General features: G+C 59.4%; 801 protein-coding genes, 11 tRNA genes, 1 other RNA gene, 5 pseudogenes, 5 riboswitches and 1 other annotated feature (1 of these 824 only partly in view). Of the genes and pseudogenes, 321 read left to right on the top strand and 497 right to left on the bottom strand.

Going from position 1 to position 922746, the window contains the following annotated elements; all coding sequences use genetic code 11:
- The first annotated feature begins 186 nt into the window (after nt 1-186).
- A complete protein-coding gene (locus GEOBRER4_RS10560; RefSeq protein WP_185242262.1) occupies nt 187-1479 on the top strand; it encodes an amidohydrolase in 1293 nt (430 codons plus the stop codon).
- Nucleotides 1480-1522: 43 nt separating this feature from the next.
- Here GEOBRER4_RS10560 and GEOBRER4_RS10555 read toward each other — a convergent pair whose 3' ends face one another.
- A complete protein-coding gene (locus GEOBRER4_RS10555; protein ID WP_185242261.1) occupies nt 1523-3100 on the bottom strand; it encodes a DUF3300 domain-containing protein in 1578 nt (525 codons plus the stop codon).
- A 132-nt stretch (nt 3101-3232) separates the two neighbouring features.
- Nucleotides 3233-5632: a PAS domain-containing hybrid sensor histidine kinase/response regulator gene (locus GEOBRER4_RS10550; RefSeq protein ID WP_185242260.1), complete on the bottom strand. Its 2400-nt coding sequence runs from the start codon at nt 5630-5632 to the stop codon at nt 3233-3235.
- 346 nt (nt 5633-5978) lie between these two features.
- Here GEOBRER4_RS10550 and GEOBRER4_RS10545 point away from each other — a divergent pair, with 346 nt between their 5' ends.
- Genes GEOBRER4_RS10545 through GEOBRER4_RS10535 form a run of 3 tightly spaced genes read left to right on the top strand, consistent with a single transcriptional unit; the run spans nt 5979 to nt 8595 of the window.
- Entirely contained in the window at nt 5979-7010 is a 1032-nt protein-coding gene (locus GEOBRER4_RS10545; protein ID WP_185242259.1) for an energy-coupling factor ABC transporter permease, read from the top strand.
- Nucleotides 7011-7036: 26 nt separating this feature from the next.
- A complete protein-coding gene (gene cbiQ / locus GEOBRER4_RS10540) occupies nt 7037-7849 on the top strand; it encodes a cobalt ECF transporter T component CbiQ (protein WP_185242258.1) in 813 nt (270 codons plus the stop codon).
- Complete coding sequence (locus GEOBRER4_RS10535; RefSeq protein ID WP_185242257.1) at nt 7846-8595, top strand: energy-coupling factor ABC transporter ATP-binding protein; 750 nt, start codon at nt 7846-7848, stop codon at nt 8593-8595. Before cbiQ ends, GEOBRER4_RS10535 begins: the two co-directional genes overlap by 4 nt.
- A gap of 230 nt (nt 8596-8825) precedes the next feature.
- Here GEOBRER4_RS10535 and GEOBRER4_RS10530 read toward each other — a convergent pair whose 3' ends face one another.
- Nucleotides 8826-9026: a cold-shock protein gene (locus GEOBRER4_RS10530; RefSeq protein ID WP_012530655.1), complete on the bottom strand. Its 201-nt coding sequence runs from the start codon at nt 9024-9026 to the stop codon at nt 8826-8828.
- A 242-nt stretch (nt 9027-9268) separates the two neighbouring features.
- On the opposite strand from GEOBRER4_RS10530, the gene GEOBRER4_RS10525 reads away from it, so the two are divergent.
- Entirely contained in the window at nt 9269-9730 is a 462-nt protein-coding gene (locus tag GEOBRER4_RS10525; RefSeq protein ID WP_185242256.1) for a YaiI/YqxD family protein, read from the top strand.
- Between the two features lie 112 nt (nt 9731-9842).
- On the opposite strand, the gene GEOBRER4_RS10520 is transcribed toward GEOBRER4_RS10525, so the two are convergent.
- Nucleotides 9843-10829, bottom strand: a complete 987-nt coding sequence (locus tag GEOBRER4_RS10520; protein WP_185242255.1) for an SGNH/GDSL hydrolase family protein — start codon at nt 10827-10829, stop codon at nt 9843-9845.
- Nucleotides 10830-11221: 392 nt separating this feature from the next.
- Between GEOBRER4_RS10520 and GEOBRER4_RS10515 the strand changes: the two genes are divergently transcribed.
- Nucleotides 11222-12547: a molecular chaperone DnaJ gene (locus tag GEOBRER4_RS10515; RefSeq protein WP_185242254.1), complete on the top strand. Its 1326-nt coding sequence runs from the start codon at nt 11222-11224 to the stop codon at nt 12545-12547.
- A 209-nt stretch (nt 12548-12756) separates the two neighbouring features.
- Here the strand turns inward: GEOBRER4_RS10515 and GEOBRER4_RS10510 are convergent, their stop codons facing one another.
- Together GEOBRER4_RS10510 and GEOBRER4_RS10505 are read right to left on the bottom strand one after the other, a co-directional pair.
- A complete protein-coding gene (locus GEOBRER4_RS10510; RefSeq protein ID WP_185242253.1) occupies nt 12757-13890 on the bottom strand; it encodes a trans-sulfuration enzyme family protein in 1134 nt (377 codons plus the stop codon).
- Nucleotides 13887-15035 carry a trans-sulfuration enzyme family protein gene (locus GEOBRER4_RS10505; protein WP_185242252.1) on the bottom strand — a complete coding sequence of 383 codons (1149 nt, stop codon included), beginning with the start codon at nt 15033-15035 and terminating at the stop codon, nt 13887-13889. Before GEOBRER4_RS10505 ends, GEOBRER4_RS10510 begins: the two co-directional genes overlap by 4 nt.
- Nucleotides 15036-15107: 72 nt before the next feature.
- Nucleotides 15108-15212, bottom strand: a riboswitch (SAM riboswitch).
- Between the two features lie 414 nt (nt 15213-15626).
- Between GEOBRER4_RS10505 and GEOBRER4_RS10500 the strand changes: the two genes are divergently transcribed.
- The 10 genes from GEOBRER4_RS10500 to GEOBRER4_RS10455 all read left to right on the top strand — a co-directional run bounded on the left by GEOBRER4_RS10500 (nt 15627) and on the right by GEOBRER4_RS10455 (nt 28125).
- Nucleotides 15627-16139, top strand: coding sequence for a MucR family transcriptional regulator (locus tag GEOBRER4_RS10500; protein ID WP_085812668.1), 513 nt, complete (start codon nt 15627-15629; stop codon nt 16137-16139).
- Nucleotides 16140-16367: 228 nt separating this feature from the next.
- Complete coding sequence (locus tag GEOBRER4_RS10495) at nt 16368-18845, top strand: AMP-binding protein (RefSeq protein WP_185242251.1); 2478 nt, start codon at nt 16368-16370, stop codon at nt 18843-18845.
- Between the two features lie 67 nt (nt 18846-18912).
- Nucleotides 18913-20154 (top strand): spinster family MFS transporter, encoded by a 1242-nt coding sequence (locus GEOBRER4_RS10490; protein WP_185242250.1) that lies wholly within the window; start codon nt 18913-18915, stop codon nt 20152-20154.
- A 51-nt stretch (nt 20155-20205) separates the two neighbouring features.
- Nucleotides 20206-20877, top strand: coding sequence for an outer membrane lipoprotein LolB (locus GEOBRER4_RS10485; RefSeq protein WP_226377760.1), 672 nt, complete (start codon nt 20206-20208; stop codon nt 20875-20877).
- A gap of 164 nt (nt 20878-21041) precedes the next feature.
- Nucleotides 21042-21320, top strand: a complete 279-nt coding sequence (locus GEOBRER4_RS10480) for a hypothetical protein (protein WP_185242248.1) — start codon at nt 21042-21044, stop codon at nt 21318-21320.
- Nucleotides 21321-21448: 128 nt separating this feature from the next.
- On the top strand, nt 21449-22513 hold the full coding sequence (locus tag GEOBRER4_RS10475) for an AI-2E family transporter (protein ID WP_185242247.1): 1065 nt from the start codon (nt 21449-21451) through the stop codon (nt 22511-22513).
- A gap of 298 nt (nt 22514-22811) precedes the next feature.
- Complete coding sequence (locus GEOBRER4_RS10470) at nt 22812-23741, top strand: hypothetical protein (protein ID WP_185242246.1); 930 nt, start codon at nt 22812-22814, stop codon at nt 23739-23741.
- Between the two features lie 10 nt (nt 23742-23751).
- Nucleotides 23752-24456 carry an ABC transporter ATP-binding protein gene (locus tag GEOBRER4_RS10465; protein WP_185242245.1) on the top strand — a complete coding sequence of 235 codons (705 nt, stop codon included), beginning with the start codon at nt 23752-23754 and terminating at the stop codon, nt 24454-24456.
- Entirely contained in the window at nt 24453-26996 is a 2544-nt protein-coding gene (locus GEOBRER4_RS10460) for an FtsX-like permease family protein (RefSeq protein ID WP_185242244.1), read from the top strand. The genes GEOBRER4_RS10465 and GEOBRER4_RS10460 overlap by 4 nt, the downstream gene beginning before the upstream one ends.
- A 1-nt stretch (nt 26997) precedes the next feature.
- Nucleotides 26998-28125 (top strand): lipocalin-like domain-containing protein, encoded by a 1128-nt coding sequence (locus GEOBRER4_RS10455; protein WP_185242243.1) that lies wholly within the window; start codon nt 26998-27000, stop codon nt 28123-28125.
- Between the two features lie 101 nt (nt 28126-28226).
- Here the strand turns inward: GEOBRER4_RS10455 and GEOBRER4_RS10450 are convergent.
- Nucleotides 28227-28302: transfer RNA gene (locus tag GEOBRER4_RS10450), tRNA-Ala, on the bottom strand.
- A 301-nt stretch (nt 28303-28603) separates the two neighbouring features.
- On the opposite strand from GEOBRER4_RS10450, the gene GEOBRER4_RS10445 reads away from it, so the two are divergent.
- The 3 genes from GEOBRER4_RS10445 (at nt 28604) to GEOBRER4_RS10435 (ending at nt 29438) form a co-directional block, all read left to right on the top strand.
- Nucleotides 28604-28688: transfer RNA gene (locus GEOBRER4_RS10445), tRNA-Leu, on the top strand.
- A 164-nt stretch (nt 28689-28852) separates the two neighbouring features.
- Nucleotides 28853-29119, top strand: a complete 267-nt coding sequence (locus GEOBRER4_RS10440) for a hypothetical protein (RefSeq protein ID WP_085812678.1) — start codon at nt 28853-28855, stop codon at nt 29117-29119.
- A gap of 151 nt (nt 29120-29270) precedes the next feature.
- The gene (locus tag GEOBRER4_RS10435; protein ID WP_162843118.1) at nt 29271-29438 is read left to right on the top strand and encodes a hypothetical protein; all 168 of its coding nucleotides are present in this window, start codon (nt 29271-29273) and stop codon (nt 29436-29438) included.
- Nucleotides 29439-29451: 13 nt separating this feature from the next.
- Here GEOBRER4_RS10435 and GEOBRER4_RS10430 read toward each other — a convergent pair whose 3' ends face one another.
- From GEOBRER4_RS10430 to GEOBRER4_RS10415, 4 genes are all read right to left on the bottom strand, one after another.
- A complete protein-coding gene (locus GEOBRER4_RS10430) occupies nt 29452-31680 on the bottom strand; it encodes a fibronectin type III domain-containing protein (RefSeq protein ID WP_185242242.1) in 2229 nt (742 codons plus the stop codon).
- Between the two features lie 105 nt (nt 31681-31785).
- Entirely contained in the window at nt 31786-33993 is a 2208-nt protein-coding gene (locus tag GEOBRER4_RS10425) for a CsgG/HfaB family protein (RefSeq protein WP_185242241.1), read from the bottom strand.
- A 23-nt stretch (nt 33994-34016) separates the two neighbouring features.
- Nucleotides 34017-35207, bottom strand: coding sequence for a flagellar assembly protein T N-terminal domain-containing protein (locus GEOBRER4_RS20230; protein WP_185242240.1), 1191 nt, complete (start codon nt 35205-35207; stop codon nt 34017-34019).
- A gap of 346 nt (nt 35208-35553) precedes the next feature.
- The gene (locus GEOBRER4_RS10415; protein WP_085812682.1) at nt 35554-36138 is read right to left on the bottom strand and encodes a superoxide dismutase; all 585 of its coding nucleotides are present in this window, start codon (nt 36136-36138) and stop codon (nt 35554-35556) included.
- 348 nt (nt 36139-36486) lie between these two features.
- Between GEOBRER4_RS10415 and GEOBRER4_RS10410 the strand changes: the two genes are divergently transcribed.
- The 6 genes from GEOBRER4_RS10410 (at nt 36487) to GEOBRER4_RS10385 (ending at nt 42544) form a co-directional block, all read left to right on the top strand.
- Complete coding sequence (locus tag GEOBRER4_RS10410) at nt 36487-37737, top strand: efflux RND transporter periplasmic adaptor subunit (RefSeq protein ID WP_185242239.1); 1251 nt, start codon at nt 36487-36489, stop codon at nt 37735-37737.
- Entirely contained in the window at nt 37738-38460 is a 723-nt protein-coding gene (locus GEOBRER4_RS10405) for an ABC transporter ATP-binding protein (RefSeq protein ID WP_318842556.1), read from the top strand.
- The gene (locus GEOBRER4_RS10400) at nt 38457-39686 is read left to right on the top strand and encodes an ABC transporter permease (protein WP_185242238.1); all 1230 of its coding nucleotides are present in this window, start codon (nt 38457-38459) and stop codon (nt 39684-39686) included. Before GEOBRER4_RS10405 ends, GEOBRER4_RS10400 begins: the two co-directional genes overlap by 4 nt.
- 33 nt (nt 39687-39719) lie before the next feature.
- Nucleotides 39720-41207, top strand: a complete 1488-nt coding sequence (locus tag GEOBRER4_RS10395) for a TolC family protein (RefSeq protein WP_185242237.1) — start codon at nt 39720-39722, stop codon at nt 41205-41207.
- Nucleotides 41208-41380: 173 nt separating this feature from the next.
- Nucleotides 41381-41638, top strand: coding sequence for a MoaD/ThiS family protein (locus GEOBRER4_RS10390; protein WP_185242236.1), 258 nt, complete (start codon nt 41381-41383; stop codon nt 41636-41638).
- Nucleotides 41639-41767: 129 nt separating this feature from the next.
- On the top strand, nt 41768-42544 hold the full coding sequence (locus GEOBRER4_RS10385; RefSeq protein ID WP_185242235.1) for a tRNA threonylcarbamoyladenosine dehydratase: 777 nt from the start codon (nt 41768-41770) through the stop codon (nt 42542-42544).
- Nucleotides 42545-42556: 12 nt separating this feature from the next.
- Here GEOBRER4_RS10385 and GEOBRER4_RS10380 read toward each other — a convergent pair whose 3' ends face one another.
- Nucleotides 42557-43447, bottom strand: coding sequence for a DUF72 domain-containing protein (locus GEOBRER4_RS10380; RefSeq protein ID WP_185242234.1), 891 nt, complete (start codon nt 43445-43447; stop codon nt 42557-42559).
- 30 nt (nt 43448-43477) lie between these two features.
- Here GEOBRER4_RS10380 and GEOBRER4_RS10375 point away from each other — a divergent pair, with 30 nt between their 5' ends.
- The gene (locus GEOBRER4_RS10375; protein ID WP_185242233.1) at nt 43478-44134 is read left to right on the top strand and encodes a methyltransferase; all 657 of its coding nucleotides are present in this window, start codon (nt 43478-43480) and stop codon (nt 44132-44134) included.
- On the opposite strand, the gene GEOBRER4_RS10370 is transcribed toward GEOBRER4_RS10375, so the two are convergent.
- Nucleotides 44131-44466 (bottom strand): phage holin family protein, encoded by a 336-nt coding sequence (locus GEOBRER4_RS10370; protein ID WP_185242232.1) that lies wholly within the window; start codon nt 44464-44466, stop codon nt 44131-44133. The two genes, GEOBRER4_RS10375 and GEOBRER4_RS10370, sit on opposite strands and share 4 nt — an antisense overlap.
- 332 nt (nt 44467-44798) lie before the next feature.
- On the opposite strand from GEOBRER4_RS10370, the gene iorA reads away from it, so the two are divergent.
- The 12 genes from iorA (at nt 44799) to GEOBRER4_RS10310 (ending at nt 57032) form a co-directional block, all read left to right on the top strand.
- Nucleotides 44799-46553 carry an indolepyruvate ferredoxin oxidoreductase subunit alpha gene (gene iorA, locus GEOBRER4_RS10365; RefSeq protein WP_185242231.1) on the top strand — a complete coding sequence of 585 codons (1755 nt, stop codon included), beginning with the start codon at nt 44799-44801 and terminating at the stop codon, nt 46551-46553.
- A complete protein-coding gene (locus GEOBRER4_RS10360; RefSeq protein ID WP_085812693.1) occupies nt 46550-47131 on the top strand; it encodes an indolepyruvate oxidoreductase subunit beta in 582 nt (193 codons plus the stop codon). The genes iorA and GEOBRER4_RS10360 overlap by 4 nt, the downstream gene beginning before the upstream one ends.
- 172 nt (nt 47132-47303) lie before the next feature.
- Entirely contained in the window at nt 47304-48608 is a 1305-nt protein-coding gene (locus GEOBRER4_RS10355; RefSeq protein WP_085812694.1) for a phenylacetate--CoA ligase family protein, read from the top strand.
- Nucleotides 48609-48618: 10 nt separating this feature from the next.
- The gene (locus GEOBRER4_RS10350; protein WP_185242230.1) at nt 48619-49050 is read left to right on the top strand and encodes an ACT domain-containing protein; all 432 of its coding nucleotides are present in this window, start codon (nt 48619-48621) and stop codon (nt 49048-49050) included.
- A 325-nt stretch (nt 49051-49375) separates the two neighbouring features.
- The gene (locus GEOBRER4_RS10345; RefSeq protein ID WP_185242229.1) at nt 49376-50515 is read left to right on the top strand and encodes an ABC transporter substrate-binding protein; all 1140 of its coding nucleotides are present in this window, start codon (nt 49376-49378) and stop codon (nt 50513-50515) included.
- Between the two features lie 46 nt (nt 50516-50561).
- On the top strand, nt 50562-51701 hold the full coding sequence (locus GEOBRER4_RS10340) for an ABC transporter substrate-binding protein (protein WP_085812697.1): 1140 nt from the start codon (nt 50562-50564) through the stop codon (nt 51699-51701).
- A gap of 9 nt (nt 51702-51710) precedes the next feature.
- Entirely contained in the window at nt 51711-52595 is an 885-nt protein-coding gene (locus tag GEOBRER4_RS10335; RefSeq protein WP_085812698.1) for a branched-chain amino acid ABC transporter permease, read from the top strand.
- 39 nt (nt 52596-52634) lie between these two features.
- Nucleotides 52635-53597, top strand: coding sequence for a branched-chain amino acid ABC transporter permease (locus GEOBRER4_RS10330; protein ID WP_185242228.1), 963 nt, complete (start codon nt 52635-52637; stop codon nt 53595-53597).
- Nucleotides 53590-54342 carry an ABC transporter ATP-binding protein gene (locus GEOBRER4_RS10325; protein WP_185242227.1) on the top strand — a complete coding sequence of 251 codons (753 nt, stop codon included), beginning with the start codon at nt 53590-53592 and terminating at the stop codon, nt 54340-54342. Before GEOBRER4_RS10330 ends, GEOBRER4_RS10325 begins: the two co-directional genes overlap by 8 nt.
- Nucleotide 54343: 1 nt before the next feature.
- Nucleotides 54344-55087 carry an ABC transporter ATP-binding protein gene (locus GEOBRER4_RS10320; protein ID WP_185242226.1) on the top strand — a complete coding sequence of 248 codons (744 nt, stop codon included), beginning with the start codon at nt 54344-54346 and terminating at the stop codon, nt 55085-55087.
- 219 nt (nt 55088-55306) lie between these two features.
- A complete protein-coding gene (locus GEOBRER4_RS10315; RefSeq protein WP_185242225.1) occupies nt 55307-56608 on the top strand; it encodes a phenylacetate--CoA ligase family protein in 1302 nt (433 codons plus the stop codon).
- A gap of 91 nt (nt 56609-56699) precedes the next feature.
- Nucleotides 56700-57032, top strand: a complete 333-nt coding sequence (locus GEOBRER4_RS10310) for a c-type cytochrome (protein WP_185242224.1) — start codon at nt 56700-56702, stop codon at nt 57030-57032.
- Nucleotides 57033-57388: 356 nt separating this feature from the next.
- Here GEOBRER4_RS10310 and GEOBRER4_RS10305 read toward each other — a convergent pair whose 3' ends face one another.
- The 3 genes from GEOBRER4_RS10305 to GEOBRER4_RS10295 all read right to left on the bottom strand — a co-directional run bounded on the left by GEOBRER4_RS10305 (nt 57389) and on the right by GEOBRER4_RS10295 (nt 59438).
- Nucleotides 57389-57760 carry a pyridoxamine 5'-phosphate oxidase family protein gene (locus tag GEOBRER4_RS10305; RefSeq protein WP_185242223.1) on the bottom strand — a complete coding sequence of 124 codons (372 nt, stop codon included), beginning with the start codon at nt 57758-57760 and terminating at the stop codon, nt 57389-57391.
- Between the two features lie 34 nt (nt 57761-57794).
- Nucleotides 57795-58175, bottom strand: coding sequence for a VOC family protein (locus GEOBRER4_RS10300; RefSeq protein ID WP_185242222.1), 381 nt, complete (start codon nt 58173-58175; stop codon nt 57795-57797).
- A gap of 66 nt (nt 58176-58241) precedes the next feature.
- Nucleotides 58242-59438, bottom strand: coding sequence for an MFS transporter (locus tag GEOBRER4_RS10295; protein ID WP_185242221.1), 1197 nt, complete (start codon nt 59436-59438; stop codon nt 58242-58244).
- Between the two features lie 560 nt (nt 59439-59998).
- Between GEOBRER4_RS10295 and rd the strand changes: the two genes are divergently transcribed.
- From rd to dcd, 19 genes are all read left to right on the top strand, one after another.
- The gene (gene rd, locus GEOBRER4_RS10290; RefSeq protein WP_085812708.1) at nt 59999-60157 is read left to right on the top strand and encodes a rubredoxin; all 159 of its coding nucleotides are present in this window, start codon (nt 59999-60001) and stop codon (nt 60155-60157) included.
- A gap of 77 nt (nt 60158-60234) precedes the next feature.
- A complete protein-coding gene (locus tag GEOBRER4_RS10285) occupies nt 60235-61569 on the top strand; it encodes an FAD-dependent oxidoreductase (protein ID WP_185242220.1) in 1335 nt (444 codons plus the stop codon).
- Nucleotides 61570-61782: 213 nt separating this feature from the next.
- Nucleotides 61783-64587, top strand: a complete 2805-nt coding sequence (gene acnA / locus GEOBRER4_RS10280) for an aconitate hydratase AcnA (RefSeq protein ID WP_185242219.1) — start codon at nt 61783-61785, stop codon at nt 64585-64587.
- 431 nt (nt 64588-65018) lie between these two features.
- Nucleotides 65019-65309: a metal-sensitive transcriptional regulator gene (locus GEOBRER4_RS10275; RefSeq protein ID WP_185242218.1), complete on the top strand. Its 291-nt coding sequence runs from the start codon at nt 65019-65021 to the stop codon at nt 65307-65309.
- Between the two features lie 17 nt (nt 65310-65326).
- Nucleotides 65327-67819, top strand: a complete 2493-nt coding sequence (locus tag GEOBRER4_RS10270) for a heavy metal translocating P-type ATPase (RefSeq protein ID WP_185242217.1) — start codon at nt 65327-65329, stop codon at nt 67817-67819.
- A gap of 4 nt (nt 67820-67823) precedes the next feature.
- Nucleotides 67824-68045 (top strand): heavy metal-binding domain-containing protein, encoded by a 222-nt coding sequence (locus GEOBRER4_RS10265; protein ID WP_085812713.1) that lies wholly within the window; start codon nt 67824-67826, stop codon nt 68043-68045.
- Nucleotides 68046-68429: 384 nt separating this feature from the next.
- Nucleotides 68430-69590: an ABC transporter permease gene (locus GEOBRER4_RS10260; RefSeq protein ID WP_185242216.1), complete on the top strand. Its 1161-nt coding sequence runs from the start codon at nt 68430-68432 to the stop codon at nt 69588-69590.
- Between the two features lie 11 nt (nt 69591-69601).
- On the top strand, nt 69602-70270 hold the full coding sequence (locus GEOBRER4_RS10255; RefSeq protein WP_185242215.1) for an ABC transporter ATP-binding protein: 669 nt from the start codon (nt 69602-69604) through the stop codon (nt 70268-70270).
- A gap of 306 nt (nt 70271-70576) precedes the next feature.
- Nucleotides 70577-71848 carry a TolC family protein gene (locus GEOBRER4_RS10250; RefSeq protein ID WP_185242214.1) on the top strand — a complete coding sequence of 424 codons (1272 nt, stop codon included), beginning with the start codon at nt 70577-70579 and terminating at the stop codon, nt 71846-71848.
- Nucleotides 71849-71876: 28 nt separating this feature from the next.
- Nucleotides 71877-73241, top strand: a complete 1365-nt coding sequence (locus GEOBRER4_RS10245; RefSeq protein ID WP_185242213.1) for an efflux RND transporter periplasmic adaptor subunit — start codon at nt 71877-71879, stop codon at nt 73239-73241.
- A gap of 95 nt (nt 73242-73336) precedes the next feature.
- Nucleotides 73337-76474 (top strand): efflux RND transporter permease subunit, encoded by a 3138-nt coding sequence (locus tag GEOBRER4_RS10240; protein WP_185242212.1) that lies wholly within the window; start codon nt 73337-73339, stop codon nt 76472-76474.
- Between the two features lie 147 nt (nt 76475-76621).
- Nucleotides 76622-77089: a hypothetical protein gene (locus GEOBRER4_RS10235; RefSeq protein WP_185242211.1), complete on the top strand. Its 468-nt coding sequence runs from the start codon at nt 76622-76624 to the stop codon at nt 77087-77089.
- A gap of 362 nt (nt 77090-77451) precedes the next feature.
- Complete coding sequence (locus GEOBRER4_RS10230; RefSeq protein WP_185242210.1) at nt 77452-78321, top strand: GerMN domain-containing protein; 870 nt, start codon at nt 77452-77454, stop codon at nt 78319-78321.
- Nucleotides 78322-78361: 40 nt separating this feature from the next.
- Nucleotides 78362-79600, top strand: a complete 1239-nt coding sequence (locus tag GEOBRER4_RS10225) for a two-component system sensor histidine kinase NtrB (RefSeq protein WP_185242209.1) — start codon at nt 78362-78364, stop codon at nt 79598-79600.
- Complete coding sequence (locus GEOBRER4_RS10220) at nt 79597-80946, top strand: sigma-54-dependent transcriptional regulator (protein ID WP_185242208.1); 1350 nt, start codon at nt 79597-79599, stop codon at nt 80944-80946. The genes GEOBRER4_RS10225 and GEOBRER4_RS10220 overlap by 4 nt, the downstream gene beginning before the upstream one ends.
- 412 nt (nt 80947-81358) lie before the next feature.
- On the top strand, nt 81359-81904 hold the full coding sequence (locus GEOBRER4_RS10215) for a DNA-binding protein (protein ID WP_185242207.1): 546 nt from the start codon (nt 81359-81361) through the stop codon (nt 81902-81904).
- 19 nt (nt 81905-81923) lie between these two features.
- Nucleotides 81924-82820, top strand: coding sequence for a transporter (locus tag GEOBRER4_RS10210; RefSeq protein ID WP_185242206.1), 897 nt, complete (start codon nt 81924-81926; stop codon nt 82818-82820).
- Nucleotides 82821-82844: 24 nt separating this feature from the next.
- The gene (locus tag GEOBRER4_RS10205; protein WP_185242205.1) at nt 82845-83672 is read left to right on the top strand and encodes a hypothetical protein; all 828 of its coding nucleotides are present in this window, start codon (nt 82845-82847) and stop codon (nt 83670-83672) included.
- 338 nt (nt 83673-84010) lie between these two features.
- Nucleotides 84011-84529, top strand: coding sequence for a dCTP deaminase (gene dcd, locus GEOBRER4_RS10200; protein WP_185242204.1), 519 nt, complete (start codon nt 84011-84013; stop codon nt 84527-84529).
- A gap of 13 nt (nt 84530-84542) precedes the next feature.
- On the opposite strand, the gene GEOBRER4_RS10195 is transcribed toward dcd, so the two are convergent.
- A complete protein-coding gene (locus tag GEOBRER4_RS10195) occupies nt 84543-86804 on the bottom strand; it encodes an ATP-binding protein (RefSeq protein ID WP_185242203.1) in 2262 nt (753 codons plus the stop codon).
- A gap of 9 nt (nt 86805-86813) precedes the next feature.
- Nucleotides 86814-87662 (bottom strand): phosphate/phosphite/phosphonate ABC transporter substrate-binding protein, encoded by an 849-nt coding sequence (locus GEOBRER4_RS10190; RefSeq protein ID WP_226377759.1) that lies wholly within the window; start codon nt 87660-87662, stop codon nt 86814-86816.
- Between the two features lie 327 nt (nt 87663-87989).
- On the opposite strand from GEOBRER4_RS10190, the gene GEOBRER4_RS10185 reads away from it, so the two are divergent.
- On the top strand, nt 87990-89627 hold the full coding sequence (locus GEOBRER4_RS10185) for a sensor histidine kinase (protein ID WP_226377758.1): 1638 nt from the start codon (nt 87990-87992) through the stop codon (nt 89625-89627).
- Between the two features lie 18 nt (nt 89628-89645).
- On the opposite strand, the gene GEOBRER4_RS10180 is transcribed toward GEOBRER4_RS10185, so the two are convergent.
- From GEOBRER4_RS10180 to GEOBRER4_RS10170, 3 genes are all read right to left on the bottom strand, one after another.
- Entirely contained in the window at nt 89646-90383 is a 738-nt protein-coding gene (locus GEOBRER4_RS10180) for a sulfite exporter TauE/SafE family protein (RefSeq protein ID WP_185242202.1), read from the bottom strand.
- Nucleotides 90380-91594, bottom strand: coding sequence for a molybdopterin molybdotransferase MoeA (locus tag GEOBRER4_RS10175; protein WP_185242201.1), 1215 nt, complete (start codon nt 91592-91594; stop codon nt 90380-90382). Before GEOBRER4_RS10175 ends, GEOBRER4_RS10180 begins: the two co-directional genes overlap by 4 nt.
- Nucleotides 91595-91832: 238 nt before the next feature.
- Nucleotides 91833-93101: a M20 family metallopeptidase gene (locus tag GEOBRER4_RS10170; RefSeq protein WP_185242200.1), complete on the bottom strand. Its 1269-nt coding sequence runs from the start codon at nt 93099-93101 to the stop codon at nt 91833-91835.
- 297 nt (nt 93102-93398) lie between these two features.
- A riboswitch (cyclic di-GMP riboswitch) is annotated at nt 93399-93475 on the top strand.
- Between the two features lie 85 nt (nt 93476-93560).
- Between GEOBRER4_RS10170 and GEOBRER4_RS10165 the strand changes: the two genes are divergently transcribed.
- Nucleotides 93561-94232: a lipid-binding SYLF domain-containing protein gene (locus GEOBRER4_RS10165; RefSeq protein WP_185242199.1), complete on the top strand. Its 672-nt coding sequence runs from the start codon at nt 93561-93563 to the stop codon at nt 94230-94232.
- Between the two features lie 92 nt (nt 94233-94324).
- On the opposite strand, the gene GEOBRER4_RS10160 is transcribed toward GEOBRER4_RS10165, so the two are convergent.
- From GEOBRER4_RS10160 to GEOBRER4_RS10130, 7 genes are all read right to left on the bottom strand, one after another.
- Nucleotides 94325-95158 carry a transporter family protein gene (locus GEOBRER4_RS10160; protein WP_185242198.1) on the bottom strand — a complete coding sequence of 278 codons (834 nt, stop codon included), beginning with the start codon at nt 95156-95158 and terminating at the stop codon, nt 94325-94327.
- A gap of 258 nt (nt 95159-95416) precedes the next feature.
- Nucleotides 95417-96286: a DUF4384 domain-containing protein gene (locus GEOBRER4_RS10155; RefSeq protein ID WP_185242197.1), complete on the bottom strand. Its 870-nt coding sequence runs from the start codon at nt 96284-96286 to the stop codon at nt 95417-95419.
- A gap of 142 nt (nt 96287-96428) precedes the next feature.
- Nucleotides 96429-97781, bottom strand: coding sequence for a hypothetical protein (locus GEOBRER4_RS10150; RefSeq protein WP_185242196.1), 1353 nt, complete (start codon nt 97779-97781; stop codon nt 96429-96431).
- Nucleotides 97782-97791: 10 nt separating this feature from the next.
- The gene (locus tag GEOBRER4_RS10145) at nt 97792-99381 is read right to left on the bottom strand and encodes a caspase family protein (protein ID WP_185242195.1); all 1590 of its coding nucleotides are present in this window, start codon (nt 99379-99381) and stop codon (nt 97792-97794) included.
- 150 nt (nt 99382-99531) lie between these two features.
- Complete coding sequence (locus tag GEOBRER4_RS10140) at nt 99532-101241, bottom strand: lipoprotein N-acyltransferase Lnb domain-containing protein (protein ID WP_185242194.1); 1710 nt, start codon at nt 101239-101241, stop codon at nt 99532-99534.
- Nucleotides 101238-102959 (bottom strand): caspase family protein, encoded by a 1722-nt coding sequence (locus GEOBRER4_RS10135; protein WP_185242193.1) that lies wholly within the window; start codon nt 102957-102959, stop codon nt 101238-101240. Before GEOBRER4_RS10135 ends, GEOBRER4_RS10140 begins: the two co-directional genes overlap by 4 nt.
- A 991-nt stretch (nt 102960-103950) precedes the next feature.
- Nucleotides 103951-104595 carry a fibronectin type III domain-containing protein gene (locus GEOBRER4_RS10130; protein WP_185242192.1) on the bottom strand — a complete coding sequence of 215 codons (645 nt, stop codon included), beginning with the start codon at nt 104593-104595 and terminating at the stop codon, nt 103951-103953.
- A gap of 157 nt (nt 104596-104752) precedes the next feature.
- Between GEOBRER4_RS10130 and GEOBRER4_RS10125 the strand changes: the two are divergent.
- Nucleotides 104753-105235, top strand: a pseudogene (locus GEOBRER4_RS10125) (phospholipase effector Tle1 domain-containing protein); the annotation flags it as partial.
- Between the two features lie 434 nt (nt 105236-105669).
- Here GEOBRER4_RS10125 and GEOBRER4_RS10120 read toward each other — a convergent pair.
- The 7 genes from GEOBRER4_RS10120 to GEOBRER4_RS10090 all read right to left on the bottom strand — a co-directional run bounded on the left by GEOBRER4_RS10120 (nt 105670) and on the right by GEOBRER4_RS10090 (nt 114522).
- Nucleotides 105670-105805, bottom strand: a tRNA-OTHER gene (locus GEOBRER4_RS10120).
- On the bottom strand, nt 105797-106657 hold the full coding sequence (locus GEOBRER4_RS10115) for a hypothetical protein (RefSeq protein WP_185242190.1): 861 nt from the start codon (nt 106655-106657) through the stop codon (nt 105797-105799). Before GEOBRER4_RS10115 ends, GEOBRER4_RS10120 begins: the two co-directional genes overlap by 9 nt.
- 75 nt (nt 106658-106732) lie before the next feature.
- Entirely contained in the window at nt 106733-107890 is a 1158-nt protein-coding gene (locus GEOBRER4_RS10110) for a hypothetical protein (RefSeq protein WP_185242189.1), read from the bottom strand.
- A 153-nt stretch (nt 107891-108043) separates the two neighbouring features.
- Nucleotides 108044-110233, bottom strand: coding sequence for an AAA family ATPase (locus GEOBRER4_RS10105; RefSeq protein ID WP_185242188.1), 2190 nt, complete (start codon nt 110231-110233; stop codon nt 108044-108046).
- A gap of 78 nt (nt 110234-110311) precedes the next feature.
- A complete protein-coding gene (locus tag GEOBRER4_RS10100; protein ID WP_185242187.1) occupies nt 110312-112003 on the bottom strand; it encodes a chemotaxis protein in 1692 nt (563 codons plus the stop codon).
- A complete protein-coding gene (locus tag GEOBRER4_RS10095; RefSeq protein WP_185242186.1) occupies nt 112000-113718 on the bottom strand; it encodes a hypothetical protein in 1719 nt (572 codons plus the stop codon). The genes GEOBRER4_RS10100 and GEOBRER4_RS10095 overlap by 4 nt, the downstream gene beginning before the upstream one ends.
- 30 nt (nt 113719-113748) lie before the next feature.
- Nucleotides 113749-114522, bottom strand: a complete 774-nt coding sequence (locus GEOBRER4_RS10090; RefSeq protein WP_185242185.1) for a hypothetical protein — start codon at nt 114520-114522, stop codon at nt 113749-113751.
- 611 nt (nt 114523-115133) lie between these two features.
- On the opposite strand from GEOBRER4_RS10090, the gene GEOBRER4_RS10085 reads away from it, so the two are divergent.
- From GEOBRER4_RS10085 to GEOBRER4_RS10055, 7 genes are all read left to right on the top strand, one after another.
- Complete coding sequence (locus GEOBRER4_RS10085) at nt 115134-115856, top strand: TnsA endonuclease N-terminal domain-containing protein (protein ID WP_185242184.1); 723 nt, start codon at nt 115134-115136, stop codon at nt 115854-115856.
- Complete coding sequence (locus GEOBRER4_RS10080) at nt 115847-117769, top strand: hypothetical protein (RefSeq protein WP_185242183.1); 1923 nt, start codon at nt 115847-115849, stop codon at nt 117767-117769. The genes GEOBRER4_RS10085 and GEOBRER4_RS10080 overlap by 10 nt, the downstream gene beginning before the upstream one ends.
- A complete protein-coding gene (locus tag GEOBRER4_RS10075; protein WP_185242182.1) occupies nt 117766-118686 on the top strand; it encodes an ATP-binding protein in 921 nt (306 codons plus the stop codon). Before GEOBRER4_RS10080 ends, GEOBRER4_RS10075 begins: the two co-directional genes overlap by 4 nt.
- Before the next feature lie 38 nt (nt 118687-118724).
- Entirely contained in the window at nt 118725-120149 is a 1425-nt protein-coding gene (locus GEOBRER4_RS10070) for a hypothetical protein (RefSeq protein ID WP_185242181.1), read from the top strand.
- Nucleotides 120150-120272: 123 nt separating this feature from the next.
- On the top strand, nt 120273-120608 hold the full coding sequence (locus tag GEOBRER4_RS10065) for an ArsR/SmtB family transcription factor (RefSeq protein ID WP_185242180.1): 336 nt from the start codon (nt 120273-120275) through the stop codon (nt 120606-120608).
- Between the two features lie 21 nt (nt 120609-120629).
- Nucleotides 120630-120995: a hypothetical protein gene (locus GEOBRER4_RS10060; RefSeq protein WP_185242179.1), complete on the top strand. Its 366-nt coding sequence runs from the start codon at nt 120630-120632 to the stop codon at nt 120993-120995.
- A gap of 390 nt (nt 120996-121385) precedes the next feature.
- On the top strand, nt 121386-121688 hold the full coding sequence (locus tag GEOBRER4_RS10055; RefSeq protein WP_185242178.1) for a hypothetical protein: 303 nt from the start codon (nt 121386-121388) through the stop codon (nt 121686-121688).
- Nucleotides 121689-122269: 581 nt separating this feature from the next.
- Here GEOBRER4_RS10055 and larC read toward each other — a convergent pair.
- From larC to GEOBRER4_RS10030, 5 genes are all read right to left on the bottom strand, one after another.
- The gene (gene larC, locus GEOBRER4_RS10050) at nt 122270-123085 is read right to left on the bottom strand and encodes a nickel insertion protein (protein ID WP_185242177.1); all 816 of its coding nucleotides are present in this window, start codon (nt 123083-123085) and stop codon (nt 122270-122272) included.
- Complete coding sequence (gene larB, locus GEOBRER4_RS10045; protein WP_185242176.1) at nt 123082-123732, bottom strand: nickel pincer cofactor biosynthesis protein LarB; 651 nt, start codon at nt 123730-123732, stop codon at nt 123082-123084. Before larB ends, larC begins: the two co-directional genes overlap by 4 nt.
- A 3-nt stretch (nt 123733-123735) precedes the next feature.
- Entirely contained in the window at nt 123736-124716 is a 981-nt protein-coding gene (locus GEOBRER4_RS10040) for a DUF362 domain-containing protein (RefSeq protein WP_185242175.1), read from the bottom strand.
- A gap of 163 nt (nt 124717-124879) precedes the next feature.
- Complete coding sequence (gene larE, locus GEOBRER4_RS10035; protein ID WP_185242174.1) at nt 124880-125686, bottom strand: ATP-dependent sacrificial sulfur transferase LarE; 807 nt, start codon at nt 125684-125686, stop codon at nt 124880-124882.
- A gap of 28 nt (nt 125687-125714) precedes the next feature.
- Nucleotides 125715-126239, bottom strand: coding sequence for a flavodoxin (locus GEOBRER4_RS10030; protein WP_185242173.1), 525 nt, complete (start codon nt 126237-126239; stop codon nt 125715-125717).
- 247 nt (nt 126240-126486) lie between these two features.
- Between GEOBRER4_RS10030 and GEOBRER4_RS10025 the strand changes: the two genes are divergently transcribed.
- Nucleotides 126487-127383 (top strand): AraC family transcriptional regulator, encoded by an 897-nt coding sequence (locus tag GEOBRER4_RS10025; protein WP_185242172.1) that lies wholly within the window; start codon nt 126487-126489, stop codon nt 127381-127383.
- Nucleotides 127384-127388: 5 nt separating this feature from the next.
- On the opposite strand, the gene GEOBRER4_RS10020 is transcribed toward GEOBRER4_RS10025, so the two are convergent.
- Nucleotides 127389-127538: a hypothetical protein gene (locus GEOBRER4_RS10020; protein ID WP_185242171.1), complete on the bottom strand. Its 150-nt coding sequence runs from the start codon at nt 127536-127538 to the stop codon at nt 127389-127391.
- Nucleotides 127539-127969: 431 nt separating this feature from the next.
- On the opposite strand from GEOBRER4_RS10020, the gene GEOBRER4_RS10015 reads away from it, so the two are divergent.
- From GEOBRER4_RS10015 to GEOBRER4_RS09960, 12 genes are all read left to right on the top strand, one after another.
- Complete coding sequence (locus GEOBRER4_RS10015; protein ID WP_185242170.1) at nt 127970-128950, top strand: aldo/keto reductase; 981 nt, start codon at nt 127970-127972, stop codon at nt 128948-128950.
- Between the two features lie 34 nt (nt 128951-128984).
- Nucleotides 128985-129812 (top strand): SDR family oxidoreductase, encoded by an 828-nt coding sequence (locus GEOBRER4_RS10010; protein WP_185242169.1) that lies wholly within the window; start codon nt 128985-128987, stop codon nt 129810-129812.
- Nucleotides 129813-129880: 68 nt separating this feature from the next.
- A complete protein-coding gene (locus GEOBRER4_RS10005) occupies nt 129881-131068 on the top strand; it encodes an iron-containing alcohol dehydrogenase (protein WP_185242168.1) in 1188 nt (395 codons plus the stop codon).
- Nucleotides 131069-131092: 24 nt separating this feature from the next.
- A complete protein-coding gene (locus GEOBRER4_RS10000) occupies nt 131093-131713 on the top strand; it encodes a flavodoxin family protein (protein ID WP_185242167.1) in 621 nt (206 codons plus the stop codon).
- A gap of 142 nt (nt 131714-131855) precedes the next feature.
- Nucleotides 131856-133091, top strand: a complete 1236-nt coding sequence (locus GEOBRER4_RS09995) for a multidrug effflux MFS transporter (RefSeq protein ID WP_185242166.1) — start codon at nt 131856-131858, stop codon at nt 133089-133091.
- A gap of 31 nt (nt 133092-133122) precedes the next feature.
- Nucleotides 133123-133974 carry an aldo/keto reductase gene (locus GEOBRER4_RS09990; RefSeq protein ID WP_185242165.1) on the top strand — a complete coding sequence of 284 codons (852 nt, stop codon included), beginning with the start codon at nt 133123-133125 and terminating at the stop codon, nt 133972-133974.
- Nucleotides 133975-134052: 78 nt separating this feature from the next.
- A complete protein-coding gene (locus GEOBRER4_RS09985) occupies nt 134053-135036 on the top strand; it encodes an aldo/keto reductase (protein ID WP_185242164.1) in 984 nt (327 codons plus the stop codon).
- 95 nt (nt 135037-135131) lie between these two features.
- Nucleotides 135132-136076 (top strand): AraC family transcriptional regulator, encoded by a 945-nt coding sequence (locus GEOBRER4_RS09980; protein ID WP_185242163.1) that lies wholly within the window; start codon nt 135132-135134, stop codon nt 136074-136076.
- Nucleotides 136077-136286: 210 nt separating this feature from the next.
- Nucleotides 136287-137438, top strand: coding sequence for an iron-containing alcohol dehydrogenase (locus GEOBRER4_RS09975; protein ID WP_185242162.1), 1152 nt, complete (start codon nt 136287-136289; stop codon nt 137436-137438).
- Nucleotides 137439-137461: 23 nt separating this feature from the next.
- Nucleotides 137462-138520: an alpha/beta hydrolase gene (locus GEOBRER4_RS09970; protein ID WP_185242161.1), complete on the top strand. Its 1059-nt coding sequence runs from the start codon at nt 137462-137464 to the stop codon at nt 138518-138520.
- A gap of 11 nt (nt 138521-138531) precedes the next feature.
- The gene (locus GEOBRER4_RS09965; protein ID WP_185242160.1) at nt 138532-139755 is read left to right on the top strand and encodes an MFS transporter; all 1224 of its coding nucleotides are present in this window, start codon (nt 138532-138534) and stop codon (nt 139753-139755) included.
- Nucleotides 139756-140039: 284 nt separating this feature from the next.
- Entirely contained in the window at nt 140040-141239 is a 1200-nt protein-coding gene (locus GEOBRER4_RS09960) for a carboxymuconolactone decarboxylase family protein (RefSeq protein ID WP_185242159.1), read from the top strand.
- A gap of 735 nt (nt 141240-141974) precedes the next feature.
- On the opposite strand, the gene GEOBRER4_RS09955 is transcribed toward GEOBRER4_RS09960, so the two are convergent.
- Nucleotides 141975-142694, bottom strand: a complete 720-nt coding sequence (locus GEOBRER4_RS09955) for a creatininase family protein (protein WP_085812743.1) — start codon at nt 142692-142694, stop codon at nt 141975-141977.
- Between the two features lie 200 nt (nt 142695-142894).
- Nucleotides 142895-146680: a PAS domain S-box protein gene (locus GEOBRER4_RS09950; protein ID WP_185242158.1), complete on the bottom strand. Its 3786-nt coding sequence runs from the start codon at nt 146678-146680 to the stop codon at nt 142895-142897.
- 318 nt (nt 146681-146998) lie between these two features.
- Here GEOBRER4_RS09950 and GEOBRER4_RS09945 point away from each other — a divergent pair, with 318 nt between their 5' ends.
- Nucleotides 146999-147844, top strand: a complete 846-nt coding sequence (locus GEOBRER4_RS09945; RefSeq protein WP_226377757.1) for a CvfB family protein — start codon at nt 146999-147001, stop codon at nt 147842-147844.
- An 80-nt stretch (nt 147845-147924) separates the two neighbouring features.
- Here GEOBRER4_RS09945 and GEOBRER4_RS09940 read toward each other — a convergent pair whose 3' ends face one another.
- Nucleotides 147925-148545 (bottom strand): Bax inhibitor-1/YccA family protein, encoded by a 621-nt coding sequence (locus tag GEOBRER4_RS09940; RefSeq protein WP_449727630.1) that lies wholly within the window; start codon nt 148543-148545, stop codon nt 147925-147927.
- 304 nt (nt 148546-148849) lie between these two features.
- Here GEOBRER4_RS09940 and GEOBRER4_RS09935 point away from each other — a divergent pair, with 304 nt between their 5' ends.
- Nucleotides 148850-149185: a hypothetical protein gene (locus tag GEOBRER4_RS09935; RefSeq protein ID WP_185242156.1), complete on the top strand. Its 336-nt coding sequence runs from the start codon at nt 148850-148852 to the stop codon at nt 149183-149185.
- A gap of 47 nt (nt 149186-149232) precedes the next feature.
- Here the strand turns inward: GEOBRER4_RS09935 and GEOBRER4_RS09930 are convergent, their stop codons facing one another.
- From GEOBRER4_RS09930 to GEOBRER4_RS09920, 3 genes are all read right to left on the bottom strand, one after another.
- Nucleotides 149233-150294, bottom strand: a complete 1062-nt coding sequence (locus GEOBRER4_RS09930) for an NADH:flavin oxidoreductase/NADH oxidase (RefSeq protein ID WP_185242155.1) — start codon at nt 150292-150294, stop codon at nt 149233-149235.
- Nucleotides 150295-150388: 94 nt separating this feature from the next.
- Nucleotides 150389-151198, bottom strand: coding sequence for a bifunctional DNA-formamidopyrimidine glycosylase/DNA-(apurinic or apyrimidinic site) lyase (mutM, locus tag GEOBRER4_RS09925; RefSeq protein WP_185242154.1), 810 nt, complete (start codon nt 151196-151198; stop codon nt 150389-150391).
- A gap of 37 nt (nt 151199-151235) precedes the next feature.
- Nucleotides 151236-151418: a hypothetical protein gene (locus tag GEOBRER4_RS09920; protein WP_085812750.1), complete on the bottom strand. Its 183-nt coding sequence runs from the start codon at nt 151416-151418 to the stop codon at nt 151236-151238.
- A 304-nt stretch (nt 151419-151722) separates the two neighbouring features.
- Between GEOBRER4_RS09920 and GEOBRER4_RS09915 the strand changes: the two genes are divergently transcribed.
- Complete coding sequence (locus tag GEOBRER4_RS09915) at nt 151723-154137, top strand: PAS domain-containing protein (RefSeq protein WP_185242153.1); 2415 nt, start codon at nt 151723-151725, stop codon at nt 154135-154137.
- A gap of 271 nt (nt 154138-154408) precedes the next feature.
- Complete coding sequence (locus GEOBRER4_RS09910) at nt 154409-155110, top strand: GntR family transcriptional regulator (RefSeq protein WP_085812752.1); 702 nt, start codon at nt 154409-154411, stop codon at nt 155108-155110.
- A gap of 1 nt (nt 155111) precedes the next feature.
- Here the strand turns inward: GEOBRER4_RS09910 and GEOBRER4_RS09905 are convergent, their stop codons facing one another.
- The 5 genes from GEOBRER4_RS09905 to GEOBRER4_RS09885 all read right to left on the bottom strand — a co-directional run bounded on the left by GEOBRER4_RS09905 (nt 155112) and on the right by GEOBRER4_RS09885 (nt 163744).
- On the bottom strand, nt 155112-156002 hold the full coding sequence (locus GEOBRER4_RS09905) for a sensor histidine kinase (RefSeq protein WP_185242152.1): 891 nt from the start codon (nt 156000-156002) through the stop codon (nt 155112-155114).
- A 291-nt stretch (nt 156003-156293) separates the two neighbouring features.
- Entirely contained in the window at nt 156294-158072 is a 1779-nt protein-coding gene (locus GEOBRER4_RS09900) for an acyl-CoA dehydrogenase family protein (RefSeq protein WP_185242151.1), read from the bottom strand.
- Between the two features lie 113 nt (nt 158073-158185).
- Complete coding sequence (locus GEOBRER4_RS09895) at nt 158186-159358, bottom strand: thiolase family protein (protein WP_185242150.1); 1173 nt, start codon at nt 159356-159358, stop codon at nt 158186-158188.
- 178 nt (nt 159359-159536) lie between these two features.
- On the bottom strand, nt 159537-161906 hold the full coding sequence (locus tag GEOBRER4_RS09890; protein ID WP_185242149.1) for a 3-hydroxyacyl-CoA dehydrogenase/enoyl-CoA hydratase family protein: 2370 nt from the start codon (nt 161904-161906) through the stop codon (nt 159537-159539).
- A 26-nt stretch (nt 161907-161932) separates the two neighbouring features.
- Nucleotides 161933-163744 (bottom strand): AMP-dependent synthetase/ligase, encoded by a 1812-nt coding sequence (locus GEOBRER4_RS09885; protein ID WP_185242148.1) that lies wholly within the window; start codon nt 163742-163744, stop codon nt 161933-161935.
- Nucleotides 163745-164074: 330 nt separating this feature from the next.
- Between GEOBRER4_RS09885 and GEOBRER4_RS09880 the strand changes: the two genes are divergently transcribed.
- The gene (locus tag GEOBRER4_RS09880) at nt 164075-164395 is read left to right on the top strand and encodes a hypothetical protein (RefSeq protein ID WP_185242147.1); all 321 of its coding nucleotides are present in this window, start codon (nt 164075-164077) and stop codon (nt 164393-164395) included.
- 4 nt (nt 164396-164399) lie between these two features.
- Here GEOBRER4_RS09880 and GEOBRER4_RS09875 read toward each other — a convergent pair whose 3' ends face one another.
- The 11 genes from GEOBRER4_RS09875 to GEOBRER4_RS09825 form a co-directional block, all read right to left on the bottom strand.
- Complete coding sequence (locus tag GEOBRER4_RS09875) at nt 164400-165752, bottom strand: TRAFs-binding domain-containing protein (protein ID WP_185242146.1); 1353 nt, start codon at nt 165750-165752, stop codon at nt 164400-164402.
- Nucleotides 165739-168603 carry an EAL domain-containing protein gene (locus GEOBRER4_RS09870; protein ID WP_185242145.1) on the bottom strand — a complete coding sequence of 955 codons (2865 nt, stop codon included), beginning with the start codon at nt 168601-168603 and terminating at the stop codon, nt 165739-165741. Before GEOBRER4_RS09870 ends, GEOBRER4_RS09875 begins: the two co-directional genes overlap by 14 nt.
- A 2-nt stretch (nt 168604-168605) precedes the next feature.
- Nucleotides 168606-172121 carry a PAS domain-containing sensor histidine kinase gene (locus GEOBRER4_RS09865; RefSeq protein WP_185242144.1) on the bottom strand — a complete coding sequence of 1172 codons (3516 nt, stop codon included), beginning with the start codon at nt 172119-172121 and terminating at the stop codon, nt 168606-168608.
- A 1-nt stretch (nt 172122) separates the two neighbouring features.
- Nucleotides 172123-173766, bottom strand: coding sequence for a sensor histidine kinase (locus GEOBRER4_RS09860; protein ID WP_185245254.1), 1644 nt, complete (start codon nt 173764-173766; stop codon nt 172123-172125).
- On the bottom strand, nt 173767-174162 hold the full coding sequence (locus GEOBRER4_RS09855; RefSeq protein WP_185245253.1) for a response regulator: 396 nt from the start codon (nt 174160-174162) through the stop codon (nt 173767-173769). It abuts the gene before it with no gap.
- A 161-nt stretch (nt 174163-174323) separates the two neighbouring features.
- On the bottom strand, nt 174324-176585 hold the full coding sequence (locus GEOBRER4_RS09850) for an ATP-binding protein (protein ID WP_185245252.1): 2262 nt from the start codon (nt 176583-176585) through the stop codon (nt 174324-174326).
- An 18-nt stretch (nt 176586-176603) separates the two neighbouring features.
- A complete protein-coding gene (locus GEOBRER4_RS09845) occupies nt 176604-178667 on the bottom strand; it encodes a pilus assembly protein PilZ (protein WP_185245251.1) in 2064 nt (687 codons plus the stop codon).
- 22 nt (nt 178668-178689) lie between these two features.
- Nucleotides 178690-179205 carry a response regulator gene (locus GEOBRER4_RS09840; protein WP_185245250.1) on the bottom strand — a complete coding sequence of 172 codons (516 nt, stop codon included), beginning with the start codon at nt 179203-179205 and terminating at the stop codon, nt 178690-178692.
- A 25-nt stretch (nt 179206-179230) separates the two neighbouring features.
- Nucleotides 179231-180379 carry a sensor histidine kinase gene (locus tag GEOBRER4_RS09835; protein WP_185245249.1) on the bottom strand — a complete coding sequence of 383 codons (1149 nt, stop codon included), beginning with the start codon at nt 180377-180379 and terminating at the stop codon, nt 179231-179233.
- 319 nt (nt 180380-180698) lie between these two features.
- The gene (locus tag GEOBRER4_RS09830; protein WP_197971406.1) at nt 180699-181259 is read right to left on the bottom strand and encodes a DNA-3-methyladenine glycosylase; all 561 of its coding nucleotides are present in this window, start codon (nt 181257-181259) and stop codon (nt 180699-180701) included.
- A gap of 9 nt (nt 181260-181268) precedes the next feature.
- Nucleotides 181269-181892, bottom strand: coding sequence for a DUF4136 domain-containing protein (locus GEOBRER4_RS09825; RefSeq protein ID WP_185245248.1), 624 nt, complete (start codon nt 181890-181892; stop codon nt 181269-181271).
- 245 nt (nt 181893-182137) lie between these two features.
- Between GEOBRER4_RS09825 and GEOBRER4_RS09820 the strand changes: the two genes are divergently transcribed.
- Together GEOBRER4_RS09820 and GEOBRER4_RS09815 are read left to right on the top strand one after the other, a co-directional pair.
- Entirely contained in the window at nt 182138-182620 is a 483-nt protein-coding gene (locus tag GEOBRER4_RS09820; RefSeq protein ID WP_185245247.1) for a universal stress protein, read from the top strand.
- 12 nt (nt 182621-182632) lie between these two features.
- The gene (locus GEOBRER4_RS09815; RefSeq protein ID WP_085812770.1) at nt 182633-182821 is read left to right on the top strand and encodes a rubredoxin; all 189 of its coding nucleotides are present in this window, start codon (nt 182633-182635) and stop codon (nt 182819-182821) included.
- Between the two features lie 124 nt (nt 182822-182945).
- Here GEOBRER4_RS09815 and GEOBRER4_RS09810 read toward each other — a convergent pair whose 3' ends face one another.
- Entirely contained in the window at nt 182946-183158 is a 213-nt protein-coding gene (locus GEOBRER4_RS09810) for a hypothetical protein (RefSeq protein ID WP_085812771.1), read from the bottom strand.
- A gap of 88 nt (nt 183159-183246) precedes the next feature.
- Here GEOBRER4_RS09810 and GEOBRER4_RS09805 point away from each other — a divergent pair, with 88 nt between their 5' ends.
- The 11 genes from GEOBRER4_RS09805 to GEOBRER4_RS09755 all read left to right on the top strand — a co-directional run bounded on the left by GEOBRER4_RS09805 (nt 183247) and on the right by GEOBRER4_RS09755 (nt 208991).
- Nucleotides 183247-183927, top strand: coding sequence for an ABC transporter ATP-binding protein (locus GEOBRER4_RS09805; RefSeq protein ID WP_185245246.1), 681 nt, complete (start codon nt 183247-183249; stop codon nt 183925-183927).
- Nucleotides 183920-186418 carry an ABC transporter permease gene (locus GEOBRER4_RS09800; protein WP_185245245.1) on the top strand — a complete coding sequence of 833 codons (2499 nt, stop codon included), beginning with the start codon at nt 183920-183922 and terminating at the stop codon, nt 186416-186418. Before GEOBRER4_RS09805 ends, GEOBRER4_RS09800 begins: the two co-directional genes overlap by 8 nt.
- A gap of 20 nt (nt 186419-186438) precedes the next feature.
- The gene (locus GEOBRER4_RS09795) at nt 186439-187107 is read left to right on the top strand and encodes an arylesterase (RefSeq protein WP_185245244.1); all 669 of its coding nucleotides are present in this window, start codon (nt 186439-186441) and stop codon (nt 187105-187107) included.
- A 258-nt stretch (nt 187108-187365) separates the two neighbouring features.
- Nucleotides 187366-189030: a PfaD family polyunsaturated fatty acid/polyketide biosynthesis protein gene (locus tag GEOBRER4_RS09790; RefSeq protein ID WP_185245243.1), complete on the top strand. Its 1665-nt coding sequence runs from the start codon at nt 187366-187368 to the stop codon at nt 189028-189030.
- Nucleotides 189027-196322 (top strand): type I polyketide synthase, encoded by a 7296-nt coding sequence (locus GEOBRER4_RS09785; RefSeq protein ID WP_185245242.1) that lies wholly within the window; start codon nt 189027-189029, stop codon nt 196320-196322. Before GEOBRER4_RS09790 ends, GEOBRER4_RS09785 begins: the two co-directional genes overlap by 4 nt.
- 2 nt (nt 196323-196324) lie before the next feature.
- On the top strand, nt 196325-203512 hold the full coding sequence (locus GEOBRER4_RS09780) for a beta-ketoacyl synthase N-terminal-like domain-containing protein (RefSeq protein ID WP_185245241.1): 7188 nt from the start codon (nt 196325-196327) through the stop codon (nt 203510-203512).
- A 185-nt stretch (nt 203513-203697) separates the two neighbouring features.
- Complete coding sequence (locus tag GEOBRER4_RS09775; protein ID WP_085812779.1) at nt 203698-204741, top strand: 3-oxoacyl-ACP synthase III; 1044 nt, start codon at nt 203698-203700, stop codon at nt 204739-204741.
- A gap of 36 nt (nt 204742-204777) precedes the next feature.
- Nucleotides 204778-205680, top strand: a complete 903-nt coding sequence (locus GEOBRER4_RS09770; protein WP_185245240.1) for an alpha/beta fold hydrolase — start codon at nt 204778-204780, stop codon at nt 205678-205680.
- Nucleotides 205681-205684: 4 nt separating this feature from the next.
- On the top strand, nt 205685-207325 hold the full coding sequence (locus GEOBRER4_RS09765; protein WP_185245239.1) for a fatty acid CoA ligase family protein: 1641 nt from the start codon (nt 205685-205687) through the stop codon (nt 207323-207325).
- Nucleotides 207322-208314, top strand: a complete 993-nt coding sequence (locus tag GEOBRER4_RS09760) for an NAD-dependent epimerase/dehydratase family protein (protein WP_185245238.1) — start codon at nt 207322-207324, stop codon at nt 208312-208314. Before GEOBRER4_RS09765 ends, GEOBRER4_RS09760 begins: the two co-directional genes overlap by 4 nt.
- Nucleotides 208311-208991: a 4'-phosphopantetheinyl transferase family protein gene (locus tag GEOBRER4_RS09755; RefSeq protein ID WP_185245237.1), complete on the top strand. Its 681-nt coding sequence runs from the start codon at nt 208311-208313 to the stop codon at nt 208989-208991. The genes GEOBRER4_RS09760 and GEOBRER4_RS09755 overlap by 4 nt, the downstream gene beginning before the upstream one ends.
- A gap of 163 nt (nt 208992-209154) precedes the next feature.
- Here GEOBRER4_RS09755 and GEOBRER4_RS09750 read toward each other — a convergent pair whose 3' ends face one another.
- Genes GEOBRER4_RS09750 through GEOBRER4_RS09735 form a run of 4 tightly spaced genes read right to left on the bottom strand, consistent with a single transcriptional unit; the run spans nt 209155 to nt 210998 of the window.
- Nucleotides 209155-209541, bottom strand: a complete 387-nt coding sequence (locus tag GEOBRER4_RS09750) for a type II toxin-antitoxin system YhaV family toxin (RefSeq protein ID WP_185245236.1) — start codon at nt 209539-209541, stop codon at nt 209155-209157.
- 3 nt (nt 209542-209544) lie between these two features.
- Entirely contained in the window at nt 209545-210414 is an 870-nt protein-coding gene (locus tag GEOBRER4_RS09745; RefSeq protein ID WP_185245235.1) for a hypothetical protein, read from the bottom strand.
- Nucleotides 210415-210421: 7 nt separating this feature from the next.
- The gene (locus tag GEOBRER4_RS09740; protein ID WP_185245234.1) at nt 210422-210688 is read right to left on the bottom strand and encodes a hypothetical protein; all 267 of its coding nucleotides are present in this window, start codon (nt 210686-210688) and stop codon (nt 210422-210424) included.
- Nucleotides 210689-210707: 19 nt separating this feature from the next.
- A complete protein-coding gene (locus tag GEOBRER4_RS09735; protein ID WP_085812787.1) occupies nt 210708-210998 on the bottom strand; it encodes a hypothetical protein in 291 nt (96 codons plus the stop codon).
- A gap of 169 nt (nt 210999-211167) precedes the next feature.
- Between GEOBRER4_RS09735 and GEOBRER4_RS09730 the strand changes: the two genes are divergently transcribed.
- From GEOBRER4_RS09730 to GEOBRER4_RS09715, 4 genes are all read left to right on the top strand, one after another.
- Nucleotides 211168-211854, top strand: coding sequence for an OmpH family outer membrane protein (locus GEOBRER4_RS09730; RefSeq protein WP_185245233.1), 687 nt, complete (start codon nt 211168-211170; stop codon nt 211852-211854).
- A gap of 235 nt (nt 211855-212089) precedes the next feature.
- Nucleotides 212090-212554, top strand: coding sequence for a DUF2844 domain-containing protein (locus tag GEOBRER4_RS09725; protein WP_185245232.1), 465 nt, complete (start codon nt 212090-212092; stop codon nt 212552-212554).
- Nucleotides 212541-214007, top strand: a complete 1467-nt coding sequence (locus GEOBRER4_RS09720) for a DUF3443 family protein (RefSeq protein ID WP_185245231.1) — start codon at nt 212541-212543, stop codon at nt 214005-214007. The genes GEOBRER4_RS09725 and GEOBRER4_RS09720 overlap by 14 nt, the downstream gene beginning before the upstream one ends.
- A gap of 179 nt (nt 214008-214186) precedes the next feature.
- Nucleotides 214187-215731, top strand: a complete 1545-nt coding sequence (locus tag GEOBRER4_RS09715) for a S10 family peptidase (RefSeq protein ID WP_185245230.1) — start codon at nt 214187-214189, stop codon at nt 215729-215731.
- Between the two features lie 6 nt (nt 215732-215737).
- On the opposite strand, the gene GEOBRER4_RS09710 is transcribed toward GEOBRER4_RS09715, so the two are convergent.
- The 4 genes from GEOBRER4_RS09710 to gmtY all read right to left on the bottom strand — a co-directional run bounded on the left by GEOBRER4_RS09710 (nt 215738) and on the right by gmtY (nt 221416).
- A complete protein-coding gene (locus GEOBRER4_RS09710) occupies nt 215738-216181 on the bottom strand; it encodes a DNA/RNA non-specific endonuclease (RefSeq protein WP_226377933.1) in 444 nt (147 codons plus the stop codon).
- A gap of 73 nt (nt 216182-216254) precedes the next feature.
- Nucleotides 216255-216953 (bottom strand): gamma-mobile-trio protein GmtX, encoded by a 699-nt coding sequence (gene gmtX, locus GEOBRER4_RS09705; RefSeq protein ID WP_197971405.1) that lies wholly within the window; start codon nt 216951-216953, stop codon nt 216255-216257.
- Nucleotides 216954-220028: a gamma-mobile-trio integrase GmtZ gene (gmtZ, locus tag GEOBRER4_RS09700; RefSeq protein WP_185245229.1), complete on the bottom strand. Its 3075-nt coding sequence runs from the start codon at nt 220026-220028 to the stop codon at nt 216954-216956.
- Nucleotides 220028-221416: a gamma-mobile-trio recombinase GmtY gene (gene gmtY / locus GEOBRER4_RS09695; protein WP_185245228.1), complete on the bottom strand. Its 1389-nt coding sequence runs from the start codon at nt 221414-221416 to the stop codon at nt 220028-220030. Before gmtY ends, gmtZ begins: the two co-directional genes overlap by 1 nt.
- Nucleotides 221417-222156: 740 nt before the next feature.
- Here gmtY and GEOBRER4_RS09690 point away from each other — a divergent pair.
- Nucleotides 222157-224610, top strand: coding sequence for a DUF4062 domain-containing protein (locus GEOBRER4_RS09690; RefSeq protein ID WP_185245227.1), 2454 nt, complete (start codon nt 222157-222159; stop codon nt 224608-224610).
- A 436-nt stretch (nt 224611-225046) separates the two neighbouring features.
- On the opposite strand, the gene GEOBRER4_RS09685 is transcribed toward GEOBRER4_RS09690, so the two are convergent.
- The 3 genes from GEOBRER4_RS09685 to GEOBRER4_RS09675 form a co-directional block, all read right to left on the bottom strand.
- Nucleotides 225047-225994, bottom strand: coding sequence for a DUF2971 domain-containing protein (locus tag GEOBRER4_RS09685; protein WP_185245226.1), 948 nt, complete (start codon nt 225992-225994; stop codon nt 225047-225049).
- Between the two features lie 144 nt (nt 225995-226138).
- Nucleotides 226139-226891: a metallophosphoesterase gene (locus tag GEOBRER4_RS09680; RefSeq protein ID WP_185245225.1), complete on the bottom strand. Its 753-nt coding sequence runs from the start codon at nt 226889-226891 to the stop codon at nt 226139-226141.
- A gap of 369 nt (nt 226892-227260) precedes the next feature.
- A complete protein-coding gene (locus GEOBRER4_RS09675) occupies nt 227261-227491 on the bottom strand; it encodes a hypothetical protein (protein ID WP_185245224.1) in 231 nt (76 codons plus the stop codon).
- A 167-nt stretch (nt 227492-227658) separates the two neighbouring features.
- On the opposite strand from GEOBRER4_RS09675, the gene GEOBRER4_RS09670 reads away from it, so the two are divergent.
- Complete coding sequence (locus GEOBRER4_RS09670; protein WP_185245223.1) at nt 227659-227892, top strand: helix-turn-helix domain-containing protein; 234 nt, start codon at nt 227659-227661, stop codon at nt 227890-227892.
- Between the two features lie 521 nt (nt 227893-228413).
- Here GEOBRER4_RS09670 and GEOBRER4_RS09665 read toward each other — a convergent pair.
- Together GEOBRER4_RS09665 and GEOBRER4_RS09660 are read right to left on the bottom strand one after the other, a co-directional pair.
- Nucleotides 228414-229454, bottom strand: a complete 1041-nt coding sequence (locus GEOBRER4_RS09665; RefSeq protein WP_185245222.1) for a serine/threonine-protein kinase — start codon at nt 229452-229454, stop codon at nt 228414-228416.
- A complete protein-coding gene (locus GEOBRER4_RS09660; protein WP_197971404.1) occupies nt 229447-229827 on the bottom strand; it encodes a hypothetical protein in 381 nt (126 codons plus the stop codon). Before GEOBRER4_RS09660 ends, GEOBRER4_RS09665 begins: the two co-directional genes overlap by 8 nt.
- 1160 nt (nt 229828-230987) lie before the next feature.
- Here GEOBRER4_RS09660 and GEOBRER4_RS09655 point away from each other — a divergent pair.
- The 3 genes from GEOBRER4_RS09655 to GEOBRER4_RS09645 all read left to right on the top strand — a co-directional run bounded on the left by GEOBRER4_RS09655 (nt 230988) and on the right by GEOBRER4_RS09645 (nt 232812).
- Nucleotides 230988-231158: a hypothetical protein gene (locus GEOBRER4_RS09655; protein ID WP_185245220.1), complete on the top strand. Its 171-nt coding sequence runs from the start codon at nt 230988-230990 to the stop codon at nt 231156-231158.
- A 41-nt stretch (nt 231159-231199) separates the two neighbouring features.
- Nucleotides 231200-231940, top strand: coding sequence for a hypothetical protein (locus tag GEOBRER4_RS09650; protein ID WP_185245219.1), 741 nt, complete (start codon nt 231200-231202; stop codon nt 231938-231940).
- A 125-nt stretch (nt 231941-232065) separates the two neighbouring features.
- Nucleotides 232066-232812 (top strand): HEPN domain-containing protein, encoded by a 747-nt coding sequence (locus GEOBRER4_RS09645; protein WP_185245218.1) that lies wholly within the window; start codon nt 232066-232068, stop codon nt 232810-232812.
- A gap of 341 nt (nt 232813-233153) precedes the next feature.
- Here the strand turns inward: GEOBRER4_RS09645 and GEOBRER4_RS09640 are convergent, their stop codons facing one another.
- Complete coding sequence (locus GEOBRER4_RS09640) at nt 233154-233561, bottom strand: DNA/RNA non-specific endonuclease (RefSeq protein WP_226377932.1); 408 nt, start codon at nt 233559-233561, stop codon at nt 233154-233156.
- A gap of 376 nt (nt 233562-233937) precedes the next feature.
- Here GEOBRER4_RS09640 and GEOBRER4_RS09635 point away from each other — a divergent pair, with 376 nt between their 5' ends.
- Together GEOBRER4_RS09635 and GEOBRER4_RS20225 are read left to right on the top strand one after the other, a co-directional pair.
- Complete coding sequence (locus tag GEOBRER4_RS09635) at nt 233938-234663, top strand: hypothetical protein (RefSeq protein WP_226377931.1); 726 nt, start codon at nt 233938-233940, stop codon at nt 234661-234663.
- A 153-nt stretch (nt 234664-234816) separates the two neighbouring features.
- Nucleotides 234817-235727, top strand: a pseudogene (locus tag GEOBRER4_RS20225) (hypothetical protein).
- A 12-nt stretch (nt 235728-235739) separates the two neighbouring features.
- Here GEOBRER4_RS20225 and GEOBRER4_RS09625 read toward each other — a convergent pair.
- Together GEOBRER4_RS09625 and GEOBRER4_RS09620 are read right to left on the bottom strand one after the other, a co-directional pair.
- Nucleotides 235740-236528: a DUF1499 domain-containing protein gene (locus GEOBRER4_RS09625; protein ID WP_185245216.1), complete on the bottom strand. Its 789-nt coding sequence runs from the start codon at nt 236526-236528 to the stop codon at nt 235740-235742.
- A gap of 144 nt (nt 236529-236672) precedes the next feature.
- Nucleotides 236673-237680, bottom strand: a complete 1008-nt coding sequence (locus tag GEOBRER4_RS09620) for a methyltransferase (protein ID WP_185245215.1) — start codon at nt 237678-237680, stop codon at nt 236673-236675.
- Between the two features lie 220 nt (nt 237681-237900).
- Here GEOBRER4_RS09620 and GEOBRER4_RS09615 point away from each other — a divergent pair, with 220 nt between their 5' ends.
- The 3 genes from GEOBRER4_RS09615 to GEOBRER4_RS09605 all read left to right on the top strand — a co-directional run bounded on the left by GEOBRER4_RS09615 (nt 237901) and on the right by GEOBRER4_RS09605 (nt 242621).
- Entirely contained in the window at nt 237901-239265 is a 1365-nt protein-coding gene (locus GEOBRER4_RS09615; RefSeq protein WP_185245214.1) for a sigma-54-dependent transcriptional regulator, read from the top strand.
- Nucleotides 239266-239501: 236 nt separating this feature from the next.
- Entirely contained in the window at nt 239502-241136 is a 1635-nt protein-coding gene (locus tag GEOBRER4_RS09610; RefSeq protein WP_185245213.1) for a methyl-accepting chemotaxis protein, read from the top strand.
- 99 nt (nt 241137-241235) lie between these two features.
- The gene (locus GEOBRER4_RS09605; protein WP_185245212.1) at nt 241236-242621 is read left to right on the top strand and encodes a response regulator; all 1386 of its coding nucleotides are present in this window, start codon (nt 241236-241238) and stop codon (nt 242619-242621) included.
- Between the two features lie 241 nt (nt 242622-242862).
- On the opposite strand, the gene GEOBRER4_RS09600 is transcribed toward GEOBRER4_RS09605, so the two are convergent.
- The 8 genes from GEOBRER4_RS09600 to GEOBRER4_RS09565 form a co-directional block, all read right to left on the bottom strand.
- Nucleotides 242863-244341 (bottom strand): ammonia-forming cytochrome c nitrite reductase subunit c552, encoded by a 1479-nt coding sequence (locus GEOBRER4_RS09600; protein ID WP_185245309.1) that lies wholly within the window; start codon nt 244339-244341, stop codon nt 242863-242865.
- 183 nt (nt 244342-244524) lie between these two features.
- Nucleotides 244525-248037 (bottom strand): PAS domain S-box protein, encoded by a 3513-nt coding sequence (locus GEOBRER4_RS09595; protein ID WP_185245211.1) that lies wholly within the window; start codon nt 248035-248037, stop codon nt 244525-244527.
- Nucleotides 248038-248128: 91 nt separating this feature from the next.
- The gene (locus GEOBRER4_RS09590) at nt 248129-249031 is read right to left on the bottom strand and encodes a sensor domain-containing diguanylate cyclase (protein ID WP_185245210.1); all 903 of its coding nucleotides are present in this window, start codon (nt 249029-249031) and stop codon (nt 248129-248131) included.
- Nucleotides 249032-249178: 147 nt separating this feature from the next.
- On the bottom strand, nt 249179-250489 hold the full coding sequence (locus GEOBRER4_RS09585; RefSeq protein WP_185245209.1) for a hypothetical protein: 1311 nt from the start codon (nt 250487-250489) through the stop codon (nt 249179-249181).
- A gap of 89 nt (nt 250490-250578) precedes the next feature.
- Nucleotides 250579-255789, bottom strand: a complete 5211-nt coding sequence (locus GEOBRER4_RS09580) for a choice-of-anchor D domain-containing protein (RefSeq protein WP_185245208.1) — start codon at nt 255787-255789, stop codon at nt 250579-250581.
- Nucleotides 255790-255812: 23 nt separating this feature from the next.
- A complete protein-coding gene (locus GEOBRER4_RS09575) occupies nt 255813-256067 on the bottom strand; it encodes a hypothetical protein (RefSeq protein WP_185245207.1) in 255 nt (84 codons plus the stop codon).
- Nucleotides 256068-256108: 41 nt separating this feature from the next.
- Nucleotides 256109-256792, bottom strand: a complete 684-nt coding sequence (locus GEOBRER4_RS09570) for an FKBP-type peptidyl-prolyl cis-trans isomerase N-terminal domain-containing protein (RefSeq protein ID WP_185245206.1) — start codon at nt 256790-256792, stop codon at nt 256109-256111.
- 32 nt (nt 256793-256824) lie between these two features.
- Entirely contained in the window at nt 256825-258792 is a 1968-nt protein-coding gene (locus GEOBRER4_RS09565) for an NHL repeat-containing protein (protein WP_185245205.1), read from the bottom strand.
- Between the two features lie 578 nt (nt 258793-259370).
- Between GEOBRER4_RS09565 and GEOBRER4_RS09560 the strand changes: the two genes are divergently transcribed.
- On the top strand, nt 259371-259637 hold the full coding sequence (locus GEOBRER4_RS09560; RefSeq protein WP_185245204.1) for a DUF2231 domain-containing protein: 267 nt from the start codon (nt 259371-259373) through the stop codon (nt 259635-259637).
- On the opposite strand, the gene GEOBRER4_RS09555 is transcribed toward GEOBRER4_RS09560, so the two are convergent.
- The 6 genes from GEOBRER4_RS09555 to GEOBRER4_RS09530 form a co-directional block, all read right to left on the bottom strand.
- Nucleotides 259588-260490, bottom strand: coding sequence for a Ppx/GppA phosphatase family protein (locus tag GEOBRER4_RS09555; protein WP_185245203.1), 903 nt, complete (start codon nt 260488-260490; stop codon nt 259588-259590). The genes GEOBRER4_RS09560 and GEOBRER4_RS09555 overlap by 50 nt on opposite strands.
- Nucleotides 260487-262160, bottom strand: a complete 1674-nt coding sequence (locus GEOBRER4_RS09550; protein ID WP_185245202.1) for a Na/Pi cotransporter family protein — start codon at nt 262158-262160, stop codon at nt 260487-260489. The genes GEOBRER4_RS09555 and GEOBRER4_RS09550 overlap by 4 nt, the downstream gene beginning before the upstream one ends.
- Nucleotides 262161-262301: 141 nt before the next feature.
- Nucleotides 262302-262577, bottom strand: coding sequence for an HU family DNA-binding protein (locus tag GEOBRER4_RS09545; protein ID WP_185245201.1), 276 nt, complete (start codon nt 262575-262577; stop codon nt 262302-262304).
- Nucleotides 262578-262605: 28 nt separating this feature from the next.
- The gene (locus GEOBRER4_RS09540; protein ID WP_185245200.1) at nt 262606-263688 is read right to left on the bottom strand and encodes a tetratricopeptide repeat protein; all 1083 of its coding nucleotides are present in this window, start codon (nt 263686-263688) and stop codon (nt 262606-262608) included.
- Between the two features lie 30 nt (nt 263689-263718).
- Nucleotides 263719-265035 carry a class I SAM-dependent RNA methyltransferase gene (locus GEOBRER4_RS09535; RefSeq protein ID WP_185245199.1) on the bottom strand — a complete coding sequence of 439 codons (1317 nt, stop codon included), beginning with the start codon at nt 265033-265035 and terminating at the stop codon, nt 263719-263721.
- Nucleotides 265028-265420: a hypothetical protein gene (locus GEOBRER4_RS09530; RefSeq protein WP_185245198.1), complete on the bottom strand. Its 393-nt coding sequence runs from the start codon at nt 265418-265420 to the stop codon at nt 265028-265030. The genes GEOBRER4_RS09535 and GEOBRER4_RS09530 overlap by 8 nt, the downstream gene beginning before the upstream one ends.
- A gap of 179 nt (nt 265421-265599) precedes the next feature.
- Between GEOBRER4_RS09530 and infA the strand changes: the two genes are divergently transcribed.
- The 7 genes from infA (at nt 265600) to GEOBRER4_RS09495 (ending at nt 272673) form a co-directional block, all read left to right on the top strand.
- The gene (gene infA / locus GEOBRER4_RS09525; RefSeq protein ID WP_129125668.1) at nt 265600-265818 is read left to right on the top strand and encodes a translation initiation factor IF-1; all 219 of its coding nucleotides are present in this window, start codon (nt 265600-265602) and stop codon (nt 265816-265818) included.
- Nucleotides 265819-265966: 148 nt separating this feature from the next.
- Nucleotides 265967-266530 (top strand): elongation factor P, encoded by a 564-nt coding sequence (gene efp / locus GEOBRER4_RS09520; protein WP_085812810.1) that lies wholly within the window; start codon nt 265967-265969, stop codon nt 266528-266530.
- A 3-nt stretch (nt 266531-266533) separates the two neighbouring features.
- Nucleotides 266534-267442 carry an EF-P lysine aminoacylase EpmA gene (epmA, locus tag GEOBRER4_RS09515; protein ID WP_185245197.1) on the top strand — a complete coding sequence of 303 codons (909 nt, stop codon included), beginning with the start codon at nt 266534-266536 and terminating at the stop codon, nt 267440-267442.
- 219 nt (nt 267443-267661) lie between these two features.
- Complete coding sequence (gene bioB / locus GEOBRER4_RS09510) at nt 267662-268648, top strand: biotin synthase BioB (RefSeq protein ID WP_185245196.1); 987 nt, start codon at nt 267662-267664, stop codon at nt 268646-268648.
- Nucleotides 268649-268686: 38 nt separating this feature from the next.
- Nucleotides 268687-269406 carry a dethiobiotin synthase gene (bioD, locus tag GEOBRER4_RS09505; RefSeq protein ID WP_185245195.1) on the top strand — a complete coding sequence of 240 codons (720 nt, stop codon included), beginning with the start codon at nt 268687-268689 and terminating at the stop codon, nt 269404-269406.
- Between the two features lie 109 nt (nt 269407-269515).
- Nucleotides 269516-270877 (top strand): adenosylmethionine--8-amino-7-oxononanoate transaminase, encoded by a 1362-nt coding sequence (gene bioA, locus GEOBRER4_RS09500; protein WP_185245194.1) that lies wholly within the window; start codon nt 269516-269518, stop codon nt 270875-270877.
- A gap of 419 nt (nt 270878-271296) precedes the next feature.
- The gene (locus GEOBRER4_RS09495; RefSeq protein ID WP_185245193.1) at nt 271297-272673 is read left to right on the top strand and encodes a TatD family hydrolase; all 1377 of its coding nucleotides are present in this window, start codon (nt 271297-271299) and stop codon (nt 272671-272673) included.
- Between the two features lie 16 nt (nt 272674-272689).
- Here GEOBRER4_RS09495 and GEOBRER4_RS09490 read toward each other — a convergent pair whose 3' ends face one another.
- Nucleotides 272690-274825 (bottom strand): sensor histidine kinase, encoded by a 2136-nt coding sequence (locus GEOBRER4_RS09490; protein ID WP_185245192.1) that lies wholly within the window; start codon nt 274823-274825, stop codon nt 272690-272692.
- 398 nt (nt 274826-275223) lie between these two features.
- On the opposite strand from GEOBRER4_RS09490, the gene GEOBRER4_RS09485 reads away from it, so the two are divergent.
- From GEOBRER4_RS09485 to GEOBRER4_RS09475, 3 genes are all read left to right on the top strand, one after another.
- Nucleotides 275224-277350, top strand: coding sequence for a sensor domain-containing diguanylate cyclase (locus GEOBRER4_RS09485; RefSeq protein ID WP_185245191.1), 2127 nt, complete (start codon nt 275224-275226; stop codon nt 277348-277350).
- Between the two features lie 247 nt (nt 277351-277597).
- Complete coding sequence (locus GEOBRER4_RS09480) at nt 277598-279682, top strand: PilZ domain-containing protein (protein ID WP_185245190.1); 2085 nt, start codon at nt 277598-277600, stop codon at nt 279680-279682.
- 16 nt (nt 279683-279698) lie between these two features.
- Complete coding sequence (locus tag GEOBRER4_RS09475) at nt 279699-281642, top strand: HD domain-containing phosphohydrolase (protein WP_185245189.1); 1944 nt, start codon at nt 279699-279701, stop codon at nt 281640-281642.
- 118 nt (nt 281643-281760) lie between these two features.
- On the opposite strand, the gene GEOBRER4_RS09470 is transcribed toward GEOBRER4_RS09475, so the two are convergent.
- Complete coding sequence (locus GEOBRER4_RS09470) at nt 281761-282564, bottom strand: methyltransferase domain-containing protein (RefSeq protein WP_185245188.1); 804 nt, start codon at nt 282562-282564, stop codon at nt 281761-281763.
- 268 nt (nt 282565-282832) lie between these two features.
- On the opposite strand from GEOBRER4_RS09470, the gene GEOBRER4_RS09465 reads away from it, so the two are divergent.
- Entirely contained in the window at nt 282833-284095 is a 1263-nt protein-coding gene (locus GEOBRER4_RS09465; RefSeq protein WP_185245187.1) for an OmpP1/FadL family transporter, read from the top strand.
- A 172-nt stretch (nt 284096-284267) separates the two neighbouring features.
- On the opposite strand, the gene GEOBRER4_RS09460 is transcribed toward GEOBRER4_RS09465, so the two are convergent.
- The 6 genes from GEOBRER4_RS09460 to GEOBRER4_RS09435 form a co-directional block, all read right to left on the bottom strand.
- Nucleotides 284268-285167, bottom strand: a complete 900-nt coding sequence (locus GEOBRER4_RS09460; protein ID WP_185245186.1) for an ATP-binding protein — start codon at nt 285165-285167, stop codon at nt 284268-284270.
- A gap of 15 nt (nt 285168-285182) precedes the next feature.
- Nucleotides 285183-286112 (bottom strand): hypothetical protein, encoded by a 930-nt coding sequence (locus tag GEOBRER4_RS09455; protein WP_185245185.1) that lies wholly within the window; start codon nt 286110-286112, stop codon nt 285183-285185.
- 174 nt (nt 286113-286286) lie between these two features.
- Nucleotides 286287-287297: a transglutaminase-like domain-containing protein gene (locus GEOBRER4_RS09450; RefSeq protein WP_185245184.1), complete on the bottom strand. Its 1011-nt coding sequence runs from the start codon at nt 287295-287297 to the stop codon at nt 286287-286289.
- Nucleotides 287298-287424: 127 nt separating this feature from the next.
- Nucleotides 287425-288192: a rhodanese-like domain-containing protein gene (locus tag GEOBRER4_RS09445; protein ID WP_185245183.1), complete on the bottom strand. Its 768-nt coding sequence runs from the start codon at nt 288190-288192 to the stop codon at nt 287425-287427.
- Nucleotides 288193-288216: 24 nt separating this feature from the next.
- The gene (locus GEOBRER4_RS09440) at nt 288217-289416 is read right to left on the bottom strand and encodes a double-cubane-cluster-containing anaerobic reductase (RefSeq protein WP_185245182.1); all 1200 of its coding nucleotides are present in this window, start codon (nt 289414-289416) and stop codon (nt 288217-288219) included.
- Nucleotides 289410-290183 (bottom strand): acyl-CoA dehydratase activase, encoded by a 774-nt coding sequence (locus GEOBRER4_RS09435; RefSeq protein WP_185245181.1) that lies wholly within the window; start codon nt 290181-290183, stop codon nt 289410-289412. Before GEOBRER4_RS09435 ends, GEOBRER4_RS09440 begins: the two co-directional genes overlap by 7 nt.
- A 143-nt stretch (nt 290184-290326) precedes the next feature.
- Here GEOBRER4_RS09435 and GEOBRER4_RS09430 point away from each other — a divergent pair, with 143 nt between their 5' ends.
- Complete coding sequence (locus tag GEOBRER4_RS09430; RefSeq protein ID WP_185245180.1) at nt 290327-291244, top strand: selenium metabolism-associated LysR family transcriptional regulator; 918 nt, start codon at nt 290327-290329, stop codon at nt 291242-291244.
- Here GEOBRER4_RS09430 and GEOBRER4_RS09425 read toward each other — a convergent pair.
- Entirely contained in the window at nt 291224-291547 is a 324-nt protein-coding gene (locus GEOBRER4_RS09425) for a peptide chain release factor family protein (RefSeq protein ID WP_226377930.1), read from the bottom strand. The two genes, GEOBRER4_RS09430 and GEOBRER4_RS09425, sit on opposite strands and share 21 nt — an antisense overlap.
- Nucleotides 291548-291771: 224 nt before the next feature.
- Between GEOBRER4_RS09425 and dmpI the strand changes: the two genes are divergently transcribed.
- From dmpI to GEOBRER4_RS09410, 3 genes are all read left to right on the top strand, one after another.
- Nucleotides 291772-291963 carry a 4-oxalocrotonate tautomerase DmpI gene (dmpI, locus tag GEOBRER4_RS09420; RefSeq protein WP_085812829.1) on the top strand — a complete coding sequence of 64 codons (192 nt, stop codon included), beginning with the start codon at nt 291772-291774 and terminating at the stop codon, nt 291961-291963.
- Between the two features lie 22 nt (nt 291964-291985).
- Nucleotides 291986-292558 carry a flavin reductase family protein gene (locus tag GEOBRER4_RS09415; RefSeq protein ID WP_185245179.1) on the top strand — a complete coding sequence of 191 codons (573 nt, stop codon included), beginning with the start codon at nt 291986-291988 and terminating at the stop codon, nt 292556-292558.
- Nucleotides 292559-292652: 94 nt separating this feature from the next.
- Nucleotides 292653-292886, top strand: coding sequence for a hypothetical protein (locus GEOBRER4_RS09410; RefSeq protein ID WP_085812831.1), 234 nt, complete (start codon nt 292653-292655; stop codon nt 292884-292886).
- 44 nt (nt 292887-292930) lie between these two features.
- Here the strand turns inward: GEOBRER4_RS09410 and GEOBRER4_RS09405 are convergent, their stop codons facing one another.
- Entirely contained in the window at nt 292931-293737 is an 807-nt protein-coding gene (locus tag GEOBRER4_RS09405; RefSeq protein WP_185245178.1) for an ADP-ribosylglycohydrolase family protein, read from the bottom strand.
- Nucleotides 293738-293782: 45 nt separating this feature from the next.
- Between GEOBRER4_RS09405 and GEOBRER4_RS09400 the strand changes: the two genes are divergently transcribed.
- Nucleotides 293783-294370: an acyl carrier protein phosphodiesterase gene (locus GEOBRER4_RS09400; protein ID WP_185245177.1), complete on the top strand. Its 588-nt coding sequence runs from the start codon at nt 293783-293785 to the stop codon at nt 294368-294370.
- Here the strand turns inward: GEOBRER4_RS09400 and GEOBRER4_RS09395 are convergent.
- Nucleotides 294363-294641, bottom strand: coding sequence for a hypothetical protein (locus GEOBRER4_RS09395; protein WP_085812834.1), 279 nt, complete (start codon nt 294639-294641; stop codon nt 294363-294365). The genes GEOBRER4_RS09400 and GEOBRER4_RS09395 overlap by 8 nt on opposite strands.
- Nucleotides 294642-294968: 327 nt before the next feature.
- Between GEOBRER4_RS09395 and GEOBRER4_RS09390 the strand changes: the two genes are divergently transcribed.
- From GEOBRER4_RS09390 to GEOBRER4_RS09350, 9 genes are all read left to right on the top strand, one after another.
- Nucleotides 294969-295430, top strand: coding sequence for a chemotaxis protein CheW (locus tag GEOBRER4_RS09390; protein ID WP_185245176.1), 462 nt, complete (start codon nt 294969-294971; stop codon nt 295428-295430).
- The gene (locus GEOBRER4_RS09385) at nt 295427-296935 is read left to right on the top strand and encodes a CheR family methyltransferase (RefSeq protein ID WP_185245175.1); all 1509 of its coding nucleotides are present in this window, start codon (nt 295427-295429) and stop codon (nt 296933-296935) included. The genes GEOBRER4_RS09390 and GEOBRER4_RS09385 overlap by 4 nt, the downstream gene beginning before the upstream one ends.
- A gap of 21 nt (nt 296936-296956) precedes the next feature.
- Nucleotides 296957-297559 carry a chemotaxis protein CheW gene (locus GEOBRER4_RS09380; protein ID WP_185245174.1) on the top strand — a complete coding sequence of 201 codons (603 nt, stop codon included), beginning with the start codon at nt 296957-296959 and terminating at the stop codon, nt 297557-297559.
- A 42-nt stretch (nt 297560-297601) separates the two neighbouring features.
- A complete protein-coding gene (locus tag GEOBRER4_RS09375; RefSeq protein ID WP_185245173.1) occupies nt 297602-299458 on the top strand; it encodes a methyl-accepting chemotaxis protein in 1857 nt (618 codons plus the stop codon).
- A 66-nt stretch (nt 299459-299524) separates the two neighbouring features.
- Nucleotides 299525-301804 carry a hybrid sensor histidine kinase/response regulator gene (locus GEOBRER4_RS09370; RefSeq protein WP_185245172.1) on the top strand — a complete coding sequence of 760 codons (2280 nt, stop codon included), beginning with the start codon at nt 299525-299527 and terminating at the stop codon, nt 301802-301804.
- Nucleotides 301805-301815: 11 nt separating this feature from the next.
- Complete coding sequence (gene cheB, locus GEOBRER4_RS09365; RefSeq protein WP_185245171.1) at nt 301816-302871, top strand: chemotaxis protein CheB; 1056 nt, start codon at nt 301816-301818, stop codon at nt 302869-302871.
- A 12-nt stretch (nt 302872-302883) separates the two neighbouring features.
- Nucleotides 302884-304242, top strand: a complete 1359-nt coding sequence (locus GEOBRER4_RS09360; protein ID WP_185245170.1) for a hybrid sensor histidine kinase/response regulator — start codon at nt 302884-302886, stop codon at nt 304240-304242.
- A 1-nt stretch (nt 304243) separates the two neighbouring features.
- Nucleotides 304244-305752 carry a sensor histidine kinase gene (locus GEOBRER4_RS09355; protein ID WP_185245169.1) on the top strand — a complete coding sequence of 503 codons (1509 nt, stop codon included), beginning with the start codon at nt 304244-304246 and terminating at the stop codon, nt 305750-305752.
- A gap of 70 nt (nt 305753-305822) precedes the next feature.
- Nucleotides 305823-307241, top strand: a complete 1419-nt coding sequence (locus tag GEOBRER4_RS09350) for a sigma-54-dependent transcriptional regulator (protein WP_185245168.1) — start codon at nt 305823-305825, stop codon at nt 307239-307241.
- An 11-nt stretch (nt 307242-307252) separates the two neighbouring features.
- Here GEOBRER4_RS09350 and lhgO read toward each other — a convergent pair whose 3' ends face one another.
- From lhgO to GEOBRER4_RS09285, 13 genes are all read right to left on the bottom strand, one after another.
- Nucleotides 307253-308452, bottom strand: coding sequence for an L-2-hydroxyglutarate oxidase (lhgO, locus tag GEOBRER4_RS09345; protein ID WP_185245167.1), 1200 nt, complete (start codon nt 308450-308452; stop codon nt 307253-307255).
- A gap of 167 nt (nt 308453-308619) precedes the next feature.
- Nucleotides 308620-309558, bottom strand: coding sequence for a 3'-5' exonuclease (locus GEOBRER4_RS09340; RefSeq protein ID WP_185245166.1), 939 nt, complete (start codon nt 309556-309558; stop codon nt 308620-308622).
- A 13-nt stretch (nt 309559-309571) separates the two neighbouring features.
- Nucleotides 309572-311224, bottom strand: coding sequence for a fatty acid--CoA ligase (locus GEOBRER4_RS09335; RefSeq protein WP_085812845.1), 1653 nt, complete (start codon nt 311222-311224; stop codon nt 309572-309574).
- 140 nt (nt 311225-311364) lie between these two features.
- The gene (locus tag GEOBRER4_RS09330; RefSeq protein WP_185245165.1) at nt 311365-311892 is read right to left on the bottom strand and encodes a PaaI family thioesterase; all 528 of its coding nucleotides are present in this window, start codon (nt 311890-311892) and stop codon (nt 311365-311367) included.
- Between the two features lie 114 nt (nt 311893-312006).
- Nucleotides 312007-312462, bottom strand: coding sequence for an SRPBCC domain-containing protein (locus GEOBRER4_RS09325; RefSeq protein WP_185245164.1), 456 nt, complete (start codon nt 312460-312462; stop codon nt 312007-312009).
- Nucleotides 312463-312659: 197 nt separating this feature from the next.
- The gene (locus GEOBRER4_RS09320; RefSeq protein ID WP_185245163.1) at nt 312660-313667 is read right to left on the bottom strand and encodes a cytochrome d ubiquinol oxidase subunit II; all 1008 of its coding nucleotides are present in this window, start codon (nt 313665-313667) and stop codon (nt 312660-312662) included.
- Nucleotides 313660-314976, bottom strand: coding sequence for a cytochrome ubiquinol oxidase subunit I (locus GEOBRER4_RS09315; protein WP_185245162.1), 1317 nt, complete (start codon nt 314974-314976; stop codon nt 313660-313662). Before GEOBRER4_RS09315 ends, GEOBRER4_RS09320 begins: the two co-directional genes overlap by 8 nt.
- Nucleotides 314977-315067: 91 nt before the next feature.
- On the bottom strand, nt 315068-316096 hold the full coding sequence (locus tag GEOBRER4_RS09310; protein ID WP_226377951.1) for a DMT family transporter: 1029 nt from the start codon (nt 316094-316096) through the stop codon (nt 315068-315070).
- A gap of 134 nt (nt 316097-316230) precedes the next feature.
- Nucleotides 316231-316554, bottom strand: a complete 324-nt coding sequence (locus GEOBRER4_RS09305) for a helix-turn-helix domain-containing protein (protein WP_185245161.1) — start codon at nt 316552-316554, stop codon at nt 316231-316233.
- Entirely contained in the window at nt 316547-316873 is a 327-nt protein-coding gene (locus GEOBRER4_RS09300) for a type II toxin-antitoxin system RelE/ParE family toxin (RefSeq protein ID WP_185245160.1), read from the bottom strand. The genes GEOBRER4_RS09305 and GEOBRER4_RS09300 overlap by 8 nt, the downstream gene beginning before the upstream one ends.
- A 46-nt stretch (nt 316874-316919) precedes the next feature.
- Nucleotides 316920-317453 (bottom strand): MerR family transcriptional regulator, encoded by a 534-nt coding sequence (locus GEOBRER4_RS09295; RefSeq protein WP_185245159.1) that lies wholly within the window; start codon nt 317451-317453, stop codon nt 316920-316922.
- A gap of 64 nt (nt 317454-317517) precedes the next feature.
- Nucleotides 317518-317697 carry a MerR family transcriptional regulator gene (locus tag GEOBRER4_RS09290; RefSeq protein ID WP_185245158.1) on the bottom strand — a complete coding sequence of 60 codons (180 nt, stop codon included), beginning with the start codon at nt 317695-317697 and terminating at the stop codon, nt 317518-317520.
- A 95-nt stretch (nt 317698-317792) separates the two neighbouring features.
- A complete protein-coding gene (locus GEOBRER4_RS09285; protein ID WP_185245157.1) occupies nt 317793-319664 on the bottom strand; it encodes a cytochrome c3 family protein in 1872 nt (623 codons plus the stop codon).
- 404 nt (nt 319665-320068) lie between these two features.
- Between GEOBRER4_RS09285 and GEOBRER4_RS09280 the strand changes: the two genes are divergently transcribed.
- Nucleotides 320069-320677, top strand: a complete 609-nt coding sequence (locus tag GEOBRER4_RS09280; RefSeq protein WP_185245156.1) for a hypothetical protein — start codon at nt 320069-320071, stop codon at nt 320675-320677.
- 481 nt (nt 320678-321158) lie between these two features.
- Here the strand turns inward: GEOBRER4_RS09280 and GEOBRER4_RS09275 are convergent, their stop codons facing one another.
- The 3 genes from GEOBRER4_RS09275 to GEOBRER4_RS09265 form a co-directional block, all read right to left on the bottom strand.
- Nucleotides 321159-321944 carry a DUF6157 family protein gene (locus GEOBRER4_RS09275; RefSeq protein ID WP_185245155.1) on the bottom strand — a complete coding sequence of 262 codons (786 nt, stop codon included), beginning with the start codon at nt 321942-321944 and terminating at the stop codon, nt 321159-321161.
- A 180-nt stretch (nt 321945-322124) separates the two neighbouring features.
- Nucleotides 322125-322877 carry a DUF6946 family protein gene (locus tag GEOBRER4_RS09270; RefSeq protein ID WP_185245154.1) on the bottom strand — a complete coding sequence of 251 codons (753 nt, stop codon included), beginning with the start codon at nt 322875-322877 and terminating at the stop codon, nt 322125-322127.
- A gap of 251 nt (nt 322878-323128) precedes the next feature.
- Nucleotides 323129-323216 (bottom strand) — tRNA-Met (locus GEOBRER4_RS09265).
- 329 nt (nt 323217-323545) lie between these two features.
- On the opposite strand from GEOBRER4_RS09265, the gene GEOBRER4_RS20370 reads away from it, so the two are divergent.
- The gene (locus tag GEOBRER4_RS20370; protein WP_197971403.1) at nt 323546-323773 is read left to right on the top strand and encodes a helix-turn-helix transcriptional regulator; all 228 of its coding nucleotides are present in this window, start codon (nt 323546-323548) and stop codon (nt 323771-323773) included.
- 208 nt (nt 323774-323981) lie between these two features.
- On the opposite strand, the gene GEOBRER4_RS09255 is transcribed toward GEOBRER4_RS20370, so the two are convergent.
- The 32 genes from GEOBRER4_RS09255 to cysK all read right to left on the bottom strand — a co-directional run bounded on the left by GEOBRER4_RS09255 (nt 323982) and on the right by cysK (nt 357552).
- Nucleotides 323982-326597: a DEAD/DEAH box helicase gene (locus tag GEOBRER4_RS09255; RefSeq protein ID WP_185245153.1), complete on the bottom strand. Its 2616-nt coding sequence runs from the start codon at nt 326595-326597 to the stop codon at nt 323982-323984.
- Entirely contained in the window at nt 326597-328201 is a 1605-nt protein-coding gene (locus GEOBRER4_RS09250) for a site-specific DNA-methyltransferase (RefSeq protein ID WP_185245152.1), read from the bottom strand. The genes GEOBRER4_RS09255 and GEOBRER4_RS09250 overlap by 1 nt, the downstream gene beginning before the upstream one ends.
- Before the next feature lie 180 nt (nt 328202-328381).
- Nucleotides 328382-330190, bottom strand: coding sequence for a hypothetical protein (locus GEOBRER4_RS09245; RefSeq protein ID WP_185245151.1), 1809 nt, complete (start codon nt 330188-330190; stop codon nt 328382-328384).
- Nucleotide 330191: 1 nt separating this feature from the next.
- Entirely contained in the window at nt 330192-330434 is a 243-nt protein-coding gene (locus tag GEOBRER4_RS09240; RefSeq protein ID WP_135871972.1) for a hypothetical protein, read from the bottom strand.
- A gap of 269 nt (nt 330435-330703) precedes the next feature.
- Nucleotides 330704-331282 carry a recombinase family protein gene (locus tag GEOBRER4_RS09235; RefSeq protein WP_185245150.1) on the bottom strand — a complete coding sequence of 193 codons (579 nt, stop codon included), beginning with the start codon at nt 331280-331282 and terminating at the stop codon, nt 330704-330706.
- 512 nt (nt 331283-331794) lie between these two features.
- Complete coding sequence (locus tag GEOBRER4_RS09230; RefSeq protein WP_185245149.1) at nt 331795-332205, bottom strand: hypothetical protein; 411 nt, start codon at nt 332203-332205, stop codon at nt 331795-331797.
- A gap of 83 nt (nt 332206-332288) precedes the next feature.
- Complete coding sequence (locus tag GEOBRER4_RS09225; RefSeq protein ID WP_185245148.1) at nt 332289-333587, bottom strand: site-specific integrase; 1299 nt, start codon at nt 333585-333587, stop codon at nt 332289-332291.
- A gap of 86 nt (nt 333588-333673) precedes the next feature.
- Nucleotides 333674-333750 (bottom strand) — tRNA-Met (locus GEOBRER4_RS09220).
- Nucleotides 333751-333910: 160 nt separating this feature from the next.
- Entirely contained in the window at nt 333911-334570 is a 660-nt protein-coding gene (locus tag GEOBRER4_RS09215) for an FKBP-type peptidyl-prolyl cis-trans isomerase (protein ID WP_185245147.1), read from the bottom strand.
- A 190-nt stretch (nt 334571-334760) separates the two neighbouring features.
- Complete coding sequence (locus GEOBRER4_RS09210) at nt 334761-335300, bottom strand: MucR family transcriptional regulator (protein ID WP_185245146.1); 540 nt, start codon at nt 335298-335300, stop codon at nt 334761-334763.
- A 205-nt stretch (nt 335301-335505) separates the two neighbouring features.
- Entirely contained in the window at nt 335506-336489 is a 984-nt protein-coding gene (gene glk / locus GEOBRER4_RS09205) for a glucokinase (protein ID WP_185245145.1), read from the bottom strand.
- 99 nt (nt 336490-336588) lie between these two features.
- The gene (locus tag GEOBRER4_RS09200) at nt 336589-337182 is read right to left on the bottom strand and encodes a PqiC family protein (RefSeq protein ID WP_185245144.1); all 594 of its coding nucleotides are present in this window, start codon (nt 337180-337182) and stop codon (nt 336589-336591) included.
- Between the two features lie 2 nt (nt 337183-337184).
- The gene (locus GEOBRER4_RS09195) at nt 337185-338864 is read right to left on the bottom strand and encodes a PqiB family protein (protein ID WP_185245143.1); all 1680 of its coding nucleotides are present in this window, start codon (nt 338862-338864) and stop codon (nt 337185-337187) included.
- Nucleotides 338857-339504, bottom strand: coding sequence for a paraquat-inducible protein A (locus tag GEOBRER4_RS09190; RefSeq protein WP_185245142.1), 648 nt, complete (start codon nt 339502-339504; stop codon nt 338857-338859). The genes GEOBRER4_RS09195 and GEOBRER4_RS09190 overlap by 8 nt, the downstream gene beginning before the upstream one ends.
- Complete coding sequence (locus GEOBRER4_RS09185) at nt 339501-340130, bottom strand: paraquat-inducible protein A (RefSeq protein ID WP_185245141.1); 630 nt, start codon at nt 340128-340130, stop codon at nt 339501-339503. Before GEOBRER4_RS09185 ends, GEOBRER4_RS09190 begins: the two co-directional genes overlap by 4 nt.
- 318 nt (nt 340131-340448) lie before the next feature.
- Nucleotides 340449-340525: transfer RNA gene (locus tag GEOBRER4_RS09180), tRNA-Pro, on the bottom strand.
- Nucleotides 340526-340539: 14 nt separating this feature from the next.
- Nucleotides 340540-340878: a MerR family transcriptional regulator gene (locus GEOBRER4_RS09175; protein ID WP_185245140.1), complete on the bottom strand. Its 339-nt coding sequence runs from the start codon at nt 340876-340878 to the stop codon at nt 340540-340542.
- Between the two features lie 2 nt (nt 340879-340880).
- Nucleotides 340881-341159 carry an integration host factor subunit alpha gene (locus GEOBRER4_RS09170; RefSeq protein WP_085812863.1) on the bottom strand — a complete coding sequence of 93 codons (279 nt, stop codon included), beginning with the start codon at nt 341157-341159 and terminating at the stop codon, nt 340881-340883.
- Nucleotides 341160-341249: 90 nt separating this feature from the next.
- Nucleotides 341250-343655, bottom strand: coding sequence for a phenylalanine--tRNA ligase subunit beta (pheT, locus tag GEOBRER4_RS09165; RefSeq protein WP_185245139.1), 2406 nt, complete (start codon nt 343653-343655; stop codon nt 341250-341252).
- A gap of 175 nt (nt 343656-343830) precedes the next feature.
- A complete protein-coding gene (pheS, locus tag GEOBRER4_RS09160) occupies nt 343831-344847 on the bottom strand; it encodes a phenylalanine--tRNA ligase subunit alpha (protein ID WP_185245138.1) in 1017 nt (338 codons plus the stop codon).
- A gap of 77 nt (nt 344848-344924) precedes the next feature.
- Entirely contained in the window at nt 344925-345278 is a 354-nt protein-coding gene (rplT, locus tag GEOBRER4_RS09155; protein ID WP_012530425.1) for a 50S ribosomal protein L20, read from the bottom strand.
- A 227-nt stretch (nt 345279-345505) separates the two neighbouring features.
- Nucleotides 345506-345703, bottom strand: coding sequence for a 50S ribosomal protein L35 (gene rpmI / locus GEOBRER4_RS09150; protein ID WP_085812866.1), 198 nt, complete (start codon nt 345701-345703; stop codon nt 345506-345508).
- Nucleotides 345704-345730: 27 nt separating this feature from the next.
- A complete protein-coding gene (gene infC / locus GEOBRER4_RS09145; RefSeq protein WP_085812867.1) occupies nt 345731-346252 on the bottom strand; it encodes a translation initiation factor IF-3 in 522 nt (173 codons plus the stop codon).
- Between the two features lie 18 nt (nt 346253-346270).
- Nucleotides 346271-348181, bottom strand: coding sequence for a threonine--tRNA ligase (gene thrS, locus GEOBRER4_RS09140; protein WP_185245137.1), 1911 nt, complete (start codon nt 348179-348181; stop codon nt 346271-346273).
- A 94-nt stretch (nt 348182-348275) separates the two neighbouring features.
- Nucleotides 348276-348350: transfer RNA gene (locus GEOBRER4_RS09135), tRNA-Val, on the bottom strand.
- A gap of 157 nt (nt 348351-348507) precedes the next feature.
- Entirely contained in the window at nt 348508-349596 is a 1089-nt protein-coding gene (locus tag GEOBRER4_RS09130) for a glycosyltransferase family 9 protein (RefSeq protein WP_404813884.1), read from the bottom strand.
- Nucleotides 349597-349700: 104 nt separating this feature from the next.
- Nucleotides 349701-351230: a sigma-54-dependent transcriptional regulator gene (locus GEOBRER4_RS09125; RefSeq protein WP_185245135.1), complete on the bottom strand. Its 1530-nt coding sequence runs from the start codon at nt 351228-351230 to the stop codon at nt 349701-349703.
- A 25-nt stretch (nt 351231-351255) separates the two neighbouring features.
- A complete protein-coding gene (locus GEOBRER4_RS09120; protein ID WP_185245134.1) occupies nt 351256-352914 on the bottom strand; it encodes a GAF domain-containing sensor histidine kinase in 1659 nt (552 codons plus the stop codon).
- 29 nt (nt 352915-352943) lie between these two features.
- Entirely contained in the window at nt 352944-354092 is a 1149-nt protein-coding gene (locus GEOBRER4_RS09115; protein WP_185245133.1) for an iron-containing alcohol dehydrogenase, read from the bottom strand.
- Between the two features lie 453 nt (nt 354093-354545).
- The gene (locus GEOBRER4_RS09110) at nt 354546-355127 is read right to left on the bottom strand and encodes a thermonuclease family protein (protein ID WP_185245132.1); all 582 of its coding nucleotides are present in this window, start codon (nt 355125-355127) and stop codon (nt 354546-354548) included.
- 84 nt (nt 355128-355211) lie between these two features.
- Nucleotides 355212-356456 (bottom strand): Ni/Fe-hydrogenase cytochrome b subunit, encoded by a 1245-nt coding sequence (hybB, locus tag GEOBRER4_RS09105; protein WP_185245131.1) that lies wholly within the window; start codon nt 356454-356456, stop codon nt 355212-355214.
- A gap of 142 nt (nt 356457-356598) precedes the next feature.
- Nucleotides 356599-357552, bottom strand: coding sequence for a cysteine synthase A (gene cysK / locus GEOBRER4_RS09100; protein WP_185245130.1), 954 nt, complete (start codon nt 357550-357552; stop codon nt 356599-356601).
- Between the two features lie 427 nt (nt 357553-357979).
- Here cysK and GEOBRER4_RS09095 point away from each other — a divergent pair, with 427 nt between their 5' ends.
- From GEOBRER4_RS09095 to mnmA, 7 genes are all read left to right on the top strand, one after another.
- Nucleotides 357980-359233 (top strand): O-acetylhomoserine aminocarboxypropyltransferase/cysteine synthase family protein, encoded by a 1254-nt coding sequence (locus GEOBRER4_RS09095; protein WP_185245129.1) that lies wholly within the window; start codon nt 357980-357982, stop codon nt 359231-359233.
- Between the two features lie 54 nt (nt 359234-359287).
- Nucleotides 359288-359497 (top strand): sulfur carrier protein ThiS, encoded by a 210-nt coding sequence (gene thiS, locus GEOBRER4_RS09090; protein ID WP_185245128.1) that lies wholly within the window; start codon nt 359288-359290, stop codon nt 359495-359497.
- On the top strand, nt 359497-360309 hold the full coding sequence (locus tag GEOBRER4_RS09085) for a HesA/MoeB/ThiF family protein (protein ID WP_185245127.1): 813 nt from the start codon (nt 359497-359499) through the stop codon (nt 360307-360309). The genes thiS and GEOBRER4_RS09085 overlap by 1 nt, the downstream gene beginning before the upstream one ends.
- 1 nt (nt 360310) lies before the next feature.
- Complete coding sequence (locus tag GEOBRER4_RS09080) at nt 360311-360709, top strand: M67 family metallopeptidase (RefSeq protein WP_185245126.1); 399 nt, start codon at nt 360311-360313, stop codon at nt 360707-360709.
- Nucleotides 360710-360837: 128 nt separating this feature from the next.
- Entirely contained in the window at nt 360838-361785 is a 948-nt protein-coding gene (locus tag GEOBRER4_RS09075) for a 4Fe-4S binding protein (RefSeq protein ID WP_185245125.1), read from the top strand.
- Nucleotides 361786-361839: 54 nt separating this feature from the next.
- Nucleotides 361840-362064 (top strand): sulfurtransferase TusA family protein, encoded by a 225-nt coding sequence (locus GEOBRER4_RS09070; protein ID WP_185245124.1) that lies wholly within the window; start codon nt 361840-361842, stop codon nt 362062-362064.
- A gap of 98 nt (nt 362065-362162) precedes the next feature.
- Complete coding sequence (gene mnmA, locus GEOBRER4_RS09065; RefSeq protein WP_185245123.1) at nt 362163-363242, top strand: tRNA 2-thiouridine(34) synthase MnmA; 1080 nt, start codon at nt 362163-362165, stop codon at nt 363240-363242.
- A 102-nt stretch (nt 363243-363344) separates the two neighbouring features.
- On the opposite strand, the gene GEOBRER4_RS09060 is transcribed toward mnmA, so the two are convergent.
- A complete protein-coding gene (locus GEOBRER4_RS09060) occupies nt 363345-364106 on the bottom strand; it encodes a tyrosine-protein phosphatase (protein ID WP_185245122.1) in 762 nt (253 codons plus the stop codon).
- A gap of 142 nt (nt 364107-364248) precedes the next feature.
- On the opposite strand from GEOBRER4_RS09060, the gene GEOBRER4_RS09055 reads away from it, so the two are divergent.
- The 5 genes from GEOBRER4_RS09055 to ssrS all read left to right on the top strand — a co-directional run bounded on the left by GEOBRER4_RS09055 (nt 364249) and on the right by ssrS (nt 368589).
- Entirely contained in the window at nt 364249-365226 is a 978-nt protein-coding gene (locus GEOBRER4_RS09055; RefSeq protein WP_185245121.1) for a 4Fe-4S dicluster domain-containing protein, read from the top strand.
- Nucleotides 365223-366074 carry an FAD/NAD(P)-binding protein gene (locus GEOBRER4_RS09050; protein ID WP_185245120.1) on the top strand — a complete coding sequence of 284 codons (852 nt, stop codon included), beginning with the start codon at nt 365223-365225 and terminating at the stop codon, nt 366072-366074. Before GEOBRER4_RS09055 ends, GEOBRER4_RS09050 begins: the two co-directional genes overlap by 4 nt.
- The gene (locus GEOBRER4_RS09045) at nt 366071-366826 is read left to right on the top strand and encodes an NADH-quinone oxidoreductase subunit B family protein (RefSeq protein ID WP_185245119.1); all 756 of its coding nucleotides are present in this window, start codon (nt 366071-366073) and stop codon (nt 366824-366826) included. Before GEOBRER4_RS09050 ends, GEOBRER4_RS09045 begins: the two co-directional genes overlap by 4 nt.
- Nucleotides 366810-368081, top strand: coding sequence for a nickel-dependent hydrogenase large subunit (locus GEOBRER4_RS09040; protein ID WP_185245118.1), 1272 nt, complete (start codon nt 366810-366812; stop codon nt 368079-368081). Before GEOBRER4_RS09045 ends, GEOBRER4_RS09040 begins: the two co-directional genes overlap by 17 nt.
- Nucleotides 368082-368400: 319 nt before the next feature.
- A non-coding RNA gene (gene ssrS / locus GEOBRER4_RS20430) (6S RNA) lies at nt 368401-368589 on the top strand.
- A gap of 516 nt (nt 368590-369105) precedes the next feature.
- On the opposite strand, the pseudogene GEOBRER4_RS20060 reads toward ssrS, so the two are convergent.
- Nucleotides 369106-369507: pseudogene (locus GEOBRER4_RS20060) on the bottom strand (Hsp20/alpha crystallin family protein).
- Between the two features lie 224 nt (nt 369508-369731).
- Nucleotides 369732-370577, bottom strand: coding sequence for an NAD-dependent epimerase/dehydratase family protein (locus tag GEOBRER4_RS09030; protein WP_185245117.1), 846 nt, complete (start codon nt 370575-370577; stop codon nt 369732-369734).
- Between the two features lie 260 nt (nt 370578-370837).
- On the opposite strand from GEOBRER4_RS09030, the gene GEOBRER4_RS09025 reads away from it, so the two are divergent.
- From GEOBRER4_RS09025 to GEOBRER4_RS09010, 4 genes are all read left to right on the top strand, one after another.
- The gene (locus GEOBRER4_RS09025) at nt 370838-371401 is read left to right on the top strand and encodes a tetratricopeptide repeat protein (RefSeq protein ID WP_185245116.1); all 564 of its coding nucleotides are present in this window, start codon (nt 370838-370840) and stop codon (nt 371399-371401) included.
- Between the two features lie 18 nt (nt 371402-371419).
- A complete protein-coding gene (locus tag GEOBRER4_RS09020; protein WP_185245115.1) occupies nt 371420-372874 on the top strand; it encodes a nicotinate phosphoribosyltransferase in 1455 nt (484 codons plus the stop codon).
- Nucleotides 372875-372883: 9 nt separating this feature from the next.
- Nucleotides 372884-373516, top strand: a complete 633-nt coding sequence (locus tag GEOBRER4_RS09015; RefSeq protein WP_185245114.1) for an isochorismatase family protein — start codon at nt 372884-372886, stop codon at nt 373514-373516.
- Nucleotides 373517-373632: 116 nt separating this feature from the next.
- A complete protein-coding gene (locus GEOBRER4_RS09010; protein WP_185245113.1) occupies nt 373633-374706 on the top strand; it encodes a 3-deoxy-7-phosphoheptulonate synthase in 1074 nt (357 codons plus the stop codon).
- 199 nt (nt 374707-374905) lie between these two features.
- On the opposite strand, the gene serA is transcribed toward GEOBRER4_RS09010, so the two are convergent.
- The 31 genes from serA to GEOBRER4_RS08855 form a co-directional block, all read right to left on the bottom strand.
- Entirely contained in the window at nt 374906-376504 is a 1599-nt protein-coding gene (serA, locus tag GEOBRER4_RS09005; protein ID WP_185245112.1) for a phosphoglycerate dehydrogenase, read from the bottom strand.
- A gap of 102 nt (nt 376505-376606) precedes the next feature.
- On the bottom strand, nt 376607-377227 hold the full coding sequence (locus GEOBRER4_RS09000; RefSeq protein WP_185245111.1) for a phosphoribosylanthranilate isomerase: 621 nt from the start codon (nt 377225-377227) through the stop codon (nt 376607-376609).
- Between the two features lie 198 nt (nt 377228-377425).
- Complete coding sequence (locus tag GEOBRER4_RS08995) at nt 377426-378781, bottom strand: TrpB-like pyridoxal phosphate-dependent enzyme (protein WP_185245110.1); 1356 nt, start codon at nt 378779-378781, stop codon at nt 377426-377428.
- Nucleotides 378782-378809: 28 nt separating this feature from the next.
- Nucleotides 378810-379610, bottom strand: coding sequence for an indole-3-glycerol phosphate synthase TrpC (gene trpC, locus GEOBRER4_RS08990; RefSeq protein ID WP_185245109.1), 801 nt, complete (start codon nt 379608-379610; stop codon nt 378810-378812).
- Nucleotides 379611-379698: 88 nt separating this feature from the next.
- A complete protein-coding gene (gene trpD, locus GEOBRER4_RS08985; protein WP_185245108.1) occupies nt 379699-380757 on the bottom strand; it encodes an anthranilate phosphoribosyltransferase in 1059 nt (352 codons plus the stop codon).
- A 185-nt stretch (nt 380758-380942) separates the two neighbouring features.
- Nucleotides 380943-381512 carry an anthranilate synthase component II gene (locus GEOBRER4_RS08980; protein ID WP_085812896.1) on the bottom strand — a complete coding sequence of 190 codons (570 nt, stop codon included), beginning with the start codon at nt 381510-381512 and terminating at the stop codon, nt 380943-380945.
- A gap of 231 nt (nt 381513-381743) precedes the next feature.
- The gene (locus GEOBRER4_RS08975; RefSeq protein WP_085812897.1) at nt 381744-382184 is read right to left on the bottom strand and encodes a response regulator; all 441 of its coding nucleotides are present in this window, start codon (nt 382182-382184) and stop codon (nt 381744-381746) included.
- Nucleotides 382181-384079, bottom strand: coding sequence for a c-type heme family protein (locus tag GEOBRER4_RS08970; protein ID WP_185245107.1), 1899 nt, complete (start codon nt 384077-384079; stop codon nt 382181-382183). The genes GEOBRER4_RS08975 and GEOBRER4_RS08970 overlap by 4 nt, the downstream gene beginning before the upstream one ends.
- Nucleotides 384076-386154: a response regulator gene (locus tag GEOBRER4_RS08965; protein ID WP_185245106.1), complete on the bottom strand. Its 2079-nt coding sequence runs from the start codon at nt 386152-386154 to the stop codon at nt 384076-384078. Before GEOBRER4_RS08965 ends, GEOBRER4_RS08970 begins: the two co-directional genes overlap by 4 nt.
- A 405-nt stretch (nt 386155-386559) precedes the next feature.
- Nucleotides 386560-387483, bottom strand: coding sequence for an EamA family transporter RarD (gene rarD, locus GEOBRER4_RS08960; RefSeq protein ID WP_185245105.1), 924 nt, complete (start codon nt 387481-387483; stop codon nt 386560-386562).
- 43 nt (nt 387484-387526) lie between these two features.
- Nucleotides 387527-388894, bottom strand: coding sequence for a sodium-dependent transporter (locus GEOBRER4_RS08955; RefSeq protein ID WP_185245104.1), 1368 nt, complete (start codon nt 388892-388894; stop codon nt 387527-387529).
- Nucleotides 388895-389226: 332 nt separating this feature from the next.
- On the bottom strand, nt 389227-389721 hold the full coding sequence (locus GEOBRER4_RS08950) for a YbaK/EbsC family protein (RefSeq protein WP_185245103.1): 495 nt from the start codon (nt 389719-389721) through the stop codon (nt 389227-389229).
- Nucleotides 389722-389792: 71 nt separating this feature from the next.
- Nucleotides 389793-390716: a DMT family transporter gene (locus GEOBRER4_RS08945; RefSeq protein WP_185245102.1), complete on the bottom strand. Its 924-nt coding sequence runs from the start codon at nt 390714-390716 to the stop codon at nt 389793-389795.
- A 1-nt stretch (nt 390717) separates the two neighbouring features.
- Nucleotides 390718-391419, bottom strand: a complete 702-nt coding sequence (locus GEOBRER4_RS08940; RefSeq protein WP_085812904.1) for an ABC transporter ATP-binding protein — start codon at nt 391417-391419, stop codon at nt 390718-390720.
- Nucleotides 391412-392185: an ABC transporter ATP-binding protein gene (locus GEOBRER4_RS08935; RefSeq protein ID WP_085812905.1), complete on the bottom strand. Its 774-nt coding sequence runs from the start codon at nt 392183-392185 to the stop codon at nt 391412-391414. Before GEOBRER4_RS08935 ends, GEOBRER4_RS08940 begins: the two co-directional genes overlap by 8 nt.
- A 20-nt stretch (nt 392186-392205) precedes the next feature.
- Nucleotides 392206-393099 carry a branched-chain amino acid ABC transporter permease gene (locus GEOBRER4_RS08930; RefSeq protein ID WP_085812906.1) on the bottom strand — a complete coding sequence of 298 codons (894 nt, stop codon included), beginning with the start codon at nt 393097-393099 and terminating at the stop codon, nt 392206-392208.
- A gap of 5 nt (nt 393100-393104) precedes the next feature.
- Nucleotides 393105-393980: a branched-chain amino acid ABC transporter permease gene (locus GEOBRER4_RS08925; protein WP_185245101.1), complete on the bottom strand. Its 876-nt coding sequence runs from the start codon at nt 393978-393980 to the stop codon at nt 393105-393107.
- A gap of 542 nt (nt 393981-394522) precedes the next feature.
- The gene (locus tag GEOBRER4_RS08920; RefSeq protein ID WP_185245100.1) at nt 394523-395113 is read right to left on the bottom strand and encodes a hypothetical protein; all 591 of its coding nucleotides are present in this window, start codon (nt 395111-395113) and stop codon (nt 394523-394525) included.
- 48 nt (nt 395114-395161) lie between these two features.
- Nucleotides 395162-398266, bottom strand: coding sequence for an efflux RND transporter permease subunit (locus tag GEOBRER4_RS08915; RefSeq protein WP_185245099.1), 3105 nt, complete (start codon nt 398264-398266; stop codon nt 395162-395164).
- Between the two features lie 178 nt (nt 398267-398444).
- Nucleotides 398445-399728 carry an efflux RND transporter periplasmic adaptor subunit gene (locus GEOBRER4_RS08910; RefSeq protein WP_185245098.1) on the bottom strand — a complete coding sequence of 428 codons (1284 nt, stop codon included), beginning with the start codon at nt 399726-399728 and terminating at the stop codon, nt 398445-398447.
- Nucleotides 399725-401023 carry a TolC family protein gene (locus GEOBRER4_RS08905; protein WP_185245097.1) on the bottom strand — a complete coding sequence of 433 codons (1299 nt, stop codon included), beginning with the start codon at nt 401021-401023 and terminating at the stop codon, nt 399725-399727. The genes GEOBRER4_RS08910 and GEOBRER4_RS08905 overlap by 4 nt, the downstream gene beginning before the upstream one ends.
- A gap of 255 nt (nt 401024-401278) precedes the next feature.
- Entirely contained in the window at nt 401279-401644 is a 366-nt protein-coding gene (locus GEOBRER4_RS08900; RefSeq protein WP_185245096.1) for a hypothetical protein, read from the bottom strand.
- 70 nt (nt 401645-401714) lie between these two features.
- Nucleotides 401715-402011, bottom strand: coding sequence for a TFIIB-type zinc ribbon-containing protein (locus GEOBRER4_RS08895; RefSeq protein WP_185245095.1), 297 nt, complete (start codon nt 402009-402011; stop codon nt 401715-401717).
- A 50-nt stretch (nt 402012-402061) separates the two neighbouring features.
- Complete coding sequence (locus GEOBRER4_RS08890) at nt 402062-404764, bottom strand: UPF0182 family membrane protein (RefSeq protein ID WP_185245094.1); 2703 nt, start codon at nt 404762-404764, stop codon at nt 402062-402064.
- A gap of 58 nt (nt 404765-404822) precedes the next feature.
- A complete protein-coding gene (locus GEOBRER4_RS08885) occupies nt 404823-405575 on the bottom strand; it encodes a TerC family protein (RefSeq protein WP_185245093.1) in 753 nt (250 codons plus the stop codon).
- Between the two features lie 289 nt (nt 405576-405864).
- Nucleotides 405865-406722, bottom strand: a complete 858-nt coding sequence (htpX, locus tag GEOBRER4_RS08880; RefSeq protein WP_185245092.1) for a zinc metalloprotease HtpX — start codon at nt 406720-406722, stop codon at nt 405865-405867.
- A 374-nt stretch (nt 406723-407096) separates the two neighbouring features.
- Nucleotides 407097-408287 carry an ABC transporter substrate-binding protein gene (locus GEOBRER4_RS08875; RefSeq protein ID WP_185245091.1) on the bottom strand — a complete coding sequence of 397 codons (1191 nt, stop codon included), beginning with the start codon at nt 408285-408287 and terminating at the stop codon, nt 407097-407099.
- A 151-nt stretch (nt 408288-408438) separates the two neighbouring features.
- Entirely contained in the window at nt 408439-409722 is a 1284-nt protein-coding gene (locus tag GEOBRER4_RS08870) for a porin (protein ID WP_185245090.1), read from the bottom strand.
- A 164-nt stretch (nt 409723-409886) separates the two neighbouring features.
- Nucleotides 409887-410633 (bottom strand): amino acid ABC transporter ATP-binding protein, encoded by a 747-nt coding sequence (locus tag GEOBRER4_RS08865; RefSeq protein ID WP_085812918.1) that lies wholly within the window; start codon nt 410631-410633, stop codon nt 409887-409889.
- Nucleotides 410620-411405 carry an amino acid ABC transporter permease gene (locus GEOBRER4_RS08860; RefSeq protein WP_085812919.1) on the bottom strand — a complete coding sequence of 262 codons (786 nt, stop codon included), beginning with the start codon at nt 411403-411405 and terminating at the stop codon, nt 410620-410622. Before GEOBRER4_RS08860 ends, GEOBRER4_RS08865 begins: the two co-directional genes overlap by 14 nt.
- A gap of 157 nt (nt 411406-411562) precedes the next feature.
- A complete protein-coding gene (locus tag GEOBRER4_RS08855; protein ID WP_185245089.1) occupies nt 411563-412306 on the bottom strand; it encodes a basic amino acid ABC transporter substrate-binding protein in 744 nt (247 codons plus the stop codon).
- A gap of 186 nt (nt 412307-412492) precedes the next feature.
- On the opposite strand from GEOBRER4_RS08855, the gene GEOBRER4_RS08850 reads away from it, so the two are divergent.
- Together GEOBRER4_RS08850 and GEOBRER4_RS08845 are read left to right on the top strand one after the other, a co-directional pair.
- A complete protein-coding gene (locus GEOBRER4_RS08850; protein WP_185245088.1) occupies nt 412493-413401 on the top strand; it encodes a DMT family transporter in 909 nt (302 codons plus the stop codon).
- 151 nt (nt 413402-413552) lie between these two features.
- Nucleotides 413553-414611, top strand: coding sequence for a threonine aldolase family protein (locus tag GEOBRER4_RS08845; protein WP_185245087.1), 1059 nt, complete (start codon nt 413553-413555; stop codon nt 414609-414611).
- 282 nt (nt 414612-414893) lie between these two features.
- Here the strand turns inward: GEOBRER4_RS08845 and GEOBRER4_RS08840 are convergent, their stop codons facing one another.
- The 16 genes from GEOBRER4_RS08840 to GEOBRER4_RS08765 all read right to left on the bottom strand — a co-directional run bounded on the left by GEOBRER4_RS08840 (nt 414894) and on the right by GEOBRER4_RS08765 (nt 428960).
- Nucleotides 414894-415685 (bottom strand): ABC transporter permease, encoded by a 792-nt coding sequence (locus GEOBRER4_RS08840; protein ID WP_185245086.1) that lies wholly within the window; start codon nt 415683-415685, stop codon nt 414894-414896.
- Nucleotides 415686-415722: 37 nt separating this feature from the next.
- Nucleotides 415723-416493, bottom strand: a complete 771-nt coding sequence (locus GEOBRER4_RS08835; protein WP_185245085.1) for an ABC transporter ATP-binding protein — start codon at nt 416491-416493, stop codon at nt 415723-415725.
- 271 nt (nt 416494-416764) lie between these two features.
- Nucleotides 416765-417262: a VOC family protein gene (locus tag GEOBRER4_RS08830; protein WP_185245084.1), complete on the bottom strand. Its 498-nt coding sequence runs from the start codon at nt 417260-417262 to the stop codon at nt 416765-416767.
- 100 nt (nt 417263-417362) lie between these two features.
- Nucleotides 417363-417707 (bottom strand): cupin domain-containing protein, encoded by a 345-nt coding sequence (locus GEOBRER4_RS08825; protein WP_185245083.1) that lies wholly within the window; start codon nt 417705-417707, stop codon nt 417363-417365.
- A gap of 57 nt (nt 417708-417764) precedes the next feature.
- Complete coding sequence (locus tag GEOBRER4_RS08820; protein WP_185245082.1) at nt 417765-418217, bottom strand: SRPBCC family protein; 453 nt, start codon at nt 418215-418217, stop codon at nt 417765-417767.
- 79 nt (nt 418218-418296) lie between these two features.
- Nucleotides 418297-418938 carry a class I SAM-dependent methyltransferase gene (locus GEOBRER4_RS08815; RefSeq protein WP_197971402.1) on the bottom strand — a complete coding sequence of 214 codons (642 nt, stop codon included), beginning with the start codon at nt 418936-418938 and terminating at the stop codon, nt 418297-418299.
- A gap of 9 nt (nt 418939-418947) precedes the next feature.
- Complete coding sequence (locus GEOBRER4_RS08810; RefSeq protein WP_185245081.1) at nt 418948-419544, bottom strand: dihydrofolate reductase family protein; 597 nt, start codon at nt 419542-419544, stop codon at nt 418948-418950.
- A gap of 240 nt (nt 419545-419784) precedes the next feature.
- On the bottom strand, nt 419785-420108 hold the full coding sequence (locus tag GEOBRER4_RS08805; protein WP_185245080.1) for an MGMT family protein: 324 nt from the start codon (nt 420106-420108) through the stop codon (nt 419785-419787).
- A 319-nt stretch (nt 420109-420427) separates the two neighbouring features.
- Entirely contained in the window at nt 420428-421276 is an 849-nt protein-coding gene (gene lepB, locus GEOBRER4_RS08800; protein ID WP_185245079.1) for a signal peptidase I, read from the bottom strand.
- Between the two features lie 241 nt (nt 421277-421517).
- Nucleotides 421518-421712 (bottom strand): YceK/YidQ family lipoprotein, encoded by a 195-nt coding sequence (locus GEOBRER4_RS20365; RefSeq protein ID WP_226377950.1) that lies wholly within the window; start codon nt 421710-421712, stop codon nt 421518-421520.
- A gap of 270 nt (nt 421713-421982) precedes the next feature.
- Complete coding sequence (locus GEOBRER4_RS08790) at nt 421983-422507, bottom strand: hypothetical protein (protein ID WP_185245077.1); 525 nt, start codon at nt 422505-422507, stop codon at nt 421983-421985.
- Between the two features lie 206 nt (nt 422508-422713).
- A complete protein-coding gene (locus GEOBRER4_RS08785; RefSeq protein ID WP_185245076.1) occupies nt 422714-424639 on the bottom strand; it encodes a tetratricopeptide repeat protein in 1926 nt (641 codons plus the stop codon).
- Nucleotides 424640-425206: 567 nt separating this feature from the next.
- A complete protein-coding gene (locus GEOBRER4_RS08780) occupies nt 425207-426121 on the bottom strand; it encodes a carbohydrate kinase family protein (RefSeq protein WP_185245075.1) in 915 nt (304 codons plus the stop codon).
- Between the two features lie 24 nt (nt 426122-426145).
- On the bottom strand, nt 426146-426607 hold the full coding sequence (locus GEOBRER4_RS08775) for an RrF2 family transcriptional regulator (RefSeq protein WP_085812934.1): 462 nt from the start codon (nt 426605-426607) through the stop codon (nt 426146-426148).
- 70 nt (nt 426608-426677) lie between these two features.
- The gene (locus tag GEOBRER4_RS08770) at nt 426678-428129 is read right to left on the bottom strand and encodes a DASS family sodium-coupled anion symporter (RefSeq protein ID WP_185245074.1); all 1452 of its coding nucleotides are present in this window, start codon (nt 428127-428129) and stop codon (nt 426678-426680) included.
- 39 nt (nt 428130-428168) lie between these two features.
- Nucleotides 428169-428960 carry a hypothetical protein gene (locus GEOBRER4_RS08765; protein WP_185245073.1) on the bottom strand — a complete coding sequence of 264 codons (792 nt, stop codon included), beginning with the start codon at nt 428958-428960 and terminating at the stop codon, nt 428169-428171.
- Nucleotides 428961-429250: 290 nt separating this feature from the next.
- Between GEOBRER4_RS08765 and GEOBRER4_RS08760 the strand changes: the two genes are divergently transcribed.
- The 7 genes from GEOBRER4_RS08760 (at nt 429251) to GEOBRER4_RS08730 (ending at nt 437410) form a co-directional block, all read left to right on the top strand.
- Nucleotides 429251-429820 carry a retroviral-like aspartic protease family protein gene (locus GEOBRER4_RS08760; protein ID WP_185245072.1) on the top strand — a complete coding sequence of 190 codons (570 nt, stop codon included), beginning with the start codon at nt 429251-429253 and terminating at the stop codon, nt 429818-429820.
- A gap of 4 nt (nt 429821-429824) precedes the next feature.
- Entirely contained in the window at nt 429825-430259 is a 435-nt protein-coding gene (locus GEOBRER4_RS08755; protein ID WP_185245071.1) for a VOC family protein, read from the top strand.
- A gap of 12 nt (nt 430260-430271) precedes the next feature.
- Nucleotides 430272-430766, top strand: a complete 495-nt coding sequence (locus tag GEOBRER4_RS08750) for a YkgJ family cysteine cluster protein (RefSeq protein WP_226377929.1) — start codon at nt 430272-430274, stop codon at nt 430764-430766.
- A complete protein-coding gene (locus tag GEOBRER4_RS08745) occupies nt 430763-432088 on the top strand; it encodes a putative sensor domain DACNV-containing protein (protein WP_185245069.1) in 1326 nt (441 codons plus the stop codon). Before GEOBRER4_RS08750 ends, GEOBRER4_RS08745 begins: the two co-directional genes overlap by 4 nt.
- 57 nt (nt 432089-432145) lie before the next feature.
- Entirely contained in the window at nt 432146-433801 is a 1656-nt protein-coding gene (locus GEOBRER4_RS08740) for a mucoidy inhibitor MuiA family protein (protein ID WP_185245068.1), read from the top strand.
- Between the two features lie 27 nt (nt 433802-433828).
- A complete protein-coding gene (locus GEOBRER4_RS08735) occupies nt 433829-436741 on the top strand; it encodes a BamA/TamA family outer membrane protein (protein WP_185245067.1) in 2913 nt (970 codons plus the stop codon).
- A 66-nt stretch (nt 436742-436807) separates the two neighbouring features.
- A complete protein-coding gene (locus tag GEOBRER4_RS08730; RefSeq protein WP_185245066.1) occupies nt 436808-437410 on the top strand; it encodes a short chain dehydrogenase in 603 nt (200 codons plus the stop codon).
- 82 nt (nt 437411-437492) lie between these two features.
- Here GEOBRER4_RS08730 and GEOBRER4_RS08725 read toward each other — a convergent pair whose 3' ends face one another.
- The 9 genes from GEOBRER4_RS08725 to GEOBRER4_RS08685 all read right to left on the bottom strand — a co-directional run bounded on the left by GEOBRER4_RS08725 (nt 437493) and on the right by GEOBRER4_RS08685 (nt 450963).
- Nucleotides 437493-439487, bottom strand: a complete 1995-nt coding sequence (locus GEOBRER4_RS08725; RefSeq protein ID WP_185245065.1) for a response regulator — start codon at nt 439485-439487, stop codon at nt 437493-437495.
- Nucleotides 439488-439519: 32 nt separating this feature from the next.
- On the bottom strand, nt 439520-443605 hold the full coding sequence (locus GEOBRER4_RS08720) for a response regulator (RefSeq protein ID WP_185245064.1): 4086 nt from the start codon (nt 443603-443605) through the stop codon (nt 439520-439522).
- Complete coding sequence (locus GEOBRER4_RS08715; RefSeq protein ID WP_185245063.1) at nt 443602-444753, bottom strand: ABC transporter substrate-binding protein; 1152 nt, start codon at nt 444751-444753, stop codon at nt 443602-443604. Before GEOBRER4_RS08715 ends, GEOBRER4_RS08720 begins: the two co-directional genes overlap by 4 nt.
- The gene (locus GEOBRER4_RS08710) at nt 444753-445589 is read right to left on the bottom strand and encodes a CheR family methyltransferase (protein WP_085812947.1); all 837 of its coding nucleotides are present in this window, start codon (nt 445587-445589) and stop codon (nt 444753-444755) included. Before GEOBRER4_RS08710 ends, GEOBRER4_RS08715 begins: the two co-directional genes overlap by 1 nt.
- 393 nt (nt 445590-445982) lie before the next feature.
- Nucleotides 445983-446198: a DUF1653 domain-containing protein gene (locus tag GEOBRER4_RS08705; RefSeq protein WP_085812948.1), complete on the bottom strand. Its 216-nt coding sequence runs from the start codon at nt 446196-446198 to the stop codon at nt 445983-445985.
- A gap of 27 nt (nt 446199-446225) precedes the next feature.
- Complete coding sequence (hypD, locus tag GEOBRER4_RS08700; protein ID WP_185245062.1) at nt 446226-448586, bottom strand: trans-4-hydroxy-L-proline dehydratase; 2361 nt, start codon at nt 448584-448586, stop codon at nt 446226-446228.
- Entirely contained in the window at nt 448587-449471 is an 885-nt protein-coding gene (locus GEOBRER4_RS08695; RefSeq protein ID WP_185245061.1) for a glycyl-radical enzyme activating protein, read from the bottom strand.
- A 258-nt stretch (nt 449472-449729) separates the two neighbouring features.
- Nucleotides 449730-450680, bottom strand: a complete 951-nt coding sequence (locus GEOBRER4_RS20280; RefSeq protein WP_185245060.1) for an aldo/keto reductase — start codon at nt 450678-450680, stop codon at nt 449730-449732.
- 79 nt (nt 450681-450759) lie between these two features.
- On the bottom strand, nt 450760-450963 hold the full coding sequence (locus tag GEOBRER4_RS08685) for a SlyX family protein (protein ID WP_085812952.1): 204 nt from the start codon (nt 450961-450963) through the stop codon (nt 450760-450762).
- 205 nt (nt 450964-451168) lie between these two features.
- Here GEOBRER4_RS08685 and GEOBRER4_RS08680 point away from each other — a divergent pair, with 205 nt between their 5' ends.
- Nucleotides 451169-451837, top strand: coding sequence for a hypothetical protein (locus GEOBRER4_RS08680; RefSeq protein ID WP_185245059.1), 669 nt, complete (start codon nt 451169-451171; stop codon nt 451835-451837).
- 157 nt (nt 451838-451994) lie between these two features.
- On the opposite strand, the gene GEOBRER4_RS08675 is transcribed toward GEOBRER4_RS08680, so the two are convergent.
- From GEOBRER4_RS08675 to GEOBRER4_RS08650, 6 genes are read right to left on the bottom strand one after another with little or no spacing between them, the layout of a single operon-like run.
- Nucleotides 451995-452759 (bottom strand): TSUP family transporter, encoded by a 765-nt coding sequence (locus GEOBRER4_RS08675; protein ID WP_185245058.1) that lies wholly within the window; start codon nt 452757-452759, stop codon nt 451995-451997.
- Entirely contained in the window at nt 452756-454945 is a 2190-nt protein-coding gene (locus GEOBRER4_RS08670) for a hypothetical protein (RefSeq protein ID WP_185245057.1), read from the bottom strand. The genes GEOBRER4_RS08675 and GEOBRER4_RS08670 overlap by 4 nt, the downstream gene beginning before the upstream one ends.
- A gap of 29 nt (nt 454946-454974) precedes the next feature.
- Nucleotides 454975-455544 (bottom strand): D-glycero-beta-D-manno-heptose 1,7-bisphosphate 7-phosphatase, encoded by a 570-nt coding sequence (gene gmhB / locus GEOBRER4_RS08665; protein WP_185245056.1) that lies wholly within the window; start codon nt 455542-455544, stop codon nt 454975-454977.
- 12 nt (nt 455545-455556) lie between these two features.
- A complete protein-coding gene (gene gmhA, locus GEOBRER4_RS08660; RefSeq protein WP_185245055.1) occupies nt 455557-456135 on the bottom strand; it encodes a D-sedoheptulose 7-phosphate isomerase in 579 nt (192 codons plus the stop codon).
- 40 nt (nt 456136-456175) lie between these two features.
- Entirely contained in the window at nt 456176-457189 is a 1014-nt protein-coding gene (locus GEOBRER4_RS08655; RefSeq protein ID WP_185245054.1) for a glycosyltransferase family 2 protein, read from the bottom strand.
- A gap of 45 nt (nt 457190-457234) precedes the next feature.
- On the bottom strand, nt 457235-458278 hold the full coding sequence (locus GEOBRER4_RS08650; protein ID WP_085812958.1) for a rod shape-determining protein: 1044 nt from the start codon (nt 458276-458278) through the stop codon (nt 457235-457237).
- Between the two features lie 237 nt (nt 458279-458515).
- Here GEOBRER4_RS08650 and GEOBRER4_RS08645 point away from each other — a divergent pair, with 237 nt between their 5' ends.
- The 3 genes from GEOBRER4_RS08645 (at nt 458516) to GEOBRER4_RS08635 (ending at nt 461815) form a co-directional block, all read left to right on the top strand.
- Nucleotides 458516-460096 carry a peptidylprolyl isomerase gene (locus GEOBRER4_RS08645; protein ID WP_185245053.1) on the top strand — a complete coding sequence of 527 codons (1581 nt, stop codon included), beginning with the start codon at nt 458516-458518 and terminating at the stop codon, nt 460094-460096.
- Between the two features lie 115 nt (nt 460097-460211).
- Nucleotides 460212-461102, top strand: coding sequence for a phosphoribosylaminoimidazolesuccinocarboxamide synthase (locus GEOBRER4_RS08640; RefSeq protein ID WP_185245052.1), 891 nt, complete (start codon nt 460212-460214; stop codon nt 461100-461102).
- Between the two features lie 83 nt (nt 461103-461185).
- A complete protein-coding gene (locus tag GEOBRER4_RS08635; protein ID WP_185245051.1) occupies nt 461186-461815 on the top strand; it encodes a DUF3047 domain-containing protein in 630 nt (209 codons plus the stop codon).
- 4 nt (nt 461816-461819) lie between these two features.
- Here GEOBRER4_RS08635 and GEOBRER4_RS08630 read toward each other — a convergent pair whose 3' ends face one another.
- On the bottom strand, nt 461820-462176 hold the full coding sequence (locus tag GEOBRER4_RS08630) for a YtxH domain-containing protein (protein WP_085812962.1): 357 nt from the start codon (nt 462174-462176) through the stop codon (nt 461820-461822).
- Between the two features lie 167 nt (nt 462177-462343).
- On the opposite strand from GEOBRER4_RS08630, the gene GEOBRER4_RS08625 reads away from it, so the two are divergent.
- A complete protein-coding gene (locus tag GEOBRER4_RS08625) occupies nt 462344-463447 on the top strand; it encodes an NAD(P)-binding domain-containing protein (protein ID WP_185245050.1) in 1104 nt (367 codons plus the stop codon).
- 58 nt (nt 463448-463505) lie between these two features.
- Here the strand turns inward: GEOBRER4_RS08625 and GEOBRER4_RS08620 are convergent, their stop codons facing one another.
- The 10 genes from GEOBRER4_RS08620 to GEOBRER4_RS08575 form a co-directional block, all read right to left on the bottom strand.
- The gene (locus tag GEOBRER4_RS08620; RefSeq protein WP_185245049.1) at nt 463506-464597 is read right to left on the bottom strand and encodes a hypothetical protein; all 1092 of its coding nucleotides are present in this window, start codon (nt 464595-464597) and stop codon (nt 463506-463508) included.
- A gap of 178 nt (nt 464598-464775) precedes the next feature.
- Nucleotides 464776-470358 (bottom strand): PKD domain-containing protein, encoded by a 5583-nt coding sequence (locus GEOBRER4_RS08615; RefSeq protein WP_185245048.1) that lies wholly within the window; start codon nt 470356-470358, stop codon nt 464776-464778.
- A 216-nt stretch (nt 470359-470574) separates the two neighbouring features.
- On the bottom strand, nt 470575-471063 hold the full coding sequence (locus tag GEOBRER4_RS08610; RefSeq protein ID WP_185245047.1) for a hypothetical protein: 489 nt from the start codon (nt 471061-471063) through the stop codon (nt 470575-470577).
- 30 nt (nt 471064-471093) lie between these two features.
- Nucleotides 471094-471795: a C39 family peptidase gene (locus GEOBRER4_RS08605; RefSeq protein ID WP_185245046.1), complete on the bottom strand. Its 702-nt coding sequence runs from the start codon at nt 471793-471795 to the stop codon at nt 471094-471096.
- An 11-nt stretch (nt 471796-471806) separates the two neighbouring features.
- A complete protein-coding gene (locus GEOBRER4_RS08600) occupies nt 471807-472160 on the bottom strand; it encodes a hypothetical protein (RefSeq protein WP_085812968.1) in 354 nt (117 codons plus the stop codon).
- 104 nt (nt 472161-472264) lie between these two features.
- The gene (locus GEOBRER4_RS08595; protein ID WP_185245045.1) at nt 472265-473416 is read right to left on the bottom strand and encodes a hypothetical protein; all 1152 of its coding nucleotides are present in this window, start codon (nt 473414-473416) and stop codon (nt 472265-472267) included.
- A 119-nt stretch (nt 473417-473535) separates the two neighbouring features.
- Nucleotides 473536-473877 (bottom strand): hypothetical protein, encoded by a 342-nt coding sequence (locus GEOBRER4_RS08590; protein WP_185245044.1) that lies wholly within the window; start codon nt 473875-473877, stop codon nt 473536-473538.
- Nucleotides 473878-474124: 247 nt separating this feature from the next.
- Nucleotides 474125-475618, bottom strand: a complete 1494-nt coding sequence (locus GEOBRER4_RS08585; RefSeq protein ID WP_185245043.1) for a sigma-54 interaction domain-containing protein — start codon at nt 475616-475618, stop codon at nt 474125-474127.
- A gap of 90 nt (nt 475619-475708) precedes the next feature.
- Nucleotides 475709-476770, bottom strand: a complete 1062-nt coding sequence (locus GEOBRER4_RS08580) for a transporter (RefSeq protein ID WP_197971401.1) — start codon at nt 476768-476770, stop codon at nt 475709-475711.
- Between the two features lie 431 nt (nt 476771-477201).
- Nucleotides 477202-477993: a tetratricopeptide repeat protein gene (locus GEOBRER4_RS08575; RefSeq protein ID WP_085812973.1), complete on the bottom strand. Its 792-nt coding sequence runs from the start codon at nt 477991-477993 to the stop codon at nt 477202-477204.
- A 156-nt stretch (nt 477994-478149) separates the two neighbouring features.
- On the opposite strand from GEOBRER4_RS08575, the gene ptsP reads away from it, so the two are divergent.
- Nucleotides 478150-480492 (top strand): phosphoenolpyruvate--protein phosphotransferase, encoded by a 2343-nt coding sequence (gene ptsP / locus GEOBRER4_RS08570; protein ID WP_185245042.1) that lies wholly within the window; start codon nt 478150-478152, stop codon nt 480490-480492.
- Between the two features lie 118 nt (nt 480493-480610).
- Here ptsP and GEOBRER4_RS08565 read toward each other — a convergent pair whose 3' ends face one another.
- The 3 genes from GEOBRER4_RS08565 to GEOBRER4_RS08555 all read right to left on the bottom strand — a co-directional run bounded on the left by GEOBRER4_RS08565 (nt 480611) and on the right by GEOBRER4_RS08555 (nt 482610).
- A complete protein-coding gene (locus GEOBRER4_RS08565) occupies nt 480611-480832 on the bottom strand; it encodes a YtxH domain-containing protein (protein WP_185245041.1) in 222 nt (73 codons plus the stop codon).
- A gap of 333 nt (nt 480833-481165) precedes the next feature.
- Nucleotides 481166-481684, bottom strand: coding sequence for a ferritin (locus GEOBRER4_RS08560; protein ID WP_185245040.1), 519 nt, complete (start codon nt 481682-481684; stop codon nt 481166-481168).
- Nucleotides 481685-481833: 149 nt separating this feature from the next.
- Entirely contained in the window at nt 481834-482610 is a 777-nt protein-coding gene (locus GEOBRER4_RS08555) for a slipin family protein (protein WP_185245039.1), read from the bottom strand.
- A 136-nt stretch (nt 482611-482746) separates the two neighbouring features.
- Here GEOBRER4_RS08555 and GEOBRER4_RS08550 point away from each other — a divergent pair, with 136 nt between their 5' ends.
- Nucleotides 482747-484120, top strand: coding sequence for a sigma-54-dependent transcriptional regulator (locus tag GEOBRER4_RS08550; protein ID WP_185245038.1), 1374 nt, complete (start codon nt 482747-482749; stop codon nt 484118-484120).
- A gap of 21 nt (nt 484121-484141) precedes the next feature.
- Here the strand turns inward: GEOBRER4_RS08550 and GEOBRER4_RS20360 are convergent, their stop codons facing one another.
- Nucleotides 484142-484420 carry a hypothetical protein gene (locus tag GEOBRER4_RS20360; RefSeq protein WP_185245037.1) on the bottom strand — a complete coding sequence of 93 codons (279 nt, stop codon included), beginning with the start codon at nt 484418-484420 and terminating at the stop codon, nt 484142-484144.
- Between the two features lie 56 nt (nt 484421-484476).
- Between GEOBRER4_RS20360 and GEOBRER4_RS08540 the strand changes: the two genes are divergently transcribed.
- Nucleotides 484477-484614 carry a hypothetical protein gene (locus GEOBRER4_RS08540; RefSeq protein WP_185245036.1) on the top strand — a complete coding sequence of 46 codons (138 nt, stop codon included), beginning with the start codon at nt 484477-484479 and terminating at the stop codon, nt 484612-484614.
- 44 nt (nt 484615-484658) lie between these two features.
- On the opposite strand, the gene GEOBRER4_RS08535 is transcribed toward GEOBRER4_RS08540, so the two are convergent.
- Entirely contained in the window at nt 484659-484925 is a 267-nt protein-coding gene (locus GEOBRER4_RS08535; protein WP_185245035.1) for a DksA/TraR family C4-type zinc finger protein, read from the bottom strand.
- A 258-nt stretch (nt 484926-485183) separates the two neighbouring features.
- On the opposite strand from GEOBRER4_RS08535, the gene GEOBRER4_RS08530 reads away from it, so the two are divergent.
- Nucleotides 485184-485621, top strand: coding sequence for a PaaI family thioesterase (locus tag GEOBRER4_RS08530; protein WP_185245034.1), 438 nt, complete (start codon nt 485184-485186; stop codon nt 485619-485621).
- A 97-nt stretch (nt 485622-485718) separates the two neighbouring features.
- Here the strand turns inward: GEOBRER4_RS08530 and GEOBRER4_RS08525 are convergent, their stop codons facing one another.
- The 37 genes from GEOBRER4_RS08525 to rnr all read right to left on the bottom strand — a co-directional run bounded on the left by GEOBRER4_RS08525 (nt 485719) and on the right by rnr (nt 526405).
- A complete protein-coding gene (locus tag GEOBRER4_RS08525) occupies nt 485719-486225 on the bottom strand; it encodes a hypothetical protein (protein WP_185245033.1) in 507 nt (168 codons plus the stop codon).
- 39 nt (nt 486226-486264) lie between these two features.
- On the bottom strand, nt 486265-487029 hold the full coding sequence (locus GEOBRER4_RS08520) for an undecaprenyl-diphosphate phosphatase (RefSeq protein WP_185245032.1): 765 nt from the start codon (nt 487027-487029) through the stop codon (nt 486265-486267).
- A gap of 129 nt (nt 487030-487158) precedes the next feature.
- Nucleotides 487159-487569 carry a hemerythrin domain-containing protein gene (locus tag GEOBRER4_RS08515; protein ID WP_185245031.1) on the bottom strand — a complete coding sequence of 137 codons (411 nt, stop codon included), beginning with the start codon at nt 487567-487569 and terminating at the stop codon, nt 487159-487161.
- Between the two features lie 252 nt (nt 487570-487821).
- Nucleotides 487822-488547 (bottom strand): FkbM family methyltransferase, encoded by a 726-nt coding sequence (locus tag GEOBRER4_RS08510; protein ID WP_185245030.1) that lies wholly within the window; start codon nt 488545-488547, stop codon nt 487822-487824.
- A 60-nt stretch (nt 488548-488607) separates the two neighbouring features.
- A complete protein-coding gene (locus tag GEOBRER4_RS08505; RefSeq protein ID WP_185245029.1) occupies nt 488608-489867 on the bottom strand; it encodes a glycosyltransferase family 4 protein in 1260 nt (419 codons plus the stop codon).
- Entirely contained in the window at nt 489864-490835 is a 972-nt protein-coding gene (locus GEOBRER4_RS08500; RefSeq protein WP_185245028.1) for a polysaccharide deacetylase family protein, read from the bottom strand. Before GEOBRER4_RS08500 ends, GEOBRER4_RS08505 begins: the two co-directional genes overlap by 4 nt.
- Nucleotides 490835-492079: a CgeB family protein gene (locus tag GEOBRER4_RS08495; RefSeq protein WP_185245027.1), complete on the bottom strand. Its 1245-nt coding sequence runs from the start codon at nt 492077-492079 to the stop codon at nt 490835-490837. The genes GEOBRER4_RS08500 and GEOBRER4_RS08495 overlap by 1 nt, the downstream gene beginning before the upstream one ends.
- Complete coding sequence (locus GEOBRER4_RS08490; RefSeq protein WP_185245026.1) at nt 492076-492804, bottom strand: FkbM family methyltransferase; 729 nt, start codon at nt 492802-492804, stop codon at nt 492076-492078. The genes GEOBRER4_RS08495 and GEOBRER4_RS08490 overlap by 4 nt, the downstream gene beginning before the upstream one ends.
- A 6-nt stretch (nt 492805-492810) precedes the next feature.
- On the bottom strand, nt 492811-494880 hold the full coding sequence (locus GEOBRER4_RS08485) for a glycosyltransferase (RefSeq protein WP_226377948.1): 2070 nt from the start codon (nt 494878-494880) through the stop codon (nt 492811-492813).
- Nucleotides 494881-494897: 17 nt separating this feature from the next.
- Nucleotides 494898-496073, bottom strand: a complete 1176-nt coding sequence (locus GEOBRER4_RS08480; protein WP_185245024.1) for a glycosyltransferase — start codon at nt 496071-496073, stop codon at nt 494898-494900.
- Nucleotides 496066-497022, bottom strand: coding sequence for a glycosyltransferase (locus GEOBRER4_RS08475; protein WP_185245023.1), 957 nt, complete (start codon nt 497020-497022; stop codon nt 496066-496068). The genes GEOBRER4_RS08480 and GEOBRER4_RS08475 overlap by 8 nt, the downstream gene beginning before the upstream one ends.
- Before the next feature lie 7 nt (nt 497023-497029).
- Nucleotides 497030-498238 (bottom strand): DegT/DnrJ/EryC1/StrS family aminotransferase, encoded by a 1209-nt coding sequence (locus GEOBRER4_RS08470; RefSeq protein WP_197971400.1) that lies wholly within the window; start codon nt 498236-498238, stop codon nt 497030-497032.
- A gap of 11 nt (nt 498239-498249) precedes the next feature.
- A complete protein-coding gene (locus tag GEOBRER4_RS08465; protein WP_185245021.1) occupies nt 498250-498792 on the bottom strand; it encodes a class I SAM-dependent methyltransferase in 543 nt (180 codons plus the stop codon).
- A gap of 2 nt (nt 498793-498794) precedes the next feature.
- Nucleotides 498795-500078 carry an ATP-grasp domain-containing protein gene (locus GEOBRER4_RS08460; protein ID WP_185245020.1) on the bottom strand — a complete coding sequence of 428 codons (1284 nt, stop codon included), beginning with the start codon at nt 500076-500078 and terminating at the stop codon, nt 498795-498797.
- Nucleotides 500075-501367 (bottom strand): glycosyltransferase family 4 protein, encoded by a 1293-nt coding sequence (locus GEOBRER4_RS08455; protein WP_185245019.1) that lies wholly within the window; start codon nt 501365-501367, stop codon nt 500075-500077. Before GEOBRER4_RS08455 ends, GEOBRER4_RS08460 begins: the two co-directional genes overlap by 4 nt.
- On the bottom strand, nt 501364-502665 hold the full coding sequence (locus GEOBRER4_RS08450) for an ABC transporter ATP-binding protein (protein WP_185245018.1): 1302 nt from the start codon (nt 502663-502665) through the stop codon (nt 501364-501366). The genes GEOBRER4_RS08455 and GEOBRER4_RS08450 overlap by 4 nt, the downstream gene beginning before the upstream one ends.
- Entirely contained in the window at nt 502662-503498 is an 837-nt protein-coding gene (locus tag GEOBRER4_RS08445; RefSeq protein WP_185245017.1) for an ABC transporter permease, read from the bottom strand. The genes GEOBRER4_RS08450 and GEOBRER4_RS08445 overlap by 4 nt, the downstream gene beginning before the upstream one ends.
- Nucleotides 503499-503509: 11 nt before the next feature.
- A complete protein-coding gene (locus GEOBRER4_RS08440; RefSeq protein ID WP_185245016.1) occupies nt 503510-504226 on the bottom strand; it encodes a glycosyltransferase family 2 protein in 717 nt (238 codons plus the stop codon).
- A gap of 2 nt (nt 504227-504228) precedes the next feature.
- A complete protein-coding gene (locus GEOBRER4_RS08435) occupies nt 504229-505221 on the bottom strand; it encodes a glycosyltransferase family 2 protein (protein WP_185245015.1) in 993 nt (330 codons plus the stop codon).
- The gene (locus tag GEOBRER4_RS08430) at nt 505218-506060 is read right to left on the bottom strand and encodes a decaprenyl-phosphate phosphoribosyltransferase (RefSeq protein ID WP_185245014.1); all 843 of its coding nucleotides are present in this window, start codon (nt 506058-506060) and stop codon (nt 505218-505220) included. The genes GEOBRER4_RS08435 and GEOBRER4_RS08430 overlap by 4 nt, the downstream gene beginning before the upstream one ends.
- On the bottom strand, nt 506057-507781 hold the full coding sequence (locus GEOBRER4_RS08425) for an ArnT family glycosyltransferase (RefSeq protein ID WP_185245013.1): 1725 nt from the start codon (nt 507779-507781) through the stop codon (nt 506057-506059). Before GEOBRER4_RS08425 ends, GEOBRER4_RS08430 begins: the two co-directional genes overlap by 4 nt.
- Nucleotides 507762-508625, bottom strand: coding sequence for an ABC transporter ATP-binding protein (locus tag GEOBRER4_RS08420; protein ID WP_185245012.1), 864 nt, complete (start codon nt 508623-508625; stop codon nt 507762-507764). The genes GEOBRER4_RS08425 and GEOBRER4_RS08420 overlap by 20 nt, the downstream gene beginning before the upstream one ends.
- 6 nt (nt 508626-508631) lie before the next feature.
- On the bottom strand, nt 508632-509495 hold the full coding sequence (locus tag GEOBRER4_RS08415; protein WP_085813003.1) for a hypothetical protein: 864 nt from the start codon (nt 509493-509495) through the stop codon (nt 508632-508634).
- On the bottom strand, nt 509492-510286 hold the full coding sequence (locus GEOBRER4_RS08410; RefSeq protein WP_185245011.1) for an ABC transporter permease: 795 nt from the start codon (nt 510284-510286) through the stop codon (nt 509492-509494). The genes GEOBRER4_RS08415 and GEOBRER4_RS08410 overlap by 4 nt, the downstream gene beginning before the upstream one ends.
- A gap of 94 nt (nt 510287-510380) precedes the next feature.
- Nucleotides 510381-510782 (bottom strand): hypothetical protein, encoded by a 402-nt coding sequence (locus GEOBRER4_RS08405; RefSeq protein WP_185245010.1) that lies wholly within the window; start codon nt 510780-510782, stop codon nt 510381-510383.
- 31 nt (nt 510783-510813) lie between these two features.
- A complete protein-coding gene (locus GEOBRER4_RS08400) occupies nt 510814-511038 on the bottom strand; it encodes a type IV pilin protein (protein ID WP_085813006.1) in 225 nt (74 codons plus the stop codon).
- 224 nt (nt 511039-511262) lie between these two features.
- On the bottom strand, nt 511263-512636 hold the full coding sequence (locus GEOBRER4_RS08395; protein ID WP_085813007.1) for a sigma-54-dependent transcriptional regulator: 1374 nt from the start codon (nt 512634-512636) through the stop codon (nt 511263-511265).
- Nucleotides 512637-512731: 95 nt separating this feature from the next.
- On the bottom strand, nt 512732-514351 hold the full coding sequence (locus GEOBRER4_RS08390) for a two-component system sensor histidine kinase NtrB (RefSeq protein WP_185245009.1): 1620 nt from the start codon (nt 514349-514351) through the stop codon (nt 512732-512734).
- Between the two features lie 4 nt (nt 514352-514355).
- Nucleotides 514356-515576 carry a type II secretion system F family protein gene (locus GEOBRER4_RS08385; protein WP_185245008.1) on the bottom strand — a complete coding sequence of 407 codons (1221 nt, stop codon included), beginning with the start codon at nt 515574-515576 and terminating at the stop codon, nt 514356-514358.
- A 41-nt stretch (nt 515577-515617) separates the two neighbouring features.
- A complete protein-coding gene (locus GEOBRER4_RS08380; RefSeq protein WP_085813010.1) occupies nt 515618-516718 on the bottom strand; it encodes a type IV pilus twitching motility protein PilT in 1101 nt (366 codons plus the stop codon).
- A 15-nt stretch (nt 516719-516733) separates the two neighbouring features.
- Nucleotides 516734-518440, bottom strand: coding sequence for a type IV-A pilus assembly ATPase PilB (pilB, locus tag GEOBRER4_RS08375; RefSeq protein WP_185245007.1), 1707 nt, complete (start codon nt 518438-518440; stop codon nt 516734-516736).
- 55 nt (nt 518441-518495) lie between these two features.
- On the bottom strand, nt 518496-519368 hold the full coding sequence (aroE, locus tag GEOBRER4_RS08370; protein WP_185245006.1) for a shikimate dehydrogenase: 873 nt from the start codon (nt 519366-519368) through the stop codon (nt 518496-518498).
- Nucleotides 519368-521227 carry a glycosyltransferase family 117 protein gene (locus GEOBRER4_RS08365; protein ID WP_185245005.1) on the bottom strand — a complete coding sequence of 620 codons (1860 nt, stop codon included), beginning with the start codon at nt 521225-521227 and terminating at the stop codon, nt 519368-519370. The genes aroE and GEOBRER4_RS08365 overlap by 1 nt, the downstream gene beginning before the upstream one ends.
- Complete coding sequence (locus tag GEOBRER4_RS08360; protein ID WP_185245004.1) at nt 521224-522246, bottom strand: lysylphosphatidylglycerol synthase transmembrane domain-containing protein; 1023 nt, start codon at nt 522244-522246, stop codon at nt 521224-521226. Before GEOBRER4_RS08360 ends, GEOBRER4_RS08365 begins: the two co-directional genes overlap by 4 nt.
- A gap of 28 nt (nt 522247-522274) precedes the next feature.
- The gene (locus GEOBRER4_RS08355) at nt 522275-523246 is read right to left on the bottom strand and encodes a bifunctional riboflavin kinase/FAD synthetase (RefSeq protein ID WP_185245003.1); all 972 of its coding nucleotides are present in this window, start codon (nt 523244-523246) and stop codon (nt 522275-522277) included.
- Between the two features lie 15 nt (nt 523247-523261).
- The gene (gene tatC, locus GEOBRER4_RS08350; protein ID WP_085813016.1) at nt 523262-524110 is read right to left on the bottom strand and encodes a twin-arginine translocase subunit TatC; all 849 of its coding nucleotides are present in this window, start codon (nt 524108-524110) and stop codon (nt 523262-523264) included.
- A gap of 81 nt (nt 524111-524191) precedes the next feature.
- Nucleotides 524192-526405 carry a ribonuclease R gene (gene rnr, locus GEOBRER4_RS08345; RefSeq protein WP_185245002.1) on the bottom strand — a complete coding sequence of 738 codons (2214 nt, stop codon included), beginning with the start codon at nt 526403-526405 and terminating at the stop codon, nt 524192-524194.
- A 225-nt stretch (nt 526406-526630) separates the two neighbouring features.
- Here rnr and GEOBRER4_RS08340 point away from each other — a divergent pair, with 225 nt between their 5' ends.
- On the top strand, nt 526631-528760 hold the full coding sequence (locus GEOBRER4_RS08340; protein ID WP_185245001.1) for a lytic transglycosylase domain-containing protein: 2130 nt from the start codon (nt 526631-526633) through the stop codon (nt 528758-528760).
- 114 nt (nt 528761-528874) lie between these two features.
- On the opposite strand, the gene GEOBRER4_RS08335 is transcribed toward GEOBRER4_RS08340, so the two are convergent.
- Nucleotides 528875-529105: a hypothetical protein gene (locus GEOBRER4_RS08335; RefSeq protein WP_185245000.1), complete on the bottom strand. Its 231-nt coding sequence runs from the start codon at nt 529103-529105 to the stop codon at nt 528875-528877.
- A gap of 164 nt (nt 529106-529269) precedes the next feature.
- Between GEOBRER4_RS08335 and GEOBRER4_RS08330 the strand changes: the two genes are divergently transcribed.
- The gene (locus GEOBRER4_RS08330) at nt 529270-530547 is read left to right on the top strand and encodes an Hsp70 family protein (protein WP_185244999.1); all 1278 of its coding nucleotides are present in this window, start codon (nt 529270-529272) and stop codon (nt 530545-530547) included.
- A gap of 67 nt (nt 530548-530614) precedes the next feature.
- Here the strand turns inward: GEOBRER4_RS08330 and modC are convergent, their stop codons facing one another.
- The 10 genes and pseudogenes from modC to GEOBRER4_RS08280 all read right to left on the bottom strand — a co-directional run bounded on the left by modC (nt 530615) and on the right by GEOBRER4_RS08280 (nt 540176).
- On the bottom strand, nt 530615-531670 hold the full coding sequence (gene modC, locus GEOBRER4_RS08325; RefSeq protein ID WP_185244998.1) for a molybdenum ABC transporter ATP-binding protein: 1056 nt from the start codon (nt 531668-531670) through the stop codon (nt 530615-530617).
- A gap of 1 nt (nt 531671) precedes the next feature.
- Nucleotides 531672-532355, bottom strand: a complete 684-nt coding sequence (gene modB, locus GEOBRER4_RS08320) for a molybdate ABC transporter permease subunit (protein WP_185244997.1) — start codon at nt 532353-532355, stop codon at nt 531672-531674.
- 47 nt (nt 532356-532402) lie between these two features.
- A pseudogene (gene modA, locus GEOBRER4_RS08315) lies at nt 532403-533037 on the bottom strand (molybdate ABC transporter substrate-binding protein).
- Between the two features lie 107 nt (nt 533038-533144).
- A complete protein-coding gene (locus GEOBRER4_RS08310; RefSeq protein ID WP_226377928.1) occupies nt 533145-534542 on the bottom strand; it encodes a DVU_1553 family AMP-dependent CoA ligase in 1398 nt (465 codons plus the stop codon).
- A complete protein-coding gene (gene trsS / locus GEOBRER4_RS08305; RefSeq protein WP_185244996.1) occupies nt 534539-535954 on the bottom strand; it encodes a radical SAM (seleno)protein TrsS in 1416 nt (471 codons plus the stop codon). The genes GEOBRER4_RS08310 and trsS overlap by 4 nt, the downstream gene beginning before the upstream one ends.
- 4 nt (nt 535955-535958) lie before the next feature.
- Complete coding sequence (locus GEOBRER4_RS08300) at nt 535959-536399, bottom strand: DVU_1555 family C-GCAxxG-C-C protein (protein WP_185244995.1); 441 nt, start codon at nt 536397-536399, stop codon at nt 535959-535961.
- Nucleotides 536396-537103 carry a DVU_1556 family methyltransferase gene (gene trsM / locus GEOBRER4_RS08295; RefSeq protein ID WP_226377927.1) on the bottom strand — a complete coding sequence of 236 codons (708 nt, stop codon included), beginning with the start codon at nt 537101-537103 and terminating at the stop codon, nt 536396-536398. Before trsM ends, GEOBRER4_RS08300 begins: the two co-directional genes overlap by 4 nt.
- Before the next feature lie 20 nt (nt 537104-537123).
- A complete protein-coding gene (locus GEOBRER4_RS08290; RefSeq protein WP_226377926.1) occupies nt 537124-537618 on the bottom strand; it encodes a DVU_1557 family redox protein in 495 nt (164 codons plus the stop codon).
- 67 nt (nt 537619-537685) lie between these two features.
- Nucleotides 537686-538219, bottom strand: a complete 534-nt coding sequence (locus tag GEOBRER4_RS08285) for a 4Fe-4S dicluster domain-containing protein (RefSeq protein ID WP_085813029.1) — start codon at nt 538217-538219, stop codon at nt 537686-537688.
- The gene (locus GEOBRER4_RS08280) at nt 538206-540176 is read right to left on the bottom strand and encodes an aldehyde ferredoxin oxidoreductase C-terminal domain-containing protein (protein WP_085813030.1); all 1971 of its coding nucleotides are present in this window, start codon (nt 540174-540176) and stop codon (nt 538206-538208) included. Before GEOBRER4_RS08280 ends, GEOBRER4_RS08285 begins: the two co-directional genes overlap by 14 nt.
- A gap of 454 nt (nt 540177-540630) precedes the next feature.
- Nucleotides 540631-540751, bottom strand: a riboswitch (molybdenum cofactor riboswitch).
- Between the two features lie 106 nt (nt 540752-540857).
- Nucleotides 540858-540979: riboswitch (molybdenum cofactor riboswitch) on the bottom strand.
- Nucleotides 540980-541384: 405 nt separating this feature from the next.
- Here GEOBRER4_RS08280 and GEOBRER4_RS08275 point away from each other — a divergent pair.
- The 4 genes from GEOBRER4_RS08275 to GEOBRER4_RS08260 all read left to right on the top strand — a co-directional run bounded on the left by GEOBRER4_RS08275 (nt 541385) and on the right by GEOBRER4_RS08260 (nt 545888).
- Nucleotides 541385-541813: a MarR family winged helix-turn-helix transcriptional regulator gene (locus GEOBRER4_RS08275; RefSeq protein ID WP_185244994.1), complete on the top strand. Its 429-nt coding sequence runs from the start codon at nt 541385-541387 to the stop codon at nt 541811-541813.
- Nucleotides 541814-541826: 13 nt separating this feature from the next.
- Complete coding sequence (locus tag GEOBRER4_RS08270; RefSeq protein WP_185244993.1) at nt 541827-543092, top strand: TolC family protein; 1266 nt, start codon at nt 541827-541829, stop codon at nt 543090-543092.
- Nucleotides 543093-543143: 51 nt separating this feature from the next.
- Nucleotides 543144-544244: an HlyD family secretion protein gene (locus GEOBRER4_RS08265; RefSeq protein ID WP_185244992.1), complete on the top strand. Its 1101-nt coding sequence runs from the start codon at nt 543144-543146 to the stop codon at nt 544242-544244.
- Between the two features lie 90 nt (nt 544245-544334).
- Entirely contained in the window at nt 544335-545888 is a 1554-nt protein-coding gene (locus GEOBRER4_RS08260; RefSeq protein ID WP_185244991.1) for a DHA2 family efflux MFS transporter permease subunit, read from the top strand.
- Between the two features lie 79 nt (nt 545889-545967).
- On the opposite strand, the gene GEOBRER4_RS08255 is transcribed toward GEOBRER4_RS08260, so the two are convergent.
- The 14 genes from GEOBRER4_RS08255 to GEOBRER4_RS08185 form a co-directional block, all read right to left on the bottom strand.
- The gene (locus GEOBRER4_RS08255; RefSeq protein WP_185244990.1) at nt 545968-546237 is read right to left on the bottom strand and encodes a hypothetical protein; all 270 of its coding nucleotides are present in this window, start codon (nt 546235-546237) and stop codon (nt 545968-545970) included.
- Nucleotides 546238-546275: 38 nt separating this feature from the next.
- Nucleotides 546276-546557 (bottom strand): peptidylprolyl isomerase, encoded by a 282-nt coding sequence (locus GEOBRER4_RS08250; RefSeq protein ID WP_085813041.1) that lies wholly within the window; start codon nt 546555-546557, stop codon nt 546276-546278.
- Nucleotides 546558-546594: 37 nt separating this feature from the next.
- Complete coding sequence (locus GEOBRER4_RS08245) at nt 546595-547314, bottom strand: pyridoxine 5'-phosphate synthase (RefSeq protein ID WP_085815122.1); 720 nt, start codon at nt 547312-547314, stop codon at nt 546595-546597.
- On the bottom strand, nt 547307-548671 hold the full coding sequence (gene glmM, locus GEOBRER4_RS08240) for a phosphoglucosamine mutase (protein ID WP_185244989.1): 1365 nt from the start codon (nt 548669-548671) through the stop codon (nt 547307-547309). Before glmM ends, GEOBRER4_RS08245 begins: the two co-directional genes overlap by 8 nt.
- Nucleotides 548672-548991: 320 nt before the next feature.
- Nucleotides 548992-549375, bottom strand: a complete 384-nt coding sequence (locus tag GEOBRER4_RS08230; RefSeq protein ID WP_185244988.1) for a YbbR-like domain-containing protein — start codon at nt 549373-549375, stop codon at nt 548992-548994.
- Entirely contained in the window at nt 549372-550130 is a 759-nt protein-coding gene (cdaA, locus tag GEOBRER4_RS08225; protein ID WP_085813044.1) for a diadenylate cyclase CdaA, read from the bottom strand. Before cdaA ends, GEOBRER4_RS08230 begins: the two co-directional genes overlap by 4 nt.
- A 45-nt stretch (nt 550131-550175) precedes the next feature.
- Nucleotides 550176-551012, bottom strand: a complete 837-nt coding sequence (folP, locus tag GEOBRER4_RS08220; RefSeq protein ID WP_185244987.1) for a dihydropteroate synthase — start codon at nt 551010-551012, stop codon at nt 550176-550178.
- Entirely contained in the window at nt 551012-552850 is a 1839-nt protein-coding gene (gene ftsH / locus GEOBRER4_RS08215; RefSeq protein ID WP_085813046.1) for an ATP-dependent zinc metalloprotease FtsH, read from the bottom strand. The genes folP and ftsH (GEOBRER4_RS08215) overlap by 1 nt, the downstream gene beginning before the upstream one ends.
- 176 nt (nt 552851-553026) lie before the next feature.
- Nucleotides 553027-554400, bottom strand: a complete 1374-nt coding sequence (gene tilS / locus GEOBRER4_RS08210) for a tRNA lysidine(34) synthetase TilS (protein WP_185244986.1) — start codon at nt 554398-554400, stop codon at nt 553027-553029.
- 250 nt (nt 554401-554650) lie between these two features.
- Entirely contained in the window at nt 554651-555163 is a 513-nt protein-coding gene (locus tag GEOBRER4_RS08205; protein WP_185244985.1) for a hypothetical protein, read from the bottom strand.
- 43 nt (nt 555164-555206) lie between these two features.
- The gene (gene opp4C, locus GEOBRER4_RS08200) at nt 555207-556049 is read right to left on the bottom strand and encodes an oligopeptide ABC transporter permease (protein ID WP_185244984.1); all 843 of its coding nucleotides are present in this window, start codon (nt 556047-556049) and stop codon (nt 555207-555209) included.
- Nucleotides 556050-556052: 3 nt separating this feature from the next.
- Nucleotides 556053-557033: an ABC transporter permease gene (locus GEOBRER4_RS08195; protein WP_185244983.1), complete on the bottom strand. Its 981-nt coding sequence runs from the start codon at nt 557031-557033 to the stop codon at nt 556053-556055.
- Nucleotides 557034-557139: 106 nt separating this feature from the next.
- Entirely contained in the window at nt 557140-558741 is a 1602-nt protein-coding gene (locus GEOBRER4_RS08190; protein ID WP_185244982.1) for a peptide-binding protein, read from the bottom strand.
- Nucleotides 558738-560456, bottom strand: a complete 1719-nt coding sequence (locus tag GEOBRER4_RS08185) for a tetratricopeptide repeat protein (RefSeq protein ID WP_185244981.1) — start codon at nt 560454-560456, stop codon at nt 558738-558740. The genes GEOBRER4_RS08190 and GEOBRER4_RS08185 overlap by 4 nt, the downstream gene beginning before the upstream one ends.
- 216 nt (nt 560457-560672) lie before the next feature.
- Between GEOBRER4_RS08185 and GEOBRER4_RS08180 the strand changes: the two genes are divergently transcribed.
- The 5 genes from GEOBRER4_RS08180 (at nt 560673) to GEOBRER4_RS08160 (ending at nt 566604) form a co-directional block, all read left to right on the top strand.
- Nucleotides 560673-562226 carry a bifunctional aminoglycoside phosphotransferase/ATP-binding protein gene (locus GEOBRER4_RS08180; protein ID WP_185244980.1) on the top strand — a complete coding sequence of 518 codons (1554 nt, stop codon included), beginning with the start codon at nt 560673-560675 and terminating at the stop codon, nt 562224-562226.
- Nucleotides 562226-562474, top strand: coding sequence for a hypothetical protein (locus GEOBRER4_RS08175; protein ID WP_085813054.1), 249 nt, complete (start codon nt 562226-562228; stop codon nt 562472-562474). Before GEOBRER4_RS08180 ends, GEOBRER4_RS08175 begins: the two co-directional genes overlap by 1 nt.
- Nucleotides 562474-565722, top strand: coding sequence for a SpoIIE family protein phosphatase (locus GEOBRER4_RS08170; protein WP_185244979.1), 3249 nt, complete (start codon nt 562474-562476; stop codon nt 565720-565722). The genes GEOBRER4_RS08175 and GEOBRER4_RS08170 overlap by 1 nt, the downstream gene beginning before the upstream one ends.
- 82 nt (nt 565723-565804) lie before the next feature.
- Nucleotides 565805-566146, top strand: a complete 342-nt coding sequence (locus GEOBRER4_RS08165) for an STAS domain-containing protein (RefSeq protein WP_185244978.1) — start codon at nt 565805-565807, stop codon at nt 566144-566146.
- Between the two features lie 32 nt (nt 566147-566178).
- Nucleotides 566179-566604 (top strand): ATP-binding protein, encoded by a 426-nt coding sequence (locus tag GEOBRER4_RS08160; protein WP_185244977.1) that lies wholly within the window; start codon nt 566179-566181, stop codon nt 566602-566604.
- 15 nt (nt 566605-566619) lie between these two features.
- Here GEOBRER4_RS08160 and lgt read toward each other — a convergent pair whose 3' ends face one another.
- The 5 genes from lgt to GEOBRER4_RS08135 all read right to left on the bottom strand — a co-directional run bounded on the left by lgt (nt 566620) and on the right by GEOBRER4_RS08135 (nt 571278).
- Nucleotides 566620-567393, bottom strand: coding sequence for a prolipoprotein diacylglyceryl transferase (lgt, locus tag GEOBRER4_RS08155; protein ID WP_185244976.1), 774 nt, complete (start codon nt 567391-567393; stop codon nt 566620-566622).
- Nucleotides 567394-567496: 103 nt separating this feature from the next.
- The gene (locus tag GEOBRER4_RS08150; RefSeq protein ID WP_185244975.1) at nt 567497-567997 is read right to left on the bottom strand and encodes a DUF4124 domain-containing protein; all 501 of its coding nucleotides are present in this window, start codon (nt 567995-567997) and stop codon (nt 567497-567499) included.
- Nucleotides 567998-568041: 44 nt separating this feature from the next.
- Nucleotides 568042-568386, bottom strand: a complete 345-nt coding sequence (locus GEOBRER4_RS08145) for a histidine triad nucleotide-binding protein (RefSeq protein WP_085813060.1) — start codon at nt 568384-568386, stop codon at nt 568042-568044.
- Nucleotides 568387-568465: 79 nt separating this feature from the next.
- Nucleotides 568466-569245: a TlyA family RNA methyltransferase gene (locus tag GEOBRER4_RS08140; RefSeq protein ID WP_185244974.1), complete on the bottom strand. Its 780-nt coding sequence runs from the start codon at nt 569243-569245 to the stop codon at nt 568466-568468.
- A 191-nt stretch (nt 569246-569436) separates the two neighbouring features.
- Nucleotides 569437-571278 (bottom strand): UbiD family decarboxylase, encoded by a 1842-nt coding sequence (locus GEOBRER4_RS08135; RefSeq protein ID WP_185244973.1) that lies wholly within the window; start codon nt 571276-571278, stop codon nt 569437-569439.
- 436 nt (nt 571279-571714) lie between these two features.
- On the opposite strand from GEOBRER4_RS08135, the gene GEOBRER4_RS08130 reads away from it, so the two are divergent.
- The 6 genes from GEOBRER4_RS08130 (at nt 571715) to GEOBRER4_RS08105 (ending at nt 580332) form a co-directional block, all read left to right on the top strand.
- Nucleotides 571715-574213, top strand: coding sequence for a PAS domain-containing sensor histidine kinase (locus GEOBRER4_RS08130; RefSeq protein ID WP_185244972.1), 2499 nt, complete (start codon nt 571715-571717; stop codon nt 574211-574213).
- Nucleotides 574214-574267: 54 nt separating this feature from the next.
- Entirely contained in the window at nt 574268-575644 is a 1377-nt protein-coding gene (locus tag GEOBRER4_RS08125; protein ID WP_185244971.1) for a sigma-54-dependent transcriptional regulator, read from the top strand.
- A 271-nt stretch (nt 575645-575915) separates the two neighbouring features.
- Nucleotides 575916-576926: a TRAP transporter substrate-binding protein gene (locus GEOBRER4_RS08120; RefSeq protein WP_185244970.1), complete on the top strand. Its 1011-nt coding sequence runs from the start codon at nt 575916-575918 to the stop codon at nt 576924-576926.
- Between the two features lie 81 nt (nt 576927-577007).
- Nucleotides 577008-577676: a TRAP transporter small permease gene (locus GEOBRER4_RS08115; RefSeq protein ID WP_185244969.1), complete on the top strand. Its 669-nt coding sequence runs from the start codon at nt 577008-577010 to the stop codon at nt 577674-577676.
- Entirely contained in the window at nt 577673-579052 is a 1380-nt protein-coding gene (locus GEOBRER4_RS08110; RefSeq protein WP_185244968.1) for a TRAP transporter large permease, read from the top strand. Before GEOBRER4_RS08115 ends, GEOBRER4_RS08110 begins: the two co-directional genes overlap by 4 nt.
- 131 nt (nt 579053-579183) lie before the next feature.
- The gene (locus GEOBRER4_RS08105) at nt 579184-580332 is read left to right on the top strand and encodes a Na+/H+ antiporter NhaA (protein ID WP_185244967.1); all 1149 of its coding nucleotides are present in this window, start codon (nt 579184-579186) and stop codon (nt 580330-580332) included.
- 60 nt (nt 580333-580392) lie between these two features.
- Here GEOBRER4_RS08105 and GEOBRER4_RS08100 read toward each other — a convergent pair whose 3' ends face one another.
- Nucleotides 580393-580962: a YcbK family protein gene (locus GEOBRER4_RS08100; RefSeq protein WP_143424253.1), complete on the bottom strand. Its 570-nt coding sequence runs from the start codon at nt 580960-580962 to the stop codon at nt 580393-580395.
- A gap of 233 nt (nt 580963-581195) precedes the next feature.
- Here GEOBRER4_RS08100 and GEOBRER4_RS08095 point away from each other — a divergent pair, with 233 nt between their 5' ends.
- Entirely contained in the window at nt 581196-581507 is a 312-nt protein-coding gene (locus GEOBRER4_RS08095) for a hypothetical protein (protein WP_185244966.1), read from the top strand.
- Nucleotides 581508-581594: 87 nt separating this feature from the next.
- On the opposite strand, the gene GEOBRER4_RS08090 is transcribed toward GEOBRER4_RS08095, so the two are convergent.
- The gene (locus GEOBRER4_RS08090) at nt 581595-582296 is read right to left on the bottom strand and encodes a response regulator (protein ID WP_185244965.1); all 702 of its coding nucleotides are present in this window, start codon (nt 582294-582296) and stop codon (nt 581595-581597) included.
- Between the two features lie 239 nt (nt 582297-582535).
- On the opposite strand from GEOBRER4_RS08090, the gene GEOBRER4_RS08085 reads away from it, so the two are divergent.
- Nucleotides 582536-583702 (top strand): PQQ-dependent sugar dehydrogenase, encoded by a 1167-nt coding sequence (locus tag GEOBRER4_RS08085; RefSeq protein ID WP_185244964.1) that lies wholly within the window; start codon nt 582536-582538, stop codon nt 583700-583702.
- 98 nt (nt 583703-583800) lie between these two features.
- On the opposite strand, the gene GEOBRER4_RS08080 is transcribed toward GEOBRER4_RS08085, so the two are convergent.
- The gene (locus GEOBRER4_RS08080) at nt 583801-584517 is read right to left on the bottom strand and encodes a DUF2459 domain-containing protein (protein WP_185244963.1); all 717 of its coding nucleotides are present in this window, start codon (nt 584515-584517) and stop codon (nt 583801-583803) included.
- A 371-nt stretch (nt 584518-584888) separates the two neighbouring features.
- Entirely contained in the window at nt 584889-586778 is a 1890-nt protein-coding gene (locus GEOBRER4_RS08075; RefSeq protein ID WP_185244962.1) for a UvrD-helicase domain-containing protein, read from the bottom strand.
- 426 nt (nt 586779-587204) lie between these two features.
- Between GEOBRER4_RS08075 and GEOBRER4_RS08070 the strand changes: the two genes are divergently transcribed.
- The 3 genes from GEOBRER4_RS08070 to GEOBRER4_RS08060 all read left to right on the top strand — a co-directional run bounded on the left by GEOBRER4_RS08070 (nt 587205) and on the right by GEOBRER4_RS08060 (nt 589661).
- A complete protein-coding gene (locus tag GEOBRER4_RS08070) occupies nt 587205-587897 on the top strand; it encodes an Npun_F0296 family exosortase-dependent surface protein (protein WP_185244961.1) in 693 nt (230 codons plus the stop codon).
- A gap of 904 nt (nt 587898-588801) precedes the next feature.
- Nucleotides 588802-589167 (top strand): hypothetical protein, encoded by a 366-nt coding sequence (locus GEOBRER4_RS08065; RefSeq protein WP_185244960.1) that lies wholly within the window; start codon nt 588802-588804, stop codon nt 589165-589167.
- Between the two features lie 311 nt (nt 589168-589478).
- Entirely contained in the window at nt 589479-589661 is a 183-nt protein-coding gene (locus tag GEOBRER4_RS08060; protein WP_185244959.1) for a hypothetical protein, read from the top strand.
- A 473-nt stretch (nt 589662-590134) separates the two neighbouring features.
- On the opposite strand, the gene GEOBRER4_RS08055 is transcribed toward GEOBRER4_RS08060, so the two are convergent.
- From GEOBRER4_RS08055 to GEOBRER4_RS08045, 3 genes are all read right to left on the bottom strand, one after another.
- Nucleotides 590135-590371 (bottom strand): hypothetical protein, encoded by a 237-nt coding sequence (locus GEOBRER4_RS08055; protein WP_185244958.1) that lies wholly within the window; start codon nt 590369-590371, stop codon nt 590135-590137.
- Nucleotides 590372-590575: 204 nt separating this feature from the next.
- Nucleotides 590576-590893, bottom strand: a complete 318-nt coding sequence (locus GEOBRER4_RS08050; protein ID WP_085813077.1) for a nucleotidyltransferase domain-containing protein — start codon at nt 590891-590893, stop codon at nt 590576-590578.
- The gene (locus GEOBRER4_RS08045; protein ID WP_185244957.1) at nt 590875-591273 is read right to left on the bottom strand and encodes an HI0074 family nucleotidyltransferase substrate-binding subunit; all 399 of its coding nucleotides are present in this window, start codon (nt 591271-591273) and stop codon (nt 590875-590877) included. The genes GEOBRER4_RS08050 and GEOBRER4_RS08045 overlap by 19 nt, the downstream gene beginning before the upstream one ends.
- A gap of 339 nt (nt 591274-591612) precedes the next feature.
- Between GEOBRER4_RS08045 and GEOBRER4_RS08040 the strand changes: the two genes are divergently transcribed.
- From GEOBRER4_RS08040 to GEOBRER4_RS20355, 11 genes are all read left to right on the top strand, one after another.
- Nucleotides 591613-592938 carry a tyrosine-type recombinase/integrase gene (locus tag GEOBRER4_RS08040; protein ID WP_197971399.1) on the top strand — a complete coding sequence of 442 codons (1326 nt, stop codon included), beginning with the start codon at nt 591613-591615 and terminating at the stop codon, nt 592936-592938.
- Between the two features lie 161 nt (nt 592939-593099).
- Nucleotides 593100-593354, top strand: coding sequence for a hypothetical protein (locus GEOBRER4_RS08035; RefSeq protein WP_185244956.1), 255 nt, complete (start codon nt 593100-593102; stop codon nt 593352-593354).
- 96 nt (nt 593355-593450) lie between these two features.
- A complete protein-coding gene (locus GEOBRER4_RS08030) occupies nt 593451-594197 on the top strand; it encodes a hypothetical protein (RefSeq protein ID WP_185244955.1) in 747 nt (248 codons plus the stop codon).
- A gap of 134 nt (nt 594198-594331) precedes the next feature.
- Complete coding sequence (locus tag GEOBRER4_RS08025; RefSeq protein ID WP_185244954.1) at nt 594332-594532, top strand: helix-turn-helix transcriptional regulator; 201 nt, start codon at nt 594332-594334, stop codon at nt 594530-594532.
- Between the two features lie 3 nt (nt 594533-594535).
- A complete protein-coding gene (locus GEOBRER4_RS08020) occupies nt 594536-594796 on the top strand; it encodes a hypothetical protein (protein ID WP_185244953.1) in 261 nt (86 codons plus the stop codon).
- On the top strand, nt 594793-595485 hold the full coding sequence (locus GEOBRER4_RS08015; protein WP_185244952.1) for a Rha family transcriptional regulator: 693 nt from the start codon (nt 594793-594795) through the stop codon (nt 595483-595485). The genes GEOBRER4_RS08020 and GEOBRER4_RS08015 overlap by 4 nt, the downstream gene beginning before the upstream one ends.
- An 8-nt stretch (nt 595486-595493) precedes the next feature.
- Nucleotides 595494-595928 (top strand): hypothetical protein, encoded by a 435-nt coding sequence (locus GEOBRER4_RS08010; RefSeq protein ID WP_185244951.1) that lies wholly within the window; start codon nt 595494-595496, stop codon nt 595926-595928.
- Between the two features lie 277 nt (nt 595929-596205).
- A complete protein-coding gene (locus GEOBRER4_RS08005; protein WP_185244950.1) occupies nt 596206-596379 on the top strand; it encodes a hypothetical protein in 174 nt (57 codons plus the stop codon).
- 228 nt (nt 596380-596607) lie between these two features.
- Complete coding sequence (locus GEOBRER4_RS08000) at nt 596608-596907, top strand: hypothetical protein (RefSeq protein ID WP_185244949.1); 300 nt, start codon at nt 596608-596610, stop codon at nt 596905-596907.
- 166 nt (nt 596908-597073) lie between these two features.
- A complete protein-coding gene (locus GEOBRER4_RS07995; protein WP_185244948.1) occupies nt 597074-598090 on the top strand; it encodes a B12-binding domain-containing radical SAM protein in 1017 nt (338 codons plus the stop codon).
- Between the two features lie 42 nt (nt 598091-598132).
- A complete protein-coding gene (locus tag GEOBRER4_RS20355; RefSeq protein ID WP_404813881.1) occupies nt 598133-598333 on the top strand; it encodes an HGGxSTG domain-containing protein in 201 nt (66 codons plus the stop codon).
- A gap of 532 nt (nt 598334-598865) precedes the next feature.
- Here GEOBRER4_RS20355 and GEOBRER4_RS07990 read toward each other — a convergent pair.
- The 13 genes from GEOBRER4_RS07990 to cobO (GEOBRER4_RS07930) form a co-directional block, all read right to left on the bottom strand.
- Nucleotides 598866-599198: a hypothetical protein gene (locus GEOBRER4_RS07990; RefSeq protein ID WP_185244947.1), complete on the bottom strand. Its 333-nt coding sequence runs from the start codon at nt 599196-599198 to the stop codon at nt 598866-598868.
- A 293-nt stretch (nt 599199-599491) separates the two neighbouring features.
- Nucleotides 599492-599568: transfer RNA gene (locus GEOBRER4_RS07985), tRNA-Arg, on the bottom strand.
- Between the two features lie 52 nt (nt 599569-599620).
- Nucleotides 599621-600136 carry an adenine phosphoribosyltransferase gene (locus tag GEOBRER4_RS07980; protein ID WP_085813079.1) on the bottom strand — a complete coding sequence of 172 codons (516 nt, stop codon included), beginning with the start codon at nt 600134-600136 and terminating at the stop codon, nt 599621-599623.
- 15 nt (nt 600137-600151) lie between these two features.
- Nucleotides 600152-601153 (bottom strand): sigma-70 family RNA polymerase sigma factor, encoded by a 1002-nt coding sequence (locus GEOBRER4_RS07975; RefSeq protein ID WP_185244946.1) that lies wholly within the window; start codon nt 601151-601153, stop codon nt 600152-600154.
- A 48-nt stretch (nt 601154-601201) separates the two neighbouring features.
- The gene (locus tag GEOBRER4_RS07970) at nt 601202-601849 is read right to left on the bottom strand and encodes a protein-L-isoaspartate(D-aspartate) O-methyltransferase (protein ID WP_085813081.1); all 648 of its coding nucleotides are present in this window, start codon (nt 601847-601849) and stop codon (nt 601202-601204) included.
- Nucleotides 601850-601908: 59 nt separating this feature from the next.
- The gene (surE, locus tag GEOBRER4_RS07965) at nt 601909-602655 is read right to left on the bottom strand and encodes a 5'/3'-nucleotidase SurE (protein WP_185244945.1); all 747 of its coding nucleotides are present in this window, start codon (nt 602653-602655) and stop codon (nt 601909-601911) included.
- 255 nt (nt 602656-602910) lie between these two features.
- Nucleotides 602911-603183 carry a SemiSWEET family sugar transporter gene (locus GEOBRER4_RS07960; RefSeq protein ID WP_185244944.1) on the bottom strand — a complete coding sequence of 91 codons (273 nt, stop codon included), beginning with the start codon at nt 603181-603183 and terminating at the stop codon, nt 602911-602913.
- Nucleotides 603180-603917, bottom strand: coding sequence for an RNA methyltransferase (locus GEOBRER4_RS07955; RefSeq protein WP_185244943.1), 738 nt, complete (start codon nt 603915-603917; stop codon nt 603180-603182). Before GEOBRER4_RS07955 ends, GEOBRER4_RS07960 begins: the two co-directional genes overlap by 4 nt.
- 157 nt (nt 603918-604074) lie before the next feature.
- Entirely contained in the window at nt 604075-604695 is a 621-nt protein-coding gene (locus GEOBRER4_RS07950; RefSeq protein WP_185244942.1) for a DedA family protein, read from the bottom strand.
- Nucleotides 604696-604798: 103 nt separating this feature from the next.
- The gene (locus GEOBRER4_RS07945; RefSeq protein WP_085813085.1) at nt 604799-605635 is read right to left on the bottom strand and encodes a L,D-transpeptidase family protein; all 837 of its coding nucleotides are present in this window, start codon (nt 605633-605635) and stop codon (nt 604799-604801) included.
- 80 nt (nt 605636-605715) lie between these two features.
- Nucleotides 605716-606660: a methylmalonyl Co-A mutase-associated GTPase MeaB gene (meaB, locus tag GEOBRER4_RS07940; protein ID WP_085813086.1), complete on the bottom strand. Its 945-nt coding sequence runs from the start codon at nt 606658-606660 to the stop codon at nt 605716-605718.
- A gap of 147 nt (nt 606661-606807) precedes the next feature.
- The gene (locus GEOBRER4_RS07935) at nt 606808-607212 is read right to left on the bottom strand and encodes a cobalamin B12-binding domain-containing protein (RefSeq protein ID WP_085813087.1); all 405 of its coding nucleotides are present in this window, start codon (nt 607210-607212) and stop codon (nt 606808-606810) included.
- A 57-nt stretch (nt 607213-607269) separates the two neighbouring features.
- On the bottom strand, nt 607270-607800 hold the full coding sequence (gene cobO / locus GEOBRER4_RS07930) for a cob(I)yrinic acid a,c-diamide adenosyltransferase (RefSeq protein WP_185244941.1): 531 nt from the start codon (nt 607798-607800) through the stop codon (nt 607270-607272).
- Nucleotides 607801-608429: 629 nt separating this feature from the next.
- Between cobO (GEOBRER4_RS07930) and GEOBRER4_RS07925 the strand changes: the two genes are divergently transcribed.
- The 6 genes from GEOBRER4_RS07925 (at nt 608430) to GEOBRER4_RS07900 (ending at nt 615247) form a co-directional block, all read left to right on the top strand.
- The gene (locus tag GEOBRER4_RS07925) at nt 608430-609752 is read left to right on the top strand and encodes a tyrosine-type recombinase/integrase (protein WP_185244940.1); all 1323 of its coding nucleotides are present in this window, start codon (nt 608430-608432) and stop codon (nt 609750-609752) included.
- A 113-nt stretch (nt 609753-609865) separates the two neighbouring features.
- Nucleotides 609866-609940: transfer RNA gene (locus GEOBRER4_RS07920), tRNA-Val, on the top strand.
- Between the two features lie 867 nt (nt 609941-610807).
- Nucleotides 610808-612304, top strand: a complete 1497-nt coding sequence (locus GEOBRER4_RS07915; RefSeq protein ID WP_185244939.1) for a caspase family protein — start codon at nt 610808-610810, stop codon at nt 612302-612304.
- Between the two features lie 104 nt (nt 612305-612408).
- On the top strand, nt 612409-612930 hold the full coding sequence (locus GEOBRER4_RS07910) for a hypothetical protein (protein ID WP_185244938.1): 522 nt from the start codon (nt 612409-612411) through the stop codon (nt 612928-612930).
- 73 nt (nt 612931-613003) lie between these two features.
- A complete protein-coding gene (locus GEOBRER4_RS07905) occupies nt 613004-613453 on the top strand; it encodes a hypothetical protein (RefSeq protein ID WP_185244937.1) in 450 nt (149 codons plus the stop codon).
- A gap of 438 nt (nt 613454-613891) precedes the next feature.
- Nucleotides 613892-615247 carry a site-specific integrase gene (locus GEOBRER4_RS07900; protein WP_185244936.1) on the top strand — a complete coding sequence of 452 codons (1356 nt, stop codon included), beginning with the start codon at nt 613892-613894 and terminating at the stop codon, nt 615245-615247.
- Here the strand turns inward: GEOBRER4_RS07900 and GEOBRER4_RS20275 are convergent.
- Entirely contained in the window at nt 615239-615508 is a 270-nt protein-coding gene (locus GEOBRER4_RS20275) for a DUF6538 domain-containing protein (protein WP_318842568.1), read from the bottom strand. The genes GEOBRER4_RS07900 and GEOBRER4_RS20275 overlap by 9 nt on opposite strands.
- Before the next feature lie 1163 nt (nt 615509-616671).
- Here GEOBRER4_RS20275 and GEOBRER4_RS07895 point away from each other — a divergent pair.
- The 7 genes from GEOBRER4_RS07895 to GEOBRER4_RS07865 all read left to right on the top strand — a co-directional run bounded on the left by GEOBRER4_RS07895 (nt 616672) and on the right by GEOBRER4_RS07865 (nt 621250).
- Complete coding sequence (locus tag GEOBRER4_RS07895; RefSeq protein WP_185244917.1) at nt 616672-617970, top strand: hypothetical protein; 1299 nt, start codon at nt 616672-616674, stop codon at nt 617968-617970.
- 350 nt (nt 617971-618320) lie between these two features.
- A complete protein-coding gene (locus GEOBRER4_RS07890; RefSeq protein WP_185244935.1) occupies nt 618321-618914 on the top strand; it encodes a recombinase family protein in 594 nt (197 codons plus the stop codon).
- A gap of 41 nt (nt 618915-618955) precedes the next feature.
- Entirely contained in the window at nt 618956-619411 is a 456-nt protein-coding gene (locus GEOBRER4_RS07885) for a hypothetical protein (protein ID WP_185244934.1), read from the top strand.
- Between the two features lie 33 nt (nt 619412-619444).
- A complete protein-coding gene (locus GEOBRER4_RS07880; RefSeq protein ID WP_197971398.1) occupies nt 619445-619957 on the top strand; it encodes a YqiA/YcfP family alpha/beta fold hydrolase in 513 nt (170 codons plus the stop codon).
- Nucleotides 619954-620511 carry a zinc ribbon domain-containing protein gene (locus tag GEOBRER4_RS07875; RefSeq protein WP_185245300.1) on the top strand — a complete coding sequence of 186 codons (558 nt, stop codon included), beginning with the start codon at nt 619954-619956 and terminating at the stop codon, nt 620509-620511. Before GEOBRER4_RS07880 ends, GEOBRER4_RS07875 begins: the two co-directional genes overlap by 4 nt.
- 103 nt (nt 620512-620614) lie before the next feature.
- Nucleotides 620615-621013 carry a GIY-YIG nuclease family protein gene (locus GEOBRER4_RS07870; protein ID WP_185244932.1) on the top strand — a complete coding sequence of 133 codons (399 nt, stop codon included), beginning with the start codon at nt 620615-620617 and terminating at the stop codon, nt 621011-621013.
- 24 nt (nt 621014-621037) lie between these two features.
- Nucleotides 621038-621250, top strand: a complete 213-nt coding sequence (locus GEOBRER4_RS07865; protein ID WP_185244931.1) for a DUF3800 domain-containing protein — start codon at nt 621038-621040, stop codon at nt 621248-621250.
- Between the two features lie 1005 nt (nt 621251-622255).
- Here GEOBRER4_RS07865 and GEOBRER4_RS07860 read toward each other — a convergent pair.
- Nucleotides 622256-622987, bottom strand: a complete 732-nt coding sequence (locus GEOBRER4_RS07860; RefSeq protein ID WP_185244930.1) for a metallophosphoesterase — start codon at nt 622985-622987, stop codon at nt 622256-622258.
- Between the two features lie 225 nt (nt 622988-623212).
- Between GEOBRER4_RS07860 and GEOBRER4_RS07855 the strand changes: the two genes are divergently transcribed.
- Together GEOBRER4_RS07855 and GEOBRER4_RS07850 are read left to right on the top strand one after the other, a co-directional pair.
- Nucleotides 623213-623437 carry a hypothetical protein gene (locus GEOBRER4_RS07855; RefSeq protein ID WP_185244929.1) on the top strand — a complete coding sequence of 75 codons (225 nt, stop codon included), beginning with the start codon at nt 623213-623215 and terminating at the stop codon, nt 623435-623437.
- A gap of 8 nt (nt 623438-623445) precedes the next feature.
- Nucleotides 623446-623658 (top strand): hypothetical protein, encoded by a 213-nt coding sequence (locus tag GEOBRER4_RS07850; protein WP_185244928.1) that lies wholly within the window; start codon nt 623446-623448, stop codon nt 623656-623658.
- A 57-nt stretch (nt 623659-623715) separates the two neighbouring features.
- On the opposite strand, the gene GEOBRER4_RS07845 is transcribed toward GEOBRER4_RS07850, so the two are convergent.
- Nucleotides 623716-624336 carry a recombinase family protein gene (locus GEOBRER4_RS07845; RefSeq protein WP_185244927.1) on the bottom strand — a complete coding sequence of 207 codons (621 nt, stop codon included), beginning with the start codon at nt 624334-624336 and terminating at the stop codon, nt 623716-623718.
- A 200-nt stretch (nt 624337-624536) separates the two neighbouring features.
- Here GEOBRER4_RS07845 and GEOBRER4_RS07840 point away from each other — a divergent pair, with 200 nt between their 5' ends.
- The 5 genes from GEOBRER4_RS07840 (at nt 624537) to GEOBRER4_RS07820 (ending at nt 629009) form a co-directional block, all read left to right on the top strand.
- Nucleotides 624537-625289, top strand: coding sequence for a DUF6946 family protein (locus tag GEOBRER4_RS07840; RefSeq protein ID WP_185244926.1), 753 nt, complete (start codon nt 624537-624539; stop codon nt 625287-625289).
- 26 nt (nt 625290-625315) lie between these two features.
- On the top strand, nt 625316-626335 hold the full coding sequence (locus GEOBRER4_RS07835; protein ID WP_197971397.1) for a hypothetical protein: 1020 nt from the start codon (nt 625316-625318) through the stop codon (nt 626333-626335).
- A 184-nt stretch (nt 626336-626519) separates the two neighbouring features.
- Nucleotides 626520-627527 (top strand): HNH endonuclease domain-containing protein, encoded by a 1008-nt coding sequence (locus GEOBRER4_RS07830; RefSeq protein WP_185244925.1) that lies wholly within the window; start codon nt 626520-626522, stop codon nt 627525-627527.
- Between the two features lie 55 nt (nt 627528-627582).
- Nucleotides 627583-628623 (top strand): HNH endonuclease, encoded by a 1041-nt coding sequence (locus GEOBRER4_RS07825; protein ID WP_197971396.1) that lies wholly within the window; start codon nt 627583-627585, stop codon nt 628621-628623.
- A gap of 20 nt (nt 628624-628643) precedes the next feature.
- Nucleotides 628644-629009, top strand: coding sequence for an HIT family protein (locus tag GEOBRER4_RS07820; protein ID WP_185244924.1), 366 nt, complete (start codon nt 628644-628646; stop codon nt 629007-629009).
- A 471-nt stretch (nt 629010-629480) separates the two neighbouring features.
- Here GEOBRER4_RS07820 and GEOBRER4_RS07815 read toward each other — a convergent pair whose 3' ends face one another.
- The 6 genes from GEOBRER4_RS07815 to GEOBRER4_RS07790 all read right to left on the bottom strand — a co-directional run bounded on the left by GEOBRER4_RS07815 (nt 629481) and on the right by GEOBRER4_RS07790 (nt 634271).
- Complete coding sequence (locus tag GEOBRER4_RS07815) at nt 629481-629801, bottom strand: J domain-containing protein (RefSeq protein WP_185244923.1); 321 nt, start codon at nt 629799-629801, stop codon at nt 629481-629483.
- Nucleotides 629802-630293: 492 nt separating this feature from the next.
- A complete protein-coding gene (locus GEOBRER4_RS07810; protein ID WP_185244922.1) occupies nt 630294-631043 on the bottom strand; it encodes a hypothetical protein in 750 nt (249 codons plus the stop codon).
- 33 nt (nt 631044-631076) lie between these two features.
- Nucleotides 631077-631526, bottom strand: a complete 450-nt coding sequence (locus GEOBRER4_RS07805) for a hypothetical protein (RefSeq protein ID WP_185244921.1) — start codon at nt 631524-631526, stop codon at nt 631077-631079.
- Nucleotides 631527-631734: 208 nt separating this feature from the next.
- Nucleotides 631735-632739, bottom strand: coding sequence for an HNH endonuclease (locus tag GEOBRER4_RS07800; protein ID WP_185244920.1), 1005 nt, complete (start codon nt 632737-632739; stop codon nt 631735-631737).
- Between the two features lie 24 nt (nt 632740-632763).
- Nucleotides 632764-633513: a hypothetical protein gene (locus GEOBRER4_RS07795; protein WP_185244919.1), complete on the bottom strand. Its 750-nt coding sequence runs from the start codon at nt 633511-633513 to the stop codon at nt 632764-632766.
- Between the two features lie 17 nt (nt 633514-633530).
- The gene (locus GEOBRER4_RS07790; protein ID WP_185245297.1) at nt 633531-634271 is read right to left on the bottom strand and encodes a DUF2726 domain-containing protein; all 741 of its coding nucleotides are present in this window, start codon (nt 634269-634271) and stop codon (nt 633531-633533) included.
- A gap of 454 nt (nt 634272-634725) precedes the next feature.
- Between GEOBRER4_RS07790 and GEOBRER4_RS07785 the strand changes: the two genes are divergently transcribed.
- Nucleotides 634726-635580: a hypothetical protein gene (locus GEOBRER4_RS07785; protein ID WP_185244918.1), complete on the top strand. Its 855-nt coding sequence runs from the start codon at nt 634726-634728 to the stop codon at nt 635578-635580.
- A 384-nt stretch (nt 635581-635964) separates the two neighbouring features.
- Here the strand turns inward: GEOBRER4_RS07785 and GEOBRER4_RS07780 are convergent, their stop codons facing one another.
- The 5 genes from GEOBRER4_RS07780 to GEOBRER4_RS07760 form a co-directional block, all read right to left on the bottom strand.
- Nucleotides 635965-637263 (bottom strand): hypothetical protein, encoded by a 1299-nt coding sequence (locus GEOBRER4_RS07780; protein ID WP_185244917.1) that lies wholly within the window; start codon nt 637261-637263, stop codon nt 635965-635967.
- A gap of 1145 nt (nt 637264-638408) precedes the next feature.
- Nucleotides 638409-638636, bottom strand: coding sequence for a hypothetical protein (locus tag GEOBRER4_RS07775; protein WP_185244916.1), 228 nt, complete (start codon nt 638634-638636; stop codon nt 638409-638411).
- A gap of 402 nt (nt 638637-639038) precedes the next feature.
- On the bottom strand, nt 639039-639662 hold the full coding sequence (locus GEOBRER4_RS07770) for an outer membrane protein (RefSeq protein ID WP_185244915.1): 624 nt from the start codon (nt 639660-639662) through the stop codon (nt 639039-639041).
- Between the two features lie 74 nt (nt 639663-639736).
- Nucleotides 639737-639883: a hypothetical protein gene (locus tag GEOBRER4_RS07765; RefSeq protein ID WP_162843120.1), complete on the bottom strand. Its 147-nt coding sequence runs from the start codon at nt 639881-639883 to the stop codon at nt 639737-639739.
- A gap of 66 nt (nt 639884-639949) precedes the next feature.
- A complete protein-coding gene (locus tag GEOBRER4_RS07760; RefSeq protein WP_185244914.1) occupies nt 639950-640396 on the bottom strand; it encodes a thioredoxin family protein in 447 nt (148 codons plus the stop codon).
- 188 nt (nt 640397-640584) lie between these two features.
- Between GEOBRER4_RS07760 and GEOBRER4_RS07755 the strand changes: the two genes are divergently transcribed.
- Nucleotides 640585-641406, top strand: coding sequence for a polysaccharide deacetylase family protein (locus GEOBRER4_RS07755; protein WP_085813092.1), 822 nt, complete (start codon nt 640585-640587; stop codon nt 641404-641406).
- Between the two features lie 108 nt (nt 641407-641514).
- Nucleotides 641515-641694 (top strand): hypothetical protein, encoded by a 180-nt coding sequence (locus GEOBRER4_RS07750; protein WP_085813093.1) that lies wholly within the window; start codon nt 641515-641517, stop codon nt 641692-641694.
- Nucleotides 641695-641790: 96 nt separating this feature from the next.
- Here the strand turns inward: GEOBRER4_RS07750 and GEOBRER4_RS07745 are convergent, their stop codons facing one another.
- On the bottom strand, nt 641791-642384 hold the full coding sequence (locus GEOBRER4_RS07745) for a hypothetical protein (RefSeq protein WP_185244913.1): 594 nt from the start codon (nt 642382-642384) through the stop codon (nt 641791-641793).
- 102 nt (nt 642385-642486) lie between these two features.
- Between GEOBRER4_RS07745 and GEOBRER4_RS07740 the strand changes: the two genes are divergently transcribed.
- Complete coding sequence (locus tag GEOBRER4_RS07740; protein WP_185244912.1) at nt 642487-642894, top strand: bacteriohemerythrin; 408 nt, start codon at nt 642487-642489, stop codon at nt 642892-642894.
- A gap of 14 nt (nt 642895-642908) precedes the next feature.
- Here GEOBRER4_RS07740 and GEOBRER4_RS07735 read toward each other — a convergent pair whose 3' ends face one another.
- From GEOBRER4_RS07735 to GEOBRER4_RS07725, 3 genes are all read right to left on the bottom strand, one after another.
- Entirely contained in the window at nt 642909-644108 is a 1200-nt protein-coding gene (locus GEOBRER4_RS07735; RefSeq protein ID WP_185244911.1) for a class I SAM-dependent rRNA methyltransferase, read from the bottom strand.
- 228 nt (nt 644109-644336) lie between these two features.
- On the bottom strand, nt 644337-644729 hold the full coding sequence (locus GEOBRER4_RS07730; RefSeq protein WP_085813097.1) for a hypothetical protein: 393 nt from the start codon (nt 644727-644729) through the stop codon (nt 644337-644339).
- A 106-nt stretch (nt 644730-644835) separates the two neighbouring features.
- Nucleotides 644836-646458 carry an ABC-F family ATP-binding cassette domain-containing protein gene (locus tag GEOBRER4_RS07725; protein WP_185244910.1) on the bottom strand — a complete coding sequence of 541 codons (1623 nt, stop codon included), beginning with the start codon at nt 646456-646458 and terminating at the stop codon, nt 644836-644838.
- Nucleotides 646459-646797: 339 nt separating this feature from the next.
- Here GEOBRER4_RS07725 and GEOBRER4_RS07720 point away from each other — a divergent pair, with 339 nt between their 5' ends.
- A complete protein-coding gene (locus tag GEOBRER4_RS07720) occupies nt 646798-647181 on the top strand; it encodes a hypothetical protein (RefSeq protein WP_185244909.1) in 384 nt (127 codons plus the stop codon).
- A 9-nt stretch (nt 647182-647190) separates the two neighbouring features.
- On the opposite strand, the gene GEOBRER4_RS07715 is transcribed toward GEOBRER4_RS07720, so the two are convergent.
- The 8 genes from GEOBRER4_RS07715 to GEOBRER4_RS07680 all read right to left on the bottom strand — a co-directional run bounded on the left by GEOBRER4_RS07715 (nt 647191) and on the right by GEOBRER4_RS07680 (nt 655075).
- The gene (locus GEOBRER4_RS07715) at nt 647191-647421 is read right to left on the bottom strand and encodes a hypothetical protein (protein WP_185244908.1); all 231 of its coding nucleotides are present in this window, start codon (nt 647419-647421) and stop codon (nt 647191-647193) included.
- A gap of 25 nt (nt 647422-647446) precedes the next feature.
- Nucleotides 647447-648139, bottom strand: coding sequence for a YggS family pyridoxal phosphate-dependent enzyme (locus GEOBRER4_RS07710; RefSeq protein ID WP_185244907.1), 693 nt, complete (start codon nt 648137-648139; stop codon nt 647447-647449).
- Nucleotides 648140-648147: 8 nt separating this feature from the next.
- The gene (locus tag GEOBRER4_RS07705; RefSeq protein ID WP_185244906.1) at nt 648148-648729 is read right to left on the bottom strand and encodes a Maf family nucleotide pyrophosphatase; all 582 of its coding nucleotides are present in this window, start codon (nt 648727-648729) and stop codon (nt 648148-648150) included.
- Nucleotides 648730-648741: 12 nt separating this feature from the next.
- A complete protein-coding gene (locus GEOBRER4_RS07700) occupies nt 648742-648972 on the bottom strand; it encodes a hypothetical protein (RefSeq protein WP_185244905.1) in 231 nt (76 codons plus the stop codon).
- 40 nt (nt 648973-649012) lie between these two features.
- On the bottom strand, nt 649013-650320 hold the full coding sequence (gene trmFO, locus GEOBRER4_RS07695; RefSeq protein WP_185244904.1) for a methylenetetrahydrofolate--tRNA-(uracil(54)-C(5))-methyltransferase (FADH(2)-oxidizing) TrmFO: 1308 nt from the start codon (nt 650318-650320) through the stop codon (nt 649013-649015).
- A gap of 259 nt (nt 650321-650579) precedes the next feature.
- Nucleotides 650580-652919: a type I DNA topoisomerase gene (gene topA / locus GEOBRER4_RS07690; protein ID WP_185244903.1), complete on the bottom strand. Its 2340-nt coding sequence runs from the start codon at nt 652917-652919 to the stop codon at nt 650580-650582.
- A 41-nt stretch (nt 652920-652960) separates the two neighbouring features.
- Entirely contained in the window at nt 652961-654040 is a 1080-nt protein-coding gene (dprA, locus tag GEOBRER4_RS07685; protein ID WP_185244902.1) for a DNA-processing protein DprA, read from the bottom strand.
- A 21-nt stretch (nt 654041-654061) separates the two neighbouring features.
- Nucleotides 654062-655075, bottom strand: a complete 1014-nt coding sequence (locus GEOBRER4_RS07680; protein ID WP_185244901.1) for a LysM peptidoglycan-binding domain-containing protein — start codon at nt 655073-655075, stop codon at nt 654062-654064.
- 475 nt (nt 655076-655550) lie between these two features.
- Here GEOBRER4_RS07680 and GEOBRER4_RS07675 point away from each other — a divergent pair, with 475 nt between their 5' ends.
- Nucleotides 655551-656738: a peptidase U32 family protein gene (locus tag GEOBRER4_RS07675; RefSeq protein ID WP_185245296.1), complete on the top strand. Its 1188-nt coding sequence runs from the start codon at nt 655551-655553 to the stop codon at nt 656736-656738.
- 10 nt (nt 656739-656748) lie between these two features.
- Here GEOBRER4_RS07675 and GEOBRER4_RS07670 read toward each other — a convergent pair whose 3' ends face one another.
- From GEOBRER4_RS07670 to GEOBRER4_RS07650, 5 genes are read right to left on the bottom strand one after another with little or no spacing between them, the layout of a single operon-like run.
- The gene (locus GEOBRER4_RS07670) at nt 656749-657699 is read right to left on the bottom strand and encodes a GGDEF domain-containing response regulator (protein WP_185244900.1); all 951 of its coding nucleotides are present in this window, start codon (nt 657697-657699) and stop codon (nt 656749-656751) included.
- A gap of 12 nt (nt 657700-657711) precedes the next feature.
- Complete coding sequence (locus tag GEOBRER4_RS07665; protein WP_185244899.1) at nt 657712-659493, bottom strand: ATP-binding protein; 1782 nt, start codon at nt 659491-659493, stop codon at nt 657712-657714.
- An 11-nt stretch (nt 659494-659504) separates the two neighbouring features.
- Complete coding sequence (locus GEOBRER4_RS07660) at nt 659505-660743, bottom strand: hypothetical protein (protein ID WP_185244898.1); 1239 nt, start codon at nt 660741-660743, stop codon at nt 659505-659507.
- On the bottom strand, nt 660740-666766 hold the full coding sequence (locus GEOBRER4_RS07655; protein ID WP_185244897.1) for an OmpA family protein: 6027 nt from the start codon (nt 666764-666766) through the stop codon (nt 660740-660742). Before GEOBRER4_RS07655 ends, GEOBRER4_RS07660 begins: the two co-directional genes overlap by 4 nt.
- Nucleotides 666767-666787: 21 nt before the next feature.
- Nucleotides 666788-668017 (bottom strand): DUF11 domain-containing protein, encoded by a 1230-nt coding sequence (locus GEOBRER4_RS07650; RefSeq protein WP_226377924.1) that lies wholly within the window; start codon nt 668015-668017, stop codon nt 666788-666790.
- A gap of 205 nt (nt 668018-668222) precedes the next feature.
- Here GEOBRER4_RS07650 and GEOBRER4_RS07645 point away from each other — a divergent pair, with 205 nt between their 5' ends.
- Together GEOBRER4_RS07645 and GEOBRER4_RS07640 are read left to right on the top strand one after the other, a co-directional pair.
- Nucleotides 668223-668486, top strand: coding sequence for a DUF4911 domain-containing protein (locus tag GEOBRER4_RS07645; RefSeq protein WP_085813113.1), 264 nt, complete (start codon nt 668223-668225; stop codon nt 668484-668486).
- Nucleotides 668471-669853, top strand: coding sequence for a TldD/PmbA family protein (locus tag GEOBRER4_RS07640; protein WP_185244895.1), 1383 nt, complete (start codon nt 668471-668473; stop codon nt 669851-669853). The genes GEOBRER4_RS07645 and GEOBRER4_RS07640 overlap by 16 nt, the downstream gene beginning before the upstream one ends.
- Nucleotides 669854-669914: 61 nt before the next feature.
- On the opposite strand, the gene GEOBRER4_RS07635 is transcribed toward GEOBRER4_RS07640, so the two are convergent.
- Nucleotides 669915-671417: a C13 family peptidase gene (locus GEOBRER4_RS07635; RefSeq protein ID WP_185244894.1), complete on the bottom strand. Its 1503-nt coding sequence runs from the start codon at nt 671415-671417 to the stop codon at nt 669915-669917.
- A 156-nt stretch (nt 671418-671573) separates the two neighbouring features.
- On the opposite strand from GEOBRER4_RS07635, the gene GEOBRER4_RS07630 reads away from it, so the two are divergent.
- Nucleotides 671574-672926, top strand: coding sequence for a class II 3-deoxy-7-phosphoheptulonate synthase (locus tag GEOBRER4_RS07630; protein WP_185244893.1), 1353 nt, complete (start codon nt 671574-671576; stop codon nt 672924-672926).
- Between the two features lie 149 nt (nt 672927-673075).
- Here GEOBRER4_RS07630 and GEOBRER4_RS07625 read toward each other — a convergent pair whose 3' ends face one another.
- Nucleotides 673076-674872, bottom strand: coding sequence for a hypothetical protein (locus GEOBRER4_RS07625; protein ID WP_185244892.1), 1797 nt, complete (start codon nt 674870-674872; stop codon nt 673076-673078).
- A 206-nt stretch (nt 674873-675078) separates the two neighbouring features.
- Between GEOBRER4_RS07625 and GEOBRER4_RS07620 the strand changes: the two genes are divergently transcribed.
- The gene (locus GEOBRER4_RS07620) at nt 675079-676554 is read left to right on the top strand and encodes a leucyl aminopeptidase (protein WP_185244891.1); all 1476 of its coding nucleotides are present in this window, start codon (nt 675079-675081) and stop codon (nt 676552-676554) included.
- A 5-nt stretch (nt 676555-676559) separates the two neighbouring features.
- On the opposite strand, the gene GEOBRER4_RS07615 is transcribed toward GEOBRER4_RS07620, so the two are convergent.
- Nucleotides 676560-677252, bottom strand: a complete 693-nt coding sequence (locus GEOBRER4_RS07615) for a TVP38/TMEM64 family protein (protein WP_226377923.1) — start codon at nt 677250-677252, stop codon at nt 676560-676562.
- A 161-nt stretch (nt 677253-677413) separates the two neighbouring features.
- Here GEOBRER4_RS07615 and GEOBRER4_RS07610 point away from each other — a divergent pair, with 161 nt between their 5' ends.
- Genes GEOBRER4_RS07610 through GEOBRER4_RS07600 form a run of 3 tightly spaced genes read left to right on the top strand, consistent with a single transcriptional unit; the run spans nt 677414 to nt 679922 of the window.
- The gene (locus GEOBRER4_RS07610) at nt 677414-678154 is read left to right on the top strand and encodes an endonuclease/exonuclease/phosphatase family protein (protein WP_185244890.1); all 741 of its coding nucleotides are present in this window, start codon (nt 677414-677416) and stop codon (nt 678152-678154) included.
- A complete protein-coding gene (locus tag GEOBRER4_RS07605; protein WP_185244889.1) occupies nt 678151-679674 on the top strand; it encodes a phospholipase D-like domain-containing protein in 1524 nt (507 codons plus the stop codon). The genes GEOBRER4_RS07610 and GEOBRER4_RS07605 overlap by 4 nt, the downstream gene beginning before the upstream one ends.
- A 38-nt stretch (nt 679675-679712) precedes the next feature.
- Nucleotides 679713-679922, top strand: a complete 210-nt coding sequence (locus GEOBRER4_RS07600; RefSeq protein ID WP_185244888.1) for a hypothetical protein — start codon at nt 679713-679715, stop codon at nt 679920-679922.
- Between the two features lie 61 nt (nt 679923-679983).
- Here GEOBRER4_RS07600 and GEOBRER4_RS07595 read toward each other — a convergent pair whose 3' ends face one another.
- From GEOBRER4_RS07595 to GEOBRER4_RS07560, 8 genes are all read right to left on the bottom strand, one after another.
- Nucleotides 679984-681258 carry a M16 family metallopeptidase gene (locus GEOBRER4_RS07595; protein ID WP_185244887.1) on the bottom strand — a complete coding sequence of 425 codons (1275 nt, stop codon included), beginning with the start codon at nt 681256-681258 and terminating at the stop codon, nt 679984-679986.
- 173 nt (nt 681259-681431) lie between these two features.
- Complete coding sequence (locus GEOBRER4_RS07590; protein ID WP_185244886.1) at nt 681432-681902, bottom strand: cytochrome P460 family protein; 471 nt, start codon at nt 681900-681902, stop codon at nt 681432-681434.
- Nucleotides 681903-681991: 89 nt separating this feature from the next.
- Nucleotides 681992-682879, bottom strand: a complete 888-nt coding sequence (locus GEOBRER4_RS07585; protein WP_185244885.1) for a carotenoid biosynthesis protein — start codon at nt 682877-682879, stop codon at nt 681992-681994.
- A 297-nt stretch (nt 682880-683176) separates the two neighbouring features.
- On the bottom strand, nt 683177-684247 hold the full coding sequence (locus GEOBRER4_RS07580) for an MlaD family protein (RefSeq protein WP_085813126.1): 1071 nt from the start codon (nt 684245-684247) through the stop codon (nt 683177-683179).
- Nucleotides 684248-684313: 66 nt separating this feature from the next.
- Nucleotides 684314-685090, bottom strand: coding sequence for an MlaE family ABC transporter permease (locus GEOBRER4_RS07575; RefSeq protein ID WP_185244884.1), 777 nt, complete (start codon nt 685088-685090; stop codon nt 684314-684316).
- Nucleotides 685087-686571 carry a hypothetical protein gene (locus GEOBRER4_RS07570; RefSeq protein WP_185244883.1) on the bottom strand — a complete coding sequence of 495 codons (1485 nt, stop codon included), beginning with the start codon at nt 686569-686571 and terminating at the stop codon, nt 685087-685089. Before GEOBRER4_RS07570 ends, GEOBRER4_RS07575 begins: the two co-directional genes overlap by 4 nt.
- 232 nt (nt 686572-686803) lie before the next feature.
- Nucleotides 686804-687331: a 3-isopropylmalate dehydratase small subunit gene (locus tag GEOBRER4_RS07565; protein WP_085813128.1), complete on the bottom strand. Its 528-nt coding sequence runs from the start codon at nt 687329-687331 to the stop codon at nt 686804-686806.
- 96 nt (nt 687332-687427) lie between these two features.
- The gene (locus GEOBRER4_RS07560; RefSeq protein WP_185244882.1) at nt 687428-688711 is read right to left on the bottom strand and encodes a 3-isopropylmalate dehydratase large subunit; all 1284 of its coding nucleotides are present in this window, start codon (nt 688709-688711) and stop codon (nt 687428-687430) included.
- Nucleotides 688712-688874: 163 nt separating this feature from the next.
- On the opposite strand from GEOBRER4_RS07560, the gene GEOBRER4_RS07555 reads away from it, so the two are divergent.
- Together GEOBRER4_RS07555 and GEOBRER4_RS07550 are read left to right on the top strand one after the other, a co-directional pair.
- Nucleotides 688875-689903, top strand: coding sequence for an LOG family protein (locus GEOBRER4_RS07555; protein WP_185244881.1), 1029 nt, complete (start codon nt 688875-688877; stop codon nt 689901-689903).
- Nucleotides 689904-690124: 221 nt separating this feature from the next.
- Nucleotides 690125-690331 (top strand): cold-shock protein, encoded by a 207-nt coding sequence (locus GEOBRER4_RS07550; RefSeq protein ID WP_085813131.1) that lies wholly within the window; start codon nt 690125-690127, stop codon nt 690329-690331.
- 131 nt (nt 690332-690462) lie between these two features.
- On the opposite strand, the gene GEOBRER4_RS07545 is transcribed toward GEOBRER4_RS07550, so the two are convergent.
- The 18 genes from GEOBRER4_RS07545 to ilvY form a co-directional block, all read right to left on the bottom strand.
- Nucleotides 690463-692277 (bottom strand): MXAN_6640 family putative metalloprotease, encoded by a 1815-nt coding sequence (locus tag GEOBRER4_RS07545; protein ID WP_185244880.1) that lies wholly within the window; start codon nt 692275-692277, stop codon nt 690463-690465.
- The gene (locus tag GEOBRER4_RS07540) at nt 692277-692741 is read right to left on the bottom strand and encodes a hypothetical protein (RefSeq protein WP_226377922.1); all 465 of its coding nucleotides are present in this window, start codon (nt 692739-692741) and stop codon (nt 692277-692279) included. Before GEOBRER4_RS07540 ends, GEOBRER4_RS07545 begins: the two co-directional genes overlap by 1 nt.
- Before the next feature lie 253 nt (nt 692742-692994).
- Nucleotides 692995-694542, bottom strand: coding sequence for a 2-isopropylmalate synthase (locus GEOBRER4_RS07535; protein WP_185244878.1), 1548 nt, complete (start codon nt 694540-694542; stop codon nt 692995-692997).
- A gap of 139 nt (nt 694543-694681) precedes the next feature.
- Nucleotides 694682-694923, bottom strand: a binding site (T-box leader).
- Nucleotides 694924-695051: 128 nt separating this feature from the next.
- Complete coding sequence (gene pssA / locus GEOBRER4_RS07530) at nt 695052-695804, bottom strand: CDP-diacylglycerol--serine O-phosphatidyltransferase (protein WP_085813135.1); 753 nt, start codon at nt 695802-695804, stop codon at nt 695052-695054.
- 32 nt (nt 695805-695836) lie between these two features.
- Complete coding sequence (locus tag GEOBRER4_RS07525) at nt 695837-696496, bottom strand: phosphatidylserine decarboxylase family protein (RefSeq protein ID WP_085813136.1); 660 nt, start codon at nt 696494-696496, stop codon at nt 695837-695839.
- Nucleotides 696497-696672: 176 nt separating this feature from the next.
- Nucleotides 696673-697164: an acetolactate synthase small subunit gene (gene ilvN, locus GEOBRER4_RS07520; protein WP_012531175.1), complete on the bottom strand. Its 492-nt coding sequence runs from the start codon at nt 697162-697164 to the stop codon at nt 696673-696675.
- A 218-nt stretch (nt 697165-697382) separates the two neighbouring features.
- Nucleotides 697383-699083, bottom strand: coding sequence for a biosynthetic-type acetolactate synthase large subunit (ilvB, locus tag GEOBRER4_RS07515; protein ID WP_185244877.1), 1701 nt, complete (start codon nt 699081-699083; stop codon nt 697383-697385).
- 156 nt (nt 699084-699239) lie between these two features.
- Nucleotides 699240-700901 carry a dihydroxy-acid dehydratase gene (ilvD, locus tag GEOBRER4_RS07510; protein WP_185244876.1) on the bottom strand — a complete coding sequence of 554 codons (1662 nt, stop codon included), beginning with the start codon at nt 700899-700901 and terminating at the stop codon, nt 699240-699242.
- Nucleotides 700902-701058: 157 nt separating this feature from the next.
- A complete protein-coding gene (tsaB, locus tag GEOBRER4_RS07505) occupies nt 701059-701751 on the bottom strand; it encodes a tRNA (adenosine(37)-N6)-threonylcarbamoyltransferase complex dimerization subunit type 1 TsaB (RefSeq protein ID WP_085813139.1) in 693 nt (230 codons plus the stop codon).
- Nucleotides 701752-701771: 20 nt separating this feature from the next.
- Nucleotides 701772-702836, bottom strand: coding sequence for an RIP metalloprotease RseP (gene rseP, locus GEOBRER4_RS07500; RefSeq protein WP_085813140.1), 1065 nt, complete (start codon nt 702834-702836; stop codon nt 701772-701774).
- A 95-nt stretch (nt 702837-702931) separates the two neighbouring features.
- Nucleotides 702932-704089, bottom strand: a complete 1158-nt coding sequence (locus GEOBRER4_RS07495; protein ID WP_185244875.1) for a 1-deoxy-D-xylulose-5-phosphate reductoisomerase — start codon at nt 704087-704089, stop codon at nt 702932-702934.
- Nucleotides 704090-704196: 107 nt separating this feature from the next.
- Nucleotides 704197-704988: a phosphatidate cytidylyltransferase gene (locus GEOBRER4_RS07490; RefSeq protein ID WP_085813142.1), complete on the bottom strand. Its 792-nt coding sequence runs from the start codon at nt 704986-704988 to the stop codon at nt 704197-704199.
- Nucleotides 704989-705020: 32 nt separating this feature from the next.
- The gene (locus GEOBRER4_RS07485) at nt 705021-705770 is read right to left on the bottom strand and encodes an isoprenyl transferase (RefSeq protein WP_185244874.1); all 750 of its coding nucleotides are present in this window, start codon (nt 705768-705770) and stop codon (nt 705021-705023) included.
- A gap of 105 nt (nt 705771-705875) precedes the next feature.
- On the bottom strand, nt 705876-706433 hold the full coding sequence (gene frr / locus GEOBRER4_RS07480) for a ribosome recycling factor (protein ID WP_185244873.1): 558 nt from the start codon (nt 706431-706433) through the stop codon (nt 705876-705878).
- 1 nt (nt 706434) lies between these two features.
- Nucleotides 706435-707157 carry a UMP kinase gene (pyrH, locus tag GEOBRER4_RS07475; RefSeq protein ID WP_015836793.1) on the bottom strand — a complete coding sequence of 241 codons (723 nt, stop codon included), beginning with the start codon at nt 707155-707157 and terminating at the stop codon, nt 706435-706437.
- 174 nt (nt 707158-707331) lie between these two features.
- The gene (gene tsf, locus GEOBRER4_RS07470; protein ID WP_085813145.1) at nt 707332-707982 is read right to left on the bottom strand and encodes a translation elongation factor Ts; all 651 of its coding nucleotides are present in this window, start codon (nt 707980-707982) and stop codon (nt 707332-707334) included.
- A gap of 94 nt (nt 707983-708076) precedes the next feature.
- Entirely contained in the window at nt 708077-708844 is a 768-nt protein-coding gene (rpsB, locus tag GEOBRER4_RS07465) for a 30S ribosomal protein S2 (protein ID WP_085813146.1), read from the bottom strand.
- A 432-nt stretch (nt 708845-709276) separates the two neighbouring features.
- Nucleotides 709277-710167 carry an HTH-type transcriptional activator IlvY gene (gene ilvY / locus GEOBRER4_RS07460; RefSeq protein WP_185244872.1) on the bottom strand — a complete coding sequence of 297 codons (891 nt, stop codon included), beginning with the start codon at nt 710165-710167 and terminating at the stop codon, nt 709277-709279.
- Nucleotides 710168-710305: 138 nt separating this feature from the next.
- Between ilvY and ilvC the strand changes: the two genes are divergently transcribed.
- Nucleotides 710306-711778 (top strand): ketol-acid reductoisomerase, encoded by a 1473-nt coding sequence (gene ilvC / locus GEOBRER4_RS07455; protein ID WP_185244871.1) that lies wholly within the window; start codon nt 710306-710308, stop codon nt 711776-711778.
- A gap of 83 nt (nt 711779-711861) precedes the next feature.
- Here the strand turns inward: ilvC and GEOBRER4_RS07450 are convergent, their stop codons facing one another.
- Nucleotides 711862-712731, bottom strand: coding sequence for a hypothetical protein (locus GEOBRER4_RS07450; protein WP_185244870.1), 870 nt, complete (start codon nt 712729-712731; stop codon nt 711862-711864).
- 303 nt (nt 712732-713034) lie between these two features.
- Here GEOBRER4_RS07450 and GEOBRER4_RS07445 point away from each other — a divergent pair, with 303 nt between their 5' ends.
- The gene (locus GEOBRER4_RS07445) at nt 713035-713811 is read left to right on the top strand and encodes an OB-fold nucleic acid binding domain-containing protein (RefSeq protein WP_185244869.1); all 777 of its coding nucleotides are present in this window, start codon (nt 713035-713037) and stop codon (nt 713809-713811) included.
- 55 nt (nt 713812-713866) lie between these two features.
- Here GEOBRER4_RS07445 and GEOBRER4_RS07440 read toward each other — a convergent pair whose 3' ends face one another.
- The 9 genes from GEOBRER4_RS07440 to GEOBRER4_RS07400 form a co-directional block, all read right to left on the bottom strand.
- On the bottom strand, nt 713867-714247 hold the full coding sequence (locus GEOBRER4_RS07440; RefSeq protein WP_185244868.1) for a hypothetical protein: 381 nt from the start codon (nt 714245-714247) through the stop codon (nt 713867-713869).
- 104 nt (nt 714248-714351) lie between these two features.
- Nucleotides 714352-714795 (bottom strand): 50S ribosomal protein L9, encoded by a 444-nt coding sequence (rplI, locus tag GEOBRER4_RS07435; RefSeq protein ID WP_185244867.1) that lies wholly within the window; start codon nt 714793-714795, stop codon nt 714352-714354.
- Nucleotides 714796-714818: 23 nt separating this feature from the next.
- Nucleotides 714819-715760 carry a YybS family protein gene (locus GEOBRER4_RS07430; protein WP_226377921.1) on the bottom strand — a complete coding sequence of 314 codons (942 nt, stop codon included), beginning with the start codon at nt 715758-715760 and terminating at the stop codon, nt 714819-714821.
- Nucleotides 715761-715771: 11 nt separating this feature from the next.
- Nucleotides 715772-716050, bottom strand: coding sequence for a 30S ribosomal protein S18 (gene rpsR / locus GEOBRER4_RS07425; RefSeq protein ID WP_012531193.1), 279 nt, complete (start codon nt 716048-716050; stop codon nt 715772-715774).
- Between the two features lie 3 nt (nt 716051-716053).
- Complete coding sequence (gene rpsF / locus GEOBRER4_RS07420; RefSeq protein WP_026843227.1) at nt 716054-716458, bottom strand: 30S ribosomal protein S6; 405 nt, start codon at nt 716456-716458, stop codon at nt 716054-716056.
- Between the two features lie 164 nt (nt 716459-716622).
- The gene (gene ychF, locus GEOBRER4_RS07415) at nt 716623-717717 is read right to left on the bottom strand and encodes a redox-regulated ATPase YchF (RefSeq protein WP_085813154.1); all 1095 of its coding nucleotides are present in this window, start codon (nt 717715-717717) and stop codon (nt 716623-716625) included.
- Nucleotides 717718-717786: 69 nt separating this feature from the next.
- Nucleotides 717787-718353, bottom strand: a complete 567-nt coding sequence (gene pth, locus GEOBRER4_RS07410; protein ID WP_085813155.1) for an aminoacyl-tRNA hydrolase — start codon at nt 718351-718353, stop codon at nt 717787-717789.
- A gap of 12 nt (nt 718354-718365) precedes the next feature.
- Nucleotides 718366-718956, bottom strand: coding sequence for a 50S ribosomal protein L25 (locus GEOBRER4_RS07405; RefSeq protein ID WP_185244865.1), 591 nt, complete (start codon nt 718954-718956; stop codon nt 718366-718368).
- Nucleotides 718957-719015: 59 nt separating this feature from the next.
- Nucleotides 719016-719966: a ribose-phosphate pyrophosphokinase gene (locus GEOBRER4_RS07400; protein WP_085813157.1), complete on the bottom strand. Its 951-nt coding sequence runs from the start codon at nt 719964-719966 to the stop codon at nt 719016-719018.
- 214 nt (nt 719967-720180) lie between these two features.
- On the opposite strand from GEOBRER4_RS07400, the gene GEOBRER4_RS07395 reads away from it, so the two are divergent.
- Nucleotides 720181-720675: a PilZ domain-containing protein gene (locus GEOBRER4_RS07395; protein WP_318842567.1), complete on the top strand. Its 495-nt coding sequence runs from the start codon at nt 720181-720183 to the stop codon at nt 720673-720675.
- Between the two features lie 84 nt (nt 720676-720759).
- Here GEOBRER4_RS07395 and GEOBRER4_RS07390 read toward each other — a convergent pair whose 3' ends face one another.
- Complete coding sequence (locus GEOBRER4_RS07390) at nt 720760-721137, bottom strand: hypothetical protein (protein ID WP_185244863.1); 378 nt, start codon at nt 721135-721137, stop codon at nt 720760-720762.
- 220 nt (nt 721138-721357) lie between these two features.
- Nucleotides 721358-721434: riboswitch (cyclic di-GMP riboswitch) on the top strand.
- 100 nt (nt 721435-721534) lie between these two features.
- On the opposite strand from GEOBRER4_RS07390, the gene GEOBRER4_RS07385 reads away from it, so the two are divergent.
- Genes GEOBRER4_RS07385 through GEOBRER4_RS07375 form a run of 3 tightly spaced genes read left to right on the top strand, consistent with a single transcriptional unit; the run spans nt 721535 to nt 723303 of the window.
- Nucleotides 721535-721843, top strand: a complete 309-nt coding sequence (locus GEOBRER4_RS07385; RefSeq protein ID WP_185244862.1) for a hypothetical protein — start codon at nt 721535-721537, stop codon at nt 721841-721843.
- A gap of 30 nt (nt 721844-721873) precedes the next feature.
- Complete coding sequence (locus tag GEOBRER4_RS07380) at nt 721874-722806, top strand: DUF4382 domain-containing protein (RefSeq protein ID WP_185244861.1); 933 nt, start codon at nt 721874-721876, stop codon at nt 722804-722806.
- A gap of 59 nt (nt 722807-722865) precedes the next feature.
- Nucleotides 722866-723303, top strand: coding sequence for a bacteriohemerythrin (locus tag GEOBRER4_RS07375; RefSeq protein WP_185244860.1), 438 nt, complete (start codon nt 722866-722868; stop codon nt 723301-723303).
- A gap of 14 nt (nt 723304-723317) precedes the next feature.
- On the opposite strand, the gene GEOBRER4_RS07370 is transcribed toward GEOBRER4_RS07375, so the two are convergent.
- The 4 genes from GEOBRER4_RS07370 to truD all read right to left on the bottom strand — a co-directional run bounded on the left by GEOBRER4_RS07370 (nt 723318) and on the right by truD (nt 726295).
- Nucleotides 723318-723806, bottom strand: a complete 489-nt coding sequence (locus GEOBRER4_RS07370) for a ferritin family protein (protein ID WP_185244859.1) — start codon at nt 723804-723806, stop codon at nt 723318-723320.
- A gap of 156 nt (nt 723807-723962) precedes the next feature.
- A tRNA-Gln gene (locus GEOBRER4_RS07365) sits at nt 723963-724037 on the bottom strand.
- A gap of 12 nt (nt 724038-724049) precedes the next feature.
- A complete protein-coding gene (ispE, locus tag GEOBRER4_RS07360) occupies nt 724050-724892 on the bottom strand; it encodes a 4-(cytidine 5'-diphospho)-2-C-methyl-D-erythritol kinase (RefSeq protein WP_185244858.1) in 843 nt (280 codons plus the stop codon).
- A 170-nt stretch (nt 724893-725062) separates the two neighbouring features.
- Nucleotides 725063-726295 (bottom strand): tRNA pseudouridine(13) synthase TruD, encoded by a 1233-nt coding sequence (truD, locus tag GEOBRER4_RS07355; RefSeq protein WP_185245294.1) that lies wholly within the window; start codon nt 726293-726295, stop codon nt 725063-725065.
- A 232-nt stretch (nt 726296-726527) separates the two neighbouring features.
- Here truD and GEOBRER4_RS07350 point away from each other — a divergent pair, with 232 nt between their 5' ends.
- On the top strand, nt 726528-729488 hold the full coding sequence (locus GEOBRER4_RS07350) for an NAD-glutamate dehydrogenase domain-containing protein (RefSeq protein WP_185244857.1): 2961 nt from the start codon (nt 726528-726530) through the stop codon (nt 729486-729488).
- Between the two features lie 14 nt (nt 729489-729502).
- Here GEOBRER4_RS07350 and GEOBRER4_RS20350 read toward each other — a convergent pair whose 3' ends face one another.
- The 3 genes from GEOBRER4_RS20350 to trmB form a co-directional block, all read right to left on the bottom strand.
- The gene (locus tag GEOBRER4_RS20350; RefSeq protein WP_185244856.1) at nt 729503-729808 is read right to left on the bottom strand and encodes a CcdB family protein; all 306 of its coding nucleotides are present in this window, start codon (nt 729806-729808) and stop codon (nt 729503-729505) included.
- A gap of 1 nt (nt 729809) precedes the next feature.
- Nucleotides 729810-730055 carry a type II toxin-antitoxin system CcdA family antitoxin gene (locus GEOBRER4_RS07340; RefSeq protein WP_185244855.1) on the bottom strand — a complete coding sequence of 82 codons (246 nt, stop codon included), beginning with the start codon at nt 730053-730055 and terminating at the stop codon, nt 729810-729812.
- 73 nt (nt 730056-730128) lie between these two features.
- Complete coding sequence (trmB, locus tag GEOBRER4_RS07335) at nt 730129-730752, bottom strand: tRNA (guanosine(46)-N7)-methyltransferase TrmB (protein ID WP_185244854.1); 624 nt, start codon at nt 730750-730752, stop codon at nt 730129-730131.
- A gap of 233 nt (nt 730753-730985) precedes the next feature.
- Here trmB and GEOBRER4_RS07330 point away from each other — a divergent pair, with 233 nt between their 5' ends.
- Both GEOBRER4_RS07330 and GEOBRER4_RS07325 read left to right on the top strand, forming a co-directional pair.
- Complete coding sequence (locus GEOBRER4_RS07330) at nt 730986-732437, top strand: DEAD/DEAH box helicase (RefSeq protein WP_185244853.1); 1452 nt, start codon at nt 730986-730988, stop codon at nt 732435-732437.
- Nucleotides 732434-733435 (top strand): helix-turn-helix transcriptional regulator, encoded by a 1002-nt coding sequence (locus GEOBRER4_RS07325; protein WP_185244852.1) that lies wholly within the window; start codon nt 732434-732436, stop codon nt 733433-733435. Before GEOBRER4_RS07330 ends, GEOBRER4_RS07325 begins: the two co-directional genes overlap by 4 nt.
- 36 nt (nt 733436-733471) lie before the next feature.
- Here the strand turns inward: GEOBRER4_RS07325 and GEOBRER4_RS07320 are convergent, their stop codons facing one another.
- Together GEOBRER4_RS07320 and GEOBRER4_RS07315 are read right to left on the bottom strand one after the other, a co-directional pair.
- On the bottom strand, nt 733472-734140 hold the full coding sequence (locus GEOBRER4_RS07320; protein ID WP_185244851.1) for a response regulator: 669 nt from the start codon (nt 734138-734140) through the stop codon (nt 733472-733474).
- The gene (locus GEOBRER4_RS07315; protein WP_185244850.1) at nt 734137-735870 is read right to left on the bottom strand and encodes a sensor histidine kinase; all 1734 of its coding nucleotides are present in this window, start codon (nt 735868-735870) and stop codon (nt 734137-734139) included. The genes GEOBRER4_RS07320 and GEOBRER4_RS07315 overlap by 4 nt, the downstream gene beginning before the upstream one ends.
- 550 nt (nt 735871-736420) lie before the next feature.
- Between GEOBRER4_RS07315 and GEOBRER4_RS07310 the strand changes: the two genes are divergently transcribed.
- The 7 genes from GEOBRER4_RS07310 to GEOBRER4_RS20345 all read left to right on the top strand — a co-directional run bounded on the left by GEOBRER4_RS07310 (nt 736421) and on the right by GEOBRER4_RS20345 (nt 742326).
- Nucleotides 736421-737086 carry a thiol:disulfide interchange protein DsbA/DsbL gene (locus tag GEOBRER4_RS07310; RefSeq protein WP_185244849.1) on the top strand — a complete coding sequence of 222 codons (666 nt, stop codon included), beginning with the start codon at nt 736421-736423 and terminating at the stop codon, nt 737084-737086.
- 11 nt (nt 737087-737097) lie between these two features.
- On the top strand, nt 737098-737805 hold the full coding sequence (gene dsbI / locus GEOBRER4_RS07305) for a protein-disulfide oxidoreductase DsbI (protein WP_185244848.1): 708 nt from the start codon (nt 737098-737100) through the stop codon (nt 737803-737805).
- Between the two features lie 59 nt (nt 737806-737864).
- On the top strand, nt 737865-739742 hold the full coding sequence (locus GEOBRER4_RS07300) for an aryl-sulfate sulfotransferase (protein WP_185244847.1): 1878 nt from the start codon (nt 737865-737867) through the stop codon (nt 739740-739742).
- A gap of 97 nt (nt 739743-739839) precedes the next feature.
- Nucleotides 739840-740343 carry a TlpA disulfide reductase family protein gene (locus GEOBRER4_RS07295; protein WP_185244846.1) on the top strand — a complete coding sequence of 168 codons (504 nt, stop codon included), beginning with the start codon at nt 739840-739842 and terminating at the stop codon, nt 740341-740343.
- Between the two features lie 13 nt (nt 740344-740356).
- Nucleotides 740357-741109, top strand: a complete 753-nt coding sequence (locus GEOBRER4_RS07290) for a cytochrome c biogenesis CcdA family protein (RefSeq protein ID WP_185244845.1) — start codon at nt 740357-740359, stop codon at nt 741107-741109.
- A 66-nt stretch (nt 741110-741175) separates the two neighbouring features.
- Entirely contained in the window at nt 741176-742090 is a 915-nt protein-coding gene (locus GEOBRER4_RS07285) for a transporter (RefSeq protein WP_185244844.1), read from the top strand.
- Between the two features lie 59 nt (nt 742091-742149).
- On the top strand, nt 742150-742326 hold the full coding sequence (locus GEOBRER4_RS20345; RefSeq protein WP_404813888.1) for a WCX domain-containing protein: 177 nt from the start codon (nt 742150-742152) through the stop codon (nt 742324-742326).
- A gap of 477 nt (nt 742327-742803) precedes the next feature.
- On the opposite strand, the gene GEOBRER4_RS07280 is transcribed toward GEOBRER4_RS20345, so the two are convergent.
- The 5 genes from GEOBRER4_RS07280 to GEOBRER4_RS07260 form a co-directional block, all read right to left on the bottom strand.
- Nucleotides 742804-744156, bottom strand: coding sequence for a TAXI family TRAP transporter solute-binding subunit (locus GEOBRER4_RS07280; RefSeq protein ID WP_185244843.1), 1353 nt, complete (start codon nt 744154-744156; stop codon nt 742804-742806).
- 138 nt (nt 744157-744294) lie between these two features.
- Complete coding sequence (gene rsgA, locus GEOBRER4_RS07275) at nt 744295-745362, bottom strand: ribosome small subunit-dependent GTPase A (RefSeq protein WP_185244842.1); 1068 nt, start codon at nt 745360-745362, stop codon at nt 744295-744297.
- Between the two features lie 44 nt (nt 745363-745406).
- The gene (locus GEOBRER4_RS07270) at nt 745407-745919 is read right to left on the bottom strand and encodes a lipocalin family protein (RefSeq protein ID WP_185244841.1); all 513 of its coding nucleotides are present in this window, start codon (nt 745917-745919) and stop codon (nt 745407-745409) included.
- A 671-nt stretch (nt 745920-746590) separates the two neighbouring features.
- Nucleotides 746591-747310, bottom strand: a complete 720-nt coding sequence (locus GEOBRER4_RS07265) for a lipid-binding SYLF domain-containing protein (protein ID WP_185244840.1) — start codon at nt 747308-747310, stop codon at nt 746591-746593.
- A 161-nt stretch (nt 747311-747471) separates the two neighbouring features.
- The gene (locus tag GEOBRER4_RS07260) at nt 747472-747921 is read right to left on the bottom strand and encodes a DUF4830 domain-containing protein (protein ID WP_185244839.1); all 450 of its coding nucleotides are present in this window, start codon (nt 747919-747921) and stop codon (nt 747472-747474) included.
- Nucleotides 747922-748097: 176 nt separating this feature from the next.
- Here GEOBRER4_RS07260 and GEOBRER4_RS07255 point away from each other — a divergent pair, with 176 nt between their 5' ends.
- The 12 genes from GEOBRER4_RS07255 (at nt 748098) to GEOBRER4_RS07200 (ending at nt 761644) form a co-directional block, all read left to right on the top strand.
- Nucleotides 748098-749258, top strand: a complete 1161-nt coding sequence (locus tag GEOBRER4_RS07255) for a class I SAM-dependent methyltransferase (protein ID WP_185244838.1) — start codon at nt 748098-748100, stop codon at nt 749256-749258.
- A complete protein-coding gene (locus GEOBRER4_RS07250; RefSeq protein WP_226377920.1) occupies nt 749255-749887 on the top strand; it encodes an HAD family hydrolase in 633 nt (210 codons plus the stop codon). Before GEOBRER4_RS07255 ends, GEOBRER4_RS07250 begins: the two co-directional genes overlap by 4 nt.
- 100 nt (nt 749888-749987) lie before the next feature.
- The gene (locus GEOBRER4_RS07245) at nt 749988-750452 is read left to right on the top strand and encodes a ferritin family protein (RefSeq protein ID WP_185244836.1); all 465 of its coding nucleotides are present in this window, start codon (nt 749988-749990) and stop codon (nt 750450-750452) included.
- Nucleotides 750453-750479: 27 nt separating this feature from the next.
- On the top strand, nt 750480-751880 hold the full coding sequence (locus tag GEOBRER4_RS07240; protein ID WP_185244835.1) for an aspartate ammonia-lyase: 1401 nt from the start codon (nt 750480-750482) through the stop codon (nt 751878-751880).
- Nucleotides 751881-751982: 102 nt separating this feature from the next.
- Nucleotides 751983-752204 carry a NifU family protein gene (locus GEOBRER4_RS07235; protein ID WP_085813200.1) on the top strand — a complete coding sequence of 74 codons (222 nt, stop codon included), beginning with the start codon at nt 751983-751985 and terminating at the stop codon, nt 752202-752204.
- Between the two features lie 99 nt (nt 752205-752303).
- On the top strand, nt 752304-753491 hold the full coding sequence (locus GEOBRER4_RS07230) for a phospholipase D-like domain-containing protein (protein ID WP_185244834.1): 1188 nt from the start codon (nt 752304-752306) through the stop codon (nt 753489-753491).
- Between the two features lie 133 nt (nt 753492-753624).
- The gene (locus GEOBRER4_RS07225) at nt 753625-755976 is read left to right on the top strand and encodes an endonuclease MutS2 (protein WP_185244833.1); all 2352 of its coding nucleotides are present in this window, start codon (nt 753625-753627) and stop codon (nt 755974-755976) included.
- 53 nt (nt 755977-756029) lie between these two features.
- Nucleotides 756030-756953, top strand: a complete 924-nt coding sequence (locus tag GEOBRER4_RS07220; protein ID WP_226377919.1) for a dihydrofolate reductase — start codon at nt 756030-756032, stop codon at nt 756951-756953.
- Between the two features lie 64 nt (nt 756954-757017).
- Nucleotides 757018-757656 (top strand): DNA repair protein RecO, encoded by a 639-nt coding sequence (gene recO / locus GEOBRER4_RS07215; protein ID WP_185244832.1) that lies wholly within the window; start codon nt 757018-757020, stop codon nt 757654-757656.
- A 300-nt stretch (nt 757657-757956) separates the two neighbouring features.
- The gene (dnaB, locus tag GEOBRER4_RS07210; protein WP_085813203.1) at nt 757957-759306 is read left to right on the top strand and encodes a replicative DNA helicase; all 1350 of its coding nucleotides are present in this window, start codon (nt 757957-757959) and stop codon (nt 759304-759306) included.
- Nucleotides 759307-759479: 173 nt separating this feature from the next.
- On the top strand, nt 759480-760763 hold the full coding sequence (locus tag GEOBRER4_RS07205; protein ID WP_185244831.1) for an enoyl ACP reductase FabMG family protein: 1284 nt from the start codon (nt 759480-759482) through the stop codon (nt 760761-760763).
- 167 nt (nt 760764-760930) lie between these two features.
- A complete protein-coding gene (locus tag GEOBRER4_RS07200) occupies nt 760931-761644 on the top strand; it encodes a response regulator (protein WP_185244830.1) in 714 nt (237 codons plus the stop codon).
- Here GEOBRER4_RS07200 and GEOBRER4_RS07195 read toward each other — a convergent pair.
- The 6 genes from GEOBRER4_RS07195 to ybaK form a co-directional block, all read right to left on the bottom strand.
- Nucleotides 761628-762191, bottom strand: a complete 564-nt coding sequence (locus GEOBRER4_RS07195) for a hydrolase (protein WP_185244829.1) — start codon at nt 762189-762191, stop codon at nt 761628-761630. The two genes, GEOBRER4_RS07200 and GEOBRER4_RS07195, sit on opposite strands and share 17 nt — an antisense overlap.
- A gap of 91 nt (nt 762192-762282) precedes the next feature.
- Nucleotides 762283-763716: a sigma-54-dependent transcriptional regulator gene (locus tag GEOBRER4_RS07190; protein WP_085813207.1), complete on the bottom strand. Its 1434-nt coding sequence runs from the start codon at nt 763714-763716 to the stop codon at nt 762283-762285.
- Between the two features lie 223 nt (nt 763717-763939).
- On the bottom strand, nt 763940-765025 hold the full coding sequence (locus GEOBRER4_RS07185) for a two-component system sensor histidine kinase NtrB (RefSeq protein ID WP_185244828.1): 1086 nt from the start codon (nt 765023-765025) through the stop codon (nt 763940-763942).
- Nucleotides 765018-765983 carry a tRNA dihydrouridine synthase DusB gene (dusB, locus tag GEOBRER4_RS07180; protein ID WP_085813209.1) on the bottom strand — a complete coding sequence of 322 codons (966 nt, stop codon included), beginning with the start codon at nt 765981-765983 and terminating at the stop codon, nt 765018-765020. Before dusB ends, GEOBRER4_RS07185 begins: the two co-directional genes overlap by 8 nt.
- A 116-nt stretch (nt 765984-766099) precedes the next feature.
- Nucleotides 766100-766933: an SIR2 family NAD-dependent protein deacylase gene (locus GEOBRER4_RS07175; protein WP_185244827.1), complete on the bottom strand. Its 834-nt coding sequence runs from the start codon at nt 766931-766933 to the stop codon at nt 766100-766102.
- A 9-nt stretch (nt 766934-766942) separates the two neighbouring features.
- Nucleotides 766943-767425 (bottom strand): Cys-tRNA(Pro) deacylase, encoded by a 483-nt coding sequence (gene ybaK, locus GEOBRER4_RS07170; RefSeq protein WP_185244826.1) that lies wholly within the window; start codon nt 767423-767425, stop codon nt 766943-766945.
- 128 nt (nt 767426-767553) lie between these two features.
- Here ybaK and GEOBRER4_RS07165 point away from each other — a divergent pair, with 128 nt between their 5' ends.
- The 9 genes from GEOBRER4_RS07165 to GEOBRER4_RS07125 all read left to right on the top strand — a co-directional run bounded on the left by GEOBRER4_RS07165 (nt 767554) and on the right by GEOBRER4_RS07125 (nt 775569).
- Nucleotides 767554-767967 carry a response regulator gene (locus GEOBRER4_RS07165; protein WP_085813212.1) on the top strand — a complete coding sequence of 138 codons (414 nt, stop codon included), beginning with the start codon at nt 767554-767556 and terminating at the stop codon, nt 767965-767967.
- Between the two features lies 1 nt (nt 767968).
- Entirely contained in the window at nt 767969-768478 is a 510-nt protein-coding gene (locus tag GEOBRER4_RS07160; protein WP_185244825.1) for a YkgJ family cysteine cluster protein, read from the top strand.
- A gap of 193 nt (nt 768479-768671) precedes the next feature.
- Complete coding sequence (locus GEOBRER4_RS07155) at nt 768672-768929, top strand: TIGR03905 family TSCPD domain-containing protein (protein WP_185244824.1); 258 nt, start codon at nt 768672-768674, stop codon at nt 768927-768929.
- Between the two features lie 10 nt (nt 768930-768939).
- The gene (locus tag GEOBRER4_RS07150) at nt 768940-769182 is read left to right on the top strand and encodes a hypothetical protein (protein ID WP_185244823.1); all 243 of its coding nucleotides are present in this window, start codon (nt 768940-768942) and stop codon (nt 769180-769182) included.
- 245 nt (nt 769183-769427) lie between these two features.
- Nucleotides 769428-770198, top strand: coding sequence for an enoyl-ACP reductase FabI (locus tag GEOBRER4_RS07145; protein WP_185244822.1), 771 nt, complete (start codon nt 769428-769430; stop codon nt 770196-770198).
- Between the two features lie 45 nt (nt 770199-770243).
- Nucleotides 770244-771917 (top strand): GTPase HflX, encoded by a 1674-nt coding sequence (hflX, locus tag GEOBRER4_RS07140; protein ID WP_185244821.1) that lies wholly within the window; start codon nt 770244-770246, stop codon nt 771915-771917.
- A gap of 119 nt (nt 771918-772036) precedes the next feature.
- Nucleotides 772037-772654 (top strand): trimeric intracellular cation channel family protein, encoded by a 618-nt coding sequence (locus GEOBRER4_RS07135; RefSeq protein WP_085813218.1) that lies wholly within the window; start codon nt 772037-772039, stop codon nt 772652-772654.
- Nucleotide 772655: 1 nt separating this feature from the next.
- A complete protein-coding gene (locus GEOBRER4_RS07130) occupies nt 772656-773114 on the top strand; it encodes an NUDIX domain-containing protein (RefSeq protein ID WP_185244820.1) in 459 nt (152 codons plus the stop codon).
- 283 nt (nt 773115-773397) lie between these two features.
- Nucleotides 773398-775569 (top strand): methyl-accepting chemotaxis protein, encoded by a 2172-nt coding sequence (locus tag GEOBRER4_RS07125; protein ID WP_185244819.1) that lies wholly within the window; start codon nt 773398-773400, stop codon nt 775567-775569.
- A gap of 99 nt (nt 775570-775668) precedes the next feature.
- Here the strand turns inward: GEOBRER4_RS07125 and rtcA are convergent, their stop codons facing one another.
- The 23 genes from rtcA to GEOBRER4_RS07010 all read right to left on the bottom strand — a co-directional run bounded on the left by rtcA (nt 775669) and on the right by GEOBRER4_RS07010 (nt 801827).
- Nucleotides 775669-776718 carry an RNA 3'-terminal phosphate cyclase gene (gene rtcA, locus GEOBRER4_RS07120; protein ID WP_185244818.1) on the bottom strand — a complete coding sequence of 350 codons (1050 nt, stop codon included), beginning with the start codon at nt 776716-776718 and terminating at the stop codon, nt 775669-775671.
- Between the two features lie 19 nt (nt 776719-776737).
- On the bottom strand, nt 776738-777910 hold the full coding sequence (locus GEOBRER4_RS07115) for a 6-phosphofructokinase (RefSeq protein WP_185244817.1): 1173 nt from the start codon (nt 777908-777910) through the stop codon (nt 776738-776740).
- Between the two features lie 69 nt (nt 777911-777979).
- Nucleotides 777980-779551: a putative bifunctional diguanylate cyclase/phosphodiesterase gene (locus GEOBRER4_RS07110; RefSeq protein WP_185244816.1), complete on the bottom strand. Its 1572-nt coding sequence runs from the start codon at nt 779549-779551 to the stop codon at nt 777980-777982.
- 145 nt (nt 779552-779696) lie between these two features.
- Nucleotides 779697-779990 (bottom strand): hypothetical protein, encoded by a 294-nt coding sequence (locus GEOBRER4_RS07105; RefSeq protein WP_185244815.1) that lies wholly within the window; start codon nt 779988-779990, stop codon nt 779697-779699.
- A 263-nt stretch (nt 779991-780253) separates the two neighbouring features.
- Nucleotides 780254-780709, bottom strand: coding sequence for a DUF2889 domain-containing protein (locus tag GEOBRER4_RS07100; RefSeq protein WP_085813225.1), 456 nt, complete (start codon nt 780707-780709; stop codon nt 780254-780256).
- A gap of 2 nt (nt 780710-780711) precedes the next feature.
- Nucleotides 780712-781536 (bottom strand): CoA-transferase subunit beta, encoded by an 825-nt coding sequence (locus GEOBRER4_RS07095; protein ID WP_185244814.1) that lies wholly within the window; start codon nt 781534-781536, stop codon nt 780712-780714.
- A gap of 1 nt (nt 781537) precedes the next feature.
- Nucleotides 781538-782500: a CoA transferase subunit A gene (locus tag GEOBRER4_RS07090; protein WP_185244813.1), complete on the bottom strand. Its 963-nt coding sequence runs from the start codon at nt 782498-782500 to the stop codon at nt 781538-781540.
- Between the two features lie 67 nt (nt 782501-782567).
- Entirely contained in the window at nt 782568-783725 is a 1158-nt protein-coding gene (locus tag GEOBRER4_RS07085; protein WP_185244812.1) for an acyl-CoA dehydrogenase family protein, read from the bottom strand.
- 30 nt (nt 783726-783755) lie between these two features.
- Nucleotides 783756-784286, bottom strand: coding sequence for a cob(I)yrinic acid a,c-diamide adenosyltransferase (gene cobO / locus GEOBRER4_RS07080; RefSeq protein ID WP_185244811.1), 531 nt, complete (start codon nt 784284-784286; stop codon nt 783756-783758).
- A complete protein-coding gene (locus GEOBRER4_RS07075; RefSeq protein WP_185244810.1) occupies nt 784283-785200 on the bottom strand; it encodes an electron transfer flavoprotein subunit alpha/FixB family protein in 918 nt (305 codons plus the stop codon). Before GEOBRER4_RS07075 ends, cobO (GEOBRER4_RS07080) begins: the two co-directional genes overlap by 4 nt.
- 13 nt (nt 785201-785213) lie before the next feature.
- Nucleotides 785214-785996 (bottom strand): electron transfer flavoprotein subunit beta/FixA family protein, encoded by a 783-nt coding sequence (locus GEOBRER4_RS07070; RefSeq protein ID WP_185244809.1) that lies wholly within the window; start codon nt 785994-785996, stop codon nt 785214-785216.
- A gap of 59 nt (nt 785997-786055) precedes the next feature.
- Nucleotides 786056-788227 (bottom strand): (Fe-S)-binding protein, encoded by a 2172-nt coding sequence (locus GEOBRER4_RS07065; protein WP_185244808.1) that lies wholly within the window; start codon nt 788225-788227, stop codon nt 786056-786058.
- Between the two features lie 144 nt (nt 788228-788371).
- The gene (locus GEOBRER4_RS07060; RefSeq protein ID WP_085813233.1) at nt 788372-789511 is read right to left on the bottom strand and encodes an acyl-CoA dehydrogenase; all 1140 of its coding nucleotides are present in this window, start codon (nt 789509-789511) and stop codon (nt 788372-788374) included.
- Nucleotides 789512-789560: 49 nt separating this feature from the next.
- The gene (locus tag GEOBRER4_RS07055; protein ID WP_185244807.1) at nt 789561-790343 is read right to left on the bottom strand and encodes an enoyl-CoA hydratase/isomerase family protein; all 783 of its coding nucleotides are present in this window, start codon (nt 790341-790343) and stop codon (nt 789561-789563) included.
- A 21-nt stretch (nt 790344-790364) separates the two neighbouring features.
- Nucleotides 790365-791210 carry a 3-hydroxybutyryl-CoA dehydrogenase gene (locus tag GEOBRER4_RS07050; RefSeq protein ID WP_185244806.1) on the bottom strand — a complete coding sequence of 282 codons (846 nt, stop codon included), beginning with the start codon at nt 791208-791210 and terminating at the stop codon, nt 790365-790367.
- Nucleotides 791211-791233: 23 nt separating this feature from the next.
- Nucleotides 791234-792409, bottom strand: coding sequence for a thiolase family protein (locus GEOBRER4_RS07045; protein ID WP_185244805.1), 1176 nt, complete (start codon nt 792407-792409; stop codon nt 791234-791236).
- Nucleotides 792410-792924: 515 nt separating this feature from the next.
- The gene (locus tag GEOBRER4_RS07040) at nt 792925-794094 is read right to left on the bottom strand and encodes a M24 family metallopeptidase (protein WP_185244804.1); all 1170 of its coding nucleotides are present in this window, start codon (nt 794092-794094) and stop codon (nt 792925-792927) included.
- The gene (locus GEOBRER4_RS07035) at nt 794039-794623 is read right to left on the bottom strand and encodes a nitroreductase family protein (protein WP_185244803.1); all 585 of its coding nucleotides are present in this window, start codon (nt 794621-794623) and stop codon (nt 794039-794041) included. Before GEOBRER4_RS07035 ends, GEOBRER4_RS07040 begins: the two co-directional genes overlap by 56 nt.
- A 106-nt stretch (nt 794624-794729) precedes the next feature.
- Nucleotides 794730-797978, bottom strand: coding sequence for a fused isobutyryl-CoA mutase/GTPase IcmF (gene icmF / locus GEOBRER4_RS07030; RefSeq protein WP_185244802.1), 3249 nt, complete (start codon nt 797976-797978; stop codon nt 794730-794732).
- A gap of 37 nt (nt 797979-798015) precedes the next feature.
- The gene (locus GEOBRER4_RS07025) at nt 798016-798585 is read right to left on the bottom strand and encodes a DUF6125 family protein (RefSeq protein ID WP_185244801.1); all 570 of its coding nucleotides are present in this window, start codon (nt 798583-798585) and stop codon (nt 798016-798018) included.
- A 99-nt stretch (nt 798586-798684) separates the two neighbouring features.
- Nucleotides 798685-800667, bottom strand: coding sequence for a solute symporter family protein (locus tag GEOBRER4_RS07020; RefSeq protein ID WP_185244800.1), 1983 nt, complete (start codon nt 800665-800667; stop codon nt 798685-798687).
- 14 nt (nt 800668-800681) lie between these two features.
- Nucleotides 800682-800990, bottom strand: coding sequence for a DUF485 domain-containing protein (locus tag GEOBRER4_RS07015; protein ID WP_012531271.1), 309 nt, complete (start codon nt 800988-800990; stop codon nt 800682-800684).
- Nucleotides 800991-801059: 69 nt separating this feature from the next.
- Nucleotides 801060-801827: an IclR family transcriptional regulator gene (locus GEOBRER4_RS07010; protein ID WP_185244799.1), complete on the bottom strand. Its 768-nt coding sequence runs from the start codon at nt 801825-801827 to the stop codon at nt 801060-801062.
- Between the two features lie 399 nt (nt 801828-802226).
- Here GEOBRER4_RS07010 and GEOBRER4_RS07005 point away from each other — a divergent pair, with 399 nt between their 5' ends.
- Nucleotides 802227-802631, top strand: coding sequence for a helix-turn-helix domain-containing protein (locus GEOBRER4_RS07005; protein WP_085813243.1), 405 nt, complete (start codon nt 802227-802229; stop codon nt 802629-802631).
- Between the two features lie 57 nt (nt 802632-802688).
- Here GEOBRER4_RS07005 and GEOBRER4_RS07000 read toward each other — a convergent pair whose 3' ends face one another.
- On the bottom strand, nt 802689-804326 hold the full coding sequence (locus tag GEOBRER4_RS07000) for a sensor histidine kinase (protein WP_185244798.1): 1638 nt from the start codon (nt 804324-804326) through the stop codon (nt 802689-802691).
- Nucleotides 804327-804590: 264 nt separating this feature from the next.
- Here GEOBRER4_RS07000 and GEOBRER4_RS06995 point away from each other — a divergent pair, with 264 nt between their 5' ends.
- The 4 genes from GEOBRER4_RS06995 to GEOBRER4_RS06980 all read left to right on the top strand — a co-directional run bounded on the left by GEOBRER4_RS06995 (nt 804591) and on the right by GEOBRER4_RS06980 (nt 809845).
- Entirely contained in the window at nt 804591-805043 is a 453-nt protein-coding gene (locus GEOBRER4_RS06995; protein ID WP_085813245.1) for a PaaI family thioesterase, read from the top strand.
- Between the two features lie 267 nt (nt 805044-805310).
- Entirely contained in the window at nt 805311-808580 is a 3270-nt protein-coding gene (locus GEOBRER4_RS06990) for a cache domain-containing protein (RefSeq protein WP_185244797.1), read from the top strand.
- 196 nt (nt 808581-808776) lie between these two features.
- Nucleotides 808777-809073 (top strand): hypothetical protein, encoded by a 297-nt coding sequence (locus GEOBRER4_RS06985; protein ID WP_185244796.1) that lies wholly within the window; start codon nt 808777-808779, stop codon nt 809071-809073.
- A 301-nt stretch (nt 809074-809374) separates the two neighbouring features.
- Nucleotides 809375-809845, top strand: coding sequence for an SH3 domain-containing protein (locus tag GEOBRER4_RS06980; protein ID WP_085813248.1), 471 nt, complete (start codon nt 809375-809377; stop codon nt 809843-809845).
- A 105-nt stretch (nt 809846-809950) separates the two neighbouring features.
- Here GEOBRER4_RS06980 and GEOBRER4_RS06975 read toward each other — a convergent pair whose 3' ends face one another.
- The 3 genes from GEOBRER4_RS06975 to GEOBRER4_RS06965 form a co-directional block, all read right to left on the bottom strand.
- Nucleotides 809951-810346, bottom strand: coding sequence for a YbaN family protein (locus GEOBRER4_RS06975; RefSeq protein ID WP_226377917.1), 396 nt, complete (start codon nt 810344-810346; stop codon nt 809951-809953).
- Between the two features lie 197 nt (nt 810347-810543).
- On the bottom strand, nt 810544-811344 hold the full coding sequence (locus GEOBRER4_RS06970; protein WP_185244795.1) for a metallophosphoesterase family protein: 801 nt from the start codon (nt 811342-811344) through the stop codon (nt 810544-810546).
- Complete coding sequence (locus tag GEOBRER4_RS06965) at nt 811341-812306, bottom strand: diacylglycerol/lipid kinase family protein (RefSeq protein WP_226377916.1); 966 nt, start codon at nt 812304-812306, stop codon at nt 811341-811343. The genes GEOBRER4_RS06970 and GEOBRER4_RS06965 overlap by 4 nt, the downstream gene beginning before the upstream one ends.
- Before the next feature lie 233 nt (nt 812307-812539).
- On the opposite strand from GEOBRER4_RS06965, the gene GEOBRER4_RS06960 reads away from it, so the two are divergent.
- The 3 genes from GEOBRER4_RS06960 to GEOBRER4_RS06950 all read left to right on the top strand — a co-directional run bounded on the left by GEOBRER4_RS06960 (nt 812540) and on the right by GEOBRER4_RS06950 (nt 815750).
- Complete coding sequence (locus tag GEOBRER4_RS06960) at nt 812540-812953, top strand: SseB family protein (protein ID WP_185244793.1); 414 nt, start codon at nt 812540-812542, stop codon at nt 812951-812953.
- A gap of 356 nt (nt 812954-813309) precedes the next feature.
- Entirely contained in the window at nt 813310-814884 is a 1575-nt protein-coding gene (locus tag GEOBRER4_RS06955; protein ID WP_185244792.1) for a methyl-accepting chemotaxis protein, read from the top strand.
- A gap of 188 nt (nt 814885-815072) precedes the next feature.
- The gene (locus GEOBRER4_RS06950) at nt 815073-815750 is read left to right on the top strand and encodes a YkgJ family cysteine cluster protein (RefSeq protein WP_185244791.1); all 678 of its coding nucleotides are present in this window, start codon (nt 815073-815075) and stop codon (nt 815748-815750) included.
- Here GEOBRER4_RS06950 and GEOBRER4_RS06945 read toward each other — a convergent pair whose 3' ends face one another.
- Nucleotides 815751-816929 carry a methyl-accepting chemotaxis protein gene (locus GEOBRER4_RS06945; RefSeq protein WP_085813255.1) on the bottom strand — a complete coding sequence of 393 codons (1179 nt, stop codon included), beginning with the start codon at nt 816927-816929 and terminating at the stop codon, nt 815751-815753.
- A 209-nt stretch (nt 816930-817138) separates the two neighbouring features.
- On the opposite strand from GEOBRER4_RS06945, the gene GEOBRER4_RS06940 reads away from it, so the two are divergent.
- On the top strand, nt 817139-817603 hold the full coding sequence (locus GEOBRER4_RS06940; RefSeq protein WP_185244790.1) for an Lrp/AsnC family transcriptional regulator: 465 nt from the start codon (nt 817139-817141) through the stop codon (nt 817601-817603).
- Between the two features lie 53 nt (nt 817604-817656).
- A complete protein-coding gene (lysA, locus tag GEOBRER4_RS06935; RefSeq protein ID WP_185244789.1) occupies nt 817657-818922 on the top strand; it encodes a diaminopimelate decarboxylase in 1266 nt (421 codons plus the stop codon).
- A gap of 112 nt (nt 818923-819034) precedes the next feature.
- Here lysA and GEOBRER4_RS06930 read toward each other — a convergent pair whose 3' ends face one another.
- On the bottom strand, nt 819035-820222 hold the full coding sequence (locus GEOBRER4_RS06930; RefSeq protein ID WP_185244788.1) for a tetratricopeptide repeat protein: 1188 nt from the start codon (nt 820220-820222) through the stop codon (nt 819035-819037).
- A gap of 354 nt (nt 820223-820576) precedes the next feature.
- On the opposite strand from GEOBRER4_RS06930, the gene GEOBRER4_RS06925 reads away from it, so the two are divergent.
- From GEOBRER4_RS06925 to GEOBRER4_RS06870, 12 genes are all read left to right on the top strand, one after another.
- Complete coding sequence (locus tag GEOBRER4_RS06925; protein ID WP_185244787.1) at nt 820577-820792, top strand: CsbD family protein; 216 nt, start codon at nt 820577-820579, stop codon at nt 820790-820792.
- 143 nt (nt 820793-820935) lie between these two features.
- Nucleotides 820936-821106 carry a hypothetical protein gene (locus GEOBRER4_RS06920; protein ID WP_185244786.1) on the top strand — a complete coding sequence of 57 codons (171 nt, stop codon included), beginning with the start codon at nt 820936-820938 and terminating at the stop codon, nt 821104-821106.
- Nucleotides 821107-821789: 683 nt separating this feature from the next.
- Nucleotides 821790-822980 carry an FIST signal transduction protein gene (locus GEOBRER4_RS06915; RefSeq protein ID WP_185244785.1) on the top strand — a complete coding sequence of 397 codons (1191 nt, stop codon included), beginning with the start codon at nt 821790-821792 and terminating at the stop codon, nt 822978-822980.
- An 18-nt stretch (nt 822981-822998) separates the two neighbouring features.
- The gene (locus GEOBRER4_RS06910) at nt 822999-825578 is read left to right on the top strand and encodes a hybrid sensor histidine kinase/response regulator (RefSeq protein ID WP_185244784.1); all 2580 of its coding nucleotides are present in this window, start codon (nt 822999-823001) and stop codon (nt 825576-825578) included.
- Between the two features lie 231 nt (nt 825579-825809).
- Nucleotides 825810-830393 carry a glutamate synthase large subunit gene (gene gltB, locus GEOBRER4_RS06905; protein ID WP_185244783.1) on the top strand — a complete coding sequence of 1528 codons (4584 nt, stop codon included), beginning with the start codon at nt 825810-825812 and terminating at the stop codon, nt 830391-830393.
- 33 nt (nt 830394-830426) lie between these two features.
- Nucleotides 830427-831908, top strand: coding sequence for a glutamate synthase subunit beta (locus GEOBRER4_RS06900; RefSeq protein WP_185244782.1), 1482 nt, complete (start codon nt 830427-830429; stop codon nt 831906-831908).
- A 303-nt stretch (nt 831909-832211) separates the two neighbouring features.
- Nucleotides 832212-832886 carry a hypothetical protein gene (locus GEOBRER4_RS06895; RefSeq protein ID WP_185244781.1) on the top strand — a complete coding sequence of 225 codons (675 nt, stop codon included), beginning with the start codon at nt 832212-832214 and terminating at the stop codon, nt 832884-832886.
- 955 nt (nt 832887-833841) lie between these two features.
- Entirely contained in the window at nt 833842-834507 is a 666-nt protein-coding gene (locus tag GEOBRER4_RS06890; RefSeq protein WP_185244780.1) for a choice-of-anchor N protein, read from the top strand.
- Between the two features lie 518 nt (nt 834508-835025).
- Nucleotides 835026-835229 (top strand): PGPGW domain-containing protein, encoded by a 204-nt coding sequence (locus GEOBRER4_RS06885; protein ID WP_185244779.1) that lies wholly within the window; start codon nt 835026-835028, stop codon nt 835227-835229.
- 41 nt (nt 835230-835270) lie between these two features.
- Nucleotides 835271-835552, top strand: coding sequence for a TFIIB-type zinc ribbon-containing protein (locus GEOBRER4_RS06880; protein ID WP_185244778.1), 282 nt, complete (start codon nt 835271-835273; stop codon nt 835550-835552).
- 19 nt (nt 835553-835571) lie between these two features.
- Nucleotides 835572-836120, top strand: a complete 549-nt coding sequence (locus GEOBRER4_RS06875) for a hypothetical protein (RefSeq protein ID WP_185244777.1) — start codon at nt 835572-835574, stop codon at nt 836118-836120.
- Nucleotides 836121-836150: 30 nt separating this feature from the next.
- The gene (locus tag GEOBRER4_RS06870; RefSeq protein ID WP_185244776.1) at nt 836151-838700 is read left to right on the top strand and encodes a cation-translocating P-type ATPase; all 2550 of its coding nucleotides are present in this window, start codon (nt 836151-836153) and stop codon (nt 838698-838700) included.
- Nucleotides 838701-838782: 82 nt separating this feature from the next.
- On the opposite strand, the gene GEOBRER4_RS06865 is transcribed toward GEOBRER4_RS06870, so the two are convergent.
- The gene (locus GEOBRER4_RS06865) at nt 838783-839730 is read right to left on the bottom strand and encodes a DMT family transporter (protein ID WP_185244775.1); all 948 of its coding nucleotides are present in this window, start codon (nt 839728-839730) and stop codon (nt 838783-838785) included.
- A 476-nt stretch (nt 839731-840206) separates the two neighbouring features.
- Between GEOBRER4_RS06865 and tsaA the strand changes: the two genes are divergently transcribed.
- Nucleotides 840207-840725: a tRNA (N6-threonylcarbamoyladenosine(37)-N6)-methyltransferase TrmO gene (gene tsaA, locus GEOBRER4_RS06860; protein ID WP_185244774.1), complete on the top strand. Its 519-nt coding sequence runs from the start codon at nt 840207-840209 to the stop codon at nt 840723-840725.
- A 227-nt stretch (nt 840726-840952) separates the two neighbouring features.
- Nucleotides 840953-841159, top strand: a complete 207-nt coding sequence (locus GEOBRER4_RS06855) for a hypothetical protein (RefSeq protein ID WP_185244773.1) — start codon at nt 840953-840955, stop codon at nt 841157-841159.
- 336 nt (nt 841160-841495) lie between these two features.
- Here the strand turns inward: GEOBRER4_RS06855 and ftsH (GEOBRER4_RS06850) are convergent, their stop codons facing one another.
- Nucleotides 841496-843367, bottom strand: coding sequence for an ATP-dependent zinc metalloprotease FtsH (ftsH, locus tag GEOBRER4_RS06850; RefSeq protein ID WP_185244772.1), 1872 nt, complete (start codon nt 843365-843367; stop codon nt 841496-841498).
- A gap of 436 nt (nt 843368-843803) precedes the next feature.
- On the opposite strand from ftsH (GEOBRER4_RS06850), the gene GEOBRER4_RS20270 reads away from it, so the two are divergent.
- The 3 genes from GEOBRER4_RS20270 (at nt 843804) to GEOBRER4_RS06835 (ending at nt 850195) form a co-directional block, all read left to right on the top strand.
- Nucleotides 843804-846725 (top strand): EAL domain-containing protein, encoded by a 2922-nt coding sequence (locus GEOBRER4_RS20270; RefSeq protein WP_185244771.1) that lies wholly within the window; start codon nt 843804-843806, stop codon nt 846723-846725.
- A 171-nt stretch (nt 846726-846896) separates the two neighbouring features.
- Nucleotides 846897-848540, top strand: coding sequence for a CARDB domain-containing protein (locus tag GEOBRER4_RS06840; RefSeq protein WP_185244770.1), 1644 nt, complete (start codon nt 846897-846899; stop codon nt 848538-848540).
- A 389-nt stretch (nt 848541-848929) separates the two neighbouring features.
- Nucleotides 848930-850195: a diguanylate cyclase gene (locus tag GEOBRER4_RS06835; protein WP_185244769.1), complete on the top strand. Its 1266-nt coding sequence runs from the start codon at nt 848930-848932 to the stop codon at nt 850193-850195.
- A gap of 85 nt (nt 850196-850280) precedes the next feature.
- On the opposite strand, the gene GEOBRER4_RS06830 is transcribed toward GEOBRER4_RS06835, so the two are convergent.
- From GEOBRER4_RS06830 to GEOBRER4_RS06820, 3 genes and pseudogenes are all read right to left on the bottom strand, one after another.
- Nucleotides 850281-850871 carry an LOG family protein gene (locus tag GEOBRER4_RS06830; protein WP_185244768.1) on the bottom strand — a complete coding sequence of 197 codons (591 nt, stop codon included), beginning with the start codon at nt 850869-850871 and terminating at the stop codon, nt 850281-850283.
- 211 nt (nt 850872-851082) lie between these two features.
- Complete coding sequence (locus GEOBRER4_RS06825; RefSeq protein ID WP_226377915.1) at nt 851083-851400, bottom strand: hypothetical protein; 318 nt, start codon at nt 851398-851400, stop codon at nt 851083-851085.
- A 16-nt stretch (nt 851401-851416) separates the two neighbouring features.
- Nucleotides 851417-851809 (bottom strand): annotated as a pseudogene (locus tag GEOBRER4_RS06820) (hypothetical protein).
- Nucleotides 851810-852250: 441 nt separating this feature from the next.
- On the opposite strand from GEOBRER4_RS06820, the gene GEOBRER4_RS06815 reads away from it, so the two are divergent.
- The gene (locus GEOBRER4_RS06815; protein ID WP_185244767.1) at nt 852251-853696 is read left to right on the top strand and encodes an MORN repeat-containing protein; all 1446 of its coding nucleotides are present in this window, start codon (nt 852251-852253) and stop codon (nt 853694-853696) included.
- Nucleotides 853697-854025: 329 nt separating this feature from the next.
- On the opposite strand, the gene GEOBRER4_RS06810 is transcribed toward GEOBRER4_RS06815, so the two are convergent.
- From GEOBRER4_RS06810 to GEOBRER4_RS06780, 7 genes are all read right to left on the bottom strand, one after another.
- Nucleotides 854026-855039 (bottom strand): hypothetical protein, encoded by a 1014-nt coding sequence (locus GEOBRER4_RS06810; protein ID WP_185244766.1) that lies wholly within the window; start codon nt 855037-855039, stop codon nt 854026-854028.
- Nucleotides 855040-855312: 273 nt separating this feature from the next.
- Complete coding sequence (locus GEOBRER4_RS20035; protein ID WP_226377914.1) at nt 855313-855834, bottom strand: hypothetical protein; 522 nt, start codon at nt 855832-855834, stop codon at nt 855313-855315.
- Nucleotides 855785-856381, bottom strand: coding sequence for a transposase (locus GEOBRER4_RS06800; protein ID WP_226377913.1), 597 nt, complete (start codon nt 856379-856381; stop codon nt 855785-855787). The genes GEOBRER4_RS20035 and GEOBRER4_RS06800 overlap by 50 nt, the downstream gene beginning before the upstream one ends.
- A gap of 506 nt (nt 856382-856887) precedes the next feature.
- The gene (locus tag GEOBRER4_RS06795; RefSeq protein WP_185244765.1) at nt 856888-857319 is read right to left on the bottom strand and encodes a hypothetical protein; all 432 of its coding nucleotides are present in this window, start codon (nt 857317-857319) and stop codon (nt 856888-856890) included.
- 93 nt (nt 857320-857412) lie between these two features.
- Complete coding sequence (locus GEOBRER4_RS06790; protein WP_185244764.1) at nt 857413-857901, bottom strand: adenosine-specific kinase; 489 nt, start codon at nt 857899-857901, stop codon at nt 857413-857415.
- Between the two features lie 70 nt (nt 857902-857971).
- Nucleotides 857972-858382 carry a hypothetical protein gene (locus tag GEOBRER4_RS06785; RefSeq protein ID WP_185244763.1) on the bottom strand — a complete coding sequence of 137 codons (411 nt, stop codon included), beginning with the start codon at nt 858380-858382 and terminating at the stop codon, nt 857972-857974.
- 206 nt (nt 858383-858588) lie between these two features.
- On the bottom strand, nt 858589-858750 hold the full coding sequence (locus tag GEOBRER4_RS06780) for an NADAR family protein (RefSeq protein ID WP_226377912.1): 162 nt from the start codon (nt 858748-858750) through the stop codon (nt 858589-858591).
- 1071 nt (nt 858751-859821) lie between these two features.
- Between GEOBRER4_RS06780 and GEOBRER4_RS06775 the strand changes: the two genes are divergently transcribed.
- Together GEOBRER4_RS06775 and GEOBRER4_RS06770 are read left to right on the top strand one after the other, a co-directional pair.
- Nucleotides 859822-860184, top strand: coding sequence for a SpoIIAA family protein (locus GEOBRER4_RS06775; protein WP_185244762.1), 363 nt, complete (start codon nt 859822-859824; stop codon nt 860182-860184).
- 9 nt (nt 860185-860193) lie between these two features.
- Nucleotides 860194-862797: a plasma-membrane proton-efflux P-type ATPase gene (locus tag GEOBRER4_RS06770; RefSeq protein WP_185244761.1), complete on the top strand. Its 2604-nt coding sequence runs from the start codon at nt 860194-860196 to the stop codon at nt 862795-862797.
- A 40-nt stretch (nt 862798-862837) separates the two neighbouring features.
- Here GEOBRER4_RS06770 and GEOBRER4_RS06765 read toward each other — a convergent pair whose 3' ends face one another.
- From GEOBRER4_RS06765 to GEOBRER4_RS06720, 11 genes are all read right to left on the bottom strand, one after another.
- Nucleotides 862838-863302 (bottom strand): universal stress protein, encoded by a 465-nt coding sequence (locus GEOBRER4_RS06765; protein ID WP_185244760.1) that lies wholly within the window; start codon nt 863300-863302, stop codon nt 862838-862840.
- Between the two features lie 334 nt (nt 863303-863636).
- Nucleotides 863637-864797 (bottom strand): Na+/H+ antiporter NhaA, encoded by a 1161-nt coding sequence (gene nhaA / locus GEOBRER4_RS06760; protein WP_185244759.1) that lies wholly within the window; start codon nt 864795-864797, stop codon nt 863637-863639.
- 193 nt (nt 864798-864990) lie between these two features.
- Nucleotides 864991-865857 carry a GNAT family N-acetyltransferase gene (locus GEOBRER4_RS06755; protein WP_185244758.1) on the bottom strand — a complete coding sequence of 289 codons (867 nt, stop codon included), beginning with the start codon at nt 865855-865857 and terminating at the stop codon, nt 864991-864993.
- A 24-nt stretch (nt 865858-865881) separates the two neighbouring features.
- Nucleotides 865882-866667, bottom strand: a complete 786-nt coding sequence (gene otsB, locus GEOBRER4_RS06750) for a trehalose-phosphatase (protein ID WP_185244757.1) — start codon at nt 866665-866667, stop codon at nt 865882-865884.
- The gene (locus GEOBRER4_RS06745) at nt 866667-868925 is read right to left on the bottom strand and encodes an alpha,alpha-trehalose-phosphate synthase (UDP-forming) (RefSeq protein ID WP_185244756.1); all 2259 of its coding nucleotides are present in this window, start codon (nt 868923-868925) and stop codon (nt 866667-866669) included. The genes otsB and GEOBRER4_RS06745 overlap by 1 nt, the downstream gene beginning before the upstream one ends.
- Nucleotides 868926-868946: 21 nt before the next feature.
- The gene (locus GEOBRER4_RS06740; RefSeq protein WP_185244755.1) at nt 868947-869714 is read right to left on the bottom strand and encodes a 4-hydroxy-tetrahydrodipicolinate reductase; all 768 of its coding nucleotides are present in this window, start codon (nt 869712-869714) and stop codon (nt 868947-868949) included.
- Between the two features lie 7 nt (nt 869715-869721).
- Complete coding sequence (locus tag GEOBRER4_RS06735) at nt 869722-871269, bottom strand: TIGR00341 family protein (protein ID WP_226377911.1); 1548 nt, start codon at nt 871267-871269, stop codon at nt 869722-869724.
- Nucleotides 871270-871315: 46 nt separating this feature from the next.
- Nucleotides 871316-872650: a glycoside hydrolase family 15 protein gene (locus GEOBRER4_RS06730; protein ID WP_226377910.1), complete on the bottom strand. Its 1335-nt coding sequence runs from the start codon at nt 872648-872650 to the stop codon at nt 871316-871318.
- A gap of 42 nt (nt 872651-872692) precedes the next feature.
- Complete coding sequence (locus GEOBRER4_RS20425; protein ID WP_226377909.1) at nt 872693-873106, bottom strand: trehalase-like domain-containing protein; 414 nt, start codon at nt 873104-873106, stop codon at nt 872693-872695.
- A gap of 34 nt (nt 873107-873140) precedes the next feature.
- The gene (locus GEOBRER4_RS06725) at nt 873141-873542 is read right to left on the bottom strand and encodes a MarR family winged helix-turn-helix transcriptional regulator (RefSeq protein ID WP_224981187.1); all 402 of its coding nucleotides are present in this window, start codon (nt 873540-873542) and stop codon (nt 873141-873143) included.
- An 821-nt stretch (nt 873543-874363) separates the two neighbouring features.
- The gene (locus GEOBRER4_RS06720; protein WP_185244752.1) at nt 874364-874870 is read right to left on the bottom strand and encodes a MarR family winged helix-turn-helix transcriptional regulator; all 507 of its coding nucleotides are present in this window, start codon (nt 874868-874870) and stop codon (nt 874364-874366) included.
- Between the two features lie 870 nt (nt 874871-875740).
- Between GEOBRER4_RS06720 and GEOBRER4_RS06715 the strand changes: the two genes are divergently transcribed.
- From GEOBRER4_RS06715 to GEOBRER4_RS06705, 3 genes are all read left to right on the top strand, one after another.
- A complete protein-coding gene (locus tag GEOBRER4_RS06715; protein WP_185244751.1) occupies nt 875741-876562 on the top strand; it encodes an IclR family transcriptional regulator in 822 nt (273 codons plus the stop codon).
- 83 nt (nt 876563-876645) lie between these two features.
- The gene (locus tag GEOBRER4_RS06710) at nt 876646-876957 is read left to right on the top strand and encodes a DUF485 domain-containing protein (protein ID WP_185244750.1); all 312 of its coding nucleotides are present in this window, start codon (nt 876646-876648) and stop codon (nt 876955-876957) included.
- Between the two features lie 16 nt (nt 876958-876973).
- A complete protein-coding gene (locus GEOBRER4_RS06705) occupies nt 876974-878953 on the top strand; it encodes a solute symporter family protein (protein ID WP_404813879.1) in 1980 nt (659 codons plus the stop codon).
- Nucleotides 878954-879103: 150 nt separating this feature from the next.
- Here GEOBRER4_RS06705 and GEOBRER4_RS06700 read toward each other — a convergent pair whose 3' ends face one another.
- The gene (locus GEOBRER4_RS06700) at nt 879104-879352 is read right to left on the bottom strand and encodes a hypothetical protein (RefSeq protein WP_185244749.1); all 249 of its coding nucleotides are present in this window, start codon (nt 879350-879352) and stop codon (nt 879104-879106) included.
- Here GEOBRER4_RS06700 and pal point away from each other — a divergent pair.
- Nucleotides 879331-879927, top strand: a complete 597-nt coding sequence (gene pal / locus GEOBRER4_RS06695) for a peptidoglycan-associated lipoprotein Pal (protein ID WP_185244748.1) — start codon at nt 879331-879333, stop codon at nt 879925-879927. The genes GEOBRER4_RS06700 and pal overlap by 22 nt on opposite strands.
- A 31-nt stretch (nt 879928-879958) precedes the next feature.
- Nucleotides 879959-881224 carry a chloride channel protein gene (locus tag GEOBRER4_RS06690; protein ID WP_185244747.1) on the top strand — a complete coding sequence of 422 codons (1266 nt, stop codon included), beginning with the start codon at nt 879959-879961 and terminating at the stop codon, nt 881222-881224.
- Between the two features lie 305 nt (nt 881225-881529).
- On the opposite strand, the gene GEOBRER4_RS06685 is transcribed toward GEOBRER4_RS06690, so the two are convergent.
- From GEOBRER4_RS06685 to GEOBRER4_RS06670, 4 genes are read right to left on the bottom strand one after another with little or no spacing between them, the layout of a single operon-like run.
- Nucleotides 881530-881913: a hypothetical protein gene (locus GEOBRER4_RS06685; protein ID WP_185244746.1), complete on the bottom strand. Its 384-nt coding sequence runs from the start codon at nt 881911-881913 to the stop codon at nt 881530-881532.
- 24 nt (nt 881914-881937) lie between these two features.
- Nucleotides 881938-882408, bottom strand: coding sequence for a helix-turn-helix domain-containing protein (locus GEOBRER4_RS06680; RefSeq protein WP_185244745.1), 471 nt, complete (start codon nt 882406-882408; stop codon nt 881938-881940).
- 16 nt (nt 882409-882424) lie between these two features.
- On the bottom strand, nt 882425-882910 hold the full coding sequence (locus GEOBRER4_RS06675; protein WP_185244744.1) for an HNH endonuclease signature motif containing protein: 486 nt from the start codon (nt 882908-882910) through the stop codon (nt 882425-882427).
- Nucleotides 882907-883278 (bottom strand): hypothetical protein, encoded by a 372-nt coding sequence (locus GEOBRER4_RS06670; protein WP_185244743.1) that lies wholly within the window; start codon nt 883276-883278, stop codon nt 882907-882909. Before GEOBRER4_RS06670 ends, GEOBRER4_RS06675 begins: the two co-directional genes overlap by 4 nt.
- A gap of 161 nt (nt 883279-883439) precedes the next feature.
- Between GEOBRER4_RS06670 and GEOBRER4_RS06665 the strand changes: the two genes are divergently transcribed.
- A complete protein-coding gene (locus GEOBRER4_RS06665) occupies nt 883440-883796 on the top strand; it encodes a helix-turn-helix domain-containing protein (protein WP_185244742.1) in 357 nt (118 codons plus the stop codon).
- A 107-nt stretch (nt 883797-883903) separates the two neighbouring features.
- Here GEOBRER4_RS06665 and GEOBRER4_RS06660 read toward each other — a convergent pair whose 3' ends face one another.
- Both GEOBRER4_RS06660 and GEOBRER4_RS06655 read right to left on the bottom strand, forming a co-directional pair.
- Nucleotides 883904-884731 (bottom strand): integrase domain-containing protein, encoded by an 828-nt coding sequence (locus GEOBRER4_RS06660; protein ID WP_185244741.1) that lies wholly within the window; start codon nt 884729-884731, stop codon nt 883904-883906.
- 716 nt (nt 884732-885447) lie between these two features.
- Nucleotides 885448-886227 (bottom strand): metallophosphoesterase, encoded by a 780-nt coding sequence (locus tag GEOBRER4_RS06655; protein WP_185244740.1) that lies wholly within the window; start codon nt 886225-886227, stop codon nt 885448-885450.
- A 624-nt stretch (nt 886228-886851) separates the two neighbouring features.
- On the opposite strand from GEOBRER4_RS06655, the gene GEOBRER4_RS06650 reads away from it, so the two are divergent.
- Nucleotides 886852-887076, top strand: coding sequence for a hypothetical protein (locus tag GEOBRER4_RS06650; protein ID WP_185244739.1), 225 nt, complete (start codon nt 886852-886854; stop codon nt 887074-887076).
- 87 nt (nt 887077-887163) lie between these two features.
- Here the strand turns inward: GEOBRER4_RS06650 and GEOBRER4_RS06645 are convergent, their stop codons facing one another.
- The 6 genes from GEOBRER4_RS06645 to ispG all read right to left on the bottom strand — a co-directional run bounded on the left by GEOBRER4_RS06645 (nt 887164) and on the right by ispG (nt 893323).
- Entirely contained in the window at nt 887164-888393 is a 1230-nt protein-coding gene (locus tag GEOBRER4_RS06645; protein WP_185244738.1) for a tyrosine-type recombinase/integrase, read from the bottom strand.
- Between the two features lie 124 nt (nt 888394-888517).
- Nucleotides 888518-888594 (bottom strand) — tRNA-Met (locus GEOBRER4_RS06640).
- Between the two features lie 62 nt (nt 888595-888656).
- Nucleotides 888657-889406: a 23S rRNA (guanosine(2251)-2'-O)-methyltransferase RlmB gene (rlmB, locus tag GEOBRER4_RS06635; protein ID WP_185244737.1), complete on the bottom strand. Its 750-nt coding sequence runs from the start codon at nt 889404-889406 to the stop codon at nt 888657-888659.
- A 142-nt stretch (nt 889407-889548) separates the two neighbouring features.
- Nucleotides 889549-890271 carry an orotidine-5'-phosphate decarboxylase gene (pyrF, locus tag GEOBRER4_RS06630; RefSeq protein WP_185244736.1) on the bottom strand — a complete coding sequence of 241 codons (723 nt, stop codon included), beginning with the start codon at nt 890269-890271 and terminating at the stop codon, nt 889549-889551.
- Between the two features lie 160 nt (nt 890272-890431).
- A complete protein-coding gene (locus tag GEOBRER4_RS06625) occupies nt 890432-892153 on the bottom strand; it encodes a proline--tRNA ligase (protein ID WP_185244735.1) in 1722 nt (573 codons plus the stop codon).
- A 120-nt stretch (nt 892154-892273) separates the two neighbouring features.
- Nucleotides 892274-893323, bottom strand: coding sequence for a flavodoxin-dependent (E)-4-hydroxy-3-methylbut-2-enyl-diphosphate synthase (gene ispG, locus GEOBRER4_RS06620; protein ID WP_085813276.1), 1050 nt, complete (start codon nt 893321-893323; stop codon nt 892274-892276).
- A gap of 223 nt (nt 893324-893546) precedes the next feature.
- Here ispG and rlmD point away from each other — a divergent pair, with 223 nt between their 5' ends.
- Nucleotides 893547-895295 carry a 23S rRNA (uracil(1939)-C(5))-methyltransferase RlmD gene (rlmD, locus tag GEOBRER4_RS06615; RefSeq protein ID WP_226377908.1) on the top strand — a complete coding sequence of 583 codons (1749 nt, stop codon included), beginning with the start codon at nt 893547-893549 and terminating at the stop codon, nt 895293-895295.
- A 54-nt stretch (nt 895296-895349) separates the two neighbouring features.
- Nucleotides 895350-896576 (top strand): HD domain-containing protein, encoded by a 1227-nt coding sequence (locus GEOBRER4_RS06610; protein ID WP_185244734.1) that lies wholly within the window; start codon nt 895350-895352, stop codon nt 896574-896576.
- Between the two features lie 7 nt (nt 896577-896583).
- Here the strand turns inward: GEOBRER4_RS06610 and GEOBRER4_RS06605 are convergent, their stop codons facing one another.
- The 15 genes from GEOBRER4_RS06605 to GEOBRER4_RS06535 all read right to left on the bottom strand — a co-directional run bounded on the left by GEOBRER4_RS06605 (nt 896584) and on the right by GEOBRER4_RS06535 (nt 914117).
- Complete coding sequence (locus tag GEOBRER4_RS06605) at nt 896584-897834, bottom strand: HD-GYP domain-containing protein (RefSeq protein WP_185244733.1); 1251 nt, start codon at nt 897832-897834, stop codon at nt 896584-896586.
- 365 nt (nt 897835-898199) lie between these two features.
- A complete protein-coding gene (locus GEOBRER4_RS06600; protein ID WP_085813278.1) occupies nt 898200-898748 on the bottom strand; it encodes a 2-oxoacid:acceptor oxidoreductase family protein in 549 nt (182 codons plus the stop codon).
- A 20-nt stretch (nt 898749-898768) separates the two neighbouring features.
- A complete protein-coding gene (locus tag GEOBRER4_RS06595; RefSeq protein WP_015836640.1) occupies nt 898769-899581 on the bottom strand; it encodes a 2-oxoacid:ferredoxin oxidoreductase subunit beta in 813 nt (270 codons plus the stop codon).
- Between the two features lies 1 nt (nt 899582).
- On the bottom strand, nt 899583-900716 hold the full coding sequence (locus GEOBRER4_RS06590; protein ID WP_085813279.1) for a 2-oxoacid:acceptor oxidoreductase subunit alpha: 1134 nt from the start codon (nt 900714-900716) through the stop codon (nt 899583-899585).
- Between the two features lie 22 nt (nt 900717-900738).
- Complete coding sequence (locus GEOBRER4_RS06585) at nt 900739-900933, bottom strand: 4Fe-4S binding protein (RefSeq protein ID WP_012531327.1); 195 nt, start codon at nt 900931-900933, stop codon at nt 900739-900741.
- Nucleotides 900934-901108: 175 nt separating this feature from the next.
- A complete protein-coding gene (gene mdh / locus GEOBRER4_RS06580; RefSeq protein WP_085813280.1) occupies nt 901109-902062 on the bottom strand; it encodes a malate dehydrogenase in 954 nt (317 codons plus the stop codon).
- A gap of 52 nt (nt 902063-902114) precedes the next feature.
- Complete coding sequence (locus tag GEOBRER4_RS06575; protein ID WP_085813281.1) at nt 902115-904346, bottom strand: NADP-dependent isocitrate dehydrogenase; 2232 nt, start codon at nt 904344-904346, stop codon at nt 902115-902117.
- Between the two features lie 405 nt (nt 904347-904751).
- Complete coding sequence (locus tag GEOBRER4_RS06570) at nt 904752-905444, bottom strand: LysM peptidoglycan-binding domain-containing protein (protein WP_185244732.1); 693 nt, start codon at nt 905442-905444, stop codon at nt 904752-904754.
- Between the two features lie 8 nt (nt 905445-905452).
- The gene (gene aspS / locus GEOBRER4_RS06565) at nt 905453-907234 is read right to left on the bottom strand and encodes an aspartate--tRNA ligase (protein WP_185244731.1); all 1782 of its coding nucleotides are present in this window, start codon (nt 907232-907234) and stop codon (nt 905453-905455) included.
- A 173-nt stretch (nt 907235-907407) separates the two neighbouring features.
- The gene (locus tag GEOBRER4_RS06560) at nt 907408-908130 is read right to left on the bottom strand and encodes a FadR/GntR family transcriptional regulator (protein WP_085813284.1); all 723 of its coding nucleotides are present in this window, start codon (nt 908128-908130) and stop codon (nt 907408-907410) included.
- 116 nt (nt 908131-908246) lie between these two features.
- Nucleotides 908247-909488, bottom strand: a complete 1242-nt coding sequence (locus GEOBRER4_RS06555) for a (Fe-S)-binding protein (RefSeq protein WP_185244730.1) — start codon at nt 909486-909488, stop codon at nt 908247-908249.
- A gap of 64 nt (nt 909489-909552) precedes the next feature.
- The gene (locus GEOBRER4_RS06550) at nt 909553-910926 is read right to left on the bottom strand and encodes an FAD-binding oxidoreductase (RefSeq protein WP_185244729.1); all 1374 of its coding nucleotides are present in this window, start codon (nt 910924-910926) and stop codon (nt 909553-909555) included.
- A gap of 56 nt (nt 910927-910982) precedes the next feature.
- Nucleotides 910983-911672, bottom strand: coding sequence for an LrgB family protein (locus tag GEOBRER4_RS06545; RefSeq protein WP_185244728.1), 690 nt, complete (start codon nt 911670-911672; stop codon nt 910983-910985).
- The gene (locus GEOBRER4_RS06540) at nt 911669-912034 is read right to left on the bottom strand and encodes a CidA/LrgA family protein (protein WP_185244727.1); all 366 of its coding nucleotides are present in this window, start codon (nt 912032-912034) and stop codon (nt 911669-911671) included. The genes GEOBRER4_RS06545 and GEOBRER4_RS06540 overlap by 4 nt, the downstream gene beginning before the upstream one ends.
- 133 nt (nt 912035-912167) lie before the next feature.
- Entirely contained in the window at nt 912168-914117 is a 1950-nt protein-coding gene (locus GEOBRER4_RS06535) for an L-lactate permease (RefSeq protein WP_185244726.1), read from the bottom strand.
- A 440-nt stretch (nt 914118-914557) separates the two neighbouring features.
- Between GEOBRER4_RS06535 and GEOBRER4_RS06530 the strand changes: the two genes are divergently transcribed.
- Together GEOBRER4_RS06530 and ldhH are read left to right on the top strand one after the other, a co-directional pair.
- Nucleotides 914558-915109, top strand: a complete 552-nt coding sequence (locus tag GEOBRER4_RS06530; protein WP_185244725.1) for a LutC/YkgG family protein — start codon at nt 914558-914560, stop codon at nt 915107-915109.
- On the top strand, nt 915106-917241 hold the full coding sequence (ldhH, locus tag GEOBRER4_RS06525) for an L-lactate dehydrogenase (quinone) large subunit LdhH (RefSeq protein ID WP_185244724.1): 2136 nt from the start codon (nt 915106-915108) through the stop codon (nt 917239-917241). The genes GEOBRER4_RS06530 and ldhH overlap by 4 nt, the downstream gene beginning before the upstream one ends.
- A gap of 122 nt (nt 917242-917363) precedes the next feature.
- On the opposite strand, the gene GEOBRER4_RS06520 is transcribed toward ldhH, so the two are convergent.
- Together GEOBRER4_RS06520 and GEOBRER4_RS06515 are read right to left on the bottom strand one after the other, a co-directional pair.
- Nucleotides 917364-917591 (bottom strand): hypothetical protein, encoded by a 228-nt coding sequence (locus GEOBRER4_RS06520; RefSeq protein ID WP_085813292.1) that lies wholly within the window; start codon nt 917589-917591, stop codon nt 917364-917366.
- Nucleotides 917592-917950: 359 nt separating this feature from the next.
- Entirely contained in the window at nt 917951-918556 is a 606-nt protein-coding gene (locus GEOBRER4_RS06515; protein ID WP_185244723.1) for a YceI family protein, read from the bottom strand.
- A gap of 274 nt (nt 918557-918830) precedes the next feature.
- Between GEOBRER4_RS06515 and GEOBRER4_RS06510 the strand changes: the two genes are divergently transcribed.
- Nucleotides 918831-919316 carry a ferritin-like domain-containing protein gene (locus tag GEOBRER4_RS06510; protein ID WP_185244722.1) on the top strand — a complete coding sequence of 162 codons (486 nt, stop codon included), beginning with the start codon at nt 918831-918833 and terminating at the stop codon, nt 919314-919316.
- 16 nt (nt 919317-919332) lie between these two features.
- On the opposite strand, the gene GEOBRER4_RS06505 is transcribed toward GEOBRER4_RS06510, so the two are convergent.
- The 3 genes from GEOBRER4_RS06505 to nspC form a co-directional block, all read right to left on the bottom strand.
- Nucleotides 919333-919596: a GSU3473 family protein gene (locus GEOBRER4_RS06505; RefSeq protein ID WP_085813295.1), complete on the bottom strand. Its 264-nt coding sequence runs from the start codon at nt 919594-919596 to the stop codon at nt 919333-919335.
- 239 nt (nt 919597-919835) lie between these two features.
- Nucleotides 919836-921743, bottom strand: coding sequence for a biosynthetic arginine decarboxylase (speA, locus tag GEOBRER4_RS06500; protein WP_185244721.1), 1908 nt, complete (start codon nt 921741-921743; stop codon nt 919836-919838).
- A 44-nt stretch (nt 921744-921787) separates the two neighbouring features.
- A protein-coding gene (gene nspC, locus GEOBRER4_RS06495) for a carboxynorspermidine decarboxylase (protein WP_404813887.1) crosses the window boundary here: on the bottom strand, nt 921788-922746 show its 3' portion. It continues 172 nt past the right edge of the window; 959 of the gene's 1131 nt are visible here — the last part of the coding sequence; its start codon lies beyond the right edge, outside the window — the gene reads right to left on this strand; the stop codon is at nt 921788-921790.

Here is a 922746-nt window from a genome sequence, read left to right as displayed (position 1 = left end):
CCCTGCACTGATGACAGCAGCTCGCAGGCGCACCGGTGTTTATGGAACATGCCGCACCCTGCACATCGATGTTGATTAGATTTTTCATCCATAGTACCCTTGCGACGTTCAGCGGCGTTGCAGGGACGATAATCTCCGCTACTGCCACGCAAGCACAATCCTCCGATACAACAGGTGCCATTACCTATGAACGACCCAGTAACCAGCGGCAGTCTCACCGAGATGGTGGGCGCTGAACTCTCCTCCCTGGTCGCCATCTACAGGCAGCTGCATGCCCAGCCGGAGCTCTCGGGCCAGGAGGCGAAGACCGCCGCTCTTGTCGCCGCAGAGCTGCGCGCCTTGGGGTACGCGGTTACCGAGGGTATCGGGAGGTACCGGAACTACGACTGGCCCGGCTACGGCATCGTGGCGGTGCTTGAAAACGGCAGCGGACCGACCGTGCTGCTTAGGGCCGATATGGACGCGCTCCCGGTTGAGGAAAAGACCGGGCTTCCCTATGCCAGCAAGGTAAAGGGGATCTACCGTGACCGTAGCGAGGTTCCGGTGATGCATGCCTGCGGACATGACATCCATGTCACCGTCTTGTTGGGCGTCGCGCGCATGATGGCGCGGCTGAAGCAGAACTGGCATGGTTGCCTGGTCCTCGTAGGCCAGCCGGGAGAGGAGGGGGGGGGCGGTTCGGACGCCATGCTGGATGACGGCGCCTATGACCTTTGCCCAAAGCCCGACTTTGCCCTCGCGCTGCACAGCACGCTGCAGCTTAAGGCCGGCAGCGCCGGCTACGCCCCTGGGAACTTCATGGCGAGCTTCTGCGAACTGGAGATCTTGGTCCGCGGCGTCGGCGCCCATGGCTCGGCCCCCGAATACGGCAAGGACCCGGTGGTTATGGCCGCCCAATTGGTGCTCGCCCTGCAGACGATCGTCAGCCGGGAGAAGAGCCCGGGCGAACCGGCGGTGCTGAGTGTCGGCTCCATTCACGGCGGTGCGGCAAGCAACGTGATACCTGACCAGGTGGTCCTTCAACTCAGCATCAGGACCTACGACGACCGCGTGCGCGACCGCATGGTCGAGTCCGTGCGCCGTATGGCGGTCGGCGTGGCGCTGGTCGCCGGGGTCCCCGGAGAGCTGGCTCCGGTCGTGACGGTAAAGGCGTCGCATCCGGCGACGTACAACGACCCGGAGCTCGCCGAGCGCGTGGCTGCGTCGCTGCGCCTGGCACTGGGCGCCGGCAACGTCTGCCGCAGCGAGCCGAAGATGGTGAGCGAGGATTTCGGCTCCTGGAGCCTGGAAGGGGAGATCCCTATCTGCATGTTCTGGCTGGGCGCCGCGGATCCAGCGAGCTTCGAGGAAAGCCAAAGGAGCGGAGTGCCGCTTCCATCGCACCACTCTCCGTTTTTCGCGCCACTCCCGGAGCCGACCATAAGGGCCGGGGTCGCCGGACTGGCGACCGCGGCACTGGATCTACTCAAAAGGGCCTGACGTAAAAAGAGGGGGCAAGTCGACGACTTGCCCCCTCTTTCTTTCAGTTTTCCTTCAGTCTATCTTTCCTCTCTCCGCTCCCCCCTCTGGGTTCCGCTCTTCCCTCTCCGCCGCGTCCGACGCCTCTTCCTGCCCCTTCTACCGGCTCCCTTTCCGGGCGGGAGGGGCGCTGGGGTTCCACCTCCCTGGGCGCAACCGGTGGCGCCGGCGCCGGTACCGCCGACGGCCTCGGGGTCGAGTGCGGAACCTCATGTCTTGCGGCCGGGTGCGGAATGACAGGCCGCGTCGGTGGTGTTTCCAGCACCCTGGCGGGCGGGGTGGAGGTGCTCGGCGCGGGGATCGTCCCGCGTGGGACCGTCGCGCGTGGGACCACGGTGGTCGGGGTGGCTGGCGGCCGGTTTATTTGCCTTAGTTGACGGCTGCGCTCTTTCTCCCCGCTGGTCGCCGGTTGCGGGGCGGTTGCTGCCGGTGCCTGCTGCACGGCGGGGCCCTTACGCTGTTCCACCCTCGAAGGGCGCTGCTGGCTCTCACCCGACGGCTTCACCTCCGTCCTCCCTGGGCGGGGCTCGGTCCTGCCTGACGGCGTGCTCTCCGTCTTGCCGGGGCGCTGCTGTTCGACCCGAGCCGGCCTCGGCTCATGTGTCTGCCCCTGGCGCGGCGTCTCGACCCGGCCCGGCCTCGGCTGGGGGGGCTGCCCCTGTCGCGGCGTCTCGCTGCGGGCGCCTGGTGTCGCGCCTCCGCGGCGCGTCTGCACACGGGTCGGGGTGCTGTGGCCGCCGGACTTGCCGCGCCAACGCAGCCCCTCATTGCGCAACTCCGTGCGGTAGACGCGGGTATCACGCTGGGTCACTCTGGTGTTGACCCTGATGTTGGAGGCGCGCGTGTTGATGTAGATCCCGCGTCGATCGTGGATGTGAGGACGTGCCCGGTTTACCCACCCGGTGCCGCGCCACCCGTGATAGTAAACCCGGTGCCGGCGCCAGTCGCAGTCGCGGTTGAGCCACGCCCCGATGACGAACCCTGTGCTGAAGGTGATGAAGGGGTAGGAGGGGGAGTAGGGCTCGTAGTAGACCACGTAAGGGTCGTACACCGGCAGGTAGACGTACTGCGGGCGCGCCGGGACGATACTGATGATCCCCCCATCGACGATCACCTGCTGCTGCGGGGTAGTGTAGAGGTTGCCAGCAGCCCTGGCGTCGTCGCGCAGCCTCTGGATTGCGTCCATCACGTCCTGAGGCTGTTCGACGAAGGCCTGCCCCAGCGACGCGGTCCAATCCGGGTTCTGGTCCAACATGTAGAGGACCTGCGGGTAATGGGCGATGGCCCTGACGCTGATGTCCCACCCCTGGTAATCGACCCGGCCTGTGCCGTAGCGCCTGACGAAGCGAGCCGCATCGCCGATCTGGTCCACGTAGGTCGACGCGGGGAGGATCTGTGCGATCAGCGGGTCGGGGTAGAGAGCGATGGGCGCGAGCAGTTCATCGAGTTCGTCCGGCATCAAGAGGTCTGCGCCCACCTGGTAGTATTCCTGCTGGTAGCTCTCGGCCCAGAGTGTGGCACCGGGGCTGAAGATCAGCGGAACCATGAGTGCAAGTAAAAGAACTAACAGCGGCTTTTTCATATGGATCTCCTCGCCTGCCTTGCTGTTTAAACACCGTCCTAGTCTAGCAGACCGACCCCTTTTGGGCAAAAAAAACGGGACAGGCTGCTTTTGTAAGCTAGCGTGTCCCGTTTTGTGTCTGGCTGCGGCGAGTCAGGCCGCAGGTGCCTTAAGGATCTCCAGTATCTTCGCGTGCAGCCCCTCCATGTTGAAGGGTTTTTCGACGTAATGCAGTCCGGGGGGGACGTCGCCGCGGCTTGCAATGGCGTCTGAAGAGTACCCGGTCATAAAGAGCACCTTGGCGTCGGGGCGCAGCGCAGCGATGCCGCGCGCCATCTCCAAACCGTTCATTTCGGGCATGATCACGTCGGTCAGCACCAGGTCGATGGGCGTGGCTTGATCCGCGCAGAAGGAAAGGGCCGCCTGAGGGGTTTCTGCCTGGAGGACGCGATACCCGATCTTTTCCAGCATCTGGGTCGCCATGGTCCGGAGCATGGGGTCGTCCTCTACGACCAGGATCGAGCCAGACCCTTTCGGCTGGTCGGCGCTCGGTTTTTCTTCCCCCTCAGGCTCGTCCTTCATGCGCGGCAGGTAGATCCGGAACGAGGTTCCTTCTCCAGGTTCGCTGTCGACGTCGATGAACCCGCCGTTCTGGGTGACGATGCCATACACCGTGGCGAGCCCCAGGCCGGTCCCCTTGCCGACGTCCTTCGTGGTGAAGAATGGCTCGAAGATCCGCTTGGTGAGCTCCTTGTCCATGCCGAACCCGGTGTCCGCAACGGTAAGGCAGGCATACTCGCCGGGGCGCGCGTCCAGGCGGTAATCGCAAAAAGCCTCGTCCACCGTCGCGTTCTCGGTGCTGATAGTAAGCCGCCCTCCATCGGGCATGGCGTCGCGGGCGTTCACCGCGAGGTTCATCAGAATCTGGTCCACCTGCGACGGGTCGATCTTGACCGTCCACAAGGTCTCGGCAGGGATGAAGTTGAGCTTGATCTCTTCGCCGATCAGCCTGCTCAAGGTCTTTTCCGTCTCGACGCAGTGTACGTTCAGCTCCACGGCTCGGGGAGAGATGATCTCCTTGCGGGAGAAGGCGAGCAGCTTCCTCACCATGTCCCGCGAGCGTTCGCCCGCCTTGACGATCTCCTGGAGGTAGAGCCAAAGCGGGCTGTTTTCCTCGGCCTCGATCTGGCAGAGCTGGGCGTATCCCAGGATCACGCTCAGCATGTTGTTGAAGTCATGGGCGACGCCGCCGGCCAGCTGTCCGATCGATTCCATCTTCTGGGAATGCCTTAGCTGCGCTTCGATCTTGCGGTGTTCTGTGATGTCGATCCCGAAGCAGAGCGTGCCGAGCCGTTCGCCCTTTTCCATGATGGCGCTGTTGCGCCAGGAGATGGTCCGAACCACGCCCGCCTTGGTGACGATCTGGTTTTCGAAGGCGCAACGGTTCACGCTTTCGCCTACCATCCCGGGTATGGTGCACATCTTGTAGAACGCCTCCGCCCCCATCACCGTCTCGAACCAGTTCTTTCCGAGCAGCTCGGCGGCGTCGTACCCGGTTACCTCTTCGGCCGTGCGGTTTAGCAGGGTCACTTTCCCTTTCTGGTCGAGCCCCAGGATCATTACGCAGGCAGCCTGGATCAGGTTTTCCGTGTACTCCTTGGCTGCCTTCAGCTGCTCGATTGAGTGCCTGCGCTCGGTTATGTTCTCGACCGAGAGCACCGTGCTGGCGATACGCCCTTCCTGGTACACCGGTGTTGCGCCGCAGGCGATTGCGATGGTGCTGCCATCCTTTCTGAGCAGGTCGGTCTCGAACTTGACGATCTCCGCTTCGCCGCTTGACACCTGGCGCAGTTGTTCAAGAACCGTATCGAACGATTGCGGGCAGAGCAGCCGGTCGATCTCCGAGCCGTAGAGGTCTTCGCGGCGGTAGCCGCTCATCTCGGTGCAACGGCCGTTGACCATTCCGATCTTCCCCTCAGGATCGAGGACGATCATCGCGTTGGCGCTACTCTCCATGACCTTGGTAAGGAAATTGTAGGAGTCCTGCAACTGACGGTTGGCGCGGTTGATGGCACGGAAGGGTAGGAGGATAAAGACGACAAGGCCGACGCTGAGGCCGAAAATGGCGACCAGTGCAGTCTTGGTCAAGATGGGCCTGAGCGAGCGGCTGATCTCGATGCTGCCGGTGGTCTTCCCGGCGTAGACGATTTCGTGCGCACGGGTGATCACCGGTTCGGGAAGGGCGTCGCCCCGGGTGGCGAGGACCCGGCCCTTGGCATCTAATATCCTGCTGAAGTCGGGGTGTCGCGAATTCGGGTGCTGCGGGAGCATCCCCTCCAGGCGGTGGGCCTGGGCGTGCAGCGATCCGGGGCTCTGGTCGCTCAAACCGCCGACGATTCTGGCATTGATCTCGGCTTCTGTCTCAAGGCTCCCTGCAACATACTGGTAACTGATGACAAAGTAGCCAGCAGGGAAAAAGAGCGCGACGAAGAACGCCAGCAGTACCGTGCACTTTGCAGTGAAATGCACTGCTTGTTTTTCTGAGGCGGCCATTGGGTGAAGCTCCGTGCACCGATGGATGAGATGGGACTGCAACGGAAAAACCTGTTCCGACAAGCATGCCGGCTGAGTTGCAGGGCGAGACATTAGCATTATTTTAAAAGAAAGAGAAGGGTGTTTTCTTGGAAATCTTACTGTCGGTGTCGGAAAGATCTTGGCGGTAAACGTGTCTTTCGTGAGCTCAACCAGACCTTGATAGCGCTGTCAAACCGTATACGTTATTGCTTCCTGTTTGCCCTCATATTGCGTTGACACTGTTCTGAGCTTCTTGTATACCTTCCGGTGTTACTTATATGACATTCGTGCTACCGTTTCCGGCGGGTTGAGAGGAGATTACAACATGCACATGGCAGACGCTTTGCTATCCCCGGCGGTGGGAGGGGCCATGTGGGCTGTCTCGGCAGGAACCATCGCCCTCAGCTCTGCAAAGCTGCGCCGCGAGCAGGACGATCGCCAGGCGCCCCTGATGGGGGTGCTCGGAGCCTTCCTCTTTGCCTCCCAGATGATCAACTTTTCCATTCCCGGAACCGGTTCCAGCGGGCACCTGAGCGGTGGGCTGCTGCTGGCGGTTTTGCTCGGCCCCTGGGCCTCCTTCCTTACCGTCGCTTCCGTGCTGGTGGTGCAGGCTCTATTTTTTGCCGACGGCGGCCTCCTCGCGCTTGGCTGCAACATCTTCAACCTGGGCATCATCCCTTCCTTCCTGGTCTACCCATTCCTGTACCGCGGCCTTTCCAGCGGCTCGCCCGGGAGAATTCGCGAGACCCTGGCCGTTATGACCTCGGCGCTGGTGTCGCTGCAGCTGGGCTCCCTGGCGGTCGTGCTGGAAACGGGGTTATCGGGGATCTCTTCGCTTCCCCTGGAGCGTTTCCTGTTGCTGATGCAGCCGATCCACCTTGCCATCGGAGCGGTCGAGGGGGTGATCACCGTTGCCGTCTTGTCTTTTGTGCGCAAGGCGCGACCGGAACTGCTTCAACGTGCGCCGGAGGGAAGCGCAGGGCGTTCCCGTTCAACGGTTTTGGCTGCCTTCCTGTTCCTGGCACTGGCCGCCTCCGGCTTCTTTTCCCAGCTGGCCTCTCAAAACCCCGACGGGTTGGAATGGTCCATCGCCAAGGCTGGTCGCCCCGATGTCGCTGCCGGCACGGGGGAAGGGATGCACGCGTTTCTCGCCCGCCTTCAGGAAAAAAGCGCCTGGTTTCCCGATTACGCCGTGAAGCGCGCGTCCGGTCCGCTGCCGAATGCCGCCTCTGGTGTGCCTGCTGTCGCCAGTGCCGTTCCCGGCATCGTCGGCACCGTCCTCACCCTGGCCCTGGTCTGCGTCGCCGCCTTCCTCTTGAAAAGGGGAAGAGCAAGGGCGGTTAGCCCAGATGCCTGACGCCAACCCCTTCCCTGGACCGGACCATGACATCCATTAGTGCCGCGCTGCTCGATTTGAAGCGGCTGGATCAACTGGCGTTCGGGACCACCTTTTTGCATCGGCTCGATGCCCGCGCGAAGGTGCTCGCGACCTTGTTTTTCATCGTCTGCGTCGTCTCCTTCGACAGGTACCAGATCTCCGCCCTCATCCCTTTTATCATTTTCCCCACGTTCCTTATCGTCGTTGGGGAACTGCCAGCCAAATACCTCTTGGCAAAGGTGGCGCTGGTGCTCCCCTTCGCCATCGCCGTAGGGATCTGCAACCCCTTTTTCGACCGCGAAGTGCTGCTGCAAGTAGGTGCGCTGAAACTTACCGGTGGCTGGCTTTCCTTCGCCTCCATCGTCCTTCGAACTGGCCTCACCGTAACTGCAGTTTTCTCGCTGACCGCCCTCACCGGTTTTCCCGCTGTCTGCAGCGCCCTGAAGCGTCTCGGCATGCCGCGCCCCTTTGCGCTGCAGCTACTGTTTCTCTACCGCTACCTGTTCGTTCTGGCAGAAGAGGGCGCGCGGGCAGCCAAGGCCAGGGAACTGCGCTGCTTCGGCAGGAAAGGAGCCGGGCTGAAAAGCTACGCCTCGCTCATAGGCCACCTTTTGCTACGGACCTGGCACCGGGCCGAGCGCCTGCATATGGCGATGCTGGCGCGGGGATTCTCTGGAGCCTTTCCTGAGCCGGTCAAGAAGCGCGTGCGGGTCGCCGACCTCGCTTTCCTCTCCCTCTGGGTCTCCCTGTGCATTGCCTTGAGGCTCACAAACGTCGCCGGCTCGGTCGGCGCACTCTTCACAGGATCACTGCCATGAGCCATCACATACTCGAAGTGGACCGCCTGCGCCATGTCTATCCCGACGGCACGGTGGCCCTAAGCGACGTCTCAATCCGCATCACCCACGGGGAATCGGTCGCCGTAATAGGGGCGAACGGGGCGGGGAAGTCGACGCTTCTGGCGCACCTGAACGGGCACCTGCTCCCCACTTCAGGCTCAGTTCGCGTCGGCCACCTCCCTGTCAGGCGCGATACTCTCGCCGAGATCAGGCGTACCGTCGGGATGGTATTCCACGACCCAGACGACCAGCTCTTCATGCCCACCGTGTACGAGGACGTGGCCTTCGGCCCGATGAACCTCGGCCTGAGCGGTGAAGACCTGGAGCGCTGCGTGACCGATGCGCTGCGGCAGGTCGACGCGCTGCACCTTGCGGGAAAGCCCCCTTACCACCTGTCGGCCGGCGAGAAGCGGCGGGTTGCCATCGCCACCGTTCTGTCCATGTCGCCCGACATACTGGTGATGGATGAACCGGGTAACGGTCTGGACCCGTACGCCCGCCGGCAATTGATCAACCTTTTGAAGGATTTTCGGCACAGCAAGATCGTCACCAGTCATGATCTTGACCTGGTGCTGGATCTGTGCGAGCGGACCGTGGTGTTGAGCGGCGGAGAGGTGAGGGCGGACGGGCCGACCCGGGAGATATTTCAGGACGAGGCTCTGCTTAGGGAATGTCGCCTGGAAAAACCCCTTTCCATGCAAGGGTGTCCCATCTGCGGCGCATGAAGCGAATGGGTCTGGCAAAGGCTCGTCGGGGAACACCGTAGAGCAAGCGTTATCTTTCAACGAAGGACCATGCGGGGGGTACGTTCCCCCCTTTGCGACGGGTCTGCGCGCCGTAGCGCTTCGATCCGCGAAGGCGGGAGTGGGGACAGGGGGGATTTTTGTGGTTAAGCGTACAAAAAAAAAGGCCCCGGATTCCTCCGGGGCCTTCGATAAAGTTCTACGCTATGTGATTAAGCCCTGGAAACGTTGGCTGCCTGAAGCCCTTTCGGTCCCTTTACGATTTCGAAAGTCACGCTGTCGCCTTCGGTGAGGGATTTGAAGCCGTCGCCGTTGATAGCGGAGAAATGTACGAATACGTCCTCGCCATTTTCCTGCTCGAGAAAGCCAAAACCCTTGCTGTCGTTAAACCATTTCACAGTTCCGTTTACCATTTACTTACTTCTCCCATTTTACTGCTTTGTTAGTGTTCCGGGAATCCGCGGATGCGCCAACATATAGCATCTCCTGTACCATGTCAATCTTATAATTTAATTTCGATTAAAAAATCTACTCATATATTGCGTACGAGCTGCTGCGTTGACACGACAGGTGTGCTGTAGTAGCGTGCAGCGCTGCAGGTGAGAGAATTTTTTCACCCATTTGAGGAAGCCCGGAGTGATCGCAGGAGTAGAGAATGAAAATATGGATTGACGCCGATGCCTGTCCCAGGGTGGTAAAGGATATTGTGTTTCGCGCTTCCGAGCGTTTGAAGGTGCCTGTGTGTCTGGTGGCCAACACCGACCTTTCCCGCGCGCACACCTCGCTGGTGACTTCCGTGCGCGTCAAGGCTGGCTTTGACGTCGCCGACGACTACATAGCCGAAAATGCCGGGGCATGCGACCTGGTCATCACTGCCGACATCCCTCTCGCCGCGCGGGTGGTCGAGAAGGGGGGAGTCGCGCTCGATCCCCGCGGCGAACTCTACACCGAGGAGAATGTGGGGGAAAGGCTTTCCTACCGGAACCTGATGGCTGAGTTGCGGACCGACGGGGTGCTGGTAGGCGGGCCTGCGCAGTTGGGCCTCACCGACCGCAACCGTTTCGCCTCCGCCCTTGATCGCCTGCTCACCAGGATGGTGCGCGAGCACCGGTCCTAGGAACGGACGAGTTACCGGGAGCTGTGTACGTCGTCGAAAGCGAGATGGCTAGGCGTGGCGTGGTTTCATGAACCGGAGCCCTCCTTTGGGGGACTCCGGTTTTTTGTGCCGGTTACTTAGCAAGCTCCGACAGCGCCTGCTGGGCCATGATGGCATGTACCGTCTGGGTCGGGTGAATTCCGTCCCAGAAGAGGTAGTCGTCAGGATTGCTGCAGGTGAAGGGAGGCACCCCCGGGGTTACGCAGGGGGTGTCGATGAAGCTCAGCCCAAAGTCGGTCGGATTGCTGACGATTTCGAGGAGCATGTCGAAAAAGTCCACCTGCACAACTAGGATCTCGGGGTACTGCGACTTGAGCGTAGCCACCAGTTGGTTGAGGAGTAAGTTGTAGTAGCTTGAAAGCTCACGCGCGCCGGCAGCGGTTCCTGGTCTCATCTTGTCGATGGCTATGACTGCCGGCGTCAGGGAAAGGTCCGGGGCGTTGCACACCAGGAATTTGACAGCGCCCGCTTCAATGAGCGACACGATGTTCCTGTGGACCGAAGCCACCGCCTTCTCGACGATGGAGGGATCCTGTGCCTCCAGCGCGTCCCTGATGTCGTTGCTGCCGAATTCCACCACGTAGAGCGCATTTTTCGGGGCGTTCCAGCCGAAGACCTGGAGGAAAGCGGTGACCTCGTAGGAGAGGGTTGCCACCTCCTCGAAGGTTGGGGCTAGCGTTTCTTCCTCATTGTCGTGCGCCCTGGCTCCGCCGATCGCGTAATTGGTCGCATCGAGGCCTAGTTCGGCGAAGGCCGGGCGCGTGTTTTTCGATAGCGCGAACTGTCGTGCCAGTTGTTCCACCCAGGTGCGACCGTTGCTGAAATGATGCCCCCCTCTGGCGTAGGACATGGTGGGGACAAGGAAAGGGTCGAGGGCGTCATAGGGTGGAACGTTCGCTGCTCCTTGAAAGATGAAGGCGTTGCCCGGGTCGGAAAGACTGTCACCGAAGACGACGATCTGGTCGAAAGATGTCTGTGCTGCCGCCCATCCCGGCAGCGCAATGATTAGGGCTAGCAGAAGGCCAAGGATCGCCTGCCTCTTGGAAAGAACTTCTGTCATAGAATCCTCCTTGAGAGTGACTACCTGTGAAAAGCAATTACAGACCATATGCCTGCGACTCTTACCACCCCTCCTTTCCGCAGGTGCAACGAGGTTAACTTTATGGCTTTTGGTCGTCATTTCAAGGACTCTGCGGTGGGAGTTTTTCCAATGTTTATTCTTTTTTAGGCATAGCTTTCCAGCGATGCTGTATCGAAGGCGCCACTTCTTCTCGTCTATTGCAACGGCTTGCTGTCTTCCTTATGGATGACGCCCATTGCCGCAACTCCTCGCACCTATTTTCTGTCGTTTCCACTTCAGCCGGTGAAAATCCTTTTGTATAGAAGCCTCCGGCGTGTTAGTGTGCGAAAATAAGTTGATGCTGTTAAATTATCGCTGATAGTGTGGTCGCTATGACGGCTTGTTTTCAGGGAAAACTACCGGAAGAGATCGAACTCGAGCAAAAGAAGGCCGAGCTTGCGTCGCTGCGTGCGCGGCACGCGGAGCTATCGGCCGAACTGCAGCAACTGCGCGAGGAGATCGCCGGTTTCGAGAAGAACTACCAGGCGACCCTCGGGCTGCGCATGGCCGAGCTTGAGCGCCTGGAGGCGGAGATAGCTCGTCTCAACGGCGGAGGTGCAGTAAGCGATCCGGAGATCCAGGAGGAGTACCTGGACCGGGAAACCTACGGCCACGGCAAGTCGTTCAAGCCTGGTGCCGGTGCCGGATCTCGCGGCCGCGTCTGGAAGGCGGAAGAAGAGGACATCAAGGCGCTCTACCGGGAAGTCGCCAAGGCTATCCACCCGGACCTTGCGGGGGACGGGAACCGTAGCCTGAGACATGAATTGATGCTGAAGGCGAACCAGGCGTATGCGGACGAGGATTCGCGTGCCCTGAGGGAGATCCTGCGCAGCTGGAGAAGGCATCACCCCGAGCGGCAGCCTGAGGCACCCGACGTGAAGACGGAGCTGGCGCGGGTGAAGCGGGAGATAGCGGTCGAGGCCCAGGCTGTGCGCGATCTGAGCGCCCAGGTGGAAAACCTGAGGACGAGCTACGTCTGCCGCTTCAAGCTGCGGGTCGACCAGAGCCTGGCGGAGGGGAGCGACCTGTTCGCCGAGATGATCGCGGCGGCTGAGATGAACGTCGCACGGGCTCAGCGCAGGCTGGTTGCCTTGAGAAGCGAAAAGGCGCGTGAGGAGGCGGGGCGAACCAGGGTGAGAAGAAGCATCCAGTTCCCCGACGGACTTTCTTGCGGAACGTTGTACTTCCGGGATCTTGCCTCGGCGGACTTCAGCCAGTGGAAGAAGGCTGGACCTGCGGCGGGAAGGGTGGAAGTGTACGTCGACCAGGCGGTGCGGCTGGACGTGAAGGACGAAGCGGGGCCGAGCCTGAAGCTTTTGCAGCAGTTGAAAGCGGACGACCTGCAGGCGCTCTTCCTGTACGAGGTGACCGACTCGGACCTCGACAACATCGTGCACCTGAGCGGGCTTGAGGAGCTCTACCTCTGCGGCCAGGGGTTGACCGACGCGGCCCTTCTCTCTATCTCATCCCTCACCAACTTGAAAAGGATCTACTTGTACCAGACCGCCATCTCCGACCGGGGCCTGGTGTATCTGCAGGGGCTGCAGGGGCTCAAAGGGCTCACCAGCAGCGGCAACAGCATCACCGACGAGGGGCTGGCCGTATTCCAGAAAGCGATACCCGGTGTGAAGACCGTGAGCTTCAAGTGGAAAAGGTGAAGCGGTAACTACATAACGCGAACAAAAAGTAAAAGCCCGGGATCCCGGGCTTTTTTTATGCTGAAAGACACTCACCACAGAGGATCACAGAGGAAAGACTAGAACAAAACCAACATGTTACAGCTTTGTTCTGCTTGTTCCCTTACAAAACCTCCGTGACCTCCATGGACCTTTGGGACCTCTGCGTTCCGCCTTTCGGCTTCAGGTTTTTATCTAAGAGAGCGTTCCATGTCGGCGATCAGGTCCTCGGGATCCTCCAGGCCTACCGACAGACGCACCAGCGTGTCCTTGATCCCCCTTGCCTCGCGCTCGGCGGGGGGCATGGCGGCATGCGACATCTTGGCGGGGTAGGAGAGGATGCTTTCCACCCCTCCCAGGCTCACGGCGAACGCGGAGAGCTTCACCCCTTCCAGGAGTTTCCTGGTCACCTCGTAGCTCGATAGTTCGAAGGAGAGGACAGCACCGGGGCCTGAGGACTGCGCGTTGTGGATCTCGTACCCCGGGTGCTCGGGAAGGCCGGGGTAGTAGATCTTCGCCACTTCCTTTTGCTCCTTGAGCCAGGAGACGATAAGCTTCGCGCTCGCCTGGTGCTCTTCCATGCGTACCTTCAGGGTCTTCAATCCACGTAAAACCAGCCAGCAGTCCTGCGGCCCGAGAACTGCGCCGAACGCGTTCTGGATGAAACGGATCCTCTGCCCGACCGCCGGGTCCTTGGCGACGGCGAAGCCGCAGAGAACGTCGGAGTGGCCGTTCAGGAACTTGGTGCCGCTGTGGAGCACGATGTCGCACCCAAGCTCCAGCGGGCGTTGCAGGTAAGGCGTCATAAAGGTGTTGTCGACGATGGTGAGGATCCCCTTCTCCTTGGCGAGCGCCGCGGCACCCTTGAGATCGGTGATCTTGATCAGCGGGTTGGAGGGGGTCTCCAGATAGAGCGCCTTGGTCTCTGGCCTGATCGCGGCAGCGATGGCTGCCGTGTCGGTCGCGTCGACGAAAGTGGCGTTGAGGCCCCAATTTTTCAGCACCGTGGTGAGGGCGCGGAAGGTCCCGCCGTAGACGTCCTCGCAGACCACCAGGTGATCCCCCGGCGCGAAGATGAGCAGGGTGGAGGAGATGGCGGCCATCCCGGAGGCGAAGGCAAGCCCCACGGCCCCTTTCTCAAGCCCGGCCACAGCCTCTTCCAGCGCCTCGCGGGTCGGGTTCCCCGAGCGGGAGTAGTCGTACTTTCCGAAGTGCTCCATCGAGTCCTGGGCGAAGGTGGAGCTGAGGTAGATAGGGTGGCTCAGGGAGCCGTGCTCCGGGTCTATCGGGGCTGTGCCGTGTATCAGTTCGGTCGCGAATTTCATTCCGGTTCTCCTCCTGCGAACGCCTGCGCCAGGTCGGCGACCAGGTCGTCCTTGTCTTCGATCCCCACCGAGAGGCGGAGCAGTGAATGGTTGATGCCGAGCCGCTTCAGCGTCTCCGGCTCGATGTCCGCGTGGGTCTGCACCGCGGGGAAGGTGATCAGGCTCTCGACGCCGCCGAGGCTCTCGGCGAAGGAGATCAGGCGGGTCTTCATCAACAGCGTATTGACCAGGTGCGGCTCGGTCACCTCGAAGGCGATCATGGCGCCGAAGCCTTTGCCGCGGCTTTTCATCAGTTCATGGCCGGGGTGGTCGGGGAGGCCGGGGTAGTGCACCTTGGCGACCTGGGGGTGGAGGCTCAGCCACTGCGCTATGGCGAGCGCATTTTCCTGTTGCCGGTCCAGGCGGATGGTGAGCGTCTTGATTCCCCTCACAGTGAGCCAGGAATCCTGGGGCCCCAAGACTGCGCCGGCGCCGTTTTGATGGAAGTAGACCTGCTCGGCCAGCACCGGGTCCTTCACCGCCACCAGTCCGCAGACGGTGTCGTTGTGGCCGGCCAGGTATTTGCTCCCGGAATACACGGTGATGTCGGCGCCCAGATCGAGACAGCGCAAAAGGTACGGAGTCAGGAAGGTGTTGTCAACGATGCAGAGCATCTCGCGCTCTTTGCAGAGGGCCGCCAGTTGCTCCACATCGGCCACCTTCAAAAGCGGGTTGGTGAGGGACTCGACGAAGAGCGCCTTGGTGTTGGGCCTCACGGCCTGGCGCACCAGCTCAACGTCGCTCGTGTCGACGTAGCTGAAACTGAGCCCGAACTGCTGGAACAGCTTCTCGAAAAGCCGGTAGCTCCCGCCGTAGAGGTCCTCGGTGACGATAAGGTGGTCCCCCTGCTTGAAGAGGAACATGAGGCTCGTGATGGCGGCCATCCCGGAGGCGTAGGCGAAGCCGCGGCAGCCCCCCTCCAGGGCGGCAAGCCCTTCCTCCAGTGCCTGGCGGGTCGGATTTCCGGATCTGCTGTAGTCGTAGCCGGTGCTCTGTCCCAGTCCTGGATGGCGGAAAGTGGCGGTCTGGTAGATGGGGACGGTCACCGCACCGGTGCGGGTGTCGCGCTGCAGGCCTATCTGTGCTGCTTCGGTCGCGATTTTCATTTTTTCTGCCTCCAATAGGAAAAAGTCCCCTTCCGGGGTCGGAAGGGGACTTTTCTATAGTAGGTCCGCGCTTCCTTATCTTCCGGAGCGTCGCCGCTCCGCTGGATTTGGCACCTTCCCTTGCGGGAGGTTGCCGCGACGTCATGGGGCCAGTCCCTCGGTCGCTCGTGATAAGTTAGTGCTATTGAGTTGTTTGTCCAGGAGCGTCCGCTCCTTTTTAATGTTCATATTAATACTGAATCGCTGCACTTCTGTCAACGGTAAACTTGACGGGTTGGATAGGTTTTTTTGCTGATGTCCGCTGCCGGAGTTGCCGTTACCAAGTAGGGTATGGGAGGCAGCAGCCTTGTTCATATATTCGGGTGCTAAGCCGGCAACTTTAGCTCTGAGGTTTTGCAGTCGTCGTGACTGTACCTCGTCTCTTACACTTAATCCTGAGGCCGCATTCGAGACTTCAGCCAGCCAATCATTGACATAAAACCCACTCCTATTGACAATGAATGATACTTTTAGCAAATACCCTCATTGACAAAGCGGAATTACCTGCCAATACTATGGCAAGGCAGATAATGTTCTATGGAGGGACAATCAATGGCAACCTTGGTAGAGATCGCAGCTCAGATTGTAGCGTCGCATGCGTCAAGCACTCCGATGACCTCAGATCAGCTTATATTCGAGATCGGCAAAGTTCACACTGCTCTCAAGAACCTTGAAGCAGGTGAGCCTTTAGAGGGATCAGAGGAAACGAAGACATCTTTGACGGTAAAAGAGGCCTTCAGGAAGGGCGAGGTAGTTTGCATGCTCTGCGGCAAGGGCGGTTTCAAGACCCTGGCAAGGCACTTGAACACCGCGCACGGCATGAAACCGGGCGAGTACAAGAAACAGTTCTCAATACCCGGGAAACAGCCGCTCGCCGCGAAGAACTATTCCGACGCCAGGCGAAAGATGGCGCTGGACCGCGGGCTGGCAGACAACCTTGCCAAGGCGCGCGGGGTGCGCATGGCCAACATCGAGGCGAAGAAGACCGCTCCGGTCAAGCCGGCAAAACCAGCCAAGGCCCCTAAGCCTCCCAAGGAAGCCGGCGCCAAGGCCAAGACAGCCTGATCATACAGGTCCACCAATAAGAAAAGCCGTCCTCAAAAGGGGCGGTTTTTTTATTTTCAGCATCCACGGGCAACCGGTTGCCAAAGCTCCCCGATCATGTGACAATGCTGCATCGTGAACAGCGAGGATTTGAGAGCGTCACGGAGTATTTTGCCTGCCTTGTCCATTGCTGCTTCCACAAGATAGTGTCCCCAGTGACCGGTCGAATATCGATATAGGGAGCATCCCATGCAGACACTGGTTGATTTATTCCATAGCTTCGCCAAGCGCGGCGACAAAGTCGCCCTGGTCAACCGGACCGGCGTCAGGCGCCTGCCGGTTTCCTATCGCGAACTGTACGACCTCTCCCTCAGGATGGCATCGCTTCTGGCCCGGCAGGGCGTCGCCCCAGGAGACCGGGTGCTCCTCTGGGGGCCGAACTCTTCCTGGTGGGCGGTCGCCTACTGGGGGATCATCATGCGCGGCGCCGTGGCGGTTCCGGTGGATTTCATGTCGGAGCGCGGGCGGGCCGACTCGATCCGCCAGTTGACCCAGGCCCGCATCGTGCTGCAGAGCCGGTTCAAGCCGGAGAGGATCGACGAGGGTCCGAGCCTCTTGCTCGAGGACCTGCAGTACCTCCTGGAGGGGGTTGAGCCGATTGCGGACACCGCCGCTCCCGCCCCGGACGACATGGCGCAGCTCATCTATACCTCCGGCACCACCGGCAACCCGAAGGGTGTGATCCTCACCCACAAGAACCTGGTCGCGAACATCAAGCAGATCAACGAGCAGGTCCCGATCATCACACCGGAGTTCACCTTCCTGTCGCTATTGCCGCTGTCGCACATGTTCGAGCAGATGGGAGGCTTCTTCACGCCGCTTTACCAGGGGGCCGCCGTGGTCTACCCCCGCACCTTGAAGCCCTCGGCCATCATGGAGGCTTTGAGCGAGGAGGACATCTACGTCATCATGTCCGTGCCGCGCCTGATGCAGCTTTTGAAGAGCACGATCGAGCGCGAGCTGGCGGAAAAGGGTCTGGGCAAGGTCTTCGCCTCGCTCACCGGGGTCGCGCAGGGTCTCTCCAAGCCGCAGCGGGCCAAGCTCTTCTTCCCGGTGCAGCGAAAGTTCGGCAAAAACTTCACCGTCTTCGTATCAGGCGGCGCGCCGCTCGACCCCGACGTCTTCCGCTTCTGGGACTCCATGGGGTTCACCGTCCTCGAAGGGTACGGCCTTACCGAGTGCTCCCCCGTTCTCTGCGTCAACACAGTGGAGCGGCAGGTGGCGGGTTCGGTGGGGCCGCCGCTTCCCGGAGTGGAGCTGAGGCTTGACGGAAAAGAGGTGGTGGTGCGCGGCGACAACGTCTTTCCGGGCTACTACCAAAACGAGGAGGCGACCCGGGGCGCGTTCAACGCCGAGGGGTGGTTCAAGACCGGGGACCTGGGGGAGATAGCTCCGGACGGCTGGCTCAGCATCAAGGGGCGCGAGAAGGAGCTCATCGTCACCGGCGGCGGCGTGAACGTCTACCCGGACGAACTGGAGGCTGTGCTCAACAAGGTGACAGGGGTTAAGGAGTCCTGCGTCATCGGGCTGGACCGGGGGGCGGGCGAGGAGGTGCACGCGGTACTGCTGCTGGACGAGCAGGCACCAAGGCCAGAGGAGATCCTCTCGCGGGCGAACGCCCAGCTGGACGCCATGCACCAGATAACCGGCTACACGCTCTGGGACGAACCGGAGTTCCCGAAGACCACGACGCTCAAGGTCAAGAAATTCCAGGTGAAGGAGCACGTGAAAAAGGGGGCAGCCACCGACGCATCCGGGCCGGGGAAGGATCACCTCATAAATCTCCTGGCCAAGGTGACCGGAACTGCAGCTGCCGAGATAAAGGAAGAGTCGTTCCTCGTGGCCGACCTAGGCCTCACCTCGATAGGGCGCTTGGAACTGGTCAACTACCTGGAGCAGGAATACCGGATGGACATCGAGGATTCCCAGATCGGTCCGCAGACCAAGGTGGCCGACCTGCGCCGCATCATCTCCCGGCGCGAGAAGGCCGGGCACCGAGGCCATTACCGGTTCTGGACCAACACGCCGGCGGTGCGCGCCCTGCGCATGGCTGCCGACGCTCTTTTGAACTACCCTTTGTACCGTCTCTTCGCGACGCTGGAGGTGCGCGGCGCGGAGCGCCTGGAAGCGGTGCAGGGGCCGGTCGTCTTCGTCTCGAACCACCTGGGGTACTTCGACCAGCCGTCGCTGATGTTCTCGCTCCCAAGGAGAATCCGCTACCGCACCGCCACCGCCGCCTATGAGGAGTTCTTCTTCGGCCCCGACCGCGGCATGGTCCGCCTGTGGAAGCTTTTGACCTACGAGTACGGCACCCTGTTCCTCAACCTGTTCCCGCTGCCGCAGACCAGCGGGTTCAGCGGCGCCGTGCGCTTCATGGGAAAGCTTGCGGACAACGGTCTCAACACCCTGATCTTCCCGGAAGGGGAGCACTCGCGTGACGCGAAGCTGCACGACTTCCAGGCGGGGCTGGGTGTCATCGTCAAGGAACTTGGGGTCCCGGTGGTGCCGGTCAAGATCAGCGGCACCGACCAGATCCTGCCGCCGGACCGGGTGGGGCTGCCTCGGCGGGGGAGGGTGAGCGTCACCTTCGGCGAGCCGCTGCAGTTCCGCTTCGAGGAGCCCGCCGAGATCGTCAGGAAGGCGCACGAGGCCGTGGCCGCGCTCTAGAAATCCCGCCAGCCGGGGCACACCCGGATGTTATGGAAGCCGTTGAAGTTATGGAGGATGTTATCGGATGCAGGCAGAACAGATCTCTCTTACCTACCGAAGATACGCGCTGGGGCTGCTCCTGGCCGTGAACCTGCTGAACTACATCGACCGGCAGGTCCTCTTCGCGGTATTCCCCCTGATCAAGGCCGACTTCAACATCAGCGACACCGAACTGGGACTTTTGGGGAGCGCCTTCATGCTGAGCTACATGGTGATCGCCCCGGTCTTCGGCTGGCTGGGGGACCACTGGGACCGGGTCAAGCTCGCCTCATCAGGCGTAGTGGTCTGGAGCCTCGCCACAGTCCTTGCCGGCTTCGCGCCCGGCTACCGCACCCTTTTGGCTGCGCGGGCAACAGTCGGGGTAGGGGAGGCGAGCTTCGGGACCGTCTCGCCAGGCCTCATCGCCGACTTTTTCCCCAAGGATCAGCGCGGCCGGATCCTTTCCTGGTTCTACGTGGCGATCCCGGTCGGGAGCGCCATGGGATACCTCCTGGGAGGCGTCCTGGGGCACCGGTTCGGGTGGCATGCCGCCTTCCTCATGGTCGGCCTGCCGGGCATGCTCCTGGCGCTGCCGCTTTGTTTTCTGCGCACCCCGGAGCGCGGCGGGGAACCGGCTGCCGAGGAGGTCGCTAAGGAGAAGGGGATCGCGGCCTACCTCCAGCTTTTCCGAAACCGCGCCTTCGTCACCAACACCCTCGCCATGGCCGCCATGACCTTCGCCATAGGAGGGCTGGCGCAGTGGATCCCGACCTTCCTGTTCCGAGCCCATGCCCTGGACGTCGAGAAGGCCAACACGCTCTTCGGTGCCACCACTGTGCTGGCGGGGATCCTCGGGACTCTCGCCGGGGGGTGGCTCGGCGACCGCTGGCAGAAAAAGAGCCCCAAGGGGTACCTCCTTGTCTCAGGATGGGGGTTCTTCATCGGCGCCCCCTTCGCCGCCTGGGCCATCATGGCGCCCGCGCTCCCCGTCTGCATGGCCGCCATCTTCATCGCCGAGTTTTTCCTTTTCCTGAACACCGGCCCGCTCAACACGGTGATCATCAACGTGACGCGCCCCTCGGTGCGCGCCATGGCCTTCGCGGTCAACATCTTCTTCATCCACGCCCTCGGTGATGCCGTCTCCCCGTCCATGCTGGGGTGGCTTTCCGACCAGTGGGGGCTTAGGTCGGCGCTTCTCTCCACGCCGCTGGTGATGGCCCTTGCCGGGGTTTTCTGCTTCGTCTGCGGCAGGTACGTGGCGCACGACATGGCTCAGGCCGAGCCCTGAAAACCATTACATTTTAGCGAGGTACGCGTGTCCTTCTCCCTTCGAAAATTGTTGATTTGCCTCCTGTTGCTCACGGCGCTTCTTTCCGGCTGCGCCACGGCCCCGAAACCGCTCACCGGACTTGTCCCGGGGCGCACGGTGCAGACGGTCCAGTCCTCGATATCCATCACCGTCAGCGCCGGAGCGCAGAGCACAGGCGGGCGCGGGTACCTGATCTACCAGGCACCGTCGCTCTTTCACCTGGCGCTGCTCACCCCCTTCGGCCAGACCGTCCTGGAAGCCTTCAGCGAAAACGACCGCTTCACCTGCATACTCCCCGACCGCCGCTTGGCCTATACAGGGCTCGTCTCTGAGCTCCCGGAGAACAGCATCCTGAAGAGCGTGGAACTCCTCAAGTGGGTGATGGCGCCGGTCCCTTTCCCGGTCCCCGCGCCGAACCCTGGCGAAACGGTGCAGATCTCGGGCGTCCGCTACCATTTCGACCAAGACGGCCTTGTTGAGCGCAAGGTGTCCAGCGAGGGTGAGCAGGTCTTCTACCGGGAGTACCAGGGGGTCGAAGGGGTGGCTTTCCCGACATCGGTAGAGGTGCAGAACCGCTACGGCGCGAAGGTGCGCATCGTCTTCGACGAGCCGCAGCTGAATGCGCCGGTGGAAGAGTCGATACTGAGGCCTGATTTAACCGGCCTGCAAGTGCTCCCACTTGCCGATTTCAAAGGTCTTTAACTGTCATAACTGGAATAAACAGGTGGCGGCAGCAGTATTTTAAAACTCGAAACTGTCAATTGTTCAAATATCTTGCTATGCTTAAAACCAGTTGTCATCAAGAAGAGTTGCACCTGCCAGTGGAAAGAGTTTTCGGTGCGACCAAGCCTGAGGAGAAAAGAGTCATGAAATACGCCGGTCCAGCAATACTTGTCGCCTGCCTTTCATTTACCAGCGGCTGCGCCCTTTACCAGACACACGACCCGTCCGCTCCACAAGTGGCCCAGCCGAAGGAACTTTCCGCACCGGTGGGAAAGGATTGGAAGGTGGTGGAGGAGGCACCGGCGCTTCAAAACGAACGCAACAACCGTCAGCCGTTCCAGACCGAGCAGTCCGTGCAGCCTGAAGGGGTACAGCGCCCTGCCGCCCCCGAGAAGGGACGCAAGATCGAGACCCCTCGCTAAAGGCCACCTCACCGGCAGTGCGGCAATGCCGCCTGCCTTGTCAGTTTTTTCGCGCTACTACCAGGTACTTCCCGTGCCATCCGCGGCAATCCTGATATCCTTTGCCATTCCAGCTACAGGGGGAGACTATGGATAAAAAACTCTACCTCAGCGTCGTCGCAGCCTTTTTCACCGTCGCAGCGATAGCGGCGCTGGTCCTTTTCGCCGTTCCCATACTGAAGCCGCTGGCCTGGGCGCTCATCATCGGCATCGCCACCATGCCGCATTACCAGCGCATCCTGAAACGGCACCCCGACCGCCCAGGGCGCGCCTCCGGTCTCATGCTCCTTGCGGTCGCCGTCTGCCTGGTGCTTCCGGCGGCCGGGCTCGTGATCACCGCCGCCGTCAACGCGCCGGAATGGTACCGGCAACTCGAGCAGATGGCCCAGGATCTCACCAGGACCAGTTCCGGCGCCCTGAGCCAGCTACCTTTTTACGACCGGGTCATGGCGCTGATCCAGCGCTTCGGCATCGACCTCGCCAACATCGGCGGCAAGATAGCCTCCAGCGGTTCGTCCGTGATCCTCAACGCCGCCACCAACATGGTGCGCAACCTCTTCGACTTCATCTTCACCCTGATAGTGGCCCTGTTCCTGCTCTTCTTCATCTACCGCGACGGGGAGCGCGCCGTTTCCCTCTGCATCGGGAAACTCGCCCCCAACCCGCGCAGGGCCCAGCACTACGCCACCCAGATCCGCTCCATAACCACGGCCGTTGCCGTCGGCACCATACTTACCTGCTGCACCCAGGGCGTGATCGCCGGCCTGGGGTACTGGGTAGCGGGAGTCCCGGCGCCGATCTTCTTCGCCGCGCTCACCGCCATAGCCGCCCTGATACCGGTAGTCGGCACCGCCATCGTCTGGGTCCCGATGGTGGCCCTGATCGCGCTCAACGGCTCCTACCTCACCGCGGTTTTGCTGGCCCTTTGGTGCGTTTTTTTCGTCGGCTTCTCGGACAACGCCATACGCCCGCTGGCCATCGGCGCCGCCAGCGATATCTCGGTACTGGCGGTTGTCGTCGGCGCCCTTTGCGGCGTCGTGATGATGGGGATTTTGGGGCTTATCATCGGACCGGTGATCTTCGCCATACTGTTCAGCACGTGGGATGACGCGGTAGGCGAAGCTGGAGACACGGAATACAACGACGTCCCCTGACGGGTTCCGGCCGAGCCGACATCCACGTACCTGCCGCACCTAAATCCTGTCCTGACCCAAATCGCAGTGCCTTCTGCCGGCCGCTACCCCGAAGCACGATCCTCCGGATGCGCCCTGGCCGGTTCCTGACGCTTGTTCGAAACCCTGTTCAGATGCAACGCGGGCGCTATACTCTTGCTTGGCTCCCAAACCCAAGCCTCAGGTACGATGACAATGTGGTCGGTAGTTACCACGAAGGACGCGTTGCCTGGTGATAGCGGCAAAGGGGGCCCAACGCCTGACCCGGAGGTGTTTTCATATGAAACGCGAACCCATGGTAAGGTTCATCTCGACGAGGATCGTCGCCGGTTTCCTTGGGCTGGCCCTATTATTCCCCTCCGCTGCCGGCTTCGCCGCAGATCCTGGTAGCGATGCAGAACGCGCCCTTTTAGCCAAATACACCTCGATAAGGGACAAGCTGGAGAAAAACCAGTTCGGTGCCCCCATCTACCTGGAATCCACCGACTCAGAAGGGAGGGTCCGTGTCGACATGTTCGGCGTGGTCCCGCACCCATTCGAGCTGGCACGGGAGGCGCTGCAGTCCCCGGCGAGCTGGTGCGACATCACCTCGCTTCATCTCAACATCAAGGCCTGCACCTTCAAGACCAGCACGCGGCCGCAGCAGGTGACTCTGTACAGCGGCAGGAAATACTACCAGCCCCCTTCAGACGCTTTCCCGCTCAAATTCACTTTCACCGTACTCTCCCAGACCCCGCGGTGGCTTGACGTGAGACTGGAGGCGGAGGAAGGGCCCTTCAGGACCAAGGATCACAGGATAGCGCTGCAGGCCTCCCCCCTGGGTCCGGGCAGCACGCTTTTGCACTTCAGCTATACCTACAGCCAGGGGACCATGGCGCGCCTTGCCATCAACAGTTATTTCTCCACCTTGGGGCACGGCAAGGTCGGGTTCAGCGAGGTCACGGAAAAGGGAGGGGAGCAGCACTTGGTCGAGGGGGTGAGGGGGGCTGTGGAACGCAACACCATGCGCTACTACCTGGCCCTGCAGACCTACCTCGACACCCTGAAGTACCCCGAGAGCCAGCGCTTCGAGCAGCGCATCAGCCGCTGGTACGACCTCACTGCGAGGTACCCTAAGCAGCTGAAGGAAAACGACAAGAGCAGCTACCTGGCCGCCAAGAGGATGGAACATAACCGGCAAATGGAACTGCAGAATAAGCTTGGTAATTGAAGGGATTTCCATGGCGGAGCCGGTCGTTCAGCTTACGGGTGTGTGCAAATCGTTCCAGGAGGGGGAGCGGGAGCGGGTCGTTTTCCGCAACGCCTCGCTTGCCGTGGAAAAGGGGGAGTGGCTCTTCCTTTTGGGACGCAGCGGCTCCGGAAAGTCCACGCTTTTAAACCTCATAAGCGGCATCGACCTTCCCGACAGCGGGGAGGTACGGGTGGCCGGGCAGCCGCTGCACCGCCAGAGCGAGCGCGAGCGGACCCTGTTCCGCCGCACCAGCATCGGCTTCATCTTCCAGTTCTACAACCTCATCCCCACCTTGACCGTCCTCGAGAACGTACTGCTCCCCCTGGAGCTTGCCGGACTCCTCACTCCCGGACACGACGAACTGGCGCGCGACCTCCTGGAGCAAGTGGGGCTCGCTGACCGGGCGGCAAGCTTTCCGGACCGCCTCTCCGGAGGGGAACAGCAGCGCGTCGCTGTCGCCCGCGCCCTGGTGCACCGGCCCAAGCTGGTGCTGGCCGACGAGCCTACCGGCAACCTCGACGCCGGGACCGGGAGGCAGGTGCTCGACCTTTTCCAGCGGCTTTTAAGGAACAGCGAGACGACGCTGGTGCTGGTCACCCACAGCGGCGAGGTCGCCGCACTTGCCGACCGGGTGCTCACCATCGAGAACGGCCTTTTGGTCGAGGCCGGACGCCGCGCCGGGGTCCAGCCATGATCCTTTGGCGGGCAGGGGTGCGCAACGTGCTTCGCCATCCCTGGCTCACGGTGCTGGCGGTTCTGGGCGTGGCGCTGGGCGTCGCAGTCGTAACCGCAGTCGACCACGCCAACGAGGCTGCCCAACGCGCCTTCCGGATCGCCGCGGAAACGGTGGCCGGTCGCGCCACGCACCAGGTCGTCGGGGGGCCTGCGGGGCTGCCGGATCAGCTTTACCGCACCATCAAGGCCGACCTCCGTTTCCGGGCCGCAGCCCCGGTTGTGACCGGAAGCCTGCAGCTCGCAGGCAAGCCGGGGAGGACCTTCCAGCTCATCGGCGTCGATCCCTTCTCCGAATCCCCCATCCGCTCCTTCAGCTCCCGCTTCTCCGACAAGGACATCCTGCCAAAGCTCGTGGCGCAACCCGGCACGGTCCTCATGCTGCGGCGTACCGCGAACGAGCTCGGGGTGTCGCGCGGACAAAGTTTCGCCGTGCACGTGGCCGGTGCAACACGCCAACTGACCCTGGCTGGGTACCTGGAGCCGCCCGACGAGGTAAGCGGGGTCGCCCTGGCTTCAGTGCTGGTGAGCGACATCAGCACCGCGCAGGAGATCCTCAACCGAATAGGGCGCCTCTCCAGCATCGACCTGGTCCTCCCCGATGGCAGGGAAGGAGAGGCCAGGTTGAGGCAGCTTCAAGCTGCGCTCCCACCGGAGGCGAGTATCGTTTCCGCCGGCGCCCGTGCAGGCGCGATGGAGAAGATGACCCGCGCCTTCCGCCTCAACCTCACTGCCCTGAGCCTCCTCGCGCTCGTGGTCGGCATGTTCCTCATCTACAACACCATGACCTTCTCAGTGATCCGCAGAAGGCGCCTGATCGGCATGCTTAGGGCTCTCGGCGTGAGCCGCAGGGAGATCTTCCTGATGATCTGCGCCGAGGCCCTCTTTATCGGCGTCGCCGGCACCGTGGCCGGACTTTTCTGCGGCGAGCTCCTTGGAAGCGAACTGACCCGCCTGGTGACCAGGACCATCAACGACCTGTACTTCGTGATGGAGGTGCGCAAGGTCTCTTTGCTGCCGTTGGCCCTGTGGAAAGGTGCCTTTCTCGGCGTGGGGGCTACGGTCGTCGCGGCCTTCCCCGCCGCTCTGGAGGCGACCAGCGCGCCGCCCCGAGCCGTATTGTCCCGTTCCGTGATCGAAGCGCGCCACAGGAAGCTGGTGCCGATAGCAGCTTTTGGCGGCACTTTGCTGATGCTGGCAGGTTCCTGGCTTTTCCTTTATCCGCTGGGAGGTGTGGCGGGAGGGTTCGTAGGACTCTTCGCAGTCATCGTCGGTTATACCTTGCTGGTTCCCACTGCGGTGCTTGCTTTTGCCCGGGTACTCCGCCCGGTGATGGGTAAGCTCGCGGGGTCGATAGGGAAGATGGCGGCCCGGGGGGTGGCGGTCTCGCTTTCGCGGACCGGGGTCGCTACTGCCGCGCTGGTTGTTGCCGTCTCCGCAGGGATCGGGGTCGGGATCATGGTGGGAGGCTTTCGCCTGACCGTCCAGAACTGGCTGGCTAACTGGCTGCAGGCCGACGTCTACGTCACCTCGGCGGACAAAAGCGGTGGGCGCTACCGTCCGCCCCTGGATCAGGCCCTGGTGCGGCGTCTCGCCGCCTTGCCGGGGACAGCTGGCATCACCCTTTCCAGGCGCGTCTCTCTCGAAGGGGCAGGCGGGGCGACCGAGATATTTTCCGTTCAAGTGCCGGAGGCTACCTTCTACCGCTATCCCTTCAAGACCGGGAATCCCCGCTACGCCTGGAAGAGCTTCAGCGAGGGGGAATCCGTGCTGGTCTCAGAGCCTTACAGCTACCGCCACCGGGTGCGCGTGGGTGACCAGGTCGAGCTGCGTACCCGGTTCGGGGTGAAGCGCTTCCCCGTCTCGGCCATCATCTACGACTACGGCACCGACACCGGCATCGTGATCATGAGCCGCAAGGGGTACCTGGAAAATTTCGACGACCCCTCGGTGGACGGGATGTCCTTCACCGCCGGGGCCGGCCAGAGCGTCCCGGCCCTGATGGAAGAGATCCGGAAAAGGGCAGGGGGGGAAAGGATCAACGTCATCTCCAATGCGGAACTGCGCCGGGCGACGGTCGAGATCTTCGACCGCACCTTCGCCATAACCTCGGTTTTGCGGATGCTCACCATGCTGGTCGCCTTCGTCGGGATTCTCTCCGCCCTCATGGCCATGCAGGTGGAGCGTGCGAGGGAGCTTGCCGTGCTGCGGGCGGTGGGGCTCACGCCGGGGCAGGTCTGGGGGGTGGTCTGCGGCGAGACGTTCCTGATAGGGCTCATCGGCGGGGTGCTGTCGCTTCCTCTCGGCATCCTGGAGGCGCTGGTCCTCATTTACGTGGTGAACCTGCGCTCTTTCGGCTGGACCATGCAGCTCTCCATCGACCCGGCCTACCTGCTGCAGGCCGTGATCCTGTCCGTGGCGGCGGCGCTCCTGGCCGGGATCTACCCTTCGCTCAGGATCGCCCGCACCTCCCCCGCGCTGGCCCTTAAGGAGGAGGATTAGCATGCGCCGACTCCATCTGGTCCTTGCCTCTTTCTTAATCGCCCTGTCGGTGCTGGGCTATCTCTACTTCCGCAAGGGGAGTGCGCCTGAGGCGGAGAAAACCTACAGCCTGAACGAGGCTTTGGGGGGGAGCGCGGCGGAGGGGTTCAAGAGGGCTGAGGCGCCAAGGCGCTTCAGCTTCCCCGCGGACCACGGACCGCACGACGGGTTCAGGAACGAGTGGTGGTACTTCACCGGAAACCTGACCGCCGCCGGCGGGCGCCGTTTCGGCTACCAGCTCACCTTCTTCAGATCGGCACTCACGCCGCACCCGGCAAAGAGGGAGTCAGCCTGGGGGACCAACGAGGTCTTCATGGCCCATTTCGCCGTGACCGACGTGGAAGGGAAGCGCTTCCGTTTCGCAGAGCGTTTCAGCCGCGCAGCTCTTGGTCTTGCCGCTGCCGGGGGGAGTCCACTTGCCGTGCGCCTGGAAGAGTGGTCGGCCCAGGAGACCGCGGCGCAGCCCTGGAGCGTCAAGCTGGCCGCCGCACAGGGAGACCTTGCCATCGACCTCGACCTCTCAAGCGTGAAGCCGGTGATACTCAACGGGGAAGGGGGGCTCAGCCGAAAAAGCGGAGCTTCCGGAAACGCTTCCTATTACTACAGCATCCCGCGCCTTGCCACTTCCGGGACCGTCCGGGTCGGCGGGGACGCCTTCAAGGTCTCGGGGGTCTCCTGGCTCGACCGCGAATGGAGCACCAGCGCCCTGGACAAGGATCAGGCCGGCTGGGACTGGTTCGCGCTGCACCTAGCCGACGGCCGGGACATCATGTACTACCAGTTGCGCAGGCGCGACGGCAGCAGCGATCCCTTTTCGGCCGGTACTTTTGTAGAGGCAAACGGCAGCTCACGGCACCTTAAGCGCGAGGAGGTGCAGCTTGGGCCGATGGGACGCTGGACCAGCCCGAAGAGCGGCGCCAGCTACCCCTCCGGCTGGCGCATGAGGATACCATCCCAAGGAATAGACATCGAGGTAGCGCCGCTACTGGCCGACCAGGAGTTGGCAGCTGGTTTCAGCTATTGGGAAGGGGCGGTGGAAGTGCGCGGGAGCACAGGCGGTTACGGCTATCTGGAGATGACGGGATATTAGCCAGGGCAGTTGCAGCGCCAGCAGGCGGAGGTGAGAAGGATCAGTCGCCAGGAGGAAAAAACAAAAAAGCGGTCAGCTTTCGCTAACCGCTTTGTAATTGATGGTGGAGCTGATCAGGATCGAACTGACGACCTCTTGAATGCCATTCAAGCGCTCTCCCAACTGAGCTACAGCCCCATCTAAGGAGTCCTGTTTATAGCAAACGGGGCTTCGGGTGTCAACATTTTTATTGGGAGTGAAAAGATATTTTGGGGCAGGCTGAATAGTCGATGCCGGTGACTGTCGGGAAGTGTAGATAGCAAAAGGACTTTTGCTTCAGGTTCAGTAGCAGACCAAGACAGACGGCGTCATTTACTGAAGCTCGTGCAGCTGTTGCCAGCTATGATACACGTATTGCCCAAGAAAACTGTAAAGTTACTTGACCCGGTCCTCCTTTGTTGGTATAAGGATGTTCTCTTAACACTGGCAGTGTTCAAAAGCCGGAGTGGTGAAACTGGTAGACGCACTGGACTCAAAATCCAGCGGGGCAACCCGTGTCGGTTCGATTCCGACCTCCGGCACCATCTATGAATCAAGGGCCTAACCCGAAAGGGTTTGGCCCTTTTGCTTTTGTCACGAGCGTTGCGACATTGTATCTGCTACTCGCGGACGTTGGACTAACCCGGATATATTGACAGTTGTATACAGATGAGATAGTTTGCTGCATCACACTTATTCTGGAGGAACGATGAAGAAACTCATGGCTGTTTCACTTCTGTCGACTGTTCTGCTTGCTGCATGCCAACCTGCCAACATTACCGCTGTGAAATGGGATACCGGCGAAAAGGGTGCCGGCGTCCAGACCCGCTGCGAGCGCGTCGACATGAGGGACCATTCGGAAATGCAGAGCGCGTTTGCCAAGTACGACGGCTGGAAGTTGATCTACGTCTCCGAGTATACGACCGGCAACAAAAGCGGCACCGACGGAGCTGTCTGCTTCGAGCGGGTGAAGTAGTCGGCGTCACCCTCACCCCGACCCTCTCCTTATAGGGAAGGGGGGTTATAGACTGCAAACCGACAGCATCTCGCGAAGCGGGAAGGGCGCGGACAATGCCCTCCCGCTTCGCGTCGCATGATGTTCCCTTTTTAAAAGCCAAGGAGATGCCGTGTTCGAAGACCAGTACAACGAGGAGATGGAGGCTGAGGTGAGGCGGCTGGAGGCGAAAAAAAGAGCCGCAGATGCCGGCCACCCAGAATGGGACAACGCCTGCGCACGCTGCGGCTGCGAATTGAAGGGGAGCGCGGACCAGTACTGCCAAAAGTGCCGCGGCTGACCCTGCCGGTCTTCTAGTTGAACTCCACGGACAAGACGTCCGACTTATCGCTCTCAAGCCCGTCCGAGTCCTCGGCGGAAACCCTCAGCTCGTGCGTCCCCTTGCCGACTTCCAGGACGAAGCTGGTCCCGTAGACGGGCTGCAGCTTCTGGAAAATCCCCATGAAATTCTTCCTGTAGACGATGTAGCGAACCACGTCCTTCTCGGGGCTCGGCTCCCACTGGATCAGTTTTGCGCCCCCTTGATCCTTCACGTTCAGCCCCCAGGGTGCCTTGGGCTTTGGCTTGGTGCTCCCGGTGACGGAGGTGGTGATGAGGCTCGGTATCTCGTTCTCGTCGATCCCCTTTACCGCGTAGATGTACGAGGTCCCGTGCTCGACCTCGCGGTCCTCGTAAGTGCTCTCCTTCACGGTTTTCAGCCTGGTCACCTCGTTCTGCCCAACGGCGCCCCGGTACACCTCGTATTCGATGAATTCCGGCGCGCTCTCCCAGCTGAGTGCGATTTTGCCGGCCATCCCGCTGCTTGCCTTGAGCTGTTTCGGTGCCGGCAGAAGGGGTCTGGTGGTGGCCGAGACGGTCTCGGAGGGAAGGCTTTCAGAGCCTGCCTCGTTGAAGCAGGTGAACCGGTACCAGTAGGTGGTGCCGTCACCCAGGGGCTTGGAGTCCGAGGTGAAGAGCTTGAACCCGCCTTTACCGGCTAACCCGTCGTTGTAGCTGTTCTTGTCGGCTGTCACCTCGGCCACCTTGGCGAACTCGCCATCTTTCTGGGCCGCGCGGTACAGGCGGTACCCCTTCACTTCGTCCTCGGGAGCGCCGGTCCCCTTCCAGGTGAGCACTACGCGCCTGGGCTCGTTGTTGGAGGCTGTCGGTGCCGCAGGCGCCGGCGGGCGCTGGCGGGTCGTCGCCGACACGGGATCCGACTTCGGGCTCTCCTCACCGCCGACGCTCGCCGCTATGCGGTACCAGTAGGTGCTGTCGTCCTCGAGCCCGTTGTCCTGGTAGGAGCTCGCGCTCTTTCCGCTTGCCTGCCCCACCTTCTTGAAGTTTTCGGCCGTACCGGCGGCGCGGTAGATCAGGTACCCGTCGATCCCGGGGAGGTCGCTCGGGGTCCAGGTGAGCAGGACCTTGCGGGCGCTACCGCGCGCCTTGACGTTGGCCGCCGCCTGCGCGGTCTTCGACTCCAGTACCGAGGAGAACTCGCTCTCCACGTTGTCCGGGTTGACGGAGGTGAGGGCGTAGCTGTAGGTGACCCCGTTCCTCATGTCGTTGTCCACGTAGCTGGCAGCGCCGGCGCTGACCCTGGCTATGCTGCGGAAATCGGTCTCGTCGGCGGCCTTGCGGTAGATCTGGTACCCCGCGGTGACCAGATTCCTGTCGCTGCCGGAATAGGGTCGGCTGTACCAGTTGAGACGGGCGCCGGTCAGCTCGACCTTGATGTCCATGAAGATGGGGGGGAGGGGGGCGAGGGCGGTCTTGCCAACCACAGGGTCGGAGAGCTCGCACTCTATGCCGCTCTTGCTGATGGCCTTAACCTTGTAGTAGAAGATCTCGTTCAGCTTCAGGTTCGCGTCGGTGTAGCCCGGTTTGGTGGTGGTGGCGATCTGGACGAAGGTGCCGGTAGGGCTTGTGGAGCGAAGCACCGCGTAGCCCACCACCTGGCTGGACGGGGTGGGTGCCCATTTGAGCCTGACGCTTCGGGGTGTTCCGGTCGCTGCGAGGTTTCCGGGGCAGCCGATCTTGGACTGGGTGGGGGCGGCGGTAAATCCCTTGACCTTGGCCACCACGACTTCTGCTATTTCCTGCAGTCTCTTCTGCAGTTCGAATTCGGGGATACGGAAGCTCTCGGCGTAGTAGGCGCTGCGCGAGCTGGAACCGGTCATCTGCAGGTCGATGTGGGCGATGCCGTCCACCCCCCTGCTAACCGTCCCCACGATGAAGACGTCGAAGCCCGCCTTGGTGGCGACGCTGTTGAGGGTCTCCTGCGACATGGAGGCGATGGTGGCGGCGTCCTGCAAAAGCACGCTCTCCACTTTTTTCCTCTCGACGATCTCGAAGGAATCGGTCCTCTCGATGTTGTTGAAAAGCTGCGTCGACACCGCCTCGGTGAAGGAGATGGCCTCCTCGCTCTTGGCCACCAACGGGTAGAAGGCAAGCTTAGGCTTGGTTTTGAAATCCATGGCGAGCGCAGAAGCGCCCATCAGCAGGACAAAAATCAGGCAAAGCCCCGTTATTCTACTGTGCATTGATGCCCTCACTCGTTACTTGGTGGCTCTGTCGGCTTGCTAAAAAGAGCATGGAGGGAAAGTTTCCTTTCCCTCCAGATCGTTTGCTGCGTTGAACGGTTTTCTCTATTGAGCGGCAGGCGCCGCGGCTTCGGCGACCGGCGGGGCCGGCGCGGGAGCTGCCGCAGGTGCCGGGACCGCGGCCGGTGCCGGTGCCGCAACAGCCACCGGGCGCTCGAGCACTGCCGGGTCGGGCGGGAGCTTCACCGCGACCGGTATCTTGGTCTGCGGGCTCTTCTGCCGGGACGCCTTCTCCGCGTCGGAGAGGTCGTCGATCGGCTTTTCCAGCGAGAGCGCCTTCAACTGGGCCTCTATCTCGGTCCTGGCCTTTTCGGTGATCTGGCTCGGGTTGTTCTTGATCTCCTCGGCGATGATCGCGTCCATGTAGCGCTCGACGACCATTTCCGGGTCACCCTTCGACTTCAGCGCCTCGGCGCTGTTGGAGTAGAGCACCTGCAGGTTCTGGAAGCGCGACAGTACCGCGTACCCCAGTTCGGAGATGATGGATTCCACCACCTGCTCCAGGAGTTCCGTATCGGAGGGAAGCTTCAGTTCCTTGAAGGGAATCTGCGCGAATTCAACCCCCTCGGAGTAGGTGTCGGAGACTTCCTGCTTCTTCTTCAGGGTTTTGGTGATGATGACCTCGCCTTCCTCGACGTCGATGACGCGGAAAGAGACGCTGACGTTGGCGGTCTTTTTGTGGGTCGCGACCTTGTACTTCACGATCTCCCTGATCTCTTCCTTCACGGTCTCCGCAGGCGCGGGGGGGCGGTCACGGTCCGTGGCGTTGCGGTACTTGTTCTGCCATTCGGTGAAGGCGGGGTTGGGGACGAACTTGCTGCCGACCACGGCGTTCACCATCTTCTGCCCCTCGTCCACGTTCTTCTCGACGCTGTAGTTGAGGACGCTGCCGAAGATGAAGACGTCGGTCCCTTTGAGCTTGCCCCCTTTTTTGGCGCTCTCGATGTCGTAGAGTCCCGCCTGGCCGAGCTCGATCTCCTTCAAGAGGGTGCCGAGCACGTCGCGCGCCAGGATCTTGATGTCGCCGCTCGAGTTGCGGGTGAGGTAGGAAAGGAGGTTGTCGGTGACGATGCGCCCGGCGTCCGGGGCGGTGCTGGGGCTGGTGAAGTCCATGAGCGCGATCTTCTTGACCACGCGCTGGCGCAGCTTGTCTTTGAGCCCCTGGGTCTTCTGCAGGATCTCCTTGCTCGCGGAAAGCTTCAGTGCCTTTTCCTGCCAGACAAGGGCGCTTCCTATGCGGTTGATTTCCTCGTAGGCGTCTGACCGCTCCAGCATGGCGGCGACCAGCTTGTCCTTTAGCTCCTGCACCCGGGGCTGCTTGACGGCGCCGGGGTCGAAGCTGGTGAGGGACTGGTAGCTGTTGAAGGCGTTGAAGAGGTTCTTGTGCTCCAGGTCCTGGCCGATGTTGGAAACCATCGTGGACGAGGTCTCCTTGTAGAGCCGGTCGATGCTGGCCAGGATCTCCTGGTTCGGGTTGAGCTCCCTTGCTTTTTTCATGGAGTCCAGTGCCAGGATGCATTCACCCTTGCCGGCGTAAGACTGGGCCTTTTCCAGGTAGTTCTTCGGCGTGTGGAGCCCCTTCACCTGTTCCGCCAGTGCGGCGAGGCGCTGGTTGTCGGGCTGGAACTGGAGCGCAGTGTTCAGCGCTTTCAGGGCCCCGGAGTAATCTTCCGAAGCCTGCAGGCACTCCGCCTCTTTTAGGTAGGCGGCAGCCGCCTGTTCCTTCACCTGGGGCAGTTTGGCCGAAACGTCGAGGTAGGAGGGGTAGAAGGAAGAAATCTCCGTCAGGTTCTCCACCGCCCTGGCCCAGGACTTCGCTTCCGCTGCCTTGGTGGCGGAGCCGTAGAGCTGTTCGGCCTTTTTCACCATCGCGTCCAGGTCCGACTTGATCGCGGAGGAGAGCGCCTTGGCTGACGCGTTGGACGGATCTAGCGCCAGCGCCTTGTCCACCGTGCTCAGCGCAGAGTTCAGTTTGGTGAAGTCGGCCGGCCCCGCAGCCAGTTGCGATTTCGCCCCCTCCAGCTGCTTGTTGATCAGCGAAGCCTTGGCCGCCTTGTAGCTTTCGTGGTAGGTGGCGTTCTCAGGCTCCTTGGACAGCGCATCCTCGTACATGGAAAGGGCGTCCTCGTATCGCTGCTGGTTCTGCAGCATGAGGCCGCGCTGGAAACTCTCGTTTCCCGCCGGCGGTGCGCAACCGAAGACGGCCGCGAATGCCAGTGCCAGGACTGCCTTCGTTATCAACCTATGACCCATGTTTTAACACTCCTCGTGCCAGGTTATTTCGTGTTTATCTGCAGCTCAAGGGCGTTGGCGGAAAGCGAAGTGATCTTCACCACCCCCCCGTTGAACTCCATGTTGCTCATTGTCGCGGCGAGGTCCTTCGCGCTGCCGGTTACCTCCAGGTCGAGCTTCGCAGTCTGGCCGCTGAAACCCCGCTCGTAGACGTCCTCGACCTCGTCCACCCGCTCCTTGATCAGGGCGGTGAACTCCTTGAGCTCTGCGTAGCTGAGCCCCGAGGCGACCAGCTTGACCACACCGGAGCGGGTCACGCGCCGCTTCCATCTCTCCAGGATCTGTTTCTGCAGTTTCTCGGCGCACTCGCCGGCGGCCTTCTGCAGCGCCTGGGCTCCGCCGGCTGCGGCGTTTACGTGCGGTACGGTGGCGGTCGAGGTGAAGGAGGCGAGGACTTCGCCGTTGTCGGTATTGATGGCGCGGGCGGAGACGGTGGCCTGGCAGGCCCTGAAGTTGGTGCCGGCGGCGGTGTTGCCGGCCTTGGCGTACGCCTGGCCGATGATGGCGACTTCGGCGTCGCCGGAGGAGAGGATCCTCACCGCGGCGTCGTTGGAGATGTTGGCGTAGAGTTTTCCTTCCAGTCCCTCCTGCTTCAGGTGGGAGAGGATGGTGTCGCGGTCCACGAAGTTGAATTCCTTCTGAAGCAGCTTGGTGACGATGGTGTTTTCAGCCACCCCGATGTCGCCGGAGTTCCCCCCCCACCAAAAGGAGGGCTTCTCCTGGGTCGCGTTCTGCTCGGAGAGGAGCATGACGATCCGGGGCTTACCCATCTTCTTCATCAACAGGCCGTGGCTGTCCAGCCCTTTTTCCAGCTTCACCCTGGAGACCAGGGCCTTGATCTCCACGGTGCAGACGTCGCCGTCGAAGCTCTCCCTGGAGATGGTGTACTTCTTGATGTAGCCTGCGCTCTGGGAGCAGATCTTGTCCTTGATCAGCTCGAAGTCGTTGACGACGCTTTCGGACTGCACCAGGACGCCCACGGCCTGTTCCACCGCACGGCGGAAGGCGTTTTGCAGCGCCGTCTCGCGGGCCGTGTCCCTGCGGCCGTCGACGATGTTGGCGATCCCGGTTGCCTCGATGTAGTCCTGCTGATTGGCGGAAGCTGCACACGGCAGGATCAACAGCAGCAGAAAAAGGAGGAGCTTCACTGTTTTCAAGGTGTTGACTGTGTGCATATTAGGCTCTTCTAGAAATAAATTTTTGCGACAAAACATACGATATTTGCAACTATATTTCAAGGCAATAGTGTGGATGGGTGTGATTTTTTGGTGGAAATGGCATAAGTGGCACGATTTAAATTACTGAGAGATAAAAAGGCCCCTTTTTTGTGCGGGTTTTCTTTTTATGACAGTAGATATATCGGCAGGAGAGGACTACTAGTGTAGTGGAAAAAAGCTTATGACAGTGATGCAGTTTCTGGACGGGAGATAAGGGAGAAGCAGGTGCGGCGGCATATAAGCACTGCGGAAATAAAAAAGGCCCCCCGTAAGGGAGGCCCCTTTGCGACAGGTATCTTAGAGGTCACATCTGCAGCCGCTGCTCCGCCTTGTTCCAGTCGATGTTCTGGAAAAAAGCGTTGATGTAGTCGGCGCGCTTCAGGCCGTAATCGGTCATGAAGGCATGCTCGAAGACATCCATGATCAGTATGGGAGCGCATCCGGCCGGGTGGCCTGCGTCATGCTCGTTGATCCAGAAATTGAACAGCCTGCCGTTGCTTAGGTCCTGGTACATGATGGCCCAGCCTATGCCGCGCATGGCGCCGACCGACTTGAAGTCCTGGACCCACTCGTCGAAGCCGCCGAAATCCTGGTGGATCCTGGAGGCAAGCCTGCCGTCCTGGTTGATCGGCTGGTTGCCGCCCAGGTTCTCGAAGTAGTACTCGTGCAGCCTCATGCCGTTGAACTCCCAGCCGAAGCGGCGCTTGAGCTCGGCAAACGCCGGGTCGCTTCCTTTGCCGGACTTGCGCAGCTCCGTAAGGGTCTCGTCAAGGGTGTTGGTGTTCTTCACGTACCCCTGGTAGAGGGTGAAATGGTTGTTGAGAAGTGTTTCGCTAAACCCGGGCATCCCTATCAGCCTCGAGTAATCCTTTGCCGTGAACGCCGCCATAACTCTCTCCTTTAATACGGTATTTAGCGCCAAACCCACGTTTCCTAAGTAAAAATACTGCCCTAGTTTACCCGAAGGGTTAACAGTGTCAAATAGAGCCGCGGAGAAGGATGCGCTCCAGATGAAGCTGGGATAATAATTTTCGTTGACCGCTCAGGGAAGGACCGCTAAAGTGTCGATTTGGCCCGGTTCCGGCGGCGATTGCGGCCTTAGCCTGCCTTCGTTACGTATGGATAATAGTTGCTCCGGTTCATTATTCTTGCACAATCGCCGTTTAACCTGTCCCTGGTTTCCGGTCCCTGCCGGTCAGGGGGAGGTACCGAGCGATCTCATCGAAGGGGTGTACCAGTGAAAAAAATCGTAGGCGCCGTTTTGCTGCTGCTGGTCCTGGGCGTGGCCGGCTACTTCTACTTCAAACAGCCGCCTAAACCGCAGTATAAGACGCAGAAGGTGGAGCGTGGATCGATCGTCTCGACAGTCTCGGCGACAGGGACGCTCAACGCCGTGGTGACCGTGCAGGTCGGCACCCAGGTTTCCGGCACCATCGCGAAGCTCTACGTCGATTTCAACTCCCAGGTCAAGAAGGGGCAGCCGATAGCTCAGATCGACCCGGCCCTGTTCCTCTCCGCGGTGCAGCAGTCTCGCGGCAACGCCCTGAACGCCGAGGCGAGCCTCGCCAAGGCGCGGGTGACCCTGGCCGATGCGAAGAGGACGCTGAACCGCAACAGGGCGCTTCTCTCCGAGGGGATCATAGCGCAAAGCGATCTGGACGCGGCCCAGACCGCCTACGACGCGGCGCTCGCCGGGGTGCGCGGCGCAGAGGCGGTGCTCTTGCAGACCCGGGGCGCCCTGAAGCAGGCTGAGACCAACCTCAACTATTCCACCATAAAGTCGCCGGTAGACGGCATCGTCGTTTCCCGCAACGTGGACGTGGGGCAGACGGTCGCGGCCTCCTTTCAGACCCCGACCCTCTTTACTATCGCGCAGGATCTGACCAAGATGCAGATCGACACCAGCATCGACGAGTCTGACATAAGCCGCCTGAAGGTGGGGCAGAAGGCGGAGTTCACCGTGGACGCCTATCCGGAGCAGACCTTCCAGGGGGAAGTGGTGCAGATCAGGAACGCACCGGTTGTCACCCAGAACGTCGTCACCTACGTCGCGGTAATAGGCGTCGACAACCGGCAGCTCCTTTTGAAGCCCGGGATGACGGCAAACGTCTCAGTGCAGACGATGAGAAAGGACGACCTGCTCAAGGTCCCAAGCGCTGCGCTCAGGTTCAAGCCCAAGGCGGAGAAGGGGAAAGACAAGGAGAACGGGAAGGGCGCCGGCATGCCGGCGGGCGCGCCGAAGGGGAGCGTCAGGATGCAGGGAGAGGGTAGGAGCGCCGCCGCCAACGGCTCGAAGCAGACCGTCTACCTGCTGAAGGGGGAGGGGAAACCCGTCCCCGTCGCCATCACCACCGGGATCAGCGACGGCGCGTCGGTCGAGGTGGTAAGCGGGGCCTTGAAGGAAGGGGACGACGTCATCCTTGAGCAGGTGAGCCAGGAGAAGAAGAAAAGCGGCATGGGCGGCGGCCCGATGGGACCGAGGTTCTAGATGGAAGAAGTGGTACGTCTCATAGACGTCGCCAAGGTCTACACCATGGGCGAGGAACGGGTCGAGGCCATGAAAGGGGTCTCCTTCGCCGTCAGCCGCGGCGAGTTCGTCTCCATCATGGGTGCCTCGGGGAGCGGCAAGTCCACCTGCATGAACATCCTCGGCTGCCTTGACGTCCCTACTCGCGGCCAATACCTCCTGGACGGAACGGACGTGGGGAGGCTCTCACCCGACGCTCTCGCCGAGGTGCGCAACAAGAAGCTCGGCTTCGTGTTCCAGGGGTTCAACCTCCTGGCCCGGACCACGGCGCGGGAAAACGTCGAGCTTCCGCTGGTCTACTCCCACGTCCCCGCTTCCGAACGCCGGACCCGCGCACACGAGGCGCTGGAGCGGGTGGGGCTTGCCGGGCGCGAGGGGCACTACTCGAACCAGCTCTCCGGCGGCCAGCAGCAGCGCGTCGCCATAGCCAGGGCCCTCGTCAACAACCCTTCCATTATCCTCGCCGACGAGCCGACCGGGAACCTGGATTCCAGGACCACGGTGGAGATCATGTCCATCTTCCAGGAGCTGAACCGGCAGGGGATCACCATCATCATGGTCACCCACGAACCGGACGTGGCCGAATTCACCGGGAGGCACATCATCTTCCGCGACGGCCTGATCATTTCCGATACCCCGCATGAAGCGAAGAGTGCGACGTTGCCGGGGGAGGTGAACCCATGAGCTCCCTCTACCAGAGTTTCCTGATCGCGGTGCGCGCGCTGCGGGTGAACAAGATGCGGGCGCTGTTGACCATGCTCGGCATCATAATCGGCATCGCCGCGGTCATCGCCATGGTCGCCATAGGCGCAGGGGCGAGCAAGATGATCTCCGACCAGATCTCCAGCATCGGCTCGAACCTGCTCCTGGTGCTTCCCGGCTCCACCACAAGCGGGGGGCTTCGCTCCGGCGCCGGGGGCAACCAGACCCTCACCTATGACGACGCCATGGCGATCAAGGCGGAATGCCCATCGGTCGGGGCCGTGGCGCCCCAGGTGCGTGGCTCGGGGCAGGTGGTTTACGGCAACCAGAACTGGTCCACCGTTGTCTACGGAGCGACGCCCGAGGTGATCCAGGTGCGGGACTGGACCATCGTCGCCGGGCGCAACATCACCCAGTCCGACGTGGACGGCGCCACCAAGAACTGCCTCATCGGCCAGACCGTTGCGGAAAACCTCTTCGGCGCGGCGGACCCCATCGGGAAGATCATCAGGATCAAGAAGATACCGTTCACTGTGGTGGGACTTCTGGGTGAAAAAGGGCAATCCCCCCAGGGGCAGGACCAGGACGACGTCATCTACGTGCCGATCAGGACCGCGCAGCGAAAGCTTCTGGGGAGCCAGTTCCCCAACGTGGTCGGCTCCATCATGGTGCAGGCCAAAAGCGGGGACGTGCTGGACCAGGCCGAGGAGGAGGTGACGGCGCTTTTGAACCAGAGGCACCGCATCGGCCCCAGCCGCGAGGTTGACTTCACCATCAGGAACCTCTCCGAGCTTCTCGCGCTCACCGCCCAGTCGTCCAAGGTCATGTCGATCCTCCTGGGCGCGGTTGCTTCCATCTCGCTAGTGGTAGGCGGCATCGGCATCATGAACATCATGCTGGTCTCGGTCACCGAAAGGACCCGGGAGATCGGGATCCGCATCGCCATCGGCGCCAAGAGGCGCGACATACTGCTGCAGTTTCTGACCGAGGCGGTGCTCCTTACCACCTGCGGCGGCATCATCGGGATGCTGCTCGGTGTGGCGGGGGCGCGGCTGGTAGCCTCGCTGGTGGGGTGGCCCACGCTGGTATCGGTCAACACCATCATCATCGCCTTCGCCTTTTCCGCCGGGGTGGGGGTCTTCTTCGGGTTCTACCCGGCCAGGAAGGCGTCCTCCCTGAACCCGATAGAAGCGCTGAGATACGAGTAAAAAGTTAAACCGCAGCCTGAAAGGATCCAAGCCATGAAGAGAACCGCCAAAACGACCGCCGCTGCCGCACTTTGCCTGCTGTTTGGCGTGGCCGCCTCCGGGTTTGCCCAGGAGCCCACGGTCAACCTGACGCTGAAAGATGCCATCAGGCTCGGCTTCGAAAGAAACCTCGATCTCAAGGTCGAACTTTACAATCCCGCCATGGCCGAGGCCGACATACGCCGCAGCCTGGGCATTTACGACCCGCTTCTCACCCTGGGCGCCGACTACAACCGCACCAACAGCAACAGCACCCTTACTTTCCGGCCCCAGGCGATCGACCAGGCCACGGTCAACGCCGGGGTGAGCCAGCTTCTCCCCACCGGAACCATCGTCGGTTTGACCGGCGAAAGCGGCTGGGTCGACAGCTCTTTCAACAGGTACTACTCCAACGGGGTCTCCCTGACGCTCAACCAACCTTTGCTGAGAAATTTCGGCCAGGAGGCGACCGAGCTCAACATCAACGTCTCGCGCGTCGCCAAGGAGGAGTCGATCGAGAGGTTCAAGACCCGGTTGAGCGACACGGTTGCCCAGATACGCAGCGACTACTTCAAGCTCTACAACCTGCGCGAGGTGCTGGTGGTGAAGAGGACCTCGCTTGCACTGGCACAGCGCATACTCGCAGATACCCAGGGGCGCGTGAAAGCCGGGGTCCTTCCGGCCATGGAGATCCTTAACGCCGAGTTCCAGGTGGCGACGCGGGAGAAGGAAGTGATAGACGCGGAAAGGGGGGTCAGGGACCAGATGGACGTGCTGAGGACGACCCTGCAGCTCGACCCCGGCACCGAGATCCTCATCGCCGACCCGCCGACCCGCGACCTTTACCAGGTGGCCGAAGACGCCGCCCTGACCACGGCGCTCGTCAATCGCCCCGAAATCGTCCAGCAGCGGGCCGTGGTGCGCATCAACGACCTGCAGCAGCGCGTGGCGCGGAACCAGACCCTTCCCGATCTCTCCCTGAATGCCAACGTCGGGGTGGGGGGATTCGACCCCCGCTTCCTGCGTGGCCTGGAGAAGACCGCCACCCTAGGAGACCCGAGCTGGGGGATCGGCCTTCAGTTCAGCTACCCGCTTGGTAACCGCGCCGCGGAGAACAGCTACATCAGGAGCAAGCTTTCGCTGGAGCAGGCCACGGCGCAGCTGCAGAGCCTCGAGGTGGGGGTGACGAGGGACGTCAAGGCGGCGATCAGGCAGGTCGCGGCGAACTACAAGCAGATCGAGGTCACCAACCGGGGGAGGGCCTACGCCGAGGACAGGCTGCGAGCCTTCGAGAAGCGGCAGGCCGTTGGGTTAGCCACCACCAAGGACGTCTTCGACGTGGAGAACGACCTGGTCACCGCCAAGGGGAACGAGATCCAGGCCCTGGTAGACTACAACAACTCCATCACCCAGCTTTGGCGGGTGACTGGGGAGATCCTGGAGCGCCAGGGGATCCGCGTCACCGACAAGCAGGCCGACCCTCTCTACGACAGGCTGAAGTAGCGAAAGAGGTTTCTGTCATAGATTCCGACGGCCGGGATGCCTGTTGTCTTCACCTGGCCGTCGCCCACTAGCACGGGCTTTCCGCTTCTTTTTTAAAAGCAGCGCCGCCGTTTGCCTCCCGCGCAATCCACGCTACAATTAGCCATCGCTCACCCTGTAAGGCGGAGGTGGTTATGCCGGTATTGCGCTATGAGCATGTACACCAGATCAAGTTCACAGCCGTCGGCGCCAGAACCATCGGTGACCTGATCCAGAACTTCGAGGAGAACCTGGCGCTGTTCAAGCGCTGGGAGGAGAAGGGGATCAAGCTCGACCCGCACGGCGTCGGGAGCAGTTACGCCATCTTCTACACCCACGACGAGCAGGTGGCGCGCGAAGAGGGTTTTGAAAGGATCCGCACCGAGTCCGGGAATCCCTTGCCGCGCCGCTGAGCCGGGCGCCTTTTATAATGAAAGTTTCGCTTCCAACTTTCGTCCCACCTATGCCATACTTTGCCAGTTCGCGTGCCCCGCAACAGGGGCCGTCAGATCAAATACGCAAGCGTCAAGGGCAAAGTAAACATGTCGAATCTGCACCGTTTTTCCCGCACCGAACTCCTCATCGGCCCTGAGGGCCTCAACAAGTTAGCTCAATCCACCGTCGCCATCTTCGGGCTGGGCGGGGTAGGGAGTTACGCCGCCGAGGCCCTCTGCCGCGCCGGCGTCGGCCGCCTGGTCATCGTCGATTTCGACGACATCTGCCTCACCAACGTGAACCGGCAGCTGCACGCCATGGACGGCACCGTCGGCAAGGCGAAGGCCCAGGTCATGGCCGAGCGGATGCGCCAGATCAACCCCAAGGCTGAGATAGTTCCCTACCAGGATTTCTATTCCGCCGAGAACAGCGAGTTCCTTCTCGCCGACGGCTACGATTACGTCGTCGACGCCATCGACCATATCACCAGCAAGCTGCACCTGATCCGTACCTGCCGGGAGCGCAACATCCCGATCATTTCCAGCATGGGGGCTGCGGCGAAGCTCGACCCCACGAAGATTGGGGTGGCCGACATCTCCCAGACCAACAAGTGCCGCATGGCGCGGTCGGTCAGGAAGCTGTTGAAGAAGCAGGGGATCGAGACCGGCGTGAAGGTGGTTTTCTCCACCGAGGAGTACCGCGAGCAGCAGGTAAAAGACGGCGGCTGCAAGGGTAACTGCATCTGCCCCAACAAGGACGACCAGAAGTTCTCCTGCGAGCATCGCCGCGTCATCCTGGGGAGCGTCTCCTTCATCCCCTCCATTTTCGGGCTCACGATGGCGGGGGTGGTGGTGAATGACCTTTTGGCGGGAACTTCCAGCTAGCTCTCCTTACGCTCAACTTCCGCACAACTCCCTCATCCTCAGCGCGTTTTTGACGGCGCAGCCGCAGCGGCAGTTGTTGAACATGACGAAGGTGAGCCTCGCCTTCGCGCTCAGACGCCTGGCCTCCGCTGCTATCATCCTCAGTTCGGGCTCGGTATAGAGATAGTCGTCCGCAGCCGTGGCGCGCAGCTGCCAATCCTCTGCGCTTCGCCCGTGCAGCCTCAGGTAGGCGACCGACGTCGTGGCCTCGGGACGGAAGGGGGCTGTGGCCAGGGTCCCCAACTGCGGCTCGTCACAGGTAATGTAGGTGATCTTGTGCTCCCGCAAAAAGCCGAATAGCTCCTCCCGGTTGCGGCTGGTAAGCCAACTGCCGTGCCGGAACTCCGCCGCTATCGGGTGCCCCGCCATCAACTCCCTGCAGTAGAGGAGATACTCCCTGTTTTCCTTCTTGTAGCCGAACCAGGGGGGGAACTGGAAGATGATGAAGCCGAGCTTGCCGACTTCCTTGAGCGGGACGAGCGCCTCGGTCATGGCCTTTGCCATCGCCCTTAGCGCCGCCGGGTCGGAGACATGCACGTCCTCCCGGTCACGATCCTCGGCCGGAAGCATCCGGTGCAGCTCCTCGGGGAGCCTTCCCGGATCTACGTTGTGGCCGGTGAGGGCACCGTAGGCCTTGACGTGGAAGAGGAACTGTTCCGGGGTCCGTTCGGCCCAGGCATGGGCCATATCGACCGTGGGAATCTGGTAGTAGCTGCTCTCTATCTCTACCGTGTCGAACCGGCTGGCGTAGAATTTGAGGCGCGCCTTCGGCGTGCTGGCGCCGCGTGGATAAAAGGCGCCCCCCTCGACGAGGCTTTTCTCCGTCCAGGAACAGGTCCCTATGCGGATGCGGCCTGGGGACATGCGATGCACCTCCGGGAAATAAAGGAACCAATGGACCGATCATCCAAAAACCGCCTGACCCCGCACCTTTTGCCGCGATTTGCCGGCGACACACTCTTCGACCGCATCGCCCGCGCAGTTTGCCGCGCCGGTTGCCTTCCCCGAAAGGAGCTCTACGAGGCGTGGGAAGTGGCCAGGCGGGTGCACCGCCGCTTTAAAGGGGGGAGGGTGGTGGACCTCGCCGCCGGGCACGGGCTTCTCGCCCAGATCCTGCTTATCCTCGACCGCGACCTGAACGGAGCTTTGGCCGTCGATCTGCGCCTGCCCCCAAGCGCCGAACTCTTGTCCCGCGAACTTCAGGTCGACTGGCCGCACCTGGCAGGGAAGCTGAGCTTCAAGGAACAGGACCTGAATCATCTCACCCTCGGCCCCGACGACCTGGTGGTCTCCGCCCACGCCTGCGGCTCCTTGACCGATCTGGTGTTGGACCGGGCCGTTTCCGCCAGGTGCCGGGTCGCAGTGCTTCCCTGCTGCCACGACCTGGATGTGGCCGACCAGGGAGGATTGCAGGGGTGGCTCGATGGACCGCTTGCCGTCGACGTCACCAGGGCGGCCGGTCTGCGCGCCCGCGGGTACCGGGTCTACACCCAGACCATCCCCGGCGACATCACGCCGAAAAACCGCCTGCTGATGGGGGAGCCGCTCTAGAAAAAGATGATGTCAAGGATGTAGTTGACGACAGCCAGCACCAGGCCGAACAGAAGCGCCCACCAGAACCCCCTGACCATGAAACCGGGGACGATGGCCGCGACCAGCATTATCATCAGCGCGTTGATGACCAGAGTGAAAAGGCCGAGTGTAAGGATGTTTATGGGGAGCGTCAGCAGCAACAGCAATGGCTTGATGAAGATGTTGACCAGGCCCAGCACCAAGGCGGTGACGAGCGCCGCGAAAAACCCCGAGATAGCGACCCCGGGAAGCAGATAGGCGGTGATGCCGATGGCGAGCGCGTTCACCAACCACTTTATCAGCAGTGTCATGATGGTCCTCCTGTCCAGATAGATCTGTATGAACCCGTAATTTCAAACTCCGCAAGTGTACCAAATATTGATCAGCCACCAAACAACTCTCAATAAACTGCGCCTTTCGTTTGACCACGCCAAAACATTGTTCACTCTTGCCGCAAACAGGACTTGAGACTACCTCCAAAAGATAATGAAAAGAGAAGGTAGCAGCATCTAATGATGATGCAAACCTGCGAAAATATTCATTTTAACTGTTAACGGCTACCTATAAAGCAGTTGACAGTTCCCCCAATACTCTAGTATATTTCGCCGACCCACTTTATTAACCCTATGAGGTATCGATCCGCATGAAGGAAATACTTTCCGGCAACGAAGCCATTGCCAGGGGTGCTTACGAGGCAGGGGTGAAAGTTGCCTGTGCTTACCCTGGCACCCCTTCCACAGAGATCCTGGAAAACACGACCCGTTACCAGGAGATAGACTCTTCCTGGGCCACCAACGAAAAGGTCGCGCTGGAGGTCGGCATCGGCGCCTCTTTCGTCGGCGCCCGCTCCCTGGTCACCATGAAGCACGTCGGCGTCAACGTCGCCGCCGACCCGCTGTTCACCCTTTCCTACACCGGCGTCAACGGCGGGCTCTTGCTGATCTGCGCCGACGATCCTGAGCTACATTCCTCCCAGAACGAGCAGGATAGCCGCAACTACGCGAAGTTCGCCAAGATCCCGATGTTGGAACCGGCGGACTCGCAGGAATGCCTCGAGTTCACCAAGCTCGCTTACGAGATCTCCGAGCGCCACGACACCCCGGTCATGCTCCGCACCACCACCCGCATCTCGCACAGCAAGTCCGTTGTGACGCTGGGCGAGAGGGTCGCCACGGTCGCCGAGCCTAAGCTCGCCAGAAACGCCGCCAAGTTCGTCATGCTCCCGGGGAACGCCCGCGGGCGTCACTACGTCGTCGAGGACCGGATCACCACGCTCTCCAAAGAAGGGTGCAGCATGCCCATCAACAGGATGGAGCTGCGCGACAAGAAGATCGGGGTCATCACCGCCGGGATCAGCTACCAGCACGTGCGCGAGGCGCTCCCCGAGGCGTCCGTTTTGAAGCTCGGCATGGTGCACCCGCTTCCTTTCGACCTGATCCGCGAGTTCGCCTCCAAGGTGGACAAACTCTACGTGGTCGAGGAGCTCGACGCCTTCATCGAGGACCAGGTGAAAGCGATCGGCATCCCGGTGACCGGCAAGGAGATCATCTCCCTTTGCGGCGAGCTGACCCCGGGCCGCGTCAGGAAGGCCTTCGGCCTCCCCGAGAACGCGCAGGGAACCGCGGAGAAGCTTCCGGGGCGCCCCCCCAACATGTGCCCGGGGTGCCCGCACCGCGGCGTGTTCTACACCTTGAAACAGCTGAACGCCTACGTCTCAGGCGATATCGGCTGCTATACCCTGGGCTTCATGCCGCCTCTCTCCGCCATGGACACCTGCGTCTGCATGGGCGCCTCCATCGGCATGGCTACCGGCGCTGCCAAGGTGCTCTCCCCTGAGGAGAGGAAGAAGGTGGTGGCGGTCATCGGCGACTCGACCTTCCTGCACACCGGCGTCAACGGCCTCATGGACATGGTCTACAACAAGGGTGCCGCGACGGTCATCATCCTGGACAACAGGATCACCGCCATGACCGGGCGCCAGGAGAACCCCGGCTCCGGCCATACCCTGATGAACGAGCCGACCAACGCCATCGATTTCCCGATGCTTTGCAAGGCGATCGGCGTGAAGAACATCCGCACCATCAACCCGCTGGACCTGGACGAGTGCCGGAAGGTGATCTCGGAAGAGATGGAGCGTCCCGAGACCTCGGTCATCATCACCGACAAGCCGTGCGTCCTCATCAAGAAGGAAGGGGTATTCACCCCGGGCAAGCCCCTTGCCGTCGTCGAGGATAGCTGCACCGGCTGCCGCGCCTGCTTGAAGATCGGCTGCCCGGCCATCGAGTGGGTCCCCTCAAGCGGCAAGAAGGGGAAGGCCAAGATCGATCCGCTTTTGTGCAACGGTTGCGACGTCTGCAGGCAGCTGTGCAAGTTCTCTGCGATTCAGGAGGCGAAATGAGCGACAAGATAACCAACATCCTCCTGGTGGGCGTGGGCGGCCAGGGCATCCTGCTCGCCGCAGAGATCCTTTCCGAGACCTTCATGCTGGCGGGATTCGACGTCAAAAAGAGCGAGATCCACGGCATGTCCCAGAGGGGAGGCTCCGTCGTCTCCCACGTGCGCTACGGCAAAGAAGTATTCTCCCCGATGGTTCCGGAAGGGGAGGGGGACATCCTCTTCGGCTTCGAGCTGATGGAGAGCTACCGTTACCTGCCGCTCTTGAAGCCCGGCGGCACCGTCATAGTCAACGACCTCTGCATAGCTCCCCCCGCGGTGCTCTTGGGCCAGGAGCCGTACCCGGAGGGGCTCGAGCTTAAGATCCAGGAGCTCTGCCCCGATTGCCTGCTGGTCGACGGGCAGAACTTGGCGATTCAGGCCGGCAACGCGCGCGCCGCGAACACCGTGCTTCTTGGCGCCGTATCCAAGCGGCTCGACATCGAAGAGAAGTTCTGGCTCGAGGCGATCGAGAAGATGGTGCCCAAGAAGGCGCTGGCCGTGAACTTGAAGGCGTTCGCCCTTGGCCGTTCGCTGGGGTAGAAACAAAGGCAAAAGCATCAACACAGAGGTTACAGGGATGCACAGAGGTCTCAGGGGAACTTCAAAAAGATTCTTGGTTTAACCATTACTCTTTTCAGGTTTTTCTCTGCGGCCTCAGTGAGCCTCCGGGACCTCTGTGTTGAGCTTCAGGTTTTGAATTAAGGAGTCAGCTATGTTCTTCAACGAGGAGTTCGAGACGCTTCCCAGGGAGGCTATCGAGGCACTGCAGCTCAAAAGGCTCAAGTCGATGGTGGCGCGCGTGCAGCAGAACGTCCCCTTCTACAAGGAGTCGCTTGCCAAGGCTGGGATCAGCGCCGATTCCATCAAGTCCCTGGCTGACCTGGCCCGGCTCCCATTCACCTACAAGCAGGACATGCGCGACTCCTACCCGTACCGCCTCTTCGCGGTACCGATGGAGGACATCGTCCGCATCCACGCCTCTTCCGGCACCACGGGAAAACCGACCGTGGTCGGCTATACCCAAAAGGACATCGACACCTGGAGCGAGCTCATGGCGCGCTCCTTCGTGGCGGCCGGCGTCCACAAGGGCGACATCATCCACAACTCCTATGGCTACGGCCTCTTCACCGGCGGGCTGGGCGCGCACTACGGCGCCGAGAGGCTCGGCGCTTCTGTCATCCCGATGTCCGGTGGTAACACCAAGAAGCAGATCATGATCATGCAGGACTTCGGCTCCACCGTCCTCACCTGCACCCCCTCGTACTCTCTCTTCATGGCGGAGGCCGCGAAGGAAGAGGGGATCGACTTCCGCGACCTGAAGCTCAGGGTCGGCATCTTCGGGGCCGAGCCCTGGTCCGAGGCGATGCGCCGCGACATCGAGGAGAAGCTGAACCTCTCCGCGGTCGACATCTACGGCCTCTCGGAAATCATGGGACCCGGCGTCGCCATCGAGTGCTGCGAGGCGAAGCAGGGGCTCCACGTCTGGGAAGACCACTTCATCCCCGAGATCATCAACCCCGAGACCGGCGAAGTCCTTCCCGCCGGCGAAAAAGGGGAGCTCGTCATCACCACCATCACCAAGGAAGGGATCCCGCTGATCCGCTACCGGACCCGCGACATCACCTCCATCACCTACGAGCCCTGCGTCTGCGGCAGGACCCACGCCCGCATCGCCCGCATGAGCGGCAGAAGCGACGACATGCTGATCATCCGCGGCGTCAACGTCTTCCCGTCGCAGATCGAGGCGATCCTCATGGGGGTCGAAGGGGTCGAGCCGCATTATGTCCTCATCGTGGAAAGAAAGGACAACCTCGACACCCTCGAGGTGCAGGTCGAGGTGGGCGAGGACATCTTCTCCGACGAGATCAAGCACCTCCAGGCGCTCTCGACCAAGATCGAGAAGCAGATCAAGGAGATGCTCGGGGTCACCTGCCGCGTCAGGCTCGTGGAGCCCAAGAGCATCACCCGCAGCGAAGGCAAAGCCAAGAGGGTCATCGACAACAGGAACAAAGCCTAAGGGGGATACCATGCACGTAGAACAGATCTCCATATTCATCGAAAACAAGTTCGGACGTCTGGCCGAAGTGACCCGCATCCTGGGCGAGGCCGGCGTCAACATCCGCACGCTCTCCCTGGCGGACACCTCCGATTTCGGGATTCTGCGCCTCATCGTGAACGACGCCGAGAAGGCGAAGTCGGTGCTGAAGGACCGCGGCTTCACGGTGAGCAAGACCGAGGTGGTAGCAGTCGAGATCCCCGACCGCCCCGGCGGGCTCGCCGACATCCTCCAGGTGCTGGACGCCTCCGGGATCAACGTCGAGTACATGTACGCCTTCGTCGAGCGCTGCGGCGAGAACGCCGTGATGATCTTCCGCTTCGACGAAACGCAGAAGGCGATCGAGGCGCTCACCGCCAAGAGCTTCAACGTCCTCCCCGGCGAGCGGCTCTATAGCATGTAGTGGATTCCCCCAAGGGGTAAGGTAAATCCCCCTGTCCCCCCTCCCGCCTTCGCGGACCGTAGCGCTACGGCGCGCAGGCCCGTCGCAAAGGGGGGAACGTAACACAACCGCCTGATCCTTCGGGGGAAGATAACGCTTGCTTCGCGGAATTTCCCGGTGGACCATTCTCGGTCCGTGCTTTGGGGGCAACACAACTCCAGTTGCCGGAACTCCGTGCGGGGTGCAGCACCAATCGGCGGCGAAAGATTTCAGCTTCTCGATAACTTCCAGTTACTTTGTATTGCTTTTGTAGCGGTTCAACTGAAACCTTTTTTGAGGGGGGAAGATGAGAAAGATTCTGGTGGTACTCAGCATTATGATGCTTCTGTGCAGCGCCAGTGCCGCACTCGCCGCGGCGCCGATCAAGATCGGCGGGCTTTTCGCCGTGACCGGTCCCGCAGCTTTCCTCGGTGAACCGGAGAAAAACACGCTGGAACTGCTGGTCAAGGAGGCCAACGCCAAAGGGGGCATCAACGGCTCGAAGATCGAGCTGGTGGTCTACGACACCGGCGGCGACGTCACCAAGGCGGTTCAACTCGCCAACAAGCTGATCAAAAACGACAGGGTCGCAGCCATCGTCGGCCCCAGCACCACCGGGGAAACCATGGCGGTGATGTCAATCGCCGAGAAGGAGCGGATCCCGCTCATCTCCTGCGCAGCCGGGATCAAGATCACCGACCCGGTGAAGAAATGGGTCTTCAAGACCCCGGCCAACGACCACGTAGCCGCTGAAAAGATCCTGGTTCAGGCCGCCAAGCTCAAGCAAAAGAACATCGCTCTTCTCACCGTCTCCGATTCCTTTGGCGCTTCCGGCCGCGAGCAGGTGAAGCAGATGGCTGCGAAGCACGGCTTCAAGATTGTCGCCGACGAGGTGTACGGGCCTAAAGACACCGACATGACCGCGCAGCTCACCAAGATCAAGGCGGCGAAACCCGACGCCATCATCTGTTGGGGGACCAACCCCGGCCCCGCAATCATCACCCGCAACGTGCAGCAGTTGGGCATCAAGGCCCAGCTCTATCAAAGCCACGGCGTCGCCTCCAAGAAGTACATCGAGCTCGCCAGCGCCCAGGCCGCACAGGGGGTCATGCTCCCGGCCGGAAAACTCGCCGTCTTCGACCTGCTGAAGAAAACCGACCCGCAGGCAAAGCTCCTCAAGGAGTACAACGACTCCTACAAGAAAGCCTACGGCGTCGAGGCATCCACCTTCGGCGGCTACGCCTACGACGGATTCCAGTTGATCGCCCAGGCTGTGAAAAAGGGGGCAGTCACCCCGGCGCAGATACGTGACGGCATCGAGAAAGGGGGGAGCCTGGTCGGGGTGTCCGGCATCTTCAAGATGACCCCCAGAGACCATAACGGTCTCGACCTCTCCGCTTTCGAGATGGTCCGCATCGAAAAAGGCGACTGGGTGATCGTACGCTGATTTAATCGCGGCAACGCTGCCGCTCCTTCAAGGGGGGAAAATATCCGTGAGAAAACTGATTACCACTGCTCTTGCATTATTTGCCTTGCTCTGTCTCTCCACCGTAGCCTTTGCCGCCCCTCCCATCAAGATCGGTGGGCTTTTCGCCGTGACCGGCCCCGCCTCCTTCCTGGGGGAGCCTGAGCGCAACACCGCGCAGATGGTGGTCGACGAGATCAACAAGGCCGGCGGCGTAAAAGGGCGCAAGATAGAGCTGATCACCTACGACACCAGCGGGGACGCCACCAAAGCCGTTCAGCTCGTCAACAAGCTGATCAAGAACGACAAGGTCGTGGCCATCATCGGTCCCAGCACCACCGGCGACAGCATGGCCATCGTCCCGGTGGTCGAGAGAGCCGGGATACCGCTCATCTCCTGCGCTGCCGGCAGCAAGATCACCGAGCCGGTGAAAAAGTGGGTCTTCAAGACCGCACAGAACGACGGTCTCGCCGCCGCCCGCATCTACGAGCAACTGAGGAAGGAGAGGAAGACAAAGGTCGCCATCTTGAGCGTCTCCGACGGCTTCGGCTCCTCCGGGCGCGAGCAGCTGAAGGCCCAGGCGAAGGCCTACGGCATCCAGATCATTTCCGACGACACCTACGGACCCAAGGACACCGACATGACCGCGCAGCTCGCCAAGATCCGCGGCTCCCAGGCGCAGGCGGTAATCTGCTGGGGCACCAACCCCGGGCCCGCCGTGGTGGCGAGAAACGCGAAGCAGCTCGGCCTCAAGATCCCGCTCTACATGAGCCACGGCGTTTCCTCCAAGAAGTTCATCGAACTCGCCGGGGACGCGGCCGAGGGGATCAGGCTTCCCTCCGGCAAGGTCCTCGTCGCCGACCTGCTCCCGAAGAGCGACAGGCAGAAAGGGTCGCTCCTTGCCTTCATCAAGGACTACCAGAACCACTACAGGGCCGAGGGGGATCACTTCGGCGGCCATGCCTGGGACGCGGTAATGCTCCTTAAGGGCGCCATCGAGAGGGGAGGGGACACCCCCGCCGGCATCCGCAACGCCCTGGAGGCAACCCGCAACTTCGCCGGCATCGGAGGCGTTTTCAACTTCTCGCCCAGGGACCACGCCGGCCTGACCAAGGACGCGTTCACGCTGGTCGAAGTCAGGAAAAAAGACTGGGTGCTGGTCAAGTAAAGAGGATTCATGGAGCTTCTAAATCAGGTCACACAATTCGTCATATCCGGGCTTGCCACCGGCGCCATCTACGCCCTGATTGGCCTCAGCTTCGCGATCATATTCAACTCGACCGGTATCATCAACTTCGCCCAGGGTGAGTTCGTCATGCTGGGCGGAGTGCTTACCATCTTCTGCATCAACGCGCTGCAACTCCCGCTTCTGGCGGCGATCTGCGCCGCCGTGGCGGGTACCACAGTCATTGGGCTTCTTTTTGAGCGGCTTGCCATCAGGCCGCTCAAAAACGCCACCCCGCTTGCCCTGATCATCATCACCATCGGCGCCAGCATCCTGATCCGTGGCGTGGTGATGCTGTTATGGGGCAAGGACACCCAGGCGCTACCCGCCTTTTCGGGTAACGACCCCATCAGCATCGCGGGGGCGACGCTACTGCCGCAGCATCTCTGGATCTTCGGCGTCACCATCCTGGTCATCGTCGGGTGCAGGCTTTTCTTCCACCACACCATCAGCGGCAAGGCGATGCGCGCCTGCTCCTTCAACCCGCGCGCCGCGAACCTGGTCGGCGTCAGCGTCGGCAGGATGGTCCTTTTCTCCTTCGTCATCAGCGCCGCCGTGGGCTCGCTGGCAGGGGTCATCATCGCGCCGCTCACCATGACCGCTTACGACGTGGGGGTCATGCTGGGGCTGAAGGGGTTTTGCGCCGCGATCATGGGGGGGATGGGGAGCGGCCTTGGAACCGTCCTCGGCGGCCTGATCCTGGGGACCCTGGAGTCCCTTGGCGCCGGGCTCATATCCTCGGGGTACAAGGACGCCATTGCCTTTTTCATCCTGCTCCTGATCCTTTTCATCCGTCCCCAGGGGCTTTTCAAGAAGGGCGAAACCGAGAGGGTGTAACAGCAGTTTTTTTGATCTCCTGCTAGATAAGGTTCCATTTTGAAATCGGACAAAATCAAATTTTTCATTTTCTGCCTGGTGGTGCTCCTCGCCCCATTGCCGCTTTCCGGAAGCTACCTGACCAACGTCCTCGTCTTCGTCGGGGTCAACAGCATGCTCGCGCTGGGGCTCAACCTGCTCCTTGGCTTCGCCGGGCAGATCTCGCTCGGGCAGGCGGCTTTCTTCGGCCTTGGGGCCTACGGCTCCGGGGTGCTCACCTCGACCTACGCTTTCAACCCCTGGCTCGCCATGGTCGCCGTTGCGCTCGCGGTCGCTGCCTTTGCCTTCGCCATCGGTTTCCCGGTATTGCGCCTCAAGGGGCACTACCTCGCCATGGCCACCCTCGGCGTCGGCGTCATCGCCAATATCGCCTTCAACGAGACCGTGGATCTCACCGGCGGCCCCTCCGGCCTTTCCGGCATCCCGAACCTCGCCATCGGCTCCTTTACCTTCGACACGGACCTGAAGAACTACTACCTGGTCTGGGGCTTCGCGCTGGTCATGATCCTGCTTGCGCTGAACCTGGTGAACTCCCGTTTCGGCCGCGGGTTGCGCGCCATCCACGATTCGGAGGTGGCAGCGCGGGTGATGGGTGTGAACGCGAGGCTGATGAAGGTGCAGGTTTTCACCCTTTCCGCCTTCATCTCCGCCATCGCCGGGAGCCTCTACTGCCACGTGATGACCTTCATCTCGCCCACCTCGTTCAGTTACCATACCTCGGTGGAGCTTTTGACCATGATCGTCATAGGCGGGCTGGGGAGCGTCTACGGATCCATCCTGGGCGCGCTGCTTCTGACCATGCTGCCCGAGATACTTCGGACCTTCCAGGATTACGACATCATCGTCTACGGCTCCCTGCTCATCGTCATGACCATCTACATGCCGGGCGGGTTGGTCAAGGGCGTGCCCGCTCTTTTCAGGCGCCTCACCCCGAAGAAGGCGAAGGAGGGGGCGAATGCTTAACCTGAACGGCATAGGGAAGAGGTTCGGCGGGCTTACCGCGCTGGAGGGGATCTCGTTCAACGTCGGCAAGGGGTCCATCACCGGGATCATCGGCCCCAACGGCGCCGGCAAGACCACGCTTTTCAACATAGCGACAGGCATCTATCCGCCGTCCTGCGGCGCGGTGCTCCTGGAGGGAAAAGACATCTCGAAGCTCCCACCCGAGGGGCGCGCCCACCTGGGTCTGGTCCGCACCTTCCAGAACATCGAACTCTTCGGCAAGATGACGGTGCTGGAGAACGTCATGGTCGGCCTGCACACCCAGAGCAGCTCCGGGATGTTCGCCTGTGCCTTCAGGATGCCGTGGCAGATGGGGGAGGAGAAGCGGATTCGCGCCCGGGCCTATGAGCTGCTCGAATTCGTCGGCATCCCGGAACTTGCCGGTGTCGAGGCAGGAACCCTTCCCTTCGGCAAGGGAAGGCTCCTGGAGATCGCCCGCGCCATGGCGCTCGAGCCGAAGCTCCTCCTGATGGACGAGCCGGCGGCGGGGCTCAACAGCAGCGAGACGGCGGAGCTTGCCGACCTGATCAAGAAGATCCGCGACCTGGGTATCACCGTGGCGCTCGTTGAGCACGACATGGACCTGGTTATGGACATCTGCGACCAGCTCGTGGTCCTGAACCTCGGCACCATGCTAGCCGAGGGGACCCCGAGGGAGATCCAGGACAACCAGGCGGTGATCACCGCGTACCTGGGCGAGGAATAGCATGCTCAAGATCAAGAACATAAACGCCTACTACGGGAAGGTCCACGCGCTTAAGAACGTGTCGCTGCACTTAAACCGCGGCGAGATCGTCACCCTCATCGGCGCCAACGGTGCCGGCAAGACCACGCTTCTCAACACCCTATCCGCCATCATCCCGACGGCGAGCGGCGAGATGATGCTGGAAGGAAAGAACATAGCCGGGCTTGCAGCCGACCGCGTGGTGTCGCTGGGGCTTTCGCAGGTGCCCGAGGGGCGGCAGGTCTTTAACCCGCTCACCGTAGAGGAGAACCTGGAGTTGGGCGCCTACCTCCGCTACCGGATGGGGGGGCAGCGCCAGGAGATCGCCGAGGACCTGGAGCGCATGTTCCTGATGTTCCCGCGCCTCAAGGAGCGCAGGCGGCAGGCGGCGGGCACCCTTTCCGGCGGGGAGCAGCAGATGCTCGCCATAGGCCGGGCGCTAATGGCGCGCCCGAAGCTGCTCCTTCTGGACGAGCCCTCCATGGGGCTCGCGCCGCTGGTGGTGCAGGACATCTTCAGGGTGATCCAGACGTTGAGGGAAGAAGAGGGGACCTCCATCCTGCTGGTGGAGCAGAACGCCCGCGCCGCCCTCAAGGTAGCCGACCGCGGCTACGTGCTGGAGACCGGCAAGGTGATCCTCTCAGGGAAGGCCAGCGAACTTCTGGAAAACAAGGATGTGCAGCGCGCCTACCTGGGTCGCGACAAGAAGGAAATTTGGGAACGGTGAACTTCAATTGTCAATTGACGATTGACAATTGACAACGCAAACCAGCTTTTACTTGTTCACCAGCTACTGTTTGCTAGCTATTATTGTCTGCTGATGCTACACCGCACTGTCTATTATCAAATCGACATGTCAGTTCATTCACTCGGTTTTTAATTGTCAACTGTCAATTGTCAATTATCAATTGAGTTTTAGACGTCAATTGGTTTTACAGGGGTTTTTATGTCAATTTGGGATCCGGATTACGAATGCATGCCGCGCGAGGAGATGGAGCAGCTCCAGTTGGAGCGCCTCCAGGCGACCCTCAACCGCGTGTACAAGAACGTCACCTGCTACCGGAACAAGTTCAAGGAACTGGGAATAGTCCCCGAGGATGTCAGATCCCTCGCCGACCTCTCGAAACTTCCCTTCACCACCAAGGAGGACCTGCGCCTCAACTACCCCTACGGCATGTTCGCGGTGCCGCTTAGGGAGGTGGTGCGCATTCACTCCTCCAGCGGCACCACCGGCAAGCCCACGGTCGTCGGCTACACCAAGCAGGACGTGAAGGTCTGGTCAAACCTCGTGGCGCGCTTCATGACCGCCGCTGGCGTGAACCACGACGACGTGGTGCAGATAGCCTTCGGCTACGGTCTCTTCACCGGCGCCTTCGGCCTGCATTACGGCTCCGAGATGATCGGCGCCTCCGTCATCCCGATGGGTGCCGGTAACACCGAGAAGCAGATCATGATCATGCAGGATTACCGCACTACCGCTCTCGTCTCGACGCCGAGCTACGCGGTCACCATAGCCGAGCGCATGGAGAAGATGGGTATCGACCCGAAGAGCCTCTGCCTCAAGGTGGGGCTTTTCGGCGGCGAGCCCTGGTCCGAGGCGATGCGGCGCGAGATCGAGTCGAGGCTCGGCATCTCCGCCACCGACAACTACGGGCTCTCCGAGGTTATCGGACCGGGTGTCGCCGGCGAATGCGAGTGCAAGTGCGGCATGCACATCTCCGAGGACGCTTTCCTCGCCGAGATCATCGACCCGGAAACGGGCGAGACGCTGCCGCCGGGTAGCGTCGGCGAACTGGTGCTCACCTCGCTCACCAAGGAAGCGTTCCCGATGGTGCGCTACCGCACCCGCGACATCACCTCGCTCGACTACACGAAATGCGACTGCGGCAGGACCACGGTGCGCATGAAGAAGACCATGGGGCGCTCCGACGACATGCTGATCATCAAGGGGGTGAACGTCTATCCCTCGCAGATCGAGGACGTCCTTTTCGCCGTCGAAGGATGCCAGCCGCACTACCAGCTTGTGGTCGACCGCAAGGGGGCTCTGGATACCCTGGAGATCAGGATCGAGGTTACCGAGAACATCTTCTTCGACGAGATGAAGCTTCAGAAGGCTTTCCTCGACAACGTCGAACGCCGCATTGACTCGGTGCTCGGGGTAGGCGCCGTAGTGAAACTGGTCGAGCCGAACAGCATCCCGAGGGCCGAAGGCAAAGCCTCCAGGGTCATTGACAACAGAAAAATCTAGACTAGCATTGGTTCCACCTTGCCTGACAGACTGGCTCAATCAGGAGAGGATGAACACTCAAAGGGCATAGCCCCTGCCAAGGAGGAATCATATGAAGAAGTTGGTTGTTGTCTCTGTATCTGTATTGTCCCTGGCCTTGATGGCCGCTCCTGGATTCTGTGCGGCGAAGAAAGCCGAGAAGATCGATGCCAAGGCGAAATTCGACCAGCATTGCGTCGCCTGCCATCCGAAGGGGGGCAACATCATCAGGCCGGACAAGACGCTCAGCAAGAAGTCTCTGGAGGCCCATGGCGTCAAGAGCGAGAAGGACATCGTCGCCAAGATGCGCAACCCCGGCCCCGGCATGACCAAGTTCGACGCCAAGGCTGTGCCCGATGCAGAGGCCAACGCCATAGCGAAATACATCATGGCTACCTTCAAGTAGGCAGGAACCAGGGCAACGCCCGAAAAGTCCCTCTTTGCGAAGGGGGATTTAGGGGGATTTAGGGGGATTTGATTTTCAGCTCGATAGGCTACGGGCACTCCGATTAGGAACAAGATCACAAAAAAAGCACCTGTAGACCCCCTTGGTCTCAGGTGCTTTTTTTGAGTCTGGCTCCAATCTGCTCTAGTGGGGCGTTTTCCCCCACCCCGACCCTCCCCCTCCAGGGGAGGGGGCCTTTTCGCGTGTCCATTACCCCTCCTCCTGGGAAGCAGCCTTTTTGTTCGTACCCTCCCCAGGAGGGGGAGGGACAGGTAGGGGGCGCCGCTTTCGGCTACGGGACGCTTCAGCTGTAGTCGTTACAGCGTCTGCGTCACGTTGGTAATGGTTATCTCCAGCACTCCCCTGGCCCAGGGGAAGGTGCTCTTGGTGGCCTCGACAACCGGGCCGTCGGTTATGAAACGGGCATTTCCCTCGACCAGGAACCCGGTTCCGGGGCCGTGCGTCCCCTGCACCTCGCGGCTCCCCAGGGTCAAAAGGACCTTCGGGTTGCGGGTCACGTTCTTCTCGGTCACGTGCATGTACCCCGCGGGAATGAGCAGCCTTTCGTCGGCGTCCAGCGCCAGGTAGCTGTTCCAGGTATTGACCAGGTGGGGCCCGTCTTCGCCTTGGGTCACAATGGCGACCACCCCTTCATGTTTCATCACTTCTTTCATCTTTTCAGGGATCATCTGCGTTACCTCCTGTTTGTCGTTGTCGCTGCTGTCACCATTGTCTGAGTTCGATCGGGAGCCCGTCCGGGTCGTGGATCTCCGCCCGCTTCGAGGGACCGAGGGAGACCGGACCCCAGGTCGGCTCGATTCCTTTTTGGGCCAGGTATTCCAGCGCCCGGTCCATGTCGTCTACCTCCAGCGCCATCATCCGGTACCCCGTGCTCCAAGGCTCCGCTGCCGAAAGAGTGGGGTCCTTCACTCTCATCAATTCCAGCACAGTGTCACCCAGCGCCAGATATGCTATCTCTTCCAGCGGAGGAGCAGACACAGCCATGCGCTGTTTCATGGCGAAGCCCAGGATATCGGTGTAAAATCTGATGGACCGCTCGAAGTCGCGCGGAATGATCTCAACATGATCAATTCTCTTAAACATCTACACACCTCCTTACTGCCATATCGTTGTATGTATTTACCGTCATACCTTGCTGCGATCTTGCTGCTAACTACCTGCCATTTCCAACTCTGGCGCCTTCTCAGGCACCCGCATCCACCGTGCCGCGACCAGGGAAATCACACCCAGTACCGTGCCGCCGATGAACGGGATCCTGTAATCCAACATCCAGAAGTAGCCGCCCAATGCGGGCAGGAAAACGGCGGCTATGTGATTGATGGTGAACCCGACCGACATGGATGAGGAGATGTCGGCGGGATCTGCCACCTTCTGGAAGTAGGTCCTGATGGAAACCTCGAAATTGTAGAGGATGTTGTCCAGGATGTACATGAACATGACCAGGTATTTCGAGGTGCTGAAGGCATAGACCATGAAAATGACGATGACTCCGGCGTACTCGCAGGAGGAGATGAAGCGCTCGCCGAAACGGTTGATCGCCTTACCAATCAGGGAATTGAGGACATAGGCGACGATGTTGTTCACGATGAAGAGGATAGTCATCTCGCGCACCGTGAAATGGAACACCTGGACCAGCAGCAGGATCGAGAAGACCACGAATATCTGCCGCCTGGCTCCGGAGAGCAGGGTCAGGATGTAGAAGAGCGAATATCTGCGCCGAAGGATCATCTTCTTGCGCTGGGGCACGATTCCCGCGTGGGTGGGGTTCTGGCAAAGCCCCCAGGCGCCTGCTATGAACACCACCGCCCCGATGGCGAGGTACATCCCCCGGTACTGCACCACCGAGCTCAGGCAGTAAACCATGATCCCCGCCACCACGCTGGAGATGGCGGCCAGCGCCCGAAGGCGGCCGAAGACTATGGGCGAGACTGCGGTGGAAAAGTACTGCAGGGTGAGCGACTGGTTGGTGGTCTCGTAGTAGTGGAAACCGAAGCTCATCACCACCGTGGTGAAGATCACCCAGCCGTAGGAGGGGATGAGCGCCGTGATACCCGTTCCCAGCCCCAAGAGCAGCACCGATAGTGCGGCCAGCTTGTGTTCGCGCATGAAGAGGAGCACGAAGACCACCAGCAGGGTCAGCAGGCCCGGAATCTCCCGCACCGACTGCGTGATGCCGACCTGGCTTCCGTTCAGATGCACCATCTCGGCCGCGAAGTTGTTGAACAAAATGGTGTACCCCTGCAGTCCGATCGTCGAAGCCGCAGTCAGTATGATCAGGAAGCGGAGCATCGGACGCTGCTCGGAAGTGAGCAGCCCCTCGTCGATCTTCCCCAGTAGACGCTTCATGTATTTCTCCATCGTTTGCTGTGTATCAACCTGTTTTCTCGGCCCTGACCCAAGCCGTCGGCCTGTTCCGTAGGCGTTAGTGCGCCGTGCGCTGCAACTGCCTGTAAATATCCCTCTTGCGAATTAGGAGGATTATCAACCGGTTCATCGGGAATACCGGGAGACCTGGAATACCAGTACATTTGCCCACGAAGCGCTGCGCGAGACCTCGCGTTTCCCCCCTTTGCGACGGGCCTGCGCGCCGTAGCGCTTCGGTCCGCGGAGGCGGGCCTGCACGCCGTAGCATTTCGTCTGCGAAGGCGGGAGGGGGGACAGGGGGGATTTGCTCTTTGCTGCCACATCCGAAATATATCTTCCAGCGCCCTCAGTAGCTGGTAAGTCATGCCAGACGGTAATATCATTGATTTGCTCCATCTGTACACAGCTTTCCAAGTAGAGCTTTATCATTGGCGTCTGCTTGACAACAAACACAGTCCAGCTACTTTATATGGATGTTTTTACCCCCGCTCAACCACAGGGGGAATGACTTTTATCAATAAACCGGAGAAGGAGGGAAGACTATGAAGAAATATCGTTGCACCGTGTGCGGTTACATCTACGACCCCGAGATCGGTGACTTGGACAGCGGCATCCAGCCGGGTACCGCCTTTGAAGACATCCCAGAGGACTGGGTCTGCCCCTTGTGCGGCGCAGAGAAGAGCATGTTCGAAGAAGTGTGATCCATACCGGACAGGCTGCCTTCCAGCTTCAAGCTCTGGATGGGCAGCCTGTCCCTTTTATGTCATGCGGAGGCTGTATGAAGACTGTGATCATCGGCGGGGTCGCGGCAGGGTTGTCGGCGGCAAGCCAGGCAAAGCGGCAGTCGCCAGAGTCTGAAGTGGTAGTTCTGGAGAGAAGCGGCGATGTCTCCTATGCCGCCTGCGGCATGCCGTACAACCTTTTCTTCAGGGACAAACCGGTGGAAAAGCTCTACGCCCTGTCGCTTGAGACCATCCGCAAGGAGCGTGGGATAGACTACCGGCTGCGGCAGGAAGTGACCGCCATCGACCCGGTCGGGAAGGTGGTGAGCGTCACCGATCTCGCCACCGGCAAGGGCTACCAGGAGCGCTACGACTTTCTCGTCTATGCCACCGGCAACAGCGCCATCAGGCTCACCGCGCCAGGCTTCGACGGCAGCGACGTTTTCTGCTTCAAGACGCTGGACGACACGAGGCACGTGAAGCAGTTCATCTACGACAAGGCCCCAAAGCGTGCGGTTTTAGTTGGCGCGGGTTATACGAACCTCGAGGTCGCCGACGTCCTCACCAACCTGAAGATCAAGCCGGTCATCCTGGAGAAAGCTCCCACTATCCTCCCCTCCTTCTGTGAGGAGGCGAGGGCGAAGGTGCTGGACAAGGTGAAGGAGAGGGGGATCGAGCTGATCACCGGCGTCGACATCGCCGAGAAGGCGGGTGGCGAGGTCAGGTCCTCCGCGGGCGTTTTCCCCGCCGATCTCGTGGTGGTCGCCGTCGGCACCCGCCCCAACACAGCTCTTTTCGCCGCGGCAGGAGGAGTCCTCGGGACCGCGGGGGCGGCCAAGGTCGACCGCTATCTGCGTACCAACCTCGATTCCGTCTTCGCCGGCGGTGACTGCGCCGAGCACTACGTCCGGCAACTGGGGGCGAACTCCTATTTCCCCTTGGGTCCCGCGGCCAACAAGCACGGGCGCGTCATAGGGAACAACGTCACCAACCCCGACCATATGATGGAGTTCTGGGGGATAGACCAGACGGCCGTCTTCAAGTTCTTCGAGCTGAGCATCGCCACCACCGGCCTCAACGAAAGGCAGCTGCAGGCGCTCGGCAAGGATTACGTCAAGGTATTCGTGGACAGCCCCACCCGCGGGGAATTCCCAGGCGGGAGCACGATGCGCGTCGTGCTTTTCTGCCAGAAGGGGGACGGGCTTCTTCTGGGCGCGCAGATCGTCGGCGAGGACGTGGTGGCCAAGAGGCTCGACGTGCTGGCGACGGCGATCTACAAGCAGATGACCGTGTTCGAGATCGCCGAGCTGGACCTGGCCTACTCGCCTCCCTATTCGCCGGTCTGGGACCCGATCCTCGTCGCCGCAAACGTGGCTGTCAAGAAAGTCTAGATGCAACTTTAAATAGGGGCATCGAGTATTTTAACGTCGGTATATTTTTCCCAAAACGCTGCACGTGAACAAACGTCCCCCCCTTTGCGAAGGGGGGGACAGGGGGGACAGGGGGGATTTGCCTTTCTTAAAGGGGGGCAGGGGGGGATTTGCCCCTTACGCACCAGCGGGAACACAATCGTCGATTGAAAATGGACCAACCGGGAGAAGATCATGAGCGGCAAGACATCGAACAGCTACAACACTCTGAGCACGCTCACCGCAGGCGGCAAGAGCTACCGCTACCATTCGTTGCAGGCGTTCCAGGAAAATTCGGGGCTGGACATCTCGCGGCTTCCGTATTCCCTGAAGATACTGCTGGAGAACCTCCTGAGGAGGGAGGACGGGGTGGTGGTGAAGAGGGAGGACATCGAGGCCGTGGCCCGCTGGGACGCGGCGGCGGAACCGGACAAGGAACTCCAGTTCATGCCCGCCCGGATACTGCTCCAGGACTTCACCGGGGTGCCGGCGGTGGCCGACCTTGCCGCGATGCGGTCGGCTTTGGCGCGCCTTGGAGGTAGCCCCGCTAAGATCAACCCGATGCAGCCCGCCGACCTGATCATCGATCACTCGGTCCAGGTGGACTTCTACGGCACCACCGGCGCCCTCTGGGGAAACTCCTCCGTCGAGTTCGAGCGCAACCACGAGCGCTACCAGTTCCTGCGCTGGGGGCAGTCGGCCTTCCGGAACTTCAGCGTGGTCCCGCCCGCGACCGGCATCTGCCACCAGGTAAACCTCGAGTACCTCTCGCAGGTGGCCATGGTGGCGAAGCACGGTGAGGAGGAGTTTGTCTTCCCCGACACGCTGGTGGGGACCGATTCCCACACCACCATGATCAACGGTCTCGGCGTCGTCGGCTGGGGAGTGGGTGGTATCGAGGCGGAAGCAGCCATGTTGGGGCAGCCTTGCTCCATGCTCATCCCCCAGGTGGTCGGTTTCCGTTTGACCGGCGCGCTCGCCCCGGGCGCCACGGCGACGGACCTGGTGCTTACCGTGACCCAGATGCTGCGCAAGAAGGGTGTGGTCGGGAAGTTCGTCGAATTCTTCGGTCCAGGCGCCGCCTCCCTCAACATCGCGGACCGGGCCACCATCGGTAACATGGCGCCGGAGTACGGCGCCACCATCGGGGTCTTCCCCGTCGACGGGCAGACGACCGACTACCTGCGCCTGACCGGCAGGCAAGACATCGTTCCGCTGGTGGAGGCGTACTACCAGCAGCAGAGGCTCTGGCTCGATGTGAACCGGCCGGAGCCTTCGTACAGCGACATCCTGGAACTTGACCTGGCCCAGGTCGAGCCCTCTCTTGCCGGGCCGATGCGCCCGATGGACCGGGTCAATCTTAAGGAGGTGCGGGGATCCTTCCGCAAGCAGTTGATCACCCTGAGGTCCCACGACGCCGCGCGTGTCGACAAGGAAACCATGAGCCGGTGGCTCGGCGAGGGGGGCGCGCCGGTGACCGTCGCCCCTGAGCTGATGGAACACCCCGACAAGTCGCTTGGGGCCCTGGGGCACTGCGTCCCGGTGCGCCAGCCAGACGGGACCGCCTACAACCTCTGCCACGGCTCGGTGGTTATCGCCGCCATCACCAGTTGCACAAACACCTCCAACCCCTCGGTCATGATAGGGGCGGGTCTTCTGGCGCGCAACGCGGTACGACGCGGGTTGCAGGTGCGGCCGTGGGTGAAGACGAGCCTCGCCCCCGGCTCCAAGGTGGTCACCGACTACCTGGCCGCTGCTGGGCTCACGCCGTACCTGGAGGCCCTGCGCTTCCACCTGGTCGGCTATGGATGCACCACCTGCATCGGCAACAGCGGGCCTTTGGCCGAGCACATCTCCGGGGCCATCGTCAAGGGGGACCTCGCTGTAGCGGCAGTCCTCTCCGGCAACCGCAACTTCGAGGGGCGCATCAACAGCCACGTGAGAGCAAACTACCTCGCCTCGCCGCCGCTCGTCGTAGCCTATGCGCTGGCCGGCAACGTCAACATCGATCTCACCCGGGACCCCATAGGCAACGACCCCAACGGCGACCCGGTATACCTGAAAGATATCTGGCCCAACGAGCAGGAAGTCGCGCAACTGGTGCAAAGCTGCGTCCATGCCGAATCCTTCGCCCGCAACTACTCCGACGTCTTCCAGGGCGACGAACAGTGGATGGCCCTGCAGGTTCCCATCGGCGAACTGTACCATTGGCAGCAAGGGTCCACCTACATCAAGGAGCCTCCGTTCTTTGCCGACCTCTCCAGGGATCCGCAGCCGGTCCAGGACGTAAAAGAGGCGCGGGTGCTGGCCCTTTTGGGGGATTCCATCACCACAGACCATATCTCGCCGGCAGGTTCCATCGCAAAGGATGCTCCTGCCGGCCGCTACCTCATCTCGCTGGGCATCCCCCCGAAGGATTTCAACTCCTACGGGGCGCGCCGCGGCAACCACGAGGTGATGGTCCGGGGGACCTTCGCCAACATCCGCATCAGGAATCAACTGGTACCGGGTGTGGAAGGAGGGGTAACGAGGTGCTTTGTCTGCGACGACAAGGATGGCGGCCAGATGTCAATCTTCGACGCCGCAGAGAAATACCGTGCGGCAGGCGTCCCGCTGATCGTCATCGCCGGCAAGGAATACGGCACCGGCTCCTCACGCGACTGGGCAGCCAAGGGGACCAAGCTTCTCGGGGTGAGGGCGGTGATCGCCGAGAGCTTCGAGAGGATCCACCGCTCCAACCTCGTCGGGATGGGCGTTCTGCCCCTGCAGTTTCTCCCGGGCGAGAACCCGGCTACCCTCGGGTTGGACGGCACGGAAAGCTTCGACCTGGGAGGGCTGTCAGAACTTGCGCCGGGGCAAAAACTCCAGGTGAATTATCGGAATAGTGAAGGCGACACCGGCTCGTTCACGGTGCAGGCGCGGATCGATACCACGAACGAGCTCGATTACTACCGCCACGGCGGCATCCTCCCCTTCGTGCTCAGGCAATTCCTGAAGTAGTCCATTGTTAGTGCCGCGTCAGCCCGGTTTTGCGGCTGGCGCGGCACGTGTCCTTTTCCTTTTCTTGCCAACTTCCACCGTCCAGTTGCTCCCCCCTCCAGTTGCGACTTTTAACTAGCGACCATCACCGTTGAGTCAGCACCGCTCTACATCCCTCCCTCTCCACCTTTACGCCAGTTGCAAATACCTAGGGCATTGCGTCCCAACTTAGGAAGGTTAATCCAAATATTCAGGGGAACCTGGTTAAATTCATCCACGAAGCGCTGCACGAGAACAAACATTCCCCCCTTTGCGAAGGGGGGCAAGGGGGATTTGCCTTTTTATACTGGAGGGCCGTCGCTCACATTTTCCTTGACCAGGATACCCCGTGGGGGTATCTTCAGCTTAACGTGAATACCCCGGTGGGGTATCCAGAAGCATAAGGAGGCGCCATGACACAGTCGCCCAAGAACAAGATGACCACGCGCGTGAAGCGCATCGCCGGGCAGGTGGCCGGCATCGAGCGGATGCTGGAGGAGAAGCGCTACTGCGTCGACATACTGAACCAGATCTCGGCCGTGCGCTCGGCCCTGGACGCCCTCGGGGTTGAACTGCTGACCAGGCACCTGGAGAACTGCGTACTGGGACACGGGACCGACAGCCAGCATGAATTGGCCAAGCCGATGTCGCAGCAGCAACTCCTGGACGAGGTGAAGACAGCGCTGTCGCGCTTTTTGAAGTGACAAGGGAGGACCACGATATGTCGGGAAACAATCTTTTACGGGATCCGGTCTGCGGCATGGATGTGCCGGAAGACTCGCCCCACAACGCGACCCATGCCGGGACCAGCTACAAGTTCTGCTCCGCCGGGTGCAAGCAAAAGTTCGAGGCAAACCCGAAGAGCTTCCTTTTTAGTGCAACGCCGTCCGCCGCTGAAGGCTCTTCAGCCGCGCCCGCCGCGCCGGAGCGCGCCGAGCAGTGCGAGTTTCCCCTTTTGGGGATGAACTGCGCCGGATGCGCGGGCCGCATTGAGAAGACGCTTTCCAGCACCGCCGGCGTCGCCAGGGCCGCGGTCAACTTCGCCACCACCCGCGCCACGGTGAAATATGACCCGCAGGTGACGAACCCGCAGGCGCTCAAGCAGGTGGTGCGCGACATGGGGTACGACGTCCTCGAAGCGGGAAGCGGCGGGACCGAGACCGACGAGGCCGAGCTTTTGGAAGCGCAGTCCAAGGTGCACGAGGAGCAGTACCGGAAAAACCGCGGCAAGTTCGTTATCGCCCTGGCTCTCACCATACCGGTGGCAATTCTGGCCATGGCCGGGCACGTGGTCCCCGCGCTGGCCGACGCCCTCAATTTCCCAGGCCGGGCCTTTGTGGAACTCGCGCTTACCACGCCGGTCCTTTTCTGGGCCGGACGGGAGTTCTTCACCGGCGCCTGGAGCGCGGCGAAGCACCGCGTCGCGGACATGAACACCCTGGTGGCGCTCGGGACGCTCTCCGCCTATCTCTTCAGCCTCGTTGCCACAGTCGCGCCGCAATGGCTCTCGGCAAGGACCGCAGCTGCGGGGCACGGGCATGATGGAGCCGTCGGCGTCTACTATGAGGTCGCCGCTATCATCGTCACCCTCATCCTCATGGGACGACTTCTGGAGGCCCGCGCCAAAAGCAAGACCAGCGGCGCGATCCACGCCCTGATAGGTTTGCAGCCCAAGCTCGCGCGGGTGCTGCGCGACGGCAAGGAAGAGGACATCCCCATAGCCGAGGTGCAGTTGGGAGACACCATCCTGGTTCGGCCGGGCGAGAAGGTGCCCGTGGACGGCGAGCTGATCGAGGGAAGTTCCACGGTCGACGAGAGCATGCTGACCGGTGAACCGCTCCCGGTGCGTAAAAACGAGGGGGATACCGTCATCGGCGCGACCCTCAACAAGACCGGATCTTTCCGCATGCGCGCCACCAGGATCGGCAAGGACACGGTGCTGCAGCAGATCGTAAGGCTGGTGCAGCAGGCCCAGGGAACCAAGGCCCCAATCCAGCGGCTCGCGGACCTTATCGCGAGCTACTTCGTCCCGGTGGTCATCTCGCTTGCCATCGCCACCTTCGTGGTCTGGTTCGACATCTCGCCGCCCGAAACCCGGCTCAACATGGCGGTCCTGACCTTCGTCTCGGTGCTGATCATCGCCTGCCCCTGCGCGCTCGGGCTCGCCACGCCGACCGCCATCATGGTCGGCACAGGGCGCGGCGCCCAGGCGGGCATCCTCATCAAGGGAGGTGAGGCGCTGGAAACGGCGCACAAGCTCACCACCATAGTCCTCGACAAGACCGGCACCATAACCCGTGGCATCCCCTCGGTTACGGACATAGAGACGCAAGGCTATGAGCGCCAGGCGCTGATGCAGCTGGCGGCGGCTGCGGAGGCCGGAAGCGAGCACCCGCTGGGTGAGGCGATCGTGCGCTACGCGGACGAGAACGGCCTTTCGCGCCTTGCCGCCCGCGACTTCAACGCCATCCCCGGCCACGGCATCGAGGCAACCGTGGACGGCAAGAGGGTAGTGATCGGCACCGCGCTGCTTCTTGAAAAAGAGGGAATCGCCGCGGACCAGGCGGCCGCCCACCGCCTTGCGGACCAGGCGAAGACCCCGATTTTCGTGGCGATCGACGGCGCCTATGCCGGTGTCATCGCCATCGCCGACCCGATCAAGGAAAGCTCGGCCGCCGCGGTAAAAAGGCTGCACGACCTGGGGCTCGAAGTGATCATGCTCACCGGAGACAACCGGCGCACCGCCGACTCCATCGCGCGGCAGGTGGGTGTGGACCGGGTGGTAGCCGAAGTGCTCCCGGACGCCAAGGGTGAGGAGATCAAGAAACTGCAGGCGCAGGGGAAGGTGGTCGCGATGGTGGGCGACGGCATCAACGACGCGCCTGCTCTCGCCCAGGCGGACGTGGGAATCGCCATGGGGAGCGGAACCGACGTCGCCATCGAAGCGGCCGACATAACGCTCGTGCGCGGCGACCTGAACGGCGTCATCTCCAGCATCGCGCTTTCCAGGGCCACCATCGCCAACATAAAGCAGAACCTCTTCTTCGCCTTCGTCTACAACATCATGGGGATCCCCATCGCTGCGGGCATCCTTTACCCGATGACCGGCTGGCTCTTGAGCCCGATCATCGCCTCGCTCGCCATGGCGCTCTCCTCGGTCAGCGTCGTAACCAACGCCCTGCGCTTGCGCGGGTTCACCATAGAAAGGGGGTAGCCAGATGGACCTGACCCAGATCACAGTCACCATCGCCGGTGCGGCGCTTATAGCGCTCAACCTCTGGTTCTTTTTCGGCAAGAAGGAAGCCGGCCACGCGGTCGCCAAAGAAAAGGGTGGGATCTACGCCTGCCCGATGCATCCCTGGATCACCAGCAACGACCCTACCGCCGATTGCTCCATCTGCGGCATGAAGCTGGTTAAAAGCGACGAGGTCCGGAAGTAAGGTGGAAGAGGCGAGGCTGTGGAATATTCTGCTGCGGCTAGTGGAATATTCCCCCAGCCAGACCTGCGACCCGCCGGCGCCGGCTGCCGTTTCGCCTCAAAATCAGAGCCTTACCTCTGCGGACATCCTTGGCACGACAATTGATAAAGCTTCTGCCGTAGTCGTTGATCGAGAGGTGCTGCGGGGTTATGGGTTGGCCCCGTGGCATCTCCCACCTTCGCGTAAAGCTACGGTGGGCAGGCTCCACCTCCGCGCGGAAGCGCTACGGTGGGCAGACCCGCCTCTACGCCATTTACTTGCACCAACTTATCCCTCTCTCTCCCTCTCCCAGCGGGAGAGGGGCGGGGTGAGGGAAGCCTTTAACATCCGGTACACGGAGACACGATGAAACTGCACACGATTTCCATCAACAATCTGAAGCGCCGCAAGGCCAAGATGGCTTTCCTCACCATCGGCCTCATGGTCGGGATCGCCACCATCGTCACCCTGGTGACCCTGACCAGTTCCATGTCCACCGACATCGAAAGGAAGATGGACGAGTTCGGCGCGAACATCCTGGTCACCCCCCAGAGCAACGGCCTCTCCATGAACTACGGTGGCATAAGCCTGGGCGGGGTCACCTTCGACCAGCGCGAGATCAAGGAAGAAGACCTGGCCCAGATCCGCAACATCAAGAACAACAAGAACATCTCGGCCATCTCCCCCAAGGTTTTGGGCGGGATCAAGGTCGGCAGTCACGACGTCCTTCTGGTCGGCGTAGACTTCGCCAGCGAACTGAAGATGAAGCAGTGGTGGCAGATCTTCGGCGACGCGCCCAAAGGGGACCACGAGCTCCTTCTAGGAAGCGACGCATCCAACGTCCTCAACGCCAGCTCGGGCGACAGCATCCAGATCAAGGGGGAAACCTTCAAGGTCGCTGGCGTGCTGAACCAGACCGGTTCCCAGGACGACTCACTGGTCTTCGTCTCGCTCCCCAAGGCCCAGAAACTCCTCGGCAAGGAAGGTAAGATCACCATGGCCGAGGTGGCCGCCCTCTGCTCGGGGTGCCCCATCGGCGACATGGTGACCCAGATCGCCGAGAAACTCCCGGACACCAAGGTCTCTGCCATCCAGCAGGTGGTCGAAGGGCGGCTGAAGGCGCTGGACCACTTCAAGCGCTTCTCCTACGCCATGGCCGCGGTCGTCGTCTTCATCGGTTCGCTCATCGTCTTCGTCACCATGATGGGGAGCGTCAACGAGCGCACCACCGAGATCGGCGTTTTCCGCGCCATCGGTTTCCGCAAAAGCCACATCATGCGCATCATCCTCCTGGAGGCCGCGCTGGTGAGCCTTCTGGCCGGCCTGTTGGGCTACGCCGCCGGGATGGGCGGGGCGAAGCTCGCGCTCCCCTTCATGGCGGAAACCAAAAACGCCCACCTGGTCTGGGACAGTACCGTCGCCTTCGGCTCGGTCGCACTGGCCATCCTGCTCGGCATTGTGGCGAGCCTTTACCCCGCGCTCCACGCCAGCAAGATGGACCCGACCGAGGCCCTCAGGGCTCTTTAAAAGAGGAAGATATGGCACTCATTGAAATCAAGGATGTGAAGAAGCAGTACCAGACCGGCTCGGATATGGTCGAGGCCCTGCGCGGCGTCAACATCAGCATCGAGGCGGGGGAGTTCATCACCATCATGGGGCAGTCCGGCTCCGGCAAGAGCACGCTCCTTTCGGTTCTCGGGGGGATGAACCATCCCACCAGCGGCGACGTGGAGATGGCGGGGGTGAAGCTCTACCAGCTTCCCAGCGAGAAGCTGGCCGATTTCAGGGCGCAGAACCTGGGTTTCGTCTTCCAGTCCTTCCACCTGATCCAGTACCTGACCGCGCTGGAGAACGTGATGCTTCCCCTGGCCATAGTCAAGATGAGCACTGCCGCCAAGAAAGATGCCGCCAGGAAGGCCCTGGAACGTGTGGGGCTCGGAGGAAAGACCGACCGGCTCCCGAACCAGCTCTCCGGCGGCGAGCAGGAGCGCGTGGCCATCGCCCGCGCCATAGTGAACAACCCGCACATCCTGCTGGCGGACGAGCCCACGGGCAACCTGGACTCCAAAACAAGCGAGGAAGTCATGGCGCTCTTTAGGCAACTGAATGAGGCGGGGCAGACCGTCGTCATGGTAACTCATAATCCGGAAAACGGCGCATACTCCGACAGGACCATAAGCTTGAGAGACGGCCTGATCAGCGCATAATGCTGGGATCCGTCTGGACCTATCCGGACAGATACACAAAATTTGCTCCACCAGGAAGATCTGGAGAGTTCTGGCTATGACAAGTGCCAAAGTTCTTCAGATTTTTCTTTTGGAGACGATGAGAAATCTTGACCAATGTACTGCAAGCTGAATTTCAAGATGTATAATATTCAACTGTTGCTGCTGAATATCCTTCTCGAAGAGAGTTTGACCAAAAGCAAAAACACCTAAAAGCAGGAACTTATCTGTCCGGCACAGTTCCTGCTCTTCTCTGACGTACCTACTGTTATTAGATCTGGAGTCACCATGAAACATCGGCTTTTATCGTTTTACTTGTTGCTGGCTCTCATTCTCCCGGTCGCAACGACTTATGCCGAGCCTGCTCCCCCCGCAGAAAACCTATCCTCTCTCATCGAAAACGCGCTTGCCAACAACCCGGAGCTGAAGTCCTCCGCCGCGCGCTGGCAGATGTACCGGAGCCGCGCGGCCCAGGCGGGCGCGCTGGAAGACCCGATGCTCATGTTCAAGATCCAGAACGGCATCGTCACCGACCCTCTTAGTTTCACTGCGGACAGCATGACCCAAAAGGTGATCGGCATCAGCCAGCAACTCCCCTTCGCGGGCAAGAGGAAGCTTAAAGAGGAGATCGCGTCCAAAGAGGCCGAGACCTACCGCTGGAGCATCGAGGAGCGCAAGCTCGAACTGACCCGGATGGTGAAGGAGGCCTACTACCAGATCTACTTCACCGACAAATCCTTGGGCATTCTCGAGAAAAACATCAAGATCATAGACGATTTCATCACGCTGGCGCAGACCAAGTACTCGGTAGGACAGGGGGCGCAGCAGGACATTTACAAGGCGCTTTTGGAGCGCTCGCGCATGCTGGACATGCAGATCACTCTGGAACAGCAGAGAAGAAGCCTGGAGGCAAACCTTAACTCCCTGTTGAACCGGTCGCAGTCAACGCCTGTAGGTCGCATAGCAGACTTCAAGCTGACCCCGCTCGACCAGACCCCCGAACAGCTTTGGGAAGTAGCCGAAGCGAACCGGCCGCAGCTCAAGGCGCTCAGGGCCCAGATCGAAAAGGGAAGGGCGGGGCACGAACTGGCCCGCAAGGAATCCTACCCCGACTTCAACGTCTCCTTCGAATACATGCAGCGGCAAAAGGCCATGGGAAGCGACGGCTCCGACATGTACTCCCTGGGGGTCACCTTCAACCTCCCGATCCAGAAGGAGCGGCGCCAGGCGATGGTGGCTGAGTCCTCCTCAGAGGTGACCATGGCCGGGGAGGAACTGGCCGGAGTGAAGAACACCATTACTTCGGGCATAGCTGACCTCCTGGCGCAGCTGGAGCGGCGCAAGAAGCTGGTCGACCTCTACAGCTCCGGAATCATACCGCAGGCGTCCGAGTCATTGGAATCAGCCGTCATTGGCTACCGGGTCAACAAGGTCGACTTCCTGACCTTGCTCGACAACCGGGTCACCCTGTTCAACTACGAGCGTGAGTACTACGACTCGATGGCCGACTACCAGATGAAGCTGGCGCAGCTTGAGGCGCTGATCGGCAAGGAACTCTAAAAAAAATCCCCTACCACGAGGTATCGATATGAAACGAAGTGTCAAGGTTGCAATCCCGATTGTCGTCATCCTGGTGGCCGCCGTTGTCGGCGGCGGCTATTACCTGGCACAGAAGAAAACTCCGGCCCAGGCTAAAGACAAGGCGGCACAGGGTCCGGTGCTTTACACCTGCGCGATGCACCCCTTCATCATCAAGGACAAGCCAGGCACCTGCCCCATCTGCGGCATGCAGCTTATCAAGAAGGTAGAGGGAGCCCAGGCGAGCGCCCAGGAGCAGAAGATGCTGGGGCACGTCTCGCTCTCTCCGACCCAGGCAGTCATGGCCAACGTGGCGACCGTCCCCGCCGAGTTTGCACCTCTTTCTAAGGAGATCAACGCGGTCGGCATCGTGCAGTACGACCAGTCCAAGCAGGCGAAGGTGACGGCATGGGTTGCGGGGCGGATCGACAGGCTCCTGGTTAACACCGTAGGCGCCTACGTTTCCAAGGGGCGTCCAGTCGCAGAGGTCTATTCCCCCGACCTGGTCGCCGCTCAGCAGGAGTACCTCCTCGCACTGAAGAGCCGCGATCAGTTCCAGAAATCCTCGATACAGGCGATCTCGCAGGGTGGCGAGGGGCTCGTCTCCTCCGCGCGCCAGAGGCTTAAGCTCCTGGGAGTGAAGGACAACCAGATCGCAGGGCTGGAAAGGGCCGGGCATCCCAACATAAAGCTCCCCATCTACACCCCTCTCTCAGGTGTGGTGATCGAAAAGATAGTCCAGGAAGGGCAGTACGTGAACATGGGGGACCCGCTTTTCAGTGTCGCCGATCTCTCCAGCGTCTGGGTCGAGGTCGAGGTGTACGAGAACGAGTTCGCTTTCGTGAAGATGGGGCAGAGGGTCGAGATCGTTTCCCAGTCGTATCCCGGCAAGGCCTTCTCCGGGCGGGTCAGCTTCATCTACCCCTTCCTCGATCCCAAGACCCGTACCGTGAAGGTGAGGGTGGATCTCCCCAACCCCGGCTTGAAGCTCAAGCCCGACATGTTCGTCAACGCCCAGATCAAGGCGCCGCTTGGCAACGCGCTGGTGGTACCGGTGACCGCGCTGATGGACACGGGCAAGCGGCAGGTGGTCTGGGTGGAATCGCAGCCGGGGATGTTCGAGCCGCGCGACGTGCAGGTGGGAGCGCGCTCCGGGGACAAGGTGCAGATCCTATCCGGTCTGAAGCAGGGGGACAAGGTGGCTGCTTCCGGCGGCTACCTGATCGACTCCGAGTCGCAGCTCTCAGCGGGGAGCGGCGGTGGCGGCCACGAGGGGCACGCAGGAGGGGCCACCGCCCCTGCCGCCCCGGGAGCCGGAGCACCTGCCGCACCCAAGAAGGGTGGCGCCATTAACATGGATGATATGAAGATGTAGGCGGGGCTATTACGTCCCCCCCTTTGCGAAGGGGGGACAGGGGGGATTTTCCCTCCAGTCTGAAATTACAAATGCATTGGCCACTGAGGTTTTAAATGATTGAGAAAATCATCGAATACTCCGCCCGGAACCGCGTCATCATCCTGATGATGTTCGCCCTGATCATCGCCTGGGGCGTCTGGTCCGTCTACAAGACCCCGGTTGACGCGATCCCCGACCTTTCGGACAACCAGGTTATCGTCTTCACCGACTACCCTGGCCGTTCGCCCCAGGTGGTCGAGGACCAGGTGACCTATCCCCTGGCCGTGAACCTGCAGGGCTTACCGCAGGTCCGCGCCGTGCGCGCCTCCTCCGCCTTCGGCTTCTCCATGATCTACGTGATCTTCGAGGACAAGGCCGACATCTACTGGGCCAGGACCCGCGTTCTGGAGCGGCTCAACTACGCGGCGTCGCTGCTTCCCCCGGGGGTGGTGCCGACGCTTGGCCCCGACGGCACGGGGGTGGGGCACGTCTTCTGGTACACGCTGGAAGGAAAGGGGTACGATCTGGAGCAGTTGCGCACGTTGCAGGACTGGTTCGTCCGCTACCAGCTGAACACGGTCCCCGGCGTCGCCGAAGTCGCCTCCATCGGCGGTTTCGTGCGCGAGTACCAGGTCGACCTCGACCCGAACCGCCTTTTCGCCTACAACATCAAGGTTTCCCAGGTGGCCGACGCCATCAAGAAGTCCAATAACGACGTCGGCGGCAGACTACTGGAGCAGGCCGACGCCGAGTTTCTTATCCGCGGCCGCGGCTACGTTAAGTCGACGGCGGATCTAGAGAACATCGTGGTCGGCGCCGATATGCGCGGTACCCCGATCTACGTGAAGAACCTCGGCACCGTCCAGCTTGGAGGCGCCATCCGCCGCGGCATGCTCGACATGAACGGCGAGGGGGAGGCGGTCGGCGGCATCGTGGTCATGCGCTACGGCGAGAACGCGAAGGACGTCATCGACCGGGTGAAGGAGAAGATCGTATCGCTGGAGAAAGGGCTTCCCCCCGGCGTGAAGATCATGGTCTCCTACGACCGCAGCGACCTGATCGAGCGCGCCATCGACACGCTGAAGCACTCGCTCATCGAGGAATCCATCGTGGTGTCTCTGGTGATCCTCGTCTTCCTGCTCCACTTCCAGAGCGCGCTGGTCATCGTGCTGACCCTTCCCATCGCGGTGCTGGTCTCGTTCATCACCATGAAACTCATGGGGGTCTCCTCCAACATCATGTCCCTTGGTGGCATCGCCATCGCCATCGGCGTCCTGGTCGATGCAGGCGTCATCATGGTCGAGAACTGCTACCGCCACCTCTCCGAGATGCCGGAGGAGGAACGCAAGGAAAAGCGCCTGGAGGTGATCATCGCCTCGGCCAAGCAGGTGGGGCGCGCCATCTTTTTCTCGCTTGCGATCATCATCCTCTCCTTCGTGCCGGTGTTCCTGCTGGAAGGGCAGGAAGGAAAGATGTTCCACCCGCTCGCCTTCACCAAGACCTTCTCCATGATGGGCTCGGCCTTCATCGCCATCACGCTGGTGCCGGTGCTCATGTACTTCCTGATGCGCGGGAAGATGCCGCCGGAGAGCTCGAACCCGGTCTCAACCTTCTTCATCAAGATGTATTCGCCGGTGATCAGGTGGGTGCTCAAGTGGAAAAAGACCACCATCGCGCTGAACGTCGTGGCGCTCGCCGTAGCCATCCCCATGTTCATGAGTATCGGCAGCGAGTTCATGCCCCCGCTGGACGAGGGATCGCTCCTCTACATGCCGGTGACGCTCCCCAACATCTCCATCAACGAGGCGAAAAGGCTGATCCAGGTGCAGGACACGGTGATCAAGAGCGTTCCCGAGGTGGAGCACGTGCTTGGGAAGGTGGGGCGCGCCGAGACCTCCACCGACCCGGCTCCGGTCTCCATGTTCGAGAGCATCATCATCCTGAAGCCCAAGGATAAGTGGCGTGCAGGGGTGACCAAGGCGGACATCGTCTCGGAGCTTGACTCGAAACTGCAGCAGATAGGGGTCAGAAACGGCTGGACCCAGCCAATCATCAACAGGATCAACATGCTCTCCACGGGCGTTCGTACCGACTTGGGCGTCAAGATCTTCGGGGCGGACCTGAACGTACTGAAAGACCTGGCGGTGCAGGCCGAGGGGATACTGAAGACTGTCCCGGGTGCCGCCGACGTCGTGGCGGAGCGCGTCACCGGCGGCAATTACATCGACATCGACATCGACCGCGAGGCCGCCGCACGTTACGGGGTGAACGTCGGCGACGTCCAAGAGGTGATCTCTACGGCCCTCGGAGGAGAGATGCTCTCCACCTCCGTCGAGGGGCGCAACCGCTTCCCGATCCGGCTCCGCTACATGCGGGAGATGCGCAGCGACATTCCGTCCATCCAGCGCATCCTGGTCTCCGGCATGGAGGGGTCACAGGTGCCGTTGTCGCTGGTGACGAAGCTAAAGGTCTCCACCGGTGCGCCGGAGATCAACAGCGAGGGAGGGTTGCTCCGCTCCATCGTCTTCCTGAACGTCAGAGGACGCGACATGGGAGGCTTCGTGAACGAGGCGAAGACCGTGCTGGAGAAGCAGCTGAAGCTACCCCCGGGGTACTACGTCGCCTGGTCGGGGCAGTGGGAGAACCAGGTGCGGGCCAAGGCGCGCCTCCAGATGCTGGTGCCGGCGGGGATCCTGATCATTTTCATCCTGCTCTTTTTCACCTTCCATTCGGCGCTGGAAGCGAGCATGGTCATGCTCTCCGTTCCTTTCGCGCTCGTGGGGGGCGTCTACCTGGTCAAGCTTTTGGGCTACAATATGTCCGTCGCGGTCTGGGTCGGGTTCATCGCCCTCTACGGGATCGCGGTGGAGACGGGGGTGGTCATGGTCATCTACCTGCACGAGGCGCTGGACAAGAGGCTTTTAAAGGGGCCGGTCACCGAGCAGGATATCTATGACGCCACCTTCGAGGGGGCGGTGCTGAGGCTCAGGCCGAAGCTTATGACCGTCGCTGTCGCGCTTTTGGGCCTGGTTCCGATCATGTGGTCCACCGGCACCGGCGCCGACGTGATGAAACCCATTGCCGCGCCCATGATAGGGGGTATGATCTCCTCGGCGGTCCACGTGCTCATCATGACCCCGGTCATCTTCGTTCTGATGAAGAAACGCGACCTGAAGAAAGGGAAGCTGAAGTACTCCGGGATGAAGCACTGAAAGTAGGATATCCCACGCGCCGCCGTAGGATATCCTACAGCGATCGCTATTCGGTGCGGCTTTATTGCAGGGAAAATAGATACTTATTGCTTGGCACAGCACATGCTACATAAGCATGAGATTTCCAAAACCAAAGGAGAATCAAACATGAAAAAAATTATCGTCCTTATCGCAGCAGCATTCGCCCTCTCCGCACCGATGGCAGCAGTGGCAGCCATGGATCATGGTTCCATGAAGATGGAGCACGGCCACGACATGGGTGATGTCGCGCACGAGGAGGTTGTCAACGGTGTAAAGGCCACCTTCAAGGTCATGAGCATGAAAGAGCATATGAAAGCGATGAACATGGAGATGCCCAAGGGGATGAAGGAAACCCATCACATCGCCGCCGAGTTCAAGGACGCGAAGACTGGCAAGGCGCTGACCGAGGGCGCAGTGACGCTGAAGCTCCAGGGCCCTGACAAAGCCGAGCAGACCAAGGACCTGATGGGGATGCAGGGGCATTTCGGCGCCGATTTCGACCTCTCCAAGAAAGGGAAGTACGGCGTCATGTGCAAGTTCAAGCTGAAAGACGGCCAGGTGCGCAGCTCCAAGTTTTGGTACACAGTGAAGTAGGCCGCACTCTTAACTGAGGCATCGCATGAAAGGGGACCCGCCGCTTTAATCTGACAACCCCAGATAAAGCAGCAGGTCCCCTTTTCTATTTGTGAGAACTACCCGCCAACCGCTGCAAGGCAATGATGTTCACCCCCCTGCGAAGGGTTATTGGGGAGTATCGGGGAGCAAGCGTTATCTTCCCATAAAGACCATGCGTGGCTGTACGTTCCCCCCTTTGCGACGGGCCTGCGCGCCGTAGCGCTTCGGTCCGTGAAGTCGGGAGGGGGGACAGGGGGGATTTGCTTTTTACCCCCTTGCATATTCGTTCCAATATATGTAAATCTACTGGCATTGCCTCAGATGCCGAATCGAGGGAAACCATGAAGCGTTTTCTGCGTAGCTGCATACTCTTCCTTGTCGTAGCGGCGCTTGCCGCCTGCAACGCTTCCGAACGGCAGTCGACCCAAGCTGAAAAGCCCGGCTTGGTAAAGGCTACCAAGGCCTTCGTGAAAGAGTTCGGACCGGCTCCAACGGTGGAGAAGGGCACCGCCTACGCTTTCGTCATCTACTTCCCCTCGGCGAAGGAACCGGGCAAAGTGCTTCCCTTCCCGTTCTTCAGCTTCGACGAAGCGAGTCTCAAGAAGGTGGCGCTGACAAAGCTCATCGGCGGGCTTGGAGACTTGAAGAGCTACCAGGGCGAGATCGCGCAGCCTTTCCCCCCCGGAACACGTCTGCTGGAACTACAGCAGGCGGAACGAACGGCCACAGCCGTCTTCAGCAAGGAGCTGGCGGCCGCCTGGTCTGATCAGGGAGTGGTCAACGCGGTGGTTTTAACCCTGAAGCAGTTTGAAGGGGTGGACAGGGTGGTCATAAGGGTCGAAGGGGCGCCGGGGGGTGTGGACAAAGAGGCGCAAAAGGCGGACCACTCCGCCGTGCTGCCGCTTGGTCCGCCCCGTTTGCTGAGCGTGACGGGGATGAAGGAAAAGGGAGCCGCCACGGTGGAAGAGGTCGATGCCTTCTTCGACCGTCCGGTTCAGATAAAGGAGCTCCGGCTCTCGGCTGCCGACGGCTCCCCCTTCGAAGGGGAGATCTACCACTCGGTCTTCGACATGGCCGGCGTGCTCAAGCCGAAGAGCCCTGCAAAGTTCAGCGCGGGGCTGCCGGTCAAGGTGCGCTGGAACGTGACCGACAAGGTGGGGCGAAACTCCTCCGGAGAGACGCAGATGGTGCTGGAAGTGCGGGAGCACTGATGGAAGGCTTTTTCACCGATCCAGCTTTGGCGGGAAACGAATGTTCAGAAAAGCTACGCTGATACTTGGGATCCTCGCCACCTGTTCCCTGCTTTGGTTTGCCGTCTACAACTACCGGCAGGCCGGTCCCATCGCCGAGGAGAACCTGCGCGGGCTCGCACTCACGCTTTCTTCGGCCATCGAGAACCTGGCGGTGAGCGACCCGAGCCTTGCCGGACTCGCCAAATTCCGCACCAACGATATCGCCTACTTCGCCCTGGTGGACCGCGAGGGGCGTTTCCGCTTTCATTCCAACCCGGACCTGATCGGCACTTACCTGCCGGGGATCCGGCGCGGTGCTACCCCTGGCTTCGAGCGAAGCGAATCGCGGGTCACCCTGGGTACGGGTGAGCAGGCGTTTCTGCTCACCGCTCCCGTCGATCTTCGCGGCGAAATCCTTGCCCTCCACCTCACACTGCATACCTATCGCGCCGATGCTGTTTTGCGCAGCGCGAAGCTGAACATGACCATCATGCTGGCGCTCATCGCGGTAGGCTGGCTTCTTAGTCTCGGCCTTTTCCGCTATGCCCGAAGGGAAGAACAGCATCAGGCCGAGCTGGCTCGCAAGGATAACCTGGCCAAGTTGGGGGAGATGGGGGCGCTTCTGGCCCACGAGATCAGGAACCCACTGGCCGGGATCAAGGGATTCGCCCAGGTGATAGCCAAAAAACCCCAGGAAGCGCGCAACGAGCTCTTCGCACAGAACATCGTCACCGAGGCCGTGCGGCTGGAGACGCTGGTGAACGACCTTTTGGCCTACGCCGCGGGGGATGGCTTCCCCCGGGAGCGCTTCGACCTGAGCGAGCTGATCGATCATGCGCTCTCGCTGCTGGCCCCGGAGGCCTTGGAGCGTGAGGTGACCGTTTCCTGCCGTTGCACGGGCTCCTACTACCTGTCGGGGAGCAGGGACCGGTTCGAGCAGGCGCTCCTGAACCTGGGTAAAAACGCGCTGCAGGCCATGGTAGCGGGCGGGGTACTCGAAGTCGCCTGCGCCTCGGCCGGGGGCGAAGCACAGATCAGCATCAAGGATACCGGGCATGGGATAGAGGAAGCCGACCTCGCCAAGGTGTTCGACCCCTTCTTCACCACCAGGGCCAGGGGGACCGGCCTGGGACTCGCGCTCTGCAAGAAGGTGATCGAGGAACACGGCGGGACCATAAAGCTGGAGAGCAGGATGGGGCAGGGGACCACCGTGACGCTCCTCTTGCCTTGCCTTGCCGTCGACAAGGAGCAGACATGAAGGGAAACATTCTGGTGGTTGAGGATGACGCGACCTTCCGCGCCTTTCTGGAGACCGTGCTGCAGGACGACGGGCACCAGGTGCAAAGTGCCGCGGACGGCGAGAAGGCGCTTCGGCTGCTGCGGCAGGGAAGCTACGACCTTGTCGTCTCCGACCTGAAGCTTCCCGGAAGAAGCGGGCTAGATCTCTTCCGCGAGACGCGCAACGACCCATCCGCGCCGCAGTTCATCTTCCTGACGGCCTACGGAAAGGTCGGAGAGGCGGTCGCCGCCATCAAGGAAGGGGCGGTTGACTTCCTCACCAAGCCGCTGCAGGACCCCGAGGTGCTGCTCCGCCTGGTGCGTCACGTGATACAGGAGCAGCTCCGGGAGCGGGATTATCTTTCCCTCAAACAGTGCGAGGCTGCGGGGCTGCCGCCGGAGGAGCTCATCTTCGCCGGCCAGGCGATGACCCCGGTGCGCAAACTGGTCCACGACGTCGCCGACACCACGGCCAACGTTCTCATCTTCGGCGAAAGCGGGACCGGCAAGGAACTCGTCGCTAGGACCATACACCAGCTGAGCTCACGCCGGGACGCCGGTTTCGTCGCGCTCAACTGCGCCGCGATCCCGGAGACCCTCCTGGAAAGCGAGCTCTTCGGGCACGAGAAGGGTGCTTTCACCGGCGCCATGCAGGCGCGGCAAGGTAAGTTCGAGCTGGCCCGCGGCGGGACCATCCTCTTGGACGAGATCGGCGAGATGCCGCTGGCACTGCAGGCGAAGCTGCTGCGGGTGATCCAGGAGCGCGTCTTCGAGCGGGTGGGGGGGACCAAGGAGATCAAGGCGGACGTCAGGCTCATCGCGGCGACCAACCGGAACCTGCGCGAGGAGGTCGCGGAGCGCCGCTTCCGCGAGGACCTTTACTACCGCCTCAACGTTTTCCCGCTGCAGCTCCCTCCCTTGCGCGAAAGGATCGACGCCGTACCGGTTTTGACCCGGTACTTCATGCAACGCTTCAGCCTGCAGTCGGGCAAAACGCTCAAGGGGATCGAGGCTGACGCCCTGGCCGCCCTGGAAAGGTACCGCTGGCCCGGCAACATTCGGGAACTGCAAAACGTGATGGAGCGGGCGGTCATTCTCTCCAGGGACAAGGTCGGGAAAACCGCCCTCCCCGAGGAGATGCTGCGCAAACCCGAACCGGACGCGCTGGATGGCCGCGAGAGGCTCAAGTCGGCCGAGAAGGAGATCATCGCCGAGGCGATCAGAAAGCACGGCGGCAACCGGCGGCTCGCCGCCGAGGAACTGGGCGTATCCAGGCGGACCCTTCAGTACAAGCTCAAGGACTACGGCTTCCTGGAAGAAAGCTGACCGGTGCAAAACGACGCCGGGTGTGTGCAAGCAATTGCACCATTTTCCCTCCGCGCAGCTATCCTTCGCTGTGTCAATCCCCGATAAATCAGTCTGTTGCGACCAATAGCCGAATTGGCACGAAGCGTGATAATACCGTGAGTAATGCGGAACCGCGGGTAATGGTCACAAATGGGAGGTATCGGGATGCAGGCGGCTGGATTCCCACCGGCCGGATGCGTCACTGGTGCAAGGGAAAAGGGAGCTAGCATGAAAGGTTTTATGGCAGCGGCGGTTTTGGCGGCAGCATTTCTGGCTTTGTCTGGTTGCTGCGGGTTGCATCACATCTGGTAACGGTTCAAGTCAAAGGTGCAGGACTGCGCGGGTCCTGCACCCGGTATCGAAGCTTTTAAACCATGCGGAGTTAACGGCAATGAAGCGCTTTCCCCTCATCCTCATATTCGCAGTTCTGTTGAACTGCCAGCTTCTGGGCCAGGCCAGCGCCGGTTTCTTTGGTTTTGGTTCAGAAGACAAGGGGAAAAGCGGCCTGGATTTCAGCAAAGGGTACGACCTGAACACGGTAGGGACTTTTTCGGGACGGGTTACTGCCTCGCCTCGGCTGGCAGAAAACGAGCAGTACATCATTGAGATCGAAAGCGGATCGGAGACGGTGAACCTGAGTGTCGGGCCGGATAGCTTCTGGGAGAAAAAGGGGATTCCGGTTAAAGTCAACGACGAGGTCACCGCCAAGGGGGCCCGCGCCCAGGGACGGGACGGCAAGACGTATCTCCTGACGCAGAAGCTGGTAAACCGCAGTACCGGCAAACAATTGGAAATCCGCAGCGACCGGGGCGAACCGGCATGGTCCGGACGCAGCGCCGCCGGTGCCGCGCAGATGAGGGGCGGTATAGGATTCCAAGGTGGCGGCTTCATGCGCGGCGGAGGAATGATGGGAGGCGGCGGCATGATGAGGCGCTGACCGCCGCCCAGGAGTGTGAATGAGTAGATTGAAAACCTTCCGGACCACGTTTTTCGTTCTGATGCAGGCCCTTTGCCTGCTGACTGCGGGAGGGGTGCGTGCCGAAGGCCCCTTGGTCTCGACCGGTATCGGTTTCGAGTTCGCCTCAGGTTCCTACGGCCTGGGCACCAGGACGGATTCCATCTACGTCCCCTTCACGCTTGCGGTCTACCCCTCTGAGCGTCTCGGGTTCATGCTCGAGATCCCGTACGTCTACCAGAGCAGTTCCGCCGTCAACACCGGCGTACTGCTGGGTCCGGGGGGAGGGCAGATGGCCGGGATGCATAAGGAAGCAGCCGCCATGCCCGGATCGGGAGGCACGATGCCTGGAGGAGGCGGAACACCGGGCGGCGGCAATGGGAGCGGAGGAGGAACGTCCTCCACTAACCAGTCGCGCCAGGGGGTAGGGGATCTGACCCTGAAGGGTGGCTACGTCCTCGTCCCTGAAGGGGAGTTCGTTCCCAGGGTTCGTCCCTACCTCTTCGTCAAGATACCGACCGCGGACCGGGACCAGATGCTTGGGACCGGGGAGTTCGACGAGGGGCTGGCGGTGGAGCTCTCGAAGCAGTTCGGCAACTGGTACTCGTTCGCCGAGGGAGGCTACACCTTCCAGGGGAAGTCATCTGTGCTGGCCTTGAAGGATTACTTCAGCTTTAATGCCGGAACAGGTTACCAGCTGGGAGAAAGGTTTCTACCGATGGTCATAGTGAAGGCGGCCGGCGCTCCCATCGAGGGGGCCAGCGAGCTGCTGGAACTCAGACTTAAATTGAAGATGCTGGTCGGGGCCAAAAGCGGGGTCGATGGGTATGTCGCGAAAGGGATCACCCGGAGTACCCCGGACTACGGCGTCGGGCTGGCATTCTACCACGATTTCTAACTACATGTTTCAAGGGGGCACCATATGAAGAAGCAGATCGCAGCAGCAACGATTATCGCAGCAGCCATGCTGGCCGGATGCGGCGGCGGTGGAGGGTCCGCCACACCGACTAGCGCAACAGTGGCAGGCAAAGTCGCCGACGGATACCTGGTAAACGCCACCGTCTTCATGGACAAAAACAACAACTACCTCTGGGATGAGGGGGAGCCTAAGACCACCACCGACGCCAACGGCGCCTACACGCTCACGGTCGACCCGGCAGATGTCGGGCAATTCCCCATCATCGCCCTTGCCATTGCCGGCACCACCATCGACAAGGACACCAACAGCGCCGTTCTTCACAGCTACCTCTTGAGCCTTCCTAAAGAGAGCGTTACCGGCACGGTCAGCACCGACAGCAACTTCCTGAGCCCCATGTCGACCCAACTGCGTGAGATGATGGAAACCGGCAACTACGCTACCATGTACGATGCCATGGTCGACCTGAGGACGAAGCTCGGGCTCGATTCCAATGCCGACCTGATGGCCGACTACATCGCCAGTCACAACAGCACCATGCACACCACCGCGCAAAACATGGCAACGATGATGGGCCAACAGCAGAACCTGATGTTCCGTAACTACTCCGGCGCCAACCACCTCGACGTCACCCGTTACCGCAACATGATGGGAGCGATGTTCAGCAACATGTCGACGGTCAGGACTAATACGCAGACGTCCTCCCAGATGACCGACATGAGCAATGCCATGTACAACAACCTCAACAACATCGCAGCAGGGCTTCCTTACCAGAACATGGGCTCCTTCAACAGCGGCATGACCTGGGGCAATTCCATGATGGGAGGAAGATAGCCAGGGTTAAGCTTAACCTTTGCTGCTGATCCAGAAACGGCACCCTCGGCGGATTGATCCGTCGGCAGGTGCCGTTTTTTTTGAATCTTTCTCAGTTGTGTTTCTTGAGGTCTGAGAGAGGCAGTTCCCGGAATGTGGGCATTATTTGCCCACGAAACGCTGCACGAGAACCAACGTGCCCCCTTTGCGAAGGGGGGACAGGGGGGATTTGCTCTTAACCTTCTGTAACATTGACTGCAAGAAGCCGGTTAGCCGTGAAAACGTGCTATTATTCTGCTTTGGCTTTGAACTGCAATATATCCGAAGCCTGCGGTGACCTGGAACAATGGGAGTTGATCATGTCGATACTGGTAGGCGAGGAAATAAGAGCTGCGATCAAGCGAGGCGAAATAGCCATTGATCCGCTGGATGAGTCGCAGATAGGTCCTGGGTCGGTCGACCTGACGCTGGGCAACGACTTCAGGGTTTTCAGAAAGCAAGACGGGATCTGCCACGTGCACAACGAGTCGGATTTTGCCGATGTTACCGATCTCGTCTCCCTGGCGGAAGGGGAGTACATCACCATAGCCCCTTGCGAGATGATTCTCGGCATCACCAGGGAGCGCATCACCCTTGCAGAGTCGATGGCGGGATGGCTTGAGGGACGAAGCCGCTTCGCCCGGTTTGGCCTCGCGGTGCACGTTACAGCGGGTTTCATGCAGCCTGGTATCTCGAACCACCAGGTGCTGGAAATCGTGAACTTGGGCCACAGGCCGCTGGCGCTTTACCCCGGGACGCAGATCTGCCAGTTCGTATTCGATAGGTGTATAGGAGCCGCGCGATACCAGGGGCGGTTTGTGGACCAGTGGAAACCTTGAAAGGCACATCCGCCTACGCCTGCAGCGCCTCTCTGACCTTCGCCGCCAGCGCCTGGGTCGTGAACGGCTTTTGCACGAAACAGACTTCCTGACCTATGTTGCCGCGTTGCGAGATGATGTCCGAGGTGTAACCCGACATGAACAGGCACTTCATATCAGGGTGAGATTGGTGCAAAAGCTCTGACAAGTCGCGGCCGTTCATCCCCGGCATGATAATGTCAGTAAGCAACAGGTCGATCTTCATCTTGCCGCCATTGGCAACTTTCACAGCCTCCTCGGGAGACCCCGCCGCCAAGACCCGATAGCCCAATTCCGACAGCATGGTAGTGGCAAGCGCATTGATGGACGGTTCGTCCTCCACGAGAAGTATGGTCTCGTTGCCCCTGATAGCCGCGACCTGCCGGCGTTTAACTTCCTGCGCTTCCTCCTGTGCGGCGGGGAAGTAGATCCTGAAGCTGGTGCCGACCCCGGGCTCGCTTTGAACCTCGATGTACCCATAGTTTTGCTTTACGATGCCGAATACCGTCGCGAGCCCCAGCCCCGTCCCGCGCCCGACTTCCTTCGTGGTGTAAAAAGGCTCGAAGATCCTTTCCAACACCTCGCGCCTCATGCCGCAGCCGCTGTCGCTCACCTCCAGCATCACCCACTCTCCTGGGGGCATCTCTACCGGGCGCTTTCCATCTTCAGGCGACAAGTCGACATTCCGGGTCCTGATCTCCAGCTTCCCGACTCCGGCGATGGCATCCCTCGCATTGACGCAGAGGTTGGCCATGATCTGATCCAACTGCGTCGGATCAAGTTTCACCTTCCAGATATCCCGCCCCGGCGACCAGGCAAGGTCGATGTCCTCTCCGATTAGCCGGTGCAGCATCTTCAGCATATTCCCTATGACCTCGTTCAGGTCGAGTACCTTGGGCTCAGCGTGCTGCTGACGAGAAAAGGCAAGCAACTGCCGCGTGATGTCGGCGGAACGGTTGGCCGCGTCCTGGATGCCCTGCAGCCTCTCATGGAGCTTTCCCGTGGGCTCGACACCCATCATGGCCAGCTCGGCATTGCCAATGATGACACCCAGCATGTTGTTGAAATCGTGCGCAACTCCGCCGGCCAGCTGGCCCACCGCCTCCATCTTCTGCGACTGAAGCAGTTGCTCCGCAAGCCGTGCTTTTTCCGCCTCCATCCTTGCTTTTTCCGTCAGGTCGCGGATGACGAGCACCATCCCCGCCAGCGTTCCTGCGCTGTCTATGATGGGGGCGCCTATCACTGTCACCGTGCGGCAGACGCCTTCACGGGACCAGACCTGGTGCTGGCCGGGGAGTTCGACGGTGCGCCTTTGCTCCAGCACAGCCTGAAGCGGCTCCCGCACGTCGCGGAGCGGGTCGTTCGCCTCGATGCAAAGAACCTGGTCCAGGCTGACCCCAGCCGCTTCACTCTCGGTCCAGCCGGTCATAAGCTCGGCCACGTGATTTACCAGCACGATCCTGCTTTCTATGTCGGTGGCTATGACGCCGTCCCCAATTGATTGCAGCGTGACGGAAAGACGTTCCTGCTCCGCTATCAGGCGCTGTTCAGCCCGCAGGAGTTCCCCCGACGAATGGTTGAGCGCGTCGGCCAGCATGTCGATCTCGAACACCCCGCGCGGCACGGAGACCTGACCACCCTTGCGGTTTTGCAGCTCGTGGGCGAAGCGGCTCAGTTCCCGCACCGCCTTTAACGGCGGCCTGACCACAAGGGCCATGAGGATGGTTCCGACCATGATCCAGAGCGCGCCGATGGTAAGCGTACTGCGCCAGGTGGCTTGCACCAGGCGTTGCGCGGTGTCCAGGCTCAAGGAGACTTTGACCCAGCCCAACTGCTCGCCGGCCAGGATCGGCGCCCAGCTCACCAGCTGGTTTCCTTCGCGCTTCAGGATGGGGAGGGAGCCCTGCGGGACCGTGATCGTCTTGACCTTGTAGTTCAACTTTGGCCGTTCGCTGCGGTTGGGGCGCTCGATGTTGCACAGAAGATGACCGTCCAGTTCCGCTACCTGAATGCTCACCACCTCCGGCAGGTTGGCGCTGTCGAGCATGTTTGCTTCCAGCCCTGCGTATTCCTGTATCACCATGTAGTGCGCGGCGTTATCGGCGTCGCTGCGGGAGAGGATGCGCAGATTGTCGGAGAGGGTCTGGATGTAGACCGATGTCTGCCGTTTGCCGATCCACCAGCCGTAAACTGCGATCAACAGGGTCAGGATGAGGGCGAGGTAGACGATGATCTTTACTTCGAGGCGGCTCGTCATATGGCTGGGCTACTTCGACTGCTGCCGAGGTCCCTCAAGATCGACCTTGGCAAAAAAACCGTAATCCCGCTTGAAGTCGGCCTTTACCGGGTCGACGAGCTTCACGTCCTTCAGGATCCGGCGCCCTTCCTCCGACTGGTCCAGGGCGAGCACCGCCTTGGTCACTGCATTCTGGAGCTTTTTGGGGACTCGGGGGTGGGCCGCCAGGGGATGCGGCGCTATCTTCTCGGTACGCAGGATGACGCGGAACTCGCTGAGCATCTCCGGAGCGTCGTTGATGACGCTGGTGTCAAGGGTGACGCCGGCGTCCACCTTCCCCAACAGGACGCTCTTGGCTACGTTGATGGTCGATCCGCTGAAGGACGAGTTGTAGTTGATTGCGCCCTGGCCGGTGAGAAGGGCGTGACGCGTGATGACGCTGCAGATGGATTTGGGCCCGACGGAAGCGATGGTCTTCCCCTTGAGCTCGCTCACCTTGGTGTAGGGGGAGTCCTTTCTCACGAAGACCTGCCCCTGCAACTGATGGGAGCTGCGCACTAGCGGAACGTATTTCTGCTTCTGGTAGGCGAGATAGAACATGTTCGGCGCGGAGTAGGTGAAATCCGCTGCACCTTTCTGCGTATCCTCCAGAAAGACGTCGATCTTGTCGTAGAGCTTCAGCTCTATATCCACACCCAGTTGCTTGGAAAGGTACTGCACTAAAGGGGTCCAGTTCTTGTGCAGGGTTATGGCAGGCTGATTGGGAACAACTGCAAGGACGTATCTCTTCTTAGCTGGCTCTGCTGACAGTACAGGTAGGGCAAACAGCAGCACCAGTGTGAAGACGATGCAGCATCCACCCAGTTTCAACATTGACATGGAACCCTCCTGAACAATTGAATCCACTGAAATGATGGTCTTATGCCAGCAAGTCCCTGGCTTCCAACAATTAACTGCTATTTTACATACCACACAAATCCAAAAAGTCAGTCACCTTTCTCACAATTGGCTTGCACTATGACAGTAGATTATCCTCCATGTGAATGCATCCTGCGCCTTCAAAGGTGTTGGCGCGACGACTTTCGCCGGTTCCACCGACAATTGAAACTTGAGGTGTTATAATTCGCTCTTGTCTTTCCCTGGCATCTCCCTGAAGCCGTAACTGACGCGGCATATCTGTAAACCTTAGCCCACCAGGAGGCACCGATGAAGCACGGAAACCGCGACATGGTGCGCCGGAAGCGCCGGAACTCAGCCGAGGAACAACAGGATGCAAGCCTGGACCAACAGGTCCAGCAACGGAACGAGGAACTGCTATGGACGAACCGGGCGCAGCAGGCTGAGGTCGCCAAGCGGTGGCGGGCCGGGGAGGCGCTTGCCGACAGCGAGCAGATGCTCTGGTACGCCGCTTTGGCGGCTGGCATCGGCATGTGGCACTACGATCTCATAACAGGGGACCTGGTCTGGAACGACAGGTGCAAAGAGTTGTTCGGCTACCCCAGCGACTTCGCGATGACCTATCAAGCCTTCCTCGATGCTATAGCGGAGGAGGACAGGCATAGTGTGGACCAGGCGGTCCAGAACGCTTTGCAGGAGAAATCGGAATATGCGGTGGAGCTGAGGGTCATGATGCAGGACGGCCAGGTGCGCTGGATATTGTGCAAGGGGCACGCCTTCTACGACGCGCAGGGCAAACCGCTGCGGATGGCAGGCATAGCGTTGGACATCACCCAGAGAAAAAAAACGGAAGCGGCGCTGCTGAGGGCCAAGGAGGAATGGGAGAGGACCTTCAACAGCGTCCCCGATCTCATCGCCATACTCGACGAGGAGTGCCGCATAGTGCGGGTCAACGAGGCCGTGGCGCAGCGTATCAATCTCGCAGCCGACCGGTGTGTCGGCCTTTTCTGCTACCAGGTTCTCCACGGGTTGGATGCACCGCCGGACTTCTGTCCCCACGGGCAAAGCATGGCGGACAAGATGCAGCACATAGCCGAGGTGTACGACCCGCACCTTGCCGGGACTTTTCTGGTCAGCACCACGCCGCTTATTTCGGCGGACGGCAAATCGATGGGAACTGTCCACGTGTCCAGGGACATAACGGAGCGCAAAAAAGCCGAAGAGGAGATCGCCCGGCTGAACGCCGATTTGGAAGCGCACCTTGCAGAATTGGGGGAGATGAACCAGGAACTTGACGCGTTCAACCACATGATATCCCATGACCTGCGGCAACCTTTGAACGTCATGTCCCTTGCCTGTCAGCACATCGAGATGCTCTGCAGCAGCGACAATCCAGAGTGCCGGTGCAGCATTCAGACGCTGGAACAGTCGGTGGTCCGCATGAACGGCATGATCGAAACCCTGCTCTCGTTCTCGCGTTCTACGCACGGGACTCTGTCACGGCAGGAGTGCGATATGAGCGAGTTGGTGCAGGTAATTCTAGCGGAATTGAACCTGGCTGAACCGGCGCGCAGGATCACCACGGTGATACCGCAAGGGATCAAGGTCAGCGCGGACCCGCGGCTGCTGCGGACGGCATTGGAAAACCTCCTCGGCAACGCCTGGAAATACACTGGGGGCTGCGAACAGGCGTGCATCGAGTTCGGGGTAATAGAAGGGGAGGTAAAACCTGTATATTTCATCAAAGACAACGGGGTTGGCTTCAACATGGCCGAAGCCGACAAGCTCTTCGTCCCCTTCAAGCGTCTGGCTGGGGTCGACGGGTTCAAAGGTTCGGGCATCGGCCTGGCTACCGTGGAAAAGATCATCAAACGGCATGGCGGGAGGATCTGGGCCGAAGGCGAGCCGGACAGGGGAGCCGCCTTCTACTTCACCCTTGAAAGTTGAGGCCTCATCTTCACAAGGCTACACCAGCAGCATCTTGACTCCAGCCACCATCAGCACCATCGACAACGCCTTCACTATTCCCACCACCGGGAGCCTCGCGCTCCCAAGATAAGATCCGATCACGCCTCCCAACAGGGCTGCGAAGGCGAGCAGCGGGACGAAATAGGGGATCTGCTGCAGGCTGCTCAGATGCCCTAGGAGCCCGGCCGCTGAGTTCACCAGGATGAAGACTGCGGCGACCGCAGATATCTCACGCACCCGACCCCACTTGAAGAGCAAAAGCAAAGGGCTGAGAAAGATCCCTCCTCCCACCCCGGTAAGGCCTGAAAGCAGCCCCAGCAAAGCGCCGACAAGAAGTGCCACCGGTGTGGGCGGCGGTTTCACCGCAGTGTCCTCCCTTTGGGTGTGGCAGCTGAGGCGGACCGCCGACGCGACGAGCACCAACCCCACCAACGGCTTGTAAACGTGGTCGGGGAGGACCAGGTAGCCGCCAACGAAGCTGCAAGGGACCGAAGTCAAGGCGAAAGGCCAGAGAAGTCGCCAGGAGAAGTGACCGGCGCGGAAGAAGACGCAGGTGGCGACCCCGGCAACCAACAGGTTCAAAACCAGCGCGGTCGGTTTGAAGGCGGCGGGCGCAACGCTGAAAAGCGCCAAGGTCGCGATATATCCCGAGGCGCCGCCGTGGCCTACGCTCGAATAGAGGACGGCCACGACGAGTACGGTGGCCAGCAACAGTGACAGAAACGGCAAGGTCACTGGCTCACCTCCATCTCTCCCTGCTCGAACCACCGGTCCAGGAGCACGACCTCGACTTCGCACCCCGCCTCCAAGGTCGACTCCGGCGCGAGCTTCATCAATCCGTTGCCAAGCGTCAGCGATGAAAGCCTTCCCGAGCTTTGGTTGCCCGTAGTGGAAACCAGGTATCGATCTCCGTGCCACGAGACTAACCCGCGCACCAGGTGCGGTCGGCTCCCCTTGTTCACAGCACGCTCCTGCAAGAGCGCGTTCACCACGGGGCGGAGGATGCGCCGGTGTCCCATTGCCTTCAGTAACGAAGGGCGCACGAAGAGTTCGAACGAGACCATGGCTGCAACCGGGTTGCCGGGGAGGGCGAAAACAGGTTTTCCCTGCAAGGATGCGAATGCAAGGGGCTTGCCCGGCTTCATGTCGACCTTCCAGAACTGGATCTCGCCGCCGAGTTGCTCGATGGCAGCCTTGACAAAATCCCTGTCCCCCACCGACACGCCCCCCGTGATGACCAGCATGTCGGCATCCATTCCTGCGCTGATCATCTCGCAGGTAGCCGCGAGCGTGTCGGCAGCGATGCCGAGGACCACAGGTTCGCCGCCGGCCTCCACAACCTGTGCCGCCAGGCTGTAACTGTTGCTGTTGACGAGCTTGCCGGGGGAGGGGGGGGAGCCGGGCTCCAAAAGCTCATCGCCGGTGGCGAGTATGGCGACTCTCGCTTTGCGGTAGACGGCCAGCGTTGTCTTGCCCATAGCGCAGAGCATGCCGATCTCCTGGGGTCGGAGCACCGAACCGGCAGGTATGACGACATCTCCGCGGGCTATATCCTCCCCCCGCAGACGGACGTGGCTTCCGGCCCTGGCCGGGGCTTTAAGCCGGACGAACTCGCCTTCTACCTCTACCTCCTCGATGGGAACCACTGTGTCGCATCCGGGAGGAATGGGGGCTCCAGTCATGATCCTTATGGCGCAGCCGGCTGGAACAGGTTCGTCAATGACGTCACCGGCGGGGAGGAAACCGACGATCTTCAATGCGGGCTGTGATTCGTGACAAAAGGCGAACCCGTCCATCGCGGAATTGTCTGCGGCGGGGATGTCCCAAGGGGCGACATGGCTCTCTGGTGTGATCCGGTTCAGCCCGTGCGATACCGGGACCTGTTCCGTTTCCAGTGGAGTTATCTGCTCGAATATGGCGCGCTGCGCTTGCTCGATGCTGATCATGATGCCGCTTCTTCGAGCCGGATCTTGGACCGGACCTGCAAAAGTGTTGGATCCGCGCTGGTTTGGGCGCTCATGCTGTCAGCTCCTTTTTCTACGGTGATAGGGCTGTCACACGCTGCTTGCCATCATGAAGCAGCAACTATCCTGACAGTTCCGGCAAACGACCCGATGGTTATATCAAATCTGCATAATGACGCAAGTAGTCATGATTCATTCCAGACCGCCGACTTCGCATGCCCTACGACGCCAGCCAAGCGAGCGCAGCGACGACCATTGCCTCTACGCCGGTTTCCAACGTCGGATGGATCACGGGAGCAAAACGGGGGCTATGGTTGACCGGTAGTTCGCGGAGCGTTCCAGCCTCTTTGGCTTTTGCATATGTTTCCCTTTCTGTGCCGCCAACGAACCAGAAGACAGACGGAACCTGCCAAGCCGTGCCGAAACAGCCGAAGTCCTCGCTCGCCGGCGCCGGTCCGGTATGGTGCACCCGTGCCGGGGAGAAATGGGCGCGAAATGCATCGGCGATCCGTTGGCTCGCCGCCTCGTCATTGAGATTGAGGGGATACCGGTCTAACGGGGTGATCTCCGGTTTGCGGGGAGAACCTGATGCTGCGGCCTCGGCGTTGACGATACGCTCGATCGCAGCCAGCACGCGCTTGCGGACGCCGGCATCAAAAGTGCGGACGTTCAGCTTTATGATCGCCTCGTCCGGAATTATGTTCTCTTTCGTGCCGGCTTGCAGTACGCCGATCGTGACGACCGCTGCCTCGGTCGCGGCCAGCTCCCGCGAAACGACCGTCTGAAGCCGCAGGACCGTCGCCGCCGCCATGACAACGGGATCAACGCTGGCTTGCGGCATTGATCCGTGTGCGCCACGTCCAAACAGCCTGATTTGAAGGCTGTCCGCCGCCGAGGTAATGGGGCCGGCACTTCCGGCGATGTCGCCGGTCGCCCCGAGCATGACGTGTTGCCCGAGTATGACAGCTGGTCGGGGAAAACGCGTGAGGAGGTTGTCGTCGATCATTGCCTGGGCGCCTTGCGCCGTCTCCTCGCCGGGTTGGAAGACCACCATCAACGTCCCTCGCCAGGGGCTCAACTCCTGAGCGAACAAGGCGGCGGCGCCGGCGAGCCAGGCCACATGCATATCATGGCCACACATATGTCCGACCGGAACGGTTTTTCCTTCCGCATCTGTCGAGGTCACTTGGCTCGCGTAGGAAAGACCTGTCGCCTCTTCAATGGGTAGCGCATCCATATCGGCGCGCAACATGACCGTCGGCCCTTCACCGTTACGGAGCAGTCCTACCACACCTGTCTTTCCAACGCCGGTCGTCACCTCATAACCTGCCCTACGAAGCCACTCCGCAGCTAAAGCAGCGGTTCGCGTTTCTTGCATCGACAACTCAGGGTGGGCGTGCAAGTCTTTGTACAGGGTTTCAAGATCTGGGGTTAGCCCGTCGAGATTCTTCAGGATGTGCTCCGAGGCAGTAGCTGTCGTCGTGTTCATAACTGTCGTCCTCGCAATACTGGTGGATCACGTGAAAGTGCCTAGCGGCGGCCTCAAAAGAGTCGTCGGGTTCAGGTGGAGCGTGTCGACATCCTGAACAATGGCAGCTAATTGCATTATTGCAACCAAACCATGTCTTCCTCACCCCATCTAAATAGCACCCAGGCGATGCGAGCGCTCCCCCCCAAATAACAGAACAGAAGGGCATGAGAGCGGGCAAAACAAAGGATCGACATGTTGCGTATGAGATTGACATGACTCCAGTTACTGTGTTAATAGGGACCATTAATTCCTGATACACGACAATACTCAACCACTCGCGAGAGTGGGGCGGAAAGCCTACAGGGTCTCCTTGAGACAGCCGGGTTGCCGAAATATCAACAAGATATTCAGCCCCGGCTTTTTTGCGTCTGCACTATAATTAAGGGTGTGGATCTGCATTCACCAAGGAGGAAATTTATGAGACACAGAAACTTTATTGTTGCGGCAATGATGGCGCTGGTGATGGCGCTGACTACCACGGCGGCCTATGCAGAAAGCGGCGCCGCCAAGATCGAGGACTGCATAGAGGTCGTCAAGGTTATCAAGGCCATCCCGGAAAAAGGTGTTCCGCCGATGCTGTTTAAGGACGCCCAGGCTATCGCCATCATCCCCGCGGTCGTGAAGGTCGGCTTCGTCATCGGAGGCAGGTACGGCACCGGCGTTGTTACCGTGCGCGATGAAAAAGGAAAGTGGACCGATCCGGTATTTATCAAGATCGCGGGGGGAAGCCTAGGGTGGCAAATCGGAGCTGAGTCGACCGACCTTTTGCTCGTGTTCAAGACCAAGAAGAGCGCGGAGGGAATATTCCAGGGACGATTCACCCTTGGGGCCGACGCGTCTGTTGCAGCAGGACCTGTGGGAAGAAGCGCCGAAGGGGCGACAGATCTCACTCTCAAGGCCGAGATCTACTCGTACTCGCGCAGCCGTGGCCTTTTTGCCGGGGTGGCGCTGAACGGCGCCGCCATCATGGTTGACGATGACGCCAATGCTTCGTATTACGGCAGGAAGTATCTCGGTCCGAGAAGCGTCGTAGCAGGGGAGGGGGGGGAGCGCAGTCGGGCGGTAGCCGAACTGCTGGAACTCTTGTGATCTGACGAAGCGTCATGTTGATGCAGCAAAAATGAAACCCGCCTCGGCAGCGTGCCGAGGCGGGTTTCGTTGTTCCAGTATCCTGCCAGTTCCTAGAAGAGGTAGTAAAGGGACACGCCGCCCTTGAAGCCATCGACCGAGGTGACGCGGACTTCGGTTTCTTTCCCTTTAGCGTCGGTGGCAATGTTGTAGGCCACGCTCGGCAGCAGGTAGAAGTTGTGCGCCAACTCGATGTAGCTGGCCAACTCGAAGGTGAAGTCCTCGTTGGCGGTGATGTCGCGAGCGGAGGTGTTGAAGTTGGCATCGACACGCGCGTCAAGGGTGACGGTGTGGCTCAGTTCCTTTTCCAGACCGACGGAAACGGTGTGGGTGTCCTGCTCGTCGTGGTTCCTGATGGTGGCACGGTAGACGGCGTAGGGGATGTTGTGGTGACCCATGTTGGCGCTGGCGGCGATAAAGGGGCTCACGTCAGTGGTACCGGACCCAGCGTTGCTGCCACCGGCGGTATCGAACTTTACGCCAAGGCCGGCAACGACGGTGCACGGCTTCTCTTCGCCGCCCAGCAGGCGGTATTTCCCTTCAACGGCGAAATCGCCGAAGCCGTCGCGTTTTTCGTATTCCGGCTCAAAGCCGTCAAACTGCACCTTTACCCGCTCGCTGAAGACGTAGGGTACCGACGCGGAGACTTCAAGACCGCTGCCGAGACCCACGCCCATGGAGTAGACCGATTCGGTGGCGTTCGCGGTGAACTTTCCGGACTCGGCAGGGGTGTTGAGCTTGCCGCTGAAGTGGGAATATTCGAAGAGCGCCTGCGCCTCGACCTGCTTCTTGTCGAGGACGTCGGTGATCAGCAACTTGTGTTCAGCGCGTGCTGCGGTCGAGGTCAAAAGTACTCCGCCAACTACTGCCAGAATCATCTTCTTCATGAAACATACTCCTCCTGAATTAAATTTTTCCTCCGTCCCTAACACTTAAGGAGGCCTGTCAGTAATACCTTCCAATCAGGAGTAAACACTGAGTCAGCTTCCGATGAATTAGAGCGAAGAATCCTTCATTAATACAATAAACATATCGCTATGACAACCATAAACTAGTTTATTGCTACAATGGTGAGAACGTTTAGCGATTGAGATTTGTCATGTGCGGCAGCAGTCACGGCGGGTACCGGATTCCTATCCATGTACTCAATTAGTTTCGGTACTAAGATCCGTCTTTGCCTCGGAGAATTCAGCCACACCAGCACTTTGACTGCTTTTCCCCTTGGCGGTAATCTTCACTCCGCGGGTCCTGAGGGGGAGGTCGGATGCCTTGGTTTTTATCCCGAAGACAGCACCATCAGCCTCCACCTCAACGTCACCTGGTGGTGCAGTGCTGGCATAAACCGTTACCGCCTCGTTGCCCAACGGGGCAGAGACCACCATATCATAGCGGTCCCCACCGGATGGGAGTTCGTAAACAACCCCTCCATTAAAGTAACTGCTTTCCCGGTAAGGGTTGGGGAGAAGTTGCACCAGGCTTCCTCCTGCATCCCGGTACACCACCCGTCCGTAAAACGGCTTATTGCCCTTGAGGTAAACCTTGATCCGTTCACCCTCTAGATACCTCTTTTTGTCGGTCCAGACCCGTACTGAAAGCGGAGAGCCAGGGTCGTTCTCCAAGGATTTCTGCCGATCCTCGGCCAGTGCGGCCATCGCCTTCTCATCGGGAAGCACTTCCGCCTTGATGCTCACCTTGAAGCAATCCCCGAGTCCTTCTTCCTTGTACCACTTCTTATCCAGCTCCTGCACCACTTTGACTTGTGCGTTAGAGTAGGCACTCACCAAATCCTTTTCCAGCATGCCGTCTTTGACCAGGCTCTCGGACTGGATATGGACCACAGCGAACTCCGCCGCCTTTCTTTTGGCATCGTTGAAGGCTGCCAACTCTGTCTGCTTTCGTGATCTGTCATCCCCCATGCAGGCGTATCCTTCTACCTCCGTTACCATGGACTCAGCGGCGTGAAGCTCGGAGGCCAGCAACGCGAGTAGCGCTATCACTAAGAGGAACCTTTTCATATATTCTCCAGTTTGAGGAAATTGCCGCCAGGGTTGCACTGGCGCCTGCGGCTTTCCGCGAGGTTTTAGCCGCCCTCGAGGGCATCGTACAGTGGGCGCCGATGCTTTTTGCGATGTAAGCGGAACCCCGCGCGAAAGCGGGCTACTTGCCAGTTACCAATTCATAGTTTTGGTAGGTAGAGGTTGTCCTGCTTCCATATTCCCCTTCGGCCACTATTGCCGTTTGAGAACCAGATGTAGGGAGTACACTTTTCATTTTCGACATGTCCACCTCGCCCACGGCGGAAAGAAAGATTCCCAGGTCTTCCAGGTAATAGTCCTCCATCACTGTCGTCTTATTCATATTAGCCCCCGGCATCCGGATGTTCATTTCGTACTTCAGAGCCCAGGCTGCACCGGTAAGCTTCGGGTTCAAGTCGTGCGCCATGTTTTTGCCGATGACCCGCCATTTGGTCAAAACGGTCGAATCGTATTTAGAATCGGCAATATAGGCGCTTTCCACCCGTTCGGATTGCTCCGCACCTATCCGCAAGGGAAACAGGCTCCCCTGCAGTTCGACGCTCTTAGTGACGGTGGCGGTTTTACCGTTCATCTCTGTGCCTAATGGAACGGAGCCACACAAATAGATGTCCATGGATGTTTGAATATTATTCTGGGAGTAGTTGTAACGTGCACGAAGGACAGAGCATTTCCCGCCGATGGGGGTTAGCTCCTTGGTGACGCTCTTGCCGGTAGCCGCGGGGGTAGGGAGCGTCGAACTTTTGGACCCGGTGAATTCAATCTGATCCTTGGTCTGGTAACTGATGGTGAGCGGCTTTGATCGAGGCGTGTTGCGATACCCCTCCGATGTCTCAATGGCACGCCAGACAGATTCGCTTACCGCAAAGGGTGTTTGCGGCCGGGCCGGTACGCGGTTGCACTCCTCTTCCTTTTGAGCCGCTTCATTCACATGGCGGCCATTCGGATACTTGTTGATGTAGGCACGAAACGAAGCACTGGTCCCAGCACCGACAGCGAGCGTCCACTGCCGTTCCTCTTCGTGTAGATTTGCCTCTTTCTTAACTTTGACGAGTCTTGCCGGTACCAAGGCAGCAAACAACCCCGACGGATAGCGTCTAAGGTACTCCTCGTAGCCGGCCTCGCTGGCCGCGCTGTTGGCCGCGTCCCAGGCAGCTTGTTCTTCCTGGACTGCCAGTTGTGTTGCCGCCTCCCGCTCCATCCGTACTTTATTCGCTGCATCGGCATCCATTTTTTTCAGCCGGGATTTCGCCAGGGCACTGTACTTACCCGCAGGATATTCGTCCAGGTAGGCAAGATAGTCCTCTCGGGTACCACCCTTTTTCACTTCTACCCAAAGGAAGCTTTCCGCATCGGATTCAGCGGCTTCCGCTGCTACAGCTTCGGAGGCTGGGATCACCGCCCCTTCAAGGGCCGGTATAGAAAGAATCAGCCCCAGGCTCGAGGCTAGAATGATCTTAAGTGCAGAATGAGACATGGTGGCGCTCCTAGAGATAATTTTCAGTGGTCGAACCGTCGGTGTGCTGCCGTCTAGAGGCCCGGGCGATCATAGAATCGGATTTTGCCCAAGTCGAAGGTCGGTAGGCTGCTTCGTTTTTTATCATCGCGATCTCCGTAGTCCTGAACGGGGCGGAAACCATGTCGCCTACCAAACCGGATACAACCGTAGATGGAACGGCGGTGATGCTCGAGGGGTTGTTTTGGTTTGCGGCCTCATTCTCCTTGAGGAGCCGTTTGGTCTCTCCCAAAAAGGAGACTTGATCGACTTTCCTCTCTTTGATTCGCTCTTTTTCCTGAGCTGCTTCACTGGCTATTGCGGCATCAGCCTTGGCCCGCCATGCCTGGGCCTGTGCAGGGTCCTTTTTCAGGCCGAGACCTGCGTCATAGCGTGCCGCTACCTTCAACATCGCTTGTATGTTGCCGGACTGGGCGACCCGCAGCTGTTCCCTGGCGGCGATAGACTCTATCTTGTCGCGCCACTTCGCTGCTTTGGCAGGATCCTTCGCTACACCGATCCCCGCATCGTAATAGCGGGTCATCTTCTCCATAGCGTCGACGTCCCCGGCTTCTGCGGCACTAAGGGTGCTCCTTGCCTCGTCGGCTTCTTTTATCAGCCTTGAGCGGGTTTCGGCTGCAGTCTGCTCTTGCAGCTTTTGGACACGCCTTTTGGCCAAAGCGGAATACTTCCCCTTGGGGAATTTCGCAAGATAGGCGTCGTAATCCTCGGCGGTGTTTCCTTTTTGCACCTCGTTCCAAAGGACCGTTTCCGCATCCTCGCGCACCGGGGCGGGGGAGGAGGGCGGTTCGGCAGCTTCAACAGGTTCGGATTCCAGCTCGGCCCCGGCAACCGCTACACTGCCAGGGGCAAAATGGAAGTTCTTCTGCAAGGTGGCGGGGCCGTTGATGTAGGGGGTCTGCCTGCGCTCGCTCCCTTGCTCGACTTCCTCACTGGCACGCGTCAAGACCCCTCCAAGGCTCAGGTCCTTGCCTTTGAAGGCGGCCAGAAGTCCTGCAGTGAACAACCCGTTGCGCCCATCCCCATCCGCCGCCACGCCACCGGGGTCCGTCGCGTACACGATGACGGTCCCCTTGGGGGCGCTTGTCGGGGCGGCCAGTCCGCGCGTGGCGCCCGATCTGAATTTGCCCGTCAGGGGGTTGTTGCGGCAGGCGTCGAGCATGACGATGTTGGCGCGGCTTTTGCCGTTCTCCATTTCGTCCAGAAGCTGGTTCAGGTTCACGCTTTTGTAGGGGACCTGGGCTTCCGATTCGATCTTGGCGTCGACCGGGACCAGGAAGTTTTGACCTTTTATCTGCAGCCCGTGGCCGGCATAGTAAAAGAGGGCCGCCTCGCTGTCCCCTATCTTGCGCCCGAACTCGTATATGGCCGTGTCCATCTCCTCCTTGGTCTGATTCTTTCTCTCGATGACCTCGAAACCGAAACCGCGCAGCGCCGCCGCGATGTCCTCCGCGTCGTTGGCGGGGTTGGCAAGAACGGGCATGCTGTCGGAAAACTTATAGACGCCGTTGCCAATCACCAGCGCGACGCGCTTGCCGCCGGCTGATTCTCTCTTAACCACGGCGATTCCCCGGTCCTGATTCGTTGCTGGGGCGGCGGCTAACACGGGGACTGCACAGAAAAGGAGTCCGGCAAGGGATACGAATCGCGAGAAACGAGCCCTCCGGTGCAGGCTAGTCACTTTAGCGACGAAAGCGTTGGTTATGTGCATCTATTGTCCTCCAGTGGTGGCCGCATTTAAATTTGGATCTAACAGCTTCAGGTTAGCGATACTCTCGGCACAGTACTGGGAAATCGCGTTCAATACCTGCCACTGCTGGGACTTTGAGTTCTCAATGCCGGCAATGGCCTCGTGCAGAAGTTTCCGGTTCAGGGGGGACCTGCATGCGGTCTCCTCACCGTTTATTCCTGGGAGATCCTTCCTGTCCGGGATGCCATCGGCTTTTCGCATGGGGGCTTGGTGCTGCCTGATCGGCTCAAGCAGGCAATCCTCGAAAACCCTAAAGTGCTCAGCATCTAATCGGCTGCGTATGTCGTCGGCCTTGGCAATAAAATCCTGTTGCTCGAAATATTTCGCACCCTCGATCTGCATGAGCCGTTCGCTGCGCAAGATGGCGTACTCTTCCAACATGAGTTGTGCCTCTTTTAAATGCCGGTCTGCGGCAAGTCGCAGCAAAAAACCACGGTCAGCCGCCCGGTCCTGGCGGCGTTCGATGGGGTCTATCTGTAGATAACTTTCCAGGTCGACGAACTTTGGGTTTGACATCGCGTTTTTGACTTCGTTCAAGGCGCGGTCGTAAAACTCCCTGGTGCTTGAAAAGAAATATCCTCCGCGCTCGGCGGCCTCCAGCGCCTCCAATTTGTCTTTAGCGGCCAGATGACTGCTCAACCTTACCGCCTCGAATAGGCTGTCGGGACGAACGTAGTCGTCCGCCATCGCTTCGGCCTTGGCAAATGCCGGCCACGTTGCCCGTAGCGCATCCTGGGTCATCGTGGCACAGTTGTGCGTGAAGAAGCTGTACCTGCCGGCGTAGCGCCAGTGTATGTCGGCCAGTCCACGCACCACCGCCTCTCGCTCAACAACATCCAAGCGCAAAGGCAACGAGTAGATTTCCCTGAATTCGCCAATGGCGTATTCCTGGTACACATCCATAAAACGATTGGCGAAAAGATATGCCCTGTACTCGCCGCTGAGCGCCTTGAACGAGTTCAGGGAAAACTCATCTATGTGCGCCCGAAAGCCCAGTACCAGGTGTTCATTCAGGTTTGAGTCACATTCGGCCTCTGTCGTGTACCCATCGGGGCAGACCACCAGCCGCAAAGCGATGTGGCCGAACCGTGACGCCATGTTGTCGCTTTTGCTCGCAAACAACAGGTGAATGGAGCTGACGCGTCTGGGATCCACCCAGGTAACCGGGGTGCCTTCGTACTGGGTGGTGACCGAAAAAGGGATTTGGCCCCGGCACTCCGGCGCAGCCCGTCCTGGGGCATAGCGATCATCAAAATAGCGCGAGTAGAGAGGTTGCTGGCAGGCAAAATTCTCCTGGGTCAGGTATCCCGCCAACGCTGATGCGTATGCATTTTTTGTTGCGTGGCTTGACCCGCTAGCCGCCTTGTGCAGATTTTCGAACGCTGCATCCGATAACAAAAACTGATTCTCGGTCTGCTCCAAGATTGCGGCCAGCACCGCCTTAGGCTCCAGAGGCATTTTTTCATCGGGCGCTGCAGAAGCCAAAGCAAGCCGCCGTGCCTCCAGTTCTGAGGCGATTGTATTTTTCAGGTTGGCTGGAGCGCCTTCCCGGAGCGTGTGCAACAACTCCCGGGTGTCCCCAGCAAGCAGCGACTCAACGGCATGTTGCTTGGCTGTCGGCGCGCAGCCGAAAAAAAGCGCTGCGATGAAGATGACAGCCAGTCGGCTCATCTCGCGGCTGCAACCGTGAGGGCATTGCGGGTTGCGCGGCCTTCTGTTGCGCGGGCGATCATGGAATCAGGTTTGCCCCAAGTCGAAGGACGGAGAGCGGCTTCACTGTTTATCTTGTTTAAATCTGTCGATTGCCCCGGCAAAGCCGACAGGTCAGCCAAAAAAGAAAACGGCACGAACAGCGGGGAAAGAACTATCGCTGAAATGACACCACTGGCACCGTCCTTCGCTCCAGCTTCAAACCAACCCTTTGTGTCCTTGAACATGACGACGCTCTTGATTTGGGACTCCTTCCTGCGTGCACGTTCTTCGGTTGCTCTGGAGTTTTCCTCTGTCAGCCTCGCGCTTTTAACAGCCTCTGCCTTATTTCGCCATGTCTGTGCCAGTGCAGGGTTCTTCTCCACACCCAGACCTGCGTCATAGCGCGCCGCAATTTGCAGCATAGCTTCGACACTGCCACCGTTTGCAGCCTGCAGCTGTTTTTGTGCGGCAACGGCTTCTATCTTGTCGCGCCACTTCGCTGCTTTGGCAGGATCCTTCGCTACACCGATCCCCGCATCGTAATAGCGGGTCATCTTCTCCATAGCGTCTACGTCCCCCGCTTCTGCGGCACTAAGGGTGCTCCTTGCCTCGTCGGCTTCTTTCTTTAGCTTGGCGCGTGTTTCGGCTGCAGTCGTCTCGCGGAAGTTTTTGATGCGCCTCTTGGCCAATGCCGCATATCTCCCCTTGGGGAATTGAGCAAGATAGGCGTCGTAATCCTCGGCGGTGTTTCCTTTTTGCACCTCGTTCCAAAGGACCGTTTCCGCATCCTCGCGCACCGGGGCGGGGGAGGAGGGCGGTTCGGCAGCTTCAACAGGTTCGGATTCCAGCTCGGCCCCGGCAACCGCTACACTGCCAGGGGCAAAATGGAAGTTCTTCTGCAAGGTGGCGGGGCCGTTGATGTAGGGGGTCTGCCTGCGCTCGCTCCCTTGCTCGACTTCCTCACTGGCACGCGTCAAGACCCCTCCAAGGCTCAGGTCCTTGCCTTTGAAGGCGGTCAGAAGTCCTGCAGTGAACAACCCGTTGCGCCCATCCCCATCCGCCGCCACGCCACCGGGGTCCGTTGCGTACACGATGACGGTCCCCTTGGGGGCGCTTGTCGGGGCGGCCAGTCCGCGCGTGGCGCCCGATCTGAATTTGCCCGTCAGGGGGTTGTTGCGGCAGGCGTCGAGCATGACGATGTTGGCGCGGCTTTTGCCGTTCTCCATTTCGTCCAGAAGCTGGTTCAGGTTCACGCTTTTATAGGGGACCTGGGCTTCCGATTCGATCTTGGCGTCGACCGGGACTAGGAAGTTTTGACCTTTTATCTGCAGCCCGTGGCCGGCATAGTAAAAGAGGGCCGCCTCGCTGTCGCCTATCTTGCGCCCGAACTCGTATATGGCCGTGTCCATCTCCTCCTTGGTCTGATTCTCTCTCTCGATGACCTCGAAACCGAAACCGCGCAGCGCCGCCGCGATGTCCTCCGCGTCGTTGGCGGGGTTGGCAAGAACGGGCATGCTGTCGGAAAACTTATAGACGCCGTTGCCAATCACCAGCGCGACGCGCTTGCCGCCGGCGGATTCTCTCTTAACCACGGCGATTCCCCGGTCCTGATTCGTTGCTGGGGCGGCGGCTAACACGGGGACTGCGCAGACCAGAAGGCCGGCAAGACAGAGTAATTGCATAAAATAATTTTTCATGTAGTAGGGCCTTCCTGCACGGGAGTTGGTAAAGCCAACAGCACAGACGATGGGTTGTATCGGAGTAAAGGATGGCGGCTGCGGATATGGGAAGCTAGAAGAGTAGTGCACTGGTCAGCAGACGGCAGGTGGAGGATGTGAGTCTTCAAAAAGCAGATCTCCAGTTGATGAACTAGGAAGCGTCATCAATTGTTTAAATATTTTAATTCATTAATGCCAGCATCGGTGAAATATAGTGCAGATGACAGAATTAGTCAAACAGAAAGGGCCTCAAGTGGGCGTGGACTATGCCTAGCATCAATTAGATCCATCATTACTTCATTCTATGTCAGTGTATTAGTGTGAGAATGTTTTTCTATGAGTAAATGGATAGAGCTGGCATTTGCCGTTGTCAATTTATGTCTCGAAATTATCAAAAAAGGGGACTACTTATATGCTTGCGCTGTCAACGGGTGAGGCTGCGCCGACAAATTCGAATCCTCGGAGATATTTGATACGGTCACGTCTGGAAATGCGAATTTTCTGGGAGATTTGATACACCTACGTCTGGAAATTCGAATTCTCGAAGAGAGTTGACACATTTATGTACGAAAATTCGAATACTCGAAGAGTGTTGACACATTTCCTCCTGGAAATTCGAATTCCCAGAGCTAGTTGACGCATCTAGGTTTGGAAATTCGAATCTGCTGGGAGCAGTTGACACATTTACGTCCGGAAATTTCAATTTCCAGAGAAGTTCGGAACATTTTTGTCGGAAAATTCGAATTTTAAGTGAAGTCTGATACCTTTACCTCAGCAAATTCGATTCTTTGGAGACATTTTGATACCTTTACGTCCGTGAAATTCCCTTTACTCGAAAAAGCTGATTTGCTCGGGATTCACCGTGGAGGGAGTAGGGAGGGCGCCGAAGAAAGGAAATCGCGGCTGCATGTCATGCAACCGCGATCTGTTTTAATGCTACACTGAACTTCAAAATAACCTGGATAATCTGTCAATTGACTACCAGCCCTACAACCTTCGACCAAGGCCCGTAGCCTACAGCATTCCTGAACCTCACCCTGAAATAGTACTTCCTGATCGGCTCCAGGGCCTTGATTTCCATTCTGCAGTTGAAATAGTGATCCAACGTCTTCCATGAAGATTCATCTGCAGGATCCTTATCGTTTATCTGAAGTTCGATACTCCCTTTTTGCCCGATCCCGTTGTTAGTGATAACCAGTACGTCGCCTGCACCTTCTTCATTCTTAGCGACCAACTTGGTCGGCATTTCCGGGAGCTTCTTCTCCTTGGCGTAGATCTTGTGCTTGAACTCCAGTCCGAGGTTTTCCAGGAGCGAGGGGTCGTTTCTGTGGTTGGCGAACATGGCGACGTACTGGACTGCGTAATGTAAGGATTTTGCGCACTTTTCGCGAGCGACAGCTATTTCTGCTTCCTTGTTCTTGTCCTTTGTTGCAGCTTCGATTGCTTGATGCATGAGATCAGCGTGTTCCCGGAGTTGCTGGGCTCCGTAAATCCATTCTGGGAGCCCAGTTTGGTAGGCCGGATGGCTATCGAACGCGCCAGCCACGTACCTCAGTTTCAAAAGAAAATCGCCGTCGGTTAGATTTTTTAGATTGGTTTCCAGCGGGGATTCCATGGTTTGCCCCCTTTGTTTTTTTACTGAAGAGTAGGTTTAGGATCAGGCAACATTATTAAACTCCAACCTTAAATGTCAAGTGTGGCCGGCAAATCGGCGCACGCTGCTGATGTAGCATCTTAGGGGAAGAGTTTGCGCGGCCAATTCAACCGACCGCGCATTCTCACGGTCGGTTGAATTGGCCGCGCACGCAGTCGCGCTGGACGAGTACCGCGCCGACTTCAGTCCCACCCTCTGGGATGCGGATAAGAGGATAAAGCAGATGGTTTTTTCGGGTGCTCATGCCGATGTAGGAGGGGGGTACCCGGAAAACGGGCTCTCACAGGTGACGTTGCAATGGATGGTTGACGAACTGATGAGCTTGGGGCTCCTGGTTGATTACGATCGTTTTCTTTCTCTGCGCCCTGATCCGGCTGCGACCGCGCATATCCCTTGGAAAGACCTGGCTTACCTGCACCACGAGCGTAACTTCAATGGGATGACGGGGCACTGCTCGGTTTCTCTGCGAGAAAAAGCAGGCCCAGTACGGCCGGACCCGGATCCAAAAGAAACGGCGGTACCGTACAAGCCCGGCAACGTACCGCGAGACATCTGCACAGATCCCGGCAGAAAGCTCTGCGCCAATTGCAGATTCAGCTGAGCCGCGGGGTTTGCAGCAAAGTTTCGGATCAGGCGACGTACACGTGCGTGACTCGGCGGAAATAAAATGGCGACACTGAGAATTCGTATGTAATTGGAATTACATTGATTATTTTTATCGTGACTGCTCTTTTCCTTCTAAAATGTTGAAGCAAATGCGCGACGGGGAGCATGTTGGAAGAAAAAAAGCAACGAAAAATAGGCAGGCTTTGAAAGCCTGTAGTTACAGCTCAAGGGTAGGAGGGCTCCTTCGTGGTTTGTTGAAAGATGGTCTTCCGGAGGTCCTTATTTTAGAAGGAGTATTAACGGAGTGGCACGCCAATCTGGAGAGAATAGAAGCGAATGTATCGTTATGGTCAAGGCGTTTAACTTGCTACAGTAGAGGTGTTTGTAGCGGGGTAGGACAGGGATTATATATTCAATTGTCTTAATACTTGGTGCTTGGTGAGGGACTCGAACCCTCGACTCGCCCTTCGAAAACGGACAAAACGTTGCTTGTCTGTTTTCGAAGAGGCCACACCGAGTGAACCCGGTGTGGCGAGAGCGTGCATTGCCATCATGCTTACCAAGCGAGCTCCGATAATATCAGTCCAACATCAGCTTCGTCAAGAAGATAGGCGTGAGTTATAAGGGACCTTGCTGCGTTTTGTCTTCGTTCGACAGGGTGGCTTCCAAATCTTCGTTTCAGCTCTGGTATTATATCCCGATTAGGATCAGCGACCGCACGACAAACATTGCGCCCAATTCGTTGGCATGTCTTTGATACAACAAGTACATCCTTAAAACTGAGATCCCCCTGCGGAGTTGGAGCGTGCCCTAATTCCGACCGACAGCGATCCATGTCTATTTTCGATCGAAGTTCTGTGAGATCTCTGTTATTCGCGGCATGGAGCTCAGAATTACGGATTTTTCGGTAAAAATCAAATATTGCCAGATCAAGCGGAGTAATGTAACTGATGGCGATCTCTTCTGGAAGTGGGCTCGCCACTTTTTCGCCCTTTCGCGACGATGCGATAAGCCAGAGTGTGCGCCTAAGAAAATCGCCTTCCATCAACTCCTTAAACTTTGGATTAATCATGCCATGTTTTTGGACAAAATGGCAGAGCTGTTCTAATCTACTTAGCAATAGTGCGATCTGTGAAGTGTATGCTAGACCTAATGCAAACTCGAGGTCAAGCTTGTCTGTACCCAAGCGTCGATGACCGTGTGCGAGGGCGCGCTGGCGAATAAAGGCGCGACTATCCTCTGAGTGAGCATGATCTAGCACAAAATCTTGGAGAGCCACATCAACAATACATAAGTGTGAGTTGATTTCACCTAGCTGTTTTTTGAAACTCCGGAACATTTCAACCGGAAGTTGTTCTTTTGGTAGTCGAGAAAGTGGCGTAGGTTTCCAGACCGCTATTTGCAGAGATTTAGCCATGTTTCGGATCCTCAGGGTTATAGCTCATCTAGTATCTGTAAATCGTGTGAAATCATACAAATTTATAAAAATGACTTAGAGACGGAAAATGTCTACCGGTCTGAAATAATCGACAGGGCCAAGAATGCTCCCATCCCGTAATAGACTCAGCGATCCTGTCTCGTCCGGAACTATGATGGGCTTTATTTCGTTAGCAGCATCAAGTCTATTGCCACTTACCCTGATCACTTGCCGGAAAATTCTTTCATCCAAACCAAAAAAGGTTGCGGGCCGCTCTAAAATGAATGGGGATGTTTGGTGAAAAAGATGCCATTCGTACTTGAAATCGTATTCATTGATAAAACGTATCTGCGGAGGAATATATGGGGTTGAAACGATACCTCCAACAAAGCGATGCCCACTCAAAGGGCCAGAAACACATTCCCAAATCCCACGGCTTGCTGATGAATACTTGGGCATGGGCCGATGATGGCGAATCGCCTCAGCTTGAAGACGAAGCTCAAGTTTATCAAAGATTGATGCATAGTGCCCTGTCACCATCGCCAGCCCAACCTGCAATGGATAACCATCCTGGCTTGGAGGTCTGCCGTCCGTCACCGGGTCTTCCACAAGCAGTTTTGAATTAACGCGGGGAGTTTTTTCACTCGCCCATCGGGCTACACTTATGAACCCTTTTACTTGAAGAGGCTTCTTGGCGGCGTCTAGTAGTTGTGCGCGTTGAATTTGGGCGCGAAACTGATGGAATTCTTTTGTTTTGAAGGTAACTGACCGATATCGTCCCTTCGCCTCGAGGAGGTTCACGTCAGTGCTGGATGTTCCACATACATAATCTGGAAGGTCGCCTTTCTCCTTTTTTCTCCACACGGAGCCATCTGGATTTATTTTGTCAAGAACGTCTTCAAATGGGCAAAAATACACCATACCGAGGTGCTCAGAATGAAACCACCGTGCGAACGCCTTGCCGAGTTCATTTGAGGCATTATTTTTGGACTCTTTGTCCGCTCCAATTCCCGCTTTAAGAAACCTCCAGTCGGGCCCCGCTGTCATCATGTTTTGGTATTCGTAGAAACCCGGGTCTACAAAAGAATTGCCATATTTGGCTAAAAAGTAGTGGTGAAACAGCTTCTTTAGCTCAACATTCAATGTGGGATATAATACTCCTGTCCCAGGGTCGATAAGCGTCGTCGGGACTGTCTGGAATTTCTCTAGCTCAAATTCAATAGTTCGAGTCATTTTATCCTTCTATTCTGTAACAGAGAATGCCCGTCTTAAGGGGGGATGATTAAGTCTTTATCGGTCACCCAAGGGAAACCCGGAAGAGCCCCCAAAAAGGGGGGGGGCCTACATAAAGACTTTTCCGCAAGTGTAGGCCGGAGTTGGTTCCCCTTAGTTGGCATCAGCGGATCCCGAGTTTAGGCCGAGGACTTCATTGTAAAGATTGATGAGATGGTCAATTGTCAGATCAAGAATCGGCTCATACATAAACGAATTGAGGTGGATGTTCGAGCTTACGGTAATGCTTATCTTTTCAAGTGTACGCATCGTTGGTGCTGACGGTGCTAAGGACATATATTCTTTAACTAAGCTACCAAATTGATTCATTGATTGGCAGCAGTAGCTTTCATTTCTTTTGATGCGACGGAGCTCATTTGTTAAGAAAACCTCAGCTTGTAGGCGTATCGCAATGGACAGCAGAACCTTATCTTCCAGATTCAGGCCGTCATGGGTTGTACGAGCGCAGATTTCATTCGATTTGTCAATGAGCAAGGTCTTCACTGGGCGGGTATCGTCAGTGTTGTAGCTCGACCCGAAAAGTCGATTATAAATATCTAGATAGTCCCCAACGGTGATTTCATCTGTGTCGTTTTTCCAATGTAACAGACTGGTGAGTTTTAGGTAATCAGAATCTGCCTCGCCTTTTGTGTATTCAATTAGATTACGAGTGAACGGGATGGTGGCGCAAAGGATACAGTCATCGTTGACAACATTATCTTTCCATTTTCCGATAAAATAATTCTTTATTCCCTCAGCTTTTACGAGCGAAATGGCACTACCATTTCTGTTCGCCATAAGGCATCTGTTGCGGTGGACAAAGTTGTTGGCGAGTGTTCTGAAGAAATCGAAATTGTGAGTCAATATGATCTGGTGAAAAGATTCCATCTTGGTAAGATCATCCAAATATTGAATAATCGCATGTTTGTTCTTATAATCAAATGAATCTGCAACGTCATCAATGATAAAAAGCGTCTCTTGGTTGGAAAATTTCCGGGCTTCTACTTCAAAAATGAAATTGAGGAGATAGAGGGCTCGTCTTTCCCCTTGGCTGAGGGTTTTGATTTCAGACCGTGACCATTCGACAGTATCGGTGCCGTCTTTGAAGGTAAATTTCAATTTGGCCTTTTCTTTGCCCAGCACTGCCTTTGTCTGATTGGCTACAGAGAGTGTAAAGGGCATATCCACAAAGCGGCTATTGAAAAGATCAACAGCTACCTTCCACCGGGGTGCTTCCTGTGCAGCATCCGCTTCAATTTGTTCGATTTCGGCTTTGCTTACGGCATACGATTCTAGGTAAGTAGTTGCATCATTACTGTTGTGGATGTAGTAGGACCATAGATCTTTTCGAAACTGTGCCTGATTCGCAGGCTGGAGTTTTTCCAATAGGAATTCAACCTGACTCGTGGAGAGACCTTCTATGAGATCAGCTAATGCCTGGGCTTGGGCATTTTTGGCGAGGCTCGCTCGCAGCTTTTTCAGTTCTTCGTCGCCATCGATTTGAGCGTGAATTTCTTGTAGTTTCTTTTCCAGCGCGGCTTTATCGATAGATTCTTTATCGCCTCGCAGGTGGACGCGATGGCCGCCTGCAAAGAAGCCTTGTCTGTCCAATGTTGTAAAGGATGTTTCTGCCCTTGTTGGATTGAAGACACCCTTTTGGTACATTGTTCCCGCCTGATCGAAAAGCTCCTGGTACCGTGCGTTGAATTCACTCGCCTTAGAAATGAATTCCTCACTTTTTAAAACTTCGAGAGCTTTGGGGTCGAAAATAGTCGCATATTCATAAGGGCTCAGGTCATCATCGATAGCAGTTGATTTGATTGTTCCAATGCAGGCAGGGAAATTTTCATCGTCCCAGTCGCGGATAATAGCTTGTTCGATATCGGGCTTTTTGACTTTAGATAACTTCTGTAGGGAGCCAACAAGTTTGTTTTTAAGTTTGTCTAGATCGACAAGTAGTTCATCATATCTGGCTTTTTTATTAGGGTTGACAAGGATATTTGTAATGGCCGGACTGTCAGAACTAATATCTATTTCTGATTTTAAAACATAAATAGTCTCTTTTGTGATAGCACAGCCATCAGCCTCAACCACATGCACAGAGAATCTATCGTACCGTTCTTCTTTTGGCACATCTCCTTTGCCGAGTGCTTCAAAAGTTCTTGAGAAGGAAGTCTTCATCAGGCCGTTGGGAGCGTAAATTGCGTAAGCTCTGGACTTTGATGCTGACCATGTGAAATCGAATTCATAATCTAAAGACTGGATGCCGTAGCAGTTTTCGAGGCTGACTCTAAGCTTCTCCAAATTCCCTCCAAATGGTTAAATGTTGAGTGCCACGACATCGTGGCACTCAACTGTTAATCTTCAGGTTATGAGTTGAACCTATGAATTCGTTGACATCAGTGATTCGATCCAAAAAGCAGCTGGGACCGGTAGTTGGTGGTGGCGACACGCAACTAGCATTACAGGCCAAAATCCAGTCCTGATTGGCGAGAGGTTTTTGAATTCAGTATCTATCTTACATGCCTCTGCAATTGTGGTGAGAAGTTGAGGGCCACCTTCGGCTAAGGGGAGATCGCAAATTGCACGGCCGTTGCTGTGGTCTCCTTTAAAGAGAGCTGTTTCAGAGGTGGCGTCTGGGATCCATAGCTGCAGTGTGCAGTGCTGAAGGTTTTCCCGCACTAGCGTGCTCAAAGTGTCGACTGCGCTCTCCTGCCCAAGTACTTGTAACCAAGCTGCAATCAGAGGGACAACGGTACTGCCGGCAGTGGCTTCCTCGAAATAGTCATCTGAATTATTACGGGGGTGTTCGACGAGTTCGCGGTAGTCCGAGGCACATGTGGGGTAGCGACCACGTGTGCGGATGGTGAAAGTAAGACGATTTGCCATCTCCTGTAGCCAGGATGTCACCCCTACACCATCGAGTCCGCTGTATAACCAGAGTAGGAGGAACAGCGCAATGTCTGTGCCTTGCCGGTCGGAGATCGGCAAAAGTAAGGTCGGGTTGTTACGAATAAGCGCTAGACCCGTCTGTGTAAAACGCTGTAGGGTAGTTCGTGCATCACCCCGAGCTTTCTGGTCCCCTTGTTCCCCAAGCCATTGAATCCAAAGACCTGCTAAACTAAGTCGCCCCAAAGCCTCGAAGAGTGCAAGGTTGACATCAAGTGAAGACTGCGCCCCGATGGCCATAGAAACACCGTGACGTATCTGTGCATAGGGTATCACTTTCCGCGTAAGGAAATCTGAAGAGATGGAGAGGTGTAGCTCGATCAACTGGTGAGCAACGAGGCTGAGTGACTTCGCATCGCGGCTCTTGCCGCCTATTGTTGGGCGCAGAATGTCCCAGGTGCTCAATATGGCCAGTTCACTTGCACGATAGGGAGCTTCTAAATTGTCGATGTCCCGAGCCCAGACGAACAAGATCCAAAGACAGATGTTTAGCTGCCGAGCCGCTCGGACCCGGGCCTTAAGCGATACCTCTCCAGCCCTGTGCAGTTCCCCCGCAAGCCGCGCAAAATGTTGATACGAGATGTCTGGCTCGTCGACCATAGCGACCGCTTTCTGGAAGCTGCTACGCATTGATTTCGGGAGGATCTCTTCACGCAAAATACCCTTCAAGATCAGGCCGGCAATTTTGTCGCCATTCCACTCATCAAAAGAGATCCGTTCAGTGCTATTATCGGCGATGTAACCGGCAAGCGACTCGCGAACCTGTTCGTGTACATCTCCGCCGAAAGCCAAGCAAATGACAATTTTTAAATCCTTATACCTTGACGGGATCCGATTACGAATGTATGCGTCGCGGATTTCATTTAGTGAGGATCTCATCGCTTGTGGGGTGCCGTCCCAGTCCTGCCGGTTAAGGTCGCCCTGTTTCACTGAGAAGAGGAAGAGTTTACGCTCACCATCATCGTCTTGACCGACCGCAGCGATGTCTACGCCGCGCTGAATCGTTCCCCTTCGCGGTCGCGAGTAGACAGTGAATCCGAGTTCGCTGAGCAGGTCCGGGAGAATGGCATCAAGCTCCTCACGTTCCTTTAGGGATGCAAGGTAATCACGGATGAGAAGTTTCATGACAGCATCCTTTCTGCCCGAAAGATCCGAAGGGTGTACTGGAGACCAACAGGGTCGACGATCTCCATACCGGGGACCTCAAAGGAAATTCCGTGCGGCTTCAGGTCCATCTCCATCGGCCTAAGCGTATCATTGCCATCCTTTATAAAGCTGATGGAATGGTCGCCATATAGTAGGACCGAGCGCCTTATGACACTTAAGAACACAGACTGGCGCCGAGCCTGTTTATGAGCGTCCCGCATCTCGTCCATCACCCGCAATTGCTCAATACGGCGTTGGTGCTCAGATGGTTCAAGTTCCTTTAGCTGGGGAACGGACTGCAGAGCAGAAAGATAAATATCATGGTTTGCAAGGCATTGATCTACCCGATCCTTTGCCGTGTCATCAGGCTGGAGGCTTAACAAGTATTTTTGAACCCCTCCATAGTTTAGGAGAAGCGTCTCGTTCATTAGATTTTGAAGAGTCTGCGCAGTTTCGTCATCACACACCCTTAGGACAGAAACCAAGATTGATGCTGCGGTGATCGGTTTAAAAAAGAGCCACCCAATTGCCTTCCGGCAGATGAAAATTTGCTCCGTCTTAGATAGGCTGAGGTCTTGTGGGAAAAGCTCCACTGGGGCACCTTCCAATTTCGCGCTTTGCATAGCGGCAGCCAAACCACCACGGAGACCAGGTGTGCCTCGAAGGAGCCATTGAACTATAACGCGGCTTAATCTCTCAGGAGGCCCAGCGAACAGACTGCTCCTGAAGGATGGTAGTTCTTTAAGCTGAAACTTCTCATTTTTAGAAAATAACTGCGTCACGTAGGAAATAGCTGCTTCGTCATGTCCCGCTTCCAACAAAATTTGCAACCCAACGTCGAGCTGCAACACTGTTCCTTTGTTCTCAGTATTGACCTGTAAGAGCGCCTTCAGCAAATAGGCTAGAACTTCAGGCTGCAGCACATCACCATAAGACGATAGGATGTTTGCTGCCTGATGAATGGTCGCGTCTCCGGCTCCCTCAACCAATTTACCCACAAGCGCAACTGCATCTGTTTGATAATCCTCAACCTTAGAAACAAGTGCAGATCCTACAACATGAAGTATGTGAGCGCGGAGAGTATCATCACCCCCTGTATCCAGTAGCGTTTTTAAAACAGCAATCGTCTTAGCGCGAGAGGGGGGATCGTTATCCGGGATTCGCCCAAGAGCTGTTATTGCAGACAGACGGCGAGTGTCGTCATATGCAAGAGCTATCTCACGAGCGGTGTTCAGGGCGCTGGTGGCTTCCAGTGCAAAAGTCAAATTCCGGCTAGAGAGACTGTCTCCGCCTCGAGCCATGGCAATGATTTCGCTGGCACGCTCAGGTTTTCTGCCGCACCAATCGCGTAAAGCGCGATTGGGTTCGTTGGCCATCAAATCGTTACCTCCACGAGCAACCAAAGCTTCGGTGCACTTCATCACCTGTGCCGGCGTTGCTTCCAGCTCTCGCAGAATATCGCAAAGCAAATGCATTGCCGTAAAGAAATCCGAGTCACTCAAGTTTTGAAAGGAGGAGCTCTCGACTATTTCGAAAAGGTCAACGGTGCCTCTGTTATGTAAGTCAGCGCATTGCAATGTAATCTGCTTGATTTGAGCAGGATTTCGGAGCCCAAAGCGCCGGGCCATTTTGCTCACAAAAGTTCCTTGCTCGGCAAAAGCAACCAACTCTTCAGTTGTGGGTATGTCAATCATCTTCACTCCCTCAAGCTCTCCGAGCCATATCTATATAACACCACCAAAATTTTTCATTTTTCCGAGATGAGTTGCCGCAACGACTGGCAGGAGATGTGTCCCAATCAAGAGGCCTTCTGTCCTTTTGTAGGTATGGAATATCCCAACTAACTGAGGCAGTGACCAATTGCGAGAAAGCTCAGATCCAGCAGGCCACGAAAAAATGCCGCCACCACTCATCCCTCTAGGGCTGACCGGATTTATTTTTTTCCCATCATCTGGCGATACTGCGCGCTTTTTATCAAAATGAATAATTATGCTCGAATCTGGCGATAGTCCCAAGGTGTTATAAGTATCTTTACTTGCGACTATACCGGTAAACGTCGCCGTCTCAGAATAGTATTTCCCTCCCATCCTTTTTGCTTTGCTTACCGGATACCCATAAACAGAACAAACCCTTAGATCCAACGCTGATTGAATCAGCATACAACGTTCTTGAGGTAACGGGTAAAAATTGGCGCACACGCGTCTAGCAAAGTCAGTGCTTAAGCGGTAGTAGGCGATATCGACGTTGTCTTCTGAACGGTTCATTCCAGGTAGCAAATCGATGTAACCAACATAGCCATCAATTGCTTGCATTTCACCGTCAGCTGGCATGAAAAGCTCACGAGAGTCGAGAAAGTCTGCCACATGGGCAGCTGTAAATAGGAAAGGTTGAGATTGGAAATCTACGAAAATGCCTGTACCCACTTGTTCGAAACCTTTTAAATCCTTGGCTTTAACGAATAATGGAACCAGTGCCTCTTCTGGATCGGTAGCGTGCATTCGGTACGGAGCCTCCGGGTAAAGGTTGATCTGCTAAGTTGAATTAACTTGTTGCGGATATAGATGTGAGAGCTGCAGCTTCAAACACATCTGTCGATATAGGTGAGGCTGTTGTGGACATCGCATAATAACGGTTTCAGCAGGGGGTGTCTATACTGGTTTTTAAGAAAATCTTTACCATGTTGCGCGTATCCCTTCCGATGTACCTGAGCCACCATCCTAATCAAATGATAAGGAATTTATCATTTAATAAGATAGATGGCTGTTAAAATGAAAACAACGACTGATAAAAAAGCATATTAAGTAATAAACTAAAAACATCACGGTCGACATTCATTGTAAATAATATTTATTCGTCATGACTAATTTTCTACTGGTAAATAAATGGTAGCTGCGAATGTAGATTTAAACCAGTAGAACCCGCAGCAAAAAGTAATTTTTTTGCTGCGGCTGCCTTGACATCCAGTAAAAAAGAGATATTTCTGAGAGTAAGGCCGTACAATCAGCTTTTATAATTAAAATATTCAATTGGCGTATTGCAAGGAAGTGGATTCCGTTGCCCCAATTGACCATGGTTTGGTGGGGTAGGCAATGACGTGTGGAGGGGGGGCATGAACTCTGTCAGCGATTTTATTCAGGATGTCATCTACGAGCGGAAAAACTTAGCTATTAAATACAGAATCCCTGAAAAACCTTTGCCAGGGCGGATGATGTGGTCCGACAGGTGGGAGGTATTCAGTCCTCTGTTGTCTAAAGATCTGACGCTCTATGGCCCACTCGAGTGTCGGAACTGGATACTGATTGAGTCGGACCAGAATGTGGCAGGGTTCTGCCCCCAACCTCTTTGGATGACTGGTACGTACCAAGGCGTCGACGGAAAATCACTAGTAGACTTTTATATATTAAAAACAGATGGCTCTGAGGAATTTCAGGAGGTTAAAAAAAAGGAAGACATGGACAATATAAATTCCGACCCAGAGTTGAGGCGACAAATAGATATACAAAAACAATGGTGTCTTAAGAGAAATGTAACGCATGTGATACGGACTGAAGAAGATATCGATGTGAAACCATTTCTAATCGAAAACTGGGGCACAATCATTCATCAATACTCATTAACTCGTAATATGGACTACACTTCTAAAATGGCTAAAATATCTGCTGCTTTGTTGCTTGACAAAGAGGGTAGCATTCGAGATGTCACCTCTGAGTGTGGTGAAGATTCTGAGTTTGTAATGGCCCATCTTCTTCATTTGAAACTAGCTGAACTTTTAGAAGAAAATCAAAGGATGACGTGGTCTAGCCGGGTGAGGTTAACTCAGAAATGGCAATGAGAGAAAGAAAAATAGATAGGCGGCTTATGAACCCTGAGGATCTTGATACAGGCAGTTGGCCTACTTTCAAACTACCACACGACTACCCAAAGGAAGAAAAAACTATATATGAGAACAAGCGTCTTGCTGTGGAACTGTATGCTAAGCAGGGAAGTGCAGCTGATATAAAAACCGAGACTGGCTTCAGTCGCAGTTATGCCGCGGAATTACTACACAAGTGTCTTGAATATGACGAAGATGGAAAAATCAAGGGTTTTGAGGCATTGGTCAATACAGACAGAAAGGAATACACAAGAACGAATTCAGACAGTGTCGGTGCAGGATCTTTCAAACAATTATTAACGAACTACCCACGGATTCAATATCAATTAGAGTCAGCTTTTTATAACCGGAAAGACAGCAGATTGAGCAATAACAAAATTAGCAAAGAAGGCTATTATGACTTTTTTATCAAACTTTGCACCGAAGAGAGAATTACTCATTCACAATACCCATTTAATACCACCTACTGCGCAAAACGCAGTCTGTACGCTTACATAGATGAACTGCGTAATACTAAGGCTGGAACTTCTGAACATTCATCCCGCGATGCTAAAAGGCACATGCTTTCCTCTGGGATGGGCAGCAAATATTTGATGGCTACTAAACCTTTTAAGCAGTGTTCACTTGATGAACACTCTGTAGACGCAAGCTTTTGTTTCTATTATGTGGACTCGTACGGGAAAACAGCAGAAGTGGTTCTTGAACGGTTCATGTTTATGCCGATTGTTGACGAAAATAGTACCTATGTTCTTGGATACACCACTTCAGTCCATGAGCACTGTAACAGCTTGGATATCTCTAGGTGTCTGAAGGATGGCATCAGGCCGTCGTCCAGAGAGATACTGAAACCAGAAGGCATAAAAGAAGACCTGATTCCTGAACCTAATATTAGGATGCTGCCGGAATTACAAAACATTTCGATAGAAGAACTACGCGTAGATAATGATAACGTGCATCTGGCCGTTGGTGTCCGGCACAATTTGAAGGAACTGGGGATTCGGACCAACTATGGCAGAGTGGCCTTTCCTGAATTGAGAGGGATCATCGAGCGGCTTTTTCAAACCTTAGAGGCTTGCGGCTTTAGGCAGTTGCCTGGAACTTTGGGGACTGGGCCTAATGATCCTAGGCGTGAAACCGCTGAGAAGGATGTAAGAAGGTATAAGCTGACCTATGAAGAATTACTTTACTGTCTCGAAGCCGCTGTCCAGTGGCACAACAGGAGGGGGCGTCAGCGTAACTATTTTGAATCCCCTTTGCAAATTGTCAGAAACTACCTAAATAATAAAGACAATATTATCACGAGAATTCCATCGAATAAATTGGATTTTGTTCGAGACATGGGCGTTACCTTCTTTCCGACGGTTCGTGGTTCACGAAAGACTGGAACTGTTCCCTATGTACAATTCCTCTCCGGCCGGTATACCAGCACAATTTTAAAAGAGAGATGGGACTTGATAGGTGAAAAGATAGTTTGTTCTGTATCTTCAGACAGTCGATCTGCAGAAGCTTATGAGGAGAAAGGAAAATCTTTAGGGACTATCGTAGATAGGAGCAGCTGGGGATTTTCGCCCATGTCTTATGAGATCAGGCAGTTGTTATTGAAAAAAAAGGGGCTTCTGGTTCACGACCAAGCTATTGCGAACGATGCCCGTCCCGGTTTAAGAATGAACATGGAACTAAAAGGTCGCAAAATTCCAAAGCGGGCTGCACGAACAGCTCTTGCTATTGAACAGGAAGGAAAAGTTGTAATACGTGAATATCAAGTAATTGAAGAGGCCGAATTGGTGCCTGTAAAAGAAAAAACTGGGGAACAACTGCCTATAACAGTAGAGCATGAGGGGTTCCTGCGAAAGGTGGAGGAGTCTGAATGAATACGGCGGAGAGGCCCGAGTACGCTGACGGAATCCATCCCGCATTAAGACGAGAGGATTTTGTAATTATTACTGCTGCTATAGACCGACTTTACACCTCTTTGTGTAGGTGGATGAACGCCCAGCGATCTGGGTGTATCATATATGGCCGCGCGCGGATTGGAAAAAGCAATGCTATTGATGCCTTGATCTCACTTATGAATCGCGAATTTCAGTCTGTCGCAACGCTGAAACATAGCATGTTGACACACCAAGTAGAAACAGAAAAGGAATTTTATCGAAACATTCTTACATCTTTCAACCATGCTCGTGCTGATTATGGCAACGCTGGTGTAAAATTTGATACTATTGTAGATTTTATTACTGAGGAAGCATTTAGAGATTCTTGTAGGCGAATAATCCTTTTTATAGATGAGGCACAATGGATTTCTAATAAAGAGTACACCTATCTTCGTGGCATGTCCAACTCCATTGTTTTGAGGCATGTAGCTCCAATGGTGATGTTGGTCGGAGATAATGATCTGTATAAAAAATACAAGGATTTTAAAGGAAACAACCCAGAAATAACCGGAAGATTTATGAATGAAGCCTATCAATTTAGGGGGGTGCTCTCAGAGGACGAGGTTAGAGTCGCGCTTAATTGTTACGATATTACCTCTGATCATGGTTGTATTTTTACACGTTATTTCTTTACAACCGCATTTGACCATGGATGGCGTTTAAGTTCGGAAGCAAACAATTTATGGACTGCATTTTGTTTAGTAAATCACAATGAAGTGAAAGAAATATCTATGTCTGATTTTGTGCCTGCTGTTCAATATGTACTAAGGAAATTCAGCAACCTGTCCGTAATGGATCCAATGCTCGCAAGAGACCATTGGGAAGAAGCTTTTATATCAGTGGGAGTGGGGCAATAGGTGGATGTTACCTGAAAACACTTTCGAGGGGTTAGGGTGTGGAAACATCAAGGCCACTAGGGTTCACAGACTTACGGCGATTGGTAGCGCCATTTGAATCGAGGTGGAGTATTTTAAATAAATTCGCAGAGATAAACCACATCCCAATTCATAAGGTCAAACAATACTTTTACGAAGATACATCTCCTTCTAAAGATAGTTCCGAACCCAAGTTTGCAGGAATGACGCGTTGGAACTTGAACAATGAAACCACCTATCGTTCCAAAATAATTTCTTTCCTCACGCGGATCGCAGAAGATGACATGGCTTCACACAGCATTGAATCAATGTTGCGGAAATCAGAGATCTCTACATTGACGTCCGCATATATTTTGAGGTACTGCCCAGAATGTCTTCAAATTGGCTATCATAGTGTCTTTTCCCAAATGTATCTTTTTTCAAGGTGTCCTGTTCACAACTCGGAACTGATGGAGGTTTGTTATAGCTGTAATCTCCCAATCAAATATGACCTAAACGACCAGCAAAAGGTGGCTTACGGTTGCTGCAATTGTCATATAAAATTTTGGAACCGATTTTACCAAGTAGGTGGAATCCAAAAAGAAAGGATTTTGAGATTACCTTCGAACATCTTACAGGAGTTTAGTGAGATATTTGCTTGGCTGGTTGATTTAAAAAGGTGCAATGTCTTAAGGCCTGCCTTCGAGGTCTGGCAAACAACCCTGATTCATAAAGGTAGTCTTGGAAATTTTTCAGTTCCAGAAATGTATCACGCCTGGGGCAACCTCAACGTGCATGAAGTCCCATCATACCTGAGCAGCCTGAGCTTTCCTGATATGAATCATGCGAAAGTTCGGTATGGGTTATCTGTTTCTGGTAAGGGCGGATTGGCTCGGAAAATATATGAATGTAATAGGGTCTGCGTCGGTGACAAGGTTTGTAATAGCAGTTGGGCCTGTACCGGGAAGAGGGGGGGCTGCGAGTATGATTCCTCAAAATGTTTGAGACCTATTTTCAATTCTATTCGCAGATACGCCTTCAAGAAACTTAGAAAGCTGCGGAACGTTAGTTGTCTGCTTCATGGATTCGCTGGCAACACCTACCGCATTATTGAGAGTTGCAGAGGGTGCGAATGGGCTAAGGCTTATGTGCTTTGGAGAGAATACTGGCTGGTTAAGCTGAAGAACCCTCAGGAGTACTGGAGAGAGTTATTCCAGGCTTTTTATGAAATTGAAAATCCTCAACTTGCTCAATGGGTAGCTGTATGGGTTTACGGGCTTGAAGTCCTTTCTGGCCTTGAGCAGGCGATGCATTTAGTGGTTAACCGTGTGGAAGAAGACGAGTTTTGCCCTAGTCTTTCATATACTTGGGCGTTTGAACAAGCCACGGCGGGTTGGCCTGTGTTTCATTGCTGGACAAAGCCCGATCAGCAAATTGTTAGGTATAAGTGTCAACGGGACCCATGACTGCGGGTGTTAATAGTTCTATGCCTGTTATCCAAGTAAGGGGTATCAGACATGGAAAAAGAATTTATCTGCGGTCCAATCTTTTCGACCCCAAAAACTGCTAGGGGCGATCGGGAGTAGGTCATGGACGATATTTACGATTTCTGTGCTGCAATTTTAAAGGGTTTTGCTCAGCCGAATCGGTTAAAAATCATCGCCGCGCTAAGGGATGGTGAGCTATCTCAGACTGAAATCGAAACCAAAATTTCCGAAAAACAATCCAATACCTCTCGTCATCTCACCGCCTTGTCAATGGCTGGCATTTTATCATCTCGCCGAGATGGCCCTTTTATTTTCTTTCGAATCAGATACCCTGAAGTTCTTGATATCATAGATTTAACGCAAAAAATAGTTGCACATGAAATCAATGCCTACCACCATCTACCCCTTTTTAGGCAAATAAAGAAACCTTCAGTTTAGCTATTTCAAGGAGGAGCATACATGAAAGATAATACCTCTGGTGTTGGTGCAACTCCTGAAGGTGTATGGACGGTACCAGCTGTTTCTGTTCAGCCTATCATTAGATTAGCTAGTTGGGCTGTGTTTGAGGTGGAAACCGGCGAACGTTATTTCGTCGGCTTTAATCTCGATGACCAGGAAGGTCGAGTGAGCACCCCCATCCGTCGTTTTGATTCTGTGACAGGTCGGGCCATCACAGAATCAGGACGGGTTTATCAGATTGTAGGGCCAGCGGGGCAAGATCCTGATGGCAATTGGGTTTGGTCCCGCTTGATGTCTACCCGAAATATCAAATATAGGGATGTTACCTCTGAATACGTTTTTCGAAATCATGATGAAGTGAGATGAGTACTCAAGGAGGCCAGCTGTTGGGCTGCGAAGTCTTCAGCTGCAGTGGGGAAATGATTGAGAGGAGCTAGTGGGTATCATTTCATGCCTGCGCTTGTGCTTGTGGCCTGGGGCTGCCATGACAAACCGCTCGGACACTATACGGTGGTTTGAACAATAAGCCAAAACTGCCAGCGGCGAAGGGACCCAGCCAAGGTTCTTCAGTGGTTTCCATCGGTAAACAAAGCCTGTCACCCCTTGGAAACCGGCTGGCGGTTGGACCGGGTCGATCTGAGGCCGCCGGTGGCAGCATCTGGTTGAGAGTGGAGCGGTGGAATTCGGGCCGGGCCCGGATGGCTAGGCATATCGGCCGACGGTCAAGAAGACGAGGCCTGAGTTGGAGGTGCAGGTATGCAAAATACGATAATCGAACTGATCCATTGGGCTGTAATGGAACGGCCGAACGGGAGCAGACATATCATCGCAGACATTGGAGAGCGCCCAAAACGCTGCCTCACGACAAAAATCCAAGAGTTCTTTCCCTCTACACAGCAGGTAAAAACCTGGGGTGATTATACCTACCAACTCGTCGGGCCGCCTTCTCCGTCTCCCGATGGCACTTGGGAGTTGGGGCAGCACTGGAAAGGCAGGGATATCTCCGCTGATTTTGAAAGACAGATCGAGGCTGCAAAAGGAGGCAAAACCCAAAACTAGTGACAACCATCCATAAGTGGTAGGGAGGTATGAGCCTTCTCCGGTATCGAGTTTTTAATCTACCTTCATCAAAGCCATGAGTTGTGGCATCACAGTTATTGCCCCACAGCCCCCCTGAAGATCTCCAGCTAAGAGGTAGCTGACGACCAGCATGGCAGGCTTGCTCAGCGACCATGTCGCTGTAAAAAAACAACGGAGGTATGCTATGCACGGAAGAAATGTTAAATCAAAAGTTTACCTGTCTCGACGCAACTTGCTAACCTTGCTGTCTAAACTTGACCGGAAAGCTGCTGGGGGTGAAACTGAATGTACTATAGTGAAGTGCGATTACACACATCCCCGTTTTCCACAAACTATGAAAGCAGTTGAAATCACAGCTGTTGAGGACGAAGTGTACTATATTCATAGGGCTCCCGGAGAGGTTCACAGCTTAGATATTCCATCGTCCGCTCGGAAGCGATCATCGTCACCAAAATAAAAAGCTACTCTAGCTCTTACTAAACCGGAGGCACAGGCACCACTGCCTTTCCGTGACCAGAAAACTATTCAAGCCAGAACATTTCCTTCAACCATACTTTTGATCATCGTGCAGTTCCAAAAGCAAAGATTGCCCCATTTGGTGCATTGGGGAAATCATGACTACCATAAACGAGGGCTTGTCTCTCCACGTGCATATCTGGCCATCCCCCGAAAACAGCGCCGAAAGCGTGCAGCAGCGCAATCGCCGTGGGTGTGATGGTTTCGCCGTTCCCGGGGAATCGGCAAACAGAAATACCTTCCAACAGCTCAAGAACTGCGGGAGCAGGGACGGGCAGTACGCCGTGGGCACAGGTTACATAGCCGTCGGCCAGCGGCAGTGGGCTTACCACAAACCGTCCAGGAGCAAGGCGAGTAAAGAGCTTCGCGGCGAGGCAGATGTCGAGGATACTGTCGAGCGCCCCGACCTCGTGGAAGTGCACCTTCTCCGGATTCTTATCATGAACCACAGCCTCGGCTCGAGCTAGCAGCGTGAAGGCGTCTGTAGCCAACTGCTTTGCCTGATCGGTGAGGCCGCTTTGGGAGACGACAGTGCAGATATCGCGTAGCGTTCGGTGCTGATGCTCCTCGGGAAGTGTAACGGTAGCAGTCCAACCTGTGACCTGGTTTACCTTCCGTTTTGTGAGGCGTAGTGTTCCTGTTAGCTCAGGTAGAATTGCGCCGAGCAGTCGGTCGACCTCCTCGTCGCTAAGTCTGGCCATTCGCAAGAGTCCCGCCACCAACATATCTCCAGACAGACCGGAATGTGCCCGTACAGTCAAGACTGTTTCACTACGCTTCAAGTGGGCATGGTGGTGTTCTCCTGCATGGCTGTGGTTATGGTGGCGGTTCGTGTGGTTTGTAATTTTTCCTCTCCTCATAATGTGTTGATGATCCTTGCCACGGCGCAGGCCGCTCCGTACCCGTTGTCAATATTCATGATTCCCACACCGGGCGCACAGCTTGAAAGCATACTGGCTAGCGCAGCCTGCCCTTGGCGAGCTACTCCGTACCCGACCGACGTCGGGACTCCGAAGATTGGCTTGGCGGTAAGCCCACCCATAACACTCAAAAGCGCCGCATCCAACCCGGCAACAACAATGACCGCATCGCAAGCGTTGATTTCATCCAGTCGCTCAGTTAGTCGCCATAGGCCGGCGACCCCGCAGTCTTCGTAAACGTCGCAGCGTATCCCAAGATAGGTAAGGGTACGGGCTGCCTCCCAGGCCACTGAGCCATCAGCTGTTCCGGCGGAAACCACGGCAACCTTACCCTTGGGGTGCATTGGCAGAGCCGTCCCGAAAGCGGTGCGCGAAAGGGGGTGATAATCGTAGCCGGACCTGATCATTTCGGGAAGTTCAGCGAACAGGTCGTGGGCCAGGCGGGTAAAAAGAACAGGCTGTCCTGATCCTTTGACGAACCGGGACAGCAGTTCAACGAGTGCTTCCCTAGATTTCCCCTCACAGAAAACCGCCTCGGGGAGCCCAATGCGGGCAGTACGGCCGTGGTCGAAAAGAATGCTATTCATCTTTTAAATCCTGATGAGCTCGTAGCGGTCATTGCCCATCCGCAATTCTTTCATATAGGACAACTGGCGTAGGCCTTTACGGGACTCGATCCGTTCCCGGAGGTCGTGAAGTTCAGCCTCAGGCAACCGGTAAACCATGTCGATGGAGGCTTGCTCCAGTGCGAGTAGGTCGGTAGATGCCAGGATCCCAAGATCGTGTGCCTTTACCGGGGCTGCGCTGGTGCCGGCGCAGTCACAGTCCACCGACATGTTGCGCAGCACATTTACGTACACAATCTTTTTCCCGAAGTGATCCATGGTGGCTTTAGCCGACTCAACCATGTTTTCCTGGAAAGGTTCGCCCTTGAGCCAGAGCTCATATCGAACATTGTCCGGGGCACCATGGATCATTTTCTTGCCGATGGTCCCGTCCGCGCAACCTATGGCAATATTCTTGAGAGAACCGCCGTAGCCGCCACTGGCGTGCCCCTTGAAATGTGTCAGCACCACAAGCGAGTCGTAATTGAGCAGGTTTTTGCCCATGGACATCTCCTTGAAGTGCTTTCCTCCACGCACCGGGAGCATCGTCGCCCCGTTCTCGTCCATTATGTCAACTAGACAAAAATCCCAGCCGTTGATCCTGATGGTTTCTCGATGATCAGCCGTGGTGAATCGTTTCCCCTTGTAGAGCGTATTGGTCTCGACAAGATTGCTGTTGGGAATGGTCTGCTGGAGGGCTTTCACAATGTTTCTAGGCAAGATGTTGGGACCGTGCGGTTCGCCAGTGTGCATCTTGATCCCAACCTTCCCGGAGATATTTCGGTTTACCCGGGAATACACTTTCACCAAGCTTTCGGGAGTAATGTCTTGAGTAAAGAAGACGGGAGCTCTTTCTTCCTGGGCCGCAAAAACTGAGCGCATACCAGGGACGTTGCAGACAGCAACTGTTCCGAGGGCGAGAGCACCGTTTTGTAGGAACCGACGACGAGAAATATCTTTGGCCATGTAACACCTCCTTAGGGAATAGCAGCTGTGCCGATTGAAACAGACATGTGTGGAAGCGGCTGCTTGTCATCACACTATGTGCGATAAAATGGAAAACGGTTAGCCTGATCCTACGCAATCATTGCCCGATAGTGCTGTTGTTGGCGAGTCGCTGCACTGTGTACTATGGTGTGATTGGGAGAGCATTCATGCTTCCCATACGGTAACCCGCCAAATCTACAGTGACGTGACGATACCCTAGGCTCCTCAGAGCTACTTCAAGTCCCTCAGGTTGCTCGATGGAAGCCATGATCAGTGCAGGAATTTCGTTCACCGCGACTTCTATACGGGCGATAGCTCCGTGGCTCCTTAGCCGTGCCGAGGGGAAACCCGCTCGTGCCAATAGTGCTTCACCAGCTTCAACCCGCCGCAGTTCAGCCTCGTCAACTCTCGTATCTACTGGCAAACGGGACAAGAGGCATGCCTTTGCCGGTTTATCCCAACCGTCAATACCGAATGTCCTTAGGAGCACACGGACCTCAATTTTGCTTAGTCCTGCGCGTAGCAGTGGGCTTTTGATACCTAGCTCTTTGAGCGCTTTGAAGCCGGGGCGATAATCGTCCAGATCGTCAACGTTTGTCCCTTCCAGCACCTCACTGGCCCTAAGGTCGGTTGCCATTCCCTTGAGTAACGAGAACAGGTGGTGCTTGCACAGGTAGCAGTGGTCCGGCGGGTTGTTGCGGATCACCTCAGGGAAGGGCTGATCCACAACGAGGTGCCGGACTCCAGTGAGATCCGCGACCTGCCTCGCTTCTTGGACTTCGGCCTGGGGAACGTAAGGAGGGGCAAGAGTTACTGCTAGAACTTCGTCGCCCAGTGCCTCGCGAGCGGCATAGAGTAAAAGAGTGCTGTCAACTCCTCCCGAAAACGCTACAATTACGCGTTGCATGGTGCGCAGGTTGTCAAGAAGGTCTTGATATTTCTGAAGCATTGGGTCTCCCGATAGTGGTTCTTGGATTCTAGCGGCGCGGAATCCCGAGCCATTCCCGGATCCGGTCCTCTGCGGAGCGAACAGATCCACCGACGATGGGTAGCCCCCGCATAACTGTTGCCTCTGGGCAAACCCTCCGAATATCCTTTTCGCTGCTACCCATTGCACTACCTTCGTGGGTGCAAAATGGCAGGATTGTTTTTCCTGAGAAATCGTGCTCTTCTAGAAAGGTGAAAACGGCCATTGGCATGGTTCCCCACCAATTGGGGAACCCGAGGTAGATCACCTCATACCCCGAAATATCCTCCAGGTGTGATGACAGTTCCGGACGTGCATTTTGTTTCAGCTCCTTTTTTGAGACCTCCGTCGTCTCGTGGTAATCAACGGGATATTGCTTCAACGTGTCGATTTTATGGACTGTGGCACCGGTGAGCTTTTGAATTGTCTGAGCGGCAACCTCAGTGTTCCCCACTTCTAGATTGACGATGTCACCTCCGACATAGTTGCTGCCGGCGCGCGAATAGTACGCGATCAACATTTTTCCTTTGTCCATGCGGGCTTCTCCCTAAACTTTTTATTAGCACCACTGGAGTATCTTCCAGGTCTTCAGGTTCTCCGCTTTGGTGCAGGGTGATATTACCTCAGGAACGTCGCGCAGTAATATCACGATTCTGTTGGATTATTGCCTGATCCGCTTATTGCGCTGTATGTTGTTGAAAGCTGTATGTGGTGGGGGTAACATGTGGGCAGATTCTGGAATCAGGTAACTGCTTAAGTAGATGCGAAAAATGGAGGGCCTTATGGAAAAGAAGATGGAGTCCTTGAACGATGCTATTGCTCGATGGACCGAACATGGCGAGCTGCACACCACTGCGATCCCCGGTCTTGCGCTGTTTAGGCGGCAGGAACCTTCCGAGCCGGTAAGCGGCATCTACGAGCCGAGCGTCTGTGTTGTCACTCAAGGAGCAAAGGTGGTCCAGTTCGGCGAAGAGTCCTTGGTCTATGACGCCCAGCACTACCTGATCACGGCCGTTCATATACCGACACTGGTTAGGGTAACCGAGGCAAGCAGTGAAAAGCCCTACCTTGGACTCAGGCTGAAGCTCGACCTGCGAGAGGTCTCACAACTGATGCTCGACTCGAACCTCCCTAAACCGCGTGCTCAGCAAACCAGTCGTGGTATGGCGACCGGCGAGGTCACGCCGCAACTGATCGGGTGCTTTGAGCGATTGGTTGCTTTGCTTGATGATCCTATGGATATCCCCATTATGACGCCAGTCATCCAGAGGGAGATCGTCTATCGCCTCCTGACGGGGGATCAAGGAGAACGGTTACGGCAGATTGCTTCAACTGGCAGCCAGAGCAGTCAGATAGCCCGGGCGATCGACTGGCTGAAGGGGAACTTCAGCAGCCCATTACGAATCGACGATCTTGCGAGCAAGGTCAATATGAGCACTTCGACTTTCCACCATCATTTCCGTACCCTGACTGCCATGAGCCCGCTGCAATACCAGAAAATGCTGCGCCTGAACGAGGCCCGGCGTCTGATGCTGGCCGAGCGACTCGATGCTACAACGGCAGCCTTTAACGTAGGATACGAGAGTGCTTCGCAGTTTTCCCGAGAGTACGGCCGCGTCTTCGGGGCGCCTCCGCTGAGGGACATTAACCGAATGCGGCAGGCCTCTGCAGCAGCATAAGTACTTTAGTGTTGTGAAAGGGGGGGCAGTTCGAATGGAGGGACACCGCAGGTGTCTCTCCATTTTTTGTATGCCTGTTGTTCTGCCGTTTTTCCTCCGTATCCTCCTTTTTTCAAAGTCATACGCCTCTTCAGACCGATCAGTTCTTTTTTCACAATTGCCTCGGGGAATCGCAGTCAACCAAGTCTCTAGCGCTCGCCCCCCCCTAGTTGCGACCTCCCATTGCCACATTCTTTCCCCTGAGCATCACTTGATGTTACAGATCCGGACGATCAGGCAAAAAAGAGACAGGATCGAAATATCCCCTTGTCCACAACTTATGTATATTTCAAATGGTGAAGCAAGGGGCAATAAGGCAATGTCCTGGTTTGAAAGAGGGGCATGACAATAGCCCTGTAACCTTCTAAGGATGTAATAATTCGTAAGTGTCAGGTCATATCGGCCTCCGGGGATGGCTGCAAGCCCTCGAGCAAAAAATGCACAAATCGGAGAAATGTGCAAATATCCAGCAGGATCGAGGTAACGGACTCGAAGGTAGCTGACCTATAATTACAACAGTGGAATTATGACTACACGGAGCAAAAAAATGAAAATGCGAAAATTGGGCAACAGCGGACTTGAGGTTTCGGCCATAGGCATGGGGTGCATGAACCTGAGCTTCGGTACCGGGAAAGCCGTCGACATCAGCGAAGGAGTCCAGGTAATTCGTGCGGGATATGAAAAAGGGATTACCTTCTTTGATACGGCAGAGGCGTACGGCCCTTTCACAAACGAGGAGTTGGTTGGTCAGGCGCTGGAGCCCTTCCGCAAGAAGGTCCTCCTTGCCACGAAGTTCGGCATGATTTCCGAGGAAGGGGGACTCAACAGTCGGCCGGAGCACATCAAAAAGGTCGCTGAAGCTTCGCTGAAACGGCTGAAAACCGACTATATCGACTTGTTTTACCAACACCGGGTCGACCCCAGCGTCCCAATCGAGGATGTTGCAGGCGCGGTAAAAGAGCTGATACAGGAAGGAAAGGTCAAATTCTTTGGGCTTTCTGAGGCAGGAGCAGACACCATCCGCCGCGCTCATGCGGTTCAGCAGGTGGCCGCAGTCCAAAATCAGTACTCGATCTGGACCAGGGAACCGGAGAAGGAGGTGCTGCCGGTGTGTGAAGAGCTGGGGATTGGCTTTGTCCCCTGGGGTCCCCTTGGGACTGGCTTTCTGACAGGCGCCATTACTCCGGACACTAAGTTCGACAGCGCAACTGATCTTCGGGCTGCTTTCCCGCGCTTCACCCAGGAAGCACTTAAAGCCAATATGCCTCTGGTTGAAATGTTGAACGAGATTGCCCGCAGCAAAGGCGTGTCCACGGTTCAGATCGCCTTGGCCTGGCTGCTCGCGCAAAAGCCGTTCATCGTGCCCATCCCGGGGATGGACAAGCTCGAATACATCGAAGACAACATCAAGTCGGCTGATCTGGCGCTGACTGCGGCCGACCTGAAGGAGATAGAAGGGCGGCTCGCCGGCATCGCCATCCAAGGAGACCGGCTTAACAAGGAGTTGTTGTCACTCTCAGAGGAGTAAGGCAGCTAGGGGCTTAGTCAATAAGGAGTCAACCATGAAGAACGTCATCGTAGTCATTGGTGCTGGATTGATCGGTCAGGCTATCGCTCGGCGCGTTGGCGTAGGCAAACACGTCCTGCTGGCAGACCTGCGCCAGGATAATGTCGAGGCTGCAGCGAAAGTCCTAAGCGACGCCGGTTTCGAGGTGAGCACCACAACCGTAGACGTATCATCTCGTGCTTCGGTCCACGCACTCGTCGAGAGCGCAACAGGGATTGGCGCCATAGCTGGAGTCATTCATGCTGCCGGTGTGTCCCCTACGCAGGCGGCTCCTGAGACGATCCTGAAGGTCGATCTCTACGGCACCGCACTGGTACTCGAAGAATTCGGCAGTGTCATCGCTCCTGGCGGTGCGGGCATTGTGATTGCCTCTCAATCGGGCCACCGCCTCCCAGCGCTGTCAACGGAACAGAACAGCGCTCTGGCAACTACACCCACCGAAGAGCTGCTCGCCTTGCCGATGCTTCAGCCAGACGTGGTGACCGACCCGCTTAATGCTTACCAGTTATCAAAGCGCGGAAATTCGTTACGGGTCATGGCAGAGGCGGTGCGCTGGGGCAAGCGTGGTGCACGGGTCAACACCATCAGCCCCGGCATCATCTGCACACCTCTTGCTAAGGACGAACTAGCCGGTCCCCGCGGCCCCGGGTACAGGCGCATGATTGAACTTTCTGCGGCTGGGCGTATCGGCACTCCGGACGAGGTGGGTGCCGTTGCAGCTCTGCTGATGGGACCGGAAGGCACGTTCATCACCGGCAGCGATTTTCTCATGGATGGCGGTGTAACCGCTGCTTACTGGTACGGCGAACTCGCGCCGAAGTGAAGGAGCATTTGCCGGGAGCCGACCAGACATTTTTTATACACAACTCAATAACGTACAGGAGAATCAGCATGAATAATTTCGTTTATAGCATTCCCACCACGGCTTATTTCGGAAAGGGCCAAATCCAGATTTTGGGTGAAACTATCAAGACCCATGGCGGCTCAAAGGTGCTGTTGGCGTATGGCGGCGGGAGCATAAAACAAAACGGCATCTACGAGGTGATCCTCGAGCAGTTCCGCAAGGCCGGTCTTGCACATGTGGAGCTGAGCGGGATTCAACCCAACCCGAGGATCGAGAGCGTGGAGGCAGGGATTCGGGTCTACCGTGAAAATGGCTGCGACTTCATCTTGGCCGTAGGGGGCGGGTCGACCTTGGACGCCTGCAAGGCTATCGCTGCCGGCGTGAAATACCACGGCCCCGTGACGGATCTCTTCGTCGATGAATCGGGTATCTCGTCAAAGATCACTGCCGTTGCTCCGCTGGCGACTATCCTGACCATGGCGGGAACCGGCTCCGAACTGGATATGGGGGGTGTCATCACCGTTGGGAACGATCACAAGAAAAAGGTCGTCCTGCATCCTCTACTCAATCCGAAGTTCTCCATTCTTGACCCCGAGTACACCTATACGGTGCCTGAGTATCATTCGATGGCCGGCGTCGCCGACATCTTCTGCCACCTGATGGAGCAATACTTTACTCCCGACGCTGCGACGACCGTTCAGGACCGCATGAACGAGGGGGTCATGAAGGCAGTTCTGGAGGAGGCACCGAAGATCCTCACTGACCCGAAAAACTACGACGCTCGTGCCAATATCATGTGGGCCAGCTCTATGGCCTTGGCCGGGTTCCAGTTTGTACTCGGTAAGCCGGGATTTCCCTTCCCGCTGCACGGAATGGGGCACGAGCTTTCCAGCAGGTACGATATGACTCATGGTGTCACTCTTGCGCTACTGACCCCTGCCTGGATGCGTCACACCATGAGTACCGCTCCGGAGCATCTGCCGATCTTCGCAAAGTTCGCGCGGAATGTGATGGATGTCCGCGAAGCTGACGATGCCAAAGCGGCAGAGGAAGGCGTTAGGAAGCTCGAAGAATTTTATTCCGGGATCAAGATGCCGGCGAACCTGCGCGAGGCAGGGGTAAAGGAAGAAGACCTGGAAATGATGGCCGCCAAAGCTGTGGAAAATGGGAAATTGGGTATCCTCACATCAATCGGCAAGGAAGAGGCCCTTCAGATCTTACAGATGGCATTGTAAATGACAAAGGTAAAGGATAACGAAATGAAAGCAATTGCGATAAACGGCAGCCCAAGACCGGGCGGCAATACCGAAATCCTGCTCAAGAAGACCCTCGAGCCTTTAGCAGCCGCCGGCTGGGACACGGAGTACCTGCGTATTGGCGGGAAGCCCCTTAGGGGCTGTATAGCCTGCATGAAGTGCGTTGAGAAACAGAACGGCAAGTGCGCTATTGAAAGCGACAGCATGAACGATGTGATCGAAAAGATGTTCGCCGCCGATGCGATCATACTTGGCTCTCCGACGTACTTCGCCGATGTCACCTCCGAGCTGAAGGCCCTGATTGATCGGGCAGGCTTCGTCGCCTTGGCGAATGGCGGTGCCTTCAGCGGCAAGATCGGTGCTGCAGTGGTGGCGGTGCGCCGTGGTGGGGGGACTCACGTTTTCGACACCATAAACCACATGTTCCTCACCTCATCGATGATCGTGCCTGGTTCTATCTACTGGAATCTCGGCGTGGGGTGCGCCAAGGAAGAGGTGCATGACGACGAAGAGGCCATTCGCAATATGGAGCATCTCGGGCAGACCATTGCCTGGCTTGGCAGGGGAACTGCGGCAGCCTCCGCGGCTGCTCCTTTTCCGAAAGTTGCAGTGGAACTACATTAGGTAGAAGGAAAAATAGCCGGCGAACAGCCGGCTTAACAAAAAGGGGCTGCATGTGAACGATCAAGGGAACAAACCATACGTAACGACCGAGCCTGAAGCGGCGGACGGCAACAGGGTTACGTTCTGGGCCCAGGAGTTTTAAATGGCCGACGTGGATCAACTTAAACTGTGGGTGGATAACGAGGTTTCAGTTTTAGAGGAACCCAGACCGGGATGGTATGTGCTCGGCGTGCTGAGCCTTTTGATGGGCTTCGCATCGATTTCGACTGACCTTTACCTACCCGCCATGCCGCTGATGAGTAGCTCCTTGCACGCGGGTACCGGACTGATAGAGTGGACCATCTCAGGGTATCTAGTCGGATTCAGCTTTGGACAGTTGTTGTGGGGGCCGCTCAGCGACCGCTACGGTCGTCGCTTGGCTATCGGCAGCGGGTTGATCCTGTTCGTGCTTGGTTCAGTCGGTTGTGCGCTGTCCAACGATGCCCTGACGTTGATCGCATGGCGGGTGGTGCAGGCGTTGGGCGCTTGCGCAAGTGTTGCTCTTTCGCGTGCCATGGTACGTGATCTTTACGAGGGGACTAAAGCAGCCCAGATGCTGTCCACGCTTATTACGGTGATGGCCGTCATGCCCCTGGTCGGTCCGCTGTTAGGTGGGCAAATTGTTTGGATGTCTGGTTGGCGCGCGATCTTCTGGTTCTTGGTCGCGGTCGGGCTCGTGACCCTCGGGGCGCTCTGCACCATCCCCGAAACTCTGCCTCAACGCAACCGCAACACAGAACCGCTCGGTAGGGCGCTGTTCAGCTATTTTGAGCTGCTGCGAAATCGCAGGCTGCTTGGGTATCTGGGGGCGGGCGGCTTTCTCTATGCCGGCATGTTCGCTTACGTTGCGGGCACACCCTTCGTCTACATCAGCTACTACCATTTCCCTGCTCGTCTGTACGGTCTGCTGTTTGGCATGGGGATCATCGGTATCATGGGGGCCAACATCCTGAACCGGTGGCTGATCGGGCGTTTCGGCTATGACCGGATCCTGGTGGCTGGAGCCATTGCGGCCTCAGCCACCGGCATGTGGGCCGGGTTCGCGGCGCATAGCGGTCTGGGGGGACTTTGGGGACTAGTGATGCCACTGTTTTTGTTCGCGTCAACTACGGGGCTCATCGTCGCCAACTCTATCACCGGCGCACTGACCGATTTCCCACAGCGGGCCGGTGCCGTCTCGGCATTGACGGGTGCTGTCCAGTATGGAAGTGGCATCTTTGGTTCTGGACTGGTTGGACTGTGGGGTGACGGCACTCCCTGGCCGCTGGGACTGGTCGTCGCCCTGAGCGGCGTCGGCTGCCTATTGTCGACTGTGTTGCTGTTACATTCAAGGAAATGAAAACGGTGTGCGTCACAAGGAGGCATTAACTATGGAAAAAGTTGTTCTGAATAACGGCGTCGAAATGCCTATCTTGGGCTTTGGCGTTTTTCAGGTGCCCGATTCCGACGAGTGTGAGCGGAGCGTCTGCGACGCCCTCCATGCGGGCTACCGACTGATAGACACTGCGGCGGCCTACATGAACGAGGAAGCTGTCGGCAATGCGCTCAGGAAATGCGGCGTTACCAGAGAGGAACTTTTCGTAACAACAAAGCTGTGGACCCAGGACGCGGGCTACGATAGCACCAAGCAGGCCTTTGAAAGATCTCTCAACAAGCTGCAGCTCGATTACCTAGACCTCTATCTGATCCATCAGCCCTTTGGCGACGTCTACGGCTCGTGGCGGGCGATGGAAGAGCTCTACCGTGCAGGAAAGATTAGGGCTATCGGGATCAGCAACTTTCACCCGGACCGGGTCATGGATCTCGTCGTCCACAACACGGTGATCCCAGCCGTTAACCAGATCGAAACCCACCCGTTCTGCCAGCAGGTCGAGACGCAAAAGTTCCTCGAGGAGAACCAGATTCAGATCGAATCTTGGGGGCCTTTTGCGGAAGGCAGGAATGATCTGTTTGCCAATGTACTGTTGAGGTCCATCGGGGAGAAATACGGCAAAAGTATCGCGCAGGTCGTCCTTCGTTGGCTGATCCAACGGGGTGTCGTCTCGATCCCAAAGTCGGTACACCCTGACCGCATAAGGGAAAACTTCGATGTGTTCAATTTTGAACTCAGCGCCGAGGACATGGCGGCTATCGCGACTCTGGACCAGAAACAGAGCAGCTTCTTCGATCACCGCGACCCTGCGATGGTCAAGTGGTTGGGTGAAAGAAAACTCGATCTCTGACACATAGGACCGCACCACAACATCGCCTCGATGGGCGCCATAAGCGTTTCTGCTCGAGGATGTTAAAGGATATATACCATGAAGAAGCGATTGCTGGGAAAGGGTTTGGAAGTCTCAGCCATAGGTTACGGCGCCATGGGCCTGAGTCATGGATATGGACCGGCAACCGACAGGCGGCAAGCCATTGAGCTGGTCCGCGCGGCCGCAGAGCGTGGGGTCACCTTCTTCGATACAGCACAGATTTACGGCGCGGAGAACGAAGAGATCGTGGGCGAGGCCCTGGCACCTCTGCGCGGAGAGGTGGTGATCGCCACAAAATTCGGATTCGAACTCGGGCGCACCGACAATCGACAGGTTCTTAGCAGCCGGCCGGAGTATATCCGTGAGGTGACCGAGGGGTCGCTGAAACGACTCCGGGTCGAGGCCATAGATCTATACTACCAGCACCGCGTCGACCCTGATGTTCCGATCGAGGACGTTGCCGGCACGATAAAGGACTTGATTGCCGAGGGGAAGGTGAAGCATTTCGGCCTATCAGAGGCCGGAGTCGAGACCATCCGCCGAGCCCACGCGGTCCTTCCGGTCACGGCGGTCGAGAGCGAGTACTCCATGATGTGGCGACAGCCCGATGATGAACTGCTGCCAGTTCTTGAGGAACTCGGCATTGGCTTTGTGCCCTTCAGTCCGCTCGGCAAAGGTTTTTTAACCGGTCGCTTTGACAAGAATTCAACCTTTGACAGCTCTGATTTCCGCAGCATCGTCCCGCGTTTCTCACCGGAGAATCTCGATGCCAACCAGGCACTGGTCAACCTCGTAAAGGAAATTGCGGCTGATAAGCAAGCGACGCCGGCCCAAGTCGCTCTGGCGTGGGTGTTGGCGCAAAAACCGTGGGTCGTGCCGATACCGGGTACCACCAAGCTCCAACGTCTGGATGAAAATCTTGGCGCAGCCGACGTTGAGCTGTCGTCTGAGGATCTCGGCAACATCGCGCGTGCCTTAGCGAAAATAGAGGTGCATGGCGATAGATATCCTGCCCATCTGCAGAAGAGGGTGGGGCGGTAACAGACAACGAGAGCCTCTCCGGGCGGTTGAGGAGTTTGTATTGTTGCGGAAATTTGCAGATGATATCGTTTAAGAAGTAAAGGTTGGAGAAAGTCATGACAAAACAAAAGAATTTAGACGCTGACGAGGTAATCAACTGGGATGTTGCACTCAAGACTTTGGCCAAGACCATTGCCCGATGGACCACCAACCGTGAAGTCCTCCAGACGGCGATACCCGGGTTGACCTTTTTTCACCACAACCACCCGACTGAGCCGGGAATCGGAGTGCATGAACCAAGCGTTTGCGTGGTTGCTCAGGGCGCCAAAAAAATCCATCTCGAAGACGAGACGTTCATCTATGACGCCAATAACTACCTGATTGCGTCGGTCCACATGCCGACAATTTATCAGGTGATATCCGCAACACCTGAAGAGCCCTACCTGGGATTGTTGTTGAAGTTTGATATGCGCGAATTGTCGCAGCTGATGATAGACAGCAACCTGCCCTCACCGCGAACGAAAACCATTGAACGCGCCATAGCAACCGGCGAAATGACGCTCCCCCTGTTGGGAGCGATCCAAAGGCTGGCCAGTCTGCTTGACGAACCCGAGAGCATACCCATTCTTGCACCGATGCTTCACCGGGAGATTCTCTTTCGATTACTCAACGGAGAGCAGGGAGCACGACTGCGCAAGATTGCATCAGCGGGAAGCAGCAGCCATCAAGTTGCCCGCGCAATTGACTGGCTGAGGGTGAATTTCTGCGAGCAGTTGCGGGTCGAAGACCTCGCCGAAAGTGCCAACATGAGTCCGTCCAGTTTTCACAGTCACTTCAGGTCAATGACCTCCTTGAGCCCGCTTCAGTACCAGAAACACCTCCGCCTGCAGGAAGCGAGGCGCATAATGCTTGCGGAAAACCTTGACGCAACGAGCGCAGCCTTCCGGGTTGGGTATGAAAGTTCGTCCCAGTTCAGCCGCGAGTACAGCAGACTGTTCGGGGCGCCACCGCTGCGCGATATCTCCCAGTTGCGTCGTGGAGCCGCTGGAATCACCAGCTAGCAAAACGCCTGCACCGCTGGAACCTCATAACAGATGCTCACACAAAGGGGGCAGCTCATTTCAGAGCTGCCCCCTTTGTGTGAGCGCCCTACATAAAACGTTGCCAATTGTAGGATTGTGCAAAAAACGGATAGGTATGTGTATTTCCAAATCAACTGTAGGTTTCTAATATACAACCAAGAAAACAAAGCAACAGCAAGGAGAACCAAATTGCGCGACTTCACTTTTTACAACCCGACGAGGATTGAATTTGGCAAAGGCAAAGAACTCAACATCGGGCAATACGTCAACGAGTTCGGTGTGGGCAGCGTCCTAATCCTATACGGATCGGAACGGATCAAAAGAGACGGGCTGTTCGAACGCGTTACCGCATCCCTCGAAGCGCAGGGTGTTGTCTACGAATCGGCGGGTGGCATTATCAGCAACCCCCTGATCAGTCAAGTACGAGAGGCCATCAAGAGCGTAAAGGAGAACAAGCTGAAAGGGATCGTGGCCGTTGGTGGAGGGTCGGTCCTCGACTCTGCCAAAGCCGTTGCGGCGGGTGCCAAATATGACGGTAATGTTTGGGACTTCTTTGATGGCAAGGCCATGGTTAAAGAAGCTATTCCAGTTTTCTCCGTGATGACACTGGCAGCCACTGGCAGTGAAATGAACACCGGTGGTGTTGTGACCAATGATGAAACTCGCCAGAAGTTCGCGATCATGTCACCGCACCTCTTCCCGAAAGTGTCTGTCATCAATCCAGAACTGATGGCCTCGGTCACACCTGAGTATCTCGCCTACTCCGCCGTCGATATTTTTGCCCACTGCCTCGACCTCTACTTCACCGCCAGTCATTTCCCCGGTTACAACGCAGCCTTGATCGAAAACATCCTGGACACGGTTATACGCACCACAAACATCCTGCTCGAAAATCCGAACGACTATGATGCACGTGGCGAATTTGCCTGGGCTTCCACAATGGCACTGAATGGCAATACCTTCGTCGGTGTGGAGGGCAACACCTACGATACCCACATGATCGAGCATGCCATGTCTGCGCTCTACAACGTCCCCCACGGTGCCGGTCTGGCTGTCGTACTCCCCGCATGGATGAAGTCGATCAAAAACGAAAACTCGGCACGTTTTGAGCGCTTCGCAAAGAAGGTGTTCGGCGTTGATGACGCCGATGCAGGTATTACCAGGATGACCGAATGGTTCAGCGCCATCGGCGCTCCGGTCACCTTTGCGCAAGCCAGTCTTACGGTGGATGCCGTCGAACCGATCGCAGCGAACGCCTTCGGTAACGCACAACTCTGGGGCATGGACAAAATGTATCCCCAGGAGAGAATCGCCGGTATCCTCAAGCTGGCTGTGAAGTAGCTACTTATTCAAGGAGCCTAAACATGGAACACAAATCTTCTACAAGCAGATTGGGTATCGTCACTTCGATTTTTGCAGGCTTGTTATTATCAGCTAGCATCGCATTGGGGGCCGACATGTCTCATGGAGCGGATAATTTCTACAAAAGCGACAAGGTCACATTGCAGAAGGTTTCATTCAACAATCAATACAAGATGAAAGTTGCAGGAAACCTGTTCATTCCCAAGGGCATAAAGCAGGGAAGCAAGAACCCCGCAATAGTTGTCGGCCACCCCATGGGGGCCGTCAAAGAGCAAAGCTCGAACTTGTATGCCACGAAACTGGCCGAGCAGGGCTTCGTAACCCTGGCGATCGACCTGTCCTTCTGGGGCGAGAGCGAAGGTCAACCACGTAATGCCGTTTCACCAGATATCTATGCAGAGGATTTCAGTGCGGCGGTCGATTATCTAGGCACCCAATCATTTGTGGATCGTGAGCGGATTGGTGTCCTTGGTATATGCGGCAGCGGGAGTTTTGCGATCAGTGCCGCCAAGATTGACCCCCGCATGAAAGCAATTGCCACCGTCAGCATGTACGACATGGGTGCGGCAGTCCGTAATGCACTCAATCATTCACAAACCATTGAGCAGAGAAAAGCGATCATTGCCGAAGCGGCTCAGCAGCGTTATGGCGAATTTTCTGTTGGCGAAACTAAATACACAAGCGGTACAGTGCACGAATTAACGAAAGACACACATCCAATCCAGCGTGAATTTTATGATTTTTACCGTACGCCGCGAGGTGATTTCACCCCTAAAGGTTCATTACCGGAACTGACAACGCACCCGACACTGACAAGTGCCGTGAAGTTCATGAACTTCTACCCCTTTGAAGATATTGAGACGATCTCTCCTCGCCCCATGCTGTTCATTACTGGCGACAAAGCACATTCCATCGAGTTCAGTCAGGATGCCTACAAGCGAGCAGCTGAACCCAAGGAGCTGGTTCTCGTCAAAGGTGCGGGGCATGTGGATCTCTACGACCGGGTCAATCTGATCCCTTGGGACAAGCTGACCTCGTTCTTCAGAAAGAACTTGATATGAGCAGCGACTCCATGACTACGCAAGTATGTGACTCCCTAGATCAGGGTGAATTTTCGCAAGACGAGGCAGGCACACGACCTGCGTACTGGAGCGGTGTCTTTGCCATGACGCTGTGCGTGTTCGCGTTGATCGCCTCTGAGTTCATGCCTGTCAGCCTGTTGACACCAATGTCTGCCGATCTGCACGTCACCGAAGGGATGACAGGGCAAGGCATCGCGATTTCCGGCGCCTTCGCAGTGGTGACGAGCCTGTTCATTTCCGCGCTGGCCGGCAGTATGGATCGTAAGACGCTACTGCTGGGCTTGACGGGGGGGATGGCCCTGTCCGGCGCGGTCATCGCTCTGGCGCAGAACTATGTCATCTACATGGTGGGTCGCGCGCTCATCGGCGTGGTGGTAGGTGGGTTCTGGTCACTATCGGTGGCTACGGCCATGCGGCTGGTGCCTGGAAACCAAGTGCCGCGCGCGATGGCCGTCTTCAATGGCGGCAACGCCTTGGCAACCGTTATAGCGCCTCCCCTAGGTAGTTACCTCGGCTCGGTCATCGGCTGGCGAGGCGCGTTCTTCTGCCTAGTACCGGTGGCATTGATCGCCCTCGTCTGGCAATGGATGAGCTTGCCTTCAATGCAGGTAGAGACAAGAGCGAGTTCGGGCAACATATTCAAATTGCTGAAAAGCCGTACTGTCGCTTTGGGTATGGCCGCTTGCAGCATTCTCTTTATGGGGCAGTTCACGCTGTTCACCTATGTGCGTCCGTTTCTAGAGACGGTGACGCAAGTGGACGTGGACGCGCTGTCGCTCATCCTGCTTGTGATCGGCGTGACGGGCTTCATAGGCACCACACTCATCGGCACTGTGCTAAAGAAGTTTGGCCTATATCCCACGATGATCGTCCTTCCAGTGTTAATGGCTATGATTGCCCTAGCACTGATCGTCTGGGGCGGCTGGGTGTCAGCCGTGGTGATGGTGCTCGGTTGTTGGGGACTGGTTGCCACCGCTGCGCCCGTGGGCTGGTGGAGTTGGTTGGCTCAGACCCTGCCCCACGATGCAGAGGCAGGTGGCGGGCTGATCGTGGCTGTAATACAATTGGCCATTGCCATTGGTTCCACCGTGGGCGGCTTGCTGTTCGACACGAGTGGCTACCAGAGCACCTTTGCTGCCAGCGCCATTTTGTTGCTCATTGCAGCGGGTCTGGTGTTTGTGACGTCTCGCGTCGATCGGGCGCATTCCGCTTGAGTCACACCACTTTCAAGGAGAGCTGTCATGCAATCACACATCTCGGTCGTAGTGGGCTTCGAATCAGTCGTTTGGCTCTCCGTACCATGACTTTCAGGGAACTAATTGGCGAAGGGCCAGCTTCGAAATCCCTTGAGGCTGGCATCAAGTAAGGACATTGTTGTCTCCCTTTTTCAGGATTCGCTTAAAAAGCCGCCGGCTGGGACCCTGCCCACCTGCAGAAGAGGGTGGGGCGCTAACTGGAAACGAGAGCCCCCCGGGCCGCTGAGGAGTAAATGAGGGACATGAGACCACTTCTTATCCTGGCATCCGCTTGTATCGCGATGTTGATCACTGCTATATCGGAGGCGCAGACCATGCAAAATCATCTAAATGTGAAACAGCGGGCAATCATCCCCATCGCCGCTTTCACTGCCAACGGAGATCTCGACAAGCTAAGAGTGGCACTATGTGATGGCCTCGATGCCGGTCTTACCGTGAGTGAGATCAAGGAAATCCTGGTTCAGCTTTACGCCTATGCAGGCTTTCCCCGAAGCCTTAACGGCATTGGCACATTCATGACTCTCATAAGCGAGCGAGAAAAAGAAGGTATTAGGGACGAGAAGGGGAGGGGAGCAAGCCCTCTGCCGACAAGCCGAACTAGCCTTGAATTCGGCGCCGAAAACCAGACCAGGCTAGTCGGACAACCTGTGACCGGCCCGATTTTTGACTTTGCCCCGGCAATCGACCATTTCTTGAAGGCCCACCTCTTCGGCGACATCTTTCAGCGCGACGTGCTGAATTGGCAAGATCGAGAATTGGCAACCGTAGCGGCTCTGGCCAATATCGAGGGCGTCAATCCGCAATTGCAGGGGCATTTGTCCATAGCTCTGCACAACGGTCTGTCCCCCGAGCAGTTGCGGGATCTTATTGGTGTTCTGAGCACAAAGTGCGGCCCGAAGGTTGCGGAGAACGCTGGAGTCGTTTTAGACCAGGTTTTGGCGTCCAGTAAGCAAGTACCGGTTGGAGACCGCCCTGCCATGGATAACGTCGAGGCTACTGCGAACCTCCAAAAGGAGAAGAACATGAGTCAGCAACACAGTGACCTTCGCAATGGCGGTATTTTCCCCGTCGGAGAGAAGAACGAAAAATATGCCAAATACTTTACCGGCACAAGCTATCTTAAGATGCTGTCGACGGAAAGGGTGTTCATAGGCAATGTTACCTTTGAGCCAGGTTGCCGAAATTTCTGGCATATCCATCACAAGGGAGGACAGATTTTGCTCGTCACTGGCGGACGCGGCTGGTATCAGGAATGGGGAAAAGCCGCGAGGGATCTCCGCGCCGGCGACGTGGTCAATATCGCACCAGAAACCAAGCACTGGCATGGAGCGGCAAAGGATAGTTGGTTCTCCCATGTGGCAGTAGAAGTCCCCGCAGAGGGCGGTTCCACCGAATGGCTTGAGCCGGTGCCCGATGAGGCATACAACCGGTTGCCGAGGTGATCAAGTCAGTCGAGCGATGACGACGGTAGATAACGCGGTATCAGTTTGGCCAAGGTAAAGGGAGCAACAAATTTGTGGGTGTGTACTCAGTTGTATTTTCAAGGAAACGAGGTCTAGGCAAAGCCTGCGCTTCGCAGGTAATGGGGGCTCCGCAATATTAGGTGCCAACGGGGTGGCCTTTACTTATTGTCGCCTTTTTACTTCAGCGCTAGCAGGTATTTTACTTCCGCCAAGTGCGTGGGAGCAAGGGGGCGGCGATAGGTATTAGTAACGTCCCATAAGATATATTATGTCAAGTTGGCTATCTGGGTTCGCGCAGTTCTGAGGGGGGCAAGATGCATTTCGCGTTCGAAGGGATTCGTGGCAGGATCGTTTCGCTGGAGGGCTCTTCGCTGTCATCCGGTTATCACCCTCTCCGGATGACAGCTCCTATTATATAGCACGGCGTGACACGCCGCTCTCTTTGGTTTGAAAAAGTTTCACTGCCCCTGGTCTGGTTCGCGCGTGTTGTCAGAATGCGGCCCAATGGCGTCGACACCTGACCGGCCTGACTTCAAACCCTTCCTCTTGCTCTTGCCGTTCCTTCTTTTCCGAAAGACCGGTCCGTTGCGAGCCACCTATTGTGTAAAACCGCTTCTATTGCCTTTTTACCAAAAACGGGTGCAGGCCTACCCCTGCACCCATGCAAAAAGTCCCTTTAAACGGCAAATTTGGAAGCCGCTTTTTTGGGCACTTTTACCAGCGCCGGCTCTCCAGCGCCTCTACCAGTTCTACGACCTTGTCGGCGACCAATGATTCGAGCAACCGCCCTTTTTTCGCGGTCGCCTTGCCGGGATCCCCCCATACTCCGCCAGGCCAAAAGCTCCGCTTGTCACGAACCAGTATGCCGGTGGGAAACGACGGGTACTCCGCTTCGGCAAGCCCTTTGACCAGGTGCGGATGTGAATGCATGATCCGCGAGGTCTCGATCTCGCCGGCATGGGCATCACCGCGGGTCTCGATGATCCCGGCGCCAGCCTCCTTGGCCAGATCGTATTCGGTGACGACTGCCATGTTGATCATCGGCAGTTCGCGTATCAGTTCCTCGCCGGCGTCCTGCAACGCCATCTTGTGCGAGCCGCCGGCATGACCGGTGAGCGCTATGAAATTCATGAGCCCATGCGAGTGCAGTGACCGCACAATATCCTTGAGCAGCGACTTCAAGGTCGCCGTGCTGATCGATATGGTCCCTGGATGGCACGAGGTCGAACGGCAGGATCCATAATGAATCGGCGGCGCGACAAAAAGCGGAATTCTTTCGGCTGCGCGCTTGCCGACCTCGTAGGCCTCGATGGTATCGGTGGATAATGGCAAGTGGCTGCCATGTTCTTCGACGGAACCGAAAGGAATATAGACGGTCTTGCTGACCGAGAGCCCCCGGGAAAACTCCTCCATGGTCATAGTCTCTATCAGCATGGCGGACCTCCTTGTAAGTGATTGAATTAAAAGAAGAACAAGCAACAAAAGACACTCCCCTCCCCTTTTTCAATGCGTGGAAGAGGGGGGGGGAGCGGGTTGCGGTGCAACTGCTGCCGCGCTAGCAAACTTTCCTGTTCTACAGAATGAGCCCCCCTCCCCTCTTTTTATGCGGGAACGAGCGGGGGGGCAATGCCGCTTTACTGGGAGTCGAGCATCTCGCGGACCTTCCTGGCCAGTTCTATGGGTTTCGCAGGCTTGCGGATGATGTCGACACCGTCCATGGAGATCCCCTTGTCCTGGATCAAGTCGGCGGTGTATCCGCTCAAGAAGAGTACCTTCAGCTGCGGCGAGCGCTCTCTTAGCTTTTCACAGAGCTGTTTGCCATTCATCTTCGGCATGATCACGTCCAGAAGCGCGAGCTTTATGTCGCGCCATCTCGACTCGTAGATCTCCAGCGCTTCCTCTCCGCTTTCTGTCAGGATCACGTTGTACCCGTATCTCTTCAGAACCGATTCGACGAGGCGACCGACCGCGGCGTCGTCTTCGACGACCAGAACGGTCTCGCTCCCCCCTTCAGGGACGAAGCCGGCCGTTTTTTCTACCGGCTGCGCCTTTGCGGCGTTCAATGGGAGGTAGATGCTGAAGGTGGTGCCGAACCCGCGCTGGCTGAAGATGGTGACGTACCCCCCGTGCTGCTTGATGATGCCGTAAACGATGGAGAGGCCGAGACCTGTCCCGCGTCCCGGGAGTTTGGTGGTGAAAAATGGCTCGAAGATCTTCTGTTGGGTCTCGGGATCCATCCCAGTGCCCGTGTCGGTCACGGTAAGCAGCGCGTAGCGGCCAGGCATGCCGTACCCGTGCAGCCGGTGGAACTCCTTGTCCAACTGCACCGCCTCGGTCTTTATGGTCAGCTCGCCGCCGCCGGGCATGGCGTCCCGCGCATTGGTGGCAAGGTTCATCAGCACCTGCTCGATTTGACCGCTGTCGGCCGTCACCATAAGTTCTTCATCGCAGAATGAGGTCTTGAGCGTCACGTCCTCGCCGATGATACGGACCAGGAACTTCACGTGCTTTCTCGCCAGCTCGCTCAATTCCACCTGGTGCAGCAGCATAACCTGTTTGCGGCTGAAGGCAAGGAGGCTCCTGGTCAGATGGGTGGCCCGGTCGGCGGCATCGAGGATCTGCTCCATGTTCTCGAGCATCGGGTCGCCTGACGGCAGGGAGTGCTGCAGCAGCTGCCCGAACCCCATGATCACGGTCAATATGTTGTTGAAGTCGTGGGCGACGCCGCCGGCAAGCTGGCCGATCGCCTCCATCTTCTGAGCCTGGCGCAACTGCTCTTCGAGCTTCTTGCGCTCTGAGATGCTCTCCATGAACGCCATGAAGTGGCTTATGACGCCGGCGCTGTTTCTGATCGGGGAGATGGTGGCGTGCTCCCAGTGCGTCGCACCGCTCTTGTACCGGTTGTAGAGCTCGCCGGTCCAGACCCGCCCGGAGGTTATCGTGTCCCAGAGCCCCTGGTAGAGCGCAGGCGAAGTCTTGCCGCTTTGCAGCAGCTTCGGGTTGCGGCCGATGACTTCGTCCGCTTCGTAGCCGGTCACTTGGGTAAAGCGCGGATTCACGAACTCGATATTGCCGTTAGTGTCGGTTATCATGATGTAAACCGGGCTCTGCATGACCGCCTGGGACAGCTTCAGCAATTGTTCTTGCGCTTGCCTGCGCTCGGTCATGTCCTTGTAGATAATCACCGCGCCCACCAGTTCGCCGTCCTCTCGTATCGGGCTGCAGTTGCATTCGGCGTAGAAGCTGGTGCCGTCCTTGCGCCAGAAAAGCTCGTCGCTCCCCTTGTAGGGGCGTCCTTCGCGACAGGCGGCGGCGACTGCGCATTCCGGTTCCTGGAAGGGGGAGCCGTCCTCACGGCTGTGGTGCATCAGCTCATGCTGGTTCCGGCCGAGCAGTTCCTCCTGGCTCCAGCCGACCATCTCGGCGGCCGCCGGGTTGACGAAGGTGATCCTCCCCTGGGTGTCGACCCCGTTGATCCCTTCGCCCGCTGCATCCAGGATCAGCTGCAGCTGCCGACGTGTTTTTTCGTGCGCATCCTGGGCGCGCTTTCTTTCCGTGATGTCCTCGATAACCTGCAGGGCCCCGACCAGCGAACCGTGACGGTCCCTGATGGGCGCAGCGCTGATGGCGATGTAGTGCCCCTCTCCAGCCGGATCCCGGTACCACCCCTCTGCCTGGATCCCTCCGTCGATCAGGGGAGAACGCTGACTGCGGCTGTAATACTTGGTGAGGTCGTCGAGCGCATCGTCCAGGATCAGGTCCGCCAAAAGCGGCCTCTCGCTGTCGTAAAAGATCTTCCAGCAGTTCTCCAGGCCTAGCACATCTGCGGCCTTTATGCCGGTCAGAACCTCCAGGGCGGAGTTCCAGATGATGACGCGATGACTGTGGTCGAGAACGAAGGTCGGCACGGTGGACATCATCACCAGGTTTTCGGCGAACTCCTTCTGTGCCTGCAGGGCTTCCTCGGCCTGCTTGTGTTCGGTTATGTCCAGCATGGCGCCGAGTATCCCACCGGGGCTCCCGTCTCTGTCGGGGAAGGTGGTCTTGAAAAACATGACGTCACGCTGGGTGAGGTTGCCGCGCAGCGCCTTCGCCTCGAAAACCTGAACTCCCGCTGCAGCGAAGAGTTCCTGGTCGGACTGGTGGTACTTCTCGGCCAGGTGCGTGGGGACCACGTCGTGGACGGTCTTGCCCATGAGCTCTTCGCGGGTGTGGCCGTTGAAATCGAGGAAGGCCTGATTGCACCCAAGGTACCTCCCCTGGGCGTCCTTGTAGTAGACCGGTATGGGGATGATGTCGATGAGTATCCTGGAGAAGTCAAGCTGCCTCTTCAACTCGCCTTTCTGCGCCTCAACCTCTTTCAGCAGCTGGTTGAAGGCGTCGCAAAGAACCCCGATCTCGTCCCCGGCGCTGACGCAGATGGGCTGGGCCACCTCCTTGTGCTCGGTCATGGAGCGGATCTGCTGCGTGAAGGCCAGAAGCGGGGCGGTGAGGAACTTCATCGAGAGCCAGACGACCAGGATCGCGATGAGCAACACCACGGCCAGTGCGAAAAGTATGTAGCTCCGCGCCTTATGGATGGGGGAGTAGGCTTCCTTCTGGGGGAAGTTGGAGGCGAGGATCCAGCCGGTCGACTTCAACCTCTTGAAGGAGCTGATCACCTGCAGCTTTCTGGAATTCACCGTCTCACCGGTCCCCTCGAACCCGGCTATCGCCTTGTCGAAGAGGATGTTGGCGCCAACCGGAACGTCCCTGCGGAAGATCCGGCTGCGGTCGGGATGGACGATCATCGTCCGGTCCCTGTTGTAGAGGTACAAATAACCTTCGTCGCCCAGGACCACGCTGCCGATCCTGGTCAGAAAGTTGTTCTTGGTGAGGTCGATGCTCCCGGTGAGGATGGCGGTAATTTGCCCGTTGCCGCCGAAGATGGGGGCGGTGAACATGATGATCGGGTGGTGGTGCGGCTGCGAAGAGATGAAAGGTTCCGATATCTGCGGCTTCCCGGTGGCGAGCGTGCTTTTCAGATAGTCGCGTTGCAGGTAGTTCCTACCGAGGAGGGTGGGCTCCGCCGGGTTGCCTGAGATGAGCACCCCGTCGCTGGAGAAAAGGAACAGGCCGTTGTCGAACATCGCCAGCGTATCGGGCCGGTCGTCGAAAAACGATCTGAGGACAGACGGGTCGTTGACCGCGCCTTTGCTGAGCGTGCCGGCCGTGGCAACGAGCTCGGTCTGGGAAGAAAGTATCTTGTCGTCGATCTGGTCCGCCAGGGCCGAGACCATGTCGAACTGCTGGGTGTACAGCAACTGCTTTAGCTGATCCACAAGATACATCTGGGTGGAAAGAGCCAGAATGGACAACAGCCCCGCTATCAGCAGCGAGATGGTGACGGTCATCTTGGTTTTCAGACTGATGGGTAACAAACAGCCTCCAGGGAATCAACCGGAGTTATGGTGATTGAGCCACCCTTTGCCGAGGGAGACGCGGTCATGAGCGGCGACAAGAGGGTAAACATGACACCTTAATATGGATTCCTGCCGCCTGTCCAGATGAAAAAACAGCGGCCGGACCCGAATGAACGGCAGCTAAGCAGCTATTTTTGAACGAGTAATCTCGATTGCCACACCCTTCAGCGGTTAGAGGAAAAAACCTGTCGGGCTTTGTAGCCGGATCTGCTATAGTAATCGGAATATTTGTTTAAAAATAAAATAGTATTTTGTAATGTTACGGTGCGCCGCAACATGAAATGGAGCGCCAACCAGATGCTGGAAATAGGTAAATACAACAGGCTTGAGGTGAAGAAAATCAGCGCCATCGGCGCCTTCCTGGTTTCGGAGTTGGGGGACATCCTGATGCCGACCAAGTACGTCCCGGAGGGGCTGCACCCGGGAGAACATGTAAAGGTATTCGTCTACCTGGACTCCGAGGACAGACTGCTGGCCACCACCTTGACCCCCAAGGCGCAGGTGGGAGAGTTCGCGGTGCTGGAAGTGAAGGACGTCACCAACGTGGGCGCGTTTCTGGATTGGGGGTTGGAAAAGGACCTGCTGGTACCTTTTAGCGAACAGCCAAAGCCGATGAACAAAGGGGAGCGGCACCTGGTGCGGGTTTACCTGGACCGCTCCGACCGCATCGCCGCGTCGGCAAAGCTTTCGAAGTTCCTGGAGAAGTCCCGCATCGAACTGAAGGAGGGAGAAGAGGTAATGCTCACCTTCTACCAGTTCGGAGAGTTGGGGGCCAAGGTCATCATCAACGGCCGTTACGACGGGCTGTTGTTCAAGAGCGAGCTGTACGGCAGCTTCGAGGTGGGCGCCAGCGCCAGGGGGTTCGTCAAAAAAATCAGGCCCGACGGCAAGATCGACGTGACGCTCAGAAAAGACGGGGGGAAGGATCTCCACGGCGGCCGGGAGAGCGTGCTGCGGGTGCTGAGCGAGAGGGGGGGCTTTCTACCCGTGGGCGACAAGTCATCCCCGCAGCTTATTTCCGAGATGTTCGGGATGAGCAAGAAGAGCTTCAAGACCGTGATCGGGAACCTGTACAAGGAAGGGGTGATCGAGATCTCCCCGGAGGGGATACGTCTGCGCTGACCCTCCCCTGCCCTGCGAAAAAAAAGAGCCCGGGTCGCGACTAGCGATCACGGGCTCTTTTCGTTTCGGCGCCCAGGCGCTTAACGGCGGTCGCCGAAAAGCCTCAGCAAAGAGAGGAACATGTTGATGAAGTCGAGGTAGAGGGTGAGCGCGCCAAGCACCGCCCCCTTGCGCCCGGCGTTCCCCATCTGCTTGATCTTCTGCGTGTCGTACGCGGTGAGGCCGGTGAAAACGATCACGCCGCAGACGCTCATGACCCAGGAGAGCATGGAGCTTTGCAAGAAGATGTTCACCAAGGAGGCGATCACCACCCCGACAAGCCCCATGAAAAGGAAGCTCCCCCAGGAGGAGAGGTCGCTGCGGGTGAGGTAGCCGTACAGGCTCATGGCGAAGAACATCCCCGAGGTGATCAGGAAGGTGGAGGCGATGGAGGTCGAGGTGTAGGCCACGAAGATGCTCGACATGGTGAGCCCGTTCACCGCGGCGTAGACCAGGAAAAGAGCGCTGGCCGTGGTGGCGCTGATCCTGTTGATGGCGCCGCTTATGGCGATGACCAGCCCCAGTTCGCCGAACACCAGAGCGTAGAAGAGGATCCGGTTGCCGAGGATGGCCTGAAGCAGCGCCGGAGAAGAAGCGGTCATGAGCGAGACCAGGGCGGTGAGCGCGAGGCCGCCCCCCATCCACCCGTAGACTCCCCTCATGACGCCCTCCTGGGCGATAGTGATTGTTCTTTGCTGCGTCTGGTATCTTTCCATGCTGTCTCCGTTTTGATTTCGCTTGCAGATGCGGGAGCTTTTGCTCACACAGTGGGGAACTTCGCCTTCCGCGATGGAACAAAGGCTCGCCTGGCTAAAATAAAATTGCGAACGCCCGTGATTATACAGGTAAATCTGCTAGAATGTACAGCCTGTTCGCCCGCTGACAGAGCTTTGTCTTCACAAACGTGCCAGTTCGTGGCGCTAACTATGAGCTGAAATACCACCCCAGAAAAGAAGGAGGAGACCCATGTTCAAGAAATTAGCCATCCTCGTTTGCCTCGTCTCGTTTGCACCGGCGGCAGCCGGCGCCCAGGATGTGGCGCTCCTTGCCAACGCCCAGCCGGCGCAGCAGACGGAAGCTCCCCGCGCCCTGAACCTGATGCCGAGCCAGGAAACTGCCGTCACCCTGGTTGCGGCCAACGACATCCAGGGGCAGCCCGCCCAGGAGCAGCGCGCGAGAAAGACCCACACGGGGCTCACCTGGAAGGAGTTCTGCGAGGTGCACTTCGGCGAAGGGCGCTGGATCTACTGGGCGGGTGCCGTGGCCGCGATCGTCGCCATCCACGTGGTCGCTGCGGACTGATTGCAAAAGGCGGGGGGCTTCCCCCCCGCCCCTTTCCTCTTCCCGCCTCATTTCGCCCTTTCGTACTGGTTGGGCCAGGCAGGCTCGACCCGCAGCGCTTTCGCCGCGTGCAGCGGCCAGTACGGGTCCCTAAGCATCTCGCGCGCCAGGAATACCGCATCGGCGAGCCCCGTAGCAACTACATGCTCCGCTTGCGCGGGCGCAGTGATGAATCCGACGGCGCCTGTGGCGATACCGGCCTTTCTCCTTATTTCCGTAGCAAAGGGGGTCTGGAAGCCGGGGCCGAACGGGGGCGCCGCCTCAGGCACCAGCCCGCCGCTGGAGCAGTCGATCAGGTCGACACCTACCTCCTTCAGCCTTTCTGCCAGCTCCACCGTCTGCTCCAGATCCCATCCCCCCTCGATCCAGTCCGAGGCAGAGACCCTGACGAACACCGGGAGGTGCTCCGGCCAGATCTCGCGCACCGCCTTCGCCACCCGCAACGGAAAGCGGCAGCGGTTCTCCAGCGAACCGCCGAAGTCGTCGCTGCGCAGGTTCGACAGCGGCGAGAGGAATTCGTGCAGCAGGTACCCGTGAGCCATGTGGATCTCCACCACCTCGAAACCCGCTTCGACGCTGCGGCGTGCCGCCTGGGCGAACTGCCCGAGGATGATCTCCAGGTCCTGGGCGGTCGCCTCCCGGGGAGTCGGATAGTCGCCGGCAAAGGGGACCGGGCTTGGGGCGATGGTCTGCCAGCCGCGGTGACTCGCGTCCAGCGGACCGCCCCCTTTCCATGGCAGGTCTGTGGAAGCCTTGCGCCCGGCGTGCGCCAGCTGGATTCCGGGCACCGCCCCCTGTTCCTTGATGAAGCGTGCGATGGGGGCGAAGGCGCGCGCGTGCTCCGCGCTCCAGATGCCCGAGTCGTCGGGCGAGATGCGCCCCTGGGGGGAGATGGCGGTCGCCTCAACCATGACGAGCCCCGCCCCGCCGACCGCCCGGCTTCCCAGGTGGACCAGGTGCCAGTCCGACGGCATCCCTTCCCTGCTTGAATACTGGCACATGGGGGAGACGAAGATGCGGTTTTTGAAAGTCAGCTCCCGCAGGGTGAGCGGTGTGAAGAGCATGCTCATTTTGAACCCTCCCTGTTAAAGTGGCGGGGAAACCCCGCCCTGCCGCAGTTTATCAACCGGTGGGGCAAGGTCAATGGCTTAACGCCTGTGAAAGCTATCTTTGACAGTCGGGGCAGTAGAAAGTGGAGCGGTTGCCCATCCTCTCCCGCTTAACCTTAGTGCCGCACTTAAGGCAGGGAAGTCCTTCCCTGCCGTAGACGAACAGCTGTTGCGGGAAGTAGGCGAGTTTCTCCTCGCGGACGCAGAAGTCCATAGAGCGCCCCGCTTCGATGGAAGCGGTGAGGGTCTCCTTGATGCAATCGCAAAGTCGGGTGCAGTCGGCTTCGGAAAGCTCGCGGGCCTCGGTGAAGGGAAGCATGTTGCAGCGGAACAGGGTCTCTGCGGCGTAGATGTTGCCAAGGCCGGCAACGACTGAACCGTCCATCAGGAAGCGCTGCAGCGGCGCCTTTTTGCCTCGGCTTTTGCGGTAGAGGTAGGCCCCGGTGAGCTCGCCGGTGAGAGGCTCCGGCCCTATTGCGCGCAGCAGTTTGTGCCGCAGTGGGTCGGCCGGGGTGAAGTGGATCGAGCCGAAGCGGCGCACGTCGTTTAGCCGCAGCACGAGCCCAGACTCGAGAACCAGGTCGAAGTGGTCGTGCGGGCCTGCGCCGGTACCGGCCGGCACCAGGCGCAGATGCCCGGTCATGCCGAGGTGCAGCAGCAGGAAGCCCTGTTCGCAGGCGAGGATCAGGTACTTGCCGCGGCGGGTCACGGACTTTATGGTCTGGCCGGCTAAAAGCCGCGGGAGTTCCGGGGGAACCATGCTGCGCAGCTTGGCGCTGTGGAGGGCGGCAGCCGCGATCCTGGCTCCGACAAGTTTATCTGCAATCCCCAGCCGGGTCACTTCGACTTCGGGTAGTTCGGGCATCGGCAGCTCCAGGTCCGTTGTGAGCTAAATCCCGCCGCTACGCGATCGGCATGGGATTGCAGACGTTGTCGCCGGAGTTGGCCTCCGCCCCGCAGGTGAAGCAGGTGACGGTGGGGTGGTCGGTTATGTGCGCGATCTCCTCGCTGCGCCCGGCGCTTTTCAGCATGCAGATGTGTCCGGTATGTTTGGCTCCGCACTGGCAAGTCTTGGTGGATTCCATGTCTTATTCTCCTCAAAAGGGAAGTAGCTGGCTAGCTACAACTACCCTAAACGTGCGGCAACAGTCAATACCTCAGTTAGGGAAGTCACCAGCAGACGCCTAAATGCGACGGACCGGTTTCGAAATCGTTTAAATACAGTGCCAGCCAAAGATTTGCGAAAAAACATTATCAAGATATAATTTGTGCTTGCTAGTTGAATATTTCTCAGATATATTAGAAACCATTCAACTACTGGGCGTTGTCGAAGTTGCGCCACGGCTATGACAGTGTGGTAGGCGGGTAAACAGGCAACGGGGGATAAACATGAACCATCTGTCGGAAACAGCGACCCTTGTTCAGATCGGGATGAAAGGCCCCTCCACAGCTTTAGCGGATGTCCCATCCCCCCACCCCCTGCAGCAGGACCCTCCCTGCGTCGATTACGCGCAGGTACTGCGCAACATCTTCAGCACCGCGCCGCTCGGGTTGTACCAGACCGACATAAACGGCAGCAGAATACCTTCTGCAGGCAGCGACGCCTGCGACGAAAGAGAAGAACCGCTGATCGGCTTCATCCACCCCCAGGAGCGTAAAGCGCTGACGGCGAGTTGGCAGCAAAGCATGGAAAAAGGCGCGCAGTGGTCGCAGCGCTTCAAATACCGTTCGTCCGACGGCAGGGTATTCTGGCTCCAGGCTGTAATCGCCCAGGTGCGAAACGAAAGCGGCAAGGTGACCGGCTACCAGGGCTGCAACCTCGATGTCACCGCGGAAGTGGTCGCAAACGAGCAACTGGCCCTAAGCGAGGAGCGCCACCGCAGGGCGGTTGAGGCCGCGAGCTCGGGAATCTGGGACATGGACGTAGCTACCAGCACCTGCTACTTCAGCCCCTGCTGCTATGAGATGCTCGGCTACACTCCGGGGCAGGCCCAGGTGCAGCTGGATGACTGGTCCAGCATCCTGCATCCGGAGCAGCTTGACGACGCACGCACACTCAAGGAGAGCTGCGTCGAAGGACGCGTGGAGAGCTTCGAGCTCGAGTTCCGCCTCAAGACTAACGAGGGTAAGTGGAGGTGGTTCCTCTGCAGGGGAAAGGCGGCAGAGCGGGACGCGTCGGGGAAGGCCGTCCGGCTGGTAGGGACTCTCTGCGACATCAACCAGTCGAAGATGATGGAGCACCTGCTGCAAATGGAGCACGGCCTTTTGGACCTGATCACCGCCACAAGCCCCGTCGGCATCATGTTCATCGAACCCGGCGGCAGGGTCGCCTTCGCCAACCCCAGGGCCGAACAGATCCTGGGACAGACCAAAAAGGAGATGGCCAGTCGGCGCGACTGCTCGCCGGTCTGGGGCATCATCCGCGAGCGGAATCAGGGCGAGGCAGGCCCGGATGCTGCGCTTGGTAAAATCCTTGCGACCGGCGACACCCTGGCGAACGTCTGCTTCCGCTTCCGGCGTCCCGATGGCGTGGCGGCGCTTGTCTCCATCAGCACCGCCCCCTTCCTGGACCAGGCCAGCAAGGTGAGCGGTACGGTGGTCACGCTCGAGGATGTCACTGAACAGAAGCGGCGCGAACAGGTCATGTTCGACAACGAGAAGCTTTTGCGCGAGACACAGAGGATCGCCCAGCTGGGAAGCTACGTGCTCGATTTGACCCATGACAGCTGGAACTGCTCCAGCAAGCTCGTGGAGATCCTGGGACTGGATGAAACCTATCCCAGGACGCTCAAGGGGCACATCGCGGTGGTTCACGAGGAGTACCGGGAGCTTTTCAGGGAACGCTATCTGGCCGCCATAGACGACGGTCGCCCTTTCGAGATGGAATACCTGGTACGAAGGCTCAATGACGGAAGGGAGCGCTGGGTGACCGAGTGCTGCGAGCTATCCCAAGGGGGGCGGGGGCTGGAGCAGCGCATGATCGGCACCATAAAGGACATCACCGAGCGGAAAGAGGCCGAGGAGGCGATCCGGAAGCTGAACGACGAACTGGACCGGCGGGTGATAGAGAGGACGTCGCAGCTCGAGGCGGCGAAAAAAGAGATCGAGTCATTCAGCTATTCCGTATCCCACGATCTCCGTGCTCCGCTGCGCCACATCAACAGCTACAGCTCGATCCTGGCAGAGGAGTACGGCAAGGCGCTGCCAGATGAGGCTCTCTACTACCTGGAGCGGATCAACATCGCCAGCTCCAGGATGGGGAGGCAGATAGACGACCTGCTGACGCTCACCAGGGTGGGGAAAACGCAGATGAAGCGCCAGAGCTTCAACATCAGCAACCTGGCGGCTGAGGTGGCCGACATGCTGCGCGGGGAGCAGGGTGCGCACCCGGTCGAATTCCAGGTGCAGCAGGGTCTGACCGCCTACGGCGACAGCGTGCTGGTGCGGCTGGTACTGCAGAACCTGCTCGGCAACTCCATGAAGTACGCCTCCCGGGTCGCCAGCCCGGTGATCGTGTTCGGCCAGGCGCAGGGTTCGGGGAGGCCGACCTTCTTCGTGAAAGACAACGGGGTCGGCTTCGACATGGCCTACGTCGACAAGCTCTTCCAACCGTTCCAGCGCCTGCACGGCTCCGAGTTCGAGGGAACCGGCATCGGGCTCGCCACTGTGCGCCGCATCATAGATCGCCACGGCGGGAGCATTTGGGCCGAGGGACAGGAAAACCACGGTGCCACCTTCTACTTCACCCTTTCCCAGCCGCGGAAAAACTCGGCTCAGCACCAGGCGCCACTCTCACCGCTATAAAACTTCGTTCAACAAAAGCAGGATCTGGGACATTCCACCTATCTGCCAGCCGGCAGCCTCTCATACCCGCGTTCGCTCGGGACTCGCCACTTTCTCCACCTGGCCAGGCATCTCGACCCGATGAAGAGGTTGAGATAAATGGTGCTGCAAGTAAAATATTGCTACCATTTTGCAAAACCTTGTTTTATGATATTGCACAATGGAATGTGCCGGACACCTGCGGCATGCGCAGCGAGGACGACTGCCTTTAGTGATCGACAGAGGGGACTGTATGAGGAAGACCTACCAGATGGTGGAAAAGGCGTTGGTGGCGAGGTTGCTCAAGGGGGATCCCAAGCCCGGCTCCACGCTGGAGAGCGAGCGGGATCTGGCGCAGCGCTTTTCGGTAAGCCGTGCCACGGTGAGGGAGGCCCTGCAGAAACTGCAGAACTCGGGGTGGATTTCGGTGCAGCAGCGCCACTGCACGGTGGTGAACGATTTCTGGTCCCAGGGGGACCTGGAACTGATCTCCTCAATCACCCGCAACAGCGAGGATTTTCCTCCGGAACTTGCCTCCCACCTCCTGGAGTTGCGGGTCCAGTTCGCGCCGGACTACGCCCGAAGAGCCGTCGAAAACAACGCGGCGGCGCTCGCCGAGATACTGGCGCGGGCCGACAAGGTGCGGAACTGCGCCGGGGCCCTGGTCAAATACGACTGGGAACTGCACATCGCCATGGCGGTGATGTCGGGTAACCGGATCTATCCCTTGATCCTGAACAGCTTTTCCAGCGTCTACTCGAAACTGCGCGCCGCCCTCTTCACCCGCGAGGAGTACCGGCAACAGGCGCGCAAGTACTACCGGGAGATGCTGCAGGCCGCCAGCACCGGAAACGCCATCCTCGCCGAAAGCATCACGCGGGCCGCGATGAAGCTCAGGCTCGACTCCTTCCAGCTCCAGTCCGGGGGGATGCAGGGGGTGCCGGCGCCGGCCTGACTCAGGGAGAGAGGGTGAAGCTGAAGGTGGCACCTTTGCCGATCTCCGCATCGGCCCAGATCTTCCCGCCATGCCGGTGCACGATACGCTGCACCGTGGCGAGCCCTATCCCGAGACCTGGAAACTCCTCCTCGCGGTGCATGCGCTGAAAGGGCCCGAAGAGCCGCTCGGCAAAGCGCAGGTCGAACCCTGCCCCGTCGTCCCGCACGTAGTAGACGGTGCCCTCCCCTTCTCTCTTTTCGCCGAACTCGATGGTCGCCCTCTCATTTTTCGCGGTGAACTTCCAGGCGTTGCCGAGCAAATGCTCGATTGCCGTCCGCATCAGCTGCGGGTCTGCCTTTACCGGCATCTTCTCCGCTATCCTGAACTCGACCTGGCGCTCTGGGTCCCCCTGCCGCAAGGAGTCCGCATATTGGCGCGCCAGCGCTGCCAGATCCATGTCGACCAGGGTCAAGTCCTGCCTGGCCACCCTGGAGAGGGAAAGAAGCGCTTCGAGGAGCCCCTCCATCTTGCGCGCCGCCCTGACGATGCAGTCCAGATAGCTCTGGGCGGTCGGCTCCAACTGCTCGCCGTAGTCCTCCACCAGGGCGCTGCTGAACCCGACGAGGTGCCTTAGCGGCGCGCGCAGGTCGTGTGAGATGGAATAACTGAAGCTCTCCAGCTCCTGGTGCACAGTTTCGGCCATGCACCTCTGCCGGTTGAGCTCCCGGGTGAGAAGGTCTACCTCATGCTCCGCCTTGCTGCGACCCTGCTGCTCCTCTTTCAAAAGCAGGTCGGCTTCGGCAACCCTCGCAAGACAGAGGGAAAGTCGTGTTTCCAGATCGCTCTCCGGGGGCGATTGGCCTTTCACCACGCGCGCAGATTCCAGAAGTTCTCCTTCCTGCTTCTTCAAAACTTCCCCCTTAACCACGTCTTTGCGATAGCATCGCTGCCAGATATTCAAGCAGTTCAGACTTGATCCTTCTGTACATTCTTGGACGCGGACAAGATTTTAACTCTTTTATCGTGGAATTGTGCCACAGATTCCCGTCGTGCACCACAAGGAACTTCCGCTTTGCCCTTCACGTAATGGCATAGGTACAGCCGATACAGAGCAGGCGCCACCTGTGACAGTTGTATTGAACTTGCGGGCTTACCCCGGTGAGCTTGATAGCGTTCCTAGTCCCGGATGCAAAGCTGCAGCTTAGAAAAGGTACCGCTCTGCTTCCAGTGCGGCATCGGCGAGCTTGCGCTTTTGCTGCAGCACGCCGGTCGCGTCGTACCTGGTGAAGCGCCTGATGCCGCTAAGCATGAGCGTCAGCGCGTCCCCCTCCTCGATGTAGTACGCCGCCTTGCGGGCGGCAGCGGCGCATTTCTCGCCGGCGTTGAAGGTGAAGGTCTTGACGGCCGCCTGCACCGCGTCTCTGCGCGCCGGGCTCAGGGACGGAAGCATCTTCTCGCCCCGCAGCACCGCGCTCTCGATGGCGAAGATGTTGATCACCACGTCCGCCGCGGCCAGAAGAACCTCCTGCTCCTCCTTGATTCCCGCCTGGAATTTCTGCGCCGCGCTCCCCGCGACCACCAGGAACGCCTGCTTGAGCCCCGCAACAAACGCCTTTTCCTCGGCGAAGGGGACGTTGTCGTCCAAATCCTCGAAGGAGGGGGTCATCAGGGACTCGAAGGCCTTGAGCGCCTCCTGCTGCAGCGGGATTTCCCCCTTCATGGCACGCGCCAGGAGCGTCCCCGGGATGAGCAGGCGGTTGATCTCGTTGGTCCCCTCGAAGATCCGGTTGATGCGTTCGTCCCGGTAGTAGCGCTCGGCCGGGTACTCCTGGACGAAGCCGTAGCCGCCGTGGATCTGCACCACCTCGTCCGCAACGAATGCGAGTACCTCGCTGCAGAACACCTTGGCGATGGCGCACTCCATGGCGTACTCCTCTATCGCGCGTTGGTAGACGTCATAGTAGTTGGGGGTGTCGCGTGGTATGGTGGCAAGGCGCCGGTCGATGAGCCCGGCCAGGCGGTAGACCAGCGATTCCGAGGCGAAGAGTGCGGCCGTCATGTCGGCGATCTTCTCCTTGATGGCGCCGAAGGAGCCGATGGAGCGCCCGAACTGCTTCCTCAGGTTCGCGTACCTGATCCCGTCGGCGAGCGCCATCTTGGCGGACCCGGTGACCGCGGCGCCTAACTTGAAGCGCCCCACGTTCAGCACGTTGAAGGCGATCTTGTGCCCCTTCCCTATCTCGCCCAGGACGTTTTGCACCGGCACCTTCGCGTTGTCGAGGATCACCTGGGTCGTCGAGGACCCCTTGATCCCCATCTTCTTCTCCTCGGGCCCGACGCTAACCCCCTCGAAGCCGCGTTCGACGAGGAAGGCGGTGAAATGCTCCTTGTCCACCTTGGCGAAGACGGTGTAGAGGCTCGCTATGGAGCCGTTGGTGGTGAACTGCTTGGTGCCGTTCAAAAGGTAATGGCTGCCGTCGGGAGAAAGCGTCGCCGTCGCCTTTGCCCCCAGGGCGTCGCTCCCGGAATCGGGCTCGGTAAGGCAGTAGGCCGCGATCCACTCGCCGGTGACCAGTTTCTCCAGGTACTTCTGTTTTTGCTCCTCGGTGCCGTAGTAGACCAAGGGGAGCGTCCCGATGCCGGTGTGTGCCGAGTAGGCTACGGAAAAGGAGCCCGAGCCCGAGATCTTTTCCGCAGCGAGCATGCTGGTCGCCTTGTCGAGCTCCAGTCCCCCGTACTCCTCGGGGACGTCGATCATCAAAAGCCCCAGTTCGCCGCACCTCTTCATCAGCTGCACCACGTGCTCGAACTGCTGGTGCTCGATCTCCTCGCGCAGCGGGATCACTTCGTTAGCCACGAACTGCTCTGTGGTCTGCCCTATCTGCCTCTGTTCGTCGCTGAAATCCTCCGGGGTGAAAACGTCTTCCTTGCCGGTTTCCGCGATCAGGAATTCCCCACCCTTGAATATCCTCGCACTCATAAAGCACCTCTCTCGTTGTTAACGGAAGCCTTCACCCCCGCCCTCTCCCACCTGCGGACCGAGCCTACTGTTGGCGAAGGCCCTGAGGCAAGGGGAGTTCTTAGCGCCGCGACCTAGACCATCTCGAAGATGCCGGCCGCCCCCATGCCGCCGCCGATGCACATGGAGACGCAGCCGTAACGCTCCCCCCGGCGCCGCAGTTCGTGCAAAAGCGTCGCGGTCAGCTTCGAGCCGGTGCATCCAAGCGGATGCCCCAAAGCGATGGCGCCGCCGTTCACGTTCACCCTCTCCGGGTCGAGCTTCAACTGGTCGATGCAGACCAGCGACTGGACCGCGAACGCCTCGTTCAGCTCGAAGAGGGAGACGTCCTGCTGGGCGAGCCCGGCGAACCGCAGCGCGGCGGGTATCGCCTCTATGGGGCCGGTACCCATGATCTCGGGCGGCACCCCCTTGACGGCGAAGCAGACATAGCGCGCCATCGGCTGCAGGTTGTTGCGCTTCAGGAAATCCTCGGAGACCACCAGCACGGCGGCGGCCCCGTCGGTCATCTGCGACGAGTTGCCGGCGGTGACGCTGCCGTTGGCCTTGAAGGCAGGCTTGAGCTTGGCGAGCGCCTCGACCGTGGTGTCGGCGCGCACGCCGTCATCGGCGGTGACCCGTTCGCTCACGCCCTTCATCTTTCCCCCTTCCAGGGTGCAGAACTGCGCCTCGACCGGGACGATCTCCTCGGCGAACCTCCCCTCCCTAATCGCCTCTGCAGCCTTCCGGTGGCTCGCCGCGGCGAACGTGTCCTGCTCCTCGCGCGACACCCCGTACTTTTCGACCATGAGCTCCGCGGTGATCCCCATGGAGGCGTAGGTCTCCGGCCAGCCATGGACGAGGCCTGGGTTGGCGCTGAACTTGTTCCCCCCCATGGGGATGAGCGACATGCTCTCGGTCCCCCCGGCGATGATGCAGTCGGCGAAGCCGGCCATGATGCGCTCGGCGGCAGTGGCGATGGTCTGCAGCCCGGAGGAGCAGAAGCGGTTCACCGTCTGGCAGGGGACCTGGTAGGGAACGCCGGCCTTGAAGGCGGCGATGCGGGCCACATTCATCCCCTGCTCCCCCTCGGGGAAGGCGCAGCCGATGATGATGTCGTCCAGTTGCGCCGGGTCGATGCCGGAAGCGTCGATGACCCCCTTGATGGCCGCGGCGGCCAGGTCGTCGGGTCGTACCTGCCTCAGTTTCCCCTTGTAGGCCTTGGTGGCCGGGGTGCGCAGGGCGGTGACTACGTATGCGGTTCTCATGGTGTTTCTCCTATGTCAGCAACCAAACGCGGGTGCAACAATGTCTCCGCGATTTTCAACTGGGCCAACAGAGCTAAATCCCCCCTGTTCCCCCTTCGCAAAGGGGGGGACGTTAGGCCTGGCGCAGTGCTTTGTGGGCCAACGTCCCTCGGACTATCCCGTGAGTCCCAGATGTACCTTAATTCCTCAGCGGCCTTCCCTTCTTCAGCATGTGCTGGATCCGCTCCAGGGTTTTCTTCTGACCGCAGAACTTGAGGAACATCTCCCGCTCCAGCTCCAACAGGTACTCTTCGGTGATCAGGGTGCCGCCGGGGACGTCGCCGCCGGTGATGACGTCGGCTATCCCGGAGGCGAGGTAGCTGTCGTAGCTGGAGATAAAGCCGCCGCGCTCCAGGTTCCAGAGCTGAACCTTGATGCTGGAGGCGACGCTTCTCCCCGGCGCCTTGATGCCGGTCGCAGGGCGCCCGGGGCGGTAGTTCGCGGCGAGCGCCACCACCTTGAGCTTCGCGTCGTGGATGCGCCGCTCAAGATCCAGCGTGATCCCGTCACCCTGGCGCATAAGCCCCAGCGCCATGAGCTCGGCCGCGGAACTGCTCACCTTCCCCATGGCTATGTTCTGGTAGTTGCGGAACAAAAAGGGTGATACGTCGGCACCGTTTTCCTCGGCAAGCCGCACCGCGCGGATGGCCATCTCCTTGGTGCCGCCGCCGGCGGGTATCAGCCCGACGCCGATCTCCACGAGCCCCATGTAGGTCTCGGCGTGGGCGTTGATGGCGTCGGCGTGCAGGCAGGTCTCGCACCCTCCCCCGAAGGCCAGACCGTGGGGAGCCGCGACCACCGGTATCTTCGAATACTTGATGGCCATCATCGCCTTCTGGAACGCCTTTACGGTGAGGGCGAGGTCGTCCCAGGCCCCCTCCGCGATCGCCATGGCGATGAGCATCAGGTTGGCTCCCGCGGAAAACGCCCCCCCCTCGTTGGCGATCACCATCCCGATCCCGTCGGACTCGGCGCGCCTGATCCCCTTCTGGATCATGGCAAGGGTCTCGCCTCCCATGGTGTTCAGCTTTGAGTGGAATTCGAGACAGAAGACGCCGTCCCCTATGTCGACGAGCGAGGCTGCGGAATTTCGCTCCACCTCGCCTCCGGAGCTTTTCAAAAGCGTGAGCGAGACGCTTCCTTCGGGTTGCGGGATTTCAGCAAAATCTCTTTTTTGCGGTAGGTACTGGTACTTTTTGCCCACCTCCACGCGGTAGAAGTTCTGTACCTTCTTGAGCCAATCCGGCACGGAGACGCCGTCGCGCTCGCAGCGGGAGACGAACTCGGCGACCCCGAGCGCGTCCAAAAGCTCGAAGGGGCCAAGCTCCCAGTTGTAACCCCACTTCATGGCGTTATCGACGTTGACCGCGTCATCGGCGATCTCGGAAAGCCTCTTCGCCGCGTAGATCAAGGTGTCCCGCAGGGTGAGCCAGGCGAATTCCGCCGCGCGGTCGCCGCCGGAGAGAAGCGTCCTTACGCGCTGGCCGGGGTCGTCCACCTGCTTTGCCGCTGACACCGAGGCGAACTTTGGACGGTCGCAGGGGGCGTAGCCGCCACTGCGCCAGTCGTAGCATAGCTTCACGCTCTCCCCTTCGACGGTCTCGCGGCGGTAGAAGCCCCCCTTCCCCTTCTTGCCGGTAAGCCCCTCGGCCACCATGCGCCGGATCTCTTCCGGCACCCGGAACAGCTCGCGCTCGTCGTCGCCCGACAAAAGGGCGTAGCTGTTGTCCAGCACCCGGACCACGGTGTCGATACCGACCAGGTCCCAGAGGGCGAAGGTGCCGGTCTTGGGGCGGGCGAGAGGCGGGCCGGTGACGGCGTCCACCTCCTCGACGCTAAGCCCCAGCGCCGTCATGTGACGCCAGGCGGAGGCCCCGGCATAGGTGCCGATGCGGTTGGCGATGAAGTTAGGGGTGTCCTTCGCGTAAACCACCCCCTTGCCGAGCCTTATCCGCATGAATTGCGCCATCGCTGCGAGCGCTTCCGGGTCGGTGTCGGTGCAGGGTACCATCTCCATCAGGCGCATGTAGCGCGGCGGATTGAAGAAATGGGTGACCATGAAGCGCTTTCTCACCTCCTGCGGCAGCGCCTGGGCCAGTTCGTTCACCGAGAGCCCCGATGTGTTGGTGGAAAGGAGGGCGGTGGGGCTGAGGTTCGGGACCACCAGCTCCGCGAAGAGTTTACGCTTCACCTCAAGGTTCTCCAGCACCACCTCTATCACCCAGTCGCATTCCTTGAGCCTTTGCGCGTCGTCCTCGAAGTTGCCGGGCTGGATGCATCGCGCAAACTCCGGGGCGTACAAGGGCGTGGGCTTCGCCGTGGCAAGCGCCGTCAGCGCGTTCAAGGCGATTCGGTTGCGCTCTCCGGCTGCCCCCTCCCCTTTTTTTGGGGCATCTTGGGGCACCAGGTCGAGCAGCAGCACCTCGACGCCGGCGTTGGCCAGATGCGCCGCTATGGCCGCTCCCATGACCCCTGCCCCCAGTACCGCTGCCTTGTCGATCTTTCTCATCATATCCTCCGGTTGCGCAGGCAGTCCTAGCTGTCGCTGCCTTCGTAAAGTCGGTCTATCCGGTCCCGGTACCGCTCCGAGATCACCTGCCGTTTCACCTTGAGTGTCGGGGTCAGTTCGCCGCTTTCCATGGTGAAGTCCCGCGGCAGCAGGGCGAATTTCTTGATGGTCTGGTACGGTGCGAGCTCGTTGTTGACCGCTTCGACGCGGCTTCGGTACAGCTCGAACACCGGCTGGTGCACGACGAGGTCCTCCAGGTCGTGGTAGGCGATCTTCTTCTCCTGGGCGAATTCCAGGAGCCTCTCCACGGTCGGGACCAAAAGCGCGGTCAGGTACGGCTTCTTGTCGCCGTAGACATAGGCCTGGGAAATGTACTTGTCCCGCTTCAGGAGGTTCTCGATCGGCTGGGGAGCGATGTTCTTGCCGCCTGAGGTGACGATCAGGTCTTTCTTTCGGTCCGTGATGTAGAGAAAGCCCTCCTCCATGTGGCCGATGTCGCCGGTTTTGAACCAGCCGTCCTTAAGCACCTCCCGGGTCGCTGCCTCGTCCCTGAAGTACCCCGCCATTACCTGCGGTCCGCGCGCCAGCACCTCGCCGTCCTCGGCTATGGCGATCTCCGTCGAGGCAAGGGGGGTCCCCACCGACCCGAAGCGGAGCGCGTCGAAGCTGTTGCTGCAAAGTACCGGGCTGGTCTCGGTGAGACCGTACCCCTCGAAGACCGGGACGCCGATGATCCAGAAGAACTCGTTGATCTCCCGGTCCAGGGGTGCGCCGCCGCTGGCGCAGAACTTGAGCCGGTCGCCGAAACGCCGGCGCAGCTTACTGAACACCAGGCGGTCAGCTACCGCATGCTGGAAGGAGAGCCAAAGCGGCACGTACCTGTCGATGTAGCGCGCGTAGACGTAGCGACGCCCGACGGAAAGCGCGTGGCGGAACATCTTCCTCTTGAAAAGCGACAGCTGGTGCACCGCCTCGTAGATGCGGGAGTAGATCTTCTCGAAAAACCTTGGCACGCAGACCATGATGGTCGGGTGCAGCTCAATCATGTTCTCCGAGATCTTCTCCATGCTGTCGGCGAAGGCGATGGTGGCACCGCGGGAAAGGGGGAGGTAGTACCCGGCGCTGCGCTCGAAGACGTGGCTCAAGGGGAGAAAGCTGAGTAAGAGGTCCCCCTGCCCCACCCCCCCCACCTTCTCGTGGGTGGCCCAGACGTCGAAAACGAGGTTGCCGTGGGTTAGTATCGCCCCCTTGGGGGTGCCGGTAGTTCCCGAGGTGTAGATGATGGTGGCCGGCGTCTCCGGGGAGATCGAGTCCATCACCGACTCGATCTCCGACCTCTCCAGGTCGAGGATGGGGTCGTCCACCTCGCTCAACTGGTAGAAGGTCGTCACCGGCAGCGCCGCCTCGCCTAAAAAACGCTCGAAGGAGACCACGAGCTCCAGGTCGGGGAGCGAATCGCGCACCTGGAGCAGCTTTCGGTACTGACCCCTGCCGGAGACGAAGACGATGCGCACCCTGCAGTTGGAGAGCGCGTAGGCTACCTGGTCTGGGGTCCCGGTGGCGTAGATCGGGACGGTCACTCCGCCGGCGCAAAGGATCCCCATGTCGGCGATGATCCATCCGGCGCGGTTCTCGGACAAGATGGCGACCCTGTCCCCAGGTTTAACCCCCAGTTTGCGCAGCCCCCGCGATACCATGAGGGCCCGGTCGTAGAACTGGGCGTAGCTCAAGATCACCCACTGCCCGTTCTTTCTGAACTGGACGGCGTTAAGCGCCCGGAACTTTGCGGCGCTGTGTCTCAGCATGTCTGGTATGGACCGGTAAGGAACCCTTTCCATGACTGACTCCGGTGGATAAACTGGAAAAGAAAAAGCCCCGTTGCTCAAAGGATAGTACATGAAGCAGATATATATCAAGCAGTGAAAAATGTTCTTGTTGGAATTTAAATGCTGTTCCAGCTACGAATAAGCTACCTGCCGTGTTATAAGGAATGGTTTGACTTCGGCGGTAATCACCAATATTATCCCGCGGTCGTCGTTGTACAACCGGCGTAACTCAAAAAAGTCTGCTGACAGTCACCCCGTCTCTTTGCCACCCTTCGGCGAGGCCGAAGTGCTGACACAGGAACTGTCGCTGATACTGATATTTAGATAAGGGAGTTGAGAGTCATGCATGAAGATCAGAAACTCGTGGAAGCTATTACCGAAGAGATGGGGGCTTTGTTCTGCAAAGGGGTCTTCACCGACAGAACTGTATTCCGCTTTAACGTGGGAGAATCTTCCATCACGGTGGCAATATCTGCCGAAAGCTGCGAGGTGGAGGGCGTCGCCGGGGAAGCGGGCTGCTCCTGCCGGACCAGCGCAGAGATGTTCAGCAAGATCTGGTACGACGGTTACCGCCCCGGCATCATGGATTTTTTGGGCGGCGCCATCAAATCCGACGCGCCGTTGCTGCTGCCGCAGTTCCTGCGGGCGTTCGGCAAGCTCTAACCGTTCAGGGGCGCGCCGTGCCCCGCTCGGCCGCCTTCTGCAGCTCTGCCTCGGCGTAGTCGGCCCAGGCCGGACACTCCGCCCCGCGACGCTGGCGCGCCTCCCGGATCAGCCGAAGGTCGCGCGCTGTCGTCTCCGGCTCCCACGCCTCGCGCACCATGGCGAGGCTGCGCCCCAGCGCATCCCTTCCCTTCGCCTCGTAGCAGGATAAAGCGGCCAGCTCCAAGAGCGTGGCGTAATCCCAGTAGTCGGCTGCCCCCGAGCGGATGCGCTGCTCCACCGCGTAGTGCACCACGGGGAGGATCTCGCGGCGGCGCGGGTCCGCCGGATCCTTAAGCTCCATGAGGAGCACCGCGTTGACGCCTGGGTAGGTGCTGCGCCAGTCCGCCTCGAACCCCTTCAGGTAGGCCGAGGCCGATTTCTGCAGCAGTTCCCTGGCAAGCTCCATGTCGCCTTTTTCCAGCGCTTTTTCCCACCCGTCCTTCAGTATCCGCCCCAGGATGCCGTAGCTGTCGCCGCTCGGTCCGCGTCGTGCGATCAGCTGCCTGAGCACCTGCTCCGCCTGCTCCCGTTCGCCCGACCAGTTGAGTGCCAGTCCCAGTTGCTGCTGCACCAGGACGCTTCCCGCAAGGGACGGGGGCATCTGCCGCACCAGTTCCACCATCTCGCCCCAGCCGTTCACCGCGCGGTAGCTCAGAAGGAGTTCGACGAGATCGGCTGGGTCGACCTCGACCAGGTCGCCAAGTTCCGACTGCAGTTCGCGCAAGGCCGCGATCCCCCCAGTCCTTCCTTTTTTCAGCAGGTTGGCGAAGACGGTCGCGTGAAGCTCCCGCCCCGCTATCCTCTCCCGCTGCGCCCTCCCCTCCTCGCCTTCCCCCCGCACCCCCCGGTACACCGCGCTTTCCCCCGCCCCATCCATCAGCTCCAAAAGCCTTTGCGTCAAAAGCGCGCGGTACTTCGCCTCGTGCATCGGCTGGCCGTGCGGCGACACGCGGTAAGGGAAGGCGGGAAGATCCTCCGCCTCCAGCGGCAGATGGGCGCAACCCGCCGCATAGACTAGGAGCGCCGGAACCGGATGCACCGCCAGCCTGATCCCGAGCTGGTAGAAGACCCTGGGGTCTCCGGTGGAGATGTCGGCCAAAGCGCAGTCGCAGTACCTCAACCGCTCCAGCGGTTGACTGAAGTTGAGGCACCCGCTCCTTTGCTCGTCGGCGCGCAGCGGCACGAGGCCGGCCCCCTCCACGGCCGGCACGATCAACCGGCGGTACACCGTTTCGTAGTCGACCACCTTGCCGGCGGCGTCCTTTTTCCTGTCGTAGGGGATGATGACGAGGCAAAGCGGCTCAGAATTCGGCATGAACCCCTCCATCGATCAAGAGGCGCTCGAACTCGTGCGGGGGAAGCGGCGCACTGATCAGGTCGCCCTGGACCTCGTCGCAGCCGAAGCTTTCCACAAGCTCAAGCTGCTCGTGCGACTCGACACCTACCGCGTTGACCCGCATCTTGAGGCTGTGCGACATGCAGATGACCGCCGAGACCACGTCGAGGTCGTTGGGCTCGGTCAGGATGTCCCTGATGAAGCTGCGGTCGATCTTGACCTTGGCGATGGGAAGTTCCTTGATCCGCGAAAGGGAAGAGGCGCCGACGCCGAAGTCGTCCACCGAGAAGGCGACGCCGATGTCGGTGAGCCGGCGCATGTTGCGAAGCGAGAAGGCGGGGTTGTCCATGATGGCCTTCTCGGGCACGTCGAGCTCCAGGGAGGCGGGGTCCAGGCCGCTTTGGGAGAGGGCCCGCAGGGCCAGGTCGATGAAGTTGGGCTGATTGAACTCACGGTGGGAGAGGTTTACCGCAACGCTCAGGTCGAACCCCTGTCGCTGCCACAGGCGCATCTGCCTGCAGGCGTTGAAGATGACCCATTCCCCTATGGGGACGATGACTCCTGTCTCCTCGGCAATGGGGAGAAACTGCGAAGGCAAGAGGAGCCCCTGCTCAGGGTGGCGCCAGCGCAAGAGGGCCTCGGCCCCTACTATCAGGCCGGACTCTAGACTCAAAAGCGGCTGGTAGACCAGCTCCAGCTCGTTTTTGAGCACCGCCTCGCGCAGGCGGCGCTCCATGTTCTGACGCGTCACGGTGCGCGCGTTGATCTCGCTGTTGTAGAACTGGTAGCTGTTACCTTCGGTCTGCTTGGCGACGTACATCGCCCCGTCGGCCTTTTGCAGAAGCTCCTGCGCCGAGTCGCCGTCGTCGGGGAACATGCTCACGCCGACGCTGGTGGTCACCTTCAGCTCGGCCCCTTCGAGGACGAACGGGGTCTGGAACACCCCCATGATCTTTCCGACCACGATGCCGACGTCGTCGGTCTGGGTCAGGTCCGGCATCAGGACGTTGAACTCGTCGCCGCTTATGCGCGCTACCGTGTCGGACTCGCGGACGCAGCGCTTGAGCCTTTGCGCCACCGCCTTCAGCAGGTCGTCCCCGGCCTGATGCCCGAAGTTGTCGTTGACCTGCTTGAAGCGGTCCAGATCCATGAAGAGCACGGCAAGGCTCTTCCTGTTGCGGCGCGCCTGCGCGAGCTCTAGGTTCAGGAAGTCCCCGAAGAGCTTGCGGTTGGGAAGATCGGTCAGGGTGTCGTGCTGGGCCTGGTGCTTGATGATCTCCTCCATGCGGGTCCGTTCGGTGACGTCGCGCGCGATGCAGGAGGTGCCGACGATGCTGCCGTCGGCGCTTTTTATGGGGGACATGGTGAGGGAGACGTAGATCTGCCTCCCACCCCGGGTGACGTGCACCACCTCGCAGTGGGTGACCGCGCCGTCGCTGCGGATGCCGTCGTTCAGGCAGAGGACCTGCTCCTTTTGGTCCGGGGAGACCAGGAAGGAGAGGTGCACCCCCTTCATGTCCTGGGCCGAATAGCCGAACATCTTCTCGGCCCCGGCGTTCCAGCTGGTGATCGCCCCCTCGCGGTCCACCGCCATGATGGCGTCGTCGGAGGATTCGACGATGGCGGCAAGCCTGGCCCGGTCCTCCTCGAGCCTCTTTCTCTCGCTTATGTCCTTGAAGAGCGTGAGCAGGTAGGGGCTCCCGTTGATCTCGATCAGCTCCGCCGACACGAGCCCCTCGAGCTCCCGGCCGTTTCTCCCCTTGAGCCGCACCTCGATGTCGCGCACCTCCCCCCGCTCTTCTAGCTGCTGCAAGAGGGCTCCCGGCTGGTCCGAGTCCGCCCAGAGCCCGAGTTCCCCCGCGTAGGTGCCGACGACTTCCTGGCGCTCGTATCCAAGGGCCCGAAGAAACGCCTCGTTCACCTCCAGGATGATCCCGTCCTTGAGGCTCGTGATGCTCAGGAGGTCCGGGGTCGCCTGGAATATCTTGGAAAAGCGCCGCTCCGAGGCTCGCAGGGCGGCCTCGGCCCATTTCAGCTCGGTGACGTCGTGACAGGCGCCGATGACGGTCTGACGGCCGCTCTCGCCGTCCCTTACCGCCTCGAGCTGGCCGCGCACGATCCTCGTCTCCCCGTCGGGGCGCAAAAGGCGGTAGTACTGGGTACCCGGCGCGCTGCCGGTCTCGCGCAGCTGCCGTACCGCCTTTTCCAGGGTCTCCCGGTCGGCCGGGTGCAGCATCTGCAAAAGCGCATCGAAGGTAGCCGGGACGCTCTCGGGCTCGAGACCCAGGATGCGGTATAGCTCATCCGACCAGACCGACTCGCCGGTCTCAAGGTTCAACTCCCAGCTTCCCAGGTGGGTGATTCTCTCGGCCTGGGAGAGCTGCTGCTCGCGGCGCCTGATCCGCTCCACCTGCTCCGAGACCAGGCGCTTCAGCACGATCTTGTCGGCGATGCGGTCCAGCACGTGGAAAAGCTCCGGGTAGTTCACCGGCTTCAGCACGTAGTGGTCCATCCCTTTCTCTATGGAGCTCAAAAGGTAATTGGTCTCGCTGTGGGCGGTCACGGCGACGATGGTCGCCTCCGGGTCTAGCGCCTTGATCTCGCGCGCCATGGCGATGCCGTTCATCTGCGGCATGTTGATGTCGGTGACCACGATCTCGGGCCGGAACTGGCGGTAGGTCTCCAGGCCGCTCACCCCATCGTCGGCGGTGTATATCCTCACCCCCTGGTAGTTGAGCCCGAGCATCCGGGCCAGCATGTCCCGCGCCTCGATTTCGTCCTCAACCAGCAGGAGCGCTATGTCCTTCAACGGCCGGTTCAATGGTTCCATGGTCAGACCTCGATGCGGAATTGGGCCCCTTCAGGCTGGTTCGTCACCGTGAGCGACCCTTTCATGTTCTTCTCGATGATGGTCTTGGACATGAACAGGCCGATGCCGGTCCCTTTGTCCGGTCCCTTGGTGGTGAAGTACGGGTCGAACACCTTGTCCATGATCTCTGGGGGTATCCCGCCTGCGTTGTCCGTGATGGTCACCACCGCCTTCCCCCCCTCCCTGAAGAGCCTGACCTCGACTTTCGGGTGCTCGACCTTGCGCTCCAGGAGCGCATCCTTTGCGTTCATCAGGATGTTGAGGATCACCTGCGAATACTCGTTGGGGATCCCGTGCACCACCGCCTCGCGGTCGACGGACACCTGGAGCTCGAGGTGCAGTTCGGCGAAGGCTGCATCGAGTATGGAGACCGTCTGCTCCAGCACCTCGCTGGCCAGGAAGGTCTGCCGCTCCCTGTCGGGGCCGAAGAAGTTGCGGAAGCCGTCGATGGTCTGCGACATGTAGTTGATCACCTGCATCGCGCGGACAACGCTTCCCTCCAGGTACTCCGCGGTCAGAAGGTTCCGCTGCAGGTAGGTCGGGAGCTCCTGGATGATGAGCCCCAGCGTGTTCAGGGGCTGGCGCCACTGGTGGGCTATGTTGGCTATCATCTCTCCCATCGCGGCGAGCCTTCCCTGCCGGATCAGCAGCTGCTCCTGGCGCCTTAGTTCCTCCACCGCCCGCAGCCTCTCGCTCATCTCCTCCTTGAGCGTCTCCTGGGCCTTGACAACGTCGGTCACGTTTAGACAGGCGCCGACGAGACGCTGCGGGGTCCCCTCCTCGTCGTAAAAGACACGGCCGCGCATGCTGATCCAGCGGACCATGCCGTCGTCAGGACTAACGGTCCGGTATTCGGCACTGTAAATGCCGGCGCCGCCGGGGCTCGCCGCGTCCCTCGCGATCCGCTCTATCTTCTCCCGGTCCTCGGGGTGCACCCCTTCGATCACGGTGGAGAGGTCGACCTTAGCCTCGGCGGGAAGCCCGTAATGCCTCTTGGCGATGGGGGACCATTCCCCCTTGCCGGTTGCAAGGTCGAGGTCGAAGATGCCGAGCCCGGTGGTCTCTACGGCGAGCTTAAGGGTGGATTCGCTTTGTTTCAGCGCCTGCTCCGCGCGTTTCAGCTCGGTAAGGTCGACGGCGAAGCCGATCCCCTCTTCGGAGCCGGCCGATATGGCGATGGCGGTCAGTACCGGGACCTTCTCGCCGGTAGCGCGGTTTATGAACAGTTTCTCGTAGGACTTGCAGATGCCGTGGGTCTGGCTCTCAGCGACGGCGGCCAGGTCCCTTTCCAGGTACTCCGGCGCCGTCACGTCCAGCCAGTTGAGCCCTCCCCCCTTGCACTCCTCGGGGGTGTACCCGGCCAGGTCGCAGTAGGCCTGGTTGGCGTCGGTGATGGAACCGTCCCGGTTCCAGTAGAAGATCGCTATCAGGTTCGATTCGTAGAGCCAGCGGAACCTGGTCTCGCTCGCCGCAAGCTTCTCCTGCGTCTCCCGCAGCTCGTCTATATCCGTCGCGGTCCCGTACCACTTCACCACCCTCCCCTGCTCGTCCAGTTCGGCGCGGGCACGGCTTAAGTGCCAGCGGTAGGTTCCGTCTTTGCGGCGGACCCGGCTCTCGTACTGGAACGGTTCGCCGCTTTCGATGGAACGGAGCCAGGCGAGGCCGAGCCCTGAACTGTCCTCGGGATGAACCAGGTCGGAAAGGAGGCTTTCAGCGGTGACATTCCCTCTTTCTACCCCGCTGGGATCGACTCCTGCGTACTCCTCGAAATAGGCGTTGATGTAGTCCACGCTGCCGTCGGACTGTGCGGTCCAGAATATCTGCGGCATCGAGTCCGCCATGCGGCGGAAGCGCCGGACGTTGCGCAAAAGCGCCTGCTCGTCGGCCTTTCTTTCGCTGACGTCGAAGATTACGCCGATGAAGCGGCAGCCGGGCTCCGACTGTTCGCAGATGAAGCGCCCCATGACGTTCACCCAGATGGTCTCGCCGTTGCCGGCCTTGACGATGCGGTGCTCCGAGCGAAACAGGGCGTGCTCGCGGCGGGCCTGTTCCAGCTGTCGCTGCACCTCCTCCAGATCGTCCGGGTGCACCAGGTCGAGCCACATCCGCGTTGAGGCCTGGGCCGATTCGGCCTCCGGCTCCGGGTACCCCAAGAGCGCGAAATAGTGCCGGGAGCAGATGCCGGTGCCTGTCTTTACCTCGATGTCGCAGGAACCCATCCCTGCGGCGTCGAGCGCAAGCTTCAGGCGCTCCTCGCTCTCAAAAAGGGCCTGGGCCGCAAGCCTGCTTTCGGTGATGTCGCTGAAGGCCGCCACAGCCGCAACGATTTCCCCCGACGCGTCCCGAATCGGAGTCGAATTGACGCAGATGTAGCCGTAAGAGCCGTCGCCCCGCCGGATCTTGTACTCGTTGCCGGAGATGACCTCCCCTTGCAGCAGGGAGAGGACAACGGGGCAATCATCGGCGGCAAGGGGGGGTCCATCGACACTGAACATCTCCCATTGCCGGTACTGTTCCAAGCCGGAAGCCCCCTCTGTGTCGTGGCCGAAAATCTGCCTGGAGCGCTCGTTTTGGTACAGGGTCTTTCCCGAAGGAGCCTCGGCGATGACAACCCCCACCGGCAGCTGCCGAACCATGACCTCGAAGCGGCTCTGCTGGAACGCCAGTTCCTTGATCATCTGCTCCCGCTCTAATTCCTGCTGTTTCCTGAGCGTCACGTCGCGGGCGATGACCTGTATGGAGGGGACTCCCTGGTAATCGATGAGGCTGGAGGAGGCTTCCAGCACAAGCTCCTCGCCGTGCAGGCAGCGCATCCGGTATTCATGGTGGGTGATCCCCTGGTCCGATTTCAGCTGCTCTATGTGCCGTCGCAGCTTTTCCCGGTCCTCGGGATGCAGCAGGTCGAACAAGGTGTGCCTTTGAAGCTCCTCCCTGCTCTGCACGCCGCAGATGCCGAGGGCGGCGCAGTTGGCGTAGACGAAACGCCCGTCCTGGTGCACGAAGACGGCGTCGGGGGCCATCTCCACCAGGACCCGGTAACGCATTTCGCTCTCGCGCAGAAGCCGCACCATCCTAAGCCGCTCGGTGTTGTCGCGGGCGATGATGGAAACGCCTATGATTTCGCCAGCCTCGCAGTGGATGGGTGAGAGGGTGAGCGATACCGGGATTTCACGGCCGTCCTTGTGGCGACGGACGGTGTCCAGGTTCTTGATCCGCTCCCCCTGCAGGATCTTCCCGGTGATCTGCCGCAGCTCCTCATGGCGCTCCTCAGGCACCAGGAAGGAGATGTGGCGCCCGATGGCCTCGGCGGCGCCGTAGCCGTAGAGCCTCTCGGCCCCCCGGTTCCAGCTGGTAACGATCCCGTCCGGGCTCTTGCTGACGATGGCGTCGTCGGAGGAATCGACGATGGCCGCAAGGTACGCCCGCACCTCATCCATCTCTTCAGCCTGCACCTTGGATCCGGACTGTTCGCAGGCCATGCTACCCCCTCTGTTCCTGGGAGCGGAGCCCCTGGGTCAGATAGCTTCCCGTCTCGGGGTTGGGTTCCAGGGTGAAGCTGAAGATCGCCCCGCGCCCCACCTCCCCTTCAGCCCAGATTCGGCCGCCGTGACGCAGGATGATGCTGTGCACCTTGGCGAGACCGATGCCGGGGCCGTTGCGATCGAATTCGCCCGGCGTATGGACTGTTTGGAATGGTTTGAAGAGCTTGTCGGCGTACTTCATGTTGAAACCGGCCCCGTTGTCCCTCACGAAGTAGACGGCGACCCCTTCCTGCTCGCGCTTGCCGAACTCGATGCGTCCGAACTCCGCCTTGGAGGTGAACTTCCAGGCGTTTTTCAAGAGTTCCCGCAGCGCGGTCCGCAAAAGCTTGGCGTCCCCCCTCACCCTGATGCCGGGCTCGACCTGCACCTCGACGCGGCGCTGCGGCTCACCCTGTTCCAGTTCCCAGGCCGCCTCCGCTACTACCGCGCTCAGGTCGGTTTCGCCGATGGAAAGGGCGCAGCGCGCGTAGTGGGTCAGGCTGTTGAAGGCCTCGATGATCTGCTTTATCTGCTGCGCCACGTGCTCGGCACGCTCGGCGTACTGGCGGCAGCTGCCATGGCCCCGCGAGCCGCAATCCTCGAGAAGCGCCCTGCAGTACCCCTCAAGCCGCGCCACCGGCGCCCGCAGGTCATGGGAGACGAAGTAGCTGAAACTCTCCAGTTCGCTGACCGTCGCCTGCAAAAGCGAGGTCCGCTGGGTGACCCGCCGCTCCAGGTCCTCGGTCAAAAGCCGCACCTGTTCCTCCGCCTCCTTGAGCTCGGTCACATCGTGGCAGGTGCCGATCACGGTCTCCTTCTGCCCCTGGTCCTCCGGCAGCAGGTCCGCTTCCACCCGGACGATCCTCCTGGAGCCGTCGGGGCGGAATACGCGGCAGAAACGGTGGTCCTCGACAGCCTCTTTCTTCAAGGCGTCATGCATCAGCTCCTCGATGACGGGGCGGTCTTCGGCTGCGAAAAGCTCGAGGAAGCGCTGGTAGCCGGGAGTGAGGGCGCCGGGATCGAGGCCGCAGATGCGGTATAGCTCATCGGACCATTTCATGCCCCCCGACTCCACCTGCCACTCCCAGCTTCCCAGGTGGGCGATGCGCTGCGAGCCGGCTAACTGCTTCTCGCTCTCGACGATGCGCTGGTTCTGCTCCCACACCAGGCGCTTGAGGGCGACCTGCTCCAGCACCTTGTCGATTACTGCGAACAGTTCCTGGTAGTTGAGCGGTTTGAGCACGTAGTGGTGCACGCCGATTTCGATGGCACTCAAAAGGTAGGAGGTGTCGCTGTGGGCAGTTACTGCGATGATGTGGACTTCTGGGTTTATGGCCTTGATCTCCCGGGACATCTTGATGCCGTCCATGACCGGCATGTTGATGTCGGTCATCACGATATCGGGTCGCTGCTGCCGGTAAAGCTCGAGCCCAGAGGCGCCGTTTTCGGCATGGTAGATGGTGAGCTTTGGGTAGTTCATCTCCAGCATCTTCGCCACCATGACCCTCGCGTCCGCCTCGTCTTCCACGTACAAAAGGGCTATCTCGCCCATCTCGCGCGGCAGGGGGGTCTCTTCGCGGGTTCGGGGCGACTCCTTTGGCATTCAGCCATCCTCCCTGCGCCGCAGCAGGCTCTCCAGTCTGTCGGCGGTCATCGGTTTGTAGAGGTAGTCAAGGACCCCCAGCTCGAAGCAGCGCTCCTGGTCCATCTCGTTGTCCGACGAGGTGAGCACGGCGACGGAGAGGCTATGGAGCTCGTCGCTTTTGCGGATCGCCTGCAGGAGGTCGAGCCCGCTTATCTTAGGGAGCTTGAGGTCGAGGAGCACGAGCCTGATCAGGCGATAGCTTCCATCGCCGGTCATACGCTGCAAAAGCTCGCTTGCCTCTTCGCCGTCCCTCGCCACCAGGATCTCGTCAGAGCAGATCTTCCTGATGATGCGGCTGGCCAAAAAGGCGTCGTCGGGGTTGTCCTCAACCAGCAGTATGTACGACTCTGCCATCGCTTACTCCGTGGGGAAAGGCCCTATCAAGGCAGCAGCAAAAGCATGGCCGAGCATGCGTTCGAAAAATCCATTGCGGCCCGGCCAGTGGCAAAACTTGATTAATGCGTACCAATCCTTAACGCTAATTCGCACCTATTCTAACCGCCGAGGTGACCTTGTCAATGCGCGCCCGGAGCAACTTTGATCACCTCGATCCTGAATTCCGCCCCCTTTTCAGTGTTGCGTACCGAGAGCTTTCCCGGGATGTTCTTCTCGATGATCATCTTGGTCATGTAGAGTCCGATCCCGGTACCCTGCTCGGGCCCCCGGGTGGTGAAATAGGGGTCGAATATCTTTTCCATGATCTCCTCGGGGATGCCGCCTGCGTTGTCGGCTATGGTGACTACGCACGCTTCGCCTTCTGAGAAGATGCGGATCTCTATCTGGGGGTAGCGGGTCATGCGCTCCTTGAAGGCGTCGCGGGCGTTGAAGAGGATGTTGAGGATCGCCTGGGAAAATTCGTTTGGGTGCCCCAGGATCACCGGGTCGTCGACACAGTGGAGGCTGACCTCTATCTCCAGCTGCTTCAGGCTCTCCGCCACCAGACAAAGCGCCTTGTCCACCACCTCGACCACCCTGAAGGGGACCGTCTCCCGGTCCGGTTTGAAGAAGGTCCTGAAGTCGTCGATGGTCTTCGAGGTGTGGCTCAAGACCTTCATGAATTTAGCGACGCTTGCGCCCAGGTACTCCCTGTTGAAGTCCCCACGATCGTACATGATGGGAAGCTCCTGCACGATCAGCCCCAGTTCGTTCAGGGGTTGGCGCCACTGGTGCGCGATGTTGCTGATCATCTCCCCGAGCGCCGCCAGGCGATTTTGCTGTAAAAGCATCCGCTCCTTGCGCGCGAGCTCCTCCAGCGCGCTCAGACGCTGCGCGGTCTCCTCCTCCAGATCGAAGTAGGTTCGAACCAGTTCCTCGTGCTGCTGCTGCATCTTCTGGCGGCTTCGCTCAAGGTCCACGGTTCTCTTCGCGACCCTCAGCTCCAGCTCCTCGTTGGCCGTTTCCAGCGCACCGATCAGTTCGCAGTTGCGGATGCTGATGCCGATGACCGATGCGGTCCCCATGATCAGGCTGATGTCCCTTTCCACCAGCGGTCTTTTCACGTGCACGTTTTCGACGCAGAGAACGCCAAGGGAAGCGCCGTCGGCGACGATGGGGCAGCAGATGAAGGCACGCGTGCCGCTCATGTGGGCGCAGGCAAGGTTTTTGTGACCCAGCGACACGCTCTCGCTGGAGAGGTCGTTCACCAGAAACGGGCGCTGCGCCCTGAAGCATTCCAGGTAGAGGTCGCTCTCGTCCCCGTTTTCCAGCGTGAACGGGAACGCGTTCAGACAGGCGAGCTCCTCTTCGCGGTAACAGTAGCTCGCGCGCAGCTCCAGGCGTTTTCTGCCGCCGTCGGCCAGAAGTATCATGCCCCGGTCGTACTCGAGCCGGTTCCTCATGATCTGGGCCACGTCGTGGAGCATCTCCTCGATCCGGGTGTAGTTGCCGAGCCTCTGCCCTATCTCGTGGGTGAGCATGGCGTTGTTGTAGTTGAGGTTGATCTGGTCCAGGAGGTTTTCGATGGAGTCGCGGGTGCTCCAAAGGCTCTCCTTGATCGCCTTTTTCTCGCTGGCCTCCGTGGCGAGAGCGACCAGGAAAAAAGCGCAGAGGCTCGACGGGAAGACCCAGGTCAAAAGCCCCGTCTCCCCCATGGTGAAAAGGGCCAGGTCGAGGGCCGCAAGCGTCAGGGCCAGGAGGTTCCTCATCTTTTTCAGGAAGGTGAAGAGCGTCTTCTCCCAGGTGACGATGTAGCGGCAGACGGGGTCCCCCCGGAACATGCACTCGGGGTGTTCGATGGTAGGGAGGTTGCGGATCTCGGGGAAGTACTGCAGGTCGGTCATCTTGTGGTTGAACACCAGCACGATCGCCTCGAAAAACCCGATCCTGTTCTCGCACTGGTACTCCCTTTCCAGCCCAGGCTCCCGGGGGGTTACGGTTATCTCGACCTGGTTGGAAGCGATGGGGCGGGACTGGTAGATGGAGGACCTGGTGAATTTGGCCGTGGTCTTGGCTATGATGTCGAAGGTGCTTGAGGCGTCCACAAGCCCCAGGATGTACTGCCTCATCGCCCCAAGCACGTCGGGTGAGGCCGCGTAGCGCCCGGCCTCCCGGGAGATCCTCTCGTTGCCTGTCACCTGCTGCAGCTTCTCGTGGAACCTGTCGATCTGGTCCTGGCTGAACCAGTGCGCCTGGTCTGCAACCTCGTATTCCTTCATCCCCGCGTACTGGAGCAGCTCGGAGATGTCCACGTGGCTGTACTTGTGCTTTATCAGCAGGATGTAGGAGTTGATGATCCTGCTGTTGTAAAGCGGCATGTCGCGAAGTCGTGATGGTGGCATCGAAGCTCCGGCCAGTGGTCAGGCGCCCTTTTTCCCGGTTCTGAACAGCCCCTCGCAGTATTCAAGATAGTCGTCGCTGTACTGCAGGTCCAGCACCCAGAGCAGGTAGACCTTGTCGTAGGATAGCGCGTTCCGCTCCACGTACGAAAACGGGTAGGTAAGTACAGGCATACCAGCTCCCTCGTAGTGCCGGCCTATCTCCTCGAGGCAGCTTTTGATGAAGTCGGGAGGGACCTTCTCATCCAGCACCATGACGGTGACGCAGTTGGTGAGCTCAGCCATGTTGAAACCGGCGTCGGTGCAGTTCACCAGGAAAAAGGCCTTGAGGCTGCCGCTTTTGCGCAGCGAGTAAAGGTGCAGCTCCTTCCTGAAGCCAAGCGCCCGGTAATCCCCGGCCAGTTCCTCCGGGTCGGCCCCGCCTGTGTAGAGCCCGAACGCCTGCATCATGACGCCGCCGGAGACATGGCGGTAAAAACGCGCGAGCTCCGCTACGTCGAACCGGCTGCTGCCGGCCAGCTCCCACGGCTCAGGGAGCCCCGCGTGGTCGCCGGTTGCCCGGTGAAAGGCGTAGGCGAAGAGGTCGAGCGAGCAGCTCGACTGGTCCTGGTGCGTTTTGGCGAAGCCGCCGAAGACACGGCTCGGGAACTTGTTGTCGGGGCGGTAGTAGCAGTAGACGTAGCGCAGGTGGGCGAAGGCGAAGCTCTCCAGCTCGTTCAGGTAGCGGCTCACCTGGTCCAAAACGGCGAGCCCGGCCTTGATGGAGACGGACTTTCTCGCCGCATGGTGGTGGATGAGCCAGGAGTTCGGGTAAAAACGGACCATGGCCAGATGTCCGAGGATGACGCCGCGGTCCAGGTAGATGAAATGGCGCGCGATCTGCGGGTTCTGCGTGTAGAGCTTCGCGTAGGTCTCCTTGATGCTCTCCTTGTTCGCCTGGAAGTGGGCGTACTTCCCCGGGTAGATGAAGCCGGTCTCGAAGAAGAAATCCCACAGTTCGTCCAGGTCCACCTCCGCGGAAACGTAGGACTTGCGGTTGGCCACCTGATGCAGGATCGACAAAAGCCTCACGTGATCGTGGATCTCCATGTCAAGGATGGCGAGGCCGCAGCGGACGCTCCCCTCCTCGTCCCCGCCGGCCGCGTTGCGGGAGACCACCTGGGCCAGGCATTTGAGGCTGAAGCCGTGGGCGAAGCTGATCTTCAGGTCCGGGAGCATCATCCCTGCCATCAGCACGCTATCCCCCTCCCCTTCCTCGACGGCAAACCCGGTGCCCGAGATGTCGGCCATCTTCAGGTTGACCCGCTTGTCGATCAGCGGGTGCTCGAAGACGATATTTGGGGACGGCAGCAGCTGCTGCCTCGCGTTTCGGTACTTCTTGGTCCGGTACCTCTGGATGTTGCTTTGCAGCTGCCTCAGAACGAACGAGCAGCTCTTGCCGGTCGTCTCCCGCGAATGGATGGCAAAGTTCCCGGAGTAGATCACCTCCCCCTCCCGCAGAAGGCGCAGGTGCACCGGGCTCTCCGTGTTGACCCACATGAGCGGCTCGGGGCTTCCGATGCTCCCCGTTACCCTGACCGACACGGGGGTGAAGTCGACCAGTCGGCAGTCCAGGGTCACGCCATGCTGGATCAACTGCACCGAAATCTCCCGCGCCGGGTGCCTCTTTATCTTCCTCGCCTGGAACTCGCGGCAGGCGGCGGGGAGCAAAAGGGAGAGCCCTTCTTCGTTCATGGAGAGGAGTTCGGAGTTCACCACCAGGTACTTGCGCCCGTCGGCGATCAGCAGGTACTCGAACCGGTAGGTCTTCAAAAGCTGCTTGAGGCTCGGGATCTCCGCCCAGACGAGGTCCAGCCGTTCGCCGGCGCAGGGAAGCGGACGGGCCCTGAGGGAGATGGCGTCGTCGTACACCTCGTGCCTGAGGCTCACCAGGACGGTCTGATCCTGGAAGTTGAGGTAGTTGAGCCGGTTGACAAGGTGGGTTTTGCTGACGCTCCTGCCGCTGTCGGCCTGGTTCTCCGCCGCCTCCCCGCTTTCGCTCCCCGTGGAAGGCAGCAGTTCGAGTCTGCTCACCGCGTCTGCCATGTAAGCCTCGCTCTTTCGCTGGTCACGCGGTTGGCTCCAGCGTCCCCGCCCCGGCCTCTACCGCTTTTGGCAGCGTGGAAGCGTATCTGGGCGTGGTAAGCTGCGGGGGTAGGTTCAAGCCCAGCCAGTACTGCACCAGCGCCTGCATCATCACCAAGAGCGTGTTGAAGGAGGCGGGCTTGACCAGAAAGGAATTGCATCCAAGCTCGTAGGCGCGCTCGATTTGGTTGTCGGGGCCGGGCTGGGTAAGCACGATGACAGGGGCCCGGTTCAGGACCGGCTCCTGCCTCAGCCAGGCCAGGAGCTCCAGTCCCGACATGGAGGGAAGCTGCAGGTCGAGGAGCAGCAGCACCGGCAGCGGGAAACTCTCACGGTCCTGGTACTGCCCCACCCCCTTCAGGTAGTCGATCGCCTCCTCTGCGGTGCGGACTATCTGGACCGGGGTGATGACGCCGACCCGCTGCAGGGCGAGCAGGGTGAAGTGGGCCATATCCTCGTCGCTGTCCACCATTAGTATGGTGTGGTGCACATAGCTCATGCTGCCTCCCTGGCGGTTCCGCCTCTTATGACGGAGGGCCGGCTTTCTTGAGAACGATCCAGAACCTGCTCCCTTCCTCCTCCCTTGACTCCACCCCTATCCGCCCCCCCAGCCGGGTCACCGCCTTGCGCGCGATGGCGAGCCCTATTCCCGTGCCGGGGTAGCTTTCGATGCCGTGCAGCCGCTCGAAGATCTTGAAGATGCGTTCCTGGTGCTCCGGCGCGATCCCGATGCCGTTGTCCGCGATATTCAGCCGGCACTCGCCGTCCAGTTCCTCGCCCCACACGAGCAGTGACGGGACCACCCCCTTGGGCACGAACTTTATCGAGTTTCCCATGATGTTCAGGACCACCTGGACCAGCACCGTGTGATGCCCGACAACCTCTGGAAGAGGTTCCCGCACCTCGAGACGGTAGCTTTTCCCCCCGCTGGTGAGTTCCAGCTGCTTCGCAGCGTCGGCCACTACCAGATCGAGACTCACGCGCTGCAGCACGATTTCCTGGCGGCCGACGCGGCTGTAGGCGAGCAGATCCTGGATCAGGCGCTCCATCCCCTCGGAGGCAGTCTGGATCCGTTTCAGGTACGCCACCCGCTCGGCCTCGGTATGCTCTTCCTCCAGCAAAATCCCGGCGAACGCCCGCATGGCGCGAAGCGGCGCGCGCAGGTCGTGCGAAACCGAGTAGGCGAAGCTGTCGAGCTCCTCGTTGATCTCCTGCAACCGGGCAGTCCTCTCCTCCACGCGCTTTTCCACAGCAGCACTTTGCTGTTCCATCAGGCCCGTGACCCTTGCCAGCTCCGCCTCCCCCTTTTTCAACCTGGTGACGTCGTCGATGACGAGACCCAGGTGCTCCTCAGACAGACCAAAGATCCGGGCACGGTAAACGGATGCCCCGGACGAAACCTCGCCAAGGTCCACCATGCCGCCAAATGCAGCCAGACGCTTGCAGGTTTCCCGGAGCCGCTCTTCGTCGAACCAGCCGGGGAAACAGTCCGCCGTTTTGCAGTTGGCGAAGTTGAACGAGCGGCAGCGGCAGAGCTTCACCGCGGCGGGGTTCATCTCGATCACCACGGGCGATCCCTCCGTATCCTCGGGATCCACGCTCAGGATGGCGAGACCTTCACGCATGTTGGTGAACATAAGTCGGTAAAGCCGCTCGGCTAGCTCCATCTCCATGACAGCGTCCTTTTTCGCGAAATGCAGTAGAGTATATCGGAGCAAAATTAATTTGCACCAATATTTAAAAAAGAGTGCAGTGGCATAAAAGCGGGCGCGAATGAGCCATATTCGTAGCTGGTTCTTCTCGTTAAGTCTTAGGGTTCAACGTCCCCTCCAGGTAAGAAAAGATGTTGCTCATTACCTATTCAGGTAAAAAGGTAATGACATGAATATTCGCAGGCGGTGTCACTGAGGAAGGCGCTGACAGTAAGTGCAGGAAGGAAAATTGAGGAGAGCTACAGCAATGTTTCAACATCATCTGGCATAGCACCTCCCGTCACGGCTTTGAGACAAAGGCATTTCCGGCTATGTAGAATCGGAGCAGCTTCCCGGCCCAGACCCCTGAGTAATCTACCCCGATCCTGGGCCTGGAAACTACCTGCACCGTTTCCCCAACGGGACGCTCCGCCACGAAGAAGTCGTCGCTCAAAAGGTCGTGGCCGTTTTGCCGGCGGTCGATCCCCATGGCGCGGCAGAGGAGCCCCGGCCCGCAGGTCCGCCCCTCGACGTTTCTAACCGGTTCAAGCGCGCGCAAAAGTACGGCGCAGGCGTTTCCCTCGCGCTCGGTGACGATGTTCATGCAGCAGTAAATGCCGTAGATCAGGTAGACGTAAGCGAAGCCGGGAGGACCGAAGAGGATGACGGTGCGGGGGGTGCGCCCCTTGGAGGAATGCGCGGCCAGGTCCACCTCGCCAAGGTAAGCCTCGACCTCAACGATGCGCGCCACCCGCTCCACGCCATCTATCTGGTGCACGAGCCTTGCGCCGAGGAGGTCACAGGCCACGGCGACCGTTTCGCGGTCGTAGAAAGAGCGGGGAAGTTTCCGCAGGAGGTCCATGGCTCTTCCTCAGATCAGCCCTTCCTTGGTGAGTTTCTTCACCACCTCACTGGCGAGATCCTGCCCCACGGTGGTGACCTTGCTGGGGTCGGTGCTTTCCAAGGTGGCGGCCCAGATCAGTTTGTCGGATCCGGCGTCGAACAGGTTCACCTGCATGGTGGCGACATCGTAGGTAGTGATGTAGGTGGGGCCGTACAGGGCCATGGAGCGGTAGTATCCCGGGAAGTCCCACCCCGGAAACGCCTGCGGGTACCAGTACCCGGGATAGGGGCCCATGTCGGACTGAACGGTGGTCTGTTTCTCGACCTTGACGGTCTGCACAGTCAGTATGGCCTGGGCCTGGGCCCGCCGCACCGCACGCTCCAGCACCCCCCAGTCGGCAAGCGCCGCTCCGGGGATCACCGTGTACCCAGGCACAGCCTCCACCCCCTTGCGCGAGAATTCGCTAGCCAGCATGTCCTCGTAGACGCGGCGGGTAGATTCCTTGCTGCTGATGCTCACCACCAGTATCTTTTGCAGCCGCTGCGGGTGAAGTTCAGGGTTGCGCCAGGTGTCTACCACCGATACCGAGGCACAGGAGCAAAGAAGCGACGCCAGCCACAACATGATCGAGATCTCCAAAAGCCTGCGCATGTTTCACCTCCAGTAACTGGTTGATGTTGCACGGTTCCGGAACGGTTTTGACTGGCCGGGCAAAAGATGTGAAACATTTATACCAAGTTGCCTGCAGTTAGCAATCGTATATACTGGGGTGGTCCATCATTAGCGCCTTCCCTGCAGGGAATTATTAAGGACATGAAACGGCGGCAACGACCAGAGGTCGTGACTGGGCCGGTCCGTGCAGGACGAAAAGGCGAAGCTACTCAGGAGGCAAGACCATGGAAAATTTCAAGCGCGTTCTCGTGGTCAACAGGATGAGTGAGTACTCCCGTGACGCGATCGAGGCGGGCGTTTCGATCGCGCGAAAGTACGGGGCTGAGTTGTCGGTGCTGCACATCTTGTCCGGGGTGGCCGGCACGGTAAGCATGGGCGGCGCCTCCATCAACGCCCCGAGCCCTTACCCGGAGGGGAGCAAGAGCTACGCGAGCCAGCAGGACCAGGCCCGGGAGGAGTTGGAGCAGATCATCCGCAGGGAGATCACCGCGGGGCTTCCTATCAAGCTCATCATCAAGGAAGGAAAACCCCTGGACGAGGTGATGCAGGTGGTGAAGGAGGAACGGATAGATCTCATGGTGCTGCTCTCCCACGAGGAAGGGCGCCTGGAGCACATGGTCTTTGGCCGCGACAACGATGCCATCGTGCGCCACATGCCCTGCAGCATCCTGCTGATCAAGAGGGAGCCGGAGGCGGTGAACTGGTAAGGAGCCCGTCACATGCAAAAATGGATCTGCACCGTGTGCCGCCACATCTACGACCCCGATGAAGGGGACCCGGTAAACGACGTGCCGCCAGCGACCTCCTTCGAGGAGCTGCTGGAGGAGTGGCGCTGCCCGGTCTGCGAGGCGGGAAGAAATCTTTTCGAGCCCTACCCCGACCCGAAGCAGCGCCTTGAGGAAGGTTGAAAAAGGGCAAAAGGGTTCGGACAAGCCACGAGATCCACCTGCGGGAGCAGGTCATACGACCTGCTCCCGCTTATTTTGTGAACAACATAGAGACCTGCTTGGTAAAGGATTTGCGGGGACTGGATCAGCGATCTTCTTCCCTGGCGAAGGCGTAGTTGCTCTTGTGTTTGCAGAGGTAGTCATAGCCCACTGGCAGCGCGTACCTGCACTCGGCGTAATCTATGCCGCAGTAGAACATCTCCATCCCGCTTCCGGGCATGACAGCGCCGACGCTGCTGGTCCTGCACCGGGCAAAATCCGGATCCCTTTTTTCCTGTCGACATCTGGAGTTTTGCATGGCACCATCCTCGATCACATGATCGGGAGAGTATAATAAAAAACTTTTAACTATAAACCTTCCAGAGCTAAAAAGGATCCCGGGCCAGATGACTATCCTGCAAAGCCAAGACGTCAGCAAAAGCTACCGTATCGGAAACCGCTTGATCAAGGTGCTCGACTCAGTGTCGCTGTCGGTCGAGGCCGGCGAGTTCCTGGTGGTGAAGGGGGAAAGCGGCAGCGGCAAGTCGACGCTGCTCACCATCCTTTCCGGGTTGGACCGCCCGGACTTGGGAAGGGTTCTCATCGCCGGCGAGGACATAACCGACCTGGGCGAAGACGCCCTCGCCCCCTTGAGAAACAGCGCCTTCGGGTTCGTCTTCCAGTCCTTCCACCTGGTCCCGTCCCTGAACGCGCTGGAGAACGTGATGTTCCCGGCGGAGCTGAAAGGCGATCCGGCGGCCCGCGGCAAGGCGGAGGCCCTCCTGGAAAGGGTGGGACTCTCGGGGAGACTCGCGAGTTTTCCGCACCAGCTCTCCGGTGGCGAGAAGCAGCGCTGCGCCATCTGCCGTGCCCTCATCAACGACCCGCGCATCATCTTCGCCGACGAGCCAACCGGCAACCTCGATTCCATAAACGGAGCCGCGATCCTGGAACTGCTTTTGGAACTGCAGCGCGAGCGCGGCACGACGCTCATCCTGGTGACGCACAGCCCCGAGATCGCCCAGCGGGCGCATCGCGTGGTGACGCTCAGGGACGGCAGGATCGTCACGGGGCAGGAGCATGGTTAACACGAAATTCCTGCTGCGCCAGATGGCCGGCGCCAAGAGGCAGTGCGCCGTCTTCGTACTTTGCGTCGCCCTCTCCATGATCACCCTGGTCTCCCTGGGGAGCTTCCGCGAGAGCGTGGAGAGTTCGCTTCTGCGCGACGCCCAGTCCCTGCACGCCGCCGACATCATCATCAAGTCCCACGCCCCCATCCCGCAGGGCCTGGAGCGCGAGGTGGCCCTGCTTACAGACCGGCGCGAGATCAGGAACGCGCGTTTCTGGGAGTTCTATTCCGTGGTGCAAAAGCCTGCGGCCGACGCCTCGCTTTTGTGCAACATCAAGGTCGTGGAACCGGGGTACCCCTTTTACGGAGCGGTGCGCCTTGCCTCCGGCCGTCCCTTCGCAAAGGTACTCACCCCAGGAAGCCTGGTGGTGGAAAAGGTGCTGCTGGACCGGCTCAGGCTTCAAATCGGCGACCCGCTCAGGATAGGGAACGCGGTGCTGACCATAAAAGACGTCGTGCTGCAGGAGCCGGACCGTCCGGTGAATTTCTTCGCCCTCGGTCCCCGGGTCTTCGTAGCCGCGGCGGACCGCGACCGCCTCGCCTTGATCGGCAAGGGGAGCCGCGTCGAGCACGTCACCCTGGTCCAGATACTGGATCCGCCGAAGCTGGAAAAGGTCGCGTCAGAGCTTAGTGCCGCGGCCGGCAGCGACGGGCGGGTCAGGGTCGAGACTTACAAGAACGCGGGCTCGCGCGTGAAGCGCTTCTTCGACAACCTCCTTTTCTTCCTGAACCTAAGCGGCATCTTCACCCTGCTTCTTTCCGGCTTCGGCATCCAGAGCACGCTTTTTGCGCTCCTGAAAGAGCAGGAGCGGACCATAGCCGTGATGAAGGCGCTGGGCGCGAGAAGCCGCTTCATCATCGGGCATTTCCTGGGGCTCACCCTGATCCTGGGCTTTGTCGGGACCGTGGCCGGGCTCGGCGGCAGTTTAGCGCTGCAGCGCTACCTCCCAGTTCTTTTCAGCGGTCTGATACCGGCCCAGGTGACCTTGCAGGTCTCGCCAGCGGCGATCGTCCAGGGGATGGCGATCGGGCTTTTGGTGGTGCTTCTCTTCACCTTCCTCCCCCTGTACCGGCTGAAAGAGGTGAAGCCCAGGGCCATCTTCGGGAAGGAGGAAGCGGTGACCCTTTGGAACAGCTCCACCTGGATCATCGCCAGCTTGGGCGCTTTGTTCTTCCTCTTCATGGTGCTCATCCGGCTGCGGGACCTGAAGACAGGCCTTTACTTCATGCTTTCCCTGGTGTCGCTGATCCTGATTTCCTATCTCCTGGCAGCGCTCACCCTCCGCTTCCTGAAGCGGAGCCGGCCTCGAAACCTCGCCTTGCGCCAGGCGCTCAAGGGGCTTTTCCGGCCCCACAACGCCTCGCTTTCCATCATGGTCACCCTTTCCGCGGCCTTCGCCGTGATCTTCGCCATAAACCTGGTGGAGAAGAACCTGGACGCCACCTTCATCGACTCCTTCCCTCCCGGCGCCCCCAACGTCTTTTTCATCGACATCCAGCCTGACCAGCGCGACCCCTTCGCGCACATGGTCGGCCCCGGCGCAGCCTTCTACCCCATCGTCAAGGGGAACGTGACCGCGGTGAACGACGCACCCATAGACCCGACACGGGAGCGGAAATCCAGGGGGGACAACCTTGCGCGCGAGATGAACCTCACCTACCGTGAGTACCTGCTCCCCGACGAGCGGATCGAGTCCGGCAGTACCCTGTTCCGCAAGGACTGGACCGAGCCGCAGGTCTCCGTGCTGGACACGGTGGTGAAGATGCACGAGATGAAGGTGGGGGACCGGGTGAGCTTCCGGATACAGGGGCTTCCGATCACCGCCCGCGTCTCCAGCGTGCGCACCCGTACAAGCAGCGGTTTTTCCCCATTTTTCTACTTCGTTTTCCCCGACTCGGTCCTCTCCCAAGCTCCGCAGACCTTCTTCGCCGCCGTCAAGGTCGACAAGGCCGGGATCAGCGCTCTGCAAAACCGGGTGGTTGCGGCCTTTCCCAACGTGAGCGTCATCGACCTGACCGAGACCGTCACCGTCTTCGGCAGGATCATGCAGCGGCTTTCCAGCATCGTCAGGTTCTTCACCTCGTTCAGCGTCGCAGCCGGGGTCCTGATCATAATCAGCTCCGTCTTCGCCACGCGCTACGCCAGGATCCAGGAAGCGGTGTATTTCACGATACTTGGGGCGCGCAGGGGTTTCGTGCTCAAGGTCTTCGCCGCGGAGAACCTGGTTATTGGGCTGGTAAGCGGGGTTATCGCGCTGTTGATTTCTCAGTTGGGGAGCCTGATCATCTGCCGTAAGGGACTGGACATGCCGTATCAGCCCTATTTCCGCGACAGCCTGTTGCTGCTGTTGGGGACCACCATGCTGGTGCTGATCGTCGGCCTGGCCGTAGCGCTCCCCATCCTCTACCAGAAGCCCGTTGCGTTTTTGCGGGAGCAGTCGGACGAGTAAAGCAGCTTTGCGGAGGTTTCATGTTCAACTTGAGGTTTAGTGCCTTAACCATCTTATTCGCCACTCTTCTGATCTCATGCCAGAAGGAGAAGGAGCCTGCCGTGACCGCCACCGACAAGCCTGCCTACAGCGGAACCATCGTCGCGGTCGGCGACAGCCTGACCGCCGGACAAGGCGTCCCGGAGACCGACGCCTACCCCGCCCGCCTGGAACGTAAACTCAACGAGGCAGGGTACAAGTGGCGCGTGGTGAATGCCGGCATCAGCGGCGAGACAAGCACCGGCACACTCGCCCGGATCGACTGGATACTGAAACTCCAACCCGACATAGTGATCCTTGAGACCGGCGCCAACGACGGACTGCGCGGCCAGGACCCGGAATTGACCCACAGGAACATCGACCGCATCGTGACGACGCTGCAGTCAAAGAAAGTGGTCGTGGTCCTGGCGGGGATGCAGATGCTTACCAACATGGGCTCTCCCTATCGCGACAAGTTCTTGGCGATCTATCCGCGGGTCGCCAAGGAGCGAAAGCTGATACTGGTCCCGTTCTTCCTGGATAAAGTCGCTGGAGAGGAGAACCTCAACCTTTCGGATGGCATCCATCCCAATCCTCAAGGTTATGTCATTGTCACGGACACACTCTACCCGTACGTGGTTCAGGCCATAAAGCTCAAAACCGGGAGATGACGGTTGGGCCGCTCCAATCAGGTGCAGCTAAAAGTTGGCTGAAACCGCGTCTTGTCTTGCCTTTTTGCTCGATTTAATGTACACATACTCTGCTAAAGTGGGCGACCGGTCCGTTCTGCTAAACCCGCTTGAGACAAGTACAATCGACGATGCCTGGACCTGCCTCTTCCATGCCCAAGCTTGTCCTTCTGCCGAACTATTACTCTTTTAGGCCATCGCAATTCCGCTGCAAATTCGCTGGCAACAGGAGAAGCCCGTTTGGATCAATTTTCACTACAGGGTGACCATACCGCTCGCTCTGCAAGCCTGGAGAACCTGGGATCGTGGCACCCCGCCACGGACGCCCCCCCTCAGAAAGCGTCGACGCTGAGAGACGCCCTCCGTTACGTACGCCAGCCGCTTTATCTCGTGGAAAAGGGAGGGACCGTTGTCCCGAGACTGGGAGGCGTCGTCCGTCTCGGCGCTGGAAATCCTGGCGCACTGCCGGTTGCAGGCTACGCCCCCCCCTGCTTGCCGGAAAACCTGGGGGATCCCTCTTTTTGCCGCGACCTGGGCATCCGCTTTCCCTACGTCGGCGGCTCCATGGCCAAGGGGATCAGCTCCGCGGCAATGGCCGAGGAACTGGGTCGCGCCGGGATGCTCGGCTTCTTCGGTGCAGCTGGTCTCCCGCTTGCCACCGTCTCCGAGACAGCCGACCGCCTCAAGGCCTCCCTGGGCGAGATTCCCTTCGGCTTCAACCTGATCCACTCCCCGCACGAGCCCGAGCTGGAGAAGGAGCTTGCCGAGCTCTACATCAAGAAGGGGATCCGCATCATCGAGGCCTCGGCCTTTTTGGCTCTGACGCTCCCCCTGGTCAGGTACCGGCTGCACGGCATCAGGCGCGCCGCCGACGGCACCATCGTGACCCCGAACCGCATCATCGCCAAGGTCTCCCGCGAGGAACTTGCGGCGAAGTTCTTCGCGCCGGCTCCGGAAAAACTTTTGCGCGCGCTGGTTGCCAACGGCTCCATCACCGCGGAGCAGGCCGAACTGGCCGAGCTGGTCCCGCTGGCGCAGGACGTGACCGCCGAGGCGGACTCCGGCGGCCATACCGACAACCGCCCAGCCCTCGCCCTCTTCCCGACCATCAACGCCCTGGCCGCGAAGCTGCAGCGGCAGTACGGCTACAGTTGCCGCCTGCGGGTGGGACTTGGCGGCGGCGTCTCGACCCCGGCCTCAGCGGCGGCCGCCTTTTCCATGGGCGCTGCCTATGTGGTGACCGGGTCGGTCAACCAGGCCTGCGTCGAGTCCGGTACCTCCGACACAGTGCGCACCATGCTCGCCGGCACCCGTCAGGCCGACGTGACCATGGCCCCCGCCGCCGACATGTTCGAGATGGGGGTCACCGTGCAGGTATTGAAGCGCGGCACCATGTTCCCCATGCGCGCCCAGAAGCTCTACGAGATCTACCGCGCCTGCAACAGCCTGGACGACATCCCCGCAGCCGAGCGCGAGAAGCTGGAGAAGACGCTTTTCCTGGCGCCGCTCGCCGACATCTGGCGTGACACCCGCGCCTTCTTCGAAAAGCGCGACCCCGCACAGGTCGAACGCGCGGAGCGCGACCCGAAACACCTGATGGCCCTGGTGTTCCGCTGGTACCTGGGCATGGCAGCGCACTGGGCCAAGGACGGCCTCGAACCGCGGCGCATGGACTACCAGGTCTGGTGCGGCCCCGCCATGGGAGCCTTCAACGAATGGGCCTCCGGCTCCTTCCTCGACGCCCCCGACAACCGCAAGGTCGAAGCCGTGGCCCTCAACATCCTGTACGGCGCGGCGGCACTTAACCGCGCGAACTTCCTGCGCAGCCAGGGTATCGAGCTCCGGATGGATGAAATTGCACCGCAACCTCTCGAAATCGCACAAATCAAGGAGTACCTTTGTTGAAAACTGACGATCTGAAGCCGGCCTCCTCCAGTAACGGAACTCAGCTTGCCATCATCGGCATCGGTTGCCTTTTTCCCAAGGCCGACGACCGTGACGCCTACTGGGCCAACATCGCAGATGGGATCGACGCCATCACCGAGGTCCCCGAGACCCACTGGCCGGTGGATGCCTACTACGACGAAAACCAGAAGAGTCCGGACCGCACCTATGGCCGGCGTGGCGGATTCCTCTCCCCCGTCGACTTCAATCCGATGGAGTTCAACATACCCCCCAACGTCCTGGAGGCGATCGACACCTCCCAGCTTTTGGGGCTCGTCGCGGCCGGTCAGGCTTTGAAGGACGCGGGGTACGGCCCCGACCGCAGCTTCGACAAGAGCCGCGCCTCGGTCATCATCGGTGTGACCGGCACGCTGGAGCTGGTGATACCGCTGGGCGCGCGCCTGGGTCACCCGATCTGGCGCTCCGCCCTGAAGGACGCAGGCGTCGACGAGGCGACCGCCAACGACGTCGTGGAGCGGATCTCGGACTCCTACGTCCAGTGGCAGGAAAACTCCTTCCCGGGTCTTCTGGGGAACGTGGTCGCCGGCCGCATCAGCAAGCAGTACGACCTGGGCGGGACCAACTGCGTCGTCGACGCGGCCTGCGCCAGTTCCTTCAGCGCTCTGCACCTGGCTTCCATGGAGCTCGCCTCCGGCAAATCCGACATCGTCGTGACCGGCGGCATCGACACCTTCAACGACATCTTCATGTACATGTGCTTCAGCAAGACCCCCGCCCTCTCGCCTACCGGTAACGCGAAGCCCTTCGACGTTTCCGCCGATGGCACCATCCTGGGCGAGGGGCTCGGGCTCGTGGTCCTGAAGCGCCTTGCCGACGCCGAGCGCGACGGCGACAGGATTTACGCGGTGGTGCGCGGCGTCGGTTCCTCCAGCGACGGCAAGGGTGACGCGATCTACGCCCCGAGTGCGGCAGGCCAGAAGAACGCGCTCCTGAACGCCTACAAGAATGCGGACGTCATACCGCAGAGCATCGGCCTGATTGAGGCCCACGGCACCGGCACCAAGGTCGGCGACGCCGTCGAGATGACTGCGCTGCGCGAGGTCTACGGCGAGTCTGAGCTTCCCTGGTGCTGCCTGGGCTCGGTCAAGTCCCAGATTGGCCACACCAAGGCCGCCGCGGGTTCCGCTGGTCTCATCAAGGCGGCGCTCGCGCTGCACCACAAGGTGATCCCCCCGACCATCAAGGTGCAGACCCCGCAAAAAGAGGTGGTCGGAGAGAAATCCCCCTTCTACCTCGCCAGGGAGAAGCGCCCCTGGTTCCCGCGCCCCGATGTCCCGCGCCGCGCAGCGGTCAGCGCCTTCGGTTTCGGCGGCTCTAACTTCCACGTGGTACTGGAGGAATACCGCCCCGAGAAAAAGGCCGCCGACTGGGACGGCAACAGCCAGGTACTCGCCTTTTCCGGCGCCGACGCCGCAGCGCTTGCCGCCGCGCTGGACCGGGTGCCCACAGACGCAACCTGGAGCGCCGTCAGGGAGCTCGCTTACCACTCCCGCGCGAGCTTCGATCCCAAAGGGGCCATGCGCCTCGCCCTGGTGGTCGAGCGCGGCAAAACCAACATCGCCTCGCTGGTGAAGAACGCCAAGGCCATGCTGGAAAAGAACTCCAAATCGGCCTGGCAGACCCCCGACGGGGCCTTCTTCGGCTGCGGCGCCGCCGGCAAGCTCGGCATGCTCTTCCCGGGACAGGGCTCGCAGTACACCGGCATGCTGAACGACCTCGCCTGCCGCTTCCCGCAGCTTTTGGACGCAATCTCCGATGCCAACGAAGGGTTCACCTCCACCGACGGCAGGAGGCTTTCCGACCTCATCTACCCCCCTTCCGCCTTCGACGAAGAGAGCCGCACCAAGCAGGAAGAGGCCCTGCGGGCGACCCAGGCGGCTCAACCCGCCATCGGCGCCGTGAGCCTCGGCGCGCTGCACCTCTTGCAATCCTTCGGCCTGGAGCCTCAAGGAGTCGCCGGCCACAGCTACGGCGAGCTGACCGCACTTTGCGCCGCAGGAAGGCTGGACGAAAACGCCCTGCACGCCCTGTCGCGTCTGCGCGGTGAGTTGATGGGCGCGGGAAAAGGGGACAAGGGGAGCATGCTGGCCGTCTCCGCGCCGTTGGAAAAGATCGCCGAGGTGGTCGCTGCCGAGAAGCTGGACCTGGTGATCGCCAACAAGAACGCCCCCACCCAGGCGGTCCTTTCCGGCGCCAGCGCCGAGATCAAGCGCGCCGTCGAGGTCTTCAAGGGTCGTGGCCTTACCTGCAAGGAACTTCCGGTCGCAGCCGCTTTCCACAGCCAACTCGTCGCTGACGCCGCCACCCCGTTCCTGGCCGCACTAGACAAGATCGAGATGCCTAAGGCGAAGATACCGGTCTACGCCAACACCACGGCCGCGGTCTACCCCGAGGACTCCGCAGCCGCCAAGGCGCAGCTCGCCTCCCAGCTCGCGATGCCGGTTGAATTCGTAGCCGAGATCGAGGCCATGTACGCGGCCGGCATCAGCAGCTTCGTCGAAGCAGGCCCCGGCAACAGGTTGACCGGGCTTGTCTCCGCCATCCTCGCCGACCGCCCCCACACGGCCGTCGCCCTCGACTCTTCCTCGGGCAAGCGCGTCGGCGTGGCCGACCTTGGCCGTTGCCTCGCGCAACTGGCCGTGCTTGGGTATGGCGTCAAGCTCGCCGCCTGGGACGAGGAGTACCGCCCGGCTCCCGCAGGGAAAAAACCGCTTTTGAGCATTCCCATCTGCGGCGCCAACTACAGCAAACCCAAACCGAAGAAGCCGCCCGTTCAGCCAAAACCGGCCGCCGTGGCTGCACCCGCCGCTCCGCAAGCGGCAACCGCGCAAGCACCGCAGCCCGCCTACCAGGCCGCGCCTGCTACGCCCCAGCAACCTGTTCACCAGCCCGCTCCGGCCGCAGCCGCGGCGCCACAGGCTGCACTCGGGGAATCGCTGCGCCTGGCGCGTGAAGGGATGGCGGTCCTGCAGCGGATGCAGGAGGATACGGCACAACTGCACCGCCGCTTCCTCGAAGGGCAAGAGGTCGCAACGAGGACCTTCCAGACCCTGCTCCAGCAGCAGCAACAGTTGATCCTGGGCGCCCCCATCTCTCCAGCAGCGTTGGCCCCGGTGGCCGTGCCGGTTCAACCCCAGGCCCCCTCGTACGTCGCCCCGGCTCCGGTTGCTGCAGCCGTTGCGCCTGCTGTGGCTGCCCCGGCGGCCAAGGCAGCACCCGCCGTCGCTCCGGCTGCGCCGGTAGCAGCCCCAGCCCCCGCTCCGGCAGCAACCGCAGCTCCCGCTGGAGCCGACTCTGCGCGCATCACCCAGGTGCTCCTGGCGGTGATCGCCGAGAAGACCGGGTATCCGGTCGAGATGCTGGAGCTCGACATGGGGATGGACTCGGATCTGGGCATCGATTCCATCAAGCGCGTCGAGATCCTCTCCACGCTGCAGGAGCGCCTCCCGGGCACCCCAGCCATCGGCCCCGAGCACCTGGGCACGCTGCGCACCCTGGGCGACATCGCCGGGCACCTCTGCGTCTCGGCAGGTTCCGCGGCCCCGGCTGCGGCAGCAGTCACGGCAGCGACCGCAGCGCCCGCCGCCGCGCCTTCCGGGCTCGCGGCCGAGCAGATCACGGGCACCCTTTTGGCCGTGGTCGCCGAAAAAACCGGCTATCCCGTGGAGATGCTTGAATTCGACATGGGTATGGACTCAGATCTGGGTATAGATTCCATCAAGCGGGTCGAGATCCTCTCCACCTTGCAGGAGCGCCTTCCCGGGTCTCCCGCGATAGGCCCCGAACACCTGGGAACCCTGCGCACCCTGGGGGACATCGCCGGGTTCCTTTCCGCCTCGGCAGTCTCCGCCCCGTCCGCAGCAGCCTCGCCTGCCGTCGCCGCGGCTTCCGGAATTGCCGCAGGCGAGGTCACCAGCACCCTTTTGGCCGTAGTCGCCGAAAAGACCGGCTACCCCGTGGAGATGCTGGAGCTTGAAATGGGTATGGACAGCGACCTCGGCATCGACTCCATCAAACGCGTCGAGATCCTCTCCACCCTGCAGGAGCGCCTCCCCGGCACCCCAGCCATCGGCCCCGAGCACCTGGGGACGCTGCGCACCCTGGGGGACATCGCTAACTACCTCGCTGCCGGTTCGGCTGCGGCTGCCGCCGTGAGCGCGCCCGTCGCGTCCGCAAATCCCGCTGCAGTCCCCGCTCAAGAGATCACCGCCACCCTTCTTTCCGTGGTCGCCGAGAAAACCGGTTATCCGGTTGAAATGCTCGAGCTTGAGATGGGGATGGACAGCGACCTCGGCATCGACTCCATCAAACGCGTCGAGATCCTCTCCACGCTGCAGGAGCGCCTCCCCGGAACCCCGGTGATAGGCCCCGAGCATCTCGGCACCCTGCGCACCCTCGGGGACATAGCTACTTACCTCGCTTCCGGCTCGGCCTCGGCTGCGCCTGCCAGCGCCGCCCCGGTAGACGCACCGGCTCAGCCCGCGGCACCCCCTGCCGCCGCATCCGGCGACCCCGCCCGCGTCATGCAGACCCTTCTTGAAGTGGTCGCCGACAAGACCGGCTACCCGGTGGAGATGCTGGAGCCGGGAATGGGGATGGACAGCGACCTCGGCATCGACTCCATCAAGCGTGTGGAGATCCTATCCACGCTGCAGGAGCGGCTCCCGGAGACCCCGGCCATAGGCCCGGAACAATTGGGCACCCTGCGCACCCTCGGGGACATCGCTGATTTCCTCGCCGGAGTGTCGAGCGCGTCAGCACCGGCCGCCCAGGTGTCTGCCGCTGAGGCAACCCCTACGGCAACCCCTGCGGCTGCGCCGGAACCGGCTCTGGCACCGGTCCAGGCGATCCAGCGCAGCAGCGTCACTCCGGTCGAGCTTTCCGCCGACGACGAGGGCGAGGCCATCGTGCTCGCCAACGACGGCGAGATCTGGGTCACCGACGACGGCTCGGCCTTCGCCGCCGAGCTCTGCAGCATCCTCCTGGAGCACGGCTGCTCGGTCCGCAAGGTGAACGCCGCACAGGCACAGCAGACCGCACCCGCCGGGAAACTCTCCGGCCTTGTGATCTGCGCGCCCACAGCGGGCACCGACGATACCTTCCTGGAAAACGCCTTCCAGCTGGTGAAGAACGCAGCCGGCGCTCTCAATGAGTCGGCCCGCACCGAAGGGGCCGTCTGCGTCACCGTCTCGCGCCTGGACGGGGCCTTTGGCTTTGGTTCCGGCAAGAGCATCAAGGACCCGCTTTCCGGCGGTCTGGCCGGGCTGGCTAAGACGGCGGCCTTGGAATGGCCCGAAGTCTCCTGCAAGGCGATCGATCTCGGCGACTTCCCGCATGCGTCAGCCGCCGCCAGCGCCGTCGCCATAGAGATGCTGCGCCGCGGCCCGGTGGAAGTCGGCCTTTCAGGTGAGGGACGCTGCGCCCTGCAAACCGTTGTGCTCCCCTCCGCACCGGCTCCGGCCGAACCCGCTATCAAGGCGGGGGACGTGGTGGTCATCACCGGCGGCGGGCGCGGCGTGACCGCGGTATCCGCCATCGCGCTTGCCAAGGAGTACAAGCCGTTTCTGGTGCTTTTGGGGCGCAGCTCCGAGCCCGAGGATGAGCCCGCCTGGCTTGCCGGCGTCTCCGGAGAGGCCGAGATCAAGCGCACCATCATGCAGAACGCGCCAGGTAAACTCCACCCGCGCGAAATCGAAGAACGCTTCCGGGCGGTCATGGCCGGGCGCGAGCTGCGTGACACCCTGCAGAAGATCTCTGCAGTTGGCGCCGAGGCGATCTACCGTTCGGTCGATATTCGAGACCGCAGCGCCATGGATCTACTCCTTGGCGAGGTGCGCCGCGCCCATGGGCCTATCCGCGGCGTGGTGCACGGCGCCGGGGTCCTCGCGGACCGGCTCATCGTCGACAAGACCCCCGAGCAGTTCGGGCAGGTCTACAGCACCAAGGTCGAAGGGCTACGCGCGCTCCTGCACGCGACCCGCAACGACGAACTGAGCTTCATCGCCCTCTTCTCCTCCTCCACCGGCCGCTTCGGCCGCGTGGGACAGGTGGATTACGCGGTCGCCAACGAGGTACTCAACAAGGTAGCCCAGGCCGAAGCGCGCCGCCGCGGCGACTGCCGCAGCGTCAGCATCAACTGGGGTCCCTGGGACGGCGGCATGGTCACCCCGGCCCTCAAGAAGGTGTTCGCAGCCGAGGGGATCGGCGTGATCGACCTCACCGAGGGTGGCGACTTCCTCGCCAGGGAGATCTCCGCCGCCGGCTCGCCGGTCGAGATCGTGGCCATCGCCCAGCTCCCCGAGCAGAAGGGCGCTGCCGCCCCGGCCCCCTCCGCGGCGAAGAGTGAAAGTCTCTCCGAGGCGTTCGCGCTGACCCTGACCGTCCCGGAGTTCCCGTTCCTGCGCTCGCACGTCCTGGACGGCAAGGCCGTGGTCCCCATGGCCGTCATCGTGGAATGGCTCGCCCACGGCGCGCTCCACGGCAACCCCGGCTTCCGCTTCCACGGCTTCAACGACCTGAGGATCTGCAAAGGTGTGGTCTTCGAGGACAACACCTCGTTCCCCCTGAGCGTCCTCGCCGGGCGCGCTGTCAAGAAGGAGTCCTTCTGGCTGGTGCCGGTCGAGCTTTCCAGCCCCGGCGTCAACGGCAAGACCATCCTCCACGCCCGCGCCGAAATCGTGCTCGCCACCAAGCACGTCGAAGGTATCCGCTCCATCACGGAGATACCGGCCACAGCCTACGCCCCTCACGACGGGGTGATCTACAACAACGAGCGACTCTTCCATGGCCCCGACCTGCACGGGATCGAGCACGTCGACGGCTGCTCCGCCAAAGGGATCGCCGCCTCCGTTAAGGGCGCGCCCGCACCGGGCAAGTGGATCCGCCGCCCCTTGAGGAGCGCTTGGCTCACCGACCCGCTGGTTCTCGACAGCGCCTTCCAGATGATGATCCTCTGGAGCTTCGAGCGCTTCGGCGCCGGGTCGCTCCCCTGCTTCGCCGGCCGCTACCGCCAGTTCCAGGAAACCTTCCCGAAAGATGGGGCCCAGGTGGTCATCCGCGTCACCTCGGAGAACCCGCGCGGCGCCAGCGCCGATATGGAGTTCCTGGATCGCAACACAGGAAAGCTCGTAGCGCGCCTTGAGGGATACGAGTGCGTCATCGACCCGTCTCTCAAGCAGGCTTTCCAGCGTAACAAGCTGCGGACCGTCTCCGTTGCACTGGGGGCGGCATAGGCATGAAGCAGCAGTCGCCTTCCGTGGCAATCGTCGGCATCGGCGGGATCTTTCCCGACGCGCCGGAACTGACAACTTTCTGGAATAACATCCGCAACGCGAAAAGTGCCGCCCGCGAGGTCCCGGCCGGAAGATGGCAGCTTCCGGCCGACACCGCCTTCCACCCGGAAGCTGGAAAGCCCGACCACGTCTACTCCAAGCGCGGCTGCTTCATCGACTCCATACCTCCCCTGGCGAGCCTGTCGGGGCTGAACGTCGACCCGGAGCTCGCCTCCGGGCTCGATCCCCTGTTCCACCTGCTGCTGCACGCCGGCAAAAGGGCCTTCGACTCCGCCGTCACCACCGGGGTTGACCGCTCCCGCATCGGCGTCATCATCGGCAATCTGGCGCTTCCCAGCGAGAAATCCGCAGAACTCTCCCGCGCTCTCCTAGGGCGGAGCTTCGAGGAAAAGCTCCTTGGCCACGCCGGGGACGAACCGATCCCGCAGGGGCTGAACCGCTACGTGGCCGGGCTCCCCGCGGGCCTTCTCGCCGCCGCGCTCGGCCTGGGCGGGGGGTGCTGCACCCTCGACGCCGCCTGCGCCTCCTCCATCTACGCCATCAAACTTGCCTGCGACGAGCTTCTCTCCGGCCGTGCCGACGCCATGCTCACCGGCGGGCTCTCCCGCCCCGATCCGCTCTACACCCAGATGGGCTTCTCCCAGCTGCGCGCGCTGTCGCGCCGCGGCATCTGCTCCCCCTTCGACGCCAGCGGCGACGGTCTCGTCGTCGGCGAGGGCGCGGGTATCTTCGTGCTGAAAAGGCTCGCTGACGCCGTGGCGCAAGGGGACAAGATCTACGGCGTGATCAAGGGGATCGGTCTTTCCAACGACGTGGGAGGAAGCCTTTTGGCCCCCCTTTCCGACGGGCAGCTGCGCGCCATGCGCGCCGCCTACGTGAAAGCTGGGTGGAACCCGCAGGACGTCGACCTGATCGAGTGCCACGCAACCGGCACCCCCGTAGGGGACGCCACAGAAGTGGCGAGCCTCAGGGAGCTTTGGGGCGAGAAGGGAAAAGCCGGGAAAGGGTGCGTCATCGGCTCGGTGAAGTCCAACATCGGCCACCTTTTGACCGCGGCAGGTTCCGCTGCGCTCACCAAGGTGCTCCTCGCCATGGCGGAGGAGACCCTTCCCCCCACCGCCAACTTCAACCAGGCGCCGGCAAACTTCCAGCTGGAAGAAAGCCCCTTCCGGGTGCTGCAAAGCGCCACCCCGTGGAAAAGACGCGCCGACAATGTCCCGCGCCGCGCCGCCGTTTCCGCCTTCGGCTTTGGCGGCATCAACGGTCACCTGCTGGTCGAGGAATGGCTCCCTGAGAGCGAGGCCGCAGCCTCCCCTGTGCCGGAGAAGGGTTGCCCCATCGCCGTCGTCGGCCTCGATGCCCGCTTCGGGCAGTGGCAGGACCTCCCCTCCTTTCAGGCGCGCGTCCTGGGCGGAGGCGCGCCGGCGCGCCCGACCCAGCCCAAGGACTGGTGGGGCGCCGAGAAGAGCGCCTGGTTCGCCAAGGAAAAGCTGAAAGACACTCCCTTCGCCGGTTTCTACCTGGACCAGTTCGCCCAGAGCCCGGCGCAGTTCCGCATCCCACCCAAGGAACTGGAAGAGATGCTTCCCCAGCAGCTCCTCATGCTGCAGTCGGCCGCCGCAGCCATCGCGGACGCGGGGATGGACAAGAAGGAGAACCTGCGTGCCGGGGTCTTCATCGGTATCGCGCTCGACCTGAACAGCACCAACTTCGCCTTCCGCTGGTCCATTGCCGAAAAGGCGCGTGAGTGGGCCAAGGAGCTGGGCCTTAACCTCAACGATCAGGAATTTGAGCAGTGGGTAGCAGAGCTTCGCGAAGCTGCGGGCCCGGCCTTGAGCGCTAACCGGACCATGGGCGCCCTGGGAAGCGTCGTGGCAAGCCGCGTCGCCCGCGAATTCCGCTGCGGCGGCCCCAGCTTCACCGTATCCAGCGAGGAAAGCTCCGGACTGCGGGCCTTGGAGACCGCGGTGCGCCAGCTCCAGGGCGAGGAGATCGACCGCGCCGTCGTCGGGGCCGTCGACCTTGGCGGCGACCTGAGAGCGGCCATCGGCCAGCACCTGGGACGCCCCTACTCCCGTTTCGGCAGCGCTACCCCGTTCGACCAGTCTGCCGACGGCGCCATTGTGGGTGAAGGTGCTGCCACCGTTATTTTGAAGCGCCTGGAAGACGCGGAGCGCGACGGGGACAGGATCTACGCCGTGATCGGCGGCGTTGGTACTGCCAGCGGCGACCTGCTCCTTCCCGGCGCGGCCGCCTACCGCCACGCGCTGGAGCGCGCCTACGGCGAGGCCGGAGTCGCGCCGGAAAAGGTCGGCTACCTTGAGGCCCATGGCAGCGGACACGCCGCCGAGGACCGCATGGAAGCGGCCGCACTGGCCGACTTCTTCGACGACCCCGCCGGCGCCGCAGCTTCCCAAAGGCGCTGTGCCGTCGCCAGCGTCAAGGCCGACATAGGGCACGCCGGCGCCGCGAGCGGCCTTGCCTCGCTGGTCCGCGGCTGCCTGGCGCTTTACCAGGAGATCATCCCGGGGGCGCGCTCCGGCGAGCGGCCGCTCGGCAAGGTATCCGGAAACGGCGCCCTCTTCCTCCCGGAGGCCTCGCGCTTCTGGCTCAGGAACCGCTGCGAAGGACCGCGCCACGCCGGCGTCAGCGTCTTCGGGGTGGACGGCAGCTGCAGCCACGTCGTGCTTCAGGGGTACGACAAGGAGCAGCAAAAAGCCACGGCGGAGAAAGTCGCGCCTTTGGGCGGCTGGGACGAGTACCTCTTCTGCATCGCAGGAAGCGACCGGCAACAGCTGGCCGAACGCCTGCAGCAGTTGAAACTGCAGGCTGAGAAAACACCGGCTCCCTCCCTGTCTGCGCTCTCGCACGAACTGCTCGACAGCCAGAGGGGTCTTGCCGCTGAGCCGCTGGCGATAGCCCTTGTGGCGCGCAGCCTCGAAGAGCTCGCTGCGCTCTGCCTGCAGGGGGAGCGGATGGTCCAGTCCGACCCGGCCTACGCCGAGGCGGTGCTACACCCGTCGCTGCGCGACCGCATCTTCTTTAGCGCCGAGCCAATGGGCAAATCAGGGAAGATCGGCTTCGTCTACCCCGGTTCCGGCAACCACTTCGCCGGGATGGGGATGGAGCTTTCCGCACGCTGGCCGCAGGTCTACCGCCGCCAGGACAGCGAGAACCTCTACCTGCGCGACCAGTTCCAGCCGGAGCAGTTCTGGAACGGCGCCCCGGTGGAGAACGTCAACGAGAACCACCTGGCGGTTATCTTCGGCCAGGTGGCTACTGGCTGCGCCGTGACCGACGTGGTGCGGCAGTTCGGGATCGACCCCAACGCCGTGATCGGCTACAGCCTTGGGGAATCCGCCGGTCTCTTCGGCACCCGCACCTGGGTCGAGCGCGACCTCATGCTGTCGCGCATGAAAGCCTCCACACTCTTCACCCGCGACCTGGCAGGAGAGTGCCGCGCCGCCAGGGAGGCATGGGGTGAAACCGAGGGAAAAGAGATCCACTGGAGCATCGGCGTCATCGACGCTCCGGCCCGCGAGGTGCGACGCGCGCTGAAGAAAACCTCGCGCGTCTATCTGCTCATCGTCAACACCCCGGACGAGTGCGTCATCGGCGGAGACGTGAAATGGGTTAAGCACCTGGTCGCCATGCTGGACTGCCGATTCTTCCCGCTCCAGGGAGTCACCACGGTGCACTGCGAGGTGGCGCGCCAGGTGGCAACGCCCTACCGCGACTTGCACAACTTCAACACCACCCCTCCCGCAGGGGTCACCTTCTACAGCGGCGCTGCCGGCGCGGCGTATCAGGTGCACCGCCGCTCCGCCGCCGACTCGATCCTCTCCCAAGCCATCGAAGGGATCGACTATCCCAAGGTGATCGAGACGGCCTACGCCGAGGGGGTGAAGTATTTCATCGAGATGGGACCGGGCGGCTCCTGCAGCCGTATGATCGGACGCATCCTCGCCGGACGCCCCCACATGGCGCGCTCCGTCTGCCTCCCCGGGGTGGATGCCAACTCGGCATTGCTGCGGCTCTTGGCCCAGCTCACCTCGGAGCGGGTTCCCGTCGACTTCGAACCGCTTTTCGCCCTGACACCGGCGCGGGTCCCCGCCACCATAGCCACCGGCGATGGCAATTCCATCCGCTTCACCACCGGCGGCGAGGCATTCGCACCGTCGCGCCCGGGGAAGGAAGTTTCGGCACCGGTAGCGGCGCAAGTCAAGCCGATGGCACCGGCTTCCTCTGTACCTGCCGCGGCAGCGGCACCGCAGTCTACGCAAATAAGGCGGTCCACAGATGCGCCGGTAAGTGCGATGCGGATTCCGGTTACAGATCAAGCACCTGCACCGACACAACCTGCGGCGCAGCATACCCCATCCCAAGCGCAGCCTAAGGCGGCCTCGCCCCTGATGGGGCAGCCGCAGGTGAACCCAGCGCCGCTACAGGCCGTTGCGCCGCTCCCCATAGAGGGTGCGGTCCAGGAACCTTTGCTGCGCGAGTTCGCAGCCGCACAGGAGGCCTCCCAGCAGGCTCATGAGGCATACCTGCGCGTCGCCAATGACCTCTCCCGCTCCATCGCGGAAACGCTTGCGCTGCAGATATCCCTGCAACAGCAGATGCTGCAGGCTGGTATCCCCATCGAAACGGCGCCTGCTTTCCAGGCAACGGCAAGCAACGCGGCATGGTCCCCGGAACCGGCTGCGGCAACACACGCTGCGCCCCAGGTGGCAGCGCAGCCCTCAGCCGTGGCTGCACCCTATCCTGGCGCCCTTCCGGCGCTCTACGACGAGCAGATGTGCTTCGAGTTCGCCATCGGGTCTGTTGCCAAGATGCTGGGACCCGAGTTTGCCGAGGCGGACACCTTCCCGACCCGCGTCAGGCTCCCCGACGCGCCGCTGCAACTGGTGCACCGCATCGTGGCGCTGGAGGGAGAGCCCAAGTCCATGACTAGCGGCCGCGTGGTGACCCAGCACGACGTGCACCCGGGCGCCTGGTACCTTGACGGCGGCCGCATCCCGACCTGCATCGCCGTCGAGGCAGGGCAGGCCGACCTCTTCCTTTCCGGTTACCTGGGGATCGACTTCATCACCAAAGGGCTGGCCGTGTACCGCCTTCTGGACGCAGTGGTCACCTTCCACCGCGAGCTTCCCGGGCCGGGCGAGACCATCAACTACGACATCCGCATCGAGCGCTTCTTCCGCCAGGGGGAGACCTACCTGTTCCGTTTCCACTTCGAGGCGACGGTGAACGGGGAGCCGCTTCTCTCCATGCGCAACGGCTGCGCCGGGTTCTTCACCCAGGAGGAACTCGACGCCGGCAAGGGGATCGTGCGCGGCGCCATCGACCTGCGCCCCAAAACCGGAAAGCTTCCGGCGGATTGGAAGTACCTGGTGCCGATGCAGCCTGCCGCATACGGCGCCGGGCAGTTGAACGCGCTGCGCAACGGTGATCTCGCGTCCTGCTTCGGCCCCCTCTTCGCCGGGCTTAGCGTACGTCGCCCGCTCACCATACCGGGCGGAAGAATGGAACTGGTGCACCGCGTCATGGAGCTTGTGCCCGACGGCGGGCGCTGTGGCCTGGGCTTCATCCGCGCCGAGGCAGACATCCACCCCGACGACTGGTTCATTACCTGCCACTTCGTCGACGACCGCGTCATGCCCGGCACGCTCATGTACGAATGCTGCATGCACACGCTGCGCATCTTCCTGCTGCGCCTGGGCTGGGTGGCAGAGGCCGAAGGCGCCACCTGGCAGCCCGTTCCCGGCGTCGCCAGCCAGCTTTGCTGCCGCGGCCAGGTGCTGGAGACGACCAAGGTGGTCACCTACGAGGTGACGGTGCGTGAGCTGGGGTACCGCCCTGAGCCTTACGCCATCGTGGACGCGCTGATGTACGCCGACGGCAAACCGATCGTAGAGATCACCAACATGTCGGCCCAGCTGACCGGGACCAACCATCAAGCGCTGCTTGAACTTTGGGGCGGTAAAGGTGTGGAAATTTCTGCAGCAACCGTTTCGGCTCCGATCAGCGGCAGCTACGACGTGAAGCCGGCGGTCTACACCAAGGAGCAGATCCTCGCCTACAGCAACGGCAAGCCGTCCGAAGGGTTCGGCGACAGATACCGGATCTTCGACAGCGGGAGAAAGATCGCCCGGCTCCCCGGCCCTCCCTTCCAGTTCATGGACCGGGTGACCGCGGTGCGGGGCGAACCGTGGCAGATGGTCCCGGGGGCGATGGCCGAGGCGCAATACGACATCCCGGTCGACGAGTGGTATTTCGCCGCGGACCGTCAGCCGCGCATGCCCTTCTCCGTACTGCTCGAAGCGGCACTGCAGCCCTGCGGCTGGCTGGCCGCCTACGTGGGCTCCGCGCTCACCACCCCCAACGACATCTCCTTCAGGAACCTGGGAGGAACGGCGGTGCAACATAGGGCAGTGACGCCTGGAACCGGCACGCTCACCGCGACCGCCACCCTCACCAAGGCGGCGACGAGCGGCGGCATGATCATCCAGGAGTTCACCTTCAGCGTGGCCGACCGCCAGGGCGTCCTTTACGAGGGAGAGACCATGTTCGGCTTCTTCGCCAAGGAGGCGCTGGCGAACCAGGTCGGCATCAGGGACGCAGCCCCGCACCAGCCGACGGCTGATGAAATCGCGCGCGGGAAGAAGCTCCCCTACCCCGAGAGCCGCCCGTACCCGGAGAAAAAGCTGAGGATGATCGACCAGATCGAGCTCTACGTCGCCGACGGCGGCCCGGCAGGTCTCGGTTACCTGAAGGGGACCAAGCAGGTCGACCCGGACGAGTGGTACTTCAAGGCTCACTTCTATGAAGACCCGGTGACCCCGGGCTCGCTGGGGCTCGAGTCCTTCATGCAATTGGTGAAGTTCGCAGCAGTCGAGCGTTGGGGCTGGCAGGAGGGCGACACCCTGGCGGCAGTGGCGCTGGAGCGGGAGCACCGCTGGCTCTACCGCGGGCAGGTGGTGCCGACCAACAAGGAAGTCACCGTCATCGCCTGGATCACCGCCGTCGACGAAGCCAACAGGATACTCACCGCCGCCGGGTTCCTGTATGTGGACGGGCGCGCCATCTACCAGATGAACGACTTCACCCTGCAGTTGGAGCGGGGGTAGGCTGACTCCTCTGTGTTCCTGGGTGCTCCTCTGTGGTGAGTGCTTTTAAGGTTTTGGTTTTCTCTGTTTACCGGCCTTTGTTGTGAGGCAGTAAGTTTTTGATTTTTCTCCGTGGCCTCCGTGAACCTCCGCGTCCTCTGTGGTCATGCTGTTTAGATTCCAAGGTTCAGTTTTTAAGGTGATGAATGAAGTATTCCAAGGTATTTATCGAATCTTTCGGCTATGAGCTGGCCCCGGTGGTCGTCACTTCAGACGAGCTGGAGGCGCGGCTGGAGCCGCTATACAAGACCCTGCACTTTACCCCCGGACAGCTCCAGGCGCTGACCGGCATCCGCGAGAGGCGCTGGTGGGAGCCCGGCTTTCAGCTTTCCAAGGGGGCCGTCGCCGCAGGCAAGAAGGCGCTCTCGGCGGCCGGCATCCCTGCCTCCGAGATCGGGGCTCTCCTTTACACCGGCGTCTGCCGGGAGCGTTTCGAACCCGCCACAGCCTGCCGCGTGGCAGCGGGGCTCGGCATCTCGGGTAACACCGCAGTGTTCGATCTCTCCAACGCCTGCCTCGGCGTCCTGAACGGCATCCTCGAGGTGGCAAACCGCATCGAACTGGGACAGATCCGGGCGGGACTGGTTGTTTCCTGCGAGAGCGCCCGGGACATCAACGACATCATGATCGCCCGCATGCTGGAAGACAGGAGCATGGAGAACTTCGCCAGCTCGCTCGCCACCCTCACCGGCGGCTCCGGGGCAGTGGCGGTACTTCTCACCGACGGCTCCTTTTCCAACTCCGGCAGGCGGCGCCTGCGCGGCGGAATGACCCAGGCGGCCCCCGAACACCACGCCCTTTGTCTTTGGGGGATAACCCCCGACGGCAAGGGAGGTTTTGAGCAGTCGATGAGCACCGACGCGGTGAGCGTGATGAACTACGGCGTGGAGCTGGGGCGGCGCACCTGGGAGGAGTTTCTTCCCGAGGTGGGCTGGAGCGAGCACGACGTCGACCGCGTCATCTGCCACCAGGTCGGTAGCGCGCACCAGAGCGCCATCCTGAAAACCCTTGGTATCCCGCTGCAGAAGGACTTCACCAGCTACGAGTTCCTGGGCAACATGGGGACGGTATCTCTCCCCTTGACCGCGGCGCTTGCCGACGAGAGGGAGGTCCTCTCCGAGGGGGACCACGTGGCGCTTCTGGGGATCGGCAGCGGGCTCAACTGCTTAATGCTCGGGGTCGATTGGTAACGAGACGACGAATACACAGGCACAGGTAAGTATCTAATGACTTTCGACATAAAAGCGCACTACCCCTTCACCGGACGCACCCTTGACCTGGACGGCCTCTCCTACCACTACCTCGACGAGGGCGCGGGAGACCCGGTGGTCATGGTGCACGGAAACCCTTCCTGGTCCTTCTATTACCGGAACTTGGTGCTGGCGCTGCGCGACAATTTCCGCTGCATCGTCCCGGACCACATCGGCTGCGGCTATTCGGACAAGCCCGGCGACGACCGCTACGACTACACTCTGCCGCGCCGCATCGACGACCTGGAGCGCCTGATCGACCACCTGCACCCGGAGGGGAAGATCACCCTGGTGCTGCACGACTGGGGCGGGATGATCGGTATGGGGTACGCCAGCCGGCACCCGGAGCGGATCGGGCGCATCGTGCTTTTGAATACCGCGGCCTTCCATCTCCCGAAGGAGAAGCCCTTCCCGCTCGGGCTGAAGATCTGCCGGGAAACGGCACTGGGGACGCTCCTTGTGCGCGGCTTCAATGCCTTCAGCGTGGGTGCCTCCATCGTCGGCTGCAAGAAGCACCCGATGCCCTGCGAGCTGCAGCAGGCCTACCGCTCCCCCTACAATTCCTGGGCGAACAGGATCGCCACGCTGCGCTTCGTCCAGGACATCCCTCTTGCCCCCGGCGACCGCAACTACGACCTGGTCAGCGAGATAGCCGCGGGGCTGGAGCGCTTTGCCGATCTCCCCATCGCCATCTTCTGGGGGGAGCTCGACTTCGTGTTCGACCGCACCTTCCTCGCTGAGTGGCAGCGCCGCTTCCCCAAGGCAAGAGTGAAAAGCTACCCCGACGCCGGGCATTACATCCTGGAAGACATGAAGCACGAGGTGGTGCCTATGATCGCCGAATTCCTGCGAGAGACCACACCCGGGGAGATCCGCTGAGTCCATGCTAGAGAGCGAACTGGTCAACATTGCCGCACATCTGCCGGAGATGGCGAAGCGCCAGCCCGACACCAGGGCCATCATCTTCCCAAAGCAGAACCGGAGCCTTAGCTTCTCCGAACTGAACACGCTGAGCGACCGGATCGCGCGGGGGCTAATCGCCAACGGCATCTGCCGCGGGGTGCGCACCGTGCTGATGGTGACGCCGAGCCCGGAGTTTTTCGCCCTCACCTTCGCACTCTTCAAGGTGGGCGCGGTGCCGGTGCTGATCGACCCGGGGCTGGGGATCAAGAACCTGAAGCAGTGCTTCTCCGAGGCTCAGCCGCACGCCTTCATCGGCATTCCCAAGGCGCATCTGGCGCGGCTCATCTTCGGCTGGGGCAAGGAGACCATCAGGACCTGCATCACCGTCGGCTCGCGCCTTTTCTGGGAAGGAACCACCCTCAAAAGGATCATCGACGAGCACACCGACGCCTCCCCCTTCGTCCCCGCCCCGACGAGCTCCGAGGACGTGGCCGCCATCCTCTTCACCAGCGGCAGCACCGGGGTCCCGAAGGGGGCAGTCTACAGCCACGGCAATTTCGCAGCACAGGTGCAGGCGCTGAAACAGGTGTACGGCATCGAGCCGGGCGAGATCGACCTCCCCACCTTCCCGCTCTTCGCCCTCTTCGCCCCCGCCCTCGGCATGACCGCCGTAATCCCGGAGATGGACTTCACCCGCCCCGGCTCGGTGGACCCGAGGAAGATCATCGGCGCCATCCAGAAATACGGCGTCACCACCATGTTCGGCTCCCCTGCCCTCATCAACCGGGTCGGGCGCTACGGCGTGAAACATCAGGTGAAACTCCCCACCTTGAGGCGCGCCATCTCGGCCGGGGCTCCGGTCTCGGCCGCGGTACTGGAGCGTTTCACCTCGCTGCTAAACCCGGGGGTGCAGGTCTTCACCCCCTACGGCGCCACAGAGGCGCTTCCCGTCTGCTCCATCGGCAGCACCGAAATCCTGGAGACCACCAGGAAGATCACCGATGCCGGCGGCGGCGTCTGCGTGGGGAGACCGGTCGAGGGGATCCGGCTGGAGATCATCCAGATCAGCGACGACCCCATCTGCTGCTGGCACGAATCGCTCAGGGTGCCGACCGGGAAGATCGGCGAGATCGTAGTGCAGGGAGAGCAAGTCACCAAGGGGTACTACAACCGCCCCGAATCTGACCACTTATCGAAGATCGCCGACCCCGAGACCGGCTCCTTTTTCCACCGTATGGGAGACTTGGGCGGGCGTGACGAGGAAGGAAGGATCTGGTTCTGCGGACGCAAATCACACCGCGTGGAGACCGAATCGGGGCCGTTTTACACCATCCCGTGCGAGGCGGTTTTCAACACGCACCCGGCAGTGTTCCGCACGGCGCTGGTGGGGGTGGGCGCGCCGGGCGAAGTAAAGCCCGTCCTCTGCGTGGAGCTGGAAAAGGACGTCAAGGCTGACCCCGAGCAGGTGCGGGTCGAACTCCTTGCGCTGGCGCAGGACCATATCCACACGAAGTCGATCGACACCATCCTGTTCCACCCCGCTTTCCCGGTGGACATCCGTCACAACGCCAAGATCTTCCGTGAAAAGCTGTCAGTCTGGGCGGCTGCGAGGCTCAAATGAAAGCTCTCGTGACCGGCGGGGGAGGTTTCCTGGGCTCCGCCATAGTGCGCCAACTGCTGGCCCGGGGAGACCAGGCGATCAGTTTCTCGCGCTGCGAGTACCAGGAATTGGCCGCGCTCGGCGTGGAACAGCGCCGCGGCGACCTGTCGGACCTGGAAGCGGTGGTGGAGGCGGCCCGCGGCTGCGACGTCGTTTTCCACGTCGCGGCGAAAGCCGGGATATGGGGTGAATACGAGGAGTACTACCGCGCCAACGTCACCGGCACCGAAAACGTCATCGAAGCCTGCCGCAGGCTCGGCATCAAAAGGCTCGTCTATACCGGCTCCCCCAGCGTGGTTTTCGACGGCTCCGACGTCGAGGGAGGGGACGAGTCGCTCCCCTATCCCGCGCATTTCGAGGCGCACTACCCCCACACCAAAGCCCTGGCCGAGCAGGCGGTGCTCGCGGCGAATAGTCCCACGCTTGCGACCGTGTCGCTCCGCCCCCACCTGATCTGGGGCCCCGGCGACAACCACCTGGTGCCGCGCATCGTGGCGAAGGCACGCGCCGGTGCCTTGAAACGGATCGGCAACCGCCCCTGCCTCGTGGACACGGTGTACGTCGAAAATGCCGCGGAGGCTCACCTGAACGCGGCCGACCGGCTGAAATCGGGAAGCACGCCGGCGGGAAAGGCCTACTTCATCTCCAACGGTGAGCCGGTCCCGCTCTGGGATATGGTGAACCGTATCCTCGCAGCGGCAGGACTACCACCGGTGATGCGCCGGGTTTCTCCCGGCATTGCCTACGGCGCAGGAGTTGTCTGCGAGGCCCTCTGGAGGGTGCTGCGCCTCTCCGGTGAGCCACCGATGACCCGGTTCGTCGCCAAGGAGCTGGCCACTGCGCACTGGTTCGACATCTCGGCTGCGCGCGCCGACCTCGGCTACCATCCCCGCGTATCCATCGAGGAAGGGCTTAAGCTGCTGCAAGAATCCCTGGGGCAAGGGCGTTGATAGCGGTTCCGGGGGAGGAAGGAGCTTTCTTCGAGCTGGCTTCGCTGGAACAAACCGAAGTGGAAAGGGAGCGGCTTTACACCAGCCTCTCTCCCGACGAGCTGCTGCGAGGCGATCGCCTCCTGGATCCGGTGAAGAGGGAGCGCTTCCTGGTGGGGCGCGGGATATTGCGAGGGCTGCTGGGGGGTGTTACCGGGGAGAAAGCGCGGGAGATCAGCTTCTGTTACGGGGAATACGGCAAACCGTCGCTGCAGCAAGCCTCAACAACCGGTTCCATAGGGTTCAACGCCTCCCATTCCGGCACGCAGCTTCTGGTTGGAGTCGTCTTCGGCGGCGAGGTGGGGGTGGACCTGGAGGAGCTCAGGCTGGATCTCGACTTCGCACCCATGGCCCGGCGCTACTTCTCTCCCCGCGAACAGCAGGAACTGTTCAGCCTCCCCTGGGAGGAGCAACTCCCCGCTTTTTACCGCTGCTGGACCCGCAAGGAAGCTTATCTCAAGGGAATCGGCGCCGGCTTTTCGCAACCCTCCACCTGCTTCGACGTCTCTTTGCTTCCAGGGGAAAAACCCGCGCTCCTGGCGCACCGCATCACGCCGGATGACGTCGACCGGTGGCGCTTGCACGATCTCCCCGTCCCATCCGGCTACTGCGCCGCGATAGCCATCCGCAACACCTGAGCCACCGGCAACGAACTACATCCCACACCCCACCCCTCTCCCTGCGGGCGGGGGGAGACAAGCCAAGTCACCGCTAATCGTACACCTCTCCCTGTCTGAGAGGGATGGAATCAACTATCCGCCCCTACGTCCAGCAACGGAAACGGCACATCGCTGTGCCCCTTCACTTCTTCACGCGGAAGGCCCGGTAGGCGTCCATGTGACTGCGGTATTTGACGAGACTCACCTCGCTGTTCAACCAGGCGTAGATGATCGCGTTGCTCTCCTTGTCCCACTTGAAGAAAAGGCGATGGTGCTGGTCCAGCTTGGCCCGCCTCCACTGCTGGTAGAGGTGTCCCGGCGCCTCCCCCTGGTAGTAGCTCGGGTGCTGGGGGTGAGCGGGTATCTCGGACTTGATGGTCTTGTAGATGCGCGCCAAAAGCCTGGCCTGGGGCGACTTCCGGTAATTGTCGGGATCCCTTTCACGCTCCTTCGCCACGGCGGCTACCAGTTCGTCAAGAACCTGCTGAAAAGCCGCGTGAAAGCGGATGTGGGATTCCTCGTTCAACATCGATCAGACCTCCACGCCTGCCACCAGTTCCTCGATCAGTTCTATCTGCTTGGGGTCAGGGACCTTGATGGTGTCGGCGCTTGCCCCCAGTTCCCTGTCCATGTAGTCGTACAGTTCGTACATCGTCTCGTTTTCGACGGAGAAGGAAAATACGTCGAAGATGCGCGGGTGGCAGGCAACACTGTCGAGCTTCGCAGATATCAGGTCCTCGTAGTAAGTCGCGACCAGGTTCTCCGGCAGCAGGAAGCGGTAATGAATGAAACAGCAGGAGTCTACCAGGGGAATCAGCTCGTAGCGGTGCTTCAGGATGATCGCGTCACTCTCGCAGAGGGCGTCCCCAACGGCGGCGATGACCAGCTTCAGGTCCTGCTCCAGGAGCTCGTGCTTGACGAGGCTTTCGTTCAGCATCTCGCAATGCCCCTGGTCCGGGTGCCGCACCCCTTCGTGGCTTTGCTGCCATTGAGCCAAAAGCCTTTTCTGAAGCGATAACCTTCCGGTCAGGGGTGCAATGCGCAGTGCCGCGTTCAAAAGCTTAGGGTCCTGGGGGGCGAGGTCTAGGGCGAGCAGCGTGTACTTCGCGCATTCGTTCCATAGGCAGGCCTTTTCCAGGGACAGGGCGTAGTACATAAGGGACAGGCACGACACGGAAAGCTCGATCGCCTTCTTGTGTTCGGCATGCATGGAGGAGAGGTCGTGCTCCAGGCAGGCCACCAGCCCCAATAGCGCGTGCGCGGAGACGGGGTCGCTTTTCATCAGGGAGCCGGCGGCCTTCTTGTACTTGGCAAGCAGGATCCCCTGGGTCACGTCCCTGCGTGTAAAAAGGGAGAGCTCGGTCCAAAGCTTCAGGAAATCGGGTTTTTTCTTCCAGAACATGGCCAACTCAGAGAAGCTCGGTCTGGCAGTACTTACACACCGCTTCACGCCACTTGACGAACTCCCTGCATTTCGGGCACTGACGGTAATGTCCGTGGACCGCCCGCAAGGGTTTCTGGAAAAGGGTCACCATCAATGTGGGGGGGAAAACGAAGTTGAGCAGGAACCAGGTGAAGGGGTTGCGCCCCTTGGACCAGGCGATCCAGGCGCCGATCAGCCCCGGGAGCAGGAAGAAAACAGCTATGAAGATCCACCCGCGAATGTCGTCCGTCATGCATCCTCCGTAAGTGCCGCTACGTCCTCGGCTCGGTCCTGGTGATGGTGCTGCGCAGGTTCAGCCCGAGCAGGTCCGATGCCTCGCGCATGAGGCTGCGGTAACGCTCGCTGAAATGTGCTATCGCTTCTTCCCTGTTTTCCTCGGCATCGAACGGCAACTGGGTGCGCACCAGCACGATCAGGATCTCCTCCAGCGCGTCGCTTTTCTTTCTAAGCTCTGTTATCTCAGTAAGCGCCTCTGCCAGAAGATCATTTCCGGCGGCACCAGCTTCTATGGAGCTCTTAAGCTTTTGTGTTATATCGGACATAGCATGCTCCTCCTTGAGGGGTGAATGGTAACAGCGGCTATTAATTGAGTCAACAATCATCGCCCTGTGACTGGGAAATTGATTTCAGTTCACTTCTTGTTGCCAAATGAAGACAAAGGAACTATGCTCTGTCCCCTGCAGTCATCACTAAAACCAAGAGGACCCATACATGAACAGGTTCGCCGCATTGCTCATCGGTTCCGCCCTCACCTCCCTGATCGCCAGCCACGGCTTTGCCGCCGATGCCCAACCGGAAGCTGCCCGGCCGGTAGACGCAGCCGCAGCACCCGCGACGCCTGCCGAACCTGCGGCGGCTTCCGCTCCCGCAACCCCGGCGCCCCCCGCCGCGCAGCCTGCAGCCAAAGACGAGAAAGCTGCCCAAGTTGTCTCTGCCGGGAAAGAGGTCAAGATCGGCTTCATCAGCATGAGCAAGGTTGCCGCGGAAACGACGGAGGGGAAGGCAGCCACCTCCCAGTTGAGCGCGCGCTCCGGCAAGCTGCGCGAAAAGATCGAGGCCAAGCAGAAGCAGCTTGAGAAGCATAAAGCCGCCATAGAGTCCAAGCTTCCCACCATGTCCCCCAAGGAACGCCAGCTGAAGGCTTCCGAATTCCAGAAAAAGGTCGAAGATCTCCAGAAGATGATACGGGCAAGCGAGCTGGAAATGTCGAAAATGCAGGACAAACTGACCGCCGAGATTTACGCCAAGATTAAGGAGGCAGCTACCGCTTACGCCAAGGCCAATGGATTTGCCGTTGTGGCCGAGGAAAAGGCGGTGCTTTACGTGACCGAAGAACTGAAGCCGAAGGATCTCTCCGAGGAGATCATAAAGTACATGGACAGCAAGCAGGCGAAATAATATCCCTCCAGCATATGCTGCACCTGAACAGGGGCCTCAAGGCCCCTGTTCTTTTTTCTCCCCCAGTTTTCTCCCCCCAGTTACCCACTGATCCCCGCCAGGTCCCCGGTCTGCTGCGACCGCAAAAGCTCCATGCATAAAATCAGGCAGGATAAAGGAAATTTAATCCTGCATGGTACAATGGGAAAATATTTTTTTCGGGGAGCTAAATCCAGTTTCAGTCTCGGGGGCGGAAATGGAAGTCAGACGCGGCATCACAGCATTCGGGCTGGCCCTGGCGCTGCTATTGCCAGTGCCGCAGGCGCAGGCAACACTGGGAGAAAGGGCCGACTCCATTGCGAAAGACAGCAAGGCCCTTTCCACGGCTACCTGCAAAACGGTGCAACGTGACAGGTACGCAATGCAGGAAATGACCTCGGAAACAACGGCAGTCAGGGAGTTCCTGACGCCGGAAGGGGTCGTCTTCGCAGTCGCTTGGAACGGGCTGGTTCATCCTGATCTCAGCCAGTTGCTCGGCTCCTACGATCAGGAGTATCGGACGGCGCTCTCCAAGCAACAGCGCAAAAGGGGGCACCGGCAGACGCAGGTGAGAGCGAACAGGGTCGTGGTCGAGACCTGGGGGCATATGCGAAATCTACAGGGGAGGGCCTACCTGCCGGGACTGGTCCCTCAAGGAGTGAACCTCGATGAGATCCATTAACCTACTGGCGATTTGGACCCTCTTGCTGTCGTTCATCATCATGCCCGGCTGCGGCGGTGGAGGCGGCGGCGCTCCGGCGCAGCCTCCGACACTGACTTCACTTGCCGTCACGCCGGCCAACTCCTCGCAGGATATCGGCTCTTCCATTCATTTCACCGCCACGGCGACCTTTTCCAACGGTACGACACAGAACGTTACCACTCTGGCCACCTGGACCTCCTCCGCCCCTGCTGTCGCCACGGTGAGCGACGCCAACGGGGCCAAGGGGACGGTGACCGCTGTCGCAGCGGGAAGTTCGCTCATCACTGCCTCTTTCGGAGGCCTTACCGGCTCCACGACGGTTACCGCCTCCCCGTCCGGCACCCCGGCCAACGTGATGGCGGTCTCGGTCAACGGCGGGCTATGCTCGGCGGGGAGCTACCTGAACAAGCCATGCGTTAGCGTAACCGTGTGCAACCCCGACCTCTCCGTCTGTCAGACTGTGAACGACGTGCTGCTCGACACCGGGAGCTACGGATTGCGGGTATTCCGGCAGGCGATCTCGAACCTGGCCCTTCCTGCCGTGGCAAGCGGCGCAGGTTCGTTGACCAGCTGCGTCCAGTTTGCCGACGGAAGCTCCCTGTGGGGGCCGGTGGCGACCGCAGCGGTGAAACTTGGCAACGAGCCCCCGATACCGATCCCGATCCAGGTCATCGATTCGAGTTTCGGCTCCCTACCCCTACCCTGCGCCAATGCCGACCCAACGCCGGTCTCCTCAGGTTTCTCCGGTATCCTGGGCGTCGGCGTTCTCACCGAGGACTGCGGCCCGGGGTGCGTGGTTAGCGCGAACAACGGGGTCTATTACCGCTGCACCGGCACCACCTGCGTCGGAACCACAGTCCCCCTGGCAGACCAGGTGCAGAACCCGGTAGCCCGCCTGCCGGTGGACAACAACGGCCTGATCGTGCAGTTGCCGTCGGTTCCGTTAGGTGTCGGGGCACCGTCCGTCGACGGCTCGGTGATCTTCGGCGTCGGCACACGCTCCAACAACACTCCGAGCCAGCCGGCCGTCTTCCCGACCGACGCAAACGGCGACACCAGGACCATATTCAACGGCGTCAACACGATCGGCTTCTTCGATACCGGCTCCAACGGCCTGTTCTTCCCGAACGCGGACCCCGCGGTGCTCCCTGTCTGTGCGTCACCGAACCAGGAGTGGTACTGCCCGCCCGCCACCCGCGCCCTGTTCGCGACCAACGTAGGCATAGGCGGCACCCCGACCAACACGGTGGGGTTCAACATCTCCAACTTCCTCACCCTGACCGGTTCCCCCAACAACGTCTTCCGCGACATCGGAGGCCCCTCCACCTTCGGCTTCGACTGGGGCTTGCCGTTCTTCCTGGGACGCAGCGTCTATTTTGGGATCGAGCAGAAGAACTCCACCATCGGCACCGGCCCCTACATGGCGTACTGATCGAACCATCCCTTCATCGCCCCACCCGCACCTTGCCGCCTGCAGCGGGGCAAGGTGCTTTTGTTTCGTCGGAGGCCATCCTTTCGTTAGAAGGGTTCCTGTGGTAGATTCATGGGAGCGAAATTCGGTATCTAATGGAAGCGGACTTTGGGCCGGAACCGCGTACGGGAGGGGATATCTTGATTAAATCTTTGCTGCTGTTCCTCGTTTTATCGATGCCAACCCTGCTCCCTGTGACAGCGCCTTGCGCCGAAACGGCAGCCGCAAAGACAGTGGAAAGCGGGGACAAGGCTGGCTCCGTACCGCCTTCCACTACACGCGGCTTCACGGTCACCACGAAACACGCCACCCGCGTCGACGGCAAGGAGATCAGATACCTCGCCACCGCCGGTGAACTCCCGGTCTTAAACGACGCCGGCGAGACCGAGGCGCAGATCTTCTACGTCTCCTACAGCGCCGAAAAGCCAGAGCCCGGTCGCCCCTTGCTCTTCGTTTTCAACGGCGGGCCGGGGGCGGCCTCGGTGTGGCTGCACCTGGGGGCCATGGGGCCGCGGCGGGTGCAGATGCTCCCTGACGGCAACATGCCTTCCCCCCCCTTCCGGCTGATCGACAACGAGCAGGGGTGGCTCGACCTGGCAGATCTCGTCTTCGTCGACCCCGTCGGCACCGGCTACAGCCGGGCAGCGAAGCCGGAGCTTGCCAAAAAATTCACCGCCGTCCAGGGCGACATCGACTCCCTGACCCGGTTCATCAGGCTCTACCTCGGCAAGACCGAGCGTTGGGGCAGCCCCCTTTTCCTGGCCGGCGAGAGCTACGGGAGCTTCCGCTGCGCGGCACTTTCCGAATCCCTTCTGGAGCACGGCATCGCCTTGAACGGCGTGTTGCTGATATCCTCCATCCTCAACCTGCAGACGGTCTCCTTCGACTTCGGAAACGACCTGCCCTACCCCCTATTCCTCCCCAGCTACACGGCAACCGCATGGTATCACAAGAAACTTCCGACCGAGCTGCAAGGGGACCTGGAACAGACGCTGTCAGCTGCCGAGAGATGGGCCTCCACCGAATACCTGGCGGCGCTCAATCAGGGGGACCGGCTGGATCCGGTGGCACGCCGCGCGGTGGCGGAAAAGCTCGCCCTCTTCACAGGGCTCAGTGCAGCCTTCGTGGAAAACCGCAACCTGCGCGTCGAAAGCCGGGACTTCGCGACCGAGCTCTTGCGGGGCGACGGCAAGATCACCGGCGTAATGGATACCCGCTTCAGCGCCCCGAACACGGAACCCGCCAAGGGGTTCCCCTTCGACCCGACGGTGAGCACCATACGCTCGCCCTTCACCGCCACGGTGAACCTCTATCTTCGGGACGAGCTGAAGTACCAAAGCGACCAGGAATACTTCGTCCTGGGCGGAGGCATCGGGCGCTGGGACTGGGAAGCTAAGAACAGCTATGCCGACACCAGCGAGAACCTCCGTAACGCCATGTCGAAGAACCCCTACCTCGGCGTGTTCATCGCCTCCGGGTTGTTCGACATGGCGACCCCGCATTCCGCCACCGACTACACAGTGGCGCACCTGGGCATAATGCAAGAGTTGAAGAAGAACATCACCGTGCGCCGGTACCGCTCGGGGCACATGATGTACCTGGAAAAGGAATCGCTTGCCCAGCTGAAAAAGGATGCGGCCGACTTCATTGGCGCCGCGGCGAGGAGAAGTACTGCCGTCAGGTAGCTTTTTTCATTGCCAGAGGTCCTCTGGTTTGGGCACCTCGATCCGGTCCTGCTCTTCCTGGGGAAGGGTGGAGAAGAACTCAAGGCCCGTAAGCCTTTCCACTTCGCGCACCGGGACCAGGTATTTCGGCATGTCCCGGGTGTCGAGCCGCCGGTTGGGCATGATCACCGCAATTGCCTCATGCCTTGCCGGATCTAGGACCACCTTGAATAGAGCGTCCGGGACCGCCACCTTGTTGCGACCGATGGTCTTCACGTCCCCTTCCCGGTAGATCGGCCCGCTGTAGATGTACAGTTCCCCGCGTTTCTCCACCCACTGGCGCGCCTTCTTTTCCAGCACGGCCCAGATGCCGCGATTCATCCCTTCACCGGCCTGCGGGACCATGTTCGAGAGGTAAAAGCTCTCCGACATGGCTGCTGCATCCCACGCCATGTCTGCGGCAGGTGCCATGTGAAATACCCGGTGGAGGAATATACTCTTCGGCTTTTGTGTTTTGTGTTCTTCTCTTTGGGACTTCGGTTAGTCAACAGCCCCCCCCGGGAATGCCGGGTATCAGCACAGCCAAAATTGCAGTGACGAAAGAGGGAGGGAACAGGCGGTCGCCGACTTCATTGCAAATACTGCCGTCAGCCTCCACGACGAGTCCCTGTTGGGCGAGTCGGGTTTCATCGATGCCTTTAGCCAGCGCTGCTCGGAATCTCTGCGGCAGTTGCTGGCCAGGAGAATTTTGCTTTATCCCAGCTTCTTCGGACGTTGTCGAGAGTGAAACTCCAACGTGGAGATTCTTGAAAGCAGCGTGCAGGTTATCATTAACAATCTTCAGCCGTCGTCCTTCCTCAATTGCCATTCGGAGAGTAGCGCGAACGCTAGGATCGGAAACTAGGTCGAGAGCTTGTTCAACCCTAGACTTGCTGGCTGCAATGTAGCGTGTTGAGCCGTTCACTGCATTGGCGTAAGCCGTTATTATCTCGCGGAAGTACGCACCTTGGGCGTTACGCATGCTTTGCGTTTTCGGCCCGCCTATGGATTCAAGGCGACGCCCAATCTCGGCAATGGAGTAGTCCCTGCCGCCCTCGTTACGGATTGAGTCAAGGACCTCCCATAGACGATCAAGATTGTCCACCTTCGAAGGTCGGTTAGCCGCATCCCTATAAAGCCGGTAAAGTTGCCTAGCATCCTTCACAACATCGGGAGCTGTGGTTGTGGGTATGACTTTGGTCACCTATGAAACTACCTCCAGTAGTTGCTGTTTCGATAAAGTAGTTTGCAGGGTTCTAGGCACCAGATTGTCAAGCTGAGAAACGAATTGCTTATCTAAGCCGAGATCGCAGAGAGAGATATCTCCATCAATCAGCGCGTGTACTGAATCCTTTTCAATTCGTGCGTACAAGAACTGCCCCATTGCATTGGCAATCTTTAGAGCGTCATCATCATTTAGCAGCGAAAACCGCGGTTCAAGCCCGTTAGCCCGTAACATCCGATCAAAGAACCTTGCCCGCTCCAGATTAGCCAGTTGCCAATTTATGTTGAGCCCATCGTAAAAAGTGGCTCCCATGCAAATTCGTTGAACCTGTTCAAATTCGTGGGATTCCGACAGGACTGCCTCTACATGGTCGAGCCCTCCCGCCGCAACCAAAACCAGCTCGTCACTTTTCGATTGCTGGGAAGTAATACGGATAGATAGTTCCGTAAGCGAGTAGGCCGCTTGCAGGCTAAGAGCGATAGCGTCTACCTCGGCAGTTGCAGCCTCGAAGGCTGTTTCCGCAACCTCCAAATCCCGCTGACGATGAAATGGCTCGCCAGAGTCCAAAGCTGCGGCGTATTCGTCCGAAATAGTATCGAAGAGGTCCTGTGCCTTTTCGAATGCGTAAGACCTCTTCTTCAGTCGATAAGATAGGTCGTTCACGTGGGCTTCAAGGCCAAGAAGGAACGCCGGCCCAGTGATAAAGAACCGGCAACGGACGCAGTTTGTTGCCCCTCCAGGGACGGGTTGGTACCGTGAAGTACCATTGGTGGGGTCATTGAATACAAGGCCTTCATGGCAACGGCGAGTCGATACAGGACAAATGCCGTGGTCCATCACCACCATGCCGGAGCCAGTGCTGGTATACAGCGCATCGAGCCCGGCCGGGTTCCGGTAGGCGGCGAAGCTATCAAGCTCCTTACGACTTGCCTTTTGGAGGAAACCTGCCATCTCGATCTGCGCCTTCCTTTGCCGTTCAAGAAGGGCCTCGTTCATTCGCAGGCTAAGCGTCTCAATATTGATTTTAGTGTAATAGAGCGTCATCAGCACCGTTGCATGACCAACTATCTTCATCAGATATTCCGGCGGGACCCCCTCTTCGTACATAGCAGTTATGAGGGTCACTCGCAGGGTGTGAAGGTCAAAAACGGCAGAAGACGCACGTCCTCCTTTGTTATTTCTCGACAAAATTAGTTTTATCGGCTCTCCATTGGGCATTTTTTCACCGGCCCTTGCTAATCGCACCTCCAATTCCTCTAGGAGCTTGAACCACATCCGTCGGATCCGGACGTCGCTTACTGGCAGATCAGGACGATGCCGATGGCAAGGGTCACGGAATAAGAAGAAGTTTTCACCCAACTTAGTAAGGTCTTCCTCGTGTTTCATATCCTTCATCTCAGGGATTTCTGACCATGGTGTAGCACCGTTAACGGGATTAAAACGTTCCTGCCAATCGCGCATCGCGGCGAATATCTGAAGGGCGTCAGGTTTCTCCCAAGGCATGACGTAGCCCTTGACCATGCTATCGATGTCAGCAGTCTTATTGGTGTTAAAATAGAAGATAGCTCCCTCTGATCCGTCCTTTCTGAGGTATTTACGAAAAATGCCCCGCTGAACAATCTTGGGACTCGCGGGTTTATGTGGCCCCTCATTGGTGACCCATCGGCCATCCGAGTGATAACGCCAAGTGTCACCTTCACCGCTGTCAATACACCTTACCTGGAACGTTCGGGCAGGGAGAAGCAACTTTATCATTAGGGCATAAGTGCGGACAGGACTCCACACAGTTTCATAATTTCCGGTTTCCGGGTTGCGGCTGCGGAAACTGTCGTGGTGTCTGTCGACATTGCGCGCCCATGCAAAATCGTTTTCAGTTAGAATCCCCATCGCTTGCCGAATGAGCCGCATAGGCATGGTTTCACGATGGGTTTCTCCCTTGTTGACATTTCTGTATGCTTGGCGAGGGATAGGAACGGCGAAACCAGGCTTGAGAACCGGTATGTCAAGATCGGTCGACAGTGTACATGTCTTAAACAGCGTCTCGTTGAGGAATTCATGCAGAACTGACATAGTTTTCCTGCCCTCATTACCAGGTGCATTAAAGAGAACCTTGGGCCTATCATAGATGTTGAAATAAGCTGATGGGTCCCTTGAAATGTCTTCGTTTTCCATAATATGTTGAAGGAAAACATTCATAACCGACTTTCGCTTCTTCCAATTTGCCGGTTTGGTAGCAATATGTTCTTTGGCGAGCCTAACCCATTGCTCCATATCTGGAGCCTGTTTTAACAGCCAGTTGAAGTCATCATCGCGTGCGAGGTGTCCCATTTTATCTTTAAAAAAACCAAAATCATCTGGTATCCAAGTTAATCTCTGTTCTTTGTAATCCTCTCGCAAGCACTGCAGCACTGCATTTATGCCTGGACCACGGAGTTTTCCCCGCACTGTGTCTTTGCTTAATTTGAAAGTTTGAGGTGTTATATCCCCAATTTCAGTGATACCTGCGCGGCTAAGAGAGGTGTCCAGGATAAACCGGAAATTACTTGCGTCATCACCTACACCTCTTGCAACGTAGTTGCGGACTCGTGCAAGCCATTCCCGCTGAGGGCCAATAAAACCTAAATTGTTAACTTGTATGCTGTTCCTCTGAGTAAACGGCACTTGCTCGTGTGTCGGCCAAGCCACTGCGCCAACAGACCATAGCGCTAACATCAATTCGATGACAAAATTTTGTTTCTGCTGGATGCTTGTAGTCGAAAATTTGTGTAGGTACTCGGTCAAGAGGACCCGGTCCAAGGCCTTCGATAATCCCAGAGGCGTATTTTCATTGCCTAGAGCAACAATGGCTTTTCGCAAAGGGGGAGGTGGGCGATGTACAAGCTTTCGTGCACATACGTGGTTCTCCCAGATTGCCACCACACGGCGGACTTCCTCTTGCGAAAACTCAGGGGAAATTAGGTAGCGGTCAGGTTTCTGATTCACATAAATCGTCCGCCCTGTAAGACAACTTTTAATGGCGATGAAATCGTCGATTTGGGTAATCGTAGAGGTCATTAAGTGCAGCCCTTTATGAAAGATGGTAATGATGCAATGTCAGTAGCGGCCCCGACGACAGCAGCAACCTGGGCCACTCCGAGTTGTCGATAAAAATCCTGGCTTTTGGCGTTTAGATGATGCATCGCGACTTGCCCTTCCTTTTCTCCAAGCCCCAGGTCGTTAAGCCACTGGCCGTAGCGGTGTCGAAGCCCATGGGTCGTTGTCCCTGCATGTTTGGACGGGAACAATCCTATTCGTTGAACCGCAGCATTGAATGAATCGTTAAAGCCTTCAGTTCCAAGAGGTTGCCCGTCTCTGGTAAGGAAGGCCCACGGCATTTGAAGTGTCACTGGACGGATGTGGTGTAGGTACATCCGCCACAATTCAAGGAACAGACGCCCTGCCCCACGGTCGATCCAAAATACCTGGAACGCATTACGCTCCCTATGAGTGAGCAATGCTCCTTTCCATCCAGCATGTCGCCGACCGGTTTCTTGAGTCAGCGGTATGCGGCCTCCACAGTGACGTTGCAGAAAATCAGAACGCGTGGTCTTACGTTTGGTGCCCGTGAGTGGATCGGTAAAATTCACAATACCCGTTTCAGGTTCGTGAATCAGTACCAGAGCTACATCAGGATCGTCTGGGTCCACAAAGACATCATCAACCCATAAGTGCATCGGCTCACTTTCGCGACAGCCGCCGTAGAGACAGAGTAGCGTTATAAGGATGTCTCTGAGGTTAAATTTTTGCCAGGGCGGAGTATAGGCATGATTTCCTGGTCTTGCGAACCCTTGCCACAATAAAGCGTCGATATATTTAATAGGGAACGCTTTGGCCTCAGCAAGATGTTTGTTCCGTTGACGGGGTACAATACGGGTGGGGGTCCTTTCAATTTCTACACCGTGACGGCGGCGTTTTATATGCCCCAGCAGAGATGTTGCTTTGCGTTTATTCCAGTACCGCCAGAACACTATCTGATCAGAATATGAAGCATTTTGTCGAATTGGGCTAATAGCTATTGTCCCCTGCCGTTTACTGAGCCAATCGCTAAATTCGAAAAGGCAGCGGGTAAGCCGTCTCAGATTGCTGTCACTTGTAGGCCGCCAATTAAGACCATACTTGTCGATGCCTTGACGATAGGTACCAAAGCGTAAATCGTGGAGGAAAGCCGTGTAAAGTAGGTACCGCTGGTCTTGGCTATAGAACTCCTCTGCACGCACCGATAGCCATTCGATGAATCGGCCTACAGCCTGAACATAGCTCCTTTCGGCCACCAACGATGCACACCTTTCTCTGAAGAAGGCCAGCAGCGCTTCCAAGGGTTCAATGCCCACGAGTAGCAAAACCGTAGGGCGTCCTGCACGGATGGTGTCGCGGACAATGACTGATTCAGTATAAATTTGCATTCCAGGCGCTCTGCTTATTTAAATTTTCGCTTTGCATTGGTAATTGCGATTAGCTGAACTCTGATGGCCTTTTTATCTGATATATTTATAGTAGATATAACGGTTTCCGGTAGGTGTTTTAATATAGGCATCACAACTTGTGTTAGTCCAAACGCTCAAAAGCTTAATATGATTCGCGTTAGTGTCAATGAAAAAAAGTAGAAGACATGGTTTTTTCTGAACTAAATAATTTGATATTATCGTTTAGTGATATTATAATAACAAAAATGATATTTAGAAATAATTGTTATTTATCACCGACCAATTATTTCTTTCATATGAGATAAAATATTGACAGATAATAGTAAAAATTGTTGCGACTGAGAAGAACTGGATGCGCCTAGAGAAGTGCCCTGCAGCGGTTAAATAAAAGAAAAGACACCTAGGTGCATTTTTAGAGAGCTAGTGTGGCAGGTTTAGACCAGCCTCGAGAAGTCAATCTTTAAGCCCCCCTGGGGGCATCGCCTCTTATGTCCCCCCTTCGTCATAAGTCAACAAGTCACCATCGTCCTCCCAGATTCCCAGATTCTCCCAGTCAGAGCAACAACAGCGGATGAATCGCAACGCTCTTGCTTCTATCTCAGAGTCAGATGATTGGACAGAACGCAGTAAAAGAGTCTTCCGTCAATCACCTTGCAACAGATAATAAAATGCTATAAATTGCCACCTAGGCATATATACCAATTTTAGGTGAGAGTAAGATGGCCGACAGCAGGAGACTCGTAAAGGTATTTCTGGCATCCCCAGGAGACCTCACGGAAGAACGAAAAGCAGCGAAAACAGTGGTTACCGACTTCAATGATTTGTGGGCAGAGGAATTTGGCTACCAAGTTGAGCTTGTCGGCTGGGAAGATACAGTTGCTGTTTTTGGTCGTCCTCAGGAAATGATAAATCGCGATCTGGACCGCTGCGAGTTGTTTGTGGGACTGATGTGGAGACGGTGGGGAACACCTCCTGATAATGTGGGAAAACACACCTCCGGCTTCGAAGAAGAATACTCGAGGTCTGTTCAGCGTCGGCTGACTGAAGGTCGCCCCGAGATAAGTCTGTTTTTCAAAGAGATCGACCCAGAGCTCCTGCGTGATCCAGGCGCAGATCTCAAAAAAGTTCTCGCCTTTAAAGAACAACTTATTTCTGAAAAGAGGATCTACTTCGAGAATTTTAACGACTGTCGTGACTTTGAAAAGAAGCTAATGCGTTGTTTATCCTCGTTCGTCAAACACCTACGCATAGAGGAACAGGCAACATTGCCTGAAGAAACTCAGGTCTCATCAAACGAGGGCGAACAACAGCAGAATAGACCTGCAAGTAATGCAGTTGAAACACCTCTCTCTCTAGAGGGAGCTGACTTCTTGCGGCATTTTGTTGCGAAAACTGAGGGACGTACAGGGGAAGCAGTCGAAGCTGTTGACATCGCTCGGTTTCGGTTGTTGACTTCTATAGTCGGTGCGCAGGGTAATGATGAGGTTTTTCTTGGCACACACGATACAAACCTTATTTTTTTTAAGGGCGGTAATTTTAATCTAGGCCGAAGTGAGCTTCACGGACTAATAAGTACAGGGCTTCAAAACTTCCTGCATGAGAATGTTCCTCTATGGCAATGGATCCATGGTGTCAATGGCTTTGATGACATTACACTTTTCCTCCACACCTTGTCTGCCCCAGCTCAGAAGCAAATTAACACTTTCGCCGCACTGCAATTGATATTACAGCCTATCCCTAAAACCGAGAGGTGGATTGCGAATTTGTTCCCATCATCGTGGTTTCATGACAACACACCAGTTCCGGTAAGGCTTGCAGCGCTAAAGTATCTTGCAGCTTGCGGTACACCCTCAGACTTGGACACTATTCGTGGGGAAATTGATAGAAAGGACAACCAGACTCTACCAGCTGCAGCTAATGCGTTTATCTCGATTAGTCTTCGAGAGAGTCGGGAAGGCGCATTTGAGCATCTATATGAACTTCAGCCTGGCAGCGTAGACGACAAACTTCTTGCTGCCCTTTTCAGTAACCCGGCGACTCTTAGCACAGAAGTACTGCTACGCGGCGCATCACATCAATCGCCTGCTGTGCGCCGGAAGGTTATCAGTCTTCTTTGTGAGCGTACCGCTCTGCCAATTAACCTTGCGGAGGAGTTGCTTAGTGATACTGAAGCAACGGTAAGGCACTCAGCATTGAGCTATCTCGTTGATCACGAACGGGTTTATTCCGACGATGAGGCAAAAAATATACTTGTAAAGCCAACTGCCACAGGAATCGCACGCGGGCTTATAGGGTCCGATCCTCATGGAGAAGCTTGCTTCAAGAAGTTCCTGAAGCAACGGCAAAGGGCTTTGAAGTATAAAGAGTTGGAAGCAGCCGCAGCCAAGGATTCGATTGTCGATAATGACGCCTATTTCATTTTGGTGCAACGAAGTTTTAAGCGTTTGGGAGACTCATTGCGAAGCTCAATCGATAATAATTTTGAGACTGAAGTTTCCGCATGGCTTTCGCAGTTTGCTGGGCATCCTAACTATGAGAAAGCGAAGGAACTTGAGGGATTTATTCGAAAAACGCTCATGCGGAAGGCATTGGATGTAATTCGTGAGAGAGGCGATCACTGTGATCTGGAACGAATTCGACGACTATTGAAAAATGGCTCAATCGAATACAGTGTTGAGGATATCCAATATCTTGGAAAACACGGGGAATGGGAAGACATCAAACTGGTCATAGACATGTTGACACGTCAGATTGGCGAGAGGACGCTGTTAACAATATCTGCCATTGACCAGACAAAAGCAAAATATGCAGCACAAGCGATCTATGCTCTGGGGCGTCAGAGGGTAGTCGACTTGTTGGGCATAGAAAAGCCGAAGGAACTATTGGTTCTAGTCCTCAAAGAGATCCATGACAAAGTTTTTGCACAGCTAAGTGACTCATACATCGAGAGTCTGCTGCGCTCGGAGGACGAGAGTGTTCGCAAGACAACCGCGCTAAAGGCAATCAAGTCTTTACCCAAAAAGCGCTTAGAAAAGCTGTTCCGCCAATACCTGGCGGGTGCTTCCCCGCTACATTACAACGTTATCCATTGGCTTGACTTTGGAATCTCTGTCCCCAGAGAACGCGCAGTCAGCGGAGCGCAGAGGGTCCTGACCGGCGAGTGGAACCACTAAACACAACTGTATATGGGCAGGTGGCTCTAAACGGCTGCTGGCTTTTTGGCTACCGCAGAGTGCAAGGGAGAAAGCATATTCTCCTTGCCGCTCATACTTTCGATGGAGATGCAGACGACGCAGTGCGTACAACATTTGCATCCTCGATCGGAAAGAGTCCATGGCCCTCTGGGGACCTTGGGGGGTGATGGTGGTGAATAGTTGACTTCTGGTCTATAAGGGGGAGATCCCGTCGTCATGCCCCACTTCCTCCCGAGCGCAGAGACAGACGGCCTGAGTAGAGAGCGTGAAGAGGGGGACGGATCCGAATCCGTAATTAGAATGGCAACGCCACCCTTCACTTGCTTCATTGGCATCGTAATCTCCCCTAAAAACAGAAGATGACGAAGGCCAAAAGCCCTTATGTCTAAGTCGTAAAAAGGCTTTCGTTCTCACCTTAGGTGAATGGCACCACCCCTAAGGCATCAGGCACAGCTTGTATTCCGAATAACTCCTTGATTTCAACTGCAAAATCGCTCGGATGTTTCACAGCTTTATAATATCTAAACCTTGGGCAATTGGGACGGGTCTGATGCATGTCCTTTAAGGCACCGTACAATCCGACCAAGGACGTGCCAGGGTTATCTTTTATTCTAGATCCAAATACAATGCCTCGTAAGCTTGCCATCCTAGACTTCTGGGTTCCAGGTCCCTTAATAGTTATTAGCCTCTGCTCTTTTTCGTACTCCCATTCAGGAGATTTTATAGTCAACAAGTCAAAAAAAGCCTTTTCAAAACCAACACTTAAAACATCGATATTCCTATTCTTATTGTATTTAACTTTATGAAATGAATATTGTTTCCATCCGACTACAGGCCTTTCTTCAGATTCATAAATAAGACATATCCCCTTATGCGAGTCTGCGTAATGTGACCACATCAACAGGTTAGAGTTGCTTTCACTAAAGCAAACAACACCAAGTCCATGGATTACTTGGTTTTTTTTCTTATTCCAAGCTTCTAATAGGGTTTCTCGTCGCTTCGAAGTAGGACATTCAGTTAGCATTCTGATTTCAGCAAGAAGAGCGTTATTCTCAGTCAAATACAAATGCCACTGTTCCGCAAAGTAAAAACGATCTTTTATGGGAGTGTCATCTGAGGCGTAGTCGGTAATCCTTGCATCAATAAGCCGCAGCTTCCCTGCTACAAATTTTAGTCGTTTAGCCAAAAGTTGAATATATAGCTCATATTTTTCGTCAAAATTATCTTCAGGACCGAGGCTAACAGCTGTCAAATCGCAATCAAATGGGTCATTGAAATAGAGTGGATTTTGAAAGTAGAGCTTTCTGTCTCTTAAGTACTTTATGATGTTATCACTTAATCGACTGTACCTGTATAATTCCATTTTTAACGTTTTCCTTCCATAATTTATCAACCAGCAGCTTCAGGTGATCTTGCTGCCCTCCCCTGATCAGCAATGATGCACTGGCAGCGCCTGATCCAAAGAAGGAAATTGCGCTGTAGGCGAACATAAGGCAGGTCTTGAGCATTAGAGGATGAGCAGTTCGCTTAGTTCGTCACGTTGAGTATCGTACACCCAATGCCCCTCAATGGCGTTGAGGTTAATCCAAGAAATCGCAGGGCCGCCGAGTATGTCATGGCTGGTTCCTCTCTCTGGATAGGGTACAGGAGTGTGTCCGAAGATTTGCCGACCAGCTGCAGGACTTGGTTGGGCCTGTTCACCAAACGCATCAAACCAGAAAATCCCACCATACTCATCAGTTCCGCCACGACATACGTGGATTTTGAACAATGGCCCATACCCATGGCGCAATTCATCTGGATCATTGTGAGGGAGCTTGATCCTGAGTTCTTTTTTGAATTCCGAATTGAGCCAAGCCGCAACTGCAGTTTGGTCGGATATCGCCACCTCCTTCGTGAGAATGCGCTCCACTTTTGGTGAGATGCCCGCATGAGTACACAGCCAGCCATCGACGGAATAGGCGGCGAGGAATTGATCCCGAGCTTCGTCGAACTGTTTCCGAAATGCAATTTCCCCGAAATCACCATAACACTTCCATGGACGCTCTGGAAGATAAGCTAGGTCGTGATTGCCCCACAACAGAATAGAATCGGATTGGAGCAGGAGGTTGAGGCATTCTGCCTCCTTTTCAAAAGATGGTGGGCGGCCTTTGCTGTCAACAAGGTCCCCAAGGCAGATATGCAACTCGGTGGGCCGAAAACTGAGGAAAGCTTTGGCTACAGCGGGGTCACCATGTATGTCAGTCGCGATAATTGCCATATCTTTTGAAGCTTTGCACCAACTTTAACACGTGGATTTATAAACTCATATTTAGTTTACAGCCTCCCACCTTACAGAAGTAGGCTGGCGTCAAGCTGCGAGGCATTTCATCTTTGCACGACGTCGCATGGATGTGTTATTATGCGCAGGAGCCGGTTTATGGTCGAGAAACCTCGGATCTGCAGGGGGCAATAAGAGGTCGAAGGGTCTAAGTGGGGCCTGTAACCCACTTAAGACGAGACGCCATAAGCTGGCTTCTTTCATTTTTTAAAATCAGACGTTGCCTCACCCCAGTTTAAAAGGGTCTCCTTGCTGGAGTGATCCTTTTACTCTCCCCGCCAAGAGTTAGCCGCACAACACCTGTGTTCGTCACTCCCTAGTATCAGCAACCAAAGGTGTGCTTCTTAGCTTGAGCAAGAACAGCAACTGCTGTGCGATCTGGAGGCAATTCTGGTTTAAAAGCTTTGCTGCTTCAGCCTCAATATCACTTTTCCCGCCTGGAGCAGTCCAGTAGGCAACATGGTGGTCGATCATGGCTGATAACTGCTCGGTTGTAAAATACTGCTGCTCCAGGCAGCTACCACAACATGAAGGTTTCATTGTTGGCTCCTGAAAGGGATGTCCAGTCTATGCCGCTATGGCTGACATTTTTATACTTAATTGTCACATCGCAGCGACAATAACATGTAATCCTAATTTTTTGAAGACTATAGTCCGAAGACTAATTAGAGTTTTATAGGTACCGTGCCTTCCCGGGAGGGCAGCACGTGAGACCTGAAGAGGCGTTTGGTAGAGTGTTGTGCGAACTTCGCGGGAAAAAGGGTCTTTCTCAGGAGAAGCTGGCCTTGGAGGCGAACCTGGATAGGACCTTTATATCCCTGCTAGAGCGGGGTTTGAGGCAACCATCCTTAAAGACCATTTTGGAACTCTCGAAGGTTCTTGGAGTTAAAGCTGCCTATTTAATTGAGTTAGCAGAAGCTGAGATGACAAAAGAAGCATGAATTCCGTAGCCTGGCTCCGAATCAATTCCCTCTTGCACCCGTCAAAAAAGATATATCAAGGCCTCGAATTAGTGAGTGGCGTGAACGCCTCGTAAACACTCGTTGAGTTGCTTCAGCGTGACCAGCTCGATGTCGCTTTTAAGCGACAGCAGGGTCTTTGGCTCAGATGAAGCCAGTGCCTTCATTGCGTAAAGAAGAATTGTCCAGTGGTGGGAAAAGAAGATCGAGCGGTCAAAGAGGCAAGAAAACAGAGCCGACATCTTTCGAAGTTGTCCTGCAAAAGCGGCGAAATGGACGAGACGCCGGCTGTGGTAGGCAATAAAACCTACTTACATGCTACGCATTTCTTTCTTCTGACGACAAATCGCCCTTCCATGCGCTCTTCGAATTCATTGGCAATGATGGGGGTCCGAACGCCAGATGCTGCAAGTTTTTCCTGGTAGGATAGACCCGCACCATGAGTGGCTTTTTTTGCTCTTGTAACGTACCGTTCGCGGTTGTTCGTAATTTTGGCTTTCATCTCAGGTCACCTTCAAGAATTCTCGTATCGTTTTCTGTGGAATGGCATCCACGCAATAGTCTTTGATTCGAGATTCTTGTTTTGTGGTGCGCTTTTTAGCGACGGACTTCTGGTTTTCATCCACCTCTAGCGTGTAATGGTTTCCGTTAGCCCGCTTCTTCCATATAAGTTTACCATCTTCCACGCTGTGCTGCCAGTCTAGCTCATTTCCGTCGACTTCAGCAAGTGCGTTGGAAATGTCCAAAACAGCCTCATAGCGCCTGTCCGGATTGGTATCGAGACACTTCTTTACGATTCTCCTGAGCTTCTCAGGAATGTGCGGCAGGAAGTGGTTCCGGTCCGGGAACCTGCCGTTTCTCAAGTCATAGCGGAACGCATCTCTATCGAAGTTCGGCGGCTCACCATATCGCTCAAGCTGCGCATAGTAGTTTTCATTGCCATTGCACATACGATAAAGCGTCAATCCGATTTGGTAGATATCACAAGCAGTTGTGAAGTGGTCATTGTCCAGGGCTTCAGGCGGCCGAATGCTGAAATAAAAAACGTCCTGTCCTGCAACGCCCACTAAGTTAGCCTGCTTTGCAATCCCAAAGTCTGAAAGAACAGCTTCGTTCGTGTTGGAAATAAGCACATTTGCAGGTTTTATATCGAAATGAATGAGTTTTTTGGAATGGACATTGTGCACGCCTGAAAGAAACTGACAGGCATAGACTAGGATTTCGCGGACTGTCAGAAAACGGGCGTTCAAGAGTGAGTTAAGCGACCCATTCTGGTAGTACGGCATGGCGATGTACACGGAGTCGACATCCTCACACGCATAGTGGACCGGCACTACATTCGGATGTGCACTCATGTACAGGATTCTGGACTCTCGGAAGTATTCGTTTGGGTCACGTAGCTTGGCCTTTTCCATCTTCTTAACGACCAACTCGGCGTCGAGATTATGGTCATGGGCTAGGTACACGGTAGAGTTGTAACCGTCTTCACCAATTTCCCGAATAATGTCAAAAGTGACTTCCGCCTTGTTGTACGGTTTAATCATTTGCCGCTCCTATTGCACATAGAAGCGCCTCTCTTTCATGTGCAGAAAGGTCTCCCCACCCTTCAACTTCATACTCCAGTTCGCCGCTAATGTACTTTTTGAAATCTGCACGCTGGATTCCAAGCCGCGCCGAAATTGAAGAAATCTGGCCGACGTAATACCCTTCTACACTACTGCTTGCAAAAGCTTCCTGAATGACGCCTTCAATCTGTATTCTGGGGACATTAAACTGCTGTGCATTTGGCTCGGTTACCCTGATGCCGGCACGCTGAATGTCGTACTCACGCAAAACATCCAAAAGGTTGCTGCGGACGAATTTCAAAGCGGTCGGGATTTCCATTGCGGCAGGAATCTTAATCTTCTCGTTGTTCACGATGGCTCGTTCTTCAGAGTCATAGACTGCAAAAACGACCTCGCTCGGGGTGCACCGAATACCAAGTGTTTGCATGGCTTCCTTCCCGGCAGACTTGTGTGCTCATTGTGGAGTTAGGTGCCTCTTATGCCACATTGTTAGTCTCAAATCCAGTTTTTTAACCTTTCATCGGCCTATTCAATGCCCATATAGGCTAGATAATTTACAAGAGAATGCCAAAATCCGTTAAACAAGGCTCTTCTATCGACATTAAACCACTGGTATTATAGAGGTTCTTTGTGGACAGTTATTTTCTGCGAGAGAAGGTGTCTGCTCAAATGTGGGTAAAACCCATAAATGGATCACACGGGATACAAGAGAATCCAAAACAATTGAAAATCCAGATCAAAAACGGCTCCGACACGGAGGCTGGCAGCGACCATTTGACTAATCAAGATAGCAAAGGCGAATCTCGACTTTGGCCCGTAAGTTGGTTTCGCTTTCCAACCGAGAAATGGATTTTTTTTCTGCTTGTCCAGGAGCGAGGTCTAGTTTATAAATGGAGCCAAATGTGCACAGATTAAATATCACCTCTAGGAAGATAATCGGTTCACGCGCGCGCGTGAACCGGTCAATAGGTAGTTATGTCACCGTATAGCAATGAGACAAATCTGTAATATGCATAAGGATGCACCCAAAAAAGGCCATATGAAGTATTGGGCTTAATAATCGTTCCACAGGAGGATGCCTTGCCCCTTTCCCCCGCAGAATTAGCAGTTTTTGGAACTCTTGGTGGTGCGCTGGTCGGCGGCTTATCTACTGCTGCCGTTGCACTAATAAACAAACGTACCGAAGAGAAAAGCATTTCCGTGAGCTAGTTGTTAGGACTGCCGCTGAACACTGGCGGAATGTTTCCCAAATCTCAAGTGCAGCTAGAATGCCACCACTAACTGACTACATTGTTCACACTGCTAAGATGTGTGACTTAATTCTTAACAATAAATTAGATACAACAAACATTCAAGGCAAACTAGAAGAAATTGACAAAGTGATGATTGTTCTCGAAAAACATGCTGACAAAGTTACTCATAGAAAAGCGACATAACCAGCGCTAGAGACGGGTGACGCCGCTGGTCAGCCTTGAGACGTTGAACCACGAAACCACCTGGGAGGATTTATTTGTGAGAGAAGACGAAATGGAAAGAATTGTTGAAAATTTCGACACCGATCGTGAGTTTCGTATATCTCAGGCGTTCCTAGGTGGTGGTATTGACCCTCTTGGAAGACTTCGTCGGGCTGCGCTCGATCAACTGTGCGGAGACAGGGCAGCAATAAGCCGCTACGGTATATGAAGGCAAAACTAAAAACCAAGAGTCAAAAGGAGATTTTTATCGTGATCAAAAAAACTATTGCTGTAGCGTTACTGCTTTTCAGTATACCATTGGTTTCTAGTGCAGCGTCACAGCCTACATCTGTGAATTGTTCATCAATAAAAGACTCCAAAAAACGTCTTGCTTGCTACGATTCAGCTACAAAACAAAGTGCCGCTGAAGTAAATAAAGCAGCCATTGAACCTGAGAAATCGGTCGTTGTTACGAAAAAAGCACCTATTGTACAGGAGAAAGTTCAGCCCATCGTTGATGGCCAAGTAAAAGCAGACAGAGTAATTTCAGTTGAGGCTGGTTTAGTCTACAAGTCAGGTGATGTTAAACCTGTAGCCAGGACTGAGTTTTATTTGCTAGATGAAAGTCTTATTGAAATATTCAAAAAAGAAAACATAATATCAACGTTGAGTGTGGATGACCCTAATGACCCAACGTCAATTTTATTCGAATTTTCAGCAGTACATAATGGCTATGATGAGCTACAGGATGAGAATAGGGGTGTAAAAGAAATGAAATATAATTATAGAAAGGCAATACAAGCCATTGCACCACATATTGTTTATAAGGGAACGACTAGTTTTTCTGGAACACTAAAGTTCGAAAATATTAAGCCTGGCGCTTATTATCTAATGGGTGTTTGCAAAACAGCGGGAAAGGGGACAGGGGCTTTGTGGAATTATAAGGTTGATACACAGAACAGTGAGACCATTATTATACTTGACCAGAACAATGCCGCCTTTGTTAATTAACCCCAATGTAGTGGGCGCGCGGCTCCAATTGTCAAAAGATTCTCTGCACACTGCATGAATGTTCAACCAAGCGCAGCAGCGGTGAACCCGCTGTGCTCTCAGCCGTTAGCCAATTAGGAAAATGTATGAAAATCGAAGCGCTGATGAATGATTTTGCAACAAGAAGTTTTAGAGATATAGCTGATCAAGACTATATTGCTGCACGCCTTTCATATCGCTATGGCCTATACTCGCAATTTCATTGGCAATCGCTACAGGCAATTGAGAAGTATCTTAAAGCTATCCTGCTATACAACAGGATAAAAGCGAGTGATATTAACCACAATCTTGAGTGTGCACTTAAGCATACCAAAAAACTTCCGTTTAGAATTCGTCGCAGCAAATCCACAGACGAATTTATTAATCACATTTCCAACTTCGGTCGATTCAGATACCTTGAATCATCGTATTTCATTCATGGGCCTAAGATTGTAGAGCTCGATAAAGCAATATGGGAGATTAGACGTTACTGCACAGTAGTTAACTATGACATCAAACAAGATGGTGAAATTAAAAACATGCTTCAGCTAGAGATACAAAAAATAAAGGAAAGCGAGAAACACCCACCACATACTTTCAGAATATCTGGGGGGCTTCTAGAAAAAATAGTTGAAAATAAAAACAATTCATCAAGAAGTGCATTGATCTGGCAAAATGCCTTTTTTGGTAAGGTCACACGTAAACAGGTCAGTGTACCTACTGCATTCCAGGCCGTGAATTCTCCATTGTATCTACATCCTGAAATTCTTGAAGAAATATTAAAATTTGTTTTTCTGCCAAAAGAGGTTGCTGATGCATATCGTGAAGTGGCAAAGAAAAAATCAGATGCCTAACATTCGGCGACACAACCAGCCGGTAACGCGGCGGGTACGCGGGTGCGCCTCACCCCTTACGGTATATCGCTGGTCCTACAACAAAGTATCCTGGATGTCTTCAACTCTTGTAGACGCCACTCCTGCCGCGTTGTCCCCGCCCCCCAAGATTTTGGTTCCTCTAGTAGATTAAACAAGGATTTTTGCTTTTTCTAGCGGTCAAAACCTCTCCCCTACAGTGACCATAACCACGTGATTTTCCGTGATCCGATTTGGATGGTTTTATGGGTTTTACCCAAATGCGCGGAATGGGAGTCGCTACATCCTTCACTTACCCTTTATCAGCCTTATAACGTCCTCTATCACATGAGTATGTCGCGAGGAGTATAGCAACTCAAGTGAAAAGCCCGTGATTGAAATAAAAGTATATTTTGAACCGGGTTTTCGACATGTCCCCTGTCGTACCCCGACCCCTTGTAATCCGAGAGTTCAGCCCGCGCCCCTTTGGGAAGCTCCGCGTCCGGCTTGAAACGGTCGGAACGCTTCAGGACCGACTTGAGCCGCTCCCTCGTCATGCGCTCAACAACCCAGGCCGGGGTCTTGCGCGTTGCGTCGTGCGAAAGCAGGAATCCCTTGCGACAGAGCAGATCCCCCGAGGTTCCAGGAACGCCGAAAACGGTGTACTCCCGGCAGTCTTCGAGGGGACCTGCGAGGACGGAAGCAGCAGTGAAAAATACCAGCAACAGGGAGTGAAGACATAGACGACGCATGAAACCACCAGGGAAAGGGTGTGCCGGCCCAAGCCGGGTGCTGAGAGGCGCGCAGTGTAGCAGGAGTAGCATGAGCGGTGCAACATTATCTGGTCGGTGTGGATCAGCCTCCAAAAAAAACGAGGGAGGTTTACATAGATGAAAAATGCACTATCATAGGATCTTTGGTTGGTGATTTCTAATACTATGACACGAGGTGATCGTGACTATGCACCAGGGATTTGAGACGGCTGCGACAGAACAGCCGGAGGCAATGACTGCAAGTGACGCCGCGGACGCGGTGGAGATTGCCGAAGTAGCTGCCAGGTTCGCCCAAACTGTCAGAAGCAATTCGAAAAGGCATCGCTCCTTGACTCCAGGCCAGGCATTAACTGTATTGACAAAAGACCTCCCTGACCGAGTCCTGAAAACCTTGCAGTCGGGGCTCCCCTTTGACGACGGCTACCGGGACATCAAGTCCATCGTGACCTCTTCACGCCAGATTTTTTTCTACTCCCTGGCGCACATGTCGGCAAGCGACGCCGAGGCCAAGGGACGCATCGAAGAGATGAAGCACGTCATCGCTGAGAAAATACGTCGCGACTCCCGACTTACCATCGCCCTCACGCCGCTGCATACGATCTACGCGCTGTGGCCTGATATGCGCACGGTCAAGATCTGCTCCATCCTGAACGAGATGCACGCCCAGGACTGTTTCGGTGACATAAAATCCGTTTCGGCCTGCAGCGGCGCGCTCTACCTCTACTGCGACCGGCACATAACGGAGAAATACGCCGTACTGCTGGCCCGCACTGCAGTCAACGACACCTGCACCACCATCGCGCACACGGTGAGGGAGGAGTCGAGAATCTACCCCAGGCCGATCAACGTCACCGCCTTCACCAGCCGGGTCTTCGGCATTCCCCCCGCTTCACTGCAACCATGCATCATGCGGGTCCTGAACCATCCGGAGTTCAGTGACATACGAAAGCTGGTGCACCCAGAGACCAAGGCTGTGTACCTCTACTCGAACCAGTACCTGTGCGAGGACCAGGCCTTTTCGGTCATGAATTGGATGGAGGAAAGGAACCCAAGGCCCCACGCTCCCCTCCCCGGCGAGTAACTAATGAGAGCTAAAACTGGGTAGTGACGGCGAAAATTCATTAACTATACCTCTGATCAATTATAATGTTGCACGTCGTGCGCGGGTTGCCCGTCTGCCCGGTGACGCCGGGTCCTGTCAGACCTTAACCAAACGATCCTGAGGTCTTTTTCGATGAAGATGCGACTTCTTTTGCTGGCTGCCCTGCTGTCCTTTCACGCCTCCCGTGCCTTGGCGCTGGATGGAACCCACATGTTTATCACCGGCACGTTCAACTCCGGACAGGGCATAGGGAGCAACGGCTGCTTCGCCCTCCCCTCCAACTGGCAAGGATGCACCACCTGCCATGCAGGCTACGGCTGGTCGGGAGCCGCCTTCGATTTCTACAAACCTGAAAACGTCGACTGCCTGGTCTGCCACGAAACCACCCTGACCTACAAAAAGGGTCCCGGGGGCAGAGTCGCCTGCCAGGCCTGCCACATCCCGTTCTACGCCAAAGGGAAGCCGACCGTTATCTCCTGGGACTGGTCCACGGCCGGCAGGGATCTCAAGCCCGAGGAAATGAAGAAGGACGCAAGCGGCGAGAAGATCTACGACAAGACGAAGGGCGATCTCACCTTCGGCAACAACCTCGTCCCCACCTACATGTCGTACAACGGCTCGGTCGAGCGCGCCCTGATTGGCGACAAGATCAACCCGACCGAAGTGGTGAGGCTTTCCACCCCAGGGGGAGCCGGAACGACGCAGAGGCGAAGATCTACCCGTTCAAGGTGCTGAAGGCGAAGCAGCCGTACGATGTGGAAAACAACACCCTCGCGGTGGTCAACTTCTACGGCCCCTCAACCAGCGAGAGCGCCTACTGGGTGAACTTCGACTGGAACAAGGCGATCGAGGCGGGGATGAAGGCTGCCGGGCAGCCGTACAGCGGGAAGTACGGATGGGTCGACACGACGATGGTCTGGTCCTTGAACCACATGGTGGCGCCCAAGGAGCAGGCCTTGAGATGCATCGACTGCCATGAAAAAGGCAGGATCAAGTGGAATGAGCTGGGCTACCACAAGGATCTGCGCCTGGGCAGATACTGAGTCCCCTTTTTTTTACGGTTTCACCCCTCCGGGGACCAGCTTCGACAGGTAAACCCGGATTCTCCTGGCATTGGTGCCCACGTCGCTGATGCCCACACGGGAAACGGAACGCACATCCAGCAGGGAACGGTTCCCCGCGGCCTGGACCCGGACCACGATATCGTCCTTGAAGCCGAACCACCTAGTGGTGTCGGTCGCCTCTATCTTCCCCTCGGCCGGCAGCTCCGCCACGATGTCCCACCCCATCTCCCGCGCCGCCAGCAACGCCAGCTTGTACGCCTCTTCCTTGGGATATGGGAGCACCACGGTCTTCAGGTCTGGATACGCCTTTTGCTGCTGCGCCGCCACCGCCGCCCCTTCGTAGCGGACCCCTGCGCCGCGGGCAGTGCTGATGGCGACGAAGGTGGGAGGATGCTGCAGGTCGGTGGAGATGTCGTGGATGCGGGGATAGATCTTAGCCTGCGTCTGCCAGTACAGCGGCACCCCGAAGGCCGCAAGCGAAAGGATCAAGGCGAGCAGGGAAAGGAAGATTCCCTTGGCGTGCCGTTTCCGGATCGAGATGAACCCGGACACAAGCGCCAGCAAGGCGCAGCCAAGACCGATGTAGCCGGAGGCCTTGATCAGCGCGAATCCGGTCCGGAAGTTCCAGAGATGGACCCGGGAGCCGAGCCCGGAGCTCAAAAGCAGGATCACGGCTATGACGGCGCTGGCTGCGGCGAAAAGCGGTAACACGAGCCAGGTGCTGCGGGCGGAATGAATCGGCTGATGCATCTGGTCCTTTGAATGCCCCTGGTATTCCATGGAACCCTCCCGGTGAAAGCCCACTACCCCTGCGTTTCCATCACCCCTGCCCCAATCCCATAGGGCAAGGGGTTCTCCTCCAGCCCCTTGGCCCTTGGCCCTATGGCCCCCAGTCCCCAGTCCCCAGTCCCCAGTCCCCAGCCCCTAGCCCCTGGTTTTGGTCCCCGCGATGATCCCGGCCCCGTTGGGGAGCGGGATCTGCAGCCGGCGCACGTCGGTGGCCCCGGCTTTTTGCAGCATGGCGACGATCTCCCCCTCGCTGTACGACTGCCCCTCGGGGGTGCCGAGCAGCATGTTCAAGGAGAAGAGCGCGGGGAAGAGCGGGGCGTCCCTCGTGTCATCGAGGATGAACTCCTGCACAAGGAGCAGCCCACCCGGCTCAAGCACCTTCACAGCCTTCTTCAGCAGGGTATCGCAGGCGTCCGGACCTATCCCGTGCAGTACGTGGGACAGCCATGCCACGTCGAAACCTTCGGGCAGTTCTTCCTTTTCGAAGTCGACGTCAATGAAACCGATACGGTCGGAGAGATCGAAGTGCGCGACCGTCTTCTCGGCGAAACTGCGGGTGGTCGGCAGGTCGCAGATGACGGCCTCGAGGTCGGGATTTTGCCTGCAGAAATGGATGGCGTAGGTTCCGGGTCCCCCTCCGATATCCAGCAGGCGGCGATGCCCGGAAAGGTCGATCTGCGGCACCACCCGCGGCGCGAGCTGCATCGCGAGGTTGAACATCCCCATCAGGAAGCTTTCGCGCGACGACTCCACGTCCTCGTGCGAAACCCTCTCGCGGACCGGTTTCCCTGTGCGTACAGCCTGGTCCAGGTTGGCCCAGCTCGTCATCAGGTGATGGTGGTGCATGATGATGTGCCCCAGGTATTCATGTGAATTGCGGGAGAGATAGCTGGCGGCAAAGGGTGTGGCCGCGAAAGCCTCCCCCTGCTTTTCCAAAAGTCCCAGCGCCACCAGTGCATGCAACAGCATGGAAAGGCCGCGCCGGTCGCAGTTCACCCTGGCAGCCACGGTTTCCGAGGGAACGGGACCGTTGTCCAGCTGGGTGAAGACGTCGAGCTTGACGCCCGCGTGAAGCGCGCAGGTGCTCCAGTAGCTTCCTGACAGCTCCAGAAGTCCCGCTATGGTCCAGTTCTTTTTTTCCACGACTCCCTCCCCGAAAGAAATCAATAAGTTTGACGCACGCAAGTCTACCCGGCCGCCGAGGCTCCGTCAAGGCAGTTCGGGAGTAACATCCAGTAATGACAACTGAAATACAGCATGTAACCGTGGCGCGCAAGTCACGGCAACTGAGGGTTAAACATTGGGCTGGATCTGTCGATACGTTGTGAGAGTCGCCATACCATCTGATAAAGGATCGAGCTGCATGTCCACCCCGACAATACTTGCCGTCGACGACGAAGCCTTCTTCCGCTTCCTGCTGGAACGACACCTGACCGAAGCCGGCTTCTCCCCATTGAGTGCAGCAGACGGTGTGCAGGCGCTTTCCATACTGGAGCAACACCAGGTCGACCTGGTGCTTTCGGACCTGGTCATGCCCGAGATGGACGGCCTGAAGCTGATAGAGGCGATGCGGAAAAGGCATCCCGGCGTCCCCATCATCGTGGTCACCGCGCACGGCAGCGTCGAAAGCGCGGTGGAGGCGATGCGCCGCGGCGCCTACGACTACCTGGAAAAGCCCTACAACCCTGAAGACCTGCGCATGACCATACAGCGCGCTCTCGACTACCACCACATGGTGAGGGAAAACGAGCAGATAAAGGGGCTCCTCACTGAGCGCTTCACCTTCCAGAGCATCGTCACGGAGAACCCGCAGATGAAGCAGATGCTGGAGCTCGCTTCCCGCGTGGCCGCTGCCCGAAAGACCACCGTGGCCCTCTACGGCGAAAGCGGGTCGGGCAAGGAGGTCCTGGCCCGTGCCATCCATTTCGCCGGCAAAGGGCTTCCCGCCGACTTCGTGGCCGTGAACTGCGCCGCCATCCCGGAGCATCTGATGGAAAGCGAGCTCTTCGGTCACGTGCGCGGGGCGTTCACCGGGGCGGACCGGGATCGCGAAGGCAAGTTCAGCCTGGCCCGCAACGGGACCATCTTGCTCGACGAGATCGGGGACATGCCGCTTTCGCTCCAGGCCAAGCTCTTGCGCGTCCTCCAGGAGCGGGTCTTCGAGAGGATCGGGAGCAACAGCCCGGTCCCGCTGAACTGCCGGGTCATCGTCGCCACCAACAAGAGCCTCGCCGAACTGGTCGCAGCCGGCCGCTTCCGCGAGGACCTCTACCACAGGGTGAACGTCTTCCCGCTCAGCATCCCACCCCTTTGCGAGCGAAAGGAGGACATTCCCCTTCTTTGCGAGCACATCCTGGCGCAGTTGCGTCAGCACCTTGGGAAACAGCTTCCCGGGATCTCTCCCAAGGCGATGGAGGCGATGCTCAACTACCGCTGGCCCGGAAACGTGCGTGAGCTGCGCAACTGCCTGGAACGCGCTGCCATCCTCACCGACGGCGGGCCTATCCCCCTCCCCCACCTTGGGATCGGCGCGGCCTCCAGCGAGGCGACCCCGGCGGCCGAGGCGCCGGGACTGGTCAGCTACCGGCTCTCCCTTGCCCCGGAGGAGCTCTCTCTCGACGCCCTCACCACGCTGATCCTCACCCAGACGCTGGAGCGCTGCGGCGGCAACAAGTCCAAGGCGGCGCAACTCCTCAAGGTGAACCGAAAGGCCTTCTACCGCTCCTGATACCTTCTTTGCCCCTGCTGCAGCCGCACTGTCCCTTTTGCGCCCAAGGTGTCCCTTAAAGGGACAACCCTCTTCCAGCCAGTCGTCAAAACCACCTGATTTTCCGTCACTGCGCTCTTTGGCACTGCTCCTGCTCCTTATGGGTTGAAGCCGCCGGGACTGTCCCTCATGGGACACCCGGCGTCATGGAGATGAACCCGGGAGAGATTTTAAATAAGGCAGCCAAGGAGAGGACAATGAGAGGAATCAGGAATCTGAAGGTGGGGTTTAAGCTCGCGGCGGGTTTCGCCCTGGTGACTGTGATAGCCGCAGCGATCGGCTGCTTCGGGATGATCCAGATCAACAAGCTGAACCAGGCAAGCGACAAGCAATACCGGAAAGTCACGGTCCCGATGGGGGACATCGGGGCCATGTCGGTCGCTTTCCAGAGGGTAAGGATCAACCTGCGCGACGCCCTGGAGTCGACCGACCCCGCGGAGCGCCAGGCCTACCTGGACAACGTGAAGAAGATGCGCCAGACCGTCACCGAGCATGCCGCAGAGTTCGAGAAAAATATCATCAGCGACGAAGGGCGCGAGCTTTTCATGGAATTCAAGGAGGCGCGCAGCGTGTACACCGGGCTCATCGACCAGGTGCAACAGCTGGACGCAGCCAACCGTCGCGCCGAGGCCACGCGCCTTTTGCACGGAGAAGCCAGAAAGGCGGCTCTGCATGAACAGGAGCTGCTGGACCGTCTGGTCGCCTCCAAGGAAAAACAGGGGCAGATCACGGCTGACCTGAACCAGGAAATCGCGCAGAGCTCCATGCGCCTGATGGGGGCGCTCCTCGCCCTGGGTGTGCTGGTGGCGGCGGCGCTCGCCTTCACCATCACCAGGATGATCACAAGACCCCTGGCAGAGGCGGTGCAGGTGGCCAATAGCCTCGCCGACGGCGATCTCACCGTGGAAGTTGAGTCGGCTTCCAGCGACGAAACCGGGCAACTCCTGGCGGCTATGGGGCACATGGTGCAAAGCCTGCGGGGTCTCGTGTCGCAGACGGTGAACATCTCGGCGGGCATCGCCTCAGCTTCCTCCCAGTTGCACTCGACCTCCACCCAGATCGCCACCGGAGCGGAAGAGGTCGCCTGCCAGACCGGCACCGTGGCGACCGGCAGCGAAGAGATGGCCGCCACCAGCGCCGAGATCGCGAAGAACTGCGCCCTCGCGGCTCAGGCCTCGACCCAGTCCACCGAATCGGCCCACGCCGGGGCGCGCGTGGTCCAGGAGACCATCACCGGGATGCAGGAGATCGCCGAGCGGGTGCGCCACACCTCGAAGACGGTGGAGACGCTCGGAGCGCGCTCGGAGCAGATCGGGGATATCGTAGGCACCATAGAGGATATAGCGGACCAGACCAACCTCCTGGCGCTCAACGCCGCCATCGAGGCGGCGCGGGCCGGCGAGCAGGGACGAGGTTTCGCGGTCGTGGCCGACGAGGTGCGGGCACTGGCGGAGCGGACCTCGAAGGCGACCAGGGAGATCGGCGCGATGATAAAGGCCATCCAGGGAGAGACCCGCGAGGCGGTAACCGCCATGGACCAAGGGGTGCGGGTCGCCGAAGAGGGGGCGCATTCCTCACAGAGATCGGGCGAGGCGCTGGAAGAGATCCTGGAATGCATCAAGGAGGTGTCGCTGCAGGTGAGCCAGATCGCGACCGCGGCCGAGCAGCAGACGGCGACCACGACGGAGGTGAGCGCGAACCTGCAGCAGATCACCGAGGTGGTGCAGCAGACTGCAAGCGGCGCCGAGGAAACGGCCGGTGCGGCCGCACAGCTCGCCCGGCAGGCCGAGGAGTTGCAGACCCTGGTCGGGCGCTTCAGGCTTGCGGCTTAGGGTAAGAGCGCCACACCACATTCTGCTCAAGCAGGGACCTTTGCCACCCGAAAAGTGCGAGGGCGTTGGCCGCAGAGAGCGCCGCACAGGAAAAAGCCCATGGACACTGAAAAGCATCACATTATTGTTGACGAGATCCTCGAACTCGCCAGTATATCTGCCGGAAAAGCCAGGACCGAACTGGCCCCCTTCTCGCCGCAGCAGGTGATAGAGAACCTGCTGTTACGCCACCACCTCCAGGCTGAGCGAAAGGGGATCGAGTTGCGCGCGCAACTGGCTCCGGAACTCCCCAACCTGCTGATCGGCGACGCAAAGCGCCTGTCGCTGATACTGGACAACCTGCTCAAAAACGCTCTTGCCCTCACCCTGCACGGCTACATCGGGTTTTCGGCAGCGGTGCACCAGCGCTACCGGGGGGGGGTCTCGCTGGCATTCGCGGTGCAGGATTGCGGAAGCGGGGAACCTGCGGAGGGAGAGGCGCAACTTGCGCTGGACCTCGGGGCGCTAGATGCCGAGGCCATCAACAGCAGCCCGGGGCTGGGCCTTGCCCTCTGCAAGGCGCTGGTGACGCTTTTGGGAGGGGAGATCTGGTGTGACGGCGTACCGGGGCTCGGCAATACCTTCAACTTCAGGCTCCCCTTCGGCGACGCGGCGGCAACTGGGAGCGAGGCGGCCAAGGGACCAGGCCGCAGGCATCCCGGCTTCAACGGCGAACGGGTGCTTCTTGCCGAGGACAACCCTTTCAACCAGCAGGTGGCCTGCGCGCTCCTGGAGCGGAGCGGCCTGTCGGTCACCCTGGCGCAAAACGGTGCGGAAGCGGTCGAGCTGGTGGCGCGATGCGACTTCGACCTCGTCCTGATGGACGTGCAGATGCCGGTGATGGACGGGCTGGCGGCGGCCCGCGAGATCCGCCAGCTCTCTAAGCCTGGGATGGCAGAACTTCCCATACTGGCGGTCTCAGCCAACGCGATGGGACACGACGTAAGGGCGAGCCTCGCCGCGGGGATGAACGATCACCTCTGCAAGCCTTTCACCCCCGATTCCCTCTACGGCTGCATCGCGCAGTGGCTTGGGAAGGGGGCTGAGGAAACAACGGCTCAAAAGGGGGACGCCGGGGTGAGCGCTACAGCATTTGCCCTTGGGGTCACCCCGGTCGATTTCAAGGCGGGGGTGCGGTTGACCGGTGGGAACGCGGAGCTATACCGGGACCTCCTCGCCAGGTTCCGGCAGGAGTACGGCGCGCGCGGCGAGGAAGTGCGGCGGGAGCTGGCCCTGGGGAACCGGCAGGAAGCCTCCCGGCTCGCGCATTCGGTGAAGGGGGTGGCCGGCGTCCTGGCGGCGTTTCCCCTGCACGGGGCCGCGGTGCGGCTGGAGTCGGCCCTTAAGGGGGATGACGATGCGGAGCTTCTCCTGGAAGACTTTCAGGCGGAACTGAGCCGGGCGCTGGCCTACCTGCGCGAGCAGGGGGATGCGCCGCGTGAGTAGGCTTCAGCCTTTTTTTGGTCGCAGTACGAAATCTCCCCTGTCCCCCCTTCGCAAAGGGGGGAACGTTAGGCCGCACGTAGCGCTTCGTGGTTAACTACGTCACACCACGCAATTCCGGGATGAACTTTTGAGAAAGGGTCCAAGGGGATTTGCCTTGACGAAGTGCGGGCGAATGGAGCGCGGTTGAAAGAAAAGACGCCTTCGCGGGGAGTTCCGCGAAGGCGTCGTCAGCGTTTAGAGCCTATTTAACGATGGGAGCCTTGATCTCGTGTTCCGGCCTGAACTTCAGGTGCTTTTGTCCACGGTTGCCGGTGTACTTCGAAAGCTCCAGGTCGACCTGTTCGGGTACCCGCTCCCCTGCCTTGGCCAGCATCTGGCGCAGGTGCATCTCGGCGGTGGCGGCGTAGCGGGCGGCATCCTCTACGACCCTCATCCCCTCTTTGGGGTTGTGGAAACCGGTTGAGTTCTCGGCGCCGACGAAGATCAGGCGATAGAAAGCCTGCTCGTAGTTCTCCCGCGCTATGCCGTACACCTGGCTGTCGATCTGTTTGCCGGCGGCCTTCGCCTTGTTGGCCATCTCGAAGAGCTTCGCGTCGGCGGCGACCGCGTACCCGGTCTTCAGGTAGCTGGCGATGAAGCGGTCCTGTATCGCGATCACCTTGGCCCTCAACTCCGGCGCTTTCTCCTCGTGGCAACCCGCGCACGCAGTCATGGCCCCCTTAAGCGGGCTCATGATCCTGTGGTCGGTCAGGGTCTCGTGGCTGACGCTCATAAGCGGCATGTGGCAGTCGGCGCAGGTGACCCCCGCCGACCAGTGAGGGCTGTCGTTGGAGTAGAACTCGTACTCCGGGTGTCTGATGAAACCGAGCTTGAATCCTGTTACCGCCTGGGTCCACTCCAGGTTGGCAGGAGAACTCTTGATGTTCTTGATGACATTCTCGACGGGGATCCCCCCTTCCCTGCTCCCGGCCCAGGGGAACACCACGTCCGTCGAGTGCATCTCCTCGTCCTTGGGGATCATGTAGGTCACGTGGCACTGGGCGCAGACCAGGGTCTTCTTCTGTTCCCGGGTAAGCTTCGAGGGGTCCATACCGATCTGCCTGAGGGCCTTCCCCAGGGTGAAGTCGCGCGAGATCCTCAGGGTCATCCCCTGGTTGTCATGGCAGTCGACGCAGGCAGCGCCAAGCGCCTGGTTCTGCTTGGGGAGCCTGGCCAGCACCTCCTTGTAGGGAGTCGCGAAGTAGGCTCTCCCCATCTCCTTTTGCAGCTTCGGCGCATACGGGGTCTTACAGGTGAGACAGGCGCCCCCGGCCTTGAGCCTGCCGGGATCGACCTCAAGCTGGTCCTGCACCATGTAGTAATGCCCGCGCGGCTCGTTGTATTCGGCACCGAACCCCCAGCCGCTGTACAAAAGCGCCAGGAAAGGGTACTCGTCCAGTTTGTCGCGGCGCTCCTCCCCGACGTCGAACCCCCTTTTGTACTTGCTCAGGCCGGCCGGGGTCGGCTCGCTGGTGAGCTTCCACTGCTGGTAGTGAACCGGGTAGAGCCTCCCCCAATGCGCCGGATCGATGGCGGCATCGGCGGGGGATAACGGCTCCTCTGTCATCTGCGCCGGTTGCCTGGAATCCGCATTGTTGTGACTGCAGCCGCTCCAGAGCGCAGTTGCTGCCAAAAGGACCAAAACAGCGCCGCCCAATCTCTTCGCATACCCTGCAAGCATGTCGATACCCCCCTTTTTCAACTGGAGTTGGTTGCCGCTATCCTTGCCGGCGACGGCAGGACTTTTCGAGTCTACCACCTGTTTTTTCCAATGGAATTAATCGAGGAAGTTTTAAAAGGGGGGAGGCAAGCCCGGCTGGGCATGGTGATGGCCGTTCCATGCACCGCGGGGGGAGGATGACGCCTACTTCGACATCGATTGGCTCAGCACCGTTCTCAGTACGGCCAGCGAGTAAGGCTTCTGCACGAACCCCTTCAACCCCTTCCCCAGAAACTTGCGGGTCACCTCCTGTTCGCTGAAACCGCTGGAGAGGATCACTTGCACCCCCCCGTCCATCTTGCGCAACTCGTGAAAGGCCTCTTCGCCGCTTAGGTTTGGCATGTTCAGATCCATCAGCACCAGGTCGATCCCAGCGCCTTGCAGGCGGTACAGCTCCAGCGCCTGCTGGCCGTCCGCCGCCACGACGACCTCGAAACCGAGCTCCTTGAGCATCGCGCTCGCCACGTCGCGCACAGTCTCCTCGTCGTCGACCAGAAGCACCGTACCTGCCCCTTTCCATCCCAAAGAGGTTCCGGCTGCGGGGGCGGGCTGCACCACGGTCTCGCTGGCCGGGAGCAGTATCTTGAAGCTGCTTCCCTTGCCAGGCTCGCTGTAGACCTTGATGAGCCCCTTGTGCCCGCGCACGATCCCCAGTATCGCGGCCATCCCCAGTCCGCGCCCGGTGAACTTGGTGGTGAAGAAAGGTTCGAAGATCCTGTCCACCGTCTCCCTGGTCATGCCGCAACCGTTGTCGGTCACCTCCAGATAGACGTAACGCCCCTCTGGCAGATGCTCGTCCATCCAGTTCTCGGCAAGGTAGCTGCGGTCGCATAAAAGTGAGCCGGTGGCGATGGCGATCTCGCCGGGCTTGTCGCCTATCGCCTCCGAGGCGTTGATGGCGAGGTTCATGATGATCTGCCGGATCTGGGTGGGATCGGCGACGATGACCGGCAACTCTTTGGCCAGGTGGAAGCGAAGCGCGGCCTTCTTGCTCAGCGAGACCTCGAGCATGGAGGTCATCTCCTGAACCAGCCGGTTCAGGTCCAGCGCTTCCAGGACGAAGCGCCCCTTGCCAGAGTAGGCCAGCATCTGGCGCGCCAGGTCTGCCGCCTTCTCGCTGGCCTTTTCGATCTGCAGCAGGTGCAGCTCCAGCGGCGAGCCGGACTCTACATGTTGCAAGGCGAGGCTAGTGTTACCCATTATCGCAAGGAGGATGTTGTTGAAATCGTGGGCGATGCCGCCGGCCAGGACACCCAGGCTCTCCAGCTTTTGCACGTGCAGCATCTGCTGCTCGCTTCTGTGGCGCTGCTCCTCGGCGGATTTAAGCTCGGTCATGTCGGTGATGGTGGCGACCAGTTCGGCTTGCCTGCCGTCGGAGGCGACCAGCCGGCGCCCGGTCAGGTACCCCCAGAACTGGGAGCCGTCCTTGCGCAGGTAATGTCTCTCGTAATGGGCGGACTCAAGCTCTCCGGATAAAAGCAGCCTGAACGACGCCTCGGCCAAGTGGCGCTGGTCCGCAGTCACATGGCTGGAGTAGTCGGATCCGATGAGCTCCTGCATGGTGACGCCGAACATCTCCGCCATGCGCTGGTTGGCGAAGATCACCTTTCCGGCATAGTCGATCACGATCACCCCTGCCTGGATCACGTCGAAGATGATCTGCAGCCTGCTCTCGTTCTCCCGCAACGCCGCCACGGCCTGCTGCTGGTCGAGGTTCGCCTTCAATACCGGCGCGATCTGGGCGCCGATCCCCTGCAGCATCTGCAGGTCCTCTTCCGTGTAATCCTCCTTGCGGTTGGCGACCATCAGAAGCGCCCTCGGTTTCCCCTGGTAGACCAGGGGGACGATAAGGAGGCGTTCTATTGGGAAGTGCCAGGCGGGCGGGTCTTGCGGCAGGTTCGAGTAGCGTGCAATCCCGCTGCGCAGGGTGCCCCCCCAGAGCGTCTCCCCCCAGCGGGACTCGGGAATTACGACGTGGGCAGGCTTCGGGCCGTCGCCGTCGACGGAGGCGGCCGAGAGGACCAGGTCCCCGGTATCGTCCAGGCACCCGACCAGCCCATGAGGGCTGTCCATCACCTCGAGCAGCGCCACCAGGAGTTCCTGGTACATCTGCTGCTCGTCGCTGCTGGTGAGAAAAGCCTGGGAGATCCGGTTCAGCGACACGTTGAAGCGCTCGGAACGGCGCAGGATCTGCACCGCCTCCTTGCGTTCGGTGACGTCGCGCACGCTGCTCAGGACGGCGCTTTCCCCGCGGTAATCTATTATGTGGCTGTTGATCTCAACGGAGATCACACGGCCGTCCTTCAAACGGTGCTCGGTCTCCAGGAAACCCTCGCGATGCAGCTCGACCAGCCTCAGGCACTCCGGAAACGAGCCGGCGTACTGCGGGCTCACCAGGTCGGCGAAATTCATCCCCAGGATCTCTTCGCGGCGGTAGCCGCGGGTGCGCCACGCCGCCTCGTTCACCTCCAGGATCTCGCCGTCAAGGCTCACGACGAAGACGGAATCGCTGACGCAATTTAGGAGCTGTGCTCGAACGACCAGTTCCTGCTCCGCGATCTTTCGGTCGGTTACGTCGCGGTTCGAGGCGCGGCGGCCAAGGTAATTGCCGCCGGAAAAGACCGGACGGCAGGCGTGGTGGATCCAGCGGGTGGCGCCGCTCTTGGTGACGATGCGGAACTCGATGGAGCAGGGAGGGACGGCCGCGCCAGATTCAAGGTGGTTTGAGATAGCCTCCCTGTCTTCAGGATGAACCAGGCGCCGCGTCAGTTCCTGGTCCCCCGCGAACTCTTCGGGTGTGTAGCCGGTGACATCGACGCAGGAGGGGGAGACGTAACGCAGCTTCCCCTCCTGGTCTATCCAGTACTCCCAATCCTGGGTCCAGTCGCAGACGGTGCGAAACATCTCCTCGCCTGCGCGCAGTTCCTCCTCGTAAACGTGCCGGCGCCTGGCCGAGGTCACGATCCCCCCGCCTCCCACGGCCCAAAGCAGCAGGAACCCGGCGGCAAACCCGCTCCTGGTCTTGGAATCCGACTGGAAATACCCTTGGAGCGGAATGGATATGGCTATGCCGCCACGCAGGTCGCCCTTGCGGTACCCTTGGACTGCATGGCATTTGAGGCAGGAATCTTCGGTAGCGAAGGCGGAGATGAAGCGCAGGTAAGGCTTGCCGTTGATCTCAGTCACCTGGGAGCGTTCGAGCGCGGTCCCCTGCTCGAACTGCATCAGAGACTCGCGCTCCCAGGGGTCGGGCGCGTTCTTTGGGTTGAGGGGCTTCAGGCTGACCAGGCGGCTGAGGACGGGGTCCGGCGAGGAGCTGGCTATTTCTTCGAACACCATCCGGGTCATGTAGGCGGGGTTCACCAGGGTGAGAGGGACCCCTTCGGTGGTGTGGACATCGCGCTGCGGGACCTTGAGGTACGGGTTGGGCAGGACCCTGTCCCTCCTGGCATAGACCCCTCCCAACGTCGAGCCCCAGGTCCGGTAGGCCAGGTTGAGCCGGAAGTAGTCGCGGGCCTCGTTTTCCGCCTCCTTCAGTGTCCCCTGGTGGTGCAGGAAGATGCTGCTTCCAGCAAGGACCGCAACGAAAACGGTCCAGGCGGCCAGCGGCAGCAAAGCCCTCTTCAAAAACGCCTGCTGATGCCAACCGCTTTTCATAGGCGAGGTTCCTGGTGGTAAGGATGGAGGTCATAGCGGCTGGCCGGCAACCGACACCAGCCTGCGGAGCGGGTTCCGCTCACCCGGCTGGTCAACCGATGGTGAGGCGGTTTTTCCCAGCGGCCTTGCTCTGGTACATCAACAGGTCGGCGCGCTGCAAAAGCGACTGGATCGTGTCGCCGGGAAGCGCCATGGTGGCGCCGATGGAGATGGTCACCCTGAGCCTCTCCTCCCCCACCAGCAGGAACGATTTCTCCACCAGCTTGCGCAGACGCTGCCCCATGTGTTTCAGGTTCCCGGCGGAGACGTTGCGCACGATCCCCACGAATTCCTCGCCGCCCCAGCGGCCATAGAGGTCGAAGGGGCGGGAGTTCGCGCTCAAGGTTCTTCCCACGAAGCTCAGCACGCGGTCACCGGTGTCGTGGCCCAGCTCGTCGTTCACCTTCTTGAAATCGTCGAGATCCATGAACAGCACCCCGAACGGGATGTCGTAGCGGCTCATCTCCTCGAGCCGGGCTTCGAGCTCTCGTTCCAGGTAGCGGCGGTTGGCAAGCTGGGTCAGTTCATCCAGAAGGGCGAGCTTTTCCAATTCCTGCAACCGAAGCTCGTTTGCCGTCTTGTTGCTGCTGTCCGAGAACATCTCCACGCCGCCGATCACCTCTCCCTTGTCGTCGGTCAAAGGGACCACCCGCACCGAAACCGGGATCCGATGCCCGTTCTTGTGGTGCAGGTAGAGTTCGGCGTCATTGACCGCTCCGGAAGAGATGGTCGACACCAGCGGACAACAGTTGTTGCAGAGGTTCTGCCCCTGGTCGTCCACATGGCAAAGGATGTTGTCCGCGCAGCGCTTGGAGACCACCTCCTCGGCGCTGAAGCCCGAGATGCGCTCCGCAGCGCGGTTCCAGAAGACGATTTTCCCTTCACGATCCACGATGTAGAGCCCGTCTCGCAGATCGTCGATGATCTTTTTGTAGGACTGCTTGCTCAGGTACACTGAGGGGACTCCTTGCTCGGGCGGCGGGGGATTAGAAATGGTGCGCCCACTAGCTAATGAGTATAGTGCCAGTCCCGTAAGTTGTCAAAAATTTAGGAACATCCCATCCCGCTGCACGCAGGGCGCCAGTGACAGGAGGCAAAGCAATCATTTGCCGGCACCTTTTTTCACCGCGGCGAGGTAATTGGCGGTGAAGATGAAGTCATCCTGGTAATCCATACGACCGTCGCCGTTCAGGTCGCGCCTTTTGAGCGAACCCTTCCCTTTTACGGGTTTCAGGTAGGCCTTGAAATCGGCCTCGGTCACCTTCCCGGAGCCGTCGAAATCCACGTCGGCGGCGGGCGCCACGAGGAGCGGGCATTGCTGCACCGCGTCCAGGAGCATGAAAACCGTGGCGCTCTGGGTCCCGGGGTCAGGTTTCACTTCAAGGACCCATCCCTCCTGTCCGGCGCGGAAGGAAAGCGCCTGGCACCCCCGGAAGGCGAAGTTGGGTGCCTTGTCCCCCTGGCGCGGTATGGTCAGGGAAACGGCGGAGCCGGGGCTGCTGATGGCGATGGCAGGCTCCTGGCGGAAGCAGGAGTTCCCCCCCTGGCTGAAGAGCGAGATGAAGCCCGCGGCGCTCTTTTCACCGGCATAGCTGCGGAAGCGCTCAAGGACGCTCGTCGGCTGCACGGGGGGAGCGGGTGCGGGTTCGACTGCCGGTGCCGCTGCAGGCGGGACCGGATCCGATGGAGCCTTTTCCGCGGGCGCAACAGTCGTGCTCTTGCGCACCTCCGCGGCAGCAGGCGGCGCTTCCCCCTCCTGACCCGCGCTCGCGCTCCCCTCCCCTGCCGGGGCGGCGGGCACTTCGGCTGCGGGAAGAGCGACGCTCCCCCCTAGAACCCTGGCGCTGCCGGTTGGAACAGAAGTCCCCGGTCCGGCAACCGGGTCGTTTTCGACCCCGCCGGCTGAGCCGGGATCCGCGCCCGGACTCTCCCCGGCAGCAGGTACGGCCGGAGTGGCGGGTTGCGGCGCATCGACGCTGCTCCCTGCTGACAGGAGCACCGGTTGCTTCTGTCCCAGCCGGTCGATGACACTCCCCCTCACGCTGACCTGACCGCCTCCCCCCTGCTGGTCGAAGGATATGGTGGCGATGGTGCCGGTACCGGTAATGGCCGGGGCGCCGATGATCGAGACCAGCATCGTCCCCTGGTCGCTGCGGTTGATGGCGGTGACCGCGCCCCGGGCAAGCGGCCCCTGGGAGAAGCGCGGGTTGGAAAGCCTGGAGCCGTCGTAGGTGATGGCGAGGTCGATGCCGGCGACGTTGGCGAAGCCTAGTCCCTGCAGGAAAAACGACCCGTTTCCCGCGGGGATCAGCGAGAGGGTCGAAGCGGCGAAGCACGGAATCGGCAGGAGCGTTAAAAGGGCAAGTATGAATAGATAAGGAAAGCCGTCTGGTGACAGAAGACGCAGGCGCATGGAGACCTCGCAGGAAAAGGAATGCTGGTGTTGCCGGGGGTGTGCGGTCCGGGGAGGGGTAACCCCCTCCCCGGTGCAGGTTGCTGCGTTTACTGTGCTACGCCCACCAGCGTGACGCGCTGGGTGCTGGTGCCGTTGTTGGCGTTGTCGGTGAAATTCACCGTGGCCTGCCGGCTGCCGGTCCCCCTGTTGGGGGCAAAGGCTACGCTCACCGTGCAGCTAGACCCGGAGGCCAGGCCGAGGGCGCCGATCGGGCAGTCGTTGTTGACCAGGGTGAACGAGCCGGGGGAGTCACCGCCCAGCGAGATGCTGCTGATCTTGAGAGGCACCCCACCGCTGGAGGTGAGCGTGATGGTCTGAGCCTGGCTGGTCGAGCCCCGGGTGACGTTGCCGAAGTTGATCGAGGTCGGGTTCAGCGTGGCCGCGGGTCCCAGGAGCCCGGTGCCGCTGATGGGGATGCTCTGCGGGCTCCCCGCGGCGCTGTCGAAGATGGACAAAGACGCGGAGCGCGCTCCCGGCGCCGTCGGCCTGAACCTGATGTTGATGGTGCAGGAACGGCCGCCGTTCAGGCTCGCCGGGCAGTTGTTGGTCTGGGTGAAGTCGCCGGGGTTCGCGCCGGTAAGAGCTATGTTGCTTATGGTCATCGGCAGATCGCTCGTGTTGAGAATGGAGACCACCTGCGACGAGCTGCTGTTGTTCAGCACCTGGGGCCCGAAGTAAAGCGCCTGGGAACTGAGCGTTATGGTGGTGCCCAGACCGGTCACGGGGACCGAGAAGGTGCCGGCCGGGGTTCCGTTGAAGGGATCGTTGCTGACCACGGTGAGCGCAGCGCTCTTCGCACCCTCGGCAAGCGGTGTGAAGCTGACCGCGACGCTGCAGCTGCCGCCCGGGGCGACAGAGGCGCCGCAGCTGCTGGCCAGGGTGAAGTGGGTCGGGTCGGCGCCGGTCAGGGTGATGCCGCTTATCTGCAGCGCGGTGGTGGAGCTCGCGTTGGAGACGGTCACCGTCTGGGAAAGGCTCGCCGTGTTGACCAGGACGTTGCCGTAGGAGAGCGTTGTCGGGGTGACGCTCGCAACCGGCGCCACGCCGGTTCCGGCCAGTGCCACGCTTACAAGCGGCGTTGCCGGGTCGCTGGTGGCTACGGCGAGTGCGGCGGTGCGGCTGCCGAGTCCCTGCGGGGTGAAGCTGACGTCGACGCTGCAGGAGGCTCCGACAGCAATGGGAGCGCTGCCGCAGTTGCTGGTCTGGGAGAAGTCTCCCGTGTTGGTCCCGGCGAAACCGATGCCGCTTACGGTAAGCGGCGCCGTGCCGGCGTTGGAGATGACCACCTGTTTGGGCAAGCTTGCGCTCTTGGCGAACTGGCTGCCGAAGTCAAGCGCTGCCGGGTTGGCCACAGCAATCGGTGCGGTCCCCGTCACGCTCAGCGGTATGACCGAGGTTGCCGCCGCCGGGCTCTGGGTGTCGATGGCAAGGTCGGCCAGGACTGTCCCGGCGCGGCTCGGGGTGGCGGTGACGCTTATGGTGCAGCTCGCTGCCGGTGTGAGGGTAACCGGGCAGTCGTGGGTGACGTTGAAGTCGGCCACGGTTCCGCCGGTCAGGCGTATCGCCGAGACGGCGAGGTCCTGGTTGCCGGTGTTCGACAGGGAGATCGTCTTTGCGGCGCTCGTGGTCGCGACCGGCTGCGGATCAAAAACCAGCTGGAGCGGTGAGAGCGTCGCCAGCGCCGAGGCGATGCCGGTGCCGGAGACCGGGACGGCAAGCGCCGGCCGTGCGGGGTCGTCGCTGTTGACGGTGAGCGAGGCGCTTGCTGCAGCCGCCACGGTCGGGTTGAAGGTGACGCTTATGCTGCAGGTAGCTGCGGGCGCAAGCGTCGCGCCGCAGTTGTTGGCGCTCACGGCGAACTCGCCGGGGTTCGCGCCGGCCAAAGTGACGGAGGCGATGGCGAGGTCCGACCTGCCGCCGTTTTCGAGCGTGACGGTCTTTTCCGCGCTGGCCGTCCCGAAGGGCTGGTTCCCGAAGGCAAGGGAGGCCGGCGAGGTGAGGGCGATCGGGATGGCCGCCACCGTGGCGATGTTGGACCAGGAGGAGCGGCTGGTGGCCGCCTTCCAGTCCGGGGTGTAGCTTGCCGGGGCGGCCGGGGTGTAGTCGTCGATCGCCTGCACCCTGTAGTAGGTGCCGAGCGCAGGGTTAACGGATACCTGCATGGTCTCGCCGAACTTCGACGCGGGTACGCTAGCGGCAACCGGCTGGGTGGATACCCCCGCCTGGAAGCTGGGGTCGTTGCTGATCTGCAGCTCGAAGCTCGTCTCGCTGGCCGAGTTGTCCTTGAAGGAGACGTCGACGTTCGGGCCGTTATTGACGGCGGCGAGTGTCGCCGGTGCCGCCGGGGGGACCAGGAAGGACATGGGGCGCATCATGTCGTTTTCCTCGTGGGAGAGGATGTGGCAGTGCCAGACGTACTCGTGCCCGAAGTTGTACATCTGGTTCACCATGGCGCCGCCCAGGTTGCCGCCGTTTTTGGGATCGGACTGCGAGAAGCCCATGTCGGAGCCGATCGGAACCGACGGGTTGAGCGGACGGATGCTGTCGGGAAGCGGGAACGGCACCTGCGGGGTGACCGGGCGCAGCGCGACGATGGTGTCCTCCAGGGGGCTCACCCTGATGGTGTCCTTCCAGCCGAGTTCGTTCGCGTCGGGGAGCCTGATGATGCCGTCCCAGGAGACGCGGTTCAGGATCTGCACGTCGAACAGGTGGAAGTGGATCGGGTGCGAATCGACGCCGTTATGGGAGATCTTCCAGACCTGCATCCCCCCCGGCGTCAGGTGCTCGGTTACCGGATCGACGTAGTTTTGCAGCACGAAGTTGGCGGTCGCCGCGTTGGTGAAGGGAAGCTCCAGGCCGAGCTTCGCCGCCATGCGGCCGAACTCGTCGAAGGAGGCCCCCATCTCGTCGTGGATCGCCTTGGGCATCATGGGGAAGTTTTCCATCAGGGTGCCGTCGGGCTGTTTGAAGCTGATCGAGGTGTCGGTGATCCTCGAAACGCCCCAGTTGGGCCAGGTGGCCGGGAAGAGCTTGTTGTAGGTCTCGTTGTAGGCGGTCTGCCCCACGATGATCGGGTCCTGGGAGAGCGAGAACGCGCCGGCCTCGGTCGGCGTGGTCTTGAACGCGTTCTGCAGCTCGGTCAGCATGGCCGGGTTGTAGTCGTCGGGGGGGGCGCTGCCGCCGGAGCCGGAGACGACGATCTGCATCACGGTGCGGATGTTGGGGCCGAAGCCTATCGGGGTTCCGGCGATGCCACCCATGTCGGTGCGGTCCGGAGCGCCGGTGTAGTAGTTGTACTGCGGCACCAGCGCCGGGAAGGCGGTGGGGGCGTCGTTGTAGAGGATCAGGGTCTTCCCTGCGTACTTGGAGAAGTCGACGATGACGTCGGCGCGCTCGGCCGGTCCCATGATCAGGGTGCCGCCGTTCACGTTGCCGAAGTTGAAGGTGGTCGGGTCGAGGTTCCAGGAGACCGGCTGGTTGGGAAGCACCACCGGCGCGGGGAGCAGCCCCCCCTCGCTACCCACCTGGATGAAGGCGGGTCCGCGCAAGGCCGGGTCGGGAACTCCCCCCTCCCTCGCGTCGGCCGGCCAGTTCGGGTAAGCCGGCATCTCCAGCGCCGGGACCATCTTCACCTCGCTGTTGTCGGCGCAGGTGGGGCAACCCTTGGGAACGTTCGTGTCAGCCTGGTAAAGCTGCAGGTTGAGGAACCGGTCGTGGGCCGCGTTCAGGATGCGCAGCCGGTACGGCTTCGGGTCGACGGCGAGCTTCGGGTAAGCGGTGCCGTTGACCACCATGGTGTCGAGGAACGCCTCGGCGCCCCAGGAGGTGTCCGGGGTCCCCGGGATGAGCGGCGGCTGGCAGAAGCCGGTCACGGCAGGATCGCAGGTCGGGTCGTAGTAGGGGTTCGCGACGGGCCCTTTCGCTATGCACATGGGGAGCTGCGCGCCGTTGTCGCCGCAGACCGGCGTCGCCGGGTAGAACCAGGGGCCGTAGAACCAGCGCCCGTAGCTGTTCATGCCGGAAAGGTCCGGGTTGAAGGGGTTCTCAGCCGGCATGTAGACGTGGGGCCACCAGAGGTCTCCCGTGTTGGCCTCGCGCTCGAAGACACCCTTGGCGTTGGGGGTCGCGGAAAGCGGTCCGGTCCCCCAGTTCCAGAGCGGGTCGGTCTTCTTCACGTAGGTGGGGCTTGCGGGGTCGCCGTCGACGAAGGTCTTGTCCTGGATGATGAGCGGGATCTGGTCGGCGGGTATGGTCCCCGCCTTGAAGGTGCGCCCGTTCACCGTGCCGCCGTTTACCAGCGCCTTTTCTACGTCGTCCTGCAAAAGGTACCCCGCCGCCTCGCCGACGTAGACGTTCAGGCGGGTGATGCCGGAGGAGTGGTCGTGGTAGAACATGAGCCTGGAGCTCTGCTGGTTGGTCCAGTAGTAGGTCTGGGCTCCGTCGCCGGGGTTGTTAACGGCACCCGGCTCAGCACAGGTGGTGGAGCCGGCGCAGTTGGAGCCGGGGAAGGTCGCCTCGGTGATCATGGTGCCGTCGGCCTTGAACCACATGTCGGGGACGTTGACCACACTCACCCCCTGCTTGTAGTTCGTGGCCTCTCCTGCGGGGGTGATCCACTGGTGCGGGGTGCCGTCGCTGATCCAGGGGGTGCGCCCGCCGTGCAGGTGCAGATCGGCGCGGTTTTGGGTGTACATCTCGCAGTTCATGGGGCTCATCGGGTCCATGGGGTCGGCGGGGGCACAGTTGGGCCCCTCGCCCGATCCCATAATGGTGGTGTCCACCGGCAGGAAGAGGTCACCGGCGCTGCCGTTGGGAAGGGCGTTGATGAACTTGACGCGGACCGGGCGGTCCTTGGTCGCAATGATCAGCGGCCCCAGGTAGTGGAACGAGCTAACGTTGGGGTCGGTGGTGTTGACCTGGCGATACCCCCGCAGCTTGGTCGGCGGAAGGTCGGAGTGCATCTGCTCGGAGTACTCATCCAGCTCCAGTTCGTAGTAATCGGAACCGGGATAGCTCGTGGTGTCGGGGATGGCCACCGGGATGTACTGCCCGAGGTTGTTCTTAGCGCCAGCGTCCAGGCCGGGGAGCGTGTCCACGAACTTGCGCAGGGGGGGTGAATTGGCCCAGTTCGGTGTCTCGTAGTAATCCGGCGTGTAGCCTGGTGCCGTGTAGGGTGCAGCCTGCGCGGTGCCGGTGCCTAGAAAGAGGACAGCGGCGGCAAACGCGAGGCAGATGTGCTGCAAGAATCGCCTGCTCATAAATTTCTCCTCCTGGAAACATTTCATTGCCTGCCCTGGTCCTGCAAGGCACCGCTTTCGACAAGCTTCTTCCGCATCTCCGCGCTGCGGGCCTTGATCTCGCTTCTCAAGGCCCTCTCCCTGAGCGGCGCTGCACTTTTGGCCTCGGCGGTTGGGGCCGGGGGCTTCACCTGCTCCTCTTTGGCCCCCTGCCGTGTGGCGGGCTCCGGGGCCGCCTGCGCGGTGGCAAGCGGCAGGGTCACGGCCAGTGCCGCTACGGCTGACATCAATTTTTTCATCGCATCCTCCTGCTGGTGATTTCCGGTGGGAACTCCCCGCGTCAGTTGACCGAGAGAAGCTCTATTTCATAGATGACAGTTTCGTTTGGTCCTACCTTGCCGCCGTTTCCCTTGAGGCCGTAAGCCAGCTTGGACGGCAGGAAGAGCTGCCACTTGGAGCCGGCCGGCATCAGCTTGAGCGCCTCCGACAGTCCCGGCAGCACCCCGTCTTTCACCCGCCGCGAGGCGGGCTTTCCGGTGAGATAGGAGCTGTCCAGCTCGACGCCGGCTATAGAGGAGCTCCGGTAATGGAAGGTCGCCGTGTCCGCGTCGGCGGGCCTTTTGCCGCTTCCTTCCTTGAGCACCCGGTACTGCAGGCCGCTGGGGAGGACGACCACCCCCTTCACCTTCTTGTTGGCGGCGAGAAAGGCTTCGCCGGCCTTCATGTTTTGCTCCGCCGCGCCTGCCCTGGTCTTCGCCGTTTTCCGGCGCACGTCGTGCTGGTAGATGCTTACGTACTTGCGCAGCTCCTCGTCGGACATGAGCAGGGGCCCGCCGGCAGAGGCGTCGCGCATCCCCTTCAACACCAGCTCCAGGTCGACGTCCACCTCCTGCTGCTTCAGGTTGCCGATCAGGTTCACGCCGATGGCATAGCTGATCCGCTCCTTGGGGGTGGCGGGCGCATCGGCCGCGTGTACCGGCGCCGCCGCGAGGAAAAGCGCGAATAAGGCGATGAGAGTAGCCACGTGCGCTCCGGGCGCCTTTATCCGGGGCACCATCAACGCACCCTGACCACGGCGTTGTCGTGAGCGTCGGCGACGTAGAGCGTGCTGCCGTCGGTGCTGATGCCGTTGGGGTTTTTGAGGCCGGTGACGACGGTGCCGCCGGCGCCGGTTGCCAGGGCGATCCTGCTGACCGAGCCGCTGGCCGCGTTGGTGACGAAGAGGCTTACGCCGTCGGTGGTGATGCCGCTGGGAAGGTCAAGGGTGACGCCGCTGACGGACAGGGGCGAAAACGCCGAGCCTGCCAGGGTGAATCTGCAGATCCTGTCGTTGCGGCTGTCGGCGATGTAGAGCGAGACTCCGTTGGTGGTGATCCCGTAGGGGGAGCTTAAACCGGCGGAAGCCGGCACCAGGGTCGAGACCGCGCCGGTTGCGATCACTATCTTTCTGATCGAGTTGTTGCCGCTGTCGGCCAGGTAGAGGTTGGTCCCGTCCGTGGTGATGCCGTTGGGGGAGTTGAACGCTGCCGCGCTCCCTGCGCCGTCGGCCGCGCCTGCTGCCCCAGCCGTGCCGGCCAGGGTGGAAACCGCGCCGGTGGCGATGACGATCTTACGCACCGTGTTGTTGCCGGTGTCGGAGACGAAGAGGTTGGTGCCGTCGGTGGTGATGCCGCTTGGGAACCGGAAGGAGGCGGCGGCCCCGCTTCCGTCGGCGGAGCCCGGGCGGTCCGCCTGTCCGGCGAGCGTGGAGACGGCACCGGTGGCGATGGAGACCTGCCGGATGGTGTGGTTGTTGGTATCCGCCACGTAGACGTTAGTGCCGTCGGTGGTCAGGTCGTAGGGCGAAGTGAAACCGGCGGCGGTCCCTACCCCGTCGGCAGACCCCAGTATCCCGGCGAGGGTGGAGCTCCCGCCGGTGGCGACGCTGACCTTGCGCAGCAGGTCGTTTCCTGCATCGGCAAGGTAGATCGTGCCTGCCACCAGAGCCACCCCTGCAGGGTTGCTGAAGCGCGCCGCGCCCCCAGTAGCGTTGACGGCTCCCGGGGTTCCCGCCTGGTCGCCGGCAAGCGTTGAGACCGCCTGGGTTGCGATGACCACCTTGCGCAGGTTGTTCCTGCCTGCGTCGGTGACGAAAAGGTTGGTCCCGTCGGTGGCGATTCCGGCCGGGGACTGGATGGCATCCACCGCGTCGGGCTCGACCAGGGTCGATACCACGCCGGTGGCGATGACGATCTGCCTGACGGCCGAGTTCCCCTGATCCGCAACGTAGAGCGAGGTCCCGTCGCTGGCGATGCCGCGGGGCGCATCGAAACGGGCAGCGACGCCGGTGCCGTCGGCCAGGTCCTGTACGCCGCTGCCGGCAAGGGTAGTGACCGCGGCCGACGCCAGTGCGATCTTGCGGATGCGGTGGTTCAGGGTGTCGGCAACGTAAAGGTTGGTTCCGTCGGTGGCGATGCCGGAGGGGGAGCTGAAGCTCGCCGCGCCCCCGATGCCGTTGGCAAAGCCTACGACCCCGGCGGTGCCGGCCAGGGTGGTCACGGCGCCGCTGGCGACGTTGATGCTGCGGATGGTGTTGTTGCCGGTGTCACAGACGTACAGCTTGGACTTGTCGCTGCTGATTGCGATCCCTGTCGGGTAGTTGAACCTGGCGGTTGCCGCGGTGCCGTCCCCCGAGCCGGTGACCCCGGCAAGCCCTGCGACTGTCGACGTGGCCCCGGTGGCGAGGACGACCTTGCGGATGACGCTGTTGCCGGTGTCGGCGACGTAGAGGTTGGTCCCGTCGCTGGCGACGTCGCCGGGGAAGTTGAACCGGGCCTGGGTCGCCGCGCCGTCAGCGGAACCCGAAGTGCCTGCAAAGGAGGTCACGCTGTTGGTGAGGGCAAGGGATCTTCCCTGCAACGCCCCACCCATGCGCGTCAGCTGCGGCTCTGCTCCCCCTCCGCCTCCTCCGCCGCCACCGCAAGAGGCGAGCGTCAGGGTCATAACAGCCGCGCAAGCCACCTTTAGCAAACCTTTCAATCTCATGCTTACCTCCAATTTCAGTTAATGGTTCACTTGCTACTCATAATGAAGTTGCCAACCCTCGTACCCGCGTATCTGCTCGCAGGTCTTTCGTACTTATGCAGTCACCAGGCACGCCAGATACAGTGTGATCCAAGGTTTCGATCTATGGCTTATGTCACAGTCAGGGGGTGTGATGACGGTAAATTCCGGACACCGTCCGTTTCTTAGGGCCAGTATGTGTGCAGATGTTGTGCCTAATTTGACTGCAAGAACATTCGACAGTAGGTCAAGCAGTTAGAAAGGATACGCTTAGGGGAAAATAAACCAAGGGGTGCTCATAATCCCAATCTGGTTATGGCTTAAAACTGGGGGAGGCAGCGCAAGTGGCTGATTTGCTGTTTGTTTACGGAGGGGTGCGAAAAATCGTACAGCTGTCGCTTTTTTTGCACCCTTTCGCGCTGGCTGGTCGGGTGTCCTGGCGGCGTAAGGCGCGGCGGAGCGGCAGACGGCAAGAGCGCTGGGAGGGTCCGGTTTGATATTGGAGGATTCTTACATAGGCTGCTGCATGGTCGAAAAGGAGAAACGAAGGAGGAAAGGCTATGATCAGCAAGGCAAGCGTGGCGAAGCACCCCATCCATCCGATGCTGGTGCCCTTGCCGATTGGGTTGTGGATCTTCTCGCTGGTGTGCGACCTCATCTACGAGGGCAGCGGGGACCTGCTCTGGCACAACATGGCGCACTACAGCCTGGCGGGCGGGGTCATCGGAGGGCTGCTCGCGGCCCTGCCAGAGCAGGAAGCAACCGGTGTGACCCGCGTCAGACCCCGAGTATCAACCCCTCGAGCAGGCCAGAATCGCTCACCTTGAAGGTCTCGAAGCCGAAAAGGCGCATGGTGGTGAGCACCACCAGCACGCCGGCGATGATGAGGTCCTCCCGCCCGGGCTCCAGCCCCTTGACCTGTAGCCGCTGCTGCGGCGTCAGCGGCAGGAGATGCCGGTATATCCTTTCCACGGCCGACAGCGGCATCGTGTGGTTGTTCACCAGCTTGTAGTCGTACTGCTCCATCCCCATGTCTATGGCGGCAAGCGTGGTGGCGGTCCCTGCGGTCCCGACCAGGGTCGCCTTCCTGAAGCGATCCTCCACCCCCTGCGCGGCGAGGGCCTCTTTAAGCGCGGTCAGCTCGCGCCTGATCTTCTCCTCCATCTCCACGACGCCTGACTTTCCCTCGGTGAGGCGGACGACGCCTATGGGGAGGCTGCGCGAGAAAAGCGGCCGCAGGTTCGAGGCAAGGGTGTACTCGGTGCTCCCACCGCCCACGTCGAAGACCGCCAGGTCACACTCCTTGCGGTCCAGGATCGACCCCACCCCTCTGAGCGTCAGCTGCGCCTCCTCGTCCCCGTCGATCACCTCCAGGGCGATGCCGGTCTCGGAAAGCACCCTTTGCACGAACTCGCCGCCGTTTCTGGCGTCCCGCACGGCGCTCGTGGCGACTCCCCGAAGCCGCTCCACGCCGTGCTGCGACATGTCGAGCGCGAACTCCTTGAGCGCCGCGATGGACCGCAGCTGCGCCTCCTCGGAGAGTCCACACTCGCGGGTGAAGCCCCCCCCGAGCCTGGTGATGATGCGCTTCAGCAGTATCTGGCGGTAAGGGTCCCGGCCGGCGATGAGCAGCCTCGCGGTATTGGTGCCGAGGTCGATGGCGGCGACGGTCTGGTTCATGCGGCTATTCCTTTTTTCTGGGAGATGATGGAGAAGCTGAGTTCGGAGATCTTGCAGAAGGCGATGATCATGTCGCCGTAGAGAAGCCCCGCTACGATGCCGCACTTGCCGACTTTAAGCCGCCGCAGGTGGCTTGCCTGCAATTCCTCCTGGAGCAGGGCTACTTCGCGGCGCAGGGGATCAGGGTCCTCCTCCTCTTCACCTTTCAGGACCCGTTCGCAAAGGGAAACCGCCTCCCCCACCTTGGTGGCGAAGCGCTTTAGCTCGTCCATGGCAGAGCCGGAGAAGCGGAGCCGTTCCTCCTTCTTGCGCACCAGGTAGTTCAGCACCGCCTCGGTCTGGTCACCAACCTGTTCGATTTCGTTCACCATCTGCAGCATTGCCGGGATCTCGACGGCCCGCTCCAGCGAGAGCGTCTCCCTGGAAAGCGCTACCAGGAACTGGGACATGTCGCGGTGCAAGACGTCGAGCACCAGTTCCTTGTCCCTGATCGCGGCGACCAGCTTGGGGTTGTAGGAGTCGAACTGGGACACCAGCTCGGCGTACATGGCGGCGGAAAGCGACCCCATGCGGGAGAGCTCGCTCCAGGCCTGCACCAGCGCTATGGTCGGCGTCTTGATCACCCGCTGGTCGATGAACCTTGGGCGCGGCTCGCTCTCGGAGCGCCTGGTGGGGAGGAGCGTTTCCGCGGAACGGGTGAAAAAGCCGAGCATGGGGAGGAAGATCAAAAGCGACGCCACGGTGAAGATGGTGTGGGCGTTGGCAAGGTGTCTCGCGATGTACGGGCGCAGCGCCTCGGTCGCGGCATGCGAGGCGGCTGTCGGCTGGTGCAAAAGCGACAGGTCGCCGGGCGAAACCGCGTTCACCGCCTTGAGGAAAAGCGGGAAGAAGATGAGCCCGAGCGCAATGGCGCCCCAGCTGATGGCGAGGTAGATGACGACGGCCCTTTTGGCGGTTTGGCTCCCGCCGATGGAGGCGATGAGCGGGATGAGCGCCGCTCCCGCAACCTCGCCGATCACCATGGCTATCGAGGCGTCGTAGGAGAGAGCCCCTGCGGAGGCGAGGGCGATCACGATTCCGAGCGTAGCGCTCCCCGACTGCACCAGGAAGGTCAGAAGCGCCCCCAGAAGCACCGCCGCCAGCCGCAGCGAGGGAAGCCCCTCGCGCATGCCGGAGATGATGGCGCTCTCGCTCAAGGGAAGCGACGCCTGCTCGAGGATGGAAAGCCCGAAAAAGACGAGCCCCACGCCCAGAAGGAGCCCACCCAGTTGCGAAAGCCGCCGGCTCTTGGAAAAGAAGCTGAGCAAGACACCCACGGTGATGGCGGGAAGCGCCAGCGCCGTGACCCGGAAGGCTATGATCTGGATGGCCAGCGTGGTGCCGATGCCGGTCCCCAGCAGTACCCCGAGCGCCTGGTACAGCGAGAGAAGCCCGGCGTTGACGAAACCCACCACCAGCACCGAGGCGGCGCTGCCGGACTGCATCAGCGAGGCAAGACAGCTGCCGACCAAGGGGGCGGTGAGGCGGTTGCCGGTCGCCTTCTCCAAAAGCCTGCGCAGACGCTCCCCGCTCACCTTTTGCAGCCCCTCCGACATGGTGCGCATGCCGAGGATGAAAAGCGCCAGCCCGCCCAGCCCCTCTATTATGTAGGACCAATAAGTAGGGACCATATGTAACTGTCGGCTCCAGGGTTCGGGTCAACTTTGCGATTGCCCGGTTATCAAGTGAAAGGCGCCTTGCGGGCGTGCGTTACCCGGAAGGCGCCTGATGTGCCAAAAGGTGAAACAAACTGCTCCACTAGCCGCTTGAGCCTAGCCGGAGACCTTTTCTTTGAGCTCTTTGCCGACCTTGAAGAAGGGAAGCTTCTTGGCCTTGACCGAAATGGACTCGCCTGTTTTCGGATTTCTGCCGGTGTAGGCGTCGTACTCTTTCACCACGAAGCTGCCGAATCCCCTGATTTCGATCCTGTCGCCGGACAAAAGCGCATCGGTCATCGAGGCGAAAACTGCGTTTACCACCTCCTCGGCCTTCTTGAAGGAGAGGGTTTTCTTGGCGGCGAGAGATTCAATGAGTTCCGATTTGTTCATTGTGCACCTCCGGAGAACCGTGTTTACGTTAGCAGCATCCTTTTAGGTATTTTTTAGCCAAATATTTAACATCTTCGGTACGTCCCTGGCTCCCGAGGATCGGGACCAGCTTTTCTGCGGCTGAGCGGGCCACGGAGGGCATCTCGAGCGCCTTCGACCACATCTCGACGGCCTTCGCTTCGTCGCCGGTGGTCTCGTACAGTTCGCCCAGCATGAACTGCGCCTGGTCCGCCATCACGTTTTCCTGCTGCATCCGTTCAACCAGGGCTATCGCCTCGGCATACCTGCCGCCGCCGGCCATCAGTTGCACCAGCGCCATGTAAACCATGCCGTTTTGCGAATTGACCGAAAGAGCGCGATTCAGAAGGGCTTCGCTCTCATGAATACGCCCGGCCCTAAACATTATAAGTGCGACTTCGTATAATACAATGTCATTTTCACCAGATAACAGCATTTCTTGCAAAACGGGGAGCGCCTTAGCGTCGTTTCCGTCGTGTATCATGAGATAAGCCTGGGCGAATTTCGGCCCCATGGCTCCGTAACGGGCGGGGAGATCGCCAGGTAGCGGCGCCACCATGAGGTGGAACTGGTCCTCCTCGGCGAGACCGAAACTGACCGGCTCGGCCTCCAGCGGTTTCTTCGGGGCATGGGTGCCGCAGGAGGTGCAGGATCCCCCTCCGTGGGGCTTGTAGGGGCCGGCAACTTCCTTTACCGGAGCGGCTGCAGCCGAAGGGGCAGCGGCTGCGGCAGGGGGGGCGGAGGGAACCGCGTTCCCCTGCTGCACCCTGGCAAGCCCAGCTTTCGCCTTGGCCAGGATCCCCTGGTCCGCAGCCAGTTCGGCGGCGAGGGTAAAGTGGTCGAAGGCCTTTTGCAGTTCGCCCTGGTTCAGGGAATGCTCCCCCTCCTGGAGGTTCAGCTCCCCCAGCCGGTTCCCCGAGAGAGTGAGCCCCTTGCGGATCTCCTCCTGGTCGGTCGCCGCGTCAGCAGGGCAAAGCCTGAGCGCCTCGAGAAAGTCGACCCTGGCGTCGGCGAAGCGCTCTGACGCCAGGTACTTGGCGCCCTGGGTCTGGTAGTAACGATGATCCTTCTTCTTGAAAAGTCCGAACAGCATGAGGCCCTCCGCCTTACATAATTGGGATGTTTATCTTCGAATCAATTCGGTTACGCTCTCTACATGATAAGTCTGCGGGAACATATCCACCGGCTTGGAGCGCTCGACCCGGTATCCGGCCCCGCACAACTGGGCCAAGTCGCGCGCCAGGGTTGACGGGTCGCAGGATACGTAGAGTATTCTTTCCGGCGCGAGGTACGCCAGGTCGCCGGCAGCTTCGGCGCCTGCGCGCGGCGGGTCGAGGATGACCAGGTCGAACTTCTCCTTGCGCTTCGCGAGCCTTCGCACCGAAAGGGCCGCGTCACCCACCTGGTAGCTCGCGTTGGAGACGCCGTTTCCCTCGGCGTTGGCCGCAGCGTCGGCGATGGAGGGAGCGTACCCTTCCACCCCGACCACTTCCCGGACCAGGGGCGCGATGGGAACCGAGATGTTGCCGTTGCCGCAGTAAAGGTCGAGCACCCGGGCCCCAACTTGAAGGGCACCCCACTCCCCCACTGTCCTGATAAGTTCCAGGTTCTGGCGGTAGTTGACCTGGGAGAAACCGCCGCGGCTGAAGCGAAGCCGCATCTCGCGCGAACCGGGGAAAAGCCCGGCGGGAACGCCATAGCTTAGGGAGTCGGCGCCGAAGACGTAATGCATCTCCCCCTTCTCCCCGCTTCTGACGTAGACTCCAGTCGCCGAAGGGAGCTCAGGACGGGCGGCGAGGAGCCGGTCCACCAGCAAAGCTGCATCCTTGCCGCGGAAGTGGAACACCGCGATGGTATCCCCGTCGTCCCCCATGGCGAGATCCACCTGGGGAATCCCCTCCAACTGCGGCAGGCGAGGCAAGAGCCCGCGGATTTCGGCGAGCAGCCGGTTCAGAACCGGCGCAGCCAAGGCGCACCCGGAAGCCAGATCGACCACCTCGTGGGAGCCGCGCTTGAAAAACCCGAGCATCGGCGCACCCGCCTTGCGGGCCAGCTTGAGCTGGATCCGTGACCGGTAGCCGTAGCACTCGGGCGAAGGGGAGACCGGCAAAACGAGTTCGCGCGGGACCTTTCCGATGCGGCCGAGGGTGTCGGCGAAGATCTCCCCTTTCTGCTTCACCTGTTCCTCGTAGGGGAGATGCTGCCAGTCGCAGCCGCCGCAGACGCCGAAGTAGGGACAAGGGGGGGGCGTGCGTAGCGGCGAAGGCTCCAGCAGTTCCACCACCTCCGCTTCGGCGAAAGAGCGCTTCTCCTTGACCACCCGTATCCGGGCCCTGTCGCCCGGGGCAGTGAGCGGAACGAAGCAGGCCTTGCCGTCGATGCGGCCGAAGCCCGCGCCGCCGTAGCAAAGCCTCTCGATTTCGATTACCGCCTCAGCCACGATAGCCGCCGACGACAAACGCCTTCCTCTTGCCAAGGATGCGCTTCAATTCCGACTGCACGAGCTTGCGCGGAAAGTCCCCGCCGCTTAGGTAGGAAAGCGAGTGATCGACGAAGTGCTGAATCACCCTCTCGACCGTCTCCGGTATGTCGTTCGTGGCCACCCCCTGGTGCTCGATGTCCTTTACATAGCTTACGCTGCCGCCCAGAAGCTTTTCCGCGTCACGGTGCGCGGCTGCGTCCTCGAAAAGCTCGACAGTAAGCGGCACTTCGCAGCAGATGCTGATGCGAACCTGGTGGTAATCGCCGAAATAGCGGCGGGTGGCGTCGAAGAATCGAACGGTGAGCCCGTTGGAAAGCGGGATCTCCCTGATAAGTTTTTTCATGTAAAACGGGGCTCCTTGGAAAATCTCGCCCTATTTCTAACATGTTATGAAAAACCTGTAAATAGTGTATGCTGCGGGGAGCGAAATCCAGGCGATAGCGAAAACCAGCTTGCAATTTGTGTTAAATATTTGTAGACTCACAGATTGTTAAAGAAGCCACCTAACGGCCAGGAGAAAAAATGAGCAAGGAAGAAGCAATAGAAGTAGAAGGAACGGTAATCGAGCCGCTTCCGAACGCGATGTTCAAGGTCAAGCTGGAAAACGACCACATAGTGCTGGCACACATCTCCGGCAAAATGCGGAAGTTCTTCATCAAGATCCTGCCCGGTGACAAGGTGACCGTAGAGCTCTCGCCTTATGACCTTAGCCGCGGCCGCATCACCTATCGCGCCAAGTAGTCCTCCCACAAGTCTCGGCATCTGTCCCAGTCATCCCCCGATCAGCTGCAAGGCATAACGGATATAAAGGACCAACGGGTTTAGCCCGCCGCCTAGCGGTGCGCGCTGGATCTTTATTTAATCTCACCAGATAGAGAAGGAAGAGCACATGTATACTGCAGCCGATCTGAAAAAAGGGCTGAAGATCGCCATCAACGACGAGCCGTACATCATCACCCACTTCGATTTCGCGAAGCCGGGCAAGGGTCAGGCTCTTTACCGGACCAAGATGAAGAACATGATCACCGGCGCCACCATGGACCGCACCTACCGTTCCGGCGAGACCTTCGAACCGGCGCGCCTTGAAGACCGTGTGATGCAGTACCTCTACAAGGAAGACGATCACTACTGCTTCATGGACAACGACACCTTCGAGCAGATCCACATCAGCGAAGAGGCGATGGGCGACGCCAAGAACTACCTGATCGACAACCTCCAGGTGGACGTGCTCATCTTCAGGGAGAAGGCGATCGGCGTAGACGTCCCCAACTTCGTCAACCTCAGGGTGGTTCAGACCGATCCCTGGGTCAAGGGCGACACCTCCGGCTCCGACTCCAAGCCCGCTACCGTCGAGACCGGCTACGTGCTCCGCGTCCCCCCCTTCATCGAAGAGGGAGAGTTGATCACCATCGACACCCGCACCGGCGAGTACTCCACCAGGGTAAAGGGGTAGCGCATGGGAAGCTGGCCCCTGGCCAGGCGCCGCCAGGCGCTGGTCGAGCGGGGGGCGATCTTCAGCAGGATAAGAGAGTTTTTTCAAGGAAAGGGGTATCTCGAAGTCGAGACCCCTTTTCGCATACCTGCCCCCGCCCCCGAAGCCCAGATCGACGCCATCCCCGCCTCGGGATGGTTCCTGCAGACCTCCCCCGAACTCTGCATGAAGCGAATGCTCGCCGCGGGCTACCCGCGCATCTTCCAGATCTGCCGCTGTTGGCGCGATGGGGAGCGCGGAGCGAGGCACCTGAGCGAATTCACCATGCTGGAGTGGTACCGTGCCGAAGCGGACTATCTGGTCCTGATGGAGGAAACGGAAGCGCTGGTCAAACACGCGGCCGCAGCGGACAGCATCAGCTACCGCGCAGAGCGGATCGAACTCTCCGGCCCATGGGAAAGAATCACGGTCGCCGACGCCTTCCTGCGTCACGCTGGCACCTCCATGTGGCAAGCTCTCGCGGAGGGGACCTTCGACGAACTTATGGTCGAGCGCATCGAGCCGAACCTGGGTCTTGCCCGTCCCACCTTCATTTACGATTACCCTGCCAGCTGTTCCGCCCTGGCCCGGTTGAAGCCTTCCGACCCAACTGTCGCCGAGCGTTTCGAGCTCTACATCGGCGGACTGGAAATCGCCAACGCGTTTTCCGAACTCATCGACCCCGTCGAACAGCGAGCCAGGTTCGTCGCCGAGGCAGCCGAGCGTGCAGCACAGGGAAAAACCGCCTACCCCATGCCGGAGAAGTTTCTGGCAGCCTTGGACGAGATGCCGGAAGCCGCCGGTATAGCCTTGGGGCTCGACCGGTTGGTCATGGTGCTGCTCGACGCCGCAAGCATCGACGACGTGGTCGCCTTCACAACCGAAGAGCTTTAGCCTCAAAGGACAACCTCAAAGGCGGAACACAGAGGTCACTGAGGTCCACTGAGGACATCGCGGGACGATCAAAGGGTTTAGGCGCATACAGCGCTTAAACCCTTTTTTGCGCATTATCCTGGTCTTCTTGCGCCTGTGAGCCGGGAGTTGTTAACCAGGTACTAGCGATTTGGTTGACAAGCTCGTCCCCACATGATAAATCAGCGCCTGGAGGATTTCATGGAAAAGATAATCAATGACATAGCGCACAGGATCATAGCGGGTGGCTCGATCACCGAAGCAGAGGCCATCCAGCTCTCGAAACTGCAGGGAACCGCGGTTTACGACCTGTTCCGCGCCGCCACACGCGTAAAGGAGCATTTCGTCGGCAACGAGGTGCACCTCTGCTCCATCATCAACGCCAAATCAGGCCGCTGCGCCGAGAACTGCGCCTTCTGCGCCCAGTCGGCGCACCACAAAACCGACGCGCCGGTGTACCCGCTGGTGCAGGAAGAGGAGATGCTGGCTTCGGCGCGCCAGGCAGAGACCAACGGCTCCGCCTGCTTCGGCATCATCACCAGCGGCACCACCGTAAACGGCCCCGAACTGGAGCAGATCCTTGCGGCGCTGCGCCGCATCAGGAAGGAAACCACCATCCTCCCCTCATGCTCGCTCGGCATCATCGACGAGGAGACCGCGATTAAGCTCAGGGATGCCGGGATGGACACCTACCACCACAACCTGGAAACCGCCGCAAGTTTCTTTCCGCAGATCTGCACCACGCACGATTACCAGGACGATGTGAACACCGTGCGCGCCGTAAAAAAGGCCGGGGTCAAGGTCTGCTGCGGCGGCATCTTCGGACTCGGCGAGAGCGCGGCACAGAGGGTGGAGATGGCGCTCACCCTCAAGGACCTGGACGTCGACTCGGTACCGATGAACTTCCTGAACCCGATAGAGGGGACCAGGCTTGAAGGCGCCGCCAACATCAGCGCCCAGGAGTGCCTGAAAACCATCGCCGTCTACCGGCTGATCCTCCCCGATAAGCGCATCACCGTCTGCGGCGGCAGGGAGAAGAACCTGCGCGACCTGCAGTCATGGATCTTCTTCGCCGGCGCGAACGGTACCATGATCGGCAACTACCTGACCACGCTGGGGAGAAACGTCGACACTGACCTCACCATGTTCAGCGACCTGGGGCTTACCACCGTCATGTGCGCGCACTGAGCCACCTTCAAAAACCGCCTACGCAAGAAAGGAAAACCATGGCTGCAAAAAGCATCTTCATAACCGGCACCGATACCGGGGTCGGCAAGACCATCGCCTCGGCCGCCATTGCCATGCTGCTCAGAAGAATGGGGCACAAGGTCGCGGTGATGAAGCCCGTGACCAGCGGCTGCATCGAGCGCGACGGACATCTGGTGTCGGAGGACGCCGAGCTTCTCTGCTACGCCGCAGGCGTCCCCGTGACTGCGGACTCCGCCCCCTATCTCCTGAGGGCCCCGGTTGCCCCCTCCATCGCCGCCTCTCAGGACGGCGTCCGGATCAGCTTCGACACCATCAAGGAGGCATACCAAAGGCTCGCCGAAAACAACGACTTCGTCATCGTCGAGGGGGCCGGAGGGCTGATGGTTCCGCTTGCCGGGGGACTCCTGGTCGCCGACCTGGCCCAGCACCTGGGCCTCCCCATCGCCGTGGTGGCGAGGCCGGACCTCGGCACCGTCAACCATACACTGCTCACCGTCTTCTGCGCCCGCACCATGGGGCTAAAGGTCAAAGGGGTGATCGTCAACCGCTATCCGGACGCCCCGGGCGAGGCCGAGTCCTACGCACCGCACATGATAGATTCACTCTCCGGCGCGCAACTGCTCGGACTTTTCCCTGAAACCGGGGGGAAGGACGACCGCGAGGTGACCGAGAGGCTCGTCGACCGCCTGCTGCAGCAACCGGCGACGGGGATCATGCTGCGGGAGCTGTTCGATTAACTGCAATTGACAATTGACGAGCGAAACTAAACCAATTGACAATTGACGATTGACAATGGACAACGAATCCCCAGAAGCGCAGCACTGGGGGACGTTGAGGAGATTGAACGTGGTTGAACTGGACACCGAAACGCTTAGACGCTACGACAGCGAGTACCTCTGGCACCCCTTCACCCAGATGAGCGAGTGGGAAGGCGTAGAAAACATCATCATTACCAGGGGCGAAGGTTCGTACATCATCGATACGGACGGCAACCGGTACCTGGACGGCGTTGGGGCGATCTGGACCAACGTGCATGGGCACTGCCGCGCCGAGATCAACGAAGCGGTGAAACAGCAGGTAGACCGGCTGGAACACTCGACGCTCCTCGGGCTCTCCAACGACCGCGCAGCTCTCCTTGCCAAGCGCCTGATCGACATCGCCCCGCCGGGACTGGCCAAGGTCTTCTACTCCGACAACGGCTCGACCGCGGTCGAGATCGGCGTCAAGATGGCGTTCCAGTACCAGCAGCAGACCGGGAACAAGCAAAAGACAAAGTTCATCCGCTTCGACAACGCCTACCACGGAGACACGGTAGGCTCGATGAGCGTGGGTGGAATCGCCATATACCACGAGGTCTACGCGCCGCTTCTCTTCCCCACCATCAAGGCCCCCTCCCCTTACTGCTACCGCTGCACCCTCTCACCGGAAGGCGACTGCAACAGCTGCGGTCTCCTTTGCCTGAAGGAGTTGGAGCGGCTCATGGAACAGCATGCCCACGAACTGGCGGGGCTCGTCATCGAGCCGTCGGTCCAGGGCGCGGGCGGGATGATCGTGCAGCCTCCGGGGTTCGTCAAGGGGGTCCGCGAGCTGTGCGACCGCTTCAACGTGCTGATGATCGCGGACGAGGTCGCCGTCGGCTTCGGCAGGACCGGCGCCATGTTCGCCTGCGGCAAGGAGGGCGTGACGCCCGACATCATGGCCCTTTCCAAGGGGATCTCAGCCGGCTACCTCCCCCTTGCCGCGACGCTCACCACGAAGAAGATCTACGACGCCTTCTGGGGCGACTACGCGGAGCTGAAAACCTTTTTCCACGGGCACACCTTCACCGGCAACCCCATCGCCTGCGCCGCAGCCCTCGCGAGTCTAGACCTTTTCGAAAAAGACCGCCTGCTCGAGTCGCTGCAGCCCAAGATCGACTACTTGAACCGGCGGCTGCAAGGGCTACTAGACCTGCCGCATGTCGGGGATGTGAGGCAGGAGGGGATGATCGGCGGCATCGAGCTCGTGGTCGAAAAGGACACGAGAAAGCCTTATCACTGGGAGGAGCGCGTCGGTGTAAGGGTCTGCCTGGAGGCGAGAAAGCGCGGCCTGTTCCTGCGTCCACTGGGAAACATCATCGTCATCTTCCCGCCGCTTTCCATCTCGCTCGGCGAACTCGCACTCCTGATGGACGGCATAGAGGCTTCGATCACCGCGGTCACAGGCTAGCCGCAGCATCAAATAAGCAACACGCCTACGGGTCAGAAAGCTCTAGCTTCCTGACCCGTATTGCATTAGAATGACAGGCTTTGCGGGAAGAAGCGGGGGCCGGAAAGCGGGGCGGCGAAATCCCCTCTGTCCCCCCTTCGCAAAGGGGGGAACGCGGATTCGCGTGCAGCTCCTCGTGGCACGTGTGCTCCAGTTCCCGGGATCCTGAAATGCAATAGCGACAAGATCTCCCCCCTAGCCGAGTTTCATCGGAAATACAGAGGTGGTATCTTCCTTTGAGCAAAGGGGAAGCTATAACGTCCCCCCCTTTGCGACGGGCCTGCGCGCCGTAGCGCTTCGGTCCGCGAAGGTGCGAGGGGGGACAGGGGGGATTTTCCCTCTTTGCGAAAGCGGGATTTTAATACAAAGGAGCAACCGACATGGAACTGATAGACAGCCACGCACATATATACGGCAAGGAATATGCGGCAGATTTCGAGGAGATGATGGAGCGCGCAGCCGAGGCGGGAGTCCGCACCATCGTCGCGGTGGGGGCCGATCTCGAGTCGAGCGAGGAGGCGCTGGCCCTTGCCGGGGCGCGCGAAAACGTCTACTGCTCGGTCGGCATCCATCCCCACGACGCGGACGGGGTCACCAAGGAGTGCTATGAAAGGGTGCGCAAGATGGCGCTCTCCAGCCCCAAGGTGGTCGCCATCGGCGAGATCGGCCTCGACTTCTTCAGGGACCGCTCGTCCAGGGAAAACCAGGAAGAGGTGTTCCGGCGTTTCATCAGGATGGCTCGCGAGCTCTCACTGCCGCTCATCATCCACGACCGGGACGCGCACGACCGCATCATGGCTATCCTCAAGGAGGAAAAAGCGGGCGAGGTTGGAGGCGTGCTGCACTGCTTCTCCGGCGATCTCGAGATGGCGCAGGAGTGCATCGAGCTAGGTTTCAAGATCTCGATCCCCGGGACCGTCACCTACCCCTCAAACGAGGCGCTCAGGGAGGTGGTGCGCGGGGTGAAGATCGAGCATCTCATGGTGGAGACGGACGCCCCCTACCTGACGCCGGTGCCGCACCGTGGCAAGAGAAACGAGCCCGCCTTCGTGCGCTTCACCGCCGAGCGGGTGGCAGAGATCAAGGGGCTCTCGGTCGAGGACGTCGGCAGGATCACCTCGTTCAACACGAGGAAGCTCTTTGGCATCCCGCAACCCGCCGAAGACGACACCATCGCCTACATGATCCGCAATTCGCTCTACCTGAACATCACCAACCGCTGCTCGAACCGCTGCACCTTCTGCCCCAAGTTCGACGATTTCGCGGTGAAGGGTCATGAGCTGAAGCTCTCCCACGAGCCGAACTGCGCCGAGGTTCTGGCTGCGATAGACAAGGCCTCAGGGTTCGAGGAGGTGGTTTTCTGCGGCTACGGCGAACCCCTGGTCCGGCTCGACCTGGTGAAGGAAGTGGCGGCGGAGCTCAAGCGCCGGGGCCTCAAGGTCCGGGTCAACACCGACGGCCAGGCGAACCTCGTGCACGGCAGGAATATCCTCCCCGAACTGGCAGGGCTGGTGGACGTCCTCTCGGTGAGCCTCAACGCCGCCAACGCCGAGGATTACCAGCGCCTGTGCAACACCCCCTTCGGGGCGGCCGGCTTCCAGGGGGTCTGCGATTTCTTGAAGGAAGCGCCGAAGCACGTGCCTCAGGTGACGGCAAGCGCCGTTACGGTGCCGGGATTGGACGTGGGGAAGGTGCGGGAGCTGGCGCAGTCGCTGGGAGTCGATTACCGGGAGCGGGAGTATGCCGAGGTAGGTTGAAGGGTGCTGCCAGGTTTCAATGAGAGACAGGCTCGCCGGCGTCGGCGGAAGCCTGCGGAGGCAAAGCCTCTGCCTTGACGACACTTGGGAGGGTGAAGTAGAAGGTCGCCCCCTCTCCGGGCTTCCCCTCTCCCCAGACCTGCCCCCCCATGCGCTCTATCATCTTGCGCACGATGGAAAGGCCGAAGCCGTGACCGGCGATCTCGCTGTCGCCGTGCAGCCTCTGGAAGGGGAGGAACAACCTCTGGGCCTGAGCCATGTCGAACCCCTCACCGTTGTCCTCGACGTAGCAGACCCCATCGCGCATGCCGAAGGAAATCACGCTCGTCTCCTTGCCGGAGGTGTACTTCCAGGCGTTGCCAAGCAGGTTCTCCATGACGCGGGTCAGCAGCTTCTCGTCGCCGATCACGACCACGTCCTCCTGGATGTTCACCGTCAGTTCCCGCTTGTAGTCGGCTATCCTCAGGTCCGCCATGATGCCGTGCGCGATCCGGCTCAGGTCGACCGGCTGCAGGTCGAGCTGGGCCTGGCGGATCTCCGAAAGGTCCAGCATCCGGTCCAGGGTCGCCTCCATCCTCTCGCCGCCGCTTATGATGCACTTAAGGTACTCTTTGGCGGTGGCGTCGAGCTGCATGCCGTACTCTTCCAAAAGCAGCTCGCCGTAACCGTAGATCACCCGTATCGGAGTGCGCAGGTCGTGCGACACCGAATCGTAGAGGAACTCCAGCTCCTGGTTGGCGTGGGAGAGTTCAGAGGTCCGCTCGTCAACCCGGCGCTCCAGGAGTTCAGACGCCTTCCTGAGCTGCTCCGAGAGGCGCCGCTCGTTTGCCAGGTGCATGGCGTTCCTGATGGCGATGCCTATCACCGGCGCGATCCCCTGGATCAGGTTCAGGTCGCTTTGCAAAAGCTCCCCTCCCCTTTTCATGTCGTCCACGGCGAATACACCCAGGGACTCCCCCTCGCAGACAATGGGGGCACAGATGAAGGATTTAACCCCAAGCCCCACGAAGAAGGCGTAGTTTTCCGCGCTGGCCCGCGCCTTCACCTCCGAGAGGTCGTTGATCAAAAGCGGTTCCTGCCTGAGGAAGGAGCGGACCAGGACGCCGTGCGGCGTGCCGCTGGCTATTGGTAGCACCATCTGCTCCAGCTTCAGCTGATGCTCCTCGCTGAACCCGAAACATCCCTTGAGCACCAGCGCTTGCCGGTCCTGATCCAAGAGAAAGATGATGCCGCGGCCGTAATCGAGCCTTTTCAAGAGCACCTGGTTCACGCTCTTCAGGATGTCGTCCAGGTCGGTCCTCGTCGAAAGCACCTCCCCGATCTCGTTGATCATCCGGGCGTTGTCGCAGTTGTCCTGCGTCTGGACAAGAAGCTTCTCGGTCGAGTTGCGCATGTTCGTCAGCGAGGAAAGAAGCGCCTTGCGCTCCTGTGCGTGCAGCAGCAGGGTGAAAAGCAGGTAAACGAAAAGCGCCAGGGTGAGGGACGGGGTAAAGAATTTACCACCTGCGAAGAACAGGGAAAGCGAGCTCAGCGGGAGCAGCAGCAAGGAGAGACGGCGGGCCTGGATCAGGCGCGAGATGAGCGACGGGTTCCAGGAGATGTTGTAGCGGCAGACCTCTGCTCCCTTGAAGATGCATTCGGTATGGCGTATGCGGGGAAAATCGTGACCGAAAAGCAGGAAGGCGGCCTCGAAGTAGCCGATGCGGTTGTCGCATTGATAAGGGTTTTCCTTCGCCCCCGGCTCGAAGGTCACGGTCACCTCGATTTCTCGGGGGCCGATCCTGCGTGAGGAACAACGCGAGGAGCGCGAAAATTTGCGCGCCAGCTTGTGCATGACGAAAAAGACGTATTCCGGGCCGATGAGCCCGAGAATGAAGGAATGCAGCGATCCCAGTCCTTCCGGGGAGGCGGCGTAGCGTCCGGCCTCCCGCGCTATGCGGGGGTCGCCCGTCACAAGAACCAGTTTCTCGGTGAAAAGGTCGATCTGGCGCTGACTGAACCAGTGCCCCGGGTCCGCCACCTCCCATTTCTTCATCTGCGCATGGTTCAGCAGGTCGCCGATGTCTACTTGGGGGTACTTTTCCCTGAGCAGCTTCAAGAACAAGCCAATGATGCGGCTGTTATACAGCGGTGTGTCGGGCCCTAAAGCCATTGCAACCCCTTCCAAGAAAGTGGCCGAAGTTTACCCATGAAGGTTCGGATAATCAATATAAATAAACATCGTTGAAGCACTCTCATAGAAGGGGCGACCGGATATTACTGAGATTATGCCGGTTTCAGCCGTTTTGTGATAGATTTTCCTATCTGTGTGATTCTGATTACAGAAAAATATCACAATAGTCATAGTATACGCTCAGGATGCTGTACCCTGAACCGAGGAAAATATCACTTAGAGATAACATCGCGCCGACCGGCATGATGATCCTTGCGGCAGCCTCTCAGGAAGGGGAGAATGCTTCAGGTGGCACACAGCTTGCTGGTCAGTTGCAGTTTTACCGCCGCGCAGGTGGCCCTTAAGGCCGTATCACTTCTATAGCGGGAGCCGTGACTGTGGGAAAAGGACCGGACAAAAGAACGTTCGAGGAGTTGCTGGCGGGGCTTAAAGCCCTTCCCTCGCTGGCGCCCTACAGCCTTACCCTCTACTGCCGCAAGCCGTCACGCAGCGAGTTCGAGAACTGCTGTTCCGTCGTGGAAGATGCGCTTTGCCGGGACGTTGCAAGGCAGTTCTTCGAGCCCAACTTGGAGGTCTACTTCCAGGAAGGAACCACCTCGGTCTGTCGCTACGGCGGCGGCTTCTTCGGCTTTGTCATCCCCTTCAGCATTGGGAGCGAGGAGTTCTGCCTGGTGGGAGACGGCGTGAGGGACGACTCCATCGACCTGTGGCAGCTGGCCGCGCTCGCCCGCTCCGGAGGCGGCGAGGTCTTTTCGCTGTTTCCTTACGTGGAATCGCTTTGCACCGCTTCACTTGCCGAGGTCGAGCAGGTAGCCCAGGAGCTTGCCCGGGAGGTGACGCAGCGGGTGGAAAAATTCTCCTGCACACCCTCCTACAGCGCTCCGCTGCCCAGCTCCGCCGAGCTTGGCGAAGACGAATGCGATCCAAGGCTTAGCGCCGTCGCGCGTTCGCTGGAAGAGCTCGACCATGCCAACACGGTGACCGAGACGGTGGGACTTTGCTGCGAGGCCCTGGTCACCCATTTCAACGCGCCCAAAACAGCCATCGCGCTGCGCGACGCCTCCGGCAGCTCCTTTGAGGTCAGCGGGGTCTGGGGGCTTCCCGACCAGCTGGGGAGCATCCCCGCAGACGCCATCCACCTCTTCACCGCCAAGGACCGCCAGGCGAAGACGGTCATCTACGACGCCCAGATGCGCGAGGTGCTGCCGGCCGTGCAGGCGACCGTCTGCACCTGCTTTCCGCTGCGCTGCCAGGACGAGCGCCTGGGGTTCGTGGCGCTCTTCGACGCAGCCCCCAGCAAAAGCACCTCCCTGCTCATCTCCATGCTGGCAAGCGCCACCGCTGCGAAGCTGTCGCGCATCCTGAAAGACGCGGAGCAGAGCAAGGAAAACGCCCTTTCCCAGCGGCTCATGTCGCTGACCAACACCCTGCTGCAGGTGGACAGCAAGGACGAGCTCTACCAGGCCATCCTCGAAATCGCCGCGGAGCTGATCGACGCGACACAAGGCTCCGTCATGCTGATCGACAAGGACGGTCAGAACATGCACATCGTCTTCACCCTGGGCATGACCTTGAACATCGCGCGCTGCCTCCCGGTGAAGGTGGGCAAGGGGATAGCGGGGATGGTGGCGCAGTCGGGCCAGCCCCTGCTGGTCAACGATGTGGAGAAGGACAGCCGGGTCGCCATGGCCAACAGGCTCCGCTTCAAGTCGAAATCGCTCATCTGCATGCCGCTCAAGCTCAAGGACAAGATCATCGGCGTCTTGAACCTCTCAGACAAGAAGAACCTCGCCCCCTTCACCGACGCGGACCTGCAGGTGCTCACCTCCTTCGCCAACCTGGCGTCGCTGATGATCGAGCGGACCGAGGTGCTGGAGGAGTCCGAGCGCTTCGAGCAGCTTTCCGTCACCGACGCGCTCACCGGGCTTTACAACCGCCGCTTCCTGAAGAACCGGCTCGAGGAGGAGCTGAACCGAAGCATCAGGCAGGGGCTGAACCTCACCGTCATCTTCATCGACCTCGACTTCTTCAAGAGCTACAACGACCTCTGCGGGCACTTGGCCGGAGACGAAGCCCTGAGGATCACGGCGGAAATAATCAAGGCCTCGCTGCGCGAGATGGACATCGTGGCCCGCTACGGGGGGGAGGAGTTCTGCGCCGTACTCCCCGGGACCTCGAAGGTGGAGGCGATGATCGTCGCCGAGCGTATCAGGTCGGAGATAGAGAGGGAAATATTCCCCGGCGAGAGCGAGATCCCTCAGGTCCGGCTTACCGCGAGTCTCGGCGTCTCCTCGTTCCCGGAAGACGGCCGCACCTTCACCGCCCTGGTGCACGCCTCCGACGTCGCCCTGTACGAGGCCAAGGCGAGTGGCCGCAACCGCATCGTCGCCGCCCGCACCTCACCGGGGCAAAAGGAGATGCCTGCCCCCGCCCCCCCTTCCGGCATGGCGAAGACCCTCGATTTCAACGCCTACCTTGAAGCCTCTGTAGGTGCAAAAGGATAAGGCGCGCCCAAAGCCCCCACTATTTCCGCGCTTCTCTCTCAAGAAAAAAACAAGACAAGCACACATCGATGCCGCAGATTCCGCGGCTTTTTCTTTTAATAGTGAAAAAAAGTTACGTTCGTGGTATTTATGCGCAAGAACGAATGTCTGTATGTTGCCTGCGATAAGCAGTACTGAGGCAGGCATGCAACACGATTAAGTTTTGACGTCTGTCTCTGTGATGTTATCGGTTGTCAAGGGAGCTTGGATGGAGAGCGCACGAAAAATCCTGCAGTTTGCCAGGCCGGGAACGGTTATTGAGTTCTCACTGGGAAGCCAGAAGGAAATCAGCCTCACAAAACTCATCAACAGACTGAACTTCATCAATTTCAAAGAAGACTCCATACTGGTCAACTTCAGGCACTCGAAGTACCCCCGCACGGTGAGCCTCGAGGCGCGCCCGCAGCCCTGCATGAACAACAAGCTGGAGTGCCGCTGGACCCTGACCAGCGAGTCCCAGCCCAGCATCGCTGCCTGCACCTTCGAAAACATCTTCATCATCGACGGCACGAAACTCGTGGTCGCAGTCCCGGAGCTGATCTCGTTGAGCGACAGCGGCGCCACCTTCCTGCTTCCGGAAAAGTGCATCGAGGTGAACTACAGAAAGACCAGGAGACACAGCTGCGAGGGGATCAGGGTGGAGTTGCTGCAGAATTCGGCCCGCTTCCAGGGTACCCTGCTCGACTTCAGCGCGGTCTCCTTCCGGGTGGAAACCGACGGCGCGCCGAACCAGGCCTTCCACTGGGTCAACACCGAGGTCCCGGTGCAGGTTGTCTTCAGCAACGAACAGACCACGATCTACTCGGGCTCCTGCCGCATCATCTCGCAGACCCTTGGACCCAGGAGCCGGGTCTACGTGCTGGAGCCTTTGCAAGACCAGATGCAGCGCTTCAAGGCAAAGGAGATCCGCAGCGTGCGCCATGAGCTCTTGCCGCTGCCCAACGCCTTCTTCAAGCACCCGTTGAGCGGCAAGAGCGTCGACCTCAAGGTGGTGGACATCTCCGGCTCCGGCTTCTCGGTGAACGAGGAGCAGGAGCGTTCGGTGCTCCTTCCCGGCATGATCATCCCCGAGCTCGAGCTGCGCATCGCCAACGGTTTCACCACAAAATGCATGGCCCAGGTGATCTACCGCCAGGTGCTCCAGGGTGCGGACGGCTCCGCCAAGGTGAAGTGCGGGCTGAGCTTTCTGGACATGGACATCAGGGAGCACGTGAACCTCCTGGGCCTGCTCTACCTCGCCAAGGACAAGAACGCCTACATCAGTAACCGCGCCAACACGGAAGAACTTTGGCAGTTCTTCTTCGAGACCGGCTTCATCTACCCGGAGAAGTACGCCTTCGTCCAGGCCAACAAGACGCAGCTGAAGGAGATGTACGACAAGCTCTACACAGAGAACCCCAGCATCGCGCGGCACTTCATCTATCACGAGAAGGGCTCCATCCTGGGACACATGGCGATGCTGCGCTTCTACGAAAACAGCTGGCTCATCCACCACCACGCCGCTAACAGGGCGGAGTCGTCCACAGCGGGGCTGGTGGTGCTGAACCAGTTGGCCCACTCGATCAACGACTGCTACAACCTGCACTCGGCGCACATGAACTACGTCATCTGCTACTACCGCCCCGAGAACAAGTTCCCCAACCGCGTCTTCGGCACCGCGGCGAAGCTGATCGCCGACCAGAAGGGGTGCTCGATCGACACCTTCGCCTACCTGCACTACAAAAGGAGCTTTTCGGATAACTGGAACTTCTCAGGCCCCTGGGAACTGGCGCGCTCCACCGCGGAGGACCTCTTCGAACTGGAGAGCTTCTACGAGCAGGAGTCGGGTGGGCTCATGCTGCACGCGCTCAACCTGGAGCCGGAGATGATCCACTACGAGGAACTTTCCAAGGAGTACGAGCGCCTCGGCTTCAGCCTGAAAAGGCACTGCTACACGCTGAAGAAGCTCGGCAACATAAAGGCCGTCTTCACCGTCAACCTCTCCGACGCGGGGCTCAACCTATCCGATCTCACCAACTGCATACAGGTGCTGATCATGGACCCGGAGCTGCTCCCCAAGGACATAATCAACCTGGCGCTTTCCATACTTACGCACAAGTACCAGCAAGACGACATCCCGGTGCTGGTTTACCCGGTCAGCTACGTCGAGGCGGCCGGCATCCCGTTCGACAAGAAATACGCCCTTTGGTGCCTCAACGTACAAAACAGCGGCACCAAGTTCCTGAAGTACCTGACCACGCTGGTCACCAGGAACAAGAGCAAGAGGCAGACAGCCGAAGCAGTGGCCCAGTGAGGCAAGGATAGCGAAGATGACGGATGCGCCGCTGTACAACAGCCGGATCACGGATACTTACATAAAGCTGATCAAGAACAAGTACAGCTTTGTCAACATCACCGAGCTCCTCGATTACGCAGGGATGAGCCCGTACGAGGTCGCGGACCAGGGGCACTGGTTCACCCAGGAGCAGGTGAACCGCTTCCACGAACGGCTTCTGAAACTCACCGGGAACGAGAACCTCGCCAGGGAGGCGGGACGCTACGCAGCCTCTCCCGATGCGATCGGGATGATGAGGCAGTATTTCCTGGGGCTCGTCGGCCCCGCCAGGGCCTACGAGATGATCGGCAAGGCCACCAACAACAACTTCGTCCGCTCCTCCGTCTACACCTCCAGGAAACTCGCCGCCAACAAGGTGGAGATCACCGTCACCCCGCGTCCCGGCACCAAGGAGCAGCCGTTCCAGTGCCAAAACCGCATCGGTTTTTTCGAGGCCGTAGCCGCCGCCTTCGACGTCAAGCTTCCCCGCATCGAGCACACCGAGTGCATGTTCCAGGGGGGGCAGGTCTGCCGCTACATCGTCTCGTGGGAGAAATCGAGCCATACCTTCTGGGAGTACACGAGAAACTACACCGCCGTCTTCCTCTCCCTGCTCACTGCCGCCTCCATCACCATCAGCCCGCATCAGGGGCTGGAAAGGGTGCTGCCGGCCTCGGCCTTAGCCGTGCTGCTCTTGAGCGTCATCGCGCTGCACAGCGAGAAAAAGGCGCTCCTGGCAGGGCAATTGAACCTGAAGGACCTCTCCGACAACCTGTTCAAGCAGCTGGAGATCAACTACAACAACGCCCTGGTCACAAACGACATCGGCCAGGTCATCAGCAAGCAGACCCGCCTCCACGACATCCTCGACAACGTGGTCCAGGTCTTGGAAAAGCGCCTGGACTACAGCCGCGGCCTGATCCTTCTGGCCAACCCCGAGAAGACGAAGCTGGTCTTTCACGCCGGCTTCGGCTACTTCGACGAGCAGCTGAGCTTTCTCAGCAAGACCACGTTCCAACTGGACCGCCCGGAGGCGAAGGGGGTGTTCGTGGTCTCCTTCCGCGAGCAGCGGCCGTTCCTCGTAGGCGACATCAACGAGATCGGCGGGAACCTCTCCGGCAAGAGCCAGAACTTCGCCAAGCAGCTCCTGTCGCAGACCTTCATCTGCTGCCCCATCATCTGCGAGGGGGAATCGCTGGGGATCATCGCCGTCGACAACCTGAAGTCCAAGCGCCCCCTGGTGCAAAGCGACGTGACGCTATTGATGAGCATCGCCCCGGTCATCGGCATCGCCATCTACAACGCCAACCTGCATGAGGCGAAATCGACCCAGTTCAGCTCCTTCTTGAAGGTCATGGCGGCCTCCATCGACGCCAGGGACCCGCTCACCGCAGGGCACTCGGAAAAGGTCACCGAGTACTGCGAGGAGATCTGCCACGAGCTGGGGCTTGCCGAGGACGAGGTGGAAATGATCAGGGTCGCAGCGCTCTTGCACGACTACGGCAAGATCGGGGTTCCGGACGCCATCCTGAAAAAAAACGGCAGGCTCTCCGACCTCGAGTACGAGATCGTCAAGACGCACTGCCACAAGACGCGGGACATCCTGGAACAGGTCAACTTCGAGGGGATTTACCGGCAGGTGCCGGAGATAGCGGGCGCCCACCACGAGAAGATCGACGGCACCGGTTATCCGAAGGGGTTGAAGGGAAAGGACATCCCGCTTGGGGCGAAGATCATCGCGGTTGCGGATTTCTTCGAGGCGGTCACCTCGCAGAGGCACTACCGGGACCCCATGCAGATGGATGAGGCCTTCCGGCTGTTGAGGGAAGGGAGCGGATCGCACTTCGAAAGGCATATAGTGGAGGCGTTCATCAACTGCCGCAAGCATGCGCTGGCCGAGGAAAGCGGAACCCGCGCGGTTCAACCCTTCTCAGCTTGAGAAGACCCAAAAGAGAAATCCCCCCTGCCCCCCCATTTCCATGGGCCGGGGACAGCGGGGATTTTTCATTGCAACAGCCATCGGTGCCGCAAAGCTTTTGTTAATGCGGCTTTTCCGCCTAGGGCTTGCGCCCCCGGACCGCGATGATCGGGGTGTAGGTGAACCTGCGCGGATGTGCGAAGAAAGTCCTGAACTCGTCAAGAAACTCCTCGAACCCGTTTTCATACTCGGCGAAGTCGTAGCCGGAAAACCTCGCCCCGACCTCCACCTTCTTGGTCCAGTTGAAGTCGTCGGCGTGCTTCAACGCTCCGAAGATCTGATGGTGGGCCCCCACCTCCACGCTGATGTCCTGGTAGCCCATATCGTACAGGTACGAGTAAAGCTTCCTCCCCACGTACGGGTCGAAATTCGCCCTCCCCTCCAGGCTCTTCATGATGGCTGCCAGCGCCCTGTCCATCCGGTCGGAATGGCCGAAATGCGTCAGGCAGTTGTAGTCAAGGTCGATCAGGACCAGCGTCCCCCCCGGTTCCACGATATCAGAGATGTTCTGCACCAGGTCGTAGCTGTTCGCCCTGTGGTACTCGAGCAGGAAACGGACCCAGACGAAGTCGAACGCCCCCAGATCCGTCATCGGCGGCCGGGCGTCGCGGTGCAGGAAGTTCACGTACTCGTTCTGGTAGTGCTCGCGCCCGAAAGCCACCCTCTGCTCCGCTATATCGATGCCAAGAGCGGTACCCCCAGGCTGCACCAGTTCACCCAGCTTCGAAGTGGTTTTGCCAGAACCGCACCCTATATCCGCCACCCGCATGCCCGGGGCTATGCCGGCCCAGGTTGCCTGCCGTGCGGTCACTTCGTTGTCCGTCTTGATGTCGAGCCTGAGAGACTCGTCGCCGTGCTCCATAAGGTAGCGTTGTGCCTGCATACTTGAAATTACTCCGTTTTCGCGGTTTTAATGAGCCTTGAGTTTTAGCACAAAAGCCGAGATTAGGCAACCACGGCAACGCCCATGTTACTAATTCGTCGCCTCCGCCGTCAACCATGCCGAAGTGTCTATTTTCACGAAGGAAGCTTTACAGGGAGCTAACAATGTGATATTTAATGAGCGCTTGGCGGCCCGCGGTGAAGGGGACCACACCCCTTCGGGCGCCCTTTTAATGATGTAACAGTTCTGAACATTCCAAGGAGGGGATATGAGACAAAAGAAGGGAGTGCTGGTCGCGTTGCTGGCACCCATGCTCGCCTTTGGCGGCGCGGCGGCGACCGCGCAGGCTTCCGGCTACGCGGTATTCACGCACGGCGCTTCTGCACTGGGACAGGGGAACGCGGTGACGGCGCACAGCAGTGACCCCAGCACCATCTTCTACAACCCGGCGCTGATGAACAAGCTCCCGGGGACCCAGGTCCAGCTCGGGACCACCGGCGTCCTCTCCTCCCGCTCGTACGAGCCCGCAGCGTCCGGCAACGAAACCTCCAGCGACACGTCCTTCTTCCCGAGCCACTTCTATGCGACGCACAAGGTAAACGACCAGGTGAGCGTAGGCCTTGGCATCTTCAACCCCTTCGGTCTCGGGACCGAGTGGGGCGAGCAGTGGGACGGCCGCTATATCGCCACCAAATCGACGCTTAAGACCTTCAACATCAACCCTGCAGCTTCCTTCCAGGTGACACCGAAGCTGGCAGTCGCAGCCGGGATCGACGTGATACTGCTCGACGCCAGCCTGGAGAAGAAGGTTCCCTCCCAGGCGCTAGGCCTCCCTGCCAACTTCGACGTGAACCAGAAGTTCAAGGGGGACGGAAAGGGAGTGGGCTTCAACGTCGGCGTAGCCTATGACGTCTGCGACCACCTCTCGCTGGGCGCCTCCTACCGCAGCGAAGTGAAGATCGACGTGTCGGGAAACGCCACACTCACCAATGCAGCGCTTAGCGCCGGGGGCGCGCCGCTCCCGATGACCATCGGGGGAAACACGGACCTCACCCTGCCGCCGCAGTTCACCGCGGGCGCTGCCTTCAAGGGGATCGACAAGCTCGTACTGGAAGCAGGAGTTCGCTGGGAGGGGTGGTCCAAGTTCAAGGAGCTGGCGGTCCACATGGACAACGGCCAGATCGCCGCAACACCTAGGAACTGGAAAGACGCCTGGGGGGCCAACGCGGGGGGGAGGTACCAGATGAACGACACCGTCGCCCTTCTGGCCGGCTACGTCTACGGCGACACCCCGGTCCCCGACAGCACCTTCGACCCGTCGATCCCGGACGCCAAGACCCACGTGTTCTGTGCCGGCACCGACCTCAACTTCAACCCGCTGACGGTCGCCTTCTCCTACGGCTACCAGTTGCTTGAGAACAGGCACAAGGACAACGGCATACCCGCCGCTTTCCCCGCCTCAGCCGAAGCAAACGGCAAGTACAAGACCGACGCGCACCTGGTGGCACTGTCGGTCGGATACAAGTTCTAAAGGCTTTCACCACAGAGGACACAGAGGAATACAGAAACAGGAAAAGCCTGAAGCTTTTGGTTAAAACCCAAAGGCTTCAGGCTTTTGTTTTTCCTCTGTGGTTCCTCTGTGTGTCTCTGTGGTGAGTGCCTCTGATTTTGCTCCGGGACCTCTGCGTTCCGCCTTTTCAGGTTCAGGCTTTCGCTTTGGTTTTCTGGGAAAGCAGGTACTGCCCTACCCAGTTGCTGGCGAACTGGCTGGCTATGCGGCCGCTTCGGTCCCCTTTCTTCTGCGACCACAGGATCGCCGCCTCACGGCAGGCCTCGTCCCACGGCACGACGGCAGCCTGCTCCTCGGCCAACCGCTCCACCCACTGCCGTACCACCTCCAGGTACTGGTCCTGGCTGAAGGGATGAAAGGCGACCCAGATGCCGAACCTGCCGGAGAGGGAGATCTTCTCCTCCACAGCCTCGCCGTGATGTATCTCCCCTTCCACCATCATGGCGCCCTTGTTGTCGCTCTCGTACTCAGGTATCAGGTGGCGGCGGTTGGAGGTGACGTAGATCAGCACGTTTTTGGGCGGGGCGTAGACGGAGCCGTCGAGAGCGCTTTTCAGCATCTTGTAGCTCGACTCGCCTATCTCGAAGGAGACGTCGTCGGAGAAGATGATGAAGCGGTACGGCTCGCCCTTCAGGCGGTCCACGATGTCGGGAAGGTGCACCAGGTCGTCCTTGTCCACCTGGATCACCCGCAGCCCCTGCGGCGCGTAACGCGTCAACAGGGCCCGTACCAGCGACGACTTCCCCGTCCCCCTGGTCCCCCACAAGAGCGCGTTGTTGGCGGGAAGACCTGCCAGGAACTGCAGCGTGTTCTCCTCGATCACCTGCTTTTGCTTGTCGATCCCCAGAAGGTCTTCGAGGGTTATCCCCTCGATGCTGTCGATCTGTTCAAGAAACCCCGCAAAAGAGTGCCGCTTCCAGTTCGCCGCATGGCAAACGCTCCAGTCGATGCTTGGAAACGGCTTCGGCAGCAGGCATTCCGCAGCCGCCAGCACCCTCTTCAACTGACCGACAAGTTCTGCATCGAGTTCCATGCGCCCTCCCTATCGTCACCTCAATTTGGCGAACCTCGGATCCAGTGAACGGACCAGGTCGTCATAGGCAACCAGCGATTTTATCTGCGGCGCGGCCTTCTTCACGGTCGCGTCAAAAAGGATGAACTTCGCGTTGAAAGCCTGCGCCTTGTTCCGCAGCGCGGTGGTGCTCTCCGAGAGGAAACTCTTCTCAGCCTTGTCGTCGGATTTCAGCAGCGCCTTGGTCTTGGCCCAGTATTCGTCGGTGGAGCCGACGTAGTGGTTGAGGCTCTCCAGAAAGGAAAGGGACGAGGTGGTCAGCTGCGAGGTGGTCACCAGGCGGTCCTGGACCTCCAGCATCCCCTTCAAAAGGTCCTGGTCGGCGAAGCGGACCAGGTCGGAGACTTCCTGGGCGTGGTTGGGGCGCGCGGGGTCGAGGGTGTCGACCCGAGCGACGAACTGCTGCGAAGTGGCGAGGTACTTGTTGAGTGAAACCGAAGAGGCGCCAAGAGAAACGGCGGCATCGGAAACGAACTTGGTGAACATCGAGGCCTGTCCCGCGTAGGGGATGGGGAGCACCTTGGCAAAGCGCGCGGCGACCGAACCGGCTGCCAGGTACTTGGAGTAGCCGGCCACGTGCCCCGACATCCACTTTACGTACACCTCGAAATCGGCCAGTCCCTGCCGCTGGGCGCGTACGTCTCCGGCAATATCCTTGAGCCGCTTGCCGTTTCTCGCAGCCAGTTCGGTCGAGGTGATGCTGCAGCTTTCCAGGGTCTTCAGCCTTTCCTGCAAGAGCGCGTTCTCTTTGGTGAGCGATGCGATGACCTGCTCCGGCGGGACGGCAGCCTCAGGTCCAGCGACGACAGGTGCTACCGCAGCGGGAGCAGCATCTTGAGCATAAGAAGATGGGGATGCGAAGGTTAAGGCTAGAAGGGACAAAGCGACGACGGTTTTGACTTGCAAAGACGCTCTCCGACTACGTTAATGGACGCAAACAGCCCAAAGATACAACAAACGCGGCCGGCAAACAAGCAAAAGGCATCGCACGCGGATTACGCGGATAAAACGGATAACTACGGATCAATCCGCCTTTATCCGCGTCATCCGTTAAATCCGCGTGCGATGCCTTTGATCCTGCTACTGCTCCTTGTAGGTGATCCTGTAGCTGAAGCTCTTGGGATCGTAGAAGTCGAGGGCTGTACCCCCCACCTCGGCATAGGGGTAGCCGAAGGTATTGAGCGGAGCGCCTGCCTGCGGCGGGTTCAGGACGACGTCGCGGCCGGTTGCGACCTGGAAGCGGTACGGGTCGATCCCGCCCCAGAAGTACTCCCGGTACTCGCGGGTCTTGGCATCCTTCAGCTCCAGCTTCTCGACCAGCATCGCCTTTCTCACGTCGGCCGGGTCAACCGGCACCCAGCCGGTACCGGGGAGGTAGAATTCCACCCAGCAGTGCTGCCAGGTGGTTATGTCCTCAGTCGCTTTCTTGCCGAGTCTCACCCCGAAGATCTCGCGGGCAGGGACGCCGGCAGCGCGCGCCAGCGCCACGTAGACCGAAGAGATGTCCGTGCACTTGCCGCCGGGTTTTTTAAGGAGTTCGCAAACGTTCCCCTTGCCGCAGCCTACGGTAGCGGGGTCGCGGTACATGTTCTCGCAGGTCCAGTCGTAGATCGCCTTCGCCTTCTCCAAGACGGTGCGCTTTCCCTTGGTGATGGAGTCGGCTAGTTTCTTCACCTCGCCGTCGACCGGCCCAAGGGAGGTCGGCTGCAGGTAGGGGGCGAATTCCTCCCTGCTCCAGGGGGTCTCCTTGGCGGAAAGGTCGCGCACCTGCACCTCCTCGCGCTCAACGGCAAAGGAGTAGGTCAGCTTCCGGCTCGCCGCGTCCTTGCCCCACTGGGCGAAGAGGATCGGGGTGCCGTTGGCCTTGTCGGTGTAGACCGCCGAAGCGGCGAAATCGCCGGTCACCTTGACGTCGGTGACAGACTGGTGCTTTCCGGAGACCGCGTACGGTATCCAGAGCTTCGTTTCCTTCCCCGCCTGCTGTTTGGAAAGGTCCACCTCCACCGTGACGACGCCGCTGCGGCTTTTGGCCCAGGCAGCCGGTGTGATGCTAAGTGAGAGGGCAACTACGGACAGCAACAACCTTTTCATTTCATCTCCTTTGATTCGACAGCTGGTTTAAACGTCAGCCACGGAGGAAACCTGAGAACTATCTCAGATCTTCTCCGTGGCCGGTTGTTTTGTCTTACAGAGTTTTACAAATGCGCTTTGACTACCTTTACAACTGCGATTTGACTACCGGTAAGCCAGCCTCTTTCCAGTCGGCCAGGGTGCTCTGGTAGATGGTCGGGTAGGCAAGCTTCATCAGTTTCCGGTAGGCGGTGTAGCTCCTGCCGCCGCTGTTGCAGTAGACGACGATCGCCTTCTCCTTGGGAAGGACGCCCGATTTGGTGGCGAAGGTCTCCGCGGGTATGTTGATGGCCCCGGCTATGTGCCCTTCGGCGAATTCGAACTCGTCACGGACGTCGACCACGACATAGGCGTCCTTTTTCTCCTGCAGGGCCTTTGCCAGTTCCCGCGCGGACAGTTTGGTCGTCTCCACCTTCTTAGAGTACTTGGGGCCGGCTGCGATGGGCATCCCCTTTTCCTCCCACACGGGGAAACCGTCGTTGTAGACGAAGATGTTGGTGTAACCGGCCTCCTTGGCCTTGGCGGCGACCTTCTTGCTCTTGCCGCACTTGACGCCGTTGCAGTAAAAGACCAGTTTCGCGCCTTTGTCAGCGGGAAGCAGCGCCGCCGATTTGGCGAAATCCTTGTCGGTGATGTGGATGGCGCCCCCAATGTGAGCTTCGTCGTACTCGTCCGCTGTCCGTGCATCGACAAGCGTGAACTTCACCTTCTCGTCGATCATGTCCTTGAGCGCTTCTGTCGATATGATCTGGAATTGCGGCTCTGATGCGAGTGCCGGCAGAGCTGCAGCGAGCACCAGGGCGATGGCGAGGACGGCGAAAGCATTAGCCTTCAGGAAACGACAAAAGCTCTTCATGTGACCTCCGATTGAGTTTTGGATTTACGGCAATGCATTTTCCGGCATCTTGCGGCGCCTCCCAATCATCTCCAGGAACGCCTCTATTCTTACCTTTAGCTGCTCGGTGTCGGACTCTGAGTAATCGGTCTCAATCTGCAGGAAAGGGATCTGGTCCTCGCGTTGCAGGTGCGTTTTCACCTGGTACGACTCGACGTTGTAGGTGTGGCACCCCTGCCAGGTGAGATCGATTACGCCGTCCACCTGGAACTCGCGCACCAGAGTATCCAGAAGTTGCAGCCGCCCCTGGTTGGGCGACATGCACGAGCAGGGGATCCTCAGGTATTTCTCGGCAATGGCGCGCAAGGGGTCTCCCGTCACCTCGACCGGGTCCACCTTCTTGTACCCGCCGCAGCTCTCGAAGCAGACCACGCAGCCGCCGGATTCTTCGACCAGCCGCACCACCTTGTCCGAACCAAGCCCCACCGGGACCCCGGTCAGAAGGACCCTGGGCGTCCTTTCGTGGAAAGGGGAAACACCGCTCTCTGCCCTTTCCACCAGCTCTGCAGTCAGGCGGTCCAGCAGTTCGATCGCCTGCCGCTTGTCGATGCAGAAACCGCGATTGTGCAGGACGGCAAGGAGGTCACTTCCGCTGATGGGGGCCGGCCTTAGCTTGCAGACGTCCTGCAGCGCCTTTAGCGAGCGGCGCTCCTCGTTCACCAGGTTAATGGCTGAAGTTAGGCCCTCGGCGGTTATCTCGACGCCGAACTCCTCTTGCAGGCGGGCTACCAGCCGCTTCAGCTCGACCATCCAGTAATCCAGCGCCGCCTCGTCCTGGATCTGCGGCAGCTGCATCAGGTGCAGCGGCTTCAACTCTCCGAGAAGCTCGTACATCTTCTTCTTCCCGTCGCAGGTAGTCTCCGCCAGCAGCAGGTCCGAGAAGTGGAAGAACGGGCAGGTATCGGTGAGGGCGAAGCCGTAGCTGGATTTGATCAACGGACAAAGCGAGCGCGGCAGAACCTTTTCCGCAGCGGCGATAGGGTTCTGGCTGGTGCCGCACAACGAGACGGGAACAGCCCCTGCGGCGACGATGAGCTCGGTAGGCGAGTAGAGGCAGTAGGTCCCCACCACCTTGACGCCGGATTCCTTCGCCTCCTTCAGGGCAAGCGCGTTTCTCTCGCGCAGGGTAGCGATCTCTTCATATGCGGCAGCCTTACCGGCCGCTGCCGTTTCACCCGCTAGCATGCTGCGTCTCCTTCAAACCCGATGAGTGCAGCTCCCAGCGCGCCGACAAACTGTGGCGCTGCAGGGACGCGCATCTCGACACCGAGACCGGCGCCGATGACCCGGCAGATCTGCGGGTTGAGGGCCACGCCTCCGCTGAAAGTCACTGTGCTGGAAATGCGGACCTTGCCGGCCAGCCCCTGCATGCGCCGGGAAATAGCCTCGAAGATGCCGGCGGCGATGCTTCCCTTGGCAACCCCTTGGGCCAGGAGCCCGACTATCTCCGATTCGGCGAAAACTGTGCACATGCTGGAGATCGGGGCGGGCTCAGCGCCGACCGCCAGCAGACCCATTTCCTCAAGCGTCACTTCAAGCACACCCGCCATAACCTGCAAAAAACGGCCGGTTCCAGCTGCGCACTTGTCGTTCATGACGAAGTCGACCACCCCGCCATGCGCGTCGAGAGAAATGACCTTGCAGTCCTGCCCGCCTATGTCGAGGAGAGTGCCGGTATCGGGGAAAAGATGGTAGGCGCCCCGCGCATGGCAGGTAATTTCGGTTACCTTCCTGTCGAAAATCGGAAGCGAGACGCGCCCGTAGCCGGTGCCGACGATGCAATTAAGCGCGCTTTCAGGGACACCGGCGCAGTCGAGGGCTTGCCGCAAGGCGGAAAGTCCGGCGCCCTTCGGGTCCCATCCGGTGGGGACGACAGAGACGCCCCTCACTTCGCCGTCGAAAAGAACGGCCTTGGTACCGGTTGAACCTATGTCAATGCCTGCTGCGAGCATGTCCGCCTCTTCGCTGCTTCTACCGAAGCAAGTTAAATAGTTTGCCAAAAGCCTGTAATGAATAATCGATTGACCCTCAGGAGTCAAATTGATAAATTCGATAAAACGAATACCTGGGATCGCATTTTCTAATGGAGGGAAGGATGAACCTGAAACAGCTGGAGGTATTCATCAAGGTTGCCGAGAGCGGCAGCTTCTCCAAGGGGGCCGAGGCGGCCTTCATCACCCAATCCACCGTCAGCCAGCACATCTCAGCACTGGAAAGCGAATTCGGCCTGAAACTACTCGACCGCACCGGCAAGGGGGCCTTGCCCACCGAGGGAGGGAAGATCCTCCTGGAGCGGGCGCGCAAGCTGGTTGAGTACGCGAGGGAGATTCCGGTGGCGCTCGCGCGCTTCAAGGGGATCGAGGAGGCCGAACTGACCATCGCGGGGAGCAGCATCCCCGGCGAATACATGATTCCCGCGGCGCTGCCGCTTCTGATCAGCCGTTTTCCCGGCGTGACCATCGTGCTCCTGCAAGGGGACAGCCGCGACGTTTTGGGGAAGCTTCTGGCGGAAGAGATAGAGTTCGGCGTGGTCGGAGGGCGCTTCGAGGAGGAAAGCCTCGTCTTCACGCCGCTGGCCCAGGACGAACTGGTGCTGATCGCGCCGGCCGGGCACCGCTGGGCCCGGATGAGCGGGATCACCAAGGAAGAACTCCTGGCGGAGTCGTTCGTGCTGCGCGAGACTGGATCTGGCACGGGGAGAGCTGTCTCGAAGGCGCTGCGGCAAGCGGGGATCGACCCGGCGATACTCAAGGTCGCGGTACATTTGGGCAGCAACGAGGCCGTCAAGCGCGCCGTGATGGCCGGGATCGGGGTTTCCTACGTTTCGGCACTGTCGGTGCAGCGCGAACTGGAACAGGGGGCGCTGATCCAGGTGCCGGTGGCTGACGTGGAGATCAAGAGGGAGTTTTTCCTGGTTGAAAGGCGAGGAAGGGAGTTGTCTCCTGCGGCGGTCGCCTTCAAGGAGATCATGATGGAGATCTACGCCGAAGCCTCACTCAAGGGAGGAGCGTAGCTTCTTTTTGTCCGAATGGGCCTTTTTCTGGGTGAGGCGCTTCTCCTTGGCGCGGCGCGGCACCTTGGTCGCCACGCGTTTCTTCGCTTTTTGCTCCCGCCTGCGCAGCAATTCGGCCAGCCGCTCCATGGCTTTCTCGCGGTTTTCGAACTGGGAGCGGCTTTCGCTCGCCTGTGCCACAACCCCGGTCGGCAGGTGCCGGATCCTCACCGCGGAATCCGTGGTGTTGCGGTGCTGCCCCCCCGGCCCCGAGGCACGGTAAAATTCCACCTTTATGTCGACGTCCCTTATCTCCACGAGCACCTTTCCCCATTTGAGTTCCAACCGCCGGCAGTATAGCACAGCTTTTCCCGCAGCCTGCCTCAATTCTTCGGCCTCACCCCGCTTCAACGCAGTTCAAAGCCTCTGTTCCTAACCGTGCTCGAACCCGAGTCCGGCGGTTGAAGTGCGGGTGAATATTTGCTAGAGTGGCCCCCCACCCGGCTCCTTCGCATCGAAGGGAGCGGGACCAAGGATAGGAGGAGAGCATGCCGGTAATCACCATAGAACTGGGCGCAATGGAAGGCAAAGAGAAGAAGGCGGAACTCACCAGGGCCCTCACCGACGCGGCGGCGGCAGTGACGAAGATTCCCGCCGACAAATTCATCGTGTTGATACACGAACTGGAGCGGGACAACATCGGGGTCGGCGGGAAGCTTCTCTCCGACATCATGAAATAACATCCGATCTACAGGGGGGATTATGAAGAAGAGTCTAGGTAAAGGGACCCACGCCATGCCGACGCCGGTCTGGCTGGTAGGGAGCTACGACCAGGAAGGGAAAGCAAACCTCGCCACGGTCGCCTGGGGCGGGGTCTGCAGCTCGGATCCGGCCGCGGTCACGGTGTCGCTTAGAAAATCGCGCCACAGCTACGACGCCATCATGCAGCGCAAGGCCTTCACGGTCAACATCCCCTCGCAGGCCTTCGTCGCCGCAGCCGATTACGCCGGCATCGCCTCTGGGCGCAGCGCTGACAAGTTCGCCGCCGCCGGGCTCACTGCGGTGAAAAGCGACCTGGTGGACGCCCCTTACGTCGCCGAGTTCCCCCTGGTGCTCGAATGCCGCCTGCTGCAGGTGGTCGAGATCGGGGTGCATACCCAGTTCATCGGGGAGATCGTGGACGTAAAAGCCGACGAGGAGGTGCTGGACGACAAGGGGAACGTCGATCCTGCGAAGGTGCTCCCGCTGGTCTACAGCCCGACCAACCGGGCCTACTACGGCCTGGGCGCCGTCGTCGGCCAGGGGTTCGAGATCGGCAAGCAGTTCATGAAGTAACACGGACCTGAACCGGTCTCCGCTGAAGGCGCCGGGGTGATGCGGTATAATCGTTTCCGGAAATCTTCCAAGCTTCCACTCAAGGGATGAGAACATGGACGACGAGACCTTCAAGAAGGAACTGCTGAACCGGTTGGACCAGATCATCGAGCTCCTCTCTGCCACCTTGCCGGAGGCTTGCCTCGACGAGAGCGCCGAGGAGTTTTCGGAAAGCGACGGCGAGGAAGCTTCGATCGAAGCCATGCCGACGTACCTGATAAGGGACGAGATGCAGGACGACTACCGGTCTGCCGTGCAGAAATGGGAGCGGGAAAAAGCCGGAGCGTAGAGCCCTTCATGAAGGGTGAGAGCAAAAGGGGACAGACTACTTTTCTAGACGGTAGCCTGTCCCCTTTTTTGTTCGCCCCTCCCCGAAACAAAGCGCGCCTCGAACTCCAGGGTCACCTTGCGCAAAGGCTCGTCTAGAAAGCGCAGCGTTTCGCGGGCGATGGCTGCGGGCACCCCGCCGTAGTAGGCCTGGGCCACGCCGCCTGTGATGGCGGCGAGCGTGTCGGAGTCGCCGCCGAGCGAGATGGCGAGCCGGATGGCGCTCTCGAAGTCGGTGGATTCCAGGAAAGCGGTCAGGGCCTGCGGCACCGTCCCCTGGCAGGAAACGTCGAAACTGTACCCCGGGCGGATCTCGTCGCAGCTGCGCGAAAGGTCGTAGCCGAAGCGCCCGGCCACGAAGGCCGCGATCTCCCGTTTCGTCGCGCCCGTGCGCGCGAGATAGACCGCAGCGGCAGTCGCCTGCGCCCCCTTCACACCTTCGGGGTGGTCGTGGGTTACCGCGCTGTACTCCTTCGCCTTTTCCAGCACCTGTTCCAGGTCGTCGAAGGCCCAGCCGGCGGGGCTTATGCGCATGGCGGAGCCGTTGCCATAGCTATAGTAGGCGGGGGCGTCGTCGCTTTGCGCCCAGTTGAGGAAATTCCTGCCGTACCCGGCGTCCGGATAGCGGCGGCAATAACGCCTCATCACCTGTGCGTACGCCTCGCCGGTCAGGATCGCCTCGGCGAGCGCCACCGTCAGCACCGAGTCGTCGGTGAAGCGGCACTGCTCCTGGAACAGGGGAAACTCCGTGGTCTTGATGTTGTTCCATTCGTAGATGGAGCCGACTATGTCGCCGGTAAGGGTTCCCAGCATCTTTTCGCCCCCCTGGCGCTTTCGTTTCTGTTATCATGCAAAGCCATGAACTACCTGTTCCACCTCTACCTTTCCGGGGACGATCCCGGCATCCTCACCGGGAACTTCATGGGCGACTTCGTAAAGGGGCCGCTGGATGGACGCTTCCCCCCTCCCCTCGCCCGCGGCATCCAGCTGCACCGGCGCATCGACTCCTTCGCCCAGGACGACTTCCATTTCACCCGCAGCAGGCAGACCCTCTCGCCCCATTTCGGGCTCTACCGCGGCATCCTGGTCGACCTCTACTACGATCACTTCCTGGCCGCTGGCTGGGAGAGCCTGACGGCGGAGCCGCTGCCGCGCTACCTTGAGCGGGCAAGGCTCGCCGTGGAGCAAAACCGCCGCCACCTTCCCGAGCGGCTTAGGGACCTCGTTCCGGTCATCTTCGAGGAGCTGATCCCTTCGTACCTGAGCGTGGAAGGAGTGGGGAAAGCCCTCTCGCGCATGTCCCGGAGGATCACCAGGTCCAACCCGCTTTCCGGGGGCGGAGAGGAGCTTACCCGCCACTACCTCACATTGCAAGAGGATTTCCGGGGCTTCCTCCCCTCGGTTGAGGCCTACGCCGAGAGGCTCAGAACCGCGCCCCCTAGATGATCCTGGTGAACTTCTCTTTGGGATAGATCGACCTGGCGAAGAAGTCGAGGAAATCGTCGACCACCTGCTCCACCAGGGACGGTTCCAGGTTCTCGGCCGCCACCTCGTGCGCCGGCCCCTCGAACTGCATGGTCAACTTCCTGTTTTTCAGCTCCGCGCTCAGAACCCCTCCACGGAGCCCCCCGGGGGGAGGTTCCCTTTCCCAGACGACCTTCGCTTCGGGGAGGGCTTCCTTGACTCTTGCCGCGATCATGTCACCGATCTCATGCATCCGGGTTCCTCCTTCGCGCCGTTTTTTCTTCTTGCCTCCATGGAGCTTCGCGCCCCCTCAACGTGTGAAAAAACAACCGTTGATCTATTAAGCAGCACAAATACTATCCATGACACTTCCATTTGCAAGCCGACCCGAAAAGGGAGGTTTTCCGGCCGCTTCTAGAGCTGCGTTTCCACCCGGCGCATGCGGCAATGTGCCGATGGCGGGCGCAGAAGCCCCCACACCGCAAAAAAAACCGCAATCACAGGCCAGTGGCGCATTTAACGACTTGAATAGGGCGCGTTGACGAGGTAAATTAATGGGCGGCGTCATGTTGTGCTTTTAATGGAGGAAACGATCGATCCAACTCACCTGCTCATCTTTGCCTTAGACGGTCAGCGCTACGCGCTGCCGCTTGCCGCCGTGGACCGGGTAGTCCGCGCTGCGGCCCTCACTCCCCTACCCAAGGCCCCAGAAATCGTACTGGGTGTCCTGGACCTTCAGGGGGAGATAATTCCCGTCATCAACTTAAGGAAACGCTTTCGCCTGCCGGAGCGCCCCATCGGATGCGACGACCAGTTCCTCGTCGCCCGCACCGCGAAGTTCCCGGTGGCGCTCGCCGTGGACAGCACCCACGAGGTAGTGCGACTGTCCCCGGAAGCCGTGGTGAAGCCCGAAGCCATCGTCCCTGGGACCGGCCATCTCTGCGGAGTGACCCGCCATGCCGACGGGCTGGTGCTGATCCACGACCTCGATACCCTGCTCTTCCCCGATGAAGAGCTGCAGATAGCAGAGGCGCTCGCGTGAGCGCGCATGAGCGCCACGCGCTCAAGAAATTCGCCGATCTGGTCTCCAAAAAACTCGGGCTGCACTTTCCACCCGAGCGTCTCGCTGAGTTGGCCCGGAAGATGGCGCCGCTGGCCGAGGGCGCAGGTTGCCAGGATCTGGACAGCTACCTGCTCCGGCTCATGGCGCAGCCCCTCTCCAAGGAGCAGACCAAGGCGCTGGCCCTGGCGCTCACCATCGGCGAGACCTACTTCCTCAGGGATCCCAGAAGCTACAGGGCCTTCGAGCAGCAGTTGCTCCCGAAGCTTTTGGCGGCGAGGGGGGAGGAGAAAACCATCAGGATCTGGAGCGCCGGCTGCTCCTCCGGGGAGGAGCCCTACTCCATCGCCATCATCCTGACCCGCGCCCTTGCCGACCTGGCCGACTGGAAGGTGACCCTGCTCGGGACCGACATCAACCCGCAGGCGCTCAAGCGGGCCCGTAGCGGAATCTACAGCAAATGGTCCTTTAGAAACGCCCCCGATTGGCTCATGGGGTACTTCACCCCGCTTGCGGACGGCAACTTCCGGATCGCACGGCATATACGCGACATGGTGCGCTTCGAGCACCTGAACCTCGTGGACGCGGGCGAGGAGACCTGGTCCCTGGCCCAGGGGATGGACTTCATCTTCTGCCGCAACGTGATGCTGTACTTTCAGGACCAGCAGATCCGGGAGACGGTCGCGAGGCTGCACGCGGCGCTAAACGACGACGGCTGGCTCTTTCTCGGGCCGACGGAGGTGGACCACCAGTCGCTGGAAGGGTTCACCTGCCTGCACTGCGACGGGGCCCTGGTGCTGCATAAAAGGAAGCCGTTGCGACCGGCGGAATTTGCCGCGCCACCCGCCATCCCGGCACCGGCGCAACCTGCTCCTGCATCCGGGGCTTTCGTGCCCCCCTCCCCGCTTTACCCCGAGGAGGAACCGGAAAGAGAGACCGCCACAGCCGAAGCCGGGGAAGCGGCCGAAGCAAAGACACCGCTTCATCGGGCGCGGGCGCTTTACCGTGCCGGCCGCTACCGGGAAGCGGCGCAGACGGCGATGCTAGCCCCGGCGGGTGCGGAACAGGGGGAAGCGCTGGCGCTTGCGGCGCGCGCCTTCGCGGACATCGGGCTTTTCGGGCCGGCGCGCGAATGCTGTGAAGCAGCCCTCGCGCTGGACCGGCTGAACGCCCCCAACCATTACCTTTTGTCCATCATCCTGGAGCAGCTTGGGGATGCGGAGGGGGCGGCGGGAGCGCTGAGAAAGGCGCTTTACATCGACCACGACTTTCTGCTCGCCTGGTTTGCCCTGGGAAACCTATGCCGGCAGCGCGGCGAACAGAAAGAGGCCGAGCAGAGCTTCGCCAACGCGCTGCGCCTTTTGCAGCAGCGCGACCCCCACGAGGTGCTCCCTGAAGCCGAGGGGATGACCGCGGGGAGGCTGATGCAGCTGATCAGGGACATCGCCTGGCCGCCTGCCGGGGCGCAACCGGGCCAAAGAGTCTAGATGAGTTAAGGAGAAACAGCCATGGCAGCCTGCAAGATAGACTGGAAGGACCTGGTCCGGCGCCAGGAGGCGGCCTTTTCCGCAGCGAGCGCCGGCGCCATCGCCCCGGAAAAGGAGCAGGCGATCCTCCTTGAGCGCGCACGCCTTCTGGCGCAGAGAAGGGAAGCGGACCGGGACGCGGGCGAAACCCTCGACCTCCTTGTCTTCGTCCTTTCCGGCGAATGCTACGCGGTAGAGACCTCTTTCGTCCTGGAGACGCTGCCGCTTGGCGACTTCACCCCGCTTTTTTGCACCCCCCCGTTCGTGCTGGGGGTCATCAACCTGCGCGGCCGCATCGTTTCCATCGTCGACCTGCGGCGCTTCTTCGACCTCCCCGCCATCGGCCTCTCCGACCTGAACCGGGTCATAGTGGTCAGTAACGGCAGCATGGAGTTCGGAATCCTCGCGGACGGCATCGTGGGGATGCGGCAGCTCGCAAAGGGGTCGCTCAAGCCGACGCCGGAGACCTTCACCGGGATCCGGGAGGAGTTCGTGGCGGGGATCTCGCCGGAGCGGCTCGCCCTGCTGGACCTGGGAAAGATCATGTCCGATCCGCGGCTGCTGGTGCACGAGGAGGTGGCTTAGGTGAACTTGAATTCGGTAAAGAAATCATCCAACGGGGGTTCCATGCTGAACAATCTCAACATACGCTCCAGGCTCATCGCAGGCTTTGGCGCCATCGTACTGTTCCTGGTCCTGATCGGGGCGCTCTCCCTGAAAAACCTGAAGGCCCAGGGGGACCTGATGACCGAGTTCCACGAGCACCCCTTCACCGTGACCAACGCCATCCAGTCGGTCGACGCCCACGTGGTCAGGATACACAGGTCCATGAAGGACGTGGTGCTCTACGCCAAGAACCCGGAGGACCTGGAAGCCTCTCTTGCCGACATCGATACAAGCGAACGGATCGTCTACCGGGACCTGGCCCTGGTCAGGGAGCGATTTCTGGGGGACAAGGGGAAGATCGACCAGATCAGGGATTCGATGGACAGGTGGAAGCAGGTGCGCGCCCGGACCATCGAACTCGTGCGCCAGGGGAAGGTCCCCGAGGCGGTCGCCTTCCACAAGAACTACGCCAGGCGCCTGGTCACCGGGATCGACAGCCAGGTAAACGAGGTGCTGAAGTTCGCCTCCAACAAGGCGGAAGAATTCGTCCTCCGGTCGCAGAATAACCAGCGCATCACCTTCGCCGTCACAGCACTCCTGGTGCTTCTGGCCGCGGGGCTCGCCGCCTGGACCGCGATCGCCATCACCTCCTCCATCACCGGTCCTTTGGACCAGGCGGTTAACGCCGCGGAAAGGCTCTCCCAGGGGGACGTGTCGGTGGAGATCCACGGCGGCTCGCAGGACGAGCTGGGACGGTTGCTGTGCGCCATGGAAAAGATGGTGCAGTCGCTGCGCCGCATGGGGGAGACGGCGAACCAGATAGCCCTGGGGGACCTCGACACCGAGGTGGTCCCCGCCTCCGAGCGGGACGTATTCGGCTTGGCCATGTCCAACATGGTGGCCTCGCTCAAAAGCCTTGCTGCCAGCGCCGACCGCATCGCCGCGGGCGATCTCACCATCGACGTGGTCCCCGCCTCCCCGAAGGACCGCCTCGGCCACTCCTTCAGCCAGATGACCAGGAACCTGAGGGAGTTGAGCTTGGAGATCCGGGAGGTGGTGAACGTCCTCGCCGGGTCGGCGGCTGAAATCATGACCACGGTGAGCCAGCTCGCCTCAAGCTCCGCCCAGACCGCAACCTCCATCTCCGAGACCAACGCCACGGTACAGGAGATCCGCCAGACCACCGACCTCACCTCGCAGAAGTCGAGGCAGGTCTACGAGAGCGCCAGCCGCGCGGTGCAGGTCGCCAAGGAGGGGCGCGAATCGGTTTCCAGCGCCATCGACGGGATGCAGGGGATCGACGAGCGCATGGGTTTCATCGCCGAGCGGATCGTGAACCTGAGCGAGCAGAGCCAGGCGATCGGAGAGATCATCGCCACCGTGGCCGACCTCGCCGAACAGTCGAACCTTTTGGCGGTGAACGCAGCCATCGAGGCCGCCAAGGCCGGCGAGCACGGCAAGGGATTCGCCGTCGTGGCCCAGGAGGTGAAGAACCTGGCCACCCAGTCGAAGCAGGCGACAAGCCAGGTGCGCAACATCATCGGGCAGATTCAGAAAGCGACCACGGCCGCGGTCCTTGCCACCGAACAGGGGAGCAAGGCCGTCGAGGCGGGGGTCAAGCAGTCCAGCGAGGCGGGGGAGTCGATCCGCACGCTCGCCTTGAGCATCGAGGAGTCCTCCAACGCCACGCTGCAGATCGTCACCTCGACCCAGGAGCAGGCGATCGGCATGGACCAGATCGCCATCGCCATACACAGCATCAACCAGGCGAGCGACCAGAACGTCGAGGGTTCGCGCCAGATCGAGGCGGCGGCCAGAAACCTCTACGAGCTGAACCAGAAGCTCCAGACGCTGGTGAGCGGGTACAAGGTCGCATGATCGCACTTTACCCGCAAAGCCCCCGCGCGAGCACCGCGGCCACCCCCGCAAGCAAAAGGGGGCTGCATGGGTGACACCGAAGCCCTGATGAGGGAGCTCCTCGACACCTTCGAACTGGAGGCGCAGGAGCACGTGGGCGCGCTCGCCACGCTCCTCGTCGCGCTCGAGCGCGAAAACGAGGAAGGCGAGCAGGCGCGCCTGGTCGAGACCGTATTGAGGCGCGTGCACACGCTCAAGGGTGCGGCGCACGCGGTGAACCTGGTCGCCGTGGCCCAGGGGTGCCAGGAACTGGAGACCCTCCTGGCATCTTTGAAGCGAGGCGAGCTTGCGCTCGACCTCGACCTCTTCGACAGGCTGCACCGCGACATCGACGCCGTGGCCTCAGGGATCGCGCACGCACGGGCGAGCCTGTCTCCCCCTCCGCCCCCCGCCGCGGCCCCGTCCTCGGAAGCGGCGCCTGGGGAGCAAGCCCTGCGAGGAGACAGCCTCTCGGGCGCTGGGCCCGGCAGAACCTCCACCGAGGCGTTTGCCGCTGCCGGGGAGCCATCGGAGCTTCACGCTGCGGCTGCCCCTGCACCCCGCCCTGCCCCGCGCGGCGCGGCCGAGGAAACGGTGAAGGTCTCGGCGCGCCTTTTGGAGTCGCTTTTGCTGCAGTCAGAGGAGCTCGTTTCGGCGAAGCTCTCCGCAGCGGCGCTGCACGAGGAAATAGCGGCGCTGGCCGCCGAAGTTTCGGAGCGCGCCGCCGAGCGTTCGCGGGCTCTGGAAATGGCCAGGAAGTCGCTCAAGCAAGGGTCCTCGCCGCAGGAGAAGGCGCTAGCCCAGCAGCTCGAACAGGGTTGCCAAAACGAGAAGGTGCTGGAGGCAACGCTGCGTCGCCTGGAGAAGGGGGCCGAGAAGAACCTCTGGGCGCTGCGCAGCATGATAGACCCGCTGCTGGACGAGGTGAAGAAACTGCACCTGCTCCCCTTCTCCTCCCTTGCCGACCCCTTCTCCAAGATGGTGCGCGACCTGGCCCGGCAACTGGGCAAGGAAGCGGAGCTTCACTGCGAGGGGAGCGAGCTGGAGCTGGACCGCCGCATCCTGGCTGAGCTGAAGGAACCGCTTTTGCACCTGGTGCGCAACATGCTCGACCACGGCATAGAGGCCCCAGCCGAGCGCCGGCGCTCAGGGAAGCCGGAGAAAGGGAAGCTGCGCCTGGAGATGAAGCTCAAAGACGGCAACCGCGCCGAGCTCTCGGTGAGCGACGACGGCTGCGGCATCGACCTCGAACAGGTGCGGGAAGCGGCCCTAAGGCAGGAGCTCGCCCCCAGGGAAACCCTGGAGCGGACGGCCGGCCAGGAGCTGCTCCAGTTCATCTTCGAATCCGGGGTCTCCACCAGCAGGACCGTCAGCAGCATCTCCGGGCGCGGGGTGGGGCTCGCCATAGTGCGCGAGGCGCTGGAAAGACTGGGTGGACACGTGGCGGTCGAGAGCGCGCCGGGGGCGGGAACCCGCTTCCGCCTCTACTTCCCCCTTTCCTTCGCCATGATGCGGGCCCTCCAGGTGCAGGTCGCCGGGCGGGACTGCTTCCTGCCGGCAGCGGGCATCGAGAAAAGCGGGAGGGTGGCGCCGGAGCAGGTAAAGAGGGTGGAAAACCGCGACACGGTGCTGGTGGAAGGAGAGGTGCTGGCGCTCGTCCCGCTTGCGCGCCTTTTGGGGGTCCCGGCGCCGGCCGCCCCGGAGCGCATGCTGAGCTATGTGCTGCTGCACGCAGGCGAGAAGCGGATCGCCTGCGCCGTGGACCAGGTGGTCGGGGTGCAGGAGATCCTGGTCAAGCCTTTGGGAAGCCAGCTGTCGCGGGTGAGAAACGTGGCGGGGGGAACCATGTCCGGCGACGGGAAGGTGGTCCCGGTCCTGAGCATCGCCGACCTGTTCCGCTCGGCCTTCGCGGACCAGGCGCCGCTCCAGGCTCCAGAGGAGGCCGCTTCCCAGGTGCAGGCGGCGCGGCTTTCTGTGCTGGTTGCGGAAGACTCCATCACTTCGCGCACGCTCTTGAAGAACATCCTGGAGGCTTCCGGATACCGGGTGCGCACCGCCATCGACGGCCTCGACGCTCTGACCCAGCTGAAGACCGAGCCGTTCGACGTCGTGGTTTCCGACGTGGAGATGCCGCGCATGGACGGCTTCCAGCTCACAGCCGCCATCAGGGCCGACGGCCGCTTCACCGCGCTGCCGGTGATCCTCGTCACCGGGCTTGAGTCCCGCGCCGACCGCGAGCGCGGCATCGACGTCGGCGCCAGCGCCTACCTGGTGAAAAGCAGCTTCGACCAAAGCGGCCTCATCGACGTGATAAGAAAACTGACCTGACAGGGGACCACATGATCAGACTACTTGTGGTGGAGGACTCTAAAACGGTGCAGAAGGCCCTGGTGGCCGCCTTTGAGGCGGACCCGGAGCTTCAGGTAGTAGGCGTCGCCGAAAGCGGCGAGGAGGCGGTCGAAGCCGCCGCGAACCTGAAGCCCGACCTGATCACCATGGACCTGCACCTCTCCGGGATGAACGGCCTGGAGGCAACCCGCGCCATCATGTCCAGCTCCCCGGTCCCGATCGTGATCGTCTCCGGGAAGATCGACACCGGCGACTCCGACCTTTTGTTCCGCTTCATGGAGGCAGGGGTCCTGATGGTGCTACCGAAGCCCGCCCCGGTGGGGACTCCCGGCTACCGCGAATCGGTGGCAAGCCTGATCCACCACATAAAGCTCATGTCCGAGATCAAGGTGGTGCGGCGGGTATTTCCAGCAGGCGTCCCCGCCCCCTGGCCAAAGATCCCGCCAGTAAGGGAAAGCGGCTCCATCAAGGTGATCGCCATCGGGGCCTCAACCGGCGGCCCGCCGCTGTTGCGCCAGATCCTCGCCGCCCTTCCCGAGAAGCTCGGGGCCGCCGTGCTGGTGGTGCAGCACATGGCGGTCGGCTTCACCGAAAACTTCGTGCACTGGCTGAACCACCACTCGCGGATGCCGGTGCGTCTTGCCGCCGACGGCATGGTCATCACCGCGGGAGAGGTTTACGTGGCGCCCGACGGCTGCCACATGGAAGCCACGCCGGCGGGAAGGATCTCACTCTCCTGCGCCCCCCCCGAAAACGGGGTCCGTCCCTCCGTCGACGCCCTATTCCGCTCGGTCGCCCAGAGCTACGGCTCCAGCGCCGCCGGGATCATCCTCTCCGGGATGGGAAAGGACGGCGCGGCGGAGCTGAAGACCCTGAAAGAGCGCGGCGGGCTCTGCATCGCGCAGGACCGGGAGAGCTCCCTTGTGTTCGGCATGCCCGGGGAAGCGATAAAGATCGACGCCGTGCAGCACGTGCTCTCCCCGGAGGGGATCATCAACCTGCTTGCGGCGGTTACCAAGAAGGGCGCGCAGGAAGCGTCAAAGTGAGGAAGGAGCTTCATGCAGACTAGCAACAACGGCCAAACGACACCACACCTGATCCTGATCGTCGACGACAGCCCGACCCAGGCGAAACTCCTGGAGCAGCTTTTATCCAGCGAGGGCTACCGTGTAGCCATCGCCAGAAACGGCAGCGACGCGCTCAAGCAGATCGAGGAGCTGCACCCGGACCTAGTGATCAGCGACATACTCATGCCCGAGATGGACGGCTTCGAGCTCTGCCGCAGGGTCAGGGGGATCGAAGGGGTCAAGGATACCCCCATCGTACTGCTCACCCACCTGAACGACCCCTCGGACGTGCTGCACAGCCTGGAGGCTGGCGCCAACTACTTCGTCTCCAAGCCCTACAGCAACAAGCTCCTCCTCAACAGGATCCGCGCCATCCTGCAGGGGGATCGGGCCTGCAGGGTCGGGGACAAGGAGGGAGAAGTCGCCATCAGCTACCACGGCAAGAACTACCGGGTGCAGGCCGACAGCGCCCACACCATAGAGCTTCTGCTTGCGACCTACGAGCTCGCAGCCGAGAAGAACCAGGAGCTTCTGGGCGCCAAGGCGTCCCTGTCCAACCTGAACCGCGAGCTGGAGCAGCGGGTGAAAGAACGGACCGCGGCACTCACCCAGGAGACGGCCGAGAGGCTGCAGGCTATGGAGGAGCTGCGCAAGAAGGACGAGGTGCTGATGCAGCAAAGCCGCCAGGCCGCGATGGGGGAGATGATCGGCAACATCGCGCACCAGTGGCGCCAGCCGCTGAACGCGGTGGGACTCCTGGTGCAGGACCTGACCCTAAGCTACGAGTACGGCAACTTCAGCAAGGAGTACCTCGACTCGAGCACCAACAAGATCATGCAGATGGTCAGGCACATGTCGCAGACCATCGACGACTTCAGGAACTTCTTCACCCCCGACAAGGAGAAGACCAGCTTCGACCCGTGCGTCGTGGTGGAAAAGACCCTGAGCCTCATCGAGGGGAGCCTCAACGACAAGAGGATCAGGTTCGAGGTCGTCTGCGGCAAGGCCCCGCACATAACCGGGCACCCCAACGAGTTCTCCCAGGTGCTCCTCAACATCCTTTCCAACGCCATGGACGCCTTCGGCGAGAGAAAGCCCACCCAGGCCAAACTGCTGGTGCAGATAGGTTCAGAGGATGGGCGGGTGGTGGTCACCATCGCAGACAACGCCGGGGGAATACCGGAGCACGTCATGGGACGGATCTTCGAGCCCTACTTCACCACCAAGGAGCAGGGAAAAGGGACCGGCATAGGGCTCTACATGGCAAAAAACATCGTGGAAAAAAGCATGAACGGCTCCCTCACCGCGAGAAACATCGACGGCGGGGCCGAATTCAGGATCGAGGTGTAGCATGGGCGGATTCGCCGCAACAGATCCCGGCTTCACCCTTTTGTACGTGGAGGACGAGCAGCTGACCAGGGAGACGGTGCTCACCCTCCTGCGGCGTCGTTTTCCAGGCCTCACCCTTTTCAGCGCGAAAAACGGCGCCGAGGGGATGGCGCTTTTCCGGGAGCACGCGCCCGACCTGGTGGTGACCGACATCAAGATGCCGGCCCTGAGCGGCATAGACATGGCGCGGCAGATGATGGAGCTGAAGCCGTCCCTGCCGGTGATCGTCACCAGCGCGCATTCGGACATGGACTACCTGATCGAGTCGATAGAGCTCGGCATCAGCCGCTATGTCCTGAAGCCGATCGAGAGCTCCAAGCTCTTCGCGGCGGTTGAAGGCGCGCTGGCGACGCTCAAGGGAGAAAGGGAGCTGCAGGCCCACCAGGCGTTCGTGCGCAGGCTGTCCCGGGCGGTGGAGCAAAGCGCCAGCAGCATTGTGATTGCGAGCCCCGAGGGGGTGATCGAGTACGTGAATCCCCGCTTCACCACGCTGACCGGCTACGAGGCCTGCGAGGTGCTGGGAAAGAGCCTGAAGTCGCTCAAGGGAAAACCCGAGGTCTGGACCCGGATCGCTGCAGGCGAGGAATGGCACGGCGAGTTTGAGGGGGTCAAGAAAAACGGCGAGATCTTCTACGAATCGACCTCCCTCTCCCCCGTCTACGACGAGACCGGCGCTCTGAGCAATCTAGTCGCGGTGCAGGAGGACATCACCGAAAGGGTGCTCTCCGAACGCAGGATCGAGGCGCTGAACCGAAGCCTCGCCTCCCGCGCCGAGGAACTGGAGCTGGCCAACCGGGACCTGGAGGGGTTCAGCTACACGGTCTCGCATGACCTGCGCACGCCGCTGACCAACATAAACGGCTACTGCCAGGTGATACTTGAGCTTTACGGCGCGAGCCTGGAAGACCAGTGCAAGGATTTCATCGGCATCATCCTGTCCGAAACCGTCAACATGAACCAGCTGATCAAGACGCTGCTCGAGTTCTCGCGGGTGAGCCGCGCCGAGATCACGCGCTCGGAGGTGGACTTAAGCGAGCTGGCCTCCCTGGTCTGCGCGGCGCAGCAGTTGAGCGAGCCGCAGCGGCGGCTGACCTTCAGCATAGCGCCTGGGATGACGGCCATGGGGGATCCCGACCTCTTGAAGGTCGTGCTGCAGAACCTGATCTCCAACGCCTGCAAATACTCGGGAAACCGGGAAGACGCCGTGGTCGAGGTAGCCTCCCTGGAGGAAGATGGGGAGCGCATCTTCTTCGTGCGCGACAACGGCGCCGGTTTCGACATGGCGCAGGCGGACAAGCTGTTCAGCCCCTTCCAGCGGCTCCACTCGGATCGCGAGTTCAAGGGGTTCGGCATCGGGCTCGCAACCGTGCAGCGCATCATCCAGCGCCACGGCGGCAGGATCTGGGCCGAGGGAGAGGTAGGGCTCGGCGCCTGCTTCTACTTCACCCTCCCCCCGCCGGCTGAGGCATAGAAAGCGGCGCAGCGAGACGATATCAAGGGGTACTGAGCCCCCCACCGTGCGAGGCACGAGGAGCGCAAAAGTGAACAACCAAATCAAGCACACGCAACGGATTCTGCTTGTCGACGACGAGGCGCAGATACTGGAAACCTGCCGCAGCTGCCTCAACAACGCCGGGCACGCCGATGTGGTCATCGAAAACGACAGCTGCAAGGTGATGTCGCTTCTCGCGAAGTCGGAGTTCGCGGTCATCGTCCTCGACCTGCGCATGCCTAACCTCTCCGGCTTCGAGCTCCTGCCGCAGATTATCTCGCACTTCCCCCAGATCAAGATAATAGTCGCCACAGCCAACAACGACGTCGAAACCGTGGTGAACTGCATCAAAGAGGGTGCCTTCGACTACCTGGTGAAGCCCATCGACGTGAAGCGGCTGATCACCTCGGTCCGCAAGGCCCTGGAGATGCGCTCGCTGGCCAACGAGCTCACCGCCTTGAAGCAGTACATGTTCACCGACCGGCTGGACCACCCCGAGGCGTTCCAGAACATCGTCACCGGCAACAAGGCGATGCGGGCCATCTTCCAGTATCTTGAGGTGATCTCCGGCACCAGGCAGGCGGTGATGATAACCGGCGAGACCGGTACAGGCAAGGAGCTCGTCGCCCGGGCGATCCACAACCTGAGCGGCTGCAGCGGCGAGTACGTGGCGTTGAACGTGGCGGGGCTCGACGACAACATGTTTTCCGACACCCTCTTCGGGCACAGGAAAGGGGCCTTCACCGGCGCCGACCAGGCACGCGACGGCCTGATCACCCGCGCCTCAGGCGGGACGCTCTTTCTGGACGAGATCGGCGACCTGAACGAGATGTCGCAGATCAAGCTTTTGAGGCTTTTGCAGGAGCAGGAGTACTACCCGGTCGGCTCGGACTTCATCAAGAAGAGCGACGCCCGTCTCGTCCTCGCCACCAACCGCGACCTCCAGGAGTTGATCAGGCAGGGGAAATTCAGAAACGACCTCTACTACCGGCTCTGCGGGCACCGGGTACATCTCCCGCCGCTCAGGGACAGGCTGGACGACATACCGCTCCTATTGGACCACTTTCTGGGGAGCGCCGCCGAGTGCCTGGGGAAGAAGAAGCCGACCCCTCCCCCGGAGCTTGCCGTCATGCTCGCGCTGTACCATTTCCCGGGGAACGTGAGGGAGCTTGAGGCGCTGGTTTTCGACGCGGTTTTGCGGCACAACTCCGGCATACTCTCCATGGAGACCTTCCGAAGCGTCATCGGGCACGAGCGTCCATTGCCGACGCTTGATTGTTCCACCCCGGCCGCCGCCGGCGAGAACCCGCTCTGCACCATCTTCGGGCATTTCCCGACCCTGGACGAGGTGGAGCAGTACATGATCGCCGAGGCGATGAAGCTTGCCAAGGGTAACCAGGGGCTTGCCGGGAAGATCCTGGGCATGGGGCGGCAGACCCTCAACAAGCGGCTGAAGCTGCAGGGGTAGTAAGAGCGGGATCAGAACGAGAAGTGCTCCGCCACCATCCCCTGCGCCAGATCCATGGACGAGGTGAAGGCGGGGGAAATCGGGTTCAGCACGTGGAGCGAGGATCCGTCAGCCTCCACCAGGAAATCCATCACCAGCTCCTTCTTCTCCCAGTCGACCAGCTGCGGACGGATCCCCACCTTGGACGCGTGCACCACGTCGGATGGTGCCAGCTCCTTCACCAGCTTGGCGGCGTCACGGAAGAAGTAGGAGGGGAAATACTTGAGCGGCTCGGTGAGTGCGACGTTGCGGAAAGGACGGTTCACCAGGAACAGGACCAGGTCCTGGAAGGCGATGCTTAAGGCCTCGGCGTCGATCCCCGACAGGATGCCGTAGTTCTCCCGCCCGAAAGCGGGGATGGCAGTAGGCCCCAGGTAGACGTCGCCGTGCACGCTGCGGGTGAAGTGGATCCCGAGAAACGGGTTCCGGATGTCGGGCACCGGGTAGATGTTGGAATTGACCGTGAAGGGAGCGTCCTTTTTCAGCAGCCGGTACACCCCCTTGAAGGGGATGAGCCGGTATTTGGAGCCCACCCCGAAGAAGCCCGCCACCTTGTTGCAGTAGGCGCCGGCGGCGTTGATGAACCTCTCGAACCTTATCTCACCCCTGTCGGTCAGAGCCGTAGAGCTGCCCTTCAGCCCCGTCATCCTGCACCCCAGGTGGAGCTTCACCCGTCCCGTCTGTTCCAGGTCTTTTTTCACACTCTTCAGCACCGCCTTCGGGTCCACCACAGCGGTGTAATGCGAGAAGAGCGCGCGCTCGACGGTCCGGGCGTTCGGCTCGATGTCAGCCAGTTGCCGCTCGTCGATCATCTCCACCTTGGCGCCGTTGGCGGTGGCCCTTCGGTGCAGTTCGTCCAGCACCGGGAGCTCCGCCGCGGTGCGGGTGACGATGACCTTGCCGCTTTCCAGAAGCGGCAGCCCCTTTTCCTTGCAGTAATCCCGCATCAGGAAGTTGCCGTTCAGGCAGGACTTGGCCTTGAGGCTGTCGGGGGAATAGTAGATGCCGGCATGGAGCACGCCGCTGTTGCGCCCCGAGGCGTGGACGCCGAGTTCCGGTTCCTTCTCGATGATGACGATGTCGCCGTGCCCCTGTTTCACCAGTTCGCGGGCGATGGTGAGGCCGATTATCCCCCCGCCGACGATCAGTATTCCGGCCTTGTCGAACTCCATGAGGTAACCTCCTTGAAAGTCAAAGGCGTTGCACGCGGATGACGCGGATAAAACGGAAACAGCACGGATAACATCTGAAGTATGAAAGTCTCAAGTCTTGAGGCTTGATCTGTCTCTATCCGTGCCTTTTTTGCCTTTTCCGTGTGCGAGCTTTTGACTTTGTTTTTTTACTCCCTGACGGAGAACCTGGCGTAGGCGTCGCACCTCATTATCTGCACTGCGCTCGTGTTCCCCCTGGGGTAGATCTCGCTCGCCAAATAGGCCAGCTCCTCCGGCTCCGCCTCCGCCGGCACATCGCGCCACCAGGCCTTGCTCCCCCCCTGGGAACCGTCGCTCCAGCGATAGCCGCGGTCCTTGAGGAGATCCTTCTTGTCGAAGGGGGCGGATACCGCGTAAAGCCGAGAGGTGACCTCGTGCGCCCGCTTCAACAGGGTGCGGAAGATGGGCGCGCCGGTGACCGGAAGACGCTCCAGCAACAGCCCCAGCACCCCCTCGGCGTCGTCGAGGGCACGGTGCGCGTTGATGGTGAGGGAGGCGGTCTTGAAGAGGAGGTATTCCAGCGTGCGCGAGGAAACCCTCTCCGTCCCCCAGTCGATCTGGGACACGGTGCAGGCCCAGGGCAGCTTTGCAAACGCGGGGAAACGCGCCTCGACGAACTTCCGGTCGAAGGCGGCGTTGTGGGCGATCACCAGGTGGGACTTCTGCGCCAGGAGGTTTACGAAGGCGTCGTCAAACGCCTGCCCGCGCACCATCTCGTCGGATATGCCGGTGATCTCCACGACCTCTGCCGGAATAGGGAACCCCGGGTCCTCGAAGCCGGAGTAGCGCTCGGAGATCCTGAAGATCTCCCCGGTCTCGGGATCGAACTCGAAGGCGACGATGCCGAGCTCGATCACCTTGTCCCGCCTGTAGTCGAGCCCCGTGGTCTCGGTGTCGAGGCAAAGGGCTACGTGGCAGCGCTCCGGGGCCTTGCGGGCGAGGCGCGAATCGCGCGCGAGGTTAAGGCGCCGCAACACCAGGTAGTCCCCTGTGGAATGAAGCGCGGCGATGGCCACCTCTATCTCCAGCGCGTTCATGCCCGATTCTCTCTTCTTAGCTCCCTTCATTTCCCACCCTGTCTCAGTCCTGGAGATATTTCTCCCGCAGTGCTACCTTGTTGATCTTGCCCACGCTGGTCTTGTCGATGGAGGGGACGAGCTTCACCTTGACCAGGACGACCTGCTTGCTCACCACACCCTTGTCGGCGTACTCCCTCACATGGTGGGCGATCTCCTTCTCGGTCACCTTCGCACCCTCCGTCGGCTTGAGAACGACCAGCGCCAGGGGGCGCTCGCCCCACTTCTCGTCGGGCTTTCCTATCACCGCCACCTCGGCAACAGCCGGATGGTGCGCGACGATGTCCTCAAGCTCCAGCGAGGAAACCCACTCCCCTGCTACCTTGATCACGTCCTTGCTCCGGTCGGTGATCTTCAGATAGCCACGCTCGTCCCGTACCGCCACGTCGCCGGTGTGGAGGTACCCCCCCTCCCAGAGCCGCTCGGAAGCCTTGTGGTCCTTCAGGTATCCCTGGGTGAGCCAGGGGGAGCGCACCACGACGTTGCCCGCACTGACGCCATCGCGGGGAAGTTCCTTGAAGTCGTTGTCGACCACGCGCAGATCGACAAAAGGAAGGGCGAGCCCCGTCTTGCAGCGGATCTCGGCCTGCTCGGGGTGGGAGAGTTCGAGCATCTCCGGGGAGAGCTTCGAGATGGTGAGGATCGGGCAGGTCTCTGACATGCCATACCCGGTGAAGACGTCGATGCCAAGCTTCAGCGCCTCGACGCAGAGGTTGCGCGACAGCGCCGCGCCGCCGATGATGAGTTTCCACCCCCGCAGGTCGATCCTTACGGCATGGGGGTGCTTCAAGAGCATGTGCAGGATGGTAGGGACGCAGTGGGAGAAGGTTACTCCTTCCTTTTCCTTCAGCTCCAGCAGCGTATCCGGCAGGTAGCGCCCGGGGTAGACCTGCTTCACCCCCAGCATGGTGGCGATATAGGGGACGCCCCAGGCGTGGACGTGGAACATCGGGGTAATCGGCATGTAGACATCGTCGCGGTGCAGGCAGGCGTGCGAGGTGGAGGAACCGAGCGTCGCCAAGAGCCCCAGGGAATGGAGCACCAGCTGCCGGTGACTGAAATAGACCCCTTTGGGCATCCCGGTGGTCCCGGTGGTGTAGAAGGTCGTGGCCCTCGTGTTCTCGTCGAGGTCGGGGAAGTCGAACTCCGGCGATGCCTTGGCCAGGAGCTGCTCGTACTCGCCGCAGGCGGGGATGGTGCTGCACTCGGTCACGCCGTCGTCAGAGATGAGGATATAGGTGCGGACGTTATCGATCCTGCCGCGGATCTGCTCCATGATAGGGAGAAACTCGCTGTTCACCAGCAGCACGTCGTCCTCGGCATGATCGATGGTGTAGAGGATCTGCTCCGGGGAGAGGCGCACGTTGATGGTGTGCAGCACCGCGCCGATCATCGGCACGGCGAAGAAGAGCTCCAGGTAGCGATGGCTGTCCCAGTCCATAACCGCGACCGTCTGCCCGGGCTGCACCCCAAGGTCGGTGAGCATGTTGGCCAGCCGATGCACCCGCTCCCTAAACTGCCGGTAGTTGCCACGGTACAGGTCGCGGTAGACGATCTCCTGGTCGGGGTTGTCGACCACCGGGTACAGCAAGAGGTTCTTGATCAGCAAAGGGTAGTTGTAGGCGGACGCGGTGCGGGGGATCAGCAAATCGCTCATCAATGAGCCTCCTGTATCAATTAAAGCGGGTCATTAAAGAAGTCCCCCCTCCCGCCTTAGCGGACAGAAGCGCTGCGGGAGGGGTTTAGGGAATGGGAGTAGTCGCCACCTTTACGCTGCTGGCGGCTTCAGGGTATTTCCTACCCCACTACCTGGCAGTCGTCCAGAAATCGCTGCAGGACGGCTTCCTCCACCCCTGCCAGGGCCGCGATCCGGGAAAGCCGCGGGAAAGCCCAGAAGGTGCGCCCCTCAGCCAGACGCTGGCCTGCCGCGTCGAAGATGGCCATGGAGACCTCCGCCTGGGTGGGGCCGAAGGAAACGATCTGCCCTACCACCCGGATTTCAGTTTCGGTGGGGACCGGCTTCAGAAAGCGGGTCTGCATCTCGCGCGTAACGCCCAGCTTGCCGTAGCGGGCGAAGAGCGAATAGGCGGCAGCCTCGTCCATCAGGGCGGAGATGATGCCGCCGTGAACCATGCCGTCGAAACCGCAGTAGCCGGCAGGGATGCGGCAGGCGCAGGCGACGCCTACGTCGGTGTGGTGGAAGCGAAGGCGCAGCCCGTGGGGATGCCCCTGGGAACAGACGAAACAGGTGCCGGGCCATTGGGCGCGCACCTGAGGCAGGTCGGTGATGGATTCGGGAAGGTGGACAGCGGGAAAATCTTGCATCGGTCGCTCCTCAGGGGAAGTGGTAAAGCGCACGGCTCCCTAATGAGGGAGCGTCGGCGATAATACCCTTTTTTGCAGCGGAGCGCCAGCGGGATGTGAGAGGAATGGGAAGTTTCAACACTTCATGCAGCTGACTTTACCCTTCTCGCCCCAGCGCTTGAGGGCTTCGTTCAGGGACTTCATGCCGTCGGTGACCGGTTTCTTCATGGCGAAGGAGAAAAGCGGTGAAAGAAGCCCCTTGAACGAGGAGCGCTGGGTCAGCCTCAACCGGTCGGGGGACAGGCTGTGAAGCTCGTAGCAGAAGGTCCAACTGAGGACCGCGCTGGAGAGCATGCTGCTTTGCCAGGATAACCGGGATTTCGGCTCCGCCTCCTGCAGTACCGGCTTGATGGGGAAAGGATCCATACCGGGGAGCTTCACCACGAGGTCGAATCTTTCGCCGGGGGTCACAGGTCCAGTCGCCTTGGTGAAGAGAGGGTTCCATTCAGGATAGAGGCCGAAATCGATCAAAAGCTGCCAGATCCTTTCTATAGGCGCCTCAAGGGTTATCTCTGTAGTCAGTTCTGCCATGGTCGCACCTCGGAGGGGTGTTAATGGTGAAATAGGCTGAAGGTTTCAGTACTGAATACGCCATTTCCCGCCTTATTGAAAGTCCCCTGTGAGTTATTTCCATTTAAGGAACCGGGCTCGGCGCTCAGGTTCCCGCCCCAGGAGGGGGAGGGTCAGGGAGGGGGAATCCCCCGTCCCTACCCTCTCCCGGCCTTTCCTTAGGGCGGCAGATCTGAGGAGGGCTCGCCCCGAAAGGTCCAGTAGAGGTAAAAAAGTGAAGGGACGAGGATCAGCGCCCCTATAGGCAAAACGGCAAGAAAGGCGACCAGCGTCGGATAGGGCGCCGCTGCTGCGCGCAGCGTGAGTTGCCCGATCAGTATGTCGGGGTGGAGCGCCGCGGCGAAGCCCGCCATGGTGAAGACGATGGTCGCGCCGGCCAGAAGCTGGGCCCAGAAGTATCGGCGCAGCCAGAGGAGGGTCTCGGTGACGATACCAGCCAGGACCGCCAGCATCACGAACAGCATGGGCCATGAGTTGAACAGCCTCTTGGCGAAAAGCGGCGCCTGGTAGTGCGCCAACGGGATCATAAGCGAGGTGAGTATCCCCAGCGCCAGCCCAGCCGCGAGCGACTCCTTCCTGAAATCCTCCTGCAGCTTCCCGGTGACCCGCACCGTCATGTAAACGGGCGCAAGATAAGCGCAGATCGCCATGCCTACCACCCCGCCCAGGATGGTGAACGGGTTGAGCCAGGCGGAGACGTTTTCGGTAGGGATGCACCCGGCGATGACGATGCGCCCTGCGGCGGCCGCGGATACAGCGAGCCCCAGGGTGAAAGGGGTGAGCACGCTGGCGATCTCGAAGACGCGGGCGCTCAGAGGTGTCTCTCGCTTTGACTCCCTGCCGAAATGGCGGAAGGCGAAAGCGGCTCCTCTGAAGTTGATCCCTACCAGGGCCAGCACCAAAGGGGTCATCAGCACGACGAACAAGTTTCCGAAGCCGGCAGGAAAGGCGGTGAAAAGGGTGACGACGACGAAGATGAGCCATACGTGGTTCGTCTCCCACACCGGGCCGATGGCGTTGAAGAGCGCTTCACGCTGCTCCCGCGCACGGGGTCCGAAAGCGAGAGCGGTCCAGATGCCGCCGCCGAAGTCGGCCCCGCCGAAGAGGGCGTACATGAGCAGTCCGGCAACGAGAATAATGGAGGCGAGAGTTACCGGATCAGCCATGAAGCACCTCCTTCCCACCTTCTACCCTACCCTGCCGGCGCAGTAACAGCTTGAGGATCCCGACCGACAGTGCCAGGTAGACGAAAAGGAAGGTGGCGAATATCAAAAGGAGCCCGCCGTTGGGCGTCACGGCTTCGGAGGTGCGGAGATACCCTTGGATGATCCAAGGCTGCCTGCCGAACTCGGTGACCATCCAGCCGCTCTCCAGGGCGATCATGCCGAACGGTGCCGCGATGATGACGAGAACCAGCGCGCCCCGTTTCAGCGTCACTTCCTTTTGGCGCCAGCGCAGCCACCAGAACCAGCCGGCCGCGGCGGCCATGATGAAGAACGAACCCACCATGAGATCGAAGAAGGGGTGCACGATCCGTGGGTCCGGAGTCGACCCTTGGGGGAACGCGTCGAGCCCCTGCACCACCGAGTTCGCATCGCCGTTGGCAAGGTAGCTTAGAAGCTTGGGGATCTTGATGGCGTACCGGACGGTGCCGGTCTCGGGGTCGGGCCAGCCGCCGATGATAAGAGGCGCCGCAGCCACCGTCTTGAAGTGCGCCTCGGCCGCAGCCAGTTTCGCCTTCTGGTTTTCCGCCAGCGCCTCCGCCGCCCAATCCCCGCTCATCAGCATCAGCGGCAAGGAAAGGGTGCCGACGGCAAGCGACAGGGTGAGCGCGCGTTTCACCTGGGACGTCTTCCTGCCGCGCAACAGATCCGCCGCGTAAAAACCCGCGACGGCGAAGCCGGTCGCCACGTAGGCGGCAAAGGTTCCGTGCACCGCCTGGTGCGGCCAGGCCTGGTTGGCAAAGGCGATCAGCGGGCGAATGTCCGAGGCGACGCCGTTCACCATGCGGAAGCCCCCTGGGGTGTTCATCCAGCCGTTGGCGCTGATGACGAAAACGGCTGAAATGGCGGAGGCCAGGACCAGGGGGATGGTGCAGAGGAATTGGGCCCGGCGGGACAGGCGGCGCTCGCCGTAGCTGTAAAGGGCGAGAAAGATGGCCTCGGTGAAAAAGGCAAACCCCTCCATGGAGAAGGCAAGCCCGACCATGGGCCCCGCAAAGACCATGAACTTGGGCCAGAGGAGGCCGAGCTCAAAAGAGAGGATGGTGCCTGAGACGGCGCCGATGGCGAAGAGGACCCCGGCTGGCCGGATCCAGCTCCGTGCGATCTCGTGCCACTCCTCCTCGCCGGTTTTGAGGGACAACCCTTCGGCAAGCATCAGCAACAGCGGAAGACCTATCCCTATGGTCGCGTAGACGATGTGAAAGGCAAGGGAAACGCCCATAAGGGCGCGTGCGGCAAGCAGATCATCCATGAAAGGCCTCGCTGAGACAGGATTAGGCTGATTAAAAAACCTTAAAATTGTCCTAAAGCTGCGGGGTTTGTCAAGGCGAAGCAGGCGGCGTTCAGTGATGATGATGCTGGTGGTGTATGTCCGGCCAGTGGACGTGCGAGTGACTCATGGGACGGTGGACGTGGTAATGGTCGTGAGAGAGATCGCCCTCCCCTTCCGGGTGTTCGTGGTCGTGGTGCTCGTCGTGGATGTGGGGGTGTGCGTGAGCCATTTCCTCGTGCACGTGGCGGTGCCGGTGCACTTCAAGGTACAAAAGGGCGATGCCCGCGAGCATCAGCACCGTGGCAAGCCAGTAAGCCGCAGGAGGGCGCTCTCCCAAAAGCGCCACCGAGAGGAGCGTGCCGAAGAAAGGACCTACGGCGAAAAAGGTTGCAGTCCTGGCCGCGCCGATTTTGCGCAGGGCCTCGACGAAGAGTACCAGGCTGAGACCGTAGCTGAGGGCGCCGATGGTCAAGGCGCCTGCGATCTGCGGCAGCGTTGCGGCTCCGGCGGTGAAAAGTAGCGAGAGGAAGATGGAGAAAAGCCCCGCGGCCAGCCCTTTCACCGAGGCGAGCACCGTGGAGGAAAGTTCCTCCACGTCCCGGGTCAGGTTGTTGTCGATACCCCAGAAGACGCAGGCGCAGATGACCAGGACCCCGGAGAGGGAGAAGGTCATGCCGCCGTCGGCTTTGAGGACCACCAGGCAGGCGCCTATCAGGATCAGGGCCTTTCCGGTCCAGACGTAGGGGCCGATGTACTCCTTGAAGACGAGCCAGGCGATGATGGTCGTCGCCACCGTCTCCAGGTTAAGGAGCAGCGAAACCTCAGAGGCTGAGCCGTACTTGATGCCGAAGGCGAGGCAGATTGGCGCTACGATGCCGCCCGAGAAGATTGCGCCGATCAGCTTGAGCCGGTGGCGCGACGAGAGTTGCGCCAGTTCGTGGAGGGAGTTCTTGCGCTGGAAGCAGAGAACCAGTTGCAGGCCGAGGCCCGAGCCGAGGTAGAGGAGTCCCGCGAGCAAAGCCGGCGACATGCCGCCGATGAGCATCTTGCAGAAGACAGGCGACACGCCGAAGAGCGCGGCAGAGAGAATTGCGAAGATCTGTCCGGAAAAAGCAGGCAGCTTGCGGCCCCTCCTTAAGGGTTTTATGAGATAACGGCGAATAAAGCTAGCTGCTTCAAGCAGAAGTGCACAAATATAGTCGTTTCAAAACTAGCTATATGTTCAAGAGCTAGCTATTCCGGTTGGGCATGCTCAGGAACAAATTTAATCTCAAGATGGCAGCCGACTGCCTGTGCGTATTTCTTGAGTGTAGTCAAAGAAGGGGCGTGCTTACCGACTGCTTCCAGTCTTGAGATTGCACTCTTTGTTGTTCCCATAATTTCTGCGACGGCTTCCTGTGATAGCCCTACTCTTGCCCGGGCAGCAAGCATCTCTTTTGCCAAGGCATATTCTTCTTCTAATTCATCGTAAGCTTTTTTGAAACCATCTCTTTTGTTTGCTTTTTTGAGGAAAGCCTTATGGTCATGTGCAACCGGTCGATATTTTAGGTCAGCCATTTTGAACCTCCTTCAATCTTCTCCGGGCTAGCTTCAATTCCTGCTCCGGTGTGGCTTGCGTCTTTTTAATAAATGCATGCAGTATGATGATCCGTTGCCCAATTTGAAAACAATAGAATGCTCGACCGATTCCTTCACGACCTCGCGGACGCACCTCAAAGATGCCACCGCCCATCGATCGTGAATGAGGCATCCGGAGATTAGGCCCGAATTCCATCAGCAGTTCGAGGATCCTTGCATAATCGGCAAGAATGCCGTCAGGCCAGGATTCAATCTCGTCAAGAACGCGAGCATGGAAATATTCGATGATGTAATTCATTGTGGGAGGTTAGCAAATATGAGAACAGCTGTCAATTTTTCCAAGGTTAGCCGTCCCACCCTTCTACCGACCACTTCCGGATTGAAAGCGTCTCTTCCTCGGTTATCCCCAGTGAAAGAAGGAATTGGTGGTGGGCTTCGGGGGCGCGGCGCTCGAACTCGATGTGCCATCTCCTCATCGCGGCTTCGTCCATCCCGGCTGCGCGAAGCATCTCGACCCACGCCTCTTTGTCGACCTTTACCGGCAACTCTCCCTGCGACTGGACCTGCAGCATCTTGCCCAGTAGATGCTGCTGGGCCTGCAAGGCCCGGATCTCCTCGCTGAGCTCACGCATGCGCCGGTTCAGGACGGCCGCGTTGCGGTCTTCCTCCATCGACAAGACCCGCTGAATGTCCTCGATGCTCAACCCTGCCTGGCGGAAGCTGCAGATGGTCGACAACCGGTCCCGGTTGCTCTGAGAATAAAGACGGTAACCGGCCTCGCTGCGTCCCGATGGCGTCAACAGCCCGATCCGGTCATAATACAAAAGGGTGCTGCGCGAAAGGCCAAACATCCGTGCAAGTTCTGTAACTCGAAACATCTCTTATCCTCGATTTACAAAAGTGAACGCCTCCAGTGAAGTTGGAGGCGTTCCGGGTTGAGACCTATCTCTGACGAATTTCCCTTATCCTCTCAGGTGGCAACCCAAGCCATTCCAGGAAACTCTGATGACCTTCCGGGTCCTCGCTCTCGAAGAGCTCATGCCACTTGTGCATCGCTGCGTCGTCCAGGCCGATGGCCCGGAATCTTTTCACCCATTCTTCTACCGTTACCTTGTGTTTCATCTTTCACTCCTTTTGCCGTGTATTTGTCATGGCCGTGACAAAAACAAGACTAAAGTGTGAAGCAGTAGACGGGTCAAGGGGAAAAGACAGGCATGCTACATTGCCTTCAGCATCTTCTTTGCCATCGCCAGGTTGTGGTAGGCGATCACTCTGATCTTCCGCAGTTCCTCGCCCCCCTTCCGCTTGTCGAGCTCGGAGAGGAACCTGTCAAGCTCCTGCCTTGCCTTCGCTGTCTTCTTCTCGTTGAAGGGAATGGAGAGGTTTACCCCCTTCACATCCCAGGCGTCTTTCGGCAGCACGGCGAAAGGCGCTATGTCCTCCACTTTCCGATTGGCTGCCATCACGGGGGTCTCGTAGACGGTATCGGTGAACCTGATCCCGTTCTTGTCGGCTGTCACCGTGTAGCTACCTTTGAACCGTTTCGCTACGTCCTTCGCCTCGAAATAGCTCCACTCGGACTTGCCGACCTGCGCGTGGGAGTCGTGGCAGGTTCCGCAACCTCTCGGCTGCCCCAGGGCGTGGCTCAGCTTGTCCATCTGCACCCAGAGGATCGCCTTGTTGCCGGAAGGGAGATCGTTCCGGGTGCCGACGATGATGAAGGCGTCGTTGACGTCGGTGGCGCCGCGGGAGACCTCGAAAGCGGGAGGCTCCCCTATCCTGACGTTGCCGGGAACGCTTCTCTTGGGGATCGAGCGGAACAGAAGTCCCGTGGGCCCGGCTTCTATCGTCTGGTTCAGCACCGCCATCGGATACGGTTTAACCGCGATCCAGCGGCCCGAGGCATTCCTTATCAGGGTCGGGAGGTCGCGGGTGCCGTAGTATTCCTTGTGTTTCCCGTAGGGCGTTTCCACGCCGGCAAAGTTTCCCTTACCCCAGAAGGTGTACTGGTAGGCGCCTGAGACGGTTATGTGGCAGGCGGCACAATCGACCTTGCTGTGCGAAGAAGCCTGCACCGCTTTCACGATGTCGGCATGGCACTTGGCGCAGGCCCCCCTCGCATCGTCGGCGGCCAGGTGGCCGAACTGATGGTTCACCGGCTTGTGGCAATCCAGGCATTGTACTCCGGCCTTTATATGGGCCCCTCTCGGCAGGTTGCTCGGAAAAGCGTATTCGCCGCGGACATATCCGGCGCCGCGCCTCCTATCCATTGGCCCCGCATGGCAGATGCTCGCCCTCCCCCCGCCGTAGCAGCTGTCGGTGTCCGGTTGACCGTAGGAATGCCGCCCCTTTCCTGTGAATGGCTTGTAGTGGCAGTCATTGCAGCCGGGATGGCAGGTGTTGCAGCTGCGATCCGTGGCAGCGTTCTGTGCGGCGGTAAAAGGCACTGAAGTCTGGCTCTTCATGTTTTCGTAGTTCTGCCCGAACCACATGCCGCAGTTCTGCGGCCCGGGAAGGGTCTCGGACCACTTACGATAGGCGCGCTGATGTTTCAATAGCCCCTTCGCCGAGCTGTTGTAGTCCTTCACCTCTTTGGCATGACACCTGCCGCAGGTCTGTTCGGCGACCTTGGGAGCATAGGCGAGCGTCTCGGGATCGCGGTCGTGCCACTCGATTCCCGACAGCACCTTTACCCCCAGCGCCTCCAGCCGCTTGGGATCCCCCTCCGGTATCATCCGGTCCATCCCGTCTCCGGCAGGAACCAACGGCTGTAGTGCCCCTGCGTCGGCGCGTGAAACCGCCTGCCCCTTGACCTTGGGCCCCACCCCTACCAGGAAGGGGCGCAGCATGTCCTTGTGAGACGCTTCTTTTGAGGGTTGGGAAGGGTCCCCAAGGTGACAATCCACGCAGTTGGCTCCTTCCATCCCCACTTCACGATCGACCTGGGCCGGGTCCAGGTACATCGACGCGGCGCCAAGAGACTCCATCTTGGCCTTGTCTCCATGGCAGATCACGCATTGTGACTTGGCGTCGAATCCAAAAGCCTGCACCGTCAACAGCAGCATCAACATCGTGAGCAGCGTTTTCATCGTGCCTCCTTGTCGGGAAACGGCCCGAGCGGACATTAGTCTGCACCTTTTGCTCTTGGAGCTACGACTTAGCTCCTGAAGGAGAGAGGCTGCAAAGACTGAGGCAATTGTACACTCTGATCAGGGAAATTGAATTGTTGGACCTGTCACAAAACATCCAGCCATTGTCTCAGACCATTTCAGAGAGCTTTTCTGGCGAACCTACAGCATGTACAGGCTGTTCATTTCCAAGAAGTAGAGAAAACATAGCATTGCAGCACCAGGTTCAGAAGCAGCCCCACCAACCGCGCAGCCTGAAACCACAGTCGCAGCTCCCGAGGTGAAAGAGTTGCCACCCAAGCGAACCGTGGTAAGGTTAGCTTACTCTAACGAATCCAACGGTTTTTAAAAAAAGGAGATCGGCCATGCCCCATAACAACCTTCCACATCCGGATATGATCACAAGGTCGGAGGAGTTCCGCCAGGTGTTGACGCCTGAGCTGTTCGCGTACTTGCTCTCGCTCATCCCTACGCCCGAGAAGTATGCCGCGATGCATGAGCGGTTCGAGGGGAGTGTCACAGGTTTTTTGAAGGGCGATCCTGAAATGGTGAAGCAATGCGAAGAGGCACGTATCGAACTGAACAAGGCTATGTCCATCGTGCAGGGTATCGGTAAAGCGGTGAGCGTTGTCGACCCGACAGTGCAGGAGAAACTCGGCATCGTCCATCAAAAAGCCTCTTCGTCCTCAGCGGCATTGACAGCTGCGAAGGATTTGAGGCTGTTCTTCGACAAGAACGACCAGCCCTACTGCTCGGTCACCAGGTTGGCCGGCGCCAAAGGGTATGACCTGTGGTTTTGTGAAGGGGAACCCAGCGTTGAAAGCAACTGGAAATTATTGACATGGTCAAGCAGTTGCCAGGGGATCTACCTTACTGGGTTGAACCGGACCAGGACCAACTACCTTAAACTTAGGGGCAAGCGCGGCAACGAGCTTGGCCCCTGGTCCAACATGGTGATCTTACCTCCAGTGTGAGCTCATATTGAAGATCCAACCCATGGTGCCATCAGGGGGGGCCTACCGCCCCCCCGAAATTTAACCACCGCAAATCGTCAAATCCAATATCTACGTTCAAATCCGATTCAATTCCGTCAATCCGAACTCAATTCGTTGAATCTGATCTCAATTCATCGAATCCAATCTCAATTCGTCGAATCCAATCTCAATTCATCGAATCCAATCTCAATTCATCGAATCCAATCTCAATTCGTCGAATCCGATTTCAATTCATCGAATCCAATCTCAATTCGTCGAATCCGAACTGGATTCCTCAAATCTGATCTGGATTCGTCAGATCCGATATGGGATAGTCCTTGTACTGAGAGGCGTCCATCCCGCCCCGGAGCTGATCACAACTGGACCAGAGAGAAGAGTAGAGTTCGGATTTCTTGATCGGCATGGTGTTCCTTTGGTTAGATGAACGGCTGCGGTTCAGCCCTTCGTCTTCCTACTTCAGTCACTCGAGCTCAAGACCCGAAGGAGCCTTGTTTGTCCTATAGGCTTTACTGGTCTTGATGGTCGCTTGAAGTTCTTTGTACCTCGGTGATTCCATCGCAACCAGGGCAAGCTTGCCATCCTGGTCCCGGTGGATTCCCCATCCATGGACTTTCACTATCTGCGCTCGCTTGATGTTGTACGACTCGTAATTCAGATCAGGCCGCTTCCTTCTCACGGCATGGAGTTCATAGAAGAATTCACGCTCGGTGTACTTGTAAGGGTGCTCGATGAGGATCTCATAACCTAGTCGAGCAATGGTTTTGGGATTTCCCTTTGGAGGAGCCTCTGCCCGATTCACGGGGCAGTCCTCAGCCACTGCGATCAGCTCTTCCGGGCCCTCTCGGCGAACCCTTTTCGGGCGACTTGCGACTTCAGGTTGCTCAGGAACCGCCAAGGGCTGAAGTGGGACATTCGAGGCAAGGTTTTCAGGCTCGCACAAAAATGGTGCGGCGATGGTAGATGCTACTGCTATGGCGTTCTTCAAAGGAGTGGCAAAGAACTCTCGGTCTCTCCGTGATCGAGTCTCCGCCAGATGCTGGTGGATGAGTCGCTCCACATGGTCACAGTCATTGACCAACACATCCCAAGCAACTGCATAGGGGGCTGGAACACCAGACACAGCAGACAACTGACGTGCTCGGACCTCCGGTTCGTGAATGGTCTTGCCGATCTTCACGAAGCCGGTGAAAGAAGGGTTCACCAAAATATAGACGTATCCTCTCTTTTCAGTCCTTCCTGGTTCCATGGTTTTAACTGGTCTCCTACTGAAGTTTCCAACATTTACTCAGAGCTGCCCTCAGGGTGGATTTGCGGCTGGACCGGTGGAGGCACCCCAAGCAATCGAAACCGTACATCACCATCACCGCCATGAACAGGTTTAGCTCCAAGCGCACCCGTAAAGCAGCCTCGCTTCTACCGGGTTGCGTCATGCCGCTACGATCTTTCCTATGTAGCATGCCACCCCGTCAATCAGGAAAGGGCCGTACAGATTATTCGGTTCTACGGTGATCGCGTCAGAAGATAAAGTCTGAACAAGCCTTTCCAAGTCCCCGTGGTTTCGAATCACGTTCACTTCGTTCGTTAGGTCGGTGTGAAACTCATGAACGACAAAAAGAGCGAGAGATGACGAGTCGATTTTTGCTTGTAGTGCAGTTCCGCACATAGCGGCGAGCAACTGGTACCTCACTGCACCCCACCGCAATTTATCTGTGGGGATTTCTGGGTGTCCCACCATCTGAAGAAGAGCCTGTATTCTCTCAGGAGCCTTGGTAGAAATCCCAGACTCGCGTCGTTTCATCGCCCTTTGCCAGTATTCAGATACGGTTTCATTTCCAAACGCTTCGTCTGCTTTGGCTTCGATACAAACCGTGACCCGATGGTCACCTGTTTCACCTATCAGAGCGAGATCATGATTTCGCCCTTCTCCACGCATGGGGAGGCGGGTCACTTTCTCCGGAACACCATTCAGCAGTTTTACTTCTCGAAGCAAAGAAGTCGAGAACAGTAGCGTTTGAAGTTCCGTGGGAACCGATAATTTCTCTCCCCGGAACCATGCCTTTGCAAGCTCCATAGCGCTACGGCCTTCCTTCCAGTGGTACTCTCTCTTGGGGCGTGTCCAGTCCTCCCAGCATGATATCAACATTCCATCAGGTCGATACAAAGTCAGTGTCTTTATCATTTGTCTCGCTCCTATGAGGAAGTTTGACCGCCATCAGCTGTTGCTGCTCATCCGACTCTTGGCTGTTGCCTAAAGCCTGCACCTGTATAGCACGGTTCGAGGCTCAAACGTAGCACTTTCTAATCCAGGTATCTCCGGATCTTTATTCATGTTCATGGTGCAACTCCAGATGGGCTGCAACTTGCGAAAAGGACGCGCCACCTGAACGCAAAAAAGCCTCCTGATCGGAATCAGGAGGCTTTTTCTATTAATGGTGGCGGTGCAGGGACTTGAACCCCGGACAACACGGATATGAGCCGTGTGCTCTAACCAGCTGGCTCAGAAGACGAGCTACACCGTTAGAATCACTAGCTTTTGTGCACATCCTCACCACTAAACAGACCACGTTGTCATCGAACACAACCCGATTCCAGTTGTCCTCTGTGTGTCAGTTTTGTGTGTCAATCTGTGTGGCAAAACTAGCAGGCCGGGCTAGGTAAGTCAACGTAGAAATCAGGTCCAGAGGTGATGTTTTCGTGACTGTTGCATCTAGATGGTAACTGTGCTAGATACAAGTGAAATAGTTATTGTATTAGTAGCTTGAAGTATTGTATCAATGCGCACAGTGTTGAACAGGTAACACTGTCTATCAGGTTGAAGGTTAATGTTGTTACGGAGGTAATACAACAATGTCAATGTCAGATGTAACACATGTTGTTGTGGATAACGACATAGTAGCAGTAGGCGAGCTACTTAAGCGTAAAGAGTTAGTAGCTATGTTGGGCTTATGTTACACGACTATCTACAACATGGAGAAAGCGGGCAAGTTCCCTGCTAGGCGGAAGGTATCACGAGGTCGGGTAGCATGGCTACGTTCAGAAGTCGAAGATTGGATAAGAGCGTTGCCAACTGTTTAACCTTGTACATCCTGTGGCGACTCAGGACAACGCTCTTGATTCGTCTGTCAGTTTTATTGTCACTCGCACGACGCCGAACGCCTGAGGGCTTCCTGTGCGGGATAAACCGAGCCGCCAAGGGCATAGCCCTGTCGTGTGGCTCAGATGCTCTAGCGGGGCATCCTTGGCGGCTCAGGGGCGTTATCTGGTCAGCTTTTCGGGAGGGGTTTCAGCTTTGCGCTTTCATTCGGATTGCCTCAAGGTCCTTCCCGTTTGGCATGATGAAGAGGCATGAACCACCGCTACGTTTTTCCCACAACTCACCAAGAGCGCGCTTCTCCTTGGAGTCGTCATTAGACCACCTGTCCTGCCCCTTGTACTCCACCACGAGATACCGGCCATCCGTCAACATGGCGACGAAGTCAGGATAAAACTTGTCAGTGGTCGTCTGAAGGCTGAAGGAGTGCCGCTCACGTCTCTCGATGTTGCGGACCCAAAACTTAACTTCAGGTAGAGTGTCAAGGAATACAGCACAATCGTACTCTTCCCCTGTGTGCTTCAGGTTGCCTACTTCTTTGTAGTAGTGCTTCTTGAACTGATAGCTTCCCTCATAGCGGGTGTTATACGGGTACTCATGAGGCATGAACGAGAAGCAGACATTCGGATTCACGACAAGCGGAGTCGGGCACTCTGGCAACAGTAAGGACTGGTAGGCTAGTGTTTGTGCTTGCTGTCTGTGCTGCTCGATCTTCTCCGTTACCTTCTGCCTGAGGGTGTACTTGTCATGGTACAGGTGGCTGAGCTTAAAGCCCCGCTGCTCTACAAGATAAAGCACAACTGCTGTCAGGAACGGCCCTGTCTCGCTAGGTGTGATGTCCGGGTGCGGAATCGTTCTGTCTAGCCAGTACACAAGGTTCGCAACGGTCTGAGTCTTCTCCTGTGCAATGAGAGACATTTGGCTCTGCAACTCGGGAATGAACCTCTGAGCCAACTTCCCCTTGTCGCTTATGTCGATTTCTACTACCTTCCCGTCAAAGTGCTTCTCTGAGAACTCTGCTTCTGTCAAACGAGGATCGCACTCTGAGAGCTTCCACGGCATTTCCAAGAAGTGCGTTTGTTCAAAGGCTTCAAACAAGTTGCCCTGCTTGATGGACAGCACAGGGAGTGAGAATGGTTCACCACGTTCAGCGGGTGACTTAGGTTTCTCTGTACCAAGGCCATGAGATTTTTTGAACACGCGCTCAATGCTTGCCTTGGCCTCTGGTGTGGTGACGCAGCTTTGAAGTGCTACCTTCTCGTTCTCGTCCATTACGCCAGTGAAGGTAAGTTCACCCTTTTGAGCGTCATACGTTACCTTTTGGGCTAGGCTTGCTGGCAGGGTGTCCAGCTTAGGAACCTCTTTGACGGTCTCCGTTGAGGTTGTCCAGAACTGCTCAAGACCCCCTTGCGGCTTCTCGGGCATCTTACCAATAAGGTCCTTTGCCTCTTGTCGATTGAAACCGTTTTGAACAAGCGCGTCTTCTAGGGCGTTCGCAGCTTCTATGAAGTTCTGACTAGCAGCAAAAGCATAGGACATGTTTAGTTCTTCACGCAACTTCCTCTTGGCGCTTGGAAGACGCATGATCCGCCCAAGGATTTGTTCAACAGCGGTTGAAGAACGCATTTCGGCAACAGAGCACAGTACGTATGCAAAGGGACAATCCCACCCTTCCCGGAGAGCCTGTACCGTGATGATGTATCGCACATCACAAGAAGGCAGGGACAGGTTAAGACCTTCAAGCCCTTTGTCAGTTCCGGTGGCTCGTCTTATGTGTTCAGCCGGTATTGCGAAGTCCTCAAGTAAGCACTGCTCTACAACCTCAACCGTAAGACGATCCTGGTGCTGTGCTTGAGGTTGGGCCTGAAGCAGCACAATAGGCCGTATGTACTCACCGGTTGCTTTCCTCTCAGCTACGGCCAGTTCCTCTAAGTGCTGCCTGAGTGCAATCGCATCTCCAACAAGCTCTTTCCAGCTAGGGCGCGTCTCAAGGCGGATCGGGAGCTTTATCATGTTGTCCGCTTTGAGTTCAGCAGCAGAAACGGAGTGCAACACGTTACTCGGGCTGGCCTCCGTGTCTGGCGTTGCCGTAAACTCCAAGATGCAGGAAGGGTTGAATCGTGCTAGCGTCTCAAAGGAAAGTGTAGTCCGGGCATTGTGGGCTTCATCTACTATCACAACAGGACGATGCAGCCGCAGGAGGTTAGCTAAGGACGTAACAGGCTTCCCGTCTTCGTGTTTCTCCAATGACGCCAGTAACGCCGGCTCAATACCGGTGAAGTGATCCATGAGCGCACCCGACTGCTCATACACCTTACGTCCTTCCGTCTCGTCCACTCGGAAGGCTTGCATGGTTGACACGATAACCGTAGTGCCTGCTGTAAGTGTCGGACGAGTCACATAAAGCGCCTCTTGGACTGAGAGCACCGACACGGATGAACTTGCTTCTTCAAGCGCTTGCCGATACGGATGTTTCCGATCCTTCAAGGCGGAAATAGTCTGGTCTTTGATTGCGTTAGATGGAACAAGCCACAAGACCACCGGAGCATCAGCGTGTAGCAGGTCGTTAGCTGCAATGCCTATGGAGTGACAAGCAACAAGTGTCTTCCCGCCACCTGTAGGAATCCTAAGGCACACATAAGGCAAGCCGGGAAGCTCCTTAACCTCTCTATACGGAATACCTATGCCGTGTATTTGCTTGGTTAGATTGTAGAAGGCTGTGTCAGCATCTCCTAGCTTTTGGCAAGTAGCGAAGTATTGCTTCAAAGTTTCTAGCGTGCGTGTCTGGTACTCCTTCGGTGTAAGCATCAGGAAACCCTCACTTCATAAGGTACTTGGCGGAACGTGATGTTCTCCCGTCTGAGCCGATCAGGTGCTATCATGCAACCGTTACCGTAGACAATCTTGGGACCATCATAGGCTGGTAGCAAGGCAAGTATTTCACGTGTCAACACGTTACCACCGTTTTCTGTTTCGTCGCCGAGTATGCCGTTATAGAGAAGGTACACAGCGACCCCATTTGCCGAACCAATAAGCGGGGTGGTCAACTCCGTTTCATGCGGCAAGGGTTCGCCTGTAGCGATAAAGAAAACATGGTGTGCTAGGTCCTTAAACGAAACCACCGTATCCTCTATACGGCCTTCAGGGGTGAAGAGTGGCTGTCCAAGTTCGCAATAGCGGAAGCCACCGTTAATACCCCTAACTGATACCTCTTTGCCAGTGCTGTTTGTGTAATCGTATCCAGTAAGAACACGCTTCAGACGTTCTCTTGTTACGGTTTCGCAGATAGTGTTATCCATTTCAACAATGATAAACTTCCGAGTACCCATATCCTCTACGTTCTGCGCCATGACTGCATGACCTGTTGTCCCTGTTCCACCAAACGAATCTAGAACTAAGTCATCTCCAGAGGTGGTCTGCTTTAAAAGTGTCTGGATAAGGGTCCGCGGTTTAGGAAAAATGAACTGTTCTCCGCCCATAATCCGTGACACCTCTTCTGTACCTTCATTAGTGTTGCCACACTCGACAAAGGAGGAAAAACCGGCGTAGTCACTTCTTAGGTCGGCTGCAAACTTCTTATGTCTAGGTCTTCCTGTCCTGGTAGCTGGCCAAAGAATCCGCCCTTCTTCTATTTTCTGAGCCATAGTATCCTGTGAGTACCTCCACCCTTTAGGCGGACAAGGATAAACGTGCCCCGTCGCTGGGTTAACAAGGTCGTAGTGAAGATTAGGACGCCTATCCTTAGTTGCTAGACCGACAAGATTATCTGACATCCAAGGGCCGCGTGGATCATTGTCAGCATTGCTGTACTTGTTCATATCTTTTTCTTGCCCTCTAAAGCCATTGGTCCCCATTCGATAAGCCACAACGTACTCGTGATCTGAAGATACATTGTGCAAGCTGCGATTATCAAGATTTCTCCGAGATTTCCAAATCAGTGTAGTTATATAGCATCTAGGGGGAAGTATCTCTTCCATCATGAGTCTAAAACGAGCAATCTCTATCTCGTCAAGGCATACAAACAAGAAACCATCTGAGCGCAAGAACCTCACAAGAAGCTGCATCCGTGGATACATCATACAGAGCCACTTGTCGTGACGAGACAGGTCTTCTGCTTCCTTGCCTACAGTTTTCCCAAGCCAGCTTTTCATTTCTGGTGAACTGACGTTATCATTATAAGTCCACCCTTGCACACCAGTGTTGTAGGGAGGGTCAATAATAATGCACTTCACCTGCCCGGCATAGTACGGAAGGAGCGCCTTCAGAGCTAGCAGGTTATCTCCTTGGACAAGCAAGTTACCGCTACCGGGATCACCTACGGAAAGGTTGTCATTGCACTTCAAGAGGTGAAACGGCACTTCATTGTGATGATTGACTACAGCCTTCTTACCGATCCAGTCAAGCGTGGGCATTTCTACTCCTCAAAAACAGATAGATGCAGACAACGGCATAACATACGATGCTTTCACGATGAACGCAATCAAATCATGTCCGTACATTGTCAGTACATGTATGACCGGCACAACCGAACCCCGCTACTCGCCAAGGGGTAGGCCTTGGTTTTCACGGGGCGGACAGGGTACTCAATCTCCTTAAAGAGAAATACCTATAGGAGTCTGATTACCTTTGGTAAGGCTTTCCACAAGCTCTCGCAAATAACTGGTATCACGGAAAATGTAGGCCCCATTGCTGCGCTTCTCGATAGAAATGTTCCGATTCTGTAGTGTGTCGCTGAAGTCAACATTCTGTATGATGTCCCTTTTAAAGTTTTGTTTTGCTACTCCGATGAAGGTCCGCACCTCCGAGCCGGGTACTTCGTTGATGCCGTTACTGAACTTGTCCATAAGGTAATCCAAGGCTACTTGCAAAGGTCCCTTGAGCGAGCGAGGCATTGTGACCCATCGCTGAACTGCACAACCCGGGAAGATACGAGCTATCTCATTATCAGGTAGGATGCCTTTAGGAGCGATAAGCCACAATCTAGCTTCGGGACAGCCTGCCCCCTCGGACTTTCGGGGTGTTGTTCGGCACCCTGCTTGAAGCAGATGGTGCGCATGTTCTCCGTGTCGAAGGTCGTTAATCACCTCTGGTGGTAAAACTCCGTCGCCAGTCCTGAGCCCTGCTGCTGCTCTTGCCAGAGCTTCGTAGTCCTCGGACCTATAGCTCAGAATCCCTGTGATTATCATGTTGGGTATATCTCGGTATTCATTGGTAGCGGTGTGTAGGCCGTAGTGCGTGAACTTCACACGTTCCGGTTGTATCACCTTCTCAATGATGTCGGCTTCAAGCTCAGGGTTACTAAGGAAGCGCAGCACAAGGAACTGCTCATCAGGTCGAGAGTTGATTGCTTTAACAATCTCGGCTACATAGAGCTTGTTTCCGTTTGTTTGATACGCTATCTTCCCGCTGGCTTGGCGCCATACGTTGACGGTCAAGTTACTGTAGTCCTTGTCGGCTCCTTTCAACCTAACTAGGTTCTTCCGGTACTTCGCTTGGAAAGCATAGGTGCCCCGAACGTCACCAGAAGCATCAGTTACCAAACAGGGCAAGAAGTCATCAGGTAAGATGTCGTCACAGTCAATGGCTACGTTCCCGTACTTAGTAGCCTTCACCGTTACCTCCCTACCTAGTATCCGCAAAAAGGTGTCGGCTACATCTTTTACTTCTGCTGAACTCCACTTGAAGGAGGACAAGTTCGCTTTTGCCTTTTCTCCAAAGTCGGGAACATAGAAAGTTGCTCCATTCTTAAATCTTACGAGTTCCTGTACTAGCTCTTCGATGGAGGATGCGAGGGTCGGATGTGAATCGGAGAGTTCATCAGGAAGCTTTGCGAACTTCCGGACTACTAGTTTAAGCCCTATGCCAGATGTCATGCTCTCGTCCACAATCCGGATAGTCCTAGGTTTGCCAAGGTAGAACAACCTGGACATGTCGCTGTACCTTTGCCCCCGTTGACCTAATCGTGTAATCTGCTGCTTCGTTGTAAGCAATACAAGAGCCTCGTTGATTCTGGTGCTACCTAGCCCCATTTCGTTCAGCTCTCGGTTACTGCTGTGGTTTGCAACCTTTACAGCGAACAGGTGCCTAGGGAGATTCATGTCCTTGACCATCCGCACGATTTCCTCATGTCTGTCAAAGCACATGATTACCCCCTGCTCCCCGTACATCTCATGGCATTGAACATAAGCCTGTATCGCAGTGATTACTGCGGTGGACTTTCCGATACCTGGGTGCAACGAGGAAAGGTACATCTTCTGCTCTAGCTTCCCTTTAGCCATAAGGGACAGGGTGTGTTGAATCTCATGGAGTGCCGCAAGTTGTTCAAGTGATGGTGTATGCCCTATCTCCTTGAACCTGCCCTTCAGGAGCTGAAGCGCGCGCTGCGTCAGGTCTGAGTGCATCCTACAGCACCCCCTTTGCTGCTCGTTTCGCTTTGATGATGTCTTGCCCTATGGCTTGCGGTGACATCACTTCAAGTTGCTCAAGATGTGCCCTAAGAGCACGACGCACGATAACGGAGTTGCTGAAATCTTGTCCGTGCTTGTGGTACGCCTGCTTGCATCCGCAAAGAGCTGCATAGGTGAGAGGGTCGAGGTTAAGGTGATACTGACTGCCGGAACGTTTCTGAGTCTGCTGCTGGTTCATGGGTATTACTCCTTGGTGGTGTAGTCCGCTGGTGTATTGGCTCGGACTAGGTGTGTGGTTGTCGGCTATGTCACGAAAAACAGATACGCGGGTGAACGCGAGCAACGCCGAGGGCGTCCTTGCTTCATCTAGTGGAACCCGTTTCATCTGCGGTGCCTGTGCGTGTAGCTGAAACAACAAAAGGCACCTTTGCGGGGTGCCCTTGATGTTCGTTATGAGGTTTTAGATTCGCCGGGAGGGAGTGCGGGAGGTGTTTTCTATAAGTGGAACTAAATGCTGGTGGGTAGCGTCGCGGTGGTTCTTGCATCCTTGGCAATACGGTACACTGACGCAACCCCGATGCCTAGGCGTTCTGCTGTCGCCTCCTTGGTCAGTCCTTCACTTAGGAGTTGCATGACATCTGCGGCCTTTTCCCGTGCAGTAGGCTTCCGGCCCTTGTAGGCTCCTGCATCCTTGGCAAGCTGGATACCTTCACGCTGACGCTCAAGCATCATCTCCCGTTCAAACTGGCCGATGGCTCCGAGCATCGACAGCATGAGCTTTCCTGTCGGTGAACTGGTATCAAGGTTGATGTTTAGCACCTTGAACGTAACCCGCTTTGCTTCGAGGGTATCAACAATGTCCAGCAGGTGCTTGGTGCTCCGAGCAACACGATCTAACTTGCAGACAGTGACGGTATCACCCTCGCGGACGTAATCAAGCATAGCTGCCAACTCAGGGCGATCCTGCTTAACTCCTGAAGCCTTCTCTTTGTAAATCCGGTCACACCCTGCGGCGTTCAGTTGTGCTAACTGCGCTGTCAGGTCTTGGTCAAGTGTGCTCACCCGTGCGTATCCGATGATTGCCATAACTCCCCCTTGCGTACTATCACTAGGATCAAAGACGCTGTGACAGTAACCTATCAAAATCACACTGTCAACTCTTGTGATAGCATGACGGCCACTTTTTGGGAACTATCGCAAGGGCATGGCCTAAAGATAGGCAAGGGGACCGTTGAACCTGTGGCTCTGTCGGTACTGGTGTCTGTCGTTCTGTAGGTGCAACCGATCACCGGGCTTGTTCTATAACTGCAACCTTTAAAGTAAACGCGCGTGCGTGGCGTGATCGGGTAGGCACCGACAGGGTACCCACCTGCCCCGTCAAACCGTGCCTGTCCAAGCTCAGCAGGAACCGACCCACAGGTATTGACCGGGACCTAAAGACCCGCCACAGGGCATCCTCGATCGCTGTCTCGCCCCGTCATGCGCGTCATTGCTCCCGCTGTTGGTACAGGTGGCCCTGGGGGAGAATCCGTGCGCGCTGTTTGTCAGAACACCCTCGCAGATCAGCGGCCCCACTTCAACATTCGGAAGTGCAGATGTTACGATTTTTCCTGAACAAGGAAACGGTGCCCAAAGTAGAAAGCAATAACCGCTAAGGCCGGTAGCAGCACCACTTTAACGTTCCGCTCATAGTCATCTTGGATACTGTAGGCCGCGACTATCCACACTGTGCTTGCTACAAGGGCCAATCTTAACTTTGGATCAAGTGACCACCACACACGACTAACCACCATCCTAGGCCGAGAGGTAGACTCCGACACCTTCTCAATAGAAGCAGCAACAACCTCTTTCGGACGAGCAAACAATCTGGAACACCAGACGCCAGCACCGACCATCAGAAAAAGCCAACCTGGTCCCATGGGTTTTACGCTAATGGCGGAAACAACCACGACAATCAGAACAAAAGAACCTACAAAACCGACCAAGAAACCAACGACCTTCCGAAGCATGCACCCTCCTGTGCTAAACCATTAAGATTACAAGACGAATAACTTAGACGATCTTAAAACACAATACAAGGCCGTTCTTAAGATTACGTGGAAGACCTCTGGATTTCAGCCTCCACCACCTTCCACTCAAGGACCTCAGAAACGTCGAACATCTGTAGTATCGGCATGAGTTGAGCCGGTGTCGGTGGCTTCGTGTATCGCCCTGTTGTCTGCGATTTCCGGTTAGTATGCCCAACAAGCCATGCGATTTGATGCTCCTTCGCTTCCGTGCTGTTGGCAAGATAATCTATGAAGCCGTGCCGCAGGCTATGGAATACTTTTTTGGGATCAGAGGTGACGTGCTTCCTGTTGAAGGTCTGAAACCATTTCCCGGTGTAGTGGGCGTATGCTCCCCGGTGCGGCTTCAACTGCCAGAACAGCCTAGCCTCCCCTCTCCGCTTCACTCTGTGGACAAAGTCGAGGAAGCCGAGTTGCAGCAGCTTAGGGTGTATCGGAACCCTCCGATAACTCTCAGAGTTCTTCACCTGCTTATCCACGTCGTCATTGATGGAGATGCTAGGGACATCGTCAGCACTAACATCATTAACATGAAGCTGGCAAATCTCGTTCAATCGCATCCCCTGAAGCAGCCCGATCAAGGGAACCCAGAGCCGATCCGGGTGCCTCTCATCCCATGTTAGGTTATCGAGTATCCGCTGCAACTCCTCCGGGGCATAGACACTCCTCTCCTCATGCGGACTCCTTGTGATAGCAGGCAGAACGACACCGTCTAGAAGGTGCTCCATCTTTGCGTGCTTCAGGGCAGCCCCTAGCCATTGCATGTGTTTACATACGCTCTTGCGGGACATAGGGATGTTACCCGGAAGTTTTATGATTTCGGTGATCTTCAAGTGTCGGAGGGTCTGTTTCTTCCGGTGGTTGGCAGGAAGCAACAGTATCGTCGCAAGGTAGGATTTGATTACATCTGAGGTTAGCTGACAAATCTGGATGTTGCCGATAACGTCAACAGCTAGTTCAAGGGAATACGCAACCTCATCATAGGACTTCTCTCGCCAGTTCACCCGGTGCGCGCTTATAAAGGTATCGAAGAGGTTACGGAGGAACGGTGAGGCAGGCTGAACCGGTTTAGTCTTAGGAGGAAATAGCTCCGATTGGACAAGCGCCTGAAGCTGACTCATGGGCAAGGCGTTAAACCGGCAGAGGTGGAAAATCCTGTTGGTCCGACAGTACCATTCTGCGGCGGCATCCTTAGCCTGTTTCCTGTCCTTCGTGTGCAGGGACTTCAGTATCTCCTGCCCTTGGAAGAACGTCCCGTGGAGGTCCTGCGGCACCCGACAGCGAAAGTAATACGTGTTGCCCCTTAAACGCAAAAAGCCCTTCATAAGCACTCCCCCGACTGTGGGTCAGGTTGTGTGTCAGATGAAGGGCGATCTGTTTTTAAGTAGCAATAACAACTACTTAGATATAATGGTGGCGGTGCAGGGACTTGAACCCCGGACAACACGGATATGAGCCGTGTGCTCTAACCAGCTGAGCTACACCGCCAAGCTCTAAAATTGCTAATGATGTCAAATAGCTACTGCGTTGCGAGCCGCCCGATTACTGCGCCTCAAGAGCTTCCCTTTATAGTGCAGCCGCCCTCTTTTGTCAACGAAAAATTCTGCTAGAAATTTTTCATATTGGAAAGAGCCCTGCCCAGAAGCCATTACTTCGTCACGTCGAGGAGCTCCACTTCGAACACCAGGGTGGCGTTGGCAGGGATGAGCCCGGAACCGCGCTCACCGTAGGCCAGGTCAGGAGGGCAAACGAGCTGAGCCTTGCCGCCGACTTTCATCTTCTGTACCCCTTCGGTCCAGCACTTGATCACCTGGTCCAGGCGGAATTCGGCAGGTTTGCCCGCCGCGGCGGAGCTGTCGAATTCCTTGCCGTCTATCAGCGTCCCGCGATAGTTGACCTTCACCTTGTCGGTGGCGGCAGGGCTTGCCCCCGTCCCTTCCTTGATCGTTTTGTAGACCAGCCCGGACGGAGTCTTCACGGCCCCCTTCTCTTTAGCGGCCTTTTCGATGAACTCCTTGGACTGCGCAGCAAGCTTCTCGCCCTGCGCGTTGCGGCGATCCACGGCCAGCTGCTGGATCTTCATCTTGTAGGCCTCGATGTCGATCTGGGACTTCCCTTCGATACCGTCGTCAAGCCCCTTCTTCACCTGGGTCAATTCGTCCGGGGCGAGGCTGAACACTCCGAGCTGGCGGGCCATGACCTGCCCTATGGCATAAAAGGTCTTCAACTCGTCGGTTTTCTTTTCATCTGCAGCAAGGGCCGGTACAGCTGTCAATACAACAAGAGCAACAACTAACAGTTTCCGCATGGGTTATGCCTCCGGAGTGAAATTTTGAGAAACAGGCAAAACTATACCAACATTTTTTCCAATGTCATCACTGTTTCAGCACTGATCTTTCGTCGGGCCTGCGCACTCTATGATAATCGGTTCAAAGCGGGGAGTAGACAAAAAAAGGCTCCTCGTAAAGAGGGGCCTTTTTTTGTGCCAATCCGCTATGCTATTTCTTTGCCTTGGCAGCGGCTTTGGGCTTGGCCGCCTTGACAGCTTTTGCAGCCTTTGCAGGCTTGGCGGGTTTGGCTGCCTTCGCGCTGGCGGCCCCGCCCTCTTTCTTGGCTTCGATGTTGGCCATGCGGACTTCGCGCGCCTTGGCGAGGTTGTCGGCGAGTCCACGGTCCTGGGCCATCTTCCTGCGCGCCTCGGAGTAGCTCTTTGCCGAGAGCGCCTGCTTGCTGGAGATGCCGAACTGCTTCTTATAGGCGCCAGGCTTCATGCCGTGGGCTGTGGAGAGATGGCGGGCAAGGGTCTTGAAGCCCCCTTTGCCGCACACCAGGCAGACCACTTCGTTCTTCCTGAAGGCTTCCTTCATGCTGACGGAAGGCTTGGATTCGTCGATTCCTTCTATGCTTTGACCTGCTTCGAGGTTCTTCAGTGCTGCATGTACTTTGCTTATTTCTGCGAGAAGCTCGTCCGAAGTCATCGGAGTGCTGGAAGCATGCGATGACACGAGTTGCGCTGCTATCTCTACCAGAGTCGCCATCTATTATCCTCCTTTGTGAATATATTGACTGATTAATAGCAGACAGAGAGATATTGTCAACGATAAAGTATAAATCAACAAAGGCAGGACTGTTTATTAGAAGAAAAAAGCAGATTCAGTGGCTGTGATGTCAGCATGGAAGGTTTTGAGGCCAGTTGCTGGGCAACAAAGAGGACAAGAATGGATTAAGTACGAGTGACAAAGGTCAACTGGATGAGATTGAAGCAGCCCTGCCCGCACCTAGCAGTGCGGTTCGCTCGTTTAGTATGACATGCACCGGTATTGTTTGCACCAAAGAGCTGAGACGCCCTTTTGCGGTGAAGGCGACGATGAAGGAAGCCCCACGCAGTTTCTCCGAGATCTTGGGAGCGATCCCCCCACCGAGATAGACGCCACCGGTGGCAAGGAACCTGAGGGCCGCGTTGCCTGCTTCGGCGCCGTAGACCGCAACGAAGATATCGAGCGCCTTCTCGCACATGGGGCAGTTCCCATCCAGCGCCGCGCGGGTGATGACCGCAGGGGCGTCCCCCGCGTTCATGGCTGCTATGATGGCCTCGTCTTCCTGGAAGTAATGCCTGTCCCTGAGAAACCGGTAGATATCGAGAAGCCCCGGGCCCGAGAGGACGCGCTCGTAGCTGACCCGGCCGTGTTTCGCCTGAAGGTAGAGCAAAAGGTCTGCCTCGACCTCGTTTCTGGCGGCGAAATCGGCGTGACCCGCCTCGCTGGGAAGCGGCCTGTGGGCGGCGCCGTCCCAGTAGGCGAGGGATTCGCCGAGGCCGGTGCCGGCGGAGACGACGGCTATGGTCCCTGTAGGGTCCGCCACTCCGGGGTTCAACGTCAAGAGGTCCTGCGCCTTCAGCTCGGCGATGCCGTAGGTGTTCGCCTCGAGGTCGTTGATCAGGCGCACCTCTTTAAGGCCGACTGCCGCAGCAAGCTCGCCGCTGTCGATGTTCCAGGGAAGGTTCGGGGTCCGCACCCTGCCGTCGATCACCGGCCCTGCTATGCCGAAGCAGGCCTTTTGGGCGTCCATGCGGTACTGGGTGGCGAAGCGGCGCACGATGTCGGCTAAGCTGCTGTGCTCCTGGCTTTGGTAACGGCCCTCGGCAAGCGCGACCAGACCGTTGCGCGTGGACTCGAAGTAGGCAAGCCGCGTAGAGGTTCCACCGACATCTCCAGCAAGAATGACCATGACCCCTCCTGATGAACTCTGTTTCTTCAGTTCGACGGCAACAAGCCAATATTGTACCACCCGCCCACTGCACAGGACGGGACCCGGCGGTTCAGAATATCAGGGGAGCGCCGCGGCGTCGGCCTGGATCGCCTTGGCAATGTCGGAACTCACCCCCGCCAGCGCGCGGCTGCAGGCCGAGACCAGCTGGTCGTAGCCGGGGCCAGAAACCTTCTGGCGCACCAGCGACTCCCCCTTTATCCTGGCGCTGCCGCGGCGCACGGTCCAAAGCGCCTGGACTGTGGCCGCCTCCCCGGGAACCGCCTCCAGCCTTGCGATGTCGACCAGCACGCGGTAGGTCGCGTCGGCGCCTGCGCTTTGCCCGTAGCTGGAAACACGGGAGGAGCCAAGCATGCGACCCAGATCCTGCGCCATCAGGCGCGGTATCTCGCTCTTCAAAGGCTCAGCCCAGCGGTGACTCTCCAGGACCTCGACCCTGTTTTCGGCAACGCGCAAGACGATCTGGGGGCGGTCGACTACTTCGGGGATGGTGACCGGGCCTACGGAGACCGACGGGGCCGCGGCTGAGAGCGCCTGCCCGGGCGGCAACGCCTGTGGGACAAGGGTGTAGAAGTTTGATCGAGGCGACCTGCTGCAGGCGGAAACCGACAGTACCAGGACGAGCGATATCAGGCATAGGGCTGGCTTGCGCATGGCTATTTCTCCTGTTTTTTACCTCGGATCAGCGCTTCGGGGTGCTGCTCCAGGTAGTCGCCCAGAACCCTCAGCGACTGGGCGGCGCGCGACACCTCGCGCATGGTGTCACGCAGGTCGATCTGCACCGGGGCGTCCGGGGCGAGGACGCCGTTGGCCCCTCCCAGGGTCTGACGCGCATCGGCAAGGGTCTTCTTGACCTCGTCGATGGCCTGTCGCGACTCTATGAGGACGGAGCGTGCCTCCGGGACCAGGTTGCGGTCCATGTTCTTCAGCAACTGGTCGGCGCTTTTCAGCGTGGAATCGAGCGAGCGTATGGTGGTCCCCGCGTCGCCGGCGATCTGCTCAAGCGGGAGCTTCTCGATCCTCTGCACGATCTCGATCAGGTTCTTCTGCAGCTTCTCCATCGACCCCGGGACGGTCGGGAAGCGCGGCGGGTCCGCTTTCCAGTCGATCTTCGCCGGTCGTGTCCCCGGCACGAAGTCGAGCGCCACGTAAAGCTGACCGGTGAGAAGACTAGCGCTCTTGATCTGCGCGCGGAAGCCGTGCGCCACCATGTCGTCCAAAAGCCTCCTAAGCATCCGGTCGCCTGTCTCCGGCGCCTTCTCCTGTCCGTTTGCCTTGGGAAGGAGGTGGTTGGGGTAGAACTGTATCTCGACCGGGACAGTGAAATCCGTTCCCTTGGCGTTGAGCGCCACGTCGATCTTGGTAACCTCGCCCACCGTCACCCCGCGAAGGTCGACCGGCGCTCCCACGGCGAGCCCGCGCACCGATTCCTTGAAGACGAGCACGAACTTCTCCACGGCCGCCGCATGCTTGGCGGCGTCGTCCCTGGTCGCGTAGAGGGAGAATATGGTGTTGGGAGGCGCGGGGGGTGCATCCCCCTTCCCTTCAGGCTCCTCGAAGGAGATCCCCCCCAGAAGGATCGACACCATGGACTCGGTGTCGACCTTCACCCCGCTGGCACTCAAGGTCAGGTCGATGCCGCTGGCATGCCAGAAGTAGGTGTTGACCTTGATGAACTTGTCGTAAGGGGAGCGGATGAAGATCTTGACCGTGACCCCCTTGCCGTCGCGGTCCAATTCGGTCCCGACCACCTGCCCCACCTGCATGCGGCGGAAAAATATGGGGGAGCCGGTGTCGAGCGAGCCGACCTCAGTTGAGTGCAGCACGAACTGGCGCCCGGGGACATCTACGGATACCGCGGGAGGCGATTCAAGCCCTACGAAATCCTCGCGCGGCTCGGTGTAGGTTCCCGCCTCGACGCCGATGTAGGATCCACCGAGAAGCGTGTTCAGGCCGGAGACGTTGCCGCCGGAAATCCGCGCCCGCACCACCCAGAAACGGGTGTCCTTGACCATGAGGCCGCGGGCGTCCTTGGTCACCTCGGCGGTCACCACCACGTGGGAGCGGTCGTTGGATATGGCGATCGACTTCACCTCGCCGATCATCACGTCCTTGTACTTGAGCTTGGTCTTCCCCGCCTCCAGCCCCTCGCCGGTCTTGAAGGTGATGGTGATGACCTGCCCGCGGTCGATGTATGCCTTGACGGCGATGGAGAGTCCGATAAGCGCGGCGACGATCGGGATGATCCAGACCAGCTGGATGCTGAAACGGCGCTTGGGCTCGCTGACCGCCTCGGGGATGTCGTCGAGGGCGTTTTTCTCAGGTGTATCAGTCATGAATTTCCTCTTTCTGCAGGGGGTCCCAGATCAGGCGCGGGTCGAACTGCATGGTGGCGAACATGGTCAAGATCACCACGGCGCCGAAGGCGACCGCGGCAGGCCCCGCCTTCACCACAGCCAGTGAGCCTAGTTGCACCAGCGCGGCAAGGAGGGTGACCACGTAAATATCGAGCATGGACCAGCGTCCCACCGCTTCCAGGAGCCGGAACAGGCGGGTGCGCTGCCTCGGGCGCCAAGTCGAGCGGCGCTGCACGCTGATCAGCAAAAAGGTGAGCGAGAACAGCTTCAAGACCGGAATCGCCACGCTGGCTATGAAGACTATGACGGCTATCATCCAGGAGCCGGTTTTCCAAAGGTGCACCACGCCGCTTACTATGGTGTCCTTGCGGTAGTTTATCAGCGAGCCGGTCTCCATCATGACCAGCAGGTTGGCCGGTATGTACAGGATATAGGAGGCGATCACCAGGGCCCAGCAGCGCTCGATGCTCCGAGGCTTACGAAAATGAAGCGTAGCCCCGCAGCGGGGGCAGTGTTCGCGGCGCGAGAAGCGGCTGCGCCGCGAGACCAGGCGGCAGACGTGGCAGGAGCAAAGCCCGTTGCTTGCCGCACTCGGTATGCCGGAATTCACCTGAGTCACGCCCCCTCCTGTCTCATCATCTCGTCGAGCCTGTTCCAGATGTCGCGCGCGCTGAAGGAAGCTGCGGCCGCCGCTATGAGCAGGGTCAAAAGGCCGAAGGAGTAAAGGGCGAAACCGGGGATGACCCTGAAGTTGTTGGTCAGCTTCACCAGGGAGACCAGCACCCCGAGCATGAACACCTCGACCATCCCCCACGGCTCAATGAACTGCAAGGTGCGCATGAACAGGGTGTACTTCGGAGGAACGAGGCCGAGTTTCAGGGGCAAAAGGAGTGCGGTCAGCGAAAAGAGCTCAAGGCAGGGGACCAGGATTGCAGTGATGAAGACCATGACGGAGATGGTCCGCACCCCCTGCTCCCAGAGTGCTCGGACGGCGCCGAAAAGGGTGATGGCGCTGCGGTCCCCGGATACCTCGATACTGAAGATGGGGAAAGAGTTGGCGACCACGAAGAGGATCCCGGCTGCAAGCGTGTACGCCAGGGTGCGATTGATGCTGTCGGTCGCGTTGCGGTAAAGGACTGCGCCGCAGCGCCTGCAACTGGCGGTGCAACCGGGGTTGAGCGGGATGTCGCGCTGCAGCAGGTCGCACTCGTGACAGGCGATAAGTTGTGCGGGTCGGTCAGCCATAAACTCACAAGCTCCAATGCTCGCGGCCGGTCGGTGGGATGGAACCGGCTCTGGTACGGGAAGCGGTGCCGGAAGAAAACATACCATAACTGCGGCAAGTCCGCTCATACCGCACAGTTAGCAGCCTTTAAGACTTTGACGAGAAGACGAAAGTCACAGAGGCAAATCCCCCTGCCCCCCCTTCGCAAAGGGGGGAACGCAGTCTCGTGCAGTTCTTCGTGGGCAAACTCTGCTCCACGTTCAACAGACTTGCCCGATAAATCTGACCGCCAAACGAAATCAGCCGCCCAGGAAGTCTCCCAAGCGGCTGATTTGAAATGGTCGGTGCGACTGGATTCGAACCAGCGACCACTAGACCCCCAGTCTAGTGCGCTACCAGGCTGCGCTACGCACCGATTAAACCTGATAATTACAACTGATCCCTCAAGCTTGTTAACTCCAGTTTCACTTCCTCGATGAGGGCTGCGAGTGTTTCACTGGAAAGCTCAGATTTTCGGTACTTTTTCTTTCCCTCCAACCGCTTCCTAGCCCCCTCTATGGTGAGCTTCTCGGCGTAAAGGAGTTCTTTTATCTCTGATACCAGCTCCACGTCCTGCTTGCTGTAGAGCCTTTGACCGCTGCTGCTCTTCTTAGGAGCCAGCTTTTGGAATTCCGTCTCCCAGTACCGTAGCACCGAAGTTGGAAGCCCGGTTATGCTGGAAACCTCGCCTATCCTCAGGTACAGCTTATCCGGAATCCCGGTCGTCATCCCTACTGGCTGTTGATCGCGCTCTTCAGCACCTGGCTCGGCTTGAAGGTGAGGATCTTCCTGGCGACGATGGTGATCTCTTCGCCGGTCTGGGGATTCCTGCCGCGACGGTCAGCTTTCTCTTTAACTACAAAGTTGCCGAAGCCGGCAATCTTTATTTTGTCACCTTCTTCAAGAGTGGTCTTGATAAGGTCGAAGACCGTCTCTACGAGTTCAGCGGACTCTTTTTTGGAGAATCCCACTTTCTCATAAATCTTCTCAACTATGTCTGCTTTGGTCATAACCCCCTCAACAGCTTCAACATTTCATTGGTGTGCTTCTCAACAGCGGCTTAATCTAATACCATAGCGATTTCGATTTCGCAACCGTTTTTATCTAAAGGAAACATTTAATTTCTTACTGAGGGCATCGGTGACCCGCTGGTGCAGTCGAGTTACCTCGTCATCGGTAAGAGTCCTCTCCTTGGACCCGTAGCGTACACGTATGGCGACGCTCTTCTCCCCTGCAGGGATGTTCCCCCCGGTGTAGACGTCGAATACATCCACCCCTTCGAGCTCGGGAGCCTTCACACCCTTCACGCAGTAAAGCACGTCCGCCACCGGGAACTCCTTGGGAAGCAGCATCGCTATGTCGCGGAAAGTGGAGGGGAAGCGCGAAGGAACCTGGGCCGCGCCTTTCCCCTTCCTGGAGGCAAGAAGCGCCTCGAAATTGAGCTCCAGGTAGTAAAGCGGCGTGCCGATGCCGTAGTTCTCCTGCACGGTCGGATGCAGCTCCCCAAAGGAGCCCAGTACCCTGTTGCCGCAGAGGATGCGGCAGGCCTTCCCCGGGTGGTAGTACGGGTCAAGGCTTTCCGCGGAGAAGGTCACGTTGGGGATGGAGAGGTCGGCCAGGATGTTCTCGGCGATACCCTTCACGTCGAAGAAGTCGATCTCACCCTTTTGCTGGTTCCACCCTTCGAGGTCGCGGTTCCCCGTGAGCAGTGCCGAGACGTAGAGGGGCTCTTCGGGAAGCTCCTTGCCAGGAGCGGGAAGGTAGATGCGGCGCATCTCGAAGATGCGCAGGTTCAGCGTCCTGAAGCTGATGTTCTTGACGGCCGTGTCCAAAAGCCCCGGCAGCATGGTGGTGCGCATCACGGAGAGCTCGTCCGAGATGGGGTTCAAGAGGACCATGCCGTTGCTTCTGACGTCGTCGGCGGGTAGCAAGATCTTCTCGCAGGAGGCAGGAGCCACGAAGCTGTAGTTGATCACCTCGGAAAGCCCCTGGGAGACCAGGAGGCCCTTCAGCCGCGCGGCGAGGTGCTGGGCATCGGAGGGGAGGTCCGAGAAGACGGAGGCCTGCGGCAAGGTGGCCGGGACCTTCTCGAAGCCGTTCAGCCTTACCACTTCCTCTACCAGGTCGATTTCGCGCTCCAGGTCCACCCTGAAAAGGGGCACCGTCACCTGGAACACGCCGGGCTCGGTCTGCGTCACCTCGAACTCCAGGCGCTCCAGTATGTCCTGTACCTCGGCGGCGCTCAGACAAAGGCCGGTGACCGCGTTGATGCGGGCAAGCCTCGCCTTGATCGTACGCGGCTTAACGGGGTGCGGGTAAACGTCGATGACCCCCTTGGCGATATTTCCGCCGGAGAGTTCCGCGATGAGCTGAGCCGCGCGGTCCAGCGCACGGGTCAGGCCGGCCACGTCGGTGCCGCGCTCGAAGCGGTGCGACGATTCGGTGTGGATCCCCAGGCGTTTGGAGGTCTTCCTGATGGCGGAGGGGTTGAAGTAGGCGCTCTCAAGAAGCACCTCGGTGGTCCCCTCCCCTATCTCGGAGTTGCCGCCGCCCATGATGCCGGCAAGGGCAACACCTTTTTCGGCGTCGCGGATGGTGAGGTCGTTCGAGGTAAGGACGCGCTCCTGCCCGTCGAGAGTGACGAACTTCTCCCCCTCGCCTGCCGCGGCGACCACGATCTTCCCGCCGGAAACGAGCTTGAAGTCGAAAGCGTGCAGCGGGTGGCCGTACTCGAGGAGGACGTAGTTGGTGACGTCGACCACGTTGTTGATGGAGCGGATCCCAGCTGCCTGCAGCCGGTTGGCGAGCCAGGCCGGCGAAGGCGCGAGCGTGCATCCGGTGATGTGGCGCGCGGTGTAGCGCGGGCAGAGCTCGGGCGCCTTAATGGCCACCGAGGCGATGCCGTCGATGGGGGCGCCGGTCTCGGCGACCTCGAGGCCGGGGTAGTGTACCTTCTTCCCAAGCTTCGCCGCAATCTCGCGGGCGATGCCCACGACACTCAGGCAGTCGGCGCGGTTGGGGGTGAGCCCTATCTCGAAGACGGTGTCCTTGGTGCCGAGTGCGTCGAAGAGCGGGGTGCCGATCTTGAAATCCTCGGGGAGGATCATGATCCCGGAGGACTCCAGGGATAGCGCCAGCTCCTTTTCGGAGCAGAGCATGCCGCAGGACTCCTCGCCGCGGATCTTGGAGCGCTTGATCTTGAAGTCGCCGGGGAGCGTCGCGCCGATCTGGGCCAGGGCGACCTTGTCGCCGGCCTTGAAGTTCTGCGCGCCGCAGACGACGTTCAGGATCTCCTTGCCGTTGTCCACCTTGCAAAGGGAGAGCTTGTCGGCGTTGGGATGCTGGTTTTTCTCCAGCACCTTCGCCACCACCACGTCGTCCATGCCGCCGCCCAGCTCTTCCATGCGCTCGACCTCGAGGCCGAGCATGGTGAGGAGGTGCGAGAGTTCCGCCGCGGGCAGGTCGCAATCGACGAATTCCTTGAGCCAGTTATAGGTAACTATCATGTCTATTCCATCCGTTTGAGAGTCAAAGGCTTTGCACACGGATTAAGCGGATTGTTACGGATAACTTCAGATAAACCAGAAAGCTTGGGTTCCAAGCTTGAACCATTTCTTGAAGCTTGATCTGTTACTATCCGTCAGTTTTTGCCTTTTCCGCGTGCGTGCTTTTGACTTGTTTTTAGAACTGTTTCAGGAACCTGAGGTCGTTCTCGAAAAGGAGCCTCATGTCGGCGATGCCGTACTTCAGCATGGCGATCCTCTCGATACCCATCCCGAAGGCGAAGCCGGTGTAGAGCTCGGAGTCGTACCCCACGTGGCGGTAAACCTCGGGGTCGACCATGCCGGCTCCCAGGATCTCGAGCCAGCCGGTCTCCTTGCAGACCCGGCAACCCTTGCCGCGGCAGATGACGCAGGCGATGTCAACCTCGGCCGACGGCTCGGTGAACGGGAAGAACGAGGGACGGAGCCTCACGCCGATGTCGGAGCCAAAGAGCTGGCTGATGAACAGCGTCAGGATCCCCTTCAGGTCGCCGAAGGTGATCCCTTTGTCCACCATGAGACCCTCGACCTGGTGGAACATGGGCGAGTGGGTGGCGTCGGAGTCGCAGCGGTACACGGTGCCCGGTGCGATGATCCGTACCGGCGGCGGCTGCTTCAGCATGGTGCGGATCTGCACCGGGGAGGTGTGGGTCCTAAGAAGGACGCTCTCGCCGAAGTAGAAGGTGTCCTGCATGTCGCGGGCGGGGTGGTCCTTCGGGAGGTTCAGCGCCTCGAAGTTGTAGAAGTCGAGCTCGATCTCGGGCCCTTCGGCGACCGCGAACCCCAGTGCGCCGAAGATGGAGGTGATCTCCTCGGTGACAAGCGTGATGGGGTGCTTGGAGCCCAGCGGCCGGCGACGGCCGGGAAGGGTCACGTCGATCTTCTCTGCGGAGAGCCGGGCGCTCTTCACCGCCTCGCGGATCTCACCGGCGCGGACCTCGAACGCCTCTTCGAGCTTGCCCTTGACCGTGTTCACCACCTGGCCGATCACGGGACGTTCCTCCGGGGTGAGCGCTCCCAGCCCCTTCATCACGGAGGTGAGTTCACCCTTTTTCCCCAGGTACTTGACCCGCAACTCCTGCACGCCCTCCTCGGTGGATGCTTGCGCCAGCTCGGAGAGTGCCTGATCCAAAAGTGCTTCCAGTTTAGCCTTCATGTGCAATGCCCTATTGCGGAAAAAAAAAGAAATGAGACATCGCTATCCCATTTCTTTTTTTATGCCCGCGGTATGTATTAAAATTTTGCTTTGGCTGCCGCCGCGATTGCCGCGAAACCGTTCGGGTCGGAAACGGCCAGGTCGGCCATCACTTTCCTGTCGATCTCTACGTTGGCAAGTTTGAGTCCGTGGATCAGTTTGCTGTAGGAGAGACCGTTGATCCTCGCTGCCGCGTTGATCCTGGTGATCCAGAGAGCCCTGAAGTCCCTCTTCTTCACCCTTCTGTCCCTGAACGCGTAGTTCAGTGCGCGGTCCACCGCTTCGGTGGCGCTCCTGAACAATTTGCTCCTGGCGCCGCGGTAACCCTTGGCAAGTTTCAACACCTTGTTTCTTCTCTGTCTCGCTTTAAAACCGCGCTTTACTCTTGGCATACATACTCCTTCTGGTTTTTAAATTAGCCGGATCCGCAAGGGGAGACGTTTCCTCACGGTTCTCGGACTTGGTAAACCGGGGACTAGGGGCTGGGGGCCAGGGGCTGGTTAAATCACAGCATCCTTGCACCGCCTGTCCTATTCCCTGGTCATTAGCTATTTAGTCTCCGGTTCTAGTTCCTAGGTCTTGATTTTCTAGCCCCTAGCCCCTAGTCCCTAGCCCCTGATTATTTGTAGGGGATGAGGCAGCTGATGTTCTTGTGGTCGGAAGCTGCGACGATGCCGCCCTTACGCAGGTTGCGCTTGGTCTTCCTGGTCTTCGAGGTCAGGATGTGGCTGGTGAAAGCGTGGGCCATCTTGATTTTGCCTGTGCCGGTCTTGCTGAAACGCTTGGCGGCGCCCCTATGGGTCTTCATTTTAGGCATTGTTTTACTACTCCTTTGTGGTGGTGTTTATTTTGCTTTTACTTTGGGGGCCACGATCATGAACATGCTGCGGCCTTCCATCTTCTGCCTTACCTCGACCAGAGCTATGTCGGCGAGTTCGGCGGCGAATTTCTCCAGAGCGGCCATACCCAGTTCCTGGTGCGTGATCTCGCGTCCGCGGAAGACGACGGTGATCTTCGCCTTGTTCCCTTCTTCCAGGAAGCGGCGCACGTGCTTCACCTTGAACTCCAGGTCGTGCGTGTCGGTCTTGGGACGGAGCTTGACTTCCTTCAACTCCACCTGGACCTGCTTTTTCTTGGCCTCGGCCAGTTTCTTGGCCTGCTGATATTTGAACTTGCCGTAATCCATGATACGGCAGACGGGGGGGACGGCTGTCGGCGAAACCTCTACCAGGTCCAGTTGCTGGCTCTCAGCCAGCGCCAAGGCCTCCCGAAGCGGAAGAATACCAAGCTGCTCACTATCGGCACCTACTACCCTTACCTCTTTGGCCCTGATGGTCTGATTGATGTTGACTGTAGGTTTAGCTATGACGCCACCTCCTATCTATTATTTGTAGTTCTTGACTTCGTTTTCGATAAATGAAACGAACTGCTCCGGTGTCATGGAGTCGAGGTTCTTGCCGTCGCGGAAACGCGGCGCCAGCAGGCCTCCCTCGACCTCCTTGTCCCCTACCACCAGCATGTACGGTATCTTCTGGAGCTGGGCTTCGCGGATCTTGAAGCCGAGCTTCTCGTTCCTGAAATCCTTCTGCACCCTGATCCCGGCCGCGCGCAGCTTGTCGAACGCCGCCTGCGCGTACGGAATCTGGTTGTCGGTGACCGTAACGATGGTCGCCTGAACCGGTGCCAGCCAAGTCGGGAAGTTTCCAGCGAAGTGCTCGATGAGGACACCGATGAACCGTTCGATGGCGCCCAGGATGACCCTGTGCACCATGACGGGGCGCTTCTTTTCACCGTCTGCGTCGACATAGGTGAGATCGAAACGCTCCGGGAGGGTAAAATCGCACTGGATTGTAGCACATTGCCAACGCCTGTCAAGCGCGTCACGGAGCTTGATGTCGATCTTCGGACCGTAGAATGCGCCGTCCCCCTCGTTGATCTCGTAGGGGCGGCCGGAATCCTTGAGCGCGTTCAGAAGCGCGCTGGTGGCGAGCTCCCAGGCGTCGTCGGAACCGATCGACTTCTCGGGACGGGTGGAGAGTTCCATCTCGAACTCGAAGCCGAAGATACCCATCACCTCGGTGACGAACTGGATGACACCCTTGATCTCGGCGTCGAGCTGGTCCGGGGTGCACAGGATGTGCGCGTCGTCCTGGGTGAAGCCGCGCACGCGCAGAAGGCCGTGCAGAACGCCGGCGCGCTCGTGGCGGTGCACCGTGCCGAGCTCGAAGTAGCGCAGCGGCAGGTCGCGGTAGGAGCGGAGCTGCGAGCGGTAGATCATCATGTGGGCCAGGCAGTTCATCGGCTTCACGCCGTAGCTCTGCTCGTCCACCGTGGTGAAGTACATGTTCTCGCGGTAGTTCTCGTAGTGCCCCGAGCGCTGCCAGAGTTCGGTCTTGAGGATCTGCGGACCCTGGACGATGTCGTAGCCGCGCTTCAGGTGCTCCTTCCTCTCGAAGTCCTCGAGGATGGTGCGCAGCATCGCCCCTTTGGGGTGCCAGATCACGAGCCCGGCGCCGACCTCGTCGTTGAAGGAGAAAAGATCCAGCTCGCGGCCGAGCTTGCGGTGGTCGCGCTTTTTAGCCTCTTCGATGCGGGCCAGGTAGGCTTCCAGCTCCTTCTTGTCGCCGAAGGCGGTGCCGTAGACGCGCTGCAGCATGGCGCGCTTCTCGTCGCCGCGCCAGTAGGCGCCGGCGATGGAGGTGAGCTTGAAGGCCTTAATGTAGGAGGTCTTCGGCAGATGCGGTCCGCGGCAGAGGTCGACGAAGTCACCCTGGCTGTAGAGCGAAACCTTGTCGGCGCCGAGGTCCTCGATCAGTTCGACCTTGTAGTCCTCCCCCATCCCCTTGAAGAGGGCGATGGCGTCGGCGCTGGAGAGCTCCTTGCGCTCGATCTTGAGATCGGACTTGGCGAGCTCGCGCATCTTGTCTTCTATCTTCTCGAGGTCTTCCGGGGTGAACGGGTGGTCGACGTCGAAGTCGTAGTAAAAGCCGGTCTCGATGGCGGGGCCGATGGTCACCTTCGCCTGCGGGAAGAGCGCCTTCACCGCCTGCGCCATCAGGTGCGAGGTGGAGTGCCTGATGATCTCCAGAGCCTCCGGGCTTTTCTCGGTGATGATCTCGACGCGGGCGCCGTCGCTAAGAGGCGTATTGAGGTCGACCAGGTTGCCGTCGATCTTCCCGGCGATGGCCGCCTTGGCAAGCCCCGCTCCGATGGAAGCGGCAAGGTCGAAAATGGATGCACCTGCGGGTAAGGGTCTTTGGGAACCATCTGGTAGCGTGACGTTTATCTCGTTCATGCAAAGCCCCTTTTGAAAAATCATTAAGACAAACAGAAAGAGGCATCGAAACTCGATGCCTCCGTCGAACCTCGTACTGAAGGTCTCTTTTGATTGGTAGGCGCGGGCGGTTTCGAACCGCCGACCCCTAGCGTGTCGAGCTAGTGCTCTACCCCTGAGCTACGCGCCTGTTTGCTGCTGTGGAACTCGGACTTTGTACCAATTCACCAAAACAAAGTCAAGGCTTTTTGTTTAAGAAAAAGGAAAATTTCTCATTGGAGCAGCTTCCCAGGGTGAAGCTTCAGGATCCAGCTGTGCAAGCACCGGTTTTAGCGTCATTTCCGGTTTCAGGGCCGGCGATCCTTCTCACACAGCCTCAGCATGGCGGCGGTCACTTCAGACGGCGCGACATCCAGGCAGCATGCGCCGGCGCTGCAGCGGATGGTTCCGTACCTAGAGCAGGGGGCGCAGGAAAGCGAAGAGGTAAATTTAACGTGCCGCTCCCCCTTCGGGGCCCACTTCTCCGCATCGCTGGGACCGAAAAGCGAGACAGTCGCGGTCCCAAGCCCAGCCGCTAGGTGCAAAACCCCGGAGTCGCCGCTTAAAAGGACCCCCGCCTCGGCAAGTACGGCGGCGCTCTCCATGAGCCCCCCCTTCCCCGCCAGGTTCAGCGCCACCCCGCCTCTGGCCAGGCGCTCGCCCACGGCGCGGGCGTCGTCGCCGCCGACTACGACCACGGCGATACCCGCGGCGACGAGTCCCTCGGCCACCTGCCGGAAATTATCCTCCCCCCATTGCTTCTCGGGGACGCTCGCTCCCGGGAAAACTGCCACGAAGGATCTACCTTCCAGAGGGGCCAGGAGACGCCGCGCCCCCTCCTTCGCACCGGCCGGGAGCTTGAGAAAGGGAGCCGACGTACCCCGGGGAGGCTGCACACCAAGCGGGGCAAGGAGCCTGAAGAAGGAGAGGAGCTCGTAATCATCTAAGGTATAAGGGACCGGATCGGTGAAGAGCCTGCCGCGATCGTTGGTGCAAAAGCCGATGGAGCGCCGCGCACGGACTAATCTCGCCAGGACTGCGGAGAGACGGTACCACTGCTCGCTGTCTATCACCACGTCGTAAGGGGTCCGCAATACTGATGCAACTTGGGTGAGGGAATCGTAGCGCAGCACCCGGTTCAGCCCCGGGCACATCTGGAAGGCCGCGGCATTGCGGCTTTCGGCGAGAAGGTCGATGCTGCAGCCGGGAAAGGTTTCTTGCAGCGCCCTCAGCGCCGGGATGAGGAGCACCGCGTCTCCGATGCCGCCGGGACGGATGACCAGGAAACGCAGTGGGGAAGGTAGGGAATCGGGCAACCCCCTCTTGGGAAGGAGCCAGGTCAGCAGCGGGCCGACAGCGGCGTCGAGCCGTTTCAACAGGGTTGCCTTCAATGCCACTCCCTCCAGGACAGGACCCGGCGCGTGGGAAAGGGCCGGGGCGGTTCATCTATACAGAAAAAGCGGGCTTATTGCAACGCCGGCTTTTTCGGCCTCCGCTACGGCTACCTTCCAGGGAGCCCCAGCTCCTTGATCTTCCGGTAGAGCGTGTTGCGGGCGATCCCAAGCGCCCTGGCTGCCTCGGTGATGTTGCCGTCGTACTGCGCCAGCGCTTCCTTGATGGTCTCGGCCTCCGAATCCTTGAGCGCGTGCAGGGCAGGAACGATCTTCTTCTTGCGCATCACGCCCAGGAGGTTTGACTGCGCCTGGCGCAGAGAGTCCAAAAGCCGGTTCAGCTCGTCGGCATCCAGCCGCTCCAGCTCCTCCGGCGCGCCGCACTGTTCAAGGAGTGCCCCCTGCATCCCGCCGCGGTCCGGTTGCTGGACCGCTTTAATTACGGTTCCGCGCTCCGGCGCGGTGGGGCCAGCGAGAAAGGTGCCACCTAAGTGCTCGGGGAGGATGGTGTCGCCGTTGCAGATCACCACAGCCCGCCTCATCACGTTGGCCAGCTCACGGATGTTCCCGGGCCAGGCGTAACCCTGCAGCATCCGGACGGTCCCCGCGGCAAGCTTCAGTTCGCGGTTCAACTGATGCACGAAATGCTCGGCCAGAAGCGGGATATCCTCGGAGCGCGCGCTAAGGGACGGGATCTCCAGCCGCACCACGTTCAGGCGGTAAAAGAGGTCCTCGCGGAAGCTCTTCTCCGCTATGGCCTGCTCCAGGTCGACGTTGGTCGCGGCTATCACCCTGACGTCGGTCTTGATCGGGCGCTCCCCCCCTACCCTCATGAACTCTCCGGTCTCAAGGACGCGCAGGAGCTTGACCTGGATCTGCGGTGTCGCGTCCCCGATCTCGTCCAGAAGGAGCGTGCCGTTGTTGGCGAGCTCGAAGATCCCCCGGCGGGTCTGGTTGGCCCCGGTGAAGGCACCCTTCTCGTGCCCGAAGAGCTCGCTCTCCAACAGGTTCTCGGGAAGGGCGCCGCAGTTGACCGGGATGAAGGGCTGGCCGGCGCGGCAGGAGGCTGCGTGTATGAAGCGGGCCAGCACCTCTTTCCCGGTGCCGGTCTTCCCCTGGATCAACACGCTGATGTCCTTGCCTGCCACCTTGTAGGCAAGCGAGACCATCCGCTTCATGGCCGGGGAGCTCCCGACCCGAAACCCCACCCCCTGGGCCACTTCGGCCCACTCGTCATGGGAGGTGTCCCCTTTGAGGAGGTTCGCGCCGGAACCTGCGGCCCTCCCCACCAGCTGCTCGATCTGGTCGATGTCGTCGAAGGGCTTTTCCAGGTACTCGTAGGCGCCAAGCTGCATGGCCGCTACGGCCGTCTTCACCGTGGAGTACCCGGTCATGATGATGACCTCGCAGGCGGGCTGGCGCGACTTGATGATCTCCAGGAGCGTTATCCCGTCGGTATCCGGCAGCTTCAGGTCCACGAGCGCCACGCTGAACTGCTCCGCCTGAAGGGCTGAGAGCGCTTCGGGCTGGCTGGCAGCGGTGACCACCTGATACCCCTTGCGCGACAAGAGCCGGCTGAAGAAGGTGCAGACATCCCTCTCGTCGTCGATGATAAGTATTTTCGTCGGTGAGTCCGTCATGGTTGCTCCATATATGTGTAACTCTTTACGGCTGGTCGATGGGGAGGATCAGGCTGAAACAGCTCCCCTGCCCGAGCTCGGTGTCGACCTCGATGCGGCCGTTGTGCGATTCAGCTATGCCGAGGCTCACCGAGAGCCCCAGCCCGGTCCCCTTGGAGGCTTCCTTGCTGGTGTAGAAAGGGGTGAATATCTTGGAGAGGTTCTCCTTGGCGATGCCGACGCCGTTGTCGGCGACGCTCAGCACGGCAAAGCGCCGCTCCCCCTCGACGCGCAGCGCCGTGGAGACCTCGATCACCTTCTCCTTTCCTTCCACGTCCGTCAGCGCGTCGCGCGCGTTGATCAGGAAGTTGGTCAGCACCTGCTGGATCTGCGGCCCGTTTGCGTTCATCATCGGTATGTCGCGGTCGAAATGCTCGAAGATGGCGATCTGGTTCCGGTTGATCTGGTACTGGATCATGTCCAGCACCCGCTCCACCTCGGCGTTCAGGTCGATGGAGGTGACCGGCACCTGGTCCTGGCGCGAGAAGGTGAGTAGGTTCTGGATGATCCTCTTGCAGCGCAGGCCGCAGTTGATGATGTCCGACAAGGCCTCGGCCCCCTCGGGATCGCCGCCTTGCTGCATCTCCCTGGCGAGCATCTGCGCCGTGCCGATGATGACCGTCATCGGGCTGTTAAGCTCGTGCGCCACCCCGGCCGCCATCACCCCCAGCGCCACCATCTTGGCCGACTGCACCAGCTGGGCCTCCATCTTCAGCTTCTTGGTGACGTCCTTCATGATGATGGTCACGGCGGAGAGCTGTTTCTCCTCGTTGAAGACCGGGTAGTAGGACATCTCCAGGCACTCCCCCTGCGGGGTGTTCCACTGCTGGAAGACGGGGTTGCCGGTCTCCTTGATCTCCTCTATGGGGCAGTTGCGGCAGGGCTCCTTCTCGCCGCGCATCCTCGCGAAGCACTTCTTGCTGATGGAGCTGTTCCAGATCTCCGCCATACCGGGGGGAAGTCGGTCGTTATGCAGCAGCACGTTGTAGTCGGTGTCGACCAGGAAGATCGGATCGGTGACCGCCTTGAAGGTCGCCTCCCACTCCTTCTTGGCGCGGGACACCTGCTTGTAGAGCCGCGCGTTCTGCATGCTGATGGCGAGCTGGTCGGCCAGGTGCTGCACGAAGTTCAGCTCCGCCCCTTCGTAGGCGCTGTCGAGCGTGCTCCCCAAGAGCAACAGGCCGTTGACCGAGGAGCGCTCGAAAAGCGGGGCCGCGGCAAGCGAGCGCAGGGTAAGGGGATGTTCGGCCGCGATCTGGGCGAAGCAAAGGGGGTCGTCGGCTGGCTTGTAGCTCGTCGCCCCCTTGTCGCGGAACGCGTCCCAGAGGACGGACTGCTTGGGGATGAAACCGAGGGTGGAAAACTCCCTGGGGGCGACGGCGATCAGCTTCAGCTTCCCCTCGCTCAGCTTGGCCAGCCCCAGAAAGTCGCAGGGAAGCGCCTCGGGGAGCTTTTTGAAAGCCCTCTCGATGATGTCCCCGATGGACATGTCGATGTTCATGTCGCGCGTGAGCTGCTGCAGGATCTCCAGGCGGCTGTTTTGCTTCAGCACGTCCTGGTTCCTCTTTTTGAGCTCGACGTAGTAGTTGAGCTTGGAGGAATCGACCCCCGTCAACTGCTCCAGCAGTTTGCCCCTGTTCTTCACTTTCTCTTCCTTCGCGGCGCCGGCCGCATTCACATCGCGTTGCGGTAGATCTCCTCGATCTGCTCCCTGGTGGCGCTGCGCGGGTTGGTGAGCAGGCAGGCATCCTTGGTGGCGTTTTCGCTCAGAAGCGGGATGAACTCCTCCCTGAGTCCCAGCTCCGAGAGCCCCTGGGCGAGCCCGATGTCGGCGATGAGCGCCTTCACCGCGGCGATGGAGCGCTCGGCCGCGGCCATGAGGTCGAGCCCGGCAACATCCTCCCCCATGGCGACGGCTATGTCCCGGAAGCGCTCAGGGCAAGCCATGAGGTTGAAGCGCATCACGTGCGGCAGGATCGAGGCGTTGGTCTCGCCGTGGTGCTGGTCCAGCAGGCCGTCCACCTGATGCGTCATGGCGTGGGCCGCGCCCAGGATGGCGTTGGAGAAGGCTAGCCCCGCGGTGAGGCTCGCCATGGCCATGTTGGTGTTGGCGTCCATGTCGCTGCGCTCGGCTACCGCACGCCTGAGGTTTTGCGAGATGAGCTGGATCGCCTTGAGCGCATGGATATCGGTCAAAAGGGTGGCGGCGAGCGACACGTAGGACTCGATGCCGTGGGTGAGCGCGTCGACCCCTGTGGCGGCGGCCAGTTTCGCGTCCTTGGTCTTCAAGAGCTCCGGGTCCACGATGGCGATGTCGGGTATGAGCGACCGGGAGATGATGGACATCTTGAGCTTCCTGTCGGTGTCGACGATGATGGCGAACTGGCTCACCTCTGAGCCGGCGCCTGCGGTGCTCGGGACGATCACCATGGGGGGAAGCGGCACGCTGATCTTGTTCACCCCCTCGTAGTCCTGAAGCCTGCCGCCGTTGGAGGCGATGATGGCGATCGCCTTGGCGACGTCGGTCGGGCTCCCCCCACCGACGGAAACGATGCCGTCGCATCCCGAGGCTAGGTACTTGGCAGCCCCCTCGGTGACCTCGCGGTCCTTGGGGTTGGTGGTGAGGCTGGAAAAGATCACCGTCTCCAGCCCTGCGGCGCGCAGGTAGTCGACGGACTGGTCCACCCACCCCGCCCGGATCACGTCTTCGTCGGAGACCATGAACACCTTGGAAACGCCCAGGCGCACCACGCTCTCGCCGATCTGGCTCAAAGAGCCCCGCCCGAAGATGATTTCAGGCGCCACAAACTTGCTGATTTCCATTCATCAACTCCCTAAACCGGCGCTGCGCCGGCAATGACTTTGTTTACATCAGGCAAGATCGGTACCAATGAACGGCATCCGGACGACGCCGCGGCCATATTTTAATGAAGAGCAGCGGTAATGGGTTGAATACAATATGTTGAGACAGCTTTATACCATCGGCAGAAGTACCGGCCCGGGCTTCCTTTCCCACATGCCGGCACCGGACAACAGATGTTCCGTTTCGGCACAACTGTCACCAAATGTAACAGATAACCGTATCAAATTGGAACAGAGAAAATGCGCCGGGACGGCAGGGTGCCTCGGTAAGCGCCCGTTTTTCCGTGACCGGCGCAGCCGCTTCGAGACGAGCGGCTTTTCCAGGCGGCGTTTTTTCTCAGCGGGGCGGCCGCATTCTATTCAGCTGTAAACATGGCATCGAATTGCAGGGGAATCGTGCGTGGAGGGGGAAGGTCAGTTCTGCTTGGCCCGGATCTTTATCTGCGGCTTGAAATTCCAGGGGGGCTGCGGGTTTTCCTGGGCCCAGAGCCCGCGTTTTTTGCTGCGGGCGATCCGTTCCGTAGTCAGGTAGCGGGGATGGTCGTTCCTGCTCAGGATCATGCGGTCCGCCCAGGCCCACCCTTCGTTCAGCATCTCCAGGTTTATGTTGCGCCCGTCGAGGTAAACCACGGCGAAGGCGATCTGCGCCGATTCACTCTTGGAAAGAAGCGTGGTGCGGATCTCCACCTTTACCTGCTGGTGCAGGACCTTGATGGACAGGGCCCGGAAGGCATCCTCGGCGTAAGGCTGCCCAGGCTTGTACCAGCCGGTGAACTTGTCCACCTTGGCGATCTGGGGCGCGGCGACCCCGTAGAGGCGGACCGGGATCTCGGTGCCGAAGGAATTGACCGTGATCCGGTCACCCTCGGCGACTCCGACCACGAGACCTTCGAGGACGCTTACATGATGAGGTGAAGCGGGCTGAGCTTGTACCGGCAGGGCCAGAAAAAACAGGCAGTAAGAGCAAAGGGCTATGATGCTGCAGGCGATTCTCAAAAAGCCTCTCCTTTCTCGGCGCCACGGCGTCAGGGGTGCGGTCCGGGGCGCCATGTTAACAAAACTGCTCCCGCAAAGCAATCTTCAATACCCAGCGGACTCTTCGGGAATGGGAGGGAGGAGCTTTATGAGCACCTGGTAGGCGAGTATCTCCAGCGAGACGATCCCGGCGGAGATGGTCACTTCGGCGAAAGACGGGAAGTAATGCCAGCCGCTCCCCGGGTTGAAACCGATCAGGTAGACGTTGAAGCGGTAGAGTCCCCCGCCCAGGAGCATCATGCTCGCCGAGATGAAAAGCCGGCGGGGTGATCGGCGCTTGTCGCGGTTGAAAAGCGGCGCGGAGCCGATGGTCATCAAGAAGCACTCGGCCAGGAAGAAGATGGAGTAGAAATCCCCATGGAACACCGCCTCTATCTGGTCGCGGTGCACCAGGTCCCAAAGCCTCACCACGAGCCAGGCTGCGCTGAGCCAGGGGATGAGGGCAGCAGCCGAGGCCAGCTCGCCGCTTCTGAAGGGGCGCCCCTGGGCGAAGCAGGCGAGGATCGACTCGAAGATCACGATGGCGTAGCCGATGTAGATGCAGTTGATCAGGAAAAGCAGCGGCAAAAAGGGGCCGTGCCACAAAGGGTGCAGCTTCGTCTGCGCGATGAGCATCAAGGAGCCGAGAGCCGATTGGTGCATGGTGGGGAGCACGATCCCCGCCAGCGCGATGAGGATGAGGAGCTGGTTGATCCTTCTGCGCAGAAGCGCGGTGGGAGCGCCCCCCTTTTCCGGCAAGACCTGCACCATCCCGCGCGCCTCCAGGAAATTGAACAGCAGCGTCCGCAGCGAGGTCGGGTTGCCGCGCCCAAGGACCGGGACGATGGCGGGAAGGTATTCGATCACCTCGGCCACGAGGTACCCCGCGGCACAAAGGGCGAGTTCGAAGAAGGCGGAGCTAGGCTGCCAGCTGGTCGGGCCGAAGACCCCATGCGCGTTCCAGGGGCGGCCGATCTCCACCACGATGGAGGAGGCGGCAAGGAAGGCGCCGAAGAGGCTGGTGAGGATGGCTGACTTCACCAGCGAGTGGTACTCGCCGCGGTGCATGATGTAGCTCAACAGGGCGACGGCGAAGCCGCCGCAGGTGACAGCGGTGCCGATGGCCACGTCGTAGGCCACCCAGATCCCCCAAGGGTAGCCGTCGCTCAGGTTGGAGACGGCGCCGATACCTTTGACGAAGCGGACCCCGACGAAGAAAAGGCCCGCAAGCGACAGAAACAAAAGGACGAAAAAGGAGTTGGTGAGGAGCGGGCCCCTTGCCGGGTCCGATCTCAGGCTGTCGGTGCTCATGGATCCCCCAGCAGGATGAGAAACAGGGGTGCAGTGTACGGGTAGAGCGTGCGGGGTGTCAACCCCCGGCGGGAAAAGGCGCGGAAACAAAGAAAGCCCCGGGCGAACCCGGGGCCTCTATAGCGTAGAAACCAGTGAAAGTTTAGGATTCTTCGAAGAGCGCGGTGGAGAGATAGCGCTCGGCGAGGTCGGGAAGCACCACGACGATGGTCTTGCCGGCGAACTCCTGCAGGTTGGCCAGGCGAACGGCGGCCGCAACGGCGGCGCCGCTGGAGATGCCGACCAAAAGCCCCTCTTCCTTGGTGAGGCGCTTGGCGAACTCGAGGGCCTCGTTGCTGTCGACCTGCTCGACCCGGTCGATGACCGAAAGATCAAGGGTTTCGGGGATGAAACCGGCGCCGATACCCTGGATCTTGTGCGGGCCGGGCTTCAACTCCTGCCCGGCAAGCTTCTGGGAGATCACCGCGCTCTCCTTGGGCTCGACCGCCACCGAGACGACCTGCTTCCCCTTGGTGTGTTTGAGGTAGCGGGAGATCCCGGAAATGGTCCCGCCGGTCCCTACGCCGGCAACGATCACGTCGACGGCGCCGTCGGTGTCGGCCCAGATCTCGGGGCCGGTGGTCTTCTCGTGAATGGCGGGGTTCGCCGGGTTCTTGAACTGCTGCGGCAGGAAGTAGCGCGCCGGATCGGAAGCGGCGATCTCCTCCGCCTTGGCAACCGCCCCCTTCATCCCGGCGGAACCGGGGGTGAGGATCAGGTTAGCCCCCAAAGCGGCCAGCACCCTGCGGCGTTCGATGCTCATGGTCTCGGGCATGGTGAGGGTCAGCTTGTAGCCGCGGGCCGCAGCCACGTAGGCAAGCGCGATGCCGGTGTTGCCGCTGGTAGGCTCGACGATCTCCACCCCAGGCTTCAACACGCCACGCTCCTCCGCATCCCAGATCATGTTGGCGCCGATGCGGCACTTCACCGAGTAGGCGGGGTTGCGCCCCTCGACCTTGGCGAGCACGGTCGCCTTGGCCCCCTTGGTTACATGGTTCAGCCGCACGAGCGGCGTGTTGCCGATGGACTGGGAGTTGTCTAGGTAGATACGGGACATGGCAGGTTCTCCTTTGGGTTGATTGCGCAACGCCTCAAACTCAGGCGCTGGATGCTGACATGGTTCGTATTTTTATATTTATCCTGCAACGCTGTCAACTATTTTTTACCTGTTCTTGACCACACGGCTTTGTTTAAAGCTAAAAGCGGCGCCGTGCTGGAGCAGAGGGCCGGATATCGCACCATTAAACGGCCCTGGCGGAGCCAGGCGCGCCGAAAAGGAGACCAATTCGGCCGGATGCCGTGCATTGCATTCACCACTTAATCACTGTATAAAATAAAAAATATTCTTGACAAGCAAAGTATCAAATATTACCCTCTGCCCCGTTACTGTTCCACCCAAAAGTGCTACAGTACCCGCCGGGGGGGCCGCTGCAGATCAGGCAAGAGAGCGGCAGCGGCATTTATAGATGGAATCGGGAGGGGTTTTGAAAGAGAAAGAGAAAAGGCTGAGATTCAACACCAAACTGATCCACGGCGGGACCTCGCCCGGGCCTTACGGCGCCACCAAGACCCCCATAGTCCAGGCATCCGCCTTCGCCTACGACACGGCGGAAGAACTGGAGGACATCTTCAGGGGGAGAGCCATAGGGCAGGTGTACACCAGGATCGGCAACCCCACTCTGGAGACGTTGGAAAAGAGGCTTGCCGCGGTGGAGGAAGGCATCGCAGCCATCGTCACCGCTTCGGGCATGGCGGCGATTACCACCGCGGTCATGGCCGTGGTGAGAAGCGGCGACGAGGTCCTCTCCTCCTCATCCCTTTTCGGCGGCACCTATTCGCTCTTCCATGACACGCTGGCCAACTTCGGGATCTGCACGCGCTTCGTCGATCCCGTCGACTTGGCCGCGGTCGAAGACGGCGTCAACGACAAAACCCGGCTCATCTTCGTGGAAACCATCGGCAACCCGAAGATGGACGTCCCCGACATCGCTTCGTTCGCAGCCGTAGCGAAAAAGCACGGCATCCCGCTCATGGTAGACGCCACCGTCTCCACACCGTACCTCGCGCGCTCGAAGGACCTTGGGGCTGACATCATCGTCCACTCCACCAGCAAGTACATCAACGGGACCGCCAACTCCATAGGCGGCGCCATCATAGACGCCGGCAGCTTCAACTGGCAGAACCCGAAGTTCCCGCACTTCGAGCAGTTTCACCGCAAATACCGCTCCTTCGCCTTCACGGCACGGGTCCGCAAGCTGATCCACAAGGATTTCGGCGCCTGCGCCGCGCCGCTCAACTCATTCCTTTCGGGCGAGGGGCTGGAGACGCTGGCCCTGCGCATGGAACGGCACTGCTGCAACGCGATGGAAGTGGCCCGGTTCCTTCAGGCGCATGAAAAGGTCGCCTGGGTCAACTACCCCGGCCTCGAGGATTCCCCCTTCCACGAGGTGGCGAAGCGCCAGTTCGCCGGCCGGTTCGGCGGGCTTCTGACCTTCGGGCTTGCGGACAGGGCCACCGCCTTCCGCGTCATCAACAACCTGCGGCTGGCCAGCAACCTCGCCAACATCGGTGACACGAAGACCCTGGTGATCCATCCGGCGAGCACCATCTGCGCCGACTACACCCCGGAGGTCAAGGCGCTCATGGGAGTAAGCGAGGAGCAGGTCCGGGTCTCGGTGGGGATCGAGGACATAGAGGACATCCTCGAGGATTTCGCGGCCGCGCTGGAAACTGCCTGAGGGAAAGCCTCTGTTCTTTACCAATCATCTATGATACTAAAAGGAGTGTTCTTAATGAACCTTACAGTCAACGGCAAACCAGCCAACATCGCAGAAGAAAACCCGGTCCCGGTCAGCCAACTGCTTGAACTTCTCCAGGTGGAGCAGCGCGAATACGTCACCGTCGAGCTGAACGGCGCCATCCTCGACCGCGGCGACTTCGACGCAACGGTCAAGGATGGCGACAACGTGGAATTTCTCTATTTCATGGGTGGAGGTAGATAGTGAAGCTCAGCGAAGAACAGATCACCCGCTATTCCCGGCACATCCTTTTGAAGGAAGTCGGGGGGAAGGGGCAGAAGAAGCTGCTTGAGGGGCGCGTGCTGATCATCGGGGCCGGCGGCCTCGGTTCCCCGATCGCACTGTATCTGGCGGCGGCCGGCGTGGGCACCATCGGCATCGCGGACGCCGACGAGGTGGACCTCTCCAACCTGCAGCGCCAGGTCATCCACACCACGCCGGATCTCGGCAAGGCAAAGGTGCTCTCGGCCAAGGAAACGATGCTGGCGATAAACCCGGAGCTCACGGTGAACACCTACCAGACCTGGGTTTCCGCAGAAAACATCGCCGGCATGATCGCCGACTACGACTTCGTCATCGACGGCACCGACAACTTCGCGGCCAAGTTCCTCATCAACGATGCCTGCGTCCTCGCCGGCAAGCCCTACTCCCACGGGGGCATCCTGCAATTCGACGGGCAGACAATGACGGTAAAACCTGGGGAATCCCCCTGCTACCGCTGCATCTTCCCGGAGCCCCCGCCGAAGGACGTGATACCTACCTGCTCGCGGGCAGGCGTCATCGGGGTCCTTCCCGGCGTCCTCGGCACCCTCCAGGCGACCGAGGCGATCAAGTACCTTTTGGGAGCCGGCGACCTTCTGACCGGGCGCTTGCTCACCTACAACGCGCTCAGGATGCGCTTCAGGGAGGTTCCGGTGAAGAAGAACGCCAGGTGCCCGATCTGCGGCGACCACCCGACCATCACCGAACTGAAGGACGAGCTGGACGCGATGACCGTCTGCGACCTGGGGCACTGACATGGTCGAGATCCCCAAGGAGATACTCGATGCGGTGGTGAGCCACGCGCAGGGCGGCTTTCCGCTGGAAGTCTGCGGCATCCTGGGCGGCAGCGGGAAGGTCGTGGCGAGCCACTACCCGATGACCAACACCGACGCCAGCAACGACCACTTCATGATGGACCCGAAGGAGCAGTTTGCCGTGGTCAAGGCGCTGCGGGCTAGCGGGGAGGAGATGCTGGTGATCTACCACTCACACCCCGAGTCCCCCGCCCGCCCCTCCCAGGAGGACATCAGGCTGGCATTGACCCCCAACGTGCACCACCTGATCGTGTCGCTTCAAGAGCGGGATAAGCCGGTCGCCAGGGCGTTCCGGATCGAGGCAGGCGTGGTCGAGCCGGTGGAGCTGTCGGTGATTTAAAAACACAAGCCAAAGCGGAACACAGAGGTCCCGGGGGAAAAACAGTTGCGGTCACAGAGAAAAAGCTGTGGTTCCCCGCTGTTACCTCGCGCTAGTTCAGGCATTGCTTTGAAATTTAGGAGAGACTCGTGGCAGACCAGAAAATAGACCTGAAGAACCTCAAGGCCGGCGGCTTCATCAAGGAGCGCGGCAAAGACATGTTCACCGTGCGGCTGCGCGTCCCCGGCGGCAGGATGTCGGTGGACCGTCTGGCGAAGATCGCCAACGTGGCGCAGAAATACGGCAAGGGGTACGTCCACCTCTCGGTGCGCCAGTCCATCGAGCTGATCAACATCAAATTCACCGATTTCGACGCGGTGGTGGCCGAGCTTGGCGAAGAGCAGCAGAAGGTCGCCTCCTGCGGCGCGCGGGTCCGGGTCCCCACCGCCTGCGGCGGCTGCGAGTACAACCCAAACGGCCTGGTCGACACCCAGAAATCGGCGCTGGAGGTCGACGAGAAGCTCTTCGGCACCGCCACAGGGCATCACAAGTTCAAGGTCGGCTTCGCGGGCTGCCCCTTCGACTGCCCCAAATCCGCCACCAACGACGTCGGCCTCCAGGGGGCCGTCTGGCCTGCGCTCGACGCCTCGGACTGCATCGGCTGCGGCCTCTGCGCCAAGTCCTGCACCGAGGGGGCGCTCAGCATGGGCGCCGATGACAAGCCTGTCTTCGACGACGCCAAATGCATCTACTGCGGCGACTGCATCAAGGTCTGCCCGACCAACGCCTGGAAGACGGAAAAGAAAGGGTATACCGCGCGCATCGGCGGCAAGTGGGGACGGCGCCCGCTGGTCGGAACGGTGTACGCCACCTTCCTCCCCGAGGAGCGGGTGGTCGACTTCATCGGGTCGGTCCTTGCCTGGTACCAGGAAAAAGCCGAAGGTGCGGGAAGGGTCCGCATCGGCGATATCATCCTGCGCGAAGGAAACCGGTCGCTTCTCGACCACCTGCGCCAAGGTTTCCCCGAGGTCGTGGTGGCAAGCACCCTTGACCCGCAGATCATCAACACCCAACTGCCGCTGGGCAAGCCCTGGTAAGCGGTATCCTGCTCCCCCGCCCGGGACGCGTTTTGGACTTTTGAAGGAGAGAAAATGGAAACCATAGATTTACGCGGCGTCTCCTGCCCCACCAATTTCGTGAAGGCCAAGCTGGAGCTGGAAGACATCGAAACCGGCACCACTGTGGAGTTTCTCCTGGACGATGGCGAGCCGGTCAAAAACGTCCCCCGCAGCCTCAAGGACGAGGGGCACAAGCTCCTCGGGCTCAAAGAGGTGGACGGCTACTACGTCCTGACCCTCGAAAAAGGCGACGACTGAATTTAAGGAAACGGCAACTGAACAGATTCGAAGGGGATGAGGGGGGAGCAATTATCGCAGCTGGTTATCCAGCTGCAGCTCGGGAGAAGCTTTAAAGGATGAGCGACAAGGAAAGGAAAAAACGGATATTGGTGGCGATGAGCGGCGGGGTCGATTCATCGGTTACCGCCGCCCTCTTGAAGGAACAGGGGCACGACGTCATGGGGGTCTCTTTGCAGCTTTACGAGCGCCCTGAATCGACCCCGAGCGGCGGGAAAACCTGCTGCTCGCTCACCGACGTCATGGACGCGGCGAGGGTAGCCAAGAGGCTCGGCATCCCGTTCGAGGTCATCGACCTGAGGGAGCGTTTCAAGGAGCTGGTGATCGACAACTTCACAGCCGAGTACGCCGCGGGCAGGACCCCCAACCCCTGCGCCCGCTGCAACGAAAGGATCAAGTTCGGCCTGCTTTTGGAGATGGCCGCCTCCTTTGGCGCGGATCTCCTCGCCACCGGACACTACGCACGCATCGAAAGGGACGGCGAAGGGATCTACCGCCTGCTCAAGGGGCTCGACCCCGGCAAGGACCAGAGCTACTTCCTGTTCGGGATGAACCAGGAGCAGCTCTCCCGCATCATCTTCCCGGTAGGTAACCTGGAGAAGCGCGTGGTACGGGAGCACGCGGCCCGGTTCAACCTTCCGGTGGCCCAAAAGCAGGAAAGCCAGGAGATCTGCTTCATCCCCGACAACGACTACGTCAGGTTCCTGGAAGAATCCGGAGTGACGCCCAAGGAGGGCGACATCGTGGACCGAAGCGGCAACAGGCTCGGAAGCCACAGCGGCATCCACAAGTACACCATAGGGCAAAGACGCGGCCTGGGGATCGCCTGGAAGGAGCCCCTCTACGTCACCGCGGTAGACGGCGCAAGCTCACAGGTCGTCGTGGGTTCGGAGGAAGAATTGAAGACCGCTGGCCTCGTCGCCGGCGAGCTCACCTGGACGGACAAGCCGATAAGCGGCACATTTCATGGCAGCTGCAGCATCCGCTACCGGATGAAGCCAGTCCCCTGCTCGGCCCGGCTCCTCGAAAATGGACGCATGCAGGTGGATTTCGAAACCCCGCAGCGCGCCGTAACCCCGGGGCAGGCGGTCGTCCTGTACCAGGGCGAGAAAGTCATCGGCGGCGGCTGGATAGAGTAGTCAGCTGGGGGAGAAACTGGCCGTGAAAAAAGAAAGAGCCCCTGGCAGCAGGGGCTCTTTTACTGTGTGGGAGAGATGGGCCGAAGCGCCGAGCCGGCTGGACTAAAGGACAGCCCTGAAAAGTCCCCACGCGGCATCTGTTCCTACTTCGGATGCGACGGCGGCAAAACCGGCATCGAGCATCCGCTGCAGGTTCGCAGAACTGTGGGCATCGCTTCCGATGCAGGCATAGACGCCGTGGCGCAGGAACAGCAGCGCCCGCTCCCTGATCTCGCTGCCGTAAAACCCGGCAAAGCTACCCAGGTTCCCCTGGAACAGGCAACCACACTGCAGCATCGCGGCCACCTCCCACTCCTCGAAATCCACTGCAGGTTGACGTCCAAGCATGACGGAGAGAGCTCCGCGCAAACCGTGCTCCGCGACTGCGGGCTCGAAGGCGCGGCACCTTTCGGGATGGGCTATGAGCGGTCTCAGGCCCAGTCGGGTAAAGGCGTCGACCATCGGGCGCAACAGTTCCGGGCCGGACCGGAACGGGACTTCCACGAGGATTCTTTTCTCCGCTCCGATGGTGAAGGCGCCGCTGAGCCGCCCGGGGAGGGACTCGTCCAGATAGTGCTCGCACCCGGGCATAAGCTTCAGCGGGATGCCGGCTTCGTTCAGCAGGCATTGCAGGATCTGCGTGGCGCGCCCCACCCGCGGCGGGTCGTTCTCGTAGCAGCCACTGATCAGATGTGGGGTGCAGTAAACGGTGGAAAAGCCGAACTGGTGGAGGATGCGGGCCATATTCAGGGACTCGTCGAGGTCAGTGGCTCCGTCGTCGAGGGCGGGAAGCAGGTGGCAGTGGTAGTCGATCATCTCTTTCATGTACATCTCTCTAACATCTAAGTAGTTCCAAGTCAAAAATTCTTACAGGCTCTGCCTTTTTCCCCACCCCTCTCCCTTCTCCCGCCGCTTGCCATCCGCCGCCTCCCCGGTAGAATAGTGCTTTGTCGGTCCGGAGGGAAAATTGGCAAAAACAACGTTAAAAAACACACATTTGCCTCACTTCCTGGAACTCCTTCGCGCCTTCGGCGAACTGCATGGACCTATGCTCAACGAGCACGGCGTCCTCTGCTTTGCGCCTCTCGCCTCAACCTCGGAGCTGCAGCTTAACTACTCGAGAACCCAGATCCCGCCCAAGAAATACCTCTTTCCATTCAGGGAAGAGCTCCTGCAATACCAAAAGGGAAGTTACCGGCAGGCGATCACGCACGGCTCCGAGACCGTCCTTTTCGGCGTTCATCCCTGCGATTTGGACGGGATCGCGTATCTGGACCAGGTTTTTCTCAACGAGCAGCCGGACCCCTGCTACTCGGCCCGGCGCGCAAGCGTTACCCTAATCGGCATCTCCTGCCAGCCGGACGATTTCTGTTTCTGCTCAGGTCCGCGCGCAAGTGCGGCCTGCGACCTTTTCCTGCAGGCAAAAGAAGATGGCTATAGCCTCAGCGCACACAGCGCAAAGGGAGAGGCGATAAGCGCAGCTGCGGCGGAGTTTATGGCCGAAACGGCTGAGGAGATGGAGCCGGCACCGTGCGGGTCGTGCAACGTTCTCCCGCAGGACCCGCAGCTGCGTTTTTCCGACCATCCGCTTTGGCACAAATTCGAGGAAACCTGCGTTTCCTGCGGCGCCTGTTCGGTCTGCTGCCCCACCTGCTACTGCTTCGACGTGAGGGAATACCCTTCTCTTTCCGGTGGGGGTACCAGGGTGCGCGAGTGGGACAACTGCCTCTTCGTAACCCACGGCGAAGTGGCAGGTGGGAACTTCCGGGCCACCCGCCTGGAGCGGCTGCGCTATCGCTTCCTGCACAAGTACTGCGGCTTCACGCCGCTGACCGGCATGACCTCCTGCGTGGGTTGCGGCCGCTGCAAGGAATTTTGCCCGGTGCACATCGACCTGCGCGAGCTGTTCCAGGATGCCCCCACCGCCTGCCGGAGCACGCCATGACCGCCAGAGAGAATCATTCGGACACCCCCTTCGCAGCCCGGCTTTTACGGCGGCTCGACCTCAGTGAGGACACAGCCCTCTTCACTGTCGCCCCGGAAGATGCGGCGTTACCCCTCCTCTCAAGCTTCACACCCGGGCAGTTCGTCCAGCTCTCCGTTCCCGGGGCGGGCGAAATCCCCATCTCCCCCGCAGACCTCCCACAAAAAGACGGCACAGTGGATCTTTGCGTGCGCCGTGTGGGGCACGTGACCCAAGCGCTGCACCAGGCGCCGGAGGGAGCCCGGCTCGGTCTTCGCGGCCCATTCGGCACCGGGTTTCCGCTCCCTGAAATGGAGGGGCACCCGGTACTGCTCCTGGCAGGGGGGCTCGGCATCGCGCCCTTGCGCTCCCTGCTGATGCACCTTCTGCGCAACAGCGACCGCTTCGGGGAGATCACGCTGATGTACGGCGCCAAGCAGCCGAAGCTGATGCTCTTTCGAGAAGAACTGGCCGAGTTCGCAGCACGCCGCGGGCTGCGTCTCTACCTGACGGTCGACTTCGCGCCCCAAGAGCCCTGTGGAGGTTTCTCCTGCGCCGTCGGGCTTCTCCCCGACCTCTTGAGGGGGTTCAGTTTCGATGCCGCCAACAGCTACGCGGCGGTATGCGGCCCCCCCGCGCTCTACCGCTGCCTGGGGGCCGACCTGGAGGCGGCCGGGGTGGCGCCGCAGCGGATCCTTTTGAGCCTGGAGCGCAGGATGCGCTGCGGCATCGGGCGCTGCTGCCACTGCGCGCTGGGGCAGAAACTTTGCTGCCTGGACGGGCCGGTCTTCCCTCTGAGCGACCTGAAACAGATACCGGAGGCGCTATGAACCGCCCAAGGCTCGCCATAGCCGGGCTCACCGCCTGCTCAGGGTGCCAGCTGACACTTCTCAACTGCGAGGAGGATCTGGCCGAGGTCGCGGCCCGTTTCGAGCTGGTCTCCTTTCCTATGGCGGAAAGCGTCGAGGGTGGTGAGCCCTTCGCCGCGGCCATCGTGGAGGGGGCCGTCTCGACCCCGCATGACCTTGCCAACCTGTTCCGGCTCAGAAACTCCAGCCGTCTCTTGGTGGCGCTCGGCACCTGCGCCATCTTCGGCGGGGTCGCCGCGATGAACAATGTGGTCTCGGTCAGGGAAGAACTGGTCGCGGCGGTCTACGGAAAGGGGGAGAAGAAAGGGGAAAGCTTCGCACCTGCCCCCCTCGAGAACTTCGTCAGCGTCGACTTCTCCATCACCGGCTGTCCGCCGGAAAAGCACGAGGTCATCGCCCTGCTCTCAGCCCTTTTGTCCGGGACGCTTCCCCCGCTAGCGACCTACCCGGTCTGCACCGAGTGCCGCAGCAGGGAGAATCTCTGCCTGCTGTTGGAGCGAAAGGAGCTTTGCCTCGGCCCCGTCATCCGGGGGGGGTGCCACGCGCGCTGCCCGGCTACGGGGATCGTCTGCGAGGGTTGCCGCGGGCCCGTGCGCGAAGCGAACGTGGCGCAGGAGCTGGAACTTTTGCTTGAACGCGGCTTCGGCAGGGACGAGGTCGAGCGCAGGTTGAGACGATTCAGACCGGAGTGGAACTATGGGCAGCGTCGTTGAGTTGAACCTGACCCGGGTGGAGGGGCACGGCAGCGTCAAGGTCTACCGCGAGGGGTCGCGCGTGGAGCGGGTCGAGCTTTGCCTGACCGACTCGCCGAGGCTCTTCGAGGCGCTGCTGGTCGGCAAGAGCTACCTCGAGGTGCCGGAGATCGTCTGCCGCATCTGCTCCCTCTGCTCGACCGTGCACAAGGTGGCCGCGCTCCTGGCAGTCGAGAACGCCTTCGGCGTCGAAGTCTCCGAGGCGACTGCCCTGACCCGCGCGCTGATCATGCAGGGGGGGATGATCCAGGACCACGCGCTGCACCTTTACTGCCTGCTGCTTCCGGATCTCCTGGGGGTGCCGGGGTTGACCGGGCTGGCCCAGAAGGCGCCCGAACTCCTCAAAACTGGGCTTGCCGTCAAGAGGGTCGGCAACATGATCCAGGAGACGGTCGGCGGCCGCCTGATCCACCCCGTCAACATACGGCTCGGCGGCCTGGGCCTGCAGGTGGGAAAAAAGGAGCTGCTGCGCCTGCGCCAGGAGCTGTTGTCGGTGATTCCTGCCTGCCGCGAAGCCTACCGGCTGTTCCGCACCCCCTTCCCTTTCCCGGAGCTCCCGTCCCCGAACGCGCTGGCGCTGGAGCCATGCGAAAACGGTCAGGTAACCTCGGCCCGGTGCCGGATGGGCGGGGGGAATTCTTTTGCCGTCGCCGCATACCGCGAAGCGGTGGAAGAGAGCGTCCTCCCGTACTCCAACGCGAAATACTCGAAGGTGATGGGAAAAGAGGCCACGGTGGGGTCGCTCGCCAGGCTTTGCCTCGGAGTCAGCCTGAGCACGCAGGCCCAGGCCATATTCGATGAGGTGAAGCACGAGATCCTCGACAAAGACATACGGGGCAACAGCCTCGCCCAGGCCATAGAGCTCTGCGACGCCGCCGAGCGCGCCCTCGAACTCATCGACCGTCTCCTCGACCAAGCACCAGGCGCGCTCGGCAACGTGACCCCTGTGCCGTGCCAGGGTAGCGGCAGCGCCGCCTGCGAAGCGCCCCGCGGCCTACTGATCCACAGCTACGGCTTCGATGCAGACGGCATCTGCACCTACGCCGACGTGGTCACCCCGACGGCGTTGAACCAGGGGGCCATGGCGCGCGATCTGCTGGCGCTGGCGCGTGGGATGGAAGGTGAAGATACGGAAAAGATGACCATGGCACTGGAACGGATGATAAGATGCTACGACCCCTGCATCTCCTGCTCCGTGCACGTGCTCAAAGCCTGAGACTACCCCTTTCGCGACTTGCTTGGCTGTCGGCTACACTGGCACTGAGTGTTGGCCCCGCGACTTCATGAACCTGATTGCAACGTTTATTGCCTCGCAACTGTCATACCAGAAGCTGTGCCATGAGCTGTAATAGACTGCTGTCTACCTGGCTTTTGGCAGCCAAAGCGTTTGAAATGATTTGCGGTTGAGCCGAATGGCCCAAAAGGGAAAATAACTATTTATCGCATAGTTATATCAGATGAATTTAATCTCATCTCTATCTTGACACTCATAACGACGTTGATAGACTTGCACACAAGTTTCGCATTCACTGCGAGCAGCTCTGGGATACTCGTAGCGCATCCCGTTGGGTCCCTGACTACCTTTCCTTATCAAAATGTTCCCGGTTCCGGACGTGGTGAGCAAGCCCTCATACAGCAGAGGGAAGCCTGAAGCGCCTCACCGGGCGATGTTGCGACTGAGGTCAGTAACTCAATACTTCCCGCCACGGTATCCCGGAGCACCAACAAGATTGGCGTTATTCGGGCAACGCTGAACGCGACTTGTCTCATCCGCCAGGCGGCCTCTCACCCGCCTCAAAAAGGGGAACCGCAACCGGGTCAACCGCACGGTCGCCAACACCGCACGGCATCACCGGGGAAGGTTCCACTGACGGATTGGTAGAAAGTGTCCCGTCTCAACGCCAATGCAAAAGAAAAGGCCACTGGTCCCGGAACCAGTGGCCTTTTTTTGCGGGCCAGGCAGCATCCGCGCCCGCATCGTCCCCCTTTTTAAGCCTCCCTGCGGGGCCCGCTTCCTCCCATCAATTCAACTAGTTATATTCAGTGGAGAATTCCAGAGGCTAGTCTTCCACAAAAACTGTGGATAACTCTGTGGGAAAAGCCGTGGCGGGGAAAATAAATCTCTGAGTAATCGGCCCGAACTGGCATTTTGCCTAAATTTTAAGCAGCTAAAATCGGAGGCGGCAAAAATAATGGCCGCGGTTTTCGCCGCAGCCATTTTACCTTCCTCCCAGGTGGGGTCATTCCACGTTCAGTTTCTTGACCCTCTGCGTAGCCGCCTCGCTCTTCAGTATCCGCACCTCAAGAACCCCATCCCTGAAGCTTGCGCGCGCCGTGTCGGTGATGGTTTCCACCGGGAGCCGGCAGGTCCTCATGAAAGAGCCGTAGGAGCGCTACACCCGGTAGAAGTCCTTCTGCTCGACCCGCTCCTCCTTGCTCTTCTTCCCGGAGATGGTGATGCTGTCCGGGGAGAGCTGCACGTCGATGTCCTCCTTGCGGATGCCGGGTATCTCGGCTTTGACCACCACGGAGTCGCCATCTTCGAAAACGTCCACCGGCAGGTAGAGCTCCTCCATCTCCCCCCCCGCCATGCGCTGCGACCAGAGTGAGAAGAAAGGCTTCTTGAACACCTCGTCGAACATCCGCTCCATCTGCGCCATCGGCGAGGTCGAGTGCCGCCCCTGCAGATCTCCCCTCTCGCTCTCCCGCTCCAACTGCCGTCTTTCGCTTTGCGGACGTTCGTCCCGTCTGAGAATATCCCGTTCTTTTTCGAGCATTTCGCAGTCCTCCGATCCAGGTTGATTTTAAGATCAGAAAACCTTAATTCTGCGACTGAGAAAGTCAAGCGGGAGCGCCGCGGGATCCTTTACGCCTTGAGCCCCGACTCAAGGTCCGGGTAGAGGAGCTCTATCCCCAGCTCGTCAAGCATCTTGCGGTTCGACACCACCCGCCCCTCCGAGAAGTAGGAGATCATCAGCGGTGTCATCACCCGGCGGGCCTCCTCCATAGTCACCTGGCGCGGCCGCGGGAGCCCGAGCCGGTCGGCCGCGGCGTTGAAATAGCTGGTCATGGTGGTGGAACAGCCGTCGCTCACGTTGAGCACGGCGCCATCCTTTCCCTTTTCCAGCGCGGCAAGGCAGATGCGGGAGAGGTCGTCGGCATGGATCCTGTTGCTGGGAAGGGACTCCTCCTCGCGCAGCACCGGCTGCCCTGTGGTGAGCTGGGTGACGGGGAGGCGGTCGGCAGCGTAGATGGCGGTCACCCTCAGGATCACCACGGGAACCCGGCGCTCCCTCCCCCACTCCGTTACCAGGCGCTCCGCGTGCAGCCGGCGCTTGCCCCTGGTCGTCTGCGGGTTCGTCTCGCTCTCCTCTGTGACCGTCGCCGTGCCGCAATCGCCGTAGACCGCGCTGGTCGAGATGTAAACGATCTTTTCCGGCTCCTCTCCCGTGGGGATGGAGGCGAGGAAGTTGCGCATCCTGGTATCCTCGTGGCCTCCCCCAGGAGGTGGGGCGAGGTAGATCACCCCTGACCCCTTCGTCGGCAGCCCGAAAAGCGTCTCCGGCTGGTCCAGGTTACCCTGGTACGACGCTGCACCTGCTACCTGTTCCTCGTTCCTTCTGAAGGTGGACACCTTCAGACCCCGCCCTAGCGCCAGCTCTGCGACGCGTCGTCCGATGGCGCCGCATCCAACTATCAGCAGATGTTCCATGTATCGAGCCCCTTTCCAAATTTAAAAAGCGATGAGCAGCACCTTTGCCACCACAGATCACGCTGTCCGTGCTGTTCCGGGAGGAGATCCGCCGGCCCGGCCCATCGCTGATCACTGTCTGTCGGCCCTCTCTATCTATCAGAAAAGACTCCCCTATGGCCAGCAAAATTGCCCGGTTTGACCGTCCTGCCTCCTTACCCGTGTATCTTTTAAAAATATTTTAACATGTTAAGGTTTAGCTTTTCGCGGAGGAGACGGCGATGAAACATGCGACCGGGACCTACGTCATGCTGCTCCTGATGGCAGGGTTGACCACGGGAGATCTCCAACCGAAGCCGCAGCGGGAGCCGATCGACCAGGAGGAGTACCTGGAAGCGGACGACTGGTTCGAGGCGGGGGTGCTGCTGAACAGCGAGGGGCGGTACGGAGACGCCGCCCTGGCCTTCAGCAAGAGCATAGCCCTCTCTCCCGGCAACTCAGTCTCCTGGCTGAACCTTGGAACCGCACAGGCCCTGACTGGCGACTACCCGCGCGCCATCGAATCCCTGAAGAAGTCCACGGCTCTCGACCCAAAGCTTGCCCTCGCCTTTTCCAACCTGGGGGAGGTCTGTTTCCGGGCCGATCGCTACCAGGAGGCGGTAGAGGCCTACACCTCGCTGCTCGCGCTTTGGCCCGACAACGCCAACGCCCTCTACAAGCTGGGTCTGGCGCATCTTTTTCTGGATCAGGCAGGAAAGGCGCAGGCCGAGTACCTCACGCTAAAGATCGTAGACCCCGAACTGGCAGAAAAACTTAGAAACGCTATAATACAGGGGTTTCAGTAGCTTGAATGGAGGGACCCCATGCGCTATTCGCCGCTTCTCACCGATCTTTACGAGTTGACCATGCTGGCCGGCTATCTGGACCAGGGGATGCAGGACCAACCGGCCGTATTCGACCTCTTTTTCCGCACCCCTCCCTTCCACGGAAGCTACGCAGTCTTCGCCGGGCTGGAGAGCGCGCTCTGCTACCTGGAGGAGCTCCGTTTCAACGACGAGGAATTGAGCTACCTGGACGGTCTCAAGATCTTCCGTCCCGCGTTCCTGTCGTACCTGGAAGGTTTCCGGTTCCGGGGAAGCGTCACCGCACCGCCGGAGGGGAGCGTAGTATTCGCCCGGGAACCGCTCCTCACCGTGGAAGGAAGCCTCGCCGAGGCGCAGTTCGTCGAGACGGCGCTCCTGAACATAATCAACTTCCAGACTCTCGTCGCCACCAAGGGGGCGAGGATCACGCTTGCCGCCAGCGGAGGCATCGTCCTCGAATTCGGCCTGCGCCGGGCCCAGGGTCCCGACGGAGGGCTTTCCGAGGCGCGGGCCGCCTACATAGGTGGGGTGCGCTCAACCAGTAACGTCATGGCCGGCAAGTGCTACGGCATCCCGGTGCGGGGTACCCATGCGCACAGCTGGATCATGGCCTTTCCCGACGAACTTACCGCCTTCCGCCACTACGCCGGCACCTTCCCCGACTCATGCATCCTGCTGATCGACACCTACGACACCCTGAAAAGCGGCCTCCCCAATGCGCTCATCGTAGCCCGCGAGCTGAAGGAAAAAGGGCACGACATGGTGGGAGTGAGGATAGATTCCGGCGACCTGGCTTACCTGTCGCGCAAGGTCCGCGCCGCCTTCGACGCCGCAGGGTTTCCGGGGGTGAAGATCGTCGCCTCCAACGAGCTCGACGAGTACGTGATCGAGTCGATCCGCGGCGAAGGGGGGAGGATCGACATCTACGGCGTAGGCACCAGGCTCGCCACCTGCGCAGGAGAGGGAGGAGGCGCTTTGGGCGGCGTCTACAAGCTGGTCCGGATGGGGGAGGAACCGAAGCTTAAGCTGACCAGCGACCTGGCCAAGGCCACCCTTCCCGATCGGAAAAAAGTGCTGCGTGCGGTATCCCCGGACGGCTCCTTCATCCAGGACGTGATCACCCTGTATAACGAGGAGCTGCAGCCAGGGGACCGGGTGTTCGACCCGGCCAACCCGCTACAGCATATCCGCCTCCCTGCAAACGCGAGGCTCGTGGAGGTGAGAAGCATGGTGATGCGCGAGGGGGTCAGGTGCGCCCCCTCCCCCACACTTGACGCCTGCGCCGACCTCGCTTCGCGGGAGCTTTCCCTGCTCCCGCAGGGGTGTCACCGGCTGGTCAATCCCCACCTCTACAAGGTCTCCATCAGCCAGGGGCTGAACACCCTGCGGCTCAAACTCATGTCCCAGATTCAAGACCGTTATGCGACCGAGCAGCACGCCGGGGATACGGCATAGGAGGCGACCATGCAACGCCGAGGAGCACTTCTTGTGGTAGATGCCCAGGTGGATTTCTGTCCCGGCGGTGCGCTTCCCGTCCCCCAGGGCGACCTGGTGGTCCAGGCGCTCAACCGCTATCTGGATCTCTTCAAGCAAAGGAGCGCGCCGATCTTCGCCTCGCGCGACTGGCACCCGAAAAAGAGCAAGCACTTCAAGGAAAACGGCGGCGAGTGGCCCGCCCACTGCGTCCAGGGGACCCTGGGCTCGGAGTTTCACCCGGCCCTCATGCTCCCGGGCGACACCATCGTCATCTCCAAGGGGATGGCGCCCTGGGACGACGGTTACTCCGCCATGCAGGGGGTGACCGAGAACGGCACCCCGTTCATCATGCTGCTGCGGCGCATGGAGCTGGACCGGCTCTACGTGGGAGGGCTCGCCACCGACTTCTGCGTCCGACAGACGGTACTGGAGGCGTTGAAAGCAGGGTTCTCGGTGACCCTTCTCACCGACGCCATCGGCGGGGTCGACCTGAGGCCGGGGGACTCGGACCGGGCGGTGGCGGAGATGGTCCACTCCGGCGCCGACGTCACCACCCTCGCCTCCATCGGCGCCGCCGTGGTCTGGGACCGGTCGCCACCGCCGCGCCATGGACGCGGATAGCAAACAAAAATATACCCTCGGCAAAATTCAGAACGCCGGGGGTATTTTTTTTTGACACGTCATGAGAAACGCGCTAGATTACGGCACATTAAAAACTGCTAGCGCGGGAGTCTCAGATGATCAAGACCAACAACCTCAAGGTAAAAAGCATCACTCCGATCATTGCACCTACAGACCTCAGACAGGTTTTTCCCATGTCCGAGAAATCCGGGACCTGCGTGAGCAACAGCCGCGCGGCCATCACCAGGATCTTGAAGGGGGAGGACAAGCGGCTCATGGTGGTCGTCGGCCCCTGCTCCATTCATGACCCCAAGGGGGCGCTCGAGTACGCCGAGAAGCTCGCCGCGCTTGCCAAGGAAGTCTCCGAGGAAATGCTTTTGATCATGCGCGTGTATTTCGAGAAGCCGCGCACGACCATCGGCTGGAAGGGGCTCATCAACGACCCGGACATGAACGGCACCCACCAGATCTCGAGGGGGCTCGGCATCGCCCGCGGCCTTCTCTGCAAGATCACCGAGATGGGGCTTCCGGTCGCAACCGAGATGCTAGACCCGATCACCCCCGAGTACCTGGCCGACCTCCTCTCCTGGGGCGCCATCGGGGCCCGCACCACCGAATCCCAGACCCACCGCGAGATGGCGAGCGGCCTCTCCTTCGCGATAGGGTTCAAAAACGGCACCGACGGCAACCTCCAGATCGCCATCGACGCCATGAAGGCGGCTCTTCACTCCCACAGCTTCCTCGGCATCAACCGCGACGGCCTGACCTCTATCATCCAGACCACGGGGAACCCCGACGTGCACATGGTGCTGCGCGGCGGAAGCAAGAAGCCGAACTACTCCCCCGAGGACATAGCGAAGTCCGAGGAGCTGATTGCCAAGGCGGGTCTTTCCCCCACCATGATGGTCGACTGCAGCCACGGCAACTCCGAGAAGAAGTACGAGCGGCAGCCCGAGGTGATGAAGAGCGTGATCGACCAGATCGTCGCCGGCAACCGCAGCATCTCCGGCGTGATGATCGAGAGCTACCTGAAGGAAGGGAACCAGCCCATGCCCAAGGACGGCGATCCCTCGTCCCTCGCCTACGGCGTCTCGATCACCGACAGCTGCATCAGCTGGGAGACCACCGAAGCCACCCTGCGTGAAGCGCACCGCAGGCTTAAGGCATGCGGCGGGAGGAAGATCTCTTAAAAAGAAAAGGCGGATCACAGAGGACGCAGAGGAAAAGCCAAGGCGGTCACGGAGGAAACTAAACGGTTCTGCAGTCCCCCCTGATTTAACCTCGGTGACCTCCGCGCACCTCTGAGTCCTCTCTGATCCACCTCTAAAGGTTAAAAAAAAGGCCCCGAGCTTTCGCCGGGGCCTTTTTCTTTTCGCTGTCTCTGATCTGCTACTTCGCGGTCACGAGGTAGAGCGGCTTCACGAAGGTCGCCTCGGTGGCGGCCCTCACCTCTTCCACCACCTCAGGGGAAACCGCGGAGTCGAGAGAGAGGATGACCATCGCCTCCCCTTTCTTCTCGCGACGCCCTAGGTTCATCGAGGCGATGTTGATTTCGCGGGCGCCCAGGATGGTGCCGATCTTGCCGATGATCCCCGGACGGTCTCCGTAGGCCATGAGCAGCATGTGCTCTTCCGGGCGGAAGTCCATCTGGTAGTCGCGCAGCTTGACGATGCGCGGGACCCCTTCGAACAGGGTGCCGCTGATGAGCCTCTTCTCGCCGGGCCCCTCGATGGTGATGGTGATCATGTTGGAGAAGGCCTCGGTCTGGCTGGACTTCACCTCCTCGACCACGATCCCCATGCTGTCCGCCACGAGCTGCGCGTTGACCATGTTCACGTCCTGCTCGACCCTGCGGTTCAAAAGTGAGGCAAGCCCCAGGACCGTGATCGGCGTGCAGTCGTACTGGGCCAGGTTGCCGGTGTAGGTGAAGGTGATCTTGTTCAGGTTGGTGTCGGCCAGCTGGATGACGAAGTCGGACAAGACGTTCATCAGGTTCAGATAGGGGCGCATCTGCCCCATGAGCGCCGCGTCGAACCTCGGGATGTTAATCGCGTTTTCCAGCGGTTGCTCGTCGAGGTAATGGAGGATCTCGCGGGAGACGTCCACCGCCACGTTCACCTGCGCCTCGAAGGTGTTGGCCCCAAGGTGCGGCGTGACCACCATCTTCTCGTGGCCGATCAGCTTCTTCAGGGTCTCGGTGTCGGGGGGCTCCTGGCTCCATACGTCGAAGGCCGCGCCGGCCACCTTGCCGGAATCGAGCGCCTCGAGCATAGCCTCCTCGTTGATGATGCCGCCGCGCGCCGCGTTGATGACGATGACCCCTTCCTTCATGGCGGCGAGTTCTTTCTTGCCGATCATGCCCTTGGTCTCAGCGGTAAGCGGGGTGTGTACGGTGATGATGTCGCAGACGCGGATGATCTCGTCCAGAGACACCAGCTTCACGCCAAGGTCATGCGCCCTTTTCTCGGCGATGTACGGGTCGCAGGCAAGGACTTCGCACTCGAAGGCCTTGAGGCGGGTGGCGACCCTCCCCCCTACCTTGCCTAGGCCGATGACGCCGGCGGTGCGCCCTTTGAGCTCGTAGCCGGTGAAAGGAGCGCGCTTCCAGGCGCCTCCCTTGAGGGACGAGTTTGCCTTGGTGACGTTGCGGCAGAAGGAAAGCAGCAGCGCCATGGCGTGTTCCGCCGCGCTGTTGGTGTTGCCGAAAGGTGCATTGACGACGATGACGCCCTTGGCGGAGGCATAGTCGACATCCACGTTGTCGACGCCGACGCCGGCGCGCGCGACCATTTTCAGCTTGGTCGCTGCGTCAAGCAGGGGCTTGTCCACGGTGGTGCCGCTTCTGGTGATGATAACGTCGTAATCACCAATGATCGCGTAAAGCTCTTCCTTCTTCAGTCCCAGCTTGATGTCCATCTGCACGCGCGGGTCGCGCTGCAAAAGTGCCAGTCCTTCCTGAGCCACTTCATCGGTTACGATAATCTTCATTGCCACTCCTTTGGTTTGGGTTAAAACCGCTCTTGCTTAAAGGTTCTACGATCTCATATGCATACTCCCCTGCCCCGTGGGAGAGGCGGGAGAGGAATTGACTCACGGTATGGCAACTTTCTTGGCCTCGGCGATGAAGCGCCTGACCTTGTCGTGGTCCTTGCGGCCGGGCGAAAGCTCCACCCCGCTGGAGACGTCCACCGCGTAGGGGGCGACCTGGGCTACAGCCTGGGCCACGTTTTCCGGGTTGAGCCCGCCGGCCAGGACGATCCTCCCCTGTTCCTTGGCGGCCACGGCGTGTTCCCAGTCGAAGCGCTCGCCGGTCCCGCCGTGGGAAACCGGGGAGTAGGCGTCGAGGAGGTAGGCCGAGACCTTGTAATCGGGAAGTGCGGCGAGAGTCTCGGGGCCGCGCACTCGGAACGCCTTCATCACCCTCCTGCGCACGAGGCCGCAGTACGCCGGGCTTTCTTCGCCGTGCAACTGGACCAGGTCGAGCCCGCAGGTGTCGGCGGTGCGGTTGACGAAATCGAGCTCGGCGTTGACAAAGAGCCCCACTACCTGGATGAAAGGGGGGAGCTCCCGGATGATCCTCGCGGCGGCATCCGGACCCAAGCAGCGCGGGGACTTCTCGAAGAAGACGAAACCGAGGGCGTCGGCACCGGCCTCAACCGCCATGAGAGCATCATCAAGCGATGTTATGCCACATATCTTGACCTTTGTCATCGGCGTATACCCTTAAAATTACTCAATTTCCCATTCGCAACGGGGAAAACCGCTTCGAAGCGGGCCATCTTTTCAGGCTGAAGAAACATCCATTCCAGCAGGCCGATCTTTGGCAAGGGCTCCCTCATCCGCCCCTTCGGGGTCTTTCTCTCAGAAGGAGAAGGGATGGACGCGATCCTTCCGGGGAGCCCGGTTTACCTAGAACGACACCTTCGGAAGCCGCTCCAGCGACTGCCGGATCATCTCCTCAGGGTACTCGAAGTCCTCCAGCGCCCCAGAGAGGTAAGCGTCGTAGGCCATCATGTCGAGCTGGCCGTGACCGGAGAGCCCGAACAGGATTGTCTTCTCCTTCCCTTCCTCCTTGGCCAGCACCGCCTCGTCGATGGCGGCGCGCACGGCGTGCGAGGATTCCGGCGCCGGCACGATCCCCTCGCTCCTGGCGAAGAGGAGCGCCCCCTCGAAGCAGGCGTTCTGCTTGTACGACTTCGCCTCGATCTCGCCGGCGTGGTAGAGCTGCGAGATGAGGGCGGACTCGCCGTGGTAGCGCAGACCTCCCGCATGGATTCCCGGCGGCATGAAGTCGTGCCCCAGGGTGTACATCATGGTGATCGGGGCGAGCTTCGCCGTGTCGCCGTAATCGAAGGCGTAGACACCCTTGGTCAGGGTCGGGCAGGAAGCGGGCTCCACGGCAAGGCAGCGCACCTTTTTCCCGTTGGCGCGGTCGGAGAGGAAGGGGAAGGCGAGCCCGGCGAAGTTCGAGCCGCCGCCGCAGCAGGCGATGACCACGTCCGGGTAGTCCCCGGCGAGTTCCATCTGCTCCTTCGCCTCCAGCCCGATCACGGTCTGGTGCAGGCAGACGTGGTTCAACACGCTCCCCAGAGCGTAGTTCGTATCGTCATGGGTGGCGGCGTCCTCCACCGCCTCGGAGATGGCGATGCCGAGGCTCCCCAGGTTGTTCGGGTCGTGCGCCAGTATCGAGCGCCCGGCATTGGTGAACTCGGAGGGGGACGGGATCACCGTCGCGCCCCAAAGCTGCATCATGCTCTTCCGGTAAGGCTTTTGGGTGCAGGAGACCTTCACCATGTAGATGGTGCACTCCAGGCCGAACATGGAACAGGCCAGAGAGAGCGAGCTCCCCCACTGCCCGGCACCGGTCTCGGTGGCGAGCCTGCGGATCCCCGCCTGCTTGTTGTAGTAGGCCTGCGGGATGGCGGAGTTGGGCTTGTGGGAGCCTGCGGGCGAGACCCCCTCGTACTTGTAGTAGATCTTCGCCGGTGTCTGCAGCGCCTGCTCGAGCCTTCTGGCCCTGAACAGCGGGGCCGGTCTCCAGAGCCGGTACTTCTCGCGCACATCTTCGGGGATATCGATCCAGCGTTCGGTAGACATCTCCTGTTCAATCAGCGACATGGGGAAGATCGCGCTCATGTCCTCGGGAGTAACGGGCTTAAGCGTCTGCGGGTTGACGACAGGATGCAGCGGCCCGGGCATGTCGGGGATGATGTTGTACCACTGTTTAGGGATGCGGGATTCATCGAGCATAAACTTGGTATTCATAGCCACTCCTTTGGACGGATTGTCGTAATTAACCCAGCAGTTCGCGCAGCTTAGCGCCGAAATCTTCCTCGCGCATCAGCGACTCGCCGATCAGGAAGGCGTGCAGCCCCTTCGACATGAGGTGCACGATCTCCTCGCGCCTGTTGATGCCGCTTTCCGCAACCACCAGACGTCCCTGTGGCACCAGCGCGGCCAGCCGCTCGGAGGTGGCAATGTCCACCACGAAGCTCCTGAGATCCCGGTTGTTGACGCCGATCAGGGTGCAGTCGGTCTGCAGGGCGGTCTCCAGCTCCTTCTCGTCGTGCACCTCGAGGAGCACGTCCATGGAGAGCTCCTGGGCCAGCGCGGAGAAGTCACGCAGCTGGTGGAGATCCAGCATCGCGGCGATCAAGAGGATGGCGTCGGCCCCGGCGGCGCGGGCCTGGTAGATCTGGTAAGGGTCAAAGATGAAGTCCTTGCGCAAAAGCGGGAGCGAGACCTCCTCCCGGATCGTGGCGAGGTAGCTCAGGTGCCCCATGAAGAAGTGTTCGTCGGTGAGGACGGAGAGGCAGGTGGCGCCGTTTTCCTGGTAGGTGCGGGCGATCTGCAGCGGGTCGAAATCCGGCCGGATCAGCCCCTTGGAGGGGGACCCCTTCTTTACCTCGGCGATAATGGGGGTCCAGCCGGAAGAAAGCGAGTTGATGAGAGCCGCCTGGAACCCGCGCGGATGGTCCTCCAGCTCGGCGAGCCGGTCCATGATCTCGATGAGCGGCACCTCCGCCTTCATGGCGGCGACTTCGCCCTGCTTGTAATCGACTATCTTCTTCAGCACATCGGGGAGCTGCGTCATAGAGATAAATCCTTCCTGATCCTGCGACCCTCTTCTATTCCCTCAGTTCTCCCTCCCCCAGCGGGGGAGGGTCGGGGTGGGGGAAGCTTTATTCCGCCTCGTTGGTGAGCGCGACCAGCCGCTCCAGCTGCTTCATGGCGGCACCGGAGTCGATGGTCTCGGCGGCGAGACGGATCCCCTCGGCGACGTCCTTCGCTTTCCCTGTGGCGACCAGGGCGTACCCAGCGTTCAAGAGGACGATGCGCCTCTTGGCGCCGTCCTTGCCGGAGAGGATGTCCCTCACGATCACCGCGTTTCCCTGCGCGTCGCCGCCGTGGAGCTCGGTGAGCGGGGCGCGCTCCAGTCCGAACTGCTCCGGGGCGACCTTGTAGAGCTTGACGCCGTCAGCGGAGATCTCGGCGACGGTGCTCTCCCCGGTCAGGGTAACCTCGTCCATGCCGTCACAGCCGTGCACCACGAAGCCGCGGCTGCAGCCGAGCTTTTTCAGGACCAGCGCCAGTTTCTCCACCAGGTCCTCCCGGTAGACGCCGAGCACCTGGCAGTCCGCGCCGGCGGGGTTGGTAAGGGGGCCAAGGATGTTGAAGATGGTGCGGATGCCGATCTCGCGCCTGGGGCCGATGGCGTGCTTCATGGCGCCGTGCAGGGCGGGGGCAAAGAGAAAGCCGATGCCGATCTGGGCGATGCTCCGCTCGACCACCTCGGGGGTGACGTCGAGGTTGACCCCCAGGGCCTCCAGGACGTCGGCCGAGCCGCAGGAAGAGGAGACCGCGCGGTTGCCGTGCTTGGCGACCTTGACGCCGCAGGCGGATACGATGAAGGCCACGGTGGTGGAGATATTGAAGCTGTTGGTGCCGCTGCCGCCGGTGCCGCAGGTGTCGAGGATGGTCTCTCGGTCGAGGTTGATGTCGTCGCGGTCGATGCCGAGCACGCTCTTGCCGACCCGGATGGGAAGCGCCCGGTCGCGCATCACGCGCGCGGCGCCGGTGATCTCGTCGACCGTCTCCCCCTTCATCCTGAGGGCGGTGATGAAAGACGCGATCTGGGCAGGTGTGGCACCGCCGGACATCACCTGGTCCATCACCTCGATCATCTCGGCTTCAGAAAGATCCTGCCTCTCCACCACGCGTGCGATTGCCTTGCGAATCATAGCCGCTCCTTTTCAACCAAAGATCAAAAGCATCACCAAATAAAAAAGAAAGGCAGCACTGGGGAAAACAGCGAAAGACGGGGTGATCCGGTGCGGGACGTTCTCCTTGCCTGGCCATGCATTTGCGCCGCCAGCCAGGGAACCGGGCCCGGGCACAAGGCCTGCGGGTCCCTGGGGGCGTGAAATTACTTCGTCATCTGCAGAAAGTTTTGCAAAAGCTCCATACCACCCTCGGTAAGGATGGACTCTGGGTGGAACTGTACTCCCCAGATCGGGAGGGTGCGGTGCCGCATCCCCATGATCTCCCCCTCGGCCACCCACGCGGTCACCTCGAGTTCAGCGGGAAGGGACTCGCGCTCGACGATCAGCGAGTGGTAGCGCGTGGCCGCAAACGGGTTGGGAAGGCCGGCGAAGAGCCCCTTGCCGTCGTGCAGTATCGGCGAGGTCTTGCCGTGCATGAGCGTCGCGCTCTTGACGATCCTGCCGCCGAAGGCGTAGCCGATGGACTGGTGCCCGAGGCAGACGCCTAGGATCGGGATGCGCCCGGCGAAGTGACGCACCACCTCTACCGAGATACCTGCCTCCTCCGGCGAGCACGGCCCCGGCGAGATCACGATGCGATCGGGCGCCATAGCCTCGATTTCGGCCAGGGTGATCTTGTCGTTTCGGTACACCCGGACCTCTTCGCCCAGTTCGCCCAGGTACTGGACGATGTTGTAGGTGAAGGAGTCGTAGTTGTCTATCATCAGGAGCATGTGGTTAACCTGCCGAAATTGGAGAGTTTTTACGAAAGCAACATGGGAAGTCGACGCGGAAGGCCCCGATCCCCACTGGTTTGGTGTTTAATCGGAATCGCAGAAATATATAGGTTTTGGCGAGAAAACTCAAGTTATTCCGACAGGAAATAGAGAGGGGGGTGCGGCGGGAGGGCTGCCGGCGGGTGCGCGGCAGCCGTTACCGGTCGTGGTTGGAGGGGAGCTTTTCAGTTACCAGGGGCGCTTGTTCCAGGCCAGCCAGTAGAACCCCATGTCGCGCAAAAGCTCGCTGAAGGAATCGAAATCCACCGGCTTGGTCAGGTAGCTGTTGGCGTAATTCTGATAGGCCTGGGCAAGGTCGCGCTCGGCAGCCGAGGTGGTGAGTATCACCACGGGAATGGCCTTCAACTCCTCCGAGCCCTTCACAGCCTTGAGCACTTCTATGCCGTCCACCTTGGGCAGGCGCAGGTCCAGAAGGATCAGGTGAGGGCGCGGAAACTGCCGCGGGTCGTCATAGATCCCCCTGTGGTTCAGAAAATCCAGCGCGGCCTCGCCGTCCTCGACATGGAAGATCTTGTTGGCGAGTTTGCCGTCGTTCAGGTTGCGCATAGCCAGTTCGGCGTGATCGGGGTTGTCCTCGACCAGCAGGATGCAAAGCGGTTCGCCGTTCATGATGTCCCTCCTTTTATCTCAGTGTCATCGGCATCGGGGGGCTTGCTCCCCACGGTGAAGCAGAAGGTGCTGCCAAGCCCCCTCCCCTCCGATTCCACCCAGAGCCTTCCGCCGTGGAATTCGACGATGCGGCGCGCGAGCGCGAGCCCTATCCCGGTTCCCTCGGAGTGGGAGTCGAGCTTGTTGAAGAGTCCGAACACGGTTTCGTGATACTGCTGCGGGATGCCCATGCCGTTGTCCCGCACCCAGAACACCTGTTCCTGCTCCACTTCCCGCATGCCGATCTCCACCAGTGGCTGCAGCTGGTTCCCCATGTACTTCACCGCGTTTTCGACCAGGTTTTGCAGCACCTCTGCGATACGCGGGGCGTCGCCCCACACGGCGGGGAGCCCCGGCTGCAGTACCACCTTCACCCCACCCTGCGAGATCGGGCCGGAAAGCTGCGCCAGAACCTCCTCTGCCAGGAGGTTCATCTCGATGCGGCTGGGAGGGTTCATGATCCTGCCGATCCTGGAGAGCTCCAGGAGGTCGCTTAAAAGCGCAGCCATCTTGTCCGCCGCCCCCATGATCCTTTTCACGTCGGAATCCAGACGCGATAGGTTGCCCGCCTCGATGTCCTTCAGCACGGCCCCCGCGAAACCCTTGATGGTGATGAGCGGGCTCTTCAAGTCGTGGGACACCGTGTAGGTGAAGCGCTCAAGCTCTGCGTTTTTCGCCTCCAACTCCACCTCGCGCACCATCCTCTCGCGCACCTCGTTTTCCAAAAGAAGCGCCTGCTCCTTAAGCGCCGCTTCCGCCTTCTTGCGGTCGGTGATGTCCCGGTTGCTGGCGCGGATGCCGTTTTCGGCACCTTCGCTGGTGTAAACCATCTGGCAGACGTGGGAGATCCACCTCACTTCGCCGTCTCGCCTGACGATGCGGAAATCGATGGCCACGGCCTTCCCTTTCTTGGCCGCATGGCTATGGTCGACGAAAGCAGCGAGGTCGTCAGGGTGGATGATCCGCTGCATGAGCCCAGGGTCGCTATGGAACTCCTCGTGGCTGTAATCGGAAACCTCCTTGCAGGAGGGGGAGATGTACCTGAAGGAGCCGTCGAGCCACTGCCAGTATTCCCAGTCCGCTGTGTAGTTCGCCACGGTGCGGTAGCGCTCCTCGCTATCCTCCAGGGTCTTCAGATTCCTGGACAGGACCATGCTCCCAATCACGATTATCCCTATGCCGAAGGTCCAGAGCAGGCCGTAGCTGATCAACCCGACGGCGACGGCGCTGTTGGCAAGGCCCTTTTTGACGTTGAGCGGGACAGAGACGCTGACACCTCCGCGCACGTCCCCGACCTTGTATCCCTGGCCCCCGTGGCACTTGAGGCAGCCCTGCTCCATCAGGAAGGGCCGCATGAGCCTCAGATGGTCCTGCCCCCACATCTGCTGGACCTCGCTCACCTCCTTTGCCCCGTTCTCGAATTGGCGCAGCGCCTTCGCCTCCCATGGGTCCGGGGCGTTTGCCGGGCGCAGCGGCTTGAGACTGGTTATGTGACCGCGGATCAGATCCTTTTGCCCATCCGCAAGCTCGAAAACCTGCCGCAACATGTAGGCGGGGTTCATGAGGGTGAGCCGCTTTCCGGAGGGGGTGGTGATTTCACGGTCGGGGACGTGGGCGAGGTACGGGTTCGGGGGCGTGGCCTCGGTCACCTCCACGTAGACGCCGCCGTGCCTGTTGCCCCAGCTGCGGAATAGCGCGTCCTTATCGAAGGCGGCCCGCGCCTCGGCCCGTGCCACTTCCACCACTTTTTCAGATTCGTGATGGTAAAGCCAGGCAAACGAGACCGCGATGGCTATGGTCCAAAAACCGGCCAATAACAGCGCGAAGCTGCGGATCCGGTTTTTCTCCTTGATCATGTTCCCCCTCCCCTGCTTGATTCCTGAGCCGTCAGGTCCAGCATCTCCCGCACTTTTTTGAGCAGCAGGGCAGGTTTCACCGGCTTCATGATCAGTTCCGCGCCCTCTTCCAAATCGCATCTGCTCATGATGATCTCAGCCGTGTAGCCGCTGGTGAACAGGATCCGCGCCTCCGGCCGCAGGCGCCTGATCTGGTCCGCGGCTTCCTTGCCGTTCATAACCGGCATGATGATGTCCATCAGCACCAGCTTTATCCGGTCGTTTTCCCGGAACTTCTCCACCGCTTCCGCCCCGTTGGCCGCATGGATGATGCTGTAGCCGTACTGCCCGAGGACGCTCGTCACGAGGTCCAGAACGTGCGGGTCGTCCTCGGCCACGAGGATGGTTTCGCTCCCCCGCACACAAGGCTCGACGGCGACGGCCTCGCTGCGGCAGTCCTTTTCCGGCTGCACCAGGGGGAGGTAGATGCGGAAGGTCGTGCCCACCCCGGGCTCGCTGTAGACGTTGACGAACCCCTTGTGCTGGATAACGATGCCGTAGACGATGGCGAGCCCCAGGCCGGTCCCCTTCCCCGCCACCTTTGTGGTGAAAAAGGGATCGAAGATCCGGTTCCTGGTCTCCTCGTCCATCCCCTCCCCGGTGTCGGATACGGTTAGCAGCGCATATTCGCCTGGGGTGCCGAAACCGTGCGCGTGCACGAAGGCCGCATCGATCTCCTGGTGCTGCAGCTCCACGAACAGGCGCCCCCCCTTGGGCATGGCGTCCCTGGCATTGGCCGCCAGGTTCATCAACACCTGGTCTATCTGTCCCGAATCCACCACAGCCCAGATGGAGCGCTCGGGTACAGAGGTGGAGAGGGTGATATCTTCGCCGATGATGCGTTGCAGGAACCTCTCCACCCCGCGCACCAGCAGGTTCAGGTCGGCCGGGGCCGCCTTTACCTCCCCCTTGCGGCTGAAAGCGAGCAGGCTCCGGGTAAGGTTCGAGGCGCGCTCGGCGGCGGCGGATATCTGCATCAACTTTTCGCGCAGTGGGGTGTCCGGAGCAAGGTCCAGCTTCAGCATCTCGCAGTACCCGCCGATCACGGTGAGGATGTTGTTGAAGTCGTGCGCCACCCCTCCCGCCAGCAGGCCTACCGCCTCCAGCTTCTGGGAATGGCGCAACTGCTCTTCGAGCTTATGCCGCTCGGTGACGTCGATGGCGATCCCCAAGAGGCGCTCGCGGCCGTCCACCGTTATGGTCTCGATGTAGAGCTCGGCCTTGATGGTGCGTCCCCCGCGCGGGTGCAGGTTGAGCGCCATGCCGGAAATATGCCCGTCCCGGTTCAGGCTCTCGAACAGGAGGGCGCGGTCGGCGCTGCTGATCCAGCCGACCTCGGTGGTGCTCTTGCCGATGACCTCCGACCTGTCCCAACCGGAGACTTCCAGGAACCGGTTGTTGACGTCGAGGAAGGTGCCGCTTTCCCGTGTCGTGATGGTCATGATCATGGGAGCGTTGTCGAAGGCCTTGGAGAACTTCTCCTCGGAGAGCCGCAGGGTCTCCTGGGCCTGGCGGCGCTCCGCGATCTCGTTTTGCAGCAGCAAGGCCTGGGCTTGCAGCGCTTCCTGGGCCAACTGCCGCTCGGCCACCTCGTGTTCCAGGCGGCGCGTCTGCAACAAAAGCGCCTCCTCGGCCTGCTTGTGTTCGAGCATCAGCTCCCATTCACGCAGGGCGCGCTCCACGATGCGCGGCATGGCGCCGAAGACCTCCGGCATCTTGACCACGTAGTCCAGCGCACCCGCCTTCATGGCATCCACGGCAAGCTGCTCGTTGCCGTGGGAGGTCATGATCACCACTGGCGTGATCCGCGCCGACTTCTGCACCAGGTCCACGCCGCTGCCATCGGGAAGGAGGTAGTCGGTGAGCACGATGTCGAAATTCTGGCTCTGCACTGAGGCGAGCGCCTCCTGCAAACTGGTGGCTACCGTCAGCTGATACAGCTCGGAATTCTCGCAGAAACCTCTCCTGATCAGTTCCGCGTGGGAATCGTCGTCTTCCACTATGAGGATCTTCTTGACTTGGGATGAAGGGTCCATGACATCAACTCCTGCTGTGCTTACCTCCACATGCTCAAAATCTATACAGGCAGCGATTCCATAGTCTTTTCGGATTGTTTGCAGAGAAATTTAGGTTTTTATATGAAATTTGTCTACAGCGAGGGTGTGAATGAGATAAGAGAAAGATGCTTTGAGAGAAGTAAAGAGGGACTGTCGGAACTTATGTCAGGAAAAGCGGTGCTTGAAATAGAAAACTTAGGGCTATGAGCGTGAAGTTCTAGTTCATCTTCTTGAAAAGGCGGGACAGCAGCGTCCACGGTGCCGCTACAGTCCGCGCCCCTGCAGGGGGAGGGCCCAGGGAGGGGGACGCCGTAGAAAGGAGAATAACAGGCGGCGCATTGAGGCACGAGCGGCTACCAGGTAAAGGGATTCAGCTCCAACTATTTACTGTATCTGCGGCCGCCTGACCGAACGATAGGCGTGCCAGGAGTAAAGGGCCAGGCCGCTCCAGATGAAGAGGAAGCTCACCAGGTGGGTATGGGTGAAGGTCTCGCCGAAGATGGTGATGGCGAGCAGGAAGTGCATGGTCGGAGTTATGTACTGCAGAAAGCCTATGGTGGCGAGCCTCAGTTTCTTGGCCGCGGCGGCAAAGAGAAGCAGCGGTATCGCGGTGACGATGCCGGACATGGGGATGAGCAGGTCGAGGCGCGTCGAGTGGGTCAGGAAGATTCCGGCGCCGGTCTGGTTCAGGTGGAACAGGTAATAAAGCGCGATAGGGGCGAGCAGGAGCGTCTCGACAGTGAGGCCGACCAAAGGCTCGACATGGAGCGCCTTGCGGATCAGGCCGTAAAGCCCGAAGGAGAGAGCCAGCGCCAGGGCGATCCATGGGACGCTGCCGTACTCAATGGCGAGGTACAGGACGCCGGCGACCGCCAGGGCCAGGCTGATCCACTGCGCCCGCTCCAGCCTCTCGCGCAAAAAGACGAATCCGAGCAGCACGCTCACCAGCGGGTTGATGAAATAGCCCAGACTCGACTGCAGCACCTCTCCTACGCTTATGGCGTAGATGAAGACCAGCCAGTTGGTGGCGATGAGCAAGGTGGTGGCGAAGAGCACCGCCAAGGATTTGGGAAGGACGAGGAGTTCCAGCATGCTCCGCCACGCCCTTTTCCAGGTGATGAGCAAAAGCAGGAATGCCAGCGACCAGACGATCCGGTGCGAAACCATCTCCAGCGGCGGCACGATCTTGACCGACTTGAAGTAAACGGGGAAAAATCCCCAGCACAGGTAGGCGGCGAGGCCGTAGATGACGCCGAGGCGCCGGGCCTCGAGCGCTGCGTGCTCCGAGCTGTCGATAGGTTTGGTCATATCAGGTTCCGGTAAATCACCCCGGCGGGAGGGGTGCGAATATCTAGATGATCTTCAATCCGCGCAGCAGGATGACGCCGATGGTGACGGGCGCGACGTACCTCACGATAAAGAAGAAGATGCGGATGACTGCGCCGTTTTGCAGCTGTCCATCGTTGGACAATGCCGCCCTCACCTGTTTTTCACCCCAAACCCATCCGACGAAGATGCAGATGAAGAGCCCCCCGACCGGCATGAGCAGGTTGGAGGTTAGGAAGTCGTACAGGTCGAACATGGTCATGCCGAACAGCTTGAACTCCGCGAGGACGCTGTTGGAAAGCGCGGCGGTCGAACCGATCAAGGCCAGCAGGATCCCAGTTGCTGCCGTGGCGTTGAAGCGGCTCACGCCGAAGCGCTGGTGCAGGTAGGCCACCGGCACTTCCATGATGGAGAGCATGGCGCCTGTCGAGGCAATGGCCCCGAGGACGAAGAAGAGGACCACGAAGACGTTGCCGAATGGCATCTGGGAGAAGACGGCCGGAATGGTGATGAATAAGAGAGACGGCCCAGCCTCGGGCTTGAAGCCGAAGGTGAAGACCGCCGGGAAGATGGCGACCCCAGCCAGGATGGATACGGTGAGGTCCGCCAGCATCACGCGCAGGGCGGTCATGGGGACGTTCTGGTCGTTTCTGAAGTAGCTCCCGTAGGTGATCATGGTCCCCATCCCGACGGAAAGCTTGAAGAAGGCTAGCCCCATGGCGGTGAGCACCACGGCGCCGGTAACCTTCGAGAAGTCGGGGCGGAAGAGGAAATCGAGCCCCTGGGCCGCGCCGGGAAGCATCAGGCTGCGCACCCCGATCATGACCAGGATCAGGAACAGCACCGGCATAAGCCTTTTGGTGGTCTTCTCGATCCCCTTGGAGACCCCCATGACGATGATGGCGCCGACGAACGCGATGACCACGCACTGCCAGAACACCGACTGCACCGGGTCGGCGATCAGCTTAGCGAAGGCAGCCGAGGTGACCTTGGGATCGGCCGAGAGGATGCTCCCCGAGGCCGCCTTGAAGATGTAGGCGAAGACCCACCCCGCCACCTCGGTGTAAAAGGCGAGGATGAGGAAGGCGGAAAGGACCCCGGCTGCGCCGATCAGAGACCAGCTCTCGCGCTCGGGGTGCAGCACCCGGAACGTGGTCAGCGCGTCGGACTTGGAGCGACGTCCGAGCATCAGTTCGGCGATCATCACCGGGAGCCCGGCCATGAGCGTGGAGAGGAGGTAGACGACGATGAACGCCGCCCCGCCGTTCAGCCCGGTCAGTGCCGGGAACTTCCAGATGTTGCCGAGCCCTACGGCGGAGCCGAGAGTAGCGGCGATGACGCCCAAACCCGTGGTGAAACTGTCGCGTGCCTTTACTGCCTTGGGTGTTTCCATTCTTTCTATTTATCCTTTATCTGCCGTTCGTGTTGCACTCTCCCCGTTTAAAAAAGGTTAATCGGGGGTTGGAAAAAATTTGCCATCAAGCGCTACGGGAGACCTAACGCCCCCTAGCGGAGATTCATCTTAGAAAGCCGTGGAGCCAGCGTTTCTGTTCCTCCCGAAGATCAGGCGAGGCTATCACGTCCCCCCCCTGCGGAGGTTCATCACGCAATACTGGGGAGTCAGCCCGCCCACGAAGCGCTGAACGTGACCTAACGTTCCCCCTTTTGCGAAGGGGGGACAGGGGGGATTTGCTCTTGTTGGCAGATCCCCTTAGCCAAGCCTTACTACGGCGCCGCGACTTTCTTGATATTCACCACTTCCCCGGAAGTGATCAGGCAGAGCTGCTCCGGGGTCAACGAGAAGAGCGCGTGAGGCGTCCCCGCCGCAGCCCACAACTCGTCGTAGCCAAGGAGATCTTCATCCACGTAGGTGTGCAGGGGGGCCGGGTGCCCAACCGGAGATACGCCGCCGATGGCGAACCCGGTCTGCTCCCGGACGAAGTCGGCGTCGGCCTTCCCAATCTTTTCGCCCACGAGGGAGGCGAGGCTCTTTTCGTTAACCTGGTTGGCGCCGCTTGCGACCACGAAAATCGCTTTGCCGCTCGCCTTGCCCCTGAACACCAGCGACTTGACGATCTGCCCCACGTCGCACCCGACCGCGTTGGCCGCATCGACTGCGGTCCGCGTGCTTTCCGCCAGTTCCTTCACCTTGCAATCCAGGCCGAAGCCATGCAGCGCGTCCTGCACCCTTTTGGCGCTTGCGCTCAAATTGGAATCCATACCCGCCTCCTGTCGCATAGTTTCATCCCTCACCCCTGCCCCGAAGGCCCTACAGCGAGGGGTTTCAGCCCCTAGCCCCTAGCCCCTAGCCCCTGCCTCTTAGCCCCTGCCTTAGCCGTCACCCTGGTGAAGAGGAAGAGCCCGGAGAAGATGACGGCTCCCCCCAGCGCCTGGCGCGGCGTCGGATTCTCGCCGAGGAAAACCGCGGCCCAAAGTATCGCCCCCAAAGGCTCGCCGAGAACGCTCACCGAAACGACGGAGGCCTGCACGTAGCGGAGTACCCAGTTGAAGACGGTGTGACCCAGGATGGTGCAGACCAGCGCCAGCGCCAGGAAGATGAGCCAGTCCCGGGCGGGATGGGGATACATGGGGTATTTCGCAGCCAGGGCGGTCGCGGTCAGCACCGCGGCGCTCGACCCGTAGGTGACGAAGGTATATCCGGTAAGGGGAACGTCCCCCCTGAGCTTTCTCCCGATCAGAAGGTACCCCGAGACCATCACGGCGGCGAAAAGGGCCAAAAGGTCGCCGATGAAGGCGCTCCCTCCCAGCTGGAAGTCGGTAGCGCCGATGACGACGCTCCCGGCGAAGGCGAGCGCCCCGCCGTAAAGCGCCAGGCGCGGCACCCGCTCCTTGAAAAAGATCCACGACCCGAGCACAACGAAGAGCGGCTGGGTGGTGACCAGCACCACGGAACTGGCGATGGAGGTGTACTTGAGAGAGATGAACCAGGTGACGAAATGAAAGGCAAGGAAGATACCGCTCGCGGCGGAAAGAAGTACCTGCCTTGCCGTCATCCCCCTGAGCGTCGGGGCGCCGCCCCAAAGTGTTACCGGCGCCAGGAAAAAAAAGGTGAAGAGGAGCCGGTAGGCGGCGATCACCAAAGGCGGCGCGGAGCAGACCCGCACCAGGATTGCCGAGAAGGAGACAGCAAAAACCCCTACCAGGATGGCCAGGTAGGGGTTGATCCAGGGCTTGGTTGTGGCGGATTCGGACACCCTACTCTCCCAGGTACGCCTTCCTCACCTCGGGATTGGAGGCAAGCTCCTTGGCATCCCCCTGCAGCACCACCTCGCCAGTCTCCAGGACGTAGGCGCGGTGTGCGATGGAAAGCGCCATGTTCGCGTTTTGCTCCACCAGCAGGATCGTGGTGCCGCTGGCGTTGATCTCCTGGATGATCTGGAAGATCTGCTCCACCAGCATCGGGGCAAGTCCCATGGAGGGCTCGTCGAGCAGCAGCAGCTTCGGACGGCACATCAAGGCGCGCCCCATCGCCAGCATCTGCTGCTCCCCGCCGGAAAGGGTCTTGGCCGCCTGCTTCTTGCGCTCGTTGAGGCGCGGGAAGCGCTGGAAGATCTTCTCCATGTCGGAGCCGATTTCGTTGTCGCTGCGGGTATAGGCCCCCATCTCCAGGTTCTCCAGGACGCTCATCTTGGCGAAGACCCGGCGCCCCTCGGGAACCTGGGAGATGCCGAGCTTCACGATCTCGTGCGGCGGGAGCTTGGTGATCTCGCGGTCCAGATAGGTGATCTTCCCGGCGACGGAGGGAACGATGTTGGAGATGGTGTTGAGGATGGTGGTCTTGCCGGCGCCGTTGGCGCCGATGAGAGCCACGATCTCACCCTGGTTGATCTGGAAGGAAACGTTTTGCAGCGCCTTGATGGCGCCGTAGTTCACGCTGATGTTCTCTACCTTAAGCATGCGCTGCTCCTTTGCCGAGGTACGCTTCGATCACCTTGGGATTGGACCGGATCTCCTCCGGAGTCCCCTCGGCGATCTTCACCCCGTAATCGAGGACGGCGATGCGATCGGAAATCCCCATGACGAACTTCATGTCATGCTCGACCAGGAACACGGTCACGCCGGTCTTGCTGATCGCCTTGACCATCTCAGCCAGGACCTGCTTTTCCTGCGGGTTCATCCCCGCGGCGGGCTCGTCCAGGAGGATGATCTGCGGCTTGATGGCAAGCGCCCGGGCGATCTCCAGGCGGCGCTGCTCGCCGTAGGGGAGGTTCCCCGCCAGCTCGTCCGCCTTGTGCAGCAGATCGACCTGCTTCAGGCAGGCAAGGGCCAGCTCCTTCAACTGGGCCTCCTCGCGCCGCACGAACGGGAGGAACTTCAGCACCGCGCCGGTGAGGTCCCATTTACCCCTGGTGTGGGCGCCGATCAGCACGTTTTCCAGCACGGTTAACTGGGTGAATAGCCTGATGTTCTGGAAGGTGCGGCCGATACCTGCGGCTGCGATGTGGAACGGGGTCTTCCCCGAGATGCTTTCGTCCATGAAGGAGATCCGCCCCTCGGTCGGGGTGTAGATCCCGGTGATCAGGTTGAACATGGTGCTCTTGCCGGCGCCGTTGGGCCCGATCAGGGCCATGATGTTCCCCTTCTCGACGGTGAGGTTTACCTTGTCCACCGCGACCAGGCCGCCGAAGCGGATGGTGACGTCTTCGAGTTTAAGTATCGACATGCTATCTCTCGCTGATGAAGTTATTTACGTTTCTTGCCGACGGCCCGCAGCAGCAGTTCGGTGAAGTTGACGCCCCCGAGAAGCCCGTTGGGGCGGAACACCATCAAGAAGACCAGCAGCGCGCCGTAAACCAGCATGCGGTACTGGGACATGAAGCGCAGGAACTCGGGCGCCGAGGCAAGCACGGACGAGCCGATCACCGTGCCCGGGACGCTCCCCAGGCCGCCCAAGACCACCATGGCGAGGATGTCGACCGACTTCAGGAAGCCGAAGTCCGAGGGGTTTATGTAGCTCAGGAAGTGGGCGTAGAGGCCGCCGCCGACCCCGGCCAAGAAGGAGCCGAGCGCGAAGGCCTGGATCTTGTAGCGCGCCGTGTTGATCCCCATCGCCTCGGCAGCGATCTCGTCCTCGCGGATCGCCTTCAGCGCCCGCCCGAACCGGGAGGACTGCACGAAGGTGACCAGCACGATGGAGAGGATCGCCACCACCCAGACGTAGATCGGCATGGGGATCAGGGTCTTTGCCGGGGGGACGGTGAGGCCGAGCGCCTTGTTGGTCGGCTCGAAGTTCAGGAAGAACACCTTGACGATCTCGGCGAATCCCAGGGTGCAGATGGCCAGGTAGTCGCCGGTAAGCCTCAGGATCGGGAAGCCGATGGCTGCTGCGACGATGGCGGTGACCACGCCGGTGACAACCAGGTTCAGGCTGAAGGGGAGCCCGGTCTTGATGGTGACCATGGCGCTGGTGAAGGCCCCTATGCTCATGAAGGCGGCGTGCCCCAGCGACAGCTGGCCGGTGAGACCGACGATCACGTTGAGCCCCAGCGCCAGCACGATAGCCACGCCGACGTTGACCAGGATCTGCATCATGTACGGGTCGACGGCGCCGACCAAGCTATTAAGAAAATCTGCCATCGAATCTACACCTTCTTAGTAATTTTTTGTCCCAGCAGGCCGGTCGGCTTCACCAGGAGAACGAGCACGAGAATGGTAAAGGCGATCGCGTCACGGTAGGACGAGTAGCCGATGGCGACACCGAAGACCTCGGAGACCCCAAGCAGGAGCCCTCCCAGCATGGCGCCCGGAATGGAGCCGATCCCACCGAGGACCGCGGCGGCAAACGCCTTGAGGCCCGCCATGAGACCCATGTTGAAGGAGACGGCGTTGAAAAGGACCCCTACCAGCACCCCGCCGGCCGCGGCCAGCGCGGAGCCGAGGGCGAAGGTGAAGGAGATGACCCGGTTCACGTTGATCCCCATCAGAGCCGCGGTGTTGTAGTCCTCGGAGGTGGCGCGCATCGCCTTGCCGATCTTGGTCTTCTGGACGATGAATTCCAGCCCCAGCATCAGGACCGCCGAGACGCCGATGATCAGAAGCTGCAAGGTGGAGATGTCGGCGCTTCCCACCTGGATCTGCTGCACCGGGAAGGCCCCTTCAGGGAACCCTTTGGCGTCGGCCCCGAAGACCATGAGTGCCAGCGAAGAGAGGAAGATGGAAACGCCGATTGCGGAGATGAGCGCGGAGAGCCTGGAGGATTTGCGCAGCGGGCGGTAGGCGATCAGTTCGATCAGCACCCCCATGATCATGCAGAAGATCATGGCGCCCACGATGGCGACGAATACGTTGACCTTGAAGAAAGAGACCAGGAGCAGTCCGATGAAGGCCCCCACCATGAAGATCTCGCCGTGGGCGAAGTTGATCAGGGTGATGATGCCGTAGACCATGGTGTAGCCCAGTGCGATCAGCGCGTATACGCTTCCGAGGGCGACGCCGTTGACAAGCTGTTGTAGGAACATGTCGACTTCCTTCGACCGGGATTACCGGAGAGAGATGCGTGCTGCGGTATTACCAAAATCGGTGAGCCAGCTTAAATGATCACTAATTCACCAAAATAGAACAACAGATGCCAGTCACGTATACCATAAACTCCTTAACCCAAGCAAGTCTTTGCTGTCATGAGGGTCCGCTAGTGAAAGCCGCCAGCGCAAAAATAAAACGCAGGGTTTCAACGTCACTTGTCAGTCCACATTCAAGGATGATCGCCTGCGGCGTGAGTTTTAATGAGCTAGCTGGAGTTGACAGCGCGACACTGTACAACAGCTGTTACTGTTTCGCAATCTTAAACTTTTGATTGCCTACCAAAAAAGTTGTATAGGCATCTACCAGACCGCCTCCAACTTTACCTTCACGGAAACTGCCTGACTTCCCGCATAAAAAAAGGGGCAGGCTGCTTTTCCACGAAAAAGTTGCCTGCCCCTTCTACCTTTATTTCAAGCTCCTGCTTTGGCACCCCTTTGCGGGGAGACTTGTCACCCCGGTGTGAGCCGCGGGAAGAAGATCAAAGCCGCTCCCCGTTCAAGGCGGTCCGGATGCGCGAGATCCCCTCTTTATAGGAGGTAGCCCCATAGAAGCCCGGTCTTTGCTTGCCCGCGACCGGCGCGTACACAGGCTCCAGCACCAGGAGGTTCGCGCTTCCGCTGGCGAGTGTGATGTCGTGCGCGATGCCGACTGAGTCCTGCGGCAAGGAAACCTTCACGTTATGGGTACCTGCCTGCAGCCTCAGCGTTTTGGCGAATAGGTACCTGACACCTTTACCGGCCTCCGGGTCGGCGAAAGGGGCGGCGTCCCTTTTCTCCAGCCGGGCCTCTCCAGGCACCGCTACAGGCTGACCGTCAATCGATACGAGCAAGGTGTAGTTGGCGCTGCCGTGACTGTCCGGCACCAAAGACGGGCGCAGTCTGTGGGTCTTGATGGAAGCTGTGACGGTGAGATCGGCAAACCCTTCCGGCGTGATCCCACCCCTTGCGGTTTCGCTGTAGAGTGCACCCCCTTTGTCCCCTTCCTGCTTCAGCGCCGAGCGGGAGCTCCCTGCGCACCCACCAGCAACCACCAACATGGTACCCAGTGCCAATAAGCGTAGTGTTTTCATGCTTTACTCCTTTTTGATAACAACAATGCCGGCCGCAGCAGCCTGCGGCTAAGCTTCCTCTTGAGAATCCCTCTTTTCGAACCAGCTATAAACCGACGGGATGATGAGCAGGGTCAAAAGGGTCGAGGTGACGAGCCCCCCAACCACGACCGTCGCCAGCGGTTTCTGGATCTCCGAACCGGTCCCGCTGGCCAAAAGCATCGGTATCAGGCTGAAGATGGCGATGGCGGCGGTCATCAGCACCGGGCGGAGCCGGTCTAGGCTCCCCTTCCTGATCGCCTCCTGCAGCTCCATCCCCTCCTCGCGCAGCTGCGAGATGCGCGATACCAGCACAAGTCCGTTCAGGACCGCAACGCCGAAGAGGACCACGAACCCGACCGAGGCGGGGACGGAGAGGTACTGGCCGGAAAGAAAGAGCGCGAAGACCCCGCCGATCAGGGCGAAGGGGAGGTTCGAGATGACCAAAAGGGCGAGCCTGATCGACCTGAAGGTCACGTACAAAAGGAGAAGGATCAGGGCCACGGCCACGGGACCTATGATCATCAGCTTGTTCATCGCCCGCTGCTGGTTCTCGAACTGCCCACCCCAGGTCAGGTAATAACCCGGCGGAAGCTGCACCTTTTCCTTTATCTTCTGCTTTGCCTCGGCGACGAAGCCGCCTATGTCCCGGCCGGTGACGTTCATCTCGACCCCGATCCGCCTGACCCCGTCCTGGCGGCTGATCTGCGCCGGCCCCTCGACCATCTTCACCTCGGCCAGCTGCTCCAGGGGAACGTTGACCCCGGTCTTGGTGGTGACCAGGAGGTTTTTGATGGCGTCAAGAGAGTTCCTCTGCTCCTCGGGGAGCCGCACCGTGATGTCGAAGCTGCGGTTTTCCTCGTAGAGCTGGGAGGCGGCCTTGCCGGCGACGGCGATCTCGATCACCTTCTGCACGTCGCTTATGTTGAGCCCGAAGCGCGCGATCTTGGCCCGGTCTATGTCTACTGTGAGGTAGGGCTGGCCGGAGACCTTCTCCGCGTTCAGGTCCGTCCCCCCCCTGACGGTGGAGAGCACCTTGGCTATCTCCGCCGACTTCTCGCTCAAAACGTTTATGTCCTCGCCGAAGAGCTTCACGATCAGCTGGGCACGGGTTCCGGCCACCAGTTCGTCGATGCGGCACTGGATCGGTTGGCTGAAGCCGAAGTTGATCCCGGCGATGGACTCAAGCGACTCGCGCATCTCGTTGGTGAGCTCTTCCTTGCTGATGTCGCGCTTCCACTCGCTCTTCGGCTTGTAGATCCCGACGTACCCGGTCTTGTCGGAGCCGCGGGTGTCCAGAGCCACGCCGGTCTGCCCGGTCCTTGAGACCACCGTTTCCAGTTCCTGGAACTGCATCAGCTTCTCCGCGGCCCGCTGGTTCACCTCCATCGCCTTCGCCAGCGACACACCCGGAAGCAGGGCCACGTCCATGTCGAAAGAGCCTTCATCCATGGTCGGTATGAACTCGGTGCCGAGCTTTGTGACCAAAAGCAGCGAGACCAACAAGAGTCCCCCCGCGCCGGCCAAGACCGCCTTGCGCCTGCTCATGGCCCAGTCGAGAAGCGGCAGATAGAGGAGATTGGCCTGATGCATCAGGTAGCTCTCCTTCTCCGGCTGCGGCTTAAGAAACAGGATGCAGAGCACCGGGATCACGAAGATGGAGAGGAACAGCGAAGCCAAAAGCGCGATGGCGACCGTGATGGCGAGCGGGCTGAACATCTTCCCCTCGATCCCCTCCAGCGAGATGATGGGGATGAAGGTAAGCGCGATGATCAGCTCTCCGAAGATGCTGGGCTTTCGCACCTCCATCACAGCTTTCAGCACGGTAGTCAGTTTGGGATGCTTCCCCCCCTCCTCGCTTAGGTGCCTCTGCACGTTCTCCACCTGGATGATGGTGGTGTCGATGATCATGCCGATGGAGATGGCGAGCCCGCCGAGCGACATCAGGTTCGCGCTGATGCCGGCGAGCTTCATGACGATGAAGGTGGCCAGAAGCGACAGCGGCAGGGCGATCAGGACCACGAGGCTCCCCCTGAAGCTGTTCAGGAGCAGGTAGAGCACGATGAGGACAAGGATGGCACCCTCGACGAGCGCCTTGTTCACCGTGCCCACGCTCGCCTTGACGATGTCGCTGCGATCGTAGAAGGGGACGATCTTCATGCCGTCGGGAAGGACGTTGTTCTCGTTGATCTCCTTCACCTTGGCCGCCACCCGCCGCACCACGTCGCGGCTGTTCTCGCCGCGCAGCATCATGACGATGCCGCCCACGCATTCGTCCTTGCCGTTTTTCATGGCGGCCCCCATCCGGACCGCCTCCCCTACCTTGACCTGGGCCACGTCCCGCAGGTAGGTGGGGGTTCCGCCTGCCGACTTGAGGACTATGTTCTCGATGTCCGCGGTGTCCCGGATCAGCCCAACGCCCCGGACGATGTACTGGTCCGTCCCCCGCTCAAGAAGGTTCCCCCCGACGTTCTCGTTGTTGCTCCCGATGGCCTCGTAGACGTCCTCGACCGTCACTGCGTGCTTCAGCAGTTTTTCCGGCGAGACCAGCACCTGGTACTGCTTGAAGTAGCCGCCGAAGGAGTTGATCTCGTTCACGCCGGCCACGTTTTTAAGCTGCGGTGTGACGATCCACTCCTGGACCGTGCGCAGGTTGGTGAGATAGGCGATCTTCTGCTGCGGGTCCTGCGGCATCTTCCCTTCGAGGGTGTACTGGTAGATCTCCCCCATGGCGGTGCCGATGGGCCCCATGGCGACCTCGACCCCCTTGGGGACCTTCTCCCGCGCCTCCGCCAGCCGCTCGAAGACGAGCTGCCGCGCGAAGTAGATGTCCACGTTGTCCTTGAAGACGATGGTGACGATTGAGAGGCCGAACTTCGTGACCGAGCGCATCTGCTCGATGTCGGGGAGGCCGCGCATCGCCATCTCTATCGGGTAGGTGACGTTTCTCTCGATCTCGATGGCGGAGAGTCCGTCCGCGTGGCTCACCACCTCGACCTGGATGTTGGTTACGTCGGGGAACGCGTCGATGGGAAGTCGGTAATACGAGTAGAGCCCGAACGCGATGATTAAGAGCGACAGGAACAGGATCATCGCCCTGTGCCGCAATGTGTAGGAAACTATTTTCTCAAGCATGGTCCCTCGCTATAAATCGTTAACAGATTGGCTGGCATCTCCCCCCCATCAAGGAAGTCTCAGGGAGGTCGCGCACCAAGCATTGCACGACAATTCGCGTCCCCCCCTTTGCGAAGGGGGGACAGGGGGGATTTAGCTCTGGTACACCAGCTGGAAATCCCCCGTTAAGAGCAGCAGGTCATTTCCCGTGGCCGTGTTCGTCGACCACTTCCCCTTTTTTCACCTCGGACTTGAGGATGAAAGCCCCCTTCTCGGCGTAAGTCTCCCCCGCCTTCAGACCGGAGGCGATCTCCACCAGGCCAGCCGCGCTTCTTCCCAGTTGCACCTGGCGCGCCTCGAACCGGTTCCCCTCTTCGGCGACGAAGACGACCTTCTTCCCGTCCAGGTCCTGGACCGCGTCTTCGGGGACCGCGAGCACCGGGGGAGCGTCGGCCGCGAGGGCGAGTTCGGCGGTAGCGAACATCTCGGGCTTCAGCTTCCTTGCGGGGTTTTTCACCTCGACCCTCGCCTTCACGGTGCGGGTCGACTCGTCCACCAGGTCGGCTATGTAAGTGATGCGCCCCTTGAGCTTCAGGTCGGGGAAGGCGCCGACGGTGACCACAGCCCCCTGCCCCTTATGCACCTTCGCCAGGTCCTTTTCGTTTATGTCCACGAGCACCCAAACCGAGGAGAGGTCCGCGACCGTGTAGAGGCTTTTCGACGGATCGGCAAGCTCGCCCACGATGGCGTGCTTCTCGGTTACGATCCCGCTTATAGGCGAGCGGACCGGCAACAGCGGCTTCCTGGCTCCCGCCCTTACTTCGGCGAGGGAAACCCCGTACAGGGAGAGGCGCTCCTCGTCGGTGGCAAGCTCAGTCTGGGCTGTCTTGTAGTCGGTCTCAGCCTGCAGGATGTCCTTACGCGCCGCGATTTTCCTGTCCACCAGCGCCTTCACTCGGTCCATGTTCCCCTGGACCAGGGCGAGCCTAGTCTTCGACTGGCGGTAGCGGCTGATCGCTTCGCCGATCTCGACACTGTCGAGGGTGGCCAGTGACTGCCCGGCCGAAACGCTGTCGCCAAGGGAGGCGCGCACCGAAACCACCTTCCCGGGGATGCGGGGCGCCACATGGGCGATCCGGTCCGCATTCACCTCCACCTTGCCGGTGGCCCGTATCACTCCCGCCAGCTGCTGCGGCTTCGCCGCCGCCAGCACCACGCCGTTTTGCTTCTGGACCTCGGGAGCCATGGTAACACTGCCGGCGGCGCCGTGTTCGTCATGACCGGATTCCCCGGCATGCTCCCCCTCGTGCCCTTTTTCCCCGGCGTGCCCCTCTCCCTCATGCTTTTCTTCCGCATGCCCGGCTTCGCCGGCATGCTCGCCTTGTTCCGAACCGGCGCCGTTCATCTGGACCAGGCGATAGGTAAAGGCTCCCGCCAGGGCGAGGGCCAGGATTATTCCAACGATCTTTGCTTTCTTGCTCACTGCACACCTCCGGTAAGTTCGACAGCCGCCGCAGCTTCCAGTTTAAAAAGCGCAAGCTGGCGCTGGTACAAGGCATCCAGGTACCCCTGGTTCACCTCGAGGTACTTCTTCTGCTCTTCGAAGACCGTCAGGACTGGGACTTCGCCCAACTGGTAGGCCTCGCGGGTCAGTTTCAGGTTCTCCTCCATCTGGGGCATGATGTTCCTGAAGTACAGGGAGAGGACCTGTTCCGCGTTCGAGAGGCTGGCATACGCCGCAGCCACCTCGCGCTCCACCCGGCTTGCCGCCGCTGCCAGCCTGTTGCCGGCGCTGTCCCGTCTGGCGCTTGACTCGCGGAGCCCCGGCTGGTTCTTGTCGAAGAGCGGTATCGGCATAGAGAGGGTAAGGCCTACGGTATAGGATGTGTCCTTCCCTTCCAGCCCGGCCACCTCGACGGCGGTGGTGTCGCGCTTTAGCCCAAGGCCCGCAGTCAGGTTGGGGATACCCTCGGCCTTTGCCAGGGAAAGCTCCGCGCTCCCCTTCTCCGCCTCAGCCCGAAGCGCCATGAGGTCAGGGCGCCGCTCCTGGGCGAGCCTGAGAAGTTCCGCCTGCGCCTGCTTTACCGCGCCGCCTGCTTCCAGCGACCCGGTGGGGAGCGCCGGTTCGACCTCCTTTCCCCCCAAGAGCAAGGAGAGCTCGGCCCGGCTGGCCAGAAGACCCTCAAGCGCCGCGCTTCTTGCCCCCTCGCTTCTCGCCAGCTCGACCTGCACCAGGTTCAGTTCCAGTTCAGGTATGTCACCTGCGGCCAACCGTTCCTTCGCCACCTGGTAAAGGTGGCGGTTCAGCTCGATAGCCCCCTCGGTCAACTTCAGCTTCCTGACCGCCAAAAGCACCTGGTAAAAGCGCGACTTGGCGTCGAGCCTAAGCAGCCTCTCCCGGTCAGTCAGTTGCCAGCGGTAGACCTCCAGCTCCTTCTGCGCCAGGGCGACCCTTTTCTCCCTCTTTCCCGCCAGTAGGAATTCCTGCGACACCCCGACGGAGAAGGCGTTCTCGCCGCTGTTGCCTGTAAGCGCGCCCGATTCGAGGCTTACCTCCAGGGACGGGTTGGGGAGCAGCCCAGCCCTGATCCTTCCAGCTTCGCGAAGCCCCTTCTCATCCCGGAAAGCCTGCAACTCTGCGTTGTTTTGTAGTGCTATCTCCACTGCCTGCTGCAGCGACATCTCCTCGGCCCGGGCGTTCCCTGCGAACGCACCCAGCAGCAGGGCGATTCCGGCGAACAGCGAGCCGTTTTTCTTCATCAGCGGCACATCGAACACGTACCAACCTCCTATAGTAGTTATCAGTTGTTCCTTGAAAGTCAGGCCGGATGCCGCTGGCAGAGATCCCCTGGCGCCGCTCCTTCATGCTTGGAGGGTGCAGAAACCGCAGGGAATGGACCTGTGCCTGGATGCACAAACGCGTGCATAGCTCGACGCGCAGCGGCACCGGTGCCTAAGGCGTCTGCAATCCGGCCGACAAGGTGCTGGCGAGGCCAAGCCGCGCCAACGGGTCAGTGAAAAAGGTTCTGAGGATTAAGCGAGATTCTGAGGTGGGATGAACTTGGGCAGATAGACTTCGGGTATAAGCCTGAAAGAGGTAAAGCTAGAGAGATCTGAAAAGACAGGTAAGTAGTTCAGTCGGAACAGCTGGGGCGCAACGGTGACGTGGCACAGACAGTTGACGCAGTCGTCGCATGCAGGGCTGTCGGAGTCGTGGTGATCGTCAGGGCAGCAGGGCGCGCCGACGCTCGCGGCGACGTCCGTGCCTGCGTAATCCTGCAAGCTCGAGATCTGCGACTCCAGGGCGTGCGCCGTACTGCATACCCCGTTGCAAAGCACCAGGAATACGGAGGCGAGTATGAACCAGGAGACGTATTTAAAAAGTGGTTTCTCTCTCATAAGCTGGCGCGAATATAGCGAAGGAATGCCGATCGTGTCAAGAGAAACCACCTTATACTAATCACCGTTTTCAGTCGAAGAGTTCTTCCAGGAACGACTTCTTCCGGTAAGGCTTGTGACCGTGGCCGTGTCCGTGGTCGTCATGCCTGTAGCCATGATGCTGGGGCTCCCCCTCGTACGGTTGCTGCCCCTGGTACTGCGGTTGCGGCGGCTGAGGAGTCGCAGCACCTATCGAGGAGCGCTCGATGATCTTGTCGAGTTCGCCACGGTCAAGCCAGACGCCGCGGCACTCCGGACAGTAATCGATCTCGACTCCCTGACGCTCAGCCATCACCAGGTTCACCGTGTTGCATACCGGACACTTCATGATAAGTCCTCCTTTTGGTTTTGTTCCCCTTTTGCCAACGGTTTTCCCTGTTACTGTGCCGCCATCCGCCTCAGCACCTGCTCCAGCTTGCGCAACTGTTCGCCGTAACCGGCCCAGTCTCCCTGGCGCTGCAGGTTCATAGCCCTTTCGTAGATCGCCATCGCCTCCTTGGCCAGCCCACCAGCGGGGGTTCCCGCAGCCGGGCCGGGCGCACCGGACGGCGCGGAAGAGGAAGCTGCGGGGAGAGTCGGCGCTCCCTTTCCCGTCCCGAAAAGACGCTGCAGCGCCATTTCCAGGTTCTCCTCCATCACCACCTGGTCGCCGAAGGCCACGATCACCCGCTTCAGCTCGGGAAGCCCTGCCTTGTCGGCTGCCAGAAAGAGCGGCTGCACGTAGAGGAGCGACTTTTCGATGGGGATCACCAGCAGGCTTCCCCGGATCACCTCTGAGCCGCGCTGGCTCCAGAGGGTGAGCTGCTGCGAGATGAAGGAGTCCTGGTTGATGCGCGCGTCGATCTGCTTGGGACCGTAGATCAACCGGTCGCGTGGGAAGGTGTACGCCCTGACCTTCCCGTAGTTTTCACCGTCGCAGCGCGCCGTGAGCCAGGCGGCCAGGTTGTCGCGGTTGGACGGGGTGAAGGGAAGCAGCAGGATGTACTCCTCACTCTTCTCGCCCGGGAGCTTCATGATGGTGTAGTACGGTTCCATCGGCTTTTCCCCAAGGGCCGGGACCTGCCAGAGGTTCTCCTTGTTGTAGAACACCTTCGGGTCGGTCATGTGGTAGGCAGCGTAGAGGGCCGCCTGCACCTGGAGGAACTGGTGCGAGTACCTGACGTGCTTCCTGAGGTCAGCGGGCATGGCGTCGATCGGCTGGAACAGCCCGGGGAAGACACGGGAGTAGACCTTGACCATAACGTCGCCGGGATCGCTCACATAGTAAGCGACCGTGCCGTCATAGGCGTCCACCACAGCCTTGACCGAATTGCGCAGGTAGTTGCCACCTCCCTTGATCGGCCTGGAGTAAGGTAGACGGTCAGAGAAGGTGTAGGCGTCGATGATCCACTTGAGCTTTCCCTGCTCGTCCACCACCAGGTAGGGGTCGCTGTCGAAACTGAGGAACGGGGCGATAGCGCTCACTCGCTCTCTTATGTTCCGGTTGTAGAGGATCCGGCTCTGCGGGGTGATGTCCGAGGAAAGGAGGATCTTCTCGGTCTTGAACCTCCCGGCGAAGAGCGCCTTTCTGAGCAAGGAGTCGAGAGGCACCCCCCCCTTGCCGGCGTAGGTGGTGTTGACGTTGCCGGCGGCGGTGGGATAGCTGAACTCCGGGACCTTGGTCTTCACGACCACGTAGTCGTTGGAGAGCTCACCGTAGTAGATCTCGGGCCTCGTCACCTTTATGTCGGCCAGGCTCACCGCCGGGATGTCCTTGACGAAGAACTCCGGCAGCCCTTCCTTGCTGATGCGGCTCACCGGCCCGAAGGTGATGCCGTTTCCGTGGGTGAAGATGAGCCGTTCGTTGATCCAGTTCTTGCTGGGGAGGTCGCTGTAGGAAAGCTCGCGCGGCGATAGCATCACCTGCGCATAGCTGCCGTTCACCATGTAGCGGTCGTTGTCCACGTCGAAGAACTTGTAGTAGGTCCGGATCTGCTGCAGCTGGCTGTAGGTCTTCAGAAGCGGCGCGTGGTCCCAGAGCCGGATGTTCTTCATGGTCGCTTCGTTGTTGGCGATATCTGCGGCGGTGAGCTTCGCGTCCACGTCGAAGGGGATGGTCTCGATCTTGTCGAGGTCGTAGCCGTAGCGGGTGAACTTCAGGTGGTTCTCCAGGTACGGGGTCTCCAGCGTCAGCTCGTTGGGGGCTACCTTGAACTTCTGCAAAAGACCGGGATATACCCGCACCCCAGCGAGGTAAAGCGCCGCCACCACGAGGGCAGGTATGAGAGCGAGGCGCCAGTTCCCCTTCCAGATCCCCGCAGCCAATAGCACGCCGGCAACTGGGGTGAGGAAGGTGACTATGCGGTACATCGGCAGCCTGGCGTGGACGTCGACGTATCCGGCGCCGGTTAAGATGCCATTGTTGGCGAAAAAGAGCCGGAAGCTCTCCAGATAGAGCCCACCCGCGACTACGAGCGAAAAGCAGCCGATCAGTACGGCCAGATGACGGCGGGCCATAGGGTCGATGCCGGCCCCGCTGTCACGGAGAAGGATTCCCCCCTTGACCACGTAGACGGCCGCCGTGAGAATCAGGGCCGCCAGCACCATGAACCCGCAAAAGAGCTGCAGCAGCTCCAGGAAAGGAAGGGTGAAGAGGTAGAAGCCGACGTCCTTGCCAAGAACCGGGTCTGCCATCCCTACATCGGAGCGGTTCACGAACAAAAGGAGCTTTTCCCAGCGGTACGAGCCCCAGGTGCCGCCCAAAAAGGCAAGGACCAGCGAGACCAGGACCCCCAGCGGCCGCAGCACCTGCCCCAGCGTTCTGCCGTTGAAGCGCAGGTCGCGCCCGCCGACGATGTGGACGCCAGGCGCCGGAAACTCGCCCCTGTTGGCGTATCTGAGGTTCAGCTGCAGGAAGGCGAACAGCAGCAGCCCGAAGAGAAGGCCGGCTATGCTTTGCGCGTACATGGTCGTAATGAAGACTGAGGCGTACCCCGTCTCATTGAAGAACAACCAGTCGCTGTAAAAGTTCAGCAGGTAACCGGCGAAGGGGAGAAGAAACAGCAGCGCCAGAAGAACCAGCATCGATTTTTGTTTGAGCATCGGCGTCCCCTTTCACGGGTGAAGTTTCTGTTCGGGGCAGCTTGACGGCAAGTAGTGTTTACTTGTTTTCGGCTGCGGTGTCGAGACGCGGCTCGTGCAGCTTGACCGGCGTCCCTCTCCGCATCCTCAGGTTGAGCATCTCGACCATCACAGAGAAGGCCATGGCGAAGTAGATGTACCCTTTGGGGATGTGCATGTCCAGGCCGTCGCCGATCAGGGCCACGCCGATCATGAGCAGGAAGCTAAGCGCAAGCATCTTGATGGTCGGGTGCTTTTCCACGAAGGCACTGATCTTGCCCGAGAAGAGCATCATGAAGCCCACCGCGATGACCACCGCGGCAATCATGATGAAGAGCTGGCTTGCCATCCCTATGGCGGTGATGATGGAGTCGAGGGAAAAGACGATGTCCAGGAGCAGGATCTGCACCAGCACCGCGCCGAAGGTAGCCCCCACTTTGGCTGAGGCGATCACCTCCTCACCCTCCAGTTTCTCGTGGATCTCCATGGTGCTCTTCCAGAGCAGGAACAAGCCGCCCGAGATCAGGATCAGGTCGCGCCCGGAGATCTCGTTGCCGAAGACCGAGAAGAGCGGATCGGTAAGCCCCATGAGCCAGCTGAGCGAGAAAAGAAGCGCCACCCGGATGAACATCGCCAGCCCGAGGCCGGTGAGCCTCGCCTTTTCCTGCTGGTCCGCTGGGAGCTTGCTTGCCTGTATCGAGATGAAGATGATGTTGTCTATCCCAAGCACTATCTCAAGTGCGCTCAAGGTGACCAGTGCCAGCCAGACCTGCGGGTCGGTAAACCATTCCATTTAGCGGTTCTCCTGAAAATTAAGTAGATGGCCCTGTTCCAACAGAGCCTGACGTCGCGTCTTCTCCCCAGACAAGGTGAATCCCCCCTCCCTGACCCTCCACCTCCAGGGGAGGGACAAGCCGTCCGTCCCTCCTAAAAAGAGGGGGCTTCGGGAGCCTTCCGTCGCCCACCAAGAGAGGGTTTTAGGGAGCCTTTCGTCTTTCGCCAAGGAGCGGGGGGTGGGGAGCCTTCCGTCCCCTCCCCCCAGCGGGGGGAGGTTGGGAGGGGGGGTTAGCAGCGGAATGAAATTAGTACCTCGCCATCTGCTCCAGCCGCGCGATCCGCTCCTCCATGGGGGGATGAGTCGAAAAGAGCGAGGCGATGCCGCCGCCGGTCAGCGGGTTCACGATGAACATGTGGGCTGTTGCCGGCCGCGCCTCCTGCATCGGAAGCGCCTGCGACGCCATGTGGAGCTTCCTGAGCGCCGAGGCGAGCGCCAAGGGGCGCCCGCAGATCTCGGCCCCGGAGGCATCCGCCAGGTATTCGCGGGAGCGGGAGACCGCCATCTGGATCAGCATGGCTGCGATGGGAGCGATGATGGCCATGGCGAGCGAACCGACGAGTCCGCCGATGCCGCCCCCCTCTTCGTCGTCGCCCCGCCCTGCCCCGAACATGGCGCCCCACTGGAGCATGTTGCCGATCATGGAGATGGCGCCGGCGAAGGTGGCCGCGATGGTGCCGACCAGGATGTCGCGGTTTTGGACGTGCGCGAGCTCGTGCGCCATCACCCCTTCAAGCTCCTCGGGAGAGAGGATGCGCAGGATCCCTTCCGTGGCCGCGACCGCGGCGTGCTCAGGGTTTCGCCCCGTGGCGAAGGCGTTGGGGCTGTCGGAGGGGATGATGTAGACCTTGGGCATCGGGAGCCCGGCGCGGGAGGCCAGGTGGCGCACCATGTTGTAGAACATGGGGTGGTCCTGCTCTCCGATCTCCTGGGCGCCGTACATCTTGAGGACGATCTTGTCGGAGAACCAGTAGGAGAAGAAGTTCATGCCGAGCGCCATGACAAAGGCGGTCACCATGCCGGTCCTGCCGCCCAGGGCGCTTCCCATGGTAACCATGAGAACGGTGAGAAGAGCCAGTAGGAAGGTTGTCTTTAGTCTTTGCATAGTATTTACCTCGACGATTGTAGTTAAGTCCGTTTCTGGACCTCTTTTTGTCACCGTGGGTAAATAAAAAGACCTCTACCCACGACGTTTGCATGGATAAAGGTCTTGTTGACAGGATATCTGCCCCGGCTCCGGGTCCAAAGACCGTATTGACGGAAACCGGGTCGGCCATTTCTCCGGCCGATAACTACTCCCCTTTAACGAGTTGTAATATAGTTTTTCCCCTTGCTCTTGTCAAGGGGGAAACAACTGGCAACTGTGAAAATGTGAGACAGACCGGGCGAACATCGACCTGTCAGTCCTGTCAGGCCTGCCACACAAATAAAAACGGCCCCTGCCTAAACAGGGGCCGCTGATACTGCGGGATTCAGGCTTTAGTCCATCTTGACGGGGACTTTTGCCTTGAGCACGAACTTGCCGTCCTTCACGTAGAGAAGGGAGAGCGGGCTCTTGATCGGCTCGCGGTTGGCCTGCATGCTGATGGTGCCGGAAACGCCTTCGAACCCTTTGGTCTTGGCAAGGGCGTCCTTGAAGACCTTGGGATCTACGCTGTTGGCGCGCTTCATGGAGTCGACCAAGAGCATCACTGCGTCATAGCCCTGGGCGTCGAAGAGACCCGGGAGTTCGCCGTTGTGCTTGGCCTTGAACGCCTCGATGAATTTCGCGGTCGCAGGAGTTGCCTGCTCGGTGGAGAAGCCCAGAGCGGACATGGAGCCCTCGACGGCGGGGCCGCCCAGCTCGATGAATTTGGGCGAGAAGAGTCCGTCGCCGCCGAACATCGGAGCCTTGAGCCCCTGCTTGCGCGCCTCTTTCATGATGAGAGCGCCCTCGGTGTAGTAACCGGAGAAGAGGATTACGTCCGGCTTCTGTCCCTTGATGTTGGTGATCTGTGCGGAGAAGTCCTTGTCGCCGTCCTTCACCTTCTCGTCGGCTACGATCTTGATGGAAGGAACTTTGGCGGCCGCGTCGCGGAAGGTCTGGGAAAGGCCTACCGAGTAGTCGTTGTTGTCGGAGGTAATGATCGCCACCTTCTTGAAGCCGAGGTCCTTCGCGAAGTACTGGATGACGGCGGGAATTGCGATGGAGTCAAGCAGGGTGTCGCGGAAGATGTAATCGCCCACTTCGACAACGCCCGGGCCGGTGGCGCCTGCGGAGAGGAGCACCACGCCTGCCTTCTGCGCGATGGGAGCTGCGACCTTGGTGATGCCGGTGGTCGGGTCGCCGACGATGGCGGTCACGCTGTCACGGGAGATGAACTTCTGGGTCACCGAGGCGCCTTCCTGCTTGTCGCCGCGGTTGTCGGCCTCGACGATCTCGATCTGCTTGCCGAGAATGCCGCCGGCTGCGTTGATTTCAGCAGCGGCCATCTTCATGCCTTCGAGAGTCGGCTTGCCGAACATCGCCACGTCGCCGGTAAGAGCGCCGAGGAAGCCGATCTTGACGGTGTTGCCGGCCGGTTTGGCAGCCTCACCCGGGGCCGGGGCCTCTTCCTTCTTCTTGCAGCCGAAAGCGCCGGTTGCGAGCATCGCTACCAAGAGCAATGCACTGATCTTCTTAAAGCTCATGCAGACTACCTCCTTAGGATGTTGGTCACATTGTAAAGTCAAGAATCACCACGTCAGCAGATTTTAATTGTCAGACATTTAATGTCAAGACAGCCACCAACGTAATTTATCTTCCCCGGTACAGACAGTACCGGGGAAGATCGTTTGGAGATTAGAAGTTGTACTTGGCAATGAGCTTCACGTCGTACGGGTTGTCTTCGTTGGTGAAATAGTCGCCAAGGAAGAGGTAGCCCGCGCGTGCACCGAGAGTCACGTTGGCGGTCAGCTTGTAGTAAGCTTCTGCGTTGACCTCGGTGCCGAGGTAGTCGCTGCTCCCTGCGCCGGAGGTGTTCTTGGCAACTGCGGCAAAGCCTGCGTTGGCGCTTGCGGAGACCTTGTCGTTGAAGGTGTAGTCGTAGCCTACGGTACCCTCGATGACACCCTGACCGTTGTTGGCGACGTCATACATGATGGCGTTGTCGATGGTGGTCTGGTACTTGTCGCGGTTCAGCATGGTCATCTCGGCGTCGTAGAACTGGCCGCCCTCGGTCCAGCCGGGCTTGCTGTGAGCGATGTAGAACTGATCGCTGCCGCCGCTTACGTAGAGGAACTCGGAGCGCAGGGTGCCGCCGGCCAGGGGCATCTTGGCGCCGACGTTGAAGGTGTAGCCTTTGGCGTCGGTGTCCTTGGAGAGGTCGCCGAACTGCTTCAGGAAGAAGCCGTTCAGGGCAACCGGGCCGACGTTGCCGGCAGCGTTGATGCCGAGGTTATGGACCTTCGCGCTCTGGATGGTGGAGGTGAAGTCGTTGCTGTCGTCACTGATGTAGTAGTAAGCAGCGCCGACGGTCAGGTCCTTGGATACGCTGTACTTGCCGTCGAGGGTGAACATGTCGTTGGTGTTTCTGCCCAGGCGGGTGGTATCCTGCGGGCCGACGTTGTTGGAATCCATCAGGCGGAAGAAGCCTGCGGAGACGCTGGCATTGGCGTAGTCGTGGGAGAGGAGGATACCGGCGACGTCGGTGTCGAATACCATGCCCTTGAAGGAGTCGTTGTAGGGCATCATACCGATCTTGGTGTTGAGCTGCGGGTAGGCCAGGTCGAGGTAGAGGTGCTTGGTCTCCATGTTCACGGAGTCAGCACCGATAGCGCCGCCGGTGCCCGGTCCCGAGGTATAGGAGCTGTTGCCCCAGTAGTTGTAGTCGAATTCGAACTTGGTGACCAGTTTCACATGGTCGTCAGCCTTGGCGGTGTAGCCCAGGCGCACGCGCTGCACGAAGTAGTTTTCGCTCGGTGCGTCCTTCTGGGTAACGCCGCTGCCGCTGAAGTTGGACATGTCGTAGAAAGCGGTGAAGGCGCCGTTGAACTGGTTTTCCAGTGCCAGGGCGGGTACTGCGGACGCTGCGGACAGCGCTGTTGCGATTGCTGCTACCAAAAGCTTTTTGTTCTTCTTCTTCATTACATCCTCCTCGGTTTGGTTATTTTATTGCAGGTCCTGCTGGTACAACTGAACACTGATAACGCCGGGGAAAGCGACCACCACCTTTCCAACTGAAGATAAAAACGATGCAAAAGCCGATTTGGTGCTCAACGTGGCACACCCACAAGGCGCCACGGCAGCAGTTACAGTATCTGGCTCAGGAACAGCTTCGCGCGCTCATGGGAGGGCGCGGTGAAGAAATGCTCCGGCGTACCCTCCTCCACGATCCTTCCGGCGTCCATGAAGATCACCCGGTCCGCCACCTCGCGGGCAAACCCCATCTCGTGCGTTACCACCGCCATGGTCATGCCGTCCTTGGCGAGATCCTTCATCACGTCCAGCACCTCGCCGATCATCTCGGGGTCGAGTGCCGAGGTGGGCTCGTCGAAAAGGAGCATCTTCGGGTCCATGGCGAGCGAGCGGGCGATGGCCACGCGCTGCTGCTGCCCTCCGGAGAGGTTCCCCGGGTAGGCCTTTGCCTTGGCGACCAGCCCCACTTTCTCCAGGAGCATCATCGCCTTTTCTTCCGCCTCGAACTTCGAGCGCTTCCGGACCACGATCTGCGCCAGGGTGAGGTTCTCCAGCACGGTCTTGTGCGGGAAGAGGTTGAAGGACTGGAAAACCATACCCACCTCCTCGCGCACCTTGGTGATGTCGGTCTTCGGGTCCATGATATCCATGCCGTCGACGATCATCTTGCCACGGTCGATCTCCTCGAGCCTGTTGATGGATCTGAGGAGCGTCGATTTGCCGGAACCGGAGGGGCCGATGATGACCAGCTTCTCGCCGTCATAGATGTCCAGTGAAACCCGGTCCAGGGCCCGGAATGAGCCGTAGATCTTCACGATCTCGGTCGCCTCTACCATCTTTCTGCGCTTACTTGTTGACACTGACACGCTCCTCCATGACGCCGATGACCTTCGAGAAGAACAAGGTGATGATCAGGTAGATCAGCGCTATGACCGTGTAGGTCTCGAAATAGGTGAAAGACTCCGAGGCGAACTCGCGGCCGCGGCGCAATAGGTCGGCAACTGCGATGATGGAGACCAGCGAGGAATCCTTCAAAAGGGCGATGAACTCGTTGCCTACCGGGGGAAGGATCACCTTCACCGCCTGCGGCAGGATGACGTGGATCATGGTCTGGCGCCCGTTCATGCCGAGCGACAGCGCCGCTTCCCTCTGTCCCTTGTGGATCGACTCGATCCCCGCGCGCACAACCTCGCCCATGTAGGCGCCGTAGCAGACAGCCATGGCGATTATGGCGGAAAGGATCGGGGGGACCTGCACGAAACGCCCCAGGGCGTAATAGATGTAGAAGATCTGCACCAGAAGCGGGATGCCGCGGATGATCTCGACGTAGAGCGATGCTGCGCCGTTGAAGAACCGGTTCTTGGAGATGCGCCCCAGGCCGGTGAAGAGACCGAAGACGATGGCAAGGAGTATCGCCCCGAGGGTCACCTGGAAGGTGACCAGGATGCCGTCGGGAACGAACTTGATAATGTTGAGGTACGGGTCGGGTTTGGTCTGTACCAGGTAGACCAGGGTGCCGATGGCCCCGAAGAAGGCTATGCGCCACGCGGTGAAGAGTCCGCGGTCGCTTTTGCGGGGGATGGCTGCGCCGTCCCCGACGTCGATGATCTGCTTCTTTGCTTCAATGCTCATCAGTTATTCATACCGTCCTGTCCGACCTAACCTGCCGGCTCGCTTTGATTTTTCACCTTTTTACGTATACGCTCTCTGGCCAAAAAACGGCTCCTGCAGGTGGCCTCGGCGGTGTCAGCGCCCTTGCTTGCCGCTCCTGCAGGAGCCAATTCAGCACCTACTTAAGGTGCCACTTCTTCTTGAGCTGCTGGTCGATCTTTTTCTTCTGGACGCCTGCGATCCCCTTGTTCAAGAGGGCGACCAGGTCCTTGTTACCCTTCTTGACCACGATGCCGTAAGCCTCTTTGGTGAAGGGCTGGCCCACGATCTTGAACTTGTTGCTGTATTCCTTCTTGTCCAGTGCGTAGGTGACGGCGGTGGGCTGGTCGCAAACCACGCCGGAGATGCGGCCGGCAGCCATGTCCTCGAAAGCGAGGCCGACTTCGTCGTAGGTCTTAAGCTCAACGCCGGCAACCTTCTTTATCTCCATGGCGCCGGTGGTGCCGATCTGGGCGCCGAGCTTCTTGCCCTTCAGGTCGCCGATCTTGGTCCCCCTTTCAGCTTTGGGCACCACCAGGATCTGTCCGATGCTGATGTAGGGAACGGTGAAGTCGAACTTGGCCTTGCGCTCGTCGGTGATGGTGACCGAGGAGATGATGGCGTCGTACTGGCCGGCGGCGATGCCCGCGAAGATGCCGTCCCAGGCGGTGTTCTTGAAGGCGGCCTGGAAACCGGCCTCCTTGGCGACTGCGTTCATGAAGTCGATATCGAAGCCGACGATTTTCTTGTTGGCATCCACGAACTCCATCGGAGGCCAGGTCGCGTCGGTGGCGACGGTTACGGTTTTCGGTGCGGCCAGGGCTGCGGTGGCAAAAAGACCTGCGAATGCCACAACGGCTGCCATGATACGAATAGCTTTCATACTTCCTCCTTAGTTCTAGTTAATATTAAACAGAACACACCTTTTAACATTTTCGCGCATACTTTTAAAGATAAAATCGACTCTTGTCAACCACTTAATAAATAAGCAGTTGCACGACCAGTAAGCTCATGTTAAGTTGTCATACCACAACTAAGTGAAATCAAGGTTTTATGAGGTCAAACAACGTTGAGATCTGTTAAAAAAATTCAGGCGGGTATACTGCTTCTGATAACGACGTTCTTCTGGGGTGTAACTTTTACCATAGTAAAAGATGCGGTCAATCAGGTTGATGTCTTTGTATTTCTTTCTCAAAGATTTTTAATTGCATCCGCCATCATGCTTCCCCTGGCTCTGGCCCGCGCTAGTAGATTAAACCCTCGGCTTCTCGTCAACGGTTGTGTGCTCGGCGTCCTTCTTTTTGCGTCCTATGCATTCCAGACCATGGCGCTGCAGTACACGAGCGCGTCCAACACCGGTTTTCTGACCGGCTTGAACGTCGTCCTGGTCCCTCTGTTCGGCGCTCTCCTTTTCCGGCTTCCTGCAGGACCCGGCATACGCTGGGGCGTGGGGCTCGCGGCTCCCGGGCTCTTCCTGCTCTGCGGCAACGGCAGCCTGAGCTTCAACTACGGCGACATCCTGGCCGCTGTCTGCGGCGGCTGCGTCGCGCTGCACCTCCTATACACGAGCCACTTTTCCCGTCAGGCCACAAGCGACGTCTACCTTTTGACCACCCTGCAGCTCACCGTGGTCGGGCTCCTGAGCCTGGCGACTGCTACGGTGCGCGGCAAGGAGGTTTTCGTCTGGCACCCGGAACTTCTATGGACCCTGGTGGTCTGCGTGCTGATCGCCACCATCTTCGCCTTCCTGGTGCAGACGACCATGCAGAAGTTCATCAGCCCCGCTCACACCGCCCTCATCTTCTGCACCGAACCGGTATTCGCCGCAGCCTACGCCTATTACGCCGCAGGCGAGCGGCTCGGCTTCTTCGGTGTCACAGGGGCAGCGTTGATCCTCGCAGGGATGATCGTCTCCGAGCTGCTGCCGGATGAGGGAAAAGAAGGAGAGGAAGTAGCCGCCGTTACAGCGGAAGGGTAGACAGCTACGCGTTGACATAATTCATAGCGTGTAATAGAAAACTGGCGCAAGGGATGAAGGGGATAACTGCTTCCATCGCTTTCATCCCTGTATAGAGATAACGTCAGGTCGAAGCACGACTTGAGCACACAAAGTGACAGGCGAGGGATAGATGAACCAGAAAAAGGAAAGCGGATACAGCGAGCTGAAGCACCATTTCGCAAGCGACAATTATGCGGGGATCTGCAAGGAAGCCTGGGCGGCCATGGCTGAGGCCAACCGGGGCATGGCAAGCTCCTATGGCGACGATTACTGGACTGCCGAGGCCTGCGAGAAGATCCGCGAACTGTTCGAGACCGACTGCGAGGTCTTCTTCGTCTTCAACGGCACCGCCGCCAACTCTCTCGCCCTCGCCTCCTTGTGCCAGTCCTACCACTCCATCGTCTGCCACGAGATGGCGCACATAGAGACCGACGAGTGCGGCGCCTCCGAGTTCTTCTCCAATGGCACCAAGGTGCTCCTGGTCCCAGGAGAAAATGGCAAGATAAACCTCGACGCGGTGGAGCACACCATACACAAGCGCAGCGATATCCACTACCCGAAGCCCAGGGCGCTCAGCATCACGCAGGCCACGGAACTGGGGACGCTTTACAGCGTGAACGAACTGCAGGCGATCGGGGAACTTGCCAGGAAGCACTCGCTGCGGGTGCACATGGACGGCGCTCGTTTCTCGAACGCAGTAGCGGCACTGAACGTCACCCCGAAAGAGATCAGCTGGCAGGCCGGCGTCGACGTCCTGACCTTCGGTGGGACCAAGAACGGTTTTGCCGTGGGGGAGGCGGTGGTCTTCTTCAACAAGGAACTTGCCTTCGAGTTCGACTACCGCTGCAAGCAGGCGGGACAGCTCGCCTCCAAGATGCGGTTTCTCACCGCGCCCTGGATCGGCATGCTGGAAAGCGGCGCCTGGCTTAAAAACGCCGCGCACGCCAACAACTGCGCGAGGCTATTGGAAAGCGAGATCAAGAAGATACCGCAGGTGCGGGTCATGTTCCCGAGCCAGGCCAACTCGGTCTTCCTGGAGATGGCGCCCGAGGCGCTTGAGGCGCTGCGCGGTCGCGGCTGGCACTTCTACACCTTCATAGGATCCGGCGGCGCCAGGTTCATGTGTTCCTGGGATACCGACATTTCAGAAGTGGCGAACCTGGTAGCCGACATCAAGGCCTCGGTATAAACCCAAAAGGCACTCACCACAGAGGACACAGAGGGGCACAGAGGAAAATCTGAGGAACGGAAAAATGAAAGGTTTCTGGTTCCCCCCAAGTCTTTTGCTTCTCTCTGTGACCTGCGTCCACATCCGTGACCTCTGTGTTCCGATTTTTTGAAAAAACAAAGGGGACAGTCACCTCGCTTCATGCGGTGTCTGTCCCCTTTTTGTTTTTTCCTCTGTGGTTCCTCTGTGCCCCTCTGTGGTGAGTGCCTTTGCTCCGTGGACCTCCGCGATCCGCCTTCTCGTTTATTCCGCCTGTGGTTCCAGTTGGTGGGCTTTTGTGAAGTAGTGACGGGCCCCCTGCATAAGTATCAGGTAAGAGGTTATGGCAACCGCGCCGGTTATGGCGCACATTATGGCGATCTGGTACCTGACCGCAACCATCGGCTCGGTCCCGGAGAGGATCTGGCCCGTCATCATCCCCGGCAGGGAAACGATCCCCATGGCAGCCATGGTGTTCATGGTCGGCATCACAGCAGCTCTGAAAGCATTCTTGAGCGCCGGTTGGCATGCCTGCCGCCCGCTGGCCCCAAGACACAAGGCAGTCTCCATCTCGTCCCTGCGTTCCCGCATCTCCGCCGCAAGCCGCTCCGCAGCGAGGCTTGCCGCGTTCATGGAGTTGCCGATGATCATCCCCGCCAACGGTATCAGGTAGCGCGGGTCGTACCAGGGGGAGTAGTGAACTACCAAGGCGCAGAAAAAGAGGGTAACCCCACCGCAGCCAACCAGAAGCGAGGTCCCCACCACCTGGTAAAAGCGCGGCACCTTGCGCTTGATCCGCCCCCCCATCACCTGGAGCGAGAACGCACCCATCACTAGCAGAATGAGAAGCACCGGCAACGGGCTCTGCACCGCGAACAGGAAATGCAGCAGATACCCGACGGCGAGCAGTTGCAAGACCATCCGCACCGACGCCCAGAGCATCTGCCCCTCCTGACCTATCCGTTGCAGCCGCGCTAAAGCGATGGCAACAAGCACCAGCCCGAAAGCAAGCGCCAGATCCAACACTCCCAGCGTCACTAGTTCCTGGTTCGCCACGTCATTTCCTCCCGGTTATGAAACTTCTGCAACGCTACTATTCAGTGGGCTCGGATAAAAAACGCTTCAACGCGTCGGTCCGGGGGCGAGCAAGCATTTCATCCGCCCTCCCCTCCTCCATGATCCGCCCAGCCTCAAGGTAGTAACAGTAGTCGGCAACCCGCTCCGTCAGCCGCAGATCGTGGGTCACCATGATAAGGGTGAGATTCTGCGCGTGGCATACCTCCTGTAGCGTCGCCGCCAGGCTGTCCGCGGTCCTGCGATCGAGGGCGCTGGTCGGCTCGTCTAGAAGCAGCACCCTTGGATGCGTCAGCAGCGCCCGGGCGAGCCCAACGCGCTGTTGCTCGCCAACGGAAAGGGAGCGAGCGTCCCTGGGCAACATCCCCTGGTCCAGTTTCGCCAGGGCGAGCGCCCGGACCACCGCCTCGCCATCGGCCGGCGGCAGCTTCTCTTGACGGTAGACGAAAGGACGCAGCAGGTTCTCGAGCACACTCCCCTCGAACATGAAGGGTTTTTGTGGCACCAGCGCGACCAATCGCCGCAGTTCCAGTGGGTCGATCTCTTTGATATCGCTCCCGTCGAGGTAGAGAGAGCCCGAATCGGGGTCCGCCAGGCGATTGATCAGGCGGATCAAGGTGCTCTTGCCTCCACCAGACGGCCCGATGACCGCCGTGATCTTCCCGCTTCGGGCCGAAATCGAGACATGACTCAGAAGATTAACCGTCGTCCCTTCGGCGTTTCGGCGCGAAAAGCATACGTCGTCAACACGGACAGCGGCAACAGTCGTTTCTTCCGCAACATCTGCCATAAGAACTCCAGATCAGTAGAACCAAATGCACTCACCACATAGGACACAGAGGGGCACAGAGGAAAAACAAAAGCAGGAATATCACAAATCGTTTTTGGGATACAACAGTCACAACCGATAAAGGTTGAAAAAAGGGACAAGCACTTCCGCTAGTAAAGTGCCTGTCCCTTTTTCGGTTTTTCTCTGTGCCCCTCTGTGGTAAGTGCCTTTGCTACCTGGACTCAGCGACCTCCAGATTACGCCTGTTGCCTATGGTTCTAGTTGTCAATTGTCAATTGTCAATTGATTCTTTAAGCGCTGCCTCGATTGCAGCGATGTCTATCTTCTTCATCTGCATCATCGCATCGAATGCGCGCTTGGCCGCAGCGGTATCAGTATCTGTTATCGCCTTGGTCAGCGCAATCGGCGTAATCTGCCAAGACACCCCCCACTTGTCCTGGCACCATCCGCACACATTCTCTTCCCCGCCGTTGCCGACGATGGCATTCCAGTAGCGGTCCGTTTCATCCTGGTCAACCGTTGCGACCTGAAAGGAGAAGGCCCAGTTGTGCTTAACCTCCGGCCCGCCATTGAGTCCCAGGCAAGGAATTCCCATGACGGTAAACTCGACCGTCAACACATCCCCCTTCTTGCCCGACGGGTAGTCGCCCGGTGCGAGGTGCACCGCGTCGACCGAGGAATCCGGAAAAGTCTCAGCATAAAAGCGCGCCGCCTCCTCCGCGTCGCCATCGTACCAAAGGCAAATTGTGTTCTTTGCTGGCTTGGTCATGTCATCTCTCCTTTAAACCGAAAAACCTTCCTCTCGCCATCATGCCTCTCCCGGCTTCTGGGATTTCTAGGCCAAATTGCCCTCTGAGATCCAGTAGAGCTTACTCTTGCCTAACTATATCGACCGAGATCTCCACAGCGGGAATCGTCCCCCTGTTCTCAAGCCAGTGCGTGGTATTCCTATCCTCGGGCCAGCCAACACCCGGCCCATAGTCGGTAGCCACTCCATTGCGATGGTCAGTGATCGTGCCTTTCAGTATGTAGACTACGCCTGGTCTGTCCTTATGATCGTGAATAGGGCCAAAGACGCCTCCAGGCTCGATGGTCACCATGCGCATTCGAAGTTGGCGCCCTGCCATTCCCTCGATCTCAGCGCCAAGGTCAACCGTTGAAAGTAACTTCACCGTAACACCTTTCGTCTCAAGAGCCAGTTGTTCGTTGTTCATCGTGCTCTCCTCTCTACGGACCGGTCAGCCGAATCATCACCTACTTCAGAGGTATCCTTACCGAAAAAGGTCGTTCAAAACTTTTCTCCTGTAGGAAAAGATTTGAGCGAGCCTGCGTTTGACAATGGGCGCAAAGAGGTTTCCAGCGGCACCGAAGGGAAGAGCGTAATGCACCAAGTCGGTCATCTCCGTGCCAGTTGGGTGCTCTTTAAAAAAATGCTGGTGGTGCCAGAGGCGGTAGGGACCCAGGCGCTGCTCGTCCACGAAAAATCTCGGTTCTTGAATGTGGCTGATCTCGGTCACCCAATTTGCCTTAATGCCGATAAATGGCGTGACGGTGTAGGTGATGATCAACCCCTCGTACATCTCTGCTGGTACTTCTGATGTAATAGTGAAGCCAAGGTCAGGCGGGGTGATGAGGGCAAGATTGGCCGGGCTTACGAAAAACTCCCACGCCTTCTGGACTGGAAGAGGTAGCAACTGCACTTCTTTGATGCTGTGTACTTTCATGAACCGACCTTTCTGCCGGCCTGTTAAATGGTGTAATCCGGCTCAGATGGTGGGTAGGGGTAACTACTCCACCACCTGGTTAAGGCTTTTTCGCAACGACATAAACATGCTTTTCCGGGAACTGATCTAACTCCAGGTGCATTATGGTCAGTCCATTGTTTATCAGTGCTGTCAGATTCTCATTTATACCAATTGAACTGTAGTAGAATTCATCCTCCAGCCACCTATCTGTATGCTCACCGATCGCATTGCCAAACGTGTATATGAGGACACCACCAGTTTTCAGTAGATAGCACAGCTTGTCAATGACCGGCCGGTGCATTTGCAACGGCAGGTGAAAGATGCTATCCCAGGCAATGATAAGGTTGAATTTTTCCTCGGTTTCCCAACTGCAAATATCGTCCAGATAGAAAGTACCGTTCGGATGATTTTGAGTCGCCAAAGTAATCATCTCTTCAGAAACATCTACGCCTGATACGGCAAATCCCTGATCTTCCAGTTTTCGGATGATTCTCCCGCCTGCCCCGCAACCAACGTCAAGTGCTGACCTGCCGCCTGATACGAACCTGAGAGATAGCTCAAGTTGTTTCAACCCGTATTGAGAATCCTGATGCTTCTCGTTCCACCACTGGGCGATCTTGTCGTATTTTTTGCCGAGTTCTTTTGGATTCATTTTAGCTGCCTTTGACATGATATCATTGCGGTATCTCTTGTGTTGCAAGGTCAATTCTCAAAACGATCCCGTCTTCACCTCACCAGAACGCTCATAACTGGCAAAAATGACACCGCTGGGCGTTGCCTCCGAGTAGGTGAGCTTGAACGCTGCCGGCATTGTGCCTTCGGCGAAAAGGCGTTTGCCCACGCCGAGGGTAATTGGAAAATATTTGAGCCACAGTTCATCAACCAAGTCGTACTTGAAAAGCGTCTGGATAAGCCGGCTACTGCCGTACACCTGAAGATCGGGGGCGTCTTGCTGCTTCAGCCTCGATATTTCATCCACGACGTTATTTTTGATAAAGACCGTGTTAACCCAAAGCGACTCTGTACGCGAGGCCGAAACAACGTACTTCGTCGCCGAATTGATGCCCGGCCAATCGTTCTCGTGCTCCGGCCAGTAGGAGGCGAATATTTCGTAGGTCTTTCTTCCCAGCAAAAGATCGAGCGGCTTGGTCATCTGTTCGTGCATGATGGTTCCACCTCGCTCGTCGAAATATGGCACAACCCAGCCGCCATACTTGAAGCTGCCGTCGGTGTCCTCCTGCGTCCCCCCCGGCGCCTGCATGACCCCGTCGAGGGTAAGAAATGAAACAACTATGAGTTTTCGCATGTCCATTCTCCTTCGACCCGATAACCGGCCGCGGCGTGACCTGCGCGGCTGGCCAAAATTCCTTGTTGGAATCTGGCCGTTAACAAAGGCGACAGTGGCCAGAGTTCCCACCGCCCCATATCACTGTCTTTGGGAACACGGGAACATATAAATTATAACTTTCCGTCAAAGACATTCCTGCACTCTCGTGTTTTTTGCGCAGTGTCCGGACACTATCTCGTACCGGTCCCCTTTTTTGCCTTATTCGTCCTCATAGGGGCACCATCGGAAAAGCTCGAGCGGAATGCGCCAATGGGGGTCGAAAAAGACCCCTTCCGCCTCAAGTCGGTGCCGCTGCACTTCGTCCGCGTCACTGTCGCCATTACGGCGACTGATCTCTCCTTTGGCATTTATGACGCGATGCCAAGGGACGGATGGATCGGTAAGTGCGCTCAAGGCGTAGCCGACAAGATGCGCCCTGCCGGGGAGGTTCGCCAACAGCGCTACCTGCCCGTAAGTTGCCACCTTCCCCCTCGGGATCCGTGAAACAACGGCGTATATGTCACGATAGGTGGAAGTGGTCATCGAACCTCCCTGACGAGAGCAACATTGCACTGCGGTTGATGCTAGTCCTGGGGGGGCACCAGTTATTGGGTGTAAGCTCCCCGGTCAGGCAGACATTTCATAGGTAGAGTTTCTGGTGCAGCGGTTCATGTAACCAGTGGGAGTGAGATCACTGAGGGCATAATTGGGGCGGAGGTCATTGGGCAATGGGGGATACTTAACAAAGTGAACGACGTCCCCCTTGAGTCGCGCATGAAAAAATTATCAGTCGATATTATGTTGTGAACCTCTCTGTACTCCGGAAGAAAGAGCATAAAACAATCTACAGCTAATAGTTGGACTACAGGATTCTCATTCCTATCCTGTCCCACCGCACCAAAAGGTTTTTCTTATCCCATGACCAATACAGATTTTTTACAGTACCTTTGACTTTATTTTTTGTGACAGCACCCCAAAATCGACTGTCATAACTCCTGTCGCGATTATCACCCAGTACGAAATAAGAGTCCTTCGGAACCACCTGAGGGCCATAATTATCGCGTGGATTTATGGTTGCTGGAATCAGGTCCGTTTCTTTGTGGACGGCATAGGGTTCTTTAACTGTTTTCCCATTTACAAACAGTTCCTTATCCTTGATTTCAACCGTATCTCCGCCAACAGCTACAACCCTTTTGATAAAGTCTTTAGATGAATCTTCAGGATACTCGAATACGATTAAGTCGCCTCGTTTGGGATTTTTTGCAGACTGAGTTCGATCTACCAGAATATGGTCCCCAATAAGCAACGTTGGTTCCATGCTTCCGGATGGAAACTTGTAAGCTTGAATCACATTTGTTTTAACTGCTGTTGATATGGACATGCTGAAAATTGCGATTAGGAAGTAGATGCCAATGTATGTGATCAGCTTATTGTATTTTTTGGGAGCATATTGAGTTTTGAATTGCCTTGCTGTTCTGACTGCATCCACAAACACAAATGTATAATAAGCGAAGCCTAAAATGGCGTAGGTTGCAAGGAATATACGGATAAACCCACTGTGCAGGCATAATATCATTGCTGGGATAAGCAAAGCTGGAATAATGTAAATAGGCAATGCTTTTCGAACCTCACCGTTATAAACTTGTCCAAGTCCTGGCTGAATCAGGCTCAGTAATCCTGCAACCCAAGGTTTTCTAGGTTTATTTTCCATTGTAGATCCCTTTCGGTTCACGTCGTCGTCACTGAGCCGCGCGTCTGGCGAAGCGGTGGCCATTCAGATGCCCCTTGCTGCCCAGCCTTGGGCAGCTAATCATAAAATGAGACAATTACGGCATGAATGATTTTCCGTATACGTCCAGTTCTCTTCGGTAGTCTATCTTTTAGATTTTATTCTGTTTCTCTCGGACACGGGAGCCGTAGCGGAGGCTTCCTGCTGGGGCAGTCCCCTTGACTTAGGTGCCACTCTTTGATGCACAGGGTGTCTTAACTGAAATGTCTCCATATTTTGATTGTGTGTAGTATGTGTACGGAAACATCAATGTGTCGCCCACTAGACTCAGCGGTAAATCAACAAGCGCAAAGATCCCAAGGTTATCAGCTGCCAGTCCACAAATATCCACTGCCGTGCCGCTAAAAATTCTCGGCACATTGCAGTCGCTGCCGCATTTTGTTTGCTCATCAGCCGTTGAAAGGCTAAGGATAGTGGCACAGCCGGTTATGCTTACTCCGGTGCAAATCAGGAGTGAGATTTGAAGTAGCCTTTTCTTCACATTTTCTCCGTTTTATTTCACCAACGGGGCCGCCCTTGACCGGCGGCGCTAGCCGTCCGAGTCTAAGGACGTTGTTGGGGTCTCCCCTCCGCCATCTGTAGTGGTAAAAGTGGCCTATCCCCTTTTACCTCAGTGCAACTAATAACACTATTTACTCGTTGCAGTCGGAACTATTTCTTGTTTTTTTAAATAGTTTACCGACTCTCTCGCCGATAAATTAACTAAAGACTCTGATCTGTATTTCCCGTTGCTGTAGGTAAACGTCTCCAAAATTCCTTCACCTGAGCCCATATAAGCATATGTCTTGATGTCAGGAAATTGTTGCCCTTCCTTTTTTTGTTGTACTGCTAGTGAACTGCCCATGAAATTGCCTATTTTCCTCTTCGATTTCCCATCAATAAGGATGTATTCACATCCTCCAGTGCCACATAAAGTTCTATAGGACTGGATCAGGATTTCGTAGGCTTTGTCACCGTTTAAATCGTGACGGAACGCTTGAGGCGTTACTCCATTTGGATACTCAAAATCTTCGCATATTTCATCAAGATTTGGGATATTCAGACCACTTATGGCTTTAAAAGACTGATCACGTTCGATCAACAACTTCGGTAGCTGTCCAGCTTGAACATAGGAAGCTATTCCAAGAAGAAAGAGTAAAAAAAAATGTATCATATAATCCCTCGTCCAAAAGGGTGCTGGTGAGCGGCGGGGACCTGGCTCACACAGGCTCCTCTTCGCTCCTATTGACTCGCGCTGTCCGTCTCCACCCGTTCTGATTGGGATCGCGCGCTATTTATACCACATGTGTCAGAAACTTATAGGTATTGTGTCCCGGAACATCCTTTCCTACCCTCCCCCAAAAGGTCCTCAAAAACCTTTCACTCCTCCCCCTCTTCCCAAGACTTGGAAGAGACAGTCTCGAAGCTGCCGTCCGCAGCGGGTTGCACGATGAGGCGGCGTACCTGCGGCGGGACGCCCCGCTCGCTTCCTGTGACCGTGGCTATCAGACGTCCGCTGTCGATACTCAGATCGGTGGAGACGAAGCTCGTTTCCTCGACCGGATTTGCAGCCGATTCGTAGAGAGGGATGACCTTCTCGATCTCGTAGTTCCCCCGCCGCAGCAGTGCCAGCCGCCACTGCGAATCTGTCCCCCCCGGGGCTGCCCCCCAGTAGAGGACGGCAATGAACCGCCCCCTGGTGGTGGAAAATCCCACGATTTCCACCACCCGTAGGGTGAACGACGTGCAGTGGCTCCGGTAACGGTCGCTGGAGAATCCCGAAGTCTCGAAGGCGTCGCCATCATCAAGATCGCGCGCCTCGAGGTTCAGTGCCGCAGCGATCCGGGCGGTGTCGAGCCCCGACTTGCGGGCGTATTCCGCCGCAGAGACGAAAAACGCACCTTCACACGGCAGGTAGTTCTGTTCCCTGGCCTCTATCACGGGCGCAGCATCCTCCCTAAGTTCGGCAATCGCCTGTTCCTTCAGGGTGATCCTCTCTTGGATAGTCCTGGCGCGGCGGTAGGAGGGGTAGAGCCGGAGCACCGCCCGGTATGACTCGATCGCCCGGTCATAATGCCCTTGATCCCACAAGAGGTCCCCGAGGTTGAGATGGGCCTGCCAGCGGGCGGGATCCACCTGCAGGGCGAGCCCGAGGAATATCTCCGCTTCCCCTTGAGAATGCCGAAGCAGGGCAAACCCGTAGTTATTAAGAATCTCGGCATCCACCGGCAGCGCGGAACCGGGGGACATGGCCTGTCTCAGCGCCTCCTGCCACACAGCCAGCGCTCCCTTGTAGTCCTTTTTCCCCTGCAGTGCCAGGGCCTTTGCGTTCAGGCGCTGGGCCAAGGCGAGCACCACATTACCGTAGCGCTTCCCGTTCCAGGCGAACACGGTTCGCTGCTGCCGGCGCTTCTCGCCAAGGACCCGAGCCACGTCGTCGGCGGCTTTTTCCAAGGGGTCCCAATGGATCTCCAGGTCGGGGAGATCTCTTCCCCCTGACCGGACAAACCTGAAGCCGTAACCGCGGACGTCGAGCACCCTGCGCCAGGTTTTCCCGTCGTTGAGATAGACAGTGATGGGCAAACTATCCTTCCCCCGGGGTTCAGCGGTCGTCCCCTCAACCTGTATGGTCAGATTCGGCGCCCCCCCGAGGGACTGCCGCGGAGTCCAGTATCCCGGCTCATTGCCAAACTCGTTGAAGGTCACACAGAGGGAGCGGCCGCCGTTCAGGGGATAGAGCCGGGAGGGGGGAGGGTTGATGCATTCGGCCGGGACCGCACGCGGTGCGGAAACCTGTGTCCCGATAAGGTCCCTTTTCTTCGAAGCGACAGCCGGGGCAGAAACAATCCGCTCCTTCAGCTGCGCGGCATCAGCACGGGCCGGCTGTAGATCGAGCGCCCGCTGGTAAGCTTCTGCCGCCTCGGCCTTTCGTCCACCCTTCCACAGGACATCACCGAGCCGCACATACTGCGCGGGTTTGCGCTCCTCAACGGACGTGCCGGCGATAACTTCGAGGTAATCGGCTGCAACTTCAAGCCCTTCCTGACCCATGGATTCATAGGCATCCACGTACTTGCCGACGGTGCTGAGCTGTTTTCCCAAGCCCGCCACATCCACGGCATCGAGATCCCAGATGCTGCGCCAGGTGCGAATTGCTTCGACCGGCTTCCCCGCCGCCAGTAAGCGATCCCCTTCACTGAGGCGTTGGTCCAGGGCGGTGAGATGGTCTGCGGCAAAGGCGGGTGAAGCCATAAGGGTGAGGCAAGAAAGCAAAAGGAATGAGGGGATGAGATGCAGCAGTTTCAAAAGACCTCCGTTGCGGGGTAGAAATCGGCTTGTTCATGCTCATTGTTGATGGGAATGGGGAGGACCGATTCCATACATCGGCTGATTTAGTCTAGGCGTCAGCGGCTGAGCGCAGCGGGGACCGTCATTTGACGGGAGGAGGAATGGACAGTTTTCTGTTCATCCCCCGATGGGCACAAAACCCCGCCATCACAGTCTGCCATACCAGCCACCTATATGTATATTCATTTGACGCAACTTAGACAACGCAATATATAGACATCTTTCATCCGTGTCAAAGGTCAAGTGATGAATGAGTAACCAAACCTGACTTGTTAGTTTGACCGCGCCTGAAAACTTCTGGCTGACTTATGAAGGGCATACTACTGTGGCGTGGCCTCCCCCGAAATCTGTACTACTCCAAGATCAGGGCACCGGCTCAGCGCCGCGGTCATTTACCAACGCCCCCTTTCCCTGAACAAACTAACGCTCAGGGTGTGCGTGTAGTGAAAGTTCCCGCCCCCGGAGGGAGAGGTTCAAGGGGGAGCGGAGGAGTGGAATTCGTAGCGAACTGCGTGGGGAGTTGATTCAGAGGGGATGCTGCAGGAACATCTCAGTTTCGGCAAGGCTGGGGAGCGCGGCGCGTCCGCCGAGGGCGCGGGTGTTGAGGGCGGCGACGGCGCTGGCAAAGCTGGCCGATGCCTCCAGCGAGAAGCCTCTGGCAAGGCCATAGAGAAAGGCGCCATGATAGGCGTCTCCAGCCCCGGTGGTGTCCACCACGCGATCGACACGGTGCGCCTGCTGCTGGAAGTCGAGCCCATCTTTCGAGAATACACGGCTTCCCGCTGCTCCCTGCGTTACTACGACCACGCACGGGCCGGCCTCCAAAAGGGCTTTAGCCGCCTGTGCCACGTCCTCGGTTCCGGCGAAGGCGGCCGCATAGTCATGGGCCGCGATGCAGATATCTACCTGGGGAAGGATGCTGAGGTGTTGATTGGTGTAGCGGTGGGCTCCGCCGTCGAAGGAAACTAGAACGCCCGCTTCCTTGGCAAGCCTTGCGGCATGGAGGCAGGCGTCCCAATGACGGCCGTTTAAATGCAATATCTTCGAGGCGCGGATGATGTCGACCCGGACCTCGTCCGGGGTGAGCTCGGGTGCGTCGCCGGGGGAGAAGGTTATGGCCCGGGCACCATCGCTTTTTCGCACCAGAATAGACGCCTTGGAAGTGGTCCGTCCCTGTGCGACAACGAGTCCGCCGGTATCTACGCCCTCCGCGGTGAATTCACGCTGGATGAAGCTGCCAAAGAAGTCGCTCCCGATGCTGTCCAGCATGGAAGTCGCAGCACCGAGCCTTGCCAGGGTCACCAGGGCGGTCGCCACCGGCCCGCCTCCAGCGATGACGCTCTCCCCTGCCCTTTGCACCACTTCCCTGCCGGGAAGCTCATCCACGGTAAAGATGAGATCGACAGTGGAAACCCCGAGACCGACGACGTCAAAACGCATGTTCTACCTTCCTGGGCCGGGAAATCAGATGCAGAAGTCCAACACGCCGCGCTGCCCCTGCTCCGCGGTGTCGATTTTCTCCAAAACGTCGGCGAGCGTAGTCCCGTCCAGGATCGCAGCCATCGCCTCCCGCACGTCTTTCATCACCAGCCTGATGCCGCAGGTGACCTCGTTTTCGCATTCGGTGCACTTCGCGTAGGCGGTCTCGCTGACGCAGGGAACCGGCGCCAGCGGCCCTTCCATCACCCGGATCGCCTGCCCGAAGGTGATCTTGCTGGGATGCCGCCCCAGGTAGTACCCCCCACCCTTCCCTTTCCGGCTTTGCAGGATGCCATTGTTCTTGAGGGAAAGCAGTATGTTCTCGAGGAACTTCTTGGGGAGATTTTCATCACGCGCCAAATCGGCGATAAGGATCGGGCCTTTGTCATATTGGCGGGCCAGGTAGATAAGTGCCTTCAGCCCGTACTTGGTCTTCTTTGAAATCATGGCTTCACCTTGAAACGGATTATCCTAACGCACCTCCTGCTTATACAGTTTTTCGGTGGCATCTGCCACGCTAAATTTTCAGACCTATCAGGGGCCAGACGAAAAGCACCGACGCCATGAACAGCAGCCACGAGATAGACATGATCACGCAGCCTGAGACAATGATGTCGCGGCTCTTGAGATAACCCGAGGCATAGGCGATGGCCGTTGCCGGCGTTCCCATCGGCAGGCAGTAGGCAAGACCCGCGGGGAGCGCGATGGAAAGCGTCATCACCTTCGGGTCCATCCCCGTGCTCTGGCAAAGCCCCATGCCGACCGGCATCAGTATGGCGACCACGGCCGCGTGGCTGATGCACTCGGTCAGTACGATGGCGACCAGGGAGACTACGGCGACGATGGCCAAAGGCGAGTGCTGCGCGTTCCCGAGCCCCTTGTCAACGAGCCACACCGCAGCACCGGTCTTCTCCATGGCGGAGGCAAGCGCTATGGTCCCCCCGTACATGAGGATGATCCCCCAGTTCACGTACTCCTCGATCTTCTGCCAGCTGACGACCTTGAAGGTGAACAAAGCCGCCGCTCCCAGTATCGCGATGGCGGCGAGCCCGGTTTTCTCTCCCAGCCACATCCAGCCGACCACGGTCGCCACCATGACCAGTGCGGTCAGCATCTCGTCGTACCCCATCTTACCGGTCTCCAGCCGCTTGCCGTTCAGGAACTTCCTTCCCACCTCCACGTCCACGAGGTCCGGGGGAAAGAACTTCACCAGCACGAGATAGCCTATGAACAAGAGCGGGAAAACGATGAGGCAGGCGGCCGAGCTCCACTCGATGAAGCTGAAATGAAGGCCGGTCGACTCCTTCAAAAGCCCGGCGGCAAGCGGGGCGCGCGCGCCTCCAAGGAAGGTGGCGATGCCGCCTATGATGCAGCCCCAGGCCATGGACATGAAGAGGAGCTGCCCGAACTTGCTTTTGCCCTTCTCCAGGTTCAGCGCCACGGTGATCTCGGTGATCACCGGGAAGAGCATGGCGGCGACGGCATGTTCACTCATGATGAAGGAGAGAAACGCTGAAAGCAGGAATACGGTGAGCGCAAGGCTCTTGGGGGTCCTGCCGAACTTCGCGAGCATGGCGCGAGCAAGACGGGTGGAGATCCCGGTTCCTGTCATCGCCGCCGCCAGTATGAAGGCGCCAAGGATGAAGAATACCGCTTCGTTGCCGAACATCGAGTAGGTCTTCTTGGCATCCATGATCCCCAGAAGCGGCAACATCACCATGGAGAGGAGCGCGGTCACCGCGATGGGGAGCAGCCCTGAAACCCAGAAGAAGATGGTCCCGCCAAAGAGCACCAGGGAGCGGTACCCCTCGACCGAAAGACCGTCGGGCGGTGAAAGGCGGATAAGAAAGCCGACCACCAGTACCACCGCAGCCATCACCTGGTAGCGGGCGGTGCGATCCAGCAGAATCAGCCACATGGGGCGGTTGTCGATCTTCAGTGGTTTTTGTAGGAAATCGTCGTGGTTCATTCGGTCGGCTGCCCCTTTTGATCCTATTGAAGCAATTCGCTATAGGCCTGCGGAATCGAATGATTCCGCAACTTCTTTCACCCTGAGTATCCGCCTCAGGTCGGAGGCGGCAAGCAAGCGCCGGTCCTCGATGCTGTCGATGAACCCTCGCAACATGTTGCGCGGCGCCGCCGGGACCAGCGGGGTGGTCAACCGGATCAGCGGCAGCAAAGGCTTGAGAACGCACCTGTGCCTGCGCCAGCCGGCCTGCAGATGGGTGAAGATGCGAGCGATCTCGTCGTCTGGGTGCCTGGCCGCCCGTTGCGACAGGACCACCAGCGGTATTACCTCCGAGGCCAGGAGGGCGTCGATGCCGGCAATGGTCACGGCAGGAGGCTCCTCCCCGGCAACCAGTGTCGAAACCACCGACCAGCGCGGGAATACGGAACGGGCGATATTGAGGGCCTTGAACCGCTCCTTTGCATGCTCCGCTGCGATGCCCGGGGCGGGCAAAGGTATATCCAGTATGTCGACGCCGGCTGCGTAAGCTCGCTCGATGAGGTGGGAAGGTGCAGGAAAATCGAGCGTCGCCGCCAGGTGCACGTTGAAGTTTTTCTTGATGACCCGGGCCAGTGCCTCGCCGCTCCCAAACTGGTCTACCTTGCCGAAGGTGAGGTGAAACAGGGCTGCGTTGCTTTGATAGTGACTGTCGTAAAGCGTTTCCAGGGTCTGGCGTTCAGGAAGATTGCCGCCAACCAGGAAAACGTTGCCTTCACGTCTGAGTTGGTCCGGAGACAGGGAAAAAGCCGGAGCTAAGAGGAGTTCCCGTAATTTCTTCTGATCGATCTTCAAAGCTGCCTCCCTCTCCAGATACCGCAACACGTGATGCAGGGGGCAAATACCCCACTCCCATGGGAGTTTTAGGTAAGGTACAAAATAAAATTAAATCAGTCAAGAAAAGAATATATATTGTCTACCACAAAAGTAGGTTAATCATACTGACCCGTTTCTCTCCACTGCGCATTTCAATTTACAACATGTGCGTATTAATATAAGTTCTCTTTGCGCAAGACGCCATTCAGGAGGCGGAGCAAGCGGCATCAAGGCTGCGGCAGCGATAACGGGTTCTGAGGGAGGAGTATTTGATCATTAACAGAGCCATAATCTGTGTGACCCTGCTCAGCCTGGCCACCCTGCTGGTCGCAGTGCCGGTACACAGCGAAATGTACCAGTACGAAGATGAACACGGCACCATCACCTTCACCGACAACCCCGCGAAGATCCCCAAGAAGAACAAGAAAAAAGCAAAACGGGAACAAGAGAGTTCCGACAATTCTGTCATGCCGGTGGCCATAAAGGGAAACCGCGTGCTGCTTCCGGTAACCCTAAGCTACCGGGGGCATGAAGTCACCGCACGCTTCGTCCTCGATACCGGCGCGGAGGTTTCCACCATGACTCCGCAGCTTGCCGAAAAGCTCAACATAAACCCGAACGACACAAAAAGGGCCGTCGCCCAGGGAATAGGCACCGGTTACCATGTGACCAGCCGCGCCGAGATGGACTACGTCCTGGTAGGGCCTAACCGGAAATACGGCATCGACTTTCTCATCATCCAGGGCGGCGGTGCTGACGGCCTTCTCGGCATGAACTTCCTCAGGGAACTCCGCTACCACATCAGTTTCGACAGGAGCGAGATAAAGTGGGGGGATTGACCAGATGATCATGAAGATGGACCACATCAATATCGTGGTGAGCGACCTGCAGAAGGCAAAGGAGTTTTTCCTACTGCTCGGCTGCACCGAGGGGATCAGTTCCGAACTGGATCTGGAATTCCTGGAGAAGCTGACCGGTATCCGCTGCGCCGGGGGCCGTTTCGTGGCGCTGCAGCACCCGGGATCGAACGTTTCCATCGAACTGCTGCAGTTTGACTCCGCCGCCTCCGGCGGCGATGAGAACGGCGAGGCAAACAGGATCGGGTTCCGGCACCTGGCTTTCGCGGTAAGCGACATCGAGGCCGAGGTCGGGAGGCTGCGCGGCCTCGGGGTGCAGTTCATAGGCGAGATCCAGACCTGGCAGAAGACCGGCAAAAAGCTGATATATTTTCACGGTCCTGACGGCATTCTCCTTGAGTTTGCCCAGTATCCAGCATGAAACGGAGTGGCAATGCCTGCAGCCCACCCCCTCACCATTAATGAGCAGGTCGCGCGGGAACTGGAGCGGCTGAAGAAGCACCTGATAAACGCGGACCGCGCCGGCGCCGACCGCGCTCGCCAGGTCTCCTTCGTTTACCGCGCGGCTGAGAGCTTCAGCCGGCGGGTTTTCGGCCTCTCCCTATGCCGCAGCGAAAGCGAAGGCGCCGGCTGCAAAACCGGCCAGTGCTGCAAGTGCAGCCCCGACGTCTTCGCCCACGAAAAGGAGCTTCTAGACCTCCTGCCCAAGCGCTCCGACGACAGCGGCTTTTGCCCCTTCTTCAACCTGAAAAAGCGAAACTGCGGCATCTACGGCGTCCGTCCCTTCGCATGCCGGATCTTTTACAACTTCGCCCCCTCGAGCTACTACTGCCAAAACCCCACGGACCTCACGCTGCAGCTCTTCGACGGCGTAAAACGCCACCTGGAGCCCATCCTCGGGCCTTACCTCGGGGGGTACCGGCCATGAGCGGCAGGAACAAGACCCCGCGCAACCTTGCCGAAACCGTCTGCTCGGAACTCAGGAGGCGTCGCACTGCAGTGCCGGACGAGAAGATCATAGTCGACCTCATGGAGACCATGTACTACTCCAGCCTCAGGACCGAGGAATCGGAGCCGGTGATCTTCCACATGGTCTACCTTGACCCCGAGCAGCCCGACCCCAAGCCGCCGCGCAACCCGGTACGGGACCGCTGGAGCTATATCCCCTTCGCCGAGCCGATCCCATTTTCAGTCTCCAACGTGGTGAAGATCGCCAAGTCGACCGACCTGCGCACCTCCTCCTTCGTCATCTGGCCCGACAAGGAGCACAAGCTCTTCATCTGGGGGCTGGTGGACCAGCAGAACCGCTTCCACAAGTTCCTCAACCGAAGCGCCGAGATAGAGCCGGAGCGCCCCGGCATCTTCCAGGCCAGCGTGGAGGGTATCGGCAACATCGTAGTCTACATGCGTTACGAGAAGGTGGCCGAGCTCAGGGTGAACGAGCTGATCCGCTTCTCGCTCGACATCTTCCGCGAAGGGCCGGTCCGCGACCTCTTGGACCCAGGGATCAAGCGCTACCTGCGTGAAGTGCGCAGCCACCTCCCCGACGACGTCTACATGACCGATGCCGGCATGGACGAATTCCACACCCAGCAGTGGATTTCCGCGCTATGCCGGATTCTGCTCAGGATCCAGAAGATAAGAAATGGCGGTGCCATCCTCATCACGCAGGAGATCGATCCGGCCCATCTCAACGTGAAATACGGCATCGACTACGACCGCCTCCCCACTTCGCTGCAAACCAACGCCGTCACCAAGATCAAGTCCGATTACCTGGAGGAACACCTTCTGGGGCTCTCGGAATCCAAGCCCAAGGAGATCCTTTCCAGCCAGTATTTCCAGCTCAGGCGCCTGGAGAAGGACCTGAGGGCGAACAAGAACGAGATCGACGGCGTGATCTGGTTCGTCGCCCTTCTGACCCGGGTTGACGGGCTGGTGGTGATGGACCCGGACCTGGCGGTCAAGGGGTACGGCGTCGAGATCAAGAACTGGCAGGAGCCGGACAACCTCTTCATCGCCACCGACCGTCTGGCCACCCCTGCAAAGCTGCGCCCGGCCGCCTACAACCACTTCGGCACAAGGCACCGCTCCATGATGAGGTACTGTTCCCAGAACCCCGGCAGCATCGGGTTCGTGGTGTCACAGGACGGGGAGGTGCGGGTGATGACCATGATGGAGCAGCGGCTTGTCATGTGGGAAAACATCAGGCTCAAGTACTACAGCTACGCGGCGAAGAAAAAGACCCCTTGACCGACTACCAGTCATGAAAAACAAAATCACAACGGCTTATTGCCATCGAGGTCCTCAATGAATACTCGAACAATGCTCTATTGCGTCATCCTCGTCCTTTGCTCGCCTTTGGCACTCGCGGCGCAGACCACCAGGATGGAAGCCCGGTCGTCAATTCAATCCGTCACCGTCTTTTCGGACCGGGCCCAAGTGACACGCAGGGCGACGCTTTCGCTCAAGGCCGGGACCAACCTGGTCAACTTCGAGGACCTCCCCCAGGTGCTGGACGAGGACTCGCTTCGCGCGGTGGGCAAGGGGACGGCCCCGGCACGCATCGCGGGAATCACGCTGAAAAGGGTCTTCCTGGACCGCTCGCGGGACCAAAGGGTGCGCGAGATAGAGGACGAGATCGCCTCCCTCACCCGCCAAGTGGAAAGCATAGAGGCCAAGCGCAAGGCGCTCGCCTCCCAGAGGGCCTTCATCGATTCCATCCGGGTAGGCTGGTCGGAGCGGATCTCCAAGGAGCTTTCCGCAGGCAAGCCGACCACCGCCGAGTTAGGGGAAGCTGTACGCTTCGTAGGCGACAACGTCGGCAAAGTGGAGCAGCAGCTCAACGAAGCGGAGGCAGCGAAGAAACCGCTCAACGACAAGATAGCGGCACTCAGGAAGGAGCTGGAGCAACACCTCGCCGAGACGCACAGAGAAGTGAAATCGGCGCAGGTTGCGATCGAGGCGGATCGGGACCTGAAATTCGACCTCGACCTCTCCTACCTGGTGAGCCAGGCTACCTGGGAGCCCTTGTACGACGTGCGCCTGGGCGCCGACGGCAAGGAGGCCGAACTCGTGTACCGCGCCCAGGTGGCGCAGAAAACAGGTGAGGCGTGGCCTGGCGTGAAGCTCTCACTGTCGACCGCGGCTCCCGAGGTCGGTGGCGGCGCGCCTGAGCTCTCCCCCTGGCACGTCTCCTTCTACGAGCCTCCCCGCCCCATAGCCTACGCTCCGCGCGCCATGAAGGAAATGGCAGCCCCTGCTCCTGAACCGGCCTTTGGCGCCTACCCGGTGGGGTCTGCGGCCGACCGGGTCGAGGAAGCGCAGCCTCTCACCTCGGACGTGGCGCAGGGGCAGACCTCGGTGCTCTTCCAGGTGGCGCGGCCGGTCGACGTCCCGGCCGACGGCACCCGCGCCGGCAGCGTCATAGCGAGCGAGAAGGTCCCGGTAAACGCCGAGTACCTGACCGTCCCGAAGCTCTCGCCGCGCGTCTACCTCAAGTCCAAGGTCCTGAACAACACCCCCTATCCTCTTCTGGCCGGGGAGGTGAACATCTTCAACGACGCAACCTTCGTCGGCAAAAGCCGTGTAAAAACCGTCAGCTCCGGCGAAGAGTTCGACCTTTACTTCGGGTCCGACGATCAGGTGAAGGTGAAGCGGGAAGCGGCCCGGGTGGCGAAAAAGGCGGGGCTCATCAGCGGCAACAACGTGACCTACCATGTAACGATCGAACTGGAAAACTTCAAGAAAAAAGAGGTCGCGCTTACCCTGCTCGACCAGCAGCCGCTTCCCTCCAACGCGGAGATCAAGGTGAAGCTGGAAGACGCAGACCCTCTTCCCTCCGAGGCCAAGGAAGACGGGACGCTGGAATGGAAGCTGAACCTGGCACCGGGTGAGAAGAAGAAGGTCTCCTACGATATCGTCATCGAGTACCCCAAGGGGCGCGAACTGGTGGGAGTAGAATAGCGTCACCAACTTGAAAGAAAGGATGCTATGAGAACGTTACTATTGGCGGCAACGCTGGTGCTGTGCACTGTTTCCCTTTCATTTGCAGCGAAATTCGACACCTCCTTCTCCTACTCGACCATCGAGACCGAACACTTCTCCATCCACTACCACCAGGGGCTGGAAGAGGTTTCCCGTAAGGTAGCGGCCATCGCCGAAGAGACGCACCCCCTGCTGGCCCGGGAATTCGGGTGGCAGCCGGCCGGAAAAACACAGGTGGTGCTCATCGACGACTCCGACTTCATAAACGGGCTTGCCGTCACCATCCCTTACAACGCGGTGTACTTGCAGGTGGTCCCGCCGTCAGTCGCCTCCACGCTCGGGGAATACGACGACTGGCTCAGGGTCCTATTCACCCACGAATACGCGCACATACTCTCCGCCGATCCAGCCCGCGGCTATTCCAAGGTGACCCGGGCCATCTTCGGCAAGCCCTTCCCCAGCCTCGACCCGCTGTCGGTTCTCTTCTTCATCGCCACAGCGCCCCCCAATACCTTCCTGCCGCGCTGGTGGCACGAGGGGATGGCGACCTGGGCCGAGTCGAAATACACGGGAGTCGGCCGCGGCAAGGGAACCTACTACGACATGGTGTTCCGCTCCGCCGTAGCGGATGACGACCTCCCCTCCGTGGACCAGATAAACGGCGACGTGCCCTACTGGCCATCCGGCCACCTGGCCTACATGTACGGCTATCGCCTGCAGCGCTACATCGCCGAGACCTACGGCCCCGAAGCGGCGGGAAAACTCGCCATCGCACACTCCGGGCGCTTCCCCTACCTGATCAACAGCCCGCCGGAGGATCTTTTCAACGGCAAGGATTACAGCGACATCTACCGTGACATGATCGTCGCCCTGAAGCTGGAGCAAAGAGCGAGGATCAAGGAGCTTTCCCGCGTCCCCTTTACTCCGCTCACCGTCGTCAACGACCAGGGTGAGAACCTCACCAACCCGCGCTATTCCCCGGACGGGAGCAGAATCGCCTTCACCAGGCGCGACCCCAACGATCACACCTCGGTCGTAGTAACCGACGCCTCGGGGAAGAACGTGCTGGCGCAGTTCCGGCGCCAGCTCTCGGACGGAAGCCTAAGCTGGTCCCCCGACGGCAAGAGCCTCTACTTCACCCAGGCCGAAATCGAGCGCGGCTTCAACGTGTACCAGGACCTCTACGTCCACCATCTGGAGAGCGGCGAGACGAAAAGGCTCACCAGGGGAGAGCGGCTGGGCAACGCGCAGGTGGCGCCGGACGGCAGGACAGCAGCCGCCGTCGTCAGCTCGCGAGGAAGCCAGAACCTGGCGCTTTTCGACCTGAGCCTGGGGGACAAGGCGCAGCCGCTCCCGGTTACCGGCTACACGCTGGAACGGGTCTCCTCCCCCAGCTTCTCGCCCGACGGCCGCAGCATCTGTTATATCCTTACCGACAACACCGGCATGAGCGCGCTCCGGATTTACGATACGGCCGAGAAAACCGACCGCGCCCTTTTCAGGGCCAGCCACACCTTCGCCTTCCCCATCTGGGCGCCGGACGGCTCCGCCATTTACTACATCTCCGACGAGACCGGGGTGTTCAACCTCTTCGCTTTCGATCTGAAGGGAGGCTCGAGTTACCAGGTAAGCCACCTTCTGGCCGGTGCCATTCAGCCCGCCCCCGCCCCGGACGGCTCTTCGCTGCTGTTGGCAAGTTACAGCTCCAAGGGGTTCAAGATCGCTCGCATGGAAATCGACCGCTCCAGGTGGAGCCTCACACGCGGCCCTTCGCTTCCCTCGGCACGTACCGCATCCCTGGCAACGGAGGCAGAGGCGGACTCGGCCGCGGCACCCTCCCCTTCGCGCTACAGCGCGGCCAAAACGCTGCTGCCGCGCTTCTGGCTGCCTAAGATCTACGGCGACGGCTCGGACCAGTCCGTGATCGGCGCCTTCACCGCCGGCGCGGACGTCCTGGGTTACAACTCCTACGCCATCAGTGCCGCATACAGCGAGGGTAGAAAGCGCGGCTATTTCAACCTTACCTACCTGAACGACTACTTCTACCCCACCCTGTCGCTTCGGGCGCATAACGAGCCCTTTGTCTACAGCGACCTGTACCAGAAAGGTTATGACTTCTGGGAGGTGAACCGCGGGGCGGAGCTGGAAGCATCCATACCTGTCAATTTCCTGGAGTCTTCCTACCGCATCAAGGGGGGATACGAGCTTTTGGACCAGAAGGCCTTGAGCCGCCTGAGTAGCGACGGCACCTTCGGCGGGATCCCGGTGTTCCAGGGGCGCAGGAACAACCTCTTCGCGGGGATCAGCTACAGCAGCGCCCTCAAGTACCCCTACTCCATCAGTCCAGAGGAGGGGTGCGACCTGACTTTCCTGTACCGATACTTCGGTCGCGACATCGGAGCCGATCAAAACCTCTCCGAATACAGCGCACGCTACGAACAGTACCTGCGCCTGTCGAAGACGCAGTTGCCGCACCCGGTGCTCTACCTGCGCTTGTCCGCAGCTCTCGCCGACGGGGACCTGCAGTACGGTCAGCAGGCCTTCCAGATCGGGGGCGCCCCCTCGGAGTACAACCAGTACCCGCTGCGCGGCTACCCAACCCGCTCCATGACCGGAAAGTACGTAGCCACCGGAACCGTCGAGTACCGCGCCCCGCTCGCCTACCCCTTCACCGGCCCCGGAACGGCTCCCGCCTTCCTGGAGAAGGTGCACGGCGCGCTCTTCGCGGACGCGGGCCAGGTCTGGGACGACAACAGGAGCTTTCACGCCAACGAAACCAGGGTCGGCGCCGGAGCCGAGCTCAGAGCCGACATGACCATCGGCTACTGGGCCAAGGTCACCCCCGCCCTAGGTTTCGCCCACGGCTTCAACCGCGGCGGCGAAAACCAAGTATACTTCACCCTGTACCTCGGCCTGTAGGGCGGCGCCAGCTCCCCCTGCGTTGGGTCGGGAGCCATAAAAAGCGCCAATACGGGAGGTCTGCTTATGCGAATCATCGTCGTCGGAGCAACCGGAACCATAGGGAAAGCCGTGGCCAGGCTTCTATCTACCGAGCACGAAGTCGTCAGGGTCGCTTTCAGAAGCGGCGATTTCAGGGTCGACATGTCGCAGAAGGAGTCGATAGAGTCGATGTTCAGGGAGGCCGGAGAGTTCGACGCGCTGGTCTGCGCCGCTGGGGTGGCAAGGTTCGGCTCCCTGGCGGAATTGACCGACGATGACTTCCAGACGGGGCTCACGGGAAAGCTGATGGGCCAGGTCAACCTGGTGCGGGTGGGGATGCACTACATCCGCGATCATGGCTCCTTTACCCTGACCAGCGGGGTCCTGAGCCACCAACCGATGCCCGGGAGCTCCTCCATCAGCATGATCAACGCCGGGCTAGAAGGGTTCGTCCGCGCCGCCGCGCTCGAGCTGCCGCGGGGAATCAGGATCAACGTGGTAAGCCCTCCCTGGGTCAAGGAGACCCTCGAAGCGCTGGACATGGACAGCTCAGCGGGGATGCCCGCCCAGGACGTGGCGCAGGCTTACTGGGCCAGCATACACGGCGCCCGCAGCGGCCTGGTCATAAACGCCCGGGACTTCACCTGAAGCAAGAAGGTAAACGCCGGCAACAAAAAGGGCAGCGCCCAATGACCAGGCGCTGCCCTTTACTGTTCCCGAAAGCCCCAGCTTATCTCTCCAGCACTTCCCTCACCTTGCGCAGCAGTTGTACCGGCTGCACCGGCTTCATGATCAGTTCGACCCCCTCTTCCATGCCGCGGCTCTCGATGAAGTCGGAGGTGTAGCCGCTGGTGAAGAGGACCTTCGCCTCTGGCTGCAGCTTCTTGATCTCGGCGAACGCCTCGATGCCGTTTTTGCGCGGCATGATGATGTCCATCAGGATGAGCCCGATGTCGCTTGAGTGGGCGGTGAAGCGATCCACCACCTCCTGCCCGTTCTCTGCCAGGATCACCCGGTAGCCGTACTTGGTGAGCACCATGTCCACCAGGTTGCGCACGCTCGGGTCGTCTTCGGCAACCAGGATGGTCTCGGTCCCCTGTTCCGGCTCGAGGTCGGCAGCAGGCTCCCGGTACATTTCGACCTCGTCTTCGGCGAGCGGAAAATAGATGCTGAAGGAGGTGCCTTCTCCGGGCTTGCTGTTGACGGCGATGTATCCCTTGTGCTGCTGCACTATCCCGTAGACGATGGCCATGCCGAGGCCGGTCCCCTTCCCCACCTCCTTGGTGGTGTAGAAAGGCTCGAAGATCCTCTTACTGGTCTCGGCGTCCATCCCCTTGCCGTTATCGGACACGATGATGACGGCATAGCGCCCATTGGGGCCGCAGAAGGAGGGGAGCGAGCCGTCCGCCTCTAAAAGCCCGGTCGCGATGGTAAAGGTCCCTCCGTTTCCCATGGCGTCCCGCGCGTTCGCGGCCAGGTTGATGAGCACCTGTTCTATCTGCCCGGGGTCGATCCACACCGGGAGCGAGTCCGGGAGCAGACGCGTCTTCAGCTGGATGTCCTCGCCGATGACGCGGACAAGGAAGTTCTCCACGCGCTGCACGACCTCTCCCAGGTCGAGCTTCTGAGGTGCCATCGGCTGCTTCCGGCTGAAGGCAAGAAGCCCCTTGGTCAATTCGGCGGCCTTTTCGGTGGCGAGGGCGATCTGTTCCGCGAGCCTCACCTCGTTCCCGTGGGGGGGGAGGTCCATCCTGAGCATGTTGGCATAGCCGGCGATCACGGTGAGGATGTTGTTGAAGTCGTGGGCGACCCCGCCGGCCAGCTGCCCTACCGCCTCCATCTTCTGCGACTGCCTGAGCTGCTCTTCCATGAGCTGGCGCTCGGTTACGTCGGAAAGCGCACCTGAAAGGCGGACCGGCGCCCCCAGGCTGTCCCATTCCGCCTGCCCCCGGATGCGAAACCGCAGGTATTGTCCCTCGCGGTGTTTCAGCCTAAGTTCCACGTCCAGCGGCGCCTTGCCTGCCAGGTGCGCCTCAAGCGCCTCCTGCGCCAGGGCAACGTCGTCAGCGTGCAGGCGGGAGTAGAAGGTGTCGACCTGATTTTCCAGCTCGTCGTCGGCAAAGCCCAGAAGCTCCTTCCAGCGCGGGGAGAAATAGCACTCACTGGTCACCATGTTCCAATCCCAGAGCCCGTCCGTGGTCCCCCGCACCGCCCGGGAATAACGCTCCTCGTTTTCGGCCAGCCGGGCCAGGTTCTCCGTCAGCACCTGGTTCATCAACAGCAGTTCCGAGGTCCGCTTCTGCACCAGTGCCTCGAGGTTGTCACGCTCCTGGCGCAGCGCGTCCTCCGAGCGCTTAATCCTCACCATGGCCCGGATCTGGGCCACGAGTTCCGCCTCGTCGATCGGTTTGGACAGGAAGGCGTCGGCGCCGCACTCAAGCCCACGCACCTTGCCCGAGGGGTCGGTGCGATGCGCGGTGACCAGGATGATCGGGATGTGCTGGGTTGAGCTGTTTCCCTTGAGCCTGCGGGTCGCCTCGTACCCGTCCATGCCCGGCATCTGGATGTCCAGCAAGATGGCGTCGGGCGCCTCGAGCAAGGCCCTGCGCATGCCGTCCTGGGCAGACTGGGAGGTGATGAGCCTCGCCTCGGGCATGAAAATATCCAGCAACGCCTTGAGCGTGAGGAGATTGTCGTGGTTGTCGTCTATGGCGAGAATTTTCATATCGGAAGTTCCTCGACTGCAAAAAACCGCGCTCAGGCGCTCTGCGCAGCCCCCGCTGCCACGAATTTTGAGACCAGTTCCTGCAGCTCTTCAGGCTGGTAAGGCTTCGAGAGATAGGCCACGCAGCCAGCCTGCATAAGCTTATCCCGGTCGCCAGCCATGGCGCTTGCGGTAAGGGCCGCCACAGGGATGGCGGCCGTGGCACGGTTCTCTTTCAGGTGCCTCAACACGGTAAGCCCGTCCATGCCGGGGAGGTGCATGTCCAAAAGTACCAGCGAAGGTGACCCTTTCTGCGCCAGAACAAGGCCCGACTCGCCGTCGGTCGCCTCCACCAGTCGGAAGCTTTCCCCCAATACCGCTCGAAGCGTAACCAGGTTGTCGGGGTTGTCCTCGATCACCAGCACCGATCCGTCACCCTGCCAACTTGCGTCCGCAAGGGGAGGTGCCGCGGGCTCCACGTCCGGCTTGAACAGGGAGAAGGCCCCCAGCATCTCGTAGATTCTTCGCAGCAATTCGTGCTGCTCCACGTCCCCTTTCTGGACCAGGTGGTTCACCTCGAGGGCGCGCAGCCGATCGTGTTCACCCGGGGAAAGCGTCTTCGCCGTCATCACCATGACCGGCACCCTTTCGGTCAGCCGCGAGGTGCGCACAGCCTGCAACACGTCGAAGCCGTCTACTTCCGGCATCATCAGGTCGAGGATTATTCCGTCGGGAACATGGGTCTTAAGGTAGGAAAGGGCGTGCCTTCCCCCGGAGACCGCGTCGACGCAGAATCCGGCGGATTCCAGCGCGAAGCGAAGCTGAATCGTCGCCGCTTCGCTGTCCTCGACGATCAGGATCCTCGCCCCGTTTCCGCTTTGCTGCTCGGGAAGGCGCCAGCCTATCCTCTCCAGGCTGCGCACCAGTTCGTCCAGCACCGCCTCGCGCACCAGCCCGCCCTTGGAAAGGATGGCGCTCACCCCGGAGGAGAGGCGTTCCTGTTCCGCCGCGTTCAGCTCCTTGGAGGTTATCACCACCACCGGGATCCCCGCGGTGGACTGGTTGGACCTGAGCTTGTCCAGCACGACGGCTCCGTCCATCCCCGGCATCAGCAGGTCAAGGGTGATCAGGTCGGGCTGGTCCACTGCCGCAAGCTCCAGGGCCTGCGCCCCGTCCTCCGCCATCAGCACGTCCATCCCCATCTCCTTGAAGAGCGAGGCGATGAAGAACCGGTCGTACTCGCTGTCGTCGACCACGAGCACAAGGCGGCAACCGGCGCCGGTAAGCTTCTTGAAGGTTTCCATCAGCTGTTCCCTGCTCACCGGCTTGGAGATCACCCCGACCGCGCCCAGGGCAATCCCCGTCGCCCGGTCGTCCGACAGCGACACGATGACGACAGGTATGTCGGCTGTTTCGCGGTGATCCTTCAGCTCGCGCATCACCTCCCAGCCGTCCATGTCCGGCATCATGATGTCGAGCGTGATGGCGAAAGGCTTCTTGGCACGGGCAAGCCTCAGGGCGTCGGCGCCGTTTAGCGCGGTGAGGGTCTCGAACCCGGCCTGGCTTAGGTGAGCCGCGATGAGCGACACGGCATCCGGGTCGTCGTCAACCACCAGGATCGACCTCCCCTGCGACGGGGCCTTGGCGCTTTCTCCCGCCACGGCGACGCTCCCCTGCGCCTGGGTTAGCTTGGCTGCCGCCATCCCGTCCACCGGAAGCCGCAGGGTGAAGACGGAGCCTTTGCCCACTTCGCTTTGCACCGAAACGTCCCCCCCAAGAAGGCGCGCCGTCTTCTTCACGATGGCAAGGCCGAGTCCGGTCCCCTCAAAGGAACGGGAGGTGCTGCCGTCCGCCTGGCGGAACTCCTGGAAGATGGTCTCCAAGTACTGCGGCGCTATGCCGATCCCGGTATCCTCCACCTTGATCAGAACCTCTTCCCCCTCGGCGGCAAGCCTCACGGTGACAGCCCCCTCGCCGGTGAACTTCACCGCGTTCCCCACCAGGTTCTGCAACATCTGGCGCAGCCTCTTCACGTCGGTCAGCAGCGTGGGCAGCCCCTCGGGCGCTTCCAGGGAAAGGGCGATCCCTTTCTCTCGGGCCAGGACTGAGAGCCCGTCCACCACCTCTGCTGCGACCTGCGGCAGGGAGACCGTCTCCAGGAAGACCTCCTGGCGGCCCGACTCGATCTTGGCAAGGTCGAGGATGTCGTTGATCAGCGAGAGCAGGTGCTTCCCGTTGCGCTCAATTATGGCGAGGTACCCCTTCTCGTCCTCGGTGAGCCGGGAACCGCCCTGCACAGCCAGCACGCGCGAGAGCGCCAGCATCGAGTTGAGCGGCGTGCGCAGTTCGTGGCTCATGTTTGAGAGGAACTCGCTCTTCAGCCGGGTCGCCTCTTCCAGCTGCTGCTTTTGCAGGTCCAGCACACGGTTATGGCGGGAAAGCTCCTCCGACTGGTGGGCGAGCTCGGTCGACTGCTGCACCAGTTCCTCGGATTGCTGGGTCAGCTCGGCATTCTTCAGCGCCAGTTCGTTCGCCAGCAACCGTACGTCCTCGCCGGAAAGTATCCGGGCGAAGGCGGACCCGAAAGGCATCTGCACCATTTCCAGGATCTCGTGCACCGTCGGTGAGAAGGGACGCTCCGAGGCAATAGAGATGAAGGCTCGAATCTCGGCGTCGACCGAGATGGGGATTGTGGCTATCTCGGCCGGTAGTATGTCGCCGAAACTTGTGGCAAAGCGCAGCGGCGTCCCTTCCTGCGGCGTCAAGCAGGACACTTTGCCGCTGGAGAGGACGACACCCAGCTCCCCCTCCAGGTGCCGGCGGTTGAAGCGGCGCAGCAAGGAGGAATGGAGCCCTATGGCATGCATGGGAGCGAACTCTCCGCTCTGCCGCTCTTCCACGTAAGCAATCGCCATCTTGGCCCCGGTCACCTCCAGAAGGACAGGAAGGAGCTTGCTGAAGAAATCGTCGATCCCCTCGGCCACTACCAGGTGCTGGGAGAGCCGCGACAAGCCCTGCTGCCCCTCCATCTTCACCTGCAGCGTCTGCGCCATGCTGTTGAAACTTCCCGCCAGGGTCTTCTGCTCGTAGGTCCCCTCCGGGACGGCCCGGGCGTCGAAATCGCCTTCTTCCAGTTCCTTGGCGGAGGCGGCCAGATTCACCAGCGGTTCGGCAATGGAGCGTGCCAGCCTGAAGGCGAGCACGCAGGCCATAAGGGAGATGAGCGAGGCGAGTCCGTAGGTTATGAAGAGCAGGCTGCGGATCGGCGCCAGCACCTCGCTGGTGTCCTGCTTGCAGACAAGCCCCCAGCCGGTGCGTGGGATGTGAACGAAGGCGGAAAGGACCTCCACTCCGCGGTAGTCGGTGGTCTGCGCGATGCCGCTTTCGCCGCGCGCGGCCATCTGTGCCGGTTTCCCCTTGAGCCGCACCCTCAGGACCCCTTGGGGCATGGCCCGCAGCTCGTTAAGGGGCATCACCTCCCGGTTCACCAGCACGGTTTCGCCGGTATCCCCCATCCCGGTGCGGTTGCCGGTTATGTCGTAGAGCAGGGTATGCAGGTTGTGGTGCACCACCAGCAGGGCGCTGACCCGCGAGCCGACGCCTGCCCGGATCGGGACGGCGACGTCGATGCTGGGGATCCCGCCGCTGCCGGAGAGATAGGCCTCTCCAAAGGTCGGCGCCAGATCCTGCATCGCGTCGGCCACCATCTCAGGCCGGGCAATACGCGTCCCTACCCTGCTGTCGCTGGTGCAAAGCGCGATGGTGCCGTCCAAAGAGACCAGGGAGACGTCGGCCACCGACCCGTTGCTGCTCTTGTACCCCTTGAACAGGGTCAGGCTTTCGGTCGAGATCCCGGCCTGAGCCCTGGAGCCTGACAGAAGCTGCTGCGCCGCAGCCTGCACCGAGTGGTCCGAGGCGATGGTGGAGGCATCGACGACTATGTTGTCAAGGATGCTGCCGATCTGCTGCTGGCGTAGCGAGATGACCGCGTTCAGCTTGTCGAAGAGCAGCGCCCGCGCCACCTTGACCCGCTGCATGTAGATGACGGTCGTCATAAGGAACAACGGCACCAGGCAGATCGCCGTAAACCAGAAAGCAAGCCTCGCCTTGAGCGTCGGCAATTGGACCCATTTCTTCATCTTGAACCGCCCGTCCCCTTATTACCGCGGTAGTCAAACCACCTCAGGTCGTACCTGTCGGATTCAGCCATGACCCCCCGCAACATGAAAATGTCAATGGAACCACGTACCCTGGCCCAGGAGACGTTTTCCGGTATCTTGCCGATCTTCTTCAGGAATAGAAATTTCTGATACAGCACTTCCTGCTCGCGCAGCAGCGTCTCCGGTATGCGCGGAGAATGTTGGACCTGCAGCAGGTCATTGCGGGTGATGGAGATCATCTGCTCAGGCTTGAGGGAAAAGGGTTCGCCTTGGAACTTCGTCGCCGATTCGATGGTCCACCGGGCAACTTGCTCCAGCTGCCCCGGTTCCCGCATCCACAAACACGCCCTGGCGACCGCTGCGACGATCTCCCTGGCTTCAGCTGGATGCCGGGTCACGAAGTCGCGCCGCAGGCAGAGAAAGCCGTAATTGAGCCCCTTGTGGACCAGGTGGAAGTCCGGGTAGGAGGCAAAGGCCATGGAAGGAGTCGGCTCCCAGGCACAGAAGGCGTCGATCCTTCCCGAGGCGAGCGCCCGCGCCATCTCGCTCACCTCCATAGGCACGATCTCGACGTCCTTCTCGGTCAGCCCCTCGTTCCCCAGCGCCCTCAAAAGGGTGAAGTGGGCGGCGCTGCCGATGGCGGTTCCCACCCGTTTTCCCTCCAGCTCCTTTACCAGCATCGGGCGCCGCGCCACGATGGAGGCAGCACCTTGCTTCAGCATGGCCAGCAGCACGACGTCCCCGGTAGCCGCGGCGGTCAAGGCAGGCATGTCCGCGAAGAAGCCCCCTTCCAGTTCCCCGGTGGCGATCAAATCGCCGATGTCTTTCCCCTTGTAGAAAGGAAGCAGCTGCAGTTGCATGCCGCTGCGGCTTAGACGCTTGAACAGCACGCGATCGCGCGAAATGAGCTCGGCGACCGAGCCCTCGGGGAGCGTCAAAGGCTGGATCCCGATGTCGATCCCCTGCGCGGTGTTGAAGCGGTAGCTGTCGTGTTTGACAGGTTTTGCCGGCGCGGCCGAAGAGGAGGCATTTGGGGGCGAGCCCTGTCCGGAGCCGGGCTGCTGCGAGCAGCCGAAAAGGGTGAGACAAGCTATCAATGCCAGGACCAAGGGGCGCGCCATCTTCATCATTTTCTCCAGACCACGGCTTTCTTCCGGAACAGGTTGCCACAGTCGAAGATCCGCTCCAGAAAAGGCTCGTATCTCTCGGGCACCGTTTCCGCCTTTCCCAACAACAGCACCCCCTCAGGGTTCAGGGCACGGAAGAGGTTGTCGAACACCCGCAGATACCCTTGCGGATCGAGGTACATGAGGAAGTTGCGGCAGGACACCAGGTCGAACCCGCCGAAAAGCGATTCCGGAGGCGCGTAGGTGTTTGGGTCGAGCAGGTCGTGCCGGGAGTAGGTGATCATCTCCTTGATCCTGGGCGAGATCTGGTAGCCGCTGCGGTCGTAGATGAAATACTTGTTGAGCCGCTGCAGCGTGATTCCGGCGACCGCCCCTGGCGCGTACCTGCCGTACTCGGCTTCTGCCAGCGCATCCTCCGCGATGTCGGTGGCGAAGATCTGCACCCGGGTTTTCAGGTTGAGCAGCTGCATCGCCTCGTCGACTATGATGGCCAAGGAGCATGCTTCTTCTCCGCCGGCACAGGCGGCGGACCAGGCCCGGAAGAACCCGCTTTGGGAGGTCCTGAGCATGGAGGGAACGACGACCGAGCCGAGAAGTTCAAACTGGAGCGGGTCGCGGAAGAAACTGCTGAAACGGATGCGCATCATCCGGGCAAGAAAGGGGGCTTCTGTGGCGTCGTCGTGCAAAAGTCGGCAGTACGAGGCGATGTCTGGAAGACGGAGTTGGGCAACCCGTTCCGCGATCCTTTTCTCCGCAAGGTTATGGGAGTAGCTCTGGAAGTCCTGGCCAAAATGCTCCGTCAGTAAACGTAGAATCTCGGCAACCGTATCGCTCAACGTCGCCTCCGGAACACTGCGTGAAGAAAAACCGTAACAACTGTCATTGCAAAACTACATCCAGCGGTGTACCGGTGCCGGGCATTATATTAGCAATAACCAATACAGACCATGACTGAGAAAGAGAGTGGATATATTCAAAGTCATTGCTCTCTTCGGCTATTACCATAGAAACTTAAGAAATGTTTTCCTATTACACCGTTTCACTATACAAAGTCAATTAAAACGAATTATTTGTGAGATATTGCAGTGCTTTATTAGGCAGGCGGGAATGCTAGGCAGGTTGGTTAAAAGGGAGATGAAGCAGGTGGCAGTTTTTCAAGGCAGGGATGATATGTCGAAGAGATCGTACAATATTCCTTAGAGATGCAAATCCGACTACATGGAGCTGTGCTACTCCTCGTCGCAGCGGGCAAAGCGCGGCACCCGCGCGCCGTCCACCTCGACCAGTTCCTGGAACATGGGCTCCGGGCGCACCCAGAGCCCCCCTTCCCCATACAGAGGCCGGTAGACGACCATGAGTTCGTCGGTCTCGCTGTGGCGTGCGGTGCCGATCACCTGGTAGAACTTTCCCTTGTAATGCCGGTAGCGTCCGGGCTCCACGGCCATGACTTCCCTCCTTGCGGCTGTCGCCGCTCACAAAGACGCGTGCTCGGTCCTGGCGATGATCTCGTTTTGCAGCGCTTCGGAGAGGTCGCAGAAGTAATCACTGTAGCCTGCCACCCTGACGATCAGGTCCCGGTACTCCCCCGGGTCCGCCTGAGCTCGCTTGAGCGTTTCCACGTCCACCACGTTGAACTGTACGTGGTGCCCGTCCATCCTGAAGTAGCTCCGCACCAAAGCCGCCAGTCCGTCGATCCCCCCCTCTCCGGAAAGTAGCGTGGGTGAGAACTTGAGGTTCAACAGGGTTCCGCCGCTGCGGATGTGGTCCATCTTCCCGGCCGAGCGTATCACCGCCGTCGGGCCGTTACGGTCCGCCCCCTGCACCGGTGAGATCCCCTCGGAAAGGGGGGCGCCGCGGCGCCTGCCGTCGGGGGTGGCGCCTGTGACCGAGCCGAAGTAGACGTGGCAGGTGGTGGGAAGCATCTCGATGCGGTACATACCGCCCTTGGTGTTGGGCCTGCCGTCCACCATCTGGAAGAAGGCGTCGAAGACCCGGCGCATCAGGTCGTCGGCGAAATCGTCGTCGTTGCCGTACTTGCGGGTCCGGTTCCAGAGACGCTGCCGAAGGGGCTCGCTTGAGGCGAAGTCGGCGTCGAGCTGCGCCACCAGCTCCGGGAGCGAGACCGACTTCGCTTCGAAGACGTGCTCCTTGATCGCGGAGAGCGAGTCGGTGATGCTCCCTATCCCCACCCCCTGGATGAAGCTGTTGTTGTACCTCGCTCCCCCGGCGTTGTAATCCACCCCCCGGCTGATGCAATCGTCGGTCAACACCGACAGAAACGGCGCCGGCATCAGGCGGGCGTAGATCATCTCGATCAGACGGTTGCCGCGGATCTTGATGTCTATGAAGTGGGCGAGCTGCGCGGAGAAGGCGGCGAAGACGTCGTCGAAGCTGGTGAAGTCAGCCGCTTTTCCGGTCTGCGGGCCGAGCTGTGCCCCGGTCGCCGGATCGACGCCGTCGTGCAGGGCGAGCTCCAGCATCTTCACCAGGTTGAAATAGCCGGTGAGGATGTAGGCCTCCTTGCCGAAAGCCCCCACCTCGACGCAGCCGCTGCAGCCGCCGGCGCGCGCGTCCGCTAGCGTCTTACCCTGGCGCAGCTGTTCCTCTACCACCGAGTCCGCGTTGAAGATCGAAGGAAAGCCGTACCCCTTGCGCACCACCCTCAAGGTGTGCTTCAAGAAGCGGTCGGGAGACTTGCGGGAGAGCTGGATGTTGGAGGATGGCTGCAAGAGGTGCATCTCGTCAATGATGTCGAGGAGCAGGTGCGACACCTCGTTTGAGCCGTCGGAGCCGTCCGGGAGGAGCCCCCCCAGGTTGATGTTTGCGAAGTCGGTGTAGGTGCCGCTCTCAGCGGCAGTCACCCCAACCTTGGGCGGCGAAGGGTGGTTGTTGAACTTCACGAAGAAGCATTCGAGGAGCTCGCGCGCCTCTTCTTTTTTCAGGGTCCCGTTCGCGATCCCATCGCTGTAGAAGGGGTAGAGGTGCTGGTCCAGGTGCCCGGGACTGAAGGCGTCCCAGCCGTTCAACTCGGTGATGACGGCCAGGTGGCAGAACCAGTAGGACTGCAGCGCCTCCCATAAATCGGTGGGGGCGTGCGCCGGGACCCAGCGGCAGTTGGCGGCGATCTTCAAAAGCTCCTGCTTGCGGACGGCGTCGGAGCAGGCAGCGGCCATGCTTTCGGCCAGTTTCGCGTGGCGCTCGGCAAAGAGGATGACGGCATCGCAGGAGATGTCCATCGACTTCAACTCCTCCCGCCGGGCCCAGGCATCAGGGTCGGTGCCGAAGTCGAGCGCGCGGATGGCGTCGGCGATCTCCTTCTTGAAGTCGAGGAGCCCCTTTCGGTAGATCTTGTCGTCCAGGACCGTGTGCCCCGGGGCGCGCTGCTCCATGAACTCAGTGAAGATCCCGCTTTGGTAAGCCTGGTGCCATTCCTCGGGGAGCTCCTGGAAGATCTTGTCCCTCAGGCTCCTCGTGCTCCAGTAGGGGATCACCGTTTCGCCGTATGCTTTGAGGCAGGCGTCGTCGACGCGGTAGCTCGTCTTCTGGCGCGAGTTCAGTATGCGCAGATCTTCCAGGGAGTGGCAGGTGAGCTCCGGGTAGGTCGGAACCAGCTTGGGCGCAGGCCCCCTCTCCCCCACCACCAGTTCGCCCTCGCCCAGGTAGATGGTCTTTTTCTCGCAGAGGTAGTAAAAGGATTTCGCCCGCAGCACCGGGACGGACCAGCGCCCTTCGTTCTCGCGGTAAAACTCGGTCAAAAGCAGCGCGCGCTCCTCCGAGATCGCAGGTTCCGCGTCAAGGCTCTCCTGCCGCAGGCGTTCAGTTCTTCCGGTCATCTAAGCTCCCCCTATACGCGTATCGAGCCCCCTGTCCCTGAACAGTCGGGCGTAATGCTCCAAAGTCTCCAAAGAGGGCGCCGCCGCCCCTGCTGCCTGGAGCGCCGCCTCCTTTCCGAAGCGCTGAGGCTTCGCTCCCCAGCTCCCGTGGTAAGGGAGGAGCCAGACCTGGCGCACCCCGTGTAGCCGCGAGGCAAGTGCAGCCAGCGCCTCCATCTCCTGCACCGAGTCGTTGAATCCGGGAACCACCGGGATCCTGAGCCAGATCGGACGTTGTTCACGGCCGAGGCACTCCAGGTTCTTGAGTATCGCCGCATGATCTGCGCCGGTCCCCTCCCGGTGCCTCTCCGGGTCGGCGCACTTGAGGTCGAAGAGGAACAGGTCCGCCAGCGGCGCGATGTCGGCGAGGGTGTCGGGGGCGCAGATCCCCGCCGTATCGACGGCGGTGTGGATCTCGTGTTCGCGGCAGGCGGCCAAGAGCTCCTTGAGAAACTGCGGCTGGCAGAGGGGCTCGCCACCAGAGAAGGTGACCCCGCCGCCGGAATCCTCGTAGAAGAAGCGGTCTTTCAGGACGCTCTCCATCACCTCGTCGACCGTCATCACCCTCCCCACCACCTCGCGCGCACCCGTCGGGCAGGCCCTGGCGCAGGCGCCGCAACCGCGGCAGGATTGTCTGGAGAGTGACTCGGGACAGGCCGAACGGCAGGCGCCGCAAGCGATGCAGAGGTTTTGGGAGCAGGCGATTTCAGGCAGGGGTGACTGGCTCTCGGGGTTGTGGCACCACCAGCAGCGCGCCGGGCATCCTTTCAGGAAGACCGTGGTCCTGATGCCGGGGCCGTCGTGCAGCGAGTAGCGTTGCAGATTGAAAACCGTTCCGTGAATCATAAACAGCTAAACTCCAAAAAACAAAACCCCAAAAGCATGCACCACAGAGGACACAGAGGGAAAACCAAATCTTAAAAAGCGTCGCACACGGATGACGCGGACCCAGCGGATAACTTCAAAGACGAAAAGCTTCATTGGTTAAACCAGAAGCTGTTTTGGTTGTATCCGTTCCATGCGCTTCATTTCGTCCGTGTTTGATCCGTGTGAAAGCCTTTTGGCTACCTCCACGACCTCTGTGTTCCGGGGTGCCTCTGGCTCTTATACCACCCGGATCATGAACTCCGGGCAGGCAGCGCCGCAATAGCCGCAGAGAATACACTGCTCCTCGTCGACGACGGCCTTGCCGTCCACCAGTTTCAGCGCGTCGTTGGTGCAGGCCGGGACGCAGGCGCCGCACCCCTTGCAAAACGCCTCCATGATGGCGAGCTTGCGCCTTCTCCCCTCCAGCTTTTCCCAAAGTGCCTCGTCGGCGCTGTCATCGTGGAAAAGGGCAAGGTTCCCGTCGATCTCGGCCTCCGAGAGCATCCCCAGCGCCACGCCGTGCACTCCCTGCAGCCCGAGCACGTAGCGCAGGCTCTCGCGCGCGGAGGAGATGAGGTTGCCGCCGGCCAAGGCCTTCATGGCGTAAACCCCCTTGCCGGCGTCGGCGCAGGCCGCAATCACGTCGGCCATCTCCGCCTGCGTGCCGTCTATGATCCCCATGCCCGCCCGGTTGATGAGCGGATGCACCACCTCGATCTCCGGATGCTGCACTGACTTCCTGATGGCGCTCACGAAATGGGAGGAGAGACCGACGTGGGCGATCTTACCTTCCTCCTTCATCCTGAGCAGCGTCTCGATCACCTCAGGGCGCTCGGCAAACGGGTCCGCGACCCTGGCGCCGTGCAGATGAACGATGTCCAACCGCTCCAACTCCAGTGCGCTCAGCGCCCGCTCGACGTGGGCGCGTGCCTGCTCGGCCGTGTTGGCGTGGGTCTTGGAGGCGATGTGAACCTCGCCCTCGAACCCGGATAAGGCGGAGAGGATGTGCGGGTAGGTCTGGTACAGTTCGGCGGTGTCCAAGAGGTTCACGCCCCGTTCCAGGGCGTAGCGGATCAGCCTCCCCCCCTCTTCGGGAGAAAGCGCGGCCTGCAAGGGACCCAAGGGGAGAGTACCGAAAACGAGGGGGTTGATCTCCAAACCGGTGCAGCCAAGGCGTACTTTGTTCATAAAACCTGTCATCCCTTCACGTGATGCGCTAGCTCGTACAGCGAACCTGTCCCGGTTCAGTCAACCCCAACCGGGGCTGTCAGTAATGCGGCGGAGGCTCCTCTTCGGAGGGAAGCCTCGTGTCGGAGGCGGCCAAGCCGCGCAGGTGTTCCTTGACCAGTTTCAATTCCCGGGTGAGGTGGTCGATCATGGTCTGCTGCCCGGTAACGACCTCGTTCAATTGATCGATGATGCGACCCTGATGCATGATCAGCATCTCCATATCAGTCAGACGCTGTTCCATGTGTATCTCCTTTTAATGCCATAGACTGCCAACTCCGATGCGGTCAAAGACTTCAGGGAGGGCGGCTTGGCTATTTTAGCTGGCAAAGTTTAACGCGATTCCTTTCCGCAGCCAAGATAAAAAACTTCAAAAAGCGGACGGATTCTGATAATTTCCAGCTGCCCTTTTGAGCCGGCAAAGGCTCTTGGGGCTACGGGGGAAAAAGATGTCGGATACGCCGAAATCGAGCAGCGAAAGACACATCGAAACCATAATGGAGCACCTGCAGCCGGGAACCGAGCGCTATGAGGTGCTGGACCGGGCCAAGCGCTTCAAGTCGTCCTGGGTTGAGTTGGGCGAGAAACTCCTGGACGTGAGCAAGAGGGCGAGCTTCCGGGAGTGGGGGTACGGGAGTTTCGAGGAGTACTGCGTGCAGGAGATCCGCATCAAGCGGGGGACCGCCGAGAAGCTCACCATGGCCTACCGCTTCATGGAAAAGGAGGAGCCGCAGCTGATTGGGCGGCGCGAGGAATTGAAGCCGCTTCCCGACTACCGCTCCATCGACCTGCTGCGCCAGGCAAAGGAAGAGAAGGGATTCACTGAAGAGGAGTACGGCGATCTGAGAAAGCGCGTAGTCGAGGAGGACCGCAGCCACCCGACCGTGCTGAAGAAGTTCAAGGAAGTGGCGGCGTTAAGGGAAGAGGTGAACCCGCTGGCGCCTCTTAAGGCCGGCATCTCCGCAGCCAGAAGGCTAGATTCCGCCCTGCGCGCCATGGAGAGCGCCCCCGCGGTTTATCTGGAGCAGGTGTCCGAGATGATCGCGCACCTGGAGCAGGAGCTGGAAGCCGCGAACGTAGGGAGCGAAGACGAAGCCGGCAGCATCCGCGCCATTTAAATCTGAAAAGCGTAAAAAGCATGACCACAGAGGACTCAGGGGATCACAGGGGGGGCACAGAGGAAAGACTAAAGGCTTTAAGATTTAACCCAGCTTCTTTTGGTTTTCCTCTGTGACCACCGTGTACCTCAGTGACCTCTGTGGTAATGCTTTTAACTTACCGCAGGTAGTTGTCCCAGAAAAGCTTCGCCGTCACCGCGAGCACGGAGCAGATGAACACAGGCCGCACCAGCCGGGTCCCCTTCTTAATCACGAGCCTCGCCCCTACCCTAGCCCCCACAGCCTGCCCCGCCCCCATCACTAGCCCCGCCAGGATCAGCACCTCTCCCCCCGCCAGGAACACCGCCAGCGACACGATATTGCTGACGAAGTTGAAGACCTTGGTGTAGCCGGTTCCCTTGCGCATGTCGAAGCCCAGGCCGAGCATCAGGGCCACCACCCAGAAGGATCCGGTGCCCGGCCCGAGAAAGCCGTCGTAGAAACCAAGCGCCAACCCGGCGACCGCATAGAAGAGCACCCTGGGGAACCGCGGGCGCACCTCCTCGGCGCCGAGCTTGGGGGTGAAGATGGTGTAGCAGAGGATGGCCAGGAGCAGAAAGGGTATTCCCTTCTTCAGGAAGCCCGGGTCCAGCTGCCGCACCGTGTAGGTGCCGAGTACAGCGCCGGCGGCGGTCCAGGCCGCACCAAGGGCGGCGTCTGAGAGCTTCACCGTCCCCGCCTGTACGAAGTGGACCATGGCGCTGAAGGAGCCGAAGCTTCCCTGAAGCTTGTTCGTCCCGAGCGCAGCCTGAGGCGGAAGCCCCAGCCCGAGCAGCACCGGGACCGTGATGAGCCCCCCTCCTCCTGCTATGGAATCGATGAGACCAGCGGCTGCTCCGGTGATGAAAAGCAGTGGGAGATATACGGGCGGAATGGAGATCACTTGGAGCCCTTTCCCTCCTTGCGGGATACGCGGTACAGCTCCACCGTCCGGTGGGCGACGGCCGTCATCAGCGGGATCTCCTTGAGAGCCACGGTGCGGTCGGCAACGGCCTGGGCGACGTGGTACATCCGCTGCCACTTCAGGGGGGCGCTCCGGGCGTGGCGCAGCCAAAGGGTCTCGACGACCAGCCGGTCCAGCCACGCGTCGCGCTTTGGCTCCAGCAGGTTGGTGAAAACCCGCGCGATGACCGAGGCGTCCACACCCCTCCCCCTTCCCGTCATCGCCGCATCTACCTCGCCCGCTGCGGCATCCCCGGTCTCGGCCCAGCTGCCGAAAAACGCGGGGAAATCCAGCAGCCATCGTCCCGACTCTTCAAGCGCCCCGACGTACTCGCTTTCTTCAAGCAGGGCCGGGCTGAGGGAGTCGATCTCGTCGCGCAAAAGAAGCAGTTCGTTCCCGGCATCGAGGGGGGTCCCCTTCCACCGGTCGCGCCCGAGCAGTTCGGCTATCCTGACGAACCAGTGATTGGGGGTGACGCCGTTGGCGACCCCGTCGGCGAGCGCCTGGCAGACGCGCAGGTCGAGATACTGCGGGGACGATTCCAGGTACGACGAGCCGTGTGCAAGTTTGACGACGAGTTTATCCCTTTCCGGGCGCGACTTGATCTGCTCCACCGAACTAGCGGCTACGCCCGTTCCCTGTTTCAAAAGGATGAAGCAGGAGCTGAAACCGGCGTCCTCCTGAAGCAGCAACTGGAAATTTTGGGCGCCGGAGCCGTCGATGGAAGAGGCGTACACGGTCAGGGGGAGAGGTTTGGGGAGCGGCGCGCATTCAATCCGAGCCTTGCGCGCGTTGGTGATGGCCTGGTCGACGTTGCGCCTCACGTCGGCGGGGAACCAGTTGCGCGCCATGATCAGCCGCCGCAAGGTCTCATGGCCGATCCTGCCCCCCTCGATGGCTACCAGCAGCCGGGACACCTCCAAAGCGTGCGCCGGGTCGGGGTGAAAAAGCATCAGGGCAGCGATCTCGCGCAGGAAAGGGTCGTCCGCCGTCATCAGCTCCGAGATCACCGGGGCGCGCAACTCGGCGTCGCTTGCCGCCGAGAGCTGGAGGATTTCGTCCGCCCCCGCGAAGGGGGAGACCATCCCCATATCCTTCAAGCTCCGGGCGATGCCGGTCAGAAGATCTTCTTCCTCAGGCGCCTGCAGATCGGTCCGGTCGGTCCCGGTGCGAAGGAGCCTCTTATCCGCATCCCGCAGCTCGGCGATCAGTTCTACCCTGCTTTCAGACAGGATGCGCGCCACCGTCAAAGAGAGGTCGATGTCCTGGTTCTCCATCATCACTCGTCGCGCCAGCGCCCCCTGGAACCTTTCCATCTGGCTTTTGGCCCCAGCCCTTCCCCCCTCGATCTCCACCTGGTAGAAATCAAGCATGTCGTGGAGCAGCCTGAGCGCGGCGTCGATCTTCTCGTCGTCCTGGGGCGAGCGCCTGCACAGAGGCGGAAGGAGGGCTGCCAGTTCTTCCCCGGCGAAAGGGTCCGCCAAAAGGTGACGCCGCAGTTCTTCCTGGACGGCCAGCATTGCCCCCACCGGCCCGGCCTGGGCCTTGGCGTAGAGATCCACGAAACGCTGCATCCCGGTGGCTGCGACACCCTTCGCAGGCCCCGTTCCGGGTTGCTTGACCGAGGGAGAGGAAGGCGATGCGCCTGCGCGGCCATGCTTGAGCGACTCCTCCAGCACGTCCTCGAGTTCGGGAGGGGACGTCAATCGGTACCAGATCTGGCCAGGTTTCGGGAAGGGGCTCCCTGAGTAGGGCTTCTTGTCGGCAAGTTCGCGCACCTCCCGGTAGCGGCGCTGGATGCGCTGCTGCCATTCCGGGCGTGCGTTCAACAGGTCGGTAAAAGTCTGGGCGAGGTCTTGGGCGTAGGGGGATTGGTAGCTGGCAGGGTCTAGATAAGGTCCGGTGAAAGCGCCTGAGGCATCGAGAGCGAAGCGGATGGTCGCCTTGGGGCGCGACTTCTCGTTGATGACCGAGACCATGACCTGGCGGCAGTCGTCGTCAGGCTCGGTGCAATAATATTCGAGGAAACTGTAGTTCCCCTTGGGGATGCGTCCGGTCTTTCGCGGCAGCTCCAGGGTGACTTCCTGTTGCTCCGCGTTGGGGAATATCTCGCGATATGGCTTCATGTGGAGTGTTTCCCAGATTTTCCCCGTGGCTAAAGGTTTGCCTCCCTCACGAGGATGGCGTCGACGGCAGCCCCCAGGTCGATGAAGGACTCCACCCCGGCCGGCAGGCGCGACACCTCTTTGCTCCCGTACCCGGTGAGTACCAGCAAGGAGGTGCACCCGGCGTTCAGCCCCGCCTGCACGTCCCCAAGCTTGTCGCCGATCATGTAGGAGCGGGAGAGGTCGATGTCGAGGTCGGCGGCGGCCTGCTCCAGCATGCCGGGGAGGGGCTTGCGGCAGGCGCATTCCCTGCGGTAGTCGCCGGTGGCGTGCTCGGGGTGGTGCGGGCAGAAATAGCAGGCGTCGATGTTGATCCCGTACTGGGCCAGGTCATCGTGCATGTGGTCGTGGATCTCTTTAAGCGCCGCCTCGTCGTAGAGACCGCGCCCAATCCCGGACTGGTTGGTCACAACTACCAGAAGGAACCCGGCATCCTTGAGACGCTTGAGCGCCAAGGGGACCCCGGGGATGAGCTGGAATTCCTCCACCTTGCTCAGGTACTGCACTTCTACGTTGATGGTCCCGTCCCTGTCGAGAAAGACCGCCCGCTGCTTCGCCATGTGACCCCCGCCCTACTCGCCCTTCACAAAAAGCTGCCGCTCCACCAGGTCGCAGATGATGTGGATGATGGTTATGTGCCCTTCCTGGATCCTGGGGGTGTCGTTGCTCGGGACTACGAGCGGGAGATCCACGACGGACCTGATGCTCCCACCGTCTTTTCCCAGAAGCGCTATGGTGCGGCATCCCATTCCGCGGGCCGCCTCGAGTGCGAGCTGGACGTTCGGCGAGTTGCCTGAGGTGGAGATGCCCACCACGACATCGCCCTGCGCGGCATGCGCCTCGACCTGGCGCGAGAAAATCCGGTCAAAGCCGTAATCGTTGCCTACGGCGGTAAGGATGGAGGTATCGGTGTGCAGCGCGATGGCGGGAAGCGCGCGCCGCTCCAGCTTGAAGCGCCCCACCATTTCGGCCACGAAATGCTGGGCGTCCGCTGCCGACCCGCCGTTGCCCATGACCAAAAGCTTGTTGCCGGCCTTGTAGGCTGCAACCACAAACGAAACGGCGCTCTGTATGGCGGGGGATAGTTCCCCTCCGAGCGCCGTCATCACCTCGCAATGGGCCTTAAGCTGGGCCTTTATCTCTGCAAGCATCCAGTTACTCCTGCATTAGTTGTACAGCGCCAAAGCGCGACTACTGGTAGCGGGCCTTGATCCTCTCGCAAAGCTCTGAAAAGGAGAGGTAGCGGTCGCTCCAGGGGAAGGGGATGCCATCCACCGCGGTGACCGGCGTCGTCCCCGGTTTCTCGGAGGCGATCTTCTCGAAGAGGCGCTTTTTCATGCCGTCCCAGGCGAGCCTGGGCAGCGGCACCAGGGTGACGTGCTCGTGCAGGGTCGCAAGTCCCGCCTGCTGGGCAGCCTGGTTCAAGGAGGCCGGCAGCAGCACGGTGTAGCGGTCGTCGTGCCGCGCCCCTTTTACCAGCCACTCCAGTTTTTCTCCAAGCAGCTCTACTTCCACCCCCTTGGGGACGTGAAGTACGTAGCTTGCACCCACCCCCCAGCGCTCCCGGAAAAGGGCGATGCTTCGCTGCTGGGTCTCACGCCGCCTCTGCTCCGAGCCGAGCTGCACCTCTTCCTGGTGGTGCACCACCGGGGTCGGCACCTGCACCGTGATGAAGCCGTGGGCATTGGCGCGCCGGGTGTAGTCCTTGAGGCACCACGCGCCGCCGTCCATCCCCTCGTCGAAGCCGCCGATCCGCCGGTAGAGCTCCCTGGAGACCACCATGGCGGCGAAGGAACCCCGTTCGAGCTCTTTGGGTGCGCTGCACTCCTCGCCAGGATCGAGACACGGCAGTAAGATCCCAGCCTCCGGATGCTCCCCGGCATAGGCTAAGAGGGGCTCCAGCCACTTCGGGCTCACCAGGGTGGTGTTGCGCACCAGGGCGAGGTAGGGGGCCTCTGAGCTCTCGAAACCGCGGTTGGCAGCAGGCACGAAGCCTATGTTGCTGTCATCGCGCATCAACAACGCGCGGTCGTCCAGGCTGTCGGCGAGTTCCTGCAGGAGCCTTTCGGTATCCCGCTCGGACCCGCAGTCCACCATGATGAATCGGGCGCCGGGTGTGTGGTTGATCAGGGTGACCAGGCAGTTCCGGGTCTCGTCGGGCCTGTTCCAAACGGGTATGATGACGTCTATGGTGGCGTCGGTCATGACAATCCCCTCAGGCTGACAAGCAGTTAGGTTATAAAAGGCGGACTAGGAGCTGACGGCGACGTTGCGCAGCAGCGCCAGTTCGTCGAGCACCTTGCCCGAGCCCAGGACGACGCAGGAAAGCGGGTCTTCCGCGGTGACCACGGGAAGGCCGGTCTCCTCGCGCAAGAGCACGTCCAGGTTGCGCAAGAGCGCGCCGCCCCCCGCCAGCACGATCCCCTTGTCTACGAGGTCCGCGGCAAGCTCCGGCGGGGTCCGCTCCAGGCAGTTGCGCACCGCGTCGACTATCGCGGTCACCGGCTCGGAGAGCGCCTCGCGGATCTCGTTGGAGTCGATCTCGGTGGTCTTGGGGATACCGGACACGAGGTCGCGCCCCTTGACCTCCATGTGCAAGAGCTGGGTTCCGGGGTAGGCCTCGCCTATCTCTATCTTGATCAGTTCGGCCATGCGGTCGCCGATGAGCAGGTTGTACTTGCGCTTGATGTACTGGACGATCGCCTCGTCCATCTTGTCGCCGCCGACCCGCACGCTCTTGGTGTAGACGATGCCGGCCAGGGAGATCACGGCGACCTCGGTGGTGCCGCCGCCTATGTCGACGATCATGTTGCCGCTGGCCTCGGTGATGGGAAGCCCCGCCCCGATGGCGGCCGCCATCGGCTCCTCGATCAGGTAAACCTCGCGGGCCCCGGCCGACTCGGCGCTTTCCTTGACGGCGCGCTTTTCCACCTGGGTGATCCCGGAGGGAACGCAGATGACGATCCTCGGACGGACCAGGGTCTTTCTGTTATGCACCTTGTGGATGAAGTAGCGAAGCATCTCCTCGGTGATGTCGAAATCGGCGATGACCCCGTCCTTCATCGGACGGATGGCGGTGATGGTCCCAGGGGTGCGGCCAAGCATCTTCTTGGCCTCCATGCCGACAGCGAGCACCTTCTGCTGGCCGCTGGGCATCTTCTGTACCGCGACCACCGACGGCTCACGCACCACGATACCCTTACCTTTTAAGTAGACAAGGGTGTTGGCCGTGCCGAGATCTATGGCCAGATCATTAGAAAACATGCCGAAAAGGGCATCGAAAATCTTGATCATTCATAACTCCTTTGATTATTGCGCTACCGGGACCAGGCCCGGCGTCAAAGGTGGAAATATAGCAAAAACTCCGCACCCTTGCAACAAAGAAAAGCCACAGTGTCGTCACAGTGCACACAAAGAAGGGACAGATGCCGGATCATTCTGGTGTTGCTTTTGCGATTAAATCATACTATTATTCCCAACTCTTGTGATACATGAGAGACCACTCTATCTGCGCAAAGGAGCCGAACCAGAATGCTAGGCATAATGAGGAAGTACAAACAATCGATACTTATAAAGATTGTATTCGTCGTGATCGTACTCTCTTTCATAGGGACCATCTTCCTCGTCTGGGGCAGAGGCGGCGACGAGTCCGCCAACGGTCCTGCTGGCTACGCCGCAATGGTTGACGGCACCAAGATCTCGATGGAGGATTTCCAGAAGAACTACTACCGCACCAGGAACCTCTACGAGCAGATCTACGGCCGCTCGCTCACCCCGGAAATGGAAAAGCAGATGGGGATCAAGAAGGCCACCATCGAGAGCATGGTGGAAAGCATCCTCGCCCTTAAAGAAGCAAAGAATATGGGGGTCAAGGTGACCAAGGACGAGGTCGCCGCCGAGATCGCAAAGGTCCCCTCCTTCCAGAACAACGGCGTCTTCGACTTTAACCTGTACCAGCAGACCCTCAAGACGAACCGGGTCACCCCGAAGGATTTCGAGGAGTCTCAGGAGCAGGACATCCTTATTCAAAAGGCGCGCAACAAGGTGAAGGAGAAGGCGACCGTCACCGACGCCGACGTAATGCAGGAGTTCAAGAAGCAAAACGACAAGGTTGACCTGCAGTACGTCTCCTTCTCTCCCGCCGACGTTAAGGGAAGCATCAAGCTCACCGACGCGGAGTTGGACATGTACCTCCAGGATCACCAGGCGGAGTTCAAGACCCCCGAACAGGTATCCATCGCCTACACCCTGGTGAGCCCGGCGTCGCTCGCCTCCAAGGTGAGCGTCACCCCCGAGGAGGCGCAGAACTACTACCAGAAGAACATCGACCGCTACCAGGGCAAGGGTGGGATCCTCCCCTTTGCCGAAGTGAAGGACCAGGCCACCGCCGATGCGCAGAAGGCCAAGGCCGCCAGGGAGACCTACGAGAAGGTGGCCGAGACCGCCAACAAGTTCCGCGCCCAGGGTAACCTCGACGCAGCCGCCCAGGCGCTGGGAAGCAAGGTCGAGAAGACCGCGCTCTTCACGGCTCAGGCGCCTGCCGCCGCAATCGCCGGCGAGACCGAGCTCGTCGCCCGCGCCTTTGCGCTGAAGCAGAACGAGCTGGGTGGACCGGTCGAGACCGCCAAGGGGATCTACCTCTTGAAGGTCATCGACAAGAAGCCCTCCGCCGTGCCGCCGCTGGCGCAGGTAAGGGCGAAGGTCGAGCAGAAGCTTCTGGAGGTCAAAGGGGCCGAGGTAGCCAAGAAGAAAGCTGAAGAGGCGCTGCAGCAGCTGGCCAAAGGGGGCGCGGCCGCCAAAGAGAGCGGCAACTTCGGCTATTCCGCTACCGGCGCCATCCCGACCGTCGGCACCTCCCCCGAACTGATGGAGGCCGCCTTCGCGCTCACCCCGGCGAACCCGGTAGCGAAGCAGCCGGTCAAGGTGGGCGAGCGCTGGTATGCGGTGAAGCTGAAAAACCGCGTTGAAGCCCCGACCACCGACTTTGCCAAGGCCTCCGCCGGCATCAAGCAGGCCCTGCTTCCCAAGAAGCAGCAGGAGGAGCTGGACAAGTGGATGAAGGGACTCAGGGCCAAGGCTAAGATCGAGATCAACCCGACGATCAAGGACTAGCGAAGCAAAGGCGCAGATCGAACAGCTATTCAAGTGCGAGGTGGAGGGTGCAGGTGTACTCTTCACCTTTCACTTTTAACGCTTCAAACGCGATCCATAAAAGGAGAATGCTCAAATGACTACACCGGTACTCAACACTGATTTCCCCGGTCTGAAGCTCGCGGCCCGCGGCAAGGTGCGCGACATCTACGACCTCGGAGAGACGCTGCTCATCGTCACCACCGACAGGATCTCCGCTTTCGACGTGATCATGAACGAGGGGATCCCGCACAAGGGGTACGTGCTGACCCAGATCTCCGCCTACTGGTTCCGTCAAATGGAAGACATCATCAAGAACCACATCATCTCCACCGACGTCGCCGATTTCCCCAAGGAGTGCCAGCCCTACGCCGACGTCCTTGCTGGGCGCTCCATGTGGGTGAAGAAGGCGCAGCCGCTGGCCGCCGAGTGCATCGTGCGCGGCTACATCTCCGGTTCCGGCTGGAAGGACTACCAGAAGACCGGCGCCATCTGCGGCATCAAGCTTCCCGAAGGGCTCAAGGAGAGCGACCGCCTCCCCCACCCGATCTTCACCCCCTCCACCAAGGCGGAGCTCGGAACCCACGACGAGAACATCTCCTTCGAGGAGATGTGCCGGATCTGCGGCACCGAAATTTCCACCAAGGTGCGCGACGTGACCCTCGCCATCTACGAGAAGGCGCGCGACCTGGCCGACGAGAAAGGTATCATCATCGCCGACACCAAGTTCGAGTACGGCATCTACGAAGGGGAGCTGATCATCATCGACGAGTGCATGACCCCCGACTCCAGCCGTTTCTGGCCCAAAGAGAGCTACAAGCCGGGCGGGCCGCAGCCCTCCTTCGACAAGCAGTTCCTGCGTGACTACCTGGAGACCCTCGACTGGGGCAAGACGGCGCCGGCGCCGCCGCTTCCCGAGGAGATCGTCAGGAAGACCGGCGAGAAGTACATGGAAGCACTGGTGAAGCTGACCGGCAAAGGGATCTAGTTGATATGCCAACGCCCCGCCTCCTCTCCAGGGGGTGGGGCGTTTTTATTTTTGAACCTGTCGATCCAGCAAAGGAATAGACGATGCTGAAGCATACCCTCCCCCTGCTGTTACTCCTCGCCTTCACCGCGGGCTCAAGCGGCGCCGCCGAGATCCCGCTGGCACGCTTTACCCAGTCCGACCTCTCCGGCTGGAGCGACAAGGCCTTCAAGGGGAAGACCGAATACAGCTTCTCCGACGGCGGCTTGAAGGCCCACAGCGCCAAGGGGGCGAGCGGGAAGATAAAGAAGATCTCCATCGACACCAGGAACTACCCGAAGCTTTCCTGGAGCTGGCGCATCGACCACACGTTGCGCCACGAGGACATCGCCCGCAAAAGCGGCGACGACTTCGCCGCGCGTGTCTACGTCATCTTCCCGCGCACCTTCTTCTGGCGCATGCGGGCCATCAACTACGTCTGGAGCTCGAAGCTGCCCAAGGGTAGCCACGTGCCCAGCCCGCACACGGCAAACGCGGTATCGGTGGCGGTGGAAAGCGGTGACGCCAAGGCTGGAAACTGGGTGTTCGAGGAGCGCAACGTCTACGAGGATTACAAGAGGATCTTCGGGGAGGATCCCCCCCTTTTGGGGGGGATCGCTGTCATGACCGATACCGACGACACCAGGGAGGAGACCACCGCCTGGTACGGCGACATCACCCTCCGCTCGGAGTGATAATCTAACCTAAGAGCTTCGCCAGCCTCGACCTCTGCTTCACCAGGCGCGCCTCGCCATCCTCGAGCGCCTTCAGCACCCCCTTCTTGGCGTCGTAGGCCATGTCCTTGCCACGGTCCAGGATCTCAGAGGCCCGCTCGCCTACGGCCTCGGCCATCTCGGCCACCTGCTCGGTGAAATCCTCCACCGCTTCCAGGGCCTCTTCCCCCTTGCGGCGCGCCCTCTTCGCGTATCGCCCCATTTCCTTGCGGGTTTTCTGGCCGCTTTGCGGCGCGTACAGGAGCGCGATTCCGGCGCCTATGATGCCTCCTGCCAAAAGCATGAGCGCCCCGACCATCACGTTGTTTTGTTTGTCCTGCATAACGGTCCTCCTTTCTTCACCGGGTGTGATTTCAACTGCACAATATAGTACCCGAAGCGCTCGGTTTGCCAAGGGGCTGTTCTCATTATTACTTTGAAGCAGAGGTCTCTGCGTGTATAGTTAAGACGTTACGCACACTTCAAAATACGCTGTTCCTGAGGTAAACCATGGATCAAAAATACGACGTACTGATAGTCGGTGGGGGCCCCGGCGGAGTCGCCGCCGCCTACATCTGCCATAAGGTCGGTCTTTCCCATCTGCTGATTGAATCGGGGAAGGCCATCTTCCAGGGCATTGCCAATACCTACCCGGAAGGAAAGAACGTCTACCCCTCCAAGCCCAAGGAGAACCCGGAGCCCTTCCTGGTAGAGGAACTGCGCCCTCCCGACAAGCCGGTTACGGTGGAGAAGTACATCCAGTACGTGCAGCACTTCGTACAGCACGAGGGGCTGAACGTGCTCACCGACACCCAGTTCGAGAACATCGAGGACGGCAGGGAGTACTTGAAGGTCCTCACCTCCCGCGGGACCTTCCAGGCGAAGAGGGTCCTGCTCGCCTTCGGCAGCTCGATCCCGAAGGAGCTCTCCGTCTACGGGGATGCGAAGATGGTCGCCAAGGGGCTGGACGACCCTAAGAAATATATCGGGGTGCGTACCCTGGTGATAGGCGGGGGGAACAGCGCGGCCGACGTGATCATCTCGATCCTCAAGGAGAAGCGCAACGCCAACGACACGGAGCCGGTCTACTGGGCGCATGTGGCGGAGACCTTCGACGTGAACAAGGAGACCGCCCAAAGGCTGGGCGAGGAGATCCTTTTGGGGGGAAACATAAGGCTTTTGCCCGGCGCTACCCCCAGGATCGGCGAGGTGGACGACGAGGGGGTGGACCGCCTGGTGATCAGGGTAAGCGAGGACAAGATCCCCGGCGGCATCGAGCGCTACCACGCCATGAGCTTTCCCATGAAGAACGTGATCGCCTGCATCGGGAGCCAGGGTCCCACCTCCATCTACGACCGGATCGGCGTGCAGACCATCGCCTGCGCCGAGGGGGTGTGCCAGGTGGCCAAGGAAGGGGACCGGCTGCTTCTGCTCACCACGGACTTCGAGTCGACCAGGAAAGGGGTCTACGTGATCGGTGGGGCCATCTCCCCTTCCTACATGCGGATCAGCAAGGGGGCGATCCACGAGGAGCGTCACCCGAACCTGATCTACACCGCGGTCAACGACGCCCACCACGTTGTGGAAGCGATCCTAAAGAAGATAAAGAAATAATCCACGAAAAAGGGGAGCCGATCGGCTCCCCTTGCCGCATCAGGAAGCAGGTTATGAGTCACTGGCTGATCTCAACACGAAGCCCCGCTATCTCTAAGCCGTTTTTATCCACTGCCTTGAAAGAAGCCACACTGAAATCCGAGGGGAGATAGGTACGCCCCACCGGGGTGTCGCAGACTACAGTCAAAAACTCCCCGGTCGGCGATCCTGTTGCCTGTGGAATTGAGACCGTGAGGGTCGCCGGCGCCGTGCCGCTTGCCGGCTGAAACACGCCGATCGTGAAGAGGTCGGACGGGAAGACACCACTCGCCACGACAGCCTGTGCATCCGCCTGCCGGTACACGAAATCAGCCACCTTTACAGTCGCCCCCGCGGGAAAGGAAAGCCGCACCGTCATGCCATAGATAGAGGTCCCGGGCGTTAGGGTACCTGCGGTGGCCAGGTGCAGGGTCATCGTGCCGCCGCCGGCATTGGCAAGGTTGGTGGAGGCTGCATCGGTTACCCCTGTCTGGTTGGAGGGCGAGGCAAGGAACGCAGACAGGGAGCTCTGGAAGCGTTGGCCGAGCTCGGGCGAGAGGGCGCTGTCCCCGGCCAGGTCGGCGCCATACGCCGCCAGGCAGGTGTCCAGGTTGTCGCCGTAGTAGTCGTGCACCATCTGGGAGAAGGTGGCGAGCGCCAGGGCGTAGTCCTTCTGCTGCTGACCGGTGCCAACCTCGGCGAAATCGCCTGCCGTAGGCGCGACGGGCTGCGTGGTCAGAATGTCGACCTTGAAAAGCTTGGAAATGAGCTTGTTTGCGCTGTCGATGCGGGTGGCGATCAGCGACGTACCTGCGGCACGCACCGCCAGTTCCGTCAAAGGGGTGATCGCAATCTGCATCGTGCCGGCGACCGTTGTCGTTGCAGCCCGCAGGGGCGCCCCAGCCGGAATGGTCCGCTGTTCGCCGGTGGCCTCGTCGAGGTAACTCCCTCCGGACACCTTGAAGAGAGCCGCCCCGGTGATGTTGACGCTGGTCGTGTACTGGCCGAAGCGGCTGGTGGTCGTTCCGCCAAGCCGCGCCCCCACCGCACCGTTGCTGGCAAGGGCGTAGATATCAACCTTGCCTTTATCTATGATCCCCTTTGAGGCGGTGCCGCCGACCCGCTTAAGCACCGCATTTGGGGGAGTACTGCCACCCGTGTTGTTTTCCGGCCCCTGGAAACCGCCCTCACCGCATCCCGAAAGCAGAGCCGTCATAACCAAAACCAGCAGTGCGCACGCACCCGATCCGTTTACCATGCCTCCCCTCCCCTTTCAAATTTTCTGCCCGTCTGTCTCGTCCCTGCCCGTGCTAGGTCGGTTGTTCCAGTGATCCGACGATGACTCGCAGGATCAGCACCGCATCCCCGATGTCTATGATCCAGTCGGGGGCAGGAACGTCGTCCACCAGGGGTGCCATGTCCCCCGAGACCAGGAACCCGTCCAGCTGCGGGCGCATGCCGACCGAAACCTGCAAGGCCAGCAGGGCGTCGCTTATGTCGGTTTTTCCGTCGGCGTTCAGGTCTCCCGTCGGTGTGGCGTAGATGACCCTCCTGGTGGCGACCGTGGCACCACCTGCCTCGTTGGTTGCGGTCACGGTCACGGGGTAGAGCCCTTTGACCGTGAGAGGGACAGACTGGCTGAACGCGCCGTCAACGACCGCCGGTGTATAGAACTGCCCATTGACGGAAATGGTGACCTTAACCGCAGTCATCTTGTCCGTTGCCGTGCCTGCCACCACAAGCGTGTTCTGCCCCGGTCGCACATCGCCCTGCGGTGAGGTCAGGGTCAGGGTGGGTGACTCCGTCTGGTAAGTAACTGTGATGACGCGGGTCGACGAGAGATTTGCCTGCGTGGTGGCCGTAAGCCTGATCGTAGTTACCCCGACTGCGAGGTTGTCCACAAGCTGGCTGAACAGGGTGCCGGCGAGCGGTGAAGCGGTGAAATCGCGTGCTCCTGCAGGGCCGCTAACGTGGATGGTGAGGACGCAGTCGTGGTCGACGCTCCCAATAATCATGAGTTGCGACTTGTTGGTTTTGAACTCGTTCGTAGCCGGGGCGGTGAGCGAGATTACCGGCACCGCCTGATCGAGGATGACACTGCTGGTCGAATGGGTGGCGTTGCCGGCCTGGTCGATGGCTACCACCGTTATCACGTTGGTGCCGGTGGAAAGCTGGACGGTCTGGCTGAAGTTCCCATTTGTGTCAAGGGCTAAACTGGCGCCGTTTAACTGCAGGGACTGAATTCCGCTGAGGCTGTCGACGACCTTGCCGGACAACGCGAGCTGCTGGATGCTCGTGTAACTGTGATCGGGGGGGAGATCTACGGAGAGCGCCGGGGGGTCTAGATCCCAGATCAGGCTGGCGTCGCTGCTTGAAACGTTGCCGGCCTGGTCGGTGCTGGTAAGCCTGAGCAGATAGGTCCCCTGCTGGTCGGCGCTCACCGTGGTGGCGAGAGCGTCCGGAGAACCGAAGGACACCGTGCCCGGTCCGCTCGCCTGGCTCCACTTGAAGGTGAGCTGCGTGGTGCCGCTCGCGAAGCCATACTGGGTAAAACTGACATTGTGGGCGCTGTCAGGTCCTGCGCTTACCAGCGGAAGCTGCGTGGTCCACAAGAGCGCCAGGGTGTCGCTGGAGCTGTTGCCCGCTGCATCGGTGGCAGTGATGCGAAGCGAGTAGCTTCCGTCGGCGGTGGCAGATATCTGCGGCACCAGGGCGGTTGCATCGGAGAAGGCGATGTTCCCCGGCCCTGAAAGTTGCTCCCAAGCGTATTTGAGAGGAGTGGCATCGCTGGCAGTAGCGGCGGGTGTGAAGGGTGCGTTGACCACCCGGCTGCCGCCTGCAGCCACCTGGGGCGCCGTGGTGTCCCAGGTCAAGGAGGCCTCAGTGGCGCTGCCGTTGCCGGCGGCATCGGTCGCGGTGAACCGCAGAAGGTACACGCCGTCCAGGTCTGCGCTGGCGCTCGTGGTGGGGCTCACTGGCTGCCCCAGGGTCACCGTCCCCGGACCGGAGAGCTGCTGCCACTGGTAGGTGAGCGAAGTGGCATCGCTTGCCTGTACCGTCAGGTTAACCGAGGCGGCGGTACTGACCGGCGGTGGCTGAATCAGGGTAGGCGCCGTGGTATCCCAGACTACGGCGACGTCACTGGTACTGCTGTTGCCGGCCGCATCAACCGCGGTCAGGCGGAGCACGTAGCTGCCGTTCTTATCCATCGAAACGGTCGTCCCCGCGCTCGCCGGGGAGCCGAAGCTGACCGTCCCGGGTCCGCTAACCTTGCTCCAGGAAAGGGTCGTCGCCGTGGCATCGGACACGCTCCCGGTCTGGGTGAAGGCGCTCCCCGCCGTGCGTCCCACCCCGGCGCTCACCGTTGGAAGCGTCGTGTCCCAGACGATGACGACTTCACCGTAGGCCGTGTTGCCGCTTCCATCCATTGCGGTCAGCCTCAGCACGTAGCTGCCGTCCTGATCCATCGATACCGTAGTGCTGGCGCTGGCAGAGGAGCCAAAGGTAACGGTGCCAGGCCCGCTCGTCTTGCTCCAGGAAAAGGTGGTGGCGGTGGCGTCGGACACGCTCCCAGTCTGAGTGAAGGCGCGGTTGGCAGTACGGGTCGCCCCAGCGTTTACAGTCGGGAGCGTTGTGTCCCAGATCAAGGTAACGTCCGCAGAGGCGCTGTTCCCCGCCGCGTCAGTTGCCGTCAGGCGAAGCACGTAGCTGCCGTCCTTATCCATCGACACGGTCGTCCCTACGCTCGCCGGGGAACCGAAGCTGACCGTCCCGGGTCCGCTCACCGTGCTCCAGGAAAGCGTTGTTGTCGTGGCATCGGTAACGCTCCCGGTCTGGGTGAAAGTGGTGTTTGCAGTACGGCTTGTACCCGCAGTCACAGACGGGGGGGTGGTGTCCCAGACCACCGTGGCATCTGAAGACGCGCTGTTCCCGGCCGCGTCAGTTGCCGTCAGGCGGAGCACGTAGCTGCCGTCCTTATCCATCGACACGGTCGTCCCCGCGCTCGCCGGGGAGCCGAAGCTGACCGTCCCGGGTCCGCTCGCCTTGCTCCAGGAAAGGGTCGTCGCCGTGGCATCGGACGCGCTCCCGGTCTGGGTGAAGGCGCTCCCTGCCGTGCGTCCCGCCCCGGCGCTCACCGTTGGAAGCGTCGTGTCCCAGACGATGACGACTTCACCGTAGGCCGTGTTGCCGCTTCCATCCATTGCGGTCAGCCTCAGCACGTAGCTGCCGTCCTGATCCATCGATACCGTAGTGCTGGCGCTGGCAGAGGAGCCAAAGGTAACGGTGCCAGGCCCGCTCGTCTTGCTCCAGGAAAAGGTGGTGGCGGTGGCGTCGGACACGCTCCCAGTCTGAGTGAAGGCGCGGTTGGCAGTACGGGTCGCCCCAGCGTTTACAGTCGGGAGCGTTGTGTCCCAGATCAAGGTAACGTCCGCAGAGGCGCTGTTCCCCGCCGCGTCGGTTGCCGTCAGGCGAAGCAAGTAGCTGCCGTCCTTATCCATCGACACGGTCGTCCCCGCGCTCGCCTGGGAACCGAAGCTGACCGTCCCGGGTCCGCTCACCTTGCTCCAGGAAAGCGTCGTTGCCGTGGCATCGGTAACGCTCCCGGTCTGGGTGAAGGCGCTCCCCGCCGTGCGTCCCACCCCGGCGCTCACCGTTGGAAGCGTCGTATCCCAGACCACCGTGGCATCTGAAGACGCGCTGTTCCCGGCCGCGTCGGTTGCCGTCAGGCGGAGCACGTAGCTGCCGTCCTTATCCATCGACACGGTCGTCCCCGCGCTCGCCGGGGAGCCGAAGCTGACCGTCCCAGGTCCGCTCGCCTTGCTCCAGGAAAGGGTCGTTGCCGTGGCATCGGACACGCTCCCGGTCTGGGTGAAGGCGCTCCCTGCCGTGCGTCCCGCCCCGGCGCTCACCGTTGGAAGCGTCGAGTCCCAGACAAGGGAGGTGCTGGCGGAGGCACTGTTGCCTGCAGCGTCTGTTGCGGTCAGACGCAGCACGTAGCCGCCGTCTGCAGAAGCTGTGACGTCCGTCTGCAAGGAGGAAGGAGCGCTGAACGTGATCTGCCCGCTTCCTTCCACCATGCTCCACTGCACGCTGACCGCCGAGGCATCGGTGGCGGTGGCGGTCTGCAGGTAGCTCCCCGAGCGGTTTTGTGCGGGGGCAACCGTTACCGCGGGGGGAATGGTATCGATGGTCCAACTCCAGCTGGCCGGCGCACCGACGTTGCCGGTAAGGTCGACAGCCCGTACGGCAAAGGTATGCCGGCCATTCGGCCTTCCCGTGAGGTCCAGGACCACCGGTGTGCTGCAGGTGGCGTACTGACCGGCGTCCAGGCTGCATTCAAAACCGGAGCCTGCCTCGTCGCTGGTAAAGGAGAAGGTGGCGCTTTGCTGGGAGGTCGGATCGGCTGGATGCGAAGCGATGGTGGCAGTCGGTGCTCCCGTGTCGATGACCAGGATCTTCGCGGCGCCCAGGTTCGCTGCCGCGCTGACCGCAGGATCGACCGCCCCGTTGCCGGCACTGTCGGAAATCGTGCCGCTTACCTGGGTCACCTCAAGCTTTTCACTGTTTTCCCCGAAGGCTACGGTGTACACCGCGGTGCAACTCGCGACCCCGGCCAGGGCGCCGCAACGGGCACTGCCGCCGCTGGAGAGGACCAGCGTCAAACCTTCGCCGGACACGGGCTCGCTGAAGGATAGGGTCAAGGGGAGCTGAGCTCCTTCGCCATAGCGCCCCTGGGCCGCCGTCGTCGTGACCATCGTGATTGCCGGGGATGTCGTGTCGAGGAGCAGGGTCCGTACCACCGTTGCCTGGTTTCCTGCCTCGTCCTGGCAGGTGACCGTCACGGGGTAGGAACCGTCGCCGCCAAGAGAAAGCTGCTGGCTGAAGGAGCCGCCCTCCAGCGGGGGCGAATGGGTTTGCCCCCCTGCGGCGATGGTGACCTGAACGGCGCTGTCGGGATCGCTGGCGCTACCGGCGATGACCGGCGTCATGTTGTTGGTCGCCTGGTCCTGGGGCGGCTGGGTCACCTGCAGGCTTGGAATGCTGCTGTCGTACAGCACACTCCGCTTCGCGACAGTGCTGTTTCCGGCAAGATCGGTTGCGGTGACCGTGATCGTGTTGAGCCCCGGCTGGAGCGCCAGATCCGCGGAAAACGATGTACCGTTCTGCTCGGCCGCCTCCCCCCCCCCTGCACCGAGGGCGACGACAACCACGGATTCCTCGTCGACGGTGCCGGTGACGGTGGCGACGGCCTGCGAGGTCACGGTATTGTCAGCGGGCGAAGTGATGGCAAGGTGCGGTGCCGTCAGATCGAGTCGGATGACGCGGTTGTCTGTCGTGCTGTTGCCCAACCTGTCCGTGGCGGCCACCGCGATGTCGTTGGGGCCGCTGACAAGGGTTACCACGCCGCTGAACCTGCCGTCGGGCTGGAGCTCGACGGCCTCCCCGTTGATGGTGACCAGGGCCAGGCCGCTGGCGGCGTCAGTCGCGCTGCCGGCTATGTTTAGGAGGGAGACGTTGGTGACGGCTCCGCTTGGCAGGGTGGAGACGGTTAGGACGGGGGCGCTCGCATCGACGTAGAACTCGACGCTCACAGAAGCGGGTTCGTCCATGTCGCTCGTGGCGGTAATCGTATGATCGCCGTCGGCGAGGGCGGAAACGGCTGCCCTCCACGCAGTCGGGGATGGATAACTGACCGGACCGACTACCGCTCCAGGGACATCAAGGGTGACGGTTGCCCCCTCGGCACAGGTACCGGTAATGGCAACGTTCGTGTTAGTGGAGGGAGAAGAAAGTGGATCGATGGTGAGTGCGGCCCATGCCGGAACAGAGGTCGCAATCAGGATAATCAGAGTCAGCGCTTCCACCACCATACGCAACTTGCCGTAGTGCATAATTTCATCCCTCCTGACCTGGAGATCGCATTGAGGCCTTTGCGGCTAAAACAAGAAAATACGCAACCTGTGCACCCGTTGGTGCCGGCCTGCGTAGCAAGCGACAACGGCAGCTCCCGCGGTTCAGGGCCGCTAAAGGGGCCCGTTTCGCGGGGACTGCCGACATTCCAGCTATGTACTGCACCGGCCTTGCCGGTTCACAAGGTGCGGCCCGCGCTACCTCACGGCATTGATCATCTGCTGCCGCAGCGTCGACTGAAGGCTTATGTCGCGGAAAATCGACATATTGGCGAGCTGGGCGTTGATGGCCAGATGGTTGCTGATGACCTGCCTGTCGAGGGTGTTCTGTATCACAGTCAGGCCACCTGGCAGTGCACCCGTACCTTGCGCGGCGCGGAAGAGGTTGCTCCCATCCGGCCCTATCTGCACCAGGGTGGTGCCGGGTGCGCCGCTTTTCAAGGCGCCAGCGGAGGAGAAATTCAAGCTGCTGGACGCGCTCAGAACCCCGTTGACGTAGACGGCACGCTCGATACCGAAGGAAACGAGGAGTCCGTCCTGGCCAAGGTAGCCGCCCCGGCTTGTCGCGAGCTCTGCGTCAGGCACCTGGGACGCCGTTATCTGGTCTTGCGCTGGCGCCACCCCGGCAACCGAGGCGAGAAGCAGCAGCGCCAGGGACGCTATAGTGAGGATACCGTTGGTTTTCATGGCTTTACCCCTTTTGATCATCCTGTTGGCTCAAAACCCTCTTCGGGATGTCAGGTAAAGGGTTGGATCAAGCAACTGTACTGCGGTAAGCGGCTCCATCCCAGCCCGCCCGGACTTGGCCGGCCACTCACCCGGATCGTTGAAGTGCCTGTGCGCGATGTCCTTTTTACTGCGCACCAAAAAAGCCAGACCATTCCACCACCGCTCGAACTCCTCGCGTGGCACCGTTCGGGCTCCCTGTGCGGGGTCGCCCAGCAGCACCATTTGCTTTGTGACCCCCTTCACTACTATGAAGTGCCGGTACCCCCGGATGTTGACCAGGGCGATGGCTGGTATCCCGACCTTCTCCAGCTTTTCCAGCCCGATGCGGTAGCCGTCGGCCTGGTAGCCGCGCCGCTCCAGGTACATTTTCATGTCGAGCAGGGAAAACCCCTCACGGCGGATCTTCTCCTTGTCGCCGTGATCGAACATGGCGACGAAGACTTCATCCTCGCTGACCCGGTCATCGTAGTGGTAGGTCAGCAGTGTGGCGAGGGCGGCCGAACCGCAGCTGAAGTCGTACTGCTGCTGCACGGTGCGCTTGAAACGGAGCTCCTTCATGCTGGCCACGGGAACGTTGATGCCCCCAAGGAACGCGCCGGGCACAAGGACCCTTCCTGCCATGACCGGCGTGGGAGCTGACTGGAGCATGGCGAGAACCAATAGCACGGTCCCGATAGTGTGCCGTTGCATGGCGCCTCCCGTCAGTGAACGCTCAGGTTGAGGATGAAGGAGCTCTGGATCACGTTCTGGTTTCCCGAATTCTGGATAATGGTGGCAACGCCGTTAGTGGCACCGAAGGCGTTGTCACCGACCACGTTGGTCCCGGTGCCGGTCGAGGTGAGCAGGTTGCTCGCCACGGTTGCGCTCGCCTCGGAACTGTTGATCGTGTTCAACATCTCTTCGACCTGCACCCCTTGCCGCCCGCTCTGCTGGGCCATGGCGCCGTCGGCTAGCGGGGCGCCCAAATCAGCCTGCTCAAGCTCTGAGGCAACAACCGGCAGGGCGAAGGCCATGCCAAGCATCGCTGCAAAGGTAATGATGTGCTTGCGTATCATGGCCGCTTCCTTTCCTGGGCTACGGTGAGCCCATAACGGTACGCAGTACGAGCCCCGGCTGACGCCGGGGCTCTCACGGTGTGACTGAAAGGTCCGCTCCCCTGTTACTGCCCCGGGTTCAGGCTCAGGTTAGACTGAACGTTTACCGACGGCTGGATCAGGGAATTCACGCCGCTGTTCTGGGTCACGGTGGTGATCCCCGTGGCGCCCTGGAATGCGGAGCCGGAGATGTCGTTGTTGCCGGTCGAGATGTAGGCGCGCTTGGCCAGGTCGACGGAGTTGGCGGAAACGGTCCCCGAGAGCTGGGTGCTCGCAACGGCAACCGCAACATCACCGATCGTGATGCTCAGGTCATGGCTGTCGCTGTCGCTTTCGGACTTGTTGACCGTCATGGTGTTGTTGGAATCCTCGTATTCGGTCTCGGTGCTGCTCTCATTCTCGGTGTTGCTGAAGTTGCGGTTGTCGCTCCTGGTCACGTTGGTGGTGTTGAAGGAATCTTCGTTCTCGGTCTCGTTCTTGGTGTTGCCCGAGGCGACGGTATTGCCGGATTCCTTGTTGGCAACCGAGTTGTCGGTGTTGTAGGAATCCTCGGTTTCGCTCGAATTGTCAGTTTTAGTCACGTTAACGGTCTTCGTGTTTCCCGAGGCAATCGCGTTTCCCGACTCCTTGGTCACGTTCACGTTCTCGGTCGAGGTGTTGTTCGAATCCTCGGTGTTGACCGAGTTGTCGGTCGGCGTGATGGTCACCGTCTTGGTGGCGCTGTTGCCCGAGGCGATCGAGTTCCCCGACTCCTTGGTCACGCTCACGTTCTCGGTCTCGGTCTTGGTCAAGGTGTTGAAAGACTCCTTGTTGGTGGTGGAGTTGTCGGTCGGAGTTACGGTCACAGTCTTGGTGTTGCCCGAGGCTATCGAGTTCCCCGACTCCTTGGTCACGTTCAGGTTCTCGGTCTCGGACTTGGTAAAGGTGTTGCCCGAGGCGATGGTGTTACCGTTCTCCTTGCTCACGTTCAAGGTCTCGGTCTCGGACTTGGTAAAGGTGTTGCCCGAGGCGATGGTGTTGCCGTTCTCCTTGCTGACGGAGACGTTATCGGTGGAGCTCAAAGAGTTGCTGTTGCTGGTGGTGCTGGTGGCGGTGCTGCCATCTACGCCTACGGCGGCACCCAGAGCACCGTCATTAGAGGCTTCAATGGCCCAGGCGAAGCTGGAAAGCGATACGAGTGCTGCGGCGGCAAAAATGGAGACGATACGTGATTTCATGACTTCCTCCTTTTGATTTGTTGACTGCACATTGATGAAGGTTTTGCTCCTTGTGCCAGTACCCGCCGGGCCATGGCCCCGGCGTCAAACTCTTTTTGCTGCGCCTTTCGTGAGACAAATCAGTGCGACTGCTGGGGCCGTGCAACCGCCCTTCCCTCGTCCCACAGTTTCACGTCGCTTTGATGCGCAAAGGGTTGCAGGGGTGCCCCGCCCAGAAGGTAACGGCCGTGCACCACATTCAACTCCTCTGCGCTCAGTGGTGCGGTTTCCATCGCTGTGAAGCCCTGCTGCCTGGCGGCCAGCGCTGTTCTTCCGGGCGGCGCCTGCAAAGCTTCGGCCGGAGCCTGACAGAGGTTGAGTGCGACCAGGTCCGTAGGAGCCGTAGAACCTGTCGAGTTCGTCTCTGCACGGGCCGCTGCCGCCACCAGCAGCAGGGCAAGCGTAAGCGTGAATCGTTTCATGGCTACCTCCGCCACTTTGGTTCATGCATCCACACCCACTACCTCAGCACTTTCTGTGCCAAAAACACAATCTAGCAATTTCAGCAAGTTACGGCGTGCAGCAGACCTCTGTTTGTAAAAAGGATCTCATTACTCCTGTTTACATCTTTCATAAAAACGCGGGATTTCAACAACTTGCCTGTAAAGCGGTGTAAGACTTTGTGAAGATGGTGCAGCGGCTAGACGGCCAGGGCCTCTAACCGCTGCTTCAGGAGGCGGACAGGGGGAGGTATGGGACGCTGTTTGCGCGACTGGGGTCGATGCCGTGGCGCCGCATTGAAGCGTAAAAGGTAGGCCTGCTCACCCCGAGTGCGCGTGCGGCACGGGTAACGCAGTAGCCGTTTTGCTCGAGGAGGTCGAGGATCTGTTCACGGCTGCAGGAAAGCGCGCTGGACTGCTTATGGCGGGCGAAGGGGGCAACCCTCGCCAGTTCCAGGTCCTCTGGCTCGATAAACTTTCCGGTAGCCATCACCAGCGCCCGCCGCACCTTGTTGATGAGCTCCCTGACGTTGCCGGGCCAGTCATATGCGCTGATGGCGGCGAGGGCTGCTGGAGAGAAGCCGTGTAGCTCGCTCTGTTCCTGGGCGCCGAAGCGCTGGAGGAAGAACTTTGCCAGAACGAGGATGTCGCCGCCACGCTCGCGCAAGGGGGGGAGCGTAATGCTGATCGTGTTCAGACGGTAGTAGAGGTCGCGGCGAAAGGTTCCCTGCTCCACCATGGCGGCAAGGTTGCAGTTGGTCGCTGCGATGATGCGGACGTCCACGTGCACGCCGTGCTTGCCGCCGACCCGCTCCACGGTGTGGTCTTCGAGAAAGCGGAGCAGCTTGGCCTGGAGCAAGGGGGGCAGTTCGCCGATCTCGTCCAGGAATATGGTGCCCCCGTCTGCCAGTTCGAAGCGTCCCGCCTTTCTCGCATAGGCACCGGTGAAGGCTCCCTTCTCATAGCCGAACAGCTCGCTTTCCAAAAGCTGCCCGGGAATGGCCGCACAGTTCACCACCACCATCGGCTGGTCACGGCGCTGGCTCCTCTCGTGAATCGCTTGTGCGGTGAGTTCCTTGCCCGTTCCGCTTTCCCCAAGGACCAGGATGCTCATGTCAGTGCTCGCGGCCTTACGGATCATGGCAAAGACCTCTCGCAGGGCCGGGGCGGTGCCGACGAATTCATCGTCGACGAGAGCGGGGGGGGCCCCAACGATGCTCTGGTCCACCGTGCTGAGAAGTCGCAGCAGCAGTCCGGAGTCGCACCGGGGAAGTCTGCTTTCAAGGCGGGTCAGGAACGTGGACTGCAGGTGGCGCTCCAGGTAGTCGCTGTCCATGATGTCAAGGGGGCTGCGGCAGGTGCCGCAAAGGGAGCAGTCCGACTGCAAAGCCATGCCGCAGTAAGGGCAGCTGCCGTTGTCCGGGGCCTGCCGCCGCAGAAAGGCCCAGATCGCGTCCAGAGCCTGCTTCTCCGGGAAATAGAGCCTGAACACCGTGTTCTTGTGCGTGCTGCGCAGCAGCTGCGCAGGTAGTTCCACACGGCTATTGGGGGACAGGTTTATGTTGAGCGTGCAAGTCTCTTTATCGACAGAGCCCAGTCCGCTCACCATGGCGCTGCTCAGGCTGAGTTCATTCACAACCACGGTCTCTTCCATGCGGCGCTTCCCCGAGAAGTAGACCGCCCGTCCGCTCAGGCGGGTCTTGACGCGTATGTCGATGCGCATTGCGGTTTCTCCTGTTTCTCTTACGGCGCCAGGGCCACTCGGCATATTGTCGCAGGGTATGCGGATCGCCCGCCTGCCGCGGCTTCGCGGTCAGAGGGTGAATGGCACCTTTATGGTAAGTTGCACGTCGGGCGCGGCTTGGGTGAGGCCCGCCCCCAGGGAAAACACGTAGCTCATACTTTCGCTCGCTCGGAAGGAAAAGCCGATGAGCAGGGTCCCCAACTGAGTCACCATGGTCCCCGGGAGGTAGCTTTCGTCGCGCTTCACCCGGCCGACGATGCTGTGGTCATACCCGAGGCTGATGGAGGTCTTGTCGTTGAGGGCGAAGCCAAGGCCGAAATTGGCGTCTATGATGTCGCCGGGATCGACATCGCCGACACCGGAGATGTTGCGGGGTATGTTGAACATGTAGCTCACACTGCCGAAGAAAACAGCCGGGTCGGAGGGGACGATAAGGGTAAGGCCTGGCTGTATGCCCCAAAACCCCGAGCCGGTCGGGAGCTCGGTGTAAAATCCGGTGACCGGGTCCACTGGCATTTGGAAGGGGTCCTTTCCTGTGTTGGACTTGACCCGCAAGCCGAGAAGCCAGTAGCTAGGGCCGACGCGGTTCAACTGGTAGCGCAGGCCGAATTCGACGTCGCCCAGATCATTGCCGTCCGCTGAAAAGACGCTGGTGACGTTCTGTCCGCCTGTGCCGGCGGAGTCGGTCGAGGTAGACTCGGTCCGGTAGACGTAGGGGACCTTGACCTCCCCCTCCAGCCTGCTCGTCAATCCGTAGCGCAGGCCGAGCGACCCCACCAGGGTGTTGCTCTCGACGTTTTTGATATTGATGAGGCCGACCGTGATGGAAGGGATGATGGTGTAGCCTACTACGGAAACTAGGTTGGTCGAGGAGTGCGAGTACTGGAAGGACGGCTCGAACACGAGCTGGCCGCGCGGGGTGAGTGCCCCCCCCTGCTCGAAGAGCGCGGCGCTGTCTACTGCCGGCTTTTCGTCCCGCGGCTTCACGCCGACTGGCTGGGCCGGGAGCGGGCTCCCTGCGGCCTTCCCCTCGGACGCGGCAGGACGATCCTCACTTATGGCCTGGGAAGGGGCTGCCAGCAGCACTGCAAAGGCAAACAGTAATGACAGAGATCTCACAAGTCGACTCATACTCATTCCTTTCAGTTGCACAATTGTCAGTTCTGGCAAAAATACTTACATTAATTTTTTATCTGTCAAGAAACTCATTGACATAAAAAACAAGGCTTACACTTAGATGTAAAAAAAGTGTAAACATGTCAAACAGCGACTGATACAGGCCAAACGTATGAGCTGTGTCAGCTGCAACAAGCATTAGTTTAAATAGATTTTATTAGTTAATATTTTATATTATTTCACGGCTCACCGTGCATCGAAGCCGCAGGCGTCGAGCGCGCACAGACACGCGGGATGGGGCTTCAGGGGGGGAGGCAGGACAGGCGGTCGCAAGAAGTCCGCCCGAAAAAAAATCCCGACGGCCGCGCGGGCCGACGGGATTGGGATGTTTATGTGACAGGCGCCACAGGCAGTCTCCCCCTTCGGAAGGGAAACGCCCCCTTTTTTTACTTCAGCTCCTCCTTGAGTCCCTCGATCACCGCCTTGACTTCGGCGATCATCTCGCGCGCCTGCGGGGAGTGCTCGCGGGCCAGGTAGCTCTCGAAATACTTGATCGCCTCCTGGGTCCGGTCCTGGTCAATGCAGATGTTCCCCAGGGTCAGGTAGCTCATGGTGAAATCCGGGTCTAGACGGACCGCCTCCAGCGTCTCGCGCTCAGCCGACTCCAGGTCGTCCATGTCGTAGTAGAGCTCCCCCAGGTTGAACCGGGCGGTGGCGTCGGCGGGATCGATCTCGATCCCCTTGTGGTACGCCTCGATCGCCTTCTCGTTCTCCCCGAGCCCGTAGTAAAGGTCGCCCATGGCGTTCAAGGCGAAGACGTTTTTGGGGTCCAGGTCCAGCGCCCTCTGGAAGGCCTTCAGCGCGTCGTCGGCTCGCTCCATGGCGTTGTAGACAAGCCCCATGCTGACGTAGCCGTCGCACTCTTTCGGCTGCAGCTCCGTCACCTTGCGGTAGCAGGCAAGCGCGTCCTTTTGCCTGCCCGATTCGAAATACACGTCCCCCAGGGCAGTCAGCCCGTCAAGGTCCTCCGGGGCAAGTTCCAACCCCTTCTTGAGCGCGGCGATGGCATCATCGGTCTTCGCCTGCTCCGAGTACGCCTCGCCCAGGTAAAAGTAACCCTCGGCGTTGTCCGGCTCAAGCGAGATGCATCCCTTGAAGGCTTCGACGGCCTTGGCATATTCCCCCGACTCCATCAGGGCTATCCCGTCCGCCAGTTTCTCGTCAAAAGTCGTTCCCATTGCCACCTCCGCATCTGCAACTGATTTCATTGGCGCACACTATAACAGAGTTGACCAAGGTTGGCCATCTTAAATACCCGTTAAAATACGATTAAAACGCTTCACATATCATTTTTCTCATATATACTGCCGGGATGACACCGCGAGGGGATGGGAATGCCTGAGGAGACTGGGGAAAAACTGGGACTGAGGACACTGGAGGACATCAGCATGCTGATCCTCCATTCCCACGATCTTCAGGAGACCCTCGATAACATAGTCAACCTGGTGGCTAAGAGGATGTCCTCGGATGTCTGTTCCATCTATCTCCTGGAAGAGGATGGCGAGACACTGAGACTGCATGCAACCCGCGGCCTTTCCAGGCTCTCCGTGGGCATCACCATGAAGACCTCGGAGGGGCTCACCGGCCTCGCCATGGAACAGCGGGGGGTCGTTGCCACCGACAACGCTCCGCTGCACCCGCGCTACAAGTACTTCAGGCAGACCAAGGAGGAGAAGGTGCTCTCCTTCCTGGGCGTCCCCTTCTTCGAGCGCAACAACCCCATCGGCGTCCTCGTCATACAAAACCGCGACGCCCGCACCTTCACCTCCCAGGAAATAAGCGCCGTCTCTACCATCGCCTGGCAGATCTCCAGCATCGTCTCCAACGCAAAGCTCCTCGACTCGATCCGGAAGAAGGAAGAAGAGCGCGCTTTTTACGCGGCCGAAGTGGACCGGCTGCGCAAAAGCGGTGAGCTCAAGGATTCCGGCCGCGCGAGCCGCAAAGAGCACGGCTCGGGAGTTTTGACCGGGATCGGGATCTCGCCCGGCTTTGCGCTGGGGAAGGTTTCGGTTCTGCATCGGGGGGCGAGCGAAGAGGCGGTCCTGGAGCAGGCGCGCCCGCGCGGCGAGGAGCAGACGCGCTTTCTGCACGCGCTGGAGAAGGCGCGCATCCAGACCCTCTACATGGAAAAGCGCGTGGGGCAGATCCTCTCCGAAGCTGACGCCGCCATCTTTCACAGCCACCTGATGATCCTTGAGGACCGCGGCTTCATCGGCAAGATCACCGCGCTCATCGATCAGGGGCTGGGGGCGCATACGGCGGTGAGCCAGGTGGTGGAGAACTACGTTTCCGCCTTCGCCCGGATGCAGGACCCCTACCTGCGCGAGCGCAGCGCCGACATGGAGGACATAGGGCGCAGGATCTGTCTGGCGTTAAACGGCGGCAACCACAAGCACAGGGAGCGCTTGCGCGACCCCAGGATCATCATCGCCCGTGAGCTACTCCCCTCCGACCTCGCCATCATGGACCACGCCAAGGTGATCGGCATCGCCACCGAGAAGGGGAACCAGAACGCGCACGCGGCGATTATGGCCCGGGCGCTTGGCATCCCGGCCGTCTTCGGTGTCGAGGGTCTGCTGAAAAAGACCGGTGCGCGCTGCGAGATGGTGGTGGACGGTAACTCCGGCTGCGTCTACGTCAACCCTGAGCAGCGCATCAAGAAGGAATACCAGAGGCTGCAGGGCGAGTTCGACCAGAAGCAGCGCGCCCTGGAAGGGATCAGGGAGCTCCCGGCAGTGACCACCGACGGCTGCACCGTCTCTCTTCTCGCCAATATAGGCCTTCTGAGTGACCTGAAGGTAGCGCAGGCGCATGGCGCCGAGGGGGTCGGGCTTTACCGGACCGAGTTCCCCTTCATGAGCCGCAAAACGTTTCCGGGCCGGATCGAGCAGGCAGCCATCTACCGCAAGGTGCTTGAGGGGTTCCCGGGGCTTCCGGTCACCATCAGGACCCTTGACATAGGCGGCGACAAGGAGCTTTCCTACTTCCCCCACCCGAAGGAGGACAACCCCTTCCTGGGATGGCGCTCCATGCGCATCTCGCTAGACCGCGAGGACATCTTCCGGGAACAGCTGGCGGCGGTGCTCCTCGCGTCGGCCAGCGGCAGGTGCAACATCATGTTCCCGATGATCTCGGGCGTGGACGAGGTGCGCCGCATAAAGGGGATACTGGAGCAGGTAAAGGAAGAGCTTAGAAACGACGGTAAGGAATTCGCGGGGGATATAGGACTCGGGGTGATGGTGGAGCTCCCGGCGGCGGTGCTGGTGGCGGACATGCTGGCCCGGGAGGTAGACTACCTGAGCATCGGGACCAACGACCTGATCCAGTACACCCTTGCCTGCGACAGGAACAACCCGCGGGTGAAGAAGTGGTACGACCCCTACCATCCTGCGGTGCTGCACTCGATCAAGAAGGTGGCGGAAGCGGCTGCGGGCGCGGGGAAACCTGCGTCATTGTGCGGCGAAATGGCGGGAGAGCCGATCAACGCGGTACTTTTGCTGGGGCTTGGGATGCGCAGCTTCAGTCTCTCAGCACCGAACATCCCGCGCGTGAAGGAGGCCATCCGCTCCATATCCCTCGCGCAGGCGGAACAGATAGCCGCGCAGGTACTCGGCATGGAAAGCGCCCTTTCCATCAAGAGCTACCTCGAAGCGGTACAGCGCGAACTGGGGTTGTAGGCTGGAGACAGCAGCCGGGGGCAGGATATAGAATCCCGTCCCCGGCTGCTGTCTCCACAAGGAAGGTCGGTTCTGCGTCGTCAATTGTCAATTGTCAATCGTCAATTGTCAATTGAGTTTAGATCCAGCAGTCCCCGCCGTCGTAGTTGAGGTCGTTGTTGGCCCCCTTCCCTCTTTTGACGCACACTTTGAGTTTGTTCAGCGCCTCTTCCTTCGCCTCACCCAGCTTCTCGCGAACCTCGCGGCCCGTCTTAGGAGTAAAGAGGAGTGCGGCGCCTGCAGCCACAGCGGCCCCAGCCAGGAAGGCCAGCAGTGCGGCCTGTTCGCTTTTTTTGCACATGACGTATCGCTCCTTTGGTTCTGGAAGTTAACCACCCGGAAATTTTGCAGATATTCTTATCACATTCGGCGACGCAATAAAACCCCCAACCTGTACCGCCGCGATTTTTCTTTTCAGAATGCAACGGTGTTAGATGATACTATCGCCTGTACTGACAAAAGCTGAAGGAGATATGCATCTTTTGCTTGAGGAAGAACCGTTTTTTCGCGACCTGCGCCCTGCTGGACAGCGAAGATAGAGATGGTCAAGATGCGACCGTAGCGGCAACGGCTAAAAACAAGAGGGGCCCGCAGCTGCAGGCCCCTCTTGTTGCAGTACCCTCCCCTGTTCCCCTTACGGCGCGGCCGTAGCTGGAGGCGGCACGAACACCCTCGCGGCAAGCTCGGCGTCCAGCATAAGCAAGCCCTGCCCGTTGTCCCCTATCAGCTTCAGCTTCCCGATGATGTCCCGGTCGTTCTCCTCTTCCTCAATCTGCTCGGTGACGAACCACTGCAGGAAGATCACCGTGGCGTGGTCCTTCTCGGAAAGCGCAAGGTCGGTAAGCTCGTTGATCGACGAGGTGATGAACTGCTCGTGAGACAGGGTCTGTTCGAACATCTCCAAAAGGTTCTTGAACTCGGTCGGTGGCGCCGCTATGGCGGCAAGCTCTGTGTGTTCGCCGCGGCTGTTTATGAAGTTGTAGAACTTCATGGCATGAACCATCTCCTCCTGGTACTGCACCATGAACCAGTTGGCGCTTCCCTTGAGCCCGATCGAGGCTGCATAGGAGGACATGGAAAGGTAGAGATAGGCAGAGTAGAGCTCGTTGTTGAGTTGTTTGTTCAAGGCGTTGCACAGTTTCTTGCTCAGCATGGTAAATCCCCCTTTTATTGCATCTCAAACAGTATCAGTGCTTATAGCAATGATATCTCATCGGTTCATCAATACAAATACGTATACAGTGTCAGTTAGCGTCCCCGGCTACAAATATGCGGTTGCCTTTACCGGAGTTCCTACCCCAGTTAATCGCTCTTCTTAACTTGGTCCCAGCGATCCATGAAGATCTTGATCAGGTCGATGGGGACCGGGAAGATGGTGGTCGAGTTCTTCTCGGCCGCAATCTCGGTCAGCGTCTGCAGGTAACGCAGTTGCAGCGACATCGGCTGCTCCACCATCACCTGGGCCGCCTGGGCCAGCTTTTCCGAGGCCTGCAGTTCCCCTTCGGCGTGGATCACCTTGGCGCGGCGCTCCCTTTCCGCCTCGGCCTGCTTGGCAATGGCGCGCTGCATCTCCTGCGGCAGGTCTATGTTCTTCACCTCGACGGTCGAAACCTTCACCCCCCAGGGTTCCGTCTGCCGGTCGAGGATCTCCTGCAGTTCGCGGTTGATCTTCTCCCGGTTGGCCAGAAGCTCGTCCAGGTCCACCTGCCCCAGCACGCTGCGCAAGGTGGTCTGCGACAGCTGGCTGGTGGCGTAGAGGTAGTTTTCCATCTCCACCACCGCACGCACAGCATCCACAACCCTGAAGTAAATCACCGCCGACACCTTAACCGTGACGTTGTCGTGGGTGATAACGTCCTGGGAAGGGACGTCCATCGCCACGATCCTGAGGGACACCCGAACCAGCCTGTCGATTCCCGGGATGATGAGCACGATCCCGGGGCCGCGAACTTTCTTCACCCGCCCCAGTCTGAAGAGAACCCCCCTCTCGTATTCAGGTAGTATGCGAATGGCATTGGCCAGAAAACCCACCACCAGGACAAGAACGAACAAAAACGGGAACAGATCGAACACGTTCATGATCCCCTCCGGGAAAAAGTTGTAGGCACAAAGGCCCGCCAAAGTATAGCTGAGCAAACACTTCAGTCAAATTGGCGGCTTGCCAAAAAGCGCCATCCGTGTTATTGAAGAAACCTCTAACAATGGGAACCATCGTATGAAGCAGAACATAAAGATACTGGTGATTGAAGACGACGACAGCAGCCGCGAGGCTCTGCTCATCCTATTGAAGTCGATCGGCTTCACGGTGAAGGGATGCAGCAGCGGCCAGGACGGTCTGGCCGTGCTTTCGGGCGAACCGTTCGACATCGTCATCACCGACCTGTTTCTCCCCGACCTGAACGGGATCGACATCCTGAGCCGGGTCAAGGAGAGCTCCCCCCGCACCGAGGTGATCCTGGTGACCGGGTACGGCTCCGCCGAGACCGCGGTGCAGGCGATGAAGAAAGGGGCATACGACTACATCACCAAGCCCCTGAACATAGAAGAGCTGCGCATCATCATAGACAAGGCCCTCGAGAAGGGGCAGCTCGTCAGTGAAAACGTCTATCTGAAAAAGCAGCTCAGGGAGAAGTACGAGTTCGCCAACATCATCGGGAACTCCCAGGCGATGCAGCAGCTCTTCTCCAGGATGAAGAGGATCATCAAGACCGACTCCACCGTCCTCATCCTGGGAGAATCCGGAACGGGGAAGGAGCTCGTCGCCAAGGCGATCCACTTCAACGGCAACCGCAAGGACAAGCCTTTCATAGCCGTCAACTGTTCAGCCATCCCCGAAAACCTGCTGGAGAGCGAGCTCTTCGGGCACGTCAAGGGGGCTTTTACCGGCGCCGTCAAGGAGAAGGTCGGCAAATTCGAGGCCGCGAATTACGGCACCATCTTCCTCGACGAGATCGGCACCCTTCCCATGCATCTGCAGACCAAGCTCTTGCGCGTGTTGCAGGAGCAGGAACTTGAGCGAGTCGGCTCCAACAAGCAGATAAAGCTCGACGTCCGGGTCGTCTCCGCCACCAACGTGAACCTGGAGGAGGAAGTCGCGCGGGGCAATTTCCGCGAGGACCTCTTTTACCGGCTCAACGTAATCCCCATCGTGATCCCCCCCCTGAGGGAGCGGATCGAGGACATACTACCCCTCACCAAGCACTTCCTGGAGAAGAACTGCCGCTCCATGCAGCGCCCCATCATGCACATCGACAAGGAAGCGCTGGAGGCGCTTGAGGCGTATCCCTGGAACGGGAACGTGCGCGAACTCGAGAACATCATCGAGAGGATCGTGGCACTGACCGAGGGAGACCTGATCACGCTCAGGGACCTGCCGGCGAACATCGTGAAGAACTACGTCGAAGGGACCCCCACCAGCGTCACCCCCGCCGGCATAGACATGGTAGCCGCCATCAACGAGATAGAGAAGCGGATGATAGGAGAGGCGCTGCAGTTGGCCGGCGGAGTGAAGGCGCGCGCCGCCGTCATGCTCAACATCAACAGGACCACCCTGGTAGAGAAGATGCGCAGGCTTGGAATACCGCTGTAGCCCTTCCCACCACCAGCCGCCCTAGCGAGTTTCGTCTCCCTTTTTCCTCAGAAGAGTCACCACAATTCCTAAAAGAGCTGCCACCCCCACCACCCAAAGGCCGGTCGGAGTCCCCGATACCTGCGGTAGTGTCAGCTTTCCGAAATCTGGAAAAGCTTTGAAGAACGGCTGGAGCTTCGGGAAGAGAGCTACGTAGAGACCCGCCCCGCATAACATTCCGATGACCCCGACCATGGCATCCCGGTGCCCTTCCCCCGAAGCGGCAACGCTTGTGCCGGGACAAAGCCCGAAGATCGCCAACCCTACTCCGAAAAGGACCCCACCCCAACGACCCTGGCGAGGGATGCCGTCTGAATGTGCAGCGAGGCGACGGCGGAAGCGACGAGGATGTTAACGCCGACGGTACCTACCGCAACCGCGCTCCCCATGAGCTTGCCGACAAGCTGAAACAGTTAAAGAGGTTGGACATGGAGCTGGAAAACCGCAAGCCTTAGCTCAACAGGCACGATCTAGTGGCTTGCATCAAGAAGGGGCAGATTCACTTAAGTTGACTGTCTTTGCTCCCTCTACGGTTGTAAAGTGACTCGGACTTCAGCTTCTTTTCGATCTCTGATTGGCAGCTGACGCAAAATCGGACTCCGGGAACCGCCTTGCGACGCGCTTCCGGTATGGCAGCCTCGCATTCCTCGCAGTGAGTTGCACTTTTGCCGGCAGGGAGCCGGCTTTTAGCCAACTGGACTGCCGATTCCACCGTAGCATCTATTTGTTCCTGCACCGCCCCATCGCGGGACCACCCGACTGCCATAACTTTTATTCCTCTTTATTGCTGACACACTCCCATCGCCTTGGGGTGAACCTAACCGTCTCGATCAGTATATCCTTCTGCTCCTGAAGATTGGGTTTAATTCTTTTCATGCTGAGCAAGTGCCAACAGGGCGTAAACTGACGTCGTTATCACACAGCTGTCGAAAATTAAGTAAAGCAAAAACATTGCACCAATGGGTGAGTTGGTAGTAACTTGTCGCGTCGCCACCATTTCCATTGTGCTCAGCAAGAGGGACCCATGTACGACTACGATGACGACATGATTATCGATCACCCGCAGTTTCAGCTTCCCACGTGGATCGCCTGCGCGCCTTTCGAAGAGTACCTAGGCATGCGCATCGAGGAGGCTAAGGACGGCCGGGCAATCTTGACCATGCCCTTCAAGCTGAAGCTCGCCCAGGGAAAGGGGCTTATGCACGGCGGAGCGGTTACCGCCCTAGCAGATACCGCCGTTGCCATGGCGATCAAGAGCATGGTGCCTGAGGGAACCGACTTCGTAACCGTGGAGATGAACCTGAAGTTCCTCGCCGCGGTACACGAGGGCGTGGTGCGGGCTGAAGCGAGGGCAATGAGGCAAAGCGAAAGGAAGATAATGGGAGAGGCCGAGCTCTTCAACGGCGACACGAAGATCGCCGAATTCAGTGCTTTGTTCATCATCAAGAAGGAAAAGCAGTAAACCTCACCAACAGCAGCTCAAAAGATATCTTACAGTTTATCCACTCCATGCCTGTAGAGCGCCTTTGATTGGAAATGCGCAAGCTTGACCGGCGGGATCAGATCTTCCGGCTGTCGTAGGCCCAATGCAGCAGGGCCTGGCGCTGCTTCCTGCGGCAGGTCAGCACCCCTTCCGGGCAGTTGTGCCGGATCTGTGCTATGTGCCGCACCATCGCCTTCCATCTCTTGATCTGCCGCTGGTCGTCCGGGCATCTCCTCCCCATGTAGTACCTGCAGTACCACTGGAACCATCCCCTCGGATCGACGCTGTAGATCCAACCCTTCTCACGCCAGTAGGAAAGCGGCTTCGAGGCGTTGACGCCGAAGAAGTTGTACTCCGGGACGTGACGCTCATGGCAGAGCCTCGCGTTGGCAAACCATTCCTTCGGGAATTCGCCGGTGCAGTCGGTGAGATACTTCCCGCCGAAGACCCCCAGCTCCAGCATCTCCTGCGGGGTCAGCTCAGGCTTGAACTCCGGATGGAAATTCTCCCCCACAGGCTCGGTCAGGTAGTAGACGTAGTTCTTCTGCATCAGGTCGTTCACGCAGACGCGGATCTTCTCCATGCAACGGTTCCTTTCAATGGTCGGCGCCGCTGAAGACGGCTAGGTGAGGAAAATCAGGAAGACGATGCCGACGGCTATGCGGTAGATGCCGAACGGGATGAAGGTGTGGCTGGTGATGATCTTCAGCAGCGCCTTGATGCCGATGACGGCGAAGATGAACGAGGTGACGAAGCCGACGGCGATGTTCTGCCAGTCCCCCAGGTGAAAGACCGCGTAATTCTTGTATATGTCGTAGCAGGTGGCGGCCAGCATGGTGGGGAGCGCTAACAGGAACGAGAACTCGGCCGCATCCTTGCGGTTCATCCCGATGACAAGCCCGCCCATGATGGTGGCGCCGGAGCGCGAGACCCCGGGGACCATGGAAAGGCTCTGGATCACGCCGATGGCGAAGGCCTGCCGGTAGCTCATGTGGTCGAGGCTGGCGGTGGAGGCGGGGCGGTTCTTCATCCAGATTTCGATGAGTATGAAGGCGATCCCCCCGGCGATGAGCGTGTAGCTCACCAGCGAGGGTTGGAAGAAGGACTTCACCGCCTTGTAGAGCAGGTATCCCAGGGCGCCGGTGGGAAGGAAGGCGAAGCAGACCTTCTTGAGGAGTTCTGGGCGGGCTAGGAGCTGCTTGCGGTAGATCTGCACCACCGCCAGCATGGCTCCGAGTTGGATGGTCACCTCGAACACCTTGTGCGCGTCCGACTGCTGCAGCTTCATCAGCGTGGAGGCGAGGATCAGGTGCCCGGTGGAGGAAATCGGGAGGAACTCGCTGAGTCCCTCGACGATGCCAAGAATTATTGCCTCGAATACATTCACTGGAACTCCCTGAGTAGCCCGCTTTTGGGCTTAGAATCAGTCGCATAAAATACCCCAGACAGCGAGGCATGTAAAGCGCGGGCGCAAGGGAGTTAAGCCCCATAGTTTGCAGGGAGACGAAAGCGAGGGTTAGAGCGGGTGCAACTTCTCGTAGGCGGGGTAGAGCGTGCTCTCCTCGCTGCGCAGCCTTCTGGCTAGGATGGAGTACAACCTGCCGAACGCTCTGGCGAACTCTATGTCTATGGCGGCGTCCGCCGGAGAATACTTGTCGAAAAAGGCGATAGCATCCGCCGTGATCTCCTGCATGTCCTTGGCGTAAAAATCGACCGAACGCTTCAGCGTGGCGTCGTTTACCGCGGCCTTGTTAAGGACCGGGTAGAGTTGGATATCCTCTTTCTTCAGGTGGGCCAGGAGTTTTCCCTTGGCCGCGATCAGTATCTTGTGGGCCTCCTGGTTGGTGACCTTGCTGTCCCTCACCTTGGCAAGCATCGCATCGATCTCGACATGGTCCTTTTTCAGCTCGTCTATCAATCTCGCCATCTGTCACCTCTCCTTTGAGCTGTCATTCGACGCGCCGCGCGGCGGCTGCAACCGCTTTGGCAAGCGTTCTTTTCAGTGACTGAACTATAAGCGCAGCGAGAGCTTAAGGATTTGATGCAGGTCAAGTAAACGTAAGTGAGAAGATCAGACGCCGGTGACGACCTCGCCCACCCGCGAGCCGGGCGGGATGAGGGTCGCTGCGGTATGAGGGAAAGTGTAATTATGGCAAGAGTGGAATTGTCATGGGAGCTCTTATTCGGTCCGGAAGAAGACACCATCGACCTGGTACGTTCTACCCGTGGCGTCGTCGGAGAAACAGGGGTTGAGGTCGTGGAGGGTGAATCCAAGGGTCTCGACTGTGTCGATCACCTCGCGGAACAAAGGCTCGCCGTCGTACAAGGGGTGCAAAGAGAGTTCGAGCTGTAGGCCACACACCTGTTGGAGGATACCTTGGGCACCGTGCAGCACCGGAAGCTCGTACCCCTGCACATCGATCTTCAGGAAGACCCTGTTGCCTGGAGAAAGGTAGCAAAGCGCGGCATCATCGAGCCGGTTTAGGGGGACCTTCTCCACTGCAACGGTTCTGACGCGCGGCTCCGCCTGCAGGTGAGCATCAGAGACGCGGAGCAGGGAACTGCTTTCCAGGTTGGCCGAGACGTTGATCTCGATCTCGCCCGTCTCCTCCCCAAGCGCCTGCCGCGGGGCGACAATCAAGGCAGGGTCCCGGCGCGCGATCTCAATAAGAGCAGCATGGGCTTGGCTCAGTGGATCGAAGCAGATGATCCTCCCCCGGTAGCCGATGGAGCGCAGGTGCCTTGCGAACTGGCCAGTGTTGGCGCCGACGTCCAGGACCGTATCTATCCGGTGATGCTCCAGCATTCGTGCGAGCCGCGCCGCCTCGGAGCGCGCCGGGCGGTAGGCGCGGATGTCGACGCCGAAGGCGCGGGCAAGACGCTTGATGAGAAAAGCGAAATCCACCTGTTGATCTCCTTGTTGATGCTGTTAGCCGTGTCTCAAAAAACAGATGTGGAACGGCCTTTATCCCGCGGTGCCTCCAGCGAGGATATCCCGGTAAAAGTCGAGGTGGCGTTGCGCGCAGAGCCTGATATCGAATTGTGTCTCGACCTTGAGACGGCAGGCCTTCCGTAGTGGGGCACCCCCCTCTGCCGCGCTAAGCAACCACACCATACCCTCCGCTAGCGACTCCGGGCTGAAGGGACGGGCGAGGTAACCGTCAACACCATGGGTAATGAGATCCGGCATCCCTCCGATGTCGAACCCGACGCAGGGGGTACCGCAGGCCATCGCCTCCATAACGGTGCAGGGAAGGTTCTCCTGCCGCGAAGGGGCGAGAAAGAGGTCGGCCGCGCTGTAGAGCCGGTTCAGATCCTGCTGATTCTCAAAGTAGCCAAGGTACCGCGTCGGAAGCCCAAGGTCGAGCGTTTGTTCCGGGACGTCGCGACCGAAGACAAGCAGCTCCACCTTCTGCCCCAACCCCGCCCGTGCCAGCTTTTCCAGCGCCGGCACCAGGTACTGCGCGCCTTTGTTGCTGTCGCTCAGGCCGCGCACAGCACCGAAGAGCACCAATTGTCGGTCCTCGGGGAGTCCCAGCGCGCGGCGTGCCTCCACCTTGTCCACCGGGTGGACCGACTCCAAATCCAGCCCGTTGGGGATCACCTCGATCCTGCGCTCACGGAACAGGGAGCTGTCGCCGGCGCACCGCGCCATCCAGCGACTGGGCGCGACCAGTGCCAGCGAGAGCTGCCGCCACGCCTTCTGCTTCCGGTTCCAAACCATCCGGGAGAGGTCAAACTCGTGGCGGGAAGAGAGTTGCGGACAGGCCCCGCAGGAGTCCATGTAGCGCCGGCACTCCTGCGGCACGTGGCACCCCCCTGTGAAGGGCCAGGAGTCGTGCAGGGTCCAGACCAGGGGACGCTTGAGGCGAGCAAGGGTCTCAAGCCTCAGGAACCCTCCCGCCACCCAGTGCAGATGCACCAGGTCGGGAGCGGCCAGGCCCACATCCCCCGCCAGCGAATCGGGAAGGAACGCCGGGGTGAAGGTGCCCCCCCTGCCGCGGCGGCTGGCCAAGGCGGGGAGCGCATCGAGGAAGTATCTCAGGAAGGCGAACTGCTGCCCGTGGCGGGGGAGCTTCGCTGTGACCCGCGTGTCGCTTCCCGTAGTCGTCTGCACCAGCATTCCGGACTCGGCCCCCTGAACCTGGAGCCCCTGGTGCAACCGCCTCGCGGCGTTAAAGGCGCCGCCGCCGCTATCGGAGGTAGAGAGGTGCAGCACTTTCATGAGAGCCAGAACCTTGAGAGTCGTTTTTTGAAGGTGTGGAGGTCCCAGTCGCGCACGACCTGACGAGGCAACTGTTGCGGATCGGTGCCGGAGCGCCACTGGCCCGGGAAGGCGGAACAGGTTCGCGCGAACCCCATCTCGCGGCACAGTGAGAGGGTCTCGGCCGTGTAATCGTCTCTGGTGCCGAAGGGGTAGGAAAAAACCTCAATTGGCTTTCCGCTCCATTGCTCAAGCCGCGCTCTGGACCCGGCGATCTCCTCGCGCTGTCGCGACACCTGCAGCACCGAAAGTGAGCTGTGGCTCAGGGTGTGGGCGCCGAGAGTCACCTCCGGGCTTGCCGCAAGCCTGCGCAGTTGCTCCACCGAGAGGGCCCGGTGGGTTTCCCGCCCGACGGCCCCCGTCCCTGCCCAAAGCCGCAGCCTTGCCAAGTGCTCCTCCCGCTGCTCCGGCAAATCTCGGCGCAGCAGCGGCAACAGCTCCCGGTAACAGCGGGCCCTCTGCGCCACAGTTGCGGTTTCCCAACGCCCACCCTCCCCCCCTGCCGTCAGTTCCAGGAACGTAGGGTACTCACGCTCCAAGAGGAGCAGCCTTTCCACCTCGTCCCACCAGAATTCGCGGTCGGTCCCGATGAGATCGGTGGCCACGAAGAAGGTTGCTGGAACTTGCAGTTCTTCCAGTATGGGAAGCGCCTCCAGCGCGTTATCGGCGTAGCCGTCGTCGAAGGTGATCGCCACCGCAGGCTTATCGACTGGCGCTTGCTCAAGCCGCACCAGGGGGAAGTTCTCCTTCAGGTAGCGCATCTGGTCGAAGAAGTTTCGCGGCGACACGGCTAATAGTTGCGGGTCGCTTTCCAGGTTGGTGACCCGGTGGTAAAGCAGGATCAGGGTCGGCGGACTCAGGCGGTTTTGCACGAGCCTTGCCGCCATCAGCAGCGGGGATCCCCCCATGCGGATCGCTTCCAGCAGCATCATGCCCCCTTGCCAGACGAAGGCGCCTGGATCCGCACCAACCGCTCGAGGATTTCAGCAAGCTTCGGCGCACGATGGGCAAAGGTGTAGTTCTCCAGGGTGCGGCGCTGCCCTGCCCTCCCCATCTCTTCGGCCGCGCTTTTATGCTCCAGAAGCCACTTCACCTTTTCTACGCACTCCTCGGCAGATTGGAAAACCGCCACCTCGCTGTCCGGCTCAAAGATCTCGTGCAAATTGCTCTTCCAGTCGCTCACCAGGCAGGAACCGACGCCAGTCACCTCGTAGAGTCTCATGTTGGACGCGAACTCGGGCGAGGAGTCGGCATGTATGTTGAGGGCTAGCAGCGAGTCTGCGAGCAATTGGAACATCTCCAGGCCGAATACCGGCGGTTTCAGGAAGGGGCGCAGCCGCGGGTTGACTGGCCGGCACTGCCCGGGCGTAAGCCCCGCAACCGCTCCGAGCAGCGGCAACCGCCGCAGTGTATTTTCAGATATGCCTAAGTGGGTGAGCCCCGTCATGCCAAGGTTCACTGCTACCTTCACCAGCGACCTCAGTTCCTCAACACCCGACCCCGAAGAAGTCGGGGAATGGATAGCCAAGGGCACCTGCCCGGCCAGCAGCTCCAAAATCTCGTCCCGCCGCAGGTGAAAGTCGTTGAAGCGCAGCAGTTGACCGACGAAGGAGATGTGCGCGCTCTTTTGCCGCTGCTCAAGGCGGCGGAGAACGGCTGGATCGAAGCTGTGCGGAAAGACGAGAGCAGGATAGCCGGCGTCTTTCAGGGTCTGCACCGATTCCGGCGCACATGAGAGGACCAGATCTAGGTCCCGCCATACCGGAGTCTTCGGCATGGCGCTCCCCACCCAACCCAAGGCCGCCTTGATGGCAGAAATCTCATGCCTGAGGGCTTTCAGAAAGGCCGGATCATGATCGTCGAACCAGACGAGGTCGGGCTGGAACTCCTTTGCCTGCAGGAGCGCGATCTGTTTCAAGTCGAGCTCGCCCCACTCCTTGATCCCCCGCTCCCTGGCCCAGGCGCGCTGCATCGGCTCCACGTTCCAGACGATGTCGCTGACCTCCCAGCCATAGGGAAGCAGCGCATCGCGCCAGCAGGCAGACCAGCCGAATGCATCCGCCTCGTAAGCCGCCTTCTGCTCGTCATAGCAGGAGGCACGAAGATCCGGACGCGAGCCGTAAAACGCCTGCAGATAGGTGGTATAGGATGAGGTGACGATCAGCAGTTTCAAGGAGCCACCTTCCCGTCTTCCCGTGCGAATCCCCAATCCTCTCCGTTTTGTGAGATGTGGAAGGAGCGCAGGCCTGCTTTTTCCAGCGCCTCGATGCAAAAGATGGTGTCTTTAACCCCTTTGCCGGGAAAGCGGTGGTGAAACTCGACCAGCAGCTGCTCCGCCCCGCCCGCCACGAGGGAACTGTTGAGAATGTCGGGGATGACGCCGTACTCAGCCCCCTCGATGTCCATCTTGAGCAGGTTGATCTTATCGTGGCCCAAAAGCAACATGATGGTCTCCAGGCGTCGCACCTGGACCTCTATAGCCTTTCCCGCTGTCGCGCGGCGCCTGAGCAGGGTGTGGCTCACCCACTCCGAGTTTTCGGGGGGATAGAAAAGCGCTGTCCCGTCGTAGTCCGCCAGGCCGTAGGGGTGGAAAACGAATTCGCCGGGTAAGCTCTGCCGTTTCACGAACTCAGCCGAGCGCGGCGTGGGGTCGAAGGCGTGGACGGCGACGCCGTACTTCTCGATGATGGCGAGGTCCCAGCTTATGTCCTCTCCGACGCCAAAGGAGTAGACGATCCCGCCGGGTGTGAGCCCCTGTGGACAGAAGGTCCAGGCACCATAGCTCGGGTCGCCAAGGGTCAATGTCGGGCAGGATAGCTCGGGCGCTTTGGGGAGGCGATGTCCGCGCGCAAATTCCAGCCCCTGTTTGAGCAGCAGTTTCACTCCGTCCAGGTCCAACCTCCTTCAATTCTTCGTCTTGGGCGCCCTGCCCAGAAGGTATCCCACTCTTCCGGCCAGATCCTCAGCCCTCCTGACCATTTCCGTCTTCAGGGGACGCGAGGGGCGCAGCAAAGCAAAAGGCGTTGCCGCCATGAGAAAGAGAGCGGCGGAAAAAGCCATGAGGTAGGATGCAGAGCAGATGCGCCTCCCCTGCATCACGGCGAGCGATCGGCCGGAGTTGTAGCTGCGCCTCAGGATGAAAGATACCGTGGTGAAGCGCGCCGGTGTCCAGTGCCGGACAAAGATGGCTGGATCGTACCAAAACAGGGGGTGCTTCGAGTAGAGCCTTTGGGCAAAATCAGTTTCTTCACCTGGCCCTGTGCTTTCACCAGTTGCGCATCCGTACCTCGGTGAGAACCCGCCCAGTTCCTCAAGAGCACTCTTTGCGAAAGCCATGTTGGCGCCGGAAAACCCATGCTTGGCGCGGGGCGGCTTGAGGAAACCGGCGCCCTTTCCCCAACTGCGCAGCTCGAAGTCGTCGCAAAACCAGGAAGGTGGAGTGGCCTCGTACCAGGGGCGAATCTCCCCACCTACGGCTACCGGTCGCGGCGACATGGTAGTAAAGGCGGCGACGATACGCTCGCACCACTCCGGGCATGCCTGGGCATCATCGTCGATGTAAGCGACGAGCTCTCCCTGGGCTTCGCGCCAGCCGCGGTTGCGGGCGTGGCTGACACCCTGCCGGGGCTCGAGCACCAGCCTGAGATTGGGGATGCGCGGCGCAAAGGAAGAGGCGACCGTGCGGGTCCCATCCGTCGAATTATTGTCGATGACGAGGACCTCGTAGCGCTCCTTATCCAGGGTCTGCCCGGCAAGCGACTGCAGGCAGTGCCTCAGCAGGGCCTCCCTGTTGTAGGTGCACACCACCACGGAAAGGAGCGGTCTCATCGGTTCCCCCGCTACGGCAGGTAGGGTGGCAAAGAGCTTTCCGTAGTAACTTTCGAATCCTTTTCCGGAGAAGTTGGCAGCAGCATGGGCGTAGGCTGCATCGGATAACCGGTGCAGAAGCGGCCGGTCCTGGTGCAGCCGCTCTACGATGGCCGCAAAGCGTCGGACCAAGTCATCTTCATCGCGGCAATCGCCGAGGAGAAAACCGTTTTCGCCGTCGCGGAGATGGTGACTGATGCCCCCTACGTCTGTCGTCGCCGGAACGACGCCGTTGGCCATGGCTTCCATCACAACCATCGGGAAGCCTTCCCTTTCCGAAGTGAGCAGCAGGATGTCGCTGGCGCGGTACACGGCAGCGACCGCTTCCGGGTCCTGCAGTTCGCCCGTGAAGCGGCAATAGGGATGGTCAGCCAGATCAACGGCATGCATGAGCGCTCCGACAAGGGTGAAATCGGCCGGCACCCCTAGCTCATGGCAAAGCCTCGCGATGCGGCCTACCAGATGCACCCTTTTCTCTTCCGTCCCCCGCCCCACGTAAAGAACCCGGAGCGGCTCCGTTGCCACCCTCTCTGGCTTTACAACCGGGACAGCGACACCATTCTCGACTACGTCGATCCGCTTCAGGAGGTCGTCTGGCATGTTGCAGTCGGCGTACTGGCGGTTCAGATCCTCGAAGGTGTGGTAGTCGATGACGATGCGCCGGTCCAGCCGGGCAGCAAGCGGCAACGAAATCGACTCGATGCCCCCCCCGAAGGCGTGGATTAGGTCGACAACGAAGGCATCCTCCTTAAGGTAGGGCAATAGGGTGTAGAAAAGCGGCGTGTTGGAAGAGAACACCAGAGGTCTGGTCGAGCTGTTGATGACCGCAGCCAGGTACCCCACCACGACCGCGGCCGACACGGGATTGCCGGTCCACCTGGACAGTTCCACGATGCGGGCGTTTTCGGCAAAGGTCTCACGGAGGGCGTCGCCCTGCGAACGGTGAGTGATGAAGACCAAGGGACTTCTTGGCGCCGCTTCTTTGATTATTTCCGCATGTACCCGCTCAGCCCCCCCCACATGGAAGAACGGGAACAGGAAGAAGACCTCCGGGACCCGGCTGCTAGGGCGCAGACGATAGAGCAAGGTTCCTAGATGGACCAGCATGTTTTTCACGGCATCTCTCACGGGTCAGGCCACCCTTCACCGATAAAACCGGTGGTGAGGTCGAACATCCGGGAAACGGAGAATTCCCCCTCGGCCCGCCTGCGCATAGCCTCCCCCAGGCGGGAGCGCAACGCTTCGTCGCAAAAAAGTTCAGCTACCCGCTCCCCAAGGAGTTCCGCATCGCCGCTGGGGGCTAGGAAACGATACCCTTGGGGCCCCACCGCCTCGCGTACCCCCGGGATATCGGACGCGACGACCGGCAGTCCGGCAGCCATCGCCTCCAGCACGGCATTGGGAAGACCTTCGCTCACTGCGCTGTGAACGCACAGGTCGCAGGCGTACAGCAGCCCGGCCACGTCACTTACCGCCCCGGCGAAAAGGACGCTATCCTGCAGGCGAAGCGACTCCACCAGGCCTTGTAGCGCCTGGTACCCATCGTCGTGCCGTCCCGCAAGGACAAGCACCACCCTGCCCCGGGCGTCAGGGTGGACGTTATCAAGGAAGTGCCTCCACCCCCTCAGCAGCGTGGCATGGTCCTTATAACCGTGGATGTTGCCCAGCATGCAGGCGAGAAAGGCGTCTTTCGGCACCCCGAGCCTCGTCCGCCATTCTTCGCGTGCCGCCTGGGGGGCGTCCAGCACCACACCGTTCGCAATCACCGCCACCGGGCGCCCCTGCAGGCCATACGCGTCCTGCAGCGCCTGTCTTCCCTGTTCCGAGTTGGCTATGAAACGCGGGGTAAGGCGCACCGCGAGCCTGTGCCACAACCCACTATCCAGGAAGAAGCCGGCGTCGCGCTGGTTCCAGACGCAAAGGCGCGCACCGGTAAACCTCCAGGAGAGCCCGCACAGCAGGTTGGGCAGGAAGGTGTAAGGAAGCAGCAAGTCGGGCTTCTCGCGCCTTAACAGCAAGGCCAACCTGGAAAGGAGGGCGATGTTGGCCGGGGCGTGCCTTACCCCGAAGCGCCACTGCAGCCCCAGGCATTTCCAGGGTATCCCAGACGCCTCGCACAGCTGCGACACCCTTCCCGGTGCTGCGCCCAGCCCCCAGACCTGCACGTCGCAGCCGCAAAGGTCGCGCAGCCGGCGGGCCAGAAGGAGCCCCTGGCGCTCTCCACCTCCCAGCTCCAGGTTTCCAAAGACGAAGATCACCTTCTTGCCGCTGAGCTTTAAGAGCAGGTCTTCCCTATCCATTTCCAGCTCCACCCCCGCAAGCTTGCATGGCTCCGGCGATGAACCGGTAAAGCCGCGGTGCGTAAAGCTTCAGGGCCAAAACGGCCCGTTCCCTGCCGCTGGCGGCGTTGAAAGACGAGCGGAGACCTTTCCAAAACGCCTCTCTGGCTGGCCCGACTGCCCCCATCTCTTCCAGGCACCGGGAAATTCTGTAGTAGTACCGGGCCATCTCGCGCCGCACCAGGTGGTCGTATTTGCGCCCCAGGTGGTCGTTTATGGCACTGTAAGCCTCGACGATCGCCTCAAGCCTCGGCGCAAGCTTCTCGCCGGACCAGACCCCGCCTGCGTGGACGCGATAGACGGCCATGGTGTCGTTCAGGAAGCCGATGTCCCCGTGCTGTGCGTTCAGTACGTGGAAAGGCCAGTCCCCCTGGCGCAGGGAGAAAAACCACTCGGGGAATTCAGTTATGAGCCCGCCTCTCGTCACGGCAGAACAGGTCGGGATGAAGTTCTCGACCACCAGGTCCTCCAGGGTCGACACCGCCCTGTCGAACCCCTCGGGGAAGGTGACGGACGCCGACGGATCTTCGGCAGTGGCTATGGCGACCGGGTGAAAGCAGATGGCACACCCGGGATTGGCGTCGAGAAAATCGACCTGCTGCTGCAATTTATCCCTGCTGCTCCAGTAGTCGTCACCGTCCAGCAAGGCGAGGTATTCTCCACGGCAGGCGCGGTAGGTCTCGACGAAGTTACGGTGCATCCCCAGGTTCTTCTCCGGCAGGAGCAGGCGTATCTTGTCGGGGTGCGCGTCCCGGTAAGCCAGCACGATGTCGCGGGTGCCGTCGGTGGAGCAGTCCTCCCCAATAACGATCTCGTAATCAAAATTCACCGTCTGCATCAAGACGCTGTCTAGCGCCTGCGCGATGAATTTCTCATGGTTGTAGGTGATGATCAGAACGCTTAGCTTCATCGGCCTCTCACCCGGTGGTCACCTTCCGCATCACCTCCGGAGCGTGCTCTACAGCCAGTTTGATGATGCGGCAAATCTTTTCGATTTCCCCCGGACCGACGGCGGTTCCGGTCGGCAGCAGCAGGACTCTTTGTGTCAGGGCTTCGGTGTGAGGCAAAAGGAGCCCGGCATGGGGGAAGTAGGAGCGGTACGGCTCCATCCGGTGGCACCCAGGGTAGAAATAACGGCGGGCGACCACATTTTCGGCATGCAGCACTTCCATCAGAGCATCGCGGCTGATCCCGGCCGAAGCGTGGTCCACCTCGCAGACGATGTACTGGTAGTTGTTCCGCTCACCTTCCTCGTAGGCGATGAGGGAGATGCCGGGCACACCGGCAAGCCCCTGGCGGTAAACCTGATAGTTCGCCCGGTTGACCGCCACGAACTGGTCCAGGTTTTCCAGCCCGACCAGGCCGAAGGCGGCGGAGACCTCGTTCATCTTGCCGTTGGTGCCGATGTAGACGACGTTGTCGTAGCCGGCGAAGCCGAAGTTTTTCATAAGCCGGATCTGCTGCGCCAGATCGTCGTCGTTGGTCGCCACCGCCCCCCCCTCCAGGGTGTTGAAGAACTTGGTGGCGTGGAAGCTGAAGACCTCGGCGTTGCCGAATCCCCCCACCATGCGCCCTCCGCGGGTGCAGTTGAAGGCGTGGGCGGCATCGAACATGAGCTTGAGATTGTGCTTTTGCGCTATCTCGCTCAGGGCTTCAACGTCGCAGGGACGCCCCCAGAGGTGGACGCCGATTATCCCGGTAGTGCGCGGCGTAAGCAGTTTCTCCACGCAGCGGGGGTCGATGTTGTGGGTCAGGGGGTCGATGTCGCAAAAGACCGGGGTTATCTCCTGCCACTGCAGCGAGTGAGGGGTGGCAACGAAGGTGAACGACGGGACTATCACCTCCCCCTTCAGCCCCAGGGCCCGGATGGTGATCTCGAGGGCGACCGTGGCGTTGCACATGGCGATGCAGTGCTTCACCCCTAAAAGCGAGGCGAGCCTTGCCTCGAGTTCCTGGACGCACTCGCCGTTGTTGGTCAGCCAGCGGCGGTCGAGGATGCCGTCTATCTGCCGGTGGAACTCTTCGCGGTTACCGATGTTGGGGCGGCCGACATGTAGCGTTTCATTGAAAGCGGGTTTTGCCGAGAAGAGCGCCAAAGCGCCGGCTTCGTTATCGGATCCTGGCATAACTGTCATCCCTACCTCTTGCGCGCTACCACGGTGTACTGGACCGGCATCAGGGGGCGCCCTGCCGTCTCCACCTGGTCCAACTCGAGGATGTCGTAGTTTTTCAGCAGGGCTCGCAGGCCGTGCTCGGTGAAACGCCAGCAGTCAGGCAGCGGCCCGTGGATACGGAAGTTGAACGGCACGCTGAGAAAAAGCATCCCCCCAGGCTTTAGGATGCGCAGTATCTCGTCCACCGCGTCGAAAGGCTGGAGTGTGTGTTCGAGCACCTCGGTACAGACCACGTAGTCGAAAGTCCCGTCCGCGATAAAATCGTTTCGACGGCAGATGTCCCCGATGTAGGTGCATCCGGAGCCGGGATCGATGTCGAAGCTCTCGACGGTTATCCCTGCCGGGAAGAAGGGTCGGGCCCCCTCGTGAACCTGCGGCGCTATATCGAGCAAAAGCGCGGGCTCGACCGCATGGCGCCGCGCGGCGCCGGTTAAAAAAGTCCTGATGTTGCTGCGGATGAGCGCCAGGAATTCCCGGTCCATCTCGCTGACCACGACCTCGGCCATTCTCAGTTCCTCCCGTCCATAAGCATCTCCAGCATGCTGCAATCAAAGGTCTTGATGCCAAGCCGCTCCGTGGCCACCTTCCTCTCGCTGAAACTGTCATCGATCAATATGGCGTCCCCTTCCCTGATAAAATCCGCCTTGGCATCGTTCTTTTTCAGGTGGACGATCTCGCAAAAAAGCCCGGCGAGACGGTGCCTGGCTAGGGTCGCGGCAAGATCGCCCTCGTGCTTGGTAAGAAGGACCACCTTCTTGCCGTTGTTGAGGCACTGGTAGATGAAGGCAACCACCTGGAGGTTCACCCGGTGGTTCAGGATCAGGGTGTCGTCCAGGTCTATGTAGGCGGTGCTGAAGTCGACGTCGTGCCGGTACCGGTTGACCAGCGAGCGGTCGATCTCAACCTCGCCGCCGTTGGTCATGATGGTAAGCGGCATGCGCTCCTGCTCGTAAAGGCTTAAAAGCGGGAAATTCACCCCCAACACCCGGTGCAGGGCCATGGTCCCGGCGATCCGCGGCGCGACCTCGAGCAGTTTCAGCACTCCTTCGCGGTCCTCCTTGAGCTGAAAGAACCAGGCACCGTGAAAGGCAAGCCGCGATGCGATCTTCGCGGCGTATTCGGCGAAGATCTCCTGTTCCTTGGAGACCCTGCTGCTCATGGCGATGCCGCTTTTCATCCTCACCCGTTCGCGCCCGCTGCAAAAAAGAAGGCCGGCCTCGCGGTCGGAAAAGCAGTCCACGGTGTACTCCCTGCCGGGAAGGTACTCAAGCGCGATGCGCCCGGGCCTCTCCTGCAAAAGCCGCAGCAGCTGCTGCGGGGAGTCGGCACGGTGCGTGTCCTGCGCCCCCTGCCCCTGGTCCGGCTTGACGAAGACCGGGTAGGAGGACACCGATTCGGGGCCGGCATGAAGCGCCGGAGTCGGGACCGCATCGGCCAAGCGGTTGTAGGTCCTCGACTTGGAGCGCGCGACCAGGCAGGTGTCGAGAGGGGAAGTGACGATTCTTGCCTGGATCTTCGCCGCGTTTTCAGCCAGGGCCACGATGACGTCGTCGTAGGCGGGGAAAATGTAGTCGATGGCAAACTCGGCGATAACCCGGTTCAAGTCGTCGATCCACCCCGGCTCGAAGATGCTGCGGATCGTGGCGTGCCTGGCGAACACGTAGGGGGCGTGGTTCGAGACGGCCGTCCCGGCCGAGAAAAGCGTCACCTCCTTGCAGAGGTGAAGGCTTCTGTGGACCTCCAGCCCTATTTCCGTTCCCCCAGGGAACACGAGGACGTTGAACTTCTTCATGCCGTCACCTCTTCACCCTTTTCCTGCGCCAGGGCAGCCGCGCCTTCCTTCTCCCCTTGACCGTCCATGCAGGACAGCAGCGCTTGGAGCCTGGGCTGCATCTGCCGGCGGATGTCGAAAACTCTCAGGAAGGAGTCTCGGCAGCGCGCAGCCAGTTCGTAGAGCCGGTCCGGGTATCGGTAGTATTCCAGGACGATTTCCGTCACCCGCGCGGGGTTGCTCGGAACGATCACGATGTCTTCGCGGTCGACGAAGCAGGGGTTTAGATCCAGCGGATCGCTGCAAAAAACTGCGACGCCGCAAAGCCCTGCCTCTATGCAGCACCCGGTGGGAAAACCGTCGAAGGCCCCCGGGGCGAGGACGAACGGTACGTTGGGAGACAAGATGATGTCCATTCCCGCATAAAAGGAAGGGAAGAAGTCGGTAGTCCTTGTGCCGTAGAAGGTGACCTTCCCTTCCAGCCCCCCCGAGGGGAGGTCGCTTGGGCCGAAGGTGCCGACGACGTGGAACCGGATGTCGGGACAGACGGCCACAAGGCGCCTCGCTGTCTCGGTGAAGACGTCGAACCCCTTGTCGATTCCCCCTTCCATGTACTTGTGCGCCACAAAACAGATGTCGAAGCTGCCCTTCTCAGTCGGGTAGCGCCTCCGGGGAAGCTGCCGTGCCTGCAGAAGCTCCGACGGCAACACGCCGCCGTAGATGAACTCGACCTGTTCGGGGAGGCAGAATTCTCCCTGCAACAGGTAATCCCTGGTGACCTTCTGCGTCACGATCACCTTCCTGAAGTTGGGCGAGGAGAAGACCCTGCGCAACTTCCTGTCCGACTCCTCCTGCCCCAGGTGGAACCCTCCGCCGGGGTAGAGGGTGAACGCGAAAGGGATCCCCGCCTGATCGATCTCTTCGATGAAGCGGTACGCGTTGTTGATGAAGATCAGGTACATGAGCCGGCACCGGATCTTCCCGAAGCCGCCAAGAAGGGTGACCCTGCCGCGGAAGCCGGGATACTGCCGTTCATACTCCTCGATCCAGCCCCTGAACCTGCGCCAGTTGGCGCTGAAAGGGACCAGGGCGGCGGCCGAGCGCACCTGTGCGTCGGGGAACTGCTCCAGGTAGTAGTTGTACTCAGCCACCCGGAAGGCGGAGACCAAGTTGGGGAAGATGTCGTCGACGATCACCAGGGACGGCACCGCCTTGCCCCCTTTGCCGGCGGCGGTCGCCGGCCGGGTGCGGGCCAGGAATGTCCGGCAAACCTCGCCTATGCGCCTGGATATGCCTGATGGGATGCTCATGGCGCCGGCTGCTCCCCACCCACCCCGGCGGCTACCTGGGTGTGCCACTGAAGGGGGGGCCTCACCACGCCGCCCCAGGTGCCGAAGAAATTCCCCCTGCCGGCGCCCGAATCGACCATGTCAAAAGAGACCACCCGCTCCGCGAGGCCGATGACCTGCACCCCGTCCTGCACCAGGAGCACGCTGAGGCTGAAACGCCCCTCGTTGAGAAGGGAGCCAGGGATCTGGCACCTGCTCCTGAACGTCCCGGTCGGGTGCCCCTTGAGGTACCAGTTGGGATCGCTGGTGGACGGGGAAGCGAGGACGTAGACGTCGTCCTGGCTGTAAAGCGAAAGGGAGAGGTTAAGGACAGCTCCCGGCCGATGCACTAGATACTCGACCTCGACAATGACGGGGGCGGCGAGATCCGCCAGTTCCAGCAGCTCGCCGGCAGCGTCGAGAAGGGTCACCGACTTAAGCGAGGCGTGCTCGTTTCCGGGGGCCAGGGCCGGGTCCTCCCAGACCCTGCGGTTGGCAAACTCGCAGCAATGCTTGAGATAGCCGGCGACCAGGGCGGCCGCGTCCCCCTGCCGGCAGACGCGGCCGTCTTCCAGCCAGACCGCCTTTCGGCAAAGCCGCTGCACCGCTGTCATGTTGTGGCTGACAAAGATGACGGTCCGTCCTTCCTGCCCCACCGCCTCCATCTTGCCCAGGCATTTCTTCTGGAACTGCGCGTCGCCGACAGCCAGCACCTCGTCCACCACAAGGATCTCCGGCTCCAGGTGGGCGGCCACCGCAAAAGCCAGGCGCACGTACATCCCCGAAGAGTACCGTTTGACCGGGGTGTCCAGGAAACGCTCGATCTCGGCGAAATCGACGATCTCATCGAACTTGCGCTTGATCTCAGCGCGCTGCATCCCGAGAATGGCCCCGTTCAGGAAGATGTTCTCGCGGCCGGTCAGCTCTGGGTGAAAGCCGGTCCCAACCTCTAAAAGGCTGGCCACTCTGCCCCGGATGCGGACCGAACCAGCCGTGGGCTCCGTAATGCGGCTCAACACCTTGAGCAGGGTCGATTTCCCGGCGCCGTTGCGCCCGATGATGCCGACGCGCTCCCCCGGCTTCACGTCGAAGGAGACCCCGCTGAGGGCCCAGAACTCCTCTTCCCGGGGGGGCGGAACCGCCCCCTTCACCAGACGTCGGTAAGCAGAGGAGAAGCCGCCGGTGATGACGTCGCGCAGCGCCTGGTACTGCTCGCGTTGCCGGTGGGAGATCAGGTATTTCTTGCCGAGGTTTTCAACGCAGATCGCGGGCATGGTCATATCACGTCCGCCATGGTGCGCTCGGTCCTGCGGAAGAACCACAGGCCGGTGCATAGAAGAAGTAGGGAGAGAAGCGTGGAGAGGGCCACGCCGGGCCAGAATATCTCTCCCCTGCCGCCCAAAAGCGCCCAGCGGAAGCCATCGATGACCCCGACCATGGGGTTGAGCGAGTAGAGAAGGCGCCAGGAACCGGGGACCACCGTGGTGGAAAATCCAACCGGGGAGACGTAGAGCCCGAACTGGAGCAGGAAGGGGACAAGGTAACGAAAGTCGCGGTACTTCACGTTGAGCGCGGCGCACCATAGCCCCGCACCGCATACGGAGAGACAGCAAAGAAACAGGAACAACGGGAGCGCGGCTATGCGCCAGTCCGGCAGGAAGCCGTACCAGAGCATCAGTCCCACCATCAGGAGCAAGGAGATGACGAGGTCGACCAGGCTTGCCAGGATGCTCCCCAGGGGCACGATCAGGCGCGGGAAGTAGACCTTGGTGAGCAGATTGGCGTTGCCGATGAGCGAAGCGGAACTCTCCGAGAGGGCGTTGCTGAAAAAGGTCCAGGGAAGCAGCCCGGCGAAGACCAGCAGGGGGTACGGGACCGCCCCGGAAGGCATCTTGGCCAGGACGCCAAAGACAACTGTGAAGGCCGCCATGGCGAGCAGCGGCCGCAGCAAGGTCCAGAGCACCCCCACGGCGGTCTGCTTGTAGCGCACCAGGATGTCGCGCCAGACCAGGAACCAGAGCAGCTCCCGGTACCGCCAGAGGTCGCGCCAGTAATGCAGCGCAGGCGCGTCGGGCTCGATCAGGATTTCTTGTGGGGTTTCTTCTCTTGCCATGGCCTCTTGCTTCAGATGCCGCGTATGGGACGCAGCCGCTTCATTAGCGGGAAAATCTTCATGGCATAATAACCCGAAACGGCCAGCGCCGCCCAGAGAAATCCGCTGTTTCGGTAAACAATCCGCAAAGTTTCGGCAAATCCGGCCCTATCGCTCACCCCGCCGGGACGGGCGTAGCCGATCAGCTGCGGCGCGTAGACGAAACGCGCGCCGGAATTGGCCAGCCGCTGGTTGAAATCGAAGTCCGCGTAGACCCGGTAGCGAAGATCGAAGGGTGGCGCGGGATGGAGCGCTTTCGGTACCAGCAGCGCCTGGTGGTGCAGCGAGTTGTACAGCTTCAGGTGAAAGTCGCACCGGGGGTGGAACACCCGGTCCTCCCCCATCCGCACCGTCCCATAGACGATCACCTTGTCACCGAACCGTTCCAGGTGGTCGGGGAGCGAGACGATCCGGTCGCCTGCGCCCAGAAAGAGGATTGAGCTGTCATCCCCGGCGGCAGCCCACCCCTTGTTCATGGCGTCGTAGACGCCGCGGTCGGGCTCGCTCACCCAATACAGGAGCCGGTCGGCATAACGGCGGATGACGTCGACGCTGCCGTCCGTGGAGCCGCCGTCAATGACGATGTAGTCGAGGTCCACCCTCTCCTTTTGCTCCAGCACGCTCAGGATGGTCCCTTCAAGGAACTGGGCACCGTCGCGCACCACGGTGATGACGCAGATGCGCGGCACCGTCAGCGCCTCGGCTCGCGGGCGGAGGGGAGGCCGCCGGTCCCCTCGCCGAAGAGAAGCTTCCAGATCATCGCGGCCCGGTCGAATTTGAGCAAAAGGACGCGGAGCAGCATCGCCCCGAGGAGCACCAGGGAGACGGCCGGTAGCGCTTTCGGGTAGTAGCGCCGGGTGAAAAGGATGCGGTTGCGGACGTTGAAGTAGTCGCAGGTATAGCTTTTCTTCCTGGGGTTGCTGCGGGTGCCGATGCTTCTTCCGACCTTGTGGTAGACGACGCTTTCAGGCGCATAGGCCAGGGTGAAGCGCCCCTGGGCGCGGTTGGCCCAGTCGGCCTCCTCGAAATAGAGGAAGTAGTCCTCGCACATGAGCCCGACCTCGCGCAGAAACTCCCTCGATACCAGGAGCGAGGCCCCCTCCACGTAGTTCATGGAGCGCTCGGCGGCAGCCGGATCAGCCTTGAACCAGGGGGGAGCGAAGCGGCCGTAATGCCAGGGGAGCCCGACCCAGCTGCAGTAGTGGCCGCCGCCGTAGGCCTGCACCTTGTCCCTGCGGCCGTAGTAGCGCAGCGTGGATCCGCACATCCCTGCCGACGGCTTCTCGTCGATGCGGCGCACCAGGGCGCTAAGCGCGCCGGGGTCGACCACCGTGTCGTTGTTCAAAAGCCAGGCCCAGCCGAAGTCGTCGCGAGAGAGAGCGTAGCGCAGCGCCACGTTGTTGCCCCCGGCAAAGCCCAAGTTTTCGCCGGTTCTGATCAAGACGAAGGGGTGGTCCCAGGAGGGGATGCCGCCGGTCTCGGCCTCGGCGGCCGTGTACTCGGCCCAGTCTATCTCGCGTTCTTCCATCCAGTCCCTAAGCTTGTGAAGGGACTCGTCCCTGGAGCCGTTGTCGCAGATGACCACGGTGTAGGGGGAATAGTTGAGCGCCAGGAGACTTTCCAGGCACTCGACGGTGTCCCGCCACCCGTTCCAGTTTACGATGACGATATATACCTTTTTCACCAGTAGATGCTCCAGCCGACCAGGGCGACCCAAACCACCCCTACGAAGAGGAGGGCGCGGTCCTTCAAAAGCGACTCGGTCGGGTCGCCGCTTTGCCCGGACTGGACGCGCAGTATGTAGCGGAACAGGCCGAAGCAGCAAAGCGGCACGGAATAGACCAGCGTGGTCCGGTTGATAGTGGTGTACATGGCGTAGGTGACCAGGACGGCGCCACCGGTCATGTACATGATCCCCTCCAGGTATCCCGGCGGGTAGTGCGCCAGGTTCTCCCTGTGCTCCACCGCCTTATCGCCCAGCAGGCGGTACTCGCAGAGCCTTTTTCCCGTGCTCAGGAAAACTGAGAGGAGAAAAACACTCATGAAGAGCCAGGGGGAAATCTCGATGCCGAAAACCTCGCCGCCGGCCTGGAGGCGAAGCAGGAACCCCGCGGAGATGCAGAAGAGGTCCACGATCGGGTACGCCTTGAGCGCGAAGGAATAGGAAAGTGTGACGCCAAAATAGCACAGAAGCAGCGCCAGGAAAATCTTGGAACAGATGTTGGCCAGGAGAAGTCCCGCCGCTAACAGCAGCACACAGAGCAGTATCGCACCTTGGGTGCTGACCTTGCCAGAAGCGATGGGACGCAGGTTCTTGCCGGGATGGCTCCGGTCGCGGTCGCGGTCTAAAAGGTCGTTCAGGACGTAACCGGAACTTGAGACGAGGCAAAAAGACACAAGCGGGAGCAGGCCGCGGCCGAACTGTCCCGGCAACAGCAGCTGCCCGCCAAGAAAGGGGGGGAAGAACAGCATCAGGTTCTTCAACCACTGGGTGGGGCGGAGTATGGTGAGGTAGCCGATCATTTCATACCTTCCAGTCCAGAGATCTGCTTTTGGGTCGCGAGCCTGTAGGAAGCGTCGGCAGGCGCCTCCTGGTACGCCTTGCGGAACAGTTCCAGCGCCTGCGGGTACAGCTTCAGCTCGCGCGCAAGCTGCCCTTCGCGGTAGAGCCAGAAGGGATCCTTGGTCTGCCGGTACAAAAGCGCGAAACTTTCCATCATGTCCCGCGACAACCCGGCGCGCTCCGCAGCTGAAAGAGAGGCGAGCCTCAAGCCGTCTGCCTTCTGCAGTAGCTCCAGGAAGGCTACAGGCGCTTTCTCCTTGGCGGGGAAGAGCACCGTGAAGTAGTTCCTGGCGCCAATGTAGTCCCCTTTCGCCAAGATGGTGCTCATGATGTTGAACCTGATCAGAGAGTCCATGGCCGGCCGCCGGTTGAGCCGCTCAGCAGAGGCAAAGGCCCGGGCGGCGGCGTCGATGCTGTTGTCCTGTAAAAGGAGCACCCCGATTTCGTTGTATAGCGAACCGAACCGTGGGGATTTCACGATAGCATCCTGGAAAAAGCCAATCTTGTCCTGCCAAAGCGCAGCCCTCTGCCGGCTCGCCACGCCGAGGAAAAGGAGCAGGACCACCAGGGGCGGGACGATCCATAGCCGCCCTTTTTGGCAGGGGGAAGGGAGCATTGAGCCAACGCCAAGGGAGATGAAGGCGGTAGGGAGGTACAGGTAACGCTCGGCGTAAGGGGTCCAGGAGATGTTTTTTACCGCTAAAAGCAGAGCCGGAGCGATCAAGAGCGCCGCGCAGGCGAAAAAGAGCGCCGGGAAATAGCGGCGCTTCAGGGCGAGCGCCAGCGCCACCCCTCCTGCAAGCGCCACAAGCGCGTGCCAGGGAGAGACCTCGGTGATGGCGAAGTTCAGCGGGAACGGGAAAAACGCTTTCCTGACGTAGAAACCAAGGGCAGTCGCCAACTGGATGGCGGCTTGCAGCGGTGTAAAGGCGTCAGCTGTCAGAAATCGCCGAAGCGCCATCAGCTCTTGCTTGAAAGCAAGCAGCGACAGGGCGAAAAGAACGGCGGCGAGGAGGGTGCCGACGACGATGCGCACCCTGGTACTGCGGGACGGGGAGCCGGGACCGGCAGGCCACATAAGAACCAGGAGCATGGACACCGGCAGCAGTGCGACCGCGGTCTCCTTGGTGAGCGCCGCCAGCGTGAAAAAAAATACTGCAAAAAGCGCGTCCCGCCATCGCGCCTCTTCCAGCCACCGGAGCAGAAAGAGGCAACCGGACAAGGCGAAAAGTGCGAGGATAGGGTCTGTGCGCCCGGCTATCCAGGCCACAGCCTCCACGTTCAGCGGATGCAGGGCGAACAGCAGGGCTGCGCAAAGCGGGAGCCAGAGGACGTCCGAACCGGTTTTTGTCAGGCACCGTGAGGCGATGCGGTACACCAGGAGCGCGTTCGCAAGGTGCAGCAGCACGTTTTCCAGATGCATGACGCCAGGCTCAAGCCCCCAGAGCCGTTGGTCCAGCCAGAAGGAGAGCTCCACCAGCGGCCGGTAGTAGTAGCTCCCCCCGGGAAGCAGGATCTGGGAGAGGGGCGGTGAAGCGGCGTAGCGGGAGATGATCCCGGGGTCGTCTATGCTGTGGAGGCCGCTAAGCAGGGCGGGGTAGTAGACAAGGAGCACGGAGACGAGCAACAGCACGGGGACAAGCAGGGGGTGAAGCGGCTCTTTACTTGGATAGCATCTCAAGAAAGAAAGCCTCCATGTCTTTGCGCAGCGGTTCTATCTTCTCGATGGACTTATGGTCGGCGACCGTCTGCTGGATCACCGACTGCAGGTCGTCCTTGGGCGCGAAGAGTTCCTCCCTTTCACCCTGCGGCGTCACGAGGTAAAGGGTGTACCCTTCTATGCCGCGCTGCAGGATGCTGTCGACGCTGTCGAAGGCGAGAAGGTTCCCCTTGTCGATTACCGCCACGCGGTCGCACACCTTCTCCACGTCGTCGGTGATGTGGGTGCTGAAGAAGACGGATTTACCCTTTTTCTTGAGGTCGAGGATGATGTCCTTGACCAGCGCGCGCCCCAGCGGGTCGAGTCCGCTCATCGGCTCGTCCAGTATGTAGACGTCGGGGTCATGGATCAGCACCTGGGCCAGGCCGACGCGCTGCACCATTCCTTTGCTGTAACTGCGGATCAGCCTCTTCCTGGCATCCCACAGCTCCAGGATCTGCAACATCTCCTGGCAGCGCTGCTCCGCCTGGTCATCCGGCATGCCGAAAACCTTCGCCACGAACTTCAGATATTCCTCGGCGGATAGGTAGTCGTAGAAGGCGGGGTTCTCGGGGAGGTAGCCCACGGCCTGGCGGGCGTCGGCCCGTGTCGCGTCAAGGCCCATGATGGTGGCGCGCCCGGCGCTGGGCCGGATCAACCCCATGACACACTTGATGGTGGTACTCTTCCCTGCGCCGTTGGGGCCCAGGAACCCGACCACCTCGCCCTTTCCGATACAAAGATCCAGTCCCTTAAGGGCCTCGACCGTCTGGAATTTCTTCCCCTTGTAGCTCTTGCTAAGCCCCTGGATTTCTAAGGCGTACATGCGTCCTCACTTTGTCTTGGTGGCGAAGGCGAACTTGCTGGTGGTGGCCACCTTGCCGGATTCATCGAAGTAGAAATGCCCGCCGTAGGGATCGACCGGCGCCGGGGAGAGATACCCTCCCTGCACCAGTTGCTCAACCGTCGCGGGATGCGTCCCCTTCTCTTTCAGATAGCGCTGGGCGGCGACCTCGATGCGCTGCACCTGCTGGAAGGCTTCCAGGCGGATCTGATAGGTCTTTTGCACCGCCGAATTCTTTGCGCTGCGAACCATGCCGGTAAGGTAACGGATGGCGAGTTCGGTCTGGCCGGACTGCTGCAGGTAGCGCCCGGCAAGCTGGATGTGGAGTTGCGCCCCGCTCAGCTCGCCGGTCTTCTGGAAGAACTGGGCGGCCTTTTGGTAGTCGTGCATGAAGAAGGCGCTGTTGAAACCGGCGAAGAAGGGAAGGTTCCAGTCCCAGGTGCGGTACTTCATGCCGTACTCGAGCATCTCGTTCGCTACCTGGTACTGCTTCGCGTCCCAAGTCAGAAAGCTCTGTGCAAAGTAGTAGGCGTCCATATTGTACGGGTCGAGCTGTACCGTGTTGTGCAAGAGGCGCGACATCCCCTTCAGGTCGGCGGGAGCCGCGGTCTGGTCGCCTGCCATCATCCGCCCGACAACGTCACCGTAGTACATCATCACCTTGAACACCAGGGACGCAGCTACCACTTCTTTCTGATCCGCGCTCAGAGGTTTCAGTACCTTTACGCTCGGCACGTAACCCAGTTTCTCCACCATGGGCTTGTGGGCCATGTAGGAGGTGAAGGGGCCGATCAGCAGGGCGTAGCCAAGAAGGCCCGCCAGCAAAATCATGAGACCGGAGCGCTGCCTCACTTCATTTCCCTCCGGTTGAACAGGAGAGTGGCGCAAGCCAGTAGAATGGCGGTGTAGGCGCAAAAGTACGCTGCAGTGAGGGCCGCCCCGGCTGTATTGGGAGCGATGCCGTAGATGGCATTCACCTTGAGATCGAAGCCGGCGAGGTTGGGCAAGACGTAATAGGCCGCAGATACGGCGCTCTTTAAAAACGGGGTGACTTTGGTCGCTGCGGCGGCGGAGTGGACGTACTCGTAGACCTGCTGCGTGATTCCGGCGGCGATGAAGGCGCAGATAGTTCCGAAGATCGGGAGGAAGAACGAGGTACTCACCGTGGACAGCAAAAGCGCGATGGCCACAACAAGGATGTACTTCATCGTGGTATAGGCTACGGCCAACAGGAAAAGGGACCAGATCACCGGGCGGTCGGGAGGGTAGAGCCCGGACGCCATGGAGATGGCGACACAGGAAAGGCCGCCCAGGATCACCGAGATCAGCACCAGAAACAGCGCCACCCCGAAGAAGCGGCCGAGCAGGTAAGAGGTTCTGCTGATGGGGAGACTCAAAACGCTGTAACTATAGCGCCGCTCAAGGTCCTTCCAGATGGAAGTGGACCCCAGGAACACCGAAAGAAGCAAAAGTATGAACGAGATCAGTGAAAGCGACAGGGTCATGGAGAGTTCCGTCACTTGTCGCATGGAAAGAGTCGACGCTGCAGGAACAAGCAACAAGAGAACAGCCAGGACCATGATGCCCTGGAAAACACGATCGCGCAGAATTCCCTTCAGCGTGATGCAGACTATCGCACCCATTCAACCACTCCGGTAATTAATTTCCGTTCGATTACGTAAAAAAGCGGGATGCCTGAACATCCCGCTTTTACAATCCTGCCGGGGGAACTAAACCTTAGTACGAGGTCCAACCGGTGCCGAAGCCAGCATTGGTGGTCTCGGAAGGAAGGTTAGCATTGGTAAGCGCACCCGGGGTTTCAGCTTTCCAGTAGACGTTGGTGGAGTCATTGGAGGTGCCGAAGATCTTGGAACCTTTGGTGTGCTTGGCGAAGACGGCGTAGGAGATGCTCTGGTTGGCGTTGCTTGCCTCAGCAGCGAAGTTGACGACGCCGATGACGCCGGTAGAGAGCTTCACCAACGGATTGATGTCTGCCCTGGCAGCCTCGTCAGCAGTGGTGCCGCCGAAAATCTGTGCCCCTTCTTTGCTCGGGGTGTTGGTCGCGAGAACGGTGCCGGCGGCGAAGGCCGACGAGGAAAAGGACAGCGCTAAAAGGCTTGCTGCGATGATCTTTTTCATAATTATCTCCACTATTTAAGTAAGTTTGGTATTAACGCTCGTTGTAGTTAGCCGGGTAGGTCTGGAAATCAGCGTTGAACGCCTCCTGACCGGTCTTCCAGTTCTTAACGTCGGAGTTGGAGGCGGCGTTGTAGGCCTTCTCACGGTAAGCGGAGAACTGCGGGATCGCGATGGCGGCGAGGATACCGATGATCGCAACGACGATCAAGAGTTCGATCAGGGTGAAGCCTTTGCTGCTTCTGAGTTTGTTTAACATCTGTTTCTCCTTTTCGTTGGTGGGTTGCCGACTCTAAAAGATTCAGGTAAAAACCTGTAACCGCTCAAGACGTCATCTCGTTAGCAATTAACAGGCCAATGAGGCAAAAACCTCGCAAACACCCGGATCATCGGCATTATCCCCCAGCAATATTAAAACGACATCTTTTTCCAAAAGCGGCACTGCGACAATTTTGGTCCCAAGGAAGTGACGTTTTTCGTCACCTACTCCTCGTCCATGCCGAATTTCGCCAGCCGGTAACGGAAGGAGCGGAAGGTCATCCCCAATAGCGCCGCCGCCCGCTTCTTCACGCCGCCGCACCTGTCCAGCGCCTGCACCAGGAGCTTTTGCTCCAGGTTGTCCAGGTATGCCTGCAGGTCCATCCCCTCTTCTGGGATCTCGGTCTCCCCGCTTGCCGGAATCACGCTCCTGTGCTCGCGGACGCTGGCGGGGAGGCAGTCAAGCGCGATGACCCGGCTGCCGAGCACAACGCAGCGCTCAACAAGGTTCTCCAGTTCACGGACGTTCCCCGGGAACGGGTAGTTGAACAGGGCCTTCAGGGCGTCCGGGGTGATGATCTCGTCGGCGCCGGACCAAAGGGAGTACTTCTTGTAGAAGTGCTCGACCAGGGCCGGGATGTCCTCGGCGCGCTCCTTGAGCGAAGGCATGCGCAGCATTACCACGTTCAGGCGGTAGAAGAGGTCCTCCCGAAAGGTTCCCTCCCGCACCTGCTCCTCGAGGTTGCGGTTGGACGCGGCCACGATGCGCACATCCGCCTTGAGCGAGGTCGCCCCGCCGACCCGGCGGAACTCGCGCTCCTGGAGCACCCGCAAAAGCTTTGCCTGCAGCTGCAGCGGCACCTCGCCGATCTCGTCCAGAAACAGCGTCCCCCCCTCTGCCTGCTCGAAGAGGCCGGGGCGGTCGGCGAAGGCGCCGGTGAAAGCCCCCTTGGAGTGCCCGAAGAGCTCGCTCTCGATCAGGGTCTCGGGAATGGCGCCGCAGTTCACCGCCACGAAGGGGGCACCCTTCCTGGGGCTGTTGTAGTGGATGGCGCGGGCCGCGAGCTCCTTGCCGGTGCCGCTTTCGCCAGTGATGAGGACGTTGGCCATGCTGTCGGCGACCTTGGCGATCAGGTCGTACACCTCGCGCATCTGCTTGCTCTTGCCGATCAGGCCGGAAAAGCTGAACCGCTCCTGCACCGCGGCCTTAAGCCGCTTGTTCTCCTGGACCAGGCTCTGCTTTTCCAGGGCGTTCTTGACCAGCACCTTCACCTCTTCCACCTTGAAGGGCTTGCCGATGTAGTCGTAGGCGCCAAGCTTCATCGCCTCCACCGCCTGCTCGGCCGTGGTGAAGGCGGTGATCATCAGCACGGCGGTCTCCGGCGACTCGCTCTTGATCCTCGAGAGGAGCTCGATACCCCCAAGCCCCGGCATCAGGACGTCCGAGATCACCATCTCGTAGCGCTGCTCCCCGATCAGGCGCAGCGCCTCCTCGGCATTTTCCGCCTGGTCGACCTGGTACCCCTCCCCCTCCAGCAGGATGGAGAGAAATTCCCTCATGCTCAGCTCGTCATCTACTACCAGTATCCTGGCGCGCATCTGGTTACCTCTCAGACAAAAAGGGTCGCACGTTCGCAGCGACAACCCGTTGTTTACTTACCTTCACTTGCCCTCCCCCCGGCTGCAGGCTCGGCTCAAGCCGGAAGGAAAAGGGTGACCGTGGTACCCGCCCCTTCCTCGCTGTCCACCACCATCCTCCCCCCGTGGGTTTCCACGATCCGGTAGACGGTGGCGAGCCCCAGGCCGGTCCCCCCCTTCTTGGTGGTGAAAAAGGGCTCGAAGACCCGCCTCACCTCCGCCTGGTTCATGCCGGAACCGCTGTCCCTGACGCTGATCCGGGCCTCCTTCTTGTCGCCGCTGCGGACGGCGCAGGCCTCGATCACGATGCTCCCCTCCCCGGCTATCGCCTCCGCGCTGTTCACAACCAGGTTCCAGAAGACCTGCGAGCACTGGTCCTTGTCGAAGACGACCACCAGGTCCTCGGGCACGCGGTTCTCTATGGTCACCCGCTCAAGGCGCGGGTCGGTGGACAAAAGCGCGCAGAGGTCTGCTATCACCCGGTGCAGCTTGAGGGGGATCTTGGTGGGCTGGGCGGGTTTCGCGTAGAAGAGGAAATCGCGCAAGAGCCCGTCCAGGCGGTCGGTCTCCCTGAGGATGATGGAGAAAAGCCGTTTGTCCTTCTCGTCTACCCAGGGCCTAAGAGCCACCAACTGCACCGAACCGCTGATGGCGGCGAGCGGGTTCCTGATTTCGTGCGCCATGCGGGCGGAGAGCTCCCCGACCGCGGCAAGCCTGTCCGCGCGCTTGAGCTCGGCGGCCAGACGCTTCATCTCGGTCAGGTCGTGTATATCGAAGATCGCCCCCACGGTGGCGTCCTCCTTGCCGGTGAGCGGCACCGACTTGAAGGAGAGAAGCAGCTGTCCCCCGTCCGGCGCCTGGTGCTTAAATTCGCCTTGGCCACCGTCGAAGAAACGGCGCTCGAAGGGGGAGAGACCCGGGATCGCCTCGCAGAGCGGGCGGTCGTAGGCCTGCTGCTGCGAGAGCCCCGTCAAGCGCTCCATGTAGCTGTTGAAGACGCGGATCCGCCCATCCGGGTTGATGGTGAGCAGCCCCGAGTCGATGGTCGAGACGATGCAGGAGTTCAGACGCTCCAGCTCCTCGTAGTCGATCGCCTTCTCCTGGAAGGCGCTTTCGGAGCGCCTGGCCCTCTCCGAAAGGTGGCCTGCAAGGGTCGCCGTCAGAAAAAACGCCGCGCAGTGGAGGAAGATCAGGTAGAAAAGGTACGCAGCTCCGTACTGCTGCGCCGGGTAGGCGGAAAGCCCCAGCGGGGCGAGCTTGCCGTAGTACTGAAAATCGAGGATGGCGCCGTAGAGGATGACGCAGAGCGAGGCGGTGTAGTACGCCTGCGAGCGGGCCAAAAGCGTGCTGGCGCTGATGATCGAGAGAAAGTAGAGAAAGGCGTAAGGCGAGGTCACCCCGCCGGAGATCAGGATCATCACCGTGACCAGGATCAGATCCCAGACGATCTGGGCGTAGGTGAGGGTGCGGATCTCCCGGCGCGAGCGGTAAAGGACCACCAGGGAGCCGAGCGAGAAAAGGTAGGTCGCGCCCATCAGCCGGATCAGCACCTTCTGGGCTATGTCGGTGCCTACGTCATAGGTACGCACGTCGAGGAAGATGGTGGTGGCCAGAAAGACGGACACCACCAGCAACCTGAGCAGTATGAACCAGAAAACCCTTTTCCTGTCGATCATCCAATCAACCGCCGACCGCGCCGGCGAGCTTGAAGATCGGCAGGTACATGGCGATGACCAGACCGCCGACGGTGGTTCCCAGGAACACCATCAGCAAAGGCTCCATCATCGAGGTCATGGCGCCGACGGCGTCGTCGACCTCGTCATCGTAGAAGTCAGCGATCTTGTTGAGCATGGCGTCCATGGCGCCGGTCGCCTCGCCTACGGAGATCATCTGCACCACCATGGGGGGAAACACCCCGCTCTCCGACAAGGGTTCGGCGATGGTCTTACCTTCGGAGATGGACTGGCGCACCTTGTAGATCGCCTCCTCGACGATCTTGTTCCCGGCGGTCTTGGCCACGATCTCGAGCCCGTCCATGATGGGGACGCCGGAGCTGATCATGGTCCCCAGGGTGCGGGTGAATTTCGCCACCGACACCTTGCGGATCAACGGTCCCGCGACCGGGGCCCGAAGCGCGAGCCGGTCGATGTTCTTCCTGCCGCCGGGGGTGTTGTAGTACTTGCCGATGGCGAACTTGATGCCGAAGAGGACGGCGATGATGACCACGATGTACTTGGTCAGGAAGTTGGACATGGCGATGACGATCCGGGTCGGTGCCGGTAGCTCCCCGCCGAAGTCGGCGAACATCTTGGCGAAGGTGGGGATGACGAAGACCAGGATGACGCCGACCACGATGACCGCGATGGACATGATGGTGATCGGGTACACCATGGCGCCTTTCACCTGCTTCTTCAGCTTCATCGCCTTCTCGATGTAGGCTGCGAGCCGGGCCAGGATGGTGTCGAGGATACCGCCGACCTCGCCTGCGGCGACCAGGTTGACGTAGAGCTGGTCGAACGCCTTCGGGTGCTTTGAGAGGGCATCGGCGAAGGTGGAGCCGCTCTCTACGCTCTCCTTAACCTTGATCAGTATCTCCTTGAAGGTCTTGTTCTCCTGCTGCCCAGACAGGATGTCCAGGCACTGCACCAGGGGGAGGCCGGAGTCGATCATGGTCGCGAACTGGCGCGTGAAGACCACGAGTTCCTTGGTCTCGATCTTCTTGGCGCCGGAGCCGGGGAGCTTGAGCTGCATGTTGAAACCCTTCCCCTGTTCCTTGACCGTGATGCCGGTGAAACCGTATCTTTTGAGCTGGGCCTCGACCTGGGCCGCATTGCCGGCCTCCATCACCCCTTTCTGGGTGCTGCCGGCCTTGCTCCTTGCTTCCCAATCAAACTTAGGCATTTACTTGCTCCTTTCCAGCCCCGGGGAGGGACTGGCTACCTTTACCTCTGGGGGGGACGCCTGATCTGCCCGGCACCGCCTCCCGGCGCGAGCATCTGTTTCAGCTCGTCCGGTTCGGAGGAGCGCCCGAGGGCGTCTTCCACGGTAATGATGCGCCTGGACAGAAGGCTCATCAGGCACTGGTTCATGGTCTGCATGCCGAACTTCTCCTGGCCGACCTGCATCTGGGAATAGATCTGGTGCACCTTGTCCTCGCGGATCAGGTTCCGGATCGCTGGGTTCGGGACCATCACCTCAAGGGCCAGCGCCCTCCCACCGCCGTTTGCCTTCGGAATCAGGGTCTGCGACATTACCCCTTCGAGCACGAAGGAGAGCTGGGTGCGTACCTGGGTCTGCTGGTACGGGGGGAACACGTCGATGATCCTGTTTATGGTCTGGGCACAGGAGTTGGTATGCAGGGTCGCAAAGCACAGGTGCCCGGTCTCGGCCAGGGTGAGCGCCGCCTCGATGGTCTCCAGGTCGCGCAGCTCGCCGATAAGCACCACGTCCGGGTCCTGGCGCAGCACATACTTGAGCGCGTGCTTGAAGCTCTTGGTGTCGGCGCCGACCTCGCGCTGGTTCACAATGCACCCCTTGTGCGGGTGCAGGTACTCGATCGGGTCCTCGACGGTCACGATGTGGTCGTGGCGTTCCTGGTTGATCCGGTCGATCATGGAGGCGAGCGTGGTGGATTTACCGCTGCCGGTAGGGCCGGTGACGAGGATCAGGCCGCGCGGCTTGTCGCAAAGCATCTTCACCACCGGCGGCAGCCCCAGCTCCTCAAAGGTGAGGATCTTGTAGGGGATGACCCTGAAGACCCCGGCCACGGCGCCGCGCTGCACGAAGATGTTCCCCCTGAAGCGCGACAACCCCTTGACGCCGAAGGAGAGGTCTAGCTCGTTCTCCTCCTCGAACTTGTGCTTTTGCGAGTCGGTAAGGATGCTGTAGCAGAGCTGTTTGGTCTCGATGGGGGTCAGAGGCGGTATGTCCATCGGGGTGAGCTTGCCGTCGATGCGGATCTGCGGCGAGGTGTTGGTGGTTATGTGCAGGTCGGAACCGTTACGTTCCACCAGTTCCTTGAGCATTTGGTGAAAATTGATCATGAGTACCTCGTCCCGTTAGTCGTCAGCAACCGTAACCCTGAGCACTTCCTCGAAGGAGGTGACCCCCTCGACAAGCTTGGTGAGACCGGACTGGCGCATGGTCTTGATCCCAAGCCGCATCGATTCCCTCTTGATCTCGGCCGTGTTGGCCCCGTTCAGTATCAGCTCGCGGATCGGTTCCAGCATCGGCATCACCTGGTAGAAACCGACCCTCCCCTTGTACCCGGTGCCGTTGCACTTGGGACATCCGCCACCCCTGTAGCAGACCGCGCCTTCCGCCTGCTCGCGGGGAAGCCCCGCGTCGATAAGCGCCTGGACGGGGACCTCGTCCACCTGCTTGCACTCGCTGCAGACGCGGCGCGCGAGCCTCTGGGCGGAGATGAGGTTCACCGCCGAGGCGACCAGGAACGGCTCGATCCCCATGTTCAGCAGGCGGTTGATGGTCGAGGGGGCGTCGTTTGTGTGCAGCGTGGAGAGCACCAGGTGGCCGGTGAGCGCGGCTTTCACGCCGATCTCCGCCGTCTCGAAGTCGCGGATCTCGCCGATCATGATCACGTCCGGGTCCTGTCGCAGGAAGGCGCGCAGTGCGGCCGCGAAGTTGAGGCCTATGTCCTCGTGCATCTGCACCTGGTTGATGCCGGCGAAGTTGAACTCGACCGGGTCCTCGGCGGTGGAGATGTTCTCGGTGACCTTGTTCAGTTCGGAGAGGGCCGAGTAGAGGGAGACCGTCTTGCCGCTGCCGGTGGGGCCTGTGACCAGCACCATGCCGAAGGGCTTGTGGATCTCGCGCTGGAAGTGCACCAGCGCCTCCGGCTCGTAGCCAAGCTTCGACATGTCTAGCTGCAGGTTCGACTTGTCCAGAAGGCGCAGAACGATCTTCTCGCCGAAGAGGGTGGGGAGCACCGAGACGCGGAAGTCCATGTCCTTGCCCCCCCCAAGCTTGATCTTGATGCGGCCGTCCTGGGGCAGGCGCCTTTCCGCGATGTCAAGCTCGCTCATGATCTTGATGCGCGAGGTGATGGCGTTTTTCAGCTTCAGGGGGGGCTTCATCACCTCGTAGAGCACGCCGTCGATGCGGTAGCGCACCCGGAAGTACTTCTCGTAGGGTTCGATATGAATATCGGAGGCCTTCTTCTTGATGGCGTCGGTCAGGATCAGGTTCACCAGCTTGACGACCGGCGCGTCCTCGGTGGCGCGCTCCAGGGAGCTTACGTCCACCTCCTCATCGTCCCCAACGACCTCCAGGTCGTCGATCTCCAGGTCGTTCATCACGTCGGCCAGGGAGGCAGACTGGTCGTAGAGCTTGTCGATGGCGGCCTTGATGGAGCTCTCGGCGACCACGACCACCTCTACGTTGTAGCCGGTCATGAACTTGATGTCGTCGATGGCGAAGATGTTGGACGGGTCGCTCATGGCGATGATGAGCGTGGAGCCGGCCCGGTTCACCGGCACGATCTGATACTTGTGGGCGATCTCGGCGGGGATGATCTTCACCACCGAGGGCTCCACCTCGTAGTCCGCGAGGTTTATGGTCGGCACGCCGTACTGCTTGGAGAGGAAGGAGGTGAGGTCCGCCTCGTTGATCAGGCTATCCCTGACCAGTATGGAGCCCAGCCGCAGCTGCCCTCCGGCCGCCTTCTGTTCGGCCAGGGCCTGCTTCAACTGCTCCTTGGTTATGAGGCTGTTGCTGACCAGCAGCTCACCCAGTCTGCTTACGTGCATAGGTACCTCAAGGGGTTAAAGAACCTGTGAATGGTATTTTGTAATGACAGTAATGTCAAGGGTTACCTGGGGTTGGGAGGCAGGCGGCAAGCGCCTGTTCCATGCACCCTTCGGGAGGGGCGACCCCGGTCCAGATCCTGAAGGCGGCCTCCCCCTGCGCGGCGAGCATACCGAGCCCGTTCGCCCAGGGGACGCCCAGGGCCTCGGCCTGCGCCAGAAAGGGGGTGACCGGCGGGGCGTAGACCATGTCGTAGACGCAGGCTCCGGGCTTCAGGGCGGCGAGGTCGAGCCCGGCGAAACCGTCCCCGGCCATCCCAACCGAGGTGGTGTTGACGACGAGGTCGAAGGAGGCAAGGTACCCCCGGTCGGCAATCCGGTCCAGCGGCTGAGAGGCGAACGCGGTCCCGGGAAGGCGCTCCTGCATCGCCTCTGCCAGGGCGCGCCCCGCCTCCGGCGAGCGGTTTGCCACCTCCACCCTGCCGGCACTGGAAAGCCCCAGCGAGGCGGCGGCGCTGCGGGCTGCCCCGCCGGCGCCAAGGACCAGCACCTGGCGCCCCTCGGGGAGAAAGCCAAGCTTGGAGCGAAGGGCGGAGAGAAGCCCGATCCCGTCCGTGTTGTAGCCGGTGAGGCGCCCGTCCTCCACCTGGACCGTGTTCACCGCGCCGATCAGCTCCGCCTCGGGGGTGATCCGGTCCAAAAGCGGCAGGATCGCCACCTTGTGCGGTATGGTGACGCTGAAGCCGGCCACCCCGAGCGCGGCAAGGCCGGCCACCCCTGCGGCGAGCCCCTCCGGCGCGACCGGGAACGGGACGTAGGCGAAGTCGAGCCCCAGCGCCTTGAAGGCCGCGTTGTGCATCGGGGGCGAAAGGGAGTGGGCTACCGGCCAGCCGATGATCCCGGTGATCCTGGTCTTTCCTGTGATGTTCATCAACGCACCCCGTAGCTTCTGAGAATCTGCAGCGCCTGCTGTCCCGCCTCGGGCGAGACCCGCCCGGCAAGGTCGAGCGCCCGCGTCCCCGCCTCTTTTTCCCCGAGCTTCAAAAGCGTTTCCCCCGACTCGACCAGGGCCGCGCCGTAGATGAGGATCGCCTTGCCGGTGTCGAGGTCGCGGAAGAACATGTCGCTTCCCCCAAGGATGCCGCGGGTGGAGTAGAGCCCCCAGACGTCGGAGTCCAGGGTGGCTGAGGGGAAGTCAGGGGGATCCAGGCGGTAGATGATGCCGCGCTGGTGCAGCTGGAAGTTCTGGAACGCGACCGAATACCTGGTGGAGAAGTCTATGTATACAGGGCGCTTGGCGTACTGCTCCATCACCGACAGGAACAGGGTGTTCTCCGGGTAGCGCTGGTCCATGGGGAGGGTGTAAAGGCGCGAGCCGCGGAAAAGGACCGGCATGCTGTCCAGGTACCAGTCGAAGACCAGGTGCGGGGTGTGCGGCAGGGCCAGGTCCTCGCGCATCCGCTCCACCCCCTGCAGGTACCAAAGCGGGAACGCGCCCGAGTCCCCCCAGGTGTACATCACCGCGTTCTGCGGGAGCGACCTGAGCGTGTTGGAGGCGTAGTCGAAGGCGATGTAGTTCTGGTGCTGGTCGTTCTCGCGGTAGTTCATCGCGCAGACTGCGACCGGAAGCGCGAAGAGAGGCAGCAGCAGCGCCCCCCTGACCGCGGAACGCTCGGGAAGATGGCTCCCTACCTCGCGGAGCACCACGAAGAGCCCGACACCGATGAAGACGGCGCTCAGAAGGTAGAGCGGGGTGAAGAACTCCTCGGTGAGAAAGATCAGCTCGCCGGGCGTGTTGAAGTAGCCGACGATGACCAGGAGAAAGGAGGCGAGCGCGATCAGGTACCCAAAGACCAGGTACCTCTTCCTGGTGACGGCGAAACCGGCGAGCCCGGCTACCAGCAGCACCATGCCGACGATGGTGAACTCGTAGGGGATGTTGAAGGCGTTCACCTGGGCCCACAAAAGCCCAAGGTCGCGGGGGGGCTTCTCCACCGGGTAACCCTTCCTGAGCAGGTTCCAGAGGAACTGGGTCAGGTTCTTCGAGTCCCCCCAGTTGAGCAGCGGCTTTTGCAGCGCCCGGACCACCAGGTGCAGATGTATCCCGAAGCCGAGGAAGCCGAAGGCGAAGGCGATGAGGAACTCCTTCACCCGGAAGACCACGCGCCGGTCAGCGGAGATGAGGAGCCAGGCGTAGGTCGGTATCATCAGCACGATGATCTGGTGCGCCCCGGTGGCAAGCCCCACGAGGAAAGCCCCCAGGTAGACGTAGCTTGGGCGCTCGCGCCCCTCCAGGTAGCTTTCGCGCCAAAGGAGCATGAGCCAGAAGACGATGGCGCTGATGAAGGCGAGGAGCGGGTACGGCTTGTCGTGGTTGGACTGAAGCCAGAGCCTCGCGGTGCAGGCGAAGGTGAGCGCGGCGCTCAGGGCGCAGAGTCTTGCGGAGAGCCTGCCCAGCCGCGCCTCCCAGGCCCCCTGCTCGTCCTTGAGCAGGTACAGGGTCAGAAAGAAGACGCCGTAGCAGGCGGAGGCAGCCGAGATGGCGGTGGCCACGTTGACCCTGAAGGCGATGCTCCCCAAGGGGAGAAAGGTGAAGGGCTTCGCGTAGTTGATGAAGAGCGGGTAGCCAGGTGAGTGCGCGGTCCCAAGCGAGGCGATGGCGGTTATGAACTCGCCGCTGTCGAAAAAGGTTACCGTCGGAGCCAGGGTCAAAAGGTAGATGAACAAAGGGACGATGAAGGCCGCGATGGAAAAGGGGTCTAGCCTTCTGAAGGTTCCGGAAAGGTTCACGTACGCGCTCCTGATTCGTTGTTTTCGCTGATTTGCTTCAGGGACAGCTTGTCCCGCCAAAGGCAGAGAAGCCCGGCCGCGATCACCGGCAAAAAGCCCATGGCGTGAACCACTATGGCGATGCTGAGGGCTCGCTCGCCCGCGATGTCGAAGGCCGAGAGCGCCGTGACGCAGGCAAGGTGATGGGTCCCGACGAATCCCGGCGACGCAGGAACCATCACCGCGAAGACCAGGAACACCATGATGAACATGGAGGCCGGCAGCGGGAGCTCCACGCCGAAGGCGCGCAAAAGCAGATCCAGCGGCCAGATGGCCGTGGCCCAGATCAGCAGCGAGGTGGCGGCGGTCGCCGCCGCCCCGGCCGCGCCGGCCGGGACTCGTATCCCGGAGATGAAGGAGCGTAAAAGTGCCGAGGCCTTCAGGGATGCGTTGGCGGAAAAAGGGGCCAGGAGCCGGGAGACGATGCTCAAGGTCCAGTCCGTCCGCCTCCTCAGGAGCGTCAGGAACATGAGGACCGCGAGGTAGAGGGCGAAGGTGAGATAACCGCCGGTGACAAGCCCTTGCTGCATCCCTTCCCTCCCGGCCGGAAGACGCACCGTGAAGAAGGCCGAGAGCAGCACCACAAACATGGTGAAGCCGTCGCAGAGCCGGTCCACCACCAGCGAGGCGAAGACGGCGGAGGTCTCGATCCCCTCCTTGCGCCCCAGGACGTAGGCGCGCACCAGTTCTCCGAGCCTTGCCGGAAGCAGGTTGTTCGCCATGTACCCGATCAGGGTGGCAGGGAAAAGGTTGGAGAGCCGGGTCTTTTTGATGGGCTCCAGGAGGAACTTCCAGCGCAGCGCCCGGAGGAAGTAGCTGACGAAGGTGAGGAGGAGGGCGGGTGCCAGGTAGCGGGTGTCCATCCCGGCAAAGGCTGCCGCCATCTTGGCGAAGTCGATCTTCCTGAAGAGCAGCAGCAGACAGACAGCGCTGACCGCCAAGCCGACCAAGAGCTTTTTATCTGGTTTTTCCTTGAACAAGTTGGTTCCTCTTAGCGGCGGCTGTCTCTTACTTACTACACTTAAGGGGGCCCCAGTCTCCGGCCCCCACGGGCTCAGCGTCCTCAAGGATCTCCCGGCAGCGCGTTACGTCCAGCGCGATCTGCTCTTTGAGCGCCTCGAGCCCGTCGAAGCGTCGCTCCTCCCGAAGCCTCGCGATGAAGAACACGGTGATCTCGCGACCGTAAAGGTCGCGGTCGACGTCGAAGAGGAACACCTCCAGCGAAAGGCTTCCGTCGCCGAAGGTGGGGTTCGTCCCGATGTTGCAGGCGCCGTCCAGAAGCTCGCTCCCGATGCAGACCTTCACGGCGTAGACCCCCCCGGCGGGAAGGAGGTCCTTCTCGGTGGCGAGGTTCGCGGTGGGAAAGCCGAGCCCCCGGCCGCGCTGGTGGCCGTGGACCACGGTGCCGGTGATGGCGTAGTGCCGTCCCAGGACGCCGACCACCCCCTCCACATCCCCCGCGCTCACCATGCCCCTCACCTTGGTGGAGCTGTAAACCGTGGCGCCGTTGGAGATGGGCTCCAGCACCTCGACACTGTAGCCGTGGCGCTTACCCATCTCGCGCAGCAGTTGCACGTCCCCTTCCCTGCCGCGGCCAAAGGCGTAATCGTAGCCGATGACGAGGCGCTCGACCCCTATGGCGTCGACCAGCACCTTCTGCACGAAATCCGCGGCGGAAACGGCGGCGAACTCCCGGTCGAAGGGGATCTCCAGAAGGTAGTCGATCCCGGCGGACTCGATGAGGAACTCCTTCTCGCGCCGGGTGGTGATAAGCCGGACCTCCTTGTGGGAGGGGACCACCTTCAGCGGGTGCGGCACGAAGGTCACCACCACGGAGACCCCGCCCATCTCTTCGGCCCGCTCCCGCACCCGCCGGAAGATCTCGCGGTGACCCAGGTGGACGCCGTCGAAATTGCCGATGGTGACCGCGGGGTGGCGCAGTTTTTCCTTTATGTCGGAGATGCTTCTGAAGATAACCATGTGCGATGCGATTCCTTAAGCCTCAGCCGGTTCCGCCTCCACCTGCGGCGCCTTCTTCTTCCCGAAGATGAGGGCCACCCAGACACTTACCTCGTACATGAAGTACAGAGGGATCATGATCACGAACATGGTGATGAGGTCGGCATGGAAGGCGGCGACGATGGCGCTCGCCAAAAGGGCGTACTTCCTGCGCGTGGCCAGCATCCTGTAGTTGATGATGCCAAAGCGCGCCAGAAGCAGCGCGAGGATAGGGAGTTCGAAGATCAGCCCGAACATCAGGATGAGGCGCAGGCAGAAATTGATGTAGGCCGAGATGTTGTACCAGCTCTGCAGCCCGGTCGCCTCGTAGGAGAGCGAGAAGTTGATGATCACCGGCCAGATGATGACCAGGAAGAACATGGCGCCGACGCAGAAGGCCAGGGACGCCGTGGTGACGAAGGGGACCACCAGCCGCCTTTCCTTGCGGGTAAGCCCCGGCGCCACGAAGAGCCAGAACTGGTGGAAGAGGACCGGGAGCACGATGACGAACCCGGCCAGCATGGAGATCTTGCACTGGACGAAGAACGGCTCCAGGGGGGCGCTGTAGTTCAGCATGCGCGGCTTCTGCGCCACGTCGTGCTGCTCGCCCAGCTTGAACTGCTGGTAAGCCTGGGGGTAGCGCTCCTTGACCTTCTCGTAGAGGCTGATCTTTATGTCGGTCAGGTAGGTTTTGCCGGTCAGGGGCTGTTCGACGAACTTCAAGAGGTCGGTGGAGAAGTTCCAGGCGACCCCCATGCCGATCACGATGGCGACCACGCAGACGATGAGCCGCTTCCTGAGTTCGACCAGGTGTTCCATGAACGGCAGAACTTTTTCTTCAACCATATACCCTATATCTCCTAATTAAAGCCGCGTAGAGCTCAAACAAATTTTATAGCACAGCGGCCAAAGCGAGCGCAACAGCTTTCAGCGCCGCCGGGGCTTGGGGCGCTTCCCCTTGACCGGTATCCGCTCGTAGCTGTTCCTGACGTCTTGAATCGGCTCTATGGGGCGCTTTTCCAGGGTCCCCACCAGCGAGAACTCCACCTGCTTGCGCGCCTCGTTCACGGAGGCGACCTTGACCCTGATCTTGTCCGCGATACGGTACATGGCGCGGGTCCTCTCCCCCACCAGGGCATGGCTCTTCTCCAGATGCACGTAGTAGTCCATCGGGAGCGTGGCGACCGGGATCATCCCCTCCACGAAAAGCTCCACCAGCTCCACGAACAGGCCGAAGGGGGCGACGCCGGTGATGTAGCCGTCGTACTCCTCGCCGACCTTGTCGCGCATGAACTGCATCTTCTTCAGGTCCACCATCTCGCGCTCGGCCTCCATGGCGACCCGTTCCCTCTTGCTGGTATGCGCCGCGGTCTCCGGGAGCCTCGCCTCGAGCCGGTCCTTGTCCACCTGTTTCATCTTCCCGGAGAGCACCCGTTTCAGGATGCGGTGCACCACGAGGTCTGGGTAGCGCCGGATGGGGGAGGTGAAGTGGGTGTAGCTTTCGGCCGCAAGGCCGTAGTGCCCGAGGTTCTCGGCGCTGTAGCGCGCCTGCTTCATGCAGCGCAAGAGGACTTCGTTGATGAGGCGCTCCTCCGGTTTCCCCTCCACCTCGCCCAGGAGCTTCTGCAGCTCCAGCGGGTTCACCTTTTCCTCCTGCAGCTTCAGGGTATAGCCGAAGCCGAAGACGAACTCGGCGAGGTCCTGGAGTTTAAGCGGGTCCGGGTTTTCGTGCACCCGGTAAAGCGAGGGGACCGGCGTGTTCTCCAGGAAACCGGCCACCGCCTCGTTGGCGGCGAGCATGAACTCCTCGATGATCCGGTGGGCGAGGTTTCTCTCGGCTCTCACGATGGCCGTGGTCTCCCCCTGCAGGTCGAGGATGATCTGGGGCTCGGGGAGGTCGAAGTCGATGCTCCCCCTGCGGCGGCGCAGCCCGTTCAGCCTGAGCGAGAGCTCCTCCATGACCTTCAAGTCCCCCACCAGATGCGCGTTTTGCGCTGTCGCCTCGGGGTCTTGATCCACGAGGACCCGCTTGACGGTGGTATAGGTGAGGCGCGCGGCGCTCTTGATCACGCTCGTGTAGAAGCGGGCGTCGACCCGCTCGCCCGAGGCGTCGAAGAGCATCTCGGCCGTCATGGTGAGGCGGTCCACCTGCGGGTTCAGCGAGCAGATGCCGTTGGAGAGCTCCTCCGGCAGCATGGGGATGCAGCGGTCCGGGAAATAGACCGAGGTCCCCCTGAGGTAGGCCTCGGTATCGAGCCTCGAGCCTTCGGTGACGTAGTGGGAGACGTCGGCGATGGAGACCCAGAGCCGGATCCTCTCCCCTTCGCGTGCGACCGAAACTGCGTCGTCGAAATCGCGCGCCGTCTCGCCGTCGATCGTTACGGTGAGCCTTTCGCGCAGGTCGGTGCGGCCGGAGAGCGCCTCCTCGGTCACCTGCTGCGGCTGTTTCCGCGCCTCCTCCATCACCTTATCGTCGAAGACGTAGGGGAGCTCGTACTTCTTGATCACGGTGAGCGCCTCTACCTCGGGGTCGTTCGCCTCGCCCAGGACCTCGGTTATCCTCCCCTCCAAGGGACGCGCGCCCGCGGGGTAGGCGGTGATCTGCGCCAGGACGATCTGCCCGTCCTTGGCCTTCGACGCCCCTCCGGCAGCCCCCGGGGTAACGAAGAGATCCCGCCCGAGCTTCGGGTCGTCGGGGATCACCCGTCCCCCCTTGCCGATCGCCTCGAAGCGCCCGACGATCTCGGTGACCCCCCTTTGCACCAGGGCGGTCACCCTCCCCTCCCTTTTGCCGTCGCGGCGCGTCGAGACCACCTGGGCCTCCACGATGTCGCCGTGCATGTACTCCGAGAGGTAGCGCGCCGGCACGAAGAGATCCTCACCCCCGTCTTCCGGCATGACGAAGCCGTAGCCGTCGCGGTGGACCGAGAGTTTGCCGCGCACGCTCCCGCCGGAGCCGGCGAGCGCGTAGATGCGGCCGGGCATCTTGACGATCTCGCCGGATTCGACCAGGTAGTCCAGCTGGTGGTCCAGCTGGTCACGGTCGCGCCGGGATATGTTGAGAGCCTTCAGCATCTGCCGGTACGGTACAGGCTCCCCCTTGGCCAGAAGCCTCATCACCGCGTCCTTACCCTTGCGCATGAAAACCCCCTTCGGGAAAAAAGCATATGTAAAAAATCATAGTTATGGATAATGCAGAAGCGTTCGGTGAAAGTCAAGAAACGGTAAGAAGCGCAGGGTGAAAGGGCCGCCCGATTGACGAGGCGCACTGCGACTGCTTTCCCCTCTCAATTGCCCATTGCCTTTTCGCCTTCGCTTCGGTAAAAATACGGGTCGAGCTTTTTTGCCGCACCCAAGGGAGAAATGATGTTTAACCGCACCGCCATTGCAGCAGCCGCAGTTCTTCTCTTAACCGCCCTTCCCGCCTCAGCAGTGACCTTCAAGCCTGCCGACGAAGCACTGGCAAGCGCCGCCTCCCGCATGCAGGCCAAGGATTACCGCGCCGCGAGAGAAGCCGCGTTGAAAGTAAACGACAGGGGGGTCCGCAGCTTCATGGCCGGTTTCGCGGCGGCTCGCCTGGAGCTGTGGGAAGAGGCGGCGGCCCAGCTTGCCACCGCGGCGGACGACTACCCGATCCTCTCGGACTACGCGCTCTACTACCAGGGGCTCTCCCTAGCCAAGCTGGAGCGGCACGACGAGGCCCTCACCCCCTTGTACCGGCTCCTCAAGCAGCACCCCGACAGCCGTCTGGTGCGTCCCGCCCTGATCCTGTACGCTGACACCCTCGCGGCGGCTGGCCATTACAGTGAGGCGCAGCAGAGCTACTCCAGCTTCGTCGAACGCTACCCGTCCGGCAACGACTCCATCTCAGCGCTCTACGGCTCCGGCCTTTGCAAGGAGAAGCTCGGCGACGCAGCCGGGGCTGCTGCCATGCTACGCCGCGTCTATCTCAACTACCCCGCGTCGCCTTTTTCGGACAAATCCGCCCGCGAGCTGCAGCGGCTTGGCAGCGCCGGGACCAAGATCGAACCCTACACCAGCGCCGAGCTCCTAAAGCGCGGCGGCACCCTGTACGGACTGGGGCGCTACCTGCAGGCGGCAGAGGCCTACGCCGGGATACCTCTGGCAGGGGAGAGCCCTGAATTCGTCGCCAAGCTCAAGCTGAAGAAGGGACAGGCGCTCTACAAGGCAAGGCGCTACCAGCAGGCGCAGGCAACCTTTTCCAACATCTCCGGCGCCCGCCACGAGCCTGACCTCTGGCTGGCGCGGACCCTGGACAAGACCGGGGAGCAGGATGAGGCGTTCAAGCTCTACATGCAGCTGGCGCAGGACCGCGAATGCGGCGACGTCTCGCATGAGGCGCTTTTGGAGGCGGCGTACCTGAAAAGGTTCCAGCGGAAATGGAGCGAGGCCCAGCCGCTTTTCCAGCAGTACCTGGCAGCCGTCCACCAGAAGCCTTCCAGCGTGCTCTGGGAAGCTGCCTGGGCCAGCTACCAGTCCCGCAACTACGACGCCGCCGCCGCGCAATTCAAAAAGCTCAGCGAGCGCGACGACCTGCGGGAAAAGGCTCTTTACTGGCTGGGCAAGGCCCTCTCAGCCACCGGCGACACCAAAGGCGCCCAGGAAGCATACGCGATCCTGGCCGCGGAATTCCCGCTGGGGTACTACGCCCTGATCAGCAACAACCACGCGGGCGAAGAGCTGCCGCTACCGCCGAAGAGCATCATGGACGCCCTCCCCATGCCTTCCGGGTTCGAGCGTGAGAAGGCGCTTATTTCGCTGGGACTCTACGACGAGGCGGTCAAGGAGCTTTCGATCAGCAGGAAGAACAGGAGCGCGGCGGGGGTCGCCCGACTCTACCTGGAGATGGAGAACTTCAACGGCGCCTACCACGCCATGTCCAAGGAGAAGCCAAAGCGAGGCGACAAGGACAACGCCACCACCTGGGGGGTCACCTATCCGCTTGCATTCAAAGAGGATGTTGCGCGCCACGCCGCCGCCAACGCCGTACCGGAAAGCCTCGTTTACGCCGTGATGCGCCAGGAGAGCAACTACTTCCCGGCGGCCCTGTCGCCCGTCGGCGCCGTGGGGCTGATGCAGATCATGCCCGCCACCGCAGAAGCGATGTCGAAGGGGGACTCCAAGCGGCTGACCACCCCGGAGCTGAACATAAGGCTCGGCACGCGGCACCTCAAAGACCTGCTGCAAAGCTACGACCGCAACCTCACCCTCGCGATCGCCGCCTACAACGCCGGGTCAGGCAACGTGAACAGATGGCAGAAAGGGTATGGCCACCTGCCGCAGGACGAATTCGTGGAGAGCATCCCCTTCAAGGAAACGCGCGAGTATGTGAAGAAAGTGGTGACTGGCATGGAGATCTACCAGCGGCTGTACCGCCTTCCCCCATTCCAGCAGCCGGAATTACAGAAGAAGGTGCGGCCGGCAGGCGAACAGCCCGGCGAGCAGAAAGTGGCGCAGGCCGTACCGATACCGTAGAAGACGGGCAAGAGTGGAAAGATGATCAAAAAAAGAGGCTCCCTTCACCTTAACCGGTGAGGGAGCCTTTCTTTTCCTGGCCCTGAAGCTGCGGCTTGCTACCGGCGGGTAGGGTTACTTATCGGCGGGGGGAGCGGCCGAGGCTGTTGCAGAAAGCCCGCCTGCCTCGCCGCTGCGCTCGCTTATTACCGCGTCCCGCACGTTCAGGTCCACCACCAGGCTCGCGCATCTACGGTTGTATTCCAGAGTGTCCTTGCCGACAAGCTCCTTCGCCTCAGCCTGCAACAGCGCCACGGTGTTGTTGTTTTCCGATACGTGTTCGTCGAGGGCCAGCCGCCGATGCATCAAGTCGTCCTGGAGATCCAGACAAGCCTTGTACTCCTGGGGGGTTCCCCGCTGCTTCCGCGCCGCGCTAATAAAAAAGCGCACCTAAAATAAATCACATCCTCAAACAATGCTAGTAAAACAGATGGTTCAACGATTCTTCGCCATCAGGAGCAGCTAAACCCATGCAGACAGTTTTCGGTATCGACTTCGGCACCACCAATTCAGCCCTCTCCATTCACCGCAACAACCAGGTCGAAGTCGTGAACCTCGACGAGCTGGGCGCCGGCAGCGCGCTGATGCGCTCGGTCCTTTACTTCACCGAAGACCAGGAGGTCTTCGCCGGCCAGGAGGCGATCAGCACCTACATCAGCGAAGGGGCAGCAGGGAGGTTCATGCAGTCGATCAAGACCTTCCTCCCCAACAGCAGCTTTGAAAGCACCGAGGTCTTCGGAAGGAAGTACGGCATCGACGATCTGGTAGCGATCATCCTGCGGAAGATGAAGAAGGCCGGGGAGCAGTACGCCGGCTGCAGCGTCGACACCGTAGTGCTGGGGCGGCCGGTCCTCTTTTCCGAGGACGCTGCCAAGGACTCGCTGGCCCAAAGGCGCCTGGAACAGGCGGCGAGGAAGGCAGGCTTCAGACAGATCTTCTTCCAGTGGGAACCGGTGGCGGCAGCTCTTGCCTACGAGGAATCTCTGGCAGCGGGCCAGGAAAAGCTCGTCTTCATCGGGGACTTCGGCGGGGGCACCTCCGACTTCACGGTCATCAAGGTGCGCGGCGGCGATTTCGCCCGCTCCGACCGCCGCAGCGACGTCCTCTCGCTGGGAGGCGTCTACACGGCCGGGGACAAGTTCGATTCGCAGATAATGTGGGAGCGGGTTGCCAAGTACTTCGGCCGGGGCGTCAGATACAAGGCGATGGGAAAGGACGAGCTGTTCGACATCCCCCTCAGCATCATCCAGACCCTGTGCCAGTGGCACAGGATTCCGCTTTTGCGAGCAAGGAAAACAAGGGAACAGATCAGGCTGATCAAACATGCCGCGACTGACAAGAAGGCGATCGAGAACCTAGAGCACCTGATCGGCGACAACTACGGCTTCTTCCTGTTCCAAGCCATAGAAAAGGCGAAGTGCGAGCTCTCCGAGGAGGAGTTGAGCCACGTCCTTTTCAGCGAGCGCGACCTAAGCATCGCCGAACCGGTGACGAGGCGGGATTTCGAGGAGATGAACGAAGAGAACCTGGCGAAAATCGCCGGTTGTGTGGACGAGGTGGTGAGGAAATCAGGCGTCCCGCACCGCGGTATCGACACCGTCTTTCTGACCGGCGGGACCTCGCGCATCCCTATGATCCGCAGGCTCTTCGAGGAGCGCTTCGGCGCAGAGAAGCTGGAGCAAAAGAACGCCTTCACCAGCGTGGTCCACGGATTGGGGACCAGCGTCCCGCTCTTCGTGGCATCGTGACCGGGAGGACGGTCAAACCGCTAAGCCAAAACAGACTCTGGGGAACCGATGCATTACCGACATCAAGCTAACCTCTTCTTCGAAAAGCAGAAGCCTTGATTGCCACATAAAGCTCACTGCCGACACCAATATCGAGTTCGTCTGCTGCCTGATTAACAACCTCTGCGACCAATCGTCCGTCGCCACTGGCCAGTTCCACCCCAACTTTGTTACCGGAATTAAAGGTATTGATTACGTTGCATTTCAGCAGGTTCCGCGCGCTGATTACCTCGGGGTGTTTCTTGCACAGTATGATGTCTTTGGATGAGAGTTCGAAAAGCGCCTCAGGCTGATCACTGCCGGCGGAGATAAGGAGCTCGTCGGCGCCCCAACTGTAAGCGTACAGGTCATTTGCCTTGCGACGGCGGGTGAGTTTTAACAGATTAATGTAGCCTACCGGACTTTCATCCATGCGGGAACGGGCAAGCTGCTCGGATGTCGTCTGTGCGACGATCGCGCCCCCCGATACAACAACAACCTGCTCTGCCATAAGTCGCGTCTCCACCAGAGAATGCGAGATGAAGAGGTAAGGAATCCGCATCTGCTCACTGACCCTCTTGAGATAGGGGATGATCTGAAACCTGAGAGTATCGTCAAGCGCAGACAGAGGCTCGTCCATAAGGAGAAGCCGGGGATTCGAAAGCAAAGCCCGCCCCAGCGCCACCCGCTGTTTCTCGCCACCGGAAAGGTTGTTGATGCCACGGCTCAGAAGCTCCCTGAGGTTGAGCACCTCTACCAGGGTTTCGAAGTCAATGCTGCGATGCTCCGGCTTGCTGCGCCTGTATCCATACAGCAGATTAGCCTTCACGTCCAGATGAGGGAAGAGACAGTGTTGCTGAAATACAATGGCGATCCTGCGTTGTTCCGGCGGAACATCGATCGTTTTGCTGCTGCTGAAGAAGCAGTGCCCATCGACGCTGATTTCCCCCCGGTCCGGCTGATGCAACCCCGCCAGCAATCCGACCAGGGTCGATTTGCCGCTACCCGATGCGCCGAAGATGCCTATCCGTTCACCTGCCATTGTCACATCGGCCTGCAGCGAAAAGCTTCCCAGCTGTTTCTCTACTGCAATCCGGATTTCCATTTCACCTCCTCCTTGCCAGCTTCTTGCCGAAGACTTCATGACAGAAGAGAACTACCACTGAGATGGCGATGGACACGGCACAAAGCGAAAGTGCAAGTGTTTCGCTTGTCGGAGAACTGGCATAGTCGTAGATGGCCAGTGGGATGGTCTGGGTCACGCCAGGAATATTGCCGGCCACAATGATTGTCGCGCCGAATTCTCCCAGGCTGCGGGCGAACATGAGGGAGGAACCGGCCACGATCCCGTGCAAAGAAAGCGGCAGAATCACGGTGACTAGCGTGTCATGCCACGGGGCGCCGAGAGTTCGCGATGCCTGAATCAGTTGCATGTCTATGGACTCCATCCCGATTCTTATGGACCTTACCAACAGCGGGAATCCGACACAGGCAGACGCAATAACCGCAGCCTTCCAGGTAAAGATGAGACGGATGCCGGCTGCATCCAGCAGCGAACCGAGCCACCCGTTCTTGCCTAGCAGCAGAAGAAGTAAGTAGCCTATTACCACGGGAGGGAGCGTTAACGGCAGGTTAACCATCACTTCAAGCAGCACTTTTCCCTTGAAATGACGAAAGGTAAGCAGGTAGGCGAAGGCAACCCCAAAAGGAAGCGATACGGCCATAGCGGCCGCGGCCACCTTTATGGAGAGCCATATGGCATCGTAATCGGTGCTTGTCAGCGCGAGCATTTGCATCTCCAGGATAAAAACGGGAGTTTCGATTCAGGTTGCCTGCGCTATTTCAGGGCAAAGCCGTATTTTCTCAGAACGACTTTGGCCTCTGCACTCTGGAGGAATCTGTAAAACGTGGCTGCGTCAGCGTTTCTTGCTCCGGTTACAGTCAAAGCCATGGGATAGATCACCCGCGGATAAAGCCCTGGGGAACAGTGAAGAGTACAGCCGCCTTCTTTGCCTGCAGCGCATCGGTCCGGTAGACAAATGCGCCGTCCACCTCTCCCCGTTCGGCGTAATTGAGACAGTCACGCGCGTCCCTTGCCAGGACCAGCTTGTTCTCCACCTCTTTGTCCGTTCCGGATCTTCTGACAGCCTCCATGGCATATGCTCCAGCGGGCACACTATTTGGACTGCCGATAGCGATCCTCTCCAGTTTGGAAAGGTCACGCATGCCGGACACCTTCTTGCCGGAAGAGCCTATAAGAACGAGCGTATTGTGGGTGAAGGTGCCGATACTCGCCGCTTCGATAAGCTTCTTGTTCTTCAAATAGCTCATCCACTCAAGGTTTGCCGAGATGTACATGTCGGATGGCGCACCGTTTTCTATCTGCTTTGCCAGAGCGCCGGACCCGCCGTAATTCTTCAGAAACCTGACGCCCGGATTCTTTGCGGCAAAACCGTCGGTCAGTTCATTCACAACGTCCTTGAGACTGGCGGCGACGGACAGTTTGACCTCGCCAGCCAATACCTGCGCCGGCAAAAGCAGAAGGGTGAAAAGACACAGCAGCTTGGTCGTCGAATTTTTCATCTATTTATCCTCTTGCCCTCATTCAACCGGGAAGCGTGGATATGACGGCTAGCCGTCAGGGTGAACGAGTCTCCGCGCCTGTCCAGGATTTGGCGCTTGGCGACGCCAGTCCCCGGCCATCCGGCCGGAGAGAACCCGATGCTCCCCAATGCCAGAACCTTGTCCCGCCAAAGCGCACTCGTGGCATCGTGGCTGAGCAGGGCCGACCTTGCCTTTCGGGCTACCTGCGCCTCCTCCCCTTCAACCGTTTGAAAGCAGAGTCGAAGCTGGTCCCGCCCTACCCTCACCTCAAGCTCAGCCATGTAGTCCAGCACACCCGGAATCGCGAAGAGCGTCTCGTCTAAGTCACTCATTCGAAGACGCCTCCCATCCTTGAGGGAAACCTCCGCGGCGATCCTCCCTTGCACCCGTCCCAGACGTTTCAATACGGTGCCGCAGGGGCATGGGTCCTTGATAAGGCGTGCCAAATCACCGGTCCGGTAACGCACCAGCGGCATCCCGCGGCGGGAGAGGGTCGTGAACACCACCTCCCCTTCCTCCCCGTTGGCCACCGCCAGTCCGGTGCCAGGATCGATGATCTCTGTGTAGAGATCCGCCTCGCGCAAGTGGTACCCCTCCGCTGCCTGGCATTCGACACCTCCTCCCAGACCGGTCTCGGTCATGCCGTAATGCGTCAGCACCCGGCAGCCCCAAAGCTGCTCCAGCTCACGTTCGATAGCCTCAGGAACGTAATCGGTGGAAAGAAGGACGCTCTCCACCCACCCCCTCGGAATCGCCCCCTCAAGGTCCCCGCGTGCAAGGGCCAGCATCTGGGTAGGAATTCCGACCAGGCAGGGGCGGGGGTGCTTCATTATTTCCGCTCGCGCCGCAGCCGGGTCACGCACCGGTCCCCAGACCACCGGGTTAACCTTTGTCCTGACCAGGGCCCGCGCCAACAGGTCCCCCACGCTGTCCCGCAACTCCCCGGGGAGAAAGACGATCACAGTGGCGCCCGGATCCACCAAGGTCGCCATCCCGTGAGCGAAGAAGTCAACGGTAGCCTCCAGATCCTCAGCGGTGAAAAAAATCCTCTTAGGCTGGCCGGTGGTCCCCGAACTATGCAGCGTTACCACCCTTTCGATCTCGTCCTGCGACGTGCAGAGCATCCTCCTCCCCTGCTCCCGAAGGTCGTCGGCGGTCGTGAAGGGAAGCCGGGAGAAGTTTTCAAGGTCCATGGCAGAGCCCGAGTCGATGCCGGAGAAGAGATCGCAGTAAAAGGGGCTTTTTTCCCTGACGTAGGCGACGGTTTCCCTCAGTTTCATCAATTGATACCGGTCGATTTGTTCAGCGAGGGTGCCGTCATGGTTGCCGGCCACCTTTCCGCGGAGCCATTCCTCAAGCGGCGTCTTTTTCATAATCCTCCTCCTGGCTTTATTCTGTAGAGGCTTTTCCCCTCCCGGCTGGTGAGGTTGTAGGCGCAGAAGGGAACCAGCCTCCCGTCCGGGGATATCACCGAGATGCAGCATCCCCTGAGCCGTTCCAGGTCGAGGTTCTCGGCATCCTGAAAGGCCATGGCGGAAATGGTGAAACTCCTGGCGGAGACATCCTTTATAAAAACGTCCAAGTCGACCGGGCCTTCGACCCGGTTGGCTGCAGGTCCGGTCCCGCCGCAGCAGCCCGATCCGGAAGACAAAGGTGCATTGAGTAATTTGGCTCCGGGGGGCAGCTTCCAGCGGCGAGATACCGTATCCACGGTTTGCCTGATGCCCCCGCTGCCACAATCGGTCGTACAGCAGGAGTCGCCTCCCGCCGCCCCCAGCGGGCGCAGTCCGCCGTTGGCCGAGTAAACGTAGGTGGCGTGCAAGGAGCAGTGGGCATGTTCACCACCGGGGGGAGAAAAATCCTCGACCTTGAGCAGTTCCCCGCTTTGTTCTTCGAGGCACCTCATCAGCTCGGGAAGGGTGAACCTGTCTGCACCGCACTCTTGCTCGGGGAATCGGCCGAAATAGCTGACCGGCTGAAAATGGATGCCCCGAACGACTGGCGCGAGCTGCAGAGCTTGCCGCACTAGGGCTCCGACAGCTTCGGTGTTTACCCCTCTCACCAGCGTCGGGACCAGGACAACCCCGAGGCCGGCCTCTCCTGCATTTCTGACGGCCAAAAGTTTCTGCTCCAGAAGCGCCTCCCCCCTCAAGATTAGATAAATCTCGTCGTCGACCCCGTCGAACTGGAGAAAGACCGACGAAAGCCCAGCCGCCCGCAGCCGTTGCGCGTAATCTTTGTCACTGGCAAGGCGCAGGCCGTTGGTATTTAACTGGATGAACGAGAACCCGATCCGCCGCGCAGTTTCCACGATCTCCGGAAGGTCGTCCCGCAGGGTCGGCTCGCCCCCCGACAACTGCAGGCTGCACGCCCCTGCCGCCGCCATGGCCCGTTCCAAAAGCCACGAGATCTGCTCAAGAGAAGGATCCTCTGCGCCCTTAGGGCCGGCATCGGCGAAGCAGACCGCGCATTGCAGGTTGCAGCGGTCCGTCACTTCAAGCAGGACCGAACAGGGGAGCTGCCGGTGGTCGCTGCAGAGGCCGCAATCGAAAGGGCACCCCTTGTCGAGGGTTCCATAGCAGATATCGGGATGGACAGGTGTCTTAGGTCTGCGCCATTTGGCCATTGATGGCTCTCCGCGCCAGATGAGGGTCTTGAAAGAGCCGTGTTCGGCGCACCGCTTCACCTGGAACACCTCGTCGCCTGCCAGCACTCGTTCGGCCGGAATTCTTTCGAGGCAGACGGGGCAGACGCTCTCGGTTGCATCGGAACTGGTTATTTTCATGACATCATCCTTTGCTGCCCACTGCGGGGTCGAACCCGTGGCTCACCAGAATTTCCATGCATTTGTCATAGGTTTCAGCCACAATCTGCCCGCATTTGCCGTGACTGGGATACTTCTCAAGAATTTCATCGCAGCGCGTCCCGCCGTACTCGCGGGAGGCCACCTCCCTAAACCACCCTGCCAGTTCGCCCATCATCGTCATATGCCGCTCGTCCGGCGCCTCTTCTTCACCCCCCTTGCCCGAATAAAGGGAGATGACGCAGGCTCCCCCCGACAGGGCTCCGCAGAACTCGCCGCTCCAGTTGCCGAAGCAGAGTCCCCCGACGGACCTTACCAAATCGTCATTAGTCTTCCCTTGGGCCTTAAGGGCGAGCATTACGATGAGTTGTGCGCAGCAGTACCCTTTGGGCTTCAGCTTTATAAGTTGCAGGAATACGTCGTTCATGATGGTCCCTCCGTTCCATTTCCGGCTGCGTCAAAAGACGCCCCCCCTTTTCCGGCAACCAGAAGGTAGTAGCTGATTCCTCTGTTCATTACTTCTTTCTTTTCCTGGCCGCATCCCCATAACTGCGGCAGAGATTTACCGGCGAAGATCATGCGGACGGCGAACTCCTTAAGCAACCGGTCATGCACTTCCCAAAGCAAAACGGTGAACCCGCGCCTCGATAGTGAGTCAATGAGCTCCGCTCGCGACAGGAGCCCACCCGCTTCGCCCCCCCCGGCTTTTTTGAATACATCGCTTAAGACCAGAAAGCCTCCGTCCTTCACCACCCGCGCAAACTCATCGAGAGCCGCCAGCTTGTCGCCAACGATTGAAAGGACGCACTCACAGAAGAGGGCCTCGATGCTTTCTTTCTCGAAGGGGAGTTTTTCCGCCCGGCCGTAGACGAGTCGAGCGGTTTCCAGTCTCGTGGCAGCCACCGCAAGAAGCGTCAGTGAAGCGTCGACCCCTACCAGCCTGAAAAGGCGGCTCCGTTCAAGGTGCTGCAGGGTTCCTCCAGCGCCGCAGCCTATATCGGCGACCACAGAGCCCGCTGGAAGATTGCAGACCTCCAACGCCCTATCGGTCAGCAGTGGGCCTCCGGGACGCAGGCATTGCCCCACGGCGTCATGAATCTCCTTCCAGTCAAAAGCAGCATCGTGCATCATTGTCACCTTCCCGGCGGTCGCTACTTGTCTTCCAGCGCCTGCTCTGCCTCAGCCACTTTGCCTATAGCCAGTTCCTCGTCAATGAGTATGAATCCGCAGCCCGAGCAGGCCGGAAGATTGATGGGGAATATAGACTGCATGTACTGAAGCCTGACTGTTTGAACTTCGAGGGGAGTCCGGCACTGGTCGCAATGCCAGTCGCTCCCGGCTCCGGACTTGACCCATTCTTTCGTGCTTCCGCTCGACTTCAGCACCATCCTGTGCGAATAGGCGGTGAAGACACGAAAGACCTCACCGTTCTGGCTGTACTCCACCCAATAGGTGACCGATTTTGGGCGGTAGAAGGCGAGAGCACGGCCAGTGCCACGGTGGACCAGTTTCTTCCCGGTCGCCTCGGCGTGATGGATGACTCTTTGCACGTCGCCTCTCTGGATCAGGCGATCCTCCAAAAGGCGCTCACCCTCATCGGAGACATCTAAAACAATCTGCTCATAAGAGTTCATAGGTTCTTTCATCCAGATGCATCTCCCCCCGGCGTTAGCCGGGGGGCTCGTGTTGTATTAACGGTTCTGCAACCCGAAGCTATCCCTTCTTTGCCATGCGGGTGACGGTGTCTATTACCGTTTGCAACCCATGTTTCTTTGCGAATTGTTCGAGGCCGATCTCCATCTGGGTCATATTCGGTTTTTCCTCTTCCACTTCCTCTTCGCGTTCCTCATAGCTCAGGGCGTCGACCAGACACCACTTGACGCAGATCGGCTCATCTTCGCCATCGCACATGTCGCACTTGAGAGGAAGGCCGGAGTCAGGTTCCTTGAACAGGTCCCTTGCCGGGCAGGAAGCCCTGCAGGAATCGCACTCCCGGTATTCCTTGCCGTCGATTATGTACTTGTTTCTCCCCATGCACTCGGCTTCGGTATACTCGCCGGCGAAAACGGGAAGCCAGATGTCCCCCAGCCGGTCGGTGATGATCTGGATGCGGGACCGTCCCGGATTGTTACTGCTGTAGGGCGGAACCGCGTGGAAAGCCGAGCACATCACCTCACAGGTCCGACAACCGTTGCACTTGTCCGCATTGACAGTGATAGTTCTGATCTTTTTCTTAATTTTCGCCATTTTTCAGTATCCCCCTCATTTCCAAATCGTTAGCGACGTAGCCCAGACCCAGCTCTTCCAGCTTTTCTCTAGTGGGAATACCGTCTTCGTTCCATCCCTTGTATTTGTAATAGGTCGACAACAGTTCTTCTTCCAGTTCCGGGAATCTCTTTTTCCAGTGATCCTGTGGCGGCTTCTCGTCGGCCCTTCTGATCCCTTTCCTGTTGTTGTATGCCCTGTGGAGGTTCCGGTTCCTGTTGGCGATTTCTTTCAGCCCATCCTCGTCCAGGTCCATTCCGGTCGCGGCAGAGATCAATTTGGGGTAGTTGTGAATGTGGTAGGGAGGTTTCAGGCAGAACGACGACATGCCGCAGCACATACCTACCGCATCGTCGATGTTGTGCATCATCTCCATCCAGTCGACGATTTCGGAGCACATGTCAGGCGTCGGATAATAAGGGATCGACTTTTCTCCCCTCAGTTCCCAGTCCAGCACATACTGCTTGAACCCTTCGTGGGGAATCTGGGGCCAATCCCTTACGAACTCCTCTCTCTGCTCCATGGTCGGAAAAGCAGACTGGGGCCACTGCCCTTCCATCTGGGTGATGCTTATCTTCTCGTTGGTGGAGTACATGAGGAAATAGAGCGGATCCAGCGTTCCGAGCTTGACCGGGAGCTGCTCGTGCTTCTTGATGGTGTTGTGATCGAAGGCCTCGGCGCCGTTGCCGATCTTGCGGGCGGCGAAATAGACGCCGTCAGCCAGCACGTCGCCGATTCCTTCCCGCCGCACGACCCTGTCGAGGAGCCAGAAGAATCTCCCCTCCTTATCCGACGGGCAGCCGGCGAAGTCCTTGTCCGTCAGGATGCCGGCTTCATAAAGTTCAACGGCGAAGGCCAGAATTTGGGGAGTAGAGAAGGAGTCGACGCCATACTCAGTGGCGCGTTGAAGTATTTTCCAGGAAAAGTCCAAGTCATCGACGTAGGCCGCCATTGCATAGGTGAGTTTCCCGAAGCACTTCGCCATGTATCTCGGCGTGTCTTTGTGGGATATCAGAGCCCCGCAATGCGTGGGACAGTTAAAGCAGCTTATCAACCGCTTTACCGCGGCGTGCTGTGACTTCGACCAGGACTCGTCGATTTCTTCGGTCCAGAAGTCTCTTCTCCGGGTGCGTGCATTGCCCCAGGCAAAGTTCTCTGTGTGCCACTTTTCGTCCGTGTGCAGCATCTCCTGCGGAGACCCGATGCCGGACAAGATGGTCATCACGTCCTTGATGGGGTTGGCCCATCTGTACTTGATGTAGTCCGTCACCCCCTTCATCTGTTCCATAAACTCATCTGGCCGGGCGAGATAGATGTCCTTTGTCCCGCGAACGGCAATTGCCTTTATCTTCTTGTCTCCCATGACAGCGCCGCCGCCGAGCCTGCTGGCGCTCGACCTGGACTGCTCGATGGAAGCCGTGAAGACGCGGTTCTCCCCGGCAAGGCCGATGGCTGCGACCTGGGCTTTGGGCAGATTCAGTTCTTTGCGGATGAGTTCCTGAGTTTCAACAGCGCCTCGCCCCTGCAGATGCGAGGCGTCGCGTATCTCCACCTTGTCGTTGTTGATGTACAGGTACACCCAGTTGGGTGACTTGTTCTTGAAGATCACCTTGTCATAGCCGGCGTATTTGAGTTCAGCTGCGAAAAATCCCCCCATCATCGGGTACGCCAAGGTTCCAGACTGCGGCGAAACGAAGGTGACGACAGAACGGTTGGCACTGAAAGCAGGCGTAGCGTTTAAAAGACCGGTGCTGAAGATAAGGTGATTTTCAGGGTCAAAGGCCTTAACCTCTGGCGGGACCCTGTCCCAGTGTTCCTTGATGCTGGTACCCAACCCGCCAAGATGAAGTTGCATCAGCTTGGGGTCGGTCGCTACACGCTCGATATTTCCCGTCGCCAGGTCGATTTCCAGATAGTATCCTGCCTCTGCATATCTCATTTTTACCTCTCTTTAAATGTTCACATTCCATGTCTTGATGTCGGTTTTATCTACCAATGCGCTCGTATCGTCCCTCCTTGGACTCTCCGCGTTTCATTCACCCTCTTCCACCCGGAGGCAGGTCCTGACTGAATGCTGGCAAAAGCCTCCGCACGGTTCATTGATGCTGATTCCCTGCCTGCAAAGATTTTGTTCCATCACCTTAGGGTCGACCGCCACCCGATCTATGTTTCCTGTCATGATGTCTACTTCGAGATAACATCCAGCCTCTGTGTATTTCATTTTCCTTTCCTCCTCCCTGTTTTTTGATTTGGTGATCAGCCAATGATGTCGATCTTTGCTGTTGCGTCTGTTGATAGTCGCCAGCGACCGGCGCCCGGTGAGCGAGGTTGGACGCCTCCTACGAAAAAAGGGGCATCTCTGGATAGAGAGGCCCCTTTACGGTCCGGACGCACTCCGGCCGTTGGGGTCTCCTTTGCAAAAGGGAGGCACCGCCGTTTCCAGCGATACCCATAGGCCGGCCCGCCCTGAGGGAGATCCCTTTTAGGCGCCACGGCTCGGAGACTGCTTTTCTGATTTTTGTGGCAGCAAACCCGCCCTCGCTGCGGGTGCGGCTTCTAGTACAACAAACGCAAAAGGGGCGTCTCTGGATAGAGAGGCCCCTTGACGGCTCCGGACGCACTCCGGCCGTTGGGGTCTCCTTTGCAAAAGGGAGGCACCGCCGTTTCCAGCGATACCCGTAGGCCGGCCCGCCCTGAGGGGAAATCCCTTTTAGGCGCCACGGCTCGGAGACTGTTGTTTAGATTTTTCCGCCGCTAAATAAGCTTCCGGGACAGTTACACGACCCTGAGCAGAAGACAGCGTTCCTTGCGGTTCCGGCTCCTGCCGGGTTCACCGCTACAATTTGGGTAAAAAGGTACTTTAATACCATAATGGTGTCAAGCAAAAACAGGAGGGTATAGGAAGATTCGCAGAGGTAAAGATAATGGTCGCACGATATGAGTCTTTCCTACTGGATCAGCATAGACGGTACTGCAACAGAAGCAGCACTGTGCCTGCCAGATATATTGACAGCATACTGATTATATGCATAATGGCACACCTGCCGCGCAGGGCTGTGGTATACTGCCGTTTTTTGCAGCTGCTATAACAGCAACACCGCATCGCTTGCGCGCCGGGGTAACCGCTTCGAGAGAAGGGGGCTTTACATGCCAGCAAGAACACCGATCGAGATAGAGAAGACTCTGGGGTTTCTCCTGTCGAAGGCCTATCAGCGCGCCAGCCTCATCTTCAAGGAGCACTTCGACGATTACGATTTAACTCCGCAGCAATTCGGCCTCTTGGGTTTTCTGTGGCGCGAGGACGGCCTGAGCCAGTCTGTGCTCTCGGCCAGGAGCCAGATCGACAGGACCACCATGGGGGGGCTGATCGACAGGCTGGAAAAGGAGGGGCTCGTGGCAAGGCAGGCGGACCCGGACGACCGCCGCGCCTATCGCATCTGCCTCACGGAAAAGGGGAAGGCGCTGCAGCCGGAACTTACGCCGCTGGCGCTGAAAGCCCAGCGGAAGCTGGTAGCCAAACTGACCCCTGAAGAACAGGAAACCTTGAAGTCGCTGTTGGAAAAGATCCGCAGCTGATCCTGGAGCTTTCATGCGAAGAGCGTTGATCATACTGGCATTGATGGCCCTCACTGGAACAGGCGCGGCAAGGGCCGAGACCCTCACGCTGAAGGAGTGCCTGAACAAGGCGGCTGCCAGCAGCAGGGGACTCAAGGCGAACACCCATGATGTCGCGATCGCCCAGGAACAGATCGCCATCGCCCGCAGCGCAAGGCTCCCCCGGGTGGACCTGCAGGCAGGCTACACCGCCCAGCTTGACGCACAGGCCGTGAAATTCGGCAACGTCGTCCAGGAAACCCAGGATCCCCGCTACCCCTTCCTGAACCTCAGCATCTACAACACCCTGTACGATTTCGGCCGCACCGGCGCGCGCGAGGCGAGAGCCCGTCTGCAGCGCGATGCGGCGCAGTTCTCCCACTCGGGCCAGGAGCAGGACCTGTTCCTGGAGGTGGTGCGCGCCTACTTCGGCATCCTCGCCGCGGATAAGCTGGTCGGCGCAGCCAACGACGAGGTGGTCCAGATGACCGCCCACCAGAAGACGGCGCAGGCGCTGTTCGAGGAGGGTGTGGTGACGCGAAACGACCTCTTGCAGGCCGAGGTGCGCGTGGCTTCCAGCAGGCAGAACCTTTACAGCGCCCTGAACCAGGTCCAAAACGGCTGGCTCTACCTGAACTACCTCACCGGCGCCCCGGCCGGTTACCGCGCCGACCTCCAGGAACAGACGGACATCCCCCCCCTTCCCGACGAGCAGGCGGCACCGGACCTCTCCAGGCGCGGCGAAATCTCGGCCCTCAGGGCCGTGGTCAGTGCTGACGAACAGACCGTCAAAGAGGCAAAAAGCGATTACTACCCCGAGATCTTCGCGAAGTTCGGCCTGGACTACCTGGACAACAGCAAGGTCCGCGAACAGACCATCTATGCGGCCACGCTCGGGCTCAAGGTGAACCTCTTCGACGGTGCCGCCAAGGAAGCGAGGATCCGCCAGGCGGTCGAATCGCGGGCAAGGGACGAGGAGCGGATGAGGGACCTGGAGGACCGGGTCAGGCTCGAACTCTCCACGGCCCAAAACGACATGAAGGTCGCGCTCACAAGGCTCCAGGTCGCCGAGAAGGCGATAGCCCAGGGGGTGGAAAACCTACGCATCACCCGCGACCGCTATCAGGAAAAAGTAGGCACCGCCACCGAGGTCATCGACGCACAGACCCTCCTCACCCAGACCAGGACCGACTACTTTCGCAGCGTCTTCGATCTGCAGGTTGCCGCCGCCCGCGTGAAAAGGGCGACCGGAGAGCTTTGATCACCGGGCAGCAGTTATCCACGACAAGCAACTTTCTTGAGGTTCATATAAATGGCTGAACATACGACCGAGACTACCGAAAATAACGGGGCAAATCCGGCGCCGACTGGCGAGCGGAAGGGCCTGAACAAGAAGCAGCGCGGCGGCATCGTCCTCCTTGTGATCGTCATAATCGGGGCCCTTTTGGGTGTGCACCGGTGGGTCCGGAGCAAGACCCACATCGAAACGGACAACGCGTTCATCGAGTCGCATGTCCACTCCATCGCCAGTCGTGTTCCGGGGCTGGTGCAGCGGGTAGCGGTGGTGGACAACCAGTTCGTGCACAAGGGCGACCTGCTGGTCGAACTTGACCCGTCCGACTACCGGGCGCGCGAGGGAAGCGCTTCGGCTTCCGTGGAAATGGCCAAGAACGAGACCTCAGGCGACTACGCGCAGGTGGAGAGCGCACGGGCCAACGTCGGTTTGGCAACTGCCCGGCTGGAGCAGGCAAACCTGGACCTGAGACGGGCCGAGGCGCTTTTCGCCAAGGAAGTTATTCCCCGCGAGCAGCTGGACCGGCAGCGCACGGCACACCGGGTCGCGCAGATGCAGCTCAAGGAGGCGCAGGAGGCGGAAAAAAAGGCGAAGGCCATGATCGGCATTTCCGGCACCGGCTCCAAGGATGCCAGGGTCGCCGAGAAGCAGGCTGAACTTGAGACCGCACGCCTGAACCTCTCCTATACCCGCATCGTCGCCCCCAGCGACGGCTTCGTGACCAGGAAGGGGGTAGAGCCGGGAAACTACGTGCAGCCGGGCCAGGCGCTCATGGCCGTGGTTGCGCTGGAGGGGGCATGGATCACGGCGAACTACAAGGAAAGCCAGCTGGCTAAGGTGCGGCCGGGTCAGCGCGTCGAGTTCACCGTGGACACCTACCCGGGACGGAAATTCACAGGGAAGGTCGAAAGCATAATGGCTGGAACCGGGGCAGCCTTCTCGCTGCTGCCACCCGAAAACGCCACGGGGAACTACGTCAAGGTGACCCAGAGGATCCCGATCCGGATCGCCATCGACCGCGGCAGCGATCCCGAGCACCTGTTGCGGGTCGGGATGAGCGTGGTCCCCACCATCCTCACCGGCCAGAGCTTCGGCGACGTGGTCGGTTTCGGCCGCTGAACAGATGCGTTACCGAACCGTTTCCTGAGATCCCTCGACACACCTTTTCTCCCTGACGCTGCGAGTTGAAGGACACCCCCTGGCGGCCCCATGAAAAGCGCTGAAGAAAAGAACGTAAACAAGTGGCTCATCACCATCACCGTGATGCTGCCGGCCATCATGGAGATCGTCGACACCTCGGTCGCCAACGTGGCGCTCCCGCACATGCAGGGAAGCCTCAACGCCGGGACCGACGAGGTCACCTGGGTCCTCACCTCCTATCTGGTCAGTAACGCGGTGGTCCTCCCCATGACCGGGTGGCTCGCCCGGATGTTCGGGCGCAAACGGTTTCTCATCACCTGCATCACCCTCTTCACGCTCGCCTCGCTTCTTTGCGGCGCCGCCCCTTCGCTTGGGCTTTTGATCTTCTTCCGCGTCCTGCAGGGGGCCGCCGGCGGCGCGCTGATCCCCATGAGCCAGGCGATCATGATGGAGACCTTCCCCCCCTACCAGCAGGGAATGGCGATGGCCATCTTCGGCGTGGGCGCCATGTTCGGCCCCATCATAGGTCCGGCCCTGGGGGGGTGGATCACCGACAACATGAGCTGGCGCTGGATCTTCTACATCAACATCCCCATCGGGGTCGTCGCCGTCATCATGGCCTCGTTCTTCATCTACGACCCGAGCTACCTGAAACGGACCCGCGTCGCCATCGACTACTGGGGCCTTGCCCTGCTCACCGTGGGGCTCGGGGCCCTGCAGATAGTGCTCGACAAGGGGCAGCAGGACGACTGGTTCAACTCCCCTTTCATCGTCTGTTGCGCCGTGATCACAGCGATCACGCTTACCGCGCTGGTCTACGTCGAGCTGACCCACCCCCACCCCATCGTGAACCTGAGGCTCTTCAAGAACGTCTCCTTTTCCTCCGGGAACCTGATCATGTTCGCAGTCGGATTCTGCCTTTACAGCTCGATCATGCTGATCCCGCTGTTCCTGCAGACTCTCATGGGTTACAACGCCACCATGGCGGGGATGGTGCTGGCTCCGGGCGGCGTCGCCACCTTGATCTGCATGCCCTTCGTCGGGGCCGCGATCCAGCGCTACGACGGCAGGAAGGTGGTCTTCATCGGTCTCATCATAAGCGCCATCTCGATGTTCATCATGCAGCATTTCACGCTGCAGGCAGCCTACAGCGACTTCGTCTGGCCACGCGTAGTGCTGGGGGTGGGCCTCGCCATGATCTTCGTACCTCTTACCACGGTGACGCTGGCGACCATTTCCAAGGAGGAGATGGGGAACGCGACCGGCATCTTCAGCCTGCTGAGGAACATCGGCGGGAGCGTCGGCATAGCCATCGCCGCCACCATGCTGGCGCGCTACTCGCAGTTTTATCAGACGAGCCTGGTCGCACACGTGACCCCGTACAACCCCGTGTTCCAGTCCCAGTTCGGGACGTTGAAGGGAGCGCTCATGGGGCGCGGGCTCGACGCCGTCGCGGCTGAGAAAGGCGCCATGACCGTCATCTACGGCACCGTGAACCGGCAGGCCTACATGCTATCCTACAACAGGATCTTCTTCATCGTGGGGCTTGCCTTCCTCATCATCATCCCGCTTCTGTTTCTTTTGAAAAAGCCAGCCAAGCACCTGCCGCCGCCGGCGCACTGATCCGAACGGGCGCCGCTGAAATAAAAAGAAGGCGGGGTGATCTCTCACCCCGCCTTCTTTGGTTTCCTGCCGGTAGCAGCTACTTTTTCTTTTCCGCCTCTTCAGCGGCGCGCTTCTCGTGGGCCTCGCGGGCCTGCTCCATCTCCGCCCAGTGGGCGTCCCAATCCTTCTTCCTGATGAAGTGGAGCATGAAGCTGCCGGCGACGATGCAGACGCCGAAGAAGAACTGCATCACCCTGAAGCCGTCGGCGACCCCGTAGACCATGCACCCCACACCGACCAGGCCGAGCAGAAAGGGGGCGCTGAAGATCAGATCAAAGACGGACTTTTTCTCTTTATTTTCTGCCATCGGTTCACCTTTTTCCCTGGTAGTTGCCAAAGGCACCCTTAGGCAGTGCGGCTCATGATCTCGATCAGGTGGTAACCGAACTGGGTCTTCACCGGCCCGAGGACCTTGCCGACTTCGCCGCTGAAAACCACTTCGTCAAATTCCCTCACCATCTGCCCCGGGCGGAACTCGCCCAGACGCCCCCCCTGGTTCCCCGAGGGGCAGAGGGAGTTCTCGCGGGCGCAGTCGCCGAAATCGGCCCCTGCTTCTATCTTGGCCTTGAGTGCTACGCACTCCTCTTCGCTGGACACTAAAATGTGACGAGCACTAGCTTTTGACATCTGCTTCTCCTTTTTTTGCGTTCATCCCACCTGAAACTCAGGCGTATCTCACCAGTTCGGACATGTCGCGAACGGCGCGGTCCAGCCCCACCATGATGGCACGCGACATGATGGAATGCCCGATGTTGAATTCCTCTATGCCGCCGATGGCCGCCACCTTCTTCACGTTGGTGTAGTTGAGGCCGTGCCCGGCGTTCACGCCGAGATCGAGCTTGCGGGCGAGCTTCACCGCGTTCTCGATCTTGATCAGTTCCAGTTCCTCTTCCTTCCAATTCTTCGCCTCAGCGAAGGAGCCGGTGTGAATCTCGATATAGTCGGCTCCGATCTTGTTGGCCACCTTGATCTGGTCCGGATCCGGATCGATGAAGAGGCTGACGATGATCCCCCCGGCCTGGAGCTTTTCGATGGCGACCTTGAGCGCCTCCTGGTGGATGCGCACGTCGAGCCCCCCCTCGGTGGTGAGCTCCGCGCGTTTCTCCGGGACGAGGGTGCAGGCCTCAGGTTTCACCGAAAGCGCGATGGCGATCATCTCTTCGGTTGCGGCCATCTCCAGGTTCAACCTGGTCTGCACCGTCTGGCGAAGGATCTTCAGGTCGCGGTCCTGGATGTGCCTGCGGTCTTCACGCAGGTGGATGGTGATGCCGTCGGCGCCGGCAAACTCGGCAATGGCGGCGGCAGCGACCGGGTCAGGTTCCGTCCCCCCCCTCGCCTGCCGGAGCGTCGCCACATGATCTATGTTCACTCCCAGTCTAGCCACGTGCCTCACCTCCAAGCTTCTGCTCCACGATGGAAGCTATATCGTTAGCCCAGCAGCGGATATCGCCCTCGTCGCTTCCCTCCAGCATGATGCGCAGAAGCGGCTCGGTGCCGGAATAGCGGATGAGGACCCTTCCCTCACCTTTCAGCTTCTCCTCGACCTCGTTGATCATCTTCGCGATCTCGGGGACCGTCATGATGTCCGACTTCTCGGCCAGGCGCACGTTGACGAGCACCTGCGGCAGCGGCTCCATGACGAGAGCAAGCTCGGAGAGGCGCTTTTGGTGGCGCTGCATGATGGCGAGCACCTGCAGCGCGGAGAGGACGCCGTCGCCTGTTGTGTTGTGGTCCAGGAAGATCATGTGGCCCGACTGCTCGCCACCCAGGTTGTAGCCCCCCTTCAGCATCTCCTCCACCACGTAACGGTCCCCGACGGCGGTCTTGATCACCTGGCCTCCGGCGCGCTTCATGGCGATGTCGAGCCCCATGTTGCTCATCACGGTCGCCACCAGCGTGTTCTGCTTCAGGGTCCCCTGTCTGAGCATCTCGGTGGCGCAGATCGCCATGATGCGGTCGCCGTCGACGACGTTGCCGTACTCGTCCACGAAGATCACGCGGTCGGCGTCGCCGTCGAGCGCGATGCCAAGGTCGGCGCCATGCTCCTTCACCGCCTGGCTCATCACCTCCGGGTGCAGCGAGCCGCAGCTGGCGTTGATGTTGGTGCCGTTGGGCTTGACGCCGATGGAGATCACCTCCGCGCCCAGCTCCTCGAAGACGGCGGGAGCGACCTTGTAGGCCGCGCCGTTGGCGCAGTCGAGCACTATCTTGAGCCCGGAGAGGTCGAGGTCTTTGGGGAAGGTGCTCTTCAAGAAGACGACGAAGCGCCCCTGGGCGTCGTCGATGCGGTACGCCTTACCCACCTCCTTGGCGGTCGGGCGCAGCGAGTCGATCCGCTTGGAGAAGATCAGCTCCTCCATCATCAGCTCGGTCTCGTCGGGAAGCTTGAAGCCGTCGCGCGAGAAGAACTTGATCCCGTTGTCCTCGAAGGGGTTGTGGGAAGCGGAGATGACGACGCCTGCGTCGGCGCGCATGGAGGAGGTGATGTTGGCGATGCCGGGAGTGGGAAGCGGCCCTACCAGGAGCACGTCCACTCCCATGGAGCAGATGCCGGCCATGAGCGCGCTTTCCAGCATGTAGCCGGAGAGTCGCGTATCCTTGCCGATCACGATGCGGTGGCGCTTCTTGCCGTTTTTGAAGATGTAGGCGGCCGCGCGGCCGATCTGCATCGCCATCTCTGCAGTCATCGGATAGACGTTGGCCACACCGCGGACCCCGTCGGTTCCGAAAAGCTTCTTCATAGATCACCTCATTCGATGAATTTGTTATTTACCTTCCTGCTCAGGCGGCTTGTTCTACCACCTGTGGGTGCTGCACTCCCCATGGGAGCCAGCATTTTTGTCCCCTCGGGCGGACCCAGTGGACCCAGTGGACCCAGTGGACCCAGTGGACCCAGTGGACCCAGTGGACCCAGTGGACCCAGGAGAGCGAGTTTATTGCCCCACCTTGCGAAAGATTCCACGGAAACGTAGGAAAAGCTAGGTTACTGGCCACCTGGCGCCGCACGTGCACTCACGTTCCCCCCTTTGCGAAGGGGGGACAGGGGGGATTTGCAGTAAAGCTACTTTCTCTGCGCCAGCACCACCGTGATCGACTCGGGGTAGACCCGGACCACCTTCAGCTCCGGGTCGAGCCCGAAAGAGCCCTGCGTCGGGGTGACGACCAACTCACCCGACCCGGTTGTGGAGAGATCGATCTCGCAACTGACCGGGCGCAGCGGGAGAAGCAACAAAAGGATCTGCGGCCCGGAAACGATCACCTGCAGGTCACCTGGAGGGGGCGAGTCGACCCACAACCCCGCCGGCACCCGCTGAAACGAAACGGGGACGTTGAGCTTCATCTCGGCCGGACGCTCCAGGATGACGGAGGACCAGATCAGCACCGCCAGGAGCACGGAGAGCGCCTTCACCCCCTTGGACCATTCCTGTGCCTTGGGCTGCGTCATTTAAGCCACCTCGGTTCCACCAGTCTTCTCAGCGTCTTGCCCAAAGACGGCATGTCCACGATGTCAGTCTTCTTGCCGCCGACGACGATCGAGGCGGTTCCCGTCTCCTCCGACACCACGACCACAACTGCGTCCACCAGCTCGCTTAACCCCATCGCCGCCCTGTGCCTGGTCCCGAGGCTCTTGCTGACCTCCAGGTTCTGGGTGAGGGGCAAAAAGCACCCCGCCTTGGTCAGCTTGCCGTGCTGGATGATGACCGCGCCGTCGTGTATCGGCGAGTAAGGGAGGAATATCGACGAGATTAGCTCGCTGGTCACCTTGGCGTCGATGTCGGTCCCCACGGCCAGATAGCTGTCCACCTGGATGGCGCGCTCGATGACGATGAGGGCGCCGATCTTCTTCTGGGCTAGCCCGGCCACGGCGAAGACCAACTCGTCGATGACGTCGGACATCTCCACGTCCTTTTCGGTCCGGCTCCTGGTCAGCGTGGCGAAGGCCTTGCGGATGTCGGTCTGGAAAACGACCGCGAGCATGACGACGGAGGAGGCGAGGAAGAGGTCGATGAGGAGCCGGACCGCGTGCAGGGAGAAAAAGCGCGCCAGAAGGTGGCCAGCGACCAGCGCCGACAGCACCGAGAGGATGCGCAGCGCCAGGACCCCCTTCAAAAGCCGCGAGAGCCGGGTGACGATCAGAATCGCAAGCGACAGGTCCACCAGGTCCCGCAGCAAGGCTATGTTTTGAAGGATTAAATTCATCCGCACCAGTCGGGAAGCGGCAAGGCTTCCTGGTTTGGGCCGGGGCTACATGAGCGCCCGCGCCATGACGGCGACGTCCTTCATGGCAGCCACGTCATGCACCCTGATGATGGAGGCTCCGTGCGCGACGGACATAGCGACCGCGGCAGCAGTGCCGAAAATCCTCTCTCCCCCTACCCTGCCGGTCACCGCCCCAACGAACGACTTCCGGGAGGGGCCGACCAGGACGGGAAATCCCAGTTCCCGGAATTCGGCGAGCCTTTTGATCAGCTCCAGGTTCCCCTCGACGCTCTTGCCGAAGCCTATCCCCGGATCGACGGCGATGCGGGCGTCGGCGACGCCCGCCTGTCGCGCCAGGGCCACGCTTTGCTCCAGGTACCTTTTCACCTCCGAGACGAGGTCCTCGTAGCCGGTATCGGCCTGCATGGTGTCGGGCATGCCGCGGGTGTGCATCACCACCACACCGGCGTCAGCCTCGGCGGCGACGCGGGCCATATCGGGATCGAACATCAGTCCGGTGACGTCGTTGACGATCTCGGCCCCGGCGGCGCACGCCGCGCGGGCGACCTCGGCCTTGTAGGTGTCGATGGAGATGGGGACCTGGATGCGGCGGGAAAGCGCCTCGATAACTGGGACCACCCGGTCCAGTTCCTGCGCCACTCCCACAGCGGGGGCGTTGGGGCGGGTGCTCTCGCCCCCGATATCGATGATGTCGGCTCCCTCGCGCTCCATCTCCTGCGCGCGCTCGATGGCGGCGTCGAGAGAGAAGAAGCGACCCCCGTCCGAAAAGGAATCGGGGGTCACGTTCAATATGCCCATGATCAGCGGGCGCTTAAGCGAAAGGGCGCGGCGGGAAAGCTGCCACACTTCGGGTACCGCCATCACTCGGCGGCGGCCGGTTCCGGCGCGAGCTGCTCCCCGGCGATGATGCGGTCGACTTCCTCGCCCGAGAGGTTCTCGCGCTCGATGAGCGCCAGGGAGATCTTGTGCAGGGAGTCGAGGTTCGCCTTGAGCAGGTCCTGTACCCTTGCGTAGTTCTGCTCCACGATCAGCCTGATCTCGTGGTCGATCTCGATGGCGGTAGCCTCCGAGTAGTTCTTCTGGTGCGCCATGTCGCGCCCGAGGAAGATCTGCTCGTCCTTCTTGCCGAAGCTGACCGGGCCGAGCTTCTCGCTCATGCCCCACTCGCAGACCATCTTGCGGGCGATCTCGGTGGCGCGCTCGATGTCGTTGCCGGCGCCGGTGGTCATGGAGTTGAAGATTACCTCCTCGGCCACGCGCCCGCCCAGGAGCACCGCGATGCGGTCCAGGAGCGACTCGCGGGAGTAGCTGTGCTTGTCCTCGATGGGAAGCTGCATGGTTACACCAAGGGCCCTGCCGCGCGGGATGATGGAGACCTTGTGCACCGGGTCCGTGCCCGGGATCAGCTTCGCGATCAGGGTGTGCCCCGCCTCGTGATAGGCGGTGTTCTTCTTCTCTTCATCGGAGATGACCATGGAACGGCGCTCGACACCCATGAGGACCTTGTCCTTCGCGTCGTCGAAGTCGATCATCTCGACCATGCTCTTCTCTTTCCTGGCAGCGATGAGGGCCGCCTCGTTTACCACGTTGGAAAGGTCGGCGCCGGAGAAGCCGGGGGTGCCGCGGGCTATGACGCCGAGATCGACGTCCGGGGAGAGCGGGGTCTTCTTGGTGTGCACCTTGAGGATCATCTCGCGCCCCTTCACGTCCGGGCGCGGCACCACGACCTGGCGGTCGAAACGGCCGGGGCGGAGCAGCGCCGGGTCGAGAACGTCCGGGCGGTTGGTGGCGGCGATGAGAATAACCCCCTCGTTGGACTCGAAGCCGTCCATCTCGACCAGGAGCTGGTTCAGGGTCTGCTCGCGCTCGTCGTGGCCGCCGCCAAGTCCCGCGCCGCGGTGACGCCCTACCGCGTCGATCTCGTCAATGAAGATGATGCAGGGCGCGCTCTTTTTCCCCTGCACGAAGAGGTCGCGCACGCGGGAGGCGCCCACGCCGACGAACATCTCGACGAAGTCCGAACCGGAGATGGAGAAGAAGGGAACACCCGCCTCGCCTGCTATGGCGCGGGCCAAGAGGGTCTTGCCGGTGCCCGGAGGGCCCATGAGGAGCACCCCCTTCGGAATGCGGCCGCCCAGCTTGGTAAATTTCTTCGGGTCCTTCAGGAAGTTGATGATCTCCTCCAGCTCGTCCTTGGCCTCCTCGATGCCGGCCACGTCCTCAAAGGTGACGCGTCCCTGGGCCTCGGTGAGAAGCTTCGCCCGGCTCTTGCCGAACGCCATCGCCTTGCCCCCCCCTCCCTGCATCTGGCGCATGAAGAAAATCCACACGGCCACCAGGAAGATGATCGGGAACCAGGAGACCAAAAGGGAGAACCAGGAGAAGCGCTCCTCCTCGGGGCGGGCCGAAACCGCGATCCCCTTGGCGATCAGCTTGTCGGTGAGGTTGGCGTCGGCCGGCTTGTAGCTTCTGAACTCCTTGCCGTCGGCGAACTTACCGATGATCTCGTTACCCTGGATCACGACCGATTGGACCGGACGGTTGACATTCTTCACCTTGCCGGTTTCCACAGCCGAGATGAACTCGCTGAAGTCGAGTTTCTCCTGGGTCGGCTTTGGCTTGTTGAACAGGTTGAACAGCAAGATCATCATCAGGCTGATGACAAGCCACAGCGCCAAGTTCTTATAAAATTGATTCAAGATTCCTCCCGTTTGTTTCGTATGCTGCAAGCCCGCAAACTGCCGATGAAGTTCCTGCCAGCTTCGCGGGATGCCAAGGTTGTCTCAGGTCCAATTCAGGGCCATTTATGAGAAACAAAAAAACGCATTCAAATGAACAAAAGGATTACCATAAAGGGTGATGGTTGACAAGAGCTTTAAGGTGTAATTTCAAGAATTTCCACCCGTAAAACCGCGTCAATGCAGGATGTGACCCGAGCCCGCTCGCCAAGTCTCACCCCCGGGACCCAGGCAATTTCCCCCTCGCTCAGCAAAAGAGGTATGCGTCTGCGCAACTCAGGCGGCACCTTTTCGTTTATGAAAGCATCCTTTACTTTTTGCGCGCCACTCATGCCGAGGGGGGTAAAGCGGTCGCCGGGCCTGAAACCGCGCAAAAGCCACGGGAAGGGAACGGCTTCCGGGGAGAGGAAAGCGCTCCAGCGCGACCCTGTATCGAGGCTTTGCGGACGAGTCATGCGCTCCACCAGCAGCACCCCTCCCCCCGGTAAGGGGTAGCGCCCCTCCCCACTCACCACCAGTTCCCACGGGAGAGATGGCTGGGCGGTCGCGTGACCGAAGAAGAGGGAGTCGTAGCAGCGCCATACCCGGCATGATCCCGGAAGCTTTGCCTCTGCATTGGGGCGAGGCGAGGAGGCAAGGCGGTCGATGGCCTCCAGGTGCGCGAGGCCGATCCGCATCAGGTCTCCGCGCAACTCGACCAGCGCGCTCCGGTAAAGACGCAGACGGAGAGCTCGTGGCTCCTTCAAGAGCGGCTCGAGCTGGAAGCGGACCTCGCCATCTTCGCTCGCAGCGAGCCTATGGTAGGAGGCTTGGGTGAGGCCGTCCAGCAGTTCCTCGTCGCCGGCCAGGATTTCCGCCGTTGCGGCCAGACGCTCCGAGACCCTGGGGTTGTAGCGCCTCAGGAACGGGATCAGCTCGTGGCGGATGCTGTTTCTGAGGATGGCGGTATCGGCGTTAGTCGAGTCGGTGCGGAAGGTTAGCCCTCGCTGTTTCAAGTACTGCTCCAGCTCCATCCGGGAGACCTGCAAGAGTGGGCGTTTCAGCTTTTCGCCGGCGGCACCGGCCATGGCCGAGAGACCCGCCCCCCCGGAGCCGCGCAAGAGGCGGATCAGCACGGTCTCGGCCTGGTCGTCCTGGTGGTGCGCCAAAGCGATGCTGGCGGCCCCGTATTTGGCGGCTGTCTGCTCCAAAAAGGCGTAGCGCGCCCGGCGCGCGGCGTCCTCCAGGGAGAGCCGCTCCTGGCGCGCAAGACCGGCGACGTTGCAGCTTTGGGAAACAAAGGGAAGGTGATAGTTGTCTGCGAGGGAGGCGACGAACGCCTCGTCGGCGTCCGATTCGGTGCCTCTGAGGCAATGGTTCAGGTGGGCGACGACCAGGTGCAGACCGCACTCGAGCCGCGACATGATGTCGAGCAGGGCCACGGAATCGGCCCCTCCGGAGACCGCCACGACAACGGTCTCGCCCGGATGGAAGAGGTTCAGGTTACGTACTTTGGCAACTAAGGTCTTCAATAGACTCCTAAAGGCACTCACCACAGAGGGACACAGAGGAAAAGCAGAACCACAGAACGAAAAAAGCCGGAACACAGAGGTCGCGGAGGTGCACGGAGTTCACAGAGTTTCTTGCGAAAAAGGTTTAGAGGCTTTGGTTTTCCCAGAAAAAAGTTTCTGTCTTTCCTGTTTCTGTTTTTCCTCTGTGACCCTCTGTGCCCCTCTGTGACCCTCTGTGTCCTCTGTGTCCTCTGTGGTGAAAGCTTTTGCTTTAGTCCTTAAGGGTGCACTCCTTCTCCCAATCAAAGTAGCCATCGCCGCTGATGTCCCAGAAGGATTCGATGCGCTGCGCGTAGTAGTCGAGCTGCGAGCACTCCGCCTCGATCGCTTGCAGGAACTTGAGGGAGATGAGCTGGTGTCCGTACAGGAAACGGTAGAATTCGCGAATGCCGGCCAAATACCCCTCGACCTCGGAGGCGAGCGGCTCCATGGTGTTGACGATGTACCAGTTGCCAGCAAACTGGCGCACGATGCCGGGACGCTCGTCGAAGAGGCTGCGCCCCTTGATGGAGACGACGAAGTCCCTGACGAAGTAGTCGGCGGCGCCGGCAAGGGCGGTTGCGTCCTCGGGTGAAAGCCCGGCCATCTGGCTTTCGGTGTAGAACCGGTGCAGCAGTTCGCTGCAAAGCTTGTCCACCCTCACCTCGTCTTCAAGGGTCGTGGGGACGTAATCCTTCTTGTCTACCTTCAGCACATCGAATGCCTCTTCGCAAAGCTCTGCCATGGTGCTCCTCATGTCGAAAAATCGTTCGTCTTTATTGCGATTGCTATCTTTGTCTTCTCGGGTCCAGCGCGTCGCGGATACCCTCCCCCACCAGGTTGTAGGAAAGGACCGTGACCAGTATGGCCACCCCCGGAAACAGGGACAGCCACCAGGCGAACTCGATGTAGTCCTTGCCGGAGGTGAGGATGTTGCCCCAACTGGGGGTCGGTGGCTGCACGCCGATCCCCAAAAAGGAGAGCGCCGACTCGGTGAGGATGGCTCCGGCCACCCCGAGGGTCGCGGAAACGAGCACCGGGGAGAGCGCGTTCGGGAGGATGTGCCGGAAGATGATGCGCCTGTCCGACGCCCCCAGCACCCTCGCCGCCGAGATGAAGTCGCGGCTCTTTAACGAAAGGACCTCCGCCCGCACCAGGCGCGCCACCCCCATCCAGCCGGTGAGCCCGATGATGACCATGATGTACCAGATAGAAGGCTCCAGCATGGCGATCACGGCAAGGATCAGGAAAAAGGTCGGGAAGCAGAGCATGATGTCGACGATCCTCATCAGCAGCGAGTCGATCCAGCCGCCGTAGAACCCGGCGAAGAGCCCGACCACGGTCCCGACCACGACGGCGATGCCGACCGCCACGAAGCCGACCTTGAGCGACACCCTGGCGCCGAAGATGACCCGGGTAAGGACGTCGCGCCCCAATTCGTCCGTGCCGAACCAGTGCTCCGCCGACGGGGGGAGCAGCACGTGCCAGGCGTCGATGGCGTCCGGGTCGTACGGGGTCAGGTAGGAGGCGGCGAAGGAGAGCAGAAACAACAGTGCGATCACCGCAAGGCCCGCCAGGGCGAAGCGGTTGGTGCTGAAACGCTCCCAGAACTCGCGAAAGGGTCCGTTCATGGGCTACCCCCTCCCGTGCCTGATGCGGGGGTCGGCTACCGCATAAAAGAGGTCGGCCAACAGGTTGCCGACGAGCGTCAATCCCGCGCCGATGACCAGGATCCCCATGACCAGCGGGTAGTCGCGCGCCATGACCCCCTGGTAGAATAGCTGCCCCATCCCGGGGATGGAGAAGATGGTCTCGAAGATGACGCTGCCGCCGATCAGGGCGGGAAGCGAGAAGCCGAGCAGCGTGATCACGGGTAAAAGCGCGTTCTTCAGGGCATGCCGGTAGATCACCACCCGCTCCCTGACCCCCTTGGCCCGGGCGGTGGTGATGTAATCCTGGGAGAGAACCTCGAGCATCGTTGAGCGCATGTAGCGGGAAAGTCCGGCTAGGCTTCCGAAGGTGGCGATGGAGATGGGGAGCAGCAGATGCTTCGCCAGGTCCCAGAAACGGGCCAGCGGCGGGAGCGCGTCACTTCCCAGCGAATGGATCCCGGAGATGGGGAGCCAGTTCAGCTTCACCCCGAAGAAGTACATGCAGAGAAGCGCGAGCCAGAAGGTCGGCACCGCGAACCCGGCGAAGACGAAGACCGAGATGGCGCGGTCCAAAAGCGTGTCCCGGTGCACCGCAGCGAGGATGCCGATGGGAAGGGCGAGCCCGAACTCGAGAATCAGCGCGATCACGTTCAGCGAGATGGTGATGGGGATCCTCTCCTTGATCTTGTCCAGCACCGGGCGGTTGTCAGGCGCGAAGGAGCGCCCGAAGTCCAGGCGCGCCAGGTTGGAGAGCCACATGCCGTACTGCACGTGGAGCGGCTTGTCCAGGCCGTAGAACTCGCGCAGCCTGGCCCTTGCCTGCGCCGAGACCTTGGGGCTCATCGCGGTCTGCATCTCGACCGGTTCGCCAGGCGCCAGGTGAATCACCGTGAAGGTGATCAGCGTGATCCCGAGCAGAAGCGGAAAGAGCATGAGGATGCGTTTTATCAGGTAATTGGCCATAGTTGTCGCAGGTTACGCTTGAAGTTACGGCGGGTGGTCTCTCCCGCCGGGTTTAGTTGTCAATCGTCAATTGTCAATTCTCAATTGGTTCTCGACGTCAATTGGTTCATTGCTCTACGTACCACTTGATCAGGTTGTAGCTGATCCCGGCAGGCGCAGGCTCAATCCCCTTGATCCTTGAGGAGACCACCGGCAGCGCGTCCGGAACGTACAGGAAGGTGTAGGGCTGGTCCTGGGCCAGTATCTCCTGTATGCGGTAGTAGCAGTCGCGCCGCTTCGCCAGGTCGAAGGTGCCGCGCCCCTCGATGATCAGCCGGTCCAGCTCGGTGTTCTTGTAGCCGATGAAGTTGAGCTCCTTGGGGCCGGTCTTCGACGAATGCCATACGTCGTAGAGGTCGGGGTCCTGAGAGATGGTCCAGCCGAGCAGAACCGCTTCGAACCTTCCCTTGTCGATGAAGTTGGTGAGGAAGGAGGCCCATTCCATGACCCGGATCTTCACGTCGATGCCGACCCGCTTCAGGCGCCGCTGGATGATCTGTGCGCACTTGAGCCTCTGGTCGTTACCCTGGTTGGTCATGATGGTGAAGCTCAAAGGCTTGCCGTCCTTCACCAGGATGCCGTCTTGCCCCATCACGTACCCGGCTTCCTTCAAAAGAGCCGAGGCGCGCGCCGGGTCGTACCCCGGGTCTGCGTCGACCTTCGGCTTCCAGGCCCAGGTCCCAGGCTTGTAGGGGCCGTGCGCCACCTGCCCCATGCCGAGCAGGACCCCCTGGATGATCTCCTCCTTGTTGATGGCGCAGGTGAGCGCGCGGCGCACCCTGACGTCCTGGAACATGGGGAGCCTCAGGTTGTACCCGAGATAGGTGTAAGCGGAGGCCGGGTAGCGGTACTTGTTGAAACGGGCCAGGAATTCCCGGCTCCCGGTCTGGCGCTGGTACTGCACCGGGGAGAGCCCCATCATGTCGATGCCGCCCGCCTTGAGCTCCATGTACATGGTGGAGTTGTCCGGGATGATCCGGTAGACGTAGGGGGAGAGGTGCGGAGCCCCCTCGTAGTAGTGAGGGTTTGCTTCCAGGACCAGCCTCTGCCCCGGGACCCATTCCTTGAAGATGTAGGGGCCGGTTCCGACCGGTTTCCTCGAGAGCGGGCTCTTAGTGATGTCCTTTCCTTCCAGAAGGTGCGCCGGGAGCACCGGCATCCCCCAGGAGGCCAGGGCCGGGGCGAAGGGCTTCGCGTAGCGCACCTTGAAGGTGTAGGGGTCGACCGCCTGCGCGGTCTGCACCTGCTTGAAGTCCTCCGCATAAGCGGTCGGCGTCTTGGGATCGATGGTGACCCGGTAGGTATAGAGGACGTCACGGGAGGTGAATTCGTGGCCGTCGTGCCACTTGACGCCGCGGCGCAGGTGGAAGGTGATGCCGAGGCCGTCCGGGGAAACCTCCCACGACTGGGCCAGGTCCCCTTCCAGCTTCAGGTTCTTGTCGTAGCGCACCAGCCCGTTGTAGACCAGGCCCGCCACGTCGCTTGAGGCGGAATCGGCGGAGAGAATCGGTATCAGGTTCGAGGGCTCGCCGATGCTCCCTGTGACAAAGGAGCTGCCTCGAGCGGCCGCCCCCCCTTGCGCGCGCGCCTTTTCCTCGGGCGCACCCTGGGAGCAGCCGGCAAAAAACATGAGGGCAAGAAGGAGGGGGAGACAGCGGGAAAGGGTCATTTCTCCCCGCTCTCCTGGCGGCAGTGCCTGATCTTCTCGGCGAACTCGGCGTTTCGCTCCGGCTCGAGCTTTTGCAGCTTGCGGTACAGCGGCAGCGCCTTTTTGTAGGCACGGGAAGCGCAGTAGGCGTCGGCCAGATGCCCGAGCACCGTGGCGTCTCCTTCGGAGAGCTCCGCGGCCCGCTCAAGTTGCGACACCGCATCGTTGTAGCGCTTCAGCTTGAAGTAGGTCCAGCCGAGGCTGTCCAGGATGAAGCCGTCGTCGGGCTTCAACTCGACCGCCTTTTTCAGGTAGGAAAGAGCCTCCTCGAGGTTCACCCCCATCTCCGCATAGGTGTACCCCAGGTAGTTGAGCGCGTTGGCGTCGTTGGGGTTCGCGGCTATGACCCGCTTCATCATGGCGACCGACTGCTCCTTCTCTCCCAGCTTGTCGTAGAGGATGCCCAGGCGGAACAGGACGCGGGGGTCGCTCTGGAGCTTGGCGTCCATGGACTTCAGCGTGTCCACCCCTTCCCGGTAGCGCTCCATGGTTTCGTAGAGGCCCGCCAGGTGCAGGTAGGGCTCGACCCTTTCCGGTTGATCCTTGATCTCTTCCTTCAAAAGGGCGACACCCTTCTCCGGGGTCCCCTTTTCCTTGTACAGGTAGGCCAGGTGGCCGGCGGCGTCCAGGTAGTAGGGAGAATCCTTGGGGATCTTCTGGAACTCTGCGATTGCCTGGTCAGCGTCCTCCTTTTCCTCATAGGCGGTGGCCAGGTAAAAGCGGACCTGCTGCGCCGCAGGCTCCACGTCGAGGATCTCCTGGAAGGTCTTCACCGCCTCGTCATAGCGCTCCAGCTCAAGCAGCAACAACCCGATCTTCCTGGAGTTTTCCAGGGTCTTCCCCCCTTTGTCCTGCAACAGGGCGAGCGCTTCGGGAAGCCGCTTCTGCTGTATGTAGAGCTGCGCCAGGTGCTGCACCACATTCGCGTTGGCAGGGTTGATGTCGAGAAGCCCCTTGTAGCTCTCTATGGCGTCGGTGATCAGCCCCTGGGTCTCCTGGGAGATCCCCATCTCGATCAGGGCCTGCTCGAAGTCGGGTTTGAGGTCGAGGGCCTTCTTGTAGTAGCCGAGCGCCTCGCGCGGCAGGCGCATCTGCTCGTAGGTCTTGGCGAGGTAATAGTAGCCGAGCGCCGAGTCCGGCGACGCCTTGACCAGCCCCTTCAGGGTGTCGACCGCCTGCTCGTACTCGAAGCTCTTCAGGTAGTAGATGGCGACGTGAAGGTAGACCTCTTCCTTGTCCGGGTCGAGTTCCATCACTTTCTTGAAGTAGGGGATGGCCTCCTTCTCGCGCTGCATGGTCATAAGGATGTTGCCCGACAGAAGCTGCGCCTGAACTGAGGCCGGGTCGATCTTTATGGCTGCCTGGCTTTCGGCCAGCGCCTCTTCCGGCTTGTTCTGCTGCATCAGGATCTGGGCCGCAGCCGTGTGCAGGAAGGCGGAGCCCGGGTCGGACTCCAGAGCCTGGCGCAAGAGCGCCAGCGCCGCGTCCTGGTCCCCCTCGGTGGCACGCAGCCGCGCCAGGGCGAAGAGGTACATGGTGCGCCCCTCTCCAGCACCGGCCGAGGGGGCAGCGACAGCCTCGAGCCCGGCCGAAGGGACCGTGCCGGTGGCACGCTCGCTGGCGCAGGCGTTAATTAACAATGTGAGGGAAAGGAGCGCTAGACACTTCTTGGTCATGAGGTACCTGTGGTCGGTAGATTTCCGCGGCAAAAACCGAAAAAACGCGGCACCCCTGTAGGATACAGTATCCTAGGGATGGCGCGGCTAATTACACGAAAAGCTAACATAAATAGGTAGAAGCGTCAAACAACATTTGCTGTATTTTATACTGTTGCGCCTTTAGTGCTCTATGGTAGTATTCTGTAGTCAAATCATCGGCTTAACGGCAAAACAATGGTTCGAAAGCTTATAAAATCGCTACTTGAAGCAAAGGCCTATCCGGAGCCCACGGCCGGGGTGCGCCTGATCGAGACCCACGTCTCGTTCATCTTCGTCACCGACCGCTTCGTATACAAGGTGAAAAAGCCCGTCGATTACGGATTTCTCAATTTCACCACGCTTGACCGCAGGCGCTTCTACTGCGAGGAGGAGGTGCGGCTGAACCGCCGCCTCTGCCCCGACCTCTACCTTGGCGTCGTGGAACTGCGGCTGACCCCACAAGGTGCCTCCTTCGCCGGCGGGGAAGAGATCCTCGACTACGCGGTGAAGATGAAACGGCTACCCGAGGAACGGATGCTGGTGCACCTTTTGGAGCGGGGGGAGGCCGGCGTCGACGAGATGACCCGGATCGCCCGGAAGGTGGCCGACTTCCACGCGCAGGCCGAGCGGGGAGAGCGGATCGACGCCTGCGGCTCGACAAGCGCGATCCGCGGCAACTGGGATGAGAACTTCCGGCAGGCGGCACCCTTCGCGGGGGTGACCGTATCCGCATCCGAGCTTGCTGAGATCCGGAGCTGGACGGAGCGGTTCCTTGAGCAAAACGGGGAGCAGTTCCGCCGGCGGGTGGCGCAGGGGTTCATCAGGGAATGCGACGGCGACCTGCACTGCGGCAACATCTGCCTGACCGACCAGGTCTCCATCTTCGACTGCATCGAGTTCAACGAGCGCTTTCGCTACATAGACACGGCCGCGGACCTCTCCTTCTTGCTGATGGACCTGGAGTACGCGGGGCGGCCGGATCTGTCGGAGGCGCTCTTGGCTGTCTACCAGCAGGCCACGGGGGATCGGGAGATGGGAGAGCTGCTCCCTTTCTACAAGGCCAACCGCGCCTTCGTGCGCGGCAAGGTGACCAGCTTCCTCCTGAACGACCCAGCACTCCCCCCCCAGGAACTCGCCGCGAAGCGGGAGACGGCGCGGCGCTATTTCAGGCTGGCCCGCGGCTACACGTTCAGGGACCGGGTCAAACCCTCCCTGGTGATCACCTGCGGGCTCATGGGAAGCGGCAAGAGTACGCTCGCCCGCGAGCTTGCCATGGAGCTCGGTTTCCTGCTGCGGCGCTCGGACCTGCTGCGCAAGGAAGTGGCCGGCCTTCCCCTGCAGCCGGTGGCCGAAGAGTACCGCGGGGGGATCTACAACGCGGAGATGGACCGCGCCACCTACGCGGCACTTCTCGCCCAGGCGGAAGAGGCGCTCAAGGCGGGCAAAGGCGTGGTGGCGGACGCCACTTTCCGGCGCGCCGCCGACAGGGAAAGCTTCCGTAGTCTCGCCGCGAAGCTGGGAGTCCCCTGCTACACGGTTGAGACCAGCTGCCCCGAGGAGGTAACCAGACAGCGGCTGGAGGCGCGCCGCGGCGACCCGAACGAGGTCTCCGACGGCAGGTGGGAGCACTTTCACCGGCAGCAGGCCGAATTCGAGGCGCCGCAGCCGGGTGAGTCCATCAGCGTCGACTCCGCCCTCCCCCTTTCCACCGGGACCGACCTGGTGCTGCGAGCAATGGGGTTACTGTGATGAAGACTGCCATCGGCGAACTCCTGGTCAAAAGGCTAGAGCTCAAGGACACCTGGGTGATCTGCTTCGTGCTCGGCATGATCATGATGAACTACCCGTTCATCAGCATCTTCAACAAACCCGCTTTCCCCTTCGGAATCCCGCTGCTTTACCTTTACCTGCTCTGGGGCTGGATGTTCTCAATCTTCATCGTCTACCTCTTCAGCCGCGCCGCTCGCAAGGACACTGACGACAGGGGGCGCAGCTGATGCTCGATGTCAACTGGGTCTGGGGCACGGCGCTCGTCTATATCGTCATCCTTTTCTCGGTCGCCTACTACGCCGACCAGAGACAGCGTGAAGGGAGGAGCATCACGGCCAATCCCGCCGTCTACGCCCTCTCCATCGCCGTCTACGCCACCTCCTGGACCTTCTACGGCAGCGTCGGCAAGGCCGCTACCACAGGCATCGACTTTCTCCCCATCTACCTGGGCCCCACGCTCACCGCCTTCACCTGGTGGTTCCTGCTCAAGAAGATCGTCCGGATCTCCAAGGAAAACAACATCACCTCCATCGCCGACTTCATCAGCTCCCGCTACGGCAGTTCGCAGTGGCTGGGAGCCATGATCACGGTGATCACGATGATGGGGATCATGCCCTACATAGCGCTGCAACTGAAGGCGGTCGCCACCGCCTTCACCATCATCACCGGCTACCACGACTTCCACGTCGGCGTCATGGAGCGGGTCTACATCCCCTCCCCCCACCCCGGGCTCTTCACGGCGGCGCTTTTGGCCCTGTTCAGCGTGGTCTTCGGCGCGAGGCACCTCGCCTCGACCGAGCGCCACGACGGCCTGGTGGCGGCGATAGCACTTGAGTCGCTGGTGAAGCTCCTGGCGATGCTCGTGGTCGGCGTCACCATCACCTACTTCGTCTTCGATGGCATGGGGGACATCTTCAGCCGGATGTACCGCAAGGACCCGGCACTGCTCACCAGGCTCGTCACGCTCGGGGGGAGCGGCGAGAACTCCTACTCCTCGATGTTCAGCCTGCTTACCCTCTCCATGAGCGCCGTCATGCTGCTGCCGCGACAGTTCCAGGTAATGGTGCTGGAGAACGCGGACGAATCGCACCTGAACGCCGCTTCCTGGCGCTTTCCCGCCTACATGTTCCTGATGAACCTGTTCGTCATGCCCATCGCCCTGGCGGGGATCCTCCTGACCGGCTCCAACGTCGGGGCCGACTACTTCGTGCTCACCCTCCCCATGCAGCAGGGTTACCCGTGGCTCGCGCTTTTGGCCTTTCTCGGCGGCTTCTCCGCCTCGGCCGGGATGGTGATGGTCGAGTCGATCGCGGTCTCCACCATGCTGCTGAACCACGTGCTGACGCCGGTCGTGATCAGGTTCAAGCCGCAGTGGTGGTTCCCCCGGCTCCTCATCAACCTCAAGCGCTTCGGCATCGTGCTGGTGATCCTCTTGGGGTACCTGTACCAAAGCGTCGTGGGGGAGAGCTACATGCTCGCCAACATGGGGCTCATATCCTTCTCCGCCGCGGTCCAGTTCGCCCCGGCCCTGATCGGAGGGCTCTACTGGCCCAGGGGCAACAAAGCCGGGGCCATCGCTGGGCTTACCTGCGGCTTCGCCGTCTGGTTCTACACGCTTTTGCTCCCTTCCCTTTTACAGGCGGGGGGCTGGCAGGACAACCTGCTTCTGCACGGTCCTTTCGGCATCGAGCTGTTGAAGCCGCAGGCGCTTTTCTGGCTGACCGGGCTTGACCCCTACAGCCATTCGCTTTTCTGGAGCATGTTCATAAACATCCTCGCCTACCTCTCCCTGTCGATCCTCCTGGGACAGGGGGACAAGGAAAGCGAGCAGATGAACCGCTTCGTACGGGTCTTCTCCCCGGAGAGCCTGGAGCCTCAGTGGGAGACCAAGCGCCTTTCCAAACCGGTCACCATCGTGCAGTTCGTGAACCTCATGTCCAAGTTCATCGGCGAGCAGCAGGCGCACGCCGCCATCAGCGACTACCTCGGGGACCGCGAGATCGACGGCAAGGGTGGGGTCTCCGAGTTCGAGCTTCCCAACCTGAAGCGCTTCGTCGAAAAGACTCTGGCAGGCTCCTTGGGGGGCGCCGCCGCAGGCGCCGTGGTGGAAAGCTTTCTTTCGGACATCGGCTCGCGGATGGAGCCGGTCTTCGACATCTTTTCCACCGTGCGCACTTCCAGGGACCAAAGCCGCGAGGCGCTCTCGGTGCGCCTGCGCGCATCGGAGATCATGAACCGCTCCCTGGAGCTCGACATCATCATGGGGGACCTCCTCGAGCTGATACTGCGGGAATTCAAGCTCGACCTCTGCGTCATCAGGCTCCTGAACGACGAGGGGGTGCTGGAGGTGCGCTGCCACCGCGGTTCCGGAGGTGAGCGCATCATCAGCGAGGGGAGGACGCTCGAGATCGACACCCACGTAGGGGAGGCGTTTCTGGGTCGCAGGACGGAATTCGTCAACGACACCGCCTTCCTCACCAAGGCCATCGCCAGAGAGATCGCGAAAAGGGAAGGGATCCGCTCCTTCGCCCACATCCCCATCGCCAGCGCCGGAGCCCCCCCGGTTGGTATCCTCTCGGTCTTCTCCCGTTCCATCGTCGGCCTTTTCACCGAGCAGTTCGTGGAACTCTTGGAGAGCCTGGCCGGGCAGCTGGCCCAGGCGGTGAACATCGTCGAGGAACGCGAGGCGAGGGAGGGCGAAAGACGGCAAAAGGAGGCGGCGCTCCTGGAGAACGCGCGGGTGACCCGCGACCTCGAGATCGCCAAGCAGATCCAGCTCTCGCTTCTCCCCGAATCCGCCCCGCGCCTCGAAGGGCTCACCATCGCCAGCCGCTGCATCCCCGCGGCCCACGTGGGTGGCGACTACTACGATTTCTTCGAACGGGGGGACGGGCGGGTCGACATCATCATGGCGGATGTCTCGGGGCACAGCGTGGGCGCGGCCTTGATCATGGTGGAGACCAGGAGCGTTTTAAGGGCCCAGATGAAGGAAACCCATTCGGCGAAGGACATTTTGAGGCTTTTGAACGAACTCCTCTACGAAGACTTAAGCGGCGCCGAGCTCTTCATCACCATGTTCTGCGCCAAGTACGACCGGACCACCCGCACGCTCACCTACGCCAACGCGGGGCACAGCCGCCCCATCCTGTTCCGCGCCGGCCGCTGGGAGGAACTCGACGCCGAGGGACTGATCCTGGGGGTCGAGCAATCGGTCGTCTTCGAGGAGAAAAGGATGGCGCTCGAGCCTGGGGACCTGCTTCTCATCTACACCGACGGGATCATCGAGGCGGAGCACGAGACGGGCGAACTTTTCGGCGTCGAGAGACTGTGTGAACTGGTGTCGGGACTTGCGGACCAGGAACCGGAAACGGTGATCGATCGTGTCCTTTCCGAAGTCAATACCTACTCTTGGCCCCATCCTTTACAGGATGACATTTCCATGGTAGTCATGAAGGTGTTAAAAAACGGGGCATAGACCGCCTCTTGCTAAATGTCTGCAGTTATCGCACAATAAATCAGGCACTATACGGACCTGACCTCAAGACAAGGAGACCGCCATGAACCTAGCGAGCGAGACGAGGAAGGACATCGTTATCTTATACGTCAAAGAAGAGAGGCTGGACGCTCACAACTCCACCGAACTTAAGAGCGCAGTGCAGAAACTTTTCGAGGACGGAAAGAAAAACGTCTTGGTAGATCTTAAGGATGTACGCTTCATTGACAGTTCCGGCCTCGGTGCGTTGGTTTCGGGATTCAAGAACGCCATCTCGCATCAGGGAAACCTGAAGCTGTCGTCGCTGCAGTCGCAGGTGAAGTCGATGTTCGAACTGACCCGCCTGCACAGGGTTTTCGAGATTTTCCCGTCCACCATGGAGGCAATCGAGAATTTCCAGTCCTAGAGCGAAGGCATGTCATAAAGCGAGGCATTGAGATGGAAGGAAACACGATCGAGGTCGACATCAAGGTCCCCAACAAGACCCGCTACCTGAGTCTTATCGGTAAGATCGGGGAGGACATAGCGCGAGAGCTGGAGCGTTACAGCGGCGACAAGGACGTCCTCGCCTATCATCTGAACCTGGTGCTCACCGAGGCGATGGTGAATGCGATCAAGCACGCGGGGCCCAAGGAGCCGGAGAAGCTGGTGCGCATCGTCATCACCCTGCACCTGGACGACCTGACCATCAGGGTCTACGACGACGGGCAAGGCTTCGACATCAACTCGATCCCCGCCCCCAACTTCGAGGAACTAGAGGACCGGGGGCGCGGCATCTTCCTGATCCGCTCCCTCATGGACTCGGTCTGCTACCGGAAAAACTGCAAGGAGAACATCCTGGAGATGAAGAAAAAGCTCTCCTGATCCCCATTTCCCCTGTCAACCCTTTCTCAAGCGGTAAAGCGCCATGAGTCCTCCGATGAGCAGCATCGGCAGGCTCAAAAGCTGCCCCATCGAAAGTCCCCCGATGAGAAAACCCAGCTGCTGGTCGGGTTCCCTGAAGTTCTCCAACAAAAACCGGAACAACCCGTACAGGGCTACGAACGACCACACCACCACCCCGTCGCGCTTCACCTTGCGTGAGATCAGGTACAGGATCAGGAACATGACCGGTCCCTCGAGGAACGCCTCGTAGAGTTGCGAGGGGTGGCGCGGCAGCGGCCCTCCACCGGGAAAGACAATCGCCCAGGGAACGTCGGTCACCCGCCCGTAGAGCTCGCCGTTTATGAAGTTCCCGATCCTGCCGCAACCAAGCCCGACCGGCGCCGCGAGAAAGCCGATATCGGCCAGGGGATAGAAGCGGAGCTTGTGCTTGCGGATGTAGATGAGGCTTGCCAAGAGCGCCCCGATGAGCCCCCCGTGAAACGACATCCCCCCCTCCCATACCGCGAAGAGCTTCAGAGGGTGGGCGAGGTAGTAGGCGAGGTTGTAGAACAGGATGTACCCGAAGCGCCCCCCCAGTATGACTCCCAGCGCGACGGTGAAGATCAGGTCCGCGACGTCGTCCTTTGCCAAAGGGAGATTCTTTCTCTTGACGCCGGAGAGGATGATGAAATAGGCAGAGATGAATCCGATGATGTACATGAGCCCGTACCAGCGAAACTCAAGGGGGCCCACGCGCAGAAACACCGGGTCGATATTGGGGAAGGTCATTTAAGGCTCCGAAAGCTTGATTCTTATGGGAACACCGGCCCAGCCGTCACCGGCAGCGGGCGCGGCTTCTCTTCGAGGGTGCCGGCGGGCGCGCCCTCACGGGCTACTTCCTGAACTCCGCAGGGACCTCGTAGCGGTCGGCGCTTGCATTCAGCTGGTCCAGCTTTTTCTGCAGCGCCTGCACCCTGGCCTCTGCGTGCTTGATGCTGTTCTGGATGATCAGGTATTCCGAACGGGACATGCTGGAAGTGTCGGAGAGCCGCGCCTTGAGCGTATCCAGCTCCGTCTGGGCACTTTGCAGGTTCGAGTTCGCCTGCAGGAACTCCCGGCGCCAGGCAAGCTCGTCCTTGCCGCCGTAGCTCTTCTTCTCCACCTTCTCCTCCACCCCCTTGGGCTTGGCCGTATCCGGCACGGCAGCGGGGGGGGCGATCTCGGCTGGAGGCTCGTCGCTTCCCAGCCTTTTCGCCTTCTTGCGGTACTTTTTCGGGACCTTCCCAAGATCCTCGGCGAAGTTCACCGTGCCGCGTTCGTCGACCCATTCGTAGGTCTCAGCCACGGCAGTCATCGGATAGATCAAGAGCAAAAGCAAGATCAGCTTCTTCATATATCGGTCTCCTTGTGCAGATCCTTTTCGGGATGCGGTCCGGACTACCCTGGAGGCCACCCGAGCTTGCGTCCGGCAAGCAGGTGGAAATGGATATGGAAGACGGACTGGCCGGCTCCGGCGTTGGTGTTGTTCACCAGGCGGAACCCTTCCTGGTCGACGCCGCGCTCACGCGCGAGTTGGGCAGCCACACGGTGGACTGCGCCGATGATCCGGTCGTCCTCAGGGGCTAGCGCCAGCACGTTCGCTAAGTGCTTCTTGGGGATGATGAGCATGTGTAAAGGCGCCACGGGGTTGATGTCCTCGATGGCGAAAAGCTCGTCGTCCTCGTATACCTTCTTGACCGGAATCGCGCCGCTCGCCATCTTGCAGAACAGGCAGTCGTTCATGTAACACCTCCACTAAGATTTCAATCAAAAGCCTTGAAAATTTTCAGGGGTTTCCGTCTTTCCTCTGTGACCGCCGTGGCTATTCCTCGGTGACCTCTGTGTTCCGGGGTTCGGGTTGCGGTTCCCCCTGCTTCTTCAAATGGATCAGGAACTCCTTGTTCCCTTTGGGTCCCAGGATGGGGGAGTCGCACACCCCCAGCACCAGAAGCCCCAGTCCCCGGGCCAGCTCCCCGATGCTCTCCACCACCTCCTGGTGCTTCTTCTCGTCCCGGACCACGCCGCCCTTCCCCACCTGGCCGCGCCCCACCTCGAACTGCGGCTTGATCAGCGCCACGACCTCGCCGAACGGCCTGATCAGCCTCAAGGTCGGCGGCAGCACCTTGTCCAGCGAGATGAACGAAGCATCGATCACCGCCAGGTCCGGGGATTCCGGGAGCATCTCCGGCTCCAGGTGGCGGATGTTGGTCTTCTCCATGCTCACCACGCGCGGGTCCTCGCGCAGCTTCCAGGCAAGCTGGCCGTAGCCCACGTCCACCGCATAGACGCGGGTAGCGCCCCTTTGCAGAAGGCAGTCGGTGAAGCCTCCGGTCGAGGCGCCGACGTCGATGGCGCAGAGCCCGGCGACGTCGATGCCGAAGCGCTCCAGCCCCTCGGCGAGCTTCAGTCCGCCGCGGCTCACGTAGGGAAGCGGCTCCCCCTTGAGACGGATCTCGGCCTCTATCGGGACCATGAGCCCAGCCTTGTCGGCGAGGTGGTCGTCAACCACCACCTGCCCGGCCATGATGAGCGCCTTGGCCCTTTCCCTGGAGGGGGCGAGCCCCCGCTCCAGCACCAGCTTGTCGAGTCTTTCCTTGCTCAAAAAAACCTCAAATAAAATAACTTAAAGCTCAAACAAAAGCATTCACCACAGAGGGCACAGAGGTTCACAGAGGAAAAACAGAGACGAGGAGAACCACAAACTGTTTGGGTAAAATCAAAATCTTCAGTCTTTTGCTTTTCCTCTGTGGTTCCTCTGTGTTCCTCTGTGGTGAGTGCCTTTGCTTTTAACAGCTAATACAACCCGTGCAGCGGCCCGCATGGGGCGGCAAGCTGGTCCACTTTCCTCTCGACTGCCGGGTCCTCGATGAGCGGCGGTGCGTGGTGGGGCTTGACCCTGGCGTCGATCACCAGGGGACCTTTGCACCCCCACTGCTTGCAGACCATCCCTGCCCCGACCCCGTAGATGTCGGCTGCGGGATCGGAACGGGTGAAGGTCACCCAGAGGAAATTGTCCAGGTGCTTCGCGGCGAATCCGCTGTCGTCGCAGACGACGATCAGCGGGAAGCTCTCCAGCCCATCCACTCCCTCAAGGGCGGCGCAAAGCGCCTCCATCTGCGAGTCCGCCTCCCCTTTCGGGACGGTGCAGGCCGGCCCCTTGACGGCGATGACGCCGGGAAGGCATATAGCCGGTTCGCTAAAGCCCTCGGCAAGCCTCAGCGCGGAAGGAAGCTCTACGCCGAGATTGCGGCGCTTTTCCCCTACCGCTGCGAAGACCACCTTGGAGCCGCTGTTCAGCCCCGAGCCGGAGTAGTCGAGCGTATCCATGGTGGTCGCGGTCTGGAAATGCAGGTCGCGCTTCAGGTCGATCCGCTCCAGCACGTGGCGCAGGAAGGCCGGGATGTCGTGGATGTCGAGCTGCGGAGCATCCTCGTGGCAGGCGATCATCAGGTACTTGGCCAGGGAGAGCTGCCCCTGTCCCAGCACGGCGTTCGCGATGGTGAGGAGTTCCTGCGGGGTCCGGCGCTCGCCGTAGGGGACGTAGCGCTCGCTTCCCACGGCCAGAAGCAGCGGGTGTACACCGGCCGCGTCGACCGCGTGCACCGCCTTGACACCAGGTATAACCGTCGGGATCAGCGGACCGGTCAGTTCGTGAATGAAGGCGCCGAAGGATGTGTCCTCCTGCGGAGGTCGTCCCACAGTGGTGAAGGGCCAGATGGCCCCGTCGCGGTGGAAGACCTCCTCCACCTTCAGCACGGGGAAATGGTGGGCCAGGCTGTAATAGCCGAAATGGTCGCCGAACGGGCCTTCGGGAAGGGTCTTGTCCGGATCAATGACGCCGGTGATGCAGAAGTCGGCCTGAGCGGGTATCGGGAGCTGTCCGGGGCGCTGCACCATCTCGATCCGGTGACCGGCCAGAAGGCCGGCAAAGGAGAGCTCCGGCATCCCCTCGGGGAGGGGCATCACGGCGGCGACGGTCATGGCGGGCGCGCCCCCTACGAAGATGTTCACCCGCAGAGGCTCTCCCCGTTCGATCGCCTCGGCGTGGTGGAAGCCGATGCCGCGATGGATCTGGTAGTGCACTCCCACCTCGGCGTTTTGCCGGTACTCCCCGCCGGAGATCTGCACCCGATACATGCCGAGGTTCGAGTGGCGCACGCCGGGCTGGGCCGCGCTCTCCGAGTAGACCTGCGGCAGCGTGATGAAGGCGCCGCCGTCGTCGGGCCAGGATTTGAGCTGCGGCAGCTGATCGATCGTGGTGCGGTTGGCCATGATGGGGCCGTCACCTACCTCCTTGGGGAGCAGGTGCCATGCTGCCGGGACCGCACCGAGTAAGGAAGCTGGGTTTTTCAAGGCCGATTTGGGATCGATCTTCAACTGCACCAGGCACTCCACAGCTTTGAGGGTGTCCCTGAAGATGTACCTGGTCCGCTCCAGGGTCCCGAACAGGTTTCCGAGCATCGGGAACGAGCACCCCTTCACCCGGGTGAAGAGAAGCGCCGGGCCTTGCGCCTGGTACACCCTGCGCTGGATGGAGCCTATCTCCAGCTCCGAAGAGAGTTCCTCGTTTATCCTCACCAGCGCGCCGGTCCGCTCCAGGTCCGCCACGCACGCTGCCAGATTCTTGTATCCCAACCAACGCCTCCGCGATGTTGCCTGAAAATTAGCCGGTTTATTTTTAAAGCACCCCCGCACCCAAGTCAACACAAAACGCCCCCTTCAGACTGCGGAGTCACCGGCCTTAAACCATTCGCACCGAGAGAGCTATGGAGTTTCCTCTACCCCACCCCGCCCCTCCCCCGCTGGGGGAGGGAGTTCCTTTTTGCCCCCTCTCCTGGAGTTGGAGGGAGGGGGGATGCTCATGGGCCGGCTCCCACTTGCAATCAGCAACTGCCACAGCCCCCTGGGGATGGGGTTCCTATTTGTCCCCTCCCCTGGAGGGGGGGGGGGGACAGGGAGGGGGGAAGCTCATATCAATCATTAAAACGAAAAACTGTTCTGAAATGGCGTTTTGTGCTAACCTGCCAGCCGTCCTGAAAGCCAGTCCCGCGGCAGCATGAGTGGAGTCCCCTTGCCACGCCTCACGCTTTTCAAAAAGATCCTGGTCATCACGCTGCTGCTTTCCCTGCTGCCGCTGTTCGTCTCCTCTGCCATCCTCCTGGTGAACCTGCAGTCGATCAGCAGCAAGCTAACCGAGGAGATAGCACGCTCAGACGACCGGCAGGCGACGCAGTCGCTGCAGATGAGGGCGCGGGACCTGGCCGAAAACATCCGCGACTTCCTGCACCAGTGCGAAAGCGACCTGCTCTACCTCTCCCGCTCCCGCCTGGACCGCCCGACGCTGCTCGGCTTTTACCAGACCCGACTGAGCGAGGTGTGGCAGCGCGGAGGGAGCGCAACCGCGGCCCAGGGGACCCACGAGTTCCGCCCCATCTACCGCTCCATCGCCATCATCGACCGCGACGGGATGGAACAGGCGGTTATCCGGAACGGCCAGTTCGTCCCCAAAGAAAAGCTGCGCAACGTGGCGGACCCGGCCAACACCGAGTTCAGGAGCGAAGATTACTTCCGCCGCGTGCGGGCGCTGAAACCCGGCGAGATCTACGTCTCGCATCTCGCCGGCTTCCACGTCTCGAAGCAGGAGCAACTGGCCGGGGCCAAGGACCCGGAAAGCGCCTACGACGGCAAGAACTACCAGGGGGGAATCCGGTTCGGCTCTCCCATCTGCGACGCCGGGGGGAACTTCGCCGGAATTGTGCTGCTGACCCTCGACCACCAGCACCTGATGGAGTTCACCCAGCACATAGACCCCGGCAAGGGCTTCGCCACCCTCTTCCCCTCCTACCAAAGCGGCAACTACGCCTTTCTTTTCGACGACGAGGGATGGATCATCACCCACCCGAAGTTCTGGGACATCCGGGGCGTGGACCAAAGCGGCAGGCAGGTCCCCCCGTACACGGCGCAGTCGAAAGAGGACGATGTCGAGCGAGGCCGCATCCCCTTCAACCTGGACCACGCCGGCTTCATCCACAAAAGCTACCCCATGGTCTCCGCCGCGGTCAGGAACCGGGAGGAGGGGTACGTCGACATCACCAACGTGGGGGGCGCCAAGAAGATCATGGCCTACGCCCCCATCTTCTACGACACAGGCGACTACGCTAAGCACGGCGTCTTCGGCGGGGTGACCATCGGCTTCCAGGTGGACCAGTTCCACGAGGCCTCACGAAAGGGAAGCCGCCTGATCAACAGGCAGCTTGGGGAGCACCGCAGGACCAGCGCCCTGATCATCCTCGCCACGGCCCTGGTCTCGGCGCTCTCGGCCTGGCTTCTGTCGCGCGGCATCAGCGTCCCGCTGAGGCAACTCACCGAAAGCGCGGGCAAACTCGCCGCTGGCGACAGCCACGTAAGGGTGGCGGTGAATTCCAACGACGAAATCGGGGTGCTGGCATCCACCTTCAACTACATGGCGGACGAGCTCGACCTGAGGAAACAGAGCATTCTCTCCACGCTGGAACAATTGCGCAAGTCGCGGCTCGAGATACTGGACGAGCGCAACTTTAAGGAGAGCGTGCTGGAAAGTATCTCCAGCGGCATCGTCACCTTCTCCCCGGATGGGCGCATCACCTCAATAAACCGGACCGGCCGGCTCTTTCTGGGCGAGGATCTCCCTGCAGAGACCCACTACACGGCGGTGTTCAAGGGATGGGGCGTCATGAACGAAAGGATCTCGCAGGCCCTCTCCCAAAAGTCCGGGTACGGGCGCGAGACCTTCCGCTTCGATCACGGTCATGGCAAGACCCACTTCGACGTAGGGTTCTTCCCCATAGGCGCCGACGCCGAACAGGGGCTCACCGTAACGCTGAGAAACGAGACCCAGCGGGAGAACCTACACGAGGAGATGATGCGCCTGGACCGGCTCGCCTCGCTGGGAAAGCTCTCCGCCGGCATAGCCCACGAGGTGAGGAACCCGCTCACCGGGATCTCGCTGCTGCTTGACGATCTGCACGACCAGGCGAGCGCCAACCCGCAGGACCGTGACCTGATCAAAAGGGCCCTGATCGAGATCGAGCGGGTGGAAAAGCTGGTCAGCGCGCTCTTGAACTACTCCTCGCCGGTGCGCGCCGAGTTCAGGGAGTGCGACCTGAACCGGCTGGTCTGCGACACGGTCCTTTTGATGCGGCGCCAGTGCGAACGGCAGAAGGTGCAGTTGAACCTGACCGAGGGGGATGTTCCCCCGCTGCGGCTGGACCCGGAAAAGATAAAGCAGGCCGTGCTCAACATCATCAAGAACGCACAGGAAGCCCTCCCGGAGGGGGGGCGTATCGACGTCGTCACCTCGGCGAAGGACGGGTACGCCGTGATCAGCATCTGCGATGACGGACCGGGCATAGCATCGAAGGACCTGCCGCTCATCTTCGAGCCTTTCTTCACCAGGAAGGGGGCCGGCACAGGCCTTGGGCTTTCCATCACGCAGAGGATAGTTGAAGAACACCAGGGGAAGGTGCGCGTTGAAAGCGCGCCGGGAAAAGGGACTCGTTTCACCGTAGAACTGCCGTTATGCCCCCCTTAGGGGTCGGGCAGTGAAACCAGGGTACAGAAATCAGCGCAAGCGGGAACAAAAGCCATGGAAAAGATCCTGATCATAGACGACGAAGCCTTCATCTGCGAGAACGTGCAACGCATCCTGTCCGGCGAGGGGTTCGAGGTCCGCGCCGCCGGCTCGGGAAAAGAGGCGCGCGACATCGTGGCCGGCGAAGAGATCGACCTGGCCCTGCTCGACCTGAACCTAGGCTCCGAGGACGGCATCGAGGTGCTGAAGTCGCTCAAGGAGACGGACCCGGAACTGCTGGTGATCATCATCACCGGGTACGGGTCGGTGGAAAGCGCCGTAGAGTCCCTGCAGCTCGGCGCCTTCCACTACATGAAGAAGCCGTTCAAGGCTGATGCGCTCAGGCTGATAGTCAAGCTCGCCCTGAAGACCCAGACCTTGAAGCGCGAGGTCCGAAAGCTAAAGCGCAACAACTCCCCCCTCCCGGGGCGCTCGCCGATAATCGGCAAGAGCGAGGCGTTCCAGGAGATGGCGGCCCAGGTGCGCGAGATCGCCCGCATCCCCTCCACGGTGCTCATCACCGGCGAATCGGGAACCGGCAAGGAGGTCGTGGCGCGCGCCATCCACGACCTATCCGACCGCAGGGAGCACCCCTTCATCGCCATCAACTGCGCCTCCATTCCCGCGCCACTTTTGGAAAGCGAGCTCTTCGGGCACGAAAAGGGGGCCTTCACCGGCGCCAGCGGGCGCAAGAAAGGGCTCTTCGAGGAGGCGCACCGCGGCACCATCTTCCTGGACGAGATAGGCGAGATGGACATGGCGATGCAGGTTAAGCTCTTGCGCGTCTTGCAGGAGAGAAGCATCAGGCGCGTGGGCGCCGTCAAGGACATCGAGATAGACGCGCGCGTGATCGCCGCCACCAACCGGGACCTCGCCAAGCGGATCGAAGAGAAGAGTTTCCGCGAAGACCTCTTCTACCGCCTCAACGTCTTTCCCATCAACATCCCGCCGCTTCGGGAGCGCCCCGCAGACATTGCCGCCCTCTCCGCCTACTTCCTGGACAGCTTCAGCCGCTCCTTCGGCCGCGACTTCCGCGACGTCTCTGCCGAGGCTGAGCTACTGATGGCCCAATACGCGTGGCCCGGCAACATCAGGGAGCTTAGGAACGTCATCGAACGCATCTGCATCATGCGCAGCGGCCCGACCCTTCTCCCGGAACATCTGCCCCAGGAGATCAAAAGCTGCGTGGCCGTGCCCCCCCTGCCGGCCGAGATGCCCGTAACCGTCGCCGCCGACCTCGGACTGGAGGAGGCTGTGAGCGCCATCGAGAAGTCGCTCATCCAGCAGGCCCTCCAGAAGACGGGGTGGAACGTCTTGCAGACTGCTGTCAACCTGAAGATCCCCCGCGGCACCCTGCGCTACAAGATGGAGAAGTACGGCCTGATGCAATAACCCGCCTGCCGCACCATCCCCCCTGGCAACAATTCGCCACTTATGTGGCGGATTTCAGCCACCGCCCTTTAGTAAACCGATATTTCACTTCAGACCCATGCATTAATTCAGACACTTACAATGGTTCATTAATGGCATCGCTGTTGCATTAAAACGATGTGTCGTATACGAAAAGGCGGGTTCTCCCTCACCGCCTGCGCATCGAGATTTTTTCAAGGCGGCAGTCGCCTGGGAATAGATAAGGCAGCACAAACCCCAAGGAGGAACACCTATGAGTCTCAAAGCATGTCTGAAAGCACTGGCCATGGCAGCAGCGCTCGCCCTGCCGCTGAACGCAGTCGCAGCACCGGCGCCGATCGTGATCAAGTTCAGCCACGTCGTGGCGCAGCACACCCCGAAGGGGCAGGCGGCCGACTACTTCAAGAAACTGGCTGAAGAGCGGACCAAGGGAAGGGTCAAGGTCGAGGTATACCCCAACAGCCAGCTCTACAAAGACAAGGAAGAGATGGAGGCGCTGCAGCTAGGCGCGGTGCAGATGCTGGCCCCCTCCCTCGCCAAGTTCGCGCCGCTGGGCGTCAAGGAGTTCGAGGTATTCGACCTCCCCTTCATCTTCGACAACTACCAGGAACTCCACAAGGTGACCCAGGGACCGGTCGGCGCGAAGCTCCTGAAAAAGCTCGAGCCCAAGGGTATCTTAGGCCTCGCCTACTGGGACAACGGCTTCAAGGTGATGAGCGCCAACAAGCCGCTTAAGGCTGTCAGCGACTTCCGCGGGCAGAAGATGCGCATCCAGTCCTCCAAGGTGCTCGACTCCCAGATGCGCGCGGTAGGTGCCATGCCGCAGGTGCTCGCCTTCTCCGAGGTGTACCAGGCCCTGCAGACCGGCGTCGTGAACGGCACCGAGAACCCCCCGTCCAACCTCTACACCCAGAAGATGCACGAAGTGCAGAAATACGTAACCCTCTCCGACCACGGCTACCTGGGCTACGCCGTCATCGTCAACAAGAAGTTCTGGCAGGGGCTGCCGGCCGACGTCCGCACCATCCTCGAAGGGTGCATGAAGGACGCGACCAAGTACGCAAACGACATCGCCAAGAAGGACAACGAGGAGGCGCTGGCCGCCGTCAAGAAATCCGGCCGCAGCCAGTTGATCAGCCTCACCCCGCAGGAGCGCGCCGCCTGGAAGAAGGCGATGGACAAGGCGCACAAGGACAACATGGGGCGCATCGGCGCCGACATAGTCAAGGAAGTGTACGCTGCCACCGGCTACAACCCGAGCTAGCTTGACCGTTTCACCGCGACACCAGGGCCGCTGCGGCTGCCGCAGCGGCCTTTTATCGAGTTTTTCCAGGAGACGCCCATCATGATGAAGTATCTTGACCATTTAGAGGAAATCATCATCACCTTCCTCATCGGCGCGGCGACCGCCATCATCGCGGTCGCGGTCGTCCATCGTTACCTTTCGGGGTTGCCGATCCCCGGCCTGCAGGACTGGCTGCTCGGCATAAACCTGAGCTGGGCCCAGGAGCTCTGCATCTACATGTTCGTCTGGATGGCCAAGTTCGGAGCAGCCTACGGCGTCCGTTCCGGGATCCACGTCGGGGTCGACGTGCTGGTGACCCGACTCCCGGACTCCTGGCGCAAGACCACCGTGATCATCGCCATCATGGGCGGCGCCCTCTTCACCGGGCTCATCGGCACCCTGGGCGCCAAATTCGTCTGGGAAAACGGTTTACATTACGCGCTCTTAAACAAGCTGGGCATGGACGTAACCGAACTCTTCGAAGGGCCGATCACCCCCGACCTCGAGTGGCCCACTTGGATCGTCTACTCCGCCGTTCCCTTGGGCTCGTATCTCATGTGCTTCAGGTTCCTGCAGGTCGGCTGGGCGTTTCTGCACACTGGAGAACTGCCGCACCATGACCACACTCACGTCGACGGTATCGAAGAGATACCTGCGATGGACTCGACGCAGGCGCTCGAGGAGTACGAAGTACACAAGTTCAACGGCAAGGATGGGGGTGCGAAATGAGTTCTGCAGTTGCTGGCTGGGAGCAGTTCTCCAAGAAAAAGGCGGCCACCTGGCTTGCGGGTATCGCCGTGGTCCTCGGGTTGATAGCGACCCTTGGCAGCACCGGGATCGTCTTCGCCCTGCTGCTCGCGCTGATGCTGACCGGGATGCCGATTTCCATCGCGCTCGGCCTCACCGTCCTTACCTTCCTCTTCTTCTTCTCGGAAGTGCCGACCGAAGCGGTGGCGATGAAGCTCTTCACCGGAATTGAGAAGTTCGAGATCATGGCGATCCCCTTCTTCATCCTGGCAGGGAACTTCCTGACCCACGGCGGCGTGGCGAAGAGGATGATCAAGTTCGCCACCTCGATGGTGGGACACTGGCACGGCGGCCTGGCTCTCGCCGGCGTCATGGCCTGCGCCCTCTTCGCCGCCGTTTCCGGCTCGAGCCCCGCGACGGTGGTCGCCATAGGCTCCGTGATGCTCCCCGCCATGGTGCGCGCCGGCTTCCCCAAGCGCTTCGGAGCGGGGGTAATCACCACCTCGGGGTCGCTGGGTATCCTGATCCCCCCCTCCATCCCGATGGTCATCTACTGCGTCGCCACCAACTCCTCGGTCGGGGCGATGTTCATGGGGGGCGTCATCCCCGGCCTGATGCTGGCAACCCTTTTGGGGCTCGTTTCCTGGTGGAAGGCAAAGAAGGCGAACTACCCGCGCATGCAGAAAGCAACCTGGGGCGAGCGCTTCAAGGCGTTTAGGGAGAGCATCTGGGGCCTTTTGCTGATCGTCATCGTCCTCGGGGGGATCTACAGCGGCCTCTTCACACCGACCGAAGCGGCGGCCATGAGCGCCGTCTATGCCTTCATCATCGCCGTCTTCGTCTACCGCGACGTCCCCTTCAAGAAGATCCCGAAGGTGCTCCTCGACTCGGCGAGCATGTCGGCCATGCTCCTTTACATCATCACCAACGCGGTGCTCTTTTCCTTCCTGATGACCCACGAGCAGATACCGCAGCTCATGGCGGACTGGATCCTCGCGCACAACCTGGGGGTGGTCTCCTTCCTGCTGGTCACCAACGTGCTGCTGCTTCTGGCCGGGAACGTGATGGAGCCCTCCTCCATCATCCTGATCCTCGCGCCGATACTGTTCCCGGTGGCGATGCAGTTGGGGATCGATCCGATCCACTTCGGCGTGCTGATCACGGTGAACATGGAGGTAGGGATGTGCCACCCGCCGGTGGGGCTCAACCTCTACGTCGCCAGCGGCATCACAAAGATGGGGATCTCCGAGCTCACGGTGGCCGTGTGGCCCTGGCTCATGGCGATGTTGGGGTTCATGCTGCTCGTCACCTACGTCCCCTCCATCTCGCTCTGGCTTCCCAAGGCCCTGGGGTATTGAGACTTATCAGCTTGGCAATAAAAAAGGCCTGTCACAACGACAGGCCTTTTTTAACGCCCTTCCAAAACGGGTAGCCTCGACCGTCCGGCAGATGTTATAGTGCGCTTGATTTTGCAGGGAAAGGATGGGGAATGAAAAAACACATCAACATGCTGCGGGAATTTTCGGTGCCCCTTCTCGCGGGGGTGATCGTCGCGCTTTGCTGGGTCAACCTGTCACCGCAAAGCTACCACCACTTCACCCACGAGCCGTTGTTCGGCCCGCTCAGTTTCCACTTCCTCGTCAACGACATCTTCATGGTGTTCTTCTTCGGGATCGCCACCGCCGAGATAACCCAGAGCTGTCTTCCCGGAGGCGACCTCCATCCGCTGCGCAAGGCGGTCAACCCGCTTCTGGCAACGGCAGGAGGTGTGATCGGTCCTATACTGGTATACCTCTGCCTGAACGCCATCATAGGAGGGCCCGGGTTCCAACGTGGCTGGGGGATACCGACCGCGACGGACATAGCCTTGGCGTGGCTCATCGCAAGCATCGTTTTCGGCCGCCAGCATCCGGCAATATCCTTCCTGCTGCTGCTGGCCATCGCCGACGACGCCATCGGATTGGCAATCATCGCCGTATTCTACCCTGACCCCAATTTCCCGGCCGCTCCGCAATGGCTCATTCTGGTCGTATGCGGCATGGCGGGGGCGGCCATATTGCGCAGGTTCAACACCAGGAACTACTGGCACTATCTCCTTGTCGGGGGGGGGCTCGCCTGGATCGGTCTTTACAACGCCCATCTGCACCCGGCCCTGGCGCTAGTGTTCGTCGTGCCGTTTCTGCCCCACGCTTCCCGCGAAAAGATGCACCTCTTCGAGGAGGACCCGAAGGACAGGTCACCGCTTTCGACCTTCGAACACCACTGGAAGGTGCTGGTCGACTTCGGCCTATTCACCTTCGGCCTGGCCAACGCCGGCGTCGAGTTCGCCAGCATCGGCACGGCTACCTGGCTCGTCTTCGCCTCATTGGGCATTGGAAAGACCGCCGGCATATTCATCATGGCGCGGATCGGGCATCTGCTCGGCTACCCCTTACCTGAACACATCGGCACCAAAGAGTTGGTGTTGGTTGGCCTTGTTGCCGGAACCGGCCTGACTGTGGCCCTCTTCGTTGCGGGGGAGGCGTTCACGGACCCCACGGTCCAGGGTGCTGCCAAGATGGGAGCCTTGTTCAGCGCCGCTTGCGGCGTGATCGCCATAGCGGCAGGGAGGATCGCGAAGGTGCGGCGCATCAGCTGAAGCCTTCCAGTTATGGCTCCTGCTGACGATCTGGTGGGGATTTACGGTAAGGGATTCAGGCTACCAGGTCCGGAAATGGCCCGAATCTATGTGGACGAAGCCCGGCTGCGGGTAGTAGCCGACACCGCCGGCGGCGAGGGCCAGGGCCGAGCGGCGGATCTGGGCCAGCCCGAAACTCGGTATGGCAAGGTCGATCGCCATACCTTTCATGTGCAGGCTGTTCTTCGCGACGCCACTGGATTTGCTGCGCAGCTTCGCGTTGTAGGAGGGGGAGCGGTACCCGGAGATGACATGGATCTCGTTGTTCCCACCGAGCGTGTTGTCGAGCCGGTTCAGGTACTCGATCACCCTCAGGTCCATCGTGGTCATCTCGTTGGTGTAATGGCAGCGCAAGAGCCAGTTGATCGCCTGCAGTGCCTCCTGGCAGTATTCACCCATGGCGTTTCGGTAGGTCACGGTGAGGCGCTCGTTAAGGTTCAGGTTGTACAGGGAAAGCTTACCTTCCGGAAGACCGCCCGCTTCGTTCCCGTCGAGGACCCTGGCGAAGGCGGACTTAGCGCCCAAGAGCGTCGCGGCGACAAAGGCCGACGACTTGAGAAACATCCTGCGGCAAAGCATTGTATCTTTCAAATAAATCCCCTCAAAAACGGATACTTATCTCAACAACGTTCCTCCTTGCTACCATAATGCAGCCCCCTATGTCAACCCCCACGCAGAAAGATTCAGGTATGCGTCTCTCCTGGTGCGTTGCTCAGACGTCCCCACATTTTCTTCCTGCCAGCGGTTCCAGTTAAGTTGCTAATGTGGCTTTGTGTGATCTTTTTTATTAAGTGGCGCCAATCCAAAGACGAACGGGACCTGCCATGAAACTGCCCTATGCCACGAAGACCACTGCCATGATGTCCGGTATGAGCCTCGCCGTAATGCTCTCCACAGGAGAGCACCTAACCGGTCCGGTGAGCGCGCTCTTCAGCATAACCGGCGCCATCTGGTTCCCTGTCTCCATAGCCGTGTTCGTCCACGGCAAGCAGACCATCGAGTATAAGATCCAGTCGCTGCGTGGCGAGCGCCCCTACATCGACATCCCCAAGGACATCACCCCCCGTGCCCTGATCTGGTTTTCTTCCACACTCGCCACCGCCTGGGCCCTGAGTCGCTGGTTCGAGAAGGGATGACGACATCAAAAAAGGGGCCGTCCTTTACGGACCGCCCCTTCACTTTCCATCGTCTGAAATCAATTTTGAACCGCGCTTGCCCCTTCCTTATTTCTCGCCGGAGGGAGCGGGTTCTTCGAGCACCTTCCTGATCGCCTTTATCATCTCCACAGGGGAGAACGGCTTCTGGATCATCCTGAAATCGTCGTTGGCATGCAGGTGGTCCGGACGATACCCGCTCATGAAGAGGACCTTGGTCCCTGGGTGCAGTTCCTTTATCTCCCTGAAACAGGTAATACCGTCCTTGCGCGGCATGACCACGTCCATTACCACCAGATTGATTTCCTGATGATTCTGCTGGAACTTGTCCAGGGCATCCTGCCCGTCTTCTGCGAGGATCACGTTGTACCCGTAACTGGCAAGGAAGTCCGACAGCATGTCCCTAAGCTGCTTTTCGTCGTCCACAATTAGGATGGTTTCGTTTCCTTGATAGCAGTTATGCCCGTTGTTCATCATGATCTCCATACTGCTGATCCAGTCGATCTTGCCGCAACCGCCATCAATTCTCAGTTTTTCAGGCGTGTTTATCTTGAGGATAAACTCTGCTTCATAGAGAAGACTGGACGCAGTGGCATTCAGCGCACCCGCGAGAGCGAAAACGGACACTAGGCTTGGCTGTTGTTTCCCACCCTCAAGGTTCGAAATGAATTTGCGGTCCAAGGAACTGGCTGTGGAAAGCTTTTCCTGAGAGAGGTTGCGCTCCCTTCTAAGTCTTCTGATAACAATGCCGAACGCCTCTTCAATCGTCACAAACAAGCCTCCCAATATTTGGTGATACTTTATATCAGAACTTACTTAAAAATACTGTAGACAATTAACCTCATTGCCATGAAAATTTGCTAATGCGCTTGATACGGGATCGTTACCGTGATACATCCATGCCTTGACAGCCGTGCCGGATACCCGGCAGATGCCCTCCACGCTCTTCCCCTAAGGCGTGGTATAATCAGCGCTTTGACGAAATCAGGTGCACAAGAGGGGGTGGGAGCATGTCAAGCTTTCGGGAACATTCTATGAGGCTCGTGGCAGTCTGGACCCTGGTGCTCAGCTTCTCATCCGTCGCCGGCAGCAGGGAGAGCACGCCGCCGACTCCGGCAAAGGAGTCCCCCCCCACCATCACCCTGACCCCGATAGCGAAGGGGTTGAAGCAGCCGACGGCCATCGCCCACGCAGGAGACGGGAGCAACCGCCTATTCATAGTGGAACAACGAGGGACGGTGCAGGTACTGCGCAATGGCATGCCAGGCAGCGACCCTTTCCTCGATATCCGGCGGCTGGTAAAAGCCGGAGGCGAACAAGGCCTTTTGGGCCTTGCCTTCCCGAAGGATTTCCGGTCGTCCAAAACCTTCTACGTGAACTACACCAACAGGGTCGGTGTGGGGAACACCGTGATAGCGAGCTTCCGGACGGACCGCGCTACCGACCATGCCGACAACTCTACCCGCAAGGAGATACTGGGGATAGTTCAACCCTATGCCAACCACAACGGCGGCCAGTTGGCATTCGGACCGGACGGTTTTCTCTACATCGGGACCGGCGACGGGGGGAGCGGCGGAGACCCCCACGGCAACGGCCAGAAGCGGGACACGCTCCTTGGGAAGCTTTTGAGGATACAGGTAGGGGCAGGCGGAACTCCCTACGTGATCCCCAAGGGTAACCCATTTGGCAACGAGATCTGGGCCTACGGTTTGCGCAACCCATGGCGCTTCTCCTTCGACCGCGCCAACGGCGACCTCTACATTGCCGACGTTGGGCAAAACGAGGTTGAGGAAATCGACTACCTCGCTGCGGGGACCGGCAAAGGGGCGAACTTCGGCTGGAACGTGATGGAGGGAAACCGCTGCTTCAAAAAGCAGAAGTGCGACCGAAGCGGCATGGTCGCGCCGGTAGCGGAATATTTCCACGGCAAGGGGGACTGCTCGGTGACCGGCGGCTATGTCTACCGCGGCAAGATCGAGCAGCTTAAAGGCATCTATTTGTACGGAGACTACTGCAGCGGCCGTATCTGGGGGCTGCGCCAAAGTGGCGGTAAATGGGTCAGCCAATTGCTGCTCGAAACTCCATACCGGATTTCCACCTTCGGCGAGGATGAACAAGGCGAAGTTTACCTGGCGGACTACGGCGGCGGGACCATCTACCGCATAGGCGTACCTTGAACGAGGTGCGTCAGTTAAAAAAATTCAGATTAAGCTTTACGTAAGTTACGGATCATGATAAAAAGCAAACCAAACTCGGTTGGTTAAAAATGTAGTTCTTACCCCCTGCCAGTGATGGCAGGGGGGCTTTTTTTGTGCAGTGCTGCCCCAGTTACCCCACCTGACCGCCGTAGCCTCAAGTACTCCTTTTTCGCTTCATTGACTTGCCTTACTACACTTGCAGCGCGCAAGGTGAAGACGGTATCTATCGGCACGCCTCCGCTCTCCAGCATCTTCGCTGTCCATCTGTTGCAGGTATTGGTGATGAGGTAATAGTCCTCCCCCTTGAAGAACCTGTTATCCCCTGTAGGTCGTCCCTTCAAAGGATAAGGGTGGTTTTGCTGGTCGAACTCGAAGCTCGCCCGCAGCCTGTCTTTCAAGTGCTGCAGTCCCTCTTGTGACAGGTTGAGCTCGATAACCCCTTTGCCGCTGTAGAATGTTGCCGGAGGCGCCGGAAGGGATACGACATGCATGACGCTCGGGTTTCTCCACAATACTGCCTTCAAAAAGATGGGCGCCGTGACCTTATCCGCCTGGTAGAACTCCGCTTCTCCCCAGCCGAACTCGTAGTACTGGCCGGGAATGAGGAAATCCTGGACGAATCCCAGTTCCGGCCCCAGATCCCCTTTCGACAATACAATACCGGTGTGCCAGCCGTGGGTCACCACGTACACCGACCGCTCCTCAGCTTTCGAGGCTGGCAGATATTTCCATTTTTTCCCGGCGGCGCATCCGGCCAGCATCAGCAACAGCATCAGGGAAAATATCAGCAACATCCGCGCTTGTCGCGGCAGCAGGCTCTCCAAAGCAGGCACGTTAGCGCGAGAACTAACGATCACGCTATTTTTCGAGAATTCATTGGACTGAGTACATTTGCCTCGAAGCGGTACATGGGACCGAAGGTTCCCCCTTTTGAGAAGGTTCTTCGAACAATTCCGGGGATCCGAGGCGATTTGCCCAGGAAGCGCTGCACCAGACCTGACGTTCCCCCCTTTGCGAAGGGGGGACAGGGGGGATTTGCCTGAGAACCAAGGCATTTCCATGTGCACCTCCGAGTCTTGGGAAGGGTCATCAAAGAATTCCAGGTGACGTAATTAAACCACAAAGGGCTGCACGGGCCAACCGTCTCCCCCTTTGGGATTTGCTCTTACACAAGCCCCTTCGCCAGCGGCTGATGATGGACGATGTGCAGGCTCTTGCAGGCCCTGGTGATCGCCACGTAAAGCAGATTACGGTCAGGATCCGTCTGACGATAGTCGTACGAGCTTGGGTTGTAGAGGATGACGTGGGAGAACTCCACCCCCTTTATGGCATGGGCGTGAATGACCTGGACGCCGGGCGAGAAGGAAATCTCCCCCTCCGGATGCAGCCCGCGGACCCCGGCAAGCGCGGCATGGAGGGCTTTTATGTCCGCTTTCTTTTTGCAGATGACACCGGTAAGAGAACCGGGTGCGGCCTGCACCAGCGCTTCGACGAGCTGCCGCATCTTTGCCATCGACTCCGTGGAGGTCTTGGTAGCGTGGAATTCGACCACGCCGGCATGCGCCCTTGAAGCATCGACCTTGCGACCGCTGACCTGAGCGGCCAAGTCGACGATCTCCTTTGGGCAGCGGTAGGAAACCGTCAGGTTCTCCTTTTCGAGCCCCTGCGAGTGGAGCTGGGCCATGACGCTGGAAAACCCTTGAGAGTCGAGGAAGCTTAGGATCTGCTGTTTTTCGTCGGCGCATATGGTGAGGCTTCGCGCCGGGGAAGTAGCGGCCACTATGGTCCGCAGTTCAAGCGACGAGAGGTCCTGAGCCTCATCGACCACGATGTGGTCGTAGGCGTTCAGCGCCCCCAAAACGACGGTGCCGGCAGGACGCCGCAGTTGAGCCAGCCGCAAAAGGATGCTGATATCGGAGAAGGAAAGCACCCTCTCCTTGGCTTCGAACTTCCTCTCCGCCTCCCGCCGGAACGTCTCCCCTGAATCCTGGAATAAGGTGGAAACCACGTACTCCTGCATCAGGAAACGCCAGAGATCGGTCACCGGTTCGATCTTGGAGGTCTCCTTCACGTACTTGGCAAGAAGGGCCGGCATCAGGCTGCTTTTTTTCTGCGCGCCGAAGGGGTCATCGAAGCTCGTTTTCAGCGAGTGCACACCAAGAGCGGCAAGCGCCGTCAGCGACCAGGCGCTGTAGGTATCGACCCGCACCGGACCAAGCAGCGTGTCGCTGCTCTGCTTCACGTAGTCGCGCAACACCCGGTTGAACATGAGAACGATGCAGCGCTCCGGGCGGTACTTCTCCGGCGCGTCGAACATGAGGAAAGAGAGCCTGTGGAGCGCCACCGTCGTCTTCCCCGCGCCCGCCGCGCCGTTTATCACCACCACCCCTTCCCTTTGCTTGGTGATGGCGCGGAACTGCTCCGGTGAGATCAGGGCGGCTATCGAATCCACCATCCGGTGGTCCTCGGTGCGCTCCTTGGTGTCCGCGGTCGACTCGCAGGCCGATCCGTTCTTGTGCCACTCCCCGCCGCGCAGCTCGTACACCTCGGAAGGTGTCTCGATCCGGGTGAGGGCCTTTCGGCTGATGGCCACCTTGTCCCTGCGGGTGATCACCCCTTCCCTCTCCACCCCCCTGATGGTGAGTTCGTACTCCTCGCCGATATCGTACCCCTCGTAGAAAGGGCCCGTGATCTCGGCCTTCCTCCAGTCGACGATGGCGACCCGCTGACCGTCCATGAGCGTCTGGTTGCCGATCAGGTATTCCTTTTTGCCGATCCTCTTGTCATTGTCATGGATGCCGAGAATGCCGAAGTAGGGAGAGGCCTGCTGGGTGAATTCGTGCAGGTATTTGCGCGGAGAGTGGTGCCCGTGTTCGACCAGCTTCTCGGTGAGGTCGTTCTTCTCGTGCCACCCGACGGCGTTGAGGCGCTCCTGCTCAAGTTCCTTCGTGTATGCTTCGTGTTTCGCTATCGTCCGCAGGCGGTCGACCGCGTACCGCTCAATCGCCTCGTGAATCCCATCAAGTCGCGTCACTTCCTGCTCAACAATTTCCATCAAATCTCCGCCAGCGATAAAAATATCTACCCATAGGGGCATCCTCTACCTGCGACTGTTACGGCTCTTTTCGATAGCACATCGGCCAGAGCAGAGCTCAAATCGGATGGGACGCCCGCAAGTGGGACCAGACATTTTGTCAGATGTCACGGCGGACATCAATCCTTTCTTCAAGTGCAATTGTTCGTAAAGGGAATGCCCCCGTGATCTCGTCTAGTGGCTTCACTCCTCGCTGGACAAGCGGTGTCAGGTTTTTTTACATGTGATGTCCATGTATGTCGGAGACCTTTACATATTCAGGCATCGAAAAGGTGGCCAACGCTCTCAATGGATCATTTTAATTACACTTTTTTATTTGGCTAAGAATTTGCTGTTATTGTTCGCTGCGTGAACCGCTGATAACCCTAGATAAGGAGGAGTACAGGCATGAAAAAGATTACCGCGCTACTTGCAGGGTCAATGTTAATGCTGACGGCAGTAGGGGCCAGTGCTTATACCATTAACTACAACTTCGCAACACCATTGCCTGTAAATGGTGGTTATAGTTCCCCCTACAGTGGCGTCCAAGTAGAAACTTTTGACTCTCCTTTGCTTTGGAATTGGACGGGGGACTATTCTATTCGTACAGGTTCGACAAGTGGGGTAGCTGCTGCTCCGGCATTCATGAATCCGTTGTCTACCGCAGACGCCACCAAATATATCGCCGTACCCTATCGGAACGCGACCGGTACTGCTACGGCGACCCAAACACTAGCAGTGCTTGGCGACACTTTTAATTATTTCGGATTATGGTGGGGCTCTATTGATGGGGTTGGCGGCGGTCTTGGGATTAACAATGTGCTCAGCTTTTATAAAGACGGCAATCTAGTACAAACCGTCACCGGGGATGAAGTAATTCAGCCGTTAATAGCTTCAGGTAGCTGGACCAACTCTGACAACAACCGTTATGTAAACCTTTTAGATCTTCCTGAATTCGATGCATTTTCGCTCACCAGCTATGGTAGAGCCTTTGAGGCCGACAACATTGCTGTTGGTGCTGTTCCCGAACCATCCACCATCCTCCTCCTAGGTGCCGGTCTTGCCGGACTTGCCTTCTGTAGAAGAAAGAAAACCGTGTAAAGCTAGCAATAATGTGCTGCACAAAAAGATCATCAGACAGATCTTTTTGTGCAGCACATTGATATCCGACACAGGCCACCACCAGCCTTAGCCCTTGCCTCAAGCATACTGTGTCAGGCAAGAAAAAGCTCTGCTCAGTCGTGGCTTTTTCTTTGCACGAGCGAACCTTAAAACCCGCCCCGTTGATGGCACCTTCTGTGAAGGCAGGTGACCGAACCACTCGATCCTTAGCACTAAAGAACTCCCCCCTTTTGTCGCAGTGCAACTTAAGTATGACTGCAAGCTTACGTCCAGGCATCACTACAAATTCACAATTCCACGAGACAGCCGGGCTGCCGAAATATCAAAAATATTTGGCTTCCGTCTTTTTTGCGTTTAAATCATGTTGGCTGACAGGCGGATCAAATCGCAAAAATCAGAGGGAAGGAATTAGAGCGATAAAGGTCATGAAGTAGCTTCTCTTGCAAAACCAAGGGGCTCTGTAATGCAAGGTTTAAAGATGATAGACTTCGTAAATGGAGAATGTAAGGTTGTAAGGATGCGAGCAGTTTCGTGGACCTGTGGCGGAAGTCCAGAAGGAACCCTTGTAGCTTGTGCCTAAAATTTAAAGAAAGTTGTGGGTTTATATTCGAGTGGTTGGTTATGAGAAAGTGCTGAATGACTGCCCTGCCGGCTTTTGAGAATATGGCGTTTTCGCAATCCCCCGCCTCTTCCTTATCTGCAAGGAGTTGACGACGCACCTGAATCTAGGGACAGCAAGTAATTGCTGTTGCCAGCCAATGGGTAAGGGGTAACACCTAGGCTGAAAGGTTGTCATATTTTTTTCTTACGCCCCTTGCGATTAAAATAATCCAATATAACATTGAGGCGTGCCAGGTGACCACCAACAACAGAAGGAGGACCTATGCTACGCCTATCTTACGACCTGACAGGTAAGCCGAGCGTGTTCCTGAGCAACTCCCTCCGCTACTACAACGGCTTGAGCAGCCTGTCGATTTACCGCAACCCTCCCGAGCAGGCAGTTTCTCTAGCGCGACTGAAAGAGGGGCTAGATCTTTACGAGCAGAAAATGGAAAGCTCCATTAACTACGATCGACTTCAGATCAAGTTGCGTGACGACGCGAGGAAACAGCTCACCGACCTGTTCAAGAAAGTCATCGCCTACCTGCAGATGGTTGCGACGGAAGAAGACATACCTGTTCTTATGCAGGCTGGGATCGAAGTAAAGGGGCGGGCTCCTAAGAAAAAGACCGTTGTCGCACCGGCGTAAGGCTAACCAGTACATTCAATTGACCACTTTTCACCACAGCGCCTTAGGGAATCGGATAGTTTGTCCGGTTCATGAAGGCGTTTTTCCTTTCTCCGGAAGCCCCCCGTACTATCCGGACTCCCACCTTCGTTGACCCGATATCGATCTATCATCCTCGGTGCTCCGCTTACCGCTATTCGGATTCTCCGTTTAGCACCGATGGACTATCGTTTATCCAAGGTTGAAATGCGGTGCAAACCATGGTGGAGCGTCTGTTAAGAAAGATGGAGTGCCGTTTAAGGAATACGGAGCGTCGGTTAAAGGAGGATGGGTTGCCGTTTAAAGAGGATGGAGCGTTGTTTAAGAAAGTTGGAGTGCCGCTGAAAAAAGGTGTATATCCGAAAAGTCCAGATGGCGCTCCGCATACCATCTTCGTAGCTCCGTCCAACATAGACGGCATTGCCGTGACTGCAATGTGGTACTCCCTATTTTCTAACTGGTGGTCGCAGTTTTAGTTGAACGTCGTACCCGACAAGCAACTTGGATCACCGGTTCGGAGACTCGGCAGTACAATCAGACAAAACGGAGCACCAGTTGGATTATCCGGTGTTCCCTCGTGAGCGAGACAGCCCTCCATTTTCGCTAAGCCATGCTATATAGCCAGAAAACCTGGCTGTCGGTACAACTCACGGCCCACCGTAGAAGTGAAACCGGTGCTACCTTACCACCCAGGCGGATACCCATTTCCTTCCAAGGGACAATCGTGTTGTTTCCACGGGACCATCAAAGTTGTTAAACGGCGCTCCATTAAACATAGTCGGAGTATAAACAACTTTAAACGGTGCGCCGCTTAGCTTGATCGGACCACCGGTTTAGTATATCGGAGCACCGCATAGATCAAATGGAGTACCGGTTCAGTTAGATGGCGCTCTGTTTTTTTGCGATGGGACCTCTGATATTGCTGAACGGCGCGCCAGTGGTTTCGGCTTCATTTCATCAGTTTATAAATCTTTGCATCACTGTTGACGACTTGTTCTACCCATTCCCCCGCCTGGTAGTCGTAGATCCACTGGCTGATCAGGTACGGCATGGAGTAGCACTCTATTCGCAGGGATGGCTTGTATGCGATATGGCGCGTGGCATGGCGCTTTGCCTCCTCGATGCTGTGCACCAAGGGCTTGGTGGATTGGCCGTTTATATAAACAAAGAAAATTGCGTGGTTCATGGGTCCTCCAGAGCAACATCGTACGGGATTCCCAAGAAGCGGAATTATTTACAGATTCCAATGCTAGCAGGAAAGACGTGGGGGGCAAGTCGGGAGGGACAGCTCAGTTTGAATGGAAGTGGTTAGACAGAAGAGCCAAAGCGAGGCACTACGTGCTTGTACTTTCTAATAATATGCCGAACCGGTCACGGTGGAAGCATCATATCATAGGGGATAGAACGCCTTGCCGTGTGCTAGAACCGTTTCTTTGAGTTTTTGCTGAGTCAACCTGTCAAGATGCAAAACATCAAGCTTGAAGACCAGTTCCAACTCATCCAGATCGCTCAGAACCCTGGCAAATTCGGTATCTTCCATGTTAGGCGCGATTACGGCAAGATCGATATCGGAGTAGGGTTTTTCGACGCCCTTAGCCCGTGAGCCGAAAATGAGCACGCGCTCGATCTTCGGATACTTGTCAAATACCCGGGCAAGGTCCAGATAGTGCCGCCGTGCCAGGCCGAAGATCAATCGTTCGTCTTCCATAAAAGTGCCTTTTGCGCCAACTGCTGAAACAGATACACGCCCTCCCCGACAACAAAGGCATAGACCTCTTCGGCTAACTCTTCGTTATAGGTATGACTGGTCATGTTGCGTATTTTCTGTAGGTCAGTCCAGGCATTGCCATCCTCAATAAAGCCAGCTTCAAGTGATGCCTGCATGGTTTCACGGGGAGTCTTTGCAAAGATATCTTCCTGCTCCAATCGCAGCTTCAGCATTTTCCAGGCCAGTTCATGGGTGAACTCAAAACGCTGGATCACTGAGTCCCTTACGAATTCATCTTTGGGCTGGCCTGTAGCCTTTTCAAGTTGACCAAGGGCCTTAAGGTAGTCGGAGATCCTTTCGCCCAATCGTTCGATGTCCATAGTCCCCCCATTGTCAACGAAAAGCATATGCTAAGACTGTGATTCAGTAAAGACAGTTATATTTCTAAAACGAAAAATGGGTCACGGCATACTTGCCGTGACCCATTGATTTTTATTGGCGTCCCCGAGACGATTCGAACGTCCGACCCCTTCCTTAAGAGTAAACATATACTATCCATTCAAACGGTTTCAGCCCTCCCCTATCATTACCACAATTCTTTCTTAATAGCTTGACACAACAGATGTTTAGCTGTAAATGTATATTCAGCCTGTTTCATAGAAACTCACCCAAGCCCCATCAAAAACGGCAACAAAACGGCAACAGAAAGAGGCAACAACATGGCTGACATGCTGACAGATCTTTTCGTTAAGGGACTGAAGCCGGGAGAGAAGGAATACACGAGGCGGGAAAAGGGCGGTTTCGGCGTCCGTGTCCATCCTGGCGGTCGCAAGACGTTCTTCTATCTCTACCGCGTAGACGGCCACCGCCGTTTCTTGAACTTGGGCGACTATCCTGCCACTAGCCTAAAAGCCGCACGTATGGAGTACGAAGAGGCTCGTGCCAAAATAAAGGCGATAAAGGCTGGAAGGAATGATATTGTTGATCCCTTAGAGGTCAGGAAAACGAAAGCCGCCGAACGGGAAGAGAGACGAGCCGCCCACACTGTTAAGGAGCTCGTCAAGGAGTACCTAGAAAAGCACGCAGTCAACAAGCGGTCAGGGAAGGCCGATGAACGGCTGTTGAATGTTGAGATTGTTCCCGAATGGGGGCACCGGAAGGCAGAGGACATCAAGAAGCGAGACATCATACTTTTGCTTGAAAGCATCATTGAGCGTGGTGCGCCTGCCATGAGCAATCAAGTGCTGAAGATCACCCGCAAGATGTTCAACTTCGCAGTTGAGCGGGACATCCTCCCCCACTCCCCTTTTGCTGGCGTAAAGGCCCTAGCACCAAACAAGAGCCGGGAGCGGGCGCTTACTGAAGCTGAGATAAAGACGCTTTGGGCTACCATAGATAATGCCGCCATAAGCGACGATATCAGGCGGGCGATCAAACTGGTGTTGGTGACAGGACAGCGCCCTGGCGAGATAGCAGGCATGCACAGCGCCGAGATTGAAGGCCAATGGTGGACGATCCCTGCCGGGAGAGCCAAGAATGGCATGGAGCATCGGGTTTACCTTACCGCCAGCGCTCTTGAACTAATCGGACCGCTTACAGCAATTGACGAGGAAACCGGAGAAGAAGTGGCGAAGGGGAATATCTTCCCCTGCCCTCATAAGAAGAAAAACAAGCCCATTGAAGCCCACGCCCTAGCTGTCGCCGTCCGTCGCAATCTCAACTGGCCATTGCTCGACAAGGGCGGGAAACCCCTTTATGACAAAGAGGGGAACCACGCCACAGAAAACCGGCTAGGAGTCGACCAGTTCACCCCGCACGACCTTAGGCGGACCGCTGCCACTTTCATGGCCTCTATGGGCTTTATGGACGAGGTTATTGATGCAGTGTTAAGCCACAAAAAGCAGGGCATCATAAAAACCTACAACCGCCATAAATACGACCGGGAAAAGCAACAGGCGCTAGAGTCTTGGGAGCGCAAACTAAAAGCGATCACCGCCAGCAAAGAGAGCAATGTGATACCGATGAAGCGGAAAGTACGAAACTAAAAAAGGGGGGGGCTATGGAAGGAAACTGGCTATGGGGTCCATTTATCGCTTGTGTAGTTTACAGTCTGTATGCCATTGACAAACGACTGGAGAAAATTATCGATCTGCTTTTTGACATCAAGCAGGGATACAGAGACTGACTATTTCACAGGAGGGTGGAAATGAGTATCGACAGCAAAAGTTTTTTTGAAAGCACTGGTCACAACTTGGTTACACGCACGCAGCGGGTTTCGAATGGTGTATGGTTCCTGCAAAGCCTGCTAGCGGACAATCCACGCCGTGAGCTTGATAACGCAGAGTTCGCCGGTCTTGAGGCTATTCTTGAGGGATTGCAACACTCCTTAGACGTTGCAGTAGATGAATATCGTGGCGATGAAGCCCTTGCTTCAGAAAAAAGAAAACTGCAAGCAGTGTAATTGCGGTTTCGCGGGATAGGCCGACGGGCCGACAAGCCGCCTTTCCTGGGGCGGTTTCCCGCGATCATCTATCAGGGCGCTGCAGGAGGCGTTTTAGTGGACTTCCCAGAATACAAAGCCAGAATAGTGGGTTTTCACCGAATTTTAATGTTCTTGTGGATGATTCAGGAGAATAACTATCCTTTAAGCGATCTACAGAAGAAAAGGCTGGTTCAGGAATTCGTGCCTCTTCTAAGGCAGTGGTGCTCTTCTCCTCAAGAAAGTGATTATTTGCCCCACGTCGAATTGTCAGTTGCAACCTATTTGGAAATATATAGGACAAACAACGATCCAGACACTGCTTTAGAAGACACTCCATTTGTGCCGGATAATCTTAGTACGTTGACACCGGGAGTCTTAAAAAGTCTAAAACATGTAGACCTAATGGGTGACATTGACACTTTGACACGCCAAGCTGAAGTTGTTAAACAGGAGATAATAGCCCACGGAAAAGTTATGCGCGTTTTGTTTGATTATAGCAACGAACTTAATGGTGAAAAACCTCCTCTACTAAGCTTAGTTAAGGACTTCATAAGAGATAAAAATGGTAAAATTCTTTACCCATTCGAATACTGGCGTGACTGCGTTGAAGTTTGGATGAAAAAATTCTTCCACAATCACAGCAATGAACGAATAGCAAAAGAATTTAACTTCAGCACCAGTTCAAGTGGCACCTTAAGAGCAAGGCAAAAGCTGGTTTCAGATATGTTGTCTGAGGTAAATGATCTAATTGATCTTTTAAAGAGTAACAAATTCCCGCCAAAGATTCTTAGTGGAACGAAACAGCCGAGCGTAAAAGGATGATAAATGAAGAACCTTTAAATTATCATGATATTTATGCAAGCTGTTGAAATAGCAGCTATCGCAAAGAAAACCTCCTGTGTAGAGTTGAACCAACGGTTGCGCAACCGAAACAACTCTCTTTTGGAGGTTTTTTTATGCCTACCAGCATTGCACCGGAAATCATTCGGCCCAAGCATCTCCCCGCTGTAGTTGGTTTGTCGAGGACGTCAATCTGGCGGCTCGAAAGGTCTGGATCCTTCCCTAAACGCATACGCCTGTCCGCTGGGGCTGTTGGTTACCACCGTCACGAAGTTGATGAATGGCTCGCTAGCCGTCAGACCGTGACGGAGGGCTAGAACATGCCGACATCGACAAAGACAATCACAATAACTGACCGCAATGAAGCCAAATTCCTCCTTGCCTTAGGCTTTCCGTGGACTCCTGCCCCACAAGACTCCTGCACGCTAAATTTTGAGTTTGAAGCGACAGAGGATCTATTTGAAGCCCGCCGCGCATACTCCCTCAATCAACCCTGTCCCGTTCTCTCCTTTATCGCGGCAAGCCGCACCATAGACAAGTTGATCTATGAACACCGGCAGGCAAAGGGGGGACGGCAATGAATGAGATCGTGACCTTGCAGCACCGGCAGGCAGTAACCAGCAGCCTGACGGTAGCCAATGTATTCCGAAAGCAACACAAGGACGTGATACGCGCCATTGACAATTTAGTTGCGGATCTTGAGAACGAGGGGATTTCGCAGCGCAATTTTGCGCCACGAGAATACACCGACGAGCGCGGAAAGACGTGGCCAATGTACGAAATGAATCGCGATGGCTTCAGCCTTCTAGCAATGGGGTTCACTGGGAAGAAGGCGCTGGGATTCAAACTAAAATACATCGACGCCTTCAACCACATGGAGCGGTTGCTACTGAACCAGCAAAACCTCTCATGGCAGGAGCAGCGAGATGGCAACAAGATCGGACGCAGGGCAGAAACAGACGCGCTTGCCGAGTTCGTGGACTACGCCACCGCTCAAGGTAGCCAATCGGCGCGGTTCTACTATGCCAACGTAACAAACATGACGTACAAGGCGCTAAACCTCGTTAAGCAGTCGGGGCCTCAGAGCCTGAGGGATTCAATCGATACAATGCAGCTTTCCTTCTTGACCTCTGCTGAATATCTGATTCGCGATGTCATGCAAACAGGGATGGCGGCGGGGATACAGTACAGAGACATTTTCCAGCAGGCAAAAGACGCCGTAACCGCTTATGCCGCTACCTTGCCAGGGCAGCGCCTTCTAAGGGCATAGGGGGCGGCGTGGGGAAGAAATCAAGAGATGGCAACAGATTCAAACTACCACCGTTTACCCCTCTACTAAACGAAGAGATGGACTCTAAAGCCTTTTCCGAGCTTTCAGGTAGCGCCGTCAAGGTCTTGATGTGGTTCAAGCGCACAGACGGGAAGTTAAGGCGGCTGGATGCCCTAGGTTACAGCGGCGTGTTTGACTTCACCTATACGGAAGCCGAGCGGCGAGGATTCGCAAGGCGTACATTCTCCCGCGCAATAGAGGAACTGGGCAAGAGCGGCTTTGTGGAAATTGTATCCGTTGGCGGTCTTAGAGGCGCAGGGCGGTCCAACTCCAAGTACAAGCTGTCGAAGAGGTGGTTGCTGTACGAGGTGCAACCAAAGCCTAAGGGTGAATGGCGAAGGCACCCCACCGAACCACCGGCAGCAGTACCGTGGAGCAGCTAAAAGAACTGCAGTAAAGATGGCATATATATGTACAGTTCATTTTTGGCTACTGTCGAAGGTGCTGATTTAGCCCCTACAAGTTCAAAAATGGCCCACTGCTACCCCCTTACCATAGTCAAAAGTGAACCTGTAGAACCTTTTACCGTAGCCAAAAATGAACTTGGGAATAATACGGCGAAATGCCGCCAAGCCTAAGATGTCACGCAGGAGGGAAGAAAGAACATATGTCAAGGAATGAACTGTGAGCGGCGGTACGGCCATGCAAATACGAGTTGTAGTGAAGATCCACGGCAATCCTGCTGTGCAGGTCATGGCAGCAGAGGGAGTCTCAGACAGCAGCCTTGCTTTGCTGCTTGAAGATGCCCTGCTTGATCTTCGCTGGCGCGTCCTCGAACCGGCAGAGGCGACCTTCCCTAAAAACGAAAAGAACTGCGAACAACCCACCGCCTAAGGGCGTACAGGGGGAACTCTGCCCTTAATGCAGTTGACACCAAAAACGTGAGATAGCTACGGCTTTATTCAAAGGAGAGTACATGAGATTGACGCCTATCAAATCCATTCGCCAGAAATGCCTCGACTGTTGCTGCGACCAAATAAAAGATGTGCGGGAATGTAACATCAAACACTGCGCCCTTCACCCCTACCGGATGGGACGGCGGCAAGCCAAGCAGGGGGGCGAATGACAACAGCAAAAAGGAATCGGCAGCGCGGCAAGGAGAACGAGAAGGTTCTAGCGAAGATAATGAACGGCGACCGCAAAGGGCTTTTGGGTGGGGAGGATATATCGGCGGGGCCTTGGAGCATAGAGGCTAAAAGCCGCGTTAAATCCACAGCTCACACCTTCATGAGCCAGGCCGTAAGGAACTGCCCCAACGGAAAAGCGCCTATGGTGATAATCCACCTCCACAACAGCCGCAGAGATAACGACCTTGTTTGCGTGCGGTTGTCTGATTGGCGCGAAATGTACGGCAACCTTTAACCACAAACTCACAGAGGGTAACAATTTGGACTTTGCAAAGGTTAACATTTCCGCCGGTCCGTTTAGTCGTTGCCATAAAGTCCTTCTGGTTTATGGCACCCCATATAGTGCGAGCAATTTGTGGAGCGACGTTCCACGGACTAGGTATCACTTGGGGGCGGCACAGTTGAGCGCGATCTTGAAGCAGCGCGGCATAATGGCCCGTTTGCACTTCATCCAAGATTGGACCGATGTTGAACTGCAACGCTTGCGGCGGGTTATCGAGGATGAGCATATCGATTTCGTCTGTTTCTCCGTCGTAAGTGAGGACACGTTTGAATCGACCCTGCCTTTCATGGAGTCGGCGCGGAATATGGGGCGCGTGGTTATCCTGGGCGGGTCTTATCTGCGGTTCTTTAACGAGGTCCCCGACACCCCAGCCCATTACACCTGCAGAGGTGACGGCGAAACACTGCCGGAATTCATTTTACATGGGGATACGGGGCTGTTTGACCGCGCTTTGCTGACAGAGGATATCGATACCTTGCCCCTCATGGATTACGAGGCAATGCGTCCTTTTTTCCATCTATCTATGGCAGAAACGTTTACCCTGCCTTACCTTTCTAGCCGTGATTGCCCTTGGTCGTGCTCTTTCTGCGCTGAGAGTATCCACCCGCGAAAGAAGCCACGTATTAGGGCGAGGGTGAAGGAGGACATTGAATACCTTTACGGTAATGTTTTTCCCCGCCAAATTACAGGGGTGCATTTCCACGGTGATCTCCTGCCTTATTACAACCAAGAATGGCGTGAGTCTTGGGGTGATATTACCTTTCCATTCACAGCCTGTGTAAGAGGGGATATCGAACCGGATCTAGTGCGCTGGTTGTGTAGACGAGGTGCAAATAGGGTGCTGATTGGAGTTGAAGACGCAGACGAGGAATACCGGAACACGGTATTTAACAAACAGGTGACAGATAGGCAGCTTTTCGACTCCATACGGGAATTTCACAAGCATGGTGTATTTACCGAGCTTACTTTCATCGTCGGTGCGCCAGGGCAAGGTCCCGAATCACAGGACAGAGCACAAAAGCTAGTGAAAAAGATAGCGCGTCGGTGGCGCAGTAAGGCCCAAGCTGGTCTAAACTTCTGTCCCTACGGCAGCAACAGCAATTTAGGGCAAGAGCGCACAGGTACAAGAACCTGAATAAACCTGAATTTCGCAACCAGTAATGCGCAGGTGCGCGTCATGGGGTTCCCAATGGATAGAAAAGAGAAGGTGAAAGCAACATGCGGAGCGATGACGAGGCAGGGGATGCCGTGCAGAAACACACGCATTTACAAGAACGGACGCTGTAAGAACCACGGCGGGTTATCAACGGGGCCAAAGACGGCGGGAGGGAAGTTGAGGGCGCTTGCCAATCTGAAGAAAGCTGAATTATCAGCATAGTACGCGCAGGCGTGCGCGGGCGTTATGGGGTACGAGGTAAACAGTTAAAGAAAGCCGAAGATCAGCCCTATTTTCCGACATATAAAAAAGCGCCTCCAATTTTGGGGACGCTTTTTCTTATATCGAAAAACAGTTGTTGCAATAGAGAGGGTTTACTGTGCTGAATGTGATCGCACCTTTCGTGCTTTTTCTATGGCTGTTATCGGAAATTCTTGAACATCGTTAAACGGTTCGCACGACCTTTCTTCTATGAATGAAATGATATCTCCATCTTTAAGACGTGGTGTGTCCCGTCGTTCGCATATGAACAGAGAACCAGTAGCCGAATCTAACAAAAACAATGATTCTTTGATCTCAAACGTTTCATTCAGAATGTCGCTGTTTTGCCACCTACCTTGAAAAAGCTGATATCTGCCAATTTCTTGTTTTGGACTACTGGACCCAGATTTAGTTTCTGCGAATAGCAAACCGGTTGGAATCATGGCAACAATTACAATTAATATTGGGATAAATCTAAGCATGGGGATGCCCCTTAATATCCACGATAGATGCCGCGCGACGATCCGCCACCGTTACCATACAACCCGCCTGGATTGGAGTTAGTGTAGCCGGGGTTGCCATACGTCCTAGTATTGTAGTCGGGAGTTCGGTCGTTGTAGGTGGGGGATGAAGTGCCTTCTCGCCCAGTGTAGGGATTTGTGTTGCCTCTTACGCTGTAATTATTGTTGTAGGAGTTGTCCGGTGAGGATCTGGTGTATCCATTTACATATGTGCCGTCTTGCCTCGTGTAGCCTCTAACATAACCATCAGCAAAGACAAGGCCAGGGACCAACGAGAACGCAACAAAGGCCACAAACGCTTTCACGATTCCTCCTTTTAAGTACTTTAAAGAAATGATGTATCACTGATGAGGGACGATACACTAAAGAGCTTTAAAAAGCATGCCCACAACTGACCACAGTTCCCCACTTAGGTTGTAGTTATGAATTGTGACTGTCACCGCAGAGATTTGGAAAAGGGGCGGTGATGGGTAGCGGAGACACTAAACAAGGATATGCAATGCCCTAAGCAAAACTACAAACGGCAACGAAACGGCAACAAATTGCACTTTGCAAAAAGAAAAGGGTCACAGCAAAAGCTGCAACCCTTTGATTTCTTTGGCGTCCCCGAGACGATTCGAACGTCCGACCCCTTCCTTAGGAGGGAAGTGCTCTATCCTGCTGAGCTACGGGGACAAGGTCAGACGACCTATATACAATACCGCCGTCTGTTTGGCAAGAAGTTTTATTAGAACTTGAGCAGGGAGAACACTTTACCTTCAGGAAGCTTCTTCGCCCCCTCCAGGAATTCGAGCTCTGCCATGAAGCAGCACTCGACCAACTCGACGTCCATGCTGTTGATCAAATCTACGACCGCAGCCATGGTGCCGCCGGTGGCCAATAGGTCGTCAGCGATCAACACGCGATCGCCCTTGTTGAAGGCGTCGGTATGGATCTCCAGGGTGTCGGTACCGTATTCGAGGGCATACGTCTTGCTGATGGTCTTGGACGGAAGCTTCCCGGGCTTGCGCACCAGTACGATCCCGGCGCCGAGCTTGTACGCGAGCGCCGCGCCGATGATGAAACCGCGCGCCTCGACGCCCACCACCTTGTCTATCTTCTGCCCCACGTACCGGTGCGACAGGAGGTCGACCATGCGCTGGAACGATTGGGCATCGCCTAAGAGCGTGGTGATGTCCTTGAAAAGTATCCCCTTCTTGGGGAAGTCCGGGATGTTCCTGATGATGCTTTTCAGATCTTCCATTTATCCTGCCGCTCCTTATGTGCCTGTAGTTGTCGGGGGGACAGCCGCGCGTCCCATGATGTCGGTAGCTTCCACTATCTTTCTCAGCTTCTCCAGAGATTTCGCCTCGATCTGCCGGATCCTCTCGCGGGTCACGCCGAAGCTGCGCCCTATGGTGTCGAGGGTCTGGGGATCCTTGTCGTCGAGACCGAAACGAAGCGTAAGGATCTTCTTCTCCGCGTCGGAGAGGGTCTCGAACCACTTGGAGACCAGCTCGTACTTGTTGAGGTCTTCCAAAAGCACGGCCGGCGATATGGTTGAGGTGTCCTCTATGGTGTCGATCAAGAAGTAATCGTTGTTCTCACCCATGGGGCGCTCGATGGAATAGGTCTTCTTCAAGAGGACCATGAGTCTGCGCACGTAGGTGACGTTCACATCCAGCGTGTCGGCGACTTCCTTGATGGTCGGCTCGCGGTTCATCTTCTGCACCAGTTCGCGCGTCACCCTGAGCATCTTGTTGATGTCGTCGGAGACGTGCACCGGGAGGCGGATGGTGCGGGACTGGTTCACCAGCGCGCGCTCGATGGACTGCCTGATCCACCATGTGGCGTAGGTCGAGAAGCGGCACTCTTTGGAGAGCTTGAAGCGCTCCACCGCCTTGATGAGCCCCATGTTCCCTTCTTCGATCAGATCCAGGAAGGGGAGCCCGCGGTTTATGTATCGCTTGGCGATCTTCACCACCAGGCGGAGGTTGGAGACGATCATCCGGTCCCGGGCGGCCTTGTCGCCCAGGTCGATGCGCGCCGCAAGCTCCTTCTCTTCGTCGGCGGTGAGAAGCTTGGTCTTCTGGATTTCCCGCAGGTAGAGCTTGATGGCGTCGTCGAAATGCTCCACCACCGCGGCCTTGATTTCCTCTTCCTCGACCTCGGCAGGCTCGTCGACTTCAGCCTCGACTTCCTCCAGTTCGAGTGCATCCGGGTCCTGCTCGGCGTCCATGAAAAGAGGTTCCTTCTCCTCTAAAAGCTCGTCGTTTTCCATGCAAGACTCCTTTAGCAAAGCTTTGAGATGGTGTGTCGGCAACCTTTGCTACTGCTCGTCATTCCAACCGTTTTTTCCGATAAGCCTTACGAAGCGGCAGTCGTCGCACTCTTCCGTGGCCACGCTGCCGTCCATTCCCTTTGTCACCAGCAAGAGCCTCTGGTCGATCCTGTCGCCCACAGGGATCACCAGCCTGCCGCCCGGGGCAAGCTGCTGAACCAGGCAGTCGGGGAGATGCGGAGCGCCGGCGGTGACCAGGATGGCGTCGAAAGGTGCCTCCTCGGGCCACCCCTCGGTTCCGTCCCCTATCTTCAGATTTACGTTCAAAAGCCTGAGGCTGTCGAGCGCTTTGCGCGCCTTGAGGGCCAGCGGGCGGATGCGCTCCACCGTGCAGACCCGGTCGGCGAGTGTCGCGAGTACCGCGGCCTGGTAGCCGGAACCGGTCCCTAACTCCAGCACCTTTTCGCGCCCGGAAAGCTCCAAGAGCTGCGTCATCTTCGCCACTATGTACGGCTGCGAGATGGTCTGTTTTTCTCCGATGGGCAGCGAGCCGTCGCTGTAGGCCTGAGCAGACATGGCCTCTTCAACGAATATGTGTCTCGGAATCTCCAGCATGGCGCCCAGCACCCGCTGGTCGGTGATGCCGCGCTTCACCAGCTCGGCCACCATTCTCTTGCGTGCAACAGCAGAATTCATTTCCCCCCCGATCTCAAGCAGCGGGGAAATATAACAAAAGGAGCTCTAAAAGTCCAGCATCACGGCAGTTCCCAGCTCTTCAGCATCTCGATGGTTGCATGGTTCGTGAGATCGATGTGCAAGGGCGATATAGATACATGCCCCCTGGAAACGGCATGATAATCGGTGCCGGGAATATCCTCGAAGCTCAGATCGGTGGTGCCGATCCAGTAGTAGTTCCTGCCGCGGGGATCGACCTTGTCTACTATGGTCCCCTCGTAACTGCGCTTTCCCTGGCAGGTGATGAGCGGCGGCAGGAGTTTTTCCGCTGGGAGATCAGGCACGTTCACGTTGAGATAGGTGTCGCGCGGCAGCCCTTTTTCGTGCACCGTCAGGGCAAGCCTTGCGGCGCAGGCGGCAGCGGCCTCGAAATGCTCCCCTCCCGAGCGGGTCACTAGGGAGACGGCGATGGCGGGAATACCCATCAAGGTCGCCTCCAGCGCCGCCGCCACGGTGCCGGAATAGGTGACGTCGTCCGCTATGTTGGCGCCGCGGTTGACCCCGGAGATGACGAGGTCCGGGCGGAACGACAAAAGGCTGTGGATGCCAAGGTTGACGCAGTCGGTAGGGGTTCCCTCGACGGCGAAGACGTTGGTGCCGATACGGGCCGCTCTCAGCGGGCGATGCAGGGTGAGCGCATGGGATACGGCGCTTTGTTCGCGGTCCGGGGCCACTACCACCACTTCTGCCACCTCGGAAACCATCTTGATCAACGCGGCGAGACCTGGAGAATGCACACCGTCGTCGTTGGTAAGGAGAATCTTCACTTTGAAACCCCCTCGCTAAGTCAAAAGCTGCAAAACATCAGTAAAAGGCCCAGCGTCCCGCTCGCCTGCTTCCTCTTTGGGTGAGAGAAGAAGAATTTTAGCATATTTTAATATACAGCAGGGGCTTATTTAAAATCAACCCTCGCACGCGGATGACGCGGATCAAAAGCCCGATAACTTCAGATTAAACGAAAACCCTGCTCTAGCTTAATCCGCCGTTATCCGCGTCATCCGTTAAATCCGTGTGCGACGCCGTTAGCGGCCTCGATCCTTTCTGTCATAGCGGAGCTTCATCGCTATCAGCGAGATGTAGCAGCCGATGGAAAAGGTGTTGGCAAGGATCAGGGGAAGATCGCCGATAAAAGTGCCGTAGATGAGCCAGAGCAGCATGCCCAGGCTCAACATGACCAGCTGCCACATGGAGATGTCGCGCGCATGCCTGGTCCGGTAGGTCTTGTAGACCTGGGGAACGGCCGCCCCGCTGGTGAGAAGCCCGGCGCAAAGGCCGAGGGCGCCGACGAGAGTCATTCGCCCTTCTTCCCCTTGAACTCGGCGCAGGCCCAGTCGATCTGGGAGAGGAGCCCGCGCAGCGATGAGACCTCACGCTCGTCGAGCTCGGCCCGGGAGAAAACGCGCCGCAAGGTCCGCATCATGTGGTCTGGGTTTTGCGGGTTGAGATAGCCTATCCGCAAAAAGGAGCGCTCCATGTGCTGGTACAAAGGCTCAAGCGAGGCCGAACCCGCAACTTCACGGGCCTGCTTGACCGGCGCAAGGGCCACGCCCTTGAGAAACTCGTAGCAGAAGATGAGGACGGCCTGGGAAAGATTCAAGGAGCCGAATTCGTCTGCGGTCTCTATGGTCGATTGCCAGCGGCAAAGGGCGACCTCGTCGGTGGTAAGGCCGCTGTCCTCGCGCCCGAAAACGAGCGCCAGACGGCTTGAAGGGGCGCAAGTGGAGAAGCGCTCCACGATCTCGGCCGGGGTGGAGATCTCGTTCCGGTATTTGCCATGGCGCCTGGTGGTGGCGACCGAGAACTCGCAGTCGGCGATGGCGTCTTCCAGCGAGGTGAAGATCCGGGCGGAATCGAGTATGTTCCGGGCGGACACGGCGAACTTGATTGCGTCCAGGTGATCTACCTGGCACGGGTTTACCAGGCGCAGGTCCGAGAGCCCCATGTTCTTCATCGCCCTGCAGACCATACCTATGTTGCCAGGACTCTGGGTCCCTACCAAAACGACGGATACTCTTTGCTTCAAATCCATGCACTACCTTTATCTTCGGGAAATTATCGGAACTGGGGCATTAGACCACAACAGGGCAGGGTTTTCAACTGCTGAGTCGGAAGCACTAAACCATTGGCAACGGAGAAAATGCTAGAACTTCAACGCTTCCTGTCGTACCCGGCCGTGCGCTTCGCGGCTATGGGGATAGGTTATGCCGTGCCTTCATCCTTCTCAGCCTGGCCCTGGCCGGGCGCTTGCGCCACCAGTGGATCACGAAATGGCTGATCCAGAAGCAAAAGACGATGGAACCCAGGGCAAGAAGCAGGTACGGCTCGTAGCGCCCCACGTCTTCGATGAAGAGCGCAGCGCCTTTGCCGAAAAGGTACCCGGCCATGGAGAAGACGACGGACCAACTGAGGGCGGATGCCAGGTTCAAGTACAGAAAGTAACGTGAGGGAAACGGCGTCATGCCGAGTATGATGGGAAGCACGATCCTGAAGCCGTAGGTGTAGCGGGAGATGAAGGCAACGAAGGCGCCGTAGCGCTCGATCAGCTTCAGGGCCTTTCTGAACTTCCTGGCTATGGAGGTAAAGAACTTGAGGAGGAAGGGGCCCTTGCGACGTCCGACATGGAAGTAGAACTGATCGCCCAGGAAAGAACCCGCCAAAGCAGATAGCATGACCAGGTAGATGTTCAGGTACCCCCCGAAGGCGAGGAACCCGGCGAAGATGAGGATCGCCTCTCCTTCGAGAAAGGTCCCCAGAAACAGCACCCAGTACCCATGCACCTGCAGGTATTCCTTGAAAAATTCCTGCACCGCCGCTCCGGTGTCACAGTGAGATGAAAGCAGCCCGCACCAAAGGCGCAGTTTCAGAGTAAGCAAAACCAGCGCCCGGGTCAGTCGCTCCCTTTCGAATATCTCACTTCCGGTAGACCGGGTTCGCTCCCCTCACCTCGACTGCAGGGCCGTCCTCAAGCTCTTCCAGGTGGCCGCTGTCGTCCTCGTACTCGTTCTCGCCGACGGCCCAGGCGTAGAACTTCTGCGAGTCGATGAGCACCGGCTTTTCCGGGATGCCGTAGACCCGGTTCTGCATCCCCTCGTCGAAGAGGCCGACGCAGCCATGGGAGGCGGGCTTGCCGGGAAGGTCCCTGGCATGGATCCAGTAGGAGACGTTGTCGGGACCGATGTGGAAGCGCATGGCGTTGTCCATCGGGTACTGCGCCGAGCCATCTTCGGTCTGGTAGAGCGAGGAGGTGTGCTGCCTGTCGCGGGCGTCGATGCGGTAGAGCCCCACCGGGGTCTCATGCCCGGCAGCGCCTGTTGCGGCGGGAGCGGAGAACTTTAACTTCCCGTTCTCGTAGGCCCCCATCCACTGCTCGGTGAGGTCAATGAGGATGTATTTACCGTAGCGCTTGGCCTCCGGGTATTCGGCGGGAAGCGGGCAGTAGTTTTTGGCGGCGGCCAAGTCCTTGGGGACCTTTATTGTCATGCCGGGGTAGACGTGGCGGCGGTCGATCCTGTTGAAGCGCGCGACCGTGGGCCAGTCGGCACCGAAGAGCGATTCAAGGGTGTCGTTGGGCTTTACGAAGTGTCCGGTCCAGGGGACCGTGGCGAGGCTCGGGTATTCTACGCGGGTTAAGTCTTCCTTGGCCGGGTCGTCGGGGTTGGCGGAGGGTTCGGAGGTAGCCAAGGGATTGTAGACTACGATGGAAAAAGCTACGGCTACGAAAAGGAAAAACAGTATCTTACGAAACATCTCGAAAACTCCCGACCAGAAACGACTAATGGGGCGTACGCCCCATTTCGCCTTCTAATTAACATCATTGCGTCTCAGGGTCAAGAAAAAGAGCGAGCGGCCATGACCTCTTCGACGGCGCTGTAGGGATCGGTGCTCCTGTCGCGCATGCCGTCCAGGATCTGCTGGTACTTCCCGTTCTCCTTTATCGCGCCGAAGACCGACTCGAAGAGCTCCTCGCGCAGCGTGTCCGCGAAGATCTTGGCGTTTCTTTCCTCGATCAGGCGCTGCAGGTGGCCGGACTCCTTCAGGTAGGTGCGGTGCGCCTCGAACTCTTCCACCAGCTCGTCGATGCCGAGCCCCTTCGCCGCTTCGGTCTTGATCACGTGCGGCATCCAGTCCCCGGGCTCCGGGTGTTTCATCTCGAGCATCGCGGTCAGCTCGCGCGCGGTCCGATCGGCGCCGTCCCGGTCCGCCTTGTTGACCACGAAGACGTCGCCGATCTCCAGGATCCCCGCCTTGATCGCCTGGATGTCGTCTCCCAGGCCGGGGACCATCACCACCACCGTGGTATGCGCGGTGGAAACGATGTCTACCTCGTCCTGCCCTACCCCGACCGTTTCCACCACGATGACGTCGAGCCCCATCGCGTCCATCACATTGAGGACGTCCATGGTCGAGCGGGAGAGCCCGCCAAGAGCGCCGCGGGTGGCGAGACTCCTGATGAAGACCCCTGCGTCGTCCGCGTGGCGGTTCATCCTGATGCGGTCGCCCAGAATGGCGCCGCCGGAAAAGGGGCTCGTGGGGTCGATCGCCACCACGCCCACCAGGAGGTCCTTCTTGCGGTAGGCCGCCACCACCTGATCCACCAGGGTGGACTTGCCTGCACCCGGCGGGCCCGTGATGCCGATGATGTAGGCGTTTCCGGTATGGGGGTAGAGGATCTTCAGCTCGTCGACGGCGCTTTTAAAGCGGTCGTCGATATCCCGCATCAGGCGCGCCGCGGCGCGTATTTCGCCATCCAGCACACGTTCGGCAAGGCTCATGTTTCAACTCCAGAAAATCAAGAATTTCGGGAGCACCTGTAGCAGTCGCGGCAGGGGCTCTCCGGGCTTCTACGCGGGTGCGCCGCGAACTGCCAGCAGGCAAGGACGCGGCGCAGGTGACGCAGAAAGGAAAAACGGGGGACGGGCTCAGGCGTGCGGGGTGACGTTCTCGCGCATCCAGGCCACGATGGTCTCGGTCGAGGTGCCGGGGGTGAAGACCTCTGCGATGCCGGCGGCTTTCAGGCCGGGGATGTCGTCTTCAGGGATGACGCCGCCTGCCATAAGGACGATGTCGCCCGCACCCTTCTCCTTCATGATCTCCTTCACCGCTGGGAGGAGCGTGTTGTGCGCGCCGGAAAGGATGGAGAGCGCAACGCAGTCGACGTCCTCCTGGATCGCGGCGGAAACGATCTGCTCGGGGGTCTGGTGCAGCCCCGTGTAGATGACCTCGAAACCTGCGTCGCGGAAAGCGCGGGCGATGATCTTGGCTCCCCTGTCATGGCCGTCCAGACCCGGCTTGCCTACCAGCACACGTATTCTTCTTTCAGCCATGGCACACCTCCAAAAAGCAAATTGAAATATAAACCAACCAAGCTCGTTAAAGCGTCGCTATTTCTCTATTCCCACCCGCGCCGGGACCCCAGCCTTGTAGTAGTGCTTGATCTCCCGCATCTCGGTGACCAGGTCGGCCGCCTCGATCACGCTTTCGGGCGCGTTTCTGCCGGTCAGCACCAACTCGACATGGTGCGGCTTCTTGCGCATCAGATCGAGCACCCCCTCGACGGGGACGAGCCCCATGGAAACCGCGCCGTTGATCTCGTCGAGGATCACCAGGTCGTACTCGCCCCCCTGGACGGTCTTCGCGGCAAGTTCAAGCGCCTCGGCCGCCAGCTGCTTGTCAGCTTCGTGGGGGTTGTCCTTTTTCACCCAGCCGGGACGCCCGGTCTGGATAATGGTGAGAAAGGGGGCCAGGCGCTCGGCAGCCATCTGCTCGCCGTAAGGCCCCCCGCCCTTCATGAACTGGATCATGCAGACCTTAAGCTCGCGCCCGGTAGCGCGCAGCGCAAGACCCAGGGAAGCGGTGGTCTTCCCCTTGCCGTTGCCGGTATACACCTGAATAAGACCCTGTTCCAGTTTCACATGCACACCTTTGATAAAAATAGCCCACGGACGGCGCCGGCAGAAAATTGGTTCAGTTTACGGCAACGGCACGGATGCCGCGTACGCCGCCCCGCAGCGGGGGTCAGAACTGCCGCAATATAGCAACAGCAAAAGGAGCGTGTCAAGGCGAAAGAGCCTGATTAAAACAATGTTTAAGGATCGTAAAACAAAGAGCGTGAGAGAGCGCGACTTTCTTCTTGTGCTATGAGAGCAAAGGAAAGAGGATCACTCTTTTCCTGGACATGGTCCAGAATGAAAGAAGGGAAGCGTTCGTCGCTATTTATCTTTCTGGTTCAGGGAGATGAAGAAACTGTACCAGTGCAGGCGGAGCAGCGAACTTAGTAGAGGCAAGTTAAGAGTTCCGGGACACGGACAATGAAGGCTTGACACGGCGAAATCGATCTGATATTTAATCGGGACACATGGGCGATTAGCTCAGCGGGAGAGCACTGCCTTCACACAACTGTCTACAACGCCTGTAATACATAGTTATTACGGGCTTTTTCATTTTGTTACTTAAAACGTAGCTGGTAACGTAAAAAGCAGCTTGAATTCCTATGGCCAACAGCGTACTGTATATAAGTAGCTGCTTTTGTGGGAGATAATACATGGACACGGCCAGAGGAAAACGTAAAAACAACAAATTGGCTGAAAAGCCCAAACTCCCAACCGGCCTCTATTGGCGGAAAGACTCCAGGTATATCTGGATGACCATAACTAATGAGGACGGCAAGCGCGTCCAATTCTCTACGAAATGCTCAAATAAAAAGGACGCACTTAAGGTTTACGAATCGTCCCAAAAAGCAATCCTTGAAGAAAAATTTGGTCTAAGGAAAACGGACCGCTCAGAGGTCGTATATTTCAAGGAACTTACCGCAAAATACAAGGAGTATGCTGAAGGTCGGTACGAGGATTATGATCGATTACGTAAGTATATATATACGCAGCTTGAAGCAGCGTTCGGTGAAAAGAAGTTAAAAGATATAAAACTGTCCGATCTAGAAATGTTCCAGAGTTCTTGTCGAAAGAGGGGACTGAAAAATTCAACTATCGAAAAAAAAATCAATGTTTTTATGCATATGTTACGAAAAGCCGTTGATTGGGAGTTTTTGGACAACAACACCCTTATCAAGTTAAGAAAGCTCGATCGATATGAAGATGACTCAGCTCGCCTTAGATTTATCTCAGTGGCTGAAGCCGAAAAGTTGATCCAAAATTGCGATCTGCACCTTCAACCTATTGTAATCACAGCGCTATGTACGGGAATGCGTAAGCGAGAGATTTTGAACCTCTGCTGGTCCCCACACATGATTACCATGAAATATGGTAAAACGAAGCGTCTGCCATACGTAGACCTTGAACAGGGCTTTATTTTTGTTGAGACCCAGAGCTCCAAGAATAAACGAATGAGACAAATCCCGATCAGTGAAAAGCTGTGGCGAATTCTCAGCAACATGGTCCAGGTTGAAGGCATACCATACTTATTTTTCAATAGATTAACGGGAGCTCCTTACAAAAATGTTCCCCGATCATTCACCGCAGCGGTGGCCCGAACGAAACTCGTTGATTTCAGATTCCATGATCTTCGACACACCTTCGCCAGTCAACTTGTTATCCACGGGGTGGATCTCAATAGGGTTCGCGAACTTTTGGGTCATGCTGACATGAAAATGACTATGAGGTATGCTCACCTCGCTCCAAACAATCTGAGAGGCCCTGTGGATTGGCTTGGTTCACAATTCAAAAATCTCAACCGCCATGAACTTCCCCACCGGGCCGAACGACCAGAAGTCCCTGCATACGCGTTAATTCAGGTTGATCCTTCTCTGGAAACAAGGAAATCGGAGGCTACTATGAGGAGAAGTTTTGACATCCCATATCTTGATTATGAGGTACCTGGTGATACCGAAGTTGACCAGACTAAAGAGTAACATCTCGGAGAATCTGGCTCTAGAGCGCGATGCATTTGGACCGTTCAACTTGCAAAATGGATTTATGCTTGACTCGGTTCTATTACTTCTGGTAGTCTGCTACGAGTTTGTTAGGGCGCGTAGCTCAGTGGGAGAGCATTGCCTTCACACGGCAAGGGTCGCAGGTTCAATCCCTGCCGCGCCCACCAACACCACTAAAAAGGCTAAGACATACGTCTTAGCCTTTTTCAATTCAATGCCATCTTTCCATCGCCCACACTCTCACTTCCCCTGACCAACCGCTGAATGACCATTTCCCTGAGGATACTTGGACCATTTCGATTCAGCTATCTAAATAGAGTCCTGTCTCCAGCCACACCTCTCTGCCTCATATCGCCTACCTTTGTTGCTAGAATGACTCACTAAAAAATTCGGCTCTTCGAATTTCGGTGTGGAAACTCAATGGGTGACAAAATCATCCAAACAAAAATATAGTGTGGATTTTTTTGCGATCACTGACATCCTATCCTTGATCCTCGCTCAATCATCTTGTCGCCAACTGCGTCATCTTCCACGACACCTTCTCGATCAGCCGTATCATTCACGAACTTCAACAAGGCCTACCCACTCGACCCCGCCTAGGATGTTGAAATCAGTCCGTATCCTACCCAGCACATCAACGCGATTCGGACGATACGATCTAGTCCTGTAAAGACATCACCCGAAGTGGTTTCCAATTTTTAGAGGCGTAAAGTGATCGGGATAATGATAAGCTATTTTTCATTGACCACTGCCTAAAACCGTTATAAATTCAGCTTGCTGAGGATGTCACGGGATGTTGTACAGAAAACCGCCCAACAAGCCAGTTGGAACATTTATCCCGATAAATAAGCCTTTCAATACGATAATCTATCCAAATGACTTCGTTTGGGTCATCTTTGCAGAACGGGATTTTGTCGAACTTGTAAGGATCCGGTAGAATAACCGATTTAGGACGATCAGCGGTTCACGCGCGCGTGAACCGCTCAATAAGTAGTTAGATCATGAAATAAATAATCAAAATTGAGGTGGATTTTATGGGCAAAAAAATTGCGATTTTGATAGGGGTGTCCAAGTATGACCATGAGGTCGCATTGCCACCTTGTGAAAATGATCTCCGAATGGTTACGGATATTATCAAAGGCGCCAGTAAATACGATGATTATATCGTGATTGGGAATAGCCCAAAAGGTAGCGATGCTAAAAGTGACATAGCTACCTTTATTAGGAAATATCAAAGTCAAAAAATTGAAGAGGTATTTTTTTATTATACAGGACACGGAACGAGATATTCCGGTGATTTTCTTTTCGTATTTTCTGATTTCGTTAAAGACAAAATTGAACAGACCTCTCTGCGGAACAGTGAGTTAGATTCAATGCTCAAATCATTATCACCAGCTCTAGCCATTAAAGTAGTAGACGCTTGTCAGGCAGGAACAGAATATATTAAGTCTGTTGGAGACTTAGAGGATATATTTAAGAAATCTGCTACATCAAATTTTGATAAGACATATTTTTTCTTCTCATGCACGTCGTCAGAAAACTCCGTTGCTGTAAAAGATTACAGCCTATTTACAAAAAGCTTTGCAGACGCAATTGTTTCCTATTCTGGGAAGACGGTTCGATATCGTGATTTAATGGCCTTCATATCCGATGACAAGGCAGTCACATCCCGACAAACTCCACTGTTTATTCAACAAGCACATAACATAGAGGTTTTTTGTGAAGTTTCTGATGATTTGATAAAGGCAATAAAAGGTTCAGATGAGAATCAAGAAACAAAGCAACAAAACAATGAGGCTGGCCAGTTGCCAGCTCAATCATTTGAAACTAGGTTAGTAGAAACAATTAAAACAAAAGCAATTGAGTTTTGCAGCGAGCAAGAAGCTCAAATGTCCTTATCAGGTATGGTTGATACTGTCACAGCTCACGATTTTGGTGACCTATTAAAGCAGTTATATGATGTCAATATTGAAATAAAGAAAAGCTATAATGACATTACTGGTATAAAAGCAATCGGCAGTTGGCTGTCTGAAGAGAAAGAGCCATACTTTGCAAAAGTGACATATACAGAGGAGGAGTACGAAGCAAAGGAAAGGGTTGAAATACAAGATGATTATTCTGATATATACGCAGCAATTTCTGTATCAAGAATGTTCGGGAGACAAAAGAAATATGAGTACAAAACGGTTACAAAGTACAGAGATGTTGTTGATGGTCTCCAATTAACGGCACCTGCTCCATGCAACGCAATAGAAATAAATCTCGTGCCAAAAGAACAAAATATATCATGGTATAAGGCGTTTATTGTTTTTGTATTTTCGAAATCAAAATTGGCAATATTCTATAAGTATGAAAAAGAAAATGAGGTTAGTTGGAACCAAAGAGAAACTCTCGACGGGCAACAATGGAAAACAATTCATTGTAATCTGAAGAATACTGTCAATGTGAAAGCTGCCGTCGTTTCAATTATGAATAATATAAGCGAGAGTATTATATCTGAACTGTCATCAACATTTGATGTAAGTCAGTGATCTAACCATCGGCGGCAGCGGTGAACCCGCTGCGCCTCATAACCGTTATGTCACGGAAACCTGAACTATTTGGAGTCTGACTTTTCTGATGGTGTGAGGTATGTATGACACGAAGCCAGCATCTTCGACGAGTAGCGATTCTCTGCTGTCACTGTCTTCGAAATTTAGCTTTTTACAAAGCTGGATGGGATAACGGGAAATCCAAATTTAAAGGCCAGTTTTGGGTGAACGCAAATGGCAATTTCATTGACATCGCCGTTCTTGAGTGGTGCAAGTTGTTCGCTGATACCCGTGGGAAGCATTTTTGGCGTAAGGTCATCTCAGATGATGTGACTTTTGAGAGAGACTTATTGGTGGAACTCGGACTGACGGAGACAGAATTTGATGACTATGTAAATCAGATGCGGACCTACCGCGACAAATTTATTGCTCATCTCGATTCCGAAGAAGTAATGCACATTCCTCTCATTCAAACCGCAGTGAACAGCACCGTGTACTTGTATGATTACCTTTTGAAGAATGAAGAAACTGGCGGTTGTTTCGCTGACACTCAAAAAGGTGGTTTGCGGTTCTATGAGAATTTCCTTGACGAAGGGACTGCCGCTTACGAGAAAAACAGGACATAACCAGGCCGGTGGAGCGGTGAAACCCGCTCACCGCCCACGCCGTTATGCATGGAATTGCATGGAGGACTCAAAAATGAAATCAACCTCGAAACTGTGTCTTGTCTTACTTGCTGTACTCATGCTTTTCGGCTGTGCTGGCGCTCCAATAAATATCGATAGAGTCGGGCAGAACCCAGGCATGCAACTCAACACCAGTATTGGCGAAATATTTTTCGAAAGAGAAGTAATGACTGGAGAGGATAATCACTTCGGCTCAGTATTTTATGGAGATGCCCAACGGGTTGAATTGGTAGTAAGATCAGCAACTAAAGATAAGCTGGTTCTAGATTATTCAGAATATATGAAGCCGGTCGCAGGTCCTTACGGCGGATACAGAAAAGATGGTGCATGGCTGAAAAAGCCTGCCTTTGGCAAAGCCTTAGAGTTCGATCTCAAAGAATCCAAGACAGTTTTTTTTCAAAAATATGAGTTCGAAATCATCGATGTAAAGAGTGGGCGAATTAGTTATAAGCGCATTAACTGATATAGAAAGCATAACCACGTCCTTGGACGCCGACTGCCCTAAAAAGCTGTGCTGGCAGTTTTACGCCCAGCTCTTTGGTTTGTTTTTTTAATCTAAGGCTAAACAATTGGGATCACAATGGAATTCGCGAAGTCACTTACGCTCTGCCTGTGGAAAACCCACTCGGAGCTGAACGTAGTAGAAACGTAGTAGAAATTAGGGCACAAACGCCCCAATTCTCCACATCCGAGGGCCAATTTCGTGCGAAACACCTCCCTTAACTTCCTGTAAATAGACGATTTTCCTCTAAACTCGGAGGAAGCTTGCTGCCTTCACACGGCAGGGGTCACTGGTTCGAACCCAGTATCGCCCACCATGCAAAAAACCTCTGTAAAAACAATAGCTTAAATAAGATGAGCCATGCTTGCACCCCCTTCTGTCACACAGGAGAATGCGATCATGGCTTCTTTTTTGCGCATCAGAAACGGTAACTTCTACCTTCGAATGAGGGTTCCCGCCGACCTCCGAAAGACCTTCCCGGACACGGAGATCTTGAAGTCACTTCGCACGAAAGATCCCAAGACAGCACGGTTGTCCGCATCGTGTTTGCGCCCACGTTTCCTCGAAGTCTTCACCCTGACCCGTTGCGGGTTCATAACTGATGATCAGGCCCGGAACCGAATCGCGGAGATGCTCAACCGGAAGCCGAAGGATGTTCTTTCAGCCCAAGCTGTTGAAGGACAACCTACCCCCTCCCCGTCCGCACCAAACTTGAAGAAAGTTATCGAACAATACTCCTCTGACCACAAATCTGCATGGACACCGAAGACCGCACTGGAGTATGAGAGCTACTTCAAGCTCCTCCTCGACATCATCGGCGACCAATCCGTTACAAAGATCACCCGAGACGTCGTCCGAGACGTGAGAGATACCCTGACCAAGCTGCCAGCTCATGTCTACAAGAAGCATCCCGGCATGACCATCCAGCAAGTGATCGCGCTACCGAACATCACCCCGATGAGCACCACGACTGTGAACAAGCTCCTCACCATCCTCGGCAGCTTGATGCGTCACTGCATCAAGGAGGGTTTCCGGCGCGACAACCCAACTGAAGGATTGAAAATACAAAAGACCCGCAGGGCCGACGAAGAGAGGAAAGCCTACACAAGGGAAGACATTAGGAAAATCATCTCGGTCCTCCCCTCCCCTGCGTCCAAACCCGAACGCTACTGGGGACCGCTGATCGGAGCATACAGCGGCATGCGGCTTGGCGAGATATGCGGCTTACATGTTGCCGACATCAAACAGGTTGACGGGGTGTGGTGTTTCGACGTCAACGAACTCGACGAGAAGCGCCTGAAGAATGCCTCCAGTACGAGGTTGGTGCCGATCCACCCTCGCCTGATCAACAAAGGGCTTCTGGAATTTGTGGAGACAGTGCGAAACGCTGGGAACATCAAACTCTGGCCAGATCTCGTCCGGCGGGACATAGATGGTTTCTGCCCCGCACTCGGAAATTGGTATTCACGGTTCAACCGCCAGTACGTAACCGATGATAAATTAAAAACTTTTCATAGTTTTCGTCATTCGGTAGCCAATGGATTGAAACAACTCGGAGTGCAAGAGGTGATGATCTCAGAGATACTAGGGCATGCAAATTCGTCAATAACATCTGGCAGATACGGAAAGCGTTACCAACCAAAGCTATTGCTGGAAGTCATCAGCATGCTTGATTATGAGGGAGATGAGAAAGCTGGGGGAGGATGGGAAACTACTGAACCATCGGCGAGTTCTGATCGCACGACCTCAAGCTGAAAGAACATCCTTCGGCTTCCGGTTGAGCATCTCCGCGATTCGGTTCCGGGCCTGATCATCAGTTATGAACCCGCAACGGGTCAGGGTGAAGACTTCGAGGAAACGTGGGCGCAAACACGATGCGGACAACCGTGCTGTCTTGGGATCTTTCGTGCGAAGTGACTTCAAGATCTCCGTGTCCGGGAAGGTCTTTCGGAGGTCGGCGGGAACCCTCATTCGAAGGTAGAAGTTACCGTTTCTGATGCGCAAAAAAGAAGCCATGATCGCATTCTCCTGTGTGACAGAAGGGGGTGCAAGCATGGCTCATCTTATTTAAGCTATTGTTTTTTACAGAGGTTTTTTGCATGGTGGGCGATACTGGGTTCTGTGATGGCTTCAAATCGGGGTTCAGCAACCATCTTTCAAACCAGCACACCAAACCACAACCGACTCGTAAGCCAGCTACTTCCCGAGTCTTTCCCCTGCAACAGTAGCCACAGCCTCTTCCAGCACCCTGCTTCGTCCTGATGTTCACACGACACGGTCGTGTGGTAGTTGATGTGGCAATATACCAGAGCATCGGAGCAGGTGTCCATCCCCCACGCCGTAACACTTCACTCCCAGAGCCACGTCAAACCTGCATCGAAACCTGCACCAGACGCTCATATTCCCGCTCTGGAGCCTTTGTTATTGGTCTACCTCCCGATACACCATCCAGCAACCAATCCACCAGCAGCAACTGAACTCCGCTTGTACCGACCTGACTAATTTAATAGACAGCAGTCCGAATCTGGATTAAAATGACTCTGTCGTCCGTGACGACTGTGTGTTTTATCTTTCTGTATTCTACAACTTTACTCCTGCCACATTACATCTCCACTCATTTCCAAATCTCCAATTCTATCTTGGATTAACAATCCAATCTCGATTCCATAAAAAACAATATGAAGCCGTATCAGCAATCAATAATTTAATTGGTGATTACCGGAACCCGTGATACGGTCAAATCAGGTTGAGCAACAGTCACTGGTGATGAAGGTTACAGTCGATGGTTGACCGCAGGTCAGAGTACCCTACCAAGTAGATCCTCTCGTAGCTCCAGTTACTACCCCTCACCACATAACCCCATGCGGGACATCTGGGCCGGTTTGCCATTCTCCGGTCGTTGCGGACGTGCGTCTTCAGCTCCCGTCAACCGATCAGGACAACTGCATCCAGAGTAACCGCTGGAAATCAAAGGAGAATACGCAAATGAAAGAAGAGCATCTGTCTGGAATTAGTTCCAAATGGGAAAAAATTGCAACGCAAAGGGAACGCAACGACGCACATGCCAGACGTGCAATGCTGGAGAGCATGTCGAAAAGTAGCTCACGAAGAACGCTAGGAAGTTTCTGTGGCTCAGGCTCCAACCAACCATCCAGCAACATCCACAGCAGGGGGGCGAGATGACACCAGAAGAACTCGACAACTCGATCCCGCTGAACACCAGCGAATTCTGGTACAGAGTCGATGCACCAGAGATCATCTCCACGATCTGGACAGTTGTCTACGGGGCCGACAAGTACCGACCGGACAGCAAACAGGCTAACCACATCAGGCTGCTTCTATCGAAATTGTACACCTGCCACATGAGCGGGTACGACTGTATCGGGTACTCAAGGTACGGGGTGAGCTACAGACTCAAAAACCCTAAGAATGTACTCCAGTTGAGCTTCCGAGTAACTACGGCCATCATAGATGCGCTTTACAGCGCAGGTTACATTGAAGACTGGAGAGGGTTCACCTACGCAGATAAGTCATCACGCATGAGAGCCAATGCGTCGCTGATCGCCTTGATCGAGGACGTACAGCGGCCAATCGCATTACCGCTCAACCACAGGATCCCCGACGACTCATTGTTCATCAAATTCAAAGACCATGAAAAGAATCGGATACCATTCGTTCACGACGAGTTCACCCTCGCGTGGAACCAGCAGTTAATCGACTACAACCGCCTTCTTGCCAGAAGTTCTCTTTCCCTTTCCTGCCCGATTCCCGAGAGGGTGAACTTCGACCGACGCATCGTAACCCGCACCTTCAACGACGAGAGTCTGCGGCTGGGAGGACGGTTCTACGGTGGCTGGTGGCTACGAATAGAAAGCAACTACCGCAAGCACATCCTGATCAACGGGGAGCCAACGGTGGAGATCGACTACAAGGGGATTCACGTATTCCTCGCCTACTTGATGGAGGGGATCGACTGTTTCAAGCTCTTCGACGGAGATCCATATGTTATCGACGCCCCCGATCTCGGGATGGAATGGCGGAAGGTAACGAAAGCCGTAACTCTGAAATGCCTGAATGCCAAGAGCAGAAAGGAGGCTGCTGCCAGCATCAACAGCGACATGAACCTGAAGGAGAAGGAGGGGAAGAAGAACAAGAAGAAAATCAAAAGACATCCGAAGTACAAGCCGAGCCAACTGGTTGATATGTGCATCGAGAAGCATCCTCTTATCAATCACTACTTCAATTCCGACTGCGGTAAGATGCTCCAGTTCTACGATTCGCACATCGCATCGCAGGTGATTCAACACTTCCTCGTTTCCGAAATTCCGATTCTCCCTGTCCACGACAGCTTCATCTGCCAGAGACGACATGCCGATAAACTCGATCAGGTGATGAAGAACGTTGTCGAAACGTCATACGGACTGGAACCGATCACGAAGTGGAACATGGTTTGCGAACAATCTGAGGATGTTGAATGAAGTTATTCAATACATAGAATACAAACCTAACCTTTCACATTACGCATCTCGTTTTCGTGATCCCTGCAACAGCCAGTAATTCCGACAACCTCAATTACATCAGGCCAATCTCAGAAGGCGATGCTCCTGCAAAAACGAGTTGCGTAATGTGAAAGGTTTATTTGTAGTGGTGTGTATAGATATACGAGAGCAACACCTTCGAAGCCAACCACCACCGTATCAATAGCCCGAGGTCGAGTGAGATCCTGTGACATCGGAAAAAAAACTACCACTAGGATTGTAATCCAAGTTTGGATTTGATACTATCACAACGTCTTAGATGCTAAAGATAGCATGGAAGGGGGTGCGATATGGCGGTGGTTGGATACGCGAGGGTTTCAACACACAATCAGAAACTGGATGCACAGCTCGATCAGCTCCATGGTGCTGGTGTCGAGAAGATCTTTGAAGAGAAAGCAAGTGGAGTCGATGCCAACCGGGAAGAGCTGGCGAAGATGTTGGACTGGGTTCGGGAAGGAGATACCGTCATCTGCTGCAAGTTGGACAGGATCGCCCGGAGTACCCAGCACCTTCTTGAGATCGTGGATCGCCTTGAGAAGAAGGGGGTTGCGTTCCGGGTGCTGAATATTAACCTCGACACCTCGACACCAACCGGGAAACTCATGCTAACCATGCTGGCTGGGATAGCCACTTTTGAACGTGACATGATGCTGGAGCGTCAGCGGGAGGGTATCGCCAAGGCGAAGGAGCGCGGTGCGTACAAAGGTCGGAAACCGACTGCTCGGATGAAAACAGAAGATGTCCTGCTTCTGGTCGCCGAGGGGAAGAAAAAAGTGGACGTGGCACGCGAGCTTGGCATCGGGATCGCTTCGGTGCATCGGATCATTGCGGCTGGGAGACGGGCGGTGGTGGGTGATATTGCAAAATATGATTCGAAATGTTAATTACGCGCATTGTCATTATGTTTGACTGTAAAGGAATTAATATGCCTGAAATCATCGAACATATAGATGCTATATGTAGGAAAAAACAACGAGATGTCCTTTACATCCAATTCTATCCATTTGATTTTTACGACATCGCTCGATCAACCAAATGTGACTACAACTGGGGAACCGACGCAAGACGTCGGGCGGTCAGGGACTGGCTGGACCAACACGGTATCCAATGGGCGATGTGCGGTCCATTCGCCGAGTCTGGTGGATTCTACCACCATGGCTATGCGGGGGACATCTATGTTGACGTTCCATTTGATGAGGCTGATCCATATTATTGTTTGCTACGAGAGCATCTGGAAAACCCGGATGGGTCGATGCGAGACGAAAACGTCCGCTGGTATTACGTGCGTTTGCAGGATGCGATGAAGTATGTTCACCACGACCAGCCGGGGTTCTGGGAAAAAGAGATGGGGTTTGGGGGCAGAGAAGATTGCAGTGACTAAGAATTTATCTGGGTCAGAATGGAGGTTGGAGCAATGCCAACAGTATATTTCGCACACGGCAAGGAATCCGGTCCGTGGGGATCGAAGATCCTCGCACTGGCAGATGTCGCAAGATCCAAGGGGATCGAGGTCGTCAGCCCGGACTACTCCGATCTAGCTGATCCAGATGAGCGAGTAAAGCGGCTGCTGGAGATCTGGAATGGATCACAGGATACGACGGTGCTGGTTGGTTCGAGCATGGGTGGGTATGTTTCTGCGGTTGCATCGTCCGTGATCAAGCCAGCAGGGTTGTTTCTGATGGCACCGGCTTTCTTTATTCCGGGCTACGCAGCACAAGAGCCGCCACCGTGCGCCGATAGGACAACCATTGTCCACGGCTGGAATGATGACATCGTGCCGGTCGAACACTCGATCAGGTTTGCTCGGAAGTTTCGAGCGGAACTCCATTTGCTGGACAGCGATCACCGCTTGAATGATCAGATTCCGACGTTGACGATATTGTTCGGCCAGATGCTCAATAATATTATTGAGGAGTTGCTGAAATGATATGCCCCTATTGCAAGGAAAATATTCAGGACGGAGCCATCAAGTGTCGGTACTGCGGATCCATGCTGCACTCGGCACCGTTTGGATACGCCGTAGGGACGGTGAACGACGAGGAAATCCGCGCATTCGTTGGCAAGAACTCCGAATACTACGTCGGCAGTTTCAGGAAGTTTAACGTCACCGGCACTGAGACGTTCCTACCGACATGGAACTGGTCGGCATTCGCGTTTACCTTCGTCTGGATGCTATACCGAAAGATGTACTGGCAGTCAGCAATCACCTTCTTGGTCTTCTGTGTTCCGGGCGTCAACATTCTCCTGCACATCGCTGTAGGAGTCGTCAGCAACTACCTATACTACAGGCATGTGTTGGGGAAAATCTCGGACCTGAAGCGGAATTCGACATCGCAAAACTTGTTTCCAGCACTCCATCAGATTGGCGGCGTCCACAACTGGGCGATCACGGTGGGTATCGTAGCTGCTGCAATTTTGGTGGTGACGTTCTCGTTTTTCTTCACTGTGATATCAACGATCATACTGGGTGGGGTACATTAAGGCCGGGGGGGGGATCCCGGCTGCATTAGCAGCTATCTCCCAACAATGCAATTAGTACAACTAGGATGCAGCGGTTAAAATTAAGATATAAAGGAAGGTAACGATGGAGCGACTGACCAAAATTGGTTTCCGTCCTGTCGGGCGGTGGCAACTGACTCAAGGGAAACTGGACTGCGCATTGGAATGCGAAGGAGAATCACGTAACGTGCTGTACGCGTTCATATCGGGTGGGGAGGTTCTGTACGTCGGGAAGACCACCCAGCCCCTGAAGAAGCGCATGTACGGCTACCAGAACCCCGGTACAACCCAAAGCACCAACATCAAGGGGAATCGGTTGTTAAATGACCTAATTACATCTGGGGACACGGTAGAAATCTACGCGCTGCCGGATCATGGTCTTCTCCACCTCGGGGATTTCCACATCAACCTTGCCGCCGGGCTGGAAGACAGCCTCATTGGTAAACTACAGCCGAAATGGAACGGGTGCGGGTTGAAAAGTTAGTCGTGAGCGAGGAGGGCCACAGTAGTGCGCGATCTTTCTGTTTTCATCGACGAATACGGCGATACCAGCATCAGCACCGAGAAGGATGGTGTAAGCAACTTCTACATCCTTACCGCAGTTCTCCTGCCGACCAGTGCGGTGCCATCGACCCGTACTGCTGTAGAATGTGTACGTGCTCGTTTCTTTCAGCAGCACGAAGGGCTACAAGATCCCCGTCTGTTCGATGGATTCGGCTAAATTCGTAGAACATGCCAACACAATTGTTCCGCCGATGCTGGCTCGCCTGAACCGGGCGAGGGAGGAACTGAAGCTGGTGAGCTTGGGAGAGCTGGACATTTTGAGCGGAGATGGCCACCAGTACCTTAGGAGCCTGTTAGACAAAGCTAACTGATCAGTGCTGAACAGGTTCGGTTTCAGGCTGCTCGTTCAGCCGCTCTATCCGGCGACGTACCTTTTTCTTCTATCGCTCGTTCTTCCACCCCCCCATATCGTTGCAAAGGTGAACAGCCAAAGTCAGCAACGCCTCGAACTGAACGTGCTGCTGTTTATCTCCGCACCGATCTGCCGAGCATGGTCGAACTCGCCACCTTCCCCAAGAACCTCAGCGACCTTTGCCACCGAATACTCGGCTCGCGTCGATCTGGCAATTCGAAAAGCTTCTTCCAGATATGCTTCCCGAACATCCCCCCTGCTGAACCTTGCCTGTTCCGCGAATGCTTTCGCTCTCTGGAAGCCGATTATCTTTTGGGCAAGCCCAAGCGCTTCGTCGCGAGGCGTAGGAGAAGCAGAACCAGTTGGTCTAAGCTGTCGTCGTAAATGAACCGAAATCGCCTCCGACCATGGACGTACTCCATCACCTGCTCGATCAACGCTCGGCAAAGCTCAACCTCGCCGGTTCCAAAAGCTGCCTCTGCGGTAACGGCCAACATCGAGGCCGCGAATTTCGGTCGAAGCTCCCCGGAGATCTGAATTGAGGCATTGATCACCTGATGAGCAAGATCAGCACGGTTAAGAGCGAGTAAGTCGGCAGCGAATCCCGGCACTTCGAGCGCAGCGTGGTAGTCCTGCTGATCGACCAGCCGGTCCAGAGATTCCCGAGCCTGAGCCAGAACCGACAGCCCTCGTTTCCTGTCGCCAATTTAGCGTACCGTGCTGCGACCTGACGCATCGACTAGATCCGGGTGTCATAGGCGGTGAATCGAGAGGCGACGATTTGGGCGAACTCAAGTGTCTCGATGGAGATCATTTGGAAGCTCCTTTGCTCGGAAGTTCCTGTAGCGGGACCCCGTCTATGTTCGGCTGGACATAAAGCTCGTTCGTCTCCAGTACCAGCGCCACAAGATTTCCTTTGGTTCCGCCCTTGCACCCAGCACCAAGGTAGCAGCCGTTGTCAATGAAGACATGGTCGGTGGCCAGACTCCCCCGGATCTCATTCAGGGATTTAATCTGATGTCCGGTGACCAGCCGTTTTCCATTTAGGAATGCAGGGTCCGTCCAAGTCGTCCTTGTCCACAACATATCCCATCGGTCGGCAGCCGAAATCGGCTCCACCAACTTACATGGCAATCCAGCGTGAACGCAGATGTTTGTTGCATTCTCCCAGAAGAGCGGTGTGTTGCTGATGAAATTGAGATAAACCGAGGGGATCTGGCTCGGGTGTGGAACACCGAAACTCAGTAGGGTTGCTTCGCCCCCGTTGTTGATGAACTCAAGATAGTCTTCCTCTATCCCACTGTTGGCTGCGTCCAACAGCATCTGCTCATGGTTACCGCGCACCATCATTGCCAAACCTTCTCTCTGCATTGACATAATAAGGTCCAGCACACCCTTCGAATCACACCCCCTATCGATGACATCACCGAGGAAAATGACTGTATCCCGCCCCCTCTCCAGACGAAGCGACACCAGAATCTCCAGTGCAGTCTTCCGATTCCCATGGCAGTCGCCAATGACTATGGTGCGTCGATTAGTCATACACCGCCTCATTCGTTACCGTCAAAAGTTTCCTCTGACATGACTGAACCAGAGCAATGCCCCGGTTCAGGGGGGCGAGAATATACCACATTTAACAAAGTTTTAGAAGGTGAGGGGATGAAGATTTGTACCAGCGGGACCAACGGAGCCGAGGTCAGCAGCGGCCTCTCACGACAATATAAATACGAGTGGAAGTTAATCAAAGTTGAAAAGAGGTGAACCAACATGACCAACACTGAATACCTGACGACGCTGGCAGCAAGACTTCGGTACTCGCCCAAAACGATTCAAGAAGCAATGCTCCTGAAAACGCACCTCCTCGCAGAATTCATGGAGGACGACATGGCGCTGAACGAACTGATTGCCAAGATGAAGGACGACGAGGTCGAAGCGCGGATCAATGAGCAAAATGAGCGACAACTCGACCAGTTCTTTGAGACTGAGTCATAGGAGAAACCATGAGAGATGAAATGACAGAAGCGCCTGAAGACATTCATAGTTCCCTCAGGGCGATCAGGGAACAAAAAACGCAACTCCTCTTCCGGTACTTAAAGGAGAAATTCGAACTGGACCGCCAAATGAGACTGCTCAACGTTTCCGAGCAGCTCGCGAACGTGAACCGTGCGCATGAGCAAGCTCTGAACGAAGTATTTTCGAAAGAGGCACGGTAAGCCTGAAAGGAAAATTGAAATGTGATGGGCCAGTGGATGATCTGCTGGCCCCTTTTTTCAGCCTAAAGGCTGTACCTTGGAAAGAAGTCTTGATTCACACCAGTCCTTCAAGGTTTGCCGATTGACGGACAGCAGCCTTGCCACCTCGGCGACCGTGGTTCCACTGGCAAGGAGCGATTGAATTTCCCCGGCCTTCTCATCGAGGCGAGACTTCCGTGTACGGCGAAGGGAGTGGGTCGGCTGGCCTTCGGCAGGAGGCTCCTGAGTCGATTTCAAAGCCGGACGCCGAGTCACCAGTTCAGTTTCGACCTGAGCGATCAACGAACATGCAGTGCCGACGACATGCGCTTCCGCGTTGTCATCGAGCCGAAAACCGCTGTTGACGACGTACACCCGAACCCCGCGCCGAGACAGGTCGGAGAGAACGTTGAGGATCTCCACCGTCGTTTTGCCGAGCGGTGGGAAGGTCATGACGAACATGGTATCCTCCGGCAGCAGTTCCGCAACCATACCGGCGAGGACAGGGCTGGTTCCGGGGACCGGGGGCGATGCGGACTCGTTGACGAAGTGGACAGGTCCAAGTCCGTTGTTCGTGGCAAAGGCAAGGATCCCGTAATGCTGGGCATAGTGCTCCGGCGTGGTGGCGGGGACGTCGATGTATCCGTAGTTTGTGGCCATAAGTTCCTCATTCGACTGGAGTCACATCTATTTATCCGCCATGGATTTCCCGAAAAATCTCCGTTCCCAGAACGTTCTTGACCGCCGTAGCGGTTCAGTTCTAGGTGAGATTAGAAAGTGCTACGTTTGAATGTCGATCCGTGCTATACAGTGGCTGACATCAGGTTATAGCGGTCTAGCTACCTCACAGGAGCGAGAAGATGACAAAGACGCTGACACTGTATCGACCGGACGGAATGTCGATCCTACGCTGGGAGGACTGGACACGCCCCAAGAGAGAGTACCAGTGGAAGGAGGGCCGTAGTGCTATGGAGCTTGCAAAGGCATGGTTCCGGGGAGATACGTTATCGGTTCCGGCGGAGCTTCAAACGCTACTCCTCTCGACGTCGTGGCTCCGTGGGGTGAAGCTGCTGAGTGGAGTACCGGAGAAGGTGACCCGCCTCCCCCAGCGTGGGGAAGGGCGAAATCATGATCTCGCTCTGATAGGTGAGGCAACTGTCCATCGGCTCACGGTGTGCATTGAAGCCAAAGCAGACGAAGCGTTCGGAAATGAAACCGTAGCTGAATACTGGCGACGGGCGATGAAACGACGCGAGTCTGGGATTTCCACCAAGGCTCCCGAGAGGATTCAGGCTCTCCTTCAGATGGTCGGAGAGACTGGAGTGCCAACAGAATCGAGGTGGGGCGCAGTCCGATACCAGTTGTTGGCCGCGATATGCGGGACTGCGCTTCAAGCAAAACTTGACTCTTCATCTCTAGCCGCCTTTGTGGTCCATGAGTTTCACACCGATCTAACTTTCATGGAAAATCTTAGTCGAAACCACCGCGATTTCGAAAGATTTGTTCAGACGCTGTGCTCTGACGGAATCACGGTAGCACCGAATCGTTTGTACGGCCATTTCTCGGTTGGTGGAGTGGACTGTTTCGTTGGAAAGGTGATCGCCGTCATCTAAAAAATCCTGTACTCGCAAGGAGCGCTATGTTCACACTGCTAGAATCAAAAACAGAGATCGCAGAGGCACAACGTACTCTGGAAAGAACCATGCGGCGAGAATTCACTCGGGTCGCAGTAAAAGCGATTGGCTATCCGGGTGGGAACATTCCAAACGCAAAGGTCACCACAAACGGAAGCCATTGGTTTTGGTCCGCTGATTGTAATGGTAAGGAGGAGAAACACCCTCGAAAATTGAACTGGTTTGGTCTGTTTGCAGAGAAAACAGGTTTGCAAATTTCGGTTGAAATTAACATCCCCTACGAAGGAATAGACGCACAGATCGAAGGATTTTTCGGGCGTGACAACAACACCGGAACAATCTACCTAATGCACTCTGGTGGTGTAGGGGGGGGCAGGAAAGGTGTTGGGAAAAGCGCCTTCCTCTCATGGTCAAATCAGCTTCTTGTTGAAGTTGGTTGCTCTTCTGGACGCATTAGGGACGGAGTCATCGTCATGCCCATTGAAGGAGCGGCAGCAACGAAATCCTCAACGCAATACATCGACGCTATTGCAGCATTCAAGCAAGCAGTACGTGATAAAGAAATAGATACACCTGAATTTCAGCAAAAACAAAGGGCTTTTGAAGATTTTTATTCAGAGTCCAAAGGACGGCGAAAAGGAAAGCGCTCATCGGAAATTGATTACCTATCCCGACACGGGGAAGTCGTTGACGCAGTGAAGGATTGGCGTTGCTCTCTTTCTCTTCCGAAAACTGCAAGACCAGTCAAAAACGTGTTGATAGATTTTGGGATACTACAGGGAACTGATCTCATCGAGGTCTATGAGGTGAAGACAAGTACGGCGCGACAAAATGTCTACTCTGCCATCGGGCAACTCATGGTACACGGAGCAGCTTCAGATTGCAGACGAGTAATAGTGCTTCCACACGATGAGCCAATCGCCGATGATTTGAAGGCAGCACTATCACGGCTAAACATTCAGGTTGTCGTATTTCAAATGGACAAGGTGAAGACAACCATACTCACCCCAAACCTGTCTAAGTAGCTTGACGAGTCCAACATCAGCCGAGTCGGCTCTTTCAATAAGCTGTTCCACCCGCTAGGACGACTGTACACGACCGTATTAGCTTTGCTGACGCCACCCGGTTCATACCATCCGGAGCAATAGGGATAGATAATTTAAACAGAGCGCTGTTGACTTAAAGAGAGGAATTGCTAGAAGCATTTACATGATGGCGTTCACCGACAAAGACTATTGGAAAGCTCTAATACTTTTTGGCCTCAATCAGGCGACGTACAAAATCGCTCTAGGGAAGACCCTCCTCTCTCTTGCCGAGCATGGGCAGACCAGAGTTACTTGGGAGCAGCTCTCGACGGAGTTCCTCCTTCAGTACCAACAACGCCTGTCCCATGATCCAATGCCACAACAGGCAACGCCGTCCCGGCAGACGGTCATGGAGCGGATCGTCAAGCTCCATCTAGCGGGGAAGCTGTCCCTTGATCAGGCGATTCAGGAAGTCGGAGCCAACGCATTCGGCGATGTCATCCGAAGGTTCGACAACCTCGGGAATGACGAGTCGTTCAAGGGGAAGTTCTACCGCTTTGACTTCGGCAAAGAGCTGATCCTTACGGACGATCTCCACCGCATTGTCGAGGCCGACACGACTGAACTGGAAGAAGAACTGGATGCCAGATGGAGCCTACTGGAGGGGGCCTTCTCAATTCAGCAAGAGAACTTCGTCCTCTCGAACGACCTCCGTCTGACCTACCTTGAGAATGGGTACAAAAGGAAAAACCTAACCAGCAATATTCCTTTCCTCCAAGGATACCAAGGCAACACCTGCTTCTACTGCGGCGAGCCGATTCCGCCAGATGACATCCATGTTGATCACGTCCTCCCCCGGCAGGTCTTGCAGCACGACGAGATTTGGAATCTGGTGCTCTCCCATTCCTTCTGCAATACACAGAAGTCGGATAGGTTGGTTGGTGAGCACTACATGCGGAAGCTAATTGCCCGGAACGAGAACATCATCGGCTCCAACCACCCTTGGAAGAGGAGGATCATTGCATCACTGGGGAAAACTCCTGATGCGCGTAGGTCGTGCTTGGAGAGGCATTACGGTAAAGTCAGGATGATTCTCGGCCCGCATTATTGGGGAGGGTCGCTATCGTACAGCCCTGAGCACGACCCGTTTTACAGGAGGATGATTACGGTGCTGAACAATAGCCGGAGGTAATAGGTTTTAGTCGATGCTTGAGGAGTATGATGTTTGACGAGGAGGGTGGCGAAGCATGACCAACAGACATGCGAGAGACTTTGAGGATACACTGGACGTGCTGGCAGGGAAGCGTCCAGCAACACTGTATGGAAGAACGTGGCTTAGACATCAGGAAGACAAGCAGGCTGGAGTGATTGACCTTGCAGTCCTCAAGGGGGAATCTTCTGTTGAGGAAATTGCAGTGGCGGCTGGAACTTCGATTGTTCGTGTAAAGCGCCACCTGTCTCACCTTACCGATGACACCCACCAAGGCATGGCTTCACACAGACTGAGGATAAAAGATGATGGGAAAGTCCGATTCGATCTTGAAGCGGTCAGTAAAGGCGATGATGTGGAAAAAAAAGGTGGCGTTTCCGAGAAGTGGACTGACGATGAATTTGAAGCTGCCGTTAAGGCATATCTCTGGATGCTTGAGCAAGAGAGGGATGGGAAACCATATAAGAAAAGCGATGTCAACGTAACTCTTCGCGAAGGACCGCTGGCAAGCCGGACAAAAGCTTCAGTCGAGTACCGGATGCAGAACATTTCTGCTGTGCTGGTGGAACTTTCCATGCCGCATGTCACAGGGTATGTTCCGGCTAAGAACGTAGGACCTGATGGTAAAAAGAAGATCATGGAGCTTTTAACTAGGCTAAACTACCATGACCCTGCTGACTATATTCCCACTGAAGACCCAGACGTACTGGAGGAAAGGGTACAGAAGCTTAGGAAGAAAGTAGACGTCTTCGCACCTCCAAAAGGGCAAAAAACAGCCAAGCAAACCACCGGGACTTCTACCGGATTTGTTCGGGACCCAGTAGTGAAAGCATGGGTGCTGGAGAACGCTAAAGGTGTATGCGAAGCATGTGGTAACCCCGCCCCCTTTTCAACGTTGGTAGGGGAGCCATTCTTGGAAGTTCATCACCTCAAGCAATTATCGGAGAAGGGCTCAGATACCCACACGAATGCAGTCGCAGTCTGCCCCAATTGCCACCGTCGATGTCATCACTCCAGTGACCGGATGTCGTTTTTGCAGAGTATCTACCTCAGCGTGCCGAGGTTGGTGAGGGAGTAATTATAAAAGGAGTCGCTTAGGTGAAAGATTTTTACGAACTGCCAGCCGACCGCTGGATTCTAGAGACGGAGAGATTCTTTGTGATAGAAGATGGATTCCCGGTGTCCCCCGGCCACCACCTGATCATCTCCAAAGAGGTGAAGGAGACTTTTTTTGATCTATCACCAGAGGAGAAGGAGGAACTTGTCCACCTGATCGAGACGGTAAAGATCATCATTGAGGAGGACCATGAACCTGACGGCTATAACCTCGGAATAAATTGCGGAGCCGCAGCAGGGCAGTCTGTGATGCATTTCCACTGCCATGTCATCCCAAGGTACGTTGGCGACATGGAGAATCCGAAGGGTGGAGTGAGGTACTGCATCCCGGAGAAGGGGTTGTATTGAGGCACCCTAAGTGCAGTGGGAAAAATGGTTGCAGTCAAGGCCATATCAACTCTACGTCATAGTTCCCTTGATGCATCTCAGAGTCAATCCAAAATTCACATTTGAAAAAGAATCTCTTAAATTTCTGGAATGATCTAAGCTTAGGAAATAATACAAAACCTTGCAGCCTCGCATTTGGAGCTAACACAGATGAATGGGCGTTAAAACTTGAAGAACGCCCATCCATCCAATAAAAGTTATTGTCAACCGATGAATACTGGTTTCCGTCGTTGTCGAGTAAGTAACAATTTCCTGCAACATATATCCTTTCAACCATTTTTTTGGTTCTATTTGCAAGTGTCAAATACAAAGCACATCCAGCTTGCTCTGTTCTAACTCCAAACGAAGTCTGCGACCAAGTGAAGTTAACATCGAGTTTATTAACAGCTATAGCAAGTGTTTTGTCATAAGTATAATGCTTATTGTATAATATTACTGATGAGCCCATCCTAGAAGAAGATTTGCCTTCACCTGTGTGTTGAGGTCCCTCTCTAAACAAAACAGTTTCAATGGACTCAACGTTTTGGTTTTTTCACTTTTTGTTTTTCGATCTTGGTGAGAACAAACATATTTTTCTAGAAACTGTGCGGCTTCGATTACATCTCTTGTCATCCTTGTGAAAATTTCTGCTTGTTGCGGAGGGTGCTTGTCGGGATGTAATGCTTTCAATAGTTTTTTTTTCGTCGCGTCAAGAGCCTCTGTAGAAGTATTTTCTTCAACCCCAAGTATGCGACAAGCTGTCTGTAGGTCCATTGGCTTTCCGCTCCAGATGTTGTCGAGATAGGTATTACTTTCTCAGTTTATCCCGTGACGGGTGCTATGCAATCGCTCAAATCTATGACCTTTGCTAGGGTGATAATTCAACTGTCGTTTTGATGCAATTACTCTCATACGAAGACACCGGGTGGATCTCCGTTAGCAACCTCATCTACCAGTCCGGTGCTACGCTTGTTACCGTCAGTAAACTCCGCACCATCAACCTGTACGTCCCAATTGGCAGTGATGCAGATCGGCGCCAAAATGGCTGGATGCCCAACTTCGAGGGTGAAGAGCCATCTGGATCACCTTCAGAACAAAAAGGATCCCGCGATTGAGCCGCATCATCTAAAGATCGAGACGGATGGGATGGGAAGGGTTAGATTCGACCTAACAGTAGAATCTTCGTCCCAACTGCCACACAATGGCCAGACTCAAAAATTTCTGAGCAGCCAACGAAGTGGTCTGATGAGGAGTTCGAAGAGGCGATCAAGGCATATATGCAGATGCTTGATCTGGAAAAGCAGGGGAAACTAATATGTCTGGAGATGACTCGATTTGGTTTAGTTGTTCTCGGACAAACGTACCCCACATTTTCCAACTGAAGGACATGCTTGGGTGTTTGATAAACACAACCGAAAAAGAATGACCCCTCCTTGTTGTTACAATTAAGTGGCTTCCTCGACTCCGACCAACCTTTTTTCGCCATGTCTGAGGCATGACAACATTGTCACTCTCTCTCGCAACCTCTTTGAAGGAGTGAAGTTTTTTCCAATCAGTTCCAGCGAAAATACAGACATTCGGTTTAGTTATTTCCGCCAACGTGAAGAAAACCTTCCAACCATCTATATAGTCAACCAAAGAAGGTCTTTGCTTGACACTCGCCATGGGTCTAAGCACTAGATTGTGGAAGCAAACAGACCTCCAAAGCTTTACTCTAGCATCTATCGAAACCTTTCCTTTAAGGTAAAAGGCTCTCTCCATGTTTCTAAAAAATTTCTCCTTGGACTTCGGGTTTATGCCGTGGGATTTTCCCACCATCTCTCTGGTAAAGGTATTTTGCTTTAATCTTTCAGGAGCAGAGCTGCTACCCCAGTCATAACAGCTTTCACCAAGAAAGAATAGTCTACTTCCTTCTGAAGAAGATGCATACAAATCTCCGACCCAAGGGAACCATTTCAGTTGGCCCAATTGGTTGAAGTTACTATCAAACTGAGTATCTAGATTCTCAATCTGCACAATAAATGTCCCACATGGAAGGCGAAAGTCACTTTATTTGGGAATGATGATAAGCGAAGATGGGGCTATGCCGAAAGCTTGAAGAACTCTTTGGCATCTACGATTAAGCTGTGCTGCATTATCATTTGTATCTACTATAATATCAGTTCCTCTAATTCGTTCGTACCCGTGCTTGAAATCGGATACTGATCTTGAAAAATACTTCTTTTTGGTTCCCTTAATCCTGAAGAGGAGTTCCTCCTGCTCTGGGCATTTTTTAACGAGAAGTTCAACGACTTTGACGAATACATCTTTGTGGGAATATGCAGGGTGGACGGTGTTTTGAAAAATGAAGGCTGACACGCCTGTGCCTGTTAACTCGCCCCTACTTTTGCTCAAGTCAACTTTCATTGAAGACAGAAGTGAAAGCGCCTTCTCCCTTTCCTCAGGGGGCATTTTCCCCACCGATGCACGTATCTCGTCAATCGAAATCTCGTTGATCATTTCATTCCTCTTTAGAAGTAATATCACTTTCCCACATGGGGGCCAGTCTTCCTTCCGACAGTTTCGCCTACTGGAATGCCTGCTCCATCGCTTCATCCAGTCCGCCACTATCAGCACCGGTCTGTCCACCAGGCACGACCTTTTCTATCGGTGACTGTGCCAGATGCTTGCAGGCTCGCACTGCGGCTGAAATCTTTGATCCGCCAGCCTAAGTTGGAAAACTATAAAGCTGGCAAAGCCTTTTAAAGTCGATGTGGATCCCTCGGGTCGGAAGCCCCTTCGCCTTCAGACGGAAAGCCTTCTCGACCGTAGCCTTTCGTTCTGCATCGTCAGCAAGGTGTATCTTCCTGTGGCATGTTGGGCAGAGTGACAGAATATTTTCCGGTACGTCCAGCCGCACATCGAACAGTCCCTGTTTGCTCATTGGGACCAGATGGTGAGCTTCCATGTATTGATTATTGGATGCACAATTTCTGAAGGTGATGTGCTTGGAATCCAGCTCACACTTGAAATCTGCTGCAACCAGAGCGGTCTTTGAGATCCTTGGGTTGCTGGGATATCTCACCCTTCTACCTATGGTCGCAGGCATTGGTGCCGGGAGTTGGCCTTCCGGCAACACTATGAGATTTACAGTGTTGACCTTCTCCTGATACCGTTCCTCGGCTGAGGGGCCACCAGCCATCAAATCACTTTCAGATACCTGCATGAGGCCCAACTCTTCGATATAACTCAGACCAAACTTCGTAAACCCCGCATAGGTCACGTCCGACTTCCAAGCTGCCGCTTTCCCGATTTCAATCGCGTACTGTCTCGACAGCTTGTCTCCTTTGTATCCAGCTTTAGTCAAGAAGAGGAGGGTCGTGATGGCGTAGATCGTCTCCGTGCGATATGGATCTTCCAGAATGTATTGCTGGAGAATTACACGCTGCTTATCCGAGAGTCCCCATTTAAGAGGGCTTCGGGCATGGTAATACCTCTGCCCGAGTTCGGTTATATCGACCTTATGCTTGTCCAGAGTTAGCAGTCCAACCCCAGCGGCAAGGCGAACGAGGTCACGCACTCTTTTCTCGGGGTGCTTCGCATTGCCACTTTTGGTCGTTTCGGGATAGCTCCCTGCCAAGGTCTCAATGGTTGTACTTCGAGACTCTGCGGCTTTGAACACGACGCCGTTAATGTAGTGGAGCTTTGCGACGGTGAATACTTGTCCCTTCATCAGCGCCTCCTCAGTGAGACACAGTCATTTTGCATAAGAGTCAGAGACGGTCCTGCAAAGGTCGAAGACGCGCGGGATATGCGGCTCTAGCCACAGTAGCCTGTCGAATTCATGACTGTATGCATGGGTCTTTGCAACATCTACGAGATCAGCTGGTGCTCCTTTCTCGAAAGCATCATTGACAATAACCAGCCACAACTCTTCGCAGTGCCGTCTAGCAGCAACGGCCTTCTTCCTCTTCCTGTCAATCTCTTGCTGGACATGGTCAGAGCCAATTGACGCCACCCATCCACCAGAACTGGCATACCACAGGTTATCGATACCATCTACGCTACCGTGGATTCTTACGTTAAGTATCTCCTGCGGCAGTTCAGCGTGCCCTAAGGTAACAGCCTTATCTTTGACCGACGTCGGTACTGAGGCCTGAAAGACTGCATCAGCGAGACAGCGAGCAAGGCGAGAAATGTCCTTCTTCCAAATGGGGAAGTTTCCATTGAAGAAAGTGGTGACGTACAATGCAGGGCCACCAGCGTCGGCGTGCATTTCCTTTGCACGTCTGGTTATGTAGTTTCGAAGACTTTGGATTTCTTGCTGTGGCTGCTTGTTTGGTTCAGGGGGGTAAAAAAATGTAGTCAACTCGATACCGAGTCGGCTGTCCGGTGATTCGAACAGAAAGTCCGGTGGCTCTGGCTCTGATGGTTCACTCTCGGGAATGTCTGACAAACACTCACGGAGGCGTGATAAGTAATATCGTTCTCGGTCTTTGTCTGGCACAGGATCTCCCTGTTTCCTTACGTTATTGCCACCACCTGACGGCACTTGGGAAAGGTCGAGCATGCCCAGAAGAATTTTCCGGCATGCTCCCCGTTCTTGGCTTGTCGCTTGACCATGGTCGCACCACACCTTTCGCACATCGGTATCATTTCCATGTGTTCTGGCTGCGCGACCGTCGGCGTCGATCCCGGTTCACTTTTCAAAACGGCTTGTGGGGGAGTAGGCTCCTGAGCTTGCGGAAGCGTGGATGCGGATCCAATCAAGGTTATCTTAAACATATCGGCCAACTTGGTCCTAACCTCTTGGATCTGATACCCCTTCTTCGCAGAAAATCGTGCGATGGGTATGCCAGCACCACTCAATGCCTCATCAACAAAGAGATCCCTCTCTGCTCGGTCTTCCCGGCCATGCGACTGGTCATCCAGTTCAACCACACCGAGAACCGCAAGATCCGTTGAGGAGCAAACCACGAAATCAACATGCTTCTGGTTAACCTTGTTCAGCGCACTGACACGCTTGCTTTTGGATAACCCCTTTGCTGGTTTAATAAGATCGCCGAGGCGAACCTTCCCAAGCACACGGTAGTTGTTGTCCAGAGCCTGTTCGAGCACCCCGAGGAATGATCGCTCCGCAGGAGATAAAAACGGCTCTCGGCTTTGGAAAGCAAGACTACCGTCCTTAGTTGGTGACTTGATCTTCAGAGCGGCTAACAGCCCAACAAGAATGACAACGATTGCTAATACGACCACCAAATTCATTGCCAATGTCTCCCCTCATGAAATCATGCGACTCGAAACTACCACATATGAGTTGAGATTTAAATCATTTCATATTCTGGCTCTATGACAGATTCCCTGCCCCATGGACGTCCCGCGTTGAGAACACAACCTCTCTTTAATGCTATTGCATTAGCGCAGAGGAGGCAGTAGTATCCCTGTTTATCTAATGCAATGCCAAGGTCACACCCAATTCAGAGGCTTGTGCCATATGTGGTGCTGTTAGCTTAGTCAGTGATAACGGACTGCTCTACCGCGTTGATGGACCAGCTAATGCCGATGTGGCGGCAGTACCGGGAAGAGTTGAATAGAGCGTGGTTGGCGCATGGGAAGTGGGAATATTGAGATGACATACAGCTTTAGACTGCGGTTCAAACGCGCTTCCACCGAAATAAATATCGAGGTCCCGGTCTTGCATCTGAAGCCGGGTCCGAGCATGTCTTCGCTCATCCTTCGCTCCCATGACCCTAACGTCCCGATTCAACGGTCGAAAGATTTGATCCTTGAAAGCACTGGATACGCTACAAAAGAAGATGCTGAACTAGCAGGAAAAAAATCGCTCGATGCACTTGCTGTTACACTGGCAAGACTACGCGTTGGCGCGGATTATGGCCACAGGGGGCCGACATCATGGATCTCGCCACTCTTCTTAAACCAAATTTCAGCCCAATCCGGCACCCCCATATTGAACGATGTTCATGGGCTGATGGTGTATGAAACAGATCCTCCTCCGAAGTTCGCTTCACTGAACTCCGACATCCGTACAGGAGTGGGGCAAAAGGGTTTTGAGGGTATATTGGCTAACGCTCTTGAGACGACAATATCTTTATCTGAACGGGAACGACTTTCGCTGGAAATGTTTAACGCCTCTTTTTTCCAAACGACACCTGAATCAAGATTGATCTTGCTGGTAATGGCAGTGGAGGCTCTAATTGAGTTGAAGGTCCGATCAACTGAAGCTGTTGCACATGTCGAAGCTATGATCGCAGCAACAGAGAGTTCTTCGACGCTTTCTCCCGAGGACAGGGCTTCGATGCGTGGTTCTTTGCGATGGCTCCGAAATGAGTCGATCAATCAGGGAGGACGGCGTCTCGCACAGGAGAGACTTGGCGAACGAATGTATGCGGGGAGAAGTGCTCCAGCTTTTTTCTCGTACTCTTACGGGTTGCGGAGCAAATTAGTGCATGGTGAGACTCCTCCACCATCTCAGCAGGCTGTTGGGAAATGTGCAGCGGCTTTACAAGGGTTTGTGTCTGATTTGCTCACGGTTCAGCTAAAAATCGGGGTATAAACACGTCAACCCTCGCGTATCCAACCACCGCCATATCGCACCCCCTTCCATGCTATCTTTAGCATCTAAGACGTTGTGATAGTATCAAATCCAAACTTGGATTACAATCCTAGTGGTAGTTTTTTTTCCGATGTCACAGGATCTCACTCGACCTCGGGCTATTGATACGGTGGTGGTTGGCTTCGAAGGTGTTGCTCTCGTATATCTATACACACCACTACAAATAAACCTTTCACATTACGCAACTCGTTTTTGCAGGAGCATCGCCTTCTGAGATTGGCCTGATGTAATTGAGGTTGTCGGAATTACTGGCTGTTGCAGGGATCACGAAAACGAGATGCGTAATGTGAAAGGTTAGGTTTGTATTCTATGTATTGAATAACTTCATTCAACATCCTCAGATTGTTCGCAAACCATGTTCCACTTCGTGATCGGTTCCAGTCCGTATGACGTTTCGACAACGTTCTTCATCACCTGATCGAGTTTATCGGCATGTCGTCTCTGGCAGATGAAGCTGTCGTGGACAGGGAGAATCGGAATTTCGGAAACGAGGAAGTGTTGAATCACCTGCGATGCGATGTGCGAATCGTAGAACTGGAGCATCTTACCGCAGTCGGAATTGAAGTAGTGATTGATAAGAGGATGCTTCTCGATGCACATATCAACCAGTTGGCTCGGCTTGTACTTCGGATGTCTTTTGATTTTCTTCTTGTTCTTCTTCCCCTCCTTCTCCTTCAGGTTCATGTCGCTGTTGATGCTGGCAGCAGCCTCCTTTCTGCTCTTGGCATTCAGGCATTTCAGAGTTACGGCTTTCGTTACCTTCCGCCATTCCATCCCGAGATCGGGGGCGTCGATAACATATGGATCTCCGTCGAAGAGCTTGAAACAGTCGATCCCCTCCATCAAGTAGGCGAGGAATACGTGAATCCCCTTGTAGTCGATCTCCACCGTTGGCTCCCCGTTGATCAGGATGTGCTTGCGGTAGTTGCTTTCTATTCGTAGCCACCAGCCACCGTAGAACCGTCCTCCCAGCCGCAGACTCTCGTCGTTGAAGGTGCGGGTTACGATGCGTCGGTCGAAGTTCACCCTCTCGGGAATCGGGCAGGAAAGGGAAAGAGAACTTCTGGCAAGAAGGCGGTTGTAGTCGATTAACTGCTGGTTCCACGCGAGGGTGAACTCGTCGTGAACGAATGGTATCCGATTCTTTTCATGGTCTTTGAATTTGATGAACAATGAGTCGTCGGGGATCCTGTGGTTGAGCGGTAATGCGATTGGCCGCTGTACGTCCTCGATCAAGGCGATCAGCGACGCATTGGCTCTCATGCGTGATGACTTATCTGCGTAGGTGAACCCTCTCCAGTCTTCAATGTAACCTGCGCTGTAAAGCGCATCTATGATGGCCGTAGTTACTCGGAAGCTCAACTGGAGTACATTCTTAGGGTTTTTGAGTCTGTAGCTCACCCCGTACCTTGAGTACCCGATACAGTCGTACCCGCTCATGTGGCAGGTGTACAATTTCGATAGAAGCAGCCTGATGTGGTTAGCCTGTTTGCTGTCCGGTCGGTACTTGTCGGCCCCGTAGACAACTGTCCAGATCGTGGAGATGATCTCTGGTGCATCGACTCTGTACCAGAATTCGCTGGTGTTCAGCGGGATCGAGTTGTCGAGTTCTTCTGGTGTCATCTCGCCCCCCTGCTGTGGATGTTGCTGGATGGTTGGTTGGAGCCTGAGCCACAGAAACTTCCTAGCGTTCTTCGTGAGCTACTTTTCGACATGCTCTCCAGCATTGCACGTCTGGCATGTGCGTCGTTGCGTTCCCTTTGCGTTGCAATTTTTTCCCATTTGGAACTAATTCCAGACAGATGCTCTTCTTTCATTTGCGTATTCTCCTTTGATTTCCAGCGGTTACTCTGGATGCAGTTGTCCTGATCGGTTGACGGGAGCTGAAGACGCACGTCCGCAACGACCGGAGAATGGCAAACCGGCCCAGATGTCCCGCATGGGGTTATGTGGTGAGGGGTAGTAACTGGAGCTACGAGAGGATCTACTTGGTAGGGTACTCTGACCTGCGGTCAACCATCGACTGTAACCTTCATCACCAGTGACTGTTGCTCAACCTGATTTGACCGTATCACGGGTTCCGGTAATCACCAATTAAATTATTGATTGCTGATACGGCTTCATATTGTTTTTTATGGAATCGAGATTGGATTGTTAATCCAAGATAGAATTGGAGATTTGGAAATGAGTGGAGATGTAATGTGGCAGGAGTAAAGTTGTAGAATACAGAAAGATAAAACACACAGTCGTCACGGACGACAGAGTCATTTTAATCCAGATTCGGACTGCTGTCTATTAAATTAGTCAGGTCGGTACAAGCGGAGTTCAGTTGCTGCTGGTGGATTGGTTGCTGGATGGTGTATCGGGAGGTAGACCAATAACAAAGGCTCCAGAGCGGGAATATGAGCGTCTGGTGCAGGTTTCGATGCAGGTTTGACGTGGCTCTGGGAGTGAAGTGTTACGGCGTGGGGGATGGACACCTGCTCCGATGCTCTGGTATATTGCCACATCAACTACCACACGACCGTGTCGTGTGAACATCAGGACGAAGCAGGGTGCTGGAAGAGGCTGTGGCTACTGTTGCAGGGGAAAGACTCGGGAAGTAGCTGGCTTACGAGTCGGTTGTGGTTTGGTGTGCTGGTTTGAAAGATGGTTGCTGAACCCCGATTTGAAGCCATCACAGAACCCAGTATCGCCCACCATGCAAACAGCAAAGGCCAGGTCTTACGACCTGGCCTTTTTATTTGCCGTCACTCTCGAAACGACGATCACCTTTTCTGTCCCGTCTCCGTTCTTCTGACCAGGGCGATGTTTTCGATGCACGCGTCCAGATTGTTGCGCACAAAGAGTATGGTTTCCAGCTGATTGTCGACCGTGACCAGGCGCACCTGGTCGGGATCCTCGGACAGCTTCCCTTTTTTCTTCAGCTGCACTTCGAGAAAACAATAGTCAAAGCGGTCCGTTTTCTTGGTGTTCGTCCTGTCTCTGTGTGCCATGTCCGACCTCCATTGCCGCTGTGATAGTTTTCGCTAGATCACTCGATACTCGATACGACGCTTGAATGGGGGTCCATCAACTAAAATCCAGCTTCAGACACGGTCGAAGCTACGGATAATCAACGTTTCGGTCTGTGATTGGGAACACACAATCACACTTTTTCCAAAAAAGTCGGGCGAAGTCGCACCAGTCCCATGGTAATAAGGGAGGCTAGCTGCCTCAATGGGACAACACAGCTTCACGGCTGGAAAAGAAAAAGGGCCAGGCTCGTCCGATGACGTACCTGGCCCTTTCACTTGTTTTTTCTCAATCACTCCCCTGGGGCTCTCCCAGGGGAGGCAGCGCTCGGCACCCCTTCAGCAGATGCCGCTTGCTTCAACTCCCGCTTGCGCTCTCACTCCTTAGAATTTGACCCTCAATCCCAGGGTGGCGTTGTGGCTCTCGAACTCCATCCGGGTGTCGGCAAAGTTGGCTTGGGAGGTGCGGAAATATCGGTAAGCCAGGTCCAGCGACATATGCCGGTTCAGCGGGACCTCGAGCCCTCCGCCCGCCTGGTAAGCGAACACCACCTCATCGTCGCCGGTGTAGAAATCGCCGAACTCATCGTCGAGGCTCAAAACGGCAAAGCCGACCCCGCCGCCCAAGTAGGGGGTGATCGGGCCGTTGTTATGCAGGTCGATGAACATGTTCGCCATGAACGCGGTGGCATTGAGGCTCACGTCCGTATTGGCGTACCTGATACCGGAGTCCTTGTCGAAGATGGTGTCGACGTTCCCCTCCTTGTAGGATATCTCCCCTTCGAGCCGCAGCGTGCCGTAGTCCATGCCCGCGGTCCCGCCGATGTTCAGCCCGGGGTCAAAGTTCACCGTGTCGTTGAAATCCCCTCCGGCATGGATATCCGAGGGAATGGTCACTCCGATGAAGCCGGAAACGTACGGACCCGGACGCATGGAAGCCGCAGAGCTGATACCGGGGAGCGCCAGAGCTGCCACTACCACCATGGAAGCCAAAACTGTCTTTTTCATATGGGATCCTCCTTTTATGGCGGCCATTGCCGCCGCCATAGTTATCTACATCTAATGGCCGCATGCTGTCAAAGTTATTCCAACAGCTCTTCAAGTATCTGATCCAGGCTCTTTCCCTCATACAGGCTTTCCAGAAGTTTGTGCACAGTGGGCTGAACCCCCTTGTATTGACAGTTCGCCACCAACTGGTTCTCCAGAATCTGCAACTGATCTCTGGTCATACTCCCTCCCTCTCCATTGTATGTACTAAGTAAGTCTGCCAAAGCTGGGCCGACTGTCAATTGAGCCTATCTGTCCCTTGCGCTGCGCCTGAACCAGCTAACCACCGACTCCGCGCTCTGCGCGCCCTGAAGCTGGCCGACGGAGGAGCCTTTGCGCAGCAGGTGAACCACGGGAATCCCCCGGACCATGAAACGCGCGGAGAGCCGCGGGCTCTCGTCGCTGTTGATCTGCACCACCGCCGCCTCTCCCGCCAGAAGTTCAGCCACCTTTCGCACCGCCGGTGCGAATGAGACGCAGTGGGGTCACCAGGGAGCCCAGAACTCGGCGAGCACGGGGCCGTTGTACCCTGAGATGAAGGCGTCGAAGCTGTCGTCGTTCAACTGCTGGGGATGAAGGTAAAGCACGGGGAGCTTGGCGCGACAGTTGCCGCACTGCCCGGCGACGCCCTCCTTTTCGGCAGGGATACGGTTCGAGGCCCCGCAGGAGCCGCATTTCACCAGGTATTGTGTCATGGAAAACCCTCCTTTTTCTGGTCTGGGCGCAACGAGAGCAATTGTACCATCCCGGAACGAGCCCAAGGGGGCCGGCAATTTCCTTCCGCTCTTTCGGCGTTTCACATTTCAGGAGTTTCTGCTATGGTAGGTGGCTGCTGCGCCCTTTCCGAAGAAAGGGAACCAAAGTCCGGAGGTCTTACCAAGAAATGAAGTGCAGAATCCTTTTGCTGCTGCTCGCCGCCACCCTCATGCTAACCCCAGGCGCACACGCGGCTGGTCCCGTGATAAAGGCCAACGCCCCCGCCGTTACCCAGGGGGTCAACGTCCCCATCCTGCTCTACCACCGCTTCGGCCCGACCGTCGCCGACGGCATGACCATCAAGACCAGCGTCTTCGAATCGCACCTGAAGTACCTGAAAGATAACGGCTACACCGTCATCCCGCTGCGCAAGCTGGTGGATTACTACCTGAAGAAGGGCCCCGCGCCGGCGCCCAAGTCCGTGGTCATCGTCGAGGACGACGCGCACAAGTCGGTCTACTCGGACATGCTCCCCCTTGCGAAGAAATACAACGTCCCCGTCACCGTGTTCGTCTACCCCTCCGCCATCTCCAACGCGAAGTACGCGATGACCTGGGACCAGCTGCGCACCCTGCAGAAGAACGGGTTCGACATCCAGTCGCACACCTTCTGGCATCCCAACTTCAAGCGCGACAAGAAAAAGATGACACCGGCCGAGTTCGAGAAGTCGGTGCAGATACAGCTCAAGAAATCGAAGGACCGCCTGGAATCCCAGCTGGGGACCAAGGTCGACCTGCTGGCCTGGCCCTTCGGCATCTATGACGATTACCTTTTGAAGAAGGCGGCCGATGCCGGTTACGTGGCTACCTTCACCATCGAGGCGCACCACGCAACCGCCCAGGACAGGGTGAACAAGCTCCCGCGTTACCTGCTGATCAACTCGGACCAGGGGAAGGGTTTCGCCCAGATCGTGGAAGGGAAGGCCCCCAAGAGAAACATCGTCTACTGATCGATGTGAGCCGGGGGCGGCTTCCCGAAAGCGGCGTCACCTACGCCGCGGGGAAGCCGCCCCCGTTTTTTTGGCAACGGCGGCAGGTCCAGCCGGGAGAAACGGAAGATGGCGGATCACCAGGAAAACTGCAAGAAACACCCCTGCGCCGACTGCAACTTCTGCCAGTGGTGCTCGGACGACCGCTGCAGGATGTGCAGGGGGAAGAAGGGTTGCGGCAAAAAACTCTCCAGCGCCGAACAGATAGCCCTGTACGAGGCGCTCAACCACCCCGAAAAGGATAAATAAGGAAGCAGCCTCTCCCCTTTATCTACCTTTTAGTCCATTCCCCCCGCCACTGTTAAATTCCTCAAGTAGCAGAGCCAATAACCGAAAAGTAAATAGTCAGATCTCCGTCCCCTGTCGCACCTGAACCTTTTTCACGCGGGCCCGCTGTTTGGTGCCGGTAAGGAAACGGTAGAGGTGGGAGAGGTACTTCACCGTCACCACCTTGTGGAAGTAGGACTGGGTGAGGCCGTAGAGGAGTTTGCGCAGCCTGGAGGGGGTGCTGCTCCCGAGGAGAAGCGGGCAGTAGTCGGAAAGCTCGACGGTGACCCGCACCCCGTCGGGGCGTCTTTGCTCAAGCAGGGAGAACATCCCCCTGCCGCACTCCCCCGCCTGCACCAGCAAGCCGCCGGCGATACAGAGATGCACCGCTTCCAGCTCATCGCCGGCCTCGTACCTTGCAGGCTCGAAAGAGAGGAGCGCAAAGCGCGTCGACAGGACCCGGAAGTGTACCCCGTCCGCGTTTTCGGCAGGGCGAACAAAGCCCAGGGTGCAGCGCCTGATCACCTCGAAGTACTGCTCCAGCAGCTGACGGGCACCGATGCCGGAGCCGGGAAAGAGGGGGAGATCCACCCACTGCACCGAGAAAACCGACGCGTCGGGTAGCAGGATCTGCTGGCAGGCGATCTGGAGTTCTTCTTCGGGCTTTGGCATCACACGCTCCGGCAGGGACAGTGGAAAGCAAATCCAAACATAACACGCAGTGCTGCAGGTCGCCACAATCGACAGATGCATGCGCGACAAAGGGAGAGATCAATGGAAATGGTCGAATGGTCTGAAAGCATGAGCGTAGGAATAGCCAAGATCGACGAGCAGCATTGCAGGCTGATCCAGATGATGGGCGAGCTCGACACCGCCATAAGGGAGAAAGCCGGCGAGGACATGGTCGAAGACATCCTCACCAACCTGTTCAACTACGCCCAGGTTCATTTCGCGCTCGAGGAAGAGCTTTTCCGCAAGCACAAGTACCCTGAAATGGCCCTGCATGAACTGGAGCACCAGAGGTTCATCGCCAAGGCCTTCGCCTTCAAGGAGAAGCTCGACGCGAGAAAACCGGGCCTCTCCCTGGAACTGCTGACCTTTTTGTCCAGCTGGGTGCTGAACCACATCGAACTGACCGACAAGCGCTACAGCAAGCACCTGCACGACTGCGGCGAGAGCTGAGGCGCTATCCGGCGCTACCCCTTGACGCAGATGGCGTACTTGAGGTAGCGCCCCTCCGGGAAGGTGACCGGGTAAGGGAAATCCTCCGGCTGCCCGGAGAGCGAGACCACCTGCAGCGTCCCCCCTGCCTGGAGCGCGCCGCGACGCAACTCCTTCAGGTAATCGGCTAGATCCACCTTCTGATGGTTCGAGGAGGCGATCAGCAACCCTCCCCCTTTCAAAAGTTTCATGGCGGCGGCGACCAGGTCCGCGGTCCCGCCGCGCGTGGTGAAGCGGCTCTTGGACGTGGTGGAAAAAGACGGCGGGTCCATGAGGACCACGTCGTAGCATTTTTTCTGCCGCGCCAGGTCGTCGAGCACGTTCAGGCAGTCGCCTACCAGGAATTCGTGGCGCTTGTGGTTCATCCTGTTGACGCTGAAGTTTGAGCGCGCCTGCTCCATGTACCCAGGCGAGGCGTCCACGCTGGTGACGAGGCTGGCACCGGCCGCGGCTGCGGCGACGGAGAAGGCGCCGGTATAGCTGAAGAGGTTCAAGAAGCGCTTCCCCTGCACCCGGGCCATCAGGTCGCGCCGGTTCTTGCGCTGGTCGAGGAACAAGCCGGTATTGAGACCGCGCTCAAGGCTCACCTGGAAGCTGAGCCCGTTCTCCAGCACCAGGAGCGGTTCCGGAGCGGGCTTTCCGGAAAGCAGATGCCCGTATTTCTTCCCCTCCCCACCCGATTCCAGTTCGCGCGTATTCTGGGGACGGCCCTTCTCGTAGATGCCGGCAGGCTCCAATAACTCCTCCAGTGCCTGCGTCACCAGCTTCAGGTGCCTGCGCCACCCCGAGCAGTAGATCTGCACCATGAGGTAGTCGCCGTAGCGGTCCACAGTGAGCCCGGGAAGGAGGTCCCCCTCGCCGTTGACCAGGCGGTAGGCGTCGGTGTCTATGAGCCCGGCATGGTCTCTTCTGAGTGTGATCGCCCGCTGCAGCCGCTCCTTCACCCACCCCCGGTCCAGGCGCATCCGCTCCCGCGACAGCACCCGGGCCACGATCCGGTCTTTGGGATCCAAGAGCGCCTGGGCCAGGAAACGCCCAGCCGGGTCGACGAGCTCCACCAGGTCGCCCGCCTCGCCCGCCGGCCACTTTTTGGTGTAGCTGTCGGCGATGATCCACGGGTGCCCCAGTTCTATCATCCGCACCGATTCCGGTCCTACCGTGCATGCTTTCGACATCTTATCCTCTGCAAAAAATCAAAACCCTAAGAGCACATCGCACACGGATGACGCGGATCGAAACCGATAACTTCGGATCAAACAAAACCCCTGCTCTAGCTTAATCTGCCGTTATCCGCGTCATCCGCTAAATCCGTGTGCGATGCCGTTAGCTGATGGAAACTCAAAGGGGCGGAACCCCTGGAAAGGAGCCCGCCCCTCGGTCAAGGGTGATGCCCGGTCCGCCTTTTAGTGAACCTGGCCGGAGCCTGCCGCCTGCTGCGCCGCAGCGATCGCCGCGTTCCTCGCCTGCTCCAGGGCTTCCATCTCCTTCAGCTTCTCGCCCAGCCAGTAGTGTAGCTCGCGCGCGGTGTTGTAGTTCACCACCACGCCGTTGATCACCTGGCGCACCAGGCTGCGGGTCAGGTCCGCAGGCTCAACCTCGGTCTCCGGACCGATGGTGCCGGCAGGGGTGATCTCGTGGGTGATGGAGTTGGGGAGCGGCTGGCGCTCAAGGTAGAAGTTCATCACCAGCTCGCCGCGCGGAGAGATGCCGCCGTGGGCTCCGTTCACGTAGATCGGGTTGTAGTCGTATTGGAAGATGTATTTAAAGGTCATCTCGTTTTTCTTGTTGTTGGACATGGTGCTCTCCTTTTCGATGGCATTGTAAAGTGCTTGCCTTTATAGCATGGAGCGGAGCGGCAAGCAAACAAGAATCTAACTGAGCTTAATCCTGTATCTCTAAAGATCAGGCGTGATGGGTCTTGGAGAGGTAGTAGTCGTAATCCCCCTCGTAGAGCCTCATTTCGCCGTGGTCCACCTCGATGACGCGGTCCACCAAAAGGCGCAGGAAGTGCCGGTCGTGGCTGACCAGAACCACGGTCCCGGCGAAGTCGGCCAGCGCGTTCAAGAGGATCTCGCGCGACCGGATGTCGAGGTGGTTGGTCGGCTCGTCCAACACCAGGAAGTTGACCGGCCTGGCCAGGAGCGTCGCGAGGACCACGCGGCTCTTCTCCCCTCCGGAGAGGTTCTCGATCCGCTTGTCCACGTCGTCCCCCTGGAACAGGAAGGAGCCGAGCAGGTTCCGGATGACGCCGATGGTGGCCAGCGGTATCACGTCCTGCACCGTCTCGAAGATGGTCTTCTTGGGATCGAGGATCTCCATGGCGTGCTGGCTGAAGTAGCCTAGCTCCACGTTCGCCCCGAGCGCCACGCTCCCCTGGCTCGGCTCGGTCTCGCCGGCCAGCACCTTCAGGAAGGTGGACTTCCCGGCGCCGTTCACGCCGACCACCGCGATCTTGCTGAGCCTCTTGATGACCCCGGTGACCCCGGAGAAAATGGGCTGCGCCGAGCCGTCGGGCTGTTCCCAGCTCTTACCGAGCGCATCCATGACCACCACGTCGTCGCCGCTTCTAGGTGGGGCGGCGAACTCGAAGCGGACCACCCGCTCCTCGGGGGGGATCTCGATGCGCTCGATCTTCTCGATCTTCTTCACCCGGGACTGCACCTGCGCTGCGTGCGAGGCGCGGGCGGCGAAGCGGGCGATGAATTCCTCCTCCTTGGCGAGCATCTCCTGCTGGCGCTTGTGGCTCGCGATCAGCTGCTCGCGGCGGATGTCACGCTCCTTTTCGTAGAAGTCGTAGTTGCCGCCGTAGGTCGTCACCGTCTTGTTGGCCACCTCGATGACCCGGGTCACCACGCGGTTCATGAAGTCGCGGTCGTGGCTGGTCATCAAAAGGGCCCCCTTGAACTCGCTGGCAAGCCACTCTTCGAGCCAGATGATCGATTCCACGTCCAGGTGGTTGGTCGGCTCGTCCAGAAGCAATACGTCGGGCTGCAGGGTGAGGATGCCGGCGAGCGCAACGCGCATGCGCCAGCCGCCGGAAAACGATTCCACGGGGTTATGGAAGCGGTCCGGCCCGATGCCGAGGCCGGTCAAGACCTCCTGGGCGCGCGAATCGAGGTCGTAGCCGCCGCGGTGCTCGAACTCCTCCATCGCGGAGCCGTAGCGCTCCAGAAGAGAAGCCATGTCGTCGTCGGACATGGGGAGCCCCATCTGCTCTTCCATCTGCTTCAGCTCGGCGGCAAGGCGCACCGTTTCGGCCGAGACCGCCATCACCTCCTGCAGCGCGGAGCGCCCGCGCATGTCGCCTATGTCCTGAGAGAAGTAGCCGATTGTCGTCTTCTTCGCCAGCGTCATATCACCGGCGTCGACCTCCTCCTCGCCGGTGATGATGCGAAAGAGGGTGGTCTTTCCCGCGCCGTTGGGACCGACGAGGCCGGTCCTCGTGCCGGGGAGTATCTGGAAGCTCGCCTCGCGGAAGAGGACCTGCGAGCCGTGCTGCTTCGTGATGTTGGACAGATGGATCATGAATGCTCCTGGAGTTTGATCGTAACCGGTCAGCGTTAGCATGAAGGGTGCGCCAGTGACAACTTAATTTTTCTCAAGGGAGCGTTTCCACAAGTTGGAGTGGTGCAACTTTTGCGTCATTTGGCGAGAATGTCGCAGCCCGATTGTTCAAATGGCGCACAGCTGTATGAGGTTTAACCAGAGGTCTGCTGGAAACTGCGCGTGAAGTCGGAAGATAATCCTTAATGATTACGGGGAGGAGAGTAACGTTAATGAGATAAAATCCCCGTTGCGCCGGTTTCGGCTTCTTTCCTGCTATGAAAAGGAAAGCAGCGTAAACACGAAGCCAGGGGGTAATGCATGAACATGTTCACCGCGTTGATGGCCACCGTCACCTTGACCATGACTGCTGTCATGTTGCCGAGGATCTACCTCTCCTGGCTCGTGGCTGAGGAGCGCTGCCTTGAGGGCGAGATCGAGCAACTGCAGGCTCTGCTGGAAGAGCAAAACGGCTGGGTCAGGCGGCATTTCGGTTGCGGCGCGGCGGCGGTGGCCATGATCTGGATGGTGAAGAGTTCACAGCAGGACCTGGAGATTCCCGCCTCCATGGCTGTAGCGCTGGGAGCCTACGCGGTGATCTCGATGGCGTTCGCGGTTTTGGAATCGCTGGTGGCCCAGAAGATAGCGACCTTCCTGCAGACGGTGCCGGTTCCGGTAAAGGTACGCGAAGAGGGCGAGTGGTAGCAGCCGACCCTAGCGCCGCCTGAGGAAGAACTCCACTGCCACCCTCAGCAGGTTCGCCAGGTAGATGCAAAGGAACATGATGACGGCGAGGTTGACGAACCGGGTCCAGATGGGATCGGGCACCGGCGTCACCCTGCCGAAGTTGTTGTAGAGGTACCATCCGCAAAGGACGGCGCCTATGGCCGCGCCCCCGATGACGAAGGGGCGCCTGAGTCTGGAAACCTTCTTTTCCTGCTGCAAGGAAAACCTCCTCTTTCAACAAGGGCTAGCGGTACTGCCTCTCCCCGAAGAGCGCGGAGCCTACGCGCACGAGCGTCGCCCCTTCTTCTATGGCGGCCTCGAAATCCCCCGACATCCCCATGGACAACTCCCGCATCTCGACGCCGGGTATGGCCGCAGCCTGAAGCTTGCCGGCCAACTCTCTCAATTCGCGGAAATAGGGGCGAGCCCCCTCGGGGTCGTCGAAAAAGGGGGGCATGGTCATGAGCCCGACGACCCGCAAGTGCGGCAGCCGTGCCACGTCCCGCACCAGTTGGAGCAGTTCCTCGCTGCTGGTCCCCCCCTTGGTCTCTTCGCGGGAGATGTTGACCTGGATCAGCACCTCGCATACCTTCCCCAAGGCCCCCCACTGGCGGTCGATCTCCGCGGCGAGCGAGAGCCGGTCCACCGAGTGGATCAGGTCGACCATCCCGGCTATCTGGCGCACCTTGTTGCTCTGCAGGTTGCCGATGAAGTGCCAGGAGATCGCAGACGAGAGTTCCGCCTTTTTCCCTACCAGCTCCTGCACGTAGTTCTCGCCGAAGATCTGCTGGCCGCAGGCAAAGGCCTCCTCGATCGCCGCGGCAGGCTTGGTCTTCGAGACCGCCACCAGCCGGACCGATTCCGGATCCCTTCCCGCCCGCAGCGCCGCCAGCCTGACGCGCTCCCTGATTTTGCCCAGGTTCTCAGCTACCGACATGCGCCCTCCTATCTACCCAGCGCCCCTATCACCCTCAGCGCGTCCACCACCTCGCAAAGCGGCAGGCCGACCACGTTGGTGTAGGACCCCTCTATCTTCTGCACCATGTGGGCGGCGCCCCCCTGGATAGCGTAGGCGCCCGCCTTGTCGAAGGGACAGCCGGTGGCTATGTAGTCCCGGACCTCCTCGTCGCGCAGCTGCTTGAAAAAGACCTTGGTCCTGATGGCCTCGACCACGGCCCCCTTGCGCTCCCGGTCGTAGATGGCGAAGCCGGTGACCACCTCGTGGGGGACGCCGGAGAGCTTTTTCAGCATGCGCTCGGCATCGGCGGCGTCCTTGGGTTTCCCCATGATCTCGCCGTCGCAAAGAACGATGGTGTCGGCTCCCAGGAAAAATCTCCCTTCGGCCAGGTCCGCCGCGGCGCGCGCCTTTCCTTCGGCGAGCCTTCGCACGTGATCGACCGGCTCCTCCCCGGGGAGGGGCTCCTCGTTTATGTCCGCCGGGACTACGCGGAACTGGATCCCCGCCGATTCCAAAAGCTCGCTCCGCCTGGGCGACGCCGAGGCGAGCACGATGCTGCCGTTCTTCATTGTTCTTCTCCTTTATTTCGCCCTGTCCCTGTCCCTGTCCCTGCCGCGGCAGTTCCGGCACTTCAGCACGAAGAGCGAAGTGCCCACGAGGATCACCATCCCCAGGGCGATGTTCCAGTAACTGTCCTCCCAGGCCCCGTAGACGAGCGATACTAGCGCCATGACGAAAGCAAAGGCCTCGAGCGAGATCAGGCGCCCTATGACGCTGATCTCGAGTTGTGTCTTCTCCTTGTCTTTCTGCATGCCGACCTCCCCGCCCCAAGGGGCTTATCGAGGTGAACCGTCAGGACAACTCCGGGAGCCACTTATCCAGCGCTTCCAGCCCCCGCTGCGCCAAGAGGCCGCGCTTTTCTTTCTTCTTGACCCGCCCGGGAAGAGGCGGGAAAAGGCCGTAGTTCACGTTCATGGGCTGGAAGTGCGCGGCCTCGGTGTTGGTGATGTGCCTGGCCAGCGCTCCGATGGCGGTCTCCGCCGGGGGAACGATCGATTCCTCCCCCCTGGCGAGCCTTGCCGCGTTGACGCCGGCAACGAAGCCGCTGGAGGCGGACTCGACGTACCCCTCGACACCGGTGATCTGGCCGGCGAAGAAGACCCTTTGGTCGCTCTTCAGCTGGCAGGTCGCCAAAAGGAGCTCGGGGGCGTTGATGAAGGTGTTCCTGTGCATGGAGCCGAGCCTCAGGAACTGCGCGTTTTCCAGCCCGGGGATCATCCGGAAGATCCTTTTCTGCTCGGGCCAGGTGAGCTTGGTCTGGAAGCCGACCAGATTGTACATGGTCGCCTCGCGGTTCTCCTGGCGCAGCTGTATCACGGCGTGCGGCTCCACCCCGACCCTCGGATCGACGAGCCCCACCGGCTTCATCGGCCCGAAGCGGAGCGTCTCCACGCCGCGGCTCGCCATCTCCTCGATCGGCATGCACCCCTCGAAGTGGACCACCTTCTCGAAGCTCTTAGGTTCCACCTTCTCGGCCGCAATGATCTCGCGCACGAAGGCATGGTACTGCTCCTCGTTCATCGGGCAGTTTAGGTAGTCGTCGCCATCCCCCTTGCCGTAGCGCGAGGCGCGGAAGGCCTTATCATAGTCGATGGAATCTGCCGCGACGATGGGGGCGATGGCGTCGTAAAAGTAGAGGTAGCTTCCCGCAAGGCGCCCGATCTCTTCGGCGAGGAGGCCGGAGGTCAGGGGGCCGGAGGCGACGACCACTATCCCCTCTTCGGGGATGCGCGTCACCTCTTCCCGGACCACCTCGATCAGGGGATGGCTTTCGATGCGGGAGGTGATGTACTGCGAGAAGAGGTCGCGGTCGACGGCTAGCGCCCCTCCTGCCGGGACCTTGGTAGCCTCGGCACCCTCCATGAAGAGAGAGTGCAGGCGACGCAGCTCCTCCTTCAGAAGACCGACCGCGTTCTCAAGGGAGTCGCCGCGCAGCGAGTTGGAGCAGACCAGCTCGCTCAGCCCGGGAAGGTGGTGCGCCTCGCTGTAGGTGTTGGGCTTCATCTCGAAAAGGCGCACCTTCACCCCGCGCCTTGCCGCCTGCCATGCCGCCTCGCAACCGGCGAGACCTCCACCTATTACCGTTATTTCCTGCGTCATCGTTTCTCCTGAAAAAACTGCTTGTTCAAAGAGGGCGTCGCTAGAAGCAAATCCCCCCTGTCCCCCCTTCGCAAAGGGGGGGACGCCTCAGCCACGTCTGGTACTCATGGGATAGTTAACGCATGCTCCCACTATTTCCATGTGAACCGTGGCAAGGCAATGGGAAGCTCTGCTTCGCTCTGCGGCTCCCTTGAAAACGAAGCGGGGTCCGAAGACCCCGCATCATGGTAGCATCAATCGAACTGTCCATCCGACTCTATTACTGGTTGCTCTTGTAGTCGCACCCTTCCTTCGGGCACTTGAGGAATTCCCCCTCGCGCTTGTAGACCTTCTTGATCAAAAGCGGGAAGCCGCACTTGGGACAGGGCTGCTGCACCGGGAGGTCCCACAGGGCGAACTTGCACTCGGGGTACCGGTTGCAGGAGTAGAAGAGCTTGCCGAAACGGGACTTCTTCTCGATCAGCTCTCCCTTGCCGCACTCGGCGCAGGTGATCCCGGTCCCCTTGGGCTTCACCAGCGGCTGGATGTTCTTGCAGTTGGGGTAGGCGGAGCAGGCCAGGTACTTGCCGAAGCGCCCGTCCTTGATCAGCATGTGGCTGCCGCACTTGTCGCATACTTCCTCGGAAACCACGGGCTCAACCACCTCGCCCGTCTCCTTGTCCAGCGGACGGATGTAGCGGCACTCGGGGTAGCCGGTGCAGGCGTAGAACTTGCCGAACTTGCCGAGCTTCACCACCAAGGGCTTGCCGCACTCCGGGCAGACCTCGTTGGTCGCCTCGGTGGTCAAGTCGGATTTGTTCACCTCCCCTTCCTTCAATTTCAAGAGGTTGATGAAGGGACCCCAGAACTCGTGCAGAAGCGGGCGCCACTGCTTCTCGCCGCGCGAGACCATGTCGAGCTCTTCCTCGAGGTTCGCGGTGAAGTTGTAGTCGACGTACTGGGTGAAGTGGTTGGTGAGAAGGTCCGAGACCACCATCCCAACGTCCTCGGGGAAGAAGCGCTTCTTGTCGAGGCGCGCGTACTTCCTCTCGGTCAGGGTGTTCATAATGGAGGCGTAGGTGGACGGGCGCCCGATGCCGTACTCCTCCAGGGTCTTCACCAGGCTCGCCTCTGTGTAGCGCGGCGGCGGCTGGGTGAAGTGACGCTCGGGGAGGAGATGCTGCAGCTTGACCACGTCCCCCTCGGAGAGCGGCGGGAGCAGCCCTTCCTTCTCCTTGTCCTCCGCCTCGTCGTCGACACCCTCGATGTAGAGCTTCATGAAGCCGGCGAAGCGGATCACGGTCCCGGCGACGCGGAAGCGGAATCCCTCGCCCGCGGTGATCTCGACCGAGGTCTGGTCCAGGAGCGCCTCCGCCATCTGGCAGGCGACGGTCCTCTTCCAGATCAGGTCGTAGAGCTTGAACTGGTCGGAGCTCAGGAACTTCTTCAGCTCGATCGGGGTCTTCGCTATGTAGGTCGGGCGCACCGCCTCGTGCGCTTCCTGTGCGTTCTTGGACTTGTTCTTGAAAAAGCGCGGCTTATCGAGCGCGTATTCCTTGCCGTAGAGCGAGGTGATCACCGATTTTGCCTCTTCCAGCGCCACGTTGGAAAGGGCCACGGAGTCGGTACGCATGTAGGTGATGAGACCGACGGCCCCCTCCCCTACGTCGATACCCTCGTAGAGTTTCTGCGCGGTGGACATGGTCTTCTTCGCGGAGAAGCCGAGCTTGCGCGCCGCCTCCTGCTGCAAGGTGGAGGTGGTGAAAGGGGGAGAAGGCTGGCGCTTTCTCTCGCTCTTGGTGACCTTGTCGACCCGGTACTCGGGGTGCGCCGGGTTCTCGACCACCAGCGGCGTCTTTGCCGCTTCGTCCCCTTCCTGCGGCGGGAATTCCTTGCCGCCGAGTTTGGCGAAGTGCTTGAAGGCGGTCTCCTGGTCCGGGATGTCGAACTTACCTAGCTTCTTCCCCTCGGCCTCCACCAGCGTGGCCGTGAACCCCTGCTTCTTGGCGGTCTCGAGCTTCGCGGCGATGGTCCAGTACTCCTGCTCCTTGAAGGCCTGGATCTCCTTCTCCCGTTCGCAGATGAGCCTGAGCGCCACCGACTGCACGCGCCCGGCGGAAAGGCCGTAGCGGATCTTCTTCCAGAGGAAGGGAGAGAGGGTGAAGCCGACGAGATAATCGAGGATGGAGCGCGCCTGCTGCGCGTCGACCAGGTCCAGGGCGATGTCGCGGGGATTTTCCACCGCGTGCACGATGGCGTCCTTGGTGATCTCGTGGAAGACCACCCGCTTGATCTCGAACGGGAGCTTCTTCTTCCCGTCCAGGCCGAGCGCCGCCAGAAGGTGCCAGGAGATCGCCTCTCCCTCGCGGTCGGGGTCTGTCGCTAGAAGCAGCGAGGTGATCCCCTTCATCTCCTTCTTGATGGCGTCGATGTGCTTCTTGCTCTCGGGGAGCACGGCGTACTTGGGCTCGAAGTCGTGCTCCGTGTCCACCGACCCCTGCTTGCTGGGAAGGGCGCGCACGTGACCGAAGGAGGCCAGCACCTTGTAGTCGTGGCCGAGGAATTTCTCTATGGTCTTCGCCTTGGCGGGAGACTCAACTATGACGAGATTATGAGACATGTGTCCACCTAGTATGGTATTTCCGCTTTTGGGGCAAGGGCTTACGCCACGGCGAAACGCTTGCCCGGGAGTTGGACTATGGCTCCCTTCATTTCCAAGCGAAGTAAGGTAGCGGAAACCTCGCTTGCTGTCAACGCGCTCTGCACGATGATGTCGTCTATCTGCAGCGCCCCCTGGCAAAGAAGGGCGTAAAGCTCAGCCTCCTGAGGGGTGAGCTCGAAGCTTCCCGGCTTCGGGAGGGGGAGCGTCGCCTGCGGCTCAAGGCTCAGCTCCTCCAGGATATCCTCCACCCGCTCCACGAGTTTCGCCCCTTCCTTGATCAGGCCGTTCACGCCGCGGCTGCCGCTCACTGAAACGTTGCCGGGAACGGCGAAGACCTCGCGCCCCTGCTCCAGCGCGTAATGCGCCGTGATCAGCGAACCGCTCCCCTCCCCCGCCTCCACGACCAGCACGCCGCGCGACAGTGCGCTGATGATCCTGTTGCGGCGAGGGAAGTTCTCCGCCAGGGGGGGCGTCCCCATGGGGAACTCGCTGATGAGCGATCCGTTTTCGGACAAAGCCTGGTAGAGCGCCCCGTTCTCCGGCGGATAGACGAGATCGATGCCGCAACCAAGAACGGCGACGCTGCGGCCGCCTGCCTTGAGCGCTCCCCAGTGCGCCGCCGTGTCTATGCCGCGCGCCATCCCCGAAACCACCGTTATCCCCTGCAGCGCCAGGTCGCGTGCAAGCCTCGTCGCGGTGCAAAGACCGTACTGCGTTGCACGCCGGGAGCCGACCATGGCGACCGCGGTTTCACTGCCGTCAAGCTCCCCCTTGAGGTAGAAGAACGGGGGCGGGTCCGGGATCTCCATCAAAAGGCGAGGGTAGCGGCGGGACAGGATGTCGACCACTTCGATACCCGACGCCTGAACCTTCTCGCACTCGCTGCGCGCGAGTTCGGCATAGTCGTGACCGGCGATGGAGGCGGCAGCCTGCGGACTCACCCCCTTGACTCCGGAGAGCTCCGCAAGCGACGCCTTGAGCGCGCGCTCCGGCGTCCCGAAGCGGGACAAAAGCCGCAGGAAGGTGACGTTTCCCACCAGCGGCACGGACCTGAGCGCGAACCAGTAGTAGTGATCCATGGGGTTACCCCCTTTGGCCTGCTACCTGCTTTTCCTCATCTCCACGCGGTCGCCCCGGTACACGGTGTCGACGCTCTTCACGATGACTGCAGTGGAACTGTTGAGGCCGGTGGACACCACCACCAGCGCGCCGACCACCTCGACCGGCAGTTTTTCGATGCGGGAGTCGGCGAAACGCTGGTCAGGCGTGACGTCGCGCACGATGTAGAGCATGTTGCCGGGCTGCGCCCCCTGCGCCTTGCCCAGGTCCAGGAAGACCACGTCGTTCACCGCTATGGCCGTGTTCCCGTTCTGGGTCTGGACGATATAACCGACGAGGTCGCGGTCCGCGGACTTAAGCGGCACAGTCACCTTGCGGTCCCGGTAAGGAAGGAGGAAGGAGCCGGCGCTGATCTCCTGGTAGGACTTGGTGACGATCGCCTTGGAAGCCTTATCCTCCACCTCGGAGAGCTGCAGCTCGCCAAGCGGCATGACCTGCTGCCCGAGGATCACGTTGGTGACGGGATGGCTCACCGGGTCCATCTTCTTGTAGACGGAGAAGCGGTCCCCGGCGTTCGCGCCCTGGTCGAGACCGATGTCGGTGTAGACGATGTCGTCGGTTCCGGCCATCTCACGGTTCTGGTGCAGCGAGATGACCAACCCGGCAGGGTGGGCGCCGTTCTCCAGCAGGAACCCTTCGCTACCCGTGGTGCTGAAGCTCGCCGCCTGCGGGGCCTCCTCGTGGGGCGCCTCTGCTGCGGACTTTGCTGCCGCTGCCGCTGCCGCAGCGCGCGGCGCAGGCTCGATCTCGATCCGGTCGCTGTAGATGCGCAGCCGCTGCCCGGGATAGATGAAATGTGGGTTGCCGATGGACTGGTTGTTGGCCCAGAGGTTGGGCCAGTAGTAGGGGTCCTTCAGAAAACGCTGCGAGAGCCCCCAGAGGGTGTCGCCGGGAACGATGGTGTAAATGGTGGGTTGTTCCTGTTCCGCCGCCGCAAGTTGCGCGGTGCCGGCCAGACATACAAAGAGCAGTGCCAGAGAGAAGATTCTTTTCATACGCTCCTTAAGGGGTCCCGAAGGCCCACCCTCCTCCGAAGTACAAAGCTTCATGGCTGCAGGTGCTACTGCCGAAATACCATTCATTAGATTTCCGCCCGCCCATGAGGAAAAACGGGAAGGGGGACGGCTCGTAAAACCGCATCAGACGGGGCCTCACAGATTAAGAGCAGAGGCTGCTCTGCCCTAATGCCCCAAAAAAATTTAACATAATTAAAGCCTTTTGCCCCTCAATGTCAAGGGGAAAGCGCCTATTGGGGGGTTCATTATCGGCGCCGTATGTGCTACGGTGTGCCGTCGCCGCAAGGCGGCCAAAACCGGCGCCTCAGCTGAGCCGGAGCAAAAGGAGCGGAGCTTGACGGGAAAGGATCTGGAGAGAGCAGCAGGAGAAGGGGCAACGGCGCCTGCCGGAGGTGCCGGGCAGGGGGAGCGTCAGGGACGGGTGAAGCCTGAGCTTTTGGCGCCGGCCGGGAACATGGAGAAACTTAAGGTGGCGATCCGCTACGGCGCCGACGCGGTGTACCTCGGGGGGAAGTCGTTCGGGCTTAGAAACCTGGCCGGCAACTTCAGCCTCACCGAGCTCTCCCACGCCGTCGACTACGCGCACCGGCACGGCGTCAAGGTGTACCTGACGGTGAACGCCTTTGCCGACAACGGGGACCTGGCCGAGTTGGAGCGCTACCTGGAGGAGATCCGCGAGATTCCATTCGACGCCCTCATCGCCGCCGACCCCGGCGTCGTGGCGCTGATAGCGGAGCGCTATCCAGGCCGCGAGATCCACCTCTCCACCCAGGCCAACACCACCAACTGGCGCTCCGCGCGCTTCTGGCAGGCCCAGGGGGTGAAAAGGGTAAATCTTGCGCGCGAGATGCCGCTGGAGCAGATCGCCGAGACTGCGGCACACTGCGGCGATCTGGAGCTCGAGGTATTCGTGCATGGAGCCATGTGCATCTCTTATTCGGGGCGCTGCCTCCTTTCCCTGGCCATGACCGGCAGGGACGCCAACAAGGGGGAGTGCACCCAGCCCTGCCGCTGGAACTACGCCATCGTGGAGGAGAGCCGCCCCGGTGAGTATTTTCCTATCCACGAGGACGAAAGCGGCAGCTTCATCTTCAACTCCAAGGATCTCTGCCTGATCGAGCACCTGCCGGAGCTGGTGCAGAGCGGGGTCCACTCCCTGAAGATAGAGGGGAGGATGAAGGGGATCTACTACGCGGCCAGTGTGATCCGCATCTACCGCGAGGCGCTGGACAGCTACTGGGCGGACCCGGAGAAGTACCGGATGAACCCGGCATGGCTTGAGGAGCTCGCCAAGATCAGCCACCGCGGGTACACCACCGGCTTCTTGCTGGGCAAGCCGCGCGACGTGGACCACGAGTACTTCTCGCGTTACGTGAGGAACTTCGAATTCGTGGCACTGGTCGAGGGGGAAGCCAAGGGGGGCGGCACCCTGGTTACGGTAAGGAACCGGCTGCAGTTGGGGGACGCCCTGGAGCTCATCGGTCAGGGGACGAGCTTCACACGCTTCATCCTGCAGGCGATGGAAGACGAGGATGGCGTCCCGTTACAGGTGGCGCACCCCAACCAGCGGGTCGTCCTTAAAGAGCTCACCGGCGCCGGTGAGTACGATCTGATCAGACGAGAAAAGAGCGAGAAAAGCTAAAGACAAACCATCAGCCTTTCTCCGCCACCACCATGTTTTTCCCGCTGTTCTTCGCCTTGTAGAGGAGCTGGTCTGCGAAGTCGAGAAGCTCCGGCGCGTTGCTCCCGTCCCCGGGATAGGCCGCGACGCCGAGGCTGATGGTGACCTTCCCCAGGGGCTGGGTCACTCCCCCGGGGAAGGGGTGCCCCTCGACCCTGCACCTCAGCTCCTCCGCCACGCCGAGCGCCGCCTCCTTGGGGGTCTCCGGGAGCAGCAGCACGAACTCCTCACCGCCGTAGCGCGCCGCGACGTCGCAGACCCGCAGGTGCGTGGTCATGATCTGGGCCAGGGTCTTCAAAAGCGCGTCCCCCTGCGGGTGCCCGTTGGTGTCGTTGTACATCTTGAAGTTGTCGACATCCATGAAGATCAGGCTGCACTGCTTCTGATAGCGCTTCGAGCGCGCCACCTCCAGCGCCAGCACCTCCTGGAAGTAGCGATGGTTGTAGAGTGCGGTGAGACCGTCTCTAACCGCGAGCTCCTTCAGGGCCAGGTTCGCCTCCTTCAGTTCCGCGTTGGCGCGGGTCAACTGCTCCAATAGCTCCCGGTTCTGCGTCACGAGACGCGCCTTCTCCGCCGCCCTCCCCGCCACCGCCGAGATCAGGTCCAGGCTCTCGAAGGGCTTCACCAGGTAATCGTAGGCGCCGGCTCTGAGCGCGGTGAGCGCGCTGTCCAGCGAGGCGTGGCTGGTCATGATCACCACCTGGGTGTCGGGGTTGTGCTCCTTGATCTCGGTGAGGAGCTCGATGCCGCTCATCCCCCCCATCCTGATGTCGGTGATCACCAGCGGATGGCTCACGCTCCTGAACGCCTCCAGGGCCTCCTCGCCGCTGGCCGCCTCCTCCACCGTGAAGCCGTCTGCGGAAAGGACCTGCGACACCACGCTCCTCAGGGTTTCCTCGTCGTCGACAACCAGTAAGTCCATGCGCGTCCTCCTCTAGGGTGTACCCGCCGCGGAGGGGGGGAGTGTGATGATGAAGGTGGTCCCCACCCCCTCCTCGCTTTCCAGGTGGATCTCGCCGCCGTGATCCTTGACGATGCCGTAGGTGACCGAGAGCCCGAGCCCCGTCCCCTGCCCTGCCGGCTTGGTGGTGAAGAAGGGGTCGAAGATCTTCCCTTGGATCTCCTTGCTGATTCCGGGACCGTTGTCCGCCACCCTCAATTCCACCCCCCCCTGGTCCAGCTTCCGCGCGGAGAGCTTCACCGTCCCGGTTTTCCCGCTCATCGCCTGCTGCGCGTTGATCATCAGGTTCATCAGCACCTGCTGCAGCTGGTTCGCGTTGCCGCGGCAGGCAGGAATCCCCGGCTCCAGTTCCTGCTCCACCTTGATGCTGTTGATCCCGAGCTGGTGGTCGACTATGGCAAGCGCATCCGCCACCACCTGCTGGATGTCGACCTCGCCGAACTCCACCTGCTCCTGGCGCGCGAACTTGAGCAGGTTCTCGATGATGGTCTTGCAGCGCTTGGTCTCCTTCTCGATGATCAGGAGGTTTTTCTCCAGCGGGTGCCCGGCACCACCCCCCCTGAGCGAGAGCTGGGTGATGCCGAGGATCCCGGCGAGCGGGTTTTTCACCTCGTGAGCGATCCCCGCGCCGAGCGCGCCGAAGGCGGCCATCTTCTCCGAATGGACCAGCTGCCCGTAGAGGTCCTTGAGCGCCTTCTCGCGCAGCTTCAGCTCGGCCGCCATCTGGTTGAAGGAACTGGCCAGCGCGCCGATCTCGTCGCCGGAATCGGGCTTGACCTCGATCTCGAAGCGCCCCTGCCCCACCATCCGGGTCGCCGCGGAGAGCTTCTCCAGGGGCCTCGTGAAGCGCCGCGACCAGAACTGGCTCAAAAGCGCCGCCCCCCCCAGAAGGGCCAGGGACAGGAGGAGCAGGTCGCTCAGAAGCTCCCTCGAGGTGAGGTAGGCGGCGCTTTTCGGTATCTCCACCCCGACCACCAGCCCGCCCAGCGCGCAACGGGAGAATCCCCCCACCATCTCCCGGCCGCGTTTTTTGTACTCCATGGTCATCCCGGAGCTGTGTGGAGCTTTCACACGCTGCCACCACTCGGGATTGACTGCGACACCGACCCGGTCAGGGTTCCTGTGCGCCAGGTAGCGCCCGGCCGAGTCCAGAAGGAGGATGTCGAAGACCCGCGAGCGCTTGGCGAGCTCCTGCAGCCGGTCCAGCCGCAGCACGGCCGTGGTGGTGACCGGCGCGCCCCCGCCCGCCCCCGGCTCGGAGATGGTGAGGTTCAAGGTGGGGAGCTTGGCCGAGAGCGTCGAGTTCTCCAGGTATACCTGCCCTGCCGGTATCGACTCCGGCGCCGGATGGGACTGCCGGTAGGAGAGTATCTCCTCCTTGGTCACCCCGGCCGCCTGCAGCGCCGCCTGATCGTAGACCGTCTGTTCCCCCCCGGGAGCGCTGCGGGTGACCAGGACGAAGTCCCGGAACTCTTCGAAAAAGCCCTGCAGCACCTGGTCGCGCCCCGAAAGCTCCGGCTCGGCCAAAACACGCGAGAAGAGCTTCAGCCGCTCCCGGTATCCGGACAGAAGCGCGTTCGCCTCCTCCGCCGTGTGCAGCACCACCGTGGAGGTGAGGTCGTGGATGTAGGCGGTCTTGTCGACCTGGAACAGGTTCGCCATGGTGAAGGTGATCAGGCTCAGCACCACTGACACCACCAGCAACTGGGAGAGGAGCATCTTGAACCTGAGCGGGAATTTCAATCTGGTATGCATCCGGTCCTCCTCTATTTACCTTCCGCTCCGGCACCGGTCCCGTAGATCACGCGCGAAGCGTAACTGGCGTTTCCCGCCTGGTCGACGGCCTCGACCCTGATCAGGTTGACGCCGCTTTTGAGCACCAGGTTGTGGGCGAAGCCCCCGTCGCCGCCTCCGGGCACCTCCACCCCGTTCACGTAGACCCGGGCGCCCGGCTCAACGCTCCCGGTCAGGGTGAAACTTCCGGCAGCGGCGCTTTGCGGCGGGAAGTCCACCTTCAGTTCGGGCGCTCTCAAAAACTGCAGCAGCTCGCAGCGCCCGGTGCGGCTGAAGAACCCTTCCCTTGCCTCGGTGATCCCGCTCACCCTCCAGAAATAGCTCCCCGCGTCGAGGGTCCCTGTGACGAGTTCCGGCACGGCCAGCTTCCGGTCGAGCACCAGGTTCTTGAAGCGCGGGTCGCGCGCGAGCTGGAAATGGTATTCCCCCGCCCTGCCGCTCCAGGCGAAGCGGACCTTGGGTGGCAGCCGGCGGAACCGGTAGAGGAGCTTGTCGCTTTTGAGCATCGGAACCTCCGGAAGCGGCACCGCCGGGCCTGCCGCGACCCCTCTTCTAAGGGTGATGCCGTGGTAGGCTGGAACCCGCACGAACCCGTCCTTCCCCTGGACCCTGACCTCGCCGGCGTAGACCGCGAGGCTCGATGCGTTGCCGTTGGGTGTGACGCGGAACCGGGCGGCCCCGGAAGCGACCCGGGCCAGGTGCCCGGCCGCCGAGATCTCCAGGCGGAGCTTCTTCTCGTTCGACAGGTTTCCCTGCAGCTCCCCCTCCACCTGTACCCGGTAGGCCGTGGGCTCCCCCTCCACCTTTTGGTTCAGGCGGGTGACCAGGACCAGCGAATTGCTACCTATGGTGAGGCGGTCGCTGGGGGCAAAGGACAAGGTTGCGCCCGAGCGATCGAAGGTCTGCACGGCGTCGTTGTTGTAAAGAAGCATCCCCTCCCGGGCCCCCTCCCAGGCGACCGAATTGCCGCGCCTGAAGCGGACGTCGCGGACCAGGGATTTGAGCGCCGCCTCCGGCGTGCGCCCGGCGCCGTCTTTTGCCGGAAGCTCTTCCGAGCGGCTCTCCAGCATCTCCTTCAGCGGGGTGCCGGATGGGAAGAGTGCGTAGAGAAAAACCATGAAGAGCCAATAGAGCGAAAGGACCAGGAGCAGGGAGGCGACGGTCTCCAGGGCAAGCCCACCGAATTTCCTGAGGCGGTCCCGGGCGCTCACGGCTCACCCCGCACGGGTGTCACGGTGCTGCGCTCGGAGCGCAGCCGCAGGTTCATGAGCTTGGAGCAGCCGGAGCCGTTTCTGAGCACCACCCCCAGTACCTGCTCGCCGTCTGCAAGCGGGAGCTCGTACTTGAAGCCCCCCGCCGGGTCGAGCGGAACCTTCCTCCCCGCAAGCTCCATGGAGCTTCCTTCCACCGTCCCCGAAAGCATGCAGTGTCCCTTGCCGTCGGCGTCGACCCTGACGCCGGAGGTTTCCTTACCGTACCCCACAAGCGTCTCGGCAAGAGGCTCGTGCACGGCCAGTTCCGGAAGCGGGAGCGAGGTGGCGAGGAAGCGCCCCTGCGAGTCCCCCATCTCGAGGTCGAGGTCGAGGGTGTTGCCGGGGAAGGTGGCCTCGAAGCGACCCAGGCGGTCGACCGGTATGGTGCGGCCGTTGATGACCACGAAGGGCTGGGTCCGGTAACGGTCGTCGGGGGAGACCGGGTGCAGCTCTTTGAAGTCCCCCTTCAACTCGACGCGGCGGTTCAACCTCCTGCCCGGGGTGGTGACGTTGTCGGCGACGGGGCGGGACTTGCCGTACCAACGCCGCAACAGCCGAGAGGGGGCGATCCCCTCCTCCCGTACCAGGTAATCGGCGGCGGCGTCGCACCGTCTCCTGGAAAGCGCCATGTTGTACTCCACGCTCCCGATGGCGTCGGTGTGCCCCTCGACGATCACCTTTTCCTGGGGGCGAGCCCGCAATACCCGTGCCGCCCCCTTGAGCAGGCGTTTCGCCTCCAGGGTAAGCTCCGAGCGGTCGAAAACGAAGGCGCCTCCGGAAAGCGTCAGGAGCACCGCCTCGCGGCGGTTCACGCCGAAGAGCTCGCGGCCGGTGGAGAAGACCGAGCCGTCGAGGTAGGTGACCTGCAGCTGGTACTGGTAGATCTCCCCCTGTTCCACCTTCTGGCGGTCGGTCTCGCCGAGCCAGGGGATGCGCTTTTCGGGCGCCCCGGTCCCCTGCAGCGTCCGCAGCACCTCCCCGTCGCGGTTCATCACCTTGAGGGTCCAGGAACCTACCTGTTCCGGCTGCTCCACGCTCGCCAGGAAGATGAGCGGTTCCGGGAACCGCCCACCCTTGAGCTCCAGGGAGCCCAGGCGCTCCCGGGTCAGCGTCACATCCGTGGAAGGAAGCTTCGCCCGCTCGCCGTTGACCAAGAGGGTGAAGAGCTCGGCGCTCCCCGAGAGAAGCACCGGCTCGTCCAGCCGCTCGGCCCGCACCAGGAGCGCCGGCACGGGAGCCAATGCGGGGGGGGGCAGGGAGACCGGGGCGGGCATCGGGATGGGGATCGCCTTCGCCTCCCTCGACTCGAACATGTCCTCGTCGAACTTCACCTTGATGCCGACGAAGGGGCCCTGCCCCTGGAAGGTCTCGCCGGTAAGATCGCGGTCGTCGAGCCTCGCGAAGTTGTAGCCGGCGGAAAAGACGACGTTTTTATAGACGCGGTAGCCTGCGCTCCCGACCGCTCCAAATGAGTGCATCCCCGCGTCGTACTGGTTCATGAGCTTCAGGTAGGCCGCGATCTCCCAGCGCTCCGCCAGGTCGTAGGAGAGCCCGGCCAGGACCAGGTCGGTGTAGCTCTGCATCATCCCCCCAGCCCCTTCGGCCCAATTGAGCTTCCCGGCGTATTTCCCCTGGGCGTTCCAGCGGCTCACGATGCGATAGGTGGGCTCGGCGGAGAGGATGACGCTGCGGCTTTCGAAGGAGCCGGGGAGGGAGCGCCTGTCTTCCACCTTGTAGCGCGCCAGGGTGAGGAGCTGTAGTGGCTCCCCCGCCAGCGGGCGGAAGGCACTCCCAAGGTAGCCGTCGAAGATGACATCGTCGCCCGCGTCGGCGTCGCGGTCCCATAGTGAGAGCTTGCCGAGGAGGGTGAGCGAGGGGCTCATCTTGTAGGCGGCGTTGGCGCCGTAGAGGGAGGCGGTCTCCCCCGGGCCGGTCCTCACCTCGTAGCGGCCGGAGAGCTTCAGGTCCCTGGCGCGGAGGTACTCCCCACCCAGGGTGAAGGCTGTGCGGGTGCCGCTGTTTCCCTCAACCGTCTGCACCCGCTCCAGAGAGGAGTTTAGGTAGAGCCCTTCGGCCGCGCGGTAACGGCTGTTCAACCCGACTATTGCCTGACCCCTTTGCTGCGACAGGGCGTGCTCGATCTGGTAGCCGGTCCGGGAATCGAGCCTGAAGCCATCGCCCTCCATGAGCCGGGTGTTCAAGTCGACGTTGCTCTGCTGGGAGTAGCCGGAGGCTCCGCTCGACATCTGGTAGCCGGTGGTGAGACGCATCCGGTCCGAGAGCCTGCTCTCCAGGCCGAACAGGGTGGCCTGGCGGACGAGGGGTGAGCGTTCCTGGTACTCCTCGGTGAGAAAGGCCTTGGTGCGCTCGGTGAGCCGGTAGTCGAGCTTGGCGAAGGTCTTGGTCTGGTAGTCGGCGACGCCGGAGGCGGAAAGAAGCTGTTCGCGCCTGAGCGTCGCATCGAGCTTTTTGGTGAGTGGGGCGATCACACCGGCGTAGACCAAGTCGGATTCCTCCGTTCGGCCGTCCACTTCCTCCCGCACCACCTTGACGCCCCCCTCCAGCTGCAGCAAGGAGAATTTCTTCACGATTCCGGCGTGGTTCGCGAAGAGTTTCCGGTCCCCAAGTTCATAGCGGTGCAGGAAACTCTCGGCGAAGAGGAGGGTGCCGGCCCCGACCCGGTAGTCGGCCCGGCCTCCGTACTTCTCGGTCCCAAGCTCGGTACCGGTCATCGAGGTGTTGAAGAAGTCCGACTCCACCTTCCGGTAATAAAGGTTCACGAGGAGCGGATCGATGGGGCGCGCGGCGAGTTCGGTCTTCCAGGCGCTCCCCCTGCCGTGTTCCAGGTTTTCGCTGACCGCCCCCTCCCCCTTCAGCGTCAGGCGCTCGCCCAGGCGCCAGGCGGCGTCGAGGCCGAAAAGGGTGTTGTCCTTAAGCGCCTGCTCCTCCACCACGGCGGTGCCGCCGATATGGGAACCGTTTTCGCTTCGGAGTTCCGCCCGTCCGCCGTAGACGTAGCGTTCCTCCCCGGGGCCTTCGGCCTGGTAGTTGACCACGATGGTGACCGGGTTAAGGAACTGGTCCAGGGAGGGGACCGGCTCCTTGAAGAGGATGGTCCCGGCCTGGTAGTCGATGGAGTAGTCGGCGTAGCGGACCTTCTCGGTCACCGAGATCACCCGTTCGCTGTGGTAGCGGTCGCGCACCTCGATCCTCACCCGCTCGCTGTTCTCGAAGAGGCCGCGCCTGGAGAGGAAGTAGTGGCCGGAGGTGCCGTTGCCGGGGATGTCGTCCCGCGTCACCGTCTCCTCGGTGCGGCTTTCAAACCCCTTCAGCGTGACCCTCTTGGTGTTCATCTCGAACTTCACGCCGTTCAGCGCCCGGTCGTAGCGGGAGAATTCGTTTTCGGAGAGGTCGGTGCGGTAGTCGCCTGCCATGAGGTAGGAGCGGCCGCTTTCCAGTTTTAGGTAGATCTTGCCGCGCGACTCCGCGTCGTAGCCGATGTCGCTGGCGTCGCCGTAGACCGGGTAGTACTTTTCCGGGTCGATCGCCTGGAACACCCCGTCGCGACGTTCCTTGTCCGAGTCGTAAGCGGCGGTCAGGAGGTACTTGCCGAGGATCTTCCCCCTGGTGAAGAAGGCGAGCCGTTCCTCGTGGAAGATCCCCTCGTCGAAGCGGTCGTCCTTGTCGATCTTCTCCAAGTTGCCGCTCACCGCTTTGCCCCCGACGGTGAGGGAGCCCAAGCCGACCAGGATCCAGTCGCGCCGGTCGGGGCTGAAGAAGAGATCCGCCTGGGCTGCGCTGCCGTTGCCCGCTCTGGCAATCAACAGGTCATTGCCGGTAGCGCGGCCGGAGCGGAGCTGGAAGACGCCGAGGCCGTCGGTGACGCGGACCTGGTGGCCCGGGAGGGCCGGGTCCAGGTCGGGCTCCAGGAGGGTCCCCTTGGCGAGGAAGAGCGTGACGCTGGCGGAGCCGGGGACCCGCCTGCCGGCGGAGTCCAGGAGCTCGACCTTGAAGGGGACTGTGGTTTTGTCGTCAGCGGGAAGCTCCACCCGCTCCGGGGTGAGCCTGACCCGCGCCACGGCATCGGCGGCGTCAAGCTCGGCGGCCGCAGCCGGCCACGGGGTCGGGCTTGTCGGGCTTGTCGGGCTTGTCGGGCTTGTCGGGCTTGTCGGGCTTGTCGGGCTTGCCGGGCTTGCCGGACCTGTCGGACCTGTCGGACCTGTCGGACCTGTCAGACCTGTCAGACCTGTCTGACCTACTGGCAGCGGTGCCGGCGCTTCCGGGTTCGCGGCGAGCGCGAAGTCGCCGCGCGCCGGACCGCCGAAGGGGACGGTGATGAACTGCGACCACCCCACCCCGGCAAATGCGGTGTTGTACGGCACGGACACAAACCGCGGGTCCAGGGTGGAGCGGTCCAGCTTGACCACATGGTCGCCTGCGTAAACCCCGGTGAAACTGTACTGGCCTTCGCTGTCGGTGAAGACGAAGGAGCCGTCCTCCAGGTACACCCTCACCCCGGCCTCGCCCGGCTCCCCTTGGTCCGGAACGCCGTTGCCGTTGCCGTCATGGAAAACCCTCCCCATGATGATGGCCTTATCCCCCAATATGGAGGATCTCACCTTGACGGAGGCGCTGGCGGGAGGAGAGACGACGCTCCCTCCGCTTGCGGGGCTGCCGGTGGCCCTGGCCCAGTTGACGGCGGTGCCGACGGGGGCATCGGCCGAGACCACCAAGCGGTAGTTGAGCACCTTGAAGGCTCCCTGTTCCAGGCTCTCCAGGTCCCAACTCAACTGCTGCCCCCCTCCCACCGGATCCGCCACGGCGAACCCGTCCACATGGCTCGACCCCTTGAGATAGCGGAACCCGCGGGGAACACGGTCGGCTACGGTGACATGGTTCAGCGCCCCATCCCCGACGTTCTGCACGCGCACGGTGTAGGGCACGATGTCGCCCGCCTCGGCTGCGCTGCTCCCGGCCGCCTTGGTCACCTGGAGCAACCGGGCCAGCACCGTGTTGAGAGTGCTGTTGCTGAGGGAGGGGACGGCGCTCTCCGCGCTGGAGACGCCGGCGGTGTTGACGATGGAAGCGCTTCCCGGGGCGTCGTCACGGACGCGCGCCTTGAAGGTGATCTCACCGCTGAAACCCGCTGGAAGCGAAGGTATGTCGAAGACGAGGGTCCGGGTAGCCGCATCGAAACTGACGTTTCCTGCAACCCCGGCAGGAAGCGCGGCACTCCCCTGCTGGTATTCAAGGAGGGGATCCAGCGGATCTATCACACGGACAGCTGCAACCTGGGCCCCGCCGCTGTTCCCAATCGCGATGCTGTAGGTCAACAGGGTCCCGGGAAGGACGCCCCCCACCGGGGAAACTGCCTTCATAAAGGAAACGCCCCCCGCCGGCACCTGGAGCTGGTTGGTCAGGCTCGCGCTCCGCGCCGGGACCAGCACGGAGGTGGCGCTCACCGCGATCAGCGCCACGCGTCCCTCGCGCCCTGCCGGCGGCGTTGCCCTCAAGATCAGCTCGACGGAGGCGCCGGGCTGCAAGGGGCCGATCGCCTGGACTCCGCCTGCGTCGATGGCAATGGGGGTCACGCCGTCTGCGGCGTAAAAACGAAGCTGCGGCACCGGGCCGCTTTCCGGGAGGCCCGCGTCGACCAGCGACGCCTTGAGCCTGAAGCTGTCGGCAAGGTTCCCCCGGTTGGTAAGGGTATGACGGAAATCGGCGGGTACTGACGCTTTCGTGGTCGCGGTACGAGGAGGCACCAGTTCAGGGTCGGAAAGGTCCTTGACGCTGACTGTGGTCTGGTTGGAGCGCACCTCGCGCAGGAGGGGGGTGGCGAAGCGGGCAGTGAAATCGTGCCTGATGACGGTTCCTGCCGAGGAAAGCGGGAACGCGTTACGCGGCAGGGCAAATAGGAGCGCGAGCGCAATCAGGCGCAACCACCTCCACCCCTTCATCTTCCTGCCTGCCGGGATCGTCATCGGTTGCCCCAGTTCACATCGTCATTCGACCTGAGCTTTGAAAAAGAGGTAGAGGGTTTTTCCAGGCGAGAGCGTGCCGCCGACCGTGTCGCTCGCCCCCTCGCCAAGAAGGGCGACGATGTTCCCTTCGGTTGCCGAGGCCAGGCCGCATTGGGCCTCCGGGCAAGGTGCCGCTTCCCCCTCGGATGCAAGGGATAGCAGCAGGGAATCGGGCGCCAGCTTGAGCCCGACCGGGACTGGGGTTTCGATCCGCAGCGTCGTGGCCGGCGCCGAGCCGCTGTTGGTGACCGCCATCCGGTACTGGAGCAGGTCTCCGGGGACCGCATCGACGTTCGCGGCGAAGACCCCTCCCTTGGTGAGGTTGCGTACCCCATCGACGAGCGAGAGGACCGCGGCCAGCGCGGTGGTGGTAACCTGGTCGCTGCCGCTGGCCTCTTCACCGGCAACGGCCAGCCGGGCGTCGGCCCGCGCGCCGTCGACGCCTGTTTCCGGGATGACGACGGCAAGGAAGAAGCGATGGGAGGCGCCGGGGGCGAGCGGGCCGGTGGAAACGCAGCGGTTCATCTCTCCGGGCTGCCGCACGCCGTCACCGGCGATCCCGCCTCCCGCCCCGTCGTCTGCGTAGAGGGTCGCGGGCCAGGCGCAGCCCTCGCCCAGTGAAAGAGTGAAGCTGTTCACTGCGTTGCCGACGTTGGTGACGGTGTAGGGGTAGGTGACCAGGGAACCGGGCGCTCCGCTTCCGTCCGGCGGCGCGGAAACTGTCACCGCCGCGGTAAGGCCGCAGGCGACGGTCTCGGTCTTGACCTGGTCCAGCGACGCCGCGTCACCGGCGGAGACCGCGGTGACCGGGACACGGTAGCTCGCCCCCAGGGTGAACTGGCTCAGGGTCACCTGCACCAGCAGCACGGCGGAAGCGCCTGGAGCGAGGCTTTCGGTACGATACCCCCCCGCGGATAACTCTGAGGCGCGCTCCACCCCGCCCTGGTCCCGGTAGCTCACGGTGAAGCCGCTGCCGCCTGCGGGACCGGTCAAGATGAAGCTGTCTGCCTGGTCCCCGGCGTTCTTCACCTGGACCCGGAATTGCGCGGGATACCCGGAATAGGATGCCTGTGACTTGGACTGAATCAGGGCTGTCGTCTCGAATATCCCTGCGCCGACATACGAGGCATCACCCTCGTTGGCAAGCCGCACCAAGAGGTCGGCCCGGTACGCCGCCAGGGCCTCTTCTCCCATGAGAAGCAGTAAAAACAAAGCGCAGCAAAGCTGCGCCAACAGAAAGGACGGGCATCTAGGTCGTAGCCAGTATTTATTAAGATGGTTTAATCTCATGACTTAGAAAAATAACAGAGGATCGTGCAGAGGCAAGAGCCAAAGAAAATTTGTCTTTTCAACGGCCAGATGGTATGTAGATGCGACCCGCAGCGAAGGGGAACCAGAAGTTGACAGGAGAGCCAGAATGGGACAGCCGGCATCGAAATATACGGAGACGGGAAGCCGCTACTACCAGTTGGCCAACCGCGACATGGTCTACCTGAAGTCGATACTTGAGGCTTACGAGGGGCTCAACACCATGAGCACCATCGACGGCAAGCGCGGCATCGTCCGCGTCAGCTTCCCGCTTTGCTTCGCCGGTGACATCGAGGCGCTGATGCATGAAATCGCCAAGGAAATCGTGATCACCGAGGTGACACAGGAGGGGGAGCCATGCTCGAAACCATAGACGCCGCAGCCATACTGCGCCGCGCCCTCTCCGCCGGCGGCGACTTTGCCGAGATCTACTACGAGGACGGCGCCTATACCTCGGTCATGTGCGAGGACGGCAAGGTGGAAAGGGTCCTCTCCTCCGCCGACCGCGGCATCGGCATCAGGGTGATCTCGGGCTTTTCGACCGCCTACGCCTACACCAACCAATTGAGTCAGGAGTCACTGCTGGGCCTGGCGGCGACGGTGAGCCGCGGGGTACGCGGGGGGCTCCCCTACGCCGAGTTCAACCTCTGCGAGCGCAGGGTGGCACCGGGTTTCCCCATCGGCATCGCTCCCGGCAGCATAGAGCTGGCCGAGAAGGTCGCACTGGTGAACCGGGCCGACCGGGCGGCGCGCGGTTTCGACAAGAGGGTGCGCCAGGTCATGGCCATGTACCGCGACGCGCAGACGAAGGTCCAGACTGTGAACTCTTTGGGGGAATTCCACGAGGAGAACAGCACGGCGACCGTCTTCGTCGTACAGGTGGTGGCGCAGCAGGGCAAGGTGACCCAGACCGGCTACGAGCCGCTGGGCGCCGCGCGCGGCTTCGAGCTTTTCGACCAGGCATCCCCCGAGGAGCTGGCGCTCAAGGCAGCCGCGCGTGGGGTGATGATGCTGGGAGCCCGCAAAGCCCCCTCGGGGCCGCTGCCGGTCGTCCTCTCCAGCGAGGCGGGGGGGACCATGGTGCACGAGGCGATCGGACATGGACTTGAGGCGGACCTGGTGCAGGCTGGGACCTCGGTCTATCGCGGCAGGGTGGGCGAGAAGGTAGCCTCGGAACTGGTCACCGTGATTGACGACGCCACCATACCCAACGCGCGCGGCTCCTTCGCCTTCGACGGCGAAGGGACCCCGGCGCAAAGGACCGTACTGGTGGAAAACGGCGTCCTCAAGGGTTACATGTACGACCGGCTCTCGGCGATGAAGGACGGCTGCGCCTCCACCGGCAACGGCAGGCGCGAGTCGTACCGGACGCGCCCCATAGTCCGAATGACCAACACGCTGATCGCCCCCGGCAAAAGCGACCCCGCGGAAATCGTGAGAAGCGTGGACCGAGGCCTTTTCGTGAAGCGTATGGGAGGGGGCCAGGTGAACACGGTGACCGGGGACTTCGTCTTCGAGGTGTCGGAAGGGTTTTTGATCGAAAACGGCGCGGTGGGAGAGCCGGTCCGGGGGGCTACGCTCACCGGCAACGGCCCCGAGGTGCTCAGGAAGATAACCATGGTGGGAAACGACCTCGGTTTCGGGATCGGAACCTGCGGCAAGGACGGCCAGGGGGTCCCGGTCTCCGACGCGCAGCCGACCCTGCTCATCTCAGGGATCACGGTCGGCGGCGCAGGGTAAGGCAAAAACAAGGCGCTTAACAGGGATGGAGGGTATAAAGGCATCCCTGTCGAGTGGCCTTTTAAGGTTTCTGGATTTTCCCCTCCTTCAAAACTTTCTCCATATGTGCGAGCTTTGGTTCGATCCCCTTCCCCACAAAGATCTGCGGGTTGGACGGGGTCTCGCCCCGCTCCTCCTCCCATTTCCTGATGGTCTCCCGCGCACGCTCGAAGCCCGCCGTGAAAGAGAATTCGTTGTTCAGCGCCTCCTCCAGGAACGCCTCGCCGAACCAGGTGAAGTCCTCGCCGAAGCCGCAGCCGAAAGACTCGTGGGTGGCGTCCGCCGCCGTGATCACCAGGGTTCCGTCATCCTGCAGCGGCTGGACAAAGCCGCCGGAGAAGCAGGCGGAGACCACGATCACTTTCGACTTGATCCCGGCTAGCGCCAGCTCGCGCTTCAAGAGCTCGGGCGTCAGCTGCTTGAGCTCCAAAGGAGGGTTGTTCACGGCGAGCTCGTGGTCCGCCGAGCCGTGGGAGCTTAGGTAAAGGAACAGGAGGTCCTCGTCGCGGTTCATCACCTCGCCAACCCGCACCAGGGTGCGCTCCAGGTTCCCCGCGCTGGCGAAGGGAAGCGATGTGGCGCTCTGCGGGTTGTTGGCCAGAAGCACCGACCTCCCGGAGGTGCCGAAGCGCCGGTCGAAAAGCCGCCTGGCGTAGTTGAGCTCCTTCAGGAAGACGTCCTGGGAGGCGTCGCCCGCGAAACCGACGAAGTAGAGGTCGATGGCGCCGGGCCGCCCCGGCTTCAGCGCGGCCAGCTCCCCGTCCAGAAGCTTTGCCTGCGCAGCAAGCACCTCATCGGTCAAGCGCAGCTCGCCACTCTCGCTCTCCTGCGCGGAGCTGGCCCAGAGGTCGCCCCGCTGGAAGGAATAAAGCGGAGGGAGCACCAGCAAGGCGAAAAGCAGGGGAAGCCTGAGCCGGCGCATCCCCCGGACAGGGTCGATGCGGAACAGGAAAAGGAGTGCCGCGGCTCCCCACCACCAGTAGAAGCGGTAGTAGTGGGGGGCTGTCAGGTAATCCTGGAGCCTTTGGAAGTGGGGGAGTTGTGCCACCCCTTCCAGGATGGCATGAGAAAGCTCGATGGGGATGCTCGCCGCGATGAGGGAGGCGGCGACGGCGGAAGCAGTCCCGGGACGGCAGAGGAGCCTTCCCGCGGCAAGGCCCAACAGCAGCAGTAGCGGCAGGTGAAAGAAGAAGCCCGGTATCGAGGCAGAGGAAAAGTACCCTCCGGTCCCCACCAGCACGAAGGAACAGACGAAGTTCAGCGCGAGGTCGGCCAGAACGAGGAGCACGAGGCGCGCGGGAGCGGGGTCAAGCCGCTCCAGGTCGGAGTGCAGTAAAAGCGCGAGGCGCACGCCCCCTTTGAGATCGCGCAAAAGACTCCTGAGGCGTCCCTTGTTTCCGCTTGCCGCAGGGGGAGCGACGCACGGCCCGGGCGTCTTTTCCCGAGCCTTTTCTTCGGCGCCCCCGCCCTCTTCGATCCCGGTTTCCAGGTGCTCTTCGCTTTCCAAGACTGTGAATACTAGCACGACGTCCCTCTTCCAAAGCCGGTTTGACCTGGCTTCACTTGATTTCATTTAACATTTTGTTTTTAATCGGGGGCTAATCCTGTTACCATTGCAGGCGCCGTGACAGCGCCCGCGCCGCAGGCGCAGCAGACACTAAAGTAGCAGAGAGGTCAACCCATGCCTAGCCAGAAATGGACGAAATCGAGCTGGCGCTCTTTTCCCGCCTTGCAGCAACCGGTGTGGCCTGCGGGCTCGGCGCTGGAGGAAACGCAGAAGACGCTGTCCCAGCTCCCGCCGCTGGTGTTCGCCGGCGAGTGCCAGACGCTGAAGGCCCAGCTCGCCGACGCGGTGGAAGGGCGCGCCTTCGTGCTGCAATGCGGCGACTGCGCCGAAGATTTCTCGCGCTGCACCGGCCCGGACATCAGAGAGCTTCTGAAGGTGATCCTGCAGATGTCGGTGGTGCTCGCCTTCGCCGGCGAGAAGCGGGTGATCAAGATAGGGAGGATCGCCGGACAGTACGCGAAGCCCCGCTCCTCGGACACGGAGATGGTGCAGGGGATCGAGCTTCCCAGCTACCGCGGGGACATGGTGAACAGCCCGGAGCCGACCCTTGAGGCGAGAACCCCGGACCCACGCCGGATGCTGGAGGGTTACTACCGGGCCGCCGCCACCCTCAACCTGGTCCGCTCCTTCACCCTCGGGGGCTACGCCTCGCTGGAGCGGGTGCAGGCCTGGCACCGCGCCTCGCTGGACGCCCTTCCGGCGGGGCAGAAGTACGAGGACCTGGTCCGGCAGATCTGGAAGACCATCAACTTCATGACCGCAATAGGGCTCGACCCGCAGCACACCCCGCAGCTGAACCAGGTGACGCTCTACACCTCCCACGAGGCCCTCTTGCTCGACTACGAGGAGGCGCTCACCCGGATGGATTCCACCAGCGGCGGGTGGTACGACTGCAGCGCGCACATGCTCTGGATCGGCGACCGGACGAGACAGCTGGAGGGGGCGCACGTCGAGTTTTTGCGCGGGGTGAGAAACCCGCTGGGGCTGAAGGTCGGCCCGAGCTACGACATCGACACGGTGAAGGCGCTGGCGCAGCGGCTGAACCCCGACAACGAGCCGGGGCGGCTCACCCTGATCACCCGCTTTGGCGCAGACAAGATCGATTCCTACCTCCCCAGGCTCTTGCGGGAGATCAAGCAGGAGGGATTCAAGGTGGTCTGGAGCTGCGATCCCATGCACGGCAACACCTACCAGAACGAGTACGGCCAGAAGTCGCGGAAATTCGAGGACGTCCTGCGCGAGATCAAGAACTTCTACCAGATACACAGGGCGGAGGGGACCGTCGCGGGGGGGGTGCACCTGGAGCTTACCGGCGACCACGTCACCGAATGCACCGGCGGGAGCCGCCAGCTTTTGGACAAGCACCTGCACCTGAACTACCAGACCAATTGCGACCCGCGCCTTAACGCCGAGCAGAGCGTGGAGCTCGCTTTCGAGCTCGCCGAGATGCTGCACCCGTGCAAGTGACGCCTGCTTCCGTCCGCCCCGCCCTCCCCGCTTCTTTTGCTTCGGGCCCCGCAGCCGCTCCGCGGCAGAGTCCCCGGCACCATCTTTGACGAAAAAAAACCTCCCCGGGCACCGGCCCAGGGAGGTTTTTTTTGCCTGCAGCGGTAACCCTAGTACTTTTTGCGCACGGTCTTCGCGGCGGTCTTCGGCGCGGCGGTTGCCGTGGAAAGGGTGAAATTCGCCAGTATCGCGTCGAAAGCGGTCTTGTTGAAGTTGTAGCCGGACTCGACCCTCGGCACGTTTGCGAACTCCGCCTCTCCCTGACGGATAGAGCCGTTAACCAGGGCGAAGATTATCTTTTCCGGAGTGTAGTCCAGGTACTGGGTGCGGTAGGCAAGCGGCACGTCCAGCACCAGCACCGGGTAGCCTACGACCGGCTCGACTATCTTCCAGGTACCCTCCAGGCTCAGGGGTGCCCCCGCCGCCAGGAACAGCAAGGTGCCGCTGGTCCCGGAGCCGGAGAAGCGCACCGAGAGCTCACGCCCGATGCCAAGCCCGCCGTTGAGCTGGTCGCTGACGGCCGGGAACTTGGCGGGGATGTCGGAGACTTTGGCTACGTCCATCAGCATGCTGTTGGGGTACCCTCCCACCCAGACGGAGAAGTAGTCGCTCTTGCGCGTGAAGGTCATCTTGTACGCTTCGGACCCTGCCGGGAAGGTGGCGCCCGCTTTGATGGGCGAGCTCTGCTTGGCCACGAAACTTGCGATCCCCTTGCCCGCCACGTCCATCTTGCTCACGGTGATGATCTCGCTGTCACCGGTGTCGACGTTGGTCCAGGTGGCGGTGCCGTCTGCGTTGAAGACCAATTTTCCCTTGGCAGCGCTGTCGTCTTCGAGGACCCACCCGGTCTTGGAGAGGACATAGTTGTTTGTGCTTTCGGTTCCAGCGACCCAGGCGGAGTTGATCGTGTCGTAGTTGAAGAACTCCTCGGTGAGCGCGAAGCCGTCGGTTCCCTGGGCGCCGAGCTTCACCTTGCCGTATTCGTAGGTGACCATCCCAAGGTCGTAATACATGTCGAGGTAGAAGAAGCCGTCGGAACCGAGGGCGGTCTGGAAGGAGCCGACCACCGGGGCGGTCGCGGCCTGCTCGAGGTTCGCCTGCAGCGTTGCCGCGTCGCTGGTGTCGATGGTCACGGTGCTGGTGGCGACTGTCGCCGGGTCGAAGTTGCCGCCTTGGGCGGCGCTGTCCACTGCGGTCGAGATGGCGGTAAGGTTCGCGGTCACCTCGGATACCACCATCTTGATGACGTCGTTCAGATTAGCCGTCGGCGCTGCCGCGGAGACCGCGGACATGTTGTTGCCGATCGCGGAGGCAACCACCTGCGCCACCAGGCTCACCTTCTCGTATTCCTGGCTTGCCCCTTTTTTCTGGACGAAGTCTTCGAAGAGGCTGGTCGCATCGGCAACTCCGAGGTTCGTTTTCACCACCGCCTCGGCTGCGGCCACATCCAGCACCGGGTTGGTCTCGATCTGGTTGTGGATCAGCGTGGTAAGGGGGGTGATCACCACCTGCCCGTCGGCAGTCTTCGGGGCGTTGGGAGGCGTGGACAGGACGTAGCTGTCGGTAAGGGTGGTGGCGCTGGCACCCTCGTGGTTTTTCGTCTGGCCGGCTTCGGCGCGGACCACGAGGGCGTGGGTGCTCAGATCCGTAGCGCTCACGCCGTTAATGGTGTAGCTCCCGTCCGCCGCGGTCATCGCAGTCGGCTCCCCGGTGGTGAACTGCTTGTCGTCGTTTAGATCCAGGAACACCCTGGCGTTCTCTAGATAACCGTCGGCGACGACACCCTGAACGCTGTTGCCCAAGGGGGTCCCTACCCCTGCCTCGCCCCCGCCGCCGCAACCTGCGGCAAGCAAAGCGCCCACTGTCAAAATACCGTGCAACCCCCTCCTCAGTACTCGATAGTTCATTGATTCTCCTTTTTTCGGGTTCTTTCAGGGCCTCGCAACCCTGTAGCAGAACTGCCTGGATTCGTAGATCGCAGACATATATCGGAATCTATGACCTTTACATTAGTCTTATTTGACTGAAGCATCGCCTTCACATAGAATCATCGGAACATTTCGCGCAGTGCACCCCACTTATCAGACAGATCTCTTCCAACCGCGAGGGCACCATGAAGATAGAAACCGCCTGCAACGACCCGATGCAACATGCTACCGCAGCGCTGGTGATCGGCTGCTTCGAAGACGCCAGTGACGGCCTCTTCGCCGCCTGCGACCAGGCGCTGGACGGATATCTCACCACCCTTATTGAAAGCAGCGAGTTCAGCGGCAAGCCCGGGGCGACCTTGCTTTTGCACAGCATGGGGAAGCTCCCGGCCCAAAGGCTCCTCCTGGTGGGGCTCGGCAAGAAGGGGAAAATCAGCAGCGAATCGCTGCGCCGGGCAGCGGGAAGTGCGGTAGGGGTGCTGCAGGGTGCCCGCGTCGCCCGCTTCAGCATGGCCCTCAACCTTTGCTGCAGCCCCCCGAAGGCTCTGGAGGCCGTCTTAGAGGGGGCCCTCCTCGGCAGCTACAGGTTCGAGCTTTACAAGACCAGGGAGAAGGAGGAGCGCTTCTCTTTCGATGCCATGACCCTGCTGGTCCCTGAGCAGGAATTGGCAGAGGCTAGGACGACGGCAGAGCAGGCGGAAAAGCTTTGCCGCGGGGTCTTTCTCGCGCGCGACCTGGTGTCGCATCCGGGGAACGTGGTGACGCCAGGGTACCTGGCCCAGGCCGCGCGGGAAATGGCGGCGCGAAACGCCATGGAATGCCGGGTCTACGAGCAGGAGGAACTGGAGTCGCTCGGGATGAACGCTCTTTTGGGGGTGGGGAAGGGAGCGGCCATGCCGCCGCGCCTGATCGTGGTCAGCTACCAGGGCGAAGGGGCCAAGGGACGCCCGGTGGTATTGGTCGGCAAGGGTATCACCTTCGATTCGGGCGGGATCTCCATCAAGCCCGGACCGGGGATGGAGGAGATGAAGACCGACATGGCGGGAGCGGCCGCAGTGTTCGGGACGCTGGAAGCGGCGGCCCTTTTGCGGCTGCCGGTGAACCTCGTCGGGATCGTCCCTACGGCGGAGAACATGCCCGACGGCAAGTCCTTCAAGCCGGGGGACGTCCTTACCTCGCTCTCCGGGACCACCATCGAGATCACCAACACGGACGCGGAGGGTCGGCTGATACTCTGCGACGCGCTGCACTTCGCACAGAAGTTCAAGCCGGCAGCCATGATCGATCTCGCCACCCTAACCGGCGCCTGCGTGGTCGCCTTGGGGCACGAGGCGAGCGGACTTCTCGGCAACGATCAGCGCCTGGCGGACGCCCTGAAAAAAGCAGGGGAGGAAACCGGGGAAAGGCTTTGGCAGCTGCCGCTTTGGGACGAGTACGGCGAGGGGATGAAGAGCGACATCGCCGACCTGAAGAACTCCGGGAGCAGGGACGGAGGGACCATCAAGGCGGCCTGGTTCCTGAAGCAGTTTGTGGGGGAGACCCGCTGGGCCCACCTCGACATCGCCGGCACCGCCTGGAGCGACAAGGCGCGCCCCTACTCCCCCAAGGGTGCGACCGGCGTCGGCGTCCGGCTCCTGATCGAGTACCTGCGCCAGAAGTAGACTTATCACCCTTCCCTTTCCCTCCGGGGCCAGTGGTGCAGCAGCACCGGCACCAGGGCCGAGATGGCCAAAAGCCCTATGGCGAGCATGGACTTTCCGGACCAGAGGTCCGAGACCTCGTGCACGTAGCGCAGTTGGGCACCGGCGAAGGCGTAGATGGCAGATCCCGGGAGCATCCCGGCCACCGTGGTCCAGGCGAAAGTCTTCAGAGGAATCTTCGTCAAGGCGGCGCCGTAGTTGATGACACAGAAAGGGGCCAAGGGGAGCAGCCGCAGTACCAGCAGGTAGTGCGGGCCATGGTGGGTCATCTCCCGGTTGAAGCGCGAGAGCTGCTCCGCGAAGTGCCGCTGTACCCAGTGCCCCAATAGAAAACGCCCCGCCTCGAAAGCGGCAATGGCGCCGGCGGTTCCCGCTACGGTTACATAAAGGGTCGCGGGCAAAGCCCCGAACAGCATCCCCCCCGCGATGGTGAGCGCGAGCGCCCCGGGGAGAAAGAACGCGGTCATGAAGAAAAGGGCCGCGAAGAGGAGCGCCGCCTTCAGGTAGTGCCGGTGCGCCATCTGCAGCAGGTAATCCCTGTGCTCGCCCGCATGCCGCACGCTGAACGCGTCGTCCTCCAGGAAAAGGCTCGTGGCGGTCACAACCCCAAGTATCAGCACCAGGACAAGCACCTTCATCGCCAGCCGCCTTCTTCTCATCGCCGCCCTTACCTCCTTTTCCGCCCATTCCGCCCGCCCGCTACGCCGTTGACATCCCTTTCGCGCTGGGTACTCTATAAAAGTTTTTTAATACTATATAATTTGCGCTCTCCTGCAAGAATGCGGCGGCCGAGCGGGGTCTGGCGACGGGAGCCCCACCCATGTCACGTACCTTTTCCGTAATGACCTACAACGTCCACAGTTGTATCGGCACGGACCGCCAGCTCTCCCCGCTCAGAATCGCCGAGGTGATCGACCGGTGCAACCCCGACATCGTGGCGTTGCAGGAGCTCGACGCGGGGCTCCCTCGCACCGAGATGATCGACCAGGCGCACCTGATAGCCATGACCCTTGAAATGTCGTTCCATTTCCATTCCTCCATCCATCTGAAAGAGGGGGGGTACGGCAACGCCATCCTGAGCCGCTCCCCGGTGCAGCTGATCAAGGCCGGGGCGGTTCCAACAGAGCCGCTGCATCCCTCCTTCGAGCGCAGGGGGGCGCTCTGGGCCCAGGTGATGCTGCACGGCGTGAAGGTACAGGTGCTGGCGACGCATTTCGGGCTGAACCGCGGCGAGCGGGTACGCCAGGCCAGGGCCATCACGGGACCGGAGTGGCTCGGGCATCCGGAGTGCGAGGCGCCGGCCGTTCTTTGCGGGGATTTCAACGCCCTCTTCGGGTCGTCGGTGTACCGGATCCTCACCAGGCAGTTGCATGACGTGCAGCACAAGGTGAAGGGACGCCTCCCCAGGGGAACCTGGCCCACCCAGCTCCCCTTCATGCGCATCGACCACCTGTTCGTCACCCACAACCTCAAGGTTCGCAGCGTCAGCGTGCCGAGGACCCCGCTTACCAGGGTGGCCTCGGATCACCTGCCGCTGATCGTCACGCTGGAGCTGCCATGAGCGTCCTGAAGCCGGGCCTTAACTGCATGGGGATCTATGAGGCCGACAGCAACGCGGTGCTGGTCGATGCCTGCGATTACTATCGCGCCTTCTACCACACGGCCCTTGCCGCCCGGAGCTACCTGCTACTCGCCGGATGGCAGTTCGACTCCGAGGTGAAGCTTCTTCGCGGCGAGGAGGAGAAAGCAGCCGGGGAGGTGCGCTTCCTGCAGTTTCTGAACGCCCTTTGCCAGGCGAACCCGTCGCTGCAGGTCTATATCCTCGCCTGGGACTTCAGCGCCGTCTTCTCCCTGGAAAGAGAATGGTTCCAGAACATCATCTTCAACTGGTCCGGCAACGAGCGCATCCACTTCCGCTTCGACAGCGTGCACGCCTACGGAGCAACGCACCACCAGAAGTTCGTCGTGGCCGATGGCGTCGTCGCCTACGTAGGGGGGATGGATATCTGCTCCTCGCGCTGGGACGACCGGCGCCACATACGGGACAACCCGCTGCGTGCCGACGTCGACGGCACCCGTTACGGCTCCTACCACGACATCCAGACTTATCACACCGGCGAGGTGGTCGGCGTGCTGCTCGAACTGTTCCAGCAGCGCTGGATCGATTCCGGCGGCGCGCCGCTGAATCTGCCGCAGGCGGGCGCCCTGACCCCGCAGTTCCCGGCAAACGCCTTGCCCCTCCCCGCGGGGGAAGTCGCACTGAGCCTCACCGTGGCCCCGGCGCCCCAGACCACACAGCGCAAGGTGGGTGAGATCCGCCGCCTGTTCGTGGACGCCATCATGTCGGCCGAGCACCTGGTCTACCTGGAGAACCAGTATTTCAGCTCCCAGGCGATCTACTGGACCCTGGTCGCGCGCATGACGCTCCCCGACCGCCCCCGGCTCCAGATCGTCATGATGCTACCGGACCGCCTGCCGCTGACCGAGGAGCTGTTCCTCGGGCTCCCCCAGATGAAGATGATCCGTTCGCTGCAGCAGGTGGCCGAGAAGACCGGGCACCTGCTGAGCGTCTACTCTTCGGCCGAGATGGACCACGGCAACCGGAAGATGACCTTCATCCACTCGAAGCTTCTGGCGATCGACGACCGTTTTCTCACCATAGGCTCGGCCAACGCCACCAACAGGAGCATGGGTCTCGACACGGAGCTGAACGTGAGCTGGGAAGCATCAGGTCCGGAAGACCCGCTGGTCCCGGCGATCAGGCGGCTGCGCGCCTCCCTTTTGGCGGAGCACGCGGGGCTCTACGGCTTAGAGGAAGAGGAAAAGTTCGAGAACGTCGAGAACCTGACCCGCCACCTGGAATGTCTGGCCGACGACCACGAGGCACGCCTTTGCAGGTATCAGGCGGACCCTACGCTGGAAAAAAGCGACTGGCCCGACGCGCTCGAGCCGATAGCGCGGGTGGTCGACCCGGAGCAGCCATTAGACAGCGAGTTTCTCTTCGAGAGCATCTCCAAGTCGGAGCTTGGCTCCTTCGCCAAGGGGATTTTCAAGCTGAGCCAGATGATGATCGGCCTGTGATGGGATTAGGGGGAAAACAGGAAAAGGAGGTACGACAGATGGCTGAAGATAAAGGGACAACGGCGGTGGAAACGGACAGGCACGATTGCGACGTCAGGGTGTGGTGCCCCTCCTGCAAACGCTCGGACTACACGCAAAGCGGCGACAAGTACCTCTGCACCGCCTGCGGCAAGGTGATGGACCTGCAGCATGAGATGCACCACGAGCACTTCCCCCACCTCTCCGGCGGGGAAGACGAGATGAGCTGACCCCACTCCGGCAAAAAACAACCCCCTCCCTTGCGGGAGGGGGTTGGCGAATCAAACCTTGCTAGCGCGGCAGTCCCGGGCCCTCGCCCGTTCCCACAGACTCGACCCGCGGCACCACCCCCGAGAACAAAAGCCTCGCCACGTCCCTCACCTCCTCGGCCGTGACCGCGGCGATCGCCTCCAGGGAAGCCCCCACCGGCTCCGGCGCCCCCAGAAGCGAGGTGGTGTTGGAGATCCTGCGCACCTGGGTCTCGCAGTCGTCGAGGGCCATCAGGCGGGCTGAGCGGATCTGCTCCTTGGCCGCCGCCAGCATCTCCGCGCTCACCTTCTCCTCGCAGAACCTCAGCACCTCGGCATGGCAGACGTCGACCGCCTCCTGGGCCCGGTCCGCGCTGGTCCCTGCGTAGATCATCAGCGCCGCGGAATCGGTGTAGGAGGACATCATCGAGTAGACCGTGTAGGCGAGGCTGCGCCGCTCGCGTACCTCGCGGAAAAGGCGGGAGTTCATCCCGGTGCCGAGGATCTGGTTGAATACGGAAAGCTTGTGGCGGTGCTCGTTTCCAGCCGGCGGCAGCGGGTACCCCATGTAGAAGAGGGTCTGCTCCAGGGGGCGCTGGTAATGCCGGTTCTCGCCGACGGCGCTCCGCCAGCCAGGCTGCGGCTTTTTCACCTGGGGAACCCCCTTGGGAAGCGCGCCCAGGGTCCGTTCGGCCTGCTCCACCATCCGGTCATGCTCCACGTTGCCGGCGACCGAGACTATGGTCGCGCTGGATAGATAGTGGGAGAGCTTGTAATCCATCAGGCGGTTCCTTTGAATGCTCCCGATGCTCTCGGAGGTGCCGAGGATGGGGGTGCCCAGCGGATGCCCCTGCCAGAACCCCTGGTGAAACTGGTTGTAGATGAAGCGGCTCGGGGTGTCCTGGTTCATAAGGATCTCCTGCAGCACCACGGCGCGCTCCTTCTCCACTTCCTTCTCGGGAAGAAAGGAGTTGACGAACATGTCGGCCAGGATGTCGAAGGTCGCCGGGATGATCGAGGCGAGCGCTACCGCGTAGTAGAAGACCTCCTCCTGGCTTGTGTAGGCGTTGGCGCGGGCGCCGATGCTGTTGAACTCGTCGGTGATCTGGTCGGCGCTGCGGGTGGGGGTCCCCTTGAAGAGGAGGTGCTCTATGAAATGCGAGGCGCCGGCGCAATCCTCCGGCTCGTTCCTCGTGCTGCTGTCGTTCCTGATCCCGACGGCTGCGCTCTGCATGCCGGGGATCTTTTGGCTCACCACCCTGATCCCGTTGGGGAGGGTGGTCATGCGCACCTGGGGAGTGTTTTCTGTCGTCGACATGGTTGCTCCTTGAAAGCTATGGAAATCGTTCCAGTTTGCACTGGCGGCAATTATAGCATGTTGTTTGGGGTCTAGGAGGGGTTCCCCCCGCCCGGTTGCTGCTGCCGATGCGGGGGGGAATCCCAGGAGAGGAAGCTTTCAAGGGGAAAAAAGAGACGGCTGTGGACGCAGCGTCATTTGAAGTCGGTGTACCTGGAGATCACGTAGTCCCTGTCCTTGGCGTCCTTTTCGTGGCACCCGAAGCAGTCCCTCTTGCCGTCGAGTCCCGAAGGTTTACCCTCGGGCGTGAACCCGGCGAAGCGCCAACCGCCGGTCTGCTGCTGGGTCCTGTCCTTTTGCATCACCACGATCATGTTTTTCTTCCCCGGCACCTGCTTGCCGTTTTCTTCCTTAATGGAGTAGTTCACCGCGACGAACCGGCTCCCGTCGGGGTACGCCCCGCCGCTTTTGTAGCCCTTCATCGCCTTCTTGTCCACGTAGATGTAGTGGATGCCGTAGAACAGCGACTTCTTGTCCGTGTTGATCCGGGCCTTGCTCTTCTCCCACTTCTCGTACCCCCTGGGAAGAGCGGTCTGCGCGGCAGACGCAGCCGCCGTGGCGCCGAAGACGGCGCAAAGCGCCATGAGGGAAACAGCCTTTTTCATGTCAAGCCTCCGCTATAGTTTGAAGTTCGGTTCCGAAAACAGCCAAAAAATACCACACGCACCCGCCCTTTCAAAGGGATCAGGAAGGATTAATTGGATGCGCCGGGCCGCCCGCTTCCCGTGGAGGTCGCGTTCGACCAGGGAAACTCCGCCAGGTGCGCCGCCAGCTCGTCCTTGTGGTAGCGGTCCACCTTCTGGAAAAGGAGCACCCCCGCCATGGCGATGGGAAGGGTGTAGATGAAGAACCCGGTGATGGCCATCAGCCGCTCCCCGATGTAGAGGGTCACCGTGAGGTTGAAGGCTATCACGCAAAGGTAGAGGAAGGGGCCGTAGAAAGCTCGCAGAGGCGGCGCTGCGACTCCGGCGGGCTTCTCCTCCCCTCTCCCTCCGAACCTGTCGATGAGCTGCAGGGCGGCTACCAGCAGCGCGCTCACCAGGAGCCAGCCGAGGTAGTTGGAAAGCGGGATCCCGAAATGCGCTCCCACCTCCTTGTAGCCGTAGATCCTCCCCAGGAACCACCTGCTCCCCTGCAAGGCGACCGGGTCGGTGACGATGTCGAGAAACACCTGGAACAAGGAGGCGAGGAACAAGACGGAGAAGGAGCGCCTCAGGCGGCCGGTCTCCAGAAGCACCAGGTCCCGCCCGGCCTTCTTCACCGGTCCCAGCACCAAAAGTGCTGTGGCGTAGCTGCAGTAGGTGAGAAAGACGTAGGAGAGCGAGTCGAAGAAAGGGACCCCCGCCACCCAGAGCTCGCGGTCCCGGGTCGTGTCCACGTAGTAGTACCAGCCGTAGGGAAAGCCGGTGTTGATGGAGCTGTACTCGGAGGTGAAGGCGATCAGGTAGCCGGCAACGGTGAAAAGGAGCGTCTTTTTCCACCCAAGGTGCGGCACGGCCGCGACGAGGTAGGCGGTGAAGAAGGCGAAGACGTAGGGACGCATGGTGATGGTCCCGATGGCGATGTCGAGGATGTCAGTCACGGGAAGGCCTCCGGAGGAAGGTTCAATAAAAACCAAAGCGTTCACCACAGAGGACACAGAGGAAAATCGGAGGACCCCCCGAAAGCAAAAGACTTTGAAGTGTAACCCCGAAGCTCTTTTCTTAGAAGATCATCCGTGATCGGGAAGTTTCATCTCTGTGTCCGCCCTGGCCTTCCCCCGTGACCTCTGTGTACCGGGTCGGGCCGGGGTGGAGGTTCGGGCCGTAAAAAGGACAGGCTACCGTTGCCACAGTAGCCTGTCCCCTGTCTGCCGTCCCGGAAGCTGCGAGCCGGCCGTTTAGAAGAGGGTCCCCACGATGGAACCAAGCACGGAGATCGGACCCGCGTCACCCAAACCTTCCATGGCCCGCTCTGCTTTCTTGAGTGTGGCGGTGGTGTCGCGGTAAAGCTGGTCCTCGTTGACCAGCTTCCCGAGGGTCCCCTGACCGGAGTTGATCTTCTGGGTGATCTCCTTCACGTTCTTCGAGGCGTCGCGCAGGTCCGTGTAGAGGGTCTCGTCGTTGACCAGCTTGCCCAGGGTCCCCTGGCCGGAGTTGACCTTGGCGGTGATCTCCTTCACGTCCTTCATCCCAGCGTTCAGGTCTTTCGCGCCTGCCCTGAGGTCGGCGATGAGGGCGGAGGCGTCGCGGTACACCGAGTCGTCGTTGACCAGCTTCCCGAGGGTCCCCTCCCCGCGCTCAATCTTCCCGGCCACGTTCTTCAGGCTCTCCACCGCGCCGCTTGCGTCGTCGAAGAGCTTCCTTTCGTTCAAGAGAAGCGCAAGCGATCCCTCGCCGCGGTCCATCTTGCCGGTGATGCTGTTGATGTTGGCGATGGAGTCCCTCAGGTTGCCGCGGTTCTCGTCCAGCATGACGGAGATCTTCTTCAGCACTACGTCCTGGTTGCGGTCCAGGTTGTTCACGAACTGCTTGGCGTCCTTCACCACGTCGCTCAGGTTGTCGACGATGATGTCGATGTTGGCGACGTCCTTCCCTTTAACTACGCCGCCCGGCTCCAGAAGCGGGGCGTTGGGAGAGCCGAAGGAAAGCCCCAGGAACTGGCCTCCCAGAAGGTTGGTAAGCCTCAAGCCCGCAACCGAGTCGGTCTTGATCCTGGTGCCAGGCTTCACCTCGAAGTTGATCTCGATCTTGTCGTTCAGGATGTTGATCCCCTTGATGCGCCCGACGTCGACGCCGGCAAGGCGGACCGGGTCCCCGACTTTCAGCCCGGTGATGCTGGTGAGATAGGTCTTGTAGGGGACGTTCTTCTCGAACGGGTTCCATTTCTCACCCACCTCGAGAAGCAACCCCAGGATGATGAGACCGAACAGGAAGAAGATGCCGACCTTTTTTTCTACCGAAAGAGCCATAAATCCTCCAAAAGACAAGACAGCAAAAGAACTGCTGCGGCGCCACGCAAAGGGCGCGGCAAGGTGCTACAGGAGCAGCCTGGTCAGGATATAGTCCGCGACCAGGATCAGCATGAACGACAGCACCACGGACCTGGTGGTCGACTGGCCGATACCCCGCGCGCCGCCGGAGGTGCTGAAACCGACGTAGCAGGAAACCAGCGCGATGATGGAGCCGAAGACGACCGACTTGGTGAGGCCGGTGCCGATCTCCTTGATCTTCAGGGCGTCGGTGAGGCTGTCGTAGTAGGTCGAGTAGGAAACGAAGATCTGGGGGTGCAGGTTGCTGATCAGCGCCCCACCGATGATCCCGATCACGTCGGAGTAGATGACGAGCGCAGGGACGCAGATGATGCAGGCGATGAAACGGGGCATGGCGAGGTAGCGGACCGGGTCGATGTCGAGGGTCTTCAGCGCGTCGATCTCCTCGTACACGGTCATGACCCCGAGCTCCGCGGCCATCGCGGAGCCGCAGCGCCCGGCGACAAGAAAGCTGGTCATGACCGGACCCAACTCGCGCACCATGGAGTGCCCGACGATGGCGCCGATGATGTTCTGCCCACCGTACTTCTGCAGCTCGACCCCTGTCTGCAGCGCCAGCACCATCCCGACGAAGAAGGCCATCACCGAGGCGACCGGGAGCGTGTCCCAGCCGATCACCGCCATCTGGGTCAGTATGCTCTGCACGTTGCGCGGCGCCTCGCGCAGGAAGTAGAGGATCCTCCCCTGGAGGATGACCATCTCCCCAAGCACCTGGTTGAAATAAAGCACCCGTTTGCCGAGCGGTTCCAGAAATTGCGTCACTTATGCCCCCATTTGAGGCCGAAGGGGAGCCACAAAAGGCTCAGATCCTCTTCTTCGCCGTTGCGCTTCAGGCTGATCAGCCCCTTCAACAGTTTGAGCTCCCGCTCCGATTTGGTGTTGCGGTAGGAGATGAGCGGGAAAAGCTCGTAGGCCAGTTCGTCGCCGCGCCTTTCGTGCCAGTACAGGTTCCACAAAAGGGTTGAGGCCGAATTTCCCGCCTGGTCCCAGCGGCGCTGGTAGATGCGCCACAAAGGCGCCCAGTTCTTCTCGATCCCTTCCTTGTCCAGTATGGGCTCGACAGGCGCCGGAAGCGAGACGGAGGAGACCCCGTCGGGGGTCCTGTTGTAAAGGAAAAGCGGCCACAAAGCGGTGCGCTGCCTGTCGTGGCCGTCCTTGGGCCAGTACTCGTGGTTGCTGCGGTACAGGAAAAAGAGCACGCGGTCGTTTTCCTGCTCGAAGATGTTGGATTTCATCTCCTCGTGCTTGTAGATGGGCCAGAGGTACCAGCTCTTCTCCCATTCGGGGCGCGTTTCGTGCGAGTAGAAGGGGAGGAAGGAGTTCTTGCTCCGGTTCTCGCCTCGCACCGTTCCGATCAAGGGCCAGAGGTAGTTGACCTCCTCGTACTTCTTCTCGCGATCCTCGGTATAGCCGAAGAAGGGCCACAGATAGGTTCGCGAGGTCTTCTTGGGCGAGTCGGTCGAGGCGTAGAGCGGGAAGATGATCTTTTTCCGCGTCGGGTTGTCCGTGTCGAGCCCGGTCTTCTCGGTGAGGTAGAAGGGCCAGAGGACGAAACGCTTCTGGTAGACTCCTTCTTTTTGCGACTGGCCGTAGAGGGGGAATACATCGAAGCCGTCCTCCTTTTCCCCGCGGGTGCTGGAGAAGATCGGCCAGAGGTAGTGCCTGGTGGTGGTCCCCTTCTTCACCGTGGAGCCGTAGAGCGGGAAGAGGACAAAGTGGTACTCGTCGCGCCAGAAGCGCTCGTAGATGTTGCCGTAGATCGGGAAGACGGCGCGGTAGGGGCCGTACTTGTCGGACTTTCCGGAGACGTAGAACGGGAAAAGCAGGGTCGACTTTTCCTGCTCCGCCCCCTCTTCTTTCCGGTAGGTGGTCTTGCGGAAGAGCCCAAGCATGGTCGTCGTGTCGGACTCGGGGGTGCTCTCGTGGTACGCGAGGGGATAGAGGTAATAGGTGGAGTCGGACTTCTCCTTCTCGTGGCTGCTCGTGTAGAAAAGGGGGCGGATGGCGAAGTCGGTATCCTCCCCCTTTTTCTGGTACTTCACGATGGGGCCCAAAAGCGATAGGTTGCTGAAGCCCTCAGCCGGGCTCTCGCGGTAGTCCACGAGCGGCCAGATAGTGAAGATGCTCCCTTTCTCTCCCTCGACCTTGCCGTCGACCTTGCCCTCGCCCTCGTCGGCGCTGCTTGAGCCGGCAAAGGCAAGCATCAACAAAGATGCCGCTATGAACTTCCTGAGAACTGGCATGAACCTCTTGGCGTAACCTTTCGTTATAGGGACAGCCCCGGATAGTAACTGCTGCCGTCGCGGCTAGTCAACCAAAATAAATGTGTGCGATGCCTGTGACAACGGCAAAGCTTGATTGGTGATTATGTCAACAAAGTCGCGACTGTCAATCAGCCTGGGCAGATAAAGAAAGAGGCAGGAGACCTTCGGGTCTCCTGCCTCACAGTTTTCAGACGCTGTCGTACCCGGCTTGCTAGTATTTGCTGTCGGCGTAATCCACCCAGCCGCCGGCCAGAACCAGAGCCTTGTCGAAGGGAGAGATCTCGAACTGCATCGACTCCTCGCGCCCTCCCCCCTTGATGGTGAGGGTGCCTTTCTCCACGTCCACGTCGACGGTGGCGTCGGCTGCACCGGCAAAGCCGAAGAGGCGGTCGATCTGCTCCGCGGAAAGCTCGATGGCGGCCATGCCGCAGTTGAACATGTTCTGCCTGAAGATCCTGGCAAACGACTGCGCCAGCACCACGTTGATGCCGTTGACCTCGAAGACCCAGGGTGCGTGCTCGCGGGAGGAGCCGCAGCCGAAGTTGGCGCGGGTGATGACCACGCCTGCGCCGAAAGTCTTATCCGACTTGGGATCGAAGCCCGGTAGTTTCAGGTCTTCGAGCAGGTAGGGCTTCAGGTCTTCCTTGGTGATCTCGGTCAGGTACTTGGCCGGGATGATCTCGTCGGTGTTTATGTCGCTACGGTCCAGAAAGAGGGCCGGGCCGCCAAATTTTTTCATATCTCATCTCCTGAAAGTCGAAGTGCGAATCAGAGGAACGCGCGGCATAGCTGCGGGCGTCCATCGTCAATTGTCAATTGTCCATTGTCAATTGGTTTACAGGTACTTGCGCGGATCGGCGATCATCCCCTCGATGGCGGAGGCGGCTGCGGTCGCAGGGGAGAGGAGATGCACCATCCCCCCCTTGCCCATCCTACCCATGAAGTTGCGGTTGGTGGTGGAGGCGCAGACCTCGCCCTCGGCGAGGACGCCGTTGCTCATCCCCAGGCAGGCGCCGCAGGTCGGGTTGGTGACGCAGAACCCTGCGTCCATGAAGATCTGGATCAGACCCTCGGCGACCGCGTCCTTGTAGATCTGCGGGGTGGCCGGGGAAAGGATGGCGCGCACGTTGGAGGCGATCTTCTTTCCCTTGAGGATCTGGGCGGCGATCCTGAGGTCCTCCAGGCGGCCGTTGGTGCAGGAGCCGAGGTAGACCTGGTCCACCTGGGTGCCGGCCATCTCGGCCACGCTCTTCACCTGGTCCGGCTTGTAGCCGAAGGTGCAAAGCGGGGCGAGGTCGGAGAGGTCGAGGTCGATCACCTGCTCGTACTCGGCGTCGGCGTCGGAGCACCAGACGCTGTAGGCGGCAAGCGCCTCTTCCTTGGAAGCAAAGGATCCGGAGATGAAGGGCCAGAGGTAGTCGACGGTCACCTGGTCCGGCATGCAGATGCCGGAGGTGCCCCCCGCCTCGATCGCCATGTTGCAGAGGGTCATCCTGGATTCCATCGACATCTGGGCCACGATGGGACCGCCGAACTCGATGACGCGGTCGGTGGCGCCGTTCACCCCCAGGTGCCCGATCACGCGCAGGATGGCGTCCTTAGCGAAGACCCCTTTGGGGAGGGTGCCGTTCAGGTTGACGCGGATGGTCTTCGGCTCGCGGAAGGCGCAGACCCCTTTCAGGATCCCCACTTCAAGGTCGGTGGTGCCGACGCCGGCGGCGAAGGCCCCGAAGGCGCCGTGGGTGCAGGTATGGGAATCACCCATGATCACCGTGTTCCCCGGGCGGATGAAACCCTTCTCCGGGAAGAGCGCATGGCAGACGCCGTTGGCGCCAATATCGAAGAAGTCCTTGATGTCGTGGCGCCTGGCCCAGTCGCGCAGCATCTTCGCCTGGGTGGCGGTCTTGGAGTCCTTGCTCGGAGTCACATGGTCGATAACCGCCTTGATCTTCGAGGGGTCGAAAACCCTGTCCTTGCCGCGCGACATGAGGTCCGCGATGGCGATCGGGGTCGTGATCTCGTGGCACATCACGACGTCGATGCTGAGCACCTTGGTGCCAGCAAAAGGCTCATCAACCAGATGGGCCGCAAATATTTTTTGAGCCGTAGTCATACCCATAAATAGTGCTTCCTTTTGCGATTGGATTGGAGGTTTTACCAATCGCAACAATAATAAAATATGGCATACAAATCAAACTAATAATTGTTCAATGTTATTAAACATTTGCCCTCAGGATTCGCCGTGCTATAATGGCCGCCTCATTCCAACAGGGAGCGCCCTCATGCAACTTCGTTTTAACAGAACAAACGGTGAAATCGACCAGATGATCGACCAATTGATGGAGAAGGCAGGGGGGGTGCACCACCCCGACCTTGCGCGCGAGATGATCATCTCGGCCCTGAAGGCCGGGCAGGATACGGATTACCTCGCCGATCTCAAGCTTCTCAGCAACACCATGAAGGAGATGCGCTACACCACGAAGATCTTCGCTCCCTACCGTCAGAAGAAGAAGGTGACCATCTTCGGCTCGGCCCGCACCCGCCCCGAGGAGCCGATGTACAGGAAGTGCATCGACTTCGCCGCGCTCCTCGCGGAGAGGGGGTACATGATCATCACCGGCGGCGGCGGCGGAATCATGCAGGCAGGAAACGAGGGGGCAGGAAGCGAATCGTCCTTTGCCGCGAACATCCGGCTTCCCTTCGAGCAGTCCGCAAACCCCGTGATGCTGAAAAACCCGCGGCTCATCACCTACAAGTACTTCTTCAACCGCAAGGTCGCGTTCGTCAAAGAGGCCGACGCCATCGCCGTTTTTCCCGGCGGATTCGGCACCCTCGACGAAGCGATGGAGGTGTTCACCCTGATCCAGACGGGGAAGACCTCGCCCAAACCGCTGGTTCTGGTTGACGACGAGGAGGGGTACTGGGAGCAATTCTTCAGGTTCATCAAGGAAAGACTGCTGGTTATGGGGTTCATCTCGGCCGAGGATTTCTCCATCTTCACCATCACCAAGAGCTACGAAGAGGCGGTCCAGGTCATCGAGGAGTTCTATACCAACTACCATTCTATGCGGTTCGTTAACGGCGAGCTCATCCTCCGCTTAACTAAAATTTTGGCTCCCGACCAGATCGAGATGCTGGAGAACGAATTCCCTGAATTACGATTAGACAACAGCCGCATCGAACTAATTAGCGCCCGGCCGGAGGAAGCGGACGAGCCGGATCTCCTTGATCTGCCGAGGATCGCCTTCCACTTCCATCACCAGCACTACGGGCTACTCATGGCCTTCATTAGGCGGCTGAACACCTTCTGAGAGGGCGATCATAAAAAAACTGTTCTGAAAATATTTTCTTGACAAGGTTATTATACGATGTTAATTTTTATCCCAGCAGCTAGTTTCGGAAGTTGACAGCGTCGAAAAGCCAAAGGGTTCCAGCCACTTTGAGCCGTTTCCAGCCTAGAAACTCTCCGGAAATTGCAGCATCAAACGTAGATCCGGCAGAGTACCGGAGGCAACAAAAAGGAGGCAGGACAATGGCACAGGGGAAAGTGAAATGGTTTAACGACGCAAAAGGATTCGGCTTCATCGAGCAGGATAACGGCGAGGACGTGTTCGTACACTTCTCCGCTATCACCGGGGAAGGCTTCAAGTCCCTGGCCGAAGGGGAATCTGTTTCCTTCGACGTCACCAACGGGCCGAAGGGTCTGCAGGCTGCCAACGTGAAGAAGATCGGCGCCTAACAGTCGGCACAAATGCAAAAAGGCCCCGCCGGATTCCTCCGGTGGGGCTTTTTTTGTTTCAGCGGCATTTGAGGCTTACCCTCACCCCAGCCTTCTCCCAAAGGGAAAGGGTGAATCGACTGAGTTACGCATCACCTTGGTACCCGAATCAAAGCAGGCTTCCTTCGCTGCACCAGCCAGGCTCTTCCTCCCACCAGCAGCAATACCACCCCCAGCGCCCACGCCGGGTGCTCGACCGACAGCACCACCGGCACCATCAGCACCCTCACCCCGCCCTTCATCCATTCGTGCTGCGCGATCACCCCAGCGATCGGCGGGCTGAGCCGGTAATAGAGCAAAACGAAGAGCCGCCCCGGCGCGTTGGTGAGAAGGTGACGGTCACGGAACGCCCTCAGTTCGGCGACCTTGGGATGCAGGTAGCTCCCGTAGGCTGCTGTGGCGATGAAGCAGCCGCCGCCCGAGCCTCCCCCGCCCCCCGCCGGCGCTGCCACACCAGGGTCATTGACAGCCAAGGTGCTCCCATCGGTGCTGAAATTGGCCTGGTGGTTGTCGACGTCGGTTGTATTGGCGATGAGCAGCACCACCTCGTCGGTGGTTCGGTCGAGCGCGTTGAACCCTATCACGGAGTAGGCGTTGCCACCTGTGTCCGGCGCTATTTCGCTCACTACGCCGTTCGCTTTCCTGAAGAGTGCGGTCTGTATCCCGCTGGTCTTGTTGATCATCACGTTGAAGGTGGTGATCACCGGCGAGGGAACGAAGCGGTAGAAGGCGAAGGTGTACCGCGGCAGGGTAACGGACGGCCCGGGCAAGGAACTGACGTTGACCGGATAAGAGGAGTAACTCGCAGCGACCGTATAGGTCGGGATCCTCGCGGTTTCGTTGGCATGGCTGGTCCAGCCCCGAGTGTAGATCTTCTTGGCGAAGGCAAGGAAATCTGCGCCGAGGCTGCTGCCGTAGGAGGTGGAGAGCACCGAGTCCAGGACCGGCGCCATCGGGATGTCCGCTCCGCCCGAAGGCTGCATCGTGGCCAGCCTCTCCCAGGCCGCCTTCACCATCCCTGCGCCGTGGCTTTCGGCAAGGTGGCGGTTGAAGATCCACCGGCCGTACTCGGAACTTTGGTACAGCCCCCGGTTCAGTGAAATTGTGCTCGCTAACGGCAAGTAGTTGTGGAGGTAGCTGTAGAGCTGGTTAACCGAGTCGTAGACCTCGTCCTCCATCCAGGTGGAGGTAACTTCGCCGTACCAGAGGTCGAAGTAGTAGTTGTAGCCGAACTGGATGGCGTGATTGTACTCGTGAGCAGCAGTGATTTGCAGCATCTGGTCAGCTGTGTATAGACCGTTAACGGTGAAGATGGAATCGGTGAAGGCCTTGTCGATCTCGATATAGCTTCCGACAGAAACCCCCGAGGAGAACGCACCGTCATCGCTGGTAAGGCCGTAAGCAAGGTCTGCTCTCAAGTCCCTGAGGTAGACGTCATACCTGGAGACCGGTGGCGGCCGGTATCCCTTCGTGGTCACCTCTGAGGCATAGACATCCTCGAACACCTGCGCCACCCTCTCGACCCAATCCGGTGTGCCGTTGGCAGGGGTCGTGTCGGTGAGAACAGGAGTATCTGCTCCAGTGGTCGCGTAGTGGATGTTGAAGTGGCCGCCCGGCGAGGCGTAAGAGCGCACGTTTTCCAGGGTAGGCCTGGATACGTACTTCGCCAGGGCCTTCTGGGTCGCAGGCTCCAGCGTCTTGAAGTCGCGCTTCAGGCTGCGGTACAGGCCGGTGCGGCAACGCTCGGCAGGCTCGGCTTCCAACCCCACCACGGTGCTCAAGGCCCTGGCGAGTTGGGCCCGCTCCCCGAACTTCGAAAGGTAGTAGTCGTCCAACGGCGCCGCGGAAGCGGCAACCGGAATGAGAAGCAACATGAGTGCGACGCGCATCGAAGAAAAAAGAGTCACTAGTCCACCATCCTTTTGCCCACGCGAAGCGGAACGAATATTGTACTCCCTTTTGAAACCTTGACCTCGACTGCCCCCCTGGCGCCGATCTTATAGCTGCCGGGGGGAAGTGCCGTCATGAAGTAGCCGTTGCCGTCGGTCTCCACCGTCGCGAAGTTCCTGCCGCCGGTAGAGATTTCCACCGGGATCAGCGGCACAGCGTCGAAGCCGGCGCCGGTGCGAAGCTTTCCCCCGGAGGACTGTACATAGCAGATCCCCACTACAGCCCCGGTCCCGGCGGGAAGCGGCACCGCCTGGAGCTTGTCCGCCCGGGCCGTCACCATGGGCTGCACCCCGTCCTGTACCGCGACGAAGGTCCCTGCCTCGGGCTTTCCGGGCACGAACTGTCCCCCGTCGAAATGAAAGTAGGCCCACTGCCCGGCGGGGCGCCTGGCCAGCGCGGCGGCGTCAAGGCTGAACAGCATCGCACTCAAAGGCAATAGCAGTAAACAAAGAAAGGTTCTCATGGCAGGTACCGTTTGTATCAGGTCGCAGGTCGAAATGGTTGAAAGAAAATGCTCGCTGGCAATCCGAAGGAAAGCCAAAGGCATGGGAGCATTTAAAAAGTGACGCCGCAAAAATATCGGTAGCATTACACAGGTAGCTGACAATTAACAGCAAAAAAAAGGAAGCCCCCTGAGCGGGACTTCCCTTTTTATCTCTGCCTGTGTTTGGTTTTTACAGCGTTTCCAGGTCGCGGTCGGTGGCGAAGTAGAGCCGGTTCAGGGCGTCGATGTACGCTTTCGCCGAAGCCTCGATGATGTCGGTCGAGGAGCCGCGGCCGACGACCGGGGTGCGCTCCTCGTCGGTGATGCGCACCGTGACCTCGCCGATGGCGTCGGTGCCGCCGGTGATCGCGCCGACGTTGTACTGCAAAAGCTTCACGTCGCGCTTGGCGAGCTTCTTGATCGCCTTCATGGTCGCGTCCACCGGCCCGTCGCCGAGCTCAGCCGCGCGCACCTGCATGCCGTCGATTTCCATCTGCACCGTCGCGGTGGCGACGGCGAAGGAACCGCAGGTGACGGTGATGTGGGAGAGCTTGTACTTCTCCTCGATGTTCTTCGCCTCGTCCAGGACGATTGCGTCCAGGTCCTCGTCGAAGACCTCTTTCTTCAGGTCCGCGAGCGCCTTGAATCTGGTGAACGCCTTGTTGAGCGCCTCCTCGTCCAACTCGTGCCCGAGCTCCTCGAGCCTCTTTTTGAAGGCGTGGCGGCCGGAGTGCTTGCCGAGCACCAGCGCGCTCGCCTTGAGGCCCACCGACTCCGGGGTCATGATCTCGTAGGTCGACTTCTCCATCAGCATGCCGTGCTGGTGGATCCCCGCCTCGTGGGCGAAGGCATTGGCGCCGACGATCGCCTTGTTCTGCTGCACCGCGATGCCGGTGACCTGGGTCAGCAGGCGGCTGGCCGGAGTGAGCTGCTCGGTGACTACGTTGGTCTTGAAGGGAAGGATGTCGCCGCGGGTCCTGATCGCCATGACGAACTCTTCCAAGGAGCAGTTGCCGGCGCGCTCGCCGATGCCGTTAATGGTGCACTCCACCTGCCCCGCACCCGCCTGGACCGCGGCGATGGAATTGGCGACCGAGAGACCCAGGTCGTTGTGGCAGTGCACCGAGATGATGGCGTCGTCGATGTTCTTAACGTTGTCCTTCAGGTACTTGATGATGTTGAAGTACTCGAAGGGGATGGTGTAGCCGACCGTGTCCGGGATGTTGACCACGGAGGCGCCGGCGTCGATCACCGCGCCGACCACTTCGGCCAGGAACTTGAGGTCGGTGCGCACGGCGTCCTCGCAGGAGAACTCCACGTTTGCGGTGTAGGAGCGCGCCCTCTTCACCCCCTTGATGGCGCTCTCCAGCACCTGCGCAGGCGACATCTGCAGCTTGTACTTCATGTGGATGTCGGAGGTCGCGATGAAGGTGTGGATGCGCCCCTTCTCCTCGGCGTACTTGAGCGCCTCCCAGGCGCGGTCGATGTCCTTGAAACCGGAGCGGCACAGGCCGGCGATCTCGGGTCCCTTGATGGTCTGGGCCACCTTCTTGACCGCCTCGAAATCACCCTCGGAGGCAATGGGGAACCCGGCCTCGATGACGTCGACGTTCAGTTTCTGCAGCTGCTTGGCGAGGCGAAGTTTCTCCTCGATGTTCATGCTGGCGCCTGGGGACTGCTCCCCGTCTCTGAGCGTGGTGTCGAAGATCTTGATGGTTCTTGGTTCCGTGTTGTTCACGTGCGCTCCCCCTGTGTGAAGTTGGGCTGCATCAGATTCCCCTCCCCTGCCCCCCGGGCGGCTTGTGACCGCGCAAGCAGGTGTGTCAGGAGAGTTCAGCGAGCCGTGGTTGCTGAAAATAAAAAAAGCCTCCGCCCCAGCAAGGGGCGAAGGCTTTCAGAAAGCTTCCGCGGTACCACCCTCATTCATCCGCCTCTGGCGGACCTCATTGACCCTTTACGCGGGTGGACGGCCCCAGCTAGCACGCGTCATGGTAGTAAAACACGTGTTTCACTGCGGCGGCTCAAAGGCGAGTTCACCTTGCTTCCTCACCGGTTCGCACCAACCACCGGCTCTCTGAAGGGGAAGGAAAAGGCTACTACTCCTCGTCACTGCCTTTACATTTCAAGCGATAATAGGAAAAACCGCCGACTGCTGTCAAGCGGTTTTTCTGTTTGAACCATTAAAACAATGTTGGCGGCAGGCAGCCCCTGCTCAGGCCGGGGTCGAAAACCGCTCCTGCAGCGGCGCTACAGCTGCCTTTTCATCCCCTCGTGCCCGCGGTGCATCGCCCGCTCCAGCCTGCGCCGGCGGGGGTAGGTGAGCACGAAGCCGACCGGCCCGGAAAGGATGTAGCAGATGAAGATGGTGAATAGCATGATCACCGGTTCGGCCGCGATGACGATCAAAAGGAGCACAGCCAGCACCAGGAAGGCGAACGGCTGCCGCTTGATCAGGCTCGGGTCCTTGAAAGAATAGTAGCGGACGTTGGAAACCATGAGCAGCGCCAGGAAGTAGATCAGGACCAGGATGAGGAGCTTGTTGTAAGAGGCGGGCCATCCCATGTGGTAGAAGAAGAGCACCGTGGCCGAGACCATGCTGGCGGCGGCCGGGGTGGGAAGCCCCACGAAGCGCTTGCTCTCGACGGTGTCCACCTGCACGTTGAACCGGGCCAGCCTGAGTGCGGCGCACGCCAGGAACAGGAACCCGGCGAGCCAGCCGAGCCGCCCGAAGGGGCGCAGGGCCCAGCAGTACATGAGGAGCCCCGGCGCGGCCCCGAAGGAGACCACGTCGGCCAGTGAGTCGAACTCGACGCCGAACTTGCTGGAGGTCCCGGTCAGACGGGCGACCTTGCCGTCCAGGCCGTCGAAGATGGAGGAAGCAAGGATCCAGAGGGCGGCGGTGCGGAAATCGCCGTTGACGGTGGAGACCATGCAGTAAAATCCGGCGAAAAGGCTTCCGGCGGTGAACAGGTTGGGGAGGATGTAGATCCCCTTGCGCATTCCTTCCCTTTCGACTCTAGGCGTTTCTTCACTCACGGCAGTATCCCCAGTACGGTCTCCCCTGCAACCGTTTTCTGTCCCATGACCACGTCTATCCTGGTCCCGAGCGGGAGGTAGATGTCCAGGCGCGACCCGAAGCGGATCAGGCCGTAACGGCGCCCGCGGGTCAGGAGGTCGCCGGTCTTCGCATAGCAGACGATGCGCCGGGCGATGAGGCCGGCCACCTGCACCACGACCATCCTGAGCCCCGAGGCGGTCTCCAGCACGAGCCCCTGCTGTTCGTTCTCGAAGCTGGCGCGCTCGTCCCTTACATCGAAGAATTTACCCTTGGTGTAAAAGCCGTCTACCACCTTGCCGCTGATAGGCGCGCGGTTCACGTGGACGTTGAAGACGGACATGAAGATGCTGATCTTCTCGAACTCGCCGTTTGTGTGGGGCTCGATAACCTTCCCCAGGAATATCACCTCGCCGTCGGCGGGGGCGACCACGGTGTTGTCGTCGCCGGGCGTGGTGCGCTCCGGGTTTCTGAAGAAGAAGACGGTGAAAACGGTGAGGACGAAGAAGAGCGTGGCGGGGATAAAGAATCCCCAGTGCAGGAACTGCCCGAGCAGCGCCAGCAGCAGGGTCGTCACGGCGAATCCGGCTATGAAGGGGTACCCCTCGACAGCGACCGGGGTATCAGTGTTGCGCATCAAAGTACCTCATTGTCAGTTAGTTTCGCGAAGCCTTGGTCGGCGTGAGCGGATGCCGACCGGAATGAGGGCGATAAAAAGGCCGTGTCCGGGCCTCCCACACCAACGCGGGAGTATAGCCCGAAAACGGCCTTTGGTGCAATGAAAGATTAACGGGTGAAGCAGCCCCCTCCGGGCTACCCCTTCCACCCCTTGGCGCCGCGCCCGATCACTACCGGCCCGGTGCTGACCAGCTCCTTGAGACCCAAGGGCCTCAAAAGCTCGACCATGGCGCTCACCTTGGCCGGAGCCCCGGTCGCCTCAAGCGTGTAGGATTTGGGTGTCACGTCGATGACCTTGGCGCGGAAGATGTCGGCGATCCTCAGCACCTCGGCGCGGCTTTGGTCCTCGGCCGAGACCTTGACCAGCACCATCTCGCGCTCGATGGCGTTTTCCGGTTCGAAGTCGATGACCTTGATGACGTCTATCAGCTTGTTGAGCTGCTTGGTGATCTGCTCGATGATCTGCTCGTCCCCACGGGTGACCAGCGTGATCCTGGAAAGCGCCTCGTCGTTGGTGGGAGCGACGGTAAGCGAATCTATGTTGAAGCCGCGGCCGGAGAAAAGGCCGACCACGCGGGAGAGAACCCCGAATTCATTCTCTACGAGCACTGCTATGGTGTGTTTCATAAAACCCTCCAAAGGCAATTGACAATTGACAATGGACAATTGACAACGCTTAAAGCCTGAAAGGCAATTGACAATTGACGATTGACAATTGACAACGCCGAAGTGAGTGGAAAGCCGCTTTGCCTAAGTGGCGGCGCCGAAACCGTGACAAGAGCAATGACAGACGACTTTCATCGTCAATTGTCAATTGTCCATTGCCAATTGGTTCTGACGTTCGCCTACGACGCCAGAACCATCTCGGTGAGCGACGCTCCGGCGGGAACCATCGGGAGCACCTTCTCCTCGCGGGCGACCTTGAATTCCATCAGGACCGGGCCCTTGGTGGCGAACCCTTTCTTGATCACCTCGTCGACCTCCTCGACCTTGGTGGCCTGGAGACCGGTGGCGCCGAAGGCTTCGGCGAGCTTTATGAAATCGATGGGGAGTTCCATGCAGGTGGAGGAGTAGCGCTTGTCGAAGAAGAGCTCCTGCCACTGGCGCACCATGCCCAGGAAGTTGTTGTTCAGGATGACGATCTTCACGTTGAGCCGGTTCTGCACTATGGTGGCCAATTCCTGCATGTTCATCTGGAAGCCGCCGTCACCGCAGACCACCATCACCTGGCGCTCGGGAAAGGCCGCCTGCGCTCCCATGGCTGCGGGAAGGCCGTAACCCATGGTGCCGAGGCCGCCGGAGGAAAGAAGCGTCCTCGGGGTGGTGAAGCCGAAGAACTGGGCGGTCCACATCTGGTGCTGCCCCACGTCGGTGGCGACGATGGCGTCGGCGTCGGATAGGGCGCGCAGCCTCTGGATCACGTACTGCGGCTTGATAGTGGTGGTCGACTGCTTGTAGGACATGGGGTGCTTCGCCTTCCACCCTTCGATCTCGGCGGTCCAGGGGGCGATGGCGTCCTGGCATGCCTTGGCATCGGGGCAAACCTGCTCGGCGGCCTTAAGCATCTTTGCGAGGACGTCGCGGACGTCACCGACAATGGGGAGGTCGACGCGGACGTTCTTCTTGATCGAGGTGGGATCGACGTCTACATGCACGATCTTCGCGTGGGGCGCGAAGGAGGCGATCTTGCCGGTGACGCGGTCGTCGAAACGGGCGCCGATGGCGATCAGGACGTCGCAGTTCGACACCGCCATGTTGGCGTAATAGGTGCCGTGCATGCCGAGGAGTCCCAGCGACTGCGGGTCGTTCTCGGGGAAGGCCCCAAGCCCCATGAGGGTTGTGGTAACCGGGATGGCGAGCCGCTTGGCAAAGGCGGTCAGTTCAGCCGCGGCGTTCCCGAGGATGACGCCGCCCCCTACGTAGATCACCGGGCGCTTGGCCTGGGTGATCATGGTGACCGCCTTCTCCACCTGCTTAGGGTGCCCTTCGAGGTTCGGCTTGTAGCCGCGGATCTCTACCGTCTCCGGGTACTTGAACTCGGCCTGCGCCATCTGCACGTCTTTGGGAAGGTCAACGAGGACCGGGCCGGGGCGGCCGGTGCGGGCGATGTAGAACGCCTTCTTCATGATGGTGGGGAGGTCTTTGACGTCCTTCACCAGGAAGTTGTGCTTGGTGCAGGGACGGGTGATACCGATGATGTCGGCTTCCTGGAAGGCGTCGTTGCCGATCAGCGCGGTGGGAACCTGACCGGTGATGATCACCATCGGGATGGAGTCCATGTAGGCGGTGGCGATGCCGGTGATGGTGTTGGTGGCGCCCGGACCGGAGGTGGCGATGGCGACGCCGACCTTTCCCGTCGCGCGCGCGTAGCCGTCCGCCGCGTGGACCCCCGCCTGCTCGTGGCGCGGCAGGATGTGCCTGATCTCCTTGAACGAGAAGAGCTCGTCGTAGAGGTTGATTACCGTACCCCCGGGATAGCCGAAGATCGTGTCGACCCCCTCCCGTTTGAGGCACTCCAACAGAATTCGTGCGCCGTTCATTTTCATGTTTTCCCCCATGCCGCGGCAGTTTGCCTGCCTGCTATTGATCGATCCCGGGCTTGGTAAGCCTGGAACCACTAGTAATGAAGCCGTCCCCTGAGGCCGACGCCGCCATGGTAAAGGCGGGCCTGCCCCTGCCCCTTGGTAAAGGGGGTCGAGGTTTTATTCAGCGGTGGTGATGGCGCCTGTGTGGGCCGAGGTAACCACCTTCGCGTAGCGGGCGAGCCAACCCTTTTTGATCTTCGGCTCGGGGGCGACCCAGCGGGCGCGCCTTTCTGCCAGCACCTCGTCGCTCACAAGTACCTTGAGCGAACGTGCCGGGATGTCCAGTTCAATGGTGTCGCCGTCCTCGATGAGGCCGATAGGTCCCCCTGCGGCAGCTTCGGGTGCTATGTGGCCGATGCAGGGGCCGCGGGTGCCGCCGGAAAAGCGCCCGTCGGTGATGAGCGCCACGGAGTCCCCAAGGCCAAGTCCCATGAGCGCCGCGGTGGGAGCGAGCATCTCGCGCATACCCGGCCCCCCTTTGGGCCCCTCGTAGCGGATGACGACCACGTCGCCACCCTTCACCACGCCGCCCATCATGGCGGCCATGGCCTTGTCCTCGGAATCGAAGCAGCGCGCGGTGCCGGTAAACTTCATCATCTTGTCGGAAACGCCCGACTGCTTGACCACCGCGCCTTTGGGGCAGATGTTGCCGAAGAGAACGGCGATGCCCCCTTCCTTCTTGACCGGGTCGGAGAGCGGATGGATAACTTCCTCGTCGACACCCTTGAGGCTCGCAACGATCTCCTTGGTGCTGAGCCCCATGAGGGTCGGGCAGTCGTGGATCTTGTCCCCCAACTGCTTCAGCACCCCTGCGACGCCGCCGGCCACGTCGAGATCCTCCATGAAGTGCTCGCCCGCCGGATTCATGGAGGCAAGCTGCGGGGTCTCCTTGGCCAAGATGTCGAAGGTCTCAAGAGGGAGCTCTACGCCAGCCTCGTGGGCGATGGCGAGAAGGTGCAGCACCGTGTTGGAGGAGCCCCCAAGGGCCAGGTCCACCCTGATGGCGTTCTCGAACGCCTCGCGGGTCATGATCGAGCGGGGGGTGATGTTCTGGCGCACCAGGTCGACGATGCGCTCGCCGGAGGCGAAGGCGATGCGGCGCTTGAGCGCAGAGACGGCGAGTGCCGTGCCGCAGCGCGGCAGGCTCATGCCGAGCGTCTCGGTGAGAATGGCCATGGTGTTGGCGGTGAAGAGCCCCTGGCAGGAACCCATGCCCGGGCAGGCGTTCTCTTCGCAACGCGCGAGTTCCGCGTCGTCGATGACGCCTGCCTTGTAGCGCGCCATCGCTTCGAAGGTGTCGGTGACGAAGGAGTACTTCCTACCCGCGTCGCCGCGGCCGCTCATCATGGGGCCTGCGGTGACGACGATGCAGGGGATGTCGAGCCTCGCGGCAGCCATGAGCATGCCCGGGGTGATCTTGTCGCAGTTGGTCAAAAGCACCAGGCCGTCCAGGCGATGCGCCTCGGCGACGGACTCGACCATGTCCGCGATCAGCTCGCGGGTGGGGAGGGAGTAGTGCATCCCCTTGTGTCCCATAGAGATGCCGTCGCAGACCCCGGGGATCCCGAAGAAGAAGGAGTAACCGCCGCCTGTGTGGACACCCTTCTCGATGAAACGCTCCAGGTCGCGCATGCCAACATGACCCGGGATGAGATCGGTGAAGCTGGTAGCGATGCCGATGAACGGCTTTCCCATCTCGCTTTGCGGCAGGCCCGTTCCTTTCAGGAGCGCGCGGTGCGGGGTCCGTTCCAAACCTTGGGTGATAGTGTCGCTACGCATATAGATTTCCCCTTAAACCGGCTGCGACACTGTTCGGCATCGTCAAACCGGCCGTTGATATGGTTAAAAATTGAGTGTTTAAGAAGGGTTATCGGAGAACTAAGGAAAGGACAACATAATACATTAAAACCGAACTGTCAACTGCTTCCAAACGGCGTTAAAGCCCCTCGCGGCGGCGTTTGGCTATCTCCGCCTCGGAGGCGCGCAGGTAGGTGGGGTTGAGCAAAGCAAGGGGGGTGAACTTCCCGGAAAGGGCCGCCTCGCGGGCGATCACGGCACCGGCGCAGGCCCTCGGGAGGTTCAAGTGCCAGGGCGGAAAGATGGCGAGCTCCCCTAGGGTCGAGACGATCAGCTCGCGGTAGCGAACGGCGCCGTCGCCGACGAAGATGGTGGGTTGAGTGATCCCCGAAAGAAACTCCTGCGGCCCGATCACCGCATCGGGAACGAGCTCTTCGGGAAGCGAGCCGCAGCGGTAAAGCGCCGCATAAACCTCGCTCTTTCTGGCGTCGTACATGGGGGCGACCGGGTGGGAGCTGAAGGGGAGGTTCATCGCCAGCATGGCGAGCGAAGAGAAACCGACGACCGGCTTCCCGGTGGCGATGGCAAGCCCCTTCACCGTCGCGATGCCGACCCTGACCCCGGTGAAGGAACCGGGCCCCAGGGAGACCGCAAGGGCGTCGAGCCCCTCCGGTTCAAGCCGCGCCGCCTTCAAAAGTCCGGAGACGGATTCGAGCAGGCGTCCGGAGTTGGAGCGGTCCTCGCCCAGGACGCACTCCCCCAGAAGGGTGGAGCCGTCGCTTAAGGAGACGGAGGAGCAGTTGCTGGAGGTGTCGACGGTGAGTATCTTCACTGGGGTTTTCCTGTCTGCCGCTACGCCTTCTGGGCGAACATGCGGGCGATGTCGTTGTAGAAGGCGAGCATCATGAGCCCGATCAGGAGCACGAGCCCCACCTGCTGGGCTATCTCCCGGGCCCTCTTGCTGACCGGCCTGCCAGTCATCAGTTCGATGACGAAAAAGGCGAGGTGCCCGCCGTCGAGAATCGGAACCGGCAAAAGGTTCAAGACGCCGAGGTTCACCGACAATAGCGCCACGAAGGCGAGGAAGCTCACCCCGCCTGCCGCCGCCTGCTCGCCCGCCATCTTCACGATCATGATCGGGCCGCCGATGTTGTCCAGCGGGATGGCGCGTTCCACGAGGCGCACCAGCGACAGCACGGTGAGCCGGATCACGTTCCAGCACTGGGCGCTTCCCCTGGAGATCGCCTCGCCTGGGGGGAAATGGTCGATCACCGTTTCACCGGCTGCGACGACGCCGATGACCGGCTGGGTCACCGTGTCGCCCAGGAGGTTCTTGCTGGTGCGGCTCTCCGGGACCATGGTGAACTTCAAGGGGGTCTGGCCGCGCTGCACCTCCACCTCGACCGGCGCGAGCTTCCCCTCGGCGATGATCTTGGCGAAGTCGTCCCAGCGCGCCACGGGCTTGCCGTTCACGGAGCGGATGGTGTCGCCGGGCTTCACGCCCGCCTTGGCTGCGGGCTTGTCGGCAACCACGTCCCCTACCTTTGTGGTGACGGCGGGGACCCCGATCATGAAGATGATGATGAAAAGGATGTAGGCGAAGAGCAGGTTGAAGACCGGCCCGGCCGCCACGATGACGATCCGCTGCAGCACCGGTTTTTCGGCAAAGGAGCGGGCGCGGTCCTCGTCTGAGATCTCGGCGTCCTCCCCCTCCCCCACCATTTTCACGTACCCCCCCAAGGGGAGTGCCGACAAGAGGTACTCGGTCTCGCCCACCTTCTTCCCGTAGATCTTCGGGCCGAAGCCGAGAGAGAATTTCTCCACCCCGACTCCAAAAGCCTTGGCGAAGAGGAAGTGTCCGAGCTCATGGAAGAAAATCAGTGCCCCGAGGGCGATGATCGCGAAAAGTATGCTCATAACGTTTCCTCAACCGGATTGCGGCCGGCGGCCGGCCCGCACCGGAAAGCTGGTGCCTTCGTGTGCCCTATTGCACCCGAAGAGAAGTCTTTGTTTCAGCTGCCTGTGCCAAGGACTTCCCTGGCGGTTCTCCTGCCCCATCGGTCGGCCTCCAGCACCTCTTCGATGGAAGCCAGCGCGTGCGGCGCGTGCAGGTCCATCACCTTCTCGATGGCCTCTGCTATGGCCATGAAACCGATCCTCCCTTCCAGGAAGGTCTCGACGGCGATCTCGTTGGCGGCGTTCATGACCGCCGGCATGCTCTCCCCGGCGTCGGCCGCCCGGTAGGCCAGTTTCAGCGCCGGGAACCGATCGGTGTCGGGCTTGAAGAAGGTGAGCCCCGAAAGTGCGGTGAGATCGAGCGGCTTTACTCCGGAGGTGACACGTGCCGGGTAGCTGAGCGCGTAGGCGATGGGCCCCTTCATGTCGGGGGTCCCAAGCTGCGCCATCACGCTCCCGTCCACGTATTCCACCATGGAATGGATGATGCTCTGCGGGTGGATGTTTACCGCTATTCTCTGCACCGGGATGTCGAAGAGCCAGCGCGCCTCGATCACCTCCAGCCCCTTGTTCATCATGGTGGCGGAATCGACGGTGATCTTTTTCCCCATGCTCCAGTTGGGATGGTTGAGCGCGTCTGAGACCGTCGCCTTTTGCAGCTGCTCCTGTCCCCAGTTGAGGAAGGGACCGCCGGAAGCGGTGAGGATCACCCGCGCTATGTCCTGGCAGCGGTGCCCCGCCATGGACTGGAACACGGCGCAGTGCTCGCTGTCGACCGGGTAGAGCTTCACCTTCTTATCGCGCACCATCTGCATCACCAGGTGCCCCGCGGTGACCAGCGTCTCCTTGTTGGCAAGCGCCACGTCCTTTCCCGCCATGATCGCGGCGGTGGTGGGGACGAGCCCGGCTGCGCCGACGATGGCCGCAACCACCATGGTGGTTGCGGATGCGGTGGCGGCGGCGATCATCCCCTCGACGCCGTGCATGATTTCCGGCTTTTTGCCAGTCAGGGAGCGGCTCAGGACCTGGGCCTTCTCGGCGGTCAGAACCGAAACCAGCTCCGGCCTGAAGGTCTCGATCTGGCTTTTCAACAGTTCGAGGTTGTTGCCGGCTGTGAGCGCCACCACCCGGAACATGTCCGGATGCGCGGCGACCACGTCGAGGGTGCTGACCCCTATGGAACCTGTGGATCCTAAAATGGTGAGGTTTTTCATTTTCCCTCGCAGTTATCTCAAGTCAAGTACGCCGGAACCCGCGTACACCGGGGCCGGGAGCGGCCAGGGCGGCGGCAGTTGCCGGGACGCCGAGGCGCCCCGCTTGATCAGCGAAGCAGGAAATAGGCGTAGTAATACGCGGCAGGCGCCGCGAAAAGGATGCTGTCCAGCCGGTCCAGAATCCCTCCGTGACCGGGGACTATTGTGCCGGAATCCTTGACGCCGCAGCTTCTCTTGATGAGCGATTCGAAGAGATCCCCCAGCTGTCCCAGAACCCCCAGAAGAAGCGCCGTGGCGACGCAGTCTGCAAAGGAGAGCTCCGGGAAGAAGGTGTACTTGGCGATCAGGGCGCCGACCAGGCTGCCGGCGAGTCCCCCCACGGACCCCTCGATGCTCTTTTTCGGGCTCACCGCAGGGTAAAGCCTGTTTTTGCCGAAGGTGGAGCCGACGTAGTAGGCGGCGCTGTCGCCCGCCATGACGATGACCATGATCAGGAAGAGCCAGGAGACGCCGTGCGGGAGCATCCTGATCAGTACCAGGTGGGCAAGGAGCAGCGGCACGTAGAGAAAGCCGGTTAGCAGCAGGGCCGCGTCCGGTGCGGCCTGCCGTATCTCCTTGAGCCTGAAGAGCGAGACCAGGCAGAAAGCGAGCACAGCCACGGTAAGCGCCATGAGGGGGAACACGGGGTTCCCCGAGAAAATGGTGAAGATGGAGCAGGCGCCGGCGGCGGCAGCCGCCATCCCCTCGCCGCGACGGGCCGGGAGCGCCATCCGGTAGAACTCGTCGAGCCCCAGGAGGGCCAGGAGGAAAACCAGCAGCGAGAACTGGAACGCCGAGGACTTCAGGATGAACAGTATCACAAGCGGCAGCAGCACCGCTGCGGTGGCTAGTCGTTTGATGGCGGACTCCTATGGGGCATCCCCCGGGAAGATTAAGCCTCGGGCTCGCCTTGGCAGAGCTGTTCGCTGGTCTTGCCGAATCTGCGCTCCCTGGACTGGAAGTCCCGGAAGGCGCGGGCCAACTCGTTGCGGTCGAAGTCGGGCCAGTTCACCTCGGTGAAGTAAAGCTCCGCGTAGGCGAGCTGCCAGAGCAGGAAGTTGCTGATGCGCATCTCGCCGCTGGTTCGGATCAAGAGGTCCGGATCGGGGATCCCCGCGGTGAAGAGCGAGCCGGTGAAGCTTCCCTCGTCGATGGCATCCGGGTCGAGCTTTCCCTCCGCAGCTTCCCTGGCGAGCTTTCTGGCCGCGGCCACGATCTCCTGGCGGCTGCCGTAGGATAGCGCCAGGGTGAGTAGCATGCCGCGGTTGCCCGCGGTCTTCTGGATGGCGCTTTCTATCTCCAGGTTCACGTCCTCGGGGAGATCGCAGCGGTTTCCTATCACGTTGAAACGGATGTTGTTTTGCATCATCCGGGCGGTCTCGCCGCGGATGTATTGCTTCAGGAGCGCCATCAGGGCCTTGACCTCGGTCTTGGGCCGCAGCCAGTTCTCGGCGGAGAAGGCGAACAGGGTCAGGTAGCCGATCCCCAGGCGCGAGCATTCCTCCACGATCACCCGGACGGTCTCCACCCCTTTTTGGTGCCCAACGATCCTACGTAACATGCGCTGCTTGGCCCAGCGGCCGTTGCCGTCCATGATGACGGCGAGGTGCACCGGGAGGTTCTTCCGATCTAAGCTATCCATGACCATCCTGAAAACAAAAAATCCCCGGTGGGTCGGGGGTTTGCGCAAAAATGGAGAGGGGCCGCAGGGCTGGCAGGGGGGGAGATCCCCCCTGCGCACGGGCCGCTAGACCTCCATGACCTCTTTTTCCTTGTGGAGCAGAACCTCGTCCACCTTGGCGACGTGGTTGTTGGTGGAGTCCTGCACTTCCTTCTCGGCGCGCTTCAGCTCGTCCTCGGAGATGGATTTGTCCTTCTCCAGCTTCTTCAGCTGGTCGATGGCGTCGCGGCGGATATTCCTGAGGGCGACCTTGGCGTCCTCGGCGTCGCGCTTCAACTGCTTCACGATGTCCTTGCGCCTCTCCTCGGTGAGGGGGGGGAGGGTCAGGCGGATCAGCTTGCCGTCGTTGGCCGGGTTGAGCCCCAGGTTGGAGTTCATGATCGCCTTCTCGATGGGGGCGATCATCTTCGAGTCCCAGGGCTGGATGGTTATGGTGCGCGCCTCGGGGATGGCGAGGGTCGCGACCTGGTTCAGCGGCGAGAGCGTGCCGTAGCTGTCGACCTTGATATCGTCCAAAAGGGAGGTGCTGGCGCGGCCGGTGCGCACCTTCTGGTACTCCTTCCGGAGGGATTCTATGGATTTGCCCATGTGGACGTTCATGTTGGAGATGACATCCTTTACCATGCTATTCTCCTTCCTTGACGAGGGTGCCGATCGGTTCGCCGTTGACCACCCGGACGACGTTGCCGTCGGTGGTCACGTCGAAGACTATGATCGGGAGGCTGTTGTCCATGCAAAGCGAGATCGCAGTGGCGTCCATCACCTGGAGCCCCTTTCTCAGCACCTCGAGGTAGCTGAGCGTCCCGTACTTGGTGGCGGTCTTGTCCTTGGCCGGGTCCGCGGAGTAGACGCCGTCGACCTTGGTCCCCTTGAGGATGACGTCGGCGCCGATCTCCATGGCCCTCAGGCTTGCGGCGGTGTCGGTGGTGAAATAGGGGTTGCCGGTGCCGGCCCCGAAGATGACCACCCTTCCCTTTTCCAGGTGCCTGATAGCGCGCCTGCGGATGTAGGGCTCGGCCACCTCGGCCATGGCGATGGCGGACTGCACGCGGGTGTCGACCCCCACCTTCTCCAGGGCGTCCTGCATGGCCAGCGAGTTGATCATGGTGGCCAGCATCCCCATGTAGTCGGCGCTGGCGCGGTCCATCCCCTTGGAGGAGGCCGCAAGCCCGCGGAAGATGTTGCCGCCGCCGATAACCAGCGAAAGCTCTACCCCAAGTTCCACCACCTGCTTCACCTCGCGGGCGATAGCGGTGATGGTGTTAGGGTCGATGCCATACCCCTGCTCGCCCCCGAGGGCCTCGCCGGAGAGTTTCAGAAGTACTCTTTTATAATGAGGTTCTCCCATCGTTGTCACCTTGCCTTCTTTGTTGCGGGAAAAAAGCTGCTGTTGGATCGGATTGGGGAGCCGGGTTGCCGGCTCCCATTATAGCGGGGAAAACGGACGGTGCCGGGGCACCGGCCATCTTGCAGATAAAAAAAGAGCCGCCCATGGTCTCATGGCCGGCTCTTTTGGGACGTCTTACTGGCCGGCTGCCGCGGCGACCTCGGCCGCGAAGTCGCTTTCTTTCTTGGCAAGCCCCTCGCCCAGGACGAACTTGGCGAAGCGGCGGATGCTCATGTTCTCGCCGATGGAGGCGATGGTCTCGTTGAGGAAGGTCTGGATGGTCTTGTCCGGGTCCTTCACGTAGGTCTGCTCGAGGAGGCAGATGTCGGCGAAGAACTTGTTGATCTGGCCGTCGAGGATCTTCTCGATGATGGCTGCGGGCTTGCCGCTTTCCTTCGCCTTCTCGCGGTAGATCGCCTTCTCGCGCTCGATCAGCTCCGCCGGCACTTCTTCACGACGCACGTAGAGCGGGGAAGCCGCAGCGATGTGCATCGCGATGTCCTTCACGAAGGTCTGGAAATTGTCGTTCTTGGCGACGAAGTCGGTCTCGCAGTTGACTTCCACCAGGACGCCGATCTTGCCGCCGGCGTGAATGTAGGAGCCGACGAGACCTTCGGTGGCCGCACGGCCTGCCTTCTTGGAGGCGGCTGCCAGACCCTTGGTACGCAGGTAGTCGATCGCCTTCTCGTGATCGCCGCCGGTTTCGGTCAGCGCCTTCTTGCAGTCCATGAGGCCCGCGCCAGTTGCTTTTCTGAGTTCGTTTACCTGTGCCGCTGTAATGCTCACGTTATCCTCCACAGTCGCCCGCGCCCGTGGGCGCGGACTTCTAATATGTTGTTGTTGATACTATTGCAGTTGCCGCTGGAAGCGGCGGAGCCGATTAGGCCTCGGCCGGAGTTTCTTCCACGACTTCTTCGCCCTCGGTGGAGAACTCTTCCTCGGCACCGGTCTGCAGGCGTGCGTTCCTTGCCTGAGCGCCTTCGAGGACGGCGTCAGCCATCTTGCTGGTCAAAAGGCGGATGGCGCGGATAGCGTCGTCGTTGCCCGGGATGACGTAGTTGATGTCGTCCGGGTCGCAGTTGGTGTCGACGATGGCGACGACCGGGATCCCCAGTTTCTTAGCTTCGCTGACTGCGATTTCTTCGTTTTTCGGGTCGACTACGAACAGCACGCCCGGGGTTTTGCCCATGCCCTTGATGCCGCCCAGGGTCTTCTCCAGCTTCTCGCGCTCCTTGGCAAGCTTCAACTGCTCTTTCTTGGTGTAAGCCTCGATGGTGCCGTCAGCAATCATGGCGTCCAGACGCTTGAGACGGTCGATGGACTGCTTCACGGTAGCGAAGTTGGTGAGCATGCCGCCCAGCCAGCGGTCGTTGACGTAGAACTGCCCGCAGCGCTGTGCCTCTTCCGCCACGGAGTCCTGTGCCTGCTTCTTGGTGCCGACGAAGAGAACGGTCTCGCCTGCCTGGGCTGCGTCGGTGACGAAGCTGTAAGCGTTTTTGAAGAGCCTTACGGTCTTCTGCAGGTCGATGATGTAGATCCCGTTACGAGCGCCGAAGATGTACGGTTTCATTTTCGGGTTCCATCTCTTGGTTTGGTGACCGAAGTGGACACCGGCTTCCAGCAGTTCTTTCATGGTGATGTTCGACATGGTGTTTCTCCTTTTTGGTTTTCCCTCCGCCACCTGAAATGCCGGAACCCGCTTGGCGGGCACCGCCGGCACTGATTAGGGGGCGTGCGAATTTTAAACAGCGAACTTATATAGCACAGCGCCATATGATTGGCAAGGGCATTTGTACCCAACACAAACCCTTCACCACAGTGGACACAGAGGTACACAGAGGAAAATCTGAGGAACGGCAAAAGCAAAAGGCTTTACTGGCATAACCAGAGGTCTTTGGCTCTGTGCAACCTCCTAGATCCTGTGTAACCTCTGCCTTGACCTTTTGTTTTCAGCTTTGCCTTCCTCTGTGATTCCTCTGTGATTCCTCTGTGATTCCTCTGTGATTCCTCTGTGATTCCTCTGTGTTATTCTGTGGTGAGTGCTTTCATCGACTGGATCAGTGTCTCATTGGCAAATTTGTCACGGCTTCAACGAGCGATCCTCCGCCAGCTGCCAGAACGCCTTGACGCTGGGTCGCTGCAGGTTGCGCCTGCCACAGCAAAGCCCCACCTCGTAAGGCTTCAGGCATGGAGCCTTATCCAGCACCGCCACCTCATCCCTGAAGGGGCTTCGCTCCCAGACCAGTTGCGGCACGATGCCGACCCCGCAGCCAAGCCTTACCATGGCAATGATCGCCTCGTTGCCGGAGACCTCGGAGGTGATGTTGGGGGTGATGCGGTGCTCCTTGAGCCAGAGGTCTAGCCTTCTGCGGGAAAGCCCGGTCTGCGGCAGCACCAGCGGGGCTCGGGAGAGGTCGAGCTCGCCCCCTTCCTGCGGAACGTCCGCGGCGGCGGTGTGGCGCGGCGCGATGAAGATGAGCGGGATGGTTACGATGGGGAGAAATTCCAGGTTCGCGCTGTGCCGCTCGGGGAGCGCGGCGACGGCAAGGTCGATCTCGCCGTTTTGCACCTGCGCCACCGCCTGCTCGGCCGCCCCCGTCCTCAATTCCAGCTGGACCTCCGGGTACCTTTCCCGGTAGGACTCCAGCAGTTCGGGTAGCAAACCGTAGACGGCGGTGATCGACGCGTATATAGACAGCGTTCCCGCCACCGACTGCTCGTTCCTGATGGAGGCACGGAAATTCTGCCACTCCTGCAGGCAGAGCCGGGCGTAACTCTTCAGCCGCTCACCGGCGGGCGAAAGGGTGACGGTCCGGTTGTCGCGCAGAAACAGCGGCTGCTCTAACTGCTCCTCCATGCGCTGGATGGTCCTGGTCAGAGCCGACGGGCTCAGGTTGCAGGCCTGGCTCGCGCGACCAAAGTGCAGGGTCTCGGCGACGGTGAGAAATACTTCCAGTTCCCTCAGGTCCATGGTTCTCCTCTTTCCTTGTTGCGCTGGGCGCAATACAATATGCACAATAATTCAATTTACGCAATGTGAAATTTAGTATACAGTCGGCACACTTTCAGATTTGTAACCACACCACAACATAGATTCAGGAGGATTACGATGGGAGAGAACTATTTCAACACCCTGCCTTTGCGCCGCCAACTCCAGGAACTGGGCACCTGCCGTTTCATGGAGGCCTCCGAGTTCGCCAATGGCTGCGAGTACGTCAAAGGGAAGAAGATCGTCATCGTCGGCTGCGGCGCCCAGGGGCTCAACCAGGGGCTCAACATGCGCGACAGCGGGCTGGACGTCTCCTACACCCTGAGAAAGGAAGCGATCGAGCAGAAGCGCCAGTCCTACCTGAACGCCTCCGAGAACGGGTTCAAGGTTGGCTCCTACGAGGAACTCCTCCCCACCGCCGACATCGTCATGAACCTCGCCCCTGACAAGCAGCACAGCAACGTGGTAGCGACCGTAATTCCCTTCATGAAGCAGGGCGCCGTGTTCAGCTACGCCCACGGCTTCAACATCGTCGAGGAAGGGACCCAGATCCGCAAGGACCTGACCGTGATCATGGTGGCGCCGAAATGCCCCGGCTCCGAGGTGCGCGCCGAGTACAAGCGCGGCTTCGGCGTCCCGACCCTGATCGCCGTGCATGGCGAGAACGACCCCAACAGCGACGGCCTCGAAATCGCCAAGGCGATCGCCTCCGCGCAGGGGGGCGACCGCGCAGGTGTCCTTGAGTCCTCCTTCGTCGCCGAGGTCAAATCGGACCTGATGGGCGAGCAGACCATCCTCTGCGGCATGCTGCAGGCGGGCGCCCTTCTTTGCTTCGACAAGATGACCCAAAACGGCATCGACGCTCCCTACGCCGTCAAGCTGATCCAGTACGGCTGGGAAACCATCACCGAGGCGCTCAAGCACGGCGGCATCACCAACATGATGGATCGCCTCTCCAACCCGGCGAAACTCGTGGCCTTCAAGCTGGCCGACGAGCTCAAAGACATCATGCGCCCGCTGTTCCAAAAGCACATGGACGACATCATGAGCGGCGAGTTCTCCCGCACCATGATGGAGGACTGGGCCAACGACGACGTGAAGCTCCTCACCTGGCGTGAGCAGACCGGCCAGACCGCGTTCGAGAAGACCGAGGCCGCCGGCGAGATCTCGGAGCAGGAGTATTTCGACAAGGCGATCCTCATGGTCGCCATGGTCAAAGCCGGCGTGGAGCTCGCCTTCGAGACCATGGTGCAGACCGGGATCGAGCCGGAGAGCGCCTACTACGAGTCGCTGCACGAGACCCCGCTCATCGCCAACACCATCGCCAGAAAGAAGCTGTACGAGATGAACCGCGTCATCTCCGACACCGCCGAGTACGGCTGCTACCTCTTCTCCCACGCCTGCGTGCCCCTGCTCAAGGACTTCATGTCCAAGGTCGGCACTGACGTGATCGGCAAGGGGCTTTCGGTAAACGACAACAGCGTGGATAACCAGCTCCTCGTCGCGGTCAACGCCGAGATCCGCAGCCACCTGGTCGAGGAAGTCGGCGCCGAGCTGCGCGCCGCCATGAAAGGTATGCAGAAGATCGTGTAGTCTCATACTGCCGGCAGACGACAAAAAAGGCGCTTCCCTCGCAGCAGGGAAGCGCCTTTTTTCGTACTTAAATTGCAGCAGGGTCAATCCGGGTAGCCCATCATGGACTGCTGTTCCTCAACGGGCACCTTCCGCATCGGCGCCTCGAGAAGCGACCCCAAAAGGTACAAGGTCGGCTTGATGACGCTGTCGTCGGTCCAGTAGGTAGCGTGACTGGTAGGGTTCCATGCGGTCAGGATGTTCCCGACGCTCACCTCGATGTCCTCGCTCACCGCCTTTGCGTAGCTGGGGCTGAGCGGCTTCAGGGGCCATCCGAGGACGTCGTCGGAGTCGTAAAGGTTCAGCCATTTCGCCTTTTCCCGGTATTCCTCGGCAAGCGAGGCGGGGGGAAACTCTATCGCCTCGACCTGGTCCAGGGCCACCGTCATCATCGGGATGTTGCTTCCCAGGGTGATCATCCCGGCCAGCGTCTCCATCCTTTCGAAGGGGGAAGCACCGTAGCGCTCCTCATCTTTTCCTTTTTGGCGGTCCCAGATGTAGTTGGACATGATCACGGAACCAAGGGAATGGGCGATCACCAATAGCGGCCGGTCGGCGCCGAGGCTTGCGCGCAGTTCCTTGATCGAGTCGTGCACCACCCCGTGGATCCTTTGATACAGCGAATCCGGCTGCTCTTTCGCTGATTCGTAGGCGGTAAGGGTGCCGAAGGTGTTGATGAAGAACTTGCGCAACTTGGCCCAGTTGAGTTCGTTGTCCGCACAGAGGTCCACCCAGAGGCGGTTCTCCTTGGCGGAGAGCAGCGGGTTCCAGAAGACCGATTGCCAGGCAATCTCGTCGCGGTTCAGCCCGCGCCCGGCGATCCGCTCCCGCAGTTCATACACGGTGTCGTGCGCGAAGTCGTCGGATACAGCCCCCAGCCCATGCACCAACAGCACACCCACTCTCTTGTTCATTCATGCCCCCTCTGGCACCGGCGCCTTTTCTGTCGACTCCACGCTGCACCGGCGCCCGCTAGCCCATCGCTCGTTGTCCTCTGCCGCGGCTGCAAATTAGATTATTTTAAATTTGCCAACACAAATATAGCGGGAGAATCAACCTGCGCAAGCTTCGGACTCAGCTTTGGAAACTTCGTCCAGTTGGACGCAGTACCGGGAACTGTGCTGTCTTCGGGTGCAAGGCTGGCATAAAACACTTGTCAATCAGGCGCGAAAAAGTAGTCAGCCCTGAGCAAAGAACCTTCCAAGGAAGTCAATGACATGAACCATCTACTGAAGCAACTCCTCTTGCTCGTAGTTATTGCGGTACTTACCGCGCAACAGGTACAGGCTGCCGGCTCCCCCGCGCCTGCACAGCCCAAGGAGGTCCAGCTCTCCGGCAAGGTCCTCGAGACCATGGACGGCGGCGGCTACACCTATGTGCTGCTGCAAAACGGGCCGGGAAAAGTGTGGGTCGCCATCCCCCTCACCAAGGTGAAGGTCGGACATGAGCTCTCCCTGGTCCCCGGGTTCGAGATGAAAAATTTCACCAGCAAGGGGCGGAACCGGAAGTTCGACAAGGTCGTCTTCTCGGCCGGCGTCGCCAACCAGAGGATCCATCTCAGCGACTCCGCGGTGAAGATGGCGCACCAGGGGATGCCTGGCGCACAGCCTGCGCCCGCGGCACAGCAGCCCACCAAGCAGGCGAAGCCTGCGAAGGCCGCGGCCAAAAAGAACGAGAAGGTGGCCAAGGCCAACGGCGCCAACGCCTACACCGTCGCCGAGATCCATGCCAGGAAGGGAAAACTTGAGAAAAAACAGGTGGTGGTGCGTGGGCGGGTGACCAAGGTCGCCGAGCGCATCATGAAGAAGAACTGGATCCACATCCAGGACGGCACCGGCTCCAAGAAAAAGAAGACGGACGAGCTGGTGATAACCTCCAAGCAGGTACCCAAGGAAGGCGACATCGTCACCGCCACCGGGACCCTGTACAACAACCTCGACTTCGGATCCGGCTACCGCTACACCGTCCTGATCCAGGACGCGAACCTGAAGTAAGCGCCGTCACCCCGCCGCCGGTGGCCATGCCGCTGGCAGCGGTCTCAACCCCTCCCTACCCCTCTCCCCGGATTTCCCTGTCGAAGCGGAGCATCTCCTCGGTCGCATCCCCCTCGAGTGCACGGTAGTCGTCGATGCAGCGTCCCAGAAGAAACACCGCTTCCTGGCGCGGGTCCATGTGCAGGTAGCATTCGCTTTCCTTGAGCGTTCCTGAAGAGACAGGCTCACCTTTGCGGCTGGTGAAAAGGTGCAGCACCGACCTGAATACTCCTCCGCCTCCCCCACTCTCTTGGCGCAACAACTCGCCCAGCATCTCCTCCGCAGCCGCCGCCAGCGTGACGACGCTGAACAGGTCGCCTCCGGCAAAAAAAAGCTCGAGCGCAGTCTGAAGCTGCCTCTTTGCGATGTCCTTCTTGTGGAACCTTCCTATTTCCATGGTCTAGCTCCGTTTGCGGCTGCCGGTTAACAAAAAGGGCCGCTCTCCTTTGGAGGGCGGCCCTTTCGATGATGCCGGCAAGCTGTTAAAAGCTCAGATCGCGCTTAGGCCTTGGTAACGGCCACTTTCAGGGTTGCGCTCACTTCCGGGTGGATCTTGACGGTGGCGGTGAACTCGCCCAGCTGCTTGATCGGCTCGGCGAGGACGATGCGCTTGCGGTCAATTTCGATACCGTTTGCCTTGAGCTGCTCAGCCAGTTCCATGTTGGTGACGGCGCCGAAGAGCCTGTCGTCTGCGCCTGCCTGATGAGCCAGGGAAAGGGAGAGACCTTCGATCTTGGCGGCGAGCTGTTTCGCTGCCTCGAGCACCTTGTTCTTCTTGTATTCGAGGTGACGCTTGGCGTGGTCGAGCGCTTTCGCGTTCTTCTCGGTAGCCTCGATGGCGAACCCTTTGGGGAGCAGGAAGTTGCGGGCGTAGCCGGGTGCTACCTTCACGATGTCGCCGATGTGGCCGAGGTTGTCTACGTTTTCCTTGAGAATGACCTTCATGTGATGCCTCCTAGCCTGGTTATTTACAGGTTTTCCTGTTTTTTGGGGGATCTGAAATCGCCCCAGAGATCGAAGACACCCAGCACCGCGACCACCAGCACCATGAAGGGTTGGAGGACCAGGAGCAGGGCGGACAAAAGCCTGATGAACATCGGGACCTGGAACCTGCGGAAGTAGTGGCTGACAACGGCGAATCCCTGCACGGAGTAGAGGGCGCCGACCACGATCAGCACGTTCAGCGAGACCAGGTAGACCGGGGTGCTCGGCGCCAGCATGCCGAACCCCGAGGCAATCAGGAGCCATACCAGCGGCTCGGGATTGCGGTACTTCTTGAAATCTCCCACGTAGAGCGGGAGGCGGACCCTGGCGGCGATCCTGGCGAGAACCGAGAGGTTCATGCAGGCCACCAGCGCCAGGGATACGGTGACGAGCGCGGGGTAGATGGTTAGCACCAGCTCGCCCGCCTGCTGCATCGACCCCTGCATCGCCTTCAGTTCTTCCCCGGTAACCCCCGCCTTCTGGTAGAGCTGGACGGTCTGGGCGATGCTCGACTGCACCCCCTTGGTCACCTTGGCCTGCAGGTCGATTCCCGTGCCGTAGCTGTAGAGCAGTGCGGCCGCGAGCATGACCACCAGGTTGATGGCGACCGAGTACACGACGGAGCGTGCCCCACCCTTCAGCCGGAGCAGGAACTCGGGAAGCGCCAGCGAAAGAACGCCGGCCTGCAGCAGGTAGACCAGCAGGAGCGTGGGTTCGGACAGGGCCAGAAGGAGCGCTGACGACGCCAGCAGCACCAGGAGCCCGACCGTCCTGCCGCTCTTCAGGGTGTAATAAGCGCCCGGCACCGGTGCGAAGAAGCCCGGGATCATGCCGAGCACGGGGAAGTAGACGAAAGCAAGGAAGAGCGTCACCGTGGCGACGCTCCCCTTCACTACATCAAGAATCTGCCCCTGTACTGGGTTCACCTGAAGCGACACTAGGCGGTAGCGTGGCTGCCGGCGATCGGAAGCAGGGCGATGTTCCTTGCCCTCTTGATCGCTTCGGTGATTTCCCTCTGGTGCTTGGAGCAGTTGCCGGAGATACGGCGCGGGATGATCTTGCCGCGCTCGGACACGAAGTAACGCAGGGTGCGCGGATCCTTGTAATCGATGGTTACCTGCTTGTCAGCGCAGAAACGGCAAACTTTGCGACGCTGAAACGGCCTCTTCTTCCTCGGGCCGCTGGTGCTTCTCTGGGGTGCTCTTTCGTCAGCCATCTTTTATCCCTCCACCGTAGTAGTCGTTTCGGCCGGTGCCTCGGTAGCAGCCTCAGCGGCGACTTCCTCGGTCCCTTCCTCGGCGCTCTTCACCGGAGCGGCGGCCGGGGCTACCACTTCAGTTTCGAGCTTGACGCTCTGGTACCTGATCACCTTGTCGTCAAGGCGCAGGCGGCGCTCCAGCTCGGCGATCAGTCCGGAATCGCCGTCGAAGCGGAGGTAAAAGTAACGGCCGCGCGGGTTCTTGTTGATCGGGTAAGCCAGTTTCCTGGTGCCCCAGTCTTCAAGCCTTTTGAAATCGCCGTTCATGCCGGCGATCACGTCCTGTACCTTGGTGGAAAGAGCTTTGATCTCTTCGTCACCGAGGTCGGGCTGGACGATGTAGATCGTCTCGTACATCCTGCTCATTGTTAAGCCTCCTCACGGTTAATTGAGCCCCGGTCCGACCCGGAGCAAGGAGATACGGCACTGGGCCGTTCTGGTGAACGCATTTATTTACTACAGATAATCCGGTTTGACAACTAAAAAACAGAGGTGAAGCAGATAATCTTAATCTGCCTCTCAATCTGCCTTTAAACGTTGAACCTGAAGTGCATCACGTCGCCGTCCTGCACCACGTACTCTTTACCTTCCAGGCGCATCAGCCCCTTTTCCTTGGCGCCCGCCTCGCCGCCCGAGGCGATGTAATCCTGGTAGGCGATGACCTCGGCGCGGATGAACCCCTTCTCGAAGTCGGAGTGGATCACGCCAGCGGCTCCGGGGGCCTTGGTCCCCTTGGTGATGGTCCAGGCTCGGACTTCCTTCACGCCTGCGGTGAAGTAGGTGATCAGACCCAAAAGCTCGTAGCCCGAGCGGATCAGGCGGTCGAGCCCCGACTCGGCGAGCCCCATCTCCTCGAGAAACGCCTGTTTCTCCTCCCCTTCCAACTCGGAGATCTCGGCCTCGATGGAGCCGCAGATGAAGACCACGCCGTTTCCTTCCTTGGCCGCGAGCTTGCGCACTTCCTCGACGTAGGGGTGCTTCCCTTCCAGGTCGTCCTCGGCTACGTTGGCCACGTAGAGCACCGGCTTCGCTGTCATGAGATGCATGTCCCGCAGTATCAGCTTCTCGTCCTCGGTCTCGGCCAGGTCGCGCGGCGAGAGCCCCTTCTCCAGGGTCGCTTTCACCTTGAGGCAGAAGTCGACGTCTTCCTTCGCCTTCTTGTCGCCGCTTCTGGCCTGCTTCTCGGTACGCTGGAGGCGCTTTTCCACCGTGTCGAGGTCGGCCAGGGCCAGCTCGGTCTGGATCACCTCGATGTCGCGCACCGGGGAAACGCTGCCGCTTACGTGCACCACGTTCTCGTTGTCGAAGCAGCGCACCACGTGCAGGATCGCGTCGACCGAACGGATGTGCCCCAGGAACTTGTTCCCCAGCCCCTCACCCTGGCTGGCGCCCTTGACGAGCCCCGCGATGTCGAGGAACTCGATGGTGGTCGGCTGCATCCGCTCCGGGTGGACGATCTCGGCGAGCCGGTCCATGCGCGGGTCCGGGACCGCCACGATGCCGACGTTGGGGTCGATGGTGCAGAAGGGGTAGTTGGCGGACTCGGCACCGGCCGAGGTGAGCGCGTTGAAGATGGTGGACTTCCCAACGTTGGGAAGGCCGACGATACCGCAATTGAAACCCATGACGTATCCTTTTGAGAACCCGCCCCTGTGCCGGGAGCGGTTTTAGATTCTTCCTTTACAGCGGGAGAGTTACCTCGCGTTGAAGATGCTCATGGCCTTGGGCATCCCCTCCTTGATCATCATCTCCATGGCGTCGACCGAGGTATCCAGCACCTCCAGGAGCGAATCCATCTCTTCCCTGGCGAAGTTGGTGAGCACGAAGTTCACCACGTCGCCGTGAACGGGACGGCCGATACCGACGCGGATGCGCGCATAGGCGGAGGAGCCGAGCTCCTGGCCTAGAGAGCGCAGCCCGTTGTGCCCGCCATGACCGCCGCCTTCCTTGAGCTTTACCTTGCCGAACGGGATATCCAGGTCGTCGTGAATCACGATGAGATCGGAGAGGGACAACTTGTAGAAGCGAAGCGCCTCAGCGACGGAGCGCCCCGACAGGTTCATGAAGGTCTGCGGCTTGAGGAGGTAGACCCGCTCTCCGGCCCAGTTGCCGTCACCAGAAAGGCCTGAGAAGGCCTTCCTGGTGACCTGGATTCCCGAGAGGCTGGCTAAGCGGTCCAAAACCATGAAACCCGCGTTGTGGCGGGTCCATGAGTACTTTGGCCCGGGGTTGCCGAGCCCTACGATCAGTTTTGCTGCCATAGGTAACCTGGATTAGGCGGCGGGTGCAGCCTCTTCCTCTGCTGCCTTGCGGCCGAGGATGCTCACCACCGGCGCCTTGGGGTCGGAGAGGATTGCGGTGCCGATCGGAGCGGTGATATCGCCGACGTGGACGGAGTGGCCGATGACAAGCTCGGTCACATCGACGTTGATGTGGGCCGGGATGTGGACCGGGAGGCACTCTACTTCGACTTCGTGCATCGCGAAATCAAGGAAGCCGCCTGCTTTGACGCCGGCCGGGGTGCCGACCAGGTTCAGCTTGACGTGGACCTTGACCTTGTCGGCCAGGTTGATCTTGTGCAGGTCGACGTGGCGCGGCTGGTTTTTCAGGCTGTCGCGCAGCAGGTCGGCTACGATCACGTTGGCGCCGTTCAGCTCGCCCGCGCACTCGAGGGTCAGGATGTGGTTGCGCCCACCCTCGCCAGCGATGGCTTCGGAAAGTTCCTTCTGCCCCAGGGAAATGGAGACGGGAGCGATCCCTTTGCCGTAAACAACGGCCGGTACACGGCCGGCAGCCCTCAGGCGGCGGCAGATACCCTTGCCAGTTTTCTCTCTCAGTTCAGCTTTCAGCACCTGCTTACTCATACATCCTCCGATGTCGATCTTGGTATTTGATGACCCAATGACTTTTGAATTGAAATTTATTAAACGAAAAGGGAGCTGACCGACTCATCCTCGTGGATGCGGCGGATCGCCTCTCCCAGAAGTTCTGCAACGGAAAGCACCCTGATCTTGTCGGAAAGCTCGGCCTTCTCACCCAGGGGGACGGTGTCGGTGATGACCACCTTCTCGATGACCGAGGCGTTGATCCTGTCGATGGCGGGGCCGGAAAGGACCCCGTGGGTGGCGCAGGCGTACACGTTGGCGGCGCCGTGCTCCTTCAGGGCGAGGGCGGCCTGGGTGAGCGTCCCTGCCGTGTCGATCATATCGTCCAGGATGATGGCGTTCTTACCCTTCACGTCGCCGATCAGGTGCATGATCTCGGCCACGTTGGGGCCGGTGCGGCGCTTGTCGATGACGGCCAGCGTGCAGCCGAGCCTCTTGGCGAAGGCCCTGGCGCGCTCGGTCCCCCCTGCGTCCGGCGACACCATGACCAGGTTGTCGGGGTCGTCGGCGAAGCGGCTCTTCAGATGGGCGAGCAAAACGGGCGCGGCGTAGAGGTTGTCCACCGGGATGTTGAAAAAGCCCTGGATCTGCCCCGCGTGAAGGTCCACGGTCACAACCCTGGCGGCGCCGGCGGTGGTGATCAGGTCGGCCACGAGCTTGGAGGTGATCGGGGTTCTCGGGGCGGCCTTGCGGTCCTGGCGCGCATAGCCGTAATAAGGGATCACGGCAGTGATGGTTGCTGCCGAAGCCCTCTTTAGGGCGTCGATCATGATCAGCAGTTCCATCAAGTTGTTGTTGGTCGGGCAGCAGGTGGACTGCACCACGTAGATATCACGCCCGCGCACGTTCTCGCCGATCTCGACCATGATCTCGCCGTCGGAGAAGGTCTTGACCTTGGCCTTGCCCAGGGGCACTTTCAGGCAATCACAGATCTTTTCTGCCAGAATAGGATTCGAGTTACCGCTGAACACCCTGATCTTGTTTTCCATTGAAGCTCTGCCCCTCGTGACTTCTTTTATTTAGGTTCTGCGCGGCCTGCAGGCTTCCCGATCCCACCTAGACCGGCATCACAAATCCAGGAAACGCTACTTAATACAATAGTTGCCCCCTGAAGTCAATGGAAAAGCTGCCCAAAGACGCACCCGCCTACCCGCAAAGGCACAGACAGAAGAAGTTGAGGCCGCAAAGCGTTGGCACACGGTAATGTTTGAGAAAAAACTGAAGTCCGGCCGCGTCGCTGACGATAAGAGACCTGCCAATTGTCCATTACACTGCATAGGGGGATGCTATATGAACCAGCGGCGTTTTCACCGGGTACAAAGCAGAGCGCCCGGCGAACTGTCACATTCAGGCATGAACTACAAGTGCCGGCTGGAAAACGTTTCTTTGAGGGGCGCGCTGATCAGCGCTGATGAGTGCATAATGATTCCTGTCGGCGACTGCTGCACGCTATCGGTCACCTTGGAGCCGCAGGCCGGGCCCGTAGTGATAACAGCCTGCATCGTGCATAGCTTTTTTTCCATGGTGGGGATCAAGTTCGTGAGCTTTTCCGGAGACGCCGAGGAGCGCCTGCTCGACTTCCTGCGGCAATCGACCACGGAACCGGAAAAGCTGGAGCAGGAGTGGGAGATGATACAGGAGAAAAGAAGCAATCTTCCTGGAGAGTGCGCCTGCCATGCCTCGGCGACCGGGTCCTGACCCGGCCCTTCTTGATGCTAAAAAGGCTTGCGAGCCAACGGCGCACAAGCCTTCATCGATTCCGGTTCAACCCGCCTTCCCTGACTAGCTGCCGCCACGGATGCAGTTCACCCGCCGCTCGTAGGGCAGACAGCTGTTGATGTTAAGTACCTCTTCGGCAAGGGCCAGGCTCTTGTACCGCAACGAAACCTGCTCCAGCTTGGCCTTCAACTGCATCAGCACGTCTAGGTCATCGTTTCTCGCGTACTCGTTATACAGCTGCAGCACCTCGTCGAAAACAGCATCAATGGAGGCTTCTGCCGGTGGTGAAACGCTCGCCGAATAAGTCAGCACCTTCTCCTTGCCATCATCAAGCTCACCGCGTAGAGCCGCAGACTGGCGCGCTTCCCTCATGAACCTCTTCAGCGCGTCCTGGTCGATCTCATACTTGGCATTACCGATCTCGAGAATACTGCGTACCATTTTGTCCCCTCGTGCTACGGATATAACATTGAATCAATAAAACAGTTTCATGCCATATTTGCCATTTACACTGGTATATCTTCGGCACATCTGCATAGGACTTTAGATTTTTTACTGTTTCACCCTTTCAGGCATGACATTGACTCTAAAAAACAGATTAAAAGCATCCTTGACATGCCCCATGCCTTGCGCTATGGTTCCTGCAAAATTCAGCACAGATAAACGACAATACTAAACCATCCGCGAGGATGGGACGGAAAGCCTACAGGGTCTCCACGAGACAGCCGGGTCGCCGAAATATCGATCGATATTTTTGGCCCCGGCTTTTTTGTTGCCGCAACCCAGGGAAATGGAAGCGGAGCAATAGTACGGGGTGCCCTGAAACGGAGGAGAAAAGATGAAAAAAGCGCTTACAACACTGGCCTTTGCAACAGCTGCATGCTTCGCCCTCGCGGCGCCGCAGGCCTCCCACGCCGGCGGGGTGGACCTGAACATCCAACTGGGCGCCTACCTTCCCGCCCCTCCGGGCGTGAGGATCTACGTCGACGCGGGGCGCCCCTACTACGTGGAGGACCACAGGCGCATTTACATGAAAAAGAGAGACCATCATGACCGCGGCAGGCACCTCGGGCACGAAAAAGGAGAAGGGCATCACAAAGGAGAAGGGCACGGCAAAGGGCACGGCAATAAGCACGGACGCGACTAAGCTAAGTCGATAACGACAGGAGGATGACCCATGAGCGGGAAAACTGCAGCGTTTAAGCCGGCTGTCATAGTTATCTGCTTGCTGCTGGCAGCCTTCGCGTACCTTGGGGGTTGCAGCGGGGGAGGAAGCGACGCCACAAAGGGGACCTTAAAGCTCGCCATCACCGACAGACAGAGCGACAGCTTCGGCAAGGTCGTGATCGCCATACGCGAGATACGGGTGGTCCCCAGGGGATTGGAAGGCGCAGCCGATAACGATCCGAACCTCCCTGTACTGGTGCGGTTTGCCACGCCCAAGGTCGTAGATGTCATGGCCCTGCGCTTTCTCCAGGAACCCCTGGGCGAAATCGTCCTCCCGGCCGGGAGCTACAGCCAGATCCGACTGGTTCTGGAGCCGAACCCGAACGGCAACCGTCCTCCCGTCAACTACCTCACGCTCAGCAGCGACCTAAACGGCAGCAACCCGATCCCGCTCGACACACCCAGCGGGCAGCAGTCCGGGCTCAAGGTGCTGGGCCCCGTCGAGGTCAAGGCCGGTGTCATCAACGCGGTCATGATCGACTTCGACCCCAATACCGCCATAGTCCCGCGGGGCAACGGCGGCTACAACCTGAAACCGACCGGGATCAGGATGGTGCAGATGGCAGGCGAGCTGCCGCAGTTCGGCTCCATCATCGGCAACGTGAGTTCCAGCTTCGCGCAGTGGTCCAGCGCCACCGTCTCCGTCAAGAGGCGCGGTACCGTGAACGACAGCGACCCGATCGCAGCAGGGCGCATCTTCTCCAGTTACACCAGCGGTAGATGGCAGGCCCCGTTTGCCGTCTTCGTGCCGCCAGCCAGCGGGAGCGTCGGCTACAAGACGTTCATAACGGCAAACGGCTTCGCTTTGTATTCGTCCCAGGCAGTATCGGTGGCACAGGGTGATGCGACCGAACTGGGCGAGATAGTGCTGACGCCGCAGTAAGAGCAAAATCAGGCGCCGTCCCCTATCGGAGGGGGCGGCGCCGAAGTTGGGAGAGCGGGATGCCTATAATTCAATGGAATGTGAATCTCTTGGTGGGGATACAGGAGATCGACCGGCAACACAAGCACCTGGTGCAATCCCTGAACAGGGCCTACGACGAGTTCCGGGAAGGCAAAGAGATCGAGCTGGCATTCCTGCAGGAATTGATCGACTACGCCGCTCGCCACTTCAGCTGTGAAGAGCAGTGGATGAAGAAGACGGGCTACCCCAAGCTGGAGGCCCACCGGGAAGAGCACGCCCACTTCACCGGCAGGGTCGTCGAGTTCAAGAAGGAGTTGAAAGGTAACGGGAAGGTTTCGGTGGAGCTGCTCTGGTTTTTGTGCAACTGGGTGACGCACCACATAGGTGAAACCGACGTCGAGTTCGGCCGGTTCTTCGACGTCCACAACATCAGCACCAGGCGCGACAAGACGGGCCCGGCCGGCGGCGACGCCTGAAGCTTTCGCGCAGGTTAGTTCTGCGACAATAGCGCCAGTTGTTCCCGCAGCGCTTCCACGTGCTCCTGGTCGTGGTCCATCATCGCCTTGAAGAGCTTCTCCAGTTCGCTGTCTGCGAAGGTGACGATGGTGGACATGTGCAGCACCGCTATCTGGTCTTCCAACCTGATCGCCAAGGTGAGCGCTTCCGCCTCTGAGAGAGTCGACGCCATCAACTGGTCGATCTTCTCTTCCAGCTTCTGCAAGGTCGACACCGCCTGGGTGACGTCGGTGTTCACGCCCGACATACCCACCCCCTGCATCCTCGCCGCCATGGCGAACTGCTGCGCGTGGCTCTCCTCTTCGAGCGCCGTTTTGCTCCAAAGCTTTGCCAGCTCCTTGTTGTCGGCGAAAATGCGCGCAAAGTGGTAGTAGAGATCCGCGCATTTAAGCTCGAACCGCTTGCACCTGTCCAGGAAGTGGAGTTGGTCCATGCTCAGCCTGATAGCGGCTTCTTTTCCCATCTAAGTAAATACCTCGGAACCTTTATTGTGCAGCTGAAACAACTCTTCGGATCATCGAACATTGAACTTGAGCCTGCAAGCTCCCCCCTCTGCTGACAAAGAAAGGGAGGTAAAGAAACAGGGGACCAGCCGTGTGTGCTAGTCCCCTGTTATTATTGGCTGGGGCGCCAGGGATCGAACCTGGGAATGACGGGATCAAAACCCGTTGCCTTACCGCTTGGCGACGCCCCAATATTTGGTTTTCTAGATGGTCCTTACTGCGGCTGCGAACCAGCCATACTCTTTGCCTATCTCAGCTGCCGCCTGGCGTGCCACGCTCTCCTTGTCGAAAAGACCGAATACGGTGGAACCGCTTCCCGACATCAGCGACCCGCGGGCACCTGCTGCAATGAGCACTTCCTTCAGTTCGCCCACCAGCGGAAACCTGCCGCAGGTGACCGGCTCCAGATCGTTGGAAAGGAGCGCACAGACCTCGTCGAGGCTGCTGTATGAACGCGGGATTATAGTGGCGGGCTCCCTCGTTGTCAACCTTAAATTTTGGTAGACCCAGGCGGTGGAAACGTGGATTCCGGGATTCACCAGCACCACCCAGAGAGAGGGAACCCCTTCCAGCGCGGTGAGCCGGTCGCCGATCCCCTCGGCCAGAGCGGGCTTTTTGAAGATGAAGAACGGGACGTCGGCGCCGAGTTTCACGCCGACCTCCATCAGCCGTTCGTCGGAGAGCCCCAAGCCGAGCAACTCGTTCACTCCCATGAGGACGGTGGCGGCGTCGCTGCTGCCGCCTCCAAGCCCAGCGCCTACAGGTATCTTCTTGGCGATGGAGATCTCGATGCCGACTTCACGGCCTGAAAGCTTCAGCAGGGCGTCGGCGGCGCGCCAGGCGATATTCCCCGGCCCGTCGGGGACCCCTTTCCTGCCGCAGGTGACCCGGACGCCGGGGGAGTCGGCGAGGGCAATCTCTATCTCGTCGCAAAGATCGACCCTCTGCATGATCATGCGCAGCTCGTGATAGCCGTCGGGCCTCTTGCCCAAAACGTCCAGCCGGTAGTTAACCTTGGCAGGCGCCAGCAGTTGCAGTTTTTTCACGCCAATCTCCTTCCGATATTTTGCCCCCCTCGCCTGCCTACGCGGACCGAAGCGCTACGGCGCGCAGGCCTGGCCTTCACATCCCTTCCCAGAAGGAGAGGGATGTGAAGGAAATCGGCTTTTCTCCCCTCGCCCTTCGGGAGAGGGGCGGTGGTAAGGGGCCCCTCAAACTACTCGCTCTTCGTAATTTCGCTCAGCACGCAAGTGGCGTAGGCGCCTCTCGGGAGAGAGAAGCCGAGCAACAGGTCGGCGCCGTCCTGCCGCACCTCAGCCCCTGCGATCGGCACCCGCAAGGGACGCCGCTCCCCCTCCATGCGCAAACCTCCCGGGAGGTTGAAGCTCTCCAGACTCAACTCCTGCGCTGCCAGCACCTCCCGCTCCAGCTCTCCCTCAGCTCCTTGAGCCTCCATCATGGTGCAGCCGAACATGGGGCCGGTGGGGGAAATCTCGAAGGCTTCGGCGCGCTGCGCCTCAGATGCCTCGTCCTGCACCAGGAAACAGGCGCCGTTTTCGTGTTTGAAGGCGATGTCGCCTACGCTCACCTGATCCAGGGTGTCGAGCCTTTTTTCCAGCACCAGGTCGAACAGGGAGGACTGGAAGGCGGAGAGATACAACCTCTTCATGCGCGGCTGCACCGAGTTGAAGGCCCTTTCGAAGCCGTCGGGGCGCTGAACCAGCCGGGTGAGCATTTCGCGCTCGACCCGGAAGTGCCCCGGAAACAAAGAGAGGCTTTCCTCCACATCTCCGCGCCGGTACGACTCGATGGCCCGGCTCCAGCGCTCGTCGCTCACCGCAGCGGGGTCGCCGATGACCCTGTCCATCGCCGACTTGAACTCGCGGCGCAGCATGGCCGCGCCGATCTCGTGGGTGTTTCCCTGGACGCCGTAGCGCTGGACGCCGAAGCGGTTAGGCACCCCCCGCTTTGCCAGGATCTCCAAGACCGCTTCCGCGTTTTTGAGCGCGCCCTGGGCCACGTCGCGGACCCTGATGGAGAAACGGTTTCCCTTTAGATGCCCGAGCCTCAGCTTGTTGCCGTGCAGACGGGCGGAAAGGATCTTGATCCCGGGGATCTCGAGCGCCAGCACCTTCTCTGGCGGCACGCGCGGTATGGAGACGGTCTGGCGGGTGACGCCGACTGCGTCCTTCATCCCGGCGTACCCCAGATCGCGCTCCTGGACGCCCAGCGCCTTGGAAAGACGGCGCAGCGCCTCAAGCGTGGCGATGCCGCGTTTCTCCAGGACCGCGTAGCAGTGCTCCCCCTGCCCGCTCGGCAGGTAGGCCGGGATCTCCTCGACCAGGAAATCTTCCGGGACTCCTTTGATGGTGCCGCCGGTCCCCGGGACCTCGGCTGTGAGATAGATGGACAATGGGCCTCCCTGATACCGTTTCCTCAACCGCAGCATCATACCCAGTACCAGCTGCTCTTTCAACATGTTTCCCATGCCGCCCGTCGACAGAATCTGTGCAAGCCGCGACTAAAGAAATTGTTGAAATGGCCGAGCAGTAAGCATCGTCATCGTTTTTTCTGACAGGAAGATTTATTTGCGGTGGCAGCACCGCCGATTGAGCAAAAACTTTCAGGTTCGATATACTGGCACCAGCAAGGACAACAGTGACAGATAAGGGGAACTAAGCATGAGCGGCACCGGTGATGTGAAAAAAGGAACATCTGCTGAGCTTGCAGAGAACAGGAAGTGGCTGAAAGAGTCGATCAGTCCGTACTTCTTCAGTGCGATGCGCGATGAACCAGAGGCGCTGGTCATTTTGGAAAGGGGGCTGGGGACGCTGCAACACAACCGGCGCCTGATACTTGCCGACCGGGACAAATCCATCATCATGGCACGGGTCAACGCACCGGGCTCGCTCTACGACTCGCTGCGCCATTTCCAGGACCGAGAAATCTCGTACGCCATGATCACCCATTCCGACGCTCCGCTCCCCGGGATGCAGGAGGAGCTGGAGATTGAGCGCTTCGAGTTCGACCGCAAGAAAAACGAGGAGGTGCTCGGCTGGAAGGAGGCCGAGGTTCCGACCGGCATCGCGCGCAAGGTTTCGGCCGAGCTGAGAAGGAGCTATCCCACCTTCGACATGAAGGAGTTCGACCGGTTGCTGCGCATCCTCTGGCTCAACAACGAAAGCTACGTCAGGGTCTCATCGCCCTTGCGCGTGGCCCAGGTGCTCCAGTTGCAGCAGCAGGCGAGCCGAAGCGGCGGGCTCTACCTCTACGTCGAGCCTAGCAGCGTACAGCAGGTGTCGAGGGTCCACTTCGCCGTGGGGAACCCGCCGCAAAAGGAGTTCCTGCTGCAGCTCATGGAGGTGTTCAACCGGCTGGAACTAGCGGTGAACCGGGCCTATTGCCTCACCGTCACTACGGGGGTCCACCCGTATTTCCTGGGAACCTTCCTGGTGAACCGGCGTCACGGCGGCGTCCTGGAGGCGGGGTCCGAGCTTTTCTTCCGCCTGCAAAAGGAGCTTTACAACACCCAGATCCTCTCCGCCAGGGGGTACACCTACCGCGAGTTCGTCACCACCGGCGTCATGTCCGGCGAGGAGGCGTCCCTGACCAACGCCTTTATCGCCTTCTGCCACACGAACCTCGCCCACAACCAGCCGGACCGCTTCGGGCTGGAGGACGTGCAAAGCGCCTTCCACTCGCACCCGGAGATGTCCCTGCAACTGGTGAAGCTCTTCCGCGCGCGCTTCGACCCCGCAGTCACAGCAAGCGACCCGCGCTACGAGCCGGTACTTAAGGAAACCGTCGAGGCGGTTGAGGGATACAACACGGGTCACCGCTACCTGGACGAGATGCGGCGCTCCATCTACCGCTGCTGCCTCATCTTCATCACCCATACGTTGAAGACCAACTTTTTCGTGCTGGAGAAGCAGGCGCTCGCCTTCAGGCTGGACCCGGCCTACCTGAAGGCGCTGGGGCCCGCGTCCACCTCGGATCTCCCCCAGGCGCAGCCATTCCGGGTCACCTTCTTCTTCAGCCGCTACGGTTTCGGCTATCACATCGGCTTCTCCGACATCGCCCGAGGCGGCTGGCGCACCGTCATCGCGCGCAACATGGACGACTACATCACCAACTCCAACACCATCTTCAGGGAGAACTTCGTGCTCGCCCACACCCAGCACCTGAAGAACAAGGACATCTACGAGGGTGGATCGAAACTGGTGCTGATCCTGAACGCCGCCGACCTGCAGCGCGGCGGTGAGCGCGAACTCGAGGTCTGCCACCTCTACAAGCTGCAGCACGGCGTCACCAACGCCTTCCTCGACGTCTTCGTCACCAGCGACGGCGTGGCTAAAAACCCGGCCGTCGTCGATTACTACCGCGAGGACGAGCCGATAGAGCTCGGCCCGGACGAGAACATGCACGACTCCATGATCGAGAACATCGCCCGCATCTCCAAGCGGCGCGGCTACATCCTTGGGATCGGCATCATGTCCAGCAAGGAGGTCGGCATCAACCACAAGGAGTACGGCGTCACATCCACCGGGGTGATCAAGTTCGCCGAGATCACCATGGCCGAACTCGGGATCGACATCTACCGCGACCCCTTCAGCGTGAAATTCACCGGCGGCCCCAACGGCGACGTGGCGGGCAACGCCATGCGCATCCTGTTGAACCGTGCTCCCAAGGCAGCCATCAAGCTGATCCTGGACGGCACCGCCGCGCTTTGCGACCCGGAAGGGGCCGACCATGAGGAACTGCGGCGCATCGTGCTGCGGCAGGACCTGGACGGCTTCGACCCGCTGAAGCTGCATCCCGGCGGCTTCATGCTCTACAGGAGCGGCAGCCGCAGGGACGGCCTGCGCGAGGTTTTCAGGAAGGTGACCCGCACCGGCGACGGGGTGCGCGAGGAGTGGATCTCCACCGACGAGTTCTCCAAGTGGTACGAAAGCCTCCTCTTCACCGTGAAGGCGGACCTCTTCATCCCGGCGGGAGGAAGGCCCGAAACCATCGACAAGGACAACTGGCAGAACTACCTGCTACCGGGGGGCGCCCCGTCGACCGCGGCCATCGTGGAGGGGGCGAACTCCTTCATCACCCCAGAGGCGCGCGTCCAGTTGCAGAAAAAAGGGGTCATCATCATGCGCGACGCCTCGGCCAACAAGTGCGGCGTCATCTCTTCCTCTTACGAGATCATCGCCAACCTGCTCCTCTCCGAATCGGAGTTCCTGGCGGAGAAAGAGCGCTACGTGAGGGACGTACTGGAGATACTGGAAAAGCGGGCGGGGGACGAGGCGAGACTGATACTGAAGAGGCGCCGCGAGCAGCCGGGGCTTCTGTGCACCGAGATCTCCGACGCCTTGAGCGGCGAGATCAACGAGGAGTACGCGACTATCTACAGCTTCTTCCAGAACCGGCCCAACCTTTGCCTGCAGCCCATCTACCGCAGAGCAATACTGTCACACCTGCCGCGGATGCTGAGGGAGGAACCGAAGTACGCCAAAAGGGTGAAGAACCTGCCGCCCAAGTACCTCTTCGCCATACTCGCTGCGGAAATAGGTTCTTCGCTGGTTTACCGGGGAGACAAGGAAGCCGATCTGGAGGCAACGCTTAAGGGGCACCTGATGCGGCAGTTCGAGTAACTGCATGGAGATGGTCAGAGTAGCAAACGATCGATCGCCTGGATGATCTCGGAATGCAGCCGCTTCAGAGAGCCGACAGGCCTGCCCAACCTCGAACGGGAAACTGCTGTCATCTCTGCGGTAGAGAGGAGATACTTGCTGCCGTTAATTTCGATGACTGGATTAAGCACAGGGGCGGGAATGAATTGCCCCACAATCACTAATGGAATGACGACACAAGTGGTTATGATGTCACAGTAATTACCCTGGATCTCGACTAGGTATGGCGCACGGTTCCAACTAGTCTTGCTCGGATTCCTGTAGACATCGAACTGCGCCATTTCAGAGCAATCCCATGTCATCAGAGAAAAGGCCATGTTCCTGGATCATTTGGTTGTAAGACTCAAACGATTGGCGGTTGTCGTCCCTCCAGCGTTCCATTTCCTTTCTGGCGAGGAACGCCACCATTGCTTCTTCCAAGAGCTTGGATAGATTGCCGTTCTCTTCTTTCACGCGTTGCACCAGGTTTCGGTCGGCAGTTAAGTTGACCGGAAGGCGGCGCGCGATTTTAGCAGGTGCATGTCGCATAAAAGCCTCCCACATTTGACAATCGAACCTAACACGCATAAGCATGCGCGTCAACTTCGTTACCCGCCCTCTTCTACTTCACCTTGTAGTGCAGGAAGTAGATCTTTTTCCCCTCGGCCATGAATTTCCGCATGTACTTCGAGAGGTGGTATCCGGGAAACTCGTGCCGGTACAGGTCGGAACCGAACTGGTTTTCCAGCATGGAAACCTTCGGGAGCATCTCCGCCACGTCGATGCCGTAGTCGTCGAAGTCGGTGGCGAAATAGAAGTCTGCGCCGGGACGCATGTAGTCCATCATGAATTCGACGAACTCGCGGTTCACCAGGCGGCGCTTACGGTGCCGCTTCTTGGGCCACGGATCGGGGCAGTTGATATATACGGCCGACAGCCCCCCCTTCGGGATGCGGTCGGTGACGAAAAGACGCGCCTCGTCGCGCAGAACGCGCACGTTTTTGACCTCGTGCCGGTCCATGCGGCGGCAGGTCTTGTAACAACCCTTGTTGTAGAAATCGATGGCGATGAAGTTGGTGTCGGGCTGGTCCAGCGCCGTCTTCAGCATGAAATCGCCTACGCCGCAGCCGATCTCGAGCGCGAGCGGGTTGTCGTTGCCGAAAACCGCACCCCAGTTGGGCGGCTTCGGCAGGTCTTCCAGACGGATGTAATTGGGTGATTCAATGTGAATGAATGATTGCGTCATCTGCCCCTCTTGCTTTTTAGTCGCGGGGGAAGATAGCACAGCGAGGCCTTGCGGTGAAGGGGATTTTTTCGGCACTGAGTCGAAGGCCGGCGCTCTGGCTCACGGCGCGCCCAAAGCGTAGATCTGTCCGCCGCGCAGACCGCATTCACTGTAACGGCACCCATTCCTTGCCATTTACTCCCGGACGTGTTAATTATATCCGGTTGAAATAAGGCAAAAAAAGGAAAGCAAGCATGAAATTCACCGAGCTGCAGATACCGGCGGAGGTCCAAAAAGGGATCGACGAAACAGGTTTCACCCAATGTACACCAATCCAGGAAAAGGCACTTCCCCTGGCTCTCACCGGGAAGGACGTCGCAGGGCAGGCACAGACCGGCACCGGCAAGACCGCCACCTTCCTCATCTCCATCTTCACGAAACTCCTCAGCCAGAAAAAAACCGGCGGCGAACACCATCCCAGGGCGCTCATCCTGGCCCCTACCCGTGAACTGGTGGTCCAGATCGAAAAGGACGCCCAGGCCCTCGGCAAATACACCGGCTTCAACATCCAGGCGATCTACGGCGGCGTCGACTACATGAAGCAGCGCGATGCGCTGAAGGCGGGCGCCGACATCGTCATCGGCACCCCGGGGCGCCTCATCGACTACCTGAAACAGAAGGTCTATTCCCTGAAGGACATCGAGGCGCTGGTTATCGACGAGGCGGACCGCATGTTCGACATGGGGTTCATCGCGGACCTCCGCTTCATCCTGAGAAGGCTCCCCCCCTATGACAAGAGGCAGAACCTCCTCTTCTCCGCGACGCTTAACACCCGTGTCATGGAGCTCGCCTACGAGTTCATGAACATGCCGGAGAAGGTCTCCGTCACCCCCGAGCAGATGACCGCCGAGCGCGTGGAGCAGGTGCTCTATCACGTCTCGCGCAAGGAGAAGTTCCCGCTGCTTTTGGGCCTGCTGAGAAAGATGGGAATGGAGCGGACCATGATCTTCGTGAACACGAAGCGTGAAGCCGAATACCTCCAGGACCGTCTGAACGCAAACGAGTTTCCGTGCCGTGTTATCTCGGGAGACGTGGAGCAGAGAAAGCGGATGAAGATCCTGGCCGACTTCAAGGAAGGGGCACTCCCCATCATGATCGCCACCGACGTCGCCTCCCGCGGCATCCACATCGAGGGGGTCTCGCACGTCATCAACTACGACCTGCCCCAGGACTGCGAGGACTACGTGCACCGCATCGGCAGGACCGCCCGCGCCGGCGCCGAAGGGATGGCGATCTCGTTTGCGGACGAGGACGGGGCCTTCTACATCGAGCCCATCGAGGACTTCATCAAGCAGAAGATCCCCACCGAGTGGGCCGAGGACGACATGTTCGTCCACGACTACAAGAGGACAAAGCCGCGCCCCCGCACCGAGTTGAAACCTCACGGCAAGGGGGGCAAGCCCGGCGACAGGGGCAGGTCCGGCGAAAAGGGGAAACCGGCAGGCCGTAGCAGGTCCGCTTCGGGGAGCAGCAAGCCCGCGGCAGGCGAGAAGAAGGTTGCCGCCGAGAAGCCCGAGGCTGCCGCAACGGCAGGAGAAGCAACCGGAGCCGAGGCAGCGAAGCGCAAGAGGCCGCGCCGCCGCAAGCCGAAGCAGAGTGCCGAGGGTGCACAATCCAACCAGCCGAGCCAGCCCGATCAGCCGTGACCGGCAAGGGACGCCCCGCCAAGAAGTACTCCCAGGCAGGGAGAGTGCATGACGTGATACGCCTTATCGAGGCGCGTCACGGCATCTCGATTTCGGAACTCGCCGAAGAGACCGGCGTCAACAAGCGCACCATACATCGGGACCTCGCCGCCATCCAGGAGGCGGGGTACCCGCTCATCTCCGACTGGCAGGACGGCGAGAAGGTCTACCGCTTCCTGACCCGCTTCAAGGACGTCCCCCCCATCAGCTTCACGCTGCAGGAGCTGATGACCCTTTCCCTGCTCCGCTCCCAGCTCGACCTGCTCAAGGGAACCCCTTTCCTGGAGGACATGCAGAGCGTCTTCCGGAAGGTGAACTCGGTCCTACCGCCGCGGCTCGCCGCGCACATGGAGCGGATAGCGGAGGTCTCCCTGCCGCTATTGCAGGGGAAGAGGGACTACAGCCGCTGCGCCGAATCCCTGCAGTTGATCCGCCACGCCCTTTTGTACCAGCAGAGCATCGTCATCACCTACCACCCCCCCAACCGCCCCGAGCCCGTGGAGTACCTGGTCGACCCGTACACCCTCCTGTTCCAGAAAGGTGGCATCTACCTCCTGGGGTACGCGCAACAGCGCCAGGCGCTGCGCACCTTCGCCGTCGAGCGTATCGTCAAGGTCGAGCCGCGCCAGGAACGCTTCGAGATCCCCGAAGGGTTCCGTCCCGGGGAGGCTTTGGGCGGCGCTTTCGGCATCGTCGCCGAGCCTCCCATGGACGTGGTGATACGTTTTTCCGCCGGCATCGCCCACGCCATCAAGGACCGGATCTGGCACGCGTCCCAGCAGGTAAAGGAAGAGCGGGACGGCTCCCTCTCCCTCACCTTCCATGCCGGCGGGAAGATGGAGATCCTCTCCTGGCTCCTCTCCTACGGCGCCCACGCCGAACTCATCTCCCCCCCCGATCTGCGCGAGGAACTGACCCGCATGGTGCAGGACACCTCCCGACTGTACCAAGCCGGTTAAACTCCTGGCAGCCACACACCGTTAGCAATCGATGTGTCAGCGGCTCTCACCAGAACCATCCATGTTCATCCGGTACGTCCCGTACTTGATCCGAATCAGCACGTTCTTTTCCAGCATTACCTGAAATGTCGCGACCACTGTAGGCTTGCTGGCGCCGAGCGCCTCGGCCACCTCGTCATAGGTGCCATAGAACATGTTGTCAGCGTCGAGGTGGTTGATGACGTATTCGATGATCTCGGCCCGCCTGCCCCCCAGGGTGTCGAGGATCTTGTGCAGAAACTCGTTTTTCACCCCACCCTGCTTCGTTTCCTTCTTTGCGGCTACCTTCTGGGTCGCTATGTCCGAGAGGAGCTCGAGCAGCTCGTGGAAGTTGAACGGTTTCAAAAGGTAGCCGTCTGCCTTGTGACGAAATGCATCCAGCAGGTAGTCAGGCTCGGAGTGGGCCGAGACCATGACGACGGCGACTGCCGGATCTTTCTGTTTTATTGCCGTAAGCAGTTCAATGCCCGACAACCCGGGCATCCGGATATCGGTCAGCACGATGTCGGGGTGATGCTCTTCTAGTACTTTCAGGGCATGGTCGGCACTGCCGACGCAGATGGTGTTTTTGCAAAAACTGCTCAATACCAGCTTCATCTGCTCCTGCGCAACCTCTTCGTCGTCGACAAAGAGTACCGTCATATCCTGCAACGCAGCGACGTTCATAGTTCCTCCGATTTTATTTTGGCAAATTGCAGACAGATACAGGCACCGTAATGCTCTTTGCCCTGCAGCTCAAAAGACCTGTTTTCCGCCCAGACCTTCCCCTGGTCGAGATTTTCGACGATCTGGTGGCAGAGATAGAGGCCGAGCCCGGTGCCGTCCGCCTTATCCTTGGTGGTAACGTAGGGTTCAAAAATACGCTTCAAAAGTTGGTTCTGGATGCCGCCACCGTTGTCCTGGAAGGTCACCGTCACCAGCGAATCGGCCTCCTCCCGGCAGCAGATGAGTATGACGCGCTCGCCGTCCACCATGGAGAGCTGATCGCGTGCATTCAAAAGCACGTTGATGGTCAACTGCACCAAGTCGTTGACGAAACCCATGGTGTGCACTGGAGAGGTGATCCGGTTTTCAATGGTGATACGGCTTTGTTCCATCACCGGCTCCACCATCGCGATGGCCCGCTCCACAGACTCCTGGAGCTCGATCACCGCACGGCTGCTGCCTGACATCAGCAAGGAGCGCCAGTCGTCTATGATGTTCGACATGTACTGAATATTCTGGTTTGCCTGGGTGATCTGCTTCTCGAGCAGGGCGTCGTCCAGCTTGCCGAACTGGTTCTGCAGCCCGATATTCTGAACGATCAGCGACAGGTTGTAGAGCGGTTGCCGCCACTGATGGCCGATATGTCCAAGCATCTCGCCCAGCGCGCACTGTTTCGAGCGCTGCGCCAGCAGCTTGCTCTGTTCCATGATGATCCGCTCGTACTTTCTGAATCCGACCATGTTGATGCAGAGCATGACCGAAGCTGTGATGGCAAAAAACAGCAGCCAGACGTAGAAATAATCCCAGTGACGACGCCGCAGCTCGGTAAGGTCATAGGCGACGAGGTACTTGCCGACTTCATGGCCTGCGTTGTTGCTTAAAATCTGCGAGGTGCTTACCAGGTAGTACCTGTCGCCGATTTCGACGTTATTTTTCGCCTGTTTGAAATTGATTCTGTCAATGAAGAGGTTGAAAAACTTGGTGTCGTTGGCCTTGAGCTTTCTGTAGTAGTCATAAACGTACTCTCCTGAGTCAAAGGCGTAGTCGCTGCCGTTTCCCAGGAGCTTGCCGTCCAGAACAATCGCCGTCTTTACATCCTTGAAAAACCATTTGAGGTTGTAGTGGAAAAACGAGAGGTCCACACCGACTTCGATAGTCCCGACCACGTTCGAGAGGCTGTCCCTGACAGGAAGCGCCGTGCAGAAGTAAAGGGGAACCACGTTGGTCTCATACCCGTAGGTGTAGTTTTTTGTTTTGAAGACCTCTTTGGGAACGTTCGGCGTGAGCCCTGTCGCGTCGTGGTGCATGGATGGATGGATCATGTGGTACCTGAGCTTTCCGGTGCCGTCATAGATCAGCACGGAAATAACCGGCACGTAACGTTTCCCGAAATCCTCGAAAATAGGATCGGCCGCCTTTTTGAGGCCTTCCGAATCGCCGTTTTTCAAAAGTTGCGCAAAATTCTTTTTCTGGGCAAGGGCGGTCACGTAGTTGGCCATCCGCGAGGAGAGGTATTCGGATTCACTGTCGTGCGCATTCTTGATGAAACTGTTGATCTTGTCGGCGAAGTAGGCGTAGTCCGACGTCCTCTTGTGCAGATCCATCAGGGAAAAAAAGCAGAACATGCAAAAGAGCAGGGCATAGGTGACGATGACTATGCGGTTTTTATTGGCTTCGAGAAATTTTCTCATGGTGCTGTCCCTCTTACGGGTGGTTCCCAATAAATTTCGAGCAGGTGCGAGAGCTTCCGCGCCAAAGCGTTTTTAGTTTACTTCAGTTTACCAACACCTGTAAATAGAAATAAGTAAATTTACCCCGAACCATACTAAAAGTCCCTACTCCCTCGCTGAACCCACCTTTCCGAAGCACTCCCAACTTTCGACAATCCCCTCTGAACCCCCGTCCACTGCGGCTCCACGGGGCTAAACCAGAGGCGGCACCCAGGGGCATCCGCCGGTTCCGGCATGCAAATTTAGTAAAAAAACATGCTTGACATCCACCTTTTGGTTTTGTTAAATAAACCAAAACGCAAACGGAAGCACAAACATAAACCAAACAACAAGTTTGGCAGAGAGAAACTCGCTTAAGCCGCTCAGTAGTAAAATTTTATTGCTAAAAAGAAAAGGCAATCACCACAAAAAGTCCGGAGAAAGGAGGAGATACCACATCCAACACGACATGTCACATGAGGCGAGGATCAGCAGGACCAACGATAACCACTCACGAATAAGGAGAACAGCCATGTCTTTCAAATTTCTCAAAACGATCGCCAAGAGTTTCGCACTGGTAGCTTTCTTTGCAGGCACCAGCTTCGCCTTCACCGAGGGGACCGACTACGTCAAGCTGGCAAAACCGATCCCGAACGCCCAGGGGACCCTGATCAAGGTGTTCAGCTACGACTGCCCCTTCTGCTACAAGTACGACAAAAAGATCACACCAAACCTGGTTCCCAAGCTGCCGAAGGATCTTACCTTCAGACCGTTCCACCTCAAAACAAAGGGGAAATACGGGGTCCAGGGGAGTGAGCTCTTTGCCGTGCTGCTACTCAAGGACCAGAAGGCCGGACTCTCCGACCGCGATCTTTACGGACCGAAATCCCTGCTGAAAAAAGCGAAGATGGCCTACTACACCGCCTACCACGACAAGAAGGAGCGCTGGGATTCGGGCCCCGACGCCTATCTTAAGACCGGCCTCGACGCCGTCGGCATGACCAGGGCCGAGTTCGATAAGGCTAAGACTGACCCCAAAGTCAAGGCGCTGCTGAAGGAGTGGGATGCGTCCTATGACGTAGCCAAGGTCCAGGGCGTTCCCGGGTTCGTCGTCAACGGCAAATACCTCATCATGACCAAGAGCATCACCTCCATCGACGGGATGCTGAAGCTTATCAACGAGCTGAAGACCAAATAAGGAGACGCGTCGTGAAACTCTCAGAAATGATCGGCAACTTCAGGTCGGACCCGGTAGGAAGCATCAGCCAATGGCAGGACAAGCGGTTTCTCTGGATCTTCATGGCGGCACTCAGCCTGTTCATGGTCATCCTGGCCCACTCCGTCTTCCAGGTCTGGCTCTACATGAGACCCTGCGAACAGTGCGTCTACATAAGGCTCGCCTTCTTCGCCATGGCCTTCGGCGGCATCGTCGCTGCTATCAAGCCTTCGAACCCGGCCTTGAAGATCGTAGGCTACCTGTTCGCCATCTGGGGAAGCTTCAAAGGTGTCCTCTACAGCATAAAGCTCGACAAGATCCACCACGCCGCCCACAGCGAAGACATCTTCGGCGTGCAGGGATGCTCCCCGGAGCCCACCTTCCCGTTCCACCTGCCGCTGGACAAGTGGTCTCCGGAATGGTTCAAGCCGACGGGCGACTGTGGCTACGACAACCCGATCATCCCCGACGGAGCGCAACTGAGCTCGCTGCAGAAGGCCATCACCGACTTCTATTCCGAAGGGTGGTACCTCTGGCCTCCTGCCCACTTCATGAACATGGCGCAGTGCACCGTCATCACCTTCGGCGTGATCCTCCTGTTCCTGCTGGTGGCGGCAGTCTGCTGGATCGTCACCCTGGTGCGCAAGCGCCAATCCGCGGCACACGAAGAAACTTCCGGCTACACAGGCAAGTTGGCATAACGGCAATCTCGGCGTGAGGGGCGGCAAGTCCGCCGCATACAACAAAAAAGGAGAACAGTATGAACTGTCGAAAAGCAGCATTGGTGAAAACCGGAAGAGTGGCGCGGCTGGTGTTGTGCTCGGCCATGCTCGGAGCTGCAGTCCCAACCATGGCACTGGCCATAGGCGGCGCGAGCGGCGCACATGTCGACTACCAGGTCCAGGGGAAACTCGGCGAGGTCGTCATGAACCCCTACGACCTAGCCCCCCTGACCGCGGTCATCAAAAACGGCGGCTACGTCCTCAAGGACGTCACGGTACGGATCGTCCCTAAAAAGGACGGGCAGGAAATCAAATATCAGGTCGCCAACAAGCATCTTCTGACCCACGGCGGCATCCCGGTCTTCGGCCTTTACGCGGACTACGTCAACACGGTCGAAGTCGAATACTCGAAGCTCTTCAACGGCAAGTGGGAACAGGCCAAGGAAAGCTATACCCTCTACGCACCCCCGGTGTACTCCGAGCCCAACGCCACCAAGACGCTGAAGGCCGCCCTCTTCTCCGGGGCTGAAGTCAAGAAGGTCGACAAGAAATTCGGCGACCGGCTCTATTTCGTGAACAACTTCCTGCACAAGGCGGGCAAGGGGACTAGGGCAGTCTGGAACAACCCGACCGGCGGCGCCCTCGAATGGAACTACTACCCGCAGAACTTCATCGTCGACACCAAGGGCGAAGTCCGCTGGTACATGAAAGTCGACACCATCTACGACCTGAAGTCGATCTACAAAGCCGGCGTCATGATGGGCTTCAAACAGAACAACGACGGCGCCATGAGCTGGGGCTTCGGCCAGCGCTACGTGAAGTACGACATCCTGGGCAAGGAAGTCTTCAACCGCGAGCTTCCGGCAGGCTACAACGACTTCTCCCACTCCATGGACAACTCCCCCAACGGCAACTACTTCCTCCGCGTGGCGAGCTCCAACCTGAAGCGTGCCGACGGCAGAAACGTCCGCACCGTGCGCGACGTGATCATCGAGGTCGAGCCTAGCACCGGCCTGGTCAAGGACGAGTGGCGCCTCTTCGACATCCTCGACCCGTATCGCGACGTCAACATGAAGGTTCTCGACCAGGGGGCTGTGTGCCTCAACATCGACGCCAGCAAGGCTGGCCACACCATGACCGCCGAGGAGCTCGCCAAGCAGGACGCAAGCGACAAGTTCGGCGACATCGTCGGCGTCGGACCGGGCCGGAACTGGGCGCACGTGAACAGCGTCGACCATGACGCCGAGGACGATTCCATCATCATCAGCTCCCGCCACCAGTCGGCGGTCGTCAAGATCGGCCGGGACAAGCAGGTGAAGTGGATCCTGGGAAGCCCGGAAGGGTGGAAGAAGGAATACCTGGGCAAGTTCCTGACCCCGGTGGACTCCAAAGGTAACAAGATCGTATGTGAGGCCGGCGGCTCCAAGTGCCCCGGTTACGAGAACGACGAGGGTGGTTTCGACTGGACCTGGACGCAGCACACCGCGTTCAAGATCGACAGCAAGTCCAAGGGTGACGTCCTCTACCTGAGCGTCTTCGACAACGGCGACAGCCGCGGCATGGAGCAGCCGGCCCTGCCGAGCATGAAGTACTCGCGCGCCGTCATCTACAAGATCGACCAGAAGAAGATGACCATCGAGCAGGTCTGGGAGTTCGGCAAAGAGCGCGGCAACGGCTGGTACAGCCCGGTTACCTCGCTTACCGAATACCAGACCGACAAGGACTCCGTGTTCGTCTACTCGGCAACGGCCGGCGCAGATTTCGACATCACCACCGGCGCGTTCAAGAGCGACCCGAACCCGTACATCATGGAGTTCAACTATGGTTCCAAAGAGCCTGCGGTTGAGATCCAGCTGAAGGACACGACCGGCTACCAGGCCATGCCGTTCAGCGTGGACAAGGCCTTCACCAAGTAACCATCCTGCAAAAACGCCTCAGGTTGAAGGATCTCCTTCAGCCTGAGGCGCCACCCGGCTCCACGGCACTGGAAACTGCATCAGAGAGGTTGTCATCATGAAAAGATTGGTCCGCTACATCTGTGCCTGCCTTTTGACCTTGGCGGCGCTCGCCGTGTCGGCGCCGGGCAAGGCCCAGGATGACGCCTCCGTCCGGATCGACGCACCGGCCCCTGACTTCAGGCTTCCCACCCTCGCCGGCGAAGGCAAAAGCCTAGCCCAGTACCGCGGCAAGATCGTCCTCGTGAACTTCTGGGCTTCCTGGTGCCCCTACTGCCGCGAGGAGATGCCTTCCATGGACCGGCTGGTCAAGTCCTTCCCCAAGGGGGACCTGGTGGTCGTCGCGGTGAACGTCGAGAAAAGGGTCCCGGAAAGATTTCGCAAGCTCCCCTTCACCTTCGTTTTTCTAAGCGACGCGAACGGATTAGTACAGCAGAGGTACGGGGCAAACCGCCTGCCAGACACCTTCATCGTCGACCGCAAGGGTGTGCTGCGGCAACGGGTGACCGGCGGGATCGCATGGGATTCGCCCCAGGTCGTCAGCTACCTGAAGTTGCTGTAGCGGAGGGACCGCCATGACCTTCTTCGGCTCCGACCTAACCTTCTGGATCGCTTTCTCGGCTGGCTTTCTCTCCTTCTTTTCCCCCTGTGTATTGCCGCTGATCCCCTCCTACATCACCTACATAACGGGACTCTCCTTCGGGCAGTTGCAGGAAGCCCATCCGGCCAGGAAGGTGCGCCTGACCGTCCTCATCCACTCGGTCACCTTCGTGCTCGGGTTCTCCGCGGTCTTCATCGGCATGGGGGCTCTTGCCGGGGTCGCCTCCTCCACCTTCCAGACGGTCATGAAAGACGGGCTTGTCTGGCTGCAGCGGGCTGGAGGACTGCTGATCTTCCTCTTCGGGATCCACATGTCAGGAGTTTTCCACTTCGGTGTCCTGATGGGGGATAAACGGGTGCAGATCCAGAACAAGCCGGGAGGGCTCGCTGGGACGTTCCTGATCGGAATCGCCTTTGCCGCCGGCTGGACCCCCTGCATCGGCCCCATACTCGGGGCGATCCTCGCCATGGCGGCCGGCACCTCGGGGTCGACGGCAAAGAGCATGCTGCTGCTGGGCTGTTATGCTGCCGGGCTTGGAATACCTTTCATCGTCTCCGGACTGCTGTTTCACAGTTTTCTCGATTTTTTCAAACGCTTCAAATCGCACATCAGGAAGATGGAGTTCTTTACCGGCTTCCTGCTGATGGGCGTAGGCATACTCCTCTTTTTCGGCTTGTTCAACGACTTGACTACATTCCTCTACCGGCTGCTCCCGGCGGGGGACTGATTCACCCCACAGGATTCACCGCAATAAGGCAGACATACGCTGCCGCACAGAAAAAAGGAGCACGTTATGAAACTCAGCAAGCGCATCATACCGCTTACCTTAGCGGCACTTTGCACCTGCGCCGGCCTTTCCTGGGGTGCTGACGCCCCTGCCGTTCCTCAGCCCTTCGGGCCTGCCATCTCCGCTTTCGGACCGGCCGGGACGGGATTCCCGGTGGGAAAGCTTGGTGTACTTCTCAATTACCAGTACTGTGAGACGGACGGCATCCGCAAGGGAGGCAGTGAAGTAAGCGATGCGGTCAAACTGACGAAAAACGTCGGCGTGATGAAGTTCCGCTACGGCATCACCGAAGGTCTCGACGTACGCACGGCGACCCCGATCTACGATGTTTACAAAAAAAACCGGGCCACCGGCGAAGGTCAGCATCTGGGCTGGATCGGCGACACGGCCATTGCACTGCACAAGGTGCTCCTTAAACAGGCTAAGGGTGCTCCCCTCGACCTGGCGGTGGACGTCGGCCTGGTGGTGCCCACTACGGATGTCAGCAGCAAAAGCGTCGATTTCGTCGGCAACGGTGCCTGGGGCGCCGGCGGCGCCGTTGGTGTTACCTACTCGACCGGCTCCCACCGCCTTGACCAGGAGATCCACGTGTACACCTTTACCGAAGGGTCTCATGACTACCGCAAGCCGATGTATATCCGGAGCACCACAGCCTGGGGCTACGCCGTGAACAATTACTTCGACATGGGTGCTGAATCGCAGTTCGACTGGAATGACGAGAGTGAGAAAAACGGCGTAAGCCAGAACGATTCGAAGAACGAATGGTATGCCGGGCCTAAGGTGGCATTCAAGTATAAGCCGGCAGGGTTTGCGGCTGGCTTGGCGGCCATGTTCCCCTTTGCCCGCTCGTTCGAGGCAAATACACCTTCGGAAGGCTTCCGGATCGAGTTGAAACTGAGCAAAACCTTCGACATCATGTAACCTGGATCAGGGGACGTCCATGCGTTAATTAGTTTGGGGCTTCATTCGCCCGAGATTGAATCATCGCATGGAAGTCCCCTACCAGGCTTCCCAAACCTACCCTGCGTGAAGATAACATTCTCTTCTCCTGGCTCCTCTCCCACGGCGCCCACGCTCAACTCCTCTCCCCCCGCGAACTGCGCGAGGAACTGACCCGCCTGGTAGAAGATACCTCCCGGCTTTACCAAAGCACGTAGGGCTCCTATCTATATCAAGACTTCTCCGTCGCCAAAGCCTCTGCATTTCCTATTCGTTGCTTGACGGTCCCCACCTAGTCATTCACACAAAATCCTTTACACGCCCCTCCTAAAGGGTGAAGTTTATTAAAAAATAGGCCATGTTTCAAAAATATTAGCCAAGTCTTCAGCTCACTTGCCCAAGTGTTCAGAGAACTTGCCCAAGTCTTCCAAAGAAGTGGCAAGTTCTTCGAAAGAAGTGGCAAGTTCTTCGAAAGAAGTGGCAAGTTCTCCAAAAGAAGTGGCAAGTTTTCCAAAAGAAGTGGCAAGTTCTCCAAAAGAAGTGGGGAGTTCTTCAAAAGAAGTGGCAAGTTTTCAGAAAAGGCGCTTTGGAGGGACTTGGAGAATGGGGCATTGGGGCAAGAAGCCCGGATGGTTTTATGGGTATCCGGCAGTTATCCGTTTTATCCGCGCAATCCGCGTGCGATGCACTTGACTTTAAAGGGGTCCCCCCTCCCCTTTCGTGTACCGCTCTCTGACGAACGCGATGTGATCGCGCAGCACGTAAAACTGGTCTGCGAACGACAGCGGTATCTTCATCTTGTTCACCTCTGCTTCGATCTCATCGAGCCGCTTGAGGGTTTCCTCCCGCTCCTCGGCCGTGTGCTGAGATAGAAGGGTTCTCTCCAGCGCGATCAGGTTGCCGTACCAGCGGTAGATGCGCGATCTGACCCGCCAGTTGTAGAGCGCGGGCACAAGCTTCAGGCCGGGTATGAGCAGCACGACGATCGGGACGAACACCACGAGGAACCGGTCCACGAGCGTCGCCAGCCAGAAGGGAAGATAACGGTAAAGAAACTTCTTGCCGGAGGTGTAGTACCTTACCGCGTCCTCGCTGAGGCGATACTCGTGCTCCACCGGGGCGGGGAATTCCCCTGCCCGCTGCAGCAGCGTAGCCCGGCCGTGAACCTCCCTGGCGGCCTCGATCAAAAGGTCGGAAAGCGCTGGATGGAGGGTGTCGCGCGCCACGAGATCGACGGTCGGCGCCACCAGGTGAACGTCGGATGCGGGGACGTTCCTGCCGAAATCCAAGGCACCCATCGGGATGACCAATTGGTTCAGGTATTGGTAGCGGCGCGAGTAGGCCTCAGCTTGAACGAAGTTGAAGAGATGGACACCCGGACTCCAGATGAGGCTCCGCATGTCGCCGGGAGTCGCGGAATCCCCCATGAGAAAAGCAGCGTCGGCCTTTCCATCGATAAGGGCCCAGGTAGCTGCTTCCCCGCTGATATCGAGGAGCGTCGAGTTGCTGGCGTCTATACCGTTCGCCTTGAGAAGTTCCATGGCAACGGCCCGGGTGCCGCTCCCTTCCGGGCCTATGGCCAGCCGCTTTCCTGCAAGTTCCGAGATAAGGGTGATGGGCTTCTTGGCGCTGTAAAAAAGAGCGAGAGGTTCATTGAAGACACTGCCAAGGGAGACGAGCCGGTCGATCTCCCTCCCCTTGGCAAGCCCTCCCTGGACGAAGCCGACGTCTACCTTGGAGGACGGGTTGAGCAATCGGTTCAGGTTCTCCACAGAGCCATTGGAAGGCAGGATGACGAGCTTGATCCCTTTCTTTGCCAGGGCTTTTTTGTATTTTTCCGCGTTGAGCTGGAAGGTGCTCCCTTTCGGCCCGGTCGTAATGGTGAGAGTGTTGGGCGGCGCCGGGCGCATGAACCAGTAGGCGGCGCAGATGCCGAGGGCGGTCACCAGCAGTACCGGGAGCACGGTAAAGACGAGGTCCCGCAGTGAAACGCGAGTGAAGCGAGCAAAGGGCCTCATGGCTGACAATATCTTGATGTTCTCCTTCATAGAAAACAAACCTTTCTTAACGCACACGGAAAAGCAAAAAGCACACGGATAAAGGCAGATTTTTATGCTTAAGGTTTATCCGAGTTTATCCGTAGATGTTTCCGATTTGATCCGTGTGCAACGCCTTTTGCGATATACCTACTTTAACTTTAAGTCCTTTTTTACCGACTTGACGAACTTGCCGAAGTCCTTATCCTTCTTTCTCTTTTCCGCGTACGACATCTGGTGGAATTCGGACTCTTCGGTGAGCTTCAGGTAGTTCTCCAGGTGCTCCCTGCTTAGTGCGCCGGACTGCACGGCCTCGACGACAGCGCAACCGGGCTCGCCGGTATGAGTGCAATCCCGAAAACGGCAGTTGGATGACAGGGCAGCGATGTCGGAATGGCTCCCCTCCAACCCTTCCGCCGCTCCCATGATGCCGAACTCGCGCATCCCCGGGTTGTCGATCACGAGAGCACCAGACTCCAGGCGTATCAGCTCCCGCCGTACCGTGGTATGCCGCCCTTCCCCGCTTCCGCTGACGGCCTTCGTTTCCAGCTTTTCATTTCCGATCAACTGGTTGATCAGCGTGCTCTTGCCAACGCCCGACGAGCCAACGAAGCAATAGGTCTTCCCGGGGAGCAACAGTCGGGTCAGCTCATCCACTCCCTCCCGCGTAATATTGCTCAGCGTGAGTATCGGCGCGGTGATACCGGCAGAGCGTATTTCGCCGATCTGCTCGGCGACGACAGCAGGATCAACCAGGTCCGTCTTTGTGAGCAGAATGCATGGCTCAGCCCCGCCATCCAGCACCATTACGAGGTAGCGCTCCAATCGGTTCACATTGAAATCGAAGTGGCACGACTGGACGATCACCACATAGTCCAGGTTGGCAGCTATCATTTGGTATTCGATGCTGATTCCGGCGGACTTTCTGCGCAGCAGCGTCCTTCGCTCCAAAAGGGAGCGGACCAAGGCCACGTCGTCACCCGGCGCCTTCTCCAGGCAGACCCAATCGCCCACACAGGGGAGCTCATGGGAGAGGTGATGGCGGTGCAGATAACTCCCTGCCACTTTCCCCCGGAAAGTATGCGACTCATTCACAAGCAACAACTGGTCTCGATCCACAGCCGCAACGCGGGCGATACTGCCCACGGCCATGTCTTTCGCCTGCTCCTCGAACCAGTCGCTCCAGCCCAGTTGATTCAATTCGATGTGCTTATTCATGAATTTCAGCCTCCCTGAGACAAACGAGATCGAAACAGGAGAGATCAGTCTTGTGTAACATAGATTAACTTGCTCGGGTCAAAGCCAAGTGCCGCAGCCTTTGCAACCAATCGGTCTTTTACCTCTGTCTGCATTGCAGGAGTTCTCGACAGAATCCATAAGTACGACTTGTCGGGGCCGCAGACGAGAGAATATTGGTAGTTGTCGTGGTCGAGATCCATGATCACATACGAACCGTAAAAAGGTCCGAAGAAAGATACCTTCAGGTAACCTTTGCTCGGCTCTTCGACAAAATACGCCTTACCAACGGCTTCCTTCCACTTGTTCTTCTCAGCTGAATAGCCGCGGTTTACCACATTCAGCCCGCCATCCTCCCGCAGCGTATATTCAGCGGAGACCCGTGTCAGGCCACGTTCAAAGGAATGATCCAGACGAGCAATTTCATACCACTTCCCCAGATACCTGTGAACATCGAAATTATTAACAGGTTTCACATTTTCAGGTATTCCCACGCAACCCGTGAAGAGCAAAGATAATAATAGCGATAGCTTTTTCATATCGATGTCCCCTCCGTTTCCTTGTCCGCAGCGGCTTCACGGCGCCTTCAGCATAATGTCCGAAAGTTCTTTTTCCCGCCAATCTTCCACCTGTTGACCTTCAATGTTGCTACACCTTCCAGTAAAAGAAGCTCGATACCATCAGAACTAGGAATCCCAAAACTATCTTCAACAAAAGCGCGCGCCAATTTGCTATTACTTCGCCTAGTGGCTTTCTTTTGTACGAAACTTCACTAAGTATGGTTCCAACAACCATAAAGCTGAATATAAATGCAAATGCTTTCAGTGGTCCGAGCATCTTTGAATCCTTACCAACATGGAATTCGTCTCATATATAAGAGTGTTCAACTTCCTCGCTGAACTACTTTGCGTTTCACATCACATTCATAAGTTACAGAAGTGACCTATGTCCCATCTCCTCATTAGGTGTCACGCTTGCTTTTCATTATCAGAAGAATCCCGTAGGCCCCTATTACTGCCTCTCCGACAATTACCCCTAAGGCTTGCCATCCTAACCGACTTCAGCGTGAGCGGCGGCTGAGCCTTCTGCCTCCACCTCTCTGGTTGGTTCTCTGCCTCAGGAGGGTAGAGCGTTTATAGACGTAGATGATGGCGCAAAGATCGGGCTTGCTGGACTTAACGACGTCCCTCATCACCCTTGCTCAAGCCACTTATAAAGCTAGATGATCTGATACGCCCGTCGCGTTCTGAATTGTTTGCGCCTTTTTCATCAGTAGATTTAATTTTGCCAATGCAGGTTTAAGCTCATCCGGTATAGCAACTTCACCGGAAAGAATTGTGTCAACTGTTGCTCCTTGTTGATACATTTCCTCGTGGAGAGAATCACGCCGCCAGCCGAGTAATAATTCTAGTCCGATCAATCCGAATGATAAGCCAGCTCCATCAGAGAAGCTCTCGGCATCTGAAATGGTCATTTGTTTTCGCCCCCAGACCAGAAAACTCGCCTCATTACTGAAGTTAAAATTAATCGATTTCTTTGCAAAGCCTACGGCATCTTCACGCTTTCTGAAAAGAAGAAGGCAATCAGCATTGTTTACTCCGAGATAGCCCAATCCGACGGTAACACCGGCAGCATTTAAAAAAGAGGGGGGACCGAATTCCTTTTTGACAGGATCTTTCACGAAGACCGAGGCAGACCAGCCGGTGGCGCCGAACCCACCCATTCCACCATTGACAAGCGACAGAAGAGCGACACCTTCAATGTCAGACAATTCGGAGAGACCACGATTGCTTGAAATACGTTCAATAGCTGCGACATCCCGGGTTGCCATATCTACTCCGGATATTCTGCTGGTGGCACAACCGGTAAAAAGCACCAGAATCAGAAAAAGCAACCCATTCTTAACAATCCGGCTTCCACCTTTTAGCATTACGATTCCTTTGATTGAGATATTCTACGGTCTTGGGGTGTAGGGCGGATGTCGGCAATCTATAGTCTCCGAGGCCGAAGGGGACGTCTATGTTGCCGCACGAAGCCTGAGGGTTAAATCTTGTTGCTTGTTGAGATTCTAGACCTGCCCTGTAGGGCAGCCTAATTCTTCAGTAACCTTATGCCAGGGTCATTGACAGCAAACACTCCGGGAATGAGGCCATCAGACCATCTGCAAGTCACATATGCGCCTATAGCTTTGTGTCCTTGAGCTACTATCCAAAGCGATATATCGTAAGTTCCAGTCCCGAAATTACTTGTTTGATAATATTTTTCCACAAGGTCGTATCTAAGAAGTAACACCTTTGACCCAGCATATGGTGACAAGTCAAAACCGGCCCTTTTCAACACAGACTGTTTGAGCCCCCAGTTTGGACCGCTCAGTTTTTGTGGTAGGAAGATTTCCTGTGTGCTGGACGTGCCTACGATATGCAAATTGTATTTTTGAATTATATCAAGCCCGATTGGCCCACTTGTTGATGAGAAAGAGGAAGAGGGGCCAAAAAGCAGGATGACCGCGACGAACAGAGAAATAAACCAAGACATTTTCATCCGGACGCTCCGTTGTATGTTTCACATGGCGGGACAGCACCTACCAGACCAGCTAAGCCCTAAAATTAGCCCGCAATATATAGACATCTCTTATCATTGTCAAAGGCGAATGGGGGCGCATTCGTTGACAAGAATTGACGTTCCGTATATAAAAGTGTGCTTCAGGAGGGCTCTCAATGGCCGATGGCGCTGCAACTACGAAACTTGCCGAAATCATCCTCAACCGCATCCGCACCAGCGGGGACATCACCTTCGCTTCCTTCATGGACGCGGCTCTGTACGAGCCGGGCCTCGGATACTACACCTCGGCAGGCCGCAAGGTCGGCGCTGAGGGGGACTTCTACACCAGCATGAACGTCCACAGCGCTTTCGGACGGCTCATCGCCCGCGAGATCTGCCGCTTCTGGGAACAGCTCGACTCCCCCGCCTCTTTCACCATCGCCGAGGCGGGCGCGGGCGGGGGCCAACTGGCGCAGGACATACTGGACGGCATCAGCGAGGAAAGGCCTGAGTTCTACCGCGCCCTCACCTATCGCCTCATAGAGAAAGAACCTTCCCTGCAGCAGGCCCAGGCCGCGCGCCTGTCGCACCACGCCGACAGGCTCGCCTGGAGTTCCCCAGACGAACTCGCAGCAGGCACGCTCTCCTTCACCGGCTGCATCATCTCCAACGAACTGTTCGACGCCATGCCGGTGCACATCGTGGAGCTGACCGAGGCGGGTCTGCGGGAAGTCTACGTATCCGCCAACGACAAGGGCTTCGTCGAGAGGCTGCTCCCACCGTCCACCCCGGAACTGGAAAAGTACCTGCGCAAGTACGATGTAGCGCTTTTGCCGGGGCAGCGCGCGGAGATCAACCTCGCAGCCTCCGGCTGGATCGCCCAGGCGGCGGCCACGCTCACCCGCGGCTTCGTGCTCACCATCGACTACGGCTACCTCGCGGGGGAACTGTACGCGCCGCAACGAAGAAACGGGACGCTCCTTTGCTACTACAAGCACTCCACCAACGAGAACCCCTACCAGCTGGTGGGTGAGCAGGACATCACGACCCACATCAATTTCAGCCAGCTCATCGTCGACGGCGAGGAGGCGGGGCTCAAGAAGGCGTGGTACGGAGAGCAGTACCGCTTCCTTCTCTCCGCGGGGCTCATGGAGGAGCTGATCAGGCTGGAGGCGCAGGCGAAAGACGAGCAGGAAAGCCTCAAGCACCGGCTGGCACTCAAGAAGCTGATGCTTCCCGAAGGTGGGATGGGCGATACCTTCAAGGTGCTGATCCAGTCCAAGGGGGTCGACAACCCGCAGCTTCTCTGCATGAGGAAATGGGGGATGGGGCTGTGACCTCGCCGCTCCCGCGCCCGGAGAGCCTGAAGGCGATCGTCTTCGACCTGGACGGGACCCTCTACCGGGACGACCGGCTGGGCGAAGAGGTGAGCCAGAGTGCTATCCGCTACGTGGCAGCGCTACGGCAGGTAGGGATGGCCGAGGCCGAGGCGATGCTGCAGCGTGCCCGCGCCAAGAGCGGAGACGGCGGCACCCTGAGCCGAGCCGTGGTGGCGCTCGGGGGGAACCTCCCCGAGATGCACCGCAGGTTCGCGCTCGATATACATCCGGAAGAATTGCTGAAAAAGGACGAGCGGGTGCCAAAGCTACTGAAGCTTTTGGCTACCCGCTTCCAACTCTACCTCTATACCAACAACAACCGTGACCTCTCCGGGCGCATCATGGCCCAGCTGGGCGTCACCGGCCTTTTCCGGGATATCTTCACCATTGAAGATTACTGGCTTCCCAAGCCGGACCCGAAACTCATCACCGACATTCTCACCAAGATCGACGCTAAACCTGCCGAAGCTCTCTTCGTCGGCGACCGCTATGAAGTCGACCTTTCCGTTCCCAAATCCATCGGCTGCCCTGTCTTCGAAACCAAAACAGTTGAAGAACTGCTGACGCTCGAACAATTGGCTCATTGACTGGCAAACCGCGTCAGCTAGAATACTTGACACGTGATGCCGGCAGTGTCTCTTTTGCGCGTTCGGCAAGAACTCAAAAAGGCGAAAGGAAGAAGACGCTATGAGTGAAAGTAGAAAGTCTATGCTGGATGCACTGATGCTCGGGATGGAGATGGAGAAGGAAACGTTCGACTTCTATGTAGACGCGGCACACAAGACTTTCAATCCCGAAGGCAGAAGGATCTTCAGGTGGCTCGCCGACAGCGAGGAGACTCATTACCTGAAGCTCGCCGAAATCTACAAGGCTCTTGACGCTGGCGGAAGCTGGGTCTTTTACGCAGGCTCAACCATCGAACTTGCCCCCCCTGGCGGAGAGCCCCCAGTAGGTTTCGAGACCGGGGACGTCGAGGCGCTGCGCCTGGCCCTGGAAATCGAGCAGAAAGGGATCGACTACTTCGATGATTTGCTGGGCAAGACCACCGACCCCGTCGGCAGAACGATGGTGGAGGCCCTGCGCCGCGAGGAGGAAGAGCACCTGCGTGTGATCTCCGAGAAGCTGAATTTTCTGGAAGGGCGTTTCAGCTAGCCGCCTCTCCCCAAATAAGGAGCAGACATGGCAACACGACTCGAAAAAGACACCATGGGAGTGGTAGAGGTGCCGGAGGGGGCTTATTACGGGGCCCAGACCCAGAGGGCCGTCGCCAACTTCCCCATTTCCGGCCTGAAGCCGCACCGCGCGCTGGTCCGGTCCACGGTGAGGATAAAGAAGTGCGCCGCACGGGCGAACATGGCGACCGGCAGGCTCGACGCCGAGTTGGGAGGCGCCATCGTAAAGGCGGCAGACGAGGTCCTTTCCGGGGCGTTCGCCGACCAGTTCGTGGTCGACCCCTTCCAGGCCGGCGCCGGGACCTCGCACAACATGAACGTGAACGAAGTGCTGGCAAACCGCGCCGCTGAGATCCTGGGCAGCAAGCCCGGCGACTACTCGCGGGTCAACCCCAACGACCACGTCAACATGGCCCAGTCCACCAACGACGTCTTCCCGACGGCGATGCGGCTTGCCGCGCTGGAACTGGCCGAGCAGACGATGACGGAACTTTCCGCCCTTTCCGCTGCCTTTGAGCAGAAGGGTAAGGAGTTCGACGGGATACTCAAGTCCGGGCGCACGCATTTGCAGGACGCGGTCCCCATCCGCCTGGGGCAGGAGTTCGCCGCCTATGGCAAGGCCATAGCGAACAACCGCGCCGGCATCGAGCGGGCCCTTCCCGCCCTGAGGGAGCTGGGCATCGGCGGGACGGCGGTCGGCACCGGTTTGAATGCGGAGGAGGCCTTCATCGACGAAATCGTGCTGGGGCTCGCCCGCGAGACCGGGCAGGAGGTCAGCCGTGGCGGGAACCTGGTCGAGCGGATGCAGAACATGGACCCATTCGTCGCGCTCAGCTCCGCCCTGAAGGGAACCGCTCTCAACCTGATCCGGATCGCCAACGACTTAAGGCTTCTCTCCTCGGGGCCAAGGACCGGCTTGGGCGAGATCAACCTCCCGGCGATGCAGCCCGGCTCCTCCATCATGCCGGGGAAGGTGAACCCGGTCATGCCGGAGGTGACAACCATGGTCTGCTTCCAGGTGGTCGGCGCGGACCTGACCGTCGCCATGGCTGCGCAAGCGGGGCAGTTGGAGCTGAACGTGATGATGCCGGTGATCGCCTTCAACACGCTCTTCTCACTGGAGATACTGAAGAACGTGGTGCATCAGTTCACCACCTTATGCGTCGCCGGCATCAGCGCCAACGAGGAACGCTGCCGCAACTACCTGGACCAGTCGGTTGGGCTTGCCACCGTGCTCGCGCCCAGCATCGGCTACGCTGCGGCGGCCGAGGTCGCCAAGGAGTCGGCCAAAAGCGGCAAGAGCATCAGACAGGTGATACTTGAGCGCGGCATACTGACCGAGGCGGAACTGGACCAGGTACTGGCGCCCTTCCCGCTCACCACACCGGGCGTACACGGCAAGGGTTGAGTTCGCTGGGGGAGGGAGTATTAGACACACCTTTCTTTGCATTTCGCGAAAAAATCCTATAAACTCGTTCCTGTTGCTAACCCAGACCAATTGGAGGAGTAAATGACCGAAGAAGTAAAAGCAATTCTGGAACAAATCCGTCCCGCACTGCAGGCAGACGGCGGCGACGTGGAACTTGTTGAAGTTACGGAAGACGGCATTGTCAAAGTGCGCCTCGTCGGTGCTTGCGGCCACTGCCCCATGTCCACCATGACTCTCAAGATGGGGATCGAAAGAACCATCAAAGACAAGGTTCCCGGCATCAAGGAAGTAGTCGCCGTCTAACAGAGCGACTTCTTAGCCGCAATACCTGAAGCGCGGAAGTAATGCCATCGACGTTATTTCCGCGCTTCTTCGCTTATAGGAAAGGCAGGCTCGCTAACGATGACCAGCATCCGGCGAAAAAGAAAGCAGTTGCTGTTCCAAACGAAGAAGTTCTTCGACTTCTTCAGGAGGAACACGGAGGCTGTTTCCTTTGGTGGCAACCGCGCCACGCTGTATCGTTACGGCTCAGACTTTTTTCCCGCCCTCTTCGACGCGATCCCCAAGGCCACGACCAGCATCTGTCTTGAGTTTTACACCGTTGCCGACGACGAGACCGGCCGCCTGATGGCGGAGGCGCTCCTGGCCGCGGCGGCCCGGGGGGTGCGGGTTTACCTTTTGTACGACTACATCGGCTGTTTCGACACCCCCGCCGCCTTCTTCAAGAGGCTTTCAAAGGGGGGGGTCTGCTGCCGGGCCTTCAACCCTCCCCCCTTCCGCAAAGGACTCGCCTGGTTCGACAAGAGGGACCATCGAAAGCTCGCGGTCATCGACGGTTGGTGCGTCTTCACCGGCGGCATGAACATCGCCAACGTCTATTCGGGCCTCGGGAAGAAGCGTACCAAGTGGCGCGACGTCGGCCTGCGCATCGAAGGGGATGTGGGGCTGGAGCTTTTGAGGCTGTTCCAGGAGACCTGGACAGGGGAGTGCGGCAGCGCCCCCACCGGCTGCGATCCCGGCCCGCGGCCGGAGGTGGCCGGGGACGCGAAGGTCATGGTGATCAACGGCGGCCCGCACCACAAGCGGAGCTTCATCAGGAGCGCCTTCCGCGTCGCCATAGCCGGCGCCTCCGAGAGCGTCACCATAGCGAACCCCTACTTCGTCCCAGGTCCCCGGGTGATCCGCTCGCTTTTGCGTGCGGCGGGGCGCGGCGTGAGGGTGCGGCTGCTCCTGCCTCACAAAAGCGACGTCCCGCTGGTGCGCCTGGTCAGCAGGACCTATTACGCACAGCTACTGAAGAACGGCATCGAGATCTGCGAGATGAACTCCGCCGTCTTGCATGCAAAGGTGCTGCTCATAGATGGCAGCTGGACCATGGTCGGCTCCGCCAACATGGACCTCAGGAGCTTCCACCGCAACTACGAGTTGAACGTCGTCGTCGACAGCCAGAATTTCGGCGCACAGGTTGAGCAGATGCTGGAATTCGACCTGGCCGGCGCCCGCCGCATCGTCCTGCACGAGCACGAAAAGCGCGGATGGTCGGTACGCGTACTGGAGCGGCTTTTCAGTCCAGTAGCTTGGTTTTTGTAATTTTGATTAGCAGGAAAAGCAAATCCCCCCTGTCCCCCCTTCGCAAAGGGGGGAACGTAAGGTCTCGTGCAACGCTTGGTGGGTAAATTTGCCCCAGTTTCAATCTACCCTTGCTACCCCCGGAGTCATTTAGATGATCAGTACCGATACACTCAAGCGGCTGGAGTTCGACAAGATACTCGATACGGTCGCCTCTTATGCACACTGCGACGCCTCCCACCTCGGGGCGCTATCCTTAAAACCTCTGGCAGAGCGGCAGGAGATCGAGCTCCGCCTAGGGCTCGTCGAAGAGGTGCGCAAGCTCACCCGGCTCGGCATAGCGCTAAAGCTCTCTGAGTTCGAGGACATCACCCCGCAGGTGAAAGCGGTCCGCCCGACCGGCGCCGTCATCTCGCCGCTGGAGCTGCAGCGCTTCATCCCGACGCTGCGGGTGATGGGCGCCATCGCCGCGCAGCTTGGCTTTCGCACCGACATCCCGCTGCTTCTCTCGCAGGCGGGCTCCGTCACCGGTTTCCCGGACCTCTTGAACCCGCTGGAGCACACGGTCAACGAGGAAGGTGAGATCCTCGACACTGCGTCGAGACTCCTGGCGGACATCCGCGGCCGCAAGAAAGGGCTCACCGCCCGCATCAAGAAGAGGCTGGAGGAGATCGTCCGCGAGCGCCACACCGCCATCTTCCTGCAGGACGACTTCATCACCCAGAGGTCCGGTCGCTGGGTCATCCCGGTGCGCATGGACTCGAAGGGAATGGTTCCAGGCGTCGTGCACGACGTCTCCAACTCGGGCGAGACCGCGTTCATGGAGCCCTTGGAGATCATCGGTCTTGCCAACGAGCTGGAGAACCTGGTAGCCGACGAGAGGGCCGAGGAGATCAGGATCGTCAGGCAGATCTGCAACTGGATCCGCGAGGACGCCGAGCAGATCCAGGAGCAGTTCGAGGCGCTGGTGCGCCTGGACATCCTCAACTGCATCGCCGCCTTGAGCGACAAGCTCAAGTGCGAAACCCCGGTGATCTCGGCCACCCCTGCCATACTGCTGAAATCTGCGCGCCACCCGATCCTCACCCTGCTGGGTAAGGAGGTGGTACCCCTCGACCTGGAGATTGCCGCAGAGAACCGGGTCATGGTGGTCACCGGCCCCAACACCGGCGGCAAGACCATCGCCATCAAGAGCGCCGGGCTTCTCAGCGTCATGGCACTTTGCGGCATGCCGGTCCCTGCGCTTCCCGGCACCGTGCTCCCCCTGGTGCGGAGCATACTGGTGGACATCGGGGACGAGCAGTCGATAGAGGAGAGCCTCTCGACCTTCTCCGCCCACATCTCGAAGATCTCCAGCATCATCGAGGAGGCCGACCAGGGCGCGCTGGTGCTCCTGGACGAGCTGGGAACCGGCACCGAGCCGGGCCAGGGGGCGGCCATCGCCTGCGCCGTCCTGAAAGAGCTGCAGAACCAGGGGGCGCTCGTCGTCGCCACCACGCACCTGACCGAGATCATCGGCTTCGTGCAGCGCGAACAGGGGATGGTGAACGCCGCCATGGCGTTTGACCGCGACAAGCTGGCGCCGCTCTACCGGCTGGTGGTCGGGGAACCCGGCGAATCGCACGCCCTCGAGATCGCCAGCCGCTACGGGCTTCCCGAGCGCGTGGTGCGCTTCGCCCGGGGTATGATCGGGACCATGGAGGCCGATTTCCACGCCCTTTTGCGCGACCTGAAGGAGAAGAGGGCCCAACTGGAGGGCGCCTTGGCGGACATGGCGGAGAGGGAGGAAAAGGTCGCCCGCGCCGAGCGCAACCTGGTGGACAGAAGCGAGGAGGCGGCCCAAATGGTGAAGGACGCCAAGGAAAAGGGATACCTGGAAGCGCAGCAGATCATCTGGAAGGCAAAGCGCGACGTTGCCGCCCTTTTGGAAGAGGCCAAGCGCGAGAAGGCCAAGACGCGGGAGGCGAAGGAGAAGCTGGACCAGGCGGCGAACGAGGTGGAAAAGGCGCTGGAGGAGTTGCACCCCGAGGAGAGCGTGGATCCGGAAAAGGTGGCTGTCGGGGACGTCCTCTTCGTCAAGCCGCTCAACTGCGACGCCACCGTCCTCGCCATCGATACGCGCGCAGGGAAGGCGCGGGTACGCGCGGGGAGCATGGAGATGGAGGTGCAGGTCGCCTCTCTGCTAAAGCCCAAGGGCAAAGAGCCGAAGAAGGTACAGAAGCGCCGCGAGAAGCAGCAGGCCAAGGAGCAGGAGCAAGCGGAACCCGCCTCCACCATCAACCTTTTGGGTATGCGGGTGGAGGAGGCGATCGGTGTCCTGGAACCGTTTTTGAACCACGCGGCGCTGGACCGGATCTCGGAGCTGCGCATCGTCCACGGCAAGGGTACCGGCGCCCTGATGAAGGGGGTGCGAAGCTACCTGGCCGACCATCCGCTGGTAGCCTCCTTCCGCACCGGCGAGCGGTTCGAGGGGGGTGACGGGGTGACGGTGGTGACCCTGCGTTAAATCCCCCTAAATCCCCTTTTCCAAAAGGGGGACTTTCCACGACCCCGGAGGTCATGATGATCATCTCGACCATAGCGGCCATGTCTGACAACAGGGTAATCGGGGCGGACGGCAGGCTCCCCTGGAATATCCCCTCCGACCTGACGCGCTTTCGCTCCATCACCATGGGGCATGCCGTCATCATGGGGAGGAAGACCTACGAGTCGATAGGGCAGCCCCTCGTCGGGCGCCGCAACATCGTGCTCACTAGGAGGGGGTCGCAGATCGAGGGGTGCGAGATCGCCCGCAACCTCCACGCGGCTATCGCCGCGGCTGAGGGCGAGGAGGAGGTCTTCATCTGCGGCGGCGGCGAAGTCTTCGAGGAGGCGCTGCCGCTTTGCCAGAGGGTCTACCTGACCATCGTCCACGGCAACTACCAGGGGGACGTCTTATTCCCCGAGCTGCCTGCCGGGTTCGTCGAGCTGCACCGGGAGGAATTCCCAGACACCACCCCCCCTTCCTCCTTCGTGGTCATGGAGAAGGTGGAACGGGTCGAGGCGGGGGTGGACGCCCAGCAGCTGCGCCGCAAGGGACGGGAGGCGCTGAACCGCCAGCTCTTCTTCCTCGCCCGGCGCTGCTTCGAACAGGCACAGACGCTAGAGGAGAACCCGGAAACCGCCTCCGACCTGGCCTTCAGCCTGATCAAAAGCGGCGGCGAAGCGCGCCAGGCGCGGGAAATGGCGGAAAAGGCGCTGTGGCAAGAGCCCAAGAACATCCGCATCATCCTCAACACCGGCAGGGTGCTGATCCTCTCCGGCGACAAGAGCAAGGGTCTCGACACGCTGCGCAAGGGGGTAAAGGCGGGAGGCGGCCCGGAGTTCCTGGCCGAGCTGGCGCGCTGCGGCACCAGGAAGCTCCAGCCCATCAAGTCCCTGCCGAGAAGCCACCCGCTGAACCGGTACCTGGGGCTCATGCTGCACCGGATGAACCTCAAGTAGAGGAGCTTCCTGCTCCCACCGCTCCCCGCTTGACTTGATCCTGCGGCCGATGTACCTTCGACCGATGCGAAAAGCCGAGGCAGAGGGCATAGTGCTGCGGCTCACCGACTTCGGTGAGGCCGACCGGATCGTCACCTTCTTCACCCTGGAACAGGGGAAGCTGCAGGGGGTGGCGCGCGGGGCCAAGCGGAGCAAGAAGCGCTTCGCCGGGGCCCTGGAGGCGTTCGCACACCTGAAGCTCCAGCTGCAGCTGGGAGGAAGCCTCACCACCCTCTCCTCAGCCGACATCGTCAGCATCTTCCCCGGCATCCGCGCCGACCTCGTCAAGATAGGATGCGCCGCATATGCCTGCGAACTGGTGGAGCGGCTCACCCCCGACGAGGAGCCGGCTCCCCGCCTGTTCCGCCTCTTGTACTGCTACCTGGAAAGGCTGGACCAGGCCCCCCCCTCCCCTTCGGACCGTCGCTTCTTCGCCGTGAACCTCCTCAAGATACTCGGTTACCAGCCCGACCTGCGGGTCAGGGGGATCTCGGAGGAGACCGCCCGCCTGCTGGCGCTCGCCATGCAGACCGGACGCTTCGGCGCCATATCGTTCCCCGAGCCGCTGCTTCGAGAGGCGGACCTCCTTTTGAACCCCGCCATCGACCTGCACCTGGACCGGGAACTGAGGTCGCTCGCCTTTTTGAAGGAGGTCGGGGGGTAGCAAAACACCCTAAAGGCAAATCCCCCCTGTCCCCCCTTCGCAAAGGGGGGAATGTTACGGCGCGCAGGCCCTTCGCAGAGGGGGGAACTTTAGTTCGCGTGCAAGCGCCTGACAGGCACCACACAATCAGGTTTGACCGAATTCCAGGAACCACATCCCAGGTAACAGGAAGCGCCGGATAAACCAAATTTGGTTGACCGCCGGGGCGGATGCAGGTACTATCCGACGGCTGTACTGCGCCATCGGACTGCCGTCCGCGCTGCACTACAGGCAAGGGTTACTGTCACTTCGAGGTCTCGCATGAACGCAACGGACATGAGAAAATTGCCCCCGCAGAGCATTGAGGCGGAGATGTCCATCCTGGGGGGGATCCTGGTGGACAACGAGGCGATCAACCGCGTCCTCGAGATCCTGGTGCCGGACGACCTGTACCGGGAGAGCCACCGGAAGATCCTGCGCGCCATGATCGAGTTGAACGAGCGCGGGGAGCCGTGCGACCTGATCACCATGACCACGATCCTCAGGAAGAAGGGGGAGCTGGAAGAGGTCGGCGGCGGGGCCTACCTGGCGACGCTGGTGGACTTCGTCCCCATGGCGGCCAACATCTCCTACTACTGCAAGATCGTGAAGGAGAAGTGGCTCACCAGGAAGCTCATCTCCGCCGCGACCGACATCGTCAGCAAGGGGTTCGAGGACAAGGTCGACACCGAGGAACTCCTCGACGCGGCCCAAAAGGTGATCTTCGAGATCTCCGAGAACAAGATCCGCCCCGCCTACTACCAGGTGAGCGACATCCTCAAGGACACCATCAAGAACATCGAGCTCCTCTACGAGAAGAAGGAGCTGGTGACCGGCGTCCCGACGGGGTACACGGACCTGGACAAACTCACCGCCGGTTTCCACGCCGGCGACCTGGTCATCATCGCCGGGCGCCCGGCGATGGGAAAGACCACCTTCGCCCTCAACGTGGCCCAGTACGCGGCCATCGACGCCGACCAAGCCTACCCCGCCGCCGTGTTCTCGCTGGAGATGCCCAAGGAGCAGCTGGTGGAGAGGCTCCTTTGCTCCGTGGCGAAGGTCGACCTGAGTCGACTCAGAAGCGGTCACCTGGTGGAGAACGACTGGCCCAAGCTGATCAAGGCCGGCGGCAAGCTGCACGACGCGAAGATCTTCATCGACGACACCCCTTCGATCACCATCATGGAGCTACGCTCCAAGGCGAGGCGCCTGAAGGCGGAGCACAACATCGGGCTCATCGTCATCGACTACCTGCAGCTCATGCGCGGCGGTGCGAACCCCGAAAGCCGGCAGCAGGAGATCTCCGAGATCTCCCGGTCGCTCAAGGGACTCGCCAAGGAGCTGAGCATCCCGGTCATCGCCCTCTCGCAGCTAAACCGCGGACTGGAACAGCGCTCCGACAAGCGCCCGATGATGAGCGACTTGAGGGAATCCGGCGCCATCGAGCAGGACGCCGACATCATCATGTTCGTCTACCGCGAAGAGGTGTACGAGAAGGATAAAGAGGACCTCAAGGGTAAGGCTGAGGTCATCATCGGCAAGCACAGGAGCGGCCCGACCGGAACGGTTCATCTCGCCTTCCGCGGCGAGTTCACCCGCTTCGAGAACCTGAGCAGCCGCGACGATTACTAACGCAGCTTAAGCGCCCCTCCGTTTTCCCCTCATCAGGGCACGGCGGTGCTGGCGCAAAACGTTTCATGGCGACTACCCTCCCTCCCACGACGGGCGGATGAAGGGCTGGCGCCATGCATGTGCGGAGGGCAACAGAGCCCCCGCGCCTATTTTCAACCAAGAAAGGAAACTAAATGAGCAGGTACAATGCAATGCGGGAAATCCCCGCTACTGCCGGATTCAAGGAAGGGGACGTATTTTTTCTCTGCGGCGAGCTCTTCGGCCGCGGCTACGCCAACGGCATCGTCGACGAGGCGAGGGCCAAGGGGATGACCATCATCGGGGCAACCGTCGGCAGGCGCGACAACGACGGGACCCTGCGCCCGTTGAACGCCGAGGAACTCGCAGCGGCGGAAGAGAACCTGGGCGGCAAGATCATCAACATCCCGCTCGAGGCGGGCTTCGACATGGAGCCGGGGAGCGACGGCATCGCCCCGGTGGACAGGTTCAAAGGGGTGAAACCGGACGACTGGGCCTCGGTGAAACTGGACCAGGCAGAGGTTGAATTCTCCAAAAAGCGCGGCACCGAGCGCTTCTGCAAGAACCTTTCGGCGGTAGTCGCCGAGCTGGAGAAGATGCTCCCGGCCAAGGGAAGGCTTCTCGTGGTGCACACCATGGCGGGCGGCATCCCCAGGGCGCGCGTTTTCATGCCGATCCTCAACAAGCTCTTCAAGGGGCAGGGAGACCGCTTCCTCTCCTCCGAAGCGTTCTGGAACTCCGACATGGGGCGCCTTTGCGACGCGAGCTTCAACGAAGTGACCGCCGACACCTTCCGCTACCTGATCGACGCCACCGCTGGCCTCAGGGACAAGCTCGAAGTGACCTACGCGGCCTACGGCTACCACGGCACCGGCGTGCTCATCGACGGCGTCGTCACCTGGCAGTCCTACACCCCCTACCTGCAGGGTTGGGCGAAGATCCGCCTGGAAGACATCGCCATCGAGGCGTGGGAAAAAGGGATCAAGGCGACCGTCTACAACTGCCCCGAGATCCTCACCAACTCCAGCGCCCTCTTCCTGGGCGTCGAAAACTCCCTCTACCCGCTGATGGACGCGCTCAGGGCCGAAGGAGAGCAGAAGATCCTCAAGGAGTGCGAGGGGCTCTTGAAGGAAGGGGCAACGGTCGACACGCTGCTCGGCATCGCCAACACCTACCTCACCTCGGAGCTCGTCACCAGCACACGCGACTTCGACAGCTGGCCGCAGCACAACAAGCCGCAGCAGCAGGAGTACATGCTGAACGTGTCGGCTGAGCTGATCAGCCTGAACGCCGACCCGAAGGAGATCGTCTGCGCCGTCCTCTCCAAGGGTGTGTTCCAGGGCGTAGGGAAGCTGATGTTCGACAGCTCCTGGGAGCCCAAGGCCCCGGTGTTCTGGCTGAACCACGACGTGATCGCCAAGACGCTGGCGAAGATGTAGTAAGGGACGTAGGGGTGAGGGAAGTGGCATTCGGCCCTCACCCTGTCCCTCCCCCAGAGGGGGAGGGGACGCCAGGTTTCGCGAAATTCCCTGATGGAATACTTTTCATAGGGATTCGTGCTGCCGGGCTCACCAGAAGTTATGCAATGTGATGACGGGGGGGGGAAGTGGCAAGCAAGGTTCTGCTCGTTGACGACGTGAGCATGTTCATCGAACTGGAGAAGGACTACCTGCAGCTCTCAGCCGTCACTGTCTTGACCGCGCGCGACGGCGAGGAGGCGCTCAGGATCTGCCGTCTGGAGCGGCCGGAACTAGTCTTCATGGACCTGCACATGCCGCTCATGAACGGGGCCGACTGCTGCCGGGAGATCAAGCGGGACCAAAGGCTGTCGACCGCCGTCATCCTGATCACCTCCGAGGGGAAGGAGGAGGACCGGCAACTCTGCCTTCGGGCCGGGTGCGACGGCTTCCTCACCAAGCCCCTGGACCGCCACGCGTTCCTCGAGGCGGCCCGCAAGCTACTCCCCGCCATCGACCGGCGCGACCGGAGGGTGAACTGCCGCTTCAACGCCAAGTTCCGCGCCTTCGGCCTCACCCTTTCGGGGTTCGCCTCCAACCTGAGCCAGAACGGCATGTACGTCGCCGCCGACGCGGATCTGGAGGAAGATGCCGTGGTAGAGCTGATCTTCGCCCTCCCCGAGCCCTTCGGTACCATCATCCAGACCAGGGCGCGCATCGCCTGGCAGAACAGCTCCAAAAACAGGAAGAAACCGGCGCTGCCGCCTGGCTTCGGCGTGGAGTTCCTCTTCATCTCCGAAGACGAAAGGGAGCAGATCGGCCGCTTCGTCGACAGCCTGGATAAGGTCAGCGCACGAGTTTAGAGAGCTTCTTGAACTCCTCGGTGCCGGCCACGCGCAAAAGCTGGAAGAGCACCGACTCGGTCGAGGTCATCACCACCCCTGCCGCCGTCATGGTCTTGATGGCGATCTCCCAGTTCTGCTTGCGGCGGCTCATCACCGCATCGCAGACCAGATGCACCACGTAACCGCGTGACAAAAGCTCCAGCGCGGTCTGCAGCACGCAGACGTGGGTCTCCATCCCGACCAGTATCACCTGCCGCCGCCCGTTTTTCTCCAACGCCTCCAGAAAGCCCTCACCGCCACAGCAGCTGAAGGTCATCTTCTCCAGGCTCGCCGCCGGGAGTTTCTCCTTCAGTACCGGGATCGTCTCGCCCAGCCCCTTCACGTACTGCTCGGTAGCGAGCGCCGGGAGGCCGAGCTCCGCCGCCGCATCCAGCAGAATGGAGATGTTGCCGGTGAGCTTTGCCAGCACCTTCTCGTCCATCGCCCGGCAGAGCTTCTCCTGCACGTCGACCACCACTAGCTGCGCGCTTTCTTTTTCCAGAAAAAATCTCTCCATCAGGGTCATGGTAACTCCTTATCATGTTCTCCCTACCCTGGCGGGCCTGCGCGCCGCAGCGCTTCGGTCCGCGAAGGCGGGAGGGGGTAAGTTGCCAGCTCTATTCCTTGCGCAGCTCGATCCCGAGCTCGGTGATCTTTTTCCTCAGGGTGTTGCGGTTGATGCCGAGGATGTCGGCGGCGCGGACCTGGTTGCCGCGGGTCTTCTCCAGGACGAAGCGAATCAGCGGCCGCTCCACCTGCTCCAGCACCATGGCGTGCACGTCGCCGCTCTCCATCTTCTCCATGTTGCTGAAACAGCCGCGCAGTTTCAGGTCGACGATCCCCTCCAGGGAAAGCTCCTCCCCCTTCCCTTCGCTCTGGCGGTTGCGCAGGCCGGGGAAATCGGAGGCGACCAAAAGCGGGTCCGGCGAGAGGATCACGCCCCTTTTGATGGTGTTTTCCAGCTCGCGGATGTTGCCCGGCCAGTTGTAGTTGGTGAGGAGCTTCATCGCGTCTGCGGAGCAGCGCTTCTGCGGCACCTCTAGCTCGGCGCAGATCTTGGTGAGGAAGTACTGCACCAGGAGCGGCACGTCCTCCTTCCTCTCCCTGAGCGGCACCAGCTGGATGGGGATCACGTTCAGGCGATAGTAGAGGTCCTCGCGGAACTGCTTGTTGCGCACGCTCTCCTCGAGGTCCTGGTTGGTCGCGGCCACCACCCTGACGTCGACCGGTATGCTCTGGTTCCCGCCGGTCCTGGTGATCTCCCGCTCCTGCAGCACCCTCAGGATCTTCGCCTGCAGGTCGAGCGGCATGTCGCCGATCTCGTCCAGGAAGATGGTGCCGCCGTTGGCCTGTTCGAACTTGCCGAGCTTCCTTTCGGTGGCGCCGGTGAAGGCCCCCTTCTCGAAGCCGAAGAGTTCGCTCTCCAGGAGCTCCTTCGGGATGGCAGCGCAGTTAAGCGGAATGAAGGGCTTGCCCAGGCGCTTCGAGTTGTAGTGGATGGCGCGGGCTATCAACTCCTTGCCCGTTCCCGATTCCCCCTGCACCAGCACCGTCACGTCGCTGGGCGCGACCTTGCCGATGGTCTTGTAGACCTCCCGCATGGCCGGCGAGTTGCCGATGATGGTCTTCTCCAGCTGGTAGCGGTCCTTCAGCTCCTCCTTGAGGAGCGAGACCTGGCTCGTCATCTCGCGCGCCCGGCTTACCTTCTCGACCACCGCGTCGACAACGCCCAGGTCGAAAGGCTTGGTCAGGTAGTCGTAGGCGCCCCGCTTCATCGCCTCGACCGCGTTCTTCATGCTCGCCTCGGCGGTCATGATCACGACGAAGAGGTCGCTGCGCTCCTCCTTCACCCGGTCCAGCAGCTCCAGCCCCGTCATCCCGGGCATCTTGATATCGAGAAGCGCCAGGTCGTAGACGTTTTGCTGGATCAGCCTGAGAGCCTCGTTGCCGTCGCGGGCAAGCTCCACGTTGTAGCCCTTTTTCCTGAGCGCCTTGGAAAGGACCCAGCGCATGCTCTCTTCGTCGTCGGCTACCAGAATGTTGTTGATCATAAAAACTCCTTAAAACCCGTTCAAGGTTCTACCCAGAACCTGTTCAGAGTTCAGAGTTAAAACCAAAACCTGTTCAACGTTCAGGGTTCAAAGTTCGTTGCGGGCACCGGTCACTGGCCTCCGCGATTTGCCTTGTCCGTTCGCTACAGGTGTAAGTCAGGGTGACCTAACCATGATAGGGGCGGCCAGTCGAACTTTGAACTCAGAACTTTGAACTTTTTTCTTATTGCACCAGCGGCAGCATGACCGTGAAGACGGTGCCGCGCCCGGCGTCGGAATCGACCTTGATCATGCCGCGATGCTCGGAAACGATCTTCTGACAGATGGCAAGGCCCAACCCGGTCCCCTGCGACTTGGTAGTGAAGAAAGGGGTGAACATGTTCTCCAGCACCTCGGCATCGATCCCCGGGCCGTTGTCGGCGATGTCGATGGCGACCATGCGGGCCCGCCGCTCCCCCTTCTGGGTCATGCTGTAGTCCGACAGCACCCGGCTGGTCACCTTGACCACGCCGCCGTTTCCCACCGCCTCCAGGGCGTTCTTGATCAGGTTCAGGAAGAGCTGGGTCAAAAGCGCCTCGTCCCCAAGGATGGGCGGGATGCTCGGGTCGAAGTACTGCTGCAGGTAGACCTCTTTCCCCTCGCTCGCGTTTTTCTGCAGCAGGACGATGTCGGAGAGGACCCGGTGCAGGTTCACCTTGGTGAGCTTCAGGCGCCCCGGTGAGGCGAGCGCGAGGAGCTCCTCGACGATGACGTTGACCCGCTGCACCTCCTTCAGCATCACCCGGATGTACTCGCGCAGGTCCTCGTTGTCGGGGAATTCCAGTTCGAGGAGCTGCGCCGCCCCCTTGATCCCACCGAGCGGGTTCTTGATCTCGTGGGCGAGCCCCGCGGCAAGCGCGCCCAGCGCCGAGAGGCGGTCCGCCTGGCGCACGGCCGACTCGAGCTCGCGCACGTTGGTCAGGTCGCGCAATAGGAGGATGGTGCCGATGCGCTCGCCGCACGCGCTTAAAAGCGGCGAGGTGCTGGCGCCGACCGGGAGGAGCTTTCCCCCGCGCTTGAGCACGATGTTCTCGTGGTCTGAGACCGACATCCCGGTCTCCACGGTCTTGGCGACCATGTCGTTCAGAGGACCTTCCCCTTTGAAGATCTCGCTGAAGAGAACGCCCATGGCCTGGCGGCGGGAAACGCCGGCCAGTTCCTCGGCGGCGGGGTTGATCAGCGTCACGGCTCCCTGGTTGTCGAGGACGATGACGCCGTCACCCACGCTGTCGATCACGTTCGCGTAGTAACTCTCCAGTTTCTCAGGCATCGAAGAACTCCTCCATGGCCCCGATCAATTCGGCGGTACTTTCGATTCGGTTCACGGCCGCGCGGAACTGCGCCGCACCCGGCAGTCCCTTCGAGTACCAGGAGAGGTGCTTGCGCATCTCCATGAGCGCCACCCGCCCGCCTGCGAACTCGGTGAAAAGCTCCAAGTGTCTGCGTGAGACCGCGAGCCTCTCCTTCACCGTCGGCGGAACCGGCTCCTCCCCGGCCAGAAGCGAGAGCGCCTCCCTGAAGATCCAGGGGTTCCCCATGGCGCCGCGGGCGACCATGACGGCATCGCACCCGGTCTGGGTCAGCATACCCACCGCGTCGGCCGCGCTGAAGAGGTCGCCGCTGCCGATCACCGGGATGCTGAGCGCGCTCTTCAGCTCGCCGATCCGGGACCAGTCCGCCTTCCCCTCGAACATCTGGGCGCGGCTCCTGGGGTGCAGCGTAACTGCGTCGCACCCCTCCTCCTGGGCGATTCTCCCCACTTCCATGAAGGTGTCGTCGCCGCAGACCCAGCCGGTGCGGATCTTGATGGTGAGGGGAAGCTTCGTCGCCTTCCTCACGCTTCTCACGATGCGCCCCACCTTCAGGGGGTCCTTCATCAGCGCGCTTCCGGCGCCGGTTCCCACCACCTTGCGCACCGGACATCCCATGTTGATGTCGATAAGCTCGCCGTACTCCTCCACCAGGCGCGCAGCCTCGGCAAGCATCTCCGGGTCGTCGCCGAAAAGCTGCATCCCGATGGGGCGGTCCTCGGCGCTGCTTTGCAACAGGTCGAAACTCTTGCGCCCTTCGCGGGTCAGGCCGTTCACGCTGACCATCTCGGTAAAGGCGAACGACGCCCCTCCCTCCCGGGAGATGATCCGCATCGGCAGATTGGTGATGCCCGCCATCGGGGCCAGAAATAGCTGATTCTTCAACACAAGTGGGCCGAGGGCCACCGTTTTTTGCATAGAACGATCGTTCCTTATCTGCCTAAAAAATGAGCAATACTAGCAATAAGGGATTGGAAAGGCAAGGTTTTTTTGGCGGCGGGAGCAACTAAGGGAGGCACCCTCATTTCAGGGGGTTAACGGCGGCGGAGCATCTCTTCGATCCCTTGCACCCCTTCCAGGGCGCCACAGGGAAGGGAGAGGTGCGGCGCGTGTATCTGCGGCTCGCGCGGGTTGATCCTGATGACGCGCGCCTTTGCCAGGGCGCCGATCCTCTCGCTGGCGGCGCGCACGGTGGGGATGGCGGTCCCGGCTCCCAGCTCCACCACCACGATCCTGCCTTGGCCGACACGGGAGAGGAACTGCCGGAAGCGCTCCTGCTGGCGCCCGGTGCGGTCTGAGATCCAGCCGTAATCGCCGAACATGAGGATGTTGGGGCGTGCGGCCGCACCGCAGCGGGGACAAAGCGGTACCCGGTCGGCCCGCATGGTCTCGGTGTCGATCCGGAATTGTTCCCGGTTTTCCCAGATGGTGTTGCTGCAGGGGCGGGTGCACTGGAGGTGATGGATCGAGCCGTGGAATTCCAGCACCGCGTCTGCGGCGAAACCGGCCTTCTGGAACTGGCCGTCCACGTTCGAGGTGGCGACGAAGCAATCGAGCCGGTAGCGTTCGGCCCACTGGAGCAGCTGCTGGAAACCCGGGTGCGGGACCGTCTCCCGGTAGAGGTTGGTGCGGTGGCCATAGAACCCCCAGCCGAAGCTGGGATCGCGCTCGAAATGTTCAGGGTTTGCCGCGTCGACGAAACTGATGCCGAGCCTTCGGTACAGGGGATACGCGGTCCAGAACCCCTGGTCGCCGCGGAAGTCTGGGAGTCCCGAATCGACCCCCATGCCGGCTCCGGCGGTCACAACCAGCGCCTGGGCCTGCGCCACGATTTCCGCTGCCTGTTCGAAACTCCTCGAGAGATCCATCGGCTCCTCCTAGATTCCCACCTTCACCGGCACCGGCTGCAGCGCCCGGACCAGCTCGGCGGGAGGCATGGAGACGAGGAAACCGCGGCTGCCGCCGTTGATGTAGATGAGCGGGAGCTCCAGGATGCTTTCTTCCAGGTAGACCGGCATCCGCTTCCTGGTGCCGAACGGGGAGGTCCCCCCCACAAGGTACCCGGAGTGGCGGTTGGCCGTCTCGGGGGTGCAGGGGGCTACGGCCTTCACTCCGATCACGCGGGCCAGCTCCTTCGTCGAGACCTGGCGGTCTCCGTGCATGAGGACCACGAGCGGGTTCTTGGCCTCGTCCTCCATGATCAGGGTCTTTATGACGCATCTCTCGTCTACGCCGAGCTCCCGCGCCGAGACGGCTGTCCCCCCCTTTTCCTCGTACTGGTAGGGGTGCTCGCCGTAGGCCACCCCTGCCTGCCGCAGCACGCGCACGGCGGCGGTGACCGGCGACTTTACCTTCGCCATGTTCAGATTCTCCTCAGGATGAATTGGCACTCACATGAAAAAGTGACTTGCCAGCTGCAAACATACCGGCTATAGATTAATATCACGTCAGCCGCAGCTTAACAACCGTGTAACTAGGGAAGCTTCCAATGCAAAACGACAATGGTCAGGTAGTTGCAAAGGTTCTGGTCATGGACGACGACGAAATGGTCCGTTTCGTCGCGGGCGAGACCCTGAAGAGGTACGGCTTTGAGGTCGAGTTCGCCATCGACGGGAGCGAGGCCGTCGAGCTGTACCGGGAGCGGCACCAGGCGGGGCGGTGCTTCGCAGCGGTGATACTGGATCTGAACATACCCGGGGGGATGGGTGGGCAGGAGGCGATGAAGCGCCTTTTGGAAATCGACCCTGACGCCAAGGGGTACGTGTCGAGCGGCCGCACCGACGACCCGGTGATGATAAATTTCAGGACCTTCGGCTTTGCCGGCACCATAGAGAAGCCCTACTTCTACCTCAACAAGCAGCTGATGGAAGAGTTCAGCAAGAGCCTGCGCGAGAACAGCTAGCATGCCGGGACTGGAAAACTACCGCGCCCTTTTGGAGCGCATCGACGAACTCTGCGCCCGGACGGTGCAGCAGTTCGCAGGGGACATCTCCTGCCGCGCCGGATGCGACGCCTGCTGCCGGCACCTCTCTGTATTCGCTGTGGAGGCCGCGGCACTCAGGGCGGCGCTGAAAAGCCGCCCCCCCGAGGAAGCCGACCGCATCCGCCGACTGGCCGCAACCGCCCCCTCCGGCCGCTGCCCACTGCTCCACGAGGGGCTCTGCCTGCTCTACGAGGCGCGCCCCGTGATCTGCCGCACCCACGGCCTGCCGCTCATGCTTACCCGCGAAGGGGAGAAAAGCATCGACTTCTGCCCCGAGAACTTCAAGGGCCTTTCCAGCATCCCCGGCAGCGCCATCATCGACCTCGAGCGGCTCAACACCATGCTCGCCGCCATCAACGCCCTGTACCTGCAGCAGTTTCCAGGTCCCGAGCGGCTCACCATGGCCAGTGCCCTGGCCCTCGCCGATTGACTTTTTCCCCGCTTCGCGATATACCGCCCACTTCAGCGGCGCGGACGACGCCGCCTCCGCCCCTCAACCCGACCCTCACCCCGGCCCTCTCCCAGAGTGAGAGGGGGGATAGACGAGTTAAGGGAGTTGGACAGAGGCGAGAGACGCCGCCGGCGCCGGTGCATCACATTTCAAAAAGGAGCTCTACACGCAGATGAAAATCAGCTACCAGACTTCAGGGAGCTGCGCCTCCCGCATCGAGATAGAGATCGACAACGGCGTGATCGTGGAGACCACGTTCGTGGACGGCTGCGCCGGCAACACCCAGGCGGTCGCCGCGCTGGTACGCGGCATGGAGGTGAGCGAGGCGGTCAAGAGGCTCAAGGGAATCGCCTGCCAGGGGGACACCTCCTGTCCCGATCAGCTGGCCCGGGCACTGGAGCAGGCACAGACCGGCAACATCCCATCGTAAAGGGGCGAACATGGAAATCTTCGGCGGCTTCATGATGATGATGTCCATCCTCGGGTTTTTCCTGGTGGTGATCTGGTTCCTGGTCCCCTTCCTGGTCCTCAGCATCAAGGGGAAAGTGGACCGCTCCCTGGTCCTTCTGGAGGAGATGGAGAAGCGGCTCGTGGCGATCGAGCAGACCCTGGCACTCTCCCGTAGGGTCGAAGCGACAGAGCCGCAACACCACCAGCATCCCCCAGCCACCCCGGAGCCGTAGCGCACCGTGGACCGGCCGCGCCAGCGGCCCAGGGCGGGGTTGCGGCGCAAGCGGCGATTGCCCCAAGCCCCGGACAGAAGCGTGACCGCGAACCCGGTCCGGCCGCCGCCAAACGCCTCCCGGCAAGGGCGCAAACCCGCCATAGTCCTTGCCAACTCTAATTTTTTTCATTATTATGTGCCGCTGTACGTCGGTCGCGGAGTAACCATTCCTAATGCGACGACACAGGCCGGGAGAGAAGACGCATGGGTTTACTTGAAGGGAAAAAGGCGCTGATTTTCGGCGTTGCCAACGACAAAAGCATCGCCTGGGCGGTAGCCGAGGCTTTCAGACGCGAGGGTGCCGAAATCGCCCTCGCCTACGCCGGAGAGAGCGTCGCCAAAAGGGTCATCCCCCTGGGCGAGAGCATCGGGGCCAGCATGTTTCTCCCCTGCGACGTGAGAAGCGACGAGGACATAGCAAGGCTTTTCGCCGACGTGGCGAAGCAGTGGGGCGGGCTGGACATCCTGGTGCACTCGGTGGCCTTCGCCAATAAGGACGAGTTGAAGGGCTCCTTCCTGAACACCACGCGCGAGGGTTTCGCCACGGCGCTCGACATCAGCGCCTACTCCCTGATCGCGCTGGCCAAGGAGGCCGCGCCGCTCATGCAAGGGCGGGGGGGGAGCATCATCGCCATGACCTACTACGGCGCGCAGAAGGTTTTCCCCAACTACAACGTCATGGGTGTCGCCAAGGCAGCGCTGGAGGCCAGCGTGCGCTACTTGGCCGAGGCCATGGGCCCTGAAGGGACCCGGGTCAACGCCATCTCCGCCGGCCCCCTGCGCACCCTCGCCTCGGCCGGCATCGGCGGCTTCGGCCAGATCGCCGGCCACGTGGCCGGCAAGGCGCCGCTTAGGCGCAACATCACCCAGGAGGACGTCGCCAACTCGGCGCTCTACCTCGCCGGCCCTCTCGCCGCAGGGGTCACCGGGGAGATCCACTTCGTCGACAGCGGCTACAACATCATCGGCCTTTAGGACAGGAGGCGCGCCATCAAAGGACTGCACGGTAATCTGACAGGGTTGAAGTCGAGCCAGGTAAAGCGGCTCGAAAGGCTGTACCGCCGCCGTGTGAAACCGGGCGAGGTGATCTCGCTGGAACTGGCCCGGGAGCTCTCCGACATCTCCCTGGAGATCAGGCGCCAGCTGGGCATCCTGGTGAGCCGCATCGGGGAGATCGCCTACGTCGTCGTCGGCGACGAGCGCGCCCTGATGATCCCGCACCTGGAGGATTACCCGCTTGGGCGCAGGCTTTTGCGCGGCATCCGCCTGGTGCACACCCACCTGAAAGGGGAGCCCCTCTCCGACGACGACCTGACCGACCTCTCGCTCTTGCGCCTCGACATGGTCGCGGCCCTGCAGCTTACCCAGAACCCGGACCGATTCTCTATCCAGACGGCGGCGCTGGTTCCCCCCGAGGGGCACCACCTCCCCTACCAGGTGGAGCCCTCTATACCCTTCGCCAAGTTCGACCTCGACTTCCGCTCCTTCGTCGAGACCCTGGAGCAGACCCTGGAGCGCGGCCTCAAGGAAGGGACGCTGGTCGCCACGGGGCAGGAGCGCGGCATCCTCATCTCGGTGACCCAGCGACCGATGGAAGAGGCGGTCGACTCCATGGAGGAACTGAAGGAGCTCGCCAGAACCGCCGGGGTCGGTGTCCTCGACACCGTGATCCAGCGCCCCAAGGAGTTCAACCCCCGCTACCTCCTGGGGGAGGGGAAGATCCGCGAGGTGCTGATCAAGGCGCTGCAGTTCGGCGCCACCATGCTGGTCTTCGACCAGGAGCTCTCCCCGGCCCAGGTCCGCTCCATCTCGGAGCTCACCGAACTGAAGGTCATCGACCGCAGCCAGCTGATCCTGGACATCTTCGCTAGGCGCGCCACGAGCCAGGACGGCAAGGTGCAGGTGGAGCTCGCCCAGCTCAAGTACCTTCTCCCCAGGCTGATCGGCCGCGGCGTGCAGATGTCGCGGCTCATGGGGGGGATCGGCGGGCGCGGGCCGGGCGAGACCAAGCTCGAGGTCGACCGCAGGCGCATCAGGGACCGCATCGCCCATCTGGAGCGGGAGCTGAAGGAGCTCTCCAACGGCCGCTACCAGCGCCGCCAGAAGAGGGTGAAGGCCGGGATCCCCATCATCTCCATCGTAGGCTACACCAACGCCGGGAAGTCGACGCTCTTGAACACGCTCACCCGTAGCGAGGTGTTCACCGAGGACCTCCTTTTCGCCACTCTCGACACCTCCTCGCGCCGGCTCCGCTTCCCCATGGACCGCGAGGTGATCATCACCGACACGGTCGGCTTCATCCGCAGCCTCCCCAAGTCGCTCCTTGGCGCGTTCAAGGCGACGCTCGAGGAGCTGAAAGACGCGGACCTCCTGATCCACCTGGTGGACTGCAGCAACCCACGCTTCGAGGAGCAGATCGTCCAGGTGGACGCAATCCTCGCTGAGCTGGAGCTCTCGCAGAAGCCGAAGCTTCTGGTCTTCAACAAGGCGGACCTCCTCCCGGAACTCAAGAAGGGGGACCCACTCGCGTTCATGAAGGTGCGCCAGGTAGGCCGCAGGTACGGCGCCATCACCATCAGCGCCGGCGACCGCAAGAGCCTGGAGCCCCTTTTAAAGGAGCTGCAGCAACGTTTCTGGCACGACGTCGAGGACTACCAGGCGCCGGGACAACACCACGACGAGTTCGAGGAGTAGCCAACGTAGAGAAAGGCGCCCCCCCTTCCGCTTCCTGGCGCGATCCCCCCTGCTGCCGCGGGGGGCCTTCAACGGCAGTCCCTCCGAAGACAGATCCCCACAGACAGGAACCATAGCAAATGAACAACCAAGCCATCATCTACGCGCTGGACCTCCTCGGTACGGTCGCCTTCGCCGCCTCGGGAGCGCTTGCGGGAGTGCGCCGCGGCATGGACCTATTGGGGGTCATCGTCCTTGGCATCGTCACCGCGACCGGCGGCGGCGTGATCCGCGACGTCCTTTTGAACGACACCCCGCCTTTTTGCTTCAAGAACGAGCTCTACCTCTACCTGGCCGTGACCGCCTCCGTTGTCGTCTTTCTCACCCCCAGGAGCTTCGAGAGGATGAACCGGGCCATGCTGCTATTGGACGCCCTGGGGCTTGGGACCTTCCTGGTCATCGGCACCTCGAAGGCGCTCCAGTTCAACCTGGGGCTCATGGGGTCGATCATCATGGGGGTTATGACCGCCACCTGCGGGGGGCTGGTGCGCGACCTTTTAAGCAACCAGATCCCGCTCATCCTGCAGCGCGAGATCTACGCCTCGGCCTGCGTGGTCGGCGGCGCCCTCTTCTACTTCCTGCATTTCACCGAACTCCCCAACACGGTGAACCTCACCGTCTCCGCCGCCACCGTGATCCTGATCAGATGCGCGGCTATCATCAAGGGATGGCAGTTGCCGCGCGGGCAGGCGCTTTGAGATGAAGCAAAGCGCCGGGCTCGTCATGTACCGGTTCAAAGAGGGGCGACTGGAACTTTTCCTGGTGCACCCCGGGGGGCCTTTCTGGGCCCGCAAGGACGAGGGAGCCTGGTCCATACCGAAGGGGGAGTACCTCCCCGGCGAGGACCCGCTCGAGGCGGCCCGGCGTGAATTCACCGAGGAGACCGGGCTGGTGGCGCAGGGGGATTTTCTGGAACTCGCCGAGATCCGGCAGCCGGGTGGAAAACGGGTGAAGGCCTGGGCCTTTGCCGGTGACTGCGACCCGTCCGCCCTCGGCAGCAACACCTTTTCCCTTGAGTGGCCCCCTCGCTCGGGACGTACGGTTCAGTTCCCAGAGGTGGACCGGGCCGGCTGGTTCGAGCCCGGGGCCGCCAGGGTCAAGATACTGAAGGGGCAGGTGCCGCTGATAGACCAACTCTGCCTGCTCGTCCATCACTAGAACCGGACCTGTCATAGCAGCCCCATTTCCTACTGCCCTACTCTCATAACCGCGCCTTCCGCCGACACAAACGCCGCTCCGCTCCCCCCTCTGCCATATCGACAGTAGGCTATAACGAAAAAAAACTTCAAGTTTTCCTACACCAGTTCGATAAAGAAAGAAAAGCACCATCGGCACCAGGTGCTTTTTTAGTGTCAGAACGGTCAAGAAGGCGTCGAACCTCTAAGGCAGTTCCGCGGTCCGCGCGCCAATCCGTACCATTAAATGTATCGGAGGGATTGTGATGAGAGTTCAGGACATGAAGATCGGGCAACGCTTAGGTGCAGGTTTCGGAGTGATTCTGCTGTTTCTGCTTGCGATCAGCGCCATCGGCGTCATCGGCATGATGAAGGTCGATGGTGGAATGGACACCATCGTCGAGAAGGACTACGGCAAGATCCAGAAGGCGAACGAAGCCTCGAAAGAGGTGAATGCCATCGTCTCCGCCATTCAGAACATGATGCTCCAGTCCACCAACACGGCCAGGCAGGAGGAAGGGAAGAAGATCGAGGCGGCCAGGGCGAAGTACAAGGCCGCCATGGACAACCTGGAGAAGCTGGAGACCACGGACAAGGGGAAAGAACTGATCGCCGCCGCCAAGCAGTCGCTCGAGAACGCGCGAAAGGCTAACAACCAGGTGATCGAGTTGGCCATGGCCAACAACACCGCCCGCGCCGCCGAGGTGTTCGAGAAGGAAGCCGCCCCGCTTTGCGCCGCCATCTTCGCCTCGTTCGACCAGCTGGTGAAGTACCAGGAGTCCGGGATCGAGGAGCGCTACAAGGGTGCGGTCGCCGTGTCGAACAGGTCGATGACCATCACACTGGTGATGGCCGTCATCGCCCTCATCATCGGCGCCGTCACCGCCTTCTTCACCACCCGCAGCATTACCAGGCCGGTCAACGCGCTGGCCGGGTGCGCCGACAAGCTCGCCCTGGGGGATGTCGACGTCCAGATCGCAACCGACGGGCAAGACGAGATCGCCATGCTGTCAAGGTCGTTCAAGAACATGGCCGACAACATCAAGGAGGCCTCCCTCGCAGCTGAAATGGTGGCGCATGGAGACCTCTCGGTGCAGGTCACTCCCAAGTCCGACCGGGATCTCATGGGGAAGAACCTGACGGCGATGATCGCCACCATCGGGAAGATGACCGAAGAGATGAACGTCCTGATCAAGGGGATCCAGGAAGGGAAGCTGGAGGTGCGCGGCAACGCCGCAGCCTACCAGGGGGCCTGGGGCGAATTGCTGACCGGGCTGAACCGGCTGATAGACGCGTTCGTTCAACCCATCAACATGACCGCCGAGTACGTCGACCGCATCTCCAAGGGTGACATCCCCGAGAAGATCACCGACGTCTACCAGGGGGACTTCAACGACATCAAGAACAACATCAACCTCCTGATCGAGGCCAACAACAACGCCACCCACCTCGCCAAGGAGATCGCGGAAGGGAACCTCATGCTGGAGGTGAAGCAGCGCTCGGCAAACGACGGGCTGATGCAGGCGCTCGCCACCATGGTGCATAACCTGACCAAGGTGGTGGCGGACGTCAAGTCGGCAGCGGACAACGTCACCAGCGGGAGCCAGGAGCTGAGCTCCACCTCGGAGCAGATGTCGCAAGGGGCGAGCGAACAGGCGGCGGCAGCGGAAGAGGCAAGCTCCTCCATGGAGCAGATGACGGCGAACATCCGCCAGAACGCCGACAACTCGGTGGAGACGGAGAAGATAGCGACAAAGTCGGCGGACGACGCCGGCGAAAGCGGCAACGCCGTCGCCAAGACTGTGAACGCCATGAAGGAGATCGCCTCGAAGACCTCCATCATCGAGGAGATAGCGCGGCAGACGAACCTTCTGGCCTTGAACGCCGCCATCGAAGCGGCCCGGGCCGGGGAACACGGCAAGGGATTCGCGGTTGTCGCCTCCGAGGTGCGCAAGCTCGCAGAGCGAAGCCAGAAGGCGGCGGGCGAGATCGGCGACCTCTCCCTCACCTCGGTGGAAGTGGCGGAGCACGCGGGCGAGCTGCTGATGAAGCTGGTCCCTGACATCCAGAAGACCGCCGAGCTGGTGCAGGAGATCTCGGCCGCCTGCAAGGAGCAGGACACAGGGGCGGAACAGATCAACAGGGCGATTCAGCAGTTGGACCAGGTGATCCAGCAAAACGCCTCGGCCTCCGAGGAGATGGCCTCGACGGCGGAGGAGCTCGCCTCCCAGGCAGAGCAGTTGCAGGGGACGGTCGCTTTCTTCAAGATCAACGCCACCAGCGCCCAGATGAGGCCCCAGGGGAAGAAGGCGCACAAGCAGCAGGCCCAGCCTAAGAAGATGACCAAGGCGGGGAGCGCTCCCCTAACCACCGGCGCCGGGCTCCACATAAACATGTGTGACACCGAGCTGATGGAGGTCGGGTTCGAGCGCTACTAGCTGCGGCAGGCAAGAAATAAATAACCCGGAACAGACGAAGGCGGCCCCACTTGGGCCGCCTTCATCGTTTGCGCGCCAGTCTTCAGCTCATCCCTTTCGTCATGCCGGGTTCCCTCCAGGCAAGATGCGCACCTCCCCCGGAGCGCCCTCTGCACCCCCAAGTTTCGTTTCCAGTTCCAGGAAATACCCCGCCACCAGAAGGTTGGTCGCAAGATGGGAGGTGATGCGCGAGGTCGCGAACCGCGATCCTTGTTGGGCCCGCGCCAGGTAAAGCACCAGTTGGTCCGCCAGGTGCGGGTCCACCGGCATCCCGGTTCCATGGTGTTCCAGGAGCTCGCGCGCCGCCTCCTCCCCGACAAGCTCCGCAGGCTTCCCGCGGGCGCCCAGGGATGCGAACCCCGCGTCGGCGAGCTCGTAATGGCCCTTCAGGAAGATGAAGGTCCCCTGCCCGTAGACCCGCACCTCCCGCGCCTCCAGGTCGATGGGAAGCTCGCTTCCCAGTTCCTGCCGCAAGACAGCGAGCGCCGAGCACCGCTGCCTTTCAGCTATGGAGAGGGGGAGGTTGCCGACCGCCGAGCAGCCGGTGATGCGCAAAAGCCGGCCGCGGTCGGTGAGGGACAGGGGGGAAGGACGCGAAAGCGGATGGAGACGGCAGCGGACCCTCCCTCCCCCTTTCGGGTAGAAGCCGTAAGCCTCCAGGTCGAGCCCGCCTTTTACCCCCAGGCGGGTTACGGCAGGCCAGAAGATTTCGGAGAGGTAGTTCCAGCAGGGACTGAACGGGACGTGGGTGCCGCCGGTGACGGTGACGCTGCTTTTGCGGCCTGCGGAAAGCAGCGCAGGGATGACGGTCTGCAGCACGAGGGATGCTGACCCCGCGGTGCCGATATCGAAGCTGTAGTCGCCACCCCTGACGGCGCGGGGGACGAAGCTGATCTCCCCTGAGCCGATCCGGTCGCCGATAAGCTCAGCGGAAGAGATGCTGGCCGCGGCCTGCACCGCCATCAGGTGCTGGCGCATAAGCCCCGGCTTGGACCTGTTCTTGCGGATGCTGTGGATCCTGAAACCCTGGCCGGTGAGGCAGGAGAGGCTGAGCGCGCTGCGCAGCACTTGCCCTCCCCCCTCACCGACGCTGCCGTCGATCTCTATCATAGTGCCTGCCTGGGTGGAATTAATACAGGAACATCGGTTTGCCGAGCACGTGACGCACCTTGGGACGGTACTCCTCGAGGTCGTACAGCTCGGCCACGTCCACCCGCTTCTCCCCCTGCATGATGGTGCTGATCGGGATGTGCCGGTAGGTCCCTCCCTGTAGGGAGACCATGCGTCCCGACATCCCCTCGGAGATCAGGTCCATGGTCATGTTGGCGTAGTTGTAGGCGACCATGAGGTCCAGCGAGTCGGGGGCGCCGCTGCGCATCAGGTAGGAGAGCTGCTGGTAGATGATGTGGGAGCCGGTGAGCCCCTTCACCGCCTCGCTCACGACGACGCCGATCCCTCCCAGCTTCTTGTGGCCGTAGGCATCCTCCTGGCCGTACTCGACGGTCTGCCCGCCGATCATCGAGGCACCTTCGGACACGGTCACCATGGCGTAGTTGCTGCGGTTGGACCTCTTGTCTTCCTGGAGCAAAAGGGCAAGCCTCTCCACATCGAAGGGAACCTCGGAGATGAGGGCGCGATCGACGCCGGCAAGATATGCGGAGATAAGGGAGGTCTCCCCCGAGTTGCGCCCGAACAGTTCGACCACCGCGATCCTCTCATGCGAGCCGGCGCTGGTCCTCAGATTGTGGATGAAGTTGACGCTGCGGGTGACGGCCGTGGAAAAGCCGATGCAATAGTCGGTGCCGAAAACGTCGTTGTCCATGGTCTTCGGGATGGCGACCACCGAGACCCCTTCCCGGAACAGGCGTTCGGCGTAGCTCAAGGTGTCGTCACCGCCGATGGCGATCAAGGAATCGACCCCCAGGTGCTCCAGATTGGCGAGAACGTGCTGAGTGAAATCGTGGTGCCCCGGGGCCAAAGGGTCGAAGTCCGGGCCGCGCAGGAACTCAGGGACGTCGGCGGTTGCCACCTTCCCCGGGTTGGTGCGGCTTGTGTGCAGGAAGGTGCCGCCGGTGCGGTCCACGGTGCGAACCGAGTGCCGGTCCAGGGGCATCAGTGTGTTTTCGCCCGAGTGCGGGTCGTCGCGGTTGTAGGTGAGGAGCCCGCCCCAGCCGCGCCGGATGCCGAGCACCCGGTAGCCGTTCTCGGCGGCGCGGGTCACCAAGGTTTTCAGCGCAGGGTTCAGCCCAGGCACGTCCCCCCCGCCAGTCAACACCCCCACCGTCTTTTGCCTGTCACCCATGGCGGACTCCTTTCTAATGATCATTGAGATTAAAGAACGTTCACCATTATAGCGATGCAGTGCTGCATTTCAAGCTTTCTTGTCGTCGGGAAGGCGCCGTATGAAATCGGCCATTTCTGAGGCGGCCAGGGGGCGGGAGAAATAAAAGCCCTGCATGTAGCGGCAGTCGATGGAGGCGAGGAAGTCCTTTTGGGCTTCGGATTCAACACCTTCGGCGATGGCATCCATGTCGAGGCATTTGGACATGAACATGATGGTGGTGGCGATGGCGGCGTCGTCCGAAGAGGTGACGACGTCGCTGACGAAGGACTTGTCTATCTTGAGCGCCTGGAAGTGGTACTGCTTCAAGGATGAAAGCGAGGAGTAGCCGGTGCCGAAGTCGTCGATCTGGATGTTGGTCCCCATCCGCTGCAGGCGCTCCAGCACCGCCAGCGCCTCCGCTTCGTAGATCATCAGCGACTGTTCCGTGATCTCGAGGGTGAGCCGGTCCGGGGGGAGGTCGCTGTCGTTCAGCGACTTCTCGATCACCTCTTCCAGGTCCTGGTGGGAGAAAACGGACGGGGACAGGTTTACTGCGACGTTCAGGTCCAGCCCCTCGTTGCGGTACCAGCGGGCTGCCTGGGAACAGGCTGTCCTCAGCACCCATTCGGTGAGCGGCCAGATGAGCCCCGCCTTCTCCGCGATGGGGACGAAGCTGGTCGGCGCGAGCACCCCCAGGTGCGGGTGGTTCCAGCGCACCAGCGCCTCCACCCCGATGACCCGCATGTTCGAGGTATCGAGCTTGGGCTGGTAAACCAGGAACAGCTCGTCGTAGTTGATTGCCCGCAGGAGCCCCTGTTCCAGTTGCAGGGTGTGGTCGCGTTCTTCCCGCCATTCTCCCCCGTAGAAGCAGAAAGTGGAGCGTCCCTGCTGCTTCGCCTGGTTCAGGGCGAAGTCGGCCATCTTGAAGAGCTGCATGGGATCGTCGGCGTCGGAAGGGTACATGGCGATGCCGATGCTGATGCTGGTCCTGAGCGTTTCGCTATCCACCTGAACCGGCGCAGACAACGCCTCCAGCACCCGCCTCGCAACCACTCCAGGGCCGTCCGGCATGTCGGGGTGGCGCAGCAGCATGGCGAACTCGTCCCCGCCTACCCGTGCCACCAGGTCCTCGCCCCGCTTGGCGCATTCGGTGAGCCGGCGCGCCGTCTCGACGAGAACCGCGTCGCCGACGAAATGCCCCCGCCTGTCGTTGACGAATTTGAACCGATCCAGGTCGAGAAACAAAAGCGCCACCGACTCACAACGCCGCTTGGCGTATTCGATGGACTGCGTCAGGAAATCGTCGAAAGCCTGCCGGTTGTAGAGCCCGGTGAGCCCGTCGCGGATGGACTGCTCCCGTATGCTCAGCTCGATGGCACGGTGCCTTGCCTCGCTCTTGTCGCTCAACAGGTAGACGATGACGGCCATGGTGGCGACCCCGAAGAGGTCGAGGACGACCAGGGCGAGATAGGTGAGTTCCCGGTCCGCGAATAAGCTTCGCAGGAGCAGGTGGGCGAGAAGAACCCAGCAGGAGCTGCTGAAGGCGAAAATTGAACTGATGGCGGCGGGAGAAAACCCGCCTATCCAGCTGAAAAGTCTGCGTATTACGCCGCACCCCATGGTTCTCTCCTCGCTTTCGGGAAAAAAACACCGTCCTAGTATAGCGCAAGGATGGAAAAAGAGTTGCAGCGGGGGGATGGGAATAAAGGGAGCCGGAGGCGGCGAAGGCACCGCCCTCCATTGCGAAGCGAGGTTAAAGACGGGCTCAGGTGGTCAGGTAATAGGTGATTTCGTTATGCCCGACCAGGAGTTCCAGGCCGGCCAGCGCCGGCCCCGGGCAAGGTGTTGCCCCAATTTCAGTCAGGAAGTCCGAAGCGAAGTTGCCGCAATCAGGGGTGAAAAAGAGCTCCACGCCCCCCACGTCGTTTACCTTCTGGAACAGGGCCATGGCGCGCGGCCCGCCTGCGGCGCGGAATGCCGCGGTGAAGGCGTCCTTTATCGGGGCGATCTTCCCGGCGGCAACATCCTCAGCGTTGAGAGTCAAAAGGTACCAGGTCATGTTCCGTCTCCTGTTTTAACTTCCCCCATGCAAAGGAGATATTCAGCTGGTTCGCCGAGGCAAATCCCCACTGTCCCCCCTCCCGCCTTCGCGGACCGAAGCGCTACGGTGCGCAGGCCCGTCGCAAAGGGGGGAACGTTAGTTCTAGGGCAGTTGTTGGTGGCAAATATCCCAGGTGCCACGAAATTCTTCAATGAAACATCGCAAAGAGGGGAACGCGAGGTCTCGTGCAACGCTCGGTGGGCGAGTAAACCCGAGATGAGTCAGTTCTTCTCGCGGGGGGAAAGATAGCCGGCGCAGGTACCGATCAGCTTGTCGTGGATCGCGTCCATCATCTCCTGCTCGTTGCTTATTCCCGCCGCGGCTTTGAGGTTGAGGGCTAGCGGAAGCAGCCCGAGCAAAAGGTTGCGCATGTTGCCGCACCCTTCTCTTCCCCCCAGCACCTCAGTGAGCTTGCGCTGCAGCCCCTTGCCGATGACGAACCCCACCAGCCCCTGCATCCGGGCCGAGACGTTGCCGCAGTCGGAGGTGGGGGAGCGGTGGAAATCGGCTTTGGCCGAAAGTATCTTCAAAGTGGCCACGTCGACCACGACTTCGGCCACCACGTCATGAAACCTGTCTTTTAGAAGCGCCGTCAGCTTCGCGGTGCCGTCATCCTGCTTCAACAAACGGTAGGAGATATCCCTTTGGAAATCCTCCATCGGGTTCAAATCAACCATTGCTACCCTTTCTGCTTCACCTTGGGAATGAAAATCTGCTCCGGGTCGAGCACACTGTGGATGAAGTGCAGCTCCTCCCGGGTCGGGGGCAGAGTTTCGCCGCTAACCCGCGAGATGTCAAGATCAAATTGACACATCTCGCGGATCTGCTCGGGGGTGTTCCCCCGGTGGCAGGTGTCGAGGTAGATGCGGCCGGTTTCGTCGTCGAAGCGGAAAACGCCCGCCGTGCTGATGACTGCCGAGGGGCCGCCACGGTAGGCCGAGCCGTAGAGTTCCTTTCTGTGGACCAAGGTGCCTTCGGGCCACTTCTTCACCTTCCAGCCGGGGCTGGTTATGTAGCTCACCTGCTCGGTGAAGCGGCGTTTCTCGTGCACCATGATGAAGACGGTGCGCCGGGCGAAGGAGTTGATGTCCGGGTTGCCCCCGGAACCGGTGAGGCGGAGCTCGGGTTCCAGGTAGTTGCCGATGCAGGTGGTGTTCACGTTGCCGTACTCGTCCACCTCCGCCCCGCCCAGGAAACCGAGGTCGACGTATCCCCTTTGGGCCACGCTGAAGGCGTCGTGGAGCCCCGAGGAGCGGGAGGCCCCCATCTCGCAGCGCGCGTCGCCGACCGAGGTGGGGATCTGCGGGGGGCGCCCGTCCAGCGTCCCCGCCTCGAAGATCAGCTTCAGGTTGGGCGCGTGGGTTTTCTGGGCCAGCATGATCGCCACCATCGGAAGGCCAGTGCCGGCGAAGACGATTTCGTTATCCTTCACCTCCCTGGAGGCGGCGCAGCAGAGAAGGTCGGGGAGGCCGTATTCTTCGGGAGTTGCGTAATTTCGTTCCATGTCATTGCCCCCTTTTCACGCCGGTGCTGTAGTTGAGAGCGGTGTTGGCCTTGAGGTTCAGCATGCGCGGCCAGCCCAGTTTTTCCAGGTAGCTATGGTGGTCCTGACCGTGGATCCATTCTTTGGCGAAGTCGTCGAACCCTTCCTGGGTCCGGGTCCGGCCGTAGAAATCCTTGAGAAAGGCTCCGTCCACGTCGTAGCGCCCGAACATCCCGGTGGGGTGGGCGCCGAAGGGGCATTCGAGGATGTAATCGACCTCGAAGCTCGCTATGGTGTTGCGGTCGCTCTCCCGGCGCAGGTACTCCTCGGGAACGATCTCCTCCGCCATGACGATGGTGATGTCGGCGGCGCGGGCCGCTTCCGGGTCGGAGTAAAACTGGCCGTTCACCCGCACCGTCCCCTCCTCCCCCACCTGCTGCACGCACATGACTGCGACGTCGACCTTGGCAGCGGGGACCAGCACCTGTTTTCCGGCGCCGTAGAAGGGGTCCTCGGTGAAGACGTACTTGTGTTTCGGGATCCTCTCGCCGTCCCGCAGGCCTGCGCGTCCCAGCATGTCGTACTCGGGGTTGTGCAGATCGGTCCCGAGCGAGGTCTGGGTCGCCGCGTAGGGGGCGCCGGAAGCCGCGGCGGCGAAGCGGAACATCATCTCCGCGTGGCTGTAGTCCTCGACGATGATCTCCTTGTTGCCCACTTTCCTGGAGAGGTTGGCGCCGTACTTGCCGTAGAGCTCGTGCCCCACCCAGCACGACTCCCAGATGTCGACGCATCCCGCACCGACAAGGAACTCCGTCTGGGGGCCGCCGTTCACCTCGATCAGGTGCAGCCCCTTGCGCCCCTGGCGGATCAGTTCGAACACCAGCGCGAAGGGACGGCGCCAGATGGTGAAGCCGGAAAAGGTGAGGCTGGAACCGTCCTTGATGATCTCCGCGGCCTGCTGCAACGTGATGCGCTTGCCAGTCATAGACACCCTCCTGTTTTCTTCACACTGTCACTCCGAGCAGTCCGACCTGCCCGACCTGTCCGACGCTTCAATTGAAGTTGCGCAATATCTCCCTGGCGATGATGACCCGCTGGATCTCGTTGGTCCCTTCGTAGATCGCGGTGATGCGGGCGTCACGGGCATAACGCTCGACGGGGAAGTCGCGGGTGTAGCCGTAGCCGCCTAGCATCTGCACCGCGCTGTAACAGGCCCGGTTCGCGGCCTCGGTGGCGTACATCTTGGCCATGGAGGCTTCCTTCGCGAAGGATTTGCCGGCGTCCTTTCTGTACGCCGCCTGCATCAGCAACAGGCGCGCCGCCTCAAGCTCGGTGTACGCCTCGGCGACCATCCACTGGATCGCCTGGAAATTGGTGATCTTCTGGCCGAACTGCACCCTTTCGCTCGCGTACCTGGTGGCGAAGTCCATCGCGGCAAGACCGACCCCGAGCCCCAGCGACCCTATGCCGATCCTACCGCCGGCGAGCTCGCCGACCGCGATGCGGAAACCGTCGTTCAGCTTCCCCATCAGGGCGTCCCTGGGAATCCTGCAGTTGTCGAAGATGACCTCGCAGGTGGCGGAGGCATGCTGCCCCGTCTTCTCCTCCTGCTTACCGATGACGAGCCCGGGCGCCCCCTGCTCCACCAGGAAACAGCTGATCCCCTTTCCCTTGGGGGCCTCCCGGTCGGTGACCGCCCAGACCACGAAGACGCCGGCATAGGGGGCGCTGGTGATGAAGATCTTGGAGCCGTTCAGCACCCACTCGTCACCTTCCGCCACCGCGCAGGTCGTCATGCCGGCCGGATCGGAACCCGCACCGGTTTCGGTCAGGGCGAAGGCACCTGCGGCGTACTCTCCCGAACAGATGCGCGGGATGTACTTCTTCTTCTGCTCGGCCGAGCCGACCGCCTGGATCACCTCGCAGACCATGTTGTTGACGGATACGGTGACCGCCGTGGAGGCGCAGGCCCTGGCTATCTCGGTCATGGCCACGCTGAAGGCGACCACACCGGCTTCCGATCCGCCGTACTCGGCGGAGACGTTCAGTCCCATGAAGCCCAGTTCCGCGAGCTTCTTAAGGTTGGCGAGGAACGCTGGGCGGTCGTCCTCGCGGTCCAGCCTCGCCGCCAGCGGCTCCAGCTCCGCCTTGGCGAACTCGCGCGCGGTCTCCTGGATCAGCTTCTGCTCTTCGTTTAATTCGAGAAACATCTCTGCCTCCGCATCACGGTTTACGCCGACTCACTTCTCGATTCCGGTCCGGGCCGGCACCCCTGCCTGGTAATAGTGTTTCACCTCGACCATCTCCGTGACCAGGTCCGCGGCCTCGATGACCCTGGGGTCGGCGCTGCGCCCGGTCAGCACCAGTTCCACCTGCTCAGGCCTTTGCTTGATCAGGGAGAGGATGTCCTCGACCGTGATCAGGCCGAACCAGGCCGCACCGTTGATCTCGTCGAGGATGACCAGGTCGTACTGTCCGCCGGTCAGGGTCTCTCGTGCGAGGTTCAGCGTTCCGCGGGCGATGGCGACGTCCTGCGGGTCCAGCCGGTCCTTGTAGATCCAGCAGTCCCGCCCGGTCTGGTGGATGGTCAGAAGAGGCGCCAGCCGCTCGGCGGCAAGGTGCTCGCCGTACTCCCCTCCCCCCTTGATGAACTGGACCATGCAGACCTTGAGCCCCCGCCCCACCGCACGGAGCGCGAGCCCCAGGGCCGCGGTGGTCTTTCCCTTGCCGTTGCCGGTGTAGACCTGTACCTTCCCTTCCGTCAGGCTCATCTGGCGCACCTTGCCGTCATCGCCGGGACGAACTGCATCACATCGGCCACGATCAGCACGTCTGCTATCTCGCCTATAGGCGCATCCTTGTCCTTGTTGATGGCGACAACGAAATCCGCCTTTTTCATCCCAGCCAGGTGCTGTATCGCGCCGCTGATGCCGCAGGCGACGTAGAGCTTGGGGCTGACGGTCTGGCCCGTGGTACCGACCTGGTGGCTGTGGGGGGCCCACCCTGCGTCGACCACGGGACGGCTCGCGCCCAGTTCCCCGCCGAGCGCCTTGGCCAGCTGCGCGATCACCTGGACGTTCTCCTTCTTCCCCACCCCGCGCCCGGCGCTGACGATGATCTCGGCCCTGGTGAGGTCGACGTCCTTTTGCTCCGCGGCCTCGTACCCTACGAACTCGGTCTTCCCGGCGGGGTCCGCCACGTCGATCACCTCAACCTGGGGCGCGCCCTGCGGCTCACCCTGCGGGGAAAAGGCGCCGGCCTGGATGGTGATCACCGTCCTGGCGCTCTTGGGGGCGACGGTCCTGCGCAGCTTGGCGTTGCAGCAGGTCACTTCGAACTTCCCGTCGGGAAGCCCCACCACCTCGGACACCTGGCCCACCCTGAGGGCGGCGGCCACGCGGGGCGCAAGGTCCCAGCCGTAGGACGAGTGCACGAAGACGATGTAGTCGGGGTTCTCCTTGGCGACCGCCTCCAGCACCACCTTCTTGTGCAGGTCGGGGTTGTACTCGCCGTACTTGGCAACGTCGGCAAGGTAAAGCTTTCCGGAAAACTTCGGGAGATCGGCGGGACTTCCCACCAGCACCATGGCGCTCTCCGCGCCTAAAAGCCCGGCAAAGGCCTGCAGTTCATATGTTGTGTCCAGCAGTTTCCCCTGCCTGTATTCCGCAATAAGCAACGCTTTCATAGCTATTCTCCTTTCAGGCCGCACGCAGCACGGTGGTCTTTTCCTTGAGAATCCCCATCAGCTTGTCGAGCTGATCGTTCACCTCTCCCTCGATGACGATGCCGCCCCCCCTCTTCGCTGGAGGGTACATGCCGCCGGTCCCGGTGACCTCGGCTTCCTTCAAGAGCTCCGAGACCGGCTGGACCAGGATCTCCTTCTTCTTAGCCTTCATGATGTTGGGAAGCGTCGGGTACCGGGGTGTGTTGAGCCCCAGCTGACAGGTGACCAGCGCGGGGAGCTTCAGCTTCACCACCCCCTTGCTCCCTCCTTCCAGTTCGCGTTTCGCCGTGATGACGCCCGCTTCGTAGGCAAAACCGACCAAGGTGGTAGCGCAGCCAAAACCGAGCAACTCGGCGACTGTGACCCCAACCTGCGCGGAGCCGCGGTCCTGGGACTGCATCCCGGTAAAGACGAGGTCATACCCCTGCCCCGCCGCGTGCCCAGCTATGACGGAAGCGACCTGCCAGGGATCCTTCTGGTAGTACTTGTCGTCCTTCACGTGAACCGCCCGGTCAGCCCCCATCGCCAGCGCCTTCTTCAGCGCCTCTACCACGCGGTCCGGACCTAAGGAAAGCACCGTTATCTCCGGCTCCCCCGCCAACCGCTCCTTCAACTGGACTGCCTGCTCCACCGCGTACTCGTCGTACTCGTTCATCCGGAAAGCGAGGTCGGCCTCGTCGTACCAGGTACCTTCGCTGTTGAGCTTGAACCGCGATTCCATGTCCGGAACCTGCTTGATGCATACCAGTATCTTCATGGTTTCCTCCTTGTTCACTCTTTGGTAGCTGCGTCATTGCCGCCGCGCATGGGTCCCGCTCAGGCAGCGTCCTTGCCGTTTACTGCCGCGATCTCCGTGGGTTCTTCCCCTGCGTTTTCTGTGTCTGCCAGGACCGTTTCCGTGCCTGCCGCCGGTTCGCCGCCTGCTGCGGAAGTCTCCGTGACCTGGGGGATGACTGCAGGGGTGGGGAGGAAGGTGTCAAGCACCGCGCAGAGGTCGGCGGCCGGCTGCAACCTCTCGACGACGATCTCGGCCAGATCCCGCGCCTTCAGCTTCCCTTCGCACTCCCCGGTCTTGATGCCGTCTTCGAACATGGTGAGGCAGAAGGGGCAGTTGGATACCAGGACCGGCGCCCCGGTCGCCTCCGCCATGTGCACCCTCTTCACGTTGATCCTGTTCCCCAGTTTCTCCTCGGCGAGGATCCTGCCGCCGCCTGCGCCGCAGCAAAAGCTTTCCTTTTCCGACTTCTTCATCTCGTTGATACGCCCGCCGGCGGCGTGCAGTACATCGCGCGGCTGCTGGATGATGTCCTGGTAGCGCCCGAGGTAGCAGGAATCGTGGTAGGTGTAGTCGAACTGCCGCTCGTCGATGACGAGGGTCCCCTCCTTGAGCAGCCGGTCGATGAAGACGGTGTAGTGCTCCACTTCAGCATCCAGCCCCAGGTCCCGGTAGTCCCGCCCCAGAGTGTTCATGCAATGCGGGCAGGTGGTGACGATCTGCTTGATGCCATAACCGTTGATCAGCTCGATGTTCTCCTGAGCCATCATCTGGTAGAGGTACTCATTGCCGAGCTTTCTGACCGGCTCGCCGCAGCACTTCTCCTCCTTGCCGAGGATCCCCACCCGTATCCCCGCCGCGTTGCAGATCTTCACGAAGCTTTTGGCGACCTCCTGGTTGCGCTTGTCGAAGGAGGCGTAGCAGCCGACGAAGTAGAGGACGTCCACCTCGGCCGCTCCCTCCGACAGGATCTGCACCTCCAGCCCCTCGGTCCAGTCACCTCGGCCGGCGTAGGCCAGACCGAAGGGGTTGCCGTTCACCTCGACGTTGTTGACGGCGACCATGACCTCCTCGCCGGGGAACTCCCCCTGCATGAGCACCAGGTTGCGGCGCATCTCGATGATCTTGTTCACGTGCTCCACATCAGCCGGGCAGATCTCCTGGCAGGCGCGGCAAGTGGTGCAGGACCAGAGCGCGTCGTTGCCGACGGTCTCGATCAGGCTCTTGTCGGGGTTGCCGAAAGCGAGCTCGCCTACCTGCTGCACCACCTTCATCGGCGAGAGCGGCTTCTCCGTGTTGTGGGCGGGACAGCGGTCCTGGCACCTCTTGCAGGAGGTGCAGGCGTCGGCATCGAAGATGTCCTTCCAGGAGAACTCCGACACCTTCTCGACGCCGAACTGCTCCACCCCCTCCTCCTCCAGGTTGATGGTGGCGATACTTCCCTTTGGGCGCAGGTCGGTGAAGAGGTAGTTGGCCGGCGTGGTGATCAGGTGGCGGAATTTGCTCCAGGGGATGGAGACGATTAAGCCGAGGACTAGGAGGAAATGCCCCCACCACCAGAGCGTGTGCAGCTGCCTGAGGGAGACGTCGTCCTGCGCCGAGAACTGGTTCGCCACGAACATCCCGATGGGGGACCAGCGTGCCAGTTCAGGGTTCATCCGCAGTTCGGTGGCGGCTATGCGCGCACCTTCGGCGAAAAAGCCGGTGCAGATGATCGCGGTCAACAGGCCGTGCATCAGGTAATCGTCGCGGGTGATCTTGAGTCCCTCCGGCCGGTAGACGAAGCGGCGCAGCATCAAGCCCAAAAGCATGAGGAAAGCGGCTGCGCCGGCCAGGTCGAGCACCAGGGAATAGAGCTTGTAGAAGGTCCCCTTGAGTATCACCAGGTTGAATAGAGGCTGGGTCAGGTCGGCCTGGAGCATCACCAGCAGCGTCCCGATGAAGAGGGTGACGAAGCCCCAGAAGAAGAGGCCGTGGGGGAGCCCCGGTCCCCCGACGCGCACTACCTTCGCCTGGCCGAACAGGTTCCTGAGCAGGAAGGGGATCCGTTCCCCCAAGGCGTCGAGCCGGTTCAGTTCCTTCCCCTGGCGGTACACCTCGACCCGCTGGTAGATGCCGTAACAGCAGGCGGCGACGGCGACCAGCGTCAGCAGGTACATGGGGAGCACGACCCCGTGTCCGACATTCCAATAAATTTCCCTGGTAGCTTCCATGGTCGACTCCTGCGCGTTTATTGACTGCCCTGCGGCAGCGCCACCCTTCCAGGCGGTAGCCTGACGATGCTCCCCCATTTCCGTATCTAGTCTGCGCTGCGCTCCTCCCCCGGCCTCAAGGGAGGACCTTGCCGGGGTGATGAGTTACGACAAGAGCATCTTCGAGATCACCACGCGCTGAACCTCGTTGGTCCCCTCGTAGATTTCGGTGATCTTCGCGTCGCGGTACATCCGCTCCACCTCGTAATCGACGATGAAGCCGTAGCCGCCGTGGATCTGGATCGCCTCCTTGGTGACGAAGGTGGCCGCCTCAGAGGCGAGCATCTTACACATGGCGGACTCCATGGTGTAGTTCTTCTTGCTGTCCTTCAGGCAGGCCGCCTTGTAGGTCATGAGCTTGCTGGTCTCGATCTTCGCGTACATGTCGGCCAGCTTGAACTGGATCGCCTGCAGCTCGCAGATGGGGTGGCCGAACTGCTTTCTCTCCTTGGAGTAAGCGAGCGCCAGGTCGAAGGCACCTTCCGCGATCCCCAAGGCTTGCGAGGCGATCCCGATACGGCCGCCGTTCAGGGTGTCCATGGCGATCTTGAAACCCTGCCCTTCCTGACCCAGGAGGTTCTCCACCGGGATGCGCACGCTGTCGAGGGCGAAGGCGGTGGTGTAGCTGCCGCGGATCCCGAGCTTCTTCTCGTTCTTGAGGATCTCGACCCCCGGGGACTGCAGGTCGATGATGAAGGCGGAGACACCCTTGTGCTTCAGGCTCTTATCGGAGGTGGCGAAGAGGACGCCGGTCCCCCTGTAACCGCCGTTGGTGATGAAGATCTTGGAACCGTTGATCACGAAATGATCGCCGTCGCGTCTGTAGGTGGTGGAGATGGCCCCGGCATCGCTGCCCGCGTCAGGCTCGGTCAAGAGGAAGCAGCCGATGACCTTGCCGGTGTTCAGGTCCGGGAGCCATTTTTTCTTCTGCTCCTCGGTGCCGAAGGTGTAAATCGGGCCGCAGGCAAGGGAGGTGTGGGCCGAGATGAGGACGCCGCTGGAGCCGCAGGCTTTCGAGACCTCCTCGACCACGATGGCGTAGGAGAGCATGTCCAGCCCGGCGCCGCCGTACTCCTCTGGGAAGTAGGAGCCGAGGAAACCCATCTCGCCCATCTTCTGCACCAGGGAGTCGGGAATCATGTGCTCTTCGTCGATCTGCATGGCGAGCGGCTTGATCTCGTTGACCACGAAATCGCGAACGGAATCCTTCAGCACCTTGTGGTCCTGGCTCAATTCAAAGTTCATATCATCCCCCTTGGAAAAAAATCGTTGTCTGTCCCTGGCACCGGTCCGGTCATTTCCCCTGGAACTTCGCCTTGCGCTTCTCCACGAACGCCCCCATCCCCTCCTTCTGGTCCTCGGTGGCGAAGAGGACGCCGAAGAGGGAGCTTTCGTAGCGGAAGCCGTCCTCCTTGGTCATGTTCAACCCGTTGACGATGGCGTCCTTGGCGTAACCCACGGCGATTGCGCCGTTTTTCGCCATCTCCCGGGCGAGGCCTAAGGCCTTCTCCTTCAGCTCTGAAAGCGGGACAACTTCGTTCGCGATGCCCCAGTCAAGCCCCTTGGCCGCCGGAATGATCCTGCCGCTGAAAACCAGTTCCTTGGCGCGGTTCGGGCCGATTAGCCGGGCCAGGTTCTGCGTGCCGCCAAAGCCGGGGATGATCCCCAGGGTCACCTCGGGAAAGCCGAACTTGGCGTTTTCCGAGGCGTAGATGACGTCGCAGGCAAGGGCCAGTTCCAGCCCCCCTCCCAGCGCGTAGCCGTTCACAGCCGCGATGACCGGCTTGCTCATCTTCTCGATGAAGAGGATCAACCGCTGCCCCTTTTGGGCGAACCGGTGCCCCTCGAAGGAGGTCATATCCGCCATCTCTTTGATGTCGGCACCGGCGACGAACGCTTTCTCGCCTGCGCCGGTGAGGACGACAGCCTTGACGGTACTGTCCTGCTCGATCCCGTACAGGGTGCATTCCAACTCGGCCAGCACCGCGCTGTTCAAGGCGTTGAGGCTTTCCGGCCGGTTCACCGTCACCACAGCCACCCCTTCGCTGATTTCACACTGGATATTCTTCGCGTCCATGAGATCTCCCCCAAAGAGCTGCTAATAGTTGTAAAAGCCCTTGCCGGACTTCTTGCCGAGGTAGCCGGCGTCGACCATCTTCACCAGGAGCGGACAGGGGCGGTACTTGGGGTCCTTGAAGCCGTCGTGCAGCACGTTGCAGATGGCGAGCACCGTGTCGAGGCCGATGAAGTCGGCCAACTGCAGGGGCCCCATCGGCTGGTTGGTACCGAGTTTCATCCCCTTGTCGATATCCTCGGCGGTAGCTATCCCTTCGTACAAGGCGAAGACGGCCTCGTTGATCATCGGGATCAGCACCCGGTTGACGATGAAGCCCGGGTAGTCCTGGGATACGGCCATCTGCTTGTTCAAAAGGCCTACCAGGTGACCTATCGCCTCGAAGGTCTCGTCGCTGGTGGCGATGCCGCGGATCACCTCGACGAGCTGCATCACCGGCACGGGGTTCATGAAGTGCATCCCGATCACCTGCTCCGGCCTCTTCGTTACCGCGGCGATGCGGGTGATGGAGATGGAGGAGGTATTGGAGGCGAGGATGGCCTCCTTCTTGACCACCTCGTCGAGCTTTCGGAAAAGGTCGAACTTGAGCGCCTCGTTCTCCGTTGCCGCTTCGATGACGAGGTCGCAGCCGGAGAACTCCTTCAGATCCTTGGTGACCGTAATGCGGGCCATGATCCCCTGGATGCTGGTGTCGAAGATGACCCCCTTCTTCGCCTGCCGCTCCAGGTTCTGCTCGATCGACTTGAGCGCCTTCGAAAGTTGCACCTCGGAGATGTCGTAGACCAGGACCTGGTAAGCGTGCTGCGCGAAGACGTGGGCGATTCCACTCCCCATCTGCCCTGCTCCTAAAACACCGACTGTCTTGAACATGTAAGCCTCCCCAGAGAAAGTGTCTAAACCCTTTCGAAAATCACCGCGACCGCCTCGCCGCCCCCGATGCAGAGGGTCGCGAGCCCGTAGCGCGCCTGCCGCTTGTGCAGCTCCCTGATCACGGTCCCTGCGAGCCTGGCGCCGCTGGCTCCAATAGGATGGCCCAGGGCGCAGGCTCCCCCGTTGACGTTCACCTTGCCGGGATCGAGATCGAGCTCCTTCATGGCGATCATGGTGACCGCGGCGAAGGCCTCGTTTACTTCGAAGAGATCGATATCGCCGACTCTTAGCCCAGCCCTGGCGCATGCGGCCTGGATCGCCGTCACCGGGGCTTCGGTGTAGAGCTCCGGGTGCAGGCTTCCGGTGGCGTAGGCAACGACGCGCGCCTTTGGGGCGAGATTGCAGCGCTTGAGCGCCGCCCCCCCCGCGAGGAGCGTGAAAGCCGCGCCGTCGTTGATGCTGGAGGCGTTGGCGGCTGTGATGGTCCCGTCCTTGCTGAACACCGGTCTCAACTGCGTCAGCTTGTCGAAGTCGACCTTGAATGGCTCCTCGTCATCCGAGACCACCTCGTCCCCCTTGCGCCCCTTTTTCACCACCGGCGCGATCTCGTCCTTGAAGACCCCGCCGCGCACTGCCTCCTGCGCCAGCTTGTAGGAGCGCAGCGTGAATTCATCCTGCGCCTCACGGGTGAGGCCATGCTTTTTGACCGCAGCCTCGGCTATCTCCCCCATGTGACGCCCCGAATACGGGTCCTGCAGGCCGTCGTAAATCATCAGGTCGACGAGGGCGCCGTGCCCCATGCGGTAGCCGTAGCGGGCCTTCTTGAGCAGGAAGGGAGCGAGGGACATGTTTTCCATGCCGCCGGCAACCACTATTTCGGAATCTTCCAGCTGGATGGAACCTGCTCCCAGCATGATCGCTTTCAATCCGCTGCCGCAGACCTTGTTGATGGTCATGGCGTGGGCGCTGTCGGGGATCCCGGCGCCGCGCATGGCCTGACGCGCAGGAGCCTGCCCGCAGCCGCCGGAGAGCACCTGCCCGGCGATGACCTCGTCGACTTCTGCCGGGTCCAGGCCGGTTCGCTCCAGCAGAGCCTTGATGGCGCCGCCCCCAAGGACAGTCGCCTCAACATCGGAAAGAACGCCGCCAAAAGAGCCAAACGGGGTTCTCTGTGACTCAACGACGAAGATGTCTTTCATGTCACCTCCAACAGCAGTTATTTGTGAGGCCAATATATATGTCGTTTACGTGCATGTCAAGCATTTCTAAAACATGTTTTTACAATATTAGCGAATTCGGGCCAGGATGCAACCAGAAGTCCCGGTAAAAGGTTGCATAAAGCCGTTTGTCAGGCAAGGGCGTGGAGTAATTTTCCGGGCGTAGCATCTGGCAAATCTCCTCCCCCTCCCTGCCCCTCCCCCTCCGGGGGCGGGAAACAAAAGGCCCAAAGTCGTTCCATTCTCCTCCCCCTGGAGGAGAGGGAGGTCGGGAGGAGGGAGGTCGGGAGGGGGGGAAGAACGAGGGAGCGGGGAAGAACGAGGGAGCGGGGACTCGAGAGTTGATACTCTAATTCTCCACAGGTCCTGGAAGTGCAGGGGGGGGCGAGGCTCTTCATCGTAGAGGGTAATACAAAAACGGGGGAAGCTCTGGCTGAGCCTCCCCCTGTAAAGATCTGCTGCTATGACCGCGGCGGGCGCGGAAGGACGGGAGCCTGCTAAAGGTACACGATCTCGTCCGGCATGTCGGTCAGTTTCACGCCGCCGTTTTTGCCGACGGCAAAGGTGTTCTCGATCCCTATGACGCCCTGGCCCGGGAAGACGAACTTCGGCTCGATCGCTATGGTCTGCCCTTCCTGCAGAGGCACCTTGAAACCTTGCGCCAGCACCGGAAACTCGTCCAGTTCCAGCCCCACACCGTGCCCCACGAAGCGGGCGTTCTCTCCGGGAGCCCCCATGAAGTTGCGGGCCAGGCCGGCTTCTTCAGCCATTTCGGCCGCTTTCAGGAAGAGCTCCTCGCAGCTCGCCCCCGGTTTCAGGTTGTCCACCAGGTATTTCTGTATGGCCAGCGCCGTGGCAAAGCCGTGCTCCAGCTCGGGCGCCAGCTTCCCTATGACGAAAAACCGGGTGATGTCCACGATGTAGCCGTTGAAGATGCCGGTATAGTCGACAAGGACCGGGGCGTTGGCGCTGATCACAGCGGCGGAAGCGCCATGCGGGGAGGCGCTGGACATCCCTTGCCCGGTGACGGCGCCGTCGAAAAAGCCCGGTTCGCAGGCCGTTGCGGAAGATACGGCTAGCCCCTGGAACAGCTCCTGGTTGAAGGCGCGCATCCGGACGTAACCTTCGCTCCCCGCTTTCCTGAGTCGGCATTCGAACTCGGCCGCCAGGTCCACCTCGCGCATCCCCTCCTTCAGGAACCCCGGGACCTCCCTGAAGACCTGGCAGATCCGGTCGCCGCTTTCCCTCATCTGCCCAAGTTCCCACTCCGACTTAACGGAGCGGATCTCGCGGTTGATCGCGGAGACGTCGACGAACTCCCGCCCCGGCAAGAGCTTCGCGTAGTAGTTGTACTGCTGTACCGGCGCCACGTCGAAGGTGAAGCCGATCTTCTGCAGTTCGGGCGGGAACAGTCCCGGAAACTCCTTGCTGGAAGGAAACGGTACCGTCTCCTCGATGCAGCTTTCATTCACCGCCCTAGAGACGCTCTTGCGCACCATCAGCCGCGGTTTCCCCTCGGCCGGGACCCAGAGCGTCGAGTTCTGGCGGGTGCCGGTGAAATAGTAGACGTCGATGGGGTAGATGAAGAGCGCCCCGTCGATCCCCTTTGCCTTAAGTTCCTGTTGCAGCCTGGCAATTCTCTGCTGCGATTCCTGCCTCTTCAGCATCCGTCACCCCCCAATCGTTGTAGTAGGCAATTTCATTCAATTCCTTGCGCGGGCGCGGCTTAGGCTCCTGGTCGGGATACCCCAACGGCGTCACGCCGATGACCCTGATCCCGGCCGGAATGGCCAGCGCCGCCTTGATGGCGGGCTCATCATACCATCCCATCCAGCAGGTGCCAAGTCCGAGACCGTGCGCGGCGAGACAGATGTGCTCGAAGGCGATGGCGGCGTCGGCTACGTAGTACTCGATGCCGTTCTCCACGCCGGACTGGATCGGATCGGCGCATACCACTATGATTACCGGTGCCTGGGCCAGAGCCTTCTTCCCCGGGTTCTCCTCCGGGAAGGCGTCGAGCAGCGCGTTTTTCCTCCCCTCCGAGTTCAACACCAGGAAGCGCCAGCACTGCATGTTCTTCCACGAGGGGGCGAGCCTCGCGGCGTCGAGCACCTGCCCCACCTTCTCCCATTCGACCGGAGCGTCCTTGTATTTCCGGATGCTCCTTCTGCCGTTGATCGCCTCGAATACGTCCATGCGTTCTCCTTTTCTCTTCCTGCCCGGCCGTTGGCGTTGGGTCCACCATGGTTGATCCGCCGTTATCCGCGTCATCCGCCAAATCTGTGTGCGATGCCTTTGGATCCTACATGTTGCGCCGGTACTCCCCCCCCACCTGGTACAGCGCGCGGGTGATCTGCCCCAAGGACGCCACCTTCACCGTCTCCATCAGTTCGTCGAAGATGTTGCCTCCGGATACGGCAACCTCCTGGAGGCGCTTCAGGGCCAGCGGGGCCTTCTCCTTGTTCCGCTCCTGGAAAGCGCGCAGGTTCCGGATCTGCTGCTCCTTCTCTTCCGCAGTGGCGCGCGCCAGCTCTCCCGGGACCTGGTACCCCTCCTCCCCCGCGCGAGGGTTGAGGAAGGTGTTGACCCCGATGATGGGAAGCTCGCCCGAGTGCTTCTTGTGCTCGTAGAGCATAGATTCGTCCTGGATCTTGCTCCGCTGGTACTGGGTCTCCATTGCACCCAGCACCCCGCCTCGCTGGTCGATCTTCTCGAACTCGGCAAGGACAGCCTCCTCCACGAGATCAGTCAGCTCGTCGATGATGAACGCTCCCTGTAGCGGGTTCTCGTTCCTGGCAAGCCCGAGCTCCTTGGTGATGATCATCTGTACCGCCATGGCCCGTCGCACCGACTCCTCGGTGGGGGTCGTCACCGCCTCGTCGTAGGCGTTGGTGTGCAGCGAGTTGCAGTTGTCGTAGATCGCCATGAGAGCCTGCAGCGTGGTGCGGATGTCGTTGAAGTCCATCTCCTGCGCGTGCAGCGACCGGCCGCTGGTCTGGATGTGGTACTTGAGCTTCTGGCTCCGCTCGTTGGCGCCGTACTTCTCCCGCATCACCACCGCCCATATCCGCCGCGCCACCCGCCCGATCACCGTGTACTCCGGGTCGAGGCCGTTGGAGAAGAAGTAGGAGAGGTTGGGGGCGAAATCGTCGATGTGCATCCCGCGCGAGAGGTAATACTCGACGTAGGTGAAGCCGTTGGAGAGGGTGAAGGCGAGCTGCGAGATCGGGTTCGCCCCCGCCTCCGCGATGTGGTAGCCGCTGATGGAAACGGAGTAGTAGTTTCTCACCTGCTGCTCGATGAAGTACTGCTGGATGTCCCCCATCATCTTCAGGGCGAATTCCGTGGAGAAGATGCAGGTATTCTGCCCCTGGTCCTCCTTGAGGATGTCCGCCTGCACCGTGCCGCGCACGGTCTTCAGGGTGCAGGATTTTATCTCCTGGTACTCCGGCGCCGACGGCTCGCGCCCCTGCTCCTTCCTGAACTTCTCCACCTGCTGCTCGATGGCGGCGTTGAAGAACATGGCGAGCATCATCGGCGCGGGGCCGTTGATGGTTATGGAAACGCTGGTGGAGGGGGCGCAGAGGTCGAACCCGGCGTAGAGCTTCTGCACGTCCTCGACGGTGCAGACCGAGACCCCGCTTTCCCCCACCTTTCCGTAGACGTCGGGCGGGTAGTCCGGGTCCTCGCCGTAAAGGGTCACGCTGTCGAAGGCGGTCGAGAGCCTTTTGGCGCCGTCGTCCTGACAGAGGTAATGGAAGCGGCGGTTGGTCCGCTCCGGGGTTCCCTCGCCGGCGAACTGGCGCTTGGGGTCCTCCTCCGCGCGCTTGAAGGGGAAGACCCCCGCCGTGTACGGGAAGTAGCCGGGGAGGTTCTCCTTCAGGCTCCACTTGACGATCTCCCCCCATTCCTCGTAATCGGGGACGCAGACCCTGGGGATGCGCGAGCCGGAAAGCGAGCTGGTGAAAAGCTCGGTCCTTATTTCCTTGTCCCGCACCCGGGTCACCAGCGCGTCCTGCTTGTAGCTCGCCTTAAGCTCTGCCCACCCCTCGATGATGCGCCTGGGCTCCTCCTGCAGCTCCGCGTCCGTGCTGGCAATAAGCCGGTCCAGCTCGTCTTTTGTCCCCTCCCCCTTTACCTGGTCCCTGGCCCCCTTGAGCTGGAACAGGCTCCGGGCGATCCTCGACTGGCTCTCCACGTTCTTTCTGTAGCTGCGCGCCGTCTGTACGATCTCCCCGAGGTAATGGATCCGGTCCGGCGGGATGATGTACTGCTTCAGGCTGTCGCCTTCGGGCGCGGCGAGCTGCGAGCGCCAGCCAAGCTCCTTCTTCCCGTTGAAGCTGTTCAAGACCGCGAGGTAGAGGACGTTGGTGCCGGGATCGTTGAACTGCGAGGCGATGGTGCCGAAGATCGGGAGCTCCTCGTCGGGGAGCTCGAAGAGGTTGCGGTTGCGGCGGTACTGCTTGCGCACGTTCCTAAGCGCGTCCTCGGCCCCCTTCCTCTCGAACTTGTTGAGCGCGACCAGGTCGGCGAAATCGAGCATGTCGATCTTCTCCAGCTGCGTCGGGGCGCCGAACTCGCAGGTCATGACGTAGAGCGAGACATCGCAGATCTCGACCACTCCCGCGTCCCCCTGCCCGATGCCGGAGGTTTCCACGATGATCAGGTCGAACCCAGCCGCCCGTACCACGTCGATTGCATCGCTGATGGCGGCGGAGAGTTCCGAGCGGGAGTCGCGGGTGGCGAGCGAGCGCATGTAGACCCGGTCCGTGTTGATCGAGTTCATCCTGATCCGATCCCCCAGAAGCGCTCCGCCGGTCCTCTGGCGCGAAGGGTCGACGGCGAGAATGGCCACGCTTTTGTCCGGGAAGTCCCTGATGAAGCGGCGCACCAGCTCGTCGGTGAGCGAGCTCTTGCCGGCACCGCCGGTCCCGGTGATGCCGAGCGTCGGAACCTCGCGCCCCATGCCGCGGATGGTCTCGCGCACCACCCCATACCCCTGGTTATGCTCGTGAACCGCCTGCTCGGCGAGGGTGATCAGGGCGTTCACGGCGCGCACGTCCCGCCCCTTCAACCGCTCTATCTCCGCCTGCAGATCGCGCTCCACGTGGAAGTCGCAAAGCTCCAGCATGTGGTTGATCATCCCCTGCAGCCCCATGCGGCGGCCGTCTTCCGGCGAGAAGATCTTGCTGACCCCGTAGCTCTCGATCTCCTTGATCTCCTCCGGGACGATGACCCCTCCCCCCCCGCCGAATACCTTCACCTGCTCCGCGCCCCGCTCCTTCAAAAGATCGCGGATGTACTTGAAGAAAGGGATGTGTCCCCCCTGGTAACAGCTCACCGCGATCCCCTGGGCGTCCTCCTGGATGGCGGCGGAGACGATCGCCTCCACCGAGCGGTTGTGCCCCAGGTGGATCACCTCGACCCCCGAGGCCTGGAGCATCCGCCGGATGATGTTGGTGGAAGCGTCATGGCCGTCGAAGAGGCTCGTGGCCGTGACGAAACGGATCTTGTTCTTGGATTTATAGGGCGCCGCGGCTGCGGTGTGCATGGGTTCTCTCCTTTTCGTTGTATCTGTCGCGAGCGGGTCAGGGCTTCAGGGTGAACTCCCAGGCGCACCAGAACTCCTCCGGATGTTCGTCCGGGGGGCATGCGAGGCACTTCGTCTGGATGCGCGGGTCGATGGTGCTGGCGAACCCGGAGTATTCGACGATGCCCACGGATTTGCAGGGATGGTCCGGGAGCCCCTTGCGCTTGCGGGCGGACTGGACCCGGCAGTCGATCATGCGAAAGACGGCCCGGGTCTCCGTCACCTCCAGGCATTGCTGCAGGTTGAGGCGTGCGTAAAAGCGGTGCTTCAGGCACTCCACCAGTGCGGGAACCCCCCCGCCCGGTTTCAGCCCCAGCCGCTCCATGATCCGCTTCGCCTCGATGACGGTAAAAAGCCTCCAGGCGTCGGTGTCGATGTCGACCGCCACGTCCATGCCGAACTTCTTCTCCAGCGACTGGAACCAGACCCCGTCGTGGGCCAGCCAGTTCTTGGCGTCGTCGGTGATTATCCGGACCAGTTCCTCCTTGCTCAGCGAATAGAGGAGCTGGACGCCCTCGTCGCCGGCAACGGTTTCCGGTGTTTCCTGTAAAGCCGTCTTTGTCGTCATGATCACCTCCTGGTCTTTTTGGTCCGCTCTCCTGCCCCCAGAGGGGTCGGGAGGGTGGAAGAATGGGTACTCCCCTCCCCCCCGGGGGCGCGGACAAGGCTAGTGGTCGCTCGCCTTGGCTATCCCAAGGCCGGTGTTCTGCCGTACGTCGATCTCGGCGAACATATCCTCGGCGCGGCGGTCGCGGAACAAGAGGCAACCAAAGACTGCGGCCAGGAAGCCCAGCGGCACCGAGACGATCCCCGGGTTTTTCAGCGGGAAGATCGGCTTGTCGAGGCCTACCATGGAGCTGCCGTTCTTGTTCTTCTCATATTCGACCCGCGACTTCTCCAGGGTCTTCAGCTCTTTGTCCGCCAGCGCCACGCCGGTTGCCTGCTTCTGCTCCAGGGTATCGACGATCTTCTTGGCGTCGGCTGCCACCTTCTTGGGATAGGTCATCACCGGCGATACCATCACCAGTGCGAGGGCGGTAACGGTCCCGACTACCAGGCCGGAGACGATCCCCGCGGTGTTGAACTTCTTCCAGAACAGCGAGAGCATGACCACCGGGAAGTTACCCGAGGCGGCGACCGCGAAGGCCAGCGCCACCAGCGCCACCACGTTCTCCTTCTCGGCGGCGAGGCCCATGAGAATAGCGGAGGTGCCGACGAACAGGGAGGTGATGCGGGCAACCTTCACCTGCAGGTGCTGGTCGGCCTTGCCGTCCTTGATGATGTTCACGTAGACGTCGTGGGCGATGGCCGCGGAGGCCGCGAGCACGAGGCCAGAGACCACGGCGAGGATAGTGGCGAAGGCGACGGCGCAGATGAAGGCGAGGAAAATGTCTCCCCCGAGGCTTCCGGCCCCGCCACCCATGTGCTGGGCCAGGAGCAGCGTCGCCATGTTCCCGCCCTTGTCCACCGCCAGGATCCCCTGGGGGGTCAGGTAGAGTGCCGCGCCGAAGCCGATGATGCTGATCATGAAGAAGAAGCTGGAGTTGAGGAAAAGTGCGATGATGATCGACTTGCGCGCCTCCTTGGCGCTGGGGACGGTGAAAAAGCGCATCAGGATGTGCGGCAGGCCGGCGGCGCCGAGCGCCCAGGCAATCCCCAGCGAGATCTGGTCCAGCGGGCTTTTCAGGAAGAGCCCGGGCTCCAGGAAGCGCTGGCCGTAATCCATCCCCGCCTTGGGAACGGCATCCTTCAGCACGTTCAGCCTGACATGGTCCTGGATGGCGGGGTTGTTCACGATGTCGGTGAAGAAGGAAACCGGGTTGAAGCCTGCCTTGGCTGCGACGAGGATGCAGAGGAGCGTGGTGGCACCCATCAAAAGCGAGGCTTTGATGATCTGCACCCAGGTGGTCGCCTTCATGCCGCCGAAGACGACGTAGGCGACCATGAGGGCCCCAACCCCGATGACGGAAACGCGGTAAGGGATCCCGATCAGCATCTGCATCAGCTTCCCTGCGCCCACCATCTGCGCAATCAGGTAGAAGATGGAGACGGTGACGGTGGAAAGTGCCGCCACCCCGCGCACCACCTTGGGCGACGACCTGAAGGAGAGGATGTCACCCAGCGTGTACTTGCCGGCATTGCGGCAGGGTTCGGCGATGACCAGCAGGATGGCGATGAAGGAGAACATGGGCCCCACCGCGTACATGAAGCCGTCGATGCCGTAGAGCGAGATGAGCCCGGACATCCCCAGGAACGAGGCGGCGGACATGTAGTCCCCGGCTATGGCCCAGCCGTTTTGCAGTCCCGTGATCCCGCCCCCCGCGGTGTAGAAGTCGGCCGCCGTCTGCGTCTTCTTCGCGGCCCAGACCACCACTCCCATGGTGATGGCGATGATGAGGGCGAACATGCCGATGGTGATGCCGCGGTTTGGGGTCACCTTGGCGGGTTGGGAGTCGACTTTGGCTGAAGCGGCCTTGGCGGCGGGCGCCGCCGCGGTCGCGGCTGCAGGCGTGACCTTTGCCGCAGGCGCTACTGCAGCCTGCGATGGGGGTGCGGCGGCAGCCCCTGCCTGGGCTGCTGCTGCGAGGGGAGCGGCGGCGCAGACGGAGAGCGTAAGAGTAAGCGTTAAAGCGGCGATTCTTCCTTTCATGCTGTCCCCTCCTTTTAATTGAGCACGTCGAGCAGCTGCTTGGTCAGCCGGTCGAAATCCTTGTTGGCGACGTGGGCGTAGTACGCCGCAACGCCGATTGCGACCACGAACTGGGAGAGGATGAAGAGGTAGCCGAAATTGATGGGACCGATCACCTTTATCCGGAAGGCTTCCGGAAAATAGCCTGAGATGACCGGGAGAAGCAGGTAATAGATGGTCGAGATGATCCACCAGCTGAACAGAAAACTCCTCTTCTTGTTCTTCAGTTCCAAAAACTTGCTGTTGTTTGCTATCTTCTCCCAGTCGTAACTCGTTTCCGCCATGGCTCTCCTCCTTAGGTTAAGGTTGCACACGCGAAGGGGCGGGCTCCCCTTGCCGTTACGCCCCCGACTTCACGGCCTTGCATAGCCGAATTTCATGGAAAGCAGCTCGCCGCTCACACGCAGCGAGGGTATGATCTCCTCTTCCAGACGCGAGCCGATCAGGCGTACCGACGGCCCCAACAGCGTGAGCGCGCCGACCACCTTGCCCGCGTAATCCCTGACAGCGACGGCCACGGTGATGATCCCCTCCCCCATGCCGCCGCACTCCACGGCAAAACCCTTTTCCCGGATCAGCTCAAGTTCGCGCCGCAGATCCGACAGCTCAGGAAAGCCGAACCGGCCGCGGCGCCAGCTCTTGCCGATCTTCTCCAAGAGGTCCCAGGAGTCTATGGCGCGCATCACCTTGCCGGCGGCGTTTTTGAAGAAGGGGAACCTTCTACCTACAAGGGGCTCCCCCTTCCCAACGGCCTCGACCTCGGCCACGTCGACGAACAGGACCTCGTCTCCCTTAAGGAAGGTCATATACACCGCCTCTTTGTGCTTTCGCGCCAGCGACTCCATGACAGGACGCACTTCCCTAGCGATGCTGCCATAGAAGGCCTCCATCACCCCCCGTGCCTGCCCGGCTCCGTTCACCTTCGGCTGCGGACTTCCCCCCGCCTCCTTCTGTTCTAGGCTCTCCAATAGACGCTTGGTCCGATACCTGCTGATCCCGGCTCTCCTGGCGAGCGCGGAAAGGGAGCAGGTTTTTTCCTCCCCGGCCAGCGTCTGCAAGAGCTCCATGGCCATGTCCATCCGTTGCGGCTGCGTTCCCCCTTTTGGACGCTTTTTCTTCATCCCCCCTCCTCTTCTAGTTAAACCTTTGTTTTGAAAAAGCCTGCCGGCATCAGACACCTGGGTGTTCATTCTCCGGGGCCAGATCCAAGCGGGCAACTACAGCGCTGGCGGAGACGAGAGATCCGTCTTTTGCGGCAGCATGGATCGCTGGCTGCCATACAGCTGATAAACAATGAGAAAGGAGGTTCGCGAAGTCAGGGCGGGGTTGGAGGTGCGAATAAAATATCTTTCGTTTACGTGCATGTCAAGCTTAAATAAAACATTTTTATATGTCTCCACAAAAATCTGATCTCCTCATGGAAAATGCTGGAGAGAAGAAGAAGCAAAGGGGATGACCTGTTGACAAAACCGGAACGATCGTCTAAATGTGGTCAGACGTATTTTACGTAAAGGTAAAGCATGAACGAATTAAGACAGGGCGAGACGGCTGTGGGGATAGGTGACTTGGCGAAGGAGTACGGGCTGACCACCCGAACCCTGCGTTACTGGGAAGAAGTGGGAATCATCGAATCGCTTAAGCGGCAGGACGGTGCTGCACGGGAGTTCACCCCCTATTACTTCAGAAGGATCAAATTCATCCTCCGGCTGAAGGAACTGGGGTTGAGCATCCGCGAGATGCAGGACCTCTACCTGGCCTATGGCGAGGCGAAGAACACGGAGAAGATGATCCCGCGCCTGATAGAGATTCTGGAGCAGCACACCGGCAAGGTGGATGGGAAAATGGCGCAGCTCGCCTCGCTTAGGAAGGAAATCGTGGAATACAGGCAGAAGATGCTCACCCGTCTTGCGTCTGGGCAAGCGTAGAGCCGGCCGGCGTGGAAGCGGTGTACTGTTTGGGGCCAGGGCGACAGGAATATGGCGCTAGCCCAGGGTGAAGTAGAAAGTCGCACCCTTTCCGGGTTGGCTCTCGGCCCAGATCTGCCCCCCGTGTCGCTGAATGATGCGTTGCACGCTGGCCAGCCCGATGCCGGTCCCCTCGAAATCGCGGGCGTCGTGAAGGCGCTGGAACGGTTTGAACAGCAGATCCCCCAGTGCCATGTCGAAACCGGCCCCGTTGTCCCTGACAAAGTAGGCGGTCTTCCCCTGGTGCTCCACCGTGCCGAAGGCGATCTCGCTGCAATCCTTTTTGGCGGAGTACTTCCAGGCGTTGCCCAGCAGGTTGTCGAGGACCACCCGCAAAAGATGCGCGTCGCCAACGCCGCGCACTCCGGACTGGATTGCCAGGGAGACGTTGCGCTGAGGCTCGGCGCGCCTGAGCTCCGCGCAAAGTTCCTCCACCATCGGGGTTATCTCCACCTCTTCCCGGGCCGACTCTGCTTTGCTTCTGCGTGAGAAGTTGAGCAGCGTGTCGATCAGGTGGTTCATCCTGATGCTGCCGTTGAGGATCTCCTGCAGGTATTCCCTGCACTGCGGGTCCATCCCCGGACCGTAGAGTTCGAGCAGCACCTGGCTGAAGCCGTTGATGGCGGTGAGCGGCCTTCTCAAGTCGTGGGAAACCGTATAGCTGAAAGCCTCCAGTTCCTCGTTGGCAAGCTCCAGCTCGCAGGCGCGCGCCGAAAGATGGGTGTGCAGCACCTCTATCTCCTCGGCCGCCTGTTTGCGCTTGGTGACGTCCGACACCATGGCGAACGCCCCGGTGAAATCCCCGTCCACCCCCTTTACGGGAATGGCGGAGACGCTGGCCCACACCCTGGTGCCCCCCTTGCGCAGCAGGATGGTCTCGTAATGCTCGGAGAGCCCCTGCTCCCGGCTCTTCACTTTGGCAGCTACCTCGTCGTGAAGGCAGTCGTCGACGAACTCCAGGAAAAGACGACCGACTACCTCGCCGGGCTCAAGGCCCAGCATCTCGGCGAACTGCAGGTTGGCGTAGGTTACGCGCCCCTGGGCATCGACGGCGACAATCCCCTCCTGCGAGGTCTCGACTATCATGCGGTAGCGCTCTTCGCTTTCCTTCAAGGCCTTTTCCGCTGCCTTCCACTCGGTGACGTCAGTCATGACGGCGAGGGAACGCAGCACCTCGCCCCTGGCATCGAATTCGGCCGAGGCGAAGAGGAGCACGTCCAGGATCTCGCCGTTCTTTTTCACCACCTGGTACTGGACGTTGCGGCAAAAACCGGTGCGGAAGAATTCAGGCAGTACCACCTCTTCTGCATAGCGGCGCGACTCCTCGGTTAGAAAATCGGTGGATTTGCGCCCTATCGCCTCCTCCCGCTGGTAGCCCAGGACCTCGACCCAGTAGTTGCTCACGCCAAAGATCCGCCCGTTGCGGTCGATGGAGTGCAGCATCACGGGGGTATCGTTGTAGAGGGTGCGATAGCCATCCTCGTCGGAACGCCCGGATTCGATGACGCGGCGCAGCTGCGCATTCTCTGCCTCGACCCGCGCCAGCCTCCCCTGCAGATCCTGCAGTAACAGGGCGGCCTTGGGATCGAGCCCGGAGATGTCGAGTGGAGAGTTGGGAAATTCCTCCCGCTGCTCCGGCGTCAGGTCGTCTGGCATGGCTTCGCTCCAGCTTCAAATGGGTAAGGATGAGTGAGCCTTCTTTACCCCTTGCAGCGGAAAGTGTCAACTAGATTTCGCCTGTTCCGGCGCCTGGAATTCAACGATGTCAACAGTTTGACCTACAGGGGAGGCCTTCGCGGGAGGAGCGCCCCTTTATTTCCAGGGGCAAATCTGCTAAGGTACCGCACCTTGACGTATACAAAAAACTGCTAAGGAGAAATCAGAGTGCCTAGTTCTACCGTACGGAAAGCCTGTGAGGAAATGGAACCGGAGATCGACCTGAGCGGCGAAGCAGGCTGGACTCCTTTCGACGCACCTGCACTGGTGGGTGATTCGCTGCGCTTTGTCTCCGGCGACAGAAGCGGAGACCGTTTCCGGGCCCGCTACTACCGCGACGCCGAAAAGCACCTCCACGCGAGGTTCTGGCTTGGTCCTGAAGCCGAAGGTCCCCCGGGTCACGCACATGGCGGTGCGGTCGCAGCGATCATGGACGAGGCCCTCGGGCTGGCCGGTTGGGCGGCAGGGTACTCCATCGTGGTGGGAAACCTCAACGTCAGCTTCCGCAACATGCTCCCCCTGGGCCGCGTGATCACGGTGGAAAGCCGCGTTGTCTCCGTCGAAGGACGCAAGATCATGGTGCACGGCCGCATCTTCTGCGGGGAGACGACCTACGCCGAGGCGCAATGCCTCTGCATCACCATCCCCGGCAAATAAACCAAGGCCCTGCGGTGGCGTAACCGTCACCGCAGGGCCTTGCCTGCACACCGTTTTTTCCTCCCTCAGCGCCGAATCAACCCTCCCCTCGCCGAACCGTCTTCCCACCCGCACGCCGCATAGCCGCATCCACCCAATTTTTCGCGCCTTTTTGTAAAGTAATTTTCGTTTTCCCTATAAAGTTCACCCGCCCCGAGCCGATATTTAATGAGACTGACACGCGCCATGCCTGCAGATACCATCAAACCTCAGCACCGGAGAGCCCACATGAGAATCAAGAAGTTCAAGGACTGGAAGATCGGCACCAAGGTTATGAGCATCTCCGCGGTGATGATCGTCATGATCACCGCCATAAATTTCCTCTACTTCATGCCTGTACTGGAAAAAGAGATACTGCACGAAAGAGAGGCAACCCTCAAGTCGGTAGTGGACCTCCCCTACGAGTTGATTGCCGAGTACGATCAAAGGGCACAAAAGGGGGAGTTCACCCTTGAGGAAGCCCAGAAGCGCGCCAAGGACCGCATCAGGGCGATGCGTTACGACCAGAAGGAGTACTTCTGGATCACCACGCTCGACGCCGTCATGGTCATGCACCCCATCAAGCCGGAACTGGAAGGTAAGGATCAAACAGGCTACAAGGATGCCGAGGGGAAAGCCATCTTCGTCGAGATGGCAAACGCAGCCAAGGCCCAGGGATCCGGCATGGTCCATTACTTCTGGCCCAAGCCGGGGGAAACGGCCGCCACCGAAAAGGACTCCTACGTCAAGCTCTACAAACCCTGGGGCTGGGTGGTCGGAAGCGGCCTGTACATGGACGACGTGCATGCCGTGATAGATGCCATGCGCTGGAAACTTGCAGCCATGACCCTCATCTTCGCCCTCGTGGCCATCGGCTTCGGCTCCCTTGTTTCCTCCCGGATCAGCAAGAACATCGCCAAGGTCATCGACGCGGCCGATGCCCTTGCCCTGGGGGACGTCAAGGTGGAGATTAAGGCGGAGTCCGAGGACGAAACCGGGATGCTCGCCGCCGCCTTCGGCAAGATGATAGGCAACGTCGCCGAAGCGGCCAAGGCTGCGGAGAAAATCGCCAACGGAGACCTGGACTTCGAACTGACGGCAAAGTCGGACCAGGACGTCCTCTCCAAGAACCTGAACATCACCATCGGCGCGGTAAAGGCGATGGCGCGGGACGCGGACATGCTTGCCAAGGCCGCGGTCGACGGGAAGCTCTCGCTGCGCGCCGACGCTTCGCAGCACCACGGCGAATACAAAAAGATCATCGACGGCTTCAACGGGACCATCAACAGGCTGGTGGGGCTGCTCGACAACATGCCGGCCCCGGCCATGATCATAGACACCGACTTCACCGTCCTCTACATGAACGAGATCGCGGCGAAGGTGGGTGGCAAGACGCCGTCACAGGTGGTGGGGCAGAAATGCCACGACCATTTCCAGACCTCTGACTGCAAGACCGGCAACTGCGCCTGCGGCAAGGCCATGCAAAGCGGCACCGTGGCCAACAGCGAAACGGACGCGCATCCGGCTCCTGGCGTCGACCTGGAGATCGCGTACTCCGGCACGCCGCTTCGCGACGAGGCGGGGCGCATCGTGGGCGCCTTCGAGGTGGTTTCTGACCAGACCGCGATCAGGAACGCGGCGCGGCTGGCCAAAAAGATCGCTGAGTACCAGGACTGCGAGACGAATAAACTGGTCCACGCCCTCGAAAAACTGGCCAAGGGGGAAATCGACTTCGAGATCAGGACGGAAACAGGTGACGAGGACACCCGCAAGACCAGGGAGACCTTCGAGTCGCTCGCCGGCGCGGTGAACACCTGCGTCGAGGTGCTGAAGACCCTCAACGCGGACGCGGGATCGCTGGTTGAGGCAGCCAAGGAGGGACGCATCACCGCGCGCGCCGATGCCGGCAAGCACCAGGGCGCCTACCGGGAGATCGTGCAGGGCATGAACGACAGCATGGCCACCATGGTCGGCTTCCTGGACAACATCCCGAGCCCGGCCATGATCATCGACAGCGACTTCAACGTGCTGTACATGAACGCTCTGGGGGCCAAGGTCGGCAGCAAGACGCAGGCCCAGGTGCTAGGCACCAAGTGTTACGACCACTTCTGCACCAGCGACTGCAAGACGGCCAACTGCGCCTGCGCCCAGGCGATCACAGGCGGTCGCGAGGCGACACGGGAGACCGACGCCCACCCGGGCGGGCTCGACCTCGACATCTCCTACACCGGCGTTCCGATCAAGGACGCCGCCGGGAAGGTAGTTGGGGTCCTCGAGGTGGTCACCGATCTCACCTCGATCAAACAGGCCGCCCGCCAGGCGCAGAAGATCTCGGACTATCAGAACAACGAAACGAGGAAACTGGTCGAGGGTCTGGACAAGGTCGCCAAGGGGGACGTCACGGTGACGCTTGAGACGGAACCGGCAGACGCCGACACGCACGAGGCCAAACGGACCTTCGACACCATCGCCGCAGCAGTCAACAGTTCAGTCGAGGCGACAAGGCACATCGCCGAGGCGGCCAAGCAGATCGCACGCGGGGATCTAACCGTCGAGATAAAGGAGCGCTCCCCCGAGGACGAGCTGATGATCGCCCTGAAGGCCATGGTGCTGAAGCTGAGCGAGGTGGTTTCCGAGGTGAAGGGAGCAGCCGACAACGTCGCCGCGGGAAGCCAGGAGCTCTCCTCCAGCTCCGAGCAGATGTCGCAGGGGGCAAGCGAGCAGGCGGCGGCCGCGGAAGAGGTCTCTTCCTCGATGGAGGAGATGTCCTCCAACATCAGGCAAAATGCGGACAACGCGCTGCAGACGGAGAAGATAGCGTCCAAATCCGCCAAAGACGCCGAAGAAGGGGGGAAGGCGGTCGAGCATACCGTCAACGCCATGAAGGAGATCGCCGGGAAGATATCGATCATAGAGGAGATCGCACGACAGACCAACCTCCTCGCCTTGAACGCCGCCATAGAGGCGGCGCGCGCCGGCGAGCACGGCAAGGGGTTCGCGGTGGTGGCCTCCGAGGTGCGCAAGCTGGCAGAACGCAGCCAGAAGGCGGCGGCGGAGATCTCCGGGCTTTCCTCTAGCAGCGTGGAGATCGCCGAGAGGGCGGGCCAGATGCTGAACCAGATGGTTCCCGACATCAAGAAAACGGCCGAGCTGGTGATGGAAATCAGCGCGGCCTGCCGCGAACAGGACACCGGCGCGGAGCAGATCAACAAGGCGATCCAGCAGCTCGACCACGTGATCCAGCAAAACGCCTCCGCATCGGAGGAGATGTCCTCAACCGCAGAAGAGCTTTCCAGCCAGGCGGAACAGCTGCAGGACTCCATCGGGTTCTTCAGGGTGGCGGGAGTCGAGGCGTCGGCCAAAAAGCAACTGGTGAAACCCGCGCGGCCGGCAGCCGTCAAACCGGCCGGAAAGAAGCTGAGCCAGGCGGGAAACCCGCCGGCTGACATGCGCAGTAAGACGGCAGTCGGGATGTCGCTGGATCTGGACCAGGATGACAGCGGTTTTGAGCGATTTTAAATAGTACGTACCAGAAGAACTGATCGTGGCGGCGGCACCGTGAGTATTTCACAATGTGCCGCCGTTTTTTTTCAAAGTTTTTCTTAAGTAACCGAGGTACCGGCCGATAACACATTAAAACTGTAGGAAAGAGCGAATGCAAGAACACGTAGCTTCCCTATAAATCCGCACTGGGAACCGGTCGGAAGGAATGAAGATGGAAAAGACCCCCTTTATCCTGGCACTGTTCATCTCTATTGTTGCGCTGCTAGCTGCAAACCCTGGTTTGAGAAAAAGCGCCGACCATGAGAACTGTGAAATTTCCAGTTACGACTACGCGAAACTGCATACGGCAATGGAACATGATGCTGAGATAGCGGCCGTGGCAAGGCGGGAACTTACCCAGGATCATGTCACCATCGCGCAATACAACAGGGTCATGCGGCAAATAGATCACATCAAGTCAAGGCAGGCCAAGCGTGGCGCCGCGGTACAGCAGGCAAGCCTTAGATAGCTAAACGGTGCACGTGTCATAGCTTAAGCAACATACTCTCAGTAGTTGCCCCTAAAGCCATGTCAGTCCTAAAAGGACAAAACGCAGCTCGCGGCTTATCCGCCGCCCTGTCTGCGACAGCGCTGCCGAGTAACATTTTTATTGAATAATTCTCATATTGGCGATATTATCTTGACCATTAAAAAATCTTTGTTTCAATAGAACAACACCTCCTGCCTGGCAGGAGAATTAAACCAAGCAGTTGCAAACGCTATTCATCATCGACCGAATGGTCTGCCATACCCATAGCAAAGGAGAAAACATGAGAAAACACATCCGCAGCATCGTACTTGCAGCAGCAGCCGTCGCCGCCTTTGCAGTCCCAGCCCTGGCTGAAAGCACCCTCTGCACGATAACCGCACCGGAGATGAGGCTCAGGAAGAGCCCCAGCAAGAAGGCCAAGGTGGTGGCTATCCTGAAGAAGGACACCAAGGTGACGGCGGCGCAGTGCTCTGGCGGATGGGTTAAAGTATCCTCTGAGGACGGCAAGCTCAACGGTTACGTAGGCGGCTGGGCGCTCGCCTCCGCCCCGACCCAGGTGGCCGAGGCCCCGGCAACGCAGGTCAGCGACGCGGCTCCTTCCACCGTAGCGCAGAAAGAGGTCCCCTCCAACGAGAAGCTCGCCATGCAGATCACCGAACTGCGCCTGAACGTCCTCGGCATCGAGCGCGACATGCAGCAGATGCACAAGGAGATCAGGAAAATCAAGTCGACCTTGCGGCGCAGGAAGTAACTTCTGTTGCGGGGCTCAAGGGCCCTTGCCATTTCCCTTTAAAGGGCAACCCGGCGTCGGGTTGCCCTTTTTTGCGCGCTCTTTTTCCCCTCGCAGGGAGCCGCTTTACCCCTTTCGCTTCAGGGAAGCAGGAAGCGTCGGAATAAGCACCAGGCAGACGGTCACTCCCGCCGCAATGGCCAAGAGGAGAACCTGCGCCCAAGAGCTCTGCACCAACCAAAATGCCGAGACCGGAAAGGAAATCCAGACGGCGCAGATGGCAGCGGCCTTTGCCCTGACCGATATCCCTCCGTGCACAAGGTAGTCCTTCAAGAGCGGGCCAAAATGCCGATGCTCTACCAGCCAGTGGTGAAACTTTTCAGAACTCCTTGAGAAGCAGAAGACCGCGAGCAGCAGGAAAGGGACACTGGGAACCAGTGGAAGAAACAGCCCAAGAAGGGCGCAGACAATAGAAACCCAGCCGACGCCTATGAGTATCAGGCGCAGCACCTCGTTCTTCACCTGCCTGACATGTCCCCTCCCTCTGCCGTACCGCATTGAATATCCCTCTCCACATACTTTCTCTGCCCTACTATTTTAGACGAGCCGCACCGTCATTGACGAGAAAAAACGGCAGTGAAGCCGGCGTCGCCCCCTGCCCTTGCGTGGGTCAGGGGACGGGGGAGATGCCAATTTTGCGCTGCGGCCGAGGAGCAGGCCTATTGCAGGAGAAGTGCCTGCCGTTCGAAAAGAACGAAGGCGCCGTGGCCGTCGTAATCCCAGCGCTCGATCAGGCAGCTGCGGGGCTCATCTTCCTTTCGGTAACGGATCAGGTTGACGGAGTTGGGGACATCGCCGCGGACCCGGTGGGAGACGGCGGTTCCGGCAAGGACGGACCATACGGGGCGGGAAATTTCGTGGACCTCCTTCAGGGGGCGCACGTGGGGGAGATGGACGTGTCCCCCAAGGATCAGGTCGGCGCCGGCCCGGGCCCAGGCGTGGACGGCGGCCTGGCGGTTTCTCAACAGGTTTTTCACGTCGCTGTCCCGGGTGGCCCGCACCGGCTGGTGCGCCACCACGACGCGCAGTTGTTTGACGGACGCTCCCTTTAGCCTGCGTGCCACCGCTTCGATCTGCTGCGGCGAAACTTCGCCGACCGTATGGCGTGTGGGACGCGTCGTGTTAACCCCCACCACCAGGAGATCTTGCGACTCGAACACGGGTTCCAGGTCGCTGCCGAAGCTGCGTTGGAAATTGCCGTAGGGTGAGAAGAGCCGTCCGAGGAGGTTGTAAAAAGGGATGTCGTGGTTGCCGGGAAGCACCAGTTGGTGTGGCACCGGCATGCGCTTGAGAAAATCGAGGGCTGCCCGGAACTGCGAGGCGCGGGCGCGCTGGGTGACGTCCCCGGAGAGCACCAGGAGATCCGGGCAAAGCTCCCCTGCCAGTTGCAACAGCGCCTCCACCACGGGAGACGTATGGGTGCCGAAGTGGGTGTCGGATATCTGCAGGATGGCGCTCACGCCCCACCGTCCCCCATCGGTGCAAAAGGCGGGACCAGTAGCAGCAGCGACTCGGGCGCCGCCTGGAACACGAGCGGGGGCTCCATCCATTTGGCCTCGCCGTCCGTTGCCACCTTGATGCGCCTGCTTGGGCGCAGCGGGTTCACCGTGAGCCGTTTGAAGGCAAACGCTTCCACCCCCTCCGCCTCCCCCAGCTTCCCCAGTGCGGCAAGCGCGAGGGCTGAGATCAGTTGCCCCGCTCCCCGGGCCTTGACCGCTATGGCCGCCAGCTCCCCGTGCTGCAGGGCGCGCTCCTCGGGCAACCCCACCTGCCGCAACTGCAGCGGGTTGTTGTCGACCACCAAAGTGCAGATGTGCATCACGTCGCTCCCCCCGCCATCGTCAAGGGCCAGCACCAGCTGCGGCGGAGGGGCGAGCAGGGTCGCGAACCCCGACAGCAAAGCTACCAGCCGGTGGCGCCCGAATCTCTGCTTGTGGACCTCGCGCCTTTCCAGCAGCTTGGGATAAAGGCCGAGGCTTGCGTTCACCAGGAAAGGGCGCTGGTTCACCAGCCCCACCTGAACCGGCCGCAGCACACCGTTTAAAAGCAGCGCAGAGGCCTCCTTCGTATCGACCGGTATTCCGTGAGCGCGGCTGAAATAATTGAAGGTGCCCTGGGGCAGGACCCCGAAAGGACAGCCGGAAGGAAGCACCTCCTGGACCACCGCGTTGATGGTACCGTCGCCCCCGGCGGCGACTACGGTTCCCTGCTGCTGCCGGGCGAGCCGCACCGCCTCTCGCGCCACCTCCGGCAGCCGCCTGATATCGGTGACCCGCCACAGGCGGAAGGAACGCCCACCAGCGGTGAGGACGGCGCGGACCGCGCCTTCCCTTTGGTCCGCATCCTTGTCTCCGGACCCGGCGTTCATGACTATGAAGAACGGGCCCGGCGCCCGCAGGTTTTGGTCTTGTGACTGTCGCAACAAAGGCTCCTCGGCTGGAACAGGTGGTGCGGTTTCTTGTCTCATCGCAAGATTGGAATTCTACCATACCGGCGGCCAAATCAAGCACCCAACCGGCAAGGTCTCCGCGGCGGCCATCGCTGCAGGGCCCCTGCCCTCTGTAGATCGTTCTTTGTTCTTGTAATGCCTTTAGCCGTCTAGTATGGTTCCCAGGAAAAAGCAGCCCGACGTTCACCAAAGACAAAGGAACCAAGATGGAAAAATTAGACGAGGCGCTGGTGGAACTGCGCCAGGACATGCGGGACCACAAGAAGCAGTCGGCCTTTTACGACCTCTTTCTCAACTCCTCCTTTTTCGTCCCGATCCTGAACGACGACCAGCAGCAGGACGAGACCGCGGGGGTCATACCGGTTATCACCGAAGCCGAGGGAAACGATTACCTGATGATGTTCAGCTCTTTGGAGCGGCTTAAGTCCTGGACCGGCGAGGAAGGGAGGTACATCGAGGCGCCGGGACACCTGTTGGCCATGAACAGCGTGCCCCCCCTGCACTGGGCTCTGAACGTGGGAACCGAGTTTTCCAAGCAGTTCCATCCCGAGGAAATAAAGTGGCTCAGGGATTCGGTGGAACGTTGCAACGCCGAGGCAGCTAAAAGCGCCGGAGCCTGATAGCCCTTTAAGGCGGAGTTGCCGCCTTTTTTCCAAGCATAGTAAGTCCAAAAGGCGCCAAGGGAAACACCCCTGGGCGCCTTTTTTCTTTCCCTGAATACTTGCTTCTTTGCGCACCTTACTCTGAACATCTCCCTGACCCACTTCACTAAGTCTCAAAGGTACCTTCAGCCACGAATTTGTATACAGAATGACTTTTTATTAAAGTCATAGTCCTTTTTAGCCGAACCCAATAGACAAGAAGAATATACTTCCCCACGCGTTGAGCCATTGTCGTCTCAATACGCGGTGGGCCTTTTTTTTGTCGCACGTCCAAAGACGCGCAGCGGCCGATACAGGAAAGGAGTTCTGCTGTCATGGAAACCATCTGGCATTACTATCTCTGTCTCACCATCAGGACCAGGCTGATAATCTTGTGCCTGTGCTACAGCGTATGCATCGTCGCGGCAACCGTTGCAGGTTCCCTCGACTCACAGTTTTGGCAATGGGGATTGACGGTCGCGTTCATCACCCTGGGCGCTCTTTTCGGCGGCATCAACATTTGGGGCATAACCAGCGCGATCACCCGGACCATCAACAACCTGGAAACGCTGGCCAAGGGAAACCTCAGCCAGGAGATCGTGATCAAGCGCACCAACGAGGTCAGCAAGATCCTGCACGCCATGCGCAAGATGGTCGGCAACCAGACCGAGGTGCTGCGCAACATACACGGCGCCAGCCTACAGATGGAACAGTCCTCCTTCCAGATATCCGAGATCTCCAACGAGATCGCCGACACCACCCGCGCACAGCAGGCGCAGGTCCTGCAAGTATCGGCAGCGACAGGCGAGGTGCTCACGATTTCCGAGTCGGTGCGGGAACTTTCCGACATGATGCTGAACGAGTCACTTGTCACCGAAAAGGAGGCCGAACAGGGGCTGGACGCCACGAACCAGAACATCGACCAGATGCGGTTGACGGTAGCCGAGGTCAACCGCGCCGCAGAAGAGACTTCCGGGCTGCACCAGGTGGCTGAAGAGATCCACAAGATCATCGCCAGCATCACCGATATAGCGGACCAGACGAACCTGCTGGCGCTCAACGCCGCCATCGAGGCCGCAAGGGCAGGAGAGCAAGGGAGGGGGTTCGCCGTGGTGGCAGACGAGGTGCGCAACCTCGCCACCCGGACCTCGAGAGAGACACAGGAGATCACCAGGATCATCTCGACCCTGGCGGAACAGGTAAGCGCCACAATGAGCACCATGGAGCGCATCGTGGAACGTGTGAACGGCGGCGAGCAAAAGACGCTGCAGACGGCCCAGATAATCCAGAGCATGGCCTCTTCCGTCCGTGAAACCTCCGCGGCCAGCCGGCGCATTTCCGACGCGAGCAATTCACAGATGGAGCGGCTCACGCAGCTGCAGCAAAGCCAGGAATCGCTCTTCCACACCATCAAGGACAACGGCGCGAAGATCGGGGTCACAGCGACCATCAGCGGGGACCTGAACGCCGTGACCAAGCAGTTCAACCGCTTGCTCGACAACTTCACCTTCGCTACCGAGACAGAGATCGAGCGCTCGGAACGGGAGCAGCGGCATTACCCGCGCGCGCACAACGGCCTTCTCGCCGTCATTCGCGAGACGGGCTCGCAGCAGGAGGTCCAGGGCATCACCAGCGACTTCAGCATGTCCGGACTCCAACTGCGTATCCCCAAAGAAGCCGAAATCAAGGAAGGGCAACTCGTCGAGGTGCAGGTCATGACCCCGGGGACCTCTTTGGAAGATTTCGAGAACCAGGTGCCGCTCAAGGTCGCTGCAAGGGTCGTGTGGCGTCGTGTCAATGCTGCCGGTGCCGCCTGCGGGCTCGAGTTCAAGTCGCTCGACCCGGCACAGCAGCAGCGTCTGCAGACCTGCTTCCGGCATTTCAAGAAGAACTCGCACTTCAAACAATAGAGCCCTGTTACGAGGCGACGCTGACGCTCACGCGTTGATGGCGATACAGAAAAGGCACCTGGGAACAGGTGCCTTTTTTACTGCCTGACAGTCAGTGATTGAAAGCAGTGAGCTTGCATCTGGATCGAGACAGGCTATACATTCTCCAACTGTAGCTGCCGACTGCGCCTAGTGGGGGGGATGGGAACATGGACGAGATTAGCTGGCAGGCTGAGAGTTTCGCTGCGGCATTGGTGGGGAAGCTGCGGGAGATCCTGGACGGAGAGGCGGGGCTTGCGGCACTGGCTGCCGCGGTGAAGCGCTGCAGCGAGGCGGCGGAGGAGGTCTGCGCGGGACGCCCCATGGCATGCGCTCCCGGGTGTCCTTCCTGCTGCGTCCTGAACGTGGCGGTCCTGCTGCCGGAGGCGGTACTGGTTGCACGAAGGCTTTCGGCCACGCTCCCGCCTGATGAGCTTAGCCGGCTGCGGGGCACCCTTGCCGCCCACCGATCCTCGACGCGCTGGATGGACGACGAGGAGAGGATTCTCAAGCGCGCAGACTGCCCGTTCCTCGACGGCTACGGCAGTTGCAGCATACACGAGGTGCGCCCCCTCGCCTGCCGCGCGGCGGCCTCGCTGGACGCCGATTGCTGTCGCAGCGCCTTCTCCCCCGTCGTCACCGACGAGCCGCGGCTGGTCCCGGCCGATCTGTTGAGGCAGGCGGCCTACGACGAGGCGTTTTCCGCGCTGGCGCTTGTTCTGAAAGGCCTGGGCCTCGACAGCCGCAGCATCGAATTGGGGACCGGGGTGCTGGCCTTTGTGGACATGCCGGAGTACCTGGAGCTCTTCCTTGAGGGCGGCAGGCTCCCGGACTCGCTGTGGCGCTGACTAGAGGTGGAACTGCCGCACCAGGCGCTCCAATTGGTCCGCCTGGGAGGAAAGCGTCGCCGCGGCGGTGACGGTGCCTGCGGTTTCGTGGGCGTTGCGCGCGATGACCTCGGTCACCTGCTGCACGTTTCTCGAGATCTCGCCGCTCGTAGCAGTCTGCTCTTCTGCAGCGGTGACGATCTGGTTGATCTGCATGGTCACCTCGGAGATCCTGCTGGTGATCTCCTCGAGCGCCTCACCGGATTTCATCGAGAACCCGGTCCCCTTCTCCACCTCGGTGACGCTGCTTTCCATAGCAGCCACCGCGAGTCTCGTCTCGGACTGGATCGCCTTGATCATCTCTCCGATCTCGCGCGTGGCACGCGTGGTGCGCTCCGCCAGGGCGCGCACTTCGTCGGCGACCACCGCAAATCCGCGTCCCTGCTCGCCTGCCCTTGCCGCTTCGATGGCGGCGTTGAGCGCCAGCAGATTGGTCTGGTCCGCGATGTCCTCGATGGTTCCCACGATCTCTCCGATCTGGTCCGAACGCGCCCCCAACCCTTCGACCGTCCCAGCGGCATCCTTCACCTTTGCAGCTATCACTTCCATCCCCTCGATGGTCTGGTGCACCACGTTGGCTCCGGACTGGGCGGTGTCGGTCGCCTGGCTGGAGTTGGATGCCGCCCTCATGCAGTTCTCGGCGATGTCTCCCGAGGTCGCAGCCATCTCCTCGCTCGCCACGGCGACGGCGTTGGTCTGCGAGGCGACATCCTCGGTTCCGGCCGCGATCTGGGCGGCGCTGGAATGGACCTGGTGCGAGGCCCTGGAGAGGTCTTCCGAGGTCTGCGAGATCTGCGACACGATCTCCCGCAAGGTTTCCTGCAGCGAGCCTATGGAGCGTATGATGGTGCTGATCTCGTTGTTGCGCTTCGGCGCGATTTTCTGGGTCAGGTCCCCTTCGGTCATCCTGGCCAGATACCCCTGGATCCGGGCCAGAGCGTCGTTTACGGTCCAGTAAAGGAGGGAGCTGAAGAAGATGCCTAGTATCACGAAGACCGTGGTGGAGATGATGGCTATTGAAGCGGAGAAAGACCTGCCGACTGTGACAGCCGCTACGATACAGAAACTGTAGCAGGCGGAGAGGAAAACTATCCGTGTCTTGATTTTAAGCCGCATGTAGAGATCTAAGAGAACGTTCATGGTCGCACCTGTCAAAGCTGTTAGCTGGGAACCGCCGGTTTACAGACTTATCGGCACCAAAGCCCTTCGCTTTAGTAGTAGGAGCTAATTTTAAGGGGAAAAGTGCCGCACGAGGATGCCCGCGGCCCAACTGCGTCTTGCCCTGCAAAAAAATTCTTTACACCTTCCAAATCAGCGAATATAATTCGTCAATCGGAGTGTAAACAAGAATGATCGACGACATAGACATACACATACTGGAGATCCTTCAGGAGAAGGCGCGCATCCCCAACGCCGAAGTCGCCCGCCAGGTAGGCATGGCGCCCTCTGCCGTTTTGGAGCGGATCCGGAAGCTCGAGGAGCGCGGGATCATCGAGGGATACGAGGTGAGGCTGAACCCCGTCTGTTTCCACCAGGGGTTGTCCGCCTTCGTCTTCATAGAAACGGAAGGGGACTCCGCCGAGACGGCGCAAGCCTTGGCCGGCATGACTTCGGTCCAGGAGGTGCACCAGGTTGTGGGTCCCGACGGGTTCCTGGTGAAGCTCAGGACGGCCGGCAACACCTCCCTCGCCGGCATCCTGCGCCACCAGATCCAGCCGCTCAAGGGGGTGAAGTCAACCCGCACCCAGATCGTTCTGGAGACCGTCAAGGAAACCAGAAGCGTCGATCTGGTGCATGCAGAGCGAGACCTTTAACAAGCGACGCAGCTAGGACAAAAAGCCATCTACAGCCAGAGGAGATCACCAAAATGCCGATGTCAGTTTCTTTCAAGGACCGTCTGTTCCCCCGCATCCCCCAGATCCGGCAGCATTTCCAGACCCCGTTCCACATCTACGACGAGTCGGGCATCAGGGAGACCGGCGCCCAGCTTATCAACGCGTTTTCGGGGATCCCCGGTTTCCGCGAATTCTTCGCGGTCAAAGCGCTTCCCAACCGGGAAATCCTCAAGCTGATGAAGGAGATGGGATTCGGCTTCGACTGCAGCTCCATTCCCGAAGTCATCCTGGCCCGGGAGCTTGGGGCGAGGCCGGAAGACATCATGTTCACCTCCAACAACACGAGCCAGGAAGAGTTCGACTTCGCCACCAGGGACGGCGGGTGCATCCTGAACCTGGACGACATATCCCTCATCGAAAAGGTGCCGGTCTTCCCTGAGATGATCTGCTTCCGCTACAACCCGGGGCCGCGCCGCACCGGCAACGTGATCATCGGCAACCCCGAGGAGGCGAAGTACGGCGTCTCCCACGAGCAGGTCGTCGAGGCCTACCGCCAGGCGAAAGAGCGCGGCGCCACCCGCTTCGGCCTGCACACCATGGTAGCTTCCAACGAGCTGGACTACACCTACATAGTGGAAACGGCCCGCATGGTGCTCGAGGTAGCCGAGGAAGTAGAAGCGGCCCTGGGCATAGTCTTCGAGTTCGTCAACATCGGCGGCGGCTTCGGCATCCCCTACCGGCCGGAGCAAAAGCCGCTCGACCTGGCAAAGATGTCGGCCGAGATCACCGAGCTCTTCGACGACTTCCGCAAGCGCCACGGGCACGCCCCGGCGATGTACATGGAGAGCGGCCGCTTCATGACCGGCCCCCATGGCGCGCTGGTCACCACCGCCATCAACAGCAAGGACACCTACCGCAAGTACATCGGCGTCGACGCCTGCATGTCCGCCCTGATGCGCCCTGCCCTTTACGGCGCCTACCACCACATTGACGTCCTGGGGAAGGAAAAGGAGCAGAAAAGCGAGGTCTACGACGTGGTAGGTTCGCTTTGCGAGAACAACGACAAGTTCGCCGTGCAGCGCGAGCTCCCGCCGGTCGAAGACGGCGACATCCTCGTGATTCATGATTCCGGGGCCCACGGCCACGCCATGGGGTTCCAGTACAACGGCCGCCTGCGTCCCAAGGAGCTGATGCTGCGCGCCGACGGCCGCGTCGAGCTGATAAGAAGGGCCGAGACCGTGGCGGATTACTTCGCGACCTACGACTTCGAGCCCTCCGTGCTCCCCGCCGGCGCCTAAAGCGGCACCGACAGACTTGAAACGACAAAAGGCATCCAGCCAAAGCTGGATGCCTTTTTTTCATTGGCGCCGGGAAACGCCGGCGCAGCCAAGCGGCGGCTCAGGTGCGCTTTTATTGTGGAGGGAGCACCTTTCCTTTCACCCCCAGCCGCTCCAGCTCGGCCAGTTTGCCCTTGGCGGCCTCCTCCGTGGGGAAACAACCGGCGTTGATGATGTAGGTCGACACCGGAACCGTTGCCTCTTTCAGCTCCGAGTCTATACCCTTGCCCAAAAGACGCTTCTGCTCGTCGAGAGCCGCCTGGTGCTCGAAGTAGGACCCCGCGTAGACGCGGAAGATCCCTTCCTTGCCTTTGAGCATGAAATGCTCGGCCCCTGCCCTGCGCAGCTTGTTCAGCATTTTTTTGGCCGCGGCTTCGCCGGAGTATTCCCCGACTAGAATTCGCAGCATCGCTTCAACTCTCTGGCCGCCAGCCCCGACAACCGGCACAAGACCGGCCTTCTCAACCGCCTTCTTCCCCCGGATCAGGGCGTTCTTGCCGACGAACTCGCCAACCTCCACGGCATAGCTACCCGGAGCAGTTGCAGAGTTGTCGCGGCAGGCCGTCTCCGTCTCAGCCGCCTTCGACGCGTCGACGGAAATAGCGACCGGCGTCGCAGATGCGGGAGCAGGCTTGGTGACTGCGGCAGCAGCAGGTTTGGCGACCTCGGCGGGAGCAGGTTTCGCGACCTCGGCAACAGCAGGCTGCGCCACTTCGGCAACGGTGGCCGCGGCGACTTTTGCGACAGCAGGCTTCACCCCTTCCGCTTTCTTCGGAGCCTCGGCAGGAACTGGTGCGCTGGCCTCATATTGCACCTTTGCGGCAGCCGGTTCTGCGGGCTCGGCCGGGGCGTCGCGCCTGGCTGCATCCGGTACGCCCTGGCCGGCAGCGTCCGGCTGCGCAGAAGCCAGGTCGTAAGGCTCCTGCTGCTGTGCCAACTTCAGGGTCTCTTGATCCAGCTTGGCGGCCGCCTGGGGGTAATCCTTCATCAGGGTCTTTACCACCCGCACCGCCTTGTCTTCCCGGCCGGTAGCGGCGTACGACTTCGCCATCATGAGCAGTATTTCCTCCCGCTGGGCGGTCTGGGGCCAATTCCTCAGTATCCGCTCAAGCCAGGTCGAAGCATAATAGTACCCACCCTCTTGATAATGGCCCTTGGCCGTAGCCATCATCTCGGCTTCGTCCAGCTGCGCGTGGGACAACAGAGGGCAGCAAAACACAGAAAGCAGCACCGACAGTAAAAGCATCCGAATCTTGAACATGTTATCCTCACCGGCCAATTAATGGAATAGTAGCTTGATAATGCGCTATCCAGTCAAAATAAAAAACGCAACGACGAAAATTATTTCAGCTCCTCGGCAATGTCAAAGAAATTTTATTCATGGCCTCCAACAGAGTACCCCTCAAACGCCGTGGCCGCGCTAAGTCCATCCGGAATAAACCCGAGGACCCACTTTATCCCTCACCCACCGCTTATAATCGTCGCGCACGTGCCTAAGTTCCAGCCGGAACTATTCGTGTACCTTCGCCACGGCATCATGATAAAATGTGCTTGTAGTAGCGAGCAGTAAAAAAAATGAACGGAAGTAGTCACGGCGAAAGCCTGGAGGTAAGTCATGAGATCCAGCACGAAAGATACATCAAAGGGTGCGTTACACGAAGCAAAAGGGAAAGTAAAAGAGACGACCGGCAAGATTTTCAGCAACGTCTCCCTGGAAAGTGAAGGCAAGGCGGAAAAAATAGCCGGCAAGGTGCAGAAAAACGTCGGCAAGGCGGAAAAAAACATCGAGAGTGACGTAGAAAGCGCAAGAAGCCGCCGCGGCAAATGGTAAGGTGCATATTCTGCAGGTAAAACAAGAGCGGGCGGCCATCGGCCGCCCTTTTTCTTGATCTGAAACCGCCATTGCGGTGCAGCCTCTTCCGATTATAATTCCACCTGCCCACCCCGTACTCAACCAGACTACAGGAGTCGAGCATGCGACCTTTCTCCCAGATTCTCAGTATCGCCCTCACCTTCTCTGCCGCGTCCACCGCCCTCGCGCTCACGGGGCTGAACCAGTGCGGGCCGGGGACCAACCCGCCCAAGGGGATGCGCTGTGTTCAGGACGAACTGCTGCTCGGGCGAGTCGACCGCCTCCGACTATAAGCTCGACCTCAGAAGCGTCCGGCCCAGGCCCTGGAACGGCGTCTTTCCCCCCGGTGGTGGTTCCGATACGGGCAGAACAGCCAAGCCAGGCGAGGAAGAGGGAGAGGCTTCAAAGTGACGGCAAGGGAGATCACCCCGGCAGCGGATGGCCACAGTAAGGGCAGACCGTGCACGAAGGGTCAAGGTAACGTTGGCATGGTGCGAAAGAGCACTGTTTCGGCTGTTTCCTTGCCACCGTCGCAACGGGTTGTGGTGGCACGGGATGTACGGGCTCAGGCAGGTTTCTCGCCGCTTCCTTGATGGGGAGGCATTCGAGCGCTTCTTCCATCTGCAGGCGGCGTTTCTCGACGTTCTTCGCTTTCTTTATTTTTCCGTTTTTGGACATGGTACCTGACAGACAGAAAAAGGGGTTATCCCGAGGGATAACCCCTTTTCACGTATTTTTGATCGCTTTTAATTACCACACTACTTTTTGCCGTGTCAACCATCCCCGCCGCCTCCGGGCGCTCCCCCGAGCCACGGATCTTTTGTTTACAACGCGGCGGCGTTGTTCTCCTTGCATTGCTTGCCGCAGGGACTTAGAATGTCTCATCCCTTTGGCCCGAGAGAGCGGCAGTATGCCGGCGCCTCGCCAGAAAGGCCCCGAGGGGGAATAACGAACCAGGTCCGCAGCAGGAGTAAAGATGGGCACGTCAGTTGGAATAGGCTTCAGCACCCGCAGAAGCCCGATGGAAGCCGGGAGCGAGGCGGCGCGGACGGCGCTGGAGCAGGCCGGCGTTTCGAAGCCGGACCTCGTCATCGTCTTCGCCACGGTGGGCTACCAGCAGCAGCAGCTGATCGGCGCCATACGCGAGGTCACGTCCGGCGCGCCGCTTTGCGGCTGCTCGGGCGAAGGGATCATCGTGCAGGACGCGGTCGTGGAAACCAATTTCGCCGTGGGGGTCATGGCGATCGCCTCCGACGAAGTCAGCTTCAACATCACCTCCGTCACCGGCATCGGCGAGGACCCGCGCATAGCCGGCGAGAGCCTGGCGGAGAAGGTCTGCCCGCTTCTGGCCGAAGACAGCCGCGCCTTTTTCCTTTTGGCCGACGGTTTGGCATTCGATTTCGATCCCTTCGTGGCAGCCTTCGAGGCTACCCTGCCCGCTTCGGGCCGGCTCCCCATATTCGGCGGACTGGCTGCGGACAACTGGGCTTCCCGCAAGACCTACCAGTACCACAACGACGAGATATTGAGCCAGGGGGCCTGCTGCATCGTCCTTTCCGGGAACTGCCGCGTCGCCTGGGGCATCAACCACGGCTGCGTTCCTGTGGGGGCGAAACGGACCATCACCCGAAGCAAGGGAAACGTCATCTTCGAGATAGACGGAACCCCTGCCCTGGAGGTCCTCAAGGAATACGTAGACGAGGACTGGGCGGTCAAATGGAACAAGGCGACCCTGAACCTCGGGCTCGGGTTCAGGACCCCTGAGCACCTAAGGGAGCGCTACGACGAGTACTACGTGCGCTACATCATGGCAAAGGACGACGAGGCGGGCTCGGTCACCATCCAGTCCGACGTCACCGACGGAACCGACCTTTGGATCGTCAGGCGGGACAAGGAGCTGATGCTGGACGGTCTCAAGTCCATCCCGCGGCAGATAAAGGAAGATCTTGCCGGGCAAAAGCCGAAACTGGTGCTGCAGTTCGAGTGCATGGGACGGGGACGGGTCGTCTTCAAGGAGCAGGAGCGCATGGACCTGGTGAAGTCACTGCAGCGGGACCTTGGGGAGGAGCTCCCCTGGCTGGGTTTCTACACCTACGGGGAGATCGGCCCCATCAGCAGGTACAACTGTTTCCACAACTTCACTTCCGTGGTCGCCGTCATTTACTGACCATCTGGTTCCGGACACATGGCAAAAACAGACATCGACAGGGTTACGGCCGAGCTGGAAAGGCTGAAACAGGAGAACGAGGTCCTCTCTGGGCAGGTCAAGCGGCTGGTCAAAGCGGAGAGCAGGCTCTACGACTACCAGGAGAAGCTGGACCTTCAGCTCAAGGAGTACAGCGCCCTGTACGACCTGAACTCGAGGCTCTACACCTGCCATGACCTCCCGGCCATCTTCGAACTCGCGTCGGAATACGTGATCAACCGTCTCGACTACGAGAGGGTGCTCTTCTTCCAGAAAACCGAGAAAGGCGACGCCTACAGCGTCTGCGCCTGCGACGGCTACCACTACGCCCACGAAAAAGAGGCCGTCTCCGGCCTCACCCTCTCCTGCAAGGCCGCCATCCTGGCCCCGCTTTTCGCCGGGGCGAACTACAGCATCTGCACCGAAGAGTCGCAGCTCAAAGAGCTCGTGGAACACCGGGACCTGCTCCTGATGAACGAATATTTCATCTGCCCGCTGGGAAACCGCGCCGAGCCGGTGGCGCTTCTCGCTGTGGGAAATTCCGCCGAAAACGCCGAATTCTATCGCCGGATCAGCGACAGCGAGGAGGCCCTCTTCGGCCTGGGGAACCTGGTCGGGCTCCTCTCCTCGACCATCGAGAACCAGATCCTCTACACCGGAATGAAAAAGGCCCTCGAGCAGGAGCGCCTTGCCGAAGCGAAATACCGCGGCATCTTCGAAAACGCCATGGAAGGCATCTTCCAAACCACCCCGGAAGGAAGGTTTTTGAGCTGCAACCCGGCGACGGCAGCCATCCTGGGGTACAGCACCCCCGAAGAGGTGCTGGAGGGAGTGGTCAACGTAGGTCTGCAACTCTACGTGGACCCCAGCCGGCGCGCCGAGCTCTACGCCATGATGTTCCAGCGCCAGGATGTGAAGAACTTCGAGGTCGAATTCTGCCGCAGGGACGGCAGCAGGATCTGGGTCGACCTCAGCACCCGTCCGGCCTTCGACGAAGAAGGGAAGCTGATCTACATCGACGGGGTGATACAGGACATCACCGAGCGCAAGCAAAACGAAGAGGCCCTGCGCAAGCTGTCCCAGGCGGTTGAGCAGAGCCCGGTTTCCATCGTCATCACCGACACGAAGGGGCGCATCGAATTCGTCAACCCGAAGTTCGTCCAGTTGACCGGGTACTCGCTCGAAGAGGTGCTCGGCAAAAACCCGCGCATCCTCAACTCGGGAAAGGCTCCGGTCGAGAAGTCCCGAAACCTATGGGAGACAATCTGCGCCGGCAAGGTCTGGGAAGGGGAGTTCCTGAACCGGAAGAAGGACGGCGAGCTTTTCTCCGAACACGCCACCATCTCCCCCATCAGGAACAAGGACGGCGTAATCACCCACTTCCTCGCCATCAAGGAGGACATCACCGAGCGCAAGCTCTTGGAAGCGCAGCTTTTCCAGTCGCAGAAGATGGAATCGATCGGGCGGCTGGCCGGCGGGGTGGCGCACGACTTCAACAACATGCTGAGCGTCATCCTGGGGAGCGCGCAGCTGGCGATGCGCTGCGTCACCGAGGGGACCCCGGTCTGGCAGGACCTCGAACAGATAGTGCAGGCGGGAAAGCGCTCCAGCCAGATCACCCGCCAGCTTCTCGCCTTCTCACGCAAGGAGATCATCGCGCCGCGCGAGGTGAACCTGAACGAGCACTTCACCGAGATGCAGAAGACGCTTGGGCGCCTGATCGGGGAGGACATCCGGATGGAATTCAAGCCGGCGCCCGAGCTTTGGACCATCGATGCGGATACCACCCAACTGGATCAGATCCTGGTCAATCTGGCGGTTAACGCCCGCGACGCCATGGGCAACGGCGGAGTCCTCACCATTCAGACCGCGAACATCCGGGTCGACGCCAGCTACAGCCAGTTCCATCTCGACGCCTCCCTCGGGGAGTACGTGCAACTGTCGGTCAGCGACACAGGGTGCGGCATGGACCGGGAGACGCTGTCACAGATCTTCGAGCCCTTTTTCACCACCAAGGAGGTGGGCAAGGGGACCGGGCTCGGCCTCGCCACGGTCTACGGCATCGTGAGACAGCATAACGGCTTCATAAACGTCTACAGCGAGCCGGGACAGGGAACCACTTTCGAGATAAACTTCCCGAAGTTCTCCGGCTCCCCCCTGGGTGCCGCCAAAGACGAAGCCGTGGCGGTCAGCGGCTCGGGTACCGTGCTGCTGGTCGAGGACGACCCGCTGGTGCGCAAAACCACCCTCGACACCCTGAAGGAGATCGGCTACCAGGTAATCGAGGCGGCGGGCGCCGAAGAGGCGATCTCGATCTGCCGCGAGAAAGGGACCCATGTCGACCTGATCCTCACCGACGTCGTCATGCCAGGGATGAACGGAAAGGAGATGGTCGATGCCATCGAGGCGTTTCGCCCCGGTCTCAGGGTGCTGTTCATGTCCGGCTACACCAAGGACCTGGTGGCGCAGCGCGGAGTGGCCGAAGGCGGCAGACATTTCATCCAGAAGCCCTTCGACATCCATGCTCTCGCCGGCAAACTCAGGGAGACGCTGCAGCAAAAGAGCCTCCCCACTACCTGACCTGAAAAAAACGGGGCTCCCACGAGATCTGAGTACTCAACTGAGTCGCCGATGTAGTCAGCCCCGTCAACCTCCCCCTCCCAAGCCAAGACGCCACAGGCAACAGCCGCGACCATAAAATAGCCAGTTAGCGCGTATACTTTTTTTCAGCCCTCAATCTGCAAATATGGCACGGTGGGTGCTAGCGTATCCTTATCGATCGCAGCAACGCCACCTCGCAAAGGTTGAATCATGAAAACAATCGGCTTACCAAAGAAGCAGGGGATGTACGATCCCCAGTTCGAGCACGACGCCTGCGGCGTCGGATTTGTCACCCACATCAAGGGGAAGAAATCCCACGAGATCGTCCAGCAGGCGATAACGGTCCTTGCGAACCTCGACCACCGCGGCGCGGTCGGCAGCGAGCACAACACCGGCGACGGCGCGGGGATCCTGATCCAGATGCCGGACGCCTTCTTCCGCAAGGTCTGCCCCGAGTCCGGGTTCGAGCTGCCGGCGCCCGGCGAGTACGGCGTGGGTATGCTCTTCACCTCCCCCGAGGCTACCGAGCGCAGCGCCGCGAAGCACCTGTTCCAGCGGATCGTCTCCGAGGAAGGGGTGGAGGTGATCGGCTGGCGCGTGGTGCCGACCGACAACTCGCTTCTTGGCGACACAGCCAAGGCGGGCGAGCCGCTGGTACGCCAGATCTTCTTCAGGCGCAACGCCGCCTGCCCCGACGAGGACGCCTTCAACCGGAAGCTCTACGTCGTGAAGCAGCGCGCCCTGCACGAGATAAGGGACAAGGGGGTCGACCCCTTCTGGTACTTCTCCAGCATGTCCACCCGCACCCTGGTCTACAAGGGGATGCTGATGCCGGCCCAGCTGGACCAGTACTACCCCGACCTGCGCGACGAGGCGGTTACGACCGCCATCGCGGTGGTGCATTCCCGCTTCTCCACCAACACCTTCCCGAGCTGGGACCGCGCGCACCCGTACCACATGCTGGCCCACAACGGCGAGATCAACACCCTGCGCGGCAACGTCAACTGGATGCACGCCCGCCAGTCGATGTTCAGCTCCGACCTGTTCGGCGACGACATGAAGAAGCTCCTGCCGGTGATCGACGCCAACGGCTCGGACTCCGCCATGTTCGACAACTGCCTTGAGCTCCTGGTGCAGTCCGGCCGCTCGCTCCCCCACGCCATGATGATGATGGTCCCGGAACCCTGGGAAAACCACGAGACCATGAGCAAGGAAAAGCGTGCCTTCTACGAGTACCACTCCTGCCTGATGGAGCCCTGGGACGGCCCGGCGGCCCTCACCTTCACCGACGGCCGGATCATCGGCGCGGTCCTGGACCGAAACGGCCTGCGTCCCTGCCGCTACTACCTGACCGACGACGACCTGGTGGTCATGGCGTCCGAGGCGGGCGTGCTGCAGGTGCCGCCCGAGAAGATCATCAGGAAGGGGAGGCTGCAGCCGGGCAAGATGTTCCTGGTGGACACGGTCCAGGGGCGCATCATCCCTGACGAGGAGGTGAAAGGGGAGCTCGCCTCGGCCAAGCCGTACGCCGACTGGGTCAAGGTGAACCACCAGCTGCTCAAGGACATCCCGAAGACCAACAAGGCGCCCTTCATCGAGCACTCTCCCTTGCTGCAGCGGCAGAAGTCCTTCGGCTACACCTTCGAGGACCAGCAGACCATCATCGGCCCGATGGCCTCCGACGGCATCCAGCCGCTGGGCTCCATGGGGACCGACACGCCGCTGGCGGTCCTCTCGGAGAAGCCCCAGCTTCTGTACAACTACTTCAAGCAGCTCTTCGCCCAGGTGACCAACCCGCCGATCGACCCGATCCGCGAGGAAATCATCACGGCGACCGCGGTCCGTATCGGCTCCGAGTCGAACCTCCTGAAGCCCAGCTCGTCGAGCGCCCGGGTCATCCGCCTGGAGCACCCGATCATCAGCAACGAGGACTTCGAGAAGCTCAGGAACCTGGAGCGCCCCGGCTTCAAGAGCACCACGTTGTCGCTGCTGTTCAAGGCCGCCGACGGCGCCGAAGGGATGGAGAAGGCGCTGGAGAGCCTTTTCAACACCGCCGTGCACGCCATCGAGACCGGCACCACGATCCTGATCCTTTCCGACCGGGGCGTTAACGAGGAGTACGCCGCCCTCCCCGCCCTTTTGGCGGTGGCCGGCCTGCACCACCACCTGATCCGGACCGCCACCCGCACCCACGCCTCCATAGTCCTGGAGTCGGGCGAGCCCCGCGAGGTGCACCATTTCGCGGTGCTCTTAGGCTACGGCGTCACCGCGATCAACCCCTACCTTGCCTTCGAGTCGATCGACGACATGATCCAGCAGGGGATGCTCCCCGGGCTCGACTATAAGACCGGGGTCAAGAACTTCATCAAGGCTTCCATCAAGGGGATCGTCAAGACCATGGCCAAGATGGGTATCTCCACCATCCAGAGCTACCGCGGCGCCCAGGTCTGCGAAGCGGTCGGCCTGCACGACTCGGTGATCCAGAAGTACTTCACCTGGACCCCCTCCCGCATCGGCGGCATCGACCTGGAAGGGATCGCGAACGAGCTTCTGACCCGCCACCGCAAGGCGTATCCGCACCGGGTCGCGGCAGAACCGTCGCTTGACCCCGGCGGGCAGTACCAGTGGCGCCAGGAGGGAGAGGAGCACCTTTTCAACCCGCTCACCGTCCAGTCGCTGCAAAAGTCGACCAGAACCGGGGACTACCAGGAGTTCAAGGTCTTCTCCAAGCTGATCGACGACCAGAACGAGCGCATCTACACCCTGCGCGGGCTTTTGGACTTCAACACCGAGATCAGGGTACCGGTGCCGCTGGAAGAGGTAGAGTCGGTCGAAGAGATCATGAAGCGCTTCAAGACCGGGGCCATGTCCTACGGCTCCATCAGCCAGGAGGCCCACGAGGCCCTGGCCATAGCCATGAACCGGATCGGCGGCCGTTCCAACACCGGCGAGGGGGGCGAGGACCCGGCGCGCTTCACCTGGACCAACGAGCAGGGTGACTCGAAGAACAGCGCCATCAAGCAGGTCGCTTCCGGCCGCTTCGGCGTCACCAGCAACTACCTGACCAACGCCTCCGAGCTGCAGATCAAGCTGGCGCAGGGGGCAAAACCGGGCGAAGGGGGCGAGCTCCCCGGGAGCAAGGTCTATCCGTGGGTCGCCAAGACCCGGCACACCACCCCCGGCGTCGGGCTGGTATCGCCCCCGCCGCACCACGACATCTACTCCATCGAGGACCTGGCGGAGCTGATCCATGACCTGAAGAACGCCAACCGCCGCGCCCGTATCAGCGTCAAGCTGGTTTCCGAGGTAGGGGTCGGCACCATCGCGGCCGGCGTCGCCAAGGCCCATGCCGACGTGGTGCTGATCAGCGGTTACGACGGCGGCACCGGCGCCTCCCCGCTCTCCAGCATCAAGCACGCGGGGCTCCCCTGGGAGCTGGGGCTTGCGGAAACCCACCAGACCCTGGTGCTCAACAACCTGAGGAGCAGGATCATCGTCGAAGTGGACGGGCAGCTTAAGACCGGTCGCGACGTGGCCATCGCGGCGCTTTTGGGGGCCGAGGAGTTCGGCTTCGCGACCGCGCCGCTGGTGACCCTGGGTTGCGTCATGATGCGCGTATGCCACTCCAACACCTGCCCGGCAGGCGTAGCTACCCAGGACCCGGTCCTCAGGGCGAAGTTCGCGGGGAAACCTGAGTACGTGGTCAACTACATGCGCTTCGTCGCCCAGGAAGTGCGCGAGATCATGGCGGAGCTCGGCTTCCGCAACTTCAACGACATGGTCGGGCGCGCAAACCGCCTGGAGCCCAAGCGCGCCGTCGCCCACTGGAAGGCGCGCGGCCTCGACTTCAGCAAGATCCTGTACCAGCCGCAGATGGCTATCAAGGGTAGCCGCTACTGCACCGAGGCCCAGGACCACGGGCTGGAGAAATCGATCGACTACACGAAGCTTTTGGATCTGTGCAAGCCGGCCCTGGAGAAGAAGGAAAAGGTGAGCGGCGAGTTCCCGATCACCAACGTGGACCGGGTAGTCGGGACCATAGTGGGCAACGAAGTCACCCGCGCCTTTGGATCGGAGGGGCTTCCCGACGACACCATCAGGCTCAAGTTCCACGGCTCCGCGGGCCAGAGCTTCGGCGCCTTCATCCCGAAAGGGATGACCCTGGAGCTTTCCGGCGACACCAACGACTACCTGGGCAAGGGACTCAGCGGCGGCACCATCGCGGTCTATCCCCCCGCGGGTTCCAGGTTCAAGGCCGAGGAGAACATCATCGCCGGCAACGTCGCCTTCTACGGCGCCACCAGCGGCAGCGCCTACCTAAGCGGCATCGCCGGGGAACGCTTCTGCGTCCGCAACTCCGGGATGAACGCGGTGGTTGAGGGGGTCGGCGACCATGGCTGCGAGTACATGACCGGCGGCATCGTGGTCGTACTGGGTGAGACCGGCAGGAACTTCGCCGCCGGGATGAGCGGCGGCATCGCCTACGTCCTGGACGAGACCGGGCAGTTCAAGGACCACTGCAATACCGACATGGCGGACCTGGAGCAGCTGGACGAGCAGGACCAGGAGACCGTCAGGGGGATGATCGAGCGGCATAAGGAGATGACCGGCAGCAGCCGTGCCGCGGCCCTTCTGAAAGACTGGCGCAGTTACGCCCGTAAATTCGTCAAGGTCATGCCGAGGGACTACAAGCGGGTACTCCAGGCGCTCGCCCGCGCCGAAGCCGCCGGGTTGAGCGGCGATGAAGCCCTGGCAGCGGCATTCGAGGAGAATGCCAGCGCGGCCGCACATTAAAATAACGAGCAATCTTGCGAATAGGATAGAGCTATGGGAAAAACAACCGGATTCATGGAATATCTTCGCGAACTCCCCTCCGACCGCGAGCCGCTGGAGCGGCTGAAAGACTGGGACGAGTTCCACCTGCACCTGCCGGAAGAGAAGCTCCGCATCCAGGGCGCCCGTTGCATGGACTGCGGCATCCCGTTCTGCCACACAGGGAAGCTCGTGAGCGGCATGGCCTGCGGCTGCCCGGTCAACAATCTGATCCCCGAGTTCAACGACCTAGTGTACCGCGGGCTCTGGAAGCAGGCCTTTGACAGGCTGCAGAGGACGAACAACTTCCCCGAGTTCACCGGCAGGGTCTGCCCCGCCCCGTGCGAGGGGTCGTGCACACTGGGAGCCACCGAGCCTGCGGTCACCATCAAGAACATCGAGGTGAGCATCATCGAGCGCGCCTGGGAGGAAGGATGGGTCACCCCTAACCTGCCGCAGGTGCGGACCGGCAAGAAGGTGGCGGTGGTGGGTTCCGGCCCCGCAGGGCTCTCTGCGGCCGAACAGCTCAACAAGGCCGGGCACCAGGTGACCGTGTTCGAGCGGGCGCCGCTTCCCGGCGGGCTTTTGATGTACGGCATCCCGAACATGAAGCTGGAGAAGCAAAACGTGGTGATGCGCCGCATCCGGTTGATGGAGCAGGAGCAGATCACCTTCGTCTGCAACACCAGCATCGGCGGCCCCGACTACCCGGTCGAGAAGCTGCGCGCGGAGTTCGACGCCGTGGTCATGGCCACCGGCGCCACCCTCCCCCGCGACCTGAACATCGAGGGGCGCCCGCTCGAGGGGATCCACTTCGCCATGGACTTCCTGACCGCGAACACGAAGGCGGTCCTGGGGCAGGAAAAGGAGTTCATCTCCGCGCAAGGAAAGGACGTGATCATCATCGGCGGCGGCGACACCGGCACCGACTGCGTGGGCACCTCGCTGCGCCACGGCTGCAACTCCGTCACCCAGCTGGAGATCATGCCCCGTTCCCCCGACACCCGCGCCGAGGATAACTGCTGGCCGGAATGGCCCAAGACCCACAAGGTCGACTACGGGCAGGAGGAAGCGGCGGCGAAATTCGGCGCAGACCCGCGCGTCTTCCTCACCACCGCGACCAGGTTCGAGGGGGATTCCGAGGGGAAGGTGAAGGCGGTGCACACGGTCCAGGTCAAGTGGGAGAAGAACGCCCAGGGGCAGTTCGTCCCCACCCCGGTGCCGGGTACCGAACAGGTCCGGCCGGCGAGCCTCGTGCTCCTGGCGATGGGTTTCCTGGGACCCGAGCAGGAACTCCCCGCGGCACTCGGGCTTGAGCGGGATCCGCGCAGCAACATCAAGGCGGAGTACGGCCGCTACGCCACCAACATCCCCGGCGTGTTCGCAGCCGGCGACTGCCGCCGCGGCCAGAGCCTCGTGGTCTGGGCCTTCAACGAAGGGCGCGGCGCAGCGCGCGAGTGCGACCGTTTCCTCATGGGAGAGACCGAACTCCCGTAGGCTCAATGGCAGTGTAAGTAGCCCCAAAAGGCACTCGGGACACCCCGGGTGCCTTTTTTTCCCCAACAGCATCGCACGCGGATTAACGCGGAAACAAAGCGATAACTGCAGATCAACACCCCGTAAAACCACACCTCTTTAGTTGTTTCCCTCCGGATCCACCTGCCGTTATCCGCGGTTTCCGTTGAATCCGTGTGCATGCCGTTGATCTTGCGCCAGGAAAAAGTGCCTCCACCGCTGGACAATAAATTAACTTTGATTAACATTTGACACATCACCCACAACAGCAAAAGGAGGTGCACGGTGTCATCTATTCCGGAACTATTGGCTGTGACGAACCTCAACGAACTCAGCATCAACGACTTCATCGCCCTGCTGCTGACTGTCGCCGACAAAACGGACCTGCATCCTGCCCTTAAGGAGGGGCTTCCTGAATACTTCTCCGGCGGCGAAAAGCTGAGGGAGATGGCCGGGAACCTGAGGCAGCTGCGCGACGCGGCCGCCACCGGCAACCGCGAGGCGAAGGCGGAAAAAATGGCGGCTTGGGAGGCGGGGAAGCTGGCGGTCGCCATGAACGCCCAGCACCTCACCATGCTCTCTTTGCACCGTAAAGACCCAAGCCTGTTGAACAACATCGGGCTTGAACTGAAGCAAAGGCAGCAAGGGGGCAAATCCTCTGTCAACGTGCTTGCCGAGACCCCGGTGGTTACGGCAAAACACGTGCAGGGTCCGTCCGGGCCGGTTTCCGGCTCCATCGTCGTGGTGATAAGCCGGGCGAAGAATACCATCCCCTTCGAAATGCAGATGACGGACGACCCTTCCAACGAATCGTCCTGGAGCAGCCAGGGGATTCACCAGAAATCGAGGATCGAATACCAGGAGCTGGAACCAGCCAAACGTCTGTATTTCAGGGTCAGGTACCACATCGACGGCAAAACCAGCCAGTGGTCCCCGACCGCCAACATCATCGTCCTTTGACACTTTAGCCCTGAGAATAGAAACAGGGACGCGGCCGCACCGGAAGATGCAGCCGCGTTCTTTTTTTGTCCTCAAATCGTTCACACCCAAGGCCGAACCGGATCAGGTTTCCAGATTTCGCCTCTATCCTTCAGAAAAGTATGAATGAAGAGTCAGGAACTTTGCAGGAACTTCCCGCCCCCGATTCAATTCTCCCGAAACTGAATGCGGATTAAAGCGAATCGAGTGCTTTTTGCAGCTACCGGTGCATTTATTCCACAAAGCTTTAACGGTATCTCCTAAGCTGTATGCCCTTTTGCGCAAATGAGTGCAGCTTCGCCTGAAGTGAATTTACCTGGGGTCAAACCGGAATCAGTTCACGAAAAACCCGCCCCCCTTTCCCGGAACCGTTCGCGTTTTTTCCAAACCCGTGGCCACTTTTCAGGCAAAGCGTTCCGTTTTCCATGGAACGCATCCAGATTAGAGCGGAGAGCATTTACTTCACAAAAATACACTCGCATTTTTTGCAGACCGCACGCGCTCCTCCAATTCACGACTCCTTTTGACCTCCAACCCCGTGCGGGTCCGGCGCATCTGACATCAGCTGTAAAAAAACCCGACATAATCAAAATCTACATCGAGCTGGCAGTTTCCGGTGCCAGGGATGCTAAGGCTGCATGTTTTTACACAAATTGTAAAGAATGTGTGTTTCTGACAAGCAGGAACTCTTTACAACTCAGTGTCGGTTTCTTTTACAACCACGATGATCTTCGCCTGTCACCATTAGTTTTTTCTGCTCCAGCCGACACCTTCAAACTTCAGCGCCCCCCGAATTCTCCACTGATTTCAAACTAATTTGCCTGTTTCTGCCACAGGTCCAACAGAGGCACCACACAGTACTAGTCGGATTGTCATTATGGCACGGCTACTGCACATACTGGGCATCTGATTAACCACTAGAGTGAGGGTAACTGCCATGAAAAAATTCATAATGACAACTGTGCTGGCGCTGACCATGATAGCAACGCAGGCTTTTGCTATCCCCAACCTGCAGCTGTACATTCCAGGGGCGACATATACCGACGAAACCTGGGTCATCAGCAGCAACAGCTTCGAACTGTGGGTGATCGGCAACGCCAAGTTCCAGCCGATCTCCGACGTGTACCTGGCCGCCGCATACGCGACCGGAGAGACCGGAACCATCAGCATCACCCCTACCGGCAGCCTCACTCCCCTTGCGACGGCTTATAGCGGCGGCGACGGGTCCGTGCCTCTTTTGGGTGACGGCAGCAAGCTGGCGCCCCATGAGCCCTGGGGCCCGGGAACCAGCTGGTACTCCTTCCTCCTGGGAGATTTCACCTCCAATGCGGACACCATTTACGATTACACCAACGGTACTTCGGACCAGGGCACAGGTCAGATCAACAAGTACAACGTCGACGTCACCGGTTACGCAAGCGGGCTGCACTTCGACGCTTACGACCACATCGAAAGCAAAAACCACACTAAATACATCTTCGCACCGTTCTCCCACGACGGAGAGAACGGCGCGAACCCGGTTCCGGAACCGGGCACCGTGGTCCTTCTGGGCGCTGGCCTTCTCAGCCTCGCGATCTACGGGAAACGTCGTCGCAACCCTTAACCAAAACTGAACATTGCCGGCCACCGCTCTCGCGGGGGCCTTGAGAAACCCGGCTTTTGCGGCCGGGTTTTTTTATCTCTGCCTTATCAAGTACAGCGATGGTTCCGCCTGACAGGTTGCTCTTTTGGCATGATTTGATATTATGTCGCTCATGTACAAGATCCAAGCCGCAATATTTCTCATCACGATTGTGCTGCTTTCGCCGGTTGCATGTTTTGCTCATGCATGCACTGCGGATCACGCCCTGGCGAAATCAGGTGTGCAATTGCATCTGGAATCCTCAGAGCAGTGCCCAACTCAGCACGAGTCCGACTTTTGTGAAACGAGTTGCTGTTGTGCCGATTTTGTCCAGATTTCGCAATTCTCAGGCCTCGCGTACTCCCCAGAAATCGCATCCAACTACATTCCCACACGCGTTGCTTATCTTCCACAACTTCCCGACCCAATATACGTCCCCCCACAAAACCGTTCCCTTTCTGCCTGAATTCAGCTCAACCCCGATCTTCGGGGTACCGGTAATGCCGGCAAAATCGCTCAACATGCTGAAGCGGTTCTTCGTCGCTTTCATTGGTCAAACGCTGGTCGCCGTCGGCAGTGCCATGATCGTAATGCCCGGTCCTGCAATCGTCATGGATCCACGTCGCATTTGGGGTACTGGCGAGCTAATTAGCCTGGGCACGGTGCCTGTTGAGGCAATTTCGCGAAGAGATCTGACGCCTTAGTAGCCATAGCAAACCTCATCAATCAAAGGAGAAATACCACCATGAAATGTCCCGTATGCACAGGAGTAGACCTTAAGATCGCCGAGCGACAGGGTGTGGAAATCGACTACTGCCCGGATTGTCGTGGAGTTTGGCTTGATCGGGGGGAGTTGGACAAGATAATAGAGCGCTCTCAACCGCAAACCGTGCAGTCTACCATCAGCCAGCAGCCACAACAAGACGGGTACCGGCCGCAATACCATGACAAACACCACGATGACCACGGTCATGGGGTGCATGGATACCACAGGAAAAAGTCGTGGCTGTCCGAACTATTTGACTGACATTGCAGAGGACAAATGAATGATTAAACAGCTCGTACTGGTCATAGTATCACTGGCGATCATCGCCTGCTCCCAGGAGAAGCCATCAGAGGCGCCAAAGAAGCTGCCGGCAGTAACCCTGACGCCAGCGGAGAGGGAAAGCCTGCTGTCTTTTCAGAAAAACCTGCTGGATAAAGAGTACATAGCGGACAAGGCGGTCAAGATTGCAGTCACAGAGATTAAGAATGCCATTTCCGGCGGGCAGGCCACAGCAGACCTGCCCGCCATCATAGGACGGGCAAAGGGTGAATGCCTGAAAACAGGTGCAGAACTGACGCAGAGCGTTATCCCGGCAAAGTTGCCTCCAGAGTTGCAGGCATCGTTGCGGGACGGCCGGGACGCGCTTATCGCTTCTTATAAGGCGTATGGAGAAGCATTCGATGCCCTCAGGAGCTTCACAGCTGAAAAGAATCCGATGTTGCTGCTTGAATACCGGAAGAAGTACGCAGAGGCCCAGGAGTTGTACGGTGGTGCCGCACAAAAAATCAAAGGGGCTCTGAGTTCATGCGGAATCGCAACGGCAAACTGATCGTCAAAAGAATCTAGATCTGGAGGCCGGATGGCTGTGCTGATGGAACGACATAATTCTGCCGGGCTCACCTCGGGGGAGGCGGCGCAGATTCTCGCGGAAGAGGGCCCAAACGAGCTCCCTTCTTCGGGGCCACGGGGCAACCTCCGCATCGCCCTAGACGTCATGCGGGAACCTATGTTCCTGCTGCTAGTCGCCTGCGGCGCTATCTACCTGTTGGTCGGGGACATGCAGGAAGCGCTGATGCTCTTGGCCTTCATTCTTTTCGTCATGGGCATCACCCTTTACCAGGAGCGGAAAACCGAGCGCGCCCTGGAAGCGCTCCGAGACCTTTCCAGCCCCCGTGCCTTGGTAATTCGCGATGAAGTCCAGAAACGGATTGCCGGTCGCGAGGTGGTTCGCGGCGACATCGTCATTCTTGCCGAGGGGGACCGGGTGCCCGCCGATGCCCTTGTGCTCGACTGCACCAACCTGTCTACTGATGAATCGCTGCTGACCGGCGAATCGGTGGCAGTCCGGAAACGTCCGGGCGATGCTTCAACGCCCTCAGTTCCGCCGGGTGGCGACGACATACCGTACGTGTTTTCCGGTTCACTGGTCGTAAGCGGCCAGGGGATCGCACGGGTTACCGCCACCGGCAAGCAGAGCGCCATCGGCAGGATAGGTATTGCGTTGCAGGAGGTCTCGGACGAAGATAGCCTGCTCCAGCAGGAGACTGGACGGCTGGTGCGCTTTCTCGCCAGTGTGGTCATGGCACTGTGCGCCGTCCTGATCGTCACCTATGGCCTTACCCGTGGAGCCTGGCTTGACGGCGTGCTGGCCGGGCTTACCCTTGCCATGGCAGTCATGCCCAACGAACTGCCGGTGGTCCTGACCATCTTCCTCGCCTTGGGGGCCTGGCGGCTCTCCCGTACCCAGGTCCTCACCCGGCGGTCGCCGGTGGTTGAGACCCTCGGTTCGGCCACAGTACTCTGCGTCGACAAGACCGGCACTCTGACCCAGAACCGGATGACCGTCACAGCCCTGCACGCCAACGGCATTTTCTGCCCGATCGGGGATTTTCGCAACGCTCCTCCGCCGGACATCTTCCACGACCTTGTCGAATTCAGCATCCTTGCCAGCCAGCGTGACCCGTTCGACCCCATGGAGCGGGCAATCAAGGAGTTCGGCGAGGCATACCTTGCCCACACCGAACATCTGCACGGCGACTGGTCTCTGGAAAAGGAATATCCGCTTTCTCCGGCACTGCTGGCCATGTCCCATGTCTGGCGGGCGCCGGCAGGAAAAGAGTACGTAATCGCCGCCAAGGGGGCACCTGAGGCTGTGGCGGACCTTTGTCATTTCAACGAGCAGCAACAAGGTGAAATGATGAGTGCAGTTACCCGGATGGCCGACGACGGGTTGCGCATACTCGGGGTGGCCCGCTCGAACTTCCAGCAAAAAGGGCTTCCTGGGGAACAGCACGATTTCACCTTCGAGTTTCTTGGACTGGTCGGACTGGCCGATCCGGTGCGGCCCACGGTTGCGCCAGCCCTTGCCGACTGTTACCGCGCTGGCATCAGGATGGTGATCATCACTGGCGATTATACGGGCACAGCAAAGAGCATTGCCCGGCAGATCGGCTTGAAGGATTTGGATCAAGTGATAACGGGCCAGGAATTAGATCAGATGGGTGAGACCGAATTAAGTGAGCGAATTCGAACTGTCAATATTTTTGCCAGAGTAGTTCCTGAACAGAAACTGCGTTTAGTGCAGGCGCTCAAGGCTAACGGCGAGATCGTCGCTATGACCGGCGACGGAGTCAACGATGCCCCGGCGCTGAAAGCCGCGCATATCGGCATTGCCATGGGCGGGAGGGGGACAGACGTGGCGCGGGAGGCATCAGACATGGTGCTTCTGGACGATGACTTCGCCTCTATCGTCCGAGCGGTCAAAATGGGACGGCGGATCTTCGACAATCTGAAGAAGGCTATGGCCTACCTGCTGGCCATACATGTGCCTATCGCAGGCATGTCGCTCATCCCGGTCTTCTTCAACTGGCCGCTTCTGTTCATGCCGATCCATATCGCATTTCTCCACCTGATCATCGATCCGGCCTGCTCCATCGTCTACGAAGTTGAACCGGCCGAGGCCGAGGTAATGGACCGTCCCCCGCGCGACCCCAATGAACCTCTCTTCAACCGGAGCGTTCTGTTTTTGAGCACGCTTCAGGGGATTGGAGTCCTACTGGTATTACTCACGGTCTTTGGCGTCTGCCTGGGCCGTGGGCAGGGAGAATACGAAGCGCGTACTCTAGCCTTCATGACCCTGATCATCGCCAATCTAGGGTTGATGATGACCAATCGGTCCTGGTCGGCGACCATGGGAACCCTGCTGAAAGCGCCAAATTCTGCACAATGGTGGGTCACCGGTGGGGCAGTGACGTTTCTGACAATTGTGCTGAATGTCCCTATGGCCAGAGAAGTATTCCGCTTCGGTGCAGTTCATCCGCTGGACGTTGCCATAACATTATCAGCAGGTATTTTCAGCGTCATCTGGTTTGAGCTCTTCAAAGTTCTCTATCTGAGGAGTCACAGATAACAGACTGAAAATCGGAAGCTGGCAGAACTGCTTGCCAAAGCGACCCCGGTGCTTATAGTCACCGGGGTCGATGCAATTGTCATCAGGAAAAGTCCGTTCTCACCGCCCCCCTACCCGCCTTTCGCACGGGTGCCCTGGCACCCAGGTACAAAAGCAGCAGAGATCCCCCCAGTAAGGCAATGCCAAGAATCCCCACAGGGGTGAAACGCTCCCCGAAGAGGATCCAGGCCAGCGAAGTCGCCACCAAAGGCTCCAGGAGCGTGCTGATACTGGCTGCTGTTGCGGAAGTGGAACGCATCCCTTTGAAGAAGAGAACGTAGGCCAGAGCCGTCGGTATCGTGCCAAGGTAGACGAGCAGCATCCAGGCCAAAGGCGTATAAGTCGCTGCCATCCCTTGAGTGAAACCGAATAGCACCGCGGCGCCGATGCTGAAGCTGATGGCAAGGGACTGAAAGGGGTCGCAGCGCGCGGCCAGTTTCTGCGAGGCAAGGGTGACCAGCCCATAGCTCAAGGCGGATACCAGGGCAAGCACGATGCCACCGGTATCCGCTCCGGAGAGTGCGGAGTGATCCTGAAAGAAAACCAGGACGGCCGTGCCGGAAAGAGCACCTACCAAGGCCACCAAGGTCGGCCTGGAAGGTCTCTTCCTGGTAGCAGCGACCGAGATGACGGCAACCATGACCGGAGCCGTACAAAGGGTGACGACTGTCGCGACAGCCACCCCGGTACGCGCGATGGCAGCGAAGAAGCAGACCTGATACAGCGCGGTCAGGAGCCCGATCAGCGTCATCAGCCCCAGGTCGCCACGGGAAACCTGCAGCATCTTTTTACCCTGCCTGGCCCAGCAGACCGGGAACAGCACCGGGAGGGAGATGGCGAGCCGGAAGAATCCGATCGAGAGAGGATCGGCCGCGGCCACGCGGTAGATGGTTTTTGTCGAAATACCGACAGTCCCCCAAAGGACTGCGGCGAGCATAATCAGAATGAGCCCGCGGCGCGACTCGGCGCGGGCAGCGTATATCGACTGCATGTGAAATCTCCTTGAAACTCAGTGAAAGGGAACGATCTGAGATCAAGGCAGTAAGGCGCAATCCTAGTGGGGAACGCAGTACGCGAACTGGAGGGTGTAACCGGCCAGACTGCCCTGGTTAGGCGAGAATGGCTGAGGGAGGGGGTAATATGCTGGAGAAGGGATAGTACATGGGACGTGTATATCAGCAGCATGTGCCGGTTGTCAAACCCCAACTGCATCGCACGCGGATTAACGCGGAAACAAAAACGATAACTGCAGATTAACTTCCTGCAAAACCTTACATCTTTAGTTGTGTTTCTTTAGATCAACCTGCCGTTATCCGTTGTTTCCGGTAAATCCGTGTGCGTGCCGTTGATCTGCACTACCCCTGAGAGAGGAAAGGTGCTACACTGCGAGCCCGCTACACGGCCCAGGCATCAAATGCTTGTGGGTTGCACCTGGATAAATCGCAGCAAAGAGAGATACCGCCTGATATGTTCCAAGACGTAGGTTTCACGTACCGCCCCATCGGCCTTTTAAGATCCCCCTATTCACGCCGCATCGACGCACCGCACCAAGGCACGGTTACCGAAGGCACCCACACCGGCGAGCCTGCCATCGCCACCCTGGAGCTACAGGAGTGGCTCGACGAAGAAGCGATACGGGACCTGAGCGGCTTTGACAGGCTCTGGCTCATCTTCGCCTTTCATCTGAGCGAAGGGTGGCGAAGCTCGGTTAAACCTCCGCGCGGGGGGCCAAAGCGCGGGGTGCTGGCAACCCGTTCGCCGCATCGTCCAAATTCCATTGGGCTCTCGGCGGTGAGCCTGGTGAAGGTCGAGGGAAAGACCTTGCACCTGCGCGGCGTTGACCTCCTGGACGGCACACCTGTTCTGGATATCAAACCGTACGTGCCCTACGCGGACGCCTTTCCCGACTCAAAAGCGGGTTGGATTGACGAACTGGATGAAAAGGTGGGCCGCTATTTTGCACCGGGTCCGCGAAAGCCGCGGTAACCGAATCACGTTGCTGCGCGTGCTCCATTGACTGCCAGTGCTGTACCACAAAAACGGCCTATACCCCCTTTAATATCCCGGGAATCACGGAAGTAGTCTGCGTAGAGCGTTATGGCAGTCCCCTCTTCTTTCCGGATTCCGTGCGGTGGCACCAGACCAACGGCAAGTAGGATAAACGCTACATACAGAGAGTGATGATTATTGGGAGTTGCTTGGAGGGTTTAGATATGGCAGAGAACGAATCGGTTCTGGTCATCGCGGACGAGGAAATCCGGCCATTCTACCAAATGCTCCGAATTGGGCAGGCACTAGTGACGACCACTTCCCACGAGCAGGCCACCGTGTCGCTTCGAAAGGGGGGAGTGGGGCTCCTCATCCTTGACAGCGGCCACGACGCTGAAATGGGGCTTTCCATTCTGTCAGGCCTGAAATAGGAATTCACCTCGGTACCGATCATCTTTCTGGCAGATCTTGTCAACGAAGAGATGGCTGTCAGGGTGTTCAGAGCCGGGGCCCGAAACTATTTCAGTAAACCCGTCTCCTTTTCCGAGATCGAACAAAACGTCATTGCCCTCCTAAAATTGCGGCGCTGTTGCAACGAGACGCGGGAATCGCTCAGGGTGGGGGATTTGGGAAAGGGCACCACGCATGACCTTGTACTCCGGTCCCATATGCCGTTAGGTCTTGACCGGGCAATCTGCTGCATGCAGGAGCATCTAGGCAGCGATCTCAGCCTCAATGAAATCGCCAAGGAAGCAGGAATGAGCAAGTTACTGATCTGGTACTACGCGGCGGACGGGGTGAAGGACCTCCTCCACCCGGGCACCGTCAAGGGTCTCCTCTTCCTGCAGGGCTTTCGCCAAGGCGTCCAGACGGGCTCGGTGCTCCGCCAGCAGCCGATCAGCAACCTTTTCGCATTGCCGGATCAGCGCAATGATCTCCTGGTCGATCCTCCAGGCCATCGCCTCCGAAAATCCCTTTTCCTCGGCCAGCTTAAGCCCCAGGAAGGGATGCTCTTCGCCGCGGGTAAATACAACCGGCCCGATCTTTTCGCTCATCCCCCACTGACAGACCATCTTCTCGGCCAGATCGGTAACCATTTTCAGGTCACTCTTGGCGCCGGTGGAGACTTCTCCAAAGACAAGCCGCTCGGCAGCCCTCCCCCCCAAGGCGACACTGAGGCGGTTTTCCAGATAGCTCCGGGGGTAATAGTAGCGGTCATCCTCTGGGAGTTGCTGGGTGATCCCCAGCGCCATCCCGTGGGGTATGATCGTTACCTTGTGGATCGGATCCGTTCCGGGGAGCAGCGTGGCAATCAGGGTATGCCCTGCCTCATGGTAGGCGGTGATCCGCTTCTCGTTGTCAGAAATGACCATTTTGCGTTCGCCACCCATCAGGAGCTTGTCCTTGGCCTGCTCCAGGTGGGCCATGGTGACTGCGGCGGCCCCCTCCCGCGAAGCAAGAATGGCCGCCTCGTTGACCAGGTTCTCCAGGTCGGCGCCGGTCATTCCGGGAGTCCCCTTGGCGATAATTACGAAATCGATTCCTTCGGCCATCGCGATCTTGCGCGTATGAACCCTGAGTATTTTTTCCCGGTCCCGCCAGTCCGGCCGTTCGATCACTACATGCCGGTCGAAGCGGCCAGGGCGCAGCAACGCCGGATCGAGCACATCGGGGCGGTTAGTTGCTGCTAACACGATCACCTCCTCGTGCTGGTCAAAACCGTCCATTTCGGACAGAAGCTGATTCAGCGTCTGCTCCCGTTCGTCATGGCCGCCACCCAAGCCGGTGCCGCGGCTGCGCCCGACGGCATCGATCTCGTCGATGAAGATGATACTCGGCGCACCCTTCTTGGCACTGGTGAAAAGGTCCCGGACTCGGCTGGCGCCGACCCCTACAAACATCTCTATGAACTGGGATGCGGAGATGGTAAAGAAGTTGACCCCCGCCTCTCCCGCCACCGCCCGCGCCAGCAGGGTCTTCCCGGTGCCCGGAGGCCCCACCAGCAGTACCCCCTTCGGCACCTTGCCCCCAACGCGACGAAACTTCTCAGGTTCCTTCAGGTAGTCGACGATTTCCTTCAGCTCCAGTTTGCTGTTCTCCATGCCGGCCACATCGTCAAAGGTGACATTGACCTTCTCCCCGGTGCCGTACATCTTTGCTCCGGATTTGGCGAAGCTGCCGAACATCCCCCCGGAGCCCATCTGGTTACGGACGTTGCGGGCGATGTACCACCAGACGCCAATTATCAGCAGCCAGGGAAGGATCGACAGGAGAAAAGACATCAGGGGCGATGCTTCGGTGGAAGCGGCGATGATCTCCACCTTGTGAGCAGTCAGTTCCGCAATGAGCGCCGGATCGGCCGGCGCCGGCATGGTGGTGGAGAAGGCACCCACTTCCCGCGTGACCTCTTTCCCCTGTACCGTGTTGGACACCAGAATCTTCTTCAGGAATTCACCGCGGACGGCCGTCCCCTTGAACCGGACCTTTTTCAGATTGTTGCCGGCAAGTTCGCTGCGAAAGCGGCTGTAGCTTATCTCGGCACTCTGCTGTGCATCGCGCAGCAGGTAGCTGTAACCCATATTGAACAGGATCGCAGCCAACATCATAAAAAGAATCGTACGCCAGGCTTGTTGGTTCATGGCACTCTCAGGCCTCTCCCTCTTTGCACACAAAGGTACCGCAGCCTCAGGCTAGCGGGACCAGTTCCTTTTCATTGTAACACGTTTCATGGCGGGTATTATCCCAACAACATCTGAAAATAGCAGGCTTTTTCCTCTCCAGGAAGGCTGTAATTTGTTTCTGCACCATCAAATTACGAAAAACCCACAGCTGGCTATGGACAGCAGTGGGTGTTCCGAACCTTCCGTTTCGATTGTACCCATCAAGTTACTGGCATAGTCACCGATAAAGAGCAGTATTCCGCCGGTTGCATGCGTCGCAGTGCTGCGATTCTTTTTTGACTGACCAGCTTTGGAAGCGGTCTCACAAATACCTACCATGTGACATAAAAGTCGTCCGCAGACCCTTTCCCATGTTGCCGGCCACTCTTACTTAACCACAGGGAGACAGGCTGAGGTGAACCAACTGCAACAAATATTCTTCCTGAGAACCACTAACGTCAACATCATCAAAATCAGGGGGCTGGCTACCGCCGCCGTCTGGACCCTGCTGATAGCGGGTGCTGCGGCCTGGACCGTGCAGCAGGCGCGGCATCAGGCGCTCCAGCTCGCGGAAACCGAGGCGCGGATTTCCCTCGCCAAGGACCTGGCCTTCAGAAAATGGGCCGGGAAACGCGGGAATATGTACCTGCCGCTGGGAGAGCAGGTTACCCCGACCCCCTTTCTCAACCATGTTCCTGACCGTGACATCACGACAACGGAAGGTGAGAGACTCACCCTGAAAAACCCCGCCATGATCATGAACGAGATCACCAGGGAAGCCCCGCAGCTCTACGGCGTGAAAACCAGGATCACCTCGCGGCTGTACCTGAACCCGGTGGACGCCCCCGACGAATGGGAGAGGACCGCGCTGTTCATCGTCGAGGGGACGCGACAGGATTACCACGGCGTGGTGGATATCGACGGCAAGCCGTATCTGCGAATGATGGAACCGTTGATCATGGAGGACTCCTGCCTCAAGTGTCACGCGTGGACCGGGATCAAGGTGGGGGAGTTGCGCGGCGGCACCAACGTATCCATTCCACTCGAACCGTTCTACGACGCGGCACGGACGCAGATGCAGGGGGGCCTGGTGAGTTACGCAGGGATCTGGCTCCTTGGGATTACCGCCATCGGTTTCATCACCCGAAGGACCATGTCTCTCGAAGTGGAGCGCTGCGACGGCGAGGCCCGGGTGCGCGAAAAGAACCTGCAGCTAGAGACCGAGGTGACCGAGCGAAAGAACCTCGAAAACGAGCTGCGTCATTCCCACCAGCACCTTCTGAACATCATCGACTTCATGCCCGATGCCACGCTCATCATCGACATGGAGGGGCGCGTGCTCGTCTGGAGCAGAGAGCTCGCACGGTTGACCGGGGTGCCGCCTGAGAGCATGGTCGGCAAGAAAGATTACGAGTACGCACTTCCCTTCTACGGCAAACGGCGCCCGATTCTAGTCGACCTCGTCCTTAACCCGAACGTCGAGGTGGAGGAACAGAACTACGAAGGTTTTACCCGTAACGGAGATATAGTGCATGGCGAGTGTTACGCGCCTGGGCTTGGCGCCACCCCCGCCTATATCACCTCCTCCGCCTGCGTGCTGCGCGACAGCAAGGGCGAGGTGATCGGCGCCATCGAATGCATACGTGACACTTCCGATCAGATGAAGGCGCAGAAGCGGATCAAGCTGCTGGCGAAGATCTTCAACGAAAGCGGCGAAGCGATCGTCATCACCGACAGCGAGAACAACATCATCGAAACGAACGTCGCCTTCGAGCAGTTCACCGGTTATACGCGCGAGGAGGCGCTCGGCAAGAACCCGAAGATCCTCAAATCGGGGATCGAGGACATTACCTTCTACGAGTCGATGTGGCGCTCCATCCTGGAGACGAACTACTGGCAGGGGGAGATCTGGGACAAGCGCAAGGACGGCACCCTTTATCCCAAATGGCTCACCATAACCGCGATCAAAGACCGGGATAACCGCATCACCAACTACTTCGCGTCCTTCTCCGACATAACCCAGCGCAAGGAGGCAGAAAAGCGGATCGAGCAGCTGGCCCACACCGACACGCTCACCACGCTTCCGAACCGGCACACGCTCGTCGAAAGGCTGTCCCAGGCGCTCGAACAGGCGAAACGGGGCTCCCACCAGCTGGCCGTCTTTTTCATCGATCTCGACCGGTTCAAGACCATCAACGACACGCTGGGACATCACGTGGGGGACCTGCTTTTGAAGGAGGTTGCGTCAAGGCTCAAGAGTTCCTTGCGCGCTGAAGACATAGTCGCCCGCTTCGGCGGCGACGAGTTCGTAGTAGTCCAGCCCCAGATCCGGTCACATCTCGAGCCGGCGCATCTGGCGGAAAAGATACTGCAGACAGTATCCTCTCCCTATTTCCTTGATAACAACGCGGTGTACACGAGCCCGAGCATCGGCATAAGCGTCTTCCCGCATGACGGCGGCTCGGTATCTGAACTCTTCAAGACCGCAGACATCGCCATGTACCATGCAAAGGCCGCCGGCAGAAACACCTACCAGATGTTCACCAAGGAGATGCACACGGCGGCACGACAGCGGCTCGCGATGGAGAACAACCTGCGCAGCGCGATCACCAACGACGAATTCGTGCTGCACTACCAGCCGCAGGTGGAGGCGATCACCGGCAAGGTCACCGGTCTCGAGGCGCTGGTGCGGTGGCAGAGTCCGGAGGCTGGCCTCGTGTCACCTGACCTGTTCATCTCCATCGCCGAGGAATCCGGTCTCATCCTCGAAATCGGACGGCATGTCTTTGAAATGGCTTGTGATCAGGCTGCAAAGTGGAAGAAGGCGGGTGTGCCCTTCGAGAAGATCAGCGTCAACCTTTCGGCGCGCCAGTTGCAGCAACCAGAGCTTCCTGAAATACTCTCCTCGATTATGGCGAGCTACGGTGTCGAGCCCGGGATGATCGAGTTGGAGGTTACCGAGAGCATGACCATGGAGCGCCCTGTAGAGAGTGTCAGGATCCTCGGGGTACTAAAAAGCATGGGAATCGACCTCGCCATCGACGATTTCGGCACAGGATATTCATCATTGAGCTATTTGAAGCTCTTCCCGGTGGACAAACTGAAAATTGACCGCTCCTTCGTGAAAGACATAGAGACAGACCCGGATGATGCAGCGATCGCGTCGGCGACCATCGCCATGGCGCATTCCCTGGGCAAGAAAGTGGTGGCGGAAGGGGTGGAAACGGCTGCCCAACTTGAGTTCCTGGTCCAAGAAGGCTGCGACATCATTCAGGGGTATTTCTTCAGTAAACCACTCTCAGCCGAGGACGCTGAGGCGTATCTGAAGAAAGCTTGAGCTTGCCTGCGCTCTTCTCGCACCGACTAAAAAGCCCTTCGCAAAGGCGAAGGGCTTTTTTCGTTCCCGCTCATCGCCGCCATAAACGGCCTCTCCGGTTGTAATCACAGTTTCACCCTTTAGACTTCTTCTGAACTTTTTTTAACCAAAAGAACCGTTCAGGAGGAGAAAATGCGCACAGGAAAATGGTTCAGATCCGCTCTGCTCGCTTCTCTCACCGTTTCTGGCTTGGGCTTTCTGTCATCCTGCACTCCCTGCGTCACCTACACGCAGATGTGCGATTTGATCGGCGGGGCTCCGGTCGGCACGACGACTTCCTCGGGGAGAAACGTGGTCCTTGAGGATCCCGGAACCATCGCGGCCTATCACGGTTTCAGCTGCGCCGAATCGGACCAGCGGGGCACCGAGGAGGTCTTGAAACTGGAAGAGAGCCTGGAGATCCCGCGCTATGCAGGCAACGCCGCGGTTTTTCTCAACGGCTGGCGCATGAACTACCTGAGCAGCGACCACCACGTGGGAGGGCTCGGCACCATGATTAGCAATATCCGCCTGGAGGATAAGACCCTGAAATGGCAGGCGTCAGGAGTCCTTGCCGACAAGAACTTCGACGATGGCTACAAATGGTGCTATTTCTATACGGTGGTAGCATGGAACCCCACCAACCTCAACCTGGTCGTGGACCAGAAGGACGGAAGCTGCGATAACCGGACCCCCTCTGACGCGAACTTCTTCATAACGGACAACAAAGGCACAACCACTGCACTCTCCTCCTTTCCAAGCTTCCTCTTCAACCCTGATTTCGCCTCAGGAAAGACCGTTGCCATACTCCCACGCGGGTTCGGCTTCAAGTGGAGCTCCGAGTGCGACACGGATCACCATCTGCTTCAGATCGGGGTGAACCTGGACCATGGAGAGGCGTTCGTCGAGAACGAAATGAAGTACAAAAAGGGCTTTTTCCAGGATCTGACTCCGGTGCCGGTTCCCCAGCCCCCTCCTGCTGACACTGTGAACCAGGTCGACTCCGGATTTGTCAGCTGGGACACCTATGCCATCTTCAAGGACAACGACGGGAGGAGAGGCTACGGATTCGGGCACATGGCATCGGGGCTGGGAGGCAAGGATGTCGCCGTGATCCAGCCCCCTTTCTCTATCCTCCCCCATGAGGATACGGGGGTGTTCGGTGCGTGCCTTGGTGAAGCGTCAGGACTGCAAACGAAAGACGTCGCTGTTGAGAACGTCCCTTACGAGTACGCCATTCCCATGCTGACTGGGTGGGACATAGGTTGCGGCTGTGATGACGAACACGTAACCGAGGTAGGGACCTGGCTCGACGAGTTCCACTACGACAAGGCCCCCAACGCTCCCGCGGGAACCTTGCACTACAAGGTGTCTTCGATACTGAGGGACAAGGACGGCAGCCCCGGGCATGCGTACTCCCACAAGGTCTCCATCCTCGCGTTCAAGCCGACCGCCTCGGCCCTTGCACCGGATCTGATCCCCTTCAGCCCGACCGGCACCGGCCCACTCTCCTTCTGCAGACTGGAGCAGAACGGCACACTCCTGAGGGTGACCATCAAAAATCAGGGTAACGGAAACGCAGGTGCCTCGAAGACAACGGTTGTGTTCAACAACCAGCCCGTCACCCTCGACACGCCACCCGTTCCGGCTGGAGGATCGGTGGACCTTCTATTCGGGGTGCCGAGAAACTGCTTCAGCCCAGACTGCTCCTTCAGGATCACCGTCGACTCCGAAAACCAGGTTGACGAGTTATCTAACGAAGGGAACAACACCGTGGGCGGCGGGTGCCTCGGCTGACACCCGCTCACAGCGCCCCTTAACGGGAGCGTAAGCTTCCCCTGAAAAGAGACACTTGAAAGGTAGAGCTTTCTGGCATTATCAAAACGCCAGGAGGCTGCAATGAAGAAATCCAGATTCACTGAGACGCAGATTGTCTCGATCCTCAAGGAGGCCGATGCCGGGGTGCAGGTGAAGGACATAGGAACTGGAGGTTAGTTGACATGCAAAATTACTAGGTTAGATTAATAAAACCGCCTCAACTTTTGCACCACGGTTGTTCTCACAAAAAAGGTGAATCAACCGGAAACCAGGCAACGGCAGATTACCGCTCCATTATCGTGATCGGCAAAAAGGGAAACGACACAACCACCGGAAATAGCCCTTGCTGCTGGTATTCGGAAGTTAAGATGAAATTCAAAATGAAAATTACCCAACCGGGGGTCTATTCCTTTGTGCTTGCCTGTGGATGGTCCTTGGTCGTCGCCCTTTCATTGCTGGTGGATATGAGAGGGTATAAGAAAGAAATTCTGGCCATTGCCACTAACGTAGCGCGAGCGTACATCGACAAAGACATGCTCTTCCGTGACTGGAATACGATGCACGGTGGCGTGTACGTGCCGGTTACCCCGGAGAACCCGCCGAATCAAGACCTTCCTAAGTCAGTTCCCGAGCGAGATATCAAGACCCCTACCGGTCGTGTCCTTACCTTCATCAACCCGGCTTACATGATGCGTCAAGTGTATGAACTGGCCCGGAAAGAAAAGAAGATCTCGGAGCACGTCACAAGCCTTAAACCGCTACGCCCTGAAAACAAGCCCGATACCTGGGATACCCGTGCGCTTATTGCTTTAGAGGACGGCAACCAAGAAGTCAGCGAAATTGTAACTGAAGAAGGTAAAAGGTATTTGAAATTGATGCGCCCCCTCAAGGTCGAAAAAAGCTGCCTCCTATGTCACTCACAGCAGGGTTACAAAGAAGGAGATATCGGGGGAGGAATAACTGTTACCTTCCCGATGGAATTGCTCGAAGTTTCGATATGGGATGAGGAACAGTTGCTCATGTCAGGCCATGCATTCATGTGGCTTCTGGGACTAACAGGACTGTATGCCGGCTATAGAGGGTTGAGGCAACGTACCATTGAAAGGGATAAAGCAGAAGCAGAGCTCAAGCAGGCCAATGCTGCTTTGGAAAATTTGGCAACAACCGATTTTTTGACCGGAATTTACAACAGGAGAAAATTCGAAGAACTCCTCCACACGGAGGTGGCCGAAGCAAAACGCTTGGATATACCTCTCTCTTTAATATTTTTCGATATCGATCATTTCAAGAAAATTAATGACACGCTAGGGCATGAGTGTGGAGACACAGTTTTGCGGGAAATAGGGCTGGAAGTCAGTAAAAGGCTCAGGGAGATTGATATCTTCGCAAGATACGGTGGTGAAGAGTTTGTCATCCTGACCTATAATGACTGTAGGTCAGCGCGCAAGTTAGCTGAAAAAATCAGAACTGCGATCGAACATCACAGCTTCGCTATTGGGGAAAAAGTGACCTGCAGTTTCGGAGTTACGCAATTTTGCCATCCGGATACCATTGACGAATTCGTCAACAGGGCTGATTTCGCCATGTATGAGGCCAAAAAAAGTGGCAGAAATCTCATCGTTGAGAGGTCGTGAAGTAAACCTGCACCGAGGAGGTCAGCGTCGTTTTGTTTAGGTTTATCGCAATTGCTTTCTACCATAAAATTCATTTAACCAGACCTCAAGTCTCTGCAAATCCCAATGCCCACCCAACCTTGTCGAGATGAGGCTGCTGGAACCGTGACATAGCTTGTAACAACGCGTCCGGTTTAGCTGAAACCACGAGGGTTTCGACAGTCTCCGGCGGCGCAAACTGCTCTTCGATCATGTGATGGAAAAATTCAAGGAACCTGTGGTAGTACCCTTCAAGGTTCAATAGCCCGCAAGGCTTCCGGTGTATCCCGAGTTGGGACCAAGTGAGAATCTCGACGAATTCCTCGAGTGTGCCAACGCCGCCAGGTAAGGCAATGAAGCCGTCGGCAAGTTGCGCCATCAGCGCCTTACGCTCGTGCATCGACTCTACGATATGAAGATCGCTCAGGTGCTTGTGGGCCAGTTCCTTCTCGACGAGAAACCGCGGAATCACACCAGTCACCCTGCCGCCTGCATCCAAAACGGATTGCGCCAGCGCTCCCATAAGTCCGACTCCTCCCCCGCCGTACACCAACTCCATGCCGGCATCTACCAGTGAACGGCCAAGTTCGCGCGCGGACTCCACATAGGCCGGCCGCACACCGGGACTGGAACCGCAAAAGACACAAATTCGTTTCATGCACAAGCCTCCGATAAATTCGCGGTACGGAAACGCTCAAGCAGCGGTTGCCACTACTTTGCCCAGCTTGGATGGTGATTCTGACGGAGTATTTTTGTTGCACCCCAAAAGCCAGCCAGAAGTAGCAATACAAGTAATAATGTAAAATTATTTCCCATGCATGACACCCATAAAACTTGAGGCGGGCCCGTCCGCCTCAAGTTACTTTGAATCACTGTCTGTTTAAGACATCAAGAATTTTATTAGCCTCAGAGAGCTTTTTCTTGAGATTTGCCAGGTCTTTAGCATTGTACTTCTTTTCTCCTTTAGCTACTTCACTGTCTAGCCGGTTGATCTTATCTTGAATTGATTCAGCCTGAAGAGCACATCCCGTACGCCTTCCTTCGTGTCCATCTTCATGCTGCTGTGGTCGACCGCAAAAGCCGGCATCGCGCCAAACAAGCCAACTGCCATTGCTACTACCAATAATCTTTTCATACCCGTACATCTCTCTATTGATTCGGAGAAGATAGCTTCTTCTTTCGACCATGCTATTTTAACACTTATTATACTGTGTACAAGAACTTCGCACTACGGGTTTTGCCGTCTTTGAGCTGAAGTTTACACATTACGCCGTATTTGCCTTTTTTGGAAAAATCGAAATCTACTCCGAAGTGCCCCTGCATGCCCATCAGATCTTTGATCTGATCAGTCTTGTCCAGATTTTGAACCTTGACCTGACTTCTCCATCGGCAAGCGCTTTACCGGTTTTGACATCCTTGAACTCAACTGCGATATGGGTGAGTCTCCTTCATGCCTTTGGGCATTTCCATATCCATGGCCTTGAAGGTTACCTTCACACCATCGACCACTTCTTCATGGGCCACATCACCCTGATGGCTGCTATGTCCCATCTCATGACCACCGCCATGATCCATGTCGTGACCACTGTGGTCCATGGCAAATGCAACCGCGTTAGCCGTAGTGCAGCAGGTTCACACAGATAACAAGCAGCATAATGACTGCCGTTTATATGCCGTTGTATTTCCAGTGAGATTCATTGATCGTTCCAGAAGAAACGCGTATCAATGAGCATCAGGGAATTCCGGGGACATAATACTCATTTCTGAGCCTTTGGCGGCCGACCAGGATGACCTTTACCAAGGTCCCGTGGGTGACCTCGCAAATTCCTGACGCTTGACAGTGGGAGCTTGTAGAATACAGTTAACGCATTAAAGGGCTGTCGTTCTGTTGCTTGTGAAACTTTTTTCACCTGGTATGCATCTCTTCGATCAATGCGTCAGCTAAAGCTCTCATTCATACAATTTGGATAATGATTGTTATAATAGTATCTGGAGGTACCACTGTTAGTTAATCTTAAATACATGGAAGGACTAGTAATGGGGAAAATAATCAATATTTCACTCTTGTTGTGCATTGTTATTTTGTTGTTCTTTCCAGCTATGTCTCTCTCAGAAACCTGCACGCAAGGTAACTGCATCGATGGCAGGGGCACCATGACCTATTTTGATGGGGGGAGCTATGACGGTAATTTCAGAGATGGCAAGTTCGAGGGGCGTGGAACTAGACAATATACAGATGGTAGAATTTATGAGGGCGAATTTAAGAAGGGTAAATTTGATGGGGAGGGAACACTAACCTTAAGGAGCGGCGCGAAATACGTCGGACAATTTAAGTCTGGTGAGAGAGACGGCCATGGAATCCTCAATCTCCCTGATGGGAGAATGTACGACGGTGGGTGGAAGGATGATCTTTTTGAAGGGCATGGTGAAGAGACTCTTGCTGATGGTTCAAAATATGTAGGAGATTTCAAAAACGGTCAAAGAGAAGGACAAGGTGTTATGACTTTGTCCAACGGGAAAATACTAAGTGGAGAATGGAAAAACAACCGCCTCAATGGGAGAGGGATCGTAACTTTACCCAATGGCGAACGCTATGAGGGCGGCCTAAAAAACGGTGAACTTGATGGACAGGGGGTAATTTTATATCCCAATGGTGCAACTCGTTCAGGAGTATTCAAGTTTGGAAAACTGAATGGGAAAGGCTCCTTCAAACATCCGAACGGGGAGATGTATGAAGGAGATTACAAGAACGGAATACATGAAGGGTATGGAACCTTAACGCTATCTGATGGAACCACCTATGAGGGTGGATTCAAAGATGGTAAGTATAGCGGGAATGGAACACTCAAACTCTCTAACGGTACCCTGTATGTTGGAGAATTTCTGAATGGCACCTACGAAGGTAGGGGAAAGCTAACCTTCGCTGACGGCAGTGTTTATGAAGGCCTGTTCAAGGCGGGAAGAGCTGAAGGACAAGGAACAATGGTCTATGCAAACCACAACAAATATCAAGGTTACTTTAGAAACAGTTTGCCGGACGGGGTGGGGCAACTGACTTATGCAGACGGAAGCGTTTTCTCTGGCGAAATGAAGAATGGGAAGTTTGAAGGCAAGGGGGCGTTAGAATTTAACGACGGTCGAAAGTTTGCAGGAGAATTCAGAAATGGGCTTTTCGATGGTAAAGGCAAACTGCTGTTTCCACACCGTGGAACTTATGAAGGTGAGTTCAAAAACGGTCAATTCGACGGCCATGGAACTTTCACCCTTTTGACGGGTGTTACGCTGATCGGAGAATACAGAAGTGGTCAACTCAATGGCTCATGCCAATTTATCCTCAATGACGGAACAATCGTCAAAGGAGAGTATAAGAATGGAGTCGCTGATGGGAAATGGTCATACACCGACCAACGTGGCATGACAAAAGAATGGGATATGAAAGATGGTATGCCGGAGGAAATCACCCGCTCGCTACAAGGAATCTAACAATTTGTCGGAGCAAGTACAAAGAAAGCCATGCAACAACTTTAAATTGCACAGTTTTTCCCTCACCCAAGCAAACCATTAGATAATTAATGAAGCTGACTTGAAGTGGTCGAAGCGAGAGAGGAGAATCCGCTATGAAGCAATAAAGGCGAGGCGTAAAAGCTGGAACCTGTTTGCTGAAGCAGCATTGGGAGCACGAAAACGGGCTGAGTCGACAGAGCAGCCCGAACGCCTCTCCAACGGGCTGATGAAGCAGTCAAGAAGGATCTGTAACATGGCGAGAGCCTCGGTGCCAGGGCCTGAAATGTAAGGTGTGAGGTTGAGGTGATTCATTTGCGGAGTTGCACACGTGTTGAGACAACATCCCCAGCCCGAAAGCCGCACTCAACATCGGCATCAGTCCATATGAAGTCCATGTTCTTTATGGGGAATTGAACACAACCCTGACGTAAGGTGACTCGTGTATCGATGAAGACGGGCTTATCGTCGCTGAATACCTCGTTTACAGCGGCGAGATTATAGGCGTTATCTATTTCCGGAGCCCACTTGAATCTGACAGGCTGATCCGGCTTAGATGTCATACTTTTATCCAAAGATTTGTCGATCGCTCTCCAGCACTTTGCAACGGGTGCAGGAAGAGAGGCCATCTCCTTATCTTTTGTTTCCTTTTCGCTCTTTGCTGAATTTTTCTCCATCAATAGACCAATGGGCGCCCAGACGGGCATAGTAACCAGAGCCCCGAGGAAAATATAGACATCCGCAACAATTCCCACAGGCAGCAAAGCCCACGCGGCTGGATGGGGCTGCCGGCGTTCACTTTTCGCGACAAGCCCCATGGCATCGGAAACAGCAACACCCTCCAGTGCCGGCTCCCCAAAGGAGCCATAGGAGACCAAGAGCGTACAGGATGGATAACCGTTACCGGACAACGGTAGGCGGTCTGCCGTCACCCAGTTAGCACTCTCCTGCTGGGCGATCTGGAGTTCGTGAACGGAGTCATTGACAAAAAAGCGTGCGGTATCACAGCCTACAGGTAAATTGCGTCGTGGGATGATCAAAGTCTCCTTGCCTTGGGGGGGCGACTGGCTCGCGCCCCACCATCTGGTGATTTCGTACGCGTTACCCTTGGTGCCCAGAGCAAAGACCCCAGCGTCCTTAGGCTCACCCTTGGCAGTAGCTTCGACCCAAGAGGCGGCCAGACATCCGGTCAACGTTGCACTAAGCAGCGCATAGATGGTCAGGTAGAACGGAATCCGAAGTGAGAATGGAATTGTTCGTCGAGACAATAGATGTATCCTGATCTTAAATAAGTCCCACTGTGGTATTGCCATCTTCTCTCTCATCCCGCTTCCTAAGCCATCACAAACCAACTCCGGCTACAGCGCGAATAGCTTTGGCGGGTCATTCTCTAAGGACTGCCCCACCTTCTGTTCTTTATGCGCACTGCCATCGGCTTATCGGGCACCAAGGAAGGAGTATATCTAGAGCCAGCTTGTCCTCAACTCCGTGTGAAGTGAACCGCAGAAAAACCATTGGCCACGGATAAAATCTGAGAGGAGCGAAAAGGGCCTGCAGTGGTAATTCGTTGACACTCCGATCCTTGCCGATGGTTCCCGCTACGGGTTGTTGTAAAAAAGAGGAACGCTCGCGCCCAGACCTTGGACCACGCTGGTGCAGGCGTTGCGGCTCTCCAGCTTGTCCGCACCGAAACGCTCTTCGAAGAGGCGCGGGATCATCAAGATCCGCGAGGTGCCCCCGGTAGGAACACGGTGTCGATCTGATCTCCGGAGGCCTGGGGAGGCCTGGGGGTCAGGTCTATTGTATTCTTGAGTTTTGTTGTTATTTCTGGCCATGATGCGGCTCACCGTTGAGTAGTGCAATTGCAGATAATCAGCAACTTCTTTCTGGTCATATCCGTGAGTTTCTACTGCCTCGGCAACCAGACGATCACGCAAATCCTTATTTTGTCTCGCCTCGTTCGGAAAAATCTGCTCCAGAGAAGGGCGATGCAGGAACCGTTGGCTCTTCGGGATCTCCGTGAGTTCTTCTATTCCTTTTGCTGCGTCGCTGAATTCATCGACGAAACCCTCATCGCCTAGGAGAATTTGCCTTGACACCTTCCCAGATAGAACTTCCACCTATCCCGTCTTTGACAAATTCCCGGTACCTCCGTTTGGCGTTTTCCGGCTGCTCTCCGAATTGCTGTAAAATCCAGTCGGTTGTCAGAAAAACGGCGGGCGTTGTCAGATGAGCGGTTCCACTATAACTGCTCCATTGCCATCCTTCTGGCTTGTCTGTCATCTTAGCCCTTACGGGGTTTAAGACCACGTATCGACACGCTTCCAGGAGATGCGTTTCCTTCTCGATCAATATTGCTTTGTACCTACCTTGGGAAATATGCCCCACCCTATTGTGGTTCCAGTTGAATTTATGTGCATACACGCCATTCAAATGGCGCATTCCTTTACTCAAAGTGCCGTCAACGGTTTCAACGATAAGGTGGTAGTGATTTCCCATGAGGCAGTATGCGTGACATCGCCAATTAAAGAGATTGCAGCACCTTGAGAGGATATCCAGAAAGATGGCCCGATCTTTGTCATCACGGAAAACATCTTTCCGCTCATTTCCACGGGAAGTGACATGGTAAAACGCACCAGGAAATTCTATGCGTAAGGGACGAGCCATCGTAAGAGCCCTCCACTTTGATCTTACCTCAAGGATACTGTGGAAAATTCAAGAATAAAGACCTGACCCCCAGGCTTCCGCGACTTGGGCTTCGGTGCGTGCTGGCTGCCACCCTGGCGAATCTGCTCAATGCCACCATTGCAGGGATTTTGTTTGCGGGATGACAGTTTGAGGCAGACATCGCAGGCCCGTCCCCCTCACCTGTCCCTCTCCCGCCTGCGGGCCGGAACCCTGCGGTGGGCGAAGACCCGGAGGGAGAGGGGATTGTGGAAGTCGCCAGCTGAAATTCAGGCCAATTGAGCGAATTAAAAGCCGGCACACCTCGCGGTGGCCGGCTTAAGCTTTCTATATGCGGGTTGTCGTCACTTTGCTAGAGCGTCGGGAATTCAGGAGACATAATACTCATTTCTGCGTCGCCGATACTGGGTTAAACTCGAAGCCGATTCGCAAAACGGTCGGCTCAGTCAAAATGGGAATACTCGATCAATAGGTTCGGCCTAACCTTTTCATTCTCTACATTCCACCCAACCTAAGCATCCTGATAGTGGATTAGCAGCAAAGTGCTCATAGAAGATAGATGAATTGCTACTGTTTAATTTAACTGAGCATTTAGTATCGCCTTCTGGAATCCAGATTTTTGTCTTGGATCCATTCGGCTCAATGTTGCAAGGGAAGTCCCCCCATTGAGTTATATCCGCAGCATGCTTGTTCCACATCTTCCACCGCCTTGGAAATAAGCCCTCGTCGTCGCCTGCAACTAATCTCACTTCTTCTCCATAACTCATATCAAAGCAATCTGCGTACGCACAATAGCCAGTCATAGTGCTACCAGGGTGATAAATTTGGCAGACCAATTGTGGATCAGGACATGCAGCGAAAGCCAGCACTCCTGCAAGCATAAAATAGACACAAAAGACAAAAGATATAATTACTTTCATAATATCCTCCTCACAATATTGACTGTTTCAAATTCACTTTTTTGGGCTGAGGGGCCAGACACCCGGCTCATACCTGATTTGGAGCAGCACTATTCAGCATTTGTAACCTATGCGCCGCAACAGGTCGCGGCGTTCCTGCCGGTCCTCGTCCGTCTCCACCCCTTTGGGCGGCAGGCCATCGATTACCCCGAGGATCCCCCACCCCTGAAGCGTGGAGGCAACGATAACCTGGAGCGGATTTGCCGTGGCGCAGTAAATCCGGCAAACCTCCGGGCAGTTCTTGATCTGGTTAAGCACGTTAATGGGGTAGGCATCGCGCAGCAGGACGCAGAAGACATGACCGGCGCCGATCGCCTTCAGCGCCTGCACGCATCCCTGGACCAACTCTTCGTCGTTCCCCTCGGTCCTTATCAGGCAGGGACCGGATGCCTCGGTAAAGGCAACTCCGAAGCGGGCCTTTGGTACTGTCGTGGCAATGATCTCGTACAGGTCCTCGGCAGTCTTTATGAAGTGTGTCTGGCCTAAGATGATGTTGCATCCCTCGGGATACTCAATTTTCACATCATGTATTTCCACGTTCATGGGTTCCTCCCGGACAAGGCGAACAACCAGCGCCTCGATCAGTGCCAGCGTGCTCAGCTCTCACCTTCATCTAGTGAATCAGGATCCGGCTGATGTCATGCGCCGAAATCTGGTAAGTTCCTTCACCCGTATCTCCGTAAAAGACGGCACTCTCCCGTACGTTGAGCTGGAGGCGGCGTCCGGATTTTAGCAGCAGATCGGCCTGCACCGTATCGCCACTGGCAGGGCCGAAGCCGATTTCATTCAGGTCGTGGAAGAAGACATTCATCTCTCCAGCCCCTCTTTTCCCTTCAAGGAAGACCTTGCCGTTCATAGAAAACCTGGTCAACTCGATTCTCACTCCCGTACGGTCGGTAAGCTGCACCTTGAGGTTCTCATCCGTTTTGGGCACCTCTCCTTCCGGTGCGCCTCCCAGGCTACCCATGCCCATCAACAAGGCAGCTGTTAAAAGGACCAGCGCGGCTTTCACTATGTTTCTCATACCGTCTCTCCTTTCAAACTCAAATTGAGTACAGGATAGCACCGGACGAGGTTATGTAAACCTTTTGAATTCACAGAGATGTACAAGAACCCGAAATGACAGCGCCCCGACAGGCGGGGCACATGTTGAACCTATAAGAGATCGGCTGCTGCATGAAACTGGGAACAGTGGTCAGGGAAGAATGATTGTTACAGGTGAATATTTGGCTACGCCTCTAGTGCTTTTCTGATTCTGGAACGATTTGCCATGAGGCGGCTGCAAAACTCGTCTTCGGTTAAAACTGTTTTCCTGGGATCCTGCTCACCGATGCTGTGAGTAAGAACTTCCTCGCCGGTAGCCAAAAGATCGTCGGCAAACTCAGCTGACAACAAGGCAGCCTCAGGTTGCTTGTTCGGAGGGCGGGAACATCATTTGAACGCGTTTGGCAGATTAGAAAACAGGTTTATGCGTGGGCGATGCCCTGTGGCTACAGTATCGCGGACAGGATGTCTGGGTACCACGACCCGAGAGATGCGCGCCATCGCCGCAGAGTACAGGAGTTATTTAATGTGTCAACATTTAACAGGTATTGTGTCCCCGGAAAAGGAGGGAGGAGGGATAGGGAATGCGGACAAACAAAAAGGCACTTAGCTAATCAGCCCAAGTGCCTTTGATATGTTTTGGTTGCGGGGACAGGATTTGAACCTGTGACCTTCGGGTTATGAGAGCAACCGACCGTTCTCACCCACTTAAAGAAAACCAACAACTTGCTAAAATCTCGAGCGGTTAGCCGCTCACTGATGATTTACCGTGTATCACATGTTAACCATGTTTGCAACACTTTAGGGTACAACACAGGGTACGAAAAATTGTTTCGAAGGCTACCGAAAAACGAAATCCAGATGTCAATTAACCTACCATAGGCATTCTTCGACTTCAAACTGTAATGGCCCGATATTTTGAAAGAGATGGGTCGGCCTTGGACGCCGATGTTGGGTCAATTTTCAAAGCCGATCGACCTCCCGTCAAAGAGCACCGCCTTGGTAGCGCTCGTGCGCACACCAAATCCCATCGTCATCATCTGTCTGTGCCCCATCAACTGCGCCAGCGCAGGTGCCGTATTTTCGGTTGCCCGTGCCAAAGGTGGTGACCGTTACACCATGGCCTCAACGGGTCGACCGGTTGAGCGGGCACCATGAGGGTCCCTATCAGCATTTGCCCAACTCTCCGGTTAAATTAGCGTCCGACAAAGATACAGCCCGTCGCCGCTACGACATCACATCAATTCAGAGAAAGTCACAGGCGGTCCTGCGACAACCGCCGCTTTTGGCAGCGCAGGACGCCGCGTTCATACATGACCGGGGACTTTGCAGGCCGATATTGGGTTAAAGTGTGACGCCGAATCAATACACTGATGGTAGAATATTACGAAGGAAGCAGTCTAAGATCAGGAGGCGATCATGCTGGTGCGAATCAACGAACTGCCTGACGATATGCTCGAATTTGAGGCGAGGGGAGAGGTGACCGGGGCCGACTATCGGTCGGTGCTCATTCCGGCGGTTGAGGAACTGTTGGCTCGGCAGATTAAGATACGGTTCCTTTACCACTTGGGGCAGGAGTTCACCGGGTTTGAAGCTAAAGCCATTTGGGAGGATGCCAAAGTTGGATTGCAGCATCTTGCCGCCTGGGAGCGGGTGGCGGTGGTCACGGACGTGGGATGGATCGCCACGGCGGTTAAGGGGTTCGGCTTTTTCATGCCCGGACAGGTCAGGATTTTCTCTAACGACGACCTGAAACATGCTCGGCGCTGGCTGAGCGAATAGAGTGGCGCCATGGCCAAGAGCACCGAATCATTTTCGTCATTATCCGTTGAGGAGACCCTGCGAGAGTTGCGGACGGACAGGGCCAACGGCCTCTCATCGAGCGAGGCAAGCCAAAGGCTGAAACTCTACGGGTACAACGAAATACCAGAAAAGATCGAGTCGCTGGGGCATAGGCTACTGAGGCGTTTCTGGGGACCGATCCCGGGGATGATCGAAATCGCCGCGCTTTTGTCCGCGTTAGTCGCCAAATGGGACGATTTCACCATCATTCTGGCTCTCCTGATGACCAATGTGGGGATAGACTTCTGGCAGGAATCGAAGGCCCTTAACGCCCTCACGGTACTGAAAGAGAAGCTGGCCAAAACGGCCCTTGTACTTCGCGACGGCGGGTTCCAGACCATCGATGCCAAGAGCCTTGTGCCGGGTGACATCGTCAAAGTCAGGATCGGCGACCTGATTCCAGCGGACATAAAACTCATCGCGGGGGATTACATCCTTGCGGACCAGTCGGCGCTTACTGGTGAGTCTTTGCCGGCAAGCAAGAAGGAAGGTGACATAGCCTACGCCAATTCAGTGGTGAAACAGGGGGAGATGCTTGGCGTCGTTACCAACACCGCGCTAAACACCTTCTTCGGCAAAACAGTGGCGCTGGTCGCTCAGGCGCAGCAGGAAGAGAAGAGCCATTTTCAGAAAGCGGTCATCAACATCGGCAATTACTTGATCATTCTTACCGTCTTCCTTGTGGCACTCATCCTGTTCACCGCGATGTTTCGCCACGAGAACATGCTGGAGATCCTAAGATTTGCCCTGGTCCTGACGGTCGCCGCGATTCCCGTGGCAATGCCTGCCATACTTTCGGTGACCATGGCGGTGGGAGCCATGAACCTTGCCAAGAAGCATGCGGTAGTTAGCCGTTTGGTCGCCATCGAAGAACTTGCCGGGGTTGATATCCTCTGTTCCGACAAGACCGGGACCTTGACGCAGAACAGGATGACCGTCGCGGACCCGTCGCCCGCCAAGGGCCATGACCTGAACGAACTGCTCCTCTGTGCCGCCCTCGCCTCCAGGGAAGAAAACGAAGACCCGATCGAGCGCCCCATCTTCGACCTGCTCAAGGCCAGTGGCGGTACCGAACTTGCTCAATACAGGCAGATATCCTTCACTCCGTTCGACCCGGTGAACAAGAGGACAGAGGCTGTTGTCGAAGCGGGGGGCGAGCGTTCCGTTGTCACCAAGGGGGCCCCGCAGGTGGTTTTCTCTCTCTGCGATGAGCGTCTCGAGCACCTTGAGACAGCGAGGCGGGTTGAGGAATTCGCCGAGAGCGGTTTCCGGACCCTGGGGGTTGCGAGGAAGCGGCCCGAGGAGCAATTCTTCACTTTCCTTGGACTCATCCCCCTTTTCGACCCACCCAGGGAAGATTCGCGCAGCACCATTGATGAGGCCAAACGTCTCGGCATCGATATCAAGATGGTCACCGGCGACAACATCGCCATAGCCAGGCACATAGCCGAGGAACTCGGAATCGGCGCTGAAATTTCGAGCGCGCAGGAACTGAGTGGGGCAAGCACCCGGGAGTTGGTTCTTTTGGGTGAGGTGGTTGCGAAGGCGGTATTTGGGAAGCTGTCACCCGACGTGAAAGAAGAGGAGGCACTGCGTTTCGGGAAGTCGGTGGCGCAGGCCCTTGAAAGGGAATTCGGAGCTTTGGCTTTGCCCAAGGGATACGTGCACAGTCACGAATCGGAGATCATCACGCTTATCGAAGGTGCCGACGGATTCGCCCAGGTTTTCCCCGAGGACAAGTATCTCATCGTGGACAAACTGCAGAAGGGAGGCCATATCGTCGGCATGACCGGCGACGGAGTCAACGACGCTCCCGCCTTGAAAAAAGCAGATGCCGGCATAGCGGTCTCCGGAGCGACAGACGCGGCACGGGCCGCGGCCGATCTGATTCTGCTCACACCAGGACTATCGGTCATAGTCGAGGCGATAAAGGGGGCGAGGATCACCTTCGAGAGGATGAAAAGCTACAGCATCTACCGGATCGCGGAGACCATCCGGGTGATTCTTTTCATGACCGCTTCGATTCTCATATTCAACTTCTACCCTGTCACCGCGATCATGATCATCATACTGGCGTTTCTTAACGACATCCCTATCCTCGCCATAGCCTTAGACAACACCAAGGCTGATGATCGGCCGATCCGCTGGAATATGACCGAAGTGATGACCATAGCGACGGTGCTCGGCGTCCTGGGCGTAATCGCGAGTTTCGGTATCTTCTACCTAGCCAAACTCTATCTGAAACTCCCCCCCGACGTGGTGCAAAGTTTCGTCTTTTTAAAACTAGCCATCGCCGGTCATCTCACCATATTCGTGACCCGTACCGAACGCCGGTTCTGGCAACCGCCCTACCCGGCCTCACTGCTCTTCTGGGCGGCAGTCTCGACCAAGATGGCGGCCACACTCTTCGCGGTCTACGGCTGGTTCATCGCACCCATCGGCTGGGGCTACGCCCTGCTGGTCTGGGGCTACGCCCTTGTCTGGTTCTTCATTAACGATTTGGCCAAGATCGAGGTCTACCGACTGCTGCGCAAGGGGCGGGTAATCGCCTGACCCTCTCCTCGCTGCAGCATATCGTCGCTCATCGTTTCCCCTATCCTACCGGACGCGGCTCATGCTTCATGAGGAGGATGGAGCAAGGCAGCGTCCTGATCAGCCCGTGGTTATCGGGGAACAGCAGGTTCTCAAGACGGGACTGCTCGTGGGCTAGGACAACCAGCAGATCGACCTTCTCCTCCCGTACTATCCTGGTTATCTCGGGGAGGGGATCACGATCCGTCACCAATCCGGTAACCGACAACGTTGTCGGCACCTCTTCCCTGATCACCCTCTCCAGATCCTCCCGGGGTTGCTCCTCGATGCTGCTGATCGTTTTGTATTTTTCCCCCTTGATGAACAGACTCGGCGCGTTCAACGCCTCCTGGTCCACAGGATTTGAGATGACCCGCAGTACGAGGAGGTCGGCCTGGAAGCATGTAGCCAGCATGCCCCCGTAGCGCACGGCGTCCCGCGTATACTGGGAAAGGCGGTTCACAACGAGAATTTTCGCGAATCTCATGGCTTTTCCTCCGAAAGTACAATGGAATGAAGACTCCGTACCGGCAGCCTCTCCACTCATTATACGCTTTGCGCACACTTTGCTGAATTCATTAGTCCGTAGCTGATGTAGTACATCGCATAATAAGTTGTCGATCGTCATCCAATTTCAACCCAACATCGGTATTTTGAGACTCACCTCTCAATCTGTAAAGGCTCAATAGTTCATAGGGGGGGCACCGTGGGGACGCCGATACTGGCTTAAAATTCGAAGCCTTTCCACAAACATGGATGTCGATACTGGGGCAAAATACCGTTTAATTTGGGCAACGTATTGTTTAAAAATTAGCCACAACCTATGTTGACTGTCGGCTCAACAACATGAAGCCGATGGTACCGGAGAGCACGGAAGTGAGCAAAATGCTGAGCTTAGAGCTCTCAACAACTGTGGAGTCTCCGAAAGCAAGCAGCGTGATAAAAATAGACATTGTAAATCCTATTCCGCCAAGAAAACCAACGCTGATGATATGCTTCCAGCCAACACGATTCGGCAACTTTGACAGTCCTGCTTTAACTGAGAGGTAGCTAAACAAGAATATTCCCAACGGCTTGCCTCCCAGTAAGCCTGCTATAATGCCTAGACTATTGGAAGTCGCAAGTCCTTCTGCCCAGTTTCCAGTCAACGTGATACCTGTATTGGCTAGAGCGAAAATTGGCATAATGAAAAAGGCAACAGGCTTATGTAAAAAGTGCTGTAGCCTATATGATGGCGAATTGTTCCGGATTTGCCGGAATGGAATAGCAAATGCTAACAAGACCCCGGCAATGGTGGCGTGGACACCAGACTTGAGCATAAAAAACCACATGATGCCACCTAGAATGAGATAAACAGAAAGGCGATTTATGTTGCAGCGGTTTAGCAGCAGGAGTAGACCAAATATCGCTAAAGCCAAGGTAAAATAAATCAATGAAAAGTCTGTCACGTAAAAAACAGCAATGACTATAATAGCGCCTAAATCATCAATGATGGCCAGAGCTGCCAGAAAAACCTTAAGCGAAGTTGGCACTTTGTTTCCCACTAGGGATAAGATTCCAAGTGCGAAAGCGATATCCGTTGCCATGGGGATTCCAGCGCCGTGCACTGTTGCTGTCTCTCGATTGAGGAGGAAGTGAAACAGTGCCGGTGTCGCCATGCCACCAATGGCTGCGGCAATCGGTAGCAAAGCGTTTTGTCGGTTAGATAGTTCGCCAACATATATTTCTCTCTCGATTTCCAACCCGATCAGCAAGAAAAAAATAGCCATAAGTCCGTCGTTGATCCAGTATTGTAGGCTGTGTCCAAGAATTTCATAATGCCACGTACCAATATACAGGGACCGACCGGATGAATTTGCCATTAGTATGGAAAAAACGGTGCAAACAATTAGCAGAACTCCTGAAGTTTTTTCGCTCTCGAAAAAGTCGAAAAAAAGTCCCGTAATTTTTTTGTAATTTTTCCTTACAACCCTTGCCACCATTTTTACTCCACAATAAAATATATTAAGGTTATTGCTGCCTTTGCACTACAAATATGGATTGCTCAGCTGTATGTTAATTTCAAGCATATATGAGGTAAATTTTCAAAAACGTTTACCATCAAAAGATATTGCGCGTCCCTGTTTAAAAAGTATGATCTTTTTGCTTATGATCGCACCTTCCGTCCGAATTTTGTTAAAAGAGGGAACTCCATGCCAGAGCAGGATCGTCAGCAAGGCACTTGTGCCAGACGTTAACGCTCTCCGTCGCACCGTAAATGTAGGAATTATTGGTAAGGGTTCCCCCGAAATGGTACCCCCCCTTTGCAAAGGTAATGTTAATTCCGGGGGCGTAGGCGCGCACGGTTGACCACAGCAGCCTGGCGCCGCAAGCTGCAGAAAGTTCCCCTATGCGCTGCAGCAACAGCAGGGCGAGTCCCTTCCCCCGGTGCTCGGGCAGTACGACGAAGTGAGCCAGTTCTGCCGTGCCCGTTGTCGGATCGAAGATCGCTGCGCATGCCGCAACCAGAATGCCTTCGATCCACAGTCCAAGGAAGAGGTCGCCCCGCCCCAGGAAGTTGTGGAGGAAGATCGGATCGTCCACCGCTGCTGGCTTGGCAACTCCGACCCTGCGGTACAGCGAGACCACGTCGCCGATCTCGGAAGGTTCCACTAACCTAAGAGCTCCACCTTCGGGTAACGACACCGGACCTGCCAGAGAATGCATCTCGGTGGCCGCCAGGATTCTACTCAAAAGTAGCGACATCCTTTCAGTGTCTTGGGCTTCGCCGAAATGGCGGACGAGAAAACAGGCAGTCTCCCCTTCCCCGTAAAAATGTGGGATGGCGGCCTCCAGCCGATACCCAGCGCCGACGAAGTGCCGGACGTGGGCGGCGGGGACCCTGGCACTGACATTGGTGTACCCACGGGAGCTGGCCAGAAGTTCCAAGTGACGGATGACACCCGGGGCCTCCTCCGGATCCAACAGGGCCAGTGTCGCCCTACGTGCAGCCGGATCATGCTGCACCAATGAATTGCCAAAGATTTCTACGTGCTCAGCCATAGTTCCTCCTATAGTGGTACCCTTTCAGCCGTCACAGCACTGTGCCTCGTACTCACAGTTCTCAAGGATGCCTACCATGGAATTGAGCACCCCCAGTAGTTCCGACTGCTGGTTCAGGTAGTACGTTGCCGCCGACAGCTCGTTCTTGCCGACGTGCACGCCGAAGACGTCGCTGCGCGGCAGTCGGAACACCTCCTCGTCGGTCTCGTCATCGCCAAAATAGATCGCCCTGCTGCACCCCAGTTCCTCCATGGCGGCCGCCAGCGCCTCCCCCTTGCCGCAGGCCTCCGCTGGAAGCACGTTGACCACGAACTTGCCGCCGATGGTGCGCGGTTGCGGCTGGAGATCACCGATGGCCGCCTGGATCATCGCCAGCGCCCGCTGCGGGTCGTCGCTCTTGCGGTAGTGCAGGGTGAGCGACTCCCCCTTGAACTCGATCTCCACCCCCTGCTCATAGAAGAGGGCTGTGTGCAGCCGGTCCCGCCACTTGAGACAGAGCTGGACGTGCTCCCAGCGCCGTCCGCCGCTTAGTCCCGGCCACTCCGCTCCGTGGTTCCCGATCACGAGGTGCGGCTGGAACCCAAGGATGCCGATGGCGTCCTGACGCGACCTCCCGGTTATAACGGCGACCTTGGCCAGCCCCATCAGCCTCTGCAGGGCGTTGCGCACGGGCTTGGCGACCCGGGCCTCTCCGTACTCATCGACGATGGGCGCCAGGGTGCCGTCCAGGTCGAAGGCAAAAAGGGTGTCGGGTGCCACGTGGTGCGTGAAAGCGGCGAGTTCTTCACATTGGAACAGGTAACTGGGCATTACTGGTCTCTCCTGATGCGGGCCGAGAGCTTCTCGCGCTGGCGTACGCGCGCCGCGTCGAGGAGCATGCGTCCGGCCCATCGGTACACGTTGAAGTCGCGCACCAGGGCCCGCATGCTGCGCATCCTCTCGCGCTGCTCGAACTGCGGCATGGTGAGCGCGCGGAAAATGGCCTCCGCCGTCTGTTCGATATGGTAAGGGTTAACGATCAGGGCCTCGTGCATCTCGTGGGCGGCCCCGGTGAACTGGCTCAAGACCAGCACCCCCTGGTCGTCGTCCCTCGCGGCCACAAACTCCTTGGCAACGAGGTTCATACCGTCGTGAAGACTGGTTACGATGCAGACGTCGGCGCCGCGGTAGTAGCGGTTCACCACCTCGGGTTCGTGGTGCTCGGCCTTGAGGAGGATGGGCTGCCACCCCTTGCGGGAAAAGCGCTGGTTTATGCGCTGGGCCAAGGTATGCACCTGGGCGTCGAAGGCCTGGTAATCATCCAGGGCGGAGCGGGATGGCGCGGCGATCTGCACGAAGGTGAAGGCACCCACCAGTTCGGGGTGCTGCTCCATGAGCTTCTCCACGGCCCGGAAGCGCTCCAGGATGCCCTTGGTGTAGTCGAGGCGATCGACCCCGATGCCGACCAGGTGCCCGGCCCCTTCCCCCAGTTCCCTCCTGAGCTCCTCCCGGCACTGCGCCACCGGGGGCTGCCGTTCCTGCCACGGGGGGGGCCACTGGATCGAGATCGGGTAGCTCTCCACCATGGTGAGGTTCCCCCCCCGGCTGATGGTGGACGATTCATGCTCAATGCGGGTCTCTAGGTAGCGGTCCACCGTCTCCAGGAAGTTCTTGCGATGGAACGGGGTGTGAAAGCCCAGGATCGTCGACCCCAGCATCCCCTCCAGCAACTCCTCGCGCCAGGGACAGATGCCGAAGGACTCGGGGTTGGGCCAGGGGATGTGCCAGAAGGTTATGATGGTGGCCTTGGGGAGGGCCTTGCGGATCATGCCTGGCAGCAGGGCGAAGTGATAGTCCTGCACCAGCACCACCGGGTCGTCACTGTCCGCCTCCCGCACCACGGCATCGGCGAAGCGCTGGTTCACCTCCTGGTACTGCCGCCAGTCGCTGGAGCGGAAGATCGGGCGGACGTGGGCGATGTGGCACAGGGGCCAGAGCCCCTCGTTGGCGAAGCCGTAGTAGTATCCCTGCTCCTCCTCCCTGGTGAGCCAGATGCGCCTCAGGGTGTACTCCGGGTGGTCGGGCGGGACGGCCACCCGGTCCTGCCGGTCGGTGACCAGCTGGTCCGCGCTGCCGCTGCCATGGGCGATCCAAGTCCCCGAGCAGGCGCGCATTACCGGCTCGACGGCGGTGACGAGGCCGCTTGCCGGGCGGTGCACCTCGATACCGTCCCCCTTTTTGCTGTGGATGTAGGGCTCTCGGTTGGAAACGACGATGATCCGTTCGCCGGTCAACTGCTTGTGCAGGAGGTTGCGCAGCGCTTCCGGACTCCAGGTGACGGTGGCGTCGTCGGCGAGGCGCCTTTCGCTGTCCATGGCCCGCAGCAACGCCCGCAGGTCTCCCACCAGCGGCTGCAGTTCGGGCTCGACCGTCGGCTGAGAGAACGGCCTCACGATTCCCTCCCCCCGCAGCATGGCCCGGACCCCTTCCAGCCAGCCGCGCCAGCTCAGATGGGCGACGAAGACGGTAATGGCGGAAACCATCAGGCCGAGCAGCGCAAAGAAGGCGATGATGTAATTTCGGGTATCCTCGCTGCGGCGCTCGACGAAGCTCATGTCGTGCACCAGGATCAGGGACCCCGCCCCGGCCGAGGGTATGCCGACCGGGTGCACCGCCACGTGTACCGCCCCCTGGGGGAGGTGGAGCACCCGCCCCTTGTCAGTCTCCGCGGCCGCAGGCGTCGGGCAGCCGAGCGCCTCCGGGAAGGCGGGGGTCTTGTACAAAAGCTTGCCGCGGCGGTCGCAGTACCCCAGCGCCAGAAGCCGCTCGTCCTGCACGGCCCTGTTCAACAGCGACCGGACCTTGGCGGCGTTCTCCTGCTGCAGCAACTCCACCAACTGGTCGTGCAGGGTGTTGGCAATGAGGCGCGACCGGATGTCCATGTCGCGCATGAACCAGTGCATGGTGAGCCGGTCCACCAGGGGAACCACCGTGACGGCCAGCAGCCCCAGGGCCACCGCGAGCGGCACGACGAACCTCAGGGAGAGCCTGAGCGATTTCAGGGATGTGCTCGATATCGCCTTCTTCATAGCGCCTCGCTGCGGCCGCCCCTATCCAGCTTGGGCCGGTCCCGCGTTGAAATAGGGGATCATGAGATCCTCCATGCTGTAGAGCCCGACGCTTTTGCCGTACAGGTGCTTCGCGGCGAAGAGAACGCCGTTGCCGAAGGCCTCGCGGGTTATCGACTCGTGCTTTAGGCGCACCGTCTGATAGGGGAAGCCGAACAGGATCTCGTGCACCCCGATGATGCCGCCGGCACGCACCGTCTTGATGACCTCGTCCTCAAGTCCCAGTGCGGTGGCGATTTTTTTCGCCGTCCCCGACACCTCGGGCTTTGCCTTGAAATGCTCTTCGACGATCTCGATGTCCGTGTGCGGGGCGATGCTCTTGAGGATTTTGGCCGCTATGATCAGGAAGTTGATGCCGATCGTTATGTTGGGCGACCATAGCACCCTGGTCTTATGAGCCAGGTATCTCAGGTATGCGACCGTTTGCGCGGAGTAGGAGGAAATGGCGCTCACGACCGCCACGCCGCGGTTACGCGCCGCTTCCCCGTAGTAGTGGACTCCGTGCTCGGATGAGAAGTCGATGATGACGTCCACGGGGAACCTTTCCAGCAGTTCCTCAGCGTCAAACTCTTCCGAGGAGTAGATGTAGCCCGGTTCGTCCGAGTCGATGCCCAGAAACTCCGGCACCGATCTGTGTTCCAGGTTGTGCGACTTGCGCACCACCCATTGCAGGTTTGTTTCCTTGCTCTGCAGCAGCACCGACGCCACCGCCTTGCCCGTCTTGCCGAATCCTATAAGTCCTACTTTCATCATCACCTCACTTGTCATTGCGCACGACGCGCAGCGTGACCACGCCCCCCCCGCCGGGGGATTTGATCGTGGTCACCGCCTGCGCCGGTACCGCGAGCTGTTCAGTCAGATACCGCGAGAGAACGCTCTGCTCTCTCCCGCTCTCCTTCGGCCCGGTCACTATGAACCGGAACGCGGCTGGTCCCTCGGGAAGATGGCGCACCACTTCCAGTTCGTCTCTGCTTTGCCCCGCGAGGGAGCCATCCTTGGCGAAAACCATCGGCTTCAGCATCGGGGCGAGCGTGATTTGGAGCCGGACCGGGACCCCCAGCGCCCGCTCCAGCAGTCGGCTCAGCAGCAGACGTTCGTCTCGCGCCACCGGGTAGTCCCTGCCAAGCGTGGCGCTTACCAGCAGGGGCTCCTGGTCCCCACTGAAAGCGACGGTGGTCCGGCCGACCAGGCAGGGAGCGAGCGCCCCGGCAAGTTCCTGCTCGACCCGCGCCACAAGCGGCCTTACCTTCGCGGCGAGTTCCGCCGGGCTCTCCTTTGGCGCCTTTGCCTGCTCCAGCGCCCCCTTTGCGGTTTGATCCTTGAGCTGGCTTTCCGAGGCGACGATCACCTGTTCCAATTCCAGCCGCACCGGGCGCCGCACCTCCCGCGCCAGGTCCTTCTCGATCTCCTTTTGTGCAGGCTTGTTGAGGAAGCGTACCGTGTTGACCGATGCCATAACTAACAGCTGATCACCCTCCTGCCGGTACCGGTAATCCGTCAGGCGCGAGACGAGCTCCCGGTCCAGTTGGCTCCTGAGTACCCGCCCGATCCGCTTCTCGTTCTTTATCCTCGCCACGTCGGTTGCCAGCGTGTAGACCAGCGGGATGGAGATAAGGACGGAAAGTACAGTGATGACTGCCAGCCGGGTGCGGTGCGAGTGCTGGGGCTCCTCAACGTGACTGGTCCTGAAGCCGAGTATGAAAAAGACGATGTCGGAGCTCAGGATGATGGCGACGAAGTTGGTGAAGAACAGCAGGAAGCCCCCAAGGGCGAGCATCGGCTGCCAGGTTCCCAGGCCGTAGCCAGCCACGCTCAAGGGGGGGATGACTGCCGTCGCCACCGCGACTCCGGTCGAGGTGATCAGGTAGTTGCGCTTGGTGCAGAGCGCTATCGCCCCGGCGGCCCCCGATAGGGCCGCTATGAAGAGATCCAGGATGTTGGGCCTCACCCGGGACAGGATCTCGGCCGTCGGCTCTTTCAGGGGGGAGAGCAGCGCCACCAGCGCGCTCACCGCAACGGTCAGGGCAACGCTGATCCCCAGCGTACGAAACGTGCGCTTGGCGAGGGCGAGATCCCCAATGGTGAAGGAAAGGCTCGACGAGATGATGGGCCCCATGAGGGGCGAGATCAGCATGGCCCCGATGACGACGGCGACACTGTTGATGAGCAGCCCCAGCAGGGCGATCAGCGCGGCCAGGATCAGCATGACGTAGTAGACCCAGGAGCCGTCGACGGAGGCCGCCACCTCCTTCATCACCTCGCGGTGCTGCACCATCCCGGCCTTCAGCGCCAAGAACGCCTTCATCTTGCCTCGGTATAGTCCCGTGCCGCTTCCGTACATCGCTCTATCCTTAAAACGCGGTGTCCCACCGTTTGGAGAGTCGGATGGCCGCGTTGATGAGCCCAACCATGCTGTAGGTCTGGACGAAGTTGCCCCACTGTTCTCCGGTCGCGACATCGACGTGCTCGGCCATGAGGCCGTGCCGGTTGTGGCGGGCCAGCAGGTTCTCGAAGAGCTGACGCGCCTCGTCGGTGCGCCCGAGGGCGGCCAGGGCGTAGATGTACCAGTAGGTGCAGACGATGAAGGCGTTTTTTGGGGTGCCGAAGTCGTCATCCTCCACGTAGCGGAAGATGTAATCTCCGCGGCGCAATTCCCGCTCGATGGCAGCGACGGTGGAGGCAAAGCGCGGGTCGTCGGCGGCGAGGAAACCGACGTCGTGGATGAGCAGCAGGCTCGCGTCCAAAGTCTCCCCCTCGAAGGCCGCGGTGAAGCTCTTCTTCTCCGCATTCCAGCCGTGCCGGCAGACCGTCTCGTGGATGCGCTGCGCCTGGGCCTGCCAGTAGGCGGCCCGCTCCCTGAGCCCCAACTGGGCGGCTATCCTCTCCAGCCGGTCGCAGGCCGCCCAGCACATGATGCTGGAGAAGGTGTGCACCCTGCGGCTCCCCCGCAGCTCCCACAACCCCGCGTCGGGCTGGTCATGCACCTGGATCGCCATCTCCCCCAGTGGCTCCAGGCGGTAAAACAGGGTGGTATCGCCGCGCTGCATTAGGCGGTGATCGAAGAAGACATGGGTCACCGCCAGGACCGCCGAACCATAGACGTCGTGCTGGACCTGCAAGCAAGCCTGGTTCCCCACCCGCACCGGCCCCATGCCTCGGTAGCCCGGCAGCGACGGCATCTCCTTCTCCTCGAGGTTGCTGTTGCCGTCGATGCCGTAGACGGGCTGGAGGTAGCCACCATCGCTCCCGGCCACCACGTTGACCAGATAACGCAGGTAGCGCTCCATGGTCTTGGTGGCGCCGAGCCGGTTCAGCGCGTTGACCACGAAGTAGGCGTCGCGCAGCCAGCAGTAGCGGTAGTCCCAATTGCGCCCCGAGTCGGGCGCCTCCGGTATCGAGGTGGTGAGGGCGGCGGCGATGGCGCCGGTATCCTCGAAGGCGTTGAGCTTCAGCGTGATGGCCGCCCTGATCACCTCGTCCTGCCACTCAAACGGTATGCCCAGATCCCGCACCCATTCCTGCCAGTAGGCGACGGTCTCCTTCTTGAAACGGTGCGCGAGCTCCGAGACATTCTCATGCACCGTCTCGTCCGGGCCCAGGACGAGGTTGAGCTCGTCCTCGAGCAGCACCGGAAGTTCCTGCAGAATGGCGGTGACGGAAGCGTCGGTGGAAAGGCGCAGCACCATGTACGGGGAAACGTAGCGGATGTGGTGGCTGCCGTAGGTGAACTAGCCGCGCTCGGCGCCGTAGTTGCGGGCTGGGCGCACCCGGACGACCACCCTCGGTGTCCCGTGCAGTCGGCGCAATTGCCTGACCAGCATGATAGGGGTGAAGATCCTGCCGTACTGCCGAAAGCGGGGCGCGAAGTCGGTCACCTCGACCGCGCCCCCCCGGGAATCGGTCATCGTGGTGACGAGGACCGCCGAGTTGGGGAGGTAGTGCTGCTCGCTCGCCACCTGGTCCACGAGTTCGATGCCGCAGTAACCGATCCCCTCGCCCGGTTCGTGTTCCTGCAACAGGGAGCAAAAGACCGGGTCGCCGTCGAAGCGGGGCAGGCAGTACCAGACGATCTCCGCCTGTGTGTCGATGAGCGCGCCGACCTGGCAGTTGCCGATCAGCGCAAGGTCAAGAGAATGCTTCATAGGGAGCTTCCTCCATCGTTTTCGGGGGGGATGCTCAGCTGTGCAGTGGCTGCGGCATCAGGTGCTCCGCCCCCAGTATCTTTACCATGTGCTGCATCCCATCGATGACGCGGTTGAATTCTTCTTCTTCAAGCGCTGATAGCCCGTTTACAAGCATGATCTGGGCAACCTCCGGTGCCTTGGCGACGACCCCCCTGCCCGCTTCTGTCAGTTCTAGGTCGACCGCACGGCGGTCCTGCTTCGACCGGGTTCGGCTCACCAGTCCCTTTGCTTCTAGACGGTCCAGTATCCCTACCACCGTAGCCGGTCGCAGGTACATCTGCCGGGCCAGCTCGGAGACACGCAAACGAGCCTGTTTGTCGAGGATCTTCAGGGCCCATAGCTGCGGCCCGGTAAGTTCGGTCTCTTTTTCGGCGCTGCGTGAGTACTCACCCACGGCCTGGAAGATCCTCCTTAAGTTGTCAATAACTTGCGAAATCTGCTCACTGCGTCCCATGCTGTACTCCAAAGATTTGGTTATAATGTTAGTGAAACGAATAATTAGCTTTACAAATTATACTGGGGTTTCTAAGAAGAGTCAAGTTGATCGGACAACTCCCATAGCCTCATAGCGATGTATAACCTGCAAAGCATTGGTCATGTGCTGGCGAGTCTACTCATTCAGTACGTGATCCACGATTAGATGCCAGGATGCCAAAGGTTGAGTCAGCTGTAACAAACTGAAGGGTTGAAAAATGGCGTTTGAGTTCGCTCAAGCCGCTTCGTGTCAACGCTTATGACTCCTACCTTGCAACGACGGGTAATATTCTTTGTTTTCACGCGGGAAGTTATGTATGAAGTCTGGCGGCTGGCGGCACTCTGGTGGCTGATGGAGAAGGTCAAAACTCTACAGGTCAGGCAAAGCGTAATGGCCCACAATTGCCGAGAGAGCATCGCGCTATTCGTTGTTACAGGATGTGAGCCATAGCTAGCCAGTGAAGGCACGGGGAGTATGGCGGAGGCGTATATGCTGATGTGCGAACTGCAGGAATGCAGCTCAGCCTACGGCCGGCCGACCTTTGCGCGCACCAATAGCAGACCACCGCCCAACCAGCTCCTCATTCGCTCCCAAAATCGCCACCAGTTTAGCTGTCGGAATGTCGCGTCCGGCATTTTGCGTATTGCCGCTGGCGCGGATTTTTTGTTGGGTTGCAGACTTGGAAAGGAAATCACTCCCCACAATACCGCACCGGTAGTTGTAATCAATAGTTTCTAGGGTCATTTCGGAACGGAACGACCTGGTAGGTTGATTTCCGATGAAAGTAGGAGTTTGGGAGGGACCTCTTGAGCGCCCAGGATTTCGACAAGCCGTTCGAGATCTACCGACATGCGCAGTAGTTGCTCGTGCTCAAGAGTCTCAAGTCCCCTGACGAGCAGCCCCTGAGCCACTTCCGGGGCATTGACGATGAGATTTTTTCCATGCTCAGTCAACTCTATCTTCACAACACGCCTGTCCTCCCGTGAGCGCATGCGCGATACCAGCCCCCGTCCTTCTAGCCGGTCTACGACCCCCACAACAGTGGCAGGATGAAGGTACATCCGTCGCGCCAGTTCCGAGACCTTCAAGGGGCCTCTCTCCGCTATCACCTTTATAGCCCATAGTTGTGGTCCGGTCAGTCCCGTCTCCCGTTCCGCCTTCTTTGAGTATTCGTTGACTGCCTGAAACACGCGACGGATGTTATCGATGATTTCGCCTACGACGATGGCCTTTTCGCGCTCTTTCATAAGCCCCTCTGGTCTGGAAGTTTCTCGTGGTATATCACAGCTGGTTGCACGTAGAAAGTGATTTCCAATAATGAGTTGATTCACGTTCGAAACGCCCAAACACCTTGTCCTGACGCTGCCATGCCGTTGCACGAATGTCAGAATGTTTGGTTAAAATGTCACATAAAAACAACATTTTGCTGTCTGCTAGATTGTGGTGCAACTTTTTTGTTGCAAAAATATAAAATCACGTTATATTTTACATAAGTTGCTATACCAAAAATTTGAGCACAAACGATCTGGTTATGCAAAGAAGACTCCTTTTGACATTATCAATTGTTGCACCAGTGTTCTTCCTCGTCATTTTGGGGATGAGGAATCCTGCGTTGGAGCATAACCATGGTCCCAAGCAACGGCCACGCGCGGTCGTTGAAAAAATTTCGAAAGCACCCGCTGTAAAATCGTGCAACCAGCAGTGGGAATTGGAACTCTCTCCACCAGTCGTCGTTGTTGCGTCCCTAGTCGAAATCAAAGACCTCGTCACGCTTCAGCCTATCGGCGCCCTTGCCGCTTTCCCCGTTTCACTCCACTCAAGAGCTCCTCCGTCACTCGCCTCCGCATTGTCTTAGCACCGCTTTGATGCCAATTACAGAATAGGTGCCACAGCCACAGCCCATTAAGCTTCCTGAAGGGCCCCTCACTTCATCCTCCCTTTGGTCAAAGGCGATGAACTGGGGCTGCGACTTCGCTCGTCGGCTGTCTCCGTGACCCAATACGGACAGTTGCGCGCTTATGCGGTGGTGGGGCAGGACCTGCCTCCGATGTCCAACTTACGATTAGGACCCGCCATTCGACGTCCCGATTGGGCGGTGTCTCTAATAAGAGGTCGCCATGCGAGAAACCGATACAAATTACACTATCCGTAACGTCAAAAAGGCTTTGGAATTGCTGGAGAAACTGGCAGAAAGTTCCGAAAAAATTCCGCTTCAATCGCTGGCCGATGGCATTGGATTCAGCAGAAACAAGACCTTCCGCCTGTTGGCCACCCTGATCGAAAAGGGCTTGGTAGAACGCGACTCGATAACCGGAGAGTACCAGCTTGGCGCAAGGACCATCGCCCTCGGTCGCAAACTTGCCGATAGCTCGAACCTCGCCAGGCATACTAGAGAGATCCTTCGAGAGCCTACCGACGGCTCGAACCTTGTAACCTATGCCCATCCGATCATGGAGAACCTCGCCCGAAAACATGATGAAGCGGTCTATATGACTGTCATTAAGGACAACGAGGTGCTGTTCCTCAACATGGTCGACTGCGACAGGCTGATCAAGGCGCAACCATTTATCGGAAGGAAATTCCCGTTTTTCACCAACGCCGCGGGAAAGGTCATGAAGGCGGTTGAATCATGGGATTTACTGGAGCGGATCTGCAGACGGGACGATGGACGGGGAAGTCAGCCTGACCTGGAAAAACTGGCGAGCGAACTGCAAGAAATCAGAGTCACTGGAGTCGCCGTCGACGACGGCGGATTGGGGGATGGCGTTATCAGTGTTGCGGTAGCTGTCCGTGACTACGCAGGGAAGGTGATTGGCGCCATCACCTTGCTTGCCCCCTCCTTCAGAATGCTGGCGGAACGGGTCGAGCACGAGATAATCCCATCCCTTCAGGAGGGAGCAAGCCTCCTTTCCGCCAGGTTCGGGTATCTTCCCGCATGAAATAAAAGCATCGATATCACACTCCTGGAAGCAGAATCTTTATCCACCCAAGCTGCGCAACCTTTTCAAAAGGAGGAACCACCATGGCAGAAAAAAAGTATGACTGGTCGGCAATCGCCAGGAACCCGAAGTTCGTGGAGTTACACCACAAAAAATCGGCCTTCCTTTTCGGATGGTGGATTTTTTCCTGCGCCTACTATTTCATGCTGCCTATCGGCGCAGCTTACACCCCGGGAATATTCAGGGTAAAAGTACTCGGCCCCGTGAACGTAGGGTATGTCTTTGCACTCTCCCAGTTCTTCGTCTCCTGGGGGATCGCCCTGTACTACTCGCACGTTGCGAACAAGGATTTCGACCGGCTCACGCGGGAACTCATTGACGAGTTACACAAATAACCACAGGAGGCTTGCCATGACTTTGAAGAAGATCATTATCGCAGCATCTCTGGCCCTCTCCCTCGCTGCCGTTGCGTTTGCGGAGGAACCGTCCAAGGTAACTGCAGCATCGGGTTCGAACTCCGCCTTAACTGCACCCGCTGGCTCCGGCGCTACCGCAACTGCGGCAACCACCACCCAAACGCCCGCTGCCGCGGCTGTGGCTCCGGTCAAGCACAAGGAGCTTAAGGCGAACAAGGCCATCACCATATCCATGTTTGCAGTAATAATCGCCATCACCATGGCCGTCGTGGTCAAGGCCGCCAGCAAGACAAAGAGCGCGGCAGACTTCTACGCTGCCGGCGGGGGAATCACAGGCACCCAAAATGGCTGGGCCATCGCCGGCGACTACATGTCAGCGGCCTCGTTCCTCGGTATCTCCGGCCTCATATCGCTGTACGGCTATGATGGTTTTATGTATTCGGTAGGCTGGCTAGTCGCCTATATCACAGTCCTTTTGATAGTCGCAGAGCCATGTCGCAATGCGGGGAAATACACACTCGGTGACATTCTTTCCTTCAGAACTTCACCCAAGCCAGTGCGGGCATTTGCGGCCATCTCAACCGTTTCTGTTTCAACCTTCTATTTGACTGCCCAGATGGTCGGTGCAGGCAAATTAATGGCCCTCCTGGTGGGCATACCCTACAAAATCTCCATCATAGGCGTCGGCATTCTTATGGTCGGCTACGTCGTCTTCGGCGGTATGACCGCCACCACCTGGGTACAGATCATCAAGGCCGGGCTTCTGATGACCGGCGCCTTCCTCCTCTCCGTGCTTGTCATGGCTAAGGCTGGCTTTAATCCGATTGGCTTCTTCGACACCATCGTCAGCAATCCGAATATCCAGGACCATGTCTCGAAGATGGTTCTAAAGGATGGGATTATCATGAACGGCATGGATGCAGGTCAGCGCTTTCTCGAGCCGGGCCTCTATCTCAAGAACCCACTTGATCAGATCTCGCTGGGCATGGCACTCGTACTCGGCACCGCCGGAATGCCGCACATCCTGATGCGCTTCTTCACCGTACCGACCGCCCAAGCGGCTAGAAAATCCGTAATCATAGCCATGTTCATCATCGGCGGCTTTTACATCCTTACCACTCTTCTCGGTTTCGGCTCAGCCATCCATCTCACTCCGCAAGGGATAACTGCCGTCGACAAGGGCGGCAACATGGCGACACTGATGCTGGCCCAGCAGATGGGGGCGGATATCTCCCCTATTATCGGTGACCTTTTCCTTGCTTTCCTCTGCGCCGTCGCCTTCGCGACCATCCTCGCTGTTGTCTCCGGTTTGGTACTTGCCGCTTCTGCGGCAATCGCCCACGATATATACGTCAACGTGATCAAGGATGGTCATGCGGATCAGCATGAGCAGGTATTTGCGGCCCGTGTCACCTCCTTCGTAGTCGGGGCCTGTGGCATACTGATCGGCATCGCCGCTGAAAAGCAGAATGTCGCTCACTTGGTGGCGCTTGCCTTTGCCGTGGCGGCTTCCGGCAACTTGCCTGTCGTCGTCCTCTCGCTGTTCTGGCGCAAGTTTAATACTGCCGGTGTCATTTCAGGCCTAATTGTTGGTACGGTAGCTTCCATCGCGTTGGTAATGGTGTCCCCCAACATGACCTATCCGAAGGTAGTCGCTGCTGGCGCAAAAAAGGTTGTCGCGGCAATACAGCAGAAGCAGGCGGCGCTGCCTCCAGGTGCCACGCTCTCCGAAAACGATGCCAAGGCACTTGCCAAGGCAATGGAAGATGCCAAACAGGATGGTACCTCAATGGTGGGCCTTGAGAGGCCACTGTTTAGTCTTAAAAACCCTGGGATCATCTCGATCCCTCTTGGCTTCATGGCTGCAATTATCGGCTGCCTTGCCTTCCCAAGTAGGCGCTCTGAGGAAATGTTTGATGAAGTGTACGTTCGCCAGAACACTGGTCTCGGCATGGCCAAAGCCATCGACCACTAGGGGGCGTCGACAACTGGCAAGGCAGGCTGGAGAGGGTAACCTCTCCAGCCTCTTTTTGTTTGCAGGCAGTGGTCACACATCCTGTGAGCCATGCCGTTTCTCGCCTGATCACATGCAGCAACAACACCATCGCAAAAGGCACTCTACAGGCTACCCAATCACAATACGCCAAATCGGCTGCATTCCTGCGTGGAACGTTCCGCGAAGATTGATGATAACCTCATCAACCTTGCTCCTTGGAGGCATCGCGGCACCAGGAATGCTTGACAAAAAGATTTGCATAGCAAATAATTCGTTTTGCAAATCATGTTGTAATTTTAGCTTAGCGTCAAAACACTTTGTCGCATTATCAATGCGGTAATTCACATGAGGCGGTAATGAAAAGAAAAGTTCTGGCATTGGTAGTCTTGGGTTTCGTCGCCATCGGGGTCAGCGGCTGCGCCAAACACGAAATGGTAAAAGCCGAGCCCCCTATAGTGCCGTTAGAAGCAGTAGCAAAGCCGCCTGTAAAAGCTGAGGCGACGCTGACGCAGGTCGCCGCACCGCTAAAAATTCAGCCGACCCAGATAAATGATGAATCCTTGCCCACCCCTCTACCTGCTCAACTAGAACCAATTTCACAGGCTGGTGAATTGAAGGTGTCCCTCCAGGAAATATACTTTGACTTTGACTCCTCCTCGTTGTCCAAGGACGCTCGAGAAACCCTAGTAAAAAATGCAGACATTTTGAAAAAGGCCCCTGACATCAAGATCCAGATAGCAGGCCACTGTGACGAGCGTGGCTCAGATGAATATAACCTTGCATTAGGAGAAAAACGTGCCAAGGCCGCCAGAAACTACCTAACTGAACTGGGGATTCCTACCGATCGTCTTTCTGTGATCAGCTACGGCGAAGAGAGGCCAGTTGATCCGGGTCACAACACGACAGCATGGGCCGCGAACCGTCACGATGAGTTCGTTGTGTCAGAAAAGTAACAAGAATGGTGGCAGGCGGAATCCCTTCAAAATGAGTTTGAAACGTAAAACATATCTTCAGTTAGCAGTGTGGACTGCGGCAGCTCTCGTTGGTGGTGCTGCTGCTCTTTTTGCGCACGTTATTTCCTATGTGCAGGGATGGTATTTCCATATCTTCGCCGGTCACCCTTATATGGTCACAGTGGCGACCCCCCTTCTCTTTGTCGGCGCCACATTAGTTGTCCAGTTTTTTGGCCCGGATGCAAAGGGGAGTGGGATTCCGCAGGTATTGGAGGCAATCGACCAGGTCCACGACAAAAAAGTTAGCGATCCCCCCTGGGTAAGTTCACTTGTCTCCCTGAAGACTGCTGGCGTCAAAGTGGTCTCAAGTTTGATCGGGACTCTTTCTGGCGCCTCGATCGGTCGTGAGGGGCCAACGGTGCAGATAGCCGCATCCATTTTTGCGTGGATAGGGCGTATCACCCGACGGATTGTGCCAGAAGTTGATTTCCAGACGTTCCTTACAGCCGGTGCCGCTGCGGGAGTCGCGGCTGCCTTCAATGCTCCTCTTGCAGGTATCGCGTTCGCCATAGAGGAAGTGACTGAAGGTATTCTCGGCAGGTTTCGCGAGATGATCATGCTGGCGGTTATACTTTCTGGTATCGCGGCACTTGCCATCTCTGGGAACTATCTTTATTTCGGACATCCTGCTGTTTCCAGTCCAAGCCTGGCTTTGTTTCCAGAAACACTATTATTAGGAGTTGTTGGAGGGGTAGCAGGGGGGGCATTCGCACGTGTTCTTGCATTTCCGTCCATGGTGAATCTGCCCGATCAAGCATGGAAAAAGGCACTGTACTGCGGGATTCTTTGTGCAGCTATCGGGCTTTTAAGCGATGGCTCGACAGCTGGTTCAGGATACGAGATCACAAGAAAATTTCTTGAAAGTCCATCCATCGATCAATGGCCGGTTTTTTTCGGAATAGAGAAGTTTTTTACCACCGTGCTCTCCTACCTTTCTGGCATGGCAGGGGGGATTTTCTCGCCGTCTTTATCAATTGGCGCAGGCCTAGGCTTCACCGTCGCCAAACTCTTTCATTTTTCCAACTTCAAGGTTTGCGCGCTGTTAGGGATGGTGGCGTTTTTCTCGGGAGCAATCCAAGCTCCGCTTACCGGCGTTATCATCATCATGGAGATGACAGACGAACATATCCTTATCATTCCTTTCCTCCTAGCAGCATATCTAGCCAGAAGAATCGGAAAGATTTTTATGCCAGTTCCGTTATATCGGTTTCTCGCAAACAAAAATCGGGAAGGGTAAATTTTCGTTATCTGGCTTCTGCGGCAGGTGTCCACCACCACAGTTGCAATCGTTGCCGGTTTTGGTGAACCATACAGTGTATCCGAAGCTGCTCTTGCAATTCTGGATGCATACTAGCAGGCTATGTTTCCGGCTCATTAAAGGGAAAAGAGCAGTAGAGGTGACATCGAGGGGTGACATTTGCGTCGTGAACAAATCAAGGGCTTGCGGCTGGCGCTGTAAGCCCTTGATTCATTGACCGGAATACTGGAGTAGAACATCCGCCCCCTGCTCACCGATGCAGGCGTGCTAATCCAGTGTATCTTTCATACCTGCCTATCATCAGGTGCCGACTCCTCGTACATTTCCGAGACCTCTACTTGCGCATCAACACCATTTACCCTGCACCAAGCTCCCCACACATAGTCACCATCCGGATCATAGCCCGACCTGCCCGTGAGCACGTACACGCGTCCAGATCTCGTTACACATTTCCTTGTCTCCGGATCATAGGAGGCAATGGCGGTGCTCACCCGGCCCTCATAGTCATACCGGTTATAACCGACAATGTGCCGCTCACCTGCACATGGTCCTTCAAGCACCTCGATAACCCGCCAACGCTCTATGACGACCTCAGGCTGCTCTGGCACTGAAGGGGTTTTCCAGAACCCACCAATGATGAGCATTTCGCTTTCCTTCTTTTCGGTCATATACCTTTCTCCTTTCCCGCGTAGTTATGCTTCCACTCCAATATCGTGTGCAAAAACATAAAACATCCGGACGCCCAACAGCCGCTCCAGATAGCGCTGCTGCATGAGACGCGCATCCCGAAGGGAGTTGAGCAGTTTGTGATCAGTTCTACGTCCTTTTGACAATTCCTTTTCCAGCTTGAACATATGGCCGAAGGCCTGGTTCAAAGCGGTGCCGTAGAAAACGTCCACATCCAGCTGCCTTGCGGGCAACGCCATATGCCGATCCTCCGACCAATGATCCAACAACAGCTTCGCAGTTGCTGTGAAGACATAGCTGGGGATGTGACGGTGCCGGAACTCCCACTCGCTGACCCGCGTCTCGGGGACAGGGGAATATGGGATTCCCTGGGAGTAAATGGCAATCTGTTGGCCCATTTGCTTCATGGTAAGGTCCAAGGTCTGCCTGATCTTCCTGATATCGACCGGGACAATCTGCTTTTGCTGCATTTTCATAGTCATCCTCCTTGTTTCATTCTCCGAACCAGTATTTTCTAAGCTCATCCAGGCGTGTTGCGCGCACCACATGTTCCTGAGTCAGTTCCAGCCTGCGCACTGCGTGAAGAAGCCCATTACACTCGTTTGACAGCTCGCGAAGCCTCACGTGGAGTTCCCTGTGCAGTCTTGGTGGCAGTGCTACAAGGTTCAAAGGATCGTTGTCGTCCTTCCGCTCGTTTACATGGTGGACAACCCATCCCTTCGGAACCTTTTTCCCGTTTACCATTTCCCACACGATGATGTGCTCCATTCGCCGGACTACCGTTTTCCCAACGCGAAGAAGCCGCTCTATGTAACCACTCGAAGTTACAATCGTGCGTGCTTTCTCGAACCAAGCAGGGTCACCGCTGTCGATAGAGAGTTCGGCAGCATATGCGGGCGCGACAACCTGCCTGCCTTTACCGTCGACACCGTTTTTTTCAGAGCGATGCTTGTTGCGAGCAACAGCCAGAACCGTCATGCCAGCCCCCCCATTGCTCCGTAAAGCATCTTTGCTTCTGCAAATGCCCTGCTGTTCAAGAACTGATACCCGCCAAAGTCGAACAGCGGCACCTCAGGCACCCCTTTGACGCGATCGTGTACCATCTGGATTTTGATCCGGAATTCCATAAGGAACGCGACCACCTCCCGCCGGGAACTCGGCGGGGGAAGATTTGCCTTTTTCCTGCTCAGCCGCAAACCCTGCTCCGCGACTTCGAGAAAATCACGTGTCTGGTTAGTTGCCAGATTGTGCAGGACATCGGCCACCTCCGGATCAAGCTGGTCCAAGGTCATCTCCATGTTCTGCCCTATCCATTGCCGCACATCCTTTTTCCTAGTCATGTTCATGGTTCTCTCCCATTCATCGAGGTTCTGAAAGCGTTTGTTTCGCCCTCCTCAATTGTTCACAAATGCTATTATATCACTTCGCGTACGTTAACACAATAACAAAAGTTCGCGTATGTGAACATCTTCTTGATACCCATCTGGCGCTATGCTAAAAATGGTGCATGGAAAAGATCACCGACCAGCAGATGTTCATCGACCGCTTGCGCGACAACATGGTGTCCAAAGGATTTAGCCAAGCTGCCCTTGCCAGAGCCGCGGAACTCTCCCCGGCTGTCCTCAGCATGTACTTTTCCGGCACCCGAACCCCAAATAGGGAGGCGCTCATGCGCCTTGCCAATGCGCTCGATTGCTCAGTTGACTACCTCGTGGGGCGCAAATCGAGGTCCGAAATCGAAGACTTGGTTCAACATGAAAAGATTCAGGAACTTATCGCGGAGTTCAGCGCACTTTCCGCCCATGACCAAAACCGCATCATGGATATGATCCGCCTGCTGCGTGCCGGTTCCACATCTGAATAGCCCCCACCGCCCTTCATCCACAAAAAAACGGGGCTCGCCCGCCACTGCTTTGCAGTGACAGACGAGCCCCGTTCACGTTGTGATGGCTCCAATACTTGTTTGATTGCCTACCGGCAATAGTGCGAGATGACATCGGTTCTGCCATGCCCGAGATCCATTGCAATGGCCTCGCGTTCGACGCCAGCCTCTTTCAAAGCCTGCGCGTACCCATGCCTGGCAAGGTGCGCATTCGCACCATTCTCTTTCGTGGCACCCGCGCGATGAAGAGCATTACGCTGGAAGTCATATGCCTCTTTAAGGGTCATGCCGGCGGGGATCAAGGATTTTGCGCCCGTCGCGGTCAAATATTCTTTCAAAGCAGCCACAGCTGCAACTTTTTCAGGTGTATCAACTGTAAGGCTTCGAGGCCGACCGCCTTTTGTACCTTCGATCTTGAGTAAAGTCCGGCCAAGGGTATCAGTAAAGGTGGTTTTGGTGAGAAGACTTTCTTTCACCCGGGTGCCAAAGGAAACACGAAGGTCATGCGCGACTCCCAACCACTCCGCCTTTTCGTAGAGGGCTTGGCGTACCTCCAACATCTTTTCCACGTTCGGCACTTTCGGCTGGAGGCGAGTGCCGGCTCTGGAACCTCCCAATGGTGCGTTGTCTCGAGCCACGATATTGGCCTTCCCGATAGCACCGGCGAGCGTCCTCATTGCCGTAGCATACCCGCTGATAGTTGATGGAGACAGCCCTTCGGAATTGAGCTTTTCAAAAAAGTCATTCACGAGCTTGCTGCCGATCTGATTCATATGCTGGTAGCCCCTTTGGGCAGCGAACTCAGCAATGCGATTCAGGTTCCCCAGGAGTTTTTCCCGCGTCAGCGACGCCCCCGACCAATTCTTCCCTACCACGTTCCGCGCTTCCTGCTGCAGTTTCTCAATGTGCGTTCCCATAATCGACCTCCCGTAAGTGATGTGCTGCTGCATGCGCCCCTGATTTAGCAATCAGGGGCGCATGCAGCAGCACACCGCCTAGCCCCAGCAGATGCTGTTGAGTGTAGGTGTCTATGGTCTTCAGTTTGAAAACCACCGAACGCGGGCCATACTGGTCCGCGCCGCCGCAAGTTTTAGCCTCGTCTCGTAAGGCGAGGATCCCCATCAGGGGCATTCCTGCGTGACATTTGCCGCCCCGATCGCAATCGGGACAGGCTGGGGATGAGTCATATGGAAACGCGCAACGCGCGGAATTGTACTAGTGCAGGGTGACGGGAAGATCGAAATTGAGAATTTCGAAGTGCGCCGAATCTCTCAGAGATTCGGCGCTAACATGTTGGCAGCATTGTGGAATTGCCGGCCGTCTCTTTCTCACGCTACGCTTGATGAAAGAGACGGCCGCCTCCTTATGCAGCAGCAACACTGGTTGGGGGGGGCAGGATAGACGGCCCGCGAAAAACTGCGGTCCGGCAAGCTGTCGCTTGCATTAGGGGAGAGCATCAAAAATGCATTTTGATGTCACAGTGGAGACATGAAGGTGGCAATTGAATCCGGCCTGACAGCACCTTCTCAATGCACACCAAAGCAGATTCTTGAAGGAGGGAGCCCTCAGGCTCACTTTCTACCTGAGGGCATTCTTGTACGAGAGCCACTGCAATCCCAGTAGCTCCATCCCTTCAGGAGGATGACTGTATTTCAGGGGCTGTGTTTTTCGCCAGCCGCTTTACCGTATTATAGTGGCACGTGAGTTTGCCCACCTGCTTGTCGATATGCAGGTGGCCGAAATGCCAACTTCCAAAGGTCAGTCGCTCGTACAACTTTTGCAATATGTCCTCGGTCGGGTCAGAACCATGTCCCGATTTAAATTGCGGGCGCAGACTGGCCGGACATGTGTGGGTTACGATGTGATCGACAACCCAACCTACCCTGTCCAAGTTGCGGCAGGCGTTGTCATAATCTTCTTGTGTTGGCAGTTCTTCCGGCCACCAATTTATCCCCTCCTTTCGGGGTGGTAGGTAGTCATAGCCACCTTCCCAACCAAGCGAGGGTATCTTGGCGCCGAACCGGTCATTGCTGGTTGCTCCACCAAAAGCGAGAAATGTCTCACCTTCGATTGTGAAGACCTCACCGCGTTTGAGATAGAAAACATTCTTACGGACTTGGTAGGCGTGGCCACCGTACAGATCCACCAGGGGAAACTCTCCGCCGAACAGCCGCGCGAAGTTTTCATGATTCCCGTCCACGGCCAACCAAGTCACCCGCTGCCGAAGTCGTGATTCAAGAAAGTAATCCTCCTGGCGCCTATGGTCCTGATTCAGGTGGTAGTCGTGGTACCAGACCCCACCCAAATCGCCACAGCACAGCACAATATCGCCTTTTTTCGCAGGTTTGAAATTCGCAGACGACACATGCCAAGAGGTTTCGCCGCCGTGCAAGTCGCCGGTAACATAGATCATGGTCGTCCCTTCATTTAAGGAAGGTGCGGGGTTACGTCACATAACAGCAGTAGCGTTAACCGCAACACAAAGAAACTAAATCATCGCCACGTGTTCCCCAAAAGATGCTTGGCGGAGTGCATCTTTCACCTGGCCCCGGTTTGGGAGTTGATACCGGGAGCTGTAAATCCGTAACGGAAATAAAAAACTGAAGAGAGTTTAAACCTCTCGAAACATCGACGTCAGTAAGCCCACCCAAGCATTGCTCTTCAGCAATTTCTATAGGGTGAGTGACTCAAGAGGGACAGGCTTGAACTATCTCGAGCCACGCTGCAATCCACCGCAAAAAGCTGAGGCGTTTCCTCTTACAAAGACAATAGCCCAACTATTTCGGATTTTGCAAGACATTTTTACTACTAAAATATTTTTTGCATTACAGATACCAAATTTGGTATCTTTCGGTCAAATGTGTAAATGGATTAGACACAGATCAAACAATTTTATTAGCAATTTTTTGATACCATTTTTGGGTTTTTTTCAATATCAAAATTTTTAACTGGTTGCTGGCCTGCACAATAACAGTAAACAACTCACAGTGTACTTGCTATGTCAACATTGCAAGTGGCACATCAAACGGAGACTGTTATGAAAAACAACACCGCAACCAAAGAAACCCAGGCAAAGGAATCAGTATTTATCACTCCCGAGCAACTGGCATTGCGCTGGCACTGTGCCCGAACCAGCGTCGACAGGATCGTAAGACGTGAAAATCTGTCACGCGTCTGCCTCGGAACCGGGAAAAATGGCATGGTACGTTTCCTTCTCAAGGAGATCCTGGATTACGAGGCGTCGAGAACGGTTCAAGCCTGAATCAATGGCATATGCATCACCATGGAGCAAGTGGCAGACGAGACCGACTCGTCTCGCCTGTCACGACGCCTATCTGTCTGTTGCACACTACCTGTTATTGACCACCAGCTTCAAAGGACCTCTTCGCAATGGAGCCTCAGCGCTTTCATCGCTCTTCGCAGATACAGGCGCAACTGAATCCCGATCCACCGGGAACTCGACGGTTTCCAGCAGGGACTCAGGCATAATGGCAGCGTAATGCTTCCGGCATATGTCGGGGGAGTTCCCCATTATTGTAGATATCTTAAACAAGCTTTCACCCTTCATCGCCAACTGACTGCCGAAAGTGTGGCGGAAATCGAGGCAGGACCAGGACAGATCATGCTGGGAATTATTTTTGCGAAGGAGTTCAGAAAAATTGTCCGGATCCCACTGCCCCCCCTTGGGAGCAGAAAAGAACCAGACCCCCGGTTTCCGTATCTTAAGGAAGGAGTCCAGGTACTCTCTGAGAGTTTTACTTATGGGCACCACGCGGTCCGCGCCCGTTTTGGGCATCCACTCTTTCCCTTCGATCGACTTCCCTCGCACCATGATGACCCCGTGGTTGCCCATGTCCCACTCAAAGTCATCAGGAGTCAACCAGAGGGCCTCTTCCCGACGAAGGCCCGCGTAAATGTATACCGCCACCATCGTCTGAAGCTGGATATCATTGGCGAGCACATGAAGCTGAGCGCGTATCTCCTTCAGTTTCATGAAGGTAATTCCGCGTTTTGGTACCTTGTAGCACCTGACGTCGGCTACCGGGTTTTTCCCGCCCGGAAATCGTACGCCACCCTCGCGCTGAGCCCAGTTAGCCAAGGTGATTATGGTTTGACGATAGTGGTTGACTGTTTTCGGAGAGACGGCCTTCTTGGTTATCAGGTCGGAAAGAAAAGTGGACAGAACCTCCGCACTGAGTTGTTCTACGTTGGAGATCGAGATGATGGGAGCAACGTCCACACTGGGACGCTTCACTGCCTTTTGCGCAACGGCCTGGTTGCGAACCTGCAGTGCTTCGCATATCGGACCGAAGGCCCCGCGCAGGTAGGTGTTCACCTTGGGGATGTTCTTGTCCCTGCTGTGACCACTCCTGTACTTGATGTACTTTTCGAGAATTTCGCCGATGGGGGTTTTGGTGGTGAGGGGAATCTCCTCCTCGCGGAACTGAGCCGACTCGATCTGGCGCAGCTTCTCCTTCGCGACTTGAAGGGACTCCGTATGCAGGTTCACCCTCTTCTGTTTGCCGTTCTCATAGTACTGGGCGTAAAAGGCCCTGCCCCGCTTCTTCAGACTTGCCATAAAAAATCCTCCGCAAGTCCTATTGTGCAGGCCAGAAACCCCTTTCCCCGAGATTGGGGTACAAAAAAGGGTACAGGCACGAAAAAAGGGACTTGCAACGCTGTGCAAGTCCCTGATTTTCTTTTGGTTGCGGGGACAGGATTTGAACCTGTGACCTTCGGGTTATGAGCCCGACGAGCTACCAGACTGCTCCACCCCGCGTCATGGTCAACTCAACTCTTATACTACAGGCGTCCTCGCCAGTCAATGTAAACATTCCCGCCTTACGCTTTTTTCCGGGTCAGCCTCTGTCGCACAACCTCGAACAGGAAGATTCCTCCTGCTACGGAGGCATTTAACGAATTCACGCCTCCCTGCAGCGGGATGCTGACGATCTCATCGCACCCTTTTCTGACCAACGGGCGGATGCCCTCCCCTTCCCCACCTATTACGAGAGCGACCGGACCGGTGAAATTCTGCTGGTAGAGGGTGTGCTTTGCGGAGCCGTCGGCTCCGTAGATCCAGAAACCGGCCTTCTTCAGACTCTCCAGCGCCTGGGAGATGTTGGTCACCTGTGCGACGGGAATGGTCTCCGTGGCGCCGGCTGAAGACTTCTCTGCCACTGCCGTGACTCCCGCTGCGCGGTCCTTGGGTATGACGACGGCGTCTGCTCCGGCACAGGCGGCGCTCCGAATCAGGGCTCCCAGGTTGTGCGGGTCCTGCACGCTGTCGAGCACCAGGATAAGCCCCTCCTGGTTTCCTTTCAGTTCTGCCAGTACGTCGTCCAGATCGGCATAGGGGAACGGCTCTGCCTTGACGGCTACGCCCTGGTGATGATCGGTGCCGCAAAGACGGTTGAGATCGCCCTTCTCGCGCTGGCGGACCGGGATCTTTTTCTCAGCCGCCAGCTTAAGCAGCTTCTCCAGGCGTTTATCGGCACTGGTGCCGGCTACGAAAAGCTCGTAGATCTCGCGCGAGCCGCGCAGGGCTTCCATTACCGGGTTCAGACCGTAGATGATTTCTTCTTTTGACATATTCCTCTCAACAACTTTTTTAACCATTGGCCACGGAGAACTTCGGAGAAAGACCGCCCCCCTCCCTGTCCCTCCCCCTCCGGGGGCGGGAACCTGACCGGCAATGGTGGAAGTGGGGTGGACGGCATCCGACTAAGTGGGACTAGCCGGCTACGATCTCGTCTACTATCTTTTGCGCGGCGTCTACCGGACTCTGGGCGGCGGCTATGGGGCGACCGATGACGAGGTAGTCGGCTCCGGCTTTGACTGCTTCGGCAGGGGTCATGATGCGCTTTTGGTCGTCTGCGGAGGCGAAGCTCGGACGGACGCCGGGGGTCACGACGAGGAAGTCTTTGCCGCAGGCTTCCCTGATCAGATCAACTTCCTGCGGGGAAGCTACCACACCGTCTACGCCTGCGCTCTTTGCCAGCTTGGCGAGCTTCACTACCATCTCCGGCACCGGGAGCTCGATCCCGATCCCGCGCAGGGTCTCTTCGTTGGAGGAGGTGAGTACGGTGATGGCGAGAACCTTGGGACGCGGAGTGCAACCGCTGAAGTTCTTGTCCAGGGTCTCCATGGTCTTGTTCATCATCTCGTAGCCGCCCATCGCATGCAGGTCGCAGAGCTGCACGCCCAGGTTCGCGGCCTCAAGGGTAGCCATGGCCACGGTGTTCGGAATGTCGTGGTACTTGAGGTCGAGGAACACCTCGCCGCCGCACTTCTGGATCATCCGGACCGCGGCGGGGCCGCAGGCGGTGTAGAGCTGCTTGCCGACCTTGAACATGCCGACGTGCTGGGAGAGGAGCTCGGCCCAGTACTGCACGTCGCTGAACTCCTTCACATCCATGGCGAAAATAATCTTCTTGATCGCTTCTTCTCTGGTCATATTTCCCAATCCTTAAAACCTGAAAGCTCACCAAAGAGGTCACAGTGGGTCACATAGGTCCCGGAGTAAGACAGGGTTAAACCAACTGTTTGGCCGCTACGACCCAAGCGTGCCTCTGTGTCCTCTGTGGTTAAATGCTTTTTGGTTTGATCTTTTGTTGTTAAACCTGCAGCGCCTCTTTGACGGCGGCTTTTACCTTGGCTATGGCTTCGGCTATGGGGAGCACCTCTACTTCACCGCTTCTCCTCTCCTTCAGCTCGACTTTGCCTTCTGCCAGGGCCTTTGCGCCTACAACTATGCGCAACGGAATCCCGATCAGGTCGGCGTCCTTGAACTTGAAGCCGGGGCGCTCGTCGCGGTCGTCGAGAAGCACTTCTATCCCCGCATCGAGAAGCTCCTGGTAGATCGACTCGGAGGCTGCCTTGACCTCGTCCTCTTTCGCACTCAAGGAGGAGATGATGCATTGGAAGGGCGCGATGGGAATCGGGAAGATGATGCCGTTCTCGTCGTGGTTCTGCTCTATGCAGGCGGCGACGGTGCGCCCGACGCCGATGCCGTAGCAACCCATGAAGATGATCTGCTCTTTGCCGTCAGCATCGAGGAAGGTGGCCTTGAGCGCCTTGGAATACTTGGTTCCGAGCTTGAAGACGTGACCGACTTCGATGCCGCGCCAGATCTCCAGTTTCCCGCTGTCACAGCGGGGGCAGGCGTCGCCGATCACAACGTTCCTGATGTCGACGAAGCCGCTGACGCTGAAGTCGCGCCCGAGGTTCACGTTTTTCAGGTGGGTGTCTGCTGCGTTGGCGCCTGTGACGAAGTTGTGCATACCCTCCAGCGAGAGGTCGGCTACGACCTTCACCTTGCCGGCGAGCCCCACGGGGCCGGCGTAGCCGGTGGGAGCACCGGTAACCTTGACGACCACGTCGTCCTCGGCCATTTCCAGCTCGGCGCATCCCAGGTGGTTTTTCAGCTTGATCTCGTTCAGGTCGTAGTCGCCGCGGATAAGGGCCACGACGGGCTCGCCGTCGGCGACCAATACCAGTGTCTTCACGACCTGGGTGTTCTGAACACCAAGGAAAGCGGCGACGTCCTCGATGCTCTTCTGCCCCGGGGTGCTCACGTGCTCCATCGGACGCGGGTCGGCATGCTCGATACCCTCGCCCTTGCGGGTCTCCGCCTTTTCCATGTTGGCGGCGTACTCGCAGGCAGAGCAGGAGACGATGGCGTCCTCGCCGGAGTCGGCCAGCACCATGAACTCATGCGAGTAGTTGCCCCCGATGGTGCCGGTGTCGGCTTCAACGGCGCGGAACTTCAGCCCGCAGCGCTCGAAGATGCGGCGGTAGGCCTTGTACATCTTCTCGTAGGAGACATCGGCGCCCGCCTCGTTCACGTCAAAGGAGTAGGCGTCCTTCATGATGAACTCGCGGCCGCGCATCAGGCCGAAGCGGGGGCGGATCTCGTCGCGGAACTTCCCCTGGATCTGGTAGAGGTTGATCGGCAGCTGGCGATAGCTGCGGACTTCCTTGCGGATGAGGTCGGTGATGACCTCCTCGTGGGTGGGGCCCATGCAGAACTCGGCGTCTTTCCTGTCGTTGAAGCGGAGGAGCTCCTTGCCGTAGAATTCCCAGCGCCCCGACTCCTTCCAGAGTTCGGCGGGCTGGACGGCAGGCATCAGGAGCTCGATGGCGCCGGCGCGGTTCATCTCCTCGCGGACGATGGCCTCGACCTTGCGGATGGAACGAAGGCCGAACGGGAGGTAGTTGTAGATGCCGGCGGCAAGCTTCCTGATCATGCCGGCGCGCAGCATCAACTTGTGGGAGATGACCTCGGCGTCAGAGGGAGTCTCCTTGACCGTCGGAATAAAGTACTGGGAATAACGCATGAATCGACCTCACTATGAAATTGAAAAAACTAAAAAAAAGCTTTAACCACAGAGGACACAGAGGAACACTGAGGTAAAACCAAAACCTGAAAACAAACCCTGGCCTTTCCTTTTTCAGCTCTAGGTGTTCTTCAACACTTCTTCCACCAGGGCATCGGCCAGCTCTGCTTCGGGGACCTTGCGCAGGATCTCGCCGTGCCTGAAAAGAAGCCCCTCTCCCCTACCCCCGGCTATGCCGAAGTCTGCTTCGCGGGCCTCGCCGGGACCGTTGACGGAGCACCCCATGACGGCGACGGTGAGTTTCTTGTCCAGGTGCGCCAGGCGCCGCTCTACTTCCTCAGCTACCGGTATCAGGTTCACCTGGCAGCGCCCGCAGGTGGGGCAGGAGACGAAATTGATGCCGCGCGTCCTCAGGCCGAGAGACTTGAGGATGTCATACGCCACCCGCACCTCGTCTACCGGGTCGCCGGTAAGCGAAACACGCATGGTGTCGCCGATCCCCTGGTGCAAAAGGATACCCAGACCCACTGAGGACTTGACAGTTCCGGCGAAGATGGTCCCTGCCTCGGTGACACCTATGTGCAGCGGATACTCCACGGCATCCGAAAGAAGCCGGTACGCCTCCAGGGTCCGGAGCACGTCGGAGACCTTGATCGATATCTTTATCTGCTGGTACCCCAGATCCTCGAGGATGCGCACGTGCCCCAATGCCGACTCGACCATGGCCTCGGGAGTCGGGTGCCCGTATTTAACAAGCAGTTCCTTTTCCAGCGAACCGCCGTTGACGCCGATGCGTATGGGGACGTTGCGCTCGGCCGCGGCCTTCACCACCTCGGCGACCTTCCACTTCTCGCCTATGTTGCCGGGGTTTAGACGCAGCCCGTCCACTCCGGATTCCAGCGCCTTCAGGGCGAGCTTGTAGTCAAAATGTATGTCGGCTATGAGCGGCATGGGGGAGCCGGCCTTGACGGCCGCGAGGGCTACGGCGGCGTCCATATCGGGTACCGCACAACGTACGATCTCGCATCCGGCGGCTGCAAGCCGGCCGATCTGTCCAAGGGTCGCGGCGACGTCACGTGTGTCGGTCGAGCACATGGATTGGACAGAGCAGGGAGCGCCTCCGCCGACCGGGATATTCCCTATCATGATCTGCCGGGTCGATTTTCTCATAGCGGGCCATAGTAGCTAAAAGTAGTAGGAAATGCAAGGATGAAGGGGCGGCGGGTTGTGCGATGATGGGAGGAGACTTAAGCCACATAGTCTGGATCTTACAGTACTATCCGATATTGAGCTACACCGTGTAACCCGGGTGAATTCGGCGGTTGACAGGAACCTGTTTTACCCTTATGTAAGAGAGATGAAAAATAAAAGCCAAGCCCCAAAAAGAGATAGAGTGAAACAGGTTGCACAGGACGGCAGGTCGAAACAGTTAGACAACTCGCGTCCCCAGCCTCAGAAGTCATACAGGAAAGCCGACCCGGCCAAAACCGAAGGCGCCGCGCCACGCGCTACATCCAGCCACTCCAAGACCTCGTCAACTACAGCGCGCAAAACCAAGGCAGCCCCAACTGAGCGAGCCGAAGCTCCGCGCAGCCCCAGGGGCGAGGCCTCTGCTGCCGCCTATGGCTCACGACCCGCCCAGCCAAAGGGTGACCGTTCTGCGCATCCCGCAGCGGGCAAAACCGGTGACTGGAAACCGTCCGGAAAGAGCGCCGGCAACAGACCGGACCGGGCCCCTGCAGCAAAGGGAGCTGCAGCGCGTAAAGAAGAGCGTCAACCCGCGCTGCGCAGCGGGCAGGTACTGGAGCTTAACATCCTCACCACTAACGACGAGGGTTTCGGAGTGGCGAACCACGAAGGAACCCGCGTGCTGGTGGCAGGGGGGCTTCCGGGCGAGGTGCTGGTGGCGAAAATCACCTACGTCGGGCGCAGGGAAGCCTTCGCCAACACCATCAAGTGCCTGAAGCGTTCCCCGGACCGCAACCCCTCCCCCGCCTGCACGCTGGGACGTGTATGCGACGGTTGCGGATTGATGCAGATGCGCTACCCGGCCCAGCTGGCGTGGAAAAAGGCGCTGGTCGCGCGCCACTTCAGGAAATACTCCTCTCTTTACGAGGTACCCGTCAGGGAAACCATCGGCTCCCCCAGGGAACTTGGCTATCGCAACACCGCCAAGCTGGTCATCGCCGGGAAGAACAACGATCCGGTGATCGGCATCTACCGTCGTAACACACATGACGTGCTGGAGATCGAGGATTGCGCGCTGCACCACCCGCTCATCAACAAGGTGGTGAAGGCTGCCAAGGCCGGGATCAAGAAGGGAAAGGTGCAGATCTACAACCCCAAGAGCGAGATGGGGCTTTTGCGCTACCTTGTGGTTCGCGTGGCCGAGAAGAGCAACCAGGCCATGGTGGTGCTGGTGACGACGGACCAGGGGTACAACGAGATGCACCACCTGGCGAAGTTCATCCAGCAGGCGGTCCCCGAGGTCGCGGTGGTGGCACAGAACATCAACACCTCGACCGGCAACGTGATCTTCGGCACCAAGGACCGCTCCATAACCAAGGCGCAGACGCTGAAGGCGTTCGTGGGAGACAAGATCTTCAACCTCTCGCCCCATTCCTTCTTCCAGGTCAACAGCGGCGCAGCGCGCATCATCTACGAGAAGGTGCGGGAGTTGGCGAACCTCAGGGGGACCGAGCGGGTCATCGACGTCTACTGCGGCATCGGCGGCATCTCGCTGTTTCTGGCCGACCGGGCGCGCGAAGTGGTCGGCATCGAGTTCGTCGAGGCAGCCGTCGCCGACGCTACCATCAACGCGGCGTTGAACCACGTGGAGAACTGCCACTTCGAGGCGGGCGACGCCGCACACCTGATAGACGAGATCGGCGAGGAAGGAGGCGCCGACCTGATCGTACTCAACCCGCCCAGGAAAGGGTGCGACGAGAAGGTGCTGAAAAGCGTGGCCGCCATCAAGCCCCCCCGCATCATCTACGTTTCCTGTTCGCCGGAAACGCTGGCGCGTGACCTCGACATCCTCTCCGGGCTCGGGTACCGCACCGCGGAGGTGCAGCCGGTGGACATGTTCCCGCAGACGGTGCATGTCGAGGACGTCGCGCTGCTGGAATTGAGGCAGGCTTAAAATACAGATCCGGCGACGATTCAAAGCGGCAGCAATGCCGCTTCAAGGGTGGCCATGGACGCTTTGATCCTACGACTGAAGAAGTTCTTCCCCGCGTCCCTTCACTCCCGTATCTTCCTCACCGGAGGCATGGTGCGCGACTTCCTGCTGGGAGTTGCCTGCCAGGATGTAGATCTCGCGGCGGCGATTCCCGCCGCGGAACTCGCCTCTCTCGGCTTCCGCCTGGTCGAATCCAAGAGCACCCCCAACATCTACTTCAGTTACCGCCAGGAGTTCGGAAAGATCGAGATCACCCGCCTGGAGTCCGTTGAGGAACTGGAGGCTGATCTTCATCGCCGCGACTATAGGGTTAACGCCATGGCGATGAGCCTGGACGGCGCGCTCACCGACCCATTGGGCGGCGAGCCCGACCTAAAGCGGCGCACCCTGCGCGCCTGCACTCCCACCAGCATCAGCGATGACCCCTTGAGGATGTTCCGTGCCTTCCGTTTTGAGTGCGAAGGATGGCGTCTGGACCGCGAGACCGAATCCATCCTAACTGGCAGTGACTGGTCCGACGCCTTCGCCAACATCCCGGTAGAGCGCTTCTCCCAGGAGATGCTCAAGGCCTTGGCCAAGCCCGACCCCGCTCGCTTCTTCCGGCGCATGCTGGAATTCCAGGTGGGGCAAAACTACCTCCCTGAAATCTTCGAAATGGCGCAGGTCATCGCGGGACCGCCTCAGCACCACCCGGAGGGGGATCTTTTCACGCACTCCGTGCAGGTGCTGGAGCGTATGGCCGCCCTCACCAGTGACGTCAACGGCCGCTTCTGCGCGTTCTTCCACGACCTGGGAAAACTCTACACTCCAAAGGACCAGCACCCCAAGCACCACGGCCACGATGGGCTCGGAGCGGCTGCCGCCGACGCCTTTTGCAAAAGGCTGCGCCTGCCGTCGGCGCTGCTGCGCGCCCTGAAAGCGACCAATAAGCTGCACGACAAGGCGAACAAATGGGAAGAGCTCAGGGACTCCACCAGGATCAGGCTGGCCCTGGACGCGGTCAAGGGGGGTATTGTTGAGTTTCTTCCGCTGCAGGTTGCGGCAGACTGCGGCGGGAAGATGCCGGAGTGGGATGAAGTGCTCAGGGTGGCGGGGCTCAACGCGGCGCAACTGGGGATCGAAGCGGAGATGCTCGACAGCAAGGTGACGCCGCCGGAGAAGCTGCAGCAGATGATCATGCAGCGAAGGGTGGAGGAGCTGAGAAAAAAAATGAGCAGGGGCTTCCCTCACCCTGTCCCTTGAGTTTTTCTCAGCTATTCTCCGTGTCTCCGTGGCCGACATTTTTGGCTTTGTTCTTATGGTTGCGGTATAACCCGAGTTTCGGCACCGAACTGTCGTAGATCATGTCGAACATGTGCTCTATCCTGAAGAATGCAGCTAAAACCGCCGGGTCAAAATGGGCCGCGGGATTGATCCTTTCATCCCCATCCCTGAAAACAGCCACCGCTTCTTCGTGGGTCCTGGCTCCCTTGTAGCTCCTCTTGGAACGCAGCGCGTCGTAGACGTCCGCCACCTTGACGATGCGCCCGCCGATGGGGATCCTCTCCCCACGCAACCGCTTCGGGTATCCCGTGCCGTCCCAGTTCTCGTGATGGGCCAAAGCGATCTGGTGCGCGAGCCTGAGCCTCGGGGAGTCCCCAATGATCTCAGCGCCGAACGCCGGATGCTGCCTAATCAGCTGCATCTCCTTCGCATTAAGCAGACCCTTCTTGAGCAGGATTTCCGACGGTATCTTCATCTTCCCTACGTCGTGCATCTGCGCCGAGATGGAGATGTCCTCGATGAACTCGACGTTGAACCCCATGTTGGCGGCAAGGGCACCGGAATAGCGGTTGACGCGGACTATGTGCCTGCCGGTGTCCTCTTCCGCCGCCTCACAGGCCCGGGCCAAAGCCTCTATGGTGTAGTTGAACGCCTGCTCCGTCTCGCGCATCCCGTTTGACACCGCCAGCAGCGATCCCATGACCACGGCCGCGCTCTGCAGCACGTCGGCGTCGTATTCGGTGGCGCGCCCCGGGTAATTGAAAGCCTCGATGATGCCTGCAGGCTTGCCGCTGATGCGGCAGCTCACGAAGTTGAGGATCGGCTCCGCCATCGCAGCCACCACCTTGGGATGGAAGAAGCCCTGGAATTCCTCGACGCTGGAACAGATGTCCTTCCAGTTGATTGCCACCACCTGCCCCCCACCTTCCAGAAGGACCAGGCTGCTGGCATAGCTCGAACCGGTTTCGATGCAGATGACGTCGGAGCGCTCAACCAGACGCTCGTGGCGCAGGTGGAACACCCTGCCGTTGCAGCAGGCTGCGTCGGCGCTCTCGCTGGCGATGAGGATGCCGGAAGGGCCGCGTACCCCGTTGCCGCCTAAAAGCTTCCCGAGGACCTCGCCGTATAGTTCGTCGCTGGTGAACTTGCGGCGCGTCAGTCCCTGCAGAGTCTCGTCTGTAAGTCCGATCAGGTCCAGCGTCTGTCTTAGCGCCATGTGGCAAAGTTCGAGTGACACGATCACTCCCGGTTCTCATTGAGGATGCTGGCTTTTATTCTTATATCGAATAATCAGGGGAATTTCAAAGTGATCAGGCTGCGGCACCTTCCACCACAAGCAAATCCCCCCTGTCCCCCCTTCGCAAAGGGGGGAACGCTGGGCGCGTGCAGCGCTTCTGTAGGCAACTGTGCCCGACGTTTCGACGCATTTTTCTTTTTGCCTCACGTTTCATGCACATCTTTCAAGAGCTTTCGCAAAGGAGGGGACGTTCGGTCGCGTGCTGCGCTTCGAGCGCATCTATACCCAGGGGGCCACGAAATTATTCGAAAAAAAAGGCCCGGCGTTGCCGCCGGGCCTTTCGATGTTACCTGTGCAGGCTGAGATTAGGCGCGTGCTGCGATCGCCTTCTCGTAACCCATCTGGAACGCCTTCTTGTTAAGCTCGACGAAAGCCTCCGGAACGCGGGCGAGAACTGCTTTCTCTGCGCCTTCCTTGGAAACGACTTCGGTCAGTGCCACCATGGCGCCCAGCGCCACGATGTTCGCGACGATCTCGCGGCCGACTTCGTTCTTCGCGGTGTTGATGATCGGGAAGGCGACGGTTTTGAATTTCCCCGCCGGTACTTTCTTCACCAGGTCAGAATCGATCAGCAGTACCCCGCCTTCTTTCAGGTCGTGGGAGTACTTGTCGGCGGCTTCCTGGGTCAGCGCGAGCAGCGCGTCAACCACGGTTGCTTTCGGGTAGTCGATAAGGGTATCGGAGATGATGACCTCCGACTTGGATGCACCACCCCTTGCCTCGGGGCCGTAGCTCTGGGACTGAACTGCCTGCTTGCCGTCGTAGATGGAAGCGGCTTCGGCCATGATGACACCGGCAAGGATGAGACCCTGCCCGCCAGCCCCGGAAAATCTGATTTCATATCTCTGAGACATCTGAGGTTCTCCTCCTTTGGTTATTTCTTGGCGCGCTCGATGACCTTCGCGTACTCGTCCGTGTAGTTGGGCCTTTCTTCTTTGTAAAGAACGCCGGTGAGGATCTTGCCTTCGAGCTGCTCGGCAGTCATCTTCTCGGCAGCCTTGACGGGAACAGCCACGTCCTTCAGGCGGTTCATCATCTCGATGACGGACTTGTACTTGTTGCGACGACCGTAGGTGGTCGGGCAGTCGTCAAGGATCTCGACTACCGAGAACCCTTTGTGCTGCACGGCCTCGACGATCAGCTTGTCGATCTGGGTAGCATGGTACGCGGTGCCGCGGGCAACGAAAGTCGCGCCGGCGCCGATGGCAAGCTTCGCGACGTCGAATGCCGGGTCCGGGTTGCCGTACACGGTGGTCGAAGCCTTGGCGCCGGTCGGGGTGCACGGGGAGAACTGGCCGCCGGTCATGCCGTAGATGTTGTTGTTCATGATGATGTAGGTCATGTCGATGTTTCTGCGGCAGGCGTGGATGAAGTGGTTGCCGCCGATGGCGGTACCGTCGCCGTCGCCGCCGACGAGGATCACGTTCATCTCAGGCTTCGCCATCTTTACGCCGGTGGCGAAAGCTGCTGCACGGCCGTGTGCCGTGTGCAGGGTGCAGAAGTCGAGGTAGCCGGGAAGACGGGAAGCGCAGCCGATACCGGAAACGATAGCGGTGTTGTTCTTCTCGAGGCCCAGGGTGTCGATGGCGCGGATCAGACCCTTCATGACGATGCCGTGACCGCAACCGGGGCACCAGATGTGCGGCAGCTTGCCAGGACGGATGTACTTATCGTAATCAAAAGACATGTTACTTGACCTCCTTGATCTTTTCGAGGATCTGCCCCGGGTTGATCGGCTCGCCATCGACGCGGAAGATGCCGGTCACCGGCGCCTTGCCCGCTGCGCAACGCTGTACTTCCTGGGTGCACATGCCGAGGTTCATTTCGGGGGTGATGATCGCTTTAGCTTTCCCGGCGATGGCGGCAATCTGCTTGTCCGGGAAGGGCCAGAAGGTCTTGATCCTGAAGAGGCCTGCCTTGATGCCAGCCTTCCTCGCCTCGTTGACTGCAAACCTTGCGGAGCGCGAGGTGGAGCCGTAGGCTACGACCACGACCTCGGCGTCGGCGAGCTCGTACTCTTCGAAGGTCACGATGTCGTCGACATTTGCTTCGACTTTGCGGACCTGGCGCTCTTCCTCGGCCTGTACCAGTGCTGCCTTGGTGGTCGGGAAGCCGTCCTCGGCCTTGTTGAGGCCGGTTACGTGGAAGCGATAGTCGGTGCCGAAAGCGGCAAGGGGAGGTACGTCGCCGAACTTGGTGTCGTACGGCTTGTACTCAGCCGGAGGGACGCTCGGAGCGGTGCGGTTGATGACTTCCATCTCGCCCGGCTCGGGGAACACGATGCGCTCGCGCATGTGGGCGACGATCTCGTCGGGCATGACCATTACCGGGGTGCGGTATTTCTCGGCCAGGTTGAAGGCGCGAACCGTCTCTTCGAACAGCTCCTGGACGGAAGCCGGAACGAGGCAGATGGCGGGGTGGTCACCGTGGGTGCCCCACTTGGCGCACATCACGTCGGACTGGGAAGGGCCGGTCGGCATGCCGGTGGACGGGCCGCCCCTCATGACGTTGACGATGACGACCGGGGTCTCGGCGATGCAGGCGTAACCGATCAGCTCCTGCTTCAGGGAGAGGCCGGGACCCGAGGTAGCGGTAAGCACCTTCGCGCCGGTCAGCGACGCGCCGATGACGGAAGCCATCGCGCCGATCTCGTCTTCCATCTGGATGAATTTGCCGCCGATTTTCGGAAGCTCTATGGAGAGAACCTCTGCAACTTCGGTGGAGGGTGTAATCGGATAACCGCCGAAGAAAGTGCACCCGGCGTACAATGCACCCTGTGCGGCAGCTTCGTTCCCCTGAAGGAATGCAACTTTTTTAGCCACTTTCAATACCTCCTAAGAATAATTAAGCCGTTACTTTGATTGCAAAATCAGGGCATCTAAGCTCGCACTGCATGCACTTGATGCAAGCCTCAAGGTTCTTGACGCTTGCCACGAAACCCTTCATTTCCAAGACCTTGGTAGGGCAAAACTCCACACAGATGTGGCACCCCTTGCAGTACTTCTCGATTATCTCGATTGTCGGCAGTTTTTTCTCCATCCACGTAGCTCCTTTGACTAAAATGCCCTTTCAGGCTGTTCAAAATATGGTTTTATAACACATGCCGTATACAAAATGCAAGCTGCGGCTATCCAGCGCCACCGCTTCGCCTTGCAAAAAAGGGGTAAGGAGGGGACACCTCCTTACCCCCTGGCAAAGCATGTTCAGCCTGCTGCTACTTCATGGAGCCGACGAGTTCTTTGACGGCTGCTACAGACTTGTCCATCATCGCCTGCTCTTCTGCGTCCAGTTCGAACTCGAGGATCTGCTCGACGCCGTTCTCGCCCAGTACGCAGGGAACGCCGACGTAGAAGCCTTTGACGCCGAACTCGCCGTTCAGGTAAGCGCAGGTCGGGAGCACGCGCTTCTGATCCTTGAGGATCGATTCCGCCATCTGGATGGCGGAGGAAGCCGGGGAGTAGAATGCGGAACCGGTCTTCAGGAGAGCAACGACCTCGCCGCCTGCGCCGCGGGTCCTCTTGACCATGGCGTCCATGACTTCTTTAGCCTTGGCTTTGTCCTTGTATTTCTTCTCGAGGAGTTCCATGACGGGGATCCCGTTCACGGAGGCGTAGCGTACCAGCGGCACCATGTCGTCGCCGTGGCCGCCCAGGGTCATGGCGTTGACGTCCTTCACGGACACGCCCAGCTCCCAAGCGATGAAGGTCTTGAAACGTGCGGAGTCGAGCACGCCGGCCTGGCCGATGACGCGGTTGTAGGGGAAGCCGGTGATCTTCTGGCAGAGGGTAACCATTGCGTCGAGCGGGTTGGAGATGACGATGACGAACGCGTTGGGCGCGTTTGCCTTGATACCTTCAGCCACGGAGGTCATGATCTTGGAGTTGACTTCGATCAGGTCGTCGCGGCTCATGCCCGGTTTACGGGGAAGACCTGCGGTGACGATGACCACGTCGGCGCCCTTGATGTCCTCGTAGCTGTTGGTCCCTTTCAGGTTGCAGTCGAAGCCGTCGACGGAGCCGACCTCGGCGATGTCGAGCATCTTGCCCTGCGGAAGACCTTCGACGATGTCGAACATCACTACGTCGCCCAGTTCGCGAAGAGCTGCAAGCTGTGCAAGTACGCCGCCAATCTGTCCACCACCGATAAGTGCGATTTTCTTACGTGCCATGTTTTCTTCCTCCGTAATTAAATTGAGATTATCTACCTGGTGCAGCGAAAGCTTATACGATCGAGTTGATGATGGCGTTCAGCGTTGCGCTCGGACGCATAGCAGCTTCGGTCTTGGCATCATTCGGGTGGTAGTAGCCGCCCATGTCGACCGGCTTGCCCTGTGCGCCGATCAGTTCGGCGTTGATTTTCTCTTCGTTGTCCTGCAGCTGCTTGGCGACCTTGGCGAAGCGTGCGGCGAGGTCAGCGTCCTTGGTCTGGGCGGCGAGAGCCTCGGCCCAGTACATGGCAAGGTAGAAGTGGCTGCCGCGGTTGTCGATCTGGCCGACCTTACGCGCCGGGTTCTTGTTCTGATCCAGGAACTTGGTGTTGGCCACGTCGAGGGTCTCGGCCAAAAGCGCCGCCTTCTCGTTTTTGAAGGTCGCAGCCAGGTGCTCCAGGGAGACCGCCAGGGCCAGGAACTCGCCCAGAGAGTCCCAACGGAGGTAGCCTTCCTGCTGGAACTGCTGGACGTGCTTCGGAGCGGAGCCGCCCGCACCGGTCTCGAACAGGCCGCCGCCCGCCAGAAGCGGAACGATGGAGAGCATCTTAGCAGAGGTGCCGAGCTCGAGGATCGGGAAGAGGTCGGTCAGGTAATCCCTCAGAGCGTTGCCGGTCACGGTGATGGTGTCGAGGCCCTTCTTGGCCCTGGGGAGGGTGAATTTCATCGCCTCTACCGGGGACATGATGTGCAGCTCGAGCCCTTTGGTGTCGTGGTCCTTCAGGTAAGTGTTCACCTTCTGGATCATCTGGGCGTCGTGAGCCCTGTTCTTGTCGAGCCAGAAGACGGCCGGAGCGCCGGTCGCCCGGGCGCGGTTGACGGCAAGCTTGACCCAGTCGCGGATCGGGAGATCCTTCGCCTGGCAGCCGCGCCAGATGTCGCCCTCTTCGACCTGGTGCTGGATCAGCACTTCGCCGGAAGCGTCGACTACGCGCATGGTGCCGTTCAGGGGCGCCTTGAAGGTCTTGTCATGGGAGCCATACTCTTCAGCTTTCTGAGCCATGAGGCCGACGTTGGAGGTGGCGCCCATGGTGGTCGGGTCGAACTGGCCGTTTTCCTTGCAGAACTGGATGCACTCCTCGTACCACTCGGAGTAGCAGGTATCCGGGATCACGCACTTGGTGTCGGCGAGTTTCCCGTCCGGGCCCCACATCTTGCCGGAGTCGCGGATAACGACCGGCATGGAGGCGTCGATGATGATGTCGTTGGAGGCGTGGAGGTTGGTGATCCCTTTGTCGGAGTCGACCATCGCCAGCGGCGGCTGCTTCGCATAGGTAGCCTGGATGTCGGCCTCGATCTCTGCCTTCTTCCCTGCCGGAACCTTCTCGAGCTTCTTGTAGAGGTCGCCAAGGCCCAGGTCCGGGTTGACACCGATCTCCTTGAAGGTCGCCGCGTGCTTCTCGAAGACGTCCTTGAAGTAGACGGAGACGAAGTGGCCGAAGATGACCGGGTCGGAGATCTTCATCATGGTCGCTTTCAGGTGCACGGAGAACAGGACACCCTTGGCTTTCGCGTCGTCGATCTGCTCCTGGATGAACTTCCTGAGGGCGCGCACGTTCATGAAGGAGCCGTCCAGCACCTCGCCTGCCTGCAGCGGGAGTTTCTCCCTCATCACGGTGACGTTGCCGAAGTTGTCGACGAACTCGATCCTCGCGGTGGTCGCCTCTTTCAGGGTCACCGACTTCTCGCTGTGGTAGAAGTCGCCGGCGCTCATGTTGGAGACGTGGCTCTTGGAGTCGGAGGACCAGGCGCCCATCTTGTGCGGGTGCTTCTTGGCGTATTCCTTGACGGCCTTGGCGACGCGGCGGTCGGAGTTACCTTCCCTGAGGACCGGGTTGACTGCGGAGCCCAGCACTTTGGCGTAGCGTGCGTGCAGCGCCTTCTCCTCGTCGGTCTTCGGCTCTTCCGGGTATTCCGGGAGCTTGTACCCCTGGGACTGGAGCTCGGCGATGGCTGCCTTGAGCTGCGGGATGGAGGCGGAGACGTTCGGAAGCTTGATGATGTTGGCTTCCGGCTTCTGGGTCAGTTCGCCCAGGTAAGCCAGCTCGTCGGGGATCTTCTGCCCTTCGGTCAGGTAGTCCGGGAAGTTAGCGATGATCCTGCCTGCCAGCGAGATGTCCCTGGTTTCAACGACAACGCCAGCGGCCTTGGTGAAGGCGTTGACGATGGGGAGCAGGGAGTAGGTTGCCAGTGCGGGGGCCTCGTCGATCTTAGTCCAAACGATCTTTGCTTTTTCTGTTGTCATGGTCTCTCCTTGGGTTTTATGCCAATTGCACTAAAGGTCGTTTACAAGGGGCAACTGTGCACGACAGTACGCCCGATATACTGTTTTATTTCGCCTGTGGGAGCCTGTCGACTGTCAGCCTTTAGGCTGCCGGCAGCCCCCCTGCAATGCGGCTTTCGATATACAAGGGATTATGGGATGTTAGCAGGATTGTTCTGGTTTACAAATTTTGTATACAGTATACAAAACGTTTTTCACTGTCAAGGGAAAATCGGGGCGGGATACGGCGCGTCTGCAATTAGTGGCGAGGGGTGCGGGCGGAGCAGTTCAAGGGGTTATAATCACTCGAACTGCGGTGGTGCGAAGGGGTTTTGAAAGAGATTTGGCGACGGCAAAATACTGTTTAAATATACCGTCAACTGCTCGTCAGTGCAGCGGGTGTTCCTGGGCGTAGCGCCTGGCCTCGGAGATGTCGTCGCGACCCTGGTTGCGAGGGATGCGCAGCACCTGCCCGGGCCAGATGTGCCTGGGGTCCCGGATCTGGTCGCGGTTGGCGCGGTACAAAAGCGGCCAGAGGGAGCGGTCGCCGTACACCTCGGGGCGCGAGGCGATGAGGGGGAGCGACTCCCCCCTTCTGACGGTGTAGGAGGGGACGAGCTGCGGCTCTTTCTGGGTTTTCGCCCTCCTGCGCTCGGCCTCCGCCGCCTCCCGCCTGGCCCTCTCCTCGGCCGCGGCCTTCGCCTTGGCGCGCCGCTCCGCCTCTTCCAGCGCTTTTTTCTCGTGCTCGGCGCGCCGTCTTTCCTCCTCGGCCAGTTCGCGCGCGGCCTTTTCCCGCGCCTTCTCCTCGTCGAGGGTCTTTTCCAGCAGCTCGGCCTTCAAGAGGGTCAGCTGGAAGTAGCGCTCCGCCTCCTCGCGCTCGTTGGCCACAAGCAGCGCGTCCCCCTTGAAAAAGGCCTGGAGCGTACCGGCGTACTCGTTGGGATGGAGCCGCTCGCCGCCTTCGAGCCTCAGTTGCTGGAGCCTCGCGCTCGCCTCGTCGCGAAAACGCGGCGGCTGCGTTGCGCAGGCCGCCGCAGAGATAACGAGCAGCAGGGTTATGAAACGGACGGCAAGCTTCAACAGCCCCCCTATTTGGTGGCGAGACGGATACCGAGCTCGCGCAGCTGCAGTGCATCCACCCCGGAAGGGGCTTCGGACATGAGGCAGGCACCCTTCTGGGTCTTCGGGAAGGCGATGACGTCTCGGATCGAGTCGCTACCCGTGATGAGCATCATCAGGCGGTCCAGGCCAAAGGCGATGCCGCCGTGCGGCGGGGTGCCGTACTCCAGCGCGTCGAGCAGGAAGCCGAACTTGGAACGGGCATTCTCTTCGGAGAGCCCGAGCATCTTGAACATGAGCGACTGCACTTCCTCCTGGTGGATCCTGATGGAGCCGCCGCCGATCTCGTTTCCGTTCAGCACCAGGTCGTAGGCCTTGGCGCGGCAGCGGCCGGGATCGCTCTCGACGTACTGCAGGTCCTCGTCCATGGGAGCGGTGAACGGGTGATGCACCGCCGCCCAGCGGTTGGCCTCCTCGTCCCACTCAAGAAGCGGGAAGTCGGTGATCCAGACGAAGCGGAAGACGTTGGGATCGGTGAGCCCCATCTTGGCGGCCAAGTGGTTCCTGAGTTTGCCCAGCGAGTCGTTGACCACCTTCGGCTTGTCCGCGACGAAGAGAAGCAGGTCCCCTTCCTCGGCGTCGAAGGCCTTGTCCATGGTGGCGATCTCTTCCGGGGTGAAGAACTTGGCGATCGGGGACTGCCACCCCTCCGCGGTCATCTTCACGTAGGCAAGCCCCTTGGCGCCGTAGATCTTGGCGAACTCTGTCAGGTCGTCGATCTCCTTGCGGCTCATGGCGCCGGCGCCCTTCACGTTCATCCCCTTGACGATGCCGCCGCCGTTCACCACGTCGGCAAAGACCTTGAACCCGGAGGTCTTGACGATGTCGGAGAGTTCCACCAGTTCGAGGCCGAAGCGGAGGTCCGGGTTGTCCACGCCGAAGCGCCGGATCGCCTCCTGGTAGGTCATCCGCTCTATCGGGAGCTCCACCTTGACCCCTTTGGCCTCGCTGAAGATCCGCGCCATGAGCCCTTCCATCACGGTGATGATGTCCTCGCGGTCGATGAAGGACATCTCGCAGTCGATCTGGGTGAACTCGGGCTGGCGGTCGGCGCGCAGGTCCTCGTCGCGGAAGCAGCGCACGATCTGGAAGTAGCGGTCAAACCCGGAGACCATGAGGATCTGCTTGAAGAGCTGCGGGGACTGCGGCAGCGCGTAGAACTCGCCCTTGTTGATGCGGGAGGGGACCAGGAAGTCGCGCGCCCCTTCCGGGGTGGACTTGGTGAGAAACGGGGTCTCCAGCTCGATGAAACCGTTGTCGCTTAGGTAGGAGCGGGTGAGCTGCGCCACCTTGGAGCGGAGCATCAGGTTCTGCTGCAGGGTCCCGGTGCGCAGGTCGAGGTAGCGGTACTTGAGCCTGATGTTCTCGTTGACGTCCACGAAGCCGTCCAGCGTGAACGGGAGCGCCTTGGAGGGGTTGAGGAGCTTGCACTCGGTCACCAGCACCTCGATCTCGCCGGTCTTCATCTTCGGGTTCACGGTCCCTTCCGGGCGGGCGGCAACCGTCCCCTTGATGGCGAGGACGTACTCGTTCCTGGCGGACTCGGCCTTGGCGTGGGCCTCGGCGCAGCGCTCCGGGTCGAAGACGATCTGGGAGATGCCGTCCCTGTCGCGCAGGTCGACGAAGATGAGCCCGCCGTGGTCGCGCCTCTTGGAGACCCAACCCATGAGGGTGACTTCCTGCCCTATGTGGCTCCCCCTCAACTCGCCGCAGTAACTGGTTCTCTTCCAACCGCCCAGAAAATCTATCATCGAACTCCTCCTTGGAATTAATCTGCAAGAAATAACGGGTCACTATACCCAAAAAGAAAGTGAGCTTCAACCAAAAACGGGGGATTTGGGCGCGGCGCCATCGGCGCCGGACAGAAAGCGACAAAGGCCCGGCAGGATGGCTGCCGGGCCTTTGTCGTTTGTTTGCTGCTGCGTTATTCGGTGCCGCGCATGGAGACGTAGGCGGAGCATCTCTTCTGCGCGAAGTCGAGGTGCTCGAGCATCGCCGCTCTCGCGCCTTCGGCGTCGCGGTCGCGGATCATCTCGTAGATCTTCAGATGGTGGCTGAAGAGCAGGCGCTGGTCCTCCTCGGTAAGGTAGACGGCGCGCCAGACGTCGCGCTGGAACTCCTGCATCGCCTCGAAGATGCTCTGCATCATGTGGCTCCAGACCACGTTATGGGTGGCCCGGGCGACCAGCATGTGGAAGTGGGCGTCGAAATCCTCCGAAGCCTTCAGCTGCTCCAGGTTCTTGGCCATGCCGTCGACCACCACCTTGAGGCGCCTGACGTCCTCGGGGAGCGCCCGGGAAGCGGCGTACCAGGCGGTCCAGGATTCCATACCCTTGCGCACCTCGATCACGTCCAGGGCACGGTCGCCGTCGATGCGGATCAGCTCGGAAAGCGGCATTCCCGCTGAGTTCTCGACCAGGGAGCGGACCAGGGTGCCCCCCCCTTGATAGGTCTCGACCAGGCCGGAGGAGGTAAGGATGTTGAGCGCCTCGCGCACCGAGGGGCGGGAGACGCCGAACAGCTCGGCCAGCTCGCGCTCGGGGGGGAGCTTCTCCCCCGGGTTGAACTCGCCCGCAAGGATGGAGCTGCGTATCTGCTCCGCGATCTGGGTCGACACCTTCTTCGGCTTGATAGGGGTAAATTTCATAAGGCACCGATACTACATTACTAAGAGGATGGCAATAGTTTTCTGGTAAATGTTTCTTACCAATCCACCTACTGCGCCAATAACTGTATACACCGCGAAGAGGGATCCCCCTGCCCTCACGCTTCCAGGCTCATCTGGAGCAGTTCGGTGAGATGGATCACCCTGACCTTGGGCTCGGCCTCCGCGAGCGCCTTCTTCAGCTGCAGCAGACACCCGGGGTTGCTAGTCACCAGGTACTCTGCGCCGGTCTTCAGCACGTTTTGCACCTTGCGCGACAGCACCCGGTCCGACATCTCAGGCTTCTCGATGTTGTAGGTCCCCGCCGACCCGCAGCAGGCGTCCGCCTCGGGGAGTTCACGGAAGTCGATCCCGGGGATCAGCTTGATCAGCGCCCGGGGCTGGCTGCGGATCCCCTGGCAATGTGCGATGTGGCAGGGGTCGTGGTAGGTCACCCTGAGCGGCAGGGGCTTGAGCTTTCTTGCCAGGGCCTCCGACTCGGCGAAGAGGACTTCGGAGATGTCGCGCACACTGGCGCTGAACTCTTCAGCCTTGCGTTCACCGTCCAGGTGCTGGCCGTATTTCTTCAGTTCCGCCCCGCAGCCGCCGCAGTCGGTGACCACGAAGTCGAGGTCGAAGGAGTCGAAGAGGTCGGTGTTGAAGGCGGCCGCCTCCTTGAGACCGTCCAGGTCGTGCCCCAGCATGTTTGGTGCGCCGCAGCACTTCTGCGCCTTTGGGGTCACCACCCGGTACCCCAGGGTGGAAAGGAGCTGCACCGTGGCAAGGCTCGCCTCGCTGAAGATGAGGCTCATGACGCAGCCCAGGAAAAAGCCCGCAGTCCCCTTCTCTTCTCCAACCGCCGGCGTCACCTCGCTGATGGTCTGGCGCAGAGGCGCATCAGGGAGCTTCGGCAGAAGCCCCTCCATGCGCCCCAGCGCTTCGGGGAAGAGCTTCAACAGCCCCAGCGAGCGGACCACCTGCTGCAGACCCGTCTTCTGGTAGAGCCTAAGCGGCGCCGTGGCCGCCTCCAGGCGGTCCGGATGCGGCACCAGCTTTCTCAGGACCAGGTCCTCCATGAGGGAAAGCCCCTTTTCCTTTTTGCTCTCGCAGCGGAACTCCGCCACCAGCTCCCCTGCGTTGACGCCGCAGGGGCAGGCGGAGGCGCAGGCCTGGCAGTCGAGGCAGAGCGAGACGTATTCGAGGAATTTCTCGCTCTCCACCAGCTCCCCTTCCTGGAGCTTGCGCACCAGCGCCACGCGTCCGCGCGGCGAGGCGGTCTCCAGGAAGGTCTCCTTGTAGGTCGGGCAGTGCGGCAGGCACATCCCGCAGCGCATGCAGTTGATCAGCTTGACGTAATCCATGGTGCACCCTCTTGTTTCGCAAAACGGCTTCGGCTTCGGCGTCGGACAGGTCCCTGCCCACGAGCTAGAAAATCTTCCCGGGGTTCAGTATCCCCTTGGGGTCAAGCGCCCCCTTGATGCCGCGCATCACGCGCAGCCCCGACTCTCCCACCAGCTTGGGAAGGTACTTCTTCTTGGCCACCCCTACCCCGTGCTCGCCGGTGATGGTCCCACCCATGGCTATGGTCGCCTCGAAAATCTCGCCGAAAGCCTTGTGGGCGCGGGCGATCTCGTCGGGGTTTCTCTCGTCGGTGAGGCAGGTGGGGTGGAGGTTGCCGTCGCCGGCGTGGCCGAAGGTGCCGATCAGGAGGTCGTACTTCCTGGCGGTGTCCTGGATCAGCTTGACCATCGGTGCTATGCAGCTCCTGGGGACTGTCGCGTCCTCCAGGATGGTAGTCGGCCTCATGCGAGCCAAGGCGGAAAGCGCCACCCGGCGCGCCGTTGCGAGTTTCAGCGCCTCTTCGGGCCCCGCCGCGGTCTGAAAGAAGGAGCAGTGGTGCCGCTCGCAGATCTGCCTGATGCCGGCCGCGTCCTCCTCCACCTGGGCGGGGTGCCCGTCCACCTCGATGAGCAGGACCGCGTCTACGTCGAGCGGCAGCCCCACGTGGGCATAATCTTCGACGCACTTGATGGTGACCCGGTCCAGGAATTCCAGGGTGGCCGGGATGATGCGCGCCGCGATGATGTGCGAGACGGTGAGCGCCGCCTGCTCCAACTGCGGGAAGTGCACCAGCATGGTCTTTTTCGCCACCGGCTTCGGGATCAGCTTGACGGTGATCTCGGTGAACACCCCGAGGGTCCCCTCGGAGGAGACCAGGAGCTGGTTCAGGTTGTAGCCGGCCACGTCCTTCACCACCTTGCCGCCGGTCTTCAACAGGTCGCCGTCGGCGAGCACGGTCTTAAGCCCCATCACGTAGTCGTCGGTGACGCCGTACTTGAGGCCGCGCAACCCTCCGGAGTTCTCGGCCACGTTCCCCCCCATGGTGGAGATGTTCATGCTCCCGGGGTCGGGGGGGTAGAAAAGCCCCTTCGCCTCCACCTCGCGGTGCAGCGCCGAGGTGATCACGCCGGTCTCGACCGTAGCGGTCAGGTTCTCCTCGTCGATCTCCAGGATCCGGTTCAGGCGGCTCGTCTGCAGCACCACCCCGGCATCGAAGGAGATGGAGCCGCCGGAAAGGTTGGTGCCGGAGCCGCGTGGGGTCACCCGCACCCCCGCCTCGTGGCAGAGCGCCATGACCTGAGAAATCTCCTCCGCGCTCCCCGGGAGCAGCACCGCGCCCGGCCTGCTCTGCAGCTCGGGGGTGGAATCGTATCCGTAACAGGCAAGCGATTCGGGATCGGTCAGGGTGTTGGCTTCTCCGACGATCCCGGCCAGCGCCTTTATGAAACTCTTTTCCATGGCATCTGTTCCTTTTAGTTCTTGTATGAAGTGTCGCGGCTTCCGCTCCATCCCTGTCAGTGCAGGAAAAGCGGGAGGTAATAAGGTGCTATCAGCGCAGTGAATACGGCGGCAAGCGCCATGGCCACACCGCCCATGGCCCCTGCGGTCTCGCTCTCCATGAGCGCCACAGCCGTTCCCTGGCCGTGGGAAACGGTCCCGAGCGCAAGCCCCCGGGCCATCGGATGCTTCACCTTCAGCAGCGTGAGAGTTCCCGGTCCCAGTATGGAGCCGAGCATCCCGGTCGCCACCACGAAGGCTGCGGTAAGCGGGGCCTCCCCGCCGCAAAGGCGCGAGATCTCCACGGCGATCGGAACGGTCACCGATTTGGGACCCAGGGAGAGAAGCAGTGTGTCGTTAAGCGACAAGAGCCTCCCCGCCACAAGGGCTGCGGTCATGGTGGTCAGCGAACCGGCGGCAACACCCGCCAAAACGGCGGGAGCATGCCGGCGTAACAGCAGCCGGTTGTGGTAAAGCGGCAGGGCGAGCGCCACTGTTGCCGGGCCGAGGAGGAAGGTCATCACCTCTTTGGCCGGTTGGTAGTCGCCCCAGGTGTACCCCGTGAGTTTAAGGAGGGCGATGATGGTCACGGTGCTCAGGAAAACAGGGTTAAGCAGCGGGTGCCGATAGGCGAGGAAGATGCGGCGGGTCGCCAGGTAGGCCGCCAAGGTCAGCAGGATGAGGGAGACGCTTAAGAGCAGGCTCATCGGGAGGAGCTCCCCTGCAGCAGCTTTACCGAGATCCCTGTAGCCGCCACCCCCACCAAGGCGCTGACAGTAAGGACAAACAACAAAGCCGCCCCGCTTTGGCGCATGAGATCACCAAAGGTCATGAGCCCCACAGAGATCGGGATGAAGAAGAAGGCGAAGTGCTTGAGGAGAAAGCCTCCCCCCTCTTCGACGAGCGAGGGCTTCACCGCGCCGCTTGCCAAAAGGGCGAACATGATCAGCATCCCGGCCACGTTCCCAGGGAGTGAGAGGTGCAGCAAAGCAACCAGAAAGGTCCCCAGGCGAAAGACCAGCCACAGGAGCAGTACCTGCCAGGCTATATTGAATGTAGTTTTTGTCATGATCGCTACCAGCTTGCGGCTCCCTATAGCGGCAGGAGGGGGTTTCCAGCGGTTGCCCGAATAGATCGCTGCGCGGCAAACGGCGAGACGGCAGTTCCCCCGGGAGGACTAGCCCCCCGGGGTGACGGTTTCATCAGGGGATCATCCAGGGGAAGACGTAGGCCTGCAGCGCCACGATGCACCCCATCACGGTGGTCAGGAAGAGGGCGTGCTTCAGGGTGAAGCGGAAGAGGTTCCCCTCCTCCCCTACCAGGCCCGTGGCAGCGCAGGCTACCGCGATGGACTGCGGCGAGATCATCTTGCCCATGACGCCGCCGCTGGTGTTGGCGGCGCCGGTCAGAAGCGGGTTCATGCCGAGCTGTTCCGCGGTCACCTTCTGCAGCCCGCCGAAGAGGACGTTGCTCGAGGTATCGGAGCCGGTCAGGAAGACGCCGAGCATCCCCAGGAAGGGGGAAAGGAACGGGAAGAGCGCGCCCGCCTTGGTAAACGACATCCCCATGCTGGTGGTCATGCCCGACGCGTTCATCACAAAGGCAAGCCCCACGACTGAGGCGACGGTGACCGCAGGCCAGCGCATGTCGAAAAGGGTCTTACTGAGCACCTGGAAGAAGTCGCCGATGCCGACGCCGCAGATAAGTGCGGAGATGATGGCCGCAATCAGGATGGCGGTGCCGGCCGCGGACATGAAGTTGAAGGTGAATTTGGCTGCAATCTGGGCCGGGAGCTGATCGGCAACGGCCTTGTCGAGCGCCTTGAACTGCGCCTTGTCCACCAGCTTCGCCTCGACCAGTTCCTTCTCTATCTTCTGCAGGTCCTTCTGCTTCTTGTCGACCGCGTCGTAGGCTGCCAGGCGCTCTGCGGTGAGCACGGGCTTTCCGGCCGGCAGGCTCTGCTCGACCAGAAGGAGCTTGTCTTCAAGCCCCTGCAGTTCGCCAAGTCCTGCCGCCAATGCGGCCTGCTTGGCGTCGGCCGGCACGAGGAGCGCCGCCTGCCTGGCCGCTTCAGCCTTGACCGCTGCGACCTTCTTGACGCCGTCTTCAGGCTTGGAGACCTTTTTCACGATGGCGTTGTCGAGGCCTGCTACGGGAATCACCACCTTGCTCTTGTCGAGCGAGGTCTTCACAGACGGGATCCCCCATACCAGCACCATGATGGTGAGGACCAGGTAAGGGGCCCAGGCCCGGAACACCTGACCGCCGGTGTATTCGTGACTCTCCTTCCCGGAGAATTCGGGTTCATGATCGAAGGTCCAGACGGTCTTGGGCTGCCAGAACTTGAGCAGGATGACGAGGGCGGCCAGGGTCAGGAGCGAGGCGGTGACGTCGGGGAGGTAGGGACCAAGGTAGCTCGCGGTACCCCACTGGGCAAGGGCGAAGGTGACGCCGCAGACGATGATGGCGGGGAGGACTTCGATGGTCTTCTTCCATCCCACCATGATCATGATGACGTAGAAGGGGATGAACACGGAGATGAAAGGAAGCTGCCTCCCCACCATGGTGGAGAGCTTCATCAGACCGGCATCGTCGTACCCCATGACTCCGGCAAGCGCGACCACCGGGATGCCAATGGCGCCGAAGGCGACCGGAGCGGTGTTGGCGATGAGGCAGACACCCGCGGCGTAGAAGGGGCGGAAGCCGAGACCGACCAGGGTGGCCCCGGCGATGGCGACCGGGGTGCCGAACCCTGCCGCACCCTCGATGAAGGCGCCGAAGCAGAAGGCTATCAGCAGCGCCTGCAGGCGGCGGTCACCGGTGAGCCCGGCCAGGGAAGCGCGGATGATCTCGAACTGCCCGCCCTTCACCGTGATGTTGTAAAGGAGAATGGTGGTCACCACGATGTAGAAGACCGGGAAGAGGCCGAAGGCCACACCGTGCAGCGTGGCGAGCCCGGCAAGTTTCGCGGGCATCTGCCAGATGAAGACGGCGATGGCAATGGCGGAGGCGACCGCCAGCGGGCCCGCCTTGTGCGCCTTCATCTTGAAGACGGCCAGACAGACGAAGATGACGGCGAGGGGAATGGCGGCTACCAGGGCCGACATCGCGAGACTTCCCGCTACAGGGGTGTAGCTCTGAATCCATGGCATGACTTGTGTTCTCCTTTGCTCTTGGTGCTGTCTTGGTGCGTTTCAAGACCGGTGCTTTTTACGTGCAGCTAAACCGTTAAACGGATCAATCTTCGTCTTGGACCTGAGACACCCGGCGCCTTGCGAGCTGGAGAACAGGCCAATCAAACCCGGTTATACTTTTTGGTCAGGCCAATTAACCACCTTTTGAATACAGTGTCAAGTTTTTTTGCGCGGAACAGTTAAACTGCTTTACATAGGCACATTTTTGAACTACCATGCGTCATCATTTTGGTAATATCTGTTTCTCCGCATATGCAACAACGAGCCTGGCAGGTGGAGTTGATTCCGCCCAGACCAGACGGGGCAGCATCCTTTAAAACAGCTTTCCCTCCACTTCAAGGCGGCATGAGCCTGCAGGCTGGGAAACGGCGCGACAGCGGGATGGAGGAAACCAGAGCATGTACGAACTATTCAAAAGCAAGGCGTCCGCGGTCGGGGCGGAAGTGCATCGGGTAGCCGGCAAGAAGGAGGCGCTTGGGTTCATCACCTCCTTGCTGAAGGAAGAATGTGCCGCAGAGCTTCCAGGCTGCCGCGCAATATGGGCTGAAGGACCTTTCCTGGAAGGCATCGACCGTGAAACCCTCCGCAACCTGCCGGGGCTCTCCTTCGAGGTGACCCGCGAGCGTGCGGCCCAGGCGAAGGTCGGTATCAGCGAGATGTCTTTCGCCGTCGCCGACACCGGCTCTTTGGTGCAGGATCAAAGCGCCCCCGCCGACCGGCTCGCCTCCTCGCTCACCGACATCCACATAGCCCTCGTCCCGAGCGCCAACATCGTTCCCGACAAGGCTTCCGTCTTCACCAGGATCTCCCCCAAGACCAGCCGCTACATAGCCTTCATTACCGGTCCCAGCCGCACCGCCGACATCGAGCGGGTGCTGACCATAGGGGTGCACGGCCCCCAGCGCCTGGTGATCCTATTTGTGGACGAGCTTGAGGGAGGCAGGAGATGAAAAAAGAGTTCAAGGCATCCATCAACCGCGCACTCAACGACGCCAACCTGACAGGCGCCCTTGGGAAATTCTCGGAGGCGTACAAGGTGAACCGCGCCAAGGCCTACGAGGGGATCGACTTCGAGGCGCTCCGCGCCACCGTCGCCGACGCCAAGTCGAGGGCCGCCTGTCACCTCGACGAGGTGGCAGACACTTTCAAGGCGAACGCCGAGGCGCTCGGCGCCAAGGTATTCCGCACCCGCGATCCGCAGGAGGTGAAGCGCTACATCCTGCAACTGGCCAAGGAGAAGGGTGTTAAAAGCGTGGTGAAGTCGAAGTCCATGGCGACAGAGGAGATCCACCTGAACAAGGCCCTGCTGCAGGAAGGGATCTCGGTCGCCGAGACCGACCTTGGGGAGTGGATAATACAACTTGCCGGCCAGACGCCATCGCACATGGTCATGCCCGCCATCCACATGACCAAGGAAGAGGTGGCGGAGATCTTCAGCAAGGAGGTCGACGAGCGGCTCTCCACGGACATCCCGCGGCTGGTCAAGGTGGCCCGAAACGAGCTGCGCCCGAAGTTCCTGGCCGCGGAAATGGGGATCTCCGGCGGCAACATCGCCGTCGCCGAAACCGGAAGCATAGTGCTTGTGACCAACGAGGGGAACGCAAGGCTCGTCACCACCCTTCCTAAAATCCACGTGGCGCTGGTCGGCGTCGAGAAGCTGGTGGAGAAGTTCGAAAGTGTCGCCCCCATACTCGACGCGCTCCCCAGGAGCGCCACGGCGCAGCTTCTCACCAGCTACGTCTCCATCATCACCGGCCCCACCCTCAACGACGACGGCAGCGAAAAGGAGCTGCACATAATCCTGATGGACAACCGGCGCACAGAAATGGCGCAGGATCCCAAGTTCAAGCAGGCGCTGCAATGCATCCGCTGCGGCTCCTGCCTGAACGTCTGCCCCATCTTCCGGCTGGTGGGGGGGCACGTCTTCGGCAGCATCTACACCGGAGGTATCGGCACCATCCTCACTGCCTGGTTCGACGAACTGAAAAAGTCCGAGGAAATCCAGGGGCTCTGCATCCAGTGCGGCAACTGCAAGGAGGTCTGCCCGGGAAAGCTCGACATCCCCGAGATGATCATGGAGATCAGGCGGCGGCTGGTAGTGGAAAAAGGACAGCCGCTCTTGCAAAAGGCGATCTTCGGCGTGGTCAACAACAGAAAGCTCTTCCACGGCATGCTGCGCGCCGCCTCCGTCGCGGGAAAACCCTTCAGCTCGGCCGGGTTCATCCGCCACCTGCCGCTGTTTCTGGCCGACCTCACCGACGGCCGCAGCCTCCCCGCCATAGCGGAGAAGCCGTTCAGGGACATCTTCCCCGAAATCGAGCAGCCGCAGGGAAAGGAAAAGGCTGTCTTCTACGCCGGCTGCCTGATCGATTTTGCCTACCCCGAGACGGGCATTGCACTGGTGAAGCTGCTGAACAAGGCCGGGATCGAGGTGCTATTCCCCGAGGAGCAGACCTGCTGCGGAGCCCCAGCGCTCTACAACGGCGCCTACGAGGTTGCGGCGCAAAACGCGGTCGACAACATAGAGGCGCTCCTGCAAGACGACGCGCAGTACGTGGTCTCCGCCTGCCCCACCTGCACGGTCGCGCTGGCGCACGAGTTCGGCAAGACCCTGGAAACCCTGGGGCAGACCGAGCACCTGGAGCAGGCGCGGCAACTGGCCGCGAAAACCGTGGACCTCGCTACGCTCGTGAAGCGTCTGACCGATGAGGGAAGGCTGAGCTTTGAGGAAGGAGAAGAGCTGGGGAAGATCACCTACCACGACTCCTGCCATCTGAAGCGCACCCTCAGGGTGTCGGAAGAGCCGCGCGAACTGCTGCAGAAGGCGGGCTATCAGCTGGAGGAGATGTTCGAGTGCGACACGTGCTGCGGCATGGGGGGCTCCTACTCGATGAAGCTTCCCGAGATCTCGGCGCCGATACTCAAGCGGAAACTGCAGAACATCAAGGATACCGGCGCGCCGGTAGTGGCTATGGACTGCCCGGGGTGCGTGATGCAGATCCGCGGCGGGTTCGACCAGCAGGGGGGCGGGGTCAAGGTGAAGCACACGGCCGAACTTCTGGCGGAGCGGTTGAAAGGGTAAAGGGAGAGAGATGAGGAGTCTTCGCTGAGCTGCTGCGAAGATCAATCGCTGGTTCAGAAAAAGGAAAAGCCGCTCGAAACTTCGAGCGGCTTTTGCCGTTTTGCAGCAGCCTCCCTGCCCCTTTAAGCCTTCATTTTCGCCGCCTCGGGCTTGCCGAGGAGCGCCTTCAGCGCGCCGAATACCAGCAGCGCCGCCGGAACCATCTGCCCCGCCACGATGACGGCGGCAAATCCCATGAAGGCCCAGACAAGGATGCCAGGCTCGTCAGCCTGCGCACCGTTTGCTGCAAAAGCCGTGGTCGCAGAAGCGGCCGTTGCAAGAATCGCGGTTATTGGTGCTCTCGCTCTCATGACATCCTCCTTTTAGGAATCAGTTCTTTAGTCTGCTTGATTCATGAAAAGCATCAAGCATGCCAGAGCTGCAGCCAAGTTCATCTAGCGTTCAAAGTAGCGAAATTACACGCTTTGACCATTCATCGCGTTCCTCCAGCCGCGGCCGATAGTATTTCTTTTTCATACACCTGGCGCGGTTCCAGGCAGGTCCGGCCTCCCAACCAAAGCTTTAAGTTACCGGATTGACAAGGACCTGCAGGTTGCAAAGAGGTGTATAACTGCGGCATGCGCCCCAATAGATGCTGTGCAGGAATACAGCAGGGCCATCAGCCGGCTGCGGCATGATGGCCCTTTCGTGCGTGCAGCTTCATCCGTGGTCACTTGGCCAGGATCAGTTCCACCTCGATGCTTATGTCGACGTCATCGCCGACCGCTACCCCGCCAGCTTCCAGAGCCTTGTTCCAGACCAGCCCGAAATCCTTCCTGCTGATCTTGGTGGTAGCGGAGGCGCCGCGCCTGACGTTCCCCATTGGGTCTTTCACCTGAGCCGTCGGCCCTTCGACCTCAAGCACAACCGGACGGGTCACACCATGCAGGGTCAGGTTGCCGGTCATCCTGAGCATGCCGTCCCCTTTTTTATCGATCCTGGTTGAGTTGAAGGTCATGGTCGGGTACTTCTCCACGTCCAGGAAGTCCGCACTCTTTAGGTGCGCATCCCGCTTTGCGACCCCGGAATCGATGGAGGCTGTGTCGATTATGGCGGTGACGCGCGATTTCGCGAGGTCCTTGTCGTCAATCGTGACCACGCCAGAAACCTTGCCGAAACCACCCTTCACGTGAGAGACCATCAGGTGCCGTACCTTGAACTGGGCGCTTGAGTGCTCCGGGTCTATGTTCCACGTCGATGCAGAAGCAAAGGCCGGGACCATGACAAGAAAAACCGCCGCAAAGATGGCTGCAAAGGAATTGAATACTCTGTTCATACAGTCCTCCTCTACTGCAATGTTTATTGATTACCTTGATGGCAATTGGCTGTCGTCATAGAGCCAGCACAGTTCAAATAATACTATTTTGATCCGATTTGTCCATTGCGGTTTTTCGCCACTGCAGGCTGAGAAGACGACTGTGCCTTCTCTTGACAAAGAGACAAGTCACCGTGAGAATCCTCCAATAGCCAATGCCGGCCGGAGATACCCTGCGCACCGGTTCATAGGGACCGGTGCGACCCATTACCACACTTTGCCTGGGAGGAGCGCCATGAACGTCTTTGACTTCGCCATGAAGATGGAACTGCAGGGAGTGGCCTATTACCAGACCCTGGCCGACTCGGCCCGTATTCCGGAATTGAAGGGAATCTTCACCGGGCTCGCGGCCGACGAACAGAAGCACTACGACCTGTTGCGGGGCCTGAAGGAAGGGAACAACTTTGGAATGGCGGACTCGACCGTCATCCAGCAGGCAAGGAGCGTTTTCACCGACCTTATCGAAAGACCGGGGGCTCGACAGGAGATGCAGGACGCGCTGGACGCGTACCAGTCAGCGCTGAAGGTGGAGGCTGAGAGCGTAAGGCTCTACGAGGATATGGCTAAAAAAGAGGAAGACCCGGTGCTGGCGCGACTTTACCTCACACTGGCCAACGAGGAAAAGAGCCACTACAACATCTTGGACAACATCTGCGAGTATGTGAAGAGAACCAGGGACGACGTGCCTTGGCGGGAGCCCGAGGATAGCGGGAGCAGCTGATGGCCGCTCCCCCAGGTCAGGCGTTAGCGGCCCTTCTCTCGATTCCGGTATAGCTTTCGCTCCTGATCTCAGTCTCGCTCCTGGTCTCTGCCTCGCTTCTGCTTACAGGTTCCATCGCTTTGCTACGGGTGGTGCGCTTGCGGATGGGGTCCACGCCTACACGAACCCAGCCGGAGCTGCGTCTGAACTTGGAGATCGCGCCTGTTTCAATCAACTTGTCCAGCATAAAATCTTTGACGTAGTCATACTTCTCGTCTTCGTAAGCCACTTGGATGAGCATGTCTCACCTCCTCAGTCAATACAGAACCCCCATTCCAAGCACATTCAGTGCCATTGCGGTAAGTGCTGTCTGTGACAATCTTACCCGATTTTTTCACTCTCTCTACCTCCAAATTTGTAAAAGTTTCCAACATCAAAAGTGTAAAACATACCGACACAGCCTTACGCGCCAGGCGCAAAAAAAAGGAGAGGCTTGTAGCAGCCTCTCCTTTGCTCGAATCTGTGTCAATGTGAAGGGAACTATTCTCCCAGGTATGTGTATGACTGCAGCGTCTTGTCCAGCAGTTCGAGGAAGTGGCTGCTCTCCTCGATGGAGACCTTCTGCAACGAGACGTCCTTCTCCAGGTTGTTACGCACCCTCTTGAGGATCTCCTGACTGTCGTACTGCACGTACTTGAGACTTTCCCAAGTGGCGTCGCCGGTTATGACCGTGTCGATCTTGTAGTTGGTCTTCTTGTTGAAGGTGATGTGCACCGCGTTGGTATCGCCGAAGAGGTTGTGCATGTCCCCCAGGATCTCCTGGTAGGCGCCGATCAGGAAGAACCCGATGTAATACTGCTCGTCCACCTTGATCTTGTGCAGCGGCAGCGCCTTGGTCCTGCCGTTCTCGCCGACGAAACTGGTGATCTCGCCGTCGGAATCGCAGGTGATGTCGGCGATGGAGGCCGAAACGTCCGGCTTCTCGTCCAGGCGCTGGATCGGGACGATCGGGAAGAGCTGGTCGATGGCCCAGGAGTCCGGGATGGACTGGAAGAGCGAGAAGTTGGCGAAGTAGGTCTGCCTCAGGCTCAACTGGAAGTTCTGCAGCTCGTCCGGGATCGGCTTCATCTTTTCCACGATCGAGTTGATCTTCCTGATGATCTTGGTGCAGATCCATTCCGCGTTGGCGCGCTCGGCCATGTTCAGGTAGCCCAGGTTGAAAAGGCTCACCGATTCCTGGATCAGCTGGATGGTGTCGTGGTAATCCTCGCGCAGCGAATGCTTGTCGATGCTCTTGTAGATGTCGACCAGCTTTTTAACCGTCGGCGAGAGCTTCTCCGGCTCGGTGAGGATCGACTCGAAGTCCGGCATCAGTGTCTGGGGGTTGTTGTTCAACACGTCGGTGACGAGCACCGAGTAGTGGGCGACGGTGGCGCGCCCGGACTCGGAGATGATGTTCGGGCAGGGGACGCCTGCGTCGTCACAGATGTTCTTCACCTGGTAGATGACGTCGTTGGCGTACTCCTCGAGCGAGTAGTTGACGCTGGAGAAGTAGCTCGACTTGGAGCCGTCGTAGTCGACCCCCAAGCCGCCGCCGATGTCGAGGAATTCCAGGTTGACCCCGAGCTTCCTCATCTCCGCGTAGATCCTGGTCCCCTCGATCAGGGCGTTCTTGATCTTGTCGATCTTGGTGATCTGGCTCCCGACGTGGAAATGCAGGAGCTTCACGCAGTCGAGCATGTCGTTTTGCTTGAGCATCTCGATGGCGGCGATCAGCTCGGAGATGCGCAGGCCGAACTTCGCGTCGTCGCCGCCGGAGGTGGACCACTTGCCGATCCCCTTGGAGGAGAGCTTCACCCGGATGCCGAGCTTCGGCACGATGCCGGTGCGTTTGGAGACCTCGACGATCTTCTCCAGTTCGAAGAGCTTCTCCACGACGATGGTGATGTCGTAGCCGACGCGGGTCGCGAAGAGGACTGTCTCGATGAACTCGGTGTCCTTGTAGCCGTTGCAAAGGATGGGGAGGTTGTTCCCGGTCGACATGGAGATTGCCGCCACCAGTTCCGGCTTGGAGCCGACCTCGAGGCCGATGTTGTACTTCTTGCCGAAGTTAGCGATCGCCTCCACCACCTGGCGCTGCTGGTTCACCTTGATGGGGTAGAAGGTCTGGTACTTGGCCGGGTAGTTGTTGTCGCTGATGGCGTTTTTGAAAACCCGGCTGATGGAGGCGATGCGCCCTTCCAGTATGTTCATGAAGCGCAGGAGGATCGGGGGCTTGATCTTCCTCTTGATCAAGTCGTCAACCAGCACCTTGAGATCGATGGAGTACTTGGAGTTGGGGGAAGGATGAACGCAGACGTTCCCCTTCTTGTTGATGGAGAAGAGCTCCGCGCCCCAGTTGTCGATGTTGTAGATCTTCGAGGAATCGTTGATAGTCCATTTGGCCATAATTCAGTTCACCGTGTACTTCATGAAATAGGGTTGTTGCATCATCAGGACAGGCGGCTTTTGAAGTCCTGGTAGCCGAAGCTCCTCACGACTTTCAGCTCGCCGGTCAGCGGCTCAAAGGTACAGATATGGGGATGTTGTATCCCGTTGAAGGTCGTAGTCTTCACCATGGTGTAGTGCGACATGTCGAGAAAAGCGAGCTTCTCCCCGACGGCAAGCGGGTGGTCGAAGGACCAGTCCCCGATGACGTCGCCGGCGAGACACGATGGCCCTCCCAGGCGGTAGTCGTGCCCCTTCTCGCCCGGGTCGTACCCCCCCTGGATCTCGGGGCGATAGGGCATCTCCAGGATGTCAGGCATGTGGCAGGTGGCCGAGACGTCGAGGACAGCGATGTCCACCTCGTTGTGCACCACGTCGAGCACCTCGGAGACCAGGATCCCGGTGCCGATGGCGATCGCCTCCCCCGGTTCCAGGTAGACCTCCAGGTCGTATTTCTCCCTGAAGTAGCGCACCAGCTTGATCAGCGCTTCTACGTCGTAACCCTCCCGGGTGATGTGGTGCCCGCCGCCTAAGTTCAGCCATTTCATCCGCGGCAGGAACTCGCCGAACTGCTCCTCGAAGACGCGCGCAGTCCGTTCCAGCGGCTCGAAGAGCTGCTCGCAGAGCGTGTGGAAATGAAGCCCCTCCACCCCCTGCAGCGACTTCCCGTCGAACTCGGAACGGAGGATACCCAGGCGCGACTTGGGGGCGGCCGGATCGTAGATCGGCGTGTGCCCCTCGGAGTGCCCAGGGTTCACCCTGAGCCCCACCGAGACCTTCCCGGCGTACTGCTCCCAAAGCGGCCGGAAGCGCTCCAGTTGGTTGAAGGAGTTGAAGACCAGATGGTTGGAGGTGGAGAGGAGCTCGACCACGTCGCTCTCCTTGAAAGCGGCGGAAAAGCTGTGCACCTCGCCGCCGAATTCCTCCATCCCCAGGCGCGCCTCCCAGGGAGAGCTGGCACAGA

This window comes from Citrifermentans bremense (assembly GCF_014218275.1).
GTDB lineage: Bacteria > Desulfobacterota > Desulfuromonadia > Geobacterales > Geobacteraceae > Geomonas > Geomonas pelophila.
This window is presented reverse-complemented; position numbering and strand designations above follow the sequence as displayed.

What these genes read in the sequence shown, in the direction of transcription:
- GEOBRER4_RS10560 (WP_185242262.1), top strand. Translation starts at nt 187, where the DNA reads ATGAACGACCCAGTAACCAGCGGCAGTCTCACCGAGATGGTGGGCGCT.
- GEOBRER4_RS10555 (WP_185242261.1), bottom strand. Translation starts at nt 3,100, where the DNA reads ATGAAAAAGCCGCTGTTAGTTCTTTTACTTGCACTCATGGTTCCGCTG.
- GEOBRER4_RS10550 (WP_185242260.1), bottom strand. Translation starts at nt 5,632, where the DNA reads ATGGCCGCCTCAGAAAAACAAGCAGTGCATTTCACTGCAAAGTGCACG.
- GEOBRER4_RS10545 (WP_185242259.1), top strand. Translation starts at nt 5,979, where the DNA reads ATGCACATGGCAGACGCTTTGCTATCCCCGGCGGTGGGAGGGGCCATG.
- cbiQ (WP_185242258.1), top strand. Translation starts at nt 7,037, where the DNA reads ATGACATCCATTAGTGCCGCGCTGCTCGATTTGAAGCGGCTGGATCAA.
- GEOBRER4_RS10535 (WP_185242257.1), top strand. Translation starts at nt 7,846, where the DNA reads ATGAGCCATCACATACTCGAAGTGGACCGCCTGCGCCATGTCTATCCC.
- GEOBRER4_RS10530 (WP_012530655.1), bottom strand. Translation starts at nt 9,026, where the DNA reads ATGGTAAACGGAACTGTGAAATGGTTTAACGACAGCAAGGGTTTTGGC.
- GEOBRER4_RS10525 (WP_185242256.1), top strand. Translation starts at nt 9,269, where the DNA reads ATGAAAATATGGATTGACGCCGATGCCTGTCCCAGGGTGGTAAAGGAT.
- GEOBRER4_RS10520 (WP_185242255.1), bottom strand. Translation starts at nt 10,829, where the DNA reads ATGACAGAAGTTCTTTCCAAGAGGCAGGCGATCCTTGGCCTTCTGCTA.
- GEOBRER4_RS10515 (WP_185242254.1), top strand. Translation starts at nt 11,222, where the DNA reads ATGACGGCTTGTTTTCAGGGAAAACTACCGGAAGAGATCGAACTCGAG.
- GEOBRER4_RS10510 (WP_185242253.1), bottom strand. Translation starts at nt 13,890, where the DNA reads ATGAAATTCGCGACCGAACTGATACACGGCACAGCCCCGATAGACCCG.
- GEOBRER4_RS10505 (WP_185242252.1), bottom strand. Translation starts at nt 15,035, where the DNA reads ATGAAAATCGCGACCGAAGCAGCACAGATAGGCCTGCAGCGCGACACC.
- GEOBRER4_RS10500 (WP_085812668.1), top strand. Translation starts at nt 15,627, where the DNA reads ATGGCAACCTTGGTAGAGATCGCAGCTCAGATTGTAGCGTCGCATGCG.
- GEOBRER4_RS10495 (WP_185242251.1), top strand. Translation starts at nt 16,368, where the DNA reads ATGCAGACACTGGTTGATTTATTCCATAGCTTCGCCAAGCGCGGCGAC.
- GEOBRER4_RS10490 (WP_185242250.1), top strand. Translation starts at nt 18,913, where the DNA reads ATGCAGGCAGAACAGATCTCTCTTACCTACCGAAGATACGCGCTGGGG.
- GEOBRER4_RS10480 (WP_185242248.1), top strand. Translation starts at nt 21,042, where the DNA reads ATGAAATACGCCGGTCCAGCAATACTTGTCGCCTGCCTTTCATTTACC.
- GEOBRER4_RS10475 (WP_185242247.1), top strand. Translation starts at nt 21,449, where the DNA reads ATGGATAAAAAACTCTACCTCAGCGTCGTCGCAGCCTTTTTCACCGTC.
- GEOBRER4_RS10470 (WP_185242246.1), top strand. Translation starts at nt 22,812, where the DNA reads ATGAAACGCGAACCCATGGTAAGGTTCATCTCGACGAGGATCGTCGCC.
- GEOBRER4_RS10465 (WP_185242245.1), top strand. Translation starts at nt 23,752, where the DNA reads ATGGCGGAGCCGGTCGTTCAGCTTACGGGTGTGTGCAAATCGTTCCAG.
- GEOBRER4_RS10460 (WP_185242244.1), top strand. Translation starts at nt 24,453, where the DNA reads ATGATCCTTTGGCGGGCAGGGGTGCGCAACGTGCTTCGCCATCCCTGG.
- GEOBRER4_RS10455 (WP_185242243.1), top strand. Translation starts at nt 26,998, where the DNA reads ATGCGCCGACTCCATCTGGTCCTTGCCTCTTTCTTAATCGCCCTGTCG.
- GEOBRER4_RS10440 (WP_085812678.1), top strand. Translation starts at nt 28,853, where the DNA reads ATGAAGAAACTCATGGCTGTTTCACTTCTGTCGACTGTTCTGCTTGCT.
- GEOBRER4_RS10430 (WP_185242242.1), bottom strand. Translation starts at nt 31,680, where the DNA reads ATGCACAGTAGAATAACGGGGCTTTGCCTGATTTTTGTCCTGCTGATG.
- GEOBRER4_RS10425 (WP_185242241.1), bottom strand. Translation starts at nt 33,993, where the DNA reads ATGGGTCATAGGTTGATAACGAAGGCAGTCCTGGCACTGGCATTCGCG.
- GEOBRER4_RS20230 (WP_185242240.1), bottom strand. Translation starts at nt 35,207, where the DNA reads ATGCACACAGTCAACACCTTGAAAACAGTGAAGCTCCTCCTTTTTCTG.
- GEOBRER4_RS10415 (WP_085812682.1), bottom strand. Translation starts at nt 36,138, where the DNA reads ATGGCGGCGTTCACGGCAAAGGATTACTCGAGGCTGATAGGGATGCCC.
- GEOBRER4_RS10405 (WP_318842556.1), top strand. Translation starts at nt 37,738, where the DNA reads ATGGAAGAAGTGGTACGTCTCATAGACGTCGCCAAGGTCTACACCATG.
- GEOBRER4_RS10400 (WP_185242238.1), top strand. Translation starts at nt 38,457, where the DNA reads ATGAGCTCCCTCTACCAGAGTTTCCTGATCGCGGTGCGCGCGCTGCGG.
- GEOBRER4_RS10395 (WP_185242237.1), top strand. Translation starts at nt 39,720, where the DNA reads ATGAAGAGAACCGCCAAAACGACCGCCGCTGCCGCACTTTGCCTGCTG.
- GEOBRER4_RS10390 (WP_185242236.1), top strand. Translation starts at nt 41,381, where the DNA reads ATGCCGGTATTGCGCTATGAGCATGTACACCAGATCAAGTTCACAGCC.
- GEOBRER4_RS10385 (WP_185242235.1), top strand. Translation starts at nt 41,768, where the DNA reads ATGTCGAATCTGCACCGTTTTTCCCGCACCGAACTCCTCATCGGCCCT.
- GEOBRER4_RS10380 (WP_185242234.1), bottom strand. Translation starts at nt 43,447, where the DNA reads ATGTCCCCAGGCCGCATCCGCATAGGGACCTGTTCCTGGACGGAGAAA.
- GEOBRER4_RS10375 (WP_185242233.1), top strand. Translation starts at nt 43,478, where the DNA reads ATGGACCGATCATCCAAAAACCGCCTGACCCCGCACCTTTTGCCGCGA.
- GEOBRER4_RS10370 (WP_185242232.1), bottom strand. Translation starts at nt 44,466, where the DNA reads ATGACACTGCTGATAAAGTGGTTGGTGAACGCGCTCGCCATCGGCATC.
- iorA (WP_185242231.1), top strand. Translation starts at nt 44,799, where the DNA reads ATGAAGGAAATACTTTCCGGCAACGAAGCCATTGCCAGGGGTGCTTAC.
- GEOBRER4_RS10360 (WP_085812693.1), top strand. Translation starts at nt 46,550, where the DNA reads ATGAGCGACAAGATAACCAACATCCTCCTGGTGGGCGTGGGCGGCCAG.
- GEOBRER4_RS10355 (WP_085812694.1), top strand. Translation starts at nt 47,304, where the DNA reads ATGTTCTTCAACGAGGAGTTCGAGACGCTTCCCAGGGAGGCTATCGAG.
- GEOBRER4_RS10350 (WP_185242230.1), top strand. Translation starts at nt 48,619, where the DNA reads ATGCACGTAGAACAGATCTCCATATTCATCGAAAACAAGTTCGGACGT.
- GEOBRER4_RS10345 (WP_185242229.1), top strand. Translation starts at nt 49,376, where the DNA reads ATGAGAAAGATTCTGGTGGTACTCAGCATTATGATGCTTCTGTGCAGC.
- GEOBRER4_RS10335 (WP_085812698.1), top strand. Translation starts at nt 51,711, where the DNA reads ATGGAGCTTCTAAATCAGGTCACACAATTCGTCATATCCGGGCTTGCC.
- GEOBRER4_RS10325 (WP_185242227.1), top strand. Translation starts at nt 53,590, where the DNA reads ATGCTTAACCTGAACGGCATAGGGAAGAGGTTCGGCGGGCTTACCGCG.
- GEOBRER4_RS10320 (WP_185242226.1), top strand. Translation starts at nt 54,344, where the DNA reads ATGCTCAAGATCAAGAACATAAACGCCTACTACGGGAAGGTCCACGCG.
- GEOBRER4_RS10315 (WP_185242225.1), top strand. Translation starts at nt 55,307, where the DNA reads ATGTCAATTTGGGATCCGGATTACGAATGCATGCCGCGCGAGGAGATG.
- GEOBRER4_RS10310 (WP_185242224.1), top strand. Translation starts at nt 56,700, where the DNA reads ATGAAGAAGTTGGTTGTTGTCTCTGTATCTGTATTGTCCCTGGCCTTG.
- GEOBRER4_RS10305 (WP_185242223.1), bottom strand. Translation starts at nt 57,760, where the DNA reads ATGATCCCTGAAAAGATGAAAGAAGTGATGAAACATGAAGGGGTGGTC.
- GEOBRER4_RS10300 (WP_185242222.1), bottom strand. Translation starts at nt 58,175, where the DNA reads ATGTTTAAGAGAATTGATCATGTTGAGATCATTCCGCGCGACTTCGAG.
- GEOBRER4_RS10295 (WP_185242221.1), bottom strand. Translation starts at nt 59,438, where the DNA reads ATGAAGCGTCTACTGGGGAAGATCGACGAGGGGCTGCTCACTTCCGAG.
- rd (WP_085812708.1), top strand. Translation starts at nt 59,999, where the DNA reads ATGAAGAAATATCGTTGCACCGTGTGCGGTTACATCTACGACCCCGAG.
- GEOBRER4_RS10285 (WP_185242220.1), top strand. Translation starts at nt 60,235, where the DNA reads ATGAAGACTGTGATCATCGGCGGGGTCGCGGCAGGGTTGTCGGCGGCA.
- acnA (WP_185242219.1), top strand. Translation starts at nt 61,783, where the DNA reads ATGAGCGGCAAGACATCGAACAGCTACAACACTCTGAGCACGCTCACC.
- GEOBRER4_RS10275 (WP_185242218.1), top strand. Translation starts at nt 65,019, where the DNA reads ATGACACAGTCGCCCAAGAACAAGATGACCACGCGCGTGAAGCGCATC.
- GEOBRER4_RS10270 (WP_185242217.1), top strand. Translation starts at nt 65,327, where the DNA reads ATGTCGGGAAACAATCTTTTACGGGATCCGGTCTGCGGCATGGATGTG.
- GEOBRER4_RS10265 (WP_085812713.1), top strand. Translation starts at nt 67,824, where the DNA reads ATGGACCTGACCCAGATCACAGTCACCATCGCCGGTGCGGCGCTTATA.
- GEOBRER4_RS10260 (WP_185242216.1), top strand. Translation starts at nt 68,430, where the DNA reads ATGAAACTGCACACGATTTCCATCAACAATCTGAAGCGCCGCAAGGCC.
- GEOBRER4_RS10255 (WP_185242215.1), top strand. Translation starts at nt 69,602, where the DNA reads ATGGCACTCATTGAAATCAAGGATGTGAAGAAGCAGTACCAGACCGGC.
- GEOBRER4_RS10250 (WP_185242214.1), top strand. Translation starts at nt 70,577, where the DNA reads ATGAAACATCGGCTTTTATCGTTTTACTTGTTGCTGGCTCTCATTCTC.
- GEOBRER4_RS10245 (WP_185242213.1), top strand. Translation starts at nt 71,877, where the DNA reads ATGAAACGAAGTGTCAAGGTTGCAATCCCGATTGTCGTCATCCTGGTG.
- GEOBRER4_RS10240 (WP_185242212.1), top strand. Translation starts at nt 73,337, where the DNA reads ATGATTGAGAAAATCATCGAATACTCCGCCCGGAACCGCGTCATCATC.
- GEOBRER4_RS10235 (WP_185242211.1), top strand. Translation starts at nt 76,622, where the DNA reads ATGAAAAAAATTATCGTCCTTATCGCAGCAGCATTCGCCCTCTCCGCA.
- GEOBRER4_RS10230 (WP_185242210.1), top strand. Translation starts at nt 77,452, where the DNA reads ATGAAGCGTTTTCTGCGTAGCTGCATACTCTTCCTTGTCGTAGCGGCG.
- GEOBRER4_RS10225 (WP_185242209.1), top strand. Translation starts at nt 78,362, where the DNA reads ATGTTCAGAAAAGCTACGCTGATACTTGGGATCCTCGCCACCTGTTCC.
- GEOBRER4_RS10220 (WP_185242208.1), top strand. Translation starts at nt 79,597, where the DNA reads ATGAAGGGAAACATTCTGGTGGTTGAGGATGACGCGACCTTCCGCGCC.
- GEOBRER4_RS10215 (WP_185242207.1), top strand. Translation starts at nt 81,359, where the DNA reads ATGAAGCGCTTTCCCCTCATCCTCATATTCGCAGTTCTGTTGAACTGC.
- GEOBRER4_RS10210 (WP_185242206.1), top strand. Translation starts at nt 81,924, where the DNA reads ATGAGTAGATTGAAAACCTTCCGGACCACGTTTTTCGTTCTGATGCAG.
- GEOBRER4_RS10205 (WP_185242205.1), top strand. Translation starts at nt 82,845, where the DNA reads ATGAAGAAGCAGATCGCAGCAGCAACGATTATCGCAGCAGCCATGCTG.
- dcd (WP_185242204.1), top strand. Translation starts at nt 84,011, where the DNA reads ATGTCGATACTGGTAGGCGAGGAAATAAGAGCTGCGATCAAGCGAGGC.
- GEOBRER4_RS10195 (WP_185242203.1), bottom strand. Translation starts at nt 86,804, where the DNA reads ATGACGAGCCGCCTCGAAGTAAAGATCATCGTCTACCTCGCCCTCATC.
- GEOBRER4_RS10190 (WP_226377759.1), bottom strand. Translation starts at nt 87,662, where the DNA reads ATGTCAATGTTGAAACTGGGTGGATGCTGCATCGTCTTCACACTGGTG.
- GEOBRER4_RS10185 (WP_226377758.1), top strand. Translation starts at nt 87,990, where the DNA reads ATGAAGCACGGAAACCGCGACATGGTGCGCCGGAAGCGCCGGAACTCA.
- GEOBRER4_RS10175 (WP_185242201.1), bottom strand. Translation starts at nt 91,594, where the DNA reads ATGATCAGCATCGAGCAAGCGCAGCGCGCCATATTCGAGCAGATAACT.
- GEOBRER4_RS10170 (WP_185242200.1), bottom strand. Translation starts at nt 93,101, where the DNA reads ATGAACACGACGACAGCTACTGCCTCGGAGCACATCCTGAAGAATCTC.
- GEOBRER4_RS10165 (WP_185242199.1), top strand. Translation starts at nt 93,561, where the DNA reads ATGAGACACAGAAACTTTATTGTTGCGGCAATGATGGCGCTGGTGATG.
- GEOBRER4_RS10160 (WP_185242198.1), bottom strand. Translation starts at nt 95,158, where the DNA reads ATGAAGAAGATGATTCTGGCAGTAGTTGGCGGAGTACTTTTGACCTCG.
- GEOBRER4_RS10155 (WP_185242197.1), bottom strand. Translation starts at nt 96,286, where the DNA reads ATGAAAAGGTTCCTCTTAGTGATAGCGCTACTCGCGTTGCTGGCCTCC.
- GEOBRER4_RS10150 (WP_185242196.1), bottom strand. Translation starts at nt 97,781, where the DNA reads ATGTCTCATTCTGCACTTAAGATCATTCTAGCCTCGAGCCTGGGGCTG.
- GEOBRER4_RS10140 (WP_185242194.1), bottom strand. Translation starts at nt 101,241, where the DNA reads ATGAGCCGACTGGCTGTCATCTTCATCGCAGCGCTTTTTTTCGGCTGC.
- GEOBRER4_RS10135 (WP_185242193.1), bottom strand. Translation starts at nt 102,959, where the DNA reads ATGAAAAATTATTTTATGCAATTACTCTGTCTTGCCGGCCTTCTGGTC.
- GEOBRER4_RS10130 (WP_185242192.1), bottom strand. Translation starts at nt 104,595, where the DNA reads ATGGAATCCCCGCTGGAAACCAATCTAAAAAATCTAACCGACGGCGAT.
- GEOBRER4_RS10115 (WP_185242190.1), bottom strand. Translation starts at nt 106,657, where the DNA reads ATGGCTAAATCTCTGCAAATAGCGGTCTGGAAACCTACGCCACTTTCT.
- GEOBRER4_RS10110 (WP_185242189.1), bottom strand. Translation starts at nt 107,890, where the DNA reads ATGACTCGAACTATTGAATTTGAGCTAGAGAAATTCCAGACAGTCCCG.
- GEOBRER4_RS10100 (WP_185242187.1), bottom strand. Translation starts at nt 112,003, where the DNA reads ATGAAACTTCTCATCCGTGATTACCTTGCATCCCTAAAGGAACGTGAG.
- GEOBRER4_RS10095 (WP_185242186.1), bottom strand. Translation starts at nt 113,718, where the DNA reads ATGATTGACATACCCACAACTGAAGAGTTGGTTGCTTTTGCCGAGCAA.
- GEOBRER4_RS10090 (WP_185242185.1), bottom strand. Translation starts at nt 114,522, where the DNA reads ATGCACGCTACCGATCCAGAAGAGGCACTGGTTCCATTATTCGTTAAA.
- GEOBRER4_RS10085 (WP_185242184.1), top strand. Translation starts at nt 115,134, where the DNA reads ATGAACTCTGTCAGCGATTTTATTCAGGATGTCATCTACGAGCGGAAA.
- GEOBRER4_RS10080 (WP_185242183.1), top strand. Translation starts at nt 115,847, where the DNA reads ATGGCAATGAGAGAAAGAAAAATAGATAGGCGGCTTATGAACCCTGAG.
- GEOBRER4_RS10075 (WP_185242182.1), top strand. Translation starts at nt 117,766, where the DNA reads ATGAATACGGCGGAGAGGCCCGAGTACGCTGACGGAATCCATCCCGCA.
- GEOBRER4_RS10065 (WP_185242180.1), top strand. Translation starts at nt 120,273, where the DNA reads ATGGACGATATTTACGATTTCTGTGCTGCAATTTTAAAGGGTTTTGCT.
- GEOBRER4_RS10060 (WP_185242179.1), top strand. Translation starts at nt 120,630, where the DNA reads ATGAAAGATAATACCTCTGGTGTTGGTGCAACTCCTGAAGGTGTATGG.
- GEOBRER4_RS10055 (WP_185242178.1), top strand. Translation starts at nt 121,386, where the DNA reads ATGCAAAATACGATAATCGAACTGATCCATTGGGCTGTAATGGAACGG.
- larC (WP_185242177.1), bottom strand. Translation starts at nt 123,085, where the DNA reads ATGAGGAGAGGAAAAATTACAAACCACACGAACCGCCACCATAACCAC.
- larB (WP_185242176.1), bottom strand. Translation starts at nt 123,732, where the DNA reads ATGAATAGCATTCTTTTCGACCACGGCCGTACTGCCCGCATTGGGCTC.
- GEOBRER4_RS10040 (WP_185242175.1), bottom strand. Translation starts at nt 124,716, where the DNA reads ATGGCCAAAGATATTTCTCGTCGTCGGTTCCTACAAAACGGTGCTCTC.
- larE (WP_185242174.1), bottom strand. Translation starts at nt 125,686, where the DNA reads ATGCTTCAGAAATATCAAGACCTTCTTGACAACCTGCGCACCATGCAA.
- GEOBRER4_RS10030 (WP_185242173.1), bottom strand. Translation starts at nt 126,239, where the DNA reads ATGGACAAAGGAAAAATGTTGATCGCGTACTATTCGCGCGCCGGCAGC.
- GEOBRER4_RS10025 (WP_185242172.1), top strand. Translation starts at nt 126,487, where the DNA reads ATGGAAAAGAAGATGGAGTCCTTGAACGATGCTATTGCTCGATGGACC.
- GEOBRER4_RS10015 (WP_185242170.1), top strand. Translation starts at nt 127,970, where the DNA reads ATGAAAATGCGAAAATTGGGCAACAGCGGACTTGAGGTTTCGGCCATA.
- GEOBRER4_RS10010 (WP_185242169.1), top strand. Translation starts at nt 128,985, where the DNA reads ATGAAGAACGTCATCGTAGTCATTGGTGCTGGATTGATCGGTCAGGCT.
- GEOBRER4_RS10005 (WP_185242168.1), top strand. Translation starts at nt 129,881, where the DNA reads ATGAATAATTTCGTTTATAGCATTCCCACCACGGCTTATTTCGGAAAG.
- GEOBRER4_RS10000 (WP_185242167.1), top strand. Translation starts at nt 131,093, where the DNA reads ATGAAAGCAATTGCGATAAACGGCAGCCCAAGACCGGGCGGCAATACC.
- GEOBRER4_RS09995 (WP_185242166.1), top strand. Translation starts at nt 131,856, where the DNA reads ATGGCCGACGTGGATCAACTTAAACTGTGGGTGGATAACGAGGTTTCA.
- GEOBRER4_RS09990 (WP_185242165.1), top strand. Translation starts at nt 133,123, where the DNA reads ATGGAAAAAGTTGTTCTGAATAACGGCGTCGAAATGCCTATCTTGGGC.
- GEOBRER4_RS09985 (WP_185242164.1), top strand. Translation starts at nt 134,053, where the DNA reads ATGAAGAAGCGATTGCTGGGAAAGGGTTTGGAAGTCTCAGCCATAGGT.
- GEOBRER4_RS09980 (WP_185242163.1), top strand. Translation starts at nt 135,132, where the DNA reads ATGACAAAACAAAAGAATTTAGACGCTGACGAGGTAATCAACTGGGAT.
- GEOBRER4_RS09970 (WP_185242161.1), top strand. Translation starts at nt 137,462, where the DNA reads ATGGAACACAAATCTTCTACAAGCAGATTGGGTATCGTCACTTCGATT.
- GEOBRER4_RS09965 (WP_185242160.1), top strand. Translation starts at nt 138,532, where the DNA reads ATGACTACGCAAGTATGTGACTCCCTAGATCAGGGTGAATTTTCGCAA.
- GEOBRER4_RS09960 (WP_185242159.1), top strand. Translation starts at nt 140,040, where the DNA reads ATGAGACCACTTCTTATCCTGGCATCCGCTTGTATCGCGATGTTGATC.
- GEOBRER4_RS09955 (WP_085812743.1), bottom strand. Translation starts at nt 142,694, where the DNA reads ATGCTGATAGAGACTATGACCATGGAGGAGTTTTCCCGGGGGCTCTCG.
- GEOBRER4_RS09945 (WP_226377757.1), top strand. Translation starts at nt 146,999, where the DNA reads ATGAAATGGAGCGCCAACCAGATGCTGGAAATAGGTAAATACAACAGG.
- GEOBRER4_RS09940 (WP_449727630.1), bottom strand. Translation starts at nt 148,545, where the DNA reads ATGAGGGGAGTCTACGGGTGGATGGGGGGCGGCCTCGCGCTCACCGCC.
- GEOBRER4_RS09935 (WP_185242156.1), top strand. Translation starts at nt 148,850, where the DNA reads ATGTTCAAGAAATTAGCCATCCTCGTTTGCCTCGTCTCGTTTGCACCG.
- GEOBRER4_RS09930 (WP_185242155.1), bottom strand. Translation starts at nt 150,294, where the DNA reads ATGAGCATGCTCTTCACACCGCTCACCCTGCGGGAGCTGACTTTCAAA.
- mutM (WP_185242154.1), bottom strand. Translation starts at nt 151,198, where the DNA reads ATGCCCGAACTACCCGAAGTCGAAGTGACCCGGCTGGGGATTGCAGAT.
- GEOBRER4_RS09920 (WP_085812750.1), bottom strand. Translation starts at nt 151,418, where the DNA reads ATGGAATCCACCAAGACTTGCCAGTGCGGAGCCAAACATACCGGACAC.
- GEOBRER4_RS09915 (WP_185242153.1), top strand. Translation starts at nt 151,723, where the DNA reads ATGAACCATCTGTCGGAAACAGCGACCCTTGTTCAGATCGGGATGAAA.
- GEOBRER4_RS09910 (WP_085812752.1), top strand. Translation starts at nt 154,409, where the DNA reads ATGAGGAAGACCTACCAGATGGTGGAAAAGGCGTTGGTGGCGAGGTTG.
- GEOBRER4_RS09900 (WP_185242151.1), bottom strand. Translation starts at nt 158,072, where the DNA reads ATGAGTGCGAGGATATTCAAGGGTGGGGAATTCCTGATCGCGGAAACC.
- GEOBRER4_RS09895 (WP_185242150.1), bottom strand. Translation starts at nt 159,358, where the DNA reads ATGAGAACCGCATACGTAGTCACCGCCCTGCGCACCCCGGCCACCAAG.
- GEOBRER4_RS09890 (WP_185242149.1), bottom strand. Translation starts at nt 161,906, where the DNA reads ATGAGAAAGATCGACAAGGCAGCGGTACTGGGGGCAGGGGTCATGGGA.
- GEOBRER4_RS09885 (WP_185242148.1), bottom strand. Translation starts at nt 163,744, where the DNA reads ATGGAAAGGGTTCCTTACCGGTCCATACCAGACATGCTGAGACACAGC.
- GEOBRER4_RS09880 (WP_185242147.1), top strand. Translation starts at nt 164,075, where the DNA reads ATGCATGAAGATCAGAAACTCGTGGAAGCTATTACCGAAGAGATGGGG.
- GEOBRER4_RS09875 (WP_185242146.1), bottom strand. Translation starts at nt 165,752, where the DNA reads ATGCCGAATTCTGAGCCGCTTTGCCTCGTCATCATCCCCTACGACAGG.
- GEOBRER4_RS09870 (WP_185242145.1), bottom strand. Translation starts at nt 168,603, where the DNA reads ATGGAACCATTGAACCGGCCGTTGAAGGACATAGCGCTCCTGCTGGTT.
- GEOBRER4_RS09865 (WP_185242144.1), bottom strand. Translation starts at nt 172,121, where the DNA reads ATGGCCTGCGAACAGTCCGGATCCAAGGTGCAGGCTGAAGAGATGGAT.
- GEOBRER4_RS09860 (WP_185245254.1), bottom strand. Translation starts at nt 173,766, where the DNA reads ATGCCAAAGGAGTCGCCCCGAACCCGCGAAGAGACCCCCCTGCCGCGC.
- GEOBRER4_RS09855 (WP_185245253.1), bottom strand. Translation starts at nt 174,162, where the DNA reads ATGGCAGAGTCGTACATACTGCTGGTTGAGGACAACCCCGACGACGCC.
- GEOBRER4_RS09850 (WP_185245252.1), bottom strand. Translation starts at nt 176,585, where the DNA reads ATGCCACCATCACGACTTCGCGACATGCCGCTTTACAACAGCAGGATC.
- GEOBRER4_RS09845 (WP_185245251.1), bottom strand. Translation starts at nt 178,667, where the DNA reads ATGGCAGACGCGGTGAGCAGACTCGAACTGCTGCCTTCCACGGGGAGC.
- GEOBRER4_RS09840 (WP_185245250.1), bottom strand. Translation starts at nt 179,205, where the DNA reads ATGAGCTATGTGCACCACACCATACTAATGGTGGACAGCGACGAGGAT.
- GEOBRER4_RS09835 (WP_185245249.1), bottom strand. Translation starts at nt 180,379, where the DNA reads ATGGAGATGGAGCTAGCCGAGCGGCTTTACCGACTTATGTTCACCAAC.
- GEOBRER4_RS09830 (WP_197971406.1), bottom strand. Translation starts at nt 181,259, where the DNA reads ATGGACCTCCTGCGGAAACTTCCCCGCTCTTTCTACGACCGCGAAACG.
- GEOBRER4_RS09825 (WP_185245248.1), bottom strand. Translation starts at nt 181,892, where the DNA reads ATGCGCAGGCTTTTGGAGATCTCGATCATGTTGTGGCTGGCGTCGCTT.
- GEOBRER4_RS09820 (WP_185245247.1), top strand. Translation starts at nt 182,138, where the DNA reads ATGGAAAATTTCAAGCGCGTTCTCGTGGTCAACAGGATGAGTGAGTAC.
- GEOBRER4_RS09815 (WP_085812770.1), top strand. Translation starts at nt 182,633, where the DNA reads ATGCAAAAATGGATCTGCACCGTGTGCCGCCACATCTACGACCCCGAT.
- GEOBRER4_RS09810 (WP_085812771.1), bottom strand. Translation starts at nt 183,158, where the DNA reads ATGCAAAACTCCAGATGTCGACAGGAAAAAAGGGATCCGGATTTTGCC.
- GEOBRER4_RS09805 (WP_185245246.1), top strand. Translation starts at nt 183,247, where the DNA reads ATGACTATCCTGCAAAGCCAAGACGTCAGCAAAAGCTACCGTATCGGA.
- GEOBRER4_RS09800 (WP_185245245.1), top strand. Translation starts at nt 183,920, where the DNA reads ATGGTTAACACGAAATTCCTGCTGCGCCAGATGGCCGGCGCCAAGAGG.
- GEOBRER4_RS09795 (WP_185245244.1), top strand. Translation starts at nt 186,439, where the DNA reads ATGTTCAACTTGAGGTTTAGTGCCTTAACCATCTTATTCGCCACTCTT.
- GEOBRER4_RS09780 (WP_185245241.1), top strand. Translation starts at nt 196,325, where the DNA reads ATGAAGCAGCAGTCGCCTTCCGTGGCAATCGTCGGCATCGGCGGGATC.
- GEOBRER4_RS09775 (WP_085812779.1), top strand. Translation starts at nt 203,698, where the DNA reads ATGAAGTATTCCAAGGTATTTATCGAATCTTTCGGCTATGAGCTGGCC.
- GEOBRER4_RS09770 (WP_185245240.1), top strand. Translation starts at nt 204,778, where the DNA reads ATGACTTTCGACATAAAAGCGCACTACCCCTTCACCGGACGCACCCTT.
- GEOBRER4_RS09765 (WP_185245239.1), top strand. Translation starts at nt 205,685, where the DNA reads ATGCTAGAGAGCGAACTGGTCAACATTGCCGCACATCTGCCGGAGATG.
- GEOBRER4_RS09760 (WP_185245238.1), top strand. Translation starts at nt 207,322, where the DNA reads ATGAAAGCTCTCGTGACCGGCGGGGGAGGTTTCCTGGGCTCCGCCATA.
- GEOBRER4_RS09750 (WP_185245236.1), bottom strand. Translation starts at nt 209,541, where the DNA reads ATGTTGAACGAGGAATCCCACATCCGCTTTCACGCGGCTTTTCAGCAG.
- GEOBRER4_RS09745 (WP_185245235.1), bottom strand. Translation starts at nt 210,414, where the DNA reads ATGTTCTGGAAGAAAAAACCCGATTTCCTGAAGCTTTGGACCGAGCTC.
- GEOBRER4_RS09740 (WP_185245234.1), bottom strand. Translation starts at nt 210,688, where the DNA reads ATGACGGACGACATTCGCGGGTGGATCTTCATAGCTGTTTTCTTCCTG.
- GEOBRER4_RS09735 (WP_085812787.1), bottom strand. Translation starts at nt 210,998, where the DNA reads ATGTCCGATATAACACAAAAGCTTAAGAGCTCCATAGAAGCTGGTGCC.
- GEOBRER4_RS09730 (WP_185245233.1), top strand. Translation starts at nt 211,168, where the DNA reads ATGAACAGGTTCGCCGCATTGCTCATCGGTTCCGCCCTCACCTCCCTG.
- GEOBRER4_RS09725 (WP_185245232.1), top strand. Translation starts at nt 212,090, where the DNA reads ATGGAAGTCAGACGCGGCATCACAGCATTCGGGCTGGCCCTGGCGCTG.
- GEOBRER4_RS09720 (WP_185245231.1), top strand. Translation starts at nt 212,541, where the DNA reads ATGAGATCCATTAACCTACTGGCGATTTGGACCCTCTTGCTGTCGTTC.
- GEOBRER4_RS09710 (WP_226377933.1), bottom strand. Translation starts at nt 216,181, where the DNA reads ATGGCACCTGCCGCAGACATGGCGTGGGATGCAGCAGCCATGTCGGAG.
- gmtZ (WP_185245229.1), bottom strand. Translation starts at nt 220,028, where the DNA reads ATGACCTCTACGATTACCCAAATCGACGATTTCATCGCCATTAAAAGT.
- gmtY (WP_185245228.1), bottom strand. Translation starts at nt 221,416, where the DNA reads ATGCAAATTTATACTGAATCAGTCATTGTCCGCGACACCATCCGTGCA.
- GEOBRER4_RS09690 (WP_185245227.1), top strand. Translation starts at nt 222,157, where the DNA reads ATGGCCGACAGCAGGAGACTCGTAAAGGTATTTCTGGCATCCCCAGGA.
- GEOBRER4_RS09685 (WP_185245226.1), bottom strand. Translation starts at nt 225,994, where the DNA reads ATGGAATTATACAGGTACAGTCGATTAAGTGATAACATCATAAAGTAC.
- GEOBRER4_RS09680 (WP_185245225.1), bottom strand. Translation starts at nt 226,891, where the DNA reads ATGGCAATTATCGCGACTGACATACATGGTGACCCCGCTGTAGCCAAA.
- GEOBRER4_RS09675 (WP_185245224.1), bottom strand. Translation starts at nt 227,491, where the DNA reads ATGAAACCTTCATGTTGTGGTAGCTGCCTGGAGCAGCAGTATTTTACA.
- GEOBRER4_RS09665 (WP_185245222.1), bottom strand. Translation starts at nt 229,454, where the DNA reads ATGATTAAACCGTACAACAAGGCGGAAGTCACTTTTGACATTATTCGG.
- GEOBRER4_RS09645 (WP_185245218.1), top strand. Translation starts at nt 232,066, where the DNA reads ATGAAAATCGAAGCGCTGATGAATGATTTTGCAACAAGAAGTTTTAGA.
- GEOBRER4_RS09640 (WP_226377932.1), bottom strand. Translation starts at nt 233,561, where the DNA reads ATGCGTCGTCTATGTCTTCACTCCCTGTTGCTGGTATTTTTCACTGCT.
- GEOBRER4_RS09625 (WP_185245216.1), bottom strand. Translation starts at nt 236,528, where the DNA reads ATGGAATACCAGGGGCATTCAAAGGACCAGATGCATCAGCCGATTCAT.
- GEOBRER4_RS09615 (WP_185245214.1), top strand. Translation starts at nt 237,901, where the DNA reads ATGTCCACCCCGACAATACTTGCCGTCGACGACGAAGCCTTCTTCCGC.
- GEOBRER4_RS09610 (WP_185245213.1), top strand. Translation starts at nt 239,502, where the DNA reads ATGAGAGGAATCAGGAATCTGAAGGTGGGGTTTAAGCTCGCGGCGGGT.
- GEOBRER4_RS09605 (WP_185245212.1), top strand. Translation starts at nt 241,236, where the DNA reads ATGGACACTGAAAAGCATCACATTATTGTTGACGAGATCCTCGAACTC.
- GEOBRER4_RS09600 (WP_185245309.1), bottom strand. Translation starts at nt 244,341, where the DNA reads ATGCTTGCAGGGTATGCGAAGAGATTGGGCGGCGCTGTTTTGGTCCTT.
- GEOBRER4_RS09595 (WP_185245211.1), bottom strand. Translation starts at nt 248,037, where the DNA reads ATGAAAAGCGGTTGGCATCAGCAGGCGTTTTTGAAGAGGGCTTTGCTG.
- GEOBRER4_RS09585 (WP_185245209.1), bottom strand. Translation starts at nt 250,489, where the DNA reads ATGCGCCTGCGTCTTCTGTCACCAGACGGCTTTCCTTATCTATTCATA.
- GEOBRER4_RS09580 (WP_185245208.1), bottom strand. Translation starts at nt 255,789, where the DNA reads ATGAGCAGGCGATTCTTGCAGCACATCTGCCTCGCGTTTGCCGCCGCT.
- GEOBRER4_RS09575 (WP_185245207.1), bottom strand. Translation starts at nt 256,067, where the DNA reads ATGAAAAAATTGATGTCAGCCGTAGCGGCACTGGCCGTGACCCTGCCG.
- GEOBRER4_RS09565 (WP_185245205.1), bottom strand. Translation starts at nt 258,792, where the DNA reads ATGAGATTGAAAGGTTTGCTAAAGGTGGCTTGCGCGGCTGTTATGACC.
- GEOBRER4_RS09560 (WP_185245204.1), top strand. Translation starts at nt 259,371, where the DNA reads ATGATCAGCAAGGCAAGCGTGGCGAAGCACCCCATCCATCCGATGCTG.
- GEOBRER4_RS09555 (WP_185245203.1), bottom strand. Translation starts at nt 260,490, where the DNA reads ATGAACCAGACCGTCGCCGCCATCGACCTCGGCACCAATACCGCGAGG.
- GEOBRER4_RS09550 (WP_185245202.1), bottom strand. Translation starts at nt 262,160, where the DNA reads ATGGTCCCTACTTATTGGTCCTACATAATAGAGGGGCTGGGCGGGCTG.
- GEOBRER4_RS09545 (WP_185245201.1), bottom strand. Translation starts at nt 262,577, where the DNA reads ATGAACAAATCGGAACTCATTGAATCTCTCGCCGCCAAGAAAACCCTC.
- GEOBRER4_RS09540 (WP_185245200.1), bottom strand. Translation starts at nt 263,688, where the DNA reads ATGCTGTTCGGACTTTTCAAGAAGAAGGATCATCGTTACTACCAGACC.
- GEOBRER4_RS09530 (WP_185245198.1), bottom strand. Translation starts at nt 265,420, where the DNA reads ATGAAAAAACTTATCAGGGAGATCCCGCTTTCCAACGGGCTCACCGTT.
- infA (WP_129125668.1), top strand. Translation starts at nt 265,600, where the DNA reads ATGAGCAAGGAAGAAGCAATAGAAGTAGAAGGAACGGTAATCGAGCCG.
- efp (WP_085812810.1), top strand. Translation starts at nt 265,967, where the DNA reads ATGTATACTGCAGCCGATCTGAAAAAAGGGCTGAAGATCGCCATCAAC.
- epmA (WP_185245197.1), top strand. Translation starts at nt 266,534, where the DNA reads ATGGGAAGCTGGCCCCTGGCCAGGCGCCGCCAGGCGCTGGTCGAGCGG.
- bioB (WP_185245196.1), top strand. Translation starts at nt 267,662, where the DNA reads ATGGAAAAGATAATCAATGACATAGCGCACAGGATCATAGCGGGTGGC.
- bioD (WP_185245195.1), top strand. Translation starts at nt 268,687, where the DNA reads ATGGCTGCAAAAAGCATCTTCATAACCGGCACCGATACCGGGGTCGGC.
- GEOBRER4_RS09495 (WP_185245193.1), top strand. Translation starts at nt 271,297, where the DNA reads ATGGAACTGATAGACAGCCACGCACATATATACGGCAAGGAATATGCG.
- GEOBRER4_RS09490 (WP_185245192.1), bottom strand. Translation starts at nt 274,825, where the DNA reads ATGGCTTTAGGGCCCGACACACCGCTGTATAACAGCCGCATCATTGGC.
- GEOBRER4_RS09480 (WP_185245190.1), top strand. Translation starts at nt 277,598, where the DNA reads ATGGAGAGCGCACGAAAAATCCTGCAGTTTGCCAGGCCGGGAACGGTT.
- GEOBRER4_RS09475 (WP_185245189.1), top strand. Translation starts at nt 279,699, where the DNA reads ATGACGGATGCGCCGCTGTACAACAGCCGGATCACGGATACTTACATA.
- GEOBRER4_RS09470 (WP_185245188.1), bottom strand. Translation starts at nt 282,564, where the DNA reads ATGCAGGCACAACGCTACCTTATGGAGCACGGCGACGAGTCTCTCAGG.
- GEOBRER4_RS09465 (WP_185245187.1), top strand. Translation starts at nt 282,833, where the DNA reads ATGAGACAAAAGAAGGGAGTGCTGGTCGCGTTGCTGGCACCCATGCTC.
- GEOBRER4_RS09460 (WP_185245186.1), bottom strand. Translation starts at nt 285,167, where the DNA reads ATGGAACTCGATGCAGAACTTGTCGGTCAGTTGAAGAGGGTGCTGGCG.
- GEOBRER4_RS09450 (WP_185245184.1), bottom strand. Translation starts at nt 287,297, where the DNA reads ATGAAAAGGTTGTTGCTGTCCGTAGTTGCCCTCTCACTTAGCATCACA.
- GEOBRER4_RS09445 (WP_185245183.1), bottom strand. Translation starts at nt 288,192, where the DNA reads ATGAAGAGCTTTTGTCGTTTCCTGAAGGCTAATGCTTTCGCCGTCCTC.
- GEOBRER4_RS09440 (WP_185245182.1), bottom strand. Translation starts at nt 289,416, where the DNA reads ATGCTAGCGGGTGAAACGGCAGCGGCCGGTAAGGCTGCCGCATATGAA.
- GEOBRER4_RS09435 (WP_185245181.1), bottom strand. Translation starts at nt 290,183, where the DNA reads ATGCTCGCAGCAGGCATTGACATAGGTTCAACCGGTACCAAGGCCGTT.
- GEOBRER4_RS09430 (WP_185245180.1), top strand. Translation starts at nt 290,327, where the DNA reads ATGAACCTGAAACAGCTGGAGGTATTCATCAAGGTTGCCGAGAGCGGC.
- dmpI (WP_085812829.1), top strand. Translation starts at nt 291,772, where the DNA reads ATGCCGGTAATCACCATAGAACTGGGCGCAATGGAAGGCAAAGAGAAG.
- GEOBRER4_RS09415 (WP_185245179.1), top strand. Translation starts at nt 291,986, where the DNA reads ATGAAGAAGAGTCTAGGTAAAGGGACCCACGCCATGCCGACGCCGGTC.
- GEOBRER4_RS09410 (WP_085812831.1), top strand. Translation starts at nt 292,653, where the DNA reads ATGGACGACGAGACCTTCAAGAAGGAACTGCTGAACCGGTTGGACCAG.
- GEOBRER4_RS09405 (WP_185245178.1), bottom strand. Translation starts at nt 293,737, where the DNA reads ATGCTGGGAACCCTTACCGGCGACATAGTCGGCTCCATCTACGAATGG.
- GEOBRER4_RS09400 (WP_185245177.1), top strand. Translation starts at nt 293,783, where the DNA reads ATGAACTACCTGTTCCACCTCTACCTTTCCGGGGACGATCCCGGCATC.
- GEOBRER4_RS09395 (WP_085812834.1), bottom strand. Translation starts at nt 294,641, where the DNA reads ATGCATGAGATCGGTGACATGATCGCGGCAAGAGTCAAGGAAGCCCTC.
- GEOBRER4_RS09390 (WP_185245176.1), top strand. Translation starts at nt 294,969, where the DNA reads ATGGAGGAAACGATCGATCCAACTCACCTGCTCATCTTTGCCTTAGAC.
- GEOBRER4_RS09380 (WP_185245174.1), top strand. Translation starts at nt 296,957, where the DNA reads ATGGCAGCCTGCAAGATAGACTGGAAGGACCTGGTCCGGCGCCAGGAG.
- GEOBRER4_RS09375 (WP_185245173.1), top strand. Translation starts at nt 297,602, where the DNA reads ATGCTGAACAATCTCAACATACGCTCCAGGCTCATCGCAGGCTTTGGC.
- GEOBRER4_RS09370 (WP_185245172.1), top strand. Translation starts at nt 299,525, where the DNA reads ATGGGTGACACCGAAGCCCTGATGAGGGAGCTCCTCGACACCTTCGAA.
- cheB (WP_185245171.1), top strand. Translation starts at nt 301,816, where the DNA reads ATGATCAGACTACTTGTGGTGGAGGACTCTAAAACGGTGCAGAAGGCC.
- GEOBRER4_RS09360 (WP_185245170.1), top strand. Translation starts at nt 302,884, where the DNA reads ATGCAGACTAGCAACAACGGCCAAACGACACCACACCTGATCCTGATC.
- GEOBRER4_RS09355 (WP_185245169.1), top strand. Translation starts at nt 304,244, where the DNA reads ATGGGCGGATTCGCCGCAACAGATCCCGGCTTCACCCTTTTGTACGTG.
- lhgO (WP_185245167.1), bottom strand. Translation starts at nt 308,452, where the DNA reads ATGGAGTTCGACAAGGCCGGAATACTGATCGTCGGCGGGGGGATAATC.
- GEOBRER4_RS09340 (WP_185245166.1), bottom strand. Translation starts at nt 309,558, where the DNA reads ATGAAGGGAGCTAAGAAGAGAGAATCGGGCATGAACGCGCTGGAGATA.
- GEOBRER4_RS09335 (WP_085812845.1), bottom strand. Translation starts at nt 311,224, where the DNA reads ATGAGCGATTTGCTGATCCCCCGCACCGCGTCCGCCTACAACTACCCT.
- GEOBRER4_RS09330 (WP_185245165.1), bottom strand. Translation starts at nt 311,892, where the DNA reads ATGCAAGATTTTCCCGCTGTCCACCTTCCCGAATCCATCACCGACCTG.
- GEOBRER4_RS09325 (WP_185245164.1), bottom strand. Translation starts at nt 312,462, where the DNA reads ATGGCAGAACTGACTACAGAGATAACCCTTGAGGCGCCTATAGAAAGG.
- GEOBRER4_RS09320 (WP_185245163.1), bottom strand. Translation starts at nt 313,667, where the DNA reads ATGGCTGATCCGGTAACTCTCGCCTCCATTATTCTCGTTGCCGGACTG.
- GEOBRER4_RS09315 (WP_185245162.1), bottom strand. Translation starts at nt 314,976, where the DNA reads ATGGATGATCTGCTTGCCGCACGCGCCCTTATGGGCGTTTCCCTTGCC.
- GEOBRER4_RS09305 (WP_185245161.1), bottom strand. Translation starts at nt 316,554, where the DNA reads ATGGCTGACCTAAAATATCGACCGGTTGCACATGACCATAAGGCTTTC.
- GEOBRER4_RS09300 (WP_185245160.1), bottom strand. Translation starts at nt 316,873, where the DNA reads ATGAATTACATCATCGAATATTTCCATGCTCGCGTTCTTGACGAGATT.
- GEOBRER4_RS09295 (WP_185245159.1), bottom strand. Translation starts at nt 317,453, where the DNA reads ATGTTTCGAGTTACAGAACTTGCACGGATGTTTGGCCTTTCGCGCAGC.
- GEOBRER4_RS09290 (WP_185245158.1), bottom strand. Translation starts at nt 317,697, where the DNA reads ATGAAACACAAGGTAACGGTAGAAGAATGGGTGAAAAGATTCCGGGCC.
- GEOBRER4_RS09285 (WP_185245157.1), bottom strand. Translation starts at nt 319,664, where the DNA reads ATGAAAACGCTGCTCACGATGTTGATGCTGCTGTTGACGGTGCAGGCT.
- GEOBRER4_RS09280 (WP_185245156.1), top strand. Translation starts at nt 320,069, where the DNA reads ATGCCCCATAACAACCTTCCACATCCGGATATGATCACAAGGTCGGAG.
- GEOBRER4_RS09275 (WP_185245155.1), bottom strand. Translation starts at nt 321,944, where the DNA reads ATGGAACCAGGAAGGACTGAAAAGAGAGGATACGTCTATATTTTGGTG.
- GEOBRER4_RS09270 (WP_185245154.1), bottom strand. Translation starts at nt 322,877, where the DNA reads ATGATAAAGACACTGACTTTGTATCGACCTGATGGAATGTTGATATCA.
- GEOBRER4_RS20370 (WP_197971403.1), top strand. Translation starts at nt 323,546, where the DNA reads ATGTCAATGTCAGATGTAACACATGTTGTTGTGGATAACGACATAGTA.
- GEOBRER4_RS09255 (WP_185245153.1), bottom strand. Translation starts at nt 326,597, where the DNA reads ATGCTTACACCGAAGGAGTACCAGACACGCACGCTAGAAACTTTGAAG.
- GEOBRER4_RS09250 (WP_185245152.1), bottom strand. Translation starts at nt 328,201, where the DNA reads ATGCCCACGCTTGACTGGATCGGTAAGAAGGCTGTAGTCAATCATCAC.
- GEOBRER4_RS09245 (WP_185245151.1), bottom strand. Translation starts at nt 330,190, where the DNA reads ATGCACTCAGACCTGACGCAGCGCGCGCTTCAGCTCCTGAAGGGCAGG.
- GEOBRER4_RS09240 (WP_135871972.1), bottom strand. Translation starts at nt 330,434, where the DNA reads ATGAACCAGCAGCAGACTCAGAAACGTTCCGGCAGTCAGTATCACCTT.
- GEOBRER4_RS09235 (WP_185245150.1), bottom strand. Translation starts at nt 331,282, where the DNA reads ATGGCAATCATCGGATACGCACGGGTGAGCACACTTGACCAAGACCTG.
- GEOBRER4_RS09230 (WP_185245149.1), bottom strand. Translation starts at nt 332,205, where the DNA reads ATGCTTCGGAAGGTCGTTGGTTTCTTGGTCGGTTTTGTAGGTTCTTTT.
- GEOBRER4_RS09225 (WP_185245148.1), bottom strand. Translation starts at nt 333,587, where the DNA reads ATGAAGGGCTTTTTGCGTTTAAGGGGCAACACGTATTACTTTCGCTGT.
- GEOBRER4_RS09215 (WP_185245147.1), bottom strand. Translation starts at nt 334,570, where the DNA reads ATGCGGAAACTGTTAGTTGTTGCTCTTGTTGTATTGACAGCTGTACCG.
- GEOBRER4_RS09210 (WP_185245146.1), bottom strand. Translation starts at nt 335,300, where the DNA reads ATGGCGACTCTGGTAGAGATAGCAGCGCAACTCGTGTCATCGCATGCT.
- glk (WP_185245145.1), bottom strand. Translation starts at nt 336,489, where the DNA reads ATGGTCATTCTTGCTGGAGATGTCGGTGGAACCTCTACGCGGCTTGCC.
- GEOBRER4_RS09200 (WP_185245144.1), bottom strand. Translation starts at nt 337,182, where the DNA reads ATGCGCAAGCCAGCCCTATGCCTGATATCGCTCGTCCTGGTACTGTCG.
- GEOBRER4_RS09195 (WP_185245143.1), bottom strand. Translation starts at nt 338,864, where the DNA reads ATGACTGATACACCTGAGAAAAACGCCCTCGACGACATCCCCGAGGCG.
- GEOBRER4_RS09185 (WP_185245141.1), bottom strand. Translation starts at nt 340,130, where the DNA reads ATGGCTGACCGACCCGCACAACTTATCGCCTGTCACGAGTGCGACCTG.
- GEOBRER4_RS09175 (WP_185245140.1), bottom strand. Translation starts at nt 340,878, where the DNA reads ATGACGACCGGGATTCCGGATAAGCTGTACCTGAGGATAGGCGAGGTT.
- GEOBRER4_RS09170 (WP_085812863.1), bottom strand. Translation starts at nt 341,159, where the DNA reads ATGACCAAAGCAGACATAGTTGAGAAGATTTATGAGAAAGTGGGATTC.
- pheT (WP_185245139.1), bottom strand. Translation starts at nt 343,655, where the DNA reads ATGATAGTTACCTATAACTGGCTCAAGGAATTCGTCGATTGCGACCTG.
- pheS (WP_185245138.1), bottom strand. Translation starts at nt 344,847, where the DNA reads ATGAAGGCTAAACTGGAAGCACTTTTGGATCAGGCACTCTCCGAGCTG.
- rplT (WP_012530425.1), bottom strand. Translation starts at nt 345,278, where the DNA reads ATGCCAAGAGTAAAGCGCGGTTTTAAAGCGAGACAGAGAAGAAACAAG.
- rpmI (WP_085812866.1), bottom strand. Translation starts at nt 345,703, where the DNA reads ATGCCTAAAATGAAGACCCATAGGGGCGCCGCCAAGCGTTTCAGCAAG.
- thrS (WP_185245137.1), bottom strand. Translation starts at nt 348,181, where the DNA reads ATGAACGAGATAAACGTCACGCTACCAGATGGTTCCCAAAGACCCTTA.
- GEOBRER4_RS09125 (WP_185245135.1), bottom strand. Translation starts at nt 351,230, where the DNA reads ATGACGGACTCACCGACGAAAATACTTATCATCGACGACGAGAGGGAT.
- GEOBRER4_RS09115 (WP_185245133.1), bottom strand. Translation starts at nt 354,092, where the DNA reads ATGGAAATCAGCAAGTTTGTGGCGCCTGAAATCATCTTCGGGCGGGGC.
- hybB (WP_185245131.1), bottom strand. Translation starts at nt 356,456, where the DNA reads ATGAGCACCGACAGCCTGAGATCGGACCCGGCAAGGGGCCCGCTCCTC.
- cysK (WP_185245130.1), bottom strand. Translation starts at nt 357,552, where the DNA reads ATGTCCCGTATCTACCTAGACAACTCCCAGTCCATCGGCAACACGCCG.
- thiS (WP_185245128.1), top strand. Translation starts at nt 359,288, where the DNA reads ATGAACCTTACAGTCAACGGCAAACCAGCCAACATCGCAGAAGAAAAC.
- GEOBRER4_RS09080 (WP_185245126.1), top strand. Translation starts at nt 360,311, where the DNA reads ATGGTCGAGATCCCCAAGGAGATACTCGATGCGGTGGTGAGCCACGCG.
- GEOBRER4_RS09070 (WP_185245124.1), top strand. Translation starts at nt 361,840, where the DNA reads ATGGAAACCATAGATTTACGCGGCGTCTCCTGCCCCACCAATTTCGTG.
- mnmA (WP_185245123.1), top strand. Translation starts at nt 362,163, where the DNA reads ATGAGCGACAAGGAAAGGAAAAAACGGATATTGGTGGCGATGAGCGGC.
- GEOBRER4_RS09060 (WP_185245122.1), bottom strand. Translation starts at nt 364,106, where the DNA reads ATGAAAGAGATGATCGACTACCACTGCCACCTGCTTCCCGCCCTCGAC.
- GEOBRER4_RS09050 (WP_185245120.1), top strand. Translation starts at nt 365,223, where the DNA reads ATGACCGCCAGAGAGAATCATTCGGACACCCCCTTCGCAGCCCGGCTT.
- GEOBRER4_RS09045 (WP_185245119.1), top strand. Translation starts at nt 366,071, where the DNA reads ATGAACCGCCCAAGGCTCGCCATAGCCGGGCTCACCGCCTGCTCAGGG.
- GEOBRER4_RS09040 (WP_185245118.1), top strand. Translation starts at nt 366,810, where the DNA reads ATGGGCAGCGTCGTTGAGTTGAACCTGACCCGGGTGGAGGGGCACGGC.
- GEOBRER4_RS09030 (WP_185245117.1), bottom strand. Translation starts at nt 370,577, where the DNA reads ATGGAACATCTGCTGATAGTTGGATGCGGCGCCATCGGACGACGCGTC.
- GEOBRER4_RS09025 (WP_185245116.1), top strand. Translation starts at nt 370,838, where the DNA reads ATGAAACATGCGACCGGGACCTACGTCATGCTGCTCCTGATGGCAGGG.
- GEOBRER4_RS09020 (WP_185245115.1), top strand. Translation starts at nt 371,420, where the DNA reads ATGCGCTATTCGCCGCTTCTCACCGATCTTTACGAGTTGACCATGCTG.
- GEOBRER4_RS09015 (WP_185245114.1), top strand. Translation starts at nt 372,884, where the DNA reads ATGCAACGCCGAGGAGCACTTCTTGTGGTAGATGCCCAGGTGGATTTC.
- GEOBRER4_RS09010 (WP_185245113.1), top strand. Translation starts at nt 373,633, where the DNA reads ATGATCAAGACCAACAACCTCAAGGTAAAAAGCATCACTCCGATCATT.
- serA (WP_185245112.1), bottom strand. Translation starts at nt 376,504, where the DNA reads ATGAAGATTATCGTAACCGATGAAGTGGCTCAGGAAGGACTGGCACTT.
- GEOBRER4_RS09000 (WP_185245111.1), bottom strand. Translation starts at nt 377,227, where the DNA reads ATGACAAAGGTCAAGATATGTGGCATAACATCGCTTGATGATGCTCTC.
- GEOBRER4_RS08995 (WP_185245110.1), bottom strand. Translation starts at nt 378,781, where the DNA reads ATGAATACCAAGTTTATGCTCGATGAATCCCGCATCCCTAAACAGTGG.
- trpC (WP_185245109.1), bottom strand. Translation starts at nt 379,610, where the DNA reads ATGACGCAGCTCCCCGATGTGCTGAAGAAGATAGTCGATTACAAGCAG.
- trpD (WP_185245108.1), bottom strand. Translation starts at nt 380,757, where the DNA reads ATGATTCGCAAGGCAATCGCACGCGTGGTGGAGAGGCAGGATCTTTCT.
- GEOBRER4_RS08980 (WP_085812896.1), bottom strand. Translation starts at nt 381,512, where the DNA reads ATGCTCCTGATGATAGACAACTACGACTCCTTCACCTACAACATCGTC.
- GEOBRER4_RS08975 (WP_085812897.1), bottom strand. Translation starts at nt 382,184, where the DNA reads ATGAACGGCGAACCGCTTTGCATCCTGCTGGTCGAGGACAACCCCGAT.
- GEOBRER4_RS08970 (WP_185245107.1), bottom strand. Translation starts at nt 384,079, where the DNA reads ATGATCAAGGAGAAAAACCGGATCCGCAGCTTCGCGCTGTTATTGGCC.
- GEOBRER4_RS08965 (WP_185245106.1), bottom strand. Translation starts at nt 386,154, where the DNA reads ATGGACCCTTCATCCCAAGTCAAGAAGATCCTCATAGTGGAAGACGAC.
- rarD (WP_185245105.1), bottom strand. Translation starts at nt 387,483, where the DNA reads ATGACCAAACCTATCGACAGCTCGGAGCACGCAGCGCTCGAGGCCCGG.
- GEOBRER4_RS08955 (WP_185245104.1), bottom strand. Translation starts at nt 388,894, where the DNA reads ATGGAAACACCCAAGGCAGTAAAGGCACGCGACAGTTTCACCACGGGT.
- GEOBRER4_RS08950 (WP_185245103.1), bottom strand. Translation starts at nt 389,721, where the DNA reads ATGGATTCCAATTTGAGCGCAAGCGCCAAAAGGGTGCAGGACGCGCTG.
- GEOBRER4_RS08940 (WP_085812904.1), bottom strand. Translation starts at nt 391,419, where the DNA reads ATGCTTAAGGTAGAGAACATCAGCGTGAACTACGGCGCCATCAAGGCG.
- GEOBRER4_RS08935 (WP_085812905.1), bottom strand. Translation starts at nt 392,185, where the DNA reads ATGTCGATACTTAAACTCGAAGACGTCACCATCCGCTTCGGCGGCCTG.
- GEOBRER4_RS08930 (WP_085812906.1), bottom strand. Translation starts at nt 393,099, where the DNA reads ATGGCAGATTTTCTTAATAGCTTGGTCGGCGCCGTCGACCCGTACATG.
- GEOBRER4_RS08925 (WP_185245101.1), bottom strand. Translation starts at nt 393,980, where the DNA reads ATGTTCCTACAACAGCTTGTCAACGGCGTCGCCCTCGGAAGCGTATAC.
- GEOBRER4_RS08920 (WP_185245100.1), bottom strand. Translation starts at nt 395,113, where the DNA reads ATGAAAACACTACGCTTATTGGCACTGGGTACCATGTTGGTGGTTGCT.
- GEOBRER4_RS08915 (WP_185245099.1), bottom strand. Translation starts at nt 398,266, where the DNA reads ATGCTTGAGAAAATAGTTTCCTACACATTGCGGCACAGGGCGATGATC.
- GEOBRER4_RS08900 (WP_185245096.1), bottom strand. Translation starts at nt 401,644, where the DNA reads ATGAGAGAGAAACCACTTTTTAAATACGTCTCCTGGTTCATACTCGCC.
- GEOBRER4_RS08895 (WP_185245095.1), bottom strand. Translation starts at nt 402,011, where the DNA reads ATGAAGTGTCCGGTATGCAACACGGTGAACCTGGTGATGGCTGAGCGT.
- GEOBRER4_RS08890 (WP_185245094.1), bottom strand. Translation starts at nt 404,764, where the DNA reads ATGCTCAAACAAAAATCGATGCTGGTTCTTCTGGCGCTGCTGTTTCTT.
- GEOBRER4_RS08885 (WP_185245093.1), bottom strand. Translation starts at nt 405,575, where the DNA reads ATGGAATGGTTTACCGACCCGCAGGTCTGGCTGGCACTGGTCACCTTG.
- htpX (WP_185245092.1), bottom strand. Translation starts at nt 406,722, where the DNA reads ATGCAAAGACTAAAGACAACCTTCCTACTGGCTCTTCTCACCGTTCTC.
- GEOBRER4_RS08875 (WP_185245091.1), bottom strand. Translation starts at nt 408,287, where the DNA reads ATGAGCTTTAAGAAGATCAGTGCATTGCTCTTGGTAGCGATGCTCGCA.
- GEOBRER4_RS08870 (WP_185245090.1), bottom strand. Translation starts at nt 409,722, where the DNA reads ATGAAGAAGAAGAACAAAAAGCTTTTGGTAGCAGCAATCGCAACAGCG.
- GEOBRER4_RS08860 (WP_085812919.1), bottom strand. Translation starts at nt 411,405, where the DNA reads ATGAGCATTGAAGCAAAGAAGCAGATCATCGACGTCGGGGACGGCGCA.
- GEOBRER4_RS08855 (WP_185245089.1), bottom strand. Translation starts at nt 412,306, where the DNA reads ATGAAAGCTATTCGTATCATGGCAGCCGTTGTGGCATTCGCAGGTCTT.
- GEOBRER4_RS08845 (WP_185245087.1), top strand. Translation starts at nt 413,553, where the DNA reads ATGAACCAGAAAAAGGAAAGCGGATACAGCGAGCTGAAGCACCATTTC.
- GEOBRER4_RS08835 (WP_185245085.1), bottom strand. Translation starts at nt 416,493, where the DNA reads ATGGCAGATGTTGCGGAAGAAACGACTGTTGCCGCTGTCCGTGTTGAC.
- GEOBRER4_RS08830 (WP_185245084.1), bottom strand. Translation starts at nt 417,262, where the DNA reads ATGACCAAGCCAGCAAAGAACACAATTTGCCTTTGGTACGATGGCGAC.
- GEOBRER4_RS08825 (WP_185245083.1), bottom strand. Translation starts at nt 417,707, where the DNA reads ATGAACAACGAACAACTGGCTCTTGAGACGAAAGGTGTTACGGTGAAG.
- GEOBRER4_RS08820 (WP_185245082.1), bottom strand. Translation starts at nt 418,217, where the DNA reads ATGAAAGTACACAGCATCAAAGAAGTGCAGTTGCTACCTCTTCCAGTC.
- GEOBRER4_RS08810 (WP_185245081.1), bottom strand. Translation starts at nt 419,544, where the DNA reads ATGCGAAAACTCATAGTTGTTTCATTTCTTACCCTCGACGGGGTCATG.
- GEOBRER4_RS08805 (WP_185245080.1), bottom strand. Translation starts at nt 420,108, where the DNA reads ATGACCACTTCCACCTATCGTGACATATACGCCGTTGTTTCACGGATC.
- lepB (WP_185245079.1), bottom strand. Translation starts at nt 421,276, where the DNA reads ATGGAAAATAAACCTAGAAAACCTTGGGTTGCAGGATTACTGAGCCTG.
- GEOBRER4_RS08790 (WP_185245077.1), bottom strand. Translation starts at nt 422,507, where the DNA reads ATGATACATTTTTTTTTACTCTTTCTTCTTGGAATAGCTTCCTATGTT.
- GEOBRER4_RS08780 (WP_185245075.1), bottom strand. Translation starts at nt 426,121, where the DNA reads ATGCGTTTTGACGTCGTCGGTCTCGGGGTTTCCACTGTCGATCTCATC.
- GEOBRER4_RS08775 (WP_085812934.1), bottom strand. Translation starts at nt 426,607, where the DNA reads ATGATTTCAAAGAAGACCAAGTACGGGCTGAAGGCACTTATCTACCTG.
- GEOBRER4_RS08770 (WP_185245074.1), bottom strand. Translation starts at nt 428,129, where the DNA reads ATGAACCACGACGATTTCCTACAAAAACCACTGAAGATCGACAACCGC.
- GEOBRER4_RS08755 (WP_185245071.1), top strand. Translation starts at nt 429,825, where the DNA reads ATGATCATGAAGATGGACCACATCAATATCGTGGTGAGCGACCTGCAG.
- GEOBRER4_RS08750 (WP_226377929.1), top strand. Translation starts at nt 430,272, where the DNA reads ATGCCTGCAGCCCACCCCCTCACCATTAATGAGCAGGTCGCGCGGGAA.
- GEOBRER4_RS08745 (WP_185245069.1), top strand. Translation starts at nt 430,763, where the DNA reads ATGAGCGGCAGGAACAAGACCCCGCGCAACCTTGCCGAAACCGTCTGC.
- GEOBRER4_RS08740 (WP_185245068.1), top strand. Translation starts at nt 432,146, where the DNA reads ATGAATACTCGAACAATGCTCTATTGCGTCATCCTCGTCCTTTGCTCG.
- GEOBRER4_RS08735 (WP_185245067.1), top strand. Translation starts at nt 433,829, where the DNA reads ATGAGAACGTTACTATTGGCGGCAACGCTGGTGCTGTGCACTGTTTCC.
- GEOBRER4_RS08730 (WP_185245066.1), top strand. Translation starts at nt 436,808, where the DNA reads ATGCGAATCATCGTCGTCGGAGCAACCGGAACCATAGGGAAAGCCGTG.
- GEOBRER4_RS08725 (WP_185245065.1), bottom strand. Translation starts at nt 439,487, where the DNA reads ATGAAAATTCTCGCCATAGACGACAACCACGACAATCTCCTCACGCTC.
- GEOBRER4_RS08720 (WP_185245064.1), bottom strand. Translation starts at nt 443,605, where the DNA reads ATGAAGAAATGGGTCCAATTGCCGACGCTCAAGGCGAGGCTTGCTTTC.
- GEOBRER4_RS08715 (WP_185245063.1), bottom strand. Translation starts at nt 444,753, where the DNA reads ATGAAGATGGCGCGCCCCTTGGTCCTGGCATTGATAGCTTGTCTCACC.
- GEOBRER4_RS08705 (WP_085812948.1), bottom strand. Translation starts at nt 446,198, where the DNA reads ATGGCCGTGGAGCCCGGACGCTACCGGCATTACAAGGGAAAGTTCTAC.
- hypD (WP_185245062.1), bottom strand. Translation starts at nt 448,586, where the DNA reads ATGACCGGAAGAACTGAACGCCTGCGGCAGGAGAGCCTTGACGCGGAA.
- GEOBRER4_RS08695 (WP_185245061.1), bottom strand. Translation starts at nt 449,471, where the DNA reads ATGATTCACGGAACGGTTTTCAATCTGCAACGCTACTCGCTGCACGAC.
- GEOBRER4_RS20280 (WP_185245060.1), bottom strand. Translation starts at nt 450,680, where the DNA reads ATGAACAAAGTACGCCTTGGCTGCACCGGTTTGGAGATCAACCCCCTC.
- GEOBRER4_RS08685 (WP_085812952.1), bottom strand. Translation starts at nt 450,963, where the DNA reads ATGGAACAGCGTCTGACTGATATGGAGATGCTGATCATGCATCAGGGT.
- GEOBRER4_RS08680 (WP_185245059.1), top strand. Translation starts at nt 451,169, where the DNA reads ATGTCGGATACGCCGAAATCGAGCAGCGAAAGACACATCGAAACCATA.
- GEOBRER4_RS08670 (WP_185245057.1), bottom strand. Translation starts at nt 454,945, where the DNA reads ATGAAGCCATATCGCGAGATATTCCCCAACGCGGAGCAACAGGAAGTC.
- gmhB (WP_185245056.1), bottom strand. Translation starts at nt 455,544, where the DNA reads ATGGCGAAGCAGCGGGCGGTCTTTCTCGACAGGGACGGGACCATCAAC.
- gmhA (WP_185245055.1), bottom strand. Translation starts at nt 456,135, where the DNA reads ATGCTTGCAGAGATAAAGGCCCAGCTTAAGGCCCATTGCGAGGTGATG.
- GEOBRER4_RS08655 (WP_185245054.1), bottom strand. Translation starts at nt 457,189, where the DNA reads ATGACCGACGCCACCATAGACGTCATCATACCCGTTTGGAACAGGCCC.
- GEOBRER4_RS08650 (WP_085812958.1), bottom strand. Translation starts at nt 458,278, where the DNA reads ATGATCAAGATTTTCGATGCCCTTTTCGGCATGTTTTCTAATGATCTG.
- GEOBRER4_RS08645 (WP_185245053.1), top strand. Translation starts at nt 458,516, where the DNA reads ATGCTAGGCATAATGAGGAAGTACAAACAATCGATACTTATAAAGATT.
- GEOBRER4_RS08640 (WP_185245052.1), top strand. Translation starts at nt 460,212, where the DNA reads ATGACTACACCGGTACTCAACACTGATTTCCCCGGTCTGAAGCTCGCG.
- GEOBRER4_RS08635 (WP_185245051.1), top strand. Translation starts at nt 461,186, where the DNA reads ATGCTGAAGCATACCCTCCCCCTGCTGTTACTCCTCGCCTTCACCGCG.
- GEOBRER4_RS08630 (WP_085812962.1), bottom strand. Translation starts at nt 462,176, where the DNA reads ATGCAGGACAAACAAAACAACGTGATGGTCGGGGCGCTCATGCTTTTG.
- GEOBRER4_RS08625 (WP_185245050.1), top strand. Translation starts at nt 462,344, where the DNA reads ATGGATCAAAAATACGACGTACTGATAGTCGGTGGGGGCCCCGGCGGA.
- GEOBRER4_RS08615 (WP_185245048.1), bottom strand. Translation starts at nt 470,358, where the DNA reads ATGCACTACGGCAAGTTGCGTATGGTGGTGGAAGCGCTGACTCTGATT.
- GEOBRER4_RS08610 (WP_185245047.1), bottom strand. Translation starts at nt 471,063, where the DNA reads ATGAAAACCAACGGTATCCTCACTATAGCGTCCCTGGCGCTGCTGCTT.
- GEOBRER4_RS08605 (WP_185245046.1), bottom strand. Translation starts at nt 471,795, where the DNA reads ATGCAACGGCACACTATCGGGACCGTGCTATTGGTTCTCGCCATGCTC.
- GEOBRER4_RS08600 (WP_085812968.1), bottom strand. Translation starts at nt 472,160, where the DNA reads ATGATACGCAAGCACATCATTACCTTTGCAGCGATGCTTGGCATGGCC.
- GEOBRER4_RS08595 (WP_185245045.1), bottom strand. Translation starts at nt 473,416, where the DNA reads ATGAAATCACGTATCGTCTCCATTTTTGCCGCCGCAGCACTCGTATCG.
- GEOBRER4_RS08590 (WP_185245044.1), bottom strand. Translation starts at nt 473,877, where the DNA reads ATGAAACGATTCACGCTTACGCTTGCCCTGCTGCTGGTGGCGGCAGCG.
- GEOBRER4_RS08585 (WP_185245043.1), bottom strand. Translation starts at nt 475,618, where the DNA reads ATGCGCATCGACATACGCGTCAAGACCCGCCTGAGCGGACGGGCGGTC.
- GEOBRER4_RS08580 (WP_197971401.1), bottom strand. Translation starts at nt 476,770, where the DNA reads ATGAGTCGACTTGTGAGATCTCTGTCATTACTGTTTGCCTTTGCAGTG.
- GEOBRER4_RS08575 (WP_085812973.1), bottom strand. Translation starts at nt 477,993, where the DNA reads ATGGGAACGACTTTTGACGAGAAACTGGCGGACGGGATAGCCCTGATG.
- ptsP (WP_185245042.1), top strand. Translation starts at nt 478,150, where the DNA reads ATGCCTGAGGAGACTGGGGAAAAACTGGGACTGAGGACACTGGAGGAC.
- GEOBRER4_RS08565 (WP_185245041.1), bottom strand. Translation starts at nt 480,832, where the DNA reads ATGTGCAAAAAAAGCGAACAGGCCGCACTGCTGGCCTTCCTGGCTGGG.
- GEOBRER4_RS08560 (WP_185245040.1), bottom strand. Translation starts at nt 481,684, where the DNA reads ATGCTGAGCAAGAAACTGTGCAACGCCTTGAACAAACAACTCAACAAC.
- GEOBRER4_RS08555 (WP_185245039.1), bottom strand. Translation starts at nt 482,610, where the DNA reads ATGAACGTGTTCGATCTGTTCCCGTTTTTGTTCGTTCTTGTCCTGGTG.
- GEOBRER4_RS08550 (WP_185245038.1), top strand. Translation starts at nt 482,747, where the DNA reads ATGAAGCAGAACATAAAGATACTGGTGATTGAAGACGACGACAGCAGC.
- GEOBRER4_RS08535 (WP_185245035.1), bottom strand. Translation starts at nt 484,925, where the DNA reads ATGGCAGTCGGGTGGTCCCGCGATGGGGCGGTGCAGGAACAAATAGAT.
- GEOBRER4_RS08530 (WP_185245034.1), top strand. Translation starts at nt 485,184, where the DNA reads ATGTACGACTACGATGACGACATGATTATCGATCACCCGCAGTTTCAG.
- GEOBRER4_RS08525 (WP_185245033.1), bottom strand. Translation starts at nt 486,225, where the DNA reads ATGGAGAAGATCCGCGTCTGCGTGAACGACCTGATGCAGAAGAACTAC.
- GEOBRER4_RS08515 (WP_185245031.1), bottom strand. Translation starts at nt 487,569, where the DNA reads ATGGCGAGATTGATAGACGAGCTGAAAAAGGACCATGTCGAGATCGAT.
- GEOBRER4_RS08505 (WP_185245029.1), bottom strand. Translation starts at nt 489,867, where the DNA reads ATGAAAGTGCTGCACCTCTCTACCTCCGATAGCGGCGGCGGCGCCTTT.
- GEOBRER4_RS08500 (WP_185245028.1), bottom strand. Translation starts at nt 490,835, where the DNA reads ATGCTGCTGGAAGCGATCCGCATGGGGGGATCCCCGCTGCTGATGGCG.
- GEOBRER4_RS08485 (WP_226377948.1), bottom strand. Translation starts at nt 494,880, where the DNA reads ATGCTGGTCCATCTAGGAACCTTGCTCTATCGTCTGCGCCCTAGCAGC.
- GEOBRER4_RS08480 (WP_185245024.1), bottom strand. Translation starts at nt 496,073, where the DNA reads ATGGATAGGGAAGACCTGCTCTTAAAGCTCAGCGGCAAGAAGGTGATC.
- GEOBRER4_RS08475 (WP_185245023.1), bottom strand. Translation starts at nt 497,022, where the DNA reads ATGAAGCTAAGCGTTCTGATCATCACCTACAACCATGAGAAATTCATC.
- GEOBRER4_RS08470 (WP_197971400.1), bottom strand. Translation starts at nt 498,238, where the DNA reads ATGCCAGGATCCGATAACGAAGCCGGCGCTTTGGCGCTCTTCTCGGCA.
- GEOBRER4_RS08465 (WP_185245021.1), bottom strand. Translation starts at nt 498,792, where the DNA reads ATGGCCGAGGTCGTGGTCAGCGAGATGGACCGGGAATTCCTGGCGCTC.
- GEOBRER4_RS08460 (WP_185245020.1), bottom strand. Translation starts at nt 500,078, where the DNA reads ATGAAGAAGTTCAACGTCCTCGTGTTCCCTGGGGGAACGGAAATAGGG.
- GEOBRER4_RS08455 (WP_185245019.1), bottom strand. Translation starts at nt 501,367, where the DNA reads ATGAGCATCCCATCAGGCATATCCAGGCGCATAGGCGAGGTTTGCCGG.
- GEOBRER4_RS08450 (WP_185245018.1), bottom strand. Translation starts at nt 502,665, where the DNA reads ATGACCATGCCCGCGATCTGCGTTGAAAACCTCGGCAAGAAATACCTG.
- GEOBRER4_RS08445 (WP_185245017.1), bottom strand. Translation starts at nt 503,498, where the DNA reads ATGGCAAGAGAAGAAACCCCACAAGAAATCCTGATCGAGCCCGACGCG.
- GEOBRER4_RS08430 (WP_185245014.1), bottom strand. Translation starts at nt 506,060, where the DNA reads ATGATCGGCTACCTCACCATACTCCGCCCCACCCAGTGGTTGAAGAAC.
- GEOBRER4_RS08420 (WP_185245012.1), bottom strand. Translation starts at nt 508,625, where the DNA reads ATGTACGCCTTAGAAATCCAGGGGCTTAGCAAGAGCTACAAGGGGAAG.
- GEOBRER4_RS08410 (WP_185245011.1), bottom strand. Translation starts at nt 510,286, where the DNA reads ATGGGTGCGATAGTCTGCATCACGCTGAAGGGAATTCTGCGCGATCGT.
- GEOBRER4_RS08405 (WP_185245010.1), bottom strand. Translation starts at nt 510,782, where the DNA reads ATGAAAAAGATCATCGCAGCAAGCCTTTTAGCGCTGTCCTTTTCCTCG.
- GEOBRER4_RS08400 (WP_085813006.1), bottom strand. Translation starts at nt 511,038, where the DNA reads ATGTTAAACAAACTCAGAAGCAGCAAAGGCTTCACCCTGATCGAACTC.
- GEOBRER4_RS08395 (WP_085813007.1), bottom strand. Translation starts at nt 512,636, where the DNA reads ATGCGCGCCAGGATACTGGTAGTAGATGACGAGCTGAGCATGAGGGAA.
- GEOBRER4_RS08390 (WP_185245009.1), bottom strand. Translation starts at nt 514,351, where the DNA reads ATGATCGACAGGAAAAGGGTTTTCTGGTTCATACTGCTCAGGTTGCTG.
- GEOBRER4_RS08385 (WP_185245008.1), bottom strand. Translation starts at nt 515,576, where the DNA reads ATGCCTAAGTTTGATTGGGAAGCAAGGAGCAAGGCCGGCAGCACCCAG.
- GEOBRER4_RS08380 (WP_085813010.1), bottom strand. Translation starts at nt 516,718, where the DNA reads ATGATCAATTTTCACCAAATGCTCAAGGAACTGGTGGAACGTAACGGT.
- pilB (WP_185245007.1), bottom strand. Translation starts at nt 518,440, where the DNA reads ATGCACGTAAGCAGACTGGGTGAGCTGCTGGTCAGCAACAGCCTCATA.
- aroE (WP_185245006.1), bottom strand. Translation starts at nt 519,368, where the DNA reads ATGAACATCACAGGAAAGACCAGGATCACCGGGATCATCGGCTGGCCG.
- GEOBRER4_RS08355 (WP_185245003.1), bottom strand. Translation starts at nt 523,246, where the DNA reads ATGGTTATCTTCAGAAGCATCTCCGACATAAAGGAAAAACTGCGCCAC.
- tatC (WP_085813016.1), bottom strand. Translation starts at nt 524,110, where the DNA reads ATGGTTGAAGAAAAAGTTCTGCCGTTCATGGAACACCTGGTCGAACTC.
- rnr (WP_185245002.1), bottom strand. Translation starts at nt 526,405, where the DNA reads ATGCGCAAGGGTAAGGACGCGGTGATGAGGCTTCTGGCCAAGGGGGAG.
- GEOBRER4_RS08340 (WP_185245001.1), top strand. Translation starts at nt 526,631, where the DNA reads ATGTTTAACCGCACCGCCATTGCAGCAGCCGCAGTTCTTCTCTTAACC.
- GEOBRER4_RS08335 (WP_185245000.1), bottom strand. Translation starts at nt 529,105, where the DNA reads ATGCATCGGCGGCTGGCCCTCGACGAACACGTATCGGAAAACAACAAC.
- GEOBRER4_RS08330 (WP_185244999.1), top strand. Translation starts at nt 529,270, where the DNA reads ATGCAGACAGTTTTCGGTATCGACTTCGGCACCACCAATTCAGCCCTC.
- modC (WP_185244998.1), bottom strand. Translation starts at nt 531,670, where the DNA reads ATGGAAATCCGGATTGCAGTAGAGAAACAGCTGGGAAGCTTTTCGCTG.
- modB (WP_185244997.1), bottom strand. Translation starts at nt 532,355, where the DNA reads ATGCTCGCGCTGACAAGCACCGATTACGATGCCATATGGCTCTCCATA.
- GEOBRER4_RS08310 (WP_226377928.1), bottom strand. Translation starts at nt 534,542, where the DNA reads ATGAAAAAGACGCCGCTTGAGGAATGGCTCCGCGGAAAGGTGGCCGGC.
- trsS (WP_185244996.1), bottom strand. Translation starts at nt 535,954, where the DNA reads ATGAAAATAACCAGTTCCGATGCAACCGAGAGCGTCTGCCCCGTCTGC.
- GEOBRER4_RS08300 (WP_185244995.1), bottom strand. Translation starts at nt 536,399, where the DNA reads ATGAACGACGTATTCCTGCAACTTATAAAGCTGAAGCCCAAAGGGTAC.
- trsM (WP_226377927.1), bottom strand. Translation starts at nt 537,103, where the DNA reads ATGATGCACGATGCTGCTTTTGACTGGAAGGAGATTCATGACGCCGTG.
- GEOBRER4_RS08290 (WP_226377926.1), bottom strand. Translation starts at nt 537,618, where the DNA reads ATGAAAGAACCTATGAACTCTTATGAGCAGATTGTTTTAGATGTCTCC.
- GEOBRER4_RS08285 (WP_085813029.1), bottom strand. Translation starts at nt 538,219, where the DNA reads ATGGCGAAAATTAAGAAAAAGATCAGAACTATCACTGTCAATGCGGAC.
- GEOBRER4_RS08280 (WP_085813030.1), bottom strand. Translation starts at nt 540,176, where the DNA reads ATGAGATATGCAGAGGCAGGATACTATCTGGAAATCGACCTGGCGACG.
- GEOBRER4_RS08275 (WP_185244994.1), top strand. Translation starts at nt 541,385, where the DNA reads ATGCCAGCAAGAACACCGATCGAGATAGAGAAGACTCTGGGGTTTCTC.
- GEOBRER4_RS08270 (WP_185244993.1), top strand. Translation starts at nt 541,827, where the DNA reads ATGCGAAGAGCGTTGATCATACTGGCATTGATGGCCCTCACTGGAACA.
- GEOBRER4_RS08265 (WP_185244992.1), top strand. Translation starts at nt 543,144, where the DNA reads ATGGCTGAACATACGACCGAGACTACCGAAAATAACGGGGCAAATCCG.
- GEOBRER4_RS08260 (WP_185244991.1), top strand. Translation starts at nt 544,335, where the DNA reads ATGAAAAGCGCTGAAGAAAAGAACGTAAACAAGTGGCTCATCACCATC.
- GEOBRER4_RS08255 (WP_185244990.1), bottom strand. Translation starts at nt 546,237, where the DNA reads ATGGCAGAAAATAAAGAGAAAAAGTCCGTCTTTGATCTGATCTTCAGC.
- GEOBRER4_RS08250 (WP_085813041.1), bottom strand. Translation starts at nt 546,557, where the DNA reads ATGTCAAAAGCTAGTGCTCGTCACATTTTAGTGTCCAGCGAAGAGGAG.
- glmM (WP_185244989.1), bottom strand. Translation starts at nt 548,671, where the DNA reads ATGAAGAAGCTTTTCGGAACCGACGGGGTCCGCGGTGTGGCCAACGTC.
- GEOBRER4_RS08230 (WP_185244988.1), bottom strand. Translation starts at nt 549,375, where the DNA reads ATGACGCAGCCCAAGGCACAGGAATGGTCCAAGGGGGTGAAGGCGCTC.
- cdaA (WP_085813044.1), bottom strand. Translation starts at nt 550,130, where the DNA reads ATGAATTTAATCCTTCAAAACATAGCCTTGCTGCGGGACCTGGTGGAC.
- folP (WP_185244987.1), bottom strand. Translation starts at nt 551,012, where the DNA reads ATGGCGGTACCCGAAGTGTGGCAGCTTTCCCGCCGCGCCCTTTCGCTT.
- GEOBRER4_RS08205 (WP_185244985.1), bottom strand. Translation starts at nt 555,163, where the DNA reads ATGGCAGAGCTTTGCGAAGAGGCATTCGATGTGCTGAAGGTAGACAAG.
- opp4C (WP_185244984.1), bottom strand. Translation starts at nt 556,049, where the DNA reads ATGAACGGACCCTTTCGCGAGTTCTGGGAGCGTTTCAGCACCAACCGC.
- GEOBRER4_RS08195 (WP_185244983.1), bottom strand. Translation starts at nt 557,033, where the DNA reads ATGGCCAATTACCTGATAAAACGCATCCTCATGCTCTTTCCGCTTCTG.
- GEOBRER4_RS08190 (WP_185244982.1), bottom strand. Translation starts at nt 558,741, where the DNA reads ATGACCCTTTCCCGCTGTCTCCCCCTCCTTCTTGCCCTCATGTTTTTT.
- GEOBRER4_RS08185 (WP_185244981.1), bottom strand. Translation starts at nt 560,456, where the DNA reads ATGACCAAGAAGTGTCTAGCGCTCCTTTCCCTCACATTGTTAATTAAC.
- GEOBRER4_RS08180 (WP_185244980.1), top strand. Translation starts at nt 560,673, where the DNA reads ATGGTTCGAAAGCTTATAAAATCGCTACTTGAAGCAAAGGCCTATCCG.
- GEOBRER4_RS08175 (WP_085813054.1), top strand. Translation starts at nt 562,226, where the DNA reads ATGAAGACTGCCATCGGCGAACTCCTGGTCAAAAGGCTAGAGCTCAAG.
- GEOBRER4_RS08170 (WP_185244979.1), top strand. Translation starts at nt 562,474, where the DNA reads ATGCTCGATGTCAACTGGGTCTGGGGCACGGCGCTCGTCTATATCGTC.
- GEOBRER4_RS08165 (WP_185244978.1), top strand. Translation starts at nt 565,805, where the DNA reads ATGAACCTAGCGAGCGAGACGAGGAAGGACATCGTTATCTTATACGTC.
- GEOBRER4_RS08160 (WP_185244977.1), top strand. Translation starts at nt 566,179, where the DNA reads ATGGAAGGAAACACGATCGAGGTCGACATCAAGGTCCCCAACAAGACC.
- lgt (WP_185244976.1), bottom strand. Translation starts at nt 567,393, where the DNA reads ATGACCTTCCCCAATATCGACCCGGTGTTTCTGCGCGTGGGCCCCCTT.
- GEOBRER4_RS08150 (WP_185244975.1), bottom strand. Translation starts at nt 567,997, where the DNA reads ATGAAGAAGCTGATCTTGCTTTTGCTCTTGATCTATCCGATGACTGCC.
- GEOBRER4_RS08145 (WP_085813060.1), bottom strand. Translation starts at nt 568,386, where the DNA reads ATGAACGACTGCCTGTTCTGCAAGATGGCGAGCGGCGCGATTCCGGTC.
- GEOBRER4_RS08125 (WP_185244971.1), top strand. Translation starts at nt 574,268, where the DNA reads ATGGAAAAGATCCTGATCATAGACGACGAAGCCTTCATCTGCGAGAAC.
- GEOBRER4_RS08120 (WP_185244970.1), top strand. Translation starts at nt 575,916, where the DNA reads ATGAGTCTCAAAGCATGTCTGAAAGCACTGGCCATGGCAGCAGCGCTC.
- GEOBRER4_RS08115 (WP_185244969.1), top strand. Translation starts at nt 577,008, where the DNA reads ATGATGAAGTATCTTGACCATTTAGAGGAAATCATCATCACCTTCCTC.
- GEOBRER4_RS08110 (WP_185244968.1), top strand. Translation starts at nt 577,673, where the DNA reads ATGAGTTCTGCAGTTGCTGGCTGGGAGCAGTTCTCCAAGAAAAAGGCG.
- GEOBRER4_RS08105 (WP_185244967.1), top strand. Translation starts at nt 579,184, where the DNA reads ATGAAAAAACACATCAACATGCTGCGGGAATTTTCGGTGCCCCTTCTC.
- GEOBRER4_RS08095 (WP_185244966.1), top strand. Translation starts at nt 581,196, where the DNA reads ATGAAACTGCCCTATGCCACGAAGACCACTGCCATGATGTCCGGTATG.
- GEOBRER4_RS08085 (WP_185244964.1), top strand. Translation starts at nt 582,536, where the DNA reads ATGTCAAGCTTTCGGGAACATTCTATGAGGCTCGTGGCAGTCTGGACC.
- GEOBRER4_RS08080 (WP_185244963.1), bottom strand. Translation starts at nt 584,517, where the DNA reads ATGTTGCTGATATTTTCCCTGATGCTGTTGCTGATGCTGGCCGGATGC.
- GEOBRER4_RS08075 (WP_185244962.1), bottom strand. Translation starts at nt 586,778, where the DNA reads ATGGAAATTGTTGAGCAGGAAGTGACGCGACTTGATGGGATTCACGAG.
- GEOBRER4_RS08070 (WP_185244961.1), top strand. Translation starts at nt 587,205, where the DNA reads ATGAAAAAGATTACCGCGCTACTTGCAGGGTCAATGTTAATGCTGACG.
- GEOBRER4_RS08065 (WP_185244960.1), top strand. Translation starts at nt 588,802, where the DNA reads ATGCTACGCCTATCTTACGACCTGACAGGTAAGCCGAGCGTGTTCCTG.
- GEOBRER4_RS08055 (WP_185244958.1), bottom strand. Translation starts at nt 590,371, where the DNA reads ATGAACCACGCAATTTTCTTTGTTTATATAAACGGCCAATCCACCAAG.
- GEOBRER4_RS08050 (WP_085813077.1), bottom strand. Translation starts at nt 590,893, where the DNA reads ATGGAAGACGAACGATTGATCTTCGGCCTGGCACGGCGGCACTATCTG.
- GEOBRER4_RS08045 (WP_185244957.1), bottom strand. Translation starts at nt 591,273, where the DNA reads ATGGACATCGAACGATTGGGCGAAAGGATCTCCGACTACCTTAAGGCC.
- GEOBRER4_RS08040 (WP_197971399.1), top strand. Translation starts at nt 591,613, where the DNA reads ATGGCTGACATGCTGACAGATCTTTTCGTTAAGGGACTGAAGCCGGGA.
- GEOBRER4_RS08035 (WP_185244956.1), top strand. Translation starts at nt 593,100, where the DNA reads ATGAGTATCGACAGCAAAAGTTTTTTTGAAAGCACTGGTCACAACTTG.
- GEOBRER4_RS08025 (WP_185244954.1), top strand. Translation starts at nt 594,332, where the DNA reads ATGCCTACCAGCATTGCACCGGAAATCATTCGGCCCAAGCATCTCCCC.
- GEOBRER4_RS08020 (WP_185244953.1), top strand. Translation starts at nt 594,536, where the DNA reads ATGCCGACATCGACAAAGACAATCACAATAACTGACCGCAATGAAGCC.
- GEOBRER4_RS08015 (WP_185244952.1), top strand. Translation starts at nt 594,793, where the DNA reads ATGAATGAGATCGTGACCTTGCAGCACCGGCAGGCAGTAACCAGCAGC.
- GEOBRER4_RS08000 (WP_185244949.1), top strand. Translation starts at nt 596,608, where the DNA reads ATGACAACAGCAAAAAGGAATCGGCAGCGCGGCAAGGAGAACGAGAAG.
- GEOBRER4_RS20355 (WP_404813881.1), top strand. Translation starts at nt 598,133, where the DNA reads ATGGGGTTCCCAATGGATAGAAAAGAGAAGGTGAAAGCAACATGCGGA.
- GEOBRER4_RS07980 (WP_085813079.1), bottom strand. Translation starts at nt 600,136, where the DNA reads ATGGAAGATCTGAAAAGCATCATCAGGAACATCCCGGACTTCCCCAAG.
- GEOBRER4_RS07975 (WP_185244946.1), bottom strand. Translation starts at nt 601,153, where the DNA reads ATGGAAAACGACGAGCTTTTAGAGGAGAAGGAACCTCTTTTCATGGAC.
- GEOBRER4_RS07970 (WP_085813081.1), bottom strand. Translation starts at nt 601,849, where the DNA reads ATGAATTCTGCTGTTGCACGCAAGAGAATGGTGGCCGAGCTGGTGAAG.
- GEOBRER4_RS07960 (WP_185244944.1), bottom strand. Translation starts at nt 603,183, where the DNA reads ATGACTCTCGTCGGCGCCCTCGGCCTTTGCGCCGGGCTTCTCACCAGC.
- GEOBRER4_RS07955 (WP_185244943.1), bottom strand. Translation starts at nt 603,917, where the DNA reads ATGGATTTGAAGCAAAGAGTATCCGTCGTTTTGGTAGGGACCCAGAGT.
- GEOBRER4_RS07945 (WP_085813085.1), bottom strand. Translation starts at nt 605,635, where the DNA reads ATGTTTCGTAAGATACTGTTTTTCCTTTTCGTAGCCGTAGCTTTTTCC.
- meaB (WP_085813086.1), bottom strand. Translation starts at nt 606,660, where the DNA reads ATGAGCCTTGCCGAACGTGTGCTGGATGGCGAAATACGCGCCGCGGCG.
- GEOBRER4_RS07935 (WP_085813087.1), bottom strand. Translation starts at nt 607,212, where the DNA reads ATGGCTGAAAGAAGAATACGTGTGCTGGTAGGCAAGCCGGGTCTGGAC.
- GEOBRER4_RS07925 (WP_185244940.1), top strand. Translation starts at nt 608,430, where the DNA reads ATGGACACGGCCAGAGGAAAACGTAAAAACAACAAATTGGCTGAAAAG.
- GEOBRER4_RS07915 (WP_185244939.1), top strand. Translation starts at nt 610,808, where the DNA reads ATGGGCAAAAAAATTGCGATTTTGATAGGGGTGTCCAAGTATGACCAT.
- GEOBRER4_RS07910 (WP_185244938.1), top strand. Translation starts at nt 612,409, where the DNA reads ATGACACGAAGCCAGCATCTTCGACGAGTAGCGATTCTCTGCTGTCAC.
- GEOBRER4_RS07905 (WP_185244937.1), top strand. Translation starts at nt 613,004, where the DNA reads ATGAAATCAACCTCGAAACTGTGTCTTGTCTTACTTGCTGTACTCATG.
- GEOBRER4_RS07900 (WP_185244936.1), top strand. Translation starts at nt 613,892, where the DNA reads ATGGCTTCTTTTTTGCGCATCAGAAACGGTAACTTCTACCTTCGAATG.
- GEOBRER4_RS20275 (WP_318842568.1), bottom strand. Translation starts at nt 615,508, where the DNA reads ATGGCTTCTTTTTTGCGCATCAGAAACGGTAACTTCTACCTTCGAATG.
- GEOBRER4_RS07895 (WP_185244917.1), top strand. Translation starts at nt 616,672, where the DNA reads ATGACACCAGAAGAACTCGACAACTCGATCCCGCTGAACACCAGCGAA.
- GEOBRER4_RS07890 (WP_185244935.1), top strand. Translation starts at nt 618,321, where the DNA reads ATGGCGGTGGTTGGATACGCGAGGGTTTCAACACACAATCAGAAACTG.
- GEOBRER4_RS07885 (WP_185244934.1), top strand. Translation starts at nt 618,956, where the DNA reads ATGCCTGAAATCATCGAACATATAGATGCTATATGTAGGAAAAAACAA.
- GEOBRER4_RS07880 (WP_197971398.1), top strand. Translation starts at nt 619,445, where the DNA reads ATGCCAACAGTATATTTCGCACACGGCAAGGAATCCGGTCCGTGGGGA.
- GEOBRER4_RS07875 (WP_185245300.1), top strand. Translation starts at nt 619,954, where the DNA reads ATGATATGCCCCTATTGCAAGGAAAATATTCAGGACGGAGCCATCAAG.
- GEOBRER4_RS07870 (WP_185244932.1), top strand. Translation starts at nt 620,615, where the DNA reads ATGGAGCGACTGACCAAAATTGGTTTCCGTCCTGTCGGGCGGTGGCAA.
- GEOBRER4_RS07860 (WP_185244930.1), bottom strand. Translation starts at nt 622,987, where the DNA reads ATGACTAATCGACGCACCATAGTCATTGGCGACTGCCATGGGAATCGG.
- GEOBRER4_RS07855 (WP_185244929.1), top strand. Translation starts at nt 623,213, where the DNA reads ATGACCAACACTGAATACCTGACGACGCTGGCAGCAAGACTTCGGTAC.
- GEOBRER4_RS07850 (WP_185244928.1), top strand. Translation starts at nt 623,446, where the DNA reads ATGAGAGATGAAATGACAGAAGCGCCTGAAGACATTCATAGTTCCCTC.
- GEOBRER4_RS07845 (WP_185244927.1), bottom strand. Translation starts at nt 624,336, where the DNA reads ATGGCCACAAACTACGGATACATCGACGTCCCCGCCACCACGCCGGAG.
- GEOBRER4_RS07840 (WP_185244926.1), top strand. Translation starts at nt 624,537, where the DNA reads ATGACAAAGACGCTGACACTGTATCGACCGGACGGAATGTCGATCCTA.
- GEOBRER4_RS07835 (WP_197971397.1), top strand. Translation starts at nt 625,316, where the DNA reads ATGTTCACACTGCTAGAATCAAAAACAGAGATCGCAGAGGCACAACGT.
- GEOBRER4_RS07830 (WP_185244925.1), top strand. Translation starts at nt 626,520, where the DNA reads ATGATGGCGTTCACCGACAAAGACTATTGGAAAGCTCTAATACTTTTT.
- GEOBRER4_RS07825 (WP_197971396.1), top strand. Translation starts at nt 627,583, where the DNA reads ATGACCAACAGACATGCGAGAGACTTTGAGGATACACTGGACGTGCTG.
- GEOBRER4_RS07815 (WP_185244923.1), bottom strand. Translation starts at nt 629,801, where the DNA reads ATGGACCTACAGACAGCTTGTCGCATACTTGGGGTTGAAGAAAATACT.
- GEOBRER4_RS07805 (WP_185244921.1), bottom strand. Translation starts at nt 631,526, where the DNA reads ATGATCAACGAGATTTCGATTGACGAGATACGTGCATCGGTGGGGAAA.
- GEOBRER4_RS07800 (WP_185244920.1), bottom strand. Translation starts at nt 632,739, where the DNA reads ATGAAGGGACAAGTATTCACCGTCGCAAAGCTCCACTACATTAACGGC.
- GEOBRER4_RS07790 (WP_185245297.1), bottom strand. Translation starts at nt 634,271, where the DNA reads ATGAATTTGGTGGTCGTATTAGCAATCGTTGTCATTCTTGTTGGGCTG.
- GEOBRER4_RS07785 (WP_185244918.1), top strand. Translation starts at nt 634,726, where the DNA reads ATGTCTTCGCTCATCCTTCGCTCCCATGACCCTAACGTCCCGATTCAA.
- GEOBRER4_RS07780 (WP_185244917.1), bottom strand. Translation starts at nt 637,263, where the DNA reads ATGACACCAGAAGAACTCGACAACTCGATCCCGCTGAACACCAGCGAA.
- GEOBRER4_RS07775 (WP_185244916.1), bottom strand. Translation starts at nt 638,636, where the DNA reads ATGGCACACAGAGACAGGACGAACACCAAGAAAACGGACCGCTTTGAC.
- GEOBRER4_RS07770 (WP_185244915.1), bottom strand. Translation starts at nt 639,662, where the DNA reads ATGAAAAAGACAGTTTTGGCTTCCATGGTGGTAGTGGCAGCTCTGGCG.
- GEOBRER4_RS07765 (WP_162843120.1), bottom strand. Translation starts at nt 639,883, where the DNA reads ATGACCAGAGATCAGTTGCAGATTCTGGAGAACCAGTTGGTGGCGAAC.
- GEOBRER4_RS07755 (WP_085813092.1), top strand. Translation starts at nt 640,585, where the DNA reads ATGAAGTGCAGAATCCTTTTGCTGCTGCTCGCCGCCACCCTCATGCTA.
- GEOBRER4_RS07750 (WP_085813093.1), top strand. Translation starts at nt 641,515, where the DNA reads ATGGCGGATCACCAGGAAAACTGCAAGAAACACCCCTGCGCCGACTGC.
- GEOBRER4_RS07745 (WP_185244913.1), bottom strand. Translation starts at nt 642,384, where the DNA reads ATGCCAAAGCCCGAAGAAGAACTCCAGATCGCCTGCCAGCAGATCCTG.
- GEOBRER4_RS07740 (WP_185244912.1), top strand. Translation starts at nt 642,487, where the DNA reads ATGGAAATGGTCGAATGGTCTGAAAGCATGAGCGTAGGAATAGCCAAG.
- GEOBRER4_RS07735 (WP_185244911.1), bottom strand. Translation starts at nt 644,108, where the DNA reads ATGTCGAAAGCATGCACGGTAGGACCGGAATCGGTGCGGATGATAGAA.
- GEOBRER4_RS07730 (WP_085813097.1), bottom strand. Translation starts at nt 644,729, where the DNA reads ATGTCCAACAACAAGAAAAACGAGATGACCTTTAAATACATCTTCCAA.
- GEOBRER4_RS07725 (WP_185244910.1), bottom strand. Translation starts at nt 646,458, where the DNA reads ATGATCCATCTGTCCAACATCACGAAGCAGCACGGCTCGCAGGTCCTC.
- GEOBRER4_RS07720 (WP_185244909.1), top strand. Translation starts at nt 646,798, where the DNA reads ATGAACATGTTCACCGCGTTGATGGCCACCGTCACCTTGACCATGACT.
- GEOBRER4_RS07710 (WP_185244907.1), bottom strand. Translation starts at nt 648,139, where the DNA reads ATGTCGGTAGCTGAGAACCTGGGCAAAATCAGGGAGCGCGTCAGGCTG.
- GEOBRER4_RS07705 (WP_185244906.1), bottom strand. Translation starts at nt 648,729, where the DNA reads ATGAAGAACGGCAGCATCGTGCTCGCCTCGGCGTCGCCCAGGCGGAGC.
- GEOBRER4_RS07700 (WP_185244905.1), bottom strand. Translation starts at nt 648,972, where the DNA reads ATGCAGAAAGACAAGGAGAAGACACAACTCGAGATCAGCGTCATAGGG.
- trmFO (WP_185244904.1), bottom strand. Translation starts at nt 650,320, where the DNA reads ATGACGCAGGAAATAACGGTAATAGGTGGAGGTCTCGCCGGTTGCGAG.
- topA (WP_185244903.1), bottom strand. Translation starts at nt 652,919, where the DNA reads ATGTCTCATAATCTCGTCATAGTTGAGTCTCCCGCCAAGGCGAAGACC.
- dprA (WP_185244902.1), bottom strand. Translation starts at nt 654,040, where the DNA reads ATGGATCACTACTACTGGTTCGCGCTCAGGTCCGTGCCGCTGGTGGGA.
- GEOBRER4_RS07680 (WP_185244901.1), bottom strand. Translation starts at nt 655,075, where the DNA reads ATGAAAAGAATCTTCTCTCTGGCACTGCTCTTTGTATGTCTGGCCGGC.
- GEOBRER4_RS07675 (WP_185245296.1), top strand. Translation starts at nt 655,551, where the DNA reads ATGGAGAAACTTAAGGTGGCGATCCGCTACGGCGCCGACGCGGTGTAC.
- GEOBRER4_RS07670 (WP_185244900.1), bottom strand. Translation starts at nt 657,699, where the DNA reads ATGGACTTACTGGTTGTCGACGACGAGGAAACCCTGAGGAGCGTGGTG.
- GEOBRER4_RS07665 (WP_185244899.1), bottom strand. Translation starts at nt 659,493, where the DNA reads ATGCATACCAGATTGAAATTCCCGCTCAGGTTCAAGATGCTCCTCTCC.
- GEOBRER4_RS07655 (WP_185244897.1), bottom strand. Translation starts at nt 666,766, where the DNA reads ATGACGATCCCGGCAGGCAGGAAGATGAAGGGGTGGAGGTGGTTGCGC.
- GEOBRER4_RS07645 (WP_085813113.1), top strand. Translation starts at nt 668,223, where the DNA reads ATGGGACAGCCGGCATCGAAATATACGGAGACGGGAAGCCGCTACTAC.
- GEOBRER4_RS07640 (WP_185244895.1), top strand. Translation starts at nt 668,471, where the DNA reads ATGCTCGAAACCATAGACGCCGCAGCCATACTGCGCCGCGCCCTCTCC.
- GEOBRER4_RS07630 (WP_185244893.1), top strand. Translation starts at nt 671,574, where the DNA reads ATGCCTAGCCAGAAATGGACGAAATCGAGCTGGCGCTCTTTTCCCGCC.
- GEOBRER4_RS07625 (WP_185244892.1), bottom strand. Translation starts at nt 674,872, where the DNA reads ATGAACTATCGAGTACTGAGGAGGGGGTTGCACGGTATTTTGACAGTG.
- GEOBRER4_RS07620 (WP_185244891.1), top strand. Translation starts at nt 675,079, where the DNA reads ATGAAGATAGAAACCGCCTGCAACGACCCGATGCAACATGCTACCGCA.
- GEOBRER4_RS07615 (WP_226377923.1), bottom strand. Translation starts at nt 677,252, where the DNA reads ATGAGAAGAAGGCGGCTGGCGATGAAGGTGCTTGTCCTGGTGCTGATA.
- GEOBRER4_RS07610 (WP_185244890.1), top strand. Translation starts at nt 677,414, where the DNA reads ATGTCACGTACCTTTTCCGTAATGACCTACAACGTCCACAGTTGTATC.
- GEOBRER4_RS07605 (WP_185244889.1), top strand. Translation starts at nt 678,151, where the DNA reads ATGAGCGTCCTGAAGCCGGGCCTTAACTGCATGGGGATCTATGAGGCC.
- GEOBRER4_RS07600 (WP_185244888.1), top strand. Translation starts at nt 679,713, where the DNA reads ATGGCTGAAGATAAAGGGACAACGGCGGTGGAAACGGACAGGCACGAT.
- GEOBRER4_RS07595 (WP_185244887.1), bottom strand. Translation starts at nt 681,258, where the DNA reads ATGTCGACGACAGAAAACACTCCCCAGGTGCGCATGACCACCCTCCCC.
- GEOBRER4_RS07590 (WP_185244886.1), bottom strand. Translation starts at nt 681,902, where the DNA reads ATGAAAAAGGCTGTTTCCCTCATGGCGCTTTGCGCCGTCTTCGGCGCC.
- GEOBRER4_RS07580 (WP_085813126.1), bottom strand. Translation starts at nt 684,247, where the DNA reads ATGGCTCTTTCGGTAGAAAAAAAGGTCGGCATCTTCTTCCTGTTCGGT.
- GEOBRER4_RS07570 (WP_185244883.1), bottom strand. Translation starts at nt 686,571, where the DNA reads ATGCCAGTTCTCAGGAAGTTCATAGCGGCATCTTTGTTGATGCTTGCC.
- GEOBRER4_RS07565 (WP_085813128.1), bottom strand. Translation starts at nt 687,331, where the DNA reads ATGAAAAAATTTGGCGGCCCGGCCCTCTTTCTGGACCGTAGCGACATA.
- GEOBRER4_RS07560 (WP_185244882.1), bottom strand. Translation starts at nt 688,711, where the DNA reads ATGGGTATGACTACGGCTCAAAAAATATTTGCGGCCCATCTGGTTGAT.
- GEOBRER4_RS07555 (WP_185244881.1), top strand. Translation starts at nt 688,875, where the DNA reads ATGCAACTTCGTTTTAACAGAACAAACGGTGAAATCGACCAGATGATC.
- GEOBRER4_RS07550 (WP_085813131.1), top strand. Translation starts at nt 690,125, where the DNA reads ATGGCACAGGGGAAAGTGAAATGGTTTAACGACGCAAAAGGATTCGGC.
- GEOBRER4_RS07540 (WP_226377922.1), bottom strand. Translation starts at nt 692,741, where the DNA reads ATGCTGTTCAGCCTTGACGCCGCCGCGCTGGCCAGGCGCCCCGCCGGG.
- pssA (WP_085813135.1), bottom strand. Translation starts at nt 695,804, where the DNA reads ATGCGCAAGGGGATCTACATCCTCCCCAACCTGTTCACCGCCGGAAGC.
- GEOBRER4_RS07525 (WP_085813136.1), bottom strand. Translation starts at nt 696,496, where the DNA reads ATGCGCAACACTGATACCCCGGTCGCTGTCGAGGGGTACCCCTTCATA.
- ilvN (WP_012531175.1), bottom strand. Translation starts at nt 697,164, where the DNA reads ATGAAACACACCATAGCAGTGCTCGTAGAGAATGAATTCGGGGTTCTC.
- ilvB (WP_185244877.1), bottom strand. Translation starts at nt 699,083, where the DNA reads ATGAAAATGAACGGCGCACGAATTCTGTTGGAGTGCCTCAAACGGGAG.
- ilvD (WP_185244876.1), bottom strand. Translation starts at nt 700,901, where the DNA reads ATGCGTAGCGACACTATCACCCAAGGTTTGGAACGGACCCCGCACCGC.
- rseP (WP_085813140.1), bottom strand. Translation starts at nt 702,836, where the DNA reads ATGAGCATACTTTTCGCGATCATCGCCCTCGGGGCACTGATTTTCTTC.
- GEOBRER4_RS07495 (WP_185244875.1), bottom strand. Translation starts at nt 704,089, where the DNA reads ATGAAAAACCTCACCATTTTAGGATCCACAGGTTCCATAGGGGTCAGC.
- GEOBRER4_RS07485 (WP_185244874.1), bottom strand. Translation starts at nt 705,770, where the DNA reads ATGGATAGCTTAGATCGGAAGAACCTCCCGGTGCACCTCGCCGTCATC.
- frr (WP_185244873.1), bottom strand. Translation starts at nt 706,433, where the DNA reads ATGGTAAAGGATGTCATCTCCAACATGAACGTCCACATGGGCAAATCC.
- pyrH (WP_015836793.1), bottom strand. Translation starts at nt 707,157, where the DNA reads ATGGGAGAACCTCATTATAAAAGAGTACTTCTGAAACTCTCCGGCGAG.
- rpsB (WP_085813146.1), bottom strand. Translation starts at nt 708,844, where the DNA reads ATGTCGAACATCACCATGAAAGAACTGCTGGAAGCCGGTGTCCACTTC.
- ilvY (WP_185244872.1), bottom strand. Translation starts at nt 710,167, where the DNA reads ATGGACCTGAGGGAACTGGAAGTATTTCTCACCGTCGCCGAGACCCTG.
- ilvC (WP_185244871.1), top strand. Translation starts at nt 710,306, where the DNA reads ATGGGAGAGAACTATTTCAACACCCTGCCTTTGCGCCGCCAACTCCAG.
- GEOBRER4_RS07450 (WP_185244870.1), bottom strand. Translation starts at nt 712,731, where the DNA reads ATGAACAAGAGAGTGGGTGTGCTGTTGGTGCATGGGCTGGGGGCTGTA.
- GEOBRER4_RS07445 (WP_185244869.1), top strand. Translation starts at nt 713,035, where the DNA reads ATGAACCATCTACTGAAGCAACTCCTCTTGCTCGTAGTTATTGCGGTA.
- GEOBRER4_RS07440 (WP_185244868.1), bottom strand. Translation starts at nt 714,247, where the DNA reads ATGGAAATAGGAAGGTTCCACAAGAAGGACATCGCAAAGAGGCAGCTT.
- rplI (WP_185244867.1), bottom strand. Translation starts at nt 714,795, where the DNA reads ATGAAGGTCATTCTCAAGGAAAACGTAGACAACCTCGGCCACATCGGC.
- rpsR (WP_012531193.1), bottom strand. Translation starts at nt 716,050, where the DNA reads ATGGCTGACGAAAGAGCACCCCAGAGAAGCACCAGCGGCCCGAGGAAG.
- rpsF (WP_026843227.1), bottom strand. Translation starts at nt 716,458, where the DNA reads ATGAGCAGGATGTACGAGACGATCTACATCGTCCAGCCCGACCTCGGT.
- ychF (WP_085813154.1), bottom strand. Translation starts at nt 717,717, where the DNA reads ATGGGTTTCAATTGCGGTATCGTCGGCCTTCCCAACGTTGGGAAGTCC.
- pth (WP_085813155.1), bottom strand. Translation starts at nt 718,353, where the DNA reads ATGGCAGCAAAACTGATCGTAGGGCTCGGCAACCCCGGGCCAAAGTAC.
- GEOBRER4_RS07405 (WP_185244865.1), bottom strand. Translation starts at nt 718,956, where the DNA reads ATGAGTAAGCAGGTGCTGAAAGCTGAACTGAGAGAGAAAACTGGCAAG.
- GEOBRER4_RS07400 (WP_085813157.1), bottom strand. Translation starts at nt 719,966, where the DNA reads ATGGAAAACAAGATCAGGGTGTTCAGCGGTAACTCGAATCCTATTCTG.
- GEOBRER4_RS07395 (WP_318842567.1), top strand. Translation starts at nt 720,181, where the DNA reads ATGTTTGAGAAAAAACTGAAGTCCGGCCGCGTCGCTGACGATAAGAGA.
- GEOBRER4_RS07390 (WP_185244863.1), bottom strand. Translation starts at nt 721,137, where the DNA reads ATGGTACGCAGTATTCTCGAGATCGGTAATGCCAAGTATGAGATCGAC.
- GEOBRER4_RS07385 (WP_185244862.1), top strand. Translation starts at nt 721,535, where the DNA reads ATGAAAAAAGCGCTTACAACACTGGCCTTTGCAACAGCTGCATGCTTC.
- GEOBRER4_RS07380 (WP_185244861.1), top strand. Translation starts at nt 721,874, where the DNA reads ATGAGCGGGAAAACTGCAGCGTTTAAGCCGGCTGTCATAGTTATCTGC.
- GEOBRER4_RS07375 (WP_185244860.1), top strand. Translation starts at nt 722,866, where the DNA reads ATGCCTATAATTCAATGGAATGTGAATCTCTTGGTGGGGATACAGGAG.
- GEOBRER4_RS07370 (WP_185244859.1), bottom strand. Translation starts at nt 723,806, where the DNA reads ATGGGAAAAGAAGCCGCTATCAGGCTGAGCATGGACCAACTCCACTTC.
- truD (WP_185245294.1), bottom strand. Translation starts at nt 726,295, where the DNA reads ATGCTGCGGTTGAGGAAACGGTATCAGGGAGGCCCATTGTCCATCTAT.
- GEOBRER4_RS07350 (WP_185244857.1), top strand. Translation starts at nt 726,528, where the DNA reads ATGAGCGGCACCGGTGATGTGAAAAAAGGAACATCTGCTGAGCTTGCA.
- GEOBRER4_RS20350 (WP_185244856.1), bottom strand. Translation starts at nt 729,808, where the DNA reads ATGGCGCAGTTCGATGTCTACAGGAATCCGAGCAAGACTAGTTGGAAC.
- GEOBRER4_RS07340 (WP_185244855.1), bottom strand. Translation starts at nt 730,055, where the DNA reads ATGCGACATGCACCTGCTAAAATCGCGCGCCGCCTTCCGGTCAACTTA.
- trmB (WP_185244854.1), bottom strand. Translation starts at nt 730,752, where the DNA reads ATGACGCAATCATTCATTCACATTGAATCACCCAATTACATCCGTCTG.
- GEOBRER4_RS07330 (WP_185244853.1), top strand. Translation starts at nt 730,986, where the DNA reads ATGAAATTCACCGAGCTGCAGATACCGGCGGAGGTCCAAAAAGGGATC.
- GEOBRER4_RS07320 (WP_185244851.1), bottom strand. Translation starts at nt 734,140, where the DNA reads ATGAACGTCGCTGCGTTGCAGGATATGACGGTACTCTTTGTCGACGAC.
- GEOBRER4_RS07315 (WP_185244850.1), bottom strand. Translation starts at nt 735,870, where the DNA reads ATGAGAAAATTTCTCGAAGCCAATAAAAACCGCATAGTCATCGTCACC.
- GEOBRER4_RS07310 (WP_185244849.1), top strand. Translation starts at nt 736,421, where the DNA reads ATGTCTTTCAAATTTCTCAAAACGATCGCCAAGAGTTTCGCACTGGTA.
- GEOBRER4_RS07300 (WP_185244847.1), top strand. Translation starts at nt 737,865, where the DNA reads ATGAACTGTCGAAAAGCAGCATTGGTGAAAACCGGAAGAGTGGCGCGG.
- GEOBRER4_RS07295 (WP_185244846.1), top strand. Translation starts at nt 739,840, where the DNA reads ATGAAAAGATTGGTCCGCTACATCTGTGCCTGCCTTTTGACCTTGGCG.
- GEOBRER4_RS07290 (WP_185244845.1), top strand. Translation starts at nt 740,357, where the DNA reads ATGACCTTCTTCGGCTCCGACCTAACCTTCTGGATCGCTTTCTCGGCT.
- GEOBRER4_RS07285 (WP_185244844.1), top strand. Translation starts at nt 741,176, where the DNA reads ATGAAACTCAGCAAGCGCATCATACCGCTTACCTTAGCGGCACTTTGC.
- GEOBRER4_RS07280 (WP_185244843.1), bottom strand. Translation starts at nt 744,156, where the DNA reads ATGAAGGAGAACATCAAGATATTGTCAGCCATGAGGCCCTTTGCTCGC.
- rsgA (WP_185244842.1), bottom strand. Translation starts at nt 745,362, where the DNA reads ATGAATAAGCACATCGAATTGAATCAACTGGGCTGGAGCGACTGGTTC.
- GEOBRER4_RS07270 (WP_185244841.1), bottom strand. Translation starts at nt 745,919, where the DNA reads ATGAAAAAGCTATCGCTATTATTATCTTTGCTCTTCACGGGTTGCGTG.
- GEOBRER4_RS07265 (WP_185244840.1), bottom strand. Translation starts at nt 747,310, where the DNA reads ATGCTAAAAGGTGGAAGCCGGATTGTTAAGAATGGGTTGCTTTTTCTG.
- GEOBRER4_RS07260 (WP_185244839.1), bottom strand. Translation starts at nt 747,921, where the DNA reads ATGAAAATGTCTTGGTTTATTTCTCTGTTCGTCGCGGTCATCCTGCTT.
- GEOBRER4_RS07255 (WP_185244838.1), top strand. Translation starts at nt 748,098, where the DNA reads ATGGCCGATGGCGCTGCAACTACGAAACTTGCCGAAATCATCCTCAAC.
- GEOBRER4_RS07245 (WP_185244836.1), top strand. Translation starts at nt 749,988, where the DNA reads ATGAGTGAAAGTAGAAAGTCTATGCTGGATGCACTGATGCTCGGGATG.
- GEOBRER4_RS07240 (WP_185244835.1), top strand. Translation starts at nt 750,480, where the DNA reads ATGGCAACACGACTCGAAAAAGACACCATGGGAGTGGTAGAGGTGCCG.
- GEOBRER4_RS07235 (WP_085813200.1), top strand. Translation starts at nt 751,983, where the DNA reads ATGACCGAAGAAGTAAAAGCAATTCTGGAACAAATCCGTCCCGCACTG.
- GEOBRER4_RS07230 (WP_185244834.1), top strand. Translation starts at nt 752,304, where the DNA reads ATGACCAGCATCCGGCGAAAAAGAAAGCAGTTGCTGTTCCAAACGAAG.
- GEOBRER4_RS07225 (WP_185244833.1), top strand. Translation starts at nt 753,625, where the DNA reads ATGATCAGTACCGATACACTCAAGCGGCTGGAGTTCGACAAGATACTC.
- GEOBRER4_RS07220 (WP_226377919.1), top strand. Translation starts at nt 756,030, where the DNA reads ATGATGATCATCTCGACCATAGCGGCCATGTCTGACAACAGGGTAATC.
- recO (WP_185244832.1), top strand. Translation starts at nt 757,018, where the DNA reads ATGCGAAAAGCCGAGGCAGAGGGCATAGTGCTGCGGCTCACCGACTTC.
- dnaB (WP_085813203.1), top strand. Translation starts at nt 757,957, where the DNA reads ATGAACGCAACGGACATGAGAAAATTGCCCCCGCAGAGCATTGAGGCG.
- GEOBRER4_RS07205 (WP_185244831.1), top strand. Translation starts at nt 759,480, where the DNA reads ATGAGCAGGTACAATGCAATGCGGGAAATCCCCGCTACTGCCGGATTC.
- GEOBRER4_RS07195 (WP_185244829.1), bottom strand. Translation starts at nt 762,191, where the DNA reads ATGACCCTGATGGAGAGATTTTTTCTGGAAAAAGAAAGCGCGCAGCTA.
- GEOBRER4_RS07190 (WP_085813207.1), bottom strand. Translation starts at nt 763,716, where the DNA reads ATGATCAACAACATTCTGGTAGCCGACGACGAAGAGAGCATGCGCTGG.
- GEOBRER4_RS07185 (WP_185244828.1), bottom strand. Translation starts at nt 765,025, where the DNA reads ATGCCTGAGAAACTGGAGAGTTACTACGCGAACGTGATCGACAGCGTG.
- dusB (WP_085813209.1), bottom strand. Translation starts at nt 765,983, where the DNA reads ATGCAAAAAACGGTGGCCCTCGGCCCACTTGTGTTGAAGAATCAGCTA.
- GEOBRER4_RS07175 (WP_185244827.1), bottom strand. Translation starts at nt 766,933, where the DNA reads ATGGATCTCTCGAGGAGTTTCGAACAGGCAGCGGAAATCGTGGCGCAG.
- ybaK (WP_185244826.1), bottom strand. Translation starts at nt 767,425, where the DNA reads ATGGCGAAGGTAAAGTCGCCGGTCACCGCCGCCGTGCGCGTGCTGCGG.
- GEOBRER4_RS07165 (WP_085813212.1), top strand. Translation starts at nt 767,554, where the DNA reads ATGCAAAACGACAATGGTCAGGTAGTTGCAAAGGTTCTGGTCATGGAC.
- GEOBRER4_RS07160 (WP_185244825.1), top strand. Translation starts at nt 767,969, where the DNA reads ATGCCGGGACTGGAAAACTACCGCGCCCTTTTGGAGCGCATCGACGAA.
- GEOBRER4_RS07155 (WP_185244824.1), top strand. Translation starts at nt 768,672, where the DNA reads ATGAAAATCAGCTACCAGACTTCAGGGAGCTGCGCCTCCCGCATCGAG.
- GEOBRER4_RS07150 (WP_185244823.1), top strand. Translation starts at nt 768,940, where the DNA reads ATGGAAATCTTCGGCGGCTTCATGATGATGATGTCCATCCTCGGGTTT.
- GEOBRER4_RS07145 (WP_185244822.1), top strand. Translation starts at nt 769,428, where the DNA reads ATGGGTTTACTTGAAGGGAAAAAGGCGCTGATTTTCGGCGTTGCCAAC.
- GEOBRER4_RS07135 (WP_085813218.1), top strand. Translation starts at nt 772,037, where the DNA reads ATGAACAACCAAGCCATCATCTACGCGCTGGACCTCCTCGGTACGGTC.
- GEOBRER4_RS07130 (WP_185244820.1), top strand. Translation starts at nt 772,656, where the DNA reads ATGAAGCAAAGCGCCGGGCTCGTCATGTACCGGTTCAAAGAGGGGCGA.
- GEOBRER4_RS07125 (WP_185244819.1), top strand. Translation starts at nt 773,398, where the DNA reads ATGAGAGTTCAGGACATGAAGATCGGGCAACGCTTAGGTGCAGGTTTC.
- rtcA (WP_185244818.1), bottom strand. Translation starts at nt 776,718, where the DNA reads ATGATAGAGATCGACGGCAGCGTCGGTGAGGGGGGAGGGCAAGTGCTG.
- GEOBRER4_RS07115 (WP_185244817.1), bottom strand. Translation starts at nt 777,910, where the DNA reads ATGGGTGACAGGCAAAAGACGGTGGGGGTGTTGACTGGCGGGGGGGAC.
- GEOBRER4_RS07110 (WP_185244816.1), bottom strand. Translation starts at nt 779,551, where the DNA reads ATGGGGTGCGGCGTAATACGCAGACTTTTCAGCTGGATAGGCGGGTTT.
- GEOBRER4_RS07105 (WP_185244815.1), bottom strand. Translation starts at nt 779,990, where the DNA reads ATGACCTGGTACCTTTTGACTCTCAACGCTGAGGATGTTGCCGCCGGG.
- GEOBRER4_RS07100 (WP_085813225.1), bottom strand. Translation starts at nt 780,709, where the DNA reads ATGGTTGATTTGAACCCGATGGAGGATTTCCAAAGGGATATCTCCTAC.
- GEOBRER4_RS07095 (WP_185244814.1), bottom strand. Translation starts at nt 781,536, where the DNA reads ATGGAACGAAATTACGCAACTCCCGAAGAATACGGCCTCCCCGACCTT.
- GEOBRER4_RS07090 (WP_185244813.1), bottom strand. Translation starts at nt 782,500, where the DNA reads ATGACTGGCAAGCGCATCACGTTGCAGCAGGCCGCGGAGATCATCAAG.
- GEOBRER4_RS07085 (WP_185244812.1), bottom strand. Translation starts at nt 783,725, where the DNA reads ATGTTTCTCGAATTAAACGAAGAGCAGAAGCTGATCCAGGAGACCGCG.
- cobO (WP_185244811.1), bottom strand. Translation starts at nt 784,286, where the DNA reads ATGAGCCTGACGGAAGGGAAGGTACAGGTCTACACCGGCAACGGCAAG.
- GEOBRER4_RS07075 (WP_185244810.1), bottom strand. Translation starts at nt 785,200, where the DNA reads ATGAAAGCGTTGCTTATTGCGGAATACAGGCAGGGGAAACTGCTGGAC.
- GEOBRER4_RS07070 (WP_185244809.1), bottom strand. Translation starts at nt 785,996, where the DNA reads ATGAAGATACTGGTATGCATCAAGCAGGTTCCGGACATGGAATCGCGG.
- GEOBRER4_RS07065 (WP_185244808.1), bottom strand. Translation starts at nt 788,227, where the DNA reads ATGGAAGCTACCAGGGAAATTTATTGGAATGTCGGACACGGGGTCGTG.
- GEOBRER4_RS07060 (WP_085813233.1), bottom strand. Translation starts at nt 789,511, where the DNA reads ATGAACTTTGAATTGAGCCAGGACCACAAGGTGCTGAAGGATTCCGTT.
- GEOBRER4_RS07055 (WP_185244807.1), bottom strand. Translation starts at nt 790,343, where the DNA reads ATGGACGCGAAGAATATCCAGTGTGAAATCAGCGAAGGGGTGGCTGTG.
- GEOBRER4_RS07050 (WP_185244806.1), bottom strand. Translation starts at nt 791,210, where the DNA reads ATGTTCAAGACAGTCGGTGTTTTAGGAGCAGGGCAGATGGGGAGTGGA.
- GEOBRER4_RS07045 (WP_185244805.1), bottom strand. Translation starts at nt 792,409, where the DNA reads ATGAAAGACATCTTCGTCGTTGAGTCACAGAGAACCCCGTTTGGCTCT.
- GEOBRER4_RS07040 (WP_185244804.1), bottom strand. Translation starts at nt 794,094, where the DNA reads ATGCTGAAGAGGCAGGAATCGCAGCAGAGAATTGCCAGGCTGCAACAG.
- GEOBRER4_RS07035 (WP_185244803.1), bottom strand. Translation starts at nt 794,623, where the DNA reads ATGGACGTATTCGAGGCGATCAACGGCAGAAGGAGCATCCGGAAATAC.
- icmF (WP_185244802.1), bottom strand. Translation starts at nt 797,978, where the DNA reads ATGCACACCGCAGCCGCGGCGCCCTATAAATCCAAGAACAAGATCCGT.
- GEOBRER4_RS07025 (WP_185244801.1), bottom strand. Translation starts at nt 798,585, where the DNA reads ATGACGACAAAGACGGCTTTACAGGAAACACCGGAAACCGTTGCCGGC.
- GEOBRER4_RS07020 (WP_185244800.1), bottom strand. Translation starts at nt 800,667, where the DNA reads ATGAAAGGAAGAATCGCCGCTTTAACGCTTACTCTTACGCTCTCCGTC.
- GEOBRER4_RS07015 (WP_012531271.1), bottom strand. Translation starts at nt 800,990, where the DNA reads ATGGCGGAAACGAGTTACGACTGGGAGAAGATAGCAAACAACAGCAAG.
- GEOBRER4_RS07010 (WP_185244799.1), bottom strand. Translation starts at nt 801,827, where the DNA reads ATGAAGAAAAAGCGTCCAAAAGGGGGAACGCAGCCGCAACGGATGGAC.
- GEOBRER4_RS07005 (WP_085813243.1), top strand. Translation starts at nt 802,227, where the DNA reads ATGAACGAATTAAGACAGGGCGAGACGGCTGTGGGGATAGGTGACTTG.
- GEOBRER4_RS07000 (WP_185244798.1), bottom strand. Translation starts at nt 804,326, where the DNA reads ATGCCAGACGACCTGACGCCGGAGCAGCGGGAGGAATTTCCCAACTCT.
- GEOBRER4_RS06995 (WP_085813245.1), top strand. Translation starts at nt 804,591, where the DNA reads ATGGAACCGGAGATCGACCTGAGCGGCGAAGCAGGCTGGACTCCTTTC.
- GEOBRER4_RS06990 (WP_185244797.1), top strand. Translation starts at nt 805,311, where the DNA reads ATGAGAATCAAGAAGTTCAAGGACTGGAAGATCGGCACCAAGGTTATG.
- GEOBRER4_RS06985 (WP_185244796.1), top strand. Translation starts at nt 808,777, where the DNA reads ATGGAAAAGACCCCCTTTATCCTGGCACTGTTCATCTCTATTGTTGCG.
- GEOBRER4_RS06980 (WP_085813248.1), top strand. Translation starts at nt 809,375, where the DNA reads ATGAGAAAACACATCCGCAGCATCGTACTTGCAGCAGCAGCCGTCGCC.
- GEOBRER4_RS06960 (WP_185244793.1), top strand. Translation starts at nt 812,540, where the DNA reads ATGGAAAAATTAGACGAGGCGCTGGTGGAACTGCGCCAGGACATGCGG.
- GEOBRER4_RS06955 (WP_185244792.1), top strand. Translation starts at nt 813,310, where the DNA reads ATGGAAACCATCTGGCATTACTATCTCTGTCTCACCATCAGGACCAGG.
- GEOBRER4_RS06950 (WP_185244791.1), top strand. Translation starts at nt 815,073, where the DNA reads ATGGACGAGATTAGCTGGCAGGCTGAGAGTTTCGCTGCGGCATTGGTG.
- GEOBRER4_RS06945 (WP_085813255.1), bottom strand. Translation starts at nt 816,929, where the DNA reads ATGAACGTTCTCTTAGATCTCTACATGCGGCTTAAAATCAAGACACGG.
- GEOBRER4_RS06940 (WP_185244790.1), top strand. Translation starts at nt 817,139, where the DNA reads ATGATCGACGACATAGACATACACATACTGGAGATCCTTCAGGAGAAG.
- lysA (WP_185244789.1), top strand. Translation starts at nt 817,657, where the DNA reads ATGCCGATGTCAGTTTCTTTCAAGGACCGTCTGTTCCCCCGCATCCCC.
- GEOBRER4_RS06930 (WP_185244788.1), bottom strand. Translation starts at nt 820,222, where the DNA reads ATGTTCAAGATTCGGATGCTTTTACTGTCGGTGCTGCTTTCTGTGTTT.
- GEOBRER4_RS06925 (WP_185244787.1), top strand. Translation starts at nt 820,577, where the DNA reads ATGAGATCCAGCACGAAAGATACATCAAAGGGTGCGTTACACGAAGCA.
- GEOBRER4_RS06920 (WP_185244786.1), top strand. Translation starts at nt 820,936, where the DNA reads ATGCGACCTTTCTCCCAGATTCTCAGTATCGCCCTCACCTTCTCTGCC.
- GEOBRER4_RS06915 (WP_185244785.1), top strand. Translation starts at nt 821,790, where the DNA reads ATGGGCACGTCAGTTGGAATAGGCTTCAGCACCCGCAGAAGCCCGATG.
- GEOBRER4_RS06910 (WP_185244784.1), top strand. Translation starts at nt 822,999, where the DNA reads ATGGCAAAAACAGACATCGACAGGGTTACGGCCGAGCTGGAAAGGCTG.
- gltB (WP_185244783.1), top strand. Translation starts at nt 825,810, where the DNA reads ATGAAAACAATCGGCTTACCAAAGAAGCAGGGGATGTACGATCCCCAG.
- GEOBRER4_RS06900 (WP_185244782.1), top strand. Translation starts at nt 830,427, where the DNA reads ATGGGAAAAACAACCGGATTCATGGAATATCTTCGCGAACTCCCCTCC.
- GEOBRER4_RS06890 (WP_185244780.1), top strand. Translation starts at nt 833,842, where the DNA reads ATGAAAAAATTCATAATGACAACTGTGCTGGCGCTGACCATGATAGCA.
- GEOBRER4_RS06885 (WP_185244779.1), top strand. Translation starts at nt 835,026, where the DNA reads ATGCCGGCAAAATCGCTCAACATGCTGAAGCGGTTCTTCGTCGCTTTC.
- GEOBRER4_RS06880 (WP_185244778.1), top strand. Translation starts at nt 835,271, where the DNA reads ATGAAATGTCCCGTATGCACAGGAGTAGACCTTAAGATCGCCGAGCGA.
- GEOBRER4_RS06875 (WP_185244777.1), top strand. Translation starts at nt 835,572, where the DNA reads ATGATTAAACAGCTCGTACTGGTCATAGTATCACTGGCGATCATCGCC.
- GEOBRER4_RS06870 (WP_185244776.1), top strand. Translation starts at nt 836,151, where the DNA reads ATGGCTGTGCTGATGGAACGACATAATTCTGCCGGGCTCACCTCGGGG.
- GEOBRER4_RS06865 (WP_185244775.1), bottom strand. Translation starts at nt 839,730, where the DNA reads ATGCAGTCGATATACGCTGCCCGCGCCGAGTCGCGCCGCGGGCTCATT.
- tsaA (WP_185244774.1), top strand. Translation starts at nt 840,207, where the DNA reads ATGTTCCAAGACGTAGGTTTCACGTACCGCCCCATCGGCCTTTTAAGA.
- GEOBRER4_RS06855 (WP_185244773.1), top strand. Translation starts at nt 840,953, where the DNA reads ATGGCAGAGAACGAATCGGTTCTGGTCATCGCGGACGAGGAAATCCGG.
- ftsH (WP_185244772.1), bottom strand. Translation starts at nt 843,367, where the DNA reads ATGAACCAACAAGCCTGGCGTACGATTCTTTTTATGATGTTGGCTGCG.
- GEOBRER4_RS06840 (WP_185244770.1), top strand. Translation starts at nt 846,897, where the DNA reads ATGCGCACAGGAAAATGGTTCAGATCCGCTCTGCTCGCTTCTCTCACC.
- GEOBRER4_RS06835 (WP_185244769.1), top strand. Translation starts at nt 848,930, where the DNA reads ATGAAATTCAAAATGAAAATTACCCAACCGGGGGTCTATTCCTTTGTG.
- GEOBRER4_RS06830 (WP_185244768.1), bottom strand. Translation starts at nt 850,871, where the DNA reads ATGAAACGAATTTGTGTCTTTTGCGGTTCCAGTCCCGGTGTGCGGCCG.
- GEOBRER4_RS06825 (WP_226377915.1), bottom strand. Translation starts at nt 851,400, where the DNA reads ATGGTCGAAAGAAGAAGCTATCTTCTCCGAATCAATAGAGAGATGTAC.
- GEOBRER4_RS06815 (WP_185244767.1), top strand. Translation starts at nt 852,251, where the DNA reads ATGGGGAAAATAATCAATATTTCACTCTTGTTGTGCATTGTTATTTTG.
- GEOBRER4_RS06810 (WP_185244766.1), bottom strand. Translation starts at nt 855,039, where the DNA reads ATGAGAGAGAAGATGGCAATACCACAGTGGGACTTATTTAAGATCAGG.
- GEOBRER4_RS06800 (WP_226377913.1), bottom strand. Translation starts at nt 856,381, where the DNA reads ATGGCTCGTCCCTTACGCATAGAATTTCCTGGTGCGTTTTACCATGTC.
- GEOBRER4_RS06795 (WP_185244765.1), bottom strand. Translation starts at nt 857,319, where the DNA reads ATGAAAGTAATTATATCTTTTGTCTTTTGTGTCTATTTTATGCTTGCA.
- GEOBRER4_RS06790 (WP_185244764.1), bottom strand. Translation starts at nt 857,901, where the DNA reads ATGAACGTGGAAATACATGATGTGAAAATTGAGTATCCCGAGGGATGC.
- GEOBRER4_RS06785 (WP_185244763.1), bottom strand. Translation starts at nt 858,382, where the DNA reads ATGAGAAACATAGTGAAAGCCGCGCTGGTCCTTTTAACAGCTGCCTTG.
- GEOBRER4_RS06775 (WP_185244762.1), top strand. Translation starts at nt 859,822, where the DNA reads ATGCTGGTGCGAATCAACGAACTGCCTGACGATATGCTCGAATTTGAG.
- GEOBRER4_RS06770 (WP_185244761.1), top strand. Translation starts at nt 860,194, where the DNA reads ATGGCCAAGAGCACCGAATCATTTTCGTCATTATCCGTTGAGGAGACC.
- GEOBRER4_RS06765 (WP_185244760.1), bottom strand. Translation starts at nt 863,302, where the DNA reads ATGAGATTCGCGAAAATTCTCGTTGTGAACCGCCTTTCCCAGTATACG.
- nhaA (WP_185244759.1), bottom strand. Translation starts at nt 864,797, where the DNA reads ATGGTGGCAAGGGTTGTAAGGAAAAATTACAAAAAAATTACGGGACTT.
- GEOBRER4_RS06755 (WP_185244758.1), bottom strand. Translation starts at nt 865,857, where the DNA reads ATGGCTGAGCACGTAGAAATCTTTGGCAATTCATTGGTGCAGCATGAT.
- otsB (WP_185244757.1), bottom strand. Translation starts at nt 866,667, where the DNA reads ATGCCCAGTTACCTGTTCCAATGTGAAGAACTCGCCGCTTTCACGCAC.
- GEOBRER4_RS06745 (WP_185244756.1), bottom strand. Translation starts at nt 868,925, where the DNA reads ATGAAGAAGGCGATATCGAGCACATCCCTGAAATCGCTCAGGCTCTCC.
- GEOBRER4_RS06740 (WP_185244755.1), bottom strand. Translation starts at nt 869,714, where the DNA reads ATGAAAGTAGGACTTATAGGATTCGGCAAGACGGGCAAGGCGGTGGCG.
- GEOBRER4_RS06735 (WP_226377911.1), bottom strand. Translation starts at nt 871,269, where the DNA reads ATGAAGGCGTTCTTGGCGCTGAAGGCCGGGATGGTGCAGCACCGCGAG.
- GEOBRER4_RS06730 (WP_226377910.1), bottom strand. Translation starts at nt 872,650, where the DNA reads ATGGTGCTGCGCCTTTCCACCGACGCTTCCGTCACCGCCATTCTGCAG.
- GEOBRER4_RS20425 (WP_226377909.1), bottom strand. Translation starts at nt 873,106, where the DNA reads ATGAAGCATTCTCTTGACCTTGCGCTGATCGGCAACTGCCAGGTCGGC.
- GEOBRER4_RS06720 (WP_185244752.1), bottom strand. Translation starts at nt 874,870, where the DNA reads ATGAAAGAGCGCGAAAAGGCCATCGTCGTAGGCGAAATCATCGATAAC.
- GEOBRER4_RS06715 (WP_185244751.1), top strand. Translation starts at nt 875,741, where the DNA reads ATGCGAGAAACCGATACAAATTACACTATCCGTAACGTCAAAAAGGCT.
- GEOBRER4_RS06710 (WP_185244750.1), top strand. Translation starts at nt 876,646, where the DNA reads ATGGCAGAAAAAAAGTATGACTGGTCGGCAATCGCCAGGAACCCGAAG.
- GEOBRER4_RS06705 (WP_404813879.1), top strand. Translation starts at nt 876,974, where the DNA reads ATGACTTTGAAGAAGATCATTATCGCAGCATCTCTGGCCCTCTCCCTC.
- pal (WP_185244748.1), top strand. Translation starts at nt 879,331, where the DNA reads ATGAAAAGAAAAGTTCTGGCATTGGTAGTCTTGGGTTTCGTCGCCATC.
- GEOBRER4_RS06700 (WP_185244749.1), bottom strand. Translation starts at nt 879,352, where the DNA reads ATGCCAGAACTTTTCTTTTCATTACCGCCTCATGTGAATTACCGCATT.
- GEOBRER4_RS06690 (WP_185244747.1), top strand. Translation starts at nt 879,959, where the DNA reads ATGAGTTTGAAACGTAAAACATATCTTCAGTTAGCAGTGTGGACTGCG.
- GEOBRER4_RS06685 (WP_185244746.1), bottom strand. Translation starts at nt 881,913, where the DNA reads ATGACCGAAAAGAAGGAAAGCGAAATGCTCATCATTGGTGGGTTCTGG.
- GEOBRER4_RS06680 (WP_185244745.1), bottom strand. Translation starts at nt 882,408, where the DNA reads ATGAAAATGCAGCAAAAGCAGATTGTCCCGGTCGATATCAGGAAGATC.
- GEOBRER4_RS06675 (WP_185244744.1), bottom strand. Translation starts at nt 882,910, where the DNA reads ATGACGGTTCTGGCTGTTGCTCGCAACAAGCATCGCTCTGAAAAAAAC.
- GEOBRER4_RS06670 (WP_185244743.1), bottom strand. Translation starts at nt 883,278, where the DNA reads ATGAACATGACTAGGAAAAAGGATGTGCGGCAATGGATAGGGCAGAAC.
- GEOBRER4_RS06665 (WP_185244742.1), top strand. Translation starts at nt 883,440, where the DNA reads ATGGAAAAGATCACCGACCAGCAGATGTTCATCGACCGCTTGCGCGAC.
- GEOBRER4_RS06660 (WP_185244741.1), bottom strand. Translation starts at nt 884,731, where the DNA reads ATGGGAACGCACATTGAGAAACTGCAGCAGGAAGCGCGGAACGTGGTA.
- GEOBRER4_RS06655 (WP_185244740.1), bottom strand. Translation starts at nt 886,227, where the DNA reads ATGATCTATGTTACCGGCGACTTGCACGGCGGCGAAACCTCTTGGCAT.
- GEOBRER4_RS06650 (WP_185244739.1), top strand. Translation starts at nt 886,852, where the DNA reads ATGAAAAACAACACCGCAACCAAAGAAACCCAGGCAAAGGAATCAGTA.
- GEOBRER4_RS06645 (WP_185244738.1), bottom strand. Translation starts at nt 888,393, where the DNA reads ATGGCAAGTCTGAAGAAGCGGGGCAGGGCCTTTTACGCCCAGTACTAT.
- rlmB (WP_185244737.1), bottom strand. Translation starts at nt 889,406, where the DNA reads ATGTCAAAAGAAGAAATCATCTACGGTCTGAACCCGGTAATGGAAGCC.
- pyrF (WP_185244736.1), bottom strand. Translation starts at nt 890,271, where the DNA reads ATGACCAGAGAAGAAGCGATCAAGAAGATTATTTTCGCCATGGATGTG.
- GEOBRER4_RS06625 (WP_185244735.1), bottom strand. Translation starts at nt 892,153, where the DNA reads ATGCGTTATTCCCAGTACTTTATTCCGACGGTCAAGGAGACTCCCTCT.
- ispG (WP_085813276.1), bottom strand. Translation starts at nt 893,323, where the DNA reads ATGAGAAAATCGACCCGGCAGATCATGATAGGGAATATCCCGGTCGGC.
- GEOBRER4_RS06610 (WP_185244734.1), top strand. Translation starts at nt 895,350, where the DNA reads ATGGACGCTTTGATCCTACGACTGAAGAAGTTCTTCCCCGCGTCCCTT.
- GEOBRER4_RS06600 (WP_085813278.1), bottom strand. Translation starts at nt 898,748, where the DNA reads ATGTCTCAGAGATATGAAATCAGATTTTCCGGGGCTGGCGGGCAGGGT.
- GEOBRER4_RS06595 (WP_015836640.1), bottom strand. Translation starts at nt 899,581, where the DNA reads ATGTCTTTTGATTACGATAAGTACATCCGTCCTGGCAAGCTGCCGCAC.
- GEOBRER4_RS06585 (WP_012531327.1), bottom strand. Translation starts at nt 900,933, where the DNA reads ATGGAGAAAAAACTGCCGACAATCGAGATAATCGAGAAGTACTGCAAG.
- mdh (WP_085813280.1), bottom strand. Translation starts at nt 902,062, where the DNA reads ATGGCACGTAAGAAAATCGCACTTATCGGTGGTGGACAGATTGGCGGC.
- GEOBRER4_RS06575 (WP_085813281.1), bottom strand. Translation starts at nt 904,346, where the DNA reads ATGACAACAGAAAAAGCAAAGATCGTTTGGACTAAGATCGACGAGGCC.
- aspS (WP_185244731.1), bottom strand. Translation starts at nt 907,234, where the DNA reads ATGATAGATTTTCTGGGCGGTTGGAAGAGAACCAGTTACTGCGGCGAG.
- GEOBRER4_RS06560 (WP_085813284.1), bottom strand. Translation starts at nt 908,130, where the DNA reads ATGAAATTTACCCCTATCAAGCCGAAGAAGGTGTCGACCCAGATCGCG.
- GEOBRER4_RS06555 (WP_185244730.1), bottom strand. Translation starts at nt 909,488, where the DNA reads ATGGATTACGTCAAGCTGATCAACTGCATGCGCTGCGGGATGTGCCTG.
- GEOBRER4_RS06550 (WP_185244729.1), bottom strand. Translation starts at nt 910,926, where the DNA reads ATGGAAAAGAGTTTCATAAAGGCGCTGGCCGGGATCGTCGGAGAAGCC.
- GEOBRER4_RS06545 (WP_185244728.1), bottom strand. Translation starts at nt 911,672, where the DNA reads ATGAGCCTGCTCTTAAGCGTCTCCCTCATCCTGCTGACCTTGGCGGCC.
- GEOBRER4_RS06540 (WP_185244727.1), bottom strand. Translation starts at nt 912,034, where the DNA reads ATGACAAAAACTACATTCAATATAGCCTGGCAGGTACTGCTCCTGTGG.
- GEOBRER4_RS06535 (WP_185244726.1), bottom strand. Translation starts at nt 914,117, where the DNA reads ATGCCATGGATTCAGAGCTACACCCCTGTAGCGGGAAGTCTCGCGATG.
- GEOBRER4_RS06530 (WP_185244725.1), top strand. Translation starts at nt 914,558, where the DNA reads ATGTACGAACTATTCAAAAGCAAGGCGTCCGCGGTCGGGGCGGAAGTG.
- ldhH (WP_185244724.1), top strand. Translation starts at nt 915,106, where the DNA reads ATGAAAAAAGAGTTCAAGGCATCCATCAACCGCGCACTCAACGACGCC.
- GEOBRER4_RS06520 (WP_085813292.1), bottom strand. Translation starts at nt 917,591, where the DNA reads ATGAGAGCGAGAGCACCAATAACCGCGATTCTTGCAACGGCCGCTTCT.
- GEOBRER4_RS06515 (WP_185244723.1), bottom strand. Translation starts at nt 918,556, where the DNA reads ATGAACAGAGTATTCAATTCCTTTGCAGCCATCTTTGCGGCGGTTTTT.
- GEOBRER4_RS06510 (WP_185244722.1), top strand. Translation starts at nt 918,831, where the DNA reads ATGAACGTCTTTGACTTCGCCATGAAGATGGAACTGCAGGGAGTGGCC.
- GEOBRER4_RS06505 (WP_085813295.1), bottom strand. Translation starts at nt 919,596, where the DNA reads ATGCTCATCCAAGTGGCTTACGAAGACGAGAAGTATGACTACGTCAAA.
- speA (WP_185244721.1), bottom strand. Translation starts at nt 921,743, where the DNA reads ATGGCCAAATGGACTATCAACGATTCCTCGAAGATCTACAACATCGAC.